Origin of the sequence: Christiangramia sabulilitoris, from assembly GCF_007050985.1 — a bacterium.
GTDB classification, from domain to species: Bacteria; Bacteroidota; Bacteroidia; order Flavobacteriales; family Flavobacteriaceae; genus Christiangramia; species Christiangramia sabulilitoris.
The window spans coordinates 288,357-1,211,102 of record NZ_VHSF01000001.1; the positions used below are offsets into that span (position 1 = coordinate 288,357).

Annotated in this window: 842 protein-coding genes, 11 tRNA genes, 3 rRNA genes, 1 pseudogene and 1 riboswitch (2 of these 858 running past the window's edge); of the genes and pseudogenes, 468 read left to right on the forward strand and 389 right to left on the reverse strand. The window is 38.9% G+C overall.

What is annotated here, in order from left to right; all coding sequences use genetic code 11:
* Positions 1–4, reverse strand: the start of a protein-coding gene (locus tag FGM01_RS01265; RefSeq protein WP_143409306.1) for an SDR family oxidoreductase. The gene continues 707 nt to the left of window position 1, outside the view; only the first 4 of its 711 coding nucleotides appear in the window; the start codon lies at positions 2–4; the stop codon falls past the left edge of the window.
* 217 nt (positions 5–221) lie between these two features.
* On the opposite strand from FGM01_RS01265, the gene FGM01_RS01270 reads away from it, so the two are divergent.
* The 3 genes from FGM01_RS01270 to FGM01_RS01280 all read left to right on the forward strand — a co-directional run bounded on the left by FGM01_RS01270 (position 222) and on the right by FGM01_RS01280 (position 1,604).
* Entirely contained in the window at positions 222–614 is a 393-nt protein-coding gene (locus tag FGM01_RS01270; RefSeq protein WP_143409307.1) for a hypothetical protein, read from the forward strand.
* 75 nt (positions 615–689) lie between these two features.
* Complete coding sequence (locus tag FGM01_RS01275; RefSeq protein WP_143409308.1) at positions 690–1,307, forward strand: YqaA family protein; 618 nt, start codon at positions 690–692, stop codon at positions 1,305–1,307.
* A gap of 138 nt (positions 1,308–1,445) precedes the next feature.
* Positions 1,446–1,604, forward strand: coding sequence for a YqaE/Pmp3 family membrane protein (locus tag FGM01_RS01280; protein ID WP_143409309.1), 159 nt, complete (start codon positions 1,446–1,448; stop codon positions 1,602–1,604).
* Between the two features lie 67 nt (positions 1,605–1,671).
* On the opposite strand, the gene galE is transcribed toward FGM01_RS01280, so the two are convergent.
* Positions 1,672–2,715: a UDP-glucose 4-epimerase GalE gene (gene galE / locus FGM01_RS01285; RefSeq protein ID WP_143409310.1), complete on the reverse strand. Its 1,044-nt coding sequence runs from the start codon at positions 2,713–2,715 to the stop codon at positions 1,672–1,674.
* 144 nt (positions 2,716–2,859) lie between these two features.
* On the opposite strand from galE, the gene FGM01_RS01290 reads away from it, so the two are divergent.
* From FGM01_RS01290 to FGM01_RS01305, 4 genes are all read left to right on the forward strand, one after another.
* Positions 2,860–3,144 carry a DUF3817 domain-containing protein gene (locus FGM01_RS01290; RefSeq protein WP_143409311.1) on the forward strand — a complete coding sequence of 95 codons (285 nt, stop codon included), beginning with the start codon at positions 2,860–2,862 and terminating at the stop codon, positions 3,142–3,144.
* 3 nt (positions 3,145–3,147) lie between these two features.
* The gene (locus tag FGM01_RS01295; protein WP_143409312.1) at positions 3,148–4,434 is read left to right on the forward strand and encodes a mechanosensitive ion channel family protein; all 1,287 of its coding nucleotides are present in this window, start codon (positions 3,148–3,150) and stop codon (positions 4,432–4,434) included.
* Between the two features lie 10 nt (positions 4,435–4,444).
* A complete protein-coding gene (locus FGM01_RS01300; RefSeq protein ID WP_143409313.1) occupies positions 4,445–5,548 on the forward strand; it encodes an endonuclease/exonuclease/phosphatase family protein in 1,104 nt (367 codons plus the stop codon).
* Between the two features lie 61 nt (positions 5,549–5,609).
* The gene (locus FGM01_RS01305; protein WP_143409314.1) at positions 5,610–6,521 is read left to right on the forward strand and encodes a mechanosensitive ion channel family protein; all 912 of its coding nucleotides are present in this window, start codon (positions 5,610–5,612) and stop codon (positions 6,519–6,521) included.
* A gap of 1 nt (position 6,522) precedes the next feature.
* Here the strand turns inward: FGM01_RS01305 and FGM01_RS01310 are convergent, their stop codons facing one another.
* The 3 genes from FGM01_RS01310 to FGM01_RS01320 all read right to left on the reverse strand — a co-directional run bounded on the left by FGM01_RS01310 (position 6,523) and on the right by FGM01_RS01320 (position 8,846).
* Positions 6,523–6,909, reverse strand: a complete 387-nt coding sequence (locus tag FGM01_RS01310) for an acyl-CoA thioesterase (RefSeq protein WP_143409315.1) — start codon at positions 6,907–6,909, stop codon at positions 6,523–6,525.
* Positions 6,910–7,032: 123 nt separating this feature from the next.
* Entirely contained in the window at positions 7,033–7,449 is a 417-nt protein-coding gene (locus tag FGM01_RS01315) for an NUDIX domain-containing protein (protein ID WP_143409316.1), read from the reverse strand.
* A 44-nt stretch (positions 7,450–7,493) separates the two neighbouring features.
* Positions 7,494–8,846 carry an NAD-dependent succinate-semialdehyde dehydrogenase gene (locus FGM01_RS01320; protein WP_143409317.1) on the reverse strand — a complete coding sequence of 451 codons (1,353 nt, stop codon included), beginning with the start codon at positions 8,844–8,846 and terminating at the stop codon, positions 7,494–7,496.
* A gap of 168 nt (positions 8,847–9,014) precedes the next feature.
* Here FGM01_RS01320 and FGM01_RS01325 point away from each other — a divergent pair, with 168 nt between their 5' ends.
* Positions 9,015–9,422, forward strand: a complete 408-nt coding sequence (locus tag FGM01_RS01325) for a glyoxalase (protein ID WP_143409318.1) — start codon at positions 9,015–9,017, stop codon at positions 9,420–9,422.
* Here the strand turns inward: FGM01_RS01325 and FGM01_RS01330 are convergent.
* A complete protein-coding gene (locus tag FGM01_RS01330) occupies positions 9,399–10,130 on the reverse strand; it encodes a DUF3307 domain-containing protein (RefSeq protein ID WP_143409319.1) in 732 nt (243 codons plus the stop codon). The two genes, FGM01_RS01325 and FGM01_RS01330, sit on opposite strands and share 24 nt — an antisense overlap.
* Positions 10,123–10,791 carry a hypothetical protein gene (locus tag FGM01_RS01335; protein ID WP_143409320.1) on the reverse strand — a complete coding sequence of 223 codons (669 nt, stop codon included), beginning with the start codon at positions 10,789–10,791 and terminating at the stop codon, positions 10,123–10,125. The genes FGM01_RS01330 and FGM01_RS01335 overlap by 8 nt, the downstream gene beginning before the upstream one ends.
* Positions 10,792–10,974: 183 nt before the next feature.
* Here FGM01_RS01335 and FGM01_RS01340 point away from each other — a divergent pair, with 183 nt between their 5' ends.
* A complete protein-coding gene (locus tag FGM01_RS01340; protein ID WP_143409321.1) occupies positions 10,975–11,427 on the forward strand; it encodes a transcription elongation factor in 453 nt (150 codons plus the stop codon).
* Here the strand turns inward: FGM01_RS01340 and FGM01_RS01345 are convergent, their stop codons facing one another.
* Complete coding sequence (locus FGM01_RS01345) at positions 11,428–13,473, reverse strand: HD family phosphohydrolase (RefSeq protein WP_143409322.1); 2,046 nt, start codon at positions 13,471–13,473, stop codon at positions 11,428–11,430.
* Positions 13,474–13,586: 113 nt separating this feature from the next.
* Between FGM01_RS01345 and FGM01_RS01350 the strand changes: the two genes are divergently transcribed.
* Positions 13,587–14,768, forward strand: coding sequence for an acetyl-CoA C-acyltransferase (locus tag FGM01_RS01350; RefSeq protein WP_143409323.1), 1,182 nt, complete (start codon positions 13,587–13,589; stop codon positions 14,766–14,768).
* A 19-nt stretch (positions 14,769–14,787) separates the two neighbouring features.
* A complete protein-coding gene (locus FGM01_RS01355; RefSeq protein ID WP_143409324.1) occupies positions 14,788–15,540 on the forward strand; it encodes a C40 family peptidase in 753 nt (250 codons plus the stop codon).
* A gap of 73 nt (positions 15,541–15,613) precedes the next feature.
* Here FGM01_RS01355 and FGM01_RS01360 read toward each other — a convergent pair whose 3' ends face one another.
* Together FGM01_RS01360 and gyrA are read right to left on the reverse strand one after the other, a co-directional pair.
* Positions 15,614–16,852, reverse strand: coding sequence for a tetratricopeptide repeat protein (locus tag FGM01_RS01360; RefSeq protein WP_143409325.1), 1,239 nt, complete (start codon positions 16,850–16,852; stop codon positions 15,614–15,616).
* Between the two features lie 21 nt (positions 16,853–16,873).
* On the reverse strand, positions 16,874–19,405 hold the full coding sequence (gene gyrA, locus FGM01_RS01365; protein WP_143409326.1) for a DNA gyrase subunit A: 2,532 nt from the start codon (positions 19,403–19,405) through the stop codon (positions 16,874–16,876).
* A gap of 248 nt (positions 19,406–19,653) precedes the next feature.
* Between gyrA and FGM01_RS01370 the strand changes: the two genes are divergently transcribed.
* Entirely contained in the window at positions 19,654–22,209 is a 2,556-nt protein-coding gene (locus FGM01_RS01370) for an ATP-dependent Clp protease ATP-binding subunit (RefSeq protein WP_143410325.1), read from the forward strand.
* 72 nt (positions 22,210–22,281) lie between these two features.
* Here the strand turns inward: FGM01_RS01370 and hutH are convergent, their stop codons facing one another.
* Positions 22,282–23,790, reverse strand: a complete 1,509-nt coding sequence (gene hutH, locus FGM01_RS01375) for a histidine ammonia-lyase (RefSeq protein ID WP_143409327.1) — start codon at positions 23,788–23,790, stop codon at positions 22,282–22,284.
* A 96-nt stretch (positions 23,791–23,886) separates the two neighbouring features.
* Positions 23,887–25,422, reverse strand: a complete 1,536-nt coding sequence (locus tag FGM01_RS01380; protein ID WP_143409328.1) for an NAD(P)H-hydrate dehydratase — start codon at positions 25,420–25,422, stop codon at positions 23,887–23,889.
* A gap of 128 nt (positions 25,423–25,550) precedes the next feature.
* On the opposite strand from FGM01_RS01380, the gene gcvT reads away from it, so the two are divergent.
* The 4 genes from gcvT to FGM01_RS01400 all read left to right on the forward strand — a co-directional run bounded on the left by gcvT (position 25,551) and on the right by FGM01_RS01400 (position 28,653).
* On the forward strand, positions 25,551–26,633 hold the full coding sequence (gcvT, locus tag FGM01_RS01385) for a glycine cleavage system aminomethyltransferase GcvT (protein WP_143409329.1): 1,083 nt from the start codon (positions 25,551–25,553) through the stop codon (positions 26,631–26,633).
* Between the two features lie 6 nt (positions 26,634–26,639).
* Positions 26,640–27,455, forward strand: a complete 816-nt coding sequence (locus tag FGM01_RS01390) for a sugar nucleotide-binding protein (RefSeq protein WP_143409330.1) — start codon at positions 26,640–26,642, stop codon at positions 27,453–27,455.
* An 87-nt stretch (positions 27,456–27,542) separates the two neighbouring features.
* Positions 27,543–27,833, forward strand: a complete 291-nt coding sequence (locus FGM01_RS01395) for a 4a-hydroxytetrahydrobiopterin dehydratase (protein ID WP_143409331.1) — start codon at positions 27,543–27,545, stop codon at positions 27,831–27,833.
* 91 nt (positions 27,834–27,924) lie between these two features.
* The gene (locus FGM01_RS01400) at positions 27,925–28,653 is read left to right on the forward strand and encodes a YebC/PmpR family DNA-binding transcriptional regulator (RefSeq protein WP_143409332.1); all 729 of its coding nucleotides are present in this window, start codon (positions 27,925–27,927) and stop codon (positions 28,651–28,653) included.
* Here FGM01_RS01400 and FGM01_RS01405 read toward each other — a convergent pair whose 3' ends face one another.
* Both FGM01_RS01405 and FGM01_RS01410 read right to left on the reverse strand, forming a co-directional pair.
* A complete protein-coding gene (locus FGM01_RS01405; RefSeq protein WP_143409333.1) occupies positions 28,654–29,193 on the reverse strand; it encodes a 1-acyl-sn-glycerol-3-phosphate acyltransferase in 540 nt (179 codons plus the stop codon).
* A gap of 7 nt (positions 29,194–29,200) precedes the next feature.
* Positions 29,201–30,403, reverse strand: coding sequence for a proline dehydrogenase family protein (locus FGM01_RS01410; RefSeq protein ID WP_143409334.1), 1,203 nt, complete (start codon positions 30,401–30,403; stop codon positions 29,201–29,203).
* An 88-nt stretch (positions 30,404–30,491) separates the two neighbouring features.
* On the opposite strand from FGM01_RS01410, the gene aroB reads away from it, so the two are divergent.
* Positions 30,492–31,562 (forward strand): 3-dehydroquinate synthase, encoded by a 1,071-nt coding sequence (gene aroB / locus FGM01_RS01415; protein WP_143409335.1) that lies wholly within the window; start codon positions 30,492–30,494, stop codon positions 31,560–31,562.
* 90 nt (positions 31,563–31,652) lie between these two features.
* On the forward strand, positions 31,653–31,958 hold the full coding sequence (locus FGM01_RS01420) for a hypothetical protein (RefSeq protein ID WP_143409336.1): 306 nt from the start codon (positions 31,653–31,655) through the stop codon (positions 31,956–31,958).
* Positions 31,959–32,024: 66 nt separating this feature from the next.
* Here FGM01_RS01420 and FGM01_RS01425 read toward each other — a convergent pair whose 3' ends face one another.
* The 6 genes from FGM01_RS01425 to FGM01_RS01450 form a co-directional block, all read right to left on the reverse strand.
* Positions 32,025–32,573, reverse strand: coding sequence for a type 1 glutamine amidotransferase domain-containing protein (locus tag FGM01_RS01425; RefSeq protein WP_143409337.1), 549 nt, complete (start codon positions 32,571–32,573; stop codon positions 32,025–32,027).
* Positions 32,574–32,685: 112 nt separating this feature from the next.
* Positions 32,686–33,684: a YihY/virulence factor BrkB family protein gene (locus FGM01_RS01430; protein ID WP_143409338.1), complete on the reverse strand. Its 999-nt coding sequence runs from the start codon at positions 33,682–33,684 to the stop codon at positions 32,686–32,688.
* Positions 33,684–34,202, reverse strand: a complete 519-nt coding sequence (locus tag FGM01_RS01435; protein WP_143409339.1) for a DinB family protein — start codon at positions 34,200–34,202, stop codon at positions 33,684–33,686. Before FGM01_RS01435 ends, FGM01_RS01430 begins: the two co-directional genes overlap by 1 nt.
* Positions 34,203–36,776 (reverse strand): phosphoenolpyruvate carboxylase, encoded by a 2,574-nt coding sequence (locus FGM01_RS01440; RefSeq protein ID WP_143409340.1) that lies wholly within the window; start codon positions 36,774–36,776, stop codon positions 34,203–34,205.
* A 93-nt stretch (positions 36,777–36,869) separates the two neighbouring features.
* The gene (locus tag FGM01_RS01445) at positions 36,870–37,349 is read right to left on the reverse strand and encodes an Lrp/AsnC family transcriptional regulator (protein WP_143409341.1); all 480 of its coding nucleotides are present in this window, start codon (positions 37,347–37,349) and stop codon (positions 36,870–36,872) included.
* Between the two features lie 72 nt (positions 37,350–37,421).
* Positions 37,422–38,588, reverse strand: coding sequence for a M14 family zinc carboxypeptidase (locus FGM01_RS01450; protein WP_143409342.1), 1,167 nt, complete (start codon positions 38,586–38,588; stop codon positions 37,422–37,424).
* Positions 38,589–38,868: 280 nt separating this feature from the next.
* On the opposite strand from FGM01_RS01450, the gene FGM01_RS01455 reads away from it, so the two are divergent.
* Positions 38,869–39,288 carry a helix-turn-helix domain-containing protein gene (locus FGM01_RS01455; RefSeq protein WP_143409343.1) on the forward strand — a complete coding sequence of 140 codons (420 nt, stop codon included), beginning with the start codon at positions 38,869–38,871 and terminating at the stop codon, positions 39,286–39,288.
* A gap of 31 nt (positions 39,289–39,319) precedes the next feature.
* Complete coding sequence (locus FGM01_RS01460) at positions 39,320–39,697, forward strand: DNA topoisomerase IV (protein WP_143409344.1); 378 nt, start codon at positions 39,320–39,322, stop codon at positions 39,695–39,697.
* Here the strand turns inward: FGM01_RS01460 and mscL are convergent.
* The 5 genes from mscL to ychF form a co-directional block, all read right to left on the reverse strand.
* The gene (gene mscL / locus FGM01_RS01465) at positions 39,694–40,140 is read right to left on the reverse strand and encodes a large conductance mechanosensitive channel protein MscL (RefSeq protein ID WP_143409345.1); all 447 of its coding nucleotides are present in this window, start codon (positions 40,138–40,140) and stop codon (positions 39,694–39,696) included. The genes FGM01_RS01460 and mscL overlap by 4 nt on opposite strands.
* Positions 40,140–42,788 carry a DNA gyrase/topoisomerase IV subunit A gene (locus FGM01_RS01470; protein ID WP_143409346.1) on the reverse strand — a complete coding sequence of 883 codons (2,649 nt, stop codon included), beginning with the start codon at positions 42,786–42,788 and terminating at the stop codon, positions 40,140–40,142. Before FGM01_RS01470 ends, mscL begins: the two co-directional genes overlap by 1 nt.
* Positions 42,788–43,279 (reverse strand): hypothetical protein, encoded by a 492-nt coding sequence (locus FGM01_RS01475; RefSeq protein WP_143409347.1) that lies wholly within the window; start codon positions 43,277–43,279, stop codon positions 42,788–42,790. Before FGM01_RS01475 ends, FGM01_RS01470 begins: the two co-directional genes overlap by 1 nt.
* Positions 43,276–45,138, reverse strand: coding sequence for a DNA topoisomerase IV subunit B (locus FGM01_RS01480; RefSeq protein ID WP_143409348.1), 1,863 nt, complete (start codon positions 45,136–45,138; stop codon positions 43,276–43,278). Before FGM01_RS01480 ends, FGM01_RS01475 begins: the two co-directional genes overlap by 4 nt.
* Before the next feature lie 173 nt (positions 45,139–45,311).
* Positions 45,312–46,406 (reverse strand): redox-regulated ATPase YchF, encoded by a 1,095-nt coding sequence (gene ychF / locus FGM01_RS01485; protein ID WP_143409349.1) that lies wholly within the window; start codon positions 46,404–46,406, stop codon positions 45,312–45,314.
* A 245-nt stretch (positions 46,407–46,651) separates the two neighbouring features.
* On the opposite strand from ychF, the gene FGM01_RS01490 reads away from it, so the two are divergent.
* The 3 genes from FGM01_RS01490 (at position 46,652) to treS (ending at position 57,322) form a co-directional block, all read left to right on the forward strand.
* On the forward strand, positions 46,652–49,321 hold the full coding sequence (locus FGM01_RS01490; protein WP_143409350.1) for a TonB-dependent receptor: 2,670 nt from the start codon (positions 46,652–46,654) through the stop codon (positions 49,319–49,321).
* A 289-nt stretch (positions 49,322–49,610) separates the two neighbouring features.
* The gene (locus tag FGM01_RS01495; protein WP_166435170.1) at positions 49,611–53,849 is read left to right on the forward strand and encodes a M4 family metallopeptidase; all 4,239 of its coding nucleotides are present in this window, start codon (positions 49,611–49,613) and stop codon (positions 53,847–53,849) included.
* Between the two features lie 164 nt (positions 53,850–54,013).
* A complete protein-coding gene (treS, locus tag FGM01_RS01500) occupies positions 54,014–57,322 on the forward strand; it encodes a maltose alpha-D-glucosyltransferase (protein ID WP_143409352.1) in 3,309 nt (1,102 codons plus the stop codon).
* Between the two features lie 6 nt (positions 57,323–57,328).
* Here the strand turns inward: treS and FGM01_RS01505 are convergent, their stop codons facing one another.
* Positions 57,329–58,525 carry a hypothetical protein gene (locus FGM01_RS01505; RefSeq protein WP_143409353.1) on the reverse strand — a complete coding sequence of 399 codons (1,197 nt, stop codon included), beginning with the start codon at positions 58,523–58,525 and terminating at the stop codon, positions 57,329–57,331.
* A gap of 118 nt (positions 58,526–58,643) precedes the next feature.
* Positions 58,644–59,387, reverse strand: coding sequence for a class I SAM-dependent methyltransferase (locus tag FGM01_RS01510; protein ID WP_143409354.1), 744 nt, complete (start codon positions 59,385–59,387; stop codon positions 58,644–58,646).
* Positions 59,388–59,547: 160 nt separating this feature from the next.
* Here FGM01_RS01510 and FGM01_RS01515 point away from each other — a divergent pair, with 160 nt between their 5' ends.
* Positions 59,548–60,825 carry a carboxypeptidase-like regulatory domain-containing protein gene (locus FGM01_RS01515; protein WP_143409355.1) on the forward strand — a complete coding sequence of 426 codons (1,278 nt, stop codon included), beginning with the start codon at positions 59,548–59,550 and terminating at the stop codon, positions 60,823–60,825.
* A 334-nt stretch (positions 60,826–61,159) separates the two neighbouring features.
* On the opposite strand, the gene FGM01_RS01520 is transcribed toward FGM01_RS01515, so the two are convergent.
* Entirely contained in the window at positions 61,160–61,513 is a 354-nt protein-coding gene (locus FGM01_RS01520; RefSeq protein WP_143409356.1) for a 4Fe-4S dicluster domain-containing protein, read from the reverse strand.
* A gap of 141 nt (positions 61,514–61,654) precedes the next feature.
* Between FGM01_RS01520 and FGM01_RS01525 the strand changes: the two genes are divergently transcribed.
* From FGM01_RS01525 to FGM01_RS01560, 8 genes are all read left to right on the forward strand, one after another.
* Positions 61,655–62,713 carry an acyl-CoA reductase gene (locus FGM01_RS01525; protein ID WP_143409357.1) on the forward strand — a complete coding sequence of 353 codons (1,059 nt, stop codon included), beginning with the start codon at positions 61,655–61,657 and terminating at the stop codon, positions 62,711–62,713.
* Positions 62,714–62,780: 67 nt separating this feature from the next.
* On the forward strand, positions 62,781–63,845 hold the full coding sequence (gene serC, locus FGM01_RS01530) for a 3-phosphoserine/phosphohydroxythreonine transaminase (RefSeq protein WP_143409358.1): 1,065 nt from the start codon (positions 62,781–62,783) through the stop codon (positions 63,843–63,845).
* Positions 63,846–63,863: 18 nt separating this feature from the next.
* Positions 63,864–64,826 carry a D-2-hydroxyacid dehydrogenase gene (locus FGM01_RS01535; RefSeq protein ID WP_143409359.1) on the forward strand — a complete coding sequence of 321 codons (963 nt, stop codon included), beginning with the start codon at positions 63,864–63,866 and terminating at the stop codon, positions 64,824–64,826.
* Positions 64,827–64,942: 116 nt separating this feature from the next.
* Positions 64,943–65,512 carry a hypothetical protein gene (locus FGM01_RS01540; protein ID WP_143409360.1) on the forward strand — a complete coding sequence of 190 codons (570 nt, stop codon included), beginning with the start codon at positions 64,943–64,945 and terminating at the stop codon, positions 65,510–65,512.
* Positions 65,513–65,556: 44 nt separating this feature from the next.
* Positions 65,557–65,985: a DUF6146 family protein gene (locus FGM01_RS01545; RefSeq protein ID WP_143409361.1), complete on the forward strand. Its 429-nt coding sequence runs from the start codon at positions 65,557–65,559 to the stop codon at positions 65,983–65,985.
* A 29-nt stretch (positions 65,986–66,014) separates the two neighbouring features.
* A complete protein-coding gene (locus FGM01_RS01550; protein WP_143409362.1) occupies positions 66,015–66,320 on the forward strand; it encodes a DUF6787 family protein in 306 nt (101 codons plus the stop codon).
* The gene (locus tag FGM01_RS01555) at positions 66,320–66,640 is read left to right on the forward strand and encodes a hypothetical protein (protein ID WP_143409363.1); all 321 of its coding nucleotides are present in this window, start codon (positions 66,320–66,322) and stop codon (positions 66,638–66,640) included. The genes FGM01_RS01550 and FGM01_RS01555 overlap by 1 nt, the downstream gene beginning before the upstream one ends.
* A 42-nt stretch (positions 66,641–66,682) precedes the next feature.
* A complete protein-coding gene (locus tag FGM01_RS01560) occupies positions 66,683–68,938 on the forward strand; it encodes a TonB-dependent receptor (protein ID WP_143409364.1) in 2,256 nt (751 codons plus the stop codon).
* Between the two features lie 57 nt (positions 68,939–68,995).
* Here the strand turns inward: FGM01_RS01560 and FGM01_RS01565 are convergent, their stop codons facing one another.
* The 3 genes from FGM01_RS01565 to msrA are packed head-to-tail and all read right to left on the reverse strand — an operon-like array spanning position 68,996 to position 70,490.
* A complete protein-coding gene (locus FGM01_RS01565) occupies positions 68,996–69,295 on the reverse strand; it encodes a hypothetical protein (protein WP_143409365.1) in 300 nt (99 codons plus the stop codon).
* A 45-nt stretch (positions 69,296–69,340) separates the two neighbouring features.
* Positions 69,341–69,937: a GTP cyclohydrolase I FolE gene (gene folE / locus FGM01_RS01570; protein ID WP_143409366.1), complete on the reverse strand. Its 597-nt coding sequence runs from the start codon at positions 69,935–69,937 to the stop codon at positions 69,341–69,343.
* 1 nt (position 69,938) lies between these two features.
* Positions 69,939–70,490: a peptide-methionine (S)-S-oxide reductase MsrA gene (gene msrA / locus FGM01_RS01575; RefSeq protein WP_143409367.1), complete on the reverse strand. Its 552-nt coding sequence runs from the start codon at positions 70,488–70,490 to the stop codon at positions 69,939–69,941.
* A gap of 147 nt (positions 70,491–70,637) precedes the next feature.
* Between msrA and FGM01_RS01580 the strand changes: the two genes are divergently transcribed.
* The 9 genes from FGM01_RS01580 to FGM01_RS01620 all read left to right on the forward strand — a co-directional run bounded on the left by FGM01_RS01580 (position 70,638) and on the right by FGM01_RS01620 (position 81,433).
* Positions 70,638–73,076: a DUF5916 domain-containing protein gene (locus FGM01_RS01580; RefSeq protein WP_143409368.1), complete on the forward strand. Its 2,439-nt coding sequence runs from the start codon at positions 70,638–70,640 to the stop codon at positions 73,074–73,076.
* A gap of 51 nt (positions 73,077–73,127) precedes the next feature.
* Positions 73,128–73,820: an ABC transporter ATP-binding protein gene (locus FGM01_RS01585; RefSeq protein ID WP_143409369.1), complete on the forward strand. Its 693-nt coding sequence runs from the start codon at positions 73,128–73,130 to the stop codon at positions 73,818–73,820.
* Between the two features lie 99 nt (positions 73,821–73,919).
* Positions 73,920–74,699: a TIGR02757 family protein gene (locus tag FGM01_RS01590; protein ID WP_143409370.1), complete on the forward strand. Its 780-nt coding sequence runs from the start codon at positions 73,920–73,922 to the stop codon at positions 74,697–74,699.
* Positions 74,700–74,749: 50 nt separating this feature from the next.
* Positions 74,750–75,967 (forward strand): GAF domain-containing sensor histidine kinase, encoded by a 1,218-nt coding sequence (locus FGM01_RS01595; protein ID WP_143409371.1) that lies wholly within the window; start codon positions 74,750–74,752, stop codon positions 75,965–75,967.
* Positions 75,968–76,030: 63 nt separating this feature from the next.
* Entirely contained in the window at positions 76,031–77,233 is a 1,203-nt protein-coding gene (locus tag FGM01_RS01600; RefSeq protein WP_143409372.1) for a sensor histidine kinase, read from the forward strand.
* Positions 77,234–77,282: 49 nt separating this feature from the next.
* The gene (locus tag FGM01_RS01605; RefSeq protein ID WP_143409373.1) at positions 77,283–79,199 is read left to right on the forward strand and encodes a vWA domain-containing protein; all 1,917 of its coding nucleotides are present in this window, start codon (positions 77,283–77,285) and stop codon (positions 79,197–79,199) included.
* Positions 79,196–80,449 carry a dihydroorotase gene (locus FGM01_RS01610; protein ID WP_143409374.1) on the forward strand — a complete coding sequence of 418 codons (1,254 nt, stop codon included), beginning with the start codon at positions 79,196–79,198 and terminating at the stop codon, positions 80,447–80,449. The genes FGM01_RS01605 and FGM01_RS01610 overlap by 4 nt, the downstream gene beginning before the upstream one ends.
* 4 nt (positions 80,450–80,453) lie before the next feature.
* On the forward strand, positions 80,454–80,777 hold the full coding sequence (locus FGM01_RS01615) for a DUF4870 domain-containing protein (protein ID WP_143409375.1): 324 nt from the start codon (positions 80,454–80,456) through the stop codon (positions 80,775–80,777).
* Positions 80,777–81,433: an alpha/beta hydrolase gene (locus FGM01_RS01620; RefSeq protein ID WP_143409376.1), complete on the forward strand. Its 657-nt coding sequence runs from the start codon at positions 80,777–80,779 to the stop codon at positions 81,431–81,433. Before FGM01_RS01615 ends, FGM01_RS01620 begins: the two co-directional genes overlap by 1 nt.
* On the opposite strand, the gene FGM01_RS01625 is transcribed toward FGM01_RS01620, so the two are convergent.
* Both FGM01_RS01625 and FGM01_RS01630 read right to left on the reverse strand, forming a co-directional pair.
* Positions 81,430–81,927 (reverse strand): hypothetical protein, encoded by a 498-nt coding sequence (locus FGM01_RS01625; RefSeq protein WP_143409377.1) that lies wholly within the window; start codon positions 81,925–81,927, stop codon positions 81,430–81,432. The genes FGM01_RS01620 and FGM01_RS01625 overlap by 4 nt on opposite strands.
* A 1-nt stretch (position 81,928) precedes the next feature.
* Positions 81,929–82,690, reverse strand: coding sequence for an MBL fold metallo-hydrolase (locus FGM01_RS01630; RefSeq protein WP_143409378.1), 762 nt, complete (start codon positions 82,688–82,690; stop codon positions 81,929–81,931).
* 103 nt (positions 82,691–82,793) lie between these two features.
* Between FGM01_RS01630 and FGM01_RS01635 the strand changes: the two genes are divergently transcribed.
* Complete coding sequence (locus FGM01_RS01635) at positions 82,794–84,254, forward strand: TonB-dependent receptor (RefSeq protein ID WP_143409379.1); 1,461 nt, start codon at positions 82,794–82,796, stop codon at positions 84,252–84,254.
* 69 nt (positions 84,255–84,323) lie between these two features.
* Here FGM01_RS01635 and murA read toward each other — a convergent pair whose 3' ends face one another.
* The 3 genes from murA to FGM01_RS01650 all read right to left on the reverse strand — a co-directional run bounded on the left by murA (position 84,324) and on the right by FGM01_RS01650 (position 86,687).
* The gene (murA, locus tag FGM01_RS01640; RefSeq protein WP_143409380.1) at positions 84,324–85,637 is read right to left on the reverse strand and encodes a UDP-N-acetylglucosamine 1-carboxyvinyltransferase; all 1,314 of its coding nucleotides are present in this window, start codon (positions 85,635–85,637) and stop codon (positions 84,324–84,326) included.
* Between the two features lie 15 nt (positions 85,638–85,652).
* Complete coding sequence (locus FGM01_RS01645) at positions 85,653–86,294, reverse strand: DUF4290 domain-containing protein (RefSeq protein WP_143409381.1); 642 nt, start codon at positions 86,292–86,294, stop codon at positions 85,653–85,655.
* 99 nt (positions 86,295–86,393) lie between these two features.
* Positions 86,394–86,687, reverse strand: coding sequence for a DUF493 family protein (locus FGM01_RS01650; protein WP_143409382.1), 294 nt, complete (start codon positions 86,685–86,687; stop codon positions 86,394–86,396).
* An 81-nt stretch (positions 86,688–86,768) separates the two neighbouring features.
* Here FGM01_RS01650 and FGM01_RS01655 point away from each other — a divergent pair, with 81 nt between their 5' ends.
* The 5 genes from FGM01_RS01655 (at position 86,769) to FGM01_RS01675 (ending at position 91,294) form a co-directional block, all read left to right on the forward strand.
* Complete coding sequence (locus FGM01_RS01655; RefSeq protein ID WP_143409383.1) at positions 86,769–87,302, forward strand: AAA family ATPase; 534 nt, start codon at positions 86,769–86,771, stop codon at positions 87,300–87,302.
* A gap of 6 nt (positions 87,303–87,308) precedes the next feature.
* Positions 87,309–89,210: a RecQ family ATP-dependent DNA helicase gene (locus tag FGM01_RS01660; protein WP_143409384.1), complete on the forward strand. Its 1,902-nt coding sequence runs from the start codon at positions 87,309–87,311 to the stop codon at positions 89,208–89,210.
* A complete protein-coding gene (fmt, locus tag FGM01_RS01665) occupies positions 89,207–90,154 on the forward strand; it encodes a methionyl-tRNA formyltransferase (protein ID WP_143409385.1) in 948 nt (315 codons plus the stop codon). The genes FGM01_RS01660 and fmt overlap by 4 nt, the downstream gene beginning before the upstream one ends.
* Positions 90,155–90,340: 186 nt before the next feature.
* Positions 90,341–90,613, forward strand: a complete 273-nt coding sequence (locus FGM01_RS01670; protein ID WP_006990442.1) for an HU family DNA-binding protein — start codon at positions 90,341–90,343, stop codon at positions 90,611–90,613.
* Positions 90,614–90,733: 120 nt separating this feature from the next.
* Positions 90,734–91,294 (forward strand): YqgE/AlgH family protein, encoded by a 561-nt coding sequence (locus tag FGM01_RS01675; protein ID WP_143409386.1) that lies wholly within the window; start codon positions 90,734–90,736, stop codon positions 91,292–91,294.
* On the opposite strand, the gene FGM01_RS01680 is transcribed toward FGM01_RS01675, so the two are convergent.
* Together FGM01_RS01680 and FGM01_RS01685 are read right to left on the reverse strand one after the other, a co-directional pair.
* Positions 91,291–92,136: an aminotransferase class IV gene (locus tag FGM01_RS01680; RefSeq protein ID WP_143409387.1), complete on the reverse strand. Its 846-nt coding sequence runs from the start codon at positions 92,134–92,136 to the stop codon at positions 91,291–91,293. The two genes, FGM01_RS01675 and FGM01_RS01680, sit on opposite strands and share 4 nt — an antisense overlap.
* 53 nt (positions 92,137–92,189) lie before the next feature.
* On the reverse strand, positions 92,190–92,576 hold the full coding sequence (locus tag FGM01_RS01685; RefSeq protein ID WP_143409388.1) for an START-like domain-containing protein: 387 nt from the start codon (positions 92,574–92,576) through the stop codon (positions 92,190–92,192).
* Between the two features lie 189 nt (positions 92,577–92,765).
* On the opposite strand from FGM01_RS01685, the gene FGM01_RS01690 reads away from it, so the two are divergent.
* Positions 92,766–92,839 (forward strand) — tRNA-Met (locus tag FGM01_RS01690).
* Positions 92,840–92,956: 117 nt separating this feature from the next.
* Here the strand turns inward: FGM01_RS01690 and FGM01_RS01695 are convergent.
* Positions 92,957–93,502 (reverse strand): hypothetical protein, encoded by a 546-nt coding sequence (locus FGM01_RS01695; protein WP_143409389.1) that lies wholly within the window; start codon positions 93,500–93,502, stop codon positions 92,957–92,959.
* Between the two features lie 375 nt (positions 93,503–93,877).
* Positions 93,878–94,711 (reverse strand): universal stress protein, encoded by an 834-nt coding sequence (locus FGM01_RS01700; RefSeq protein ID WP_143409390.1) that lies wholly within the window; start codon positions 94,709–94,711, stop codon positions 93,878–93,880.
* 260 nt (positions 94,712–94,971) lie between these two features.
* Between FGM01_RS01700 and FGM01_RS01705 the strand changes: the two genes are divergently transcribed.
* Together FGM01_RS01705 and FGM01_RS01710 are read left to right on the forward strand one after the other, a co-directional pair.
* On the forward strand, positions 94,972–95,790 hold the full coding sequence (locus FGM01_RS01705) for a patatin-like phospholipase family protein (protein WP_143409391.1): 819 nt from the start codon (positions 94,972–94,974) through the stop codon (positions 95,788–95,790).
* Positions 95,791–95,883: 93 nt separating this feature from the next.
* A complete protein-coding gene (locus FGM01_RS01710) occupies positions 95,884–96,828 on the forward strand; it encodes an aldo/keto reductase (RefSeq protein WP_143409392.1) in 945 nt (314 codons plus the stop codon).
* Between the two features lie 46 nt (positions 96,829–96,874).
* On the opposite strand, the gene hisS is transcribed toward FGM01_RS01710, so the two are convergent.
* The gene (gene hisS / locus FGM01_RS01715) at positions 96,875–98,245 is read right to left on the reverse strand and encodes a histidine--tRNA ligase (protein WP_143409393.1); all 1,371 of its coding nucleotides are present in this window, start codon (positions 98,243–98,245) and stop codon (positions 96,875–96,877) included.
* Positions 98,246–98,379: 134 nt separating this feature from the next.
* On the opposite strand from hisS, the gene FGM01_RS01720 reads away from it, so the two are divergent.
* Positions 98,380–99,618, forward strand: a complete 1,239-nt coding sequence (locus FGM01_RS01720) for an ABC transporter permease (protein ID WP_143409394.1) — start codon at positions 98,380–98,382, stop codon at positions 99,616–99,618.
* On the opposite strand, the gene FGM01_RS01725 is transcribed toward FGM01_RS01720, so the two are convergent.
* The 4 genes from FGM01_RS01725 to rpsF all read right to left on the reverse strand — a co-directional run bounded on the left by FGM01_RS01725 (position 99,619) and on the right by rpsF (position 101,293).
* On the reverse strand, positions 99,619–100,092 hold the full coding sequence (locus FGM01_RS01725) for a DUF6495 family protein (RefSeq protein ID WP_143409395.1): 474 nt from the start codon (positions 100,090–100,092) through the stop codon (positions 99,619–99,621). It abuts the gene before it with no gap.
* 98 nt (positions 100,093–100,190) lie between these two features.
* The gene (gene rplI, locus FGM01_RS01730; protein ID WP_143409396.1) at positions 100,191–100,640 is read right to left on the reverse strand and encodes a 50S ribosomal protein L9; all 450 of its coding nucleotides are present in this window, start codon (positions 100,638–100,640) and stop codon (positions 100,191–100,193) included.
* 12 nt (positions 100,641–100,652) lie between these two features.
* On the reverse strand, positions 100,653–100,952 hold the full coding sequence (gene rpsR, locus FGM01_RS01735; RefSeq protein ID WP_026916063.1) for a 30S ribosomal protein S18: 300 nt from the start codon (positions 100,950–100,952) through the stop codon (positions 100,653–100,655).
* 2 nt (positions 100,953–100,954) lie between these two features.
* Positions 100,955–101,293 (reverse strand): 30S ribosomal protein S6, encoded by a 339-nt coding sequence (gene rpsF / locus FGM01_RS01740; RefSeq protein ID WP_108171712.1) that lies wholly within the window; start codon positions 101,291–101,293, stop codon positions 100,955–100,957.
* Positions 101,294–101,456: 163 nt separating this feature from the next.
* On the opposite strand from rpsF, the gene FGM01_RS01745 reads away from it, so the two are divergent.
* On the forward strand, positions 101,457–102,167 hold the full coding sequence (locus tag FGM01_RS01745) for a LytR/AlgR family response regulator transcription factor (RefSeq protein ID WP_143409397.1): 711 nt from the start codon (positions 101,457–101,459) through the stop codon (positions 102,165–102,167).
* 49 nt (positions 102,168–102,216) lie between these two features.
* Here the strand turns inward: FGM01_RS01745 and priA are convergent, their stop codons facing one another.
* From priA to nadC, 5 genes are all read right to left on the reverse strand, one after another.
* Positions 102,217–104,670 carry a replication restart helicase PriA gene (gene priA, locus FGM01_RS01750; protein ID WP_143409398.1) on the reverse strand — a complete coding sequence of 818 codons (2,454 nt, stop codon included), beginning with the start codon at positions 104,668–104,670 and terminating at the stop codon, positions 102,217–102,219.
* A gap of 146 nt (positions 104,671–104,816) precedes the next feature.
* A complete protein-coding gene (locus tag FGM01_RS01755; protein WP_143409399.1) occupies positions 104,817–105,242 on the reverse strand; it encodes a DUF2147 domain-containing protein in 426 nt (141 codons plus the stop codon).
* 1 nt (position 105,243) lies between these two features.
* Complete coding sequence (locus FGM01_RS01760) at positions 105,244–105,804, reverse strand: chalcone isomerase family protein (RefSeq protein WP_143409400.1); 561 nt, start codon at positions 105,802–105,804, stop codon at positions 105,244–105,246.
* A 26-nt stretch (positions 105,805–105,830) separates the two neighbouring features.
* Positions 105,831–106,754, reverse strand: a complete 924-nt coding sequence (locus tag FGM01_RS01765) for a YihY/virulence factor BrkB family protein (RefSeq protein ID WP_143409401.1) — start codon at positions 106,752–106,754, stop codon at positions 105,831–105,833.
* A gap of 1 nt (position 106,755) precedes the next feature.
* Complete coding sequence (gene nadC / locus FGM01_RS01770) at positions 106,756–107,613, reverse strand: carboxylating nicotinate-nucleotide diphosphorylase (RefSeq protein WP_143409402.1); 858 nt, start codon at positions 107,611–107,613, stop codon at positions 106,756–106,758.
* 51 nt (positions 107,614–107,664) lie between these two features.
* Between nadC and rlmH the strand changes: the two genes are divergently transcribed.
* Together rlmH and FGM01_RS01780 are read left to right on the forward strand one after the other, a co-directional pair.
* Positions 107,665–108,138 carry a 23S rRNA (pseudouridine(1915)-N(3))-methyltransferase RlmH gene (rlmH, locus tag FGM01_RS01775; RefSeq protein ID WP_143409403.1) on the forward strand — a complete coding sequence of 158 codons (474 nt, stop codon included), beginning with the start codon at positions 107,665–107,667 and terminating at the stop codon, positions 108,136–108,138.
* A 9-nt stretch (positions 108,139–108,147) separates the two neighbouring features.
* Positions 108,148–108,720 carry a non-canonical purine NTP diphosphatase gene (locus FGM01_RS01780; RefSeq protein WP_143409404.1) on the forward strand — a complete coding sequence of 191 codons (573 nt, stop codon included), beginning with the start codon at positions 108,148–108,150 and terminating at the stop codon, positions 108,718–108,720.
* A 54-nt stretch (positions 108,721–108,774) separates the two neighbouring features.
* On the opposite strand, the gene FGM01_RS01785 is transcribed toward FGM01_RS01780, so the two are convergent.
* Complete coding sequence (locus FGM01_RS01785; protein ID WP_143409405.1) at positions 108,775–109,467, reverse strand: hypothetical protein; 693 nt, start codon at positions 109,465–109,467, stop codon at positions 108,775–108,777.
* Positions 109,468–109,799: 332 nt separating this feature from the next.
* On the opposite strand from FGM01_RS01785, the gene FGM01_RS01790 reads away from it, so the two are divergent.
* Entirely contained in the window at positions 109,800–111,599 is a 1,800-nt protein-coding gene (locus FGM01_RS01790) for a DEAD/DEAH box helicase (protein ID WP_143409406.1), read from the forward strand.
* Positions 111,600–111,680: 81 nt separating this feature from the next.
* Positions 111,681–112,433: a carboxypeptidase-like regulatory domain-containing protein gene (locus FGM01_RS01795; protein WP_143409407.1), complete on the forward strand. Its 753-nt coding sequence runs from the start codon at positions 111,681–111,683 to the stop codon at positions 112,431–112,433.
* Here the strand turns inward: FGM01_RS01795 and FGM01_RS01800 are convergent.
* The 3 genes from FGM01_RS01800 to FGM01_RS01810 are packed head-to-tail and all read right to left on the reverse strand — an operon-like array spanning position 112,430 to position 115,287.
* On the reverse strand, positions 112,430–112,960 hold the full coding sequence (locus FGM01_RS01800; protein ID WP_143409408.1) for an SRPBCC family protein: 531 nt from the start codon (positions 112,958–112,960) through the stop codon (positions 112,430–112,432). The two genes, FGM01_RS01795 and FGM01_RS01800, sit on opposite strands and share 4 nt — an antisense overlap.
* A gap of 35 nt (positions 112,961–112,995) precedes the next feature.
* Entirely contained in the window at positions 112,996–113,649 is a 654-nt protein-coding gene (locus FGM01_RS01805) for a TrmH family RNA methyltransferase (RefSeq protein ID WP_143409409.1), read from the reverse strand.
* A 60-nt stretch (positions 113,650–113,709) separates the two neighbouring features.
* Positions 113,710–115,287 (reverse strand): superoxide dismutase family protein, encoded by a 1,578-nt coding sequence (locus FGM01_RS01810; RefSeq protein ID WP_143409410.1) that lies wholly within the window; start codon positions 115,285–115,287, stop codon positions 113,710–113,712.
* A 141-nt stretch (positions 115,288–115,428) separates the two neighbouring features.
* Between FGM01_RS01810 and FGM01_RS01815 the strand changes: the two genes are divergently transcribed.
* Both FGM01_RS01815 and purB read left to right on the forward strand, forming a co-directional pair.
* Positions 115,429–116,112, forward strand: coding sequence for an SIR2 family NAD-dependent protein deacylase (locus FGM01_RS01815; RefSeq protein ID WP_143409411.1), 684 nt, complete (start codon positions 115,429–115,431; stop codon positions 116,110–116,112).
* A gap of 103 nt (positions 116,113–116,215) precedes the next feature.
* Entirely contained in the window at positions 116,216–117,553 is a 1,338-nt protein-coding gene (gene purB, locus FGM01_RS01820; protein ID WP_143409412.1) for an adenylosuccinate lyase, read from the forward strand.
* A 46-nt stretch (positions 117,554–117,599) separates the two neighbouring features.
* On the opposite strand, the gene FGM01_RS01825 is transcribed toward purB, so the two are convergent.
* From FGM01_RS01825 to FGM01_RS01840, 4 genes are read right to left on the reverse strand one after another with little or no spacing between them, the layout of a single operon-like run.
* Positions 117,600–118,214 carry a DUF4252 domain-containing protein gene (locus FGM01_RS01825; RefSeq protein ID WP_143409413.1) on the reverse strand — a complete coding sequence of 205 codons (615 nt, stop codon included), beginning with the start codon at positions 118,212–118,214 and terminating at the stop codon, positions 117,600–117,602.
* 3 nt (positions 118,215–118,217) lie between these two features.
* Positions 118,218–118,745, reverse strand: coding sequence for a DUF4252 domain-containing protein (locus tag FGM01_RS01830; protein ID WP_143409414.1), 528 nt, complete (start codon positions 118,743–118,745; stop codon positions 118,218–118,220).
* An 11-nt stretch (positions 118,746–118,756) separates the two neighbouring features.
* On the reverse strand, positions 118,757–119,203 hold the full coding sequence (locus tag FGM01_RS01835) for a hypothetical protein (RefSeq protein ID WP_143409415.1): 447 nt from the start codon (positions 119,201–119,203) through the stop codon (positions 118,757–118,759).
* Positions 119,190–119,699 (reverse strand): RNA polymerase sigma factor, encoded by a 510-nt coding sequence (locus tag FGM01_RS01840; RefSeq protein ID WP_143409416.1) that lies wholly within the window; start codon positions 119,697–119,699, stop codon positions 119,190–119,192. The genes FGM01_RS01835 and FGM01_RS01840 overlap by 14 nt, the downstream gene beginning before the upstream one ends.
* 138 nt (positions 119,700–119,837) lie before the next feature.
* Here FGM01_RS01840 and FGM01_RS01845 point away from each other — a divergent pair, with 138 nt between their 5' ends.
* Entirely contained in the window at positions 119,838–121,343 is a 1,506-nt protein-coding gene (locus FGM01_RS01845; protein ID WP_166435171.1) for a S41 family peptidase, read from the forward strand.
* 83 nt (positions 121,344–121,426) lie between these two features.
* On the opposite strand, the gene FGM01_RS01850 is transcribed toward FGM01_RS01845, so the two are convergent.
* Complete coding sequence (locus FGM01_RS01850) at positions 121,427–122,497, reverse strand: YncE family protein (protein ID WP_143409418.1); 1,071 nt, start codon at positions 122,495–122,497, stop codon at positions 121,427–121,429.
* Positions 122,498–122,499: 2 nt separating this feature from the next.
* A complete protein-coding gene (locus FGM01_RS01855; protein WP_143409419.1) occupies positions 122,500–124,329 on the reverse strand; it encodes a TonB-dependent receptor in 1,830 nt (609 codons plus the stop codon).
* Between the two features lie 32 nt (positions 124,330–124,361).
* Positions 124,362–124,632, reverse strand: a riboswitch (cobalamin riboswitch).
* Between the two features lie 69 nt (positions 124,633–124,701).
* Between FGM01_RS01855 and FGM01_RS01860 the strand changes: the two genes are divergently transcribed.
* From FGM01_RS01860 to FGM01_RS01890, 7 genes are all read left to right on the forward strand, one after another.
* Positions 124,702–125,835: an ABC transporter substrate-binding protein gene (locus tag FGM01_RS01860; protein WP_143409420.1), complete on the forward strand. Its 1,134-nt coding sequence runs from the start codon at positions 124,702–124,704 to the stop codon at positions 125,833–125,835.
* The gene (locus FGM01_RS01865; RefSeq protein WP_143409421.1) at positions 125,835–126,866 is read left to right on the forward strand and encodes an iron ABC transporter permease; all 1,032 of its coding nucleotides are present in this window, start codon (positions 125,835–125,837) and stop codon (positions 126,864–126,866) included. The genes FGM01_RS01860 and FGM01_RS01865 overlap by 1 nt, the downstream gene beginning before the upstream one ends.
* Positions 126,866–127,660, forward strand: coding sequence for an ABC transporter ATP-binding protein (locus FGM01_RS01870; RefSeq protein ID WP_143409422.1), 795 nt, complete (start codon positions 126,866–126,868; stop codon positions 127,658–127,660). Before FGM01_RS01865 ends, FGM01_RS01870 begins: the two co-directional genes overlap by 1 nt.
* A 66-nt stretch (positions 127,661–127,726) precedes the next feature.
* The gene (locus FGM01_RS01875; protein ID WP_143409423.1) at positions 127,727–129,166 is read left to right on the forward strand and encodes a DNA recombination protein RmuC; all 1,440 of its coding nucleotides are present in this window, start codon (positions 127,727–127,729) and stop codon (positions 129,164–129,166) included.
* Positions 129,163–129,528, forward strand: coding sequence for a 6-phosphogluconate dehydrogenase (locus tag FGM01_RS01880; protein WP_143409424.1), 366 nt, complete (start codon positions 129,163–129,165; stop codon positions 129,526–129,528). Before FGM01_RS01875 ends, FGM01_RS01880 begins: the two co-directional genes overlap by 4 nt.
* Positions 129,529–129,530: 2 nt before the next feature.
* Positions 129,531–130,082: an acyl-CoA thioesterase gene (locus FGM01_RS01885; RefSeq protein WP_143409425.1), complete on the forward strand. Its 552-nt coding sequence runs from the start codon at positions 129,531–129,533 to the stop codon at positions 130,080–130,082.
* Positions 130,079–131,029 (forward strand): bile acid:sodium symporter family protein, encoded by a 951-nt coding sequence (locus FGM01_RS01890; protein WP_143409426.1) that lies wholly within the window; start codon positions 130,079–130,081, stop codon positions 131,027–131,029. Before FGM01_RS01885 ends, FGM01_RS01890 begins: the two co-directional genes overlap by 4 nt.
* 12 nt (positions 131,030–131,041) lie before the next feature.
* On the opposite strand, the gene FGM01_RS01895 is transcribed toward FGM01_RS01890, so the two are convergent.
* From FGM01_RS01895 to rpmH, 3 genes are all read right to left on the reverse strand, one after another.
* Entirely contained in the window at positions 131,042–131,440 is a 399-nt protein-coding gene (locus FGM01_RS01895; protein WP_143409427.1) for a DUF423 domain-containing protein, read from the reverse strand.
* A gap of 66 nt (positions 131,441–131,506) precedes the next feature.
* Entirely contained in the window at positions 131,507–134,359 is a 2,853-nt protein-coding gene (gene carB / locus FGM01_RS01900; RefSeq protein ID WP_143409428.1) for a carbamoyl-phosphate synthase large subunit, read from the reverse strand.
* Positions 134,360–134,474: 115 nt separating this feature from the next.
* Positions 134,475–134,633 carry a 50S ribosomal protein L34 gene (rpmH, locus tag FGM01_RS01905; RefSeq protein ID WP_011708966.1) on the reverse strand — a complete coding sequence of 53 codons (159 nt, stop codon included), beginning with the start codon at positions 134,631–134,633 and terminating at the stop codon, positions 134,475–134,477.
* 152 nt (positions 134,634–134,785) lie between these two features.
* Between rpmH and FGM01_RS01910 the strand changes: the two genes are divergently transcribed.
* Together FGM01_RS01910 and FGM01_RS01915 are read left to right on the forward strand one after the other, a co-directional pair.
* Positions 134,786–135,301 (forward strand): tetratricopeptide repeat protein, encoded by a 516-nt coding sequence (locus FGM01_RS01910; protein WP_143409429.1) that lies wholly within the window; start codon positions 134,786–134,788, stop codon positions 135,299–135,301.
* A 124-nt stretch (positions 135,302–135,425) separates the two neighbouring features.
* A complete protein-coding gene (locus FGM01_RS01915) occupies positions 135,426–136,127 on the forward strand; it encodes a TlpA family protein disulfide reductase (RefSeq protein WP_143409430.1) in 702 nt (233 codons plus the stop codon).
* A gap of 3 nt (positions 136,128–136,130) precedes the next feature.
* On the opposite strand, the gene FGM01_RS01920 is transcribed toward FGM01_RS01915, so the two are convergent.
* Positions 136,131–137,084 (reverse strand): lytic transglycosylase domain-containing protein, encoded by a 954-nt coding sequence (locus tag FGM01_RS01920; protein WP_143409431.1) that lies wholly within the window; start codon positions 137,082–137,084, stop codon positions 136,131–136,133.
* Positions 137,085–137,091: 7 nt separating this feature from the next.
* Positions 137,092–137,799 (reverse strand): alpha/beta hydrolase family protein, encoded by a 708-nt coding sequence (locus tag FGM01_RS01925; protein WP_143409432.1) that lies wholly within the window; start codon positions 137,797–137,799, stop codon positions 137,092–137,094.
* Between the two features lie 101 nt (positions 137,800–137,900).
* On the opposite strand from FGM01_RS01925, the gene FGM01_RS01930 reads away from it, so the two are divergent.
* The gene (locus tag FGM01_RS01930; protein ID WP_143409433.1) at positions 137,901–138,614 is read left to right on the forward strand and encodes a pirin family protein; all 714 of its coding nucleotides are present in this window, start codon (positions 137,901–137,903) and stop codon (positions 138,612–138,614) included.
* A gap of 13 nt (positions 138,615–138,627) precedes the next feature.
* Positions 138,628–138,924, forward strand: coding sequence for a GNAT family N-acetyltransferase (locus FGM01_RS01935; RefSeq protein ID WP_143409434.1), 297 nt, complete (start codon positions 138,628–138,630; stop codon positions 138,922–138,924).
* Here FGM01_RS01935 and mtaB read toward each other — a convergent pair.
* From mtaB to FGM01_RS01950, 3 genes are all read right to left on the reverse strand, one after another.
* Complete coding sequence (mtaB, locus tag FGM01_RS01940) at positions 138,921–140,252, reverse strand: tRNA (N(6)-L-threonylcarbamoyladenosine(37)-C(2))-methylthiotransferase MtaB (RefSeq protein ID WP_143409435.1); 1,332 nt, start codon at positions 140,250–140,252, stop codon at positions 138,921–138,923. The two genes, FGM01_RS01935 and mtaB, sit on opposite strands and share 4 nt — an antisense overlap.
* Before the next feature lie 172 nt (positions 140,253–140,424).
* Positions 140,425–141,597, reverse strand: coding sequence for a GlmU family protein (locus tag FGM01_RS01945; protein WP_143409436.1), 1,173 nt, complete (start codon positions 141,595–141,597; stop codon positions 140,425–140,427).
* Between the two features lie 122 nt (positions 141,598–141,719).
* The gene (locus FGM01_RS01950) at positions 141,720–141,974 is read right to left on the reverse strand and encodes a type B 50S ribosomal protein L31 (RefSeq protein ID WP_143409437.1); all 255 of its coding nucleotides are present in this window, start codon (positions 141,972–141,974) and stop codon (positions 141,720–141,722) included.
* 150 nt (positions 141,975–142,124) lie between these two features.
* Between FGM01_RS01950 and FGM01_RS01955 the strand changes: the two genes are divergently transcribed.
* Genes FGM01_RS01955 through FGM01_RS01970 form a run of 4 tightly spaced genes read left to right on the forward strand, consistent with a single transcriptional unit; the run spans position 142,125 to position 147,232 of the window.
* Positions 142,125–142,655, forward strand: coding sequence for a DUF4199 domain-containing protein (locus tag FGM01_RS01955; protein WP_143409438.1), 531 nt, complete (start codon positions 142,125–142,127; stop codon positions 142,653–142,655).
* A gap of 3 nt (positions 142,656–142,658) precedes the next feature.
* Positions 142,659–143,618 (forward strand): glycosyltransferase family 2 protein, encoded by a 960-nt coding sequence (locus tag FGM01_RS01960; RefSeq protein ID WP_143409439.1) that lies wholly within the window; start codon positions 142,659–142,661, stop codon positions 143,616–143,618.
* Positions 143,619–143,667: 49 nt separating this feature from the next.
* Complete coding sequence (locus FGM01_RS01965) at positions 143,668–145,398, forward strand: phospho-sugar mutase (protein WP_143409440.1); 1,731 nt, start codon at positions 143,668–143,670, stop codon at positions 145,396–145,398.
* Positions 145,399–145,408: 10 nt separating this feature from the next.
* A complete protein-coding gene (locus FGM01_RS01970; RefSeq protein WP_143409441.1) occupies positions 145,409–147,232 on the forward strand; it encodes an ABC transporter ATP-binding protein in 1,824 nt (607 codons plus the stop codon).
* A gap of 11 nt (positions 147,233–147,243) precedes the next feature.
* On the opposite strand, the gene FGM01_RS01975 is transcribed toward FGM01_RS01970, so the two are convergent.
* A complete protein-coding gene (locus tag FGM01_RS01975) occupies positions 147,244–147,597 on the reverse strand; it encodes a hypothetical protein (protein WP_143409442.1) in 354 nt (117 codons plus the stop codon).
* A gap of 360 nt (positions 147,598–147,957) precedes the next feature.
* Between FGM01_RS01975 and FGM01_RS01980 the strand changes: the two genes are divergently transcribed.
* The 3 genes from FGM01_RS01980 to FGM01_RS01990 all read left to right on the forward strand — a co-directional run bounded on the left by FGM01_RS01980 (position 147,958) and on the right by FGM01_RS01990 (position 149,523).
* Positions 147,958–148,503 carry an RNA polymerase sigma factor gene (locus FGM01_RS01980; RefSeq protein ID WP_143409443.1) on the forward strand — a complete coding sequence of 182 codons (546 nt, stop codon included), beginning with the start codon at positions 147,958–147,960 and terminating at the stop codon, positions 148,501–148,503.
* Between the two features lie 112 nt (positions 148,504–148,615).
* A complete protein-coding gene (locus tag FGM01_RS01985) occupies positions 148,616–149,065 on the forward strand; it encodes a hypothetical protein (protein WP_143409444.1) in 450 nt (149 codons plus the stop codon).
* A 2-nt stretch (positions 149,066–149,067) separates the two neighbouring features.
* The gene (locus FGM01_RS01990; RefSeq protein WP_143409445.1) at positions 149,068–149,523 is read left to right on the forward strand and encodes a hypothetical protein; all 456 of its coding nucleotides are present in this window, start codon (positions 149,068–149,070) and stop codon (positions 149,521–149,523) included.
* 77 nt (positions 149,524–149,600) lie between these two features.
* On the opposite strand, the gene FGM01_RS01995 is transcribed toward FGM01_RS01990, so the two are convergent.
* On the reverse strand, positions 149,601–150,665 hold the full coding sequence (locus FGM01_RS01995; protein WP_143409446.1) for a WD40/YVTN/BNR-like repeat-containing protein: 1,065 nt from the start codon (positions 150,663–150,665) through the stop codon (positions 149,601–149,603).
* A gap of 164 nt (positions 150,666–150,829) precedes the next feature.
* On the opposite strand from FGM01_RS01995, the gene FGM01_RS02000 reads away from it, so the two are divergent.
* Positions 150,830–152,041 (forward strand): RsmB/NOP family class I SAM-dependent RNA methyltransferase, encoded by a 1,212-nt coding sequence (locus FGM01_RS02000; protein ID WP_143409447.1) that lies wholly within the window; start codon positions 150,830–150,832, stop codon positions 152,039–152,041.
* Positions 152,042–152,069: 28 nt separating this feature from the next.
* Here FGM01_RS02000 and FGM01_RS02005 read toward each other — a convergent pair whose 3' ends face one another.
* Positions 152,070–152,639 carry a DUF4377 domain-containing protein gene (locus tag FGM01_RS02005; RefSeq protein WP_143409448.1) on the reverse strand — a complete coding sequence of 190 codons (570 nt, stop codon included), beginning with the start codon at positions 152,637–152,639 and terminating at the stop codon, positions 152,070–152,072.
* 134 nt (positions 152,640–152,773) lie between these two features.
* On the opposite strand from FGM01_RS02005, the gene purL reads away from it, so the two are divergent.
* The 10 genes from purL (at position 152,774) to FGM01_RS02055 (ending at position 169,430) form a co-directional block, all read left to right on the forward strand.
* Positions 152,774–156,439, forward strand: coding sequence for a phosphoribosylformylglycinamidine synthase (gene purL, locus FGM01_RS02010; protein ID WP_143409449.1), 3,666 nt, complete (start codon positions 152,774–152,776; stop codon positions 156,437–156,439).
* A 361-nt stretch (positions 156,440–156,800) separates the two neighbouring features.
* Positions 156,801–158,582: an AMP-dependent synthetase/ligase gene (locus FGM01_RS02015; RefSeq protein WP_143409450.1), complete on the forward strand. Its 1,782-nt coding sequence runs from the start codon at positions 156,801–156,803 to the stop codon at positions 158,580–158,582.
* A 162-nt stretch (positions 158,583–158,744) separates the two neighbouring features.
* Positions 158,745–159,197: a MarR family winged helix-turn-helix transcriptional regulator gene (locus tag FGM01_RS02020; protein ID WP_143409451.1), complete on the forward strand. Its 453-nt coding sequence runs from the start codon at positions 158,745–158,747 to the stop codon at positions 159,195–159,197.
* An 18-nt stretch (positions 159,198–159,215) separates the two neighbouring features.
* Positions 159,216–161,621, forward strand: a complete 2,406-nt coding sequence (locus FGM01_RS02025; RefSeq protein WP_143409452.1) for a 3-hydroxyacyl-CoA dehydrogenase/enoyl-CoA hydratase family protein — start codon at positions 159,216–159,218, stop codon at positions 161,619–161,621.
* A 30-nt stretch (positions 161,622–161,651) separates the two neighbouring features.
* Positions 161,652–162,002 (forward strand): four helix bundle protein, encoded by a 351-nt coding sequence (locus tag FGM01_RS02030; RefSeq protein ID WP_143409453.1) that lies wholly within the window; start codon positions 161,652–161,654, stop codon positions 162,000–162,002.
* Positions 162,003–162,045: 43 nt separating this feature from the next.
* Positions 162,046–163,236 (forward strand): acetyl-CoA C-acyltransferase, encoded by a 1,191-nt coding sequence (locus FGM01_RS02035; protein WP_143409454.1) that lies wholly within the window; start codon positions 162,046–162,048, stop codon positions 163,234–163,236.
* A gap of 107 nt (positions 163,237–163,343) precedes the next feature.
* On the forward strand, positions 163,344–165,152 hold the full coding sequence (locus FGM01_RS02040) for an acyl-CoA dehydrogenase family protein (protein WP_143409455.1): 1,809 nt from the start codon (positions 163,344–163,346) through the stop codon (positions 165,150–165,152).
* Between the two features lie 160 nt (positions 165,153–165,312).
* Positions 165,313–166,368, forward strand: a complete 1,056-nt coding sequence (locus tag FGM01_RS02045; protein WP_143409456.1) for a zinc metalloprotease — start codon at positions 165,313–165,315, stop codon at positions 166,366–166,368.
* Between the two features lie 163 nt (positions 166,369–166,531).
* Positions 166,532–168,298, forward strand: coding sequence for a mechanosensitive ion channel family protein (locus FGM01_RS02050; protein WP_143409457.1), 1,767 nt, complete (start codon positions 166,532–166,534; stop codon positions 168,296–168,298).
* Positions 168,299–168,383: 85 nt separating this feature from the next.
* Entirely contained in the window at positions 168,384–169,430 is a 1,047-nt protein-coding gene (locus FGM01_RS02055; RefSeq protein ID WP_143409458.1) for a mechanosensitive ion channel family protein, read from the forward strand.
* Here FGM01_RS02055 and FGM01_RS02060 read toward each other — a convergent pair.
* A complete protein-coding gene (locus FGM01_RS02060; protein ID WP_143409459.1) occupies positions 169,427–171,223 on the reverse strand; it encodes a glycoside hydrolase family 15 protein in 1,797 nt (598 codons plus the stop codon). The two genes, FGM01_RS02055 and FGM01_RS02060, sit on opposite strands and share 4 nt — an antisense overlap.
* Before the next feature lie 95 nt (positions 171,224–171,318).
* Between FGM01_RS02060 and FGM01_RS02065 the strand changes: the two genes are divergently transcribed.
* The 7 genes from FGM01_RS02065 (at position 171,319) to FGM01_RS02095 (ending at position 180,640) form a co-directional block, all read left to right on the forward strand.
* Entirely contained in the window at positions 171,319–173,532 is a 2,214-nt protein-coding gene (locus tag FGM01_RS02065; RefSeq protein ID WP_143409460.1) for a bifunctional alpha,alpha-trehalose-phosphate synthase (UDP-forming)/trehalose-phosphatase, read from the forward strand.
* A gap of 138 nt (positions 173,533–173,670) precedes the next feature.
* A complete protein-coding gene (locus FGM01_RS02070) occupies positions 173,671–173,958 on the forward strand; it encodes a YtxH domain-containing protein (protein WP_166435172.1) in 288 nt (95 codons plus the stop codon).
* 136 nt (positions 173,959–174,094) lie between these two features.
* On the forward strand, positions 174,095–175,414 hold the full coding sequence (locus FGM01_RS02075; RefSeq protein WP_243735771.1) for a M28 family metallopeptidase: 1,320 nt from the start codon (positions 174,095–174,097) through the stop codon (positions 175,412–175,414).
* Positions 175,415–175,431: 17 nt separating this feature from the next.
* Entirely contained in the window at positions 175,432–176,274 is an 843-nt protein-coding gene (locus tag FGM01_RS02080; RefSeq protein WP_143409463.1) for a dienelactone hydrolase family protein, read from the forward strand.
* Between the two features lie 164 nt (positions 176,275–176,438).
* A complete protein-coding gene (locus FGM01_RS02085; protein ID WP_143409464.1) occupies positions 176,439–176,642 on the forward strand; it encodes a hypothetical protein in 204 nt (67 codons plus the stop codon).
* Between the two features lie 10 nt (positions 176,643–176,652).
* Positions 176,653–177,276, forward strand: coding sequence for a PRC-barrel domain-containing protein (locus FGM01_RS02090; RefSeq protein WP_143409465.1), 624 nt, complete (start codon positions 176,653–176,655; stop codon positions 177,274–177,276).
* A gap of 142 nt (positions 177,277–177,418) precedes the next feature.
* Positions 177,419–180,640 (forward strand): WD40/YVTN/BNR-like repeat-containing protein, encoded by a 3,222-nt coding sequence (locus FGM01_RS02095; RefSeq protein ID WP_143409466.1) that lies wholly within the window; start codon positions 177,419–177,421, stop codon positions 180,638–180,640.
* Between the two features lie 47 nt (positions 180,641–180,687).
* Here FGM01_RS02095 and FGM01_RS02100 read toward each other — a convergent pair whose 3' ends face one another.
* On the reverse strand, positions 180,688–181,656 hold the full coding sequence (locus FGM01_RS02100) for an App1 family protein (RefSeq protein WP_143409467.1): 969 nt from the start codon (positions 181,654–181,656) through the stop codon (positions 180,688–180,690).
* 71 nt (positions 181,657–181,727) lie between these two features.
* Here FGM01_RS02100 and FGM01_RS02105 point away from each other — a divergent pair, with 71 nt between their 5' ends.
* A complete protein-coding gene (locus FGM01_RS02105) occupies positions 181,728–182,600 on the forward strand; it encodes a diacylglycerol/lipid kinase family protein (protein WP_143409468.1) in 873 nt (290 codons plus the stop codon).
* Between the two features lie 41 nt (positions 182,601–182,641).
* On the opposite strand, the gene FGM01_RS02110 is transcribed toward FGM01_RS02105, so the two are convergent.
* Entirely contained in the window at positions 182,642–183,286 is a 645-nt protein-coding gene (locus FGM01_RS02110) for a gluconate 2-dehydrogenase subunit 3 family protein (RefSeq protein WP_143409469.1), read from the reverse strand.
* A 10-nt stretch (positions 183,287–183,296) separates the two neighbouring features.
* Positions 183,297–184,997, reverse strand: a complete 1,701-nt coding sequence (locus tag FGM01_RS02115) for a GMC oxidoreductase (RefSeq protein ID WP_208012710.1) — start codon at positions 184,995–184,997, stop codon at positions 183,297–183,299.
* 284 nt (positions 184,998–185,281) lie between these two features.
* Between FGM01_RS02115 and FGM01_RS02120 the strand changes: the two genes are divergently transcribed.
* From FGM01_RS02120 to FGM01_RS02155, 8 genes are all read left to right on the forward strand, one after another.
* A complete protein-coding gene (locus tag FGM01_RS02120) occupies positions 185,282–186,520 on the forward strand; it encodes a nucleoside permease (protein WP_143409471.1) in 1,239 nt (412 codons plus the stop codon).
* Positions 186,521–186,534: 14 nt separating this feature from the next.
* The gene (locus FGM01_RS02125; protein WP_143409472.1) at positions 186,535–187,671 is read left to right on the forward strand and encodes a Gfo/Idh/MocA family protein; all 1,137 of its coding nucleotides are present in this window, start codon (positions 186,535–186,537) and stop codon (positions 187,669–187,671) included.
* A 16-nt stretch (positions 187,672–187,687) separates the two neighbouring features.
* Positions 187,688–188,740 (forward strand): sugar phosphate isomerase/epimerase family protein, encoded by a 1,053-nt coding sequence (locus FGM01_RS02130; RefSeq protein ID WP_143409473.1) that lies wholly within the window; start codon positions 187,688–187,690, stop codon positions 188,738–188,740.
* A gap of 12 nt (positions 188,741–188,752) precedes the next feature.
* Positions 188,753–189,499 (forward strand): 3-keto-disaccharide hydrolase, encoded by a 747-nt coding sequence (locus tag FGM01_RS02135; protein WP_143409474.1) that lies wholly within the window; start codon positions 188,753–188,755, stop codon positions 189,497–189,499.
* Between the two features lie 87 nt (positions 189,500–189,586).
* A complete protein-coding gene (locus tag FGM01_RS02140; RefSeq protein ID WP_143409475.1) occupies positions 189,587–190,798 on the forward strand; it encodes a bifunctional alpha/beta hydrolase/OsmC family protein in 1,212 nt (403 codons plus the stop codon).
* Positions 190,799–190,912: 114 nt separating this feature from the next.
* Positions 190,913–191,503, forward strand: coding sequence for a superoxide dismutase family protein (locus tag FGM01_RS02145; RefSeq protein ID WP_143409476.1), 591 nt, complete (start codon positions 190,913–190,915; stop codon positions 191,501–191,503).
* 90 nt (positions 191,504–191,593) lie between these two features.
* On the forward strand, positions 191,594–192,124 hold the full coding sequence (locus FGM01_RS02150; RefSeq protein ID WP_143409477.1) for an RNA polymerase sigma factor: 531 nt from the start codon (positions 191,594–191,596) through the stop codon (positions 192,122–192,124).
* A 2-nt stretch (positions 192,125–192,126) separates the two neighbouring features.
* Complete coding sequence (locus FGM01_RS02155; RefSeq protein ID WP_143409478.1) at positions 192,127–192,933, forward strand: anti-sigma factor; 807 nt, start codon at positions 192,127–192,129, stop codon at positions 192,931–192,933.
* Between the two features lie 238 nt (positions 192,934–193,171).
* On the opposite strand, the gene FGM01_RS02160 is transcribed toward FGM01_RS02155, so the two are convergent.
* Genes FGM01_RS02160 through FGM01_RS02170 form a run of 3 tightly spaced genes read right to left on the reverse strand, consistent with a single transcriptional unit; the run spans position 193,172 to position 195,590 of the window.
* Positions 193,172–193,930 (reverse strand): LytR/AlgR family response regulator transcription factor, encoded by a 759-nt coding sequence (locus FGM01_RS02160; protein WP_262710770.1) that lies wholly within the window; start codon positions 193,928–193,930, stop codon positions 193,172–193,174.
* Positions 193,931–193,950: 20 nt separating this feature from the next.
* A complete protein-coding gene (locus FGM01_RS02165; protein ID WP_143409479.1) occupies positions 193,951–194,265 on the reverse strand; it encodes a 2TM domain-containing protein in 315 nt (104 codons plus the stop codon).
* Complete coding sequence (locus tag FGM01_RS02170; RefSeq protein ID WP_143409480.1) at positions 194,265–195,590, reverse strand: 2TM domain-containing protein; 1,326 nt, start codon at positions 195,588–195,590, stop codon at positions 194,265–194,267. Before FGM01_RS02170 ends, FGM01_RS02165 begins: the two co-directional genes overlap by 1 nt.
* Before the next feature lie 182 nt (positions 195,591–195,772).
* Between FGM01_RS02170 and FGM01_RS02175 the strand changes: the two genes are divergently transcribed.
* Positions 195,773–196,207: a hemerythrin domain-containing protein gene (locus FGM01_RS02175; RefSeq protein WP_143409481.1), complete on the forward strand. Its 435-nt coding sequence runs from the start codon at positions 195,773–195,775 to the stop codon at positions 196,205–196,207.
* A gap of 34 nt (positions 196,208–196,241) precedes the next feature.
* Here the strand turns inward: FGM01_RS02175 and FGM01_RS02180 are convergent, their stop codons facing one another.
* On the reverse strand, positions 196,242–197,549 hold the full coding sequence (locus tag FGM01_RS02180; RefSeq protein WP_143409483.1) for an NAD(P)/FAD-dependent oxidoreductase: 1,308 nt from the start codon (positions 197,547–197,549) through the stop codon (positions 196,242–196,244).
* Positions 197,550–197,674: 125 nt separating this feature from the next.
* Here FGM01_RS02180 and FGM01_RS02185 point away from each other — a divergent pair, with 125 nt between their 5' ends.
* Positions 197,675–198,169 carry an RNA polymerase sigma factor gene (locus tag FGM01_RS02185; protein WP_143409484.1) on the forward strand — a complete coding sequence of 165 codons (495 nt, stop codon included), beginning with the start codon at positions 197,675–197,677 and terminating at the stop codon, positions 198,167–198,169.
* Positions 198,170–198,174: 5 nt separating this feature from the next.
* Positions 198,175–198,810 (forward strand): hypothetical protein, encoded by a 636-nt coding sequence (locus FGM01_RS02190; protein WP_143409486.1) that lies wholly within the window; start codon positions 198,175–198,177, stop codon positions 198,808–198,810.
* 466 nt (positions 198,811–199,276) lie between these two features.
* On the opposite strand, the gene FGM01_RS02195 is transcribed toward FGM01_RS02190, so the two are convergent.
* Complete coding sequence (locus FGM01_RS02195) at positions 199,277–200,080, reverse strand: lysophospholipid acyltransferase family protein (RefSeq protein WP_143409487.1); 804 nt, start codon at positions 200,078–200,080, stop codon at positions 199,277–199,279.
* Between the two features lie 132 nt (positions 200,081–200,212).
* Entirely contained in the window at positions 200,213–200,851 is a 639-nt protein-coding gene (locus tag FGM01_RS02200; RefSeq protein ID WP_143409488.1) for an NUDIX hydrolase, read from the reverse strand.
* Here FGM01_RS02200 and FGM01_RS02205 point away from each other — a divergent pair.
* Positions 200,850–201,623 (forward strand): peptidylprolyl isomerase, encoded by a 774-nt coding sequence (locus tag FGM01_RS02205; RefSeq protein ID WP_143409490.1) that lies wholly within the window; start codon positions 200,850–200,852, stop codon positions 201,621–201,623. The two genes, FGM01_RS02200 and FGM01_RS02205, sit on opposite strands and share 2 nt — an antisense overlap.
* Here FGM01_RS02205 and FGM01_RS02210 read toward each other — a convergent pair whose 3' ends face one another.
* The gene (locus FGM01_RS02210; RefSeq protein WP_143409492.1) at positions 201,624–202,337 is read right to left on the reverse strand and encodes an RDD family protein; all 714 of its coding nucleotides are present in this window, start codon (positions 202,335–202,337) and stop codon (positions 201,624–201,626) included.
* 34 nt (positions 202,338–202,371) lie between these two features.
* Between FGM01_RS02210 and FGM01_RS02215 the strand changes: the two genes are divergently transcribed.
* From FGM01_RS02215 to FGM01_RS02255, 9 genes are all read left to right on the forward strand, one after another.
* Positions 202,372–203,331 carry a stage II sporulation protein M gene (locus tag FGM01_RS02215; RefSeq protein ID WP_143410326.1) on the forward strand — a complete coding sequence of 320 codons (960 nt, stop codon included), beginning with the start codon at positions 202,372–202,374 and terminating at the stop codon, positions 203,329–203,331.
* On the forward strand, positions 203,328–204,182 hold the full coding sequence (locus FGM01_RS02220) for a YciC family protein (RefSeq protein WP_143409493.1): 855 nt from the start codon (positions 203,328–203,330) through the stop codon (positions 204,180–204,182). Before FGM01_RS02215 ends, FGM01_RS02220 begins: the two co-directional genes overlap by 4 nt.
* A 2-nt stretch (positions 204,183–204,184) precedes the next feature.
* A complete protein-coding gene (locus FGM01_RS02225) occupies positions 204,185–204,946 on the forward strand; it encodes a DUF4129 domain-containing protein (protein ID WP_143409494.1) in 762 nt (253 codons plus the stop codon).
* On the forward strand, positions 204,939–206,147 hold the full coding sequence (locus FGM01_RS02230) for a DUF4350 domain-containing protein (RefSeq protein WP_143409496.1): 1,209 nt from the start codon (positions 204,939–204,941) through the stop codon (positions 206,145–206,147). The genes FGM01_RS02225 and FGM01_RS02230 overlap by 8 nt, the downstream gene beginning before the upstream one ends.
* Entirely contained in the window at positions 206,122–207,123 is a 1,002-nt protein-coding gene (locus tag FGM01_RS02235) for an AAA family ATPase (RefSeq protein ID WP_143409498.1), read from the forward strand. Before FGM01_RS02230 ends, FGM01_RS02235 begins: the two co-directional genes overlap by 26 nt.
* On the forward strand, positions 207,123–208,454 hold the full coding sequence (locus FGM01_RS02240; protein ID WP_143409499.1) for a DUF58 domain-containing protein: 1,332 nt from the start codon (positions 207,123–207,125) through the stop codon (positions 208,452–208,454). The genes FGM01_RS02235 and FGM01_RS02240 overlap by 1 nt, the downstream gene beginning before the upstream one ends.
* A 103-nt stretch (positions 208,455–208,557) precedes the next feature.
* Complete coding sequence (locus FGM01_RS02245) at positions 208,558–208,974, forward strand: DUF2141 domain-containing protein (protein WP_143409500.1); 417 nt, start codon at positions 208,558–208,560, stop codon at positions 208,972–208,974.
* 17 nt (positions 208,975–208,991) lie between these two features.
* Positions 208,992–209,504, forward strand: a complete 513-nt coding sequence (locus FGM01_RS02250; protein ID WP_143409501.1) for a hypothetical protein — start codon at positions 208,992–208,994, stop codon at positions 209,502–209,504.
* 125 nt (positions 209,505–209,629) lie between these two features.
* Positions 209,630–210,589, forward strand: coding sequence for a hydrogen peroxide-inducible genes activator (locus FGM01_RS02255; RefSeq protein WP_143409502.1), 960 nt, complete (start codon positions 209,630–209,632; stop codon positions 210,587–210,589).
* 29 nt (positions 210,590–210,618) lie between these two features.
* Here FGM01_RS02255 and FGM01_RS02260 read toward each other — a convergent pair whose 3' ends face one another.
* The 3 genes from FGM01_RS02260 to FGM01_RS02270 all read right to left on the reverse strand — a co-directional run bounded on the left by FGM01_RS02260 (position 210,619) and on the right by FGM01_RS02270 (position 212,294).
* Positions 210,619–210,816 (reverse strand): hypothetical protein, encoded by a 198-nt coding sequence (locus FGM01_RS02260; RefSeq protein WP_143409504.1) that lies wholly within the window; start codon positions 210,814–210,816, stop codon positions 210,619–210,621.
* A gap of 132 nt (positions 210,817–210,948) precedes the next feature.
* A complete protein-coding gene (locus FGM01_RS02265; RefSeq protein ID WP_143409505.1) occupies positions 210,949–211,749 on the reverse strand; it encodes a TIGR00266 family protein in 801 nt (266 codons plus the stop codon).
* A gap of 80 nt (positions 211,750–211,829) precedes the next feature.
* Positions 211,830–212,294 carry a DUF4442 domain-containing protein gene (locus FGM01_RS02270; protein WP_143409506.1) on the reverse strand — a complete coding sequence of 155 codons (465 nt, stop codon included), beginning with the start codon at positions 212,292–212,294 and terminating at the stop codon, positions 211,830–211,832.
* A 165-nt stretch (positions 212,295–212,459) separates the two neighbouring features.
* On the opposite strand from FGM01_RS02270, the gene FGM01_RS14685 reads away from it, so the two are divergent.
* From FGM01_RS14685 to FGM01_RS02295, 7 genes are all read left to right on the forward strand, one after another.
* On the forward strand, positions 212,460–212,588 hold the full coding sequence (locus FGM01_RS14685; RefSeq protein WP_262710771.1) for a hypothetical protein: 129 nt from the start codon (positions 212,460–212,462) through the stop codon (positions 212,586–212,588).
* Positions 212,589–212,617: 29 nt separating this feature from the next.
* Entirely contained in the window at positions 212,618–213,157 is a 540-nt protein-coding gene (locus FGM01_RS02275) for a DUF4870 domain-containing protein (RefSeq protein WP_143409508.1), read from the forward strand.
* Positions 213,154–213,498, forward strand: a complete 345-nt coding sequence (locus FGM01_RS02280) for a PadR family transcriptional regulator (protein ID WP_089664992.1) — start codon at positions 213,154–213,156, stop codon at positions 213,496–213,498. Before FGM01_RS02275 ends, FGM01_RS02280 begins: the two co-directional genes overlap by 4 nt.
* Positions 213,491–215,248, forward strand: coding sequence for a PspC domain-containing protein (locus FGM01_RS02285; protein ID WP_143409509.1), 1,758 nt, complete (start codon positions 213,491–213,493; stop codon positions 215,246–215,248). Before FGM01_RS02280 ends, FGM01_RS02285 begins: the two co-directional genes overlap by 8 nt.
* Positions 215,249–215,250: 2 nt before the next feature.
* Positions 215,251–215,406, forward strand: a complete 156-nt coding sequence (locus tag FGM01_RS14485; protein ID WP_166435173.1) for a hypothetical protein — start codon at positions 215,251–215,253, stop codon at positions 215,404–215,406.
* Positions 215,407–215,471: 65 nt separating this feature from the next.
* Positions 215,472–216,314 (forward strand): GIN domain-containing protein, encoded by an 843-nt coding sequence (locus FGM01_RS02290; protein ID WP_143409510.1) that lies wholly within the window; start codon positions 215,472–215,474, stop codon positions 216,312–216,314.
* Between the two features lie 140 nt (positions 216,315–216,454).
* Complete coding sequence (locus tag FGM01_RS02295) at positions 216,455–216,757, forward strand: hypothetical protein (RefSeq protein WP_143409511.1); 303 nt, start codon at positions 216,455–216,457, stop codon at positions 216,755–216,757.
* 63 nt (positions 216,758–216,820) lie between these two features.
* Here FGM01_RS02295 and trxB read toward each other — a convergent pair whose 3' ends face one another.
* On the reverse strand, positions 216,821–217,813 hold the full coding sequence (gene trxB, locus FGM01_RS02300; protein ID WP_143409513.1) for a thioredoxin-disulfide reductase: 993 nt from the start codon (positions 217,811–217,813) through the stop codon (positions 216,821–216,823).
* 157 nt (positions 217,814–217,970) lie between these two features.
* Between trxB and FGM01_RS02305 the strand changes: the two genes are divergently transcribed.
* The 8 genes from FGM01_RS02305 (at position 217,971) to FGM01_RS02340 (ending at position 223,893) form a co-directional block, all read left to right on the forward strand.
* Positions 217,971–218,612, forward strand: coding sequence for a trimeric intracellular cation channel family protein (locus FGM01_RS02305; protein WP_143409514.1), 642 nt, complete (start codon positions 217,971–217,973; stop codon positions 218,610–218,612).
* Between the two features lie 53 nt (positions 218,613–218,665).
* Positions 218,666–219,379, forward strand: a complete 714-nt coding sequence (locus FGM01_RS02310) for a LytR/AlgR family response regulator transcription factor (RefSeq protein ID WP_143409515.1) — start codon at positions 218,666–218,668, stop codon at positions 219,377–219,379.
* Between the two features lie 160 nt (positions 219,380–219,539).
* On the forward strand, positions 219,540–220,304 hold the full coding sequence (locus tag FGM01_RS02315; RefSeq protein ID WP_143409516.1) for a hypothetical protein: 765 nt from the start codon (positions 219,540–219,542) through the stop codon (positions 220,302–220,304).
* Between the two features lie 4 nt (positions 220,305–220,308).
* Positions 220,309–220,746, forward strand: coding sequence for a YybH family protein (locus FGM01_RS02320; RefSeq protein ID WP_143409518.1), 438 nt, complete (start codon positions 220,309–220,311; stop codon positions 220,744–220,746).
* A gap of 115 nt (positions 220,747–220,861) precedes the next feature.
* Positions 220,862–221,650: a hypothetical protein gene (locus FGM01_RS02325; protein ID WP_143409519.1), complete on the forward strand. Its 789-nt coding sequence runs from the start codon at positions 220,862–220,864 to the stop codon at positions 221,648–221,650.
* Positions 221,651–221,653: 3 nt separating this feature from the next.
* Positions 221,654–222,193 carry a nuclear transport factor 2 family protein gene (locus tag FGM01_RS02330; protein WP_143409521.1) on the forward strand — a complete coding sequence of 180 codons (540 nt, stop codon included), beginning with the start codon at positions 221,654–221,656 and terminating at the stop codon, positions 222,191–222,193.
* 9 nt (positions 222,194–222,202) lie between these two features.
* Positions 222,203–223,144 (forward strand): NAD-dependent epimerase/dehydratase family protein, encoded by a 942-nt coding sequence (locus FGM01_RS02335; RefSeq protein ID WP_143409522.1) that lies wholly within the window; start codon positions 222,203–222,205, stop codon positions 223,142–223,144.
* A gap of 59 nt (positions 223,145–223,203) precedes the next feature.
* The gene (locus FGM01_RS02340; RefSeq protein ID WP_143409524.1) at positions 223,204–223,893 is read left to right on the forward strand and encodes a cupin domain-containing protein; all 690 of its coding nucleotides are present in this window, start codon (positions 223,204–223,206) and stop codon (positions 223,891–223,893) included.
* 104 nt (positions 223,894–223,997) lie between these two features.
* On the opposite strand, the gene FGM01_RS02345 is transcribed toward FGM01_RS02340, so the two are convergent.
* The 6 genes from FGM01_RS02345 to FGM01_RS02370 all read right to left on the reverse strand — a co-directional run bounded on the left by FGM01_RS02345 (position 223,998) and on the right by FGM01_RS02370 (position 229,749).
* Positions 223,998–224,411 (reverse strand): YeeE/YedE family protein, encoded by a 414-nt coding sequence (locus tag FGM01_RS02345; protein WP_143409526.1) that lies wholly within the window; start codon positions 224,409–224,411, stop codon positions 223,998–224,000.
* Positions 224,412–224,414: 3 nt separating this feature from the next.
* A complete protein-coding gene (locus FGM01_RS02350; RefSeq protein ID WP_143409528.1) occupies positions 224,415–224,972 on the reverse strand; it encodes a YeeE/YedE family protein in 558 nt (185 codons plus the stop codon).
* 62 nt (positions 224,973–225,034) lie between these two features.
* Entirely contained in the window at positions 225,035–225,937 is a 903-nt protein-coding gene (locus tag FGM01_RS02355) for an NAD(P)-dependent oxidoreductase (protein ID WP_143409529.1), read from the reverse strand.
* Positions 225,938–226,188: 251 nt separating this feature from the next.
* The gene (locus FGM01_RS02360; RefSeq protein WP_143409531.1) at positions 226,189–227,730 is read right to left on the reverse strand and encodes an acyl-CoA carboxylase subunit beta; all 1,542 of its coding nucleotides are present in this window, start codon (positions 227,728–227,730) and stop codon (positions 226,189–226,191) included.
* Between the two features lie 16 nt (positions 227,731–227,746).
* Positions 227,747–229,189, reverse strand: a complete 1,443-nt coding sequence (gene accC / locus FGM01_RS02365; RefSeq protein ID WP_143409533.1) for an acetyl-CoA carboxylase biotin carboxylase subunit — start codon at positions 229,187–229,189, stop codon at positions 227,747–227,749.
* Between the two features lie 74 nt (positions 229,190–229,263).
* Positions 229,264–229,749 carry an acyl-CoA carboxylase biotin carboxyl carrier protein subunit gene (locus FGM01_RS02370; protein ID WP_143409534.1) on the reverse strand — a complete coding sequence of 162 codons (486 nt, stop codon included), beginning with the start codon at positions 229,747–229,749 and terminating at the stop codon, positions 229,264–229,266.
* On the opposite strand from FGM01_RS02370, the gene FGM01_RS14490 reads away from it, so the two are divergent.
* Positions 229,741–229,878 (forward strand): hypothetical protein, encoded by a 138-nt coding sequence (locus FGM01_RS14490; RefSeq protein WP_166435174.1) that lies wholly within the window; start codon positions 229,741–229,743, stop codon positions 229,876–229,878. The two genes, FGM01_RS02370 and FGM01_RS14490, sit on opposite strands and share 9 nt — an antisense overlap.
* Before the next feature lie 260 nt (positions 229,879–230,138).
* Here FGM01_RS14490 and FGM01_RS02375 read toward each other — a convergent pair whose 3' ends face one another.
* From FGM01_RS02375 to FGM01_RS02430, 12 genes are all read right to left on the reverse strand, one after another.
* Positions 230,139–231,476 carry an MBL fold metallo-hydrolase gene (locus FGM01_RS02375; RefSeq protein ID WP_143409535.1) on the reverse strand — a complete coding sequence of 446 codons (1,338 nt, stop codon included), beginning with the start codon at positions 231,474–231,476 and terminating at the stop codon, positions 230,139–230,141.
* Between the two features lie 15 nt (positions 231,477–231,491).
* Positions 231,492–232,385, reverse strand: coding sequence for a sterol desaturase family protein (locus FGM01_RS02380; RefSeq protein WP_143409536.1), 894 nt, complete (start codon positions 232,383–232,385; stop codon positions 231,492–231,494).
* A 321-nt stretch (positions 232,386–232,706) separates the two neighbouring features.
* Complete coding sequence (locus FGM01_RS02385; protein ID WP_143409537.1) at positions 232,707–233,117, reverse strand: hypothetical protein; 411 nt, start codon at positions 233,115–233,117, stop codon at positions 232,707–232,709.
* Between the two features lie 157 nt (positions 233,118–233,274).
* Complete coding sequence (locus FGM01_RS02390; RefSeq protein ID WP_143409538.1) at positions 233,275–233,964, reverse strand: nitroreductase family protein; 690 nt, start codon at positions 233,962–233,964, stop codon at positions 233,275–233,277.
* Between the two features lie 37 nt (positions 233,965–234,001).
* Positions 234,002–235,411, reverse strand: a complete 1,410-nt coding sequence (locus FGM01_RS02395) for a coniferyl aldehyde dehydrogenase (protein ID WP_143409539.1) — start codon at positions 235,409–235,411, stop codon at positions 234,002–234,004.
* Positions 235,404–236,219, reverse strand: coding sequence for an SDR family oxidoreductase (locus FGM01_RS02400; protein WP_143409540.1), 816 nt, complete (start codon positions 236,217–236,219; stop codon positions 235,404–235,406). Before FGM01_RS02400 ends, FGM01_RS02395 begins: the two co-directional genes overlap by 8 nt.
* A gap of 52 nt (positions 236,220–236,271) precedes the next feature.
* On the reverse strand, positions 236,272–236,757 hold the full coding sequence (locus tag FGM01_RS02405) for a DUF2231 domain-containing protein (RefSeq protein WP_143409541.1): 486 nt from the start codon (positions 236,755–236,757) through the stop codon (positions 236,272–236,274).
* Between the two features lie 2 nt (positions 236,758–236,759).
* Positions 236,760–237,074 carry a hypothetical protein gene (locus FGM01_RS02410; protein ID WP_143409542.1) on the reverse strand — a complete coding sequence of 105 codons (315 nt, stop codon included), beginning with the start codon at positions 237,072–237,074 and terminating at the stop codon, positions 236,760–236,762.
* A 70-nt stretch (positions 237,075–237,144) separates the two neighbouring features.
* A complete protein-coding gene (locus FGM01_RS02415) occupies positions 237,145–238,188 on the reverse strand; it encodes a cytochrome d ubiquinol oxidase subunit II (protein WP_143409543.1) in 1,044 nt (347 codons plus the stop codon).
* A 2-nt stretch (positions 238,189–238,190) separates the two neighbouring features.
* Positions 238,191–239,492, reverse strand: coding sequence for a cytochrome ubiquinol oxidase subunit I (locus tag FGM01_RS02420; protein WP_143409544.1), 1,302 nt, complete (start codon positions 239,490–239,492; stop codon positions 238,191–238,193).
* A 527-nt stretch (positions 239,493–240,019) separates the two neighbouring features.
* Positions 240,020–240,820: a sulfite exporter TauE/SafE family protein gene (locus FGM01_RS02425; protein WP_143409545.1), complete on the reverse strand. Its 801-nt coding sequence runs from the start codon at positions 240,818–240,820 to the stop codon at positions 240,020–240,022.
* Between the two features lie 72 nt (positions 240,821–240,892).
* On the reverse strand, positions 240,893–241,525 hold the full coding sequence (locus FGM01_RS02430; protein WP_143409546.1) for a Crp/Fnr family transcriptional regulator: 633 nt from the start codon (positions 241,523–241,525) through the stop codon (positions 240,893–240,895).
* Between the two features lie 478 nt (positions 241,526–242,003).
* On the opposite strand from FGM01_RS02430, the gene FGM01_RS02435 reads away from it, so the two are divergent.
* The 17 genes from FGM01_RS02435 (at position 242,004) to FGM01_RS02515 (ending at position 259,300) form a co-directional block, all read left to right on the forward strand.
* Entirely contained in the window at positions 242,004–243,386 is a 1,383-nt protein-coding gene (locus tag FGM01_RS02435; RefSeq protein ID WP_143409547.1) for an NAD-dependent succinate-semialdehyde dehydrogenase, read from the forward strand.
* A gap of 225 nt (positions 243,387–243,611) precedes the next feature.
* Entirely contained in the window at positions 243,612–244,346 is a 735-nt protein-coding gene (locus tag FGM01_RS14620; RefSeq protein ID WP_208012700.1) for a hypothetical protein, read from the forward strand.
* Between the two features lie 100 nt (positions 244,347–244,446).
* Entirely contained in the window at positions 244,447–245,589 is a 1,143-nt protein-coding gene (gene xerA, locus FGM01_RS02445) for a site-specific tyrosine recombinase/integron integrase (RefSeq protein WP_143409548.1), read from the forward strand.
* A gap of 63 nt (positions 245,590–245,652) precedes the next feature.
* Complete coding sequence (locus tag FGM01_RS02450; RefSeq protein ID WP_143409549.1) at positions 245,653–246,111, forward strand: hypothetical protein; 459 nt, start codon at positions 245,653–245,655, stop codon at positions 246,109–246,111.
* 153 nt (positions 246,112–246,264) lie between these two features.
* Positions 246,265–246,900 (forward strand): hypothetical protein, encoded by a 636-nt coding sequence (locus FGM01_RS02455; protein ID WP_143409550.1) that lies wholly within the window; start codon positions 246,265–246,267, stop codon positions 246,898–246,900.
* Positions 246,901–247,062: 162 nt separating this feature from the next.
* Positions 247,063–247,770, forward strand: a complete 708-nt coding sequence (locus FGM01_RS02460; protein ID WP_143409551.1) for a hypothetical protein — start codon at positions 247,063–247,065, stop codon at positions 247,768–247,770.
* Between the two features lie 155 nt (positions 247,771–247,925).
* Positions 247,926–248,426, forward strand: a complete 501-nt coding sequence (locus FGM01_RS02465) for a hypothetical protein (protein ID WP_143409552.1) — start codon at positions 247,926–247,928, stop codon at positions 248,424–248,426.
* A gap of 154 nt (positions 248,427–248,580) precedes the next feature.
* Positions 248,581–249,351, forward strand: coding sequence for a tetratricopeptide repeat protein (locus tag FGM01_RS02470; RefSeq protein ID WP_143409553.1), 771 nt, complete (start codon positions 248,581–248,583; stop codon positions 249,349–249,351).
* A gap of 158 nt (positions 249,352–249,509) precedes the next feature.
* Positions 249,510–250,265, forward strand: a complete 756-nt coding sequence (locus FGM01_RS02475; RefSeq protein ID WP_143409554.1) for a hypothetical protein — start codon at positions 249,510–249,512, stop codon at positions 250,263–250,265.
* Positions 250,266–250,451: 186 nt separating this feature from the next.
* A complete protein-coding gene (locus FGM01_RS02480; protein ID WP_143409555.1) occupies positions 250,452–251,342 on the forward strand; it encodes a hypothetical protein in 891 nt (296 codons plus the stop codon).
* 155 nt (positions 251,343–251,497) lie between these two features.
* Complete coding sequence (locus tag FGM01_RS02485) at positions 251,498–252,160, forward strand: hypothetical protein (RefSeq protein WP_143409556.1); 663 nt, start codon at positions 251,498–251,500, stop codon at positions 252,158–252,160.
* A gap of 160 nt (positions 252,161–252,320) precedes the next feature.
* Positions 252,321–253,448 (forward strand): hypothetical protein, encoded by a 1,128-nt coding sequence (locus FGM01_RS02490; RefSeq protein ID WP_143409557.1) that lies wholly within the window; start codon positions 252,321–252,323, stop codon positions 253,446–253,448.
* Between the two features lie 976 nt (positions 253,449–254,424).
* Entirely contained in the window at positions 254,425–254,772 is a 348-nt protein-coding gene (locus FGM01_RS02495) for a cytochrome c oxidase assembly factor Coa1 family protein (RefSeq protein WP_143409558.1), read from the forward strand.
* A gap of 411 nt (positions 254,773–255,183) precedes the next feature.
* Positions 255,184–256,059, forward strand: a complete 876-nt coding sequence (locus tag FGM01_RS02500; RefSeq protein ID WP_166435176.1) for a carboxypeptidase-like regulatory domain-containing protein — start codon at positions 255,184–255,186, stop codon at positions 256,057–256,059.
* A 171-nt stretch (positions 256,060–256,230) separates the two neighbouring features.
* Entirely contained in the window at positions 256,231–257,169 is a 939-nt protein-coding gene (locus tag FGM01_RS02505; RefSeq protein ID WP_143409560.1) for an SRPBCC family protein, read from the forward strand.
* A 197-nt stretch (positions 257,170–257,366) separates the two neighbouring features.
* Complete coding sequence (locus FGM01_RS02510; protein ID WP_143409561.1) at positions 257,367–258,146, forward strand: DUF6090 family protein; 780 nt, start codon at positions 257,367–257,369, stop codon at positions 258,144–258,146.
* A gap of 161 nt (positions 258,147–258,307) precedes the next feature.
* The gene (locus FGM01_RS02515; RefSeq protein ID WP_143409562.1) at positions 258,308–259,300 is read left to right on the forward strand and encodes a TlpA disulfide reductase family protein; all 993 of its coding nucleotides are present in this window, start codon (positions 258,308–258,310) and stop codon (positions 259,298–259,300) included.
* A gap of 159 nt (positions 259,301–259,459) precedes the next feature.
* Here FGM01_RS02515 and FGM01_RS02520 read toward each other — a convergent pair whose 3' ends face one another.
* Together FGM01_RS02520 and FGM01_RS02525 are read right to left on the reverse strand one after the other, a co-directional pair.
* The gene (locus FGM01_RS02520) at positions 259,460–260,074 is read right to left on the reverse strand and encodes an RloB family protein (RefSeq protein WP_143409563.1); all 615 of its coding nucleotides are present in this window, start codon (positions 260,072–260,074) and stop codon (positions 259,460–259,462) included.
* On the reverse strand, positions 260,067–261,443 hold the full coding sequence (locus FGM01_RS02525) for an AAA family ATPase (RefSeq protein WP_143409564.1): 1,377 nt from the start codon (positions 261,441–261,443) through the stop codon (positions 260,067–260,069). Before FGM01_RS02525 ends, FGM01_RS02520 begins: the two co-directional genes overlap by 8 nt.
* 259 nt (positions 261,444–261,702) lie before the next feature.
* On the opposite strand from FGM01_RS02525, the gene FGM01_RS02530 reads away from it, so the two are divergent.
* The 41 genes from FGM01_RS02530 (at position 261,703) to FGM01_RS02725 (ending at position 292,403) form a co-directional block, all read left to right on the forward strand.
* Entirely contained in the window at positions 261,703–262,221 is a 519-nt protein-coding gene (locus FGM01_RS02530) for a hypothetical protein (protein ID WP_143409565.1), read from the forward strand.
* Positions 262,218–262,343 (forward strand): hypothetical protein, encoded by a 126-nt coding sequence (locus FGM01_RS14690; RefSeq protein WP_262710772.1) that lies wholly within the window; start codon positions 262,218–262,220, stop codon positions 262,341–262,343. Before FGM01_RS02530 ends, FGM01_RS14690 begins: the two co-directional genes overlap by 4 nt.
* 11 nt (positions 262,344–262,354) lie before the next feature.
* Positions 262,355–262,942 (forward strand): hypothetical protein, encoded by a 588-nt coding sequence (locus tag FGM01_RS02535; RefSeq protein WP_143409566.1) that lies wholly within the window; start codon positions 262,355–262,357, stop codon positions 262,940–262,942.
* A gap of 290 nt (positions 262,943–263,232) precedes the next feature.
* Entirely contained in the window at positions 263,233–263,706 is a 474-nt protein-coding gene (locus FGM01_RS02540; protein WP_143409567.1) for an RNA polymerase sigma factor, read from the forward strand.
* A 1-nt stretch (position 263,707) separates the two neighbouring features.
* A complete protein-coding gene (locus FGM01_RS02545) occupies positions 263,708–263,992 on the forward strand; it encodes a hypothetical protein (RefSeq protein WP_143409568.1) in 285 nt (94 codons plus the stop codon).
* A 253-nt stretch (positions 263,993–264,245) separates the two neighbouring features.
* A complete protein-coding gene (locus FGM01_RS02550) occupies positions 264,246–264,752 on the forward strand; it encodes a hypothetical protein (protein ID WP_143409569.1) in 507 nt (168 codons plus the stop codon).
* 8 nt (positions 264,753–264,760) lie between these two features.
* Entirely contained in the window at positions 264,761–265,846 is a 1,086-nt protein-coding gene (locus FGM01_RS02555; RefSeq protein ID WP_143409570.1) for a hypothetical protein, read from the forward strand.
* Entirely contained in the window at positions 265,834–266,271 is a 438-nt protein-coding gene (locus FGM01_RS02560) for a hypothetical protein (protein ID WP_143409571.1), read from the forward strand. Before FGM01_RS02555 ends, FGM01_RS02560 begins: the two co-directional genes overlap by 13 nt.
* A 176-nt stretch (positions 266,272–266,447) precedes the next feature.
* Positions 266,448–267,107 carry a hypothetical protein gene (locus tag FGM01_RS02565; RefSeq protein WP_143409572.1) on the forward strand — a complete coding sequence of 220 codons (660 nt, stop codon included), beginning with the start codon at positions 266,448–266,450 and terminating at the stop codon, positions 267,105–267,107.
* A gap of 143 nt (positions 267,108–267,250) precedes the next feature.
* Positions 267,251–267,919: a hypothetical protein gene (locus tag FGM01_RS02570; RefSeq protein WP_143409573.1), complete on the forward strand. Its 669-nt coding sequence runs from the start codon at positions 267,251–267,253 to the stop codon at positions 267,917–267,919.
* A 154-nt stretch (positions 267,920–268,073) separates the two neighbouring features.
* A complete protein-coding gene (locus FGM01_RS02575; protein ID WP_143409574.1) occupies positions 268,074–268,517 on the forward strand; it encodes a hypothetical protein in 444 nt (147 codons plus the stop codon).
* A 161-nt stretch (positions 268,518–268,678) separates the two neighbouring features.
* Positions 268,679–269,407, forward strand: a complete 729-nt coding sequence (locus FGM01_RS02580) for a carboxypeptidase-like regulatory domain-containing protein (RefSeq protein ID WP_143409575.1) — start codon at positions 268,679–268,681, stop codon at positions 269,405–269,407.
* Positions 269,408–269,578: 171 nt separating this feature from the next.
* Positions 269,579–270,106: a TPM domain-containing protein gene (locus FGM01_RS02585; protein ID WP_143409576.1), complete on the forward strand. Its 528-nt coding sequence runs from the start codon at positions 269,579–269,581 to the stop codon at positions 270,104–270,106.
* A gap of 270 nt (positions 270,107–270,376) precedes the next feature.
* Positions 270,377–270,685: a hypothetical protein gene (locus FGM01_RS02590; RefSeq protein WP_143409577.1), complete on the forward strand. Its 309-nt coding sequence runs from the start codon at positions 270,377–270,379 to the stop codon at positions 270,683–270,685.
* Positions 270,686–270,857: 172 nt separating this feature from the next.
* On the forward strand, positions 270,858–271,655 hold the full coding sequence (locus FGM01_RS02595) for a hypothetical protein (protein WP_143409578.1): 798 nt from the start codon (positions 270,858–270,860) through the stop codon (positions 271,653–271,655).
* Between the two features lie 145 nt (positions 271,656–271,800).
* Complete coding sequence (locus tag FGM01_RS02600; RefSeq protein WP_143409579.1) at positions 271,801–272,391, forward strand: hypothetical protein; 591 nt, start codon at positions 271,801–271,803, stop codon at positions 272,389–272,391.
* Positions 272,392–272,526: 135 nt separating this feature from the next.
* Positions 272,527–273,078: a hypothetical protein gene (locus FGM01_RS02605; RefSeq protein WP_143409580.1), complete on the forward strand. Its 552-nt coding sequence runs from the start codon at positions 272,527–272,529 to the stop codon at positions 273,076–273,078.
* A 202-nt stretch (positions 273,079–273,280) separates the two neighbouring features.
* Positions 273,281–274,003 (forward strand): carboxypeptidase-like regulatory domain-containing protein, encoded by a 723-nt coding sequence (locus FGM01_RS02610; protein WP_143409581.1) that lies wholly within the window; start codon positions 273,281–273,283, stop codon positions 274,001–274,003.
* A 294-nt stretch (positions 274,004–274,297) separates the two neighbouring features.
* Positions 274,298–274,666, forward strand: coding sequence for a hypothetical protein (locus tag FGM01_RS02615; protein ID WP_143409582.1), 369 nt, complete (start codon positions 274,298–274,300; stop codon positions 274,664–274,666).
* A gap of 152 nt (positions 274,667–274,818) precedes the next feature.
* On the forward strand, positions 274,819–275,163 hold the full coding sequence (locus tag FGM01_RS02620; protein ID WP_143409583.1) for a hypothetical protein: 345 nt from the start codon (positions 274,819–274,821) through the stop codon (positions 275,161–275,163).
* 425 nt (positions 275,164–275,588) lie between these two features.
* Positions 275,589–276,452 (forward strand): hypothetical protein, encoded by an 864-nt coding sequence (locus tag FGM01_RS02625; RefSeq protein WP_143409584.1) that lies wholly within the window; start codon positions 275,589–275,591, stop codon positions 276,450–276,452.
* A gap of 147 nt (positions 276,453–276,599) precedes the next feature.
* Positions 276,600–277,283, forward strand: a complete 684-nt coding sequence (locus FGM01_RS02630; protein WP_143409585.1) for a hypothetical protein — start codon at positions 276,600–276,602, stop codon at positions 277,281–277,283.
* A 123-nt stretch (positions 277,284–277,406) separates the two neighbouring features.
* On the forward strand, positions 277,407–277,646 hold the full coding sequence (locus tag FGM01_RS02635) for a hypothetical protein (RefSeq protein WP_208012701.1): 240 nt from the start codon (positions 277,407–277,409) through the stop codon (positions 277,644–277,646).
* A gap of 3 nt (positions 277,647–277,649) precedes the next feature.
* Positions 277,650–278,012 carry a hypothetical protein gene (locus tag FGM01_RS02640; RefSeq protein WP_143409587.1) on the forward strand — a complete coding sequence of 121 codons (363 nt, stop codon included), beginning with the start codon at positions 277,650–277,652 and terminating at the stop codon, positions 278,010–278,012.
* A 180-nt stretch (positions 278,013–278,192) separates the two neighbouring features.
* Entirely contained in the window at positions 278,193–278,498 is a 306-nt protein-coding gene (locus tag FGM01_RS02645) for a hypothetical protein (RefSeq protein ID WP_143409588.1), read from the forward strand.
* A gap of 275 nt (positions 278,499–278,773) precedes the next feature.
* On the forward strand, positions 278,774–279,712 hold the full coding sequence (locus FGM01_RS02650) for an alpha/beta hydrolase (RefSeq protein WP_143409589.1): 939 nt from the start codon (positions 278,774–278,776) through the stop codon (positions 279,710–279,712).
* Between the two features lie 217 nt (positions 279,713–279,929).
* Entirely contained in the window at positions 279,930–280,859 is a 930-nt protein-coding gene (locus FGM01_RS02655) for a hypothetical protein (protein ID WP_143409590.1), read from the forward strand.
* A 154-nt stretch (positions 280,860–281,013) separates the two neighbouring features.
* Entirely contained in the window at positions 281,014–281,487 is a 474-nt protein-coding gene (locus FGM01_RS02660; protein ID WP_143409591.1) for a hypothetical protein, read from the forward strand.
* 193 nt (positions 281,488–281,680) lie between these two features.
* On the forward strand, positions 281,681–282,520 hold the full coding sequence (locus tag FGM01_RS02665) for an alpha/beta hydrolase (RefSeq protein ID WP_143409592.1): 840 nt from the start codon (positions 281,681–281,683) through the stop codon (positions 282,518–282,520).
* 137 nt (positions 282,521–282,657) lie between these two features.
* Entirely contained in the window at positions 282,658–283,944 is a 1,287-nt protein-coding gene (locus FGM01_RS02670) for an erythromycin esterase family protein (RefSeq protein WP_143409593.1), read from the forward strand.
* A gap of 160 nt (positions 283,945–284,104) precedes the next feature.
* Positions 284,105–284,827 carry a DUF2071 domain-containing protein gene (locus FGM01_RS02675; RefSeq protein WP_143409594.1) on the forward strand — a complete coding sequence of 241 codons (723 nt, stop codon included), beginning with the start codon at positions 284,105–284,107 and terminating at the stop codon, positions 284,825–284,827.
* A 157-nt stretch (positions 284,828–284,984) separates the two neighbouring features.
* Positions 284,985–285,434 carry a hypothetical protein gene (locus tag FGM01_RS02680; RefSeq protein ID WP_143409595.1) on the forward strand — a complete coding sequence of 150 codons (450 nt, stop codon included), beginning with the start codon at positions 284,985–284,987 and terminating at the stop codon, positions 285,432–285,434.
* Between the two features lie 122 nt (positions 285,435–285,556).
* Positions 285,557–286,114: a hypothetical protein gene (locus FGM01_RS02685; protein WP_143409596.1), complete on the forward strand. Its 558-nt coding sequence runs from the start codon at positions 285,557–285,559 to the stop codon at positions 286,112–286,114.
* Positions 286,115–286,263: 149 nt separating this feature from the next.
* Complete coding sequence (locus FGM01_RS02690) at positions 286,264–286,785, forward strand: hypothetical protein (RefSeq protein WP_143409597.1); 522 nt, start codon at positions 286,264–286,266, stop codon at positions 286,783–286,785.
* 175 nt (positions 286,786–286,960) lie between these two features.
* Entirely contained in the window at positions 286,961–287,842 is an 882-nt protein-coding gene (locus FGM01_RS02695; protein ID WP_143409598.1) for a hypothetical protein, read from the forward strand.
* A 190-nt stretch (positions 287,843–288,032) separates the two neighbouring features.
* On the forward strand, positions 288,033–288,275 hold the full coding sequence (locus FGM01_RS02700; RefSeq protein ID WP_143409599.1) for a hypothetical protein: 243 nt from the start codon (positions 288,033–288,035) through the stop codon (positions 288,273–288,275).
* The gene (locus FGM01_RS02705) at positions 288,266–288,580 is read left to right on the forward strand and encodes a type II toxin-antitoxin system RelE/ParE family toxin (protein WP_143409600.1); all 315 of its coding nucleotides are present in this window, start codon (positions 288,266–288,268) and stop codon (positions 288,578–288,580) included. The genes FGM01_RS02700 and FGM01_RS02705 overlap by 10 nt, the downstream gene beginning before the upstream one ends.
* 162 nt (positions 288,581–288,742) lie before the next feature.
* The gene (locus FGM01_RS02710; RefSeq protein WP_143409601.1) at positions 288,743–289,579 is read left to right on the forward strand and encodes a tetratricopeptide repeat protein; all 837 of its coding nucleotides are present in this window, start codon (positions 288,743–288,745) and stop codon (positions 289,577–289,579) included.
* Between the two features lie 156 nt (positions 289,580–289,735).
* Positions 289,736–290,389, forward strand: a complete 654-nt coding sequence (locus tag FGM01_RS02715) for a hypothetical protein (protein ID WP_143409602.1) — start codon at positions 289,736–289,738, stop codon at positions 290,387–290,389.
* A gap of 157 nt (positions 290,390–290,546) precedes the next feature.
* Positions 290,547–291,437 carry a Tle-like phospholipase domain-containing protein gene (locus FGM01_RS02720; protein ID WP_143409603.1) on the forward strand — a complete coding sequence of 297 codons (891 nt, stop codon included), beginning with the start codon at positions 290,547–290,549 and terminating at the stop codon, positions 291,435–291,437.
* A gap of 429 nt (positions 291,438–291,866) precedes the next feature.
* Positions 291,867–292,403, forward strand: a complete 537-nt coding sequence (locus tag FGM01_RS02725) for a hypothetical protein (RefSeq protein ID WP_143409604.1) — start codon at positions 291,867–291,869, stop codon at positions 292,401–292,403.
* Positions 292,404–292,772: 369 nt separating this feature from the next.
* Here FGM01_RS02725 and FGM01_RS02730 read toward each other — a convergent pair whose 3' ends face one another.
* The gene (locus tag FGM01_RS02730) at positions 292,773–293,738 is read right to left on the reverse strand and encodes an IS110 family RNA-guided transposase (RefSeq protein ID WP_143409605.1); all 966 of its coding nucleotides are present in this window, start codon (positions 293,736–293,738) and stop codon (positions 292,773–292,775) included.
* A gap of 579 nt (positions 293,739–294,317) precedes the next feature.
* On the opposite strand from FGM01_RS02730, the gene FGM01_RS02735 reads away from it, so the two are divergent.
* The 4 genes from FGM01_RS02735 to FGM01_RS02750 all read left to right on the forward strand — a co-directional run bounded on the left by FGM01_RS02735 (position 294,318) and on the right by FGM01_RS02750 (position 297,575).
* Positions 294,318–295,271, forward strand: coding sequence for a calcium/sodium antiporter (locus FGM01_RS02735; RefSeq protein ID WP_143409606.1), 954 nt, complete (start codon positions 294,318–294,320; stop codon positions 295,269–295,271).
* A 159-nt stretch (positions 295,272–295,430) separates the two neighbouring features.
* Positions 295,431–295,829, forward strand: coding sequence for a DUF2255 family protein (locus FGM01_RS02740; RefSeq protein WP_243735747.1), 399 nt, complete (start codon positions 295,431–295,433; stop codon positions 295,827–295,829).
* A 120-nt stretch (positions 295,830–295,949) separates the two neighbouring features.
* Positions 295,950–296,381 (forward strand): PH domain-containing protein, encoded by a 432-nt coding sequence (locus tag FGM01_RS02745; RefSeq protein ID WP_143409607.1) that lies wholly within the window; start codon positions 295,950–295,952, stop codon positions 296,379–296,381.
* 255 nt (positions 296,382–296,636) lie between these two features.
* Positions 296,637–297,575, forward strand: a complete 939-nt coding sequence (locus FGM01_RS02750; RefSeq protein ID WP_143409608.1) for a steryl acetyl hydrolase — start codon at positions 296,637–296,639, stop codon at positions 297,573–297,575.
* Between the two features lie 214 nt (positions 297,576–297,789).
* Here the strand turns inward: FGM01_RS02750 and FGM01_RS02755 are convergent, their stop codons facing one another.
* A complete protein-coding gene (locus FGM01_RS02755; RefSeq protein WP_243735748.1) occupies positions 297,790–298,200 on the reverse strand; it encodes a hypothetical protein in 411 nt (136 codons plus the stop codon).
* 409 nt (positions 298,201–298,609) lie between these two features.
* Between FGM01_RS02755 and FGM01_RS02760 the strand changes: the two genes are divergently transcribed.
* The 11 genes from FGM01_RS02760 (at position 298,610) to FGM01_RS02805 (ending at position 306,331) form a co-directional block, all read left to right on the forward strand.
* Positions 298,610–299,146, forward strand: coding sequence for a helix-turn-helix domain-containing protein (locus tag FGM01_RS02760; RefSeq protein ID WP_143409610.1), 537 nt, complete (start codon positions 298,610–298,612; stop codon positions 299,144–299,146).
* 96 nt (positions 299,147–299,242) lie between these two features.
* The gene (locus FGM01_RS02765; RefSeq protein ID WP_143409611.1) at positions 299,243–300,715 is read left to right on the forward strand and encodes a serine hydrolase domain-containing protein; all 1,473 of its coding nucleotides are present in this window, start codon (positions 299,243–299,245) and stop codon (positions 300,713–300,715) included.
* A gap of 143 nt (positions 300,716–300,858) precedes the next feature.
* On the forward strand, positions 300,859–301,632 hold the full coding sequence (locus tag FGM01_RS02770; RefSeq protein ID WP_143409612.1) for a hypothetical protein: 774 nt from the start codon (positions 300,859–300,861) through the stop codon (positions 301,630–301,632).
* A gap of 261 nt (positions 301,633–301,893) precedes the next feature.
* Complete coding sequence (locus FGM01_RS02775) at positions 301,894–302,391, forward strand: DUF2306 domain-containing protein (RefSeq protein WP_143409613.1); 498 nt, start codon at positions 301,894–301,896, stop codon at positions 302,389–302,391.
* Between the two features lie 150 nt (positions 302,392–302,541).
* Positions 302,542–302,718: a hypothetical protein gene (locus FGM01_RS14495; protein WP_166435177.1), complete on the forward strand. Its 177-nt coding sequence runs from the start codon at positions 302,542–302,544 to the stop codon at positions 302,716–302,718.
* Between the two features lie 29 nt (positions 302,719–302,747).
* Complete coding sequence (locus FGM01_RS02780) at positions 302,748–303,062, forward strand: hypothetical protein (protein WP_143409614.1); 315 nt, start codon at positions 302,748–302,750, stop codon at positions 303,060–303,062.
* 60 nt (positions 303,063–303,122) lie between these two features.
* The gene (locus FGM01_RS02785; protein WP_143409615.1) at positions 303,123–303,368 is read left to right on the forward strand and encodes a hypothetical protein; all 246 of its coding nucleotides are present in this window, start codon (positions 303,123–303,125) and stop codon (positions 303,366–303,368) included.
* Positions 303,369–303,445: 77 nt separating this feature from the next.
* The gene (locus FGM01_RS02790) at positions 303,446–304,078 is read left to right on the forward strand and encodes a DUF2306 domain-containing protein (RefSeq protein WP_243735749.1); all 633 of its coding nucleotides are present in this window, start codon (positions 303,446–303,448) and stop codon (positions 304,076–304,078) included.
* 209 nt (positions 304,079–304,287) lie between these two features.
* Entirely contained in the window at positions 304,288–305,079 is a 792-nt protein-coding gene (locus tag FGM01_RS02795) for a DUF6090 family protein (RefSeq protein WP_143409617.1), read from the forward strand.
* Between the two features lie 270 nt (positions 305,080–305,349).
* Positions 305,350–305,715 carry a hypothetical protein gene (locus FGM01_RS02800; protein ID WP_143409618.1) on the forward strand — a complete coding sequence of 122 codons (366 nt, stop codon included), beginning with the start codon at positions 305,350–305,352 and terminating at the stop codon, positions 305,713–305,715.
* A gap of 148 nt (positions 305,716–305,863) precedes the next feature.
* Positions 305,864–306,331 carry a DUF423 domain-containing protein gene (locus tag FGM01_RS02805; protein WP_143409619.1) on the forward strand — a complete coding sequence of 156 codons (468 nt, stop codon included), beginning with the start codon at positions 305,864–305,866 and terminating at the stop codon, positions 306,329–306,331.
* A 19-nt stretch (positions 306,332–306,350) separates the two neighbouring features.
* Here the strand turns inward: FGM01_RS02805 and FGM01_RS02810 are convergent, their stop codons facing one another.
* Entirely contained in the window at positions 306,351–307,628 is a 1,278-nt protein-coding gene (locus FGM01_RS02810) for an FAD-dependent oxidoreductase (protein WP_143409620.1), read from the reverse strand.
* Positions 307,629–307,770: 142 nt separating this feature from the next.
* On the opposite strand from FGM01_RS02810, the gene FGM01_RS02815 reads away from it, so the two are divergent.
* The 7 genes from FGM01_RS02815 (at position 307,771) to FGM01_RS02845 (ending at position 313,668) form a co-directional block, all read left to right on the forward strand.
* Positions 307,771–308,364, forward strand: a complete 594-nt coding sequence (locus FGM01_RS02815) for a DUF998 domain-containing protein (RefSeq protein ID WP_143409621.1) — start codon at positions 307,771–307,773, stop codon at positions 308,362–308,364.
* Between the two features lie 344 nt (positions 308,365–308,708).
* The gene (locus FGM01_RS02820; RefSeq protein WP_143409622.1) at positions 308,709–309,392 is read left to right on the forward strand and encodes a class I SAM-dependent methyltransferase; all 684 of its coding nucleotides are present in this window, start codon (positions 308,709–308,711) and stop codon (positions 309,390–309,392) included.
* Between the two features lie 71 nt (positions 309,393–309,463).
* Complete coding sequence (locus FGM01_RS14500; RefSeq protein WP_166435178.1) at positions 309,464–310,447, forward strand: M20/M25/M40 family metallo-hydrolase; 984 nt, start codon at positions 309,464–309,466, stop codon at positions 310,445–310,447.
* Between the two features lie 58 nt (positions 310,448–310,505).
* Positions 310,506–311,054, forward strand: coding sequence for a DUF1697 domain-containing protein (locus FGM01_RS02830; RefSeq protein WP_143409623.1), 549 nt, complete (start codon positions 310,506–310,508; stop codon positions 311,052–311,054).
* 288 nt (positions 311,055–311,342) lie between these two features.
* Positions 311,343–311,717 carry a glyoxalase superfamily protein gene (locus FGM01_RS02835; protein WP_143409624.1) on the forward strand — a complete coding sequence of 125 codons (375 nt, stop codon included), beginning with the start codon at positions 311,343–311,345 and terminating at the stop codon, positions 311,715–311,717.
* Positions 311,718–311,906: 189 nt separating this feature from the next.
* On the forward strand, positions 311,907–312,893 hold the full coding sequence (locus tag FGM01_RS02840) for a bestrophin family protein (RefSeq protein WP_143409625.1): 987 nt from the start codon (positions 311,907–311,909) through the stop codon (positions 312,891–312,893).
* Positions 312,894–313,233: 340 nt separating this feature from the next.
* Positions 313,234–313,668 (forward strand): hypothetical protein, encoded by a 435-nt coding sequence (locus tag FGM01_RS02845; RefSeq protein WP_143409626.1) that lies wholly within the window; start codon positions 313,234–313,236, stop codon positions 313,666–313,668.
* A gap of 90 nt (positions 313,669–313,758) precedes the next feature.
* On the opposite strand, the gene FGM01_RS02850 is transcribed toward FGM01_RS02845, so the two are convergent.
* Positions 313,759–314,538: a hypothetical protein gene (locus FGM01_RS02850; RefSeq protein ID WP_143409627.1), complete on the reverse strand. Its 780-nt coding sequence runs from the start codon at positions 314,536–314,538 to the stop codon at positions 313,759–313,761.
* A 284-nt stretch (positions 314,539–314,822) separates the two neighbouring features.
* On the opposite strand from FGM01_RS02850, the gene FGM01_RS02855 reads away from it, so the two are divergent.
* The 5 genes from FGM01_RS02855 (at position 314,823) to FGM01_RS02875 (ending at position 320,887) form a co-directional block, all read left to right on the forward strand.
* The gene (locus FGM01_RS02855) at positions 314,823–315,263 is read left to right on the forward strand and encodes a VOC family protein (protein WP_143409628.1); all 441 of its coding nucleotides are present in this window, start codon (positions 314,823–314,825) and stop codon (positions 315,261–315,263) included.
* Positions 315,264–315,272: 9 nt separating this feature from the next.
* Entirely contained in the window at positions 315,273–315,677 is a 405-nt protein-coding gene (locus tag FGM01_RS02860) for a hypothetical protein (protein WP_143409629.1), read from the forward strand.
* A gap of 111 nt (positions 315,678–315,788) precedes the next feature.
* Complete coding sequence (locus tag FGM01_RS02865) at positions 315,789–316,379, forward strand: hypothetical protein (protein ID WP_143409630.1); 591 nt, start codon at positions 315,789–315,791, stop codon at positions 316,377–316,379.
* 252 nt (positions 316,380–316,631) lie between these two features.
* On the forward strand, positions 316,632–317,855 hold the full coding sequence (locus FGM01_RS02870; RefSeq protein WP_143409631.1) for an exonuclease SbcCD subunit D C-terminal domain-containing protein: 1,224 nt from the start codon (positions 316,632–316,634) through the stop codon (positions 317,853–317,855).
* Positions 317,852–320,887 carry an AAA family ATPase gene (locus tag FGM01_RS02875; RefSeq protein ID WP_143409632.1) on the forward strand — a complete coding sequence of 1,012 codons (3,036 nt, stop codon included), beginning with the start codon at positions 317,852–317,854 and terminating at the stop codon, positions 320,885–320,887. The genes FGM01_RS02870 and FGM01_RS02875 overlap by 4 nt, the downstream gene beginning before the upstream one ends.
* Positions 320,888–320,968: 81 nt before the next feature.
* Here the strand turns inward: FGM01_RS02875 and FGM01_RS02880 are convergent.
* A tRNA-Pro gene (locus FGM01_RS02880) sits at positions 320,969–321,042 on the reverse strand.
* A gap of 53 nt (positions 321,043–321,095) precedes the next feature.
* On the reverse strand, positions 321,096–322,001 hold the full coding sequence (locus FGM01_RS02885; protein WP_143409633.1) for an alpha/beta fold hydrolase: 906 nt from the start codon (positions 321,999–322,001) through the stop codon (positions 321,096–321,098).
* Positions 322,002–322,203: 202 nt separating this feature from the next.
* Here FGM01_RS02885 and FGM01_RS02890 point away from each other — a divergent pair, with 202 nt between their 5' ends.
* Positions 322,204–323,451, forward strand: coding sequence for a YaiO family outer membrane beta-barrel protein (locus FGM01_RS02890; RefSeq protein ID WP_166435179.1), 1,248 nt, complete (start codon positions 322,204–322,206; stop codon positions 323,449–323,451).
* Here the strand turns inward: FGM01_RS02890 and FGM01_RS02895 are convergent.
* The 4 genes from FGM01_RS02895 to FGM01_RS02910 form a co-directional block, all read right to left on the reverse strand.
* Positions 323,448–324,899: a glycosyltransferase family 2 protein gene (locus FGM01_RS02895; protein ID WP_143409635.1), complete on the reverse strand. Its 1,452-nt coding sequence runs from the start codon at positions 324,897–324,899 to the stop codon at positions 323,448–323,450. The two genes, FGM01_RS02890 and FGM01_RS02895, sit on opposite strands and share 4 nt — an antisense overlap.
* Positions 324,889–325,836, reverse strand: coding sequence for a hypothetical protein (locus FGM01_RS02900; protein WP_243735750.1), 948 nt, complete (start codon positions 325,834–325,836; stop codon positions 324,889–324,891). Before FGM01_RS02900 ends, FGM01_RS02895 begins: the two co-directional genes overlap by 11 nt.
* Positions 325,837–325,937: 101 nt before the next feature.
* Complete coding sequence (locus FGM01_RS02905; RefSeq protein ID WP_143409637.1) at positions 325,938–326,291, reverse strand: DNA-binding transcriptional response regulator; 354 nt, start codon at positions 326,289–326,291, stop codon at positions 325,938–325,940.
* An 897-nt stretch (positions 326,292–327,188) separates the two neighbouring features.
* A tRNA-Pro gene (locus FGM01_RS02910) sits at positions 327,189–327,266 on the reverse strand.
* A 238-nt stretch (positions 327,267–327,504) separates the two neighbouring features.
* On the opposite strand from FGM01_RS02910, the gene FGM01_RS02915 reads away from it, so the two are divergent.
* From FGM01_RS02915 to FGM01_RS02980, 14 genes are all read left to right on the forward strand, one after another.
* Entirely contained in the window at positions 327,505–328,689 is a 1,185-nt protein-coding gene (locus FGM01_RS02915; RefSeq protein ID WP_143409638.1) for a PQQ-dependent sugar dehydrogenase, read from the forward strand.
* A gap of 5 nt (positions 328,690–328,694) precedes the next feature.
* A complete protein-coding gene (locus tag FGM01_RS02920; protein ID WP_143409639.1) occupies positions 328,695–329,159 on the forward strand; it encodes a c-type cytochrome in 465 nt (154 codons plus the stop codon).
* Positions 329,160–329,306: 147 nt separating this feature from the next.
* Entirely contained in the window at positions 329,307–329,915 is a 609-nt protein-coding gene (udk, locus tag FGM01_RS02925) for a uridine kinase (RefSeq protein ID WP_143409640.1), read from the forward strand.
* Between the two features lie 19 nt (positions 329,916–329,934).
* Positions 329,935–330,249 (forward strand): FtsB family cell division protein, encoded by a 315-nt coding sequence (locus FGM01_RS02930; protein WP_143409641.1) that lies wholly within the window; start codon positions 329,935–329,937, stop codon positions 330,247–330,249.
* Between the two features lie 37 nt (positions 330,250–330,286).
* Complete coding sequence (locus FGM01_RS02935) at positions 330,287–331,684, forward strand: methylmalonyl-CoA mutase subunit beta (RefSeq protein ID WP_143409642.1); 1,398 nt, start codon at positions 330,287–330,289, stop codon at positions 331,682–331,684.
* A gap of 11 nt (positions 331,685–331,695) precedes the next feature.
* A complete protein-coding gene (gene scpA, locus FGM01_RS02940) occupies positions 331,696–333,825 on the forward strand; it encodes a methylmalonyl-CoA mutase (protein ID WP_143409643.1) in 2,130 nt (709 codons plus the stop codon).
* Between the two features lie 101 nt (positions 333,826–333,926).
* On the forward strand, positions 333,927–334,805 hold the full coding sequence (locus FGM01_RS02945) for an SDR family oxidoreductase (RefSeq protein WP_143409644.1): 879 nt from the start codon (positions 333,927–333,929) through the stop codon (positions 334,803–334,805).
* A gap of 171 nt (positions 334,806–334,976) precedes the next feature.
* Positions 334,977–337,805: a M16 family metallopeptidase gene (locus FGM01_RS02950; RefSeq protein ID WP_143409645.1), complete on the forward strand. Its 2,829-nt coding sequence runs from the start codon at positions 334,977–334,979 to the stop codon at positions 337,803–337,805.
* Positions 337,806–337,959: 154 nt separating this feature from the next.
* Positions 337,960–338,721 carry a ParA family protein gene (locus FGM01_RS02955; RefSeq protein WP_143409646.1) on the forward strand — a complete coding sequence of 254 codons (762 nt, stop codon included), beginning with the start codon at positions 337,960–337,962 and terminating at the stop codon, positions 338,719–338,721.
* A gap of 5 nt (positions 338,722–338,726) precedes the next feature.
* Positions 338,727–339,629 carry a ParB/RepB/Spo0J family partition protein gene (locus FGM01_RS02960; protein WP_143409647.1) on the forward strand — a complete coding sequence of 301 codons (903 nt, stop codon included), beginning with the start codon at positions 338,727–338,729 and terminating at the stop codon, positions 339,627–339,629.
* 25 nt (positions 339,630–339,654) lie between these two features.
* Positions 339,655–340,197, forward strand: a complete 543-nt coding sequence (locus tag FGM01_RS02965; RefSeq protein ID WP_143410329.1) for a DUF5683 domain-containing protein — start codon at positions 339,655–339,657, stop codon at positions 340,195–340,197.
* 1 nt (position 340,198) lies between these two features.
* Positions 340,199–340,918, forward strand: a complete 720-nt coding sequence (dapB, locus tag FGM01_RS02970) for a 4-hydroxy-tetrahydrodipicolinate reductase (RefSeq protein ID WP_143409648.1) — start codon at positions 340,199–340,201, stop codon at positions 340,916–340,918.
* A gap of 49 nt (positions 340,919–340,967) precedes the next feature.
* Complete coding sequence (lepB, locus tag FGM01_RS02975) at positions 340,968–342,536, forward strand: signal peptidase I (protein WP_143409649.1); 1,569 nt, start codon at positions 340,968–340,970, stop codon at positions 342,534–342,536.
* Between the two features lie 3 nt (positions 342,537–342,539).
* Positions 342,540–343,175, forward strand: coding sequence for a WbqC family protein (locus FGM01_RS02980; protein ID WP_143409650.1), 636 nt, complete (start codon positions 342,540–342,542; stop codon positions 343,173–343,175).
* Here the strand turns inward: FGM01_RS02980 and FGM01_RS02985 are convergent.
* The 7 genes from FGM01_RS02985 to FGM01_RS03015 form a co-directional block, all read right to left on the reverse strand.
* Positions 343,170–344,204 carry an endonuclease/exonuclease/phosphatase family protein gene (locus tag FGM01_RS02985; RefSeq protein ID WP_143409651.1) on the reverse strand — a complete coding sequence of 345 codons (1,035 nt, stop codon included), beginning with the start codon at positions 344,202–344,204 and terminating at the stop codon, positions 343,170–343,172. The two genes, FGM01_RS02980 and FGM01_RS02985, sit on opposite strands and share 6 nt — an antisense overlap.
* Complete coding sequence (locus FGM01_RS02990; protein ID WP_143409652.1) at positions 344,205–345,110, reverse strand: rhomboid family intramembrane serine protease; 906 nt, start codon at positions 345,108–345,110, stop codon at positions 344,205–344,207.
* Positions 345,110–345,859 (reverse strand): rhomboid family intramembrane serine protease, encoded by a 750-nt coding sequence (locus FGM01_RS02995; RefSeq protein WP_143409653.1) that lies wholly within the window; start codon positions 345,857–345,859, stop codon positions 345,110–345,112. Before FGM01_RS02995 ends, FGM01_RS02990 begins: the two co-directional genes overlap by 1 nt.
* Positions 345,859–347,712 carry a DNA mismatch repair endonuclease MutL gene (gene mutL, locus FGM01_RS03000; protein ID WP_143409654.1) on the reverse strand — a complete coding sequence of 618 codons (1,854 nt, stop codon included), beginning with the start codon at positions 347,710–347,712 and terminating at the stop codon, positions 345,859–345,861. Before mutL ends, FGM01_RS02995 begins: the two co-directional genes overlap by 1 nt.
* On the reverse strand, positions 347,713–348,006 hold the full coding sequence (locus tag FGM01_RS03005; RefSeq protein WP_143409655.1) for a hypothetical protein: 294 nt from the start codon (positions 348,004–348,006) through the stop codon (positions 347,713–347,715).
* A gap of 117 nt (positions 348,007–348,123) precedes the next feature.
* On the reverse strand, positions 348,124–348,630 hold the full coding sequence (gene ribH / locus FGM01_RS03010; protein WP_143409656.1) for a 6,7-dimethyl-8-ribityllumazine synthase: 507 nt from the start codon (positions 348,628–348,630) through the stop codon (positions 348,124–348,126).
* A gap of 3 nt (positions 348,631–348,633) precedes the next feature.
* Entirely contained in the window at positions 348,634–349,407 is a 774-nt protein-coding gene (locus tag FGM01_RS03015) for a tetratricopeptide repeat protein (protein ID WP_143409657.1), read from the reverse strand.
* A 147-nt stretch (positions 349,408–349,554) separates the two neighbouring features.
* On the opposite strand from FGM01_RS03015, the gene recF reads away from it, so the two are divergent.
* From recF to FGM01_RS03035, 4 genes are read left to right on the forward strand one after another with little or no spacing between them, the layout of a single operon-like run.
* Entirely contained in the window at positions 349,555–350,634 is a 1,080-nt protein-coding gene (gene recF / locus FGM01_RS03020; RefSeq protein ID WP_143409658.1) for a DNA replication/repair protein RecF, read from the forward strand.
* Positions 350,631–351,071 (forward strand): lipocalin-like domain-containing protein, encoded by a 441-nt coding sequence (locus FGM01_RS03025; RefSeq protein ID WP_143409659.1) that lies wholly within the window; start codon positions 350,631–350,633, stop codon positions 351,069–351,071. Before recF ends, FGM01_RS03025 begins: the two co-directional genes overlap by 4 nt.
* Positions 351,049–351,348, forward strand: coding sequence for a DciA family protein (locus FGM01_RS03030; RefSeq protein WP_143409660.1), 300 nt, complete (start codon positions 351,049–351,051; stop codon positions 351,346–351,348). Before FGM01_RS03025 ends, FGM01_RS03030 begins: the two co-directional genes overlap by 23 nt.
* Before the next feature lie 17 nt (positions 351,349–351,365).
* A complete protein-coding gene (locus tag FGM01_RS03035) occupies positions 351,366–351,590 on the forward strand; it encodes a hypothetical protein (RefSeq protein WP_143409661.1) in 225 nt (74 codons plus the stop codon).
* 538 nt (positions 351,591–352,128) lie between these two features.
* Here FGM01_RS03035 and FGM01_RS03040 read toward each other — a convergent pair.
* Both FGM01_RS03040 and FGM01_RS03045 read right to left on the reverse strand, forming a co-directional pair.
* Positions 352,129–352,548 carry a nucleoside-diphosphate kinase gene (locus FGM01_RS03040; protein WP_143409662.1) on the reverse strand — a complete coding sequence of 140 codons (420 nt, stop codon included), beginning with the start codon at positions 352,546–352,548 and terminating at the stop codon, positions 352,129–352,131.
* A gap of 75 nt (positions 352,549–352,623) precedes the next feature.
* Positions 352,624–353,640, reverse strand: coding sequence for an alkaline phosphatase D family protein (locus FGM01_RS03045; protein ID WP_143409663.1), 1,017 nt, complete (start codon positions 353,638–353,640; stop codon positions 352,624–352,626).
* Between the two features lie 77 nt (positions 353,641–353,717).
* Between FGM01_RS03045 and FGM01_RS03050 the strand changes: the two genes are divergently transcribed.
* The 3 genes from FGM01_RS03050 to FGM01_RS03060 all read left to right on the forward strand — a co-directional run bounded on the left by FGM01_RS03050 (position 353,718) and on the right by FGM01_RS03060 (position 356,504).
* Positions 353,718–354,734, forward strand: a complete 1,017-nt coding sequence (locus FGM01_RS03050; RefSeq protein WP_143409664.1) for a DHH family phosphoesterase — start codon at positions 353,718–353,720, stop codon at positions 354,732–354,734.
* A complete protein-coding gene (gene gldI, locus FGM01_RS03055; protein WP_143409665.1) occupies positions 354,731–355,291 on the forward strand; it encodes a gliding motility-associated peptidyl-prolyl isomerase GldI in 561 nt (186 codons plus the stop codon). Before FGM01_RS03050 ends, gldI begins: the two co-directional genes overlap by 4 nt.
* 79 nt (positions 355,292–355,370) lie before the next feature.
* Positions 355,371–356,504 (forward strand): peptidylprolyl isomerase, encoded by a 1,134-nt coding sequence (locus tag FGM01_RS03060; protein WP_143409666.1) that lies wholly within the window; start codon positions 355,371–355,373, stop codon positions 356,502–356,504.
* Between the two features lie 77 nt (positions 356,505–356,581).
* On the opposite strand, the gene FGM01_RS03065 is transcribed toward FGM01_RS03060, so the two are convergent.
* Entirely contained in the window at positions 356,582–358,042 is a 1,461-nt protein-coding gene (locus FGM01_RS03065; protein ID WP_143409667.1) for an aminoacyl-histidine dipeptidase, read from the reverse strand.
* A gap of 88 nt (positions 358,043–358,130) precedes the next feature.
* Between FGM01_RS03065 and FGM01_RS03070 the strand changes: the two genes are divergently transcribed.
* The 8 genes from FGM01_RS03070 to FGM01_RS03105 all read left to right on the forward strand — a co-directional run bounded on the left by FGM01_RS03070 (position 358,131) and on the right by FGM01_RS03105 (position 369,835).
* Positions 358,131–359,204, forward strand: coding sequence for a DUF3810 domain-containing protein (locus tag FGM01_RS03070; protein ID WP_143409668.1), 1,074 nt, complete (start codon positions 358,131–358,133; stop codon positions 359,202–359,204).
* Positions 359,205–359,288: 84 nt separating this feature from the next.
* Entirely contained in the window at positions 359,289–362,255 is a 2,967-nt protein-coding gene (locus tag FGM01_RS03075; RefSeq protein ID WP_143409669.1) for an amidohydrolase family protein, read from the forward strand.
* Positions 362,256–362,269: 14 nt separating this feature from the next.
* Positions 362,270–363,583 carry an amidohydrolase family protein gene (locus FGM01_RS03080; protein ID WP_143409670.1) on the forward strand — a complete coding sequence of 438 codons (1,314 nt, stop codon included), beginning with the start codon at positions 362,270–362,272 and terminating at the stop codon, positions 363,581–363,583.
* Between the two features lie 176 nt (positions 363,584–363,759).
* Positions 363,760–364,581 carry a TrmH family RNA methyltransferase gene (locus tag FGM01_RS03085; protein ID WP_143409671.1) on the forward strand — a complete coding sequence of 274 codons (822 nt, stop codon included), beginning with the start codon at positions 363,760–363,762 and terminating at the stop codon, positions 364,579–364,581.
* A gap of 5 nt (positions 364,582–364,586) precedes the next feature.
* A complete protein-coding gene (locus FGM01_RS03090) occupies positions 364,587–365,825 on the forward strand; it encodes a M48 family metallopeptidase (protein WP_143409672.1) in 1,239 nt (412 codons plus the stop codon).
* A 35-nt stretch (positions 365,826–365,860) separates the two neighbouring features.
* Positions 365,861–368,071, forward strand: coding sequence for a RelA/SpoT family protein (locus FGM01_RS03095; protein WP_143409673.1), 2,211 nt, complete (start codon positions 365,861–365,863; stop codon positions 368,069–368,071).
* Positions 368,072–368,095: 24 nt separating this feature from the next.
* Positions 368,096–368,551, forward strand: a complete 456-nt coding sequence (locus tag FGM01_RS03100; RefSeq protein WP_143409674.1) for a Fur family transcriptional regulator — start codon at positions 368,096–368,098, stop codon at positions 368,549–368,551.
* Between the two features lie 12 nt (positions 368,552–368,563).
* On the forward strand, positions 368,564–369,835 hold the full coding sequence (locus tag FGM01_RS03105) for an adenylosuccinate synthase (RefSeq protein WP_143409675.1): 1,272 nt from the start codon (positions 368,564–368,566) through the stop codon (positions 369,833–369,835).
* A gap of 63 nt (positions 369,836–369,898) precedes the next feature.
* On the opposite strand, the gene FGM01_RS03110 is transcribed toward FGM01_RS03105, so the two are convergent.
* Positions 369,899–370,753 carry a ferritin-like domain-containing protein gene (locus tag FGM01_RS03110; protein WP_143409676.1) on the reverse strand — a complete coding sequence of 285 codons (855 nt, stop codon included), beginning with the start codon at positions 370,751–370,753 and terminating at the stop codon, positions 369,899–369,901.
* Positions 370,754–370,778: 25 nt separating this feature from the next.
* Positions 370,779–371,567, reverse strand: a complete 789-nt coding sequence (locus tag FGM01_RS03115; protein WP_143409677.1) for a ferritin-like domain-containing protein — start codon at positions 371,565–371,567, stop codon at positions 370,779–370,781.
* Between the two features lie 226 nt (positions 371,568–371,793).
* Here FGM01_RS03115 and FGM01_RS03120 point away from each other — a divergent pair, with 226 nt between their 5' ends.
* From FGM01_RS03120 to FGM01_RS03155, 8 genes are all read left to right on the forward strand, one after another.
* A complete protein-coding gene (locus tag FGM01_RS03120) occupies positions 371,794–373,578 on the forward strand; it encodes an OstA-like protein (RefSeq protein ID WP_143409678.1) in 1,785 nt (594 codons plus the stop codon).
* 1 nt (position 373,579) lies between these two features.
* The gene (locus tag FGM01_RS03125; protein ID WP_143409679.1) at positions 373,580–374,758 is read left to right on the forward strand and encodes an aspartate aminotransferase family protein; all 1,179 of its coding nucleotides are present in this window, start codon (positions 373,580–373,582) and stop codon (positions 374,756–374,758) included.
* 109 nt (positions 374,759–374,867) lie between these two features.
* The gene (locus tag FGM01_RS03130) at positions 374,868–376,265 is read left to right on the forward strand and encodes a tetratricopeptide repeat protein (protein ID WP_143409680.1); all 1,398 of its coding nucleotides are present in this window, start codon (positions 374,868–374,870) and stop codon (positions 376,263–376,265) included.
* Between the two features lie 39 nt (positions 376,266–376,304).
* Positions 376,305–377,243 (forward strand): DUF368 domain-containing protein, encoded by a 939-nt coding sequence (locus tag FGM01_RS03135; RefSeq protein WP_143409681.1) that lies wholly within the window; start codon positions 376,305–376,307, stop codon positions 377,241–377,243.
* Entirely contained in the window at positions 377,230–378,246 is a 1,017-nt protein-coding gene (locus FGM01_RS03140) for a DUF368 domain-containing protein (protein ID WP_143409682.1), read from the forward strand. Before FGM01_RS03135 ends, FGM01_RS03140 begins: the two co-directional genes overlap by 14 nt.
* Entirely contained in the window at positions 378,243–378,971 is a 729-nt protein-coding gene (locus tag FGM01_RS03145; RefSeq protein WP_143409683.1) for a shikimate dehydrogenase family protein, read from the forward strand. Before FGM01_RS03140 ends, FGM01_RS03145 begins: the two co-directional genes overlap by 4 nt.
* 119 nt (positions 378,972–379,090) lie before the next feature.
* Positions 379,091–381,436: a DUF349 domain-containing protein gene (locus tag FGM01_RS03150; RefSeq protein ID WP_143409684.1), complete on the forward strand. Its 2,346-nt coding sequence runs from the start codon at positions 379,091–379,093 to the stop codon at positions 381,434–381,436.
* A 9-nt stretch (positions 381,437–381,445) separates the two neighbouring features.
* Positions 381,446–382,072, forward strand: a complete 627-nt coding sequence (locus FGM01_RS03155) for a class I SAM-dependent methyltransferase (protein WP_143409685.1) — start codon at positions 381,446–381,448, stop codon at positions 382,070–382,072.
* On the opposite strand, the gene mazG is transcribed toward FGM01_RS03155, so the two are convergent.
* The 4 genes from mazG to FGM01_RS03175 all read right to left on the reverse strand — a co-directional run bounded on the left by mazG (position 382,073) and on the right by FGM01_RS03175 (position 385,199).
* Positions 382,073–382,846 (reverse strand): nucleoside triphosphate pyrophosphohydrolase, encoded by a 774-nt coding sequence (gene mazG, locus FGM01_RS03160; RefSeq protein ID WP_143410330.1) that lies wholly within the window; start codon positions 382,844–382,846, stop codon positions 382,073–382,075. It abuts the gene before it with no gap.
* A 329-nt stretch (positions 382,847–383,175) separates the two neighbouring features.
* Positions 383,176–383,251 (reverse strand) — tRNA-His (locus FGM01_RS03165).
* 60 nt (positions 383,252–383,311) lie between these two features.
* Complete coding sequence (bshB1, locus tag FGM01_RS03170) at positions 383,312–384,028, reverse strand: bacillithiol biosynthesis deacetylase BshB1 (RefSeq protein WP_143409686.1); 717 nt, start codon at positions 384,026–384,028, stop codon at positions 383,312–383,314.
* Between the two features lie 19 nt (positions 384,029–384,047).
* Positions 384,048–385,199, reverse strand: coding sequence for a trans-sulfuration enzyme family protein (locus FGM01_RS03175; protein ID WP_143409687.1), 1,152 nt, complete (start codon positions 385,197–385,199; stop codon positions 384,048–384,050).
* Positions 385,200–385,378: 179 nt separating this feature from the next.
* On the opposite strand from FGM01_RS03175, the gene FGM01_RS03180 reads away from it, so the two are divergent.
* From FGM01_RS03180 to FGM01_RS03195, 4 genes are all read left to right on the forward strand, one after another.
* Entirely contained in the window at positions 385,379–386,425 is a 1,047-nt protein-coding gene (locus tag FGM01_RS03180) for an NAD(P)-dependent alcohol dehydrogenase (protein WP_143409688.1), read from the forward strand.
* A 2-nt stretch (positions 386,426–386,427) separates the two neighbouring features.
* Positions 386,428–386,805 carry a PH domain-containing protein gene (locus FGM01_RS03185; RefSeq protein ID WP_143409689.1) on the forward strand — a complete coding sequence of 126 codons (378 nt, stop codon included), beginning with the start codon at positions 386,428–386,430 and terminating at the stop codon, positions 386,803–386,805.
* Positions 386,806–386,968: 163 nt separating this feature from the next.
* Positions 386,969–388,204, forward strand: a complete 1,236-nt coding sequence (gene hutI / locus FGM01_RS03190) for an imidazolonepropionase (protein WP_143409690.1) — start codon at positions 386,969–386,971, stop codon at positions 388,202–388,204.
* Between the two features lies 1 nt (position 388,205).
* The gene (locus tag FGM01_RS03195; RefSeq protein ID WP_143409691.1) at positions 388,206–389,207 is read left to right on the forward strand and encodes a formimidoylglutamase; all 1,002 of its coding nucleotides are present in this window, start codon (positions 388,206–388,208) and stop codon (positions 389,205–389,207) included.
* Here FGM01_RS03195 and FGM01_RS03200 read toward each other — a convergent pair.
* Positions 389,202–389,570 carry a DUF1622 domain-containing protein gene (locus FGM01_RS03200; protein WP_143409692.1) on the reverse strand — a complete coding sequence of 123 codons (369 nt, stop codon included), beginning with the start codon at positions 389,568–389,570 and terminating at the stop codon, positions 389,202–389,204. The genes FGM01_RS03195 and FGM01_RS03200 overlap by 6 nt on opposite strands.
* Positions 389,571–389,752: 182 nt before the next feature.
* Between FGM01_RS03200 and FGM01_RS03205 the strand changes: the two genes are divergently transcribed.
* A complete protein-coding gene (locus tag FGM01_RS03205; RefSeq protein WP_143409693.1) occupies positions 389,753–390,211 on the forward strand; it encodes a GNAT family N-acetyltransferase in 459 nt (152 codons plus the stop codon).
* A gap of 63 nt (positions 390,212–390,274) precedes the next feature.
* Positions 390,275–391,081: an MBL fold metallo-hydrolase gene (locus tag FGM01_RS03210; protein ID WP_143409694.1), complete on the forward strand. Its 807-nt coding sequence runs from the start codon at positions 390,275–390,277 to the stop codon at positions 391,079–391,081.
* A gap of 276 nt (positions 391,082–391,357) precedes the next feature.
* Here the strand turns inward: FGM01_RS03210 and FGM01_RS03215 are convergent, their stop codons facing one another.
* The gene (locus tag FGM01_RS03215) at positions 391,358–391,579 is read right to left on the reverse strand and encodes a hypothetical protein (RefSeq protein ID WP_143409695.1); all 222 of its coding nucleotides are present in this window, start codon (positions 391,577–391,579) and stop codon (positions 391,358–391,360) included.
* A 180-nt stretch (positions 391,580–391,759) separates the two neighbouring features.
* A complete protein-coding gene (sucC, locus tag FGM01_RS03220) occupies positions 391,760–392,953 on the reverse strand; it encodes an ADP-forming succinate--CoA ligase subunit beta (RefSeq protein ID WP_143409696.1) in 1,194 nt (397 codons plus the stop codon).
* A gap of 311 nt (positions 392,954–393,264) precedes the next feature.
* Between sucC and lysA the strand changes: the two genes are divergently transcribed.
* On the forward strand, positions 393,265–394,500 hold the full coding sequence (gene lysA / locus FGM01_RS03225; protein ID WP_143410331.1) for a diaminopimelate decarboxylase: 1,236 nt from the start codon (positions 393,265–393,267) through the stop codon (positions 394,498–394,500).
* Between the two features lie 27 nt (positions 394,501–394,527).
* Here the strand turns inward: lysA and FGM01_RS03230 are convergent, their stop codons facing one another.
* Positions 394,528–395,574 carry a hypothetical protein gene (locus tag FGM01_RS03230; RefSeq protein WP_143409697.1) on the reverse strand — a complete coding sequence of 349 codons (1,047 nt, stop codon included), beginning with the start codon at positions 395,572–395,574 and terminating at the stop codon, positions 394,528–394,530.
* A gap of 180 nt (positions 395,575–395,754) precedes the next feature.
* Here FGM01_RS03230 and FGM01_RS03235 point away from each other — a divergent pair, with 180 nt between their 5' ends.
* The 4 genes from FGM01_RS03235 (at position 395,755) to FGM01_RS03250 (ending at position 399,605) form a co-directional block, all read left to right on the forward strand.
* The gene (locus FGM01_RS03235) at positions 395,755–396,651 is read left to right on the forward strand and encodes a CHAD domain-containing protein (RefSeq protein WP_166435180.1); all 897 of its coding nucleotides are present in this window, start codon (positions 395,755–395,757) and stop codon (positions 396,649–396,651) included.
* A gap of 30 nt (positions 396,652–396,681) precedes the next feature.
* Complete coding sequence (locus tag FGM01_RS03240; RefSeq protein ID WP_143409699.1) at positions 396,682–397,476, forward strand: cyclase family protein; 795 nt, start codon at positions 396,682–396,684, stop codon at positions 397,474–397,476.
* Between the two features lie 4 nt (positions 397,477–397,480).
* A complete protein-coding gene (locus FGM01_RS03245) occupies positions 397,481–398,053 on the forward strand; it encodes a 2'-5' RNA ligase family protein (protein WP_166435181.1) in 573 nt (190 codons plus the stop codon).
* A 166-nt stretch (positions 398,054–398,219) separates the two neighbouring features.
* Complete coding sequence (locus tag FGM01_RS03250; RefSeq protein WP_143409701.1) at positions 398,220–399,605, forward strand: FAD-binding oxidoreductase; 1,386 nt, start codon at positions 398,220–398,222, stop codon at positions 399,603–399,605.
* Positions 399,606–399,650: 45 nt separating this feature from the next.
* Here the strand turns inward: FGM01_RS03250 and FGM01_RS03255 are convergent, their stop codons facing one another.
* The 6 genes from FGM01_RS03255 to FGM01_RS03280 form a co-directional block, all read right to left on the reverse strand.
* Positions 399,651–400,898, reverse strand: a complete 1,248-nt coding sequence (locus FGM01_RS03255; RefSeq protein WP_143409702.1) for a cation:proton antiporter — start codon at positions 400,896–400,898, stop codon at positions 399,651–399,653.
* Between the two features lie 70 nt (positions 400,899–400,968).
* A complete protein-coding gene (locus FGM01_RS03260; protein ID WP_243735751.1) occupies positions 400,969–403,509 on the reverse strand; it encodes a M14 metallopeptidase family protein in 2,541 nt (846 codons plus the stop codon).
* A 54-nt stretch (positions 403,510–403,563) separates the two neighbouring features.
* On the reverse strand, positions 403,564–404,229 hold the full coding sequence (gene trhA / locus FGM01_RS03265) for a PAQR family membrane homeostasis protein TrhA (RefSeq protein WP_143409703.1): 666 nt from the start codon (positions 404,227–404,229) through the stop codon (positions 403,564–403,566).
* 122 nt (positions 404,230–404,351) lie between these two features.
* Positions 404,352–405,455, reverse strand: a complete 1,104-nt coding sequence (locus tag FGM01_RS03270; RefSeq protein ID WP_143409704.1) for a sensor histidine kinase — start codon at positions 405,453–405,455, stop codon at positions 404,352–404,354.
* A complete protein-coding gene (locus tag FGM01_RS03275; protein ID WP_143409705.1) occupies positions 405,456–406,220 on the reverse strand; it encodes a LytR/AlgR family response regulator transcription factor in 765 nt (254 codons plus the stop codon).
* A 200-nt stretch (positions 406,221–406,420) separates the two neighbouring features.
* Entirely contained in the window at positions 406,421–406,969 is a 549-nt protein-coding gene (locus tag FGM01_RS03280; protein ID WP_143409706.1) for a hypothetical protein, read from the reverse strand.
* A gap of 307 nt (positions 406,970–407,276) precedes the next feature.
* Between FGM01_RS03280 and FGM01_RS03285 the strand changes: the two genes are divergently transcribed.
* Positions 407,277–408,686 (forward strand): short-chain fatty acid transporter, encoded by a 1,410-nt coding sequence (locus FGM01_RS03285; RefSeq protein WP_243735752.1) that lies wholly within the window; start codon positions 407,277–407,279, stop codon positions 408,684–408,686.
* A gap of 730 nt (positions 408,687–409,416) precedes the next feature.
* Here the strand turns inward: FGM01_RS03285 and FGM01_RS03290 are convergent.
* A complete protein-coding gene (locus FGM01_RS03290) occupies positions 409,417–411,255 on the reverse strand; it encodes a DNA/RNA non-specific endonuclease (RefSeq protein ID WP_143409707.1) in 1,839 nt (612 codons plus the stop codon).
* A gap of 211 nt (positions 411,256–411,466) precedes the next feature.
* Entirely contained in the window at positions 411,467–413,359 is a 1,893-nt protein-coding gene (gene serA, locus FGM01_RS03295) for a phosphoglycerate dehydrogenase (protein ID WP_143409708.1), read from the reverse strand.
* A gap of 355 nt (positions 413,360–413,714) precedes the next feature.
* Between serA and FGM01_RS03300 the strand changes: the two genes are divergently transcribed.
* The 4 genes from FGM01_RS03300 to FGM01_RS03315 all read left to right on the forward strand — a co-directional run bounded on the left by FGM01_RS03300 (position 413,715) and on the right by FGM01_RS03315 (position 419,241).
* Positions 413,715–415,952, forward strand: a complete 2,238-nt coding sequence (locus FGM01_RS03300; RefSeq protein WP_143409709.1) for an APC family permease — start codon at positions 413,715–413,717, stop codon at positions 415,950–415,952.
* Between the two features lie 582 nt (positions 415,953–416,534).
* Positions 416,535–417,389 (forward strand): universal stress protein, encoded by an 855-nt coding sequence (locus FGM01_RS03305; protein WP_143409710.1) that lies wholly within the window; start codon positions 416,535–416,537, stop codon positions 417,387–417,389.
* 463 nt (positions 417,390–417,852) lie between these two features.
* The gene (locus tag FGM01_RS03310; protein ID WP_143409711.1) at positions 417,853–418,338 is read left to right on the forward strand and encodes a YqiA/YcfP family alpha/beta fold hydrolase; all 486 of its coding nucleotides are present in this window, start codon (positions 417,853–417,855) and stop codon (positions 418,336–418,338) included.
* 9 nt (positions 418,339–418,347) lie between these two features.
* Positions 418,348–419,241, forward strand: coding sequence for a helix-turn-helix transcriptional regulator (locus FGM01_RS03315; protein WP_143409712.1), 894 nt, complete (start codon positions 418,348–418,350; stop codon positions 419,239–419,241).
* Positions 419,242–419,243: 2 nt separating this feature from the next.
* On the opposite strand, the gene FGM01_RS03320 is transcribed toward FGM01_RS03315, so the two are convergent.
* Positions 419,244–419,591 (reverse strand): cyclic-phosphate processing receiver domain-containing protein, encoded by a 348-nt coding sequence (locus tag FGM01_RS03320; protein ID WP_243735753.1) that lies wholly within the window; start codon positions 419,589–419,591, stop codon positions 419,244–419,246.
* Entirely contained in the window at positions 419,566–421,275 is a 1,710-nt protein-coding gene (locus FGM01_RS03325; RefSeq protein WP_143409713.1) for an AAA family ATPase, read from the reverse strand. The genes FGM01_RS03320 and FGM01_RS03325 overlap by 26 nt, the downstream gene beginning before the upstream one ends.
* Positions 421,276–421,444: 169 nt before the next feature.
* On the opposite strand from FGM01_RS03325, the gene FGM01_RS14505 reads away from it, so the two are divergent.
* The 25 genes from FGM01_RS14505 to FGM01_RS03445 all read left to right on the forward strand — a co-directional run bounded on the left by FGM01_RS14505 (position 421,445) and on the right by FGM01_RS03445 (position 443,837).
* A complete protein-coding gene (locus FGM01_RS14505) occupies positions 421,445–421,609 on the forward strand; it encodes a hypothetical protein (protein ID WP_166435182.1) in 165 nt (54 codons plus the stop codon).
* Between the two features lie 141 nt (positions 421,610–421,750).
* The gene (locus tag FGM01_RS03330; protein ID WP_143409714.1) at positions 421,751–422,005 is read left to right on the forward strand and encodes a hypothetical protein; all 255 of its coding nucleotides are present in this window, start codon (positions 421,751–421,753) and stop codon (positions 422,003–422,005) included.
* 1 nt (position 422,006) lies between these two features.
* Positions 422,007–422,480 carry a hypothetical protein gene (locus tag FGM01_RS03335; protein ID WP_143409715.1) on the forward strand — a complete coding sequence of 158 codons (474 nt, stop codon included), beginning with the start codon at positions 422,007–422,009 and terminating at the stop codon, positions 422,478–422,480.
* Positions 422,481–422,543: 63 nt separating this feature from the next.
* A complete protein-coding gene (locus FGM01_RS03340) occupies positions 422,544–422,903 on the forward strand; it encodes a hypothetical protein (protein WP_143409716.1) in 360 nt (119 codons plus the stop codon).
* Between the two features lie 42 nt (positions 422,904–422,945).
* Positions 422,946–423,407, forward strand: a complete 462-nt coding sequence (locus FGM01_RS03345) for a hypothetical protein (protein WP_143409717.1) — start codon at positions 422,946–422,948, stop codon at positions 423,405–423,407.
* Positions 423,408–423,412: 5 nt separating this feature from the next.
* Positions 423,413–423,640, forward strand: a complete 228-nt coding sequence (locus tag FGM01_RS03350) for a hypothetical protein (RefSeq protein ID WP_143409718.1) — start codon at positions 423,413–423,415, stop codon at positions 423,638–423,640.
* A gap of 150 nt (positions 423,641–423,790) precedes the next feature.
* On the forward strand, positions 423,791–424,252 hold the full coding sequence (locus tag FGM01_RS03355; protein WP_143409719.1) for a hypothetical protein: 462 nt from the start codon (positions 423,791–423,793) through the stop codon (positions 424,250–424,252).
* Positions 424,253–424,274: 22 nt separating this feature from the next.
* Positions 424,275–425,105, forward strand: coding sequence for a hypothetical protein (locus FGM01_RS03360; protein ID WP_143409720.1), 831 nt, complete (start codon positions 424,275–424,277; stop codon positions 425,103–425,105).
* A 75-nt stretch (positions 425,106–425,180) separates the two neighbouring features.
* Positions 425,181–425,588, forward strand: a complete 408-nt coding sequence (locus tag FGM01_RS03365; RefSeq protein ID WP_143409721.1) for a hypothetical protein — start codon at positions 425,181–425,183, stop codon at positions 425,586–425,588.
* Positions 425,588–425,950, forward strand: a complete 363-nt coding sequence (locus FGM01_RS03370) for a hypothetical protein (protein ID WP_143409722.1) — start codon at positions 425,588–425,590, stop codon at positions 425,948–425,950. The genes FGM01_RS03365 and FGM01_RS03370 overlap by 1 nt, the downstream gene beginning before the upstream one ends.
* A 5-nt stretch (positions 425,951–425,955) precedes the next feature.
* Complete coding sequence (locus FGM01_RS03375) at positions 425,956–426,333, forward strand: hypothetical protein (protein WP_143409723.1); 378 nt, start codon at positions 425,956–425,958, stop codon at positions 426,331–426,333.
* 292 nt (positions 426,334–426,625) lie between these two features.
* Positions 426,626–428,557, forward strand: a complete 1,932-nt coding sequence (locus tag FGM01_RS03380; RefSeq protein WP_143409724.1) for a phospholipase D-like domain-containing protein — start codon at positions 426,626–426,628, stop codon at positions 428,555–428,557.
* Positions 428,532–429,545 carry a hypothetical protein gene (locus tag FGM01_RS03385; protein ID WP_143409725.1) on the forward strand — a complete coding sequence of 338 codons (1,014 nt, stop codon included), beginning with the start codon at positions 428,532–428,534 and terminating at the stop codon, positions 429,543–429,545. The genes FGM01_RS03380 and FGM01_RS03385 overlap by 26 nt, the downstream gene beginning before the upstream one ends.
* Positions 429,546–429,646: 101 nt before the next feature.
* Positions 429,647–430,639 carry a hypothetical protein gene (locus FGM01_RS03390; protein ID WP_143409726.1) on the forward strand — a complete coding sequence of 331 codons (993 nt, stop codon included), beginning with the start codon at positions 429,647–429,649 and terminating at the stop codon, positions 430,637–430,639.
* 11 nt (positions 430,640–430,650) lie between these two features.
* On the forward strand, positions 430,651–431,577 hold the full coding sequence (locus tag FGM01_RS03395) for an AbaSI family restriction endonuclease (protein ID WP_143409727.1): 927 nt from the start codon (positions 430,651–430,653) through the stop codon (positions 431,575–431,577).
* Positions 431,578–431,590: 13 nt separating this feature from the next.
* Positions 431,591–432,247: a hypothetical protein gene (locus FGM01_RS03400; RefSeq protein WP_143409728.1), complete on the forward strand. Its 657-nt coding sequence runs from the start codon at positions 431,591–431,593 to the stop codon at positions 432,245–432,247.
* Positions 432,248–432,339: 92 nt separating this feature from the next.
* Complete coding sequence (locus FGM01_RS03405) at positions 432,340–432,819, forward strand: hypothetical protein (protein ID WP_143409729.1); 480 nt, start codon at positions 432,340–432,342, stop codon at positions 432,817–432,819.
* A gap of 304 nt (positions 432,820–433,123) precedes the next feature.
* Positions 433,124–433,765: a DNA methyltransferase gene (locus FGM01_RS03410; protein ID WP_143409730.1), complete on the forward strand. Its 642-nt coding sequence runs from the start codon at positions 433,124–433,126 to the stop codon at positions 433,763–433,765.
* On the forward strand, positions 433,758–435,260 hold the full coding sequence (locus FGM01_RS03415; RefSeq protein ID WP_143409731.1) for an Eco57I restriction-modification methylase domain-containing protein: 1,503 nt from the start codon (positions 433,758–433,760) through the stop codon (positions 435,258–435,260). The genes FGM01_RS03410 and FGM01_RS03415 overlap by 8 nt, the downstream gene beginning before the upstream one ends.
* Positions 435,257–437,752 carry a GIY-YIG nuclease family protein gene (locus FGM01_RS03420; RefSeq protein ID WP_143409732.1) on the forward strand — a complete coding sequence of 832 codons (2,496 nt, stop codon included), beginning with the start codon at positions 435,257–435,259 and terminating at the stop codon, positions 437,750–437,752. Before FGM01_RS03415 ends, FGM01_RS03420 begins: the two co-directional genes overlap by 4 nt.
* Before the next feature lie 53 nt (positions 437,753–437,805).
* On the forward strand, positions 437,806–438,159 hold the full coding sequence (locus FGM01_RS03425) for a hypothetical protein (protein WP_143409733.1): 354 nt from the start codon (positions 437,806–437,808) through the stop codon (positions 438,157–438,159).
* Between the two features lie 47 nt (positions 438,160–438,206).
* Complete coding sequence (locus tag FGM01_RS14625) at positions 438,207–439,838, forward strand: McrB family protein (RefSeq protein ID WP_208012702.1); 1,632 nt, start codon at positions 438,207–438,209, stop codon at positions 439,836–439,838.
* Positions 439,819–441,159: a 5-methylcytosine restriction system specificity protein McrC gene (locus tag FGM01_RS03435; protein WP_143409734.1), complete on the forward strand. Its 1,341-nt coding sequence runs from the start codon at positions 439,819–439,821 to the stop codon at positions 441,157–441,159. The genes FGM01_RS14625 and FGM01_RS03435 overlap by 20 nt, the downstream gene beginning before the upstream one ends.
* Positions 441,160–441,168: 9 nt before the next feature.
* Positions 441,169–442,875 (forward strand): DUF3696 domain-containing protein, encoded by a 1,707-nt coding sequence (locus FGM01_RS03440; RefSeq protein ID WP_143409735.1) that lies wholly within the window; start codon positions 441,169–441,171, stop codon positions 442,873–442,875.
* A 2-nt stretch (positions 442,876–442,877) separates the two neighbouring features.
* The gene (locus FGM01_RS03445) at positions 442,878–443,837 is read left to right on the forward strand and encodes a hypothetical protein (RefSeq protein WP_143409736.1); all 960 of its coding nucleotides are present in this window, start codon (positions 442,878–442,880) and stop codon (positions 443,835–443,837) included.
* A 233-nt stretch (positions 443,838–444,070) separates the two neighbouring features.
* Here FGM01_RS03445 and FGM01_RS03450 read toward each other — a convergent pair whose 3' ends face one another.
* From FGM01_RS03450 to FGM01_RS03515, 14 genes are all read right to left on the reverse strand, one after another.
* A complete protein-coding gene (locus FGM01_RS03450; RefSeq protein ID WP_143409737.1) occupies positions 444,071–445,717 on the reverse strand; it encodes an AAA family ATPase in 1,647 nt (548 codons plus the stop codon).
* Positions 445,718–445,740: 23 nt separating this feature from the next.
* Entirely contained in the window at positions 445,741–449,058 is a 3,318-nt protein-coding gene (locus tag FGM01_RS03455) for a UvrD-helicase domain-containing protein (protein WP_143409738.1), read from the reverse strand.
* Positions 449,059–449,060: 2 nt separating this feature from the next.
* Positions 449,061–452,120: an exodeoxyribonuclease V subunit gamma gene (locus tag FGM01_RS03460; RefSeq protein WP_143409739.1), complete on the reverse strand. Its 3,060-nt coding sequence runs from the start codon at positions 452,118–452,120 to the stop codon at positions 449,061–449,063.
* 2 nt (positions 452,121–452,122) lie between these two features.
* A complete protein-coding gene (gene recD, locus FGM01_RS03465; protein WP_143409740.1) occupies positions 452,123–453,943 on the reverse strand; it encodes an exodeoxyribonuclease V subunit alpha in 1,821 nt (606 codons plus the stop codon).
* A gap of 7 nt (positions 453,944–453,950) precedes the next feature.
* Positions 453,951–455,087: a GTPase gene (locus FGM01_RS03470; protein ID WP_143409741.1), complete on the reverse strand. Its 1,137-nt coding sequence runs from the start codon at positions 455,085–455,087 to the stop codon at positions 453,951–453,953.
* On the reverse strand, positions 455,087–456,241 hold the full coding sequence (locus FGM01_RS03475; protein WP_143409742.1) for a YcjF family protein: 1,155 nt from the start codon (positions 456,239–456,241) through the stop codon (positions 455,087–455,089). The genes FGM01_RS03470 and FGM01_RS03475 overlap by 1 nt, the downstream gene beginning before the upstream one ends.
* A 235-nt stretch (positions 456,242–456,476) precedes the next feature.
* On the reverse strand, positions 456,477–456,686 hold the full coding sequence (locus FGM01_RS03480; RefSeq protein WP_143409743.1) for a DUF6140 family protein: 210 nt from the start codon (positions 456,684–456,686) through the stop codon (positions 456,477–456,479).
* An 8-nt stretch (positions 456,687–456,694) separates the two neighbouring features.
* Entirely contained in the window at positions 456,695–457,375 is a 681-nt protein-coding gene (locus FGM01_RS03485) for a hypothetical protein (protein ID WP_143409744.1), read from the reverse strand.
* Between the two features lie 274 nt (positions 457,376–457,649).
* Positions 457,650–458,048 (reverse strand): hypothetical protein, encoded by a 399-nt coding sequence (locus FGM01_RS03490; RefSeq protein ID WP_143409745.1) that lies wholly within the window; start codon positions 458,046–458,048, stop codon positions 457,650–457,652.
* A gap of 10 nt (positions 458,049–458,058) precedes the next feature.
* The gene (locus tag FGM01_RS03495; RefSeq protein ID WP_143409746.1) at positions 458,059–458,634 is read right to left on the reverse strand and encodes a hypothetical protein; all 576 of its coding nucleotides are present in this window, start codon (positions 458,632–458,634) and stop codon (positions 458,059–458,061) included.
* Between the two features lie 126 nt (positions 458,635–458,760).
* A complete protein-coding gene (locus FGM01_RS03500; protein ID WP_143409747.1) occupies positions 458,761–459,663 on the reverse strand; it encodes a helix-turn-helix transcriptional regulator in 903 nt (300 codons plus the stop codon).
* A gap of 384 nt (positions 459,664–460,047) precedes the next feature.
* Positions 460,048–460,269, reverse strand: coding sequence for a hypothetical protein (locus FGM01_RS03505; protein WP_143409748.1), 222 nt, complete (start codon positions 460,267–460,269; stop codon positions 460,048–460,050).
* A gap of 168 nt (positions 460,270–460,437) precedes the next feature.
* Positions 460,438–460,671 (reverse strand): hypothetical protein, encoded by a 234-nt coding sequence (locus FGM01_RS03510; RefSeq protein ID WP_143409749.1) that lies wholly within the window; start codon positions 460,669–460,671, stop codon positions 460,438–460,440.
* 34 nt (positions 460,672–460,705) lie between these two features.
* Positions 460,706–461,518: an ADP-ribosylglycohydrolase family protein gene (locus FGM01_RS03515; protein WP_143409750.1), complete on the reverse strand. Its 813-nt coding sequence runs from the start codon at positions 461,516–461,518 to the stop codon at positions 460,706–460,708.
* 359 nt (positions 461,519–461,877) lie between these two features.
* Here FGM01_RS03515 and FGM01_RS03520 point away from each other — a divergent pair, with 359 nt between their 5' ends.
* Positions 461,878–462,735, forward strand: coding sequence for a universal stress protein (locus FGM01_RS03520; RefSeq protein WP_143409751.1), 858 nt, complete (start codon positions 461,878–461,880; stop codon positions 462,733–462,735).
* 383 nt (positions 462,736–463,118) lie between these two features.
* Here the strand turns inward: FGM01_RS03520 and FGM01_RS03525 are convergent, their stop codons facing one another.
* From FGM01_RS03525 to FGM01_RS03550, 6 genes are all read right to left on the reverse strand, one after another.
* Positions 463,119–463,958 (reverse strand): universal stress protein, encoded by an 840-nt coding sequence (locus FGM01_RS03525; protein ID WP_143409752.1) that lies wholly within the window; start codon positions 463,956–463,958, stop codon positions 463,119–463,121.
* A 204-nt stretch (positions 463,959–464,162) separates the two neighbouring features.
* Positions 464,163–466,535: a DUF2309 domain-containing protein gene (locus FGM01_RS03530; protein WP_143409753.1), complete on the reverse strand. Its 2,373-nt coding sequence runs from the start codon at positions 466,533–466,535 to the stop codon at positions 464,163–464,165.
* Complete coding sequence (locus FGM01_RS03535; RefSeq protein WP_243735754.1) at positions 466,532–468,028, reverse strand: proton-conducting transporter transmembrane domain-containing protein; 1,497 nt, start codon at positions 468,026–468,028, stop codon at positions 466,532–466,534. The genes FGM01_RS03530 and FGM01_RS03535 overlap by 4 nt, the downstream gene beginning before the upstream one ends.
* A 73-nt stretch (positions 468,029–468,101) precedes the next feature.
* Positions 468,102–468,392: a hypothetical protein gene (locus FGM01_RS03540; RefSeq protein WP_143409754.1), complete on the reverse strand. Its 291-nt coding sequence runs from the start codon at positions 468,390–468,392 to the stop codon at positions 468,102–468,104.
* A gap of 3 nt (positions 468,393–468,395) precedes the next feature.
* Complete coding sequence (locus tag FGM01_RS03545) at positions 468,396–468,608, reverse strand: hypothetical protein (protein WP_143409755.1); 213 nt, start codon at positions 468,606–468,608, stop codon at positions 468,396–468,398.
* Between the two features lie 51 nt (positions 468,609–468,659).
* Complete coding sequence (locus tag FGM01_RS03550; RefSeq protein WP_143409756.1) at positions 468,660–468,971, reverse strand: hypothetical protein; 312 nt, start codon at positions 468,969–468,971, stop codon at positions 468,660–468,662.
* A gap of 91 nt (positions 468,972–469,062) precedes the next feature.
* Here FGM01_RS03550 and FGM01_RS03555 point away from each other — a divergent pair, with 91 nt between their 5' ends.
* From FGM01_RS03555 to FGM01_RS03580, 6 genes are all read left to right on the forward strand, one after another.
* Positions 469,063–470,013, forward strand: a complete 951-nt coding sequence (locus FGM01_RS03555; RefSeq protein ID WP_143409757.1) for a LysR family transcriptional regulator — start codon at positions 469,063–469,065, stop codon at positions 470,011–470,013.
* A 205-nt stretch (positions 470,014–470,218) separates the two neighbouring features.
* Positions 470,219–470,959, forward strand: coding sequence for an energy transducer TonB (locus FGM01_RS03560; RefSeq protein WP_143409758.1), 741 nt, complete (start codon positions 470,219–470,221; stop codon positions 470,957–470,959).
* Between the two features lie 128 nt (positions 470,960–471,087).
* Positions 471,088–475,041, forward strand: a complete 3,954-nt coding sequence (locus FGM01_RS03565; RefSeq protein WP_143409759.1) for an AsmA family protein — start codon at positions 471,088–471,090, stop codon at positions 475,039–475,041.
* A gap of 173 nt (positions 475,042–475,214) precedes the next feature.
* Entirely contained in the window at positions 475,215–475,967 is a 753-nt protein-coding gene (locus FGM01_RS03570) for a LytR/AlgR family response regulator transcription factor (RefSeq protein ID WP_143409760.1), read from the forward strand.
* On the forward strand, positions 475,945–478,926 hold the full coding sequence (locus FGM01_RS03575) for a sensor histidine kinase (protein ID WP_143409761.1): 2,982 nt from the start codon (positions 475,945–475,947) through the stop codon (positions 478,924–478,926). The genes FGM01_RS03570 and FGM01_RS03575 overlap by 23 nt, the downstream gene beginning before the upstream one ends.
* Before the next feature lie 350 nt (positions 478,927–479,276).
* Positions 479,277–479,996, forward strand: a complete 720-nt coding sequence (locus FGM01_RS03580) for a class I SAM-dependent methyltransferase (RefSeq protein ID WP_143409762.1) — start codon at positions 479,277–479,279, stop codon at positions 479,994–479,996.
* Positions 479,997–480,186: 190 nt separating this feature from the next.
* Here FGM01_RS03580 and FGM01_RS03585 read toward each other — a convergent pair whose 3' ends face one another.
* Complete coding sequence (locus tag FGM01_RS03585) at positions 480,187–480,561, reverse strand: lipocalin family protein (RefSeq protein WP_143409763.1); 375 nt, start codon at positions 480,559–480,561, stop codon at positions 480,187–480,189.
* Positions 480,562–481,080: 519 nt separating this feature from the next.
* Positions 481,081–481,165, reverse strand: a tRNA-Ser gene (locus FGM01_RS03590).
* Between the two features lie 278 nt (positions 481,166–481,443).
* Between FGM01_RS03590 and FGM01_RS03595 the strand changes: the two genes are divergently transcribed.
* Complete coding sequence (locus FGM01_RS03595; RefSeq protein ID WP_143409764.1) at positions 481,444–482,472, forward strand: M28 family peptidase; 1,029 nt, start codon at positions 481,444–481,446, stop codon at positions 482,470–482,472.
* A gap of 138 nt (positions 482,473–482,610) precedes the next feature.
* On the opposite strand, the gene FGM01_RS03600 is transcribed toward FGM01_RS03595, so the two are convergent.
* Positions 482,611–483,252 (reverse strand): protein-L-isoaspartate(D-aspartate) O-methyltransferase, encoded by a 642-nt coding sequence (locus tag FGM01_RS03600; RefSeq protein ID WP_143409765.1) that lies wholly within the window; start codon positions 483,250–483,252, stop codon positions 482,611–482,613.
* A 136-nt stretch (positions 483,253–483,388) separates the two neighbouring features.
* Between FGM01_RS03600 and FGM01_RS03605 the strand changes: the two genes are divergently transcribed.
* The 8 genes from FGM01_RS03605 (at position 483,389) to miaA (ending at position 492,524) form a co-directional block, all read left to right on the forward strand.
* Positions 483,389–484,354, forward strand: a complete 966-nt coding sequence (locus tag FGM01_RS03605; RefSeq protein ID WP_143410337.1) for a Gfo/Idh/MocA family protein — start codon at positions 483,389–483,391, stop codon at positions 484,352–484,354.
* 113 nt (positions 484,355–484,467) lie between these two features.
* Positions 484,468–485,358, forward strand: a complete 891-nt coding sequence (locus FGM01_RS03610; protein ID WP_143409766.1) for a 3-hydroxyacyl-CoA dehydrogenase family protein — start codon at positions 484,468–484,470, stop codon at positions 485,356–485,358.
* Between the two features lie 95 nt (positions 485,359–485,453).
* Positions 485,454–486,689: a DUF1015 domain-containing protein gene (locus tag FGM01_RS03615; RefSeq protein ID WP_143409767.1), complete on the forward strand. Its 1,236-nt coding sequence runs from the start codon at positions 485,454–485,456 to the stop codon at positions 486,687–486,689.
* A 66-nt stretch (positions 486,690–486,755) separates the two neighbouring features.
* Positions 486,756–487,415: a YggS family pyridoxal phosphate-dependent enzyme gene (locus FGM01_RS03620; RefSeq protein WP_143409768.1), complete on the forward strand. Its 660-nt coding sequence runs from the start codon at positions 486,756–486,758 to the stop codon at positions 487,413–487,415.
* Positions 487,416–487,430: 15 nt separating this feature from the next.
* A complete protein-coding gene (locus FGM01_RS03625) occupies positions 487,431–488,804 on the forward strand; it encodes an exonuclease domain-containing protein (protein WP_143409769.1) in 1,374 nt (457 codons plus the stop codon).
* Positions 488,797–490,770, forward strand: a complete 1,974-nt coding sequence (locus FGM01_RS03630; RefSeq protein ID WP_143409770.1) for a DUF3857 domain-containing protein — start codon at positions 488,797–488,799, stop codon at positions 490,768–490,770. The genes FGM01_RS03625 and FGM01_RS03630 overlap by 8 nt, the downstream gene beginning before the upstream one ends.
* Positions 490,771–490,813: 43 nt before the next feature.
* The gene (locus FGM01_RS03635; RefSeq protein ID WP_143409771.1) at positions 490,814–491,623 is read left to right on the forward strand and encodes an ion transporter; all 810 of its coding nucleotides are present in this window, start codon (positions 490,814–490,816) and stop codon (positions 491,621–491,623) included.
* Positions 491,616–492,524 carry a tRNA (adenosine(37)-N6)-dimethylallyltransferase MiaA gene (gene miaA, locus FGM01_RS03640; protein WP_143409772.1) on the forward strand — a complete coding sequence of 303 codons (909 nt, stop codon included), beginning with the start codon at positions 491,616–491,618 and terminating at the stop codon, positions 492,522–492,524. Before FGM01_RS03635 ends, miaA begins: the two co-directional genes overlap by 8 nt.
* Here the strand turns inward: miaA and FGM01_RS03645 are convergent.
* From FGM01_RS03645 to FGM01_RS03715, 15 genes are all read right to left on the reverse strand, one after another.
* Positions 492,514–497,043, reverse strand: coding sequence for an HYR domain-containing protein (locus tag FGM01_RS03645; protein ID WP_143409773.1), 4,530 nt, complete (start codon positions 497,041–497,043; stop codon positions 492,514–492,516). The genes miaA and FGM01_RS03645 overlap by 11 nt on opposite strands.
* A 292-nt stretch (positions 497,044–497,335) precedes the next feature.
* Positions 497,336–498,058: a response regulator transcription factor gene (locus FGM01_RS03650; protein ID WP_143409774.1), complete on the reverse strand. Its 723-nt coding sequence runs from the start codon at positions 498,056–498,058 to the stop codon at positions 497,336–497,338.
* A gap of 3 nt (positions 498,059–498,061) precedes the next feature.
* Positions 498,062–499,639, reverse strand: a complete 1,578-nt coding sequence (locus FGM01_RS03655) for a sensor histidine kinase (RefSeq protein ID WP_143409775.1) — start codon at positions 499,637–499,639, stop codon at positions 498,062–498,064.
* A 64-nt stretch (positions 499,640–499,703) separates the two neighbouring features.
* A complete protein-coding gene (coaE, locus tag FGM01_RS03660) occupies positions 499,704–500,297 on the reverse strand; it encodes a dephospho-CoA kinase (RefSeq protein WP_143409776.1) in 594 nt (197 codons plus the stop codon).
* Positions 500,294–501,235 carry a CdaR family protein gene (locus FGM01_RS03665; RefSeq protein ID WP_143409777.1) on the reverse strand — a complete coding sequence of 314 codons (942 nt, stop codon included), beginning with the start codon at positions 501,233–501,235 and terminating at the stop codon, positions 500,294–500,296. The genes coaE and FGM01_RS03665 overlap by 4 nt, the downstream gene beginning before the upstream one ends.
* Positions 501,228–502,244, reverse strand: coding sequence for a glycosyltransferase family 2 protein (locus FGM01_RS03670; protein ID WP_143409778.1), 1,017 nt, complete (start codon positions 502,242–502,244; stop codon positions 501,228–501,230). The genes FGM01_RS03665 and FGM01_RS03670 overlap by 8 nt, the downstream gene beginning before the upstream one ends.
* A 78-nt stretch (positions 502,245–502,322) precedes the next feature.
* Positions 502,323–503,144, reverse strand: a complete 822-nt coding sequence (locus FGM01_RS03675) for an enoyl-ACP reductase FabI (protein ID WP_143409779.1) — start codon at positions 503,142–503,144, stop codon at positions 502,323–502,325.
* 267 nt (positions 503,145–503,411) lie between these two features.
* Positions 503,412–505,064 (reverse strand): DNA repair protein RecN, encoded by a 1,653-nt coding sequence (gene recN / locus FGM01_RS03680; protein WP_143409780.1) that lies wholly within the window; start codon positions 505,062–505,064, stop codon positions 503,412–503,414.
* Between the two features lie 58 nt (positions 505,065–505,122).
* Complete coding sequence (porD, locus tag FGM01_RS03685; RefSeq protein ID WP_143409781.1) at positions 505,123–506,013, reverse strand: type IX secretion system protein PorD; 891 nt, start codon at positions 506,011–506,013, stop codon at positions 505,123–505,125.
* A complete protein-coding gene (gene coaBC / locus FGM01_RS03690) occupies positions 506,006–507,214 on the reverse strand; it encodes a bifunctional phosphopantothenoylcysteine decarboxylase/phosphopantothenate--cysteine ligase CoaBC (protein ID WP_143409782.1) in 1,209 nt (402 codons plus the stop codon). Before coaBC ends, porD begins: the two co-directional genes overlap by 8 nt.
* 15 nt (positions 507,215–507,229) lie before the next feature.
* Entirely contained in the window at positions 507,230–507,556 is a 327-nt protein-coding gene (locus tag FGM01_RS03695; protein ID WP_143410338.1) for a DNA-directed RNA polymerase subunit omega, read from the reverse strand.
* A gap of 11 nt (positions 507,557–507,567) precedes the next feature.
* Entirely contained in the window at positions 507,568–508,377 is an 810-nt protein-coding gene (locus FGM01_RS03700) for an outer membrane protein assembly factor BamD (RefSeq protein WP_243735755.1), read from the reverse strand.
* Positions 508,378–508,516: 139 nt separating this feature from the next.
* The gene (gene dapA / locus FGM01_RS03705) at positions 508,517–509,392 is read right to left on the reverse strand and encodes a 4-hydroxy-tetrahydrodipicolinate synthase (RefSeq protein ID WP_143409784.1); all 876 of its coding nucleotides are present in this window, start codon (positions 509,390–509,392) and stop codon (positions 508,517–508,519) included.
* Positions 509,392–509,895: a DUF6913 domain-containing protein gene (locus tag FGM01_RS03710; protein WP_143409785.1), complete on the reverse strand. Its 504-nt coding sequence runs from the start codon at positions 509,893–509,895 to the stop codon at positions 509,392–509,394. Before FGM01_RS03710 ends, dapA begins: the two co-directional genes overlap by 1 nt.
* A gap of 122 nt (positions 509,896–510,017) precedes the next feature.
* Positions 510,018–510,716 carry a hypothetical protein gene (locus FGM01_RS03715; RefSeq protein WP_143409786.1) on the reverse strand — a complete coding sequence of 233 codons (699 nt, stop codon included), beginning with the start codon at positions 510,714–510,716 and terminating at the stop codon, positions 510,018–510,020.
* A 196-nt stretch (positions 510,717–510,912) separates the two neighbouring features.
* Between FGM01_RS03715 and FGM01_RS03720 the strand changes: the two genes are divergently transcribed.
* Positions 510,913–511,677, forward strand: a complete 765-nt coding sequence (locus FGM01_RS03720; protein ID WP_143409787.1) for a 5'-nucleotidase C-terminal domain-containing protein — start codon at positions 510,913–510,915, stop codon at positions 511,675–511,677.
* 3 nt (positions 511,678–511,680) lie between these two features.
* Positions 511,681–512,592 (forward strand): bifunctional metallophosphatase/5'-nucleotidase, encoded by a 912-nt coding sequence (locus tag FGM01_RS03725; RefSeq protein ID WP_143409788.1) that lies wholly within the window; start codon positions 511,681–511,683, stop codon positions 512,590–512,592.
* Here FGM01_RS03725 and FGM01_RS03730 read toward each other — a convergent pair whose 3' ends face one another.
* The 6 genes from FGM01_RS03730 to FGM01_RS03755 are packed head-to-tail and all read right to left on the reverse strand — an operon-like array spanning position 512,593 to position 517,957.
* Positions 512,593–513,282, reverse strand: a complete 690-nt coding sequence (locus tag FGM01_RS03730) for a M15 family metallopeptidase (protein ID WP_143409789.1) — start codon at positions 513,280–513,282, stop codon at positions 512,593–512,595.
* 8 nt (positions 513,283–513,290) lie between these two features.
* Positions 513,291–515,285, reverse strand: coding sequence for an NAD-dependent DNA ligase LigA (ligA, locus tag FGM01_RS03735; protein WP_143409790.1), 1,995 nt, complete (start codon positions 515,283–515,285; stop codon positions 513,291–513,293).
* Between the two features lie 15 nt (positions 515,286–515,300).
* On the reverse strand, positions 515,301–515,972 hold the full coding sequence (locus tag FGM01_RS03740) for a VOC family protein (RefSeq protein ID WP_143409791.1): 672 nt from the start codon (positions 515,970–515,972) through the stop codon (positions 515,301–515,303).
* Between the two features lie 2 nt (positions 515,973–515,974).
* Positions 515,975–516,577 carry an LOG family protein gene (locus FGM01_RS03745; protein ID WP_143409792.1) on the reverse strand — a complete coding sequence of 201 codons (603 nt, stop codon included), beginning with the start codon at positions 516,575–516,577 and terminating at the stop codon, positions 515,975–515,977.
* Entirely contained in the window at positions 516,570–517,436 is an 867-nt protein-coding gene (gene prmC, locus FGM01_RS03750; RefSeq protein ID WP_143409793.1) for a peptide chain release factor N(5)-glutamine methyltransferase, read from the reverse strand. Before prmC ends, FGM01_RS03745 begins: the two co-directional genes overlap by 8 nt.
* Positions 517,437–517,471: 35 nt before the next feature.
* A complete protein-coding gene (locus FGM01_RS03755; protein WP_143409794.1) occupies positions 517,472–517,957 on the reverse strand; it encodes a GNAT family N-acetyltransferase in 486 nt (161 codons plus the stop codon).
* Between the two features lie 28 nt (positions 517,958–517,985).
* On the opposite strand from FGM01_RS03755, the gene ribD reads away from it, so the two are divergent.
* From ribD to FGM01_RS03775, 4 genes are read left to right on the forward strand one after another with little or no spacing between them, the layout of a single operon-like run.
* Entirely contained in the window at positions 517,986–519,044 is a 1,059-nt protein-coding gene (ribD, locus tag FGM01_RS03760) for a bifunctional diaminohydroxyphosphoribosylaminopyrimidine deaminase/5-amino-6-(5-phosphoribosylamino)uracil reductase RibD (protein WP_143409795.1), read from the forward strand.
* A complete protein-coding gene (locus tag FGM01_RS03765) occupies positions 519,022–519,630 on the forward strand; it encodes an HAD family hydrolase (protein WP_143409796.1) in 609 nt (202 codons plus the stop codon). Before ribD ends, FGM01_RS03765 begins: the two co-directional genes overlap by 23 nt.
* On the forward strand, positions 519,627–520,499 hold the full coding sequence (locus tag FGM01_RS03770; protein ID WP_143409797.1) for an EamA/RhaT family transporter: 873 nt from the start codon (positions 519,627–519,629) through the stop codon (positions 520,497–520,499). Before FGM01_RS03765 ends, FGM01_RS03770 begins: the two co-directional genes overlap by 4 nt.
* A complete protein-coding gene (locus tag FGM01_RS03775) occupies positions 520,496–521,104 on the forward strand; it encodes an IMPACT family protein (RefSeq protein ID WP_143409798.1) in 609 nt (202 codons plus the stop codon). Before FGM01_RS03770 ends, FGM01_RS03775 begins: the two co-directional genes overlap by 4 nt.
* Here the strand turns inward: FGM01_RS03775 and FGM01_RS03780 are convergent.
* A complete protein-coding gene (locus FGM01_RS03780; protein WP_143409799.1) occupies positions 521,101–521,499 on the reverse strand; it encodes an acyl-CoA thioesterase in 399 nt (132 codons plus the stop codon). The two genes, FGM01_RS03775 and FGM01_RS03780, sit on opposite strands and share 4 nt — an antisense overlap.
* A gap of 205 nt (positions 521,500–521,704) precedes the next feature.
* Between FGM01_RS03780 and dnaA the strand changes: the two genes are divergently transcribed.
* From dnaA to FGM01_RS03795, 3 genes are read left to right on the forward strand one after another with little or no spacing between them, the layout of a single operon-like run.
* Positions 521,705–523,132, forward strand: coding sequence for a chromosomal replication initiator protein DnaA (gene dnaA, locus FGM01_RS03785; RefSeq protein ID WP_143409800.1), 1,428 nt, complete (start codon positions 521,705–521,707; stop codon positions 523,130–523,132).
* Positions 523,133–523,142: 10 nt separating this feature from the next.
* A complete protein-coding gene (locus FGM01_RS03790) occupies positions 523,143–523,610 on the forward strand; it encodes a low molecular weight protein-tyrosine-phosphatase (RefSeq protein ID WP_143409801.1) in 468 nt (155 codons plus the stop codon).
* Positions 523,607–524,332, forward strand: coding sequence for an SAM-dependent methyltransferase (locus FGM01_RS03795; protein ID WP_143409802.1), 726 nt, complete (start codon positions 523,607–523,609; stop codon positions 524,330–524,332). The genes FGM01_RS03790 and FGM01_RS03795 overlap by 4 nt, the downstream gene beginning before the upstream one ends.
* Position 524,333: 1 nt before the next feature.
* On the opposite strand, the gene FGM01_RS03800 is transcribed toward FGM01_RS03795, so the two are convergent.
* From FGM01_RS03800 to dapF, 4 genes are all read right to left on the reverse strand, one after another.
* Positions 524,334–525,002, reverse strand: a complete 669-nt coding sequence (locus FGM01_RS03800; RefSeq protein ID WP_143409803.1) for a peptidoglycan-binding protein LysM — start codon at positions 525,000–525,002, stop codon at positions 524,334–524,336.
* A gap of 198 nt (positions 525,003–525,200) precedes the next feature.
* Positions 525,201–526,244, reverse strand: coding sequence for an endolytic transglycosylase MltG (mltG, locus tag FGM01_RS03805; protein ID WP_143409804.1), 1,044 nt, complete (start codon positions 526,242–526,244; stop codon positions 525,201–525,203).
* Complete coding sequence (locus FGM01_RS03810; protein ID WP_143409805.1) at positions 526,234–526,764, reverse strand: GNAT family N-acetyltransferase; 531 nt, start codon at positions 526,762–526,764, stop codon at positions 526,234–526,236. The genes mltG and FGM01_RS03810 overlap by 11 nt, the downstream gene beginning before the upstream one ends.
* On the reverse strand, positions 526,758–527,543 hold the full coding sequence (dapF, locus tag FGM01_RS03815) for a diaminopimelate epimerase (protein WP_143409806.1): 786 nt from the start codon (positions 527,541–527,543) through the stop codon (positions 526,758–526,760). Before dapF ends, FGM01_RS03810 begins: the two co-directional genes overlap by 7 nt.
* 130 nt (positions 527,544–527,673) lie before the next feature.
* Here dapF and FGM01_RS03820 point away from each other — a divergent pair, with 130 nt between their 5' ends.
* The 6 genes from FGM01_RS03820 to FGM01_RS03845 all read left to right on the forward strand — a co-directional run bounded on the left by FGM01_RS03820 (position 527,674) and on the right by FGM01_RS03845 (position 535,424).
* Entirely contained in the window at positions 527,674–529,077 is a 1,404-nt protein-coding gene (locus tag FGM01_RS03820) for a trypsin-like peptidase domain-containing protein (RefSeq protein ID WP_143409807.1), read from the forward strand.
* Between the two features lie 122 nt (positions 529,078–529,199).
* Positions 529,200–530,648: a glyceraldehyde-3-phosphate dehydrogenase gene (locus tag FGM01_RS03825; protein ID WP_143409808.1), complete on the forward strand. Its 1,449-nt coding sequence runs from the start codon at positions 529,200–529,202 to the stop codon at positions 530,646–530,648.
* 200 nt (positions 530,649–530,848) lie between these two features.
* Positions 530,849–531,442, forward strand: coding sequence for a Z-ring associated ZapG family protein (locus FGM01_RS03830; protein ID WP_143409809.1), 594 nt, complete (start codon positions 530,849–530,851; stop codon positions 531,440–531,442).
* 33 nt (positions 531,443–531,475) lie between these two features.
* The gene (gene trmD, locus FGM01_RS03835) at positions 531,476–532,156 is read left to right on the forward strand and encodes a tRNA (guanosine(37)-N1)-methyltransferase TrmD (protein WP_143409810.1); all 681 of its coding nucleotides are present in this window, start codon (positions 531,476–531,478) and stop codon (positions 532,154–532,156) included.
* 118 nt (positions 532,157–532,274) lie between these two features.
* Positions 532,275–532,628, forward strand: a complete 354-nt coding sequence (rplS, locus tag FGM01_RS03840; protein ID WP_143409811.1) for a 50S ribosomal protein L19 — start codon at positions 532,275–532,277, stop codon at positions 532,626–532,628.
* A gap of 567 nt (positions 532,629–533,195) precedes the next feature.
* Complete coding sequence (locus tag FGM01_RS03845) at positions 533,196–535,424, forward strand: NADP-dependent isocitrate dehydrogenase (protein WP_143409812.1); 2,229 nt, start codon at positions 533,196–533,198, stop codon at positions 535,422–535,424.
* A gap of 45 nt (positions 535,425–535,469) precedes the next feature.
* On the opposite strand, the gene FGM01_RS03850 is transcribed toward FGM01_RS03845, so the two are convergent.
* Entirely contained in the window at positions 535,470–536,087 is a 618-nt protein-coding gene (locus tag FGM01_RS03850) for a DEAD/DEAH box helicase (protein WP_143409813.1), read from the reverse strand.
* 236 nt (positions 536,088–536,323) lie between these two features.
* On the opposite strand from FGM01_RS03850, the gene FGM01_RS03855 reads away from it, so the two are divergent.
* Genes FGM01_RS03855 through FGM01_RS03870 form a run of 4 tightly spaced genes read left to right on the forward strand, consistent with a single transcriptional unit; the run spans position 536,324 to position 540,997 of the window.
* A complete protein-coding gene (locus FGM01_RS03855; protein WP_143409814.1) occupies positions 536,324–537,550 on the forward strand; it encodes a multidrug effflux MFS transporter in 1,227 nt (408 codons plus the stop codon).
* A 48-nt stretch (positions 537,551–537,598) separates the two neighbouring features.
* Positions 537,599–539,965 (forward strand): TonB-dependent receptor, encoded by a 2,367-nt coding sequence (locus FGM01_RS03860; protein ID WP_243735774.1) that lies wholly within the window; start codon positions 537,599–537,601, stop codon positions 539,963–539,965.
* The gene (locus FGM01_RS03865; RefSeq protein ID WP_143409816.1) at positions 539,966–540,775 is read left to right on the forward strand and encodes a DUF4249 domain-containing protein; all 810 of its coding nucleotides are present in this window, start codon (positions 539,966–539,968) and stop codon (positions 540,773–540,775) included.
* Complete coding sequence (locus tag FGM01_RS03870; protein ID WP_143409817.1) at positions 540,776–540,997, forward strand: DUF6095 family protein; 222 nt, start codon at positions 540,776–540,778, stop codon at positions 540,995–540,997. It begins immediately after the preceding gene.
* A gap of 37 nt (positions 540,998–541,034) precedes the next feature.
* Here the strand turns inward: FGM01_RS03870 and FGM01_RS03875 are convergent, their stop codons facing one another.
* The 10 genes from FGM01_RS03875 to FGM01_RS03920 form a co-directional block, all read right to left on the reverse strand.
* Entirely contained in the window at positions 541,035–541,484 is a 450-nt protein-coding gene (locus tag FGM01_RS03875; protein ID WP_143409818.1) for a hypothetical protein, read from the reverse strand.
* A 302-nt stretch (positions 541,485–541,786) separates the two neighbouring features.
* A 5S ribosomal RNA gene (gene rrf, locus FGM01_RS03880) occupies positions 541,787–541,896 on the reverse strand.
* Between the two features lie 154 nt (positions 541,897–542,050).
* Positions 542,051–544,818 (reverse strand): 23S ribosomal RNA (locus tag FGM01_RS03885).
* Positions 544,819–545,050: 232 nt separating this feature from the next.
* A tRNA-Ala gene (locus tag FGM01_RS03890) sits at positions 545,051–545,124 on the reverse strand.
* A gap of 192 nt (positions 545,125–545,316) precedes the next feature.
* A tRNA-Ile gene (locus tag FGM01_RS03895) sits at positions 545,317–545,390 on the reverse strand.
* Between the two features lie 181 nt (positions 545,391–545,571).
* A 16S ribosomal RNA gene (locus tag FGM01_RS03900) occupies positions 545,572–547,101 on the reverse strand.
* Together the 16S, 23S and 5S rRNA genes with 2 tRNA genes alongside form the textbook arrangement of a ribosomal RNA operon.
* Positions 547,102–547,790: 689 nt before the next feature.
* The gene (locus FGM01_RS03905; protein WP_143409819.1) at positions 547,791–549,761 is read right to left on the reverse strand and encodes a putative porin; all 1,971 of its coding nucleotides are present in this window, start codon (positions 549,759–549,761) and stop codon (positions 547,791–547,793) included.
* A gap of 198 nt (positions 549,762–549,959) precedes the next feature.
* Complete coding sequence (locus tag FGM01_RS03910; RefSeq protein ID WP_143409820.1) at positions 549,960–550,766, reverse strand: hypothetical protein; 807 nt, start codon at positions 550,764–550,766, stop codon at positions 549,960–549,962.
* A gap of 19 nt (positions 550,767–550,785) precedes the next feature.
* Entirely contained in the window at positions 550,786–552,174 is a 1,389-nt protein-coding gene (locus tag FGM01_RS03915; protein ID WP_166435184.1) for a RagB/SusD family nutrient uptake outer membrane protein, read from the reverse strand.
* A gap of 10 nt (positions 552,175–552,184) precedes the next feature.
* On the reverse strand, positions 552,185–555,319 hold the full coding sequence (locus FGM01_RS03920; protein WP_143409822.1) for a SusC/RagA family TonB-linked outer membrane protein: 3,135 nt from the start codon (positions 555,317–555,319) through the stop codon (positions 552,185–552,187).
* Positions 555,320–555,490: 171 nt separating this feature from the next.
* Between FGM01_RS03920 and FGM01_RS03925 the strand changes: the two genes are divergently transcribed.
* Both FGM01_RS03925 and FGM01_RS03930 read left to right on the forward strand, forming a co-directional pair.
* Positions 555,491–556,087, forward strand: a complete 597-nt coding sequence (locus FGM01_RS03925; protein ID WP_143409823.1) for a ribonuclease HII — start codon at positions 555,491–555,493, stop codon at positions 556,085–556,087.
* 33 nt (positions 556,088–556,120) lie between these two features.
* Entirely contained in the window at positions 556,121–558,520 is a 2,400-nt protein-coding gene (locus FGM01_RS03930; protein ID WP_143409824.1) for a hypothetical protein, read from the forward strand.
* Here FGM01_RS03930 and lipB read toward each other — a convergent pair.
* Together lipB and FGM01_RS03940 are read right to left on the reverse strand one after the other, a co-directional pair.
* Complete coding sequence (gene lipB, locus FGM01_RS03935) at positions 558,517–559,218, reverse strand: lipoyl(octanoyl) transferase LipB (protein WP_143409825.1); 702 nt, start codon at positions 559,216–559,218, stop codon at positions 558,517–558,519. The genes FGM01_RS03930 and lipB overlap by 4 nt on opposite strands.
* Before the next feature lie 3 nt (positions 559,219–559,221).
* Complete coding sequence (locus tag FGM01_RS03940) at positions 559,222–559,380, reverse strand: YqaE/Pmp3 family membrane protein (RefSeq protein WP_143409826.1); 159 nt, start codon at positions 559,378–559,380, stop codon at positions 559,222–559,224.
* 200 nt (positions 559,381–559,580) lie between these two features.
* On the opposite strand from FGM01_RS03940, the gene lysS reads away from it, so the two are divergent.
* Positions 559,581–561,272 (forward strand): lysine--tRNA ligase, encoded by a 1,692-nt coding sequence (gene lysS, locus FGM01_RS03945; protein ID WP_143409827.1) that lies wholly within the window; start codon positions 559,581–559,583, stop codon positions 561,270–561,272.
* Between the two features lie 84 nt (positions 561,273–561,356).
* Here the strand turns inward: lysS and FGM01_RS03950 are convergent, their stop codons facing one another.
* Positions 561,357–561,566, reverse strand: coding sequence for a DUF2267 domain-containing protein (locus tag FGM01_RS03950; protein ID WP_143409828.1), 210 nt, complete (start codon positions 561,564–561,566; stop codon positions 561,357–561,359).
* 206 nt (positions 561,567–561,772) lie between these two features.
* On the opposite strand from FGM01_RS03950, the gene FGM01_RS03955 reads away from it, so the two are divergent.
* From FGM01_RS03955 to FGM01_RS03965, 3 genes are all read left to right on the forward strand, one after another.
* The gene (locus FGM01_RS03955; RefSeq protein ID WP_143409829.1) at positions 561,773–564,271 is read left to right on the forward strand and encodes a zinc-dependent metalloprotease; all 2,499 of its coding nucleotides are present in this window, start codon (positions 561,773–561,775) and stop codon (positions 564,269–564,271) included.
* A gap of 118 nt (positions 564,272–564,389) precedes the next feature.
* The gene (locus tag FGM01_RS03960; protein WP_143409830.1) at positions 564,390–564,851 is read left to right on the forward strand and encodes a hypothetical protein; all 462 of its coding nucleotides are present in this window, start codon (positions 564,390–564,392) and stop codon (positions 564,849–564,851) included.
* A 221-nt stretch (positions 564,852–565,072) separates the two neighbouring features.
* Complete coding sequence (locus FGM01_RS03965) at positions 565,073–565,348, forward strand: hypothetical protein (protein ID WP_143409831.1); 276 nt, start codon at positions 565,073–565,075, stop codon at positions 565,346–565,348.
* Positions 565,349–565,385: 37 nt separating this feature from the next.
* Here the strand turns inward: FGM01_RS03965 and FGM01_RS03970 are convergent, their stop codons facing one another.
* The 10 genes from FGM01_RS03970 to FGM01_RS04020 form a co-directional block, all read right to left on the reverse strand.
* The gene (locus FGM01_RS03970) at positions 565,386–566,609 is read right to left on the reverse strand and encodes a permease (RefSeq protein ID WP_143409832.1); all 1,224 of its coding nucleotides are present in this window, start codon (positions 566,607–566,609) and stop codon (positions 565,386–565,388) included.
* Between the two features lie 245 nt (positions 566,610–566,854).
* Positions 566,855–569,572, reverse strand: coding sequence for a heavy metal translocating P-type ATPase (locus tag FGM01_RS03975; protein ID WP_143409833.1), 2,718 nt, complete (start codon positions 569,570–569,572; stop codon positions 566,855–566,857).
* Positions 569,573–569,700: 128 nt separating this feature from the next.
* Positions 569,701–570,021: a four-helix bundle copper-binding protein gene (locus FGM01_RS03980; RefSeq protein ID WP_143409834.1), complete on the reverse strand. Its 321-nt coding sequence runs from the start codon at positions 570,019–570,021 to the stop codon at positions 569,701–569,703.
* Positions 570,022–570,134: 113 nt separating this feature from the next.
* Complete coding sequence (locus FGM01_RS03985) at positions 570,135–571,142, reverse strand: potassium channel family protein (protein WP_143409835.1); 1,008 nt, start codon at positions 571,140–571,142, stop codon at positions 570,135–570,137.
* Between the two features lie 155 nt (positions 571,143–571,297).
* Complete coding sequence (locus FGM01_RS03990) at positions 571,298–571,864, reverse strand: DUF3347 domain-containing protein (RefSeq protein ID WP_143409836.1); 567 nt, start codon at positions 571,862–571,864, stop codon at positions 571,298–571,300.
* A 42-nt stretch (positions 571,865–571,906) separates the two neighbouring features.
* Positions 571,907–572,638: a PepSY domain-containing protein gene (locus tag FGM01_RS03995; protein WP_143409837.1), complete on the reverse strand. Its 732-nt coding sequence runs from the start codon at positions 572,636–572,638 to the stop codon at positions 571,907–571,909.
* Between the two features lie 88 nt (positions 572,639–572,726).
* Positions 572,727–574,442: an efflux RND transporter periplasmic adaptor subunit gene (locus FGM01_RS04005; protein WP_143409838.1), complete on the reverse strand. Its 1,716-nt coding sequence runs from the start codon at positions 574,440–574,442 to the stop codon at positions 572,727–572,729.
* On the reverse strand, positions 574,429–575,700 hold the full coding sequence (locus FGM01_RS04010; RefSeq protein ID WP_143409839.1) for a TolC family protein: 1,272 nt from the start codon (positions 575,698–575,700) through the stop codon (positions 574,429–574,431). Before FGM01_RS04010 ends, FGM01_RS04005 begins: the two co-directional genes overlap by 14 nt.
* Entirely contained in the window at positions 575,697–579,521 is a 3,825-nt protein-coding gene (locus tag FGM01_RS04015) for an efflux RND transporter permease subunit (protein ID WP_143409840.1), read from the reverse strand. The genes FGM01_RS04010 and FGM01_RS04015 overlap by 4 nt, the downstream gene beginning before the upstream one ends.
* A gap of 109 nt (positions 579,522–579,630) precedes the next feature.
* Positions 579,631–580,023: an HYC_CC_PP family protein gene (locus FGM01_RS04020; RefSeq protein ID WP_143409841.1), complete on the reverse strand. Its 393-nt coding sequence runs from the start codon at positions 580,021–580,023 to the stop codon at positions 579,631–579,633.
* A 170-nt stretch (positions 580,024–580,193) separates the two neighbouring features.
* Here FGM01_RS04020 and FGM01_RS04025 point away from each other — a divergent pair, with 170 nt between their 5' ends.
* Positions 580,194–581,144: an NmrA/HSCARG family protein gene (locus FGM01_RS04025; RefSeq protein ID WP_143409842.1), complete on the forward strand. Its 951-nt coding sequence runs from the start codon at positions 580,194–580,196 to the stop codon at positions 581,142–581,144.
* Between the two features lie 8 nt (positions 581,145–581,152).
* Here FGM01_RS04025 and FGM01_RS04030 read toward each other — a convergent pair whose 3' ends face one another.
* Entirely contained in the window at positions 581,153–581,587 is a 435-nt protein-coding gene (locus FGM01_RS04030; RefSeq protein ID WP_423738345.1) for an exosortase F system-associated membrane protein, read from the reverse strand.
* The gene (gene xrtF, locus FGM01_RS04035; protein WP_143409844.1) at positions 581,587–582,135 is read right to left on the reverse strand and encodes an exosortase family protein XrtF; all 549 of its coding nucleotides are present in this window, start codon (positions 582,133–582,135) and stop codon (positions 581,587–581,589) included. Before xrtF ends, FGM01_RS04030 begins: the two co-directional genes overlap by 1 nt.
* Before the next feature lie 86 nt (positions 582,136–582,221).
* Between xrtF and FGM01_RS04040 the strand changes: the two genes are divergently transcribed.
* Positions 582,222–582,677, forward strand: coding sequence for a GAF domain-containing protein (locus tag FGM01_RS04040; protein ID WP_143409845.1), 456 nt, complete (start codon positions 582,222–582,224; stop codon positions 582,675–582,677).
* 320 nt (positions 582,678–582,997) lie between these two features.
* On the opposite strand, the gene FGM01_RS04045 is transcribed toward FGM01_RS04040, so the two are convergent.
* Positions 582,998–584,254, reverse strand: a complete 1,257-nt coding sequence (locus FGM01_RS04045) for an ABC transporter permease (protein ID WP_143409846.1) — start codon at positions 584,252–584,254, stop codon at positions 582,998–583,000.
* Positions 584,255–584,400: 146 nt separating this feature from the next.
* Here FGM01_RS04045 and purH point away from each other — a divergent pair, with 146 nt between their 5' ends.
* The 6 genes from purH to rodA are packed head-to-tail and all read left to right on the forward strand — an operon-like array spanning position 584,401 to position 591,451.
* On the forward strand, positions 584,401–585,933 hold the full coding sequence (gene purH / locus FGM01_RS04050) for a bifunctional phosphoribosylaminoimidazolecarboxamide formyltransferase/IMP cyclohydrolase (RefSeq protein ID WP_143409847.1): 1,533 nt from the start codon (positions 584,401–584,403) through the stop codon (positions 585,931–585,933).
* Between the two features lie 41 nt (positions 585,934–585,974).
* On the forward strand, positions 585,975–587,003 hold the full coding sequence (locus FGM01_RS04055; RefSeq protein ID WP_143409848.1) for a rod shape-determining protein: 1,029 nt from the start codon (positions 585,975–585,977) through the stop codon (positions 587,001–587,003).
* Positions 587,004–587,017: 14 nt separating this feature from the next.
* Positions 587,018–587,842: a rod shape-determining protein MreC gene (gene mreC, locus FGM01_RS04060; RefSeq protein WP_143409849.1), complete on the forward strand. Its 825-nt coding sequence runs from the start codon at positions 587,018–587,020 to the stop codon at positions 587,840–587,842.
* The gene (locus FGM01_RS04065) at positions 587,832–588,338 is read left to right on the forward strand and encodes a rod shape-determining protein MreD (RefSeq protein ID WP_143409850.1); all 507 of its coding nucleotides are present in this window, start codon (positions 587,832–587,834) and stop codon (positions 588,336–588,338) included. Before mreC ends, FGM01_RS04065 begins: the two co-directional genes overlap by 11 nt.
* Positions 588,335–590,203 carry a penicillin-binding protein 2 gene (gene mrdA, locus FGM01_RS04070; protein WP_143409851.1) on the forward strand — a complete coding sequence of 623 codons (1,869 nt, stop codon included), beginning with the start codon at positions 588,335–588,337 and terminating at the stop codon, positions 590,201–590,203. Before FGM01_RS04065 ends, mrdA begins: the two co-directional genes overlap by 4 nt.
* A complete protein-coding gene (gene rodA / locus FGM01_RS04075) occupies positions 590,204–591,451 on the forward strand; it encodes a rod shape-determining protein RodA (RefSeq protein WP_143409852.1) in 1,248 nt (415 codons plus the stop codon). It abuts the gene before it with no gap.
* A 190-nt stretch (positions 591,452–591,641) separates the two neighbouring features.
* Here the strand turns inward: rodA and FGM01_RS04080 are convergent, their stop codons facing one another.
* Positions 591,642–593,795 (reverse strand): carboxy terminal-processing peptidase, encoded by a 2,154-nt coding sequence (locus FGM01_RS04080; RefSeq protein WP_166435185.1) that lies wholly within the window; start codon positions 593,793–593,795, stop codon positions 591,642–591,644.
* Positions 593,796–593,943: 148 nt separating this feature from the next.
* Between FGM01_RS04080 and surE the strand changes: the two genes are divergently transcribed.
* The 5 genes from surE to FGM01_RS04105 are packed head-to-tail and all read left to right on the forward strand — an operon-like array spanning position 593,944 to position 598,737.
* Entirely contained in the window at positions 593,944–594,726 is a 783-nt protein-coding gene (surE, locus tag FGM01_RS04085; protein WP_143409854.1) for a 5'/3'-nucleotidase SurE, read from the forward strand.
* Positions 594,719–595,000: a hypothetical protein gene (locus FGM01_RS04090; RefSeq protein WP_143409855.1), complete on the forward strand. Its 282-nt coding sequence runs from the start codon at positions 594,719–594,721 to the stop codon at positions 594,998–595,000. Before surE ends, FGM01_RS04090 begins: the two co-directional genes overlap by 8 nt.
* A 1-nt stretch (position 595,001) precedes the next feature.
* Entirely contained in the window at positions 595,002–596,117 is a 1,116-nt protein-coding gene (gene lpxB / locus FGM01_RS04095; RefSeq protein ID WP_143409856.1) for a lipid-A-disaccharide synthase, read from the forward strand.
* Complete coding sequence (locus FGM01_RS04100; RefSeq protein ID WP_143409857.1) at positions 596,118–596,669, forward strand: C40 family peptidase; 552 nt, start codon at positions 596,118–596,120, stop codon at positions 596,667–596,669.
* A gap of 34 nt (positions 596,670–596,703) precedes the next feature.
* Complete coding sequence (locus FGM01_RS04105) at positions 596,704–598,737, forward strand: ComEC/Rec2 family competence protein (RefSeq protein WP_143409858.1); 2,034 nt, start codon at positions 596,704–596,706, stop codon at positions 598,735–598,737.
* Between the two features lie 8 nt (positions 598,738–598,745).
* Here the strand turns inward: FGM01_RS04105 and FGM01_RS04110 are convergent, their stop codons facing one another.
* From FGM01_RS04110 to FGM01_RS04120, 3 genes are all read right to left on the reverse strand, one after another.
* Positions 598,746–599,288 (reverse strand): thioredoxin family protein, encoded by a 543-nt coding sequence (locus FGM01_RS04110; RefSeq protein ID WP_143409859.1) that lies wholly within the window; start codon positions 599,286–599,288, stop codon positions 598,746–598,748.
* Between the two features lie 97 nt (positions 599,289–599,385).
* Entirely contained in the window at positions 599,386–600,963 is a 1,578-nt protein-coding gene (locus tag FGM01_RS04115) for a peptide MFS transporter (protein ID WP_143409860.1), read from the reverse strand.
* A gap of 15 nt (positions 600,964–600,978) precedes the next feature.
* Positions 600,979–603,195: a S9 family peptidase gene (locus FGM01_RS04120; protein WP_143409861.1), complete on the reverse strand. Its 2,217-nt coding sequence runs from the start codon at positions 603,193–603,195 to the stop codon at positions 600,979–600,981.
* Positions 603,196–603,379: 184 nt separating this feature from the next.
* On the opposite strand from FGM01_RS04120, the gene FGM01_RS04125 reads away from it, so the two are divergent.
* Both FGM01_RS04125 and FGM01_RS04130 read left to right on the forward strand, forming a co-directional pair.
* Positions 603,380–604,696, forward strand: coding sequence for a hydroxymethylglutaryl-CoA reductase, degradative (locus FGM01_RS04125; RefSeq protein ID WP_143409862.1), 1,317 nt, complete (start codon positions 603,380–603,382; stop codon positions 604,694–604,696).
* Positions 604,696–605,616: a GYDIA family GHMP kinase gene (locus FGM01_RS04130; RefSeq protein WP_143409863.1), complete on the forward strand. Its 921-nt coding sequence runs from the start codon at positions 604,696–604,698 to the stop codon at positions 605,614–605,616. Before FGM01_RS04125 ends, FGM01_RS04130 begins: the two co-directional genes overlap by 1 nt.
* A gap of 51 nt (positions 605,617–605,667) precedes the next feature.
* Here the strand turns inward: FGM01_RS04130 and FGM01_RS04135 are convergent, their stop codons facing one another.
* The 7 genes from FGM01_RS04135 to FGM01_RS04165 form a co-directional block, all read right to left on the reverse strand.
* Entirely contained in the window at positions 605,668–607,788 is a 2,121-nt protein-coding gene (locus tag FGM01_RS04135) for a peptidylprolyl isomerase (protein ID WP_143409864.1), read from the reverse strand.
* 94 nt (positions 607,789–607,882) lie between these two features.
* Positions 607,883–609,169 carry a hemolysin family protein gene (locus FGM01_RS04140; RefSeq protein WP_143409865.1) on the reverse strand — a complete coding sequence of 429 codons (1,287 nt, stop codon included), beginning with the start codon at positions 609,167–609,169 and terminating at the stop codon, positions 607,883–607,885.
* Positions 609,170–609,174: 5 nt separating this feature from the next.
* The gene (locus FGM01_RS04145) at positions 609,175–609,366 is read right to left on the reverse strand and encodes a hypothetical protein (RefSeq protein WP_143409866.1); all 192 of its coding nucleotides are present in this window, start codon (positions 609,364–609,366) and stop codon (positions 609,175–609,177) included.
* Positions 609,359–609,928, reverse strand: coding sequence for an LPS export ABC transporter periplasmic protein LptC (gene lptC, locus FGM01_RS04150; protein ID WP_143409867.1), 570 nt, complete (start codon positions 609,926–609,928; stop codon positions 609,359–609,361). Before lptC ends, FGM01_RS04145 begins: the two co-directional genes overlap by 8 nt.
* 1 nt (position 609,929) lies before the next feature.
* Positions 609,930–611,303: a hypothetical protein gene (locus FGM01_RS04155; RefSeq protein ID WP_143409868.1), complete on the reverse strand. Its 1,374-nt coding sequence runs from the start codon at positions 611,301–611,303 to the stop codon at positions 609,930–609,932.
* A gap of 21 nt (positions 611,304–611,324) precedes the next feature.
* A complete protein-coding gene (gene bamG, locus FGM01_RS04160; RefSeq protein ID WP_143409869.1) occupies positions 611,325–612,569 on the reverse strand; it encodes a BamG family beta-barrel-assembly machinery protein in 1,245 nt (414 codons plus the stop codon).
* Positions 612,566–613,297, reverse strand: coding sequence for a type III pantothenate kinase (locus tag FGM01_RS04165; RefSeq protein WP_143409870.1), 732 nt, complete (start codon positions 613,295–613,297; stop codon positions 612,566–612,568). The genes bamG and FGM01_RS04165 overlap by 4 nt, the downstream gene beginning before the upstream one ends.
* 104 nt (positions 613,298–613,401) lie before the next feature.
* On the opposite strand from FGM01_RS04165, the gene FGM01_RS04170 reads away from it, so the two are divergent.
* From FGM01_RS04170 to FGM01_RS04180, 3 genes are all read left to right on the forward strand, one after another.
* A tRNA-Phe gene (locus tag FGM01_RS04170) sits at positions 613,402–613,474 on the forward strand.
* A 47-nt stretch (positions 613,475–613,521) separates the two neighbouring features.
* Positions 613,522–613,806, forward strand: a complete 285-nt coding sequence (locus FGM01_RS04175) for a GIY-YIG nuclease family protein (protein ID WP_143409871.1) — start codon at positions 613,522–613,524, stop codon at positions 613,804–613,806.
* A gap of 85 nt (positions 613,807–613,891) precedes the next feature.
* Positions 613,892–614,083 carry a GIY-YIG nuclease family protein gene (locus FGM01_RS04180; protein WP_143409872.1) on the forward strand — a complete coding sequence of 64 codons (192 nt, stop codon included), beginning with the start codon at positions 613,892–613,894 and terminating at the stop codon, positions 614,081–614,083.
* A 479-nt stretch (positions 614,084–614,562) separates the two neighbouring features.
* Here FGM01_RS04180 and FGM01_RS14510 read toward each other — a convergent pair whose 3' ends face one another.
* From FGM01_RS14510 to era, 3 genes are all read right to left on the reverse strand, one after another.
* Positions 614,563–614,712, reverse strand: coding sequence for a hypothetical protein (locus tag FGM01_RS14510; protein WP_166435186.1), 150 nt, complete (start codon positions 614,710–614,712; stop codon positions 614,563–614,565).
* Between the two features lie 362 nt (positions 614,713–615,074).
* Positions 615,075–616,379: a ribosome biogenesis GTPase Der gene (gene der / locus FGM01_RS04185; RefSeq protein WP_143409873.1), complete on the reverse strand. Its 1,305-nt coding sequence runs from the start codon at positions 616,377–616,379 to the stop codon at positions 615,075–615,077.
* A gap of 75 nt (positions 616,380–616,454) precedes the next feature.
* On the reverse strand, positions 616,455–617,342 hold the full coding sequence (gene era / locus FGM01_RS04190; protein WP_143409874.1) for a GTPase Era: 888 nt from the start codon (positions 617,340–617,342) through the stop codon (positions 616,455–616,457).
* Positions 617,343–617,590: 248 nt separating this feature from the next.
* On the opposite strand from era, the gene FGM01_RS04195 reads away from it, so the two are divergent.
* Both FGM01_RS04195 and FGM01_RS04200 read left to right on the forward strand, forming a co-directional pair.
* On the forward strand, positions 617,591–619,129 hold the full coding sequence (locus tag FGM01_RS04195) for a SulP family inorganic anion transporter (RefSeq protein WP_143409875.1): 1,539 nt from the start codon (positions 617,591–617,593) through the stop codon (positions 619,127–619,129).
* A gap of 319 nt (positions 619,130–619,448) precedes the next feature.
* The gene (locus FGM01_RS04200) at positions 619,449–620,909 is read left to right on the forward strand and encodes a TonB-dependent receptor (RefSeq protein ID WP_143409876.1); all 1,461 of its coding nucleotides are present in this window, start codon (positions 619,449–619,451) and stop codon (positions 620,907–620,909) included.
* Here the strand turns inward: FGM01_RS04200 and FGM01_RS04205 are convergent.
* Entirely contained in the window at positions 620,902–621,366 is a 465-nt protein-coding gene (locus tag FGM01_RS04205) for an RNA methyltransferase (protein WP_143409877.1), read from the reverse strand. The two genes, FGM01_RS04200 and FGM01_RS04205, sit on opposite strands and share 8 nt — an antisense overlap.
* Positions 621,367–621,517: 151 nt before the next feature.
* Between FGM01_RS04205 and FGM01_RS04210 the strand changes: the two genes are divergently transcribed.
* Positions 621,518–622,147, forward strand: a complete 630-nt coding sequence (locus tag FGM01_RS04210) for a diheme cytochrome c-553 (protein ID WP_143409878.1) — start codon at positions 621,518–621,520, stop codon at positions 622,145–622,147.
* A 50-nt stretch (positions 622,148–622,197) separates the two neighbouring features.
* Here the strand turns inward: FGM01_RS04210 and FGM01_RS04215 are convergent, their stop codons facing one another.
* A complete protein-coding gene (locus tag FGM01_RS04215) occupies positions 622,198–623,181 on the reverse strand; it encodes a hypothetical protein (protein ID WP_143409879.1) in 984 nt (327 codons plus the stop codon).
* Positions 623,182–623,404: 223 nt separating this feature from the next.
* On the opposite strand from FGM01_RS04215, the gene FGM01_RS04220 reads away from it, so the two are divergent.
* From FGM01_RS04220 to FGM01_RS04235, 4 genes are all read left to right on the forward strand, one after another.
* Entirely contained in the window at positions 623,405–625,348 is a 1,944-nt protein-coding gene (locus FGM01_RS04220; protein ID WP_143409880.1) for an alpha-1,4-glucan--maltose-1-phosphate maltosyltransferase, read from the forward strand.
* A 4-nt stretch (positions 625,349–625,352) separates the two neighbouring features.
* A complete protein-coding gene (locus FGM01_RS04225) occupies positions 625,353–627,002 on the forward strand; it encodes a maltokinase N-terminal cap-like domain-containing protein (RefSeq protein ID WP_143409881.1) in 1,650 nt (549 codons plus the stop codon).
* Between the two features lie 8 nt (positions 627,003–627,010).
* A complete protein-coding gene (gene glgB, locus FGM01_RS04230; RefSeq protein WP_143409882.1) occupies positions 627,011–628,918 on the forward strand; it encodes a 1,4-alpha-glucan branching protein GlgB in 1,908 nt (635 codons plus the stop codon).
* Positions 628,919–628,983: 65 nt separating this feature from the next.
* Complete coding sequence (locus tag FGM01_RS04235) at positions 628,984–631,383, forward strand: glycoside hydrolase family 31 protein (RefSeq protein WP_143409883.1); 2,400 nt, start codon at positions 628,984–628,986, stop codon at positions 631,381–631,383.
* A 78-nt stretch (positions 631,384–631,461) separates the two neighbouring features.
* Here FGM01_RS04235 and FGM01_RS04240 read toward each other — a convergent pair whose 3' ends face one another.
* The 4 genes and pseudogenes from FGM01_RS04240 to deoC all read right to left on the reverse strand — a co-directional run bounded on the left by FGM01_RS04240 (position 631,462) and on the right by deoC (position 636,850).
* Entirely contained in the window at positions 631,462–635,313 is a 3,852-nt protein-coding gene (locus tag FGM01_RS04240) for a triple tyrosine motif-containing protein (RefSeq protein WP_143409884.1), read from the reverse strand.
* 438 nt (positions 635,314–635,751) lie between these two features.
* A complete protein-coding gene (locus FGM01_RS14695; RefSeq protein ID WP_341478025.1) occupies positions 635,752–635,886 on the reverse strand; it encodes a hypothetical protein in 135 nt (44 codons plus the stop codon).
* Between the two features lie 69 nt (positions 635,887–635,955).
* A pseudogene (locus FGM01_RS04245) lies at positions 635,956–636,201 on the reverse strand (phosphorylase family protein); the annotation flags it as partial.
* Between the two features lie 10 nt (positions 636,202–636,211).
* Positions 636,212–636,850, reverse strand: a complete 639-nt coding sequence (gene deoC / locus FGM01_RS04250) for a deoxyribose-phosphate aldolase (RefSeq protein ID WP_143409885.1) — start codon at positions 636,848–636,850, stop codon at positions 636,212–636,214.
* Positions 636,851–637,075: 225 nt separating this feature from the next.
* Here deoC and FGM01_RS04255 point away from each other — a divergent pair, with 225 nt between their 5' ends.
* A complete protein-coding gene (locus FGM01_RS04255; RefSeq protein ID WP_166435187.1) occupies positions 637,076–637,834 on the forward strand; it encodes a LuxR C-terminal-related transcriptional regulator in 759 nt (252 codons plus the stop codon).
* Between the two features lie 19 nt (positions 637,835–637,853).
* Here the strand turns inward: FGM01_RS04255 and hemN are convergent, their stop codons facing one another.
* The 3 genes from hemN to FGM01_RS04270 form a co-directional block, all read right to left on the reverse strand.
* Complete coding sequence (gene hemN / locus FGM01_RS04260) at positions 637,854–639,221, reverse strand: oxygen-independent coproporphyrinogen III oxidase (RefSeq protein ID WP_143409887.1); 1,368 nt, start codon at positions 639,219–639,221, stop codon at positions 637,854–637,856.
* An 83-nt stretch (positions 639,222–639,304) separates the two neighbouring features.
* Positions 639,305–639,931 carry a DUF4403 family protein gene (locus tag FGM01_RS04265; protein ID WP_143409888.1) on the reverse strand — a complete coding sequence of 209 codons (627 nt, stop codon included), beginning with the start codon at positions 639,929–639,931 and terminating at the stop codon, positions 639,305–639,307.
* A gap of 24 nt (positions 639,932–639,955) precedes the next feature.
* The gene (locus tag FGM01_RS04270; RefSeq protein WP_143409889.1) at positions 639,956–640,399 is read right to left on the reverse strand and encodes an MgtC/SapB family protein; all 444 of its coding nucleotides are present in this window, start codon (positions 640,397–640,399) and stop codon (positions 639,956–639,958) included.
* A 405-nt stretch (positions 640,400–640,804) separates the two neighbouring features.
* On the opposite strand from FGM01_RS04270, the gene FGM01_RS04275 reads away from it, so the two are divergent.
* Positions 640,805–641,227, forward strand: a complete 423-nt coding sequence (locus tag FGM01_RS04275) for a hypothetical protein (protein WP_341478026.1) — start codon at positions 640,805–640,807, stop codon at positions 641,225–641,227.
* Positions 641,224–641,418, forward strand: coding sequence for a helix-turn-helix transcriptional regulator (locus FGM01_RS04280; RefSeq protein ID WP_143409890.1), 195 nt, complete (start codon positions 641,224–641,226; stop codon positions 641,416–641,418). Before FGM01_RS04275 ends, FGM01_RS04280 begins: the two co-directional genes overlap by 4 nt.
* Before the next feature lie 181 nt (positions 641,419–641,599).
* On the opposite strand, the gene FGM01_RS04285 is transcribed toward FGM01_RS04280, so the two are convergent.
* Positions 641,600–642,016, reverse strand: coding sequence for a helix-turn-helix domain-containing protein (locus FGM01_RS04285; RefSeq protein ID WP_243735756.1), 417 nt, complete (start codon positions 642,014–642,016; stop codon positions 641,600–641,602).
* 216 nt (positions 642,017–642,232) lie between these two features.
* Between FGM01_RS04285 and FGM01_RS04290 the strand changes: the two genes are divergently transcribed.
* Positions 642,233–642,931 (forward strand): CPBP family intramembrane glutamic endopeptidase, encoded by a 699-nt coding sequence (locus FGM01_RS04290; RefSeq protein WP_143409891.1) that lies wholly within the window; start codon positions 642,233–642,235, stop codon positions 642,929–642,931.
* A 339-nt stretch (positions 642,932–643,270) separates the two neighbouring features.
* Complete coding sequence (locus FGM01_RS04295) at positions 643,271–643,921, forward strand: fasciclin domain-containing protein (RefSeq protein WP_143409892.1); 651 nt, start codon at positions 643,271–643,273, stop codon at positions 643,919–643,921.
* Positions 643,922–644,003: 82 nt separating this feature from the next.
* Here the strand turns inward: FGM01_RS04295 and FGM01_RS04300 are convergent, their stop codons facing one another.
* On the reverse strand, positions 644,004–644,330 hold the full coding sequence (locus tag FGM01_RS04300; RefSeq protein ID WP_143409893.1) for a YegP family protein: 327 nt from the start codon (positions 644,328–644,330) through the stop codon (positions 644,004–644,006).
* Positions 644,331–645,138: 808 nt separating this feature from the next.
* Here FGM01_RS04300 and FGM01_RS04305 point away from each other — a divergent pair.
* Both FGM01_RS04305 and FGM01_RS14650 read left to right on the forward strand, forming a co-directional pair.
* Positions 645,139–645,843: a hypothetical protein gene (locus FGM01_RS04305; RefSeq protein ID WP_143409894.1), complete on the forward strand. Its 705-nt coding sequence runs from the start codon at positions 645,139–645,141 to the stop codon at positions 645,841–645,843.
* A 27-nt stretch (positions 645,844–645,870) separates the two neighbouring features.
* Positions 645,871–646,089 carry a hypothetical protein gene (locus FGM01_RS14650; RefSeq protein ID WP_243735757.1) on the forward strand — a complete coding sequence of 73 codons (219 nt, stop codon included), beginning with the start codon at positions 645,871–645,873 and terminating at the stop codon, positions 646,087–646,089.
* 373 nt (positions 646,090–646,462) lie between these two features.
* On the opposite strand, the gene FGM01_RS04315 is transcribed toward FGM01_RS14650, so the two are convergent.
* The 7 genes from FGM01_RS04315 to FGM01_RS04345 form a co-directional block, all read right to left on the reverse strand.
* Positions 646,463–646,535, reverse strand: a tRNA-Met gene (locus tag FGM01_RS04315).
* 153 nt (positions 646,536–646,688) lie between these two features.
* On the reverse strand, positions 646,689–647,042 hold the full coding sequence (locus FGM01_RS04320; RefSeq protein ID WP_143409895.1) for a SpoIIAA family protein: 354 nt from the start codon (positions 647,040–647,042) through the stop codon (positions 646,689–646,691).
* Between the two features lie 62 nt (positions 647,043–647,104).
* Positions 647,105–647,287, reverse strand: a complete 183-nt coding sequence (locus tag FGM01_RS04325; RefSeq protein WP_143409896.1) for a CPXCG motif-containing cysteine-rich protein — start codon at positions 647,285–647,287, stop codon at positions 647,105–647,107.
* Between the two features lie 2 nt (positions 647,288–647,289).
* Entirely contained in the window at positions 647,290–648,621 is a 1,332-nt protein-coding gene (locus tag FGM01_RS04330; RefSeq protein ID WP_143409897.1) for a TolC family protein, read from the reverse strand.
* Positions 648,605–651,808: an efflux RND transporter permease subunit gene (locus tag FGM01_RS04335; RefSeq protein WP_143409898.1), complete on the reverse strand. Its 3,204-nt coding sequence runs from the start codon at positions 651,806–651,808 to the stop codon at positions 648,605–648,607. Before FGM01_RS04335 ends, FGM01_RS04330 begins: the two co-directional genes overlap by 17 nt.
* Positions 651,805–652,947 (reverse strand): efflux RND transporter periplasmic adaptor subunit, encoded by a 1,143-nt coding sequence (locus FGM01_RS04340; protein ID WP_143409899.1) that lies wholly within the window; start codon positions 652,945–652,947, stop codon positions 651,805–651,807. Before FGM01_RS04340 ends, FGM01_RS04335 begins: the two co-directional genes overlap by 4 nt.
* Before the next feature lie 55 nt (positions 652,948–653,002).
* Positions 653,003–654,919: an ABC-F family ATP-binding cassette domain-containing protein gene (locus tag FGM01_RS04345; protein WP_143409900.1), complete on the reverse strand. Its 1,917-nt coding sequence runs from the start codon at positions 654,917–654,919 to the stop codon at positions 653,003–653,005.
* 52 nt (positions 654,920–654,971) lie between these two features.
* Between FGM01_RS04345 and FGM01_RS04350 the strand changes: the two genes are divergently transcribed.
* Positions 654,972–655,358, forward strand: a complete 387-nt coding sequence (locus tag FGM01_RS04350) for a DUF983 domain-containing protein (protein ID WP_143409901.1) — start codon at positions 654,972–654,974, stop codon at positions 655,356–655,358.
* Here FGM01_RS04350 and FGM01_RS04355 read toward each other — a convergent pair.
* The 8 genes from FGM01_RS04355 to FGM01_RS04390 all read right to left on the reverse strand — a co-directional run bounded on the left by FGM01_RS04355 (position 655,355) and on the right by FGM01_RS04390 (position 666,075).
* Entirely contained in the window at positions 655,355–656,413 is a 1,059-nt protein-coding gene (locus FGM01_RS04355; RefSeq protein ID WP_143409902.1) for an NAD(P)/FAD-dependent oxidoreductase, read from the reverse strand. The two genes, FGM01_RS04350 and FGM01_RS04355, sit on opposite strands and share 4 nt — an antisense overlap.
* Positions 656,414–656,505: 92 nt before the next feature.
* On the reverse strand, positions 656,506–657,399 hold the full coding sequence (porN, locus tag FGM01_RS04360) for a type IX secretion system ring subunit PorN/GldN (protein ID WP_143409903.1): 894 nt from the start codon (positions 657,397–657,399) through the stop codon (positions 656,506–656,508).
* Positions 657,400–657,411: 12 nt separating this feature from the next.
* Complete coding sequence (gene porM, locus FGM01_RS04365) at positions 657,412–658,953, reverse strand: type IX secretion system motor protein PorM/GldM (RefSeq protein ID WP_143409904.1); 1,542 nt, start codon at positions 658,951–658,953, stop codon at positions 657,412–657,414.
* Between the two features lie 53 nt (positions 658,954–659,006).
* Positions 659,007–659,654, reverse strand: coding sequence for a type IX secretion system motor protein PorL/GldL (gene porL, locus FGM01_RS04370; RefSeq protein WP_143409905.1), 648 nt, complete (start codon positions 659,652–659,654; stop codon positions 659,007–659,009).
* Positions 659,655–659,713: 59 nt separating this feature from the next.
* Complete coding sequence (porK, locus tag FGM01_RS04375; RefSeq protein WP_143409906.1) at positions 659,714–661,078, reverse strand: T9SS ring complex lipoprotein PorK/GldK; 1,365 nt, start codon at positions 661,076–661,078, stop codon at positions 659,714–659,716.
* Positions 661,079–661,194: 116 nt separating this feature from the next.
* Positions 661,195–662,355 (reverse strand): formimidoylglutamase, encoded by a 1,161-nt coding sequence (locus FGM01_RS04380; RefSeq protein ID WP_143409907.1) that lies wholly within the window; start codon positions 662,353–662,355, stop codon positions 661,195–661,197.
* A gap of 3 nt (positions 662,356–662,358) precedes the next feature.
* Positions 662,359–664,899, reverse strand: a complete 2,541-nt coding sequence (gene topA, locus FGM01_RS04385; protein WP_143409908.1) for a type I DNA topoisomerase — start codon at positions 664,897–664,899, stop codon at positions 662,359–662,361.
* Positions 664,900–665,058: 159 nt separating this feature from the next.
* The gene (locus tag FGM01_RS04390) at positions 665,059–666,075 is read right to left on the reverse strand and encodes a hypothetical protein (RefSeq protein ID WP_243735758.1); all 1,017 of its coding nucleotides are present in this window, start codon (positions 666,073–666,075) and stop codon (positions 665,059–665,061) included.
* A 135-nt stretch (positions 666,076–666,210) separates the two neighbouring features.
* Here FGM01_RS04390 and FGM01_RS04395 point away from each other — a divergent pair, with 135 nt between their 5' ends.
* From FGM01_RS04395 to FGM01_RS04405, 3 genes are all read left to right on the forward strand, one after another.
* Positions 666,211–666,942, forward strand: coding sequence for an SDR family oxidoreductase (locus tag FGM01_RS04395; protein ID WP_143409909.1), 732 nt, complete (start codon positions 666,211–666,213; stop codon positions 666,940–666,942).
* A 30-nt stretch (positions 666,943–666,972) separates the two neighbouring features.
* Positions 666,973–667,206, forward strand: a complete 234-nt coding sequence (locus FGM01_RS04400) for a hypothetical protein (protein WP_143409910.1) — start codon at positions 666,973–666,975, stop codon at positions 667,204–667,206.
* A gap of 86 nt (positions 667,207–667,292) precedes the next feature.
* Complete coding sequence (locus FGM01_RS04405; RefSeq protein ID WP_143409911.1) at positions 667,293–667,802, forward strand: hypothetical protein; 510 nt, start codon at positions 667,293–667,295, stop codon at positions 667,800–667,802.
* Here the strand turns inward: FGM01_RS04405 and FGM01_RS04410 are convergent.
* Positions 667,799–669,826 carry a protein-disulfide reductase DsbD family protein gene (locus tag FGM01_RS04410; protein ID WP_143409912.1) on the reverse strand — a complete coding sequence of 676 codons (2,028 nt, stop codon included), beginning with the start codon at positions 669,824–669,826 and terminating at the stop codon, positions 667,799–667,801. The genes FGM01_RS04405 and FGM01_RS04410 overlap by 4 nt on opposite strands.
* A gap of 281 nt (positions 669,827–670,107) precedes the next feature.
* Here FGM01_RS04410 and FGM01_RS04415 point away from each other — a divergent pair, with 281 nt between their 5' ends.
* Positions 670,108–670,995 carry a bile acid:sodium symporter family protein gene (locus FGM01_RS04415; protein WP_143409913.1) on the forward strand — a complete coding sequence of 296 codons (888 nt, stop codon included), beginning with the start codon at positions 670,108–670,110 and terminating at the stop codon, positions 670,993–670,995.
* 276 nt (positions 670,996–671,271) lie between these two features.
* On the opposite strand, the gene FGM01_RS04420 is transcribed toward FGM01_RS04415, so the two are convergent.
* Positions 671,272–674,226: a serine hydrolase domain-containing protein gene (locus FGM01_RS04420; protein ID WP_143409914.1), complete on the reverse strand. Its 2,955-nt coding sequence runs from the start codon at positions 674,224–674,226 to the stop codon at positions 671,272–671,274.
* Between the two features lie 40 nt (positions 674,227–674,266).
* Positions 674,267–675,220, reverse strand: a complete 954-nt coding sequence (locus tag FGM01_RS04425; protein WP_143409915.1) for a polysaccharide deacetylase family protein — start codon at positions 675,218–675,220, stop codon at positions 674,267–674,269.
* 173 nt (positions 675,221–675,393) lie between these two features.
* Here FGM01_RS04425 and FGM01_RS04430 point away from each other — a divergent pair, with 173 nt between their 5' ends.
* Together FGM01_RS04430 and FGM01_RS04435 are read left to right on the forward strand one after the other, a co-directional pair.
* Positions 675,394–675,795, forward strand: coding sequence for a Dabb family protein (locus FGM01_RS04430; RefSeq protein ID WP_143409916.1), 402 nt, complete (start codon positions 675,394–675,396; stop codon positions 675,793–675,795).
* Between the two features lie 288 nt (positions 675,796–676,083).
* Positions 676,084–677,358: an FG-GAP repeat domain-containing protein gene (locus FGM01_RS04435; protein WP_166435188.1), complete on the forward strand. Its 1,275-nt coding sequence runs from the start codon at positions 676,084–676,086 to the stop codon at positions 677,356–677,358.
* A 20-nt stretch (positions 677,359–677,378) separates the two neighbouring features.
* Here FGM01_RS04435 and FGM01_RS04440 read toward each other — a convergent pair whose 3' ends face one another.
* The 7 genes from FGM01_RS04440 to FGM01_RS04470 all read right to left on the reverse strand — a co-directional run bounded on the left by FGM01_RS04440 (position 677,379) and on the right by FGM01_RS04470 (position 690,705).
* Complete coding sequence (locus FGM01_RS04440) at positions 677,379–678,893, reverse strand: TolB family protein (protein ID WP_143409918.1); 1,515 nt, start codon at positions 678,891–678,893, stop codon at positions 677,379–677,381.
* A gap of 39 nt (positions 678,894–678,932) precedes the next feature.
* Entirely contained in the window at positions 678,933–679,598 is a 666-nt protein-coding gene (locus FGM01_RS04445) for a gluconate 2-dehydrogenase subunit 3 family protein (RefSeq protein WP_143409919.1), read from the reverse strand.
* Positions 679,599–679,642: 44 nt separating this feature from the next.
* Positions 679,643–680,518, reverse strand: coding sequence for a sugar phosphate isomerase/epimerase family protein (locus FGM01_RS04450; RefSeq protein ID WP_143409920.1), 876 nt, complete (start codon positions 680,516–680,518; stop codon positions 679,643–679,645).
* A gap of 35 nt (positions 680,519–680,553) precedes the next feature.
* A complete protein-coding gene (locus FGM01_RS04455) occupies positions 680,554–682,266 on the reverse strand; it encodes a GMC oxidoreductase (protein WP_143409921.1) in 1,713 nt (570 codons plus the stop codon).
* Between the two features lie 37 nt (positions 682,267–682,303).
* Entirely contained in the window at positions 682,304–685,651 is a 3,348-nt protein-coding gene (locus FGM01_RS04460; protein WP_143409922.1) for a VCBS repeat-containing protein, read from the reverse strand.
* Between the two features lie 160 nt (positions 685,652–685,811).
* On the reverse strand, positions 685,812–687,497 hold the full coding sequence (locus FGM01_RS04465; protein WP_143409923.1) for a RagB/SusD family nutrient uptake outer membrane protein: 1,686 nt from the start codon (positions 687,495–687,497) through the stop codon (positions 685,812–685,814).
* Positions 687,498–687,501: 4 nt separating this feature from the next.
* Positions 687,502–690,705, reverse strand: coding sequence for a SusC/RagA family TonB-linked outer membrane protein (locus tag FGM01_RS04470; protein ID WP_243735759.1), 3,204 nt, complete (start codon positions 690,703–690,705; stop codon positions 687,502–687,504).
* A gap of 473 nt (positions 690,706–691,178) precedes the next feature.
* Here FGM01_RS04470 and nagB point away from each other — a divergent pair, with 473 nt between their 5' ends.
* A complete protein-coding gene (nagB, locus tag FGM01_RS04475; RefSeq protein ID WP_143409924.1) occupies positions 691,179–693,098 on the forward strand; it encodes a glucosamine-6-phosphate deaminase in 1,920 nt (639 codons plus the stop codon).
* A 33-nt stretch (positions 693,099–693,131) separates the two neighbouring features.
* On the opposite strand, the gene FGM01_RS04480 is transcribed toward nagB, so the two are convergent.
* The 9 genes from FGM01_RS04480 to FGM01_RS04520 all read right to left on the reverse strand — a co-directional run bounded on the left by FGM01_RS04480 (position 693,132) and on the right by FGM01_RS04520 (position 706,206).
* Positions 693,132–694,745 (reverse strand): beta-N-acetylhexosaminidase, encoded by a 1,614-nt coding sequence (locus tag FGM01_RS04480; RefSeq protein ID WP_143409925.1) that lies wholly within the window; start codon positions 694,743–694,745, stop codon positions 693,132–693,134.
* 52 nt (positions 694,746–694,797) lie between these two features.
* Positions 694,798–695,562, reverse strand: a complete 765-nt coding sequence (locus FGM01_RS04485; protein ID WP_143409926.1) for a creatininase family protein — start codon at positions 695,560–695,562, stop codon at positions 694,798–694,800.
* Positions 695,563–695,734: 172 nt separating this feature from the next.
* A complete protein-coding gene (locus FGM01_RS04490; protein WP_143409927.1) occupies positions 695,735–697,864 on the reverse strand; it encodes a thioredoxin domain-containing protein in 2,130 nt (709 codons plus the stop codon).
* Between the two features lie 185 nt (positions 697,865–698,049).
* A complete protein-coding gene (locus FGM01_RS04495; protein ID WP_143409928.1) occupies positions 698,050–698,775 on the reverse strand; it encodes a hypothetical protein in 726 nt (241 codons plus the stop codon).
* A gap of 530 nt (positions 698,776–699,305) precedes the next feature.
* Positions 699,306–699,379 (reverse strand) — tRNA-Asp (locus tag FGM01_RS04500).
* A gap of 86 nt (positions 699,380–699,465) precedes the next feature.
* Complete coding sequence (locus FGM01_RS04505; protein ID WP_143409929.1) at positions 699,466–700,395, reverse strand: DUF58 domain-containing protein; 930 nt, start codon at positions 700,393–700,395, stop codon at positions 699,466–699,468.
* Positions 700,396–700,474: 79 nt separating this feature from the next.
* Positions 700,475–700,792: a thioredoxin gene (trxA, locus tag FGM01_RS04510; RefSeq protein ID WP_143409930.1), complete on the reverse strand. Its 318-nt coding sequence runs from the start codon at positions 700,790–700,792 to the stop codon at positions 700,475–700,477.
* Positions 700,793–701,085: 293 nt separating this feature from the next.
* The gene (gene dnaE, locus FGM01_RS04515) at positions 701,086–705,471 is read right to left on the reverse strand and encodes a DNA polymerase III subunit alpha (protein WP_143409931.1); all 4,386 of its coding nucleotides are present in this window, start codon (positions 705,469–705,471) and stop codon (positions 701,086–701,088) included.
* 288 nt (positions 705,472–705,759) lie between these two features.
* Positions 705,760–706,206: a ferritin-like domain-containing protein gene (locus FGM01_RS04520; RefSeq protein ID WP_143409932.1), complete on the reverse strand. Its 447-nt coding sequence runs from the start codon at positions 706,204–706,206 to the stop codon at positions 705,760–705,762.
* Between the two features lie 273 nt (positions 706,207–706,479).
* On the opposite strand from FGM01_RS04520, the gene FGM01_RS04525 reads away from it, so the two are divergent.
* Both FGM01_RS04525 and rimM read left to right on the forward strand, forming a co-directional pair.
* The gene (locus FGM01_RS04525; RefSeq protein WP_143409933.1) at positions 706,480–707,070 is read left to right on the forward strand and encodes a 30S ribosomal protein S16; all 591 of its coding nucleotides are present in this window, start codon (positions 706,480–706,482) and stop codon (positions 707,068–707,070) included.
* A gap of 12 nt (positions 707,071–707,082) precedes the next feature.
* Positions 707,083–707,610 carry a ribosome maturation factor RimM gene (gene rimM, locus FGM01_RS04530; protein ID WP_143409934.1) on the forward strand — a complete coding sequence of 176 codons (528 nt, stop codon included), beginning with the start codon at positions 707,083–707,085 and terminating at the stop codon, positions 707,608–707,610.
* A gap of 132 nt (positions 707,611–707,742) precedes the next feature.
* Here rimM and leuS read toward each other — a convergent pair whose 3' ends face one another.
* Positions 707,743–710,556, reverse strand: coding sequence for a leucine--tRNA ligase (gene leuS, locus FGM01_RS04535; RefSeq protein ID WP_143410343.1), 2,814 nt, complete (start codon positions 710,554–710,556; stop codon positions 707,743–707,745).
* Between the two features lie 154 nt (positions 710,557–710,710).
* Entirely contained in the window at positions 710,711–711,643 is a 933-nt protein-coding gene (locus tag FGM01_RS04540) for a ketopantoate reductase family protein (RefSeq protein ID WP_143409935.1), read from the reverse strand.
* Positions 711,644–712,271: 628 nt separating this feature from the next.
* Here FGM01_RS04540 and FGM01_RS04545 point away from each other — a divergent pair.
* The 7 genes from FGM01_RS04545 (at position 712,272) to FGM01_RS04575 (ending at position 716,808) form a co-directional block, all read left to right on the forward strand.
* A complete protein-coding gene (locus tag FGM01_RS04545; protein WP_143409936.1) occupies positions 712,272–713,150 on the forward strand; it encodes a cell division protein FtsX in 879 nt (292 codons plus the stop codon).
* A gap of 135 nt (positions 713,151–713,285) precedes the next feature.
* A complete protein-coding gene (locus FGM01_RS04550) occupies positions 713,286–713,660 on the forward strand; it encodes a GxxExxY protein (RefSeq protein WP_143409937.1) in 375 nt (124 codons plus the stop codon).
* A 34-nt stretch (positions 713,661–713,694) separates the two neighbouring features.
* Positions 713,695–713,952 (forward strand): DUF3098 domain-containing protein, encoded by a 258-nt coding sequence (locus tag FGM01_RS04555; RefSeq protein WP_143409938.1) that lies wholly within the window; start codon positions 713,695–713,697, stop codon positions 713,950–713,952.
* Positions 713,953–713,957: 5 nt separating this feature from the next.
* On the forward strand, positions 713,958–714,752 hold the full coding sequence (locus FGM01_RS04560) for an undecaprenyl-diphosphate phosphatase (RefSeq protein ID WP_143409939.1): 795 nt from the start codon (positions 713,958–713,960) through the stop codon (positions 714,750–714,752).
* Entirely contained in the window at positions 714,742–715,458 is a 717-nt protein-coding gene (gene truB / locus FGM01_RS04565) for a tRNA pseudouridine(55) synthase TruB (RefSeq protein WP_143409940.1), read from the forward strand. Before FGM01_RS04560 ends, truB begins: the two co-directional genes overlap by 11 nt.
* A 22-nt stretch (positions 715,459–715,480) precedes the next feature.
* On the forward strand, positions 715,481–716,209 hold the full coding sequence (locus FGM01_RS04570) for an energy transducer TonB family protein (RefSeq protein WP_143409941.1): 729 nt from the start codon (positions 715,481–715,483) through the stop codon (positions 716,207–716,209).
* A gap of 5 nt (positions 716,210–716,214) precedes the next feature.
* Complete coding sequence (locus FGM01_RS04575) at positions 716,215–716,808, forward strand: DNA-3-methyladenine glycosylase I (protein WP_143409942.1); 594 nt, start codon at positions 716,215–716,217, stop codon at positions 716,806–716,808.
* Here FGM01_RS04575 and aat read toward each other — a convergent pair.
* The 3 genes from aat to FGM01_RS04590 form a co-directional block, all read right to left on the reverse strand.
* Positions 716,801–717,439 carry a leucyl/phenylalanyl-tRNA--protein transferase gene (gene aat, locus FGM01_RS04580; protein WP_143409943.1) on the reverse strand — a complete coding sequence of 213 codons (639 nt, stop codon included), beginning with the start codon at positions 717,437–717,439 and terminating at the stop codon, positions 716,801–716,803. The two genes, FGM01_RS04575 and aat, sit on opposite strands and share 8 nt — an antisense overlap.
* A 152-nt stretch (positions 717,440–717,591) precedes the next feature.
* Positions 717,592–717,966 (reverse strand): DUF3127 domain-containing protein, encoded by a 375-nt coding sequence (locus tag FGM01_RS04585; protein WP_143409944.1) that lies wholly within the window; start codon positions 717,964–717,966, stop codon positions 717,592–717,594.
* 7 nt (positions 717,967–717,973) lie between these two features.
* On the reverse strand, positions 717,974–718,846 hold the full coding sequence (locus FGM01_RS04590; RefSeq protein ID WP_143409945.1) for a flavin reductase family protein: 873 nt from the start codon (positions 718,844–718,846) through the stop codon (positions 717,974–717,976).
* 114 nt (positions 718,847–718,960) lie between these two features.
* On the opposite strand from FGM01_RS04590, the gene FGM01_RS04595 reads away from it, so the two are divergent.
* Positions 718,961–720,109, forward strand: coding sequence for a sensor histidine kinase (locus tag FGM01_RS04595; RefSeq protein WP_143409946.1), 1,149 nt, complete (start codon positions 718,961–718,963; stop codon positions 720,107–720,109).
* Here the strand turns inward: FGM01_RS04595 and FGM01_RS04600 are convergent.
* The 3 genes from FGM01_RS04600 to greA form a co-directional block, all read right to left on the reverse strand.
* Positions 720,106–720,510, reverse strand: coding sequence for an acyl-CoA thioesterase (locus tag FGM01_RS04600; protein ID WP_143409947.1), 405 nt, complete (start codon positions 720,508–720,510; stop codon positions 720,106–720,108). The two genes, FGM01_RS04595 and FGM01_RS04600, sit on opposite strands and share 4 nt — an antisense overlap.
* 5 nt (positions 720,511–720,515) lie before the next feature.
* A complete protein-coding gene (locus FGM01_RS04605) occupies positions 720,516–720,911 on the reverse strand; it encodes an HIT family protein (protein WP_143409948.1) in 396 nt (131 codons plus the stop codon).
* A gap of 99 nt (positions 720,912–721,010) precedes the next feature.
* On the reverse strand, positions 721,011–721,487 hold the full coding sequence (greA, locus tag FGM01_RS04610) for a transcription elongation factor GreA (protein ID WP_143409949.1): 477 nt from the start codon (positions 721,485–721,487) through the stop codon (positions 721,011–721,013).
* 253 nt (positions 721,488–721,740) lie between these two features.
* Here greA and FGM01_RS04615 point away from each other — a divergent pair, with 253 nt between their 5' ends.
* Positions 721,741–722,169, forward strand: coding sequence for a Rieske (2Fe-2S) protein (locus tag FGM01_RS04615; protein ID WP_143409950.1), 429 nt, complete (start codon positions 721,741–721,743; stop codon positions 722,167–722,169).
* Between the two features lie 64 nt (positions 722,170–722,233).
* On the opposite strand, the gene FGM01_RS04620 is transcribed toward FGM01_RS04615, so the two are convergent.
* Entirely contained in the window at positions 722,234–724,615 is a 2,382-nt protein-coding gene (locus FGM01_RS04620; RefSeq protein WP_143409951.1) for a TonB-dependent receptor, read from the reverse strand.
* Positions 724,616–724,898: 283 nt separating this feature from the next.
* On the opposite strand from FGM01_RS04620, the gene FGM01_RS04625 reads away from it, so the two are divergent.
* Positions 724,899–727,340 (forward strand): ATP-binding protein, encoded by a 2,442-nt coding sequence (locus tag FGM01_RS04625; RefSeq protein ID WP_143409952.1) that lies wholly within the window; start codon positions 724,899–724,901, stop codon positions 727,338–727,340.
* Here the strand turns inward: FGM01_RS04625 and FGM01_RS04630 are convergent.
* From FGM01_RS04630 to FGM01_RS04675, 10 genes are all read right to left on the reverse strand, one after another.
* Positions 727,330–728,682, reverse strand: a complete 1,353-nt coding sequence (locus FGM01_RS04630) for a sigma-54-dependent transcriptional regulator (protein ID WP_143409953.1) — start codon at positions 728,680–728,682, stop codon at positions 727,330–727,332. The genes FGM01_RS04625 and FGM01_RS04630 overlap by 11 nt on opposite strands.
* 355 nt (positions 728,683–729,037) lie before the next feature.
* Entirely contained in the window at positions 729,038–729,364 is a 327-nt protein-coding gene (locus tag FGM01_RS04635) for a hypothetical protein (RefSeq protein ID WP_143409954.1), read from the reverse strand.
* Positions 729,365–729,858: 494 nt separating this feature from the next.
* A complete protein-coding gene (gene arfB, locus FGM01_RS04640; protein WP_143409955.1) occupies positions 729,859–730,260 on the reverse strand; it encodes an alternative ribosome rescue aminoacyl-tRNA hydrolase ArfB in 402 nt (133 codons plus the stop codon).
* Position 730,261: 1 nt separating this feature from the next.
* A complete protein-coding gene (locus FGM01_RS04645; protein ID WP_143409956.1) occupies positions 730,262–731,800 on the reverse strand; it encodes a DUF4301 family protein in 1,539 nt (512 codons plus the stop codon).
* The gene (locus FGM01_RS04650; protein ID WP_143409957.1) at positions 731,790–732,368 is read right to left on the reverse strand and encodes an AAA family ATPase; all 579 of its coding nucleotides are present in this window, start codon (positions 732,366–732,368) and stop codon (positions 731,790–731,792) included. The genes FGM01_RS04645 and FGM01_RS04650 overlap by 11 nt, the downstream gene beginning before the upstream one ends.
* Entirely contained in the window at positions 732,323–732,961 is a 639-nt protein-coding gene (gene pnuC, locus FGM01_RS04655) for a nicotinamide riboside transporter PnuC (RefSeq protein ID WP_143409958.1), read from the reverse strand. Before pnuC ends, FGM01_RS04650 begins: the two co-directional genes overlap by 46 nt.
* Positions 732,945–733,205, reverse strand: coding sequence for a thiamine-binding protein (locus FGM01_RS04660; RefSeq protein WP_143409959.1), 261 nt, complete (start codon positions 733,203–733,205; stop codon positions 732,945–732,947). Before FGM01_RS04660 ends, pnuC begins: the two co-directional genes overlap by 17 nt.
* A 726-nt stretch (positions 733,206–733,931) precedes the next feature.
* Positions 733,932–734,318 carry a VOC family protein gene (locus tag FGM01_RS04665; protein ID WP_143409960.1) on the reverse strand — a complete coding sequence of 129 codons (387 nt, stop codon included), beginning with the start codon at positions 734,316–734,318 and terminating at the stop codon, positions 733,932–733,934.
* A gap of 341 nt (positions 734,319–734,659) precedes the next feature.
* Positions 734,660–735,373 carry a phosphoglycerol geranylgeranyltransferase gene (locus FGM01_RS04670; protein ID WP_143409961.1) on the reverse strand — a complete coding sequence of 238 codons (714 nt, stop codon included), beginning with the start codon at positions 735,371–735,373 and terminating at the stop codon, positions 734,660–734,662.
* Entirely contained in the window at positions 735,373–736,020 is a 648-nt protein-coding gene (locus FGM01_RS04675) for a 4'-phosphopantetheinyl transferase family protein (protein WP_143409962.1), read from the reverse strand. Before FGM01_RS04675 ends, FGM01_RS04670 begins: the two co-directional genes overlap by 1 nt.
* 63 nt (positions 736,021–736,083) lie before the next feature.
* Between FGM01_RS04675 and ahcY the strand changes: the two genes are divergently transcribed.
* Positions 736,084–737,400: an adenosylhomocysteinase gene (ahcY, locus tag FGM01_RS04680; RefSeq protein ID WP_143409963.1), complete on the forward strand. Its 1,317-nt coding sequence runs from the start codon at positions 736,084–736,086 to the stop codon at positions 737,398–737,400.
* 205 nt (positions 737,401–737,605) lie between these two features.
* On the opposite strand, the gene FGM01_RS04685 is transcribed toward ahcY, so the two are convergent.
* The gene (locus tag FGM01_RS04685) at positions 737,606–738,229 is read right to left on the reverse strand and encodes a dioxygenase family protein (RefSeq protein ID WP_143409964.1); all 624 of its coding nucleotides are present in this window, start codon (positions 738,227–738,229) and stop codon (positions 737,606–737,608) included.
* Positions 738,230–738,383: 154 nt separating this feature from the next.
* Between FGM01_RS04685 and FGM01_RS04690 the strand changes: the two genes are divergently transcribed.
* The gene (locus FGM01_RS04690) at positions 738,384–738,884 is read left to right on the forward strand and encodes a YybH family protein (protein WP_166435189.1); all 501 of its coding nucleotides are present in this window, start codon (positions 738,384–738,386) and stop codon (positions 738,882–738,884) included.
* 55 nt (positions 738,885–738,939) lie between these two features.
* Here FGM01_RS04690 and FGM01_RS04695 read toward each other — a convergent pair whose 3' ends face one another.
* Complete coding sequence (locus tag FGM01_RS04695; protein WP_143409966.1) at positions 738,940–739,173, reverse strand: hypothetical protein; 234 nt, start codon at positions 739,171–739,173, stop codon at positions 738,940–738,942.
* Positions 739,174–739,400: 227 nt separating this feature from the next.
* On the opposite strand from FGM01_RS04695, the gene FGM01_RS04700 reads away from it, so the two are divergent.
* The 3 genes from FGM01_RS04700 to FGM01_RS04710 all read left to right on the forward strand — a co-directional run bounded on the left by FGM01_RS04700 (position 739,401) and on the right by FGM01_RS04710 (position 745,097).
* Positions 739,401–739,799: an NUDIX hydrolase gene (locus FGM01_RS04700; RefSeq protein ID WP_143409967.1), complete on the forward strand. Its 399-nt coding sequence runs from the start codon at positions 739,401–739,403 to the stop codon at positions 739,797–739,799.
* A 113-nt stretch (positions 739,800–739,912) separates the two neighbouring features.
* Positions 739,913–741,133, forward strand: a complete 1,221-nt coding sequence (gene dinB / locus FGM01_RS04705) for a DNA polymerase IV (RefSeq protein WP_143409968.1) — start codon at positions 739,913–739,915, stop codon at positions 741,131–741,133.
* A gap of 979 nt (positions 741,134–742,112) precedes the next feature.
* Entirely contained in the window at positions 742,113–745,097 is a 2,985-nt protein-coding gene (locus FGM01_RS04710) for a DNA polymerase III subunit alpha (protein WP_143409969.1), read from the forward strand.
* A gap of 862 nt (positions 745,098–745,959) precedes the next feature.
* On the opposite strand, the gene FGM01_RS04715 is transcribed toward FGM01_RS04710, so the two are convergent.
* Complete coding sequence (locus FGM01_RS04715) at positions 745,960–747,519, reverse strand: NAD(P)/FAD-dependent oxidoreductase (RefSeq protein WP_143409970.1); 1,560 nt, start codon at positions 747,517–747,519, stop codon at positions 745,960–745,962.
* A 107-nt stretch (positions 747,520–747,626) separates the two neighbouring features.
* Here FGM01_RS04715 and FGM01_RS04720 point away from each other — a divergent pair, with 107 nt between their 5' ends.
* Positions 747,627–748,061 carry a retropepsin-like aspartic protease gene (locus FGM01_RS04720; protein ID WP_143409971.1) on the forward strand — a complete coding sequence of 145 codons (435 nt, stop codon included), beginning with the start codon at positions 747,627–747,629 and terminating at the stop codon, positions 748,059–748,061.
* Positions 748,062–748,298: 237 nt separating this feature from the next.
* Here the strand turns inward: FGM01_RS04720 and odhB are convergent, their stop codons facing one another.
* The 3 genes from odhB to FGM01_RS04735 form a co-directional block, all read right to left on the reverse strand.
* Positions 748,299–749,573, reverse strand: coding sequence for a 2-oxoglutarate dehydrogenase complex dihydrolipoyllysine-residue succinyltransferase (gene odhB, locus FGM01_RS04725; protein ID WP_143409972.1), 1,275 nt, complete (start codon positions 749,571–749,573; stop codon positions 748,299–748,301).
* 45 nt (positions 749,574–749,618) lie between these two features.
* Positions 749,619–752,399 (reverse strand): 2-oxoglutarate dehydrogenase E1 component, encoded by a 2,781-nt coding sequence (locus FGM01_RS04730; RefSeq protein WP_143409973.1) that lies wholly within the window; start codon positions 752,397–752,399, stop codon positions 749,619–749,621.
* A gap of 166 nt (positions 752,400–752,565) precedes the next feature.
* On the reverse strand, positions 752,566–753,540 hold the full coding sequence (locus FGM01_RS04735; protein ID WP_143409974.1) for a polyprenyl synthetase family protein: 975 nt from the start codon (positions 753,538–753,540) through the stop codon (positions 752,566–752,568).
* 140 nt (positions 753,541–753,680) lie between these two features.
* Here FGM01_RS04735 and FGM01_RS04740 point away from each other — a divergent pair, with 140 nt between their 5' ends.
* From FGM01_RS04740 to FGM01_RS04755, 4 genes are read left to right on the forward strand one after another with little or no spacing between them, the layout of a single operon-like run.
* A complete protein-coding gene (locus FGM01_RS04740; RefSeq protein WP_143409975.1) occupies positions 753,681–754,280 on the forward strand; it encodes a TetR/AcrR family transcriptional regulator in 600 nt (199 codons plus the stop codon).
* Positions 754,270–755,709: a TolC family protein gene (locus FGM01_RS04745; RefSeq protein WP_143409976.1), complete on the forward strand. Its 1,440-nt coding sequence runs from the start codon at positions 754,270–754,272 to the stop codon at positions 755,707–755,709. The genes FGM01_RS04740 and FGM01_RS04745 overlap by 11 nt, the downstream gene beginning before the upstream one ends.
* The gene (locus FGM01_RS04750; RefSeq protein WP_243735760.1) at positions 755,699–756,901 is read left to right on the forward strand and encodes an efflux RND transporter periplasmic adaptor subunit; all 1,203 of its coding nucleotides are present in this window, start codon (positions 755,699–755,701) and stop codon (positions 756,899–756,901) included. The genes FGM01_RS04745 and FGM01_RS04750 overlap by 11 nt, the downstream gene beginning before the upstream one ends.
* A gap of 5 nt (positions 756,902–756,906) precedes the next feature.
* Positions 756,907–760,368, forward strand: a complete 3,462-nt coding sequence (locus tag FGM01_RS04755) for an efflux RND transporter permease subunit (protein ID WP_143409977.1) — start codon at positions 756,907–756,909, stop codon at positions 760,366–760,368.
* Positions 760,369–760,425: 57 nt separating this feature from the next.
* On the opposite strand, the gene FGM01_RS04760 is transcribed toward FGM01_RS04755, so the two are convergent.
* On the reverse strand, positions 760,426–760,788 hold the full coding sequence (locus tag FGM01_RS04760) for a toxin-antitoxin system YwqK family antitoxin (protein ID WP_143409978.1): 363 nt from the start codon (positions 760,786–760,788) through the stop codon (positions 760,426–760,428).
* 230 nt (positions 760,789–761,018) lie between these two features.
* Between FGM01_RS04760 and aspS the strand changes: the two genes are divergently transcribed.
* The 4 genes from aspS to FGM01_RS04780 all read left to right on the forward strand — a co-directional run bounded on the left by aspS (position 761,019) and on the right by FGM01_RS04780 (position 765,227).
* Positions 761,019–762,767: an aspartate--tRNA ligase gene (gene aspS / locus FGM01_RS04765; RefSeq protein WP_143409979.1), complete on the forward strand. Its 1,749-nt coding sequence runs from the start codon at positions 761,019–761,021 to the stop codon at positions 762,765–762,767.
* Positions 762,768–762,823: 56 nt separating this feature from the next.
* Positions 762,824–764,614 (forward strand): chloride channel protein, encoded by a 1,791-nt coding sequence (locus FGM01_RS04770; RefSeq protein WP_143409980.1) that lies wholly within the window; start codon positions 762,824–762,826, stop codon positions 764,612–764,614.
* Positions 764,615–764,699: 85 nt separating this feature from the next.
* Positions 764,700–764,939, forward strand: a complete 240-nt coding sequence (locus FGM01_RS04775; RefSeq protein WP_143409981.1) for a hypothetical protein — start codon at positions 764,700–764,702, stop codon at positions 764,937–764,939.
* Between the two features lie 93 nt (positions 764,940–765,032).
* On the forward strand, positions 765,033–765,227 hold the full coding sequence (locus FGM01_RS04780; RefSeq protein ID WP_072553653.1) for a cold-shock protein: 195 nt from the start codon (positions 765,033–765,035) through the stop codon (positions 765,225–765,227).
* Between the two features lie 51 nt (positions 765,228–765,278).
* Here the strand turns inward: FGM01_RS04780 and FGM01_RS04785 are convergent, their stop codons facing one another.
* Entirely contained in the window at positions 765,279–766,238 is a 960-nt protein-coding gene (locus FGM01_RS04785) for an NAD-dependent epimerase/dehydratase family protein (protein ID WP_143409982.1), read from the reverse strand.
* A gap of 151 nt (positions 766,239–766,389) precedes the next feature.
* Between FGM01_RS04785 and FGM01_RS04790 the strand changes: the two genes are divergently transcribed.
* From FGM01_RS04790 to FGM01_RS04805, 4 genes are all read left to right on the forward strand, one after another.
* Positions 766,390–766,956 (forward strand): hypothetical protein, encoded by a 567-nt coding sequence (locus tag FGM01_RS04790; RefSeq protein WP_143409983.1) that lies wholly within the window; start codon positions 766,390–766,392, stop codon positions 766,954–766,956.
* Between the two features lie 40 nt (positions 766,957–766,996).
* On the forward strand, positions 766,997–767,524 hold the full coding sequence (locus tag FGM01_RS04795; RefSeq protein WP_143409984.1) for a nuclear transport factor 2 family protein: 528 nt from the start codon (positions 766,997–766,999) through the stop codon (positions 767,522–767,524).
* Between the two features lie 149 nt (positions 767,525–767,673).
* Positions 767,674–769,740 (forward strand): M13 family metallopeptidase, encoded by a 2,067-nt coding sequence (locus FGM01_RS04800; protein WP_143409985.1) that lies wholly within the window; start codon positions 767,674–767,676, stop codon positions 769,738–769,740.
* Between the two features lie 143 nt (positions 769,741–769,883).
* Positions 769,884–770,345 carry a DUF6265 family protein gene (locus FGM01_RS04805; protein ID WP_143409986.1) on the forward strand — a complete coding sequence of 154 codons (462 nt, stop codon included), beginning with the start codon at positions 769,884–769,886 and terminating at the stop codon, positions 770,343–770,345.
* On the opposite strand, the gene FGM01_RS04810 is transcribed toward FGM01_RS04805, so the two are convergent.
* Positions 770,336–770,695: a YraN family protein gene (locus tag FGM01_RS04810; RefSeq protein WP_143409987.1), complete on the reverse strand. Its 360-nt coding sequence runs from the start codon at positions 770,693–770,695 to the stop codon at positions 770,336–770,338. The genes FGM01_RS04805 and FGM01_RS04810 overlap by 10 nt on opposite strands.
* Positions 770,696–770,709: 14 nt before the next feature.
* Positions 770,710–771,291: a hypothetical protein gene (locus FGM01_RS04815; RefSeq protein ID WP_143409988.1), complete on the reverse strand. Its 582-nt coding sequence runs from the start codon at positions 771,289–771,291 to the stop codon at positions 770,710–770,712.
* Between the two features lie 122 nt (positions 771,292–771,413).
* Between FGM01_RS04815 and metG the strand changes: the two genes are divergently transcribed.
* The 3 genes from metG to FGM01_RS14700 all read left to right on the forward strand — a co-directional run bounded on the left by metG (position 771,414) and on the right by FGM01_RS14700 (position 775,306).
* Complete coding sequence (gene metG / locus FGM01_RS04820; RefSeq protein WP_143409989.1) at positions 771,414–773,489, forward strand: methionine--tRNA ligase; 2,076 nt, start codon at positions 771,414–771,416, stop codon at positions 773,487–773,489.
* Positions 773,490–773,664: 175 nt separating this feature from the next.
* Positions 773,665–774,567 (forward strand): histone deacetylase family protein, encoded by a 903-nt coding sequence (locus FGM01_RS04825; RefSeq protein WP_143409990.1) that lies wholly within the window; start codon positions 773,665–773,667, stop codon positions 774,565–774,567.
* A 157-nt stretch (positions 774,568–774,724) separates the two neighbouring features.
* Positions 774,725–775,306 (forward strand): DUF3667 domain-containing protein, encoded by a 582-nt coding sequence (locus tag FGM01_RS14700; protein WP_423738346.1) that lies wholly within the window; start codon positions 774,725–774,727, stop codon positions 775,304–775,306.
* Between the two features lie 55 nt (positions 775,307–775,361).
* On the opposite strand, the gene FGM01_RS04835 is transcribed toward FGM01_RS14700, so the two are convergent.
* Entirely contained in the window at positions 775,362–775,694 is a 333-nt protein-coding gene (locus FGM01_RS04835; protein ID WP_143409991.1) for a single-stranded DNA-binding protein, read from the reverse strand.
* A 200-nt stretch (positions 775,695–775,894) separates the two neighbouring features.
* Here FGM01_RS04835 and FGM01_RS04840 point away from each other — a divergent pair, with 200 nt between their 5' ends.
* The 4 genes from FGM01_RS04840 (at position 775,895) to FGM01_RS04855 (ending at position 777,983) form a co-directional block, all read left to right on the forward strand.
* Positions 775,895–776,407, forward strand: a complete 513-nt coding sequence (locus FGM01_RS04840) for a PepSY domain-containing protein (RefSeq protein WP_143409992.1) — start codon at positions 775,895–775,897, stop codon at positions 776,405–776,407.
* Complete coding sequence (locus FGM01_RS04845) at positions 776,407–777,033, forward strand: class I SAM-dependent DNA methyltransferase (RefSeq protein ID WP_143409993.1); 627 nt, start codon at positions 776,407–776,409, stop codon at positions 777,031–777,033. Before FGM01_RS04840 ends, FGM01_RS04845 begins: the two co-directional genes overlap by 1 nt.
* A gap of 126 nt (positions 777,034–777,159) precedes the next feature.
* On the forward strand, positions 777,160–777,507 hold the full coding sequence (locus FGM01_RS04850; RefSeq protein ID WP_143409994.1) for a hypothetical protein: 348 nt from the start codon (positions 777,160–777,162) through the stop codon (positions 777,505–777,507).
* Positions 777,508–777,554: 47 nt separating this feature from the next.
* Positions 777,555–777,983: a DUF4174 domain-containing protein gene (locus FGM01_RS04855; RefSeq protein ID WP_166435190.1), complete on the forward strand. Its 429-nt coding sequence runs from the start codon at positions 777,555–777,557 to the stop codon at positions 777,981–777,983.
* A 2-nt stretch (positions 777,984–777,985) separates the two neighbouring features.
* On the opposite strand, the gene FGM01_RS14515 is transcribed toward FGM01_RS04855, so the two are convergent.
* Together FGM01_RS14515 and FGM01_RS04860 are read right to left on the reverse strand one after the other, a co-directional pair.
* A complete protein-coding gene (locus FGM01_RS14515) occupies positions 777,986–778,159 on the reverse strand; it encodes a hypothetical protein (RefSeq protein ID WP_166435191.1) in 174 nt (57 codons plus the stop codon).
* 10 nt (positions 778,160–778,169) lie between these two features.
* Positions 778,170–778,637 (reverse strand): CBS domain-containing protein, encoded by a 468-nt coding sequence (locus tag FGM01_RS04860; RefSeq protein ID WP_143409996.1) that lies wholly within the window; start codon positions 778,635–778,637, stop codon positions 778,170–778,172.
* Between the two features lie 123 nt (positions 778,638–778,760).
* On the opposite strand from FGM01_RS04860, the gene FGM01_RS04865 reads away from it, so the two are divergent.
* Positions 778,761–781,079, forward strand: a complete 2,319-nt coding sequence (locus tag FGM01_RS04865; protein ID WP_143409997.1) for a M20/M25/M40 family metallo-hydrolase — start codon at positions 778,761–778,763, stop codon at positions 781,077–781,079.
* Position 781,080: 1 nt separating this feature from the next.
* Complete coding sequence (locus FGM01_RS04870) at positions 781,081–781,884, forward strand: Rossmann-fold NAD(P)-binding domain-containing protein (protein ID WP_143409998.1); 804 nt, start codon at positions 781,081–781,083, stop codon at positions 781,882–781,884.
* Position 781,885: 1 nt separating this feature from the next.
* Here FGM01_RS04870 and FGM01_RS04875 read toward each other — a convergent pair whose 3' ends face one another.
* The 14 genes from FGM01_RS04875 to FGM01_RS04940 form a co-directional block, all read right to left on the reverse strand.
* The gene (locus FGM01_RS04875; RefSeq protein ID WP_143409999.1) at positions 781,886–782,611 is read right to left on the reverse strand and encodes a hypothetical protein; all 726 of its coding nucleotides are present in this window, start codon (positions 782,609–782,611) and stop codon (positions 781,886–781,888) included.
* A gap of 68 nt (positions 782,612–782,679) precedes the next feature.
* Positions 782,680–783,906 (reverse strand): GTPase HflX, encoded by a 1,227-nt coding sequence (gene hflX, locus FGM01_RS04880; protein WP_143410346.1) that lies wholly within the window; start codon positions 783,904–783,906, stop codon positions 782,680–782,682.
* A gap of 119 nt (positions 783,907–784,025) precedes the next feature.
* On the reverse strand, positions 784,026–784,931 hold the full coding sequence (locus tag FGM01_RS04885) for a DUF3078 domain-containing protein (RefSeq protein ID WP_143410000.1): 906 nt from the start codon (positions 784,929–784,931) through the stop codon (positions 784,026–784,028).
* A gap of 2 nt (positions 784,932–784,933) precedes the next feature.
* A complete protein-coding gene (locus FGM01_RS04890; RefSeq protein WP_143410001.1) occupies positions 784,934–785,446 on the reverse strand; it encodes a DUF2480 family protein in 513 nt (170 codons plus the stop codon).
* 9 nt (positions 785,447–785,455) lie between these two features.
* Positions 785,456–785,779 (reverse strand): iron-sulfur cluster assembly protein, encoded by a 324-nt coding sequence (locus FGM01_RS04895; RefSeq protein ID WP_143410002.1) that lies wholly within the window; start codon positions 785,777–785,779, stop codon positions 785,456–785,458.
* A 1-nt stretch (position 785,780) separates the two neighbouring features.
* Entirely contained in the window at positions 785,781–786,203 is a 423-nt protein-coding gene (locus FGM01_RS04900) for a SufE family protein (protein WP_143410003.1), read from the reverse strand.
* A gap of 37 nt (positions 786,204–786,240) precedes the next feature.
* A complete protein-coding gene (locus FGM01_RS04905; RefSeq protein WP_143410004.1) occupies positions 786,241–786,672 on the reverse strand; it encodes a hypothetical protein in 432 nt (143 codons plus the stop codon).
* Positions 786,673–786,774: 102 nt separating this feature from the next.
* A complete protein-coding gene (locus FGM01_RS04910) occupies positions 786,775–788,013 on the reverse strand; it encodes an aminotransferase class V-fold PLP-dependent enzyme (protein ID WP_143410005.1) in 1,239 nt (412 codons plus the stop codon).
* A gap of 22 nt (positions 788,014–788,035) precedes the next feature.
* The gene (gene sufD, locus FGM01_RS04915; RefSeq protein ID WP_143410006.1) at positions 788,036–789,349 is read right to left on the reverse strand and encodes a Fe-S cluster assembly protein SufD; all 1,314 of its coding nucleotides are present in this window, start codon (positions 789,347–789,349) and stop codon (positions 788,036–788,038) included.
* 71 nt (positions 789,350–789,420) lie between these two features.
* Positions 789,421–790,173: a Fe-S cluster assembly ATPase SufC gene (sufC, locus tag FGM01_RS04920; protein ID WP_143410007.1), complete on the reverse strand. Its 753-nt coding sequence runs from the start codon at positions 790,171–790,173 to the stop codon at positions 789,421–789,423.
* Positions 790,174–790,225: 52 nt separating this feature from the next.
* Positions 790,226–790,612 (reverse strand): hypothetical protein, encoded by a 387-nt coding sequence (locus FGM01_RS04925; protein WP_143410008.1) that lies wholly within the window; start codon positions 790,610–790,612, stop codon positions 790,226–790,228.
* Between the two features lie 11 nt (positions 790,613–790,623).
* Positions 790,624–792,069 carry a Fe-S cluster assembly protein SufB gene (sufB, locus tag FGM01_RS04930; protein ID WP_143410009.1) on the reverse strand — a complete coding sequence of 482 codons (1,446 nt, stop codon included), beginning with the start codon at positions 792,067–792,069 and terminating at the stop codon, positions 790,624–790,626.
* A gap of 38 nt (positions 792,070–792,107) precedes the next feature.
* The gene (locus FGM01_RS04935; RefSeq protein ID WP_143410010.1) at positions 792,108–792,497 is read right to left on the reverse strand and encodes a four helix bundle protein; all 390 of its coding nucleotides are present in this window, start codon (positions 792,495–792,497) and stop codon (positions 792,108–792,110) included.
* 30 nt (positions 792,498–792,527) lie between these two features.
* The gene (locus FGM01_RS04940; protein ID WP_108171092.1) at positions 792,528–792,857 is read right to left on the reverse strand and encodes a HesB/IscA family protein; all 330 of its coding nucleotides are present in this window, start codon (positions 792,855–792,857) and stop codon (positions 792,528–792,530) included.
* 224 nt (positions 792,858–793,081) lie between these two features.
* On the opposite strand from FGM01_RS04940, the gene thiL reads away from it, so the two are divergent.
* Complete coding sequence (gene thiL, locus FGM01_RS04945; RefSeq protein ID WP_143410011.1) at positions 793,082–794,137, forward strand: thiamine-phosphate kinase; 1,056 nt, start codon at positions 793,082–793,084, stop codon at positions 794,135–794,137.
* On the opposite strand, the gene FGM01_RS04950 is transcribed toward thiL, so the two are convergent.
* The 3 genes from FGM01_RS04950 to FGM01_RS04960 all read right to left on the reverse strand — a co-directional run bounded on the left by FGM01_RS04950 (position 794,134) and on the right by FGM01_RS04960 (position 796,621).
* Positions 794,134–794,385 (reverse strand): hypothetical protein, encoded by a 252-nt coding sequence (locus FGM01_RS04950; protein WP_143410012.1) that lies wholly within the window; start codon positions 794,383–794,385, stop codon positions 794,134–794,136. The two genes, thiL and FGM01_RS04950, sit on opposite strands and share 4 nt — an antisense overlap.
* 72 nt (positions 794,386–794,457) lie before the next feature.
* The gene (locus FGM01_RS04955; protein WP_143410013.1) at positions 794,458–795,237 is read right to left on the reverse strand and encodes an alpha/beta fold hydrolase; all 780 of its coding nucleotides are present in this window, start codon (positions 795,235–795,237) and stop codon (positions 794,458–794,460) included.
* A gap of 91 nt (positions 795,238–795,328) precedes the next feature.
* Complete coding sequence (locus tag FGM01_RS04960; RefSeq protein WP_143410014.1) at positions 795,329–796,621, reverse strand: aminopeptidase P family protein; 1,293 nt, start codon at positions 796,619–796,621, stop codon at positions 795,329–795,331.
* Positions 796,622–796,737: 116 nt separating this feature from the next.
* Between FGM01_RS04960 and FGM01_RS04965 the strand changes: the two genes are divergently transcribed.
* Positions 796,738–799,596: a beta propeller repeat protein gene (locus FGM01_RS04965; protein WP_143410015.1), complete on the forward strand. Its 2,859-nt coding sequence runs from the start codon at positions 796,738–796,740 to the stop codon at positions 799,594–799,596.
* Between the two features lie 117 nt (positions 799,597–799,713).
* On the opposite strand, the gene FGM01_RS04970 is transcribed toward FGM01_RS04965, so the two are convergent.
* From FGM01_RS04970 to FGM01_RS04980, 3 genes are read right to left on the reverse strand one after another with little or no spacing between them, the layout of a single operon-like run.
* Positions 799,714–800,004 carry a chaperone modulator CbpM gene (locus tag FGM01_RS04970; protein WP_143410016.1) on the reverse strand — a complete coding sequence of 97 codons (291 nt, stop codon included), beginning with the start codon at positions 800,002–800,004 and terminating at the stop codon, positions 799,714–799,716.
* Positions 800,001–800,921: a DnaJ C-terminal domain-containing protein gene (locus FGM01_RS04975; RefSeq protein ID WP_143410017.1), complete on the reverse strand. Its 921-nt coding sequence runs from the start codon at positions 800,919–800,921 to the stop codon at positions 800,001–800,003. The genes FGM01_RS04970 and FGM01_RS04975 overlap by 4 nt, the downstream gene beginning before the upstream one ends.
* 13 nt (positions 800,922–800,934) lie before the next feature.
* On the reverse strand, positions 800,935–801,444 hold the full coding sequence (locus FGM01_RS04980; RefSeq protein ID WP_143410018.1) for a DinB family protein: 510 nt from the start codon (positions 801,442–801,444) through the stop codon (positions 800,935–800,937).
* Positions 801,445–801,699: 255 nt separating this feature from the next.
* Here FGM01_RS04980 and FGM01_RS04985 point away from each other — a divergent pair, with 255 nt between their 5' ends.
* The 6 genes from FGM01_RS04985 to FGM01_RS05010 all read left to right on the forward strand — a co-directional run bounded on the left by FGM01_RS04985 (position 801,700) and on the right by FGM01_RS05010 (position 807,926).
* A complete protein-coding gene (locus tag FGM01_RS04985; protein ID WP_143410019.1) occupies positions 801,700–802,416 on the forward strand; it encodes a succinate dehydrogenase cytochrome b subunit in 717 nt (238 codons plus the stop codon).
* A 3-nt stretch (positions 802,417–802,419) separates the two neighbouring features.
* A complete protein-coding gene (locus FGM01_RS04990) occupies positions 802,420–804,423 on the forward strand; it encodes a fumarate reductase/succinate dehydrogenase flavoprotein subunit (protein WP_143410020.1) in 2,004 nt (667 codons plus the stop codon).
* A 79-nt stretch (positions 804,424–804,502) separates the two neighbouring features.
* A complete protein-coding gene (locus FGM01_RS04995; protein ID WP_143410021.1) occupies positions 804,503–805,246 on the forward strand; it encodes a succinate dehydrogenase/fumarate reductase iron-sulfur subunit in 744 nt (247 codons plus the stop codon).
* 99 nt (positions 805,247–805,345) lie between these two features.
* Positions 805,346–806,482: a methionine aminotransferase gene (locus FGM01_RS05000; RefSeq protein ID WP_143410022.1), complete on the forward strand. Its 1,137-nt coding sequence runs from the start codon at positions 805,346–805,348 to the stop codon at positions 806,480–806,482.
* A complete protein-coding gene (pdeM, locus tag FGM01_RS05005) occupies positions 806,483–807,118 on the forward strand; it encodes a ligase-associated DNA damage response endonuclease PdeM (RefSeq protein WP_143410023.1) in 636 nt (211 codons plus the stop codon).
* A 40-nt stretch (positions 807,119–807,158) separates the two neighbouring features.
* Positions 807,159–807,926 (forward strand): tryptophan-rich sensory protein, encoded by a 768-nt coding sequence (locus FGM01_RS05010; RefSeq protein WP_341478027.1) that lies wholly within the window; start codon positions 807,159–807,161, stop codon positions 807,924–807,926.
* On the opposite strand, the gene FGM01_RS05015 is transcribed toward FGM01_RS05010, so the two are convergent.
* Positions 807,923–809,278 (reverse strand): dihydrolipoyl dehydrogenase family protein, encoded by a 1,356-nt coding sequence (locus FGM01_RS05015; RefSeq protein WP_143410025.1) that lies wholly within the window; start codon positions 809,276–809,278, stop codon positions 807,923–807,925. The two genes, FGM01_RS05010 and FGM01_RS05015, sit on opposite strands and share 4 nt — an antisense overlap.
* A gap of 144 nt (positions 809,279–809,422) precedes the next feature.
* On the opposite strand from FGM01_RS05015, the gene mfd reads away from it, so the two are divergent.
* Positions 809,423–812,803 carry a transcription-repair coupling factor gene (mfd, locus tag FGM01_RS05020; RefSeq protein WP_143410026.1) on the forward strand — a complete coding sequence of 1,127 codons (3,381 nt, stop codon included), beginning with the start codon at positions 809,423–809,425 and terminating at the stop codon, positions 812,801–812,803.
* A 143-nt stretch (positions 812,804–812,946) separates the two neighbouring features.
* On the opposite strand, the gene FGM01_RS05025 is transcribed toward mfd, so the two are convergent.
* Positions 812,947–814,326, reverse strand: a complete 1,380-nt coding sequence (locus FGM01_RS05025; RefSeq protein ID WP_143410027.1) for a DUF5689 domain-containing protein — start codon at positions 814,324–814,326, stop codon at positions 812,947–812,949.
* 10 nt (positions 814,327–814,336) lie between these two features.
* Positions 814,337–817,162 carry a carboxypeptidase-like regulatory domain-containing protein gene (locus FGM01_RS05030; protein WP_143410028.1) on the reverse strand — a complete coding sequence of 942 codons (2,826 nt, stop codon included), beginning with the start codon at positions 817,160–817,162 and terminating at the stop codon, positions 814,337–814,339.
* 88 nt (positions 817,163–817,250) lie between these two features.
* Here FGM01_RS05030 and FGM01_RS05035 point away from each other — a divergent pair, with 88 nt between their 5' ends.
* Positions 817,251–818,318, forward strand: coding sequence for an endonuclease/exonuclease/phosphatase family protein (locus FGM01_RS05035; RefSeq protein WP_166435192.1), 1,068 nt, complete (start codon positions 817,251–817,253; stop codon positions 818,316–818,318).
* A 78-nt stretch (positions 818,319–818,396) separates the two neighbouring features.
* Here FGM01_RS05035 and FGM01_RS05040 read toward each other — a convergent pair whose 3' ends face one another.
* The 13 genes from FGM01_RS05040 to uvrC form a co-directional block, all read right to left on the reverse strand.
* Entirely contained in the window at positions 818,397–818,837 is a 441-nt protein-coding gene (locus FGM01_RS05040; protein ID WP_143410029.1) for a hypothetical protein, read from the reverse strand.
* Between the two features lie 43 nt (positions 818,838–818,880).
* Positions 818,881–820,233 carry an endonuclease gene (locus tag FGM01_RS05045; protein ID WP_243735761.1) on the reverse strand — a complete coding sequence of 451 codons (1,353 nt, stop codon included), beginning with the start codon at positions 820,231–820,233 and terminating at the stop codon, positions 818,881–818,883.
* A 134-nt stretch (positions 820,234–820,367) separates the two neighbouring features.
* Complete coding sequence (locus FGM01_RS05050) at positions 820,368–821,528, reverse strand: hypothetical protein (protein ID WP_143410030.1); 1,161 nt, start codon at positions 821,526–821,528, stop codon at positions 820,368–820,370.
* A gap of 11 nt (positions 821,529–821,539) precedes the next feature.
* The gene (locus FGM01_RS05055) at positions 821,540–824,080 is read right to left on the reverse strand and encodes a TonB-dependent receptor (RefSeq protein WP_143410031.1); all 2,541 of its coding nucleotides are present in this window, start codon (positions 824,078–824,080) and stop codon (positions 821,540–821,542) included.
* Between the two features lie 289 nt (positions 824,081–824,369).
* Positions 824,370–827,117 carry a TonB-dependent receptor gene (locus FGM01_RS05060; protein ID WP_143410032.1) on the reverse strand — a complete coding sequence of 916 codons (2,748 nt, stop codon included), beginning with the start codon at positions 827,115–827,117 and terminating at the stop codon, positions 824,370–824,372.
* Positions 827,118–827,303: 186 nt separating this feature from the next.
* Positions 827,304–828,938, reverse strand: a complete 1,635-nt coding sequence (pgi, locus tag FGM01_RS05065) for a glucose-6-phosphate isomerase (protein WP_143410033.1) — start codon at positions 828,936–828,938, stop codon at positions 827,304–827,306.
* A complete protein-coding gene (locus FGM01_RS05070) occupies positions 828,939–830,174 on the reverse strand; it encodes a M23 family metallopeptidase (protein ID WP_208012704.1) in 1,236 nt (411 codons plus the stop codon). It abuts the gene before it with no gap.
* Positions 830,175–830,179: 5 nt separating this feature from the next.
* Positions 830,180–831,145: a tryptophan 2,3-dioxygenase family protein gene (locus FGM01_RS05075; RefSeq protein ID WP_143410034.1), complete on the reverse strand. Its 966-nt coding sequence runs from the start codon at positions 831,143–831,145 to the stop codon at positions 830,180–830,182.
* A 2-nt stretch (positions 831,146–831,147) separates the two neighbouring features.
* On the reverse strand, positions 831,148–831,924 hold the full coding sequence (locus tag FGM01_RS05080) for a DUF3108 domain-containing protein (RefSeq protein WP_143410035.1): 777 nt from the start codon (positions 831,922–831,924) through the stop codon (positions 831,148–831,150).
* A 302-nt stretch (positions 831,925–832,226) separates the two neighbouring features.
* Positions 832,227–833,369, reverse strand: a complete 1,143-nt coding sequence (gene hppD / locus FGM01_RS05085; protein WP_143410036.1) for a 4-hydroxyphenylpyruvate dioxygenase — start codon at positions 833,367–833,369, stop codon at positions 832,227–832,229.
* A 101-nt stretch (positions 833,370–833,470) separates the two neighbouring features.
* On the reverse strand, positions 833,471–834,643 hold the full coding sequence (locus FGM01_RS05090) for a homogentisate 1,2-dioxygenase (protein WP_143410037.1): 1,173 nt from the start codon (positions 834,641–834,643) through the stop codon (positions 833,471–833,473).
* Positions 834,644–834,816: 173 nt separating this feature from the next.
* A complete protein-coding gene (locus tag FGM01_RS05095) occupies positions 834,817–837,045 on the reverse strand; it encodes a patatin-like phospholipase family protein (protein ID WP_143410038.1) in 2,229 nt (742 codons plus the stop codon).
* The gene (gene uvrC, locus FGM01_RS05100; protein ID WP_143410039.1) at positions 837,046–838,839 is read right to left on the reverse strand and encodes an excinuclease ABC subunit UvrC; all 1,794 of its coding nucleotides are present in this window, start codon (positions 838,837–838,839) and stop codon (positions 837,046–837,048) included.
* A gap of 305 nt (positions 838,840–839,144) precedes the next feature.
* Here uvrC and FGM01_RS05105 point away from each other — a divergent pair, with 305 nt between their 5' ends.
* From FGM01_RS05105 to FGM01_RS05135, 7 genes are all read left to right on the forward strand, one after another.
* Positions 839,145–841,370, forward strand: a complete 2,226-nt coding sequence (locus FGM01_RS05105; RefSeq protein ID WP_143410040.1) for a TonB-dependent receptor — start codon at positions 839,145–839,147, stop codon at positions 841,368–841,370.
* 112 nt (positions 841,371–841,482) lie between these two features.
* A complete protein-coding gene (locus tag FGM01_RS05110; RefSeq protein WP_143410041.1) occupies positions 841,483–841,902 on the forward strand; it encodes an ATP-dependent zinc protease family protein in 420 nt (139 codons plus the stop codon).
* Positions 841,903–842,775, forward strand: coding sequence for a 30S ribosomal protein S6--L-glutamate ligase (gene rimK, locus FGM01_RS05115; RefSeq protein WP_143410042.1), 873 nt, complete (start codon positions 841,903–841,905; stop codon positions 842,773–842,775).
* 3 nt (positions 842,776–842,778) lie between these two features.
* The gene (locus tag FGM01_RS05120; RefSeq protein WP_143410043.1) at positions 842,779–843,780 is read left to right on the forward strand and encodes a succinylglutamate desuccinylase/aspartoacylase family protein; all 1,002 of its coding nucleotides are present in this window, start codon (positions 842,779–842,781) and stop codon (positions 843,778–843,780) included.
* On the forward strand, positions 843,761–844,333 hold the full coding sequence (locus FGM01_RS05125) for a 5-formyltetrahydrofolate cyclo-ligase (RefSeq protein ID WP_143410044.1): 573 nt from the start codon (positions 843,761–843,763) through the stop codon (positions 844,331–844,333). The genes FGM01_RS05120 and FGM01_RS05125 overlap by 20 nt, the downstream gene beginning before the upstream one ends.
* 53 nt (positions 844,334–844,386) lie before the next feature.
* Positions 844,387–845,841 carry a sensor histidine kinase gene (locus FGM01_RS05130; RefSeq protein ID WP_143410045.1) on the forward strand — a complete coding sequence of 485 codons (1,455 nt, stop codon included), beginning with the start codon at positions 844,387–844,389 and terminating at the stop codon, positions 845,839–845,841.
* A gap of 11 nt (positions 845,842–845,852) precedes the next feature.
* Positions 845,853–846,269: a response regulator gene (locus FGM01_RS05135; RefSeq protein WP_143410046.1), complete on the forward strand. Its 417-nt coding sequence runs from the start codon at positions 845,853–845,855 to the stop codon at positions 846,267–846,269.
* Between the two features lie 3 nt (positions 846,270–846,272).
* Here the strand turns inward: FGM01_RS05135 and FGM01_RS05140 are convergent, their stop codons facing one another.
* The 7 genes from FGM01_RS05140 to gdhA form a co-directional block, all read right to left on the reverse strand.
* Complete coding sequence (locus FGM01_RS05140) at positions 846,273–846,887, reverse strand: lipoprotein signal peptidase (RefSeq protein WP_143410047.1); 615 nt, start codon at positions 846,885–846,887, stop codon at positions 846,273–846,275.
* A gap of 39 nt (positions 846,888–846,926) precedes the next feature.
* On the reverse strand, positions 846,927–847,547 hold the full coding sequence (locus FGM01_RS05145; RefSeq protein ID WP_143410048.1) for a DUF4097 family beta strand repeat-containing protein: 621 nt from the start codon (positions 847,545–847,547) through the stop codon (positions 846,927–846,929).
* Positions 847,548–847,616: 69 nt separating this feature from the next.
* The gene (locus FGM01_RS05150) at positions 847,617–848,000 is read right to left on the reverse strand and encodes a TraR/DksA family transcriptional regulator (RefSeq protein ID WP_143410049.1); all 384 of its coding nucleotides are present in this window, start codon (positions 847,998–848,000) and stop codon (positions 847,617–847,619) included.
* A 2-nt stretch (positions 848,001–848,002) separates the two neighbouring features.
* A complete protein-coding gene (gene ileS / locus FGM01_RS05155; protein ID WP_143410050.1) occupies positions 848,003–851,404 on the reverse strand; it encodes an isoleucine--tRNA ligase in 3,402 nt (1,133 codons plus the stop codon).
* A gap of 139 nt (positions 851,405–851,543) precedes the next feature.
* Entirely contained in the window at positions 851,544–853,943 is a 2,400-nt protein-coding gene (locus FGM01_RS05160; protein WP_143410051.1) for a TonB-dependent receptor plug domain-containing protein, read from the reverse strand.
* Positions 853,944–854,663: a DNA repair protein RecO gene (gene recO, locus FGM01_RS05165; protein WP_143410052.1), complete on the reverse strand. Its 720-nt coding sequence runs from the start codon at positions 854,661–854,663 to the stop codon at positions 853,944–853,946. It abuts the gene before it with no gap.
* A gap of 192 nt (positions 854,664–854,855) precedes the next feature.
* Positions 854,856–856,199, reverse strand: coding sequence for an NADP-specific glutamate dehydrogenase (gene gdhA / locus FGM01_RS05170; protein ID WP_143410053.1), 1,344 nt, complete (start codon positions 856,197–856,199; stop codon positions 854,856–854,858).
* A gap of 202 nt (positions 856,200–856,401) precedes the next feature.
* Between gdhA and FGM01_RS05175 the strand changes: the two genes are divergently transcribed.
* Positions 856,402–857,178 (forward strand): THC0290_0291 family protein, encoded by a 777-nt coding sequence (locus FGM01_RS05175; protein ID WP_143410054.1) that lies wholly within the window; start codon positions 856,402–856,404, stop codon positions 857,176–857,178.
* Here the strand turns inward: FGM01_RS05175 and pncA are convergent.
* From pncA to rseP, 7 genes are all read right to left on the reverse strand, one after another.
* Positions 857,175–857,786 carry a bifunctional nicotinamidase/pyrazinamidase gene (pncA, locus tag FGM01_RS05180; protein WP_143410055.1) on the reverse strand — a complete coding sequence of 204 codons (612 nt, stop codon included), beginning with the start codon at positions 857,784–857,786 and terminating at the stop codon, positions 857,175–857,177. The two genes, FGM01_RS05175 and pncA, sit on opposite strands and share 4 nt — an antisense overlap.
* The gene (locus FGM01_RS05185) at positions 857,783–859,195 is read right to left on the reverse strand and encodes a nicotinate phosphoribosyltransferase (RefSeq protein WP_143410056.1); all 1,413 of its coding nucleotides are present in this window, start codon (positions 859,193–859,195) and stop codon (positions 857,783–857,785) included. Before FGM01_RS05185 ends, pncA begins: the two co-directional genes overlap by 4 nt.
* A gap of 14 nt (positions 859,196–859,209) precedes the next feature.
* The gene (locus tag FGM01_RS05190; RefSeq protein ID WP_143410057.1) at positions 859,210–859,746 is read right to left on the reverse strand and encodes a macro domain-containing protein; all 537 of its coding nucleotides are present in this window, start codon (positions 859,744–859,746) and stop codon (positions 859,210–859,212) included.
* A 129-nt stretch (positions 859,747–859,875) separates the two neighbouring features.
* A complete protein-coding gene (locus FGM01_RS05195) occupies positions 859,876–862,119 on the reverse strand; it encodes an inorganic phosphate transporter (protein ID WP_143410058.1) in 2,244 nt (747 codons plus the stop codon).
* Positions 862,120–862,189: 70 nt separating this feature from the next.
* Complete coding sequence (locus tag FGM01_RS05200) at positions 862,190–863,395, reverse strand: porin (protein ID WP_143410059.1); 1,206 nt, start codon at positions 863,393–863,395, stop codon at positions 862,190–862,192.
* Between the two features lie 827 nt (positions 863,396–864,222).
* Positions 864,223–864,296, reverse strand: a tRNA-Asn gene (locus FGM01_RS05205).
* Between the two features lie 228 nt (positions 864,297–864,524).
* Positions 864,525–865,841 (reverse strand): RIP metalloprotease RseP, encoded by a 1,317-nt coding sequence (gene rseP / locus FGM01_RS05210; protein ID WP_143410060.1) that lies wholly within the window; start codon positions 865,839–865,841, stop codon positions 864,525–864,527.
* A 153-nt stretch (positions 865,842–865,994) separates the two neighbouring features.
* Between rseP and FGM01_RS05215 the strand changes: the two genes are divergently transcribed.
* The 4 genes from FGM01_RS05215 to FGM01_RS14520 all read left to right on the forward strand — a co-directional run bounded on the left by FGM01_RS05215 (position 865,995) and on the right by FGM01_RS14520 (position 869,258).
* Entirely contained in the window at positions 865,995–866,666 is a 672-nt protein-coding gene (locus FGM01_RS05215; RefSeq protein ID WP_143410061.1) for an SCO family protein, read from the forward strand.
* A 75-nt stretch (positions 866,667–866,741) separates the two neighbouring features.
* Positions 866,742–866,972, forward strand: a complete 231-nt coding sequence (locus FGM01_RS05220; RefSeq protein WP_143410062.1) for a FeoA family protein — start codon at positions 866,742–866,744, stop codon at positions 866,970–866,972.
* A gap of 1 nt (position 866,973) precedes the next feature.
* The gene (feoB, locus tag FGM01_RS05225; RefSeq protein ID WP_143410063.1) at positions 866,974–869,076 is read left to right on the forward strand and encodes a ferrous iron transport protein B; all 2,103 of its coding nucleotides are present in this window, start codon (positions 866,974–866,976) and stop codon (positions 869,074–869,076) included.
* Between the two features lie 11 nt (positions 869,077–869,087).
* Positions 869,088–869,258 (forward strand): hypothetical protein, encoded by a 171-nt coding sequence (locus tag FGM01_RS14520; RefSeq protein WP_208012714.1) that lies wholly within the window; start codon positions 869,088–869,090, stop codon positions 869,256–869,258.
* A gap of 3 nt (positions 869,259–869,261) precedes the next feature.
* Here FGM01_RS14520 and FGM01_RS05230 read toward each other — a convergent pair whose 3' ends face one another.
* Genes FGM01_RS05230 through FGM01_RS05240 form a run of 3 tightly spaced genes read right to left on the reverse strand, consistent with a single transcriptional unit; the run spans position 869,262 to position 871,202 of the window.
* The gene (locus tag FGM01_RS05230; RefSeq protein WP_143410064.1) at positions 869,262–869,672 is read right to left on the reverse strand and encodes a hypothetical protein; all 411 of its coding nucleotides are present in this window, start codon (positions 869,670–869,672) and stop codon (positions 869,262–869,264) included.
* A gap of 48 nt (positions 869,673–869,720) precedes the next feature.
* Complete coding sequence (locus FGM01_RS05235) at positions 869,721–870,542, reverse strand: ZIP family metal transporter (protein ID WP_143410065.1); 822 nt, start codon at positions 870,540–870,542, stop codon at positions 869,721–869,723.
* 3 nt (positions 870,543–870,545) lie between these two features.
* Positions 870,546–871,202: a metal-dependent transcriptional regulator gene (locus FGM01_RS05240; RefSeq protein ID WP_143410066.1), complete on the reverse strand. Its 657-nt coding sequence runs from the start codon at positions 871,200–871,202 to the stop codon at positions 870,546–870,548.
* A 98-nt stretch (positions 871,203–871,300) separates the two neighbouring features.
* Here FGM01_RS05240 and FGM01_RS05245 point away from each other — a divergent pair, with 98 nt between their 5' ends.
* Both FGM01_RS05245 and FGM01_RS05250 read left to right on the forward strand, forming a co-directional pair.
* Positions 871,301–873,601, forward strand: a complete 2,301-nt coding sequence (locus tag FGM01_RS05245) for a TonB-dependent receptor (protein ID WP_143410067.1) — start codon at positions 871,301–871,303, stop codon at positions 873,599–873,601.
* On the forward strand, positions 873,601–874,083 hold the full coding sequence (locus FGM01_RS05250) for a thioredoxin family protein (protein WP_243735762.1): 483 nt from the start codon (positions 873,601–873,603) through the stop codon (positions 874,081–874,083). The genes FGM01_RS05245 and FGM01_RS05250 overlap by 1 nt, the downstream gene beginning before the upstream one ends.
* Positions 874,084–874,402: 319 nt before the next feature.
* Here FGM01_RS05250 and FGM01_RS05255 read toward each other — a convergent pair whose 3' ends face one another.
* Complete coding sequence (locus tag FGM01_RS05255; RefSeq protein WP_143410068.1) at positions 874,403–875,137, reverse strand: TerB family tellurite resistance protein; 735 nt, start codon at positions 875,135–875,137, stop codon at positions 874,403–874,405.
* 182 nt (positions 875,138–875,319) lie between these two features.
* Here FGM01_RS05255 and FGM01_RS05260 point away from each other — a divergent pair, with 182 nt between their 5' ends.
* The 3 genes from FGM01_RS05260 to FGM01_RS05270 all read left to right on the forward strand — a co-directional run bounded on the left by FGM01_RS05260 (position 875,320) and on the right by FGM01_RS05270 (position 877,219).
* Positions 875,320–875,730, forward strand: a complete 411-nt coding sequence (locus FGM01_RS05260) for a BrxA/BrxB family bacilliredoxin (RefSeq protein WP_143410069.1) — start codon at positions 875,320–875,322, stop codon at positions 875,728–875,730.
* A gap of 93 nt (positions 875,731–875,823) precedes the next feature.
* The gene (locus FGM01_RS05265) at positions 875,824–876,555 is read left to right on the forward strand and encodes a lysophospholipid acyltransferase family protein (protein ID WP_143410070.1); all 732 of its coding nucleotides are present in this window, start codon (positions 875,824–875,826) and stop codon (positions 876,553–876,555) included.
* Between the two features lie 10 nt (positions 876,556–876,565).
* Positions 876,566–877,219: an HD domain-containing protein gene (locus tag FGM01_RS05270; protein ID WP_143410071.1), complete on the forward strand. Its 654-nt coding sequence runs from the start codon at positions 876,566–876,568 to the stop codon at positions 877,217–877,219.
* 2 nt (positions 877,220–877,221) lie between these two features.
* Here FGM01_RS05270 and FGM01_RS05275 read toward each other — a convergent pair whose 3' ends face one another.
* From FGM01_RS05275 to FGM01_RS05315, 9 genes are all read right to left on the reverse strand, one after another.
* On the reverse strand, positions 877,222–878,004 hold the full coding sequence (locus FGM01_RS05275; RefSeq protein ID WP_143410072.1) for an Fpg/Nei family DNA glycosylase: 783 nt from the start codon (positions 878,002–878,004) through the stop codon (positions 877,222–877,224).
* A gap of 44 nt (positions 878,005–878,048) precedes the next feature.
* A complete protein-coding gene (locus FGM01_RS05280; RefSeq protein ID WP_143410073.1) occupies positions 878,049–879,122 on the reverse strand; it encodes a PA0069 family radical SAM protein in 1,074 nt (357 codons plus the stop codon).
* A gap of 175 nt (positions 879,123–879,297) precedes the next feature.
* Positions 879,298–880,080 (reverse strand): enoyl-CoA hydratase/isomerase family protein, encoded by a 783-nt coding sequence (locus FGM01_RS05285; protein WP_143410074.1) that lies wholly within the window; start codon positions 880,078–880,080, stop codon positions 879,298–879,300.
* Between the two features lie 4 nt (positions 880,081–880,084).
* Positions 880,085–881,539: a sensor histidine kinase gene (locus FGM01_RS05290; RefSeq protein WP_143410075.1), complete on the reverse strand. Its 1,455-nt coding sequence runs from the start codon at positions 881,537–881,539 to the stop codon at positions 880,085–880,087.
* A gap of 41 nt (positions 881,540–881,580) precedes the next feature.
* Entirely contained in the window at positions 881,581–882,129 is a 549-nt protein-coding gene (locus tag FGM01_RS05295) for a CopD family protein (RefSeq protein WP_143410076.1), read from the reverse strand.
* On the reverse strand, positions 882,129–885,230 hold the full coding sequence (locus FGM01_RS05300; RefSeq protein ID WP_143410077.1) for a VPS10 domain-containing protein: 3,102 nt from the start codon (positions 885,228–885,230) through the stop codon (positions 882,129–882,131). Before FGM01_RS05300 ends, FGM01_RS05295 begins: the two co-directional genes overlap by 1 nt.
* A gap of 58 nt (positions 885,231–885,288) precedes the next feature.
* Positions 885,289–886,629 (reverse strand): MATE family efflux transporter, encoded by a 1,341-nt coding sequence (locus FGM01_RS05305; protein ID WP_143410078.1) that lies wholly within the window; start codon positions 886,627–886,629, stop codon positions 885,289–885,291.
* A complete protein-coding gene (gene hemH / locus FGM01_RS05310) occupies positions 886,629–887,663 on the reverse strand; it encodes a ferrochelatase (RefSeq protein WP_143410079.1) in 1,035 nt (344 codons plus the stop codon). Before hemH ends, FGM01_RS05305 begins: the two co-directional genes overlap by 1 nt.
* Positions 887,664–887,753: 90 nt before the next feature.
* Complete coding sequence (locus tag FGM01_RS05315; RefSeq protein WP_143410080.1) at positions 887,754–888,644, reverse strand: AraC family transcriptional regulator; 891 nt, start codon at positions 888,642–888,644, stop codon at positions 887,754–887,756.
* Between the two features lie 202 nt (positions 888,645–888,846).
* Here FGM01_RS05315 and hemA point away from each other — a divergent pair, with 202 nt between their 5' ends.
* From hemA to FGM01_RS05400, 17 genes are all read left to right on the forward strand, one after another.
* The gene (gene hemA, locus FGM01_RS05320; protein WP_143410081.1) at positions 888,847–890,103 is read left to right on the forward strand and encodes a glutamyl-tRNA reductase; all 1,257 of its coding nucleotides are present in this window, start codon (positions 888,847–888,849) and stop codon (positions 890,101–890,103) included.
* Positions 890,100–891,014, forward strand: a complete 915-nt coding sequence (gene hemC, locus FGM01_RS05325; RefSeq protein ID WP_143410082.1) for a hydroxymethylbilane synthase — start codon at positions 890,100–890,102, stop codon at positions 891,012–891,014. The genes hemA and hemC overlap by 4 nt, the downstream gene beginning before the upstream one ends.
* Positions 891,015–891,021: 7 nt before the next feature.
* Positions 891,022–891,672: a uroporphyrinogen-III synthase gene (locus tag FGM01_RS05330; protein ID WP_143410083.1), complete on the forward strand. Its 651-nt coding sequence runs from the start codon at positions 891,022–891,024 to the stop codon at positions 891,670–891,672.
* A gap of 12 nt (positions 891,673–891,684) precedes the next feature.
* On the forward strand, positions 891,685–892,710 hold the full coding sequence (gene hemE, locus FGM01_RS05335; protein ID WP_143410084.1) for a uroporphyrinogen decarboxylase: 1,026 nt from the start codon (positions 891,685–891,687) through the stop codon (positions 892,708–892,710).
* 51 nt (positions 892,711–892,761) lie between these two features.
* Positions 892,762–893,190 (forward strand): DUF6973 domain-containing protein, encoded by a 429-nt coding sequence (locus FGM01_RS05340; protein ID WP_243735763.1) that lies wholly within the window; start codon positions 892,762–892,764, stop codon positions 893,188–893,190.
* Between the two features lie 11 nt (positions 893,191–893,201).
* Positions 893,202–894,104: an oxygen-dependent coproporphyrinogen oxidase gene (hemF, locus tag FGM01_RS05345; protein ID WP_143410086.1), complete on the forward strand. Its 903-nt coding sequence runs from the start codon at positions 893,202–893,204 to the stop codon at positions 894,102–894,104.
* Between the two features lie 29 nt (positions 894,105–894,133).
* Positions 894,134–895,123 carry a porphobilinogen synthase gene (gene hemB / locus FGM01_RS05350; protein WP_143410087.1) on the forward strand — a complete coding sequence of 330 codons (990 nt, stop codon included), beginning with the start codon at positions 894,134–894,136 and terminating at the stop codon, positions 895,121–895,123.
* Positions 895,124–895,194: 71 nt separating this feature from the next.
* Complete coding sequence (locus tag FGM01_RS05355) at positions 895,195–895,542, forward strand: hypothetical protein (RefSeq protein WP_143410088.1); 348 nt, start codon at positions 895,195–895,197, stop codon at positions 895,540–895,542.
* A 100-nt stretch (positions 895,543–895,642) separates the two neighbouring features.
* Positions 895,643–896,119 carry a hypothetical protein gene (locus FGM01_RS05360; RefSeq protein WP_143410089.1) on the forward strand — a complete coding sequence of 159 codons (477 nt, stop codon included), beginning with the start codon at positions 895,643–895,645 and terminating at the stop codon, positions 896,117–896,119.
* Positions 896,120–896,243: 124 nt separating this feature from the next.
* Positions 896,244–897,371, forward strand: coding sequence for a CNNM domain-containing protein (locus tag FGM01_RS05365; protein ID WP_143410090.1), 1,128 nt, complete (start codon positions 896,244–896,246; stop codon positions 897,369–897,371).
* Positions 897,352–897,822 (forward strand): methylated-DNA--[protein]-cysteine S-methyltransferase, encoded by a 471-nt coding sequence (locus FGM01_RS05370; protein WP_143410091.1) that lies wholly within the window; start codon positions 897,352–897,354, stop codon positions 897,820–897,822. The genes FGM01_RS05365 and FGM01_RS05370 overlap by 20 nt, the downstream gene beginning before the upstream one ends.
* Before the next feature lie 91 nt (positions 897,823–897,913).
* Positions 897,914–899,062: a serine hydrolase domain-containing protein gene (locus FGM01_RS05375; protein ID WP_143410092.1), complete on the forward strand. Its 1,149-nt coding sequence runs from the start codon at positions 897,914–897,916 to the stop codon at positions 899,060–899,062.
* The gene (locus tag FGM01_RS05380) at positions 899,052–899,768 is read left to right on the forward strand and encodes a 3'-5' exonuclease (protein WP_143410093.1); all 717 of its coding nucleotides are present in this window, start codon (positions 899,052–899,054) and stop codon (positions 899,766–899,768) included. Before FGM01_RS05375 ends, FGM01_RS05380 begins: the two co-directional genes overlap by 11 nt.
* Before the next feature lie 131 nt (positions 899,769–899,899).
* Positions 899,900–900,577 carry a DUF4331 family protein gene (locus FGM01_RS05385; protein WP_143410094.1) on the forward strand — a complete coding sequence of 226 codons (678 nt, stop codon included), beginning with the start codon at positions 899,900–899,902 and terminating at the stop codon, positions 900,575–900,577.
* Between the two features lie 27 nt (positions 900,578–900,604).
* Positions 900,605–901,312 carry a DUF4331 family protein gene (locus FGM01_RS05390; protein ID WP_143410095.1) on the forward strand — a complete coding sequence of 236 codons (708 nt, stop codon included), beginning with the start codon at positions 900,605–900,607 and terminating at the stop codon, positions 901,310–901,312.
* Positions 901,313–901,398: 86 nt separating this feature from the next.
* A complete protein-coding gene (locus FGM01_RS05395; RefSeq protein ID WP_143410096.1) occupies positions 901,399–902,676 on the forward strand; it encodes a tetratricopeptide repeat protein in 1,278 nt (425 codons plus the stop codon).
* A gap of 170 nt (positions 902,677–902,846) precedes the next feature.
* Positions 902,847–903,206 carry a DUF6616 family protein gene (locus FGM01_RS05400; RefSeq protein WP_143410097.1) on the forward strand — a complete coding sequence of 120 codons (360 nt, stop codon included), beginning with the start codon at positions 902,847–902,849 and terminating at the stop codon, positions 903,204–903,206.
* Between the two features lie 35 nt (positions 903,207–903,241).
* Here FGM01_RS05400 and FGM01_RS05405 read toward each other — a convergent pair whose 3' ends face one another.
* The 7 genes from FGM01_RS05405 to trhO form a co-directional block, all read right to left on the reverse strand.
* The gene (locus FGM01_RS05405) at positions 903,242–903,895 is read right to left on the reverse strand and encodes a CoA transferase subunit B (protein WP_143410098.1); all 654 of its coding nucleotides are present in this window, start codon (positions 903,893–903,895) and stop codon (positions 903,242–903,244) included.
* A gap of 49 nt (positions 903,896–903,944) precedes the next feature.
* On the reverse strand, positions 903,945–904,301 hold the full coding sequence (locus tag FGM01_RS05410; RefSeq protein WP_143410099.1) for a four helix bundle protein: 357 nt from the start codon (positions 904,299–904,301) through the stop codon (positions 903,945–903,947).
* A 31-nt stretch (positions 904,302–904,332) separates the two neighbouring features.
* Entirely contained in the window at positions 904,333–905,031 is a 699-nt protein-coding gene (locus FGM01_RS05415; protein ID WP_143410100.1) for a CoA transferase subunit A, read from the reverse strand.
* A gap of 108 nt (positions 905,032–905,139) precedes the next feature.
* On the reverse strand, positions 905,140–907,449 hold the full coding sequence (locus FGM01_RS05420; protein ID WP_143410101.1) for a penicillin-binding protein 1A: 2,310 nt from the start codon (positions 907,447–907,449) through the stop codon (positions 905,140–905,142).
* 14 nt (positions 907,450–907,463) lie between these two features.
* Entirely contained in the window at positions 907,464–907,952 is a 489-nt protein-coding gene (locus tag FGM01_RS05425) for a gliding motility lipoprotein GldH (RefSeq protein ID WP_143410102.1), read from the reverse strand.
* Positions 907,945–909,120 carry a PSP1 domain-containing protein gene (locus FGM01_RS05430; RefSeq protein WP_143410103.1) on the reverse strand — a complete coding sequence of 392 codons (1,176 nt, stop codon included), beginning with the start codon at positions 909,118–909,120 and terminating at the stop codon, positions 907,945–907,947. Before FGM01_RS05430 ends, FGM01_RS05425 begins: the two co-directional genes overlap by 8 nt.
* Positions 909,121–909,331: 211 nt before the next feature.
* Entirely contained in the window at positions 909,332–910,363 is a 1,032-nt protein-coding gene (gene trhO, locus FGM01_RS05435; RefSeq protein WP_143410104.1) for an oxygen-dependent tRNA uridine(34) hydroxylase TrhO, read from the reverse strand.
* Positions 910,364–910,560: 197 nt separating this feature from the next.
* Between trhO and recA the strand changes: the two genes are divergently transcribed.
* The 4 genes from recA (at position 910,561) to FGM01_RS05455 (ending at position 914,134) form a co-directional block, all read left to right on the forward strand.
* Complete coding sequence (gene recA, locus FGM01_RS05440; RefSeq protein WP_143410105.1) at positions 910,561–911,574, forward strand: recombinase RecA; 1,014 nt, start codon at positions 910,561–910,563, stop codon at positions 911,572–911,574.
* A 91-nt stretch (positions 911,575–911,665) separates the two neighbouring features.
* The gene (locus FGM01_RS05445; protein ID WP_143410106.1) at positions 911,666–912,124 is read left to right on the forward strand and encodes a hypothetical protein; all 459 of its coding nucleotides are present in this window, start codon (positions 911,666–911,668) and stop codon (positions 912,122–912,124) included.
* A 37-nt stretch (positions 912,125–912,161) separates the two neighbouring features.
* Positions 912,162–912,710 (forward strand): RNA polymerase sigma factor, encoded by a 549-nt coding sequence (locus FGM01_RS05450; RefSeq protein ID WP_143410107.1) that lies wholly within the window; start codon positions 912,162–912,164, stop codon positions 912,708–912,710.
* Entirely contained in the window at positions 912,707–914,134 is a 1,428-nt protein-coding gene (locus FGM01_RS05455; RefSeq protein ID WP_143410108.1) for a hypothetical protein, read from the forward strand. The genes FGM01_RS05450 and FGM01_RS05455 overlap by 4 nt, the downstream gene beginning before the upstream one ends.
* Here the strand turns inward: FGM01_RS05455 and FGM01_RS05460 are convergent.
* Entirely contained in the window at positions 914,131–914,874 is a 744-nt protein-coding gene (locus FGM01_RS05460; RefSeq protein WP_143410109.1) for a lysophospholipid acyltransferase family protein, read from the reverse strand. The two genes, FGM01_RS05455 and FGM01_RS05460, sit on opposite strands and share 4 nt — an antisense overlap.
* Before the next feature lie 74 nt (positions 914,875–914,948).
* Between FGM01_RS05460 and trpS the strand changes: the two genes are divergently transcribed.
* Complete coding sequence (gene trpS / locus FGM01_RS05465; RefSeq protein WP_143410110.1) at positions 914,949–915,917, forward strand: tryptophan--tRNA ligase; 969 nt, start codon at positions 914,949–914,951, stop codon at positions 915,915–915,917.
* Here trpS and dprA read toward each other — a convergent pair.
* Entirely contained in the window at positions 915,914–917,014 is a 1,101-nt protein-coding gene (gene dprA, locus FGM01_RS05470) for a DNA-processing protein DprA (protein WP_143410111.1), read from the reverse strand. The genes trpS and dprA overlap by 4 nt on opposite strands.
* Positions 917,015–917,113: 99 nt before the next feature.
* Here dprA and FGM01_RS05475 point away from each other — a divergent pair, with 99 nt between their 5' ends.
* Entirely contained in the window at positions 917,114–918,043 is a 930-nt protein-coding gene (locus FGM01_RS05475; protein ID WP_166435194.1) for an HU domain-containing protein, read from the forward strand.
* Positions 918,044–918,104: 61 nt separating this feature from the next.
* Positions 918,105–918,614: an acyl-CoA thioesterase gene (locus tag FGM01_RS05480; RefSeq protein ID WP_143410113.1), complete on the forward strand. Its 510-nt coding sequence runs from the start codon at positions 918,105–918,107 to the stop codon at positions 918,612–918,614.
* A 20-nt stretch (positions 918,615–918,634) separates the two neighbouring features.
* Here FGM01_RS05480 and FGM01_RS05485 read toward each other — a convergent pair whose 3' ends face one another.
* The 4 genes in view from FGM01_RS05485 to FGM01_RS05500 are tightly spaced (at most 6 nt apart) and all read right to left on the reverse strand, a layout consistent with a single transcriptional unit that may run on beyond the window.
* Entirely contained in the window at positions 918,635–919,858 is a 1,224-nt protein-coding gene (locus tag FGM01_RS05485) for a murein hydrolase activator EnvC family protein (protein WP_143410114.1), read from the reverse strand.
* Positions 919,855–920,625: a lipoprotein insertase outer membrane protein LolB1 gene (gene lolB1, locus FGM01_RS05490; RefSeq protein WP_143410115.1), complete on the reverse strand. Its 771-nt coding sequence runs from the start codon at positions 920,623–920,625 to the stop codon at positions 919,855–919,857. Before lolB1 ends, FGM01_RS05485 begins: the two co-directional genes overlap by 4 nt.
* Complete coding sequence (locus FGM01_RS05495) at positions 920,625–921,989, reverse strand: tetratricopeptide repeat protein (RefSeq protein WP_143410116.1); 1,365 nt, start codon at positions 921,987–921,989, stop codon at positions 920,625–920,627. Before FGM01_RS05495 ends, lolB1 begins: the two co-directional genes overlap by 1 nt.
* Before the next feature lie 6 nt (positions 921,990–921,995).
* Positions 921,996–922,746: the 3' portion of a sugar nucleotidyltransferase gene (locus tag FGM01_RS05500; RefSeq protein WP_143410117.1), read on the reverse strand. The gene runs 260 nt beyond the window's last position; the window shows 751 of its 1,011 coding nt (coding positions 261–1,011); the start codon falls outside the window, past its right edge; it ends in the stop codon at positions 921,996–921,998.

Consider the following 922,746-nt stretch of genomic DNA (forward strand, 5'->3'; position numbering starts at 1 on the left):
TCATATTTATTATTTTCTAAGGTTAAAGCTACTAAAGACGGTTATCCCTCTGAAATTTAAAGCTCTAAGATTCTGTTAATTTTAAAGGTTAAATACTTGATAAAACATAATAAAAGACTTTTATAGAAAACTAAAAAAACTAACTTTGTCACCTGAAAAAATTCTACGGTTAAGAATCGTATTTTCGCCAGGCAAGTACTAACTAATTTAATCAAGATACCTTGGAAAATATCAAAGCACAGAAATTACTCAATAAGATTCAGCGCGACCTTATGCGTAATGGGATTATCACAAATACAATCGTTGAAGACCTTAAAGAATTAAGGAAATTTGTGGTTGAGGAAAATATTCCTTTGTTGGCCAAGGTAACCAGGTTAACTTATGAGCATATTGCTGAGCACGAAGACTTCCTAATTGCTATCCCGGATGATGAGCCTATAGAAGTAGATGAAGAATCTGAAGAGACCGAAGTGATCGAAACAGAAGATGTTACCGGCCAGGAAAGTCTAGAATATATGCTTTCTCTAATGGCAGAGCACTACAATAAAGTTAACGAGTTAGAGCTTCGCGAATATGTAAATGCCTTGAAAGAGCACGCGGGAGAGGATTATTAATGGTTAGCATTAAGCTTTCCGCAATTCCTACTTCCACTTCCGGATCTCTTAAATTGCTATAAACTGAAAAGATTAATGAAAGAAAGAGCGAAATCTAAAAAGAAGTCGCGGATACGTTTGTTGCACCAATACTACAACTACACAGGTTTTTATTCCTTTGTATGGAATAGTTTAAAGAAAGCTGTTTTACCTATTGTACTTTTTGTTGGTGCGCTATGGGCTATAGATCATTATCTTCTGGATATTGAAGATATGCTGGTCCTTATAACTGAAACCTATGCCCCGGCAGAGGTTCTCTCTATTTTCTTTTTATCTGAATCTTTATTAGGCCTGGTACCGCCAGAACTTTTTATTGCGTGGGCAGGTAAGTCTGCCAGCCCTATGATTTTCCTGACCTTATTGGCGACAGCATCATACCTGGGAGGAATTGTATCTTATTATATAGGAGTAGGAATAACAAAAATTCCCGCTGTACATGAAGCGATGGAATTGAAAATGGCCAAGCATATAAAAAATACCCGGAAATGGGGTGGTTTTTTGATCATCGTCGGTGCCTTGCTTCCTATACCTTTTGCCATGACGAGTATAGCTGCCGGAATTATAAAATTTCCTTTTTCCAGCTATCTGATTTTTGGATTGCTTAGGTATGCCAGGTTTTACCTTTATGCCCTGGTCATCTTCGAAATGGTTTAACGCTTTTCTTATAATAAAACTAAACTTTTCCTAAGGCTTACCATAGTGCCTGAGATATATTTTAATTTAGTTGAAAATACTGACTTCATGGTGTTTAACGACCATTTTCAGTTTGATTTTTAACCAATAATTTAAATTATGTCTTTACTTACTATTATTTTAAACATTGTATTACCTCCCCTTGCTGTTTTTTTAAAGCATGGTCTAGGGGTAACTTTTCTAATAAGTTTACTATTAACGGCTTTAGGCTGGCTACCAGGAGTTATACATGCATTCCTGGTAAACGGAACCGACTAAAAAGCAATTATTTAAACGCAAAAAGACCGGATATAAATCCGGTCTTTTTTATTGTGCACAGCATTATCTAATTCTCCTCTTCTTCTCTCTTACGAACCACTTTTTGCCACTTCCAGGCACTTTTCAAAGCATCATCTAGTGATCTGTCTGCCTTCCAGCCCAGATCTTCATTTGCTTTAGTGGTGTCAGCATATGCAGAAATAATATCACCTTCTCTTCTACCCACAACCTTATAAGGTAATTTCTCTCCTGAAACCTTTTCAAAAGATTTTATTACCTCCAATACCGAATTTCCTTTTCCTGTACCAAGATTAAAAACTTCATAATTGCTTTTTTCCTTAGCGTCGATGAGCCTCTTTAGAGCTTTCACGTGAGCTTCAGCGAGGTCCATCACATGTATATAATCCCTTATTGCCGTCCCGTCCTCTGTAGGGTAATCATCTCCAAAAACTGAAAGCTCTTCACGTTTACCAATTGCGGTTTGTGTAATGAAAGGAATTAGGTTTTGAGGTGTACCTATTGGTAATTCACCAATTTCTGCTGTTGGATGTGCACCTATTGGGTTAAAATACCTGAGTGCTATAGCTTTAAAATGTAAATTCGTTTTACAGGTATCCTGAAGAATTTCTTCTCCTATCTGCTTCGTGTTACCATAAGGAGATTCTGCTTTTTTAACAGGTGCATTTTCGGTTATAGGGAGTTCATCAGCCTGTCCATAAACCGTACAGGATGAACTAAATATAAATCTTGCATTTGGTTTCTTATTTAATTCCTGAAGGAGATAAACCAAAGTAGCAATATTATTCTCATAATAGAGTAATGGATTTATTACACTCTCCCCTACAGCTTTGGATGCGGCGAAGTGGATAACATCCTCAATATCCGGATATTTTTCAAAGAAATTTTTGACAGCTTCCTTATCTCTTAGATCTAAATTCTCAAATTCCGGGGTTTTCCCGGTGATTTGCGTGATCCCTCCCAATACGTCTATGGAGGAATTAGAAAGATTATCTATTATCACTACTTTATACCCTTCCTTCTGAAGGGCTACAACCGTATGGGATCCTATAAAACCAAGTCCACCGGTAACCAAAACACTTTTAGAACTCATATTTTTTATTTACAGGCGCAAATTAATAAAAATGAGAGGAGCACTGCCTCTGAATTATATTAAAAACCTCCTAAAGCTTCATTAATTTGACCGTGCCATGTCTCTGTAAACAATTATATTTGTGGGAGTTTAATTTTTACGTTTATGTCCCTAAAAAACCAGTTAAGACTATTTAAATGGATTAGCATTCTCGAAGGAATCTCATTTTTGCTGCTGCTATTTATTGCTATGCCTTTAAAGTATATTTTTGAAATGCCGCAAATGGTACAGCAGGTGGGGATGGCTCACGGCATATTATTTATAGCCTATATACTTGGCGGTATTCTCCTAATAAGGCCAATGAAATGGAGTTTATCACAAATAGCAATTATACTTGGATGCTCTGTTTTGCCGTTTGGTCCTTTTTATGTTGAAAAGAAATATCTTTAATACATGAATCTGGAAAAGCGACTTGCAGACCTTATCTGCTTTTTTGAAGAGTTTTTCGTAGCGCATGGTATGAATTCTACCTTCGCTTTGTATTTGAATTTGCTTATTAACCTGCTTGTTCTTACCCTGGTAATTTTTGGGATCAATTATGTGCTTAAGCACTTTATCATTGAAACCTTTAAACTTTTTACCAATAAAACGAGAACCACTTTTGACGATTTCCTAATCAAAAGTAATTTCCCGCGATATGTTGGCCGGTTCGTGCCGCTTTTTGTTATCTATAAAATCTTTCCTTTAATCTTTTCTGAATTCCATGATGTACTGGAGATCTTCTATTTCCTGTTTAAGATTTATGTGATCATTTTACTTATCTGGATATTCAGAAGTATTTTAAGGTCTACACGAAATTACCTGAAAACCAGACCTGAATTCAACGATAAGCCGCTGGAGAGCTTCAGCCAGATTATCATGATCTTTATCTGGATCATTGGTTTGATGTTCATCTTCTCTGAGATCACGGGAAAATCTGTGGTTGGGTTTGCTATCTCTCTTGGTGCTGCTTCAGCAGTTATCTTATTGATCTTCAAGGATACGATTCTTGGACTGGTCGCATCTATCCAGGTGTCGGTTAATGACATCGTCAGGATCGGAGACTGGATCACCTTTGAAAAATTTGGTGCTGATGGTACGGTTACAGAAATTAACCTGGCTACAGTAAGGGTTCAGAACTGGGATAATACTTATACCACCATACCTACTTACAGTCTTATTTCTGATTCTTTCCATAACTGGAGAGGAATGCAGGAATCACCGGGAAGACGTATTAAAAGATCAGTTTTTATTAAGCAAAATTCTGTAAAATTCCTGGATAAAGACGATTTGGAGAAACTTAAGAAAATCCATCTTATCGCACCATATTTAGATAACCGCCAGGCAGAAATAGATAAGTTCAATGAAAGTAACGATATTGATAAATCCCTGTTAATCAACGGTCGTAATCAAACCAATCTTGGAGTTTTCAGAAAGTACGCAGACTCATATTTAAGAGAACATTCTGCTGTTCATAAAGAAATGTACCTTATAGTGAGGCATCTGGCGCCTACTCCCAATGGAATTCCCCTGGAAATATTATGCTTTAGTAAAGATAAACGCTGGGAAAATTATGAGTATATTTCCGCAGATATTTTTGACCACCTTATAGCGGCAATACCCTATTTCGATCTGAAACTATTTGAGGCTCCATCAGGTGATGATATTCGTAGTTTTCTAGGTCAAAAATCAGACTCCTAATTAATCGATTATGAAATTAAAACCATTTTTGCAGGGTTTCGGTATCCTGGCTGTAGTGATTACTTTGATTCCTCTTATCGCTGCCGATTTTTGGTGGATCAGGATGTTTGATTATCCCCATATACAGTTAACCCTGCTAACTCTAACAGCAATTGCCGCTTATTTCCTCAAATTTGAAATCAAATCCTGGAGAGATTATGCTTTTATGGGTGTACTTTTAGCCTGCTTTATATTTCAGTTTGCCAAAATATATCCTTACACTCCATTTGCTCCTTATGATGTTGGGAAACCTACAGAGGAAGTAGACAGGGAAACAGAATTTCTGTTATTAACCTCGAATGTACTTCAGAAAAATAAGGAGACCGGACTATTAATAGAGGAATTAAAAAAGATAAATCCAGACGTCGCGGTATTAACGGAAACAGATACAAAATGGCAAAAAGCATTGCAGGAGGGAATAGGATCTGATTATCCATATAAGGTTGAGGTTCCGTTGGATAACACCTACGGTATGATCCTTTACTCTAAGCTGAAATTGAATAAACCTGAAGTGAAATTCATTGTTGATGACAGCATTCCTTCTATACATTCTGAAATCTTATTAAGGTCTGGAGATGTGGTGCAGCTACATGCAATACATCCCACACCTCCAATGCCTCAGCACAATCCGTCATCTTCAGACCGCGATGCTGAAATGATGAAAATTGCACTGGAATCCATGGATTCTGATATTCCTGTGATCGTTATAGGTGATTTCAATGATGTTGCCTGGTCCAATACTACCAGTATGTTTCAGTCTGTTGGAGAGTTACTTGATGTAAGGAAAGGCAGAAGTTTTTATAATACTTTCAATGCAAAAAGTATGATCATGCGCTGGTCCCTCGACCATATTTTCGTTTCAGAAGAATTCAGGGTAGAGAGTATCAATACCGGTGGTGATGTAAAGTCAGACCACTTTCCTTTTTATGCCAAATTATACCTGCAACCGGAATTAGCTAAAGAACAAAAACCTGAGCCGGCTGATAAGGAACAGATCAAAAAGGCAAAGGAACAGATCCAGGAAGAAGAACAGGAAAATGCTGAAAAGGGACAGAATGGCTCCAGTAATCAATAAATACTAACATTTTGTTGGCATAATCTGTATTTTCTAATCTCTATTTTTAGAAAAAATACAGATGTTACAGTCAAATCCTGAAAGAAGTGATTCAATTTCTGAGTCCTTTACGCAATTCTACCATAATTTTATCGAACAACTTCCAGGAATAGGTATAGCGGTACTTATTATTATTCTTGGAGTTCTTATAGGAATTAGACTTGGAAAGTTTTCAACCAGAAGAATTTCTGCGAGAACCTCAGATCCCTTAATGAGTCAGTTTCTTGGAAAAGCAATAAGGTTTCTTATCATCATTACATCAATCATGCTGGCTCTTAAAGCTGCAGGCCTTGGTGGTGTAGCTACAGGAATTTTGACAGCTGCGGGAGCCAGTGCGGTTGTTCTGGGATTTGCATTTAAGGATATTGGAGAAAATTTTATCGCCGGGATCATACTTGCTTTTAACCGGCCTTTCGATGTTAATGATACTGTAGAAATTGGAGAAAATTTTGGTAAGGTTAAAGAGTTAAAATTCAGATATACCAAATTAAAGACTTTTGATGGGAAGGATGTTTATATACCCAATAGTGATGTACTTACAGAACCAGTAACGAATTACACCGAGGATGGATTCTATCGCTGGAATTTTGTTATAGGAATCGCATATGAAGATAATATTGACGGTGCGAAAAAGACCGTTATGGATGCTTTAAGAAAGGACCCAATGGTAATTGAAGATGCCGAGCATCAGAATTTCGTGATCGAGGATGAATTGGCCACCAGTACGGTAAACCTAAAAGTATTTTTTTGGGTAGATACAAAGGATTTCAGAATGCAGGCTTTGATCACTAAGGGTAATGTAGTTAGAAATGTGAAAGAAGCTTTGGAGGACAATGGTTATTATATGCCGGCAGATATCCAGGAGATTAAATTATATGGTCACGAGAAAGATTTTCCTCTCCGATGGATCCCGGATGGGAAAAATAAAGCATAATTTATTTGAGTCTGTCTTTCACGAACTCCACCTCGGTCTTTCCATGAGGCTTAGGTTTTCCTGTCTCATCCAGACCAACCATAACTATTTTATCTATAGTAATTATAGTCTCATGGGTCATTTTATTACGCACTTTACATTTTAAGGTCAGTGAAGCCTTTCCAAATTTTAAAACTTCTATGCCAATCTCAATAATGTCACCCTGGTGAGCAGAACTTCTAAAATCTATCTCACTCATATACTTGGTAACGGTTTTGGGGTTCTCAATCTGGACTATGCTGTATAAAGCACATTCTTCATCTATCCATTCCAGCAATCTCCCGCCAAACAGAGTTCCGTTAGGGTTTAGATCCTGTGGTTTAATCCATTTTCTTGTGTGAAATCTCATTTTTTATTTTCGAAATTAAATAGAAAAGTCCTATCTGCAAGATGTGATAGATAGATTTATCAAATTCTGAAAACCATAATGCTAATTTGCGATTTCCTAAATAATTATTTTGAAAAAATACGATTATAGGAATTGCTGGGCTACGTTGATAATCTCATCATGATCAAATGCCAGTTTTTCATCAGGGAGTTTTTCAATTTCCATCCATTTAGCATCTTTAGCATCATCTGAAGGTTCAAGCTCTTCTTCATTAAATATGCGGCTTAGAAAAGCAATCGAAATGGTGTGACCTCTGGGGTCGCGACCTGGTTTTCCAAAAGCCTGGACCTGCTCCATAGATTGGACCACTACCCCGGTTTCCTCCAGCAACTCACGTTTTGCAGCTGTTTCAAGGTCTTCACCTACTTCAACAAAGCCTCCCGGTAATGCCCACATATCTTTGAATGGTTCGTTCTTTCTTTGTATTAATAAAACCTTGAAAGTATTATTTACTTTACAAAAAACAACACTATCAACGGTTACAGATATTTTATTTCCCATAAAATTTCCTTTTTAAATGTTTACTAAAGCCGGAGATTTTAATTTCATTTAAAATAAACGGTCTTTTTATTCACGAATTCTTGAATCCCGTCTGCGGAGAGCTCTCTGCCATAACCAGATATTTTGGTACCACCAAAAGGCAGCCTGGGATCACTTTTCACCAGCTCATTTACAAAAACGGCCCCATCCTCAAATTCGGGAATAATCTTTTCTGCAAAATCCAGATTTTCGGTAAATACAGAAACACCTAATCCAAAGTCTGATTGATTTACCAGGTCTATAGCTTCTTCGCTGGTCTTAAATGTGGTCACTCCTATGGCTGGTCCAAAGGTTTCCTCCTTAAACATGCTCATCTCAGGGGTTACCCCGGTTAGAACGGTTGGTTCAATATAGGCACCATCCCTTTTTCCACCCAGGACGATCTTAGCACCTGCCTTTACAGATTCCTTAATTTGTTTCTCCAGGTCTTCAGCAAGGTCTACCCTGGCCAGTGTACCGATATAAGTATCTTCTTCGAGCGGGTCTCCGCTCTTCAATTCCCGCACCTGGAGAAGGAATTGGTCTAAAAATTCTTCAGCAATACTTTCGTGAAGAATTAATCTTTTACCGGCAATACAGCTTTGCCCGGTATTCTGAAATCTCGCCTGCACACATGTTTTAACGCTTTCTGCAATATCTGCATCTTTAAAAACCAATAACGCATTACTGCCTCCCAGTTCCAGAACAGACTTTTTTATTTCATTACTTGCGGTGGACGCTACAGCTGCTCCTGCCGGTTTACTACCGGTAAGAGTCACCGCTTTTATGCGCTTGTCTTTGATGATATCCTCAATTTTACTACTGCTTAGAACCAGATTCTGAAAACAGGATTCTGGAAAACCAGCTCTTTCAAATACTTTCTGGATGTTGTTGGCAGATCGCATCACATTACTGGCGTGTTTCAGGACACCAATATTCCCGGCCATTAGCGCGGGTGCTGCAAATCTGAATACCTGCCAGAACGGATAGTTCCAGGGCATCACAGCGAGCACTACCCCAATTGGTTCGTAGCGAACATAACTTTTGGATGCATCGGTTTTAATATTACGAGGTGATAAATGCTTTTCTGCATTTTCTGCATAATACTCGCAGACCCAGGCGCATTTTTCAATTTCAGCAATAGATTGGGTAATAGGCTTACCCATTTCCAGGGAAATATCTCTGGCATATTCTTCCTTATTATCCTTTAGCTCCCGGGCAGCTTTTTTCATTAATCCAGCCCGTTCCTTAAAGCTGGTCTTTCGCCAGGATTTAAATCTATTATGTGCATTCTCTAGTGCTGTTTCGATTTCAGCTTTGGTGAGTTCTTTAAATTTTTCTAAAGCCTCCCCGGTATATGGATTTATAGATTCTATCATATCTAATTCGTCTTAAGCTTTTATTTTAAATATAATAAGACGAAAACGAGATAAAATGGCGATTAAGACAGATTTAACGCGAGAATGTTTATAACCGGTTTAAAAGTCTCATCTAGGCACAGTTAATGTGTGCCATTTATTAATTAAATTTAAGAAACAATACGCGCCATGAACCCAAGAGATATTAACCTAAAGGAGCTCAGGCCTGAGATCCCTTCCGCAAAAATTTCTGAAAACATGAATCCAGATGAACGTTTTCAAAACGAAACCCTCCGACCCATCGCCAAACTACAGGATGGATTATTATTGGCAGCTTTCCGAAATTATATTACCAAGCACAAGAATAAATTCTATGAGCTCAATCTGGACAACCGTTTAAAATATATAGCTAACACTATACAAAAGGATATTAAGTTCAGGAATAGCTTAAAGGGTATGATGATAGGTCAGTTCACCCTAGAAGAATATGAGCGGTATATCAAGAATTCATCAGCATTGAATAAAAGAATGATGAATATCGTTAAAGAGCGATTGCAAAGTAATATTCAGCTTTTAGAACGCGATATGGTTTACTAAAAGCCCGATGGCTATGGTGATCGTAAAACTCATTAGTGTTCCTATGAGTACATATTCCGTTTGCTTTCTCGCACCGGTCTCAGACTTGTCGCTGAATCTAAGAATGGATTTTGCGGCAATTAAAAATCCGATTGCGGAAAAATTAAGGGTAAGAATAAAAGTTAGCACGAGAATCCTTTCAAAGATTCCAATATACCTTCCTGCAGCGTCCAGACTGTTTTTCTGAAGATCATTCTCAACTTCATTTTGCCATCTTTTGGTCGCTTTTCCAATCAAAAAACCGGCAGGAAAAATAATGAGTAGATAACCAGTAATAACCGCCAGGATAGCACTTGAGGACATTGTCGTTTTCAAGAATGGAAGGACATGATAGAAATTTGAAGTAAGATATAGCCAGGCTAAAAATATCATCAATAAATGCATAGCCTGATCTGAAATAAACAATTTTAGGTTGTCCTGCTTAAACTGTAATTTCCAGAGATCTATAAAAAAATGAGTAATTGCTATAAAGACCGCGATATACCACCAATCAAGGCGCATTAGAAATACGAAAGTTAACAATCCGGAAAGGAAAGCGTGAAGATAAAGGTATTTGGACCTTGCTTTATATTTCCGTTTCGCCCTTACCCATTTGGTAGGTTGAATTACGAAGTCTGCAATTATATGGGCAAGTACTAACTGTAATAAAATAAGTACGCTATTATCCATTTTTGAAATTTGTAGATATTACCTTTTGATATCGAGTTAACAGGACTTCGATTGCATCCCAACCGGCCGCTTTTTTTCGTTGATTTACTGCAGACTGGCTAATATCCAGTTCGTCTGCAACTTCAGTTTCCTTAAAACCCTTTAAAAGAAAATATATTACTTCGGCTGAAGCTGTACTCCATTTATCAGAGATCGTATCAAAAAGGTGAAAAGAGGTATTAAATTCCTCATTAATTTCTGTGTCTGGAGTTTTGAGCTTTAACTTTCTATTTTCTTTTTTCATCTCGTCCAGGGTCCTCCCGGAAAACTGAAATGCCTCACCGTTAGATTCCAATATAGACTCCCGTTTAAAATCGTAAGTGCCTATCCCAATCGCCATTCTTAAATCTGCTTCACGCTTAAATGCCTTGTTGGTATCGCTTTGCTTTAAATGCAAACGGTTAATTGCTGTTTTTAGTTGCATTCCCACGCGCAAAGCCATGGAAGGATCATGTACCACTCCCTGAAAACTATCACCTCTAAAGATCCTAAAACCAGGATCTGTATCTGAAGTTTGTTTCAGGAAATCAAATTCCCTGTTTAGAGATGCTAGAACTCGCTCCATTAACTCATGTGGATAGGATGAAGAGGCAAGTAGGTCTGCTGAGATAACTGCAATCATATCCAAATATACAAAAATAAGCTTAAAAACTTATAAATTACATTTATAAGCAATCAGACTTATAATTTGGAATTGCAAAGACTATAACGGATAAAGAAGATTGATATTAAATATTTCCTAATTCTTCGATAAGCAAATAATGCTTAACTAATTTTATTTCTCTAAATAAAAATTGAAAAAATCATGGTAGCGAATAAAGAAGAATTATACTATAAATGCCTGGATACAGTGAACAGGCAGATAGAAAAGTATGAGAACGAAATGGAACAGATCAGAGAATCCATGGAAAATAATGACGCGCATACAGATTATGATGAAGATGATACCAAAGGTCAACTTTTGGGGGATTTTGAAAAATATGCCGAATACCTGGATAACTCTAGAAAAATGAAGGAGAAACTTAGCCGCATAGATAAAACTCATTATACAGAACAGGTTGATTTTGGAAGTATCGTAGAAACCAATGAAAATTATTATTTCATATCTGCAGCGTTGGGAAAAATTGTAATGGATGAGGGAAGCACGGTATATGCTATATCAACAGACGCTCCCATCTACCAGGAAATGAAAGGTAAAAAAGTTGGGGAAACCTTCAAATTCAATGACAAGGAGCATAAAATTATAGGTTTACACTAATTACTCCGGATATTCAATTCGCAGATGATAAATATTCTTAAGCTTGCGTTTAAGGATCTTTTTGACCATCTGTATTTCTTTAAAAGTTATGTTAGAATTAAGGAACTGACCTTCCTCCATTTGTTTATTGATGATCTTCTCTACAAAATTATCAATAAGGACAGAAGTTGGTTCCTTTAGACTTTTACTTGCTGCTTCTACACTGTCACACATCATGAGAATCGCGGTCTCCTTACTAAACGGGATAGGACCGGGATACCTGAAGTCTTCTGGCGAAACATCCTTATTAGCCTCTTTTTCTTTCTTGAAGAAGTAGTATACAGTACTGGTCCCGTGATGCGTTCTTATAAAATCTATAACCCTGTCTGGCAGATTATTTTTTTTGGCAATTTCAATACCGGTGATAACATGATCTATAATAATCTGTGCGCTTTCCCTGGGTGCAAGTTCATCATGAGAATTTACCGAGGTCGTTTGATTTTCAGTAAAATAAGTAGGATTCTGCATTTTACCAATATCATGATATAATGCCCCTACCCTCGCCAGCATTGCATTGGCGTTGATCTCGTTAGCTGCTGCTTCAGCAAGATTGGCAACATTAAGGCTATGATGAAAGGTTCCTGGAGCTTTTTCAGCCAGTTCTTTTAGCAGCCTCGAATTGGTATCAGAAAGCTCCAGTAAAGACATATCACTTACCATCCCGAAGATCTTTTCATAGACATAGATAAGTGGCTGAACAAATAAGGTGGCCAGTCCACCCAGTAAAAAGGTCAGGAATACCTCAGGTTTCATATCATCTATATTCCCCTCCTGAATAACCGTAAATGCAAAATAGGCAATGATATATACCAGAGTGATCTGCCCCACAGAAATGAACAGGTTTGCTCTTTTATATAATTCGCTAACGGTAAGTATAGTCACGATCCCGGCGATGATCTGCAAGAACATATACTCGTAACTATTTGGAACTATAAAACCGAGTAACAATACGGTGACAACATGCGTGAACAACCCCAGCCTGGCGTCGAAAAAGGCTTTCAGGGTGAGCGGCAGAATACATAAAGGAACTACATAAACATAATCAATATTAAAATTCACCACCAGGGTGGTTAGCATCACCATAAAAATAATATTGAAAAAAATGAACGTAACCTTAACGTTATTTTCGAAAATGGTGTTCCGGTATTTTCTAATGAACAGCAAAAGCATTAAGAGCGCAAGTGCCACCAAAGTACTATACCCAACTATGATCCAGTTATAATTTGATTTACTCCACACCTGGGATTCATATTCTGCCTTGAGCGACCTCAGGATATTGTATTTATTACCTTCCACAACCTCTCCTTTGGCAATGATCCGGCTTCCCTGCTCTATGATACCACGGGTATAGGAAATATTATTCAGCTTGCTTTGAAGTTCTTTTTGGGTAAGTTGATTATTGAAAGTTACATTAGGTTCTATGGAATTAAAGAAGACCTCAAGCAATTCGGTCTTAAATGATGAAAATCCCGCATCGGTAATTTCATCACTTATAAAACTCCTTATCTCCCCTTGTTTCAAAATTCGCTTATAGGCGATTTCTGAAGCTTCATTACCTTTAAGCAAGTATACTAACTGGTCTGGCCCCAGGCGTTCGCTTTCCTGAAGAAGGCCAAACTCATAAATTCTGTCTACCGTTTCGGCTACAAAATCATCAATTATAGTCTCATAAACCTGTAACGTTGTGTCTGCAAATACGTTTTGAACTTCCTGCAGGGCATCCTTTTTAACGACTTCAGGTTTTTCCGTATTAAAATTATAATAAGGAATGTGGGTTCTCGTTATATCCTGGCGTTCGGCTGCAATTTCCTCATCGGTTTTAAGAATGGCAAAATCAAATGGAGCATAAAGATTTTCATACTGCCACGGTTTGCCTTTTGGAATGTCGTATTTAAATTTACCGCCTTTCGGAAGCAGGTAAACGATTAATACTGAGGTAAGCACAAACAGGAAAACTTTATAAAAAAGCGCCTGATTTTTGTATAGCTTATTAACGAAATCGCTCATATAGATTCAGGTAATGTTCAAATGTAGTAAAAATAGGTCTGACTGGGCTTAGGTTATTTAATTCCTTATAAAATCACTAACTTCGCAACACTCGAATAAATTAAACTTAAACCATGAATAAAGAAGTAGTAATAGTAAGCGCTGCGAGAACTCCGATAGGGAGTTTCCTGGGTAGCTTATCAAGCATTCCCGCAACAAAATTAGGATCTATTGCCATTAAAGGAGCATTAGATAAAATAAATCTGAAACCAGAAATGGTAGATGAGGTTTTGATGGGTAATGTAGTTCAGGCCGGGGTTGGACAGGCTCCTGCGCGACAAGCTTCTCTAGGTGCCGGGATCCCGGATAGTGTACCCTGTACCACAGTAAATAAAGTATGTGCCAGCGGTATGAAGGCCGTTATGCAAGGTGCACAATCTATCATGTTAGGAGACACCTCTATAGTTGTTGCCGGCGGGATGGAAAATATGAGCCTTATTCCGCATTATGTACATATGAGAAATGGAAAGAAGTTTGGACCTGCAACTCTTGAAGACGGAATGCAAAAAGACGGTCTAGTAGATGCTTATGATCATAATGCCATGGGCGTATGTGCAGACCTCTGTGCTTCTGAACATAATTTCTCCAGGGAAGATCAGGATAAATTCGCTATCCAGTCTTACGAAAGATCAGCTCAAGCCTGGAAAGATGGAAAATTTGATAATGAAGTAGTACCGGTTGAAGTTCCACAAAGAAAAGGTGACCCTATAGTAATAAAGGAGGACGAGGAGTTCAAGAATATTCGTATGGACAAAATTGCCTCTCTAAGACCTGCTTTTTCTAAGGAAGGGACAGTAACAGCTGCAAATGCCTCTACTATCAATGATGGAGCGGGAGCCGTGGTTTTAATGAGCAAAGAAAAAGCTGAAGAACTTGGCCTTAAACCTTTGGCCACGATCAAAAGTTTTGCCGATGCTGCAACAGAGCCAAAATGGTTTACCACCGCGCCTTCAAAAGCTCTGCCTAAAGCCATAGCAAAGGCAGGAATTAAAATGGACGAAGTGGATTTCTTTGAATTTAATGAAGCATTTGCGGTAGTTGGCCTGGCTAATATGAAAATTTTAGGACTCAACGACTCCAACACGAATGTAAATGGTGGAGCTGTTTCCCTTGGACATCCTCTTGGCTGTAGCGGAGTTAGAATTCTAATAACTCTTTTGAGCGTTCTCGAACAAAATGACGCAAAAATAGGTGCGGCTGCTATCTGTAATGGTGGTGGAGGTGCTTCTGCAATGGTCATTGAACGTAATTCCTAAAATTGAATAAGAGAAATTAATGCAATACGGTATTTGCCATTTAAGTATTGTACCGCTCAGGTTATCTGCGTCCCATGAAAGCGAAATGGTTTCCCAGTTATTATATGGCGAACATTTCAAGATCCTGGAAGACAGGCTTCACTGGAGCAGGATCAGAAATTCATTTGATGGATTTGAGGCCTGGATAGACAAAAAGCAGTATAAAAAAATTGAAGAAGCTGATTATGATTCTCTGGAAGAGAGTGAACTTCAGCTTTCTTCAGATCTCATTGAATACATAACCGACGAAAGTGGTCTTTTAATGCCTATTTCCCTTGGATCTGTACTGAATTTCGCTGGAAATTTAGGACATGCTTATGAGGGTGAAAGAACCCGGCTATGCCCTTCAAAAAAAGAGAACCTGATAGATACGGCCATTCTTTATTTAAATTCACCTCATATCTGGGGTGGTAAAAGTCCTTTTGGTATAGATAACAGCGGTTTTACCCAGACTGTTTATAAACTAAATGGATTTAGGATAAAGAGGAATGCCTCTGAGCAGGCGAAGCAGGGTGAAGCTCTTAGTTTTATCGAAGAGAGCGAACCGGGAGATCTGGCTTTTTTCGATGATAATGATGGTGTTATTAACCATGTGGGTATAATGATGAAGGACAATTATATAATACATGTGGACGGAAAGGTTCGTGTGGATCGCATCGACCATTCCGGAATCTTTAATTCAGAATTGCGAAGGCATACACATAAACTCAGGGTGATTAAAAAAATAATTTAATCACCAGGTTTTTAGAAATAAAAAATCCCGCTGAAATTCAGCGGGATTTTTTATTTATTAAGCTTTGTACTAATTACATCTTAGCTTTTAGTTCTTCTACTTTCTCCTGGTTACCTAAATTAGAATAAAGATTCATGGCAGTCTGAATGATGCTCATATTATCAGGATCTACTTCCATCGCTTTTTCAAGGTCTGGAAGAACTTCTTTATACAGTTCCTTCCTTTGGGCATCAAGCTCATCATAACGTGCATTATCTTTCTTACTCATACCAAGGCTATTCATTTCTTCAATAATCGCTTTTTCAGCCGATAATTTCGCTGCAATCATGTTTACTCTGGCCTCGTTAAATTCAGGATCTTTTTCTAACGCCTTTTTGTAAAACTCGATAGCTTTTTCTTCATCATTGATCTCTGCATACATTAAACCAATGTTGTTAAAGGTAGCCGGATCTGAAGGATCTTTTGCAGCAACCTCTTCCAGGATTTCTCTTGCTTTATCCTTTTCTCCCATCTGATAGTACATATTAGCTTCAGCCTGCAATAACCCAATATCGTCCGGGTTGGTAGCTTTTGCTTTATCCATGGCAGAAACAGCTTTGTCATATTGCTCCTGGCTGATGTAGATTCTCGCTATAAGCTGGGCAATTTCCCCTTTTTTAGAAGGAATTTCCTCAACCTGTGGTTCTTTATATTGATTGGTTTTTACCATTAGATCCATTTGCTGCTGAGAACCCAGGTTTTCTCTTTCCCCAGTTTCAATATTCACAGCGGTATAAGCTTTGCCAGAACCATCATAATCCAACTCATTAAGAGTTTCAAGATATTCTACGGCTTTATCATATTCCTTTGCCTGTACCATATTATTGGCAGCATAGTAAAGATAAATCGTGTCTTGCTTACTAAGTTCATAACTCGTATACAATTTATCTGCGGCCGCAGCATAATCCTGACTATTCTGATCTGCTATAGCGCTCTGGATTAGATTGTTTTTCAAGGAAGCCAAAGCTTCATTAGCCTCATCACTACCCATTTCTGCTGCTTTTTGAAAAGCTTCTGCGGCAGTTTTAAGATCCTCACCAGATGCACTGGTTCCATCAGCCATATACGCTTTACCTTTATATAAGTAGAAATTCTCAGTCCACTTACTATTAAGCTCTCCAAGATTTGGCTCAGCGATCTTTAATTGCGCTTTAGCCTCGGCATAATTACCGTCTTCCAGTGCGTCTTCAGCGTTTTTTACCTGATCTTTTTGTGCAACGGCGGTCATAGTTAGAAATGACACGGCAGCTGCTGTCAAAATATTAGTCTTCATCGTTGTTTTGGTTTTTAAATTTTATTCTTCACTATCTTCTGCAATAGTTGTGCCATTAGCCGGTTCTTCGGCACCTGCGGGCTTATCGGCATCCTCGATGTTATCCAGATCATCTTCGTCATGAAGAACTTTGGCTACTGCTGCAATAGCGTCATTCCCTTTAAGATTAATTAGTCTAACTCCTTGTGTTGCACGCCCCATAACACGTAGATCTTCTACTGCCATTCTTATCACAATACCAGATTTATTAATGATCATAAGATCATCTGCATCTGATACGTTTTTAATTGCGACAAGTTGTCCTGTTTTTTCAGTAACCGATATTGTCTTAACTCCTTTCCCTCCACGGTTGGTGATTCTGTAATCTTCCAGGCTCGAACGTTTTCCATATCCATTTTCAGAAACTACGAGGATATCAGATTCAAAATCATTTACCGCAATCATTCCTACCACTTCATCATTATCATCGGCAAGGGTAATCCCTCTAACCCCGGATGCATTTCTACCCATTGGCCTGGTCTTGCTTTCTTCAAAGCGTATAGCCTTACCACTCTTTACCGCAAGCATTACCTGGCTGTTTCCTGTGGTAAGTTTCGCTTCAAGCAGTTCGTCGCCTTCCTTAATAGAGATTGCATTGATACCATTGGTTCTTGGACGGGAATATTTTTCCAGTCTGGTTTTCTTAACCTGACCTTTTTTAGTTGCCATGATCACGAAATGATCATTAACATAATCCTCATCTTTTAGATCCTGGGTACAGATAAATGCATTCACTTTATCTTCCGGCTCAATATTTATAAGGTTTTGGATAGCCCTTCCTTTAGAGGCTTTACTACCCTCAGGAATTTCATAAACCCTCATCCAGTAACATTTACCATTCTGTGTAAAGAATAGCATATACTGGTGATTAGTTCCTACGAATAAATACTCAAGAAAATCTTCGTTCCTGGTATTAGAGCCTTTTTGTCCAACTCCTCCCCTGTTCTGGGTTTTATATTCTGAAAGTGAGGTCCTTTTGATATAACCGGCATGAGATATAGTAATTACCACCTTTTCATCAGGGATCATATCCTCAATACTAAGGTCTCCTCCGGCGTATTCTATCTGGGAACGTCTTTCATCACCATATTTTTCCTTGATCTCAACCAGCTCTTCTTTGATCACTTCCATTCTACGCTCTTTGCGAGCAAGAATATCTTCAAGATCTTCAATAGTTTTTAATATTTCGTCATACTCAGCTCTTAACTTATCCTGCTCAAGACCGGTAAGCTGTCTCAACCTCATTTCAACAATCGCCTTGGCCTGAATTTCTGAAAGCTCAAAACGTTCCATCAATTTAGTCCTGGCTTCGTCAGCATTGGAAGAGGATCTTATCAAGGCAATCACTTCATCTATATTATCTGATGCAATGATCAAACCTTCAAGAATATGAGCTCTTTCTTTCGCTTTTCTTAGTTCATACTCTGTACGACGAACCACTACATCGTGCCTGTGCTCTACAAAGTGATAAATAAGGTCTTTCAGATTCAGCATCTCCGGTCTTCCATTTACCAGAGCAATATTATTTACACTGAAGGAAGACTGTAAAGCCGTATGTTTAAAAAGGGTGTTAAGTACAATATTAGGAATAGCATCTCTCTTCAACTGGTATACTATCCTCATACCATTACGATCTGATTCATCCCGGATAAGACTTATACCTTCAATCTTTTTATCGTTGACAAGGTCGGCCGTTTTCTTGATCATATCGGCCTTGTTTACCTGGTATGGAATTTCAGTAACTACAAGGTATTCCCTGCCGTTTATTTCTTCCATATGGGATTTCGCTCGCATTACGATACGGCCTCTCCCGGTTTTAAAAGCTTCCTTTACTCCATCATATCCATATATGATACCTCCTGTTGGAAAATCTGGTGCCTTAATAAATTGTATTAGCTCATCGATCTCAATATCGTGATTTTCAATATAGGCAATCGTACCATCAATAACTTCAGAAAGGTTATGAGGAGGCATGTTCGTGGCCATACCTACAGCAATACCACTGGCTCCGTTCACTAAAAGGTTTGGAACCCGTGTAGGCATTACTACCGGTTCGCTAAGGGAATCATCAAAGTTAAGCTGTGTATCTACCGTTTCCTTATCAAGATCGGCAAGCATGTCTTCACTGATTTTACGCATACGCGCCTCAGTATAACGCATCGCTGCAGGGCTATCACCATCAACAGATCCAAAGTTACCCTGGCCATCCACAAGCATATACCTCATACTCCAGTGCTGGGCCATCCTAACCATGGTGTCATAAACAGAAGAATCCCCGTGTGGGTGATACTTACCCAGTACTTCCCCTACGATTCTCGCAGATTTTTTATAGGCCCGGTTCGAAAGAACTCCAAGTTCGTACATACCGAACAAAACTCTTCTGTGAACCGGCTTTAAACCATCACGCACATCTGGTAACGCACGTGACACAATGACCGACATCGAGTAATCGATGTAGGCTGATTTCATTTCATCTTCAATGTTGATAGGAATTAGCTTTTCTCCTTCAGCCATACTTAAAATTTTAGTTTATCTCAAAAAATCTAAGGGGCAATTTACATATTTTATCCTTCTTTGTAGCGCATCCTATACTGTGAACGACTTCTTTTTATTAACAAATTTTTATTGTGTTTTGGTTAATAAGTTCACTATTTTACGCTTGGTTAATTGAAAGTAATTTTGTCAATTAGCTACTAACCCCGTATTAGGTACAGTTTTTGAACCTATTCGAGTGAAAATAAATTTTGAGAAAGGAAGATAAAATGGATGATAATTTTTCACCAAGAGTAAAGGATGTCATTGCTTACAGTAAGGAGGAAGCATTAAGACTTGGTCACGATTTTATCGGGACAGAGCATCTTATGCTTGGTTTACTTAGAGATGGTGATGGCAAGGCTATAGATATATTGAACGCACTGGATGTAGATCTAAGTCATTTAAGACGTAAAGTCGAAATATTAAGCCCCGCAAACCCAAATACCGTTACTATTAGTAACGAAAAGCGAAACCTGCATCTTACCAGACAGGCAGAAAGAGCATTAAAAACGACTTTTCTGGAAGCAAAGCTTTTCCAGAGTTCAAATATTAATACCGCTCACCTGTTGCTGTGTATTTTGCGAAACGAAAACGATCCCACAACTAAATTGCTGAACAAGTTGAAAATAGATTACGACGGAGTGAAAGATCAATTTAAATATATGATCGCCAGCGATGAAGATGATTTTTCTGATAGCCCGTCTGCTGAATCATTTTCAGATGATGATGGTGGTGATGATGCTACCAGGGAAAATCCATTTAGTGGTAGCGGAAGCACAGGTAAAACTTCCAAGAAATCCAAGACTCCTGTTCTGGATAACTTCGGAAGAGATCTAACAGCTTTAGCTGAAGCAGATAAACTGGATCCTGTGGTTGGCCGTGAAAAAGAGATCGAACGTGTTTCACAGATATTAAGCAGACGTAAAAAGAATAACCCGCTATTAATAGGAGAACCCGGTGTTGGTAAATCTGCCATTGCTGAAGGTCTTGCTTTGAGAATTGTTAAACGTAAAGTTTCAAGAATTCTTTTTGACAAACGAGTGGTAACACTGGATCTGGCCAGCCTGGTGGCAGGTACAAAATATCGCGGTCAATTCGAAGAAAGAATGAAAGCGGTGATGAACGAGTTGGAAAAGAACGATGATATAATTCTTTTCATTGATGAGATCCACACGATTGTAGGTGCCGGAGGTGCAACAGGAAGTCTGGATGCCAGTAATATGTTCAAGCCGGCTTTAGCTAGGGGAGAAATTCAATGTATAGGTGCAACCACCCTCGATGAATACAGACAGTATATTGAGAAGGATGGAGCCCTGGAAAGAAGATTCCAAAAGGTAATTGTAGAACCTACCACGGTAGAGGAAACAATTGAGATACTTAACAATATCAAGAATAAATACGAGGAGCATCATAATGTACAATATACAGATGAGGCTATCCAGGCTTGTGTAACGCTTACCAATCGCTACATGACAGATAGATTCCTGCCAGATAAAGCGATAGATGCTTTAGACGAATCTGGATCAAGGGTTCATATTACCAATATCGATGTCCCTAAGCAGATTCTTGAACTGGAAAGGAAGCTGGAAGAAGTTCGCGAAAGCAAGAACTCTGTGGTTAAAAAGCAGAAATATGAAGAAGCTGCCAAATTAAGGGATGATGAAAAGAATCTTGAAAAGGAACTTGGAATTGCTCAGGAAAAATGGGAAGAAGAATCCAAGAAGCACAAAGAAATAGTTTCTGAAGACAGTGTTGCAGATGTGGTATCCATGATGACAGGTATTCCTGTGAATAGGATCGCACAAACTGAAAGCAATAAGCTGGTGGAACTTCCTTCAGTAATAAAAGGAAAGGTAATTGGCCAGGATGAAGCTGTTGGCAAAGTTGTAAAAGCCATTCAGCGTAACCGGGCTGGACTTAAAGATCCTAATAAACCAATTGGATCATTTATATTCCTAGGTCAAACTGGTGTTGGTAAAACACAGTTAGCAAAAGTTCTCGCACGTGAGCTATTCGACAATGATGACGCCCTTATCAGGATAGATATGAGCGAATATATGGAGAAGTTCGCCGTGTCACGTTTGATTGGTGCACCTCCAGGATATGTTGGTTATGAAGAAGGTGGTCAACTTACTGAGAAAGTTAGAAGAAAACCGTATGCTGTTATTCTTCTTGATGAGGTCGAAAAAGCTCATCCTGATGTATTCAACATGTTACTGCAGGTATTAGACGACGGTTATTTAACCGATAGTCTTGGTAGAAAAATAGACTTCAGAAATTCTATTATTATCATGACCTCTAATATTGGAGCCAGAAAACTTAAAGATTTTGGGCAGGGAGTTGGATTTGGAACTTCTGCACAAAAATCACAGGTGGACGATAATGCCAGAAGTGTGATCGAAAACGCATTGAAAAAGGCATTCGCTCCTGAATTTCTTAACAGGATAGATGATGTAGTTATTTTTAATAGTCTGGAACGTGAAGATATTCATAAGATTATCGACATCGAACTGGCCAAGTTATTTGAAAGAATACATGGTCTTGGATACGATCTAACCCTATCTGATAAAGCGAAAGACTTTATCGCTGAAAAAGGTTTCGACAAACAATATGGAGCCCGACCTCTTAACCGTGCCATCCAGAAGTATATCGAAGATGCACTGGCCGAAGAAATAATTAATTCTAAGGTTAAAGAAGGTGACAAGATAAAGATGGATCTGGATGAAGAGAAGAAAGAACTTACTATAGATATCGAGAAATCTGTAGAGGAAACGGAATCTTAAACCATAATTTAATAAATAAAAAGGCCACTTTAATAAGTGGCCTTTTTTTATGACTTTATTTATCACTGATATTTACTCTTCAAGAAAATTTTCAATTTCCAGGTTTTTAATAAATGCTTTCGCTTTTTTGATATAAGGAGCCATAGTTCTGTCTTCAGTTAAAACAGGTACTTCATTCCTGAATTGATCAATAACCTTGGTCAACTTTTCTGAAGTCTTTGCCGGTTCCCGGAAATGAATTGCTTGCGAAGCATTGAACAATTCTATTGCAAGCACCGTATTTAAATTCTCTACAACCTTTAGTAATTTGGTTGCGCTGTTAGCTCCCATGCTCACGTGATCTTCCTGTCCATTTGATGAAACGATAGAATCTACAGATGCCGGGGTCGCAAGTTGTTTATTCTGGCTAACTATACTAGCCGCGGTATATTGAGGGATCATAAATCCGCTATTAAGGCCGGGATTTTCCACCAGGAAATTTGGAAGTCCCCTGAGGCCGGAAACCAGCTGATAGGTTCTTCTTTCAGAAATATTTGCAAGTTCTGCCAGAGCTATAGCCAGATAATCCAGCCCAAGCGCCAATGGTTGCCCATGGAAATTGCCCCCGGAAATGATCTTATCTGCTTCAATGAAAATATTAGGATTGTCTGTAACTGAATTGATCTCAGTTTTCACCGTTCTACGCACAAATGTTAGAGTATCTTTACTTGCACCATGAACCTGAGGAATACATCGGAAGGAATAAGGATCCTGAACATTGTCTTTTTCTGAACCGGCAATTTCACTGCCCTCCAAAAAATTCCTCATTCTTTCAGCAGTTTTTACCTGTCCCCGGTGAGGCCTTACCAGGTGAACCAATTCATCAAAGGGAGACAGATTGCAATCAAAAGCATCTACAGAGATCGCACCTATCAAATCTGCCATATAAGATAGCCTGTAGGCTTGCAACAAGGCGTAGACCGCATGCGCGCTCATAAATTGTGTGCCGTTAAGAAGAGCAAGCCCCTCTTTACTTTGTAATTTTACAGGTTGCCAGTTGAGTTTTCTCAAAAGTTCTTCTCCAGAAATTATTGAATTGTCATAATAAACTTCTCCATCACCAATTAAAGGCAATGCCAGGTGCGCAAGAGGTGCTAGATCTCCTGACGCTCCCAGTGAACCCTGCTCATAAATAACCGGTAAGATATCCTGATTGTAGAGTTCTATAAGTCGTTCTACTGTAGCCAAAGCTACCCCTGAATTCCCATAACTTAACGACTGAATTTTTAACAGAAGCATCAACCTTATCACAGGTTTCGCCACTTTATCCCCTGTACCACATGCGTGTGACCTTACCAGGTTTTCCTGCAACTCGGTAAGCTTTTCTGAAGTAATCTTCACGTTGCAAAGTGCGCCAAACCCGGTATTAATGCCATAAACCGGAGCATCATTATCCCTGATCTTTTTGTTAAGGTATTCCCGGGATTTTTGAATATTTACCCGTGACTCATCACTTAAAGCCAGTTTTTTATCATTGGTTAGAATATCATGTATCTGTTCTAGATCTAAAACTGCGGAACTTATATAATGATGATTTTGCATTTTATCTAATTAGAGAATTAAGGTCTGCAAAAATCCTACTTCGATAATAAGATTCCAAATAATTCGAGGTTTAAAATATTAAATATTCAACAATTCTTAATTTTTTTCAGAATCGTGCACTGGTTCCTGAAAAAGATCCCGAATCGCTTTTCCTATATTTTTAGCAATATCACCCGCGAGCACACTTTCATAACCAATTTTTGAGGCTGCAATATCACCGGCTGAGCCGTGAAGAAAAACCCCCAGAACGGCTGCTGAAACCGGTTCATAGCCCTGGCCAATCAAAGAAGCAATTACCCCAGATAATACATCGCCACTTCCGGCCGTGGCCATCCCAGGATTTCCGGAATTATTAATATAAGTTTCTTCCCGGTCTATGGTAAAACTATGCGCTCCCTTAACTACTATCGTCAGACCGTACTTCCTGCTAAAATCCCTGACTTTCTCCAGTTTATCAAAATCATCTGCCCAATCCCCAATTAACCTCTTAAGCTCGCCGGGGTGCGGGGTAAGCACAGAATTCTTCGGCAGCAAATTCAACAGGTCACGGTTTTTAGATAATATATTCAAGCCATCTGCATCTATAACCATCGGTGAATTGGTATTCTCCAAAAGTTCCCTGAGAGCTTCTACAGTCTCATTTGCAGTTCCGGCACCCATTCCAAAGCACACCACATCTGAAGTAAAGTCTGCAGGAAAGCTGCTTAATAATTCCTCCCCTTCATCGGTGAGGACCATTGCCTCCGGTAATCCCGTCTGCAGAGCGTGATAACCACATTTTGGAATATATAAACTGCAGAGGCCACTCCCGGTTTTCAATGCACTGGTTGCGGTGAGTAGGACGCTGCCAATTTTACCATAACTTCCCCCAACGATCAGGGCATGACCATAATCACCTTTATGGGAGTTCGCTTTACGTGGTTTATATAAACTTAAAGCTTCCTCCTGCCCTACCAGGTAAACTTTAGACTGAATATTTGACAGGAATTCCCGATCTAATCCTATATCCAGGATCTGAAGATCTCCTACGTAATCCATAGTTTCCGGTAAGAAAAAAACCAATTTTGGCGCCTGGAAGCTTAAAGTGAAATTAGCTTTAATTACTGCCGCATCATTACCGGGAATTTTGTCTGAAAATAATCCACTGGGCATATCTATAGCTAAAATAAAGGCCTGGGATTTATTTATTAATTCAACCAGATCTGCCAGCCAGCCTTTAATAGGCCGGTTTAAACCAATCCCGAACATGGCATCGATCACAAAGTCACCAGTGTTAATTTCTGGAAAATCATCAGTTTTTTTTATCAATTGCGGCCAGTCACGGGTGACTTCCTTTAGCTTATCATAATTAGCCAGAAAATCATCAGATCTCTTATCACTGTAATTCACTACGAAAACAGTAACATGATAACCATGTTGAATTAAATGCCGGGCTATAACAAGACCATCACCTCCATTATTTCCTATCCCACAGAAAATTTTAATAGGTATAGGTGCGCCCTGCAACCTGTTATGAATTTCATTAAAAACCAGGGTTGCAGCTCTTTCCATCAATTCTTCAGAGGTTATATCCTGCTTTTCCAAGGTCACTTTATCTGCATTAGCAAGTTGCTTAGCTGTGAGTATTTTCATGTTCCTGTAATTCTGAATCTATGCTCTTATAAACTTAAGAATTCAAAAGAAATATAAATCTATAAAAAGCCTAAATAAATATTGTATTCTAAGCGAATTGAATAAATTTGCCCAAATTTTTGAAGATAATGAAAGAAATAGCTCTATCTAAAAAGCATCAGGAACTAAACGCAAAAATGGTTCCTTTCGCCGGTTTCAACATGCCTGTATCTTACGAGGGCGTAAATATTGAACATGAAACGGTTCGGAAAGACCTAGGTGTATTTGATGTTTCTCATATGGGTGAATTTCTTATTTCTGGAGAAAATGCTTTAGAACTTATTCAGAAGATCAGTTCAAATGATGCCTCTAAGTTAGTGGACGGGAAAGCACAATATTCATGTATGCCTAATGAAGATGGCGGTATTGTTGATGATCTTATTATATACAGGATAAATGCTGAAAAGTACCTGTTAGTAGTGAACGCTTCTAATATAGAAAAAGACTGGAACTGGATATCGCATCATAATACCATGGATGCTACCATGCGAGATATGAGCGACGAAATGTCTTTACTGGCTATCCAGGGACCTAAGGCTGCAGAGGCAATGCAGTCGTTGACCAGTATTGACCTGGCCAATATGAAATTCTACACCTTTGAAGTAGGAGAATTTGCAGGGGTTGATAAAGTGATCGTATCTGCAACCGGCTATACCGGCAGCGGCGGATTTGAAATATATTTCAAAAATGAGGATGCTGAAAAGATCTGGGATGCCGTGATGAAAGCAGGTAGAGACTTCGGTATAAAGCCGATTGGTTTAGCTGCCAGAGACACTTTGAGACTTGAGATGGGTTATTGTCTTTATGGCAATGATATTGATGACACTACCTCACCTATAGAGGCAGGCCTTGGCTGGATAACTAAATTCACTAAAGATTTTATAAACAGCGAAGAACTTAAAAAACAGAAAGAGAACGGACCTAAGCGAAAATTAGTCGCTTTTGAGCTGGATGAAAGAGGAATCCCGCGTCAGGGGTATGATATCGTGAACGAGGAGGGAAATAAAATTGGAATAGTGACTTCGGGTACTATGTCCCCAAGCCTTGAAAAAGGTATTGGGATGGGATATGTACCCACTAAAATTGCAGGTGTTGGAAATAAGATCTTAATCCAGATACGCAAAAAGACAGTTCCTGCAACGCAGGTGAAGTTGCCCTTCTACAAAGGCTAAAACTATTTGAAACGTATACTCATTTTAGGAGCCAGCGGATTTATAGGCAATGCCTTGTATAAAGAGCTGTGCTCCTATTTTGATACTCACGGCACCTACTATTCTGAAAATGATTTTTTTGAGCAGAATCACCAGTTCCATCAATTTGATATGGATACTGAAAATATTGAGATCCTACTGGAAAATCTAAGACCTGATGTCATTGTATCTGCTTTAAGAGGGGATTTTGATGCGCAGATCATTACCCATTTTGGGGTTATTAATCATATTCTCAAGTATAACTCTAAATTGATCTTTATTAGTTCGGCTAATGTATTTGATGCATTTACCAACTTCCCTTCCTATGAATATGATAAAACCTTAAGCCAGAGTGTGTATGGCCGGTTCAAAATAAAGATTGAAAACGCCTTATTAAGACTACCCAATCACAATTATAATATTGTTAGACTACCCATGGTATTTGGAAATTCTTCGCCCAGGGTCAAACAATTGAAAACAATAATAGACCTGGGAGAGCCACTGGAAGTTTTTCCCAACGTGGTAATCAATGCTACCGAGATTTTGAAGGTGACACAACAACTACACTATATTATAAACCGCAACCGTAAGGGAGTTTTTCACCTGGGTAGTACAGACCTGGTTCACCAACGGGATTTTATCGCCGACATTTGTGAAGAATTAGGTTACGAAAATCCGCTCTTCAAGAATGTATATGATTCCAATTATGACCGGTTTCTGGCCGTATTACCTAAAGACAACAAACTTCCCAAGAACCTTCAGATCACGATAAGTCAGGTTGTAGAGGCTTCAGCAAGGCAATAGCTGTTAATCTTATAATAAAGAAGGAGTATTGGTTATCATTTCAGTGCTTAATTTCTAACTTTAGATAGAACCAAAAAGTTTAAAGCAATGAAAAAACTAACCGAAGACGAGATTCATGATAAACTAAATGACTTTGATGGGTGGACTTATGCTAAAGGAGCAATTCACACTTCATTTCAATTTGAGAATTTTAAAGAGGCCTTTACCGTGATGACCAGGATCGCCTTTGAAGCTGAAGCACAGCAACATCATCCCAATTGGGGGAATGTCTATAATCAACTGGAAATATCTCTTTCCACTCACGATGCAGATGGGGTAACGGAGAAAGATTTTAAACTGGCACGAACTATCGAAGATATAATTGAATCTACCGGTTAATTAAAGCCGAATGAATCCATAGCTCCTGATTTTACCATGTAAATTAGGAGCTTTTTTTATATTTTTGCCCGAACCTAATTTTTAATCTACCATGGGAAGAGCATTCGAATTTCGAAAAGCACGTAAAATGAAACGCTGGTCTGCAATGGCCAAAGCATTTACCAGGATTGGTAAAGATATTGTAATGGCTGTTAAAGAAGGTGGCCCAGATCCTGAAACAAATGCCAAGTTGCGTGCGGTAATACAGAATGCCAAGAGCGTCAATATGCCTAAGGATAATATTGAACGTGCGATTAAGCGGGCTTCAGATAAATCCCAGGGAGATTATAAGATCGTGTTGTTTGAAGGGTATGCACCTCACGGAATCGCAATATTGGTAGAAACCGCGACAGATAATAATAACAGGACGGTCGCAAACATTCGCTCCCATTTTAATAAATGCGACGGAAACCTGGGAACTTCGGGTTCTGTTGAGTTTATGTTTGATCATACCTGCAACTTCACTATCAATGCTGAAGGACTGGATCCCGAAGAACTGGAACTGGAATTAATAGATTTCGGGGCTGAAGAAGTATTTAAAGATGAAGATGGAATTCACATCTATGCGCCGTTTGAATACTTTGGTGCCATTCAGAAGGAATTGGAAAACCGTGAGATCGAGATCATTTCTTCTGGATTTGAAAGAATCCCTCAGGTAACGAAAAGTCTAAATGCAGAACAAACTGCAGATGTGGAAAAATTACTGGAAAAACTGGAGGAAGATGATGATGTACAAAATGTATATCACACCATGGAATCCTCTGAAGAAACCGAAGAATGATCAGAAATTTTCAGGGATCTTACCCTGAACACCATCATAATAACTAAAAATTTCAGTATAATCTTTTTCAAAATCTCCGGATGGCCAGTAGGCTTCGGAGATTTTCACTTTCTTGGTACCATAATCAAAGGAAACCCTGGTTATAGGAACTCCTGCCTTGAGAGCAATATAGTAAAAACCGGTTCTCCACTTATCTGTCTTCTGCCTCGTGCCTTCCGGCGACATGGCCAACCTGAACACCTCCTTCTCATTAAAGATCTGGGCAATAGCTTCAACTTTATTCCTGTTCCCGGAACGGTCTATGGGTGAACCGCCAACCATTTTGAAATACCAGCCAAAGGGAGGTTTAAATAATTCCTTTTTACCTACGAAATTGAATTGAACCTGCATTATCTTTCTTACCAGCAAGCCTATTAAAAAATCGAAGGAACTGGTATGAGGCGCTACAATAACCACGCATTTTTTTACAGCGGGATCAAAATTGCTTTCCAGCTTCCACCCGAGTACTTTATAAAAGATAAATTTTGCTAAAAAGCGCATACGTTTTTTATTCCCGGTGGTGTTTGGTAGATGGATCTCCCTTTCGCCTTTTCTTTTCTTCCCTTAAAAGTGAAAGTTCACGACCGGTCTGGCCTTTGACAGAAGTATTTTCCTGAGCCCTTCTCAAAAGATAAGGAACCACATCTCGCACGGGACCAAATGGCACCAGTTTTACGGCATTATATCCTTTCTTGGCAAGATTGTAGCTAATGTGATCACTCATACCATAAAGCTGACTGAACCAGATGCGTTCATCATCAATAGATAAACCTTTATCCTCGATGATCTGAAGACCCAGGTAACTACTTACTTCGTTATGAGTACCAATAAATACTGAAATCTTATCAAGATGATTCAAACAAAAAGATAAGGTACTATTAAAATTTACGTCTGTAGCTTCTTTGCTTTCGCAAATAGGTGATGGATAGCCGAGTTTCTTGGCGCGGGCATTTTCCTTTTCCATGTAAGCTCCCCTAACGATCTTAGCACCAATCTTAAAACCATCTTTTTTGGCTCTTTCATGCAAGCCTTTTAAATAATCTAAACGATCCCAACGGTAACATTGCAGGGTATTATAAATCAATACTTTTTCTTTAGTATTGTATTTTTTCATCATCTCTTCCATGAGATCATCAGCAGCAGTTTGCATCCAGGTCTCTTCCCCGTCAGCATATAATCTTACATTTAATTCGAAAGCTTTACTGCATAAGGTATCTACCCTTTTCTTGATTCGCTCCCACTCTGCTTTTTCTTCTTCACTCAGATTGATCTTTTCACTAACCTTTTCCCATATTTCGAACCTGCCTATTCCGGTAGGCTTAAACATGGCAAAGGGAATCTCTTCCTTGCCCTGGGCATATTCGATAAGACTCAGCTTTTTGCGCATCGCTGCATCAAACTCCTCTTCGGTCTCCTTACCTTCTACAGAATAATCAAGAATACTATGTAAATTTTCATTGTACATCTCTCTGGTCACCGGTTTACAATCTTCCTCGGTTACTCCACCACAAAATTGCTCAAAAATGGTTTTTTTGATCAGGGTCTCTACGGGAAGATGAAGTTTGAGTGACAATTTAGTGAGGGCTGTACCAGCTTTCACAAGGGTTGGGCGGTTCATCATGCTAAACAGGAATATCGCCCGGTCAAGATCTGTATTAGATTTTAATTTGAAAGCCGATTTAGTATTATTGAATATCTTTTTTCTTATCATTATGCGCTATTAATCGAGCAAATATAATTATTGAAGTTGATTTAATTCATAAATTCTAATTAATTTCCCCCGCATAAATCCTAATAAAATGAACGATTTACAGGCTTCTTTGAATCCGGTATATTATGCTGAAAATGGCTTCAAAAAACTGAACGATTTTCTGGATTCAGAAAAACCATCTATGATCTTTATCCTGGTAGACAGCAATACTCACGAGTACTGTCTCTCAAAATTTCTCCAGAAATTATCTAACGATATTTCGACTGAAGTAATTGAGATCGAAGCCGGTGAAGAATTCAAAAATCTTCAAACATGTGAAGGAGTATGGAATGTACTCTCAGAACTGGGAGCAGACCGCAAAAGCCTGGTGATTAATCTTGGTGGCGGGGTGGTTACAGACCTTGGCGGATTTGTGGCCTCTACCTTTAAAAGGGGAATTCAATTTATAAATGTCCCCACTACTCTGCTATCCATGGTTGATGCTTCGGTTGGAGGTAAAACCGGAGTAGACCTGGGCAATCTCAAAAATCAGATTGGGGTCATTATCCAACCTGAGATGGTTATAATAGACTCCAGTTTTCTTGAAACCCTGTCAGCTCAGGAAATGAGAAGCGGACTTGCAGAGATTCTCAAACATGGATTGATCGCCAGTGAAGAATACTGGAAGAAAGTAACTAATCTAGCCGGGTTGAATCTTTCAGATCTGGATGACATCATCCAGGACTCAGTAAATATTAAAGCCACCATAGTAAAGCAGGATCCATTCGAGAAAAATCAACGAAAAACCCTTAATTACGGGCATACTATAGGTCACGCCATTGAATCTTATTGTTTGAAACATGAACAACGCAATAAATTATTGCACGGTGAGGCCATCGCGGCAGGAATGATCATTGAAACTTTTATTTCAGTTCAACTTCAAAATTTTCCGGAGTCTAAGCTTCAGCATATTAATAAAGTGATCAAGGAAATGTATGGTAAGGAAGATTTTTCTATTGAAGAAATTGAACAAATAAAGGAGCTGATGAAATTTGATAAAAAGAATGAACGTGGTAATATCAATTTTGTCCTTTTGAAAGATATCGGAGAGCCTTGCATTGACATAATTGTACCAGACGAGGTTATTAATAAGGCATTTGATTATTATTTAAGCAATTGATTATTAATACATTAAAAATTAAAATAATTAAGAATTATGTTTTGTATATAACTTGATTTTTTATTTATACTTGCATAAACCAATTACAATATGAAAAGGGTAATCGTAGATTATAAAAAACTTACTCCCGAAATTCTTGGGCTGTTAGTAGAGAAATATCCTGATGGCTATGATGACGACCAGGTTATCTCATTCAAGAATGCGAAAAACGAGACTGTAGATGCTGTTGAAGTACGAACCGATGACACGGTATATCTGGTAAAGGTGAGTACCCGCCTAGAGAATACCATGGCAAATTTTGATGAAGACGATTATGATGATTCAGAATTTAACGATCCAATTGTAGACATTCCAGAAAAGGCAGAAGAAGTTGAGGAAGAAGACGATGAAAAATAGAAAATTTCAATCATAAAAAAGGAGCGCATTTTGCGCTCCTTTTTAATTTATATCAAATTATTGAATTTAGGCATGCTGTAATTCATGCTTACCTTCTTTGATCTCTTCTATAACCTTAGCATTAAATGCCGGAAGGTCGTCTGGATTTCTACTGGTTACAAAGGCTTCATCAACCACCACTTCTTCATCTACCCAAAGTGCTCCTGCATTTTCAACATCTTTCCTAATAGAATTAAATGAGGTCATGGTTCTACCCTTCACAACATCTGCACTTATTAATGTCCATGCTGCGTGACAAATAGCTGCCACAGGTTTACTTTGTTTAAAGAAATCTCTAACGAAAATAAGAGCAGATTCTTCACGTCTTAATTTATCTGGATTAATCACTCCGCCCGGTAGTACTAATGCATTATAATCCTTGGCAGATACTTCATCCAGGCTATAATCAACGTCAAAATCTGTTCCCCAGTTATCCTTGTCCCAGGACTTGATCTTTCCTTTTTCTAAACTTACAATATCAACTTTAAATCCTTCTTTCTCCATTGCTTCTTTCGGAGAGACCAATTCACTCTCTTCAAATCCATTTGTGGCCAAAATCGCAATTCTCTTTTCCATAATTAATTTTAAATTTTTAGTTCACCCAAAGATACCAGATGAAGTAAAGAAAATGTATTAAGAGCCTATTAAAACTGAGGGTTTGAGAGTTAAAGCTTTATTAAGTCGAGGGTTAATTATCCTTATTTTCTTCTTTTTCGTTAAAATCGAGATGTGATTTTAATTTATCCAGGATCTGCTTTTCATCTTCGATCTCCATTTTTCGCTGCTCCAGTTTTTCCATTTCCTGGTAAATTGCAGGCTCTCCAAATCTGTTTGGGACTACCTTTTCTTTAGTTACCAAAGCATATTGAACGGTGAATTCTGCTCCAAAAAATAAGATCAGACATGTGAAATATACCCAAAGCAAAATAAGTACTACAGAAGAAGCACCTCCATATACAGAGCCGGGTGAACTTTGTCCAAAATAAAAACTGATCAATGATTCGCCAATCAGGAAAAGTACAGACGTTAATGCTGCGCCAACATAAGTGGTTCTGATCCTTATCTTAATATCTGGAAGTAATTTAAAGATCGCCGCAAAAAGAGTGGTGATAATGAGAAAAGATAGCAGGTAATTTGCGATATCCACCATAAATTCTGTAACATCCGGGAAGAAATTCTCGACTTTTTCTGATACTATATGTAAAAGAGCAGACACTACCATGGCAATTAATAGCAACAATCCTAACACGAAAACCATACCCAGGGAGATAACCCGATCTAGGATTAGCCGCATTAGATTCGTTTTCTTAGCTGCCACATTCCAAATGTTGTTCATGGCGATCTTAAGTTGGAAAAAGACTCCTGTGGCACCAAATATCAACATTGAAAATCCAAAGATAACCGTCCATGTAGAGTCCTGGGTGAGAGCTGCATTTTCTATCATCGATTCCACGGCATTAGCGGTATCCTCTCCAATGAATTGGGAAATTTCCCCGGTGAGACGCCCCTGTACTGCTTCACGACCAAAAAAATAGCCCGCTATACTAACGATGATAATTAACAGTGAAGGCAGTGAAAATAGTGCATAATAAGCAATAGTTGCGCTTCTGGCATACGCTCCATTCTTTTCCCAGCTGATATAGGCCTTCTTTAATAATTTCAGAAATATTTTGAGTCGTCTCAACATTAAAGATACCGGTTGCTAATAATTTCTTTATGATGCAAGGCATGACCAATCATAATAAATCCAATAGCTCTCGGGGATGCATTCACATCATTCATGCTACCAGTCATTTTCAGCATATCCTCTGAAAAACTTTTATAAAGATATAACCCCGATCTTCGTACAGTATCAAATTCTTCAATTAAATCTGGAACCGAACGATTTTCACTGGCTGAATTCAGCACATATAAATCATGGTCAAACCCGGGAAGGGACTTTTGTTCATTCCGAGCAAAACATAAGGCCCGAAACTGGAAGATCCTTTCTGTATCAATGATATGCTGCACCATATCCAATATTGTCCATTTTTCAGGCTCGTATCTGTAGTTCCATTTCTCTGAAGGAATGCCCTTGAAGAACTCCAGCATAACTTCTGTATTTTTTTCCAGACTATTAATTAACTCGGCGTCCGCATCTATTCTATTAATGTATCCAGAGTAAAATTCTCCAAATTCACCATGGGTTAACTGAGACTTCTTCATTTAAGCTGAATTTCTACTTGCATTAATATTTCCATATAGAGAACGGGTAACAATCTTCTCATAAACCTCCAGCTTCTCATTTACTCCTGAGCCCTGTCTGTTTAGCTCCTGAATAGTGCGTAGAGCATGTTGCTGGATAGTTAGCAGCGGTAATACTATTCTTTCTCGCGCCTCTATGGAAGCTTTACCTGCGGGCTGATTCTGCATTAATTTTTTATATCCGGTTACCTTAAGCAACATTTTTTTAGATCTTTCAAACTCTTCATAGATCAGCTGCCAGAATTCGCCGAATTCTTCATCGTCTTTCATATATGCCGTAAGTGGGAAGAAAGACTTGGTAAGGCTCATCATGCTATTTTCCAGTAAAGTTCTGAAAAACTCTGAATTATTATATAATTGCTGAACCTTATCGAAATTACCGTCCTTATCCAGTTTTTCCATGGCCGTACCTACTCCAAAAAATCCAGGGACATTTTGTTTCAACTGGCTCCAGCTTCCTACAAATGGAATGGCACGCAGGTCTGAGAGGTTTAATTCGGCCGATTTGTTTCGCTTGGAAGGCCTGCTTCCAATATTCGTTTTAGCATAATACTTTAAAGTACTCATTTTTTCAAGGTAGGGAATAAACCGGGGATGCTTTTTAAAATTAGTGTAGGTTTCATAACTAATCTCTGCCAGCTCGGTCATCGTTTGCCTGTCTTCATCCTTAAGCTCGTTTTTACCGTTACTAAAGATCTCATTGGAAACACCTGAGCTTAATAATTGTTCAAGGTTATAAGTACAGGAATCCTTGGTTCCAAAATTAGAACTTATGGTTTGACCCTGCACGGTAAGCTGGATTTCTTCATTCTCTATAGTAGGCCCTAAAGAGGCATAAAACTGGTGGGTTTTCCCGCCACCTCGTGCCGGCGGTCCTCCTCTACCGTCAAAAAAGACCACTTTAATGCCATATTCCCTGGATACTTTGGTTAGCGCTTCTTTAGCTTTGAAAATACTCCAGTTAGCCATCAAATACCCACCATCTTTAGTACCGTCACTAAATCCAAGCATAATGGTCTGCTTATTACTTCTTCGCTCTAAATGTTCTTTATAAACAGGGTTATTATATAACTTCTCCATCACAGTGTGAGCTGCCTGTAGATCTGGAACGGTTTCAAAAAGTGGTACTACATCTACACTCGGTTTCTCCCAACCCGTCATCCTTATGAATGCGAAAGGCTGCAAAACTTCCTGTACACTACCGCAATTGCTAATAATATACCTGTTAGCACCCTGCTCCCCACTCTTTTCCTGAATTTCCTGCATAGCATAAATGGAAGATAGAGTAGCTTTACCCATACCTTCTTCAAAATCATCTGGATCTACCTTAGTATTTATATTACTCAGGATTTCGATCTTCTTTTCATCATCCAGCTCATTAAAATTTCCCGGGATTAGATCTGGTTTTAAACCTTTGACCTCGTCCAGAACTTCCTGGTGAATACTCGAATCCTGCCTAATATCCAGCGTCGCAAAATGATACCCGAATAAATTAACCTTATTGATCATATCATCAACTTCATCCAGGAATAAAGACTGGTGTTTTTCAATTATTATCTCCCTGATTTTGTAAAGTTTATGCTTTAAATCTTCAAGTGGTAGTTTAATATTCCCTGAACGGGATATTGCTGAATCGTAAAGACCTCTTTCTATCTCGGTCATCAATTCGTGTACCTCACGAAAGGTCAGACTACGTTTCAATTCACGGACATCACGATAATAATTAAGAAGCACTGTTCTTCGTAATCTTTTTGCCACTCTCAGGGTTATTTCTGTAGTTACAAAAGGATTCCCGTCACGGTCACCACCCGGCCAGAAGCCTAGGTTTATAACCTGGTTCCCTACTTCTTCTCCATCAAATATATTCTGCTGAATGTAATTATGAATTTTGCTGGCACTTTGATAAAACACATTTTCGAAATACCATATGAGGTTAACCGCCTCGTCATACGGAGTAGGCTTTTCCTTTTTAAAGAAAGGAGTTTTTCCTAACTGGGCTAATAATTGTTTGATTCGCACCAGATCATTATTTCGAATGGCCTTGTCCAGATCTGTAATAATCCCCAGTACAGTCCCGGGGTAAAACTGCGTAGGATGAGCGGTAAGTGTAGGCCTTACCTTGAATCTACGTAGATATTCCTTTAATTCTTCCACTTTCTGCTTGGCCTCTGCCTCTTCTTTTACACTCCTTAAAGTACCTCTACCGTCCATATTATTTACAATGGAAAATGAAGCGTCTTCTATAGCATCGAATAGTACTACCTGTCGCTCTATATACTGTATGAACCTGAAAAGCAGATCCACTTTCTCATCTTCGGTTGGATCCTCTCCATATTTATTAAAAAATTTCTCTACAATTTCGGTAGGATTGTGATTTTGCTCAAAACCCTCTTCGCAAATTTCCTGAAACAACGGCAGTAAGGCGCCTGTTTTCTTTATTTCGTCGTAAGGTAAGGTTAGGAAAATGCTGTTATAAACTTGGTATTTCGCGAGTACGTTATCATTAAATCTATCTAATCTCGGTTCTCTGTGCATATTAAACTATTAGGTTAGCTATTCGTTTAAATTTATAAAAAAACCCTTTAAACTTAACAGTATAAAGGGCCTTTAATATAAGTTTAGGACTGTTTACATTTCCTGGAAGATAGAATGCATCAATCGCTTTTTATCGTTAATACTTTCCTCTAGAGAAATCATTGTTTCTGTTCTGTAAACACCTTCAATGTCATCTAACTGGAAAATAATATCCTTAGCATGCTGGGTATTTTTCGCTCTAATCTTACAGAATACATTGAATTTTCCGGTAGTTACATGGGCCACGGTTACAAAAGGTATTTCATTGATCCTTTCAAGTACAAATTTAGTCTGGGAAGTATTTTTCAGAAAAACACCAACATACGCGATAAAAGCATATCCCAGTTTTTTATAATCCAGGGTTAAAGACGACCCAATGATAATCCCGGCCTCTTCCATTTTCTTTACTCTAACATGGACAGTACCAGCAGAGATCAACAATTTCTTGGCAATATCTGTGAACGGAGTTCTGGTATTTTCGATAAGCATATCGAGGATCTGGTGATCTGTTTCGTCTAATTTAAACTTGGCCATTTTCAACTTCTTTTTTTAATGAAGTTCAAAATTAATACAAAATCGTTGAATTATTGTCAATTTTTTTGACAATTACACGTATTTAACCTCTAATTCCGTACTATTTATGATAATTTTATTAACTACAACGTTTTCGTTTAATCTGGCATTTTCAGGCAAAAGAACCTCCTGGCCCTCTGCATCAATTTCCCGATGTCCAAATTTTGAAATTTCCGCAGCTATACTTTCTACTTCCGGCACAAATTCTACCTTATCTCCGGTCAACATTTCTTTGAACTGAATCGCGATATCACATTTCCCACGATCCTCCAGTAAGGCATTCCTTATTATCACATCATTAAACATCTCCCGATTTTCAGGAATTTCAAAATAATCCTGATAATTTGAGGTTTTAATTCCCGATGCTATTTGATATAAACAGGATAAGAGCGCTCTAAATACATACTCTCGGGTTTTTTCCCTTTCGTAATCACCGGGAAAGTGACCGGCCTCAAACAATAATGTGGGAGTAGATAAACTCTGGAAGGTGTCCCCGGCACAATTTATATTGAATCCATCATCATACCTGCCTATACCTTCATTTAAATCCTTTTTCAGATCTGCCGCTATACCGGCAATCAATGACATACTGATCTTCCGGGCCGGGTCTATACTGCGATCTTTATCCTTCGATGGCGTAAGAAACGACAGGGTCGCCGGTTTAGGCTTTTCGCCGGCACTGAAAATTGTACGTTGATCATGCAGGTTTAAACAATAATCGGGCTGGATCCTCCTGTATAAGCTCATCAAAATACGGCTCTCCGGCTGACTTAAATTCTGCATGTCCCGGTTGAGATCCACTTTATTGGCGTTAATGCGCGTATAAGCTTCTGCACCATCAGGATTAAGTACAGGAATTATAAAGAAGCTACAAGCTTGTAACACCTTATCTATTAAAGGATCATTTTCTATTAATTGGAAAGAATTTAAAAGATCAAATATTGCTTTGGTGGTTGTTCCTTCATTGCCGTGCATTTGAGACCAGGCTAAAACTTTGATTTTACCTTCTCCAAATCTGATCATTGAAATAGGCTTATCCTGGACGGAGCTTCCTAAAACTTCGATTTCAAATTTCGCAGACAAATTTTTCCTGAACTCGTCAAGGTGCTTATTGGTAATATATCTACCGGTTGCTTGCTTGAATTTTACCCGGAAATATATGTCTTCAGAATAAAGATTTTTAAGCGCTGTATTTTTCATGTTTACAAAACTAAACAATGTATATTTTACAAATGTAAACAGCGTTCTTATTTATAGTTGTAAACATTTGTAAACATTCAGTCCGCGTAATAAACACAGGGCCTAGGAAATAATCCTATCTAATTCAAAATTGAACTTAACTGATTCTTTTTTAGATTATTATATGTTTTTACATAAACCATACATTCAATGTATTTTTAATTGTTTACAAATGTAATATTGTTGTTTTGTAAATATTATTTACATTTGTAAATAGAGTTCACAACCAAATTTTGTTACAATGGTAAACACAGAAAAGTTTGCTTCAAGGCTTAACAAGATCCTTGATTATTACGATCTTTCGGCCGCTGCATTCGCCGATAATATTGAAGTTGGACGATCTTCTATTTCTCATATTTTATCTGGTAGAAATAAACCAAGTCTGGATTTTGTAATGAAGGTGGTGAAGAATTTTCCGGAAGTTGAATTGTACTGGCTGTTAAATGGGAAAGGGAAATTTCCGGCAACTAAAGAATCAGTTCCTGAAACTGTTCCACCCAAAATTGAAGATCAACCCATCTCTTCTGCTCCAGTTGAAAAAAAGGTACAGAAAAATCCTGTGGATCAGATTTCAAATTTCCCTTCAGCAAAGTCCGGAAAACAGATACAGAGGATCGTAATATTTTATAAAGATGGAAGTTTTGAAGCCTTTGAAAATTGATTATTCCGCTTAAATTGAATTATTTTGCGGTATGAAGAAATTAGCTGCGTTTTTCTGCCTTTTACCATTCTTCTCGTGCTTCAGTCCGGAAAGAAATTGCGAAGATTTTAGAACGGGAACCTACGAATTTGAGAGTTTTATTAACGGTGAGCTGTTAACCTCCCGCTTTATAAGGAACGATAGTATAGAAATTGAGCAATTCATGGGCAAGACCGATACCTCTTCGGTACGGTGGATCAATGACTGCGAGTATATCCTGAAGAATATCAACCCAGATGGAATGGCCGAAGAGAAACCAATCCATATAAAAATACTTACCACCAGCAAGGAAGGATATACCTTCGAATACGGGCAGGTTGGAAATCCCAGGAAAGAGAAAGGAAAAGTTAGAAAAGTAAGCGGGAATTAATTCTGGCGCTCGCGAAGTAATTTATTCTGCTCTTCCATTTTGTCATTAAGACTGGAAAGTAATTCTATATCCTTTGGTGTTACCACTTTCGTATTCTTAGGATCCTGAGCTTTATTACGAAAACGGTTCATGAACTTTACAACAATAAAGACCACAAAACCTATAACCAGGAAATCTATAAAAGTTTCGATAAGTAAACCATAACCCACAGAGACTTCCTCTGAAAAATTTTCGGTTCCTTTTTCGCCCACTGCGTCACGAAGCACAATCTTACGCTCAGAATAACTTATTCCGTCTGTGAGCAGGCTTAACGGTGGCATGATCACCTGTTTTACAAGTACATCTACTACCTTGTTAAAGGCCGTACCAATTATGATACCTACGGCCATATCTATCATGTTGCCTTTAACGGCAAACTCTTTGAACTCTTTAAATAAACCCATTACTCGTCAAATAATGATGGTTGCTCATCCTGATTCTGATTTTTTTCTGGGGTCTTCAATTTCCCATTCTTTTTCTCTTCACCATTAGCCTCAGACTTCTCTTCAGATCCAGTTTCACTCTCTACTCCATCATTTTCATCTTCCACCTCATAAGGCAATGGATCCAGTAAATTGATCTGATTCACCTTTTCTGAAGTTAGCTGGTTACCCAGGGCTTTAATTCCCTTAACTGCAATAAATTCTGCCAGGTTCACTTCCTCATTTTCCTTTCGTTCCTTTCCTTTAGGCTTCGTATAAACAATTTCTGCCATTGGATAGTAATCTGTGGAAACCATCTCAAGGAAGGATTCTTCATGATCTGCAATAAACTTCTCCTCTTTATCTGGATGCTCAATTAAAAAACGCTTAACATAATAACGCTCTTTCTCAGGCTCCCAATAGATCGCAGATATAGGTTTGTTCCTGGACCATTTCTCCAGGACTATGATCTCGTCGTCAAATCTTGTAGTTAATTCTGGTTTAATGGTTTTTACAATTCCATCCTGGGTTATGATCAATAATCGGTCTTCACCCTTGAATTCTCCCAGCAATTCTCCCCTTTCATCAACATTCAATCTTTTTACGGTATCATCGAACCAGATCCTGCGAGGTTTTAAAGTAGAAACACCCTCTTCTTTTAATTCTATTCTTTTTACTGAATATTTTGTAGCGATATTCCCCTTAACATTTCGACCCTTAATGAGTACATCGGCGAAATCCAGGTCGAATTTCACTTTACGGATACTGCCTACCTGACGTAAAAGAACCGTAATTACTTCTGCTTCTCCATTTGGATTGGCAGAGAAGTAAAGAACTTTTGAATCCTTTTTACCCTGGGTTAGATCATATTCACGATCTCGTGTTACCGAGGTTACTGCGAATCTTTTTATATAAGTGTTACCAGCTTTACCATCCCGGTAAACCATATTATATATGGTGCGCTTATCTTTTTTCTTGAAAATAGCGACATGAATAATATCCTTACCAATAAAGGTTTTGGAATCAACTTTGGTTACCATCATCTTACCATCTGCGGTAAAGCAGATCACATCATCAATATCTGAACAATCGGTAACATATTCATCCTTTTTCAAAGCTGTACCTACAAAACCTTCAGCACGGTTGACGTATAATTTTGTATTTCGAATCACCACTTTAGTGGCTTCAATATCTTCAAATAATCTTAGCTCAGTTTTTCTCTCTTTTCCGTTACCATAATCTTTCTTCAGTTTCTTAAAATAATCTACTGCGAAATCTACCAGATTATCAAGATGATGTTTTACCTGAGCGATCTCATCTTCCAACGCATCAATTTTCTGCTGAGCCTTGTCTATATCGAATTTTGAAATCCTTTTAATACGAATTTCGGTCAACCTAACAATATCTTCTTCGGTAACAGCCCTCTTCAGATGTTTGGTGTGAGGTTTTAAACCTTTATCGATCGCCTGTATCACTCCATCCCAGGTTTCTTCTTCTTCAATATCCCGGTAAATACGATTTTCAATAAATATCCTTTCCAGAGAAGCAAAATGCCATTGCTCTTCAAGTTCATCCAGTTTGATCTCCAATTCACGCTTCAAAAGGTGCAGGGTATGATCTGTAGATCTTCGAAGTACCTCAGATACCCCAAGGAAGATTGGCTTATGATCTATAATTACACAACCAAGTGGCGCCAGGGAATTTTCACACTGAGTGAAAGCGTACAGGGCATCGATAGTTTTATCTGGTGAAATATTATTTGGCAAATGAATTAATATCTCTACTTCTGCCGCGGTGTTATCCTCGATCTTTTTGATCTTGATCTTTCCTTTTTCATTGGCCTTAAGAATAGAATCTATAAGCGTGGAAGTATTTGTACCATACGGGATCTCATTGATCACCAGGGTATTTTTATCCAGCTGATTAATCTTAGCTCTGATTCTTACACGTCCACCCCGTTTCCCGTCATTATAATTAGAAACATCGGCGATTCCCCCGGTAGGAAAATCAGGAAAAATCTTAAAACTTTTACCTCTTAAATGCTGAATTGAAGCATCTATAAGTTCATTAAAATTATGCGGAAGAAACCTGGTACTCAATCCTACCGCGATCCCTTCGGCTCCCTGGGCCAGAAGCATAGGGAATTTTACCGGCAGGTTTACCGGCTCTTTTTTTCTACCGTCATATGATAACTGCCATTCTGTAAGTTTAGGACTAAAAAGAACTTCCAAGGCGAATTTAGAAAGCCTTGCCTCGATATAACGAGGGGCAGCCGCCCGGTCACCGGTAAGGATATTACCCCAGTTTCCCTGGGTATCTATAAGAATATCCTTTTGGCCAATCTGGACCATGGCATCACCAATACTGGCATCCCCATGTGGGTGATACTGCATGGTATGACCTACGATATTTGCAACTTTATTATATCGGCCGTCATCAAGATCTTTCATAGAATGCATGATCCGGCGCTGTACAGGCTTAAAGCCGTCTTCGATCGCAGGTACCGCCCGTTCCAGGATCACGTATGAAGCATAATCCAGGAACCAGTCTTTATACATGCCGGTTACCTTTATAAGTTCTTCTTTATTTTCGAACTGCTCTTCCTGAGTTCCTTCTTGGTTTTCTTCCATTAGGCAGTAGGTTTAGGAGTGGTTTCCAATACTTTTCGCAAAGAGTCCACCATTCCCTTCTTCTTTTTATTGGTTAAAAATGTGGTATTAAAAGTATATTTTCTATAACCTCGTTTTCTTTTAGAACTAATGTAGATAGTCAAAGCCGAATAAATACCAATATCCACGAATTTGAACTTTCCCAGTTTTCGCTTTGGAAATTCAGCCTTCTTAACCCGGTATTCCATGAACTTGGAAAAAAAGACCCCGTTGTTCTTGAAGTTCAAGGTTTCTCCATCGCTGTCAAAATCAAAGGCCTGGCCAATCCTGTGCACATATAAGCCCAATAATAAAGTGACGATATTCGGAATAAAATGACTAAACCCAATCTCCTGCTCAGAGCTGGAAGCCATGATCTCGACATTCACAAATACGTTGGTCACAAATACCGCTACCAGAACAATATAAATGGATGGTATTATCTTGACCTCATTTCTATTGGTAAATCTCATATTCCAAGGTCTTCCACCAGGTCTAATTCAACTTTTAGGTTATCAATAATAAATTCCTGACGGTCTGGTGTATTCTTACCCATATAGAAACTTAGCATTTCTTCTATAGACTTGTCCTTATCCAGCATAACAGGATCCAGGCGTATATCTTCACCGATAAAGTGAACAAATTCATCTGGAGAAATTTCACCTAACCCCTTAAATCGGGTGATCTCAGGTTTGCCTGATAGTTTCTCCATCGCCTGCTTACGTTCCATTTCGCTGTAACAATAAATAGTCTCTTTTTTGTTACGAACACGGAATAATGGCGTTTGCAGAATATAAAGGTGATTTTCCTTAATAAGTTCAGGGAAGAACTGCAGGAAAAAGGTGATCAATAAAAGACGAATATGCATTCCATCCACATCGGCATCAGTCGCGATCACGATATTATGATACCTAAGATCTTCTAAAGATTCCTCAATATTCAGCGCAGCCTGAAGCAGATTAAATTCTTCATTTTCGTATACGATCTTTTTGGAAAGACCGTAACTATTCAATGGTTTACCCTTAAGGCTGAAAACGGCCTGGGTAACTACATCTCTACTTTTGGTAATAGAACCACTCGCAGAATCACCCTCAGTGATAAACAAGGTTGTTTCCAAACATCGCTCGTGCTTACTATCGCCTAGATGCACACGACAATCCCTTAATTTTTTATTATGAAGACTGGCTTTTTTCGCCCTGTCTTTAGCCAGTTTTCTTATACCCGAAAGATCTTTTCGCTCTCTTTCTGCCTGAAGAATCTTGCGCTGAAGATTTTCAGCTGTTTCGGTATTCTTATGCAGGTAGTTGTCAAGATGCCTTTTGACAAAATCATTGATATAGGTTCTTACCGTTGGCAATTTGCCTCCCATATCTGTAGAACCCAGCTTGGTCTTGGTCTGACTTTCAAAAACCGGTTCCATTACTTTTATACTGATAGCCGCAACAATAGATTTCCTAATATCACTGGCTTCGTAATTCTTCCCGTAGAATTCTCTTATGGTTTTCACTACTGCTTCCCTGAATGCGGCCAGGTGTGTCCCACCCTGAGAGGTATTTTGTCCGTTTACAAAAGAATGGTACTCTTCACTATACTGGGATTTACTATGGGTGATAGCTACTTCTATATCCTCACCTTTAAGGTGCACAATTGGATAAAGCATATCATCTACATGAATACTATCGCCAAGTAGATCTTTCAGGCCGTTTTCAGAATAAAATTTTTCACCGTTAAAAACTATGGTTAATCCCGGGTTGAGATACACATAATTTTTAAGCATCTTTTCGATGTATTCATTCCTGAACTTGTAATTCTTGAAAATGACCTCATCGGGAATAAATGTAATCTTGGTTCCTCTTCTGCGGGAAGTCTCTTCCAGATGTTCTTCATTTTTTAACTCGCCCTGTTCGAATTCTGCAGCATGACTTTTGGAGTCCCTGGAAGATTCCACACGAAAATAAGAAGAAAGTGCATTTACGGCTTTAGTACCAACACCATTTAGACCTACAGACTTTTTGAACGCCCTGGTATCGTATTTACCACCGGTATTCATTTTAGACACAACGTCCACTACTTTCCCTAGAGGTATACCCCTACCAAAGTCGCGTACAATAACCCTTTGATTCTGCACAGAGATCTCAATGGTCTTCCCTGCACCCATTACGAATTCATCAATACTGTTATCTATAACCTCTTTTAAAAGAATATAGATCCCATCGTCCTGACTGGAACCATCTCCCAGCTTCCCTATATACATCCCGGGACGCATACGGATATGCTCTTTCCAGTCTAATGACCGAATATTATCTTCGGTATATTTAGTATTCTCGCTCATAAGTAGTCATGGAGTTATGGCCTAAATATAAGGCAATAGCTAAAAAACTGAAACAGTTCCAGCCTAAAGTAATTAACAAAGATTTTAGAAGAAATGTTAATTAAGAGCAACCATCAGGCAATTACCTGAAAACCAGAAATAAATTAAAACCTATGTAGAATTAAAATAGATATTTAAACGTTGAAACGGAAATGCATAACATCACCATCCTTGACGATATAATCCTTCCCTTCTACCCGCATTTTTCCGGCTTCCTTTACTTTAGCTTCACTGCCATAGCTTACATAATCATCATAATTGATCACTTCTGCCCTGATAAATCCTTTTTCAAAATCGGTATGGATTACTCCAGCGGCCTGTGGAGCAGATGCGCCAACAGGGATGGTCCAGGCTCTAACCTCTTTTACTCCGGCCGTAAAATAGGTTTGCAGATCAAGTAATTCATAGGCGCCACGAATTAGCTTCGCAGAACCGGGTTCGTCCAATCCAATATCCTGAAGAAACATCTGTCTTTCCTCAAAATCCTCAAGTTCAGTAATATCTGCTTCTGTACCTACAGCCAGTACGAGTACCTCAGCATTTTCATCTTTTACAGCCTCTCTAACTCTTTCCACGTGCGCATTTCCTTCTACGGCGGCACCTTCATCTACATTACACACATACATTACCGGCTTGTCTGTAATGAATTGTAAAGGAACTATAAATTCATTTCTTTCTTCTTCGGTTAGCTCAATTGCCCTCACAGAAATTCCGGCTTCCAGGCCTGCCTTTACCTTTAAAAGGGCAGCTTCTTCCTTCTGGGCCTCTTTATTTCCCGTTTTCGCAGCTCTCTTTACTTTATCAAGCTTCTTTTCAGCTGTTTCAAGATCTTTAAGCTGAAGTTCCATATCGATGGTTTCCTTATCCCTGATGGGATCTATAGAACCATCCACATGTACAATATTGTCGTTCTCAAAACATCGTAAAACATGAAGGATAGCATCAGTTTCCCTGATGTTCCCTAAAAACTGGTTTCCAAGACCTTCACCTTTACTCGCTCCTTTTACAAGACCTGCAATATCCACGATCTCCACAGTGGCAGGCATTACTCGTTCGGGGTTTACCAGCTCTTCTAACTTCAGCAACCGGGGATCTGGCACATTTACAACTCCAATATTTGGTTCTATGGTACAGAAAGGAAAGTTTGCACTTTGAGCCTTGGCATTACTCAAACAGTTAAAAAGTGTTGATTTACCTACATTAGGAAGACCTACGATTCCAGCTTTCATATAATGTTATTTTGATGCTTTGTTTTTGCGGCTGCAAAGATAGTTAATATCTAAGAGTATTACATCATTAGTTTTCTACTTTAGAAGAGGCCTCCCGGCACTCTGTATTACGGTATTATGGGTGCAAACCGAAATTCTCTCAATCAAATTGTTTAAAACATTTTAACAAATATTAAATACAATTATCCTAAACTCTATGTTTTTAATATATTTTAGTTTAAACTATTAACTAAATCTTTATGGAGATGAAAAAAATCATATTATTTATCACTATGTTTTCATTACCGTTGATGCTTCTGGCGCAGGAAGTAACGGGGGTGGTAACAGATAATTCCGGAACTCCCTTACCCGGGGTTAACGTTTATGAAAAAGGGACTGACAATGGAACCGCTACAGATTTTGATGGGAAATACTCCATTGAAGTACCCGCAGATGCTACGCTTGTTTTCAGCTTTGTTGGTTTTGAAGAGAAAGAAGTAGCCGTAGACGGGCGGTCGCAGGTAGATGTATCTCTGGCAGATGGGGTTTCACTGGGTGAAGTCCAGTTAGTTGGCTCCAGAAGTCCTAAAAGAACCGCTACAGATACTCCGGTTGCCGTTGATGTCATCGATGTTAGTGAGGTAAATACTCAAACCGGTAAGATCGAGATCAACGAATTATTACAATATGCCGCACCTTCTTTTAATGCCAATAAACAATCCGGTTCAGATGGAGCAGACCATATTGACCCTGCTTCCCTGAGAGGACTGGGACCAGATCAAACCCTTGTTTTGATAAATGGAAAAAGAAGACACCAGTCTTCCCTTATCAATATTTTTGGTACGCGAGGCCGGGGAAATACAGGTACAGATTTGAATGCTATCCCGGCAGCATCTATTAAACGGATAGAGATCCTACGAGATGGTGCATCTGCTCAATATGGTTCAGATGCCATAGCGGGAGTTATTAATATTGTACTTAAAGACAATGTAGAGGAATTTACTGGTAATGTAAATTACGGTTTTTACAATACCAATGCTGAGGGTGATTTCCCGGAGGGCACGCCTAACACAGATGGCAACAGGCTTGATACAGATCGTGACGGAAACGCCATTGGCGATGATCAGAATTTTGATGGAGGCTCTGTAAAAGTCGCAGCTAATTATGGATTCGAAATTGCCGAAGAAGGTTTTGCCAATTTCACCGTAGAATACCTCAACAAAAACAAGACTTTACGCCCAGGCTTTGATTTTAGACGTGGGTTTGGCGAAGCCTCTATTGAAGGCGTAAACCTTATGGGGAATCTGGCCATTCCTATTTCTGAAAATACAGAGTTTTATGCCTTTGGAGGAAGAAATTACCGGGATACTGATGCTTTTGCCTTTACCCGGAATAATCCTACCGCCAGAAACGTGGTAAGCGTTTATCCGAATGGTTTCACACCAAGGATCACTTCTATTATAACAGATAATTCTATAGCCGCAGGTTTCAGAACTACTACTGAAAATGGGTGGAATATCGATCTTAGCAACACCTGGGGAAAGAACTTGTTTCATTATTATATTAAAGGAACGATCAATGCGTCCCTAGGGGAGATCTCTCCTACAGATTTCGATGCCGGAGGGCATAACCTTAGTCAGAATGTAATAAACCTGGATTTCTCCAAATATTACGACGACCTTCTGGAGGGAGTGAATTTTGCTTTTGGTGCGGAATACAGAACAGAGAACTTTGAAATTTTTGCTGGTGAGGAAGGCTCGTACGCTACCTATGATGTAGATGGGAGGCCAATTATAAATCCAGACACACAGCAGCAACCAATAGATCCTATCACCGGAGATACCAGACCGGGAGGTTCACAAGGATTCCCCGGCTATGGTCCGGACAATGAAGTTGATCGAAGCAGGTCTAATGTCTCTTTATATGCGGATGGAGAATTTGAATTTACAGAATCATTTTTATTAGCGGCCGCCGCCAGGTTTGAGAACTATTCAGATTTTGGAAGTACGCTAAATGGTAAATTAGCCGCCAGGTTAAAAGCTACAGACAATATTAACCTAAGAGGTTCTGTAAGTACAGGATTCAGAGCTCCATCACTGGCACAGATTTATTACAACTTAAAGTTTACCAATTTTGTAGGCGGAGAAGCGCTGGAATCACTTTTATCGCCTAATAATAGTCCGGTAACTGCCTCCTTCGGGATTGGTCCGCTGCAGGAAGAAACTGCATTTAATGCCTCTCTTGGGTTTACCGCCAATTTTGGAAAATTCACCGCTACCGTGGATGGATACTATATCAATGTACAGGACCGTATCGTCCTAACCGGAAACTTTGATGCACCCCAAATCGATAATGTAGAGGCAGCACAATTCTTTGCCAACGGAGCAGATACAGAAACCCTGGGTCTTGATATTGTTCTTTCCCACCAGTTAGAGCTAGGTGAAGGAAAACTTACCACCAGCTTTATTGGTAACCTTAACGATATGACCATTACCGATGTGAAAAATGGGAGTCTTAACGAGCAAACATTCTTTGGAGAAAGAGATAAAGCATTCTTACTGGCCTCAGCACCAGATAGCAAATTAACCCTGAATATTCTATACGATCTGGATTGGTTTGATGCCGCCCTGGGACTTACCAGGTTTAGCGAGATTACCCTCTTGGATTTCCAGATGTTTGAAGATGTGGCAGATTATGGAAGTTTGGCCAACCAGGTGGCAGCTGCTTCAGATGTTTATGATGCAAAAATTGTAACCGACCTTAATCTTGGATTTAAACTAAATGAGTCACTAAGGTTAAATGTTGGTAGTAACAACCTGTTCAATGTATACCCAGATCAGCAGGATGACTGGACAGAAGCCGGCGGATACTGGGATGCAGTGCAAATGGGATTTGGCGGAGCTTACTATTATGCTAAGCTAAATATCAATCTATAAGAATCTCTATAGTCAGATTTTAAAAGCGGGATTAATTTCCCGCTTTTTTTATGCCTAATCTCTAAAATCCTCCCTTACTGTTTGTGGTTTATTTTGTTTAACCTTTTACCAAATATTCCTACACAAGTTAATATAAACATAAATTTAAATGCTTTTTGTCGATATTTTATAACACTTTATCGATTTAATATGAAATATTAATAGTTTCCAATCCGGAAGCAAAGTCTTCCCGTAAATACTATTAACTAACTATTACTTTAAATTTATGAATGTAAAATTACTTCAAAGGATGAAGATTTTTTTGATCATCTTCCTTATGGGTAACCTTATTGGTTATTCCCAAACCTCAACTGGAGAAATTACTTCGAATCTAGAAAATGATCCCAGGGTCAAAAGTTTTAAAATGGATAACAGCCGTGGAACCCCCTCTGTTATTCAACTAAATACTGCCAAAGGACAAATTTCACTTTCCGAAGCTCCTGCTTTTTTATCCAGTTTGATGGGGACCGGACCAGAGACTGTTTTTATTCTGGAGACATCATTGAACTCTCATGGGTTACAGGTGGATAAATTTCAACAGTATACTAAAGGTATCAAAGTGGAACATGGTGTTATTAAGGCAATCTCTAAGAACGGTGTGATCACTGCCTTTACCGCAGAATATTATAACCTGGGTGACTCTTTCCCAGTTTCAACTTCTCTCAATGAAGCTACGGCCCTGCAAAAAGCGCTTGACTTTGTAGGAGCCAGCCTTTATGCCTGGGAATACATCGAAAGTCTTGGTAGTGACCCAGAGGTTACAGCGGCTTACGACACTTATTATCCTAAAGGGGAATTGGTGATTGTTGATGATTATTCAACGGTAGAAGTAGATCCAGCAGTAGCCTATAAATTCAATGTATATGCAGCCGAGCCTGTTTCCAGGGCAGATATCTATGTAGATGCCAATACGGGAAAGATCCTTTTAAACGATGCAATCATAAAGCATGCTAATGGGCACACTAAGGAAGACATAAAAAAGGAAGCCACTAAATCTAAATCTACAACCCCTAACCTGCCTTACATAAGCGCTACCGGGGATACGCGTTATGCGGGAACCAGAAGTTTTGACACTTCCCAGGATTCCAATGGTTTATTTGCCCTTAAAGGAGTTACTCCTAGTGGAATAGAAAATGAAACTTTCTCTTATGAAGGGATTGGTGGATTACCGCTTAGTATTCCCGCTCTTTCCACCTTTGCAGAATCTGTGTATGATGGAGACTGTGATTCCCTAAACCCTGAGACCGCAGATAATATCTGGAATGCTTCAGAACATAGAAAGGATGATTTCTCTACCACCAGTTTTTATCCCCTGGCGAATGAAAAAAATAATGATGATGTTGCTCTCGATGCACATTGGGGTGCAGAAGTAGTCCTGGATTATTGGAAGAACGTACACAATCGCCTTAGTTATGACGATAAGGGAACAAAAGTATTCAACTATGTACATTATGGAGATGCCTATGACAATGCTTTCTGGAATGGATCTGCCATGACCTACGGCGACGGTAGTTACCAGGGAGGAACAAATCCTGATGGTTCTTTTGCCCCCCTAACTTCTATGGACGTTTGTGCGCATGAGATTGGTCATGGAGTATGTGAATTTACAGCAGACCTGGTGTATGCCAGAGAATCTGGAGCCATGAATGAAGGTTTTTCAGACATTTGGGCCGCTACCGTAGAACATTACGTGCTTTCCCAGATCGATTCTTCCTTACAATACGACCCATGGGGAATTGGAGAGCAAATAGACGAGAGAGATGGTGGTTTACAGCCTGGCGATGCGAATGCCAGAGCATTGCGCTGGATGGACGACCCAAAAGCTGCCGGAGACCCGGATTCTTATGGAGGTGAAAACTGGCAGAATCCGGACTGTGGAACTCCTACCCTGGCTAATGACCAGTGTGGTGTGCACACCAACTCGGGAGTACTTAACAAATGGTTCTACTTCCTTGTTAGCGGTAGCGGGCAAAGTTTTTCTCCCGGTTTCAGTAAAGCTTCTGCAGACGACCAGGTAACAGATGCCGGAAATTCATATGAAGTTTTTGGTCTGGATTTCGAGAAATCAGCCCAGATCGCTTATATCGCGGAGACAATGTTGTCACCCAATGCGAAATTCGCTGAAATGCGGGAAACCTCCATCCTTGTAGCTCAAACCTTATTTGGTATTGGTTCTTTTGAAGAGGAGCAAACTACCAATGCATGGCATGCTGTAGATATAGGAGAAAGATATAATGCCGGTGAGCCAAATACCATTACATTTAGCGATAGCAATGTCCAGATCTTTAGTGAAGATAATGAGCTTAATGGATGTGAAGATTTCAATACCTATTCTGTGGTGCTTACCGGGGTTGAAGTACCTGCCTCGGCCAAGATCACTTTAAATACTTCAGGCAGCACTGCAGAGGAAGAATCAGATTTTTCTGTATCTACTAAAACATTAAATTTTACAGGATCAGAAACTAAATCTATCCAGATTACAGTATATGATGATGCGGTAATTGAAGACAGTGAAACTATCGTTCTTTCATTTATATATAACGGAACTTTCCATAAGCAGGAATACGCTATATCTGATAACGATTTTGCGCCAAGGACCGGGACAGAAGAATTCGACCTTTTAATGGAAGCCTTTGATCAGGATGGCATGCCGGCCGACTGGTCTACCGTAGCACTTGCTGAAGGGTCCAACATCTGGAAAGTGAATGGAGATCTTTCTGCAGCGGGCAGAGCATATATTAGCGATGGAATAACAGATATACCTTTCTACGATCAAAATTCGCCTTCTCATACCATCCTAAGGTCTTCACTTATCAATGCAGCTGCAGCCAGCAACGTTAAAGTAAGTTTCGATTGGGAAGCAGGTGGAGAGACAGATGCTGTGGATACTTCTGTTATTTTTGATTATGGGGAGTTTGTATATTCTCTAGATGGTTCTGATTATGTACCTGTACAAAAATTTGTAGGTGCCGGGCCTTTAGGTGTGAATACCGCCAGTGGAACCTTTACTGCCGAGATCCCGGAACTAGATGGTAAAGCATTCTTCCTTGGATGGAGATGGTACAACGACACCAATGCCGGAACTCAGTTTAGTTTCGCCATAGATAATGTAAAAGTATCTGCGATACCTGCAGGTATAGAAACTCAGCAGGACGAGCAGGCAACTGCAACTGTACAATCCGGGAATACTATTTATTTCTTAAGTAATACAGATAAAGCCCTGATCGCTAAAATCGAGAATGCTTCAGCAGATCTTGGTTGTGTGACTATGAGTGTTACCAGTGCAGGGAACAGCTTTAAAGTATTCCCTAATATTTCTACGGCCAGACCTTCTAAGTCATTCAGTATTTCTACTGAAAATACTGAAGCTACCTATGATCTTACTATCTATTTTACTGAAGAAGAGCTTTCAGCCTTCGATGCTACCACGGAACTTATTCCTTTAAAAGTGAATAGCATGAATATCGATGATGCCGATGATCGTGCCGGTAACTTTCAGTTAAACGGTAGTCTTACCGATGTGAATACAATAGATGAATTTAGAGCCTATACAGGAACGTTTTCTGGCTCCGGAAGTATTTCTATAGTTCAGGATTTCGCTTATTGTACCGCTGCTCCTTCACCATGGAAATCTGCCGATGTTGGAAATAGCCAATTAGCAGGTGAGATCTGTTACTTAGATGGGCATTTCGAGCTTACAGGTTCTGGTATGGGGATGAATGATAAGGCAGATGCTTTCTATTTCACCTACCAGGAAGTAACAGGAGATGCTGAAGTGATCGCAAAGCTGAACAGTTTTAATAATGGCGGCCTTCATGGTACTGCGTCTGTTGTGATTAGGGAAACCCTGGATGCAGGTGCAAAAGTAGCGGCAACCACGATTACTGCAAACCCTAACTTTAGAGGAGCAGAGGTTCAGTTACAGTTCAGAAAATCAACCGGAGGAAAATTAACGAATTCTAAATCTCAGTCTTCCTCGATACCTCAATACATAAGGATCGTTAGATCTGAAAATATGATCACTTCTTATGTTGGAAGTTCAACAAGTTCCTGGACCGAAGTAGCCTCTACAAGGGTGAATTTTGGAGCTACGGTTTATGTAGGGATAGGAGTTGCTTCTGGCTCGAACAGTACTACTACCATGGCCGATTTTAGCGAGTTAAGTGTACTTCAGGGAGCACAGGTTGCAGGTGCAAAACAAGGAATTGGAACTAAATCTGCATCGATTAGCGAGGATAGCAAAGAAACTAAAAGCTTTGATCTATATCCTAACCCTGCAGTGAACAGGATCCATGTAGAAGTTGAAGACTCTACCATTAGCGCTGTAGGCATTTACAATATGAACGGGCAGTTAATGGATCAGGTTAACTATGGGAAACCTTTAGCTAAGGCGACTGTAGATGTTTCTCAATTACTTTCTGGGATGTATATTTTAAAGGTACATACCGGTGAGGGAGATATCCTGAACAAACAGTTTTTGAAAAAGTAACTTACCCTACACTTTTTCCTCAAAGGCCGGACTTAGTTCCGGCCTTTTTTGTTTTTATAAAATTACAAAACAGACTCTTAGTATATTTTTAACTGGTTTACGGGAACATATTTTTTAATTTTAACGATAGTCGAATTTATTATACATCCGGTAATTCCTAATCTATGGCCAATACATCAAATTCAAAAGAAACTCAATGGTATAAAGACGCGATAATCTATGAACTGCATATCAAAGCTTTTTTCGACAGTAATGGCGATGGAATTGGAGATTTTGAGGGACTCATGCAAAAACTGGATTACCTGGAAGACCTTGGAGTAACCGCGATCTGGCTTTTACCTTTTTACCCTTCTCCATTACGAGACGATGGTTATGATATTGCAGACTATTACTCCATAAACCCTTCCTACGGTGATGTAGAAGATTTCAAGATCTTCATCAAAGAGGCTCATTCCCGCGGTTTAAAGGTCATAACTGAGCTTGTTATTAATCACACTTCAGATCAACATCCCTGGTTTCAAAGAGCAAGGAAAGCGCCTGAAGATTCTAATGAAAGGGACTATTATGTATGGAGCGATGATCCTCAGAAATACAAAGATGCCCGTATTATTTTTACAGATACCGAACCCTCCAACTGGAGCTGGGATGCTGAAGCTCAGTCTTATTACTGGCACAGGTTCTTCTCTCATCAACCCGATCTTAATTTTGATAATCCAAAAGTTCAGGAAGAGGTTTTTAATATTCTCGATTACTGGTGCAAAATGGGCGTGGATGGATTTAGGCTGGATGCGGTTCCTTATTTGTTCGAAAGAGAGGATACCAATTGTGAAAATCTACAACCAACGCATGATTTTCTCAAAAAACTACGAGCTCATGTAGACAAGCATTACGACAATAAAGTGTTGCTTGCTGAAGCCAATATGTGGCCCGAAGATTCTGCAGCTTATTTTGGGGATGGCGATGAGTGCCATATGAACTACCATTTTCCCATTATGCCGCGGATGTTCATGGCCGTTAAGATGGAAGACCGCTACCCTATTATTGATATCATAGACCAGACTCCCGAGATTCCTGAAAATTGCCAGTGGGGAATCTTTCTTAGGAACCACGATGAATTAACCCTGGAGATGGTCACCGATGAAGAAAGGGATTATATGTATAAAGTATATACCAAAGATCCACAGGCGAAGATCAATGTGGGAATCAGGCACCGTTTAGCGCCATTACTTGAAAATAACCGGAGTAAGATTGAACTTATGAACGTCCTGTTATTTTCCCTCCCCGGGACTCCAATAATTTATTATGGAGATGAAATAGGAATGGGTGACAATTTTTACCTCGGAGACCGCGACGGAGTTAGAACTCCTATGCAGTGGACATCAGACCGGAACGCCGGGTTTTCGAAAGCAAATCCCCATAAATTGTATCTCCCGCTAATTATAGATCCCGAATATAAATATGAAGCTATAAATGTGGAAACCCAGCAAATGACCTCCTCTTCCCTGCTCTGGTGGATGAAAAGGATCATTGGAATGCGTAAGAAATATAAAGCATTCGGGCGGGGCGATATTGAATTTCTATCTCCTGCAAATTCAAAGATCATAGCATACACCAGGACTTTTGAAGATGAACAAATACTGGTTTTGGGAAATCTTTCCCGCTTTTCCCAGCCTGCAGAACTTGACCTGGCCGAATACAAAGGTTATACTCCGGTGGAAGTTTTTAGTCATAACAGGTTTCCACAAATTTCTGAAAGACCTTACCTATTTACCCTTTCTCCTTATGGCTATTACTGGTTTATACTGGAAAAAGAAAGAGAACGGGTTGAAGGCGAAAGCAAAATACCGGTATTGAAAATTGATAACTGGAACAACCTTTTAAAGAACAGGACCCTGCAAAAACTTTCAGAACAGATCCTGCCACCATACCTTTTGAACCGTCGCTGGTTTGAAATTGCGGGAAGAAAAATTCAGGAAATTAATATTAGGGAATCTATTGAGGTCAAGATCAGTGATCTTCCAACGAGGATCATAATCCTGCAGGTAACTTTTAATGAAGGTCTTCCAGAATATTATCAACTTCCGGTTTCTTTCACTTCTGCAGACGATGAGGCTGTTTTAAAGGAAATCCCTAAACGCGGAATTATTGCGAAATTAAAAATTGGCGATGACCAGGGTTATTTATTTGATTCTATATATGCAGAGGATTACCGGGAATACCTCATTGAAAATTTCAGAAAATCTAAGTCCACTAAAACCGGAACTGGCACCTTAAATTTTTCCGCGGAAAAATCTATAATTAAAGATCTGGAACAGGAGATAAGATCTGAACTGGTAAATACCGAACATAGGCAGACATTGATCACCTATAATAACGAGCTTCTTCTGAAAATATATAGAAGACTTGATCAATCCTTTAATCCAGATGTGGAAACGATCAAATTCCTGTCCACCCAGACGAGCTTTGATAAGATCTCAAAATATGCAGGAACTTTGAGTTTCGAACAGAGGTCTGGTAAAGCTTATTTTCTGGGAATGTTACAGCTTCTAACAGAGAATCAGGGAGAAGTATGGGATCATATTAAGGATCTTTTGAACAGGTATTATGAAGAGGTTTTAACCAGAAGCGGAGATACAGATTATAAAAAACTCGATGAACATATTACAGAACCTCTTGCTTACGAAGACTTTCCGGAAACGATTAAGGAAATGACGGGGATCATACTTCCAGAAAGAATCTATCAGTTAGGAGAATTCACAGCAGAATTGCATACCTCATTATCTGAACATGACTCAGATAAAAATTTCGATAAGGAAGAATCTTCGCTGCACTACCAGCGATCTCTTTTCTCTGGGCTTCAAACGTTGACGAGAACCAGCCTGGAAAAATTAAAGAAAATTATCGAACAGCTTCCCGAAAGCACGGCGATGGAAGCGCGTGAAGTGATAGATCTCAAAAAAGAGATCCTGGATTGTTTCAGGAAAATATATGATCACAAAATTTCAGTAATGAAGATCAGGACTCATGGTGATTTCGACTTGAAACAGATCCTCTGGACCGGGCGCGAATACATTATGAACAGTTTTGAGGGCGACTCGTCAAAATCCTTTAGCGAACGGCGTATAAGACGTTCTGCCATGAGAGATCTTGCGGCAATGATAAGCTCGCTTCATTATGTATCATACAGCAATATCATTTCTTCAGAATTTGACCAGCGCCGAAAAGAGGGAGACCTTGAAGCATGGGCAGAAACCTGGCACTATTACACCAGCAGGTTATATATAAAAGGATACCTTGATAAGGCTGCAAACAAGGATTTTGTTCCGAAGGATCAGGCCGATTTTAAGATTCTATTACAAACCTTTTTACTTGAAAAAGCCCTGAACGAGCTTGATTATGAGATCGAAAACAGGCCTGAATGGATCCTGATTCCACTGCGGGCTATTAAAGCTATCCTTAAAAATTATGATTAAAACTAATTAATCAACGATATACATCTCATTGGAGGCTTTAATATATTCCTGGGGATTAAACGTAGATTCAAAACTATTTCTTACGAGATCAAGTTTTAATTTAAGATTCGTCATTTCATCTTTAAGAAGCGGGTCATTCTGGTATTTATGAATTAGTTTTTCATATTTATCCAGGTTTTCTAAAATTCTAAAAGTCAGCATTCCGAATCGAATCTTCAAATTCTGTATCGCGAGCATCTGGTCGTGATATTCCTGTTTCCAGTTTTCAGGATTGGCCTTACGTTCTTCCATAATACGGTTTTCAGCAATCCTGGAAATATCCAGAATATACTGGGTTCGCTTTTTGGCGTCGGTTTCATTCGTAAAATTTGCCGTGAAATCCTTTGTCTGTATATCCAGTATTTCTACCAGGTTTTCTTGCATGGCGGTATTCTGAAGCTCTTTAAGCTCATTAAGGCTTTTATTAATCGCTTCCCATTCGGTTTCGATCAGGTCTTTGTCATGAGTAAATTGAGCTATGGAAGTAGTAAGCTTCAGCATTTTCATACTTTGTTCCCTTAAATCCTTATCTCTTCGATTTAAACTTCCTATAAACTGACTGATTCCATCGAAAAGACTGCCGGCAAAAACTCCTGTAAAAGGAGTTCCTTTCGCCAGGTCGCCGGTGACTTCCAACATATGATTCAAAGCCTCCAGACGTGCATCATCCTTTTTCTCCTCTGCGATATAGGTTTTAAATTTTCCGAACCATTCCTTATAGCCTTCGTAGTTCATGGGATTACCCACCGCATCCAGGGTGGAATAGAATTCTCTTGAAGAATTGAAAAGATTTAACGGCTTGATCTCCCGCTCCATGGAAGCGAGGTTTAGAACTGCAGAGCTATAATTATATTTATAGACGCTCAGGGTATTCTTATCGATTTCATCCTGCCGCTCTTCAAGGTACTTAACCCTTTCTAAAAGCTTTTCCACCTTTTCTGAAGCCGAATTTGTATTCTTTATGCTTTCATCCAGGTTATTGATCTTGGAATCAATTTCCTTTATTCGGAATTCCAGGTTCTGGCTAAGCAAGGTTCGTTCCCGGTTAAGTTCTTTTAATACCTGCTCTGTTACCGTAGCATTTTGATTTTCTGCATAAATCTGTGCAATAGCTCCCTGAATACTTAGAACAAGTAAAACAATTCCAAAAATGATCTTCTTCATATTTAAATTTTTAGGTGATCCTGAATAACGCCTTGGCTATGGTCATATTTCATGCCACTAAAATTTAAATACTCAAACCGCAGCTTATTGAGATTAAGCTATTTAAAAATTTGTAGAATTAATGATCAATATTGTCCATTTTCCCCATTCTTAGTAAAATCGGAAAACGGACATAATTAGTGACTCCAAAAGCTATTCCTAAACTGGATTCAATTTTATTAACCGGATCTTCTCTATTCTTCTTTTCATAATGCTTTACCGCAGACCAGGTTCTTAAATACCCCAACAGATGTTCTATATTCCAGTAATATTGCTGTTCGAATGCTGAAGTTTTAATTTCCTGAAACGGAAAAGGAATAGTCTTATAATTTTGATCCAGATAAGATCGTTCTTTATCCCAGTAAGGCCCCACGATATTCTGGTAAAAATTCTCAATGATCCTGTTGGTTTCAGGATTGCTGTGAAATAATCCATAACCAAGTATTACAAATAATCCCTCTGGTTTAAGACATCTTTTTAATTCTGAGTAAAACTGTTCAAAATCAAACCAGTGCACGGCCTGGGCAGTTATAATCAGATCAAATTGATTATCGCAGAAATCTGTCTTCTCAGCCGGTTGCACAGAATACTTAATATTTCTGCGGTTTATCGCATTCTTTAATTGGTTCTCGCTAATGTCTGTAGCTTCCACAAGATGAAAGAAATCTGATAAAATTGCGGCAACCTGACCGTTTCCGGTGCCACAGTCCCATGCGCTATCACATGCGGTTAAATGTTGACGAATCAATTGAAAAACTTCCGGAGGATAACCCGGCCTGAATTTTCTATATTCTTTTGATCTGCTGGAAAAATTATCTTTCAAAATAGATTAATTACTTCCACAAAATATAAAATCTACAATAAATCTAAGTTTTAGGTGGAAATGCTACATCTATTCACTTCAATTTCAAAGCATTTCACATCATAATACCTCTAAAATTCATTATATTGTATAAGTTTATTTAAACATAATTTCACACCCTATGAAACAATTAGAAACATATTTAAGTGGTAAAACACGTTTTCTTTTATTATTGCTCAGTTTCGTGTTTGTAAGTATGGAAAGTTTCGCTTTTCAGCCTTCAGATATTAAATTCGTTGAGTATAAAGGAGAAGTTGTGAATGCCAGAAATGGTAAGCCGATATCTTCTGCTTACCTGGCTCTGAACAATAGTAATATTTCTACTATTACAAATGCTGATGGACAGTTTTCTTTAAAAGTTCCCGAAGATCTTACAGACGCTACAGTTACAGTATCTGTTTTGGGTTTCCAATCCAAGACACTTCCTTTAGATTATTTTAAAAGCTCTAATACGGTCATAGAATTAGAGGAAACCGTTCAGGAATTGACAGAAGTTAGCCTGTATAAAGCTACAAATCCAAACCTTTTGGTTAAAGAAATGCTCTCGAAGAAAGATGAAAATTACCTCACAGATCAAAGCCTGATGACCTCCTTTTACCGGGAAACTATCAAAAAAGGCTGGAATAACGTGAGTCTTTCTGAAGCCGTGGTAAAGATCTCCAAGAGTCCTTACAATTCACCTAAAAGAGATCTGGTGTCGCTTTATAAAGCTCGTAAAAGCACCGATTATGACAGGTTGGATACACTGGCTTTAAAATTACGCGGTGGGCCGTTCAATACATTATATCTTGACATGATGAAATATACCGAGTATGTATTGAGACCAGAGATGATAGACAGTTACAAGTTTGAATTCGATGATCCTACCAAGATCAATGATCGGTACACTTACGTGGTAAATTTCGAAGAATCAGATAAATCTGATCCATGGTATTATGGTAAGTTATTTATTGATGCTGAAACCTCCACTCTCGTGAAGGCAGATTATAGTCTGAATGTAGATGACAGGGATGCCGCCGCCGCAATGTTCGTAAAGAAAAAGCCGAACGGTGCGAAAGTTTATCCCACAGAATTAAATTACCAGGTGGATTATGCTCAGGATAATGGTAAATGGCATTACGCATACGGTAAGGCACAAATGGACTATGTGGTGAACTGGAAAAGAAAGATCTTTAATTCTAAATATAAGATCAATAGTGAAATGGTAGTTACAGACTACCAGGAGTATGTAAGTGATGACTGGAAAAAATCTGCCGACCTTATTAGACCTAATATTGTAATGGTTGATGATGTATCTGGTTTCTATGATTCAGACTTCTGGGGAAGTAATAATATTATTGAACCTGAAAAATCTATTCAAAACGCGATAGACAAGATAAAGCGGAAAATAGAAGAATAAAAAAGAAAAAACCTCGCTTCGCAGCGAGGTTTTTTTATTTGAATTAGCCATAATTCAATAGACCTAACAATCCTTTTAACAAATTGCCAGATTTTATTCTACTTAGCAACATTTTTCCGGAAAAGTTGGAATTCGATTATTTTCCGGGCAGCCCAAATTTATTAAAAAAATCAAAGTAAAATCAAGCATAGAACTACTTCGGGCCAATTTAGAAAGAATTAAAATTAGACAAGGATTCAAACACTTCATTTTCAACCTTTAAGCTAAACAATAACATTCTAAAAGAAAAAATCCCGTTCGCTAGGAACAGGATTTCAAAAAAGTATCGCAGGTTTTAATCTTCTTCATGCATAAAGCGTTGCTTGGCCAGCAATTCCTCATCGCTTTCTACATGATCATCATCTGGAATACAACAGTCTACGGGACAAACCGCAGCACATTGTGGTTCCTCATGAAAACCTTTACATTCTGTACATTTATCTGGAACAATATAATAGATCTCATCGCTTAATGGTTCCTGTGCTTCATTAGCATTCGCCTCTTTACCATCAGGCAGCACTATCTCACCTTCAAGATCGGTTCCATCTGCATACCTCCAGTCATCTGCACCTTCATAAATTGCAGTATTTGGGCATTCTGGCTCACAGGCCCCGCAGTTTATGCATTCATCGGTTATTACAATTGCCATAGCTCTTCTTTTATTTGTAAATTTAAGTACTCAACGAAAAAACACCGGTAGCTTTTGGGAAATTTTATGGTTTTAAGCCACGGAAACTTTAATTTCGCTGCACAAATTTAACGTAGGCCACATTCATAACCAAATTAGAGGATGACAATCAACGACCATAAAGCACATCTTATCACCTTAGGTAAATTTCTGGGACAATTTCAACTGACGAACTCTTCACCAGATGCTGAAGTTCCCGCAAATGAGGAATTCTTTCATCTCTTTAACGAAAAGATAGATTTTGCGGTAAATCACAATGGCTGGTTCAACCGGGAAAATATTGTTTTTGCCCTACAGCAGTGGAGCGAAGCTCTCACCCCGGAGAATTTAAAATTATGGCTGGGAAAATACGATCTATCAGGTAGTGGCGGAAAAACTGTAGGCATTGTTATGGCCGGAAATATCCCGTTAGTGGGGTTTCATGATTTCTTATCTGTCCTGGTAACCGGACATACGGTCCAGGTGAAACAATCCAGTAACGACCAGATACTTTTGCCTGTCTTAGTGGAGTATTTGAAACATCTGGATAAAAGATATGAGGATCGAATAAAATTTACAAAAGATAAACTAGAGGACTTTGATGCTGTTATCGCTACGGGTAGCAATAATACGGCCCGCTACTTCGAATATTATTTTAAAGGTAAACCTAGTATAATAAGGAAGAATAGAAATTCTGTGGCCATTCTTACCGGAAATGAGACCAAAGAAGACTTGAAAGCACTGGGTGAAGATATATTCAGATATTATGGCCTTGGATGCCGTAATATCTCTAAACTATATGTCCCTGAGAATTACAACTTTGATACTTTTTTCGAAGCCATCTATGAGTGGAATCCCATAATTAACCAGAATAAATACGCCAATAATTATGATTATAATAAAGCGGTGTACCTAATGAGTGAATTTAAACTTTTGGATAATGGTTTTTTAATGTTGAAAGAAGACAAAAGTTTTGGATCTCCCATCGCCACATTATTTTACGAAACATATAGCACTAAAGAAGAACTTAATAGATTACTGGAAGGGAATTCAGAAAAAATCCAGTGTGTGGTGAGGAATAGCAATGAAAAGGATTCTGTTAGATTTGGTTATACCCAAAAGCCACAACTTTGGGATTATGCTGATAATATTGACACCATAGACTTCCTTTCCCAACTTTAATCTTATAATTTTACTAACAGGACAAACTTTTAAATTGTGCCATATTTGTTATAACAACTTATATTCTATGAAAAAACATAATTTTAGCGCAGGCCCCTGTATTTTACCTCAATCAGTCTTTAAGGAGGCCTCTCAGGCAATACTAGATTTTAATAACTCGGGACTTTCCATCCTTGAAATATCACATAGAAGCAAAGATTTTGTGGCAGTAATGGATGAAGCCCAGGAGCTGGTATTAGAATTATTGGGGTTAAAGAATAAAGGATATAAAGCACTTTTTCTTCAGGGGGGAGCGAGTATGCAATTTCTAATGGTTGCCTACAACCTTCTTGAAAAAAAAGCTGCATATCTTAATACAGGTACCTGGTCCTCAAAAGCGATCAAGGAGGCCAAATTATTTGGTGAAGTGGTTGAAGTAGCCTCTTCCAAAGAAAAGAATTTCAATTATATACCAAAAAATTATACAATACCAGCAGATGCAGATTACTTCCACTGTACAAGCAACAATACCATTTTTGGAACTCAGATTAAAGAATTTCCTGCCACAGACCTGCCTATAGTCTGCGATATGAGCAGTGATATTTTTTCCAGGGAAATTGATTTTTCCAAATTTGATCTCATCTATGCCGGAGCTCAAAAAAACATGGGCCCTGCCGGCACCACGCTGGTGGTTGTTAAAGAGGAAGTTTTAGGAAAGGTATCGAGAGAAATCCCTTCTATGATGAATTATGCTGTACATATATCAAAGGAAAGCATGTTTAATACACCCGCGGTATACGCTGTTTATGTTTCTATGCTTACCCTGCGATGGATAAAAAGTAAAGGTGGCATTCAGGCGATGGAACAAAAGAATAATAGAAAAGCTGAACTTATTTATGGTGAAATAGACAGGAATCCATTATTTACTGGATTTGCAGCAAAAGAGGATCGCTCTGTAATGAACGCCACTTTTAATTTAAAGGATGAATCACACCAGGAGAAATTCGATATGATGTGGAAGGAAGCTGGGGTCAATGGTTTAAATGGTCATCGTAGTGTTGGTGGATATCGCGCATCCATGTATAATGCATTATCTCTGGAAAGTGTCCAGGTTGTTGTAGATTTTATGCAGGAACTGGAAAGAAAAGTATAAAATAACAGATATTTTAAGATGAAAGTATTAGCAAACGACGGCTTATCACAAAGCGGGATTGATTCGCTCAGGAAGGCTGGTTTTGAAGTAATAGTTAAGAAAGTTGCCCAGGAGCAACTAAAAGATTACCTGCGGGATAATGGCATAAGTGTGCTGCTTGTAAGAAGTGCTACCAAAGTAAGAAAAGAGATCATCGATGCTTGTATTCACTTAAAGGTTATTGGCCGTGGAGGCGTTGGTATGGATAATATAGATGTAGAATATGCCCGCAGTAAAGGTCTTTCTGTGATCAATACCCCTTCAGCATCTTCAAGTTCTGTTGCAGAACTTGTTTTTGCCCATCTATTTGGCGGAGTTAGAAAACTACATGATTCCAACAGAAATATGCCTCTTGAAGGTGATTCGAGATTTAAAGATCTTAAGAAAAGCTATGCCGGCGGGGTTGAGCTAAGAGGAAAAACCCTTGGTATTATAGGATTTGGGAGAATAGGCCGTGAAGTGGCTAAAATTGCCCTGGGAGTTGGAATGAAAGTAATTGCTAGTGATCACGAGGTTGGTGAAGCTGAAATTACTCTTGAATTTTATAATCATCAAACTATAAAAATTCCTATTAAAACTGAGCCTGTTGAGATGCTAATCAGGGATTCAGATTTTATCACTCTTCATGTTCCTTCACAGGATAAACCGGTAATAGGTAAGGCCGAATTCGATAAAATGAAGGATGGAGTTGGGATCATCAATGCAGCCCGCGGAGGTGTTCTGGACGAAGAAGCTTTACTTGAAGCTATAGAAACTGGCAAGGTTTCTTTTGCTGCTTTAGATACTTACGAAAATGAACCTAATCCTGCGATCAAACTTTTAATGAACGAAAGTATCTCTTTAAGCCCCCATATCGGGGCGGCGACTCAGGAAGCACAGGAGCGCATAGGTGTGGAACTGGCTGAACAAATCATTTCAATTTTAAAGAAAGAAAAGGCTTAATACCGGGTAATTTAAAGTAAAGCCGATGAAGATAATTCATCGGCTTTTTTATTATTTCATTGGGTAAAATTAATTCTAATCTTGGTAAATTGACTAATGATTTAAATAATAGAAAAATGGCAAATATTCTGGATATTTTCAGCACTCATACTGGAGAACGCCTGCTAAGACGGAGCGTTGCAGTGTGTAATATTAGTAAGGATAAAATCCATAATGGATTTATACTGGCCTTACCCACAATCCTGGCTATAATGAAAAAAGAAAAATCTCTGGAGAAAATAGAAACCGGGGACCTTATCCATTTTATTGAAGAAGAAGATATAATAAATACTGGAGAAAAAGTTCTGCATGACCTCCTGGAAGAAGAACATTTAGAAAAATTGAAGGATTTTGGGGCTCTTATTGGCATCGAACACGAAAATTTTGTGCAGATTCTTCATCTTACTTCTGGTTTTCTCTCAGTACTTATAAACGAAATTTTAAAAAAGGATACCAACCTTCAATTTAATGAAGTGGTAAAAAATCTCACTGGAGAAGAAAATAATCTGAATAGGAAATTTACTCAAGTCCTGGTTAAAAATAGTGATAGTCCGGGCATTGTCGACAGTGCAGAGCAAATTTCCCTGAATCGGGATAATGACAAGGATGACGAAAGTATTCTTGGAGGATTTACCGGGGGTCGTTAATGATAAGGAATAATTTTTGCGATAATAATTTTTAAAAGGATTTAATGAAAAATATAATTTACATCTTATTGCTGGGATTGCTGGTATACAGCTGTGGTACTACGGGAAATAAAAAATTCCCTTCAGACAGAATTGCAAATGCTGAGAATGACACCGTTCGTATTGCTAATGACAGCCTGGAATATGAAATCATAATTATTGAGCCAGGATTCAATCTTTTTATTAATTCATATGCCATGCCCAGGGGTTATTACAGCCAGAATTACCTTGAAAATAAGAACAAATTCCTGGTTACAGAATACAATCAAAGGGTAAATCAACCTATGATATTCAATCCCAATTTATACCTGAACGAGATAAACTACGAGTCTGATATTGATTATGGATATGAAGTAAACTATTTACTTTATAATTACTTCGTCTATTTCAGCAGACAGTATAATCAAAGATTTAGTGTGCCCACAAGAATTTGATTCTTTCTCCAAATCATTATATTTGCAGCATGAAGAAATTGAAAGATCGCTGGGGAATAGATTCTAATTGGCAATTATTTGTAATACTTCTGGTCTTCGCGATCACTGGTTCTTCGGCAGCTAAACTGGCTAGTCCTGTAGTTGGGTACCTGGGTATTGATGCTGAAACTACCCACTGGTCTGTTTACTGGTTCGCCAGAATTGTTTTGATCTTTCCTATTTATCAGATCTTACTGGTTAGTTTTGGATGGATCTTTGGGCAGTTTAAATTCTTCTGGGCATTTGAAAAGAAAATGTTATGCCGCATGGGATTCGCTAAAGTTTTTAAAGAATAATGCTGAAAGTATTTAAAAACATATTCTTTATATTTTCTGCAGTTTTAATATTGTTGCCTTCTGCGGTAAGTTTTACCCACCTGTTCTCTGAACATTCACATAAACTTTGTGATAATAATGCCGAGCATCATTATCACGCAAAATCTGTGGATTGTGAATTGCACCATTTTCAGAAAAATCCCGCTCTAAGAATTGATTTTCCTGAATTCCAATTGGTAATAGTTGATTTCCAGGAAAAACTCACCTTTGACTATTATAGATTTTTAAATGATTTTGAGGCCCTGGCCTTCGACCTTCGCGGACCTCCGGCGATCGCTTAACTCCCGTTAATAAGCGAATTAAAAATCATTTAAATTTTATCAATGCGAATTACATTGTTATTTATACTGCTATTAGCAGTAAACCCTATTGTATCCGGTCAAAATCAGTTAACCGGTACTGTAAAGGATCAAGAGACCGGAGAGCCGGTTTTTAGTGCAAATATTTTATTTCCTGCCCTTGAAAAAGGTACTGTAACAGATGCACAGGGAAATTACACCGTCAATAATTTACCTAACGGTAAATATAAAATTGTGGTTTCTTCCATAGGATATGCTACCTATAATACAGAGATCAATCTACCTCTGGATAATTTTGATATTACTTTAAATCCTTCTGCCATAGAAATGGAAGAAGTGATCATATCTACTCCTTTTCACCAATTACAAAGCGAAAATGTGATGAAGGTTGAGAGAGAAAGCCTCTCTGAACTTAACCGAAAAGGAGCCATTAACCTATCTGACGGGATCGCACAGATTGCCGGAGTAGAAAGTTTGACCACGGGCGTGGGTATTGGTAAACCTGTGATTAGAGGTTTAAGCTCAAACCGTGTTCTGGTTTATACCCAGGGTATTCGCCTGGAGAATCAACAATATGGTGATGAGCATGGCCTTGGAATAAACTCCAAGGGTATATCCAGTGTAGAAGTAATAAAAGGTCCCGCCTCACTTCTATATGGAAGCGACGCCATTGGAGGGGTACTATATCTGAATCCTGAAAGTTTTGCTCAAAGTGGACATACTAATGCCGGTGTAGATGCCGATTATTTTAGTAACACAAGAGGATATCAACTTAGCGGAATGGCTAAGACATCGGGTGAAAAACTCAAATTCCTTGCCCGCGGAAGTTATGCTGCCCATAGCGATTATGAGTCTGGGGATGGCATTCGGGTTACTAATACCAGATTCAATGAAAAAGATCTAAAAGCCGGGTTTGGATTTCAGGATAGTAAATACAAAGCAGATCTTAGATATAACTATAACCAAAGCAATATAGGTATCCCTGAAGAAATTGGCGCCCAATCTACTGAAAAGGATCCCATGATCCCTTACCAGCAAATAGATAACCATATAGTTAGCCTGGACAATAAATTCTTTTTCAATAATTCGAGCCTGGACATGAAAATAGGATATCAATTTAATGACAGGAAGGAGTTCGAGGAACATGAGGAGCACGAGGAAGAAGAAGAGACTGAAGAGGAACATGAGGAACATGAAGATGGAGAAGCAGCCCTGGAGATGCATCTTGAAACCTTAAACTATAACTTGAAGTACAACCTTCCTAAAATAGGGAATTTCGAGACTATTACAGGAATTCAGGGAATGTTTCAAACCAATGAAAACTTCGGTGAAGAAATTTTAATACCGGATTCAGAAACTATTGATTTTGGAATTTTTGTAACCACACATTACCATCTTGAAAACTGGGATTTCCAGGGAGGTTTGAGATTTGACAATAGAAACCTGGAAAGTGAAGCATTTATTTCTGAAGACGGTGATGTTATTAACGCCCTCGACAGGAAATTTAATAGCTTCAATGGAGCATTTGGAGCAAAGTATCAAATAGACCAGAAATTTATTGCCAGGTTGAATTTGGCTAGTGGTTTTAGAGCGCCTAATTTATCTGAATTAACCTCTAACGGGGCGCATCATGGAACTAACCGTTACGAGATTGGAAATCCTCTGCTTGAGAACGAACAAAATTTTCAGGTAGATCTGTCTTTGGAATACAGGAATCAACATTTTGAAGCTTATGTTAACGGGTTTCACAACTCTGTAGGCAACTATATTTTCCTAAATCCTACCGGGGAAATTATCGAAAATGATCCGGTGTTCGAATACAGGCAACAGGATGCTACTTTATATGGCGGCGAATTGGGCGTGCATATTCACCCGCACCCGTTAGACTGGTTACATCTTGAAAGCAGTTTTGAAACTGTTACCGGCCAGCTATCTAACAATGATTATCTACCATTGATACCGGCGAATTCTATAACCAATACGTTCAGGGTAGAATTTGAAGAAGGTTATACATTTTCGAAAAAATATGCCTTCATCAGATTGCAAAATGTATTTGATCAAAACAACCCCGGAAATTTTGAAAGTGCCACACCCGGGTATGGTCTCCTTGGAGCAGGATTAGGGACTACCCTAAAGCTGGATAGCTTCAATTTGGGTCTTAGCCTTAGTGGAACCAACCTTTTGGATAAAGAGTACATTTCTCACCTGTCCAGGTTAAAGACTGATGGAATATTCAATATAGGGCGAAACATAATGTTTTCGGCTACTTTAAGTCTCTAATAAAAAATGGCTGTCTAATCACAGACAGCCATTTTTCTTCAACTAATTAAAAAAACACTAATAACTTTCCACCTCAATAACCTGAGGCTGTGGTTGCTTTTTCCATACGAAACTGTATAAATACATTAGCGTAAAAGTTGGAATAATATCTGTTCCTGGCAGTATCTCTTCCAGGAATACAATTACTGAAGCTAATTTCCCTTTTTTGCCAGGATACATTTCACGCATCTTTTTTGCTGCATAGGGAGCCCAAAGCAAATCCAGAAAAGGTCCAATTAACGGTATAGCAACTGTCGCCATCCCGGTAAGGTCGTATACCAGACCTTTTATAAATAATTTATCTTTTAATAATTTCATCTCTTTCGGTTTTATCCCGAATAAATCAAAAAAGATGCCAGTGTTTTATTTTAAATCTGAGGAGATGAGTTTCAGAAATTCATTTCGGGTTTCTATTTCTTTAAACTGCCCTCTGAATCCAGAGGTGGTAGTGGCACTATTTTGTTTCTGCACTCCACGCATCATCATACATAAATGAACTGCTTCTATAACGACCGCAACGCCTTGCGGCTTCAAGGTTTCATTCAGGCATTCCAGAATATCATTGGTTAATCGCTCCTGTACCTGTAGTCTCCTTGAGAAGACATCCACCACCCGGGGAAGTTTGCTAAGGCCTATGATCTTACCATTTGGAATATAGGCAATATGAGCTTTACCAAAAAAGGGCAGCATATGGTGTTCGCACAATGAATATAATTCTATATCCTTCACCACCACCATTTCATCATATGTTTCTTCAAAAACAGCTTTTTTTAATATTTCTTCGGCGTTCATGGAATACCCCTGAGTAAGAAACTGCATAGCTTTTGCGGCTCTTTCCGGCGTATTTAATACCCCTTCTCTATCTGGATCCTCACCTACTCCACTAATAATCTCGCGGAAATTTGATTTCAAATTTGAAGTAATATGTGGATCATATTCCTCACGTAATTTATATGACATCTTAATTTGTTTGTTTCAATTTATCAGAAAAAAGTCTCTTTAGTTTATTGATTTTAGGATCTATTATATACTGGCAGTAAGGTTGCTGCCTGTGATGATTATAAAAATCCTGATGTTCCTTTTCTGCGACATAGAATGGCGTAGCCTGTGTTACTTCAGTAACGATAGGATCCTTAAAAGTTTTCTGCTTCACCAGTAGCTCAATCACCTCACCGGCTATTTGCCTTTGTTTTTCGTCGTGATAAAAAATGCCGCTGCGGTATTGTGTTCCCACATCATTTTGTTGCCTGTTCAAAGTTGTAGGATCATGCGTCGCAAAAAATACCAGTAGTATTTCCTCGTAGGATATAACATTTGGATCAAAAATTATTTCTATAGCTTCGGCATGGCCTGTTCTTCCGGTAATAATTTCACGATAAGCCGGGTTCTTAATTTCTCCACCAGTGAATCCTGAAGTTACTTTTTTGACCCCTTCCAGTCTTTGAAATACAGCTTCGGTACACCAAAAACACCCACCGGCTAATGTTGCTTTTGCCAAATTATCCTCTATCATAAATTCATCTCTAGTTTTGTTTATCAAATTTACTTTTTTAATAAACAAAACAAAGCTTGTTTAACTTGAATTTATAGAAATACTTTGCCAGTATGCAATAACAATAATACATTTGGCCAGTTTTTATTTTCAAGCTCCGTAAAATCAATGCTCCTTAGACCCTTTTTACTTTTCACCTTATTCATATGCTGCTATTATACCTATGGTCAGGCAGCACAAAAAGAAAGAAGAAGTTATACCACCCAACGGATTGAAACCCCTCCAAAAATTGATGGTATACTTAATGACGAAGCCTGGAGCCTAATCGAATCACAGGGAGATTTCGTGATGATAGAACCAGGTGACGGGGACCCGATTGATGAGTCACATGAAACCAGGATCAAGATCCTGTATGACAACGAAGCCATATATATTGCGGGAATAATGCTGGAGGAACATCCGGAAAGGATCATGAAACAGTTCACCCAAAGGGACAACCTCAACCAGTCTGAATTCTTTGTAATAGATATTAATACTTATGACGACGGGGAAAATCAAACAAGGTTCATTGTCACGGCAGCAGGTACCCAGGCCGATGCAAGAATGACCGGGAACAGGGAAGATTTTGGGTATAACGTTGTGTGGGAATCTGCAGTTTCACAAGATGATAAAGGATGGTACGTAGAGATCAAAATACCCTACGCAGCTTTAAGATTTCCAGATAAGGAGAATCAGCTTTGGGGTATACAGTTTTACCGCGACATCAAACATCTCAATTCCCGGTATGTGTGGAATTATATAAATAAATCTCTGGGACAGCCCAGCCAGTACACCGGTCTTTTGAGGGGTGTAACCAATATAGATCCACCGGTAAGACTTAGTTTATATCCTTATACCTCGACTGTTCTGGACCAATTTGATGGGATAACAAATATAAATTTCAATGCAGGTCTGGACCTTAAATACGGAATCAATGATTCCTTTACTTTGGACATGACGCTGGTGCCAGATTTTGGGCAGGTGGCTTTTGATCAGGTTGAACTTAATCTGGGACCCTTTGAGCAGATCTTTGGAGAAAACCGGGCATTTTTTACGGAAGGAACCGAATTATTTAATAAAGGAAATCTTTTCTATTCAAGAAGAGTTGGAAATACCCCCATAGGTTTTAACGACGCCCAGGCAGATCTTTTTGAAAATGAAGAGATCATCGAAAATCCTGAAAGAACAGATCTACTAAATGCCCTCAAGATATCCGGACGTACAGACCGTGGATTAGGAATCGGTTTTTTTAATGCAGTTACAGACGCTCAGGAAGCCGTTATAAAGGATACGGTAACAGGCATTGAAAGACGAAAAACAACCGAACCTCTGGCTAATTATAACATCCTTGTGCTGGATCAGCGCTTTAATAAGAACTCCTCTATTACCCTTGTAAATACCAATGTTACACGTGATGGTAGATTTCGTGATGGGAATGTTTCGGCATTTCTATTCGATATATTTAACAAATCGAATTCATTCAATTTTGAAGGAGAGGCGAAAATGAGCAATGTGAATAAGCCGGGGCAGAACGAAACCGGTTTTGCTTCGGAGTTATCTGTGGAAAGGACGAAAGGGAATATTAGATACCGGGTAGGTCACGAATTTGCAAATGAAACATATGATATCAATGACCTTGGAATTAGTTTTATTAACAATTATAATAATTTCTTCTGGGGGGGTTCTTATGAAATTTTTGAGCCTAAAGGAAATTTCAACAGGTTTGAAGTAGGCGTTTTTGGGCAGCATTTACGAAGATATAAACCCGATGTCTCAGTAAATACAGCTGGCGGAGGGAGATTCTTTGCGGTAACGAAAAAGCGCTTCGCTTTTGGAGGTTCTATTGGCTATAATTCAGAATTTAAGGATTACTTTGAACCAAGAGCAGAAGATACTTATATACTTTATGATGCATTCGCCGACATGAGCTTTTTTGTTTCTTCAGATTATCGAAAGAGATTTGCCTATGATATCCGGATGAGTTATGATGAATATCTTAATTCCTCATATAATAATCTTCGGTTTAGATTTTCCCCCAGGTTCAGGTTTAATGAGCATTTTAATATGATCTATGAATTCAGGTATAACTTTCAGGATGATCGTCCAAGTTATGTAAGCCTGGTAGATAAGGAAGTGATCTTTGGGAACAGGCAGCAAAAAAGTATCGAGAATTCACTTAATGCGACCTATAATTTTAATAATAAACAGGGAATCAATCTTAGTTTCAGGCATTTCTGGTCTACCGCAAAATTTGGCGAAGATCAATTTTCCATTCTTGGAGAAGAAGGAGATTTATCACAAATTGATTATGCAGTGACTGAAGAGAATAATCCCGATGCAAATTTTAATATCTGGAATCTTGATCTTAGCTATAGATGGCAATTCGCACCAGGAAGCGAAGCCGTTTTACTTTACCGGAATTCTATATTTAATGAGGACAAATTAAGTGACCTAGACTTCACTCAGAGTTTAGATAATTTATTCTCCAGACCTGTTCGTAATAATCTCAGCTTGCGTATAGTTTATTTTATAGACTATAATAACATTAAGAACTTATTACGGGGGTAAACTTGGGGAATCAGCCTAATTTGGCTATTTTCGAAGCACTTATTTTTTAATATGATCAAAGCCAGGAATATTCATAAGTATTACGGAGAATTACACGTATTAAAAGCAGTGGATCTTCATATAAAGAAAAGTGAAATTGTATCTATTGTAGGAGCTTCGGGAGCAGGAAAGACTACTCTTCTGCAAATTCTTGGCACCCTGGATAAACCTTCTAAAAAAAAGAACTCCCATTTAGAGATTAATGGCACTAATATTTACGGACTCCGTTCCAGGGAGCTTTCAAAATTCAGAAATAAACATATAGGATTCATTTTTCAGTTTCACCAATTGCTACCTGAATTTACAGCCCTTGAGAACATTTGTATTCCAGCTTTTATTGCCAAGACGTCCAGGAAGGAAGCAGAAAAGCGAGCTATGGAATTATTAAGCTTTCTTGGCCTTGAGAACAGGGCTTCCCACAAACCGGGAGAACTAAGCGGCGGTGAACAGCAGAGAATTGCCGTGGCTAGAAGCCTTATAAATAATCCTGCCGTGATCTTCGCTGATGAACCTTCGGGAAATCTCGATAGTGAATCTGCTGAAAATCTTCATAAATTATTCTTTCAGCTAAGGGATGAATTTGCACAAACCTTTGTGATTGTAACCCATAACGAGGAGCTGGCAGATATGGCAGACCGTAAGCTTACCATGGTAGATGGCGAGATCATGAAAGATCATGCTGAAACATCCCTAAGCAATTCATAATATGTTCTTTTAGTCTTTTCAACATTTTAGATTGAAGCTTATAAATTGCCAGGGGCTATAAGAAATGATATCTTTGTTTTCCAAACTGGACTTCCCTGTATGCGATTAACCCAAAGTGAATTAAAGGAGTTTTTAGACGAAAAAGTTATAAAATATAATACTCCGGGATTTATTGAAACAGACCCCATTAGTATCCCCCATTTATTTTATAAAAAAGAAGACATCGAGATCGCGGGATTTTTAGCTGCTACCATAGCCTGGGGAAATAGAAAAAGTATCTTGAAAAATGCTCACAGGATGATGCATCTAATGGATTTGAGTCCATTTGATTTTGTAATGAATCATGAAGAAAATGATCTTAACACCTTTGACAGTTTTGTTCATCGTACATTTAACTCCATAGATCTAAAATTTTTCATCAAGGCTCTTAAAAACGTTTATGCTGAACATGGTGGCCTGGAAGGAATATTTACCCTGAATGCAGAACCTGATGGACTGCAACCAGCAATTCATAAATTTAAAACTATATTTTTTGAATTGCCGCACCAGAAAAGAACAGAAAAGCATGTTAGTGATCCCCTGAAAAATTCAGCAGCAAAACGAATTAATATGTTTTTGAGGTGGATGGTTAGAAATGACCAAAATGGGGTGGATTTTGGCCTGTGGAAGAACCTTTCTCCTGCGCAGCTTTCCTGTCCTCTGGATGTGCATTCAGGCAATATAGCCAGACAACTAGGCCTTTTAAACAGAAATGCCAATGATGCTAAAGCTGTCGCCCAGCTGGATAATAATCTTAGAGCCCTGGATCTACAGGATCCCGTAAAATATGATTTCGCTTTGTTTGGCCTGGGAGTTTTTGAAAAGGGTAACTTTGGTTAGTTGCTATTCTCCTTTTTTTTGATTTATTTAACAATCTGAAATATTTTTCAATGATAAGCCCCGAAACCCCGAAGAATGAGATAGAAAGACTTAAATCTCTTCGGCAATTGAACATCATGAATTCCCTGCCCGAACAGGCGTATGATACTATTACCGAACTGGCCAGCTATATTTGTAAGACACCTATTGCGGTGGTAAATATGGTAGACGAGGAGGAAAACTGGTTCAAATCTAAATACGGTACAGATCTAACCGGTTCTCCCAGAGATGTAAGTTTTTGCGGCCATACGATTTTGAATCCCGATAGGATCCTTGAGGTACCTGATACAACCGTAGACGAAAGATTTAAAGGCAATCCTTTTGTAACCGGAGAGAATGCTATAAAGTATTATGCCGGGGTTCCTTTATTAGATACCCAAGGTTTACCCTTAGGGACATTATGCGTATATGATTCTAAAGTCCACCAGTTGGATGAAAAGCAGAGAACTGCATTAAAATCATTAGGAAAACAGGTAGAAATGCTACTGGAATCTAGACGTCAGAATTATTTACTGGAACAAATGAAGATCGAGCTGAACGAGAATAACCGGATTTTAAGGGAATTCGCCAGTACAGTTTCTCACGATCTAAAAATGCCCCTTGCAAATATGATCCTTACCGCAGATATCCTCAAGGTTAAATATTCTAATATACTGGATAAAGAAGGCATGGATTATATTTCTTATCTCAAGCAATCTGGTCTTACTTTGAGTGATTATATAAATGGTCTGTTGGATCATTATTCTAATAATAAAGCTGAAACCGGTAACGTAGAGGAATTCTTCCTTAATGATCTCCTGGAAGATATTATAGATCTGCTTCAGATCGCAGAAAACTGTGAAATCAATTTGCCAGATAATAACCTTAAAATATTTGGAAATTCAGCTGCGATTGGCCAGATCTTTATGAATTTAATTAGTAACAGTTTAAAATATAACAGTAGGGAAAAGATTATAATTGAAATTGATTGTACTGAGAACCGTGAGTTTTTTAATTTCAAGATCAGTGATAACGGGATTGGGATTCCATTAGAAAAGCAGGAGAAAATTTTTGATCTTTTTACTACGGTTGCAGAAAAGGACAGGCAGGGTAAAAAAGGCCATGGTATTGGTTTATCCACGGTTAAAAAGATTGTGGAAAGCCTGGGGGGAACTATCCAAATTTCCTCGATAGAGAACGAAGGAACTGTTTTCGAATTTAGCATTAAACGCAACGAAATTATCGATTAGGATATTTATAAGGTTAAAGTGGTTTTTTTTAAATAACTTTATTTCAACATTTTATCGGATAAAATGCAGAAAAACCTAATCCCTTTCAATGAAAAGCTGCGGCGAAAAGCATTGAAGGAATACAATATTTTAAACACCGGGCCAGACGAAGATTATGATAATCTTACGTTTCTCGCAGCATCTATATCTAATTCTCCGGTTGCCAAAATCAGTATTGTTGACCATAACCGTATCTGGAATAAAGCTGTTTACGGAGCAGAAATACAGGAAATAGACAGAAGGAATTCTTTTTGTGACCGGTCAATTCATAGTGATGAACCTATTTTTATAATCAATAGAAGTACTCATCCTGAAATTTTCAATGCAGCACAGGGTATCTATGATCGTGAATTCAACTTTTATGCAGGTATTCCCTTACATAATCCCCAGGGCCATGCTATTGCCGTTTTCTGTGTTTTTGATACAGTTGAAAAGAAACTAACTTCACCTCAATTAAAGGGACTTCATGCCCTGGCTAATCAAACCTTAAATCTTTTCGAATTCCGGAAACAAAAATTAAAACTTTTCCAGGTACAGGCTAAGCTAAAAGAAAAATATAGAGAACTGGAAAGGTTCGCAAGTCTCGTTTCTCATGATTTAAAATCGCCACTGGCAAATATCATTTCCCTAAGTGAATTGTTGAAGGATGAAAACGAGGGCAAATTTGATGAGGACACAGAACAGTATTTAAAATTCCTTGTAGAATCCTCCTACTCTCTTCGAAATTATATTGACGGTATCCTGAGCTTCTATAAAAGCGATCATGTTCTGGAAAAGGATTATACCAATGTGGATCTCCGCAAGTTATTAAAAGGTATTATTGACCTTTACCAGGTGGCAGATGATATTGAAATTATATATCCTGACGATATCATGCTGCATAATGTAAATAAAGCAGCGCTTACCCAGGTATTTATGAATCTTATTAGCAACGCTTTGAAATATAATGATAAAGACATCAGGAAAGTAGAGATCACTTTCGCAAAAAGCGAGGAATTTTACAAATTTGAAGTTAAAGATAATGGGAAGGGAATCCCAAAGGATAAATATGAGGAGATCTTCAATATTTTTACTACTCTGGACACGGTAGACCGTGAAGGCACTTTGGGTAGCGGTATTGGCCTGGCTACGGTAAAGAAACTGGTGGAATCTATGGGCGGTTCTATATCACTGGAATCTGAAATTGGTGAAGGCAGTAATTTTAAATTTCAGATCAAGCGGAATTAAGTTTTTTTCCCTATTCGTTTTCTATATTTGAGTAACCATATCCTTTTATATGCATTTTCAACAGCCTGAATTACTGTACGCCCTTATTTTGCTTGTAATTCCGCTGATCGTTCACTTATTCAGATTAAGAAAATTTCAAAAGGAAGATTTTACCAATGTAAAATTTCTAAAGAAAGTCATACAGGAAACTCGTAAAAGTTCGAGACTTAAAAAATTTCTTATCCTGATGACACGGCTATTATTGCTCTCTTGCCTTATCCTTGCTTTTGCCAAACCTTTTATTCCGGCCAGTGATAAAGCAATGGAGGAATCCCGCACACTTATTTATCTCGACAATTCCTTTAGTATGCAGGCAGGAAGTGAACAGGCTTCAACACTACAGAAGGCTGTAAACCAGTTAATGGAGAATTTAGCTGGAGAAGGTAAACATTCACTATTTACCAATTCTAAAGATTATTTCAACAGGTCTGCTCCTGAAATAAAAAATGAAATACAAAATATCACTTTTACCGATGATCAGATCAGGTACAGGGAGATCATCTTAAAAGCTAAAAATTATTTTAAGAATTTTCCAAATACCAGAAAGAACCTGGTCATAATTTCAGATTTTCAGCAAAATCTGGATATTCCATCTGAATTCAGCGGAGAAATCGATCATCATTTGGTTCGCTATAAAGCCGGGGACATTCGAAATGCTTCGGTAGATACGGCCTATATTTCCAATTCTACTCCTGAAAGTTTCCTTCTGAATATAAATTTGAGTTCCAACAGGATTGCTGAAGCGCCGGTTACTTTATCGATATACGATGGGGAAAAGCTTCTGGGACGGAATACTGTTCAGTTTGGGGATAAGAAAAATGCGGAAACGAGTTTTAGATTACAGAATAATCAGGTTCGCAAAGGACGAATAGAGATCGAGGATAATGGTTTGAATTATGACAATATCCTGTATTTTAATATCAATGAAAAAACGTCTGTTAAGGTTGTAATTATAGCCAATAGCGAAACAGACTTTTTAAACAGAATCTATAGACAGCCAGAGTTTGAAATTTTCGAATTTCAGCCAGATCAGATCGATTTTAATCAGCTAAACACTGCGAACCTGGTCATTTTGAACGAAATAAAGCAACTTCCCTCTTCACTTATAAATAATCTCGCCACGGTAAAAGAAAATGGGTCTGTAATAATAATTGTCCCTCCTGCGAATGCTGACGGCTATACAGCATTATTGAACAGACTTGGATTCCCTGGTTTTGACCGCGTTGTAGAACAGGAACGCCTAATAACCAAAATTTCTTTTGACCACCCATTGCTAGAGAATGTATTTGAAGACAGGATCGAAAATTTTGAGTATCCTAAAGTGCTATCTTCCTATAACCAGAATTCTATGAATTCGATACTCGAATACCAGGATGGTAAAGCATTTCTTTCAGAATCAGATCGGGCTTACCTATTTACAGCCGCTTTAAATGATCAAAATTCCAACTTTAAAAATTCACCTTTGATAGTTCCGGTTTTTTATCAAATGGGTTTAAAATCCCTTCAGGCAAATCAATTATTTTATAATACATCCTGGAATAGTCAAATTGATATCCCCGTCAGGCTGGCGAAAGATGAAGTATTACACTTGCAAAAGACAGATTTAAATGTGATTCCCCAGCAGAAAAATTTCAGTAACCGGGTGGAGATGAATACGGCAAACCTCGATCTTGCGGCCGGAAATTACGAAGTGAATAAGGACGATGAAACTTTCACCTATTTAAGTTTTAATTATCCAAGGCAGGAAAGCGAACTGAAATATGCAGACATTTCTAATTTACAGGGATCAAAGATTTATGATTCCGTAGGAGAATATTTTCAGAAATCAAATGCAGCTACCCAAATTACTGCACTTTGGAAATGGTTTGTTATTTTTGCGCTGATATTTCTGGCTATTGAAATGCTACTTATAAAATTCTTTAAATGAAGCTACTTTTAAAATCGGTTACCATAATAGATGAGAAATCTACTCACCATAACAAAAAGCTAGATATTTATATTGAAAATGGTACAATTAAAGGGATTGGTAGGAATCTAAAACATAAGGCTGATAAAGAAATTAAGATTTCAGGACTTCATGTTTCCCGGGGATGGTTTGATAGTAGTGTTAATTTTGGTGAACCAGGTTTTGAAGACAGGGAAACCATTGCCAATGGTTTAGATACTGCAGGTAAATCGGGTTTTACCTCGGTTGCTGTAAACCCTTATACCCATCCAGTGCTGGATCACAGCGGTAGTATTTCTGCAGTTAAGGCTAAAGCCCAAAACCATCCGGTTAAGCTTTATCCCGTTGGAGCACTAACCATGAAAAGTGAAGGAAGAGATCTGGCAGAATTACTTGATATGAAAGAAGCCGGAGCTGTGAGTTTTGGTGACTACAAGATACCGCTTCGCAATCCCAATTTGCTGAAAATCGCCCTGCAATATGCCCAGAATTTTGATGCACTTATCCAGAGTTATCCTCAGGAAAACAGGATCGCAGGTAATGGAATGGTTAATGAACACGAAAATAGCACCTCTCTTGGTTTGAAAGGTATACCTAATCTTGCCGAAGAATTACAGATTACCAGGGATCTTTATCTACTTGAATATACCGGTGGTAAATTGCACATTCCTACCATATCAACAGAAAAATCGGTTAAACTGATTAAGGATGCTAAGAAGAAAGGTCTGGATGTAAGCTGCAGCGTGGCTATTCACAATCTCATCCTGGATGATGAAGAGCTCAGGTCTTTCGATTCTAATGTTAAAGTGATGCCTCCTTTAAGGACCAAAAAAGATGCTAAAGCGCTTATTAAGGGATTAAAAGATGGAACTATAGATATGGTTACCAGTGATCATAATCCTATTGATGTGGAACATAAAAAAGTAGAATTCGATAACGCTTTGTATGGAAGCATAGGACTCGAATCTGCTTTTGGAGCTCTATGTACCATTTTCCAGACAGAAGAAGCAGTAAAATTTCTAACTGCTGGAAAAGATCGATTCAGCATTGAAGAATTTCCTATTGAGGAAGATCAACCGGCAGATCTGAGTTTATTTTTACCCGGCGAGACATATCGATTCACTAAAAATGATATAATTTCTTCATCTAAAAACAGTATTTTCCTGGATAAAGAATTAAAAGGAAAGGCTGTTGGAGTAATTACCAGTAAAGGTTTTACACACAAAGAATAAAAGTATGGAAACTACAGGACAGGCAAAGACAACCGCTGTCGTAGCCTATATTACAATTATAGGAACTATAATAGCCTATTTCATGAATCTGGAGCCTAAGAACAGGTTTGCCAGCTTTCATATAAGACAGGCTTTTGGCATGCATATAACCTTATATCTTCTAGGTGCTTTAATGGGCTTATTTGATCAGGTATTTATCACCTGGCCTTTTTACATAGTCTATTTTGTGCTCTGGGGATATGGATTATTAATGGCTATTAAAGGGGAAGAACAGGAAATTCCGGTTTTAGGTCCTTTATTTCAAAAATGGTTTAGTACAATTTCATAATGACAACAGAATTTTCTTTACAACATATAATCAGGGAGCCTAAAAATAAATCTGAAAAATCACCGGTACTTTTATTGCTGCATGGATATGGAAGCGATGAAAACGATCTTTTCTCTTTCGCAAATGAGTTACCGGAAGATCTCTTCATCATTTCTGCAAAAGCCCCTTATCGGATGCAACCTTATGGCAATGCATGGTATGCCATTCACTGGGATAATAACGATGGAAAATTCAGTGATGATCTTCAGGCAATCAAATCAAGGGAAACTATCAGGGACTTTATTGATGAAATCATAGAGAAATATCCGGTAGATCCTTCTAATATAAATTTATTAGGGTTTAGCCAGGGAAGTATTCTAAGTTATGCTGTAGCCTTATCTTATCCTGAAAAGATTAAAAATGTAATTGCGCTGAGTGGCTATATAAACCAGGGAATTTTAAAAGAAAATTTCAGAGAGAATAATTTTTCCAACCTGGATTTTTACTGTTCTCATGGAAGTGTAGACCAGGTCATCCCTGTGGAATGGGCCAGAAAGAACAAGCCATTTCTTGATGAATTGGGAATAAGAAACACCTATTCAGAGTTTCCCGTTGGGCACGGTGTTGCTCCTCAGAATTTCTTCGAATTAAAAGACTGGCTGATAAAAAGGATCTAATTTAACGGGTAAAGAAAAGATTTTTCAGGATAGAATTTTATCCCGTCGTCTTCAGAAACTTCATAGGTTAAAAAAACCTCTCCCCAGTAAGTTCCGTCAGTAAAATCTGCAATGACCCATTTGTGGTTTAACACCTTGATCTTATTGATCCGCATTTTACCCTCCATGCCCGCCTGGGGAACTAAGGGATTGTCACTATCTGAAGAATTTTTGCTGATAATCGCATCCTCAATCCTAAGAATTAGATCTGTCGCATCAATATTTCTTTTATCAAAATAGGAAATAGCATCTTCATTGTTCTGTAAACTGAAATAATCCTCAGCAGTGGCCACTTCATCAGAGACATTCAATTCAGTTTCTGCTTCCTGCAACTTATTTTCAAGACTATCAATCCTCTCTTGTTTCGAATCCAGTATTCTTTTATCATTTACATAAATGAAAATTGTGAATAACAGGGTAAAAATAAAAAGATACATCAGGATCTTGTTGCGCATATTAAATAGTGATTTTCAGGTTATCATAGGCCAGATGGACATTATCGGGTAGCATCTGCTCCACCTCGTCATGAAATCCCAGCATATGGCTTATATGGGTTAAATAGGTCCTTTCAGGTTTTACCCGTTCCACAAATTCAAGGGCCTCCTCAAGATTAAAATGCGAATGATGCGGCTCAATTCTAAGCGCACTTACTACCAGCACTTTCAAATCATGCAATTTCTCAACCTCTTTATCTTCAATAGATTTGAGATCTGTGAGGTATGCAAAATCCTCCATTCGATACCCAAATACCTGCAACCTGTTGTGCATAAAATTAACAGGAGTGACAGTTAGTCCATGAAAGTTAAAAGGCATGTTTTCTATAACATTCTCAGTTACTCCAGGGGCACCGGGATACTTGTTCTCTGTAAGAAATATATAATCAAAACGTTTGTGCAGAGCCTTTAAAACCCTTTCGTGGGCATATACTGGAATGTCTCCCTGTCTGAAAAAAAAAGGCCTTATATCATCGAGCCCGGCAGTATGATCATTATGTTCATGAGTAAAAAAAATTGCATCCAGTTTCTTTACATTATTCGCGAGCATTTGCTGGCGGAAATCCGGGCCACAATCGATCAAAATATTAAAATCATTCCAGGAAATAAGTACAGAAACGCGCAAACGTTTATCTTTTGGATTCTCACTGAGGCATACCGGATGTTCACTTCCTATGATTGGTATTCCCTGCGATGTTCCTGTTCCTAAAAATGTTACTTCCAAAAGGTGTTATTTTTCACACAAAAGTAAATATATTTTTTCGTATGCCTACCGCTTTTAGTACTTTTGAAGTACACAATAAAAATGTTTACTAAAAAAACAGACTATGCCAATTACTATAATGGGCGACAAGGAATTTGAAAATGTTCCTTCAATAAATAGTAAAGCCCTTCGTATCAATTTAAATGAAAATATTTACGGTACATTTTCAGAAATTGGTGCAGGTCAGGAAACCGTAAGAAACTTTTTTCGGGCCGGAGGTGCTTCAGGTACTATTGCCAAAGCGATGAGTGCCTACGATAAAGACTTTAGTGACGCGATCTATGGAGTTGAAAATGACCGTCGATATGTTACTGAAGCCCGACTTAAAAAAATGCTTGCCCATGAAACCAGGCTAATCGAAGAACGGATTTCCCGTGAAAAACATCCTAATAAATTATTCTTTACCTATGCTAATACTGTAGCCACTATAGATTTTGCGAAGAAGTATAAGGGACACGGATGGGTTGGTATAAGGTATCAGGTAGAGCCTGGTGAAGAATACAATGAAATTCTATTGCATGTTCGTTTTCATGAAAACGATGCCAGGCATCAGCAAAACACTTTAGGAACTTTAGGAGTAAACCTTATCTATGGCGCTTACTATAAGTATGATAACCCTAAAAAACTTCTCAAATATCTCTATGATCATATAGATAAAGATCAAATAGAGATAGACACAATTAACTTTTCGGGACCAAGGTTTGAAAATGTGGATAATCGTTTGATGAGTCTGCAATTGGTGAAAAATGGAATGACAGAGGCAGTAATGTTCGGTCCTGACGGAAATAACGTTTTACCTGCCAAACTGCTTTATAAAAAGAATATTCTGGCCCTCAGAGGTAGCTTTAGACCGGTTACTAAGGTAAATATGGATATGTACGAGCGGTCGAAGGAGATGTTCTTTAATGAAGCTAAGGTGAACCGTGAAAATACAGAGATAATTTTTGAGATCACCCTTTCCAATTTACGAGCAGAAGGTGAGATAGATGAAAGGGATTTCATGGACCGGGCGAAATTACTTTGTTCTCTTGGTCAAACGGTAATGATCTCAAACTTCCAGGAATACTATCGCGTGGTGGAATATTTCTCAAGGTACTCCAAGCAAAGAATGGGTCTTACCATGGGTGTACAAAACCTGATTGATGTTTTTGATGAAAAATACTATCGCCATTTAAGTGGAGGTATACTTGAAGCCTTTGGTAAATTATTTTTCAAAGACCTTAAGGTTTACCTGTATCCACTCAAGGATCCTGAAACAGGAGAAATCACTAATAGCGAAAACGTTAAGGTTCATCCAAGAATGAAAGAACTTTATAAGTTCTTTAAATATAACGGCAGGGTTGAAGACATTAAGGATTTTAATCCAGATATAATGGATATTTACTCCAGAGAGGTTCTTAAAATGATTAATGAAGGAAAGGCCGGATGGGAAGAAATGCTACCGGACAGAACCACTAAAATGATCAAAGAACATAACCTATTCCACTACAAGGAACACAAAAAAGAAGCTAAGGAAAAAGTTTAGTTCATTATGGATACAAAAAAAAAAGCTGTTCGTTTGAACAGCTTTTTTTTTATTTGATAACTATAGATTTTAGTCCAGCCTGGTGATCTTAGCCCCTATCCCCTGTAATCTTTCCACAATATGTTCGTAACCCCGATCTATCTGTTCTATATTATGGATCGTAGAAGTTCCTTTGGCAGATAGTGCGGCGATCAATAGAGAAATACCAGCCCTGATATCTGGAGAAGTCATGGTAGTAGCTTTTAACTGAGATTTAAAGTCATGGCCTATAACTGTAGCCCTGTGCGGATCACAAAGAATAATCTTTGCTCCCATATCTATTAACTTATCCACAAAGAATAACCTACTCTCAAACATCTTTTGATGTATAAGCACACTTCCTCTTGCCTGTGTTGCTGTAACCAGCATGATACTTAAAAGGTCTGGAGTAAACCCGGGCCATGGCGCATCACTTATATTCATGATAGATCCATCGATAAAACTCTGCACCTCGTAACCTTCTGTATGCGCAGGTATATGTATATCATCTCCCTTCTTCTCTACCGTAATTCCAAGTTTTCTGAAAGTTGTAGGGATAATCCCCAACATCTCCCAGTTTACATTCTTTATTGTTATTTCACTTTTGGTCATTGCAGCGAGACCTATCCATGAACCAATTTCTATCATGTCTGGCAAAACACGATGTTCGCAACCTCCCAGTTTTTCAACACCTTCTATGGTAAGTAAATTAGAACCTACACCCTTAATGTTAGCTCCCATAGAATTCAACATTTTGCAAAGCTGCTGAAGATATGGCTCGCAAGCGGCGTTATAAATAGTGGTGGTTCCTTTAGCAAGAACTGCCGCCATGACAATATTCGCCGTACCGGTAACCGAAGCTTCTTCCAGAAGCATATAATCACCCTTAAGACCGTTTGGAGCTTCTACCCCGTAAAATCTTTCTTCCTTATTATATCTGAAATCTGCGCCGAGCTTCATGAAACCTTCGAAGTGGGTATCCAGTCTTCTGCGGCCTATCTTATCACCTCCCGGCTTGGGAATATATCCCTTACCAAACCGGCCCAACATTGGTCCTACGATCATGATAGACCCGCGAAGTCCACCACCATCGATCTTAAATTGTTCGCTATCGAGATATTCCATATCCAGATCATCGCTCTGAAAAGAATAACTACCCTTTCCGGTATTTTCAACCTTCACCCCAAGATTTCGAAGCAGAGTGATAAGTTTATTTACGTCTAAAATATCCGGAATATTGTGAATTGTTACTTTTTCATCAGTTAACAATACAGCGCAAAGTATTTGTAGTGCCTCGTTCTTTGCTCCCTGGGGTTGTATATCCCCGCTTAAACGATGACCACCTTCAATTTGAAAAGTTCCCATTAAAAGATGTTGAGTTTAGTGGCGTTTGCGGCCTCCTTTACGGCCTGTTTTTTTTGGATTCTTGGTGTATTTTTTCTTAGTACCTCCACTCCTGATAAGCTCAGAAGCCTGGCTAAGATCTTCATCTATATTCTTTGGATTGATCTTACCATTACTTAGATCCCTTAAGTGTTCCAGAATTACTTCATCATCTACAGAATCCCGGTTCCAGTTAAGGTAAGATTTCTTCATATGATTAGCGATGGTAAGCACCAGAGCTTCTTTTAATTCCCCCTCTTCATAATCCTTTGCTGCATCGATCATCCTCTTGATGTTATTCCCATAGAATCTGTACTTGGGATTATTTTCAGGATATTGCAACATATCTGGTCTTTCAGCTAACATCTCTCTTGTTGGCTTCGGAAAAGGTGAATCAACTTCAAGTTTGAAATCACTTATAATGAATAACTGATCCCAGAGTTTATGCTGAAAATCGGGAACATCACGAAGGTGTGGATTCATATTTCCCATTACCGAGATAATGGAATTTGCTACTTTATTCCTTTCCTCATCGTCCTCGATACTCACGGCATGTTCTACCATTTTCTGAAGATGTCTGCCATATTCGGGAATTATCAATTTACTCCTTTCAGAGTTATATTCTAATGCGTTTGTCAAAATTGAAGTTTAATTAGGTAATTACTGAAGTTCTACTCCTGCCTGCAAAATACTAAATATTAATAAAGATGCACAATAAAAAGGTTTTTTATGTAGTGATTATAGAGAAATCACCCCTTCCACCTTTTCTGCGACTTCCTTGTATTTTTCTATAACTGCATCAGGATTTTTCATTCTTACATTTATAGATACACTGGTATATTTTCCTTTTTTGGATTGCTTGTTTTCAATGACGGCACCCATATTGTCAAAAATATCCTGAACCTGCCCTACCTGGTCACCTTTGGTGGGAACAATAAATTTATATAGATATTCAGAAGGCCACATGGCCGTATCCTGAAGCTGCTTTTTTAATTTCTTATAAAATTCTTCGGTATTCCTGGATTCACTCATAATTTTCTCCTTCGTTTAGATGCAAAGATACAAGTAATGCCTGCATTTTTATAATCAAATTCATTTGTCGAAATTTGCGCTGTGAAAAATAGAAAAATAGTCATAACCGGTGGCCCGGGAACCGGTAAATCTTCCATTATCCATAACCTGGAAGATAAAGGAGAAAAGTGTCTGCATGAAATTTCCCGGCAGGTTACCCTTGAAGCGCAGAAAGAAGGCATAGATCAATTATTCCTTGAGCAACCCTTACTTTTTAGCGAAAAATTACTGCAAGGCAGGTTAAATCAATTTAAAGAAGCAGAGCAATTAAAGGGAAATCATATTTTTATTGATCGTGGTTTACCAGATGTAGTCGCCTATATGGACTATTTCGGCACAAATTACCCGGAGCTTTTTGAAGACACCTGCAAACAAAATCAGTATGACCTTATATTTATTCTTCCGCCCTGGAAAGAAATTTATACGAGCGATAATGAGCGATACGAAAGCTACGAGGAAGCCTTAAAAATTTCGTCTTATCTTTATTCCACCTACAGGCGTTATGGATATACGCCTATTGAAGTTCCTAAATCGAGTGTGGAAGAACGCACTAACTTTATTCTGGATAAGATTTGATATAATTTGCAGGAGCAAGCTTTAAAAATACTAGAAAAATACTGGGGCTTCCGGGAGTTCAGACCGCAGCAGCTTGAAGTAGTTCAGTCTATTCTCGAAGGAAAGGATACCTTAACCCTTTTTCCAACCGGGGGAGGTAAGTCTATTTGCTTTCAGGTACCCGCCCTTATACAAGACGGGATCTGTATAGTGGTCTCACCACTTATATCTTTGATGGAAGACCAGGTAAATGCTTTGAAGCAAAAAAACATCAAGGCGATGGCCATAACCGGTGGGATCACCTATGCTGACCTGGACCGAAATTTAGACAACTGTATTTTTGGAAATTTCAAGTTCCTTTATCTTTCTCCGGAAAGGTTACAACAGGATCTAGTGAGAGAGCGTCTTAAGCAGATGAATATTAATTTAGTTGCAGTAGATGAAGCTCATTGTATTTCGCAATGGGGACATGACTTCAGGCCCGCATACAGGAATATTGCAGAGCTCCGGGAGTTATTACCAGAAATTAATGTCGCTGCTTTTACAGCTACGGCTACGAAAAGTGTGGTTAAAGACATTTGCGAGCAACTACTCCTCAAAGATCCTGAAATTCACCAGAAATCTTTTGAACGCACCAATCTGCGCTACGAGGTTATTAAAACTGAAGATAAATATTTTCGCCTTACCCAGATCTTAGGAGATAGTTCTGCTATTATTTATGTACGTAGTAGAAATGCCACCCAGGAGATCGCACATTTTCTGAATAAGCAGGGTATTACCGCGGCAGCCTATCACGGCGGAATGAAGAAAGAAGATAAATCGCGGAAGTTTGAAGAGTGGCTTACCAATAAAGTAAATGTCATGGTAGCCACCACAGCTTTTGGAATGGGGATAGATAAAGCAGATGTAAGGACGGTGATCCACATAGATCTTCCTGAAAGTATGGAAAGTTATTTCCAGGAAGCCGGGAGGGCAGGAAGAGACGAAAAACCTTCCAGGGCGATTATCTTAACTAATTCTGGAGATATTCCAGTGCTGAAAAACCAGTTTTTGAACAATCTTGCTTCAGTAGAAGATGTTAAGTTGCTTTACAAAAAATTAAATGCCTACTTCAGGATTGCCTATGGTGAAGGAGAGAATACAGTTCACGACTTCAATTTTGCCAGTTTTTGTCATCAATATCAATTCAATTCTCATAAAGCCTTTAATGCGCTTCAGTTATTGGATCGTTGCAGTATTCTTAGATTATCACAGAACTATCAAAAAAGTACTGAAATACAGATCCTGCTCAGTGGTAATCATCTGGATAATTATTTGGATGAAAATCCCAGGTACGCCAGCCTGATTCGTACAATACTCAGAAATTACGGAGGGGTGTTTGAAAATCTTATCACATTCAACCTTTCATCGGTATGTGATAAGGCCAGAATTTCTGAAAAAGAAAGCATACAGATCCTAGAAGAATTAAATGAGAAAGAGATCATTGATTTTCATTTATCAAAGCATGATGCCAGCATAACCTTCCTGGTACCCAGGGAAGATGACACTACAATAAATCCGGTAGCGCGGTTTATAAGGGATTATAATACAACTAAAAGGGAGAAGATCGAAGCAGTCCTGGAGTTTGTCCAAAATGACAATATTTGCAAACAGGTTCAACTACTTACCTATTTTGGAGAAAGCAATCCACCTTCCTGCGGCAAATGTTCAGTATGCAAAAAAGAAAGAAAAGAATTAAGCAGGGACGATATGAATGAAATCTACCTTAAAATCCTGCAGATTTTAAAAGTAGCTCCCAGGGATTCCAGGGAAATCATATCCCGGCTAGAGTATAATGAAACAGATGTTTTAAAAGTTCTAAGCCTGCTTTGTGAGAAAGGTGTGCTCGATAGAACACCGAATAACAAATATAAAATATTAAATCAATGAAAGACCTGAGAATAGTATTCATGGGAACACCGGAATTTGCGGTAAAAAGCCTTGAAGCTATCATTGACGCCGGATATAATGTAGCGGGTGTCATCACTGCACCAGACAGACCTGCCGGAAGAGGTAGAAAATTAAGGGAAAGCGCGGTAAAAATTTATGCAAAATCGAAAGATCTGCCGGTACTGCAGCCTACAAATTTAAAAGCTAAAGATTTCCAGGATGAACTTAAGGCCTTAAATCCAAATGTCCAGGTGGTAGTGGCATTTAGAATGCTACCTGAATCTGTTTGGTCTCTACCAGAATACGGAACCTTCAACCTGCATGCCTCGCTCCTGCCACAATACAGAGGTGCAGCTCCCATAAATTGGGCGATTATCAATGGTGAAAATAAAACCGGGGTCTCCACCTTCTTCCTTGACGAAAAAATTGATACTGGTGCAATGATACTTCAGGAGGAAATTTCTATAGAAGAGACTGAAAATGTTGAATCGCTTCATGACCGTCTTATGGAAATCGGTTCCAGGCTGGTGGTTAAAACTTTAGACACCATAGCAAGTGGTGAAGTTGAAACCAGGTTGCAGGTTGATTCCGGGAACCTTAAAGATGCGCCCAAATTAACCCGCGAAAACACGAAAATTGACTGGAACCAGCCCTTAGACGAAATTTATAACTTAATAAGAGGGCTCAACCCATATCCGGCAGCGTGGTGTTACCTGGAAAATTCTTCGGAAGAAATGCAGGTAAAGATCTACGATATCGAAAAAATGCCACATGAACACAGACTGCCTTATGGCACCGTTTCTATAAAAGACGATAAGATAATGGTAGCAGCTCAAAACGGATTTATTTCGATTAAGGAAATACAACTTCCGGGAAAAAAGAAAATGCCTTCAAAAGCACTTCTTAATGGATTTAATTTTGCCCCGGAGGCGAAAATGCGCTAAAGCCTTATTAACACTGATTTGGTTGCATTTTAATAAAAAACAATTATCTTTATTAACAAATCATGCAAGTTATTAACAAATAAGGGCTTTTCCCTTGTCATTACTTGTGTGGACAAGAAATCCGTATAAATTTGTATACCAGTTTAACAGAATGTTTAACCAACAATTTAATTTAAAATTCAAATTATGAACAAAACAGATTTAATCGATGCAATGGCTGAAAACGCTGGAATTTCTAAAGCAGCAGCAAAAAAAGCATTAGAGTCTTTCCTTGAGAACGTAGAGAAGTCTCTTAAAAAAGGAGATAGAGTATCATTAGTAGGATTTGGATCTTGGTCTGTATCTAAAAGAGCAGCCCGTGAAGGAAGAAACCCACAAACCGGGAAAACTATCAAGATCGCTGCTAAGAACGTAGTGAAATTTAAGGCCGGAGCTGATTTACAAAAAGCTGTGAACTAATAATTTGCATAAGTAAATTTCTAAAAGCCTTCTTAACAGAAGGCTTTTTTTATTAAAATATTTGCCATTGTATTGTATTATTAATAGGAAATAATTAGTTTAGATAAAAAGACTGCTACAATGATCGCGTTAAAACCAACCAAAGGCCATCTTTTAGTCGCAGAACCATCCATAATTGGAGATGTGTCTTTTAATCGTTCTGTGGTGCTACTTGCTGACCATTCAGATAATGGATCGGTTGGATTTATCCTGAATAAAATTCTTGATTTTACGCTCAAAGATCTCATCCCCGAGGTGAAAGGAGATTTCAAGGTCTATAACGGCGGTCCTGTAGAGCAGGATAATCTTTACTTCATACATAAGATCCCCGATCTAATCCCGGATAGTATTGAAATTGCCCACGGCATCTTCTGGGGTGGAAACTTTGAAGTGGTGATGGATCTTATCGCAAAAGAGCTTATCGATGATAAACAGATCAAATTCTTTTTAGGCTATTCCGGCTGGGATGCCAATCAACTTGATGAGGAACTTAATTCTCACTCCTGGGTGGTTACCGCGAATGAAGACAACAAAGATCTGCTGGAAAAACCTTACAATTCTTTCTGGAAAGACAAGATGCTAGAGTTAGGTGGAGAGTATATGCTTTGGTCTAATTCTCCTGAAAACCCTACCTACAATTAACCCAGTCTCGCTTTCACATTAAGCTTACTTAACAGCTCCTTAGCCACTTTATTTTCAAATGTTTTTTTACGGTACTTGCTAATTGGTTGAATACCCAATGCAACATTAGTTATAAAAATTTCATCGGCCTTTTGTAATTCAAAAGGGGATATAGAGGTTTCTTCCAGGGTATATTCTTCAGTCTTCTTTAAAATATTGACCAGTTGTTTCCTTATAATACCATTAAGCGCACCATCTGAAATAGGTGGAGTTTTAACCACTTGCCCTTTTACCAGGAATACGTTTCCGTTTAGAGCCTCCACTACTCCTTTTTTCTCATTTAACAACAGGCAATTGTCATAACCATTCTCTCTGGCAAAGATACTTCCCAGAACATTTACTGCCCTGTTATTGGATTTTATAGTAGAAAGTAAACCACTATTTACGTAATGATCTTTGAATAGCTCGACTTCATAATTCCCATCATTGAAAAGATAGAAAGAGTTTTCCAGGGCTTCAGCGGTGATCACATACCCTATATCCCTGGTCGCCGGTGTATAATATCCTCCCTGCAACCGGTATACCGCGAACCTGATTCGTGCGGGAGAGGTTTCCAGGTTATTCGCTTCGATCACCTCTATGATCTGTTTTTCGAGAAATTCCGGAGAAAAACTGGATGGAATTTCCATACGCATGATACGCATAGATGCCATCAACCTAAAGTAATGATCTTCCCAGAACATGATCTTGCCGCTAATTATCCGTATAGTCTCAAATACCGAGTCTCCATAGGCGAATCCACGGTTACGCACAGATAATATTGCATCTTTTTCTTCTACTATTTTTCCGTCTAAATTGATCATAAAAAAAGCCCCGATTTAAGAACGGGGCAAAGTTACTATTTATAATAAGATTTTTAAGCTGAACCCAAAATCTGTTTAAGGTCTGAAATCATATTTTCCCATAACATTTTACCTTCATCCACCTCGTCATCCTCAGCGAAATCTGTGATCATTAAGGAAACATCTTTAGTTATATCGTCTACCTGAATGCGTAATTCGAAAAAATAGGGAGTATCTTCATCATCTATCCATTTGAATTTGATACGTTCATCGCTTTTCTTACTTAAAAGCTTTGCTTTTTCTTCACTACCTTCCCATATAAAAGTAAAAAATTCCCCACGGGAATTAACATTATCGGCATACCACTCGCTTAAACCAGAGGGGGTTGAAATATATTGGTAAAGTAACGAAGGAGAAGCCTGAATTGGAAACTCCATTTCGTATTTAATCTTTTCTTCCATTCTTAATTAATTAGTTTCGGGCAATATAGATATTAATTGGAAAGATAAAAAGAAATCAAAATAAATATTTTAGAAAATAAAGTTTGCGCCAATACAAATTGTTTTTATATTTGCACCCGCATTAAGGAAATCCTGCGAGGCCTTTTATGACAAGGCGTTAGACGGAATAAGCTAATGTAAAATTTCTATGGCGAGGTAGCTCAGTTGGTTAGAGCGTCGGATTCATAACCCGGAGGTCACGAGTTCAAATCTCGTTCTCGCTACGACCAAAAAACCCTTCAATATTGAAGGGTTTTTTTATTTCTTAATTTTTCATTTTATTGGTCACTCTATTCTCTGAACCTGATCCAATTGCAATAACTAAAAACAATATTCAGGAATTAATCTTCTTCAGGTATTTCTGCACCCCTGTTTACATAAGCTGAAACACCTCTTATCCAATCATTCACGGTTTCCTCTAAAACCATTCTTGCGTCTGTAGTTAAAGGATATGGCTCATTATTTAAGGCGAAAAAGGCCCAGTCATCTCTACCTCCTACTATTTGAAAAGTTGGGGCTTCAGGACTGGATAGTTCAACTATTTCAACATCATAGCGTATACTACCATCTTTATAACGGAATGCCAGGTCAAACATCGCATCCCAGGTGTAAACCTGCCCATTATCTTTGATTGAAATAGCCTGGGGCACAAAAACTTTGTATTCAAGATATTGGTTTTCAACCTCTCTGCTTATAGCATCTTTAGGATTGGATATCATATTAGAAGCCCACCTGCGAGTCGCCAGAAATAGGTCTGAATCAGATTTACCGGGATAATCACGTATCACTGAATCTTCAAAACCTGCCGGAGACAAGGTAAATTTATCAGCTATTTTCTGTGCGCTTAAAAAGGCAGGAAGCATGAAAAATAAAATTAACAATCTCATAATAGAATTTTTTTTAGGTTGTAAAGAAGGTAAGGAAAAGGCCAGCTATAAATAGTTAAGATAAATATATTAGCTGTTAAACTATTGAAAAACAAATACCACATATCTAGATCCAAAATCCTGAAAGGATAAATCAATTCCCTCAGTTTTTTTCTCCCTAAAAAATTTTTAGGCCGCATATACCAATCCTTCAAAAATTTTTCTTCAACCTGCTCTTCCGTAAGGCCAGATTCAGGATCTGATTCTAAACTGTTTAAAACATCAGGGATCTCTAAAAATGGGCATTCCAGATCATTACATTGTTTGGCAATTATTTGGATTTGTATTCCTTAATCAATTTTAGGTTAAAGGAACTTTTAAGACGAATTACAGGATTCAGGCCTGCACTGTTAAAACAGGTGTGGCAGATTGATTTGCCATTTTTTCTCCATAACTGTTGAAAATAACCTTGGATAAACCTTTTCTTCCATGGGTAAGTATTACAATCAAATCTGCATCGACCTTTTTTGCGTAATTATATATACCTGCCTCGATGTTATAGTCATCATACATGATTATCTTTTCACTAATGTTTTCTTCTGTATCATTTAAAGAAGCGGAAAATTTTTCGATCCCTTTTTCCATAAGTGCGGTGCTCATAAAATCTTCCGGAGTGTTCACATAAAAAATATCAAAATCCAAATTGTTATCTTTTAAAAACCGGGAAGCTTTCTCAAAAGCATCGGTCATTTCTAAATCTAAATCACACGCGAGCACTACTTTATCCAATTTAAATGAAGAGCGGTTCATTTTTACAATAAGTGTTGGAACCTTCGAGGTCCTAACGACTTTTTCTGCATTAGAACCAAAGAACATACCACCCAGGCCGTGTGCTCCATGAGTTCCCATAACAATAAGGTCAATTTCTAACTCTTCTAAAAGCTCTGAAATCCTCGTGAAATCCACGTGCCTTTTTATAACAGTATGCACCTTGATGCCTGAGAGATAATCCTTATTGAGAAAATCTTTAAACGATTGCTCAATCCTTTTGCGATAATCTATATTCTCAAAAAGTTGCATTGCTTCTTGCCTGGTTAGAAAAGCATCTTCACGATCTATCATATATAAAGCCACTATCTCGGCATTATATTTTTTAGCAAGATTTGCTGCGTATCTTAAGGAATAATCGGCGACTTCTGAAAAATCTGTGGGCAATAGAATTTTTTTCATGACTGTAATTATTTAATATACAACACATTAAATATAACCAGGGACTAAATATATAAATATGACAATAGTCAGTTCCACAGAATTTATCTAAATCCTCACACTGGCTAACGCCTTTTATGAGTTGAAAAAAAATGCACGACATTGATGATACTGTTTTCAACTGGGCACAATAATCTTATAAGAAGATAGACAGGTAAATAGATATTGATTATTAGAATCTGGTAATTTATTTCTAAATTCTGAACTATAAGCTTAATTATATGGAAACAGGATTGGTTTTATCTGGCGGAGGTGCCCGGGGAGTTGCGCAAATTGGTTTAATTAAAGCACTGGAAGAGTTTGATATTGAAGTTACACATATATCAGGTAGCAGCGCAGGGGCTGTTATCGGGGCGATGTATGCATCAGGAGCATCTGTAGAAAGAATGCTTGATTTTTTTAAATCTGTTCCAATTTTTCATTTTAAGAGATATGCCCGCAATAAACCCGGATTTATTGATACCATGAAGTTCTATAAAGATTTTTTGAATTTTTATAAGGAAGATAATTTCAGTATTCTGGACAAAAAACTATTTGTAAATACCACGAATCTTGGCAATGGAAAAATTGAAATTTTCGAAAATGGTGAATTAATCAGACCTTTACTTGCTTCAGCATCCATTCCCGGAATATTCACTCCGGTAGCTTTTAACGATGGTTTATATGCTGATGGCGGTATCACCAACAATTTTCCGGTTAAACCCTTAATACCCTTCTGTGACCACATCATTGGTGGCTATGTTAATCCTTTAAAAGAAATAGAACCGAACGGACTTAAACATTCCTACCAGGTAATTACCCGCGCCTACCAGATAAGCCTAGATCACCAATGCCATGCCAATTTTAAAGATTGCGATCTGGTCATTATTCCAAGGGAACTTGAGAATCATGGTCTTTTCAGCTTGAAGAATATTGATAAAATTTTTGAAATTGGGTACCAGGAAAGCAGGAAAGTCTTAAAAAATCACACCGAAAAAAAACGAAAATTATCAAATCGAAAGATTTTTAATCTTTTTGGAAAATGGAGTAATTCCAACTGAACTCGGTATACTCTATTGTTAAACTATAATTAAATGAATAGCAGAACTTTGAAACCGCTTCTGTAAAAATTATCTTCCTGAAAAAACTACCCGATGAAAAAACTAGGTAATACAGACTTACAGAGTCCCCCAATAATATTTGGAGGAAATGTTTTCGGCTGGACGGCAGATGAGAAGGAATCGTTCAATTTAATGGATCAATTCCTGGATATGGGCATTAATATGATAGATAGTGCAGATGTTTATTCCCGCTGGGCAGATGGTAATGAAGGTGGAGAATCTGAAAGAATAATAGGAAAATATCTAAAAGATAGAGGTAATAGAGATAAAATCATCCTTGCCACGAAAGTGGGTTCCAGTATGAAGCAGGGAGGCCCAAAAGATATATCTGAGCGTCATATAATGACCGCGATCGAAGATTCTTTAAGAAGACTTAAAACAGATTATATAGATCTGTATTTCACCCATTGGGATGATAATAAAACTCCGGTAGAGGAAACTTTAGGTGCGTACCAGAAATTAATTGAACAGGGAAAAGTAAGATATATTGGCGCATCCAATCTATCTGCGGAAAGACTGAAGGACAGCCTAAAGGCATCAATAGAAAATAACCTCCCTAAATATGAGGTATTTCAGCCTGAATACAGCCTCGTGGAAAGAGAGAAATTTGAAGGAGAAATTCAACAGATCTGTCGCGATAATAATTTAGGGGTTACCTCTTATTTTTCTCTATCAAGTGGATTCCTTACCGGTAAGTACAGTACACTGAAAGACACTAAGGGAACAGACCGGGAACCGTTCCTTAAGAATTATTTTGATGAGCGGGGACAAAAAATACTTAAAGTCCTGAAAGACATCTCAGACCATCGTAATATTAGCCAGGCTGCCATTGCCCTTAGATGGTTGATGCAGAAACCCGATGTGACTGCTCCTATCGCCAGTGCATCGAAAACTGATCATTTAAGATCCTTCAAAGAAGCGATGAGCATGAAACTCACAGAGGAAGAAATGAATAATCTAAATGAGGCTAGTACATAAAAAAACCTTCATCCTGGATGAAGGTTTTCAATTTTTGGTAAGCTCTCTATTTGAGAGCAGTCTCCAACCCATTTAAATCATGGCTTGTTTGTTCTCCAGACTTCATATGCTTCAAGGTGAATTTACCGGCATTCATTTCTTCTTCCCCAGCAAGCACGGTAAATGGAATATTTCTCTTATCGGCATACTTCATTTGCTTGCCCATTTTAGCTGAATCTGGATATAATTCTGCCATGATATTAGCTTCTCTCAACTTCGTTACAGCTTTCATCGCATAGAACGCTTCTTTCTCCCCAAAATTGATAAAAAGCACCTTCGTATTCTGCGTAACGGTATCAGGGAAAAGACTAAGCTCTTCAAGCACAAGGTAGATCCTGTCCAAACCAAAAGAGATCCCAATCCCACTCATATTCTTCAGTCCAAAAATACCGGTTAGATCATCGTAACGGCCTCCTCCACCAATAGATCCCATCTTCACCTTTTCTGGTGCGGCAACTTCAAATATCGCACCTGTATAATAGTTCAAACCACGGGCCAGGGTGACATCAAGGTCTAATTTCGCAGTTTTCAATGGCATAGCTTCGATGGCATTCTGGATGAATTGCAATTCCTCAATACCTTTCAACCCCTTCTCAGAACCTTCCAGAATTGATCTGAGGCCTTCGATCTTTTCAGCAAAACTTCCGGAAAGATTAAATATTGGCTGAATCTTATCCAGCGCTTCTTCAGAAATACCTTTTTCACGCATCTCTTTTTTCACCCCTTCCTCACCTATTTTGTCAAGTTTATCAAGAGCTACCGTAAAATCGATTAGTTTATCCTGCTCTCCAATAACTTCGGCAAAACCAGAAAGAACCTTTCTGTTATTGATCTTAATAGTCACACCTTCCAGCTTAAGTTTGGAAAAGACTGCATCATATAATTGGACAAATTCTACCTCCTGCCAGAGACTATTGCTCCCTACAACATCTGCATCACACTGGTAAAATTCTCTGAATCTTCCTTTCTGAGGTCTATCTGCTCTCCAGACCGGTTGGATCTGGTACCTCTTAAAAGGAAATTCGATCTCATTCTGATGCTGCACCACGTATCTGGCAAAAGGCACGGTAAGATCATATCGCAAAGCTTTTTCACTTATAGAAGAAGTCAAGCCTGTGCTGTCTTTTTCTGCAAGTGCTTTTTCATCTGCTTTTTTAAGAAAATCCCCTGAATTCAGGATCTTAAAAATAAGGCGGTCACCTTCGTCGCCATATTTTCCCATTAGGGTAGAAGAATTCTCAAAACTTGGGGTTTCAATAGGCTGAAAACCAAATCTTTTAAATTCTGTTCTTATAGTATCAAAAATGTAATTTCTCTTTATGACTTCTTCCGGTGAAAAATCCCTGGTACCTTTTGGTATGGATGGTTTTTGTGCCATGATCTGTTTTAAGCTGAATTTGCTATTAAGGATTGCAAATATCTTAATTTTTAAGTGAACCCAAACAAATTTGAAATTTTAAGTAACAAAGTTCTAAATTTATAGTCTAACGGGTAAGCCAGAAATATCAACTCATGTTTTCACTCTTTCGAGAAAATATAAGGATTGCACTTAATTCCATAAAAAACCAATCCTTAAGAACCATTCTTACCGTTTTAATCATCGCGATTGGAATCACTGCCCTTGTGGGTATTTTAAGTGCTGTAGCTGCCCTCGAAAACACCATTAGTAAGGATTTTGCTTCCATGGGCTCCAACACATTCAATTTGCAGCGTTATGAGTTCCGTACGCAGAGTTCCCGGAATGAGGACAGGAAAGTAAATCCTATTATCAGTTACCGCGAGGTGAAAGAATTTGAAGAGAAATTTGAATATCCATTTACCGAGACAGCCATATCATTTACCGGGACTTCTTCCGCAGAAATTAAATACGAAAACGAAAAGACAGATCCGGAGATTTCTGTTTTGGGAGTGAATGAGTATTTTCTGGAAAATTCAGGCCTGGAAATTGAAGACGGCCGTGAATTCAACGTTTTTGATATTGACAACAATAATAATGTCGCTGTAATTGGTTCAGACTTTAAAGATGGTATTTTTAATGGCTTTGATCCTGTGAACAAGATCATAAGTATAAGGGGAGCTAAATTTAAAGTTATCGGTGTCCTGGAATCCAAGGGAAGCACTTTTGGCAATAACCATGACCTAAGGGTTTTTATACCAATTCAACAAGCGAGATCAATTTTCTCACAGCCTAATATTAATTATAGCCTGAGCGTAAAAGTAGATGATAAGGAACTGCTTGATGCCGCCATGGATGAAGCGATCATTACTTTTAGAAATATTCGCGGACTTAATCCTAAAGAAGAGAATAATTTTGGACTGGAACGCAGTGACGACCTTATAAACAGGATTTTATCCATAACCGGCGCACTTAATATTGCAGCATGGATCATTTCAATCATTACCATCTTTGGTTCTTCGATCGCTTTGATGAATATCATGCTGGTAACCGTTACCGAAAGAACCAGGGAAATAGGAGTTAGAAAAGCTTTGGGTGCAAAGAAGAATACTATCGCTACACAGTTCTTTTTAGAAACGCTGGTTATTGGCCAGATTGGCGGATTCTTGGGAATCATCCTGGGAATTCTGATAGGATACGCTGTTTCCAGCTCGCTGGATTTTGCATTTACCACCCCGTGGAAAGCCATGTTATGGGCAACCGGTATCACAATTCTGGTAGCAATACTTGCAGGAAGTTACCCGGCAGCGAAAGCAGCTAAGCAGGATCCTATAGAATCACTTAGGTACGAATAATTATCCCTGAACTATTTTTTGGAAATAGCCATATAATTGACCCTGGGTGATATTCGCTCCCTGCTTGATAAGTGCAAAAATATCCTTATTCCTGTCTTCACTAATAGCCTTGGTAGAAGTATATATATTCACTGCAGGATCCATCAAATTGGTCTGTAACCATTGATATCCTTCTCGTGTGGTAATATCTATAGCTTCGTTTTCAACCTTTATAGCGATCAGTTCTATAGTGGCCGTAGTTATATGAAACAGGAAGACCTGGTTTGGAGAAAAGTGTTCCAGGTACTCAACCTTATTAAGCACTCCTTCCCAGATAAGGTCACTAAAAATATCCAGCTCCTCTTCAGCCGCTTCAGGTTTATCCTTTTTAATCTGCTCCCATTCATCTGCAGTTATAGACTGAGTAGCCAAGAAGTTAATAAATTCCTGATGCATCTCTTCAAACTGCTCTTTAGTTAATCTTGCGTATTTCATAAGTCTGTTTAAATACTCCCAGAAGTTCGCGGGAAATAATTAAGAAAAAGAAAAGCCCACTCATAAATGAGCAGGCTTTATACTATAGGTAAAATAAATTAAGCTTCTCCTACCACGTCAAAGGTAAAGTTAGAAACTACTTCACGGTGAAAACGCAAAGTTGCTTCATACTGTCCCAGACGCTTGATGTTACCACCGGCGATGTTAATATATTTCTTTTCGATCTCTACACCTTCTTTAGCAAGAGCCTCAGCAAGATCACCATTGGTGATGGAACCGAATAACTTATCACCTGCTCCTGCCTTCGCAGTCATTTTTATTTCAAGGTTGTTAAGTTTTTCAGCCTGTTTCTTAGCTTCGTCAATATGCTTCTGTTCTTTATAGGCGCGCTGCTTCAAAGTTTCAGATAAAACTTTTCTTGCAGATGGAGTTGCCAGTTCAGCAAAACCATGTGGAATAAGATAATTTCTACCGTAACCGTTCTTTACAGCTACTACATCATCTTTAAAACCTAAATTATCTACGTCTTTTTTAAGTATCACTTCCATAACTGCCTCTTTTTATTTTAATAAATCACCTACGTAAGGCATTAATGCTAAGTGACGAGCACGTTTTACCGCTGTCGCCACTTTTCTCTGAAATTTCAAAGAAGTACCTGTTAAACGACGAGGTAATAATTTCCCCTGTTCGTTTACAAAGCCCATTAAGAAATCAGGATCTTTGTAATCCACGTACTTAATACCAGATCTTTTGAATCTACAGTATTTTTTCGCTTTGGTAGTCTCTATATTAAGAGGAGTAAGATACCTGATCTCTCCGTCTTTTTTTCCTTTTGCTTGTTGTTCAATAGATGTTGCCATGATTACGCTTTTTCCTTGTTACGTTTTCTTCTTTTTTCAGCCCAAGCTACAGCATGCTTATCTAACTTTACAGTTAAGTAACGCATCATACGCTCGTCTCTTCTGAATTCTAATTCTAATGGCTCAATAACTTCACCAGGAGCTTGAAATTCAAATAAGTGATAAAAACCACTTTTCTTGTGTTGGATTGCATAAGCCAGTTTTCTTAGGCCCCAATCTTCTTTAGCTACCATCTCAGCCCCTTTCGAAACAAGAAAATCTTCGTATTTCTTAACTGTCTCCTTTATCTGCTCATCAGATAAAACGGGATTCAAGATGAAAACAGTTTCATAATTGTTCATAAATGTATTCTTTAAATTAAATCGGCTGCAAAAATATAATTAATATTCCTTATTTCAAAGCTTATTAAGAATCATAAAACACTATTTTTACCGAGCTTATATTATTTACCCTTGTATTTCTTATTATTAATCCCTAATATTGTTAGTAACTAACCTATTAACCGTGGAAGAAGTATTACTCAAATGTGCTGTCGTTGATGACTCTAGCCTGCAAAGGCTATCTATAGTTAAACTCATCAAGGATCATCCTAACCTTAAACTGGTAGCTGAATACAATAATGCCATTGAAACAAAGAATGGCCTTCTGGACACTGAAATAGATCTTATATTTCTAGATATCGAAATGCCAATCCTATCTGGTTTCGAACTTTTAGATAACCTGCCTAATAAACCTCAGATTATTTTTGTTACCGGAAAGACGAAATATGCTTTTAAAGCTTTCGATTATGATGCAGTGGATTACATTCACAAGCCGGTTACCAAAGACAGGTTCAATAATGCGGTTAATAAAGCAGTCAATCTCTATAAGCTTAAACATCAAACTGCGGTTCCCGAAGATGATGATTTTATTTTTGTTAAAAGCAACCTGAAAAACAGGAAAGTATTTCTCAGCAAATTAAAATACATACAAGCACTAGGCGACTATGTTAAATTCGTGACTGAAAAAGACAATTTTGTGGTGCTGGCGACAATGAAGTCTTTTGAAAAGCAACTTCCCAGCGATCGTTTTTTAAGAACACACAAATCTTATATTGTAAATCTGGATAAGATAGAGCGATATAACAGTAAGAACATAGAAATAGACAAGGAAAAACTTCCGCTGAGCAGGCACAAGAAAGCTAACCTGGTAGAAGCACTAAGTGCTATACAATAATTTAAATAAGATACCTTAATATATAAAGCCACTTTTAAAGTGGCTTTTTTTATTGGGGATCTACATTCACCACTACCTTTACCGAACGGTAAGCACCTATTGCCCGGAAAGTGGTGAGAATTCTATGGACCACTTTTTTGGTTTTCCCCAGGGATTGTTTTTTCGGGATCTTAATTAAAATGTTCTTGTAATATTCATTTCTTATCCTTGCCACCGGAGGAAATTCCGGTCCTAATACATAACGATCAAAAACATTTTCCAGGGCGCGGGCTAACCATTCTGCGGCTTCATTAGTTTTTGAGTAATCCCTGCATTTTAGAGTTAACCGTATCAACCGAAAATAAGGCGGATATTGATACTGATACCTGTCTTCCAGTTGCTCCTTATACATGGCTTCATAATCTCCTGTAGAGACCTGCTGAATGATCTGGTGATGTGGATTGTAAGTCTGCACCAGTACTTTCCCCCTTTTTTTCGTCCTTCCCGATCTGCCGGCCACCTGAAGCATTAGCTGAAAACTTCTTTCATGAGCTCTGAAATCAGGAAAATTAAGAAGGTTGTCTGCATTCATAATACCTACCAGGCTTACCTTTCTAAAATCCAGCCCCTTGGTTAACATTTGAGTACCAATAAGAATATCTGTTTCTTCATTTTCAAATGCCGAGATAATCTTTTCGTAAGCGTATTTTCCGCGGGTGGTATCCTGATCCATTCTACCCACAGAATGTTCCGGAAACAAAGCTTTCAACTCTGTTTCCACCTGCTCTGTTCCAAATCCTTTGGTGGTCACTTCATTACTGCTACAGGCCATGCATTGAAACTGCATTGCTATGTGATAACCACAATAATGGCAGCGCAGTTGGTTGTTATGACTATGAAAGGTCAAACTAACATCACAATTAGGGCACTGCGGGGAATGCCCGCAAGTATTACATTCCATAATAGGAGAAAATCCTCTTCTGTTTTGAAAAAGAATTACCTGCTCCTTCTCCTTCAGGCTTTCTCTTATTTCCTCGATCAATCTTTCAGAAAAATGACCTGTCATTTTCTTCTTCTTATGAGCCATTTTAATGTCCACGATCTCTACCTCGGGCATCATTACATCTCCATATCTCCGGTTTAGTTCAACCAGGGCATATTTGCTATGCTCAGCATTAAAGTAAGACTCTATAGAAGGAGTTGCGGAGCCAAGAATTATATTTGCCCCGAACATATTTGCCAATACCACTGCCGCGTCCCGGGCATGATACCTTGGAGCAGGATCAAATTGTTTGAACGTGGACTCATGCTCTTCATCAACAACTACAAGTCCAAGATCCTGATAAGGGAGAAAAATGCAGGACCTGGCGCCAATTACTATTTTACCCTTTTCTGAATTTTCGAGCACATGCCTGTAAATTTCAACTCTTTCGTTTACAGAATATTTACTATGATAAACAAGTACCTTGTCCCCAAAATAATTCTGAAGTCGCTTGATAAGCTGTGTAGTAAGGGCTATCTCCGGTAAAAGATACAGCGCTTGTTTACCTTTATTAACTACTTCTTCAATTAATTTAATGTAGATCTCAGTTTTTCCAGAAGATGTTACCCCATGGAGTAAACACACGCTTTTCTCTGCAAAATGCGATCTGATCTGGTCATAGGCTTTTTGCTGGAATTCATTGAAGTTGATCTCGTGAGAGCTGATCTCCCCGTGAAAATTCACCCGATCTGTCTCCTGATAGAACTCTTCGAAAATTCCTTTTTGAATAAGGCTTTTTAAGATAGATGCTGAGGCACCTGATTCACTTAGCAGTTCTTTTACTTTTAATGCTTTTTTTGATTTCGCAGTAATTGAGAAATAAGAAAGAAGGATCTCCCTCTGTTTTGGAGCGCGGGAAAGATCGTCAAGCAAGACATGCATCTCGCTCTCTGCTTCATACGCAGGATTTAGCCTTACATAGCGGATTTCTTTGGGCTTAAATTGCTCATAGATCTCCTGATTAAGATCCACAAGTCCCCTGGATACTAACCTGTTAATAACCGGAAGCACTTTTTTCCTGTCCAGTAATTGTTCTATTTCCTGGATCTTCATGGAAGACTGTCGCTGCAAAGCTTCTGCCACCAGGTATTCATCATCATTTAATTCTTCAGATTGCAGATCTACTTCCCCGGAAAGTTTGACGATACTTTCGCTTTCGAGTAAAAATGCTCCTGGTAGTGCCGCTCGCATCACTTCCCCTTCAGTGCATAAATAATAGGTGGAGATCCAATTCCAGAACTTCAGCTGAATATCAGAAATTAAAGGCTTTTCATCCAGGATCTGGTGTATAGGCTTCGCTTCATATACTTCCGGAGGATTTTGATGTACCCCGGCCACTATCCCAGTATAAATCCTGTTCTTACCAAATTGAACGGCTAAGCGCATTCCCGGTTGAATAAAATTCGCTTCAGCTTCAGAAAGACTATAAGTAAATCTATTGTCCAAAGGAAGTGGAAGAATTAGGTCTGCAAAATAGGGCATGTACTCTTGGATTAGTTGACACAATTAAAAAAGCTGCACTTAAAGCCCAACTTACTTTCTAACTATTCAATTCAAAAATATTAAGAATCTTTAGTTTTCTGAAAGTAAACCTGAAGTTTAAATACAGCTTTTATAATTTGAAATAATTATTCGGCTCTACTCCATTCTCTGGTTTGGTAAAAAAAAGAGATATAGCCCCTGACCTTTAGAATATCAGGATTCTCTTCATCAAGCCAGATCTTACACCGGTATTCTTTTCCCGACTTTGGATCCACAATGGTTCCGCCGGCAAATTCATCTCCGCTTTTTGTAAGCCCCTGCATGATGACCATTCCTTCAATGGGCTCATTTCTGAGATCGCCTTCGCATTTTGTACAAACACGATCACGATCTTCTTCACGCATAATTCGGGTAACTCTTCCATAGACTTCATTATCCTGCTCATAGACTTCAACGATAGAATTTACTCTACCCTTTTCATTTCTATTTTCCCATTTCCCAAATACGGTCTGTGCCTGTAAAGGAAGATTAAGGAACAGTGATAACACTATTAAAAGAGATGAATTTTTCATTTTATTTTCCTAGCATAGCTTCTTTAAGGTCATCGTCTGCTGGCTTATTAGATAACCAGATCCCGAATAAGGCCTTTTTGAAATCCATTCCTTCGATGACGCCTAATTCTTTGTTATTCTTATACACCACTACTCCCTGAGCCGGCATATACACAATATCAAAAACATCATTCTTTTTGATCTCTTCCATAAAGAAGTCCTGGAATTTTTTGATCTTGGCAGATAATGGCTTGGTATTTCCATTCGTAGAATTTGCAAAGCCTTCATTTACTGCATCCATCATTTTCTCGCTGGTAATAAGCTTGGAAACTATATGTAGTTTAATGCTCATAGGCTCATCTGCAGCGACTATTGCGGAAGCATTTGAAGATTTTTGTGAAAGGTACAAACCTCCGGCATAAAGGTCTATCCACAATTTTTCTCTAACTCCGGCACCATTGAGCATAAGATTTTTTCCCTGATAGGTTTCTGTGTTAGGAAGATTTACTCCACCAACTTCAGTTTGCGCGAAAGTTAAGCCTGCACTCATAAGTGCGATAAATACAAAAATTACTTTTTTCATTTTTAAAGGTTTAGTTTGGATTAAAGTTATCTATAATTTTTCTTTAGTTTAATTAATGATGCATTAAGTTCAAATCCTAATAACAACATATTGGAATTCAGCCATATATAAAACATAAGGATTAATAAAGCCCCGATAGAACCATACAATTCGTTATAATTTGAAAAGTTCGTGATATACAAACTAAACAAAAAAGTAGTTATCATTATTAAAATGGTAGTAAATAATGCACCTATTGAGAAAAATCTCGCCTGTCTTGCTTCTCTGGTTCCAAAATAATAAAGTATCGCCACCGCCGTATAAATTAAAATCACAAAACCTATATATTTAATAAGATCGGCGCCAAATCCATCCGGGCTTACAATACCTAGTTGACTTAGATCATCTATCGCATAAGTAATATAGACTGCTCCTATAACTGAAATTAGCAACAACAATGCCAATATGAGAGATACTCCTACGGCGACCGCATATTGCCTGGGGATAGACCTATTTGTTTTAGTATGGTAGCTAAATTCAAAACCGGTGAATATCGCATTTACACCGTTAGTCATTAAAAAAATAGACAGAACAAATGCCACAGATAACAAACCACCCCGGGGAGTGTTGGCAATATCTTCAAAAATATTCCCGAAAAAATCTGAGGTTTCCGGAGGCAATAGACCATCCATGAATACCAGGAATTCTAATTGAAAATCATCTATAAATGTGATATATGGAATAAGGTTAAGTACAAACAACAAAAAAGGAAAGATGGCCATAAAGAAGCTAAAAGCGATCGAACTGGCACGCGTTGAAAACGTACCTTTTACAATTCCGCCCCAATAAATAATCCATAAATTATAAAAGGATAAGCCATTTAAACCTGGTAAAATTAACTTTTTGGTCTTACGTTTCCACCAGGCTGATAATTCATCAAATTTATTGTTGATTGCTTCCCTTGGGGCCATTTTATACGGCTTTTAAACTCAGATCAAGATTATGCACGGAATGAGTCAGCGCTCCGCTGGAGATAAAATCCACACCGCATTCTGCATAACTACTGGCTGTTTCCAAGGTGATGCCACCACTGGATTCTGTGAGACATTTCCCGTCGATAAGAGCGACGGCCTGTCGTGTCTCCTCAAAATTGAAGTTATCGATCAAAATCCTGTAAACCCCATCTGATTTTAGGATCTCCCTGATCTCTCTCATATCCCTGGCTTCTACAATAATCTTTAGATCTAATCCCTTTTCTTTTAAGTAAGATTTGGTTTTCTCTATAGCTTTAGTGATTCCACCGGCGAAGTCTATATGATTATCCTTAAGCATGATCATATCATATAAGGCAAAGCGATGATTTTCTCCGCCACCTATTTTTACAGCCCACTTCTCTAAAGCCCTTATACCCGGTGTGGTTTTCCTGGTGTCAAGGATCCTGGTATTGGTCCCCTGAAGTTTTTCTACAAATTCTGAAGTTTTAGTAGCTATGGCGCTCATTCTTTGCATAGCATTCAGGACCAGTCTTTCTGCTTTCAATATAGATTGAGAACTACCCTCTACATAAAATACAATATCCCCGTATCTCACACGCTCTCCATCCTTAAGTTTCTGCTCTACCTTTAATTCGGGATCTATATGAGCAAAGACTTTTTTAGCAAATTCCACTCCTGCAATAATTCCGTTATCCTTTACCAGAAGCTTTGCCTTACCCCTGGCATCTTCAGGAATACAGGCCAGAGAACTGTGATCACCGTCTCCAACATCTTCTCTTATGGCATTTTTAATAATTAACTCAATTTCTTTTTCGAATTGTTCCGGTGAGATCATATTCTCTGCTTATTTTTGTAAATGTAGTAAAGTCTGTACTAAAATCACGGGATGACGATAAAATTAGTCTGTATAGGACAAACAGATAAAAAAGAACTGGAGACGCTTATCAACTTATATTCTGATAGACTTCAGCACTATATCAAATTTGAGCTGGATCTTATCCCTGACCTCAAAAAAACTAAAAATCTGGACGAGAATCAGCAAAAATCAAAAGAAGGTGACCTGATCCTTGCAGGAATACAGAACTCAGATTTTGTGATTTTACTTGATGAGAATGGAAAGCAATTCAGTTCAGAATCTTTTTCAGAATATTTACAAAAACGAATGAATACGGGCTTGAAAAGACTGATTTTCATAATTGGTGGCCCTTATGGATTTTCTGAAGAAGTCTATAAAAGGGCCAACTCCAAAATATCCCTTTCCAAAATGACCTTTTCGCATCAAATGGTGCGATTATTTTTTACAGAACAACTATACCGAGCCTTTACCATCTTAAAAAACGAACCATATCACCATAGATAATCCAATTATATGAAATTAGTTTTCGCCACCCACAACATGAACAAGCTGAAAGAGATTCAGACCATGCTGCCAGACCATATAGAATTACTCTCTTTGGATGATATAGATTGTAATGAAGATATTCCAGAAAGCGGAGACACTATAGATGAAAATGCCATTTTAAAAGCTGAATACGTCAAAAACAATTATGGATATGACTGTTTCGCAGACGATACAGGTCTGGAGGTAGAGGCACTGGCAGGCGCACCCGGGGTCTATTCTGCCAGGTATTCTGGAGAAGAAAAAAATGATGACGCAAACATGGATAAAGTGCTTAGCCAGTTAATAGATAAAAAAGACAGGTCTGCAAGATTTAAGACTGTAATCGCACTTACCTTAAAGGGTAATCAAAGTCTTTTTACAGGAGTTTGCGAAGGAAGTATCCTTAATGAAAAAAGGGGTAATAAAGGTTTTGGCTATGACCCTATATTTCTTCCAAAGGGATATGATAAAACCTTCGCTGAAATGAACATAGACGAGAAAACTAAAATTAGCCACCGGGGAATTGCCTTCAGGCAATTAATTGAATATCTTTCTAAATGATTTGAAAAATGGAGGCAAGCCTCTGAGTTTCTCTTTGGAATGCTAATAGATCCATTATCTCACATTAAAGTTTACATACCTGTTGTTACCATTATCGACTATTGTTAAGTTAACCGTCCTCTCTTCAGTAGCATCATCATTACATGTTTCAGTTTGTGTCTCTTCATCAAACGTAGTAGTCTCGTTGCTTAGCTTTACATTTGAAGCCTTAAAAGTATAAGCATTCTCAAATGGATCTCTTACAAAATATGATTTTCCAAAAGGTCCCTCATCAACTTCCAAAAATCCTTTAAAACTCACATTTAATTTACCTTTGGGTTCTTCGTCGCAGAAATTCCCAAAACTTATGGGATTAGAAATATCAAACCAAAAGCTACTTACGTCATTCGAATTGAGGGTGATTGAACCAGTTCCATCTGGAAAAATCTTTAAAGTTGGAACCTCATCATTCGAAATAAAAAATATAAAACCAGAACCAGTTCCGAATCCAAAGAAACCACTTCCACTATCCATAAAAATGATTCCTTTGCCATTATTCTCCCTAGCTTTATCTGAACCTATTTGTTGAAATGTTCTCATCATGTAATCCTGGAATTTTGCATCGCTAACAATCTCCTTTGCCCTTAAGGTTTTTAAAGAAGCTTCTTGAAGATCACTTACTGGTACAGATAACTGGTCTTCTTTGCTACAGCTTAAGAACAAGCTTATAACTATAATTGATAATAAATAATTGATTAGATTCTTCATAACTCTGAATTTTAGGTTGATAAAAATTAAACCAGAGCTTGAACAGGAATAGTAGTAGGGACTAATCTACTGTAAAGATAGTACCTGAAATACTTTCGAGAAAAACGGGAAAACCCGTAATTATTCCCCAAAACACCTTTAAACAGTCTGATTTACAATGATTTACATCAATTAATCCTGATTTAATCATTTAATCGGAAATAAAAGTGTACATTTGCCGCTTGAAAAAATTCCTCAGGGTGAGGATGTGTTACTGGAAGTTTAGGTTTAAGTATGTCGATTCGCTTCTTATGTAACACCTACATATTATAATCGAATACTTACAAAAACGAATGAACGCATTCCAAAAACTTGGACTTGACGCAGACTTGCTTAAGGCCATTGAAGACATGGGGTTTGAAACTCCAAGTGAAGTACAGGAAAAATCAATCCCAATTTTATTAGAACAGGAAACTGACCTTGTGTCATTAGCACAAACCGGAACTGGTAAAACAGCTGCTTTTGGTTTTCCGCTAATTCAGAAAATTGATTCAAATTCTAAAAAAACACAGGCATTAATCCTATCACCTACCCGTGAACTGTGTTTACAGATCACTAATGAACTTAAGAACTACTCGAAGTATAAAAAATCTTTAAACGTAGTGGCAGTTTATGGTGGAGCAAGTATTACAGATCAGGCAAGAGCCATCGAAAGAGGAGCTCAGATCATCGTAGCTACTCCAGGTAGAATGCAGGATATGATCCGCAGAAGAATGGCAAACATCTCCTCTATTGGATATTGTGTGCTGGATGAGGCTGATGAAATGCTGAATATGGGATTCTATGAGGATATTAAAAGTATCCTATCTCATACCCCACAGGAAAAGAAAACATGGTTATTCTCTGCAACTATGCCAAAGGAGGTTGCAAAGATCGCCAAGAAGTTCATGACCAACCCGGTAGAAATTACAGTTGGTTCCAAAAACATGGGTACTTCTAACGTTTCTCACGAATGGTACCTGGTAAATCATCGTAACCGTTACGATGCATTAAAAAGACTGGCAGATGCTAACCCTGATATTTTCTCAGTGATCTTCTGTAGAACAAAAAGAGACACTCAAAAGGTAGCTGAAAAACTTATTGAAGACGGATATAATGCTGCGGCATTGCACGGTGATCTAAGTCAGAATCAACGTGACCTGGTAATGAAGAGTTTCAGAAGCCGCCAGATCCAGATGCTGGTAGCAACAGATGTTGCTGCACGTGGAATTGATGTTGATGATATTACTCACGTAATCAACTACCAGTTACCAGACGAAATAGAAACCTACACTCACCGTAGTGGTAGAACAGGTAGAGCCGGTAAAAATGGAGTTTCTATGGTGATCATTTCAAAAAGTGAAGTTCGCAAGATCAGAACTATTGAAAAGATCATCCAGCAAAAATTCGAGGAGAAATCTATTCCAGACGGAAAAGAGATCTGTAAGACCCAGCTATTCCATTTAGCTAATGATATAAAGAAGACCGAGATCAATCATGATATTGATCCTTATCTTCCTGCAATTAATGAAGCCCTGGAAGATTTTACAAAAGAAGAACTTATCAAAAAATTCTTCTCTGTAGAGTTCACCCGTTTCTTCAATTATTATGAGAAAGCTCCAGATCTTAGTTCAGAATCTGCCGGGGGAAGACCAGAAGTTTCTGAAGGTAATACCAGGTATTTCATCAACGTTGGATCTAAAGACGGTTACGACTGGAAAAGTTTAAAAGACTTCCTTACCGAGGAACTTAACCTGGATAGGGATGACGTCTTCAAAGTAGACTGTAAAGCAAGTTTTTCTTTCTTTAATACAGATGAGAAGCATACAGATCTAATTTTGAAAACTTTTACTGAATACAAACAAAACGGAAGATTTGTAAATGTTGAAGTTACCAAAGACCAGCAATCTGGGAGAGGTGGCGGAGGCCGAAAGAGAGAACGCAGCGGAGGCGGCGGAGGTGGACGAAGAAATTCGAAAAGCTTTGACGACAACAAAGGCGGTAAATTCAGCGGGAAAAGAAGATCTGAAAGAAGAGACGATAAAGGCCCGAGAAAAGGAAGCCGGAACAAGAATATCGAAAACTCCATCAAGAGAAGAAGATCTAAAGCTTAAACAAATAACAACATGCCAAACTTTAATATAAAGTTTGGCATTGTTTTTTAAGAGGATTTTATATTTTTAGCCTCGATTGTTATGAAAAACTCCTTTCTATTTTTTTTCCTGTTCCTTTCTGGTATTGTTACTGCTCAGGATATGGTTAGCGGTACCGTGATGAACGCTGCCAATGATAAGCCCATTGAAAATGTTCATATAGTTAACCTTAACCAGGTAAAAGGTGCTGTAACCAATGAAAATGGAGAATTTCAGCTTCAGGCTACCGTAAACGATACCTTATATTTTTCTTATCTGGGATTCAGATCCATACGGGTAAGGGTTACCAATGACTGGCTAAAGTATGGTAACGTAAAGGTTAAGATGACCGAACTTGGTTTTGCACTTGAAGAGGTAACGGTAAACACTATAAAATTAACGGGTTATCTTGAAATAGACGCTAAGAATATTCCTATTTACGATAATTACCGCTATAGTATTTCCGGATTAAATTCCGGTTATGAAGGTGGTGATTCTTCCCCGAATGCAGTCACAAAGGCAATTAGATCCTTATCTAATCCTGCAGACCTGGTCTACAATATTTTTGGAACCAGGCCAAGGCAAATGAAAAAATTGCGACAGATGAAGAAAGACAATAATATTCGTGACCTGCTGCGCAACAAATTTGACCGGGAAACCCTAATGGCACTCCTTCAAGTGAACCGGGCAGAGATTGACGAAATTCTGAATAATTGTAATTATTCCCAGGATTTCATGAAAACCGCAAATGACCTACAGATACTGGACGCGATCAATAGCTGTTATGAGGAATACAAGGTCTTACAGAAAAATTAGTTTAATTCGAGGATTTGCTTTAACTCCCTGAGGCCTTCATCAAATTTTTCCCCGAGAGCTTTTTCAGGAGAATAGAATATACTTATTATTGTAAGTGGGAAAGGTAGTTGCCCTCTTGTTCCCCATACCATTTTAGTTTTTTCAGATTCCAGCTCTTTTACTCCTACATAAGTTAGAGCGTTAACCTTGACAGGTTTTACAAATAGCACTTTTGTTTCAAAAACCCTTCCCTGCTTGGTTTTTACAATTCTTTGTATCCCCTCGCCTACTTTACTGTTCCCTTTCCAGTAAAAACTAGCTCCAACTTTACCATCCTCTCCCTTGTACTTGAGCACAGCGTTAGTATCCCTGTTAAAAAGAGGATTCCATAAAGGTTGTTTTTTCAACTGCCTCACGAAATTAAAAACCTCCTCTCTTGGCTTATTTATTACCACGGTTCTACTAACATCATAATCTTTTTTAGCCCATGCGTGCAGGAAAGCAAAAAAAGTGATCAATGCTATTATTAAATAAAAAAAGAGGGTCATTAATAAGGTTTAAGGCGATGAAAAGTTACAAATAATTACTGATTCAGGAATCTTTCAATGATTTCTTCTGAATTTTTTATGGTTTTCTTAGTCCAGCTCAGTCGGATCTTTGTTTTTTCTTCCTCACTAAACTGCCATTCAATTTTAGATCTTTTCAGCCTCGCCGTTAAACTATGCAAAATGATCGCCGCAGAAACCGAAATATTCAAACTCTCTGTAAAACCAACCATTGGTATTTTCAGTAAAGAATCGGCCTCAGACAATATTTCGTTAGAAAGGCCATCTTTTTCGGTTCCAAAAAAGAGTGCTGCCGGCTTATGAATATCAAAATCATCCAGTAGTTCTGCTCCTTCATGAGGACTTGTAGCAACTATCCTGTACCCGTTTTCCCTGAGTTTCTTTACACAATCCTGAGTGGAAGTATATCTATTTATATCCACCCACTTCTGTGCCCCCATGGCAATCTCTTTATCTATTCGCCGCGGAATCTTTTCTTCTATTATATGTATGTTCTGTATGCCGAAAACATCACAGCTTCTCACGACAGCGCTGGTATTATGTAATTGATAAACATCCTGCGCAACCACGGTAAAATGATTGGTTCTTTCTGCAAGTACTTTTTTAAATAAGTCTTTTCTCCTCGGAGTAAGAAAACCCTGTAAGTGTTCTAAGATTTCGGTTTCATTCATATTGCCGTAAAAATAAAAAACCCGACATCAAGTCGGGTTTTTTTTATCAAATAAATTTTCTTAGGATGCATTTGCGCCCACATTCCCCTGCGCAACCAGTGTAGCTAAGTCCTCGGGACTCAAATGCACATTGATATAACCATCGTACTGGATCAGGGTTTCATAAGTGACCTCTTCGTCCCCGTTAAAAGAAGACACATTGGTTCTGCTGATTCCTGTAGTTCCATTAACGCTGTTCAAGGTAATAGCTATATCGCCCGGAGCATCGGCTACAGATCCCATATGAATATGAGCCGGATGCATTTCTCCATCTATCGTATTAACCAGGGATAATATCACCAGGGTTTCTCCATTTACCCTTTCCTGGAAAATAGCTGTTCCAGAAATTGAAGCCACAGCAACCGGGCTTAATTGATATGTCATAGATTCACCTGTCAGTTCATTTTGACCAATATCTCCCTGAGCAACGATTACTCCAAGTTCTTCTGCACTCAGGTGTACATTTATGTAACCATCATATTCAAGAACATCTGCATATCCAAATTCTTCTCCTCCGTCCAGAGCTGATACGTTTGTTTCACTCATGCCCGTAGTACCGTCTACCATATTAAATGTAAACGCAATATCACCACCTTCAGCAGCGGTATTCATATGTATATGTGCTGGGTGCATTCCACCATCCGGAGTGTTTTCAAGCATTAAGGTTGCTAGAGCTTCTCCATTTACCCTTTCTTCGAAAAGAGCAGTACCCATGATTCCTTCAACATCCTTCTCTCCTAATTCGTAAGATTTGGATTCACCGGTAAGTTCATTCTGCCCTATATCGCCCTGAGCCACGATAACTCCCAGTTCATCTGCGCTCAAATGAACATTAATATAACCATCATAATCCAGGATATCTGCATAACCAAGCGCCTCTCCTCCATTAAGAGCAGAGACATTTGTCTTACTCATTCCTGTTGTCCCGTTAACCGCATTAAAGGTAAAGTCGATATCACCACCTTCTACGGCTGTGTTTAAATGTATATGCGCTGGATGCATACCTCCATCTGGTGTATTCTGAAGCATTATTGTAGCAAGTGCCTCACCATTAACTCTTTCTTCGAAAATAGCCGTACCCATAATACCATCTATATCTCTCTCACCTAATTCATAAGATTTAGATTCTCCCGTTAGGTCATTTTCACCAATATCTCCCTGCGCAACCAGTGTTGCCAGGTCGTCTGAGCTTAAATGCACATTAATATATCCGTCAAAATTTACAATTTCATCATAGGTAACAGGAGTACCATCGTTCAATGCTGAAAAAGTTGTAGTACTGGTTCCGGTAGAACCATCAACCGGCTCGAATGTTAAGGCAATATCACCACCTTCGGCCGCCGTATTAAAATGTATATGTGCAGGATGCATTCCAGAAGAAGTTCCAGTTAGCTCTATTTCAACGGTAGTACTGTTGTCTTCATTTTCAATAAAAGTAGCCGTCCCGCTTATAGAAGGATCACTAACCGCTGAAAGGTCAAAACTTTGAGTATCTCCCATAAATTGCTGGCCTACCGGCTGCATTGCATCATCATCACTACTACAACTTAGTAGAATAAAAGGTAATGCTAAGAAAATAGCACGTAATAAATTTTTCATTGGTTTAATTTTAATTAATAAAAATTCATTTAAAGGAAAATTGGTATTTTCAAAAATGTTTCCTTGTACGTTTCAATTTACGGAGCAACAAACAAGAACAGACGTTAAGGGAATTTCAAATGAGTGTTAAAGAAAGTTAAAATGAAAAATATAGTAATTCTTACCGGAGCCGGAATAAGTGCCGAAAGTGGTATTAAAACTTTCAGAGATGCTGATGGATTATGGGAAGGACATGATATTATGCAGGTTGCATCTCCTCAGGGCTGGAGAAACAATATGGAACTGGTATTAGATTTTTACAATAAGAGAAGGAAACAACTATTAGGGGTGAAACCTAATGCTGCGCATGATGCCCTGGTAAAACTTGAAGAGGCCTATAATGTGAATATTATTACCCAAAACATTGACGATCTGCATGAAAGGGCCGGTAGTTCCAGGGTTATTCATTTACATGGAGAACTCTTGAAAGCACGAAGTACCTTTGATGAAGCTCTGATTATGGATTGGAAAAAAGATATTAATCCTGGCGACTATTGTGAGCATAACAGGCAGCTTCGACCCCATGTAGTATGGTTTGGTGAAGCTGTTCCTTTATTTGAGAAGGCAGCTGAAATAACGAATGAGGCAGATATCATTATCGTAATTGGAACATCCATGCAGGTTTATCCTGCCGCAAGCCTGGTTGAATTTGCGCCTGAAAGCGCACTCATATATTTCATAGATCCAAAACCAAATATAAGGGAAGATGGTAAGATTAAGATCATCAATAAAAAAGCGGTAGAAGGAGTGCCTGAAGTTGTTCAGTACCTGCTAAACAATATGTAAAAATCCTTGCCCTAAGAAAAGACATGTTTAGGAAATTGAAGCAGTAGTTTTTTTGTAAAATCTGAAGCGGTATCTTTACGCCTTAAATTTTTAAAAGCAAACAATGACATCTCTTTCTGCAGTTTCTCCAATCGATGGAAGATACAGGTCCAAAACCAGGACTCTTTCAGCATTTTTCAGTGAAGAAGCTCTAATTAAATATAGAATACTTGTTGAAGTTGAATACTTCATCGCTCTTTATGAACAAGGCCTGCCACAACTAAGCGATGTAAATACAGAGAATTTTAAGAAGTTGCGGGGTTTATACGAAAATTTTAGCCCCCTGGACGCCCAGGCGATTAAGAAAATCGAAAGTGTCACTAATCACGATGTAAAAGCCGTGGAATACTTCCTTAAAGAAGAGTTTGATAAATTAGGGATGCAGGACTCGAAGGAATTTATTCACTTTGGACTCACTTCACAGGATATAAACAACACGGCGATTCCTTTGAGTTTGAAAGAAGCCATTCATGAAGTTTATTTACCAGACCTTCAGAAAATAATTTCCAGGCTGGAAGAACTTTCTGTTGAATGGAAAGATATTCCCCTGCTAGCCAGGACTCATGGTCAGCCGGCCTCTCCTACCAGGCTTGGAAAAGAGATTGAAGTATTCGTGGTACGCCTCAAGGAACAATTAAAGTTATTAAACGACATTCCACATGCAGCAAAATTTGGTGGCGCTACAGGTAATTACAATGCTCATAAAATAGCTTACCCAAATATCGACTGGAAGAAATTTGGAAATCATTTTGTTGAAAATAAATTAGGTTTACACCACTCTTTCCCTACCACACAAATAGAGCATTATGATCATATGGCTGCTTTATTCGATGGTCTAAAAAGGATCAATAATATTTTACTCGATCTGGATCGTGATATATGGACCTATGTATCCATGGATTATTTCAAACAAAAGATCAAGAAAGGGGAAATTGGATCTTCTGCCATGCCTCATAAAGTAAACCCTATCGATTTTGAAAATAGCGAAGGGAATCTTGGAATCGCCAATGCATTATTCGAGCATCTATCGGCCAAACTTCCTGTGAGCAGACTACAAAGGGATTTAACAGACAGCACAGTATTAAGAAATATTGGTGTCCCTGTGGGACATACTATCATAGCTTTCCAGTCTACTCTCAAAGGGCTTAACAAACTTTTGCTGAATGAAGAAAAGCTTGATGCAGACCTGGAAAATAACTGGGCTGTGGTTGCCGAAGCCATCCAGACTATTTTAAGACGTGAGGGATATAAAAATCCTTACGAAGCCTTGAAAGGTCTAACCCGAACGAATGAAAGAATTACCCGGATGAGTATGTCACAATTCATTGACCGGCTGGACGTCTCAGATGAGATAAAAAAGGAACTGCACCAGATTACTCCGCAGAATTATACCGGTATTTAACGAAAAAAGCCCCAGGAAGGGGCTTTTCTTTCAACTAATTAAATTACTAGTCTTCTGCAGACTCATTAACTTTTTCTGTGCTTTTTTCTGATTCTTCGGCACTAACTTTTGAAGAATCGGTTTTGGTATCACTGCCAAACATTTTACTAAAACTTTTGATACCTTCAACGTCTATATTATCCTCATCTAAAGATTTCATCATTTCCATGATTTTCTCTGGATTCATATCTTCTCCCAGAACTCTGGCAATTCCCAGCCCCTGTTCATTATCATAGCCATACACAATAATTTCATCAATGGCATCCTCCTCACCTGTAAAATATAGTGCAGCTTTTCTTCCGGAACCACCATATTTCATTAGCAGCTGATATTTTTCATTTTGAAAGATCTCATCAAGTTTTAGCTTTTCCTCTTCAAATTTCTCAGGATTGTCTTCTCTTTTCAGGGCCAGAACATTGATCTTCTTGATACTTTCTAAAGTTGCTTTTTTCTCAGCGTCGAGAGACTCACTATTGGTAAACATGCTGGTAGGCACATCAAGAGCTAGAAAATCTGAATCTTCCTGATTTTCTACATAATATTTTTGCAGCGATTTTCCGTCATTACAAGAACTAAGAACTGCGATTAAAAATATTCCGAATAAAATTTTAATAGTTTTCATTATCTATGATTTTTTGTTGGCTTTCTTTAATTTTTCTGCACCCGGAACTTTCAGATCTGAGGTTAATTTTGATAATTGCGAAAGGTCTATTTCTCCGGTTATACTTAAAATAACGGCCATTGGCTTATCCCCTTCAGATCCTTCGAGATACATAAATAATTCTTTTACATAATTATCATTTTTCCCGGGTAAAGAGTAAAATTTAATATTCTGCCCGTCATCATTAATACGCATTAATTCTTCGAGGGATCCTTTCTGCAAATATGATTTCACATCTACCGCCATTTGATCCATTATTTTTGAGTTGGAAGACTTATAGATCTGTATGCGGTTAAGATTTTCTATAAGCTTCATATATTCCCTGGCTTCAGGGTCATTTTCACTTAAATCTACTTTTGCCAGCATTTTAAACATTTTACTGGTCATCACCATGGCATCGACATCTTTCATGTCCTCATACTTCTCAAAATTCTGAGATTGTGAAAACATTGGTGCCAGGGCTAACAAGAGGGTAATTACTAATCTATTCATGATTTCTGTTTTTAGTCTATTTGTATTATTTTATTGGTTGTTTTATTAAATTCCTTGAGGTAAACCAGGTCAGATTTACCTTCGTTCATTATTTGAGAAACCATGGCCAGGGTTTCCCTTGCTTTTTCAAGAGCTACCTCTTCCTCTGTAATCGTTCCCAAATCATTCTCATTTAAGCGACTACTGGTATCATTAAAAAAGAACAGACCCAGGGCAAGTATAAGAATGGCAGCAACAGAAGACCAGGCATACCAGTTTTTTCTCGGGTTAATCTCAGGTTCTTTCCTTAATTTTTCCTGCGCCTGATGGTTAGCATAGGTGAATATCATCTGGTAACTTCTCAAATATTCCGGAACATCATTATTAAGAAAATAATTACGAAGTATTTTTTCCTCAGCCAGGGAAGTTTCTCCTTCTTCGTAGCGTGCTAACAGCCTTTCGATCTTATCTAATTCCATAGTTGTGTTTTTTTATCAATTGTTCCCTGATTGCTTTTCTGGCCCGGGATAAGGCCACTCTGATTGCTGTCTGCTTCATTTCCATAATTTCAGCGATCTCTTCAAAATCATATTGTTCAATATCTCTTAACTGAAATATCATTTTTTGTTGTTCAGGCAAACCGGCAATTATCCTGCTTAACCATTGGATTTCGTCATTAACTTCAATCTCAGTTTGCAAGGAGCTATTACTGCTTTCATAATTTTGATGAACGATACGCAGATTATTGTTCTGCTTTGATTTTAACTGATCTAAACAGTAATTCCGGGTAACGGTCATGGCAAAAGCTTCAACATTGGCATAGTGCTTGATTCTATTCTTACGATTCCAAAGTTTGAGGATCACCTCCTGTGTGGCATCTTCAGCTGCTTCTCTTGAGGTAAGTAGCCTAAGAGCCAAACGATACATTTTATCCTTTACCGGATTAATAATATTCAGGAAGGTAGATTCTTTCATTTGATGTTGGTTAGTTTAAATGCCTTCTCAACTTTACGACGAATCAGCAATAGTTTTGTTACAAATTATTTTTTTATTCTATTTAAGTAGCTATTTTTAGCGAAAATTGTTATAAAAATGTTAACCCTAAATGCTAATATGAAATTGAGAAATTTTTTACCAATAGCAATGCTTGCCATGGCATTGTTCGTTTCGTGTTCAGATGATGATATCGCTGAACCAGAAACTACAGAATTACCGGGCGAAGTGCCAGATAGCAACGTGCAACTGGAAATAAAAGATTTTCTATGGAAAGCGATGAATAACATCTATTTATATAAAGAAGATGTTCCATTTCTAGCCGATGATTACTTTGCCACCCAGACCGAATTAAATAACTGGTTAGCTAACTGGGATTCTCCGGAAGAATTATTTTATGAGGGCCTGGCATACAATTATCCTAATGTAGATAGATTTAGCTGGGTAGTATCTGATTATGAAGTGCTTGAAAGCCAGTTTCAGGGTACCGGAAAATCTGCCGGTTTTACTTATGGCTGGTCTTATGCACCTAATAGTACTACAGAGGTTATTGCCTATATTCTTTACGTTGCTCCAGGGGGACCTGCAGATGTTGCCGGTTTAAAGCGTGGTGATTTTATTTCTGAAGTAAATGGTGAGACTATCACGATTAATAATTACAATAAAGGAATTTTAAGTCCAGATTTCTTAGAGGTAGGCTTATCTACTATAGAAAATGGAGCGCTTGTACCACAGGAAGGCACTCTTGAAATTACCAAAACTTCATTTAAGGAAGATACTTCGCCCATTAGTAAAGTGTTCATTGTAGACGGCGTTAGAGTCGGCTATTTGTATCTTTCGTCCTTCTTAGGTGAATTTGGAGTTGACGACGTAAAATTAAACGATGCCTTTGGATTTTTTGATTCCGAAAATATTGATGAATTAATTGTCGATCTAAGATATAACCGTGGTGGTTATTCTGAATTTTCCGCTGACCTTGGAAGTATGGTAACAGGACAGTTTGAAGGGGAAATTTTTACCAAGCAACAATGGAATGCACAGTATCAGGCTTATTTTGAGCAGGAAGACCCGGAAAGACTATTGAATAAATTCGATGGTGCTGTCTCCAACGGTGATGCCATTAACGGATTGAATTTAAATCGCGTATATGTATTGGGAACCGGCAGAAGTTTTTCAGCTAGTGAAAGCTTTATTATTGGCTTAGAACCTTACATCGATGTTGTTCATGTTGGAACAGAAACAGGAGGAAAATTCCAGGGTTCTGTAACTCTTTATGACGGTGATGGTTTCGGAAAACAAAATATAAACACGAACCATAAATATGCCGTACAACCTTTGGTTTACAAATTCGCTAACGCCAATGGATTTACAGATTTTGTAGATGGCCTTGTTCCGGATATCGTAAAAGAAGAAGACATATTAAACCTTGGTCAATTGGGAGAACTTGATGAACCATTGCTAGCCAGAGCTGTTGCAGATATTACTGGTAGCGCAGACAGATCATTCTTGTCTGAAGGTCCTAAACTCCAGAAGATCAAAGTCGAAGAAGAAAGAGGATTCTTTATAGAAACACCGCTTACGGGTAAGGAATTGCCAATAAAAAAGAGATTGTTTGAAGAAAAATAATGAGTAATAATATACTCTAAATTAAAATACAGGCAATAAAAAACCCTCGCTTTCGGCGAGGGTTTTTTATTGCTTCAAACTTTCTAATTAAAGTATACACCGTTAGGATTAATTCCGGTATTAAATTGATCCAGTAAACTTCCATCATTCAGATCATAGATATATAGATTTCCATTCCCGGTAAAATCAGCTCTGGGAGAAGCTACATATACTTTATTTTCATGGATCGCGAAGCCATAAAGAAAGGCCACTTCTTCAAAGCTGTACTCTTCAGTTACGGGCAACGCATTACCAGGCTCATATTTATATAAAGACTTCCCAATGGTCATATAAGCAGAATTCCCGACCAGGTTTAAATTGGCAGGATGAATGGTTTTATCTGGAAATTGAAAACTCTCCGCAACCTCATTGGTGCCAAGATCGATTCTACTCAATTCCCCGGCTGTTTCAACATCTGCATAAGAAGGTTTTCCCGCGGCTAGAACCCAAAGATCATTTCCATTTATAGTCATAGAGTTTGGCAGGTCCCCTACCTCTATTTCTTTAACAACGCTATTTACCTGACTGTCGATCAAACTTATAAGGTTATTGAATGAAAACCCGCCTTTATGCGCTACGTATATAGAGGTATTATGAGCTATCATCTTCTCAGGCCCTTCAGCTACGTTAATAGATTCATCAAAACTGAAATCTGCCAAATTAAAAACTGCGACAAAGTCGTCATCCGGGTTCGTGCCGTCTCCCCAATTAGTTACATATATTTTATTTCCGATTATTTCAGCAAATCGCGGATTAGATAAATTCGTAGTAATTGCTCCCAAACTTTCAAATGTGTACCTGTTTACAATTTCAATTTTATTCGAAACGTTAACCACGATCATAGCAAGATTCTCATGTAATTCAATACTTTGCGCGGTGTCGCCAAGGGAATATCCATTTACATCATTAAAAATTCCGCTGAGATTTAATTGATCTTCAGAATTTATAAAGCTCACCGACGCATTAGCCGATCCAAAATTTCCTTCATTTAATACTATTATTCCCGATTCAAATTGCGCTTCCTGCTCCGGGGCAGGACAACATTCACTGTCATCATCGCAGCTCTGGGATAAAAATGCCAGTGCAAATACCAATAATAAATTCTTGTAATTCATAATTAAAATTTAAGTGTTAGTGTAGTTCTGTAAGACCTGCCAGGCATAATTCGTGAAGGCAGACTTTCATATTTTTTGTTAAATGCGTTATCTATGGTGGCGCTTAGGTTTATCTCAGGTTTAGTATTCAGGGTATAGCTAACCCCAAGGTTTGCCAGAGTATATCCATCCAGTTGGTACTCATTATCACTGGAAGTATAAATACTACCGTTGTAGAGCGATTGTAAATTCAATGAAAACCGTTTTATTGAATAACCGGCTGAAATAGTTGCTTTGTTCCCGGGAACATAAATCAATTGATTATCTGTTTCTTTATCGATAGAGCGGGTAAAGGCATAAGTCCCGGTTAGATTGAGATCATTTCCATAAAAGCTTGTTTTCCATTCAGCAAAAGCTTCGATCCCATAATTATAGACCTCTTTTGTGTTTACAGGTCGCCACAAGCCTGTAGCATCAGGGGTCCACCGTATAAGGTTCTCTATATCTATCACATAAGCTGAAAGATCTATTTTGAAATTTTCAAATACTATACCCGATCCAATCTCTGCCTGCAGCGAGGTTTCAGGATCAAGATCTGGATTACCACCATTCTGCCAGAACAGATCATTAATTGTGGGCATCCTGAAATTCCTGGAAGAATTGAACCGAAGGAGATAATTTTCGGAAAGCTGAAAAGATAAACCTGCAGAAAATAACAAGGGAGACTTATAGCTATCTGTGATCTCCTGCCTGAAACTCAGCTGGTAATTAAATTTTTCAATGTTGTGATCCCAGAGAAACGAGATTCCCCCAATTTTTCTCTTTGCATGAAATATCCCCGTACCTTCTCCATTAACGTCAGTGTAATCTGCGATAACGTTCAGTTTTGTGTTATCAGTAATCCTGTATCCAAGGTCATACTTGATGATCGCCGTTTCAGCTTCGCCAAAGTTAAATTCAGAACTTTCCCGGTTTTCGTAGTATTCAAACTTTTCTTTGATCCACGCGAACTTTAGATTGCTATTCAAATTTCCGGAGAAGTATTTCCATTCCAGCAAATTCCTGGAATTTTCATCTACATATTTACTGTTGGAATTCAGGTTGATAGTGCCCGAAAATCCTCTTTCTCCCTGGTAATAATTTGAATAGAATTTTAAAAGGTGCCTGGAATCCAGCCAGTGCGCAATTGAGGCATTGACCGAGGCATTATAGAAATCTCCGTTTTCATTAATTAACTCCGTACCGGTATACTTGTAATCATTTACAGAACTTATACCCGAAATCCCAATACTTAAACTTGTTTTTTCAGAAGAGAAATCTCCTTTATAATTTGCCTGAATAGTTTCAAAACTACCCACTCCCGTGCTAATTCTATTATTTACACTGCCATTGAATTGAAAATCATCATTCAAATGAATAGTTCCCCCAATCGCTCCACTCCCGTAAACCACGCTTCCACCTCCGGGCTTTACACTCACATTATCATAAACCCTGGTATTTATCGTATTGAAATCTGTCTGCCCGGTAAATTGAGAATTTATATTGATGCCATTCCAGACCACCGCAGTTTGAGCGGCTCCCGTTCCCCTAACAGATGCTGAAGCAACCATTCCGTAACCGTTTTCACGAAAGAAAAATGGTGAATTGAATTTTAAGAGGGAGGTAAGTAATGGTTCTGATTGCTGAATAACTGAATCTTCCAGCTTCCTAACCAGCTGAGCTTTTGAATTGTTAATCAATTTAGCATCGCTAAGCACAACCTCATCAAGCCAGTTGATGGAATCGATCTGTGCCGATGCAGACGTACAACAGCAAATTGATATAGTAAATAATAGATTTAGAAGTTTTTTCATAATCTGCAGACCTTTATCCCGAAAGTCACTCGATATTTGTTGAAATTCGGGCAGGTCTCCTGGCTCGCGTACTGCAATTCACCTTCCCATCTTAAAAAGACAGTGGTTTGAAGAATTATTGCAGCCACCCAAAGGGCTAAGCTTACAGTTGCGGGAACAGCTCAGGTTTATGAAGTAAAAAATATGAAAATGGAATTACGAAATTGAAAATTCGCTCTTCTAAAATAGCATATTACACTTCCCCTGATTCCCTTTTAATCCACGCAGAATTGTCGGCGTTGAACCAAAATTTCGAGGCAAAATTAAACAATTTAGTTTGGTAAGTGATCCAAAAAGTTAAATAATCTTACTTTTGAGATCAAATCTTTGATCTTGAAAAAAATCCTCTTCCTCTTATTCATATTTGTGATTTTCTCCTGCAGGGAGGAAAAGAAGGCAAATACCCAAAAATTAACAGAGGGTTCTCAGGTTAGGATAGAACACGCAAAAGGTTTTAGCATTACCAACTTTAACGGATATAGTATAATAAAAGTCAATTCAGCCTGGCCAGATGCGAAGGATCATTTCACATATTTGCTGAAAAAGCAAGGCTCAGAAATTCCTCCAGATCTTAGTTATGACCAGTTGGTCGAGGTTCCTGTAGAAAAAATAGTCGTTACCTCTACTACCCACATTCCGGCACTTGAAGCTCTTGAAGTAGAAAATAGCCTTAAAGGTTTTCCCGGACTAAATTATATTTCATCTGAAAAAACAAGAAAGCTTATCAATTCTGGAAGAATTTCCGAGCTGGGACAGAATGAAAATATAAATACCGAAGTTCTGATAGATCTTTCACCTGATGTAGTAATTGGTTTTGCTATCAACTCCTCAAATAAAAGCTTTGAAACTATACAGAAAACAGGTATTCCTGTCATCTACAATGGAGACTGGACAGAACGAACGCCTTTGGGTAAAGCTGAATGGATCAAATTTTTTGGAGCACTATATGGGAAAGAAAAGAAAGCTGAGGCCATTTTCAATGAGATCCAGGAAGAATATCTAGCAGCCAAAAAACTGGCTAAAACTGCTGCTAATGCTCCTGAGGTTATTAGCGGCTCCATGTACAATGATAATTGGTATATGCCTTATGGCAACTCCTGGCAGGCGCAGTTTATTGAAGATGCCAATGCTAATTATTTGTATTCAGACACCAGTGGTGATGGTAGTCTTTCTCTCGCGTTTGAAAGTGTACTGGAGAAAGCTGAAGAAGCCGATTATTGGGTTAGTTCCGGGCAATTCACTTCCTATGAGCAATTGTTCAATGAGTCTGAGCACTATAAAAGATTTAAAGCTGTTCAGGAAAATAATGTATACAGTGTTAGTTTAACGCAGGGAGAAACAGGGGGGATTTTGTTCTACGAATTGGGTCCTCAAAGACCAGATCTCATATTAAAAGATCTTATTTCTATCTTTCATCCTGAACTATTAAAAGATTATGAACCGGTATTTTATAAACCGTTAGATTAATGTTGAATCAGAATAAATACACTTTTTCTATCATTTTGCTGTTTCTGGCCTTAATCCTCTCAGGATTATTTAATATTAGTCTGGGCTCTGTCAATATCCCGATTTCTGAAGTTATTTCATCTTTACTCGGTTTAGAAGTTGAAAAAGATACCTGGAAATATATCATTACCAATTATAGACTGCCAAAAGCAATAACTGCAGTAATTACTGGATCTGGTTTAGCCGTAAGCGGACTTTTAATGCAAACGCTTTTTAGAAATCCTCTAGCCGGTCCTTATGTACTTGGACTAAGTAGTGGTGCCAGTCTTGGAGTAGCAATTGTTTTTATGGGTGCTTCTCTTTTTGGAGCTTCCTTCGCTGTAGTCCTACTATCTAAATGGAGCCTGGTTATTGCTTCAAGCATTGGTAGTTTGTTTGTTTTATTTGCCGTTATCCTGGCTTCTATTCGTTTACGTGATACAATGGCCATATTGATCATAGGATTGATGTTTGCCAGCCTCACCGCAGCTATTGTAAGTGTTTTAGCCTACTTTAGCCCTGCTTCTCAATTACAGCAATATGTTTTCTGGTCCTACGGAAGCCTGGGAGATCTTAGCTGGGAGGAAGTCGGTATTTTAGGAATATTCTGGTTCCTTGGTATACTTATAAGTATTGGCAGCATAAAGAATCTTAATTCATTACTTCTGGGAGAGCAATACGCCAGAAGTTTAGGAACGAACATCAGGAAGAACAGGATGGCCATTATAATTGCAACTAGCCTGCTAGCCGGAAGCATCACCGCCTTTGCCGGCCCGATTGCCTTTGTAGGGCTGGCGGTGCCTCACTTAATTAGGCAAATCATCCCTTCTGCCAACCACCTTACCCTGGTACCTGCTGTGATCTTTGGGGGAGCAATCCTGATGCTTTTATGTGACATTATCGCACAACTACCGGGAAGCGATTACAGTTTACCCATAAATGCGATAACTTCGCTTATAGGAGCACCGGTGGTCATCTGGCTACTGGTAAGAAAACGAAAGTTTAATTTTTGATGAATTCTACAAATTCTCATACAGTAATAAAAACCAAAGATCTGAGCATTGGATACAGGAAAAAAAATCTTGTAGACCTGGTCGCTTTAGAGATCAATCTGGAAATCAAAAAGGGTGAGCTGGTTGCGGTATTAGGGATTAATGGAGCAGGAAAATCCACCTTACTTAAAACTTTAAGCGGAATAACCAAACCTATTAAAGGTGAGGTAGTTATAAAAGATAAAAAAATACAAAACACTGATCCTTCTGAGCTTGCCAGGAGCATAAGCCTGGTTTTGACAGAACAAGCCTTATCCAGAAACCTTAGTGTGATTGAACTGGTTGCGTTAGGCAGACAACCTTACACAAACTGGATAGGCAGGTTAACCAACACAGATCTTAAAAAGATCATGTATGCTATACAATTAGTGAACATTGAGGATATAAGAGATAAAAAATGCCATGAGCTTAGTGACGGGCAATTTCAAAAGGTTTTAATCGCCAGGGCACTTGCTCAGGACACTCCGCTAATCATTCTGGACGAACCTACCACTCACCTGGATCTGTTTCATAAAGCATATGTACTTAAATTACTTCAGAAACTTAGCAAAGACACTAATAAAGCCATATTGTTTGCTACTCATGAGATCAATCTTGCGCTTCAGTTATGTGATAAATTAATAATAATAAAGGATAAGAAGACCTTGTATGGAACACCAGCGGAACTTATAAAATCGGGTGCATTCAATAATTTATTCCCGGGAAATCTTATCCGGTTTGATAATGATTCAGCAAGTTTTAAAATAAAACAATAGCTCATTTTACTAAATTCCACTTCTCTAAAATCTGCAATTAAGTATCTTTGAGTAAACCCCCAGCCTATGAACGATTATCTATTGATAACCTTAATTTCTCTTTTTACTCTTGGGTTGGGATTCTATTTCGGAAGGTTAATAGCAGGTCTTAAACTTAAAGCTGAAACCGGCAGACTGGAAGAAAAAAACATTCAACTTTTACTTCATATTGAAAATCTTAAAAAACAAACAGACAGTGATTTAGAAGAATATAAAACTCAAATTAATCAACTAAAAACTGAAGCTAGAAACGATATAGAAAAGTTAGAAATTTCCCGGGAGGATATCCGCAGGGAAAAAGAAAACCTGCGCCTGCAATTAACTAGAAAAATTTCAGAATTTAATAACCTTGAAGAACGAAATCTGGAACAAAAAGCAGAGGTGGAAAAGCTTCAGGAAAAATTCTCTAAAGAATTCGAAAATCTTGCCAATAAGATCCTGGAACAGAAATCTGAAAAATTCACTACCCTGAACAAGCAGAACATTGAAAATATTCTGGATCCCCTGAAAGAAAAGATCAAAAGTTTTGAGGAGAAAGTAAATTCAAATAATGAAAATTTCATTCAGCGACACAGTGAACTTGGAGAACAGCTTCGCAATTTGAATGAGCAAAATATCAAGATAAGCGAAGAGGCGAATAATCTAACCAAAGCCCTGAAAGGTGAGAATAAAACCCAGGGTAACTGGGGCGAATTGATCCTGGAAAAGGTGCTGGAAAAATCGGGACTCGAGAAAAACCGGGAATATTTTATTCAGGAATCCCATGAGGACGAAGACGGTAATAGATTTTATCCAGATGTGGTGATACATTTACCAAATGACAAGCGCATGGTGATCGACTCTAAAGTATCACTGCTTGCCTACGATAAATATGTAAATGAAGAAGACAAAACACTTAAGGATAAATATCTGAAAGAGCATATAAAATCATTAAGTAATCATATCCATCAGTTAAGCAATAAGAAATATGAAGATCTGCATACAACCAAATCTCCTGATTTTGTACTGATGTTTATTCCAATTGAACCCGCACTTTACCTGGCTCAGAATGCCGATAATACTTTTTTCTTAACTGCCTTTCAAAAAAATATCCTTCTGGTGAGTCCTACCACCTTGCTTTCCACCCTAAGGACTATAGATACCATATGGAGTAACGAAAAGCAACAACAGAATGCATTAGCGATCGCAAAACATGCTTCCAGCCTGTATCATAAGTTTAAAATTCTCCTGGATGACCTCAAAACCGTTGGAGACAGGATTTCTTCTACTAAAACTGCCTATGATGGGGCTATGAAAAAGTTAACCGGGCAACAAAATCTCATCAAAGATATTGATAGATTAGAAGAGCTGGGCATTTCTCCCAAGCAGAAAATTAACAAGCTATGGCTGGAAAAAGCCAACCTCAATATTGATGAAGTTGGAGAAACCAAAAGCCCTACCTTAGACCTGAACAATAAGAACTCATGAAAAAAACTTTAATTGCCATCCTATCCGGGATATTTGTGTTATGGCTGCTATATTTCGCCTTCGTCTATTTTGTGCCCTATAGTGAGGGAACCAGAAGTGGTGAGTTAATAAAATTCAGCCACAAGGGAGTGATCATAAAAACCTGGGAGGGAGAAATAAGCCAGGGAATTAGCGGAGCCCAGATATTCGAATTTTCAGTACTGGATAGTAATGATGAGGTAATTGAAAAATTACAGGAATACGAAGGAAATTACGTCAAGCTCACCTACAAGGAACGCTTTGCAACCTTTTTCTTTTGGGGCGACACTAAATATTTTATCACCAATGTGGAAAAATCAGAAAGTCCGCATTTTAGAAAATAATCATGCAAAAGGATTTCAAGACCGTTAAAGATAGCCAGGTGGTTATTTCAGAATTAATGCTTCCCTCCCATTCTAATTTCAATGGTAAGATACATGGAGGGTATATTTTATCCCTGCTGGATCAAATAGCTTTTGCCTGTGCGTCCAAACATTCCGGTGCCTATTGCGTGACTGCCAGCGTAGATACTGTGGATTTTCTTAGACCTATAGAGATTGGTGAACTCGTGACCATGAAAGCCTCTGTGAATTATGTGGGCCATAGTTCAATGGTTATCGGCATTCGAGTGGAAGCTGAAAATATACAGACCGGTGATAAGAAACACTGCAATTCATCCTATTTTACTATGGTAGCGAAAGATGACCAAGGAAAATCTGTATCTGTACCCGGGCTTATCCTGAAAACCAACAACCAGGTGAGACGATTTGCCAAAAGCATTAAAAGGAAAAACATGAAAGTGAACCGGACTAAAGAATTCCAGGAAACCGATTTTTCTTCAGAAAAATATTTACACATTCTGGAAGATCATAAAGCAAAAATCGAATTTAATTCTTGAGGTCACACGGTTTTATATTCGCCATTTTTCTGGCTATAGGAGTTGCCTATTTTTTACCACAGGGAATAGGTATCTTCCCGTTAAGGACTATTACAGATATTGGTATAGGTCTTATATTCTTCTTTTATGGATTAAAACTATCGCCTGCAGAATTTAAAGCAGGACTGGTAAACTATAAGGTACACATAGTTATTCACTTAACCACCTTTATCATTTTTCCATTATTATGCCTGTTGTGCCTTCCTCTGTTTGAAGATGGAATAAGATCTGAATTATGGATAGCACTTTTCTTCCTGGGCGCTTTACCTTCTACAGTTTCTTCATCTGTGGTAATGGTTGCACTGGCCAAAGGCAATCTACCAACCGCTATCTTCAATGCAAGTCTTTCCGGGCTAATTGGAATCGTTGCCACCCCAGTCTGGATAGCATTCATCCTGGAAAGATCTACAGATTTTGATTTCCTGGTAGTATTTCAAAAATTATTTTTACAGATCATTATTCCGCTAACCCTGGGTTTATTTTTGCAAAGATCATTTGGACATCTGGCCAGGAAATACGGAAAACAGTTAAGCCTGTTTGATAAAACGACCATTATCCTAATCATCTATTCCAGTTTCAGCGCTTCATTTACCTCAGAACTTATTGAAAATATAAAGATATCAGATCTGCTAAAGATGACCGGCATCGTACTAATTCTATTTCTGGTAGTATTTTTCGGACTTGCTTTAGTTTCAAAACTGATTGGCTTCAATACCGAAGATAAGATCGCCGCACAATTCTGCGGAACCAAAAAATCATTGGTACACGGATCTGTGATGGTTAAAGTACTTTTTGGTAATACTGCCGCCTCGGGCCTGCTTTTATTACCAATAATGATATACCATTCACTACAGTTGATTCTGGTTGCCTGGGCAGCTGAAAGATATGCCAACAGAGAGATTGACTAGACTCCGTTTAATTTAAGGCCTTAAATAAAGGGCAATTTCGGCGAGATTAATGGTAAGCAGAATCCATCCTGCAACGAGCAAAAGTCCACCCAGAGGAGTTACCGGACCCAAAATCTTTATCTTTTTTCCCCTGGCTGAACTTAAAGTGAGGCCATAAATACTAAAGGAAAAAAGGATCATTCCAATCATAAAGAACCAGGCCATTATGTTCTGTATACTGCTCGTAAAAGGAAAGGTGATACCAGATATAATCAATATAATTGCGTGGTACATTTGATACTTCACCCCCGTCTCAAAGCTTTTCAACTGCTCCTCGTTAAAATATTTCTTAAGTGCATGAGCTCCAAAAGCTCCGAATATTACAGAGAGGGCTCCAAAAATTCCACCTGCCACTAATACGACTTCTTTCATATTTAAAAATAAAAAAAAGGTCATTTCAGGATTAACAGAAATGACCTTTTTAGAAATTATTCTATTTTATTTACTCAGATACATTTTTCTTCTCGAATACAGGTCGTAGAATTCATCATCCTTAAGGCTATCGATAAAAAGTATGCTTTCTCCAGTACTTTTCATTTCAGGCCCTAACTGTTTATTAACATTATAGAACTTATTGAAAGAAAAGACCGGTTGTTTGATCGCGTAACCCTCCAGGTGAGGTTTAAAATCAAAGTCCTTGACTTTCTTTTCGCCCAGCATGACTTTGGTCGCATAATTCACATAAGGTTCCTTATATGCCTTCGCAATAAATGGTACTGTTCTGGACGCCCTTGGATTGGCCTCGATGATATAAACGTTATCATCCTTGATGGCGAACTGAATATTTATAAGCCCCACTGTATTAAGTGCTAAAGCGATCTTTTTAGTATGATCCTTGATCTGTTGCATCACGAGGTCCCCAAGGTTAAAAGGAGGCAATAAAGCATGTGAATCTCCCGAGTGAATTCCGCAAGGTTCAATATGCTCCATAATCCCTATAATGTGAACATCTTCTCCATCACAGATCGCATCTGCTTCAGCTTCAATCGCACCATCCAGGTAATGATCCAGAAGCAGTTTATTATTTGGAATTTTCCTAAGAAGATCCACTACATGTGCTTCTAAATCATCTTTATTAATCACAATCTTCATTCCCTGTCCTCCCAATACGTAAGAAGGTCTTACCAGGATTGGGAAATCAAGTTCAGCTGCCAGGGCGAGGGCTTCATCTGCATTCTCGGCTGTACCAAAATCAGGATAAGGAATATTATTCTCCTGAAGTAATTTTGAGAAACTTCCACGATCTTCTGCAAGATCCAGTGCCTTATAGCTTGTTCCCATGATCTTGATACCATACCTATCCAGCTTTTCAGCCAGTTTAAGAGCTGTTTGACCACCGAGCTGCACAATGACACCCTCTGGTTTTTCGTGCCTTATAATATCATATATGTGCTCCCAGAATACAGGTTCAAAATATAATTTATCTGCAATATCAAAATCTGTCGAAACAGTCTCGGGATTACAGTTGATCATAATTGTTTCATAACCGCATTCAGCCGCGGCAAGAACTCCATGCACACAACTATAATCAAACTCGATCCCCTGCCCAATCCTATTAGGACCAGAACCCAGAACTATGATCTTTTTACGGTCTGAGACTTTACTTTCATTATCAACATAAATTTCTCCATCTTTAGATTTGATCTCTTCCTCGAAAGTTGAATAATAATATGGAGTTTCAGCCTTGAATTCTGCAGCACAGGTATCTACCAGTTTGTAAACCCGGTTAACCCCAAGTTCCTCACGTTTATTATACACCTGGCTTTCCAGACAATCTAGCATATGCGCGATCTGCCTGTCTGCAAATCCTTTTTGCTTGGCTTCCAGCAGCAAATCCTTAGGCAATGAATCTATATCATACTTACTTACCTCTGTTTCCAGGGCAAATAATTCTTCATACTGCTTCAGGAACCACATATCGATCTTTGTGATATCATGAATCCTGCTTAGCGGAATCCCTATCTGTATAGCGTCATAGATTACAAATACCCTGTCCCAGCTGGGATAAGTAAGTTTTTCTATTATTTGCTCATAGTTTCTATAGCCTTTTCCATCGGCACCTAAACCATTTCGTTTGATTTCAAGTGACTGTGTGGCTTTATGTATCGCCTCCTGAAACGACCTTCCAATTCCCATAACCTCTCCAACAGACTTCATCTGTAGACCTAAGGTCCTGTCTGAACCTTCGAACTTGTCGAAATTCCATCGGGGGATTTTTACGATCACATAATCCAGCGAAGGTTCGAATAAAGCAGAAGTAGATTGGGTGATCTGGTTATCCAATTCGTCTAGGTTATAACCTAAGGCCAGTTTCGTTGCGATCTTTGCAATTGGATACCCCGTAGCTTTTGAAGCCAGGGCAGAAGACCTGGATACACGCGGATTTATCTCGATGGCGTAAACCTCTTCCTTTTCATCAGGACTAACCGCGAACTGGACATTACATCCACCTGCGAAATCCCCAATACTCCTCATCATTTTAATCGCCTGGTCTCTCATTTTCTGAAAGGCCTGGTCGCTTAAGGTCATTGCAGGAGCTACAGTTATAGAGTCACCAGTATGGATCCCCATAGGATCCATATTTTCTATGGTACAAATAATTACCACATTGTCATTACGGTCACGCAACAATTCCAGCTCATATTCTTTCCAGCCAAGTAAGGCTTTATCTATAAGCACTTCGTGAATTGGAGAAGCCTCCAAACCACGAGAAAGCATTTCATCAAAATCTTCGGCTTTATGCACAAAAGAAGCTCCACCTCCGCCAAGGGTGAAAGAAGCACGAATAACCAGAGGGAAACCGAATTCCTGAGCTACCTCTTTACCCTGAAGATAGGATGTAACAGTTTTTGCCGGAGCAACCGGAACACCTATACGTCCCATTAACTGCTTAAACTGCTCTCTGTCTTCACAAATATTAATGGCGTCTATATCTACACCAATGAGTTTAATTCCAAAATCATCCCAAATTCCTTTTTCGTCTGCCTCAATACATAGGTTAAGAGCAGTTTGCCCTCCCATAGTTGGTAAAACAGCATCGATCTCCGGATGTTCTTTAAGAATTTCTATTAAAGATTTAGTGGTAAGCGGTTTTAAGTAAACATGATCGGCCATGGAAGGATCGGTCATGATGGTTGCGGGATTGGAATTGATCAAAATGGTTTTAATCCCATCTTCCCTAAGGGAACGCAGGGATTGAGTACCAGAATAATCAAATTCACAGGCCTGCCCGATAACGATTGGTCCAGATCCTATAATTAAAACGCATTTAATGTCTTGGTTCTTCGGCATAATGTTGTGTTGTGTTTGCGTTAGTTGAGTTGGGTCTAAAATAAGAAGCGTCTGGGTATAAAAAAAGGCGTTACTTAAAAAGTAACACCTTTATTATTTCGAACACCTTGATTCATTAGTGTTTGTGTCTGTTTTCAGAAGATACAGATAATTTCTTTCTACCTTTAGCTCTTCTACGAGCAAGGACTTTTCTTCCGTTTGCACTGGCCATACGCTCCCTGAATCCGTGCTTGTTTTTTCTTTTCCTTTTAGATGGTTGAAACGTTCTTTTCATTGTGAATATCTTTTATCTTCTGTAAAATTCGTTTTGTCTGTCTTTAAAACTGCGTGCAAATATACAAAGCTTTTTAAGTACTGCAAATACTAAATTAAAATAATTTTTAATTGTTTTTATTACCTTTGCCGCCTGGAAAATCAAGATAAAGTATGTTCAATAAGAATATCAAGTTAGTTTTAGCAGGTTTAATTATTGCTGCAGCCGTCTGGCAATTCATCGAAGGTAAGATAGGAAACGGCATCGCCCTTATCCTATTATCTGGAATCTTTATATTCCTTTACTTTAAAAATGAGATGATCTTACTGGCCTTTTTAAGGCTAAGGAAGCAGGATTTTCCGGGTGCAAAAAAATGGCTGGACAAAATCAAAGACCCTGAAAAAGCTTTAATACAAAAGCAACAGGGCTATTATTGGTACCTACATGGGCTTATGGTCTCTCAAACCAATATTACCCAGGCTGAAAAATTCTTTAAAAGAGCACTTAAACTAGGATTATCCATGGATCATGATCTTGCCATGGCAAAATTAAACCTTGCCGGGATCGCCATGACCAAAAGAAGAAAACGTGAAGCGACTACCCTTTTAAATGAGGCCAAGAAACTTGATAAGCACGGGATGATGAACGACCAGATTAAAATGATGAAGGAACAGATGAAAAAGATTTAAGTCTCACTTTATTAACATTTTAAGAACAATTTCTGTTTCAACTAATTTATAGGTACTTCAACGATATTTTTTTTCTGTAAGAAACGGCTGACCTACTTTAGCTTAAACCAGCCCCACTGATTACATGAAAAAACTACTTTTAGTTTTTCTGCTTATTGGACCTACCGTATTTTCTCAGCAAGACCTGCAGAAAAAAACCTATTTTTCTGAAGCCCTTTTTTTTAACCTTGCAGATTATAACCGAAAAGCAGATATAGCTTATCGTTTCAACGATTACGAAAAAGGTAAAGAGCTATTCGAACAATTTACCAGCACCCACCTTGAAGGATCCTATATGGACAACTTCAAATTCCATAATTTAAAAAACAGGGAAGTTTCCTTATATCAGTTTGAAAAACCGGTATTTCTAATAACCTATGCCTCCTGGTGTATACCCAGTAAAGGTGAAGTACCGGCTATAAATAAACTGTCCGAAGAGTACAGGAATAGAATAGATTTTGTTGTTTTATTCTGGGACACACGCGATAAGGCAAAAAAACTAGCCGATGAATTTTCTTCTGATGTTACTATAGTATACGTGGACGAGAAGAAAAACAATGGGGCTTACGTGGTAAGGCAATTGAAACACTCCTTAGGCTTACCCACCTGCTTCTTGCTCTCTGATGACAAAAAGATAATGGATATAAGAAGAAGCATATTCCCCCCTTTGCATACAGAGGAGGAAACTGCTTATCGTGAAAACTATATCGCCCTGGAAACTTCCATATCCAACAATCTAATTAATAGCTTTGAAGAGACGTATGCTGATAATGTACAGGTAGAATAAGAATTACTTCAATTTTGGATAATATCCTTGCTCGGGAATATCAATATAATAGGTCTTTCCTGAAGCATTTTTCAAGTGATCGTCCCGCAACCAGGGATTATGGATTTTCAGTATTTTATAATTAATGCCGAATTTCTCTGCAAAATCAGGAAAGTCTTTAACTACCGTATCTACCTTTACTTTCTCTACTGGAATAAATTGATATAAATCTGTTTCATCATAATTAAATCCATAGTTCTGTGGATTATTCATGATCTCCTTCAAGGCCATTATTCTGAATACATATCTTCCGGTCTCCTCACCAAGCAATAGATCGTAGTAATCTTCGACTTTCTGTCTTTCCAATTGCTTATCAACTCCATATTGCCCCGCATTATAAGAAGCGGCTGCTAAAGTCCATGATCCAAATCTTTCTTTTGCCTTTTTCAAATAATCTGCAGCTACCCTAGTAGATTTTTCAACATTATATCTTTCATCTACATTAGAATTGATTTCAAGACCATATTCTTTACCAGTACCTTCAAGGATCTGCCAGAAACCCACAGCTTTTGCAGGGGAAACCGCCTGGGTAAGTCCGCTTTCTATGACGGCCAGATATTTAAAATCATCAGGGATACCTTCTTCTTTCAAAATTGGCTCTATTACAGGAAAGTATTTATTCGCTCTCTTGATTAGCAAGAGTGCATTAGATTGCCAGTAGGTATTTACTAATAACTCCCGGTCCATTCTTTCATAAACATCTGGATCTTCCAGGGGTATTTTCTCCCCGGCAAATTCCAGGTTTACAGGCATAGGAAGGGCTTTTATTTCATAAGTAACTGAAACACTTTTATTTATTTTCTTTTCAGAAACTTCCCCGCTGCCTGCTGCACCTTCCTCCTGCTGTACTGCATGTATACTCACTGCACACACGGTGAATAATCCCACGATCAATAGCGCATTCTTCAAAATTTTCATAGCTCTCTTAATTTACCTGTTTGTTTTTTTCTTTATTTTCCAACTTACCGCTTTCTATCAAGGATGGCAAATTTTCATTAAACCAACGGAAACGGTTAATGATCATTATATGCGTTCCTCCCTCTACCACGATCACATCTCTTATATTCTTAATAGGAAAAACTTCATCCTTATCACCGTGAACATGAATCACCTTTTCATCTGGCTTTTCACATTTCCAATTCACCATGTTCCTTATGGACCAGTTTAAATAATGCTTATCTGTAATAGAAATATACTGTTTATATAATCTCGCTCTTTTCTTTAAAAAATCACCAATGGCAACCTTTTCAAAATAATCTACGTAATCCACCAGCCCGGTAGGGATCAATTTAAACAAGCCCGTTTTAGAAGCGAATTTCATCCGGGGCGGCAATTCCTCAGTACATTTAACACTGGAAATAATAATTAGTCTTTTCAGATCTAAAAATCTGGCCATTTCCTGAACGATCACACCTCCAAAAGAAACTCCTATTAAAACCGAATTCTCATGGTTAACAAAATTCAGCATTCTTTTAGCATAATCTTCCAGGCTTTCATTCACCCGGGGCATCTCCCATTCCAGAGGATGTATTTTGTATTTATCTTCCGGAAGGTTTAAATTTTCAAAAATTCTGGAATCTGCGGCCATACCAGGCATTAAATATACATGTGTGAGAGTCTCTTGCTGTTTCATTTTAACATGTATATAACAAAGAATACTGGCATTTAGTTGTAAATTTATAGATCAAAATTACTGCATAATACTTGACTTTCAAATTTACGAACTCACAAAAAATGGAGAAAGTATTTCATCCTGCAAGTTCGCGGGGTACATCCAATTATGGATGGTTAAACGCCAACTATTCTTTCAGCTTTGCCAATTATTTTGATCCTGAAAAATTACAATTCGGATTATTGCGAGTACTTAATGATGATTATGTAAAATCAGGAATGGGATTTGGAACACATCCGCATAAGGACATGGAAATAATCTCCATCCCGTTAAAGGGAGAAATAAGACATAAAGATTCCTTAGGTCATACGGCGGTGATAAAAGCCGGCGAGGTTCAGGTAATGAGTGCAGGAACCGGTGTGGAACATAGCGAACTAAATTCTTCTAATGAAGAGTTGAATATGTTACAGATCTGGATATTTCCTGAAGAAAATGGCCTGGAACCCAGATATGACCAAAGAGATTTTTCAGATAAAATGGGCCAGAATGGTTTGGTTAATGTGGTTTCTCCCAGGAAAGATCAGGTAGAAAATTCATTATTTATAAATCAGCAAGCTTATTTGCACCTTGGAGAATTACAGGATGGCAGGGAAGTTGATTATAAGTTGAAGAAGAAAGATCATGGGGTTTATATTTTTCTGATTGAAGGAGAAATAGAAGCTGCAGATACCACCCTCAAGGACCGTGACGCTATAGGTTTATGGAATACCGAAAAGATTTCCTTCAAAACAAAGAAACCATCGAAAGTACTTCTTATTGAAGTCCCGATGAATTAAAAAATTATAAGTGATGAGTATGGAAGATTTAGTGATTACAGATAATGAGTTTCTTAGACAATTCGAAACACAGATCAATGATGAGCTTGCCTGCATAGAATACTCGCAGCAAGACCGAAAGATATTTTTGACCAAGCTTAGGATGCCAGACGGCACAGAACACAGACAGGAGGATTTTATCGTGGCTGTACTCAACGAAATTAAAGAAAGAAATACCAGGGTAGTACCTACCAGCCCGGAAATTGCAGGCTACATAAGAAAACACCGTCGAAAATACAAAGATCTTCTACCAGTAGGAATTAATATTTAAACAGATACTGCTTCAGGGAATTCCTCGAATCTCACTAACCCGTCTTCGTCGATCTCAGTCAATTTTATTTTCTGAAGCGTATTTACTTTCGCAGGATCCCACGGAGCTTTAACCTTCACATAATTCTCTGTAAAACCGTGAATATAACCTTCCTTGTTTTCACCTTCAAAAAGAACCGTAAAGGAATCTCCTAACTGACTTTCATAAAACGCGCGTCGCTTTTTAGCGGAAAGACCACGTAGCATCTTACTTCTTTTCTTTCTGACTTTTAACGGCACAACACCTTCCATTTCGGCTGCGGGAGTATTATCTCTTTCAGAATAGGTGAAAACATGCAGATAAGAAATATCAAGTTCATTAAGAAAATTATATGTTTCCAGGAAATGTTCTTCTGTTTCTCCAGGAAATCCTACAATTACATCTACACCTATACACGCATGCGGCATTACTTCCCTGATTCTGCTAACCCTGTCTACATACAGATCACTCATATATCTTCTTCGCATGAGCTTTAAGATCTCATCGCTTCCACTCTGAAGTGGAATATGAAAATGAGGTACGAACGTTCTGCTTTGGGAAACAAAATCTATAGTTTCATTCTTCAATAAGTTAGGCTCAATGGAAGAAATTCTTAATCTCTCTATTCCATCAACTTCATCCAGCGCCTTTACCAGGTCTAAAAAGGTATGCTCGTGCTTCTTATTACCGAACTCTCCTTTACCATAATCCCCTATGTTAACTCCGGTTAGAACGATCTCTTTAATTCCCTGCTGCGATATTTCTGCTGCATTTTGAAGAACATTTTCCAATTTATCGCTTCGTGAGATTCCCCGGGCCAGTGGAATAGTGCAATAAGTGCATTTGTAATCACAACCATCCTGCACCTTCAGAAATGCCCTGGTACGATCCCCGATGGAATATGATCCTACGTAAAAATCTGCTTCGTCAATTTCACAGGAGTGTACTTCACCATGATCATTTTTAGTTAGGTCATTCAAGTAATCTGTGATCTTGAATTTTTCAGTAGCACCCAGTACGAGGTCCACCCCGTCTACATCAGCTAACTCTTCAGGCTTTAATTGAGCATAGCAGCCTACAGCCACCAGGTAAGCATCCTCGTTAGCTTTTTGGGCCTGTTTAACAATTGTTTTAAATCGCTTATCTGCATTTTCAGTTACAGAACAGGTATTAATTACATAAATATCTGCTTTTTCAGAAAACTCAACCCTTTCAAAACCTTCATTTTCAAAGGATCTTGCTATAGTTGATGTTTCAGAAAAGTTAAGCTTACAACCGAGTGTATAAAATGCTACTTTTTTCGCGCTCATATTGCCTCATTTATTGCCCGCTCCGGAGATTGGGGCTGCAAAGATACCAACTTAAAACGTTTCTATAAAACGATTTCCTAATTGTAATTTAAAGAAGATTAGAAACTTACAGATTAAACTATTACTGGTAAAACGAATTTACTTTCACCGCCCTAATCTGAAGAATTACAAGTTAATCCCTACGCCATTTAGCAGAATAATCAAAGGCGTGTTTCATGATTTCCCGGTCTTCGTCGCTAAGGTCTATATTTCTTCTTTTCATAACCAGTTCTGCAGTTTCCAGTGCCTTTTCCAGTTTGTAGGTAGTAGTTCCGCCACTTCCGCCCCAACTGAATCCCGGGATGAAATTTCGAGGAAAACCACTTCCAAAAATATTGGCGCTTACACCTACGACCGTCCCTGTATTGAACATAGTGTTGATCCCGCATTTACTGTGATCACCCATGATCAACCCACAAAATTGTAATCCTGTTTTTGCGAAGTTTTCGGTTTTGTAGTTCCAGAGCCTCACTTCTGCGTAATTGTTCTTTAGGTTAGAATTGTTTGAATCGGCTCCTATATTACACCACTCCCCTAATACAGAATTTCCTAAAAAGCCATCATGACCCTTGTTGGAGTTCTGAAAGAAAACAGAGTTATTCACTTCACCCCCAACCTTGCAGGATGGTCCTACCGTGGTAGGTCCATAGATCTTTGCACCCAGTTTAATCGTAGCATCCTCACATAATGCAAACGGCCCTCTAATCAAAGAACCTTCCATTATCGTTGCATTCCTGCCAATATATATAGGGCCCGTTGAAGCATTAAGCGAACAATTTTCCACTTTCGCACCTTCTTCTATGAAAATATTCTCTGGAGATCTTACAAAATTAGATTCATCTATAACCTGAGATTCACGACCCGCGGTAACCAAAGAAAAATCCATTTCCAACGCCTGGCCATTTTTCGAAAAAATATCCCAGGTATTCAAAACCATTAAAATATCTGAATTAAACTCTACAGAGTTCAATGAATCTACATCAATCTTAGTGTCTCCTTTCTGAAAATATGCGATGACCTGATCTTTATAAACTAAAGCGTCCCCATTCTGCAAACTTTTAACCTTTGCTGCCAGTTCTCTGGTAGGAATTACTGAAGAATTTATGCAGATGTTCTCTTTATCTATTTTGAGCGGCCATTTTGCACTTAGGTGGTCTTCTGTGTTAGTTGAAGTTGTTGCACCTAAAAGTTTTTCCCATTTTTCTCTGAAGGTTAAAATTCCTATTCTAATTTCTGCAACAGGTCTGGTAAAAGTAAAAGGCAAAAGATCCTCTCTGGCAGGACCATCAAAAAGAATATAATTCATCGACATTGAAATTTTATCAAAAATAGCAGTTCCCTGTTAATCTTAAAGGATTTGCTACAAAATCATTAATGCAAAAAAGCCGCTGAATAGCGGCTTTATATATCTTGAAAAGACCAGAAAAATTACTTTTTCTTGAATTTTGAGTATTTGTTCTTAAACTTGTCAATTCTACCTGCACTATCCACAAGCTTGGTTTGTCCTGTGTAGTAAGGGTGAGAAGTTCTGGAGATCTCCAGTTTTACCAACGGGTATTCAGTTCCGTCAACTTCAATACTTTCTTTTGTTTTTGCAGTAGACTTTGTAATAAATACGTCATCATTAGACATATCTTTAAAAGCTACTAATCTATAATTTTCCGGATGGATTCCCTGCTTCATCGCTTTGATCTTTTAATTTTCGAGGTGCAAATTTAATTAATAAGTTCTCAACTACAAACTAAATTGCAAAAAGTTTTTCCTGATTTTAGAATGTAACGTTTTCCTATATTTGTTAACTAACTGCTAAACTAATCAAACTTCAATTAAACAATGGAAAAACCAGCTAAAAAAATTTCTACGTCCTACGGCCTGTACCTGGGAATATCTTTGATCCTGATCGTTGTTCTTGCCTACGCCTTCGATTTGAGCCTATTCACCAAATGGTGGTTTGGCATATCATTACTACTCTTCGTGGTAATTATGGCAAGTATGGCTACAAGCAAAGCTAAAAAGGCCAGCACTAGTTTATTTAAATTTAAAGATGCCTTTGGAGCATATTTTCTAACAGTATTTATTGGAACTTTTATTTCTTTGTTGTTCGGAATTATCCTTTTCAATTTTGTAGATTCTGAAGCTGCTGAGACCTTAACTGAACTCACAATTGAATCTACCAGAGATATGATGGAAGGTTTTGGAGCTCCGGAAGCTCAAATCAACGAAACCTTGCAGCAATTACAGGAGGAAAATCAGTACTCACTCCTAAATCAGCTGAAAGGATATGGTTTTCAGTTAATTATGTATGCTGTAATAGGATTAATTGTAGCATTGGTTTTCAAAGAAAAAGACACCACTAACGCATAATAAATGCAGATATCGGTTGTAATACCACTTCTTAACGAAGAACAATCTCTAGTAGAATTATATAATTGGATCGTAAAGGTTTTACGATCCAATTCCTTTTCTTACGAAATCATTTTTATAGATGACGGCAGCACAGATGGCTCATGGAAGACTATTGAAGCATTAGCAAAAAGTGATGACCGGGTAAAAGGAATAAGATTTAATCGTAATTACGGAAAATCCCAGGCCCTGCATGCAGGTTTTTTAAAAGCCGAAGGGGATGTTGTGATCACTATGGATGCCGATTTGCAGGATAATCCTGAAGAGATCCCGGAGCTATACGATATGATCATTAAAGAGAAAAATGATCTTGTATCGGGATGGAAAAAGAAAAGGTATGATAATGTAATTACCAAAAATATCCCTTCTAAGATATTCAATGCCGCCGCGCGGAAAACTTCTGGGGTGAAACTACATGATTTTAATTGCGGCCTCAAAGCCTACCGCAGAGAAGTTATCAAAAATATAGATGTATATGGTGAAATGCACCGATACATTCCTGTACTCGCAAAGAATGCCGGTTTCTCCAGGATTAGTGAGAAAGAAGTGCAGCATCAGGCCCGTAAATACGGCACCACCAAATTCGGGGTAAACAGATTCATTTACGGCTTTCTGGATTTGATTAGCATTTGGTTTCTTTCAAAATTTGGCAGAAGACCTATGCATTTATTTGGTGCCTTGGGAGTACTTATGTTCATCATTGGATTCTTTACTGCTGGCTGGATAGGCCTATCCAAATTATATAAGCTTTACCACGGGATACCAAATATACTTGTGGTAGATAATCCATGGTTTTATATTGCATTAATCGTTATGGTAATTGGGACCCAGTTTTTTCTCGCAGGGTTCGTAGGTGAACTTATCCTGAGATCTAAAAGAGATAAGGATCGATACCTAATTAAGAAAACCACCCCTAATATTTAGGGGCTTTCAGGTTTTAATCATTATTTTTGCCAAGCAAAACAATCTAATTATGTCTACTATTAAACCGGAAATTCTGCAAAAGGCGGAAGAATGGCTTACCGATATTTTTGATGCCGATACTAAGGCTGAAATAAACAGACTCATCGAGGAAAATCCGAAAGAACTTGAAGAAAGTTTTTATAAAAACGCTGAATTCGGCACTGGCGGGATGAGAGGCGTAATGGGTGTTGGTACAAATCGAATTAACAGGTATACCCTTGGGAAAAATACCCAGGGACTTTCAGATTATTTAAAAAGATCATTTCCCGGCACAGATCTAAAGGTAGCTATTGCTTACGATTGTAGAAACAACAGCCAGGAACTGGCAAAGGTTGTGGCAGATGTATTTTCTGCAAACGGCATAAAAGTTTTTCTTTTTTCAGAATTAAGACCAACCCCGGAACTTTCTTTTGCAGTAAAATATTTAGATTGTCAATGCGGAATTGTTTTAACCGCGAGCCATAATCCTCCGGAATATAATGGCTACAAAGTTTACTGGGCTGATGGAGGCCAGTTGGTTCCGCCACAGGATGCAGAATTGATCGAAACTATTAATAATCTAGATTATGCAGCTGTTAAATTTGACGCAAACGAAAACCTTATTGAAAAGATCGACTCAGATGTGGATAAGGCTTTTGCAGAAGCTTCGGTAAAAAACGGGAGCTTTGATATTCCTCCTGCTAACCGGGATGAACTTAAGATCGTTTTTACTTCCTTACATGGAACCTCGATCACTATGGTTCCTGAAGTACTTGAAAAAGCCGGTTTTAACAAAGTACATATCGTAGAGGAACAAAGAGAACCTAACGGGAATTTCCCAACCGTACAATCCCCAAATCCGGAAGAACCGGAAGCATTGAAGATGGCACTTGATATCGCAGAAAAAGAAAATGCTGATATCGTAATTGGAACAGATCCTGATTGTGACCGTTTAGGAATTGCCGTAAGAGATCTTGATGGCGAGATGATTCTGCTTAATGGAAATCAAACCATGCTGGTCATGACGTGGTTCCTGCTTGATCAATGGAAAAGAGCAGGCAAACTTAAAGGAAATGAATTTGTCGCCTCAACCATAGTTTCCACTCCAATGCTCAAGAACCTTACCGAGGCCTTCGGAGTAAAATACATGGAAGTGCTTACCGGGTTTAAATGGATCGCTAAACTTATAAAAGACCATCCAGAAATGGAATTTATTGGTGGCGGTGAAGAAAGTTTTGGTTATATGGTTGGCGAGTTTGTTCGAGATAAAGATGCCGTGACCGCTACTCTACTCGCCTGCGAGATCGCAGCCATGATGAAAGGACAGGGAAGTTCATTTTATGAGAAATTACTTCAGCTATATACCCAGTACGGTTTATACCGCGAAGAACTAATTTCTCTGGTAAAAAAAGGTATAAAAGGCGAACAGGAGATCAAGCAAATGCTAATCGACCTGCGTGAAAACCCATGGGACGAAATAGACGGTGAGAAGGTTGTTCTAATTGAAGATTATAAATTATCTGTCGCCAGGAATATCCAGGACCGTACTGAAAAAACCATCGATATACCCAAATCTAATGTGCTCATATATTACACTGAAGAGGGCACCAAGATCGCGGCCAGACCAAGTGGAACGGAGCCAAAGATCAAGTTTTATATCAGTGTAAACTCAGATCTGGATTCGGTGGAAAATTACCGTGAAGAAGATCAAAAACTTAGTGATAAAATTGCCCGGATTAGAGAAGAATTACAACTGGGCTAACAAAATATAAATGACCTACTTCAGGAAAATACTTCAATTCGCAATTCCTTATAAGCGATTTGCGATACTGAATATTATTTGCAATGTTTTATATGCAATCTTCAGCACCCTATCCTTTATCGCGCTTATTCCTGTAATCCAGGTTCTGTTCGATAAGACAAAGCGGGTTTCCCGGAAACCGGTTTGGGATGGCATAGGAAGCGCCAAGGACTATGTAACAGATTATTTCAATTACCAGGTCACACAAAGAGTGAACGAAGATGAAGTTGCTGCGCTGGTTTTTATTTGTGGGATCGTAGTATTACTGTTTTTTCTAAAAAACTTTTTTGGTTATCTAAGTTCGTTCTTTCTTACTTTTTTGCGCAACGGGGTACTTCGAGATCTTCGGGATGCTATGTATAAGAAAATCTTAGCCTTGCCGGTCTCCTACTTTTCTGAAAAGAAAAAAGGGGATACAATTTCCAGGATCACGGCAGATGTTAACGAAGTACAGACTTCATTTCTTTCTATTTTAGAATTGATCGTTAGGGAACCTTTAACTATTCTCTTCACTATCATCGCAATGCTTTTAATGAGTGCCAAGCTGACGCTTTTTGTTTTTCTGTTTCTTCCCGTAGCCGGTTTTATAATCTCTGTTATAGGTAAGAAATTAAAAAAACAATCGAACCTGGCTCAGGAAGAAAACGGTCATTTTCTAAGTATAGTCGAAGAAACTCTTTCCAGCCTTAAGATCGTTAAAGGATTTAATGCCGAGGATAAGTTCTACAAACGTTTTCAGCAATCCACTAACCGATTGAATCATATTCTCAACCAATTGGTGAACCGCCAGAATATGGCATCCCCAACAAGTGAGTTCCTGGGAATTTTTGTAATTGTGATCATTCTATGGTTCGGCGGAAATATGGTACTTGTAGAGGGCAGCCTTGATGCGGCCACCTTTATTGCTTTTTTAGGTCTTGCCTATAATATCCTTACTCCTGCCAAGCAAATTTCCAAGGCCACTTACAGCGTTAAAAAAGGGGACGCTGCCGCAGAAAGGATACTTGCAGTACTGGAAACTCCATCCTCGATTACAGACGCTCCAAACGCAATAGATAAAAAGACATTTGACTCTGAGATAAGTATTGAGAATATTAATTTTAAATACGAAAAGGAGAAGGTATTAAAGAACTTTAGCATTAGCGTACCTAAAGGTCAGACGGTAGCCCTGGTTGGACAGTCAGGTTCAGGAAAGTCTACCATAGCGAACCTTATTACCAGGTTCTATGACGTGAATGAAGGCGCCATAAAAATCGACGGGATAGATATAAGGCAGATCACAAAGGTTTCATTAAGAAATTTGATGGGACTGGTTACCCAGGACTCGATCCTTTTTAATGACAGTATTAGAAATAATCTTTCCCTGGGGAAAGAAAATGCTACAGATGAAGAGATCATAGATGCCCTCAAGATCGCGAATGCCTGGGAATTTGTAAAAGAGCTTCCTGCGGGACTGGATACCAATATTGGAGATAGCGGAAATAAACTAAGCGGCGGACAAAAGCAACGTCTTTCTATTGCCAGAGCCGTACTTAAAAATCCACCGGTCATGATCCTGGATGAAGCAACATCTGCCCTGGATACTGAAAGTGAAAAACTCGTACAGAAAGCTTTGGAGAATATGATGAAAAATCGAACTTCTGTTGTGATCGCACACCGGTTATCTACTATACAAAATGCAGATAAAATTATTGTAATGCAACGTGGTGAAATCGTGGAACAGGGAAAACATGCTGATCTAATTGCTGCCAACGGTGCATACAGGAAACTGGTCGAGATGCAGTCGTTCGACTAATAATTTTAAAGTCAAACCTTATTAAGTTCCCCGGAAACTAAAGCTTTTGGATAACTTGCCTTAATAAAGGGGAATTTTCCAAAGAATTTTTTACCATCCTTTCTTTTCAAAATGACAGTTTTCTCATCATTACCTGAAGGCTTAATTTTAGAGACAACAACCTGGGTTCCTTTAAGATCATTAAAATTAAGCATCCCAACTTGCTTAAGAATAAAATTTGAAGGTGGTAATTTAATTTGAGCGTAGCCATATTGTTGGGCCTCCCCGATCTCCAGGGTTTCCCCTACAACAACTTCTGGAATCTCCTGAGCGTGTGCAGATATACTAATAAAGAATCCAAATAATAAAGAAAGAATAGTTTTCATATCGTGAATTTTAATTTGAAGATTTCAGATTGTGCAAAAATAAAAAAATGGATGACCTAAGTAGGTATCATCCATTTTTTAGAAATTATCCTCTCTTTGGGGCAAGTGAGAATAATGCGATTAAATCATTTTTGTTTGAGGCAAAAAAAAGTTTAATTCATTTCTATATCGTAAAGTTAAAAAATATATTGGTTTAGCCAAAAAATAGTTGCCTTTTATCTTATAAAAATGCATTTAATCGATAAAACGACTTGTTAAAAGATATAAAATCCTACAAATCAGTCCTTAAGAAATTACCTTCTCACTAATTCTTGTTTTCAATATCTTTACAGAATCTAAACTGACACATAACTACCTGAATTGCACAATCCGGAAGATCACTTTATAAAAAGATTGCAGGAAAGCTCCACTTCCCAGGAGGCTTTCAGGGAACTTATATCCACTTATAAAGAACGACTTTACTGGCATATCAGGAATATGGTCAAAGATCATGACGATACAGATGATATTCTGCAGAACACTTTTGTAAAAATCTATAAAAACATAGGTAAGTTCAAGGGCGATAGTAAACTGTACAGCTGGATGTATCGAATAGCAACTAATGAATCTATTACTTTTCTGAACAAAAAGGCGCGAAGATTGCATATCACTTCAGAAGAGTTGAAAGATCAAATCATAGACAACCTGGAAAGTGATGTTTATTTTGACGGTGATGAAATCAAATTAAAACTCCAGAGGGCTATAGCGCTGCTTCCGGAAAAACAACAACAGGTATTTAACATGAAATACTTCGAAGAATTAAAGTACCGGGAAATGGCCGAAATCCTTGAAACAAGTGAAGGTGCCTTAAAAGCTTCCTATCATATAGCTTCGAAAAAAATAGAAGAATATTTAAAGTCTAATTAAACCATTTACTGAAATTATAGTCAAAGAATCGATGAACTCCAATAGATCCAACATATCAAAAGCTGGTTTTAAAGTTCCTGAAAATTATTTCGGGAACTTAGAGGATAGGCTCATGAGAAATATCGAAGAGCAGGAATCAAAGGAGTTTTTACCTGGCGACAGTGGCTTTACTGTGCCTGATGGTTATTTTGAGCAATTGGAGAATAGAATTCTTTCAAAGCTGGAGACTCATAACCCTAAGGTGATTAAGCTTTTTAAGAGAGAATATTTGTTTTATGCAGCTGCAGTTGCCGCTATTTTTGCACTTTTTCTTGGAGACTTTTTCAAATCTGATCCTGTTCAAACTATGGGTTGGGATGATATAGAGGTTTCAGCGATGGAAAATTATATAGAAGAAGGCTATGAAATGGGATATTTTGAATTAAATACCGCAGATTACCCTGATTTCATATTAAATCAAGAACAATTAGTAAGCGAGGAAGATTTTAATAGCGTAGACTCTGATGCTGCTTTAGATTATATTGATGAACATGCAGAAGACCCGATTTATATTTTAGAATAACTATGAAAAACTTAATCTTAATTATTTGTTTCCTTTTTACAGCCTTTTCGATGGGCGCCCAGGAGGAAAATAAAGAGGAACAAAGGGAAAGAATAAAGGCTTTAAAAGTTGCTTATTTCACTCAGGAATTAAAACTAAATGAAAAAACTGCTGAGAAATTCTGGCCTATTTATAATGAATATGAGAGGGAGAGGCGTGAGTTGCACAGAAGAGAACATATTGAACTAAAAAATGTTGAATGCATTTCAGAAAATGAAGCGGAAGATCTAATTGATGAGTTCCTTAGTGTAGAAAGTGAAGAATATAAAATTAAAAAACAGCTGTTCAAAGATCTTAAGCAGATCATTTCAGCAAAAGATATTATAAAACTGCATAAGCTGGAAGATGAATTCCATAAAAAGCTTATCAAGGAATACCGCTCTAAACGAGAGAAGAAAGATTCTAATAGTAGTGAGTAGAGATTCTATTCATATTTAGTTTTTGGTTAGTTAGTAGTTAATGATCCGGCAGATGAAAATCTTCCGGATCATTTCTTTTAATCAAATATTAAGCGCGCGATCCTGCCCTTTCCGGCTGCATAAGCTAAAGTATCATTTACAAACCTCAAGGTATAAAAACCTTCATCTGAAAGCTTTTTCCAAGAGGCACCAGAATCCTTAGAATAGTGTATACCGGTAAATCCCGTAGCAACCATTGCTTTACCTCCAGAATTGGGGACATACCTTACAGAACTTTTATAGCCCGGCTCCTGCCCTTCTGCGATCAATTGCCACGTTTTTCCACCATCCCTGGTGATTGCCTTATTTGCAGATGTATTTTCAGGTTTGGTATAATCCCCGCCAATAATGACCCCGTTCCTATCGTCGTAAAAATCTATACTATAACCCCCAGTTGTTTCTTCACCCTGTATTAGCGGAGTATCATAAATTTCCCAGCTTTTTCCGCGATCAGGAGAATATAAAACTCTAGACTTTTTACCTCCGGTTAGTATCCAGGTATTGTCATCCAGTACAGCTATATTAGAATTACTGGCTGCAAAAGCAGCTTCGCCTTGCAACGATGCGGGTAGGCTATCACATGTGATTTTATTCCAGCTGTTCCCTCCATTCCTCGTGGTAATAATCGAGATACATCCATCTATAGGATCCCCCATGGCGATCCCTTCCAGATCGTTCCAGAAGATCATGGAATCATAAAAAACATTTTCGTTTTCTTCTTTATAAACCAGCTCCATACTACCTTTATCTCCGGTTTTATAAAGCAATGCCGGGTTGGCAACGCTTAACATGAAAAAATCATTGGAGGTACTTGCAACTGCCCTGAATTCAGGTTTTATGGTGTCAAAATTCTGTGTGCTTATCTTCCACTTTTCACTCTGGGAATTATATAAACCATATGTGCCATGATTTGCCGCGAAAGCCAGATTATCTCCCATCACCTGGATGGCCCTAATACTAAGTGAATCATCTTCTAAGATAATTTCACTTGCTACAGATTCAAATGTTTTTGTCTCTTCCTGCTCTACCCGGGAAGATCTTACTTCATTATTATTTTTACAGGCAAATGTTAATAGTATAAGTAATAAGCTAATTCTTTTCATTTGTTTTTTTTTGATCATTTTGAAGTTGTGGCTAGCATCTATTTAAATCTGAGAACTGCCCTAAAAGGCATAATTTGTTATGCATCCAATCTCCTTAGAATTTGATCCAAATATAAATTAATCCGTTTCAAAAAAACGTAACTTTGCCGACTTAAAGAATTTTTATGCGCCTACACAGGAATCTTGTTTTTGCTACCATCGATGCATTATCTGAAATTTTCAATGAAGGGAAATATGCCGACAAGGTAATAGAAAAAACACTGAAGAGAGATAAACGCTGGGGATCCCGGGATCGAAGTTTTATAGCTGAAACCACCTACGACATTGTAAGATGGAAAAGATTATATGCTGAAATTGCTGAAGTAAAAGAACCTTTTAAAAGAGAAGATCTTTTTAGAATGTTCGCTGTTTGGTGTGTGCTTAGAGGTGTAACAATTCCAGATTGGCCTCAATTTGAAAAAACTCCTGAAAGACGTATCAAGGGAAGGTTTGATGAGTTGAGCAGAATTAGAAAATTTAGAGAATCTGTTCCAGATTGGATGGATGAATTAGGGGAACAAGAATTGGGGGAAAAAGTATGGACAAAGGAGATTCATGCCCTAAACGAGCAGGCTCCGGTGGTAATACGGGCAAACAAATTAAAAACGACCCCGAAGGATCTTGCAGCATTACTAAGTGAGGAAGGTTTCGAAACTTCCAATTTAAAAAATTATCCGGAAGCCCTAGAATTAAAGGAGCGTGGAAACATTTTTCGTACCAAGGCATTCCAGGATGGTTTGTTCGAGGTACAGGATGCCAGCTCACAAAGAGTTGCAGAATTTCTGGATGTACAACCGGGTATGCGGGTAGTAGATACCTGTGCCGGAGCCGGTGGTAAGACCTTGCATCTTGCCGCCCTGATGGAAAATAAAGGCCAGATCATTGCCCTTGACATCTATGGTAATAAACTGAAGGAGTTAAAACGAAGAGCAAAACGAGCCGGAGCGCATAATGTGGAAACCAGAAGCATAGATTCCACCAAGGTTATTAAGAAATTATATAACTCTGCAGATCGGGTACTTATAGATGCTCCCTGCAGTGGACTGGGTGTTTTAAGTAGAAACCCCGACGCGAAATGGAAATTGCAGCCAGATTTCCTGGATAAGATCAGAAATACCCAACTGGAAATACTGGAACAGTATTCTAAAATTGTAAAAAAAGGTGGAAAACTGGTATATGCAACCTGTTCTGTTCTACCTTCTGAAAATCAGAAACAGGTTCAGAAATTTCTCAAAACAGAAGCCGGCAAAGAATTTAAATTACTCCGTGAGAAAAGTATACTATCCAGTGAGAGTGGTTATGATGGCTTTTATATGGCTTCTCTTCATAAGGAATAAATAAAAGCGACCTTTCCAGGTCGCTTTTTTATTTAAGTTCGATCAGCTTAATTTTTCGGTCACCTTCGTGCTGAAAAATCCCGCTTACTTCTTCTTCGGTTTCCAGGCGACTGGTCAATTCATCGCAAAGAGTATCACAATTTATTTCGTATTCCTGTATTAAACTGGGCGCACTACCTTCTGTAGTATGTACAAAATTCTCTCCATTCCACTTAAGCCGGATTTCGAAAATCTCGTTGCTTGAAACAGGATTTTTTGCTACCACGCTATGCAATATATATTTAAAAGCAGACGCATCCTGAGGAGGATCCTGCACTGATTTTTTAATCACTTTCAAATCATATATATACCCGGGTTTATAATTAAATCCTTCAATTTCATCATAAAAATATTTCCAATCTGCACCTCCAATACTCTCATTCTCCTGTGCCAGCAATACTAGTAAAGGATAAGATCCAAAGGCGGTTTGTTGAAAATGATTTATACGCATTTCTATTAAAACTCTATCCTGCTCGTTTTCACCCACAAGGGAACATGAATTTGCTCCTGCAAACAATACAATGACAAGCACGAAAAGGTGAATAAATTTGAAATGCATTGGAAAAATTAATTGTCCTTATTAAGGTACATATAAAGACCAGAAATAAAAACTTAAGTTTCCCAAAATTTTTAATCTACCCAAGAAAAAATCCTAAATTTGTGCCTTTGCAAAACAACACAAACACAACCTAGATGATCCTTTTCTTCGGAAACCAAACTACCAAGATCTTTGCTGTGGAAACACACTCAGAACTTTCAGCTCAGGAAATATCAAAACTTAACTGGCTTTTTGGAAACACTTTACAAATACATAAATCTGCTCTGGCAGATTTTTTTGTTGGACCACGTGCCGCAATGATCACTCCCTGGAGTACCAATGCTGTAGAAATTACCCAGAATATGGGTATACACGGCCTGATTAGAATAGAGGAATTTCTAAGGGTTGATAAGAATTTCCATGATTTTGATCCTATGCTCTCACAGAAATATGACGGGCTTGATCAGGATATTTTTGATATTCATATTAATCCTGCGCCAATCATCGAAGTTGAAGATATCAATGCATTCAACCAGCAGGAAGGACTATCTTTAAACCATGAAGAAGTTGCCTATCTTGAAGGATTAGCAAAAAAGGTGGGCAGGAAACTTACAGACTCGGAAGTCTTCGGGTTTTCCCAGGTTAATTCAGAACATTGTCGTCATAAAATTTTCAATGGTAAGTTTATTATTGATGGAGAAGAAAAAGAAGAATCCTTGTTCAAACTTATTAGAAAAACTTCTGAAGAGAATCCCAATGAAATAGTATCGGCATATAAAGACAATGTGGCTTTTGTAAATGGTCCGAGAGTGGAACAATTTGCACCCAAAGCTCCAGATGTCCCTGAATATTACCAGGTGACAGATTTTGACTCTGTTATTTCACTTAAGGCAGAAACCCATAATTTCCCCACTACGGTAGAACCTTTTAACGGAGCTGCTACGGGAAGTGGTGGTGAAATTCGAGACCGCCTTGCCGGAGGTAAAGGATCACTCCCGCTTGCCGGAACTGCCGTATATATGACTTCATATTCCCGACTTAATAAAGATCGAAAGTGGGAAAATGGAATGAAAGAAAGGGATTGGCTTTACCAGACTCCCATGGATATTCTGATTAAAGCTTCTAATGGAGCTTCAGATTTCGGCAACAAATTCGGTCAGCCTTTGATCTCAGGATCTGTTTTAACCTTTGAACACCAGGAACATGACCGGTCTTTAGGATATGATAAAGTGATCATGCTTGCCGGTGGGATTGGTTACGGTAAAAAGGAACAGGCATTAAAAGATGTGCCAAATAAAGGCGATAAAATTGTGGTCCTGGGTGGTGAAAATTATCGAATTGGTATGGGCGGTGCTGCCGTTTCTTCAGCAGATACAGGTGCCTTTAGCAGTGGTATAGAATTAAATGCAATTCAGCGTTCAAATCCCGAAATGCAGAAGCGAGCGGCCAATGCCGTACGTGGTATGGTTGAAAGTGAAAAAAATCCTATCGTCTCCATTCATGATCATGGTGCCGGTGGACATTTAAATTGCCTGAGTGAACTGGTGGAAGAAAAAGGAGGTAAAATAGACCTCGATGCTTTACCGGTTGGAGACCCTACCCTTTCTGCAAAAGAAATCATAGGAAATGAATCCCAGGAAAGAATGGGCCTTGTAATTGGTGAAGCAGAAATTGCGCAACTAAAACGGGTTGCAGATCGGGAAAGATCGCCTATGTATGAAGTTGGAGATGTTACCGGTGATTACAGGTTCACTTTTGAAGGTAAAAAATCTGGTGAAAAGCCCATGGATCTTGATTTATCTGATATGTTTGGAAGTTCTCCCAAAACCATAATGACAGACAAATCGGTAAAAAGAAACTACGAAGAAGTAAGCTATCAAACTTCAAAGATCCACGAATACCTGGAACAGGTATTACAATTAGAATCTGTAGCCTGCAAAGACTGGTTAACCAATAAGGTAGATCGTTGTGTTTCTGGTAGAGTAGCTAAACAACAAACTGCGGGGCCGCTACAATTACCCCTGAATAACTGTGGTGTAATGGCTCTTGACTATAAAGGAAAAGAAGGCGTGGCGACCTCAATTGGTCACTCTCCCGTATCTGCACTTGTAGATCCCGTTGCCGGTTCGAAAAACTCTATCGCTGAGGCTTTATCAAATATCATTTGGGCTCCATTGGAAAAAGGTTTAAAATCAATCTCTCTTTCCGCCAACTGGATGTGGCCATGTAATAATGAAGGTGAAGATGCGAGACTATATGAGGCTGTGGAAGGAATCTCAAAATTTGCCATTTCCTTAGGCATAAATGTTCCTACCGGGAAAGATTCCCTGTCTATGAAGCAGCGCTACAAGGACCGCGAAGTGATTTCCCCGGGTACTGTAATTATTTCTGCTGCCGGGCATTGTAATGATATCACCAAAGTAGTTGAACCCGTTCTTCAAAAGAACGGCGGGGACATATATTATATCAACCTGTCTCAGGATGAATTTAAACTTGGCGGTTCGTCTTTTGCTCAAATTCTAAATAAAGTAGGAAATGCAGTCCCAACCATAAAGGATGATAAAAAATTCGCAGCTGCTTTTAATACCGTTCAGAAACTTATAAAACAGAACCTGATCCTTGCCGGTCACGATATAGCTTCAGGTGGATTAATCACCAGTCTTTTAGAAATGTGCTTTGCCGATGTAAATCTTGGAGCTGAATTCGATCTTTCTAAAGTAGGCGAAAAGGATATCATAAAACTCCTTTTCAATGAGAACTGCGGAATTATTTTTCAGGCAAAAAATGATTTGATAGAAGATATTCTGAAGGAAGATAAAATTGAATTTTTCAAGATCGGTAAAGTAACTGAAGGTTCAAGTTTAAGGATTAAAAATTTCGGTGCAGACCTCACTTTTAATATTCCGGAATTAAGAGATACCTGGTACAAAACATCTTTCCTTCTGGATGAACACCAAAGCGGAATCGACAAGGCCACCGAGCGTTACCATAATTATAGAGAACAGCCACTTGAGTTCAGGTTCCCGGAGCATTTTACCGGCAAACTACCTGAAATAGATCCTTCAAAACCAAGAATAAAAGCTGCTATAATTCGGGAAAAAGGTTCAAATTCTGAAAGAGAGATGGCCCGGGCAATGTTCCTCGCCGGTTTCGACGTTAAGGATGTTCACATGACCGATCTGATTTCTGGCCGGGAAACTCTGGAAGATATACAGTTCATAGCTGCTGTGGGAGGATTCTCAAATTCAGATGTCCTGGGAAGTGCTAAAGGCTGGGCCGGAGCTTTTCTATATAATGCAAAAGCGAAAGAAGCCCTGGATAAATTCTTTGCTAGAAAAGACACGTTATCTTTAGGAGTGTGTAACGGTTGCCAGCTTTTTATTGAACTTGGTTTAATCAACCCGGAGCACAAACAGAAGCCAAAAATGCTTCATAATGAATCTCATAAATTTGAATGCAATTTCACTTCAGTAGAAATTCAGGAAAATAATTCAGTGATGCTTTCAAGCCTGGCCGGTTCAAAACTTGGAATCTGGGCGGCCCATGGTGAAGGGAAATTCAGTTTTCCGTATGAGGAAGAAAAATATAATATCCCTGGCAAATACGGATATGAGGGCTACCCGGCAAATCCAAATGGTTCTCATTTTAATGCGGCAATGCTCACAGATGAAACCGGTCGACACCTGGTCATGATGCCTCACCTGGAACGATCAACCTTTCAGTGGAATTGGGCCCATTATCCAAAAAACAGAAAAGATGAAGTTTCTCCATGGCTGGAAGGATTCGTCAATGCCAGGAAATGGCTGGAAGAAAAGATTTGATAAAAAGAGAAAGGAGCCAAATGGCTCCTTTTTTTTTGTCTTTAATTTCGGTTCTTATTTATACTCCCATAATCAGAACTGAACCGATTATAAAATTAAGTTTATTCAAAATATCTTTTTTAAGATTTGACCTAATTCAAAAACTTACCTGGCTAATAATCAATAGTTTGATCGGCTTGAAAACAGTTTAACTTGAGCTGAGAATTTTTATAAAAAATTATATTAATTCGAGGTTTATCTATCAAAAAAGAGGCGTTGATTTGTGAATATGTTAATTATTCTAAATTATTTTGTTGAATTTGATTTGAAACAGTAGTCAAAATTCCTATTTTGCAAGGCATATCAAAAACTATTCAACTTGATGAATGAAATAAAACGACTCTTTGACTTTCCTTATTATCAGTTAGAAAATTTCCCATTAGAACACTCACTAGGTACTAAATATGGTGATGAATGGCAAACTCTTTCAACTCAGCAATACATCGATCAGGCAAATGCCATTAGCCGTGGGCTTTTAAGATTAGGAGTGAAACCTAATGATAAGATCGCTGTCATTTCCACAAACAATAGAACCGAGTGGAATGTAATGGATATTGGTATCCTGCAATTAGGAGCGCAAAATGTACCAATCTACCCTACTATTTCTGAAGAGGATTACGCTTATGTATTAAATCACAGTGAATCAATTTACTGTTTTGTCTCAGATGAAGAAGTTCTTGATAAAGTAAACCGTATAAAAGGTACAACCCAGTTAAAGGAGGTATACAGCTTTGACGAGATCGCCGGCTGTAAAAACTGGAAAGAAGTTTTAAAAAGCGGTGAGGATAAAAGTAATCAGGATGAAGTTGAAAAAATTAAGGACGCTGTAAAGCCAGATGATCTGGCTACCTTAATATATACTTCAGGAACTACCGGAAGACCTAAAGGCGTGATGCTAACACATAATAATATAGTTAGTGATGTGTTGGGTAGTGCTCCCCGAGTACCTTTTGAAAAAGGCACTTATAAAGCGTTGAGCTTTCTACCTGTGTGTCATATATTCGAGAGAATGATTCTTTACCTATACCAGTATTATTCAGTGTCGATATATTTTGCTGAATCTATTGAAAAGATAAGTGACAACCTTAAAGAAGTACAACCACATGTAATTAGTGCTGTACCAAGATTGCTGGAAAAAGTATACGATAAAATTATCGCGAAAGGAACAGCGCTGGATGGAATCAAGAAGAAATTATTCTTTTGGGCCGTTGAACTTGGTCTTGAATATGAACCATATGGTCAAAACGGATGGTGGTATGAAACCAAACTTAATCTTGCCAGAAAACTTATTTTCTCTAAATGGAAAGAAGGTTTGGGCGGTAATATTGAATTGATCGTATCGGGAAGTGCAGCTCTGCAGCCTAGATTGGCCAGAGTTTTCGCTGCGGCAGAAATTCCGGTAATGGAGGGATATGGATTAACTGAAACATCTCCTGTGATCTCGGTAAATGATGAACGCAATTACGGATTCAGGATAGGAACTGTTGGAAAAGTGCTGGACAATGTAGAAGTGAAAATAGCCGAAGATGGAGAGATCCTTGCCAAAGGACCTAATATTATGAAGGGTTATTATAAGGACGAAGCTAAGACCAGAGAAGTTCTTACAGATGATGGTTTCTTTCATACCGGAGATATTGGAGAGATCGATAAGGACGGTTTCCTGAAAATAACAGACAGGAAAAAGGAAATGTTCAAAACTTCCGGAGGAAAATATGTAGCTCCTCAAATGATCGAGAATGTAATGAAACAATCACGATTCATTGAGCAGATCATGGTTGTTGGTGATGGTGAAAAAATGCCTTCAGCTTTGATCCAGCCAAATTTTGAATTTATTTCAGATTGGGCAAAAAGAAAGAACATCGATCTGGGCAAGGGAACTGAAAGGGAAATTGCCAATAATAAACTGGTTAAAGAACGAATTCAGGAAGAAATAGATTTCTATAACCAGAAATTCGGGAAATGGGAAAGGATCAAAACTTTTGAACTTACCCCTGAATCCTGGACGATAGATGATGGTCACCTTACTCCTACTATGAAATTAAAAAGAAGGATAATTAAGGAGAGATACAAAGATCTCTACGAAAAATTATACGGTAGATTTTAAATCTACATTAAGAATATGATAAAAAAAGCTCCTCCCACAAAGAGGAGTTTTTTTGTTTTAAGAATTTTAAGGCCTATAATTCAGTAATTTAATATTTTATAACTAATTTTATTATGCATGCATAATATTTTTTCCTAACTTTGGAATCATTCAAAAAGCCAGATGAAAGAAAAAACTATAGATTATGTTTTGCGTGCAACCTGGATGGCGGTCTCCAAGATGTATAATGAGGAAGCCGGAAAGGCTGGAAGCACTATGGCTACGGGATTTGCACTTTTAAGCATAGATCCTGAGGAAGGCACCCCATCTACATCTTTAGGTCCAAAAATGGGTATGGAAGCTACCAGCCTATCAAGAATTCTTAAAACCATGGAAGAAAAAGGTTTGATCATAAGGAAAAAAAATCCGGATGATGGGCGAAGTGTTCTTATTCACCTAACCGATTTTGGTAAAGAAATGAGGGATTATTCCAAACGCGTGGTTCTAAGGTTTGATGAAGCAGTAAAAGAATCAGTTTCAGATAAAGATCTTAATACTTTTATAGATGTGGCAAATACCATCCTGGGACTTATAAGTGATAAGAAAATTTATACAGAAGAAATTAGTATCAGATAAAATAATAAAAACCAAAAAATGAAAAGAAGGATTAATAAAATAGCAGTTGTCGGATCCGGAATTATGGGTAGCGGTATTGCCTGCCACTTTGCCAATATTGGCGTGGAAGTTCTACTTCTGGACATCGTTCCACGGGAACTAAATGAAAAGGAAAAGAAAAAAGGTTTAACCCTGGAAGATAAAGTGGTTCGTAACCGAATAGTTAATGATTCGCTTACGGCTTCGGTAAAATCTAAACCCTCTCCAATTTACCATATGGATTTTGTGAACAGGATTTCTACCGGGAATCTTGAAGATGATATTCATAAGATCGCAGAGGTAGATTGGATCATTGAGGTGGTTGTTGAACGTCTTGATATTAAAAAGCAGGTTTTTGAAAACATTGAGAAGCACAGAAAACCGGGAACTTTAATTACTTCGAATACTTCTGGTATCCCTATTAATTTTATGACCGAAGGCAGAAGTGAAGATTTTAAAAAGCATTTCTGCGGAACTCACTTTTTTAACCCTCCAAGATATTTAAGATTATTTGAAATTATCCCTGGTAAAGAGACTTCTCCTGAAGTTCTTGAATTCCTTGAGATGTATGGTGAAAAATTCCTTGGAAAGAAAGCAGTTCTTGCTAAGGATACCCCAGCATTTATTGGAAACCGAATAGGTATTTTTTCAATCATGAGTCTGTTCCATACAGTAAAGGATATGGGCATGACTATAGAAGAGGTAGATAAACTCACCGGTCCGGTAATAGGACGCCAGAAGTCAGCTACGTTTAGAACTGTAGATGTAGTTGGCCTGGATACCCTGGTACATGTTGCAAACGGGATTTATGAAAATGTTCCAGATGATGAGCAGCACGACCTTTTCCAGTTACCAGATTTCATCAATACCATGATGGAAAATAAATGGCTAGGTAGTAAGACTGGCCAGGGATTTTATAAGAAAATTAAAAATGACGACGGTTCCAGCGAGATCAAATCTCTTGATCTTGATACTATGGATTACCGTGATAGAAAAAGTGCTTCTTTCGCAACACTGGAGATGACCAAGACCATCGATAATGTTGCCGATCGTTTTGAGGTACTGGTTAAAGGAAAAGATAAAGCCGGAGACTTCTATAGAAAGAGTTTTTCAGCACTTTTCGCCTATGTATCTAACAGAATTCCGGAAATTTCTGATGAGCTTTATAAGATAGATGATGCCATGAAAGCCGGATTCGGTTGGGAACATGGTCCATTCCAGATCTGGGATGCGATTGGTGTAGAAAAAGGTATCGAAATGATGAAGGCTGAAGGTTATGAACCTGCTGCCTGGGTTAACGAGATGTTGGAGAGCGGAAGCAAAAGTTTCTATACCGTAAAAGAAGGTAATACCTATTATTATAGTATAGACGAAAAGAAACAAACTAAAGTTCCGGGACAGGATGCATTTATCATACTGGATAACATCAGGGAATCTAATGAAGTATTTAAGAATAGCGGCGTAGTTGTCGAAGACCTTGGGGACGGAATCCTGAATGTGGAGTTCAGAAGTAAAATGAATTCCATAGGCGGTGATGTTCTTGACGGCCTTAACAAAGCGATAGATATCGCTGAAAATGAATACCAGGGACTGGTTGTAGCCAATGACGGGAAGAATTTCTCTGTTGGAGCTAATATCGGGATGATCTTTATGATGGCTGTTGAGCAGGAATATGAAGAGCTTAACATGGCGATTAAATATTTCCAGGATACCATGATGAGAATGCGTTATTCCTCCATTCCAACAGTTTCTGCCCCACACGCCATGACTCTTGGTGGTGGATGCGAGCTTTCACTGCATGCCGATAAGGTTGTAGCCGCAGCTGAAACCTATATTGGTTTGGTTGAATTTGGTGTTGGTGTGATCCCTGGTGGTGGTGGAACTAAGGAAATGACCCTTAGAGCAGCCGATACATTCCAGAAAGATGATGTACAGCTAAACCGTTTAAGAGAGAACTTCCTGACCATAGGTATGGCCAAGGTTTCAACTTCAGCTTATGAAGCGTATGACCTGGGACTTCTTCAGAAAGGAAAAGATATAGTGGTAGTGAATCCAGACAGGCAGTTGGCGATCGCTAAAAAGCAGGCATTATTAATGGCTGAAAATGGATATACCAAACCAATCGCCCGTAAGGACGTTAAAGTCCTTGGAAAACAGGCATTGGGTGCATTCCTCGTGGGCACAGACCAAATGGCTGCAGGAAAGTATATAAGCGAACATGACAAAAAGATTGCCAACAAACTGGCTTATGTTATGGCCGGTGGAGACCTTTCAGCAAACCAGATGGTTAGTGAACAGTATTTGTTAGACCTGGAAAGAGAAGCCTTCCTGTCCCTTACCGGAGAGAGAAAGACTCTGGAAAGACTTCAGCACATGCTTAAAAAAGGAAAACCGCTACGTAATTAGTAGTTAGTATTGAGTAAAGAGTAATAAGAAATGTACAAATTGGAAGATTTAAAAGTTTGGACAAAAGCAATGAAAGTTGCTAAAGATATTTATGTTCTGAGTTCAGCTTTTCCTTCTGCAGAAAAATTTGGCTTAACCAGTCAAATCCGTAGAAGTGCAATTTCTATTGCCTCAAATATTGCAGAAGGTGCCGGAAGAAACACCAAAGGAGAATTTAGAAATTTTCTAAGTATAGCCAGTGATTCTTCTTATGAACTTTTTACTCAATTAACCTTAGCTTATAATTTAAATCTTACTTCTGAGAATCTGGTACAGCCAATTCTGGAAGAAGTAGTTGAGATACAAAAAATGAATTACTCTTTAATAAAAACTTTAGTCTAATGTGTATCTCAATACTCATTACTAAATTCTAAATACTAGAAAAATGAAGACAGCATATATAGTAAAAGCATACAGAACTGCAGTAGGAAAAGCTCCAAAAGGTGTGTTTCGTTTCAAAAGACCAGATGAACTGGCTGCTGAAACGATCCAGTACATGATGGATAAATTACCAGATTTCGACAAGACCCGGATTGATGATGTTATGGTTGGAAATGCCATGCCAGAAGCAGAACAGGGTTTGAACGTTGGTCGACTGATCTCTCTTATGGGATTAAAAATTGAAGACGTTCCCGGGATGACCGTAAACAGATACTGCGCATCAGGTCTGGAAACCATCTCGATTGCAACAGCAAAGATCCAGATGGGAATGGCAGACTGCGTGATCGCAGGTGGTGCAGAAAGTATGAGTTATATCCCAATGGGCGGATATAAGCCGGTGCCAGATTATGAAGTAGCCAAAGCCGGTAATGAGGATTATTACTGGGGAATGGGTCTCACTGCAGAGGCAGTAGCGAATAAATACAATGTTTCCCGTGAAGACCAGGATGAATTTGCTTACAATTCGCATCAGAAAGCGATAAAAGCTCAGGCAGAAGATCGTTTCCAGGATCAAATTGTTCCAATTACCATTGATGAAACCTATGTGGATGAAAATGGTAAGAAACAAACCAGGTCTTACACTGTAAATAAAGATGAAGGTCCAAGAAAAGATACTTCCATTGAAGTTCTTAATAAATTGAGACCGGTGTTTGCAGAAGGTGGAAGTGTTACTGCAGGTAACTCTTCACAGATGAGTGACGGAGCCGCTTTTGTAATGGTGATGAGCGAGGAAATGGTAAAGGAACTAAACCTTGAGCCAATTGCCAGAATGGTAAGTTATGCCGCAGTTGGTGTAGAACCAAGAATCATGGGAATAGGACCCGTACATGCTATTCCAAAGGCTTTAAAACAAGCTGGAATTAAGCAGGATGACCTGGAGTTAATAGAATTGAATGAGGCATTCGCTTCTCAATCTCTGGCCGTTATCAGAGAGCTCGACCTTAATCAGTATAAGCTTAACGTAAATGGAGGAGCTATCTCTATGGGACACCCGCTAGGATGTACCGGAGCAAAATTATCTGTTCAGGTTTTCGACGAAATGCGCAAGCGTGATTTAAAGAACAAGCATTGTATGGTTACCATGTGCGTAGGTACAGGCCAAGGTGCTGCCGGAGTTTTTGAATTCCTGAACTAGAACTAAACAATGAGATCTTAGAAGTGAGATCTTAAATGAAATAGAAAAATTAATCCATAAAGTGAGATTTTCGATAATCATATCTCACTTCTAAATACTAAATAAAAATGAGCACAGATACAGCTAAAAAAGATCTTTTACGCGGGGGCCAGTTCCTGGTAAAAGAAACTAAGAGTGAAGACGTCTTCACACCAGAAGATTTTAACGAAGAACAAAAAATGATGCGCGATTCTGTTAAGGAGTTCGTAGAGCGTGAAGTATGGCCTCACAAAGAACGTTTTGAGCAAAAAGACTATGCTTTAACCGAAGAGGTAATGCGCAAAGCTGGAGAGCTCGGTTTTCTTGGAGTTGCCGTACCAGAAGAATATGACGGGTTAGGAATGGGATTTGTATCCACTATGTTGGTTTGTGATTATATTTCAGGAGCAACAGGATCTTTAGCTACTGCCTTTGGTGCACATACTGGAATTGGTACTATGCCAATTACCTTATATGGTACCGAAGAACAAAAGAAAAAATATGTACCAAAACTGGCTACCGGTGAATGGTTTGGAGCTTACTGTTTAACTGAACCTGGTGCAGGTAGTGATGCCAATTCCGGAAAGACCAAAGCAGTACTTTCAGATGACGGGAAATATTACAGCATCAGCGGGCAGAAAATGTGGATCTCCAACGCCGGTTTTGCTAATGTATTTATCGTTTTCGCGAGAATAGAAGACGACAAGAACATTACCGGATTTATAGTTGAAAATGACCCTGAAAACGGTATTACCTTTGGCGAAGAAGAGAAGAAATTAGGTATTCACTCCTCCTCTACCCGCCAGGTGTTCTTTAACGACACTAAAGTACCGGTGGAAAATATGCTTTCAGAGCGTGGAAATGGTTTTAAAATAGCCATGAATGCCCTGAACGTAGGTCGTATCAAACTTGCTGCTGCATCTTTGGATGCTCAAAGAAGAGTAACAGATCTTTCAGTAAAATATGCTAATGACCGCGTACAGTTCAACACACCTATATCTAAATTTGGTGCTATAAAGTCTAAACTGGCAGAAATGGCTACTTCTACATATGTTGGAGAAGCTGCAGCTTACCGTGCTGCCAAGAATATTGAAGACAGGATTAATATTCGTCTGGAGGAAGGAAACTCTCATTCTGAAGCTGAGCTGAAAGGTGTGGAAGAATATGCTATCGAATGTTCTATTTTAAAAGTAGCCTGTTCAGAAGATGTTCAAAACTGTAGTGATGAAGGAATTCAGGTATTTGGTGGTATGGGCTTCTCTGCTGATACTCCAATAGAATCTGCCTGGAGAGATGCACGTATAGCCCGAATTTACGAAGGTACTAACGAGATCAACAGAATGCTGGCGGTTGGTATGTTGGTAAAGAAAGCGATGAAAGGTCACGTAGATCTATTAGGTCCTGCGATGAAGGTAGGTGAAGAATTAACCGGAATTCCATCTATGGACAAACCAGATTTTTCTAAGCTTTTTGCTGAAGAAAAAGACATGATCGCCAAGCTGAAGAAGGTATTTTTAATGGTAGCAGGAAGTGCCGTACAGAAATTTGGACCTAAGTTGGAAGAAAACCAGCAGTTATTACTGGCTGCCTCAGATATTTTAATTGAGGTTTATATGGCCGAATCTGGTATCCTGAGAGCTGAGAAGAACGCCAAGCGATTTGGGGAAGAATCTCAAGCTGAAGAGATCGCTATGGCAAAACTTTATCTGTACCATGCCGTAGATATCATTAATACAAAAGCCAAGGAAGGTATCGTTTCCTTCGCTGAAGGTGATGAACAGAAAATGATGTTGATGGGTCTTAAGCGTTTTACCAAGTACACCAACATGCCGAATGTTGTAGAACTTAGAAATAAGATCGCTGAGAAACTGACTTCTGAAAATAAATATTGTTTCTAAAGAAACATTCTTTTAAACTGAGAAAAGCCATCTGAAAAGATGGCTTTTTTGTTTTTTTCATACTCCAAATGTTAAAGCTGAAACTTTTTTATAATAAAATGATAAAATCGATAAAGAATTAAATATATTCGACCAAAATCAAACAATAACCAAAACTATTATGAAAAAAGTTTTTCTAGGAATGGCAGCTTTAGCCTTCCTTTTTGCTTCTTGTGAGCAAGACCCTACAGAAACAATTGCTGAGCAGCAGGAAGCTCAGGTGGACATGAGTGATTTCTATCTTTACACAGATGCCGATGCCGATGGTAAAAGCTCTGAAAATGGAAAAGCAAAATGTTACAGTATGACTAACCTTAATCGTTTATTGAACGAAAATGGTGACCTGCACAAGAAGATGTATAACATCGAAAAGAACACTAGATCTATTCTTGCAAAAGGAAGTAATGCGAAAGGCAAACCCGGTTCTGGCGGGGGTGGTGGTACTGAACCACCGGTTACAGATAACCTAGGGGTTGTAAATATTCCGGTTGTCGTGCATGTGATCTACAGCAACTCTCAGCAGAATATTTCAGATGCTCAGATAGCCTCTCAGATTGCAGTTTTAAATGATGACTTTAACGCAAGTAATAATGACGCAAGCCAGGTGCCTTCAGAATTTGCTGGTTTAGTTGCAGATTCAGATGTTTCCTTTACACTTGCCAATACTTTTAGACACAGCAATTCCAGAACTGAATGGGGAACCAGAGACGATATGAAATATGCATATCCACCGGTATCACCATCAACTACCCTGAATATATGGGTTTGTAACATTGGCGGCGGAATTCTAGGATATGCACAGTTCCCGGGAGGTCCTGCTTCTACTGATGGTGTGGTAATTTCTCCGCAATATTTTGGAACTACCGGTTATGTTTCAGCTCCATTCGACAAAGGAAGAACGGCTACTCACGAGGTTGGACATTATCTTAATCTTCGCCACATCTGGGGTGATGGAAGATGTCGCCAGGATGATTTCGTAGCTGATACTCCATCTTCAGATGGTCCTAACTATGGATGTCCATCTTATCCTACAGTAAATTGTAGAGATAATGACATGACCATGAACTATATGGATTATACAAACGATGCATGTATGTACATGTTCTCTGAAGGTCAGAAGGCTCGTATGAGAACTTTATTTATGGATGGTGGAGCAAGAACAGGTTTTGTAAATTAAGCCCCCACCCTTTACCTAAAATATAAAGCCACCTTCCGGGTGGCTTTTTTTTGTACCATAATTTTGCACTTCAGGGTTAAAATTTTCCCATAAAACAAGCTGCTTTTTTAATTTTTTTTAAAAATCGGTATCTTCAAAAGATATCTAATCAACCTGCCAGGCAATGCAACAGCTTCAGTTCAAAAAATCATTGATCATCCTTCTCTTAACTTGTTGGTGTCAAACTTTCGGGTTTCAAGAAAACATCGATTCAACCAGGTCTGGGAACTTAGGGGAAGAACTTCCTTCGAAGGATTTAATTCTAAGGGACACAACAGAATTTAAAAGACCGGAACTACAGGATTATAACGCGGCATATTATCAAACCGGCCGCTGGAATCAAGGCATTGGATTCCCACCAGAAAAGTATAACCTACAGACTCCGCAGGCGACCCTGGAGCATTTTATCGTTAACGCAAGAAATAATGATTTTGAAGCTGCCGCTTATGCTCTGAATTATAACCTTTTTCCAGATGACATTAGTATTAAAGAAGCTGCTATTCTTGCTGAAAAACTAAATTTTATATTAAATCAACGGGTCGCAATTTCCTGGGATGATCTTTCAGACAGGCCCGATGGTCAAATAGACATAAGTACCGCAATCACTAAAGCGGTGGCGGGTAAACCCAGAAGAAGCATAGATTTTGGTAAGGTCGATTTTGAAGGAAGGGATGCTGTATTTAGATTGCAACGGGTAAAATATAAAGACAAAAGCCCGGTCTGGCTTATTTCTTCCCAAACGGTAGAAAATATCGAGCAACTATACGCTATTTACGGTCCTCGGAAACTTGACGAAATGATACCCGGCTGGCTGAATTTTGAACTTTTCGATATCCCTGTATGGAAATTACTTGGCACTCTTATTTTCATTTTGATTTCCTTACTCACAGCCAAACTAATATCTTTTTTAATAAAAAAGGCCTTTTCGAATACCGATCGTTACTGGATAAAAAATATAGCCAGCCGTCTAGCCTCACCAGCAGGTGGCGCAGTAGGAGTTCTTGCCTTTTATATCCTGATCAATAATCTCATCACTTTTTCCGGTCCGCTGGCAAGAGGCTTCTATGCGATATTACTGGTAATACTCATTATTGTTTTTACCTGGCTGGTAATGCGGGTGATCGATTATATCATGGACTTTTTTGCCGTCCATAAGATTGGAGATACCAGTAAGGAGGAAAATGTAGAATCCAAACGTATGCTCACCTATGTATCTGTAGGAAGAAGAATATTTATTTTTATTGTTTTTATCGTAGGGGCATCTATTATATTCTCTCAGTTTCCTTCACTGGAAAAACTTGGTATTTCGTTGATGGCTTCGGCGGGGATTGCTACGGTTATAGTCGCTATTGCTGCTCAAAGCACCCTGGGGAATATTATCGCGGGCATCCAGATAGCACTTACCAAACCAGTAAGAATTGGAGATTCTGTAATTATTAATGACAAATTTGGTTTTGTAGAAGATCTTCGGTTCACCTATATGGTGGTAAAAACCTGGGATCTCAGAAGGATCGTAATTCCCTTAAAGACTGTTATTTCTGAAAGTTTCGAAAACCTTTCCATGACCAATTCACAAACCATTGGTGTGGTGGAAGTGTATGCAGATCATCGCATCGATGTATCTAAAGTGAGGGCGAAATTTAATGAACTCGTAAGGAATTCAGATAAATGGGATGGCGACGAAGAGAAAACACCTTCAGTACAGGTAACCGAAATGGATAGTAAAGCATTAAAACTCCGTTGCCTGGCCGGCGGAAAAGACTTCCTTACTTCATGGGATCTGCATTGTGAACTTCGGGAAAAGATCGTGGCTTATATTGCTGAGCTAGAAGATGGATTCTATCTCACCAAAGAACGGGTGGAACTGGAGAATAAGAAAAACCCTGAATGATGTGCGAAAACCTTATAGGTTAAAATATGTTAGTATAACCATCTGAATAAATCATAAAATTTAACTTGGGTATAAAAGCAACTATATGCCTGAATTGGAAAGAAATACAATAACATACCTTATTGGTGGGATCATCATCCTTATACTTACCTTCTCGATCGCCTTTTATGTTTTAAAGAAAATAGGCAAAAATCCCAGGAATTTACTTCCTGTAAATTTTGCGCAAAAGATCAGGTTACCGCTTTTAATCTTTCTGGCGAGTTTACTTGCACGAGTTGCCATTATAGCAGATATCTTCATGTTCGAAGCAACAAAAACCATCGTGGGACATATTAGTAAAATTGGCCTGATTGGTAGTATTGCCTGGTTCCTGATTTTAACTTTCAAGGTCCTTAAAAAACAAATGCTAAAAAAATATGATGTAGGCAGTGAAAATAACCTGAAAGCCAGGAAGGTTTATACACAGTATATGATCCTGGAAAATATTATCATCTTCATTATCGTGATCCTGGCTATGGGTATAGCCCTGATGAGTTTCGATAGTATTAGATCGATTGGTGTTAGTGTATTGACTTCTGCCGGAATCGCGGGTATTATCATAGGTCTTGCTGCCCAAAAAGCCATCGCGACCTTACTGGCAGGAATTCAAATTGCCATTACCCAGCCCATACGAGTGGATGATGTGGTAATTGTAGAGGGAGAATGGGGCTGGATAGAGGAAATCAATCTAACCTACGTTGTGGTAAGGGTTTGGGACAAAAGAAGACTTGTGGTTCCCACTACCTATTTCATAGAAAAGACCTTTCAGAACTGGACAAGGAACTCGGCCGATATCCTGGGAACGGTATATCTGTTCGTTGATTATGATCTGCCTGTAGATGTGGTAAGAAAGGAACAAACCAGATTACTTAATTCAACAGGTCTCTGGGATGGAAAAGTAGATGTTTTACAGGTTACAAATACTACTGAAAAAACAGTAGAATTAAGAGTTTTAGTAAGTGCAAAAGATTCACCAACCGCGTGGGATTTAAGGGTTTTCCTGAGAGAAAAACTGCTGGATTTCATACAAAAAAATTATCCGGACTCTTTGCCAAAAGCCCGGATATCCATTAAAAATGATAAGAAAGATTAGTCTCTGAAGACCATTCCGGTATCTGCTATTCCTTTGCTGAAATTAGCCGCGGTTTCTATTAGCGCTAAATGAGAATACGCCTGTGGAAAATTCCCAAGTAATCGTTTAGTCTTAAAATCAATATCCTCGCTGAATAGTCCAAGATGGTTACTATAGGATAGTAACTGGTCAAATAATTCCTTGGCTTTTTTCTTTTCTCCTATCTTGTATAAACTATCTATTAACCAGAAGGTACAAATGGTAAAAGATGACGTTGGTTTTCCAAAATCATCATTATTCCTGTAACGATACATTAAACCATCTTCACAAAGTTCATTTTCTGTAGCCTGTACCGTGCTAATAAATCTGGGGTCATCTGCTTCAATAAATCCATAGGATTCCATTAGTAAAGTAGAAGCATCGAGATCTGAAGATCCGTAATATTGGGTATAAGCCTGTTTTTCTTCATTCCATCCATTATCATAAATATCCTGGTAAATTTCATCTCTTAAAGCTATCCATTTAGAATCATTCACACCCATGCGAAGTACTTCACCTATTTTTATGGCGCGGTCTATAGCCACCCAACATAGAAGTTTTGAAAACACAAAATGTCGATCTTCAGTTCTTAATTCCCAGATTCCTTTATCTGGTTTCTTCCAATTCTCTTCCACGATCATCACGATCCCCCGAACTACTGTCCATAGAGCCTCAGAATTTTCCAGGGAAGTTTCGAACATCAGGAATTGCTGGTAGATCACTTCCATCAAAATTCCATATATATCATTCTGCTTTTGTATATATGCGGCATTACCTGTTCTAACCGGTTTAGAATTCTTGTAACCGCTTAAATGGCTCAGGATATGTTCGGTCAACTCTTTTTCACCATTGATGCCATACATGATCTGGATCTTTTCATCCTTATGCGGAATGATGTTCAGGATGAATCTCAGAAAATCTTTAGCAGATTTAATATGGCCCAGTCCAGCCATTACCTTGATCACCATGGAGGCATCCCTTATCCAGCAAAACCTGTAATCCCAATTGCGCTCCTCCCCTATAGTTTCTGGCAAAGAGGTCGTGGCCGCAGCGAGCACAGCTCCAGATTTTTTATAACTAAGAGCCTTCAACACCAGTGCGCTCCGCATGATCTCGTTCCCGTATTTGGTATATCGGGTCGTATTATCACTCCAGTTCATCCAGTAAACTTTAGTTCTCTGGAATTTCAGGTAAGACCTGTCAAGACTCTGTTCCACCAGTTTTTCATGATAACCTAAGAGGCAATAGGCATTTCCCGTCAGGCTGATTTCCTTCATATCCATGATATCCTGCAGGTCGAAGCTCGAATATAAATAGGCCGAATCATATTTTCCTTCTTTGGTAAAGCTCTTGATATAATCACCCTTTAGTTCACTATATGTCTTCTCCCTCGCAAAATCCAGTTTAGGATCATATTTGATCTTAAATCTGGGAGTTCCTCCGGTCAACCTGAAAAAGCGAATTACATCTGGCGGAGCATAATATGATCCATCTTCACGCGGATAGCGCGGCATAAAATCTATTAGCTGAAAGGAATCTGTACCATTGTCGAAAATCGTACTTAGAATATTTGTTTCCCATAAGTATTCCTGCGTGATTTTATAATCGTCCCCTACCAGAATCTCAAAGCTCCCTCCTATTTTCTCATCAAGTATTTTCGCAAACATCGCCGAGGAATCAAAATGAGGCATACAACACCAATCCAGCGAGCCAGTTTTGGAAATTAGTGCCGCACTTTTACAATTACTTATAATTCCGTAGTCAAGGTTATCCATATATCTTAAATATCTTATAAATGAATGGTGGTCTAAAATGATTTTCGGAAATTTAATAAATTTCAAACGCGTCACAACAGCATTTACATATAATTATGAGTAAAACGATCATTCTATCCAACCGGTTACCCCTGCAAATTTCAATAGAAAATGATACCCTTGAGGTCACTCCAAGTGTTGGAGGCCTGGCAACAGGTTTAAAATCATTTCATAAGGACGGAGATAGTGTTTGGATAGGATGGCCCGGCTTAACTGAAGAAGAAATTCCGGAACATTTGAAAGAGGAGGTTCAGAAAAAGGCCCGGGAAGAAAATTGTGTCGCCGTTCATTTGAATTCAGCAGAAATAGACGGCTTTTATTATGGTTTCAGCAACAGGACCATCTGGCCATTATTTCACTATTTCATGGAATATACAGAGTCTGATGATGAACACTGGAAAACCTATAAAGAAGTAAATCAAAAATATGCCGATGAAGTACTTCAGCATTATGAAGATGGCGATGTGATTTGGGTGCATGATTATCAATTATTATTGGTTCCCAATATGATCAGGGAACAGAAACCGGAGGCAGTGATCGGGTTTTTTAATCATATTCCTTTCCCATCCTACGAAGTTTTCAGGACATTGCCCTGGAGAGATGAAGTTCTTCAAGGTGTGCTGGGGGCAGATCTTATTGGTTTCCATACCTATGATTACGAACGTCATTTTTTAAGTTCTGTAAGTAGAATTCTAAGACACCAGGTAGATTTTAATGAAATTACCCTTCCAGACAGGATCGTAAAGGTGGATTCTTTCCCTATGGGAATAGATTACAAGAAATTTGAGCAGGCTGCTTTAGATCATTTTGAAAGTACCAGCGCAGACCAATCTGAACTTCAAAGAAGACTGGACCATCACCTGGAAGCTACCCCAGATGCTAAAATGATCCTGAGCATAGACCGGCTGGATTATACCAAAGGTATTGCACACCGAATAAGGGCCTATGAATATTTTCTGGATAAGAACCCGGAATTTATTGAAAAGGTAAGACTGGTTATGCTGGCCGTTCCTTCACGATCTAATGTTCCCCAGTACCGGAGACTAAAAAGAGAGATCGATGAACTGGTGGGAAGGATCAATGGAAAATTTTCTACGGTAAGCTGGACACCTATCTGGTATTTTTATAGATCCCTACCCTTTAACAACCTGATTGATCTCTATACCACCTGTGATATAGCCCTTCTAACGCCAATTCGCGACGGGATGAATTTAGTGGCCAAAGAATACATTGCTACCAGAACCAATCATACCGGTGTACTTATTTTAAGTGAAATGGCCGGGGCAGCCCATGAAATGAATGAAGCGCTGATTATTAACCCAAATAATTTTGAACAGATTTCCCAGGCCTTGAAAACCGCTTTTGAAATGCCCGAGGAAGAGCAGATTGAGCGAAATAAAATGCTTCAGAAAAGATTAAGAAGGTACAGCGTGGAAAAATGGGCGAATGACTTTATGAAATCGCTCAGGGCTACCAAGGAAAACAGGGATTCCTTTAAATCTATTCGTATCACTCCAGAGATCTCTGAGGAGATCATGACTCAGTTTAGAAATGCCAAAAAAAGGATACTATTTATAGACTATGACGGTACATTGGTAAATTTCGTCGATAAACCTGAGAATGCTAGACCAGATGATGAATTAAAAAATCTTATCAGGACGCTTAATTCCAGGGAAAATACCGATGTCATCCTGATTAGCGGTAGAGATAAAAATACTTTAGGCAGTTGGTGGAAAGATGTTCCCGTTGAACTTATCTCGGAACATGGAGTTTGGATGAGACAGATAGATGGCGAATGGGAATTGTCTGAAAATGTGAAAAGTGAATGGATGGATGCGGTAAGGCCGGTTATCGAAAATTTCGTAGACAGAACCCCGGGAACATTCATTGAGGAAAAAAATTATTCCCTTGCCTGGCATTACCGTAAAGCAGATCCTGAATTAGGCGAAATAAGAGCCAATGAACTTAGCAATGTATTAAAAGAATTAATTTCCAACCGTGGGCTTAGTGTCCTTGAAGGAAACAAAGTGCTGGAGATCAAAAGCAGTGACGTAAATAAGGGTAAGGCATCCACCAAAAAACTTATAGGTAATAACTACGATTTTATATTTGCTATTGGCGATGACTGGACAGATGAATATATGTTCCGGGAGCTGCCGGAAACTTCGCATACGGTTAAGGTAGGAATCAAAAAAACTTCTGCCAGATACTATGTTGAAGGCACGCCTAAAGTGAGAACATTGCTGGAAAAATTCCGGGATAATTTATAGGCCGATTTTCTTGTTAAATTCTTTGGCAATTTCACTGAAAGTTTAATTATACATTAACGCATCTACTATGGCTTCATGCTGAATTCTGATTAATTTTATCCTATGAATTTAAATCGAACCAATTTAAAACCAAATTCAATGAAATCAGGAAATTTATTAGCAGGATTAGTATCAGGAGTGGCTGCAGGTGCAGTATTAGGTCTTTTATTTGCCCCTAAAAAAGGAAGAGATACGCGTAAGGCGATCACCGAAAAAGGAGATGAGTATATCAAGGGAGCAAACAGAAGTATCCATGACTTTACAGATTCTATTAATCATAAAGTAGAAGCTCTTAAAGCCAGAACAAAGGCAAACTTATCTGATTCTAAATCCAAAGAAAAAATTAATCAGGCTAAAGCTGAAATGCACGAAATGAGAGCCAGTTAATTAATAGAGTAATTGAATAATGCAAAGCCCTGTGGTATCACCACGGGGCTTTGTTTTTTTTTATTCTCAAACTTCTGTATTTTAGAAAAAAATTGATTGAAAAATGATAAAATTATCCCCCAGATTTTTACTTGCCATGATCTCCATATTTGGAGTTAGCCTATCGACTAACGCGCAGGATACAGATAAGAGATTATATGAAATTATTGACGATATCTCTGCAGATAGTATAGAGTATGATATAAGAAAACTAGCCGGTTTTGGCACCAGGAACACCTTTAGCGATACAGTTTCTGATACCAGGGGAATAGGTGCTGCCAGGAGATGGATCAAATCTGAATTCGAAAATATCTCTTCTAAATGTGACGATTGCCTGGAGGTTTTCTATCAGAAAGATTATGTTACTCCAGAAGACGGAGATCGTATACCTAAAGAAGCCTGGGTCGTAAACGTTGTAGCTATACAGAAAGGTGCTAAATATCCCAATCGCTATGTCATTATGAGTGGTGATATAGATTCCAGAGCCAGCAATACGATGGATTTTACCACAGATGCTCCCGGTGCAAATGATAACGCCAGTGGAATGGCCGGAACCATGGAAGCAGCGAGGGTCCTTTCTCAATATGAGTTTGACAGCAGTATTATTTATGTGGGCTTATCTGGTGAAGAACAAGGTCTTTTTGGTGGCAAAGGTCTGGCTGAATTTGCTAAAAAGAATAACTGGGATGTTATTGGCATCCTTAACAATGATATGATAGGTAATATTGAAGGTGTGGATGGAGTAATAGATAACCGAAGTTTTAGAATTTTTTCTGAACCTGTTCCGCCGAATGAGACTGAACGGGAAAGAAGAATGAGAAGATTCTATGGTGGCGAAGTAGATGGAATTTCCAGGCAACTGGCCCGTTACATTCATAATAACGTTAAAACCCATATGCCAGAAATGAATCCAATGATGATCTACCGTCTTGATAGATTTGGACGTGGCGGTCACCACAGGCCTTTTAATGACCTAGGTTTTGCCGGGGTCAGGATCATGGAAGCTCATGAAAATTATAACAGGCAGCATCAGGATATTCGCACCGAGAACGGGATAAATTATGGAGATGTGGTAGAAGGAGTGAATTTTGAGTATGCTAAAAAACTTACTGCGGTCAATGCGATCAACCTGGCCAGTCTTGCCTGGGCCCCTCCCGCCCCTTCTAAAGTAGAGATCGGGGGAATAGTTGAGCCAAGCACTAAACTAAGATGGGAGCCGGTTAAAGGTGATATAGCCGGCTATAAAATATACTGGAGAGATACCACGGCACCGCAATGGCAGCATTCAAGGTTTGTTGGAAATGTTACAGAATTTACGTTGGAGGGAATTGTCATAGACAACTTCCTGTTTGGAGTAGCAGCGGTGGGTAAAAACGGGCATGAAAGCCTGGTGGTTTTCCCAAACGGAACTTTTTGATAATTAATAATGATTATATGAAACGATTAAGTATAAATTTTCTTCTGGCTTTAAGCCTTGTGAGTGGTATTTCCTGTAAAAATTCTGAAAGATCCTCAGGGGAAAATTCTTCAGATACTGGTGTGACCACCTCAGATTCAGCTGAACTATCACATTCATCACGGCACCACGAATGGGTTACCTTATCACATGACGACCGGGAGTTTGATGCTTTTGTGGCCTACCCTGAAACTTCTGAAAAGGCAAAACCTGTAATCGTTATTCATGAAAACCGTGGGCTTAATGACTGGGCTCGCTTATTTGCAGATAAACTGGCAGAAAAAGGATTTTTAGTGATCGCTCCAGACCTTATCTCTAATACGGTAGAAGGGAAAAGGCGGACTACAGATTTTGATAATTCTGATGCCGCTCGCTCTGCGATCTATGATCTTGACAAAGATCAGGTAACCGCAGACTTAAACGCTGCTTATGAATATATAAGCAAGGATCCGGCTTCTACCGGTAAGGTTGCGGTAGTTGGATTTTGCTGGGGAGGATCCCAAACTTTCCGGTATGCAACAAGTAATCCAGATATCACCTCAGCTCATGTGTTCTATGGAACTGCGCCCACAGGGCCGGAATTGATTTCGAAGATCAGCGCACCTGTGTATGGCTATTATGGAGGGAACGACAATCGTGTTAATTCTACTTTAGAAGAAACTGAAGAATTGATGGAAGCTGCCAGGAAAAAATTTGAATATGTAATTTATGAGGATGCTGGTCATGCATTCATGAGAAGCGGACATATGGAAGATGCGCTGCCGGCAAATAGAAAGGCCCATAATGAAGCTTGGGAAAGATTGCTTAAGCTTTTGGAATAATTTTTATTAGCATAGATCTAACAGCCGGATTTTCAATATCCGGCTTTTTTCATTTTAACCCCTGGCCTATTACTCGTAAAATTCTATTTAACAATACTTTACACCAATTTTAAATAAAATTAGGAGATAGCCTCTTTACATTAGATAGACTAAAAAATAACGTCATGGCCGATATTAGAATTGAAAAGAAGAAGCCTGTCTGGCCCTGGTTATTCCTCATCATCATCCTGGCAATACTGGTATTTCTATATTTCTACGGAAGCATGAGTACGGAAGAAAACGATGAAATAGAAAATATAGATTATAAGGAAACCACTTCTCAGACTTCTGCATCAAATTCAACTGGAATTTCTTCTATCAACATTTAAATCTTGAAATATGAGCACCGGGGATAAGTATTTATATTACCTGTCAGAATTAAAGGATTATAAGGTAAATCGCAAAGACCCCGATATTCGCGGGTGGAAAGTAAAAGACCTGGACAATCGTATAATTGGAAAGGTCGACGATTTTTTGGTGAATATGGAATCAGGTAAAGTCGTGTATATTGATGTGGAAGTAGAAAAGAGTATAATAAACATGAAACACGATCCTTACGCCCAATCCCAACATACAGAATTCAGTGAGTTTATTAATAAAGAAGGTGAAAATCATATTATCATTCCTATTAATTTAATAGATATAAACACTGAGAACAAACATGTAGTCACCCAGACTATTAATTATGAAACCTTCGCTGAAACAAAACGCTATAAATCTGGCACCACAATCAGCAAAGAATATGAACAACAAGTACTAAGTTCTTATAAATCCAACCAGGATCAGGATCCAGATAAACATGATCCTGAAGAAGTTGAAAGAACAAGATCTGCTTACACTCATGAGGATATAACAGCAGAGGACAATGCCCTGGGAATTAATCAACCGCCTACCGCAAGTAGATCTGGCAATTTAAGGCCTGAAAAAACGCTTGATGAAGATAGTGAGTGGAAACACGAATAAGGACGAAATTCAAATTTCAGAAATAAGTATTTAGCAATGGAAAACAATTTATGTTTTCCATTTTTGCGTTTAAAGTGAGTAGAGTTGTTTTTGGTTGAAAATTGTATCTTCGACTTTCTTTTAACCTATTATGCTCACCTATATGAGAAAAATTTATTTCCTCCTTACCATTTTTATGTTTACCTCCCTTATACAGGGACAAACTGTAAACCCATCATTATTTAAAAGTAAAACTCCAAGAAATATAGGACCTGCCGGAATGAGCGGGCGCGTAACTTCTATAGATGTAGTAACCAGCAATCCTGATATTATGTATGCCGGAACTGCCTCAGGAGGTTTATGGAAATCTACCAGTGGCGGGGTAAAGTGGGCACCGGTATTTACAGACCAGGTAACCGCTTCTATTGGAGCCGTGGCAATTCAGCAATCCAACCCTTCAGTTGTGTGGGTGGGGACAGGAGAAGGAAACCCTCGCAATAGTCTAAATGGTGGTTATGGGATTTATAAATCTCTTGACGCGGGCAGAACCTGGACCAGTATGGGACTGGAAGAGACCCGTCATATTCACCGTGTGATCATCCACCCTTCTAATCCAGATATAGTTTATGCGGCTGCTATTGGATCACCATGGGGTGCACATGAAGAGCGCGGCGTCTATAAAACAACCAATGGTGGTAAAAGCTGGGAAAAAATATTATATGCCAACAAATTAACCGGAGCAGCAGATCTGGTCATGGATCCTAATAATCCTAATAAACTCATTGCTGCTTTATGGGAGCACAAAAGAGACCCATGGTTCTTTCGTTCTGGTGGAAAAGGTTCAGGATTATTCATCACCCATGATGGCGGCGAAACCTGGGAAGAAAAAACTTCAGTAGATGGTTTGCCAGATGGCGAACTTGGACGTATAGGTCTGGGTATCGCACCAAGCGACTCCAATATAATTTATGCCCTCATAGAATCAGAAAAAAATGCCCTCTATAAATCACAGGACGGAGGCTTTTCCTGGAAAATGATCAACGATAAAGATGAGATTGGGAACAGGCCATTTTATTACAGCGATATATTTGTGGATCCACAGAATGCAAACAGGCTTTATTCTGTTTTTACCTATGTAAATGTTTCAGAAGATGGAGGCAAAAGTTTTGAGTCCCTTATGCCCGCATATGGGGTAGATAATGGAGTTCATCCAGACCATCATTCATGGTGGATCCACCCTGAAGACGGAAGCTTTATGATGGATGGGAACGATGGAGGTTTAAATATTACCCGCGATGGTGGTAAAACCTGGAGATTCGTGACTAACCTGCCTGTCGCCCAGTTTTATCATATAGCGGTAGACAATGAATATCCTTATAATGTTTACGGGGGTATGCAGGATAACGGAAGCTGGAGAGGACCGGCATATGTATGGAAATCTCAGGGAATAAGAAATTCATACTGGCAGGAGATCTCTTTTGGTGACGGCTTTGATGTGGTTCCAGATAAAGATGACAGCCGCTATGGCTGGAGCATGAGCCAGCAGGGGTATGTGAGTCGTTATGATCACCTCACCGGAAATAATTATACAGTTAAACCTACCCATCCAGATCCAGAAGTAGAATTAAGATTTAACTGGAATTCAGCAATAAACATTGATCCGTTTGATAATAACACCCTTTATTTTGGAAGTCAGTTTGTTCATAAAAGCAATGATAAGGGACTAACCTGGAAAGTGATCTCTCCAGACCTTACTACAAATGATCCTGAAAAACAAAAGCAGGAAGATAGTGGCGGGCTTACTATAGACGCTACCGGCGCCGAGAATTATACCACCATACTGGTAATTGAGCCTTCACCCTTGGAAAAAGATATGTTATGGGTTGGTACCGATGATGGAAAGGTTCATTATACGACAGATGGGGGTAAAAACTGGAAAGATGTATCTGCCAATTTACCCGAACTGCCCGAAGGCAGCTGGATAGTTCAGATAAAAGCTTCAAATAAGAACAAAGGAGAAGCGCTACTTGTAGCTAATGATTACAGAAGGTATAATTATGAACCTTATGCCTATAGAACCAGGAATTATGGTAAAAGCTGGACCCGTATCGTTGAAAAGAACGATACAGAAAGTTATGCCTTAAGTATTGTCGAAGATCATGAAGAAAGGAATCTTATGTTTCTGGGTACAGATGATGGTCTATATATTTCCTTCAATGCCGGGAATGACTGGCAAAAATATACCAATGGGTTTCCGACGGTTTCAGTAAAAGATATGGTTATCCATCCGCGCGAAAATGACCTGGTGCTTGGAACTTTTGGCAGGTCTGCCTGGATACTGGATGATATTAAACCATTTAGAGCCATCGCAAAAAATCCTGATTTACTTGAAAGTAAAGTTGCCCTTTTTGAGCCACCGGTGGCATATCATTCCGCCTACCAGCAACCTACCGGAAGCAGGTTTGGAGCAGATGCCACTTACCATGGTGAAAATCGCGCCGGTGGTGGAAGGATCACCTATTACGTTCAGGTACCGGAAAAGTCAAAAGATGAAAGTTCTAAAAAATCGAAAGAAAAAGAAGGATCTGAATCAGACTCAGCTGAGGTATCTGAAGTAAAATGGGATTCACTGGTGCTTAATATATACGATGGAGAACGGCTTATCAGGACCTTAAAAGAAAAGGCACCAGATACTACCGGAATTTATACTTTAACCTGGAGGTTAAAAGAAAAGGGAGTTTCGTGGCCATCCAGAGAGATAAAGGAGCCAAAAAGTGAACCTTCAGGAGTTGATGTAAAACCCGGAACTTATAAACTGGTCTTAAATTATGGAGATCAGACTTCTGAAGGGACCATCAAGGTAGAATCAGATCCTAGGCTGGAAGTTTCTCCCGCTAATATCGAGGAAGTCTATTCCAGCCTTAAAGAGCTTGAAAATATGACCAGTACTGCTTCACTGGCGGTTAAACAATTAGTTGAAAGTAAGAATATAGCCAAAGACTATTTAGATGAGTTAAGCGCTCAGAAGAATGGAGAAAAAGAATTTAAGGTTGAAATTAAGGAAAGTAAAAATGTGATCGAAGAAATAGAAGGGCTAATCGCATTGTATTTAGGAAAAAAAGATGAAAGACAGGGTATAGTAAGAAACAGGGAACTCACCGTCGTTGAAAGGATTGGGCAGGCACAAAGTTATGTAAGCAGCAGGCAAAGTGGACTTACAGAAACCGAGAACACGTTGATCAAACACGCCCGGAATGATCTGGAAGAAGCCCTGGTTAAAACTAACAAGTTTTTCGCTGAAAACTGGTCTACTTACCGAAACAGGATGGAAAGCATAGATCTACCGGTATTTAAGGAGGTTAATACTTTTGATTTGGGGAATTGATTTCCTCTTCCAGAAAATTAAAGCCCTGCTTCGTTGCAGGGCTTTTTTTATATTATGTCAATTCTTTCAGAATGTTGTATAGCTTTTTCACTATTCCTGAAATAACAAACACTTACTCCCATGCTTTCGATATTTTCTAAAACCTTATTGATCTTATCTTTTTGTTTGCTGCTGGTCTGCCTGATATAAACCGCCCTAATATTTAACGGGAAACTTTTGCAGATCTTTTCGTAGAGATAAGCATCATGCTGGGAATCATCACCCAGTAATACATATTTAAGTTTGGGGTAAAAGGAAATGATATCCTTTATCTTGATAAATTTATGATCATGATCTCCCCTACCCGATTTTATAAAATCACTAAGACCTGTCTTAATATCTTTCAATTTAATTACCGCCTTAGGCAGATCGTGTAAGGCAGCAAACTCCTCGATAAAATCATACAGATTCCATTCGCTGCTGGAGACGTAGAAAAAGGAATTCGAGGCTTTCTTCTTATTATCCTGGCCGGCGATACTTAATCTTTTATAGTGCCTTACCACGTCATTAAAAACTTTGCGTTTATTAAGGTTTTTTGAAAGCATCACATATAGTTTTTTAAAAAAACTATTACTATGAGAGATTAGAAAAGTATCATCAATATCAGAAATGATCCCGAACCTGCTTTTATAAGGTTTTAATAACTCACCGGTTTCTATGATTCCGAAATCATGCATTTTGCAAATCACCTCATATCTATGCCAGCCCGGTTCAAGATCTTCGTTATAGGGGATGGTAAATCTAAAATATCCATCATCCATGGTTTTCGTGGTGACTTCCAGGTCCCTGAATCTTAATTTTACTTCATAGTTCTTTAAAGGTTTGATTCGGAATTTGTGCAAAATGGCGTAGGCGTGCTTTATACCTTTTTTCTCAATACTGTATTTATCAGGGGCCCAGGACTCGAATAAATGACCAAAAACAACCAGTTCCTCGTCATTCGCATATCCCCGGTATAACTTAAGATCTAATTTCAAAATATTGGCCTTTTTTTAAAATTGCTTTGTTCCAAAATAATTAATTTTAAGCGTTTTGTAAACATAACCGTATGAATTTTAAGGAAGTTTTATTGGTTGTAAATCCAATTTCCGGAGACACAGAAAAGGTTAAAATCATTTCACGGGTTAGAAAGCATATTGAAAATGTGCAGGCAAATTTTCATTTATATTCTACTACCGGTGAGAATGATAAGGAAAATATTTTGTCCCGGATCAAAGATCATAAAATAGACCGTGTTCTGGTCGCAGGTGGAGATGGCACTATAAATCTGGTTGCTAATGCGATCAAGGATTTTAATATCGCTATGGGTATTATTCCTGCCGGCTCGGCGAATGGACTGGCGGTTAATTTCAATATTCCTGAAGATTTGGATGAACAGATAATGATCTCACTAGGCTCAAATACAATAGATTTGGATTTGATCTGCCTGGATGATAGCATATGCCTTCACCTTAGTGATCTTGGGATTAATGCTGAATTAATCAAAAACTACGACCAATCTTCTATCCGGGGAAAATTTGGTTACCTCCTCAATTCTATACCCACGCTTATTCAAAGTGAATTCCCTTTTGAATTCACCATAGAAACAGAGTCTCGAAGGCTGGAAGCCAGGGCGATTTTATTAGGTATAGCAAATGCGAATAAATATGGGACCGGCGCTAATGTAAACCCCAAAGGGGTACCGAATGATGGAAAGTTTGAGATCCTTATCTTTAAGAAATTAAGCATCACGGATATAATCAAAACCCTAAGAAATGAAAGCGACCTGGATCCGGATTTTGTTGAAATAATTCAATCGAAAAAAGCTAAGGTCTATAGTAAAAAACCTGTAGCTTTCCAGATAGACGGTGAATATATTGGAAAAAGAACTGAAATAGATATTAAAATTATACCACGGAAACTGAAAATGGTCATTCCGTAAAAATTTAATACTACCGGATTTTATTTATTTTTTATCTTCGGTTATAAAGACATGGCCTTACCATTTCCTAATTCGTCATTGGGCCCGCAGGCAATATATATCCCTGGAATAGGATCATACCACATTACATTTTCACCGATTTCCTCGCTGTTTTTCCAGGCCCAGATCCCTAGCTCCCTCACCGTGGTAAGGTAGGCATAAGCTCCCGCATCTGCATCGATACCCATTTCAGTTTGTTGTTTCTGTGCATCCTGTGTTTCTGTGAGTCGTGTCACATATTGCTCCTGTTCTGCCGGGCTCGCTTTTAAATATTTCCTGGTAATTTCCTCGAATTCCTGCTTAACACCTTCTTCCTGTGCTTTTTCATATTCAGTTTCAAAGGCACTGGAAAATGCATTGGCTGCTTCAGTAAACCTTTTTCTTCTTTGCTCATCTGCTACCTCATCCATATAAGAATCAATAAACTGAGCTATGTTCAGATCTGAAGCTCCCGGGGTGTCTGTTTTCGGTATAATAATTTCCAGTACATTTTTTAGGGTGTAACCCTGGGCCGCACTTAAAAAAACGGGTTGCCAGTCATACTCTGGTTCGCTCTTACAACTATGTAATAAACTAAGGGTGCCGGGCCCAACAATGATCGCTCCTGCTCCCAGTCCAATATTTCGTAATGCCTGTCTTCTATTCATAAATAAAGAATTAAGCTATTGTCTTTTTAAAATTTTTAACCGCATGATCCACAGCTCTTGCCGTAAGAGCCATATAGGTCAAAGAAGGGTTTACACAGGATGCAGAAGTCATGCATGCGCCATCGGTGACATATACATTGGGCACCGCATGAACCTGGTTAAAAGAATTCAACACAGATGTTTTTGGATCTCTGCCCATTCTTGCAGTACCCATTTCATGGATTCCAAGCCCGGGTGCACCAATATCATCATATGGTCTCACATCTTTGAAGCCAGCCTTTTCAAGCATTTGAACTGCCTGGTCTTTCATATCTTCCCTCATTTTAAGCTCGTTCTCCTTAAACTCTGCATCAAAAGTGACCGTAGGTAATCCCCACTCATCCTTTTTATCATAATCCAGCATCATCTTATTTTCATGATATGGTAGTGTTTCACCAAATCCGGTCAATCCCATGGTCCAGCTTCCGGGCTCTGTAAGCTTTTGCTTTAATTCCTTCCCATAACCCATCTCGGCTACGGCATCCTGCCAGTTATCCCGGCTGGCTCCGCCCTGATATCCATATCCTCTTATAAAGGCACTATCTTTTTCTCCTAAGTTCCGGAAACGAGGTAAGTATATTCCATTGGGTTTTCTTCCTTTATAATACGAATCTTCAAAACCCTCATATTTACCATAAGCACCAACCTGGAAGTGGTGATCCATAATATTATGCCCTAATTCACCACTGTCATTACCCAGACCTTCCGGAAAACGATCAGACCTGGATTGCATTAGAATACTTGTAGAAGCAATGGCAGATGCACAAAGGAAAATCACGTCAGCATAATATTCGTATACCTCCATAGTTTCTGTATCAACTACCTTTACTCCAATTGCTTTTTTCTTATCGGCATCATATAAAACTTCAGATACAATGGAATAAGGCCTGAGATCCATGTTTCCGGTTTTACTGGCGGCTGGAAGTGTAGAAGAATTACTACTGAAGTATGCGCCGTAAGGACAACCTCGTATGCACCTGTTTCTAAACTGGCAACTGCCCCTACCTTCAAATTTCTTATCGCCGGTAATATGTGCTACCCTGCCGGCAGTCATGATGCGGCCATCAAAATTTTCATAAATACTTTGTCTTAAATGATCTTCCACGCAGTTCAACTCCATCGGGGGAAGGAACTGCCCGTCAGGAAGCTGAGGAAGGTTTAGTTTTTCACCGGATATACCAACAAAAGACTCCACTTTATCATACCAGGGTGCTATATCTTTATAACGAATAGGCCAATCTACAGCGATACCATCGTTTTTATTTGCTTCAAAATCAAGATCGCTCCATCTGTAACTATGTCTTCCCCACATGATAGATCTTCCTCCAACATGATATCCCCGCATCCAGTCAAACCTTTTGATCTCGTTATATGGATGTTTAATATCATCCACAAACCAGTGCTTACTGGGTTCTGTGATAGTATAACCAGTGCGTGCCTGTTTATGCTGACGGTTAAGCTCTTCTCTGGGTAACTGTCCTTTATACTTATAGTCCCAGGGATCATCGTTCATGGTAGGGTAATCCTTCACATGCTCTACCATCCTTCCTCTCTCCAGGACCAGGGTTTTAAGCCCCTTTTCACAAAGTTCCTTGGCAGCCCAGCCACCACTAATACCGGTGCCTACAACTATAGCATCGTATTTATCATTTTCGTAGTATATACTCACAATTATTAATTATTTCGGTGATTCTTATGGTGGAAACCTATCAAATATATAAATATATAGGCATAATTTTACATCTTTAAAAAAAAGACTACATTTAAATTTGAACTTTTTTTGAATTTTTAATTAGCTATAATCTTGTTCTATTAATTACTATCAATGATTAACAATTCAGATGTATTTATTCATTCTGCCAGTAACCAGATGTACTGTTTCTGATGTTTCTTGGTGCTTTAATAAAAAAATACCAGTTAAAATAATCTGTATAAAATAATTACAACCCAACTACTATGAACAAACTTGTAAGATTTCAACTCTCCCTAATGATGTTTCTGGAATTCTTTATTTGGGGAGGTTGGTTTGTTACCCTTGGTACTTTTTTAGGATATAACCTTAATGCTACAGACGTACAGATCTCAACCGCTTTTTCCACCCAGTCCTGGGGAGCAATTATTGCCCCTTTTATTATCGGGCTTATAGCAGATCGCTTTTTTAATGCGGAAAGGATACTTGGTTTCCTGCATTTAATAGGAGCAGTGTTATTATACCTTATGTACAATAGCACAGATTTTACAGGCTTCTATCCCCTGGTCCTGGGATATATGATCGCATATATGCCCACGCTGGCATTGGTTAATTCTGTTTCCTTTAATCAAATGAAAGATCCGGCCAGGGAGTTTTCCTATATAAGAGTTTTCGGAACTATTGGCTGGATCGTGGCCGGTTTGGTAATTAGCTATCTTTTTTACTGGGATGCTCCCGAGGCAAGACAGGAAGGAATGTTGAAATATACATTCCTGATGGTTAGTATAGCTTCGGCCTTTCTGGGCGTTTTTAGCTTTACTTTGCCCAAAACACCTCCCACGGTAGACAGATCAAAAAAAGTAAGTATCGTTGAAACTTTAGGACTGGATGCCCTAAGCCTTCTGAAAGACAGGAATTTTTTAATGTTTTTCCTGGCTTCGGTACTTATTTGTATTCCTTTGGCTTTTTATTACCAGAACACTAATCCATTTTTATCTGAAATTGGAGTTCAGAATCCAACCGGTCTTATGACCATTGGTCAGGTATCTGAAGTATTATTTATGCTTCTTCTCCCCTTTTTCTTTAAAAGATTCGGTTTTAAACTTACCATTATTGCAGGAATGCTGGCCTGGACCTTAAGGTATGTACTCTTTGCCTATGGAAATTCCGGTGAATTAATCTTCATGCTTATAACCGGTATAGCCCTGCATGGCATATGCTACGATTTTTTCTTTGTTTCAGGACAGATCTATACAGATTTCAAAGCAGGCTCAAAATATAAAAGCTCTGCGCAAGGTCTTATAACCCTGGCTACTTATGGCGTGGGAATGCTAATAGGATTCTATGTAGCTGGAATTATTACCAATGCATATGTTACAGGTGAAAAAATGCATGATTGGGAAACCATCTGGATATACCCGGCTGCTTTCGCATTTATCGTTATGCTGCTTTTTATCTTATTTTTTAAAAATGAGAAGATCGATAAGAAAGATATAGAATTATAAAATTGAAATAAGTTATGGCTAAGATCAGGCTGGGAATTTTAGGAGGAGGTAATGATTCGTTAATTGGTATTTTACATCGGGTTGCCGCAAATATGTTCGAGCAGTTCGAGATTACTGGTGGGGTTTTTAATGTAGATCATGATAAGAGTCTAAATTTTGGTGAAAGACTCGGCCTGGACAGGTCCAGGGTTTATAAGAATCTCGAGGAAATGATTCGGCAGGAAAAGGAACTACCCGAAGATAAGAGAATACAGGCGGTTTCTATTCTTACTCCGAATTTCCTTCATTACCCTATGGCCAAGCAATTACTGGAAAATGGCTTTCACGTTATTTGCGAAAAACCATTAACCACCACTTTGCAGGAAGCAAGGATTTTAAATGAAATTCAGGCAGAATCGAATTCAATTTTTGCGGTTACCTATACCTATACGGGATATCCTATGATCAGGCAAATGAAATCGATGATTGCAAATGGTGAAATAGGCAGCATTCAAAAAATTGATGTTCAGTATTACCAGGGTTGGATTAATCCCTTAATTCATGATAAAGATAAAAGATCTGCCACCTGGAGGCTTGATCCGGAAAAATCCGGGATTAGCTGTTGTATTGGGGATATAGGAACCCATGCATTTAATATGGCAGAATATGTTAGTGGAATGAAGGTGGAAAAAATTCTGGCAGATCTTAATTACCTTTACGAGGATAATCCAATGGATATTGATGGCACTGTCTTATTGCGATTTGGAGAAAACGTCAAAGGAGTACTCAGGGCAAGCCAGATCGCTACGGGAGAAGAAAATAATTTCACAGTTCAGATCTATGGCGATAAAGGCGGTTTGAAGTGGGAACAGGAAAACCCTAATTACCTTTATCTGTTAAAAGAAGATCAGGCATTGCAGGTTCTAAAACCTGGACATGCATTTCTAAGTGATTTTTCTTTAGAAGGAACCAAATTACCTCCGGGCCATCCGGAAGGGATATTTGATTCTATGGGTAATATTTATTATGGGGTGGCCATGGCAATTAAGGACAAGGTAAAATATACCGGCGCTTATCCAACGTTAGGTGATGGATTAAGGGGAATGAGTTTTATCGAAAAAACCGTTTCTTCTCACAAACAGGGCAATATCTGGATCAAAATGCAGGATTAATTCAAAATTTTAAAAAATGAAAACGATCAAAGGACCCGCAGTTTTTCTGGCGCAGTTCATGGATGATAAAGAACCATTTAATTCACTTGATGGCTTATGTAAATGGGCTGCAAATCTTGGCTACAAAGGCATACAGATCCCTACCTGGGAAACCAGATTAATCGATCTGGAAAAAGCTGCTGAAAGTAAAACTTATTGTGAAGAGTTGAAAGGCAAAGTAGCTTCATACGGGCTGGAGATAACAGAACTAAGTTCTCATCTGCAGGGACAGCTGGTTGCTGTACATCCTGCTTATGATCTTATGTTCGATAATTTTGCTCCCGAAGAATATAAGAACAATCCCAAGAAAAGAACAGATTGGGCCATAAAGCAGTTAAAATTTGCAGCCAGGGCCAGTAGAAATCTAGGTCTGGATGTTCATGGTACTTTTAGTGGATCTTTTCTCTGGCATACAGCCCACCCATGGCCCCAGAGACCAGATGGACTTGTTGAAATGGGTTTTGCAGAGCTTGCAAAAAGATGGATGCCTATACTTAACGAATTTGATGCTCAGGGTGTAGACGTTTGCTACGAGATCCATCCGGGGGAAGATCTTCACGACGGTGTGACCTTTGAACGATTCCTTGAAGCCACAAATCACCATAAAAGGGTAAATATTCTGTATGATCCCAGTCATTTTGTACTTCAACAACTCGATTATATAAAATATATAGACCATTATCATGATTATATCAAAATGTTCCATGTGAAAGATGCTGAATTTAATCCAACAGGTAAGAAAGGAATGTTTGGAGGATATGGAGATTGGAGAGACCGTGCCGGCAGATACAGGCATCCGGGCGATGGCCAGGTAGATTTTAAAACCGTCTTTTCAAAACTTACTGAATATGGCTGTGATGTCTGGGCAGTACTTGAGTGGGAATGTTGCATTAAATCTCCCGAACAGGGAGCTAAGGAAGGTGCTGTATTCATTCAGAATAATATCATAGAAGCAACCCAAAAAAGATTTGATGATTTTGCCGGTTCTGAAATTGATGAAAACAAACTAAAAAAGATCTTAGGAATCTAATCCAATTCAAAAATGAAAACTATTTATCTGCCTGTCATGGCAATTTTATTAATCACCGCCTGCAAAAATGACCCAAAATCATCTGAAGAAAAGATCCAGGTAAAATCGGAAAATATGAAAACTGAAGAACAGGACGACTGGCAGGTGCTTTTCAATGGGAAGAATCTGGATTCCTGGCAGGTTTATAACCGGGATTCTATTTCGGGCCAGTGGCGGGTGGAAAATGAAGCGATCGTATTTACTCCGGCAACTGGTGGACAAAGGATCAAAGAGTATTTAATGACAAAGGATAAGTTTGAAAATTTTGAACTTGAAATAGAGTGGAAAATTTCTGAAGCAGGAAATAGTGGTATTTTATGGGCTGTTCAGGAAATGGAGAAATATGATGAGCCTTATTACACAGGTCCGGAAATACAAATTCTCGATAATCAAAACCATCCTGATGCTCAAAATGGCCTAAATCGCACAGCAGGTGCTTTATATGATATGGTTGCTCCAAAAGTAGATGCCAGCAAACCAGCTGGAGAATGGAATAAGGAAATTATTCATATAGACCATCAGGCCAATATAGGCTGGGTGGAATTAAACGGAGTACGAATTGTTGAATTTCCTGTACACGGTGAAAGATGGGATAAAATGGTGGCTAAATCGAAATTTAAAGACTGGAAAGATTTTGGTGCCAGCCGGGAAGGTCATATAGCGCTGCAGGATCATGACGATAAGGTCTGGTTCAGGAACATCAGGATTAAAGAACTTTAAGAATAGTTTATTAAAAAAAAGCTGCCGTTAAGGTGGCTTTTTTTAATCTTTATTAGGGTAAACCCCTTTCCCGGATAAAATTAAATTATGAAAAAGATTGATGTAAGTTTTGAAAATTCCGAAGGCACTCAGTTGAAAGGAATTTTAGAATTACCTTCAAACAGGCAACCGGAAAATTTCATATTGTTTGCCCATTGCTTCACCTGCAACAAGAATTTTCACGCCCCAACCAACATAAGTAAAAACCTCGCTTCCAATGGATTTGGAGTTTTGAGATTTGATTTCACTGGACTTGGGGAAAGTGAAGGCGAATTTGAGGACAGCAGCTTCTCTGGTAATGTGGAAGATCTAATCGCAGCTGCCAATTTTCTCGGAAAAGAATATAAATCACCCTCGATCCTTATTGGCCATTCTCTGGGTGGTGCCGCAATATTATTCGCCGCGAGCCAGATTGAATCCGTACAAGCTATCGTTTCCATAAATGCTCCGTCAAATCTAAGTCATCTAAAAAAGCATTTTCAATCCAGCCTGGAAGATATAGAGAAAGATGGGTCTGCCAGGATTAAAATAGGCGGCAGAAGTTTTCGTATCAAGAAGCACTTTATTGAAGACCTTAAGAAAAATGAAGATGCTGAAGCATTGAAAAAAATTAGAAAACCTTTATTAATAATGCATTCTCCACAGGATGAGATTGTCTCTGTAGATCATGCCGAAACCCTTTATAAGGCTGCGTGGCATCCAAAGAGCTTTATCTCACTGGACGGAGCAGATCATATGCTAAGTGAAAAAAAAGATTCTGAATATGCCGGGCTGGTGATTGCGGCCTGGGTTTCCAGATATATCACTATTCCTGAAGTACCGGAACTTGAAACCGATCATGAGGTGATGGCGAATTTGGGTGCAGAAGGTTATACCACCCAGATTATAGCTGGCAATCATCACCTGGTAGCAGATGAACCGGTGAAAGTTGGGGGTAGTGACTTAGGGCCTAATCCTTACGAACTGGTCTCCGGCGGGCTTGCTGCGTGCACTTCCATGACGATACAGATGTATGCCAGGAGAAAGGAATGGAAAGTAGATAACGTGGAAACTCATGTATCATACTCTAAAAAGCATGCCGAAGATTGTGAAAATTGTGAAAATGATAAGGCTAAAATCGATCATTTTGATCGCGAAATAACTCTGAAGGGAGATCTCGATGAATCAAAAATTAAAAGGCTTATGGAGATTGCAGATAAATGTCCCGTCCACAAAACCCTGAGTGCGCAGGCGAAAATCACTACGAAGCAGAAGAATTGAATCACAAAAGTTTCAGCAATATTCCTTTGTTAAGCTAAGCTTAAAACTTTGGAGATGCTTGTTATTAGGACTAATTTAGAATTATAATTCAATTTAAAAACCAATCGAAACACTATGAGACGTATTAGTTTATCACTTATCCTTTGTGCAGGTTTGATCTTCACAAGTTGTAAAAACGAAAAGGAAAAAAATGACCTTGATGACCAGCAGGAAACCGAAGTCACTACTGAAATGGAAACCGAAAAAGAAGAAGTTAAAAAAGTTAAAGTAAGCCTTCAACCTGTAAGCAATTCTAAGCTTAGTGGAAATGTTGTTTTTACTGAAGAAAATGGTAAAGTTGCCATGACCGCGATAATTTCTGGACTGGCAGAAGGTAAACATGCCATCCATATTCATGAAAACGGCGATTGTTCTGCTGCTGATGGTTCATCTGCAGGAGGACACTGGAACCCAACCGGTCAACCTCATGGTAAATGGGGAAGTTCTGATGGTTACCATAAAGGCGATATAGGAAATTTTGATGTTGATGCAAATGGTAATGGTACTGTAAATCTAACCACGAGTGAATGGTGCATTGGCTGCGATGATAAAAATAAAGACCTTTTAGGAAAGGCCGTTATTGTACATGATGGTGTAGACGATTATACTTCTCAACCTTCCGGAGCTGCCGGAACCAGAGTGGGTTGTGGGGTGATTAAGAAATAAGCCTCCCGGAAAATGATTGAAAAAGCGGCGCTACAGCCGCTTTTTTTTATCGGGTATTTAACATTATATTTATTTCCACAAACTTAACTAATGCAGCAGGACGGACTAATCCTAGAACTTCAAAAAGGTAATCAGAGAGCTTTCGAGCGTATTTACGAATTATACTCAGAAAGCGTATACGGGATAATTTATAACATACTCAACGATGAAAAAATCGCAGAAGAAATCCTTCAGGATGTATTTCTGAAAATCTGGAACAATGCCAGCTCCTATAATTCAGACAAGGGAAGGTTTTTTACCTGGATCCTGAACATCGCGAGAAATGCTTCAATAGATCATATAAGGTCTAAAAGTCATAAGAATAAACAAAAAAACCTCAAGGCAGATAATTTCGTAGATATACTGGAGAGCAGATCTAATTTCTCTGGAAAAGCAGATGCTATAGGTATCAACAAGTACATAAATATACTTAAACCTGTTTGCAAAAAATTAATAGATCTTCTGTTCTTTCAAGGATATACACAAAAAGAAACAGCCGAGGAGCTTGAAATGCCTTTAGGTACTGTTAAAACTAAAAACCGGGCTTGTATTAGCAAGCTTCGAGAAATGTTAGCAGAATAAATATGGATATAAAGGAATACATATCATCAGGGATACTTGAATTATACGTTTATGGTGCACTTACCGAAGCCGAAAGCCGGGAAGTAAGCCAGGTATTGAAAAAACATCCCGAGGTTAGGCAGGAAGTGGAAGAGATAGAATTGGCTTTGCAAAAACTATCTGCCGCTACAGCTCCTTCGTATAATGCAGAGGCTATTTTAAGTAGAATCAAATCAAAATTAGGGACCAAAGGAGACCGAAGTGTAATTGCTTTGGAACCTGAAAAAGAAACCAATTGGGTCTCTTATATTGGCTGGGCAGCCACTATCGCTCTGCTAATAGGTCTTTTCTTCGTTTTTGAAGATAAGAATGATCTACGTGAACAATTAAGTTATGAGCGAGCAAAGAACGCCAGGATGGAACAGCAGATCGCTGATGCGCGGGAAGATGCAGAAAAGACTGAAGAGCTTCTCGCAATACTTAGGGATAAAAATGTGGCCCGGGTCCCATTACAGGGTCAGAACGCAGCTCCTGAAGCCTACGCTGCAGTATACTGGAACAAAGAGGAGAATACTGCTTATATAGATGCAGAGGCATTGCCTGAACCTCCAAGAGGAAAGGTATACCAGGTCTGGTCACTAAAATTAGATCCTTTGACCCCAACGAGTATTGGCCTTCTGGATGAATTCTCCATGGATGATAATAAGATTTTTGCCCTGCAGAACGCAAATGAATCACAGGCTTTTGGAATTACGCTGGAACCTGAAGGTGGAAGTGAGTCTCCAACCATGGATCAACTATACGTGCTGGGAGCAGTTACTGCACCGTAAGCACTCTTACAGGATATGAAATAAATAAACCCCACGTAAAACGTGGGGTTTATCATTTAATACTTAGAAAGATTCCGGGAGGAATCATTAACTCTCTAAGCATCTAACCAACCAAAAAAGTTAAAAACTCATCCATAATTTGACCAAAAACAAATTATGCAAAAACTTAGAGTTCTATTAAGATATACGGAGGCAGATGCCCGGCGGTTTTAAATATTCTTTTTTTAACATTTAAAGATCACTGGTTAAGCCAGGTTTTAAAATCCTTCACCCTTTCCCTACTTACGATAAGCTGAAATTCATTAAAATTTTCTAATTTGATCTCCAGCCGGGAGTTGGTATAAGAAACTATGTCTTTTATAGCATTGATATTAAGAACACATTTCCTGTTGATACGATAAAACTTTTCCGGGTTAAGCTCATTCTCCAGTTGCTCCAGAGGAATGTCTATTGGATAATTACGTCCCGAGAAACAATGGATATAGGTTGCTTTATTTTCTGAAAAGAAACAGGCAATGTCAGAAACTTCTACAAGCTTAAGATGTTGTCCTACCTGAGCCGTAAACCTGGTTTTATAATTTTTCTCTTTTCCCGGTTCCCTGAGCAAGGATTTAAGATCTTCTAAATTTATTTTTCCGGCCTGCTGCCGTGTATTTTCAAATTTTCTTATCGCTTCTTCCAGTTCATCCTCATCTATTGGCTTAAGCAGATAGTCTATACTGTTCAATTTAAATGCTTTAAGAGCATACTCATCGTAGGCCGTTGTAAAAATGATGGCACTCTCAGTTTTAACATGGTCAAAAATCTCGAAAGACAAACCATCACTAAGCTGTATATCCAGGAACATAAGATCTGGATGCGGATTATTATTAAACCAGTCTACTGCTTCAGCTACCGAATGTAACATGGTTTGAACATCGATATCGTTGTTAGAAAGCATGCGCTGTAACCTTCTGGCAGCCGGCTTTTCATCTTCAATAATTATAACTTTGGTCACGTATGATTATAGTTTAATTTTTATTTCCAGATCTGTCTTTTATCCTTCTCCATGATCTCCTTTATCTTTTTTTCCTCCCACTTCTTCCCAAGGATCAAATTGGGCCCAAATACGCTCGCCCAATGTGCGAATAATCCAATACCCCAGAAGAATATCGTAGAATAATTTGAAAGATCGGTAAGCCCGCGAATAATGCCAACGTCCCTGGTAATTACGATAAAAATGGCCGTATTGATGAACAAGTAGACGGTTAGATGGATATAAAAGTCTTTCATATCCTTCACTCTTTTCTGAGCCGTTCTGTAACTGAGCTTTTCTTTATAATTTGTTTCCATTATTTCCAGGATTTAGGTTGTTGCTGATCTTTTCCCATTAATTCTCTAATCTTGCGCTCTTCCCATTCTGATCCATATCCAAATACAGAAAAACCATGAATGGTTAATCCTATACCCCATCCAAATAGGGGAAACCAGAACCATTGAAAATCCCAGTAGGTATTATAGTTAATAAAGATAAGGAACGGGATCACTACACAATAAGAAATTAGATTTCCGTAAAAATCCTTCATTTCTTTTACTCTTTGTTTCGCTTTGAAATAAGCGTTTTCCTGATTAATTTCATTTGTATCCATAATTGAGATTTGTTTGGTTAATACCGGCAATTTTACCCGGAAAATTTCTTCGGTTTGTTCTATAAGCACCTTCCTTTCGGTCACTTCGTTATATCTGTTTACGATATTTTGCAAGCCCACACCTTTACGATTGCTGAGTACCTCTTTTTTCTGAAAATTATTCTCTACCACCAGGTAACCTTCAGCCTCATAGATCTTAATTCTCAAGGGTTTACTCTCGCTTACAATATTATGCTTGATCGTATTTTCCAATAGCAGTTGCAGGGAAAGTGGTACCACCTTGGCTTCTTCATTAGAGAATTCGTCTGGACTATCAAAATAAATGCTGTTCTCGAACCTCATTTCCAGTAACTTCATATAGGTTTTGGCGAATTTTAATTCCTCGTGTACACTAACAAGCACCTTATCTTTATGCTCCAGAACATACCGGTACACTTTAGATAGTGAGGTGGTAAATCTCTGGGCCTGGTCTGAGTTTTCATCGATAAGTGAGGCCAGTACATTCAGGCTGTTAAAAAGAAAATGCGGATCTAACTGGTTCTTTAAGGCATCGAATTTGGCAGAAGCTGTCCCGGCGATTATCTTTTGTTCTTTAACCTTCTTTTCCTGAACAGATTTATAAAAATAAACCAGGTGGAGAAATAGAGAAATGATGGCAGTAAACAGAAAAGGAAAAAGGTAAAACCTCATGCTTTCATTTTCCAGAAAGGTTTCCAATGGAATATTATCGAACACGGTTTTATGAACCAGACGGCAAAAAAAGAATCCTATCAGGGTAAGGATAATCGAGCCTGCCGTAGCCAGAACAACCCTTTGAATGGTAGCTTCTGACCAGCCGATCTTTTTTTCAAAAAACCGGAAATAAGTTCCGTTTAATCCGGTAAGGGTAAATGAATAGAAAAGGTAGATTCCCCAATATTTAGGATCCAGCAGTTTATCCTGGTCAAACCCGTTGAAGGTACTGTCTAATATGATTAATAAAAGGGATACCGATAAACTTAAGGTTACTATTTTCAAAAGAAACTTCATATACACAAATATTCTAAAGCTAAAATCTAATGATTCAGGCTTAATTTGAAATCAATTATTCTGAATTGTCATAATTAGATACCGAATTGTATTCTTATCTCAATTTTGGCATTTCAACCTGAAAATTAAATAATCTTTAACATTTAATTGAATAACTTGAAAAAAATCCAAAAAATTAAATAATGAATATTTTTGAAGCTTTAAGGCAGGAACATGAGATACAGAGAGATCTTATAGCTAAGCTACTTAAGACCGAAGGGAAGACCGAAGAAAGAAAAAAGATTTTTGAAGATCTTAAGCATGAATTAAAGATACATGAAGATGCAGAGGAACGTCATTTTTATATACCTCTCATGGAGAAGGACATGACCCAGGAAAAAGCGAGGCACAGTGTAGCGGAACATCATGAAATGGATGAACTGGTAGAGAAACTTGAGGATACAGAGATGGATGCTTCCAACTGGTTAAAAATAGCCAGGGAACTTGAACATCAATTGATACATCACCTTGATGAAGAAGAACAGGAAGTCTTTCAAATGGCCGGTAAAGTGCTCACAAGTAAGCAAAAAGAAGACCTGGCATCAGATTATAATAAGGCAATTAGAGAGAATAGATAAATAAAAAAAGGCTGCCAGAAGGCAGCCTTTTTAATTATGCTTTTTCTTTGTCCATGGTCATTTTTTCTTCATGACCTTTAAAAGGCCTGATTATTAACCTGGCGGCTTTGTCATAATTAATATAATTATACACCCAGTTGAAGAAAGTTACCGTACGATTTCTGAATCCTACCAGGAACCACAAGTGTACAAACATCCACACGAACCAGGCAAAAAATCCAGAAAACTTCCATTTATGTAGATCTACCACAGCCCTGTTACGACCCACCGTAGCCATTGTTCCCTTATCAAAATATTCAAAAGGTTCCAGTTTCTCCCCTTTTATTAGACGTACAAGGTTTTTAGCCAGATGTTTTCCCTGCTGGATAGCCGGTTGTGCAACCATGGGGTGTCCTTTAGGAAAATCCTCAGTTTGCATTAGGGCTATGTCGCCAATGGCAAAAATATTTTCATATCCGTTTACCTGGTTAAAAGCATTCACTTCATAGCGGTTTGCTTTTTCTACCAGGGCAGATGCATTAAGTCCACCTACCGGGGCGCCGGTCACCCCTGCAGACCAGATAAATGTTTCGGTTTTAAGGGCAAGATCTGTATTGGTGGTCACCAAATGGCCGTCATAATTTTCCACCATAGTATTTAAATGGATCTTCACCCCAAGTTCTTCCAGCATCTCATGGGCCTTCCTTGAGGCGTTCTCACTCATTGGCGGCAACACGCGGTCCAGGCCTTCTAGTAAATGTATATTCATTTCGGCCGGGTTAAGATCAGGATAATCTTCCGGGACAATATGGTTACGAAGTTCAGCGATCGCACCACTAAGCTCTACCCCGGTTGGACCTGCACCCACCAGAACAAAATTCAATAAAGCTTTCCTCTTTTCAGGATCATCTGTAATGGTGGCCTGTTCAAGATTTTCAAGGATAAGACTTCTAATATTCAAGGCTTGTGGCACCGTTTTCATCCACATGCCATTCTCCTCTATGCTCTGGTTTCCGAAGAAATTAGTCCTGGACCCGGTAGCAATTACGAGGTAATCATAAACAATATCCCCTATGTTGGTATGCACCGTATTCTTTTCAGCAGATATAGATTTAACTTCTGCCAACCTGAAAAAACTTTTATCACTAGCCCGCGTAATTTTTCTTAAAGGATAAGCGATGGAGTCTGGCTCAAGTCCAGAGGTGGAAACCTGGTATAAAAGAGGCTGAAAAGTATGATAGTTATGCCGGTCTAAAAGTACCATCTGCATATCTTCTTTTAAGATCTTTCTGGCAATGGCAACTCCGGCAAAACCACCTCCGATTATCACTACTCTGGGTAAGTTGGTCTTCGGGATATTCATAGTATAGGCTGGTTTTACCCAAATTTACTATTTATACAAAGAAAGTTATAGTGATTAACTTTAAATTAAAGTTTTTTGTAACGCAGCTCGTTTTTTCACTACCTATAGCTGCTAACCAATCATACGTGAATAAAGAATTAGAACATCAGTTTGTAATCAATCTGGAGAAACACCAGAATATTGCTCATAAAATCTGCCGTATCTATACCAATGATCAGGATTCCCATAACGATCTTTTTCAGGAAATAACCATCCAGTTATGGAAAGCTTATCCCAAATTCCGGGGTGAAGCAAAATTCAGTACCTGGATGTACCGGGTTGCCCTAAATACTGCTATCACTTTATACCGGAAAAAAAAGAGAAGTATAAAGACTCAGGATTATGACAATTTCCATTTTAAAATTAAAGCAGAGGAATATGATGATGAAGCAGAACAGCATTTAAAATTAATGTATGGTGCCATCAAACAACTTAATGATATAGACAAGGCCCTGGTCTTTCTTTATCTGGAGGATAAGAATTACGCAGAGATCTCAGAAACATTGGGGATCACTGAGGTTAATGCAAGAGTGAAAATGAATAGAGTGAAAACTAAATTAAAGAACATTATTAATCCTTGAGAACTATGGATGATTTAGATCTATTAAAAAAGGATTGGAAAAAGCAGGAAGCAAGCCTGCCCCATCTTTCGTACGATGAAATTTATAAAATGATCTGGAAGAGATCTTCCTCGATCGTAAAGTGGATTTTTGTTATAAGTATCATTGAATTCCTTCTAGGCGCGGTACTGAATATTTTCCTGGCAGATAAAGAGTACTGGGACCAGATGGAAAAATATGACCTGACAGAATTTACCATCGTGGTATATATTTTAAGCTACCTGGTCACTTTTTATTTTATCTTCAGGTTCTATAAGAATTATGTAAATATTTCTTCCACAGACAGTGCTTCACGACTGATGAAAAATATTTTGAAGACCCGTAAAACGGTGAAATATTATATTGGATTCATTCTTATTTCCAGTGGTTTGGTATTTCTTTTTACGCTGTATATGATGATAAAAAATCATATAAATACTGCCGATGCAGATGCCAGTATGGCGTTTGACACCGCTCAGTGGTTCCTGTTTATAGCGGGTACCTTACTAGTGCTTATTTTATTACTTGGCGCCATCTGGCTAATTTACAGGGTGGTTTACGGTATATTATTGCGCAAGCTAAATAAGAACTATAAGGAGCTTAAAAAGCTGGAAATGGAATAGGTCGAGGTTAGAAGTTAGAAGAATTTAAATTTGCTTGATTAAAGGCAATTAACTGAATGATCATTTCGCGCAATAAGTTAACTAATAATTCAAAAAAATTGCACTGGCGGACTGAGCTAGTTTAAGGCCGGTTTTCTAATAAGAAGTGAGAAGTGAGTAGTGAGTAGTGAGTAGTGAGTAGTGAGTAGTGAGTAGTGAGTAGTGAGTAGTGAGTAGTGAGTAGTGAGTAGTGAGTAGTGAGTAGTGAGTAGTGAGTAGTGAGAAAAATTACTATTTCTGGGAAATAAAAAAAAATTCCGGGTTTAAATTGCTCTAAATAAATTCAGCAATAATTATAAAACTGCCTTTTCTGTAAAGCATTTCATTGCCGGACTGAGCCTTTCGAAGGCCTGTCCAATTTTAGAAAATCCAAACTAACTTTTGAGAACCATCAAAAACTTGAAGCCTTCCGCTTAAAACCTTTAACTTAGTAACCCCAGCGACGTTGTTCGTTTAGTTCTTCCATTGCCTGTATTTCTTCGGCAGGAATTACCTTAAGGAATGATGGATGCTGCTCAATAGCATATTCCAGTTTGCTTACAATATCCTCGATACTATCGTTCTCATAATCAAATTCCATGGGTTCTTTGATCTGAAAAGTCTGAAGGATTCCCCTTTTCTTAATCCTAAGGCCCTTTTTATCAAAAGATCTTCTAAAGCCGTCTATCACAATAGGAATTACAATAGGCCGATGATTTTTAATGATATGAGCGGTTCCTTTACGAATGGGCTTGAAAGGTTTTGTAGTACCCTGAGGAAAGGTGATTACCCAGCCATCGTCCAGGGCCGTTTTGATATTTTCTGTATCATTTGGATTTACTTCCCGTTTGATCTCCTGCCCTTTAGCCCTCCAGGTTCTTTCTACTGTGATTGCGCCGGCATAAGCCATGATTCGCGCCAGCAAACCTGCTCTCATGGTTTCCTTCGCAGCTACATAATAGATATTAAGCTTAGGCTGCCAGATGTATCCAATATTTTTGATACTATCCACCCGTCCGCTTAAGCTCGCGTTGAAAACATGAAACATGGCAGTTACATCTGCAAAGTAGGTCTGGTGATTAGATACAAAAAGAACATTAGTATCTGGAAGATTTTTAATGATCTCTGAACCTTCAATCTGAAGTTCGTTATATCCCCGGTATCTTCTATGGGTCAAAACCCCGAAAATGCGGATCAACCACTTCTTCAGTATTAAATAATGCCCAAATGGATTTTTTTTAAACAATCCCATTGCTGATTCTATTTTCGTTTGGCCCTTTATTCAGCTTTATTTCAACCGGCGGCAAATATAATAATTAGTTTGATATAGCATCTAAACTGAGATATTACTCATATTTCACTTGCTTCCGGGTGATCCCTTTATTTAGATCTTTAAAAGTAATTCCCTTATTTCGCTTAGCATCATCCCCGTTGCGCCCCACACTACATGACCGTTTAATCTATAGGCCGGAACCTCTATTTCCCTGGCATAGGATGTACTCAAATTCTCAGTTATAATATTCTCGTCATCTAAGAACTCACTTAATTTTATCTCCAGAATTTCTTCCACTTCAGATTCCTGAGCGATCATATTCGGGGTTGTATGAAGCAATCCAAGATATGGCTGCACCCAGAAATTGGAAGGTGGAATATAAAGTCTGGTCAATTCCCTTATTACCTCAATTTCATTCTGGGGTATACCAACTTCTTCCTCTGTTTCTCTCAGAGCAGTGTCCTGCAGGTCCTTATCTGTGTGCTCTACTCTTCCACCGGGGAAGCCAACCTGGTTGGAATGAACGCCTTTATAGGTCTTACGTAAAATTAGTACTAACCTTGTTTCATTATTAATATCAGGATAAAACACGGCCATAACGCCTGCTTTTTCTGGCTTCCTGGTGGAAATATCCAGTTCCTCCAGTTCTTTAATTCTTAGCAAAGGGGCTAGTTTCTTATGCGCAGCTTCCCCGGGAAGCTGCATTTTTTTTAACTTTGAAATCCTGTTTTTAAAAACCTCAAACTCCATGTTCAAACAGCTTTCTTTAATAGCAATTTTTTCAATTCTTTTTTTCGCAAGTTGTGAAGATAAGCAAACTTCCTCTAAAAATGGCGGGGAGCTTAGTAAGGAAGCGTTAAAAGCTCAGCAAAAAAAGGATTCTATTCAACGTGCACGGGATAGTATTTTTGAACTAAGAAAACGCGAACTCGCCTCTAAAGATAAGGTTACTAAAATCGAGAAGAACGAAATGTTTCCAATCACCCAGGAAGAATTGATTCCCACCCTTACCCAGTATGGTAAAGAAAACCAGGAAACCAGGATCAGGATAAAAACAAAATTTGGAAATATAGATGTACAGCTTTTCCGGGATACGCCACTGCACCGGGCTAATTTCATTATGCTGGCCAAGAACGAATATTTCAACCATACTTTCTTTCACCGGGTTGCACCCGGCTTTGTGATCCAGGGTGGCAATGCAGACAATCAAATCACCGCAAGTAGTCGTGGCGATGTAGGTAATTATTTAATCCCAAGCGAATTTGAGGCAGGCCACAAACATACCTATGGTGCTTTTTCTGCCGCGAAATATGCTGAACAAAATGTTAGCAAAGCTTCCTCACCTTTTGAATTCTTTATCGTAATGGATAAGACTGGTACCCCACATCTTAATAATGACCATACCGTTTATGGTAAAGTTATTAGCGGTATGGACGTGGCAGAAAGGATTGCCCAGGTAGAAACAGGTGCGTCAGAATGGCCTGTAAATAATGTTGAAATAGATATTGAGGTTCTGGATTAATTAATGACGGGTAAAATAGTTGTAATCATTGATCACCCGCTGTACAAAGTCGAGGGGTTTTTCATCTGAGGTCACATCCATTAGCTCAGTTAGTTTTTTGCTCAGGGATAGGATAATATGATGTTGTCCCGCTCTTCTGGCCTGCTGATAAAGATTTTTAACCTCCTGGATATCGCTATCACTTAGAATGGTTACCTGCGGGTATTTTGGCTGGTAATTCTCTGGAAGGTCAACTCCAAGGGAGTTTTCTATTCCTATAGTTTGTTTCTCTGAAATCACCGTAGTTCCCGCAGCGATATCTCCTAATCTTTGCCCCTTACCGTTAAGTAAGATGGTGACTACGGCCAATCCACCGCTGGTTAGACTTATATCTATAATTCTTAATAACCATCTTATGAGGAAATTTGAAAATTGTGGCCTTGAACCGTCTTTTCTTACTACTCTGATCTTCAACAAAGCTTTACCCGGAGTTCTTCCATCCCAAAAAGTTTCCCACATTAGATAATAAAGAAATGTTGGCAGTCCCAGTACCAGATAGTACATCATTAAACTTCCGTTATCCTCTTTTATCCCGGCAATAATCAGAAAACTGAATACATTATAAGCTATTAGAATTACCAAATCCACAATGAAAGCCAGGATACGCTCCCCTATTCCCGCTACATTCTGTTGAATACTTATATTTTGAGCGGTTTCAATTTGAAAATTATCCATTAAATATGTTACTTTGGGTTTTATTCAATTAAAGATGCGCGAGGCTGCTTTCGTCAGGCAAAATAAAGATAAATGGGTTAAGTACGAAAGCCTCCTGCAAAATAATAAAACGCTATCCCCCGGCCAGATTTCGAACATTTATGTCTCATTAAGCGATGATCTGAGCTATTCCAAAACCTTTTATCCTAAATCTAATACCACCCGGTATTTAAATGGATTGACTTCTGCAGCCCATCAAAAAATATTTCGTACCAAAAAAGAATCCGGAAACAGGTTTATCACCTTTTACACAAAAGAATTCCCCCTTGAGTTTCATAAGTTCCAGAAACAATTGCTTCTAAGTTTTCTAATCTTTCTTGGCTTTACCCTGATTGGCGCATATAGTGCTGCCTCAGATGCGGCTTTTGTTAGAACCATTCTTGGGGACGCCTACGTGAATATGACCCTGGAGAATATTGCGAATAACGATCCCATGGCCGTTTACAAAAAAATGACCGAAACAGACATGTTTCTTGGTATCACCATTAACAATATCCGGGTTTCCCTGATGGCATTTTCTTTGGGTGTACTGGGTGGAATCGGTACTATCTTTATGCTGATGCAGAATGCGATCATGCTGGGAAGTTTTCAGTATTTTTTCTTTGAGAAGGGATTGCTTTGGGAATCTGCCAGAACTATCTGGATTCATGGCACTATAGAAATAGCGGTAATTATTGTCGCGGGCTGTGCCGGCCTGGTGGTTGGAAAAAGCATGCTCTTCCCCGGCACCTATACAAGGTTAAGATCCTTTACCATGGGAATTAAGAATGGCTTAAAGATCGTGATAAGTACTATTCCATTTTTTATTATCGCCGGGTTTCTGGAAGGATTTGTAACCAGGCTAACCTGGATGCCAGATATCGCAGCCATTATTATTATCCTGGCTTCTCTGGGGCTTATCCTCTTCTATTATGTCTATTATCCTTTATATCTATTAAATAATACCCAAAAATGAACCCTGAACAAATTCAATTTAAAAAACAGCGGGAGCTGGGAGAAATCTTAAATGTCACTTTTCAGTTTATAAGGCAAAATTATAAAGCCTGTGGAAAGATTTTGCTCAGGATCGTGGGACCTGTATTTCTACTTCTAATTGCCGCCGTTACCTATTACACCTGGTCCACCCTGGGGGATTCCTTGTTCGATACAGACGGAATCAATGGCTCTCAGGTGGTTATTGCACTTGGATTAATGCTTCTGGCCTATTTGCTTTATATCTCTACAATGACGGGTACTGTTTATCACATCATTTTAAGTTATATCAATAACCGTGGAGAAATTATCTCTTCAGAAGTTAGTACCGGCATGAAAGAAGACTTTGGTAAGTTGTTATTAATAACTTTAATTTCATGGTTACTCATATTTGCGGGTATGATCTTCTTTATTTTTCCGGGGATTTATCTGTTTGTACCCTTAAGCCTTACTACGGCGGTACTTGTTTTTAGAAGAACAGGTGTTTCAGAAAGTATATCAGAATCATTTAAACTGGTCAAAGAAAACTGGTGGATGACCTTTGCTACTTTATTATGTATCGGGATCATCGTATATCTTATTAGTCTGGTTTTCCAGCTACCGGCAATCTTATATTTTGTCTTTCGCGCATTCGTGGTAGCGACAGAGGGAACCTCTACTTCAGAACTTTTTGGTCCCGGCTACATTATTATTAATGTATTCACCTCTGTAGTTCAGTATATTATCTATAGCATTACCCCTATAGGAGTCGCTTTTGTCTATTTTAATCTGAATGAAAAGCAAAATTTCACGGGTACCTATGAGACCATTCAAAACCTTGGAAATAATAATTGACCTTGAAAAAAGTATTACCTGTCATTCTGTTTTTCCTGGCCTGCGGTAGTTTTTACTCGCAGGTTCATGATTCGCTGAAAGTAGAACAGGAAATTTTATATGATGAGGCTCAGGGTCTGGTTCCACTCGAATTTGATGCTGAAAAGATCGCAGGTTATCGAGATCAAAAAGAATTTGAATATTTAGAATCAGTAGAAAATGATTCCTGGTGGACAAGGTTCAAAAGATGGGTCTCCTCCAAATATCATGAATTCCTTAATTGGCTTTTCGGTGATTATGATCCGGGCACTGCCCTATCTTTTTTTATTAATATTTTACCCTTTATACTTCTTCTAATTCTATCAGGTTTGATCATCTGGCTTTTTTCACGGTTGAATCCCGGCGCAAAAATACTTTCCAGCCCTAAGGAAAGCGAGGTGTTTTTATCTGAAGAAGAGGACCTGGTAAGACACGAAGATCTGGCTGCTTTGATTTCCATTGCTGTAAAAGAAGGGAGCTACAGGTTGGCAGTTCGCTATTATTATCTCAATGAATTGCGCAAATTAGACGAACTGCATCATATAACCTACGAGTACCAGAAGACAAATAAGGATTATTTCGACGAGATAAAAAATAAAGGAATACGTAAGCATTTTTCAGAGATCACCAAGTTGTATGAATTTATCTGGTATGGAAGCTTTGCGGTTTCAGAATCTGATTATAGATATATAGAGAAAGGATTTTTAAGAATGGAACAGGTTTTAAATTCTAAATCACATGAATAAAACCTATAAGACCGCTTTCGCCCTTTTTCTTCTGTTGGTAATTTCCCTAGCCTGGTTGGAAAGCACAGAGCCCGAGCCCATAAACTGGACCCCGAGTTTTACCGCTAAAGATAAGATCCCTCTGGGAGCATTTGTATTTTATGAAAGCTGGAAAGAGACCCAGGCTATCAAAAATCTCAGGATACCTCCTTATGAATATTTAAATAGTTCTCCCGATAGTGGCACTTATTTTTTCCTGAATGACTACGTAGATTTTGACAGGAACGAACTCAGGGATTTACTTCAATGGGTTTCTGATGGCAATCGAATTTTTATATCTGCATATAATTTTGGAACACCTTTGAGTGATACGCTGAATTTCGAGACAGCTTCCTATATAAGTTCAGACGGTTTTAAAACCCGGCCCGGACTCAATCTGGTAAATAAAGATCTTAAATTGAAAAAAGCCAGGGTATTTGACCATGATCTACCTGCCGTCTATTTTAAAAAGATAGATACCACTAAAAGTGTTGTTCTTGGTACCGCTGCTTTTGAAGAAAAAGAATTAGAAGCAAAGATCAATTTCATAAAAACAGATTTTGGAAAAGGAGAGATATTTCTGCATACCACCCCTCAAGCCTTTAGTAATTATTTTCTACTGGATGGAACGAATTATAGTTATACTGAAGCTCTATTAGCTTACTTGCGTGGCAATCAAATTTTATGGGATGCCTACTACAAATCTGGCAAAAGCTTTTTTTCCTCACCTCTTTATATTCTGCTGAATAATCGTCCATTAAAATGGGCCTATTACTTCATTATAATCTCAGGGATCCTTTTCGTTTTATTTGAAGGAAAAAGAAAACAACGAAGTATTCCCGTAGTAGATCCTCCTGCGAACAAATCTTTTGAATTTACTGAAACCATATCCCAACTTTATCTGGAACAAAAGAAATTTCACGAACTTGGGCTAAAGAAGATCTCCCTTTTTTTGGAGTTTATTCGTAAACAATATAGAATTGACACCTCTGTAATCAACGAAAAGTTCTATAAAGACCTTGCTGTAAAAAGCGAACATAGTATTGAAGAAACCAAAAAGCTGTTTGAACAAATCCACAATTTCAGGGAGAAAAATGAAAATAGCAAAGAGGATTTTTTTAGACTGGCAAAACATATAAATACATTTAAAAACAAAAATGGAAAATCAGGACACCAATCATAATGGGGGTATAAATTTCGAAAACAGAATTCCTCTGGACGATCTCAAAGCCTCTGTGAACAAATTAAAAGATCAGCTTTCCAGGGTCATCGTGGGACAGGAAAAATTTGTAGAATTACTCGTGGTAGGTTTACTATCCAATGGACATGTCCTTATCGAAGGGGTTCCGGGTGTGGCCAAAACCATTACGGCTAAGCTCTTCGCCAAATGCTTAAAAACAAATTTCAGCAGGATACAATTCACACCAGACCTTATGCCCAGTGATGTCCTGGGAACCTCGGTTTTCAATATGAAATCTTCAGATTTCGAATTCAAAAAAGGTCCGGTATTTTCAAATATCATTCTTATCGATGAAATTAATCGTGCTCCGGCCAAAACCCAGGCAGCGTTATTCGAAGTGATGGAAGAAAGACAGGTGACCATAGATGGAAAAATGTATAAAATGGAGGAGCCTTTCATGGTTCTTGCCACCCAGAATCCCATTGAACAGGAAGGTACTTATGCCCTGCCCGAAGCCCAGCTGGATCGTTTTCTCTTTAAGATCGAGGTAGATTATCCAGATTTTGAAGACGAGGTAATGATTCTTAAAACCCATCACGAAAGAAAAGGTAAATTACCAGAGACAGAGATCGAGGCAGTACTTACTCCAGAAACCATAGCCAGGCTCAGGGGACAGATCCATGAAATATTGATAGAAGAAAAACTGCTGAATTATATCGCAGAAATCATTCATAAAACCAGGAAACATCCTCACCTTTATCTGGGTGCCAGCCCCAGGGCTTCTATTGCCGTAATGAATGCAGCCAAAGCCTTTGCGGCGGTTAATGGGAGGGACTTTGTAATCCCTGAGGACATTAAGAACTCACTGAAACCCGTACTGGCGCACCGACTGATTCTTTCGCCAGATCGGGAAATGGAAGGAATGACTGCATCTTCGGTAATAGATATGATCACGCAATCTGTCGAAATTCCACGCTAGTGCTAAAATTCTTAAGATCATTATATTTTGGAAAAAGGCTTTTTAATAGCTTATTCGCTATTTCCATACTTTTTTTGATCTCTTTCTGGTTCAACCCTTTATACAGTTTTACCTGGGTTCTAGCGGTAATTATTCTCGTTCTAACCATACTTGATATCATAAGCCTTTACCGGGGCCGGGGAATTAAAGCAGACAGGTCTCTGCCCGAAAAATTCTCTAATTCAGACTTAAATAGTGTCAAAATAAGTATTGCAAATAATTATGGTTTTCGGGTCTATAGTGAAGTGATCGATGAGATCCCGGTGCAATTTCAAAAAAGAGATTTTTTAAAAACTATACCGCTTCCCGCCTATAGCAGCAACTCCTTTGAATATGAACTAAAGCCATTAAAAAGAGGTGAATATACTTTCGGAAAACTAAACATTTATATTTCCACTCCGTTCAAACTCGCAAAAAGGAGGTTCGTCTTCAATAAAGATCAGCAGGTAAAGGTCTATCCTTCCTTTATTCAGATGAAAAAACTGGATTTTCTAGCCCTTGACCAGAAGATCAGCCTGCATGGGATCAAACGGATAAGACGGATTGGTCACACTATGGAGTTTGAGCAGATCAAAGAATATGTGCGCGGTGATGATGTAAGAACCATAAACTGGAAAGCCACAGCTAAGCAGGGAAACCTGATGGTAAACCAATTTCAGGATGAAAGATCTCAACCGGTATATTCTGTTATCGATTGTGGTCGCGTGATGAAAATGCCATTTGAAGGCCTTAGCCTTCTGGATTATGCAATAAACAGCAGCCTCGCTTTCTCTAACGTCGCCCTCAAGAAAAAGGATAAAGTAGGACTGCTTTCGTTTTCAAATAAGATAGGGCATCTTCAAAAAGCGAGTTCAAAGCTAAGCCAGCTAAACCTATTAATGGAAGCTTTGTACAAGGTGGATACGGGATTTCATGATACAGATTATAGTTTGCTCTATTCGCGGGTTAAAAAACATATAACCCACCGAAGCCTTTTGATGCTTTACACCAATTTTGAACATATGACCGGGTTAGAACGGCAACTGCCTTTTCTTAAGGCGCTTGCCAAACAACACCTGGTGGTGGTCATTTTTTTTGAAAACACCGAGATCACAAAATTAACCGGGATTAATCCTTCAAATATTAGCGAGAGTGCACATCAAACCGTAGCTGAAGAATTTGCGCATAATAAATCCTTAATGGCCAAAGAGCTACAGCGACATGGAATTCAAACGATTCTCACCAAACCTGAAGAGCTAAGTATCAATACCATTAATAAATATTTGGAAATCAAATCGCGCGGACTTCTTTGAAATTTTACAGTTCAGTTTAAAGATTCTACAGTTGGGTTAGATCATTTTCTAAAAAATCTGCTATGACCTTAAGTTTGTTTCATAATCAAAAAACATTAAAATTATGAAGACAATCGCCGTTTTAGCAGCCATGTTATTAGGAGCTTTAGTACAGGCTCAAACAGGAACCTCAGGAAATATCAGCGCAACTGTGCCGAATGTATCGGGAACAGAAGGAAGTGTGGTATTTGGACTTTATTCTGCAGAAACTTTTATGAAAGCAGAACCGGAATTTGCCGTTAGCGCAGATATAATAGATGGAAAGGCAGTCGCCCATTTTGAAGATGTCCCTCACGGTACTTATGCCATCCTGGTGATGCACGATAAAAATGACAATAAGAAAATGGATTTTGATACCAACGGAATGCCTCTGGAAAATTACGGTTCCAGCGGAAATGGCATGAGCTATGGACCACCGGTATGGGAAGATTCCAAATTCGATTTTGACGGAACCCCAAAACAGCTGGAAATCAGATTTTAATCAAAACCACCAATATTATGAAACCTGTAATCTTTCTTTTTTTCTTTGGCTTTATCGCTCTTCAAAACCTGCAAGCTCAATCCTTTGAGACAGACCTTGAAACACAGTCAAAAATCGTGGATCTATATTTCATTATTGGAGAATGGGAAGGCAATGGTTGGAGAATTTCTCCTGATGGAGTAAAGCATTCTTTTGAGCAAACAGAAAAGGTTCAGTATAAATTAGACAGCACCGCAATTTTGATCGAAGGTAAAGGATATACTGATGGAAAACTGATCCATAATGCGATGGCCATCATTACCAGCAATAAGGAGACCGGAGAATATGAATTCCAGTCATACTTGCAGAATGGAATGAAAGGAAACTTTAAAGCTGAGCTCAAAGATGACGTATTCTACTGGTATCCCAACCAAAATGTTCGTTACATTATCAGTATCGACGAGGAAGGACGATGGTATGAAAAAGGTGAATTTAACCGGCAGGGAGAATGGATGCAATTCTTCGAAATGACATTATCAAAAAACAGTTGAACAGTTTGATGCTTATCTATTTAAAACCCTTCCTTATCCGGAAGGGTTTTTCAATAGGTAAAACTAAGTTAATTCTCCTTTAATATAAGAAAAACTTATACCTTTGTAATAGCAAATCAGTTCACATGACTATTACCCAGCTTCATTACGTACTTGCCGTAGCCGAGCATAAAAACTTTACCAAGGCTGCCCAAAAGGTTTTTGTTACCCAACCCACCTTAAGCATGCAAATCCAGAAACTGGAGGACGAGCTGGAGGTTACTATTTTTGATCGTACCAAAAAACCTATCCAGCTCACAGAAGTAGGTGAAAAAATTGTTCAACAGGCGCGTAATATTGTAAACGAAAGCGACCGCATCCTGGATATCGTCGATCAGCAGAAGGGCTTCATCGGTGGGGTTTTTAGATTGGGCGTGATCCCAACCATAATGCCAACATTATTACCAATGTTCATTGGTAGTTTTATAAAAAAATATCCCAAGGTAAAACTTAAGATCGAGGAACTTCATACAGAGGCCATTCTGGATAAATTAAAGGAAGGACATCTGGATGCGGCGATTGCAGCGACACCCCTGGAAATTGAAGGAATTAAAGAGAATGTTCTTTATTATGAACCTTTTGTACCCTATATCCCTTCTGCCTTTGATACCATAGAATCAAATAAAATAACTGTAGAGGATCTGGACATTAATAAGATTTTATTGCTGGAAGACGGGCATTGTTTTAAGGATGGTATCCTTAATTTATGTAAGGCATCCAGAGATTATGGTGATGACCAGTTGCAACTGGAAAGTGGAAGTTTTGAAACCCTGATCAAACTTGCCAATGAGGGACTGGGAATGACGCTTCTACCCTACTTACATACGCTGGATCTCAAAGAAGCAGAAAAAAAGAACCTGAAAATGTTCAAAGATCCCGTACCAGCGAGGGAAGTAAGCCTTATCTATAACAGAAGTGAACTGAAGATGCAAATCATTGAAGCGATAAGAAGCACTATTGCCGGCGTGGTAAAAGGTGCGATCACCTTTCAGAATGTAAAGATCATAAGCCCTCTCAATAAAAAGAAAGAATATACTACCAATTAAAAAAAGCGGCTAAAAGCCGCTTTTTTTTTCTAAGTATTTAAATAAATTAAACATTGATTCAATTCTGGATTCTGTTTGGTTAGGTCTACTATCCACAATCTTAATTCCTCGATTTCGTGAGGAAGTAATCTCTGAATAGCTTTTTTAACTTCCCTGCAGAACAAATTAGCATCAAAACTTACCTTGGCAAGTACAGTTTTGGTGTATTCAAACATCGCTCGCGCCATAATTTGAAGTTGATTTAAATTGGGTTAAATTGATAAAACAAGTAAAGCTTTACTATAGGCAGATATCATTTACGCCTTATAAATATAGGAATCCCATTCTGTTTTAACAATTAAATTAAAATTTTAACAATTCTAAAAACGATTATCACCGCTTAAAACATCGCCAATCCCACCAAGGATACTGCCTTCGCCTTTATCTTTACCTCCACCCTGTGGTGCAGCCTGGTGTATCCTGCTAGCCAGTCGGCTAAAAGGTAGTGACTGGATGTAAACCGTACCCGGCCCGGTTAAGGTTGCAAAGAACAATCCCTCGCCGCCAAAAAGGGTATTCCTGATTCCTCCCACGAATTCTATATCATAATCTACGGTTTGCGTAAAGCCAATGATACAACCGGTATCTACTTTCAATTTCTCACCGGATTGTAATACTTTTTCTGCCATAGTTCCTCCGGCATGCACAAAAGCCATTCCGTCACCTTCTACTTTTTGCATGATAAATCCTTCACCTCCAAAAAAACCTCTTCCAAGTTTTTTACTGAATTCAATCCCTATAGAAACTCCTTTCGCAGCACAAAGAAAGGCATCTTTCTGGCAGATGAATTTGCCATTAAACCTGGTAAGATCAATAGGGATCACCTTCCCGGGATATGGTGAAGCAAAACTTATTTTTTTCTTACCCTGTACTTCGTTAGAAAAAATGGTCATAAAAAGACTTTCTCCTGTTAGGAGGCGTTTACCGGCACCAAGGACCTTGCCCAGAAATCCTTCGTCCTTTTTGGAGCCATCGCCAAAAATGGTATCCATTTTAATACCATTATCCATCATCATGAAATTACCGGCTTCAGCCACAACAGCTTCGTGAGGATCCAGTTCGAGCTCCACATACTGCATTTCCTCTCCGAAAATCTCGTAGTCTATTTCGTGTGCATTCATATTTTAAGTTTTAGATTAAAGTGGTTAGCTTTAAAAATTTGATAATTCACTTATGGTTAATAAAGCCCTCAACAAATCACTTATTGCCTGGGGCTTTTAGCTTTTACTGTCCATTCAAATTCAAATACAGCTACTTCTACTCCATCCTCGTTGATTCCAACAGATTTCATCCAAAAGGTTTGTCCCTCTCCGTTATCGAGGGTGCGCTGAAGGGCTTCCTTTACTTTGTGCCCGTCATAACAGGTGAATTTGATTCTACCGGTAGCTTTTTTGGTGAATACTGCTTTATTCTGTGCCACAAGCATGGAGATCTTTTTTTCAGACTCCTGGATCTTATTCATCACCAATGCGCCTGTACTAAGCTCTGCAGCCATTGCCTGAACTGCAAAATACATGGAGTTGAAAGGATTTTGATTTATCCAGCGATGTTTTACCCCAACTATACATTCGGTTTGATTTATATGTTTTACCCTTACTCCACATAACCAGGCACTTGGTAATTTCAACATCAGGAAGGAGTTCAATTTTGACGGGGATAGCTTCATTTATTAGGTTTTTGATTCAATTCTCCATAAAAGTAAGAAATAAATACCGTCCTTCAATTCTTAATTTTTTGTTAATTTTCAGTACTATGTGTTGCATAATACCTTCTTTTAGATATATATTTGTATAAGAATCTAATAGGTTATAAACTCATCAATTAAATCATCATGAAAAAATCATCTCACATCAGGGTCATGGATCTTTCAAAAAACGAAACATCTACATTCACCAAACCGCAGCTCTATCTGGCCGTAGCATTTATATACATCTATTTGCTCACCGCCATATTCTTTTAAGGTCAATCCAATTATAACGAACTAAAAAAATGAACACAGAAACCATCAATAAGAACACAACCTTGACTACCATACTTCATCTATCGGTATTCACAAAATATTTCATTCCGCTTGGGAACTTCATCTTTCCCATGCTGTTATGGTTATCCCGTAAAAAGGATTCGTTTGTAGATCATCACGGAAGAAATGCTCTGAATTTCCAGATTAGCATGTTTCTCTACAGCGTTTTCATAATAGCGATAGGTATAGCAACATTTATATATTTTGGGATGAAGTTCGCCATTGGGGAGCCTCACTTCTTTGAAGTGGATTCCTTTGTGATCGAAAATTTTGCAGATGCCCTGCCCTTTTTCATCATTGCAGGGTTACTGGGAATAATTTTATTAGGTCTTTTTATACTGGAGCTGTTTGCGGTCATCAACGCAAGTATTAAAGCCAGTGAAGGCCAGTTATACAATTATCCCCTAACCATCAATTTTTTAAGTCTGGAAAATCCAGACGACACTAATCATCAATTTAATCAATCAGAAAATGAACAGTTTAATGACACCCAAAAACAAACACTATGAAGATTGAAAATACAAAAGCCCAAATGCGTAAGGGTGTACTGGAATACTGTATTCTCTCGGTTTTACGGGACGAAGACGCCTATGTGGCAGAGATTCTGGACACTTTAAAAGACGCAAAGCTACTGGTAGTGGAAGGAACCATTTATCCCCTTCTCACCAGGCTGAAAAATGCAGGACTTCTCAATTACAGGTGGGAAGAATCTACCAGCGGGCCACCAAGAAAATATTACGGGCTTACCGAAACAGGAAAAATATTTCTCAGGGAATTAACAGGAACCTGGGAAGAACTGCAATCTGCAGTGAATATCGTAACCACTCAAAAAAAGAAAAACCATGAATAAGACAGTAAATATAAATCTTGCCGGCACTTTCTTTCATATAGATGAGGATGCCTATGCCAGACTTCAACGATATCTGGAAGCAATAAGGCATTCATTTTCGAATACGCAGGGTCGGGATGAGATCATCTCAGACATCGAAGCTCGTATTGCTGAATTATTTAATGAAAAGATCAAAAATGACCGTCAGGTGATCAGCATAAAAGAAGTAGAAGAAGTCATCACTATCATGGGGCAACCCGAAGATTATATGGTAGATGAGGAAATCTTCGAAGATGAACCTAAAAGAACCAAAACCACTAAAACCGTTGGAAAACGATTATTCCGTGATCCTGAAAATGGTTATGTAGGTGGAGTTTCATCGGGATTGGGACATTACCTTGGAATTGAAGCCATCTGGGTTAGATTGCTTTGGGTATTGCTTACCATATTTTCCAGTGGGGCATTTATCCTGATATATATTGCTTTCTGGATCTTTGTTCCTGAAGCTAAAAGCACAGCAGATAAACTGGCTATGCGCGGAGAGGAGGTAACCGTCAGCAATATCGAGAAAAAGATACGTGAGGGTTTTCACGAGGTTTCAGATAGTATAAAAAATGTAGACTATGAGAAATATGGTAAGCAGGCCAGCGCCGGTGCCAGCTCTGCAGCTACAACCCTTGGTAATATTATCAAGTTCTGTCTGAAACTATTTGTAAAATTCGTAGGCATTATGTTATTACTTATTGCCGGATCCACGCTTATAGGTCTTTTTGTTGGCTTGTTCGCTATAGGTACATTTGGTATAATTGACGCCCCATGGACAGATTATATCGATGTGGTGAACAGCGGTGCTCCTATCTGGCTTATTTCATTACTGGTATTTTTTGCGGTGGGTATACCTTTCTTCTTCCTGTTCGTTCTAGGATTGAAGATCCTGGTCAAGAACCTCAAATCTATTGGTAGAATTGCGCTGCTTACATTACTGGGATTATGGTTATTTTCTATCATAGGCCTGTCTGTAGTTGGAGTAAGCCAGGCCACCAATAGAGCTTTTGACGGTGAAGTTGCCAATACTGAAAGGCTTGCGATCACCCCCAATGACACTGTTTTCCTTAGAATGAGACATAATAATGAGCTTACCGGGAAAACATGGAAAAGCTCAGATTTCAGACTAGCTTTTGATGATAATAAAAAGGTCATCGTTGGCAACGATATCAGGCTTATTGTGAAATCTACCAAGGATTCCCTGGGGAAGATCGAAATCCTGAAGTCTGCTGAAGGAAAAGATTTTCAGGATGCAAAAGAAAGAGCAGGAAATATAGAATATTCCACCAGCCTCATTGGTAATGAACTATTACTGGATAGTTACTTTACTACAGAATCCAGCTATGGTTACCGCGACCAGGAAATACAGGTCACGGTTTACCTGCCGGAAGGTTCAACGCTTTTTGCAGATGAAAACACTTCAACATTTCATCGAAATTATGAATCTTACGGAGACATTTTAATTAGTGGTGAGGAAGGTCATTATCTTCAGATACTGGAAAATGAAACCCGTTGTGAAGATTGCCCTCTAGATAGCTGGGACGATGATGACAACAACTGGACAGAAGATCGCGATGATATGGATACCAGCGATGATTTTAATGCCAGGATCGACGTTAATGGAGAGGAATTGAATATCAAAATTAACGATGAAGGGGTAGAAGTAAAAGACCGTGACGGTGATCGTTTAAAAATTGAAAGCGGAAGAATTCAGAAAAACAATTAATCATGGGTGCGCTCGTAAATCTTGTAATTGGTTTTATAATGGGGCTTTTATCTGCTAACCAGATAGAAGAACCAAAGACAGCTCAATACGAGTTCCAGAAAGAATCTTTAGAGATATTTCAGAGCCTCGAGAAAAAACAGCAGAGACTGGAATCTTAACTAAAAAAAGCAAAAGCCTCCAATTGGGGGCTTTTGTTATATTTGATATGAACTAAACCCGATACATGTTAAAAAAACTACCTTTATTATTACTTATAATATCATGCTACTGTGTGGCCCAGGACAAAATCAAAGGCAGCAGAAATGTCAAAACCGAACAGTACGACCTTAGCTCCTTCCACTCCATTGAAGCCAGCGGAGAATTTAAGATCGAGATCCTAAGGGGTTCAAGGCCCCAGGTGGAGATCAAAGCAGACGACAATTTGCATGACTTTATCAAAACCGATGTTGTTGACGGTATACTTTACATCAAACCATTCAAAGAATTTGCACGGGAAAAATCCCAGGAATTAAAGATCACTTACGCTGATACACTAAAGAGGATCATGTTGGAAGGCAAAGTAGAATTCAGTTCGCTGCAAGACCTCAACCTGGAAGATTTCAGATTAGAAACCAGTGGAGATTCCAAGGCTTACATTACCCTGAAAGCAAAGAATTTCGATCTTATTCATCGAGATGGAGCAAAAGCCGAATTGAATATAACATCTGAAAATGTGAATTTTCAGCTGAACCAATCTTCAGATCTAAAGGCGCTGGTCAATGCCAGCATCTTTAATGTTGATATTTACGAAAAAGCTTCGGCCAGGATCGAAGGCGAAATAACTGAATTGAACCTGCGGGCAGACCAATCTTCTAAATTTGACGGGGAGAACCTAAGTAGTATAAAGGCTGAAGTGCTCAGCCAGGGGAATTCTGAGGTCAGGGTGAATGTTAGTGACACCCTGAATGTGAGAGCAAAGGGAAAAAGTGAGATAGATGTCTACAACAAGCCGGTGGTTAACCTCCTGGAATTTGAAGATGAAGCAGTTATTGCTAAAAAGGAATTTGGCAAGGGTATTTTTAATTAAAGATGCGGATTGCTAAAGTTTTCAAAAATAGTAACTGATGATCACCGAAATAGATAATTTTACTATATAATTTCAAAGCACCAAACCTATTATAACCAATTATTTCTGGGAGCGGTTGCGAGAGTAAATTTAAATAGACTATGAAATACTTATTTAAAAGCAGTTTGTTTTTACTGGTACTAAGCCTGGGGTTTGAATCCTGCAGAAATGCGGAAAACGAAGAAAGCGAAAGATCGGAAGTTCAGCAAATGATGGAAGATCCTGATAATAAGGTGGAAGTTAAAGATGGTGGTGACAAAATAAAAATTGAAACCCCTGAAGGTGACGAGATCAAGATCAAAAGAGATAACGGGGAGTACAAAAAGAAAGTTGACCGTGCCAGCGGAGCCGAATCTAAGGTAAAAATAGACGATGGTGAAGTTAAAGTGAAAACCGACAATTAGGTTTTAGTAACAGAAACAAAAAATCCCGCGAAATGCGGGATTTTTAATTTTTCAGAAGCTGATCTATACGGTCTCAGGCCTGGTTTGAGGTCTTTCAATATCCTCTTCGGTTTCAATTTCTGCAAGATACCTTTCAGCATCTAGTGCTGCCATACATCCTGTACCTGCTGCAGTAACAGCCTGACGGTAAATTTTATCCTGCACATCACCAGAGGCGAATACTCCAGGAATGTTGGTTCGGGTAGATTTATTTTCGGTGATGACATAACCTGTCTCATCCATATCCAGCCAATCCTTGAAAATATCGGTATTTGGTTTATGTCCAATGGCTACAAAAAATCCGGTAATCTTAATTTCTTCCTTCTCCCCTGTCTGGTTATTCACCATTCTTAAGCCTTCTACCACCTGTTCTCCAAGTAATTCGTCAACTTCAGTATTATATCTTAGGTCTATGTTCTTGGTATTTTCAACACGATGCTGCATTGCTTTGGATGCTTTCATATAGTCCTTGCGCACCAGCATGGTTACTTTATTACAAATATTAGCCAGATAGGTAGCCTCTTCAGCGGCAGTATCTCCACCACCAACTATAGCCACATCCTGACCTTTATAGAAAAATCCATCACAGACCGCACAGGCAGAAACTCCACCACCTCTAAGTCTTTGCTCACTTGGAAGACCCAAATATTTAGCTGTTGCGCCGGTAGAAATAATAACGGCTTCAGCTTCGATCCATTTATTGTTATCTACACAAACACGATGAATACCACCAAATTCTTTGGAGAAATCCACTTCGGTGACCATTCCAATTCTAACTTCGGTACCAAAACGCTCTGCCTGTTCCTGCAGATCCATCATCATCTTAGGTCCATCAATTCCCTGAGGATACCCCGGAAAATTATCCACTTCAGTAGTAGTGGTAAGTTGACCGCCCGGTTCAAGACCGGTATACATTACCGGTTTAAGATCTGCACGGGCAGCATAGATCGCCGCCGTATACCCGGCAGGTCCCGAGCCTATAATCAAACATTTTATTCTTTCTGTAGTATCACTCATCTTGTTCGTTTTTCACTGTATAAAAGTAGGCAGTTTCCTGGAAAACTTACACCTGTTGTTATTAAGATCCTTTATTTGTTAATAAACCAATAGAATCATAGGCAGAATTTTCTTCTGGCCAGAGCAAATTTAAAAGATAAAATTACCTTTGCCAAGTATGGAATTGAGTTTGTTCAACATACTGGATATATTGGGAACCATAGCGTTCGCCATATCTGGCGCCCTTTCAGCAATGAACCGGCGACTGGATCTTTTTGGAATATTTATAATTTCATTCGTTACCGCTATTGGAGGTGGAACCGTAAGGGATATATTAATTGGCAATACCCCGGTTTCATGGATGCAGAACACAGTGTACGTTTACCTTATAGGTATAGTTACCATTTTTGCCATTGTTTTCAGAAATAAACTGAATTATCTCAAAAAATCACTTTTTCTCTTCGATACCATTGGGCTGGGAGTTTTTACTATTACGGGAGTAGAAGTAGGAATACAGAATAACCTGGATCCTATAATCTCTGTGGCGCTTGGCGCCATGACCGGAACTTTTGGTGGAGTAATAAGGGATATTCTTTGTAATGAGATCCCGGTAATCTTTAGAAAAGAGATCTACGCCACGGCCTGCTTAATAGGAGCACTTGCTTATGTAACCCTGTATGATCTTGGTGTGAATGCAGACGTTATATACCTGGTTACCTCACTTACGGTTATTAGCATCAGGCTGGTTGCGGTAAAATATCATCTCACCATGCCTTCCTTTTATCCGGTGCATCCAAAGAGCAGTAAAAGAAGAATGTAACATCTACCTTATTGATTTTCAATAGTTTCAGTATCTTTATAAAAATTTACTGCATGGCCAGGCCTGAAAAAATTATAATTGTTGAAAATGATATTCCCATTGCTGCGCGATTATCTCTGCAATTGAACCGTCTGGGTTATAATATCACCGGTATTTTTTCCAGGGCCAAAGATGCCTTACACTTTCTGGAGCAGGAGGTTCCTGATCTTATTCTTTTAGATGATCAATTAAAAGGACAGTTGAACGGAATTGAAACCAATAGAATAGAAAATAAAAAAACCAGCTCACCTGTGGTTTATTTTAACAAACGAACTGCAGACACTCTGGACAGGATCATTCCTAAATCTTTAAGATCACGAAAAAAAAGGTTGCAGAAAGAGGTTAAAGATTCACTGAAAAAAAATAAGCCGGGACAAAACGGCGAGATCTACAAAGAAAGTGCACACTGTATTTTAAAAGACCGCATTTTTGTTCGCCATAATGATAAAATGGTGCGCATTTCTTTAAACGACATTCATTATATCGAGGCAGACCGTAACTACTGTAAGGTTTATACTAAGGACCGTAAGTATCTCCTGGTCACCACACTCAAGGAAGTAGACGAAAAACTTTCTGATAAAAGATTTCTCAGGATTCACCGCTCCTATATAGCGAACATATCTCATATCGATGAAATTGGGGGCAATCATGTAGTGATAAATTCGCATTCACTTCCGTTAAGTAAAAATATGAGACCAGAGCTTTTCAAGCACTTACAGGTAATTTAACCTCCTCTGCCGGAATAAGAAGACTTCTTTTAACAAAATTTTAGCTTCGGTAAAATTATATGCCCTTTCGGAAAATTTTAAGGCCCGTCTGTCCATTAAACTGATTTCAAGAGAGTTATACTTCCTAAATTCCATCTTTATTAACCAAAAGATGAGACCAATGAAATCAATTAAAACACTTTTTACAGCAATTTTCGCCTTGCTTTTTATGGGATTTACTTCCTTTTCTCAAAGTGACCGCTATCAAATGTTCGTAGTACATGAAGACCATGTAAAAAAGGATATGATAGAAAAACACCATGAAGCAGACAAGAATATGGTGAAACTCGCCACCCAGCATAATATGGATATGGAATGGCTCGCATTTGCCGGAGATGAAGGCAGGCTTATGTATCTAACTGCCATTGATAATATGGCCGAACTTGATAAAAATCCCTTTGCAGATCTTCAGAAAAAAATGGGAGATGAAGAATACAAAAAAATGTTTGACGCATACGATGATACCTATACTAAGCACGGAGATTATATTATTAGACTGGATAAGGAATTATCTTATATGCCAGATGGAATGACACAAACGCCTGAAGGTGAAGACTACAGGGCACTTATCTATTATCACATACCACCGGGTAAGGAAGATCAGGCTGAGGAACTGGCGAAAAAAGCTAAAAAGATATATGAAGATAAAAATTCTAACCTGCACTACCGTCTCTACAAGAGTGGATTTGGTACTATGGGCAATTATTATATGGTAGCTGTTTCCGCGAAAAGTCCCGAGGATCTGGAAATGAAAATGAAAAAGAATGATGAAGTTCTTGGTGAAAAACGCCAGGAGTTGATTGATGAGATCGAGAAAATATTTCCAGAAAGAGAAACAGTTACGGGTTTTATAAGACAGGATCTTTCATACTTAAATAAAAAATAAGACCATGAAAAATTTAATTCTTTGCATTTGCATTAGTGTCTTTATCGTTGGAACCACCCTGGGCCAGTCTGGCAACAAGGAACTTGAAAAATTAAGAAACGGTTATATAACGGCCTTAAAAAATTCTGACACTCCGGTTATCCTGAAAATGTATGCCGATGATGCTACCATACATCATATAGATGGAACGTTGTATACCGGGACCAGTGAGATCAAAGGATTATATGATCAATTCTTTGAAAAAAACAAGGCTGAAATAAAGTTTGAAAACATCTCTGAAGATGAATTGGCTGATGGTGTTCTTTTTTATCACGACAAGGTTTTTTTAGATCTGGATACTGAAGATGAGACGGTGCTACTGGAAGTAGTGAATATTGCCGAAAAAATCGATGGTAAGTGGCGAGTGACGAAAAGTTACCGCTGGCCTATCCCGGGAAAATAAACTCTGATATTTTAAATTTTGACCGCCCTACCCTTAACTGAATGGTTATCCATTCAACCTTTACCTGCCTGATGTGTGGTGACATTTATTAATAACTAATTCAAATATTCTAATTATGAAAATTAAAAGTAGACTAACCAGTTTTCTGTTTATTGTTGGCTTGGCTCTGGGCATGAGTGCTCAGCAGGGTCCCAACCAGGCTTTCTGGGTTCATGAAGACCAGGTAAAACCATCTATGATGAATGAATATGAAAAAACTTCTAAGGAACTTGTAGAAGCCTGTAAATCGAATAACATCTCAGATATTAACTGGACGGTGGCTTCGATGAACGACGGGACTTATCTTTCTATTACTCCTATCAAGGGAATGTCTGATATTGAAAATATGAACTTTAATGATCTAAGGGAAAAAATGGGCGATGAATCTTTTAGCAAGATCTTTGAGGATTTCGACAAGTGTTATGATAAACACGGAGATTACGTGACGATCCTAATTCCGAATCTTTCCTATATGCCAGATGGTCTAAGCACCAGTACACCAGGGCAGAATTATCGTGTATGGCACAGAATGGATGTATCTCCTGCCAACGTTCAGAAATTCCAGGCCAAGATGAAAGAACTTAAAGATATGTTTGCTAGTAAGAATTCCAAATTACCCTACCGCGTTTACCGAAGCGGATTTGGTAATATGGGAGATTCCTTTGTGGCTGTATTATCTGCCAAAGACGCTATGGATTATGATTCCAGATCTACAGAAAATCAAAAATTACTTGGTGAGGAAGGTGATAAACTTTTTGACGAACTTTTTGATTACGTAGATGCTTATTCCGTAAAAAGAGGAGGAATGAGACCGGACCTAAGTTACCAGCCGGCAGGAGAAGCAAATAATAACGCAAAAGATTAAGCCATGAAAAAAATTATTATCGTCCTTCTTATTTCAATGATCGCAGTATCATGTAATGAAGAAAAAAAAGACAAGGAAAATTTGAGATACACCCAGGATTCTGAACAAATAAATGTTCTGAAGGCCGCAATCAAAGACTATGTGGACGCAGATTGGGAAGCAATGAAAAAGCATTATGCAGATACCGCGAAGATCTTTCATAATACCAAAGATGGAATTAGCATAAGCCAGGTAGTTCAAAATCATCAGCAACAGCTGGAAGCATTTTCAGATTACGGGCTTGTGTCTGGAGAAGATGAATTCGAAATGGTAGTTACAGATGATGGCAATACCTGGGTAAATTACTGGGGAGACTGGAAAGCTACCGTTAAAGGGACCGATACAGAAATAATAGTGCCGATTCATCTTACTGCTCAATATGAAAACGGAAAAATAGTGAGAGAATATGGATACTGGGACAATGGAATTGTAATGACAGCCATGCAGGAAATGGATATGGCGATGAAGCAACAGGACTCTATACAGAATGCTGAAACCAACTAAAATTTCATCATGAAACATGTAGGAATTACAGGAGGTGCCGGGTTTATTGGCAGTTATATAACCAAAAAATTTCTGGATGAGGGTTACAAGGTCAGGGTTTCTGTAACTAATCTTTCCAAAAGCCATAAATACGAACACCTCTTTAACCTGGGCAATGAAGACAATCTTTCTATTAAAGAGCTTAAAGTTCAGAATATAGATTCATTGAGGAGTTTCTGCAAGGATTGTGATATAGTTATCCACTGTGGAACTCCGTTTAAACTGGGTGTTGAAAACCCGAAGCGGGATTTATATGAGCCTACAATAAAGGGAACTGAAAACATGCTGGAAATTGCTCTGGAAAACAGGGGGATCTCGAAATTTGTTTTTGTGGCATCGGTAGCGGCCTATAACACGGCATTTCCCTACCCGGTCGCATCAAGAGATCCGGATCATTTGTATACAGAAGAGGATGAACCTCACCTGGATGAAGCGCATATTCCTTATGCGCAGGCGAAGTATTATGCAGACCAGACCGTAAGGAAGTTCATTGAAAAGAATCCTGAAATAAATACCGAGATCGTAACTGTTTCACCGGTAACCGTGATGGGCAGTCCATTATCGGGGAGAGAGGATTCAACTTCTGTTGGTTTGCAGCGGCTCTTTAAGTCTAAAGAGGTTAATGATCCTTTTATGCAAACCCTTTTCGATGACGATGTGGAGTTTGCTTTGGTAGATGTGGAAGATGTTGCTGAAGGGGTTTACCGTGCAGCAGCCACAAAGGGAAACCATGGCAAGAATTACCTGTTTACCAGCGAATCCTGGAAAATCTCTGACATCTCAAGAATGCTTAATGGTGAACAGCCTGAGGGAAAACCCCGCACGGTCTATAGCAACGAACTCGCCAGGGAAGATCTGGGAATGGAATTTAAACCGGTGAAGGATCCCTTGCATAAATTCGATGCCGACTAAAATTAATTCCTACAGAAGTAAAATAAATAATGATTTGATTAAACTTAAATAGAAGTAAAATGAAAAAGCCATTTATAATTACAGAGGTCATCGTTTTCCTCTTACTCTTTGCTCCCTTATTGAATTTACATGCACAGGATGCGGCTAAAATAGATCCTGATCATTATACGGTAGAAGTGGATAACGAGAAAGTAAGAGTATTACGGATTAACTATGGACCCGGAGAGGAATCAAAAATGCATAGTCATCCTGAGGGTGTTGCCGTATTTCTAACAGATCATAAAGCAAATATGAAAACCGAAGATGGTAAATCTTTCGAAATGGCCGGTGAAAAGGGCAGGGTTGTCTGGGTGGAAGAAGCTAGACACCAGCCAAAAAATGTTGGCGATCAGGAATTTGAGGTCATACAGATAGAGCTAAAGAATAACCATACAGCCGCAGGTAAGAAAAGTTTGCATCTTTTTGAATTACCCGAGGGCGTAAGCGAAAAACAGCTCAATGGCTTTCTGGAAGAAATGAATGCTGCTATCGCTGAAGAAGGCTATCCTGGAGCAGGTTATTATCTTTACAAGATTACCGATGAAAATGCGAACTATAAATACTTTCTGGAAGGGGTCTGGCCAGATGCCGCCACTTACGATAAAATACATGATTCTGAAAAGTGGAAAAATGCCGCTGCTAAAGGTGGGGAAATGATAGACAAGATCAGAGCGAATGAATTATATCTAAAAGCCGAAAAGGTAAATTAGGAACTCGTATTCAACCTCTGTTAAGTCAGGTAGCTGATAAGATCAATAGATGCCTATACCAAAAATAAGCTCCCGGTGATGAATCAATCCCGGGAGCTGTTTATTTAATGTGGAAGTTTATCTCTAAGTAACCCGTAGACAAAGGTTCCGAAAATAGCAGCCAAAAACACCACGATCACCGATACATAACCAGCGCCGATCAAGGTATAAATTGGTCCCGGACAGGCTCCGGCCAATGCCCAGCCAAGTCCAAAAATGATCCCTCCAAACATATATCTGCTAAAGCTTTTTTCTTTTGGCACGAACTGAATCTCTTCACCATTAAAATCCCTAACATTTTTTCTTTTAATAATTTGAATTCCCACCACCCCGATTACCAAGGCAGAGCCAATGATGCCATACATATGAAAAGCATCGAACCTAAACATCTCATATATTCTGAACCATGAAGCGGCTTCAGATTTAAACATCACGATACCAAATAATATACCTGTAAATAAATATCCAATAAATTTCATAGTCTAAAAGATTAGGGGGAATAATAAGTGAACCATGATCAATCCACCAATAAAGAAACCAATAACGGCGATGAGGGAAGGCAATTGTAAATTACTCAACCCGGAGATAGCGTGACCCGAAGTACATCCACCGGCCCATCTGGTGCCAAAACCAATTAAAAATCCCCCAATGATCAATATGCTTAAAGCCTTCCAATCGGTTAAGGCCTCCACGCTATAAAGTTCGTCTGGTAAATAAGCGTTGCCGGTACTGTCAAATCCAAGATCCTGCAGGACAGCAACAGATTCAGGATTTATCTCCACTGCGGGATCTGGTGTTAAAAAGTTCATGGCAATAAAACCACCAATCGCAGCACCAAGGATCACCGTAAGATTCCATTTTTGTGCCCGCCAGTTAAAATCGAAGAAACTGGCTTTACTTCCTGCACCGCACATGGTACAGATCGTTCTAAGGTTGGAAGACATACCGAATTGTTTTCCCATAAAAATGAGAAGAAACATAATGCCTGCTATTAGCGGGCCTGCCACGTACCATGGCCATGGTTGTAATATTATTTCCATATCTAAATTTTCAGGTGCAAATTAACGATTTCATGGTTTAAGAAACAGTAACAATAGTTACACTATACTCCGGTAAGGTATTCTTTTAAATTATCCAGAACTTTTTCAGACAATCTGTCTTTTGTTTTGGAAGACCAGCCTGCGCTGGTTTCCAATGCTATAACCTGCTTTGATCTTAAGCTGGCTTCTGAAAGTGAACTCCCTGCATCCCCATCGAATATGGCGAAATTTGTTTTATTTCTCATCCATTGCTGAAAAGATAGTTCATCAAATGGGCAACCCAGGGACGTATTTATAAGAATCTTGCCATCACCGAATTTTTTAAATTCTTTTTCTGCAAGTATGGAGTTGTTTTTAGGTAAGTGCAGGGATATGACTTCACATTTTTCCAACAGATCATGCAACCCCAGATATTTCACTCCTTTATCTTCCCAGCCTGTCTTCCTGGTTTTGCTGTAATAGTAAAGATCTGGGCCAAAAGGCAGTAAACAATTAGCCAGTAATTTACCGGTTACTCCCAGCCCAATAATTCCAATCTTTAATCCGGTAAGCTCAACCGGAATTTCTTTCCATTGATGGCCTTTGTAGCCATTGAGCAATTGAATAAGTTCTGAAATTATGAATTCGGCCACTCCGGGGTCTCCATAATCGTTAATTCCTGTTACAGTGATTCCATTTTCCCGGGCAAATTCCACGGCCACGTTCGCCGAATCATCATCATATAAACTACAGGCCATGCCTATATATTTGAGATTGGGACAGGATCTTATGACCTGCTCATCAATTTTGGTATGCCAGGAAACTAGTACCGCCTCAGCGTCCCCTATTCTTTGAATGATCTCCTCAACAGTTTCAGGATAATCTGTATACACCTCAACCTCTGTCCTGCTAAAATTTTGCAATTCAGAGATCGCCTGCTTATTTAATTTGGTTTGGTCTACGCAAACTATTTTATTGAATTCCATAGGCTATTATAATACCTCCATATCATTAAAATCTATGAAGTTATTTACTGGAGATGTTTTATATTAAGATTGCTTCCCCAGACGCATCGGGATCGCAATGACAAATAAAATTATTTTTAAGTCACCCTGAACCTGTTTCAGAGCCTCAAGTTAGAGACGCTGAAATAATCAGGCACGACGATTCTTCTATTATAACAAAGATCGAAAGGATAATTAAATTAAAAGGCCGAAAGTGATTTCGGCCTTTTAATTTATAACGGAATATTCCCGTGTTTCCTGTTTGGTCTTAAAACGTGCTTGGTCTCAAGCGCACTAAAGGCTTTGATGAGTTTTCTTCGGGTGTCTTTTGGCAGAATGACCTCATCTATAAATCCACGTTGGGCTGCCTCAAAAGGAGTAGCAAATTTTTCAGCATACTCGGCCTCTTTTTCAGCCAGTTTCTTTTCAGGATCTTTTGCTGCAGCGATCTCTTTTCTAAAAATGATCTCTGAGGCTCCTTTTGCTCCCATCACGGCAATTTCTGCTGTTGGCCAGGCAAAATTAAAGTCGGCTCCAATATGTTTGGAGTTCATTACATCATAAGCGCCTCCATAGGCTTTTCTCGTGATTACGGTTACTTTTGGCACCGTGGCTTCACTTAAGGCATAAAGCAGCTTGGCTCCATGTAAAATGATACCATTCCACTCCTGATCTGTTCCCGGAAGGAATCCCGGTACATCCACCAGTACCAGAAGCGGGATATTAAAGCAGTCACAGAACCTGGTAAACCTGGCGGCTTTTTTGGATGAATCCACATCCAGCACCCCGGCAAGGCTCATAGGCTGATTTGCGATCACTCCTACACTCCTGCCCCCAATCCTGGAAAAACCTACAATAATATTATCTGCATAATCCTTATGTATCTCAAAGAATGAATCGTCATCAATAATTCCTTTGATGACCTCATGCATATCATAGGGTTTATTTGAACTGTCTGGAACAATACTTTCCAGTACCCCCCGATGTTCATCTCCCAGTTCAAAATCAAGTTTAGCAGGAGCAGATTGATTATTTTGCGGCATGTAACTTATCAACCTTTTGATATTTTCAAGGCAGATAATATCATTGGCCGCCGTTATATGAGTCACTCCAGATTTGGTGGAATGTGTACTCGCACCTCCAAGTTCTTCTGAAGTAACATTCTCATTGGTCACGGTTTTTACCACATTTGGACCGGTCACGAACATATAGGAAGTATCCTCCACCATCAGGGTGAAATCTGTAATCGCCGGGGAATAAACCGCTCCACCGGCACAAGGTCCCATAATCGCAGATATTTGTGGCACCACCCCTGAAGCTTTCACATTACGGTGAAAGATATCGGCATATCCACCAAGGGATTTTACTCCTTCCTGTATCCTCGCACCTCCGGAATCGTTAAGTCCTATTATCGGTGCACCAACTTTAACGGCCATATCCATGATCTTACATATCTTTTCGGCATGAGTCTCGGATAATGACCCTCCAAAAACCGTAAAATCCTGGGCGAATACATAAACCAGCCTTCCGTGGATCGTACCATAACCTGTGATCACCCCATCACCATAGAACTTTTGTTTATCCATCCCGAAATCTGTGGTACGGTGGGTCACTAAAATTCCTATTTCTTCAAAAGAATTTTCGTCAAGAAGATAATTCACCCTTTCCCGGGCGGTCAATTTTTTTTGTTCGTGCTGTCTGGCAATTCTTTTCTCGCCACCACCTTTGTGGGCTTCAGCGATCTTTTCTTTTAATTTATCTAGGTTCTGACTCATCTCTGAATTCTGAATTTTATTTGTGTGGTAATCTTAATTGTTCCTTATCTATCATGTATTGCTTCAGGGCCAGTAGAGCGGCCAGTTTAGCTTCTTCTTCCGTTTCTTCCTTAAGAGCTTCAGGCGAATAATATTTCTTAACAAAATGAGTATCAAAATTTCCGCTTCTGAAAGCCTCATGCTGAAAAACGAACTTCCCGAACGGTAAGGTTGTACTAACTCCTTCCACGATATAATGATCTATGGCTTTGATCATCATCTGGATGGCTTCTTCCCTGGTTTTACCATAAGTGATCAATTTCGCAAGCATAGGGTCATAATAAATAGGAACTTCCATTCCTTCTTCAAATCCATTATCCAGCCTGATGCCGTCACCTTCAGGGATCTGATATTTTTCCAAGGTCCCGGTGCTGGGCATAAAATCTTCCAGAGGATCCTCCGCATAAACTCTAAGTTCTACTGCATGGCCCTTGATCTTAAGATCCTCCTGAGAATACTGAAGTTTTTCCCCTCGGGCTACCAGGATCTGTTGTTCCACAAGATCTATCCCGGTAATATACTCAGTTACAGGATGTTCTACCTGTAATCTGGTATTCATTTCCAGGAAATAAAAATTACGGTTTTCATCAAACAGGAATTCCACCGTCCCTGCTCCCACATAATCGCAGGCACGGGCAACTTTAACAGCTGCTTCTCCCATTTCTTTTCTAAGGGCATCATCCAGAACTACAGAGGGAGCTTCTTCCACCACCTTCTGATGTCTTCGCTGAATACTACATTCTCTTTCAAATAAGTGCAGCGTGTTACCATGAGTATCTGCCAGCACCTGAATTTCAATATGCCTTGGAGATGAAACATATTTTTCTATAAATACAGAACCATCACCAAATGCAGATTCGGCTTCACTAATAGCACGTTTCATTTGATCTTCCAGGTCCTTTTCACGTTCTACCACTCTCATTCCCTTACCTCCACCACCGGCAGATGCTTTAATCAAAATAGGAAACCCAATATCACGGGCTATTTCTTTAGCCTTTTCTGTATCTGTGATCGCCTCGTCTATACCGGGAACCATGGGGATATCATATGCTTTTACCGCATCTTTCGCGGCCAGTTTACTACCCATAATCTTGATTGCTTTGGATCCAGGACCAATCCAGGTAATCCCATTGTTTTCCACAGCCTCGGCAAATCCCGCATTTTCACTAAGAAAACCATAACCAGGGTGAATACCATCCACCTTTAATTTTTTGGCAACCTCAATTATTTTATCTCCCTTAAGGTAAGATTCACTGGAAGGTGCCTCCCCTATACATACTGCTTCATCTGCAAATTTTACATGGGGTGCATTTCTATCGGCTTTAGAATAAACTGCGACCGTATCTATGCCCATACGTTTGATGGTTTTCATCACCCGCAGTGCGATCTCTCCCCGGTTCGCTACTAATATTTTTTTCATATCTATTTTTCAATAAGACCTCTCCCAGGTGTTCGAGGCATTTTCTTATTAATTTAAATCTTGTTCAATAAGGATTATTCCATCTCTATTAATAACTGGTTCTTCTCTACGGTATCGCTTTTGCTAACCGTAACAGACTTTACAACCCCATCTCTGGGTGCGGTTAATGTATTCTCCATTTTCATGGCTTCCAGAACCAGCAGGTAGTCGCCTTCTTTAACCTGGTCGCCTTCACTTACATTTACTTCCAGAATAAGACCGGGCATAGGAGCCTTGATATCGTTTACCTGTTGTGAACTACCCAGGGATAATCCCATTTCCTCAATGAGCTGATCCAGATCGTTATTGATCTTAACTGAATAAATATTGGAATTGATCCTGACCTCGTAGGTCCGGTTTAGAAAATCTGGTTTAGTAACTTCTGCAGAGAAGGAACGGTTATCCTTTAGTAAATGAAAATGATTTTCTGAAGTTTTTTGAGTATCCAGCGCTTTGATCTCTTGTTCTGAAATTTCAAATTCCAGTGCACTGTTCACTTTAACCTTGTATTTATGATCCATAAAGACGTATATGTATGGTTATTTTTGACCTTGGAGCGTAAATATAGAAAAATAAAGGTTTTTGAAGTGTTGCAGAAATCTCAAAATATGGCGGTTTATTATGGTTTTTCCATTATTGTAATGGTTTAAAATGATATTCTGATTCAAATTTTTCAGAAAATAACAGTCCAGGGGTGAATTGAATTGTTTTGGACGACTTTCTCTCTTAGATGCTGAAACGAGTTCAGCATGACGAAGTTTTCTTTTAGAACTAAAATCGCTGCTGATAAAGAATTGGGATCGCTATAATAGCGAGAATGAATGCCCACGAAAGAAACCCGGTTAAATATTAGCAATAAAAAAAACCCGGAAATTGATTCCGGGTTTGTATCTGTGGTTTTAAAATCTATCTATTTAAACTCTGTGATCGCATCACTAAGGTCATAGACTTTGGTATTCGCAAATCGCTCGTCCAGGATACTGCTACCTGCAGCAGACCTGTATCCACCGGCACAATGAACAACCACTGGCTTATGAGACGGGATCTCTGTGGCATTTTCCCTAAGCTCATTTAAGGGTACGGCAATCGCATCCTCAAAGATCTTCCCTTCTGCCACCTCGCTGTTATTTCTAATATCTACAATGGTATAATTATCCTGGTTATTCCTAAAATCCTCAAGGTCCAGTTGGGCCGACTTTCGGGATACCTCTGCGCCCAGGGTAATTACTGCCTTTACCTGCTTTTCGTAGCCTATTTTTGCTGTTCTTTCCAGCATATTCTCAATATTATCTACTGAATCTATTACCAGGTAAAACTCTTCCTTAGGTTTGACGATAGCACCCAGCCAGGTTTCATATTTATCTTTTTCAGACCTGGCCATGATATTGATACTATTTGGCAGGTGACCTGCTTTAAAGGTATCGCCGTCCCTGGTATCCACAACAGTAACCCCGGCCTGAACCTCGTTTACGTTAAGTCTGATCTTATTAGCCCATTTTGTGCGCTGTACATTTTCTGGTCCTGTTTTATTAATATCCACGTTAAAACCGAAGTAATGCGGGATAAAAGGCTGATCCTTCAAGATCTCTTCCACGAACTCATCTTCAGTCTGGTCCTTAAAAGCCCAGTTTCCCTGGCGCTCATTTCCAAGAGTACTGGAAGAAGCGTCACTCATATTCTTACCACACAGAGAGCCAGCTCCATGTGCCGGATAAACCAAAGCATTATCTGGCAGATCTGTAAATTTGTTTTGAATAGTGTCATACATCTGTTTAGCCAGGTCTATTCTTTTCGCCTTCATATTCCCCGCTTTTTCGCGAAGATCTGGTCTACCTACATTTCCTATAAAAAGGGTGTCACCCGTAAAAAGTGCGGTATCCTCACCTTCTTCAGCTACCACAGTGATACTATCTGGAGAGTGTCCCGGGGTATTCCTGGCACTGAATTTAATATCACCAATCTTAATGCTGTCGCCGTCATCAAAAGTTTTGTGGGGATAATCTGCACCAACCAGCTCACTAACGTAAATAGTGGCACCAGTCTCTTCATGTATCTGCATATGGCTGCTCACAAAGTCGGCGTGTGGATGCGTCTCAAAAACCGCAATAATTTTCGCATTCTGCTCTTCGGCATACCGGTAATATTCCATAGGATTTCTGGATGGATCTACCAGTGCCATTTCCCCGTTACTTACGATAGCATAGGAAAAATGTGCTAATGGATCATCTTTGAATTGTTTTATGGTCATGGTATTTTATATTTATTATTGATTTGTCTTTAAATTTGTTCTTTTCTGAAATGGAAATAGCGTTTGGTTCTTAAAGTCATCGGGAAAATCCTCATCTCCATAAAAGCCCAGTTCTATCTTCTTTCCATTTTTCGGAATATAAGCCGTTCCAAACAGGTAATCCCATATGCTCAGGCTTAACCCGTAATTCATTCCAAAAGGCCTTTCTGCCGGTAATTCTTTAGCATGATGCCAGATATGCATTTTGGGGTTATTAAAAATATATCCCAAAGGTCCATAATTCCAGCCAAGATTGGCATGGTTAAGATGACCTACAAAAACTGCAAACATATGTATCACAAAAAATTCTTTTATTCCGAAGCCTATCATAGCAAGCGGAAGATACTGAACCGTTTTGTAAATAATGGTTTCCATAAAGTGAAACCTGAACTGTGCGGCATAACCCATTTCTTTTACACTATGGTGAATCTTATGAAATTCCCATAGCCAGGCTCTTCTGTGCAGCTGCCGGTGCACATTCCACTGTATAAAATCTGCCAGCACGAACATGATCAATAGCTGGCTCCATGCAGGTAAATTATTCAATTGTATGGCAACAATATTTTCAATCCCAAAAAGACTAAGAAAATCATTGAACAGCTCCACGCCTACATTGCTCAAGGCATTATAGCCAATGAGTGAAAACAGAAAAAAATTGAAAACAATGTAAAAAGTATCCAGCCAGAATCCTTTACGTATTATTTTCTGGTCTTTTCTCCACGGAATTAGGATCTCCAATACCCATACCAACAAGGAAAGACCAATAAGCCAGTAAAAATAACTGGTCCACGAAGGATTGGTAATTTCATCCAGCAGGTAATGATAATAACCCGAGAATGAATTCGCTATAATGTCCAGATATTTATCCAAGTTTTTTTAATTCTGTCACAAAAATATAAATATTGGGAACTTAAGGAAGTAACTTTTGTTACAGTTATTCATAATAGCTGAAACTGTGATACATGCTGAAGGCTTACATTTTTTATACTGAATAGAAAATACAGGATTTACGGAATTAAAATGACCAGGAATTTGTGAGAAAATCTATGCTAAAAGCCGGATTGAAAAGGAATGCCAATAACACAGATTTCTAAGTTCTAAAAGCTTATAACAATTGAATCCTGATAACACCACGGAGTTAAAAAGCTTACCGCTAAAATTGCAGCAGTTTAGAAGTGGAAAATGTCAGGTCTACTTAAGGATCAATCTCAAAAATTGTTTTCTTCCGAAGGTGATAAAGTAGATAAGGTAACCAAAATAAAACATCAGTAAGGTTCCTAAGGCAAGACTGTTATAGTTATATCCAAAATACAAACCGAAATATATAGTCCCGGTTAGGAGTGCTACCGGTAGCAGATATTCAGAAAACAGGAACCCACGGATCTCTATTCTCCTTATCTCATCCTTTTCCACATGAAAATTTATGGTCTCACTACGACACCAGCCCACTCTGGCAAATAAAGTATAATTTCCCTCCGGGATTGTGAAATTAAGAAGTTGCCCGTCATGGATCTCAATAAATTTCTCAGCGTTGAGATAAATTTCAAAGGGTTTGAATTTACTGGCCCATTCAGAATTTCTTTTAATGATTAATTCTGGCATTTTTAATGGTTGTTCTTTGTGTAACAAATGTTACATAAAAACTTTATTTGAATAGATATCTTGTATGCGGTTAAATAGGTTAATTTTTTTGCCCTCAAAAACAGGTTTTTTTCATAATGTTTAGAACATCGGTTCCACCCTACAGGAACCGGTGTTTTTATTTATAGAAAACACTGATCTCTTCCAGGGGTTTTCTATGTATATCGGGTACCAGTGCGTCTTCGGCCGCGTAACCTACCGGTAAAAGCAAAAAAGCTCTCTCATTTTTCGGCCTTTTTAATAATTCTGCCAGGAAATTCATAGGACTTGGCGTATGGGTAAGGGTTACCAAGCCGGCGTTATGAATTGCAGAGATCAGCAGTCCACAGGCGATGCCCACAGATTCGTTTACGTAATAATTATTCTGTTTTTCTCCATTTTCATCAACTTCATAAGCTTCCTTAAAAACTACAATCAGCCACGGTGCTATTTCCAGGAATTCCTTATTGGTATCGGTTCCCAAAGGTGCGAGATCTTTTAACCAGCGTTCGCTCATACGGCTATTATAATTTTCCTCTTCCTCTTTTTCTGCAGCGATCCTTATGCTCTTTTTTAATTCCGGATTAGCTACGGCACAGAATTTCCAGGGTTGTTTATGTGCTCCGGAAGGAGCGGTCCCGGCAGTTTTTATAATATTCTCTATTACAACCTCAGCTACAGTTCTGTCTGAAAAATGTCTTACCGAGCAGCGGCTGTCCAGAAGTTTATAAAAATCTGCAGATCTTCTGGTCATTTCTTCAGAAGTATAATGAGGTGCTTCATAACCAATATGCCGGTAACCATTGATCATCTTTTCATTTGCAGCCATAAGATATCTTATTAGTGTAATTGTTTTAAGGAATACTTTATACTTTGGTGATCCTACCCATGATCTGGATAAGTTTCTTTTTTAAGTCGGTGAATGGTGGATGCAACAGGTCTGAAGCAGCTAAGCTTTTCTGATGCATAACTGCGCGTTTCTTAGAGAACGTCTTAAAACCATCGAAACCATGATAATGGCCCATTCCGCTTGCTCCAACTCCGCCAAATGGTAAATTATGCTGGGCCAGATGATAGATGGTATCATTGATAGTTACCCCGCCGGATAGTGTATTTCTAAGCAACCAGTTAATCCTCTTCTTCTTATTGTCAAAATAATACAGTGCCAGTGGTTTTGGATGATCATTAACGTATGCCACGGCATCTTCCATATTTTCAATATTTAGAACAGGAAGCACAGGACCAAAGATCTCTTCCTGCATAAGCTGCATTTCTGAAGAGACGTTAAAAACCAATTTTGGAGTTATGGATCTGCTATCACGATCAGCTTTTTTATCTCCCAGTTCCACGATCCTTGCTCCCTTATCTGTTGCATCTTCCAGTAAGGAATTTAACCGGTCGTGGTGATCTTTATTAATAATGCTGGTATACTGGTCATTTTCGTTTATGTTGGGATAAAACTTCTGAACCGTTTCTATGGCGTGTCTCTCAAATTCGGAATTCATCGCTGCCGGCATGATCACATAATCTGGGGCGACGCAGGTTTGGCCGGCATTAAATAATTTTCCTGCCATCAATCTCTTAGCGGCAAGTTTTACCGGGTAAGAATGATGAATAATTGCAGGCGATTTCCCACCCAATTCCAGGGTTACCGGAGTAAGGTTAGGAGCGGCGGCTTCCATAACCAATTTCCCGACCCTCGTGGAACCGGTAAAAAAAATGTGATCAAAAGCCAATGAAGAAAAATCCCTGGCGAGCCCCGCATCCCCGGTGACACAATGAATATATTCTTCAGGAAAATTTTTATTGATCATTTCTTTTATCACTGCCGCAGAAGCCGGAGCTATTTCTGATGGTTTTAAAATTGCATGATTCCCTGCTGCAATCGCATCTACCAGTGGACTAAGGCTAAGCAGCACCTGGTAGTTCCATGCGCCCATGATACCAACAGAGCCCAGGGGCTGGAATTGGTAATAGGCAGAGCTGGGAAGTAAAAACCACGCCCCTGGCACATACCTCCTTTTCATCCAGTTTCGAAGATTTTTCATGGCATGGCGTATTTCATCCTGCAGGGGAAAGATCTCCAGGAATAAAGTTTCTTCCCTGGCGCGAAGTCCGAAATCCTGAAATACCGCCTCGATTAGACTGTTCTTATTCTCCTCTAAAACATCAGAAAGTTTTTTTAGGGTTTGCATCCTTTTTTCAAATGATGGAGGAGCTTTTTTAAAAGCAGCTTGTTGCCTTATCAGCAGATCATTAAGTTCTGACTTATTCATGCCTTCTTCCTTTAAAGTTATCCATGGATTGATAGATGCCGAAGAATTTCCCTATCACAATATCCAGTAATCTTTGTGGTAAAATACCCTTGATAAAAGGCAAAGTATAAATGATCCAGGGAGTTCTGAGGATGATCTTATTCTTCTCAATTGCTTGAATGATCTTACGGGCCACTTTCTCTGGTTTAAGTACAGGGATTATGGGAGATTTTACACCCCGGAACATCCCGGTATCTATATAATAAGGCGTTACCGTCAGGACTTTTATACCCGTATTTTCCTGTTCCATCTCTATCCTGAGAGAATCTGACCAACCGGTCATTGCCCATTTGCTGGCACAGTAAACTCCCATTTTTGAATTTGAGAGCATGCTGGCGGCAGAGGAAATATTAACAATATTTCCTGTTCCCCTTTCCAGCATCTGTGGTAAAAGCGCAAGCGTTAGTTTCATTGGCGCTACAGAATTTACACCCATATTCCTGTCTATATCTGCAGGGGTATGCTCCTGGAATCTTTTACCGGTCACTACCCCGGCATTATTAATAAGAATATCCACCTTATACCCTTCAGAACTAATCCTGGACAGGGCATTTTCTAGATCCTGTTCTTTGGTAATATCTGCATGGATTGTAAGAATATCACAATCTGCAGAAGCAAGGTCTTCTTTTACCCGTGCTAGGGCGGTGGCGTTAATATCCAGAATAATCAGAATTTTTGCTCCTTTACTAACCAGGATCTTTCCCATGAGCAAACCGATACCTGAAGCCCCACCGGTAATGAGAACGGTACTATCTTTAAATTTCGTCAATTGATTTCTTTGTTGAAGCTTAAAAATAGAACTTTTAGATGAATTCCAGGTGCTAATTAAATTCGGCACAATCTGAAGAAGGAATGTTCACCCCGGCGGCCTGTTGATAAACCAACTCTGCCCCTAAATGGCCTACATAAGCCATGATCACACTACCAGAAAGCATAAGTATAACCAGCAATACAGAAATGACCCTGGTTTTAAAAAGATCTATTTTACTAATGATAATTTCAATGAGAAGGGCGATACTAAAGATCCAGGCCGTGGTATAGGCCAGATTCTCATGTTCTTTTAAAACGGTGGGATCGCAGAGTTTTCTGGATACTATTCCATCGGCCAGGTCACCCGTATAAATCGAAATCCAAACTCCGATAACACCCAGAAATAGTAATACCCTGCCGCCATGGTCCCAGGTCATTTTAGAGGACCATAGACTTATCAATTTAAAAAGGCTGGCGAGCAACAGTAAAACTATTGGAAAATGAACGGACAGAGGATGAAAAACCTCTGTCCGCCAGAATTCTGGTAAATCTGTCATTATTATTCCATGATTTTTACCGAAATGGGATCAAGTCTTTTCCCGTTTTTCTCTACTTCCACTTCTACTTTCTGTCCTTCTTTAAGTTCAGAAAAATCTACTTCAGCACCATTTCTGGTAAGGCTGGTAGTTTCAGTAAAGTAAAGTTCAAGGGTTTTGTCATCATCTGTAGCAACATAGATCTCTGTCTTATCTGCTTCTACCTCACTGATGGTCCCCTGGTAGGTTCCAGATTCCACCACATCTGTACTTTCGCCACAGGCAATGAACAATAATATGGCACTAAAAAACATACCTTTTAAAATAGAACTTTTCATAAATTTTTTATTTAGATTCAAGGATGAAATTATATAAAAAACTACCTCTACCCAAGTAAGAATGCTGATTTTATAAATTTTCTTCTTCTTCCCCTTCGTTTTCAGGAATTCTAATCATGCTAAATGATCGCATTAAATGGTACAGGCCGGGAAGAATGATCGCTCCACCAATTATCAGGGAAATTCCCAAAACATTAATAACAGAATCTGGAGCTGTATCATCCATCATGTTCACTTCCCCGGTACTGGTAATAATTAGATAAGGGAAATGGGTATTCACCGCGGCAAAAAGAATAAGCAGGATCTGGAAACCGGCATAAAACCGCGTTAAGCTGCTATGCTGTTCCTTAATGGCCTTCCATAGAGGGATAAGCAGTAAGGCAGAAAGGCTAACCGCACTCAGCGAGTAAATATCTGAAAGAAAATCCTGCACGAATATTACGTCTGCCACAAGACCATACATCAAGAGCGCTGCTCCCAGGAGCACTACTACCACGGTATAGATAGCTGATTTTCTACTATATAATTTTCTTGTTTCGCCGGTTGTTTCCCCGATAAGTAAGGTCGAGGCGAGAAAAGCACAGAGAGCGGCGTAAAACAAACCGGTAAGAAAGCTGAACATATTCAGCCAGGAGTTCATAAAGACCTCAGCAAAACTGGTTTCAGCATAATCTGTGGTAATCACGATCTCTCCACTCACTAGACTGCCAAAGCTCATTCCGAGGAAAATGGGAGTGATAAGACTTGAAACCCGGAACATTCGATTGTACCATATTTGAGAAGCTCCTTCCACCGCGTCATAATGCCTGAAAATAAACGCCACACCGCGCATGGTAATCCCCAGCAATACCAGGGTGAGCGGGATATGCAGGTATATAATGATTATATTGAAATAAACCGGAAAGGCTATCCAAAGGATGACGATAAGAATTATCAGCCAGATATGATTGGCTTCCCAAACGGGGCCCATAACTTCGTAAATGGTATCCCGGTTTAATTTCCGGTTCTCTTTAGAAGAAAATAATTCCACGATCCCGGCTCCAAAATCGGCACCACCAAGCAGTACATATAGGAAAAGTGAAAAGAAAGTAAAAAACAGGACGATATACAGCATAATTAATCAATTGACCGGTTAAGCACCCTGATCTGCCTTTTCATAAGCCAGGTAACTGTTATCGCGAGCGTAATATAAACGAACACGTAGAGGAAGAAAGTGTATTTTAATCCGGGCATGGGAGTAACAGCTCCAGAGGTTCGCATGATTTTGTAGACGATCCAGGGCTGCCGTCCTACTTCAGTCACCACCCAACCCGCTTCCACGGCAATAAACCCCATGGGACTTAATAATGCGAAAAGCCACCAGAATGCCGGAGTGTTCATCCAGCTTTTTTTCTTCAGGCTTATAAAAAATATGATGGCGGCAATCATCAATAAAGTTCCAATACCAACCATCACCTGGAAGGCGTAATGTACTACCGATACCGGCGGCAATTCATCTTCGGGGAAATCATTCAGGCCTTTCACCTCGGCATCAAAATCACCAAAAGCTAAAAAGGACAGTGCTTTGGGAATTTCGATCTTATGGGTCACTTTCCTGTTCTCTTCATCTACTAAACCACCTATGTAAAGTGGTGCGCCTTTTGAGGTTTCATAATGGGCCTCCATCGCGGCAAGCTTTACAGGTTGTCTTTTGGCTATATCCTTGGCAGACAGGTCACCGCTTAAAGGTTGAAGAAGTGCAGCGACCGCACCAAAAGAGATGGCGATCTTAAATGCTTTTTTATGAAGTGGAACTCTCCTGTTTCTAAGGATCTGAAAGGCATGTATACCGGCTACGGCAAATCCTGTGGCAGCGAATGCAGCCAGGGTCATATGCAAGGCCTGGGTAAACCAGGCATCATTTAAAAAGGCTGCGACCGGATCTATATTCACAAATTCCCCATTAATCACCTCAAAACCAGCGGGCGCATTCATCCAGGCATTGGCAGAAACCACGAGGATTCCTGAGGCTACCCCGGAGATTCCAATAATTATACCGGTGATCCAGTGAAAAGTTTCAGGCAATTTATTCCAGCCATACAGGTAAAAACCGAGGGCAATAGCTTCCACAAAAAAGGCAGCGCCTTCCAGTGAAAAAGGCATTCCGATAACCGGGCCGGCATGTTTCATAAATTCTGGCCAGAGCATACCAAGTTCAAAAGAAAGCGCGGTGCCCGAAACTGCCCCGGTCACAAAAAAGATAGCCACTCCCCGCTGCCAGGCTTTGGTAAGATCCAGGTAGACCTGATCCCTGGTATTAAGCCATTTTTTATGGGATACTACCATAAAAAAAGGCATGACCATACCGATACATGCAAAAATTATATGAAAGCCTAAGGTAAATGCCATTTGAAGCCTGGCGTAGTCTAGATTTTCCATCAACGGAAATTTTATAAAACGAGTCTGTGAAAATTACAGAACTCACTGGTTCCTTCGGCCTATAAATTTAATGAAATTTAGGAGGTGAGATCGAGATCTGCCAGCCAAATTCAAGGTGTTAAGTTAAAATTATGAAGTGTAGAAAAATCGAAGAAAAAGGCTAAATAAAAGAGTTGAAAAAAATCCGGATACGGAACAGAATAACCATTCTAAAAGAAATCCATAAAAAGAGATTTCCAGCAGGGAGAAGGTTTTTTATTCGGTTGCAACACCAAGATGGTGTGCATTTGTTTCCCCCCAAACCATAACTCCTGAAAAACATTGTTCCAATACCCGGATAATTAATTTATATTTTAAATTCAACAGCCACATCTTCCAGTATATACAGGAAGTAATACAATTTCGATAATAGGTGGGGGGAATATTGGATTAGTACATTTTCGGAAATTTAAAAGTACACCAAATCAATGAGTTAGCATACGCTTTTGGTAACTTAAACATCGTACTGCTTAAACTTTAACAAAATATTAATATAGCTCATTCCAAATGATATAGATACCCATTAGCATCACAAACCATCCAAATCCTTTTTTCAGCTTTTTCCCGTTAATGAAATTATTAAGGTAGACTCCCAGCCAGATCCCACCTACAGAGATGCCGGTAAATATTAAAAGGAAAACCCAGTCTATTTTCATATTTTCCACATCCCCAATAAAACCTATAAGAGATTTAACGGCAATAATAAGCAAGGAAGTGGCCACTGCTTTTTTCATGGGAAGTTTTGCCAGCAGTACCAAAGCCGGAATAATCAAAAATCCTCCTCCTGCACCTACGATACCGGTTAAAAGACCTACCACCAGGCCTTCAAGAATGATCAATGGATAGTTATAGCTAACCTTTTCCACTTCCAGATTCCTGCCATTATCTTTTTCCCTGATCATGGATATAGAAGCAATCACCATAATGATCGCAAAAAATAACATGATCCCAATATTTTTGGTGATGGTAAAGTCGAAAACGGAGAATATTTCATCGGGAATAGCAGGAACCAGGAATTTCCTGGTAAGATATACGGCGATAAAAGCCGGGATGGCAAATACAATTGCTGTTCTATAGTCTATAAGTTTTTTGGGAACATTCCGCAGGGCTCCAACCAGGGAAGAGGTGCCAACCACAAATAATGAATAAGCGGTAGCGGTAACAGGATTTACGGCCATAAGATATACTAAAACCGGAACCGTTAAAATGGAGCCTCCTCCACCAATTAATCCTAAAACCACGCCTATTAATAGTGCACCGAAGTATCCCAGTATTTCAAGTATATCCATTTCTATTTTTTAATTCGGGGCAAATGTATTGTCATCGTTTTAGACAGGCAGTAACATGAGTTACACAGGGTTTTACAGGTTAATCACTTTTATCTGGTTTCTTTGCAGTGAGATCTTCTTTTCTATCTCCAGCTTTTTTAGCAACCTGGAGATGACCACCCGTGAGGTATGCATATCATACGCGATCTGCTGGTGGGTACTGTGGATATTTTCATCCCGGTTGATTTTGGCTTTGTCCCGCAGGTAGCGCATAAGACGTTCATCCATATTCATAAAAGCAATGGCATCTATGGCATCCAGCATTTCTGAAAGGCGGGCATGATAGGACCCGAAAACGAAATTGCGCCAGCTCTTATATTTAGCGGTCCATTCTTCCATCTTGGAAACAGGAATCATAATAAGGCTGGTATCCCTTTCGGCTACTGCGCGAATCTCACTTTTGGTCTGGCCCATACAGCAGTTCAGGGTCATGGCACAGGTATCCCCACGTTCCAGAAAATAGAGCAGTAACTCATCCCCTTCTGAATCTTCCCTAAGGATTTTCACGGCTCCCCGCAGCAGTAAAGGCATTCCTCTCACGTAATCACCAATTTCTATGATGGTCTCCCCGGCTGAAATATTTTTTAGAATACCTACCCCGGCGATCTCGTCCAACAGTTCTTCTTCGAATAAGAATCCATAGGCTTCCTGTAGCTCTGACTGCATTACGTATAGTTTTAAAGATTAAAATTATAAAGAATAATCAAGAATTAATCCCAGCGGTCTGGTAGGTTAAAAACATAGTTGAAGTTACAAAATTGATTTTTATCAATTCCTGAAGGCTTAAGATCCTATGGATAAACTTTTTATAATTTGGAGATCTCAGGACAAATTTTATCCAATTTATAATATCCCCTGAATCGGAGAGCAGTAAGAGATTTCTGAATTTAATATACTCCCGTGGGGGATGGAAATTCCGCAGGGAAACAGAGGCATCTGCGAGAATTAAACAGACGTAAAATTTACATTGATCGCAACATCCTGTTTCCGGCTTGGGAAATATTACCTTTTCAGGATTCAATTTTATAAAAATTTTAATGAAGAAGCGGTCTCAGGTATGCTTTGTTAACATGCCATTATCAGATGGTGAGGGCATTAATGAGTATCTTTAAAATTGAAAAAATTGCTAAAAAAAAGAAAAACTATGTCTGAAGAAAAGAAACTTACCACGACCAATCCTGCAACCGGAAAAACAATTGATACCTATGATATGATGACCGACCAGGAACTGGAACAGGGCATCAAAGATTGTCATGAAGCATTTCTGGAATGGAAAGGAAGATCTGCCGAGGATCGCGCCGGGGTAATAAGAAATATTGGTAAGAAACTGGCAGAGCATAAAGATGAACTGGCCAGTTTGATGACCAAAGAAATGGGGAAACTGGTAAAACAATCTGTGCAGGAGCTGGAGTTATGTACCGATATATGTAATTATACAGCAGATAATGCGCCAGATAGCCTGAAGGATGAGGAAAGAGAATTGCCCGATGGAGGCCGTGGTTATATTTCTTATTCTCCGCTTGGTGTTATCTACGGAATCCAGCCCTGGAATTTTCCAAGTTACCAGGTAGTAAGATACTCCATTGCCAATTTAATGGCCGGGAACGGAGTATTGCTGAAACATGCTGAAAACGTCACCGGATGTGCGCTAATGCTGGAAAAGATCTATCGCGAGGCAGGCTTACCGGAACATTTGTTCAAAGTATTACTAATCTCGCACGACCAGAGTGACTCGGTGATAGAAAATGACCTGGTAAGGGGAGTAACCCTGACAGGTAGCCCCAATGCCGGAAAAGTCATTGGAGAAAAAGCGGGAAAAGCCCTGAAGAAGACCGTACTGGAACTGGGTAGTAATGATGCTTATATTGTCCTGGAAGATGCAGACCTGGACCTGGCAGTTAAGACCTGTGTACAGGGACGGTTGTATAATAATGGTGAAACCTGTGTAGCGGCCAAGAGGTTTATTGTGGTAGATAAGGTATATGAAGATTTTAAAAAAGCCTTTGTTGAGCAAATGTCTGGAATCAAAGCTGGCGATCCTACCAGCGATGATAGTGATATTGGACCTATGGCGAGAAAAGATTTACGCGAGGAATTACACGAACAGGTGGAAGAGAGCGTAAAGAAAGGCGCAAAAATACTTTGTGGTGGTGAAATGCCAGATGGCGACGGATACTTTTATCCGGCGACCGTACTGGATGAATTAAAGCCGGGAATGCCGGCCTATGATGATGAATTATTTGGCCCGGTAGCTTCGCTGATCAAAGCCAAAGATGCAGATGACGCGATGCGAATTGCCAACGACAGCAGGTTTGGCCTGGGTGGTGGTATTTTCTCCAAGGATGAGGAAAAGGCCAGGAAATTAGCGAAATACCACTTTGATACAGGAATGGTGTTTATCAACTCTTTTGGATTAGCAAAACCAAATATGCCTTTTGGAGGAGTAAAAGATTCCGGATATGGAAGGGAGCATGGAACCTTTGGATTGCACGAATTTGTAAATGTAAAAGCGGTTATGTTCGCCTAAATCCCAGAGGATAAATAAAAGATGAATCCGGGGCTGGAAAATAGTCCCGGATTTTTTTTGCCATCAGGCGAATGGCAACCATTACCGCCAGGTAAAATTAAAATCTTTCAGAACGTTCTCAACATCCTGATTTTCAGTATATTTAAGAATCAAAATTCTGAATATCAGGCTTATAGAGCACCATATTCTTTCAAATGCATACTAGTATACCTAATCTCATACCTAATGGAATTTAATATTGCTGAAAAATTAGCCTTTGTTAAAGCGATCGATAAAGTGATCCTGGCAGATCTCAAGGTAGCCAAAGGTGAAATGGTGTATTTAGGGCAATTAATGAAATTACTGGATTTTGATTCGGCATTTGTGGAGGAAGCGCGAAAGTTCAATATGAAACAGGCTCATGCTATTTTAGAAGGATTGAGTGAAGCAAAAAAACATTCACTGGCGATCATGCTGCACGAAATGGCTTATGCAGACGGAGATATGGCCAGGGAAGAGATTAAGGTTCTATTCTCCATTTTTGAAGGCGCCGGAATCCAGATCGAAGATGCTGATGATAGTTTTGAGGTCTTTGATCTTTCGGGAGTATATTTTAAGTCTTCAGAACATATTCAGCATTATAAAGACAGATCTATTTCAGAAAAGAACCGGGAAAAGATCGCTATTAAAGTGGAACCTCATATTGAAGGCAAAGACGGCTACACGGTCACTACTTTCAGAATGAATGGCTTTATCTCCTTCTGGGGTCACCGCCCGGAATTAAGCCCAAAACATATGGAAGTGGTAAATGTTACTTCAGAAAAAAGTGAACTTAAAGGAATAGATGATATTGCTTTAAAAGGGAAAGACATCATTCCCCACTCCAGTTACGGGCTGAGTATTTTTCATCCCGGGCAGCAAATCGAGAAGATCACTCTTTATAAACATCACAAAAACCTCGAGATAGAATATCTGAAATAAACTGTTAACTCGTTGAGGAGTTAAGCCATTTTGCCCTTAGAATTCCCTATGTACCTAGTTAACCTGCTTACCTGCAACGGTATAATATAATTATATAATTATGCAAAGAATAGCATTATATGAGTTTGAACATAACGGCCATGCTCAGATAGGGATAAGATTTGGCTTTAACCGTGATATGATCGAAAAGGTTAAAGAACTTCCAGGTGTTTCCTGGAGCAACACCTTCAGATGTTTTTATACCAGGGCAAACCGGCCTAACCTGGACAGGCTGGTAAAATTCCTAAACGGGAACAAATTCTATGTAGATTATTCTGCGCTGCACATTTCTGAAATGGATGCAGAGGAACCTGCGCATGAAAAAATTATTGCCTTTAGAAAATATTTGCACGGTAAGCGTTATAGCAAGAGCACGATCAAAACCTACACTACCTTCGTATCTAAATTCCTGGAATTTCATGATTTTAAGTCGGCTTATGATCTGAGAGATGTGGACAGGTTTGTGGAGACTGAAATCGCCGGGAAGAATTATTCTATAAGTTCGCACCGGCAGTGCATTAGTGCTATTAAGCATTATTTTGATCTTAGCGAGCAGGAAGATATCGATACTTCTAAATTACAGCGACCAGACAAGAGCAGGTTTTTACCTTCGGTTTTGAGCAAGGAAGAGGTGATAGACCTGTTGCGGGCTACCAGAAATCTGAAACACCGTTGTATCCTGGCGCTTATTTATGCTTCGGGATTGAGAATTGGAGAACTTCTTAATCTCAGACTGAAGGATATTGATGTAGATCGCCGGCAAATCTTAATCAGGCAGGCTAAAGGCAGGAAGGACCGTTATGTGATGCTGGCAGAAAGTTTTCTTCCGCTTTTTTATAATTACCTGCAGACCTACCAGCCAAAGGTTTATTTCGCGGAAGGAAACCAGGAAACACAGTACTCCTCTTCTGCAGTACGTAGTTTTCTTAAAGATTCGTGTCGCCGGGCCAGGATAAGGAAAAAGGTTACGCCGCATACTTTACGGCACAGTTATGCGACCCATATGCTGGAGAACGGAATAGATCTGAGATATATACAGGAGTTGCTGGGACATTCCCGACCTGAGACCACGATGATCTATACGCATGTAACGCAGAAGGATCTATCGAGGATACGCAGTCCTTTGGATGAGAGCATACAGGAGATGATGGAGCGCAATAAAGAGCACCCCAACCTACGTTTATCCCGTAACATTTTGGAATAAATGTATATATTTGGCGGGATATAACACGTTGTAACAAATTTGCCGATCAACATAAATTCGTAAATGAAGAAAGCTTTTGTCATTTTAATAATTGGAATTCTAATCAAGTTTTTCACGTCCTGTAAAAACGCAAACAGAAATAATTTTAAAATTTATTCTCCAGATAAAAGTCAAATCATAACCATAATAACAAAAGATCAAATTAGATATATAATTAATGGAGATGTAGAAAATATTCCCGATTCCAATTTTGTAAAACTGGACATAAGCCAGATAGATCCAGTTTCAGACGAGATAGGAATTTGTTGGAATACAAATAATTTATATTGGAAACTGACAAATAACAATTCTAAAATTTTAGAAAATAAACTAAACACCTCTAAATATAAATTTGAAAATAACTGGAAAAAGAAAACCAATGGAGTTCCCGATATTTCAGAATTTAGAAAAGAAAATTGTGGCACTTTTGATTTATTAAATATGAAAATTTATAAAAATCGAGGTTTAACAATAGAAAATTAGCTAGGCAAACTTGTTACAACAACGGTTCATCGCCAATAAGCGGCACCATTAGAAAGAAAATAATTAACTTGACCAATAAACTAATACTAAGCCGACAAATCCGCGTCCCTTACTCCGCCAACTGGCGATAACCGAGACCGTTGTGATGCATATATGAAAATACTAACTATAATAACATTCTTACTAATTGTGGCTTCAATTTCTGCACAAGATTTAGATGGAAAATGGTTGATGACTAAAGAAGGTGATACCTACATTATACCAGAAAACTTAATAATAGAAATAAATTCCGATTCATTAAAATACTTTTCATTTGATCAATTACAATCTTCAATTCCAATAAAAATCGAAAATAACATCATTATAAATCAAAAACATACTCATATTGTTGAGTTTATAAATGAAGATAGAATTAAAATAAAAAGTCAGGGAAAAGTAAATGATAAAAATTCATTGATCGAAACAGAGTATGTAAGATTAAAAAAAACTAAGACAAAATTATCACCAGAAGAAATTCAAAAATTATCGTTTAAGTTTAACTGGAATGATGAGAAGTTCAGAGTTATATTTAATAAGGAATTAGGAAGTCTACAGGTCATGAAGATTATGGAAAAAGATGAATTGACAAAAATTCGTCTTGAGAAAATTGACTCTACATATTTCATTTCAATTTACGAATCTGGGAAAAGGGTAACAATAGTTCCAATAAAAGAAGTTTCCAATCATAGAATGATCCTGTACGGAATGCCTAGAAAACCATATGAAATAGTCGGTGAGAAAATCGAATAACATACGCATCACAACAACGGTTCATCGCCAATAAGCGGCACCGCTAGAAAGAAAATAATTAACTTGACCAACAAACCAAGACTAAGCCGACAAAGCCGCGTCCCCTACTCCGCCAACTGGCGATAACCGAGACCGTTAGCTGCAAGCTCAACAGACATTTTTATGAAAAGAATACTACCAATTTTATTCGCATTATCAGCATTATCTTATTCGTGTCAAGAGAATAGGAAGAAACAAAAAGCTGAAAAAATTGATTTTTCCAAACAAGAAGTTTTAGACAGTCTTATACAAACTACATCTCAGTCTAATGATACATTATTTCTAGGTTTCAAAATTGGAATGACTAAAGAGGATTATAAGAAGCACATTAAATTTTTGCGAGAAAGTGGTAAAGAAATTACTTATTCTAATTCTAATAAAATTTCAAGTTTAGCAGGAACATTTGATTTGGGTAAAGGATATACTTTTAAAACAAATATCACCGATGAAATTGATGGTAAAAAATATACAGGTAAAGGTTCATATTTTCTGGAACCTGGATATAGCAAAAATGGAGAATTACTTCAGTTGACTATTTTCCCAATAGAAAAATTTACTGGTGATTACAGCATTTCAAACAAACCAAAATGGCTAGAAAAGAGAATCAAAGAAAATTCTGAGAAATTTTCTAACGTGGAATTAAAACAAGCTTTAATCGATAATAACATACTTAAGAGTTACGACTTTATCAGAAAAAAGGAAAATCTGGTAATTTATGAGAACACTCTCACAATTAATTATATAGATTTGAAAGCTCTTTACGCAGAGATTTTAATTAAAAACACAGAAAATAAAATTATCGAAGAAGAAAACGAGGATGTGCAGTTTTAATCGCCAGCAGCTAACAACGGTTCATCGCCAATAAGCGGCAGCGTTAGAAAGAAAATAATTAACTTGACCAACAAATCAATACTAAGCCGACAAATCCGCGTCCCACACTCCGCCAACTGGCGATAACCGAGACCGTTGTAGCGCATTTTTACAGAATGAAAAGAATTTCAAAAATAATATTCCTCTTTATAATCCTCGGACTAATGAGTTGTTCTAGTTCGTTTATAAAAAAAGAAAGGAATAGTACAATAAAATTGAACTCTATACCCGAGAATACAATTAAAATCGGAATTGAAAATGACGCAGTAATCTTGAAGTTTAATAGAAATGATTTAATTTATTTTCTCGAAAAAAAACTTGAGGAATTTAATGATCAGAGAATTAAAGGATATGTGAGCGATTTAAAATCAATAAAATCAGACACAATTTTTGATGCAAATAAAATAAAAGGCACTTTGCCTTTTGCTGAATATGAGATAAAATTTCATGAGCTTCTAAAAAAAGGGGATGCTATTGTTTTTGACAAGGAAGAAAATAAAGAGTTAGATAGAATTAAATATAAGTTTACTCTTGACAAACTAGGAGGAGAAGATGCATATTTCTATAAAATGAATGGAAAACAGATTTACCATATCCTTTTAGCGTTTGGGGAATAAAAACGCGCAACAACAACGGTTCATCGCCAATAAGCGGCAGCGTTAGTAAGAAAATAATTAACTTGACCAACAAATCAATACTAAGCCGACAAAGCCGCGTCCCCTACTCCGCCAACTGGCGATAACCGAGACCGTTGTAGTGCATTTTTATAAAATGAGAAGAACATTAAATTTTATATTTTTTCTAATAATTTTTAGCAGCTGTGATAATAACTCAGCTTCAAAAGAAGATCTTCAAAAAGCTTTAGAATTAAGTAATACAGCATCAGAATTTTTGATGAACGGAGAAATTTCCAAAGCAGAAGAATTCTATTCCCAGGCTTCAAAACTTGATCCCGAGAGCATAGACTATAAGTACGCTTTAATAGGAATTTTTATTCGAAGAGAAGAGTTTGATAAGGCACACGAAACTCTAGAAAGTTTGCCAAAAACAACTAAAGGAACACCGTATTACTTTCAAACAAAAGGATTTATTCTAGAGAAAGAAGGTAAGTTGCAAAAAGCACAATTGAATTATAAACAAGCATACAAATTATCAGATTCTGTAGAAGTTAGAGAGGAAGCAGATTTAATGCCCTTAGTTAATTTTTCTATGTTAGAAACTTTAGCAGGAGAAAAGGATAAAGCTGTTAATAGAATAAATAAAGTGCTACAGTATAATTTTTTGACTAGAAGTAACAAAGAGTATTTAGAAACTTTCAGAAACGAATTTGAATATTATTCTGGAAAAGGTAATTCCGATTTCGAACAAAAAAGAGATCTGACTTTATGCACTAAGAATATCGATAGTATAGAAAAAGTTTTGAAACAAAGACATATTAATATTTCGGGGACTTCTCAGACAAACGAAAAATATGATAAGATTTATATCTCTAACAAATTTGAAAAAGGACTGAAGAACTTAAAAAGCAAGATTTGCGAATAAAAACGCACAACAACAACGGTTAATCGCCAATAGACGGCAGCCTTAGTAAGAAAATAATTAACTTGACCAACAAACCAATACTAAGCCGACAAATCCGCGTCCCTTACTCCGCCAACTGGCGATAACCGAGACCGTTGCCAACAATAATTTGAAAGACCGTGAAAAGAATTTTATTTCTGACTTTATTATTAATTTCTTTAAAGGCATACTGTGATCCAATAGCATATAGCGACTCTTTAAGAATAGAAATAGAATCGGAAAATTACCACATAATTCATTTTCATGATTGGTCAGATAATACCTCGAAATCCAGGTATAAAATGATCTCTACTGATCAAAATCCATTTAACGATCAAAATAATTATGCCTATATTCAAGTAATAGATAAAAAAACTTGTGAAATAATTTTTAAAAAACCATCTCCTGCCCTAACACATATTGAAATTTCAAAAGATGAAAAATACATTATAGGAGTTTCAAATATAATGTTCTGGAATCCTATCCAATTTGTTATCTATAATTCAAGAGGAGAACTGATAAAAAGCAGACATTTCAGTAGTGAAGAAGCTAAATTAGATAATTCAAACTTAGAATACTTCAAAAATAAATATCCGAAACAATTCGACTTATTAAATCAAAAAGATAGAATTCATTATCATAAAGATTTTTATTACGTTGACTTTTTAAGTGCTAGAATGCCAGAATATTTAGGAAAATCTTCATGGAGCTTTCTCTTCGATCATGTAGCCTTAAATCATCTTACAAGCAATATCCGAGAGTCAACAACAAACTGGATTGATTGGTATAATAGAGAATCGCCGACAATTTCATTTAACTACTCAAATGAAAGATTAAGCTCAGTAAAAATATTGGATCCTAAATGTGAAATTATTGAAATAAAGATTAGAGAATAATTACTGTTGGCAACAACGGTTCATCGCCAATAGACGGCAGCCTTAGAAAGAAAATAATTAACTTGACCAACAAATCAATATTAAGCCGACAAAGCCGAGTTCCCTACTCCGCCAACTGGCGATAACCGAGACCGTTGTAGCCAATTTTTACATTGAAAATAGATGAAAAAACATTGCCTTTATTTCATGATTTTTCTATTAATATCATGTGCAGAAAAAAAAGAATGTTCTTATATAGAAGATTATTATCAATTAGTTTATGAAGCTGAAAAAGCATATTACCTAGAAGATTATCAAAAGGTTTTTGATAAAATGAGTGCTGCTACTTCCTCCTGTGAATTGATAAATCAAACTATGATTTATGAAATGGAAAAATATGCAGAGTCTGCAGCCATTATTGGTAAAAAAAAGAAAGCTTTAGAATTAATTAAAGAATTAATATTAAATGGTTATGAAATTGACCAAATAGAAGATAATGAGGCATTTTCATCAATTTTAAAATCCCAAGAATGGAATAAAATTAAATATGATTATTCTGATTTGAGGAAAGAATATCTAAATAATATAAATTTAGAATTGAGAGAACAAATTAGTGAAATGCAAAATGCTGATCAGTATTACCGACAAAGGTTAAAAGATAAAAACATAAATCGGGACAGTATATGGGAGAAAATAAATAGAACGGACTCAATTAATGATATTAAACTAAAAAACATAATTGAGGAATTTGGATATCCAGATTATAGATTAATTGGAGGATATAATATTGACCAAAGAAACGTTGATCCAGGTATCCTATTATTTCATTTTGATGATTATGATTACTACACCAAAACTCTTAAAAATTTAATTGACAAAGGAAAGGCTCCTCCACAAAGTTTAGGAAATTTCGTTGACAGTTACCAAAGAAGAGTACCAGAGCAAAAGAAATTTATTTATGGAATATATGATAATGTAAGTCCTGATGAAATCATAGATTACGCCAAGTTGGACAAAAGAAGAAAATCTATTGGATTAGCACCGATGAAACTAAAAAAATCTGTAGACAGTTTAAGAAGAATATATTATAACTTGTAAAAACTGGCAACAACAACGGTTCATCGCCAATAAGCGGCACCGTTAGTAAGATAATATTTAACTTGACCAACAACAAAATATTAAACCGACAAACCCGCGTCCCCTTACTCCGCCAACTGGCGATAACCGAGACCGTTGGCTAGCATATTAATATTATGAGACGTATTCTAATTTTTCTTTTATCGATGCTATTGTGGAGTTGTTCTTCAGCAGAAAAAAAAAGTAAATCTGAAAAAAATATTGGTCAAGAAAACATACAAGCATACAATATGCTAATTAAAGATTTTGAGAAAAATAAGCTCCATAAAATTTATCCAAATTTAGAAACGAACAAAGCTTATCATCGCTTACTTAAGGATATTCTAGAAAGAGAGATTGAAATATCAGAACTAATAACAAAAAAGGGAAATACAATATTTGAGAATACTTTGAAAAAAGAGTTGCAATGCTCAACAGATTCTGTTTGGGTCGATGAAATTCATAATAATGTAAGCTTAAAAGAAAAATGTTGGGATCCTAAAACAAATAGTTACAAATTTAAAAATCGTGAAGTAGCATATTTTGGACCTGGAATGGATAAAGACTCAATTTTAAACTCATATGAAAACCTTGTTAAATTTAATCATTACAGTAATTACATTGAAGAATTACAAGCTCATAATCCAAAAAGTGATTTTTTAGACAGCTATATTTATATGAAAGAAGCTGCTGGTGATATCGCCTTTTACGTGATTGCTGAGAATATGAGTAGAGCAAATGTGAATTTCAAACAACAAATTATTAAGCGAATTTTTATAACAGAAATTGTCTACAATTAAAACGCTAGCCAACAACGGTTCATCGTCAATAAGCGGCACCGTTAGAAAGAAAATAATTAACTTGACCAACAAACCATTACTAAGCCGACAAATCCGCGTTCCTTACTCCGCCAACTGGCGATAACCGAGACCGTTGTGTGCAAGCTTTAAAGAAAATTTTTTGAAAGAAGAGGTAACTTACAAATTAGATAGGATCGCTGATATTTGGAATTCATTCATTTGGGAATATGAATTTTGTAAACGGAAAATAAAATTCACACCTGAAGTACAAACAAATTATTTCGGCGATATACTGGGATATTTTCAAGATACATTTGATATCATTTTTGATAAAAGAACTTCAAAAACTTACTCCGACCAGTTTTCAAATCACATAAGTCTTTTACAAAGTATTTACATTCAACAAGATTTTATTGAAGAACTTTTAATAATATTCAAAAGTGGAATAAATAAAGGTGATTTAAAAGAAGATCCTAATTATACAATTAATCGAGAATTAAGAAATGAATTAGTAGGTCACCCGATAAGAAAACAGAATGGAAAATTCATTTCCTCTTGTCTATTTGCTTATAATAATAAGAAAGATAAAATTGTTTATTTAAGATATCACAAGAACAATAACTTCAAGTTTGAATCAATGGAATTTTCTATACCAGAAATTATTGATAGACATAGAAAGTTTTTAGATAAATATTTCGATAAAATCCTCAACAAGCTTAAAAAAATTTTAAGCGAATTCACAAAAGAAATTGAGAATATAGAAAGTCTTATTGACAAAAAGAGTTTTGTTGAAGTTTTAAATATATCCCAGGTATTTTATGAATCAATCTTCAAATATGATTTCATCTATGATAGAGAATCGCTTTTACTAATCTATGCCAGAAAAGATGAACACATAAGATATCAAAATTTGATTGATAAGTTTTATTATGATTTAAAATCTAGCCTAAAAGAAAAGAAAGAGTATGCGAATCAACTTTTCGAACCAAGAAAAAAAATAGAAAGAACCAATCAAGAAAACCCAATATTAAATATAAGATTTACGAATTCATCAGAAAAAAAGGAGTCCAAAAAGGAAAGACCAGTAACTTACCATTATGAACTTGGGAAAATTGCAACTAAAAGAAATCCCATGGATTTTGATTTTTTCGGAGGCAGTTTGAGGAGAAAATGTTTAGATAATGAATTAGTTCAAAACGAATTAAATCATATGGAATCCAACATATACAATGACATCGAATACTTTACAGCTTATAAACTTATTTGTACAGAATTAAAAGAGGCCTAAAAGCCAGCACACAACAACGGTTCATCGCCAATAAGCGGCAGCGTTAGTAAGAAAATAATTAACTTGACCAACAAACCAATACTAAGCCGACAAATCCGCGTCCCCTACTCCGCCAACTGGCGATAACCGAGACCGTTGTGTGCAATCAGATAATTCAGTTGGAGAATAAACATATTTACATAAAACAACAGAATCATACTAAACTGTATATCCTGCCAAAGGATCAGATAGTTTTTGAATCAAACCTAAAAGAACATAATGTTCCTTTCTATTCCGACCAAGATATTCAACCATTTACAGATACAGGAATAAGATATTTTGTGCTTGACTCTGACAGATATAAAATTGATAAGTTATTAAAGGACAAAAAGATCATAGCAAGTACCGAAACAATTCCAAGCTATGATTACAGAGATCAAAAGAAGATTGGGACAATTTCAATAATTGTAGTTAGTATTGTAATCATCTTAACTTTAATAATTCTTTACTTATAATGAGTTTTGGAGCTGGACACGTTCAGGATATGAATAATCGGTTAAAGCAAAACCGAGCAAACAAACCTTCCAATCGAGCAAAGTTTAAAGAAAATAACCGAGAAGGAATCTAGTCCAAAAAACAACAAAATGATAAAATTAAATTTCACCAGGTTCCTAAAGAAAAATTAGAACGAATAAAAGAAGCTATTAGATTAAAATCGAAAAGTGAAAAACTAAAACAGATTAAAATTCTAGTAATTTCATTAATAATAACTATAATAATAATGATCGCGGTTTTTAGCTATTAATCCGTAAAGACTGCACACAACAACGGTTCATCGCCAATAAGCGGCACCGTTAGAAAGAAAATAATTAACTTGACCAACAAACCAATACTAAGCCGACAAATCCGCGTCCCCTACTCCGCCAACTGGCGATAACCGAGACCGTTGTGAAGCATTAGAACATTTAGTTAAACGAGAAATATTAAAATTTAAGAGTTGAAAAATAATAAGATTATTAAGTACATCTCCTATACAATTCTGGGTATGTTATTATTAGTTCTAGTAGTAACAATTGGAAATACTATTAAAATTTCCAATTCTGATGAATATGCACTAGCAAAAGATTATTTAAAAAATAATAAAGAACTTATTGAAGAGATAGGTGAAATTCAAAGTTTTGGAAGCTTTCCATCTGGAAGTATTAGATCCGAAGACGGAGCAAAATTTGCCCAAATTGAAACAGATGTAGAAGGAAAAAGTTCTGAAGTTAAGGTAATACTTTTGATGAGCAAGCAACCTCTTGATAATTGGAAGTTCGATCAACTTTACCTACAAAAAGAATGATCAAAATATTATACGTTGTATCCTCTATTTTCATAATAGTTTGCGTTTTCTCCTTATTGGGATTGACAAATTTTATTCTTGTAGAAGATGGAAAGGTCTTATCAACTGAATTTGCTCAATACATTTTTGAAATAATATTCTTCGGTTTATTATCTCTAATTATATTTAGAATAGCAAAAAATAAAAAACAGGAAATTAAGACCTGAATTAGATAAAAACTTTAAAAAAAAATAGTGATGTGTTAATTCGATAAAGACGCTTCACAACAACGGTTCATCGCCAATAAGCGGCACCGTTAGTAAGAAAATAATTAACTTGACCAACAAACCAATACTAAGCCGACAAAGCCGTGTCCCTTACTCCGCCAACTGGCGATAACCGAGACCGTTGTGCAGCATTTACCTGAGAAATTTGATTAAAAACTACCTTATATTTTCCTTTCTCCTAGTTCCAATCTTATGTTGGAGTCAATTTAAAGTTTCCGGAATTGTAAAATCTAAAGCTGAGAATGCTCCATTTCCAGGTGTCATAATTATTGAAAAAGGAACAAGAAATGGAACTGAATCAAATTTGGAGGGTGAATTTGAAATTGAGGTTTCGGATCCTAACTCAACTTTAGTTTTATCCTTTGTAGGAATGGTGACCAAAGAATTTAAACTTAAGGGAGAAAGTGAAGTCATTATAGAAATGAAATATGATTGCAACAAAGATTTCTTTGATGCGTACCAAATTAAAATATATGGACAGTCAGGGTTAATAAATAATCCTATTGGTGGACAAATTGATATTTCCTCACCTTACATATTTTTTGGAGGAGTATTAGAAGCCAGTTATAGCTATCAGACAAATTCAAAAGAAAATATTTTCCAAGAAGGTAGTTTAGAATTTAAACATCCAATTTCTAATTGTGATTTTGACATTGACTTTAGAACTAGCTTTCGCGATTTTGAATTTGAAAACAAATTTGATAACAGAGGTTATTCATTTGAAACAGATTTTAATATTTCGAGATATAGTTTTATAGCTGGATACAGCCATCTAGAATTTAATAATATTAATACTTCGAAAAAGTATAATTCTTCAGGAGTATTAATTGGGTTTGGAACTTCATTCGGACAACCACTTTATCCAGAGGTTGTAGGAAAAATTTCGATTTATAAGGATAATATTGAGTACCAGGGTAAAATTCAAGGAAATTATAAACGGTTTTTGATATTTCTAAAATATTATAAATTAAGTTCCTTTAATGAGTTAAGTCTCGGAATAGGATATAACCTCAATTATTAATTTGAGAGGTAAACGCAGCACAACAACGGTTAATCGCCAATAGCCTGCACCGTTAGTAAGAAAATAATTAACTTGACCAACAAACCAATACTAAGCCGACAAATCCGCGTTCCTTACTCCGCCAACTGGCGATAACCGAGACCGTTGTAAAAAATTTAGAAGAAAAATTTCGTGAATCAAATTTGGAATAAAACAAACTATAAATCCTGGATTATAACATTAGTTATTGTTCAAGTTCTTGGATATATATCTATTAACTACTTTGGAGATTACGGCTGGACAGTTTTCTTCTTAATACCAATAATTTTAGGATTTTTACCTCCATTTATTTCTGGTAGAAAAATAAAACTTTCAAAAACGGATGCTTACAATTTAAGTTTCGTAGCATTTATTTTTGCTTCGTTACTCTTATTAATATTTGCAATTGAAGGATTAATTTGTCTCTTAATGGCAAGTCCATTATTACTTTTAGCTGGTTGGATTGGATCCTATTTCGGATACAGATTATCAGGAACAAAAAAACTAAATCCAACAAATCTGACTATAATAATATTAATTCTATCATTCGGATTTTTAGGATTTGACACAATTAATAAACCTGAAAAATTAATTCCTGTAACTACAAAAGTTAAGGTAAACGTGCCAATTGAAGATGTTTGGAAAAATGTTATAACATTTGATACAATAAAAGAACCTGAAAACTGGATTTTTAAAACAGGTATATCCTATCCGACAAATGCAACAATAGAAGGATCAGGCGTAGGTGCAATCAGATATTGCAATTTTACAACAGGTAGCTTTGTAGAACCTATTACTACTTGGAATGAACCAAATTTATTACAGTTCGATGTAAAAGAACAACCAATTCCAATGAACGAAATAAACCCATTTTGGGATATTCACCCACCACACTTAGATGGATATTTTAAGTCCTATAAAGGACAATTTAAATTAACTAAGGAAAACGATAACGTGACAATTCTTGAAGGAACCACCTGGTATAAAAATGATATTTACCCAGAGTTCTATTGGAAATTGTGGTCTGACTACATAATTCATAACATCCACAATAGAGTTTTGGAACACATCAAAAAAGAATCAGAGAACTAAACTTTTTACAACAACGGTTCATCGCCAATAAGCGGCAGCTTTAGAAAGAAAATAATTAACTTGACCAACAAACCAATACTAAGCCGACAACTCCGCGTCCCTTACTCCGCCAACTGGCGATAACCGAGACCGTTGTGCTTCATTATTTGATTAAGCTAATCGCATAAAAAGAATATCTTTAGAGAAATCAACCTCTAATGATAAATTTCTTTAGAAAAATTAGACAAAAGACACTTACGAATAATAAATTCAGTAAGTATCTCCTTTATGCGATTGGCGAAATTATTCTTGTAGTTATAGGAATATTAATTGCACTCCAGATTAATAATTGGAATGAATCTACCAAACTTGGAAAAGAAGAAACCCTCTACTTAAAAAGATTAAAAATAGATTTAGAGAAGGATACACTTTATTATAATAAGAATATTGCAAGAGCTAATTTATTAATAGATAGGAACACTTCATTTTTAAAACAAATCTATGACAAACAAAAATCAATTGAGGAAGGCAGAGAGTTGATGAATATTCCATTGTGGGATTCCGAATACCTCACCATCCAAGACAATACATTTAGGGAACTTGTTAGTTCTGGGAAACTCAATATTATTTCCAATTCAAAATTAAAAGTAGCAGTAGTTGATCTTTATCGATTAATAGAATCTAATGGCAATAATATTAAAGAAGGTAATGAATATTCTAGAGAGCTTATGGCCAATTATGCTAGTACTTATCCTGGTGCAATTAAACAAACAAGAAATCCAAAAGAGTTGATGAATTTTGTTAATGATGAAATGTTTCGAATGGAAGACTTTCAATTTCTCAATAATCCATCCAGTTCTCAATTTCAAAGTTTAGAAGATGTGATTTTGGTATACATAGCTAAACACGAAGGTTTTATTATTCTATTTGAAGAATTAAAGGATAAATCAAAAGATGTATTATATCAAATTGAACAAGAAATTAATGAAAACAAATAACGAAAGCACAACAACGGTTCATCGCCAATAAGCGGCAGCGTTAGTAAGAAAATAATTAACTTGACCAACGAACCAATACTAAGCCGACAAATCCGCGTCCCCTACTCCGCCAACTGGCGATAACCGAGACCGTTGGCAACAAGCATTAAATAAAAAATCGTATGAAAAAATTAATTTTCGGACTTTTCTTAATTATACTAAGTTCTTGCAATGAAAAAGAGCAGATAGAATTTTCTTTAGAAGGAAAAACTAAAGGAATTGAAAATGGAACTTTATTATATTTAGATGCCGATAATGGCATTTTAGATTCAACAAAGATTAAAGAAAATACATTTACTTTCCATACAGATTTAACCGAATCTCCAAAACAGGTAATTCTTAGAACGAAAGATTTTTCCCATTACAGATATTTATGGTTAGAAGATTCTACAATGACATTTGATGCAACTAAATCGGATTTTAGACTTGCGAAGGTAACTGGATCGTATGAAGAAAATTTAAGTCAAAAACTAAGCAAAAAAACAGATTCTTTACCAAGAGATGAACAACTCAAAATGGATATGGAATTTGTAGAAAATCATCCAAATAGTATTCATAGTTCATACTTACTTTCAGTTTACTCATCAACCTGGGGTAAGAAAAAAACCGTTGAATTATATGAAAACTTTTCATCCAAGAATAAAAATAACCAATACGGAAAGAAGATTTCGAAATATATTGAATTAAACCAAAACCCAAAATTAGGGGAACAGTTTGTAGATTTCGAAATGCAGGATACAGTAGGAAAAATTAAAAAACTGTCTAGTCTAAAAGGTAAAGCAATTTTACTTGAATTCTGGGCAGCTTGGTGCGGACCATGTCGAAAGGAAAATCCTAATCTAGTAAAAACATATAATAAGTTTCATCCAAAAGGATTTGAAATATTTGCGGTCTCTTTAGATTCTAATAAAGAAAATTGGCTAAAGGCAATTAAAGATGATAGTTTAATATGGAATCATGTAAACGATTTGAAAGGTGATGAAAATAAAGCTTCCTTGATTTATGGAATAAATGGAATACCGGATAACTTTTTAATCTCAGAAAGTGGAGAAATTATTGGGAGGAATTTAAGAGGAGAAAAATTGAATCAAAAATTAACAGAAATCTTGCAATAATGCCAGTTGCCAACAACGGTTCATCGCCAATAGCCGGCACAGTTAGAAAGAAAATAATTAACTTGACCAACAAACCAATACTAAACCGACAAATCCGCGTCCCCTACTCCGCCAACTGGCGATAACCGAGACCGTTGTGCGCAATCTAAAACAAGATGTTTATTTCTTGAATCTCAGCAATTCCTCTAACAATTTATATACTCGAGAAGTATTTTCAACAGGAATAAAATTTTCTTCTTCTGTATCAAAAGCAGCTCCTCGTTTTATAGCTTCTTTGATATAATCAGACCAATTACCTCCGAAACCTTGCTCAATACACTTTTCATGTAACTCATTTTTTAACTGCTTAGAAGTTTTAGAAGTAATGTTGTCAGGATCATCCAAGTGCATCCATAACCAGACTTCAAAACTAGGATTACTAATAGCTAAGAACCTTTTTTCATCTAAATCGCAATATTCTTTGACAGCCTCATATTGCTCTATAGGATACCTATCAACATCCAATACAAACCAAACCTGGTCTCCATCCTCTATATTAACTCCCCTGGTAGGATCTTCTACAAAAGTTTTAACTCTTTCTAAAACCCTTATCGGCGCAGACTCACCATTTAATGGAGGCAATGGATGTATAAATGCTACGTTAGATTCTAGAAAATCATTTTCTACCTTATTAAAGTATTTAGGTTCTCTTTTACTTCCCTCATACCCAATAATTATCATAGAGGCACTTCTACTTGCCTCTCGTCTATTATAAGAAAGCGCAACTCTATCCATTCCAATTCAAATCACTAAGATTTGACATAAATGGAATTGCACCATATCTACCCTGTAAATATCCTTTTTGGATATCCTTATCATATCTTTCACTAAAATCACTTAAAGGAAATAAGTCGGTACTACCTTCATTCCTTTTTTCAGTAAACCAAATTTCATCTTGGCGTAATAAAGATTGATCTAAAAGATTTGATTCATGCGTAGTGAAAATCAATTGACTTTTATTATCCGCTTTACTTAGAAATAAACTGAGAAGTTGCTTGGCTAAAATTGGATGCATACTTCTTTCAATTTCATCAACTATAACCACTGTATCTTTCTCTAAAAGATTATAAAAAACTGGGGCTAATTCTAATAATCTATTTGTCCCATCTGATTCTTCGCCTAATTCAAATGGTATATCCCCAATATGAATAGGCTTAAGAACAAGAACTACTGGTTCCTCTTTTTCATTATAAGTAGCGTAATTCAATTTTCCCTTTTTCCAAAAGGCTGTACCAAACTGATATTTTTTTGAATCCTCTTTATCAACTTCATCCTGATGTCTATCCCAGATATCCTTTAAATAGTCCTCAATTTCTATTTTAAAATCTTCATCGTCATAACTAAAAAATACATCAAATTTTACTTCAGAAACATGAATATCTAAAACTCCCGTTTTAGAAGATTTCAAAAGATTGCTTGCAAATTTCCGGACATCTTCTTGAGAAGAAATAATTGGAATCGACAAAGTATCTGAGTGAGGTTTAATAATTCTTAATTCTTCAAACCATTTAAATGCTTGCGTCAATATTGGATAATCACCTAAAACTTCAGGAATTATAGATAAAAAAGTTTCATTTGCCTTTAAAATTTTCTTTTTCTCATATCCTCTTATAAAAGATAAATCTTCTTCACTAATTTTAAACTCAAAATCTATTGGAGAATCCTTCTTTCTACGAAAAACTAAGTTTGCTAAATTTTTATTTGCACTTTCGACAATATATAACCATTCATCAGAAATTTCTCCTTTTTCTATTTCCACAGCATAATCATAATGCACATTCCCGGATTCAAATTCAATTCGAAAAACAGAAGGTTTATCACCACATTGCTTGTCTAATTTGAATTTTGAACTTTTTGGAAGTAAAACAGTTTCTTCATCTTTTTCCTCAATAATTAGGAATTTTAGAAAGTCTATAGCCTCTACCAAATTACTTTTACCTGCTCCATTTGCTCCATATATAGCAGCAGCTTTAATCAAACTAACTCCCGAAGATGTTTCTCTAACATGCTCCGAATGAGTTCGGTAATTTTTTCCAACAAACATGTTGAATTCGGTATCATCTTTAAATGACAAAAAATTCTTAACTGAAAATCTCAACAACATAACAAAGTGATTTAATCTCTTTCGAGTTCTCAATATTACTAAAAATAAACTATAATTATGAGATTTGAAGGCTTATAAAGTGAAAAAATCTCTTTCCATTAGTTTTAGACAGCGCACAACAACGGTTCATCGCCAATAAGCGGCACCGTTAGTAAGAAAATAATTAACTTGACCAACAAACCAATACTAAGCCGACAACTCCGCGTCCCGCACTCCGCCAACTGGCGATAACCGAGACCGTTGGCAGCAAGCAAAAATTATGAATGACTATTCATTTTATAAAAGTCTTTATGACAGAGAATTAAATAGAAGGGTGCATTTCGATAATTCAATAAACTTACCCGTTACCATTTTAACTTTAATAGTTGGTTTGAATTATTACTACATAAAAAATATCGGGATAAAGGATATTAATGAAATTCTATTTTGGGATTATTCTGGATTCCTCCTGGTATCTATATTATTTCTCACAAGTCTTTTCTTCCTAATTAAGTCATACAATAACTTGTTCAGAGGATTCAGTTATAGAAACCTAGCGACACCTTCAGAAATTGCAGATTTTAAAAACGAGTTGGATAAATACAATGATCAAGTAGATGAAAAAGTATCCTTTGAAAGTGTAATCGTTGAAAAACTAAACCAAGTTTCTGATAATCATATTTTAATTAATGATCAGAGAAGCATCGATTTATATAGATGTAAAACTTTTATAATCCTTACATTAATAGCTTCTGGATTGAACATAATCATTTTAACCATAAAAAATCTCCAAATATGAGCGACAAAGACAAAAATGAACCAAAAAAACCACAGAAACCAGTATTTCCGAAATTTCCAACTGACAGAGTAGAAAAAGGACAAGTTCCCACAGATCCAAAAAATAAGAATGGTAAAAACTAATGGGAATTTGAATGAATAAACTAACATCAAAACAGGTTTCTAAACTTTCAATAGATTCCTTTAATGAGGACGAGTGGAAACCTGTTATTGAATTTTTCTGGAATAGATATAACAAACGGTATTTCGATCAAATAGAAATTTTAGAAAATCACGATAATTATGAAATAAGAAACAATTGTGGTTTTCTAATTGCTAGCATTGATTGTATTCTAATTGAAACATTAGAACAATATTATCTCGGTAGAGACGAAACTGTAGGAAAAAATGATGACCCATTTAAAACCTTCTTCACTAGATCAAAAGCTTTCCATAATGTGATAGATCCAAATGATGCAGGTAGATTTGCAGGATTAGTTCGCTCTGGATTATTACATCAATCAAAAACTAAGAAGGCCACTGTAATAAATATAAAACCTTCTACTCCAATAATTGGTTGGATAAACCCAGAGGATAAAAGTGAAGAATTCAAACTAAATAGAAGAAAATTCCACAAAAATGTGATTAAAGAATATCAGAATTTAATAGATAATATAAAAGCACAGGAAAATTCTGATTTAAGAGAAAAATTTAAAAATAAAATTCTCACAATAATTGAATAGACATTTGCCAGCTGCCAACAACGGTTCATCGCCAATAAGCGGTAGCATTAGTAAGAAAATAATTAACTTGACCAACAAACCAATACTAAGCCGACAAATCCGCGTCCCGCACTCCGCCAACTGGCGATAACCGAGACCGTTGGCAATAATAGCATCGAACTCCATTTCAGACCTATTCTTCAAAAGAATTTATAATCATATTGTCATATTTTTACAATTCATGTAACTAAATATAATAGAGGGTCGAAAGACTTTAATTATACAATAAGGAAAAACAATCATTTGAGCAGATTCTTGAGAAGAATAAAGAAAAGATCTACAGAATCTGTAAAATCTATGCTGTTTCTCCAATTGAACCAGAAGATTTATTTCAGGAAGTTACTTATCAGATATGGAAGGCTTTGTCTACGTTTGAGAATAAATCCACTATAGATACTTGGGTTTATAGAATTACATTGAATGTATGCATTCGCTCTAAAAACAAATTAAATAGGTTCAACGATAAAAGTGTGAGATTAGAAACAATTAATTTTCAACCAACATCAATTTATCCAGACCAAGATTTGGAGAAAAAATATAAGGCACTTCAAGAATGCATAAACACACTAAGTAAAATAAATCAAGCCATTGTTATATTTTCCTTAGAAGACTTACCCTATAAAGAAATAGCAAAAATTACAGGATTAACAGAAAATCATGTTGCTGTAAAAATGAAAAGAATTAGAAAAGAACTTTTAGATTGTTTAATTTCTAAAATAGATTAATATGACACAGAAAATAGAATGGCAAGAAATAAAAGAAATTTGGAAAAATTCTTCACAAACAAAGAAGATTGATATTCATATTTCCCAATTGCAAGATGAATTAAAAAGTAAAGCAAGTGAATTTGAAAAGAATTCTATCAAATCGGATATTTCGTTTCTAACTCCATATTGGGAAGATTTTAAATCGAAGACAAGTCAATTTGAAAAAGATTCGATAAAAAATGATTTATTGAAGATAACTAAATCACTAAAAAACTTTCTTTCAATATTTAAAAGGAAGAAATAGTATTCTAACCTACTATTGCCAACAACGGTTAATCGCCAATAAGCGGCACCGTTAGATAAAAAATAATTAACTTGACTAACAAACCAATACTAAACCGACAAATCCGCGTCCCTTACTCCGCCAACTGGCGATAACCGAGACCGTTACAAAAAATTGCGCTAAGAAAAATTTCGTTTCTTTTAAGAAAATTTATATATATTGCAATCCGTAGCCCTACCTATTTCATTTATTTATCAACTTAACCTTCCTAAAAATGAAATTAGTTCATTCCAAATTTTCAATTCTCGCTTTATTTCTATTATTTATTGTTTATAGCTGTGAAAAAGAATCGGTATTAGAAAGCGATGTAGAAATAGAAAATTCACAAAATTCAGAAGATAACATAAATGAACCTTTTTCCGGTTTTAAAATCGAATATAAAGGAACGGTTACTTCTGCCAATCAATTCATAAAAGACGATAAGCATTTAGCTGAATTTGTCAAACAATTTAATTCTGGTGGAACAGGAAAAAGTTCTATAACATCCGTAAAATATGATTTTGAAATTGATACTTCCAGAGTTCAACTTATAGAAACTGCTCATTATAAAAGTTATACTTTTCCAATATTTAGAGAAAATTCAACAAGAGATACCTTAGAAAATTATGTGCTTACGTTTTACCGCGATGGTACCATTCGTCAATATAAAATAGATTATCCTGTAATATATCATCAAATGATGAATATGATTTTTCAAGCACCAGAGTTAAGACTATCGTAGATGACGATTTGATATTAAGAAGCTCAACAGACGGGAGTTGCTATGAGTTTACTCAATATGAGGACGGAGTTTGTACAGATAATACCTGTAAGTCAGGAAAGCACACATTAGAAAATGGAAGTGAATGTGATTATTGGGGAACTATTGATCAAGCTACACGTACTTGTACAGACGGAGGATATGTTACCACCACATCTTGTGGAGGAAGCGGAAGTGATGGTGGCACAGATCCTAGCACAGGAGGAACTGGAGGCTCTGGAGGTTCTACAGGTGGCGATCCGGCAGATAGTGAACCAGATAGCCTAGATCCCGACTCTAATCCTGTGCTTACGAAGCCTCTTGAAAGAAGTTGTATTGCAGGTTATACTAAAGACGAAAATGGGAGTTGTGTAATTGATGATGAATATCAGATAATTAATGAATTAGAAGGAAAGGCACTTTGTGTATATAACAAACTAAAATCTACAAGCACTGGATTTAAAAATGCTATTAAAAAATTTGAACCAGATTTTCCTGTAGCTCATTTAAAATTTGAAATTGATTATACAATGTCATCTAATACTAAAAAGGGATATACAAGGCCACCAGAAAATTACGTAATAGATATAGTACTTAATGGAAATGCTATTAAAGATGCTAGTTTCCAGAAAAGACCAAATTTGTTAGTTGCTAAAACCATAATACATGAGATAATACACGCAGAAATGTGGAGAAAATTACTTTCATTAGCCAGTGATAATGGCGATATTGATATTAATAAGTTAGATCAAATGCTTCTTGAGGGAGATTATCCGGGTATGCTCGATTATTATTTGAGATATGGTAGAAATATTAACAGTAATTGGCAACATCAGCAGATGGCTGCTCATTATAGAGAAACAATTGCTAGAGCTTTACAAGAATTTGATACAGGTACTCCTGTTCCCTCTGATCAACAACCATCACAATTTTATAAAGATCTGGCTTGGGAAGGTTTAATTTACTCAGATATTACAGCATGGCAACAGGTTATGAATGCAGAAGAAGACAATAGAATTGAATCAGTTATATCAAATTATATTGGTATTAAACAAAATGAATCATGTGTAGAATAAAGCGATTTTTTATAATAACATTTTCACTAATTATTTGTGAAAATTTATCAGCACAAAATAATAACAAAGATTTTTATCTAATTTTTGATAGTTTATCTAATAAAGCCTATGAATATGAAATCGGGAATGGTAAAGTTGCAGAAGAAAAAGTTTATAGAAAGGAATTAAAAAAGAATGGTGATAGAATATTTTATATTAAGAAAGAATTATTTAGAAATATAAATAAAGCCAATACCATTGATACTTGTAATATCGAAAGTTGGCCAGAAAACAATATTTCAAACCTTTCCGAACTTAAAAGAAAATTAGATACGATTAATGCATTATATCCATACAAAGTTTATCCTAATTTGTTTTTGATAGAAAAATTAAATGATTCAATTTTTGTGAGGTATAAAGTTAAATGGGAATATTATTTGGGATAATATTATTGTTAGATAAGGTTAGCGCAACTTTATGTAACAGCGGTTCATCTCAAATTACGGGTAATCAGGAAAAAGTGTAATTTTGGAAACCAGGAAAGAAATTGGTTAATCCGACAAGTCCGCGTCCCTACTCCCGCAACTTGCGATAACCGCAAACCGTTGGCAATAATTATGATATGAAGAAATATATAATTTTAATACAAATATTAATAGTTTCAGTTTCTTACTCCCAAAGTAAACTAAAAGGAAAATTTTGCAATTCGTTTAACGGAGGGTTTAGTTCAATTTGTATTGAATTTAAAGAAAATTCAAAGTTCCAATATTCTACTCACGGTTGTTTAGGAATTGAAGATATAGGAACTGGAAATTTTAGTTTAAAATCTAAAAAAATGATTTTAAATTTTGATAAAGTAGAAACTAAACAAAAAAGTAAAATTGAGATTGAAAATATTATCAATCAATATAACAAGGACTCAATAAAATTACACTTCAAAGTTTTAGATGGATACAACGATCAAATGCCAATGCCAGCTACGATTTTATTAGGATCTAATTCTTTTGAATATGTAAAAGGGTATCAAGTAAATAAATCTGGAGAAGCAACTATTTTAAAGGAGCGTAATTCGGAAAAAGAGAAATATCGGGTTTTATTCATAGGATACGAATTATTTGAGTTCGACTTATCTAACTCATCATCGAAAAATATAGAAATAACATTAGAACCAGCAGGTCCAAAAATTATTTCTGATAAATCTTTTGAGTACAAAATAGAAAAAATAAAAGATGATTTAATAATTCTAAAAGACGGCAATCAATTCAAAAAAATCGAATCATAACTATTGCCAACAACGGTTAATCGCCAATAGCCGGCACCGTTAGTAAGAAAATAATTAACTTGACCAACAAACCAATACTAAGTCGACAAATCCGCGTCCCCTACTCCGCCAACTGGCGATAACCGAGACCGTTGCCCACAATTATGAAAAAAAGTCTACTAATAACGTTAATATTATTAATTTCTAACTCAGTTATATCTCAAAATTTATTAAATGAGAAATACTATTTTGTAAATGGAACTGAACTTTTCGGAATTAAGAAAAGTAATGATACAATTTTCGAATTTAAGTGTAATCCGATTTTCAATTGCTCTGATAGGTATCGGAAAAAATTTAAAATTTTAAAGAATAAAATAATCGAAAACAAAGAAATTCTTGCAATAGAAAGAATAGATTCCATTCCTCTTTCAACAAATCCTATTCCAGCCGACCGATATAAAATTATCGGATTTGAAAAAATACAGAAAGGCAAATTGAAATTTATAAACGAGGCAAAAACATATAAGCTAGATTCACTTTCTGCAATTCCATTTGAAATTGAGTTTTTAAAAGATAAATTCGGATTTACTTACTATACGGAATCGTTTTTGACCGAATTAGAAACTGATTATAATATTAGTGCTGAACAAGCTGAGCGAGTTATGTCTAATTTTAAAAATTATACAGAGCGATTAAAACTTTATGAAAAGACTAAGACTGGCGATATTTACCGCAGTGGAATTATGGCTGAATTAATAGCAGCAGAAATGATAAAATTAAATTTAAGTCCGTTACAAGCAAGAAATAGAATTGAAAAAGCACTACAAAAATAACTGTGGGCAACAACGGTTCATCGCCAATAAGCGGCAGCGTTAGAAGGAAAATAATTAACTTGACCAACAAATCAATAATAAGCCGACAATCCCGCGTCCCCTACTCCGCCAACTGGCGATAACCGAGACCGTTGTGCGTAATTTTCACAAACAAATGACTAAGAAGATATTCCTTCTGATTTTAATATCAATGTTTATCGGTTGCCAAGATAAATCAAATGATAAAAAAGTTGATTTTCAACCAATCTTAGATTCTTTAGAAAATGATGTTCAGAAAAACCTGGATACCGGAGAAAGAATGCTTCATACTTCTAGAAAATATAGATTAGAATCAGATAGTTTACTAAACGTGATCTATAGTGAAACCTTGAAATTAAGAAATATTAATTCTGATTCTTTAGAATCTTCTCAGGAAGAATTTCTTTCAAAAAGAAAAAAAATAGAAGATAGTCTTTGGAAACAAGTCGATTCCATTTATGAGGAAACAGGAATAAGTCCGGAACTTGAAAGAATGACTTCTTATGGATATGTTGGAGCTATAAATATGGAAAGAGCGTCAGAACTGAATAAAATTCTAAAAAACAGTAATCGGAACTAGAAAACAACGCACAACAACGGTTCATCGCCAATTAGCGGCACCGTTAGTAAGAAAATAATTAACTTGACCAACGAACCAATACTAAGCCGACAACTCCGCGTCCCTTACTCCGCCAACTCGCGATAACCGAGACCGTTACCTGCAAGTTTTAAACAAAGTTTATGCAAACAAGAATAAAAGTTATAAAACCTTGTAATCAAGATTGGAACAAAATGACAACTCTTGATAAAGATAAATTTTGTGAAAAATGTCAGAAAAATGTTATCGACTTCACAGGATATAAAAAGAGTAAAATATTAGACTTTTTAAATAATAAAGAGAAAGTGTGTGGTCGAATAGACCAATCTCAACTTAAAGAGAATTTCTTACCTGACAACACTAAGAATTCTTCAATTTCCAAACTAGCTTTCTTAATCAGTTTAGGTTCAATTTTGGGATTTACAGAACCAGTAAATGCAAAACCTAAAGAACATAAAACCGAACAAACAGAAGTTGACAAATGGAAAAGTATACATCCAAAAAAAGAATCAGATTCAATTACTATTGAAGGGGTTGTACTCGATCCAGCTGGTCTAAAACTGCCTGGTGTAAATATTATCCTCAAGGATACAAAGATGGGAGTACAAACAGATTTTGACGGGAAATTTTCTTTTACGATCCCTTCAAATGAATTAAAAGAAGAAAATTATTTAATCTTTTCATTTATAGGATTCGAAACTCAAGAATATAGATTTTACCGAAAAAACAGGTATATAAATATTAAAATGTTGGAGGACAACACCTTTATGGGTGAAGTGGTAATCGTACAAAGAGCTAATATTTTTTATAAAATTGGTAATTTCTTTGGCAATTTATTTTCCAAGAAAGAAAATAATAAAAGCTGTCAATAAAACCAGCAGGTAACAACGGTTAATCGCCAATAGACGGCAGCGTTAGAAAGAAAAGAATTAACTTGATCAACAAACCAATACTAAGCCGACAAATCCGCGTCCCTTACTCCGCCAACTGGCGATAACCGAGACCGTTGTACACAATATTAAAAACAAAACTCCGAACATAAATTGAAAAAAATTCTTCTTATCCTATTGGTTTTAGCCAATTTAATTTCCTGTAAGACATCTTCGGAAAACGAAGGGAAGTACACCAGAGAACGAACAGAAATTCAACATAAGAATGTTCAATTTCCAGAATATAGAGGATTTGTAAATGACTTCAATAATATTTTCACGCACGATCAAATCCAAGATTTAGAAATTCTTCTACACGAGTATGAAAAGCAAACATCAAATGAAATTGCGGTAGTTACAATAAATTCTATCGAACCTTATGATCAAATACAGTGGTATACGACTGATCTTGCCAACTATTGGGGTATAGGTAGTAAAGGAAGAGGTAACGGACTTTTAATACTTTTAGATAATAATAAAAAGAAGATCTGGATATCAACTGGAAAAAAAACTGAAAAAATATTGACTGATAAAATCGTTAAACAAATAATTGATTCTATAATTATACCTGAATTTAAGAAAGATAAATACTATGATGGGATTGTAAAAGGAGTAGAAGAAATTAAGGTGAAGTGGAATTAATACTGTGTACAACAACGGTTCATCGCCAATAAGCGGCACCGTTAGTAAGAAAATAATTAACTTGACCAACGAACCAATACTAAGCCGACAAATCCGCGTCCCTTACTCCGCCAACTGGCGATAACCGAGACCGTTGTGAGCAAGCCAAGAATTAATTCGTAAAGAAAAATATTTTGAAAAATCAAAAAAATCAGAAAAATAAGAAGTCTAGTAAAAGGAGATTTTTAGGATTTATCGAAAGTATCATTGATTTTATTTTCAACAGATAGGATGACATTAGGCAAGCATATTACCCATAGATTTTTAATTTTTGGAATTATTTTATCCATTCTTGGAGTGGGTTTTTATTTAAAATATCTGCTATTTAATGATGGCAAAGAAATTTTCCAATTTCTAATAGGTGCTTTTATTTGGTTATTTTTAAGTGGTTCATTTTTACTATATGAAAGTTCAGAATTGAAGCAAAATTTAAATAACAAAAAGAAAAGAAGATTCAATTTAATAACTGGAATATCTATTTTCACAATTATTGGGATCCTGATTCTTCAATTTATAATTGGTGCTGCAAAAGTTTTTTGATAAGAAAGATTTAAACTAATGGCCAGCTCACAACAACGGTTCATCGCCAATAAGCGGTAGCGTTAGAAAGAAAATAATTAACTTGACCAACGAACCAATACTAAGCCGACAAATCCGCGTCCCTTACTCCGCCAACTGGCGATAACCGAGACCGTTGGCAACAATTTAAAATATGAGAAAAAGCTTAAATTTTTTAGGATTAATAATTGGGATAATAGGAGTTCTACTCGCAGTATATTTCCACTTTTCATCAATCAAAGAAAAAGAAATTAGCTATAACATTCAAAATGAAGCATTAAAAATATACGACTCAGATCTTCTTAAGGAAAATCAGAATATAGCAGTATATCAGAGTGATTCTATTAAAATTGATAAGACAGTATACATTAATACATTCTCAATATGGAATTCGGGAGATTTACCTATATCTAAGAACGATATTAGAAAAGACCTTATTATAAATTTTTTAGGCGTCGAAGAAATTTTAGATATACAAGTTCTAAAAGAAATAGATAAAGAAGTTTCCAAATTCAACTTAATTCCAATTGATTCTGCATCCTATAAACTAAATTGGGACTATTTTGATCCAAAAGATGGTCTTAAATTTCAAATTATATATACAGGTAATTCCAAGGTAGAACCTCAAATAGATACCAAAATTCTTTTAACTGACATAATAGAATATAAGCCTACACAATCAAAAAAATTTCAAGAAAAAGGAATGTACTCAATTTTCATATCAGGAACAGGTTCGATATTCTTATTACTAATCGTTTATAATTTCTTTTCAAAAAAGCCATTAAATCCATTAGCTATATTAACTAATTCCAAGTTACTTCACTACAAACCATTCCGAATAGGTTTTATGATAACGAAATTACTTTTTCTAATTATGCTTATGGTTTATGTTTCATTTTTCATCTATTTATTATACCTCTATTACTTTGGAACAACTAGCGCTCCATTTTAAACAGTTGCCAACAACGGTTCATCGCCAATAAGCGGCTGCGTTAGTAAGAAAATAATTAACTTGATCAACAAACCAATACTAAGCCGACAAATCCGCGTCCCTTACTCCGCCAACTGGCGATAACCGAGACCGTTGTGGTGCATATATGAAAATACTAACTGTAATAACATTTTGTCTGATTGTGGTAACGAGTTCTGCACAAGATTTAAAAGGAAAATGGTTCCTTACTAAAGAAGGAGATACTTATATCGTTCCAGAAAATTTAATCATGGAGGTGAAAAAGGATTCAATTAAGTATTACAGTTTTGATCAATTTGTCTTTACTCAATCTGCAAAAATTGAAGAAAAAAAGATAAAATTCGAAAATGGAGATATTCGAGATTTTGAATTTATAAATCAAAACAGTTTTAAATTCATAAGTCAAAAAGATAAAGATTCAACTAATTTTGAATACGTACGACTTATTCCAACTAAGACAAACCTTCAAAAAGAAGAAATAGAAAATTTATCCTTTGAATTTAATTGGAACGGAGAAAAAATTAAAATTAAATTCAAACAAGAAAAGGGGTTTGAGGAAATAAGTTTAGAAAAAATAGATTCAACATATTTCGCTTCTTTTTATCTGCTAGGAAAAAGAGCAGAGGTACTTCCAATTAAAGAAATAACTTTAGATAAAATGATTCTATACGGAACTCCGGGAAAACCCTACGAAATTGTTGGTGAAAAAATAGAATAACATACGCACCACAACAACGGTTCATCGCCAATAAGCGGTACCGTTAGAAAGAAAATAATTAACTTAACCAAGAAACCAATACTAAGCCGACAACTCCGCGTCCCTTACTCCGCCAACTGGCGATAACCGAGACCGTTGGGCACAATTGTAAAAGTGAGTTTTGTAAAGAAGAATAAATTGACTGAAAAAGAATTAAATAAAAATATCTTAGAAGAGTTTAATCACACAAAAGAAATTCACGGTAGAAATAATAAACTAATTCATCATAAGTCAATTTCTAATTTCATTGATCATCTCGTTCATAAGACAGAAAACCCCTCAACAAAAAATAATAAATCAAATCGAGAGGAATTAGGAAGAATTAGGAAAAAAGAACTCCTCAATGATTATCTGGTTAATCTCAACAAAAATCCAAAAATTGATGAAGAAATTTCTAAAGAGTATTTCCATGATTTTATACAGCCTTTAGGAAATTATATGTCTTCATATTACGGTTTTACATTAGTGGGAAATGGAGTAACAAAATTGATTCTTTTAATAATTATAACAATTTCACTTGTCATAGATTATTCTATTTATTTTTTAACTGAGAAAATTATCTATTTCACAATTTTAAGTGTTGTAATATTTATAGTGCGAAGAATACTTAAATTTAAACAAAGAAAGATTTTTGGTTATAGATACTGATTGAATAATTGTAACTAAACAAAAGTGCCCAACAACGGTTATCGCAAATAGGCGGCACCGTTAGAAAGAAAATAATTAACTTGATCAACCATTAAAACACTAAGCCGACTCCCGAAGCGTCGGGACGCGTTCCTTACTCCGCCAACTTGCGTTTACCGGGACCGTTAGTTGCAAGTTTTAAACAAAATTGAATCCAGTATTTATGCAAAGAAGAATAGAATTAATTAATCCTTGTAATCAAGACTGGCAAACAATGAAAAGCCTTGATGGAAATAAATTCTGTGATAAATGTCAAAAAGAAGTTATTGATTTTACAGGGTATAGTAAGAATGAAATTTTAAAAAAAATAAAGGGCAAAGGAGAGGTTTGTGGAAAACTGAATCCGTCCCATTTAGAAAACAAAACTGGGTCAAAACAATTAGGTAATCAATACTTCTCAAAATTTGCCTTTTTTATTGGACTTAGTTCTATAATTGGTTTGACCGAGCCAGTAACTGCTAATTCAACTAAACCAAAAATTGAGCAAACGGACAAAACAAAATGGAAAAGTGTAATACCTAAAAATAAGGTTCAAGATTCAATTACAATTAAAGGGAAGGTTACTGATTCAGAAGGTCAACCGATACCTGGAACCAATGTTATTTTCAAAAATTCAAAAATTGGAACACAAAGTAATTTAGAAGGAGAATTCAATTTGAAAATTCCCACTGAAAAACTGGGAGAAAAAAATTTCCTGATTTTTTCTTTTATTGGTTTTAAAATGAAAGAGGTGAGATTGTATAAAAATAACAAGTATTTCAATATTCAAATGACTGAAGATTTAACGCCACTTGGTGGTATGATTATAGTTCAAGAGCGAAAAATATTTGAAAAGGTGGGATACTTTTTCCATAACTTATTTTCAAACCACAAAACCTGCAACTAACAACGGTTAATCGCCAATAGCCGGCAGCGTTAGAAAGAAAATAATTAACTTGATCAACAAACCAATACTAAGCCGACAAATCCGCGTCCCTTACTCCGCCAACTGGCGATAACCGAGACCGTTGTGAGCAATACGGATACGTATTCAAAATTGAGATAAATCAATAAGAACTTTATCTTAATTTAAAAGAATAAAAAGCGATAAGATTCTATTCGTAAAAAGAATTAAAATTAATGAATACAGTTTTTTAAAAGATTAATTGAAATAAAAAATTGAATTAAAACTATTGAATGAATGGGACTTTGGAACGAAATATTCAGCTCAAAAAGTAAAAAATCAAATCGGAAAAATCCTGAAGATTATTTTGAAACAGAGATAACCGAATCTTACGTAAAAGTTACACATCCAGAAAGAAAAGATGAACAAATTGATTGGAAAGAAATAGAAGAAATTCAGCTTATTAATACAGACGAAGGTCCATTTCTTCCAGATGTTTGGTTGATTTTGACAGGAAATGGGAAAGGAATTTCAATTCCTCAAGGTTCAGAAGGGTGGATAAAGGTTTATGATATTGTGTCCAAATATGACGGATTTAATTTTGAAAATGTGATAAAATCTGCGAGTTGTACGGAGAATAAAACATTTGATATATGGAAAAAGTAAAGAAAAGTACTGCTCACAACATCGGTTAAGCGCAAATAGCGGGTATTCGAACAGAAAGTGATATTTTAGACACCAAGTAAAAAACAACAAAGCCGAAAAGAACGTGTCCCTACTCCACGCCACTTGCCTTAACCAAGACCGTTGCCCACAATATGCTCAAAAACCTACTATACATATTTGCTGCTATCGGACTATTAAGTATTTGTATTCAAATAGTTCAATTTTTCATAGAAGAAAATCGAACTCAGTCTTATTGGAATAATTGTGAAAAGGTTGAAATTGGAATGAAACTAAATGAAGCAAGAGAAATTATTGGTGATCTAAAATATCAATATTGGACCCAAGATTCTAAGTCTGGAGAAATTATTATCTATGAAAAAAATGGCGAATTAGAATACTCTATAGAATATGATATGATATTTGCAGGTTCTGATAATATGCGATTAATTTTCGACCCTAAAACATTAAAAATAACAGACAAATTCTGTGGAGAGTGAAAAATTGGACTATTCTCAACATATATTTTTACATCTATTTAATCTGCTGCTTAATTTTTACTATTTACAATTGGCAGACATTGTCTTATTAAGAAGGTTGGGGTTTAGTTTATATGATCGGACTAATGTTTTTTGGAGTAGTAGGATTAATAATCAATTATCTACTAAGAAAATTAATTAATGATAAAAAACTTCTAACCTTAATTGATGTTGTGATAATAATTAGCTTTTCAATAGTTTTATCAATAGAACTTCAATTGAATGCATGGATCTAACGCATACAGTGGGCAACAACGGTTCATCGCCAATAAGCGGCACCGTTAGAAAGAAAATAATTAACTTGATCAACAAACCAGTACTAAGCCGACAAACCCGCGTCCCTTACTCCGCCAACTGGCGATAACCGAGACCGTTGGCAAGCATTAATGAGAAAAATTATACTATATATAATAATTCTGATTACAATTTCAAGTTGTAAAGATAAAGCTGCAATTAAGGAGCAGAATAAACCAATTGATACAATCTCCTACAGATATAGTGGATTCAATCATCATAGAAAATTGGATCTTCTTAGCAATAAAAATTTCATATTGCTAGAAAGCTCCGCAAGTTGTTTTGGAGATTATAAAATCTACCGCCATTTTGGAACATATAATCAAAATGATTCAATAATAAAACTTGAACCAAAACAAGTGGAAATTGAAACTTACAATTCTATTGTAGAAAGAGACACGACCTATGAAATTCCATATTCCGACTCGTTAAAAGTTAAAACTGTTTACCAGAAATTTCATTGGAATGATAAAATATATCTTTTATCAGAACAAATTGACAGTATAGTTTATCCAGAATCAAAAAACGACTTCGAACAATTCGCGTCTAGTTATAATTCAGGTGAGGAACCAGAATTTAGTGGCAATTATTTAATTCGAAACGTAGAGAATTCATCAGACAGTATAAATCAAATAATCCCCATAGAAAATCTACCAAAAAAATATCAAGATTTATTTTTGAAGAATCCCGTTTCCGCGAAAATAATTGATAGAGAAAAACTTGTGTTTAACGATGAAGATGTGGATGTCGATTTAATTAAATGGAGAATTAAATTGGATAAAGGATCTATGGATGGTCTAAGAAAAGGTATGCAGTTAATCACTTCTAATAATGAATTTTTCATATTTATAGATTCGATTGCAGAAAATTATAGTTACGGAGAATGCTACGTTTATAATATAGAATCTAAATACTCTAAAATTGGAACTGAGATGAAAACTCGTTGGGATGATTAACGCTTGCCAACAACGGTTCATCGCCAATAACCGGCACCGTTAGTAAGAAAATAATTAACTTGACCAACAAACCAATACTAAGCCGACAAATCCGCGTCCCCTACTCCGCCAACTGGCGATAACCGAGACCGTTACATCCAAGTTTTTATGAGAAATTTTGCACTTCTAATCTTTCTAATTTCTATTTCCCAACCAATGATTGGTCAAAAAATAGAAGGAATTTGGATGTCTTATAATGACAGAATTATTGATGAAAACAATTGGCATTCAAATAACATAGAGGGAATAATAATCAATTTTGATCAAAACGAAATAAGCCAAATTGCATCCGATTCTTCATTTCAAATAAAAATTAATAAAAATGAAAGTCTTATAGAAAGTGAATTTGCTAATCTAAATTCGAAGTATAAATTATATCAAACGGATTCACTAGAAGTTGAAATAGCTTCAAATACAAAATCCGTTTTTCATCCTCTAAATCTTAATCACCCAATAAATACTTCAAAACAGAAAATTGAAAATTTAATTGCTGGAGATTGCTGGAGAATTCTAAACGATTCAATCAAAACAAAATTCCTAAATGATATTCATCCAATTAGTGATTCGAACGGGAATATTAAAATGTTAGAAACAATTTGGGTACAAAGCAGACCAATGGTTGGAAATTGGTTTATAGGTGAAATTAGAAACAACTTCTTTCTTTTCCTGACAATAGAAGATAAAACTGAAAGAAATATTTACCAGATTGTTTCCGTAGAAAAGGATAAAATTAATCTAATTCCTTTACAAGAACATCATTACAAGATTAGAGAAATAAAAACCTGTATGTAACAACGGTTCATCGCCAATAGACGGCAGCGTTAGAAAGAAAATAATTAACTTGACCAACAAACCAATACTAAGCCGACAAATCCGAGTCCCTTACTCCGCCAACTAGCGATAACCGAGACCGTTGTGCGCAATATTCAGAAAATGCTGAACAAAGAAGAAATACTGATAATAAGCGATACCAATGAAAGAGATGGTATGGGAATGGAAGTATGGAAAAATGATAAATTGATATTAGAAATTTTCACTGACGACAGTAAAAAGACCCGAACAATAACATTTTATGAAAAAGAAATTCCATTTGAAGATATGGAAAGATATATGATTCGATATAAGAAAGATCTCTGGGAGTTTGAAAACGAGTAATTAATGGTTCTAATTTTATTAATCCCAATTCTACTATTTAGTTTTCTGGTTTATGGAATATCTAAAAATGATAAAAAACTTGGAGAACAGGATAAAGCTCTCACTGATTCAAGTATAAAATTATTGACATTTACTTTCCTTTCAATAATTGCTTCAGTAATAATATCATTACAAGCAGATATTCCAGCAAGTTCAGGACACGGCGGATTTATTTATATAATTATTCCCGTTATTTCTGGAGTCGCAATATTATTTCTATATCTTATTTCTTTGACAATAAAACCTAGAAAGAAAATAATTCTTGGAGTATTAAGTATTGTTCTAAACATAATAACAGGAATTATTTGCAGTATAACAGATTTTTAAAACAAGAATACAGCGCACAACAACGGTTAATCGCCAATAAGCGGCAGCGTTAGTAAGAAAATAATTAACTTGACCAACAAATCAAACCTAAGCCGACAAATCCGCGTCCCTTACTCCGCCAACTGGCGATAACCGAGACCGTTGTGAGCAATGCTTACCAGAATTTGAACTAACAGAAAAATGACTGAAATACTTAATCGTGACTCAGAATTGAATAAAAACAAAGGGATTAAATTGATTTCTACTTCTTTATCTCTTGCTTTGGTAATTCTAATATTATTAGCCCTAATTCAGATTGTAAGGAATAACTTAAATCTTAATAATCCATTAGTAACTGAGAGTTTAAAATCAGAAATTAATGCTCCACATATTCAAAACGCAATTGCTTATTCAATAGCTTTAATTATCATTCTAATTTTAAAATACCGCACACAGAATATATTGGCAATAATTATCGGGGTATTGACTATTGGAATTTATTTATAACTCACTTAAGCTAGAAAAAGTAATCGTAGAAAAGCACAGCTCACAACAACGGTTCATCGCCAATAAGCGGCAGCGTTAGAAAGAAAATAATTAACTTGACCAACAAACCAATACTAAACCGACAAATCCGCGTCCCCTACTCCGCCAACTGGCGATAACCGAGACCGTTAGGTTTAATTTGCAAATTGAGATTTGAATTCCAAATTGACTGGAAATAATGCTTTTCTCTATTTAAGAAATTTATTCCAAATTTGCTTTATCCAACTGACCATCCAATGAATAAAATATTTAAGACTTTCAAGAAGATCTTTTTAGCATTAATGTTAGTTCTAATAGTACTTATCACTTCGGGATATATTTATCTATATAAAATACCTAAAGGTCCTGAATTAACGGAAGTAAGAACTTTAAAAACCAAATCTGATTCTTTTGTAATGCATGCATATAAAAACAGCGAAAGAAAGTCAATTAAAGTCTGGACCTATAAACCAGAAAACTGGAAAAACCGAGACAGAATTTTATTCGTAATGCACGGAGGTGGTAGAAATGCTGATGATTATTTAGATGCCTGGAAAGAGATTTCAGAAAAAAATAATGTTTTAGTAATTGTGCCAGAGTTTGAGAACAAATTTTCAAAATATACCACGAACGATTATCAAGAGGGAAATCTATTTACATTTTTTGGTTCAAGGAACCCAAAAGAAGAATGGGCTTATCAAGTAATTGAAAATATTTTCGATCAGATAAAAAAAACAAATTCTATTACGAATGAAAACTATAATATTTTCGGTCATTCAGCTGGTGGTCAATTTGTTCATAGGATGATTATGCTAATGCCAGAAGCAAGAATAGAAAATGCTATAGCAGCAAATGCAGGATTTTACACTCTGCCAGAAGAAGATTTAGAATATCCTTATGGTTTAAAAAATACTCCTATAACAGATAGTTCAATAAAAGAATCCTTTACTAAAAAATTAACCATTCTATTAGGTGAAAACGATAATGATCCCAATTTAGAAACTTTCCGCGAAACAGAATTAGCAATGCAACAGGGAAAGCATAGACTGGAAAGAGGATCTAACTTTTATAAAAGAGCGAACACTATGGCTAAAGAAAGGTTATGGAATTTCAACTGGGAAATTGATACAATTCAAAATGTAGGACACAACTATAGGGAAATGTCTTCTCAAGCAATAAATTACATTGCAAACTAAAACCTAACAACGCATAACTCAAATAGGCGGTAACGTTACTAATAAAAAGTTTATATCCACAAACAAACAAAATTGGTAAGCCGACCAAGCCGCGTCCCCTACTCCGCCAACTTGTGTTATGCGAACCCGTTGGCAGTAATTTTAAATAATACCCTCTTGAAGGTATTTTCTGATTGCAAAAAATAATTGATTTTTATTAAAACTATAATTTTCGAAAATGAAAAAGTATTTTATAATTATTATTCTTATTGTTAGCTCAAATTATTTAGCAGGTCAAGAGTCTTTTAAAAAAGTATATGATATTCCTGAAGTAATAAGTTATAAAAGCAGTCCAGATATATGCTTAACTAAATTAGAGAAAGTTAAATTTGAAAAATTATCAAAAGAAGAACAAGACAGTATTCGAAAAATTTTCCCGATTGGTAGTGTAATTGAATATGAAATAGAAAAGAATATTTCAGGAAAAAAAGTCAAAATAAAAGAAACAAAAACTGTAAATGAGGAGTTTTTGAAATCTCAAATTGTTGAAAAGGAGATTCAAATAAAAGAGGGAAAAGAATTAAAAGGTTATGTGAAATTTGAGGATAATAAGCTATATGTAAATCCATATCTTAAAAAGGATGAAAATGGCGATTACGGCAAAAGAAATATTTACTACTATCAACTTCAAAACCGACAAACAATAAAACTCAACTTCAGGGAATGGAATGTATCTGGGCTGACAATCCCTTTAAAATATCGTTTTAAAAATGATGATCAAGGAATAAGTGAAGAATTCAGTAGTGATTTCAATGCAAATTTATTTATAGGAAAAACATTCTATGGGAGAACTTCCTTTTTTCATCGAAAGAAAGTAGGTAATGTTTCAAATACTTGGAAATGGACTGGAGGTTTAATTTTAGGTGCTTCAACCGTCAAACTTAATTCTACAAATACTTCTGCTTCAAATAATCCAGTAGAATCAGGTATTGAAATAACAAAAGGATTAGCATCCATAGGCTTAGGTATAACTTATAGTTACAATAAAATTAATTTTGGAGGTTTCGTTGGTTGGGATTATAGTTTAGGAGATGAATCTGATAGATGGAACTATAATAAAGAACCTTGGGTTGGAGTTGCTATTGGATATTCTTTATTGAAGTTTTAAAACTACTGCCAACAACGGCTCATCGCCAATAACGGGTATCATCGCAAAAGTGTATTTTTAGAAACCAAGAACTAAAACAAATAAGCAGACAACTCCGCGTCCTAACTCCCGAAACTGGCGATAGCCGAGACCGTTGGCTTTAATTTTTTATAAAATGATCCGAACTACATTTGCGTTAATTTTAATGCTTTTAATCGCGTCTTGTGGAAAGAAAAAGAATTCAAATATTTCAGATTCAGAGATAGAAAAACTTAAGGCTGAAAACGATAGTTTAAAAAGTCTCGTTCTAGAATTGAATTCAAAATACATCTTCGATAGTATTTCGATTCGAGATATCCCTAGCTATACAAATAGCTATAAAAAAAATTCAAAAGTATCTTGCGAAATAGTAATTGTAGGATATAATATGGATAATAATACAAATGTGATTTTTGCAGATACCATCTCTTTTAATCCTTTAAAAATTAAAAATCCAGATACTTTAAAACTAGAAAATGGTGGATTCCAATATCAAACTAACTTAAGCTCTAATAGAAAAATTTTAAAGGGAATAATTGAAGCTAATCCAAAGTACGGGAAAGAATATTTAAAAACTTACAGTTCTATGATTTCTATAAAAGATAATTAATTCCTGAAAAATTAAATTCTAAAAAGGATTAAAAATAAAAAACTAAAAGCCAACAACGGTTCATCGCCAATAAGCGGCAGCGTTAGAAAGTAAATAATTAACTTGACCAACGAACCAATACTAAGCCGACAAATCCGCGTCCCGCACTCCGCCAACTGGCGATAACCGAGACCGTTGTAGCCAATTTTATAACATGAAAAGATTTTTAATATTTTTAGCCGCTCTACTGATATTTTCCGTTTCAAATAGTCAATCCTTAGTTCCGGAAGTCAGCGTGAAAGACCTTACTATTGGTAAAACAATTGAAATCAAGTCGAATATTTTAGAAGAAAATCGAGTTTTAAATATTTATCTACCTCCAAGTTATCAAACAGATACTTTAAATTCGTATCCAGTAATCTACTTACTTGATGGTTCCAAAGATGAAGATTTTATTCATATTACAGGAATTGTTCAATTTGGTTCATTTTCCTGGATCAACATGATTCCTGAAAGTATAGTGGTAGGTATCGCCAATATTGATAGAAAAAAGGATTTTACATATCCTTCAAACAATAAATTAGATCAAGACGAATTTCCTACTTCAGGAGAATCAATAAAATTTATAAAGTTCTTAGAGCAAGAAGCGCTACCATTTATAGACAATAAATATAGAACTACTCAAACGAAAACATTAATAGATCAATCTTTAGGTGGACTAGTTGGAACTGAGATACTTTTTAAAACACCACATATATTTGAAAATTATATTATAGTAAGTCCAAGTTTATGGTGGGACGATGAAAGTTTAATAGGAGAAGAAATAGAAGATTTTGACAGTTCTAAGCAAATTTATATTGCTGTTGGTAAAGAAGGAGAAGTTATGGAAAGAACCGCTAAAGAATTGTACAAAAAACTGAATACCTTGAAAATGCTAGAAAGTAAAATTTATTTTGATTTTTTAGAGGATAAATCACATGGAGACGCATTACATCAGGCGGTTTACAATGCATTTGAAACATTTTCGAATAAAACTGGCAACAACAACGGTTAATCGCCAATAGACGGCAGCGTTAGTAAGAAAATAATTAAATTGACCAACAAATCAATACTAAGCCGACAAATCCGCGTCCCTTACTCCGCCAACTGGCGATAACCGAGACCGTTGTACACCATTTTAAAACAAACATTTTGCCCAAAAACTTACTCTCAATTTTCATTCTAATTTCACCTTTTCTTTTATTTTCTCAGAAGAATGAAACAATAAACTGGATAACGAATAACTCTATAGAAATTGAAAATGCAAATCCTGATTCTGAACTAAAAATTTTTAAACAAAATACACCCCAAAAATTTTTTAACGCCAAAATTTATGGGTTTGGAGAAGCATCCCATAACACAAAAGAGTTTTTTAACCTAAAAGCAAAGTTTTTCAAACATTTGGTAATGACTCAAGGTGTCAAAACGTTTATAATGGAAGAATCTTACCAGGCTGAATCGGGAATAAATGAATGGATAAGCGGAGGTAAAGGTGATATTAAGACTATTGCTGAAAATTTTAATCTTGGATTTTGGCGTACTATGGAAATTGTAAATCTTTTACAATGGATGAGAGAATATAACAAAGGTAAGCCTCAGGAAGAACAAATTAAGTTTTATGGAATGGATATTCAAAAAGGTGAAAAACTTAATGAAGAGATACGAAGGTTTGTTGCCAGGAATGAGATCTCAGTCGACAAAAAACTTTTAGCAGCTGTTCATAGTTGCGCAAACAAGAAAATAGACTATAGCAAAAAAGAAGCCTGGTGGCAATTTCAACTTCCAAAATTAAATGAATTAAAACACCAAATACTTAATTCGAACCTGAAAAGTAAAGAGTATAAAAATGATCTAAGAAGTTTAGATTATTTAATAAGTTATACTGAATATGCTTCTTTAGTTAAAGAGAAATATCCGACATCTACGGAGTTCAGAGATCTAAAAATGTTCGAAAATGTAAAGTATATTGTAGAAAACCTATCTAAAGAAGAGAAGGTATTTATTTGGGCTCATAACGAACATATTAACAAAAAAGAGATGTACAGCACAGATAGCGGTATCACAGACCTGGGCCGTAATTTGAAAGATTATTACGGTGATAATTATTACGCGGTAGGCTTCGATTTTGGAATTGGTAAAATTAAAGGATTTGTCACCAGTAAAAATGAGGACAATTATTGGAAAACATACGATATAGAAAAACCAATTAAAAGAACTTATGCAAAAACCTTAATGTCTATAGATAAAGACATTTATTTCATTCAGTTCAACAAAGATTTAGAATTTTTCAACGAAGAGTCAAAGCATTTACTAATTGGGGGTGGTGGCTATCAACCAAAACCTTTACATAGAATTTTAATTCCAAAAGTATATGCAGAAACATATGATGCACTAATCTTTGTAAAAAAGATTTCAGTGCCAGATTACAATTTAAATTAAGTAATAAAACGGTGTACAACAACGGTTAATCGCCAATAAGCGGCACCGTTAGTAAGAAAATAATTAACTTGACCAACGAACCAATACTAAGCCGACAAACCCGCGTCCCCTACTCCACCAACTGGCGATAACCGAGACCGTTGTGCTTAATGCGAAAAAAATGAAAATACCAACAATAAAAGGAATAATTGACAGAAGAATTTTAATCAACTATCAAGTTGACGAAAAAGTATTAGCCGATTATTTACCTAAGCCTTTCAAACCCAAAATAATAAATGGTAAAGGAATTGCTGGAATTTGCCTCATCCGATTAAAAAATATTCGTCCCAAAGAATTACCGAAACATGTTGGAATATCATCAGAAAATGGTGCGCACCGAATAGCAGTTGAATGGATAGAAAAAGAAGAAATAAAAGAAGGTGTTTTTATCCCAAGAAGAGATACATCTTCCAAACTTAATTCTTTAGCTGGAGGACGGATTTTTACGGGAATTCATCATTTGGCAGATTTTTCGGTAATAGAAAAAGATGGGAAATATAATGTTGGATTTAAAAGTCAAGATGGAACATCCTTATCAATTGAGGCTAACGAAACTAAAGTTTGGAATAAAAAAAGTGTATTTGAGAACTTAAATTCTGCATCTGACTTTTTTGAAAACGGAGCAATAGGTTATTCGCCATATAAAAATAACAATGTATACGATGGACTTGAATTAAAGACAATTAATTGGCAAGTTTCACCATTAAACGTTATCAAAGTAAATTCTAGTTTTTTTGAAAATGAAAATGTTTTCCCGAAAGGTTCAATTCAATTTGATAATGCACTTTTAATGAAAAATATTGAACATGAATGGAAAGAATTAAACAGAATGGAAAAGCACTAAGCACAACATCGGTTAAGCGCAAATAGCAGGTATTCCAATGAAAAGTAATATTTTAGAGACCAAGTAAAAAAACAACAAAGCCGACAAGAACGTGTCCCTACTCCACGGTACTTGCCTTAACCAAGACCGTTGGCCACAATATTCACATTAATTCTGCATGAAGAATAAATACGGAATAATATTAATCGCCATCTTATCATATTTAATATCTACAAGATTATTTGATTTTTTAAATAGTTTATTAAACTACTTTAATCCAACTACTGAGTTAAATAATTACATATTAATTGTATCAGTAATTATCTCAGGATTGATTTCATTTGGTCTATTTTTTCATTTGGTTAAAAGAGGTAAAAATATTTTAGTAACTGAAAGAAAAATTATTACGTTTCTAGGAGCGATAATTTTATTAACTGGGGGAATATTTTTGAGTAATTATTTTTACGGGAAGTTTAAATTAGAATATGATTTAACTCCGATCCGAAATAATGATGTCCTCCATTTACAATGGTCAATAATATCAGAAACGATTTATAAAATAGCCATCATAATATTTTTATTAGTAGAATATTACCGAACTAAAAATACAGTGGCCAACAACGGTTAATCGCCAATAAGCGGCACCGTTAGTAAGAAATTAATTAACTTGATCAAAGAACGAATACTAAGCCGACAACCCCGCGTCCCCTACTCCGCCAACTGGCGATAACCGAGACCGTTGCCCACAATATGAATCATAATTTTTACTTCATACTTATTCTGATTTTTTGTTCGGTCGGTTGTAAAGAAACAGTTCAAGACACAAATCTAAAATCAACTAATTCTTCAGAAAATACCAGATCCGAATTTGATAAACCAAATAAGAATATTCCGGTAACCGACACCATTATAAAAGATGATTTAGTCTATGAATGGATTGAAGAATTATTAAACAAAGCAGACCATGATGAAGAATTTAGTAAAATCAAAAAGCCAGTAGAAAATAGATATAACCCTGATATTATTGACACGCTGATAAACCTTAATTCGCAACTTGATCAAATCAAAATATATAGTTCGGATAATAGTAAAATTTTAAAATCTGCAAGAATTCAAAATGACAATTCTGACCTGAAAAATTTAAAAATTGGAATGAGTAAATCTCAATTTAATAAAGTTCTTAAAGAAAATATTTCTAGTCAAATCAAATCATTAATCATTAGTAACCTGGAACAAACGAATATATTTGAGTTTCAGTTTCAAGACCAAATACTGACTGAAATAAATTATTATGGATATTTGGACTAATACTGTGGGCAACAACGGTTATCGCAAATAGGCGGCAGCGTTAGAAAGAAAACATTTAACTTGATCAACTATTAAAACACTAAGCCGACAAATCCGCGTCCCCTACTCCGCCAACTTGCGTTAACCGGGACCGTTGGCAAGCATTTACAATGAAATCCTGGAAAGAATATTTTGAACGAAACTTAGAAGAAAAAAGAAAATTTTTTCTTGAAAGATCAATTCCGGAAAATAATACTGAATTATTCATATTTAAACCTTTAGAAAAGAATAATCAGACAAGAGTTAAAATAAGAATCTTGGAAAACGGAGATCTTATAACCTTATTAATAATTAATCCGAAAACTCCAGGATTTACAAAACAACAAGAACAAGAGCATTTTTACAGATTTCAGTATGATAATACCAATTCGTATGGGAATGCAGGCTTAGAATTCAACAAGCGAAATAGAGATCACTTTGATCAATTTCTCATGGAAGGATTAAAGGGAAAAGAAGTGCAATATTATAAAAATGGAGAGTTGATTAAATCTGAAGTTTTTCAATATTATGCTGAAAATCGAGATAAAATGATCCCATCAATTATCACTCATAAAAAAAGAAAATTCTGGAATCGACTTACTAAAAAGATTTTCGATGAAATAAAAACTATCGAACTTGAAAAAATTTTTTAATACAAAGTCAGTGCTGGTAAACGCTAGCCAACAACGGTTCATCGCCAATAAGCGGCACCGTTAGTAAGAAAATAATTAACTTGACCAACAAATCAATACTAAGCCGACAACTCCGCGTCCCCTACTCCGCCAACTGGCGATAACCGAGAACGTTAGAGGCAATAATTTTACACAGATGAGAATTACATATTTTTTAATTTCGTTATTTATTATCATTTATTCCACTCAAAAAAAAGGATATGAAGAATATGATGACTCACTATATGCTGGATTGATTCAATTTCAAGATCAAGAATACCAAAGTGCTTTGAATCATTTAAAAGAAGCTATAGACATTTTACCTAAAGAATCTGAGAAATCTTATTTCTATGCCGCCGCAGCGGCTTTTCATTTAAAACAAGATAAAACAGCTGAAAATTTAATAAAGGCAGCTTTAAAGAATACTTATGTAAATCAAGATTATTTAAACAGTTTTGAAGAATTCAATCCATTTAGAAATAAAGAAATTTTTAAAAGATTAGATGAGAATTTTTCCAAATACACTCAAACTTATTATTCCAATTTAGAACACCCCGAGATCTTTAAAGAACTTGATAGTTTAATAGATGCTGATCAAAAAGTTCGCAAGGATGGAAGTTCTAAAGAAGAAATGGCGAAAATTGATTCAACAAATATTGTACGCCTGATTGAAATTACTAAAGAATATGGTTGGCAAGAAAAAGGTCAATTATTACTATGGCACCAAAGAGGAACCCGTAATGAAAACAATTGGGTTTGGGATTATTTTAGACCATTCATAAATAAGGAAATTGAAAAAGGTGAAATCAGAAAAAGCTTCTGGATTCAATATGAAGAATTTGAAAATGTCGTAAATGAGAAATATCAACTATATGGAATGTATCCTCATAATTATGACATGTTCCCCTTAAAAGACCCTGAAAATGTTGACAAAAGAAGAGATTCTGTAGGTTTACAACCTTTATGGGTAATGAATAAAGTTTACGATTGGCCTTTACCAGACAATTACGAAAAAATTACAGCCTCTAACAACGGTTAATCGCCAATAAGCGGCACCGTTAGAAAGAAAATAATAAACTTGACCAACAAACCAATACTAAGCCGACAAATCCGCGTCCCCTACTCTGCCAACTGGCGATAACCGGGACCGTTGGCAACAAGCTGCACAAAAATTCACCTTAGTTAGATGTAATAAATTAGAATTCGTATTTTTGATAAAAAGCGGAAAGATGGATTTAGAGGCTAAAAAAATATCATTTGTTCAAGAATTCCTTCGTTTACAAAATGAAGAAATTATAAATGGTTTAGAAAAAATGCTGCATAAAAGAAAGGCTGAATTACTTGAAAAAGAGATGAAACCGATGACTATGCAACAATTTAATGATGAAATTGATCAAGCATTAGACGACTCTAAAAACGGAAGATTAACTAAAGCCAGTGACTTAAAATCCAAAGTTCAAAAATGGAGTTAACCGTTTATTGGACTCAACTAGCTGAGGATAAATTAGAAGATATATTCCATTACTATAAATATAAAGCTAGCAAAAGAGTAGCCACAAAATTGATTAATGGAATTATTGATACTACAATTGACTTAGAAAAAACACCTGAAATTGGTCAAAAAGAATTTCTTCTTAAAGCACGGGAGCAAGAATTTCGGTATTTAGTCTTTAAAAATTACAAAATCATTTATTGGATTAATAAAAACCAAAACCGCATCGAAATTGCGAATGTTTTGGATACCAGGCAAAATCCAGAAAAAATTGAACAAACTTGATAGCAGCCAGTTGCCAACAACGGTTCATCGCCAATAAGCGGCAGCGTTAGAAAGAAAATAATTAACTTGACCAACGAACCAATACTAAGCCGACAAATCCGCGTCCCGCACTCCGCCAACTGGCGATAACCGAGACCGTTGTGCAAAATTTAAAATAAGCATTTGAAATATCTACAAAAATTCCTTCTGACTTTACTTTTCATTTCAACTTTGAATAGTTGTAATCAGAAAAATGGTTTAAAAAGTTTCGAAGATAACTCAGAATCAAAATTTAATCCATCACAACAAGATTCCTTAATCGAGATTTATCTAAAGAACGGAGCCTGGAAGAATAATCCTTATTCTCAAGAATGGCAGGAAGAAATTAATAAAGGATTAAAAGTAGATTCAACAGTGGCCTATTTATGGCAACAAAAAGCCATGCCACTTTTTAAACAAAGTAAATATGAATTAGGAATGCCTTTTATTGACCAGGCAGTGAAATACAATCCTAAAAAATGGCAAGATTACAGAGCGTTTATAAAATGTATATTTTCTAAAGAATACGAGGAAGCAATAAAAGATTTCAAAAATTACCAGGAAAAATATGGATATGGATTTGTAATGGATCACTCATATAATTTCTACATAGCTTTAAGTTATTTGCAACTCAATAAATTCGAAAAAGCAGAAAAGCTTTTTGAAAAAGACTATAAAAAAACCGTCCAAGAAAACGGGAAAGGTTGGTTACACCATCTTGACCTTTTTTATTATGGAATTAGCAAATACGAACAGAAGAAATATAAAGAAGCTTTAGAACTATTTGATCAAGCATTAGAGATTTATCCTCAATTTTCAGACGTTCAATATTATAAAGCTAGAACTCTTTATAAACTAGGCAGACCAGAAGAAGGAGAGAACGTTTATATTAAGGCAAAAGAAAATGCCAAACAAGGGTATTCAATTAATGAAGATAATGCCATTTATGAGAGATATCCTTATCAAGTTAGGTGGCCTTAAACTTTGCACAACAACGGTTCATCGCCAATAAGCGGCAGCGTTAGTAAGAATATAATTAACTTGACCAACAAATCAAAACTAAGCCGACAAATCGGCGTCCCCTACTCCGCCAACTGGCGATAACCGAGACCGTTGTGGTGCATATAAAAAAACGAAATGAGAACTAAAATTAAATCATCATCGCTGATTTTATTGATTTTGACAATAATAGGATGTGGGAATATTGACAAAAAAGAAAAAGAGTCAAAGGAAAAAGAAACATACCTGATTCAAATGGAATTTGGAAAATTGGCAAGTGAGAACAGCAGTCTTGGTGTTGAATTAAAAACTAACCAGTTCAACAATTGGGTTGATTTAGTCGAACGAGCTGGTAAGATTGTCTGTAATGATAGTTTACCAAAAATAACTTTAAAAATAGACAATAAAACTAAAACCATCTATTTTCGAAATCCTTGCTGGGAAGATGATTCTTATAAAATAATCAAACAAAAAAATGTAATTGAAATTTATAATAATAAGATTTTTAAAAATAGAGAAAGTATCTTCCCTATTGACAGTTTGAAAAGTGTTCTAAAAAGGGATATAGAGAATAATGGAGGAAATCCAATGTTGAGTGAAAATTCAGAAAAACTTATGGTTTTTATTTCTTACGACAAGAACAATGGATTTAAAAATCTGTCTAACACTTTGAATCAACTGACTGAAACCTACTACGGAATAACAAATAAAACAGATATTAAAATATGGCTAACTGATAAAGAATTTTTTAATCCACCACCGAGACCTGAAGAAAAAAATGACAATAATTAAAAAATACGCACCACAACAACGGTTCATCGCCAATAGACGGCAGCGTTAGAAAGAAAATAATTAACTTGACCAACCAACCAATACTAGGCCGACAACTCCGCGTCCCGCAGTCCGCCAACTGGCGATAACCGAGACCGTTGGGCTTAATTTTTTTGATATGAAGAAATCCTTAATCTTAATCTCCTTTCTCTTACTAATATCGTGTAAGACGAACACAATTATTCCACAACATATAACACATAAAAGTGGTTGGAGTGATGAAATAATTGATGTATGTAAAAAGGCTTGGCCATATGCTCAATTGTCTCTAAATGCATATGAAGACGAGGACAGTTTGAATATATCTCATATATACCAGAAACTAGATACCTTCGCTGACAATAAAATAGATTTCAATGCCATCCTTTACAAACACAATAATAAAAATGAATACGTATTAACATTTAGAGGAACTAATTCTATAAAGGACTTTAAAGCTGGGAATAATCCTGTTAACCGCAAACAAAATCAAGCAGGTATAAAAGCTTTTGATTCTGTTTTAAGGAAGTATGGAAATGATATCTCTATTGTAGTAACAGGACATTCCTTAGGTGGTGGGATAGCAATGGGAGTTTCACTTAATCGACCAAATGTCACTTGTTTTTCCTTTAATGGAAGCCCGATATTTAAAAAGAGAAACAATAAAGGAAAAGATAACGAACGATATAGCATTGTAGAATATGGCGAAATACTAAAAGCCACAAGAATTTTTGGTAGGGAAGCGGACCAGCTCTATACTTCAATAAATCTAACTCCAGGATTAAATACTATAAAACAACATAGTATGATTAATCTAGCAATAGGAATAACTCAAATTGCAGCAATAAGATCACCGAAAGCACAAAAATCTTTAGAAATAAATAATTTAAATTTAAAATATAATTCGCAGCAACAACAACAACAGCAGCAGCAACAGCAGCAACAGCAACAACAACAGCAGCAGCAACAGCAGCAACAGCAACAGCAGCAACAGCAACAGCAGCAAGTACAGCAACAAATAGGTGGATAATTAACTTTGACTAAGAGATTTTATAATATAGTTCTATTCAAAATTATCCAGAGGTTAAAAACTAAGCCCAACAACGGTTCATCGCCAATAAGCGGCAGCGTTAGAAAGAAAATAATTAATTTAACCAACGAACCTATACTAAGCCGACTCCCGAAGCGTCGGGACGCCTCCCCTACTCCGCCAACTGGCGATAACCGAGACCGTAAGCTCTTACAAATATTCTACTCCCATATATTAACACTTGTAAATCCTTGTTTTTCAGACACTTAAACATTACCTTTGTTTTTATAAAAACCTCAACAATCTACTTTTTTATTCTAAATGACTTACTGCTCTAGAGTCCTTCTAGAAATTATTATTACCTACGTTGATGTGGCGAATAAGAATTAATAGCAATATTAATTTTTGGATTAACTTAATAAACTAATTATGAAAAATCGAATTTTAGTTCTGATACTGTCAATCGCTACTTTGTATGCCTGTAGTAGCGATTCACTAATCACAGATGAAGCTAATTTAACCAATCAACAGGTAGACTTAAGGAGTAATCCTATAGAAAAGGCTGTCACTCGTCCTTTTAAAATAAAAGCAGAAGGTGATTTTAGTTTATTTCCAGGTGATGGTGTAACTTGTCCAGCTATAGTTCTAAATGCTCCTGGCGAAGGAACAGCAACACATCTAGGATTCATTACTATGTTCGAGGAATGGTGTTTTAACGGAGAAGGAAATAATTTAGGAACAAGAACACTCACCCTTACAGCTGCGAATGGTGATGAATTGCATGGCACTCACAGTTATATTCTGTGGACTTCTCCAACTTCATTTGAAGAGGTGTTGGTCTTCGATGGCGGGACTGGACGGTTTGAAAATGCCACTGGAGAATTTAACGAATCCGTTGTAATTACATTTGACACCGAGTTTAGCGGTACATTTACGATGAGCGGTGATGGAACATTAACGTATTAAATAATACTAATACATTTAAAAATCATTCTAAGCACTAGTTGCTTAAAATGATTTTTTTTGGCCTTCAATGCCGCCTTTACATTTAACTTTTGGAATTGATTGAATAATTTTTTTAAAGAATTAAAAGAATGCATAAAATATTAACTTTTTAACTTCTTACCATAATTTGATACAACACTTTTGGGTAAAATGTGCCCAGATTAAATCAACACTCCAAAAAATAAATTGAACAATAGAAATGTTGTGAAGCAATTAAATATAAGGTATGCTAACACCATGTATATTTCATTGCTAGTACTCACCTACTTACTATAATCCTCCCAGATTTTTTATTCGGCAACAAAGAATTAAACTAAAATCCAAATACTTCTAAACTAATTTCGACATATAATTTTCCTGGTAATATGTTCCTGATTTGGCAATAGCAAATGCCTGTTTCAGGAGTTTATTACTCACGGCGATCAATGCCAGTTTCTTACTCTTGCCTTGTTCCACAATACGATCATAAAGTTCCCTGCAGGCCTTATTGTTCCTACAAGCGGTAAAGCTACATAGAAATAGCAGGTTTCGCAGTTTGCGGTTCCCCACTTTGCTTATTCGACTACGACCCCTCACACTGGTTCCGGATTGCCGGATAGTGGGAGTGATTCCAGTATAACAACAAAGTTGCCTGGCATTTTCAAAACTGTTGAAGCCATCAGTAAGAACAATTAAGAGAATTGCTGTCTTCTTTCCCAAGCCCGGGATACTGGTTAACTGCATTAGTTGATCTTCATGAGCCTTTTCAACCAATGATTCCAGCTTTAATTCGAGCTGGGCTAATTCTTTCTCCATTTGTTTCAGCATACGGGTTAGCGATCTACTGGCCATCTTCGAAGGTGTTCCCATAGCTTTCTCTCCATGTATTTTATTCTTCACGGCTGTGCGTTGTTTCAGATACAAATCCTGAAGACTCAGCAGCTGTAAACATTCTGCCTGAACGTGATTTCTGGCTTTGTACAACGGAACTTTTGCAGCCTGCGCATATTCACAGATCGCTTTGGCATCACTTTTATCGGTCTTGATCTTAGAGAGCTTCATCTGAATAAAACGCTTCACCGAAAGTGGATTCACAACCGACACTGTGATCCCTTTCACAAAAAGATACTGGGCTAGCCTGTAATGGTAATAACCGGTAGCTTCCATAACTACTAGACTATCCTTCCTGATAGTTTTTAAAAACTTCTTAAAACCCCTTACGTCATTAGAGAATTGATCATGTTTGGCATTTTGGTCTACTACATCGAAGGAAGATTTACTGATGTCTACTCCGTAAAATTGTTTGATATTATACATAGAAGAATGATTGGAAAGCAACGTTACTTTAGTTTTCACGGGCTTTAAAAGGTGATCCGAGTCTCGGAGAATTAAACGAAATTAAAGAGAGGGGATTATCATTGTTGACGGAATCTCTAGTTCCCACGGTTCATTTAATCTTATTCCTCTCATTGATTCTTTCTGGTTATACCATCAAAATTTAGAAAAATTAAACTTAACATGGTTCATTTCCAATTTCCGGTAGCGTTAGCAAGAAAATAAATAAGATGACCAGGGAACCAATAATAAGAAAATCCCAAACCATCGTGATGCATCATTTACTCAAACATATGGCTAAAACGGGAACGATGGTGAATTTTAAAGAAATGCCAAAATCAATAAAAATAATTGAAAGAGTTGTAAATTTTTTCTTTTTCACATCAACTATCTAAATTCATTTTATGTTCCGAATTTCACTCCGGAATTCTCGCTTATATTCACTACTACTTCCAATTGTTATTTCAACTATATTTATACTGTTTTTGTAAAAAATGCCAACCATCAATCCAATCACAATAGTTAAGATTTTGGCACATAAAATTATAATTAGAACAGCACATGGTAATATCTCTAATATTGATAATAATTGGTTTTGCGGCCTTAATCTATGGAGCTAATTGGATGGTTGACGGGGCTTCTTCGTTAGCCAAAAAACACAATATTTCAGATCTGGCCATAGGATTAACTATAGTTGCTTTTGGAACTTCGGCTCCTGAACTGGTAGTAAACTCGATGGCATCAATTGATGGATTCTCTGATATAGTTTTAGGAAATATTATAGGTAGTAATAACTTCAATTTATTCATTATCCTTGGAATAGCCGGTTTGGTATATCCTATAAAAGTCCAGTCTTCCACGGCATGGCGGGAAATCCCGATTTCATTAATTATTACCATCCTCTTGTTACTACTGGCAAACGACTTGTTTTTAAACGCAAATTCCAGGATTTCAAGATTTGATGGTCTTATATTATTTATCCTCTTTTTGATCTTTATATTTTACGTATTTAAACAAATGAAGACTGATGATGGTGAAGTTGTTGCCTATGAGCTAAAGTCTAATTTACAAATTTGGAAACTGATCTCATTTGGTCTTTTAGGTCTCATTGTTGGTGGTAAATTAGTTGTTGACAATAGCATATCTGTCGCAACAGACCTAGGAGTGAGTCAAAAGATTATTGGATTAACTATCATTGCTGCTGGAACTTCACTGCCCGAATTATTAACATCGGTCGTGGCTGCACTTAAAAAAAACAGTGATATTGCAATTGGAAATGTAATAGGCTCCAATATTTTTAATATTCTACTAATTCTTTCAATTAGTTCCTTCATTAAACCTATCAATTATAACGACATTTTCAACATTGATCTGTTTATATTAATTGGAGGTACCCTGTTTCTGATTCTTGCTATGTTTACAGGAAAAAGAAAAAAACTAGATAGATGGGAAGCAGCTGTACTTGTGATATTTTATTTGACTTACACTATTTATCTAATATTAAAGGAAACTTAATAAAATAAATCACAACAATATTAATCGGTTATAGGTGTGTAGCATTGAAAGGATACTAATAAACCTGGTAAACTATAAAAAAACTAAACCGAGTTCCGCATTATCGGGACGCACCCTTTACCGGGTCAACTGGTGGTAACCAATACAGAAACTAATGTTTTGAATAATAGTATAAATGATATGTTTTCAAAAGACTTATATAAATATTTAGCAACTAATACATTAATTGAAATAAAAGGAGGTTTAACAAGACCAACCTTTTTAAAAATTTGGATGGTAGAAGTAGATCGAAGAATTTTTGCCAGAAGCTGGAACAAAAGCGAAAGAAGCTGGTTTACAGAATTTGAAAAAACAGGAATCGGAGAAATAAAATATGGCGAAAAAATAATCAGGGTAAAAGGAGTGAAAATTGATCCCGGCAACCCAATAAATCAAAAAATCAGTAATGCATATATTAAAAAATATGACCAACCTGAAAATTTAAAATATGCAGAAGGAATTTCAAAGCCTGAATATTTTGATTATACAATGGAATTTAAACCTCAAGATTATGTTTAGAATTTACTACCTCCAACAGCTGATCGTCCACTACTCCACTAACAGGAATTAACCTAAAATGTTGGCAATAGGTGGACAAGATCCAGATTAAATAAGAAATGATTATAGTATATTTTCCGAATGAAATTTAAAGCTAAAAAGGATATCTTATTTCAAATAATGACTTATGGTTCAGCAGTCTTATTCCTCGGGTTTTTAATGTATCGTATTTTTTCTGAAGGTATTTTATATTACAAATTCCTTCTGACTGATTTGACCATGGTTTTGATTCTTGCTCTACTATTTTGGATTCAGTTTTCAACTAAATATGAATTAACGGAGAAGACGTTAATTTATCAAAGTGGACCGATCAAAGGCAAAATTGAGATAGAAAGAATTCATGAGATTATAAAGAATAAAACTCTTTGGGTAGGATTAAAACCTGCTATGGCCAGAAAAGGACTTATTATTAAGTATGACAAATATGATGAAATATACATTAGCCCAGAATCAAATGAAATATTTGTAGATAAGATCGTCGAGATTAACCCAGAAATTAAGGTTATTGGTTAGTATAAAGTAAATAGGCTTTTACTCCAACTACCAATAGCTATTAATTGTCAATAGACGGAGTTTTAGGTAGAAATATAATTAACCTGGCCAACGGACTAAACTAACATTCCGACAGTACCTGAGCTACCTTACCTCATTAGCTTATAATGTGGAAGTGATATCTTTAAAGTTTAGTTTTAAACTATATATGACTTAATATAAGAATTTTCCGGTCTAAGAAAATTAGTTCAAATTTGTCTTTACTAATTAACTACCATGCATAAATTTTTCAGGACTTTAAAAAAAGTCTTATTCGCTATAATACTGATTCTAATAGTTTGTATAAGCTCGGGATATATCTACCTGTATAAAATGCCTAAAGGTCCGGAAGTAACAGATCCAAAAGCAATAGAAAATGGATCTGACTCTTTTGTGATGTACTCCTATGAGCATAGTTCAAGAAAATCAATTAAAGTATGGACCTATAAACCCGAAAACTGGAAAAATAGAGATAGAATTTTATTCGTAATGCACGGCGGTGGTAGAAATGCAGATGACTACCTGGATGCCTGGAAAGAAATTGCTGAAATAAACAATGTACTTATTATAGCTCCGGAGTTTGAAAATAAATTTTCAAAATATATCACCAATGATTATCAGGAAGGAAACTTATATACTTTTTTTGGCTCAAAGAATCCAGAAGAAGAATGGGCTTATCAGGTAATTGAGAACATTTTCGATCACCTCAAAAAAACCAATAATATTACCAACAAGAACTACGATATTTTTGGTCATTCTGCTGGTGGACAATTTGTTCACCGTATGATTTTACTAATGCCGGAAGCAAGAATAGAAAATGCTATTGCTGCAAATGCCGGATTTTATACCCTGCCCACGGAAGATCTGGAATATCCCTACGGATTAAAAGACACTCCCGTCACAGACACTTCTCTTAAAAAGTCCTTTAATAAAAAAATGATCATTCTATTAGGTGAGAATGATAATGACCCGGAATTGGGGACATTCCGGGAGACTGAATTAGCAATGCAACAAGGAAGGCATCGATTGGAAAGAGGATCAAACTTTTTTAAAGCCGCCAGCCGTTCAGCTAAACGAAAGTCATGGGATTTACACTGGAAAATTGATACAATTCAGGATGTAGGTCACAATTACAGGGAAATGTCTTCTGCCGCAGTAAAGTACCTTGACATCTAGTATTTAGCCATGTTAGATCGCCATTAGGCAATAGCTTAAGATCGAAAATTAATATTCCGGCCAAAGAATTAAGCTGACGTTTCCGCAACTATAGGATGTGTTCATTACGTCTGCAACTGGCAGTAATATACAACCGCAAAATATATCTGTTTAAGAACTAAATTATAAGATCGATAAATGAAGTTGTCTAAAAATAATGTTTGAAATAAGAAAACTAATCACCTTCGCTTAAAGAAAAGCTTCCATCGCCGTTGAATGAAGAAAGAGAAATAGTTACTGACCAAATTCCGGATGTTCCGCTGGCAGTTACACCAGAAAATGAATCAGGTTCGACACCACCTCGTAACGTCTTATTTAAAACAACATTTCCATCTGCATCCTTAACTTCCATTTTAAACAGACCATTAGTAGATGATGTTATATCAGCATTATAATCTGCTGTATTTAACGAGTTTCGCCATAAAAATGTTCTTTCGGCACTACCTCCATTTCCGGTAAAATCACCGTCCACATCACCAAAAAAATCATCTCCATCATCAAAAAGGATCGTCCCATTGACAGTTAATTCAATAGATTCGGTAGAACTATCATCGTCAGAACTGCAACCAAGATTTATTGATAGCAAAGTCGTGAATAGAATTATTAAGCCAGTTTTTAAAATTTTATTTATTAACATGAGTAGAAATTTAGGATTTGAACTAAAACTTATCTATTAAACAATATTACAAATTTTATTCAATTACCATTAAGACCTAAACTGTCAGGCTCTAATACTTTGAATTTCTGTTTGCAATTTAAAATCATACAATTAGAGAAATTAACCTCTTATGATCAAGTTCTTTCGAAGAATCAGGTAAAAACTACTCTCTAAGAATAAGTTCAGTAAATATCTATTACATAAGTCTTCTTTAATATGGTTCAGAGATACAAATTTAAAGATGAAGTTATCTTGCATTATTTCAACTGAAAATTACCGCGGGGACTAAATTCAATAATTTATTAATTTTGTCCCAGTTTATTTTGTTATTACTGAAATGTCCAAGCTATTAGAATACCGAAAAAAGAAGAATATTACGCAAAAAGAACTATCTGATAAGTCGGGTGTTTCCATAAGAACAATTCAACGCATTGAAGCTGGATCGCCTCCAAAAGGATTTACTTTAAAAGCATTATCAAAAGCATTAGAAATTTCTGAAACCGACCTGGTAAGAGAAAAATCAGATAATGGAAGTAAGGATCTTTATTACCTGAAATGGATCAATTTATCTTCTCTGTTCTTCTTTATTCCTTTACTTCATATTTTACTACCATTTGTATTAAAGAAAAAATGGAACCAAAATAATAGCATTGCGGGCCAGATAATTTCAATTCAGATTTTATGGTCGATAATTTCCACAATTCTTATTGGCGTCATCCCGTTTTTAATAAGATGGTTTGGGATAAGCAGACAAATTTTATTACCCGCAATTTTGCTTGCTGCACTAGTCAATATCTTTATAATCTTGAGAAATGCAGTTGAACTTCAAAAAAAACAAGAATTATATATTCGTCTTAATTTCAGCTTTTTATAAACGTTGACGTGTCATTGGCGGTATTTTGGCGGGTTGATTTGGAGGTAAAAATATTCAATTTTAAGAATTTCGCACCTTCAATCAACATTTATAAAAATGAAATTTCATCAATTATCCATTTTCTTATTTTTACTGTGCTCTACTCCTTTTTATGGTCAAACCACCTCATATTCTGAAATAGAAAAAGAGATACTGGTAGCAGATAGTCTCCTTTTCAATGAAGGCTTTAATAATTGTAATATGTCAGCTTTAGAACAGGCTGCTGATAAAAACCTTGAGTTCTACCATGATATCTCTGGTGTAACCATGGGGAAGGAAAACTTTAAAAACGGGATCAAAAAGAACATATGTTCCATCGATTATAAGCCAATACGAGAACTTAACCTGGAGGATCACCATGTTTTTCCTTTAAGAGAAAATGGTGAGATCTATGGTGCAGTTCAAAGTGGAACTCATCGGTTTTATGCATTAAAGGATGATAATTCTAAGTTCTTAACCAGTACAGCGAGATTCACCAATCTTTGGTTGAAGAAAAGCGACCACTGGAAACTCCAAAAGGTAATGAGTTATGATCATAAAACTCCAAAAATTGACGACACAGCATCTGAATATCAACATTGGGTTGAGAAGAATTTGCGCGAACATAAGGTTCCTGCTTTAGCTACGGCTGTTCTAAAGAATCATAAGCTATTTTCACTTAAGGTAACTGGAGAATTATACGGTAAAGAAAAAGCACCGCTGGATGCCATTTTTAACGTGGCCTCCCTTACCAAACCTATAATCACGATGATAACCCTGGAATTAGTGAATAATGGTCAATGGGATCTGGATACGCCTGTGTATAAGTATTGGGTTGACCCGGATCTCCATAACGAAGCCCTGAGCAGGAAGTTAACGACACGACACATCCTAAGCCACCAATCTGGATTTCCTAACTGGCGATGGGAAAACCAAAGCAAAAAGTTAGAGTTTATTTATGAACCAGGAAAAGGCTTTGGGTATTCGGGTGAGGGTTTCGAGTATTTAAAAAATGCCCTAGAATCTAAATTTAAAACTTCTATAGAAAATCTGGCAGATTCAATCATTTTTAAACCATTAGGAATGAAAAACACCAGTTTTACGTGGAATAAAATCATTGAAGAAGATAAATTTGCCAGGTGGCACGATGCTGAAGGGAAGAACACTTACGAGATTTATAAGAACACCAGTGCCAGTGCCGCCGACGACCTCTTAACCACTATATCTGACTATGCGAAATTTGCTGAATATGTACTGACAAAAATCGCCAGTAATAAGAATTTATATAACGATATGGTTACTCGCACGAATGGAACAGAGCATAGTGTGGCGATGGGATTGGGATGGGAAATCCTTCCCGGTTTAAAGAATGATGAATATGCTATTTTGCATACCGGTGGTGATGAAGGTGTTAGAACGCTTATCATGTTGCTCCCTGAAACAGGGGAAGGTTTGATCCTTTTTACTAATGGCGATAACGGAAACCAGCTGTTTTTCAATCAGATTGAGCACAATCTATCCTTAGGACGGGAAATAATTGGAAAGGCTTAGACCAGAGCCGGTGTCAAATTGATTTTAATAGGAAGTGTAACATCAAACAAAAAAAGGTCGGTTTTCTGTTTTTAAGTTTCCTCTTCTAAAATTATGATTATTAAACAGATTATAGCTTTAATCTCAGTATTTAAACAGAAAAAATGAAAAATGTTTTATTCAATTTTGCATTAATTCTCTTTTCCGCTAGCATATATTCCCAACCATTAATTTCAATACAAAACGAATATGATGCAATATTTGAAATAAAAAAGAAGAAATATGGGGAGCGCGAATATCTATATCAAACTATAAATGAGATTGACAGTAGTTCGATTTTTGCCGATTTAGTGAATAATAATAAAGGGCATATTAATTATTTACGCCAGCATTTTACAAAAAATGTTGATTACGAAAAGTTAACAAAAATGAGTGAACAGCATAGTTTAAAAGAGGAATATATTAAAGCATTGAAAAATGATACTGCTTTCTTTAAGGTTATGAACACCTTAGTCTTAACCGTTAGGGAAACTTCTATCTCTAAAGATACTATTAATCTGGATGAAATGCTGAATATTGCTGTAAAGTATTTTTCTATTAAAGGAATTACCAATGGTGGTTTTTATGAGGGTAAAATATGCGCGGGAATTAACGGGATTAAACAAACGGAAACCATCAGGAAACCGCATGTTGAAGCCTTTTGTTTCACAACGATCTTAGATCACCTGCAAGATCCTCAATACAATATGTATGATGCCTTTGTTTCAGGGATAAAGCAACTATATAAGCTAAATTTAGGAGTAGATGAAAAAGATAGAATACTTAGAGCACAGGGAGCAATGTATATTATAATGAACCAGAACGAAGAACTACGTAATCTCTTACGTAATGAATATGAAAAGAAAAAGAATTACCTCCCTTTTGCTTTAAAAATGTAATTGAGCCGACCCATATACAGCTTCGAGGCTGGAAGATATAGTCAATTATAATAACGTTAAATTGAATTAACAGGAAATAGTGATTTTAATAAGCGGAAGCACATAGATGAAACCACTTTATGAAACAATGTATAACTGCCTAAACCGAAAAATTATATAAAATCTTATATTCTACAATTCGTCCATTCAATTCCACATTTCAGTAATTCGAAATTATAATAGTTCGGTTTTTATTTAATCTTTGAGTTAAATAAGAAAGATATGCCACAGGATGTAATTGGATGGTTTCATACCATAGCAGCGATAATTGCTTTACTATCAGGAAGTATATTATTACTCAACTCCAAAGGGACCATTTCTCATAAAAGGATTGGAAAAATTTACGTTATTTCAATGTTTATCGTATGTATTTCCGCGTTTCTTATATATCGGGTACATAACGCCTTCGGAATTCTACATTGCTTCGCAATAATTAGTACCATAACCTTAATTATGGGAATGATCCCAATATATGTTAGGGGTTTTAAAAATCCGATTTTAACTCATCTCGCGTGGATGTATTGGTCTGTAATTGGATTATATTGTGCTTTTGCTGCAGAAATATTCACCCGCCTGCCGTTGATTTTAAATATTAAAAACTCCTATGATATTTTTTATGCCCTGGTAATGATTTCAACTGGAATAGTAGGGTTAACCGGTAGCAGGTACTTTAAAAAGAAAAAGAAAGTGTGGGAAAAGGAATTCAGCATATCAGGATAATACCTCGGTTATGAAGAATAGGCAGTTTTGCAGAAAAAATGTAAATTAGAAAATCTGGAAATGAACGGTATTTACAAAAAGTCTCATTCCCTAATCCCGATACTTGTAAATAATCGAAACCCTTGCAACCATTTTTTACCTCAAATTTAGATGAACAAGCAATTTATTTATTTCATAGGCATTCTGCTCATATTGTGCTCTGAAAATAAAGAATGTTCCTATATGGAAGATTATTATCAATTAGTTTACGAAGCTGAAAAGGCATATTACCTGGAGGATTATCAAAAGGTTTTTGATAAAATTAGCTACGCCAGAAACTTATGTTAACCTCAACTATTAGATTTAATTTAAGAAAAATGAAAAATATCCTGTTTTTAATATTAATCTTAATTTCTACGGTTTCTTTCTCTCAGAATCCCGGTAAAAAGGAAATTCTACTTGATGAAAATTTAAACCTGATTGGATTGGCAGAATTTAAAGAGAAAAAAAAAGATAGAAATTATATTTCCAAGTTTATTGAGAATGACACAGCATTTATTGGTAAAATATCATTTAGAGAAGCTGTTGGCAAAATTACCCCAGATTTAAGGTTATCAGTAATAAATTACTTGAGAAAAGTTACCGGATTAAAAATTGACTCTACTAAAAATATTGTGATTAATTTTTTCTAAGATCCTAAAGTAAAGCATAAAGGAACCTGTATTGATCATTACACAGCTGACAGGAAGTATATGAAATATTTTAAGAAAAATGATAATAGTATCCAGTTCTTCTTTACCGAAAAAAACTATGATTATGGAAAAAAACACGTGTTTAAAGATAAAGATGACTTTATAAGACAATTATTTTTTAATTATGATTTTGGATGTGGAAATTATATTATTATAAAAAATGATGCTTCCATCTTCAGAATGCTAGGAGAGTATCGCCAGGATGAAATTATTAAAAAAATGAATTCCAATTGGGAAAACCTGTAAGCTAATTGAGTACTCCATAAAAATTCTAAAGGGTTTAAGTACAGATTTTTATAGTAGCTTTAAGAAAATTAATGAGTTTGAATAAAGTAATTCATAAGTCAAAATGGTTTGTTTTTGGTATTCTAAGTAGTTTGATTGGACTATACCCTATAATCTATTTTTTAATTGATCGCCATTTTGGGTTATTATCTTCAAAGAGTGAGGTCCTATTAAATGACCAATTGTGGAATATTAACTTTTATGGCCATATTACCTTGGGTGGAATTGCTTTACTAGTTGGATGGACGCAGTTTAGCCCAAAACTTAGAAAAAGAAATATAAAATTGCACCGGAATATCGGCAGGATTTATATAGTAACTGCACTAATAAGTAGTATATGTGGAATATATATAGCTCAGTTCGCTACCGGGGGCATATCCAATATTATTGGTTTTACCTTAAGCGGAGTTGTCTGGCTGCTAACCACTGTCCTGGCCTATAATTCCGTGATAAAGGGAAATATACAATTGCACCAGAAATTCATGATTTATAGTTATGCTGTATGCTTTTCTGCGGTAACCCTTAGAATATGTCTTCCCCTGTTAACTTCAGTCGCAGGAAATTTTAGTACGGCTTACCTTATCGTTGGCTGGCTAAGTTGGGTTCCTAACTTATTCGTGGCTTACTATCTGATAAACAGAAATAAACAAAAACTTGTTAAGAGCATATAACAGGCCATAGGCTTAGGTACTTGGATATTGCATACAATTATGCCAGAGGGTTTAGAGATTTAATCTAAACTGAAATCGTGAGATTTATTAAACTCCACAATTTTCAATATCGGCAAAGCTTTAGTGCGTAAATCATAGGATCCCTGATTTATTTCCATCCTGCCTAATTGATTAATTGTCATACCTTTAGAGGAAACAACAAGTTTTTAATGTTACAATTCTTCAAAAAAATCAGACAGAATTTATTAGCTGAAAGTAAATTCACTAAATACCTAATTTATGCACTTGGTGAAATTGTATTAGTAGTCATTGGAATTTTAATTGCCCTTCAAATTAATAACTGGAATGAATCCAAAAAGATAGAAGTCCGGGAGATAGGTCAGTTAAAAAGTATTCAGGAGGATATAATGCTGGACGAACCTGATATTAAATTTAATCTCACCTACCATAAGCTTTTTTTAGATTCAGAACAGCAGCTCCTCAACTATATGATGAGTCCAAACCTTAAGCCAGAAAACCCTATAAAATATGAACATGCCCTTGGAATTTCGTTGATATTAATATTACATGAATCTGCATTTAATAATTTGAGGAACAATAATCTAAATATAATTTCCAGTCAGAAGCTTAAAAAAGAGATTTCAAATCATTATGACAGTTTTGGAAAAACGCTGTTGATATTCGAGAATGATCATCCTCAATTCGACAATTACCTCCTAAAGAGACCATATTTTCTTAAATACTTCAATTATAAGGATAAGGTCTCATCGAAAGAAAGTACCCTGCATAATAATCCCGATTACTATAATCCTGAAATTGAAATGAATAAATTAATTCTGATAGATACTCTGGGTCTCAAGAAGGATGAGGAGTTTAAAATTGTCCTTGCTGAATCTATTTTATATAGCAAAATTAAAATTCAGCTGTATGAAAATCTCATGCTAAGAAATAAAGAGTTGATTGAAGCTATAGATACAGAATTATTCAAACTGGAAAACTAACTGGATAAATTCAAAACAGGAAAGTGATAAAATGATATTCAGTAAATACAAATATTAAGATGACATCGTCAATAAACCGCAACTTCAAAAAAATGAATTAATTTTACTAATAAACCAGGTTCGTTAGACCAACCCCTGCAACTTCTGCCCTTTCCTAAGCATGAGCGACCAACCAAAAAATTGAGCGATATGAAAATGGTCATCACTATAATTCTATGTTTAACTTTCCTGGCCTGTAACAATTTCAGGGAAAAAAGTAAACCCGGTGAAATGGAAATTTATAATTCCAAGGCTCGGGAATGTGAGGAAAAGGTGATTCAAACCGATGAGAAATTAGGCAAAATAAGAAATCATTCCAGCGAAAAAATCTCACTGAGTGAAACAATTGATAATTATACTGAAAGCTTGAATTCTTTGAATTTTGATCATTGCACAGAAAATTTCACAATGGCTTTTCGAGACCATATAGATGCCTGGAAGAATATTAAAAAGATTACTGATAAATATCCTGATCTTCGAGGCGAAATGCATCAATTATTTGACGAAATACAAAATGGAAAAGATTCAACAGAGTTTAAAGAGTTAAGTAAAAAAATATGGGATACCTGGAGTAAGGTTGAAAATAGTAAATATTAGCAGGTCTTCCACATAGGTAATCGGGAACAAAGAGTGTTATTAAAAAGAAAACATTTAAATTCACTAATTAATATAAGGCAGGTAAGCTCCGGGGTTTAGTATATTCCATTTCAGCTATAACTTGCCGGTCACAGCTTATAAAATAAATATGCAAAAATGGAATCTTAAAGTAAACGGCACGCCTAAAGAGATCGGTGAGAAATTGAAGATCACTTTTGAAAATAAAAAGGGCTTCGCCTTCAATTCAACTAACGACTATCCTCTAAAATTTAAAATAAGGAAGAGGGCCCTGGTTGCTCTAGATGGAAATACTTTAAACCGGATAATTGTAAAAGGGAAGATTTTGAAAGCCACCAAGGGAAAAAATACAGATATGGAAATTTCTTTTGGTCATCATCCGCTATGGAGTGTGGTGCTTTTTGGCCATATTTTTCTTGGACTGGCATTTATTGCTGCCATGATACTGAAATTTAGTAATGATTTTTACTTCTACTTCATTGGAGGAATATTACTCTTAATTGGAATTTTAGTATGGCTGCATGGACAGAAGCAATTTGACGCCAGAGTCAGCGAATACAAACAATTGATTGCCGCACATTTCGAACTTCGCAATTAGCAAACACTACTTTCCCGGCCTATCTGTACTCACTGGTGATCTCCGCGGTGATGGCTCCGCCTTCCAGAGTTTCTATAAGCCCAAGTGCAGCGCGCTCACCTGAAAGCATTGCTGCATTTTGAGAGCCATTTAAAAGCTGATCTCCCGCCAGAAATACCCTGTTATTAAGCCTGGTTTCTGTTGGCATCAAACCATATTGCAGCATATCAATATCGGGTAAGGCCTTTTTGATCTTGTAGTGCTGCAGCATTTCGTCTACTTCAATATGGCAGTATTTTTTTAACTCTTCCCTAACCCGGGCTTCAAGTTCACTAATACCCATTTTGGTATCCTTCACAATAGTAACAGAAATTAAATGCTGGTCAGTTTCTGTTTCTTCCAACGAAGTATGGTAGAAAATATTATTGATGATCGCTTCCTCATCAGCAATCAGACCAATGATCCTTCCCTCTATCCCCGCTTGCTTTGCCGTAAAATAAAAGCAATGGCAGGATTTCCAGGTCATCTTTTGATTTCTGAGATTGGAGACCAAAGGTGAAGCTTCAGAAGCAATGATACTAAAATGGCTGCTTACCTCGCTTCCGCTTTCCAGGATAAGCTGTGTGTCAGTAACCTGTTTCACCTTAGAATTATAGTGTATTTTGGTTACAGAAAGATCCTCTGCCAGTTGTTTGCAGATTTCTCCCATGCCTAAGGCCGGGATCACGGCCTCGCCCTCCCCGAACATTTTAAATACAAACCGGAACATTCTGGATGATGTTTTAAGATCAGGCTCCAGGAAAATTCCGCTGAAAAATGGTTTAAAGAAATTTTGAATAATGTTTTCTGAAAAACCTTTTTGCTGCAGGTATTTCATTGTGGTAATTTCCGGCTCATTGAAGATAGCTTCCGGGTCCAGTTTCCTGAGTTCAAGGTATAATTTAAGGATCTTCAATTTATCGTTTAGGCTACCCACTCCGGAGAAAATACTGGTAAGCAGGAAAGATGAATCCCTTAGGGGATCACCAATTTTTCGCTTCCTGCCTTCTCTAAAAATAACAGCCCCGGGTTTAAGCTTTTTTAGATCCAGTTTATCAAGGTTTAAGTATTGCTTTGCTTTGGGATATTCGCTTAATAACACCTGGAAACCCCGGTCCAGCCTGTACCGCTTCACAATATCTGTTCTTATTCTTCCACCAACGGCATCACCGGCTTCATAAATTTCGGGGTGATAGCCATGATTTTCCAGAACCTTTGCAGCGACCAGTCCACTCAAACCGGCTCCTATGATATTGATCTTATAATCCTTTTTGTCCATCCTGTTATAGCGTAACCAAAATTAAACTTTCTTAGAGTCTTTTAAACCTGACAAAAGTTAAGAGAATTACAATAAACAATGGTTCATTTCGAATAGAATTGAAATTTTGTAAATTCACCAGGCATCCTCATAAAATACATATATGAAAAAGTCTGCAATTTTTAAGATTTGTGGGATCCTGGGTATTCTTGGCTGCGTAGGTGTAGTAGCCGGCGATGTAATTGGTATAGCAGTTCATGAAAAGCATGATCCAGTTAGCAATACCATAAGTATGCTGGCGATAGGCAAATATGGCTGGATTCAGGATCTGGGCCTGGATATTCTGGCACTTGGCTTTTTCGCGCTGGCGGCAGGTCTTTTTACCTGGAAGCGCAAGGAAACGAAATGGATAATTAGCCTTATTATACTCGTATTGATCAGTGCCGATCTTGTACTCATCGCAGAACATAATCAATATGCGGGACGGCCGGGTGAAAAAATTCACCGCATCCTGGTATATATACTTGCGGGCCTTTTCTTTCTCTTGAATATGCTCATATCTTCTGGTCTCCAACCAATAAAATCTTATCTGAAAAAATTCTCATTATGGATAGGTGGGATCTGGCTGGTTATGGCTCCTCTGCTCCCGCTGATTCCAGATAATTTAGATGGAGCTTATGAACGCCTGGTGTGCTCTCTCATAGTTATCTGGCTTTCTGTTGTATCCTATCACTTATTTAAATTTTCTGATTCCTGAAGTCAAAAAGCTGTATTTTATAGTTTAAACTGATACCGAAAAGGTCTCATAAAGCTTGTCACTTGAGTCCGGTCAATTTCAAGTCAATTTTCCTTCTATTTATCTGACTTATCGGCTAATGATCAACTGAATTTTATGATACGAACCATTGAAAAAGCAACAATGAACAGATAAAGGAAATGAATTTATCTCAGTTAGACTTGTGGCGAAAATTGCAGGATTCAACCAATATTTTATAATTTCGATCCGGCATTTTATCGGGTAGATCTTAATCCATCTGTTTTTTAAACTTCTCATTTATAATAAACTAAAAATCATACCTTTACAAAAACCAACTGGTTTCGATGAAGAATGATAAAAACATAGCGCTGGAATTTAATGAATTTTCAAAGAATTATACCAATGATATGATTCGGTGCGTTCCCCGTTATCTTGATCTTGTTTCCAGCTTTGGTAAATATTTTCCGGCAGGATTTAAGCCTGAAAAAATTCTGGACCTTGGCTGCGGAAATGGAAACACCACTGCTCAATTACTGGCGCAATTCCCGGATGCAGCTTACACTCTGGTCGATGCCTCCAAAGAAATGCTGGAAATATGCCGAAACCAATTTCAGGATTTCGATATGAGTTATTCCAATTCCTATTTCGAAGAGTTTCAATTTGAACATAATCAATACGACCTCATCACCGCTGGATTGAGCCTGCATCACTGCAGAAATAAGGAAAGGCAGATTGTTTTCAGTAAAATACATTCCTCCCTCCGGGAAAGTGGGATCTTTGCCTATAGTGATCTTATGATAAGCAAAACAAATCCAGATCACCCTGCACTTCTTCAGGAATGGGGAGCTTATGTGAACTCCAATTTTCCGGATGGTGAAAAATGGGCCTGGGTCATGGATCATTATGCAACTTTTGATAATCCTACAGATTATAAGCTTCAGTTAAAGTGGTTAAATAATGCGGGTTTCAGCTCTATTGAAATCCCTTTCCGCGATGGCTACTGGATTTATTTACAGGCTGAAAAATAATACGATCCTGTTTTATATCTTTAGCCGTGCCAGGAATGGTATGCTGAATATATAATTACACCATCTACCCTATGAATCTTCTTAAATACTCGATAATATTAACAGGTTTATTTTATTTCAACTCCTGCCAAAGCCAGAATGCGGGTAATATTAAAATAGACGAGGTTTATTTAATTGAGAACCTGAAGATAATATCTCACGATTCTTTGGAAGGTAGGTTTTTTGGAACAACAGCCAATTACAAGGCCCAGCAGTTTATTGCTGCCCGGTTCGATTCTCTTGGTATATCACCACTTTTGGACTCCGGTTTTATACAATCCTTCCCGGTTACGTTTAAAGGTGAGAAAAGACTCGAGGTATATCCGTATAAAAATACAGGAAGCAATTACAGCAAGGTAACAGATACAACTGTTACCGGCGGGAATGTAATAGCCATACTGCCGGGTAAGATAGAAAAACATATTATTGTAACAGCCCACCTGGATCATTTGGGAATTAAAAACGGACAGGTCTTCAACGGTGCTGATGATAATGCCTCCGGAACAGCGGCCTTGTTAAGTATCGCTTCCTATTTTAAGGAAAAACCAACCAGGCATAACCTGATATTTGCTGCCGTAGATGCAGAGGAAATAGGTTCCTATGGTGCAGAATATCTTTTGGAAAATTTTCCTGCAGATCCTGGCTCTATTGTCCTTAATATCAATATGGACATGATCGCTCATAATGATGAAATGCAGCTATATGCTTCAGGACTTTACCATTATCCAGATCTAAAACCAGCCTTGAAAAATTTACCCGCCGGGAAAATTGAGCTAAAGTTTGGGCACGACCAGCCGGGAAAATCTGGTGAGGAAGACTGGACTTACTCTTCAGATCATCGTATTTTTCATAAAAGACAGATTCCGTTTATATATTTTGGGGTGGAAGATCATAAGGATTATCACCAGCCTTCAGATGAGTTTGAGAATATAAACCAACAGTTCTATATTGAGGCCGTCAAATTGATCATACAGGCAATAGAAAATTACGACAGCAGTCTGTCTGAAAAAATTTAAATTCAACTTCGTTCATTACCAAAAAAAAGCTTGAAATGAATTAAATTTTACTCTAAAAATGAAAACAAGAGTCGCAATTCTAAGAGGAATTAATGTAGGAGGTAAACGAAAAGTTCTTATGAAGGACCTTATTAAGCTGATGCAGGACCTGGAATTTGATGAGGCGACAACTTATATACAAAGCGGCAATATCATATTTAAATCTAATTTACCCGAACCAGAAATTGAAAACAAATTGGAAAATGCTATCGCGGAGAAATATGGCTTTAAAGTTCCGGTGATCGTAAGGTCCAACGAAGAGTTAAGCAAAGCTGTATCTGCAAATCCTTTTTTGAATACTAAGACAGATAGAAGTAATTTGCACCTAACCTTCTTAAAAACTACTCCAGATCCAGAATTATTGAAAGAATTAAATTCTAAAGAATATGATCCCGATAGTTTCGTAGCTATTGGAAAGAATGTATTTATACATTGTCAAAATAAGTATCATCAATCTATACTTAGCAACAATTTTTTTGAAAAAATGTTAGGGGTGCAGGCAACAACCAGGAACTGGAAAACGGTAAACAAATTATTAGAATTAAGTAAGTCAACACAAAAACTGTAAAAAATAAATCCCATTTTCAAAAGATGGTTGAGAATAGCGGAAAACTAGATATTTTTAAGAAACAAAAGTATATCTCACCCGAAAAATCAACTCAATAATACTGATTATCAGTTTTTTACATATATTTATACCTCATTAGATCTTTTAAGTTTAGGTTCTTATTAACGCATTCTCGGATTAAATAAAATTTCCGAATTAGAGCTATAGAATATACTATTCGACTTAGCGGTCTTATTAGTTTAAATAATCCTATCCCGGGTTTTACTTATTTCAACAAAATTATAAGCTATGGCAGATTCGAATAACTTTTCCCACTCGGCAACTATTTTCCCGGTAAGTGATCTTACTAAATCTATTGAATTCTATACAGAAAAACTGGGTTTCGAAAAGACCTTCGAATGGGGAAAGCCCATCTATTATGCTGTGGTAAAACGTGGTGGTGTGGGAATTCATCTTACCAAGAGATCTGACGGGGGCAAACCTTCGAAATATCACAGGGCACTTTATATTTTCGTAAATAGTATAGAAAAAGTATACAAACAGTGCAAAGAGCAAAATATAAAAGTGGTGAACGATCTGGAACTTCGGGATTACAAAATGAAGGATTTTGACATTGAAGATCCAGATGGCTTTATAATTACTTTTGGAAAAACAGGAGACTAACACAGAATTTCTACTTCTACTCTGGATGTTCTGTAACCACTTATATTTAATTCCTGCAATAATTCTCTGGAAGCATGCATAGGTTTTTAAGCTTTTATAAATTCTCGAACCTTTTAATCTAACTTGTTTCAAAGTGATTGGGCAATAAATTCATCGGTATTGCTACAATTATATTAAAAACCTGGTTTTATGTATATAAAGAAAAATTATGGTTTCTGGATGACCTTAAATTGGTCAAAAAAGCCGCTAATCCTGGGATTCTTATACAGCACTCTTATTTTTATTGGCTATATGTTGTTAGATGAGGAATTTTCTATCCCCTGGCAACCGGTGAGCATTATTGGTATTGCCGTTGCCTTCTATCTGGGCTTTAAAAATAACAGCTCCTATGACCGCACCTGGGAAGCCAGAAAGATCTGGGGTAGCATCGTGAATAACAGCCGAAGTTTTGCAGCGGCAACAGTTTCTTTCACCCAGGGGAATGATGCCGAAAATATCAAAAAAGAATTGATCTACAGGCACCTGGCCTGGCTCACCGCTTTAAGACATCAGTTAAGACTTAGCAGGCCATGGGAACATCAGGAAGACCGTTTAAAAAATGTTTACGCACCCACAGTCACTGAAGATTATAAAAGAGACTTAAATATAGAACTGTCTGGTTTTCTTTCTGAACCTGAATTAAAAGAACTGGATGGAAAAGCGAATCTTGCTACCCAGATCATGAAGAAACAGGCCGTAAGATTACAGGAACTCAAGGATCTTAATTACTTTGATGACTTCAGGCATATGGAATTTCACCATCACATCGTTGGTTTTTATGAAGACCAGGGTAAATCTGAACGTATTAAGAACTTTCCATTGCCAAGGCAATATGCCTCTACCGCCTTATGGCTTACTTTCGTTTTTTGTGCCTTTGTTCCGCTAAGCCTGGTAGATATTTTTTCAGATACAAAGGGATGGACCTACTATGTTTCTCCTTTCTTCTCAGCTTTGATTATCTGGGTATTCTTCCTGATGGAAAAGATTGGAGATTATTCTGAGAATCCATTTGAAGGCACTTACAATGATGTGCCTATCACCTCGATCGCCAGAGGAATAGAAATAGACCTTCGCGAAATGCTAAATGAAAATAAAATACCGGAGGCAATCCAGGCTCAGGATGGTTTCCTGATGTAAATTCCTTGTTCTGTTTAGATAAGATTATCCCGCAAAAAATTGGTTGAATTAAATTAAGGTTTAAAACATAAAGATTAGAACCTAACCCTATGAAGTCTAAATAATTCAGGTCTATATTCAGCAAAAACAGGCTGATTAAACATTTCAAAAATTTTCTTAAAAAATCTGATCTTTATCAATTTATTTTTGAACCGAAATTCATATCTTATGTTCGGATTCAAAACCAAAATAATTGTCGCTCCCCCCTTGCTGGCAACTTTAATCTTGCCAGATTAACCTCAGGTTTGTTTAGTTCACAAACCATCCATTAACCTTTTTCTTAACCAAAATTAATAAACATATGAGAACGAGAAATTCGAATGCCTATGGATGGGAGTCCCCGGAGATCATACATAAATATTCTGTAATCTGGCATTCCAGATTAAATTTTATCCTGAAAGAACTGGAGTTTCTAAAAAGCTTGTTGAAAAATAATGTTTTTTCGATTGTAGAATCACACCTTGCTAAAACTGCAGAAGATCACCTGGAAGAATTAATGAATCTTCAGGGGGAAGTTTCCCGATTGCTTAAAACCATGACCCTGCATAAAAATGGGGTAAAGATCCTTTTTATTAAGCATGCACCCTCAGAAAATGAATGGAACTATAAGCATGAACATAGAAAACTCATGATCAAAATGCATGAGTTTGATAGTGATTATCAAATGCTTAAAAAAGAAATTTTCAAAGTGATTAAAACGGCCATAAGGCATCAAAAACAAAAGCTTATCGCCTGAAAGTAATTGCACATACGATCCTTAAAGATCAAAACAAGGGCCTTTGATAAAAATATCAAAGGCCCTTGTTTGTATATATTAGAAAAGATTTTATCTAACCATTTTTACTAATGTGGCCATATAGGTCCATTTAAGATCTCGTAAAGTTATATCCTCATTCATCCTGTTTTGAAGATCAGGTGACATGCCACCGTCAAATTCCATTGAGTTAAGATATTGTTCCCAGCTATCAAACATATTTACGGTAAGATGGGATGCATAAGCTTCAGATCCTTGTGGCATTAATACCCTTATAAACTGCCAGTCTCCTTTTTCCCCAGATTCGATCATCGATTTATGATAGGGTTTAAAGGTATCGCTTTCAGCTTTTTCGTAATCTTCATATCTGCCTTCAGTTGCTTTCATCAGGTCCATTGCCGCAACCATACCCGTTTTCATTTCATAATCTGGGTTAGCCTGATCTATAACCGTTAGGTATAACCTTACCGCCAGATCTCTCGAGCCTCCTGCAAGATTCACCCTGTTTTCAATTTCCTCATCGCTAAGATCGGGATAGGCCATTTTAGCACTTTCCATAATTCCATCACCTGCCCGCATCATTTTTATAGGATCGTTAAAGACAGTAACCGTTAAATATTGATAACCCTGTTCCTCTCCACCTGGTAATAATTGCCAAAGGTCCCATCCTACTATATCGCCGCTGGCAACCCGTTGTTCGTGGATTTTCTCCCAGAAAGCTTCCGTTTCATTATAAAAAGTTTCCTGCGAATTATCGACTTTCATAAATTCAAAGATTAGAAAAGTTTCTCCCTGACCATAACTCGAACCGGTTAGCAACGCCATCAAAATCAAACATAGTATACGTCTCATAATTTTCTGTTTTAATTGTACCTCCTTATAAAGATATTAAAATAACCACAAATATTTGATCACCAGCATTTTAAATCATTGACGCCATTGAGATATTCCAGACGTAATTGTTCCTGGATCTCTAAATAGACTTATCGTTTCACGAGCTGTAAAATCAATTAAAAATTAATCCTTAAATTTAATAGTAAAAAATGTTCATAGGCTGTTAGTTGATAAGCCTGCTCCCTGTTCTATTCCTGCGCTGTTATAAAATGAAAGTAAATCAACCTTTAAAAGAATAGATCATGAGTACTACAATAAATACCTATCTAACCTTTGACGGTGACTGCAAAGCGGCATTTGATTTTTACAGGTCGGTTTTTGGCGGGGAATTCAATAATGCCAGTACTTTTAGTGAAATGCCGCCCCAGGAAGGGATGCCTCCAATAAGTGAGGAAGAGAAAGATAAGATTATGCATATCTCCCTCCCTATTAGTAATGAAACTATCCTTATGGGCAGCGATACCGGGGGAGAGTGGGCAAAAAGCTTTAAAAAAGGAAATAATTTTTCTATATCTGTAAATACCGATTCTAAAAAAGAAGCTGAAAGAATTTTCAAAGCTCTTTCTGAAAATGGCCAGGTAACCATGCCCATGGAAAAAACGTTTTGGAACTCCTATTTTGGAATGCTTAAAGATCAATTTGGAATTCACTGGATGGTAAGTTTCGATCAAAATTCACCCTAAAAATATACTATGCATAAGGTAGATCATAATCTCGGAATTTTTAAAATCCTATATATCATTAAAGGAATAATTATTTTATTATTCAGCATACTCCCCTTGATTTTCCTGATTTTTGGAGCCGTTCTTTTCCAGGAGAATCAATATTCCAGCGACGATTCTGCTTTCGGGGGAATAATGATCATGATTATTGGGTGTACCTTATTTTTATTCTTGTTTGTGTTAGGTATTTTAACGATGCTAACAGCCAAATACCTGGGTGAGAAAAAGAACTATGATTTTATATTCGTCATGGCTATTATTAATTGCCTCACGGGAATCCTGGGAATTATTATGGGGATATTCACCATTTTGGAATTGACCAAACCAGATGTAAAAAGATTATTTGTGAAACAGACCCGGGAGATCAGTGAATAAGATATCCGGCAATTTGTGATCGCTAAAAGTGATATAATTATCACGAGTAATATGCTAACGTATCGACTTGTAAATTGAAATGTAATTCTGAAAACTTAAAACTTATATATTATGCGCCGTGGAATTCTTATAATAATGATCCTAAACTCTTTTTTCCTGCATGCACAGACAGAAATTCTCCCCGCCAATATTCAAATTGAGACAGCATTACTTGCTGCTCCTGAATCTAAACGAGCTGCAGCAATGGTTTATGGATATAATACTGATGGAAAATTAATCGTATTAAAGGAGGGGTCTAATAATTTAATCTGTATAGCAGATGATCCTAATTTCGAAGGCATCCAGGTGGCATGTTATTCTAACAAACTTGAACCGTTTATGGCCCGGGGACGGGAACTCAAAAGCCAGGGAATGTCTGAATTGGATAAAAGAAGGATTAGACAGGAAGAGGTGGAATCTGGCAAACTCCAAATGCCCGATGTTCCAAGTACTCTTTATGTATATTCCGGAGCCCAGGAAGATTACGATAAAACTACCGGGAAACTTGAAAATGGAAAATTCAGGTACGTGGTTTATATACCTTATGCCACTACAGAATCTACTGGTCTGCCAGATAAACCAGAAGCTCCGGGTATGCCCTGGTTGATGGATCCGGGAACCCACAGGGCCCATATTATGATAAGTCCGGTAGCTAAAGAATAAAAATGAAGTAACAATTCGCTATTAAATTGGATCGCTGATAAAATTGGCCATTTCTATTAATTATAATTGTTATTACCTATTTTCAACAGATGGGCTTTTATTTATTCTTTCAGGATTCAATATTCTAATCTCGCCTTAAATTCTTCACCTCTACTTATTCACGATAAGTAACAATAAGCTCTTTATAAAAATTACTGAACGACTTGAAATGGCGTCGAAACTTAATTACTTTGCATAGTAAGTTACAATAGCATGAAAATACTCCACACTGCCGACTGGCATATTGGTAAAAAACTACATAAGCATGAGTTAAGTGAAGATTTTGATCTTTTTATAAACTGGCTCATTGAGTACATCAGAGCAGAAAGAATCGATGTTTTGCTAATTTCAGGTGATATTTTTGATCTCGCCAATCCTTCTTCTGAAGCCAGGAAACAATATTACCAGGCTTTAATAAAACTTCAGAAACTAAACTGCAAGATAATCGCAACTGGAGGAAATCATGATTCTCCGGCTATGCTAAATGCGCCCGGTGATCTTATGCGGGCTTTAGACATGGACGTGATAGGAGGATTGCCTGAAAAACTGGATGATTGTATCATACCAGTACTTAATAAGAATGGAGAAAAGGAGCTGATTGTAGCAGCTATTCCCTATTTAAGAGATGCAGATTTAAGGTCTGGAATCTGTGCTTCAACATATGATGATCGCCTAAGCGCAATTCGCGAGGGGATTAAAGAAATTTTTCACAAGGCTTCTGAGATTTGTGCTGAAAAGCATCCCGAGCTACCGGTGATCGCCATGGGCCACTTATTTACTGCAGGTTCTGAAACTTCAGAAAGTGAACGGGATATCCAGATAGGTAACCAGGCTGCATTTAATGCATTACAATTTGGAGAATATTTCAGATATATCGCTTTAGGCCATATCCATAAACCTCAAAAAGTATCGGCAAACATTCCTGTCTATTATTCAGGTTCACCTCTGCCCCTTTCTTTTAGTGAACGCAAGGATGACAAAAGAGTCCTGGTAATTGACACTGATCATGGTTGGGAACCTGAAAGTATTGCTGTACCTGTTTTTAGAAAGCTTATCAGGATTAGCGGTACTTTATCTGAAATTCAGCTTAAACTTGATGACCTCGTGCCTACCTCAGCCTTAGATTCACTGATAGAGATCGATCTGATAGAAGAACAGTATGATGCTCAGAAAATTTACGCGCTGGATCAATTTGTAAATAATTTTGAAAAACCGGGCTTCGTTATTGTAAAGCAACGGGCACAGTTTAAAAACCAAAAAAAGGGAACCTCAGAACTATATTCTGAAAACGAGCAACTGGAAAATCTCAAACCAAAGGATGTTTTCCTGGAGCTCATAGGAAATCATGAATATGATGACGAACAGAGGAAAGAAATTTTGAGTGCTTTTGATGAAATCCTGGAAGAAGTACTCCAATCTGAAAAGCCGGCGCAATGAAGATCCTGAAAATAGCTTTTAAAAATATAAATTCCCTGCGTGGTGATCATGAAATCGATTTTACCCAGGAACCCTTTATCAGCAGTTCTCTTTTTGCGATCACCGGCCCAACCGGCAGTGGAAAAAGTACCCTTCTGGATGTGATATCCCTGGCACTCTATGGTAAGGTCCCACGAATTCCGGGGAGCAGGCCAATTTCCAAAACTGATATTGAGAAGTATGGTACCATTCTCACCAGAAATCAAAAAGAAGCCATAGCGAGGGTTACTTATGAGTGCAAATACGGGACCTTCAGTTCCCAATGGAATATTTCAACCAATCGGAATGACAAGCTGCGTGATAATGACATGGAAATTTATGACCATCAAAAGCAGGCGCTTATCACGGATAAGAAATCTGAAGTACCAGATAAAAATGAGGAATTGATCGGCCTGAGTTATGACCAATTCATCAAAGCCGCAATGCTGGCCCAGGGTGAATTCGCCCAGTTCCTTAAAGTGACCAAAAAAGAAAGAGGCGCTTTACTAGAAAAAATTACGGGTACAGGTATCTATAGAAGTATTGGCCAGAAGGTTTATGAAATGAATGGTCTTCTAAACAAGGATATTGAGCAGCAACAACATGAAATAAAGATCTTAAAGGATAATTTATTGGCAGATGAGATCCTTGAGCAGAAAAAGACAGAATTAAAAAGCAAGACTGAAGCCCAGGAAAAGCATCAGAAAGAAATTGAAAAACTCAAAAAATCCCTAGACTTAAAAAAGGAAGTCAGGAAGAAAACCACCGCTATAACATTTTCAAAAGAAGAGTGGGATGTTGCTGAAAACAAACTGAAGGCTTTCGACTCAGATCATGGCGCACCATTAAAGCTGCATGAAAAGGTACAGGATGTATCTGAAGACTTACGAAACTGGAATTTACTGAACAGGGAAATTATAAATTTGAAGTCTGAACTTTCCGGCGTCAGGGAAAGTCTCAATACAAATTTGGAGAGCACCACAAGCCTTATCGCAAAGGTTTCAGAATTCATCCACATAGAAACCAGTTCGACTGATTTGTCCCAAAATCTGACTGATTTCAGGAATAAGATCCTGGAGTTGCAGGAGAAACGCAATGAAAAGCGGGCAGATTACAGACTTGAAAAGGCCAGATTTGATGCAGAGCTGAATGCAACCGGACTTTCACTTAACGATTCCAATCCAGATCATGCCAGGATAGAAATAACAGAGCAGATTGAAAAAATAGAAAAATCGATAAAAACCTGGAATGAGGAATTCAAGGTGATTGATTCTGATGAAATTGAAAAATTAAGGAATACCATCCAGCGTGAATATAAAATTACACGGGAAGCTACCCGGCAGTATGCGGTTATCGAAGAAAAGCACAAGGACCTGAAGCGGAATACTGCAGATCATGAAAAACTGCAACCACAGTTAAGATCTCTTCCGCCAGAAATAGAAAAGCATAGGTCCCAGGTAAAATTGGTTAAAACCAGGCTGGAAAACCTGAATTTAAAAAGAGAAAATCAACTTTTAAAGGCAAGCCTGGAACAACATCGCCATAAACTCAAAGATGGAGAAGCATGTCCTTTATGCGGTTCCCTGCAACACCCCTATGCGGAACATTTACCTGAAAAAGATGATCATCTGTACGAGGAAATTAAAAAAGTTGAGAAGCAACTGGAAGATCAATCAGGCTTACTGAATACCTATGTTGCTAACTTTTCTAATTTTAAACAGCAGGCACAGGAACTGGAGGTAAAAAATAAGTCCCTAAGCAGAAATTTACAGGAGCTAAAGACTGCTTTCAACGAAAAGTTCAGTGAAATAAACAATGGGCAGAACCTAAGTGAATTCGAAGATAGATGTGACCAGCTGGAAAATAAGCTTGAAAAATTATCTGATTTTGAAAAGGCTTGTAAAAAACTTCAACATCTAAAGACTGCCCTGCCAATACTGGAGAAATTACAATCTATTTTTCAGGAAGGTAGATTGGTCAGGGAAAAGCTTGATAAACTTTATCAGGGTAAAGATATCCAGCAAGATGTTGAACTATACCAGAACAGATGGATTAGCCTGGAAAGTGATCTCAAAAATTTAAAAAATACCCGGGAAAAGCTGAAAAAAAAGCTTAATGAAAAACAGAACCAGGCACAAAAACTGGAGAAAGAACTGGAACTGGTTTTAAAAGAGAAAGGCTTTGAATCTGTAAAAGAAGGATATGCAGTATTAATACCAGATGCAGAGGTCCATGGATTACGCACAGAGCGGCAAAAGATCGAAAAGACAATAAATGATGCCCGGGCTTCAATTAATCTCCTTGAGGGGCAGCTTGAAGAATTGCAGAAGCAGGATCCTGAGATCAAAGAAGAAGCACTTAGGGAAAAACTTGAAGAGCAAAATGAACAGGTTCAAATAATCGCAGGACAATGCAAGGAACTTGACAGGTTAATCAAGAATCATGAGCATGATCTTATAAAGATGTGTAAACTACAGGAGCAAATTGCTGAAAAGGAAAAGCAAACCCGCAGATGGCGTATGCTTAATGAGTTAATTGGCGACCGTACCGGAAATAAATTCAATGATTTTGCACAGGATCTCACTTTAAGCCGACTCATAAAATTGGCAAATGTGAGGTTAAAGGGCCTAAGCGACCGCTACCTTATAGATAAACCTGCAGATGAAGAAGATGATGGCCTGGTTGCTATAGATGAACATATGGGAGGCCAACGCAGATCTGTCAAAACCCTATCTGGTGGCGAAACATTTATTTTGAGTCTATCTATGGCCTTAGCTCTTTCAGATCTTGCTTCTAAAAATGTAGAGATCAACAGCCTCTTTATAGATGAGGGTTTTGGAACTTTGGACCCCGAAACTTTAGACCAGACGCTCGATACCCTGGAAAAACTACAGGCAGAAAGTTCTAAAACCATTGGAATTATAAGCCACGTGGATTCTTTGAAAGAGAGAATATCTACCCAGATTAAACTTACGCGAAATGGACAGGGATATAGCAGACTCGAAATAAGCTAGGCTATTTAAAAGCCAACTGTATTTCTTTTTTGAATTCATGGCATAAAAAAACCTCTGCTTTAGCAGAGGTTCTTAAAACAGTCGAGATGACAGGATTTGAACCTGCGACCCCACGCCCCCCAGGCGTATACGCTACCAGACTGCGCCACATCTCGATTCTTCATGCAAATTAAAACTGTTTCTATTAAAAATCAAAAGAAAATCCATGTTATAATTCCGGGGAGTTTTCTTCAAGAAATTTTTTCACCTCCGGAAAATAGATATCCGGTCTGTCCAGCCAGCCATAATGACCACAATTTTCCATTTTTACCAGTCGGGAATCTGGTAAAATAATATGGGAACTCTCTGCTACTTCTACCGGGACCACATCGTCTAAACCATGCAAGATCAAAACCTTGTTCTGAAATTCCTTCATGGCAGCGGTTTTATCAAAGTTATTATTACGCATGTCTGCCCATAAGACAGAGTTTAAATTCATATTCACCTGCATTAATCTATCAGCAATAGTATTTTCATATTCAGATCCAATCACGTAGGCTTTAGCTATATAAAAAGCTCTTTTTCTCTCCAGGTCGCCATTTCCCGGGTCCAATTCTAACATACTGGAAAAATACAACAGACTGTCTCTTTCCCTTATAGAAAGACGATTCATCACACTAAAACTACTTACATTGCTCAAGGCCATCCCTCCACTATGCGATTGTACCATAGCTTTTACTCTTTCAGGATATTTTTCGGCATAAGCATAGGCAAGCATTCCGCCAAAAGACTGACCAAATACGATCCAGTTTTCATAGCCTAAATGTTTCCTAAGCGTCTCAATATCTTCCAGCATCAAATCAATGCTAAAATTTGACAAGTTATGTTCATTTAAAACAGATGCACCGGTACCTCTTTGATCATAGATGATGGTCCTGTTATTATCTGCGAGTTTTTTGGCCAGGTATTCAAAACCTTTGCTATTCATCCCCGGTCCACCATTAATGATCAATACAGGAAAACCATCTCCAAAAGTTTGATATGCGATCTTACCCGCAGGATACTCCAGTATCTCTTCTTGCTGACCATACAGAGAAATTGAAAGCGCGCAGAAAAGCAAAATTAAAATTTTCATTCAAGGCGTAATTAAAGTGTAAATATAATTATAACATAATCTAAATCATACTGCTATAAGAGCCAGCCTGGAGGTTTGATCCTTTATACTTCTCCGCCCAAATTCCGGGATAAAATTAAGATACTGTTATAAGTCAAAAAACAGATGGAAAAAAATCTTTCATAATTGCTATCTTCACCGCCTTGGTCCCAAACCTATGAACATGTTAAAAAAGACTTTTTTAATAGTAACCCTGTTGGTTACAGCGTTTACTTTCTCCCAGGAAACACAACAGAAGAATACTGATAGTATCTACTTTAATGCTCTTGATCTTTACAAAAACAAAAAATATACTTCTTCTCTACAGCTCACTAATGAAGGCCTTGAAATCGCCCCTGAGTACCATGACATAAGAATTTTAAGGGTCAGGAATAACTGGGCATTGGCGAATATTAAAGAGGCTGAGAATGATATTAGGTATCTTCTGGAAAAAGCTCCGGAATACCCTTCAGTTAAAGACCTTGCCTTACGCCAGGTGAATTATTTTGAAAACAAGGAACGTTCAATTGTTTTTATCGATGATTTACAGGAGGTTTTTGGTAGCGATCCTAAAATGCAGGTGCTTAAAGCTTCCTTACTATTAAAAGTAGGCGAAAGGCAGAAAGCCCGGGCACTGGCACTTTCCCTGTTCAGAAATAATGCACTCGACAGTGACCTGCGCTACACATTACAAAATATTTTAAACAGGACGGTCTCGACTGAAATCGGGATCAATTACCAGTATATTAATTTTAGTGAAGATTACTCCAGGAATGAACCCTGGCATACCGTAAGTGGTGAGTTCCTGCAATATTTTAATAGAACCGCAGTAATTGCCAGAGTAACCCGTGCAGACCGATCTTTTGACCAGGGATTTTTATATGAATTGGAGTCATATCCGGTTTTTAGCGATAAAGTGTATGCCTTCGTTAATGCCGGAGTATCAGACGGTAGGTTGTTTCCAGATTTCAGAGGTAGCGCCTCCCTTTTCGTTAATTTGTTCAGAGGTTTTGAACTGGAAACCGGGGGAAGATTATTACATTTCAGTGACCAGGATTATTTTACGGGAATCGTTGGTCTTACCACTTATCAGGGAAGATTTTACCTGAATGGCAGAAGTTTTCTTGGTCCTAAACGACTGGATCGCTTAATCCAGAATTATCAATTTAATATTCGTTATTATTTTTCCAGTATTGACGATTATTTATTCGGAAGATTTGGAAGTGGAATTTCTCCTGATGAAACAACGATTTTTACACAGGTACAGGAAAATCCGGTTTTGGATGCCTATTATTTCAACGTTGGCTGGAATAAAACGATTGGTATACATCATATCATCCAGGTTGGAGCAGGTTATCTTTATGAAGATCTGAGTCAAAATAATCAGGGATACCAGTTCCTGGGAAATGTAAGCTACCGGTATCGCTTCTAAGAGTCTGAAACCTTAAAGCCTTTTCTGGTCATAGCACCCCAACCCGATTTGATCCTGAATAATTTCTTGTAATAGCCCTTCATCTGTCCATATACCAGAACGGGATGATAAAGAAACGGTTCCAGGTATGCAGCCAGTAATAGTTCTACGATCTGCTTGGGTTTTGTATAATGATCAAAATTCTTCACGTACATAAAGATCGCTGCCGTAGAGAACAAACAACCTACGAGGTATACTAAAAAGAATAAAAGAAGTGAAAACGGCCAATTAATCCATCCAAATATCCCGAATAGGATAATAACTATCATTCCTAAAAATTCTACCAGCGGTGCTCCGAATTCGAAGAACAGCCAATAGGGATAATATAACATACCCATATGCCGGTAGCGCGGATTAAAAAATAATTTACGGTGCAGGCTCATGGTCTCCCATAGTCCCCTTGCCCAACGATCACGTTGTTTAATAAGAATATCATAATCTGGCGGACCTTCTGTCCAGCAAAGCGTTTCGGGCAGGTAGACCACTTTATAAGGTTTTTTAAGGTTCTCCATATGTATCCTTAAGCGGATACAAAGCTCCAAATCCTCACCAACCGTTTTCGAATCAAAACCTCCTACCTCCATCACTCGTTTTCTTGGATACATCCCAAAGGCTCCCGAAACCAGCATCAGGCCATTAATCTCACCCCAGGCCATTCTTCCAAGTAAAAAGGCGCGTATATACTCTACCACCTGCACCATAGGTACAAGGTTTTCCGGTAGCTTTAATTCTTTCAACACCCCGTTATGGACTATAGAATCGTTGGCAATCCCAATTCCACCGCCACAAGCTATTATTTCCTCCTCGTCCTCCTCAAGATAAGGTCGAACCATTTTTAGTAGTGCATCCTGTTCAATAATACAATCGGCATCGGTACAAATTACCAGTTCTGTATCTGCAAAATTGATTCCGGTATTTAAAGCATCTGCCCGGCCCCCATTGTTTTTGTCGATCACCGTAAGGTGGGTATACTTTTTATTTTTGCTTTTATAAATACTTTTAACTGAAGCTGTTGGTATGGGCTGGGTTATGAAGCTGGCATCATGCTGTTCCAGATCAAATTCCTTGATCAGTTTTTCCAGCGAATCATCTTTACTGCCATCATTTACGAGAATAAACTCATAATACGGGTATTGAATAGAGAGTAGGGATTTTACGTTCTCTATGATAGTCATTCCTTCATTGTAGGCCGGAGCAACAAGGGTGACAGATGGAATATCTGTGGCACTAACAATATCCTGAACTTGTAAAAAAGTGGATTTCTTTTTAGTTCGTCTAATAGCACGATTGGCCAGGACCACTCCTGAAAAATAGATGGTCATGAGCATGATCCCGTAGATGAGAAAGAAATAGTTGACCGTCCAGTAAACGTAATAATTACCGAAAAAACTTTCCAGACTATCCAGCATTTACGGTCGCTTTTGAATATTGTTCATAATAGAATTCCTGCACCTTTTCCTTATAACCATTATTCCATAAGATCTCTGCAATATTGAGTTTTAATTCATCATTATCACTATACAATTGTCTTAGATAAAAATCCACATCCATTTCAGAATTTTCAAATATATAATCCAAAAGTTGCCCTTGTTGGGTGGCATCTGGAATATCATCATATAATTCCTTGATATAATTTACCGACCTTGAACTTAAACCAAAGGATTGTACGCAATAAATAGCTGTTTCCCGTACCTCGTAGTCCTCATGGTTTAGATGATCCAGAATATAGCCGGTTTCTCCGTGCAATTCATATTTTCTAATAATTCGCATCAATAGCTTTTTCCCAAACAGTTTATCTGTTTCATAAGCTCGATGTAACCATTTAATTTTTGGTTTTGGATGCAGGTCAAAAAGCTTTTCCACAATCTTGATCTGTTGCCAGAGGGTCATATTTTTCTTTAAATACGGTAAAAAGCGAAGACTCTCCCAACCACTAAAAACTACCATTGCTATCTGGGCTTCCCTTCTAACGTAAATATTCTTGTGATTAATTAGCTTAAAGATTTCATCAAAATATTGCGCCTGGTTCATTTCATAAATCTCCCTGATACCCCTGGCTTTCCGATACCAGTTTCTACTATTAATCTTACCAATAGAGACTCCGTAAGGTGGAATTTGTGCGTATAACTGCTGCAGTTTATTAAAATGACCACCTAGAATGGTTCGCTGCGTGCGAATCATAAGGTGAATGAGATATTGAATATTATTCTTATTTCTTGGCTTAATACCTACATCCTTTAAGGTAGTATTTATCTGTTTAATGGTGATGGAATCATTTGAACTCACATACAGATATTTACTTACAATGTCGGCAAAGCTGGCTTCGATTTTCTGTAGTCTGCGCATACGGTTTTTACGGTATACCAGACTTATTCCTATCGATATCCATAGGATAACGAGTAAGCAACAAACCAGAAAGATCAATAGTAAAAGTAGGTTTTCACTCATTAATAAGCTTGTATTATTGCTTCTATTTCGTCCAGATCTATAGGCACGGCATAAAATCCATCAATCCCGCTTAATGCGAAAATCTCCTGCTTGATTTTGTCCTGCCCCATATTCGTAACGATCAGTAAGTTTTTATGTGGAATAACCTCTTTTACCTGGGCTACAAATTCCAGTGGAGCAATTCCTTCAAACAATATATCGCTGATAATAAAGTCGAAATTGGTTTGCTGGTCTTCAATACTCAAAGAATCAAGTGACCTTATAGCCTTGCATTGAAAATCATTTACCAGCACAAGTCTTTCCAGAATTTTAAGAATAATAATATCCTCCTGAATTACCAGTACTTTCCTCATTCAGCTTTATTTGCAGGGAAATATACTAAATACATCTGTAAATATTGTTTTTTAAAGATATCATAAACCTTTTAACCGGAAATAGCCATTAATGGGTAAGAAAAATCTTTCGTGTAAAGTTATATTTTTTATCAATTTGTAATAGCAAATATTCAGATTCTGAAATGTTCTTTAACAGTTCATATTTGATTCCAATTAGATGCTAAAGAAAGTCTTTTCATAAAAATAAATATCAAATTTTTTAAAGATTTTTCTCGCGCTGGTCCATCTGAAAAAACATTCGGCATTATCTCATTTCAGGTTAATTTACTGGGTATATCTCAAGATTGTCCATTGGAAAAGGAAGCAATTAAAAATTACATTTAAAAACCGGCAAAGTGAATGGAACCAAGCATTAAAGGAAAATAAAACAGTAGCTAACTTTCGTTTAAAGCTTCTTGTGATTGGAATGGCAAAGGCTTTAAGTATGAGGTGGCAGGATTACCTCCCTCTGGTCGGTGATCCCGAGTTTGGTTTGTTGCTCATCAAAATCTAATCAGGCTTCGCCTTTTGTCATTTTTGTTCGTTTCCAATTCGAAGTAAACTTCGATTTTCTCCAAACAAAAAATCCAACCACTTTATGTGATTGGATTTTTATGGTCGGGGTGGCAGTCCCGAAGCATCGGGAGAACCTGCGCATTTTTTTTTAGAATTAAAAAAAGCCTCACTTGAAAAATGAAAGGCTTTAAGTAGGGCTGCAGGATTACCTCCCTCTGGTCGTGATCCCGAGTTTGGTTTGTTGCTCATCAAAATCCAATCAGGCTTCGCCCTTTGTCTTTTTTGTTTGTTTCCAATCTGAAGTAAGCTTCGATTTTCTCCAAACAAAAAATCCAACCACCTTGAGTGATTGGATTTTGATGGTCGGGGTGGCAGGATTCGAACCTGCGGCCTCCTGCTCCCAAAGCAGGCGCGATAACCGGGCTACGCTACACCCCGAAATTGCTTTCACAATTCATTCAATATTTTTATTTCAAGATTCAAAATTCGGAATCTTTTTTCAAGCCTGGACCTAGTCGGAGCCTGTGCCGGGCTTGTCGAGGTACTACACCCCGAAATGGCGTTTCAACCATAATTGGGCGGCAAATATAAGAATTATTAACCACCCGCAATGAAAACTTTTAATTTTTTATATCTTAGTTTACTTATTCATAAATGAAGTTAGAACATTATTGCTATGAGAAGATTTTTACTGGTATCAGGGCTTAGTCTGAGCCTTATTGCCTGCGGAGAAAATGGTAAAACAGAAACCGCTCAAAATGAAAATATTACAGATACTACTGCAGTTCAAACCGAACAAAACACAAACGTTCCAGACCCGATTGATGCGGTAGTTTCAGATAAGTACTCCTATGAAATGGTAGTGGAAGGATTGAAAATTCCGTGGGGATTTACCTTTTTACCTGACGGTAGTATGCTAATCACAGAGAAAAACGGAGATATTATTCACTTTAAAGATGGTGAGAAAATTCCGGTGAAGGGTGGACCTGAAGTATACGACCGCGGTCAGGGTGGTTTACTGGATGTGGTTCTTCATCCCGATTATGAAAATAACGGATGGATCTATTTTACCTATGCCTCCAAAGAAGGTTCGGGAAGCGGTGGAAATACCGCTCTAATGAGAGCCAAATTAAGCGGTGATCAATTGACCAGCCAGGAAATCCTCTATAAAGCCACACCAAATACAACTAAAGGGCAGCACTTTGGTTCGAGGATAGCTTTCGATAAGGAAGGATATCTTTATTTCAGTATAGGGGAACGAGGTGAAAGAGATGTCTATCCTCAGGATATTACTAAAGATAATGGGAAAGTTTACCGTTTAAATGATGACGGCAGTGTACCTGCAGATAATCCTTTTACAGGACAGGAAAACGCCGTAGAAGCCATTTACTCTTATGGCCATCGCAACCCACAGGGAATGATCCTGAATCCTGAAACCGGGGAAATCTGGGTTCATGAACACGGCCCAAAAGGTGGAGACGAAATAAATGTGGTGAAAAAAGGAGCCAATTTTGGATGGCCTGTGGTCACCTACGGAGAAAATTACAGCGGAACTCCAATTACCGATGAAAGATCCAAACCTGGCATGGAAGATCCCATTTTCTACTGGCTGCCTTCTATTGCTCCCAGCGGATTTGAGTATGTCACTTCAGATAAGTTTCCAGAGTTGAAAGGAAACCTGCTCGTAGGATCCTTGAAATTCCAATATCTTGAGTTACTTGATCTGGATGGGAAAAAGATCAAAAAAAGAACTAAACTATTGGAAAATTCAGGTAGAATGAGAGATGTGAGACAGGGTCCAGATGGGAATATCTATGTGGCCATTGAAGGAAAAGGAATTGCCAGACTAACAAACAAATAATCGCCATGAGAAAACTAATCATTATTTTCGGCCTGCTCGCATTTACAGCCTGTAAATCAGATAAAAAAGAACAGGAGAAAGAAGAAGATTCGTATGTCATCCCTTCGTCAGATAAATCAGCTGAAAACACTCCGCTAAAAGCCAGTATTGCCAGAGGGAAAGAAATCTATTCAGATCTTTGCGTTACCTGTCATTTACCTACCGGTAAAGGAATTGCAGGCACCTACCCGCCCCTGGACGGTTCTAACTGGCTTACTGAAAAAAGAGAAGCCAGTATTCGGGGAGTAAAATATGGCATGCAGGGACCTATTGAGGTAAATGGTGAAAAGTATGACAATATCATGACGCCTATGGGACTTAACGACCAGGAGGTCGCAGATGCCATAAACTATATAATGAATTCATGGAGTAACAATATAGACGATATGGTAACGGTAGAGGAAGTTGCTGCGATCAAGGAGCAGGAATAATATTTACCATGTCCTAATAATTTAACCGGTCTTTTCTTAAGACCGGTTTTTTTTGTTTTCTACAGGAGCATTTTTAATGAAAATTGGCTTTAAAATCATGAAATACTTTTTAAAAAGTAATATTACCTTTGCCGAAATTTCAACTCTATGCTTATAATTGGTATTGCCGGTGGTACGGGAAGCGGGAAAACTACGGTAGTAAATCAGATCACCGAGGAATTAAGAAATGAGGAGGTAGACGTGATCTCACAGGATTCATACTATCAGGATACCTCTCATCTTTCCTTTGAAGACAGAAAAAAGATCAATTTTGATCACCCAAAATCGATTGACTTTGAACTTTTAGCAGAACACTTAAAGGAATTAAAATCTGGAAACCCCATTCAACAACCGGTTTATTCATTTAAAGAACATAACCGAACCGGGGAAACCATAGAGATCTACCCAAGGAAAGTAGTCATCGTTGAGGGCATTCTTATTCTTACTCATCCCGAAATTCGCGAATTATTCGATATCAAGATCTATGTTCATGCCGATAGTGATGAAAGGTTGATACGAAGATTAAAGCGTGATATCGCTGAACGTGGGCGAGACCTGGAAGAAGTTCTGTGGCGCTATCAAACTACCTTAAAACCTATGCATCAACAGTTTATTGAACCCACCAAAGAGTTTGCAGATATTATTATTCCTACCAATCGCTACAATACCGTTGCTGTTGATATCGTTCAGACTATAATAAAAGATCGCTTAACCTAATTTTGTATCTTTAAACCGTATGAAATTTAAAGACCTGCGTAAAAAACCGTGGTTCAGGATTATCAGTAATAAATATGTACTGATTAGTCTTGTATTTCTAGGTTGGATGTTCTTCCTTGACACCAATTCGTGGTTTATTCATCATGAATTGGATCAGGAAATAAACGAACTGCAGGACAATAAGAAATATTATCAAACGGAAATTGCGAAAGACAAAGCGGTCATAGAAAAGCTTCAGGATTCGGTGGAACTGGAAAAGTTTGCCCGGCAGAAATATTATATGAAAAGGCCTGATGAAGATATTTATATTATTGAATATGATACTGTAAATTAGAATTTTCGCAAAACTTCCCGACCAAAACCAACTAATAATGAAACAATTGTTATTTCAGGAATTTGAAGAAGTTTCTGCAAAACAATGGAAACAAAAAATCCAGGCCGATCTCAAAGGAGAAGATTACAACGAAAAACTCGTTACAAAAACTCTGCATGGCATCGATATTAAACCTTTTTATTCCTCTGAAGATATTGAGGAAACCCTAAAGGTAGCTAACCCTCCACACTGGAATATCTGCGAAAAAGTATATGTCACCTCTGCAGAGGCAGCCAATAAAAAAGCTCTGGATAAGCTTCGGAAAGGAACTGAAGCGATCTGGTTTATTTTACCCTCTATAGAAATCGATTGCGTAAAACTACTGGAGGGTCTCCCCAGGGGTATTAGTATATACATAAAGCCGGAGTTTCTGGATTCAGCATTCATAAAGGAACTTAACCAAACCATTAAAGACAGAGATCTCAAAGTCTATCTGCAAACAGATATTATTGGAAAACTTGCCAGAACAGGCAATTGGTTCGATAACCTGAGATCTGACCATGAAGAGCTGGAAAAGATAGTTCAAAATTCAGCTAATTTTCAGTCTTCAATATCAGTAAACCTTGCACTTTATCAAAATGCGGGCGCAACAATTCCTCAGCAACTGGCCTATACCCTCGCCCAGGTAACTGAATACCTGAACCACCTATCAAAAATTGATTTAAAGGACAGGAAAAATTTTACTTTTCAGTTTTATGTTTCTGTAGGCTCAGATTACTTTTTTGAGATCTCGAAGATCAGGGCGCTCCGCTGGCTTTTCGCTACGGTTGCAAAGGAATTCGATTTTGGTAACACCTGCCATATTATCGCAGAGCCTACCAAAAGGTCCAAAACCTTATATGATTATAATGTGAATTTGCTTAGAACCACTACTGAAGGCATGAGTGCCATACTTGGTGGCGCAGATTCTATCTGTAATATGCCTTACGATGCTATTTATCATAAGGACAATGAATTTGGTGACAGGATTGCCCGCAACCAGTTGCTTATCATGAGGAATGAAAGTTACCTGGACAAAGTAAGTAATGTCGCTGAAGGCACCTATTATATTGAATCGCTCACCAAACAGCTGGCAGAAAAGGCGTTGGAAATTTTCAAGGAAATTGAAAAAGGCGGAGGCTTTTTGAAAGAACTGAAATCTGGAATTATTCAGAAGAAAATAAAAGAAAGCGCTACTGCAGAACATGAGAAATTCAATAACGGAGATCTTGTTCTAATAGGAACGAATAAGTTTAAAAATCTGCAGGACAGAATGCAGGATGATATTGAACTATATCCATTCCTGAAAAAAAATCCCAGAAAAACTTTAATTGAACCAATACTTGAAAAACGGCTTAGCGAAGAGAGTGAACAGAAGAGATTAGAAGAAGAGAAACAAAGCCAGCCAACCCAGTAAAATCAAGATTTATGCAACGCAAAGATCTTCAAGATATAAGCCTTACCGATAAGGATTTCTCTAATAGAAAACCTGAGGCGGAAAAGGAAACTTTTAAAACACCTGAGGAAATTGAGATCAAAACTTCCTATTCCAGGGAAGATATTTCTAAGGCTGAACATTTGAATTTTGCTGCCGGGATCCCGCCCTATTTGCGTGGACCCTATAGCACAATGTATGTAACCAGGCCCTGGACGATCAGGCAGTATGCAGGATTTTCAACTGCTGAAGAAAGCAATGCTTTTTATAGGAGAAACCTGGCTGCAGGCCAGAAAGGACTTTCGGTAGCCTTTGACCTTCCAACGCATCGCGGCTATGATTCAGATCATGAACGTGTGGTGGGAGATGTTGGAAAAGCAGGGGTCGCCATTGATTCTGTAGAGGATATGAAGATCCTTTTCGATCAGATCCCGCTGGATAAAATGTCGGTTTCCATGACCATGAATGGAGCTGTTCTGCCTATCATGGCTTTTTATATAGTCGCAGCCGAAGAACAGGGAGTAAAACCCGAACTGCTTTCAGGGACTATTCAGAATGATATCCTGAAAGAGTTTATGGTGCGGAATACCTACATCTACCCTCCTACTCCTTCCATGAAGATCATTTCAGACATATTTGAGTACACCTCTCAGAATATGCCGAAATTCAATAGTATCAGTATTTCAGGATATCATATGCAGGAAGCCGGTGCGACCTGCGATATTGAATTAGCCTATACATTGGCTGACGGATTGGAATACATCAGAAAAGGTCTGGATGCGGGAATGGATATTGACAGTTTCGCTCCAAGACTATCCTTTTTCTGGGCCATCGGGATGAACCATTTCATGGAGATCGCGAAAATGCGAGCCGCCAGAATGCTTTGGGCAAAACTCGTAAAACAGTTCAACCCGAAAAATCCAAAATCTCTTTCTTTAAGAACACATTCCCAGACCAGTGGTTGGAGCTTAACAGAACAGGATCCATTCAATAATGTTGCGAGAACCTGTATTGAAGCTGCTGCGGCTGCTTTCGGCGGAACCCAGAGTTTGCATACCAATGCCCTGGATGAAGCCATTGCATTACCTACAGATTTCTCTGCGAGGATTGCCAGGAATACACAATTATATTTGCAGCAGGAAACCAATATTACCAAAACCGTTGACCCATGGGCTGGAAGTTTCTATGTTGAAAAATTAACGGAACAGATCGCACAACAGGCCTGGAAGCTTATTGAAGAAGTTGAAGAGCTTGGCGGCATGACCAAGGCTATTGAAGCAGGGATCCCGAAAATGAGGATCGAGGAAGCAGCTGCCAGAAAACAAGCCAGAATAGACAGCGAGACCGATGTGATCGTTGGGGTAAATAAATACCGTCTCGAAAAGGAAGATGAACTTGTAACCCTGGAGGTAGACAATCAAACGGTTAGAAAACAGCAGGTGGCCAGACTTCAAAAGATAAGAGCTGAAAGGAACGAGGAGAAAGTCCAGCAGGCACTGGAAAACTTAAGAAAAGCTGCTAAAGAAGAAAATGCTAATTTGCTGGCCCTGGCAGTGGAAGCTGCCAGGGAAAGAGCAAGTCTTGGTGAGATAAGCGATGCGCTGGAAGATATTTATGGAAGATATAAAGCGAAAATTCAATCTTTCAGCGGTGTATATTCAAAAGAAATGAAAGATAACAGCTCATTTAATAAAGCCAGGGAAATGGCTGATAAATTTGCCGTAATGGAAGGCAGAAGACCAAGGATCATGGTCGCTAAAATGGGACAGGACGGGCATGATCGTGGAGCTAAAGTAGTTGCAACCGGGTATGCCGATCTTGGTTTTGATGTGGATATTGGCCCATTATTCCAGACTCCAGCCGAAGCTGCGCAACAAGCCGTGGAAAACGACGTACATATCCTGGGAGTTTCCTCGCTTGCTGCGGGACATAAAACCCTCGTACCCCAGGTAATTGAAGAGCTAAAGAAATTAGGCCGGGAAGACATTATGGTAATTGTTGGAGGGGTGATCCCTTCGCAGGATTATCAGTTTCTTTTCGATGCCGGTGCAGTTGCGGTTTTTGGTCCGGGTACCAAGATCAGTGAAGCTGCGATACAATTGTTAGAAATATTAATAGACTAATTAACCTAAAGTAAGCAGTATCAATGAGCAGTGCGCTGAAAGAATAAGAATCTTATATGAAGCCTCTGAATACTGAATACTGAATACTGAATACTGAAATTATGGATTTAAAGAAAAAAATGCTCAGAGACGATGCCCTTGAAGGAAAGAATATTATCGTTACCGGTGGTGGTAGTGGACTAGGAAAATCAATGACCAAATATTTTCTTGAACTTGGTGCTAAAGTAGCGATCACTTCAAGAAATATAGAGAAACTTGAGAATACAGCGAAGGAACTTGAGGATGAGACCGGTGGAAAATGTTTCCCTGTGCAATGTGATGTAAGACACTATGACCAGGTAGAAGCCATGCGCGATGCCGTGGTAAAAGAATTTGGGTCTGTAGACATTCTCCTGAATAACGCTGCCGGGAACTTTATCTCTCCTACCGAAAGGTTAAGCGCCAATGCTTTTGATACTATCATCGATATCGTTTTAAAAGGAAGTAAGAACTGTACCCTTGCTCTTGGTAAACACTGGATAGATCAAAAAGAAGAGAATAAGACCATACTAAATATCGTAACCACTTATGCCTGGACAGGTTCAGCTTATGTAGTTCCTAGTGCAACGGCAAAAGCAGGTGTTTTGGCTATGACCAGGTCTTTAGCTGTAGAATGGGCTAAATATGGTATTAGATCTAACGCGATCGCTCCGGGACCTTTCCCTACCAAGGGTGCATGGGACAGGCTTTTACCGGGTGACCTTAAAGAGAAATTCGATCTTGCTAAAAAGGTACCTTTAAAAAGAGTTGGTGATCACCAGGAACTGGCTAACCTTGCGGCTTACCTGGTTTCAGATTTTTCAGCTTATGTAAATGGTGAGGTTATTACCATAGATGGCGGCGAGTGGCTTAAAGGAGCCGGACAGTTCAATTTACTGGAAGCAGTTCCGGAAGAAATGTGGGATATGCTTGAACAAATGATCAAAGCAAAAAAAGGATAGTTTTAAAGATTTCTATTATTTAAACAACCGGTGAGAATTCTAACAGATTTCAATCCGGTTTTTTTATGCTCTACCGTGAAATTTTAACATTAAAAGATCATTGATTTTAATGGATTAACTTTAATAAAATCTATCTTTAGCCTTTAAATTTTATTAATAATTCAAACTTTTATGAAAAATTACCTGAACAGGAATTTATGGGTACTGTTTCTGGTAGCTACGAGTATTTCATTCGCTCAATCTACTACAGAAGAAAAAATACCTACAGATCCTAATGTCAAGATTGGAAAACTTGAAAACGGACTTACCTATTACATACGCAATAATGGCAAGCCGGAAGATAAACTGGAGTTAAGACTGGCCATTAAAGCCGGTTCTATTCTGGAAACAGATGAACAGCAAGGTTTAGCTCATTTTATAGAGCATATGAACTTCAACGGAACAAAGAACTTTGAAAAGAATGAATTAATTGACTATTTGCAAAGTATAGGAGTAAAATTCGGGGCAGATTTGAATGCTTACACCAGTTTTGATGAAACTGTTTATATTCTGCCAATCCCGAGTGACGATCCAGAAAAACTTGAAGGCGGATTTACGGTTTTGGAAGACTGGGCGCATAATGCTCTTCTAACCGAAGAGGCTATAGATGGGGAACGTGGTGTGGTTATGGAAGAGTACCGCCTTGGCCTTGGACCAGATAAAAGAATGATGCAGGAATACCTTCCTAAATTAATGCACAACTCCAGATATGCCGAAAGATTACCTATAGGTAAAAAAGAAGTTATCGAGGGTGCAGATTATGAAACTATTCGAAGCTATTATAAAGACTGGTACAGACCAGGTTTAATGGCTGTTATTGCGGTTGGGGATCTGGATGTGGATATAATTGAGCAAAAGATCAAAAGTCATTTTTCAAACTTAGAAAAAAGAAAAAACCCGACAGAAAGAAAAGAATACGGGGTTCCAAATCATGAAGAGACCTTTGTTGCTATCGCAAAAGATCCCGATGCTAATTTCAGCAGGGTTCAGATTTATTATAAAGATCTCGAAGAGGCTAAGGATGTGGTAACTATTGCAGATTACAGAAAAAACCTGGAGAGAAGTATGTTTTCTTCTATGATCAATAATCGCCTGCAGGAACTTGCCAACAGCACAACTCCACCATTCACCTATGGATTCTCCTATTATGGAGGCACATTCTCACCTTTAAAGAATGCCTACCAGTCTTTCGCTATGACAGGCGAGAACGATCAGCTTACTGCTTTAAAAGCTCTGGTAACTGAGAATGAGAGGGTAAAAAGGTATGGCTTTAATGAGAATGAATTTGCACGAGCCAAGAAGGAGTATCTGGCAAGGCTGGAAAAACAATTCAAGGATCGGGACAAACAGGCAAGCAATAGAATTGTTGGGCAATACGTTTCAAATTTCCTGCAAAATTCTCCAATTCCTGGTATTGAATGGACCTACCAATACGCAAAAGAGAACCTGGATGACATCAGCCTTGAGAATATCAATGGCCTAATCAATGATTTTATCCATGATGAAAACAGAGTGGTTGTTCTAACAGGGCCAGAAAAGGAATCTATAGAAAAGATAACCGAGGAGCAGGTACTTGCTATTCTCAAGGATGTTGAGAATTCAGAAATTGAAGAATATGCTTATGAAGATGTGCGCGAGAATCTTATTACCGACATGCCGGCAGCAGGATCTGTCAAAGAGGTTAAGACAAACGAGGATCTTAACGTGAAAACGCTTCTTTTGAGCAATGGAGCAAAAGTTGTTTATAAAAAGACCGATTTCAAAAACGATGAAATTTTATTTTCAGCCTATAGTGCGGGAGGAACCTCATTGTATAGTAACGAGGAATTCCTTTCTACCGTTTATGCGAATGGTGGGTTGACCGAAGCTGGTATTGGAGGTCTTGATAAAAATGAACTGAATAAAATGATGAGCGGGAAAATCGTAAATGTAAGACCCGGCATTAGCAGTTATTCTGAAGGTTTTAGCGGAAGCACTACCCCAAAGGATTTTGAAATCATGATGCAGATGATCCATTTGTATTTTACAGATCTCAACAAAGACGAAGAGGCCTATGAATCATTTGCTACCAAGCAAAAGAATTTCCTGGGCAACCTTATGTCCAACCCAAATTTCTATTTTCAGAATGAAATTGGGAAATTCAGAAATGAAGGCAATCCAAGATATGCGGGATTCCCTACGCCTCAAAAATTTGATGAAATGGATTATGACCTGGCATATCAGAAATACCAGGAGAGATTCGCCGACGCTTCAGATTTTACTTTCTACTTTGTAGGGAATCTGGATGAAGAAAAGGTGAAAAAACTGTCGGCTAAATATATTGCCAGTCTTCCTTCCAAAAACTCCAAGGAAGAATTCCGTGCTCCAGAATTCCGTGAGAAGACAGATTCTTACAGAGAGAAAACAGTTTATAAGGGTAAGGACCCTAAAAGCCTGGTTAGTATTATGTGGAACGGTGAAACCGAATATGATGAGGAAGATGACCTTGCTTTTTCTGCCCTGGGAGAGATCTTAACTATTAAACTGGTAGAGGAACTAAGAGAGGAAGAAGGCGGTGTTTATGGGGTTGGTGCCCGTGGAAACATGTCCAAAATACCTTATGATAGTTACAGTTTTTCCATATCCTTCCCATGCGGACCGGAAAATGTAGAAAAATTAACTAAATCTGCCATTGCTGAAGTTCAGAAGATAAAGAAGGATGGTCCTTCTCAGGAAGATCTGGACAAAGTAAAGGAAACCTTCAGGTTACAGCGAAAGGAAAAATTGAAAGAGAATAAGTTCTGGATAGCACAATTAGAAAAAGCCGAAAGAGAAAATATGGATATTTCAGAAATCGAAGATTATAATGATATGGTCGAGGAACTTGAAACTGATGACATCCAAAAAATGGCTGAAAAATATCTGAACGAGAATTACCTTCTGGGAGTTTTAATGCCTGAAACAGAAGATTCGGCGAACTAAAAAAAGAGGATTTCTTTTTTTATGAACAGCCTTTAAAACCGGTATTTCCATACTACTATGGAGATACCGGTTTTTCTTTAGAAGCTGTTAACAATTTCATTTTCTAAACCTATAATAAATTGTATTTTTACCCTTCAAAAATCATACACTTTTAATGGGTAAAATCATTGCTATTGCCAACCAAAAGGGAGGCGTGGGAAAAACCACTACTTCTGTGAACCTTGCCGCGTCTTTGGGGGTTCTGGAAAAAAAGATATTATTGATTGATGCCGATCCTCAGGCTAATGCAACTTCAGGTCTGGGAATAGACGTTGAGGAGGTAGAGCACGGTACCTATCAACTGCTTGAGCATTCCATTAAGGCTGAAGAAGCCATACAGAAAACGAGCTCTCCTAACCTGGACATCATCCCTGCGCATATAGACCTGGTGGCTATAGAGATTGAACTTGTGGACCAGGAGAACAGGGAATCCATGCTCAAGAAAGCAGTGGAACCTTTAAAAGACAAATATGACTTTATCCTGATTGACTGCGCTCCTTCCTTAGGCTTACTTACCCTGAATGCACTTACGGCTTCAGATTCGGTTATTATACCTATCCAATGTGAGTATTTTGCCCTTGAAGGATTGGGTAAACTGCTTAATACGATCAAAAGTGTACAAAAGATCCATAACAACAAGCTGGATATAGAAGGTCTTTTATTGACCATGTATGATTCAAGATTGAGATTGTCTAACCAGGTAGTCGAAGAGGTCAAAAAGCATTTTGACGAGATGGTTTTTGAAACAATCATTCAAAGAAATGTACGTTTAAGTGAAGCGCCAAGTTATGGTGAGAGCATTATTAATTATGATGCTTCGAGTAAAGGAGCCAGCAATTATCTAAGTCTGGCACATGAAATAATTAAGAAAAACTAAAGCAAATGGCGAAGGCTACCAGAAAACAAGCGTTGGGAAGAGGACTTTCAGCCCTACTGAAGGATCCGGATAATGATATAAAATCTGCTGAAGACAAGAATGCCGACAAACTGGTTGGGCATATCGTGGAACTGGAGCTTTCTTCTATCGAGGTAAATCCATTCCAGCCCCGAACCAGTTTTAACGAAGAGTCCTTAAAAGAACTGGCTTCTTCCATCCGCGAACTAGGCGTAATTCAGCCTATTACGGTTCGTAAAATGGATTTCGGTAAATACCAGCTGGTATCTGGTGAAAGAAGATTTCGGGCCTCTAAACTGGTAGGCCTTAAAACCGTTCCTGCTTACATAAGAATAGCCAATGACCAGGAATCACTGGAAATGGCGCTTGTAGAAAATATCCAGAGACAGGATCTCGATCCAATCGAAATATCCCTGTCTTACCAGAGATTGATAGACGAGATTCAGTTAACCCAGGAACAATTAAGTGAAAGAATCGGGAAAAACAGGTCTACCATAGCCAATTACCTGAGACTTTTAAAGCTTGATCCTATCATACAGACCGGTATGCGCGACGGATTCTTAAGTATGGGACACGGTAGAGCGCTGATAAATATCGATGATACCCAGAAGCAACTGGAGATCTATGAAAAGATCATCCAGAAATCACTTTCTGTAAGAGAAACTGAACAATTAGTCCGCGAATTGAATTCAGACGCAAAGCCTGCTGCTACCACTAAGAAAGTTAGTGTACCCCCAACCTTTAAAAAAGGCATCAAGGAATTTACAGAATTTCTTGGCACAAAGGTAGACGTTAAGGTAACTAAAAAGGGTAGCGGTAAATTAACCATACCATTCTCTTCTGAAGAGGATTTCGAAAGAATTAAAAATTTAATCCGGGGTGAAGAATAAACCTAATTTTTTCCTGCTTCTTTTTATGTTCATCGTCACCATCGGTGCAGCACAGGAAGATTCTTTAAAAATCTCTTCAGATAAAAGTTCAAAAAAAGAATTAAAGGAAAAAGAATACGAGCCTTATAACGCACTTGCCCCAGCCAAGGCTGCTTTTTATTCCGCAGTTTTACCGGGCCTGGGACAGGCTTATAACGGCAGCTACTGGAAAATACCCCTCGCCTATGCCGGCCTGGGTACCGGGGTTTATTTTTACCTGGAAAATGACGATCAATACGACAGGTACCGGAACGCCTACAAGGATCGGCTGGCCGGGCGTACCGATGAATTTGAGAACAGGATCACAACTGAAGGCTTGATTAGAGCACAGGAATTTTACCAGAAAAACAAGGAGATCTCTATACTTATTACTGTGGGGGTTTATATTTTGAATATCATTGATGCGAACGTAGAAGCTCACCTGAGACAGTTCAATGTAGACGAAGACCTTTCTCTAAAACCTAATCTGGATTTCAACCGCTTATCGGGAAAAACCAATTACGGACTCACCCTTAATTATAATTTTTAATATGAACATCGCTCTTTTAGGATATGGTAGAATGGGAAAAATCATTGAGAAGATCGCAGAGAACCGCGGTCACAAAGTGGTTTTAAGGGTAAACGATGATATCGAGGCACATGATCTAAGTAAGGAAAATATAGATGTCGCCATAGATTTTAGCATCCCTAAGGCAGCCTTTAAAAACATCACCACCTGTTTCATGAACAGGATTCCAGTTATTAGCGGGACAACCGGATGGCTGGACCAATACGAAGAAGCAAGAAAGGTCTGCCTGCAGAATGAGAGCGGTTTTATTTATGCTTCCAATTTTAGCCTGGGGGTGAATGTATTCTTTGAATTGAATAAAAAATTAGCCGGGATGATGCAGGGGCTGGAGGATTATTCAGTAGAAATAGAGGAAATTCATCATCTTCAGAAACTGGATGCACCAAGTGGTACGGCCATTAGCCTTGCTCAACAAATTCTGGAAGAAAATTCGAAATTAAAAGGTTGGCAGCTTGACGGGGCAGATGAAGATGAGATCCCAATTTATGCAAAAAGAGAAGAAGATGTTCCCGGTACGCATAGGGTAACCTACGATTCTTCTATAGACAATATCGAGATTATTCATACCGCTAAATCCCGACAGGGTTTTGCTCTGGGTGCGGTGGTCGCAGCAGAATACCTCAGAGATAAGACCGGCATTTTCACGATGAAAGATGTACTCTCAGACCTTTTTCAAAATTAATATGTAACATTTCAAGGCATTTCCTGCCTTATACCCTAAAGATTAAAATATGACTTTTACCGAATGGTTCATTTTTTTCCTGCTTATCCAGGTAGTACATTTTCTGGGAACCTGGAAACTCTATCAAAGGGCTGGCAGAAAAGCGTGGGAAGCGGCAATTCCAGTTTATAATGCGGTGGTATTGATGAAGATCATCAACAGGCCATGGTGGTGGGTAGTTCTAATGTTTATACCAATTGTTAATCTTATCATCATTCCGGTCATTTGGGTAGAAACCATCAGAAGCTTTGGACGTAATTCCACGGCTGAAACCTTCGCAGTAATTCTGACTCTGGGATTTTATATCTACTATGTTAATTATGCTACCAGTGACGCCTATATCGTAGACCGGGACCTAAAACCAAGGACTGAAGCCGGAGAATGGATTAGTTCTATTTTATTTGCGGTGATCGCCGCTACTATAGTGCATACTTATTTTATGCAGCCTTTCACCATACCAACTTCATCTTTGGAAAAGACTCTACTGGTAGGAGATTTCCTGTTTGTGAGTAAATTCCACTACGGCGCAAGAATTCCGAAAACTGCAGTAGCTTTCCCTATGGTACATGATACCATTCCTGTACTTGGAGTAAAGTCTTATCTTAATAATCCTCAGATCCCTTATTTAAGGTTTCCGGGATTTGAAAATATTGAAAGAAATGATATCGTGGTCTTCAACTGGCCGGTAGATACAGTAAGACAGTTCTTTGACCGCTCAGGGAAGCATTATGACAAACCGGTGGACAAGAAATCAAATTACGTGAAGAGAGCGGTAGGTGTTCCCGGTGATTCACTTTCTGTGGTCAACGGATATGTTCATATTAACGGGGAACAACTGGAACTTCCAGACAGGGCTAAACCTCAGTTTTCCTATGTGGGACAAACAAAAGGTCAGCCATTCAATCCGCAGAGCCTGTATAAATTATATGATATAACAGATGGGTATTCCTATAATCCTAACAACAATGCTTTCTTTATCCAGTCCTTATCAGACGAGGGTTTTGAAAGATTCAGGAACCATCCTAATGTTGCCAATATCCGCCGGTATGTTGATTCAGCCGGGGTAAAGAATCCCAGTCTTTTCCCGAATGACCGTAAGCGCAACTGGAATAATGACAATTTTGGACCAATTTATATTCCTGAAGTAGGCAAGACGGTAGAGATCACTCCAGAGAGCATGGCTTTCTATAAAGAGATCATAGAAACCTATGAAGGCTATGAAATGGGCTTCGATAATGAGCTGAGTGTCAACGGAACCCAGGTCCTTTTAAATGGACAACCTATAAATAATTATACCTTCAAACAGAATTACTACTGGATGATGGGTGACAACAGAAATAATTCTGAAGATAGCCGAACCTGGGGGTTTGTTCCTGAAAACCACGTAGTAGGAAAGCCAGTCTTCGTGTGGATGAGCTGGGATTCGAACGCGAGTGGTTTTGATAAGATACGCTGGGAAAGGGTTTTCACCACGGTAAAAGGAGACGGGGAACCCACTTCTTTTCTACCCTATTTCCTTATCGTTATGGTAATTTTCTTCGGATGGAGGTATTTTAAGAAACGAAGAGAAGAAGGATAATATATGATGCCGGTTTTACTACATCCCTCCTATTTTGGACCTATTAGCCAGTGGACCGCTATTGCTAAAGCTGAAAAGGTAATTTTCGAGAATGAAGATAATTACCAGAAACAGACCTACCGGAACAGGATGTATATTTATGATGCAAATGGAAGGCTTACGCTGAACATCCCCATTAAACACAGCTCGGCACTGGGTCTTTCCACAAAGGGCCATCAAAAATATAAAGAAGTACAGATCGAAAATGATTTTAGCTGGCAATTGCAGCACTGGAGGGCATTCAAGGCATCTTATCAAACTTCGCCCTTCTTTGAATTTTACGAAGACGAACTATATCCCTTATATAGCAAGGAATACAAATACCTGATGGATTTCAATTATGATTGTATGGAATTCGCAGCAGACTGCCTGCAGCTCGAATGGGAGTTTTATAAGACTGAAGAGTTTATATTGGAGCCATTAGACAGTAGGGATCTGAGAAATCTGGTGAACGCTAAATCAAATCAGGGTTTTGAGAATACCAAGTACAACCAGGTTTTTGAAGAAAAATCTGGCTTCCTTCCTAATCTAAGTATTTTGGATCTCATTTTTAATGAGGGTAATGCAGCGCTGGACTATCTTTTGAAGCAGGAACTATAAACTTATCTTCGTTACCACGGGATAATGGTCTGAGTATTCCACCTCAAACTTTTCAAAACCACGAATCAGCATATTATCTTCGATCAAAAGGAAATCTATGCGCAGTGGAAAATAATCTAGTTGAAAGCTTTTCCCGAAACCACTGCCAGCCTCTAAAAAGGCATCCTTGTATTTACCATCCTGTTTGATAAGGTTATAAATATAGGAGAAACTGGTATTATTAAAATCACCGGCTATAATTGTGGGATAGGGTGATTTCTTCAACTCTTCCAGTAGCATTTCTGCCTGCTCCTGCTGCAATGAAAAACCCTGACCGATCCTTCCCAGTAATTTTTTGGAATCCTGTTTTTGCAAATCATCAATCCCTGGTTTAATATTGAGCGATTGAAAGTGAACATTTACTACACGAACTGTATCTTCCTCATTAACAACTATATCGGCATAGATAGCATTGTTATTACCATGCTGTGGAAAATCAAGGGAAGCCTGGTTAATTATTGGAAATTTCGAAAATATTGCAGATCCAAATTCAGCATTTTTTCCCTTCAGCTTTACATATTGGTGCGGGTATAATTTCGTTAGTCCGGCGGCACCAATATAATGCTCCTGTACACACAGGATATCGGGATTCTTTTCTCTGACAAAACTGGTGATCTTTTCAGGTATATCTTTTCTTTTCGACCACTTATAAGCATTGAACATTCTCACGTTATAGCTCATAAGAGTAAAGTCTGCTGCTACTTCTCCTTCATCGGTAGTACCAGGAAATTTCACGAAAGCGGTTACATAATTATAACCCAGGAGTAATACAATTAAGGAGAGTAACACCTGCCTTTTTAATCTCAGGACCCAATAGGCCAGGAAAACAGCATTCAGAATTATTAGCACCGGCACACCCAGGCTCAAGACCGAAAGCAAGGGAAAGGTTTTTGGCGGAATTAAAGGCAATAAATAGGAAAACAGCAAAGCCGTAGCGGCAAGGGAATTCAGAATAAAAATGAATTTATCAAAGAGGTTTAAATTCTTCATTTAATCTTCTTTACCTGCCTGAAACAGGAAATCCTTTTCAGCTTTAGTCAGGCTTTCATAGCCACTTTTACTGATCTTGTCCAGAATCGCATCTACCTTTTTCTGCTTATCATCCTTATTGAATTTGCTCTTTGTAGTTGAGCGGGTACGGGTTTTAGTAGTATTACCAGTACGATGAACCGTTTTCATTTTTGCTTTCCTCACTCTTGGTTTAAAGATCGACGCCAGAGAATCGAGGATATTTTCAAACCATTTTCCAATGTCATTTCCTTTCTTGAGCTGGGTGGTATAAAAATAACCTAACCCGGCACCACCAAGATGAGCTAAATGTCCGCCGGCATTTCCCATAGGGATCTGGATAACGTCCAGAACCACCAGGAAGGCTGCGATCCACCAGAATTTCACGCTACCTAATAACATTAATCTTACCCTCATATTTGGTATATGGGAGGCAATACCTATGAGCACTGCCATTACTCCGGCCGAAGCTCCCATTAAATAGGATCTTCCGGTTCCCTGAAAAGCAGGAAAAAGATTATAACTTAACATATATACCAGCGCCCCGATAATTACACCCAGGAAATAATAATTAAGAAGACGTTTTGGAGAAAAGTAATTTAGGAAATAGATCCCTGAAAAATAAAGGATAAGCATATTAGATAATATATGCCATATGCCACTATGCAGGAATGAGTAGGTAATAATTGACCAGGGTTTCACCAGGAATTCCATCGGTTCCTTAGGAAAAACGAACCATTCGGTAAGGAAGTCTGATGGGAATTGAAAAAGATAAGCCAGGGTCTTTAGCAGAAAGAATAAAAGAAAGACAAGCACATTGATACCAATGAGCTTTTCTGTAACCGTAGAGGTCTGTATCTTAAATCTTATTCTATCTGATGATCTCATCAATACCAGCGGTTATCGTTAAATTGATTTTTCTTCCAGTAATACATCATTATAAAGCCGAACAGTGCACCTCCCACATGGGCAAAATGAGCGATCGAACCTCCAAAAATGGAATAACCGGTAACTCCGGAAAACAAATCTAATACAATTAAAGCGGGAATAAAATACTTAGCCTTAATTGGCACCGGAACAAACAAAAGGAATAATTCTACATTAGGGAACATCATACCAAAAGCTACCAGGATACCATAAATTGCTCCGGAAGCTCCTACAGCAGGGTTTCCAAACGATTGCAACATAGATCTGAGCGTACCCTCATCCATTCCTTCAGGAATACGAAAACGATTGGAGGTATAAGCCTGCTCAATAAAACTCATTACCTCGGGCGGAGTCCAGCCCAATTCAAGAAGGCCACTAAAACCTTTCTGATAGGCATAAAAATTAACCAGCGTATGCAAAAGTGCCGCTCCTATTCCTGCAGAAAAGTAAAAGAATACGAAACGTTTCTGCCCCAGCATTTGCTCTATAGGACTTCCAAATGCCCAAAGCGCATACATATTGAACAGAATATGCATAAATCCACCATGCATAAACATATGGGTTATTACCTGCCAGAAATGAAAATTTGGGTTTTTAATGAACCATAAAGCAAAATATTCATAAGCTACATCGCCAATTAACTGGCTGCCAATAAAGAATATTACATTAATTATCAATAGAACCTTAACGGTTTCGGTCATTCTTCCCATCAGGCAAATTTTTTATCCAGTTCATCTACAGATAAGGTAGTGAACACTGTTTTATTAAAAGGACTCAATGCCGGCTCTTTACAGGCAAATAATCTATTTACTATATGTTGCTGTTCAGCAGAATTAAGCAAAGTTCCAGACCTTACCGCCATGGAATTTGCCAGGGATTTGGCCAGCAGATCTGTTTGGGAAAATCCGTTGTTTGGCACATCCTTTTCAAAATCTGCCAGTAATTGTTCGAGTAAAATCTCCACTTCACTCTCTGAAATCAGGGTTGGAATTCCTGTAATCTCTACCTCGTCTTTTTTGATCTCAGAAAATATAAACCCGGTTTGCTCCAATGATTCTTTGATCTCCCTGAGCATTTCCACTTCCTGGTGGTTAAATTGAAGTCTTAGCGGAAATAATAACTGCTGACTAACTGCAGATGAGACTGTTATATTTTTTAAGAGCTCCTCGTAAAGCACTCTTGTATGTGCCCTGTGCTGATCTATAACCAGGATCCCACTCTTAAGGGTGGATACTATATATTTCTTCTGAACCTGGAAAGTAGATTTCTCTGACTGCTCTTCTTTAGCGCCAAAAAGATTCCCGGTAACCTCTTCGCTTTCAAATTCGATCTGCTTTAGATCTACCTGCTCATCGGTTTCAGCTTGCATCCCGGAATACAAACTTTCCCACTCTGCAGGTTTCTCTTTACGATAAGTATTTGCTCCACCAAACTGAGCTTTATAATTATTTTCACTCTGGAAAGGATTAAAGTTTCGGTCTACTTCTACCTGGGGCACATCGGCCTCTTTATCCTTATAATCATAAGGTGTATCCAGTTCAGAATCACGCTCAAAATCCAGAATAGGGGCTACATTGAACTGCCCCAGACTATGCTTTATAGAACTCTTTAAAATAGCATATAAGGCATGCTCATCGTCGAATTTGATCTCGGTTTTGGTTGGGTGTATATTTATATCGATAGACTTTGGATCAACCTCCAGATAAAGAAAATAGCTTGGGTAACTTTTATCTTTTAGAAGACCTTCGAAAGATGCTACGACCGCATGATTGAGATATGGGCTTTTGATGAATCTGTTATTCACAAAAAAGAACTGCTCTCCACGGCTTTTCTTGGCAAATTCCGGTTTTCCAACAAACCCGGAGATTTTTACGATTTCTGTATCCTCTTCTACCGGCACTAATTTCTCATTGGTCTTACCTCCAAGAATATTAGTAATACGTTGCCTGAAATTGGCCAAAGGCAGCTGAAAAAGTTCATTCCCGTTATGGGTTAAAGAAAAACTGATATCGGGATGCGCCAGGGCTACTCTCTGGAATTCGTCGATGATATGACGTGTCTCCACATTATCAGATTTAAGGAAATTTCTTCGCGCAGGAATATTATAAAAAAGGTTCTTTACGCTTAGACAGGTTCCTTTAGGAGTTACACAGGCATCCTGCGAAACAACCTCACTGCCTTCAACTTTAAGACAGGTACCTACTTCATCATCTCCAGTCCTTGTTTTTAGTTCTACATGGGCGATCGCAGCAATAGAAGCCAGTGCTTCCCCCCGAAAACCCTTTGTTTTAAGACTAAAAAGATCATCTGCAATCTTTATTTTAGAAGTGGCATGTCTTTCAAAGCTCATCCGGGCATCGGTAAGGCTCATGCCCATGCCGTCATCTATTACCTGGATCAATGTTTTTCCCGCATCCTTGATGATCACCTGGATCCGGCTTGCCTTTGCGTCTATTGAATTTTCGAGAAGTTCCTTTATAACCGAAGCCGGACGTTGCACTACTTCACCCGCAGCGATCTGGTTGGCAACATGATCGGGCAGCAATTGTATTACGTTACTCATTTATCGGGGATTCGAGAAAATGGACAAATCAAAATCTAGTATCCACAGGCAGATGAAAAGCAGAATGATAATGATATATACCACGCGCCTGTTTATGCTTCGGTTTCCCCGGGTTCTGCTGTCTTTACGAGCATCTGCCCAATGGGAACCAAAATCTATGGCGTTGGTCGTCTCTCTGTATTTATTGAATTTATTATCAAAATCATAGATATTACCGGTATCCTTCCCTTTATAATAGCGGGGAGTATAATTATACCTGGTATTTTTCCTGATTCTGTTAAAATTGATTTTCAAAACTGTAGATTGTTAACTGATCCAAATTTACTCAAAATGCTTCAGAAATCCGAAGCATGAGGGTGTTAATAAATGCGCAATAACAATGCCGTTCTGAAAACGCTGCCAGGCTTTCTGCTAGCCTTTGTAGAATTTAGCGTCCTTTCTTAGCTGGGCCATTTTAATAGCCGCTATAGCCGCCTCAGTGCCTTTATTTCCATGCTTCCCTCCGCTTCTTGCCCGGGATTGCTCGATGTTATTATCTGTAAGCACACAGAAAATTACCGGTATATCATTCTGTATATTCAGGTCTTTGATACCCTGGGTTACCCCGTCACACACAAAATCAAAATGCTTGGTCTCGCCCTGGATCACACTGCCCACGGCGATGATCGCGTCCAGCATTTCAAAACTTTCCTGCATCTTCTTACAACCATAGATCAGCTCAAAACTGCCGGGAACATTCCATCTAACAATATTCTCCTTCTTCACATTATTCTCTAAAAATGCATCAAAAGCACCCTGAAATAATCCTTCTGTGATCTCGTCATTCCACTCAGAAACAACGATCCCAAACCGAAAGTCTTTCGCGTTTGGGATCGTATCTTTATCGTATTGTGAAAGGTTATTACCTTCTGTAGCCATATATTAGTTTTTCATAGCGCGTGCCTGCCCAAGGTAAATTGGCACCTTGTCTGCCTCAGGAGCCTCTGGATATTCATCTTCTATTTCCAGAAGATATTCCTCTGCTTCATCTGCCTCACCTAATTTAATAGCGGTGATCGCGGCTTTTAATAAAAATCTTGGTGTGGTGAATGAATTAGATCTCATTTCAGCAGCTTTCTCGTAATATCCTAAGGCCTCTTCAGGCTGATCCAGCTGTAAAAATGCATCTCCGATCCCTCCTGTTGCCAAAGCTGCGAAGATCTCATCATCACTTTTAAATCCTTCCAGTTGCTCGATGGCTTCCTGGTATTTTCCTATTCTCAAATAAGCGAAACCGGCATTGTATTTTGCCAGGTTTGCAGCATCTGTACCTCCATAGTTCTCGATGATATCAAGAAAACCAAATTTACCTTCACCACCGTTAAGAGCCAGATTGTATAAAGAATCACTGGCGGTTCCATTAGCTCTAAGAGCAGAGGCCATGTAATCCTGGGCCTGGGCCATTTCATTTGCAGCCTCATTTTGCTTTGGCTCCAATATAAAACGGTTATATCCTAAATATCCTAAAACAGCAACAATAGCCACACCAACGATGATGTAGATATATTTTTGATTATTGGCTACCCATGTTTCAGTTCTACTCGCTCCTTCGTCTAAAGTATTAAAAACTTCTGCAGTGGTAGATTCCTGTTCTGCGATTTGTTCTTTCTCCTCCTTATTGGAAGGCTTGTATCCTCTTTTCTTATACGTTGCCATAAAAATTTGTTAATGCGTGGCAAAAATAGAATTTTTTGTGAAAATTAAAAGATAAATTATTTGTATTTTTTATATAATTTCAGCTTCTTCGGGAGCCGAAAATCACGCTCTGGAATTAACCGATTTCCTGCTGAAATACAGCGTTTTATGCATTTAAAAAATCTTAGCCTGCTTAATTACAAGAATCTTAAGACGGCTGAATTTGATTTCGATGAAAAGATCAACTGCCTGGTTGGAAATAACGGGGTAGGTAAAACTAATGTCCTGGATAGTATATATCATCTCTCCTTCGGAAAAAGTTATTTTAACCCTATTACTTCTCAGAATATAAATCACGATTCAGATTTTTTTGTCATTGAAGGTGAATTTGAGAAAAATGAAAAATCTGAAAGGATCCTGGCCAGCGCCAAGAAGGGACAAAAGAAGATCATTAAGAGAAATAACAAGGCTTATGAAAAATTAAGTGAGCATATAGGCTTTATCCCTACGGTAATTATTTCTCCGGCAGACCGAGACCTTATTATCGAAGGTTCAGAAACCAGGAGGAAATTCCTGGATGGGGTCATTTCCCAGAGTGACCAGGTATACCTTAACCAGTTGTTGCAATACACCAAATTGGTTTCCCAGCGTAACTCCCTTTTAAAATATTTTGGCGCAAACAATACTTTTGAAAGAGACACTCTGGAAGTATACAATCTTCAGCTAAGCAGCCTGGGACAGGAACTGTTTGAAAAAAGAAAGAAATTCCTGAAAGAATTTATCCCGATCTTCAACAAACGATATTCAGATATCACGAATAATAAGGAGGAAGTGCATATTAATTATAAGAGCCAGCTATTTGACAATTCACTTTCCAACCTTTTGGAAGAGCAACTGCAAAAAGATATGGCTTTGCAGTACACTTCTGCAGGAACACATAAGGACGACCTCAGTTTCGAGATAGCGGGTCATCCTATTAAAAAGTTTGGTTCCCAGGGTCAGCAAAAATCTTTCCTGATCGCACTAAAACTTGCGCAATTTGATTTTATCAAACAAATAAGCAAGGTAAACCCAATCCTCTTACTGGATGATATTTTTGATAAACTTGACGAAAACCGGGTAGCACATATTGTAGCTTTGGTAGCGACCAATGAACTGGGACAAATTTTCCTGAGTGACACCCACGCAGACCGAACAGAGAAAGTGGTGAAAAGCAGCAATCAATCCTATAAAATTTTTAAGCTTTGAAAAGACTTGCTATAATTCTAACAATTCTGATTCTTTTTGCCTGTTCCCGGAATGATCCAAAAGAACAATTAAAAAACCTGAACGGTTACTGGCAGATCGAAAAAGTGCAAATGGAAAACGATTCTGTAGTGGAATATAGGTTAAGTCAATTAATCGATTATATTGAAATAACAGATTCAACCGGTTTCAGAAGGAAACTAAAGCCTAAAATTGATGGTGGTTTTATCAAGAATTCCAATGATTTAGAAAAGATAACTGCAAAGATCGAAGACAATAGTCTTATTCTCTACTATTCGACGCCATTTGACACATGGCAGGAAGAAGTTCTTGAGGCAACCAGCGAGAATCTGGTCATTTTAAATCGGGACAATAAAACCTATTATTACCAACGCTATAAACCTTTACTAAGTAAGAATGAAGAAAAGACGGAAGAATGAAGAAATGAAACTGGGCGATCTGCTTAAGAGTTTCGTAGATGAAAACAAACTGGATAAAGGGCTTAACCAGGTTAAGATCAGGGATGTCTGGAATAGCCAGATGGGCCCGGCAATTGAAAAATATACTACCAATCTATTATTAAAAAAAGATACTCTTTATGTACAGCTAAGTTCTTCGGTTCTAAGAGAGGAATTGAGCTACGGGAAAGAAAAGATAATCAGGAACCTCAACGAGGAAATGGGCAAAGAACTTATTTCAAAACTGGTTTTGAGATAAAATAAATAACGGTCGAAATGAAACATAATATAAAAGTATTCCTGATCTATTTTATTTCTTTTATCACCATATTTTCAATATTCAGGTACCTCATCAGCTATATTTTTCCCGAATTGCGCCATCTCTATATGATGATCTCCGCTGCTGTAATTACCCTGGTTCTTTCACCCAGACTGGACAAAGATCAGAATGGCAGATATATTTTGAGATCTCTTTTCCTTAAGAAACCACTTATAAAATAAAGGAATTCATTAAAGCCCTGGAACTAGCTCAGGCTGACGACCAAAAGGTAATCCGTCATGCTGTCCCGAAGCATCGGGAGTTTCAGCATCTCAGGTTTCAATACCTAAAAACAAACCCTGAACCTCCCGAATTCTCGGGACAGGGTGACGATAACCATGGAATTTCGTCATGCTGAATTTATTTCAGCATCTACATTCTAAAAGTTACAATTCTACAATCCATAAGTTGTCAAACCAACCGCGCTAAATTTGATGAATTTTACTGCAAATTGAGAACCTGGAACTGGTTCAAGATGACGACCAGAAGATAATACGTCATGCTGCACCGAAGCATCGGGAGTTTCAGCATCTCAGGTTTCAATACCTAAAAACAGACCCTGAACCTCCCGAATTCTCGGGACAGGGTGACGATAATCAAGGGATTTCGTTATGCTATTCCGAAGTTTCGGGAGTTTCAGCATCTCAAATTCATCAAAATACAGACATAAAAAAACCGGACTTTTTGAGTCCGGTTTTTTAATTTATTGAAATTGTTCTCTTAGAACATCTCTCTTCCTGCAAAATGGAAAGCACCTTCGATCTGTGCATTCTCATCGCTATCACTTCCGTGAACCGCATTTTCTCCAATGCTGGTCGCATATTTTTTTCTGATAGTTCCTTCAGCAGCCTCTTCTGGGTTTGTAGCTCCAATCAAAGTTCTGAAATCTTCAACAGCATTATCTTTTTCAAGAATAGCTGCAACGATAGGACCACGAGTCATAAACTCAACTAATTCCCCGAAGAATGGACGCTCTTTATGCACCGCATAAAAAGTTTCAGCATCTCTCTGAGTCATTTGAGTAAGCTTCATCGCTACGATTCTAAATCCTGAAGCTGTGATCTGGTCTAATATTCCACCAATATGCCCGTTCTCTACTGCATCTGGCTTAATCATGGTGAATGTTCTATTATCTGCCATTGTATGGTTTTTAAATTCCGTGCAAAAATAAATAATTCCTTTCCATAAACAAGCCCTTTAAGCTTTTATGTTCACCTACTGAAATTCAACCAGATAATCCTGCTGCAGTTTATTGTTTTCACCCCGCATTTCCATGAGCACTTTCTTTTTACTTAAATCGAATTTCAACAACCCAAAACTTTTGTACTTCACTACCTCTCCTACCCTGTACCTGTTAGGCTCACCGTCAAAATCTACATAGGTATGGGTAAGTCCGCTAGAGGTGAAATCCACCAGGGGATAATCCAGACCTTCTACTCTGGTTTTTGAAAATTCTGAAATATGGCGATCTCCGCTTAGTAGGATGACATTTCTGGCTTTGGAAGAGATCAGTAATTCTTTAAGTTTCTCAACTTCAGAAGGGAAATTAGCCCATTTTTCAAACCCGTGTTCTGCTGAAAGGATCTGTATACTTGACAGAATAACATTGAAATCGGCTTCGCTATTATTCAGCTCCTCTTCCAGCCATGCCCATTGCTGCTCCCCAAGAATGGTCCCTTCAGAAGGCGCATATCTTTTTTCTGGATCTAAATTCTCTTTTAATTCATCTCTAAAATACCGGGTATCCAGAAGGATCACTTTTATGCTTCCCTTTGGTGTTTCAAATTCTTCAGCGTAATAAACTCCTACCCTGCTCCTTCTTGTACTGTTGGCCGGGACATCCATAAAATCCAGAAACAACTGCTGACTTGCCTCTTTTAAATGCCACTGCTTTCCGCCGTCATTCAGTCCATAATCGTGATCATCCCAGGTTGCCAGAACGGTCGTTTGATTCAGCACTTTTTGATAACCCTTATTTTGCTTTTGCACCAGATAATCTGCTTTCATTTTTTTGGCATTATCGGTATCACTGTATATGTTATCGCCTCCCCATAAAAATACATCGGGGTTGTTCTTGAGAATAGCACTCCATAATGGTTGCGGCGCATCTTCGCGATTACAGCTACCAAAAGCGATCACAAAATCGGCTTCATTTTCAGGATTGATCCTGGAAGAGCTTCCGCAGGAAAGTAAAAAAAGGAATAGTGGAAAAAGCTTAAATACTATCTTCATGAGTTCATTTTTGTATTGCAAATTTAAAGGAAGCATTATTTCTGAAGTATTATTAAATTGTATATTTAGCCCCGATTATGATAGACACAAGAATACTGGAGATCACGGCCGAACTGGCCCGAGCAAAGAATATAGTTATAGTGCCCCATAAAGGACCAGATGGCGATGCCATGGGTTCTACACTTGGATTAATGCATTTTTTAAGAAATAAGGGACATGAGGCAACCGTTATCGCGCCTAATGATTATCCACATTTTTTAAAATGGCTACCTGGCAATGACGAGGTAATCATTTATGAGAATGATAAGGAAAGATCAGATGAACTTATCTCTAATGCTGAGATCGTCTTTACCCTGGATTTTAATGACCTGAACAGGTGTGGCAGCATGCAGGATGCTCTGCTTGAGTCTGATGCAGTGTTTGTAATGATAGATCATCACCAGGAACCTTCAGATTATGCGCATTATACCTATAGTGATTCCAAAATGAGTTCAACCTGCGAGATGGTCTATAAATTTATAGACAAACTGCGCGCGGCTAAAATGATCACACCAGAAATTGCCACCTGCTTATATACAGGAATTATGACCGATACCGGGTCCTTCCGCTTCAGCTCTACTTCCAGCCATACACACAGGGTTATTGCAGACCTTATAGATAAGGGTGCACAGAATGATAAAATTCATAACAATATCTACGATACCAATTCTGAAAATAAATTTCAATTACTGGGTACTGCCTTGCAAAACCTTAAGGTGAATAAAGACCTGAGAACAGCCTATATTAGTCTTTCGCAGGAAGAACTGGACCGGCATAATTTCCAGAAGGGGGATACCGAAGGTTTTGTAAATTATGGCCTAGCCCTGGATGGAATAATTTTCGCGGTAATTTTTATCGAGAAAGAGAATGAGAACATTATCAAAATGTCCTTCAGGTCTAAAGGAGATTTTGATGTAAACAAATTTGCCAGGGCACATTTTGAAGGTGGAGGCCACATCAATGCAGCCGGTGGTAAAAGTAATTTATCCTTGAATGATACTATCGTGAAATTCAATGAGATCTTACCACAATATTCTGAACAGCTTAAAAAATGAGAATTTTCATCATAGTAATAATATTCCTTTCTGTAGCCGGATGTAAATCGCCGGAAGCCAGATATCCGGTTACCCAGAATTCGGGATCCTATATAGATGAGTCTGTAGAAAGAAATAAGGAAATGATCGCTGAGGAAGAAGATTATATCAAACAGGTAATGGGAGAAAACAGCAGTACCGAATACCTGGATTCTGCGGAAGGCTTCTGGTATTACTATAATCAAAAATCTACAGACAGTACTAATACCAGAACTCCCCAATTTGGAGACGTGGTGGTATTTGACTATACTATTTCTACTATTGAAGGTGAGCCTATTTATGCTGAAGGGGAAAAACCAACCCGCGAATACGCGATGGATAAGGAGAAATTATTTACAGGTTTAAGACAGGGTCTTAAGATCATGAAAGAAGGAGAAACTGTAACCTTTCTTTTCCCTTCTCATAAAGCCTTTGGCTATTATGGGGATAGAGACAGGATTGGAAGTAATAAACCTATTACTGCAAGGGTGACTTTGCACGAGATCAAAGATGAAATAAAACAGGAAAACAATAATTAAAAAACAAATGAACCTCTTCGGTGTAACGAAAAGAACCGGTGGGGTACATTTTATTGAACCAGAAAACAATTATTTACATATGAAAACAAAGAGCATTTTTTTACTATTAACACTAGCATTCTCCTTATTCGCCTGCAATGAGGAATACCCGGAATTAGAAGATGGAATGTATGCCGAATTCAATACTTCCCTGGGACCTATAGTTGCTGAACTTTACTTTGAGGAAACACCAATGACCGTAGCGAGTTTTGTTTCCCTTGCGGAAGGTACAAGCACTATGGTAGACAGCACATATAAGGACAAGAAATATTATGACGGTCTTATTTTTCACCGTGTTATCGATGGCTTTATGATCCAGGGTGGTGACCCTACAGGTACAGGTAGCGGTGGACCGGGTTATAAATATCCAGATGAGTTCGTTGATTCCTTAAGCCATGATGCTAAAGGAGTCCTTTCTATGGCTAATGCCGGTCCGGGAACCAACGGAAGCCAGTTCTTTATCACTCTTGCTCCCGTGCAGCAACTTGATGGAAGACATACCGTTTTTGGTAAGATCGTAAAAGGCCAGGATGTTGTGGATTCTATCGGGAAAGTAGAAACAGGACCACGTGACCGTCCCGTAACCGATGTGGTAATGAAAGAAGTGAACATCATTCGCAAAGGGAAAGCAGCTAAGAATTTTGATGCTTCAAAAAGTTTTGAAGGCCAGTTGGCTGAAATAGAAGCAAAAAAAGAAGCTGAATCTAAAAAGATGCAGGAGATAGCTGATGAAAAAGTAAAAGAATTTCAAAAATTTGAAAGCGAGGCAGACTCTTTAGATAGCGGTCTGAAAATTTACTTTCTAAATAAAGGTGATGGAGAAAAGCCTAAGAATGGTCAAACCGTAAATGTTAATTACGAAGGCTATTTCGCTAATGGTACTATTTTCGACACTAACAAAATGGAACTTGCTAAAGAGCTAGGTATTTATGACCACCGTCGTGAATCTAGTGGCGGATACAATCCTATGCCTACCGTTTATGGACCAGACGCTCCTATGATTCCAGGTTTTAAGGAAGGAATTCAGCAAATGAGCATTGGTGACGAGGCTTTAGTATGGGTTCCAAGCCATCTTGGTTATGGGGAAAGAGGTGCCGGCGGTGTAATTCCTCCAAATACAGACCTGATCTTCAAAATAGAACTTGTAAAAATGGACGAGGAGGCTTCAAAATAGCCGAAAAGAAATTTTCATAACTAAAAAAGCCCTCAGCAATTAAGCTGAGGGCTTTTTTGTTACACCTATTCCTGATTCTAGTTTTCAGGAATATTCTTTAAAACTTCCAGAAGGAACTTCCAGTATTTCTGTGCTGAACTAATACTCGCTCTTTCATCTGGAGAATGCGCTCCCCTGATGGTTGGCCCGAAGGAGATCATATCCATTTCAGGATAATGACTACCTATGATCCCGCATTCCAGGCCTGCGTGACAGGCTGCAACGTCTGCCTTTTCTCCATTTAATTTCTCATAGATCTCATCCAGGGTTTTAAGAATGGCTGAATCACTATTTGGTGCCCAGCCCGGATATTCACCAGAAAGCTTCACCTCGAATCCTGCAAGTTCAAAAACAGACTTCAGCGAACTGGCAAGATCATCCTTCGATGATTCCACAGAGCTCCTGGTAAGACATTTAATTCTTACCTCCCCATCTTTTACAGTAACATTCGCCACATTATTGGATGTTTCCACGAGGCCTTCAATTTCAGGACTCATTCTGTACACTCCATTATGAGCTCCGGCGAGCGCTAAAAGAACATCGCGCTGAGACTTTAGATCCATAATAGAATTCCGGGTGGTTATTTTCTGAATGTCGATCTTTAAATTAGGCTCTAAAGAAGCATATTCAGTTTTTATATCTGCAGCCCTGGATTCAAGAGCTTTTTTAAAACTTTCCTCTTCGGTATCGGGCACGGCTACAATAGCTTCACTTTCACGTGGAATTGCATTTCTAAGCCCTCCCCCATTGATCTCAGAAACTCGAAGTTTTAAATCTTCCGAAGTATTCAACAACAGGCGGTTCATCATTTTATTAGCATTACCAAGCCCTTTGATGATATCCATTCCCGAATGTCCTCCCATGAGTCCTCTTACCTTTACGGAATAAGAACGATAGGTATCCGGTAATTTTTCCTCGTCATATTTCCTGGTTGCGGTAATATCAACGCCTCCAGCACATCCTATTCCAATTTCATCATCTTCTTCAGTATCCAGATTCAAGAGGATGTCCCCCTCAAGCAGGTCCGGGCTTAAACCTTTAGCGCCCGTCATCCCGGTTTCCTCATCTATTGTAAAAAGCGCTTCGATCGCAGGATGCTCTATGGTATTACTTTCCAGGATCGCCATCATAGTGGCAACGCCAAGGCCGTTATCGGCTCCCAGAGTAGTGCCTTTCGCACGAACCCAGTCACCATCCACATACATATCTATGCCCTGGGTGTCAAAATCGAAATCTGTGTCGTTATTTTTTTGGTGCACCATATCCAGGTGCGCCTGTAGTACGATCTTCTTGCGGCTATCCATGCCCTTTGTAGCAGGTTTGTAGATAACTACATTACCCACGCTATCTACCACAGTCTTGAGATTTAAATTATTTCCGAAATTTTTTATGAATTCTATAACCCTCTCTTCTTTTTTTGAAGGCCTGGGAACCGCGTTGAGATCGGCAAATTTATTCCATAGAACCCTGGGCTCCAGCCCTCTTATTTCTTCATTCATTGATCTAATTTTTGGTATCTTCACAAAGGTATTCGAATTTACCGATTTCGAAAATTTGATCCCTCACTAATATTTGTATTTTTAAATCGTGAAGCGAAAATCTGTCCTCCTTCTTGCTATTCTATTTCCGGTCCAGATCATTGGTATAAATATACTTTCCAGGTTTCCAGACTTCGTGGAGAAATATTATTCGTTGGGCATATACCCGCTAATCTCCAGGGTTATGCGATACAGCCTTGGTATTATTCCTTTTTCTCTGGGTGACCTTCTCTATGGAATGCTGGTTTTGCTTTTGATCGCCTGGCTGGTGCGCAGAATTTCCGAAAAATTTAAAGTTCCCGGGAAGTGGATCCCAGATGCGCTTGCCACCTTATCTGTGATCTATTTCTGCTTTCACCTGTTCTGGGGTTTCAATTATTATCGTCTACCATTGCATAAAAGTCTGGAAATAGAAAATGAATATACCACAGAAAGCCTGGTACGCTTAACTGAGATCCTCATAGACAAATCGAATAAAATTCATTCTGAACTGGCATCGAATGATTCAGTTAAGGTGGATTATAAGTTTACCAAAAACGAATTATTTGAGATCACGGTGGCCGGATATGAGAACATCCGGAAGGAATATCCGGAGTTAACCTATAATGGTGAGGCTTTAAAACGTTCCATTTACAGTTTACCTCTCACTTATATGGGTTTTAATGGATATCTGAACCCACTCACCAACGAGGCTCAGGTAAATACGATCATTCTGCCTTATAAGATTCCTACTACCGCAAGTCACGAAATTGGACACCAGCTTGGATTTGCTAAGGAAAACGAGGCTAACTTCATTGCCTGCCTGGTTACCATGAACCATCCCAATGAATATTTTAGATATTCCGGTTATACTTTCGCACTCAGTTATTGCCTGAGCGAACTCTACCGTAGAGATAAAACAAAGGCCGAAAATTTAATAGAAAAGATGAATCCCGGAATCCTGGCAAATTACCGGGAAGTAGATGCCTTCTGGTTGAGGCATCAAAATCCTTTCGAACCAATTTTTAAAGCCACCTATAATCGCTATTTAATTGCAAATAACCAGACAGACGGAATGAAAAGCTATAGTTATGTAGTGGCGCTGCTGGTAAATTATTTCGACGACACGCGGAATGCACTGTAAACAATGGTGAATTAGCTTATTTTTATTACTTTAATGCCCTTAAATTTTAGACCAATCCTTATTACTCTAAATCTATTGAACTTTATGAAATTAAAATTGCTGACCCTGGGTCTATTCCTCTGCTTTTGCACAGCGCAATCACAGGAATATTTCCCCAAGAATGATGGTGTTAAATCCCGAAATACCAATTATACCGTATTTAAAAATGCAAAAATCCACCTCGATGCAAAAAACGTGCTCGAGAAAGGAATGTTTGCGATCAGGGAAGGTAGAATAACCGCCGTTGCTAAATCTATCAATATCCCTAAAAACAGCATCGTGATAGATCTGGAAGGGAAAGAAGTATACCCATCATTTATCGACCTATATACAGACTTTGGGATTCCGAAACCGAAAAGAGCAGAAAACGGTAATGGTCCACAGTATGATGCGGGTAGAGAAGGTTACTACTGGAACGACCATATTAGACCAGATACCGAAGCTATTGCTGAATTCAGTTTTGATTCTAAAGAAGCTGAAAAACTTCACAAAGCCGGGTTTGGGGTGGTAAATACTCACGTCCCTGATGGAATTGTTCGGGGTACCGGAATGCTCGTAGCTTTAACTCCTGAGGTTAGCGAAGGAGACAGAATACTTGACGAGCGTTCTTCACAATATTTAAGCTTTGAGAAAAGTGTAAAATCCAGACAATCTTATCCTACTTCTACCATGGGTACTATGGCCTTATTACGCCAGGCTTATCTGGATGCAGAATGGTATGCCAGAGGAAATGCCAAAAACAAGGACCTGGCACTGGAAGCATTGAATAAGAATAAAAACCTGGTACAGATCTTTGCAACCGATAATCTGTTGAACGAATTCAGGGCCGATAAAGTTGGAGATGAATTTGGAATCCAATACGTCATTGTAGGTAGCGGTAACGAGTACCAAAGGATCAATGAAGTAAAGGCTTCTAATGCCACCTACATAGTTCCCCTTAAATTCCCGGATGCTTTTGATGTGGAAGACCCATACCTGGCCAACCTGCTTAGTCTTGAAGAAATGAGAGAATGGAATCAGGCGCCGGCAAATTTAAAAGTACTTTCAGAAAATAAAGTGCCTTTCGCCTTAACCACCAATTCTATAGATCCTGAAAAAGATTTCAGAACCAACCTTTTAAAGGCTGTGGAATACGGTTTAACCAAAGAAGCTGCCCTGGCAGCACTTACCACAATTCCGGCGAAAACAATTGGGAAAGAAGGAAAACTTGGAGTAATTCAGGAAGGTGCCTGGGCAAATTTCCTTATTACTTCGGGAGATTATTTTGAAAAGGAAACGACGCTTTACGAGAACTGGATACAGGGAGAAAAAAAGGTTCTCAACAGTATGGATGTCACGAACATTACAGGTAACTACGATCTTAAAATCGATAATAACACCTATAGCCTCAACATTAGCGGAGAGCCTTCAAGCCCTAAAACCGATGTAAAACTTGGAGAAACCAAAATTGGATCCAAGATCAGTTTTAATGATAACTGGATGAATTTGCTACTATCTTCTCCCGATACTACAAAAACTGAATTCATCAGGCTGGTGGCAAATATCCCGTCTAAAACTGATACATTTTCCGGTAAAGCTATTTTACCTGATGGAAAAGAAACCAGGTTCCAGGCGGTGAGAAAGGAAAGTACAGACAAGGATAAAAAAGATAAGAAGAAAAAAGAGGATAAAACCCGGTCTATCGTCGCGGTAACTTATCCTAATGTTGCCTACGGTTTTAAAAATCAACCTGAACAACAAAATGTTTTATTTAAAAATGCGACTGTCTGGACCAGCGAAGAAACAGGAGTTCTTGAGAATACAGATGTTCTTGTAAAAAATGGAGAGATCGTAAACGTTGGTCAGGGACTAAGTGCCGGCGGAGCCAGGGTAATTGATGCAACCGGCAAGCATCTTACCGCCGGGATCATTGATGAACACTCACATATTGCTGCTTCGGCCATTAATGAATCAGGACATAATTCTTCTGCTGAAGTAACCATGGAAGATGTGGTGGACCCAACAGATATCAATATTTATAGAAATCTGGCCGGTGGTGTAACCACAATTCAATTATTACACGGCTCGGCAAATCCTATCGGAGGCCGCTCTGCGATCCTGAAATTAAAATGGGGTGAATCTGCCGATGACATGATCTTTGAGCAGGCACCGCCATTTATAAAATTTGCTTTAGGAGAAAACGTAAAACAATCTAACTGGAGTGGTTCCAGATTTCCGCAAACCAGAATGGGTGTGGAACAGGTATTCACAGATTATTTTAGCCGTGGAAGAGCCTATGAAAATAGCAGGAATGAAGAAAACTTCCGTAAAGACCTGGAAATGGAGACCATTGTCGAGATCCTTAATGGAGAGCGATTCGTAACCTCTCACTCTTATATTCAAAGTGAGATCAATATGCTGATGAAAGTTGCTGAAAAATTTGGATTTAATATCAATACTTTCACCCATATCCTGGAAGGATACAAGGTAGCCGACAAAATGAAGGAACATGGAGTTGGTGCTTCTACGTTTTCAGACTGGTGGGCTTATAAATACGAAGTAAATGATGCCATTCCCTATAATGCGGCGATCATGAATGAAGTTGGTCTCACCGTAGCCATAAATAGTGATGACGGGGAAATGAGCCGGAGACTAAATCAGGAAGCGGCTAAAAGTGTAAAATATGGGGGGATGAGCGAAGAGGAAGCCTGGAAAATGGTTACTATAAATCCTGCGAAATTACTCCATATCGATAAACTTACAGGAAGTATCCGGGAAGGTAAACAGGCCGATCTAGTATTATGGAATGAGCATCCTTTATCCATTTACGCCAAACCTGAAAAAACAATGGTAGACGGAGTGATCTATTTCGATCTGGAACGTGACAGCCAGATGAGAGCTGATATCAGAAAAGAGCGAAATGAGCTTATCGGCCAGATGCTGAAGGCAAAGAACAATGGTGTTAAAACTCAGCCGGTAATCAAAAAAGAAGAGCAACGAGTACACTGTGATCTCCTGGAAGAAGTAAAATAAAATTTAGAAGAAAAATGAAAACTATACATACATATATCATCGTCGCCCTCCTGATAATCTCAGGAAATAGCTTTGCACAGCAGACACCTGCCGGCAAACAGGAAGGCCCTGTTACAATTGTAGGAGCTACGGCTCATTTGGGAAATGGAGAGGTAATTGAAAACAGCCTGATAATTTTTGAAGATGGTAAGCTTATCGAGGTGATCGATGCCAGCCTTACCAAAAGACAATATCCGGGAAAAATCATAAATGCCAAAGGCAAACATGTATATCCAGGTTTTATTGCTCCTAATTCTACCCTGGGACTGGTTGAAATAGATGCCGTTAAAGCGACGGTAGACCAGGATGAAATGGGAGAAATGCTTCCTAATATCAGGAGTTTGATCGCCTATAATGCTGAAAGCAAGATCGTAGAGTCCATGAGACCAAACGGTGTACTTTTGGGACAAATCGTTCCAAGGGGTGGTAGAATCTCCGGGACTTCATCTATCGTGCAATTCGATGCGTGGAACTGGGAAGATGCCGTGATCAAAGAGAATGACGGTTTACATATTAACTGGCCAGATTTTTACCGCAGAGGACGCTGGTGGAGAGGTGAGGATCCAGACCTTAAAGCAAATAAGGAATACCAGGAGAATGTACAGAATCTATCAGATTTCTTTGCTGCCTCCAAAGCATACCTGGATGGTAACCGCGATTATAAGAACCTGCCCTACCTGGCCATGGAGCAGGTATTTAGTGGTGATAAAAAAGTTTATGTCCATGTAGACGGTGAAAAAGAAATTCTTGATGTTATTCAGTTTAAAAAAGAACACGCACTTAGTGATGTGGTCATTGTAGGTGGATATTACGCACTGGATGTAGCAGATGCTTTAAAGAAGAATGACATTCCGGTGCTGGTTAACAGACCTCACAGCACTCCAGAACAGGCTTATGAAGACTACGATTATCCCTACAAATTAGCAAACCTGCTACACGAAGCAGGCGTACTTGTTGCTATTGAAAGCAGCGGGCAAATGGAGAGAATGAACACCAGGAATATCCCTTTTTATGCCGGTACTGTAGCAGCATTCGGGATGAATAAGGAAGATGCTTTAAAGCTCATTACTTTGAATACGGCAAAGATCCTTGGCATAGATGAAAATTATGGAAGCCTGGAAGAAGGTAAATCTGCAACCTTATTTATTTCTGAAGGTGATGCTTTGGATATGCGTGGCAACATACTTTCCCATGCATTTATTGATGGCAGGGAAATAAGTCTGGCAACACACCAGACTGAGCTCTGGAAGAGATATTCAAAAAAATACGAAGAGCAGGAAGGAGAATAGTTTTCTCTGAAATTTTAAGGTTGTCTGAAATCAGGACACGTACGTCTGAAACTCCTGGCAGTTTCGCTTTAGATTAAATAATTGATCTTTAGGGATCCTGAAATAAATTCAGGATGACGTCATTTCTGGTTTCAGGCAACTTTTTTTATGCCTATTATCTACGTAATTTTACGCCTATGTTAAAACAGATCAGCAGCCCGCAGAATAAAGAAATCAAATGGCTGATTCAGCTGCAGGAAAAATCCAGGAACCGCAAAAAGGAAGGTTTATTCGTAGTGGAAGGCCTCAGGGAAATATCCCTTGCCCTGAAAGGTGGCTACTCCCCGCTTCATTTTTACTTCTTACCAGAAAAGGTCGATTTTGAACAACTTTTAAAGTTCTCGAAAATTAATACAGAACAACCGGCTGTAATTACTGAACTTACGGGAGATGTATATGAGAGGATCGCTTATCGCGGAAGTACTGAAGGTATTATGGCGGTATTCAGAACTAAAAATCACCTTTTAGAAAATTTAGAATTTCGCCAATCCAATCCGCTTATTCTGGTAGCAGAAGCTCCAGAGAAACCGGGAAATATCGGTGCAATTCTAAGAACTGCAGATGCCGCGGCCGTAGATGCGGTAATCATAGCCAATCCTAAAACCGACCTTTATAACCCTAACATCATCAGGAGCAGCGTAGGTTGCATTTTTACTAATAAGATCGCAACAGGAACAACCTCTGAAATCATCAAATTTTTACAGCAACAAAATATCAATATCTTTTCTGCCGCTTTACAGGCATCCCAGCCTTATCACGAGGTAGATTTTACTGGTCCTACTGCTATAGTAATGGGTACAGAAGCTACAGGCCTTAGTGACGAATGGCTGGATAATTCCACCCAAAATATTCTTATTCCCATGCACGGAGAAATAGACTCCATGAATGTTTCTGTCGCCGCAGGAATTCTTATTTTTGAGGCGAAAAGACAACGAATTACTTATACGTCACAAACCTGATCCCCTTGACTGCAGAAACTCTATTTTATATCATTATTGGCATTATTATTATCGATTTTATTTTTGATAAGTTCCTGGATGCGATTAATGCCAAACACTTTGATGACCCCATTCCGACAGAACTTGCTGATGTATACGAAAAGGAGGAATATGAAAAATCACAGCGCTATAAAAAAGAGAGGTTCAGATTTGGATTAATTTCCAGTACCTTTTCTGTACTTCTCACCCTGGCTTTTATATTTTTCGAAGGTTTCGCTTATGTAGATACGATCGCCAGAAATATCTCAGACAATCCTGTTTGGATTGCGCTTATTTTCTTTGGCATTATAATGCTGGGAAGTGATATACTCACAACTCCTTTTTCCTGGTACAGCACCTTCGTGATCGAGGAAAAATATGGTTTTAATAAGACCACCAAAAAGACATTTATTCTGGATAAATTAAAAGGGCTGGCCATGACTGCGGTTATTGGAGGTGGTATTTTAGCGCTTATAGTGTGGTTCTATCAGATAGCCGGCGATAATTTCTGGTGGTATGCCTGGATCCTGATCGCAGTTTTCATTGTCTTTATGAATATGTTCTATGCAAAACTTATTGTACCCCTTTTTAACAAACAAACACCATTGGAAAAGGGCTCATTGCGCACAAAGATTGAACAATATGCCCAAAAGGTTGGTTTTAAACTGGACAATATTTTTGTGATAGATGGCTCAAAAAGGAGCACTAAGGCTAATGCTTATTTTTCAGGATTTGGAAGTGAAAAAAGAATTACCCTTTACGATACACTTATTAATGACCTGGAAGAGGATGAGATCGTTGCTGTCCTGGCTCATGAAGTTGGACATTATAAAAAGAACCATATTATTGCAAACCTGCTGGCTTCCATCCTTACCACCGGGTTTACTCTCTGGTTACTATCGTTATTCGTTGGCAACCCGCTACTTTCTGAAGCCCTAAGTGTATCACAACCAAGTTTCCATATTGGTTTGGTTGCATTTGGGATTTTATACAGTCCAATTTCTGAAGTTACCGGCCTTATTATGAACTATATGTCTCGTAGATTTGAGTACCAGGCAGATAATTATGCCAAAGCCACTTTTAATGGCAATTCTTTAATCTCCAGTTTGAAAAAATTATCTAAAAACACATTAAGTAATTTAACCCCGCATAAAGCCTATATTTTTGTACATTACTCTCACCCCAGTCTCTTACAGCGGTATCGCAATCTAAAGACCGGGCACTAGTTGTTTCCTTTTAATCTTAATTGTATTTTTAACCTATGACAGAGGCGGCTATAGTAAAAGAAAACAAGCAAATTGCCAGACAGTATAAAGAGCTGTTGCGCATAAGTTATCAAACCCTGAGCGACGATGATAAAAAATTAATCCGTTTAGCGTTTGATACAGCTGTGGACGCACACAAAGACCAGCGCAGAAAATCTGGTGAAGCTTATATTTTTCATCCTATTGCCGTGGCTAAAATTGTGGCTTCAGAAATTGGTCTGGACGCTACTTCAATTTCTGCAGCTCTGCTACACGATGTGGTAGAAGATACCAGGTATACCCTGGAAGATATTAGGAAGATGTTTGGGGAAACCGTCGCCAAGATCGTAGACGGCCTTACCAAGATTTCCAGCCTTAAGAAAGATAAAGATGTTTCGCTACAGGCAGAGAATTTCCGGAAAATGCTTCTTACCCTTAATGACGATGTGAGGGTTATTATTATTAAAATCGCAGACAGGCTTCATAATATGCAAACCATGGATGCCATGCGTCCAGACAAACAGGTTAAAATAGCTTCGGAAACCCTTTATATTTATGCACCACTGGCCCACAGGATTGGTCTGTATAACATCAAAACAGAACTTGAAGACCTCGGTTTAAAATATACCGAACCGGAGGTTTACCACGATATACTCACCAGGATCAAGGAAAGTAAGGAAGACCAGGATGCTTATATTAAGGAATTTAGCCGGGTGATCCAGGATTCTTTGGATAAGGAAGACCTGGATTATAATATTAAAGGCAGGCCAAAATCGATTTATTCGATAAACCGAAAGATCAAAGCTCAGAATATCGATTTTGATGAGATCTACGATAAGTTCGCTATCAGGATTATTTATCGCAGTGATCCCTCACAGGAAAAATTCCTGGCCTGGAAAATATATTCCATAGTTACAGATCACTTCAGACCTAACCCTACAAGACTTAGAGACTGGATATCTTCACCGAAATCCACCGGTTATGAAGCTTTGCATATCACCGTAATGGGGCCTAAAGGGCGCTGGGTTGAGGTCCAGATTAGAAGTGAGCGGATGAATGAGATCGCCGAAAAAGGTTATGCCGCGCATTATAAATATAAGCAGGGAGATAATAATAAGGAAGAAAGAGGTTTTGAAGAATGGGTTACCAGGTTACAGGAAGCCCTTGAAAGCCCGGATGTAAATGCGGTGGATTTTGTAGAGCAATTTAAATTAAACCTGTATTCCAAGGAGATCTTTGTCTTTACACCGCAGGGAGATCTGAAGTCTTTACCAAAAGGCTCTACTCCACTGGATTTTGCCTTCAGTATACATACAGAAATTGGACTGCATACCCGTGGCGCGAGAGTGAATAATAAACTCGTACCCCTTAGCCATGAGTTAAAAAGCGGCGACCAGGTTGATATTATAACTTCAGACAACGCCAAACCTAATATTAACTGGCTGGATTATGCTACTACGGCCAGAGCAAGAGCGAAGATTAAATCTTCTTTAAAAGAGGAGAAAAAAGAGATCGCCGAAGAAGGAAAGGCAGTTCTTGCGAGAAAGCTGAAAGCACAGAAGATACAGTTCAATGAAAAGTCTATTAATGAACTGGTCGTCTTTTTCAATTTAAAAACCAGTCTGGATCTGTTCTACCGGGTGGGGATAGGCAAGATCGACAATAAAATGCTGAAGGATTTTGCCAATTCAAGAAGCAATTCCCTGGTTAGTTATTTTAAAAGCAAGATCAAGAAACCTCAGATTTCAACCGAGCTAGACAACGAAGATTTTACAGCAAAATATGATCAGCTTGTCTTTGGTAAAGAAGAGGAGAAACTTGAATATAAACTATCTAATTGCTGCAACCCTATTCCCGGGGATAATGTATTTGGCTTTATCTCTGTGAACGATGGTATTAAGGTGCATAAAAAAGATTGTCCCAACGCCCTGCAGCTGCAAAGTAATTACGCATACAGAATCATCCAGGCAAAGTGGATAGACAGTTCACAGCAGGACTTCAAGGCGGTTATTAATCTTGAAGGAATAGACAATCTTGGTCTGGTAAGTGAGGTGACTCGGGAAATCTCCAGCAACCTGCACGTAAACATGAAAAACCTTAATTTCGATAGTTCAGACGGAGTTTTCAGCGGCCGGATCACTTTGGTAGTAAAGAATAATAATATCCTGAATACCATCATCCAAAGGCTTAAAAAAATTAACGGGATAGACAAGGTTAGCCGTGAATAAACTTTTACCTTTGTACAGCAAATTATGAGCAAAAAAGTCGTAAATAAAAACGATCAGGCGGTCGTTAAAAACGTTTTCACCAAATATCTTGAAGAAAAAGGACACCGGAAAACCCCGGAAAGATTCGCTATTCTTCAGGAGATATATAACTCTGATGACCATTTTGATATTGAGTCTCTTTATATAAAAATGAAGAACAAGAAATATCGGGTGAGCCGCGCCACTTTATATAATACTATTGAATTATTATTAGAATGTGCATTGGTTAGGAAGCATCAGTTTGGACAAAACCAGGCGCAATATGAAAAGTCATATTTTGACCGCCAGCATGATCATATAATTCTTACCGATACCGGCGAGGTTATTGAGTTTTGCGATCCCAGAATACAAAGTATCAAACAAACCATAGAAGAGGTTTTTGATATTGAGATCAAAAAACATTCTCTTTACTTTTACGGAAATAAAAAATCAACCAATTAAGTTCAAAAATTCATGGCAGTAGATTTACTACTAGGTCTTCAATGGGGGGACGAAGGAAAAGGAAAAATAGTTGACGTTCTTACTTCCAAATACGATATTATTGCACGTTTTCAAGGTGGTCCAAATGCCGGGCATACCCTGGAATTCGATGGGCAAAAACATGTTTTACATACCATACCTTCGGGAATCTTTCATGATGACAGTATTAACCTGGTTGGGAATGGAGTTGTAATAGATCCGGTAATTTTTAAGAAAGAGCTGGATAATCTTGCTAAACATAATATTGACTACAAGTCAAAACTGATCATTTCCAGAAAGGCCCATCTTATTCTTCCAACCCACAGATTGCTGGATGCGGCTTCTGAGGCTTCCAAAGGAAAAGCAAAGATTGGATCCACCCTAAAAGGGATTGGTCCTACTTATATGGACAAAACAGGAAGAAACGGCCTGCGTGTTGGAGATCTTGAACTGGAAGACTGGAAAGACAGATATCGTGCCCTGGCAGACAAACATGAAAAGATGATCGCATTCTATGACGTGGATGTACAATATGATCTTCAGGAACTAGAAAAAGAATTCTGCAATGCGGTGGAAAGCTTGAAAGAACTTACCTTTATTGATAGTGAGGAATACCTGCATCAAGCCATGAAAAGCGGGAAAACCATCCTTGCTGAAGGTGCCCAGGGATCTCTTCTGGATATAGATTTTGGAACTTATCCATATGTAACTTCATCGAATACTACCGCTGCCGGAGCATGTACAGGTCTTGGTGTAGCTCCAAGGGAAATTGGTGAGGCCTTCGGGATCTTTAAAGCCTATACTACAAGAGTTGGGAGTGGCCCCTTCCCTACTGAACTTTTTGATGAAGTAGGAGAAACTATGGGACGTGTCGGGAATGAATTTGGCGCGACCACCGGCCGGAAAAGACGCTGTGGCTGGCTCGACCTGGTAGCTTTAAAATATGCTGTACAGGTAAACGGGATTACCCAGTTGATCATGATGAAAGGAGATGTGCTTAGTGGCTTCAAAACCTTAAAGGTTTGTACTGCCTATAAATATAAAGGTGAGGAAATTAAGCACCTTCCATATAATATTGAACCTGAAAATCTTGAACCTATCTATACAGAGGTTAAAGGATGGAAAGAAGATCTTACTAAAATGACAGATGCCTCTTCCCTGCCAAAAGAATTCAATGATTACGTTGAATTCCTTGAAAAAGAACTCGAAACGCCAATTACTGTGGTATCGGTAGGACCAGACAGAAAGCAAACGATCAACCGTTAGTTGATCATTAATCATAAAAAAACCCTCTGATCAGAGGGTTTTTTTATGATTTGAAGTTTACTTTTAGCCTTCATCCACAATGAACAATCCGGCTATCGCCGTAGCGGTTTCAGCGGTGATTGGCTCATCAAAAGCCTGGGTCACGGCTTCTGTTAGATCTCCAATTATAGGATCTGCATAAGAAAGTGTGGTAAGATCCACACCACCCTGAGTTACATTCGCCTCACCATCATATACAGCTTGTGTCGCTTCCGGCATACCTTCACCTCTGTTATCTAAGGTGATCCAACCTTCCAGGCCACGTATCCTTCTGATTTCAGAAGCGTGTCTGGCTTCAACCGAATGGATTTGTAAAGCCGGCTCAAGGAATGCTGTTCCCATTAGATTGGCTGCCTGGCCTTTATAGGCCCTCACACCTGTATCTTCGAAAGCCTGCGCCAAAGCCAGTAATTGGGCATAAGCCGTTTCCTGACCGGTATTGTTTTCATTGAAAGGATCGAAAGCACCTCCCGCGGTAAAATCGAAGGTTGGTGATTCTACCGGAGTTGCTCCTGCTCCTTCCAGACCCGCTTTAAGAAAATCGACATGTGCTGTTTCATGTTTGGAAATTTGCATATAAACTTTTTCAGCTCGTGATCCTCCGGGAATCACCCCAGAATCCAGTGCTTTGATATAAAATTCAGCCTCCAGATATTCAAGGGTTAAAGCCAGTTGCAAGGCACTCACCGCTGAGTTTTCCTGAAAGAAAGCCGCAGTTGCAGCTCTGGCTTTTCCAGAGGTCGCCAATCCAAAAGGTATAGCGGCCGCGGCAGCCTTTTTTCCGAATGACCCCAACGTATTAAACATTTCCCTTCTCGAAGAATGTCTGGCAGTTAATTTTTCAGATGAAAATTCATCCAGTAATTTTATAATACTCATAATATTGTTTTAAAATTTTAATAGATTAGGCTCCTGTCATTGGTTCTGGCAGATTATCTGCTGTGAAATCTGTAGAAATAAAACCTCCGGCAATTTCAAACACCTCAGATGGATCATAAGCAAGGTCAAGACCATTCTCATCGATGATATCATCTCCTGCAAAGTCTGCAGAATCAGGATTTATCAATGAACGGATTGCGGAAGCATGTCTCGCCTCCACAGAAACAATTTTTCCGGCAAGGGTGAGATAGGTTGCATCTGCTATCCTGTCTCCCGCACCATTATATGCACCAACACCAGTATCTTCCAGTGCCATGGCTGTAGCAAGAACAGAATCCCTGCTATCAAAATCTATTGAGGAAACATCAAATTCAAGGTCCGGGAGCGTGTTTTCCTCTCCCGCCGCAGCAGTAATAGCTACTTTAAAGAAATCTCTGTGAATAACCTCGTGATTATACAGATCATCAAATAAATCTTTTTCTTCCTGAGGTGCTCCGGCATAATACCCGCCTGCTCTCACCTGGGTATAAAATGCTGCTTCCAGCTGCTCTAATGCATAGGCATAATTTAAGATCCCCACATCTCCGCTTCCCAGATCGAATACTTCCGGATCTGGATCTGGTTCAGGCTGTGGTTGTGGCCGTTCTCTTTCTCCTCCGGGATCAAAAAGATCATCTTCGTTACAACCATAGAGCAGGAAACTCGATCCTGCAATTCCAAGTCCTCCCAATTTGATGAACTTCCGTCGGGAATTGTTCTTCGATTTTTTGCTAGATGCCTCAATCACATCTACTTTCACCTTTGGTTTTTTCATAATTCAATTTTTAGTTTCATAGAAATTTACGGGATTAAAAAGCCGATGGTTTGGATAATAGGGTTAAGATTCTCTTAAAGGCAGGTTTAATTGGGAAGGATTTATGCCTTTTTCTATTTAATTATGTTTTAGTTAAGAGTCCTGACCTAATTTTCGATATCCAATCTGCTGTATAAACAGAATTGGATAATTGTAAAATCACTACTTTTGAAGAAAATTCAGCTTTTTGAAAACTTACTTTTTCTTTCTATTAATTATTCTCATTTCCATCCCGGCCCTGGCCCAGAAAAATCAGGAGATCAATTACGATTCAGACCGTACTTTGAAAAATGAAGAAAGGTATCCCGGAGCTCTGATTCTAAGCGGAATAGAAAACCAGGTATATTTTGACCATGATGGTATCGAAGTGTGGTGCGATAATGCCGTTTTTTATAAAAAAGCGAATTTCTTTAAGGCATATGGTAATATTAGAATGCAGCAGGGTGACAGCGTAAGTATGACCAGTAAGTATGCTGAATATAACGGGAATACCGAATTCGCTTTTGCCAGCGGAAATGTTAAGATGAAAAGACCTCAGACCACCCTGGAGACAGACAGTTTATTCTTTGACCGTCTTAAACAGCAAGCCTATTACCGCAGCGGTGGAAAAGTAACAGATACCGCCAGCGTCCTTACCAGTACAGAAGGCCGCTACTTCATGGAAGAAAATAAATATAGTTTCAAATATAATGTGGTCGTAACCAACCCGGAATATACTATCAATTCTGAACAACTGGATTTTTATTCCGAAAGCGGGCATGCCTACCTGTACGGTCCTTCAACCATAAAAAGTGAGACCAGCACGGTCTACTGTGAAAGAGGGTTCTACGACACCAGGGCAGATAATGGTTACTTTGTAAAAAATTCTCAGATCAACTATGACAACCGTATCTTAAAAGGAGACAGTCTTTATTTTAACCGGGAAAGAAAATTCGCTTCTGCTACCAATAACATCAAAGTAATAGACACGATTAATAACAGCAGGATCACCGGGCATTATGCTGAAGTTTACCGGGAGAAAGACTCTGTATTTATTACCAAAAGAGCTCTCGCCGCCAGTCTTCAGGAAAGAGATACATTATTTATCCATAGCGACACCATCATGGTCACGGGAAAACCTGAAAAAAGGGTAATCAGGGGTTACTACAACGTGCGCATGTTCAAGGAAGACCAGAGCGGGCAAAATCCTATGAGTGGGAAAAGTGATTCGATATACTCAGACCAGCAATCGGGACTTACCAAATTGATCAATCTAAGCAGTAAAGGAAGTACCAAACCGGTACTTTGGTCTGGGCTGAACCAGATGAGTGGCGACAGTATTCATTTACACAGCAATACCAATACTGAGCAACTCGACTCTTTAAGAGTTTTTAATAATGCATTTCTTATCCAGAAGGATAGTATTGAAGGTTATAATCAATTGAAGGGGAAAGAATTAACCGGATTCTTTACAGATAACGCGCTAGAAAGAGTTGTAATTGATAAAAATACCGAAACGCTGAATTACATGCGAAATGATGACCAGGAATTGATTGGTATCAATAAAACTCTGGCCAGCTCGGTGGAAATATTCTTCGAAGATCAGCAGATGACAGATATTTATTATTACAGACAGGTTGACGGTAAACTGACTCCTGAAGAAGAATTTCCTCCAAATGCGCGAAGACTCCAGGGATTCAACTGGCGAGGAGAGGAGCGAATTCTCGATAAGGAAGGTTTATTTGCCGGGGAGGAAGATCCCGAATTGACGAAGATCCAGGGTATCGCTTTACCTGATGAGCCGGAAGAGTTCTTTGAAGAAAGAGACGAAGATGACCTGCTGCTGGATAAGAATTCAAGATTGAATCCAAAAGTTTTAAAGAACAGGAAAATCGATTCACTGAAATTTAAAAGCAGGAAATCATCTGATTCTTTAAAGATAAATCCAAACAAGGCCGACACTTTAAAAATTCAAACCGATAAGGTTCAGTAAATTGAAAGAAGATTTTTTAAAATATCAGGCGCAGACTACGCCACATCCTCTGGCTTTGGAAGTTGACCACGCGAAAGGTTCATATATCATCACCACAGATGGTAAAAAACACCTTGATTTTGTAGCCGGGGTCTCAGCCTGCAGCCTGGGGCATTCACACCCGCGGGTAATCAATGCCATTAAAGAACAGGCAGATAAATACCTGCATGTGATGGTCTATGGTGAATATGCTCAAAAACCAGCTGTAGAACTCAGCAAACTACTTTCAGAACATTTACCAGACCCCTTGAATAAGACTTACTTGGTGAACTCCGGGACCGAGGCTATAGAAGGTTCGATGAAACTTGCCCGGCGTGCCACCGGCAGATCAGAGATCATTGCTGCTAAAGGTGCCTATCACGGTAACACGATGGGATCTTTAAGCCTGATGGATTTCGAGGAAAGAGTAAAACCTTTTCGTCCGCTGGTTGGTAATATATCCTTTATAGAATTCAATAATATTGATCATATAGCTTCTATAACCTCTTCAACTGCAGCGGTGATCCTGGAAACCATACAGGGAGGGGCCGGTTTTATAATGCCTGGCAACGACTATCTCAAAAAGGTAAAAACCAGATGCGAGGAAGTAGGTGCCTTGCTGATCCTTGATGAAATTCAACCCGGTTTTGGAAGGACAGGAGAGCTTTTCGGTTTTCAGAATTTTGGGATAGTGCCAGATATCGTGGTTATGGGAAAAGGAATGGGCGGTGGTTTACCTATTGGTGCTTTTTCAGCTTCAGAAGATCTAATGGATCTTTTGATGGATAATCCCAAGTTAGGGCATATTACCACTTTTGGCGGCAATTCGCTTATCGCCGCCGCCGCCTTAGCCACTTTAAAAGAGATTACTGAAACCAATCTCATCAAAAGAACCCTCGAAAAAGAAGAATTAATAAGAAAAAACCTTCAACATCCACTAATAACAGAAATCAGGGGAAAAGGATTAATGCTTGCGTTGATCATGAAATCTGCCGAAATTGCCGATCAACTTGTCCTGAAAGCCAAGGAGTCACAACTTATTCTTTTCTGGCTTCTTTTCGAGAAACGGGCCGTACGGCTAACTCCGCCCCTAACCATCACTGACCAAGAAATATTGAAAGGTTGTGGCATTATTGTTGACATACTCAGGGAGATAGAGTAAATTATAAAGGAATGTTAATTAATTTGTTAACAACAATCAACTGTCATTCCCAAATCGCTTTTAATCATTTATAACTTTAGTACAGTAGAAATCCCTTAATCACTCTCTTATGCAACTAAGCCATAACGAAGAAGATAATTTCTCACTTTCCCGCTTTGAATCCATGCTTAAAACCAATGATGTTTTATTTTTTGATTCGAACGAATTTGAAAACATTATCAATCACTACCTGGAAAACGGCAAGATAGCCCTGGCCAAAAAGGCGGTGAAAATGGGCCTTGCCCAACATCCTACTTCGGTAAACCTTAGGTTGTTTAAGGTAGAGATCCTTGTTTTTGAAGATAAACTGGACCTTGCCGATGGGATCTTAAACGAACTTAAAGAATTAGAGACCTCGAATGAGGAAATCTATATTCAGAAGGCGCAGATATATTCTAAAAGGGATATGCATGCCGAGGCTATTACCATGCTTCAGGCAGCACTTGAGATCACCCTGGAAGATGCTGAAATTTTCTCCCTTATAGGGATGGAATATCTCTTTCTGGAAGATTTTGAGAATGCGAAATATAGTTTTATGAAATGCCTGGAGGCAGATGAAGAGGACTATTCAGCTTTATATAATATCATGTATTGTTTCGATTTTCTGGACCAGAAAACTGAAGCAATTGATTATCTGAATTTATACCTCAATAAAAATCCCTATTGTGAAGTTGCCTGGCACCAGGTAGGTAAGCAGTATTTTGACCTTAAAGATTACAGTAAAGCACTGGCTGCCTTTGATTTCGCGATTATTAGTGATGACAGGTTTGTTGGAGCTTATCTTGAAAAAGGAAAAGTACTGGAGAAACTTAAGCGCTATAACGAAGCTATAGAAAACTATAATATTACCCTGGAGCTTGATGACCCAACTTCCTTTGCCTATTTGAGGATAGGTAAATGTTTTGAAAAACTAGGTTGTGAAGACCTGGCGCTCAAGAACTACAAACAAACGGTGCATGAAGATCCTTTGCTAGATAAAGGCTGGATCGCGATCACCGATTTCTACATTAAAAAACTAAATTTTCAGAAGGCGCTTTATTACATCAACAAAGCAATTAATATTGATGAAGAGAATGTGCTTTACTGGAAAAGGTATGCAAAGATAAACAGCAGGCTAAATTTCTTCGAAGAAGCCGAACAGGGTTATAAAAAGAGCCTTGACCTGGGAAATTATGAGTTGGAAACCTGGATCAAAAGATGTGATATTCTGGTTGGCTTAGGCGAGTATGAAACTGCCATAAGCAGTATGTTGCAGGCACTGGAATTTTACCCTAATACCGCGGAAATTGAATACCGCCTGGCAGGTTTATTTTTCCTTACCAACAAAGGTGAAAAAGGATACTTCCATTTAAACAATGGCCTGAAGATAGATTCTGAATATTATATTATTATCGAGGAGCTATTTCCTAATATTTTTGACCGTAAAAGCGTAAAACAAATTATAAATTCCTTCGTTAAGCTCTCTTAGTAATTTTGCTACCTTTGGGCGAATTGATAAAAGAGCCAGATGCAACGAAGTTTTTTGGATTACCTAAAGGTGACTTTTAAGGGAATGGCCATGGGTGCTGCAGATGTGGTTCCCGGGGTATCGGGAGGTACGATCGCATTCATTTCAGGGATCTATGAGGAATTAATCTCTACCATAAGCGGTGTGAATCCATCGCTTTTGACCACCTGGAAAGAAAGAGGTTTTTCGGCCATGTGGCAGGAGTTGAACGGGAATTTTATTCTTGCCCTTTTCAGCGGAATTCTTATCAGCATTTTTACGGTGATGCGCCTGGCAAATTACCTGCTTGAAAATCATCCTGTTCTCATCTGGTCTTTCTTTTTTGGACTGGTTATAGCCAGTATCTGGTTTGTAGCCAAACAGATCCCCAAATGGAATTTTAAGATAATCCTGGCCCTGGTGCTGGGTGCTGCTGTAGCTTTTTATATCGTAAGCCTACCACCTCTTTCTGCTAACACAAGTTACCTGTTTTTGTTTTTCGCTGGTGCCATAGCGGTTTGTGCTATGATCCTTCCGGGAATCTCTGGAGCGTTTATATTAGTACTGCTTGGTGCTTATAAATCTGTTACTGAAGCGGCCCATGATTTTGACGTTAAGACCTTAGGTATCGTGGGACTGGGAGCTGTCTTTGGCTTACTTACTTTTTCCAAGGTCCTGAAGTGGCTTTTTGTACATTATAGCAATATTACCCTCGCCGTTCTTACCGGTTTTATCGCTGGTTCCCTGAATAAGATCTGGCCTTGGAAAAAAGTTCTGGAAACCGAGACTTATGGCGAAAAGGAAGTAGTAATAAGCGATACCTCTGTGCTACCATGGAATTTCGATGGAGATCCTCAAACCCTCTGGTCGATCTTATTGATGCTGGCAGGATTTCTCCTCATTATCATTCTTGAAATGGTAGCCGGTAAAAACTCTGATATTCCAGATGCAGCAAACTAGGACATTCACAGATAAGATCCTGCTTGTTCTTAAGGGTCTTGCTATGGGCGCGGCGAATAAGGTTCCGGGAGTCTCTGGCGGTGTGGTTGCTTTTGTTGCGGGTTTTTATGAGGAATTCATTTATTCCCTTCAAAAAATAAATCTTAAAGCTTTTAAACTGCTCATCTCAGGCAGATTCAGCAGCTTATACAGATATACAAATGGGAAATTCCTGGTATTGTTAATCCTGGGGATGCTTATTAGTTATTTTAGCGTATCCAAGATCCTGGATTATCTAATTATTCATTATGAATTATATGTATGGTCTTCCTTTTTTGGGATGATCATAGGGTCTATTTACTATATAAGCCGGGATTTTGATGAATGGGACAAAAATTCCATTGTTTTTGCCATTCTTGGAATCATCGCAGGTATAGGAATAAGTTTTCTGGAACCTGCACGTGAAAATGATAATCTCTGGTTCGTTTTTGTCTGCGGAATGATAAGTGTATCTGGAATGACCCTGCCAGGATTATCGGGCAGTTTTATCCTAATACTCCTGGGTAATTATGTTCTGCTGCTTGTAGATTCAGTAAATGCCCTGTACGATACCATAGCTGAAATTTTCGTTCTGGATTTTGACTTCCTGGATAATGCCGAAAGAATGAGAATGCTACAGGTGCTCATGGTTTTTGCCACGGGCTCCCTTGCCGGGCTGGTCTCACTTTCGCACCTGCTGGGTTATGTCCTGAAGAAAAGAAAAAAGCAGACCTATGCCATGATCATTGGCTTTATCACAGGATCTTTAGGGGTTGTCTGGCCCTGGAAAGAAAAGATCTTTAAACTGAATAAGGAAGGGGAAGTATTAATTGATCGCGAGGGCAATAAGATCATTGATAATTATGACCGTTATTTTCCTCAATTTGATCTTGGTGAAACCTGGCTGGCTATATTCTTTATATTGATAGGTATATTTATCGTATTGGGACTGGCCTGGTATGAAAATAAAAATTCCGCGCGATGAGAACCTTTGGTCTTATTGGAAAAAATATAGACTATTCTTTTTCCAGAAAGTATTTTTCTGACAAATTCAGGAAAGAATATTTAGAAGATAAATACCGCAATTTTGACATTCCTGAAATTGAGCAGTTTCAGCAAGTGATACAAAACAATGTGATTGCCGGGCTCAATGTCACCATTCCTTATAAAGAAGCGATCATTCCCTATCTGGATCACCTGGATCCACACGCAAAAAAGATACAGGCAGTAAATACAATCAAATTTGAAAGAGACGGAAGCCTGACCGGTCATAACACCGATTACTGGGGATTTCTGGAAGCATTAAAGCCTGGCTTAAAGCCGCAACATAAATCTGCACTTATTCTTGGAACAGGTGGAGCCTCCAAGGCGGTTGCTTATGCCCTGGATATTCTCGACATTAATTATAAGTTCGTTTCCCGTAAGCCCGGGAATGCCAGGTTATCTTATGATGAACTCGATAAAGACATCCTCAATAAATATCTGCTGATAGTAAATACCACCCCGCTGGGAACCTTTCCTGAGGTAAATGCCTCTCCAGAGATCCCATATCAGCACATCACCAGTGAACATCTTGTTTTTGACCTTATTTATAATCCCGCCGTGACTCAATTTATGAAGTTAGCTGCAGATAATGGTGCAGAAACCTTGAATGGTCTGGAGATGTTAAAGTTTCAGGCAGAACGCGCCTGGGATATTTGGAATTCCTGAATAAACCCAATAAATACCTGATTCCGGCCATATAAATAAAACCATTCGCTTGTCCAATTTTAGGGGAGTTGTTATCTTTCAGAAATAATAGATTTTGAGGAACCCTAACATTGAAATATATGTCACAGCAAGAAAATGAGAACAAGAAAAAGGAGCTTTCTTCCGAAGACCCTAATAAGCCAATTGGCGCAAAAAAGTCGGATGAAAACTCTTTAGAGGAGAATAAGGAAAAGATGTCGACAGAGTCTGTTGGTGACCAATCAAAAGAAAATACTAAGAACACTTCAGATAAAGGGGTAGATTCAGATTCTGCAGTGAAAGAAGACAGCACAGATCATGAAGATGCCATGCTGGACGAATCGGCTTCCGGGCAGGCAACTTCAGATCAAAAGTCACGCGAGAAAGAAGATCCTGAAAGTGATCCATATATGGATATCGAGGAAGATCAGGAAGTGGAAAATCCATTTTTCAAGGAGCCGAAAATAGCCAAAGAAGATACGGAAGAGAAGCAAAAAAAAGAAAAGAAGATTTCAGAATCTACAGATCATGAAGATGCCATGGTTTCAGAATCTGCTTCAAAAAATCAGGTTGTAGAAGATGATGATGATGACGAAGACCTGGATAGTGATATAGCCGAGGCTGTGGTTGGAGAACATAAAAGAACTAGCGGCAATAACCATGAGGAGGATATGGAAAGTGCCGTGGCCGAAGACAGTGAAGATGAAAGTGCCAATGAGCGCCATGATATAGAGAAAAAGGATTATCACTCCATGACCATGGAGGCGCTGGCAGATGAGCTGGAAAAACTTCTGAAAAATGAGAAAGTCCAGGCGATCAAAGAGCATGTAGCAGAGATCCGCTCAGAATTCAATGCCAAGTTTGATGAGGAAATGGAAGAAAAGAAAGAAGATTTTCTTGCAGATGGCGGCAATATCATCGATTTCCACTACTCTACTCCGCTGAAAAAGCGGTTTAGTTCTCTTTATTTCGATTATAAGGAGAAAAGAAACGACTATTACAAGAGACTTAAAAAGGACCTTAATGAAAATCTTCAAAAAAGACTGGATCTTATTGAAGAGCTAAAAGGTTTACTGGGTGTTGAAGAAAACATCAACACCACCTATAATCATTTTAAAGAGATCCAGGAAAAATGGCGTACGGCCGGGCCAATCCCCCGGGACAAATACAATAATGTCTGGAACACCTATCACCATCATGTAGAGAATTTCTATGATTTTCTTCATTTGAACAGGGAATTCAGAGATTTGGATTTTAAACATAATCTTGAGCAAAAGTTAAAGGTTATAGACCGCGCAGAAGAGCTGGTGCAGGAGGAAAATACCAACCGTGCTTTCCGGGAACTTCAAATGTTGCATAAGATGTGGAAGGAAGAACTTGGTCCTGTCGCCAAAGAATACCGGGAAGATATCTGGGAAAGATTCAGTAATGCCACTAAGAAAATTCATGATAAGAGGCAGGAATATTTCAACCAGCTGGATGAGGAATATGAAAAGAACTGGGAGCGCAAAAGAGAGATCATAGATAAGATCAGGGAAATCGCGCAGGAGGATTTTGACAGTCATAATAAATGGCAGCAAAAAATCAAGGAGATCGAAGCCCTTCGGGAAGAATTTTTTAATGCCGGCAAGGTTCCCAGGAGTAAAAACCAGGAAACCTGGAATGTCTTTAAAGAGAATGTTAGAAAGTTCAACCGAAAGAAGAATGCTTTTTATAAGAATCTGAAGAAGCAGCAATACGAAAACCTGGAAAAGAAGAAAGAACTTATCCAGATCGCAGAGGATAATAAGGATAGTGATGATTTTAAAACCGTCACTCCATTAATGAAAAAGATCCAGGCAGACTGGAAGAAAATAGGTCATGTGCCCAGAAAGGATAGTGATAAGGTCTGGAAGCAATTCAAAAAAGCCTGTAATCATTACTTCGATCGTATGCACGCCCAGCGCAACGAAGATAATAAGGAAGAGATTGAAGCTTTTGAAAAGAAGAAAGAGATCCTGGATAAGGTAAAAGCTATTGAATTAAGTGGGAATAAAAAGGAAGATCTTCCAAAGATCAAGGAGCAGATCAATGCCTGGAAAGAGGTTGGGAAAATCCCTTACAACAAACGATTTATTGAAGGTAAATTCAACAAGGCCCTGGATCAATTATTCAAGAAAATGGATATTGATAATACTAAGGCTGAAATGATGAAATATGAGAATAAAGTTCAGGCCCTGGATAATGCCGATGATGATAAGAAAATTAGAAACGAACATTATTTCTTAACTAAAAAGATAGAGGAAACCAAGGCCGAGATAAGGCAACTGGAAAATAACCTGCAATTCTTTTCTAATGTGGATGATAAAAATCCATTGGTACAGGACGTTCATAAGAACATAGAAAATCATAAGGCAGATCTGGAGGTCTGGAAAGAGAAACTCAGAAAGATCAAGTCTTTATACTAAAACATGGAAATGCCTTGCAGTTTATGCAATTGCGAAACCCGGAAGTTCCAGACGGTTAAGGAACGGGAATATTTGCAATGTGTAAGTTGCAGGGCAATTTTACTTTCCCCAAAATTTTATCTTTCACCACAGGCAGAAAAATTCAGATACAGTCTGCATAACAACGATGTTAACGACCCGGGATATATTCATTTTGTTTCCCCTATCGTAAAAAGAATCCGGGCAGATTTTGACCGTAATTCCAGCGGCCTTGATTTTGGATGCGGTACCGGGCCGGTGATCACCACAGAGCTAAGAAAAAGTGGTTATACCCTGGAACTATACGATCCTTTTTTTAACCCAAACAGAAGTGCCCTCAAGAAGAAATTCGATTTTATAGTTTGCTGTGAAGTGATGGAACACTTCAAAAACCCTCTGCAGGAATTTAAATTATTACGCTCACTGCTCAAGGAGCATGGCAAATTATATTGCAAAACCGAGGTATGGAAAGAGTCTGTAGAATTCCAGGATTGGCATTATAAAAATGACTTAACTCATGTCTTCTTTTATAACAGAAAAACACTGGAATGGATAAGCCACAACCTTGATTACTCTGGCGTGGCGATACTTAAAGATTTTATTGTTTTTTCTGCCTGATCACTGTTTTTTCGCTTCGTTCCAAAAGAAATCCATTTCAGCCAGGGTCATATCCTTTAAAGCTTTGTTTCTCTCCTTCGCTTTTTCCTCAAGGTACTGGAAGCGTTTAATAAACTTCTTATTTGTTCGTTCCAGGGCGTTCTCCGGGTTTACCTTAAGGAAACGGGCATAGTTAACCATAGAGAAGAGAACATCGCCAAATTCGGCCTCTATTTCATCCTTATTATCTAAAGTTACTTCATGTTGCAACTCCTCCAGTTCTTCTTTTAATTTTTCAAAAACCTGTTGTGGCTCCTCCCAGTCGAAACCTACCCCGGCAACTTTATCCTGTATCCGGTTAGCTTTTACTATCGCGGGCAGTGATCTTGGCACTCCTTCCAGGACACTATTCTTACCTTCTTTTAATTTCAGGTTTTCCCAGTTCTTTTTTACCTCTTCTTCATCGGCCACCTCAACATCTCCATAGATATGTGGATGCCGGTCTATCAATTTATCACAGATACTATTTGCTACATCTGCGATATCAAAATCATTGGTTTCACTGCCTATTTTGGCGTAGAAGACCAAATGCAGCAAAACATCTCCCAGTTCCTTTTTGATCTCCTGCATATCCTTATCCAGGATCGCATCGCCAAGTTCGTAGGTTTCCTCAATAGTTAGATGTCTTAGCGACTCCATGGTTTGCTTACGGTCCCATGGGCATTGTTCCCGGAGTTCGTCCATGATGGTTAATAATCTATCGAATGCTTTAAGCTGATCTTCTCTGGAGTTCATAGCTGAAAAATGATTTTTGTAAAAATAGGATTTCATCAAACGAAATCTGAAATTATTCCCTAAAACTTATTTTATAAAAATTCATCCTGAATTTATTACAGGATTTATTTCTACCTCAAAAGCTGAAACTCCCTGTGCCTCGGGACAGCTTGACGGTAAAGTTATTCCACAAAAAAAGTTTCTCTTTTCAGAGAGGCTTCTGCTTCTGGGTGGAAGACCGGTTTCACTTCGACCTCGCTCAATACAGGCTTCTCACCGGTCTTACCTATCTATCTTTTTCATTTTATTCCACAAAAAAAGCCTCTCTTTTCAGAGAGGCTTCTGCTTCTGGGTGGAAGACCGGTTTCGAACCGGCGACCTCCGGAACCACAATCCGGCGCTCTAACCAGCTGAGCTACAACCACCATTTGATTAGCGGATGCAAATGTAAGTTATTTCAACTATTTCGCAAAGAAAAAATTTCAATTAAATAAGATCAAATATCGAATCTACCGCGACATTTCTCTCCACGGTAAAGCCCTCGGCATGCTGAGTGTTGATCAGTCTACCCATGTCCTGAGCACGGTAAGTTATGCTATCCAGAAAGTTACTACTGGAAATCGGGGTTTCTGGTTCCTTACTGTTCTCGTCAAAGAACTGTGATCTATAGGCCAGAACCGATTCTAATTTTTTATCGAGATATCCCGAAATATCTACCACAAAATCTGGTTTCAGGTTTTTCCACTGGATATAATGAAATACATGTTTAGGTCTCCATGCTTCCTGTCTATTCCCTTCCATTATGGTTTCGATCTTTCTCAATCCGCTTAGAAAGCAGGCTTCGCTCACCAGTTTCGCACCTTTCCCATGGTCTATATGCCGGTCTTCTACCGCATTGCAAAGAATGATCTCCGGCCTGTATTTTCTTATTATTTTAATAACCTCAAGCTTATGGGCGGTATTATTCTCAAAGAATCCATCGCTGAATTCCAAATTGTGACGCATTTTCACGCCAAGCACCTCTGCTGCAGCTTTAGCTTCCCTGTCCCTTATTTCGGCAGTTCCCCTGGTTCCCAATTCTCCCCTGGTAAGATCCAGGATCCCCACTTTTTTACCCCGGTCAATCTCTTTAGCGATGGTTCCTGAGCAGCTCAACTCCACATCATCTGGATGAGAACCTACTGCCAGTATATCTAATTTCATATCTTTTGAATCTGATTCTTTATTTCTTTGTTTTTTCTATGGCCTGACTAAGATCTGCTATAAGATCTTCTGTTTCTTCAATTCCTACTGAAAATCTTAAGAGGTTATCCTTAATTCCCTGTTTTCTTCTATCCTCCTCACTTAAAAGCCCATGTGAAGTTTGAGATGGCAGCAGAATTGTACTTTCTACCCCTGCCAGACTCATTGAAGGTTTTATGAGCTCTAATGCTTTCATGAACGCAGATGCATCAATATTCTCTGCCAGCTCGAAAGACAGCATCCCTCCAAAACCCTTCATTTGCCTTTTCGCCAGTTCATGATCGGGGTGTTGTTTTAGACCCGGATAATACACATTAGCTACCTGTTCATGAGAACTTAAAAATTCAGCCAGTTTCATGGCATTTTCGTTTTGAGCTTTTACCCTTATCCCCATGGTCTTAATACTGCGTTCCAGTAGCCACACGGTATAATCACTAAGGCTGCCTCCAAAATTCTTGGCCATATGGAAGATCCTTTCGATATTCTCTTCCGAAGAGATCACCGTACCAGCGAGGATGTCACTGTGCCCACCCATATATTTTGTAGCTGAATGAATCACAACGTCAATTCCAAAATCTATAGGATTTTGATTTACAGGTGATGCAAATGTATTATCGATCATACTTACGAGGTCATGTTCCCTGGCTACTTTTGCCACCGCTTCAAGATCGGTAATCTTGAGCAAAGGATTGGACGGTGTCTCGATATAGATCACTTTCGTATTTTGCTTTATTTCGGCTTTTAAAGAATCGGCCTTTGCATCTTTGGCAAAGCTGTATTCTATTCCAAATTTTTCAAACTCCTCAGTAGCAAGGTTGCTGGTTCCGCCGTATAAGGAATCCTGAAAAACCACGTGGTCCCCAGATTTCAGAAAAGCCATCAAAGAGGTACTTACGGCAGCCATCCCACTTCCAAAGATCAAAGAAGCTTCTCCATGTTCCAGGGCCGCCATTTTCTTGGCCAGCCCAACCTGATTGGGAGTATTGAAATAACGCGGATATCTTTTGGTTTCAACATCTTCAAAAGCATAAGAAGTAGACATGTATAATGGAGAGACTGCCCCCTTATACTCATTGTCCTTTAATTCTCCTACATGTGTGCAAATAGTGTTGATACCTTTGGTATTGCTCATAAATAAAAATTAAAAAAATTGAGCCCTAATGTACTAAGAATTCTGGTAAAATTATTTTGACATTCTTTAGTGCTTGCCTGTAGCGGGACAGAAGTTAATAAAAGTTAAACCTTTCTACATATCTCAGGTACTGCCTGATTTTTTGGGTAACTTTCAGTTCTAACGAAAATTAAGACCAAATGAAGAATGTAAATGCATACGCAGCGAAGTCGAATGATGCCGATCTGGAACCATTCGATATTGAAAGAAGAGAAATATTAGCAGATGATGTAAAGATTGAGATCGATTACTGCGGTGTATGCCACAGTGATATTCACCAGGTAAGAAACGACTGGGGAAACAGTAAATATCCCGTGGTACCGGGACATGAGATCGTAGGCCGGGTGACCGAAGTAGGAAAAGATGTAAAGAACTATAAAAAAGGTGACCTCGTAGGCGTTGGTTGTATGGTGGATTCTTGCCAGGAATGTGATTCCTGTAAAGAGGATCTGGAACAATATTGCGAAAACGGAATGGTCGCTACTTATAACGGGAAAGATGAACATCTTGGAGGTCATACCTTTGGAGGATATTCTGAAATGATCGTTGTTAAGGAAAAGTTTGTTCTTAAGGTTCCGGAAAATCTGGATACAAAAGCCGTTGCACCTTTATTATGTGCAGGGATCACCACCTGGTCCCCGTTAAGACAATGGAATGTAAAAAAAGGTGATAAAGTTGGGGTTGTAGGTCTTGGCGGTCTTGGACATATGGGTGTTAAATTTGCTCATGCCCTTGGCGCACATGTAGTGATGATCACAACTTCACCGGGGAAAGCAGAGGATGCTAAAAGACTTGGTGCAGATGCGGTACTCATCTCGAAAAATGAGGAGGATATGAAGAAACATCAGGGTACCTTCGATTTTATATTAAATACCGTCCCGGTAGGTCATGATACTAATCCCTATATCGGTTTATTGAAACGTGATGCCACTATGACTCTTGTAGGGGCCATAGACGAGGTAGACATTCACGGTGGAGGTCTAGTAATGGGAAGAAAAAGACTGGCAGGTTCATTAATTGGCGGAATAAAGGAAACGCAGGAAATGCTGGATTTCTGCGGTGAGCATAATATAGTTTCAGATATCGAAATGATCGATATTCAGAATATAAATGAAGCTTATGAGCGTGTGGTGAATTCAGATGTAAAGTATAGATTTGTAATAGACATGAAATCTATTAAAAACTAAATATGGGTATACTTTCTTCGCTTTTAGGAAATGCTGGAGCTATTGAAAAAGATCAACTTCATGAGAAATATGGAAAATTATTAATTCCTTCTGAAGAGATTCAGACCGGATTCAAGATCATTCGCGATACTTTTATTTTCACCAATAAGCGACTTATTCTGGTGGATGTTCAGGGTCTTACCGGTAATAAAATTGAATATTTTTCAGTGCTTTACAAAAGTATTACCCGGTTTAGCGTGGAAACTGCCGGAAGTTTTGATCTGGATGCCGAATTGAAGATATGGATCTCAGGCGAGCAGACTCCATCTATTTCCAAGCGTTTTAATAAGAAAGTAGATATCTATGAAGTTCAGAAATTGCTGGCAGAATTTACTTTATAGCAATTAGGACAACTCATAGATCATTTATAGTAATCTAAAGCTGCTTATCCTGATACCGGGATAAGCAGCTTTTATTTTAAAGAGGTTATAACTCCACCGTATTTCATGGCTGAGTTTATATATTTGCTTTTAGCATTTGTTGAACCAGAAAACCATTATATAAATGACATTACTGCTAATTAACATTAAGGAACTTCTGCAGGTGAGGGAACCCGGAATTCTGAAAGTTTCCGGAGAGGAAATGAAGGAACTTCCCGGTATTAAAAATGCCTGGCTTAAAATAGAGGATGATAAAATAGCAGGTTATGGTTCCATGGATAATCTGCCGGCAATAGCTGCAGATAAAACAGTTGATGCTTCCGGTAAGATCGTCTTACCTACCTGGTGTGATTCTCATACTCACATTGTTTATGCCGGCAATCGTGAGCAGGAATTTGCAGATCGAATAAACGGTTTAAGCTATGAAGAGATAGCGAATCGCGGTGGCGGAATCCTGAACAGCGCAAAAACCCTTCAGGAAACTTCAGAAGAGGAAATCTACCGGCAATCTGCACAAAGGCTGGAAGAAGTTATAAAACTTGGTACGGGTGCGGTTGAAATAAAATCTGGCTATGGCCTTACTGAAGATGCTGAATTGAAAATGCTCCGGGTCATCAGGAAACTCAAACAGAATTATGACCTACCAGTTAAATCAACCTTTCTTGGAGCGCATGCAATCCCAAAAGAGTACAAAGAGAATCCAACGGCCTACATGGACCTGGTTGTCGAAGAAATTCTACCAAAGGTGGCTGCGCAGAAACTGGCAGAATATATCGACATTTTTTGCGAAAAAGGATATTTTACAGTGGAAGATACACACAGACTTTTAAAGGCTGCAGGAGAATATGGACTCAGACCAAAAATACATGTAAATCAATTTAACGCCATTGGCGGGGTAAAAGCAGGTGTGGAACATAATGCTTTAAGCGTAGATCACCTGGAAGTGATGAATGAGGATGATATAGAAATTTTGAAAGGAAAAGAAACTATGCCCGTTGCACTTCCCTCCTGTTCTCTTTTTCTGGGTATACCTTACACCCCTGCCCGTAGAATCCTGAATGCCGGTTTGCCCCTGGCCCTGGCTACAGACTTTAACCCGGGAAGTACTCCCAGCGGAAATATGAACCTGGTGGTTTCACTGGCCTGTATAAAAATGAAAATGACACCCGAGGAAGCGATCAATGCTGCGACCATTAATGGTGCTTATGCCATGGACCTGAGTGAGGCCCACGGAAGTATCACCAAAGGAAAAAAGGCAAATTTCATCATCACTAAAGAAATCCCCAGCTATACCTATCTGCCTTACGCCTTTGGCACTAATTCTATTGATTCTGTCTATATAAATGGAAAAAGTATCTAAGATGGAAGGAATCAGGATTTACCGGAAAGCAGATATAGAAAAACTAATTGCCAAACGAAAAGGGGAAACTAAATTTGGAGAAAAGCTTCAGTTTATTGAAAAAGCTGAAGAACTAAAGCATCATCCGGCGAAGTTTGTATTATTAGGAATTCCTGAAGATATTGGCGTTCGCGCCAATTATGGAAATGCAGGAACTTCAGCAGCCTGGAAAGCTGGTTTAAACGCTTTGGTCAATATCCAGCTAAATCGCTTTAACGACTCGGAAAATCTTATTGTACTGGGAGAACTGGATTGCAGGGAACTCATGCAGAAAGCTTCCAGTATTGACAGTACAGACCCTAATTATCACAGGAAGCTTGGTGATCTGGTCAAACAAATAGATATCCTGGTTGCAGATATTATAGAAACGATTGTGTCCCATGGTAAAATTCCGGTTATTATTGGGGGTGGACATAATAATGCTTACGGCAATATTAAAGGTGCATCAAAAGCTTTGAAGAACCCTGTTAATATTCTGAATATTGATGCACATACAGATCTGCGACAATTAGAACATCGCCACAGCGGAAATGGTTTTAGTTATGCTATAGAAGGTGGATTTTTAAATAAATATTCGGTTTACGGCTTACATAAGAATTATACCCCGGAGTATATTTTTAAAGAAATGGAGATTTCCGAAAATCTTCAATACAGGCTTTGGGAAGATCTTATGATGAGACCTGAAGATATTATTCAGGATTTCAGGGAAAACCTTTCAAACCTGGATAAACATAAATTTGGATTCGAACTTGATTGCGATGCAATCGCAAATTTTCCCAGCAGTGCCCAATCTCCTACCGGTTTCACCCTGGAACAGATCAGGCAATTTATAAAGATTGTATCAGCAAATAATAATTGTGTTTATTTTCATATTTGTGAAGCCGCGCCATCCGGGCAAAAAACATTTAATGTGGGTAAGGCTCTCGCTTATTTTATAAGTGATTTTACCAGAGCAGGATCATGATTCTTGGTCCAGCCTGGCATCCTTCTCCTTTCTTTGCCAGGGAAATCTACCCTCTATTTCCAATTCAATTGATAGGCTTAGAAAAGTTCTTATAAGTACTATGACTCCCAGGGTAAGGACTTTATCCATGGTAGGTTCTGTGACCACCGTTGCAATGATATCTGCCGCTACCAGGATCTCCAGGCCCAATAGAATAGCTTTTCCCAGTTCCTGCCGCAAAAGCCGGTAAGATCGTTGCCCGCCTTTTTGTAATGAAAAAATAAACTTACCCAAAGCCATCAGGGTTCCTACCAAAATAGTAAGAATACCTCCAACTTCAATGATTCGGGCAGTATACTCAATATATAATTCCAGGTTTTCCATATTTTATATTTCTATAAATAATTTTTGATTGTCCGGCAGAATTAAAAGGGTGCTTTAGCATATTCCACAGCTTAAAGTATCAAGCGAATAATCAAATAAATTATAAATATAAAAGAATTTGCAAAGACCATTCGAAACCGTCTTTTCCAAATATTTAATAGTTTTACGCAAAAATCAAGTCGATGGAGATCGTAGAATGGAAACCGGAATATTCTGAAGAATTCAGGGAAATGAATATTTACTGGCTAAAGGAGTTCTTCTGGGTTGAACCTCATGACGAAGAAGTTTTGGGTATGCCAGAAAAACATATCATCAAACCTGGTGGCATGATCTTATTTGCCAGGGAGGAAGATATTATCCTCGGTTGCGTCGCTTTAATGAAGATACAGGACCATGTTTTTGAGCTTACCAAAATGGCAGTGAAACCAGAACATCGCAATAAAAAGATCGGTCATAAGCTAATGCGGTATACCCTGGAATATTCCCGTAATCAAGGTTGGGATCATTTGATCATCTATTCAAACCGAAAACTCGAAAATGCGATTCACCTTTACAAAAAGTATGGATTTTTTGAAATCCCTATCGAGGAGGACAACCCCTATTCCCGGGGAGATATTAAAATGAAATTAAACCTTTCCTAAAGATTTACTAATTAGGTAATGTCTCCTTTTTTCCTTTCCTATTTTTAAGGAAAATTAGAGATCATGAAAAGAATAGCAGCTTTACTAACAGTTGGAATTTTACTATCCAGCTGCAAAAATGAAGCAGGATCAGATAAAAAGCTTATTTCTGAAGAAGTGCCTCAGGAAGAAGTCTCTGCCGGGATTATTAATAAAACTGATTCCCTGAAAATTGAGATTACCCCTGTTTCTCATGCCACCGGGGTATTTAAATGGGATGATACAGTATTCTACACAGATCCCACCGGGGGAGCAAATGCTTTTTCAGGAATGGAAAAGCCAGATTTCATTCTGGTAACAGATATTCATGGAGACCATATGAATGCAGAAACTTTAAATGCTCTCGACCTTGGTTCTACAAAGATCGTTGTACCAAAGGCGGTGCAGGAAAAACTTCCAGAAGAGTTACAAGCAAACCTGGTGGTTATTAATAATGGTGAAAGTACAGAAATTAAAGGTTTCAAAATTGAAGCTATCCCGATGTACAATATTCCGGAAACTAAAGATGCAATGCATGTAAAAGGTCGGGGGAATGGTTATGTAATAGAAAAAAACGGCCAGAGGCTGTACATATCTGGGGATACCGAAGATATTCCGGAAATGCGTGACCTTAAAAATATCGATATCGCACTGGTTTCTATGAATTTACCCTATACCATGCCAGTGGACCAGGCTGCCGAAGGTGTACTGGCCTTTAAGCCCAAAAAAGTAATACCCTATCATTATCGGGGAAAAGAAGGATTTGCAGATATAGAAGAATTTAAAAAACTGGTGAATAAAGGGAATGCAGCTATAGAGGTTGAATTGATGAACTGGTATCCAGAAAATTAAAAAAAGGAGTCATCTCCCTTTTGCTGATGCGTTTGCAGAATGTGTAAAATTTTATTTTGGCTAATTCAAATTTAACAGTATTTCAACGCACGTAGCTACAAGAAGATGACTCTCATATTTTCAACAATTCTTAATTAAATATAGAAATTCATTTTGCATTTAACAAAATTTATTTAATATAATTAATTAATTATCAGTTAATTCCATTGATTCCGCAATATCAAATAAGGGGCTTTTGGTATATTTATCTTATTTGATTGATGATTGACCCGCTGCTTAGGTATGACAACATACCGGCTTTCTAACCACACAATGTTTTACGATTTTCTGGTCTGTCTGGATATTGTTGACTTTATACCTGAAGAATTCCTGAACATGATCTAATTTTGTATCTATTGAAAGAACAGCATATCCTGTCTTTTTCGCCGGAATAATACTCACTTTTGCTGCTATTGCCGTAAAGATCAAGGCAAAAAGAAAAAACTGGATCCTTTTCATAATACTTTCATTAGTTGTTCTATATAAAAGACGACCGTAAATATTAATCGTTACACCAAAACATGTTTTTTAACATATTGAATAATAGACCATTATTATTATTTCTGAATTTTCATAAAATATCTGGCATAAAAAAAGCCCGGCAATCGCCGAGCTTTTTTAAAGATTCCATTCTGTCTTCTAAGACAGAACTTCCTGTACTTTATCTGCAGCTTCCTGAAATTGTATCGCGCTGTATACCTTAAGGCCGCTGTTATCTATAAGTTCCTTAGCAATATCTGCATTAGTTCCCTGTAAACGTACGATAATTGGCACGTTCATAGCATCACCCATATTCTTGGAAGCGTCTACGATTCCCTGTGCAACACGATCGCAACGAACAATACCTCCAAAAATGTTTACAAGAATAGCTTCTACTTTATCATCCTTAAGAATAAGCCTGAATGCTTCTTCTACTCTCTTCGCGTCTGCTGTTCCTCCAACGTCAAGAAAGTTAGCCGGTTCTCCACCTGCCTGCTTAATCAAATCCATTGTGGCCATGGCCAGTCCGGCACCATTTACCATACATCCAACATTCCCGTCCAGATCCACATAGTTTAGACCAACTTCTCTGGCTTCTACTTCAGTAGGGTTCTCTTCACGAATATCACGCATCTCAGCGTAATCCTTATGACGGAACAATGCGTTATCATCTAAAGTTACTTTCGCATCAACAGCCATGATCTTGTCATCACTGGTTTTTAAAACCGGGTTGATCTCGAATAACGAAGAATCAGATTTTTCAAATGCTGTATATAAAGCAATTACGAATTTGGTCATTTCTTTAAATGCCTGTCCGCTAAGTCCAAGATTAAAAGCAATACGACGCGCCTGGAAACCAAGTAGTCCTGTAGAAGGATCTATCTCTTCAGTGAATATAAGGTCTGGAGTTTCTTCAGCTACCGTTTCGATATCCATTCCACCTTCTGTAGAATACATGATCATGTTACGACCGGTAGAGCGGTTAAGAAGAACAGACATATAATATTCTTCCGGCTCATTATCACCAGGATAATAAACATCTTCCGCTACCAATACCTGATGTACTTTCTTTCCTTCAGCAGAAGTTTGAGGTGTTACCAGGTTCATCCCGATGATCTCTCCTGCGATCTCTTCAACCTCTTTAAGATTCTTGGCAAGCTTTACACCACCACCTTTACCACGGCCACCTGCATGTACCTGTGCTTTGATCACGTGCCATCCGGTTCCGGTTTTTTCGGTTAGTTCTTTAGCAGCCTCAACTGCTTCTTTGGCGTTTCTTGCCACGGTTCCACGTTGAATGCGAACTCCGAAGCTGCTTAAAATCTCTTTTCCTTGATATTCGTGTATATTCATAATCAGCTGTTTCTTCTGTTTTATTACGGAAGGCAAAAGTAACAAATACATACTATTGTACCAATCTTTTTTGAGCTTCTTAACGCGTGATAACTCCTGAAAATCCTCATTTTCGCTTAGTTTTGAAATCTGAGGCCGGCATTTGATAAAAGATCCACCTGAAAACCTGAAAATAGACCTCTAATGTTATCCTTTAAACCAGCCATTATTATTTCTTTTCAGAAATAACAAATTGTATAAATCGGTTATATTTGATACACAGCTTATTTTAGAATGCTGAGGAAGTATATTTTTGCGCTAAATTTTTGATGATGACACAAGAGCAATTATTATCGGTTGCAAAAGAATATGGAAGCCCGGTTTATGTGTATGATGCAGATAAAATCACTTCGCAATATAACCGGCTTATCAACGCCTTTAAGGTTGATAACTTAAGAATACATTATGCTGTAAAAGCGCTTTCGAATATTTCTATACTCAAATTGTTGAACAGCCTGGGATGTGGTTTGGACACCGTTTCTGTTCAGGAAGTAAAATTAGGCCTGGCGGCAGGAGTAGATCCGGGAAAGATCATCTATACCCCTAACGGAGTTTCACTGGAGGAGATTGAAGAGGTGGTTAAGCTGGGAGCGCAGATAAATATTGATAATCTATCCATCCTCGAACAATTTGGGAGCAGGCATCCTGAGATCCCGGTGTGTATAAGGATCAATCCTCACGTAATGGCCGGCGGGAACTCCAAGATCTCTGTTGGACATATAGATTCAAAGTTCGGTATTAGCATTCACCAGATGCCACACCTGCTCAGGATCGTTGAAAATACAGGCATGCACATTAACGGAATTCATATGCATACCGGTAGTGATATTCTGGATATTGGAGTATTTCTGCACGCCTCAGAAATATTATTTGAGGCAGCCAGAAATTTCAGCGAACTGGAATTCATCGATTTTGGCAGCGGATTTAAAGTACCTTACCGCGAGGGAGATATAGAAACCGATATCGAAGACCTGGGCTTACAATTAACCGAGAGGTTCAACAGTTTCTGTAAAGAATATGGCCGAGAGTTAACCCTGGCCTTCGAACCTGGAAAATACCTGGTTAGCGCAGCAGGAAAATTCCTGGCCAAGGTAAACGTAATCAAACAAACCACCTCCACCGTGTTCGCAGGAATAGATACCGGTTTTAATCACCTGATAAGACCAATGTTTTATGGCTCTCATCACGAAATAACGAATATATCTAACCCGGAGGCCAAAGCAAGATTTTACAGCGTGGTAGGTTACATCTGTGAAACCGATACTTTTGGCAATAATCGTAGGATCTCAGAAATTAGGGAAGGTGATATTTTAAGTTTTAGCAATGCCGGAGCTTATTGTTTTTCTATGGCCAGTAATTTTAATTCCCGGTATCGCCCGCCAGAAGTGATGTGGTATAAGGGCCAGGCACATTTGATCAGGGAGCGGGAAACTTTTGAGGATCTCACCCGGCACCAGGTCGAAATGAATTTCGAGAGTCTTAATAAAGAACTTGCCAATAAAAATTAAAAGAAGAGCAGCCAGATGGCTGCTTTTTTATTCATATATGGTTTCTATCAAATTGCCCTCCTCGTCATAGTATTCTGTATAATCTAAATTACCTTCCTCGTCGTAATATTCAATTTGTTCACAATATATGTAATCTTCATTTATTATATATTTCCAAATTTCTTTCAGGATATCGCCTGGTCTGTAATACTGTTCAATAATTTGATTTTCTGTATACGAACTTATAGTTTTTGAGCCGTTTAGATATAAAATTCGCTGTTCTTTATATGCTTCGTTTTCATCGTAAAGTATGGTTCTGCTGCCTGCATTTTCATCTCTCATTCGAAATGTTTCATTTAATCCTTCTAAAGTATTGTCACCCCTGTAGGTATATTCAACATTGCTAAACAAACCCTCCTCATTATGAAAATCATAGGTTTTAAGATCGCCAGCTTCTGTATATGAATAAACCACCATAGCATCCTGGGAATTATTTGGATGATATTCTGTAAAATATTTCGTGACATTGCCATCATCGTCATATTCATAATTCGTAGTCCAAACTTTAACATTGTCCTCTAAAACCTTACCTAGTTTAGTAACATTGCCCCGGGAATTAAGCTCATCAAAGCTTTGATATCCCTCTCTATCTTCATCTACATCACTAATTCTATCTGCTAAAAAATCTTCATTTAAATAAAGCCTGTTCTTTAAAGTATAAGTCCTAGGGAAACCGTAATAATATGTAAATGTTATAATTTCCAAATCCATCTCCAGGTTATCCTCAGAATAATTGGAATAATTGATTTGCTTTAAAATCCGGGATGGATATCTTTCATACATGACAGATTTAGACAGTCTGCCTGTATTATCATATTCATGCCCCCATATCCCGTCCAGGGAAGCAGATCTGTAGGTAATAGTACCATGATCTCTTCCATATAAATTAGTGATTGTCGGTAAAAAGGCGAGCTCATTAATATCCTGATTTATTAATGGATCCTGCTCGAAAGATTGTGAATTCTTTAGGTCGTCATTAGAACAACCTGATAAGAATAACGTCCCTGACAAGCCAATAAAAAGATATTGTCTCATAATTGAAATTTTGAAAATACTTGTAGGGAAGTCTGGTTAATAGAATATAGACTGAAGATAGTAAAAATTTACCTATATATTTGATTAACAGCGATTTAATAGAGTTATTAAATTCATATTCTTTATACAAATGCGGAAAAAACGTAATTTCTATCAGGTTTAATGTTAACAGAAATAAGAATGAGTTACTTGTTAAATAATGATCAATCATTAAAAAATAATATCACCAGCATCGCTGCTGAAGAGATCGAAGGCTGTATGGAAGCTCTCAATAATTTAGAAATTCATGAAGCTATTCACGATATTAGAAAACGTTTAAAAAAGCTCAGAGCTCTGGCCAGATTGGTAAGACATGACCTGAGCGAAGTACATTTTAAGGAAATAAACAGGTACTACAGGGATCTGGGGCGGGAAATTTCAGAAATCAGGGATCTCTCTGCTCATCTTGAAACCATCGAATTCCTGGATGAACGCTACGGAAAATTTCTATATGCGAATTTCTTTAAGCCTGTAACCAACCTGTTGCAGAAAGAGAGGACTCAATTGACCAGGGTCATGGTAAAAAATCAGTTTTTCACTGAACACCTTCCTGAAAAACTTAAATATGCCCAAAACGACCTGTTAAACTGGCCACTGCAGGCTACAGATATGCAGGTGATATTACCGGGAATTGAGAAAGTGTATAAACGAGGTAAAAAAGCACTGGAGAAAGCCTATAATAATCCGAGTATGGAGAATTTTCATGAATGGCGAAAAAGAGTAAAATACCTATGGTATCAGACTCTTCTGCTACAGGATAGCTGGCCCGAATATTTTGAAACGCTGGAAGCTGAAATACATTTGCTGGCAGATCATCTTGGAAATGATCACGATCTCATTTTGCTTCAGCATAAAATAAGTTCTGAGGCATTCAAATCTATCGATCCGCAACGTCTGGAATTAATGCAAGCTCTTATAGACAGGTATAGCCAGGGACTTAGAAATGAAGCTAAGATAAAAGGTGAACTTATCTACGCTGAAACCCCGGAAGATTTCTCCAAAAGAATTGGATCTTATATCGGGACTAAATGGAATTGATTTATTAAATTATTGCTATAATTTTTCGTGATGAAATACCTGCAATTAACTGTTATTGGCCTGATCTTTAGCGTAGTATTTTCCTTTGGACAGAAAACTAACCTTGATCAATATGAGATCGTTGATCTTACCCATACCTTTTCTGAAGAAAGTGTTTACTGGGTCACCGCGAAAGAGTTTCAGCTGGAGGAAGTTGCAAAAGGCCGTACCGATATGGGATTCTACTATTCGGCTAATAATTTTTCCACAGCAGAGCATGGTGGCACCCATATAGATGCCCCAATCCATTTTGCAGAGAACAGGCAGAGTGTAGATGACATTCCGCTTAGTCAGCTAATTGGGGAGGCGGTAAAAATTGACATTTCCACCAGGGCACTTAAGGATCCGGATTACCTGATTAGTATTAATGATATTAAAGCCTGGGAAACTCAAAATTCCAGGGTTCCCGATGAAAGTATCATCCTTTTTGAAACCGGGTACGGGCAATTCTATCCCGATGCCAAAAAATATTTGGGAACAGACAGACGTGGTCCTGAGGCAGTCAGGGAATTGCACTTTCCCGGTCTAGCTCCTGAGGCCGCTACCTGGCTTATTCAAAACAGGAAAATAAAAGCCGTAGGTCTGGACACGGCCAGTATAGATCGTGGACAATCCACCGATTTTGCTACACATATAGCCTTGATGACTAATAATATCCCTGCATTTGAGAATATTGCCAACCTGGACAAATTGCCGGCAAGGGGATTCCAGATCATTGCCCTACCTATGAAAATAAAAGGCGGCAGTGGCGCACCATTGAGAATAATCGCCTTAAAAAATCAATAACCCCTTGAACATTACAGTTACTAAGCACCCGCTTTATTTTATTGCCATCAATCCTTCAGAAGAAATCAATTCCAGGGTAGAGTCTATCAAATTAGACCTGAAAAATAAATTTGGGGTACAACATGCCCTGAAACTCGATGCCCATATTACCCTGCAAATTCCATTTAGAATGCCGGTAGGAAATGAAGAAATCCTGGTAGAAATTCTTACCGAATTTTCAGGAGAACATCATAGTTTTATTTCTGAATTGGATGGCTTTGGAAGGTTTGCCAAAAACGTGGTTTTCATTAAAATAAAAGACCATGAACCTTATATTAAACTGCATGCTGAACTTCAAAATGTTATGCTCAATTTTCTGGACCTAAAAAGCCACGAGATTTCTTCAAAAATACATCCTCATATAACCCTGGCTACCAGAGACCTGAAAAGGAGTCATTTCCCGCAGATCTGGGAATATTTTAACGACAAAGATCTTTCTTTATCCTTTTCAGCCAAGGACATTCAGTTATTAAGGCATAATGGTAAATACTGGACCAGTCTGTATAATTTCAGTTTGAACACACAATTAAACCTTTAAAAACGAGCAGTTTAAAAGCTTTTGATTAACTTTACTAAAACTAAGCCTCTTTAGTTTATCAACTTATCTCCCTTGTATTTCCTGCTTTTAAAGACCCTCCGTATAGCTGTTTGAACAGATTGCACCTCCCGATTTCAAAATACAACAACATTATAAAAATAATTTTATGAAAACGCTTAAAATGGAGCACTCGAAAGTAGAGGATTTTCGAAATTCTCTTCGTGGGGAATTGATACTTGAAGGGGATCTCAACTATGAAGATTCCAGAAAGATCTATAATGCCATGATTAGTAAGAAACCAGCGATGATCGCCAAATGTGCTGACGTGGCAGATGTGGTTACCGCAGTAAATTTTGGCAGGGAAAATAATATACTTACAGCAGTTAGAGGTGGCGGTCATAATGGCGGTGGCCTTGGAATTTGCAACGAAGGTCTGGTTATCGATCTTTCTTTGCTCAAAAATGTAAGGGTTAATACTTCTGATAATACCGTACGCGTTGGTGGTGGTAACCTATGGGGTGAGGTAGACCATGTCACCCATTTATATGGCCTCGCTGTACCCGCAGGGATAATATCTTCTACCGGGGTGGGAGGTCTAACTCTTGGAGGCGGGGTCGGCCACCTGTCCAGAAAATTTGGTTTGACCATAGATAATCTTCTGGAGGTAGACATAGTTCTGGCAAATGGCAATATAGTCACGGCAAATAAAGATGAGCATAAAGACCTGTTCTGGGCTGTACGAGGTGGTGGCGGAAACTTTGGCGTAGTCACTTCTTTCCTGTTCCAGGCCCATCCCTTAAAAACTGTTATTGGTGGTCCTACGCTTTGGCCTATTGAAAGGACCGAAGAGATCATGAAATGGTATGATAATTTTATTCATGAACAACCTGAAGACCTTAATGGTTTTATCGCTACCATGGTAATCCCCGGGGAACCCTTTCCTGAATTTCTGCATAAAAAGAAATTTTGTGGTATAGTCTGGTGTTATACCGGAAACCCGGATAAATTCAAAGAACTAATACAGCCAGCCAGAGACCTCAACCCGGTATTTGAACATATTGGAGAGATGCCATATCCCGCCATTCAAACGCTATTTGACGGTTTAATGCCACCAGGTTTGCAGTGGTACTGGAGGGGAGATTTCTTCAGTGATATACCCGCGGAAGCTTCACAACTTCACAAAGAATACGGATCAAAGATCCCTACCAGCCTGTCTCAAATGCACTTATATCCCATTAGCGGAGCTGCAGCTAAAGTTCCTGCCGAAGATACCGCCTGGGCTTACCGGGATGCTAAATACGCCGGGGTATTTGTAGGAGTGGATCCAGATCCTGAAAATGCCGCGCTTATTACAGACTGGTGCAAAGAATACTGGAACGCTTTACATCCATTTTCCATGGGTGGTTCTTATTCCAATTTTATGATGGAAGAAGGACAGGAAAGAATTAAAGCTTCCTTCAGAAACAACTATAAGAGATTGAGAGAGATCAAAAGCAAATATGATCCGGAAAATTTCTTCAGAGTCAATCAGAATATAGAACCTAAAGCTTAAGTTATATTCAGCTTCCTTTTTGACATAAAAAGGAAGCTGATCCTGCTAATCTGTTTCCCCGGCAAATTTTTTAACCAAACTTCCCACCGTGAGTCCCTGTACCAAAATAGAAAATACCACTACGAAGTAAGTGATCATTAAGAAAAGTTCGCGGTGCATGGCATCGCTAAGACTTAAAGCAAGGGCGATAGATATACCTCCTCTTAAACCACCCCAGGTCATTAGCAGGTTGGTATTAGGCACAAAACTCAGTTTTTTACTAAAGAATTTTATTGGCAGCAAAAGAGAGGCAAACCTGCAGAGCAGAACGATTGGAATAGCCAACAGACCGGCGATCACATAATCAGTTTCAAATGTAAGCACCAGCATTTCCATTCCTATCAAAACAAAAAGGATCGTATTCAACAGAATATCTATAAGCTCCCAGAATTTATCTACATAGGTTTCGGTGATCTTGGACATAGTAGATGATCTAACGGTATCATTCCCCACGATCAAACCTGCGGTCACCATCGCCAGTGGAGCTGAAAAATGGAAATAATGTGCTATCGCCGTTCCACCCATAACTGCCGCCAATGTTATGATAACTTCTATATCATAATCATTGATAGCCTTCATAAGTTTGTAGGTTAAAAATCCTAATACCAGGCCGATAAATATTCCCCCCAATACCTCCATCCCGAACAATTCAAAAATTGCCGACACCTCGATATTGCCGGTTTCTGATGAGGCTATTTTAAAAATAGTAAGAAATACTACTACCCCTACCCCGTCATTAAATAAAGATTCCCCTACTATTTTGGTCTCCAGTTTTTTGGGTGCCCCGGCTTGTTTTAAAATTCCGAGAACAGCTATAGGATCTGTTGGCGAGATCAGGGCTCCGAATAAAAGACAATAAATAAACTCAACCTCTAAAGAGATCAACTGAAGTGCATAAAAGGTTAATATGCCTACGAGAAATGTGGAAGTAAGTACCCCAATGGTTGAAAACACCAATACGGGCCATCTCTGTATTCTCAACTGTTCAAAATTGGTATGCAAAGCTCCGGCAAAGAGCAGGAAACTAAGCATAACGTCCAGCAGAACCGTTCGAAAGTCTATACTCGCGATGATCTCCTTTTCAGCATTCAGAAGGGTATCATCAAAAAAACTGAGTGCTAAGACCCCAAAGCTAAAAAGGATAGTAATAAGCATAAGTCCAATACTGTTGGGCAGTTTCAGGAATCTTACATTGATAAATCCAAACACAGCAGCCAGGCAAACCAGAATAGTAGTAATAAGATAATAATCCATTTAAATTGGGTGGTTTAATTGCATTAAAAACCGGCGCACTCTGTAAGGTCGCCGGCTAAAACGGGTATTATTAAAAGATCGAGGAGCCAAAAAACAGGGCATTGATAAAAAGCCGCTGAGTCCCAAGCATCATAGCTCTAAAATTAGGATCATCACTAAACATGATCAGCGTTCCTTCACCTTTTTTTTCTGCCAGCAGGGCCGCCGAATTACTTATTAGTTCCAAGTTTTCCGGATGTATATATCCGCTTAAATAAGGTTCACTTTTGAAAATGGCGACTTTACTAAAGGCGTCATTCCCCGGCTCCAGAAATACTCTACTGTTTTTATACAGAGGTAAAGTCCTTTTTTTATAACCAAAACCAAGCGGATGGGTAATATCCAGATCAATCTGGTAAAAAGATCCGCCAACAGCCCGTGCGCCCTCATATTTATCTTTGGCAGCGTAATCTCTTCTTGCCAGGCTATCTTTTTCTTTATCGTTCTTTTTTAATTCTATAGCCGAAATATCTTTTTTGATGGCCCATTCGCTGGCCGTGCGCTGAGTAATTAAAGTGCCTCCGTTTTTAATCCAGTTTTCAATTCTTTCTGAATCCAGACTGTCGTAATTTCCTGATACCATGAGAAGGATATCGTATTCACTAAGATCCAATCTGGAGAAATCATACCGGTCTACTTTGGTAACCGGCATTTCCAGATAAGTATCCAGCATAAACCAGATCTCCCCGGCTTCATAACCACTGGTACCTTCACCGGTAAGCATGACAATATCAGGTAACCCTATATCTTTGAAATCTGGACTACCCAGGTCGATACCTTTAGCGCTTCTACCCGATACTACTGCATGAACCGGAACCCCAGCTTTTTCTGAAGCTTCTGAAACGAGTTTATATACTTCCTCAGGTGAAGATGACTGGTCATGTAAAGAAATCATCAGACTGCCATATCCAAAATCCTGCAGTCCCTTATCTGTTTCAATAGAAAAGGGAGCAAAAGCAGCTTTTATATTTATTTCATTTTTCAGCAGATAATATAAAGCTGCCGGAGCTTTGAAATCAGCCCAATCAATAATATACGCGTAATTTGATCTGACCGGCTCCGGAATTTCAGTTTTTAGATCCTCAGCAGTGATTTTTTTACCCATATTCAACTTTCGGGAAGAAATTTCAGTATAAGGAATATCGTAGGCCAGGGCCATAGACCAGGCCGAGGTATCATAGAAAATACTATCCGCGAATGTGGTCACCTTATCAAATATAGATTTCACCATCAGGTTCTGTGCTTGTTTACCGGGAACAGCATAGGCAAAATCTTTTGAAAAGGACCGGTCATCGGTTTTAAGATCATTTTTTAACCGGTATACTTCTATGCTATGATCCAGTAGTAAATTAGTGAATTGCTTTGTTTTACCGGGCTTATCTTTTGCTCCATATACATATACATTCCCTGAAGCATTGTTTCTCGCATCTCTAAAAAACTTTCGCTGCCAGTTCAATAATAATTCCCGGTTATCTATAGTCGCCCGGATAGTTGCCAGGCTTGTTCTTAAATGGTTTCTAATGGAAAACGGAAAAGTGATTTCCTCACTGCCGTTATTTTGTATATGCCCGCGCGAACTGGCCTGCTCATAAACTATCCCCAGTGCACCATGCAGATCGGGATAGGTAGATCCATAACCGGGATAGGAATTATCGAAACGCTCCCCCGTAAAATAAAGCGACCCTATCTCATCTAAAGCTTCCTGGTGATATTTGGCAAAAATAGTATTCAGCGTATCATAATTGTATCTGGGAACTATTGGATTTTCAGATCCAAATTTTTTAGTTGGCTCAAAGAAATAGGTACTGTTGGAGCCCATTTCGTGGTAATCTGTAACAATATTAGGAAGCCATTTGTGATAAAAAGCCATACGATTCTGGCTTTCCACCTGCGTTAGTGGCAGCCAGTCACGATTAAGGTCAAACCAATAATGATTAGTTCGTCCAGATGGCCATGCTTCATTATGCTCCCTATCCCATGGATCTGCAACTGCAGGCACGCCCTTATTGCTGTTAACCCAGGTAGTATGCCGGTCTCTGCCATCAGGATTCAGAGTTGGTTCTATATGAAAAACCCCTTTTTGCAGGTAATTTTGTACGGCCGGATCCTGTGCGGCAACAAGGTAATAAGCCACCAGCATGGAAACCTCGCTACTGGAAGGTTCATTTCCATGCACATTATAGCCTAAATGCACTATCACGGGCATTTTACCTATTTCTCCTTCTTTGCCATCGGGATCTGCATGCTCCAGGTGTTCCTGCCTGATATTCTCAAGATTAGCAAGATTACTTTCAGATGAAATGGTCAAAATGATCTGGGGTCTTTTTTCATGTGTATACCCGATGGTTTGAATTTGGGCATTGGGAGAAATTTCGGCCAGTTTTTCCATATAACTTACCAGACGCGCATGCCGGGTATGCCACTCGCCTATTTCGTACCCTAAAAATTCGGAAGGGCTGGGTATATTTTTATTAAAGCTAACGCCTTCAGGGAAATAATACTCCTCCTGAGCATTCCCTATATTTAAAACAAAAAGCAGCAACATGCTGCACATAATAAACCTGATTTGCATAAAATTTTATTTCAGTTGGATTAAAGATAAAATTAATTCCCGAGGAGGGAGAGTTTAAGTAACCCCGGTGGAAGGCAGGATATAAAAATATATACTTATAAAATGCGCAAAGGTACCCAGCAGAACGAAAATATGAAAGATCGCATGGTTATAGGGAAGCTTATTCAGCATAAAAAGTACCGCCCCGATGGTATAAGAAATTCCTCCGGCAAAAAGCCACCATAATCCATCTGCCGATAAATTATCCAAAAGTGGATTTATAGCGAATATTATCAGCCAACCCATGGCCACATACATGATTGTGGAGACCAGTTGAAATTTCCCGGTAAAGAAGAGCTTCAGGATCACCCCGGCGAGGGCCATTAACCATACCACCCAGAGAATTGTTAAACCTGTTGTACCCTCCAGAGTAACCAGGGCGTATGGAGTATAGGTTCCCGCAATTAGAACATAGATCGCGGCATGGTCTATAATATTTAGCCTTATCCGCATACGTGTGCCCTGTGCGCTATGGTAAAAAGTAGAGGCCGCATAAACCAGGATCATACTCGCCCCAAAAATACTGGCACTTATAAGATATTCCGGCTCACCCTGATCTTTCGCTTTTAATATGAGCAATACCAGTGCGACAATACTTAAGACCAGACCAAGGCCATGCGAGATGATATTAAGCCTTTCTTCCCTCGGGCTATAGTATTTAGGTTTTTTTATTTTTCCCATTTATTGTAATAATAGCAGTTTTTAATGTATGCTAAAATATGGGATTATGCAAGAGTCTGAAAACCTACCGGGCGCAGGTTTTCGGATAAATAGATCTTCTTAGATAAAGAATCAGAAATTTGCTATTCGGGAATCTTAATGACCGTTTCCACGCCAGTGTTATCTTCCTTATTCCGGATCTCAAAATAATAATTATCCTTATAGAGATTGCGTAAACGGTCGTTTATGTTTTTTAAGCCTACTCCTTTTTTCATAAGTTCGGTATGGCTTTCGGTAACCGGAGTACCATCATTCTCTACCTTTATCACCAGCATTTTACCTTCCTCATACACCGAAACCAGAATTTTGAGATCTGTATTTTCATAGGAATATCCATGCTTGATAGAATTTTCTATAACCGGTTGTAATAGCATAGCCGGAATTTTCTTCAGCATAAGATCTTCAGGTACTTTCTTTTCAATGGTTAAATGATCTGAAAATCTTACGTTAACAATATTCAGATAATATTCCAGGATCCTGAGTTCCTCATCCAGACTTATCCGGTTGCGGTCGCTATTGTAAAGGATTTCGCGGAGAAAGTCACTAAGATCTGCAATAGTGTCCTTAGCTTTTTTTGTATCCATATCTGTAAGTACAGCAATGGAGTTAAGGGTATTAAATAGAAAATGCGGTTGTAATTGCGACGAAAGCATTTTCATGCGAGTATTTACAAGTTGAGACTCCAGTTTAGAATGTCGTTTCTCTGCCTCCTTCACCTGCTTCAGATAGTAATAAGTATATATAATGAATATCATCGCGAAGTAGATAAGGAAATTAAGATCCAGCACGTAGATAAAGGCATTAATACTTTTCCTTAGATCAAAATCTGCCAGATCTATTCTTCCGGCGATAATAGAATAAAAATCGAAGATGAGCCTGATGATCAAGCCAATAAGCAGGGAGAAAAGAGTGTGAATGGAAATTATCTTAACCCAGGAATAGTTCTTATTTAAAAACCTTTTGGTACTAATCGCAATTAGCGTCATATAACTTACCACGATGATATAATCGAATAATAAATTATGTATCAAGAAATCTGACCATGAAAAGTATTCCCGTTGGGGCATATAATTCCGCATGTACATTACTTTGGCCAGCAGCACAAGGTCGAACATCAAATAAAACCCGGCCAGCAGTAAAACCAGTTTAAAGTCTATATACTTTTGTTTAAATTCTGAAAGGCTCATTTATATTCCAATTTTTTCCAGAAATTCTTTTTTATGGGATTTACTGATATGCAGTAATTCCCCATCGGTCATTTTTGCGTCGATCTCAGAGTAATCTGAATGTATGATCTCCTTTACATAATTAAGATTTGCAATCGTGGAGCGATGGATCCTGATAAAGATGTTGCTGTCCAGAATTTCAGCAAGATTATTCAGAGATTCCCGCAGGACATATTTTTTATCATTAGCGAAGATTTCAGCATAATATCCGGATGCCTGGATATATAAGATATCGGCGGGATCTACCAGAGCCGTTTTATTACCCTGTTTCACCGGGATCTTAGAGACAGAATTCAACCGGATCCCTCCTTTTGAATATTCATGAAAAAATTCAACCATTCTTTTTTCAAAGTTCCTGTCTGCTTCATTTCTGGTTGTATTCAATACTTTGGAAATGGTTTTGAAAAATCTATCGTCTTTAAATGGTTTCAGGAGAAAATCAAATGCTTCCACATCGAAGGCCTTCAGGGCATAATTATCATAGGCGGTAACAAAAATCACTACCGGTTTGGGTGATATGTCTACTTTTTTAAGTACTTCAAAACCGTTCATATCCTTCATATTTATGTCCAGAAATATCAGGTCAGGCTTCTCTGAATTTATCCTTTCTATGGCCGTCCTGCCATTGGAACACTCCCCTATGACTTCAATTTCCTGGACATCTTCCAGCAGGTTCAGAACCCTTTTTCTTGCCAGTTCCTCGTCGTCAATTACCAGTGCTTTCATAAATTTTAAATGCTTAGACTCTTCCAATTTAAAACTATTTCAAGATTATTTTTAAATTTTTCACAATTTCGAAGCGAATGTCATAAATAATTATCCTCAATACGGGTTTTTTATCATTTCCTGAATCCAATGAAAGGCTATCAAAATTTTAATTTCGATAGCCTTTGCTAAAACTAAAACAACTAATTAAGATTTCCAGCTTATTCATTAATCGCTACTGAAGTTTCAGACGCTCTAGGATCTATTTTCATTGTTCGCTTTTGATTGCCGTTTACAAGTTTAATCTTGTAAACTTCTTTTTGTATAATTTCTCCACTACCAGATGCGGTATATTTATTTCCGGTCATGGTCCAGCCTTTGTTAGCCATGTATACTTCTCTTCTAACATCCAGCGGCAATACGATATCTTTAAATTTCTGGAAAGTGCTTACCAGGTTTCCGTCTTTATCGAAATCTGCAGACAGATAGCCTTTAGAACTTGAGAAGGTGACCGCGTAAGAATCCCATTCTTCGTCATGTGCCGCGATAAAATTCTTGATATCGAAATTAGCTTTCATAAAGGCGATAGGGTCTTTGGTAAATTCTCCCGTGTAAGTTTCGGCTACTTTAAAGGAGAATTCATCTCCGTTTCGTTCTACTTTAGAATCCAGTGGTGCGAAACCTACTTTTGCTTCTTCTAGTTGGATCTCCTGAGCCTGACTGAATGTGGTCGCGGCAATTAGCAATAAAGAAAAAATTAATGTTTTCATGATGAATGTTTTTTGAATGAATAATGATTTTTGATTAACTGTTGATTAAATGATTAATGAATTAATAACACTGCTAAACTACAGCATATTAACCCTTACTCAGAGGAGAATGATCCGGTTCGCCTGCCTTTGATAACCAATAGACCATAAAAAGAATTAAATACCTAAAGCTATGATTTTTAGATGATTGATGGTGATTTTAGACGTTCGCCATATTTTCAGGTGCATTCACCGCTCCTGGAATTCATTTTAAAGCATGCGGGTTTGAAAAAGACTTATAAACCTGATGAAATTATAAATTGATGGAATGTTCTATAATTTCGAAGATTTCTGGATATTTGAAATTATGAACACCTCCCGATATATTGAAATTATCTTTAAAAGGTTAATTCCGGCGCCTTTTACCCTGGCAGTTTTGCTAAGCCTGTTTACTATTCTTATCGCTTTCCTGTTTACCGGAAATACAGATGGAGATTCATTTTTAAATATACTTACCTACTGGCAGGAAGGAATGTGGGAGCCCGCCTTGCTGGTATTTGCGGTACAAATGATGCTTATCCTGGTCCTTGGCCATGTATTGGTGCTGAGCAGGCCGGTGGCATGGGTAACCGAAAAACTGACCAGCCTGGTCTACGGCAACACCAGTGCGGTGATACTGGTTGCCGTATCTACCATGCTCGTCGCTTTTTTCAACTGGGGTCTGGGTCTTATCTTTGGGGCTATAATGGCCAGAAAGGTAGCTGAAGCTGCACGGGACAGAGGCTTTAAGATAAATTATCCTCTGGTGGGCGCCGCGGGCTATGCAGGCCTTATGGTATGGCATGGAGGTGTAAGCGGTAGTGCTCCTCTCAAAGCGGCAGAGAAGGGTCATATTCGCGGACTTTTCCCTGCAGAAGTCAATGCAGGCTGGCTTAATGATCTTCCCGATTCCATTCCTACCGATACCACTATTTTTGCCGGCTGGAACTTAATTCTCTTCGGAATGCTGCTGGTGCTGGTGCCTTTGGTATTATGGATTATCAGTAAAAAAACCGGAAGTTCAGAATTTGATCTTCCTGAGGTAAAGAAGATCCAACCCGATATTCTAATTGAAGGAGCCGAAAAACTGGATCATTCCCGGATTTTGAAACTCTTATTTGGGTTTCTCTTGCTGGCTGCTTTCTTTGCGAGTTATTACAGCAGCCTGGTTTCAGGAAAATTAACCCCCAATATGCTCAATTTTCTAATGCTGGTGCTATGTATACTTTTTCATAAATCTTTTGTTTCCTTTTTAAATGCATTAGATGAGGCGATAGGTGGAGCTGCTGCTATCCTGATACAGTTCCCCCTGTATTTCGGGATCATGGGCATCATGAAAGAGACCGGGATCGTAGGTGATATCGCCGGGTTTTTCTCCAGTATAGCTACAGAAACCAGTTTACCGGTTTATACTTTTTTTAGTGCAGGCCTGGTGAATATTTTCGTTCCCAGTGGAGGTGGCCAGTGGGCGATACAGGGACCTATAGTGCTGGAAAGTGCCATGAAATTAGGGGTTCCTCTTAACAAGGCCGTTATGGCCTTTGCCTATGGGGACCAGATCACCAATATGCTGCAGCCGTTCTGGGCACTGCCTTTGCTGGCAATCACCAGATTGAAAGCAAGGGAAATTCTTCCTTACACGCTAATTATAATGCTGGTGGGTATGCTGGTATATATTGGAGGTTTATTCCTGATTTAAGCCGGAAAAGAGAAGCATAAAAAAAAGGGTAACTAAGACATTTAAACCATTTCTCAGTTACCCATTGCGACTATCATTTTACTGATAATCAACATTTAAAGATAAAATATTTTATCTTCTTTAGCAAGGTTTACTTGCAAAATTTTAATAGTATTTACGTCTATTTTATTTCACCTGGTCTGGACCCCGATAATAAGCTAAGATCACGGGCATATTTCCTGATCAATCTCTCCTGTTTAAGATTATCCATGTGTAATTTAATCCAGATCCCTGATATTATTATAAGGGAGGCACCTAATACTGAAAAAAGCAAAAATTCATTCATCATCGTCAAATTAAAGTTTAAGTAATAGCATTATGCAGGTAAGATATACTTTTAATAGCTGTATGACTCAATACATTTGTGAATTACCTTTTTATTAACACAAACACCTTTGAAGAATTTATGTTACCTAAAAGAAAGGGAATACCTGAGTAATAAAAATAAAAAAAGGGCCGTGACCATTATTTCAGAATTGACCCTTTTTTCAACTATTAGCTATTTGCTTAACCTGTTGCGGTTAAGATTAAAATTCAGCAAATAGTTCGATATTGAATAATAAGAATTTGTTAATTAAAGACTTAGCCACAAAACTTTAACTTTTTGGTCACCTGGAAGCAAAGCAGGCAATAAAAAAGCCACGTATCTCTACGTGGCTTTAACCTTATCCTGTTGTGTTGTTCTTAAAGTTTAAATAGCATCTATATTAGCTTCGATCACATCTTCTATAGCGTCTGGCACCAGGCTAAAGAAATCATAACCTGTGGCCGCTTCAATCTGGTCCACACTGGTCTTATACTGGGTCCAGTCTGAAGTCACCGAATTAGAATTTGGCATGTCCACCGCGATCACCCTGGTAGAGGTAGTCACCCGGTTTACATCATCTGTTCCGTCTGGAATGATCATGATCACCTTCCAGGTATTGGAAGGAACCTGTATTTTACCATCAGCCAGATATTCTGCATATCCATTGGCGCCATCGCCCCCAAGGCCATAGCCGCCGGAAATTATATAGATCTCGTAGCCACCACTCAACATCGAGCGGCAGTAATTTTCCAGGTTAGCCCAGGCATAACGGTTATTACTTGGAGCCTGCGGCATCATATTGGTCATAAAGAAAGTATTGGAGTTATCATCTACAGACAAAGTCCGGTCTGCTGAAGGACATAAATGCCCCCGGTCAAAGCCACTATATTGATAATCTGTAGAACCTACCTGGTACCAGGAAGACGGCAGGGAAGTATCTGCCCTGAAGTCGTTCTGTCTGGAAGCAGATCCCATCCAGGCCTCATCAAGATGCCAGCTTACCCAGTTGGCAGTACCTTTATCCCGGCTGTAGGACATTACATATTCCTCTTTTTCCAAAAGATAATTATTAGGTGAATTGATATCGGTTATAGCCAGGGAAGGATTTCCCATGGTAAGATGAACCGCACCTGAGATGGGGTCCACTCCGCCTCCACCACCGGTACCAGTGCCTGGATCTGAAGTACCTCCAATTACAAAATCATCGATGTTAATCCGGTTTCCAGACCCGGATAGTTTTACGATCCTGAACCTTACATTTTCAGTATAGTTAAGGGTATAAGTAATATTTTCAAGAGATGTATTCGCTGAGGTCTGGGTGCTTCCCACCCTGTTCCAGCTAGCTCCCTGGTTGGTAGAAGCCTGTAATTCCCAGGTACTCGATCCATCGGTTCCATATACCGCGTGATTAATACTCAGGCTTTCTGCTCCCTGTACATCAAAGTTCATTTGAAGAATTCCCAGGTCCCTGATGCGGGCAGATTTAGTCCCGGTCTTGCGATCATTAGCCAGAGAACCTACAAGCGCTTCTTCAAAATACCAGGTTCCAGTTGGAAGATCTACAGTTCCCGCAGCATAACTTCCCTTGGAACCGGCTTCATAATCTTCAGTGATATCTATCAGGTCTCCTGTATTTGCAGAACCTCCTGCATTCGGCACTACCACGATATTATCAATATTCAGCCGCTCGTTCTTTCCATCTGTCTTTCGTATTTCGAAACGTACATTACCGGAAACATTTAAATTAAAACTCGCCGTTTCCAGAGTGGATTTTTTAATGATCGTTTCGCTTCCCAAGCTATTCCAGGAACTACCGGCATCTGTAGAATAGTATACCTGGAAGGAAGTCTGCTTATCCCGCCCGTATTTTGCGTATTGCAGACTAAAGGATTTGGCTCCATCGGGCAGGTCAAAATTCATCGTGATGACACCGTTTCCGGTCATCCTTACAGACTGCGCTCCGTTTTTCGCATCTCCGCTAAGGTCTCCAATCAGCGCATCAGCAAAATACCAGTCGCCATCGGTAAAACTTACCACGCCGCCGGCATAGGAATTTTTGAAAGCATTTTCAAAGCCTTCTTCATAATTCCCTTCGGCATTAAGGCTGAAGTTTATGGGAGCATAAGTTGAATCTTCCGGCAGGTTGTCTTCGGTAGCACATCCGGTAAAAAGCAGAAAAACCTGCATTAAAAGCAGGTATTTAAGTAGGGTAAAATTTTTCATGGTAAGGTTAAATTGTCAGATAAGGTTTATGCCGCCTAAATTATCTAAAAGACCTTCTCTAATAATTATGTCAGAAATTAATTATTAATAGTTTATTAACGAAATAGAACAAATGATCTGCATGGATTTTTCAGCCAGAAATATTTCCGCATAAAAAAAGGCCCGGGAATTTCCCCGAACCTTGATCTTACTCAATGTTGAATTTTTATATCTAGTAAAGCACCCTGAACCTGATAGTGCCTTCTATTTTCTTGAGTTCCCTGATCACCTCAGCGTCATATTCCTTATCTATATCTGTGATCACATAACCAATGGTCTCATTGGTCTTAAGATATTGCCCTACAATATTGATATCATGAGTGGCCAGGATCCTGTTTATATGGGCAATAATACCGGGTTTGTTATGGTGAATATGGATAAGCCTGTGGGCATTTTCCAGAATAGGCAGCTGCAGATTAGGGAAATTTACAGAATTAGTGGTACTACCTGTATTGATATAATTAATAATCTTTCCCGGTACAAAATTACCAATATTCACCTGTGCTTCCTGGGTACTACCCCCAATATGCGGAGTAAGTATCACGTTGGGAAGGCCTCTTAGCGGCGATTCAAATTCTTCCTGGTTGGTCTTGGGTTCCTTTGGGAAAACATCTATACCGGCTCCCTTTATCCGTCCGGCTTCCATATGGGCTTTGAGTGCATTTACATCCACCACCTGTCCCCTGGCAAGATTAAGAAAGATGCTGCCTTCTTTCATCCAGCCTAATTCCCGGTCACCGATCATATTCGTATTATCCTTGCGGCCATCTACGTGCAGGGTCACTATATCTACTTTTTCAAAAAGTTCTTTGATGCTATTACATTTGGTGGCATTTCCCAGGGCAAGTTTTTCCACAAGATCGTAGTAGTAAACATCAAAGCCTATAGCTTCTGCCACCACAGATAACTGTGAACCAATATTACCATAACCTACAATGCCCAGTTTTTTACCGCGCACCTCATAACTGCCTTTGGCAGATTTATTCCATTGTCCCTGGTGCATTTCAGAAATCCTGTCTGGAAGATTACGCATTAAAAAAATGATCTCTCCAATCGCAAGTTCCACCACAGAACGGGTATTACTAAATGGCGCATTGAAAACTGCCACGCCTTTTTTAAGACAGGCTTCCAGGTCTATTTGATTGGTCCCTATGCAAAATGCTCCTACGGCAATAAGCCTGTTGGCATTTTCCAGAACTTTCGCGGTAAGCTGAGTTTTAGACCTAATCCCAAGAACCGAAACATCTTTGATCTTTTCTGCCAGTTCCTCCTCATCCAATGCCCCGGAGATCGTGGAAACATTGTAACCTTCATTTTTCATAATGGTTACCGCATCTGCATGTACATTTTCAAGTAATAGGACTTTGATCCTGTTTTTAGGATAAGATATCGCTTTGTTCATTTTATGAAGGTATAGGAATTCGTCCAGACTGGGTGTGATATGATCTGCCTTGTCCAGGATATTATCGCGTTCAACATTTTCTGTAAACGCATAAAATTTATTGGCCAGCCCGGCCGCTTTGATCTCATAATCATTATAACCGTCCCCAATCACATATACATCACCCTTAAGATCCATTTTTTTGAGTAACTCTACCTTACCATTACTGGAAGAAAGTACATTCTCCTTATCAAACCCAACGATCTTACCCTGCCCGTCGTATTCAAAACTATTGGCATAGACATTTTCTTCACGCACCCCGTACTCTTTAACGATGGGAATAATAAATTCCTTAAAACCATTGGAAATTATATAAATACGATCCTGGTATTCTGTAAAAAAGGCTTCGTTACGAACAAAGGAGACAGATACCTTTGCTTTCAGTTTTTCTATCAACTGCGGAATTTCATCTTTATGAGCTTCCAGGATCCCCAGCCGTCTTTCCAGGGATTCTCTAAAAGCCAGTTTTCCTCCCATCGCGAGGTCTGTAAGCTCCTTGAGATCATCCAGCTTTTTCTGCTTGTTGGGATTGCCGGCTAAACTTATTTCACCCAATACGTCCAAGGCCTCTACCTGGGTAAAGGTACTGTCGAAGTCAATTACAAAATGTCTGTTATCCTCCATAAGGATGTGCTGTTTTTTTCTTTGAACAGATAAAACTAAGTCTTTTTAGGGCATTAAGAAACACAATTTTCAGCCAGGAAATATAAAATTACAGTTTCTTCAATATGAAGCGAAAAAACTATGTAAAAGAGAAAATTTTACGTTTCAGAAGCTATTTTTTAAGAATTATTCATGAAACCTTTGAAAAACTTTTCAGGAATAAATCATATCCAACCAGGTACGAGCGTTAAGAAAAAAATAACAATTCTATTAAATCCTGTGTTTCTTAGACTTATTTCCAATACATTTAATATATCTAATTTGATTAGTGACCGGAGGTTATTCCCCGAATGCCAGATCACTGCTGAATTGGCCTATGAAAAACCCATTTAAAAAACAAAACGGTGACAGTTCTCCCGTAATTCCCCCGGTAAAAAGTGGCCTGGGTACTTTTGGAGGAGTATTCACCCCCTCTATTTTAACCATCCTAGGGGTGATCATGTACCTGCGTTTTGGCTGGGTGGTTGGTAATGTCGGGCTTCTTGGCACCTTATTGATCGTTACCCTTTCTGTATCCATAACCTTTCTTACCGCCTTATCAGTAGCCTCTATCGCCACAGATCAGCAGGTGCGGGCCGGTGGTGCCTATTATATGATTAGCAGGTCGCTTGGGGTTGAGGCCGGCGGAGCCATAGGGATTCCCCTTTTTATCGCCCTTACTCTATCTATCGCCTTATATACCGTTGGTTTTGCCGAAAGTGTGGTAAGTGTATTTCCCGAACTGGATTTTAAAACCGTAGGAATGGTCACTACCGTTCTGGTGGGATTACTTGCTATGATCTCTGCAAAAGTTGCTATACGGGCACAATATTTTATCATGTTCGGTATAGCACTGTCGTTGGTATCCCTTCTCTTCGGAAGCCCCATCGAAGAAACCAGTATTGAATTAATGCCCGCCACCAATACGAACAGGGAAAGCTTCTGGGTGGTTTTTGCGGTGTTTTTCCCGGCGGTCACAGGGATTATGGCCGGGGTAAATATGTCTGGCGACCTTAAGAACCCTTCTAAATCTATTCCGAAAGGAACATTTGCCGCCATCCTGGTGGGCTATATTATCTATATGGGCTTACCTGTTATCCTGGCCAACAGGGCAGATGCCGAAACCCTTATCGCCGATCCTTTGATCATGAGAAAGATCTCCTATTGGGGCGACGCTATACTTATTGGGGTCTGGGGCGCTACCCTTTCCAGCGCCGTGGGAAGTATCCTGGGTGCACCAAGAGTGCTGCAGGCTCTGGCCCGCGACCGGGTTCTCCCTCAATGGTTAAGCTGGCTAGGAATTGGAACTGCAAAAGACGATTCCCCAAGATATGGTACACTATTTACCATGCTGGTCGCCCTGGTTGCAGTATACCTGGGAAATCTGAATATTATCGCGCCAATACTCACCATGTTCTTTTTAACCACTTACGGGGTATTGAACGCTGCTGCCGGGATCGAAGGCTTACTGGCAAGTCCGTCATTCAGACCTGCTTTTAAAGTTCACTGGATATTTTCACTTTTAGGAACGCTGGGGTGTATCGCCGTCATGTTTCTAATCAACGGAGTGGCGACAGGAATCGCTTTTATTTTTATCACGATAATTTTTGTCTGGCTACAGAGCCGGGAGATGAAGACCGCCTGGGGAGATGTTCGCCGCGGGGTCTGGATGGCCCTGGTAAGAATAGGCCTGCTGAACCTGAGTACCGAAAAAGATTCAAAAACCTGGAGACCGCATCCGCTGGTACTATCGGGCGCGCCCACCAAGCGCTGGCACCTGATAGATTTCGCCTCTTCCATCACCCATAACCGCGGAATTTTAACCGTAGCTACAGTTCTTACCAGCAAACTCACCACTATAGAACGACGTAAGCAAATGCAGCAAAATATAGAGGATTTCCTGGTAAAGAGAAGTTCCCGCGGATTTGCGAGGGTGATCGAAGCCGATGATACGTTTCTGGGTGCCGAAAGCTTTGTTCGTGCCTATGGGCTGGCATCACTCGAACCCAATACCATTATCCTCGGTGATTCTGAAAATTCTCTATACAGGAAGAATTACTGCGATATGATCAACAGTTTCTATAAACTAAACCGTAACCTGCTAATTATTAAGGAGAATAAGGAAAAAGGCTACGGACAGAAAAAAAATATTGATATCTGGTGGGGAGGATTAAAAGGAAATGGCGGTTTGCTAATGATCCTGGCTTATCTTTTAAAAAGCAGCCGCAGCTGGTATGGAGCCAAGGTCACCCTGAAAATGATGGTAGACACAGAAAATGCCGCCCAGGATGCCCGGCATAATTTATTGGAGGTGATCAAAAAACTCAGGACCGGGGCTAATCTGGAAGTAATTGTTTCCAATGGCCGTACTTTTGACCAGGTTTTAAAAGAATCTTCAGCAGGCGCTGATCTCATTTTTATGGGTATGAAAAGCCCCGATGCCGATTTTGAAAATTACTATGCTAATATGCAGGACCGGTTAAAAGATCTGCCTACCACGGTTCTGGTACTGGCAGCAGAAGAGATCTCTTTTGGAGAGGTTTTACTACAGCAGGATGTTTTTAGAAAAGACTGATCTCCCCTAACCTACTGAGTCTCAATTTCCAATTATTCCTCCATAATATTTATTAAAAATTCTTTAGTTTTTTGTGTAACAAAATACCGGTAAAACACACTAGTGGGTTGGGTTTTATAACTCAGGTTTCAATTAAAGAAATTCCAGGCCACAATTTAAGATGCGGTAGATTTGGTAGGGTATATTTACCGCTTCGGGCCTGGTATTCTATTGGCATTCATCTTTTAAGAATTAGAGATAAATGAAAAAAAGCCGGAATCATATCCGGCTTTTCTTTTGGCTAATTCAATGATTCATAATCAACTGTACAATCATTGTAATTAATTTAATTGTCAATACTTCATATAAAACCTCCTCTTTTAAGTTCTATATATCTACGCGAAAATTATGCCTCTGGTTTTGAAACAAAAGACTGAATTGGTTAAAACTTTAATGCTATCGCATCATTTTTAACGAAAAGATTCATTTTTATCATGATTTACCTGAATAAATAAAGGTTTTTATTAAATGTCGCTTATTAATCGCGGAAATTTCTGAATATGAACTTTGGCTGATTATATTTACAAATCCAATCCCGGAAATATGGAAAAACACATTTTAATCCCTACCAACTTTACCAAGCATTCCTGGAATGCACTCATTTTTGCGATGAATCTGTATAAGAAGCATGCCTGCACTTTTTATCTTATCAATGCCTACCATTCAAATAACTTCCTGGCAGATGCTCTGCCTCTGGGAAGAAATCAGGATGATGAAGACAGTGAAAAAATAACTTCAGAGAAAGGTTTGGACAGGATGATGAAAGGCCTGGGTTTTAGAAAAGAAAATCCAAAACACCAGTTTGAAGTAATCTCGCACCAGGGGAACCTCATAGAAGGTATTCAGGAAAATGCTGATAAATTTGGAATAGACCTCATCGTCCTGGGAGCACCGGGGGATACGGCCGGGATCAATGTAGGTCATGACAATAAGATCTCCAAAATAACCGAAGAAGTGGAAAAATGCCCTATACTGGTCATTCCCGAGGATTACGAACTAAAGAAAGACAAGGATCTGGAAATCGTTTTCCCCACCAATTACAGGCTGCCATTTAAGCAAAAGGAACTGGTGCCGCTGGTAGAACTTGCCGAAGGGCTGCAAGCCTCGGTAAGGGTACTTTATATTAATACAGAAAGCAAACCATTAACCCCAGACCAGGAAGAGATCAAAGAAGAGTTAGCGAAACATCTGGAAGATATTCCATTTTATTCGCATAGTCTCACCCAGACCACTCCGTCAACCGGGGTACATCTTTTTATAGAAAGCCGTGAATGTGATCTGCTGGCTTTATACCAGAGAAAACAGGGATTTTTCTCGAGGCTCTTCCAGAGGACCAGGTCGAACGATCTTAACTTCGATCCCAGGTTACCGGTACTTATATTGAAAGAGATCAAATAAGCTAAAATAATAAAGGGAACATAAATGAATATTTCACATTTACTGTTCCCTTTACCTGTCATAATCTTCACCTGGCATTATCCAGATAATCAACAGGTATCTTCTCAGCTCTACTAAAAGTTAGCACCCTGCATGACCCTATAAATTTAGTGAAAAAATAAATATTCACCCTAAATATTTAATAATTAATACTAATATTTTCAACGATTTAAGGTACGAATCAACACAATATATAGTGTGAACATATTTCAGGATCCTCCCGGAAAATACTGGAATTTTAATATATCTCTATGGGAAAAGTGCAGGAACTTTAATTATAGATGCAGTTGAAACGACTCCTTATAATTCGGTTTATTTTTAGCAGTCCTCTGTTCGCATCCCTAGATATTTAATCTATTTCACAGTGCGACATATTTTGTCGCCTGCTCTTGGTTTATTTGTGCTGAACCTTTAAATTCACAGGATGAATATTTTATATCTCCACGGGCTTCACAGTAAACTTAGCCAACCCAAACGAAAATTACTCGAACAATACGGAAAGGTCTTCGCGCCAGATACAGCATATGAAAACAAGCATATACAGCCGGTTGAAATTCTAAAGCAATATCGTGACACTCACTTCAATGTCGTGATTGGTAGCAGCATGGGGGCATTAAATGCCTTTATTATTTCTGAAAATATAGGTAGGCCTGCCCTTATATTTAATCCACCTTTGAAAAAATACAGGCATGTAAATTTTAAAGCGCAGCATGTAAAAGGATTACACACCAAGCAAATTTTCCTGGGAGGAAATGATGATATTGTAGACCCTGCTGATACCTTAGAATTCTTAGGCGGTTATAAAGCTTCAGATCTTTCCATAACGATAGACCAGAAGAACGGGCACCGTATTCCTCTGGATATTTTCAGGGAACAGCTTGCCATTTTCTTTTCTGGAATTTGTTATTAAATCTATATTATGTCTGTTAACCAAACAATTAAACGATACACCAGGATCATCTCATTATTAAGGCGCCGGCCTATGAGTTATGACGAGATACAAAATGAACTTTCTTTAGATCCAGATGCCATCGAGGATAATCTATTAACTTCTCAACGAACCTTACAAAGAGATATCAAGGCGATCGCTTCTATCTATGAAATTGAGATCACTTCAGATAAAAGGCTTAATAAATATTTTATCAGGGAAGATGTGGAAGATCTTCCAAGTAAGAGGCTCCGGGAGAATTTTGAGATCCTCAACGCCATAAGAATGTCCAGAGGATTTGGAGAAAGCCTGATTTTTGAAGAAAGAAGATCTCTGGGAACAGAACATATGGCAGGCTTACTACATGCTATTCAGAATAAACTATATGTAGCGTTCACTTATGAAAAGTTCTGGGATGATTCAGTACAGGATAGAAAGGTCGCTCCGGTATCCTTAAAAGAGGCAAGGAATAGATGGTACCTCATCGCAAAGGATGAAAAAGACGGTAGATTCAAGAATTTTTCATTAGATAGAATCCAGGATCTGGTCCTTGAAAAGTCGAAATTTCTTCCGGTGCATTTTGACGTTGAAAAAGAATACCGGGATAGTTTTGGGATCATTAATGGTACCGAGGAGGAACCAGTAGAAGTCATTCTTTCCTTTACTCCGGAACAGGGAAGATATGTGGAATCACTTCCTCTCCATCTAAGTCAATCTTTGATCAGCAAATCTGAAGAAGAGATTCGATTTAGCTATTACATACGACCAACATTTGACTTCAAAATGGAAATTCTCTCCTACGGAAACAAGGTAAAAGTGATCGAGCCTGTAGAATTCCGGAAAGATGTGGTGAGAGATCTTCAATCGGCATTAGCACAATATTAAATTCAGTTCTTTTCTTTGCTCCTAACAAAATTCTTCAGGAGCCTGTTTATGTTTACCTTCCCTACAGGATTCGCACTTTGAGAACTCCATAATGGTGGATATAACTGATTATCCAGGCAATAATTCACCAGCCATTTCGCACATTCGTATCCACTGGGAGTATTGGCCCCGAGATCGTGATCAAAACAAATCCCATCCGGCAAACCATGCTGCAGTATCCATTCAGTGAACTGGTAGTAATCCTTTAACCACACTACTTCAACCTCCCTCCCAATCGGGCTGTAAGCCAGCCAATCCATCCTGGTCTCTATAGGATTTCGTATATCATCTAACCATATTAATTTTTTCATCTTTCTTGTTTTGGAAACCAAGAATGGTGGTTTTCTTTTCTTTGAAATTTTTCTCTGAATTACATTCAAACTTTTCCTGATGACAAAACTCCAGAATCGCTTCGAAATCAATTTTTTCAGAATTAATGATTTCATGCATTAAGATCTTACGGGTTATATTTTCTATTTCACCTCCTGAAAACTTAAACTTCCGGGCTAACTCCAAATGATTTGCAGGAGTTAGAAATTCCAGTTTTTCTTGCCATATTTTCTCCCGGGCAATTTTCCCAGGCCGATCGATCTGAATCTTGAAAAGAAATCTTCTCTCAAAAGCAGCATCCAGATTATCAATAAGGTTGGTAGTTGCAATGAAAATACCTTTGAAATTTTCCAGTTCTTCCAGAAGAATATTCTGAATGGTATTTTTGGTTTGATCTATATTCGAATCTGAAATTCCAGTACGTTTAGACAGAATGGCATCGGCCTCATTGAATAATAATATTGGAGCCATTGTCTGTGAGGTTCTTATACTTTCATATTTCGTAAAGATTTTTTTTATCAATTTCTCACTGTCACCAAACCATTTAGACTTTGTTTCACTAATATCCACCCTCATGACATCCCTTCCAGTCTTCCTGGCTAATTGTAACACTCCTTCCGTTTTCCCCGTTCCCGGTGGTCCGTAGAAAATACAATTAAACCCAATTGGTAAATCTTTAGCATCGAGCATTTCCTGCACTTCCAGAAACCTTTCAGGTTTAAGGGCTTTAGAAAGGAGATTTAAATTCTGCGTTTCTTTCTCGTTATAGTGAAGTTGTTTTGCACGAATACTACCACTGCTTATGATATCCTTTTTATCTGCCTCCCCTATCTTAATTCCTTCCTTTTCCAGCAACAGCTTTCCATTTTCAGCCAGTTTTAGATCTGAATCATTAAAAAATCCTGCTTTATCCAGCTCAATAAGATTTTTCCTGATCAGGTCGTTTTCTCCGGAAATCAGTTTCTGACTATAACCTACCCTTCTGGAGGCATTTTTAATTAAGCCTTCCAGGGCTACAGACATATATACCGTTTCACTGCCAGATATGGTCTTCCATAACATATAAAGCAGCAATGCCCTGTCTGTATCATTTAATTCGAAAGCTTTAATGTTTTTAAGAAGAGAAAAATTTCCATACCGCTCCAGCAAGTGATCTGTCTTTCGGGACATTTCAGAGAAGCTGATCTCCTCTTCGTTATACCGCGAGGAGATCTTATATATCTCTTCAAGAACTTCCACCTGATTTTTAATCTCAGTGGTCACCGGTTTTAAAGGAAACTCATTATTAATGACCGCTGCCTGGATAGCGTCAGAAATAATAAAGGCATGAGAAGTCTTCCCGTAATGATTCCTTCCTTTCTTCTCAATGACAAGGTTTTTATTTACTAGCGTTTGGAATGAAGATGAATAGGTCATTATCTCAATCACATTACAACCTAAGGCTTTGCTAATACTGGAGTAGCAGGCCACAGACTCTTCCAGGTTTAAAGTAAAGATCAGGGAAAAGATAAAGGCTTCTTCTTCTGAACAATCCATTTTTTCTGCGAGCCTTTCCAGCTCGGTTTTTACTTTTTTAAAAGCCTGCGGAGCAAGTTTCTTTTTCTCTAAAGCATTATAAATATTTGAAATGCCGGTTAAGGCTTCATGTTTATTATTTGTAAGCATATCCACTATAATTTACACAAGAATAAACTGAGGTGCGGACAGATGATGTCGTGAGTTTATTTAATCTTAAAGGATCCTGCTTGAATTATTTCCTTTCAGATTAATTAAAATTTTAAACGTCATTTTTTGTCGTTACCGGAACCTACTTTTGTTCAAAAGCAAATTACTAATGAAGAAAACCTGTGTTTTTACTCATGGTGGAATTACGCTGGATCTGTCAAGGATAAAATCCCTGCACATAGATACCTGGAGCCCGAACAAGAAAAGCCATATTTTAAGAATTGAATTAGACACCCATTATGAGTATATAAAAAATCCGGATAATGATGAATAGTTTTGATCAGGGATTATATAGAGCATGCCTATGCTGATTATGCCACGGCAGAAACCTATCGAAATGAATGCCAGGGATACTGGGAAGATTATTTATCAGGAAGGATTTAAAACACTAAGTACCTAACAAATACCAGAAATCATGAAACTAGACCTGATCAACAGAAATCTTTATACAGATTCCGGAAACTTCATAAAAAAGTTGCACTGTCCTCTTAAGGTTAGCTATACACAACTCGAACAGGTTTCCGGAGATAAAATGAATTGCCGGGAATGCAGGAAAGATATTCTGGAAACAGCAAATCTTGAAGACAGAGATCTCCTTGAAATCGTAAAAAATGATCCGGATAAATGTATCAGCATAGATCTAAACCAGTCTAATTTGATAATTATTTAAAATGAATAATCTAAAAGCTAATCCAAATGCTTTGCCCGTAATTACTACCGGCAGATCTGAAAAGGCTATTAACAAGGCGGCAAAAAACGGTTTATTTCCGCTGGTAAAAAAGGTTGAGCCTTCTAAAAAAATCCGGAGTAAATATGCTGTTTTTCAGCATAAGATTACCGGGGAAATAGAGGTTGTGGGCGATTTTCGTGCTGATTTTCGGGATCATGATGAGTATGAAAAGGTTATCGACTGGACCTGGTATTATCCCGATCCCTTTCCAGAACCTTTTGCAGCCTATCTTATACCACCAGATCTTCAGGCCGGTGATAAGGTATGGTTAGAAGACCTGATAGATGATTATGTTGGCAGCCACTGGAACCAGGGTAATACTTACAGACTCAAAAGTGCCGAAGCTATCTGGACCGGTAAGGATTTCAAGATCGATTACGATGCCCTACGGGATGTGTGTATCATGGTTGGTTGAATTGAGTTATATAAATCCCGGTTATTTTTAGAATTTATAGAAAACAATAAAAAGAAAATTATTATGCAGGAACTTGACCTTTATCTGGATCCAGATGAATTCTTTTGTCCGGTTACGGGGCTACAAATCATGGGTATTGAAAAAGACTTCAGTCCTTCTCCGGCTATGCTTTTTTTCTATCTGCATGAAGTGCAGGAGTTCGAATATGTTCACCAAAGCATTAAGGAAAGCTTTCCGCAGCACTTTTCCCCTCGTGGAGAGATTCAGGATTCAGAAGAACTTTATAATACTATTCTGGAAGAAAATTATATGCATGTAAATGAGCGGATCCTGATCAATTTTGGACAATTAAGTATGGCCAGTATGGGATTCGATTTTAATCTTCAGGACCAGGGACTAAATGACAAATTGCGGACGGTCTGATATCCGAGGTATTAAACAATTTTCCAATAAAAACTTTCTATTATGACCAGCAAATTTTTAAAAATATTGATTCTATTGAATTTTATATGCCCAACAGTGATGGCACAACTGGGAGAATCAAAGAAAGATATTATTGCGGCTTTTGGAACAGATTACACGGCCGGGACGGGAGATTTTGATAAACCATATATTTCATATACAGATATAGCCAATCCCGAAGACAGGCAGCCATATAAAGTTTCCATCGTATTTTATTTCGTCATAATGGACGATGGGGACGAACGCTGTTCTCATATGAAATTCATCTATCCTTTATCTGAAAGGGCTTCGCTGACAGATTATTATAACAAAACCCTCACCAGTATGGATTCGGTAACCTGGCGTGATCCAGACACCCGTTACCTATACCATATAAAGGAAAGGTATCCCTTTTGCACTTTAATGATCTGGCTGGGAGTAGATGAGTATAGTTACTCCTCCCTGTTCGGAAAATCCAAAAATTAATTTCTATGATCCCAATGCGCAAAACTTCCCATACCTGGTTTTTACTTGCTATCTTATTTATGCTGGATTATAGCGATATCCGGATGGAAATTGAGCCTCCCCTTCCTAAAATTACCGCGCAAAATAAATCCTACACCGAATGCATCGATATAGAGAACAACTGCCTTAATGGAACATCTATTAATTTCGAAAAGCGGAAGATAGCAGATAATTTTCAGAACGCCACCAATTGACGTAATCTGGGTGTAACATTGTAATCGTAATGATATTTGATTTTAAAAACCGGAATTGATTGTTTTGATTTGATTGTTTTGACTTAGAACGCCCATTCTTCCGGTTATGGGCGTTTTTATTCTTATTTTTTTCTAACCTGGAATAGAAATATGAACAATTTTAAACCATATTATAAGAATATTTATATTGAGCATATGAGGCTCTTTAAGAAGCTTTCGAATAACGGACTTGTGGCATTTTACAATATAGAATTGGAAAAACCCAAATCTAAAAAGAGATATAATGCCATCAGAACTGCCTTGGAAGAAGAACTCGAGGATCGACAAATCGATTTTTCGGTCATTAAGGAAATAGAAGATTTAGAAACACCTCCGGTAATTCTTGTAGGGAACAAACTATATACGATCAATGAGGTGCCTCTAGAGATCGCCGAAGGCCTTACCATGATGTACCTTAAAGCCGCAAAAACCGAATTTAAAGGAATACAGGTGATCTGGAGGAATGAACAGGAAATCTGTTATACTCAGCATGGAAAGGAAATTATGATCTCTGCGAGGACGGTAATCCAGTCTTTTACGAAAGGGCTTCTAAAACCCAAAACCATTAAATAATAATTCTGTAAAACAAGCGACCATGACTAAGGAAACCGATAACCTGCAGGCATATCTCAGCAATCCCCAGCCGTTTTCCCTGCTGGATTTAAACGTCGAAGGGAAAGATATAAGCTCGCTCTACCGGGAATTACATTTCCGGGCCGAGGAAGAATTTAAAGAACATTGTTATCGCAGTATGAAAAATTATACTTTTCAGAAATTCAGGCTAAGTGTGTTCTACCGGAGGTATCAATTCCTGCTGAGACATCTTAATGATTTATGTTACTGGGCCTACCGCAGGGAAACTGAGTTCCCGGCAGAATTGAAAAAGGCAATGAACTACAAACCGGTTTTTAATAATCCCTGGGGAGTAAAGGAATATAGCGGTAAAATTAATTTTAAACCCAAAATAAAAACCCAGCAACATTTAAATAAGGAGATAAGAAACTACCTGAGCAAATTTTTTAAGTTACCCTTGCAATGTATCCGGGAAGATTCAAATTTATATACGCTCTCACTGGTTTCCGGTTTTTTCGAAACAGTTGCAGGCCAGAATTCAGATATCAGGATAGAAGACCTTAATTCCCGTAGCTTATCTATGGCAGTGAATGATTTACCGCTTGTGCGGGAAGGGAAGAAATATAAAATTTTTATCGATGACCTTTTAAAAGACCGTAACGGGCAACAGGAATTATATCTAACAAGCGAGGTTGAACCCGACGGATTTTTAGATCACGTTATCAACCTGTCCCTGTGTCTAATGGAAATTCCACCGGAAATTGAAAAATATCTCACTAATCCCGATGGTCTGGATGAGGCACAAACTGTAGGTGATCTGCTTGCTGTTTTCCAGATAACTCAAAGTAGATAAATAAAAATTTTATGGGAAACCGTAATAAAACAATATACTTGTAATTATATTCATACAAACCTAATATAGAATTTTATGAAAAGAATAGTAGTGCTGCTAACAATTATTTTGTTGGCAGTTTCCTGTAGTAAGGATGAATCATCCAGCAAATCAAATGATTCCATCAATCCCCCGGAATGGATTCATGGAACCTGGCGGGCAGAAGATGGTTATGGATCCACAACCTTAACTGGTCTGAAGTTTACCAGCGACGATCTCATCCTGGATATGGGTAGCAGCGAACTAAGTCATAAAGCCCAGCTTCAACAATACTCTCAAATAAGTGAGATAACCGTGGATGAAGAAATATCCAATAGCGAATATAGCCTTAGAATCGACTATGTGCAGGGAATTTCTATAAACTATGCTTTTAACCGAATAGATGAGATTACCATTTACTGGACCAGTACCGGCTATGGCAACCTGGAATTAAAAAAGCAGTAATGTTAGAGCTAATGGTATATATCACTGCAGCATTATTGACACTTTCCAAATTCCTGGATTGCTATTCCACCCAGTTAAGAATTAGAAATTTAAATGATGAAACAAATTCTATAGGCAGAACTTTTATGAGCCTAGGGATTAAAAATGGAATCTGGATCATATTCCTTATCTCTCTTCTAATCATTTTAGGGTCTGTTTTTTTGATTTCTGAATACTATTCCACACTGCTTTATCAATGCCTTTTTATTATTACTGGAATTTTAGTTAGTGTGGTGCAGTTTGCCGTGGCGCATGCCAATTACTATGGCAGGGAAAATAAAATTACAAGGCTAATTAGAAGAATCCACATTTACAAAAATTAAAAAACATGAAGGAATTAGGATTTAATGAGATGGAAAATCTCTATTGCCCAGTTACTGGTCATCAAGTATTAGACCCAGAACAATTTAACCCCTCTCCTGCTCTTGTTTTTAATTATATTAAATTTGAAGGAGGATCTTTTCCTTATCTAAGAGAAGACTTTAAGGAAAAGTTTTCTGAGTATTATATGAATGAAAACCATCATTCTACTCTTTATAAAATCTTAACAGAGAAAGAACTGAATAATTCCGGCAGATATCTTTGGATCACTCTGGAAGGGCATCCTTTCGACACTAGTTTTTGTTTTGATATGACCTTTGGAAATGAACAAAGCAAAGATAATCCGGCATCTTTTTTAAAACTCAGAAAGTTTCAAGTAAAATGAAAATATTAGTAATAGTTTAATAAAATTAAAATTTTAACATTCATTTAAAAAACTGTAAATCAAACGAATATTAATTCTTAAACATTTCTCTATTTTTTATTTATTAAAGTTTTAAGCTTTTTTTTTAGATTTACCTAATTCACATCTCTCCCTACAAGATGGTTTGTTTATTTCCTCCTCAGAGGAAAAATTGAAAAATAAATAATGACCATTATATTTTCCTTAAACCGGATAATTAAAAAATTCAATTCTCAATACTCAGTAGTTTATCTACTTTTAAACTAATCCAATCATGCAAACAGAGACTCATTTCGAGGACATTCAAAGCAGAATAATTGAAAAACTTCATTCCGCTGAAGAAAACATAAGAGTAGCCGTAGCCTGGTTTACTGATAAAGAAATAATTGAACAATTAGAGGAGATTGCCTTGCGCGGGGTGAAAATAGAAATTATTATTTCAGATAATGAAATAAACAGAAATGTAGATTTTAGTCCTTTGGAACAAAAGGGTATTAAAATTGACTATTTTCCGGTGAAGGGATATGGTACCATGCACCATAAGTTTTGCATTGTAGATAATAAATTAGTGATTACCGGTTCTTATAACTGGACGGTAAATGCAAAATCAAATAATGGTGAGAATATTCATATTGTAACTGATGAAGGTTCCATTAACCAGTATATAGAAAAATTTAAAGATTTAAAAAATCAAATTTTAGGTATTCCGGTTGAAAAAACGGAAGTGGCATCTGAACCTGAACAATCTGAAATTGAAAAGAAAACCAGCGAAATAGAAGAAGATTTTGCCGAAGAATGGAATATTTACCTTAATTCTAAAGTTTCTAACTACGACAAGGCGTCACTGGAAAAGGAAGGGAAAACGGCTGCTGAAAACACTCATGGTAATCCAGACGTAATATCAAATAAAATGAATAAAATTTATCAATCTATTATAGAAGATACAGAGGTTGATAAAAAAGAAATAGAAAGACTCAGAGTTCGTCTAGAAAATAAAATAGATAATTACCAGAATATTCATCAGCAGGAAGCCGAAGAGAAAAAAGCTACTGTTGGATTAAGTACTGAAGCGCAACGAAGAACTTTAACGCTAAGAATACAAAACTCTGAAGAACAGATTAAAAAACTGGAAAACAATAAAAATAATATTCTCAACAATAAAATACCCGATAGTGAAAATAAAATACCCCTTTATGAAATGGAAATTGAAGAGGCTAAGTTAGATCTTACTCCTCCTCCACTAAGGAGAAGAGTCTGGTTGGAAGCGGGAATTCTAATTTTACTTACGGGCTACCTATTCCTTTTTTATTCTTCAATAATCTATACAATTCTATATGGCCGTGAGGATGCGATGAACTATATGGCTATATATGGGAAGCTTCCGGAGATGGAAATTTTTAATAGTGAGGCATTAACACTGGCCTTTGAAAGAGGCTGGTCTACAGTTATATTTATCTCTTTTTTTACTATACTACCTATAGTCTTTGGTTTTCTCTTTCACGGTATTAAGAAAAAATGGATTATTAGGTATAGTTATCTACTCGCAGCCGTGGTCCTAGATGGACTTCTAGCCTATTTAATTGCTAAAAACGTTTACCTGATAGATTACCAGGCTGGAATGGAATCTGATCCATGGGAATGGCAAAAGGTATTTCATATTGCCCGATTCTGGATAGTTTTAGTCCTGGGAGCTGTACCGTATCTGGCCTGGGGAGCTCTATTTGAACATATTAATAGCCAGCTGGATAATAAAAGTAGAAACGTCCTTCACTTTAGAATCAAAAAAACGATTGAAATTTTAAAAGAAAAAATTGGAAAAGTAAAGGATCAAATAGAGCAATTCAAACAGGATGTTACCGACCTGGATAATCAAATTATCGCGGAAAACTCAAATATCCTTCAATGCAATATCGATATCAATCACCTGGAGTATGAACAAAAAATGAGGTTTGATAAAATTCAGCAAGACCTCAATCTCTTACAACAGAAATTAGGTAATCAAAGGGATAAAATTTTAGCATATCTTGATAGTGATCAGGTTCCTGTTTCGAAGAATATTTTCAAGGAACGAGTTACCACTTTCATGTCTGGATGGGAAGACTGGCTTTATTCCTATTACAATAATGAACTTGCCGATGATAAATTTGCTGAAGCTCAGGATGAAGTTGAAAAATGGACCAATGAAACCTTTAGAAATGCGAAATAGATATTCCTTTCTTATAATTATTTTAGTTTTTCTTTATTCCGCTGTAAATCTTTACGGTCAGGGTAGCTCCAGGACTAAAAAACCAAATTTAATTACTCACTATAACATTAAAATTGTCTCTGATCTATCCAACAGACTTGATGACGAATTATATCCTAGACAACTCGAAGACCGGGAGATAATAAGTGAAATTCTACACATATTCCCTGATGTATTCAGGAACTATAATCGCTTGGCGTTTCAAAAAGACAAATTATCCTATGGCCTTTTAAATCCATTAGAATTCAGGGATTATAATAGTTATAAGGATGATCTAAGTCTTGATTTGGGCGCTTTTGGTCAGGATCAATTCAAGCGCGTAGATTACGTTAGAAACAGGAGTGAAAATGCTATAAATACAGATATAGCTAAATTTAATTCTGCCGTCCACGAGATATATCAGCACGCGCTTGAAAGAGGTAGTTTTTACACAGCCGACACCTGGGGATTTTTCAAGCAGGTAGTAGACGAAAACTACTTCAATTTAACGAATCCCATTAATACGGTGATGGCGAAAGATATATCCAGAAATATCATCGTCTTATTAACAGATGGGTTTATAGAGGTAGCTAATAGAAATTCAATTAATTCTTGTATAGACAGGTCTTGTGAATTATTGAATTCTCACCAAATTGAAAAATTCAGGAAATATTATAATAATCTGGAAACTAAAATGTCTTTAAAAGAAGCTTTTAAGGCTTCTGGCTATAAGATAAAACCTGTAAATAACCCCAATTTGAAAGGTGTGGAAGTCCTCATGCTAGAATTAAACGGACGCTCAAAAACCAAAAGTGGAAGGATCACCAAAACACCAACCGACTTTGAAATTCTAAAGCTGTATTGGAAAGATTTCTTAACCCGTGAGGGAGTGAAAAAGATAGAGATAAAGAATGTGCAACCTTCTACAGACAATATAAATCAAATAGTAAAAGCTTTTCTGGAAGAGTAAAGAAGAGAAAACTAAAGACAGCCTTATGCTTTCTAAACGTCAACAATTGTCGTCCTTATCACTTAAACTTGTAGAAGAATTACATAAAAAGAAAATAATTTATGAACGATTTTAAACTGAATTTTGGATTTCTGAAAAATTTCCAGCACATTTTTGCTGAAAATAAAGAAACGACCACTCCTAAAGTCCAGGCACTTTTTTACCTGATGGCTATTACGGGCATTTACCGAATTTTTGAAAAGGAAGACGTGTTTGAGCTGGTAAAACGTCTTCAACTCATATTGCCGGAACAGAAATTAATTGACCAGTTTTTATTGAACGAAGTCGTGCTGACTTTTGAATACGAGAATGAAGTTCATGAAATGAACGTAGCTTTCCTGAAGGAGTTTATAGGCTTTGAAATAATAGATATGAATTCCCATCAGGAATCCTTTGAGAGCTGGGCAGTCAATATCCCAAATTTTAAATTTATTGCGAATGTAGCGGCAGACGCTTCCAATTTCTTGCAATTGGATGTTTCTGATTCCAACATTAGCAGGAAAGGAAACACCACCACAATAGATCTTGGCAAGACACCGGACAATGATGTTGCTTTTGATCACCAGGATGTAAAAAATGCTGAACTCCTGGCAAATGAAGTGGTCAAAGAAATACCTCAAGAGAAATTTGACCGTCTGAAAAAGGATTTCCCCAATAAATTTTTGGAGTTGGAAATGAGAAATCTACCTTTTAAAGAGCCGGTTTTTGACTTCAATTCATTTCCTGTTGAAAAGCAGGAAGCCCTATGGAAGACTTTTTTCCCCAACATGGAGCACTATGATGATGAACCTACGAGGGACTATCATATCAAGCTTTTTCACCTCGCCTGGTTATGGGCAAACGGTTTTGTGATTGAGAAAGATCCTTTCAACGTATATGTGGATCCACGCATAAAGAATTTTGATCACAATGGATATGAGATAGATAGATCAGGATTTAATTTATGGGAAACAAAAGAAGATGAAGGTCTGGAAGAGCTTTTTCCAATGCTTTATGATCCTGCAGTTGCCCTATTGGCTGAAAGACCATGGGAAAACCTAAACATTTACTCCTAAAAACCTAATTCATGCCGAAATCTAAATATTATTTGACCAAAAAAGAATACATAAAAAAGCAGATTGCACGAACAAATAAAAAAAATTTCGAAAACTACGTCATCTCCAGGATAATTCATCGGCTGGATAATTTGGATTTAAAGTTTGTTACCCAGCAATACGTAAAAAGAGAAGATGGTTATTACCTGGCGGACCTTTATTTCCCCCAATTGAATTACTTTATTGAAATAGATGAAGGACATCACTTAGATCAGCAGGAAGCTGACAAAATTCGTGATGCAGATTTTCAGAATGTAGTGGGAGTTTCTCCAAAACGAGTTGACGTTTGGAACACTACAATTAAGGAAATTAATGATCAATGTGACCAAATCGTTACTGAAATTGAGACGCTTGTAATTAAAAGAAAAAGTACAGGAGAATTTGATTCCTGGAGTCCTGAAAAAGAATTCAATCCAGATACCTGGATAAAAAAAGGAAAAATAACTACGAACGACAAAGTTGCTTTTAGGCGAATTGTGGACGGATGCAAGGCGCTGGGTTTAAACTATGAAGGATTTCAACGTGCAGGTGCTAAACACCCATATGAGGAAAATACTATGATATGGTTTCCAAAGTTATATCCTAACGGTGCATGGGAAAATTTTTATGATGAGGAAAAAGGATTGATCCGGGAAAGAAATATAGAAAGCGAAGAAAAAAGATTTAAACACGTAACGTATCACTTAAATGACCCTTTAAAGCGTAGAATAGTATTTGCCCGGGTAAGAGACTCTTTAGGATTCATTCTCTATAGGTTTCGAGGTGTATTTGAATTAGATGAAGATTCATCTAATTACAATGATGGACTTTATTGGCGTAAGACGAGCAAAGAAGCCAAAACCTATGACTATAATAAAAAAAGAACTCCGGCCTGTAATATAAAATCTCTGAATTCTTAAAAACTTTATTAGAATGGCAGCAGTAAAATTTAACAACAGTCACGATTTAATAAACTATTTGTGCAGAGATGAGGTTCTTGGTGAGGTCAAAATAGAATATACCCAGTTGAACAGCTCAATGCTGGAAGCCGCCTACTTTAATTTTCAGTATCCTGCTTTGGAGCAACACCTGGATAGTATTGCCTGGGATATTATAGAAACCAATGAAGCAACAGCATCCAAAATTCAGGTAACATTCTATGAGGATGAACAAGATTACAACTACACATTGGATGCTATCGAAGACGAATTTGAGTCAATTGATGATGAATACCACAACCTCCTTGAGAGTGTCCTGGGCCCTAATGCCTTTGCAGTTATTTCCTTAGAAGGAACAGATTATAACCTCGATTCCACTGAAATTAAAAAATGGGAATTTTTTGAAAATACACCGGAGGGAGAAAGAAAAATTAATCCCTCAAAAGAAGAGGGAGATAAGATTCTCGATGGAATTTTCTCAATTCTTCAGAATTGCGATTCTGTCATCGAATGTATGGAAGAATACGAATTCACAATAGATAACGAAAAATTGAAATTAACTGAAAAGGGGGCACTAATCGCGAATAATATTTTCTCCCTTCAAGATGATGAATTTTTTGAACTGGATACAGATCTACTAAAAAAGGAATAGCAAATTTCCAAGGCGAATAAGAGGTGGTGTCTGTTCTTCTAGAATGTAGAAGGCGCTTGCCAGATTAAACAAAAAATTTAAATATATCTTCTATGGAAAAACAAAATATTTCGCTTACTGTGAAAGGAACACTTGTGGAAGGTGAAATTGTCGAAAAAAGCAAATTCTACATAAGGGTGAGAATAACATCTCCATTTAAAAACTGGGAAAATAGTTGCGGAATAAAGGGTCCTGGAAGACAGACTCCTCACCACTATCTTACAGAACGGGGTGATGAGGTTGCAAAAGATTTATTACTTAATGCCTTTAACAAATTAAAAATCATTGACAAAAGCATTAATAGGCTGGCCAAAGTACAGAGCGATCTGGAAGAGGAACTAAATGAACTTAAAAGTCTGAAGGATTCCTCAATAAAAGAAAGAATAGCCTCTAAGCTTAATTCATGGTTCTATGACAATGCTCTCTTCTCCAGTCGTTCCACCGGAATGATCGCCACTTATGGGGAAAAGGAAAAAATTGAGGGGATTTTTAAAATCTATAGGGAAACTGGAGAAAAACTTTATTTGACTTAGTAGAATTAATTCTAACTTTTCTTGGTATTATAATGAATAAAATAACGAAATTCGAGAAGATGAAATTCAAAAATTTTCTTAAAAAAAGTAACTCTATTCCTTTTAAACACCTAAGATATTCTCTAGATTTACTGCTGTTACTTCTCTTCTTTAATTTCCCTACACACAAAGAAGAGCAGCTTAATCCAGCACCAAAATTTTTACAATAGTTAATGTATAATTTCTGTTACTAATCGTAAAAGCTTTGATGCTATTGTGAATTACCAAGAGATACAGAATACCATAATAAATTCCTGATTAGAGGATGAATAAGCAAGTAAAATCAAAAAAACGAATAAGTGATCACGGAGAAGTTTTTACTTCCGAAAGAGAAGTGAAGGCAATGCTGGACCTCGTAAAACAAGAAACAGAGCGAATCGACTCTCGTTTTCTTGAGCCGGCATGTGGTAATGGCAACTTTTTAGCAGAAGTCTTAAAGAGAAAACTGGCTATTGTTGAAGCTAAGTACAAAAAAAGCCAGTTGAAATTTGAACTCTATGCTGTAGTGGCTATTTCTAGTATTTACGGTGTTGATATTTTGGAAGATAATGCTCAGGAATGTCGGGAGCGCCTGTTCCTAATGTTTAATAAAATTTATTCCAGACTCTATAAAAGAGAATGCAAAGAGGAGTGCCGTAATTCTGTGAAGTTTTTGTTAACCCGAAATATATTATGGGGGGATGCATTAGACTTTTCAAATCCCGAAACCAGGGAACCTATAATATTCTCAGAATGGTCTGCCGTTAAGGGGAATATGCTTAAAAGACGTGATTATGTCTTTAAATTTTTAGTAGAACAAACACACCAATTTTCCATTTTTAATGAGGAAGGAAAGCCGGCTGCAATTAATGAGCCCGTAAAAGATTTTCCCCTTGTACATTTTTTAAAAATTTCATCGAATGCTTAATATAGATTATAATCCAGACGTTCTTTCGTGCCTAGCCAACCTGAGCAATGATGAGGTCTTTACACCTCCAAAATTAGTAAATGAGATTCTAGACATGTTACCGCAGGAGTTATTTAAAAACAAAGCAACGACGTTTTTAGATCCAGTCACAAAATCAGGTGTTTTCCTTCGAGAAATAGCGAAACGGCTTAACGAAGGTCTAAAAGATCAAATTCCAGATCAACAAGAGAGGGTTAATCACATTTTCACCAGGCAGCTCTATGGCATTGCCATTACCGAACTTACTGCCCTACTTGCCAGAAGAAGCACCTATTGCACAAAAAAGGCTAATGGGGAATACTCAATTTGTACAACCTTTGACTCTGAACAAGGAAACATAAAATATGACCGTTTACAACACACCTGGCAAAATGGAAGATGTATGTACTGCGGGGCAAGTGAAGAAGTATATAGCAGAACAGATGATTTAGAAACCTATGCTTATCAGTTTATTCATACAGATAAAGCTCAAAATATTTTTAACATGAAGTTTGATGTAATTGTTGGCAATCCACCCTATCAATTAAGTGATGGTGGGCATAGCCGAAGCGCTAGCCCAATTTATCATAAGTTTATTGAACAAGCTAAGAATTTAAACCCTCGATTTTTAATTATGATTATCCCTGCAAGATGGTACGCAGGCGGAAAAGGTTTGGACCAATTTAGAAATGATATGCTTAATGATGATCGCATTAGGAAACTTGTAGATTTCGAAAATTCTGCTGAGGTTTTTCCAGGAGTCGATATCGCCGGTGGAATCTGTTATTTTTTGTGGGATAGGGATAGTAAAGGGTTATGCGAAATTACAAATCAATATGACGAAAAAAGAGTTTCATCCGAAAGGGCACTAAATGAATTTGAAATTTTCATAAGACACAGTAAGGCAGTCCCAATAATTAGAAAAATTCATAAAATCGAATCTCCTAAGCATTTCCTCAATGAGATAATTTCTGCTTCTAAACCTTTCGGGTTACGTGGTAATCACAAACCTTCAAAAGAAGGAATTAGATGCCACTTTTCGCAACGTTTAGGATTATTAAGAGTAAAGCAGGATGAGATTAATGATAGATACAAAATAAAAGATAAATACAAGCTTTTAATTCCTAAATCTCCAATTGCAGGTCAAACTGATTTCTCAAAACCCGTAGGTTTTTATTATGATGGAAATGTAATTATTGCTAAACCAGGTGAGATCTGTACCGAAACATACATAGTTGCCTACGCATCCCAAAGCGAAGAAAAGGTTAAATCCTTTAAGTCATATCTGTTTACAAAGATTTTTCGATTTTTATTACTACAAACAGTTGTTTCTCAGGATGTAACTCGAGAGAAATTCGCTTTTATCCCACATTTAGACAACTATAATCAGAAATTCACGGATGAGATATTAAAGAAAAGGTGGAATATTACCGAAGAGGAGTGGGAGTTTATTGATTCAAAAATTAGAGATATATGAATAAAGAATTCTTCCCAAAAAAATCGGAGGCTAATCCAACAATTTATGCCTACGAATTACCAAATGACAATAGCCGCCAAGGACAACTAAAAATCGGCTATACCAACCGTACCGCTCAAGAACGAATTAAAGAACAAATTGGTGCTACCCGCGCAGAATATCGTATTGTACTGGAAGAAAATGCCATGCGTAATGATGGTTCTGCCTTCTCCGATTTTGATGTACATAATTATTTAAAACGAAAAGGCCTCAAAAATACTGGTGGCGAATGGTTTGATTGTAGTCTTAAAGACCTTAAAGCCGCACTTATTGCTTTAAGGAAGGGGGAGCTAAATGAGGAAAATCGCTCACTCGATTTTAAAATGCGTCCAGAACAAAGAGAGGCTGTGAATAAATGCGCTCGGTACTTTGAGAGCTATAGAAAAGAAAATCCTAATAAAGCTCCTCACTTCTTATGGAACGCTAAAATGCGTTTTGGAAAAACCTTTGCGACCTATCAGCTTGCAAAGAAACAAGGTTGGACAAAAGTACTAGTACTCACCTTCAAGCCTGCTGTGCAAAGTGCCTGGGAGGAAGATTTATTGACCCACGTTGATTTTGAAGGCTGGCAATTTGTAAGCCGTAATGGTCTATCTTATGAAGATATTGATCCAGATAAACCATTCGTTTGTTTTGGTTCATTCCAGGATTATTTAGGAAAAAACACATCCACCGGTGGTATTAAAACAAAAAATGAATGGGTTCACGCTACGAATTGGGATTGTGTGGTTTTTGACGAATATCACTATGGGGCCTGGAGGGAAAATGCTAAAGATCTTTTTGAATCTGAAGAAACCAAAGAAAAAAAATTCGGCGAAGGTGAAGGTATAGAATATTTTGATGAAGACATGATTCCTATTACCACCAATGGTTTTCTTTACCTGTCCGGAACCCCATTTAGAGCCATAACTTCAGGGGAATTTATTGAAGAGCAAATATTTAACTGGACATATTCTGACGAGCAACGCGCTAAAGAGGAATGGCGAGGTGAAAATAATCCTTATGAGAGTCTTCCAAGAATGGTTATGCTTACTTACCAAATGCCGGATTCAATCAGAGAAATAGCAATTGGAGGCGAATTCAACGAGTTTGATCTGAATGTCTTCTTTGAAGCTATAGGCATTGGTGATGGCGCACGCTTTAAAATGGAAAGCTATGTTCAAAAATGGTTAGACCTCATACGTGGTAGCTTTTCAGAAACAACTCTTGATGATTTAAAGTTAGGGGCAAAAAAACCACCTATGCCTTTTTCTGATTCGCGATTGTTAAGCATTTTGAATCACACCTTCTGGTTCTTACCAAGTGTTGCTTCTTGTCACGCAATGAAAAACCTGATGTCGCGGCCCAACAATAAATTCTTTCATGATTATGAAGTCTTAGTGGCTGCCGGAACCCAAGCAGGAATAGGCGTAGAAGCATTACCTCCCGTACTAAATGCGATGGATAATCCTTTAAAAACGAAAACTATTACGCTTTCTTGCGGTAAACTTACCACAGGTGTATCTGTGAAACCATGGACGGGAATTTTTATGTTACGGAATTCATCTAGTCCAGAGACTTATTTCCAGGCAGCGTTTAGGGTTCAAACTCCGTGGGCCATAAAAAATCCTGATGGGGAATCACCTAACAAAACGGAAATTATCAAGAAAGAATGTTACGTTTTTGATTTTGCTCCTAACCGGGCATTAAGTCAGGTAGCCGATTATGCCTGTAGATTGAATGTAAATGAGTCCAATCCTGAAAAAAATGTTGCAGAATTCATTCATTTTTTACCTGTCCTTGCTTATGACGGTAGTTCCATGAAACAGGTAGATGCAGCGGGTGTCCTTGATATTGCAATGAGCGGTACCACTGCAACACTTCTTGCTCGTAGATGGGAATCTGCTTTACTTGTAAATGTAGACAACGGTACTCTTGAAAGGATTAAAAATAATCCTGAAGCCTTAAATGCGCTGATGAATATTGAAGGATTCAGATCCCTGAATCAAGATATAGAAACCATCATCAATAAATCTGAAGCCGTTAAAAAGGCCAAAAAAGAGAAGAATGATGAGCAGATGGATAAGAAGGAGAAAAAGAAGTTGACTGAGGAAGAAAAAGAATATAAGAGTCTCAGAAAACAGATTCAGGAAAAACTTATAAAATTTGCCACTCGTATTCCTGTCTTCATGTACTTAACAGATTATCGTGAGCATACTTTAAAAGATATTATCACACAACTTGAGCCTGAACTTTTTAAAAAGGTTACTGGACTTAGCGTAAAAGATTTCGAATTACTGGTAAGTTTAGGCGTCTTTAATAGCTCCCTGATGAATGATGCTGTTTACAAGTTTAAACGTTATGAAGACGACAGTTTGGAGTATACCGGAATAAACAGGCATAAAGGACAGGCCGTAGGGGGATATGATACTGTGATTAGTGAAAGTGAACACAAAGAAGTCTATGCTCGCTAAGCCTAATACTAATTTGCGCAGACCAACTGATATCTTCATTCTGGAGAAAAAAAATGGAAGAAGAATACATTGAATTGAACAGGGAAAACGATCGCATCGAAATCTTAACATATTTAAAGGATCAATATCCATTTTATATAAACCCGGATCTTTCTTCCTTAAAGATATTCCAAACACAGGATTGTGTTTTTCTTGAGAAAATCTACAAGGCAGAACCTTCAGAGGTTGTTAGTGAACCTCTAAATTTTATAACCGGTTATTTTGATCCTGCCAATTCATTAGAACAAAATGCTGCCGATTTTTTTGGTGAGCTTGATGAGTACACAATAATGATGTGTTTTGAGGATATTTTCACGGAAGAAGCGGCAGAGGAGATTATTAAAAAAGAGCATCCTGAGGAAAATTAAAATTTACAACTACAAAATAAGTAACCAACTAAAGACTGAATCAATAAATGAACATTCACAAACTAGGATGTAACTGGGGATCTGGGAAAAAAGATTTCTATGAATTTATCAGGAATAAAAAATTTGCAATTGGCGTAGATAAAAAAAGATATTCAAAAGGAGATCTTGTAGTAATCTTTAACGGTTACAAAGCAAGAGCAATCGTAAAGATAATATCAGCCCCTCAGCAAGTTATCAAACATCCTGAATTAGAAAATGATTTTGAAACCTACGAAATAGATTTTGAAAATTGGGTTGAAATATATGATGCCATATGGTATGAACTTGACGAGGAAGAAAGTTTTGATTACGAAACAAGGACAGGAATAGTTCAGATCAGAAAATCCAAAATTATAAATACGGCTATAAAATTATACAAACGAAAACTTCAGGAAAAAAAGATGAAGGAAGCTACCCAACTTTTAGAATATAAGAAACAGATAATCCTTCAAGGTCCTCCCGGAACAGGAAAGACCTATACTGCTCAGGAACTAGCTTATCAAATTATTTTTAATAAGCCTATTTCTCAAGATCCAGATAAAAGGAAAGATGATCTGAAGGAGCTTGGAAAGTCAGAATATTTTGAATTGGTTCAATTCCACCCTTCCTACACCTACGAAGATTTTGTAAGAGGAATATCTGTAGAAACTTTAGATGGCCAGATTTCTTACAAGACTAATAATCGTGTCTTTGGAGACTTAATTGAAAAAGCAACCAGGAATTACGAAAAAAGCAGAAAAAATACCGCCGAACTTCACCAGGAAAATCTTTTAGAAGACGATCTGCAATCTTATATAGATCACGTCACCGATGAATTAGAAGAAATGGGGAAATATCCAATAAGTGATAAAGCATATATTGAAAGTATCGATGAGGAGGCCTTTCTTTATACCGGGGAGGTTTGGAGTCATAAGTTCAGATTTCCGTTTGCTGAAATTATCAGGATGGAAGAATCTGAAGTAGAAAATAGAAAGGATTTGAAGAATCGGGAAATATTCCCAGGTAAGGTAGTGCAGCACGCGACGTACTTCTTTAATGTCCTTACAAAATTCAGAGAGTTTAGAAAGCAAAACACGCTAGAAGCCTCTGCCGAAGTTGATAGACCTGAAAAAGTTGAAGAGAAAAAATATGTTTTAATAATTGATGAAATTAACCGGGCCAATCTTCCCTCTGTACTCGGCGAACTTATTTATGCCTTGGAATACAGAGGAACTCCTGTAGACGGTATGTATGAATACAAAGGAAGTCGTTCCCTTACCGTTCCTCCAAACCTATATATCATTGGAACAATGAATACTGCCGACCGAAGTGTGGGACATATTGATTATGCCATAAGAAGAAGGTTTGCTTTTATTGATGTATTACCTAAGGAAGAAGTAATAACCAACGCGGATGCAAAAAAACTGTTTAAAGAAGTTACTTCGCTTTTCCTCAATGGTACTTTGGCCTCAGATTTCAACAGTAAAGATGTTCAGTTGGGTCATAGTTATTTTCTTGCGGACAGTAAAGAAGAGCTACAGAATAAGTTCCAATATGAAGTGCTCCCTATTCTCAATGAATATGTGAACGACGGAATACTTCTGAAAAAGGCAGAAGACAAAATTAAAGAAATCAAGGAAGATGTACTGCGCCAAAACTAGGTTGATTTCTACTTATGAGCACTGCAATGCCGGCATAGTCCTTCCAAAAGAAATTTTCCAAGACCAATGGAGCTTCCGAGAAGATTTTCCGAAGAAGAAAGAAGATGGATTTTGTTTTGAATTGAACAGAACCGAAGAGAAGAATGCTCTTCTAAAAACCGGCTACTTTATTGGAGTTGATCACATAGGAGAAACCGGTCAAAGTATTTATGTAGCTCCAAAGTTTAATGATCGACCAAATCCAGAAGCAGTTGGAGAAACAGATAGTCTGAAGGAAGTGGATTTTCTGAAAATGCTGTTTGAAAGTCTTCAAAATCCTGAGCTCCTTGAGGATATTGAAGAGCTTTTTGTGATAAAATGGGATAAGCCTGAGATACACTTAGAACATCAAAAGGATTTTCTTACGCCTTTTTTGATTCTCCAGTTTCTGGGACAATTAAAGTCAATTGTTCGAAAGGGAATTAAAAAGTCATACTATAAGGTTGAACGAAACCTAAATAGTAGGGTAAAAGGAAAGATATTAATCGGCAAGACCCTTAAGCAGAATCATTTTAAAAGTAGGGAGCTCAGTAATGTCTGCTCCTATGAGGAATTTGGAGTTAACGGAATTGAAAATCGGTTCTTAAAGAAGATCCTGGAGTTTGTAAAGCCTTACCTGGAATCCCATTCAAATCTAATCAGCGAACAAAATCTCTTAGATATCTACAATTTTATCAACCCAGCATTTTCAAAGGTTTCTTCAAAAATAGAAATACAGGAATTGCAAAAGGTTAAGACAAATGCCTTCTATAAAGAGTACACAATGGCCATTGATTTAGGCCAGAAAATTCTGAAAAGGTTCGGGCATAATATTTCTCAAAACTCTGCAAGGGTTGAATTCCAGTCCACACCACCGTTCTGGATCGATATGAGCAAGTTATTTGAGGTTTATGTTCTCGGTAAGTTAAGAAAAGAATTAGATAAAAAGGTTGAATTTCAATTCGACGGTAAAGGAGGAAACGAACTAGACTATGTTATTAGTTATGGCAAAGATGTGATTATTGCAGATGCCAAATATAAACCCTGGTATAAATATGACTGGAATGAGAAAATGAATGACGATCTGCGGCAGGTAAGTGGATATGCGAGATTAAAAGAAGTAAGAAATAAATTCAAAATAAATGATGATGTTGTTCCAAATTGCCTGATTATTTATCCTGATTTGGATGATGGCCATAAAAACTTCAAGGCAGAATACCTATCAAAAAAGAGGTTTGATCATTATAAAAACATTTATAAAGTGGGAATAACTATTCCCCTCCAGGAACGAAATAATAATTAACGAATATAGATGATAAAAAAAATAGGTGTTGAAAACTTTCGGGTTTTTAAAGAATATACAGAGTTTGAACTCAGGCCAATTACCCTTTTGACGGGGCCTAATAATAGCGGAAAGAGTTCCTTAATTAAACTTCTTCTTTTAATTAAAACTGGTATTTCGAGTTTCGAGTTCAAAAGTGGCAACCATAATCTCGAAGATTTTGAAAAAATATTAAACTGGGATTCTGGCAGCAAAAATCTTAAACTAAGATTAGATCCAAATATTCCCTTTTTCAAAAATATAGATGTAGAATACTTATATAAGAAGAATAATATATACGAAATTAACTTATATCATTCTCAGCAATGCATTATAAATTATTCTTATAAGATAGGTGCTCCCAAGGAAGATTGGGGGTCTCATGTAGATATTGGATATGGTTTTTATTACGAATTTTTGGATATTAATATTAATGCTATTATTGGTTTAGTATATGATGGTAATTACGAAATCCTGAACAATTGGAAAGAAATGGTTCCGGAACATCCGTTACCTAAACATGTAAATCCAAAAATTGATAATGTAAAAACAAATTATAATATTGACAATTATAAGTCATCAAATGAAAATCCAGAGCATTCTTTAGATATAAAAGCTGTTTTTGCCATCTATAATGAAGTACAAAGGCTTGACAAAAATTATCTTTTATATGAGCTTTTTATTGAAGACCAAGATTGCACAAAGGATTATTTGGAAGAGATCGTGAAAATACAAGAAATTGTGTTTCAGGAAATTAATTTTGAGGAAGATCCGGAAAACCCCTCAGGAGCCTTAACTAATAAATTTGCCTCTTTTAGTCACAGCTTTTTGGACGTCGAAGATCAGGCACATCAAAAAATTGAAGAATACTTTGTTAATAAAATACCTGATTTAAAAATTGAGTTAAAACCTACAACGCTCAACCATATTATTTTTAGTGAACAGTGGTTTGCATACGATACATCAAATGTTCTTGATAAAAACAGACTTTTCGACCAGCTTTTTAATTTTGATTTAAATTTTGAAAATGAGCGACTTGAATTAGATTTTATCTCTGCAAACAGAGGTAACCAAAAAAGGGTTCTACAAAATGAATCCGAGAGTGAAATAGATAAAATTGTCGCAGAATTTGTTGATGGAGGAAAAAAGAATCAAGATTTCCTCGCTAACACATTAAAAATATTAGGAATAAAAGGGAATTTAGTTCCTGAGCGTTTCGAAAATACTATTTCTGTAGTCTATATTCAAAATGGAGATCAAAAGGTTTCTCTTGCCGATTTGGGATATGGATTTTCTCAAGTTATTCCCATTATTCTAAAAATTATAATGTCTGGGGATCATTTAATAATTGAGGAACCAGAAGCAAATCTCCATCCTAATCTACAATCTAAATTTGCAGATTTACTTCTTACTACAATTAGAGCATATCCGAGAAAGAAGTTTATTATTGAAACTCATAGTGAGTATTTGATACGAAAACTGCAATTTTTAACTGCAAAAAAAGATCTGTCTACTGACGATACACTTATATACTATTTTAATGCAGATGAGTATGTTAACCATGAGGAACCTAAAGTTAAAAAGATAGAAATAACGGGAACTGGTAATCTTACAGAAAATTTTGGCCCAGGTTTTTACGATGAGGCAACAAGACTGCAGTTTGATTTAATGAAAATTAAAAAGGACCAAGAAAATTAGACATGGAATTATATATAGAAAAAGAATTCCTGGATAATTTTTATGCCACTTTTGATGAGACACGATTGACCAAAGGACAGGAAGTTCTAGCTAATATCATCAAAGAGTACGAAGCAATTGATTGGTTTATTGACCATCCGGTGGAAAGCTTTGAAGATTTACAAAAATTAAAAGAGGATAATCCATTCTTTGCTTATCGCGCTAGTCATAATCCACCAGTAGATATTGAAGATATTCGGGAACATTTATTTTTAAATTCAAAATTTGAACAAACGATTGTTCTATCCAATACTACTAAAGATTGGTTTCCTAAAGCCGAGTCCAAAGGAGTTTTGTGCATGACTATCAATAATTATGAAGAACGAATTGCTAAAATTATTGAATCCTGCCATTTTAAAGTAGATCTAAGTAAATCCTTTATTGGTTGGGAGATATTTAATTGTACGGAAAATGTTCCTATTAATTTTCTCAGTATAAATGACAATTACATCCTTACAGACAAAACAGACCAAAAGATGGATAAGAATATTATCAGTATTTTAAAATATTTTTTGAAGGATCGTAAGGAGAAAGTAAATGTAAAGGTTTTAACTAAAGATTTTAATGCCCCGCAGGCAGCTAATCCTGAAATGATCATAGAAACTGCGCATAAGAGGCATAATCGAATCAATAGTGCCCTGGCTAATTTTGCAAAGCAAGTTTATACTATTAATAATGAGTATTCCAGGGAATTTGATCTACACGATAGAATAATATTCACCAATTTTCTAATGATTGATAGTGGAAAAGGATTTAATCTTATTCCGCATAAGCCTTCGAATTCTCAAATAATTGTAGAAAGTATTTTCAATAGATATACTTATAATCGTATACGTAATCATAATAGAAACTACCAGAAATACTTAGAGAAGTTAAAAAAATTGGAAACATCCAATTTCAAGTATGTACCAGACTTGAAATAAATGAAGATAAATTAAAAATAGCGCCACATATTGTCACCTTTGAAATTTAGATTCTGCAACAGAACGCTAATAAACGTATTTCTATATTAAGGTGGGATAGAAATTAGAATTTTTCAAAAAAATTAAATTATGGGATTTTATAATACAGAATGTTCAAGATGCCACAGCGAAAATGCCTATCACAATGGCGTGTGCTATGAATGTCCTGAATGTGATTATGAATGGAGCTCAGATTAAACTTCTGGCTCCAGCACATATAACAAACTCTTCGCCCGGCTAAGTTGGGTATAAAGACGATTCTTTTGATAAAGTTTACCCTCTTTAATTTCTTCGAGCCTTCGCTTAAGAAGCAGAATCACCACAGGAGCTTCACAGCCTTTAAACCGGTGTATTGACGAAAAGTATATCTTTTCTTTTTCCCGGGCTTTTACGGGATCTAAAACCTCATATTCAAAGCCGTTACTATGAACTTTAAGATCGAATTTATCTGTAGCCCCATCTGTAAGGATCATGATCTGTTCTTTGGGCACTCTACCAACCTGATGAAGTTCCAGCAGGCTTCTTTTTAAAGAACTTGCCATATCTTCTTGTGAATACTCCCTTATCCTCACTTCCTCACCCTCTGGGACCCCATAAGAAACAGCCTCGGTGCCAATGATATCGTTTATAAATTCATTGATCTTTCCGGTGTTTCTATAGTTACAGTTTAATGGATGTTTATGCCATTTTTGTCCCTGGGGCAGCACAAAGTTACGGTCGAATATATTTTGACGCCTGTCATAAAATAATAAATACTGAGCTTCCGGTTTAAGATATTTCAACAGGGAGTTAAGCCAGCCCACCTCCATATCCTGGGCTTCATCAACGATAAGAGAATCAAACTTCTCTTCACTTTCTAAAGGTTTTGTTCGAAGTAATTCCCTGAACTTTTCCGGCAGCCCTTTTTCCCAGAAATCAGAATCCTTTTTTTGTTGATCAAACCAGCCCGGCTCCCTGAGATCTGTAAATTCACGCATGAAATTATGAATGCTATTGGTTTCTATACCAGAGTCCAGATCTGCTTTTAGCTGGGAACACAAATAGGTATTAAAACAAAGGAACAGGACCTTCTTTCCCTTTTTATTTAAAACCTCTGCCGCGCATTTGGCCAGAACCGTTTTGCCACTCCCGGCACCGCCTTCAATGGCAAGTCTTGGATATGACCAAAGTCCGTTCAGGAAGGCTTTCTGACCTTCCTCTGCTTTATCTATATAGATATCCATATTTTCCAGCAAAGTCCTGAAATTTTCGGAAACTTCGAGCCCTTGCAACAAATCATTCTGGATGGTGCTTTTATATTCGCCTATAGAAATTCTGTTATAATGGCTATAATCACCTTCCCCTGCTTCTACTGCTATCCTTAATGCTTCCAATGGATCATCCAGATCTGTTTGATCCAGGACATTCCAGGATTCACACTGGGATGGTAAATTGCCTTTATCTACAATACCATCAGGAAACCATAATAGCCAGGTCACCGGAACCTTATGTTCAATATTGGCTTTCCAGCGCTTAATGATATTTGAGACATATCCCATCGCCTGGTTTTCAGGACCGGAGGTCATTTCCCGTGAATTCTGATACCACGCATTCTCATCGGCTTTATACTCCATACGGCCGCCCTTGACCTCGATCACATAAATATGATCCAGCCGCTCTTCCCGAAGATCAAAAACCAGAAAATCGATCTCATAATGCTTATCTTCTTCTTTAGTCTTTCCTGTAAACCCGCGACTCCAGAAGACATCAAAATTATGCGGATCAAGTTTCTGAAGGGCTTCAAAAACTTTCCTTTCACCGTGGTTATCGTTGTAGGTAGGGAATTGTGATGGGTAGATCATTGGATTAGTATTGATAATTGAGATTAGGCTAATTGTTCTTTCCTAAATAAACTTTCCAAGGTTTCTACCTGTTCCAGGGTAGGTTTATTGGTATAAATTCCCGTATTCTTTCCGGCTCTTGCTCCTCTTAAATATATATAGATCACTCCGCCAAAATCACGTTCATAATTAAAATTTGGTAATCTTTGTTCGAGGTAATTTTTAAGGGCCATAGAATATATAAAATACTGAAGATGATAGTTTCCTTCGTTCATTGCCTCCCGCATCTTCTCCTCTCCGTCATAATAGCTAAGGTGATCACCGAGGTAATTAGACTTCCAATCGAGGATGTAATATTTGCCATTGTGCTTCAAGAGGAGATCTATAAATCCGTTTAATAGACCGCTTTTAGCCATATTCTGGGTATTGCAATGAATATCTATTCCCTCACCCGCATCAAATTCATTTAAACCAACCAGGTCTACCCATTGAGTCTGCAGGTCGAATTCCATTTCATTTTTCTTATTCCCATTTGAGATCTTTCTCAAAAGGATTTGCTCTCCACCAATACTGATGTTTGAATCCAACACATGATTGATCATTTGCATAAAACCGGCACTTAACTCGGCTTTTTTATGCGGATAATACCTATCCAGCAGCTTTTCCAGTTCCTCCTTGTGGTGGTCCGGGCTACCACCAAAATCTATATTTTCAAAGACCTGGTGCAGCATATCCCCCAGAGTAGTTCCTTTGGGAATATCCTTAAATATAAACTGATCATAGCCTTCCGGTTTACCTGTGTTTTCTTTTGGTGTATAGGTACCGTGAACGCTGATACCGGAGAAGCTGAGCTTGCCGTATAGAAGGTCGTTTAGTTTAAAGTTAGCTTCTGAAGCTTTTCCAAAATTCTCACCTAGATTATTTTCTTGAGATAAAATCTCTACTTCTTCTTCAAGATTGATCACCTGGGAAGTATTTTCCCATTTTTTCAAAAAGTCTTTTAAAGATGAATCTTTAAAGTGTTTGTTTTCAAAAATAAAACTATGATATTTTGCCCTGGTAAGAGCAACATAGAGCAACCGACGATTTTCTTGTTTAAGCTGATCTTCAAAAGCAGCAGTCATTGCATTATCTCCTTTCTTTTTAGGATAAAATTTATAAATTCCCTCTTCATCCCTATAAGAACAGTAATCATGTGTCTCGTTTGCCTGCAAGTCCAGGAAGGGGGCAATCACTATGGGAAATTCCAGTCCCTTGGCAGTATGAATAGTTAATAATTTGACCGCATTCTCATCGCTTTCCACCCTTTGCTGGTATTCATCAATATCCATTGCCGGTTCAGAAATCTTTTTTTGCAAGAACTCATAAACACCTGTAGGCTTTAACTGTTGCCGGAATTCTGCTTCCTGAATAATTTCAAGGATCTGGTTGAAATTGGTGAGGCTGCGTAAATCATTCTTTTTCATTAATCGCTCCACCACCGAAAATTGAGCCATATACTTTTTAATAGCTGCAAAGACTCCAGATTTGACCCAGGTATCTCTATACTCTCTAAACTTATCTACTAATAGGTCTTTATCCAGTTTATTAATTTCCTCTGAACTGTAACCTGAAATAGAGTTTAACAGCGCCTTATTAATATTGCTTTCTGTCGTATAAAGGATGGCCCCTAAAATATAGAGCAAGAATTTTACTTCCGGAGCCTCCTGAAAAACTTTTGTATCATCTATAGTCACGGCAGGAATGCCCGCTGCAGTAAGCTTCTGCTTTAATTCTCTCGCCTGGGAGTTATACCGAACCAGAATTGCAATGTCTGAGGCTTTTACTTTCCTAATACCTTTTTCCGCTTCATTCCATGGAGCCTCACAACCGTGTAATAATAAATTTACAAGACGCAGCACATTGTCTTTTATCTGATCCTGATTATCAAAATCGAAAGACTGCAAAGCTGATAAACTTCCATCTTTTTTTGATAACCCGGTAGACTCCTCATTATTAGCCTCTACTGGAAAATATTCAATATGATTTTCTCCCCCTACCTCAGTTTCAAAAGGATTATCAGCTCCTAAAAAGAAACTATTGATATCGTCTATATATGTTTTGGACGACCGGAAATTCCGGTTCATCTGAAATCTTCTATTTACATTCTTTCGGGCGGCGAAATAGGTATTAAGATCAGCTTTACGCCATCCATAAATGGATTGTTTAGGATCACCTATATAGAAGAGAATTTTTCCTTTGCCAAAAAGTTCATTGTAGATATCATATTGCAGTTTATCGGTATCCTGAAACTCATCTATAAAAATTGCTTCATATTTTCCCCGAAGCTTTTCTTTTAAATCCTGATTCTTCTTTACCACTACCTCCTTATGCATTCTATTGATCAACTCATCATAAGTGATGAGATGTTTTTCTTGAAGATGTTTTTGTACTTCCCTCTCCACCTTCCTAATACATTGGCAAATAAAGTAATGGCAAAATGGTTTCTTTTGTTCTTTCAGCTCATGTAACTTCATTTTATCATCAGCAAAAAAATGATTACTTACCCTAGCATAATATTGAGGATTTTCCCTGCTAATTAATGTGCAGTAACCAGAAAAACTATTAGCGAGCTGAATAAATGTTTCCGCGTTGTTATTTGCATGAGCTCCAAGATTAGCTTCTTCAATATTAACAAGATTACTAATAATTGTATCTTTCTTCTCTATATATTCATTTTTGAATTTCTCATATTTAATGACAAAATCTTCAAAAACAGGAACTTCCTCATTTAAAAGCGCATAAGTTTTACCGCCCAAACTTTCCTTTATAACCTTCTGAAAATTTTCCAATGACAACTCTTCTACTTCTTGAAACAATGCTGGTTGAAATCCACTTATTTCCTCTCTCCAATATTTCTTCACAACCTCATTTGCAATTTCTAATACATTTGTCTGTAAGTCCAGACCAAATGGTTGACCGGAATCCAAAGCGTGATTGATCAAGGAGTCCTGACAAAAGCTATGGATGGTTTGAATAGAAGCTTCATCCAGTTGTGAAAGCGCCTCCTTAAGTTTTGAAATAACCAAATCCTTATCAGGATAAGTTGCAATTAATTGGGCTATGGGTTTTTCCACCTCCTTACTCTCGGCAGCTTTTATTCCTAATAGCAAAAACTTCCTGATCCGGGCGGCCAGTTCTGCCACTGCCTGGTTAGTAAAAGTAACCATCAGGATCTGGGAGATCTTTAGATCTTTCTCCAAAAGCAGTCTCAACACCAATAAACCAATAGAGTAGGTTTTTCCAGTTCCTGCACTGGCTTCTACCAAATTTGAACCTTCCAGTTTTACGGTGGTTTTATCCAACGGATTAAAATTCTCCATAGTTATTTTGAATTTGCAAGTTCTACAGGTTCCATGATCAACTTAAAGTTGGATTTAAAATCATCGAGATTATCCTCCTTTTCAAAATAACCATCCCTATGTTCCGTTCTCAAATATTCGGAAGGATAGCAATAAGAGCTGTCAAATTTCTTGTCGATATTTTTCCGCAGGTCTTTATTATCTGCTTCTACATCCTTAAGAGAAAAACCGAATTCGGGGGAGAAAGGCTGAATTCTTTCAAAATTCTTCAGATATAACGAAAGCCAGTCCCGTAAAGTCTGCTTCGCCTGCTCCTGTGTTACCAAACCGGAATAGGAGATTTTTAAAGCTTGTACTTCACCATCAGCTAAACAAACATAATTAAGTGTATCAGCCTGTCCACCCGCCACCAAGGATAAATATCTGAGGTAAGCAGCTAATTTATACTTGGATTTAAGCTTAGAAACCGATAAGAATAGCCCCTGTCCTCCCAGCATGGGAAGTTTGCATTTTAATGTATGATTACCGGTTTCTTCAAAGTAAAATGGTACTTCGAATTCAATTTCTGAAATTTCTTCAGAAGAAATTTCACGTAATTTTTCAGTTAAAAGATCTACCTTTTGCTGTGCATCCTCTACCAGAACTTCCCCCGGCGTCTTTAAAGGAATTATGCCTTGATTGAGAAAAAGTTCCCGTTGCTCTTCTAAACCTGATGCAGTTTCCAGGTTCTGACTTAAAACAGCATATTTGATCTGCCATTTTTCGAGATTATCAGGTTCAAACATTTCCCACTCAGGTAAATTCACATCGTCCTGGTAATAAACTCCCAGAACTTTTTGATAGTAATGTTTGAACGGATCTTTTAGGAAACTTTCAAGGCTAAAAAGTGAAATTTCTTCTGGTTTTTGCAAGGCATCTATTTCTTTTTTGTGCAGATCAAGTTTTGAATCCTTCCCAATTAAATAAGTAAAGTAATCCTTCTCCTTCTCTTTGAAGTATTTACTATTATATGCGTGCAGGGCGTGTTTTATTTCTTTTATTTTTTTCCCTTTTTTCTCTGCATAATCCTGAATCTCACTAATGATGGAAGATGCCGGAATCGCTGAATTATCCTTGATATTCTGGCCAATATAGCTTAATAACACCTTCACTTCTGCATTTAAAAAAGCCTGGAGGAAAGCTCCCCTGTCTGTATCGCCGGTTCCTATTCGATCTTCTTCTGAGAGGAGATCAAAACTCACCTGCTGGGATTTGCGCGGGAATTCTTTAAAATTAAGCCCCAGGAAGGCCACTACTTTTTTCGGCATACTCACCCCTGGGTAGAGTCCGCTAAAAACAATTCCGCCCCCTCCTCTTATTTGCTGCACATCCTGTTGCTGCAGGTGGTCTTTAAAGCGGTGATAAAAGGTTCTAAAAGCTATTGTTTCGTCTGAGGTTTCCAGGCTTATCAGGTTTTGCATAAAGTTGCTGAATCGCTGTTCCTGCCAGTCCTCGGGACTCAGGAAATCTTCAGCAATTTGCATTAGCAGTTTATGCCAGTCAGCCGCACTTCGGGCCTCTATCTTTTTATCAAGCAGTTCCTGAAGTTTTTCCACCAGTTGATACAGCCTGAATAGATCCTGGGCTTGTGCCCCATCAAAAAGATCTACCGGATAAATTTTCCTGCCTTCGATCTCTACCGGAGTCTCATCGCCTAAACAGAAGCCATACATCAAACGTTCGAGTCCGTAGGAGAAAGAAACATAATGGGTTTCATATTCAGGATTCCCTTTGTATTCCCTACGAATGTTTGCCTCCAGGAAAGCTTTCCGAAGCAGGTCTAATTCTGAAGAAAATCCGAAGCTCTTCTGTATAGGTTCGCTCTCCAGCAGATTAAATACAGCCGAAGCCGTGAAATTCTCTTCCTCAAAATCCAGCACCTGCTCCAAGGCAGACCAAAAGCCCTCTTCGCGGCTAAAGCCCTTGCTCACCAGGGTATATGGGAATGTATGAGGTGCGGTATCAAAAACGGTTTTTATGGCCGGAATATAAGGATCGAGCTGAGGCACATATACCGCAATATCCCTGGCGCCCAGTTTGCCATTGGCTTCATCTACCGTTTTTACCAGGTAATTATACATAGCTTCTACCTCTCGTAGTTTGGTAAAAGAATTATAGATGAGTAGGGAATCATCCCCTCCCAGCTCTCCTGCATTTTTTTCGGAAAGCAGTTCCTGTTTAATCTTCTGCAGATCGGTTTCTGCAGAAGGCAGCTCGACCTCAGCGTCAATTTTTAAATTGAGCTTTTGTAAATCATCAGCGGTCTTTCGCGCCAGTTTCCCCCATTGCTGCAACAGGGAATTTTTCTCATTCAGCTTTAAATTCGTGCGGAAGATTTGGATCCTGAATTCTGAAAAATTCTGCATCACTTTCAGATACTGCAGTTGCAGCGGGGTGAATTGCAAATCACCGAAAAGGAAGATCTCCTTATAAGTGGATAAAGCTTCAGGTTCTTTATTTAATCGCTCTTTAAAATCAGTTGCAGTAATCAGGGCCTGATCAAATCCTGATAGCCTGTACAGGCAAGCCTGCCAGGCTTCATCCTCATTCGATTTATCCTCCTGATTATTTTTCCAGCTTTCTAATAGTTCAGGTTTATATTGTTCATATTCTCCAAGCAAACGTGCAACCTTTTGAGCCAGGGCCAGTCGTTTTACTTCGTCATCACCGCAGTATGTTGCTATTTTTTTAAATTCGGTTTTAAATTCCTTATTGTTAAGTGCTGAAAAAAGTTCCCATACAAGTCGGCCCCGCTCCGGAAATTCCTTGTTCTCCGGAAAAAGTTGACCGGTACACTGCTTAAAAAATGAATTGAGACTGTGCTGTTCCAGGTTGGCAATGAATCCAAGATGGACCGCCAATTGCTCCTTCAGCCAGTTGTGCTGGGCTTTATTAGGAGTGATGATATGGACAGGTTCAAACACCAGGTCCTCATCTTTAAAATTCTTCTTAATGTGATCTCCCAATTCCCTGGCCAACTGCAGATTCGAGTTAGCAGCTATGAAATTGAACTTATTTGGAGACATATCGATAATTTCTTGCATAATTACAGTCGGTTAGCAATTCCTGAAGCCCTTTTCACCTGCCCTGCAGCCGATTTGAGCAATACTTCTTTGGTTCCCTGTATCGTCAGGTTTTTCTTTGCCCGGGTGATCCCGGTGTAAAGCAGTTCCCGGGTGAGAATGGGCACCTCTTCCGATTTTGGCATAACCAGTAGGACATTTTTAAATTCTGAGCCCTGACTCTTATGCACCGTCATAGCAAAAACGGTTTCCACATCTGTAAGTAAACCGGGAGAATAGCCGCGGACGACAGGCCGTTCTTTATCAGGATTCTCCTGATCGGCTTTTTGATCCTCCGTAAGGAACCAGATCTTCACTTTTTTGTCATCATCAGGATCTTTTCTTACCAGGCCAATATCCCCATTAAAAAGTTGCAGATCGGGGTGATTTTTAGTGACGATCACCGGCCGGTGATCATAAAATTCGGATTTGGTGCTGATAAGTCCTTTCTTAGAAAGATTTTTCTCTACTGCCGCATTCAATCCGGCCACCCCTTGTTTTCCGTTCTTTATCACTGCCAGAATGCGTAATTCATTGAATTTCTTTAAGGAAGCCTCAATTTCTTCCATAGAAGATTTTTTATTCCGATCTATATAGGTTTCAAAGTTCCTGATGAAGTCTTTAAAGATCTCTTCGGAATAATTGGGATCTATTTGAATATTCTCACCCGGACCGCCATTTTCAAACCAGCTTTGGATCGCATTTTGATCGTTGGAAATCACCGACCTGCTTACTGCTCCAAGCGCTGAGTGTCTGTCAAACCTGTAGGAATGCTGCAGTTCTACTACATGATCCTGAAGTAAACTTTCTACCTCTGCCTGTGGATTAAGTTTGGTAGCAGAAAGAATTTCCTCAAGTGCATTACTTGTAGTAGCAGAAAAATAATTTTTAGCACCAACCGTATTACAAAGATCACCCAGCAAACTTCCCGCCTCTACCGAGGTGAGCTGATCCTGGTCTCCCAGGATGATGAGTCGGGTGCTAGGATCAACCGCATCGATGAATTTTGCAAATAAGGCCACATCAATCATTGAGGCCTCATCTACTATGATGACATCTGCCTGCAGTTTGTTTTGCCTATTGTGTTTGAAATAAGGCGAAAGATGCTTTGATCCCAGTAATCTATGAAGGGTATAAGGGTTTAGAGCGTTTATTTTTTCCCGAAATCTCTCAGGTATCTTCTTGTTTGCGGAAAGGCTTTCCTTCATACGCATCGCTGCCTTTCCCGTAGGCGCTGCCAGTTTGACCTCCAGTTCGGGATTTTCCTCAAACAACAGAGAAAGGATCTTTGCTACCGTAGTAGTTTTTCCCGTTCCCGGTCCACCGGTGATGATAGTGAAGTTGTTAAGATAAGCCATGGCAGAAGCCACTAGTTGCCAGTCGGTTTTCATTGTTCCATCCCGGCTTTCCAATAGCTTCTTGAACTCTTCAGAACCTTTTAACCAATCCAATCTTTTTCCCTGTTCTCCAGCCCCTTTTTCGATAAGGCTTTTGATGCCTTCAATGATCTGGGTTTCATAGTTGAAGTAGCGGGTGATGTAAAAATTGTTCCCATGAAGGACAAATGGCTTTTTTATATTGCTTTCGTTACCTATTAAAGACTGAAGTTTCTTCAGCCCTGCCACAGAAAACTCTTCTTCTGTCTCCTTATCTGAATAGTCCTCAAACAAATCTTCAGAGCTGCCGGTGACATCAATACAGATACTACCCTCAGCCAGGCTTTTGGAGGCGGCATAGACAAAAGGCTGCAGATCCTTTTGTTCTTTAAAGAAGGAGGCGAAATGGTGGTGGGGGTTGTCAGCCATAAAATTTTTAAATTAGTATACCTGGTTGTGGTTGTACTATGGAAGACTTTAATTTAGCACAAAAAGCTTCTAATACTTTTTCCTTACTGTAGGTAGGTATCCCATCCATTAAATTCGGTGTCAATTTTTCAATTATAGGACCGAGGATTCCACCTCCAACCACTGCAATCGGAATTGCAAAGACAGATAAAGTCAAGGTCGGAATTATTGTAGTTACCGCAAGAGCAGTAGATAATGAGCTGAAGTGTGAAAAACGGTCTTCTTCTTCAGGTTTATCTTCATTTATATGGTAGTCTACAGTTTCTTCTAAACGCGTATTTAATAAATCGGATAAATCTCCCTCATAAAAAATTTTAGCATCTTCTGCAACCATGGCGACTTCCTTAGAAATCTGAGCACTCCGTCCTTTTACAATCTTCTTTAAACTCCGTTCAATTTCATCAAGATCTTTTTTAGAAATATATCCTAAAAATGAATGATCATCAAGATTTACCTTTAGAGTGGAAAGTAGCTCATTTCTCAGTTCCTCAGCACCAACATTTATTCTCTGATGAAGTAAAAATCTTATCCTAGAATTAAGTGAGTCCGATGCTGATTCTTTTATTTTTTTGATAAGATCCACCTTGCCAAAAGGCTCTGTCACCCTAATTAGCTTTCCAAAACCTTTTTCTTTTTTTACACTACTAATCAAAATAGGTTCAGCACCTAATATTTTCTTTACTTGATTAACAAATTCTTCAGTACCCTTGGAATCTGCTTTCGTAATGACGATAACAGGATTTAGAGATTCCTTTTTAATTTCATCAAGGATCTTTATTTCAAAATTTTCTATTCTTTTTCCTTCTGCTGATATGCAATAAATCACTGTATGAAGCCACTTTTTGATATCTGTCTCCTGTTGCTTTTTCTTTTGAAATTCCTTAAATTTCTTTAACCATCGATCTGATTCTCCAGGTTCCAAACCCCACGAATCATATATATTAACTTTTTTTCCTGAAATTTTTCCTGCTTTTAAATGAAAGCCTTTAGTTGTCTGGGGTGCTCCGCTTCCTGTTTTGGCCACCTCTTCACCAAATAAATAATTTAATAAAGCACTTTTTCCTACACCGGATTTACCTATAATTGAAACGTTATATCCTTCCATTATTTTCTCTTTTTATTAAAAAATTCCAAGAACATTTCAGAAAAGATATCCCCAAAATTCTCAACCAAGTCCGAAGCCTTACTTTCCTCTCCATTAAGAATACTTTTATTCAGGCTATACAAAAGTTCTGAAGTAGCTTTACCCATTGCATAGGTTATAACTGAAGCAACACCGGCATTAATCATCCCGCCGATTATAGTTCCTACTCCTGGAATTAACTTTAAGAGATTTCCAGCTATACTGCGTCCCAGATTTGAAATGACAAGAGAAGCTCCTGTTGTTTTCATAAAGTCATAAGCCATGTCCTTTGCATTTCCCATATCATATACGAAGAGAATTCTGCCAATCATGGTCGCTTGACTTGCAATAAGAACTGGTGCATCTGAAAATGGAATTGGGCTTCCTCCCACAAGAGCATTCCCTCCAGTATGCTGATTTATTATTGAATTTGCTTTTGCTCTCTTGGCCTCAACATTTAATATTTGAGCACTAGTAAATGCAAAGGAAAGCGATTCTGGAAGTTTTGCTATTGACCAATCTACAACCTTGCCAAGACGAAAGTTCTCTTCATCTTCCAAAAATTCTTTATCATTCGTGGTAAAAAATGGGGAATCCGGGGATTCAAAAACTGATTCGAAGCTCCCAACTGTTTTGAATTCCTGAAGCATTGAAGTAATGTCCTCACTGTTGATTTCATCACATTTAGAAAATATTAGAGCAACTGGAATCCCTATCCCTTGTAGCTGTTCGTGCACCTGTTTATCAAAGCCAGTAACTCGAGTTGAACTTGCAGACACTACATGCCAAATCAAATGAATTTGCTCCTCCATTGGCTTGCTCCTACTCTTCTTCACATACTCTACTATCTCATGCTGAAATTTTCCTTCTTTATCCTTCCCTATTTCAAAACCTTCAGTATCAAAAAGATTTACTGATTTTTCTGGCGTGGATATTGGATTAATCCCACGGGTCACCGGTGCACCACTCCCCACCTTAACGGTACCTTCCCCAAAAATAGAATTCACTATTGTACTTTTGCCTACCCCTGTCCCTCCGACAATAAGTATATTTGGCTTTTTAACGTTTTTAGCAACTTTATTAAATTCCTTTTGAAAAGTTTTTGCTAACTCCTCTTTACTTGCACTTGTAATCATAATTATCAGGTTATTTTTGTTTTACTATTTTTTATTTGGTTTTATTCTTCTTTTAATTTTTTCTTTAATAAAATATGAGAAATCCTCGCACCTATCCTGAAGACAATTTTTCTTAAAGCCTATTCACGAAATTTTAGCAATCTTCTATAAAAAGTTATTTCTACTTTTATCACAGGTAACCCATTTATCAAACATTCTTTGCCCGTTCTATAAATACCCCATAATATCATATAAATTAAATGATGTGATACTCCAAAAACCCGGTATTCAAATAACCTTCAGTCTTCAAATCCAGCCCGTGTACCCTCATAAAAGCATTATGAACTTTCTCCTTTTCATCCAGGGGATTCGCGAACATGGAACTAATTTGCACGGATAGTCCCCCGTCCACATACTCTCCTTTAACATTCATTGCGTGTTTTGTTTTAATTTCAAATGTGGCCATAATTAATTTTATGATTTAGGGATTAATGATATATGGTTAATTGCTTTTGTAATCTTTTCTTTCCCAACGATACTCCCTTGGTTTCTCTTATATGCCATCACCTTCACTCCTTCAGGGGTCGTAAAAGACCTAACCAATCCCAAATTTTCTTCCTGTAACTTCTCCGGGAATAGAACAGCTATTTCCTCATAAGCCTTAAACCCTTCAGCGATTACTAATTCAGGATTCAGCTCTTCTATTAATTGCTTCGTCCACACCCGTGCCTGGTGAAAGATCTTTTGACTGAGTTTTTTAGGAAGTAATTTTAAAAGTTTATTGAAGTCGGCAACATTATCTGTCGCCCAGAAGTAAAAGTTTGATTTTACCGTGTAATGCTTTAGGTCTTCTTCCCTACCTGCCTGGCGGAATAATGATTTAGTTTGCTCTGCTAAAGGATGAGTATTAAGGTAATACTCAAGAGCTTCCATAGGTTCAAACTCTTCCACGATCTTCCCGTGCCATTTGTAATAACCGCCACCGGGATTAAATCCAATAAGTAATATCTTTGGCCGCTCCTGGAGCGGACTGAAAAGTAGTTGACAACCTTTATATAGTGCTTTGATCTCAGGATTCTCTCTTCCGGCTGCGAGGATTTGTTGATGCAAAAGATTAGCTCCCTCAGATATTTCTGAATAGTTCGTAGGTTTCATATTTTAGATAAAGAGATCCTAAGTTGGGACAAAAAACTCTTCAAAATCTCGGTATTGTCAAATCTAAATTTTTTGTTAAAGCAGAAAAGACTCATTTAGTTAACGTATGGATTTTGCCGATTATCGTGTAATTTGTCATTCATGGCCATGATTATTCTATTTTAAAATGAATACAAGAGATTTCTATATCCTCTAAAAAAAGATTTTTCATTTTTAATTATTGAATATCTAATCACCGGTTTTTACATGAAGAGCTTATTACCGCGACTATCACCTACCGGTCAGGAATTCCTTCAAAAAAATAGACTGGTACTCCATACCTATCCCTTATTTTTAGAGTTTGACCATCTAAATAGTATAATTTCTTTCCATAGCGATCCTGAGCTTTGATGGTTTTGCCATTGAAAAAAAACAGCTTAGCCCCATATCTGTTTTTTGACCTAACCTGATCCCCGTCGATATACCATAAAGTCTCCCCGTAACGGTTGCGCATACGTATATGACCGCAATCAAAATAGAATAGCTTATCTCCATATCGATTTTCCTTTTTCAGCAGATTTCCCTCCACAAAGAAGACTTCCTTCCCATACATGTTCTTTTCATAGATCGATTGCCCAAAAGCTTTCAGGCTAAAAAGGAATGTAAATATTGATACAAAAATTTTCAAATACATTATTCAGGATTTAATCGTCCATCCCGGTAAAGGCAAAAAACAAACTTAATACTGCGGCAAAAATGACTGTATCCCTGTAAAACCGCAGATGTTCCGGCCAGATCTCCGCGAGAATAAAAAGAGCCGCCACTTCTATTAAGAATATGGCTATCCATAAATAAATGAACTTCCAGAAAGATCGCAATTCACCCCAACTGGTCCAAAAGATCAATTGCCAGCCGGAAGGATACCTCTTCTCTCTCATATCCCACACAAAATCAGGTTTCTTTTCAACCCTATCTAATTTTAGCCCCTCCTCTTTTTGTCCCTTCGGATCTCTTTTCTTATTCAGGCTTATTTCCAAAAGGCGAATCACGGCTGTAATTAACTGTAATAAGCCCAGTAAGATCAAAAGAGTTACACTAAAGACCAATTCTAACAGCAATCCTATAAAAGCTAGATCCCCAGACATGGACCTGGGACTCGATTTGCGCTGTGCTGAAGCCACAGCGCTTACCCATTTCTCTGCCTCCAGCGTATATCGCAGATTGGTCGTAGCAGAATTGTCATTTGGTCTCCATTTGAAGCCATTATCGGGCATTGGCATAACTAATCTATTTAATTAACAACTGAAACAGTTGCAAATTAGAAAGTTATAGCGCCAAAACATGTCGTTTCTAAAGTTACGGTGATAAATAAAATAAATGGTAAAATTATAATTTATCCATGTACTTTATTTCTTATACACCTCAAGGGATTCTTTTAGTTGTTGAATGATCTTTGTCCTGAGTGATTTCGGTTTTAAGACCTGAACCTGGTTTCCAAAAGAAAGTATTTCCATCCGGAAATCGTAGGTTGGTATAAGGTGATATTTGAAAATAGTCTCCTTTTCAGTTTCAGCGACCAAAGTTTGCGAGTGATGTAAGGGCAGACTTTTTACAAACCTGCCTTCTTTAGGACTAAATGAAAGTTCAATTTTCTCAGGTTTTTCGTCAGTTCCATTGATAATTCCAAAGGAATACCTATAATCCTTTTCCGGATCATACTCCTTCAATTCGTCAAAACTCCTATTGCTGATTTCAAGATCAGAAATGCGATCTAAACCGAAACTTTTAATTACTTCATCCCTGGTATCCTTTCCCAGCAAATACCAGCGCTGGCGAGCCTCCTTTATAGCCAAAGGCTGGACGGTTCGCTTACTAACAGAATCGTTATAATAACTGGTATAGCTGAAACTGATTTCTTTTCTGGATTTTATGGCATGCAATAGACCGTGCATATATTCGGTGCCCAGCGCGCGTCGGTTTTCGAACAGCAGGTGATTCCCAAAATTATTAGAAACCTTAATAGCGTTATAAAGATCGAAAGTTTCCATTAATCTTTCAGAATGTTTTTCCCGACCATCATGAATAATACGGTAAACCTTCATCGATCTATCGTATTTGATCACGATATCATACAGTCGTTCTATATCCTTAATATCTCTTTGGAAAGTTCTAATAGAGCAGTTGAGATTATCTTCTGTAAGTTCTGCCTGGATTTTCAGATAGTCCTGAATTTCCTTAAATGAAGATGGTCTGGTCGAAAGCCTGTGAATAATGAATTGATAGCGTTGAATACCTTCCTGCCTTGACATAAACTAATTGATAAAAATTAAACGATTTTAAAAATATAATCCAATCTTCATACTCTTTCAACTATTCCAAATCTGCTTCTATGATCACGTTGATATTCGAAAAGAATACATCATCGCCTCCAGCTTGTCGAAATAATGTCTACCTTTTTAAATTCTCATCTTAGCTACTTCGAAACATCTCCATCTCGAATTCAAAAATATCATGCTTTTCAAAAAACTGGTTTACTCCAGCCCACTCTCCAGTCAGGCAAAATTGATTATCCTGATGAATAATTCCTCTCTGGTTTCCTTCAGGAATCAAAGAGCCAAAAAGATGTTTTCTCTGTGAACGGTCACCCCAGGTTGAAATTCATTTTATAGCTCAATATAGAATTTTCTTTCAAATTATTGGAGTTTTGTAAACTCCCACTCCACCTCTCCCAGATCGATCGTATTTATCATTTTCATTTCCAGCGTTGCCGGAAAAACATCTGGACTACCAACATGCAGACATAATTCGTATCCTCCAAAAGTTTCTTCTTCCAGATTGATCCTGTTACCATAACTACGTTCGGCCAAAATATGCTGGTATTGTTCTTCGGTAAGGGTGATTTCGAGTTTTCTCATTTCAGAATTTTACAAGCCAATTTTAAGACCTTAGGCCGCCAATATGTGTCGTGATCAAATATTATGATTGAGGCTTTCCAAATATCTTTCCTGCTATGATTAAACATTACTTCATTTAACATTTAAAAAAGGATCCTTTATTCCTAAGCCAATAAATTGTGAGGTATCTCATTCTTCCTCCCCAAAGTCCAGGAAAGGTCCAAAACTATTGCCGCTTATCTGTTGCATGTCATCATATAATTTATCCAGCACCCTTTCAGCACTTTTCTTATGCGCCCAGTAAGGCGCACCTTCTCCCTGATCCAATTGTTCCTGACAATGCTGGATCATGTTACGCAGGGCAACTCTTAACATGACCATTTCTGAATCGTTGAACCTGATGTTGAAAGAATATTGAGTCATAAATTATCGATTGGTGACATTAATACTAAGTAATCTATTGTTGTGAACTTCTGAACCATTCCTTATCCAAATCAATCTCCAGGGGATATTTCAGCTGGAAATCAAATAACACTTCTTTCATTACCGTGGGTAATTTCTTCCGGGCATAGTCTAAAAGGTCTGTCGGGATCTCTTTATAAAAAGCTTCTGCGATCCCTCCTGCCATGCAGGCGATGGTATCACTATCTCCTCCTAAAGAGATCGCTAACCTTATTGCAGACTCATAATCGCTGCTATCCAGAAATGCAATAATAGCTTCAGGCACCGAGCCCCGGCAACTAACATCAAATTTATAATCTGGCCGGATCTCTTCGATGGTACGATTTAGATCATAACCAAATTCCTCTTCGATAAACTTTTTGATCCGGAATTTCTCCTGCCCGGTCCTGGCCAGAAAAATAGCGGCGGCAATTGCTTCTGCTCCTTTTATTCCTTCAGGATGATCGTGCGTGGGTAAAGCAGTCTTTTTTGCTTCCTGCAGCACCTCTGCCAGATCATTGAAGGCGTAAGCCACGGAGCTAACTCTCATCGCTGATCCATTCCCCCAGCTATGATAAGGTTTTTGCACGTCAGCCTGCATCCATTCTCTAAAACTTCTGCCATATCCCGCCCAGGGATATTTCCACGCCCATTTTAGCAGACTTTTTTCATAGTTTCCATCTTTCAGCAAAGCATCGGCGACTGCGATAGTCAGGACACTGTCATCGGTTATCCTGGAACCAAAGTTCATTAATTCAATTTCAGTAGATTTTACATTTTTACCTTCGAAGACCGAACCGACGATATCCCCTATTATTGCGCCTATCATATTTATTATTTAGAATTAAAATTCTAAGATTGTTCTTTAAAAGCCTGATTTTAATTTTGTGCTCAAACTTGTGCTGTACTAATCCTTGAACAGCTTTAAAATTCATCAAGCTCACATATAGCTGGTATAGTTAGCGCAATTTTCACAATTCTGCAAACCCATACTGCACTTATAATGGTTCTTTTTATAAAAATTTAAATAGGTTATTTAGGCAATAAGGTATCTTCCAGGTTAACTAACGCTTCGCCCTCCAAATTTTCCCCAACCATGACATTCCTCATTTTTTAGTCTGCCTCCCCGGGCTAATTTTACAAAGTCTAAAAGCGGCACTTATAAAATTCATCCTAAAGAAGATCATCATGAAAAATATACTAATTGCTACAGACTTTTCGAAAGAGGCCTATTGCGCGCTGCATTATGCCACGCAGCTATTCGGCGAAAAGGAATCTAAATATTATATCGCCTATTTTATCGGGGATAAGATACATGCCTCTGTTTATAGCGGAATAAAGCAGCAGGAATTTAATAAAGTTCCACAACTAATCCAGGATTCTGAAGTCAATAATACGGCAACCCTGCATAGGATTGTTCGGGATTCAGGATTTAGCGCAGGGCATTTTGAGACCATAAGTTCAGAAAACAAATTGGGAGTCGGAATTAAAGAGCTTATAGCGAGCCGGCAGATAGATGTGGTGGTGATGGGAACCAAAAAACATGACGGATTGCTGGAGAGTATCACCGGCACCCATACCACCAGGATCATTGACAGCTCGTTGCCGGTGCCTTTATTGGTGGTACCACGGGAACTGGATTTTACGGGGCTTAGAAATATTGCTTTTGCCAGTGAACTTATCTATGATTTCAATTTCGAAGCCTTAGAGCTGCTAAAAGACATTGCCCTGTCTCATGGAGCCCGTATATGCCTGGTTCATGACGGAGATGAAACTGAAATGTCCCAGCGTCAATGGAGGAATTATAATGCTTTTAAAACCTTCTTTGGAGAAGTACCGGTAGGACTGGAATTTTACCATTCTCATCATGAGGTGTCCTATACAATTTCGAGCTTTGTAAAAGAAAAGAAGATGGATATGCTGGGGATAGGTTACTATAAACATTCCCCCGGCGGAAGTATTTTCCGGGAGGCGGTGGTGAAAAAAATTGACAGGCACCTGTCATTTCCTCTACTGGTGATGCCAACCCAGAGCAGATCTGAATAATGAAAATTGAATTAGCCAACTGTTAAGCCCCGGAGATATTTATTCGGGGCTTATTTTTTTCCGACCAGGAACATATCCTGAATGGATCAGCTTCCCGAAACATATACATTTGTCGACTTTATCCTTTTCAGAAGAAACCCCGGGATAAAATGCAATGTATTTTTAGTCTTTTAAAGCCTTAGTCTTCATCAAGGTTTATCAAATTTCCATCGTTATCCATTTTCTTATTTCTCTGCAGAATTGCCATAAGCCGGATATCCATTAACTGCTATCAGGAATTTCGCCATGAGTAGCAGGTTACAGGTCATAAAAAACAGTGTAGGATTCAGTATCTCAAGTAATTACAATCAGCAGAACAGAAAAAAAGGATTTTGACTGCAAGCTTAAGCTTTAACCGGGCTTACCAGAAACGGGATATTGGTATGGTACACCAGATCGCTTACCACCGGTTTAAACAGAATATTTTCGAAAAAGGAGCGCTTCTTGTGTACCATAAATACCAGGTCTATCTGGTATGCCTTCTGAAATTTCTCCACGGCATCGGGTACATCTTTAGCTTCGGTTAAATGAAAAACAATCTTCTGATCTTTAAAAAATTCTAAAATAAGCTCCCGGTTTTTTTTCTGCTCCTCTTCGAGCTTATCTGAAGTATATACATTCATCACGTGCAGCTTCGCCTGGTGGAGTTCCGTAAAGAATTTTATCATCTCCAGGTCGGTGGTTCTTACAATTTTATAATCTGTAGCAAAAAGGATCTGTTCCGGTTTTTTAAACTTATAGCCAGAGGGTACGGCCAGCACCGGCAGGTCTACTTTTTTGATGGTATACATGGTATGGGTTCCCAGGAAGACCTCTAAAGCACCGGTTGCTCCCTGTGTTCCCATCAGGATCATATCGATCTGTTTTTCCTTGACCATACTTTTGATCTTGCTGATCAATAAGTTAAAATCGACCGTCCATTCATAGCTATGCCGGGGATTGCTGAATTCGTTACCTATATTTCCTATCATGGTACGCATTTTCTCTGCCGCAGCTTCCCGCTCTGCCCTTACCAACTCAACAGAAGTAAAGTTCTTGAGCGCTTTGCCCGAATTATAGGCGGCCGGGGTAAAAGTGTGCAGAAAATAGAATGTGCACTCTGTTTTTTCAAATAATTGCAAGGCATATTTTATCGCGTTAACCGAGTTATCAGAGAAATCGGTGGGAAGAAGTATATTTTTCATCGTGATCTTTTTACAGCCCTTAATTTACTGAAAAACAGCATTTTAAAATATGACCTCCGTCAGATTTTCCAAAAATCCGGCAATTTAAATTATCTCGTTAAAATTAAAATACATTAAAAAGAGGCCGTGAAGAAAGCTGGACCTTACTACGAATCCACCCTTAACTTCCCGACCTCTTCCACAGGCTAATAATTTCTGTAATATTTAATTCACCAGTTCCATTTCAGAGATGGTGCTTTTTGCAGCATTTACTTCAGCCTTCTCAATTACAGGCTGCCAGTCCATATTTCTGCTATATCGTTTAACGCGGTTTTCTTCGGTAGGATCCATGACCAGCAGGTAGATCCATTCATTATCCAGCAGTTGTTTCAGATTTTCGTTTCTAAGCAGAATATCTGATATTCTCTTTTCCGGAGCCTGGATCAATACAGAAAGACGCAGGGGTTGATGGTACATTTCGGTATCTGTTTTGTTCAGGGATTGCAATGGTAATCCCATTTTCAGGTCACCACCGTTTCCTTTAACCACCCCGAACCTGCCGGTGATATTATGAGTGATCTTGGAGTCACCACCAAATACTTCATTATCCACGCTGGAGAAGTAATAATGATTATTTATCCATTGGGTAACCACCATAGGCCCCTGCATAATACCTTCAAGAGCTGTACCTTCCTTATCACTTTCCCAGTTATAGGAATGCAGGAAGCAGCGGCTGTCCAGGTTCGAATTTTTCGTGAGTTCGCGGGGCCCTATGATAAACCCGGCATTTTTTGCCAGTCCCCATTCCGGCCTGGTTTCGCTCCAGTTATTAGCTTTGATGTCTGAAAGCTGTACGCCTTTATCTTTCGTTCTTAGACGGTCGCGGGTGGCAGTTTCCCGGGCTCTGCGCAGGTTTTTCTTAAGATTCTCTAGCTGCTCAAAATGTGATTCCGGTACCTGGGCGTCAAAAAGTTCGATCTCATCTGTGGTTGTATTATGTTCTGCACCTACAAAGACCGTATTCCCGGGAATTAAGATGTTATATTCGGCAGCCAGTAATTCCCTTACCTCTTTCAGGTTGGCCAGTTTAGCGATCATCCGGGCATTATTCCTGCCGGGACTGGCCGCACAGGCTCCGCAGTCCAGACTTGATCCAAAAGCGTTATTTGCGGTATGGCTCCCATGTCCCGCAAAAACCACCAGGGGTGCAAATTCCTTCCAGCCCATGAGGTTGAAGGCAGATCTTACGATTCCGGCCTTTTCTTCCAGGGAGATCATCTGCAGTCCACGGTTGGTGGAATTCTTTATCATATCTGTCTCACATAAACTTTCCTGCTGAAAGCGCCTGCCGGAACTTTTGCGGTATAAGAATCCGGGGGTTAAGGTCCGGGCGAGCATAGAGACACCATAAAGAACCCCGGTTCCCTCCACATATCCAAAGGCTGAAGGAAGCATATTCTTCATGCGGGTAAGGAAATAATCCTGAAAACCAGAAACCTGATTTTTCTTTTGCAGCTGCAGCGCATCTGTTTCCCTGTTCTTTTGAGGAATTTCTGAAACTTTATAGGCCGACTCAACTATCGGCGGGCAGGATTTTCTCAGCATGCCATCTTTAAGGTCTGTGTAATCCATGGCGATGCCAAAGAATCCGGCATAACCGTAAGTCTCATAATTTCCGGCTGCTTCTACATGCCGGCGAATCAACTCAGACCTGGTATCTATGCAAAATACAAGCTGGGCGTCTGGTTTTTTCTTTTGTTTTGTCTTTGAAGAATTTGACTTTTTAAGGGTTTGTACCAGGGTTTTCTGCCATGTCTGCTCCCAGGTTTTCAGCCAGATTAACTGCATTTCGGCGATGCGCCTGTTACCTGAAGTTTTTAGATCTAATGGCAATATCTGTAAATTCAGATGCTTACAGATCCAGAATCTTACCCCGAGATAATCCTGCAGACTGATGGGGAAATTCTGTTGCCAGGAAGTATTAGCTTCCACCCGGTGTTTTATATATCCGGTCCAGCCGGGCAAGGCGGCAAGATGGCTCATAAATATTCGGCTGTATTCATCCCTGGAAAAACCATGCAGACTTTCTTCAATAGCCTGCGCACTGGTTTCAGGAATATCTGAAGTCCGGCTAACATTAAAATCATTATCATACCTGGCGAGATCCCTCCAGGCTTTATAAAATCCTTTTTTCCTGCCGGGCATTTGCCATTCTGCCAGACCTTCATCCATAAAAGCAGCCAGCCACTTCGCCATGATAAGGTCTACCTGGTGGTATTCATTTTCGATCTCTTTTTTAGAATGGTTTTCAAAAAGTTCCAGGCATAATTCCGGAGACTCAAAAAAGCCATTTTCTGCCAGATTATCTATTAAAGCCTCGTTATTAATATCTCCGCTTTCCCAGGCCTGCCGGAATAAGGAAACATCGGGCAGTATATTAGCTTTAAGCAGCTTTCCTGCTTTCTCCAGGGCCTCCCCGAAGGCAGACTTTTCGTAGCCGGATAAAGGATTGGAGGTTACAAATGAATAGAGAGGCCAGGTTCTTCCAATCGCCCGGGAAACCTCGTTAATTGAATTATTCAGGTGCTGTGAATTCATAAGGATCTGGATTTATACATTAATACCGACTTTTTATAGGGCTGGGATGCATTCATTAGTTTCACATAGAGCCAGGATACATTTCTATATGCCCCAAGTTTCATCATAAAGAAACCGGCGAGGAAAATAATCCCGAACCCTATTTGTATCCATGAAAGTGATAAAGGCACATTTACCATGGGCATTCCTGCCATCAGGTAGGTTACCCCGTTATAAATAAGGGCGTATATCCCAATTCCCATTACAAATATTAGTACCGGGATATACAGTTTTTGAGTATTAGAAAGTATGCGCTGTTTTACAATATTATAAGTAGCCTGCCCTACCGTAATAGCTACGATCAGGGTAAGAAATATACCGCTGTCCAACGTCATTCCCTTACCGGTGACCAAAGCGAAAAGAAAGGCTCCGGCAATACTGAAGATGCTTACCATTACTGCCTGGACAGGTTTTATCCTGATAATTAGCGGTGCAGAAGGGCTGGAATATTTTACCTCCTCTCCTGCCGAAAGAAATAAATATGCTTTATAGAATCCATGCAGGATAAGGTGGACCACCGCAGCATTAAAAAACCCTAAGCCGCATTGCATGATCATAAATCCCATCTGGGCTATAGTAGAACAAGCCAGCTTTTGTTTCACATTTACCTGCAACAATTTTGTGAACTGCGAGATAACCGCGGTAAGTCCACCGATGATAAAAAGGATATTAAGCGTGTCTGAAGCAATGATCATCGTTGAAAATATAGCCAGGATGATCCCCGATCCATTTACGAACCCCGCATGCATTAATGCTGAAGCAGGAGTTGGTGCCGTCATGGCTGAAAGTAGCCAGCGGTGGAAAGGATAGATGGCAGACTGTATGATCGCGGCAGTGATAATGCAAACTGCTGAAGTAAAGGCGATATAATAAGGTAGTTCTTCTGTTGCTGCAATCAATCCCGTTACAGTAAACATATTCAACTTAAATGCAGGTAGAAGAATGCCGAGGGCTAAAAGAACACTGCCTGCGAGAAAGATTCTTTGAGCATACCCGGCAGCCTGCCTCGCTTCTCCCCATTTTGAATTCACCCCGATTAGACCTGCCATGAAAACACCCATAAGTAACCATGAAAGTAAGAATGGAATGATATGATCTGAAACGACCAGTAACATGACCGAGGCCGTAAAACCGAGACTTAACCAGTTAAACCTGCTATGACCGGTGAAACCGTGTAAATAATTTAGGGCATAACTGCTGGTAACCGCGCTGAAGAAGCTAACGGTTAACCAAATTAAAAGGGAAAAACCGTTAAAAAGGAATATTCCATTGCTCCAGTCTGGAAGGTCATTCATACTTATTAGAAGTATGAACAGATTGCCCACAAACAGGGTCCAGAGAAATATGGAAAAAATACGGGCGCCAAAAACAGACCCGGAATAGCCGGGTCTGCTCTTTAATTCAGCATAATTATCCGGATCCATCAGCGGATCACTTGCTGTTTTTTCTTTCATTTGTTTCTTTTTTAGAGATTTGGTGGAAGCCGTTGAATTGGCAAAGTGCTTAGTAGTGTGTGCGGGTGATATTTTATGATTGTTGCCCATCCCGCGAAATAAGATTCACTTTAATTGAACTATTGATCTCGATATACAGATCCTCGTTATGTGCCTTTAGGACCATCTTCTCGATAGTTTTCTTTGCTTCCTTAAGTTCTTTAATCCGTTTTTCAGAATTAAAGTTAAGATCGTGATCTTCTATTCTAAGATTCAGTGATTTTAAGGCGTGAAACTGGATCTTGTTATTTAAGACCGAGAGCAGAATTTCGGCAGCTTCTGCCGGGCTAAACCTTCCTTTGATAAATTTAAGATCCTCTGGCATCACCTATTTTTTATTCAGCTGATCTAATTCGTTGCCGGAAGTTTCTGAAATTGGCAGATTCTCCTGTATACGCAGAAAGAATACCACCCCCAGAACGATACTGCACACCAGTAATTTGTCAAAGAATACGCTGTTATTTAAATATGAGTAGGTCATGATCGTGATTAGTGCGATCATTCCAAGAATTGGTAGAATACTGTTTTTAAAAATGCTCATGTAAAATAATTTTTAGGTAAAACTTTTGATTTTAATCGATCATCAGATATTCTAATCTTCACAGGGAATGATCTCCAGAGTTCCTTTGATCTTAAAACATCTTCCCTGTTCGTTAAATTCAGAGATGAAATCCTTAGCAAGATTTTTCTGCTCTTCCAGTTCCGTAATTCTGTCATTTAACCCGCCGGTCACGCACTTGTGATCTCCTTCCCAGATCTGCAGCCTCTGGATCTTATGGAAATTCACTTTTTGATCTATCAAAGCGGTAATAATGTGAGAAGCTTCGGCGCGGGTAAATTTCCCTTTTACGAGTTCTACTTTTTGACTTACCTGTTCTGCAATTGCCTGATTTTGAATTTTCATGATATGTGTTTTTGATTTCTGATTACAAAGTTGGGGCATAGAATCAATATATTTTTATTTATATTCGTTATGCTTTACATAAACATTATTTATGAACTATACCCTGCACCAGCTTCAGATCTTTTTGAAAATTACCCAGCTTAAGAGTATTACCAAGGCTTCAGAAGAGCTACACCTTACCCAGCCGGCGGTATCCATTCAGCTGAAAAAATTTCAGGATCAATTCCCCATTCCCCTTACAGAAGTTACCGGCAGGAAATTGTATATCACAGATTTCGGCAAAGAAATCGCCAAGGCTGCAGAGAGAATCATCAACGAGGTATATGCCATAAATTATAAAACTATGGCCTTCCAGGGAGAGATCACCGGACTGCTTAAGATCGCCGTGGTTTCCACCGGGAAATATGTGATGCCTTATTTCCTTGCTGAATTCATGAAACGCAATGAGGGGGTGGAACTGGCCATGGAGGTGACCAATAAAGCCAGGGTGGTAAGAAGCCTGGAACTAAATGAAGTAGATTTTGCCCTGGTATCTGTACTGCCAAAAAAGCTGAAAATCAACACCGTTCCCCTGATGCCCAATAGCCTGTTTCTTGTGGGAAGCGAAAAATTAGAATTTGCGAAAAATGCCACCAGGAAAAAGATATTTGAGAACCTTCCGCTTATCTACAGGGAGCAGGGTTCGGCGACCAGAAACGCCATGGAGAGATTTATCACGAAAAATAAACTTTCTATTAGAAAAAAGATCGAACTGATGTCTAACGAGGCAGTAAAACAAGCTGTGGTTTCAGGACTGGGATTTTCTATCATGCCTTTAATTGGTATTAAGAATGAACTTAAAAACGAAGACCTTCATATTACTCCTATCAAAGGTCTGCCTATACATACCACCTGGAATCTGGTATGGCTCAAATCCAAGAAGCTGTCTCCAGCCGCTGCAGCTTACCTTGAGTTTGTAAAAACCAATAAAAAAGATCTTATCACAAAAAGTTTTGATTGGGTAAAACACTATGATAAAGAAAGAATGTTAGTGAAAAAGTGATCTGTCAATGCGCAAGGCACCCTTGCTCGGCCTAAGGCTATCATCCCTTTTTTTTAAATTTTCTGAAATACTTCAGCATTATAAAACGGCATAGCATACTCCAAAACATATTGAAAATAGCCTGGGATGATTTTCGTCATATTTTTTCTTGAGATCTGGAAGTAACTTCTGGATAAATTAATAATGACTCTTAAAAAATCAAGTCATGCAAGTCAAGAATAATCCAAAAGCAGATCTAAGCCGGAATAGTTTCATATTCTTCCAGATAGGTTTAATCATCATTCTGGGCATCATTTATATTGGAATTGAATGGAAGTTCGTAGAAAATGATCCGTCCCAGGCCTACGAAATTTTAATGCCAGAGATAGAGCAGGAAGATATTCCCGTTACCGCAATAAAAGACCTGCCTCCACCTCCACCTCCTCCACCCGCGGTTCCAGAGGTGATCGAAGTGATAGAAAATGATCTTGATGTGGAAGAAACAGAGATCCAGTCTACCGAGTCTAATCTTGAGGAAAGAATAGAAGTAATAGAAGTTGCCCAGATCGTAGAAGAAGAGCTGGAGGAAACAGTGGAAGAAGTACCTTTTGTTCTAATTGAAGATGTGCCAATTTTTCCCGGCTGTGAGAAATTTACTGATAATCAAAGCAGGAAGAATTGTATGTCTTCAAAAATCGATGAATTTATCCATAGGGAATTTAATACCGATTTGGGCGCGCAGCTTAATCTGTATGGGATCAATAAGATCTATGTAGTATTCCGGATCAACGAAAAAGGGCTGGTAAGCAACATACAGGTAAGAGGACCACACAGGGTACTGGAACAGGAAGCAGAACGAGTGATCAAACTACTGCCCAGAATGACGCCGGGGAAACAGCGTAATATACCTGCCAGCGTGGTCTATACGCTGCCTATTACCTTCGAGGTAATTAATACCCAGATGTAGAGCATAAACCAAATTCAATTTTATAAAAAAGTACCGGCCATTCCGGTACTTTTTGTTTCTTAGTAACTGTGAATACCTGACGGGTTAAAATTTTTAGTTTTACCTGTCATGGTTGTAATATAAAACGATTGGAAATCCCGGATTCTAAAAAGAAAAGATCAAAGTTCAAATGGCTGAAACGCGCTGCGGCTATTCTCGGGGTCCTGTTGCTGGTTCCCACGCTGCTATTTACCATTGGCTGGTTCAACCGGGATCTGCTTATTGATGAGTTACAGGACTGGTACCGCGAAAATAATAACGGCAGCCTGGAGATCGGGAAAGTAGACGCTACCTTTGTAAAAGGTTTTCCTAACGTGGGTTTTACTATTCAGAATATTTACCAGACCAGTTTTGACACCATTCTGGATAAGAGAACAGCAATATTTATCAAAAACACCCAGGTTACTATTTCCGCAACAGATCTTTTGACCGGGAATATACGTTTTAGAAATATTGAAATAGACCAGGCCAGTATCAAAACCGAAGTAGAATCTGATAAATCTTTGCTGAATTATATACTTCTGAAAAAAAAGAGGCAGTCTAATGCCACTTCTGGTCTTGTTTTACCACCATGGATTCACCCAGAAAGAACGAATTTCCGCCTTAAAGATGTGAAATTTGTTTCCCGGGATACTATGCTCAATAAGTATTTTAATCTGGAAATCCACCTCGCCAATGGAAAGATAAGAACGCAGAATGAGCAGGTAACAGGAAATCTCAATTTCAAGGTAACGGTTAACGATCTTGGATTTAATACCAAAAAAGGCAGCTATATAAATGGCGCTCTGGTAAGTGGAAACCCGGAGTTTAGGCTAAATCAGCAATCAAATATTCTGAATGTTCCTGAATTTCCTTTAAAGATCGATCAGCAAACCTTTTCAACCTCAGCAGCATTTGATTTTAATAAAATCAACTCCTACAGTTTTAATCTTTCCAATCCTGAAACCGATTTCCAGGAACTAAAGGCTTTGTTACCGCAAAGCTTATCTGTTAAACTAGCTCCATATAGCGTACTTAACCCAATCGAAACAAATCTTGAATTGAGTGGAGAATTTAAATACGGGGATACTCCTGTAGTACAGGGAGAATTTTCGACTGAAAAGAACAGGATAAGTATCAACGATAGTCTTGAAGTGAATGACGTTTTCTTCAACGGCTATCTTACAAATTTGATTTATACCGATGAAGATGGTAATTATAAGCAGCCGGGAAAGAAGGATATTAAAATTTTCTTTGAGGAATTAAGTGGGAAGCTCCAGGATTTAAATATCGATGCGACGAGCTCATATTACCAGACGACCGCAGAGGCATTGAATTTCATTGAAGGTCGCTTAAGGATGTCTGGGTCTAATGAAACCCTGGCGAGAATAATGCAGACCAGTAATTTCGATTTTATTGGAGGTGATTTTTCCCTGGACACCCATATTAGCGGGGACATTTCTGAACCTGAGCAAGTCTTTGACTATGCAACCGGAGATTTTAGTATAGAGAACACCAGGGTAGTCCTGCAAAAGAATAACCTGCAATTGCCCGTAGAGATATTAGACATCAATCTTGATCATCAAAATTCCACGCTGGAAAAACTAAAAATTAACCTCCCTAACGGTGAGCATCTTATATTTTCTGGAAAGGTGAAGAATATATCTTCCCTGCTAATGGACCAACCTGAAGATCCCGCCATCGTAGAGGTCTCACTGAATTCTGAAGAGCTGAATATTAACCAGCTGATAAATACCGCTATGGAATTTATCCCGGAAACAGAAAAACAACAGAACAGAACAACTACCCTGCACGAAACTGTGGCAACTATCTATCATAAATTCCAGCCCAGTTTCAGCCTGAGTCTAAAATCAGTGGTTTACGATTCCATCAGACTCAGAGATCTTACTGCAGATATACAATTGACCAACTCAGAAACCATTAAATTAAATAAGCTGGGCTTTAATTATAATAATGCTTTCACAGAGCTGCAAGGCAGCCTGAAGATACCAGGTACCAAAGAGAAATACCGGGAACCCCTTTTTATAGATGTAGAGGCAAATACCTCGGGTCCACTACAGGTTTTTCAGGACCTTTTCAAGATCAAATTGCTGGAAATTAATTCAGGGGAATTTGATTTTAAGGGAAAAGTCACCGGTAATATTCAGAAATTCGAACAACTGCTTAATAATGCCCATGGTGACCTTAAATTAAAAAATGCCCGCCTGTATTATCCCCTGGCAGATCTGAATATTGAACTTGATTCAATGAAAGTAGGGGTTCATAATGCCGAAATCGTACTGGACCGTTTCCAGATAGAAATAGACGATAATCATCCTATCGCCATCCAGGGGAGCATAACAGAATTTCCCGGTTTCCTGCTGGATAACCTTAAAAGTAAAGGTAGAGTTAAGCTAGGTGTGGAATCTACATTTATAGATCTCGACCAATGGATGGAAACCATGCATTCACTGGAAAAAGACTCCGCTTCCAAGCCCATTAAAAACCGGGAACTGGCCGTAATTTTTGCAGATATACATCAGTTTGACCCTGAATTCATTCTGAAAGTAGATTCCTTGAAATACCAGGATCTACTTTCCGAAGATATTTCAGCAAGGGTTTATTTTGAAAATGACTCTATACTGAAGCTGGACGATCTGAGCATTCGCTACAAGAATTCTAAGGCCGTAATCAAAGGAATGTTATCTGCACATCACCTGTTGGAATCTGCGGCAGATCAAAACCCTTTCAATTTCCGGTTTTCGGCAGAAGCCAGCGGGAAATCTAAAGACCTTAATGAACTATTAAAAACGGTAAATTTTAATCTAACCTCTGGCGATTTTGAATTTACGGGGAGTTATGAAGGAGAAGCCCGCGATCTCAAGGTTTTAAATTCTGAAGTGCGTGGCGACCTGAGGCTGGATACTACTATGGTTGATATTACCGCTATAGATATCCAGGTTCCTGTGGACAGACTTCATCTGGAGATCGAAAATAATCTGGCTACGCTGGACCTGTTGGAAGTCAATCTACCGGGGAAAAGCTCTATAAGTATTACCGGTGAGATAGATAATTTCTCGAATTTTGTAAATAATACGCAGGAGAGTAATTCACATCAGTCCAGGTTTACAATAAGATCACCTCACCTGGACAGCAAGGATGTGGAAGAATTTATAGGCATTAGATCCAGGGAAAAGGATAGTACTGGCAAAAAGAAATTTGAAATTAAAAGCCTGAAAAAGATATTGCGCAATCTCAATAACTCCTATTTTCCTTCGGCCAGTATTGCCATAGACAGCCTGGTGCATAAAAAACTCGCAGTTTCAAATTTCACTTCAGAAATAGGCTTTAATGACAGTGGTGCGATAAGGATTGAAGACACCAAACTTAAATATCATGATGGCTCGATAGCTCTTTTACTCCAGGCGGGGGTAGCTTCTCCAGTGGGTCTACCCATGAAGATCGATATGGAAATCGAAGATATAGACCTGGGTGAACTGGTTAAAGACCTTGATTATTTCAATTATAAAGAACTTAAGGAAACCGAGAAAATTGAGGGCAATTTAAACCTGGATCTTGACCTTACCGGTGTTTTTGACCGCGAAGGAAATTTAAAGATGAATACCCTCAATGGATTTGTCACCGTGGAACTTTTGGAAATGGCTATCTATGATTTTAAGCCTATTATAGAAAATGTGAAGCTATTCAGTGAAGAACGCTTTGAGAAACTACAATTCAGACCTGTAACCCAAACTTTCAAGGTGGTGGACGGGATTATTGAGATCCCCAGGACACAGGTACAGTCTACTGCCCTGCAACTTTTTATCGAAGGCCAAATGAAAATCGGGGAATATATAAACATCTGGATCTCCCTGCCCTGGAATAATATTTTCAAAAGCCGCGACGGCGATGAATTACCGCAAAAAGTTTCTTTTGAGAATTCAGGAGCAAAATTTTACCTGCAGCTGGTTCAGGATAAAAACCATACAAAAGAGAAAAAGCGAAAGCTAAAAACAAAATTCAGACTGGGAAACAGGAAGCTGGAGAAAAGCAGGAAGGATTAAGATTATACATAGTAACTCAAAAAAGTCATTTTTTTAGGCGTACTTACCTCTTAATGCCTTAGGTTTAGACCCTCGAAAAGTTTAAATATAAAATTTGAACTTCTCACGGTAGAGTATATAATTTTATTCCCTGACGGGATCTATGGTTCAGGATAAAAATGTAGTTTTATTTTATGATAAAAGCAGTCATTATAGACGACGAAGTAAACGCCCAGGATTTACTGGAAAAGACGCTGTTAAGATATTTTCCCAATAAATTTAATATCGTAGAGAAATGTCATTCTGTAGACTCGGGAGTGCAGGCCATAAGGCAATATGAACCAGATCTGGTTTTTCTGGATATACAGATGCCTGAAAAGAATGGTTTTGAATTATTCAAATATTTTGAGGCCATCAATTTTGAAGTGATCTTTACCACAGCCTATAATCAATTCGCGATAAAAGCGATAAAACGCTCAGCCCTGGATTATTTGCTTAAACCTATTAATCATCTGGATCTTGCTGAAGCTATCAAAAGATTTGAGTGTAAAAATGAAGGCAGTACAGCTCAAAAGAAATTATCGCTCTTGCTGGAAAACCTGAATGTGAACGATCAAAAGGTTAGTAAAATTGCTTTCCCCACTGTGGAAGGTTTTGAACTAATACATTCCAACCAGATCCTTTATTGCAAGGCAGAAAGCAATTATTGCTGTATCAAAAAAATTGACGGTATTACCAGGACCGCAACCAAAACCTTGAAATATGTTGAAGAAATACTTCCTGCCGGAGCTTTTATAAGGATCCATAAAAGCTTTGTGATCAATTTAAATTTTGTGGTGAGGTATCATAAAGCGAATAAGGAAGTTGAGTTAACAAATGGAGAGAAACTGCCGGTTTCTTTTCGTAAAGAAGAAGATTTTTTAAATGCCATCTTACAAAACCACTAGCCTCTTTTTCCTCATTCTTATTTGGCTAAACCTGGCGTTTTCTCAAAACTATCCCGGTAGAAATTATACGGCAGCCAACGAATTACCCAATAATACCGTGAGATCTTTGCTGGTAGACAGCAATAATATTCTGTGGATAGGGACAGATAATGGCATCGTAAAAAAGGAAAATGATGTTTTCAATTACTTCTTTGAAGAGGATGGTCTTGCCCTTAACAGTTGCTGGGCTATTGCAGAGGATAGTAATCAAAAACTATGGTTTGGAAGTTACGGGAAGGGCCTGAGTATTTACGACGGGACTGGTTTTAAAATTATCTCCAGGGAAGAAGGTCTTGTTCACAACGAGGTAACCAAATTATATAGCTCTGGTGATAAAGTTTTCGTAGGCACCAGTGATGGGGTATCTGTAATAGATATAAATACCTTCAAGGTAAGCTCACCCGAAATCCCGGAAGGAGATGAACTCTTCAGGATCCTGGATTTTTTTGAATATAAGGCTCAGGTTTATGCTATCGTTTATAATTACGGGGTTTTTGAGATCAGGGAAGAGAATGACCAAATAAAACTCAACAGGATTAAAGACCATAAGAATCTCTATTCCGTATTAAAAAGAAATGATAGTATTTATAGCAGCCACAAGGGATTTTACGCCAAAACCACAATAGAAGATTTCCTCAGAAAAAAAGACCCGTGTATACCTAACAAATCAGGGCAATCTATTATCTGGGATTTTGCGGAAACCAGAAAAAATAAAATTTTCGCTGCTGCCTGGGGAATATATGATAACAGTGGAGGCATATATGAAATAGTTAATGGAGAATTAATTTCAAGAGCGGCAGATTTTAATATTCCCAGTAATGAGGTGATCTCTCTTGCCTACGATAACAGGTTCGAAAAACTGTATGTGGGCTCAAGAGATTCAGGTATGTATGAAGTGAGCCTGGATCCACAAATAAAATTTCACAAAATAGAAGGCCAGAAAGTTCTTGGTTTCGCTAGAACAGATCATACCAACGGGATATTACTGGATAATAGTATTCTTATAGAGAATGCGAAGCGACCAATTTCCATAAGCTTAGCCCAGTTAAAGAAATGGCAGCAGGATTATTTAAAAAGAAATAAGCTGCCTGAACCAAGATCTGAAATCGATTTTTATGAATTAGACTTTTCAATTGAGGCAAAGAACATAGACTTTTATGATATAAAAGCTAACCGGAATAATTACTGGTTAAATACGAATATTGGAATATTTGCGATAAACGACTCCGGGAATTTAGTCAGGTATTTGCCGCTACATTCTGAAGAAATCAACTTCACTACAAAAGGGGAACTTGTTGAGACCCATCCCTATGGCGGAGTGAGGGTCTATAAAGATCTGGATGATTTTGAATATATCTACTTCCGTAAAGATTCCACCAGTACTCCCACCCTGGTAGTGAACAGTTTGCTCAACAGGGATAAAACTTATTTATTATCTGTTTTTTCAGGATTATATCGGTGGAACGGGAATAAATTTATTTCCTATGTAGCTGAAGATATCTGGAAAGAAAATAAACTAAGACATATAACGCCAATAGATGATAAACTGGCCATATCCAATGAATTTGGAGATGTTTTTATAGTAAAGGATGATGAAAAATTTGAAGTGCTTCAGAAAATTCCACGAGCAGATATTGAAGGTAATACTATTTCATTTTTAAAAAGCATACATGGAATTTTATTGATCGGGACCGAAAAAGGTTTAACAATCATCAAAGATGGCCGTCAGATTTTTATGAATGCAGAGCAGGGCCTTCAGCAACCCCTGTTCAGTGCCGAAATACAGGGTGAGAATTTAATTATAGGAAGTGCAGACGGATTTTACTTTATTGATATTGCCAAAGTGATAGCTTCGAATACTTTAATTAATGATCTCAGGCTAAAGGAAATTTTTATTAATAATAATCAACTTCCGAAGCAATATAAAAAGGATGGAGTTTTAAGCCTGCCTTATAATGAAAATACGGTTTTGCTTAATTTTAGTACCAACGCCCACCCTTATCCCAATAAATTAAGTTATCAATATCGCCTGAATAAAGAGGAGGACTGGAGCCTTCCCTCCGAAAAACCTGAAATATTTCTTCCCTTTCTCCCATCCAGGAACTACGAGATAGATGTAAAAGTACTGGATAATAGTACGGGCTTAAACTATACGGGATCCTTGATTCAGTTTTCAATTCTTCCCCCATACTGGAAAACCTGGTGGTTCTCCCTGCTGCTTGTCATCATCCTGCTAAGCGGCATCACCCTGATATATCAACACCAGATAAGACAGACTAAAAAATTTGAAGCCCAAAAAAGACTGATTCAAAAGCGTTTTGAAGAGACTAAAATGGAGGCTTTACTAGCCCAGATGAATCCCCATTTTATTTTCAATGCCATGAATTCTATCCAGAACTATATTATGGACAGCGACATAGACAACGCTACCATGTTCCTGGGAGATTTTGCAAAATTAATCAGGTTAAACCTGGATCACTGTACAAAACCCACCATTCTGCTTATCCAGGAAATTGAATATTTACAATCCTATATTCGTGTTGAAAATACCCGATTCAATAACAAAATAAAGGTCTTAATGGAAATTGATCCGGAGATAGACACCTATGAAATTGAGATTCCCACGATGATTCTACAAACTTTCGTGGAAAATGTCTTTGTGCATGCTTTCCCGAACGGACTTGAAAATCCGACATTAAAAGTTTCTTTTAACCTGGAGGATCAAAATACCCTCTTATGCAAGATCTGTGATAACGGGATTGGTTTTTCCTCTGAATCTAAAAACAGCCTTCATAGCTCCAAAGGGGTAAGTCTGGTTAAAGAAAGGCTAGCCATATTAGGTTATAATGTTGCCGAAGCGATCCAGGTAAGATCAGAAAAAAATAAGGGTACTTCTGTAAATATTAGGTTGAAAATTTAACAAATTATTACGGTTACTTATAATTTCCATACGGTTACTAAATGGCCTGCCCTGACTTGAAGTTTAGTTTTACTTTTATGAAAAATTAGAGCTAGTGGCGGCTATATCCGCACTGGATTGCTGAGGAATTATATTTTATAAGTAGGGTTGTAATATATTTTTCCAGGCTAATTTAGCGGTCACTTCTCTAATCTTTTTGTCTTAATATCCTGTTGAGGCCTTTTCCACTTCATTCTTTCTTAATTTTCTTTTTAAAATCACCTGATTTAATTTATCTGTTCCGGTAATTTTCAAATAAACAGCCTGGTAAGACTGTCTTTTCTTAACTTTATGATATTCAATATAATATCATGAACAAATCTATATATTCTATTTTTCTGGTAGTGTTCGCAGTATGTTTTATCCAGTGTAAAGGGCAAACGGAAACCGCCAATGAAAATTATGTGTTTAAGCCCGGTAGTTTTGATGGTACGGGTAAATGGTATAAAGGCCGGGAGATCTCCCACGTGATGGGTTACCAGGGGATCAATTGGCTGGAACGTCCGGAAAGAGAGAAAGAAGAGAATACCAGCAGACTAATCGAGAATATGAATATTTTATCTGGTGATACCATTTCAGATATTGGTGCAGGCTCAGGTTATCATGTTTTTAAAATTGCGCCTCTGGCTAAGGATGGCCTGGTATATGCAGTAGACATTCAACCGAAAATGCTGCAAGCCATCCGGGAGAGCAAAAAGAAAGAGAAAGTCGATAACATCAAAATAATAAAGGGATCAGAAAAAAGCGTGAACCTGCCGGCGAACTCTGTAGACAAAATGCTCCTGGTCGATGTATATCACGAATTTAGTTATCCCGTTGAAATGCTTACCTCTATGCATAGCGCCCTGCGAAATGACGGAGAGATCTACCTTGTTGAATATCGCGGAGAAGATGCATCCATACCCATCAAAAAACTTCATAAAATGACCGAGGCCCAGGCTGTAAAAGAGTTTAAGGCAAACGGATTCAGGCTAAAAGAAAATATCGCTAATCTGCCCTGGCAACATTGTATGATCTTTGTAAAAGATTAGATAAAAATTACACCTATTAGAAAATTCATGGATAGTTTGGCGGAAGGGGAACCAGCGAAGAAATCTCCAAACATCCTTATCCTGTTATTCTGAACGAAGCGAAAGTGTAGTCAAGAATCTATTAGAGATTTACTGTATTAATCTCATTATAAAACTTGAATGAATTTGATATCTGCTTTGTTTTATGAGTTTAATCACAAGTTCTCACCAGTTTATAATCTATACCAAAATCAGCTTTATCATCTAATTCTAATCTTTCCTGAGTCAAGACCATAATTGTATAATTATTTTCGCCACCTCCAATATCATTAAAACCTCTGGTAGTTAAATTTCTTTCTGAAAGAGAATAACTACCAATATTCGTGGTATTGTTAAAGGTATAACCAAATCTGCCGTCATCATAAAATGTCCAGATATGCGTCCTGTGGCAATCACTTTCTACATGCCACTCCCCTAATAAACCTTGCTCAATATCTACAGTAATTAATAGTTCTTCGGAGTCATCTGAAGAACAGTAAATCATCAAACTGGCAATTAGAGAGATATAGATGATTTTCCGTACCATAATTTAAAAAAATGCATATCAATAAGTTACGGAAATATAAGTTCTTAGATCAACTTAATTGGTATCAAATATTGGCAGGAACCTGCAAAGAAAACTTTAATCGTCATGATCCTGTCATTCTGAATGAAGCGAAGCACCTATAATAGATTAACTGCTTTGAGCCTGGGAAGAGGATCCGGTAAAGATATCTTACCCCTTAGGGATACTGTCATTCTGAATGAAGCATTAGCGTAGTGAAGAATCTCTGAGGATTAACTGCGTTGATCCAGGAGGGGGGGGGAATCAGCAAAGATATCTTACCCCTTAAAGATACTGTCATTCTGAATGAAGCGCTAGCGCAGTGAATGATCTCTGGGGATTAACTGCGTTGATCCCGGGAGGGGGAACCAAAACTTAAATTAAACTCTTCAGGGCGCTGTGCGACCTGGATCATTTTTGTTTTATTTCAGATTTCTGAGTTAACTCAAACCTTTATAAAACAAAAATGCTCCACCCTTTGGGTGAAGCATTTAATTTAAGCGGAGAAAGAGGGATTCGAACCCCCGGAGGTGTGACCCTCAACAGTTTTCAAGACTGCCGCATTCGACCACTCTGCCATTTCTCCTGAGTGCCTCATCAGCTATTTGCTGAATGCGGGTGCAAATATAAGACGCTTTTTCTATTTTCCACAACTAAATCTATAACTTTTTTGAAGTAATTTTTATCGCTTTCATAATCAGATAGTTTCCATTTTAAACTTTCTACTTAAATCTATCCACGAAAATTTACTTACATCAAAATTAAACTATCCTGCATCATAAGAGTCTATATTTATGATGCTCTTATAATAAATTAGTACCAAAACCGCTATCTTGGCGGCAAATGCTTAAATCCATATTTAGAATGAAAAAAATATTATTAGTGGTCCTTCCGGCCATCCTTTTATCATGCAGTGCCCAGAATGGGAAAGTTGAAAACGCAGATCCTATGGAATATGCGAACACCATCACGGCTGAAGAACTAAAAGAACACCTTTATATATTTGCCAGTGATGAATTTGAAGGGCGTGAGACAGGGGAACCAGGACAGAAAAAAGCTGCAGAATATTTAAAGAATGAATATAAAAGTCTGAATCTTCCTTCACCCCTGGGAGGAGACGATTACTATCAGGAAGTACCTGTAAGCTATTTTAAAAGAGGAAATGTAAAGCCTACGGAGAATGTGGTGGCTTTCCTTGAAGGATCAGAGAAACCTGAAGAAATACTGGTCATCTCTTCTCATTATGATCATGTTGGTGTAGACGAGGCCGGGAATATCTATAATGGTGCCGATGACGATGGATCTGGAACCGTTGGGGTTCTTGAAATTGCAGAAGCTTTCGTGAAAGCTAAAAAAGACGGATATACTCCTAAAAGATCTATACTTTTCCTGAATGTAACCGGGGAAGAAAAAGGTCTGGTAGGTTCAAAATTCTATACAGATGAGCCTATTTTTCCATTAGCTAATACGGTAGTGAATCTCAACATTGATATGATTGGCCGAAAAGATCCTGCTCACGAAGCCAATGATAATTATGTTTACCTAATTGGTAGTGATAAACTAAGTACAGATCTGCATAATCTAAGTGAATCTGTGAATGAAAAATATATAAATATGGACCTGGATTATAAGTATAATGATGAAAATGATCCAAACCGTTTCTATTACAGAAGTGACCATTATAACTTCGCTAAAAACAATATTCCAATTATATTTTACTTTAACGGAACTCACGCTGATTATCACAAACCAACAGATACTCCAGACAAGATCGAATATGAACTACTGGCTAAAAGAGCGAGGCTGGTATTCCTTACTGCCTGGGAAATCGCTAATCGTGATGCGAGACTTGTGGTAGATAAAGCAGATAATAACGCCACTGCCGGTAAATAATTCCGGTGAAATTATAAAAACAGGGCCTCGTTTTCTAACGGGGCTTTTTTGTTACTTGTAGTTAGTATTGAGATGTAAGAAATTGATAGTTCGAAATAAAAACTTCGGCGTTCCTATTGCATAATTCGTACTTCCTATTTAGTTTTTATCTTCCAGCAGGGGCACAAACCTAAAAGCTCCATATTCGGTTTTGTCGAATTCCTTATTTGATTTTCGAACAAAAAGGGTCATGGTTTGTACTTTACGCCCCACCGGGATCACCAGACGTCCTCCAACTTTCAACTGGCTGAGCAGGTCTTTAGGAACCTCAGGAGCTCCCGCGGTAACAATGATCTTCTCATAGGGCGCATATTCGGGTATGCCCTTATAACCATCACCAAAGCTGAGATATTTAGGGCGATAGCCAAGTTTTGACAGAAAGGTTTTCGTCTTTTTATAAAGCTCCCTTTGCCGTTCTATACTATACACCTTTGCTCCCAATTCGCAGAGAACGGCTGTTTGATAGCCACTTCCTGTTCCTACCTCCAGTACCTTGTCTCCTTTCTGGATCTCCAATAGCTGCGACTGGAAAGCCACGGTATAAGGCTGCGAAATTGTTTGATCGGCAGCAATAGGAAAAGCCTTATCCTGATATGCGTGATCTTCGAAGCTACTGTCCATAAAGAGATGGCGGGGTATCTTTCCTATAGCCGCAAGTACCTTTTCATCGGTGATGCCCTTTTTCTTAACTGTGCGCACCAACTGTTGCCGTTTCCCCTGATGTCTGTAAGTATCCTTCAAGTTTTCTCTGCTTTAATAAGGCTATAAAATTAGGTAAACAAGCTGATTTATCCCAAGCAAATGACCGCAGGGATTTGGCCGGTTTTTATAAAGTATTTAATATCAAAATGCTATTTTTGTGAAAAATGCAAAAAATATGCTGAAAGCAGGAGTTCTGGGTGCAGGTCACCTCGGCAAAATTCATCTGAAACTTTTAAACCAGTCTGAAGAATATGAACTCATAGGGTTCTATGATGCAAACAGGGAAAATGCCGAAAAGATAGCTTCGGAATTTGGTTATAAAATGTTCGATGATCTCGATGAACTTATTGCGGCAGTAGACATGATAGATGTGGTCACTCCCACCCTGGCTCATTTTGAGGTCGCCAAAAAGGTTATCGCAGCCGGCAAACATCTCTTTATAGAAAAGCCAATTACCAATACTTATGAGGAGGCAAAAATACTGATTGAACTGGCCAAAAAGCATGGGGTTAAAGGCCAGGTAGGTCACGTTGAAAGATTCAACCCGGCATTTCAGGCAGTGGCAGATCGCATTGAAAACCCGATGTTTATCGAAGCTCACCGACTTGCGGAATTTAATCCCCGGGGAACCGATGTTCCGGTAGTCCTGGATCTTATGATCCATGATATCGATGCAGTTTTAAGCGTGGTGAAATCTGAGGTAAAAAAGATCAATGCCAGCGGAGTATCGGTGATTAGTGACACTCCAGATATTGCCAATGCCCGTATAGAGTTCGAAAATGGCTGCGTGGCTAATCTCACCGCCAGCCGTATTTCTATGAAAAACATGCGTAAATCACGTTTTTTTCAGCGGGACGCTTACATTTCAGTAGATTTTCTAGAAAAGAAATGTGAAGTGGTGAAAATGAAAGACGCCCCGGAAAATCCTGATGATTACGCTATGATCCTTCAGAATGCCGAAGGAATAAAAAAACAGATCTATTTCGACAATCCTGATGTTTCTCCAAACAATGCCATTCTGGAGGAACTGGAAAGTTTTGCCGATGCTATAAATAATGATAAAGAACCGGTAGTTACCATGGAACAGGGTGCAAAAGCACTCCAGGTAGCTAACCAGGTGATAGCTAATTTTAATGTGTAATATTAACCGGGAATTTCCTAACCATTTCGTCTTACTCCTAATTTTGGCATCCCAAGAGATCCTGAAACAAGTTCAGGATGACGTCAAGTTGAAATTTCTGAAAAACCAATAAAATGAAAAACATTGCAGTAATAGGTGCCGGAACCATGGGTAACGGAATCGCCCATACCTTCGCCCAGAACGGTTACAAAGTTCAATTAATAGATATTTCTGAAGATAGCCTGAAAAAAGGAATGGATACCATTTCAAAAAACCTGGATCGTATGGTAGCCAGGGAAAAGATCAGCGAAGAGCAGAAGCAGGAAACACTGGACAATATCACAACCTACACAGATATTTCTGAAGGAGTGGAATATGCCAGCCTGGTGGTGGAAGCGGCTACAGAAAATACTGAACTTAAGCTGAAGATCTTCAGACACCTGGACCAAAACACTGCCGAAGATACCATATTAGCAAGTAATACATCTTCAATTTCAATTACCCAGATCGCTTCTGTGGTTTCAAACCCGGAGAGAGTGATCGGGATGCATTTTATGAACCCGGTGCCGGTGATGAAACTTGTGGAGATCATCCGTGGTTATAACACCAGTGACGAAGTAACCAAAACTATCATGGAACTTTCAGAAAAGCTGAACAAGGTACCGGTGGAAGTAAATGATTACCCCGGGTTTGTTGCAAACAGGATCCTGATGCCTATGATCAATGAGGCAATTGAGACTTTATATAACGGGGTTGCCGGAGTATATGAGATAGACACCGTAATGAAACTGGGCATGGCTCACCCAATGGGTCCTCTGCAGCTGGCAGATTTTATTGGTCTTGATGTTTGTCATTCTATCCTGGAAGTGATGCATGAAGGATTTAAAAATCCAAAATACGCTCCGTGTCCGCTTTTGACCAATATGGTGAGAGCAGGTAAGATCGGGGTTAAATCTGGAGAAGGCTTCTACGACTATTCTGAAAACAAAAAAGCAGAAAAGGTTTCTGCTCAGTTTAGCAGTTAGACTCAAGTATTGAGATTTATCGTGTCGTCAAAGATGATCTAAGAATTGTCATTTCGATCACAGGGAGAAATCACTTTAAACGCATAGTATAAAATTTGACCAAAATAATTCCCTTTAAAGCCGTAAGACCAGCTCCTGCCTACGCAGGGCTGGTTGCTTCCCGTTCCTATGAAGATTATAGCGAAGCAGAACTAAGGGCACAGCTCGAGTTTAATCCCTATTCCTTTCTGCATATCATAAATCCTGGATATAAATTTCAGCATGAGATAGGCGGTGAAAAGCGCTTTGGAATGGTAAAGAACCGTTACCTGGAATTCAAAGAGGAAAAAACCTTTATCCAGGATGAGCAAGCCTGTTATTATATCTATAATATTAAGACCAGGGAAGCATCCTGTTGCGGAATCATTGCCGCCACCAGCGTTGAGGATTATGAAAAGGACGTTATCCGCCGGCATGAGGATACTATCGCTCACCGGGAAGAACTTTTCAAGGAATACCTGAAAGTTGTAGGTTTCAACACAGAGCCGGTTTTGCTTACTTATCCAGATGATGCTATTATTAATGAGCTGCTGGAAGAAAGGATGAAGTCCCGTCCTGAATATGAGTTCGCTACTTATAACAAGGAAATTCATTCCCTGTGGCTGATTGATGATCCAGACAATATTTCTAAAATAAAAGCTCAGTTTGCCGCGATGGATAAATTATATATCGCAGACGGGCATCACCGCAGTGCTTCTTCCTGGTTACTGGCCAAGGAGAGCAAAGCGAACAATCCCCACCACACGGGAAAAGAAGCTTATAATTATTTTATGAGCTACCTGATATCTGAAAGTAATCTGCGCATCTTTGAATTCAGCAGGTTAATTAAAGATCTTAATTCCCACACCAAAGAGGAATTCCTGATAAAGCTGGATGAATGGTTTCGCATTGAAAACCGCGGTTCTGAAATTTACAAGCCTTCAAAAAAGCATCATTTTAATATGTATCTCGATGGGGAATTTTACTCTCTTTATCTTCGGAAGACCAATTATGAGTTTACCGATTCTTTAAGTGAGCTCGATTCGTATATACTTTTTGAAAAGATCCTGAAACCTATATTGGGTATCAAAGATCTTAGAAACGATAAACGTATTGCCTATATTCATGGACGCAATGACCTGATAGAATTGAAAACCAGGATAGATAGCGGGGAATTCAGGGTAGGATTTGGAATGATGCCGGCAGGGATTGAAGAAATCAAACAAATTGCAGATGAAAACCTTACCATGCCGCCAAAAAGTACTTATATTGAGCCTAAATTGCGCAGCGGTCTTACGATCTACGAATTTTGATTTTAAGTTTGAACTGCACTTTCCCGCAAAAATTAATTGAATCCTGAATTGAAAAGTAAATAAAGGATGGATATTTCTGAAAATATAAAAAAGTATAAAGGCGAATTACCAGATGAGGTAAAGCTTGTGGCGATTTCCAAGACCAAGCCCAACGAAGATCTCATGGAAGCCTATCGTGCCGGTCAAAGAATATTTGGTGAAAATAAGATCCAGGAAATGACCGATAAGTGGGAAGCACTTCCCGGGGATATAGAATGGCATATGGTTGGGCATGTTCAGCGCAACAAGGTAAAATATATGGCTCCTTTTGTTTCCCTTATCCATGCGGTAGACAGTCTTAAGCTTTTAAAAGAGATCAATAAAAGAGCCAAACAGAACGAACGCACGATCAACTGTTTATTGCAGATTAAAATCGCCGAGGAAGATTCAAAGTTTGGAATTTCTGCAGAAGAAGCTAAAGAGATCCTGAAATCTGAAGCTTATGGAAAAATGGAAAATGTACGGGTAATCGGTTTAATGGGCATGGCTACTTTTACCGACGACCAAGAACAGGTTAGTTCAGAATTTAAATATTTGAAATCAGTTTTTGACGATTTCAAAAAACAGTTTCCAGACCTAACGGAGCTTTCCATGGGTATGAGCGGTGATTATCAGATAGCTGTAAAGCATGGAAGTACCATGGTTAGGATTGGAAGTAGTATATTTGGGGCGCGAAATTATAATTAACGAAGAAGGAACTATTTGTACGCGATATTAGACATAGAGACCACAGGTGGCAAGTATAATGAAGAAGGAATCACCGAAATTGCAATATATAAGTTCGACGGCCGCCAGGTAACCGACCAGTTTATAAGCCTCATAAATCCGGAACAACCTATCCAGCCTTTTGTGGTGAACTTAACCGGTATAAACAATGAAATGCTGCGGAATGCTCCTAAATTTTATGAGATTGCGAAACGCATTGTAGAGATCACTGAAGATTGTATTCTGGTGGCTCATAATTCAAAGTTCGATTACAGGATTCTGCGTACAGAATTTAGAAGACTGGGTTTCGATTTTGAAAGAAAAAGTCTCTGTACGGTAGAGCTATCCAAAAAACTTATTCCGGGTCTTCCCTCCTATAGTTTAGGAAAACTCGTAAGATCATTAGGTATTCCTTTAAGTGACAGGCATAGAGCTGCGGGAGATGCGCAGGCTACCATCAAATTATTCAAAATGCTTCTTAACAAAGATGTTGAAAAAGTTATCCTGAAAGAACATGTACGCCAGGAACCCAGGCGTAATCTGGACACAAAACTGGTTTATATACTTGAAGAATTACCTTCAGAAACCGGTATCTATTATTTCCATGATGAGAATGGTGAGATCATTTATGTTGGAAAATCGAGAAATATAAGAAAAAGAGTTAACCAGCATTTTACCAATGAAAACCCCAAATCCAGGGAAATGCAAAAGAAGGTAGCTTCGGTTTCCTATGAGCTTACGGGAAATGAGCTGGTAGCCTTATTGAAAGAAAATCAGGAGATCAAAGAGATCAAACCTAAATACAACCGCGCCTTAAAGCGAGATATTTTTAGCCATGCGCTTTACCATTCCAGAGATGAGAATGGATATTTAAATTTCAAAATTGGCCGGGCAAATAAAAATCAAAAGAACATTACCACCTTCAGTTCGCTGAGATCTGCCAAAAATTCACTGACTAAATGGGTGGAAGAATATCAATTATGCGAGAGGCTTTCCGGTCTGCATGGCGGTGAGGGCAATTGTTTTGCCTACACTATCAAAAGTTGTTATGGGGCCTGTATAGAAGAGGAAAGCCCGGAAGAATATAATGAGAGAGCAGAAAATCTTATAAGCAGATATTCCTACGAAAACCAGAATATGCTGCTCATAGGTCGCGGAAGAGAAGTAGATGAAAAAAGTGCCTTATTGATAGAGGATGGAGAATTTAAAGGCATTGGATATTTTAATCTAAACCACCAGATAAATAACCTGGACATCATCAGGTCTATAATCACTCCCATGAATAGCAACAGGGACGCCCAACACATTATTCAAAGTTTTTTACGCAAAAAACATAACTTTAAAATTATCCAACTATCAGTTCATGAGTAAATTTATCTATCCTCTCATTCTTTTATTTTCTTTATCCTTAAACTCCCAGAATCCAAAATTAAATACTCAAAATACCAGGGTTACCTATGCTGATCTTAGAGCTAATTCTTATGAAAAGGATTCTACAGCCAATGCCCACTATATTTATGAGAAAGGCTATAGTCACTTTTCTGTGGAGGAGGATTTTAAACTGGTAACTAATTATGAAGCCAAGATCAAAATTTTAAACAGGGATGGTTTTGAAGAAGCGAATATTATAATCCCGGTTGGAAAGAACGATAGAACTTCAGAAAAAATTAAAAACCTGAAAGCTGCTACCTATAACCTGGTAGACGGAAAAATGGATATTACTAACCTGGATCCTGAAGCTGTATTTACCGAAGAATTCGAAACCTACGATTTAAAAAAGTTTACTTTCCCCAATATAAGTGCAGGATCTGTTTTGGTTTATTCCTATGACCTGATCTCTCCATTCTATTATGATTTTACAACCTGGAGATTCCAGGAAGATATCCCCAAAGCTTATTCAGAATTTACGGCCAGGATCCCTGGTAATTATGAATATTATACCACCATTCGCGGTGAACTCAAATTAGAAAAAGACACCTCCCGTATTGTGCGAAACTGCATGGATTTTGGAGGCTCGTCGTCCCCGGCAGATTGTGTGGAAACCGTCTTTGCCATGAAAGACATTCCTGCATTTACCAGCGAAAAATTTCTTACTACCAGTAAGAATTATTTAAGCATGATAGAGTATGAACTTAAACAGATAACCAGGCTCGATGGAACGGTAAGAAGGTATACCCGGGAATGGAAAGATGTAGACAAAGATCTGGAAACAGATAAAAGCATAGGCAGACAATTAAAAAAGGACCGGTTAGTGGAAGGTGTACTTCCAGTTGCTATTAGTTCCCTGCCTCTGGGGTTGGATAAAGCTCAAAAAATCTACCAGTTCGTCCAGAATGAGTATAACTGGAATGAAGAATATAGAATTTATGGTGATATGGACCTTAAGGATATAATTTCTGACAAAACAGGAAATGTCCTTGGGATCAATGTTCTTTTGCACAACCTGCTTTCTTCTGAAGGTTTTGATGTATTACCCGTCATGTCTGCTACCAGAGAAAAAGGTTTTCCCACTAAAGTACACCCGGTTTTGAGTGATTTTAATTACTTCTTTGTTCAGCTAAAACTTGATGGGAAGGAATATCTGTTAGATGCTACAGAAAAGAATCTGGATTTTGGCCGACTGCCTTTTCGGGGTTTAAATAGTTATGCCCGGCTTATAGATTTTGACCAGGGAAGCAGCTGGATTAATATCTGGCCAGAAGACTATTCAAGCATCGTTTACCGGGATTCTATCAAAGTGAATTTAGATGGAACTTCCAATGGAATGAGCCATCAGGTTTTAAAAGGTTACCACGCCTACAATTACCGTAACAAGCTTGATGATATAAGTAAAGACGCTGTATTTAAAGAACTTTCGAACTACAATGAAAATACCTTCGCGGTGGAAACCGAGGTAATTAACGATGATGATCCCTCTAAAAGCCTTGAAATAGTCTATGAGCTGGACAATAAGAGCCAGAAAATTGGAGATAAAATATATTACAACCCGTTCAGTTTCAGGTTTTTTGAGGAGAATCCGTTCAAACAGGATAAAAGAAGCTATACTATAGATTTTGGATATAAGGATTACTACATGTATTCAGCCATTATAGAAATCCCAGAAGGATTTAAGGTCAGCAGTTTGCCCGAGGCAATGAATATTGGATTATCAGGAAAAGGAGGAATCCTCAGGTTTAATGCGGCACAGATCAATGATTCTATGGTGCAGGTAACCTGTCAGTTAAAGTTTGCCTACCCAAGTTATCCGGCAGAATATTATCCTTTTCTAAAGGAGTTTTTTAATAAGATACTTGAAGTCCAGAGTCAATCTCTTATTGTAATTGAAGAAAATAGTTAAATTTGAATAAACACATCCATTCAGTTTGAGAAATCACAAGTCAATGCCCCAATGGAAACGGCAGCTTCATGAAGTAATTTATGAGGCAGATACACCTCTGGGTAAAATTTTTGACATTGGTCTTCTAATAGTGATCATCATTAGTGTAGCTCTGGTGATGATGGAAAGTGTGGATACCCTTCTGGATAAATATGCCAGGGAATTTTATATCGCAGAATGGATAATAACCATCATATTCACTATAGAATATATTCTGCGTATTATATCTATAAACAAACCTAAAAGATATATTTTCAGTTTCTATGGTATCGTTGATCTGCTTTCCACCCTGCCAAGTTACATAGGATTCATTTTTGGTGGTGCCAATCTCTTATTCGCCATCAGAGCCTTAAGACTGTTAAGAGTTTTCCGGGTACTAAAAATTACGAGGTATATTGGTGAATCCCGAAGATTGATGCTGGCACTAAGAAATAGCCGTGCCAAGATCCTGGTATTTCTCTTTGCGGTAGTGATCATCTGTATTATTGCCGGAACCCTAATGCACCTCATAGAGGGTGAAACCGGTGGTTTTGATAATATACCATTGAGCATTTACTGGTGCATAGTAACCCTTACAACGGTAGGTTTTGGAGATATAGCCCCGGTAACACCTTTAGGAAGATTTATAGCTTCCTTTATAATGATCACGGGATATGGGATCATTGCAGTTCCCACCGGAATAGTTACTTCTGAATATGGCCGGGCTACAGACAAACCCATCCGGAATACACAGGTATGCCCCAATTGTAACGAAACCAGGCATTTGGATAATGCACAGTTCTGTCACCGCTGCGGATATCTCTTAAATGAATAATTTTCTTATCAATATTATCGGGCCTACGGCTATAGGCAAGACTTCCTTATCCATCAAGGTGGCTAAACATTTTGATGCCGAAATAATTTCTGCCGATTCCAGACAGTTTTTTAAAGAAATGAAAATAGGTACAGCAGTTCCTGAAGAAGCAGAACTAAATGCCGCGCCTCACCATTTTATCCAGCATATTTCCATTCATGATAAATATTCTGTAGGGGATTTTGAAAGAGATGCCATTCTCAAACTTGAAAAGCTTTTTGAAACCCACAATATCGCGGTGATGGTAGGCGGCAGCGGATTATATATCAAAGCGGTCACCGAAGGCCTGGATGAATTCCCGGCTGTAGACCCAAAGATTCGTGCAAACCTCAACAGCCACCTTGAGAAGGACGGCATTGACTGGCTGCAACAAAAGTTATTTATACTTGACCCCGATTATTATAAGGTTGCAGATGTACAAAATCCACATAGACTCATCCGCGCTCTGGAAATTTGCATCGCCACCGGGCAGCCCTTTTCTGAATTTCTGGACCAGGAAAAATCTGAAAGGAATTTTGAAACGATCAATATCGGCCTTACTGCTGAAAGGGAGTTAATTTATGAGCGCATCAACCGCCGGGTTGATATTATGATGAAGAACGGTCTTCTTGAAGAAGCAAGAAAATTATATCCCTCACGAGATCTTAATGCCCTGAATACCGTAGGATATAAAGAACTATTCGCCTATTTTGATGGTGATACAGATCTGGAAACCGCCGTTTCAGAAATTAAAAAGAATACCCGAAGATTTGCTAAAAGGCAATTAACCTGGTTTAGAAAAGATGAGCATATCAAATGGTTTGATCATAATGCAGATCCCGGCGAAATTTTCAGGTATATCGAATCCCAGATCAATATTTAAAGATCAGCCTCCTGGTGACCGTTCTCTTATCTGAAATGATCTTTAACACATAAACCGCTTCTTCCAGAATACCTAGTTCCATGGCATATTCCAGAGTCATAGCATCATAATCTTTAGCAGCTATAAATCGGCCCCGGTGATCAAATACTTCAACCCTTTCAATCTTAATATCTGCCGGCGCAGCTATCCTGAAACTACCGGTATTGGGATTTGGATAAAGGAATATATATTCAGATCCCAGCACCGGATCTTCGCAAAAATCAAGTTCATCGGTTACCGTGATCATCACTTCACCGGTAGAAATATTACCACTACTATCCTCGGCCCTCACCTGTATCAAATTTTCGCCCAGTTGCTTACAGGTAAAACCTGATCTGCTTAATTCATAGGTTACATCAGGATCGCAATTATCTGTTGAACCATTATCGATATCCTGAAATGAAATTAACGCTTCGCCGGTTGGACCAATGTTCACCGAATAATCTTTTAGCCTCAATTCCGGAGGGGTATTGTCACGAAGCCTTAACTGGAAACTACAGGAAACTGTAGCGCTACCCGATTCAGCATTTATAAACACTTCCACAGAACTATCTGTTATTAAAGATCCAGGAGCAGGACTCTGGGTAATTTGCGCATCAGTCCCATTGATCACCTCTGCTTCTGCCCTTAAATCTGGTAAAATAAAACTACAATTAACATCCCCGTCTATTAGCATATCTGCAGGACAGTTTACACTTAATTCATTCCCACGGATAATATTGACAGGGAACTGGCAGCTAGTTTCATTTCCAGATTCGTCTGTCGCGACAAGGGTAACCATACGATCATCATCGATTATTGTTCCGGGTTCCGGTTGCTGGGTTAGAACCACAATTCCACAATTATCTGAAACCTCAGCAGTTGTGGTATAATCAGGAATAGTATAGGTTTCACCTTCTGCTAAACTGATTGTTTCATCTGAAGGACAAATAATCTTTGGATCAATCTCATCTTTGGGGATTAGCTGAATATCGCATGTAACAGATTCCTCTTGATATATAGCAGTTACTGTGACAGTAAATTCGCTATCTCCACCGATAGTAGAATTAGCCTCAACTGACTGTGATAATATCGCATCGGGATTAGAGACAGTGACAAAATCCTTTAAATCTGGTACACGATAAATACAATCTTCATCTGCAAAAACATTTAAGTCTGAAGGACAGTTAATCCTAAGCTCTTCCCCCGTCTCCGTATTTACTCTAATTGTAAATAAACAATTTTTAGTATTCCCGGATTTATCGGTTACCCTGATACTTACATCTGTGGTTTCACCTATTAGTGTACCCGGTGCTGGTTCCTGGGTAATGGTAAGATCCAGATCGCAATTATCTAATGCGGTAAATTCATTTCTAAAATCATCAAGTGCATAGGTCTCGCCTTCTCCCAGGAAGATTTCCCGGTTAGAGTTGGCGCAATTGGTAATCACAGGCGCAGTATTATCTATAACTGTAACGGTGGTACTGCAAGAATCTGAAAGTCCGTTTTCAGGGTTGGTGACCGTTAGAATTACGGTATTCTCCCCAAGTTCACTGCAGGTAAACCGGTTTTTATCTACTTCCAGGTCCATATCCTGGTTTCCGTCACTGATCATTTCTGCGGTTATTACCGCCTCCCCATTTTGATCCAGAGAAATTTCGACTGGAACACAATTGGCTTGTGGTGGGGTCTCCTCATTTTCTTCCACAACTATAACTTCAAAAGTACAGGTAACAAAGTTACCGGCGTTGTCACTGGCGATGAATTCAAAATTCGTAATACCGGGAGGAAGTAATTCTCCATCTACAGGACCTTCTGTTTGTATAATATTTACTTCACAATTATCCTGAGCTGCTATTGCAGGAAGTTCAAAAACCGCTCCAACAGAACCTTCCGGAATAATAATTTCGAAAGCCTGGGCTGGACATTCTGTAAACACAGGTGATTCATTATCGCTTACAATTATGGTAAAGCTGCACTCCACTGGATCATTCACTCCATCATCGGCTTCAAAACTAATGGTAGTTTCCCCAACAGGAAATACATCTCCGGAATTCAAACCGGAGCTATCTGTACGCGTTGGTGTAATACTACCACTGTCATCTGTAACTGTAGGTGTCTCAAAGGTCACCACGGCGCCACAATTACCAGCGTCATTGTTTTTGGTAACATTTCCGGGGAAATTATCGAATTCCGGTGGAGTGTCTTCCGGCTCTTCACTAATCACCACATTAAAACTACAGCTGGCCGTATTACCATTTCCATCATCTACCAGGAAAGTATTCACGGTGGTCCCTACCGGAAACATTTCTCCCGATGCTAATCCTGCGGTTTGAGTTATAGCGACATCCCCGCAATTATCATTTGTGCCAGGTAAAGCATAGTTTATCACTTTACCCGATTCACCAAAAGCGACACTTTCATTGATCTCACCCGGGCATGAAATTACCGGATCCTCTGTATCTTTCACGGAAACCGTAAAACTACAGGTAACGGGATCATTCACTCCGTCGTCGGCTTCAAAACTAATGGTAGTTACCCCAACTGGAAATACATCTCCGGAATTCAAACCGGAGCTATCTGTGCGCGTTGGTGTAATACTGCCACTGTCATCTGTAACTGTAGGCGTATCAAATGTTACTACGGCACCACAATTACCGGCATCATTGTTTTTGGTAATATTTTCGGGGCAATTATCGAATACCGGTGGAGTGTCTTCGGGCTCTTCAGTAATCACCACATTAAAACTACAGCTGGCCGTATTGCCATTTCCATCATCTACAAGAAAAGTATTTTCTGTGGTGCCCACCGGAAACACCTCTCCCGAGGCTAATCCTGCGGTTTGAGTTATAGCGACATCTCCGCAATTATCATTTGTAGCGGGTAAAGTATAATTTATAACTTTCCCCGATTCACCAAAAGCCACACTTTCATTGATCTCACCCGGGCATGAAATTACCGGATCCTCTGTATCTTTCACGGAAACCGTAAAACTACAGGTAACGGGATCATTCACTCCGTCGTCGGCTGCAAAACTAATGGTAGTTACCCCAACTGGAAATACATCTCCAGAATTCAAACCGGAGCTATCTGTACGCGTTGGTGTAATACTGCCACTGTCATCTGTAACTGTAGGCGTATCAAATGTTACTACGGCACCACAATTACCGGCATCATTGTTTTTGGTAATATTTTCGGGGCAATTATCAAATACCGGTGAAGTATCTTCTTCTAAAGGTTCTACAATGATCTTGAAAGTACAGGTTGCGGTATTTCCAAAATTATCGGTAGCAGTAAATTCAACCGTATTTTCTCCTTCCGGGAACTGGCTGCCCGATGCAAGGCCGGAAGTACGTGTTACGGTTACCCCGCAAATATCAGAAGCCGTGGGGTTATCATATTGAACTATGGCAAAATTATTCCCGGATTCGGCCTGAACTGTTTTATCTAAAGGGCAGATTATAATAGGCTCAGTAATATCAAATGCTGGAGTCCTTTCATAGATTTCCAGATCAAATTCAATTTTTTCCGGAGTATATCCCAACAAAAAGCGATCGCGCCCAAACACTTCAGCATTGTTTATATACATCCTGTCGCAGGAATTGAAAGTAAGGTCTACAGGAAAATCTATTTCTTCCTTATAGGTATATTCAAATCCTGCATTAGAATCAAAGACTTTGACACTAAAAGCATTAGCATCTACCCCATTATCTATCTCTTCGGCAATATCCTGAATTTCCCCAAAAGAGAGATTTTCAAAGTTTATGAACCTGCTGAAATCTATCCGCCCATCATACTCAATTACATGGACAAAGTCGAAGGAATCCACTACAACGCTCCCGGGCGAAAGGATATTAGGAAGCCTTCCGGTAATATTTAGATTTGAATCTAATATTATTACAGCAGGATCATTACCTCCCTCCTGGCTCAAATAAACCGTTTTATTCGAGTTCACCGCTATCCTGTAAGGCCTGTCTACATTTCTATTTTGAGCAATTCTTGCTCCGGACGAATTATAAATACTTACCCTGCTTAATTCATCACTTTCACAGCCGCTCCCAGGTGCATTATACTCGGCAACATAAATATTGTTATCAGAATCAATATCTATACTTAATGGGCGGTAAAAGCTGGTAAATATAATTCGGTCAAGAGAACCATCGGGACGAAAGATTTTTATTTTCCCGTTTTCAGAGCAACCATTGTTCTCTGAATAATCAGCAACATAGAAATATCCATTGGAATCGATTGCAAGGTCAAGTGGACTGCTTAACCCTGTAATAAAGTTTGCATCGATCAGGGTGCCATCAGCACTTCTTTTTTGAATACCATTTCCAAAAGTGAGATTGTAAACAAAATTATCCGGACCTGTAGCAATAGCAATCGTTAGATCCTCTGTATTTACATTAAAAGTGAAAAAATTAACCGATACTGTTGGTAAACTGGTAGCAGATAAATGGTCATATGCAGGTACCGTATTAAAGGGATTCTGCCCTAGCACATTTCCTAAAAAGCTAATTAATAAGAAAGTAAGAATACAACTCTTCCTATAAGAAGATATCTTGTAATCAAACCTTTGAACTGCACTTATCAAATTAGTAGCGAATTAGGTGAACGCCATAAAGATAAGTATTGTAAGAAAACGGTTCTTAATTTTGTGCTAAGATTACTTAATCTTAAACCTGGAAAGTAATTTTACCGGGAATCACTGGATCTTAAAATCCAAAATCGAGAAATAGTACTGCATCATGGTTTTTCCATGATGCAGTATATCCCGGAAACTGAAAAATTTATTACGATTCTGCTTCTTCCTTGTTTTTTACCACAAGTCTGAAGCCTTCTCCGTGGATATTCAAAATTTCCACGTTTTCGTCTTTTTTCAGGTATTTTCTAAGTTTGGCAATATAAACGTCCATACTTCTGGAAGTAAAATAGTTGTCATCTCTCCAGATCTTGGTAAGAGCCAGTTCTCTTGGCATAAGGTCATTCTCATGCAAAGCTAATAGTCTTAATAATTCGTTCTCTTTTGGAGAAAGTTTCTGAGGTTCCTCATCTCTGAAAGTAAGGAATCTAAGTTTTGAATTCAGATGGAAATCACCTATCTCGAATTCAAATTGTTTTGAATCGGCTACGCTATCTGTAGCTTTTCGCTGCATGATCGCCTTGATCTTCATCAAAAGAACTTCACTATCAAAAGGCTTATTTAGATAGTCATCTGCACCAACCTTATATCCCTTTAGAACATCTTCTTTCATCGCCTTTGCGGTCAGGAAGATGATTGGAATTTCTTCGTTCTTGTCCCTGATCTCTTTGGCCAGTGTAAATCCATCTTTATAGGGCATCATTACATCAAGGATACAAAGATCGAAATCGTCTTTTTTAAACTTTTCAAATCCTTCCATTCCGTTCTTGGCGTGAGTTACCTCATAGTCGTTCATGGCGAGGTAATCTTTAAGGACTGTTCCAAAATTTGGATCATCCTCTACTAATAAAATTTTCTTGTTTTCAGTTTCCATATGTTATGATATTAGTGGTAGTTTAATTATAAAGGTACTTCCTTTTCCTTTTTCGCTGTTTACAGTGATCTCTCCATGATGGTCTGCAATGATCTGCTTGGCATATGCCAGCCCCAGACCATGCCCTTTCACATTATGAATATCCCCAGTATGTTCGCGATAAAATTTTTCAAATATTTTCTTTTGTACCAGCCTGTTCATTCCAACTCCCTGGTCTCTTATTTCACAATAAATATAATTCTTAACGTTCGTTGTATATATGTCTATCTTAGGAGCATCTTCAGAATATTTAATCGCATTATCCAGAATGTTTACCAGTACATTGATAAAATGATCATGGTTAGCGAGTATTGACGATCTAAGTGCTCCAAAATGTGTTTGTACATAACCACCTCTGTCTTCAACAATCAACTCCACATGTGACACTGCATCATAAATTAGATCGTGAAGCTGATGTCTCTCCTTCTTCAGGTCCAGCTCATTCTTTTCCAGCTTTGAAATCCTAAGCACATTCTCAACCTGGGCATGCATCCTCTTATTTTCATCCCTTATCATCTGCAGGTAACGGGCAACCTTGGATTGATCTTCTATCACCTTTGGATTCTTAATCGCATCCAACGCCAGGTTAATCGTAGCAATAGGGGTCTTAAATTCATGGGTCATATTATTGATAAAGTCGGTTTTGATCTGGGAAATCTGCCGTTGCTTTATCAACTGCGATAGCGCACTGGAATAGGCGATCACAATAATCAGGGTAAATATGATAGAAAGACACGCCATCAGAATCACTGATGATAAAACTGCTTCTTTCTTATTTGTAAAGTTAACCAATAACCTGTAATTACTATTTCCGGCGCTGTCCATAAATAAAGGGACGGCATAAGTGGCAGGATGACTCAGACTAAAATTATCTGTATGTAACCGCGTGGCTATCGAGTTGTTATAAACACCAAATTCAAACTCTGTCTTTAGATCTCTTTCCTGTAATTCGTCTTTTAATAACTCGGCAATAGTTTCTTCGGTAACCCTCCTGTGCACCGGCAACCTAACCAGGAGTTCAGAAATGGCCGAGCGCAAAATATCTTTTTCTACCTCTTCCATTCTTGAAATCCGCTCAATATGTTCAATCCGTTCCCGGGCGCTTAAATTTTCATCATCCAGCTCATTATTTCGCACAATATCGGTTACCCGCTTATTGATCATTTTTGTAAACTGAATACTATCCTGTGCAAATTGCAGAAATCCCGATGAAACTTTATAATCCTCCTGCAAAACGGTTTCAGAATTAAAGTAGGTTTCATTCCTTTCTTCATTCCGGTTAGAATAGAAATATTCTGTTAAAGTCCTGTCGCTCAGTTTACTGTTTATACTATCAGGATTTTTGAACTGAAAATAGTATTTTTCAAATTCCCGGTTTTGAATGTTCTCTGAAACATTGATCAAAACCTGCCTGGCATTATATGAAAACTGCTGTTCCCGATCTTCTATTGTGCTTTTTATCCAATAGCCCTGAACGAAAATAATACCGATAAGTGACAAGCTCATCAGGGCAACGAGAAGGACGAAAAGCTTCTTATTCATGCGGTCAAAAGTAAGATTTTAACATTTAGACGTTAAAGTGTTTAACCAAATGTTAACAGAACTTCTAAGAATTTTTGCCTGTTTTTAAGATTTTAGCGTGGATAACCGCAACCTGTTGTTTAGTAGTATTTAGATCTACATTATTTATTATGAAATCTGCCAGTTCAGATTTTTTTTCATCGCTCCATTGGTTGCTCATGCGTTGCTGAATTTCCTCAATAGAGCTATCATCCCTTTTTTGTAGTCTTTCCATTCTTAACTCCATGGGTGCAGTTACCAGGATGTTAAGATCACATTTTTTATATCCGCCTGTTTCGAAAAGTATAGCAGCCTCGTAGATCACATAGGCAGATGTTTGATTTTTGGTCCAGGACCTGAAATCTTCTGCGACCGCAGGATGAATGATATTATTTAATTTGGATAATAATTCCCGGTCACTAAAAACCCTGGAGGCTATAAATTTTCTATCCGGTTCATTTGCGGAGTAAGCTTCCTGGCCTAAGAGCGATACTATTTGTTCCCTGATCTTTGATGAGTCCCGCATTAACCTTTTACCGGCATCATCTGCAATATACAGCGGGATCCCATGTTCCTTAAAAAAACCTGCCACGGTAGTTTTCCCGCTTCCAATCCCACCGGTAAGACCTGCTATAATCATCGCTTTATCACGAATTGGATACGGCGCTCGTTTAAACGCACATTATTAATAAAATCAGGTTTTTCCACTATCTGTGCGATCATGTAATCATCTCCCCTTTGCACCTCATTATAATCGCAAACGACCCTGAAATCTGCAGCACTTACGCTTTCAAATTGCTGCAGGTTCACCTGGTAATAAACGATCACATTTTTTGGAAAGTAAGCCAGGTTTAGATTTTTAGGAACATTAATAACTTCAATAGCAATTTCTGCACTTCCTTCAGTAAACTTTTCCACCTTTTGATAATAGGCCACAGAATTTTCGTAGAAGCTCAGCGCCCCTAACCCGGTAGTATCTATAGCCACCGTACCATCAAGATCATCGTTCACTTTATCCAGGCTTATATTTTTTGTATACACTTTCTCTATGCTGTCAATGATGGTTTTTGGTCCACTCACCTTCACCGAATCTGGTTTTATCTGTACCGCCTCTTCTGCAGAATATCCCACGGCATAATTTACTTCTATCCTGGGCTCCACCTTTATGGTTTTTTCTTTTTTATACTGAAAGGGCACCACGATCTCATCCTGAACTATTAAAGATTTTTCGAAATCTATCTTTAACTGTTGTTCAATTTCTGAAAGATGGTTTTGAAGCGTATAAACCAGAGCATTCCCGGTTTCCTTGGCCTGGGAGAGATCTACATTAAGTTGAGGATTAAATATCTTATAATAATAAATACTGAAACCATTATCCTGTAACTGAAGGTCTACGTGGTCTGGACGGTCTTCTGAAATACTTTTATCCAGGGGGGCATTTACATAATTCACCGGGATCTCTATAAGCTGAGTATAGGTTTTTGAAAATTGCACCAATACCCAGACTACTGCTGAAAAAATAAGGAAAAAACTAAAAGTTTTTACACTGGACCGCTTGAATCTTGGTTTTTTACGCACCTATGTTTCTTTTAAAAAATAATTGAGGAAATTCCTTTTCCGGCTGTTTATTCAGAATCCCGGTTTTCAAGGTTGAATTTAGAAACCCAAACCCGTATCCAAAAAATTGCACCAGAACAGCCCTAACAGCCAGAATACCTATATAAAAGCTTTTGTTCTTAATGGCTGCATCCACTCCTATCAAAATTAAATAAATGATATAGACACCTAAAAAGAAAAACTCACCAATAAATGCCATGAAGATAGAAAATATCAGGCCAATTATAAACAACGTGGGAAACCAATAGGTGATTCTCGAGGAATCGGGATGCCACTTATTCAGGATAGGCCTTACCAGTCCAAATTTTTTAACCTGGATATAAAACTTACTCCAGTTTATCCTTCTTTTATGAAAAACTTTCGCCTCGGGAATGAGACAGATACTAAAGCCTGCTTTTTTCAATCTTAAGCTAAGATCGGGGTCTTCACCCGGATGAATCTGCCCAAAACCACCACTGGCTTCGAATGCCTTTCGGCTTAATCCCATATTAAAACTTCTTGGCTGGAATTCATCTACAGACTTCTTCCCACCACGAATTCCGCCGGTGGTAAAGAAAGAGGTCATGGAATAATTGATCGCTTTCTGGACATTACTAAAGGACGGATGGGCAGCATCGGGTCCTCCAAAACAATCATGAAATTCTGCCAAAAGAAATTTATGCACCTCCATTAAATAATATTCAGGAAGGATCACATCTGAGTCCAGAATTAGAAAATAATCTGCCTTCGCCTTTTTCATTCCAAAGTTTCGTGAATCTCCGGGTCCTGAGTTCGACTTGTAATAGTAACTTATATTGAGATCTTCAGAAAAATTTCTTACTACCTCATCACATCTTATACCCGAACCGTCTTCGACGATCACCACCTCAAAGGATACTTTAGATATCAATTTCCTCATACTTTCCAGCAACTCCCTTATCTCGTTGGGACGATTATAAACCGGAACTATAAAGGAATATTGTGGTTGCATAAAAGCTGATTAAAAAAAAACTGCCGAAATCTGATCAATTAAGATACAGTTTTCCGGCAGTAAAATATGATTAAATTTCTACTCTTCGTCCTTGGTAAAAGCTTCCATCACTTCCTGGCTAACTCCCGTGTTTGAGAATCCACCATCATGGAAAAGGTTTTGAAGGGTTACTTTTCTAGTAAGATCAGAGAAAAGTGTAAGGGTATAATTAGCACATTCCAGAGCGGTAGCATTCCCCAGAGGAGACATCTTTTCAGCAAAGGCAATAAATCCATCAAATCCTTTTACACCCTGTCCGGCTGTGGTTGGTGTTGGAGATTGCGAAATAGTGTTCACTCTTACTTTCTTATCCTTTCCGAAGAAATACCCAAAACTACGGGCAATAGACTCAAGATACGCCTTGTTATCTGCCATATCATTATAGTCCGGGAACACTCTCTGAGCAGCCATGTAACTTAAAGCTACGATACTACCCCACTCGTTCATCGCATCCTTTTTGTATAAAACCTGCATGGTCTTATGAAAAGAAACCGCAGATACATCCCAGCCTTTGGTAGTGAAATCATAATTCATATCTGTATAATGATTTCCTTTTCTCACATTAACCGACATCCCGATAGAGTGAAGCACGAAATCTATCTTCCCTCCAAGGATCTCCATAGATTTCTCAACAAGATTCTCAAGATCTTCGACCTTAGTCGCGTCTGCCGGGATAATTTCAGATCCTGTTTTTTCAGCAAGATTCTTGATACTTCCCATTCTCATTGCGATTGGAGCATTCGTAAGTACGAAAGTGCCTCCCTCTTCGTGAACTCTTTCGGCAGTTTTCCAGGCGATAGAATTCTCATCTAAAGCACCGAAGATTATTCCTCTTTTACCTTTTAGCAGGTTATATGACATGTATTTTATTTTTTGTGGTTGTTAAGCCTGTAAATATAACAAAGTTGTTGGAATTGGCTTATCAGTATTCTGTTATCAGTTATCAGTAAATATAAAACAGGAGTGTCCCGAAAATTTCGAATTATATTTCCCTGTTAAAGGTTTTACCGAGTTAAGAGCAACATACTCCTAAAAATCTTAAAAATCCGGATATTAAAAAACTGCCGGACAATATTGTACTTCGCTTGCAATCACAAGTAATCAATATTTAGCAACAGAATCTCCTGATCAATTCAGCAAGGCCTTTGCATGGGCCCTGGCCGAATCACTTTTGGTATTTCCACCAAGCATCAGCGCAAGTTCTTCAATCCTGTCATTTTCCTCCAGCTGAATGATCTTGGTTTGTGTGGCGGTCTCATTATCCTCTTTAAAAATTTTAAAGTGGGTAGCTCCTTTCCCGGCTATCTGTGGGAGGTGGGTTATGGCGATCACCTGCATATTATTACCCATTCTTTGTAGGATCCCGCCCATTTTCTTGGCGATCTCACCGGAAACCCCTGTATCTATCTCATCAAAAATGATCGTAGGTAATTTACTCTGGGCAGCGAGAATACTTTTTACCGCTAGCATGATCCGGGATAATTCACCTCCGGAAGCTGCTTTCTTTATTTCCTTAAAACTACCCCCTTTATTGGCAGCAAGATACCATTCCAATTTGTCCAGGCCGTTGGCGAGAAATTCTTTTCCTTTTTCTAATTCAATATTCAACCTGGCATTAGGCATGCCCAGGTCCTTCAGGATCTGTTCTGTTTGCTCAATAAATGCCGGAATGATCTTTTTTCTGTTTTCATGAAGTTCTCCGGCTGTTACCAGCAGAAGCTTTTCCTGATCTTTAATAGCGTTCTGAACTTCCTTAAGAGAGGATTCTGCATTTTCTGTAACCGATACTTTTTCCTTAATATCGTTCATGATCCCGATAAGCTCGGTTATATTTTCTGCATTATGCTTTTTCTGCAGATTGTAGATCACCTGTAGTTTTTGATTGACCACTTCCAGTTCTTCAGGATTAGCCTCGACCCTTTCCAGGGCATCGGTCATTTCAGACTCCAGATCGTCAAGCTCTATGATCACACTGGCCACTCTCTCATGAAAATTTTCATAATTAGCCGAAAACTGAGAAATTCTGGATAAACTTGCTCTTATGGCTTTTAAATTATCCAGACTTCCAATTTCTTCCTGCTGCAATAAATTGATGGCAGCACTAAGATTTTCGGTGAGCTCCTCCACATTATTGAGCTCCTCATAGCGTTCTTCCAGCTCTTCAAGCATATCAGCCTTTAAGTTGGCATCCTCCAGCTCATTCAGTAAAAATACATTGTAATCATACTCTTTAGCCGCCTGGGCCTGAGCCTGCTTCAATTCTTCAAAACGATTAAGGAGTACCTTATAGGTCTTTAATTCACTTTTATATTGTAAAATTAATGACTCATTTTTAGCAATTGTATCGATCACATTAAATTGGTACTCAGCATTACCCAGGCTTAAAGTTTCATGCTGGCTGTGTATATCTATCAGATAATTTCCAAGTTTTTGAAGGACGGTCACCTTCACCGGGGTATCATTGATGAAAGCCCTCGATTTTCCTGAAGGCAGGATCTCTCTCCTAATGATACTTTGCTTTTCATAATCCAGGTCCTCCTTTTTAAAGAAATTCTCCAGTTTATAATTAGAAATACCAAAAGTCCCTTCGATAACACATTTTTTTTCCGGGTTTCTTATGGAGCCAAAATCTGCCCGGTCACCGAGCAATAGTCCCAAAGCTCCAAGCATTATGGATTTCCCGGCCCCGGTTTCACCTGTAATTATAGTAAAGCCCGGCTGAAGACCAATATTGATATCTTCAATTAAAGCGTAATTTTTTATAGAAAGAGATGTAAGCAAATCGGTTAAAATTTGTGCTAAATATACGGGAGAAAAAGATTGAAATCAACCAAAAAGACTAGCGAATATTTCTCCAGTTTCTGGCATATCTCGGGGCAATACTGTTAAGAGTCTCTCTTAGTTCTGCACTGGCTTCATAGGCCGGCCCTCCGGAATAGATCGAGGTGATCTCATCTGCCTTGGAATCGAAAAAGGTCCTAAGTAATAAAGAATTATTTCGCCTGTTGTTCATCACCTTCAATTTATCAAGGGAAGAGGCGATGCTCAATTTCCCGGCAAGCAGATCTTCATGCATCACATCCAGTCCTAACCGGTGATATTCATATAAAGCTGTACGATATTCGGCATAGGTATTGGCCAGAAGATCGGCATTAAGCCTGAATCTGGATCTTGGGCCGTCAGATCCCCGCCATCCCTGGGAATTTCCCTGCTGGGAGGTGGTCACTATACGGTTAGCTTCTTCAAAATAGGTCGTACCACCTTCAGGTGCGAATGTGTCTGCATCCAGGCCGAGAATGGTATAAATATAAAAGGATATAACCGAAACTAAATTGGAGGTATAGGAGTTTGGACTGTAATTAAGGGGTTGATATTCCCGGTAACTAAAACCGAATTGTTCGTCATTAAAATTAAAGACCGGGCTTATCATAGAAGAACCATAAACCGGCCTGGAAGACTGCACCTGGATAGTGCCATTAAAGGTCTCATCTTCAAAACTCGTGATGGTTATGAACATACTGCAATTAATACGTTCATGAGGCTGGAAATTCCTTTCTGTCCAGGTTGTTTGATTTACGAATTCATTCAGGGAACGCTCCAGTGTTTTAAATACTGAAAGGTTGGCCTGCCCCGTCTGATCTGCATTTACTATAATTTCACAATTAAGTTGTTGAGCCATCCCTGCCTGAAATGTCAAAACCAGTATTATGAAATTAAAAAGCCTACGCATGGAATAAATTTACAATTTCATTCAAAATATCTCCGGCTACCTCCTTTTTGGATTTTAAGCCGTAATCTTTTTTATTATCATGATAAATAATGCTGATCTTATTAGTGTCCCCTTTAAATCCAGCACCCTCATCATTAAGTGAATTTAAAACAATAAAATCAAGATTCTTCTTCTTAAGCTTTTTTCTTGCATTTTCCTCTTCATTGTTGGTTTCCAATGCAAAACCAATCAGCTTTTGATGCGACTTCTTTTCCCCTAAACTGGCCAGGATATCTTCGGTCTTGGTAAGCTCCAGCGTCAAAGTAGAATCATTCTTCTTTATTTTCTTATCTGCGACTGTTGTGGGTCTGTAATCTGAAACGGCCGCTGCAGCAACAAATACATCTGCATCCTCATAATATTTATGCGCAGCTTCATACATTTCACGGGTACTTGTAACTCTTATTACAGATATGGCATTGTTATCCATACTTAAATGCGTGGGACCTGAAATAAGGATAACCTCAGCACCAAGCCTGTGCGCAGCTTTGGCTATTTCAAAACCCATTTTTCCGCTGGAATGATTTCCTATAAAACGTACCGGGTCTATCGCTTCGTATGTAGGACCGGCGGTAATTACAATTTTCCTTCCTTTTAAGGGGAGATTTTCAGTATAAAAGCTTTCTATATACCTGATGATGTCTTCGGGCTCTGCCATTCTGCCTTCCCCATGTAAGCCACTGGCAAGCTCGCCCGTTCCCGCCGGGATCATATGGTTCCCATAATTCTGCAGGGTATCCAGGCTATTTTTAGTTGAAGGATGTTTATACATATCCAGATCCATTGCCGGGGCAAAAAAGACAGGACATTTAGCTGAAAGATAGGTGGCCAGCAAGAAGTTATCGCTGTTTCCCGAAGCCATTTTTGAAAGTGTACTGGCTGTAGCAGGGGCTATAAGCATGAAATCGGCCCAAAGGCCGAGTTCCACGTGATTGTTCCATTGCGCATTTTCATCTTCTTCATCTGTGAACGCAGAATAGACTTCATTCTTAGATAAGGTAGATAGCGTGAGCGGAGTGATAAATTCTTTGGAAGCCGGGGTCATAACGACCTGAACCTCTGCTCCGGCTTTCACAAATAAACGTACTAAAGCGGCGGTTTTAAAAGCGGCAATACCCCCGGTAACACCCAATAAAACTTTTTTACCTTTTAGCACAGACATATCTGAGTCCAGATTCTATTCTTCGGTATCCTTGGTGTTACGGAAGTAGATCTTGTCTTCCAACCATTCCTGGATAGCTAAAGATTGTGGTTTTGGCAATCTTTCGTAGAATTTAGAAACTTCGATCTGCTCTTTGTTTTCAAAGATCTCATCCAGAGAATCATTGTAAGTAGCAAATTCATCAAGTTTCTCCAGTAACTCTTTCTTGATTTCACCGTTGATCTGCCCGGCTCTTTTAGCAACTATAGAGATCGCTTCGTAAATATTTCCGGTTGGTGCATCTACCTTATTTCTATCAATAGTAGTAGTGTTCACCGGTGCATCAATTTTCTTAAAATCCATCATTCCTATTATTAAAAATTCTGTAACCTTTTATCTATATCTAATAAAGAGTCTTCTATCTGGGAAGTATACTCTCCTTCAGGATAATACTTTTTATACGCTTTGTAAAATTCCCTGGCTTCTTCAAGTCTCTCTTCCATCAGGAATTGAAAACTGTTGATCGCGAGCTGATAAGCTGAATCAAACCTGTAATAGTAAGCTGCTTCTCTAAACGGAGAGCCCGGGTAGTCTGAGATAAAGTTGTTGAAAGAAGCTATCGCAGCCTTGTAAAATTCTGTATGATGATATTGCTTGGCAATTTCATAAGCCTTCTTCTCCAGCTTGATCCTTAATTCTGTTGCTTTTTCGTTCGCTGCCTCCGTAAATTCACCTTCAGGATATTTATTCAAATACTTCTGAAGTTCCTCCACGCCCTTATTTGTATCTGTCTGGTCCAGGTCATACCTTGGAGACCTGTAATAGTAACTGGCCGCAGATTTATAAGAAGCCTCTTCAGCCTTCTGGCTGTTAGGGTATAACTGTAAAAATCTTTCGAATTGAAAAGGTGAATTATAATAATCACCCAATTGGTAATACGTATCTGCTAAAAGAAAAACAAGTCTTTCTCCCTGTGGCTTCCCGCGGAATTCAGGCTCGATCTGTTCCAGCAGTCTCAAAGCTTTTTTCAGCTTCTTATTGCTCTCTTCTTCCTTACCTTCGTTATATAATTCTTCTGCTGCAGAATATTTTGGAGCAGTATCCTTACTCTTAAGTAGTTGCTGATATTCGCTACAAGATACAGTGAGCATCAGCAAACCTAAAACGAGAATTCCTTTTTTCATGACACGTAAAAACATCTGGCAAAAATACATTTTTTGTTACTATAAAAAAAACTTTCCTGAACTACTCAAATAACCCTGAAATCAGGGGTTTATTGTAATTGCAAGATTCCTTTACGTAAAAAATCAAAAATGAATATGACTAAAAATTTTCCATGAAGTTATTAATCCTACCGGTAAGCACTTCAGATGCTTCCACCAATGGTAATCTTAAATTATTAGAAACCAGTCCTTTTTTTGCCAGTAAGGCTTTTATTCCGGCGGGATTACCTTCAGCAAAGATAAGGTCTATGGAAGGGGCGATCCTGTAGTGCAACTCATAAGCTTCTTTTACCTTACCCTGCAAGCCTGCTCTTACCATATCTGAAAATTCTTGCGGCAAGCCCTGTCCTATCACAGAAATAACTCCTTTACCACCGGCAAGAACCATAGGCAAAGTGATCATATCATCCCCGGAGATCACTTTGAAATCTTCTGGCACCAAACTAATGAGTCTCATCGCCTGTACAATATCGCCGGCGGCTTCTTTAACCCCGATAATATTTTTACATTCCCTTGCGATCCTGTTCACGGTCTCGGGCAACACGTTCGAGGCTGTTCTTCCCGGCACATTGTAAAGCACCACCGGCAAGGGAGAGGCTTCAGAAACAGCCTTAAAATGACGATAGATTCCTTCCTGGGTAGGTTTGTTATAATATGGAGAAACCGAAAGTATGGCGTCAAAACCTTCAAGGTTTGAGGTTTTTAATTCTTCCACTACAGACGCCGTGTTGTTCCCTCCTATTCCAAGCATTAATGGAAGCTTCCCGGCATTGGCTTCCTTCACCGTATCCTTGATTAATTCCTTTTCATCGTGTGTTAAGGTTGCACTTTCAGCAGTGGTTCCCAGAACTACCAGGTATTCTATACCGTTTTCTATCTGGTTTTTCACCAGTTTAGTTAATGCACGGGTATCTACAGACAAATCCTCTTTAAATGGAGTAATAAGTGCTACTCCTGTTCCTATAAAGGCTTCCATCAATTATTCTTTTTAAAAATTTTATAATATTTTATTATCTCTTCCTTGAATTCACATATAGAATCTGCATAGATCTCTACGTCGTAAATTCCGTAATGATCCGGTTTGTTACCGAATTTCTTTCCTGCCATGGTTTCCGCAGCAAGAAGCGATCCGCCACGATTCTCTTGAGAAAAATAACAAATAAGCAAATTATAATCCTGCCTTAAAAAGGCCTTTGTCGGTTCAGAACGAAATTCTCCGGTTAAACTAATCTCTTTTGGATCTAAAACAATATTTTTTAGATCAATGCCTTGTTCCGCTATTGATCCACATACTACCACACTAAAATCCTCCGTTTTTATTCCCAGATCTTTATAAAATCCGGAAAAGGACCGCAGATCTGCCAGATCTGTGATTACCCCTACCCTGGTATTATTTCCCCTTGCCGAATATTGGCGATCACGCAAGGCCTTGCGAATCTTTCGGTTACAGGTAATACTTTTTATTTTCGACGAGAACATCACTTGGATTAGGTCATGCAAATGTAATTAAATTGAGATAACCAACATAGAGGAAAACCTGCACAAAAACCTGTGGTCAACGGTATTTAACAGCTTTAATTTTTCTGTTTAATTTGTATAAATCAAACCAGATTGATAAGCTTCAATTTTTTCTCTTTGGTCGCGAAAAACTGGAAGGCCAGTAAAATGCCCGCAAAATTCAGCAGGGTTTGCAAGAGCAGCACACTGGTATCTGGCAAATAGAAATAAGCCATATCACGCAACATATCTGCCACTACAATACTCATGACCAAAACAATATGGAATACCGACTTACGGGAGTAAGAATTTAAATAATAAATAAGAGATACCACAGAAAGGACCAGCAACACCAGATAATAAAGGGAATAGAAAGCAAATTCCATCCAGCTGCTTAACTGACTTTCAAATTCCTGGAAATGTGTATGAGCGTAATAGGTATTAGCTCCAATCATTAGGAAAAAGAAGATGAGCATATACCTGTTTGCAGATTTTCTGGTGGTATGTCTAATTGCTTCCCTAATCAGGAAGATATAAGAGACAGACTTGAAAAGCATGATCACGTAATAAATCAGAAAAACCTCCTGGAAAGTCTTAAATAGCACCGCCGCCATATTCAAACCCAGGAAGGCTAATAAGTTAAAGTTCGAAAAATCGAGCCTGCGCATAAACCCGGGAATAAGGATAAGGTAGGTTATAATTTCTGCACTGTTTAACAACCAGGATTGATTGTTTATAAGTGCCAGTTGCATTAAAACGAGTATTGGAATACTCGCAACCATATACAAACGACTACGTTTCATAAACTATAGAAATGGGATAGTAAATATAGAAAAGAAATTATTCCCCTTTGATTTACTTAAACAATTATTATTTTTTTGTTAGAAAAAGTAATCTTGTGCAGATTGAAAAATGAGTAAAGTCTCTGGAAAGGGTTATCATACATAAAGAATAAAACGGAGATTATTAGTTTTTTATATTTGCAGCAGATTCAAGAACATGTATAAAATAAGGATCATAATATTTTTTCTCTTTACCGCTATAATAGCATGTAAAGGGCTTGGCTCTGCCGATGTGGAAGTGGTTAAAGTTAGGGGAGAACGAATCCAGGTGAATGACTCGATCATTGGAGAGGAATCTATCATGGAATTTATTGAACCATTCAAGCAACACCTCAACAAAACTTTGGACTCGACAATAGCTTATAATCCCGTTTTACTTTCCAAAAACGACGGTGATTTAAATACCGCTTTAGGAAATTTGATGGCAGATGCGGTCATGGAACAGGTGAACCCTATCATTAAAAAAAGAACAGGCAGGGATATTGACATGGTACTACTCAATAAAGGCGGGATTAGAGCAGAATTACCCGCAGGTGATGTATCCGCAAGATCTGGTTATAACCTGATGCCTTTTGAAAATGAGATCGTGGTGGCAGAGCTTTCCGGAAAACAAATGAAAAAAATGCTTTCCTACCTGGAGAAAGCTAAAAGTGCTCACCCCGTTAGTGGAATCAAGATAAAAGCTGATAAAGATTATAAGATTACCCAGGCGACCATTAATAATAAGGAAATAAACGAAAGCGAAACATATTATGTCGCTACTTCAGACTACCTCTTCTATGGCGGGGATAATATGATGTTTTTTAAGGATCCGTCAAATCTTTACCCTTCAGATTATAAATTAAGAAATCTACTGATTGATTATTTCAAAAAAGTAGACACGATCAAAGCCAGTATCGATAATCGTTACATCAGAGAATAAAGTATGAAAAGAAAAGATTTTATCCATAATACTGCTGCCGCGACGGCTTTCCTTAGTCTTGGAGGGTTATCTGCTTTCGCCACGAAACCGGCTTTAGAAAAACACATTACCATTTTACATACCAACGATGTACATAGCCATATTGAGCCTTTTGGCCCTGAAGAAGGCCGTAATGCCAATCTTGGCGGGGTAGCCAGAAGAGCAACAATCATTGAGAAAATCAGGCGGGAGAACCCTAACACTTTACTTCTGGATGCCGGCGATATTTTTCAGGGTACACCATATTTCAATTTTTATGGTGGAGAGCTGGAGTTTAAATTAATGAGTAAGCTTAAATATGATGCTGCCACCATTGGTAATCATGATTTTGATAATGGTATCGATGGCTTGTATGCACAATTACCCCACGCCAATTTTGATTTCGTGATCTCCAATTATGATTTTAGAAACACGATCATGGATGGGCAAACGAGGGAATATAAGATCATGATCAAGGACGGGGTAAGGATCGGAATTTTTGGTATTGGCATCCAACTACAGGGTTTGGTAAATGACCGGCTTTTTAAGGAAACAAAATATCTTGATCCGGTTGAAATGGCTACAGAAACCAGCCATAAACTTAAAAATGAGGAAAATTGCGATATCGTTATTTGTCTTTCTCATCTTGGCTATCAGTACAGAGGTGACGAGATCTCTGATGTAAAACTGGCGCAAAAAACAGAAAATATAGACCTCATCATTGGGGGACACACTCACACCTTTTTGGATAAACCCCAAACCTATAAAAATAAGGCAGGGAAAGATGTTCTTATTAACCAGGTTGGGTGCTACGGACTTTACCTGGGTAGAATAGATTTTTACCTGGATGAAAAGAGAAATCTTAAGGCAGACGGGGCCGGGATCGCGGTAAGTTAATTATCTCACCGGAAAGTTATAATAGGTATCGGGAAAGGGCTCAGCATCATAAGTATAATGCCACCATTCTTCTGAATAAGACCTGAATCCATATTTGCGCATCACCAGCCGGAGTGTTTCCCGGTTGTTTTTTTGCTCCTGGCTGACCTCTTTCGAATTATGATGAGAGATCTCCCCGAAGAAATCATAAGGGCCTCCCATATCCACCTCGGCACAATTAGCGACCTTAACCAGGGTTAGATCAACAGTGCTGCCCCGGGAATGACCAGATCTGGTCGATATATAACCCAATTCGAAAAGACGATCTTTAGGAATATCAGGGTAAAAGCGAGCTTTTTTTAAAGTATCGGCTTTGTCTGCCGCCCATTTCACAAAATGATCTACCGCCCTTTGTGGCCGGTAAGCATCGAATATTTTAAGCATCAGGTCTTTCTGGATAAGCTCTTTCTGAACTTTCGATAAAGCCAGGGCAGCAGATTTGCTTATGATGGCTCTGGCAGTATCGTAGCCTGCTATTGGCTTACCTATAAAATTATTTTTCCCGGCATATCGAATTTCAGATATGATATCCGGGATCACCTCATCAACATAAACAAACCCCTCAGGCAATCTAAAGGTTTTATCCTGGGCCATAGAACTAAAAACAGAACAGAATATAAAAATTACTATTACCGATATATTAATTTTCATGAGTCAAATTATTCCAGCATTTGAAGAAAATCATCCTCACTAATTATATTTGTACCCAGTTTTTCGGCTTTGGCCAGTTTGCTAGGTCCCATATTAGCGCCGGCTACGAGATAATTTGTTTTTGAAGAAATTGAACTTGAAACTTTCCCTCCATTATCCTCGATCATTTTCTTAAGATCATTTCGGGATACTTTTTCAAAAACCCCGGAAATCACAAAACTATTTCCATCAAGGGTATTGGTTTGATTCGCGAGCTTTTCAGCAGAAATTTCCAACTGCACACCATAATCCTTCAGCCTCTGCACAATTTCCCGGTTAGCTTCTGTTTTGAAGAAATCGACCACGCTCCAGGCTATTCTTTCCCCTATCTCGTCTACACTAACTAATTCCTCTTCGGTAGCTGAAGCAAGTGCGTCAATGGTCTTAAAATGCTTAGCCAGCTTCTTAGCTACTGTTTCCCCAACATACCTGATGCCTAAAGCAAAAAGGACCCGCTCAAAAGGTATTTCCCTGGATTTTTCAATTCCGCCGATTAGATTTTCGGCAGATTTTTCAGCCATACGCTCCAGCGGAAGCACATCCTCCTTTTTCAGAGTGTACAGATCGGCATAATTTTCTATTAAACCTGCTTTAACAAGTAATGCTACGGTTTCACCACCCAGGCCTTCAATATCCATGGCCTTACGGGAAATATAATGCTGTATCCTCCCTATGATCTGCGGAGGACAACCATTGGAGTTAGGACAATAATGCTGCGCCTCTCCCTCGTTCCTCACAAGTTCTGTACTACATTCCGGGCAATGTGTCGCATATTTTGTTGGCGAACTATCAGGATCCCTTTTAGTAAAATCCACCCCTACAATCTTGGGAATGATCTCCCCTCCTTTTTCCACAAATACGATATCTCCTTCCCGAACATCCAGCTTTTCTATCTGGTCTGCATTGTGCAATGAAGCTCTTTTAACCACGGTCCCCGCCAGCTGCACTGCCTCTAAATTCGCTACGGGTGTAATCGCACCGGTTCTTCCCACCTGGTAAGTAATTTTATCCAGTCTGGTACTTTCCTGTTCGGCCTTAAACTTATATGCGATCGCCCAGCGCGGGGATTTAGCAGTATGACCCAATTCTTCTTGCTGGTGATAATCGTTAACCTTTACAACCACTCCATCGGTCTCATAAGGCAGATCATGCCTATGCTGATCCCAGTAATTTATATAATCCAGTACTTCTGAAATTGAATTTTTTAATTCAGATTCCTGCGGAACTTTAAAACCCCATTCCCTGGCCTTTTCCAACCCCTGAAACTGAGACTTTACCCCTGTATTTTCTCCTACGATACTATAAAGCAGGCACTCCAAAGGGCGTTTTGCAACTTCAGCACTATCCTGTAATTTCAAACTTCCTGAAGCTGTATTTCTAGGGTTTGCATAAGGCTCCTCTCCAATTTCAACTCTTTCAGCATTCATTTTCGCGAAACCTTCATAAGGCAAAACAATCTCTCCTCTTATATGAAACTTTTCCGGAAAATCACCCTTCAGCTTAAGAGGCACAGACCTGATCGTTTTTACATTATTAGTCACATCATCCCCCTGGAACCCGTCTCCCCGGGTCACCGCTTTCTCAAGCACTCCGTTTACGTATGTAAGGCTGATGGATGCACCATCATATTTTAACTCACACACATATTGCAGATTCCCGTCTACCACTTTACGTATCCTGGTTTCCCATTCCTCCAGTTCCTCTTTAGAATATGAGTTAGAAAGAGAATACATGCGGTGATCGTGCACCACGGTTTTAAAGTTTTTGGTGACCTCGCCCCCAACTCTCTTCGTCGGGGAATTAGGATCATCAAACTCAGGATGCTTTTCTTCCAGTTCCTGGAGTTCTTTTAGCTTTATATCAAATTCATAATCACTAATCTCAGGCTTGTCCAGCACATAATAATTATAATTATGCTGCTGTAATTCTCTGCGTAATTCCTGAATTTTATTTTCTATCTCCATTTAAATAAACCGGTATTATATTTCTGAAATTTCCAGCTTTTCATTGCCGTATTCCAGTTGAAAAAATTTTGAATCATGCCTGAATTCCAGTTTAAATTCAGAACTATATGCTTTATCATTGGTTGGAAACCAATCTTTCTTATCATTATTGATGGTGATGATCAATCCTGAATCACCTCCGATCGCACAGAATCTATCGAAATCCCCGTCATATTTATCGAGTACGCAATTAAGCCTGAGCTTTTCAAATTTTTCTTCGATATTTTTGGTTACCAGCCCCACTTCTGCAATCCCAACAATTTCTGATGGACTAAAAATACCCGCATCTCCTTTTTTGAAATCCCTTCTGGAAATAAACTCCATTATATTTTTATCCTTATCGTAGAAATATACCGATTTGGCCTGCCAGTTAGGAAAATCTATAATAACGTCATCATTGTAGCCTAACACCGGGACAATATTTTCCAGCCACTGCAGGACTATTTTCTCCTGCCTGTCTGGTACATGAAATGCTATATGATAAGGTGTTGAATTTTCTTTATATTCAAAACGTAGCCGGGAATATCCTGCAACTACTTCAAACCCCTTTTCAGAAAGATCTTTTATCTGAAAATTCAGTTCATCTCTGTAGAACTCCAGCTGAGAATCAATATTTGAGGTATATATCGTTAGCTTAGAAATTTCCATGATCAGGTTTGATTCTTATTCATCCATTTCGGGACGGGTTGAGGCTCGAATTTTCGCATTTGTTCGAGCAGATCTTCAAAATTATCAGATATCAGTAAAATATCAAGATTTTCAGGCTTCAATAGACCCTTGTCACACATTTTCTGAAGCATATTGATAAGATCGTCATAAAAACCATTAATATTCAATAGCCCAATGGGTTTTCTATGCAGGCCAAGCTGAGCCCAGGTTACGATCTCAAACAATTCCTCGAAAGTACCGAAACCACCTGGTAAGGTTAGAAAAGCATCGCTCAGTTCATTCATGGTCATTTTTCTTTCATGCATATCATTGGTGGTGATAAGCTTATCCAAATGGGTATGCACCACTTCTTTAGTTTTGAGAAAATCGGGAATTACGCCTGTAGCCTTCCCTTCGTGATCCATGATACCCTTGGCCACCTGTCCCATTAACCCGAGTTTACTACCGCCATAAACCAGCCTTATTCCATATTTCGCCATCGTTCTACCAACATTATAGGCCGAATCATATATATTTTTATCATTTCCATCGCTGCTCGCACAAAATACCGCGAGGTTGTGGATATTGTTTAATTCTTCACTCATAAATTTTTCTCTTCGCTTTTAGCATCCTGTATTTTCCAAAAATATCTTTTTTGAGTTCAGCCTCAAAACCAAGATCTTCGATTATCGCTTTAGTTTCCCTGGCCAGGTATTGATTGATCTCGAAATACAATGCGCCATGTTCTCGTAAAGATTCATAGGCCAGCTCACCTATTTTTTTGTAAAATATCAATGCGTCATTATTCGCTACATATAAAGCCAGAGCCGGTTCATATTTCAAAACATTTTTATGCATTTCCTGCTTTTCCAGCTCCCTTACATACGGTGGGTTGGAAACAATGATGTCAAAATTATCCTTAAGCCTATCCAAATTGAGAATATCCACTTTATGAAAGTTGACCTCAGCATCATTGAGATCAGCATTCTGCCGGGCCAGGCTTAAAGCTTCAGAAGAAATATCGTAGGAACTAACTTCTGAATCGGGGATATTTTTAGCCAGACTTATCGGGATACAGCCGCTGCCGGTGCCGATATCCAGGATCTTTAATTTTCTGTTTATCTCCTTATGATCTGAATGATCTGAGATTATCCATTCCACCAATTCTTCGGTTTCGGGCCTGGGGATAAGCACGTTTTTATTTACATAAAATTCCAGCCCATAGAACTCAGTTTTCCCTATGATATATTGAACGGGTTCATGATCTTTTAATCGCAAGATGGCTTTTTCAAAAGTAGTCATTTGAACCTCTGAGAGTTCATGTTCCGGATTCATTGCTATATCAATTCGGCGCAATCCCAGGTAGTACTCTGTAAGAATATAAAAAAAAGACTCAATTTCGGTTTCGGGAAATTCATCTCTTAACCGATCCCGGAACTGAACTTTTAACTGAGCAATTTGCATATTGAATATAAGTTTATTGAGATCTTGTATTGAACCTACAGATCTTTAATCATAAAAACGGTGCAATTATAATGACCGGTATTACCCATGGGCTGGTCAATTACTTTGAAACCATTTTTATCGTATAACTTCCTGGCATTTTCCATATAAGGAAGAGTTTCGATATAACATTTTTCAAAGCCATTATTCTTCGCAAATTCCAGGCATCGAGCAATCATCGCCTTTCCTAATCCCCTCCCTCTGGCTATGGGCAGGAAATACATTTTTTGAAGTTCACAAATTTTTTTCTCCAGGCCTGCTAAAGGTGCAATTCCTGCCCCACCGATAATTTTTGAATTTTCCTCTACCACAAAATAAGCCTGTCTTTCGCCCGTATAGGTTTGGGTCATATCATCAAGCGCTTTATCCTCGTATGCGGTACCCACTTTGGGCACTCCCATTTCAACCAGCACCTTGCGAATTAATTCTTTAACCTGCTGATTATCTTCAGGTTTTATTTCCCGAATTTTCCATGTGTTCATTCTGCCTAATTAATTCTATTTTTGTGCTGTGAATATACACGAAAAATACATAAAACGCTGTATAGAACTGGCCCAAAACGGTCTTGGAACCACCTATCCCAACCCTATGGTAGGGAGCGTAATTGTTCATGATAATAAGATAATTGGAGAGGGCTGGCATAAAAAAGCAGGCGAACCACATGCCGAGGTAAATGCCATTAAATCTGTCAAAGATGAAGGGCTGCTTAAGAACGCTACGATCTATGTAAGTCTTGAGCCCTGCAGCCATTATGGCAAGACTCCGCCCTGTAGTGACCTTATTATCGATAGAAATATTAAAAATGTAGTTATTGGCACCATGGATCCTTTCGCTAAGGTCGCCGGCCGTGGAATAAAAAAACTTCTTGAAGCCGGTTGCAAGGTAAAAGTAGGCATCCTGGAAAATGAGTGTCTGGAACTTAACAAACGGTTCTTTACATTTCATAAAAAGCAAAGACCCTACATTATTCTGAAATGGGCTCAGACCAGGGATGGATTTATTGCTCCCGATATTCAGCAGAAAAACAGACCGGTATGGATCACTAATAAATATTCCGGTCAACAGGTGCATAAATGGAGAAGTGAAGAAGCTGCCATACTGGTCGGGACCAATACAGTCCTAAATGACAATCCTTCTCTAAATGTGCGTAATTGGACCGGGAATCATCCAACCAGGATATTTATAGACAAAGATCTTAAGACCCCTGAAAATATCGCTTTGAAAGATGGCAATCATGCCTCCATTGTTCTTTGTAATAATAAACCAGATTCCAAACGGGAAAACAACCTAAATTACGAGGAGATAGATTTTTCTAAAAATCTGGCAGAAAGTGTTTGTGACGTACTTTACAGGAATAACCTCCAGTCTGTGATCATTGAGGGCGGTGCTAAAACTTTGCAGCAATTTATCGATATCGGCCTGTGGGATGAAGCGAGAGTTTTTGAAGGTCAGTCAGAATTTGAAAAAGGAATCCGGGCACCGGAATTGATCGCAAAAATCGCCAGCGAAAAAGAAATTAACGGAGATAGATTAAAAATATATAGAAATGATCAAAGCCCTAATATTTGATTTTGGTGATGTCTTTATCAATCTTGATAAGGAAGGAACTAATAGAAAATTGAAAGAAATGGATGTAAATCATCTTCCCGAATCGATCTCGGCGAAGAACAGGGAATACGAACAGGGCTTTATAACCTCAGATGAGATTTCAAAACATTACCGCACTCACTTTCCCCAGTTGGCGAGTAAAGATTTTGTTGATTCCTGGAATTCCATGCTGCTCGAATTTCCGGAATATCGTTTCAGATTTATTCAAAAACTATCAGAAAAGAAGGATTTCAAACTGATTTTGCTTAGTAATACTAATGATATCCATATTAAGCATATTCAAGAAAATGTTTCTTTCTTCCCTGAATTTAAAAATTGCTTTGATGCATTTTATCTTTCTCATGAAATAGGGATGCGTAAACCAAACCCTAATATTTTTGAATTTGTCCTGGAAAAACATGATCTGTTGCCAGAAGAATACCTGTTTATAGATGATACCCTGGAAAATACTCTGGCCGCATCAAAATTAGGATTCCACACCTGGAATTTACAACCCGCCCGCGAAGATGTAATTGATCTCTTCACCACCAAAAAAGATTTATTTTGATCTACCTTCTTCTAAGTGTCTTATCATCTACCATCATTTTTGTGGTATTTAGGTTATATAAAAAATATGGCGTCAATACCCTGCAAGCCATCATTGTAAATTATTTTATAGCCTGCACCGTTGGTTTTTTTGGTTACATTGAAGGATCAGATTTTACCGGGGTTCCAAACGAAAGCTGGTTCCCGGGAGCATTGATGCTGGGGTTCCTGTTTATTGCTGTATTTAACCTTGCTGCTATTACCACTCAAAAAAGTGGTTTATCTGTGGTGGCCGTGGCAACCAAGATGTCTGTAGCCATCCCGGTTTTATGCGGGATATTTCTTTATAACGAAAGTACCGGGGCATTGAAAATTACAGGAATTATCTTGGCTCTGGCCGCAGTCTACTTAACTTCTGTCAAAACCAGAGAAGGTATTAGTATTAAAAGTAAAAATCTAATTTTCCCTTTATTGGTTTTTCTGGGTAGCGGAATAATAGATACCAGTTTAAAATTCCTGGAAACAAGCTACGTGGCTGAAAATGATATTGGTTTGTTCTCTTCTACCATTTTCGCCACTGCCGGTTTGATTGGCATGGTTATTCTTATTACACAGGGATTTATGGGTAGATTAAGGCTTTCCATTAAAAATCTTATCGGGGGAATAGCCCTGGGAATTCCCAATTATTATTCAATTTATTTCCTGGTTCTGGCCTTAAGAAGCGAAGGATTTGACAGTTCCACGATCTTTACCATGAATCATGTTTCAATAGTAGCCATATCTACATTGGTGGGGATTTTGCTTTTTAAAGAAAAACTGCTTCTAAAGAACTGGATAGGCCTAGGGCTGGCGATATTAAGTATAATTCTGGTTGCAAATTCTGCAATATGAAAGACACTTATCATAGCATTAATAAACCTTCCCCGGAAGTACTTTTTAAGGACAGGAACTCCAAATTCTTTGGCTATGCATTTCCCATTAAGACCGAAGCTGAAGCAAACAGGTACCTGGAAGATCTGCGAGCCCAGCACCATAAGGCCAGACACTGGTGTTATGCCTGGCAGATTGGAAAAGAAGAGCATCAATACCGTGCAAATGACGACGGAGAACCTTCAAACTCAGCAGGGATGCCTATTTATGGCCAGATCCAATCCTTTGATGTCACCAATATATTAATTGTGGTTGTTCGCTATTTTGGCGGAGTGAAGTTGGGCGTAGGCGGACTTATTAACGCCTATAAAACGGCAGCCCAAATGGCATTAGAAGCTTCAGATATTGTAAAGCGAACTATAGATGAAGTTTTTATCCTGAAGTTTGATTATCCCGAGATGAATAAAGTAATGCAGGTGATAAAAAAGAACAACCTGAACATTATAAATCAAAAATTAGAGATCGACTGTAAAATCTATATTTCGGTCAGAAAAAAAGACGCCGAATCCATCTTTTCTAAATTTGATAATACTTATAAAGTTGAGATCAACAAGCTCGAAGATTAAGGCTTCAGTTTTTCTATAATATATTCTGGACAGCGTATAGGTCTTTTTGTTTTGGCATCCATAAAAACGAGCATAGAACTGGCAGAAGTTACTAACTCCCCATCTTCATTGAAGAGCTGGTAATCAAAGGTAATTTTAACATTTGGCATTTCCCGGAGGCGCGTTTCTATCTTTATTTTCTGGTCAAAGGTTACCGGTTTGATATACTTTAAATTTAATTCGTATACAGGTAACATAATCCCTTCTTCTTCCATAGTTTTGTAGGATATACCAAGCTCGCTTAACCATTCAAGGCGTGCTATTTCAAGGTATTGCGGATAATTACCATGATGTACCACACCCATTTGATCGGTTTCGGCATATCGGACTTTAACAAAAGTTTCGTGTGATTTCATGTAAAAAAAATAGCCTTTCCGGGAAAGGTTTTCTATATTCAGGCTCGGAAGTAAGTATGCATAAAATTTTCTTAAAATTCAACCCCAATATGGTTTTTTTTTTACATTTTTTGTTCACATATTTGTTCCGCTCGAGTTGGAGAACATAATATCCAATTTCCAATTTAAGAACTTACTACTAACCTTAATTAACGTTTAACTAATAATGTCAAAAACTGCGCAATCGGTTTGGAATAACTGTCTCTCATTTATTCAGGATAACATTACCCCTCAAGCTTACAAAACCTGGTTTGAACCTATCCAAGCAGTGAAACTTACAGATTGTGCCCTGAGCATTCAGGTCCCTTCTAAGTTTTTCTACGAATGGCTGGAAGAACATTATGTTAAGCTCCTAAAAGTTTCCCTAACCCGTGAACTTGGGGATAAAGCTAAACTGGTCTACGTGATCAAAATGGAGAATACTTATGGTAACAAGTTACCTTTTACTGAAAAGATTCCGAGCACCCAGAGATCTCAAATGGCTTCACAGGAAGTAGATGTTCCTATTAAAAATAAAAGTCCCGAGCTGAAGAACCCTTTTATCATTCCGGGAATAAGGAATGTTAAGATCGAATCTCAGCTTAACCCTAATTATAATTTCGAGAATTTCCTAGAAGGAGAATCTAACCGGCTGGCAAGATCAGCAGGGCTGGCTGTAGCAAACAAGCCCGGAGGAACCTCTTTTAACCCGCTATTGATCTTTGGCGGGGTAGGATTGGGAAAAACACATTTAGCACACGCTATAGGTGTTGAAATAAAAGATAAATACCCTGAAAAAACGGTTCTTTATATCTCTGCGGAAAAATTCACCCAGCAGTATATTGAATCGGTTAAAAAGAATAACCGTAATGACTTTATACATTTTTACCAGATCATAGATGTACTGGTGGTTGATGATATACAGTTACTTTCAGGGAAGGCAGGTACCCAGGATGTATTTTTCCACATCTTTAACCACCTGCATCAAAATGGCAAACAGGTAATCCTTACCAGTGACAAAGCGCCTGTAGACATGCAGGACATTGAACAAAGATTGCTTTCAAGATTTAAATGGGGACTTTCTGCTGAATTACAGCATCCCGATTTTGAAACCCGCGTATCGATCATCAAAAACAAACTTTATCGCGATGGTGTGGAAATGCCTGAGGATATCGTAGAATTCCTTGCCAATAACATCAAGACCAATATCCGTGAATTAGAAGGAGCTATAATCTCTTTGATCGCTCACTCTTCTTTCAACAAAAAGGATATCACTCTGGAGTTAGCAAAGAAGATCGTTGATAATTACGTTAAGAACACCAAACGTGAGGTTTCCATAGATTACATTCAGAAGGTGGTAAGTGATTATTTCCAGATGGATGTAGATACTCTTCAATCCAAAACCAGGAAGAGACACATTGTACAGGCCAGGCAGATTGCCATGTTCTTTGCCAAGAAGTTTACCAAGGCCTCATTGGCTAGTATTGGATCTCAGATAGGAAGTCGTGATCATGCCACTGTTTTGCATGCGTGTAAAACTGTAGATAATCTTGCGGCAACAGATAAGCAGTTCAAAAAGTTTGTTGAAGACCTCAATAAAAAACTCACTCTATAACAACAATTTTATGAAAACCAGGGTATTGATGGTGTGCCTCGGCAATATTTGCAGATCACCCCTTGCCGAAGGTCTTCTAAAATCTAAAGTTGATCCTAATAAAGTATTTGTAGATTCTGCAGGTACTGGCAGCTGGCATATTGGCTCTGCACCAGATAAGAGGTCCATGGCCGTCGCCCGGAGACATAACCTGGATATAAGCGATCAACGCGGCAGGCAATTTTCACAAAGTGATTTTGAAGATTTTGACCATATTTTTGTGATGGACAATTCAAACTTTAAGGATGTGATTTCTATGGCCAGAACCGATGAAGACCGTCAAAAAGTTCATCTCATCCTGAATGAAATATTTCCTTCAGAAAATGTAGATGTACCAGATCCATACCACGGTGGTGAGCAGGGTTTCGAAAATGTCTATCAAATGCTGAATGAAGCATGTGATGAGATCGCTGAAAAATTGAATAATGGCACCCTATGAATTCTACCGGCAACTACGGAAAACTTTATCTAATACCAGTAGGTCTGGGCGAGTCAAGCCCTGATAAAGTATTCCCCCCATTAAACAGCAGGATAATTGAAAGCATTGATGATTTTATTGTGGAGAATGAAAAATCTGCAAGACGCTTCATTAAACAAATTCTCCCGGACAAATCTCAGCAAAATCTTCGCTTAAATGGATTGAATAAATTCACTGAGCCTGCAGATATTCCAGGATTCCTGAATGCCGCAAAAGAAGGCAGAAATATTGGATTGTTGAGCGAAGCAGGTTGCCCGGGTGTGGCAGATCCCGGTGCAGAAGTTGTAAAATACGCCCATAGGTTCAACATACAGGTTGTACCACTAACCGGTCCCTCCTCTATTCTTCTAGCGATGATGGCCAGCGGAATGAATGGCCAGAGTTTTACCTTTCATGGATACCTTCCCATAGATAAAAAAGACCGGAAACAGGAGATCAAGCAACTGGAAAGAATATCGCTTGAAAAGAATCAGGCGCAGATCTTCATTGAAACTCCTTATAGAAATACAAAATTTCTGGAAGATCTAACTCAAAACCTTCATCCCGCTACCAGGATATGTGTTGCCTGTGATCTAACCCTGGAAACAGAGTTCATCAAGACAGCCACGGCTTCTGAATGGAAAAATATAAAAGCCGACCTCCATAAGAGACCGGCTATATTTATTATACAAAAAGATATTTAATCTAAGAAGTTAACTTATCGAAATTTACGCGGGCGTTTTTCTCTGTCTTTATAAATGAGGTATCATATCCTCCAAAACGCTTCATATAAGTTTTGATGGTAGTCCCAAAGGCATCACTAAATGCCTGAGCGCCCCAACTACGAAGATATTTCTTTACACTACCGGGACCAGCCAGATGTGCTGCCGCCAGGATACCAGATTCAGTAATTTCCACTCCATTGATAGTTTTACCTGCAAATCGTTTGATATCTCTTTGCAGGATCCACTTATTTCGGGATGCATTTGCATAAAATGCAGCTTCCTGTAGCGCCGGTGAATTTAGAAATCCAATAGTATCATAAACCCCTACAAGTTTCAATGTTCCTTTCCCAAACTGGTATTTACCCAGATAGCCATAATCGTTGATGGTCTTATAATCCCCGCGTGACTCTTTAAAAGCAAGAGCTTCCTTAAATCCAACATAGGATTTACCAAGAAAAGGTGAGGTGTTAGAGATTTCGAAGTCAGGAATTAATTCATCTCTAACATCTGGAACTGTATAATCGAGTTCCAGGTCATAGGTGGAATAATTTTCCAGATCCAGATTTGCAGCTTCTTTAGTTGAAAAACTAAAAAATATTGAGCCCGCTGCTAAAGGCAAGATTGAAAATTTTGCAATTTTCTTTCTCATCATTTTGGTTTTTGAAAGGTTACTGGCATACCTATTATCATAAGTCGTGCCCCTTTCATATTCGCCGGGCAAATGTATAACAATTTTTAATAATTTGAATTACAGGCTGTTAAAGGTTTTATAAAGAAATTCTATCTTTAACAAAGGAATAACTATCTGGACCTCAAAATATTAAAGAATCGCAAAAGGAACCACCTTTTATCTTTTTACTCCCTGTTCGTTGATCCAGCTGACGTATTCCCGCTTATTGCGGTTATGCTGGGCAAGGGTTTTGGCGAATTTATGATATCCGAAATTTTCTACATCTGCCACGAAAAAGTAGAAATCATGGTCCTCATAATTTAGTACCGCATCTATGGATGAAATATCGGGCATCCAGATCGGGCCCGGAGGAATTTCCCTGTATTTATATGTATTATAAGGGGAGTCGATTTCAAGATCTTTATACAATACCCGTTTAATAATAGTATCAAAATTACCTGTGGTTTCTTTTATCGCATAGATCACAGTAGGATCGGCATCCAGTTTCCAGCCATTTTTATAGCGATTCATATACACTCCGGCAACTCTTGGACGCTCATCTACCTTCGCAGTTTCTTTCTGTACGATGGAAGCCAGGGTAATTACCTGCTGAGGAGTCAGGCCAATTTCCTCTGCCCTTTTTAATCTCTTTGCATTCCAGAACCGGTCATATTCCTTTTTCATCCTTTCCCTGAATTCCTCGGCAGAAGTATTCCAGTAAAATTCATATTGATTCGGAATGTACATACCCAAAGCGGTCTTCTCATCAAATTTGCTATTCTCTAAAAACTCAGGATCTCTAAAAGCACTGATCAGAGATACACTGTCTGCTTCGATCTGCGGGGCAATTCTTCCTGCCAGATCAACCAGCCGCTCCTGGTTATTGAAAACTACTTTTACCGGTCGGTTTCCGCTTCTTAAGCGATTTACCAGCTCGTTGTTATTCATCCCTTTTTCCAGAAAATAACGACCCGGCTTGATATTCGCAGCATAGCCCTTTTTCTGTGCCACCATATCGAAAGAAGAAATATCCTTAATTAAAGGTTTTAATGTGTCGATCACTGTTTGATAGCTGGCATCAGAAGGAATATAAACAACCTCTTCTTTAGCCTCAAAACTGGTATTGGAAGAAAATATACTGTTATAAATATAATAACCGAAAATACCGAACCCGATCACTACCAGGATAGTGATCGTCAAAATTATTTTTTTAGTGTACATTATTTATCAATTGATATAGCCATTCATCCTTGAATTTACCATTGAACAGCGTCCAGTCTTTTTTAAGACCAACTTTCCTGAATCCGTTACTTTCAAAAACACGCATGCTTTCATCATTACCCGAGGTTACGTTCGCATATACCTGGTGAAGCCCGAGGTGAGTAAAACAATAGTCGCATACCAGTGCCAGACTCTCTGCTCCAAATCCTTTTTTGCGGTCTTTTTTATCTGCTATTAAAATACCTAAGGCAGCTCTTTTATCTCTTGGTTCCAGATCGTACACATCGATCAAACCTACCGGTCGACCTTTTTTAGTACAAATCACCAACCTTAATTGTCTGATATCATATATATCACGATGCGCATTTTCTATATACTGCCTTATTAGAAATTTAGAATATGGTGCCTGGGTAGAACTTATCTCCCAGAAATCTTCATCGTTTTCTATCTTATGGACAAAATCAAGATCCTCGGGTTCCAGTGCGCGTAAATAGACTTTCTTTCCCTGTAATGTTAACATGTAATTTCACCTTTAAAAACCTGTGTTGCCGGCCCCGATAACCAAATATCCTCGTAGCCATTTTCAGTTTTTTTGAAAGATACAGAAAGTTCTCCTCCCGGTGTTTTCAAATTGACTTTTTCAGAATTGGTTTTATTCGAATCATAAGCTGCCAGTGCCACGGCTGTAACTCCCGTTCCACAGGAAAGTGTTTCATCCTCTACTCCTCTTTCATAGGTGCGCACTAAAAAAGAATCGGTTGAAGTTGACTGCACGAAATTTACATTTGTTCCCTTCTTACCATAACGGTTAGAAAATCTTATGGCCGCTCCATCTTTCTTTACATCAATAAGACTTATATCGTCAGAAAACACAACATGATGCGGCGATCCGGTATTCAAAAATGAGAATTCACTATTTTTTTCAACTAATTGTACATCCTGCATTTTCAAACTTACCTTACCTTCAAGAATACTGGCTTCATGAACACCATCGATGGCGGTAAACCTTGCAGAATCCCCTATGATCCCAAGAAATTTAGCAAACGCCACAAGACACCTGCCACCATTTCCACACATACTACTTTCATTACCATCGGCATTAAAATAGACCATCCTGAAATCATCCCGGGGATCTTCAGAATTTTCAAGTAGTATAAGTCCGTCAGCTCCAATGCCAAATTTGCGATCGCAAAGGTGATTGATCAATTTGGTATCATTTTTGGATATTTTAATTTCACGATTATCGACCATTACGAAATCGTTTCCGGTACCCTGATATTTATAGAATGTCAGCTTCATTGGTCATTTTAAAAAGTGGCACAAATATACAATTTTGAACAGGATTCCAGGTTTGTTAATTGGTCGTTAAAATAGAATTCGATTATACTAACATCAGTTTGAAATAAGTTTAACTAATAAAAATCCGAAAATGAGAAAAATAGCAACTCTCCTGTTTGTTTCTATGCTTGGCGGCGCAATTACGCTTGGAAGTTATAAACTTTTCGTTGAAGATGATAAAGTTCAATTTCTTGCCGAAAATAACGCTAACCAAAGTTCATTTATACCTGTTACTAATCCAACCAAGGCATATAACAGTAATGTCGATTTTACCGAAGCGGCAGAAAAAACCATTCATGCGGTGGTACACGTAAAAAATGTGGCAGTGTTTAAGAAAGGACCAAGAAGCATCTGGGAATATTATCCTTATAGTAATAGTGATGGCCGGGCTTTACAGGGCGCTGGATCTGGTGTAATTATAACCCCAGACGGGTATATAGTTACCAATAATCATGTTATAGATGGAGCAAGTGAAATCGAAGTAACTTTAAATAACAATAAAACCTATAAAGCAGAATTGATCGGGAGTGATCCAATTTCAGATATTGCCCTCATTAAAGTAGATCCTGATGAAGAACTTGAATATATTCCTTTTGGGGATTCAGATCATACCGAAATTGGCGAATGGGTTTTAGCCGTTGGTAACCCTTTTAATCTAAAATCTACCGTAACCGCCGGGATCATTAGTGCAAAAGCGAGGGATCTTAACATGCGCGATAGCTCCCCGCAGTCCTTTATTCAAACCGATGCTGCGATAAATCCAGGAAATAGTGGCGGTGCGTTGGTAAACACAAATGGTGAACTTATAGGTATTAACACTGCCATAAGCTCACCCAGCGGAAGTTATATTGGTTACGCTTTTGCTGTACCTTCCAATAACGCCAGGAAGATCGTGGAAGATATTATGGAATATGGTGACGTGCAGCAAGGTATTCTTGGAATACGAGGAACTAGTATCAATACCGAGGTTATCAGAGAATTTAATCTGAAAACTTCTCAGGGGGTTATGGTCGCAGACGTTACTCCTGGCAGCGGCGCAGAAAAATCTGGGATACAACAAAGGGATATTATTAAAAAGATCGACAATATCGAGATCAATAAGTTTGCAGATCTAACCGGATATATTAATTCAAAGAGACCGGGAGATGAAGTTCTGGTAAAATTAATAAGAGATGGAAAGGTTAGAGAAGTGAATGTTAAACTTACCAAGCTTGATACCTACCGTATGCTTGCTTTAGGCCTGGAAGTAGCTAATGCTTCATCTGAAGAACTAAAGGCCTACAAGGCTCCAAATGGAGTAAGGATTAACCGTACGCTTACAGAAGGTTTACCATCTGCCGATCTGGTTGGCGGTATCATTTCAGAAATAAATGGGCAAAAAGTCACCTCGGTTAGAGACGTAGAGGAGATAATGCAAAGCCGTACGCGATCTAATCCCATCGTGATAGTTTTTTATACTCAGAAAGGCGAAAAACAAAGAATGATCTGGAAATAATTTTTCCGGCTTCAATCAAAATCAACCCTTCCCGAACGGAAGGGTTTTTTATTTAAAAAAGACTTTACGAAAACGTTTGAAATCTATACTTTTGGCGAAAATTTTTAACAACATAACTCAACATGGACTTTAATAAAGTTTACGAAAAGGAACTTTCTTTCCAGGCAGATCGCCGAAAATCTACCGTAGAATTTATAAATATCGTTAGCGACCTGTGGTATGACAAATCCATTGAACTGGTTTTATTCAGAAATCAGTTAATTAACAGGAACGTAAGTGATATTCTGGATCTGCATGAATATGCAGGTGAGTTCGTAGGTAAGCCTATATCTATTTTCGATTCTGTAGAAATTGCGAAAGCCATTCAGGATCTTAATTTGCCACCGTCTAAACTCGATATTGGTAAGCTTACTTATGAATTTCATCTCGACGGGCAGCCCCACAGTAATGCGATGGCTTTTGTAAACAGCAAATTAAAAAGTGCCCAGCAGACAGAGACGGTAACTCCTAAAGATGTGGTTCTTTATGGTTTCGGAAGGATTGGAAGACTGGTAGCACGTGAGTTGATGACCAGGACCGGGAAAGGCAATCAGCTTAGACTTAGGGCGATCGTAACCAGAGGGAAAGTTGATCAGGATGTACTGGAAAAAAGAGCGTCCTTGTTGAAAAGTGATTCTGTTCATGGCCCCTTTAGTGGTACAGTGAATACCGACCTGGAAAATTCAGCCTTGATCGTAAATGGAACCACGGTACACATGATCTCTGCCAACCAACCGGAAGACATAGACTATACTCAATACGGAATAAAGAATGCTTTAATTATTGATAATACCGGGGCTTTCAGGGATAAAGAGGCTTTAAGCAGGCACCTGCAATCTAAGGGCGCAGCAAAAGTATTGCTTACCGCTCCCGGCAAGGGAGTTCCAAATATTGTGCATGGAGTAAATCAAAAAGAATACTGCCCTGATGAAATAGATATTTTTTCAGCGGCTTCATGTACCACGAACGCCATAACTCCGGTTCTAAAAGCGATACAGGATTCGCTGGGAGTAGTACATGGACACCTGGAAACCATTCATGCATATACCAATGACCAGAACCTGGTAGACAACATGCACAGTAAATACAGAAGGGGTCGCGCTGCCGGACTCAATATGGTTATAACTGAAACCGGTGCAGGAAAAGCTGTTTCTAAAGCATTACCGGTCTTTGAAGGAAAACTTACTTCCAACGCAATTAGGGTCCCTGTTCCTAACGGCTCACTGGCTATCCTGAATCTTGAAATTGAAAAGGAAACGAGTCTGGCAGATGTCAATGCTCTCTTGAAAAAATATGCTCTTGAAGGAGACCTGGTAGAACAGATCCAATATTCTGTAGACAACGAACTTGTATCATCAGATATAATAGGCTCTTCTGCACCGGCAATTTATGACAGTAACGCCACCATTGTTTCTGCAGACGGCAAAAATGTGATCCTGTATATATGGTATGATAATGAATATGGCTACAGCCATCAGGTCATCAGGCTTGCAAAATACATCTCAAAAGTAAGGCGTTTTACATATTATTAGCCTGCTATATTTTTTTAAAAAAAAGACCCCGCCATTGTCGGGGTTTTTTTATTTTTGCAGCAGTTTTAAAATATAAAAAACTGACTCAAAACAATTTAAATTTTTACAATTAGCGAATTTCTTCCCGAAAATTCTGAAATATACTAACCCATCTATTCGCTCGTTGTTTTTATGAACTTAACAAAACAATTCCCAAAGAAATGAGTAACAAACTTTACATTGTAGCCGCTTTTGTTATCGCTAGTGTATTTCAGATGAATGCCCAGGAAGACAGCCTTAAGACCGAAACCCCGATTCAGGATGAATTTTCAGCCCTGATCCAGGAATCCAATAATTACCAGGGGTATAAGGTGGTGGATTATGACAAGCTTATCGAATTAAGAAATACTACCAGGAGTTATATTACCGAGTTAAAAGAAGAGATCGTAGTTCATAAAAACACGGTAGATCAACAAAATGATGAGATCCAGAAACTTAAATCTGAACTTGAATCCACTCAGGAAGACCTGAAAAGAGTTTCTGAAGAAAAAGATGCTTTAATGTTCCTGGGGATGCCTTTCAGTAAAGGCGGGTACAAAAGTATGATGTGGGGAATCGTGGCGGCCCTGGTTGCGATCCTGCTTATCATATTTTTTAGATATAAGAGTTCGCATGCGGCTACGAAAGATGCTCAGCAAAAGCTTGACGAGACCGAAAAGGAATTTGATGCCTACCGTACCAAAGCTCTTGAAAAAGAGCAGCGCCTGGGAAGAATGCTTCAGGATGAGCGCAACAAAACCAGTGGTAATCCTTAAGAAGGGCAGTACCTAACCTACAATAATATTAATATGCGCATAGATATAATTACTGTTGTTCCAGATATTTTGAAAAGTCCGTTTGAAGCTTCCATACTTCAAAGGGCTATTCAGAAAGGTTTGGTAGAGATACATCTGCACAACCTCAGGGATTACACAACAGATAATTATAAACAGGTGGATGATTACCAGTTTGGAGGCGGAGCAGGCATGGTTATGATGATTGAACCTATAGATAAGTGTATCACCCAGTTAAAATCTGAAAGAGAATATCAGGATGTGATCTATATGACCCCAGACGGGGAAAGGCTTCAGCAGAAAATGGCCAACCGGCTTTCTATGCATGAAAATATCATTATTCTTTGCGGTCATTATAAAGGAGTGGATCAAAGGGTGCGAGACCAGTTCATTACGAAAGAAATATCCATCGGGGATTATGTACTTTCGGGAGGTGAGTTAGGTGCAGCTGTACTTTGTGATTCTATCATCAGGCTAATCCCGGGAGTTCTAGGAAATGAAACCTCTGCCCTCACCGATTCTTTCCAGGATAATTTGCTGGCACCACCGGTATACACCAGGCCGGCAGAATATAAAGGATGGGAAGTACCGGAAGTACTTACTTCAGGAAATTTCCCAAAGATCGAAGCCTGGAGAGAGAACGAAGCTTACGAAAGAACAAAACGCTTGAGACCTGACTTATTGGAAGAAGAGTAAATTTTTCTATAACAGGCTTGTACAATAATATAAATTGCTTAATTTTGCACTCATTCTAATATAACCTCTGGCGATAACCGTGCATGTTGTTTTGGATTTTACTTTTAAAAAAATAAAGATGGAATCGTTAGTAAAATACGTTCAGGACGAATTCGTAGAAAGAAAAGATCTACCTGAATTTGCAGCAGGAGATACTATTACTGTTTATTACGAAATTAAAGAGGGTCAGAAGACCAGAACTCAGTTCTTTAGAGGTGTTGTGATCCAGTTAAGAGGAACAGGTTCTTCTCAAACTTTCACAATTAGAAAGATGAGTGGTACAGTAGGTGTGGAAAGAATTTTCCCAATCAACCTTCCGGCTATTCAGAAAATTGAGATCAATAAGAAAGGTAAAGTTAGAAGAGCAAGAATTTTCTACTTTAGAGGTCTTACTGGTAAGAAAGCTCGTATTAAAGAAGCGATCAGAAAATAATTCTTTTATTAGAATATCTAAAAAGCCCCGTGATCCGGGGCTTTTTTTATGCCCGGTTTTTTATGAAATACCGCACTATTCTTATGTTAAACTTTTTCCTTCAGATTTGGTTTATGACTATATTTATGTTTGAAAATTTTAGCCAAATTAAAATGACAAAAGGATTTTTGCTGGTAAGGATTTTCCTGTAAAGAGTATTCTTTACATTTGTTTTCACCTTCTATATAACATAGATTATTTTGTTTTATCAAAATCAGTTTGAAAGGTGAAGATAAAATTGATCAAATCTTTCATCCTGTTAGGTTTGATCATATTGAAGCAGTCACACTATAAGGCTTAAAACGCCAGTTATCATCAGAGTGATTCAAAGCTGTTTCAATTGAAGCCATTTCATTTTAGAAATTAAGATGAAATGGCTTTTTTATTCCATTATTTATGATTTCTTAACAAGTGAACACCCTATTATACCTAGGAAAAAACCCGTAAATACTGTATATTGCGCGAGAGAAAACGCCCTGGTATTGTCCGGGGTTTTGTTTGAATTATTTGCAACAAAAACCATAAAAAATGTCACAGAAAGAAAAAATAATCTATACCAAAACAGATGAGGCTCCAATGCTGGCAACTTATTCGTTCCTGCCAATTATTGAAGCTTTCACCAAGGCTGCAGGAGTTAGTCTTGAAACCCGTGATATTTCTTTAGCCGGAAGGATACTTTCTCAATTTCCAGATTACCTTAATGAAGACCAGAAGGTTTCTGATGACCTTGCCGAATTAGGTGAATTGGCGAAGAAACCTGAAGCTAATATCATCAAATTACCAAATATAAGTGCCTCTATTCCGCAGTTAAAAAATGCGATCTCAGAATTACAGGAAAAGGGATTTGCAATTCCAGACTACCCGGATGATCCTGCAAATGATAAAGAAAAAGAGATCCAGGCCCGTTACGACAAAATTAAAGGTAGTGCGGTTAACCCGGTCTTAAGAGAGGGGAACTCAGACAGACGTGCTCCTAAGGCTGTAAAGAATTTCGCGAAAAAGAATCCCCACTCCATGGGAGAATGGAGTGCAGACTCTAAGACCCATGTGGCTACAATGAGCGAAGGTGATTTTAGATCCAACGAAAAATCTTTAACCCTTACAGAAGAGGATACCTTAAAAATAGAATTTACATCTGAAGACGGAAGTAATAAAACCCTTAAGGACAATCTTAAAGTGCTTAAAGGAGAGGTAGTGGACGCTACTGTGATGAGCAAAAAGGCTCTGCTCAATTTCCTGAGAGAACAGGTGAAGGATGCTAAGGAAAAAGATGTTCTATTTTCTTTACATATGAAAGCCACGATGATGAAGGTTTCAGACCCTATCATTTTTGGCCATGCGGTTAGAGTATTCTTTGAAGATGTTTTTGAGAAATATGGTAATGAACTTAGCGAGGCAGGTGCAGATCCAACCAGTGGATTAGGAGATGTTCTAAATGCCATCGAAAATTTACCTGAAGATAAAAAGACCGATATTAAAAGAGCTATTGCCACAGATCTTAAGGAAGGCCCGGATATCGCAATGGTAAATTCAGATGAAGGTATAACCAATCTGCACGTACCAAGTGATATTATTATTGACGCTTCCATGCCGGCGATGATAAGAACTTCAGGTAAGATGTGGAATGCCCAGGGGAATACCCAGGATACCAAAGCCGTAATCCCGGATAGCAGTTATGCCGGTCTTTACCAGGCTACCATCGATTTTTGTAAAGAACATGGCGCTTTCGATCCAACTACTATGGGTACAGTTCCCAACGTAGGTTTGATGGCTCAGAAAGCTGAGGAATATGGTTCACATGATAAGACATTTGAAATTTCTGCAAATGGAACTGTAAAGGTTATAAACGCCAAAGGCGACACAATCCTGGAACATTCCGTGGAAGAAGGAGATATCTGGAGAATGTGCCAGGTAAAAGATGCTCCTATCCAGGACTGGATCAAGCTGGCCATATCCAGGGCGAAAGCTACCGGTATGCCGGCCGTATTCTGGCTGGATAAAACCAGGGCTCACGATGCAGAATTGATCAAGAAGCTTGATAAATATTTACCAGAGCTTGATACCGAAGGGCTTGAAATAAAAATTATGGCTCCAACCGAAGCTACAAAATATACGCTGGAAAGAGTGAAAGCCGGTAAGGATACTATTTCGGTAACCGGTAATGTTTTAAGAGATTATCTAACCGATCTATTCCCGATCCTGGAATTAGGTACGAGTGCAAAAATGCTATCTATTGTTCCATTGATGAATGGTGGTGGATTATTTGAAACGGGTGCAGGTGGTTCTGCTCCAAAGCATGTTCAGCAATTTGTGAAAGAAGGTCATTTAAGGTGGGATTCTCTGGGAGAATTTCTGGCCCTGGCCGTATCTCTGGAGCACCTGGGGAACAAATACAACAATTCAAAAGCTTTAACCCTGGCTGAAACGCTGGATGAAGCGACTGAAAAGTTCCTCAATGAAGGTAGATCCCCTTCCAGGAAGGTTAATGAGCTTGACAACCGCGGAAGTCATTTCTACCTGGCATTATACTGGGCAGAAGCACTTTCTACTCAAACGAGCAATAAAGATCTGAACATATATTTCGCCAGGATCGCTAAGATGATGGAAGACAATCAGGAGAAAATTCTTCAGGATCTTCTCGATGCCCAGGGATCACCTGTAAATATAGGAGGATATTACCAGCCAGACGAAGAGCTAACTAAAAAAGCAATGCGTCCTAGTGCTAAATTAAATGAGATTTTAGCCACAGATGCTTAAGTACATTTTATCAAAAATAAAAAGCTCCCACTATGGGAGCTTTTTTTATTTCGATGCTTTAACTATTTGTGCACGTTCCATGAACAAATCCTGTAATCGTTCCATTTTTGGCTCCATCTTTTGTGCAAAAACAAGGTACTGGCACTTATTTATACTTAATGGTATTCTTACCACATCATTATACGCTCCTCCTTTAGATAAAAATTCTGCATCCTCCAGGATGAACATTTGCAATTGACCAAGGTGAATACCGGTCATAGAAAACAGCTTACCTAATCTTCTTGGCGTCGCGATTACAATATCGACTCCATAGTATATCTCATCCTTTTGATCATCTATGTTTTGTTCATCATAGGCACAATAGATACGAAGATACATTTCCCTGGTGAACTCTTGGAATTTCTGTTCAAGTTCCAGCGCAGATGCTTTGTCCTTAACATAGATCAAAGCTCTTGGAGAATCTTCGAATGCTTCAGAGTTTAATTTTTGAATTACACTAATGATCATAGCGGTGGTTTTACCACTACCTTCCGGCGCAAGAATATACAGGTCTGCACCACTTTTTATTTTTGGTAATACTTTCTTCTGAAATGCAGTGGGAGCTTCAAAGCCTTTACGATCTATAGCCTCCTTTAAGGGTATATTCAGTTTTTTAAATGACATAATATTTATAAAATTTCGGGTTGGGAGTTTATTTACCAGATTACGCAAGCTACCCCCTGGGACGCAAAGGTCGTGTTTTAATTTTTGATAAGCGACCCGTTTATGAATTGCGCGCAGGCGCTGTAGGTTCATTTCAGAATTAATGAATCATATATGTATGCAGGAACAAGCCTTAATCTTTAGTTAAACAATAACTTAAGTTAGAATAGAATTACGGGTTTGCTGAAATTTGCACGATGCCTCAAAGATCGGGAAATAGGAATAAAAAACAGGAGTATATAATACTGCTTGTACTGGGAACGCTAATTGCATTAGGCCCATTTTCTATTGATGCATATCTTCCCGGATTTGAAAGTATTGCCCGAGATTTTAATACTTCTATTAGCAGGATCGGGCTCACCCTCACCAGCTATTTTATAGGTATCTCGCTCGGACAGCTAGCTTACGGACCAATCATGGATAAATATGGTCGTAAAAAACCACTTTTAATAGGTTTGGTTATTTACCTATTATCTGCTCTAAGCTGTATGTATTCTCCTAACCTTGAATGGCTTATCATCTCCAGGTTTTTTCTGGCTGTTGGCGCCGCCGCCGGAATGGTTGCAGCTAAGGCCATCGTAAGGGATATATTTCCGGTTAATGAAGTCGCCGGGGCCATTTCGGTTTTAATGCTAATCATGGGAGGTGCACCTATCATTGCTCCCACTGTGGGAAGTTTGATCATAGAATCTTTTGGGTGGGAAATGATCTTTATGTTTCTGGCCATTTTTTGCCTCTTAATGATCTTCAGCGTTACCAGATTCCTTCCGGAAAGTATAATTCCCGATAAAATGGTAGATCTAAAACCTAAACAGGTTGCAATCAAATATTATGGAATACTGGTGCATTCAGAATTTTGGAGTTTTGCCTTCGCCGGAAGTTTTGCCCTAGGCGCCATGTTTGCTTATATTTCTGATGCTCCCAAGTTATTCATGGAAAACTACGGATTAAGTCAAAAGGAATTCGGTTTGCTGTTTGGTCTAAATGCCGGTGGATTAATCCTGGGAAGCCAGATTAACAGGCTTTTTCTAAGAAAATTCACCACTTTACAGATCACCCTGTTTAATAGTGTTTTATTGGTAATTATAACGTCTCTATTTTTGGTCACCTCATTGATGCAAATGGGTATACTACCCACCGCCAGTCTTCTCTTCTTGATGCTTTTTTTGCTGGGGTTTCAAAATCCAAACACTACTGCGCTTTCACTGGCACCCTTTGAAAAGAAAGCCGGAAGGGCATCGGCATTAATTGGCAGTCTTAAAATGATACTGGGTGCGATTACCTCATTTTTGGTAAGCCTTTTTCACACTACCAGCACAGTGCCACTGGCAGTCATATTGCTGGTCTGCCTTTTTATAAGTTTTATACTTTTATTCAGATTTTCTAAAAAGGAAAAATTAATGTTAAGCTTAAATGAAACCTAGACTTTTATATTAACCTACTAAATTCTATTTTTGAATAAAAAATTGAAAATCCGCTTTTTAGCCTTACTGCTAATATTTCTATCCGGCAGCGATATAATTTCTCAGGAACTTTATGTTTTAAACGGGGTAGTTACCGATGCTGCAAGTAATGAAACTCTTATTGGAGTCAACATTTTGGTACCTGAGGCAGGTACCGGCGTTGTAACCAATGATTATGGCTACTATTCCCTGAAACTTCCAAAGGGAGATTACAAAATCGAAATATCTTACCTGGGCTACCAGAGTTTACAACAAAATATAACTCTCGATACTAATAAGAAACTGGATTTTCAACTTGCCGAAGCATCTGAAAGTCTGGAGGAAATTGTTATCACCAGTGATATTGAGGGTTTAAATATAAGAAAGCCGGAAATGAGTGTGAATAAACTTTCCATAACCACGATTCAGAAGTTACCGGTAGTTTTTGGAGAAGTGGATGTGGTGAAATCACTTTTACTGTTGCCGGGTGTCTCTAATGCCGGGGAGGGTTCTTCCGGATTCAATGTGAGGGGTGGTGCTGTGGACCAGAACCTCATTTTGCTGGATGAAGCCACAATTTATAACTCATCTCATTTATTCGGTTTATTTTCTGTTTTCAATCCCGATGCAATCAAGGACCTAAAATTATACAAAGGTGGAATTCCTGCAAAATACGGCGGTAGAGTTTCTTCTGTTTTAGATATCTATCAACGCGATGGTAATAGTAAGAATTTTAAAATGCAGGGTGGTATTGGTGCTGTGTCCAGCAGATTACTGGCAGAAGGTCCAATTGTTAAAGATAAAGGCTCTTTCCTGGTGGGTGCCAGAAGCTCATATGCACACTTATTTTTAAAACTAACAGATAATGAGAATTCAGCCTATTTTTATGATCTTAATACTAAGCTAAGCTATAATCTGGACGACCGTAATAAACTACTGCTCTCAGGTTATTTTGGGCGTGATGTCTTTAACATAAGTCAGAATTTCGAAAATACCTATGGTAATGCGGTTTTAAACCTAAGATGGAACCATATTTTTTCTGATAATATTTTCACCAATCTTTCGGTTATCTATAGTGATTACTATTATGGCCTAAACTTAAATTTTGTAGGTTTCAACTGGGACAGCGGGATCACCAATCTTAATATAAAGTACGATTTCAATCATTATATCAATGATGCTCTGCAGTTAAAATACGGTATACAGAATACTTATTACGAATTCAACCCTGGAGAGATTGAACCCATTGATAGTGAATCTGGCATTAACTATTTCAAATTAACAAATAAATATGCATTTGAAAATGCTGTGTATCTGTCTGCGGAACATAGAATCAGTGAGAATTTTTCAGCAGAATATGGGGTACGCCTAAGCAACTTTTTCAGACTGGGACAGGATGAAATAAATACCTATGAAAATAATGATCCTGTTTTTTATGACCCAGAAAGGGATATTTATCGTGAGGCAGATATACTGGAAACCGTAGAATCTTCCCGTAACGATATCCTGGAGAGTTACTCTAACCTGGAACCCAGAATAGCACTGTCTTATGCCCTGAATGACAACCAGTCGGTCAAGGCCAGTTATAACAGGATGGCTCAGTATCTGCACTTAATTTCTAATACCAGCTCTCCTACTCCTCTTGATGTCTGGGCTCCCAGTGGCGAATTTATAAAACCCCAGATTCTCGATCAATATGCAGTCGGGTATTTCAGAAATTTCAAAGAAAATAGGTATTCACTGGAAGTCGAAAGCTTTTATAAGAATATCGATAACAGGTTAGACTATATAGACGGCGCGAACCTAATTGCTAATAATGCGGTGGAACGAATTGTTCTTAGTGGAGAAGCCAGAGCTTACGGATTGGAATTATTACTTAGAAAAAATAAAGGTAGGTTAACAGGATGGGCAGGTTATACCCTTTCAAGATCTGAGCAGCGTACACAGGGTAGAACTGCACAGGAGCCTGGAATAAATGCCGGAGACTGGTATAGAACTAATTTTGATAAAACCCATGATCTAAGTATAACGGGAAGCTATGATCTGAATAAAAAATGGCAATTAAATGCCAACTTTATTTATCAAACCGGGCTGGCAACTACCTTCCCGAATGCACAATACGAATATGAAGGTATTACAGTGCCGGTGTATGGGGAAAGAAACGGGGACCGCCTGCCGGCCTATCACCGGTTAGATCTTTCTGCTACCTATACGCCCGGAATTGACAAGGATAAAAAATTTGAATCATTCTGGAATTTTGGTATTTATAATGTATACAACAGGCAAAATGCCTATTCAATAAGTTTCAGGGAGAATACAGATACAGGCCAAAATGAAGCAGTGAGATTATCCTTATTCGGTATAATTCCTTCGGTAACTTATAATTTCAAGTTTTAAATGAAAAAGATCACTTTATTATTACCGATATTCCTGTCATTTCTTTTCAGTTCCTGCGAAGAGGTTATTGATCTTGAGCTGGAAGAAAGCGAACCGAGACTGGTTATAGAAGCGTCTATACTTTGGTTTAAGGGCGATCCAGGCACTGATCAGACAATTAGACTATCAGAAACTTCCCCTTTTTATGACGATGAATTAAATCCGGTGGAAACTGCGGTTGTTAAAATAACTTCGGAAACCGGAGATATTTTCGATTTCACCTATACCGAAGATGGTACTTACAGGAACAATAATTTTGACGCTAAACTAAATGCATCTTATGAGCTGACTATTGAATACGAGGGACAATCTTACAAAGCGACAGAAAAGCTAATTCCTGTTACTAACCTGGAATTTGTGGAACAAACCGAATCTGGTGGCTTTAGCGGTGAAGATATTGAGATCAAAGCTTATTATAAAGATCCTGCTGAAACAGAAGATTATTACCTATTTAAATTTTTCGAAGAAGATGTAAATTTGGAAATTTACGAAGATGAATTTACCAATGGCAATCAGATCTTTGGTTATTTCTCTAATGAGGATATAGAAGTGAATGATATAATTGAGATCGAAATGCAGGGTATATCAAAAAGATATTATGAATATCTATTTATATTACGTTCACAGGTGGGAAGTAATGATGGAGGTCCGTTTGAAACTATGCCTGCCACGGTCAAAGGAAATATTGTTAATCAAACAAATCCTTCAGATTTTCCATTTGGATATTTCCGTTTGTCTGAAGTAGATTCCACCACCTATATAGTAGAATAAATGAAGCATACAAACAGAGAAGTACTTACCAAAGGATTAAAATATCTTGCAGCAGCTTTACCCCTGGCTTTAATTGGACCTTCTATCCTTTTTTCTGCTTTTAACAATCAGGAAAGTCCGTGGTATATACCTGTACTCATAGTTGGAATAGCAGCCTTCGCAGGTTCAATATTCCTAATGTTCAAAGGTATCATGACCATTGTAAAGGCATTATTTGATTAATTTACACTGATTAAACCTTATCAAATTACCTCCCGGTTTACTCTATAGGAACCTGCTGATAAAAAAGTCCGGGCCCGTCACAACTCCACCAACTACTTAACAGCGTGGTTTTGCTGGGATCTAAATAAAGAAACTCTTCATTGTCTCCACTACAATTTTCTATGATATCACTTTTAATTGAATAATTAAGTAGATAAGCAATACCTTCATTACTATAATCTATTCTATAAGATCCTTCTGCCATAATTTCCCTGTCTTCACTAATCCTTATTTTTGAAAAGGTGTTATTTGCATTAAAAATGTAATATTCCTGGTAGGCCATATCACTTCCCGTTATTTCTGAACCAATAAAACGACCTGTCATTTTATACAATGTCCATTTTTGTGGAAAATTAATGATGGATAGATCCTGAGAGTCTATTTGGGCAGTATTCTCTGTACAGGAAAGGATGCTAAGACTAAAAAGTATAAGAATGAGTTTTTTCAAGACATTGATCAGTTAGTGATTTCTATTACTAAGATGCCAGATATAGAAAATGGTTGCGTCTTAATTATCCAAATACTATATAAAATCTTGCTTTTCTATTACCCCAGTACTCCAAATCCCAATGCTTCGGGACGGGACGCTATCGGGCTTTACTTGTTCTCTCAAGAATATATTGCCTACTATTTAAGTTGATCTCTGGATCTGGTATTCGGGAACAAATAACCCCCGGCATCTGGTGATCACGGGGGTTTGAGTTATGGGTATAAAAAAACCCCTTCAGAGATCTGAAGGGGTTTTCAAAAAGAAGGCGGCGACATACTCTCCCACAATACAGCAGTACCATCTGCGCTAACGGGCTTAACTACTCTGTTCGGGATGGGAAGAGGTGAGCCCCGTTGCTATAGCCACCTTAAAAGGTAAGTTATAAGCCTCGAGCTTAAAACTGTCCTGATTACTCAGAACTAATATCTTTGACATACTTAAGAAACAAAAAATAAGAAGAAGTGTAATACGCTTATAAAGTAAGCATTTGGCGGCTCTGAGGTTTTGCGGCCTCAGAGCCATCGCGCATCAAGCTTTACGGAGTATTAGTACTACTCGGCTATGACATTACTGCCTTTACACCTGTAGCCTATCAACGTGGTAGTCTCCCACGGTCCTTTAAAGAAATCTCATCTTGTGGTGGGTTTCGCGCTTATATGCTTTCAGCGCTTATCCCTTCCGAACGTAGCTACTCTGCAGTGCTCCTGGCGGAACAACAGATACACCAGAGGTTCGTCCAATCCGGTCCTCTCGTACTAGGATCAGGTCCACTCAAATTTTAATGGGCGAACAGCCCAACCCTTGGGACCTTCTCCAGCCCCAGGATGTGACGAGCCGACATCGAGGTGCCAAACCCCCCCGTCGATGTGAGCTCTTGGGGGAGATCAGCCTGTTATCCCCGGCGTACCTTTTATCCTTTGAGCGATGACCCTTCCATGCGGTGTCACCGGATCACTATGCTCTACTTTCGTACCTGATCGACCTGTATGTCTCTCAGTCAAGCTCCCTTATGCCATTGCACTCTACGCACGGTTACCAAGCGTGCTGAGGGAACCTTTAGAAGCCTCCGTTACTCTTTTGGAGGCGACCACCCCAGTCAAACTACCCACCAAGCACTGTCCTTCCATTGGAAGTTAGGCTCTAAACAAGTAAAGGGTAGTATTTCAACAACGACTCCACGATACCTGGCGATACCGCTTCAAAGTCTCCTACCTATCCTACACATCACTTGTTCAAAGTCAATACTAAGCTATAGTAAAGGTGCACGGGGTCTTTTCGTCCCACAGCGGGTAATCGGCATCTTCACCGATACTACAATTTCACCGAGCTCATGGCTGAGACAGTATCCAGATCGTTGCACCATTCGTGCAGGTCGGAACTTACCCGACAAGGAATTTCGCTACCTTAGGACCGTTATAGTTACGGCCGCCGTTTACTGGGGCTTCAGTTCAATGCGTCGCCGAAGCTAACATCTCCCCTTAACCTTCCAGCACCGGGCAGGTGTCAGGCCCTATACGTCATCTTTCGATTTAGCAGAGCCCTGTGTTTTTGATAAACAGTCGCCTGGATCTTTTCACTGCGGCCCCCCATAAGGGGGCGACCCTTCTCCCGAAGTTACGGGCCAATTTTGCCTAGTTCCTTAGCCATGAATCTCTCGAGCACCTTAGAATTCTCATCCCAACTACCTGTGTCGGTTTAGGGTACGGGTTGCCTCCACTCGCTTTTCTTGGAAGTCGCTCCTCTGGATTATCACGCCGGCCGAAGCTTTTGTGTACTATCGGGGTGTTACCACTCCCTTCAACGTACTATTCCGTCAGTACGCACCAAATTTACGCCTCCGTCCGCTTTAACGTGGGGCAAGTAGCAGAATATTAACTGCTTGTCCATCGACTACCCCTTTCGGGTTCGCCTTAGGTCCCGACTAACCCCCAGCTGATTAGCATAGCTGGGGAAACCTTAGTCTTTCGGTGTGCAGGTTTCTCGCCTGCATTATCGTTACTTATGCCTACATTTTCTTTTGTAACCGATCCAGCAAGCCTCGCGACTCACCTTCATCTCTGTTACAATGCTCCCCTACCACTCACAGTAAACTGCAAGTCCATAGCTTCGGTAGTATGTTTATGCCCGATTATTATCCATGCCGAACCGCTCGACTAGTGAGCTGTTACGCACTCTTTAAATGAATGGCTGCTTCCAAGCCAACATCCTAGCTGTCTGGGCAGTTCAACCGCGTTTTTTCAACTTAACATACATTTGGGGACCTTAGCTGATGGTCTGGGTTCTTTCCCTCTCGGACATGGACCTTAGCACCCATGCCCTCACTGATATGCATCATTTTATAGCATTCGGAGTTTGTCAGGAATTGGTAGGCGGTGAAGCCCCCGCATCCAATCAGTAGCTCTACCTCTATAAAACTAACTATATCGCTGCACCTAAATGCATTTCGGGGAGTACGAGCTATTTCCGAGTTTGATTGGCCTTTCACCCCTACCCTCAGGTCATCCCAAGACTTTTCAACGTCAACGGGTTCGGTCCTCCACTATGTGTTACCACAGCTTCAACCTGCCCAAGGGTAGATCACACGGTTTCGCGTCTACCACTACCAACTAAAGCGCCCTATTCAGACTCGCTTTCGCTACGGCTCCACAGCTGAACTGCTTAACCTTGCTGGCAACGGTAACTCGTAGGCTCATTATGCAAAAGGCACGCCGTCACCCCCAAAGGGGCTCCGACCGCTTGTAAGCGTATGGTTTCAGGATCTATTTCACTCCCTTATTCAGGGTTCTTTTCACCTTTCCCTCACGGTACTGGTTCACTATCGGTCTCTCAGGAGTATTTAGCCTTGGCGGATGGTCCCGCCGGATTCATACAGGGTTTCACGTGCCCCGCACTACTCAGGATACCACTATGTTTTATACGAAGTTACCTATACCGGGCTATCACCGTCTTTGGCCAGGCTTTCCAACCTGTTCTAATTCCTTGTACAAACAATATCGTGGTCCTACAACCCCAATAAGTCCGTAAACTCATTGGTTTGGGCTACTGCGCGTTCGCTCGCCGCTACTAGCGCAATCACTATTGTTTTCTCTTCCTCCGGGTACTTAGATGTTTCAGTTCTCCGGGTTCGCTCCTCTTGCGAGGTGACTATTCTTCAAATAGCCGGGTTGCCCCATTCGGATATTCGCGGATCAATTTGTATGTGCCAATCCCCACGACTTTTCGCAGCTTATCACGTCCTTCTTCGCCTCTGAGAGCCTAGGCATTCCCCATACGCCCTTATCTAGCTTGTATGCGCTTTGCTTAATGCTCTAATCTATTCTAACTTACGCTAGAACAGAAGTATTATAATGTATTACTTATATTAAATATTTCTATCTAATAGTGTTCTCGTATTCTTTGTTTCTCAATATGTCAATGAACTTTTTTCCTTATCTAGCGATATAACTTCGATGATCCTACAAACTAAAATGCTTACGCACCCTGGTTGTTTGTAAAAACTATACCCATCATATCTCAAGGAATCGTGGAGAATATCGGAGTCGAACCGATGACCTCCTGCGTGCAAGGCAGGCGCTCTAGCCAGCTGAGCTAATCCCCCATTTCTAGTTGGCAGTGTTCAGTATTCAGTACGCAGTCTTTCATTACTGCCAACTGCTCCTGCTTACTGCAAACTGGGTTACCCAACTTCTAAAATTTCCTTTAGTTATTTCAAATGAACTTCTTTTGTCTCAGGCATCAACCTTTGAACTTTCTAACCTTTAACTTTAAACGGCAAGCTTCGCTTGCGTCGTAGTCTCAGGCAGACTCGAACTGCCGACCTCTACATTATCAGTGTAGCGCTCTAACCAGCTGAGCTATGAGACTGTCCATAAACAGTTTCAAGTTTAAAAGTCTTCAAGTTTTAAAGTATAGCTACTTTACAACGTTTAACTTTCTCACTTTTTACTGCTATTAATCGAATTGACGATAAGAATCAAGACCAAATTGGCCTAGCTGAACTTCCCTTTACTAATTGTCGCTTGCATGTAAACATGCAAAGCTCTAGAAAGGAGGTGTTCCAGCCGCACCTTCCGGTACGGCTACCTTGTTACGACTTAGCCCCAGTTACCAGTTTTACCCTAGGCCGCTCCTTGCGGTGACGGACTTCAGGTACCCCCGGCTTCCATGGCTTGACGGGCGGTGTGTACAAGGCCCGGGAACGTATTCACCGCATCATGGCTGATATGCGATTACTAGCGATTCCAGCTTCACGCAGTCGAGTTGCAGACTGCGATCCGAACTGTGATAGGGTTTGAAGATTCGCATCCCCTCGCGGGGTAGCTGCCCTCTGTCCCTACCATTGTAGCACGTGTGTGGCCCAGGACGTAAGGGCCGTGATGATTTGACGTCATCCCCACCTTCCTCGCGGTTTGCACCGGCAGTCTCGTTAGAGTTCCCGACATGACTCGCTGGCAACTAACAACAGGGGTTGCGCTCGTTATAGGACTTAACCTGACACCTCACGGCACGAGCTGACGACAACCATGCAGCACCTTGCAATCTGTCCGAAGAAGGGTCTGTTTCCAGACCTGTCAGACTGCATTTAAGCCCTGGTAAGGTTCCTCGCGTATCATCGAATTAAACCACATGCTCCACCGCTTGTGCGGGCCCCCGTCAATTCCTTTGAGTTTCATTCTTGCGAACGTACTCCCCAGGTGGGTTACTTATCACTTTCGCTTAACCACCCAGCCCTCAATTAGGCCGGACAGCTAGTAACCATCGTTTACGGCGTAGACTACCAGGGTATCTAATCCTGTTCGCTACCTACGCTTTCGTCCCTCAGCGTCAATATATTATTAGTGATCTGCCTTCGCAATAGGTGTTCTGAGTAATATCTATGCATTTCACCGCTACACTACTCATTCCAACCACTTCATAATAATTCAAGAATAACAGTATCAATGGCAATTCTACAGTTGAGCTGCAGACTTTCACCACTGACTTATTATTCCGCCTACGGACCCTTTAAACCCAATGATTCCGGATAACGCTTGGACCCTCCGTATTACCGCGGCTGCTGGCACGGAGTTAGCCGGTCCTTATTCATACGGTACCGTCAAGCATCTACACGTAGATGTGGTTCTTCCCGTATAAAAGCAGTTTACAACCCATAGGGCCGTCTTCCTGCACGCGGCATGGCTGGATCAGAGTTGCCTCCATTGTCCAATATTCCTCACTGCTGCCTCCCGTAGGAGTCTGGTCCGTGTCTCAGTACCAGTGTGGGGGATCTCCCTCTCAGGACCCCTACCTATCGCGGTCTTGGTAAGCCGTTACCTTACCAACTAACTAATAGGACGCATACTCATCTTTAAGCCATAAATGTTTAATGTAATCCTCAGGTGAGGTCTACATACTATGGGGTATTAATCCACGTTTCCATGGGCTATTCCCCGCTTAAAGGCAGATTGTATACGCGTTACGCACCCGTGCGCCACTCGTCAGCAAATTAGCAAGCTAATCCCTGTTACCGTTCGACTTGCATGTGTTAGGCCTGCCGCTAGCGTTCATCCTGAGCCAGGATCAAACTCTTCATCGTTAAATCTTAAATATATTCAACAACTACTAAAGAAATTGCTCAGTATGACTTTTTCTAGTCTTAATTCTTATACACTTGATCTTATTTATCGCTAAATAAAATCCTTGTCAATTCAATATTTCAATGAACTCAATTGGTCTCCCAATCTGTCTTAGTTAAAACCTGAGGATTCGAACCCCTTCTTTATCGCCCCGTCTGGCGGTTTCTCTTAATTTCAGTCTGTTTTTGTGAACTGTTGCTCTGTCTCAAAGCGGGTGCAAATATACAACGCTTTTTCTTTACCAACCAAAACTTTTTTAATAAAATTTTTAGTTTGTTTTAAAAGCTTCAAAGTCAATCTCTCAACTCCCATCTACCCTTATGAACATCGCTTTGTTTCCAAAGCGGGTGCAAATATAAAACGACTTTTGCTCTCCAACCAAATAAAAACTAAAAAGATTTTATTTAATTTTTGAAGCGCGTTTCAATACTACCCTCAATGAACTTTCGCCTTGCTCTCAAAGCGGCTGCAAATATACACCTGAATTTTGATTACACAACAGTTTATTTAAACTTTGATCACTTTTGTATTAATCCTACTTTTTTAATCAAAACACAGCGAATTCAGCAGCAATAAGCAGATATTCCATGTAAATAAAAAGGGGAAAGAGATTCAATAAAATGAATTCAGTAATTACCAGGATGAATAATTACAGAAAAAGATCCCAAACCAGGCCAAATCGGACTAAAAAATCGGTAAACGGATAGCCCGGGGCGGAGAAATTGTTATTCCCGTCTACGAGGTCATTAAAGTGTTGCAGCTTAAAAAAGATCCTTGCCTTATCTACTTTGGCGTTAAAGAAGAAGTCCACTACCGGAAATCCTCCCAATTCCTGAGTATTCTGCACATAAAATTCAGCCAGGACAGGATCATAGGCATTCATATTATAGGCAGTAAAATACTTCAAAGTAAAACCAGTTTGTAAATACAGGGCATTATCAAACCAATAGTCCTTATAATATACCGAGTTCCTGGTAGTAAGTTCAGGAACATTTAAAACCCCCGCCCCATCAAGAACATTTTGATACATTATAGTATTATAGGAGCCAAACAAGCCCAGGTCAAATTCTTTCTCAGCCTTCAGCTTTAAATATCTAACCTGGCTGCCAGACTGGAAAGGTTTAACCGCCCCTTCATCATCGAGACTGAAATAGGTATAATTTTCAATTTGAGATAAGGCAGCGTACAGATCAAAGAATTTCTTAGAGTTAATATCAACGAATAATCTTTGTGAGACTTCATTATCAAAGTTATTCTGCCAGTTATAGTTTATATAATCACTTTGATACAAAAGAAAATTAAAATTTGGAGCGGCACTGTTCTGGTTAATCCCAAAGACCACCTGATTTTCCCTGTCAATTGAATAGGCTGCGGTAGCTTCGAGATTATTTCCGGTAAATTCATCACCAAGGTTCAACCTTGCATCTGCAGCAATCTGAAAACCTCCCAACTTTTTCGAATAAGACCCTCCTACATGCAGAAGATTTCCGTTTAGCCTGTTCCCGATGGTATCGCCCGGCCGGATATAAACTGAATTATACCCATAATTATAATTAGTGTGCCCGGCTTTGAAAGATAGCTCGCCGGTGATATTGTTGGAAAAGTTTAACGATGCCTCGTTGAATAGCACCTCGAGCCGGGTTTCATCCCTCAACTGCGTAGCCTCAAAAGATTCTCCAAAAATTTCATTTTCGGCAGATTCCTGCTTAAAAAAATACTTCTTGTAACTAAAATCGAAGGTATGGCCTAGGCTAAGTTTATTCAGGGAATCGCTTACGTTAGTTAGCACATATTCCTGGTCCAGAAAAAATCTTTTTCCGAATAATGTACTTTCGGCGTTTTCGAAGTTAACATCCAGAACCGAGCGATCATCAAATTCAGGTTCTTTATCTATATACTGGGCAATAGCCTGTTCACTTAAACCACCATTTTCTTCATTCAATAGATCCTGGGATACAAAATGTCCCCTGGCATGGTAACGCCGGTTATCTGAGTCATAACTAAATCCCATCCTCAGATTTCCCGTACTGGTGAGTATATGCTGATATTTCCCTAAAGCCCTGGTTCCTTTATAAGCGATGAACATATTAAGATTCCGGGAAGTATTAATGGTAAAAAATGCATCCAGCTGTTGCCCCTGCTCGGGAACTGTTTTGAAATACAATTCTGTCCACGGGGTAGGAACATGATAATAGTTAATATCCTCCACTTCCATAAAATTAAAATGACGGGCCCGTGAGCCAAACTCAGGAAATACCTTATTATAATCTTTTCGCAGGCTTAAGCTATTATAAGTTTGACCCGAATTCGAAAAAGGAAGTAATTCAAAGGTATCCTCTCTAAGGTAATTGAATTTATAGTCATCTATAATCGTTAGCGTGGTATCTAAATGAGTGGTATCGTTTTTGAAAGAGATGATTTTATAAAGCTCAACAGGAGGAAGACTGTCTTTTCCAATTTTCTGAGGCTTACGGCGGGCATCTTCTCTGAGGTCCTCTGAATCTAAACCTGAATTTACCCGTCTTTCTGATGGCAGTGGTTTCACAGGCTTATCTGGCACCTGCGCATAAATTAAGGAAGAACAACCCAGAATTAGAAGAAGAAAAAGAAAGTTTTTCATAAAGATCAAATCACCCCACAAAAATATAATAATAAACCAAAGAGGCAGAAAGATTCCCAAAACAAAAAAACCACCCCGATTGGGGTGGTTATTAAACGAATTAAAAAACCCGTTATTATTTTGGAGTTTATCTCAATTTTAAAATTATGAATAGAAAAAGGCCGGAGAATCCGGCCTTTTATCATTCAAATAAAATTTCTATTGTCTTGTGTAAGTTGCCGTAGCACTATCACCAAAACCGTTAGTCCAATTGATCGTAAGCGTTCCATCTTCATTTACCGTTCCGTCAAGAACAATGGTAGAACCAAAAGCATCTTGCCAACTTCCACTAAGGGAATCACACACGTCTATAAACTCACCTTCCGTTTCAAAAGTGTATCCATATCCAGAGTACCATTCGATATAAACACCAGCAACACCATCACTAATAACATATTCCAGGTCTGAACCTTCTTTTTTCTCAATTGAAACAGTGTAGGCAAATCCATCAACCGTTGGGAAACCAGTACCAGCATCAGTTGATGCTCCAGTGCTACTTACTTGATATATCCCCGCTAAATCTGAAGGACATTTCTTAAAGAGATTCAAAGAAAATTTATTTCTCGTATCCACAGAATCACCACCTTCTACACCTTCCAGATTAACAACCACAGTTGTAGTAGTTAAATCTGGTATAGCATCGAAATTTCCGGTAACCACAATACTACCCACATATGATCCTGCTGGAATTACGGCTTCTGTTATTGAATATTCAGCAGGAGACGCAGTTGAACTTTCGTCTACAGAATAATTGATTGTACGATCACTAGTAGATACTGTTGTAACAGTAACAGGAATCTCGAAAGTCGATCCCTCCGCTGGAACAGGAAGTGTTCCGGAGGAAGCTTTAAAATTAACAGCGGTCAAGCCATTTTCGTTATCGAAAATGATAGGCTCGTATTCACAGGAAACCAATACTACCATTAATAACAGTAGTGCCGGTATTTTATTAATAATTTTTTTCATGATATAATTTTTATAAGAATTAATAACCAGGATTTTGAACCATCAGGGGATTGGCATTCATTTCAAAAAGTGGAATCGGCAATGTGAAACGCCTATCTGAACTTGAAATTTCACAAGCATTATCAAGATTACCACAATCTGCCTGAGATCTCACTAGATCTCTGTTCAATCTCTTAAGATCTAAATATCTGTGACCTTCAAAAGCTAGCTCAATACGTCTTTCTTCAAGAAGGAAATCTAAACCTCCATTTAAAGTACTATAGTCTGGAGCAGCAGTATCCATTCCGAATCTTGCATCTCTAAGTGTTTTTAGAGTAGCTTTTGATTCTTCAAGCATAGAACCTCTCATTTCAGCTTCAGCCTTTATAAGATACATTTCAGAAACTCTGAAAACTTTGATATCTGCAAGAAACTCTACAGCTGTTCCAGGATACTTGTTGATCAAGTGAAGGTTAGCAGCAGGGTCACTATCGTCAGCATTTAAAAGTACACCATAACGAACATCATCTGTATCAAGCTCGTTGAAAAGGCTATTAGACATTTCGATGAATGGACCTCCACCAGAGAAGTGCCAGATGAAACCTGGTCTTGCATCTCCTAATACTCTTGCTGCTTCGAAAATTACTTCGGTATCATCAAGATCAAGATACATATCAACATATTCAGCCTGATCTGCTAATGGGTACTTATTAATAAGTGTTTCAGCAAATCCTTTAGCCTGAGCATACTCTCCTGCAAATAATGCCATTCTTGCTCTAAGAGCAGTAATGAAATCTGGAGTAACATACTTTACGTCGTTAGAACCAGAATCCAATAATGAACTAGCCATATCAAGATCTGAATTCATTAGAGCGTAAACTTCAGAAACAGTGTTTCTCGGAAGGTTTTCTACTGTTACAACAGTTTCTACAGCCGGCACACTTAAACCAGAAGGATCCTGGTAATCTGGAGTGTAATACTGGAATAATTCGAAGTGAGCGAATGCTCTAAGAGCATAAGCCTGTCCAAGGATATTGTCTACTTCGTCTTCACGTCCTTCAGGAATTTCGATCTGCTCTGCAGCTTCCATGATACGGTTCACCTTGTTTATCATTGAGTATCTGGAAATCCAGATTCCTCCAGCTACACCTGTAGTTGGATCAAGTACTAAACGATGTAAAGTCAACTGCTGTCCTCCATTGTCTACCCCTACCTTGGTATTATCTGTAAAGATAGAGTTTAGAAGGATCGTATTATTGTCATAATTAGCATAAGCCGAATTAAGGGCGTTCTGCAAATCTTCAACACTCTGAAAAGCCGTAGCGGCAATTAGAGAAGAGTTTGGTTGGATATCCAGGTTATCTTCACACGATTGAGTCCCAAATAAGGTCGCGATCGCCAGGCATCCAATTAAAAATTTATTTTTCATTTTCATTATTTTATAATTTAACGTCTACACCGAAGGTTACGATTCTTGAGTTTGGATATGTAAAGAAGTCATTGGTTGCAAACGGATCAAATTCCGGATCAAAACCTCTCCACTCTGTCCAGGTAAACAAGTTCTCACCCTGCACATAAATTCTTACTGACTCTAATGGAGTTCTATCCATAATCTTGTCTCCTAACTGGTATCCTAAAGATATATTTTTCAATCTTAAATAAGAAGCATCTTCTAAATAACGATCTGTTAAAAGATTACGTGTAGATCCTGAACTTAAAGAAGGGATTGCTGTAATATCTCCCGGCTCTCTCCATGCATCTAAAAGATTCTGAGTTACATTGGCGATACCAATAAGACCCGGATCTTCAGCTACACCTAAAGTACCATTATATCTGTATACATCCGCTGCGAACGAGAATAAAGCGTCAAGGCTGAATCCTTTGTAGTTCATAGAGGTATTAAAACCACCCTGGTAAGTAGGAATAGAAGATTTCCCGGTAAACACTCTGTTATCCAGTGAATATTCTTCAGTAATGTTTCCATCTCTGTCAAGGTAAAGTGGTCTACCGTTAGCAGGATTTACTCCAGCCCATCTTACAGCATAGTAAGTATTAAAAGCTTCACCAACTGCCTCTACCGCACGCTGACTACCATCAAGGATAACCTCTCCGTACTGGTTAGCTTCTGTTCCAGGTAAATCTGTAATCTCATTCTGGTTGTAAGAACCGTTAGCTCCAACAGACCAGTAGAAATCACCTGAATCTACAAGGTTGTAAGTAAACTGAGCTTCAATACCTTTATTCTCTAAAGTACCAAGGTTATCAGAGATAGAAGTAAATCCACCAGATAGAGAAGTGTTTGGTCTACCGATGAAAAGATCTGTAGTTTCGTTTCTATAAACGTCCAAAGATCCAGTCAGGTTATTGTTGAAAAGTGCGAAATCAATACCGATGTTCGCTTTAGAAGTTTCCTCCCATTTAAGGTTAGGGTTTCCAATTAAAGAAGGAGCAAGACCAACAGAACCGTTATATCCACCACCTGTATTAAATAAGTCAAATGGAATAACCAATCCTGAGTAGTAACCTGAAGCAACACGATCGTTACCAGTAGTACCGTAAGATCCTCTAAGTTTAAGGTCATTTACAAAATTAGATCCATCAAGTATACTTTTGGTAAGGTTGTAAAACGCACCCACTGCCCAGAAAGTACCCCATCTGTTATCTTCATTAAATCTGGAAGAAGCATCTCTTCTTACAGTTACATCAAAACCAGCGATTCTATCATAATCGTAAGTCGCTTTCCCAAAATATGAGAACTGACCTACATTTTGCTTATAAGAACCTAGAGATGGGATGTAGAAATAATCATCAACACCATCCTCATTAGGATCCTCTGTAGTAGTACCAGCAACAAAACCAGCACCAACACCTTCAAGACCAGGAACTAAACCTGTCTGGTTGTAAGAAAATCCAGAAGCTTCAGCATAGATAAATTCAGAAACTCCTAATACAGATACATTATGCACTTCAGCAAAAGTATCATCATAGCTTAACTGAACACTAGAGTTCATTCTAGTATCTCTGTTTAAAGCCTCAAACTGGAATCCCTGGAATTCAGCATTCGGATCATTTGCGTGGCTACCTCTAATACTACTATTTGGCTGTAAGAATTTCACAGTCTCTTCCTGGAAATCCACACCAAAGTTAATTCCGGCAGAAATCTTAGAAGTGAAATCATAGTTAGCATTTAATCCACCAATCGCTCTAATTTCAGTTTCCTTATTCGTATCGAATTCAGCAACGTTAAGTGCGATATATGGAGTGTTAAGGAATCCATCAGCATCAGAAAATGCCGGGTTACCAATTCTATTTAAAGAACCATCTTCATTATAAGGAGATAAGTAAGGCTTACCTACGAAAGGAACGATAAACGGGTTATCCAATGCTCCACTACCACCTGTACCAGTTCCAATACCACCAGCGATATCAGATCTACTAAATCCAACAGACACGTTAGTGGCTAGATTAAACTTATCTGTTCTATAAGTAAGGTTGTTACGAACGTTCATTCTCTGAAGCTTTGATCTTAAAGCCAAACCTTCCTGCTCTAAATACCCTAATGAGGTAAAAGCGCTTACTTTTTCAGAACCAGCTGAGAAAGAAAGGTCATGAGAAGTTGTATTACCAACTTTCAATAAAACATCTGTCCAGTCTGTATTTGTAGTCACCTGGCTAATTTGCTCATCTGTTAAAGCTCCACCATCGGCGTTTCCAAGGAAACCTCTTACATAAGCGTTACCACCACCTGCTCCAGGTCCGGATCCAGCTTCTCTTTCTAAACGAAGTAATTGTTGAGAACTAGTCAACTCGAAATTAGGATCTGGCTTAAATGTAAATCCAGTTCTACCAGAATAACGAATTTGAAGTTTCTCATTTACTTTACCTCTTTTAGTAGTTACCAAGATAACACCACCTGTTGCACGGTTACCATAAATAGCGGTAGCAGATGCATCCTTAAGAATGGAAACAGATTCAATATCATTCTGGTTGATAGATCTAAAGTTATCCTCATCTACAGGAACACCATCAATCACAAATAAAGGCTCAACATTACCATTAATAGAGTTAATACCTCTTAATAATATGGTACTGTTCCCTCCAGGCTGACCGTTACCAGTAGAAATATTCAAACCTGGCGCACGAGACTGAAGTGCCTGAGCGAAAGATGCTGTTGGACGAGATTCAATCTCTTCAGCACTAACTGTTGAAACAGAAGAAGTAATCGTCTCCCTGTTAGCTGTACCATAAGCTACTACTACTACTTCTTCCAAAGCACCAGCGTCAACTTCTAAATTCACATCAATTCTACTTGATGCACCTACAGTAATTTCCTGTAATCTAAAGCCAACATAACTAAATACCAATACTTCACCTTCAGCTATTGAGATAGAGTAATTACCATCAAAGTCTGTTTGAGTACCATTATTGGTGTTTTTTTCAATTACGTTTACACCTGGCATCGGCAGACCATCTTCATCTACCACCGTACCAGTTACGGTTTTTTCCTGTGCAAAACCAATTTGCACTACTAACACCAGTAAAAGTGTCAGCAATCCTTGTAATCTTTTTTTCATTATTTCGTTAAATTTGAATTAGCCAGCGCCAAAAATCACAATAAAATCTTAATTATCCAAACTCTATTTAACTTTAAACCAATAATAAGTTAACAGGATTGACATTATTTCTGAATTTTAACTATTGTTAACCTATTATTTCTAAGCATAATTAATTTAATTGCCCCAGACATGTTAAAACACTTTAACAGCAAGATTATCATTTCGGGTACAGATGAAGCCGGAAGAGGTTGCCTGGCGGGACCTGTCACTGCCGCCGCCGTGATCTTACCCAAAAATTTCAGGAATAAAATTTTGAATGATTCTAAAGTACTAAGTCTCAAAAAAAGAAATCTTCTGCGATCCTACATCGAGGATAACGCCGTCGCCTATGGAATCGCCCATATTTATATGGAAGAAATAGATAAAATAAATATATTGAATGCTTCAATTCTGGCAATGCACAGGGCTTTGGACAACATGAACCATCCTGCAGACCAGATTATTGTTGATGGTAACAGATTTAAAAATTATAAGCAAATCCCCCATGAGTGTATAATCAAAGGTGATGGAAAATTTTTGAGTATTGCAGCTGCATCAATACTTGCCAAGACAGGGCGGGATGAATATATGCAGCAGATACATGAAGAATACCCAATGTATAACTGGCAAAAAAATAAAGGTTATCCTACAAAAGAGCATAGAGCAGCAATTGAAAAATACGGAATAACCAAATATCACCGTAAAAGTTTCAAACTCCTGCCAGATCAATTGAAGATTGAATTCTAAGTTTCTATTTTTGCCTAAATCTGAAGCCTACAAATGAAAAGATTATTCTTGGCCTTTCTGGCTATTTCCATTATATCCTGCTCAAATCAAACTTCAAAAAATTTACGGGTTGAAGATAAGATCCCTGCAAACTCTGAATTGGTATTGATCACTCCAGATTTGGAAAAATTCATTGGTGACCTGGAAAGCAATGAATTCATAAACAAGAGCGATTTTGAATTAAAACGGAAAATCAGGAAACAATTTGATCACCTTCAGTATTTCAACTTTACCAGAGAAACGGTGATTGCCTTTTCTGAAATTGCTTCTGATACCCCGGTGTACACCTTGATTACAGAAAAAGACTCCGGTTATATCTCCCTGGATTCGGTTAATGACAAAATCGTTGAAACAGTCAAGGAAAATAATATTGAATATCAACGCATTGGCCTGAATAACAGCAGGATCTTCCTTTATGAAACCGAAAACCTTGTCGTTATAAGTAATTCTAAAAAGAGAATTCTCGATTTCGATGATCAGGAAAAAACACTGAAATCTCCTGCATTCGGTAAGGCACTGGCTGCATCAGACGCTAATAAAACTTCCATCTTTCTAAACCATGGTAAAATGCCCGATGCGATCCTGAATACTTTTAAGGATCTCAGCTTCCCCGGCATAAAGAATTTTGCTGAATGGAGCGCTCTTGACCTGGATATTTCTCAATCTGCAGTGAGACTGAATGGAATAAGTATTCCCGGTGAGGCAAAAAATTACATCGAAAAGATATGGGGATTAAAACCCCAAACATCTGAAATTGGTAAAATTTGCCCTACTGACTTTATTAGCCTTATTACGATAAGCTCCCCTAACTTTAAAGAATTCTATAAAGACTCCATAGCACCAGACTATCCTGAAATATTAGACGATACAAGAGAGGTAGCAGCAATAACTATAAAAGATGGTAGTTTTATTATTCTCAACGTTAATGAGATCGAAGCGGCGAAGGAAGCACTAGCCGGACTTGGAGAGAAAACAGAAGATTTTCGAGGCACTCCCATCATTGAACTTTACGAAGAAATTAAATTTAAGAACCTTTTCAAAGATCTTATAAGCCTTGAAAATGCTCAATATTATAGTATCGAGGACCAATTCGTGATCTTCTCCAACAATGCTGAGAATTTAAAAAATATAATTAGCGCCTATCAAAATTCAGACGTTTTGGCGAACCGGGATTATTTCAAAGATCTAATGAATTCTCTTTCATCAGAATCTAATTTACTTCTAATCGCCAATGGAACTAATTTTAAAACCTCCGGTAGTTCCAACTTGAAATTGAATAAGAATAGCCTGGCGGCTTTTCAGGTTATTACAGAGAATGATTTTGCGCATTTACACGGGATCTTTTCAAATTCCAGAGAAAATTCTATTAGCAAGGGGGTTGAACAAAGTATCTCTATAAAAGTTGACGCTTCAATCACTTCAACCCCGTATTTTTTTAAAAATCACAGGAGTGATCAACTGGATATTGCCGTACAGGATGAAAACAACGATTTGTACCTAATATCCAATAAAGGCAATGTTTTCTGGAAGCGGAACCTTGACAGCCAGATCACCAGCGAGATCTTCCAGGTGGATCTTTTTAAAAACGGTAACCAGCAACTGGCATTTTCCACTGGCTATCAAATGGAGGTACTGGACAGGAATGGCAAAAAGGTAAAAGGCTATCCTATAAAGTTCAACCAGCCTCTAACCCAGCCTTTAGCCGTTTTTGATTATGACAATAACCGCACTTACCGTTTTGTACTTACTCAAAACAATAAAGTATTCATGGTGGGACCAAAAGGCAGAGCTATAAAAGGTTTTGATTTTGATAAGGCCGGAAGTAAAATCATACAACCACCAAAACACATTAGGTTAGGAACTAAAGATTATATTATAATTGCCGAGGAGTCTGGCAAATTAAATATTCTGAGCAGGCAAGGCAAAATAAGAGTACCGGTGAAGGAAAAGCTCAATTTCTCAGAAAATGGATGGTTTGGATATCAAAATAGCTTTATTTCGACCAATTCTGAACACGATCTGGTGAAAATTTCTCAAAATGGAAGAATCAGCACTTCAGATCTTAATCTCGCCGAAAACCACAGGATCACTGCCAGCAGGAATGACCTGATCTATCTTAGCGAAAATGAATTAAATATTAATTCAGAAAGTACAGACCTGGACTTCGGACTATACACAGACCCTCAATTATTCACGTTAAGGGATAGAACCTTAATTGCCATTACCGATACTCAAACCCAGAAGGTATATGTATTCAACGATAAGGCAGAGCTTTTGGAAGGCTTTCCGGTTTATGGGACTTCAAAGGTAGATATCGCCAATGCAGATCTTGATTCTAAATTAGAGCTGGTGGTTAGAGGAGAAGAAAATGAGCTTCTTATATACAAATTCTAATAAACGAATTCTGCTTTAAAGAGATGAGCTAAGTGTTTGAGGATTTTTTCCTGCACCTCTTCCAAATTAACTTCTTTCCTTCCTAATTCTACATTTAAAGAGGTAACCGCTTTTCCTTTTATACCACAGGGGATGATATTATCAAAATAACCTAGGTCTGCATTAACGTTAAGAGCAAAACCATGCATGGTCACCCACCTGCTGGCTCTAACCCCCATAGCGCATATCTTACGGGCAAAAGGTGTTCCCACATCCAGCCAAACTCCTGTTTCGCCGGGACTCCTTTCGGTTTTTAAACCATATTCACCAAGCGTCAGAATAATGGCTTCCTCCAGGAAACGTAAATATTTATGAATATCTGTAAAGAAATTATCCAGGTCCAGGATAGGGTAACCCACTAACTGGCCGGGTCCATGATAGGTTATATCCCCGCCCCTGTTTATTTTATAAAAGGTAGCATTCTTCGATTTCAATTCGGCTTCAGAAATAAGGAGATTTTTCGCATCTCCACTTTTTCCGAGCGTATAAACATGAGGATGCTCTACAAAGAGCAGGTAATTCCTGGTAGGAATATCAAGTTCTTCCCTACGGTTTTTGATCTTAAGATCAAGAGTACTTTTAAACAATTCCTCCTGGTAGTCCCAGGTTTCCTTGTAATCCTTAACTCCTAAATTCTGTACTTCAACTTTCTTATTCATAACCTAAGATCTGGGATTATTTAATATTATAAGTGCAGCGATCACCCCGGGAACCCAGCCCAACAGCGTAAGAATAAGAACTATCAATATAGAACCGCAGCCTTTATCATATACTGCCAATGGGGGAAATAGAACAGAGAGAATGACTCGCCAGAAACTCATTTAAGCAAATTTTCAGGCAAAGATAGAATTAATATTTCGGCTTTTAATTGCGTTGTGTGGCAGGCTGATAGTCACTATATTTGCAACCGCATTTTTGTTGGATACTCTCAAAACATTCCCGGAAAAAGAGAGATTATCTGGTCTTGGAAATTTATAAAGACAAACTTAGGCGTAGGGAATCAGCAAGAAAAAAAAGTTATATGCAGCAGTTATCAGAACAGGAACAGATTAGGAGAGAGAAATTAACGGCTATTAGAAAAGCCGGAATCAACCCATACCCAGCCGACCTATTTCCGGTAGACCACCTGACTTCAGAGATCAAAGACAACTTTGAAGAGGGAAAAAGAGTAGTGATCGCAGGCAGGCTCATGTCCAGAAGAATTCAGGGGAAAGCCTCATTTGCCGAACTTCAGGATTCAAAAGGCAGAATCCAGGTTTATTTTAACCGGGATGAAATATGTACCGGGGAAGATAAGTTTAAATATAATGAAGTCTATAAGAAGCTTCTCGATATTGGAGATTTTATAGGCATCGAAGGTGAATTGTTCAAGACGCAGGTTGGTGAAATGACCGTAATGGTAAAAGACTTCCACCTTCTAAGTAAGTCAATTCGTCCTCTCCCCCTGCCTAAAACTGATAAAGAAGGAAATACCCATGATGGGTTTAATGACCCTGAACAAAGATACAGACAGCGGTATGCAGATCTTGTGGTCAACCCCAAGGTTAAAGAGGTTTTTGTTAAGCGTACAAAGCTTTTCAACGCTATGCGTAATTTCTTTAATGAAAGAGAATATTTTGAAGTGGAAACCCCAATTCTGCAATCTATACCCGGTGGTGCAGCAGCTAGGCCGTTTGTAACCCATCACAATGCCCTGGATATCCCTCTTTACTTAAGGATCGCCAATGAACTTTATCTTAAGAGGTTGATCGTAGGTGGTTTCGACGGAGTTTATGAATTCTCTAAAAACTTCAGAAATGAAGGAATGGACAGAACTCATAACCCGGAATTCACTGCGATGGAAATCTATGTGGCTTATAAGGACTACAACTGGATGATGGATTTCACCGAACAGTTACTGGAGCATTGTGCCATTGCGGTAAACGGAACCACAGATGCTACTTTCGGGGAACATAAGATCAACTTTAAAGCACCTTATAAGCGTCTTAGCATGACCGATGCTATTAAAGAATATACCGGTTTTGATATTACCGGTAAATCTGAAAAGGAGCTTTATGATGCTGCTAAAGGCATGGGCATAGAGGTGGATGATACCATGGGTAAAGGAAAGCTTATCGATGAGATCTTCGGCGAGAAATGTGAAGGCAACTTTATTCAACCAACCTTTATTACAGATTATCCAAAGGAAATGAGCCCGTTATGTAAGGAACACAGGGAAAACCCTGAACTTACCGAACGTTTTGAGCTTATGGTCTGTGGTAAAGAAATTGCCAATGCTTATTCAGAATTAAATGATCCGCTGGATCAAAGAGAGAGGTTTGAAGAACAGTTGAAATTATCTGAAAAAGGTGATGATGAGGCCATGTTCATCGATAATGACTTTTTACGATCACTGGAATACGGAATGCCGCCAACTTCTGGTCTAGGAATTGGTATGGACAGGTTGATCATGTTCCTTACCAACAAGCAGTCCATACAGGAAGTTCTTTTCTTCCCTCAAATGAAACCTGAGAAAAAACAGGTGGAACTTTCAGAGGAAGAGAAATCTGTTTACAATTTGCTCAAGGACGATGAAGTTCATGATCTTGATAAAGTAAAGGAACAGAGTGGTTTGAGCAATAAAAAGTGGGATAAGACCATTAAATCCCTGAGAAAACATAAGATGATCGAGGTTTTTAAAGTTGATGAAGTACTTAGCATAAAGATCGCTTAAACCCTATCTCAATACAATAAAAAATGCACCTTCCAGGCGAATGTTTCAAGTTCTGGAAGGTGTTTTTATTTTGAAGAAATTCGTCTATTTCTTCCCAAACAAACCTCCAAGTTTGCCGGCCATGTCACCAAGATTACCGGCATCGCCCTCTCCTTTAAGATACGAATCTACATGGGTGGCCATCGCATCTGGCATTCTGTCTTTTAAAATTCCTGCCACCACCTGCACTGCAATTTTAGCCTGATCTTCAGTAATTCCCGCTTTTTCTGATACCATCTTCACAATTTCTTCCATTCTTAAATTTTTAAGTTATTTGAATTTTTGATTTCTTAATATAGGAATTTGAGGTGTAAAAAGGAACATTTGAGTAGATCCTCATTCTATTTTAAACCTTTTCACTTTGAATAAGTCCAAGAAGTGCTGAAGGCATATTTTTTATAAAAACCAATGAAGAATAACACTTTCAGTATAAGATCTTATTAATTAAAAAATACTTAACTATGATTAAGAAACAGAGCCTCAGGCTTCTGATTTTAGCCCTTTCTCTATCGGTTTCGGGATGTGCTGTCTTTCAGCCCAACAAAAAAGCAGATGCTAAAACTGCCGCAACCGACAATTCAAAAAAAGATAAAAACGGACTTAAGCCTTACAACAAAGTCATCACCAAAGATGCAAAAAGTGACCAGGGATTATTTACTGTTCATGAGGTGGAAAATAAATATTTCTACGAAATCCCGGATAGTCTTTTTAACCGTGAAATGTTAACCGTAACCCGTATCGCCAAAACCGCAAATGGAATTGGTTTTGGAGGCGGAAAGCAAAACACCCAGGTACACCGCTGGCAGAAAAAAGGTGATAAAGTATTACTTAGGGTAGTATCTTATGAAGTTTTTGCCGCAGATTCTCTTCCGGTACACGAAGCGGTGACGAATTCTAATTTTGAACCTATCGTTAAAACCTTTGATGTAAAAACCGTTGGTAAAGATTCCATCAATAAATCTACCGTAATCGATGTAACAGATCTTTATACCAAAGATGTGCAGGCCTTAGGCCTACCAGATGGCACCAGAAAAAGATTTAAAGTTTCCAGGCTTGATGAAAGCAGATCTTATATCGACACCATAAGGTCTTATCCTGAAAATATTGAAATAAGACACGTAAAAACCTATAACGCCGGCAACCCTCCATCTAATTCAAGCACGGGATCTATTTCTCTGGAATTCAGTAATTCCATGATCCTGCTTCCTGAAGTACCTATGGAAAGAAGATACTATGATGAGCGCGTAGGATGGTTCACTACAGAGCAGACAGATTATGGATTAGCTGCACAAAAAAGTAAGACGGTTGAATTCCTGGACAGATGGAGACTGGAAGTCAGGGATGAAGACATGGAGAAATTCAAAAATGGTGAACTGGTTGAACCTAAAAAACCTATCATCTATTATATAGATAGAGCAACACCCAAGAAATGGATCCCGTTTATCAAGCAGGGTATCGAAGACTGGCAGGTAGCATTTGAAGCGGCTGGTTTCAAAAATGCTATTATCGCTAAAGACGCTCCTACTTTAGAAGAAGATCCAGACTGGAGCCCGGAAGACGTGAGATACTCTGTAGTGAGATATCTGGCATCTCCAATCCCCAATGCGAACGGACCCCACGTAAGTGATCCTAGATCTGGAGAGATCCTTGAATCTGATATTAACTGGTATCACAACGTAATGACCTTATTAAGAAACTGGTACTTTGTGCAAACAGCAGCGATAAATCCTGAAGCTCAGGACGTGGCTTTTAAAGACGAAGTAATGGGTAGATTAATACGTTTTGTATCTGCTCATGAGGTGGGTCATACTTTAGGCTTACCTCATAACATGGGAAGCAGTGTTGCTTACCCGGTAGAAAAATTAAGAGATCCTGAATTCACTCAGAAATTTGGTACAGCTCCTTCAATTATGGACTATGCAAGGTTTAATTATGTGGCGCAACCAGAAGATGGAGATGTTGCCTTAATGCCAAATATTGGACCCTACGATAAGTATGCTATCGAATGGGGTTACAGACCAATTCCTGAATTAGATGGAAAGGAAGAAAAGCCCGTATTAGACGAGTGGATCCTGGAACATGCCGGAGACCCGATGTACAGATTCGGAGCTCAGCAGGGTGGTGGAGTTATCGACCCTAGTTCTCAAACTGAAGATCTAGGTGATGATGCCATGCTGGCCAGTGAATATGGAATCAAGAATCTTAAAAGAATTGTTCCCAATTTAATTGAATGGACCGCTGAAGATGGTAAGGATTACAAAGACCTGGAAGATCTTTATGCGCAGGTACTTTCTCAATATAATAGATATATGGGACATGTGACCGCAAATATTGGTGGTGTCTACAAGTACACTAAAACATACGACCAGGATGGCGCGGTATACACTCACGTGGATAAAGAAACACAGGAAAGGGCAATGGAATTCCTGAACGAGCAATTATTCGACACCCCGGAATGGATGATTAGCCAGGAGATTTTTAACAAGATAGAATTTGACGGAAATGTTGAACGCATAAGAAGAATGCAGCAACGTACCCTTAATAATATTCTGGATTTCGGAAGAATGGCCAGGTTAATGGAAAATGAAGAAGTGAACGGCAAAGATGCTTATTCGCTACTGGATATGATGACAGACCTACGAAAAGGGATCTGGAGTGAGGTTTATTCTGGAAAGCGAATTGATCGTTATCGCAGAAACCTTCAGCGTGCCTATGTGGAACGTATGGAGCACCTAATGAATGAAGAACAGGATGAAATTCCTGCCAGATGGAGACAATGGATCAACAGAAGTGATGTAAACGTTTCTCAGAGTGATATTAGGCCGGTGGTTAGAGGAGAACTAACGACTTTGGAAAGACAGATTAAGAACTCTCTGAACCGAACGGGAGATACACTTACGCGCTATCATTTAAAAGATATTCTGGAAAGAATTGACCATATACTAAACCCGGAGGCATAAGCCTTTTAGACTTTAATGAAAAGAAGCTACCGTTTAAAAGCGGTAGCTTTTTTTGTTAAAGAGAATTTTTTTAATGAAACATGGTGTAAATTTAATAGGTATAACCAATAACAATCAGATGATGAAAAGGATAATTTTAGTAGCGATGGTACTTTCTCTTTCGGTAAGCGGCCTGGCCCAGATAAAAAAAGAGAAAAAGATGGAGTCGATGCATGATTCTAAAAGCGTTATGGATCATGATAATCAGGAGGCACGGGCCATGATCTATGCAGATAAAATGGCCACCAGGCTTAGTTTGAATCTCGAGCAAAAAGAAAAGATAAGGGAAGCACATTTAAAAAGATTAGAGAATGAAAAAGATCTCAAAACCGCAATGTTGAATTCGAAAGATTCCATGATAGAAGAAAAAAAAGATATGATGGAGCAACGAAAGCAAATTCAGCAGGATTTCAAGGATGACATGAAGGCTATTCTTAATGCAAACCAGTTTTCTAGGTGGAAAGGAATGCATGAGCGAGAAATGAAAATGAATGAAAAGGCTTATAAACTAAAAAAGAACAAAGGTGACAAGATCGAATAGCAATCTTTAAACACCTGGCTTTCCATAATTTATAGCTGCATTTTTATTTTAGTAGCCCAGGTAAGGTCTCGTAAAAAGAAACATAAAACATGCTAATGAAAAAATTAATCGTCCTATCTTTTATTTTATTAAGCTTTACCGGTTTTTCCCAGGATCTTTCTGAACAACAGCCAGAAATAAGTATTGAAGAAATGGCCAGGTTGAAGGCTTAGCTACTGGCCATGCAATTAGATCTGACTGAAGGGCAGGAGCAAAACCTTATTGCTCTCTACACCAAGCAGCTTAAGGAAAAAAGCGAATTACCCGAGGAAACTAGTGAAATAAGAAAAGGGATCAGAGATGAGAACAGTGAGCAGAGAAGGGAAATAACAGAAATAGACGAAGAAAATAAAAGTGAACTTCGATCTATTTTAACCGAAGAGCAATTTACCAAATGGGAAGGCTTGCAGAAAAAAAGGCGCATGGGAAGACCTGCACCTCAAAAATTAAAGAATTAGAATTTATTGACTAAATGGGAGGTTTAAGCTTTCCATTTTAATTCACGAAAAACTTTATTATTAGTCCTCCAACTATCCATAAATAGCAGGCGAAAGCCAGATATTTCAATGTATTTTCCAGGACTTTACTTTTAGGAGCCATTTCTTTCATAAACATTACATCATCCCTTTTAAAAAAACCGAGATAGATCAAAAATCCTGATATAGCCAGGAAAGCCATGTTAAGCCAGAAAGTATAATCTATCGCGAAATATTCTGCATCCTGAATTTTAACCTGGGATGGATCTGGTAAAATATTAAACAGGTCAAAACAATAATGTAAAGTAAGGGATGCTCCAATAAGGGATGCAAATAACAGGAACAGGATAAAAAAGCTCATTTTCCAACCATAATATTTTGCATTGATCCTTAAGATAGGAAACACCACAAGATCACTAAATATAAAGGCCATTACCCCGGCAAAACTTACTCCTTTACCAAATAGTAAAGCAGCCAGCGGAATATTCCCCATTGAGCCTATAAAGGTTATGAAAGCTGCAACCGGTCCAACGATGATATGCTCCAGGATGGTAAAAAAACCAAATTCAGTTTTTCCCTGCCCACTGTTGATGAACAAGGTTTCAAAAAAAGAATCGGGAACAAAGGCTGCAACAATACCGGCAATGGTAAAACCAACCGTAACATCCTTCCACACCATTTTCCATTCCATCCCGTATTGCTGAGCAACTTTTGCCCAGCTGGTCTCAGACTTCATCTTCTTTTTCCAGGATTTGTCTGAGTTCTCCTCATCATCATCTTCATCATCCAGCTTTTTGCGGGCATTTTCGATAAGCTTTTTAGGATTGATAATTCGAATTAACAACCAGCTGATAAGGATCAATAAAATTCCTCCTACATATTCTCCTACCACGAACTGCCATCCCAGAAATATGGAAATAATGATTCCTAATTCTATTACCAGGTTTGTTGAAGCCAGCAGGAAGGCGATTGAAGAGACAAAGCTGGCACCTTTTTTAAACAGACTTTTCGTGGAGGCCAGGGCGGCAAAACTACATGAGCTACTTATAAATCCAAAAAAGGTACCCAGCAACAGGCCTTTCGATTCTTCTTCCCCCATAGTTTGCTGCATCTTCTTTTCGGTTACAAAGACCTGGATCATACTACTAATTACATATCCAAGGGCAAAAGCCCATAAGGCCATCCAGAAAAATCCACTGGTGGTGTAGGCTGCTTCTCCCCATTTATTCAAAAATTCCTGCATAAATAAAATTTTCTTATTCTTATTGTTTTTTCGTCAAGCTGCTCCGATGCTTCGGGAGATTCAGCTAATCGAACAGATCCTGAAACAAGTTCAGGATAACATCCAGTTCAATTTTTTTAGACCCTGAATTAAATTCAGGGTGACGTTTTCGATTTAATGTCATTCAGAACGTAGCGATAGCGCAGTGAAGAATCTCATGCGCAGGAAGAGATTCCTCCTTCCGTCGGAATGACACAGTCCTATTATTATAGTTTTACATTCCTCAACCTCAGCGCATTTCCAATTACAGATACCGAACTAAAACTCATGGCCAGGGCAGCGATCATAGGGGATAGCAATAATCCAAAGAAAGGATATAAGACTCCCGCCGCAACCGGTACACCCAGACTATTATAAATAAGGGCAAAAAATAAATTCTGCTTAATATTCCTCATTACTTTTTCGCTAAGCCTGATTGCTTTCAAAACTCCTTTCAGATCTCCTTTCACCAGGGTGATTTGCGCACTTTCTATAGCAACATCGGTTCCGGTGCCCATGGCAATCCCAATATTTGCCTGGGCAAGGGCAGGCGCATCATTGATACCATCTCCGGCCATAGCCACCTTTCTACCTGCTGCCTGAAGCTTTTTAACCTCTTCCATTTTATTCTGTGGCAACATGCCTGCTTTAAAATCAGACAGGTTCAATTCTCTGGCCACAGCTCCGGCTGTTTTCTCATTATCCCCGGTAAGCATGATCACTTTAATGCCTTCCTTCTGAAGTTCATTCAAAGCATCTTTACTGTTCTGCTTGATCTTATCTGAAATAGTAATATATCCCACAACTTTCCCGTCAACCGCCAGAAAAGAAACCGTTTTTCCCTGATCCTGTTCAGCTGAAACCTGTTTCAGGATTGCTTTCGGGATTTCAGCATTTTTAGCCTGCATTAAACTATCATTTCCCAGAGACATTCGTTTGCCTTCAAAAATTGCTTCCACCCCTTTCCCGGTTACCGAATTGAATTCTGTTGCTTCGCCGTAGTTTATATTTTCGGTATCTGCATGTTTAACTGTTGCGGTAGCGAGGGGATGTTCGCTTTGAGCGTTCACCGAAGCGATCAATCTAATGATCTCCTTCTCTGTAAAATCAGGATGCACAGGCACTACCCTTTCTACAGAAGGTTTTCCCTGGGTAATGGTACCGGTTTTATCAATGATCAGGGTATCGATTGCATTCATTTCTTCCAGGGCACGGGCATTCTTGATCAAAACCCCGTTTCCTGCACCTTTGCCAACACCCACCATGACAGACATGGGAGTAGCCAGACCAAGAGCGCAGGGGCATGCAATAATTAGAACGGCAATGGCATTTACAAGTGCATAGACATACGAAGGTTCAGGGCCCCAGATCGCCCAGGCAATAAATGTAAGTACCGAAATAACTACTACGATGGGAACGAAATAAGCTGAGATCTTATCGGCAAGTTTTTGAATAGGTGCCTGTGATCTACTGGCTTCATTTACCATTTTTATGATTTGCGCTAAAAGTGTCTCATCCCCCACCTTTTCTGCCGTCATGGTAAAACTTTTATTGCCATTTATAGTTCCGGAACTTACTTTATCGCCCTCTGCTTTATCCACTGGAATTGGTTCTCCTGTGATCATGGATTCATCAATACTGGAACTACCGGTTGTTATAGTTCCATCTACGGGAATTTTCTCCCCTGGTTTCACTCTTAAAATATCTCCCTGCCTGATGCTATCTATAGAAATGGTTTCTTCTTTTCCGTTCTTTACCCGAACGGCACTATTGGGTGCGAGTTTCAATAACTCTCTAATCGCAGAATTTGTTCTGCTGTGCGCCCTTGCTTCCAGTACCTGTCCCATTAATACCAGGGTAAGAATTACCGTTGCTGCCTCAAAATACACATGCACTGTACCTGCTTCAGTTTTAAACTGCGGGGGAAAAAAATCAGGAAATATAAGACCGAAAACGCTAAAAACCCAGGCTACCCCTGCCCCTATTCCAATAAGGGTAAACATATTGAGGTTCCAGGTTTTTACAGATCTCCAGGCCCGCTCAAAAAACATCCAGGTCGCATAAAAAACAACCGGTAGCGAAAGCACTAGCTGAATCCAGTTCCAAACCTTTATATCTGCCATTTCATACAAGGGGTTATCCGGAAACATTTCAGACATAGCGATCAGAAATACCGGCAGCGTAAACGCTACCGCAATCCAGAATTTCTTTAAAAGAGCTTTATAACCTTTTTCCTCAGCCGATGGTTCCGGTTCCATTGGTACCAGGTCCATCCCGCAGATAGGGCAGTCTCCCGGTTCATCTCTTTCTACTTCCTGATGCATAGGGCAGGTAAATTTCACTTTAGTAGCTGCACTTACCTCCTCTACCAGGTCCATCCCGCAAACAGGACAGTCGCCGGGTTTATTATAAGTTTTATCTCCTTCGCAATGCATGGGACAATACCAGGTTCCTGTGCCTACGCCTTGCTGCTCCTGCTTTTTTTTCTTTGGGGGTTCTTCCTCAGACCACATAATGTTGTAACCACCACCTGCTTCCCCCAGAGCCTTTTTAAAATCTTCTATAGGAATATGGCTACTCATACGAATCTCTGCCTGTGCCTTCACCAGGTCTACAGAGGCTTTGGTCACGCCTGAAACACTATTAAGAGTAGTTTCCACATGGGAGCGACAACCATTACAGGTCATTCCGGTAACTTTATAAATATGGGTCATGGACCCGTCAGCAAACTTTTCCGGTTCATAAATATGATAATTTCCACCGGCCGCAGAAAGGGCTTCTTCAAGATGTTCCAAAGTTACATGCCTTTCCATCTCCACTTCAGCTTCTCCCGCTTTAAGGTCTACCTCAACACCAGCTATACCCTCTACTTCAGAAAGGGTTTTTTCTACATGAGATCTGCATCCATTGCAGCTCATTCCGCTGACTTTATATGTATGTTTCATTATTTGTTAACCATTTTATTAAGTCATGAGGCAAAGATAAACTATGGAAATCTCTCAGGTTTTGGTTCAGTAAATATTCCCCGAAAATAAAAATGCCCGGTTTACTATTGCAACCGGGCATCTAATCTTTAGGCGAGATAGGTCTCGCAAGCACTAACACATTCCTTACAGGCTTTTGCACAATCCTGGCAATGCTGCGCTTCGTGTTTTCCACACTCGTCTGCACAGGCCTGGCAGATTTTTTTGCAGTATTCCACAAGACCCTGAACATCCTTATAATTGGTGGCCAGAACCTGGTTGAGAGTGGAACAGACTTCGGCACAAACTCTATCAGTTCTTATACAATCTGCCATTTTTTTAACATCGTCCTCATCCAGACAGGCATCGGCACAATAATTACAATGATTAATACAATTCCCAAGCGCGCTTATCAACTTTTCATTTCTCATAACTTATAATTAATTGGTTATATCTTAAAGTTAGAAAGACCGCGATAATTCACTTTTAAAATTATGCTAAGATGCCCGGGCATTAGAAAAAGTTTAACGCTGCCTTTTAATTATTAAGAACTTTTTACATCTACCTGGTCCCAACTCCAGCCATCCTGAATTACCAGGGTTTTGAAAAATTTCCTATAAGTATCATAAGTTCCTTCAAAGGAATCTTTCCCATCAGGTTTTAATACCAGGTCCTGCTGCTCCAGTTTGCTGATAGTCGAAACCGGTGGCATGGATTTAACCGGGGTAATATGGGTAACTTCTGAAATTACCTCAAAATAATTCTCGAAGGCTACAAACAAAGGTTTTAAATCTTCAGGATCGGGCTGATATTCTTTCTTAACCCTTTCAGTAATTATAAGCAAAGCTTCATATAGCCTGGCTAATTGCAGAACTATGGCGTTCTTCTCTTTATTATTATGAAAATAATGGATTACCGGATAGGCCCGGTGCTGCTGGCTGTATTTTATGATCGCGTCAGATAGTGAATCGATCTTACGTATGAGGGGTTGAAAATTTTTGCCATTCCAGGAACTCAGAACAATTACCTCCGGACTGCTGCCCAGGGTGCTCATTTTAATTCCAAGTTTACGCTGTTCGATCACAGCAGAGAGCACCGGAATAAAATATGTTACAGACATGGTGAGAAGAATAAGTCCTGTAAATGAATAAATACTGGTCACTATCCTCCAGATATCTGCAGAAGGCACATAATCTCCCATCCCTAAGGTAGAAATACTATAACCGCTGTAGTAAACTATCTGCCAGAAATTCGCAGGTATTTTAGTTGTGGCGTCTATAATAGCTCCGTTGTATGAATACAGGATCAAAGTTAGACTAAGCCATAGAAAAAGTACCCAGATCAATGCTATGATCAATAAAAGGATATAGCCGGCATGAGCAAGAATTTTCGACTTTCCATTACGGCCGGAGATCACCAGAAGAAATTTCCAGAAATTATGTGAAAACCTGCTGGTTAACCATCCACCTCCCTGCATGGAAAGTGTAGTCTGTATGACATCCAGTACGGTAGCGAGATACAACAGTATCCCGGCGATGAGAAGAAATAGCATATACCTAATTTGATTGGTTGTTCCATCAAATTAAGAATTCAGTGAAGAAGAATGTTTACAGAAATGCTAAATAATAGTTTATTAACAATTTCGATCAACTGAAAAAAAGAAGAATACCTGCACCATCTTAAGATAATGCAGGTATTTAATTTTTTTTACATGATTGTTTCATCCACTCTTCCGCACTTCAGCATTTTATCACCAAAATAAGGATTCATGATCTCTTCTGAAGTAGAATACCAGTAATCTCCTTTTCCTTCAAAAGCCATAGGGCAGAATTGTTTATAGATCTTACCTGATGTAATCGCTTCCTTCAATACAGGCTCCATTGCAGCTGTTAACTCTGAAAATAGTTCCCTTTGCACATTAACATCATCTGCTCCGGCAATTTTACCCGCAACTACCGCAATCTCAGGTTTAACCTCTGTAAGCGTTGATTGAAGACTGGCAGCTTTTTCAGCAGCAGCTACAGGATTTGTTTGAACCAATGCATCCTTCACCGCTACATACTCATCAAAAGCCTTTTTTATGGTTTCATCATTGAACGATGCCATGGCTTCCTCTGTGGATTTATGGTCTGCCGTTTTTTCTGAATGTTGATGAGGATGGTTTTCTTCAGTCACTACTTCCTTTTCCTCTTTTTTCGAGTCACCACAAGATGCAAATAACAAACTTCCTGCTATAAGACTCATGCTAATTAAACTTCTAACTCTCCTTTTCATTTTTCTGATTATTTAATATTAGTATTTGACGTAATTAATTGTTTAGGTTGACACCTTCTTTTTTTTTCTCTTTTTTGGTTGTATTAATTTTCTAACTGTAGGTGAAGAAATATACCACAACAGGAAACCGCTGAGTACCGTAATAAGTCCCAATAAGGAAAAAGACCTTAGTAACATATTATTAAAATCATCTCTTCCCTCATAATCCATGGTATGCGTCATCCAGAGAAAATCGAACCAGCGCCAGTCCCTATGCCTAACCGTGTTGAAATTACCGGTTAGTGCACCCACATAGGCCTTCAGGTTCTCATCTGTATCATAGGATATCACCCATGCCGGGAGTAACTTTTCCCTGTATTCGTGGTGTTTCCCTGTTTCAGTAATTCGTTCTATACCAGAAATCCTGAAGCCTTCTTTCATATACCTTGAGGCAATATCCAGCGCCTGTTGCTTATTTATCTCATTTATTTTCTTACCGGTAAGCGCATCCATTAAGATCCCATCATTGATATAATAATAGGGTTCCCCGGAAATTTCCTGAAGCTTCACCGAGGTGACTTTCAAAGCCGGATCCAGTTCTGTAGGGCTTTTTAGATTTGCAAAAGCCGTATGCACGGGTTGTTCTTTTTTAAATTGATCTCCATGGATCTCATCAAGATCTGTCCAGCTGAAATACAATCCACTAACGGTCCACATAATAAATTGAATCCCGATAAATAACCCCAGGTAGCGATGCGCTTTCCTGATGTTCATTGCTGTTTTTCTTTTTACCATACTTATCTATCTTCCAGGCGTTTGGTCATTTTCTTCATTTCAGCGATCTCCTTTTCCTGAGCTTTAATAATATCATCAGCAAGTTTTCTTATTTAATTTTCTTTTTCACTTCGCCACAGGTCAACATAGCTTCGCCAAAATATGGGTTCTGAATCTCTTCTTCAAGACTCAACCAGTTTGCTCCTTGATTATTATTAGCCATTGGACAAAATTGAACATAAACGATTTCCTCAAATTCCATGTTTGAAGCCAGGGCGATCATATTTTCAGATAATACAATGAAGTGATCACGTTGATTTTCCAGGGTATCATTCTCAGAAATTGCCTGAAGCATCTTTTGAATTGTTTTTAGATGAGTAGATATCATACTACTAAAACCGGCCAAATTCATTTCTTTCAATACTGCCAAAGTTTTATAGGCGGCTGCTTTGGCCTTTTCTTTATCTGAAGCTACCAATGCATCTTTAAGCTCGAAATATTCTGCCAGGACCGGCACAAATTGTTTCTGAAAGTTTCCCGGGATCTCCATTTTCATTTCTGGATCTTCACCGGGTTTGACTTCCCGAGGGTTCATCATGGATGCTTTTCCCTGTAATTGCGCTGCTGCATCTACCGTAAATGTCCCATTAACCACGATCTCCTCACCTTTCTGCAAGCCATCCTGTACTACATATGAATCTCCCAGCGCAGGGCCTAAGGTGATCTCCCTTAGTTTAAAGCCAGCACCAGTCTCTGCGTTTTCTTTTATGTAGACTACAGACCTTTCACCAGTCCATAAAACTGCCGATTTAGGAATAACCATCTCCTGGGTTTCAGCTCCTGAAATATTATTCTTCACCAGCCCGCTTACGAACATTCCCGGTTTTAGCTTCAATTCTTTATTAGAAACCTCAATTCTGGCTGTAGCTACCCTGGTATTGTTATTCAAAAGAGGATCGATAAAATCGATTTTTCCTTCAAAGGTCTGTCCGGGTATGGATTGCACCGTGTATTCCACCATGCTTCCTTCCCTTACCCAATTAAGATCGGTCTCATAAAGATCGAAAAGTATCCAAAGCTTATCCAGATTGGCGATCTTGTACACCGGCATTCCACGTTCAAGATAATCACCTTGTTCTGCCATTAATTCGGTTACCACTCCACTTACGTCTGCTGAGATGTGAAACCGGTCTATAGGTTCGCCTCTGCTAAGCATGCGGTCTATCTGGGCATCGCTTATTTTCCAGTTCCGAAGTTTTTGTTTGGCTGCCGCAAATAATTCCGGCTGACTCTCTTTAATTTCCTGAGCCTGCAGTAATTCTTCCTGGGCGGTTACTATGGCCGGGGAATAAATAACTGCGAGGGTTTGACCACGATTTACTTTTTCCCCGGTAAAATTCACGTTTAGTTTTTCGATCCTTCCCGGGATATGGGTCGCCTGGGTATAAGAGTTTCTTTCATCCACCTCAACTTTACCATTAAGTCGAAGCTCTTTGGAAGCCTCACCCGTTCCTACGGTCATAGTAGAAATATTGGCAAGTTTCATGGCGTTTTCACTCAGTTTAAACATTTCGGGGTCCAAGGAATTCTCTTCGACACTAAGCGGAATAAGGTCCATCCCACAAATAGGGCAATCTCCGGGTTCAGGCTGCCTTATCTGCGGATGCATGGAACAGGTCCAGACCTCATCCTGATTCTGAACAGAATGTGTATGTTCTTCCTCTTTGGTTTCCTTATTATTTCCACCAAAGAACAACCATCCCAATAATATTCCCCCCATGAGAATGGCCAGGCCGGTTAGTATATTTTTTTTATTCGTTTTCATCTGTATTGTTTTTAAATAATAAAAACTGAAGTTTCGCAGCAGCCTTGTAAGCATTCGCCAACGCATTTATCTTTTCGGTTTGGAACATGAGAATATCCTGATTCATCTGCAGAACCTCCTCAAAATCTGAGCTCGCATTACTAAAGCCTGAGATCAGTAATTTATTAGCTTGTCCAGAACTTTCTATCTGTTTATCATAAAGTTCAATTAGCCGCTTCGACTTCTTTAAATTGTATGATGCCATTTCGAACTCACTTTTTAAGTCGTTGATCACAGCTTCTTTTTGCTGCACACTGGCCTGAGCCATAAGTTTTGATTCTTTGATCCTCGCATTATACTTCTTTCGGAATATGGGCAGGCTAACAGATAGCATGGGCATGATTGCATCCATTCCATTATCCGCAGGGTTCGCATCGGTGCGCCTGGCAATTATGGTATAATCAACACCCAGACCTATCATAGGCATACCCATTTTTTTTGCGACCAGCTGCTCATTTTCGAAAGCCAGTTTTTCCTTCTCCAGCATGCCTGCTTCGGGATGATCCTCAAAAGAGGCATTTTCAGCAGTGACCAAAAGTTCAGGAATATTAACCAATTCCAGGTTATCCTGGATCACAACCTCAGCATCTGCATTCCTGTTCAAAAGATAATTGAATTGCCTTTTTAATGTTTTTAGCTCTTCCTGCATCAATTCTATTCCGATAATCGCTTCTTCCCTGTTAATATCTACTTTCACCACATTTACCATAGGCGCACTACCCGACTCAAAACGGTTCAGAGCCAGTTTTCTATAAGATTCAAGAATTTCAAGATTCTTTTGTTTCAGTTTAATTTCTTCTGAAACAGCATACATTTCAGCATAGGCAGATTTTACTTTAAGAAATAGATTCTGTTGTGTAAGCAGGTATTTCTGAAATTTAGCTTCAGCCATTAATAAGGCCGTACTCTTTTCAGCTTCCAGTTTCCCAAACCACGGAAACATTTGCATCAGGGTAAACCTGGCTTCCTGAGAACCCAGTCGTGTTTCCATCATTTGCCCGAAAGCGCTCACCGTGAGGGTAGGATCTGGCAATGCAGATACCTGGGGTGCTTTTTGAAGTGCCGCCTCAAAATTGCTGTAAGCAGCTTTCACTTCAGGGTTATTTTCTGAAGCCAGTCTCAGGTAATCTTCGATCTGCTGTGCCTTTATAATTCCACCAGTTAGGAACAGGCAAAAAAGGAACAGACCCTTTTGAATATATATTTTTAGTGTTTTCATGATTCGAGTCTTTCTTGTTTTTTAACCACTCCCTCTCTCCAGTATGCCTGTAAAACAGGCACTACGAAAATGGTCATGATCTGTATGATCATTCCGCCCACGATGGGGATAGCCATTGGCACCATGATATCAGATCCTTTTCCGGTTGAGGTAAGCACAGGGAACAGAGCGATAATGGTCACCGCGGTGGTCATCATAGCCGGGCGTACCCGTTTTTTACCTGCTTCCATCACCGCATCGCGTACATCTGGCACGGTTTGGGGCTGTCTTCTTTCGAATACCTGGTGGATATAAGTTCCCATGAGAACACCATCATCCGTGGCAATTCCGAAGAGTGCAATGAATCCAACCCATACGGCCACACTTAAGTTCACTTCCTGCATCTGGAAAAGATCCCGCATATTAGTCCCGAAAACTCCGAAATCCATAAACCATCCCTGGCTATATAGCCAGATCATAATGAAACCACCGGCAAAGGCTACAAATACCCCGGAAAAGTGAATAGTAGATGCAATAACGGTTTTGAATTGGAAATACAACAACAGAAATATGATAAGTAAACAAATAGGAATAAGGATAGACAAACGTTTTACCGCTCTCACCTGATTCTCATAATTTCCTGAAAACTTGTAACTCACCCCGGCCGGCACTTTTAATTCCCCGTTATCGATCTTCTCCTGAATAAAATCCTGGGCGTCATTCACCACATTCACCTCGGCATAACCATCCCTCTTATCAAAAAGCACATAACCTACCAGGAAGGTATCTTCACTTTTTATCATTTGCGGGCCACGCACGTAATTAAGTTCGGCCAGCTCGCCTAAAGGTATTTGCGCTCCCGAAGAAGTGGGTACAAGGATTCTTTTTACGGCCTCAGGATCATCCCTTAATTCTCGCGGGTATCTCACTCTCACAGGGAAGCGTTCTCTGCCTTCTACGGTGGTGGTAATTTCCATTCCTCCAATGGCAGTTTCTATGGTTTGCTGAACATCTTCTATGCTAAGCCCGAACCTGGCTATCGCCGGCCGGTTAATATCGATTTCCAGGTATGGCTTCCCCACCACCCTGTCTGCAAATACGGCTTCAGATTTTACCGAGGGTACCTGTTTCAAAAGGTTTTCCAGCCGGATCCCAAAATCCTGAATGGTTTTAAGATCGGGACCATACACTTTGATCCCCATGGGAGCTCTCATTCCTGTTTGCAGCATGACCAGCCTGGTCTCTATAGGCTGCAATTTTGGTGCAGAGGTGACCCCGGGCAGATTTGTACGTTGTACGATCTCATCCCAGATATCATCAGGATTATTGATATGCTCTCGCCAGTTTCGGTAATATTCCCCATCCTCATGTACTATAAGCTGCTCTTTGGAAATATTGCGCAATACCGCGGCTTCGTTAGATAACGAATCGCCAGATCTTAAGATAAACCTGTCTTCATCATCTACCTTAAATTTCAGAGGTTTTCCACTTTCAGATAGAATATATTCGGGCTTATAATTGATCACATTTTCAAACATGGACACCGGAGCAGGATCCAGCGCACTTTCAATACGACCAAGTTTTCCAACAGAAATTTCTACTTCCGGAATGTTGGTCACCGCAATATCCAGTTGCTGTACCACCTGTTTGGAATATTCCACCCCGGCATGAGGCATAGTGGTAGGCATTAAAAGAAAACTCCCTTCATTTAATGCGGGCATAAATTCTTTTCCCACACCAGGGAAGCTGTGGCTTAATCCAGACCAGACCTTCGATTTTTTAATGTTCCAACCCACCTGGTCGAAACCGGTAGCCACAAAACCGAATATTTTAGGAAAACCAAGCCATATCATCAATCCGAAGAAAATGGTTATGACTGGCAGGAATAAAAATTTCCCTTTATTGGTTAAACACCAATTTAGGATAGGTTCATAAAATTTCACCACGGCCATCAGCAAAACCAATGTGATCGCCAGCAAAATGATCACAAATACATAATTGGAGATAATACTTTTCTGAAATCCTAAAGGCATCCATTCTTCAGCCAGGAACAACAGCGTTACTGCCAGGGTGATAGTTAAAGTGATCTTGTCTGAATAGCGCCCCAGAAATTCAGGGTTTTTATCTTCAAATAATTTCACGAGACCTATAAGTGTGAGCGCCAAAGGCAACCAGAAAGAAAATATTAGTGCCAGGATAATCCCGGAGACGATCAGAACGATAATCCAGATCTTCCGGCTTTTTTCTTTACCGACCTTTAAATTGAAAGTATAATAGGATAACATCGGCAGTACAAAGACACCAACGATGAAAGCGGCGGCAATGGCAAAGGTTTTAGTAAAGGCCAGTGGACGGAACAATTTCCCTTCAGCATTTTCCATAAAGAATACAGGAATAAAGCTAACAATGGTAGTAAGTAGTGCGGTCGTTATAGCCGGGGCTACTTCAACCGTGGCAGCATATATAACTTCCAGTAATTTTTTGCCGCGGGCATTCTTATTTTCAGGCATTTCCAGCCAGCGTATGGTATTTTCAACGAATACTATTCCCACATCTACCATGACTCCAATAGCAATGGCAATCCCCGAAAGGGCTACCACGTTCGCGTCTATGCCAAAATAGCGCATGGCTATAAAGGTCATTAAGACCGCTACGGGTAATAAACTTGAGATGAGTACTGATGCCCTGAGATTTAAAACCAGTACGATTATCACTATAATACTTATTAATATCTCGTGTGATAAAGCCAGTTCCAGGGTACCAATGGTCTCATTGATAAGCTGCGTACGATCATAGAACGGCACAATGGTAAGTTTGGATTCCGTTCCATCCTGGAGAGTTTTAGTAGGTAAACCCGTCGAAATTTCAGTGATCTTTTCTTTTACATTTTTAATCACCTGTAAAGGATTGGAACCGTAGCGGGCAACCACTACTCCACCGGCAACCTCAGCACCACCTTTGTCCAGCATACCTCTGCGCTCGGCAGGGCCCAAATGCACCCGGGAAATATCCTTTATAAGAATGGGTGTATTATTGACCTCAGCCACCACCGTATTCTCAATATCTTCTATAGATTCTATATAACCAAGACCACGCACCAGGTATTCAACCTTGTTGACCTCCAGTGTTTTTGCCCCAGCATCACGGTTAGAATTCTTCACGGCCATCATCACCTGGTTAATACCGATGTTGTAGGCCTTTAAAGCGTCAGGATCTACATCAATCTGATATTCCTGCACATAACCTCCTACCGAAGCGACTTCAGAAACACCTGAAGTTGCACTAAGGCTCGGTTTCACATAGTAATCCTGAATCTTCCTTAGTTCATGAAGATCCCATCCCCCGGTCACATTACCATCTTTATCACGACCTTCCAGGGTATACCAGAAAACCTGTCCCAACGCAGTGGCATCGGGGCCCAGGGAGGGTTGTACCTCTGCAGGTAACAGACCTGAAGGTAGAGAATTGAGTTTCTCCAAAACCCGGGACCTGGACCAGTAAAATTCAACATCCTCTTCAAAAATGATATAGATGCTTGAGAAACCGAACATGGAGCTACTTCGTACAGATTTGACCCCCGGAATCCCAAGTAAGGAACTGGTTAATGGATAGGTGATCTGGTCTTCCACATCTTCGGGTGATCTGCCCGGCCACTCCGTAAAAACTATTTGCTGATTTTCCCCAATATCGGGAATGGCATCTACCGGCACCGGATCCTGCGGAAGAAAACCTGTATCCCAGTCGAAGGGAGCGGTTACCAGTCCCCAGCCAATAAGTGCGAGCACCATAAGTACTGCTACCAGCCGGTTATAGATAAAATATTTTATTATTTTATTGAACATTATCTTTCAAATTTGATTTTGGAAACCATTTAGAATGGTTCAGAAAAGGACATAAAAACGCTGCTACAGGCGTTAAAGAACTCCTGAAAACATGCGTAAAACCTTAAAATCAAATAAGAAAAACCTGGTCTGCCAGCTGTATATCTGTGACCAGTAAGGGAGGAGAATAATCTTTAAAAGGAATGATCTGTTTGGGTAAACTTTCAAACAGGTTAAAATAGGTAAAACTGAAGGTGGTGATAAAAAGCTGCTGCTGGAAATCGAAAGAATCAAAAGAAACCTTTAATTCATCCTGTCCTTCAACCGAAACTTTTTGATTGGTACAACAGTGACCTTCCATATCTGTGCTCATCTGCATGCCACAGGTTTTCGCTTTAGAAAACACTGCCTGATCTACTAAATGACTTCCGCAGAAATGTTTATCTACGGTAAAAGACATCGTAGACAACATCACCATAAAGGCCATGCAAAGAGAAATGATATGTTGAAATGCTTTTTTCACTGCTTCAAAAATACATAAAATTTTGAAAGAAGGAATTTTCCACGGTAAAAACCTGAATGCCAGTGATAAAAATCCAAATATAACACCTATTAAAACTTCATTCAGGTCGCCTTCAAAATTAAATATAATATACTTAACTTTATGATTATCAACCTTTTATATCTAAAAAAATGGAAAACAAAAAGATTATTGCTGTTGTCGGGGCAACGGGCGCACAAGGAAGCGGTCTGGTCCGGGCTATTCTTAACGATCCGGAAGGCGGTTTCAAAGCAAGGGCGATCACTCGCAATCCCTCTTCAGATAAAGCAAAAGAATTAAAGGAGATGGGAGCAGAAGTAGTTGAAGCAAATATCGACGAAAAACAAACCGTCATAAAAGCTTTTGAAGGAGCTTATGCCGCATATTGTGTTACCAATTTCTGGGAGCACTTTTCTCCTGAAAGGGAAATGCAGCAGGCAAAAAATATGGCAGAAGCCGGTAAGGAAGCCGGGCTTAAACATATGATCTGGTCCACCCTGGAGGATACGCGAAAATGGATCCCGCTGGATGACGACCGTATGCCTACCCTGATGGGAAAATATAAGGTTCCGCATTTTGATGCCAAGGGCGAGGCAGATGATTATTTCACTAATAACAATGTACCCTACACTTTGCTCTTCACTTCATTTTACTGGGAGAATTTTATTTATTTTGGGATGGGTCCTCAAAAAGGAGAAGACGGAGAGCTGGCCATTACTTTTCCCATGAGCAATAAACGACTTCCGGGCATTGCCGTGGAAGATATTGGAAAATGTGCTTACAATATCATTAAAGCAGGTGACACTTATAAAAATAAAATCGTGGCGATTGCAGGTGAACATCTAACCGGCAATGAGATGGCAGAAATCTTTACTGAAGTTTATGGTAAAAAAGTAAAATATAATGCGGTAGATCCGGAGACTTACAGGAATTTTGATTTTGATGGCGCTGATGACCTGGGTAACATGTTTCAGTTCAAAGTGGAAGAAGAGGAATATTTTTGCACTATGCGCGATATCAGTGCCACGCGAAGACTGAATCCGGAATTAAAGAATTTCAGGAGCTGGCTGAAAGAGAATAAAGAAAAAATCAAATTGGAATAACCAGAAAATCAGTTTTTCTGGCCCTTTAGTTTGTAATAATAAAACGCCGGTAGAAGAATAAGAAGAAACAACGGATGGATCAGGAACCGTCTTACATAAAAAAGAGCCAGGTAGTGGTCTCTTTCGATATTCAATACTAAGTAAATAAAGACCGAAGTCGCTACTATATAAAGCACCCCGTAGAGGATCGTTGAAAATTTTATGATATTAAGATCTTTAAAGCTTAGGTATAGAATCCCCAAAGACAATACTGTATTAAGAAAAAATCTTAAGGAAAGGTTCAACATTAGCCTGGCCATATCCATAGGCGGAATGATGCCAAGTAAATAATCTGATCTGAAAAATTCCAGCAGGGGATCATAAAAGAGCTGATCTTCAAAAAACCTGATGGCAGCCAGGAAAAGAACCAGGATACCAATCTCGAATACTCGAAGTCTTTTCATTACTGTTTTTTCCATCCAGAATAGATTTTGACCCAGACCAGCCATAAAATAAAAACAGTACCGTAGATAGCCAGCGGGAAGAAAATTGAATGCATAAATCCCGAATATTGAGGGTACTCGTAAATACTCACCGCGAGGATCACGATTCTTATGATATTGATTGCATATATAATAACAGAGCCCGCAAAGAGGTATAAAAGCGTTTGGGAAGTCTTACCGAAAAAGGCAAGAATAAAAGAAGCAAAAAGAATTATTATACTGGCAGAATTACAGCCTTCAACGATTCCGGCTAAAAAATAATCATTCACCATTAATTTCATCGATAACCCGGTGTAATGCATGACCACTTCCACATTATCATAACCAATGCCCTGCATCACACTCCCGCTCTGCCGCGCCACCAGCTGTGTAAGCGGATCTGGCACGGGATCATTAGTATCATAAATTCTCAGGAAACCACTATAAAGGATCGAAAAAAGGAAATAACTCCCCAGAAAAATAAAGATGAAACGAAGTACCAGCCAATATTTTCGAATTAGATCGAGCAAATTCAGGGGGTTTTTAACAAATTTATAGAAAAGCAAGACTTCTTTTACATCAGAAAATGAATACTTTTGCACTAAATATTGTTAATATGCCATTTCAGAAATTAAAACCCAGGGTTGAAGAAATTCTTCAGAATGAAAAGTTAAGCGTAGATAAAAGGCTTACGGAAATTTGTGAACTACTGGAATCAAATATCCCCTATTATGACTGGGTTGGATTTTATTTTAAAAATGGAGATAAGGAAGAATTGAAATTGAAATCCTTTGCCGGCGAACCTACAGATCATGAGATCATCCCATTTGGAAAAGGAATCTGCGGGCAGGTTGCCGTTTCCAATAAAAACTTCGTAGTGCCAGATGTTAAAGCACAGAACAATTATATAGCCTGCAGCATTCACGTAAAAGCAGAGATAGTGATTCCATTATTCGTGAATGGTGAAAATATAGGGCAAATAGATATAGACAGTCATACCGAAGATCCTTTCTCCCATGAAGATGAATTATTCCTGGAATGGGTAAATGAAAAGGTCGCAGAGATCTTATAAAGATGCCAAATCCCTAAACAAAAAAAAACCTTCAATAATATTGAGGGTTTCTTTTTTTGCATACTGTAGGCAAGCTGAACTTTACAGTTCTGTATTTTCTAGAATTGAAATGCGATAATAGTGAAAAGGATTATGAAAAATCCAATTAGCTGCATTAACGAAGACAAATAATCTTTCTCAATTTCATTTCCCATTTTCTTAGCTTTTGCTCAAAAATACATAAGCGAAACCTTGAAAATTAAGTAATTAACGAACTTTAAAATTTTTAAGAAAAATTATCCTAATGCCTGTGGGAATTTCAGAATTATTTAACGAGGCTTTTACATACCGGTCCTAATGGCCTCAACAGGATCAAGCTTGGATGCCGATATTGCGGGTACGATTCCGGAAATAAGCCCAATTATTGCAGATACTGCTGTTCCTATTAAAACATTTAAAGGGGAGAGTACAAATTCAAAGTCCCCGGTAAATTGCGAAGCCACGATAGAAACCAGCCAGACTATTAATAACCCTACCATTCCACCTATTACAGAAAGAATGATCGCTTCGAATAAAAACTGTGAAAGGATAAATTTATTTTTTGCCCCAAGGGATTTCTGAATTCCAATTAGGTTGGTTCTTTCTTTTACACTTACGAACATAATGTTTGCGATTCCAAAGCCACCTACTAGTAAAGAAAATCCACTTATCACCAATCCAATGACATTAAGCTGACCGGTAATATTATCTATAAAATCTGCAAATCCCTGAAGCTGATTGATAAAGAAATTACTAACCTCGCCAGACTTTATAGAGCGCATATTCCTAAGCTGTTGTTCCAGCATAGCCACAAATTCGTCGTTATCCACGCCTTCCTCAGGCTTTAGAACGATCTGTGGGAAAACTGTTCCTTTCTTCGAACCAAAGACTCTTCGGGCAAAATTAGCAGGTACAAAGGCCTGACCATCCCTGGAATTATTGAATAGTGACTGGCCTTGTTTTTTGAGAATACCAATAACCGTTGCCCGTCTTCCAAAGATCCTGATCTCTTTGCCCACTCCGTTGGAATCGCCAAATAGATTCTTAGCGATCTCATGCCCCAGAACTACCACTCCAGATCCGCTTACTGCTTCAGGTTCATTAAAAAACCTGCCATCTTCCAGTTCAAAAGCTTCAATATCATAATATTCATGGGTTACCGCACCTACATCTACCCCGGCAGTGGTCACATCCTGATATTTTATAGAAGTCCCGCCGGGAACCCCCAAAGCAAAACTTATGGCTTCCAGATCTGGAAGGCTCTTTTTTAAATACTGGTATTCTTCATAAGTAACATCAGGAAATTGTTCCCTTTTCCAGCGGGGAATGTCTGAAGGACCAAATTTAAATCTCATCACGATAACGGTACTATTATCAAGAGCACTCAGACTTCCCGTAATATCCTTTTTAAGCGAATCAACAGCCGCCAATACAGCAATTATGGAAAATATACCGATGGTTACACCCAGCAGAGAAAGAAAAGTACGAAGCCTGTTATTTTTAAGAGCGCTGATCGCAAAATTGAAGCTCTCCTTAAGTACGCGTAGATAAATTAGCATGGTATAAAATCAGCTGTTTTAGGTTGATTTAAAGATAGGACGTTCGATCTAAAATTTCGTTACAAAATTAATTCAGAATTCGGCAGGTGCACTTTCAGATTTTTAGCTTAATTAATTACTTTTGCAGCTTTAACAAACACAACACAATGAGCGAATTAAAAAAAGCAAAATCTGCTTTAATTTCAGTTTTTAGCAAAGATGGATTGGAACCAATCGTTAAGAGACTTAACGAACTGGGCATCAACATCTACTCTACGGGTGGCACTGAAAAATTTATCAGGGACCTGGGGATAGAAGTTATCCCGGTAGAAGATGTTACTTCCTATCCTTCAATTTTAGGCGGAAGGGTAAAAACGCTTCACCCTAAAGTTTTTGGCGGGATCCTAAATCGCCAGGATCATGAAGGAGATGTAAAAGAACTGGAACAATATGAAATTCCTCAGATCGATATTGTGATCGTGGATCTTTATCCTTTTGAAAAAACGGTCGCCTCTGGCGCAACAGAACAGGATATCATTGAAAAGATCGATATAGGTGGTATTTCACTGATTCGTGCCGCAGCAAAAAATTTCAAGGATGTTTCCTGTGTCTCTTCTGTAGATGATTACCAGGAATTTCTTGATCTGTTGAACGAAAAGAATGGTGAGACCAGTATTAGCGACAGGAAAAGGTTCGCAACTAAAGCCTTTAATATTTCATCGCACTACGACTCGGCTATATTCAACTATTTTAATTCTGAAGATGAAGTAAAATCTTTCAAGCAAAGTGAATTAAAAGGAAAAGAACTTAGGTATGGGGAAAACCCACATCAAAAGGGTACTTTCTACGGTGATTTTGATGCAATATTCGAAAAACTGCATGGAAAGGAACTTTCTTATAATAATTTGCTCGATGTAGATGCAGCTGTGAATTTAATGAACGAGTTCAAAGGAGAAGCACCAACATTTGCGATCCTGAAACATAATAACGCCTGTGGTCTTGCTCAGCGTGACACTGTTCACCAGGCTTATACAGATGCTTTGGCAGGAGATCCTGTATCAGCGTTTGGAGGTATTTTGATTAGTAATGTGGAAATAGACGCCAGAACTGCTGAAGAAATCCACAAACTTTTCTGTGAAGTGGTGATCGCCCCTTCTTTTTCTTCAGAAGCACTTGAAATTCTTAAAGGCAAGAAGAACAGAATTCTACTGGTGCTTAAGGATATCGATTTACCTAAGAACCAGGTTAGAACCTGTCTTAACGGAGTCCTGGTACAGGAAAAAGATCTTAAAACAGATGCTTTGGAAGATCTGAAACAGGCTACAGACAATAAACCTACAGACGAAGAGTTATCTGACATGATATTTGCATCAAAGATTTGCAAACACACCAAATCGAATACCATCGTTTTAGTAAAAAACAAACAACTTTGTGCCAGCGGAACAGGACAGACCTCGAGAGTGGATGCCCTAACCCAAAGTATAGAGAAGGCGAGATCCTTTGAATTCAACCTTCATGGAGCTGTGATGGCCAGTGATGCTTTTTTTCCGTTCCCCGATTGTGTAGAGATCGCAGGAAATGCTGGTATTACTGCCGTAATTCAGCCCGGAGGATCTATAAAAGATCAGCTGAGTATCGATTATTGCAATGAAAATAATATCGCAATGGTGATGACCGGCACACGCCATTTTAAACATTAATTTTAGTACATTTACCCGAACCTCAATACTTAAAATACACTATGGGATTTTTTGACTTTCTCATTGAAGAAATTGCAATCGACTTAGGTACCGCCAACACCCTCATAATTCATAATGATAAAGTTGTTGTAGATAGCCCCTCAATAGTAGCCCGCGACAGGACTTCCGGCAAGATAACCGCCGTAGGTAAGGAAGCAGCTATGATGCAGGGAAAAACTCATGAGAACATCAAAACCATACGTCCCTTAAAGGATGGAGTTATAGCAGATTTTGATGCCAGTGAGAAAATGCTCACTATGTTCATTAAAGAGATACCGGCACTTAAAAAGAAACTTTTCACCCCGGCTTTGAGGATGGTGATTTGTATCCCTTCAGGTATTACCGAAGTTGAGATGCGTGCCGTTAAGGAAAGTGCAGAAAGGGTTAATGGTAAAGAGGTTTATCTTATCCATGAACCTATGGCTGCTGCGATTGGTATCGGGGTTGATATCATGCAGCCAAAAGGAAATATGATCGTGGATATAGGTGGTGGTACAACAGAAATTGCGGTGATCGCCCTTGGGGGGATTGTTTGTGACAAATCTGTAAAGATCGCCGGTGATGTCTTCACAAATGATATCGTTTATTATATGCGTACCCAACACAACCTCTACGTTGGTGAGCGTACTGCGGAAAAAATAAAAATACAAATTGGTGCGGCGACTGAAGATCTTGAGGTACCGCCAGAAGAGATGAGCGTTCAGGGTAGAGACCTTTTAACCGGTAAACCAAAGCAGGTAAATATCTCATACCGTGAGATCGCAAAAGCCCTGGATAAATCTATTTTAAGAATAGAAGATGCCGTTATGGAAACTCTTTCACAAACGCCTCCGGAACTAGCTGCCGATATTTATAATACCGGTATCTATCTTGCAGGTGGTGGATCTATGCTAAGAGGGCTGGATAAACGTTTATCTCAAAAAACAGATCTACCGGTTTATATCGCCGAAGATCCATTAAGAGCCGTAGTTCGTGGAACAGGTATTACCCTGAAAACATTGAGCCGATATAAAGGGATTTTGATCAAGTAGGAGAAGCTTAATTTATGCAGCAGATTTTCAATTTTCTTATAAGGAATAAGAATTCAATTTTATTCTTAATCCTGTTTGCTGTATCTGTATTTCTCACTATACAAAATCATAGTTTTCATAAAAGCCGATTTGTAAGTTCTGCCAATTTTGTAACCGGTGGAGTATACACCTGGTCCAATAATATTAAAACTTACCTGCATCTGGACGAGTACAACGAAAGGTTGCTCGAGGAAAATAATAAGCTCAGAAATATTATTTCCAATATTAAAGACAGTATTTCTGTAGAAAAACAACTGGACAGCACTTCATTTGAAGGTGATTATCTTTTCAGAACCGCCCGGGTCATCAATAATAATTTTTCGAACCAGGATAATTACCTTACGCTTAACCGCGGTAAAGCTTCTGGAATAGAACAGGAATTTGGAGTGATCACCAGCCAGGGAATTGTGGGTATCGTAGACAGGGTTAATGAGAATTACTCCAGGGTTATTTCCATTCTGAACAGCAGATCCCGTATTAATGCCCAGCTGAATAATACCTATCATTTCGGCAGCCTGGTATGGAATGGCAAAGACCCCAATATTGTCCAGCTTATAGATGTGCCAAGGCAGGCACCGGTGAAAAAAGGCGATACAATTATCACCGGTGGAAGATCTCTAATTTTTCCTAAAGGTTTACCTATTGGGAGTATTGAAGATTTCACTTTAGATCAAACCCAGAGTTACTACACCATCAATATCAAACTGTTCAATGACATGACGAACATTGGATATGTCTATATTATTGAAAATGTGAATAAGAAGGAAATTGAAAAATTACAGGAGATAGATGAACAATAAATTACTATCAAATATCGCAAGATTCATCATCCTGGTATTTCTGCAGGTGCTAATTCTTAACAACATTAATTTTGCGGGATATATCAATCCATATTTATATGTTTTGTTCATCCTGTTATATCCTTTTGCCGGAAACCAGTCTTTGTTCCTATTCCTTTCCTTTCTTTTAGGATTAAGCGTTGATATATTTGAAGATAGTGGAGGGATCAATGCTGCGGCCTGCCTGGTTGCTGCATTTGTAAGGCCCAATTTATTGAGATTTTCTTTCGGTATAAGCTACGACCACCAGAACATCAGGCTTGTTTCAGCTGCCTTTGGCTCGAAACTCAGTTATATATTTCTTATGGTTTTGATCCATCATTTCGTTTTGTTTTCCTTAGAAATGTTCAGCTTAAATCATATACTCCTGATATTGAAAAAAACATTATTTTCCAGTATATTCACGGTAATCCTAACTCTATTGAGCCTTACATTATTTAGTAAAAAATATCGATGAGAAAAATTTTACTATATATCACCATCTTAACCACTGGTCTAATCTTCATTGCCAGACTTTTCTATCTGCAGATCGTGGATACTTCTCTGGCCATTAGATCTCAGGATAATGCCATCAAGGTAGTATATGATTACCCGCAACGGGGATACATTTATGATCGTAATGGTGAATTAATGGTTTCTAACCAGCCCTCTTATGATGTGATGGTGATCCCAAGGAACCTGAAACCTTTTGACACCACCGAATTCTGCGGTATTCTCAATCTAAGCCGGGAAGAGCTGGAAAAAAAACTGGATAAGGCCAGGATCTACTCCCCTATGCTTCCTTCTGTAGTTATACCTCAACTTACCAAAAGTGAGTACGCTATCCTTCAGGAGAAAATGAGAAAATATGAAGGTTTTTATATTCAGAAGAGATCCTTACGTGATTACCAGGTAGATCATAGTGCCAATGTTCTAGGCTATATCGCCGAGGTAAATCAAAAAATCATCAATGAAAATCCTTATTATATTTCAGGAGATTTAATTGGGCGTGCCGGTGTTGAAAGCCAGTACGAAGAATTACTTCGTGGAGTAAAAGGAGTAAAGCATATTCAAAAAGACCGTTTTAACCGGGATATCGGCCCTTACAAGGACGGAATCTATGATACCTTACCTGAAAAAGGAAAGGACATTACTATAACCGTAGACAATGCCCTGCAGGATTACGGAACCAAATTAATGAAAAATAAAAGGGGCGGGATCGTGGCTTTAGATCCACAGAGTGGAGAAATCCTTGCTTTGATTAGTGCTCCCACTTATGATCCTGCAAAACTGGTAGGCAGAAGTCGCTCGAGAAATTACTGGGAACTTTATACAGATTCTATTGCCAAGCCACTATATGACCGCGGCTTACTGGCAGAATACCCTCCTGGCTCGCCGTTCAAAACCCTGAATGCACTTATCGGACTTCAGGAAGGAGTTGTAGATGTTAAAGACAGTTTTAGCTGTAATCATGGTTATGCCTACGGTAGAGGGAGGAAACTAGGTTGCCACGCTCATAAAAGTCCTCTTTCCATGATTCCCGGGATCGCGCAATCCTGTAATGCCTACTTTGCGAATGTATACAGAAGGATCATCGAAAAATATCCTACTCCGCAGGATGGAATGGATGCCTGGAACGAGCACTTAAAAAGTTTTGGTCTTGGCCAGTTTATGGGTAATGACCTAAGTACGGGCAGACCGGGAAAAATCCCCGATTCAGACTACTACAACCGCATCTATGACTATCCAACATATAAATGGTATGCCTCTGCAACTTTATCTAATGCTATTGGTCAGGGAGAAGTATTAATGACACCAATACAGCTGGCAAACATGGCTGCTACTATTGGAAATAAAGGCTGGTATTATACTCCTCATATTTTAAAAGAGATCAACGGGCAGCCCATTAAAGAAGAGAAATTCACCAAAAAGAATTATACAACGATACAGGCAGAGTATTTTGAGCCGGTAATAGCCGGAATGCACGAAGTATACAAAAGTGGAACTGCGGCAACTTTGAGAATACCCGGAGTGGAAATTGCCGGAAAAACGGGAACCGCAGAGAATTTTGCCAGGATAGATGGTAAAAGAATGCAGCTTACAGACCACTCTATATTTGTTGCTTTTGCACCGGTAGACAATCCTAAGATCGCTATTGCCGTTTTTGTTGAAAACGGTTACTGGGGTAGCAGATACGCAGGTAGAATGGCCAGCCTTATGATAGAAAAATATCTGAAAGGAACGATTACCAGGACAGACATGGAAAAATGGATCCTGGAACACAGCCTTGAAGATGAATATGCCAAACCCCTTAGTGGAGAACCTTTCAGAATTAATCAGTAAATGAGTAAAAGCAGCGCGGGATTCGACTGGATCAGTATTTTTATTTATCTGGCTCTAATCTCTTTTGGTTGGGCTAATATTTATTCCGCTTCCCTGGGCAGCAGTTCAGGCTCTTTTTTTGATCTAAGTCAACCATATGGCAAACAAGCCCTTTTTATTGGGCTTAGCCTATTCCTGATAGTTATCATCCTGTCTGTTGAAGCAAAATTCTACCAGAGATTTTCGAGTGTTATATACATCATATCCCTTTTATCACTGGCAGGCCTGTTTGTTTTTGGAAAAACGATTTCCGGGGCAACTTCCTGGTATTCATTTGGAAGCTTTGGTTTACAGCCTTCTGAATTTGCCAAATTCGCTACAGCTCTGGCCCTGGCTAAGTATTTAAGCGATATACAAACCAATATTAGAATGCTAACCCACCAGGTGAAGGCATTTATCATCATTGCAATTCCGGCTTTACTTATTATACCACAACCCGATCCCGGAAGCGCATTAGTTTACGCCGCATTCTTCTTTCCCCTGTACAGGGAAGGGCTATCAGGCTTTTACCTTGTAACCGGATTAACCGGGGTGGCGGTCTTTATACTCACACTGGTCATAGGTCCCATATGGGTGAGCGTAGCAGTTTTGAGTATAGGATTACTCCTGTTCTTTCGGAAACGTAAAAAACGCCCTGGCAGGCTTCTTATTACCTTGTTTGCTATAATATCCATAGGTCTTAGCTTCTCTGTGAATTATATTTTTGAAAATGTATTTGAACAGCGTCACCGCGACCGCTTTAACATCGTTCTGGGAAAAGAAGTAGATTCCCGCGGGATTGGTTATAACACCAATCAGAGTGAGATTGCCATTGGCAGCGGAGGCTGGCTTGGAAAAGGCTGGACAGAAGGTACGCAGACCAAGGGACATTTTGTACCGGAGCAACATACAGATTATATTTTCAGCACGGTTGGAGAAGAATGGGGCTTCCTGGGAAGTGCTATGGTGGTATTGCTCTTCGTGGCTTTGCTATTAAGATTACTAATCCTGGCAGAAAGACAACGCAACCAGTTCTACAGAGTATATGGCTATTCTGTTATAGGCATCCTTTTTATACACTTCCTGGTAAATATTGGCATGGTGATAGGTATTTTCCCAACGGTAGGGATTCCACTTCCATTTTTCAGCTATGGTGGATCAGGATTATGGGGTTTTACCCTACTCCTCTTTATATTTATTAAACTGGATTCAGACCGGTTATCCTACTAGCTGCATTTATCTGCCATAAGCAGAATGGCTGCTGTAACCAGGATAAGCACGGGATAGATATATTTTCGTTTCATAATAAAAATTGCTGGTGCAAATATAACCCAGCTATTGTTAAAAGATCTTTTGCTCCTGTTATTAAGCATAAAAAAACCCGGAAGTTTTCTTCCGGGTTTAATATTATTTAGACTTTTTAGTTTTTCACTTTTTTCTTTCCATCAACATCTGCCAGTTTATTTCTGGTAATGTTATTAATATGAATATCTGATAATACATTTATGGCTTCTTCGATATAAACATCCTTACTCAGGCTTTCATGCCATCTTTGTCTCTTTTCTTTCAACACCGTGTCCTGAGCGAAAAGTGACTCCTCATAGGGCAAAGAGCTGTAAGTAAGATCTGTTTTATAATCCTTGATCGCTTCAAATTGCTTAGCCATCTCTTTATCCTTCTCTGCCTGTTTTGCATATTCAGCATAATTCAAAGGATAACTACTGTCTTCACTTTGAGTTTTTACCCATCTGGCATTATCCTCGATGAGTTTGAGCTGAGCATTGGTTTTCATACGCTCTTTACTGGCTTCAATAGCCTCATCGAAACCAACATAACCATTCCAGATAGAATAATCTGCTGCATCGATCTTATCCCATGGCAAAGGATTCTCCTGATCTTTCTCTCCTATGTCTACGAAGCTATATCTATCGGGAACCACTATGTCACTTTTTACTCCTTCCAACTGGGTAGATCCACCATTTACACGATAGAATTTCTGAGTAGTTATTTTTAAGGCACCCATATCACCCATATCGTTATTTCTAAGCCATCTGTTTAGATCGATTACATTCTGAACCGTTCCTTTTCCATAGGTTTGTTTACTACCAATGATAACAGCTCTTTTATAATCCTGCATTGCTGCAGCAAGGATCTCTGAAGCTGAAGCTGAAAGCTCGTTCACCAGTATCACCAGCGGTCCATCCCAAAGCACCTGGGGATCTTCATCCCTCAATACCTCTTTACGCTGACCATTGGATTTTACCTGAACGATTGGACCTTCTTGAATAAACATTCCGGCGATATCTACAACCGTTTTAAGTGAACCCCCTCCATTATTCCTAAGGTCCAGAACAAGTCCTTCCATTCCTTCCTGCTTCAAACGAATAATATCCTCTTTGATATCTGAAGCGGCGTTACGCTCACTATAATCGGTCATATCAAAATAGAACTTTGGCAAATTGATGATGCCGTATTTCTTTCCGTCTTTTTTAACCATGGAGGCCTTGGCGTAAGTTTCATCGATCTCGATCACGTCGCGGGTTAGAGTTACTTCTTCGATATTACCCATTACTTTTTTACGTACAGTAAGAGTCACCTTGGTATCTTTTGGGCCTTTGATCAGGTCTACCGCATCATCTAGCCTCATCCCCACAATACTTACAGCCTCTTTTTCATCTTCCTGTTTCACTTTTAAAATCACATCCCCTTCAGCGATCTCTTCGCTTCTCCACGCCGGTCCTCCGGAAATCACTTCGGTAATGGTAATATTGTCACTATCCTTGACCAAACGAGCTCCAATCCCCTCCAGCTTACCAGACATAGCAATATCAAATCTATCCTTATCCTGTGGAGCAAAATAGAATGTATGCGGGTCAAATTCTTCTACGATCGCATTAATATAAACCGAAAAATAATCCTCTCTTTCCAGATCATCTGTGAAATCGTAATACCTGTCAATATTGGACAAGGTGGTTTCCCTGGCTTCTTTCTCAAGTTCAGCATCAGATTTCATTTCATAGGACTCGTCCTCCTCTTTCTTTTGCTTTTCATCCTGGCGAAGATCATAATAGGTGATAAGCGTATTAAATTTCAACTGCTCTTTCCACCTTTTTCTCATTTCCTCTTTAGAAGAAACATACTCTAGATTATCATAATCTGTATTAATATTTTCATCTTCATTAAAATCGAAAGGCCTGGAAAGAATATCCTTATAAAGACCTCTGGCCTCTTCCATTCTTTCGCCTAAACGGGCATAAGTGAGATTGAAGAATTCAATGTTCTTTCCTTTGATTTGATCGTCTATTTTAGTTTTATAGGCATCAAATTCTGCAATATCCTCTGCATAGAAGAAACGCTTGGATGGGTCTAGACCTTCCAGGTAATCTTCAAATACATTAGCAGAGAAATCATCATTTAATTCCTTAGCATCATAATGTCCCTGGTTAAGAACATAAGTAATAAGATCTATAAGAAGTTTATCCTTATTAGGGTCGTCAAATTTTTTGGTAGTAAAACTACATGAGGCAGCAGCCATCAAAAGAACGACTGCAATAAGTTTAAAATTCCTTTTCATAATTCGTTGTAATTTCATCATCGTATGGTCACCATAATAATAGTAAAAACTGTGCCAATATTTAACTTAAACGACACTTATTTGTGATCCTACTAATATAAGGTATCCATATTTAAATTCTTATTTTAGCAGAACCAAATAATTATGCATGAATAATAAAAAACCACTTATTCTGGTTACTAATGATGATGGAATAACCGCCCCGGGAATCAGAACACTGGTAGAAGTAATGAAAGAAATAGGTGATGTGGTGGTTGTAGCCCCGGATAGTCCACAAAGCGGAATGGGACATGCTATCACCATTAGTGACACTCTTTTCTGCGAGCAGGTAGTCATTAAAGAGAGCTATAAGCACAAAGAATACAGTTGCTCCGGCACTCCTGCCGATTGTGTGAAGATCGCTACCCAGGAAATCTTACATAGAAAACCAGATTTATGTGTTAGCGGAATTAATCATGGCTCCAACTCCTCTATTAATGTAATTTACTCTGGCACCATGAGTGCCGCAGTAGAGGCGGGTATTGAAGGAATACCGGCAATTGGTTTTTCCCTGCTGGATTATTCTCTCAATGCAGATTTTGAACCAACACGTAAGTATATAAAGAGTATAACCCGTAATGTTCTGAAAAACGGCCTGCCTAAAGGTGTAGTTTTAAACGTAAACTTTCCTAAACTTTCTGCGGAAGAAATTAAAGGCATTAAAGTTTGCCGACAGGCCAATGCTCACTGGGAGGAAGAATTCGATAAAAGAACGAATCCGCAGGGCCGTGAATATTATTGGTTAACGGGAACATTTGTAAATAAGGATGAAGGAAATGATACCGACGAAAAAGCTCTTGAAGAAGGCTATGTTTCTGTGGTCCCCGTTCAATTCGACCTTACAGCCCATCAATTTATAAAAGATCTAAGTAGCTGGCCTCTTAATGATTAAACAGGATATACTTATTGGATTTTTAACAGGACTGGCGGCCAATATTGGAGGGGTTCTTCTCTACGTTGCATTATTATCTGAGGTTGACATTGATACTACCCTGAAAAATGCCATCGCAAACGATTACCTTGGGAAGATTATCGCCTTAGGAGCCATCTTGAATTTTCTGCCCTTTTTCGTGTTTTTAAAAAAGAAACAGAATTATCATGCCCGTGGTGTCCTTCTGGCAACCGTTGCGGTTGCAGTAGGTATTGCAATCTATAAATTCATCTAAAATGAGGTATTATATAATTGCCGGTGAGGCTTCCGGAGATCTGCATGCCGCCAACCTGATGAAAGCTCTTAAGCAAACCGATCAAGAGGCAGACTTCAGGTTCTGGGGAGGTGACCTTATGCAGCAACAGGGCGGTACCCTGGTTAAACATTATAAGGAACTTGCTTTCATGGGTTTTTCTGAGGTGATCATGAACCTGAGAACTATTTTCAGAAATATTAGTTTCTGCAAAAAGGATATTACAGAGTATCGGCCAGATGTGATCATTTTCATTGATTATCCCGGCTTTAATATGCGCATAGCAGAATGGGCAAAGAAAGAAGGTTTTAGAACGCATTATTACATCTCCCCGCAGATCTGGGCCTGGAAAGAGAACAGGATCAAAAAGATTAAGCGGGATATAGATAAAATGTTTGTGATCCTACCTTTTGAAAAAGATTTTTATACAGAAAAACATGATTACCCGGTTCATTTTGTGGGGCACCCTCTGTTAGATGCCATCGATAATCGCCCGCCAATTGATATTGAAAGTTTTAAACGTGACCATGGCCTGGACTCCAGACCCGTGATCGCTTTATTACCGGGAAGCAGGAAGCAGGAAATCGAAAAAATGCTGGAAGTAATGCTGAGTATAACCTCAGATTTCAGGGATTATCAATTCGTTATTGCGGGAGCTCCAAGCCAGGACGAGAAATTCTATAAAACCTTTATGAAGAATTCGAACATTAAATTGATCATGAATAAGACCTATGATATACTTGGAATTTCTTTTGCTGCCCTGGTTACTTCGGGGACAGCTACACTGGAAACTGCTTTATTCAAGGTTCCTGAAGTCGTATGCTATAAAGGCAGCTATATATCTTACCATATCGCCAGGCGCATTGTGAAACTCGATTATATTTCCCTGGTGAACCTGATTATGGAACGTGAAGTTGTAAAAGAACTGATACAGAATGATTTCAACACGAAAAATCTGAAAGCGGAATTGAAAAAGATCCTCGATGAAAAAAACAGGAAAAGGATCTTCAGCGATTATTTTGAACTCGAGCAGAAACTGGGAGGAAAAGGCGCCAGTAAGAAAACAGCAGGACTTATAGTAAAAGAAATTGCCGGGTAAATGAGTTTCAGATCCTGTTCTAAATATTGCCTGTATATCCTGATGATCATTATGTTGGCTTCATGTGGCTCTTCCAGAAACAGGGTTATTACCAGGAAAAAGGACACAGCTGTGGTAGAAAAACCAGAAAGTGAATATAAGCACGATGCCAATGCAAAACCAAATGACAAGGTCGCTTATAAGATCATAAAGAATGCAAAGAAATTTGAAGGTACCCGCTATAAATATGGTGGTACAGACAAAAGAGGTATGGATTGCTCCGGTCTAGTGTACATTTCATTCCTGGAGGAAGGGATTTCCCTGCCCAGAACTTCACGTAGTATGTCCTTAAGAGGCGATCGATTGTTTTTAAAGGAGGTCAGAGTAGGAGATCTACTGTTTTTTGAAACAAACAAGAACAGGAAAGTCATTAACCATGTAGGATTAGTAGTGGAAGTTAATGCAGACGGAATATTCTTTATTCATTCATCATCCTCCCGCGGTGTTATTATTTCTTCATTATCTGAACCTTACTGGCAGAATAATTTCGTGATGGCCCGGAGAGTGATCTGATTTTTAATTAACTTTTGGAAGTAAATTACTAATATTGAATAACTTCCAGTTTATTTTCATTCGGTTATCCCTCTATCTTATTGCAGGGATGGTGCTGGCTTTCTATATAGAAGTAGGCTTGCAGGAAGTTATTATAAGTGGATTCATACTAATTATCTTCTACCTTATTAGTCTGTACCGGGCCTCCAGGCAGATATTTTCAGGCTCCCTGGTTGGCATTATGACTTTTTTGCTAATATTCTACCTGGGTTTTGCTTCAGCTTTTTTCAGCCAGCCGAAGAATGACCCAAAGCATTATATAAATCAAAATTTAGGGGAAACCGATAGTATCCTGATTTCCGGCAGGATTACAGAAGAGCTGAAACCCAGTGCTTTTTCCAATAACTATATCTTCGAGGCGCAAAGCCTGGTTTTGCCCAACTCAAGAAAGGCGGTAAGTGGTAAGATATTGCTCAACCTTCTACAGGATTCATTGGCCACAGTAAAGATTATTCCCGGTGCAGAGCTTTTAATACCATACAGGCCTCAGGAAATAAAAAAAGCTGTAAATCCCTATCAATTTAGTTACCGGGATTATATGAAAAACCTGCAGGTAGAATCTAAAATTGCCCTTAGCTATTCCCAGCTCGTAATTACAGGACACCAGGCAGATCTTAGATCTCTCAGCTGGGCTTTTCGGGAACAGCTTATTTCAAATTTAGAAAAGCTGAAATTCGAAAAAGATGAATTAGCAGTTTTTCAGGCTTTAATCCTTGGACAGCGCAGAGAAATCAGTGACCAGCTTTATAAAAACTATGCCGCGGCCGGAGCCATCCACATCCTCGCCATTTCAGGTCTTCACATAGGGATCTTACTATTATTACTCAATTATATTTTAAAGCCATTAGAGCGTTTTAAATACGGGCATGTTTTAAAGCCTTTTACAGTGATCTTATTACTATGGAGCTTTGCATTTTTAACTGGTCTTAGTCCATCTGTAGTTAGAGCGGTTAGTATGTTTTCATTCCTGGCAATAGGTTTACAGACCAAAAGAAAAACAAGTAGTCTTAACAGCCTTTTTATTTCATTATTCTTCCTGACCCTTATAAACCCGTATTACCTTTTCCAGGTGGGTTTTCAATTAAGCTACCTGGCCGTTTTTAGTATAATTATACTTCAACCCTATATCTATAAAATATTTTCTCCCCGTATCTCTGTAATCGACTATTTCTGGAAGTTAACATCTGTAAGCCTTGCCGCTCAAATTGGAGTCCTACCTCTAAGCATTTTTTATTTTCACCAATTTCCAGGTCTTTTCCTGGCTACCAACCTGGTAATTCTACCCTTTCTGGGGACATTACTTGTACTCGGGATTGGAGTGATCATCCTGGCCAGTTTCGATATACTACCTAATCTTATATACCAACTTTTTTCAGGAATATTAGAATTGCTGAATGGATTCGTTAATCTGATCGCTGAAGTTGATACCTTCGTTATATCTGGAATTAGACTCGATATTTTGCAAATGGGAGCTTTATATCTGTTTTTATTTTCGGTCATTTTAAACCTGAAGAAGATCAATTTTTACCGGATTAGTTTTACCCTGATTACTGTACTCTTATTCCAGACTGCCACATTAATTCAGGCTAGCAAAATACCGCAATATGAATCTGTTGTTTTTCATCAAAACCGGCATTCAGTGCTCACCATAAAAAATAACGACCACCTGGACGTCACTTCTGACTCAATCCCTACGAACGATTTAATTACGGACTATTTACGGGAAAGAGAAATTAAAAATATACATTATAAAAAATTTTCAAAGGTGATGGATCTTTCCGGGAGTATTGCCCTGGTGATAGATACTGCCGGCGTCTATACGGTACCCGATTTTGATCCTGAAATTGTAATTTTAAGAAATTCTGCAAAAGTAAACCTCGACAGAGTTCTAAGTTTAATTAGTCCGGCAATCATCATCGCAGATGGCAGCAACTACAAAACTTACATCGGTAAATGGGAACTAACAGCGAGGAATAAAAAAATCCCTTTCCACTATACCGGTGAAAAGGGAGCTTATGTTATCAAATGATCCAGGATTTAACTCGAAAAAGTGCCCTCGAACTGTTCCTGATATTGTTGCCACTCCTCATCTGTTTTTACTTTCTTGTAATCATTGGTAGCAAAGATCTTCAAAAAAATCTCCAGTTTCTGCGGTGTTAAATAACCCCTTACCGGTGTAAGGAATCCAGCCTTTTCATCGAAGAAGATCATGGTAGGATATGCCGATACGCCCATAGCAAGGGCAAATTCATGCACTGAATTTCTACCTTTCTTGTTCGGGTCGAATCCCGGGTTCTTAAAAACCTTGTCTTTAAATTTTATTACCTCGTTTCCTTCGGCATTGAATTTTACCGCGTAATAGTGCTTATTTATATATTCCACCACATCCTTATTGGTAAAGGTATTCTTATCTAAAAGCTTACAAGGACCACACCAGGTAGTGTAGGCATCTACAAAGATCTTTTTCGGATTCTTCTTTTGTGCCATCAATGCATCGTTCATACTCATCCACTTAATTTCCTGCCCGTAGATAGCTGAAACAGAGAATATTAAAAAAGTGAAAAGAAATAATTTTTTCATAGACTAAATTTAGCGAAAACCGTTTAAAACAAAAAACGTTCCTAAAATATTAGGAACGTTTTAAGTATAAATTTAATTGAATAATATATAGTTCAATTTAAGTAATACCGTGCATCTTCTTAACCAGCATCCTGCTTAATATCAGCATTATAAATGCAGCACCAATTGGAACAAGGGTGAATATTAAGAAGAAAGTGGTCATGGAGTAGTTCTGGGTAATGGTATCTATATAACTACCCGTAACACCTGCAAGTAAGTTGGCTACAAAATTCGCCATAAACCAAACTCCAAACATTAAACCTACAAGACGTGTAGGTGAAAGTTTACTTATGTAAGATAATCCAACCGGGCTCACGCATAATTCTCCCAGGGTATGGAATAAATAGGCAAAAACCAGCCATATCATACTTACAGAGGCTGTTTTCGCTCCCTGAGGAATTCCATAAGCTCCGTATGCCAATGCTCCAAAACCTATTCCTAGTAAAGCCAGGCCAATTGCAAATTTCACAGGACCTGAGGGATTAAATTTACTCTGCCATATTTTAGAAAATATAGGAGCGAACAGAATAATGAATAATGAATTTAAAACCGAGAACCAGGAAGCCGGAACTTCTGTAGCATCTGCTAAAAACTCACGATATAGCATCCAGATCACTATACCCCAGATCAACACAAAACTTAGACCAAGAAAAATATTGGATTTTGCATAAGCACTGAAGATATTTTTGAACAGCATAATCAATACCCAGGTGATTACTAACATAGGAACCACGGTTATGATGGTATTTATGATTTTGAAGGTCATCGCTTCATTCCCCACCAATACCCTATCTGTATAATCTGCAGCAAAAATGGTCATAGAACCACCAGCCTGCTCAAAGGCCCACCAGAAGAAAATCGTAAAAAAGGCAAAAAACCCAATTACAACCAGTCTGTCTTTTTGAACTTCTGGAGTTACCTCCTCTTCCTTATTCTCTATTTTCTCATCACCAGTAGCTATACCGTGTTTAAAAGCTTCAGCTTCTTTCGGGTTCAATCCAATTTCTCCAAAAAGTTTTTGTCCAAAGTAAAATTGAAGCATTCCAAGAAACATAAAGATCCCGGCTAATCCGAATCCATAATGCCAACCTACTTTTTCTCCTATATATCCACAAAGAAGAATTCCTAAGAATGCCCCGGCGTTGATCCCCATGTAGAAAATGGTATAACCAGCATCCTTTTCTTTCCCGTTGGTCTTATAAAGCTGTCCTACAATCGATGAAATATTCGGTTTAAATAAGCCATTCCCAAGGATCAATAATAGTAATCCCATATAGAAGAATATATTGGTAAAGCCTTCTAAAGCCATGGAAGCATGACCCAGGGTCATTAATAAAGCTCCCCAAACCACGGCATTTCTATAACCTAACACTTTATCGGCTATAAGGCCTCCAAAAATAGGGGTGATATAAACCAATCCGGTGTACCATCCATATAAAACCAATGCATCTTCCCGGGGCCATCCCCAACCGCCTTCGTCCATTAAGGAAGCGGTTAAAAATAGTACTAATAATGCACGCATTCCATAATAGGAAAAACGCTCCCACATCTCAGTAAAGAACAATACAAAAAGTCCTGAGGGATGCCCCAGAACCGTTCTTTGATTATATTCAGATCCTCCGAATTTTAATTCCATTTTTATCTATTTTAATTAAAGTTTTTCAAGTATAAAGTCGGTCATCATATTATACAGGTGCAATCTGGTATTGCCTCCATAAATTCCATGATTTTTATCTGGATAGATCGCCCAGTCAAACTGCTTGTTCGCCTGTATAAGCTCCTCTACCATTCTCATTGTATTTTGAACATGCACATTATCATCACCGCCCCCATGAATAATAAGGTAATCACCTTTAAGTTTTTCCACATGATTTAAGGGTGAATTCTCATCATATCCCGAAGCATTCTCCTGCGGCGTTCTCATATATCTTTCGGTATATACAGTGTCATAGAATCTCCAGCTCGTTACCGGAGCCACCGCGATTGCCATAGAGAAAACATCATTACCTTTTAAAATAGCATTAGAAGACATAAAACCACCGTAGCTCCAACCCCAGATCCCAATTCGATCTGCATCGATATAGCTTCTTTCGCCTAATAGCCTGGCTGCCGCAATCTGGTCTTCAACTTCATATTTACCAAGTTCCTTATAGGTTACCTTCTTAAAATCTGCTCCTTTAAAACCTGTCCCCCGGCCATCTACACAAACAACGATATATCCTTTATCTGCAAGAAGCTGATACCAATAATCATTCGTGCTGAAATAGGAATTTGACACAGATTGTGAACCAGGTCCCGAATACTGAAACATCAGCATAGGATATTCTTTGGATTCATCAAAATCTGAAGGTTTGATGGTCCACATATTAAGATCATTCCCGTTGATATTTATCGTAGAAAGCTCTTTTGGTGAAAACTCATAAGCGCTTACCTTTTCAATAAGTTCATTATTATTAAGGATCTCACGAACAAGTTTACCATACTTGGACCTGTGCAGGGTATAGACATGAGGTGTATCTACATTGGTAAAAGAGTTAATGAAATAGGTGAAATCTGCACTAAAGGAAGGAGAATTCATCCCGGTGCCCGTGGTAAGCCTTTTTTTATCTTTCCCATTTGGCTTAATGGAATAGACATCACGGTTCACACTTCCATTTTCTGTGCTCTGGTAGTAAATCCTATCAGATTTTGAATCGTAGCCGTAGTAATTGGTTACCTCCCATTTACCAGAAGTTACCTGGTTCTTTAGTTTCCCATTCTCAGCATAGTGATAGATGTGGTTATAACCATCCTTTTCGCTGGTCCAGATAAAACTGTTATCCTTTAAAAAGGTAAGGTTATCGGTAATATCTATATAAGCCTTATCAGTTTCATTGAGGATCACTTCAGCAACATTATCTTCAGCATTCACAAAGATAAGATCAAGGTTATTCTGAGGCCTGTTCATTCTCTGCACGCTTAGCAGCATTGGATCTTTAGTCCATTTGATCCTGGGAATATAAAAATCACCTATAGCCTCCGGGTCCATTTCTCCAGCATTGTCTGCGGAATCATATTTTGCACCAAGGTCTATTTCTTCTGAAGATTGCTGCTCCAGATCATAGATATGCAAACTTACTTTAGAGTTCGCTTCCCCTGCTTTTGGGTATTTAAAAACTTCCTGTGTTGGGTACAGACCTTTGCCGTAAAGATCCATGGAAAATTCGGGCACCTCGGTCTCATCGAATCTTAAGAAAGCGATTTTTTCACCTGTAGGATTCCAGGCAAATGCTTTTACGAAAGAAAACTCTTCTTCATAAACCCAGTCTGTAACTCCATTAATTATCTTATTTGTTTCACCATCTTTCGTCACCTGGGTTCTTTCACCGTTCTTAAGGTTCAAAAAATAGATATTATTGTTATACACATAGGCAACCTTGCTGGCATCTGGTGAGAAAGAAGCCTCCTGGATTTTATCATCACTTACTTTTTTAAGTTCTTTCGACCTTAAATCATAAACATAAAAAATCTCCCGTGACGACCTTCTGTAGATAGGCTCTACTTCTGTAGATAGCAAGATCTTAGTTTCATCTTCACTGAATTTGAAATCAGAAAATGCATTGATACCCTTCAGCTCTGAGCTGCTAAGTAAGGTCCTGGTCTTTTTTCCGGTTTTGTAACTAAATACTTCAATGCTGCTAGTACCGGCCTGGCGATCGCGGTTAAGCACCACGTATTCTTCACCATTATTTAAAGATTGCAGTGATTGTAAGCGATTTTCCTGAAAAGTACCGGTCCATATTTCTTCGAGACTTACTTCTTTTTTCTGTGCACTTAAGACAGATGTTGCGGCCAGGATAAAGGCAAGCAGGATATTGGGGAACTTCATATAAATTACGTAAAATTTAATGCAGGCCAAGTTTACTAAAATTTAGTGAAAAAATGAGCATGCGAGGTTGATAAATAATAAGAATATGTTAAGAATTGTCAGGCTATAAATGCTTCATCCCGACTAATTTCTGAGCTTATAAAACTTTAGCTTTGTATCTTTGAGCACCTGAAATACCTAAATAATGACAAAGCCCATACACGGATTTTCAAAACTTGACAAATCCGAAAAAATAAACTGGCTGGCCAAAAATTACCTGAATAACGATGATTCAGCAATTTCAGTCTTAAAACAGTATTGGAATACCAATGATGAACTGCAAAAACTGCACGATGAATTCATAGAAAATACCGTTAGTAATTTTTACTTACCACTTGGCCTGGCCCCGAATTTCCGGATAAATGGCAAATATTATGTTTTGCCAATGGCCATTGAAGAAAGCTCTGTAGTTGCCGCTGCCAGCAAAGCAGCTAAATTCTGGGATGAAAGAGGTGGCTTTAAAGCCAGCGTACTTAATACCAAAAAGATAGGACAGGTTCACTTTCTTTTTCAGGGAGAGTTTTCCAGGCTCGACAAACTAATTACAAAAATTAAGCCGAAACTCCGGGAAGCTGTTAAGCCTATTACCCGCAATATGGAGAAAAGAGGTGGCGGTATTCTCGATATTAACCTGATCGATAAGACAAGTGAACTGGACAACTACTACCAGTTATTCGTAAATTTTGACACCCGTGATTCTATGGGCGCAAATTTCATTAATTCCTGTCTGGAAAAATTTGCAGAAGTGTTGCAGGAGGAAGCTCAGCAAAATCCCGAATTTACCGCAAAAGAGAAAGAGCTTAACGTTATTATGAGCATCCTGTCTAACTATGTGCCAGAATGTATTGTAAGAGCCGAGGTCTCCTGCCCCGTGGAAGATCTTTCAGAAAATGAAGATATGACCGGTCAGGAATTTGCTGAAAAATTCATTCAGGCCGTCAAAATAGCTGAGATCGAGCCCTACCGTGCAGTAACTCACAATAAAGGTGTAATGAACGGTATCGACGCGGTAGTCCTGGCAACTGGCAATGATTTTAGAGCGGTAGAGGCAGGTGTACATGCCTATGCATCGAGAAATGGCAGGTATACAAGTCTCACCCATGCAGAAATCGAAAATGGCATCTTTAAGTTCTGGATGGAAATTCCTCTGGCACTGGGAACTGTGGGTGGACTAACCAGCCTGCATCCTCTGGTGAAGCTGGCTTTGGATATTTTACAACGCCCTTCAGCAAATGATTTAATGAAAATAACTGCTGTGGCAGGCCTCGCACAAAATTTTGCGGCATTAAGATCTTTAACTACTACCGGGATTCAGCAGGGGCATATGAAAATGCACCTTATGAACATCCTTAATCAAAATCAAGCCACAGACCAAGAGAAAGAAGAGCTGGTGGAATTTTTCACCCATCATACCATTACCCATAGCAGTGTTATCGAACAGTTGGAAAATTTACGATCATAATGCAGGAATTCAGAAGTAACGGAAAACTCTTGATCACCGGTGAATATGCTGTTCTAAACGGAGCTAAATCACTTGCCCTTCCCACAAAATTTGGCCAAAGCATGCAAATTACTAACGGGGAAAAAGGGTTTATAGCCTGGACAAGCTTAGATGAGAACGGCCAAATTTGGTTCGAGAGTGAATTCAGGATAGAAAATAATTTTCAGCCAATTGGAAGCTCAAAAAAGCCGGAGGACCAAGAGACGGAAAAACGACTACAACAGCTGTTTAATTCCGTGATGGAGTTAAATCCTAAGGCCTTTTTAGGAAAGGGATATAAGATTACTACTAAGCTTGATTTTAATCGTAAATGGGGGCTTGGAACCTCCTCTACGCTGGTGAACAACCTGGCACAATGGCTGGAAATAGATCCGTACAAATTGCTTAAAGAGAGTTTTGGCGGGAGTGGTTATGATATAGCTGCTGCAGGCAGTGATTATCCCATAAGTTACCAGATCACCAGTAATGGCCCCGCAGCTTATACTACAGATTTTGATCCACCATTCAAAGATGACATCTTCTTCGTTTACCTAAACCGAAAACAAAACAGCCGGGAAGCTATTGCGCATTACAGAAATCAGCCTAAAGTTAATATTGCCGGCCTGATTGAAAAAATTTCGGGGATCACAGAGCAGATCATTACTGCTGAACACCTGGAAGAATTCCGAATGCTCATGAAAGCTCACGAGACTCTTATTTCTAAAGCAATTAATTTACCCAGGATCAAAACGGAGCTATTTCCGGATTATCCAGGACTAATAAAAAGCCTCGGTGGCTGGGGCGGCGATTTTATCCTGGCTACTGGCAGAAAAGCAGAAAAGCAATACTTTAAAAAGAAAGGCTACACTATCCTCTTCGAATATTCTGACCTAATCAAATAAAAAAAACCTCACCGTTTGGTGAGGTTTTTTTATATCCTTAAGATCCTGATCCTAGTAGAATCTTGATCTGTTATCTTCGATCTCAGCCTTTTTCTTTAAAGCTTCAAATACTCTGGATCCTGCCTGTGCTCTACGAGCTGCACTTTCCTGCTGAGCAAAGCCTTTGTAAGAATCCATAGCCGGAGCTTCGAATTTACTTACTAATTCAGCTATATAAACTCCTTTTTCACCTGCAACAGGCTCTGTTAATTTACCAGGCTCCAATGAGAAAACAGCTCCAACTACTTCCGGCTCTTCACCAGCACCAGCCAAGGTAGGACTACTAAGGTTTACCGCATCTGCCGTTTGAACACTTACACCCTGGTTCCCTGCGATTTCCTGCAAGGTATTCCCTTTGATCCTGTTCTTAATGATCTCAGCTTTCTTCTTTTTCTTAAGGATAGGCGTAACAACAGATGAAGCTTCCTCCACACTCATTAATCCCTTATCCTTTTTAGAAGTTAACTGAGCAACAATATATCCTGTGGTAGTTTCGAATCTTCTAACATCCCCAACTTCTGCATCCTCTTCGAAAGCCCATTGCACCACTCTTCTCTGAGCACCTGCACCAGGAATATTCTCTTCCAAAGCCTTTACGTCTTTTACAGTTTTAACCTCGTAGTTCTCTTTTTTAGCTACTTCTGTAAAGTCACCTTCAGAAGCATTAATCTCGAACTTGGTCACTTCGTTGAAAAGATCGTTCATGGTCTTTTCTGAAGCCTCGATCTCCCTGGCGATAGTAGCAACCTTAACTGCTCTGGCCGCATCAGTTTGATCATCTATGGAGATAACATGGTATCCAAGTGGAGTTTCCACAACCCCGATATCGCCTGTTGAGTTATCAAAAACATAATTTTCAAAAGCTGGTATCATCATACCCGGAGTAAAGTATCCAAGATCTCCACCCTGTTCTTTATTAGAAGTATCTGCAGAAAACTCTGAAGCGAGCTCTGCAAACTTATCTGCATTGTTTCTGGCGACACTTGCAATACTATCTGCAAGCTGCTTTGCTTCTTCTTTATCTCTTCCAGAACCTGCACCCAGCTGAGTACCCTCAAATGAGATAAGAATATGACTAGCCTTAACAGAATCTGGAATTGTTTTAGTTTCCACAACCTTACTTAATTTCCAGTATCCATTTTCTTCGTAAGGACCAAAAGTTTCGCCTTCATTCAGGTTAAAGATCGCCTCTGCATTTTCACCTGTAAAGTCATTTCTAAACTTGAATCTGTTCTCATATGGCAGATCTGAATTGTTACTGATAAAATCAGAATAATCCTCAGTATTGTCAAATCCAGGTAAAGTATCATTCGCACCAATCGCAGCGTTATATTCCACACGCTCTGCTCTTAAAGCGGTAATTGCTTCTTTAGCTTCAGACTTATCCTCTGAAGAAGCATTCTCTTCAAAAATCACATATTGAAGACTTCTTGCAGCTTCAGTTTTGAAACGTGCCGGATGACTTTCAATATAAGATTTGATCTCTGCCTTGGTCACCTCAACTTCAGAATCTGGAATTGAAGAATAAGGGATTTGAACATACTTCATGTTGATATTATCGTTCTGAAGTCTGTAAGCCTGCTCACCTTCTAAAAGGGTGGCTCCAACCCCTGCACTTACCATGTTGTAATAAGTATTTAACCTTGCAGTATTGGCAAGATTAGAAGTAAACTGCTGCCACTGCTCGTAAGCCTGTGGTGAAGTCTCCTTTAGGTTAGCAACATATTCTCTTAATCGATTTTCATCGAACATTCCGGCTTCATTAGTGAAATTTGGATTCCCCGCCATTTGAGAACGCACAAGACTGGTTATCTGTCCTTCTCCGGCTCTTATCCCCAACTCTTCTACCTGCTCTTCCAGGATTACTTCACGTAATTTCTGGTCCCAAATACGGTTCACTGCCTGGGTAGTACTAATATTTCTACCCATATTTCTTTCAAATGCCTCCACTTCACGAGCGAATTCCTCTCTGCTGATTTCCTCACCGTTAACGGTGGCGATCACATTTTGAGAATTTTGAGAGCTTAAGCCTCCATTTCTGATCACATCGGCTAAAACGAAAGAAAATAAAGCCAGTGCAATGATGATAATTAAGAAAACAGACCTTTGTCTGATTTTGTTTAATACTGCCATTTGAATGTATTATTTGTCAAAATATAGGGGGCGAAAATAAGGTTTTTACCCTAATAATAAAATTAAAAATTAGCAAATTCTTAACTTTAAAACTTTAAGCCTCAGGATCGATTTTTAGTTCTACCAATTCGATTTTGGTATTGGAAGTTTCAATGATTTTTATTTCAAAACCATCAATTTTTATAACCTCTCCCGCCTGCGGAATTTCTTCGGTATGATTTACTACAAAACCACTGAGAGTTTCATAGTTTTCACCCTCGGGAATATCTATTCTATAGGTCTCATTGAGATAATCTACCTCTAATCTCGCTGAGAAACGGAAATGTCCTTCATCAATTTTCTCCTCTATAAGAACTGCAGAATCGTGTTCATCTTCAATCTCACCAAAAAGTTCTTCTACAATATCCTCTACGGTCATCATTCCACTGGTACCACCATACTCGTCTATCACTACCGCAATACTTTTACGCTTTTTGATGAGAATATTGAGAACATCCTTGATCCACATGGTTTCCGGAACGAAAATTACCGGAAGAAGAATTGATTTTATTGATTTTGGCCTTTTGAACAACTCAAAAGAATGCACATAGCCAATGATATCGTCTATAGTTTCATTGTAAACAAGCAGTTTTGACAAGCCGGTTTCTGTAAAAGTATCGATAAGGTCGTTTGGATGCTGATTCTGATCTACCGCAATAATCTCTGTTCTTGGAATCATTACCTCCCTCGCTTTAATGTCTGAAAAGGAAAGTGCATTCTGAAAGATCTGTATCTCACTATCCACATCTTCATGCTCTTCCACGGTTTCCATTTGTTCGCTGATGAAATTGCCTAATTCCACCTTACTGAAGGCAAGCTGAACTTCATCACCGTCGGTTTTGAAGAATCGCTTCAGGATGATATCTGAGATCCAGATCACAAATGAAGAAACAAAACTAAAGATCAGGTAAAAAATATACGCCGGCACCGCAAAGAATTTCAGCATGGTATTGGCGTAGATCTGAAATATGACCTTCGGAAGAAATTCTGCCGTAAGCAGTATGATAAGCGTGGAAATAATAGTTTGAGTTAACAGGCTAAGATCATTGATCACATAGTTAACAAAGCCACTATCAGATTCTATTCCGCCGAGCCAGGCCATGAGCAGGTCTCCCATAAAAAAACCATACACCACCAGGGCTATATTGTTCCCCACGAGCATCGTGGCAATAAATTTGGATGGTTTTTTGGTAAGCCGTTTTAAGACGGTAGCCAGAAAGTCGTTCTGCCTTTTTTCAATTTCAATAAATATTTTATTGGAAGAAACATAGGCGATCTCCATCCCTGAGAAAAATGCAGAAAGCAAAAGAGAACAAACAATAATAAGTATATCAACCTCCATTCAGGTTATTTGTTACGATCTTCGTATTTACGCCGAAAACGCCTTTTAAAGAAGAACATAAAGATAGCTATGGCTACAAAGAAAAGGAATAAATAGGCCCGGTTCCTTTCTGTACTCCATATTCTTACAGCTTCGAAAAGAAAGAAAGCCGCAAAGAACAAATAGGCGTATTCAAAATATCTAAAAAATTTATTCATTATCCTCTTCTTCTATGATTTGTATCCCCTTGTTGGTTCTTGATCGAAAATTACTGAAATCCTGATTAGAATCAAAACCCAGGTCTTCGGTATAGGAACCATCAGGAAATCTAATGGTATTTGGTTTATCTGTAAAGATCCAGCTGCGATCCTGATCCCAGAATATCTGGCTGGCTTCAAGCCTGGTACTATCTGCAGTAAGGATCACTACATTTCCCTGCAGATCTATAAGCTGGGTCTTTTCATACACGATCCCATAATCCGCATTTACCGTATTCTTTTGATTCTGTTCGTCAAAAAACTCGACTTCAACGCCCTGTGGAAATTCACGGTAAGGAAATGATTTATTGGTAAAGTCCAGCATTTTAGGACTTTTAAGAGTGGCCACCAATCTGCCTGAATCTGTAAATTTCAGGTTAATACCTTCAGCAATAGCCTGAGGAGCATCTTCTTCAAGACTAAAAGCCCTTACCTCCCTCAGGTTACCCTCGCATGAAAAAAGCATTGTCACGCCAAGAAGCGTGACAATGCCATTAATAATATTACTATATGTAAATTTCATCTTAAAGGTTCGGGATACGAACGGTCTCTCCGATCCAGCATCCTATAGAAATAGCGTCACCAGCGTTTTTACTAGACTGGAATACGTCAGATTTCTGTGGCGCTCTACCCTTATAGGCAGCAGCAGCCTGATTTGCATTACCAGAGATCGAAGGATCTACTCTCGCAGCTCTGGAAGCATAGTCTGCAGCTAACCAGTATACTGCTCTTTTGCTGAATGCATCTTCTCCACAATTGTTCGCACTCTGAGCATACATGCTGGCGATTTGAAGATATGCACTACCTAGTGATGGTTTAGCCTGAAGCGCTTTATTGTAAAAAGTTCTCGCCTGGCCAAAACTACCTTTTTCCTTGTAGTTATTAGCAATTCTATAATAGATCTTCGCTTTATCAGATTTGTTGGTCTCCAATTCAGCAGCTTCATTATAATATTCCAGCGCTTTATTTCTGTTTCCTTCAGATTCAGCTAACTGTCCTAAAGAATAAGCAGACTTTGCAGAAGGCTGTAATTTGTGTAAAGCTTCAGATACCTGGATAAACAGAGGATCTTCAGTACAATCTTTAGCAGAAAGTCTTGCATTAACATTTTTCAACCAGTTTACATCTGCTTGTTTGCTGTCAAAATCTTTTTTATAAAGCGGTACCAGGTTATCACAATCTGCTCTGGCTCCAAGCTTGGCGTTGATCGCTTCTTTAACTTTACTATAGTTAGCAAGGTTGATCTCCGCATACTGTATCTGCTTTTGCTCCTTTGAAGTAAGGCTTGCACCCTCTTCCTGCTTCTTTAAAAGAGGCGCAAGGTTCTCTGCAGCTTCGTTCTCTTCTTCTTCGATCTTAGCGAAAACACGGTCATAGTTTTCAAAAACATCCTGAAGAGACTTTTCTCCTTCATCCTGCATCTCAACCATCAGGTCAAAATATGCATAAAGACCTTTCGGGCTCTTAAAGTTATCTTTATCCTCAGTATAAGCCTTATCGAAAGCCATGTACTGGTCTTCCTTATCTCCAATTTTGTTGTCGAACTTTAATAAAGCTATATCTGAATAGATCTTCCCCTTGGAAGTTTTAGTTGGATAAAGCTCCAGCCTGGTTTCCCAAACTGATATTAGCTCCTCCACTAATTCTTTCTTATCGCCCTGTTCAGCTTTATCAATCTTATGCTCTAAAGCTCTTTCAAGGTATTGATAGGTTGCAAGGCTATATTTTGGGCACTCCTCTTTTACTTTCATTAAAGCAGGATAAGCCGCGTCGTAATTTTTCGCTTTTGCATCATCATAAGCCAAAGCCGCCATAGTAGCGCAATCACCAGATTGTGCACTTACAGACCCTAAACCAGACAAAGCAATTGTCATTAGTGCTAGAAATCTCTTTTTCATTTCGTTGTTTTATTGTAGTGGTTAATTAAATTTTCTCTTCGTGAACCATTTATCGTTTAAAGAAAGTCCAACTGACAGTCTTAAAAAGTTCTCCTGAATTAATCCTGAATCCTTGGTACCTCTTTGTCCAAGCTCGATTCCCAAATTAATGTTGGAGAAATTTGATCCTACTGGCAAACCTAATCCAAAAGATATGCCAAACTCATCAATAGACTCGTCATTCACCATTAGCCCTGTCTCATCATACCTGAACCCAGCCCTGTAAACTACTCGTTCTAAATAGTTTGAAAACGAATTATACTGGGGAATATAAAATCCTCCAATAGAAAACTGCGAGGCATCATCATATTGCCCATTATCACCTCTAAATCTAAAACTATCCTCGTATGACGAAGATCCAATGCTGGCATATTCGGCTCCAACAAACCATTTATTTTGTTCTCCCAAACCAGCACCAATGCTGATTTTAGAAGGAAATTCAAACTGCGAATCCAACAGGTCAAGTTCTCGAAAATCTATTGTACGTCCGGTCCCACTGCTAAAATCCACCGTAGAGATCTCTCTGAAATTTTCAGAATCAAGATCCATTGCCGGCGCATAAGTAGAAGCCAGGTGCAACTTAAGACTCTCATTAAGCATTTTCTGATAGTTAACTCCAAAGTTAAAGGTAAATCCTCTAATATCAGACCTGTTAACATCAGTTGTACCATATTGCAGCTCTGCCCTGTTTATACTTTGCGAATTCTGGAAATTTCCAAAGTTATAATTCGCATCAACTCCAAGGCTCAAATCATTAGTCACTGCCCATCCTACAGAAAGGAAGACCTTGTTCATTCCACCCCTACCGGTTAACAAACTCGCTGAACCTTCTTCAGAATCCAGAATCCTGTAACCTACAGAAGTATAAGGAAGAACACCCAGTCCCACACCTACCTTTTTACTCACCGGAAAGGCAAGAGAAAGATAATCCAGGGAACTGATCTTGGCATTATCACTGGCACTTTCACTCTCCAGCTTAATCCTGTCGTGACTGGCTCCAACGGCGTAATTAGTTAGACGCAGTCTACCGTATCCTGCAGGATTCTGCATATTAATATGTATACTATCTGCAAAGATACTTAATCCTCCCATAGATCTGTTCTCTACGGTACCCTTAAAGTTCGTTAAACCAATGCCGTAATATGAATAAGGCGAAGAAACGTTTTCCTGTGCTTCAGCGATGAATGCTGAAAAAAAAGCTACGATTACTATAAATCGTTTTATCATTGAGTCCTGTTAAATTCTAGAATGAAATTGAGTCCTTCTAACAAAAAATTTGAGTTGGCAAATATGCTATTTTTTAATGGTATAGACAAAACTTGGCTATCACCACCCGTAAAAATTACTGTTAAATCTTCAAATTGAGAGCTATAGGCTTCTATAGTCCCCTGCAATTCCATTTTTATACCGTTGATAATTCCGGATAGAATACTGGTTTCAGTAGTATTACCAATCAATTGGGCTTCCGGCTTCGCATCTACTAACGGCAATTTTGACGTAAACTTGTGCAGACTCTTAAATCTCATATTTAAACCCGGTGAGATCGCACCTCCCAGATATTCTTCTTTTGCGGTTTTTATATCGTATGTAATACAGGTTCCGGCATCAATGATCAAAACATTTTTGGCCGGATAGGCATTTACGGCAGCAGCGACCAGCGCGATCCTGTCCTTACCTAAAGTTTCGGGAGAAGCATATTTATTTTTAAAAGGAACCGGGCTTAAATGATCTAATAACATCACCGGAAATACTTTTATTATCGTTGAGATCATCTCTTTTTCACCGGAAGAGACACTTGAAACTATCGAATTATCGATTCCGGGATATTTTCTTTGAATTTTTTCAAGCTTCTCTGAAAATTTTTCTTTTTCGAAATTTTGCTTTTCCAGCAATCTATTGTTTTGAAAAACAGCGGTCTTCACAGAGGTATTTCCAACATCAATAACTAAATTCATCCAGATTTTCTTAGGAAAGCAAAAATACAAAAGCATTTTTTTAAAATTTCCTTTGTGAGTTCCTAAAAATGAAATTATATTTGCCACCGCTTAAACAAGCAACTGGTGCCTTAGCTCAGTTGGTAGAGCAAAGGACTGAAAATCCTTGTGTCCCTGGTTCGATTCCTGGAGGCACCACCTTAAAACCCTGAACTTTTAGTTCGGGGTTTTTTAATTTTAGGCCTATGCATTATCTATATATACTTTATTCTCAAAAATTGAATAGATTTTATACAGGGGAAACTTCTGACTTACAGGCAAGATTAGAAATGCATAATACCCATCATTTTAAAAAAGCTTTCACGAAACCGGCAGATGTCTGGACTTTAAAATTAAAATTCGAAACAAGGACAAGAGATGAAGCCAGACACCTTGAGCTTTTTATAAAAAGAATGAAAAGCAGAAAATTCATTGAAAAAATCATACATAATCCACTCATTTTAGCGGAGATTTTAGCTGGAAGATCCTGACCCTGGTTCCCCCGATGCTTCGGGGCTGGAGGCACCACCTTAAAACCCTGAACTTTTTAGTTCGGGATTTTTTAATTTTAGGCTTATGCATTATCTATATATACTTTATTCTCAAAAATTGAATAGATTTTATACAGGGGAAACTTCTGACTTACAGGCAAGATTAGAAATGCATAATACCCATCATTTTAAAAAAGCTTTCACAAAACCGGCAGATGACTGGACTTTAAAATTAATATTCGAAACAAATACAAGAAATGAAGCCAAACAACTTTAGCTTTTTATAAAAAGAATGAAAAGCAGAAAATTCATTGAAAAAATCATACATAATCCTCTCATTTTAGCGGAGATATTGGCTGAAAGATCCTGACCTGGTTCCCCCGATGCTTCGGGGCTGGAGGCACCACCTTAAAACCCTGAACTTTTTAGTTCGGGGTTTTTTAATTTTAGGTCTATGTATCTCATTTAAACGTTTTAATCCTAAAAATCACAACATCTTATCAAGCTATTGCAGCAACTACAAGAGACTACTTAAATCCAAGAAATATCGTGGAAAAGGTCCTCGAAATAGCTATCATGAATAGAACCGATAACCGGAGAGATTTAACACGAATTAAGAAGCCCGGTCAAAATGACCGGGCTTTAATATGAAGGAATAATAAATTCCTTATACATTAGTTTTATGCAATAAAAATTTATCTGATCCATATAAATGATCAGAAAATGTTAATTTAAGAGTTAAGTATGTTAATCAAATTATACATTATGAACGATAACGTTCACAATAGCTCCTATAACTGCAAGTAAAATCAAAACTAAAGCCAGGGTCACCCCTATTTTAGCAAAGATATTCAGGCCTCGCAGAGATCTGTTATAATTGTCAACAAAATCGGTAAAAATTTCCATAAGCCTTCTTCTTTAAATGTTAATAATCAACCACTTAAATATAACTTAAGAGAAGCCTTATTGCAAAATTAATCGTTAAACACGCAATAAATTAGCTGTATGAAACGTTGGCAAATTTTTATTAGGAAAATCTATAGGAAAAAGTGATAAAAGACTTCAGAATAGGTCTTTAATTACTTACATATCTTCCTGCCCTAGATTGATTATTCAGGCTGCATATCCACATTTCAAATAAACATTTTGAAATTTTTTCCGTTAGAACTTATCATGGATTTAAACCTTTTTGAAATGTAAAAACCGGCAATTCCATTAAATGGAAAAGCCGGTTTTTTTTGTTAACAGACTTATGACCAGCCGGTCTTTTATTTTTTTCTAAAAAATATCGATATCGGAACTCCCGTAAAATCAAATTCCTGTCTTAATTTATTCTCCAGGAACCTTTTATAAGGATCTCTAACATATTGTGGCAAATTACAGAAAAATGCAAATTGCGGATGCGGGGTTGGTAACTGCATACAGAATTTGATTTTCACAAACTTGCCTTTGTAAGCCGGTGGCGGATTCTTCTCAATAATAGGGAGCATTACATCATTGAATTCCCTGGTTTTGATCTTTTTACTTCTGTTCTCAAACACCTTAACAGCAGTCTCTATTGCCTTGAAAACCCTTTGCTTGGTCAATACAGAAATAAATACGATTGGTACATCGGTAAATGGTTCTATTTCACGACGAATCATGGTTTCATATTCTTTCATGGTATTGGTTTCCTTATCTACCAGATCCCATTTATTTACCAGGATTACGATTCCCTTGTGATTTCTCTGTGCAAGCCAGAAAATATTCTGTACCTGTCCGTCAAATCCACGAGTAGCATCAAGTACTACCAGACAAACATCACAATTCTCAATGGCACGAACAGATCGCATTACTGAGTAAAATTCAAGATTTTCCTTCACTTTGGATTTTCTTCTGATCCCGGCAGTATCTACCAGGTTGAATTCAAATCCAAACCGGTTATACCTGGTATCTATAGCATCCCGGGTAGTTCCGGCAATATCTGTAACGATATAGCGATCTTCCCCGATAAGGGCATTTATAAATGAGGATTTACCAGCATTTGGTCTGCCGACCACGGCGAATCTCGGTAATTCAGATTCTTCTTCCTCTTCGATTTCCGGAAGGGCTTCAATCAAAGCATCCAGGAGGTCTCCGGTTCCACTACCATTAGTACTGGCGATTGGAAAATATTCTCCCAATCCCAAAGAATAGAATTCAACAGCATTGGCCAGTCGCTTATTATTGTCAACTTTATTTACAGCCAGTAGCACTGGTTTATTTACTTTTCTAAGCAAATTCGCCACTTCTTCATCCATAGAAGTAACCCCGGTTTCCACATCTACCATAAATATTATGGCATCTGCTTCATCGATGGCTAGTTCTACCTGCTTGTCAATTTCAGCTTCAAAGATATCATCACTTCCTTTTACATATCCGCCCGTGTCTATCAGGGAAAATTTCTTCCCATTCCAGTCAGACTTCCCATAATGCCTGTCACGGGTTACCCCGCTCACAGAATCGATAATAGCTTCACGACGTTGAATTAAACGGTTAAAAAAGGTCGATTTACCAACATTAGGTCTACCCACAATAGCGACAATATTGCCCATAACTATATATTAATTTCAGAGGGTAAAATTAATGGTTTTCACTAAAGCCTTACTCTCTGTATTTTCCTGAAAAGTTTATTTTTTATCGTTGTACCCGAATCTTCTAAGCTGTTTCGTATCGCTACGCCAGTTTTTGTTCACCTTTACATATAATTCCAGGTGAACCTGTTTTCCGAAGAATTTTTCGAGATCCTTTCTAGCTTCCACTCCAACTCTCTTAAGTGCTGCACCTTTATGACCAATTATGATCCCTTTCTGGGTTTCACGCTCCACCATGATCACGCTACGCATCCTTATGATATCATCTTCTTCAAAAAATTCGCTGGTTTCGATCTCGACACTATAAGGGATCTCTTTTTTATAATGAATAAGGATCTTTTCCCGGATGATCTCATTCACAAAGAAGCGCTCCGGCTTATCGGTAAGGGTATCTTTAGGGTAGAATGCCGGAGACTCCGGTAATAATTCTATAATTCTGTTGAAAACTTCAGAAACATTAAACCCTTCCAAAGCTGAAATTGGATGGATCTCTGCCGTAGGCACTTTTTCAGACCAGTATTTAACCTGCTCTTCCAGTTGCTCCTGGTTAGATTTATCGATCTTATTCAGCAATAAAAGAACCGGCACTTCAGAATGAGCTATCTTATTAAAAAATGCTTCATCCTTTAATCCCTGCTCTCCAATTTCTACTATATATATAAGTACATCGGCATCTTCGAAAGCAGATTTCACAAAATCCATCATCGATGCCTGCAATTCATAGGCTGGTTTAATGATACCCGGGGTATCACTAAGGATCACCTGGAAATCCTCCCCATTTACGATCCCTAAGATCCTGTGACGGGTAGTTTGAGCTTTAGAGGTAATTATCGAAAGTCTTTCACCTACAAAAGCATTCATTAAAGTTGATTTTCCCACGTTGGGATTACCAATAATATTTACAAATCCGGCCTTATGCGCCATAACGAAATTTTTTGCAAAGGTATTTCATTTGAATTCTGCTACCTAATCTTTATCGAATTTCTAACAATTGACCCTCAGCAACTTGGAAAATCAGGATTTTATGCAAAGAAACTACACAGATTATCAATATAACTTCCTGAAAATCATAATTTAATAATAATCTGAATCTCCATTTACAAAGGGTTGCACTTCTGTTTTTAATGACTATTTTTGCCGCTTCTTAAAAATCAAGCTGAAATAGCCTCATTATGAAAAAAGTTTTGGACTTATTCGACTTCAAACAACAGGTAAACTATAGAACGGAAGTGCTCGCAGGTTTAACTGTGGCCATGACCATGATTCCTGAGTCGCTTTCTTTCGCAATTTTAGCCGGTTTCCCTCCATTAATGGGATTATATGCTTCATTTATAATGGGTTTGGTTACAGCAATATTTGGCGGAAGACCAGGAATGATTTCGGGAGGAGCCGGTGCTACGGTAATCGTATTGATTGCCCTGATGAAATCTAACGGACTGGAATACGTTCTTGCTGCGGTTGCGCTCGCAGGGGTTATACAGATCGCAATTGGAGTTTTCAGGCTGGGAAAATTTATACGCCTGGTACCTCATCCCGTAATGTTTGGGTTCGTAAATGGTTTGGCTATTATCATTTTCATGTCTCAATTAGACCAGTTTAAGACAGTTGTAAATGGTGAAATTGTCTGGCTAACCGGAACTTCCTTATATATCATGGCAGGTTTAGTAGCTTTGACTATTGCAATCGTTGTGCTCCTGCCAAAACTTACCAAAGCCGTTCCTTCATCCCTAGTAGCCATTATTGTGGTGTTTATATTGGTTTACTTCTTTGGAATAGATACTAAAACCGTAGAAGACATTGCTTCCGTTAGTGGAGGTTTTCCACCATTCCATATTCCGCAGATCGATCTAAGCTGGCAAACCCTGGAAACTATTGCTCCATATTCGTTGATCATGGCAGCAGTAGGACTAACCGAAGGCTTACTAACCCTGAACCTGGTAGATGAAATTACAGAAACTAAAGGCAGCGGTAATAGAGAATGTATTGCGCAAGGTGGCGCCAATGTTCTTAACGGATTTTTCTTTGGTATGGGTGGTTGTCCCATGATCGCTCAAACCCTGGTAAACTTATCTGCAGGTTCCAGAGCCAGATTGTCTGGAATAGTTGCAGCTTTGACAATCCTGGTCATAGTGTTATTCGGGGCACCGGTTATAGAGCAGGTACCAATGGCTGCTTTGGTTGGAGTAATGATCATGGTAGCAATAGGTACTTTTGAATGGGCTAGTTTAAAGATCTTTAATAAGGTTCCTAAAAAGGATATTTTCCTGGTGATCCTGGTTGCTTTGATCACTGTCCTACTGCATAATCTGGCACTGGCAGTTCTGGTTGGAGTGATCCTTTCTGCCCTGTTCTTTGCCTGGGAAAGTGCCAAGAGAATCAGAGCCAGAAAATCTATCGATGAAAATGGTGTAAAGCATTATGAGATATATGGTCCGCTTTTCTTTGCCTCTACCACGAACTTTCTTGAAAAATTTGATGTGGCTAACGACCCTGAGGAGATCATAATCGATTTTAAAGACAGCCGTGTTTCAGATATGTCTGCAATTGAAGCCTTAAATGCCGTTACCCAGCGCTACAATAAAGTTGGCAAAAAGGTACATTTAAGACATTTGAGCGATGACTGCAGAAGACTGCTAAAGAATGCAGATGCCATTATCGAGGTAAATATCATGGAAGATCCTAGTTATAAAGTTGCCACAGATAAGATCTAACATTTACCCCTATCCCCGGTCTGAAAAATAAATTTAAGGACCGGGGAATTTCCTTTTTTTCAGCTTCTTGAAATCAAATACCTAAAAGACAAATATACCAGGTTATATATTTTTCAGCGCCTGGTTTCGAACTTCCTGAATGTCTTCCGTTTATAAACAGCAAATCATGCCTTTTAGGTGTAAACAGGCCATTCTGTTGTAAAATATCAATTGATTTTACCTGCGAAAATTGATATAAATTCTTTTAAACATTACTTAAAATATACAACGGGCACATATAATATCCCTAACTTTCAGAGACCAAACAAATCCATTTTCTATGAGTGCCTTAAGTGACGATGAGTTCGAAAACATTTTATCTATCCAGAATAAATGTACAAGGCTAAATCTAAACGAGAACATTTATGGAACCTTTGCCGAAATAGGCGCGGGACAGGAAACGGTACGTCATTTTTTCAGGGCGAGGAATCCTAAAGGGACCATCGCCAAAACCCTGAGCGCTTATGATAAGGATTTTAGTGATGCCATTTACGGCCTGGATCCTCAAAACAGGTATGTAACAGTTCGCCGGCTTAAGCGAATGATAGATTATGAAGCCGACCTGATCGAACAACGACTGTCAAGAAAAAAATATCCGGATAAACTTTTTTTCAGTTATGCCAATACGGTAGCTACGATAGACTGGGCCAAGAAATATAAAGGTCACGGCTGGCTGGGGATCAAATTTCAAAAAGAACCCAAACAGGAATACAGCGAGATCATTCTGCACGTTCAGTTTCATGAGAACAACGCATCCCAGCAACAAATCAGCCTGGGTATTATGGGAGTTAATCTCATTTATGCAGCATTTTACCAAAGTGAAGACCCCAAGGTCCTTATTGAAAAACTATACGATCATCTAAGCACAGATAAGATCGAGATCGACTCGATTAATTTTTCGGGTCCCGTTTTTAAGAATGTTGATAACCGGCTAATGAGCCTGGAACTGGTAAAAGAAGGCATGACCGAAGCTGTGATGTTCTCCCCTGAAGGAAATAATATTCTGCCTGCGAATGTCCTGTATAAAAAGAATATTCTTACCCTGAGAGGTAGTTTCAGACCCGTTACCAACCTTAACCTGAACATGTATATGAGTTCCAGAAAACTCTTTATGACACAGGAAGATGTAGACCCGGAAAAAACAGTCATCATTTTTGAAATGACCCTGAATAATCTAAAATCTGAAGGAAAAGATGAAATTGATGAAAAGGACTTTTTAGACCGGGCAGACCTGCTGTGCGCTTCGGGGCAGACTGTAATGATCTCGAATTTTCAGGAATATTATAAGGTGGTGGAATATTTTTCCCTACATACCAAAAAAGAGCTGGGACTGGTTATGGGCGTGGATAATCTGGTAGACATCTTCAATGAAAAATATTACCGGCACTTAAGCGGTGGAATTCTGGAAGCCTTCGGGAAACTATTCTTTAAAAGTTTAAAGGTTTATCTATACCCTATGCGTGATCAAAAAACCGGTAAGATCATCAACAGCAAAAATCTGAAAGTTCATCCACGAATGAAGGAGTTGTACAAATTCTTTATTGATAACGGCAAGGTGATAGATATTGAAGATTATGACGAAAGATTTCTTGATATCCACCCAAGACAAGTTTATGAGATGATAAATGAAGGAAATCCTGAATGGGAAGATATGGTGCCTGGTCTTACCGCAAAGATGATCAAGGAAAAGAATCTTTTTATGGGAGAAAAGGCTTCGTCTGAAAGATCATCCTCTAAGTAGAGAATTCAGTTTTCATCCCACGGTCATACATTACTATACTACCGGCAACAGATACATTCAAACTCAGGGTTGATTTAAATTTAACCAGGTAATGAGCTTTCTCGATAGCGGCATTAGAAAGTCCATGGTCTTCTGCACCCAGCAAATAAACGCAGCGACGTGGATGCTTAAATTCTTCCAATGGGCTCGCTTCATCTGTTAGTTCCACTCCTACTAACATGGCACCTTTAGGTAAATGGGCATAAAAATCCTCAAAGGTTTCATAATGGAAATAGGGCATAGCTCCTACGGCCTTATGAGTATCACAAGCCTGTTTTGAATAACGATTCCCAATAGTAAAAATAAAACTGGCCCCCATATTTTGGGCAGATCTCCAGAGCACTCCCAGGTTTTCTGGTGTTTTTCCATTCTGAATTCCGATCCCAAAAAATCCCTGCTTTAGATTATTTGTTTCCATGAGGCAAAAGTAATATATGCTGATGTTTTTCCCTCACTGGTATCGACAAAGAAATGCGGAACGTCGAATTTCAGCTGAAATTCATCGAATATTTACCTGTTTTTCAGACATATATAATAAATTAGGGTTACTACCAACCAATAATATAATTATGAAAATTTTTGAAAGCCCGGGTGTTCCCGGATTAAAAATCCGTTTTTTTCTTTTGAATTTAAGCTGTTGTCTGATCATTATTTCCTGTAATAACAAGGATTACCAAAAGGTGCCTGAAGAAAACAAAATGACCCTACAGGATAGTATTCAACACGGTGAGTACCTGGTTAAAACCATTGGATGTCATGATTGTCATTCTCCCAAAACTATGACCGAAAGGGGACCGCAGGAAATACCAGAACTGGCTTTGTCTGGTTACCTGGCAGATGACAGTATTCCTCCATTGAGTGTTGAAGCCATGAAAAATGGCTGGGTGCTTATGAATGACCAGTTAACCGCCTTTGCAGGACCTTGGGGGATTTCATATTCCTCGAATATTACCTCAGATGATACCGGCATTGGAACCTGGAACATGGAGAGGTGGAAAACGGCAATACGAAAAGGCAAATTAAAAGGTGATAATAATGGCCGGATGATTTTACCACCAATGCCCTGGCAAAATTTTGCGAAACTGACCGATGAAGATCTGGAATCTATCTTCAAATACTTAAAGAGCACCAAACCCGTGAAGAATGCGGTTCCGGCACCGGTATCTCCTGTGAAACTGGATAGCCTGAAGACGGTATAAAAAAGCCCGAAATACGGAATGAATCAAACTTCTGTTTTTCGGGCTATATATTATTTTACAGTGAAGGTTTTTAGCATTCCTTTACCTTGCGGGTCTGGTATTTCTGCGATTAGCGCATAATTACCCGGTCTGAGGTCTGCTGTGAAATAACCGGTGCCGCCACTATCCATTTCCTGCATTCCTCCAAGAAATTTAAAGCCCTGTGGGGCCGGGGTCTGCAATCCTTCAGGAGCTGCCCAATTCATCCAGTCATTTAATTGAGAAATATCAGAACCCTGTCCTACCCAAACCAAATGCACATCGTGCATCACATAATTTTCGTAAACTTTTTGCTCACCAAAATCTACTTTAAAAATCTTTTTACCCGCAGATGGGTTTTGGTTAAATACTATTCCTTCAGTAGCATTAATGGACACGGTATAATCTTCCCTAATCTCGGCTTTAGAACTATCTGCAGCCACCACCTGAATTTCCTTGACCATTCCCTGGGCCGAATGGAACATTCCATTAGGCATTTTTACATAGCATTCCAGGATATAAGTACCCGGCTCAAGGTAAATTGTAGATTCTGCAGTGCTGTTAGCAGAGATAAGTCCCACCCCACCTTTAAATTTTACTCCCTGAAACCATTCGGGAATTTTCGCAAAAGCTGCATTAGCTTCCTCCATTTTACCCTCAATAATAAAGTTCATTCCTTCCTGAAATGGCGGGATTAGTTCCGTTTTTGCGTTTTCTATACCATAACCATCCGGATAGCGGTCGAATAAAACAAAATGGGTTTCATTGGATTTATTATTATAACGGAAAGTATGCCAACCGGAATCTAATTTATCTTTGGTTTTGAATTCCATGGCGTTCGTCACGATAGTTGTAACGTCGGGACCACGTTCGGTTTCTTTTTTACTTTCCTGAATTTCCTCCGTTTGATTTTCCGGGTCTTTCTTCTTTTCATCCTGACAGGACAGGAACGAAACACTAAAAAAAATAATAAAAAGGGAATGTAAACATGCTGAAATTAATTTGTCGATTTTCATATCTGTGAAATTTGATTGGTTCAAACTAATCTGCAGGGCTACTTAAAAGTCCAAATTTTTCCCCAGAATCGCAAAATTTCCAGCGTTATATTGAAATTGTTATCTCCTAAAACTTAATTAATTGTCAAAAAATCAAACAAGTTTCCAAATTAGAATGATAATCAAAATCAGTTTATTAAATTTAAGATTCTGGTTATTCAAAAATTATAAAAACTAAGCCCGTATGCTCGAAAAAAGCAGAATTGTTATTGAGAATATTACTCCGGTCATTAATTGCGGGGATTATGCAGTAAAAAGAGTAGTTGACGAGATCGTTGAAATAAATGCAGACATATTTGGTGATGGCCACGACATAATTCAGGCTTCAGTTTTTTATAAACACCGGCAACAAAAGACCTGGAACGAAACCAGGATGCACCCAACAGTTAATGATAGCTGGAAAGCCCATTTCATGGTAGAAGAACAGGGTGATTATGAATATTACCTGCAGGGATGGGAAGATCATGGACTTAACTGGCGTCATGGGATAATAAAAAAAATAGAAGATGGGCAAAAAGTACAATCTGAATTACTTGAAGGAGCTGAACTTTTAAAACCACTTTTAAAAAAATGTACTAAGTCTGAAGCCGAACTTGTAAAACGAGCTATTACTTCTTTTAGCGATGCGCAAAAATATGATGAAGCAATAGAAATTTGCCTGGATGAAAATTTAGAAAGAGTTTTTAAAGAACATCCCATTAAGGCGGTTCCCTATGAATCTGACAAGATCCCGGTTTATGTAGATCGTCTCAAAGCCAGGTTTAGTACCTGGTATGAATTCTTTCCGCGGTCTTCATCTTCTGAAGAGAATAAGCATGGCACTTTCAGGGAGTGCGAGGCAATACTCCCAAGAATCTCAGAAATGGGATTCGATGTCCTGTATTTTCCGCCAGTGCATCCAATAGGAGAAGTAAACCGGAAAGGTAAAAACAATGCTACAAACGCGGGAACAGATGACGTGGGCTCCCCATGGGGAATAGGTTCTAAACTGGGTGGACACAGGGATCTACATCCTCAATTGGGAAACCTGAAAGATTTTAAATCCCTGGTAAAAAGAGCCAAAGACCACGGAATCGAGGTGGCCATGGATTTTGCGCTCCAGGCTGCGCCAGACCACCCATATGTCAAGGAACACCCAAAATGGTTTAAATGGAGGCCCGACGGTAGCATTCAATACGCTGAAAATCCACCCAAGAAATACCAGGATATCCTACCCATATATTTTGAATCTGAAGAATGGAAAAAAATGTGGGAAGAGTTTCGCGATATCGTTCTGTACTGGATCGAAGAGGCAGGAATCAATATTTTCAGAGTTGATAATCCACACACCAAGCCTTTTTATTTCTGGGGATGGCTAATTTCTGAAGTCAAGAAAAAGCATCCTGACACGCTATTCCTGTCTGAAGCATTTACCCGTCCGAAAATTATGGAGCAACTGGCAAAACAGGGATTCACTCAATCTTACACTTATTTTACCTGGCGTAACAGCAAACATGAGTTAACCGATTATGTGGAGCAGCTTACTAAAACAGAACTGAAACAATACTTCAGACCTAATTTCTGGCCTAATACTCCTGATATTAATCCGTTTCACCTCCAGGGAGCTAATGAGTCTATGTACATGATCAGGTATTTTCTTGCCGCCACCCTAAGTTCAAATACAGGAATCTACGGACCTGTTTTTGAGTTTATGGTATCTGATGCTATGCCTGGAAAAGAAGAATATTTTGATTCTGAAAAATACCAGATAAGACACTGGGACTGGAAAGCTGAAAATAAGTTAATGCGGGTCATCGCCAAGATCAACCGCGCAAGGAAAGAGAACCCATCCCTGCAACAAACCAACAACATTCAATTTTGCGAGATCCACGATGATGGTTTGATGGCATACTACAAATTTGACCAGGCCCGTGAGAATCATACTCTGATGGTGGTTAGCCTGGATCCACATAACTCAAAACAGGCATCTGTGAAAGTACCCAGACATGAATTAGGTCTGGATTTTGGGCAGTCTATTACCGTTGAGGATCTAATCACAGGAAATTCCTATAACTGGGAACAGGAATGGTGTTTTGTTGAATTACACCCGGGGATGCCATTTCATTTATTCAAAATTCATAAAAATTAAGAGTATGTCTAAAAAAGGTAAAACAGATGTAAATACTTCAGATTTTCAATTTAAATGTTCCTGGGAGGAAGCGTTTGAAGATCAGGAATTCATCAAAACCTTCAGCACAGAAATACTCGAAAATTATATTTTAAAGAAACGCTGGTATGCCGGAAAATCCAGCACCTTAAAATATATCGATGTGGTAGACCATGGAAAACTGACCTCAGGTAAAAACACTTTTTATGGTGTTTTAATAGAGATCAATTTCAGCGAAGCCTTTTTTCAGGATTATTTTATTCCCCTTAGTTTTATTACAGGTGAGAAAGAAAAACTGGAAACCCGTACCATTATTGCTCCCATTACCTTCAAGGGTGAACAAGGGTATTTAATAGATGCCATTCATATCGAAGATTTCAGACACCTGGTATTCGATAAGATCATGGCATATTCCAATGATAAGGAAGAAGATACCAAGGTCGTATTCCATAGATCTGAGACCTTGAAACCCACGGTATATACATCTTCCAAATTTATGGGGGGAGAACAAAGCAATACCTCGATCATCTATAACGATAAATTCGTGATGAAATTCTTCCGTAGGATTTATACCAGTAAAAATCCCGATTATGAAATTAGCCGCTTTCTTACGGAGAAAAGCAATTTTAAAAATACTCCTGCTTATGTAGGAAGTATTAACCTGGCCCTGGATAGTGGCGATACGATCACCCTGGCCTTAATGCAGGATCTTTTGCAAAATGAAGGAGACGCCTGGAAATATATGCTTCAGGAATTAAAATCGGTTTATACCAACCTGGAGAAAAAGAAGATCGATGTAAATAAATTACCTGATATTCCTTTATACCAAAGGCAACCCATAAATTCCATTCCGCCGGAAATCATTGATTTTGCAGGCCTTAATATTTTTTTAAAAGTCTCGAAGCTCGCCTTAAGAACAGCTGAAATGCATATTGCCCTGGGCAGTGACATGCAGGATACGGCATTTACTCCTACCAAGTACAATGGGGATTACGCAGTCTGGCTGAAGAACAGGCTTATCTATATGTTCCAGAACCGGCTGAACACTATCGAGAATAACATGCATAAACTGGAAGGGGAAGCATTGGAACTGGCCAAGGATTTCCTGGACAACAAAAAAGAGATCAGGGAACACTTTCTCAACTTCGACTGGACCAAAATGAAAAGTGAACGCATACGCATTCATGGAGATTACCATTTAGGACAGGTGCTGGTAGATCAAGACGACTTTTATTTGCTGGATTTTGAAGGCGAACCAGAAAGCACTATTCAGGACCGGAAGGTAAAACAACCCCCGATGAAGGATGTCGCAGGAATGTTCAGATCTTTTCACTATGCTATTTATTCTACAATTTTTAATAACGACGGCAGTTTTGCCACTTCCAATGAGAATATGTTCAAGGCGGGTGAAGTACTTTATAAGTATATGATCGGGGTATTTATGGAAACTTATGTACACAAAGTTCAGGAGGCAAATCTTAACATAGGTTATAAGCAGGAAATAGAATTTTTACTGGATTATTGTTTACTGGAAAAGGCCGTATATGAATTAGGCTATGAATTAAATTCCAGACCACGCTGGACTATTATTCCATTAAGAGGAATTGCCAGTATTTTAAGGAATAAGAAAAACTAACACCAACTATGAAAAAAGAAGTACAGGTATACTCTTTATTTTCAGATTTTGATATTTCACTTTTTAAAGCAGGTAAGCATTACAGGCTATACGAGAAGTTTGGGGCACACATCATGGAAGTAAACGGTGAAAAAGGCGTTTATTTTGCCGTATGGGCACCTTCAGCAAAGTCAGTTTCGGTTATTGGAGATTTCAATTTCTGGCTTGAAGGAGAACATCCCTTAAATGTGAGATGGGATGAAAGCGGGATATGGGAAGGCTTTATACCCGGCGTTGAGAAAGAAGCAAAATATAAATATAAGATCCAGTCGCATAATAATGATATGAAGCTTGAAAAAGCAGATCCTTATGCTTTAAAATGCGAGCATCCGCCAAACACAGCTTCTATTGTATGGGATCTGGACTATAAATGGAAGGACAAAAAACATCTTTCTTCCCGCAAGGACAAGAATGGTCTGGATAAACCCTATTCCATATATGAAGTACACCTGGGTTCCTGGAGAAAGAATATGGATGAACACAGGCCACTCACCTATACCGAAATGGCTGATGAACTGGTCTCTTATGTAAAGGAACTGGAATTCACCCACGTGGAGTTCATGCCTATTATGGAATATCCCTACGATCCCTCCTGGGGCTACCAGCTTACGGGTTATTTTGCCCCTACCTCCAGGTTTGGGACTCCGCAGGAATTTATGGAATTGATCGATGCTTTTCATAAAGCCGGAATTGGAGTGATCCTGGACTGGGTTCCTTCACATTTCCCGGAAGACAAACACGGGCTGGGTATGTTCGATGGTTCCCATCTGTATGAACATCCAGATCCCCGAAAAGGCTATCATCCAGACTGGAAAAGTCTTATTTTTAATTATGGCCGAAATGAAGTAAGGTCCTTCCTTATTAGCAATGCCATATTCTGGCTGGATAAATATCATATTGATGGCCTAAGAGTAGACGCCGTAGCATCCATGCTCTACCTGGATTACTCGAGAGAAGAGGGAGAATGGGAACCTAACGAACACGGAGGCAGGGAAAATCTGGATGCCATTAGTTTTGTACGTGACCTTAATACTGAAGTTTATAAAAGTTTTGACGGTGTACAGACCATCGCTGAAGAATCCACCTCCTTCCCTATGGTTTCCAGGCCAGTTGATCTTGGCGGTCTAGGGTTCGGAATGAAATGGATGATGGGATGGATGCATGATACACTGGAATATTTTCAAAAAGACCCCATCTACAGGCAACATCACCATGATGACATCAGCTTTAGTATGACCTATACTTTCACAGAAAACTTTGCCTTACCGCTAAGTCATGATGAGGTAGTATATGGCAAGAAAAGCCTGTTGGGCAGAATGCCCGGAGATGAGTGGCAAAGATTCGCCAATCTCAGGTTGCTTTACTCCTATATGTTCACCCATCCCGGGGCGAAGCTGCTCTTTATGGGTGCAGAAATTGGCCAGTATGAAGAGTGGAATTATAATACGAGCCTGGACTGGCATTTACTGGAGTATGAGCCGCATCAGGGGATAAAAAGGCTACTTACAGACCTTAATAAATTATATAAATCCAGACCCGCCCTGCACGAAAAGCAATTCACCGCCGGTGGATTTGAATGGATCGCTTACGATGACAAACAAAACTCAGTTTTAAGTTATTTACGCAAAGGCGAAAAACCTAAAGATAAAGTGGTGGTAGTTTGTAATTTTACTCCTACTGTTCTTCGGAATTATCAAATAGGGCTGCCCTCAAAGGGAAAACTCAAAGAAGTTTTTAATTCAGATGATAAGAAATACTGGGGTTCCGGGATACACAATGATGTTATAAAGATTGAAGAGGAAACTGCTCACGGCAAAGACTATTCGGCCAAAATTTCAATCCCTCCACTTGGTACCGTTGTTTTTGAAATTTTATGAACAACTAATTAAAATATTCAGGAGAATAGATTTCTTTTGTATTCTTCAAAAAAGATTGTAAGGCTATGATTACCAATACTGAACTAGAACATAAAGGAAATTTATTTCCTACCAGTTTAATATCATATGAACACGACCAGGACTCCATAAGTTTTATTACAAAAAACGGGGTACGGCTGCTCATCCAGGTCCTTAGGGACAATATGCTAAGACTTAGATATGCGACTACCGGCATATTTGCTCATGACTTTTCTTATGCTGTAGACGAAAATCATCCACATGGATTCAACCAATTAAAAATTGAAGAAACAGACACGCATATCGTTATAACTACAGAAAAATTTATCTGTAAAGTTGCCCGTGACGATATCAGGGTAGGTATGTATAACCTGGACGGGAAACCTATACTTGAAGATGAGCTTGGTTTCCACTGGGAAGAAAGCTTTGAGTTTGGTGGAAGCTTTGTAAAAATGAGTAAAACCTCCCGTGACCAGGAGAATTATTTTGGTCTTGGAGATAAACCAACCAATTTTAATTTAAAAGGAAAAAGACTCAGCCTGTGGAATACAGACCAGTATGCCTATGGTAAAGATACGGCCGAGCTTTATAAAGCGGTTCCATTTTATATGGGATTGCACAATAATATGTCTTACGGGATCTTTTTCGACAATACATTCAAAACTCATTTTGATTTTTGCGCTGAAAGAAGGAATGTGACCAGCTTCTGGGCAGATGGAGGTGAAATGAACTATTATTTCATTTTTGGCCCGCAGATGGATGATGTATTAACCACCTATACAGATCTTACCGGAAAACCTGAGTTGCCACCAATGTGGGCCCTGGGATTCCACCAATGTAAATGGAGTTATTATCCTGAAAGTAAGGTGAAGGAGATCACTTCCAAATTCCGGGAACTTAATTTTCCCTGCGATGCTATTTATCTGGATATAGATTATATGGATGGTTTCAGGTGTTTTACCTGGAACAAGGAATATTTTCCCGATCCTAAAAGGATGGTTTCAGAACTGGAAGAAGACGGCTTTAAGACCGTTGCAATTATAGATCCAGGTATTAAAATAGACCTCAGCTACGATATATTTAAAGAAGCGTTGGAAAAGGATTATTTCTGTCGCAGAGCAGATGGTCCTTATATGCGCGGAAAAGTTTGGCCTGGAGAATGTTATTTCCCGGACTTTACGAATCCTGAAGTGCGCGAATGGTGGAGCGGTTTATACCGTGAACTAATTGGAGATATTGGGGTAAAAGGTGTCTGGAATGACATGAATGAACCTGCCGTAATGGAGGTTCCTGGTAAAACCTTCCCTCTAGATGTACGCCATGATTATGATGGCCACCGATGCAGTCATCGTAAGGCACATAATATTTATGGTATGCAGATGGCCAGAGCGACTTATGAAGGGGTTAAGAGATATAATTTCCCTAAACGACCTTTCATTATAACCCGGGCCAATTATTCCGGAGGGCAAAGATATACTTCTACCTGGACCGGTGATAACGTGGCAACCTGGGAACATTTATGGCTGGCAAATATCCAGATACAGAGATTATGTATTAGTGGGATGAGCTTTTCGGGATCAGATATTGGAGGTTTCGCAGAGCAACCATCGGGTGAATTATATGCGCGCTGGGTACAATTGGGTGTATTCCATCCATTTTGCAGAGTACATTCTTCAGGAGATCACGGGGAACAGGAACCATGGTTCTTTGGGGATGAAATCCTGGATATCTCGAGAAAATTCGTGGAATTAAGATATCAGTTATTACCTTATCTATATACTGCCTTTTACAATTATGTGCAGGAAGGTATACCTATATTAAAACCTCTTGTATATTTCGATCAGCAGGATGTGCAAACACATTACAGGGCAGACGAATTTATTTTCGGAAACCAAATCCTGGTTTGCCCGGTTCAGGAACCAAATGTGCAGGGAAGACGAATGTACATCCCACGCGGGAAATGGTATAATTTCTGGACAGATAAGGCAGTTGCGGGAGGCAAAGAAATGTGGGTGGATGCTCCTCTGGATATCATGCCAATCTTTATTAAAGAAGGAGCGGTGATCCCTAAATATCCTGTTCAGCAATATGTTGATGAGGTGAAGATTGAACAGATGACCCTGGATCTATATTATAAACTGGGCAAGGAAAATTCAGAATTCTATGAGGATGCTCACGACGGTTATGAATACAGGCAAAATATCTATAGCCTACGTACTTTCAAGTTAACAGGGAAAGAAGATGAAATTATCCTTCAGCAGCATAAGAGCGGAAAATATTCTTCTTCCTATTCTACCTTTAAACTGAAGTTTTACGGTCTTCCTTTTAAAATCAGGAAAGTTTTTTATGAAAATGAAGAAGTACCATTGGAAAAACTACAGTTTAATGCTGAAGAACAAAGTATGATCATCGATAAAGAATTCAGTGAGTTACACCTGGTAGGATAGATTAGGTCTCTTACAAAAACAATTAGCCTGTCTGGGAACATATTCTCAGACAGGCTAATTTTTTTCAGGGCTAACAGATCAGGACTTTTTCTCTACAGCGTCAGTAAGGCTGTATCCATAGAACTTTTTAAAGGAGCTGTAAAATATTTTGGGACTGGAAAACCCAGATTTATAGGCGATCTCCATCACGTTCATATCGGTATGCTCCATCAGGTCCCGGGCATAATTTAAGCGGGTGAATTCCATAAAGTCCTGCGGAGAAAGATTCACCAGGCTTTTCAGCTTCATAAAGAGGGTATTGCTAGTGATTCCCTGTGCCGCACTAAGGTCATGGACAGAGAAATTCTCGTGCTTAATATTCTGTATTATAATATCATTCAGGCTTAGAATGAATTTCTTATCGGTTTCTGTTCTGAACTTTAATTCTGATTGATCCTTATAAGACTGTACATAAGAATTACGCAACTCTTTTTGCCACTTCAAAATTTCTGTGATTCGGCCTAATAAATGATTTACATCAATGGGTTTCCTGATCACTTCAGTCATTTCGTCAAGCTGCATTTCATTGATCGACTGATCTTCATCTGCTACCAGGAAAATATTTATATGATTAAGGCCAATATTACGTTTCATCATCTTTGATAACTGGAACGCATTCATATCGGGTAAGATAGTAGCGCAGATTATAATATCAGGAAAGATCATTCCGGCTTTTTCCAGTCCTTCTTCGGCACTTCCAGCCTGATAGATCTGGCAATATTTCCCAACCTGGTTTACCAGGAAATCACGGGTTTCGGTTTCGCCCTCGATGACAAGGATCTTATTTTCGCTAATATCAGAAACCTTTTCCTGCGCCTCAACGTTCCCGTTAGATTTATTCTCTGCCTTTAAAATAGCCGCAGCTCTTTGAGGCACTTTCCGGTATTCTTCCTTTTTATTTTTCAGCACGGCGGTGAACGTCGAGCCTTCATTCTTTTCAGTTTCATAACTAAAGCTTCCGCCTGCATTGAGAATAAGATCTTTCGCCTTTAACACATAGCGTAAACCGCTCTTATCCCTTAGACGTGGACTGGAAGTAAAAGATCTCTTCTTTTCAAGGACTTTAATATCATTTTCGGGGATTCCCCTGCCATTATCGGTGATCTGTAATTTAAGATCCCCAACGCTGGTTTCTATAAGGTTTATGATCAATTTCCCTTTCTTAAAAGAATATCCGGCACTTCCTGATATCAGGCTAAGTATAACCTTATCCAGCATCTCCATATTGTAGAAGAATTCGGTTTCGCCCCACTGGTCATTAACGATCACTTCAAGGTCTTTCATCTTATATACCGGTTCGATATCTTTTAAAACCTTAGGCAGGTGTGCGGGCATATTGATCCTTGAGATCTCGTAAACAGAGCCCTGGTAATTAAAATTCAGGATTTGATTGAACAGGTCATCAAACCTCGCGGCATATCTTTGCAGATCTTCAGTATTTCCCTGCTCAGCTTCCGCAGAAATTTTACTCAAGGATTTTACAGCACTCTCCACGGGCTGCCTGAATTCTTTCTGGAGCTGTTCCCGTAATTCTGCCTTAGCGGCAAGATCGGCTGTTTTAGACCTTTTTATAAAAACAAAAACAAAGATCCCTGTCATGGCAAGAATTCCGATGCCCATAAAAAGGTACACGCTACTTATAGTTCCTCCAACATCTGCCACCGCAATCTTTAAAGTTTCAGGCTCTGACCAGGCAGCATCTGCCAGCTTTGCTTTTACCATGAAAGTATAATTTCCAGGGCTAAGATTAGCATAATTGGCGCTGTTCACAGGCCCGGGTTTGCTCCAGGTACCATCAAAACCATCCAGCTTCCACGAATACAGGATAGATCCAGGATCCAGGTGGGACTGTCCTGAAAAACTAATCATGAAGCCAGAATTTTCATCCAGTTTAATTTCTTTCTTTTTACCCAGATCAATCCTGGCATTTTCTCCTTTTTCCTTAGGCAGGATCAATGAGTTGAAATGCAGACGAGGCTTGAATTCCTGTTGAGCCAGCATTGTTTTAGGTTTAAACACATTTACACCCTTTGTGCTTCCCAAAACCAGTGAACCGTCAGGAAGCCTGGCAAATCCGGTAGTGATTTCACCTGAGGTTAACCCATTAAATTCCGTAAAAACTTTCAGATCCCGGATAGATGGTTCATAAAAAGCCAATCCTTTATCTGTAGACAGCCAGTAACCTTCCTCAGCGTTAATTCCTATTCCTGAAATATTATTGGATGGCAAACCGTCACTCATATCCAGAACTTCCACCTCATTCTTTTCAAAATCATATAAAATAAGTCCGGCGCCCTTGGTAGCGATAAGGCCCAATCCCTGGTGGGTGATCTTCAGGTCATTGATGCCGTAGTACAGCATACTGTCCCTTGCGGTAAGTTTCTCAAGGTCGGTGATCCTGCCAGAATACGGGTCTAATGAATGTATCCTGGATTTAGTAGCCACGATAATTTTTCGCGGTCCAAGCTCTGCAATAGCCTGTACCTCTTTAATAGGATAATTCCTGATTTGATTATTAGGGGAGATTCTGGTAATATATCCATCTTCGCCTCCAACCCATACATTCTTCTTAGCGTCTATGAAAATAGAACTGGCAGACTGGATCCTTATTTTATTGAGGGCATCTATAGAATATTGTGCCCTTAACAAGCTGTTCACGTTTATTTTATATACACCGTCATGAGCGGTTGCCACCCACATATGTTCCCCGGCAGAAGCAAGGTCTGTGATCTCGTCTGGCCTGGACATGTTTCGCTGATAATTCAAATTCTTTAAATACTGCCAGCGATCTGTGTCAGGGTTCCAGATGCTCAATCCTTTTCCCGTTCCAAACCAAACTTTACCATTAGCGTCTGTGGCCGTTGACATCACAAAATTATCGACCAGGCTGGAATATTTCGCAGGATCGTGCAGTAATTTCCTAACCGCATGGCCGGAATAATTACTCAGGAAAAGTCCCTCCCTGGCAACCATCCATAAAAGATTTTCCCGATTGAGATGGATACTGTAAAGGCTTTCAGGATAATTGGTATCATCGTGGATAAGAGTAAGATCTTTATTCAGCCTGAGTAATCCAGATCCTTTGGTAGAGACCAGAATTTCATCTTCAAAAACCTCTAATCCTGTTATTTCTGCTTTCGAAAATGCAAAGGGAATAGAATTCACTTTTTGCAGGTTCCTGAAATCTCCGTTTAGCTGGAACAGACCACTATTTGCAGTTCCCAGCAAAATACTATTATCCAGTGGCTGAATGCTGGTTATGGGAAGATCCTGGTAATAGCCCATATCGATCTTATTGAATTTACCCGACCGCCTGTCTATGGTCAAAATTCCGTTGGGACCGCCAAAAATCACTTTATTCTGAAATATAGCAATATCTGAGGCCATAGTATTTTCAGAAAGGAACCTTGATATTCCAAAATTTGGTTTATCTGAATCGATCTTCAGTTTAAAAATTCCATTTTCTGCGGCGATCCATAATTGATTTCCGGCATCTTCTTTCATGGCATAAACCCTGCCCGTCATTCCGCTTACAAATTCGAATTCGTCCTTTTTAGAATTAAAAACGGCTATTCCCTGCTCTCCTGAAAGCCAGATCCTGTTTTTTGAATCGGTATAAGTAGAAAAATACTCCTTCCCCACTTCCCGCGGAATTCCCCGAAACTTATTGTAATCCTTGAGTTCGATGGAATTGTACCTAACCACTTTGATAGGAGTCGTGATCCAGAGATCATTTTCATGGTTTTGCTGTATATGAACCTCTTCAGCTTTGATAAAAGGCTCTATAGCTTTAATCCTTTGAACTGAAATTGCATTCTGACCGGTTATTTTACCGGTAACCCCTAGAAGGATCACAAAGGAAAACAGAATTCTAAATCTAAAATGCCTCAAATCTTAAATTTTAAAGTGTGAAAACATTGTTAATTTAGGAAATATCAATATTACAAGATGCTGTTTTAGAGAGTTTTAAAACCAATTTATTAATACGATATCAACAAATTAGAGAAAGTATTTTCTTACGAGGTAAAACCAGGCATAAAAAAAGGCTAATTGACATACAAACGCATATTCAGTTAGCCTTTAAGTCATCGTTTTACGGAACGACAACATATTAAAGATACGGAGTGATTTCGGCAAATCAAATCCAATTCGGATAAAAGACAAAAAATACGGGTTTTCCCGTAGTACCTAATTCTTTTTTTTGCGATCATTCCGCATCATACTGTTAACCACTAACATAAGGGCAATACATACAATGCCGAAGAAAAGCATAATTATAGTCCCCAGGGTCCAGTTCACCAGCGGCAGTAAATATTGGTATAACATAGATCAAGATTTGGTACCATGATCAAATTCCAGAAGTTTCTCCTTAATATCCTCGTTCTCTAAGTAATCATACTTTCCTTCTCTTAGGCTGGGTGAAATACCCGGGGCATTTTCCAGATCGTAATAATAGTCTGGCAAGTATCTCGTAAACCGTCTTACACCCGGTGCAACAAAACGTGGACAGTTTTACAACTGAAGTTGGCGCAGGAGGCCGTATTCATTTATGAGTTCATGCGCGTAGATCATTGCAGAGGGAATACCCATCCCGGTTCCCTGTACAGAAACCTTCCTTCCCTTATAGGTTCCGGTATAGCCAAGCATTCCTCTTATCTCATTATAGCAAAAACTGTCTTCCAGAAAGGTTTCAGCGATCCATTTGGCACGCAGGGGATCACCAGGAAGTAAAATAGTTTCAGCAATTTCGCCTTTTTTTGCTGCGATATGTATACTCATATAGTCGTATTTATGAAATGATCTTAATTCCCGAAGATGTCCCGATACGGTCTGCTCCAAGGGAAATATATTCTCTGGCTGTTTCAGCATCTCTAATGCCACCAGAAGCCTTGATTTTTATTTTATCTCCAATTGCCTGCTTCATGATCTTTACATCGTTTGTACTGGCGCCACGGCTTCCAAACCCGGTAGAGGTTTTTACAAAATCTGCTCCTGCCTCCGCGACCAGTTTACTTGCGGTCAAAATTTCATCACTTGTTAAATAACAGGTTTCAATAATCACCTTGAGGATCCTACCATCTATTGCTTTTTTAACCGCAGCGATCTCTTCCTTTACACTTTTCAATTTCCCGTCCAGCAGGAAACCGATATTTATCACCATATCTATTTCATCTGCGCCTTCTTTTGCCGCCAGTCGTGCTTCAAAAACTTTAGCTTCAGTTGAGGTAGCTCCCAGGGGAAATCCAATGGTAGCGGCCAGTTTTACCCGGGAATCCTTTAAGCTGGCTTTGGCATGTGGAACATATGAACTATTCACGCAGACGGCATAGAATCCATAGGTTTTTGCTTCCCTGCAGAGCCGTTCAATCTGCTCTTCCGTAGCATTTGCAGCTAATAAAGTATGATCTATATAGTTTTTTAATTCCATGAATTCCGGTTAAATAATGCACTCAAATATATAAACATTAATTGATGAGGATTTCTAAGAAGTTTCAAAAATAGCATAGGTATCTTAATTGAAATATGACCGTTATCATCATCTGAATTAACCACAGGATTTATCGCAGGATGCTGTGAAATGTCAATTTTGACGATCCTGATGCTGCGTTTAATTATTTATTTTTATTTTAGAACACCTCTTAAAAGTTTCGAAATGAAATTAGATGAAAGTGATTATCTTATCATTAACTACGAAAAAGAGAATGATTGCTTCGTTCAGTTTTGGAAAAAATCTCCAGAGTCCTTTGCTGTACTTAAAAAGGAATTCCTGAATTTCAGATCTTATTACGAAAAATATACTCCATCCAAGACACTGTGGTTGCAGCAAAATTTTCAGTTAGAGGTCAATAAGGAAATGCATCAATGGATCGAGGAAAATATCAATAAACCTGGTGTAGAATGGGGAAATGAAAAGGTAGCATTTGTGGTAGGAAAAGATGTTTTAGTACACTTAAGTGTGATGAATTATTTCGAAGAGCAGAATTCTGTAATTCATCCGGTACATTTTGCATCTGAAAAAGAAGCGCGTGAATGGCTTAATGGTAATATAAACCATACAAAAATTGACAGCCAGATCAAGATCCTTTTTGAAGGGGTGGACGACGAAGGAAATTCTATTATAAAGATCAAGAGGGCTTCCAGCGATATAGCCAATACTATTATGTCCTTTGGTCATCTTTTGGAAGAAAACAATTTCCTGAAATCCAATATTGCCAATTATGCGAAACTCACTAAAAGAGAGAAAGAGATCATGGTGATCTTTGCCCAGGGGCTGCGCCAAAAGGAAGTAGCAGATAGATTATTTATATCTATTGAAACCCTAAGAACACATTGGAAAAATATCAAAAAGAAACTGAATATTAAATCAGTGGCAGATGTGATCAAATATGTCAATTCTTTTGATATGAATTAGAATTTATATTAACCGGTTACTACACGGTCATAGAAAACAATTGCCCTTCAGCCTTCTTTCTTTGCATTCTCCGGTCAAAGGCCATACAGATATTGCGCACGAAAGGTCTTCCTTTTTCGGTGACTTTAATATAATTACTATCAATCTCAAGGAGCCCATCATTTTGCATTTCCATTAAACTGACCAAAACTTCGGGTAATCCATCAAAAAACCTGTCTCGGGAATACCATGAAGTTTCGAGTTTACACATAATATTTAAAATATGCCGGCGAATCACCAGATCTTCGTTGTCTAAAATATGACCTTTAAAAACAGGTAATATTTCCTTGTTTATCAGGTTTTGATATTCTTCAACGGTCTTTACATTCTGGGCAAAACCGTACCAACTATCGCTAATAGATGAAATACCCAGTCCTATCATCAATTTGGTTTTTGAGCTGGTATATCCCATAAAGTTCCTGTGAACGTTCCTGCTCACGACCGACTCGTAAAGACTATCTGTTACAAGAGCAAAATGATCCATCCCAATTTCAACATATCCCGCCTCCAGCAACATTTTTTTTCCTGTTTCATATTGTGACCTTTTCTCATCAGCTGTAGGCAGATTGGCGTCACTAAAGCCTCTCTGTCCATTTCCTTTAATCCATGGGACATGAGCATAACTATAAAACGCAATGCGGTCTGGCATCAGCTCTTTTGTTTTTTCAATAGTATGTACAATATGTGCCTCTGTCTGAAATGGCAAGCCGAATATAATATCATGGCCAATAGAAGAGAACCCGGCTTCCCTTGCCATATCGGTGGCATTTTTTACATGTTCAAATGGCTGAATCCTATGAATGGCTTTCTGAACGCTTAAGTTATAATCCTGCACGCCATAGCTAACACGGCTGAAACCTAACCTGGCTAAAATCTCCAGATGTCTTTTAGTGGTATTATTTGGATGCCCTTCAAAGCTCATTTCAAATTTCTGAGATCGTACAGCCTTCTCGAATATCCCATCTATGAGGAGTTTCAGATTTTCAGGAGAAAAGAAGGTTGGGGTACCTCCGCCCAGATGAATCTCTTTTATCACCGGTTTTGCAGGAAACAATTCTGTATATAATTCCCATTCTTTAAGTACTGAATTTATATAGGGATCTTCTACGCTATGATTTTTGGTGATCCTTTTATTGCAACCACAAAAAGTACACAGGCTTTCACAAAACGGCAGATGTATATACAGGCTGATGCCTTCTGAATGGTTACTTTCCTTAAAACTCCTTATGAATGAAGTTTTCCAGTGATTAGTAGAGAAAGTGTTTTCATCCCAGTAGGGAACGGTTGGATAACTGGTATACCTGGGTCCCGGTACATTGTATTTACCTATTAGTTCTGAAGCTGCCATAATTAAAAGTATCTGGCGCCAAAACTAAATTCAGTCAAATAAATGAAAAATGATTTTGGTCAGCTTTAGGTGAAAGCCTGCATTTAAAGCTCTAGTTTATCCAGTTCAATAATCCCGGTACCGGTTATACTTACCGAAATCCACAATTCATGTTCGCCAGCTTTTAGATTGGATATTTCCAGTTTATCTAAAGAACCTATTAGGTGCACGCCTTCTTTCGCCTCAAGTTTATTCTCAAGTTTTTCATTTAGAGATCCCACTTTTTCTTCGATATGGGGCATCAGGTTGAAATTCATTTTCTTCCTGAGTTTCTCATACATCCATTTGTTCACTACCGTCTCCAGCAGTTTATCTGCGAACCAGTTGTTAGTCTTTCCATCTATCTCGTATTCCCTTAATGCAATATGTTGCAATTCGCGGTCCAGATCTAGAGCGGCATGAAAATATATTTGAACCCGTTTATTTTTAAAAAAACTGGTGAGCGTTTGCAGGCTGATATTCAAACGCAGATCGAAACCTTCCCATTCGCTTTTTTCTATGGAAACATCCAGGATCTGGGCATAATTGGATTTGTTGCCTTCAGAATCTTCTTTACTAATGATCTCCCCGATAAGCTTTTCTTTCAGATACTTATCCAGAACGGGGTATCCAATAATAACGGGAATGGTAATCTTGATATTCTGATCATTATTTTCCTCTTTCACTAGCATATATCCTGAGATTTAAATACAAATCTATTCATTCTTATCTGCATGACGCTTTACCTTAACATTCAAATAACCGAATACCAGGTTTATGATGACCACGAAAATAGTGAAGACCAAAAGAGGCAAATAAAGTCCGAATCCCGCAAAACAGCCGGCAGCAGCACTACACCAGATAGTAGCAGCGGTGGCCAGACCTTCTACTTTTTTCCCATCCTGTCCATGCAGGATCACCCCGGCCCCCAGGAAACCTACTCCTACAACCACCTGTCCAACAATACGGGTCATATCTGTGCCACCGGAATCCTGAAAAATAAGAGATATAATGATAAATGCAGAAGCACCTAATGCAACGAGCATGTTAGTTTTTAAGCCTGCAGGTTTTCCTTTAAATTGCCTTTCTAATCCCATTAGTAAACCGGCGAATGCACCGGCTCCGGTTTTAAGGATAAATTCTGTGATATCTATTTCCATGTAGAAAATTGGTTTATGAAGTAACTGGTCTTTATAAAGTTACCCATCTTCTACAACTAGGCAAATGGAAATTGTATTTAGCTTTAAAAACAAAAACCTTCCAGTTAGCCTGAAAGGTTTTGATAGTTAACCCTTTTTCGAAATTTTAGTTGATTTAAATTATTCCTACCCTACATTGAAATAACTTTTAGAACTCCGGCAATTCGAATTAACAGAACACTAAAATAGGCATTAAGGCAACAGGAGGAAATACCCAAAACAGGGTATTTTTAAGATAAACTTCACATTTTCAATTCTGTATTCTGGCCCGAACTCAAGGCTCATTGTAAAGTATATTTTACTTTTTGTAAAATAAACTATGCTTTTTAAAAAGATTACATATATTTGTAAAACAAACTTTACATTATGAGAATCATGGAAAATCAAAAAAATGATTGTGCAAACCACACCGGGAAGAGTACTTTGAATTTGGCTTACTGGACTTTTGGATGGGTACTAACTACAGCCCTGGTAGCATTTGGCCCCAAATTCATCTGGGATGGAAATACGGCCCTGACTATAACAGGTATTTTGATCAACCTGGCCATAGGCATTGGAGTCATATACGCCAACAAAAAACATTTGAATTCTTTGGATGAATTACAAAGAAAGGTACAATTAGAGGCAATGGCTATCGCCCTGGGTGTTGCGGTAGTATTTGGACTTAGCTATTCTATGTTGGATACTACGAACTTGATAAGTTACGATGCCGAGATCTCGCACCTGGTCATCCTGATTGGATTAACTTACCTGGCGGCGACAATTATTGGAAATGCACGTTACAAATGAAAAACAATATAAAAATCTTACGTGCCCAACATGATCTAACGCAGGCACAACTTGCCAGTAAACTTGCCGTTTCAAGGCAGACGATAAATGCGATTGAAAAAGGAAAATTTGATCCAAGTTTACCCCTGGCGTTTAAAATTTCTAAACTTTTTAATAAGACTATAGAAGAGATCTTCAAAAATGAGGAATAAAAAAAGGGGCCGCTACCCTACTGTGACGACCCCTTAATTTCTAACTAAATTCTCTACACAAAAATATTGTAAAAATAGGATGGACTATAACTCTAATCCCTTAATTTTTAGTGCTATGCGTTATAATCCAATTCAGCATTAGGTATCCGAAAAATTCCTTTTAGCTCTCAAGGATTGATCACTACAATTTTAAACTTCTGTAGTTCCAGATGATCCATTGGGTGACGCAGATCATAACAGTAATCGCACACCAGAATAAATAGGATTCAAAATTGGTTTCGGGAAAAACGGCAGATTGGGATAGAAATGCCAGTGAGCATAATAATATTATCAACCCGCTTCCTGTTGAAAGGATTACCTTTTTATTTACTGGAATTTTTATAGGTGATTCTTCTTTTTTGAAAGATGCTAAAGGAACTTCAAGAATTTCTGAAAGTACTTTTAAAGTATACTCCCTTGGACACACGTCCCCTTTTTCTATTCTCTGAATTGATCTTAAGCTAAGTTTTGTTTTCTCAGCCAGTATTGCCTGGGTATATCCTTTTTGAATACGATTAGATTTTACCATATGTGCTACTGTATTTTCTTTGACTGCCATTTTCTTCTATAACTAATAATGCCTGCGACATAAACTTTTTCAGGATCAGATTTGTTCTTAAAAAACTTTAAATAACTGTAACCGTAGTAATTCATACAGGTTAAATTCAGCTTTCAAAATATGACATTCTTACGACATTCTCCTGCCGGCACAGATATCCCGCCTTTTATGTAATTTTAAAATAATAAATTTGAAATTCACAATTTTATCTGAATAATGGTCTTTTTATTAGCGGCAATAATTGCTTCCATCTTTTTATTAAAACTATTTAATCTTAAAATTTCCAGCCTGGGATTAGACCCAAATCCAATAAGATTTCAGGATCTTTTATGGGGATTTACTGCAGCAGCTGTATCGGGGATCATGTATTTTCTACTTCTCGTGGTCACTTTTAATTATAAATTACATATTAACCTGGATTACACTTTTACAGGTTTCCTGGATGCTGCCTGGTGGACTTTGAGATCTGTACTAATCGAAGAATTCCTGTTTCGGGGAGGATTATTTATTATAGCTATCAAAGTACTGGGAAAACATAAGGCCTGTATTCTTTCTTCAGTAATCTTCGGGATATATCACTGGTTCTCATATGAAATTTTTGGGGAGCCTGTGCAAATGCTCTTTACGTTTATACTTACGGGAATCGGCGGGCTCATGTTTGCCTATGCATTTGCAGAAACCAAGTCCATGTATTTACCCATAGCACTGCATTTTGGATGGAACCTGGTTAGTATTGCTGTTTTTTCTGAAGGTCCCCTAGGTGATCAATTGCTCACAACCACCGGCGGGGAACCAATGGGATATTTATACTTTGTATTCTTTGTTTACCAGGTCCTGGTCTTACCGGCTTTTGTTCTTTTTTATCTTAAAAGGAGAAAAAATAAAGAAAGTCTCACCTTATTAATTCCCGAATAAGCATAAGGATCTGGGAATGGTCCTATCTCCTGTTTTTAGAAAAGTTTCGTTTGGATATTTTAGATTGATGATCTATAATTATGATCATCAATAAAAATTAAAAGCTATAAGGGAGTGAGGCACCTTAACCGAATTACCATTCTATCCATTTGCACCTACAGTTACATCATCTAAAAGGAGTAGCTTTTTTCTGATAGAAAATAAACAACCTTGCCTGTTTGAGCTGAGAAATAGGCCATAAAACGTTTTTATATTTATTTTTGTTTAATTTTTAGTTAAAATGATTAAACATTTTGATACACATTATTATATTTATTTCATAATCAAACACTTATAATCATGAAAAAGAATTTTAGACTTCAGAAATTATTTATTAAAAGCCTTTTCCTGGCCTTTATATTTGTTGTTTCCGCGTGTGAATCAGAACCTGTAGAAGCAGATATTTCTTCTTTTGATGCCAATGCCAGGGCCTCAGAAAAAGCAAATCCTTCGCCTGCCTCAAACAAAGGAGATTTAACTATTGCAGAGATCGTTGTAGCCAATGCTACTAACGAAGAGGCACCCCAATTTACCTTACTTCTTGCCGCACTGGAATATGCAGGAATTACCTCCTTATTTGCCGGAGGTGATCAATATACTGTATTTGCACCTACAGATGCAGCCTTCCTGGAATTGTTGGGTGGTGATCCAGCCAATTTACAGACTTTAAGTCCAGCAGAAGTTGCAGCAGTTCTTAGTTACCATGTAACTGAAGGTAGAAGATTCAGTAATAGTGTAGTACCTAAAAATTCACCTAGAGAAATAGAAACTCTCCTTGAACTTCCGTTTTATGTTTATAGCCCCATGGTAGATGAATCTGGGAATACGGTAATTGGTATAGATACCAATGATGCGGATACCGAAGCTGATGCCAATATCCTTACACCTAATATATCGGCAAGTAATGGTGTTATTCATGTAATTGATGCCGTACTCATGCCTGCAGAGTAATCATACCCTACCTTACATTGAATAATTAAAAAGCCACTCTAAGAGTGGCTTTTTTTATATTCCGGATATAATCCTTAGGCCATTATGATTGGTCATCTATAGAAGCATCTGGCGCATTCTTAGCTACCGAAGCAATTCCGTTTTCCATTGCCGATACCGTTGTATAAATCTCACTTGTTCCAATTACCTGGCCGTTGGTGGATTTTAAATTGAACTTGTGACCGGTTGCTGTTTGTTTTCGCTCAAAACGTTCATCAGACTGAGAATTAGTTCGAACAGATTCGATACCATTCATACATGATGGTTTGGCCTTATAGCCTTCACTGCTTAAAATTACCTGACCATTGCCGGCTTTTAAATTAAAACGGAATTCTCCCGCTTTATCTTTTTTGATTTCAAATTTTCCCATTAATAAGAGTAGTTTTAGTTATTGTTCTAAATATAAGAAAATAAGAATCAATTAAAAACGGCCTGCCAGGCTTGCTAAAACTGATTAAAAATTTCAGAAACCATTTTATAATAAGTGTTAAGAGAAGACTGGCTTCTTTTACTTACTCCCGTTAACTGCCCTAAAAATCGTAGAACTTAGTCACTATTTAGTATAGAAAAAGCCAGTTGATCTTCAACAGGCTTTTTAGTAGCGGGAACTGCCCGGAAGCATCGGGGGAACCAGTGACTTTTTTTCCATAAAAAAACCACCTCTTTTAAAGGTGGTTTTTGTTTTAGTAGCGGGAACTGCCCAGAAACATCGGGGGAACCAGTGACTTTTTTCCATAAAAAAACCACCTCTTTTGAAGGTGGTTTTCATTTTAGTAGCGGGAACTGCCCCGAAGCATCGGGGGAACCAGTGACTTTTTTTACATAAAAAAACCACCTCTTTTAAAGGTGGTTTTCGTTTTAGTAGCGGGAACTGCCCCGAAGCATCGCGGGAACCAGTGACTTTTTTCCATAAAAAAACCACCTCTTTTGAAGGTGGTTTTCGTTTTAGTAGCGGGAACTGCCCCGAAGCATCGGGGGAACCAGTAGACCTTATTAATGAAAAAACCCTCTCAGTTTCCTGAAAGGGTTTCTAGTAGCGGAAAAAATTGGAATATCGAACCATTTTATTCAAGATTTGAAGTTGGTATCTGCCCTTATGCATATCTAAAAATGTATATCCAGGTCTACCTTACAAGATTTATATATATTTGCCTCATTAGTAATCTAAAACCTACAAAATGAAAGGGTTATATTTAAAATTATCATTAATCATCCTATTGGTCGGTATTTTGGCTTGTAGTTCAGATGATTCTTCAAATGAACCAGGATTGTCGGTGAATTTTAAAACGGTAACTTCATCGTTTAGCACAAATTCTCAATCAGCTTTGTTTAATAGACAAGCGACAAGTGGAAGCTTTATTTTTAATGAAGGCTTTATTACACTGACGGCTATGGAATTTGAGGCAGAATCTGAAAATGATATTGAATCTGTGGAATTTGAACTGGAAGGAACTATAGTAATAGATTTTGCAACAGGAATTCCTTCGCCAGATATTAGAAACATTACAATTCCTGCTGGAACTTATGAAGAAGTTAGCGTTGAACTGGAAATACTGGATGAAAATGATGACCCTTCAGTAGTTTTGATAGGTACTTATTCATCACCAGAGGGTAATGTTCTGCCAGTGCGGTTCGAATTTAACTCAGGTGAAACCTTTGAGGTAGAAAGGGAAGGAACCATAGTTTTTACTGAGAATCAATCTGCAATAGCTCAAATTACATTTGACCCTTCAATATGGTTCGCGGAAGTTACTGATGACATGATGGCGGATGCTAATCAGTTAGATGGAGTAATAGTTATAAGTGAAACCCAGAACAGCGAAATCTTTGATATTGTCGCTGATGGTTTGGACTTAGCTACCGAATTGGAAATTGAAAATTAGAACAATCTTAACCATAAATTATTCCATATGAAATTCAGTCCATTTCTTAAAACAGGTTTAATACTACTATTTTTCGCTTCAATTTTTATTGGTTGTAGTAGTGACGATAACGCATCCGAACCAGTGGTTAGAGTTAATGGTACTGCATTGTTGAAAATGATGATGATTTTTTCGGAGATATCAATGGAGACTTTACAGGTACAGGTGGCAGCATCACCAGAAGTTTTACCTGGCAAAATAACTTAAGTACTGCCGAATATAATGCCGACATTACAACTACAGCCTCTGGGGCTTTTCGAATGGTTGTAACAGATGCAAATGGTGCCACAGTTTTAAATAAGACACTTAATGGTTCTAATGAGCCTGATTCCTTTTCAGGTGTAACTACAGAAGGAACTCCTGGAGTCTGGACCGTTACTATCACTCTTACTAACTTTAATTGAGACGGAAGTTTCTCTTTAAGTGAGGGAACATAATTTATAAATTGCTGAATAACAAAAACCACCTTCAGGAGAGGTGGTTTTTTGTTTTAGTAGCGCAAACTGTCCGAAGGCATCAGGGGAAATAGTGACTTTACCTCATAAAAAAACCCCTGAATTTCAGGGGTTTATATTCTTAGTAGCGGGAACTGGACTCGAACCAGTGACCTTCGGGTTATGAGCCCGACGAGCTACCTACTGCTCTATCCCGCGATATGTATTCCAATATATTTTTCAAATTTCGGGTTATAATCCCGATGTGCGGTTTTTACGCTAAAGTTGCCTGAGCAACCTCTTATCCCGCTATATTGGACGGCAAATATAATATCATTTTTGTGATTACACCAAACTTTTTTAATAAAAAATCTACATTGATATCCATTGAATTGCTTCGAGCCTGTCCTTCAGTTCAAAAGACTTCACTTCAGTAGAAACAAAAAAATTATCGACATCCATAAATCCCCTCACCCAATTCAAATCTGTAACCATGGCCAGCCTATTTATCTGGTCTGAATGTTCAAATTTGAACCTGATATTTCTTAAGAAATATTTCAGTGGCACCTCATTGTTAGGCATGATCTCACAAAAAAGATTGATCTTATCATTTACCGCGAGTTTTTTCTCGATGATCCCATGAATTTTGTCAAGGTATTCCTGGTCTACATCTTCATCTACCATGATGCCCACTACATGCCCGGCTAATTCAAAACTTGTCGTCATATTTTTAACTTAAACCTAAAAATAAGAATTATAACGCTAAGTTATATTTCCAAATGTTTAATTTATTGTTCAATATCAGATGCCTGGAATTCTACCAGTTCGCCTTCTTCAAAAGCCACCTGAAATTCTATAGGCCGGCAACAAACCTCACAATCCTCAATATAGGTTTGAGAAGAAACCGAAGGATCAAGGAGTACAGATACCTCTTCCCAGCAATACAGACATTGAAAAAAATGTTCAAACATAGCTACAATTCTACATTCAGCAATTGGCCGGTTAACTGCAGTACCTGTAATTCGGCTAATTTGGCATCATATTTTGCCAGATTAAGACTGGTACGCGCATTGAGCAGGTTTATTTGTGCCTGCCGGAATTCTATGGAAGTAACTCTTCCCAGTTTGTATTGCTCTTCAGACCGGTTAAAATTATCCAGATTAGTTCTTACATTATCTTCCTGTACATGCAGGATATAAAGTTTATTTTGATAATTACCCAGTGCATTGGCAATATCTCTTCTAATTTCGGTCTTGCGCTGGTCTTTCAGGATCTGCTGATTCTCATATCTTATTTTTGAGTTCTGAACCTGAACACTGGTCCTTCCTCCATCAAAAATGTCCCATCTCAGACTCACTCCGGCAGAGAGACCATCGGTAGTCGTGGTAGAACCCGGAAAGAATGCTGTGGCGGCACTTCGGTTGCGGTTCCAGCCATAAGACCCTGTTAGATCTACAACGGGCAAATAGCCAGATTTACTGATTTTAATGTCGTAATCGCTTATTTCCAGATTTTGTTCGATCTGCAATAATGAAACATTATTCAACTCTGCCTCCTCAATAAAATTTTGCAATTCAAGGTCGGTTACAAATGCTACCGTTGTATCTACTACAAAATCTACATTAGTCACATCTCGATCCAGTAGCACGTTCAGGTCTCTTTTAGTATTCCTTAGTTGCTGTCCGGTTTCGATCAGGGCAATACTATCATTATTAACGTCTACCCTGGCATTTAGCACCACCAGATTGTTAGCCTGCCCGTATTCGAATTGATACTCTGCCCTGGTCACCCTGTTCTTGGAAATTTGGAGGGTTTCTTCCAGTACTTCAATATTTTCTGAAAGCCTGGCGATCTCATAATAAACACTCATGATCTGGAGTACAGTATTTTCAACCGTTTCCCTGGCTTCAAGTTGTGAAAGGTCATATTGTTCCTTAAGGCTTTTATAATTATAAAATCTACCCAGCCCATCGAAGAGCGTATAACCTAAATTAATGGAGGCATTATAACGATTGTTCTCTATCCCCCGCTGATCAACCACATCGCCGTTCTCTGGCTCTGTAATCCTGTCATTAAGGTCATAACCTGCCCCGGCAAGACCGGTTACCGTAGGCAGGTACCCAGAATTAAAAATGCTTTGGTTATTCTCTGCGATCTCCACCTGGTTCCGGGCTATTTCTATACCGAAGTTAGCTTCAAGGGCGCGCGCGATCGCCTCTTCTTTGGTAAGTTCAGCTTGCTGCGACCAGACTGAAATAGAAGCAAGTGCTATAATTATTAAAAGAGACCTATGTAATATTTTCATGCGCTGCTTCTTCTTTTTTCTCTTTAATAGCTCTTTCCATATCCTCTTTGGAAGGTTTTTCCCCGGTGGCGAGCCACCTGCCGCTTACTTTAATACTATTATTAATGGAGATTAGTAATGGTAATAGTAATAAGGTTAATATGGTAGCTACGGCAATTCCGTAGGAAATCGAGATTGCCATAGGCTTAAGGAACTGCGCCTGCCTGCTTTTTTCAAGTAAGAGTGGCGCCAAACCTGCTATGGTTGTTAGCGAGGTTAGGAAAATAGCCCTGAACCTCGATCTTCCCGCCTCATATAATGCTTTTTTGAAATCCATCCCCTCCCGAAGGAAACTGTTATATTTTCCAATTAACACAAGCCCGTCATTTACCATTATCCCCACCAGGGCAATGATTCCCAGCAAGGAAAGTACATTGATCGGGAAATCATGGAACCAGTGTCCCCAGGCAACCCCGATAATACTGAACGGGATCATGATCATCAACAATAATGGCTGACTGTAACTTCTAAAGGTAAATGCGATCGTGGCATAAATAAGGAAAAGGATAATAGGAATAACCGCTGCGGCAGAACTTGACAATTTAGATGCTTCCCGATTCTGCCCCTCATAAGAGACAGTTATACTTGGATATTTATCCAGGATTGGGGGGATCACATTTGTCCTGATATCCTCAAGAATTTCGGTAGAACTGCCGTTAGGATCTTCCATATCTGCAGATACCCTGATCTCTCTCATTCCATCCAGGTGACTAATAGACTCTGTTCCTCTAACTATTTCGTAAGTGGCGATCTCATCAAAGGGCACCCTGTCTCCGGTAGGAGTTACCAGCCTCATATCATCCAGGTCGTTGATTGAGGACCTGTTTTCCAGATCATATCTTACCCAAACACGAATTTCATCCTGTCCTCTCTGAAAACGTTGCGCCTGTGCCCCAAAGAATCCGTTTCTAATCTGCCGCATTACCTCACCCAGGTCCAGACCCAGGGCATAGGCATTATCTTTAAGCTGAACATTGATCTCCTTGATTCCCTTGGGATCGTTATCTGTAACATCCTTCAGCAGGGAGTTGTTTTCAAGATTTTGTTTCAGTTCTTCCTTAGCCGCCTCCAGTTCACTTAGATTATTCCCTAATAATGAGACCGAAACCGGTGACCCACCAAAGTTTCCACCGGAACCGAACGTAAGATTCTCCACTCCAAAAACAGGACCTACTTCGTCCCTGATGGCATTGGTAATTTCCGGAGAGCCAAAATCCCTTTCTTCACCGGGCAGTAAATTCACCTGTAAGGAAGCTTTATTATTCCCCGGGCCAACTCGCTTGATAATGTTTTCCACCACCTGCTTATTGCCAGTTTGTTTCTCGGTATATTCCTCATTCACTCTCCAGGCTGCAGCCTCCACCATAGAAATAATAGAATCTGTTCTGGCCGGGTTGACCCCTTCAGGCATTAAAAGATCTATACTTACCCTGTCACTGGCTATACTTGGGAATAAAGTCACCCTGATCCAGTTACCTCCAATAGCTCCGATGGTAAGCACGAGCACAACCAAGAGAATGGCCAGGGCCATCACCTGCTGGGTTAGGACAAATCGAAGCACCGGGCTATAGATACGATCCCTCATATATGACATCGCGCGATCCCCGTACTTATTAGCCACCTTCATCTTTTCAAAGAATTTGGCTATACCTCTTTTTGGACGTCCGTTGGTCTCAGGCTTTTTTAAGGCTTTTGAATGTGCAATATGCGCCGGAAGAATTATCAATGCTTCCACCAATGAAATTACCAGGGTTAAGATAACCACGGTAGAAACCTCTCCGAAGAATTCTCCTATCCTGCTGTCCAGGAAAAGAAAAGTTGAAAATGCCAGTACCGTAGTCACTATGGCTGAAAGAATTGCGGGAAGCACTTCTATCGTTCCATCCAGGGCGGCCCTAATCGGGCTTTTTCCCATTTCTGAATGTTGATATATATTTTCAGAAATAACTATACCATCATCTACCAGTATACCTATCACAATGATCATCCCGAATAAAGACAATACATTGATGGTTACACCCAGAGAACCGGCGAAAATGAACATTCCCAAAAAGGCGATTGGAAGTCCAAAAGCCACCCAGAAAGCCAGCCTGATATTCAGAAAAAGTGAAAGAAAGAATAAGACCAATAACATTCCCATGATCCCATTTTCCACGAGTAACTGGGTACGTTGATTCAGGGTAATGGACTGGTCATTTACTACATTCAGTTGAACATTACTGCTTTTTTGATTGAATTCGTCAACGTACTCATTGATCTTTTCAGCAGTAGCCAGGAGGTCTTCACTACTGGTATTACTAACCGAGATATTTACCGCTACATTGCCATTGAAGTAAAGCGCATTGGGCGTTTCAGAAAACTGATCTTTTACAGTAGCTACCTCACCCAGGCGTACTATCTCACCTGTAGAATTAGACTTGAGGACTATATCGTTTAAAGCATCGGCATAATAAGCGCGGTTATTAGCCCTGATAAGATAATCTTCAGCATCGGTCTTAATCGTACCGCCGGTAGAAAGTATATTGGAATTTCGCACCGCCTGGGCCACCTGGTCAAAAGTGAGATTATAGGCGAGCAGATCATTTTCACTCACCGCGATCTCGATCTCTTCCTCAGGAAAACCTGAAATACTTATTTGCGATACTCCGTCGAGAAGACGCAGGTCATTTTCAATCTGCTGACTAATCTGTTTTAAGGTTGCCAGAGGAACATTATCACCACTTACCGCAAAATTTATAGTCTCCCTGATAAATTCCTGTTTGGAAACCACCAGTGGTTCCATTCCGCCGGGAAAGGTAGGCACCCTATCCACTGCGTTTTTTACCTCGGTAAGCATGGCATCTATATCCTCGCCACGTTCTATCTCCACGGTGATAGATCCGCCGCTTTCACGGGCTACAGAAGTTACCCGGTCTATACCTTCGAGACCTTTAAGGTTGTCTTCAATTTTAAGAATAATACCTTCCTCTATCTCTTCCGGGGCAGATCCCGGGTAGGCTATACTTATGTTTATGATCCTTGAGTCCTGAAGTGGAAAAAAGGAAGACTTCATATTCATGATCCCTATCACCCCGAAGATGACAAAAGCCATGATAACGACATTTACCGCAACCCCGAACTTTATAAAGTAATTGATTAACTTTCTCAAGACTGTTCTTTTTTAAGCAGGTCTTTCTGTCCTTCGATCTTTACCAGCATCCCCGAATAAGCACCCGGTACATTTGCCGATAAAATTTTAGTCCCGTTATCCAGTCCTTTAATTACCACTGTATTATTAGTGAAGTAAACGGGATCGATTTCTACAAGATTCAGGGTGCTGTCCTGCACCACGTAAACTTTAGACCGGTCTACCAGAAGTTCTCTAGGGATCTCGATAGCATCTTTTTCTTCCTTGGCATCAAGCTGTGCCTCCAGATACATCCCTTCACTCAATTCAGGGTTTTCCACCTTAATAAAAACCCTAATACTTTGAGTTTCCTGGTTCACTTTGCCGTTGATTCGGCTAACCGTTCCTTCGTAGGTTTTGGTTCCTTCCAGGTTTTGAAGTTTTACAGCTTTCCCCACCTCGAGAACATCGCTGAATTTCTTTGCAATAGACACTTCGAGCTCATACACGCTGGGATCTATAAATTCCCCTAGTTTCTGTCCTGGCCGTATTAATGTGCCTTTATTCACCAAAGCTTCCGTAAGTATCCCGTCATAAGGAGCTATGATAGCATACTTAGCCAGGCGCTCTTCCAGATTCTTGACATTATAATAAGCAGATACAATTCCCCGACCGGTAATAAAATACTGTTCCTGGCTTGTAGAAGTTTCAGGAAGAGGCGGCACAGGTTTGGTCATATCAAAATTCTTCAGGTAGGTTTCCCATTTCTGAAAAGCATCCGGGTAATCCAGACGCAGATCTGGCATAATGGAGGTAATATTATTGTACAGATCACTCTTAGCCGACTGTACCGTTGCCCGGTATTCTTCAGAATCGATACTCAGCAAAACCTGCCCTTTTCGATATTTCTGTCCCGGCCTGAAATCCTTGCTGCTATACCTGAAAATCCCCTGAACTTCAGAATAAAGATCCATTCTATGCAGTGCAGTAATATTACCATTTGCCGGCACCACGATTGGTACCGTAGTATTTTCCACCGTGTCCACAAAGACGCTTTTGACGGTTTTGGCAACAGGAGGCTTCTCCTTAACATTACTATCTATAATTAATTTTGCGCCGAAAATAGCAGCAACTACCAGCACTACACCGAGTGCGGAAAGAATGATCTTACGTTTATCCATAACAGTACTAGGACTTAGATGAGTCCCTATGGTTTAATCTGAAGATAAGTAAATTCTAGCTAATTTGCTCGAGATCGAGTTGAAGTTCCTCCCACTCAGCCATTAACTTTTCGAGTTTCTTTTTCGAATCATTATAATTATTTAGAAAATCTGGTTTGGTGACGGTTTTCTCATAATTATTTGCCAGCTCTTTATCTTTGGCTTTCAGATCTTTTTCAAGTTTGGTGATCTTAGCCTCAGTTTTACTAAGCCGGTTTTTAAGCCTTTTGATTTCTTTCTGATCGTTAAAAGACCTTTTCTCTTCCTGGTTATCCTTCTTTTTCGAAGCTTTAACCTTATCACTTTTTTCAACGGCACGCATATCCAGAAGCTTTCTCTGCTCCAGGTAATAATCAATATCACCAAGATACTCCCTAATTTTATGATCCCTGAATTCGTAGACCCTGCTGGTTAGATTTTGGAGGAAATCACGATCGTGAGATACAATTATCAAAGTACCTTCAAAATTTTTAAGAGCATCCTTTAGAACATTCTTGGATTTTATATCAAGGTGGTTGGTAGGTTCATCCATTACCATCACATTGAACGGCTCCAGTAACATCTTGCAAAGTGCCAGCCTGTTTCGCTCTCCCCCGGAAAGGACCTTAACTTTCTTCTCTACTTCATCACCCCTGAATAAAAATGCTCCAAGCATATCCCGCACCTTCATGCGGTTTTTTTCATTGGAAGCATCTTCCATGGTTTGGAGAACGGTTTTTTCACCGTCAAGATATTCAGCCTGGTTCTGTGCAAAATACCCGATCTGTACATTATGACCCAGTTTCAGCTTTCCTTCATGCTCGATCTCACCAATTATGATCTTGGCTAAAGTGGTTTTCCCCTGCCCATTCTGGCCCACAAAAGCTATTTTACTTTGACGTTCAATAAGAAGGTTCACATCTTTTAAAACCTGCTTATCCCCATACGATTTTCCCAGGTGTTCAGTTTCGATCACCACTTTCCCCGGGTTTACCGAAATTGGAAAGTTAACAGACATTACAGCATTGTCGTCCTCATCAACTTCAATTCTATCTATTTTATCCAGTCTCTTTATTAAAGACTGGGCCATCGATGCTTTACTAGCCTTGGCACGAAACTTATCAATAAGTTTTTCTGTATTCTCTATCTCTTTTTGCTGATTCTTCTGGGCCGCAAGCTGTTGTTCCCTCAGTTCCTTCCTGAATTCAATAAATTCTGAATATGGTTTCCTGTAATCGTAGATACTCCCAAGGGAAATCTCAATACTTCGATTGGTCACATTATTCAGGAACATTTTATCGTGAGAAACAAGCATCACACAACCTGCATAGTTGTTCAGGAAATTCTCCAGCCAGATGATACTTTCGATATCAAGGTGGTTGGTAGGCTCATCCAGAAGCAATATATCATTGTTCTGCAGTAATAGTTTGGCCAATTCGATCCTCATTCTCCATCCTCCGGAGAAAGTTTGTGTAAGCCTTTCAAAATCCTCTCTTTCAAATCCAAGACCCTGTAACACTTTTTCGGTCTCTCCTTCGTAGTTATAACCTCCAATGATCTCATATTGATGAGTGATCTCACTAAGATCCTGGATTAACTGGTTGTAAGACTCACTTTCATAGTCTGTCCTGGTGGCGAGCTGCTCATTGATCTTCTCCATTTTTCCTTCCAGCATTTTGATCTCCTCAAAAGCCTGGTGCGCTTCATCCAGCACGGTTCTTCCCTGTTCGAAATCCAGATCCTGTTTCAGGAACCCTATTCGCAGCTCTTTATCTTTAGCGATCTGCCCCGAATCATATTCCTGGTCTCCGGAAATTATCTTTAATAAAGTAGATTTCCCTGCACCATTTTTCCCAATAAGACCCACTCTGTCGCCAGGCCCAAGCCTGAAACTAACCTCTTTAAAAAGATATTCTCCCTGAAATGAAACTGAAAGATTATGAATATTAAGCATTAACGCATATTTTTTGCAAAGATGCTTAAATTTGTGATGCAAAAAAAATAAGATGGGACTACTTAAGGGAACTAAGATCTACAGCATTTTCACCGGTACTTGTCCTGTTTGTCAGGAAGAGAGTATGTATAAGGAATCAAACCCTTATAAACTCAACAAGGTGTATGACATGCATGAAAGATGCAGTCATTGCGGAACAAAATATAAGATCGAACCTTCTTTTTTTTACGGGGCTATGTATGTGAGTTACGGGGTGGGAATTGCCTTCGCTGTAGCAGCTTTTATAATTGCCTATGTATTTTTGAATTCAACATTATTAACAGCCTTTTTCAGTATTGTGGGTACGCTAATAATTTTTATGCCGGTGATAATGCGTGCTTCAAGAAATATCTGGATCAACCTGTTCTTTAATTATAAAAAATCTGAGGCGGGTAATTAGCCCTGGCGGTAATGTTTTCTTGTAAAGCGCCGCAGATCTACCTCGGTATCCAGGTCCATATCATTTTCGATATGATCCAAAAGTGCCAGCGACACATTAGGGGCTATCAAAACACCCCTGCTACCAAAACCATTACAGCAATACATATTTGATATTTCGGGATGTTCACCTACCAGGGGTTTCCTGTCTGCAGTAGCCGGGCGTATCCCTGCTACCTGATCTACCACCTCAAAATCACATTTTATAAATTTCCTGAGTTCGTTTATCAAACGAAGTCTTGCTTTTTCCGTTGGCACAGGAGTTTTATCTTCATGATCGTAGGTTGCACCTGCTTTGTAGAGGTCATTTCCAAGAGGCATAAGGAAGACCGATGACTTTACCGCAAAGTCGAGCTTGAGTTCTTTAGACCGTATGGTAATATACTCACCTTTGTTACCACGCAATGGCAGATAACTGAAGTATGGATTTTTCTTTAGACCAAAACCCTCGCAGAAAATAATATTTTTTGAAGCGAGACCTTTATAGCTAAACTTATCATTATCTATAACCAGGGCTGCATGGTCAAAACGTTCATTCTTAAGGAGACCATTTTTAGCCAGGTGCGCCCTGTAGTTATCAAGTAATAATTCAGTATCTATATTGCCTGTATGCAATACCTTTCCCAACGCATGCCCCGCATCGAGATTAGGGTTTTTATTTCTTTTTAATTCCGGATCCAGGAAGGGAGCCACACCAGGTTTATCTGTAGCGACAAACCAGTCGTTTTGTTCTTCAACAGAATGAAATCTTCGATAGATGTTCCATTTATGAACAAAATGCACTCCCAGTTTTTTTTCCAAATGTTCGTAAAAGGGCAAAGCCGTTTTCATTTGTTCTGCGGCATTCCAGGCAGCAGTAAACCTTTTAAGGATTACCGGATTAAAAATTCCACCCGCGACATAAGAGGAGCTTTGGGAATTATCCTCAAAAACTACATAATCCCTGCCTCTTTTTTCGAGCTCTTCGGCTACAGCCAGCCCGCTTAAGCCAAGCCCTACAAGTATATGATCCAACATTGTTCAAAGATATTAAGGCTTATGTTCTTAATCAAAAGCAGATATAAAAAAAGCGCCTTAAAAAGGCGCTTTAGTATTTTTATAATCTGGAGTTAGTAACTCCACATATCCTGTTCAAAATTCCTGATCTGTTCCTGGATTCGCTGCGATTCCAGAAGCTGCATAAATGCATTATCTGCAATGTACTCATCGATCTCACGATCACCCTGAACATTATCTTCCTTATAAATCACCCCGTTAAATCTTCGGGAATTCAGTAAATGATCAAAAGAAACCACCTGGGCAGTATTATTACCTGTGAAAACTTTTGCCTCGTGTAATACTTCTCTTGCATCAGGGAACCACACCCAGAATAACTCAACAAGATCGGTTTGACCGGAATCGATGAAGTTAACATCTGGAGCAACCGGAGCTATTCCAAGAATTCTGTACTTAAGTTCAGCAAGGCGCTTATCGAAATACCAGATTCCACGGATGTGATATTGGGCGATATCAGCAGATCCAAGATCACGACGATCTATAAACTGCTCATCAACCTGTTCACCAGCATTGTACTGCTCGATTCCAAGATCTGTAGTATCAATTTTAGAAAGGGTCGCCCGGATATCTTTTAAAGTTCTTTTTTCTGTGAAATAAGAATCTGCATAGATATTCTGAATCTTACCTTCCTTAATGGCTTTTACGAGAACATCATATAAAGACCTCCTGTTAGCACCTATATTATTGGTGTCGATGGGATAATAAAGAGGAAAATTAACCCTTTCATCCAGATCGATAATTTCCCATGTTCCTTTAGACCAAAGAATATCACGATCACCTACATACCCATATTCCAATGGTTTATCTTCTTCATCTACCAACGCCTGAACTTCAGATTTCTTACCGATATCTTCAGGTTTATTCGCGTTAAGAATGTTTGCCTGACCGAAAGAAGAGACACCCAGCATCAACACAAACCCATATACAAAATATTCTTTCAAGCTCATTTTAAATAATTTTTAGTTAGTAAGCTCTATAACTACCGGAGCCACTTTCTTCAGCTTATAGCTTGAGTTACCTGCAAGCGAAGCAGAAATATCATAAATCTGTACAGATTCACCTCTACCGGCACGTCTAAGCGCCGCCTTGGCTCTGTCATCCAACCTGCTACCATTAACAATAATGGTTGGTTGCCCCGGAACTTTAAATTTAAAGCCGGTCACATTTAGGTTAAGGTCAAAATCAAAATCTGGAAGACTTGCGCCTACCGTGGCGATTTCCAGACTGTTCCTTTGCATGGAAACAGCACCGTCTTCCCCACGAATGGTTCCTACAGGTCTTGGAATATCCTTCACTCTAAATGTTTTCTTATCTGAAACTGTTTTACCTCCAGGTAAAGTTCCGCTAACACTAATGGTAACTTCTCTGGCTTGCAAAGTAGTTACATCCATAAGGTAGCTTCCCGCACCGCCAGACTGTCTAAGACCAGGAGCATTTGCACTTACGCTGCTTACCCCAGGAATAGAAATGGTCATAGGGTTCTGCACCCCACGATATACCACATTCATTTTATCTGCAGAGATAACCGCAGAATTAGGTAGTGGTATCACTGTATAAGATCCATCTACCGGAATTTCCTTGGTTTCACCATCTTCAAGATATTCCAGTTTACCGTTGATCTTTTGCTCCCCTACATTTCCTGCAGGAAAGTCAAGAACAACCTGACCATCTTTTAAGCTTTTTACTTCTTTACCGTTGATAACAACGTTCTCAAACTGAAGCGTATTATCAAAACGACCTAATACCACTTTACCGGAAAAATTCTCTCCACTAAAGAAAGCTGGCTTAGAAGGAATTACGATAGCCTCATAGTTATCAAGAGAAACGTCACTCTGTAGCTGACCTGAAAGCATTGACGAAAGAATCTCACTTTCGGTGCTCTTTACGTCTGCCTGCATTTGAGTAAGCTGGGTAATAGAAGCCACCAACGGAAATCCTTCAAATCTATACTTTAACCAAGGTACCTTCGCTCCTTCCACATTCTCTGGATCTGTGGCAAATTCTTTTTGAATATTCACTTTCTTAGCGATACTACCATATCCATCTTCAAGAATTTCAGACACTCCGTTTCTATACGTTTGTATTTGTGCCAGAAATTCTTCTCCTTTCGGGGAGATCCTACCAGACTGGAAGAACATTTGATCCATAACGGTAGACTGGTCCATCGTCTCGTAATCCTTAGGGTCATCTACAGAAGCCTGTAACTCTTCTTTGATTCCTTCGATATACTGAGTGAAATTGGTGGACAACTCGTGTATTCTATCTGCATCCTCTTTGATGCTGGTATATTTTGCAGGCTGTTCTTCAACCTTAGTAGCAAGACCTGCCATTAAAGCCGAATTTCTTTCAGTATAGTTTTCAGCGGTCTTATCAAGTTTCTCGTTCATAAGTCCAAAAGCGGTAAGTACCTCTTTGGACATGTTTAGTGCCATCATGGCGATGAAAACCAGGTACATTAGGTTAATCATCTTCTGCCTTGGCGATTGTTTTCCGGATGCCATGTCTAATTAGTTGTTTTTAAATTAATATAACAGCTTAATTGAAAAATTATCAATTAGACTCTAACTTTTCCGTTCATCGCAGTTAACATTCCACCATAAACATTATTTAATGAAGCCATATTTTCGGTAAGAGAATTCATTTGGGCCTTAAGCCTTCCAGCATTCTCTGCAACTTCCTGGTTTACCTCTGCCTGTTTAGCTGCAGATTCAACCTGAGCTTTATAAATATTATTAAGGGTTTCCATTTGTGCAGCGGCCACACTTAGTTCTTCAGAATATTTCTTTTGAGATGCCATAGAATCTACGGTAGGGGCAATACCTTTAGCGGCTCCTTCGAAATTTCTTATACTCTCACCAAGAGAAGCCATAAGACCTGCGTCCAGTCTAGCTTCCTTCAGCATTTCGTCAAGTTTTTTAGACAGCATTCCTTCTGCTTCTTTTTCTTCAGCGACCACTGCCTTTCTATCCACTCCCTGACCTCCTGCTAATTCCGGATATACCAGTGACCAGTCTAACTCATCATCTATCGGCTCGAATGCAGAATATGCGAATACCAATGCCTCTACGATAAGCCCTAAAATAAGCATTGGGTTACCACCGGGCCAGTGCATGATTTTAAAAAGGGCACCTAAAATAACTACAGATGCTCCCAGACCATACACCATATTGGTCACTTTTTTTGTTGATCTTGAATTTGCCATAACTCTAATGTTTGATTTTCTTAATTGATTTTATTGATAGGTTTAAGTTCCAACTGCAATTATGGATTCTTCTGGTTTAAGGTTACATCTGTTCCAAGATAATCCTGGACGGTTCTAAACCCGATGTAACTTCTTGCTGAATCCATGTACTCATAATCTCTTGAACTTACCTGAAGGAAGTAAGCAACGTCTTTCCAGGAACCTCCACGAACTACTTTTCTCCTGTCTTTAGGATTATTCACGGTTGGGTTCATAGTAGACATATACTCATACGATCCCGGATCGTATGAAGAATCTACCCATTCGCCCACATTCCCTGCCATGTTGTACAGGCCGTAGTCGTTGGGGTCGTAAGATTTAGCTTCGACGGTGTAAAGCGCCTGATCTGCTGCGTAATCCCCTCTTAATGGTTTAAAATTAGCCATAAAACATCCGCGGTCATTTAGAGTATAAGGCCCTCCCCAGGGATATGAAGCTCCTTCAAGTCCACCCCTGGCTGCATATTCCCATTCTCCTTCGGTAGGTAACCGGTAAGATGGAACATTAGCATCTCCTTTAGCTTTGCGGAAATCATTATGATATTTAGTTCTCCACTGAGTAAAAGCTCTGGCTTGTTTCCAGGAAACTCCTACCACAGGATAATCATCGAAAGCACTATGCCAGAAATAATCATTATGCATAGGTTCGTTATAGGAATAATTAAAGTCTTTGATCCATACAGTAGTATCAGGATAAACAGCAACCTCTTCTTTTCTAATAAAATCACTACGGCCGCCCTGCTGCTTGGCAGCAGCCTGAATATCCATATAAGAATATTTAAATTTCAGCTTTTTTACATCTATGGTACGCTGACCATTGTACACTTCATCCAATGGAATGTACATTGAATCCATTACTTCAGCATAATATACATCCGGATAATCTTCTGTATCCCAGTATATTTCAACATCGGTATTGAGCTTTCTGTTTTCGTAGTCATCGGTAGGTCCACCCTGGCCGTAAGTATTCAGCATATACTCTTCATACGGGGTAAGATTTTCAGGATCTGCATCTGCAAAAGCAAATTCACCAATCCCATCGTCCCCGGGCACAGCGCCCTGAAGCTCAGCCATAATAGCCAGATTAACCCGAACGATCGAGTCTCTCACATAATTTACAAACTGTCTGTATTCGGAATTGGTTATCTCGGTTTCATCCATATAGAATGAACGAACGGTAACGGTTTTAGGTGGTGCATTTTTCTGGCCGGCGATGTCATCATCAGATTTTCCCATAATGAAAGCGCCTCCCGGTATTAATGTCATACCATAAGGTTTCTCCGGATTCCACTTCTTCCCCTCCGCACCTACTAGCTGTCCACGATCACCTCCACCACAGCTATAAAGCAAGGCCAGAACAGCAATGAGCGAAATATACTTCTTCATAATAATCTTAGGTTAAGACATTTTGATTTACGGCAGTAAACCTATCTAATTATTTTTTAAAAAACAATATTTCAGATAAAAATACCGTAAATCAGAATCATGTCTGAATACAATTTTTAGACTTCGTTTTTTCTTTTGGCTTTATACCAACGTTCCGGAATTACCTGATTGCAAGCTTCAAGATAATCCGCTTCGCTGCAAGGTAATAACGTATGCCGTTTTAATTTAGTATTTACATTCGATAAAAATGGAATTTCTATCCACCATCGCCCACTAACAGGACTTTTAAAAAACACAAGTACCTCATCATCAATAGGTACCTGATACTTTATAAACTCTTTTTTCGCCGAAATAGTATTTTCATTTGTACGATAATTTACGCCTTCTATAAAATACCATATAATCTGGGCAATAAGCATATTGGCCTGCTCTCCCAGTTGTTCCTGGTATTCATAAACTCCAAAAGAGGATATTTTATCACTTATTCCCGCATACCTGGACAGGGCACAGATCTCCCTGCCGTTGAACCCATTAGGAGATTTAAAAAAAGAAGAGTTCAAGGCGGCAGAATCTATTGCCCCAAGATCCAACCCCACAAGGTCTGCACTCCTGAGTATAGGCTCCATAAGGGATATATCTGAAGTTACTTCTCCTAACCTGTATGCCTCAAAAAATAACCTTTCCATTAATTCAATTTCGTCCTGGGAATTGTAATAAGTCTGGTATCCTACAGTAGAGTAATTAAATAAATTATAAGGTTGATCAACTACGATTTTTCCTACATAAGAATGACTGGAAATTGGTTTTTCAGCATCACCAAGATCAAAGTTCCTATCAATATTTACAAGGTTAACCATCTGATCTAAATTATCATAGGCCCGGTATTGCGCATAGATCAAATCCTGACTCCCTCCCAGAATAATAGGTAATACGTCGTTTTTTATAAGACTTTCAACCAAAGTTTGCACGGCGAAGTAGGTGTCTTCCACCGTAGCTCCCGCCCTAATATCTCCAAGATCTGCCAGGTTTAGCTTCCAGTTGCCTGGAAATAAACCATAAAAGGTTTCCCTTAATCTGTCAAAATCGGGAGCCTCTGTTTTCTTTTCGGCCCTGCGATTTTCACTCACCCCAAAAATAGCGACATTAACCGCTTCAAGATCTGGCATTCCAGATCTTTCTGTATGTAATTTAATATTGGCACCAATAGCCAGTGGGTTTAAATTTCTGATTTCATCCAGTAAATCTTCATGAACCGGACTAAGAAAATCGAACTCCATATATTATTTCTTTTTGGCAGGTTTTTTAGCAGCAGGTTTCTTTTTTGCTGCCGATTTTTTCTTTGCAGCAGTTTTCTTCTTTGCAGCAGGCTTTTTCTTCTTGGTATTTTTCTCTATGATCTCTTTAACCTCATCCAGCGTAAGCTCCTCTGCATTGGTAGTCTTAGGCAACTCTACCTTGGTCTTACCTTTTATTACATTAAATCTACCCCATCTTGCCTTTTCCACACGTATCCCCTCTTCTTCCCAATGGTGAATTAGTTTTTCACGTTCCTTTTTAAGCTTGTCCTCGATAAGTTCTTCAATATCATTATCTGAAAGATTATCGAAATCGTACTTTTTGTTCACATTAATGAACATATTGTTCCACTTTAAAAATGGTCCAAATCTACCAACCCCTTTTTGGACAGGCAGTTCTTTATATACATAGATTGGTGCATCTGCTTTTTCTTTTTCTTTGATCAGCTCCATGGCGCGATCAAAGTCAACGTTCAGCGGATCCTCTCCTTTTTCAAGAGACACAAAAGTTTTCCCAAATCTTACGTATGGGCCATATCTGCCATTATTTACCTCAACATCCTCACCTTTGTATTCACCGAGCTTCTTAGGCAATTGAAATAGATCCATCGCCTCTTCATAGGTAAGCGTTTCCATATTCTGATCGGGGCTAAGACTGGCAAACCTCGGCTTTTCCTCATCTTCCACACTACCAATTTGCACCATTGGTCCAAATTTACCCAACCTAACGCTCACAGGCTTCCCGGTCTCAGGATCTTTCCCAAGAATTCGTTCTCCCACTTCTCTTTCAGCATTTTTGGCCACGTCCTGAACATGCGGATGAAAATCTTTGTAAAAATCCTTCATCATCTCTGTCCACTCCTCGTTTCCTTCAGCAATATTATCAAAGCTTTCCTCTACTTTCGCAGTGAAATTGTAATCGAGGATATTGGAAAAATGATTAACCAGAAAGTCATTCACAACCATCCCTGTAGCAGTAGGCACCATTTTACCTTTATCACTACCAACGGTTTCGGTTAATGTTTTCTCTTTTAGCTTATCATTTTTAAGCTCGAACTGCACATATTCCCTCTCGGTTCCATCTACCGAACCTTTCTCCACATAATTTCTACTTTGAATTGTAGAGATGGTTGGAGCATAAGTAGATGGTCGTCCAATCCCAAGTTCTTCCAGCTTTTTTACCAGGGAAGCTTCTGTATATCTGTATGGTGGACGCGTAAATCTTTCGGTAGCAGTTATTAATTCGTTGATAAGAGGCTGATTTACTTTCATTGCCGGAAGCATACCGCTCTGTTCCTCATCCTCTTCATCACTTCCTTCCAGGTATACCTTGAGGAAACCATCAAATTTCAGCACCTCACCGTTGGCGGTAAAGTGATTCTTATGTTTATCTGCTTCTATCTTAACATTGGTTCTTTCCAAAAGAGCATCGCTCATTTGTGAGGCAATCGCTCTCTTCCAGATCAATTCGTATAATCGTTGCTGATCACGATCTGCAGAAATACTATGTTTAGCAAAATTAGTAGGACGAATAGCTTCGTGAGCTTCCTGTGCACCTTTGCTTTTTCCTTTGAACTGGCGGGCTTTGGCATATTTATCACCATAAGCCTTCAGGATTTCTTCCTTAGCACCTTTCCTCGCATCCTCAGAAAGGTTCACGCTATCTGTTCTCATATAAGTAATATGACCGGCTTCATATAAACGCTGGGCCATGGTCATGGTTTTACTTACCGAGAAATATAATTTCCTGGCAGCCTCCTGTTGTAATGTCGAAGTTGTAAAAGGTGGTGCTGGATTCTTCTTAGCCGGTTTTGTAGTAAGATCGGCTACTTTAAAGTTCGCCCCGATATTTTCTTTCAGAAACTTTTCAGCTTCTTCTTTAGTATCAAAGTTCTTAGGGATTTTAGCTTTAAAAGACTTTCCTTCTTCAGTTGAGAATTCAGCATCTATCCTGTAAGAAGCTTGCGGATTAAAATCCTGGATCTCCCTTTCTCTTTCCACAATTAGTCTTACCGCAACAGACTGAACACGGCCTGCCGAAAGACCTCCTTTGACCTTACGCCAAAGTACCGGTGATAACTCGTATCCTACCAGCCGGTCTAAAACCCTTCTGGCTTGCTGGGCATTGACCAAATTGTAATCTATACTCCTTGGATTATCTATGGCTTTAAGAATCGCAGATTTTGTAATCTCATGAAAAACTATACGTTTAGTATTTTCATCCTTCAGGTTCAATTCTTCAGCTAAATGCCATGCAATGGCTTCTCCCTCACGATCCTCATCACTCGCCAGCCATACCATTTCAGCATTTTTAGCAAGTCCTTTCAGTTTCCTGACGACGTCCTTTTTGTCGCTGGAAACTATATATTTAGGCGTAAAATCTCCTTCGGTATCCACCCCGATTTCCTTGGTAGGCAAATCTGCAATATGCCCAAAACTTGAAGCAACCTTATAATCGCTTCCAAGAAATTTCTCTATAGTTTTTGCCTTTGCAGGAGACTCAACAATCACTAAATTCTTAGCCATACATCTGTCTGTTTATAATTGCAAAAGTATATCAAATTTTTCTTCCTCCCGTTAAACTTGCTTTAAAACCAAAGAGCAACGCCTTGAAAACCCTGAATTAGATACGATTCAAGGCTTCAAAAAAAATAAATTCAAAAGCTGGTTATTAAAAATGGCAGGCTATTCCGTGTAAAAAAAGACTGAAGAAACTCCCTGCAATCCGTATCGAAGATCGGGGCCTATATTCCCAGAAACAGAGGTCGCATTATTAAAGGCCAGAACCCTGCCACCATTATTCAAGGCTTCAGCCACAAAGATTACATTATAGGCGGCATCATAAACCAGGTTTACCGGGTTACCTAATAATGTATTTGCCCCGGAAATCCTTAATTGCTCTTCTGCTCCGATAAATCCGCCATTGGAGGTGTTCGAAAACTTCTCCTCGAAATTCTGAATAATATGCAGACCTCCATCTGAACTTGATTCTACCTCTCCAATATCTGATACTACCATGGTGCCTTTATCAAAATCTAATCCATGTGCGCGAACAAGGCCCTGTATAGCAATTATCTTATCTGCCGTAGCGATACGATTGTTAATATAGGTATTCAGAAATTCGCGATAAACCGCAAGTCTGCTGGTTTCATCTACCGCTAGAAAGAGATCTTCTCCAATGAACTCTATACCCCAAACCTTAAATTTTGTCTGTACGGTATTCCTTAAGCTGAAGCCACTCTCAGTTTTCCGGTATACAAAAAGTCTGCCTTCAGGAGTAGTTTCATCCCCGTCCAGGTCTGTATTATCTGAAACCACATAGAAATCTCCATTGACCGCAAGATCCCTGGGACTTTCCAGATCAGGGTTACTCATGAGAATAATTTCCGGGTTTTTAGTACCCCCTTCGCCAAGTGTGCCAATGCCCTGGTACATTTCCAGCATTCCCGAAGACCTGGAAACTATGGTGAAAGCATCATCTACCGCAGAAAAAAAGATACCTTCTATATCTGAAGAAGAATTAGCATAATTAGTCACGATACCAGAATTAATATCATACCGCCGTACATCCCCGTTATGTGAAGTGGCGTATAAATGAGCCGTTGTGGAGGTTTCCACTCCCGGATTGAGGTTATCATCCTTATTACAACCAACCACACCTAAAAGCAGAATTAACAAGGAATATGATATTAGTCTTTTCACAAACTTAAATTTTTTACGAAGATAATACGCTGAACATTTTGACTGCCTCCCCAGAGAGTTAAATATCTGTTATTTGAAATTATCTTAACGGTGTTTTCGGGCTTAATTATTCATATTACTCTAAAACAGGAAAGTATGAATAAGGAAAAGAAGGTAGCGGTTATAACCGGTGCCAGTAGTGGAATTGGAAAAGCGATTGCCCGGAAACTTTCTTCAAATGGATATATCGTGGTTTTAGCCAGCCGGAGCTTAGACAAGCTTGCAAAGATCCAGAATGAACTTTCTACAGAAAGTATGATCGTAGAACTGGATGTAGGCGACACGGAAAGTGTAAACCAGGCTTTCGGAAAAATTTCTGAAAAATATGACCGGATCGATATCCTGGTAAATTCAGCAGGGATCATGCCTCTCACCTATCTTAAAAACAGGCACCTGGATGAATGGTTGAATACAATTGAAGTAAATGTAAAAGGAACTTTAAGATGCATCTACTCTGTCCTGCCACTTATGAAAAAGCAAATGGATGGGCATATTGTAAATATTGCCTCTGTTGATGGTAAAGAAATTTTTTCCGGCGGTGCAGTTTACGGTGCATCCAAAGCAGCCGTTATAGAACTATCCAGAGCAATGCGCATGGAACTATCTCCCGATTTCAATATCAGGGTGACTGCAATCGAGCCGGGAACCGTAGAGACAGACCTGCGGGAAGATATTACCGATGAAGAATTGCTGGAAGACAAGGATTATGGTGGAGATGAACCAAAGCTTAATGCAAAAAATATAGCAGAAGCCGTATTTTATGCTGTTTCACAGCCTTCCACCGTGAATGTTAATGAACTATTAGTAAAACCCACAGGAAAATCCTGATTGGGTCATCGAAAAAATTAAAAAAAGATTATGGGATTAGCACATATATTAAAATTAGCAGGGAAATTTGTATTAAGAGGATTCGTATTTAAAGCTGGAAAGAAGGCAGCTCTAAGAGGCGGAAAAGTTGGTATTGGCGCGGCCTCATTATTAGCGGGCGGATATATGGCCTACTCTTTACTTCAAAAGAGAGAAGAACGCCAGAAATCTAAAAACAGAATCAAAAAAGCGGAAAAGGCCAACCGGGAGAAAATAGTGGTATAAGCTGTTGATAGCTTATATCAAGCCTTTCAGATCATTAAAACCGGAATATAGTTTCAAATTCTTATCTTGAATTCAAATACCTTAAGATGAAATTAAAGAAACTTTCCAGCCTTTTATTTTTTTTTACCTGCCTTGGTTTTGCCCAGAATTCTGATTGCGCCTGTTGTAGTCAGGAATATGATCAATTCGATTTCTGGGTGGGAGACTGGGAAGTATTTAATGAGGAAAACGTGAAGATCGGTGAGAATTTAATTTTGAAACTGGAAGACAATTGTATTCTGAATGAAAATTGGGAAAGCGTAAATAATAGTAGTGGAAAGAGTTATAATTATTACGATCCTTCAGACAAAACCTGGAATCAGCTTTGGATAAGCAATACAGGTAATATCCTGAAGCTAAAAGGAAGTGGAACCAGAAATACAATGACGCTTAAAAGCGAGATAACCAGTAGCGATAAAGGTGATTATTACAACCAGATCAAATGGACCAAAAATGAGAATGGAAGTGTTACCCAGGAATGGGAAATATACAATCCCGACGGGGTTCTTATAAATACCGCCTTTAAGGGTATCTACCGGAAAAAAAGCAGTGATTAATTAATCATTACGCTGTCTGACTCTGCGCTGAATATATTTTGAGCCGGTTTACCAGACCTATTAAAATTATCAATTCCCTTTTTTAACCATTTGTAATATTCATCTGCATCTGGCTCATAAGCAGAAGGGGCTACCAGCTTTTGTTCTTCATGATCCAGAAGTACATAATATGGCTGAGCATTCGCCTGGTACCTGGAAATCTGGAAATCGCTCCATTTGTTGCCGATACTTTCTATCTCCTTACCGGTAGTTGGGGAAACATATTGTTCAGATTCTGGTAACTTCCGTTTATCATCGACATATAAAGATATGAGCACTAAATCATTTTTCAGTACATTTAAAATTTGAGGTTCACTCCACACTCTTTCTTCCATTTTACGGCAGTTGACGCAAGCGTGCCCCGTAAAATCCAAGAGAACTGGAAGATCCTTTTGCCGGCCAAACTCCATCCCTTTTTCATAATCGTGAAAAGTAATAATATCATGAGGCCCGTATTTGGCACCTTCAGGCAAAGTTTGAGAATTTGAAAACAAACCTCCGTTACCACCTCCAATACCATCAGGAGATTCGCTATAGTGCAGAGGTGGCGGGAATCCACTGATAATTTTCAGAGGAGCTCCCCAAAGACCCGGAATTAGATAAATAGTAAAAATAAGAGCCACCAATCCTGTGATTAATCTACCTACTGAAATATGATCTGTTCCCGAATCATGAGGCAGGCGTATTTTTCCGAATAAATAGAGGGCCAGCATTCCGAAAATAGCGATCCAGATCGCCAGGAATATTTCTCTTTCCAGAATATGTAATTGCAGCACCAGGTCTGCATTCGATAAAAATTTGAAGGCTAAAGCAAGTTCCAGGAATCCCAGGGTCACTTTTACCGTATTAAGCCATCCACCAGATTTAGGAAGCGTATTCATCCAGCCTGGAAAAGCTGCAAAAAGACCGAAAGGCAATGCGATGGCTAGAGAAAAACCAAGCATTCCTATGATTGGGGCTATCCCCCCTTTTGAAGCAGCTTCAACCAATAACGTACCCACAATAGGCCCTGTACAGGAAAACGATACGATCGCGAGCGCAAGCGCCATGAAGAAAATGCCTATCAATCCTCCTTTATCTGCTTTTGAATCAATTTTTGTACCCCAGCTACTAGGTAAAACGATCTCAAATGCTCCCATAAAGGAAACTGCAAAAATGACCAGTAAAATGAAGAATAACAGATTAAACCAGACATTAGTCGATAAGGCATTCAATGAATCGGCTCCAAAAATAAGGGTCACCAGTGATCCCAGGAAAACATAGATAACTATAATGGAAATCCCATAGAAAATGGCATTCTTTATTCCTGCTGCCCTGGATTTACTCTGCTTGGTAAAAAAGCTAACCGTCATCGGGATCATTGGGAAAACACAGGGAGTTAGCAAGGCTGCGAAACCAGATAAAAAGGCAACTATAAAAATACCCCAGAAGGATCTCTTTTCCTCAGGATTATTCAGGTTCACTTCTTCGCTATCTTCAACCGGTTCAACGCTTTCTTCAGAAACCTCAGACTCTATTGCGTCTTCATTTATTATAAATTCAAAATCTTTAGTCTGGAAAATACAGGCTTTATCGTCACAAACCTGGTATTCTACAGTTGCATTAATCCTGGCCAGACTGGAATCTAACACCTTAATATTCTGGGTAAATGTTGCCGTATTTGAAAAATAGGTTAGATCCATTTCAAATACATTATCATATTCGGTAACAGTTTCGCTTTCTTTAGTCTTTCCCAGTAATTCATATTTCTTCCCGGAACCATCAAAATCAAAAACAGTTGGCAAAGCACCGCCCTCTGGAAGTTCCTGAGAATATAAATGCCATCCCTGCTCGATATAGGCATGGATTATAAGTTTATACTCATCCCCAGACACCACCTCAACTTCATAATCCCATTCTACCGGATTTTGAATTTGAGCCTGGGTAAAAGAACCGATTATTAGAAGCAGAAAGAAAAGTCCCTTTTTCAAAAAATTGTTCATCATAATTTTGAATACATCTATAAAAAATGCTGAAATGCGTTCAAATTTAAGGAATTTAAACTGAAAAAAATTCCGCCAAATCAGAGTTCTCCTGCCTTACTTATTTCCTTTTAATCACTATAGTTTTAGTACAGCAACCCAATAACAACTAAATCTTGCAATTGATGCCGGCAACAGGATATACAGAGCAAAATTCTTATTTTTTCATTGCGACAAACTTTTCTTAATGTTGAAGCTAAGCAGTCAATATTTACTAGTTTAGGGAAAACAACCTGATCATAAAATTGGAAAACCCAGCAGATTACATCATGCCAGCCGCGATCGCACTTATTATGTTCGGGATTGGGATTGAATTAAAATTCAAAGATTTTAGATTAGTCTTTCTATATCCCAGGGCGGTAATTACAGGCTTAATTTCACAGCTTATCATACTCCCTGCTATTGCTTTTGGACTAATTTATTTCTGGCCTGTAGAACCATTGTACAAAATCGGGTTTATGCTTATTGCTGCCTGTCCGGGTGGAACCGCATCCAATCTTGTTACCAAGATCCTCAAAGGGAAAGTTGCCCTTTCCATTTCGCTTACCGCGTTTAATAGTTTTTTGATCCTGTTTAGCTTACCACTGATCCTGGAATTTAGCTTTCTTATTTTCGAACAGGAGGCTCAAAGTTTTGATCTCAGTTTTTGGGAAACAATGAAACAGGTATCTTTCACCGTGGTGTTACCGGTACTGGCAGGTATAGGAGTGAATTCGCTTTTAAATGAAAAGCAGTTGGAAAACATTCATCAGCCTTTAAAATTCATCTTACCGGCACTCCTTATAGTTTCTGTCATGGTGGTAATGTTCTCTGACGATTCAGAATTTAATATCGATTATTTAAACTACCTGCATCTGTTTATACCGCTGGTGATTTTAAATATGGTCACCATATTAGCCGGATTTTTGATCGGAAAATTTAGTGGTTTGAAACATGCAACCTCCTATACCATTGCCGTGGAAATGGGATTACAGAATAGTGTTCTGGCGCTTTTCGTGGCAAATCAATTAATGCAGAGCAAAGAAATAAGTCTTATAGCAATCTTGTATGGCAGCTTTTCCCTGATTACCACTTTTGGTCTGGCATATATGCTGAAAAAGCATTGGAAATATGCGCAGCAAAAAATCGCTTAAAAGCCCTATTTGCCTTTTTTGAAATGAGTAATTAATAAATAAACGGAAGCTATTACACCCAGTATGGCGAGAATGATGGAGGCGAAATAAAAAAAGTTAATCATAGCATCTGAAATTAGCGGAACGAACACAAGCACCGTTAGAGATGAGAATGCACTCCATGATTATAAAACGGCAAAGCTAATTTGCATCACAGGACTGTTTTACTGTAAATGATTAAAATATTACCACAATCCAGTAAAACACGCAGTCTTGTTTTTAATAATTAATTGAGAATCAATCAAGAATGGCATCATATATTGCCTGCTGAATTTTTGTCTTGGTATTTAGCTTATAGAGCCGGGTATTTTCCCGGTTAGGGATTACCCTGTTGGAAAGAAAAATATAAACCAGGTCTTTTTCAGGATCTGCCCAGGCCATGGTCCCTGTAAAACCGGTATGGCCAAAGCTGCTTTTGCTGGCACTTTTAGAAGTATTACTGTCTTCTCCTGCATATTTAAGATAAGGCTTATCAAATCCTAGTCCCCTGCGGTTATTATTTTCTGCAAATTGGGTGGTAGAAAAATCTTTTAAGGTTTTGGTTTGTATAAATCTCTGACCACCATACTCTCCCATATTTAGATACATCTGCATTAACTTGGCCAGATCGTTCGCATTAGAAAACAGACCCGCGTTACCTGAAACCCCTCCCATCATAATCGCCCCTTCATCGTGAACTGTTCCATGAATGGCTTCGCGCCGGAATAAAAAATCATTCTCGGTGGGAATGATCCTCGATAATGGAAATTTTTTGACCGGGTTATAAGTTAATGTTGAGGCCCCGACCTTATCAAAAATCCTTTCATCCAGAACTTTTCTGAAGCTTTCACCGGTAATTCTTTCAATAATTTCTGGAGTAAGGTAAAAGGCCAAACCAGAATATTTATAGGCAGCCTCTTTCTCCAGGGGAGATTTTTTGATAGCCTTAAAAATTTTCTTCTTGTAGTTACGATGCAGCCAAAGTTGGTCATTTATCTTTATAGGAAATCTACGGGAAGAATCCTGCTTAAAGGTGTTCCATTTAAAACTACCATTATTTCGCAAAGTATTTTTCCAGTATGGAATCCAGGGTTTAAAACGGGCCTGATGAGCCAGAATATCCCGAAATGGAATATCGGCCTTATTGGAATTTTCAAAGTAAGGCAGGTATTCATTGATCCCGGCTTCGAGATCGAACTTCCCCTCGTCCACAAGTTGCATTAGTACAGGGAGAGTCGATGAAATTTTGGTGATAGATGCAAGATCATAAAGATCGTCTTTCTTCACCCTAAGTGTATCGGTATAATTCTGGAATCCATAGGCCTTATAAAATACTACCATGCCTTTTCTGGCTACCAGCACCTCCCCACCCGGTATAGCTCTGGCATCCATTGCTTCCTGCATAAGCGAATCAATTTTGCTGTTCAAAACAAAGGAGTCCATGCCTACGTCTTCCGGCAAGGTATATCCTAACCTGATTCCTCCATCGAGATCCAGGCCAGATCCTAATTGAAATTTCTTCCCGATACTTACCGGTAATCTCCCGGATGCACCAATTCCCCCAAAAATAAGTTGCGCAGTTAACTCCTGGCTAACCGGCGAATCCTGGTAGGCTACTATAAGCCCGGCGGCCTGCTCGATATTCTCCAGTTTATCCAGCACATATGGATTTTTAAATATGGCGAAAATGGTATTACCGGACTTCGAAAATTTAGCAACGAATTCTTTTACCTCTTCAGAAAGCTTTAAAACATTCTGTGGCCTGATACTGAAATCATGCAGACCTATTATGACCAGATTATAATTTCCAAGTTCTTGCTGAAGTTTTAATACTTCCCGTTTACCCGCTTCCCGATCTAACTGAAAATGTTTTACCCTGGTATAAAGACCCAGGGTTTTCTGAAATTTTGTTTGCCGTTCTTCTCCAATTGATATTGACGCTATTTTCAAGGTGTCCAACCTTTTTAGAGGTAATAAATTTTTTTTATTCTTAAGTACCGTAAGTGATGCACCGGTCAGTTTTCTGTTCAAAAGAAGCGCATTATTAGTATTAAGGTCATCGTAAATCCCATCAGGCGAAATCGAAACATAATTATCCAGGCCAACCCATTTTTTTGCAGCCAGAATTTTTCTAAGCCTTTTATTTAAATCTTCCTCAGTTAAAATTCCCTGCTTCAATGCCTTTTCTGTTTCTGCAATCGCTTTTGAAATATCTTCTGAAAACTCAATAAGATCGTTACCGGCTAAGATTGCATCTTTATCCACAATTCCAGGTTCATTCCCTTTGGTAACGCCTTTCATATTCATGGCATCACTAACCACCAGACCTTTAAAACCCAGCTGGTTCTTCAGGAGATTTGTCACTATTGGCTTCGAAAGAGTTGACGGGGTTTGAGTGCTGTCCAGAGCCGGAATATCCAGATGTGCGACCATAATTCCGCTTACCCCGGCATCAATTACTTTCTTGAAAGGGTAAATTTCAATACTATCCAATCTCTTAATATCATGATTTATCCTGGGTAAGGCCAAATGTGAATCTGTGTCTGTATCACCATGACCGGGAAAATGCTTTGCAGTTACAAGTAAATTATGATCCTGCATTCCCTGTATATAGGCAAGAGATTTAGTCACGACATTATATTTATCCTCGCCAAAGGACCGGTAATTTATCACCGGATTATTCGGGTTGTTATTTACATCTACGACGGGAGCAAAATTCATATGCAGGCCTGCCCTTTGAAGTTGCCGGGCTATTTCTTCTCCCATTTTATATATAAGATCTTCATTCTGAACTGCCCCGAGAGCCATTTGATAAGGAAAACTTATGGTTTGCTTTAAACGCATTCCCAGTCCCCATTCGGCGTCTGTTGCTCCTAACAAAGGGATTTGTGATGCCTTTTGCAGTTGATTCATCATTTTCACCTGCTTTTCAGGGTTTCCCTGCATAAAAACGATCCCTCCAATCTTTTCTTTTTGAACCAATGAAAGAAGCTCCTCCAGATGTTGCCCGCCCTTATTAGAATAAGCAGGGACCATGAATAGCTGGGCAATCTTCTCGCGGTTGGTTAAGGTTTGCATTACTGAATCCACCCAGGTGTTATATTCATATTTCAGAAAATCAGGTTTGGATACCTTGTTTGTTTGCCCGAAAGAAGAAAGAGTAAATACTAAAAAAAGGAGAAAAAATTTTAAAGTTGACCTTGGAATTTGCATGCTTAGATTTGGTTTTTTTTTGAAGAAGGCAGGATTCAGATTATTCAGCTCGCACAATTTTATCTCGAAGTTGACGCCAGGTTACCAGGATGATATTATTTGCTTCCACGAGGCTCCTGGCTTTTTCACTGGTAAAAAAATCCAGATCGTCCTGCCTCCATTTACTGCCAAAATCAGGGTGATCTTTGGTCACTGCTTTCATTTCCTCATTGTCGTAGGCCAGATGAATAAGAATAACAGAAAGACCGGGTTCGAGACCATTCAGAATATTTTCATAAAACGTTTCCATTCCCTGTGAAGCATAAATTTCTGGGTTGGCCATATATAGATGATCTGTGATGATATCACGATCTGTAAACTCCATTTTTTCTTCAAGTACCTGGAATGCGGGAAGCCGGTCACTTAATAATACAGGCAACCTGTATTCTCTACCTTTTTTTATATAAGCTTCCATAAATTCGGGAGTGCTCATTACCGCCAGCATGTGCGCATCCAGGTGAGTTACATCAATGCCAAAATCTAAAGCTTTGATTATTTGATTATCTATCTCCTTCTCAATATCTGTAACCTCTGCGATTTTCTGAACACTATCGGTTAAGGGATAAAAATAACCATGTTTATTCACCAGGCTTTTCACCTCGTTACTGGAACTCGTTGGCCCCCACTTATAGTCTTTCCATTCACTGGTAACCGTTAGGTGAAGACCAAAATCTTTAGTGTCTGAATTTTCCCGTGCATAATCTGCTATTTCAGGGAACCAGGGACATGGCACCATGATACTTGCAGAGTTCACGATTCCTTCCTCCATACCCCTGATAGTGGCTATATTCTCTGAATGGCTCACACCCGCATCGTCGGCATGGACTATAAGCAATTTAGCATCTGCCGGATACCCAAGTTTTTCTGCAATTGTTTTTCCAGCATCCTGGGAATAAAGCGGGAAATTTGCCAGAAGCATAAGGCTTAAAATAATTTCCAGAGGTCTAATTTTCATGACGGTAAGTTTATCGATTATTTCAAGATAAAGAAAATTTAAAATATAAATTCAGGTGTTTCAAAATGCTTTATATCTATTTATGCCCTGGCCTCAAATCTACCAGCATGCCAAAAAAACCCTGAATCTTAAATTATTTTTTATTGTAACTTGTTGACTACCAAAATCATTTTATGAAAAGTCTCTTAAAAGTTGCCTTCATTATTTTCTTTCTCTGCGATACGGTATCATATGGGCAGGAGAACCAACCACTGGAACTTAATGAAAATTTCACCCACGTGGTTTATTTCTGGTTAAATAATCCGGAAAACCCGGATGACCGGCAGGCATTTGAAAAATCTCTAAAGCAATTATTAGCCAGTTCAAAATATGCCCAGACTAAATTCATAGGGGTACCTGCACAAACTCCCCGTGAGGTAGTGGATAATTCTTATACCTATTCGCTGATTCTAAGCTTTTCTTCCAGGGAAGAACAGGATAAATATCAGAAAGAACCTGCCCATCTAGCATTTATCAAAGAGTCTGAACATCTATGGAAAAAAGTTCAGGTCTATGATTCAACAGGTATAAAGTAATTCCGCTTTTTACCCCCCAGAATAATGATATATAAAAACTATTATTTTCCGATCTTATCTTTATTCCTATTTGTTTTTCTCGAGAGTTGTACAGGAAAACAAGAACCTCAGGGCCTGGTTCTTTATGATCAACAATGTGCCCGATGCCATATAGGCCCCAGTATTCAAGATCTCCCTAAAAATACCTGGAAAACAGCTGTCCTTCCCGATATGGGCACAAGAATGGGGTTTTCTACACCTGGATACGATCCTTATCAGGGATTTTCTTTTGAAGAAAAAATTGCCATCATGAAGACGAATACATTTCCTTCCACACCGGTAATTACAGAAGAGGAATGGAAGATCCTTCAGGATTATATTTTATCGAAAGCACCCGATAGCCTTCCTGAAACAAAGAAACCTTTAAATGTTAATAGCTCACTGGCGCTTTTCGAACCCAAACCACTAAAACTTGATGAAAATCCCGGTTCTTATATTACCTATCTTGAATACTTACCTGAAGAGGAAAGGCTTGCCATAGGCGATATTCAGAATAACCTGATCATGTATGATTTTGAATCTAACCAGATTGAAAGCACGGTAAAAGGAAACAGTCCGATAATCAAATACAATAAATTCAAAGAGAAGAAATATATTACTCAAATTGGCAGATTAAACCCTTCAGAAAGACCCGCAGGATCATTATCTATCCTAGAAGATGACCAGGTAAAAAATTATAACCACAAATTACACCGGCCTGTTCATAGTTCTGTAGCAGACCTTGATAAAGACGGTTCTCCGGAATTTGTCATTAGTGAATTTGGCCATTTTACGGGTAAAGTAAGTTTGTTAAAACAACAGGGGGATAGTCTCTCTAACAAAACTTTAATTAATCAGCCGGGAACCATTCGCACCCTGATTAGAGATATGAACAATGATGGCAAGCAGGATATTATCGCTTTAACTTCCCAGGGAGATGAAAGCATTACCATTTTATACCAGAACCAAGCTTTAGAATTTAATTCGGAAAAAGCGATCAGGTTCAGCCCGATATATGGCTCAAGCTGGTTCGAACTTATAGATTACGATCTGGATGGTGATCTGGACATCGCTACGGTTCATGGAGATAATGCTGATAAGACTCCAATTTTGAAGCCTTACCATGGATTGAGAATTCATATAAATGATGGTAACAACAATTTTACCGAATCGTTTTTCTATCCGTTGGATGGTGCCACCAGGGTAGTCGCCAGGGATTTTGATGAGGATGGTGATATAGACTTTGCGCTTATCGCAACCTTTCCAGATTATAATGAGGACCCCTTGCGATCCTTTATTTATCTTGAAAACAAGGATAAAGAAAACTATGAATTTACTACCTCAACTTTTGAAGCTGTTAATGAAGCGAGATGGTTCTTAATGGATGCCGGAGATATAGATAAAGATGGAGACCTGGATATTATTCTTAGTGCATTTTCATACGCTTTTTCACCAATTCCAAAGGATATTCAGCAGTTTTGGCAGGAAAAAGATCTGGATTTGATGGTTTTGGAAAATAAACTATGTACACCCACCTTGCAATAAAAACATTTCTACAGGCTGGATTAATTCTTACCGGAATTGCTCACGAAAGCAAAATGCTTGCTGTCCGGAGCCCAGGAAGGCACGTTAAAAGACCCTTGCCCTCCATATAAATAGGCGATCACCCTGGGCGCACCACCGGCGACAGGCATAATATTAAGACTAACCCTTTTAAAGGATGGATGAGCATTCACCGGAATATCAGAGGGAAAAGATAAATATGCGATCCATTTACCATCTGGCGAGATGTGTGGAAACCAGTCATTACTGGCATCAAAGGTTAACTGTTCCTTTTCAGATCCATCAGGTTTCATTCTCCAGATCTGCATGGTTCCGGAAGCGCTACCGTTATAGTAAATATACTTCCCGTCTGGCGAATACTCACAACCGTCTACATGTTCATTCTGTTTGGTATTAGTAAGCATTACCTCCTCGCCTCCATGTATAGATTTTTTATAAATATCATAGGTAGGATTACCTTCCCGGATCGCCACATAAACCACCTCTTCATTATTGTCTGCCCATCCATGCCAGTAAGAAGGAGTTTTTTCGGTTATCCTCCGAGGTTCTCCACCTTCCAGTGGCAAGATATACACTGCTGAACCTTCACCTTCAGGAGAATGACTTATCGCCAACAATTCACCATTGAAAGAGATACCGTGATCATTATTTAGATTATCGGCAAATCCGGTATTCAGTTTTTTTATTTCTCCTCCCTGTACTGGAATTGTAAATAAGGAGCCATCCATATTGAATAAAAGTTCTTCACCATCTGGCATCCAATTAGGCGCTTCAAACCTACGGTCGCTGGTATAAACGATCTTTCGTTTTCCGCTTTCAATATTAATTGTTTCAAGCCTGCATCCTAACCAGCCATCCCTCCCGGGATTATAATTGTGCTGTACGGGCTTATCTATTCTCACATTCCAGGCTTTCGCTCTTTCAATATTTTCAGCGTTATGGGAATTAATAAATAACCCTAATAAAACCTTATCCTCAAGATTGTCCATTATTTTTGAACCTATCACCTGCATTGGCTCTCCCCTATGTGCAGCCCGCATAATCACCTCATCTCCTTTCCTTTCTAATTGCAGAATCTCATAATCAAATTTTGGAGCCTGAACTTCATTTTTTTCATCCAGCATTTCTTCTCCGGTAACTGCTCTCCATTGTAGTGAAGTTAAGCCGTCACCATGTAAAACTGCACTTACATGTGCCGCATCATCGGCATCAGACTCTCTAAGCATAATCCCGGTCTTGCGATGAGGATCTTTGCCTTCTCCCTGAAACCTGAAATTTGCCGTAATTATGAAATCACCTTCAACTTCACTATATAAATAATGGAATTCATCCCGGTCAAACCAAATATTGGTTCCCGCTCCCTCTAAAATATATTCCTGCTCTTCAAAATTGAAAGTTCCTGAACCAATCTTTGCCGGATTTCCTATATCCTTATTAAATTCAAATCTTCCCAGCTCATTTTGGGCATTAATAATATTAAAGGACAGGAATAGAGTGAAAAAAATAAAGATTCGCATAAGAGAGAGTTAAGAACAAAAAAATAATATTACCAGAGATTACAGAGACATTGCTTTCCCATTTCCCAGTTCGGTTATAGGTGCACAAGGAATATATTCCCCCGGTACGGGATCATGCCAAAGGATGTTCTCACCTATCTCCTTACTGGTTTTCCAGGCCCAGATTCCCATATCCCTTACATTTTTCAAATAAGCAAAGGCTAAAGCATCTGCGTCTTCACTGGAAAAAAGTTCTTCGGGTTCCACATCAGAATTTTTATCCATAGGGTCCTGGGTTTCACCAAGCCTTTTTACATAAACTTCTTTTTCTGCCGGGGCAGCTTTTAAATATTTCCCGATTACTTTCTCAATATCCTCAGCTTCAGCATTCACAGCACTCTTCTTAATTTCATGCTCAAATGCCTGATTAAAGGCTTCAGCAGATCTTAAAAATCTGGATTTTTCCTCCGGCGAAGCCACTTCGTTCATATAAGCATCAATGAACCTGGGCACATTAACCGTATTTGCTCCGGGAGTATCTGTTTCAGGAATAATAATATCGAGCACCTTTTTTAGAACCAGGCCACTGGGAGCAGATAGAACCAAAGGCTGCCAGTCATAATCAGGATAGTTACGACAGCTCTGTAAGAGACCTAAGGTTGCAGGGCCTATAGCCATAATCCCTGCACCAAATCCAATATTTCTTAAAGCCTGTCTTCTATTCATAACTCAAAAAAATTAAAACTTTCATTCAAAATTGCACTCATGAATTACAGGAGATCCTTCTTTATATAGTTAAAACTTTGCGCAAGACTTTTATATGGATCCATCTCAAAATTTTCCTGCTCGACTATAAAGTGCTTACCTCCTGCTTCCTTCGCCAGATCAAATATTTTCGCAAAATCTATAGTACCGTTTCCTATTTCTGTATTTTTATCGTTGTTCGAGCGACTCATATCCTTTACATGCCAAAGTGGAAATCTTCCGGGATACTTGCGAATTAGTTCCGCAGGATCCTTGCCGGCTCTTACGACCCAATAAATATCCATTTCAAAGTATACCAGATCCTTTTCTGTATTTTCTAAAAATACCTCATAACCATTTTTTCCATTGAAATCATCAAACTCAAAAGCGTGATTATGATAACCCAGTTTCAACCCGGCTTCTGCACACATCTGGCCGGCTTCATTCAATTTATCGGCCATTCGCTTATAGTCATCAAGCGATGTTCTTAAAGGGTCTGAGATATAAGGAATAACCACATATTTTTGATCAAGGCCTTTTGCTACCTCCAGAGTTTTAGTAAAATCATTCCTTGTACCTTCTTTACTTAAATAGGTATCTACCCCATAATGCCCGCTGGGAGAAGTAAGCCCATTGGTTTTTAAAAGCTGGTAGAACTCCGGCACGGTGAATCCCCAGAATTGGTTATCTGGCGAGTATCCATAAGTTTCTACTTCCTTAAACCCTATCCTGGCAATTTCCTTCAGGGTTCCGCGCACATCATTTCCGATAGTATTTCTTAATGAATAAAGCTGCAGCCCCAGGGCCTGTGAACTTTCACAGCTATATAGCATTCCGGGTAGAGTTGCTGAAGCAGCCAGGGCAAGACCAGTTTGCTTTATAAAAGTTCTTCTTTTGATCATAATTATGGATTTTTATTAATGTGGTTACGATTGCTCTAAGTGCCTTCCTTATATTTAGTTTTAAACTTTCCGGCTTTGAATTCCCTGACCGCGTGATTCGCAGCCCTCGCCGTGATGGCCATATAGGTTAATGAAGGGTTCTGTGATGCTGAAGAAGTCATACAGGCACCATCTGTTACATATACGTTCTGCACTGCATGTATCTGATTGTTCCTGTTCAAAACAGAGGTTCTAGGATCTCTACCCATCCGGGCGGTTCCCATTTCATGGATTCCGTTACCAGGATAACAAGGATCATCATATCCCTGTACATCTCTGAATCCCGCTGCTTTTAACATAGCTACAGCCTGTTCTTGGGCGTCCTTCCTCATCGCTTTCTCATTCTCTTTATATTCACAATCAAAGGTCACCGTAGGTAATCCCCATTGGTCTGGTTTCTCATAATCCAGGGTCATTTTGTTTTCGTGGTAAGGCAGGCATTCCCCAAAACAATTCACCCCAATTTTCCAGTCTCCAGGTTTTAGCAATGCTTCTTTAAGTTCTTTGCCATAGCTCATTTCGCCTACTGCTTCGGTCCAGTCAGTTCTGCTGGCACCGCCCTGCATCCCGTAACCACGCACAAATGATTTCATGGTAGTATCCCGGTCTATATTCCGGAAACGGGGCACAAAAAAACCGGCAGGTTTCCTTCCCTTATAATAATCTTCCTGATGATTGTCTGATATCCCGGTCGCACCTACTTTAAAATGATGATCCATTAAATTATGCCCCAGTTCACCGCTATCATTACCTAATCCATTTGGAAAACGTTCAGATTTAGACTGCATCAGGATCGAGGTGGACGGGATAGCACCGGCGCAACAGAAAATAACATCTGCATAGAACTCCAGGTTCTCCCTGGTTTCAGCATCGATCAGCTTTACCCCTATGGCCTTGCCCTGATCTTCGTCATAAATGATCTCATGCACTATAGAATGTGGTCTAAGCGTTATATTCCCGGTTCGCTGAGCTGCAGGAAGTGTTGAGGAATTACTACTGAAATATCCACCATAGGGACAGCCCCGAATACACCTGTTTCTATACTGGCAGGGGCCTCTGCCTTCGCGTCCTTCAGGATCTGTGAGATTAGCTGCCCTGGAATGAATAACTGTTCTGTCTTCAAAATTTGCATCAACACCCTCTTTGAACTCCTGTTCCACACAATTTAAGGGCATTTCAGGAGTAAAGATGCTGTCTGGCAATTGAGGAAGGCCCTCAGCTTTCCCGCTAATCCCAATATATCTCTCTACTTTTTCGTACCAGGGTTCCAGATCTTTATAGCGAATAGGCCAATCTACACCATGCCCGTCCTTTTTATTTGCTTCAAAATCCATTTCGCTCCATCGAAAAGACATGCGGGCCCACATCAGGGACTTACCACCTACATGATAGCCGCGAATCCAGTCAAATCTTTTCTTTTCGTTATAAGGATGATCTATATCATCTACAAACCAGTGTTTGCTGGCCTCCCCGGTGGTGTAACCGGTTCTGGCTTGTTTTAACTGCCTTTGTCTATCCTCATAGGTCGCCTGTCCACGGAATTTAAAATCCCATGGATCCATATTCATGGTGGGATAATCCTGTACGTGCTTAACCATTCTTCCCCTTTCAAGAACCAGGGTATCTAATCCACCCTCTGATAATTCTTTAGAAGCCCAGCCCCCGGTAATTCCGGTGCCAATAACAATCGCATCATACTTTTTATTCATAGAGAGCTTTCTTTTAAATCATCATTCCTGATAAGAGCTATTGACTAACCGCTAATTCATTACTGGAAGATCCAGGTTTGTTGACCTTAATCAACTGTAATTTATCATTGTTCTTTGCTGAAATTATATAGTCGCCATGTGCAGTTTTTAACCTGATCATATCCTTTACATCGCCGGGTACGAAGAAACCAGATTCCCTTGCCTGCACCGCTTGGAATTGTCCTTTCCCATTTCCTTTTAAAAGTAGGCCAATCCCTGCATCTGCCCTTGGGGTTTCGACTTCAGAGGCAAATAGGTTTCCGGCAATTAGCGCATCCAGGTTCCCGTCCTCATCAAAATCCTCCACCAGGATCTGATTAATATTGGAAATCTGGGCTTCCACAGGCAACTGATGGATCTTAAAACCATCTTCCCGGTTTTCTATATAAATACTGGCAAAAGATTTAACCTGGTAGTGCAGGGCATTTTCAAGATAATCTGTGGTATAGATATCTTCCAGGCTGGCATTAGCAAAAGAATTATAATCCTTGAATTTATTCTTAATTCCCGGCATTTGCTGAGAAGAACATTCCCTACCTCTCACTGGAAATTTTTCGCCGTCATTAAAATAACTTAGCACTATATCATTTATACTATTCCCGTCGAAATCATAATAATAAATATCAAAACTTCCTTTTTCACTGGCTTTATACTTATAATTCAGACCTAAGTTCCCGGCAATAAAATCCATGTCCCCGTCGTTATCGAAGTCGCCTTCTCTGATGCTAAACCACCAGCCGGTGGTATCTGCAAGGCCTAGTTGTTTAGAGATATCTATAAATCCTCCATTATTATTTTTAAAGACTTTTATGGGCATCCATTCTCCCGCTACCACAAGGTCTGTCCAGCCATCATTATCAAAATCTGTCCAGGTGGCACTGGTTACCATTCCCAGTTCGCTTAGATCTGGAGCTATATCTTGGGTAACATCTTTAAAACTTACCTGCCCGTTCTTAGAATTATTCTCCAGGATATAACTATTGGCAGGTGCAGGATAACTACCCGGTACCAATCTGCCACCTACAAAAAGGTCCAGATCGCCGTCATTGTCAAAATCATTGGCGTAAACCCGTGATCCACTGGTAAGCATCTCAGGTAACGCAGAAACCGATCTTTTGAAGTCACCATTTTCATTTATGTATAATCTATCCTGCAAGGCTTTGGAATTTTTATCAAATTCATTCCCTCCGCTAACCACATAGAGATCGTTATCACCATCATTATCTGCATCGAATATTAAAGCACCAAGATCTTCATATAACCTATCCTCCTGGATATCCCTGAATTCTTTCTTCTGAAAGCCATTTTTGGTTTGAAAAAATATTCCCGGGTGATATTGTGTGGCCGCACCTATAAATAAATCTTCCAGGCCATCACCGTTCAGATCTCCCTTAGCCATACCCGGACCAAACATCGAAGTTTTGTGAGGCAGCAGAATCTCATTTTGAAAGTCATCATATCTGTTTTCTATATGTTGATATTCCAGGTCCAATGAATCTGCATTAATAGTGGTAAATAACTTTTCCTCAGGATTTTCAGGCACTAAAGACGTTTCTGTTTTCGAATTTTTGTAATCCAGAGTCAGGGTTTGATTTACGCTGATATCCTTTAATATTTCCACCCTTCTATCTGGCCAGACTACTTTTAATTCCCCGATGGTTTGATCTTTACCCAGTCCAAAATGCACCTGAGGAGCCACTGAAGACTGAAATCCTCTGGTAAGATTTAATTCCTGTAATTGAGTTTGTTCCCCATTCTTTAGATAAACCCTGGTACCAATCCCGAATTTATTATTATCGGGTCCCCTGAAATCTATTTTGAGGTAATTATTATCATCAGGGTTTTTATTTTCAAAAACCGTGGCTTCATCATCTATATTATTTACGATAATTTCCAGATCACCATCGTTATCCAAATCGGCATAGACTGCCCCGTTGGAAAACCCTTCGTAAGTTAGCCCCCATTGCTCATTCACGCGCTCAAAAGTCATATCTCCCTGATTTCTATACACGAAATTATCTACTCTTTCTGACGGGATCTCCAGGGATTTTTCCAGTAAATCGTTGTTTTTGGCTGGATCGTTTTTTAGTTTATTGAAGTAATCTTTATTGTTGATCTCCCTGCGCGTACCATTGGAAATATAAATATCCTTCCAGCCGTCATTATCCAGATCTACAAATAATGGTGCCCAGCTCCAATCTGTTGCCTGTACTCCGGCGAGATTGGCCGTATTACTAAAAAAGGGAGTCTCACCTTTTAAATTCCCTGCATTGGTTTGCAGCGCATTGTACATGTATTGATAATGAAATCCTGCATTGATCGTGCTCCAGAAAAGCTGTGGATTCATACTGGCCATATTTGCCTTGGCACGGCGATTATCCTTGGCAGCCATATCCATCTGTAAGATATCCAGAAGACCGTCATTGTTATAATCTGCTATATCCACACCCATCCCATAAAATGAGGTTTGCTGGGTTGCCTCTTTCAATACTTCTGAAAAGGTACCATCCTGATTATTTAAATACATATAATCTGGCGTACTAAAATCGTTGGAAACATAAATATCTGGCCAGCCATCTTCGTTAAGATCTCCTACCGTGGCACTGAGCGTAAGTCCAAACGATCTAAGCCCTGCATCATTAGTAACTTTGGTAAATTTGCCCTGGTCATTTCTATAAAGATTATCGGTCTCAATATCCTTTACATTTTGCATTTTAAAAAGGTAAAAATGATTGGGAGCGTCAAAATTCGTTGGCGGATAGTTGGCTACATATAGATCCAGATCTCCATCCAGGTCGTAATCAAAAAAGGTAGACTGCACGCTGTGCCCCTCATCTGCCACCCCGTATTCTGAAGCTTTTTCTGAAAATGTTCCATCTGTGTTATTGATATAAAGGAGATTTTCCCGGGGTCCAAATTTCCCCGAAGCCGATACATAAATATCTAGAAAACCATCTCCATTTACATCTGCCATACTAACCCCGGTAAACCACCGGTTATCGCCAGAAACGCCTGCTTTTTCTGAAATATCTTCAAATTCCAGGTTTCCCTTATTCAGATATAGCCGGTTAGGCTCCATATTTCCGGTAAAAAAAAGATCGGTTAACCCGTCATTATTGATATCCCCGGCGGCTAGCCCACCACCCATGTATAAATAGGAGTAACTAAAATAATTAAGGCTGTCATTTTCCCGGAGTGTATTCTTAAAATGTATACCTGTTTTTTCCGGATTAAGCCGGATAAAATGCTTTTGATTATCTACAGTTTCATTAGAACCTGAAGAACAGGACTGCAGTACTATAAAGATTAGAAAGAGAAGTAATGAGTTGAGGCTAAATTTATTCATTTTCGATGATCATCTGTTAATTGATAATATCTGGCAATAAGTTCCTAATTTAATGAAAAAGAGCTTGTCTATCAAGGTTAAAAACCTATTCAGACAAGCTCTCTAAAAAAATAACTTAGGTTACGCTATATTGACCTGCGATCTCATGATATTTTTAAAATTAATATCCGGGATTTTGTTCCAATATACCTCCCGAGAGATCTATTGCTGTTGTAGGAATTGGCATGATAACCATATGTTGCTGGAAAGGCGAAGTTTTAGGTCCGAAATTCGGTATGGTCGATGTTTCGTTCGCTATATATTCGTCTATTACGTTCTTCATGTAACCTGCTCCCCAACGGGCAAGATCAAAATACCGGTGTCCTTCCATGGCCAGTTCCAGTCTTCTTTCAAATCTAACTGCCTTGATAGCAAAGTCCTGGTCTGGAAAAGAAGTGTAAAGGTCTATATTATAATTAGCTGCGGGCGAACCATCTTCAGCCTGTACTACAGACATGTTTTTAGCTCTTTCTCTAACCCTGTTCACATAATCCAGAGCAGTATCAAGATCTCCCAGTTCTGCCGCTGCTTCTGCTGCCATTAACAATACTCCGGCGAATCTCATTACATTATAATTCACACCAGAGTGCTGTTGACCCCAGGCTCCTGTACCTTTATTTTCATCTTCACCAGCCTGATATACGTTTTTCTTAGGTAGATAAGGACCAGAAATATCAGCAAAACTGTTTCGAATCCATTCTTTACCAGGGTGTAAACCAAAACCATTATATTCAATACCTCTTCTACCTACGGTATAATCCAGACGGGGATCCAGAGGTCCGGTTTCCGGCGTGAAAGGTTGATCGCTTTCAATACCATAATCATTGGCAATATCTGAATCGGCATAGGTGTCCAGTAATGGTAAACCATCATCCCCGGTTTTATAAGCATTTACCAGATCCTGGGTAGGCACATAAAACCCACAACAGAATCCTAAAGCGTTAGGGAAGTTAAGTGTTCCTCCAACATTCCCATTGAAGGACTGACCACCATCTGCGGCGAACTGAACAGCGAATACTGTTTCAGGACCATTCTCTCCTGCCGCCGTAAAATTAGCTACAAATTCTTCATTTAAAGCGTAAGGTCCATTTTGGATAACATCCTGAAGGATGTTGAAAGCTTCCTGCCACTTTTCCTGGAATAAGTAAGCTTTACCTAAAAAGGCTTTTGCAGTCCAGGAAGTTGGTCTGCCTGCCTCGGCTTGAACATCTGGCAAATTATCTATTGCAAACTGCAGATCAGATTCTACTTCTCCCCAGATTGGTCCGGGGTTTGGCTGATTAAAATTGCTGTTCGCATAATTCTCTACAGAAATAAATGCCGGATTACCGTAGATCTTTTGCAGCTCGAAATTAAAATATGATCTCAAGAACCGGGCTTCGGCTTCTTTAGCCGAAATGTCCTCGCCCTCTATACCGTTAATAACGTTAAGCACAGCATTCGCCCTGTTTGCCCCGGCATATAATGCTTCCCATCTTGCTAATAAATATGGGTTAGCAGGAGTAAATGCATAGGTTTCAAGCAAAAACAGGTCAAGCTGATCTCCATCTGTACTTCCTTTGTGAGCATCATCACTCATTACATCCAGCCACCAGTTATCTGGTCCAACCGCAAATTGGTTTCCTCCATTATTATTTACAACTCCCGTAAGAGCCGAGTAAGTTCCGGTAAGTAAAAGGTCTACTCCCTGCGGGTTTTGTAAAGCCTCATCACTTAAGGCTCCCACAGCGGGCGTTTCGGTAAAATCCTCACTACATGCTATAAAAGCCAGAATAGGCAGGAAATAATAAAATATCTTCTTTTTCATGTTACTAGAGTTTTATATTAACACCAAATGTATAAATCTGAGACACCGGGTATACTGGCGCATAACCGCCGCCGATTCCACCACCTGCATCCACACCCAAAGTAAGGCTATCAAAAGACGGCACTTCAGGATCCAGGCCTTCATAGCCGGTAATAGTGAACAAGTTAGTTCCCTGAACGTAAACACGCAAGCTCTGGAATCTTAATTTTTCAACGATATTGTCAGCAAAATTATATCCTATTTGCAGGTTGCTCAGTCTTAAAAAAGAACCATCTTCAACAAAGAATGAATTAGGATTCGTTTCATTATTTCTAATAGTTTGACTAAGCGCCGGTAAAGCGGCATTAGGATTATCAGGAGTCCAGGAATCTAAAACACGATCACTTCTGTTTGAATTAAAGAACAGAGGAAAATCTGTAAAAATTCTCTGATAATTATAAATGTCATTACCCTGAGAGCCTGAGAAGAAAGCCGACATGTCGAATCCTTTATAAGCAGCGGTAAGGTTTAAACCATATGTGAAATCGGGATGGGGAGAACCAATATCTGTTCTATCTTCATCATCGATGATTCCGTTGCCGTCTATATCGGCATATTGAAAGCGGCCTACTCCGTCTGCCGGTGAAGCAAATCCCTGGTCTGCTGCTGCAGCCACTTCAGCTTCTGATCCAAAAATACCTATCACTTTTCTTCCGTAGAAATAGGATAATGGTTTACCTTCTTCGGTTCTGGTTAGGGCGCCCCCTCTAAAACCGGTATTACCGGTCTGGAAATCACTAATAAGATCTGTCACCTCATTTTTGTAATGTGACAAATTAAGGTTGGCACTCCAGGTGAATTCCTCTGCAGGATCACTGTAATAACCAAGACTGAAATCCACCCCGGTATTCTGAATGGACCCAAGGTTTACATATGGTGCAGAGGCGTCTATCGCGGTAGTACTAATAGAACTAAAATCCTGAGTAATCAGATCTTTGGTCGTGATCTCATATAGTTCCACACGAGCTTCCAAACGACTGTCCAGCATATCTGCATCTATCCCGATGTTTTTGGTAACACTGGTTTCCCAACGTAAGTTTGGATTTCCTACCTGGCTTAAAATAGCCCCGGAAGTTATCCCTCCATTACCATTGAAAGGATAATCTGCCACCTGATTGTTTAAACTGGAAATATTGATGGTTGGATTACCTACCGGCAAAGTCTGATTTCCTACTTCACCCCAGGATCCCTTTATTTTTAGTCTGTTTACAAATGCTGATACCGGATAAAAATCCTCTTCACTAACAACCCATCCTACACTAAATGATGGAAATAAATCACTTTTATTATCACCAAGGAATCTTGAAGACTCATCCCTCCTAAGAGTACCAGAGAAAAAGTATTTACCGGCAAAATTATAATTCACATTCCCGAATACTGAATAAAGCGTATTGGTCTGATCAAACGCATAGTCAATAATCGGATCTCCCGAACCGTTATTCAACAGGTAAAAATCCGGATCTTCAAATAAATAATCATTACGGGAAATACCCTTACCTTTTTGTCTGTTAGACAGGGATTCTATACCTGCTACAGCATCTACGCTATGGTTTCCAAAGTTACCACCATAATTAACCGTATTGGTCCAGATCCACTGGTAGTTATTAGAATCCTGTTCTGTTAGCGTATTTGTCGAACGAGGTTCAGAATGCTCAGGGTTTACAGGAAGGAAGAATCTTCCATCATATGTTTGCACATCTGCAGCAATCGATGTCTTTACATTTAAACCTTCTATAATTTCCAGGGTAGCATAAAGATCTCCAAACAATCTTAGTTGCTTATTATAATTGTCTGATGCTCTGATCAAATTCGCTACCGGGTTAGTTGGGTTACTTAATCCGGCTGCGGCATTATATGTTCCGGCAAAGTCTCCATTGTCATCTCTAACCGGCAATATTGGCACATTCCTCAGGGCTTCATTTACCTGATTTCCTGAACGGGTATTACTAAAAGAAGCATTCAGGTGATTACCAACTCTCAAACGATCACCAATTTTAAATTCTGAATTTAAACGGGTAACCGCTCTTTCGAAACCTGTTTCCAGTTGGATACCTTCTCTTTTAAGGTAATTCACCGATAAAAGAAATTTACCGTATTCATTTCCGTTTTGTAAACTAACAGAACCATTATAGGTTGGGGCAGTTTGAAAGATCTCATCCAACCAGTCTGTACCTCCCCGAGGCACGGTTACATCTACCGGCACACCATTTAACATTGTGGGCACTACAGGATCGGGACCACTCCCATATTGAGGGTGAGTAACTTCTGCACCGTCATTTCTTAAAGACTGGAAGATCATTTCTCCATGCTGCTGAGGATTAAGTAGCGTTGGCAAATTGGTTGCCCTGGAGAATCCTACATAAGAATCTACAGATATTGCTGGGCCGGCCATACCATAACGACCTCCTTTAGTGGTGATAATTACAACCCCATTCGATGCTCTTGCACCATAGATCGCCGCAGCACCATCTTTAAGCACGTTCATCTGTGCAATATCACTGGAGTTCAAACTATTGAGGATCGAAGGATCATCTGTTTGCACACCATCTATAATATAAAGCGGATTGTTATTATTACTGGTACCAAAACCACGAACTCTAACTACCGGAGACCCACCAGGGGAACCGTCATTCTGAACGGTTACACCGGTAACCCGGCCCTGAAGTGCTTCAGCAGCATTTACGATCGGAGCCTTAGTAGCTTCCTCAACGTTCACAGAGGATACAGAGCCGGTCACATCGGCACGTGTTTGTTGGGTATATCCAAGAACCACGATTTCATCCAGTTGACTTGTATCTTCTTCTAAACTTACGTCCAGTAAATCCTGGTCACCTAATTCGATTTCCTGGGTTACATAGCCCACATAACTGAATACGATAATGTCGCCAGTAGCGGCATCCAAACTATACCTTCCATCAAAGTCGGTTTGCGTTCCCACACTCGTACCTTTAATAAAAACATTCACACCTGGCAGAGGCATCCCTGTTTGATCTGATACCACCCCTGCTATTGTTCTTTGGCTTTCTTCAGCTGCCGGGTTAGCCGCAAATAGGGATTGGCTGTTACCCACAATAAACAAAAGCAAGATCATGCTTAATTTTAAAAACATACTCTTGCCCTGTCCTGGAGAGAATTCCCCACCAGTAGTAGTAGTCTTTTTTCTATTCATAATTGGTTAATTTAGTTTGAAGTTGAATATACATATAAATCTTAAAAAAAGCATAATTCATTGCTTTTTATCTAATTAAATCCTTAAAAACCACGGATTCAAAAAAATCAATGCCTTATTTTCTTAAAAGGATATTTCCAATTCTAAATTTAAAAAGATTTAAAAGGAGACAAGTGAATTCATAATCGGGAAAGTTATAGAAACTGCTCCATCAAATGACCCAACTACCTTATTAGCAACTTTTTAACATTTCAGCCTCAAATAAACAATTTTTTTCACATAAATTCATATCCATTATTAATTTTTTTATAATTTCAAAAACCGGATTCCCAAAAAAGTTTAAAAAATGATAAAATTTTCCCCTCCTGTTTAAAAAAATAAGCAGGAGATCGCCCTAATAGTAGAGCACATCTATACCGGACCTTTACGGGAATTCCAAACTTCTTTAATCCTTTTTACAAGCAGCACTGCATATGGCAAGATTAAATCTACTCGAGGAAACAAGATTTGAAAAACTCCCCGTTACGGTCTACAAAAATGAATCTGAAGCTTCCAGGGAGGTCGCACTTCAAATTGCGAATATCATCAGAGAGAAGCAATCTGAAAATAAAATGGCTGTTCTTGGGCTGGCCACAGGCGCCACTCCGGTCGAGGTTTACGCCAATTTAGTGAGAATGCACAGGGAAGAAGGATTAAGTTTTCAAAACGTTATCACTTTTAACCTTGATGAATATTATCCTATGCAGCCCGATGCCCGGCAAAGTTATGTTTACTTCATGGATGAGAATTTGTTCAACCACATAGATATAAAAAGAGAGAATATTCATATCCCGGACGGGACTTTAAAGAAAGAAGAAATCCCGGATTTTTGTCTTGATTATGAAAACAAAATAAGCACGGTTGGCGGTCTGGATCTTCAAATCCTGGGAATAGGTAGAACAGGACATATAGGCTTTAATGAACCGGGCTCAGCTCCAAATTCCGGAACCCGCCTGGTAACCCTGGATGATCTTACGAGAAGAGACGCGGCCAGAGATTTTGGCGGCAAGGAGAATGTACCGGTCAAAGCTATTACCATGGGTGTAGGTACCATTTTCAAGGCCAGAAAAATCATTTTAATGGCCTGGAGCAAGAAAAAAGCCCCCATCATTAAAAAAACGGTCGAAGGTGAAATTTCTGGAAAAGTTCCGGCTACTTATCTCCAACTTTCAGAAAATGTAAATTTTGTTCTGGATAAAGATGCAGCTTCAGAACTCACCAGATTTGATACGCCCTGGCTGGTTAAAGACTGTAACTGGACAGAAAAACTTATTAAAAAAGCGGTCATCTGGTTATCCAAAGAGATTTCAAAACCTATACTTAAACTTACCGATGAAGATTATAATAACCACGGCATGGCCCAGCTGGTGGTGGAAAAAGGATCTGCCTACGATATAAACATTAATGTATTCAACAAACTTCAGCATAGCATTACGGGATGGCCCGGCGGAAAACCGAATGCCGATGACTCCCAGAGACCTGAACGGGCGGAGCCGGCCCACAAGCGCGCACTCATTTTTTCGCCACATCCAGATGATGATGTCATCTCGATGGGAGGAACATTTATTCGCCTGGTAGACCAGGGACACGAGGTACATGTAGCCTACCAAACATCAGGCAATACCGCCGTCTGGGACAATGACGTACTCAGGTATGTGGAGTTTGCCATAGATTTTAATAAAAGTATAGGACAGGATACCTCAAAACTAGAGGAAACCTATGCTGAAATGAGAGAGTTCTTTTCTGATAAAAAACCTAATGATATAGATCTGGAAGAAATAAGAAATGTAAAAGCATTTATACGAAAGTCTGAAGCTTATGCGGGAGCACGTTATGCAGGATTAAAAGACAAAAACATACACTTCATGGCACTCCCCTTTTATGAAACGGGAAAAACTGTAAAAAAACCTATTACAGACCAGGATGTACAACTAACAGTAGATCTACTTCAAAAAATCAAACCTCACCAGGTATTTACTGCGGGAGATTTTGATGATCCTCATGGCACACATATAGTCTGTTTCAGGATCATCCTGGAAGCATTAAAACAAGTAAGAAAAACTGAAGACTGGGCTCAGGATTGCTGGCTCTGGATGTACCGGGGAGCATGGAACGAATTTGCAACCCATGAAATAGAAATGGCCGTACCTCTTTCTCCAAATGAGGTGCAGAGAAAGCGAAATGCTATTTTCCAGCATCAGTCTCAAAAAGACAGGCCGGTATTTCCCGGAGATGACGAAAGAGAATTCTGGAAAAGAGCTGAAGAGCGAAATCGTGAGACTGCCATTAACTATCATAACCTGGGACTGGCAAACTATGAAGCTATGGAGGCCTTTGTTCGATGGAAGTTTTAACTCTATTTAATCCTATCTCAATTTAAAAGGCATTTATTCCGGTGGCGTGAAACCATGGAAAACCCCGTTAAATCCAGGAGCAGTTTTATGATCCTTCCATTTCACCTCCGGACTTTGAAAGAAATATATCCCCATATTTGAAAGCCTAGCTCCATGGCCCGCTAAACGATCAGTAAAACTGCGAAAATTCCTTTTTCCCTGGGGTGTCCAGCCAATTTCTGCAACTGCAACTGCTCTTGGCCAGAACCTGTTATCCATGGAAGCGTCATCCAGTACATATTCTGTCCAAACCGGAGCCTCCACCCCAATCACATTAGGATTACTGGCAGAAAAGTCATAAACCTCCTGAAGGTTTATGCCATCTTCTTTACACCAGGTAGCGGTATTGGGCTGCTTAGAAGTATTTCCATGGTCCAGATAGAAATGGCTGCAAATGGATTCTATCACTTTTAATCCCTCTACCACGCTGTCTGTTCGGCCTGTCCATTGCTGGCTAATCATATTTTCACTTACTTCAGCCTTGGTTACTTCTTCCCAGCCAATGGGTATTTTATTATAAGAATTGATAATAGAGTCGGCTTTTACCACAAATTCCTCATAAAGCGGATCCTCGATCTCATCACCTCCCATATGAATATATGGTCCCTGCGTAATTTCTGCCAGTTCACTAATTACCGCTGAAACAAACTCATAAGTTTCAGGTTTGTCAAGGCAAAATCTACTCCATCCAACATCATAACCATCATAAATATTGGGTGGTAACGCCTTCTTAGGTTCTATATTCGAAAATTCAGGACAATTCAATTCAGGGTAGGCCAGCAATGCAGAATAAATATGACCCGGCATATCAATCTCCGGAATTATGATAATATTCCGTTTAGCAGCATAATCCTGCAACTCTTTATATTCCTCCTGGGTAAGAAATCCTGAACGACCACCTTTAACTGAACTTTTAGAAGCTACCTCGGTTAATCTGGGTTTACTTTTTATTTCTATCCGCCATCCCTGATCATCGGTAAGGTGAAGATGAAGACGATTCATTTTATACAAAGCCATCCGGTCTACATGCGCCTTAAGATATTCCAGACCAAAAAAACTTCTGGAGACATCTACCATAGTTCCCCGCCAGCTAAATTCAGGACTGTCTTCAATATATGCTTGCTTCAAATTAATTTTTGAATTGGAAGAAATAGTTTTTTCGACCTCTGCAGGGAAAAATTGCCTTAGCGTCTGTATAGCATAGAACAACCCAACATTTGTCCCTGCCTTCAGGTTTACTCCATTGTCGCGGATATCGAGAACATATCCTTCCTCCCCTAATTTTCCAGTCAAGTTTTCATCAATTTCAATTTGCCAGTTTCCACAATTTTGCTGACTACCCTGCACCATGGTTGGTTTCAAACCGGCACTAACCAAAAGTCTCTCCAGCCACGCCGCAGATTCTTTAGATTTGTCGTCATAACATATAATATTATTTGCGGGAACTGAATAAAAACCTGTTTTCCAGGATACATTCACAGGTAAAGGGATAATTTCAGGAGTTGAAGAAACCTGGCTCTCAACAGCGGTATCCTTTATACCGGTGCAGGATACACATAAAAGAAAAGCAGCTAATAATGATGATATTTTAAACAATTTCAGATCCATATAAGTATATTTTAATAATTCAAATTTCTTCAATTATAGCTTAGAATTAGTCTTACTTTTCATAAAGCTTATTAAGGTCTGCTTCTGAAACCTCAAGGAATAATCCGGCTAATTTATCGCAAACAGCATCGAAATATCGTTCTCCTTTTTCCCTCGTGGCTTTATAAGGATTGCCAATCCCGGTGTCATCGGTAACCAAAGACCATCTTCTTTCTGTCCAGGCCCAGCCTTCTCTAATCCCCTTAATACGGGATTTTTTCTCCTTACCTTCTCCTGCCGTATGCAGCGGTTGCACCAGATCTGACTTTAGGTAAAGCATTAAACTGGTTTCCATTTCGTCTGCATGATCCCCCATTTCCTCAAAGTAGCTATCTTTTTCTACAGTTTGGAAAAAATTGGTGGTTACTAATAGCATGTCCGGATATTTGAGGCCAAGCTCCCTGAGCATAGGTTTAAAGTTATTCCCTCCATGACCATTTAGAACGATCAGTTTAGCGATCCCCTGTCTGTTTAACACCTCCAGAATATCAGATAAAATGGCCATTTGCGTACTGGGGTAAAGATTTATGTCCAGTTTTATATCTGCCTGCCCCGTATTTACACCAAAGGGAATATTGGGCAGCAACACTAATTCAGCGCCGGCCCTCACCGCCCTGTTTCCTGCTTCTCTTGCAATTGCTTCAATCTGAAAATTATCTGTACCATACGGCAGGTGAAAATTATGAGCTTCGGTCGCTCCCCAGGTAAGTACGGCCACTTGGAACTTTTTATCCCTTATCTCTTTAAAGTTACTTTCAGCAAGTATAAATGGATTCATATAGAAACTGTTTCCTGTCTGTTATTTGTTCGTTCAAAAAATCCAGAAAGCCGGGATACAATAAACGACAACCCATACCTCAATTCTTTAAATTTTAAAGCTTTAAGATAGTTTAAATAGGAATATTAGTCTAAAAATTTTTAGAAAGGAAACCTTTTCAGCGACTTAAAATTCAGAAAAACTCAGAAAACATAGCATTTTGGTCCCCTAATAACTGTCTGGCTTCATCCACATTGGAAACGGGATATTTACAGGTCTTGTTCTGGCATACATATATTAAGGTAACTCCTGGTTTTAATTTCCCCTTCAGTAGTGGTAAATGCTCGGTGACACCACCCATGAATAAGCTGGTAGGGTAGTAATTACTTTGCAAAGCGGCATTTTTGCTGGCAGCCTCTTCACCCAGGATAGCAACTTCATATATACCATAAGTCTGCATACCCAGCAACCTGCTCCAGTTTGCATAAAATGAAGGTGATTCCTCTACCTGTTCCAAAACCTGAAGCAGCATTTTTTTACTATGCCGGGAATATTCAGCATTAGCCTTGAATTCTCCTAATATCATAAGATTCATCGCCATGACCGAATTTGAAGACGGAATAACATTATCGTCAATATCAAACTGCCGGGAGAAAAGCTGCTCCTGGTCGTTGGAGGTATAATAAAACATGCGCGTGTCTTTATCTTCGAATTGCGCTATAGTATAAACGACTATTTTCTCTGCCTTGTCCAGCCATTTATCGTTGAAACTAACCTGGTACAGGTTTAGAAATGCAATGGCTGTGTAACTATAATCGTCCAGAAATCCTGAAATTTTTGATTCACCCTTTAAATAACTCCGGAAAATGCGGTTATTCCTGGTCAACATATTGGCCTCTATGAATTCTGCCGCCTCCTCTGCTTTTTCCAGATATGCTTTTTGACCAAGCGCTGTATAAGCGTCAAGGTAGGCCTGTATCATAAGTGCATTCCAGGAGGTAATTATTTTGCGATCTGTTGCTGGTGCGGTTCTTTTATTCCTGGCAGCAATTAATCTATTACGGGCACTACTAAGCAGGTGATTAACTTCTGAAGGTTGCATTTTTACTTTTTCTGCAAATTCTTTTTCTGAATAATTAGTATAGAGAATATTATCTCCTTCTTCCCAGTTCCCGTAAGATTCAATGTTGTAGAATTCTAGAAAAATTTCAGCCTCCTCAGGATTCAATAATTTTACTATTTCGTCTTTTTTCCAAACATAAAATTCTCCCTCTTTCCCATTACTGTCGGCATTCATGGAGGAATAATACCCACCAGATCCATTCGCCAGCTCCCGTTCAACAAACGCAATGGTTTCTCTGATGATACGGGCATACTCAGGATTTTTCGTGATCTTATAAGCATTTGAGTATACACTAATCAATTGGGCATTATCATATAACATCTTCTCAAAATGCGGCACCAGCCATTTAGAATCTGTCGTATACCTGGCAAAACCACCTCCCAGATGATCGTAAATCCCACCTCTGCTCATTTTATCCAGAGTCAAATTAACAGCCTTTAGTACTTCTTCATCTCCGGTCAGGTAATAATGCTGAAGTAAAGCGTTCCAGGAAACCGGAAGCGGGAATTTCTGCCCACCTTTATAACCACCATTATACATATCGAGCCTTTCCTTCCAGGTTTTTATTATTCCGGAATAACTACTCTTAGTATAAAGCTCATCAGGTTTTCTTTTTAAAGTGTCTAAAGAGTTTCCCAGGCGTACGCCTTCAGCAAGAGCCTGAGCAACCTTCACAAATTCACTTTTATCTTCATTATATGTCCGGGCTACCTGCTTTAGCACCTTTTCCCACTGGTCTTTGGGAAAGTAGGTCCCGGCATAGAAAGGTTTACCATCAGGTAATGCAATAATATTAAGAGGCCATCCCGAGCTTCCATTTAAGCGCTGAGCGGCCTCCATATATATCTTATCAATATCCGGCCTTTCTTCCCTGTCTACCTTGATAGAAACGAATTCTTTATTCATCAATTCAGCAACAGAGGAATCCATAAAAGTTTCCTCCTCCATTACATGGCACCAGTGACAGGCAGAGTAGCCCACGCTTATGATAATTGGCTTATTCTCCTTTTGAGCTTTTTCAAGCGGCTCATAACCCCATTCATACCAGTCTACTGGATTATCTTCATGTTCCTTTAAATAGGGACTGGAAGCCTTGGAAAGTCTGTTTCCAGTGGCTTCCTGAGAAGAGTTGCTTTTTTTACAGCCAATTAGCAGCAAGAAAAATGAAATTAATATTAAAGACCTGAAGGCAGAATTCATCTATTTACTTTAAGAAGTTAAATATAAACCTTTGAGCCATCAATGGAAAAACGATTTTTACAGATTAATCAACTTAAAAGTACCGCTGCCAAAATGAATAACTAAACTATTTTCAAACCACGGTTGGTGCAATAAAGAAAGCCTTCGATCTTCGAAGGCTTTTCAGATTTTTTAAATGATACGATTTAAATCTTTAAACGATGCTCCATATCCACATCCTCAACCACATCTTTCCATTCTTCAAGGAACAATCTCCAGGATCCCTGCCCGTGAATTTCCTCAAAGGTCTCTATCATTTTACTATCGGTTTCGAGGTCATTGAATTTATCGTATCCCCATACCAGTCCCACATCTGGCCCGCCTTTCCTGCTTACTTCAGAATTAAAAACCAGCATAGTTCTGTTTCCCATTTTTTCGTGGGCAGCCTTGATTTTTTTCAAGGCATTATTAAATCTGTATCTTTCCCACGGTTTTAAATACACTGACCAGGTCTCATACCTTTTTTGATTTTTGAACTTATCCATTCCATAGGACAATTCTTCATTATAAGACCAAAGATCCACATCGCCATATTCCTCTACATATTTACCAACGTTTTCTTCCCAGTCTGTAGAATGGGATTCATCCTCAGGACGATTATCTAGCGAGGCATAGCTGCCACCCATTACCCAGACATACCAACCGGCTTTATTACCATACTCTACTCTTCTAAGCATAGCCTCGTTATCCTTCCCGCTGGCATGAAATTTATTGTTGTGGGCTGCCACTCCCTCTTCAAACTGTTTGGCCATCCCTGCTTTTGGCTGCAAATAAATAGTTTCATAAAGTTTTGCAGGTTTGTTATCTCCCTGCCCCATTGCTGTAGCGTAGCATACCATGCAGGCTACAACGATCATAATTAAATTTCTCATATCTCTAAATGTTTGGTTATGAGGACAAAAGATAAGAAGATTTTAGAGTTTTAGCTATATTAAACTGAAAATCAGGCGCTTGTGCACTTTAATGATTGGGATGTTAAACAAAATTAGAAGAGGGAAAATCTGGAATTTGTCCATATAATTTCACACTCTAGAGGATGAGTTAATACATATAGAAATACACATCTACTTTCCACTATACATATTAATTTGAAAAGCAATAATATTGGATAGGTAAGAAATAAGGTTCCTTTTTATAGGTAGAGTGGTCCCTTTTTTCACCCCTTTTTTATGGAAAAACGAGTGAATTTGACAATTTGAAAGCAATTAACGCCCAGCCTATAAAAACAAAAAAGCCTTCTTCCATTAAATGGAAAAAAGCTTTTCATTGGTTAACCAAAATCCTCACAACATAGGATTATAACTCGGCTAACTACACATTCCCTTCTCAGGGAACAAACAACACAACTAATCATTAGTGCCAAAAAAAGCTCCCCTTGTAGGAGAGCTTCTTTGCAACTTTGCGGTCTGGACGAGACTCGAACTCGCGACCCCCTGCGTGACAGGCAGGTATTCTAACCAACTGAACTACCAGACCGTTGCGTTATTGCGAGGGCAAATATACGCCCCTTTTTAGATTCACCAAACCTTTTTTAAAAATATTTCAAACTAATTTTTCAGGCCCTATCCAAACTTTTGTTTTTCAAGTAAATAAGCCGTCATAATATTATCAAAATTTTTATTGATGTCTGCTTCCACATATTTTATACGGTACTTCGCACACTGCATTTTAAGATCTGCGATATAATTTGCCACTGCATTTTTATAATTTTCCCGGATATTATCTGAATATAGGTCCACCTCAGCCCCGGTTTCCACATCGGTAAATCTTCTGGGAGTATTCTCGAAGTTAAAATCAAGCTCTCTCTTTTCGTCTACCACATGAAAAAGAATAACTTCATGGCGGTTATATTTTAAATGCCGCAAGGCCTGGAATAATTTCTCCTCCCCGGCATTAGCCTGGAACATATCTGTAAATAAAAATATCAGTGATCTTCGTTTAAGTTTCTCTGCGATCTGATGTAAAAAGGTATAGGTATCGGTATTCTTTCTTTTTGCAGAGCGCTGCAACATATCATCAAGCTTATTCAGAAGCATATGGTGATGGCGTTCACTGGACTTCTCCGGAGCGTAGAATTCAAATTCATCACTATATACACTTAACCCGACTGCGTCCCTCTGTCGCTTTAAGATCTCCATTATACAGGCGCAGGCTAAAACTGAAAATCCAATTTTATTCAAGGAACTCAGACTTTGATTTTTTATAGCCGGATAATGCATGGAAGCCGAATTATCCAATATAAGGTGACACCTTAAATTGGTCTCCTCCTCATATCTGCGGGTATACAGCTTATCGGTTTTGGCAAAGAGCTTCCAGTCAATATGCCGGGTACTATCCCCATTATTATAGATCTTATGCTCGGCAAATTCTGCAGAAAAACCGTGAAAGGGACTCTTATGAATTCCAGATATATAACCCTCCACCACCTGTTTCGCCAGGAGGTCGAGGTTTAAAAATCCACCGGTTTCGTGAAGTTCCTTTTCTATATTCATCGTGTATGAAATTACCGATACTTTATGAATAAAAAAAGCCCCGCGAATTGCGAGGCTTGATTTTATATGAAGTCAGTTATTACAATAACTGGTCAATTGCATCTGCATAAGTTTGCTTTGGAGCAACTCCAACCTGACGTCCTACTACTTCTCCATTCTGGAAAACAAGAACAGTTGGAATATTCCTAACTCCGTATTTAGCAGCGAATTCCTGGTTAGCATCTACATCAAGCTTCCCTACAACGGCTTTCCCTTCATATTCAGAACTTATTTCATCAATGATTGGTCCTACCATTCTACAAGGTCCGCACCATGCAGCCCAAAAATCTACCATTACAGGTTTATCACTTTTAAGTACCTGCTCTTCAAAATTCGCGTCGGTTATTTCAACAGCCATAATATGTTATTTTTTATGTTTCTAATTTGATTCGTAAAAGTAGTCAATAAAATAATTAATCCTTACATCCCCAATATTGCATTTGACTATGAGCTTATTGGTTCGTTTTATCTGGGGGCCTCACCCTACGCTGTCGCTTCGGGCGACCGGGCTTTCGGCGCTACACGGTAGCCTGCCTCAATCCCTGGCCCAGGTTCTCTACTTACCCGTCATCCTGTCCCGATGCTTCGGGAGTTTCAGGAACTTAAGCAAAGGAGTTGATACAGGCCTAGCTTCACGATTTTATAAGTGGGCTAGTTCAGTTTATACATGAACTGCTCCTTCTCCAACTCTTCAATAAGCTCCTGCGATATTTTGATCTTATGCTTCCTGCTGGGCATGCGCAGTTTCACCTGCTCTTCCATTTCATACACCACGAAATTCAGGTGGCAATCACCCTTATGAGACATAAAAGTATCTTTTAGCCACTCTATCTTCTCATTTTTAAGATCATTAATATTCATCTGTATAGTCAGTTTCTTAGCATTTTTATCCAATACATCATGCAGCAGGTTTATTTCGCGAAACTGTATCCTTGGCTCTCCTTTTTTTCCTGTGTCCTTATTGGTCCAGCCTTCTTTTACAAAGACTTTCATATGAATGAAATTGTTAGGCACAAAAAAGTGCTTCATCCTTAAATACTCTTCCCCGAATATTTTGAATTCATAGGATTCGTCATAGTCTTCCACGGTGAAGATCGCCCATCCTTTTCCATTTTTGGAAACACGATGCTGTACATCCACGACCACGCAACCAATGGTAAGATCTCTGTTTACAATTGCATTGAGATCTCTGAAATCTGATAATTTCCCGTTACAGAAATAGCTCATTTCTATTTTGAAATCATCCAGCGGGTGACCTGAAATATATATTCCCACCACCTCTTTTTCACGACGTAGTTTTTCCATGGTTCCCCATTCTTCACAGGGAGGTACTTCAGGCTCGGGAATTTGCACATCACTGGCCTCTCCAAACAGGCTTACCTGAGAAGAGTTCTGACTCTCCTGGAACTTCTGCGCATATTTCACCACTTTTTCAAGGAAGCTCATCCCATTGCCATCATCGTGGAAATACTGTGCTCTGTGGGTTGTACCAAAACCATCAAACCCTCCCGCCAGGGCAAGATTTTCAAATGCCTTTTTATTTGCTGCCCTCAGGTCTATTCTTTTAGCCATATCGAAAATGGAACGATATGGGCCTTCTTTAGTTTTTCTATTTTCTACAATGGTCGCAACCGCTCCGGAACCTACTCCTTTGATCGCTCCCATTCCAAATCTTACCGCATTTTCCTTATTAACCGAGAATTTATAGTAAGATTCATTAACATCAGGTCCAAGTACTTTTAGCTTCATGCGCTTACATTCTTCCATAAAGAAGGTAACCTGCTTGATATCGTTCATATTATTGGAAAGCACCGCCGCCATATATTCTGCAGGGTAATGCGCTTTTAAATAAGCCGTCTGATAAGCGATCCAGGCGTAGCAGGTCGAGTGGGACTTGTTAAATGCATACGAAGCGAAGGCTTCCCAGTCTTTCCATATTTTTTCAAGTACTTCAGACGGATGTCCTTTGGCTTCTCCTCCACCAATGAATTTCGGTTTTAACTGCGCCAGTAAAGCGACCAGTTTTTTACCCATGGCCTTACGAAGCATATCAGCTTCACCTTTACTAAAGCCAGCCAGTTTCTGCGAAAGAAGCATCACCTGCTCCTGGTAAACAGTGATCCCATATGTTTCTTCCAGGTATTCTTTCATTTCAGGAAGGTCATACGATATCTCTTCATCACCATGTTTCCTCGCAATGAAACTTGGTATATATTCCATAGGTCCCGGACGATATAACGCATTCATGGCAATAAGGTCATCAAAAACGGTTGGCTTTAGCGCCTGCATGTGTTTCTGCATCCCCGGAGATTCATACTGAAATATCCCAATGGTTTCACCCCTCTGGAATAATTTATAAGTCTCCTCATCATCCAGCGGGAAATTATCGGGATCCAGGTCTATATCATGTCTACCTTTAACGATCTTGACCGTATCCTTGATCAGGGTTAACGTTTTAAGACCCAGGAAATCCATTTTTAGCAGACCCGCACTTTCTACCACCGAGTTATCGAACTGGGTCACATAAAGGTCTGAATCTTTAGCTACCGAGACCGGTACATAATTGGTAATATCCCCGGGGGTAATGATCACCCCGCAGGCATGTATACCGGTGTTTCGAACTGAACCTTCAAGGATCCGGGCCTGGTTCACCGTTTCAGCTTCCAGGTCATCTCCTTCTGAAATATTAAAAAGTTCGTTTATATTTTCAATTTCGTCCCCGCGAAATTTAGACTTGATCGTCTTATCATCCATTGCGAACAGCTTACCAAGCTTGGTATTGGGGATAAGCTTCGCGATCCTGTCTGAATCCATCAAGGGTAGATCCAGTACCCGTGCTGTATCACGAATAGAAGACTTGGCCGCCATGGTACCATAGGTAATGATCTGCGCTACCTGGTTAGCACCATATTTCTTGATCACATAATCCATCACCCGGCTTCGGCCTTCATCATCAAAGTCGATATCAATATCAGGCATACTCACACGATCGGGATTCAGGAATCTCTCAAAAAGCAGATCGTACTTAATGGGGTCAATATTGGTAATTCCCAGGCAGTAAGCCACGGCAGAACCTGCTGCCGATCCACGTCCCGGACCTACAGAAACGCCCATTTCCCGGGCCGCTCTAATAAAGTCCTCCACGATAAGGAAGTAACCGGGATATCCGGTATTTTCAATTACCGATAACTCAAAATTCAGCCGTTCCTCAATATCCGGAGTAATTTCGGAGTAGCGCTTCCTGGCGCCCACAAAAGTAATATGTTTTAAAAAGGCGTTTTCTCCTCTTTTTCCGCCATCAACAAGATCTTCTTCACTTTGAAATTCTTCAGGGATCTCAAATTTTGGAAGTAATACATCGCGGGCCAGTTCAAATGGTTCAATTTTATCTACTACTTCCTGAATATTACTAATAGCATCTGGCAGGTCTTTGAAGAGTTTCTTCATTTCGTTACCAGACTTGAAATAATATTCTTCATTAGGCATACCATAACGGTAACCACGACCGCGACCTATTGGGGTCGCCTGCTTCTCCCCGTCTTTAACACAAAGCAAAATATCGTGAGCATTGGCATCTTCCTGCTTCCAGTAATAGGTGTTATTGGTCGCAACTAATTTAATATCATGCTTTCGGGAGAATTCAACTAAAACAGGATTCACCCTGTTCTCATCTTCCTGGTTGTGACGCATTAACTCGATATAAAGATCATCGCCAAATTCCTGTTTCCACCATAGCAATGCCTCTTCGGCCTGCTTTTCACCTACATTCAGGATCTTACTGGGCACCTCTCCGTATAAATTTCCGGTAAGTACGATGATGTCTTCTTTGTATTGTTTTATAACCTCCTTGTCTATACGAGGCACATAATAAAACCCATCTGTATAGGCTTTGGAAGACATTTTAGCCAGGTTATGATATCCTTTTTTATTTTTCGCCAAAAGGACTACCTGGTAACCATTATCCTTCCTGCTCTTATCTAAATGATTTTCACAGACAAAAAATTCACACCCCAAAATTGCTTTTAAAGGCTTTTTAGGGTCTTCCCCATTTTCCTCAGCGGTCGCATTATGTTCTTTAACGCTTTTATTGTAATTCCCAACTTCTTTTACAAAGTGGAAAGCTCCCATCATGTTTGCATGATCTGTAAGAGCCACGGCATTCATACCCTCTTCTGCGGCGGCATTTACAAGATCTGGAATACTTATGGTAGACTGTAATACCGAAAACTGCGAGTGGTTATGCAAATGTGCAAATGGAACTTCATCCAGCTTTTCCAGGTTTTCCTGGATCTCTTCACTGGTAATATCATCTGAAGGCTGTTGCTTCTCGAGTTTCTTTCTAATTTTATCTGAAGCTTTCTTAAGATTAATATGCTTCAGGCCTATTAATTCTATCCTTTGTGGGTTTGCTTCAGAAAAATTCTCGAAATAATCTGCAGGAACATCCAGCTCCTCTTTAGTATAGATCCTCTGCCTTATCAATTCCAGGAAACAACGTGTAGTTGCTTCCACATCAGCAGTGGCATTATGAGCCTCGGCAAAAGCTTCATCAAAAAGAAATTTGTGCAATTCAGTTAACGTTGGTAATTTGAATTTACCACCGCGACCACCAGGAATTTTGCAAAGTTCAGCCGTTTTTTCGGTACAGGTATCCAGAACCGGCATTTCCTGAAGGGAATTTTCAAAATTTCTTCTTATAAACTCGGCGCCCATTATATTAAGATCAAAACCAACATTCTGACCTACTACGAATTTAGATTTCTGTAAGGCTGCATTGAACTTTTCCAGTACTTCATCCAGAAGAATCCCCTGCTCCTTTGCAAGGTCTGTAGAGATCCCGTGAATACGTTCTGAATCATAAGGAATATCAAAACCTTCCGGCTTCACCAGATAATCCTGATTTTCTACCAGGTTTCCCATCTCATCATGTACCTGCCAGGCGATTTGTATACATCGGGGCCAGTTATCAGAATCGGTTAGCGGGGCGTCCCAGCGCTTGGGAAGACCGGTAGTTTCGGTATCAAAAATGAGGTACATTCCTTATGTATTTTAAACTTGTAAGAAGAAAAAAGATGGTTCGCAAAATTAAACCATCCGGGCTAAAATAAGGAACTTTATTCCTGAAATAAAACTTTGTTTTCAGGAATTATTAACCATAAAAAAAGCCTCACAAAATTCTGAAAATTCAGATAATTTGTGAGGCCTGATACGAACGCTAAAAACTACTACTACTTCAATCAAACATTGTTCGCATCTGTGGGTTTATAATCCTTCCTGTTTGGTATTTTTTGGGACATTTACCGAAGGACTTATAAAATAGCATACTTATGCCAGGTTTTCTAAGGTCTTTACTTCATTTAATGCTGCAACAATAGCGTTTTTTTGCTTTAGCAAAATATTACCTGTAGATGCCGGGATATCTGAATCCTTAAGAATATCTTCATATTCCTCGATAGCAGCTTTTTCACCTCTAATTGCTTCTTCAAGTACAGCTTCATCCTTGTCGCCAGAAAGGCTTGCTTTCAAATTCATCCACGATCTGTGTACATCACCTGCCAGACTGGAACCTTTATCCGGTTCTTCACCGAAATTTCTGATCTCGGACTTCAATTCATGACCAAAATCATAACGCTCCTGAGCTCTTTGGGTAAAGAATGTTTTCAATTGCTGATGGTCTACTTTTTCTGCAGCCAGTTTGTATCCTTTCTCAGCATCATAATTCTTTTCTAATAACTCGTTTAATTTTTTAGATATCTCACTTGAATAACTCATAGCTTAAAATTTTTCTGTTTTTCTGTCGAGTAAAGATAAGGTTGACCCATGCCTCCAACAACCTATTTAACAGGGTTTAGCACTAATTAACCTCTTTTAACAGCAGTCATTCTTTTTAACTAAAAATCTTCCTAAAGCACAAACTAAAACTAACTGGGCAGCAATAAAATACACTCCATTTTTTTTAAGAGGAAAAAGCATAAAATTAGAAAAATGTAGTATCTTTGCACACTTATTAATAACCGGGGTCGCGAACCCCAAAATTTAATTTTTATGCCAGTAAAAATAAGATTACAAAGACACGGTAAAAAAGGAAAACCTTTTTTCTGGATTGTTGCTGCGGATACTCGCGCAAAAAGAGACGGTAAATTTTTGGATAAATTGGGAATCTATAACCCTAACACAAATCCTGCTACTATCGAACTTGATGTAGACGGAGCTGTTAAGTGGTTACAAAACGGTGCTCAACCAACAGATACCGCTCGTGCTATCCTTTCTTACAAAGGAGCTTTACTTAAAAAACACTTAGCAGTAGGTGTGAAAAAAGGAGCATTAACTGAAGAGCAGGCTGAGGAGAAATTCCAGGCATGGTTAGAAGAAAAAGAAGGAAAGATAGGAGCTAAAAAAGACTCTTTGAGCAAAGCTCAGGAAGCTGAAAAAGCTAAAGCTCTGGAAGCTGAGAAAGAAGCTAACGCTAAGCGTGAAGCTGAATTCAAAGAAGCTGAGGAAGCTGAAGCGAAAGCTGCTGCTGAGGCTGCTGCGGTTGCAGAAGCTACAGACGAAGCTACCGTTGAAAATGCTGAAGAAGAAGTGGGAGCTGCAACTGCAGAAGAAGCTAAAACTGAAGACAAAAAAGACGCTTAAACAGCAATTGCAATGACTAAGGAAGAATGCTTCTACCTGGGAAAGATCGTTGCAAAATTTAGCTTTAAAGGTGAGGTGCTCATAAAACTTGACACCGATGAGCCTGAAACTTACACAGAAATGGAATCAGTACTCGTTGAATACAACGATAATCTGGTTCCATTTTTTATTGAGCGCTCTTACCTGCACAAAAGCACCCTGTTAAGAGCGAAATTTGAAGATATAGATACAGAGGATGATGCCGAGGATATGATTGGCACCGATGTATATCTACCCCTCACCATGCTCCCCGAACTTCCGGAAGATAAATTCTACTTCCACGAGATCATTGGTTTTGATGTTATTGATGCAGAACATGGGAATATTGGCAAAGTTGTTTCTATAAATGACACCACATCCCAGGCTTTATTCGAAATAGACAAAGAGGGGAAACAGATCTTGATCCCGATGAATGATGAATTCATTCAAAAAGTGGATAAAAAAAATAAACAGATCAGGGTTATTACTCCTGAAGGCCTTGTAGAACTCTACCTAGGATAATCCTTCGTTATCCTCCCGTTATTGAGCGATGCTGAAACTCCCGAAGGATCGGGACAGCGGGACGAAAATGCATAAAAAAACCGCTCTCTTCCGAAAGCGGTAATTTACAAGTTATATTTTCTCTTATTGCAACTAGCCTACAATATTCACAATCTTGCCAGGCACAACGATCACCTTTTTCGGTGTACGCCCGTCTAATTGCTTTTGAGTGCGCTCATCGTTCATTACATTCTGTTCAATTTCATCCTTACCCATATCTAAAGGAAGCTCCATGGTAAATCTCATCTTCCCGTTGAAGGAAACCGGGTAGTTCTTAGTACTTTCTACCAGATATTTTTCCTCAAAAACGGGATATTCTGCCGTGGTAATAGAATCTGAATTCCCCAGTTTTTCCCAAAGCTCTTCCGCGATATGAGGAGCATAAGGAGCGATAAGCACCGCTAATGGCTCAAGGATCTCTCGGCTATTGCACTTTTGAGCGGTAAGCTCGTTCACACAGATCATAAAAGTTGATACAGAAGTATTAAAGCTGAATTCTTCAATATCCTCGGTTACTTTTTTAATGGTCTTATGCAGGGTCTTTAACGAATCTGCCGAAGCCTTTTCGTTTGAAACAGAAAAGTCGTCCCCTTCATGATAAAGTTTCCAGAGTTTCTTCAGGAAGCTATGTACCCCGGTGATCCCGGCGGTATTCCATGGCTTCGCCTGTTCCAGCGGCCCAAGGAACATTTCGTACATTCTTAAGGTATCTGCCCCGTAATCTTTACAGATCTCATCTGGGTTCACGACATTGTACTTGGATTTGGACATTTTCTCCACTTCTCTACCAACGATATATTTTCCATCTTCGGTTAGGAATTTAGCATCGGCAAATTCCGGACGCCATTTTTTAAAGCCTTCTATATCCAGCTCATCTGAAGCGTTTACCAAAGAAACATCTGCATGAATTGGCTGCACATTATTGCCTTTGATCTGGTTTTTAGAAACAAATACATTCTCTCCTTCAAGCCTGTACACAAATGCACTGGTCCCAAGGATCATTCCCTGGTTGATCAGCTTTTTGAACGGTTCTTCAACCGTAAGCCATCCACGATCGTATAAGAATTTGGTCCAGAATCTTGAATATAACAAGTGACCGGTAGCATGCTCGCTACCACCAATGTAGAGGTCTACGTTTTCCCAGTATTTCTGAGCTTCTTCCGAAACAAAGCGATCAGGGTTTCCGGCATCCATATATCTGAAAAGATACCAGCTGCTTCCTGCCCATCCCGGCATTGTATTAAGTTCCAGAGGAAAAACAGTTTCATCATCTATTTCAGAATTGGAAACCACTTTATTATTCTTTGTATCCCAGGCCCATTCGGTAGCATTTCCTAATGGTGGCTCACCGGTTTCGGTTGGAAGATATTTTTCAACTTCAGGCAATCTTAATGGAAGGTGCTCAAGGTCTATCATTTTGGGTAAACCGTTCACATAATAGACAGGGAAAGGCTCTCCCCAATATCTTTGACGGCTGAACACCGCATCTCTAAGCCTGTAATTCGTTTTTCCGTAACCCTGACCTGTTTTTTCCAGTTCCAGAATTACTTTATTTAATGCTTCTTTATATTCCAGTCCGCTGAGGAAATCTGAATTCGCGATCACTGTGCCTTCTTTCCCCGCATAAGCTTCCTGGGAAACATCTATATTTTCAAAAATATTAGGAATCGGAAGATCGAAATGTCTCGCGAAATCATGGTCACGCTGGTCACCGCAAGGAACGGCCATAACCGCCCCGGTTCCGTAACCCGCAAGTACATAATCCCCTATCCAGATCGGGATAGATTCCCCGGTAAATGGATGTTCGGCATAAGCCCCGGTAAAAACACCGGTTATGCTTTTCACATCTGCCATACGTTCACGCTCACTTCTCTTGGCACTGGCTTCGATATAAGCCTCCACTTCTTCACGGTGAGCTTCTGTAGTGATCTCTTTAACCAGGTCATGTTCGGGTGCAAGCGTCATAAAACTTACCCCAAAGATGGTGTCAGGTCGCGTGGTGAAGACCCCAACTGTATGATCTGTATCCTTTATCTTAAAGTCTACATGCGCCCCAACCGATTTCCCGATCCAGTTACGCTGACTTTCCTTTAGACTTTCGGTCCAGTCAATTTTATTAAGACCCTGAAGCAATCTTTCCGCAAACGCAGAAATTCGCATGCTCCATTGAGTCATTTTCTTTCTGATGACCGGATAACCACCACGTTCAGATACTCCGTTTACAATTTCATCATTAGCAAGCACAGTCCCAAGTTGCGGACACCAGTTCACTTCAGCTTCCGCTAAATAAGTAAGACGGTATTTTAAAAGAATCTGTTCTTTCTCATCTGCAGAATATTTATTCCACTCAGCTGCTGAAAATTCTTCGGTATCATTATCGCAAGCAGCATTTATTCGAGAATTACCTTCAGAAGTAAAGATCTCTTCCAGTTCTGAAATTGGGCGGGACTTTTCTGCTTCCTGGTCGTACCAGCTTTCAAAAAGCTGGATAAAGATCCATTGCGTCCATTTATAATAATCTGGCTCGCTGGTTCTTACCTCGCGGCTCCAGTCGAAAGAAAACCCGATTTTATCTAATTGCTCCCGGTAACGGGCGATGTTATTCTCTGTAGTTACCGCAGGATGCTGACCGGTCTGTATCGCATATTGTTCTGCCGGAAGACCAAAACTGTCATATCCCTGTGGATGCAACACGTTAAACCCTTTATGCCTTTTAAAGCGGGCATAGATATCACTGGCAATATAGCCAAGCGGATGCCCCACATGAAGTCCCGCTCCGGATGGATAGGGGAACATGTCCAGCACATAATATTTCGGTTTATCAGAATCGTTGTTGGCTTTAAAAGTCTGGTTTTCTGCCCAGTATTTCTGCCATTTCTCTTCGATCTTATTAAAGTGATAACTCATTTTCTTCTCTTTCTTTAACTTTCCGTCATGCTGAACTTGTTTCAGCATCTAACAATTAGACCCTAAACCTCCCGAAACGTCGGGACAGCCTGACGGTATTTTCTGAAACGCAAAAATACAATTTTAAAGGACTTATGCGGAATGATTGAAAGTTCTATTCCCGGCTTTTTCTCGCTTCTTCCTCCATAGGTTTCAGGCATTCATAGATATACCTGTTCACGGGAGTTTTAAACCCTAGCCTTTCTCCCTCTTTTACGATAAAGCCATTAAAATTCTCCAGTTCTGAAGGTTTGCCATTCATAATATCTCGCTGGGTAGAAGCGGTGGTACCCTCAGGTTGGGAATTTATGATCTCAAAGACCATTTCCAGGTGCTTCGCGGTTAAGTGAACTCCTTTAGCCTTTCCAACTTCAATGATTTCTTTGGCCGAATTTCTCATCATTTCGTTGAGATATTTACTATCTCTGATCTTATCTATCGGCACCCTCGTAAGCCCACCGATTCCACTGACGGTACAGATAAACAGGAACTTTTTCCAGATCTCTAACTGGATATTTTCCGGAATATTATTTTCTATTCCCGCTTCATCGAGCATATCGCCAATTTTCAAAACCCTGTCTGATTGAGAATTATCTGCCTCCCCAAAAACGATCTTCGGCTCATAGGAAGCATGTTTTATTTTACCCGGTTCTTCTAAAAAACTTACAATAAAACAAAGCCCTGCCAGCACATTTTCCCTTGGAAGGATCTCTATTAGTTTTTCGTAGTTATCGGCTCCGTTTTGCAAAGGAAGAACGATGGTATTTTCTCCAATTATGGGTTTTAATTTTGCCGCTACCGCCGGGATCTGCCAGGATTTTATCCCAAGAATTATAAGGTCTGGTTTTGAAACTTCAGAGACATCTGAAGTAGCCATCTTTGGTTTCACTTTAAAATTCCCTTTGATGCTTTCCACCTCGAGTCCGTGTTTTTGTATCGCTTTAAGGTGCTCCCCTCTGGCAATCATACTTACATTAAAACCTGCATTAGCGAGCTTTCCACCAAAATAGCCTCCAACGCCGCCAATTCCATAAACCAAAATTTCCATAAACTGAATTTTCTCAAATTTAGGAAACTTAAATCGAACGTAACCCTGTCCTGATGCTTCGGGAGTTTCAGGGTCTAAATAGATTCCTCGACTGCGCTCGGAATGACAAAACACATGTCACATTGAGCGCAGTCGAAATGTATTATACAGAACCATGCTTCGACAGGCTCAGCAGACCAAAACGTCAACCTGCCATGATGCTTCGAGGGATTTAGGGGCTAATGAGATGCTGAAACAATCCCGAAGTATCGGGACAGCATGACGAGGAATGAATGTGAAATGTCATTTTGAAGAAGTGAAATGACTGAGAAATCTGACCTTAAGAGATTCCTCGACTCCGCTCGGAATGACAATAAACATGTCACATTGAGCGCACTTAAAATGTGTTATTCAAAACCATGCTTCGACTGCGCTCAGCATGACTACTTAATCTTCGAGGTCACCCTGAATTTATTTTAGGGTCTCTGGAGATGCTAAAACGATTCCAATGTATCGGGACAGCATTACGTACCAAACCAATAGTTCAATAACTTAATTAGGATAGTCCCAATATTTTCAAAAGTTTAAACGTTTTAAAGATTAGGAAAACTTAACTTTCTTATTTTTACAAAAAATCTGAAGTCACTCTATGACCACATCTTTTGAAAGGTATCAGAAACGCCGACTCATATCTTCCTATTTTTCAGTAGTTATCAGTATTTCCCTGGTATTATTCCTTTTAGGAATGCTTGGCCTTCTGGTTTTAAATACTAAAAAGGTAGCCGATCATTTTAAGGAGCAGATCGCCCTTACGGTATATCTGAAGGATAATGCGAAAGAAGTTGAGATCGAGCAGTTGAAGAAAAGCCTGGCTATGGCAGACTATACCAAGTCTACAACTTTTGTTTCGAAAGAGGAAGCCGCAGAAGCACATAGTGAAGAGATAGGTGAAGATTTTATGGAATTCCTGGGATATAACCCACTTCAGAATTCCATCGACGTATATATGAACGCAGATTTTGTTTCCTCGGAACAGGTGGACAAAATTGCTGATGATCTTACTTCCAAGAATTTTGTAGACGAGGTCGTTTATGACAAACCTCTTATCGCATTGCTTAACGACAACGTTAAAAAAATTAGTTTCTGGGTATTGATCGCGAGCTCTGTTTTCACATTTATCGCAGTATTACTTATCAATAGCAGCATTAGACTGGCAGTATATTCAAAGAGATTTATCATTAAGACGATGCAGATGGTGGGTGCCACCAAAGGCTTTATTAGAAGGCCTTTTATCTGGCAGAGCGTAAAACTTGGATTAATAGGTGCTATTCTGGCACTCATTGGGATGGCTGCAGTACTTTATTATCTAAATAATAGTTTTACCGAGCTCAATCTTTTAGGTGATATTAAAATGCTGTTCATTCTATTCTCAGGGATTTTCTTGATGGGAATTGTAATTACATGGATAAGTACGTATTTTGCGACCTCGCGTTTTCTAAATCTGAAAACAGATGAGTTATACTATTAGTAATTGTTCCCAGCCACTAATGCACGAATAATTTTTTTTTCCAGAACGAATTGAAGGAAGGTAAAGAAGTCTTTATAGCCAGTTGGAATTCATAAGAGCATTCGTGAAAGAAAAAATAAAGATAGAACTTCAAATATGGCAAATCTCACCTATAAACAGGAAAGTTATGAGTTAATAGGTGTTTTATTTGATGTGCATAATGAATTAGGGGGAGGTTTTCTAGAGGCAGTGTATTCTGATGCTATAGAATATGAATTGAAAGCCAGAAACATTCCTTTTGAAAGAGAAAAAAGGTATCAGGTAAACTATAAAGAGGTGGTTCTGCCTCACCAATATGTGGCAGATTTCGTGATCTACGATAAGATAATTCTGGAAATAAAATCTGTAGCAACTCTTAATGATCGCCATATCGCTCAATGCATTAATTATCTTAAGGTTTCGGGGAATAAATTGGCAATATTGGTTAATTTTGAACCCGATAAATTAATGCATCAAAGAATAGTTTTGTAATTCATTAGTGCATTCGTGGGAAAAAGATTTAAAGATGAATGAAAAGAATAAAATAAAAGGAAGCTTCAACACAGGGTTTGTTTTCGGGAAGAGGAACTACACCTTCATGTTTATTGGAATTGGCGTGATCGTTCTGGGATTTATTTTGATGTCTGGCGGTGGCAGCGAAGATCCAAATGAATTTAATGAAGCTATCTATAACTTTCAAAGAATTCGACTTGCACCCGCTTTGGTGCTGATTGGCTTTGCGATAGAAGTATATGCCATATTGTTGAATCCCCATAAAAAATAATAAGTTTGGACGTATTAGACGCCGTGATCCTTGGTATCATCCAGGGACTTACCGAATTTTTACCAGTTTCTTCCAGTGGTCATTTAGAATTAGGAAAAGCTATTTTAGGAGATACCAGTGTACCTGAAGAGTCTCTGCTATTTACCGTAGTACTTCATTTTGCCACAGCTTTGAGTACGCTTGTTGTTTTCAGAAAAGATGTTTTTGAGATCATAGGAGGTTTACTAAGTTTTAAATGGAATGAAGAGACGCAGTTCTCATTAAAGATCATAGTTTCAATGATTCCCGCAGTCCTTGTAGGATTGCTTTTTGAAGAACAACTCGAAGCATTATTTGGTGGAAATATTCTTTTCGTTGGGTTTATGCTTCTAATTACAGCCTTACTGCTCTGGCTGGCCGATAAAGCAAAAAATACTGGAAAAAAGGTAAGTTACAGCAACGCGTTCGTTATCGGGATTTCCCAGGCGATAGCCATGCTTCCTGGGATTTCAAGAAGTGGAGCTACCATATCAACTTCCGTTCTATTAGGAAATGATAAGACCAAAGCTGCGAGATTCTCTTTCTTAATGGTCGTGCCTTTGATTTTCGGAAAGATCGCTAAAGATCTCTTAAGCGGAGAACTAATGGAAAGCACTGCAGATTTTTCTATTCTGGCAGTAGGTTTTGTTGCAGCATTTATTGCCGGCCTGGTTGCCTGCACCTGGATGATCGCGCTGGTTAAGAAAAGTAAACTTTCATGGTTTGCTGTCTATTGCTTTGTGGTGGGACTTGCGGCTATTACTTTTGCATATGCGCAATAACGAATTTACTCCCGAAGAATTCAAAACAGGCCAGGTACTTCTTTTTGATAAACCTTTGAACTGGACATCATTTCAATTGGTGAACAAAGTGAGATGGCTTATTAGAAAAAGCTGCAAGATCAAAAAGATCAAAGTTGGCCATGCGGGAACTTTAGATCCCCTGGCAACAGGACTTTTGATCATCTGCACCGGGAAATTCACTAAAACTATACCTGATCTACAGGGACAGATCAAAGAGTATACGGGTACTTTTACCATAGGTAGCACTACCCCATCTTTTGACCTGGAGACCGAAATTGACGAAAAATTCCCCACAGATCATATAACTGAAGAACTTCTTCAGGAAACCACAAAAAAATTTCTTGGCGAAATTGACCAGACCCCCCCGGTTTTCTCAGCTTTAAAGAAAGACGGAAAAAGACTTTACGAATATGCCAGAGAAGGCAAGGAAGTTGAAGTAAAGTCAAGGAAGGTTGAAATTTCTGAATTCGAGATCGATACGGAAGAATTTCCGAAAGTTCATTTCAGAGTAGTTTGCAGCAAGGGAACTTATATAAGAAGTCTAGCTCATGAATACGGGCAGGCCCTGAATAGCGGCGCGCATCTTTCAGAATTAAGACGTACCGGAATTGGAGAATATTCTGTAGAAAAAGCGATGGATATCGAATCTTTCGAAAATTTGCTACCTTCACAAGAGAATATTTAAGTCGGCTGACGGTTAATTAGATATGAATTTTTTCGATAAATTTTTTGATAAGCATAAAGCGCTTATCCTTACCACCCTATCCTTTGCGGTCCTGATGCTGGCCTTGTATAATTTCAAGCTTGCCAACGGTAATCAGGAGACTGCAGAGATGCTGGTAGATCTTGAGCAATACCGGGTCGAAGAAAAAAAAGCTGAAGAACCAAAAAAGCAACAGGAAACTCCAAGGAGAAACCGCCGGGACGTGCAAACCCACCAGGCTTTCAACCAGGACAAAGAAACCCGGGAAGCAGATTTCAAAAATAAACTTGACGAGATATTTAACAAGAACAGCGCCAGTCAGGAACAGGCAGATAATGAAGATACAGAAGGTTCAGAAGGCAATTACGCTTTAAACAGAAAGAATTCTGAGGAAAAGAAAAATCGTTCAGATGGCGATGATTCCGCAAAAGAGGCTTCCCAGAGATCTGCTGCTTATGACTATAGCTCTATTTCCTTCTCTCTAAAAGGAAGGCGGGCGGTTCAAATTCCGAATCCTGTTTATACCTGTGATACAGCTGGAAAGGTGGTTATTAATATTACCGTAGATGCAAATGGGTATGTTGTGGATAGCTCTGTGAACAAAGGAAGTTCCACCACTACCAACGAATGTCTAACAGATCGCGCCCTGGAATATTCAGCAGGAGCAAAGTTCAGTAAACTCGCCGGCAGAAATTCTCAACCGGGAACGATCACTTATCATTTCAGATCTTAGGAATCATGGCAGAGATCAAACGTTGCGGCTGGTGCGAAGGGGATGCCTTATACGAAGCATATCACGATAAGGAATGGGGCGTTCCGGTACTGGACGACGAAACACTTTTTGAATTTCTTACGCTTGAAACTTTTCAGGCCGGGCTTAGCTGGATCACCGTGCTTAGAAAAAGAAACAATTTCAGACAGGCCTTTGATAATTTCGACTACAGAAAGATCGCACAATACAAAGAAGCCAGGATCACCGAATTAATGCAGAATTCCGGCATCATCAGGAACCAGATGAAAATCAGAGCGACGGTTACGAATGCCCAAGAATTCATGAAGATCCAGGACGAATTTGGAAGTTTTAGTAAATATATCTGGCAATTTGTGGATGGCAAGCCTATTCAAAATGAAATCGAGGATTATAGAAAAGCACCTGCAACTACAGAGATTAGCGATAAGCTAAGCAAAGACCTTAAGAAAAGAGGTTTTAAATTCGTGGGCTCTACTGTCATTTATGCCCATATGCAGGCAACGGGAATGGTAAACGACCATGAGCTAAGTTGTTTCAGATATGCTGAAATAAAAAAAATAGGAGAGCAGGTTTCTATTTAAGATATTCCAGAAATTCAGATCTCGGGATCTCTTCTGCTCCCAGACTCTTTAGGTGACTGGTATAGCTCTGGCAATCGATCAATTTTATACCTTCATCTTTTAGCTTTTGTACCAGCTTTATTAAACCAAATTTAGAAGCATTGCTGGCTTTCGCAAACATGCTTTCTCCGCAGAACACTTTCTTGTCCCTTAAATATATTCCATATAAGCCTCCAACCAATTTCGTTTTATCCCAGACCTCTGTAGAAATAGCAATTCCTTCATGGTGAAGCTGAAGATAATTCTCTTTTATCTCCCGGGTGATCCAGGTTCCTTCCTGGCCTTTCCTATCTACATTTCCGCAATTCTCTATCACCTTTTCAAATTCCTGGTTAAAGGTCACCTGGAATTTATCCTGATTTAAAAAAGGTCTCATGCTTTTAGCGATCTTTAAATTTTCAGGAAACAGGACCATCCTGGGATCTGGAGACCACCATAGTACAGGCTGACCTTCATTATACCAGGGAAAAATTCCTTTGTAATAGGCCTCTTTAAGTCTCTCTGGACTCAGGTCACGGCTAACTGCCAGCAATCCGTCAACATCTGCAAAGTCTACCGGTGGGAATTCCTGTTGTTTCTCAATAAAGTACAATCGCTGAAATTTTATCTTCTGAAATTAAAAAAGTCCGGCAAAAAATCTAACCGGACTTTAGTTTTTTATTCGAATATTCGCAACCTAACTTACGTCACCCTGAACTAGCTTCGGTCTCGAGAGATGCTGAAACAAGTTCAACATGACAAAAACTAGAAAGGAAGATCGTCATAATCTTCTTCATTTAGATCGCTAGCGGGTTCAAACTGGTCTGGTGGCGGTACATTAGAACCTCCTGAAGGCTGCTGTGCGGCCAGGTTCTCAATTCTCCATCCCTGTACAGAGTTAAAATACTTAGTCTCTCCCTGTGGGCTAACCCATTCGCGGCCTCTAAGGTTAATTCCAACCTTTACCGGCTGTCCTACCTGAAATGCATCTAAAAGACTGCATTTGTCCTGTACGAATTCGATCATAATATGTTGAGGATACTGCTCCTCTGTAGTTACGACCATTTCTCTTTTTTGAAAACCATTGCTTCCAAAGGTCTTGGTATCACCAATTAATTTAATCTTTCCCTGTACTTCCATTTTTTCCTTATTTTGCTAATAATATTTTCCACGCATTTTCCGGCTCATCTTTCTCGAGATATCGCTGCGCATGTTTATGAATTTTTTCTTTATCGCCGCTTTTTACAAGTTCGGCCTCTTCTGAATTCGAATTAAGAAAGGCTTCTATCTCCCCGTTTTCAGGCAAAGACTCTACATTCCCCAATTTTCCAAGATCATTCCCCGTTAAAACCTTACTTGTTCTAACATCCTCAGGCATGGCATCCACGCCAATCCCAAGAGTTGACAAAGGTTTTGGAACTTCGAACATTCCGGTTCTGGCCCTCGTATACCAGTTACCACCCATACGGGCTACCTGGTCTATTTTATACTGGTCTATATACCCATCTTCATCGAGTATTTCCTCTTTGATATGCATTTTCACCACATGACAGATAACTAGATTCCCGGCGCCACCTTCAGTCCCGGTTTCAATGATATCTACAATCTTACATTCAAATTGCACCGGAGCTTCGGCTACGCGAAAAGGCTTTACCAGATCAGCTTTCAGCATGGTGAGACCAGCCTTATCAAACTCGTTCACTCCTTCAGCATATTCAGTACTGGAAAGCGACATTTGTTGGACTATATCATAATTCACGATATTGATCACTACCTCATCTACCTTCCTGGCATTTTCAAAAGTATGCTTCGTGGTATTATCCCTTCCTCTTCTCGCAGGAGAAAAGATCAAAACCGGCGGGTTAGCACCAAACACGTTGAAAAAACTAAAAGGAGAAAGGTTGGGTTTTCCATCTTCATCTATCGTACTGGCAAAAGCAATAGGCCTTGGACCAATAGCCCCCAGTAAATACTGATGCAGTTTACCCACACTTACATCTTTAGGTTCCAGACTGAACATAGTTTAATTTTTGCCAAAGATAAAGAATCGGGCAGGGAATGAAAAGCAATGCTTTACAATAAAAATAGTTTTAAAACGCTTATATTTATTTTTACTAAAAAGCCGGAAACATACATGAATCTACCCGACGAACGCAGCTTTAACCGCTGGTTTATCATAATTTCCTGTCTTGTGGTCATAATCCTGGTGCTCTGGAATACCAGTATATTCTTTCAGCGTCTAAAAGAGGACGAAAGGGCAAAGATGAATATCTGGGCACAGGCACAGGAAGAACTCAGCAACGCCCCGGAAGATGCCGATCTCAGCCTAATTCTTGAAATTTTAAACAACAACACCTCTATTCCCATTATTCATACCAATGAGAATGGTGAAATCGTTTACACCACCAACCTGGATCCTGCCATTCAGGAAGATCCTGAACGCATTAAGGATTATCTGGAGGATTTAAAGGAAGAGAACGAACCTATCGCTGTGGACCTGGGAGATAATCAGATCCAGTACTTATATTATGGAAATTCCCCGGCACTGAACAAACTAAAATATTACCCAATTGGCCTCACCCTCATCGGCTTTTTATTTATCGGGGTGGTTTATTTCTTTTATACGACCACGAAAAGTAGTGAGCAGAACAAACTATGGGCTGGAATGGCAAAAGAAACGGCGCACCAGATAGGAACTCCCCTAAGCTCACTAATAGGATGGACCGAAATTTTAAAGTCTGAAAACGTTGACCCTTCATATGTGGTAGAAATGGAAAAGGATATCGACCGGCTCCGGACTATTACAGAAAGATTTTCCAAGATAGGTTCTTCTCCCAATTTACAAAAGACCGATATAGTTGCTGCCACGAGAGAAAGTTTTAATTATTTAAAAACCAGAAGTTCCAGCCTAATAGATTTTAAAATTAAAACGCCCAGACAGCCAATTTATGTACAGCTAAATGAACAGCTTTATAGCTGGACCATTGAAAATCTGGTTAAAAACGCAATTGATGCGATGCGTGGCAAGGGAGATCTGCTCGTGGAGATAAAGCAGGATATTAAACATGCCCATATTTACATTACAGATACTGGAAAAGGTATCGATAAAAATAAATTCAGGCTAATTTTTGAACCCGGGCAGACTACAAAAAAGCGTGGTTGGGGTTTAGGTCTTTCCCTGGCTAAAAGAATCATTGAAGAATATCATAAAGGAAAAATCAAGGTCGCCCGTAGTGAGATCAATAAAGGCACCACCTTTCAGATAAGTCTCAGGAAAATTTAAAATTCAGAAATTCTTTCTCTCATCCAATCCGGTACACGAAAGGTCTCTTTTTTCTCAAAGTCATAACACACTACCACATCTGTACCTTCAGCACATATTTCATCCTGAGCGTTGAGAATAACATGTTTTAAACCGAAGCTTTTATTTCCTATAAAATCCAGCCTGGTCTTTACGATCGCGACCCCGGGATAATGCAGAGATTTTTTAAAATCACATTTAGTGGAAACCAGCATAGTCCCCTGGCTGGAGTCACGATAAAACTCATGAATTCCGGTAGCTTCCCAGAAATTTACCCTACCGCTTTGCAGATACTGCATATAGGATACGTTATTTACATGCTCATACATATCCAGGTCACCCCAGTCGATGCGCAGTTCCAGGCTTAATTTATAATCTTCCAAATTACCTAGAGATCAACATTTTTACCTATGGCTTCAGCAAGATCTTTAAACTCCTGCTCGCTCATTTCCACATGATTCGAAAAATCCATATCCTTCATGCTGTTTAAGGGTATAAGGTGCACATGAGTATGTGGTACTTCCAGGCCTACTACAGCCATTCCCACCCTTTTACAGGAAACTGTCTTTTCAAGGGCAATGGAAACCCTTCTTACAAAGCGCATTAATTCCTGGTACATTCCTTCTTCCAGATCCCAGATCTTATCAACTTCTTTTTTAGGAATACACAGCACGTGCCCTTTTGCATTAGGCCTGATATCTAAAAAAGCTAAAAACTGGCTGTTTTCAGCTACTTTGTAAGCAGGCACTTCTCCTTTTATGATCTTTGAAAATAATGTTGACATGATTAGGTTGGTTTTTCATAAAAATAAAAAATCCTTTTCTCAAATCCGAAATTACAGAAGAAAGAAAAGGATTAAATTTTAACTGAAATGGACTATTTATTATTCCCTCCAGATCTCTATCACCTCAAATGAAACCGTTCCATTAGGTACCTCTATTTCGGCAGTATCTCCTACCTCTTTACCAAGAAGGCCTTTCCCTATAGGTGAATCTACAGAGATCTTTCCTGCCTTTAGATCTGCTTCACTTTGTGCCACCAGCTTATAGGTCATCTCAGCTCCGTTGGTTTTATTTTTGATCTTCACATGAGAATGCACCAGTACCTTGGAGGTATCTAATTGGGATTCATCGATAACCCTGGCATTTGCCACTACTTCTTCCAATTTAGATATTTTCAACTCAAGTAAACCCTGGGCTTCTTTCGCTGCGTCATATTCTGCATTTTCACTTAGATCTCCTTTATCGCGGGCTTCAGCAATAGCCTGAGAAGCCTTAGGTCTTTCAACATCTTTGAGTTGATTAAGCTCGTCCTTAAGCTTTTTTAACCCCTCTGGGGTATAATAAGATACTTTGCTCATAACTTTATCGTTTAAATAATCGCGGTCTGGATACTACTCCATAAACCGGAAAACATACCTTATAATGATTTTAGTAATAAATTGAATCCCTGGATGCGGGATTGCCCGGTTCTATAAGTTTTTAGCTTTCCGGGATCAAACTATTGTATCATTAACTGAAAAAATCCCATTATTAGCGGGATTTCTTTAAACAAATGTAAGAAATTTAATCTTTCGGTACAATTATATTATTTTCGCTGTAACTCAATTTTTTATGAAAAAAATACTGCTCTTAATCCCCGTTTTCATGTTGCTTGCAGCCTGCTCCGGATCTGATGATAATATCAGGAATAATCCCAATTTGCCGAATGTAAATTTCCGGTTCCAGTTAAACCTGAACTTCCCGGAATATAATGATCTTCAATTCCCCGGAAACTCATTTGCTACTTACAATTACGGAGTAAGGGGTGTCGTTATTTACAACATCAATAATTCACAATATGTAGCCTTTGAACTCAGCGATCCCAATCATCCGCCAAGCAGCTGTTCAGGAATGACCGTAAATGGAGTTATTGCCAGTTGTGGCTGTGATGACAATAAATACAATATTATTACCGGTGAACTTTCTGAAGGCGATGGCCAGTATACCATGCGACCTTACCAGGTTAGACGTTCAGGAAACGTCCTGGATGTTTTTAATTAAAAAAACCTCCCCCCGAAATACCCCAACGAGATCGAAAGGAGGCTGCCAAAACAACTTAAACCTCTTAAAACTTAAGCGATAGTCCCAGCAAAAAATTAGTAGTAGCCTGCGGGTAATAACCTGCGCCATCTAAAGTCTGTACTCCTGAAGCATTCCCGGTATCAGGTATATCGAAGGTGTAGTAATATCCGTTAGAGACATATTTTTCATTGAAAATATTGTTCACCAGACCGGTTACCACCACTTCCCGGAAAATCCAGGGTTGATCCCAGCTATACTGAATATTGAAATCGTTCACAAAATAGCTCTCCAGCCTGGAGTTTTCTGCTTCAACATTACTCATGAACTGCTCTCCAACATATTTCGTAAGCAGTTTTAGCTCCAGTCCGGTTATTGGGGTAAAGTTGATAATGTTACCAGCGACGATCTCCGGTGAATACGATATATCTGTATCTCCATAGCTAACCAGCTCTCCGTTAAAGGGAGAAACAAAATCTACATTCTTGTTTCTGCTTAAAGCAATATTTGGTCTTATGCTGAGCTTATTTAACAATCTAACTGTTGCATCTATCTCCAGCCCCAGGCGGTGACTGTTCCCGCTGTTCTGACGGACAAATGCACCAACATCGTCAATTCCACCAGTAAGGACTAATTGATTTTGATAATCCATGTAGTACAGGTTCGCATTTACCTGAAAACGACTTGAAGAATGTCTCCATCCCAATTCAAAATCGTTCAGTTCTTCCGGTTCCGGATCTCCATTTTCATAATCGTTACGGCTTGGTTCTCTGTGCGCGCGGGCATAAGAAAGATAAAATTGATCTGAAGAATTTAATTCGTAGGTAAGCCCGGCTTTTGGATTAAAAAAGCTGAAGTTATCATTATTCAAAAATTCTGACTGATCATCCAGTACACCTTTGGTTTCGTAATTCACGGTTCTTAGCTGAAGATCAGCATAACCGGCAAGTTTTTCAGTAATGGCGAAATTAGCCTTAGCATAGATATTAAAATCGGTTTTATCTGCCTGGTTGAAATAATAAGGATCGTAAGGATCATTATTTGCAGCAAACCTGGTATAGATCACTTCCCCAAAATGATCCCCCTCGTATTTGTTCCATCCTCCACCAAGGGTTACATTCCATTTAGCATCCTCGTAGTTCAGACTAAAGACCGTTCCGTAGAAATGGTTGTCCAGCCATTTAGTTCCTACCAGATCTGAGGAAGTCACTTCTCCTCCATTGGCAGTAAAAGGCTGCAGACCGAATTCTGAAAGCTCCGCGTCTTCTTCATATTCTTCATAAAAACCTCTTCCGTAGGTATAATGCAGGGCTAGATTAGATGACCAATGAGCATTATAATCCTGGTTCCACAGTAATTGATAATGGTCCTGTTTGTAATTATCTGTTTGATTTTCGTAAAAACGGGTATTCCCATTCTCATCTGTATATATTCCCGCCGGATTAAAGGTACGGTCATTCTCCAGGGTTTCACCGTCTATGCCATACCAGGCCTGGTATGTTCTCTCTTCGCCGCCGAAAGTAACGGCTTTGATAAGTGTATTATCATCTACATAGGCTCCCTGCAGGAAATAGGATTTAAGATCACTGGATGCCCGGTCGATATATCCATCACTCCTGATCTTTGAAGTTCTCCCTCCAAAAGAGAAGTGGTCATTGATAAGTCCAGTGCTGAATTTCACGGTATGTTTAAACGTATTGAACGATCCTACACTATTTGCAACCTCAGCCTGCGCTTTTTCCTTATAAGAATCTGTGAGTATATTTAAACTTGCCCCGAAGGCTCCTGCTCCATTCGTGGAGGTTCCTACCCCACGTTGTAGCTGCAGGTTTTCTACAGATGAGGCAAAATCACCCAGATTCACCCAGAATGTTCCCTGGCTCTCAGCATCATTATAAGGAATTCCGTTAATGGTGACGTTAACCCTGGTGGCATCACTTCCTCTTACGCGTATTCCGGTATAACCTATCCCGTTACCGGCATCTGTGGTAGTCACCACATTGGGCATATAATTCATAAGCACGGGGATATCCTGACCCAGATTTCGGTCTTCGATTTCCTCGTTGGTCAAATTGCTGTAAGTAATTGGTGATCTATCTGTCACCCGCACTGAGGAAAGGAAAACCTCATCAAGGGTTTCCTGAGCACCCCCAAGGTCCACATTCAATTCCTTATCTGAGTCCAGAACCAGCTTTTTGCTTTTTTGATTTCCAAAGGCAAAAACCAGGGTATAAGTTCCCTGATCCAGGGTTAGTTGATATTCCCCGTTTTTATCTGCCAGGGTACCCTTCCCGGTACTTTTTACATAAATTGAAGCTTCCTGCAAAGGATCTCCATTCTCTGTCACCTTTCCTGAAACTGTAAATTTTTGGGCATTTACCTGAAAGGCTAACAAGAACAGGCCAACAATAAAAAATACGTTTTTCATCCGTAATAATTTCACGAATAAAAGGGGCGATTATTCTTTTAAAAATGGTTTAAAAATAAAAATCCTGATACCGCCAAAAGACAGGATCAGGAGTGCATACACCGCGCAGTTTGCGCAATTCCCTTGGCAGCATTACCTGCCCAGGTTCATTGGGTATGATCTCAGCCACAATTTGCGGCACCCCTTATGAGATTGTGCGGCAAAAGTAATACGCTTTTTCAGAAATACAATACATTTGAGGAGATTTGACAGAATTGGCTTAATTTTAGATAAAACCATAGTAATGTTTAGCGCCAAACGCTCCATCACCGTAAAGATCGTAACCGGATACGTTATTGTGGCAATCCTGGCCGGCTTAGCCGTCTGGTATGTCTACAACCAGGTGCTATCCTACTCTGAGATCGCCCAGTCCAATACAGAAAATAATCAGCAGCTTATTCTCGTAAGTGAGATAAGTACTAATCTTAATGAGTCTGAGAATACCAGTAGAAGGCTCATACAATCTGGTGAAGAAGAAGATCTCGCTCTTTATAATTCCCAAATAGACAGCATTAAGGCTAAGCTTCACAAGCTGCAGCAGACTTATGGCAATTTAGACCTGGAGAAGGAAACCGACAGTATCAATAAACTACTGGACAAAAAGACTGAAAACTTAAAGGAGCTGGTAGCGCTTCGGGATACAGACAGGAATACAAATTATTATTCCAAAGCATTAAGGGAACTTAGAAATATAGATGCCTCTTTCAAAGATTATAACTATGAGAACAGGTTCCGGAATTTAAAGCCATACCAAAAGGATATCTTGGTAAAATGGCTGGAATACTCCAGAGAAGATAATGCCGAGAGAATTACAACCGAGAGGTTGGATTCTGTGGTGAAATCTGTAAAAAGGGTTTTAACAGATCTTGAATTTGCGAACAGACAATTTCAAAATGAGGTTGTGCAAAAAGAGAATGAATTACTCAATAACGATTTAATTCTTAACCAGCAGCTGCAAAGTTTACTGGCCGGGCTGGAAAAGAAAGAAAGAGAAAATACAGTCGAAAGAGCGGAAGTATTTCAGAATATGCTGAATAAGACTTCCAATATCATCATCCTTGGAAGTTGCATTATCCTGCTTATAATTATTTATTTCATTATCAACATTATTGGTGATGTAACCCAGAGCCAGCGCTACCGGGCAGAACTTGAAGAAGCAAAGGATTTTGCTGAATCCCTGCTGGCCAGCCGAGAGCAATTTATGGCAGCGATCACCCATGATCTGCGCAGCCCTCTTACCACGGTTATGGGTTATACAGATCTCATTCAGAAAACCGACCTGAACGAAAAACAAAAGCATTATCTCACCCAGATCAAGAAGTCTTCAGAATTTATCTTAAGGCTGGTGAATGACCTTCTGGACCTTTCAAAGCTAGAGGCAGGAAAAATGCTTATTGAAAAGATCTCTTTTAACCCTAAAAAACTTATCTACGACACGGTAAATAACGTCATCCCGGCAGAAAAGAACAAGAAGGTCGATATCATCATTAAGGCTTCAGAAGAGACCAATGTACAGATCCAGAGTGACCCATTCAGGATAAAGCAGATCCTGGCAAACCTTATTTCTAATGCCTGGAAATTCACAGAAAAAGGAGAGATCGTTATTGCAGCTGCGCTTAAAACTCGGGACACCGGGGATCATATTCTGGAAATAAGGGTTAAGGATTCAGGTATAGGGATTTCCAAAGCGATGCAGGAAAGTATTTTTGAAGAATTTTCCCAGGAGGACAGCAGTATCGAAAAACGTTTTGGCGGTTCTGGACTTGGTCTTGCCATCACTAAAAGACTCACCCAGCTTTTGGAAGGCGAGATAGAACTGGAAAGCGAACAGGGAAAAGGTAGTGAATTTACAATCCTAATCCCTGTGAAAAAACTTTCTGAAACCAGGGAAGAACCCGAACGTGAAAGTGAAGAGGAAGAGAATGTGCCGGTTGAAAAAATCGATGCCACGGGCCTCAGTGCTTTGATCATCGATGACGAACAGGGACAACTATCTCTTACCGTTGAAGTCGCCAGATCCATGGGATTTCGAATAGACACTGCTGAAAATGGCAAAAACGGACTGGAGAAACTAGAATCTGGAGATCATGATATTATTCTAACCGACATTCAAATGCCCATCATGGATGGCTTTCAATTTATTGACGCTGTTCGAAATCATGAAAAATTTAGCGATATCCCTGTGATCGCACTTTCGGGACGAACAGATATTGATAAAGGAGTTTATTTTAAGGCAGGTTTTGACAATAAACTATCGAAGCCTTACAAACCTGATGAATTAAAGCAAATTATTGCCGACTTACTTAATCTGGAGATCACCCCGGAAGAAAATACTGAAATACTAAACCCGGAAAACCTCAAGGCAGAGCATTATGACCTGAGCGATATTTACGAATTCTCTGGCAGGGATGAGGAGGCCATGCAAACGATCATACAGGCTTTTGTGGAAGGTGCAAGACAGAGTCTGGAAGATTTAAAATCTGCTTACCATAAAAATGACCAGGATCAAATGGGTAAACTGGCCCACAGAATGTTACCTATGCTCCGGCAAATGAAGGCGAATGAGATTATTTTAGTCCTCATGAAATTGGAATCCAGAGAAGAAGTGAGCCCGCAGCAGTTTGATAATTTTGAAAGTAAGATCAAACATTTGATGGCGAGCCTGGATCCAAATATTACAGTTTAATACCGTACTGTTTTAGTTTATTGTAAAGTGTCTTTCTATCTATAGAAAGCATTCTTGCAGCTTTGCTTTTATTTCCACCCGTTTTCTCCAGGGCATCAAGAATCAATTGTTCCTCATTCTTGTTTTTGAAGAGCCCATAGTCATTTTCATTGGTCCGGGTAGACGTAGCGATTTCATGTGGCAACACTTTTAGCGGGATAAGATCACCCTGGGTAAGCAAAACTGCCCTTTTCACCATATTCTTAAGCTCCCTTAAGTTACCGGGCCAGTTATAATTTTTGAAAGCGTGTATGGCTTCATCAGCAAAGCCCACGATATTTTTTTCCAGATCCTCATTGGCCTCATCCAGAAACTGGTTGGCAAAGAGCATCAGATCTTCCTTTCTCTCCCTAAGAGCAGGAACCTTAATAGAAAATTCGTTTAATCTGTGATAAAGGTCTTCCCGAAATTCACCTTCCTTTACGGCTTCAGTCAGATCCTCATTGGTAGCCGTGACCACCCGAATATCTACCTCGATCTCATTGTTACTTCCTACCGGTTTAATCCTTCTTTCCTGTAAAGCCCTTAATAACTGAACCTGTAATTCATAAGTTAGGTTTCCTATTTCATCAAGGAACAGGGTGCCTCCGTTTGCTGCTGCAAAATGGCCGGTCTTATCATTGATTGCCCCGGTGAAAGACCCTTTAAGGTGTCCAAAAAATTCACTGGAAGCGATCTCTTTAGGAATAGCTCCACAATCTACCGCAATAAACGGGGCGGCATGTCTTTTACTTTGCAGATGGATACTTTTAGCGATCTGCTCTTTCCCGGTTCCGCTTTCGCCCGTAATAAGGACAGACATATTTGTTGGCGCAACCAACTCTACATAATCGCTTAATCTTCTGGAAGGCTCACTCACTCCTTTAACAAGATCCTTGTTTTCAGTTAAGGGACCTTTCTTTTTCTTCGCCGGTTTCGCTTTTTCTACTACCGGGCTCACCTCATTGGTATGAAGTGCATTTTCTATAGTTTGAAGTATAGACTCAGGCCTGAAAGGTTTGGATACATAATCAAAAGCCCCTTCTTTCATTGCGTTTACCGCCATACTTATTTCTGCATAACTGGTCATTACAATCACCTGGGTAGCCGGGTTCTCGGTCTTTACGCTTTTCAAAATTTCAAGACCATCATTATCTGGTAATCTTACATCTGTGAGAACCAGATCAAATTTATCTATACTTATTTGTTTGAAGGCTTCCGAAGCTGAATAAACCAAGGATACTTTATAATCCCGTTTTTCCAGAAAGGTTTTTAACATGGTTCCAAAGGCAACATCATCCTCAACGACCAGAACTTTAGACATATATCAATTTTAAAAAAGTTTAACAAAGGTAATAATCTTTGAATCATTAGTTTTTAAAAGAAACCAAAAAAAGAGAGGCTGTATTTCAACCTCTCTTTCCTGGCAATTTTGTAGTCATATAAATTGCCTTAACTAATTCCCATTTAACAGATTTTCAAATCGCCTGAAGATAAACAGGCAAAAAAGCGACCTTTCTAGTGTTAGTTTCTGGTTGTTTGTAATCAGGACAAATCCTGAAAACAGTCACTTCTTTGCAAGTTTACCGGGGTAGATATACTTTCTACTGAGCTCTCGCATTGATCTGTTGCCGCAGAGTTGGTTTCTCTATTACCGGACCTTAATCCTCTAATTTTTATTAATCTTCATCTTCCAGCCAGTTACCATCCTGGTCTATATATACCTTTTTAGTTTCACCTTTGATATCGAGTTTAATTTTGTAAACCATAGCTTCGTCTGTAGTTTTCACCCATGCTTCTGAAACTATCGCATCGTTATAATCTGTGATTATTGCATCCTGCACTGCCTGAGGCAGAGCTGCAACCTCCACACTGGTAAATTCGTCCTGAACATCCTCAATTTCCATTTCGGTTTCCATTTCAATTTCCTCCTCCTGAGCCTGTATATTTTGGGTTGCAAAAAACATAGCTCCAATAGTCATCATACTCCATACTATCTTTTTCATAATCTTCTATTTATTGATCATTTTGATCATTGATTCTGTCTTTTATAATAGAATAATTATGCCATTTTGATCCATTTATTATAAACAGCAACAAAATCAAGGGCTTATATGCGATTGCACTTTTTATTTCACAAAAAATTATGTAGAAAATTGTCGAATCCTCAACCCATAACTGGGGAATTTGACAGCAGAAAAACCAGTTCAGGAAATAGAAAAAGTAATGAAAACAGAAAAGGCTCCTGAGAGGAGCCTTTTCAATCCGAAAATCTAAATTATAAAACAGAATAAATTAGTTAGTTATAATTTATTCCATTCCCAATACTAACCTACTTTATACATTGTAAAAATCATACCACAGGTGAAAAAATTGCTTCGTGGCTTAGTTATCTTTGAAATACAGGGATTTATCCTTTCAAGACCAAATACCGCCAAAATAAATTCCACACAAAAACTGTAGAAACTGGTTCAAAACTGGGTATAAATTCCCCATTATTTCATTTTAAAGGATTTTTCCTATTTGCCTTAATCTCAGACTTTTGTTTTTTCGCCTTTAGCCTTTTAATTTTCGATGCCCTGGTTGGTCTGGTTTTTTTTCTGAGCCTCGGTTTCTTTAAAGCCTGCCTGACTTCTGAAATGAAAATTCTGGTTACAATTTCTTTGTTGCTATGCTGGCTTCTGGAGTCTTCATTAGTAAGCTTCAGAATTCCTTCTTTATTGATCCTTGCAGCCAGTTTTTTCTGAATAAGAATTTTTTCCTCGTTAGATAAACCTTCAGAATTTTCCACATCAAAGCTCAGTTCTACTTTAGTAGAAGTCTTATTAGCATGCTGGCCTCCGGGTCCGGAGCTTCTTACTGCTTTGTAATCCAGTTCCTTAAACAGGACCTCTTCATTCATCTTATCGCGGCTGATGAGATTCTTTCAATAGATCTGATACTGTTTTTACCGGATTAAAAGTCTCCACAGGCACTTCAACAAAAATGGTATTCCATTTCGCCATACCTCCATTCCATAATCCCGGACGCTCGAGTGCTTTTAAAGGCTTGCCATCCTTGGTTTTATCAGCAATAAAGCTCATTTCCTCATCTACATATTCGTGGAGATCATAACTTTCGCCCTTATGATCCTTAAGACTGCAAACAATATCTACGGGATTAAAATGGGTGGCTTCCCTGGCTGTTCTGGCCTGCTCAGGATTTTCATCATCTATTTGTGCTCCTTCAATGATCTGGAGGGAAATCTCGCCATTCTTATCTTTTACCAGGAAGGGTCCTCCACCCGGTTCTCCTTCATTTTTCACCATTCCGCACACGCGTAGAGGCCGGTTTAGCTTATCTTTCAAATATTCCACGAACAGATCCTGATTAGAAACGTTCCTGATATAAAGTTCTTCTTTTACAAAATCCTGGATCTCATCCAATTTATCTGATGGTACATTCCCTTTTTCAAGTGCCTCAAGATATCCGTGAATTTTTTGCCGGGTTTTAAGTAATTTCCCTGCCAGCATTTTTTTATGATCTACTACGTTCTGCAGTGCATCTTCAGTCACTACGTTATCTATATTTTTTATAAAAACGATCTCTTCGTCAAGTTGGTTTAAATTTTCAATCAATGCACCATGACCACCAGGTCTAAAGAAAAGTTCTCCATCCTCTGTTCTGAAGGGTTCGAAGTCTTTATCAACGGCAATGGTATCTGTTTTAGGATCCTGGTAAGAATAGCCGATCTCAAATTTTATCCCCGTTTTTTCCTCTACCCGCTCCCGGATCTCGCGCCATTCATTTTCAAATTTCTCCCTGTCGCCCTGGGCTACGGTAAAATGTAGTTTAGCCACGCCGTCTACCTCAGCATAATTAGCAGCTTCAAGTAAATGCTCTTCAAATGCGGTAGCTATATGTAATTGATATTTATGAAAAGGCACCAGCCCTTTAGGCAGGTTGCTTAAATACAAGCCATCAGGTTCCAGAATGGTTTTCACCAAAACTTTATACCTGGCATCGTGAGAAATATCATCATATTCAGAATGATTTTCCTTCGCTTTTTTTAAGGCATGTTCATAAAATGGTAATTGTTCTATATGATTAAAAAATCGTCGAAGATCGGAGTCGCCTGTACTATCCAGGTACTCTCTTAATTCATGTTTTTCAGGATTAAAATTATCGTTGAAATTATGTAAAGCCTTAAACATCCTGGAGGCCGCGCCAGAAGCGGGTACAAATTTTATAATGCTATGATTTTCTCTGGCCTCATTGTAATAATCTATAAGTTCTCTTTTCTCTGCCGAATCCACCTGGCTAATCCCATTACCTATGGTGGCGGCTTCTGTAATATTTACTTTAATATTGCCTCGTTTAAAGATCCCTATCTGCTCTTCCACTTCATTCGTAGCAATTCTTTTTTCTTCTATTTGCAGAATATCCTTCTCACTAAAATTCACGATTTCGATTTTTTATTAATTGGTCAATTTTTTTCACTGCGTATTCTAAACGCTCTTTCCTGTTTCCTTTCGAAATAAAATAAGGTTTTTGGTATCGATCCAGCGTATCCTGAAATCTGTGGAACATGCCCTCCCGATCGTGAGGCTTATCCCTTAAATCATCCGGAGTCCAGGGAACGTCAATATACGTTAAAATGTAGAGATCGTAATAGTGGTTTAACGCATGTTTAAGAAGTAATGGGTTGCAATACCCATCGTAATAAGCTTCAGAATAAACCTTTAATTCCAGAAGATTTGTATCGCAAATAAGTAGTTTTTTTGCCGTTGCAGAAAGGCGGTTTTCGGCCTGGATCTGCCCCTGTGCTATTGGAATTAGATCTTTAGGTTCACAGCTACGCTTTTCAGCATCCCATACCTCCTGCAGATATTCCCGCATATATTCTTTAACCAATGGCTCATCATAATGCCTCGCCAGGTCTTCAGAAAGAGTGGTCTTTCCGGTAGATTCTGGTCCAAACAGGACTATTCTAATGCAGGACGCAGGTCGTTGCGTAAGTTTTTCTTCCATGCCAGGTAGCCAAATACAGCAATTATAGTAAATACAAGATATTGCAGGCTTGTAAAGGTAAGGCCTTTATAAAAATATAATGGTACAGAAATAATATCTCCAATGATCCAGTAAATCCAGTTCTCAAGTTTCCGCTTTGCCATTAACCACATCCCAACAAAGAATATGGCGGTGGTTACCGTATCTATATAGGCTGTCCAATTATTCCATTTATCAAACCACTCGTAAACGGCAAAAACAAAGATCAATGTCCCTATAAATATGAAAACAGATTGAATTTGCTCTCTCCTGTTGGTACTGGTAATAGGGGTATAATGTTCAGGGTCTACTTTCCTGGTCCAGATATACCAGCCATAAATACTCATGGTAAAATAGTAGGCATTGATCATCATATCCCCTAGCAATTGCCATTGCCAGAGTAGATATACAAAGATGATAGTGCTAACTATACCGGTTGGGTATACCAGAATATTATTCTGTTTGGAAAACCAGACCGATAAAAATCCGAAAATCACCGCAATGATCTCCAGGATTATAAAAAGTGTGCGGTAACCGGAATATTGCTCAAAGAAAAAATCAAAAATCGGCTGCATACTGGCTACGGTCAGATTTTACGATTTTAATATAAATAAGCCCGCGGTCTATGGCTTCAAATGCATTTTTGATCTCTTTATTTAATAGTCCCATCACCTCATCATAATTACCATATACCTGAGTACTCAAAGGGTTCTCCTTCACGGTAAGCCCTGATTCTCTAATTTTTTTTATAAAATCGATGATCGCAGGTTCGTAATCATCCTGCAATGGAGTTAGGGTTAGTTCTACTGAAATTTTCATTGATCTCTGTTTTCCATCCAAAGTTAGCCAAATCTCTAAGGAAATAATATAATTGAGTGAGGACAATTGCAAATTGATACTTGGATTTATATACCAACCTTCGACTCCGCTTAAGATAATATTTCTATGATTTACGGCATGCTGTCTCGAAGAATCGAGAGTTTCAGCATCTGTAGTGACCCTGAAATAAATTCAGGGTGACGGATTTTTGTTGCACTGAGCCTGTCGAAGTGCAATTTAGTCTACCTGTCATTTCGAAAGAGAAAAGCGACTGAGAAATCTGTATTTGGCTTCTCTTCATGGAGATTTCTCGCTGCGGTCGAATGAAGAAGGAAAGCATCCTTCGACTCCGCTTAAGATAATATTTCTATGATTTACGGCATGCTGTCCCAAAGCATCGGGAGTTTCAGCATCTGTAGAGACCCTGAAATAAATTCAGGGTGACGGATTTTTGTTGCACTGAGCTTGTCGAAGTGCAATTTAGTCTACCTGTCATTTCGAAAGAGAAAAGCGACTGAGAAATCTGTATCCAGCTTCTCTCTTCATGGAGATTTCTCCCTGCGGTCGAATGAAGAAGGAAAGCATCCTTCGACTCCGCTTAAGATGATATTTCTATAATTCACGTCATGCTGTCCCGAAGCATCGGGAGTTTCAGCATCCTATTAAAGACCCTGAAACAAGTTCAGGGGGACGAAATTTTTGTATTGAACCTGTCGAAGTATACTTCTATTTCATAGAATGGATGCCGATCATATTTCCTTCGCTGTCCTTAGCAAGACTAATAAAGCCATATTCTCCAATAGACATTTTTGGTCTTACCAGCTCCCCTCCAGCGTCTTCTACTCTGGCTTCTTCAACGCTGCAATCTTCACTCCCAAAATAGACGATTGTACTATTTCCGCCGGCTTTCACTTCCTTAACATGAACCAGGGCTCCGGAAGTCTTTCCTTTGGAGTCCATATCCCCAGGAAATGCAAGCATTTGTAAATTGTCTTCCGTAGGATCGCCCAATGGAGATAATTCTGTTTTAAAGACTTTTTCATAAAAAGATTTTGCGCGATCTAAGTCGTTCACATAGATCTCAAACCACACCACCGGATTTTCAGATTTCATAACTTATTGATTAGGTGTTAGACCTTCCTAATTTAAGATTATTATTCCCAGAATTGATAGGAGTGTTTCTGCTTATTTTTCGTCATTTGAAAAGTATCCTTCGACTGCGCTCAGGATGACATTCAATTGCTGCACTGAGCCTGTCGAAGTGCAATTTAGTCTACCTGTCATTTCGAAGGAATGAAGCGACTGAGAAATCTGTTTTGCGTAACTGTGAATGAAGTGAAGAAGTTTCAAGGTTGAGATTTCTCCCTGCGGTCGAAATGACAAAAAAGGAAGAACATGCTTCGACTGCGCTCAGGATAACCCTCAGTTGTTGAACTGAGCCTGTCGAAGAACTATTAATCAAAAGTCCCATCCTCAAAAGCAGTCCCGATCACCACAAGATCAGCACCGGCATTATAAGCTTTTTGTAACAGCCTTTTACTGCGAATACCCCCACCTACAATCAGCGGAATTTTTAAACTGGATTTAACCGTTTTAATAATTTCAGGAGAAACCGGGAATTTTGCGCCGCTGCCCGCTTCAAGATAGATCAGTTTTTTACCTGAGTATTGACCGGCCAGGGCAGTATTGACAATTTGCTGAATTTCAGTCTGGGCCAGGGGAACGGTATTACTTACCTTTTGAACAGAGGTTTCATTCCCGCCATCAATGAGAATATATCCTGTGGGGATTATTTCCAGATCTGTATTTTTAATTTTCTCTACAGAACGTACTTGTTGCTCGATCAAAAATTCAGGATTTCTTCCAGAGATAAGACTTAAAAAAAGCAAAGCATCAGCATAGGCAGAAATCTGACTATGGTCGCCGGGAAATAAAATTACCGGCAATCCGCAGAGATTCTTGATCGCTTTCACCACATTACAGGTCTGGCCCGGCTCAACTGTACTTCCCCCAACCAGAATATGGGTAGTCTCTGCAGGTAGGTTATTAATAAAGTCTGCAGCCTCTGTCTCCTTGAATTTGTCCGGGTCTATAAGAATAGCCAGTAACTTACGGTTTTCAAGAACTGCCTCCCGGATCTCCCTGAGATAACTTTGGACTTCGATCATCAGGCTTTCGCTTTAGAGTTGGAAGGCATGGCATACACACAGGTGAAGTTTTCAAATTCAAGAAATTTCACATCATACCAGTTATCCAGACCGTTATACCTCACGTGAGTTTTGGTCTTGGAATCTTCAAAATCGAAATCCAGAACATTGATATGTTGTAGAAAACCAACTCCGGGCTGGGCAATCAACTTATAGACAGATTCCTTTGCCCCCCAAACAATGGTCAATTTCCTAATCAATGCTTCTTCATTGGCGAGGGTATGATATTCAGACAAAGGAGTGAATTTATTGGCGATCTTAAGGATCTTTTCGCGCTGTTTTTCAATATCTATCCCTACATCTTTATTACTCACAATAATCGCCGTGAAATTGAAGGAATGGGTAATAGAAATATAACTATCGTCTTTTAAATGTGGTTTGCCCTGCTCATCATAATAGAGGTCATGATCTGTATAACCGGCCTCGGCCAGTAAATGCCTGATGCTCATAAAGCCCCGGCGATGAATTTCAGATTTCATTCCATCTACTCTGCGGCGACAATGTTCAGTTAAATCGATACCTTCAGAAAGCCATTCCAGAGATTCTTCAACCTTCCAAATGAAGACTTTAGTACGTTCATCAACTGTTATTGTTTTAAAAAGAGGCATAAAATTTCTAAGCTTTTCCTTATTTTTGCAAGCATAAAATTGCTAATATTCAAATATAATAATATGTCAACTAAAACAGTACCGTATACCGCCTATAAAGTAAAAGATATTGAGCTTGCAGAATATGGACGCCGTGAAATAGAATTAGCCGAAGCAGAAATGCCCGGTCTTATGGCGCTTCGTGAAGAGTATGGAGCTTCCAAACCTTTGAAAGGAGCGAGAATCGCGGGATGTTTGCATATGACGATCCAGACCGCTGTGCTTATCGAGACTCTTGTGGAACTTGGAGCAGAGGTTACCTGGAGTTCATGTAATATTTTCTCTACCCAGGATCACGCTGCTGCGGCAATTGCTGCTGCCGGAATTCCGGTCTATGCGTGGAAAGGAATGACAGAAGAGGAATTTAACTGGTGTATCGAGCAAACCCTGTTTTTTGGAGAAGAGCGTAAACCACTGAATATGATCCTTGATGATGGTGGGGATCTTACCAATATGGTTTTGGATGAATATCCTGAGCTTGGAAAAGGTATTAAGGGACTTTCTGAAGAGACTACAACTGGGGTTCACAGATTATATGAGCGCATGAAGAACGGAACTCTTCCTATGCCTGCGATCAATGTTAACGACTCTGTGACCAAGTCTAAATTTGATAATAAATACGGATGCCGCGAGAGTGCAGTAGATGCGATTCGTCGTGCAACAGATGTGATGCTTGCCGGGAAACGTGTGGTTGTATGTGGATATGGTGATGTTGGTAAAGGAACGGCTCAATCTTTTAAAGGAGCTGGTTCTATCGTAACTGTTACCGAAATCGATCCTATCTGTGCGCTACAGGCTGCCATGGATGGTTTTGAGGTTAAGAAACTTGAAACGGTGCTTCCTAAAGCAGATATCGTGATCACAACTACAGGAAATAAAGATATCGTTCGCGCTGAGCATTTTGAAGCCATGAAAGATAAGACCATCGTAGCGAATATTGGTCACTTTGATAATGAGATCGCGGTTGCCTGGTTGAATGAAAAACACGGAGATTCTAAAGTAGAGATCAAGCCACAGGTTGATAAATATACCATCAACGGGAAAGATATCATCCTACTTGCTGAAGGTCGTTTGGTAAACCTTGGTTGTGCTACCGGTCACCCTAGTTTTGTAATGAGTAACTCTTTTACGAACCAGACTTTAGCACAAATAGAACTTTGGAAGAATACAGACCAGTATAAGAACGAGGTGTATATGCTGCCTAAGCATTTAGATGAAAAAGTAGCAAAACTACACCTGGAAAGAATTGGTGTGGAGCTTACTGAACTAAGACAGGATCAGGCTGAATATATCGGCGTAACCGTTGAAGGACCATATAAGCCTGAATACTACAGATACTAGTCAGATATTAGATCTGATACTTTAAATATTAGAAAAGCCTCGCCATTAGCGGGGCTTTTCTTTGCATCAGCTTCTTGGGACGCTGTAAGTAAAATTAAATTCCGCTTTACCTTATCTTAGGGAAAACAAAAAAATCTTTCAGTTACTTTAGAGATCCTGAATCAAGTTCAGGATGACGATAATTGAAAATTTTAAACGGATCTTTTTATTGATACCCAGGAACGCCTTTACCTAAAATAAAATCTCTTTCAATAAGAGCCATTCCATCGGTCTGCTTCAGCTTTACCACTCCATCGCTGCCTCGGGGAGGATCTTCCTGATGCTCCTGCCCTAGCAATGGATCGCCTTTAAAAAAATAGGCGGACAAATAGTAATATTTCCCATCGGGTTCCAGGATGATCGGGTGGATATGCGCCGGATTAGTTCCGTCTGGATAACTTCCCGGCACCTGAGTATAAAAAGTATAGCGCCCATCCTTACCGGTCTTGATCCATCCTCTTAAATATCCATGCCTTTTAGCCCAGTCTTTTTCATCTCCTTTGGTTGTATAAATTCCTTTTGCATTGGTATGATGAATATACAGCACCACATTTTCAGCAGGCGTTTCACCATCAGCTTCATAAATAGTTCCGGTGATCTTCAGTTTATTTTCTGCGGAAGCGAATTCCGGAAGCGTATCTACCGGATTCAGATCGCGGCCTCCATACTCAAGCACGGCTTCACAACCTTCGCAGGGACCTCCCACCAGCCGGAAATCGTTCTTTTCCTGAGACCTGGCGCAGGAGAAAAAGATGAAAGAAATTCCGATAATAATAACCTTTAGATCCATAGTTCTGTGTTTCTATCTAAAATACCTGTTTTTTAATTATCAGTCAATAACACCCTTAAACCCTGAAAAACTGACTTTTATCCAAAACCCGATGGGCTGTTTAGCCGATTTCAGGTTTTTAGGTAAATTGAAGCATAACCACAAACCAATATTTATGAAATTATTTAAGTTACTCCCCGTATTTGTATTGCTGCTATTCAGCAGTTGCCAGGAGGAGAAGGAAGAAACAGATGAAATAGACGATATGGCCACACAGGCTGAACTTCGTGATCCTGCCGAGGCTAACAAACAATGGATCGATGCCTGGAACCGTAATAATCCCCGGGAACTGGACACCTTAACTTCAGATGATGCCATGCTTTATATGGAAGGTATGCCTATGAACCGGGACAGCATAAGGTCCTGGTATAAGAATGCTGCCCCGATGATGAAAGGCTTGAAGACAAATCCCGAAGTGAAATATTCCAGCGCTGAAGTTGCCTATGAGGCGGGCACTTACAGTCACGGGATGAAAAGTGATACTTTGAATAACGTTTACGGAGGTTCCTATACCCTCATCTGGAAAAGGGTAAATAACGACTGGAAACTACAGGTATTAAATATTGCGGGCAGCCCGGAAGATAACAGCGATAGTGAAATGCCTGAAGATCAATAATACAGTTATGCTCGGTAAAAAAACAAAAGCTCTTTCTATTTGAAAGAGCTTTTTATTAGTTGAGTGAAGACTGGAAGTTCTTCATCATTTTATAAATGACTTTAAAGACCAGTTTTCGTTTTTTTTCTGTTTTACTCTTTTCAAGTCTAAACTTGATAAATTTGCCGCCGGGCTCATCACTTGAGACCTGATAATTGGTACCGTCTAGCACAAAACGAGTCTTTTCTGAAAAGACGAAATCTGCCACATATTTCTTTACCAAATTGCGTTTTCCGGAAGAATCCTTCATAGTTTTTGGTATTGGTTAGATTTTTCAAGGTACAAAAATTAAAAAACGAACTACCTCTTACTTACTTCAAAAACCCAACAACAAGCGTTAAAATCGTTAAGCGAAGAAGATTTATCGATGAAGGAAGGAGATTAGATCTATTCAAAATCAGAATAGACGAATTGCAATTTCGTAGATTATTACGCATTTCAAACTTGATCAATTGTAGGAAAACTTTAAAAAGATTAATGAAAACATACATCGACAAACTCGCCTATATCTATATCCAGGACAAAAAGATAATAATGAGCCTAAGTAAAGGAAAAACGACCTGGTATATTCCCGGAGGAAAAAGAGAGAATTCTGAGTCAGATCTGGAAGCCTTATCCAGAGAAGTTAATGAGGAACTATCGGTCCAAATTATTCCTAATAGCATAAAAAAATATGGGGTTTTTGAAGCTCAGGCCCATGAACACCCGGAGGGTACCATCGTAAGAATGACCTGTTATACCGCTGAATTTACTGGCGATCTCACGGCCGCATCTGAAATTGAAAAACTGGAATTTTTTCCATACTCAAGAAGATCTGAAAGCTCTTTCGTAGATCATCTTATTTTTGATGATCTCAAAAACAAAGGCCTGCTCTAGGTTTCTGGATGATCTAAAAAATTCACCTTTCTTTTAACGCTCCCTCAACCTCATCATCCGGAATAATTTCATAATTTTGGAATATTTCCAATTAAAAGGAATTATTCCTATTTATGAAAAATGTAAAGTCTATTATTCACCTGGATCTGGATACTTTTTTTGTGTCGGCAGAAAGGCGCCTGGATTCAAAATTAAATAACAAACCGCTTATTGTAGGCGGGCTGGGAGACCGCGGGGTGGTTGCAGCCTGCAGCTATGAAACCCGGAAATTCGGCGTGCATTCGGGAATGGCCATGAAAGTAGCGCGGCAGCTTTGTCCGCAGTCTGTGGTCATTAAAGGGAATGCTTCCACCTATACCAAATTCTCCCATGAAGTGACCGAGATCATCCGTAGTAAAGTGCCCTCTTTTGAGAAGGCCAGCGTAGATGAATTCTATGCAGATCTCACCGGGATGGACCGTTTTTTTGGGATCACCCAGTTCGCTAAAGAACTGCAGGAAACTATTCTAAAAGAAACCCATTTACCAATCTCTTTCGGACTTTCACAAAACAAAGTGGTATCCAAGATCGCGACCGGTGAGGGAAAACCTTATGCGCAAAAGATCATCGAAGCAGGCACTGAAAAAAGTTTCCTGGCTCCGCTAGCCGTGAATAAAATTCCCATGATAGGAAACAAGACCTTCCAGAAACTGCTCAACCTGGGAGTGCGAAGAATTGAGACCATACAAAAGATGCCCGTAGAGGTGCTGGAAAGTGTACTGGGCAAGAACGGACGCACTATCTGGAAAAGAGCCCACGGAATTGATAATCCACCGATCATTCCTTTCCATGAGCGAAAGTCCATTTCTACCGAGCGCACTTTTAACCGGGATACTATAGACATGATTCGTTTACACGGTACGCTAGTGGCCATGGCCGAAAGCCTTGCCTACCAGCTAAGGCGCGGGGACAAACTCACCTCCAATGTGAGTGTCAAGATCAGGTATTCAGATTTTCAAACATACAGCAAGCAGGTGAAGATTCCCTATACCAGCGCCGATCATATTCTTATACCGAAAGTGGAAGAGTTATTCCGGCAGCTGTATACCAGGAGGTTGCTTATCAGGTTGATCGGGGTGCGTTTCAGCGGACTCGTAGGCGGGCATTACCAGATCAATCTTTTTGACGATTCAGAAGAGATGCTGAACCTTTATAATTCGCTGGATAAGATCAAGAATCGCTTTGGGGAGCATAGTGTGATGCGGGCCACTTCGATGGGAGCAAAAACGATTGGCAGGATGGGAAATCCTTTTAATGGCGAACCTCCGGTAGTACTGGCGCATAGGAAACAATAAATAATTGAAAATGGAGAATTGAAAATTGATAATGTAATGCTTCGACTGCGCTCAGCATGACAGCTGGTTGTCATTCAAAGCGGAATGTAATGAAGCGAAGAATCTAAACAACAGAAATTCGGATAAAGAGAGATTCTTCACTACGTTCAGAATGACAAAAGTATACCGTCATTTCGAAGGAGCAGGCGACTGAGAAATCTGTTTAAAAAGCCTCACATCAAAGAGATTTCTCCCTCCAGCCGAAATGACAAAAAGAAGTAAAATGTCACCCTGAACTCGTTTCAGGGTCTCAACAGATACTAAAACTCCCGATGCTTCGGGACAGCATGACGGAATGAAGGTTTTGGAACGTCCTCAGTTTCGACTTCGGGACCCGTAGGTGAAAGAAGCGTTAAAAAAGAATTGCTGTCTGACCGCAGGGAGTTCAATTCTTTTAGCTTCCGAGGCGTGATGGGTGAACAAGAAACTGAAGACTAGATTTTTTGTTTCTTTTTCATCAATGGAAAAAGAAAAAGGAAAGAAAGCAAATTAAAAATTTAAAAAGAAGCCATCCTTCGACTGCGCTCAGCATGACATATCGTTGTCATTCAGAGCGGAATGTAATGAAGCGAAGAATCTAAATAACAAAAATTCGAATGAAGAGAGATTCTTCACTACGTTCAGAATGACAAAAGTAAACCGTCATTTCGAAGGAGCAGGCGACTGAGAAATCTGTTTAAGAAGACTCACATCAAAGAGATTTCTCCCTCCGGCCGAAATGACAAAAAGAAGTAAAATGCCACCCTGAACTCGTTTCATGGTCTAAACAGATGCTGAAACTCCCAATGCTTCGGAATAGCATGACATCTCGTTGTCATTCAGAGCGAAATGCAGTGGAGCGAAGAATCTAAATAACAAAAATTCGAATGAAGAGAGACTCTTCACTACGTTCAGAATGACAAAAAACTGGGACTGCAAACTGAGAACCGGGAACTAAAAAATGTACTTAAACTGTCACACATATTACTCTTTACGCTACGGAACATTTTCGGTAAAAGAACTCTGTGAACTTGCGCGGAAAAATAGAATAAAACAACTGGCTGTTACAGATATTAACAATACTTCAGCCTGCCTGGAATTCATCAAAATAAATAAGGAAACTGATATTAAACCGCTTGTCGGGATCGACTTCAGAAATGGAGCAGACCAGCAATATATTGGTATTGCTAAAAATAATGCAGGGTTCCATCAGTTGAATAAACACCTCTCCCAACATCTTCATCAGAAAAAGGAATTTGAAGCAGAAGCTCCCCTCCTGCCCGACTCTTTTATTATTTATCCTTTTGAAAAAATAACTGCTTTAAAGAAGACAGATTTTAGAAGCAATGAGTTCATAGGAATTTCTATAGATAACCTGAGAAAATTGAAGTTTTCGGCATACCGCAAACTGGAAGATAAACTGGTGGTATTACAAACGGTAAGTTTCCGCAGTAAAAAAGATCATAACGCCCACCGGCTGTTAAGGGCAATAGATAATAACACCCTGCTAAGTAAACTTCCCGAGACTGAGCAGGGTTCATTTTCCCATCAAATGATCCCGGAAACTGAACTCAGAAAAGAATTTGAAGATTTCCCCCACATTCTGAAGAATACTCAAAAACTCATGGATTCCTGTAATGTGGATTTCGAATTTGGTCGCGGGCAGAACCGTAATCTCTTGGTAGCCGGGAAAAGCCCTGAAGAAGATATACACAAATTAACCAGCCTCTGCTATCAAAAACTTCCTGAAAAATATCCCGATGCAGATGAAAAAGTCTGTGCCCGGTTAAAAAAGGAACTGGATACCATTATCAAGCTAGGATTCGTTTCCTACTTTCTGATCAATCTGGACATTGTAAATTATGCCCGCTCCAAAAGATACCCTTTCGTTGGTCGTGGCAGTGGAGCAAACTCCGTCGTGGCTTATATTTTGGGAATTACCAATGTAGACCCCATAGAACTCGATCTTTATTTTGAACGCTTTATAAATCCTAACCGGAGTTCTCCTCCCGATTTTGACATAGATTTCTCATGGAAAGACCGGAATGATGTAACCGATTATATCTTCAGAACCTATAAAAACACCGCCCTGATGGGTACTTATGTGACCTTTAAAAGCAGAGCGGTGGCCAGGGAACTGGGAAAGGTGTTCGGTCTGCCAAAAGAGAATATCGATAAACTATCCTCAGGTTTTTTTGAATATAGCCAGCTGGACCACCTGGAAAAACTGGTATTACAATACAGCCGGCTTATTGAAGGCTTCCCTAATTATCTTAGCGTTCATTCCGGCGGAATCCTTATTCTGAACGATTCGGTCTTCAACTATGCCGGGACGTTCCTGCCTCCCAAGGGTTTTCAAACCATTCAGATAGATATGAATATCGCCGAAGATGTAGGTATTCATAAATTCGATATCCTGGCTCAGCGCGGACTTTCCAAGATTACTGATGCCATTGAGATCATAAAACAGAATCAGCCCGATGCAGAGATCGAGGATATAGAGAATATTTACGCCTTTAAAGAAGATCCTGCGATCAATGAGCTATTAAAAGTAGGGGATTGTATGGGAGTGTTCTATGTGGAGTCACCGGCCATGCGCGGATTACTTACCCGCCTGCAAACAGACAATTATATGAACCTGGTTGCAGCCAGCTCGGTAATACGGCCCGGTGTTTCCAGCGCAGGGATGAAAGAAGAATTCATCAGGCGACATCGTGATCCTGAGCTACGAAAACAGGCGCATCCGGTAATGTATAAGATCATGGAAGACACTTATGGAGTCATGGTCTACCAGGAAGATGTAATGAAGGTAGCGCACATCTTCGCCGGGCTGGATCTGGATGATGCCGATGTGCTTCGGCGTGGGATGAGCGGAAAGAAAACCTCTAAAGGACAGATGGAGAAGATCGAAAAGACCTTTAGAAAGAACTGCAAGGAAAAAGGCTACAGCGAGGAACTTACCAGTGAGGTCTGGGAACAAATCTCCTCTTTTGCGGGTTATGCTTTTCCCAAAGGGCATTCCGCTTCCTATGCGGTAGAGAGCTACCAGAGTTTATATTTAAAGAAATACTTTCCGCTGGAATTTATGGTTGCGGCTATTAATAACGGAGGTGGTTTTTACGATTTGCAGACCTATATTCAGGAAATAAGAAAATGCGGAGGCAAAATTCATGCACCTTGTATCAACAAAAGTGATCACCCTAATACCATCTACGGAAAAGATATCTACCTGGGGTTCGGTTACATTAAAGAACTGGAGGTTAAAACCGTTCAGCAGATCCTGGAGAACAGGCAGTTCTTCGGTTCTTTCAAGTCCATGGATGATTTTATAGACCGCATCTATATTTCTATTGAACAGTTAAGCTTATTATTAAAGATCAATGCATTTCGATTTACCGGAATAGATAAGCATGAACTGCTGTGGAAGGCCTATTTCAAACTTCATAACAGCAAACCCAAAAGCAGTCAGGCATTATTATTCAAACCTCAGCACCGTGATTTTGAACTTCCGGAATTTGAATATTCCAACCTTATCGAAGCTTATGATCAGATGGAGTTACTGGGATTTCCGCTTTGCAGTCATTTTGAGCTTTTAGAAGAACCTGTGAAAGATTCTGTAATGGCTAAAGATTTAAAAGACCATATTGGTAGAGATGTCGAGATCTACGGGAATCTGGTCAACTCGAGAAAAACAGGAACCTCCAATGGTAAATACATGTATTTTGGTACTTTTTACGACATAAACGGAGATATTTTTGATACCGTTCTATTTCCTAAAGTCGCTGAAAAATACTCGCTCAGAAGCAGGGGTATCTATAAGTGTTTTGGAAAGGTGATGTATGATCTTGGTTATATTTCCCTGGACATTAAATGGATCTCAAGGCAGGCTACAAAGACAGATCCCAGACTGGTGGAAACCGGTTTTAAAGTGGGTGTGGGGAGTTAAGATATACACTTCGACAGCGCTCAGTAAGACATTTCGCTGTCATTCAGAGCGAAAAGACGTGTAATGAAGATTCTGAACAAAAGAAATTCAGTTAGCAGAGATTCTTCACTATGTTCAGAATGACAAAAGGTTGAAAAGAGAAAATGGCAAGAAAAAGAAATTTGCAGAGCAAGAAAGGTTTCGGTACTCAAGCACACTTCGACTGCGCTCAGTGTGACATTCGGCTGTCATTCAGAGCGAAAAGAAATGCAGCGAAGAATCTGAACAAAAGAAATTCAGTTAGCAGAGATTCTTCATTACGTTCAGATGGACAAAAGGTGAAATGAGAAAATAACCAGCAAAAGAGATTTCTACCTTTGGTCGAAATGACATAAAATTTCAGAGCATGAGAGGTTTCGGTACTCAAGCACACTTCGACTATGCGCAGTGTGACATTTCGCTGTCATTCAGAGCGAAAAGAAGTGCAGCGAAGAATCTAAACAAAAGAAAATCAGTTAGCAGAGATTTTTCACTATGTTCAGAATGACAAAAGATTGAAAAGAGAAACTGACAGGAAAAAGAAATTTGCAGAGCAAGAGAGGTTTCAGTACTCAAACACACTTCGACTGCGCTCAGTGTGACATTTCGATGTCATTCAAAACGAAAAGACGTGTATTGAAGATTCTGAACAAAAAAATTCAGTTAGCAGAGATTCTTCCCTACGTTCAGAATGACCAAAAGTTGAACAGTAAAATAACAAGAATAAAAGATTTCTCCTTTTGGTCGATATGACAAAAGCGGGACGTCACCCTGAACTCGTTTCAGGGTCCTAAAAGATGCTAAAACAAGTTCAGCATAATTAATTGATAATATTCAAGAAAAATTAAACCTGAGCATACTTCTTCGCGATCGCATCTACGCAGTTGATCCCGTCGATCGCTGCAGAAATAATACCACCGGCGTAACCGGCACCTTCACCACACGGATAAAGTCCTTCTATTTGAACATGTTCGAGAGTTTCAGGATTACGCGGAATCAGGACCGGTGAGGACGTTCTGCTTTCCGGAGCATGCAGCACCGCATCGTTGGTATAATAGCCTTTAAGTTTTTTCCCGAATTGCACAAAAGCTTTGCGTAAACGACGGGCGATAAGATCTGGTAATACTTTATTGAGATCAACGCTTACGATACCCGGCTGGTAGGAAGTTCTGGGGAAATCCTTAGAAACCTTACCTTCTACGAAATCCTTCATTCGCTGCGCCGGAACCTGTTGAGTTTTCCCCGCAGCTTCCCAGCATTTCCTTTCCACTTCTTTCTGAAAATCCAGGCATACAAAAGGATCGTCGGGCCTGAAATTGGGAAGATCTGAAGGTTCGATACTCACTACAATACCCGAGTTGGAATATGGATTATTACGCTTGCTTGGGCTCCAGCCATTGGTTACCACTTCTTCCTGTTCTGTCGCACATGGAGCGATAATTCCTCCGGGGCACATACAGAATGAGTAAACTCCCATTCCTTCAACCTGCTCCACCAGACTATAGGAAGCCGGTGGTAAATATGGATTCTCATCATCCCCATGATACTGTATATGATCTATAAGCTTTTGCTGGTGCTCAATTCGCACCCCTAATGCAAATGGTTTCGCTTCGATCTTAATTTTCTTATCATGTAACAGGTAAAAAATATCCCGCGCAGAATGTCCTGTAGCCAGGATCACCTCATCAAACGAATACCATTTTTCAGCATTGATCTCTATGGCTTCTATTCGATCCTTATTAAGTTTAAAGTCGGTAAGTTTTGCATTGAAATGCACCTCCCCACCTGCCTCGATCACTGCTTCCCGCATCGCGGTAATGATCTTTGGAAGTTTATTAGTACCAATATGTGGATGTGCATCCACCAGAATATCGGGATCGGCACCAAATTCTACAAACCACTCCAGGGCTTTCAATACGTTACCTCTTTTTTTAGATCGCGTATATAGTTTCCCATCTGAATAAGTCCCTGCTCCACCTTCACCAAAACAATAATTAGATTCGGGATTCACGATTTGCTCCTTATTGATCTTTGCCAGATCAAACCTTCGGGATCTCACATCTTTACCGCGTTCAAAAACAATAGGTTTCAGGCCTGCTTCAACAGCCCGCAGTGCCGCATACAACCCGGCAGGGCCGGCACCGATTATGGCAATTTTTTTTGAATCAGTAACATTTTGTGGTACGAAAGTGGGGATTAAAACTTTTTCTTCCCCGTTTTTCCATATCTCGATCTGCAGATTCAGTCGCACTGGTTTTTTACGTGCATCAATAGAGCGTTTCCTGATTCTCCAGTCGCTAATATCATCCTTACGAATATTTGATTTCTGCACTACCCTGTTCAATAACAGATGACGATCTTCTATCTCATGGGGCAGGGCCGTGATTTGTACCAATGTGCTCATGGGCGCAAAGATAATATCTAATTATTTTAGAAAATAAATTGTCATAAGGATTAAAAAGTCTCTTCGCCTCCAAATATTCTAGAATCCTATATTTGTAAATAAAAAAAATGACCTTAAAAAAGCTGTTAGAAGAAAAAGGCTATCATCGAATCAAGATGAAATTCACAAAAACCAATCATTTGGAATTAGTCGCAAAGATCAATGACATAGAGGGTAATTTTATTTTAGATACCGGTGCCTCAAGCACCTGTGTGGGGATAGACGCCATAGAGCATTTTGACCTGTTATCTGAAGACAGTGATATTAAAGCTGCCGGAGCAGGAGCTACTAATATGCTTACCCAGGTTTCTCAAAAAAATACGCTGCAGATCAACGACTGGAAAAAGAAAAAAGTGGATCTGGTTCTATTTGACCTTAAACATGTAAACGAAGCTCTTGTAAATCATAAGGCGGAGAAAGTTCATGGCATTATCGGAGCAGACATCCTCAAGAAAGGAAAAGCAATTATAGATTATAAAAACAGAACGTTATTTTTAAAATAAGGGGAAAAATCCCCTTGGCGTATAGCATGATTAGAATTAGGTTTGGGGAAACCAACCAAAAAATTCTGATATCAAAGCTAAATTACTCTCTCAATCACTCATTGTCCTTCTAGCTATACTAGTCTTTTTTACTTTAGCACTTAATGTAACCCGTTTGTTAGTTTTGTTTTAATTTTTGTTAGCATAAAAAAGGGGTCCGCTTTGCGAACCCCTTTTTTATTGAATATTAGTTGCCCTCTACAATTCCAGAGCTCTTTTTACATCATTACCCATCAATAATTCTTCCGGATTCTCCAGTGCTTCTTTTACGGCAACCAGGAAACCTACAGATTCCTTACCGTCAATGATTCTATGGTCATATGATAAAGCCACATACATGATTGGTCTTATCTCTACATGACCATCAATCGCTACCGGTCTCTCCACGATATTGTGCATTCCTAGGATCGCACTTTGTGGGGGGTTGATAATTGGTGTTGAAAGCATGGAGCCAAATACACCACCGTTGGTGATAGTAAAAGTACCTCCTGTCATTTCGTCTACAGTGATCTTGCCATCACGCGCTCTAAGAGCTAGACGTTTTACCTCAGCCTCGACACCGCGAAAACTTAAGTTTTCCGCATTTCTTATTACCGGAACAGTAAGACCTTTTGGACCTGAAACTGCAATACTAATATCCTTATAATCATAGCTAACCATATAATCTCCATCGATCATAGAGTTCACTGCAGGATATTCATTTAAAGCACGAATTACGGCCAGTGTGAAGAAAGACATAAACCCAAGGCTCACCCCGTGTTTATCTTTAAATTCTTCCTTGTATTTTTTTCTTAATTCAAAAATTGGAGACATATCTACTTCGTTAAAAGTAGTAAGCATGGCTGTATCGTTCTTTGCACTTACCAATCGCTCGGCAAGCTTACGACGAAACATAGACATTTTCTTCTTCTCTTCTCCCCTGGATCCTGTACCCGGTGTACCCATTGAAGCTTTAGCTTCCACGGCATCCTCTTTAGTTACACGACCATCTCTTCCAGATCCTTTTACGTCTTTAGAGTCAATTCCTTTTTCATCAAGAATTTTTTTGGCCGCAGGTGAAGGACTTCCTGTAGCATAAGTATCCTGTTTTTGCTTGGGAGTACTTGATTTTGAAGGCTCTTCTGTTTTAGCATCAGCTTTTTCACTATCCTTCTTATCTTTAGTTTCCTCCTGACGTTCTTTTTCTTCCTCTTCAGCAGGTTTATCTTCTGAAGTGTCTCCACTACCAGGTTTCTTAGCTTCGGTATCTATAAGGCAAACAACCTCACCAACTTCAACTACATCGCCTTCTTCAGCCTTAAGGGTGATAATACCACTGGCTTCTGCCGGAAGTTCCAGAGTTGCTTTATCGCTGTCTACTTCGGCTACCGCCTGATCTTTTTCAACGTAATCCCCGTCTTCTACCAGCCACTGGGCTATTTCCACTTCAGTGATGGATTCCCCGGGTGAAGGGACTTTCATTTCTAAGGCCATGATTTTTATCTATTTAGTCTCCTGAAATTACAGGAAAATTGATTCTTAATTATTTTCTTCTTCTTTTAAATTCTTATCAAAAACACTGTTGATCACTCGTTCGTGCCTTTTCTTGAAACGTACTGAACTTCCTGCAGCAGGCGAACCATAAAATTTACGGCTGCATACCCTGAAGTTTCGGGATTCATGAAAATGCAATAGTAAATGGGCATAAGCACCCATATTGCGAGGCTCTTCCTGAGCCCAGACTACATCATCAGCATTTTTATATTTTTCCATCATATCTCTCATCTCTGAGGATGGTAATGGAAATAATTGTTCAATACGCACCAGGGCAACATCATCACGATCATTCTCTTCCTTAAATTTCAGAAGATCATAGTAGAATTTACCAGTACAAAAAACAAGTGTTTTTACATGATCAACTTTTGCCTCAGCATCATCTATAAGTGGCTGGAAGCTCCCAGTCGCAAATTCCTCTTTAGTAGAAATCACCTTCGGATGGCGCAATAAACTTTTAGGCGTGAAAATGATCAATGGCTTTCTAAATTCAGCCTTCATTTGTCTTCTTAAAATATGGAACATGTTGGCCGGCGTGGTAACATCTGCCACATACATATTGTCCTTCGCACAAAGCTGAAGGAATCGCTCCATCCTTCCTGATGAATGCTCTGCACCCTGGCCTTCGTAACCATGAGGCAGCAACATTACCAGACCATTCTGTAATTTCCACTTATCTTCCGCAGCAGAAATATACTGGTCTATCATGATCTGTGCTCCATTCACAAAATCTCCAAACTGAGCTTCCCAGATCGTCAGAGTGGTTGGACTGGCCATGGCATAACCATAATCAAAACCAACAACCCCGTATTCTGAAAGAAGAGAGTTATAAATAAAGAAATCTCCGTCTCTCTCTTTTATATTATTATGAAGAATGATCTCTTCCTCGCTGTCTTCAACCTTAACCACGGCATGACGGTGAGAGAAAGTTCCTCTTTCCACATCCTGCCCGGTGATCCTGATGTTATATCCTTCAGCCATTAAAGAACCATAAGCAAGATGCTCGGCCATAGACCAGTCCAGCTTATTATCCTCAAAATACATTTTCTTACGGCCGTCTATGATCTTCTGGATCTTTCTCATGAATTTTTTACCCTCGGGTAATTGAGAAATCGCTTCGGCTACTTTATCAAGTTTATCAATGTCGAAAGTAGTTTCTACGTTCTCCATCATAAAATCCTCCTGCACATTCTGGAAGCCATCCCATTCATCCTGCATAAAAGGAGTAATCCTCGTGGTTTCCTCTTTTCTGGAGTCTTCCAGTTTTTCTTCAAGAGCAGATTTATAGGTATCTTCCAGCTTCTGCAGATATTCGTCATCTGCAACACCTTCTTTTTTCAACTTTTCAAAGTAAATATCACGGGCATTTTCATGCTTCGAGATCGCTTTATAAAGTTTTGGCTGGGTAAATCTTGGTTCATCTCCTTCATTATGGCCGTATTTTCTGTAGCCGAGAAGATCGATGAAAACGTCCCTTTTAAATTTCATCCTGAAATCCAGTGCAAAAAGTATGGCATGTACAACTGCTTCAGCATCGTCTGCATTCACATGCAATACCGGGGAAAGCGTCACCTTCCCAACATCTGTACAATAAGTTGAACTTCTTGCATCAAGATAATTTGTGGTAAAACCAATCTGGTTATTTACCACAATATGTATAGTCCCACCGGTTTCATAACCTTCCAGCTGGGCCATCTGTACTAATTCATATACCAGACCCTGCCCTGCGATGGCTGCATCTCCATGAACGAGAATAGGTAATACTTTTGAATTATCCCTATTATAACGTCTGTCCTGTTTTGCCCTGGTAATCCCCTCTACTACCGCTCCCACTGTTTCCAGGTGAGAAGGGTTCGGGGCAATATTTATATTTATTTCCTTGCCCGTATCTGTAGTACGGCATGAAGTCCATCCAAGGTGATATTTTACATCTCCGTCAAAAATATCCTGTTCGTAATCTTTTCCGTCAAATTCACTAAAAATATCCTTGGCATTTTTTCCGAAGATATTAGTTAACGTATTCAGTCTACCACGGTGAGCCATCCCCATTACGAATTCTTCCACTCCTAATTCGGCAGCTTTTTCGATCAGCGCATCAAGTGCAGGGATCAAACTCTCTCCACCTTCCAGTGAAAATCGCTTCTGTCCAACATATTTGGTGTGAAGGAATGATTCAAAAGAAACTGCTTCATTCAGTTTCTTTAGAATTTGTTTTTTCTGAGCTTCATCAAATTTTGGATGATTCTCATTTATATTCAGCTTGTCCTGTATCCACTGGATTTCCTCTGGTTTACGAATATACATATACTCGATCCCGATAGATTCACAGTAGATCCTTTCCAGGTGTCTTATGATTTCCTTGAGTGTGGTTGGTCCTATCCCAAGAATATCTCCCGCGTTGAACGTAGTATTAAGATCACTTTCTTCCAGCCCGAAATTTGAAATCTCGAGAGTAGGGGTATATTTTCTACGCTCTCTAACCGGGTTGGTTTTGGTAAATAAATGCCCTCGGGTACGATAACCATCAATAAGACGAATTACCTGGAATTCTTTTACAACGTGTGTCGGTATCTCCCCTTCTGAAAAATCTACAGGAGCTTCACGCATTATTTCCTCTGAAAGGCCATTTTCCTGCATTCCAAAGTCAAATCCCTGGAAGAAAGCCCTCCAACTGGGCTCCACGCTATCGGGATGTTTTAAGTATTGATCGTAAAGTTCTGCGAAATATGCAGTATGAGCAGCATTTAGAAATGAAAATCTATCCATAGAATTGAAACAAATGTTTCTTTTTGTTTATAAAAACATAGCAAAAATACAATTTTTAAGAAAAACAGCTTGCAGGCATTATGATAATTCTCTATTGGATTATAGGAAATTTAACAATACCTGAATTTGAAGCAATAACTAACTGTTAGTTATGAAGTTGTAAAAGTTACACCTGTCTCTCCATAAGCATTTGCCCGAAACTGCGCAGAGGTTCTTTGCGATCTTCGGCCAATTCAATTTTATCCAGGATCTCGAATGCCTTATCGGTATAATTCTCTATTTCCTTCCGGGTAAGTTCCGCTGCCCCGCTACTTTCGAACAGTGCTTTTACTGCCTCGATCTTTCCGGAATTGTCTAATGGGGAAATACTGTATAAATGTTCCAGCTGCCGGGCCTCACCTGGACTGGCAAGTTCCAGCGTCTTTAAATAGAGAAAGGTCTTTTTGTTTTCAATAATATCACCACCGGGTTGTTTACCGAATGTTTCCGGATCTCCAAAGGCATCCAGATAGTCATCCTGAAGTTGAAAAGCAATTCCCAGCAACCTTCCGTATTGGTAAATGGCATCTTTACATGCCGGCGAAGTTTCTGCGACAATCGCTCCCATTTGCAGTGAAGCTCCCACCAAAACGGCAGTTTTATATTCGATCATTAACAGGTAATCTTCGATACTAACATCATCCCGGGTTTCAAAATCTATATCATATTGCTGACCCTCACAAACCTGTATCGCCGTCTTGGTAAATAATTTGGATAATTCCTTGAACATTTCACCTTCGTAACTTTCAAAAAGCTGATAGGCATTGATCAACATAGCATCTCCTGAAAGGATTCCGGTATTAATATCCCATTTTTCATGAACGGTCTCCTTCCCTCTTCGAATAGGGGCATCATCCATGATATCATCATGAACCAAAGAAAAATTATGAAAGATCTCAATAGCCAGAGCCGCATCAAGTGCCTTTCTATAATCGCAGTCAAAAATTTCTGTTGCCATTAACACTAGTACCGGCCTTAACCTTTTCCCACCTTGTTCAAGTATATAAACCATAGGCTCATAAAGATTAGCAGGCTCCTGTACTTTAATCTTTTCGTGCAGATAATCGATTATCGCTTCTCTATACTGGGAAATGGCAAGCATGTACTTAGAAATTTTTCGCTAAAATACCATAATTGGTAGTATTTCAAATTTTAAGCGGATGTTAAATAAATCTGAAACTATGGAAACTTTTATTGTTTTTAAAGTTTCCATGACCTAATTTTGCCAGAAATTTTCTGCCAGTGAAAGAAGATATTTTAAATACGGCCGCAGAGATGTTCCTAAATTATGGTTTCAAAAGTGTGACCATGGATGACATTGCCGAAAAACTGGGTATCTCCAAGAAAACCATTTACAACCATTATTCCACAAAGAGTAAACTGGTGCTTTCTACGAGTCATCATATTTTTGAAAAGATCAATACCGGAATTGAAAAGATTCGGGAAAAACAACAAAACCCGATCAAAGAGAATTTTGAGATTAAGCGCTTTGTAATACATCATCTTAAGGACGAGAATACCTCTCCACATTTTCAGTTACAGAAATACTATCCTAAAGCTTTTGAAAGTCTTAAAGGAAAACAATTTCAACTTTTAGACAATTGTATTAGCGATAATATTAACCGTGGAATTAAAAGCGGTTATTATCGTAAAGATCTTCCTGTAGATTTTATTAGCCGTATTCATTTCGTTGGGATGCTGGGCATCAAGGATGTCAACCTTTTTCCCGTAGAGAAATACAGCCACTCAAAATTGATGGATTACTTCCTTGAATATCACTTGCGTGCTATCTGCACCCCAAAAGGAATAGAAACCTTAGAAGAAATTTTAAATGAAAAATAAACTCACTTTTATATTTAGTTTCCTGTTTACATTTTCTGCCGGCCTTATGGCACAGGAACAACCAAATCAAACCTATAGTTTCTCTCTCGCCGAAGCCATTGAATTCGGGATCGAGAATAATTATCAATCCCGGATTGCTGAAAAAGATATTGAGATCGCTTTGAAAAAAAAATGGGAGATTATCGCACAGGGTTTACCGCAAATAAGTGGTGCAGTAGATTATCAGAATTTTTTAAAACAACCGGTAACGCTATTACCTGCCGCTGCATTTGATAATACTGAAAGCACCATTGATATTGTACAGGAGTACTTTAATAATGTAGAAAGAAACAATACCCCGGTAGATGCTCCTGAAGGTTTTATCCCGGTGAGATTTGGAACAAAACAAAGCGTGAATGCCAATGCTACCTGGAGCCAGTTAATTTTTGACGGAACTTATATAGTTGGGATTCAATCTGTGCAAACCCTCCTGCAAATTTCAAAGAATGCCAAAACTAAAACCGATCTTGAAATAAAGAAAGCCGTGATCAATGCTTATGGTAACGTACTTCTTGCTGAAGAAAGTGTTGAGATCTACAGAAAAAATGTCAGGACTTTACAAAAAACCTATGACGACACTAAACTAATTTTTGAAAACGGGTTAACCGAACAGGAAGATGTTGAGCAATTGGAAATAACGCTGATCAACCTTAAAAACAACCTCAACAGAAGCGAAAGAATGAGAAGCATCGCTTACGAAATGCTGAACTTAAGTCTGGGTATCCCGGTTGAAAATAAAGTGATTCTTACCAATAACCTGAATGAATTGGCGATAAAATTTTATGAACCAGAACTTCTGGAAGAAAATATTCCGGTAGAGGACAATATTGATTACCGAATTGCCAAAAATTCGGCTGAATCGGCCCAGATACAGATCAGACTTCAAAAAGCCAGGGCTTTACCTACCCTAACCGGGTTTGTGAATTACGGTTACCAGGGATTTAGCGATGAATTTACCTTCCTGAACGGAAACCAGGAATATTTTGGACAGTCCATCCTGGGAATAAGTCTTAATATTCCCATTTTTAGTAGTGGCATGAGAAGTTCCAGAACAAAGCAGCGGGAAATTGAATATGAACAAGCTTTATTGAACCTGGAACGAACTGAGAATGAAGTGAAGGGACAAATCAATATGGCCAGGAGTGAATATGATTATGCCATAGAAAATTACCAAAACTCTTTAAGAAACCTGGAGCTTGCAGAGCGGATAGAAAAAAAGAATCAGGTTAAATTTTTTGAAGGTATCGCCAGCAGCTTTGAACTAAGTGAAGCACAACGCCAGCTTTACACGGCACAACAAAATTATTTACAATCCATGTACAACGTGATCACAGCTAAGGTTGAGCTGGAAAACTTACTCGATGACAGAACCTATAACGATGAAAACTAATCTCCACTATATTAAAAAGAACATGAAAAAATTAATACTACTATTTGGACTATCCCTGTTTTTGGTTTCCTGTGGCGGAGACGAGGAAACTAAATCTATAGAACAGGTCATCGAAAGTGAAGACCTGAGCCAGATCAAAGCAAAAAAATCTGAATTAAGCGACCAGCAGGCTAAGATCGCAGGACAAATTGATGAACTGGATGAAGCGATCAAAAAATTGGACAAGAACCGCAGAATGGATCTGGTTAGCATTTATAAAGTAACCGATACTCTGTTCAAGCATTATGCTGAAGTACAGGGTAATGTCGCCACAGATGAGAATATTATCATCTACCCGGAATTTTCAGGCATTCTTACTGAAGTATTGGTAAATGAGGGTCAGAAAGTTTCCAAAGGCCAGGTTCTGGCCAGAATTGATGACGGTGGACTAAGAAACGAACTTGCTCAACTGGACGCCCAGGCAAAACTCGCAAAAACAACCTATGAAAGACAAAAAAGATTATGGGAACAAAATATAGGTTCAGAAATGCAATATCTGGAAGCAGAAACTAATTATGAAGCCTTACAAAGTTCTGTAAACAGTTTAAAATCAAGACTGGGTAAAACAGTGGTTAGAGCACCTTTTAGCGGCGTTGTAGATGAAGTAATTAGTGAACAGGGTGAAGTGGTAAATCCCGGACAGAATCAGCTCTTTAGATTAATAAGCCTCGATAAAATGTATGTGGAGGCAGATGTCCCCGAAAATTATCTTAATACTGTTTCAAAAGGCACCGACGTAAAAGTAAGTATCGGCTCTGTGGGCCGTGAATTTGAGGGAAAGATAAGCCAGGTGGGAAACAATATTAATCCTAATAACAGGACATTTAGAATCGAGGTTGCTGTACCAAATGAAAAAGATCTTATCAAACCAAACCAGATCGCCACTATAAAATTAAATGACTACACTTCAGAAAATGCCATAGTAATTCCAGAAAGCAGCATTCAGAAAAATGCCATGGGCGAAAACATTGTTTATGTGCTGGAGCAGGAAAATGACAAGGATTTTGGAACAGCTAAAAAAGTAGTCGTGGAAACAGGACTGGTTTATAATGATTCGATAGAAATAAAACAAGGGCTTACTTCAGGGCAGATCTTAATTACAGATGGTGCCAAAAATATTCGCGATGGCCAGGAAGTTAAATTCAGAAAATAAGCAGAATGAAATTAGATAAAGAATTCAAACTCTCCTCCTGGGCCATAGACAACAAGATGACGGTGTATGTCATCATAGCCATCATCATGATTGGCGGGCTACTGTCTTATTACAGCATGCCCAGAGAGTCGTTCCCTGAAATTATTGAGACTAAAATATATGTAAGCTCGATCAATCCCGGGAATTCTGCAGAAGATGTGGAGAAATTCATTACTGAACCTCTGGAAGAGGAATTTAATGATGTTGGCGGCGTAAAAGAGATCACTTCCACTACTCTACAGGATTACTCACTGGTGATCGTGGAATTTGAGGAAGAGGTAAACGTAGATGTTGCCAAGCAAAAGATAAAGGATAAGGTAGATTTGGTGAAGGCTGAAACCACCTGGCCAACCCTGGATAACGGAGCAAAAGTAGAACCTAATGTATTCGACCTCAACCTTTCTGAAGAGCAGCCTATACTTAATATCAACCTAACTGGCGACTATACGGTCCAGCAATTAAAGGACTACGCTGAATATCTGCAGGAAAAGATCGAATTATTACCCCAGATCAAAGAAGCAAGCATTCGTGGTGCCGAAGAAATGGAAGTTGAGATTGCTGTGGATATTTATAAAATGAGTGCTTCAGAGGTAAGTTTTCAGGATATTATTAGCGCGGTAGGTTCAGAAAACAGGACGATATCCGGAGGTAATATTATCACCAGTGGAGTACAAAAGAATATCAGGATCATTGGAGAGATCGAAGATCCCAAAGAGCTGGAAAATGTGGTGGTAAAAAGAGAAGGTGGTAACATTTTTTTAAAGGATATCGCCAGTATCAATTTTCAGGAAAAGGACGCTACAACCTACGCACGTGAATATGGTGAGCCGGTAGTTATGCTGGATGTTAAGAAACGTAGCGGAAAAAACATGATCGAGGCCGTAGATGAGATCAAGGAGATCGTAAGGAAAGAACAGGAGGAATACCTGCCAGAATCCTTAGAAATAAGCCTTACCAATGACCTTTCTACAGACACCAGAAACCAGGTAAATGACCTGGTAAATAACATCATTTTCGGGGTGATCCTGGTAGTTTTGGTACTGATGTTTTTCCTGGGCTTTAGAAATTCTCTATTTGTTGGTCTGGCTATTCCGCTTTCCATGTTTCTTTCGTATATCATTTTATCCAGTCTTGGTTACACCCTTAATACAATGGTATTATTTGCCCTGGTCATGGGACTGGGAATGCTGGTTGATAACGGGATCGTGGTTGTTGAAAACGTTTATACCTTAATGGATGAAGGCTGGCCTAGGATCAAAGCTGCCAAACAGGGACTAGGTGAGATCGCATGGCCAATTATCGCCTCGACTGCAACAACTCTTATGGCGTTCTTCCCACTGGGATTATGGCCGGGAACTATCGGGAAATTCATGGTGATATTTCCAATTACCCTCTCCATAGTTTTAGGGTCATCCCTTTTTGTGGCTTTAATCATCAACTCCATGTTAACCTCTCAGTTCATGAAAACTGAAGAAGGAAGGATCTCAAAAAAGAGACTTATAAGAATCAGTATCATCATGGCCATCACAGGAATCGTATTGCTGGTATCAGGATTTCTACTAAAAATAGGAGTTTTAAGGGCATTGGGTAATCTTACCCTTCTGGGAGTGATCCTGCTTTGGTTTTATAAATATGTTCTTTCTGGCGCGGTAAAATACTTTCAGTTTAAATCATTGAAGAAACTGGAAAGCAACTACGAACGTTTTCTAAAATTCGCCCTGAGAGGAAGAAAGGCTTATGGTTTCTTCTTCGGAACCCTGCTATTGTTATTTCTTTCTTTCGTCCTGATTGGATTGGTGCAGCCGGATGTGCTCTTCTTCCCGGAAAATCAACCCAAGCAGGTGATCACATATATAGAATATCCAGAAGGTACAGACATTGAGAAGACTAACAGACTCACAAGGAAAATAGAAGATCAGATCTTTAATGTCGTAGAAAAATACGAGGATGAAGATGGTTATAATTACATGGTAGAATCTGTGATCTCGCAGGTTGGTGAAGGAGCGGGAAATCCCCAAACAGATGGCGGCCAGCAAAACGCCATGCCTCACAAGGGAAAAGTGACCATCGTGATGCGTGAATTCAAAAAACGCCGTGGAGTGGAAAGTTCTCAGGTTCTGGCTGAAGTAAGGGAAGCCGTCAATGAATTCCCCGGTGCTTCCATTCAGGTAGAAAAAGATGCCGCCGGACCTCCATCAGGATATCCTATCAATATGGAGTTAAAGGGTGAAGATTATGAATCCATGCTGGCAGAAGCCGAAAACCTGAGATCCTATATTCAGGAATTGAGTATTCCGGGAATCGAAGAGTTAAAAATTGATGTCAATAAATCTAAACCTGAACTTGATGTTAGAGTAGACCGAAGAAAAGCCGGCCAACTGGGGGTTTCTACCACGCAGGTAGGTCAGACCCTTAGACGGGCTATATATGGGGAAGAAGTATCTACCTATAAAGAAGGTGATGATGATTATGAGGTGAATGTGCGGTTTAACGAGGAATACAGGTATGATGAGAATGCGCTTTTCAATCAGCCCATCACCTTTAAAGACCAAAATTCAGGACAAACCAGGCAGATCCCTATTTCTTCTCTGATAGAAACCGAAGTAGCTTCCTCTTTCAGCTCGATAAAAAGAAAAGACCTCAAAAGGGTGATCACGGTTTATTCCAACGTACTTCAGGGTTATAATGGTAACCAGATCGTAGATCAATTAAAAACAGCTCTGAAAAATTATGAAATGCCAGATGATATTTCTCTGGAATTTACGGGAGAACAGGAAGAGCAGGAAGAAAACATGAATTTCCTATTAAAAGCATTATTAATTGCCCTGGGAGGAATCTTATTAATTCTGGTGGCTCAGTTTAACTCTGTTTCCAAACCAATCATAATTTTAATGGCGGTAGTCTTGAGTTTGGTCGGGGTGTTCTTGGGCTTGATCATCTTTCAGATGGATTTTATCATTATCATGACGATGATGGGTATTATATCACTAGCAGGGATCGTAGTGAATAATGCGATCGTACTAATAGATTATACCCAGATATTAATAGATCGCAAGAAAAAAGAACTTGGACTTGATAATGATGAGCTTCTTACCAGGGCACAATATTTTGATGTAATCGTAAGAGGTGGAAAATCCAGGTTAAGACCTGTATTGCTTACAGCAATTACCACAGTACTTGGGTTAATACCGCTCGCTGTTGGTCTGAACATTGATTTCTTTGGCTTAATTACAGATTATGATCCGGGAGTTTATATTGGAGGTGATAATGTGATCTTCTGGGGACCACTTGCCTGGACCGTGATCTTCGGACTGGTTTTCGCAACCTTCCTCACCCTAGTGGTAGTCCCGGTTATGTTCTATCTCGTGAACCGTGCGAAAGTAAGATTTGCAGATAAACGTAAAGAGAGGCAATTAAGTAAAGCCTGATAAAATAAAAACCCCGAAGCCTTGCTCCGGGGTTTTTATTTTATCTACTTGTTTTTTTTATTCATTAACAAGAGCACTATTACTATTCCAGGTGTTCACGTTGGCGATCACGCTATTTTGATAGTCCACTTCAGTAAGTTTATCTTCAGACCAGAAAAACCATTTTCCTTCCTTTTTACCGTTCCTGTAATTTGCGATGGCTGTCTTTTCACCGTTTTGGTCGTAAGAAATCCATTCTCCATGGAGTCTGCCATCCTTGTACGTACCTTCCTGTCTAATACTTCCATCTTCATAATAAAAGGTTCCTTTGATTAATCCATCCTGTTGTTCAAAAACAGGCTTTGGTGCATTTTCCTGCGCCATCATTGTTCCTCCTGCAACGAAAATGGCAGCAAAAAATATATTTTTAAATCTCTTCATAGCTCTTTTTCATTTAGTATTGCTTATCAAATATAGCGAAAGTTAACAAAAAATCAATAATTAGGTAACGTTAAGTTAACATTGAAGATGTTAAATATTGATCTTCAATACTTTTAGAATTAACAAAAAAGCCCTCCGAAAATTAAAATCAGATAATTTTTAGTAGCGAAAGGTTCAGTAAAACTGTTTAACTTCTTACTTTTGTGCCCATTCTAAATTTGAAGGATAAAATGTACAGAAGTCATACCTGCGGTGAACTAAACGCACAACAGATTGGAAAAAAAGTTACTCTCTCCGGATGGGTACAAAAGGTTAGAAATAAAGGTTTTATGATCTGGGTAGATCTGCGTGACCGCTATGGCTTAACTCAGTTGATTTTCGATGAGGAACGATCCTCTAAAGAGCTAATGGATAAAGCCGGTAGCCTGGCCCGGGAATTTGTGATCCAGGTAGAAGGAACGGTTATAGAAAGAGAATCCAAAAACCCGAATATTGCAACTGGTGAAATAGAAGTTCTGGTAGAAGATTTCAAAATTCTGAATTCCTCTAAAACTCCTCCATTTACTATTGAAGATGACACGGACGGAGGCGAAGATCTTAGGATGAAATACAGGTACCTGGATATTCGAAGAAATCCGGTAAAAAATAAACTCATGTTCCGTCACCAGGTAGGTATGAAGGTGAGAAACTATCTTTCTAATGAAGGGTTCATAGAAATTGAAACTCCTTACCTTATAAAATCCACGCCTGAAGGTGCACGGGATTTTGTAGTACCAAGCAGGATGAACGAAGGGCAGTTTTATGCACTTCCGCAGTCACCACAAACTTTTAAACAGTTACTGATGGTTGGAGGTATGGATAAATATTTCCAGATCGTGAAATGTTTCAGGGATGAAGACCTTAGGGCAGATCGCCAGCCGGAATTTACCCAGATAGACTGTGAAATGGCATTCGTGGAACAGGAAGATATCCTGAATATTTTTGAAGGTCTTACCAGGCATTTACTAAAGGAGATAAAAGGTGTAGACGTAGCCGAGTTCCCTAGAATGACCTACGATGAGGCGATGAAAAAATACGGGAACGACAAACCGGATATTCGTTTCGGGATGGAGTTTGCAGAACTGGATGATTTAGCTAAAAATAAGGGCTTTAATGTATTCGATCAGCAGGAACTAGTGGTTGGAATCGCGGTTCCCGGAGCTGCTGTTTATACCAGAAAAGAAATAGATAATTTAATTTCCTGGGTTAAAAGACCTCAGGTAGGCGCAAATGGTTTGGTTTGGGCTAAATATAACGAAGACAGCAGCCTTAAATCATCTGTAGATAAATTCTACTCCCAGGAAGATCTTAAAGCCTGGGCACAAGCAACCGGTGCGAAACCTGGAGATCTTATTTTGGTGATGGCCGGTGATGCCGCTAAAACCAGAACACAGCTTAGTGCTTTGAGAATGCATTTAGGAAATGAGCTGGGATTAAGAAAAGCCGATGAATTCGCTCCATTATGGGTAGTAGATTTCCCTCTTCTTGAATGGGATGAAGAAACCGAAAGGTTCCATGCAATGCACCATCCATTTACTTCTCCTAAAAAAGAAGATTTCGCACTTTTGGAAACAGAACCTGGGAAAGTGAGAGCAAACGCTTATGATCTTGTGCTGAATGGAAATGAAATTGGCGGTGGTTCTATCAGGATCCACGATAAGGAGACCCAATCCCAGATGTTCAAATATTTAGGATTTACTCCTGAAGAAGCTAAAGAACAATTTGGATTTCTAATGGATGCTTTCCAGTATGGTGCGCCTCCACATGGCGGAATAGCCTTTGGATTCGACAGATTGGTTGCGATCCTGGGTGGCCAGGAAAGTATACGTGATTTTATTGCTTTCCCTAAGAACAACTCGGGACGCGATGTCATGATAGATGCTCCTGCCAAACTTGATGCAGAGCAGCTCAGCGAATTACATCTGCAATTGAAATCATAAATAATTTATCCCGCTTAAAGCGGGATTTTTTATATTCACAGGCTAATTATTAAGAGGTGGCAAAATTTAGAAAATCTTTGTTGCACAGGTTTTTAAGCTGGAAATCCAGAAATCTTTCTCATCGCCAGTTTTTGATGATTCTTAGTGCGATCATTGGTTTTCTTGCCGGAATTTGCGCGGTAACGATCAAGAACCTTACTCACTTTATTCAGGTATTTGTCAAAGGTGACACCGTAATTAGCTACCACAACGCATTTTATTTCATATTCCCGCTCATAGGCCTTTTGATCGTCTATTTAATTCTTAAATTTCTTATTCGGAAAAAACCGGGAATGGGTATCCCGGCTACGTTATATGCAATTTCGAGGCAAAAAGGGATCATGAAGCGGTTCCAGATGTATTCCTCCCTTATTACAGCTCCTATTACGGTAGGTTTTGGGGGTTCAGTTGGACTGGAAGCACCAACGGTTGCTACCGGAGCATCTATAGGGTCTAACCTGTCCAGAATGTTCCTGTTAAACCAGACTACCCGCACCCTGTTGATTGGATGTGCCGCCGCCGGCGCCATGTCATCAATTTTTAACGCGCCCATAGCCGCGATTATTTTTGCGATTGAAGTTTTTAGCCTTGACCTAACTTTAACTTCCCTGCTCCCTTTATTGATCGCTTCCGTTTCAGCCGTTCTCACTTCTTATTTTTTCTTCGGAAGTGAAATAATCTTACCCTTTAGTCTTGAGGATGCTTTCACCATTTCTGAAGTACCATACTATATTCTCCTGGGCGTTTTAGCTGCCGGATGTTCTATATATTTTACCAGGGTTCATTTTAGATTAATGAAACTCATGGCAAGAATAAGATCTGGTATTTTAAGATTATTTACCGGCGGGCTTCTTCTTGGCCTTATTATATATTTTATCCCACCCCTTTATGGGGAAGGTTATAGTGTGGTGAATAACCTGCTTCAGGAAAATTACCTGGAAGCCCTGGGTACCAATTTATTTAATGCCTACCTGGAAAATATCTGGGTAGTGATCTTACTTCTTGCCGGCCTGGTAATATTTAAAATTATCGCAACCTCTCTTACCCTTAGCGCGGGCGGAATTGGAGGAATCTTTGCACCGGTGATGTTTATGGGGAGTGCCATGGGACATGGATTTGCCTTGCTCTTAAATAATCTGGGGCTTTTCAATGATAAAATTTCTGTAAGCAACTTCACACTTGTGGGAATGGCTGGTCTGATGGCAGGAGTTTTACATGCCCCGCTCACGGCGATCTTTCTTATTGCAGAACTTACCCACGGCTATGAATTATTTATTCCTTTAATGATCACAGCTGCGATTTCCTACATGATCACCAGTAAATTTCAACCGCATTCTGTCTACACCATGGAGTTGGCACAACGCGGAGACCTTCTTACCCATGATAAGGATCAAACTGTACTCACCCTGATGAATATTACCCGGGTGATCGAAAAAAACTTTATTGCTCTTAATATTGACATGAATTTAGGTGATGTGGTACACCAGGGAGTTGTAAGATCTTCCCGGAATATTTTCCCGGTGATCGACGAAAATCGTAATTTCATGGGGATAATTTTGCTCGATGATATACGGTCCATTATGTTCAAAGAGAAGCTTTATGAGGAGGTCAAAGTTCAGGATATTATGCAGCAGGCACCCGAAATTATCGATATAGAAACCGATCGTATGCGGGAGATCATGCAGAAATTCCAGGTAAGCAATGCATGGAACCTGCCGGTAGTGAAAGACGGTAAATATGTTGGTTTTATTTCTAAATCCAAGATGTTAACGGCATACAGACAGAAATTAATAGAAGTAACCGTATAGAGAAAATCAAGCTTTAAAATCGGGAATTTGGTACAGTTATGTTTTATGAAAATTTCCGTCTATTAAAAATTAAAGAGAATTTCAGATGAAAACAGTTATGAAAATATTGGGAATAATAATCCTTATCGCGATTGGAGTAGGTTTTTATTATCGCCTCAATGGAGACCTTTTAACCGGTGATCGCATTATAGGAATTTCAGTCCTGGCAAGTGCCTTTATACTCATGCCTATCTTTCTTGTAGTTCGCTGGAGAGGTAAAAAATTAAAAGATTATACCCTCTCTGAAGAGAATTTAAAAAAGATGAAAGACAGAGGGATTGATTGATCTGTTAACATAAAAAAATCACAAAAAATTCTGATTTTCAGAGGATTCTAAAATTTTATCTATTATGTTTGTGCTTTATTAATTATTATTTTTATGCAAGGCACAGTTAAATTTTTCAATGAATCTAAAGGTTATGGATTCATTACCAACGACGACACCAAAAGAGACATTTTCGTACACATCACCGGTTTAAATGGTGAAACTATCCAGGAAGGCGATAGAGTTGAGTATGAAGAAACAGAAGGAAGAAAAGGAGTGAACGCTACAGAAGTACGCGTGATCGAATAATATATTTTTTCTGAGTAAAAGTAAAAGCCGCTATTCAGCGGCTTTTTTTATTCAGGCGTTTTCTTTTAAGGTTTTTCCTACTCCCTCGAGCATGGTCGAAGTCATTTTATCCAGATCAAATTCGTGCTCCCATCCCCAATCATTTCTGGCAGCGTTGTCATCGATACTCGATGGCCAGGATTCGGCTATTTTCTGTCTGAAATCCGGATCATATTTTATGGTGAAATCTGCTAAATGCTTTTTGATCTCTTCGGCTAGAATTTCAGGAGTAAAGCTAATGGCAGCAAGGTTATAAGAAGATCTTACCTTGATCTCATCTGCTGGAGCCTCCATAATTTTTACGGTTGCATTGATCGCATCATCCATATACATCATTGGCAATGCCGCATCCCTATCCAGGAAACTGGTATACTCTCCATTCCTTAAGGCCTCATGAAAGATCTCGATGGCATAATCTGTGGTTCCACCACCAGGCAGGGTTTTATAGCTAATAATGCCTGGATATCTAATACTTCGAATATCAACGCCGAATTTATTAAAGTAATACTCACACCATCGTTCCCCTGTTTGTTTACTAATTCCGTAAACCGTGGTAGGTTCCATAACAGTTGTCTGGGGCGTCTGATCTTTTGGAGTTGTAGGTCCAAAAACGGCAATACTGGAAGGCCAGAAGATCTTATCGATTTTCCCATCCTTAGCCAGATTTAATATATGGAACAGGGAATCCATATTCAAATCCCAGGCTTTCATAGGAGCCTTTTCAGCAGTAGCACTAAGCATTGCTGCCATTAAATAAACTTCCTTTATTTCGTATTTATCGACGATCTCCTTTATATGAATCTCATCTGTGGCATTCAAAATTTCAAAAGGTCCGGATTGCATTAACTCCTCTGCACCTTCTCTTATATCACTAGCGATCACCTGATCCTTTCCATGAATCTCCCTCAACTTCAGTGTTAGCTCCGTACCAATTTGTCCGCAGGCACCAATTATCAAAATCCTTCCGGCCATAAATTAAATTTTTTGCAAATATATTTATTTAAACAGAGGAATTCGCAATCTTAGTAAATTCTTGACGTTCCTCACTAAGAATTCCGCAATGCTCATTATCCTGCACAATTCAGGAAATAATGAATAACTTTGTATGATATAGATTCTCCTAATGAACAGATTGTTATTGCTCATCATCATTTGCCTTTCAGTTTCCTGTAAAACCGATAAAAATGCAGAAGACAACGCTGAAAATAAAATGGATACCACCGCTTTTCAAAAAAAGCTTAAACTAGATTATCCAGATTATGCTTTAGAACCGCAAGCAAAAGAATATGCGTTGAAATGGGTAGAATATATTACGGCTCAGAATGAAATAAGAAAACTTGAAAATACAACCATCAACCAGGTCCAGAATAATGCGGGGGCGATCGCTCAAATAATGGAAGCATTGAAAAACTCTGTACCAGACAGTTTAAGATCTGTCGCTGTGGAAGCACGGCTTAATGTGGTAAATACCAAGGCACAGTTATTAAAGCAATATTCTGGGAGACAGGAGCCAGACCCCGGGGATATTGAGCAAACGACCAGAGAGCTGCATCTGGAGTTCAATAATCTTAAGCTCCAGATGAACGAGATTTTTTTAAAGACCCTGGAAGAGTTTGAAAAAGAACTGGATGAGTTTGAAAGAGAAGAAAGAGAAGAAAAGGAAGAGGATACTCTAGAGGATAACTTTTAAGCCTGCTATAAAAATTGTAAATTGAATTAAATATAAAAACATGAAAAAACTGTTTCTTTTAAGTATTTTAATACTCAGCTTTGGCTTCACGTCACTACATGCACAGGTCAAAAAGACTGAAGAAAATATAAATGCGGTTAAGAGACAGGTTAACAACACCATTGGGAAGTGGCACAAGGCAGCGGCCGAAGCCAATTTTGATAATTATTTTGATCTAATGACCGATGATGCCGTTTTTATAGGTACAGATGCCACTGAAAACTGGACACTCCCGGAATTTAAAGAATTTTCCAGACCCTATTTTAACTCCGGCAAAGCCTGGAGCTTTTCAACACTGGACCGGAACCTGTATGTCCATGAAAATTTAAGGGTGGCCTGGTTTGACGAACTTCTGGATACGCAGATGGGGATATGCCGTGGTTCTGGCGTGGTAATGAAAGAAAAGGGAAAATGGAAGATACATCACTATGTATTATCTATAGCTATTCCTAATGAAAAAGTGGATGAGATCACCAGTATCAAAAAAGAATTTGATACAGATTTGATGCAGAAACTGCGTAATAATTAATAACTCATTTAATTATTTATAAGTCCCGATTACTACTTCATCAGTTTTTGAAATTCAGAATCTTAGCTTTAAAATCTATCTTCTAAAGCTTTGAATATTTTACCAATTTTTTACTTTAGCGACATTATATTTAATAATTAACCCAAATAATGAAAAAAATAAACAAATTCCTGCTATTATCGGCAGTTGGAGCCGGGCTTTTTACGGCTTGTAATGACGATAAAAAAGCAGAAGAAAAAAAAGAAGTTCATGGCATTAACCTTGCCTATATGGACACCACTACTACCCCGAAAGAAGATTTCTTCAGATACGTGAACGGGGCCTGGCTGGATAGCACAGAGATACCAAACGACCGTACACGTTGGGGAAGTTTCGATGAGCTTCGTCAAAGAACAGATGAAGATGCCCTGGCTTTACTGGAGAAAACTGCTAATAGCAAAGATCTTGATGCCGGTACAGACCAGGCTAAAGCAGTATTTCTATATAAAAGTATTATGGATACCGTCACCAGAAATAAGCAGGGAGTTGAACCTGTAAAACCGTATCTGGCGAAAATAGATGCAACCAAAACCCGGGAAGATCTTCAGGATTATCTAGTGGATATGAGTGAATATGGCAGTGCAGGATTCTTTTCTTTCGGTGTTGGTGCAGACAGTAAGAATTCTGATATGAACGCGGCTTATCTTAATCCTTCAGGATTAGGTCTTCCGGAAAGGGATTATTACCTGCTTGATGATTCAGATTCAAAGGAAATCAGAAAGAAATACAAGGATTATATCGCTGAGATGCTTCAGTATATAGACTATTCAGAAGAAGAGGCTAAAAAAGCTGCTGAAACTGTCCTTGCTTTTGAAACCAAACTGGCCAGACCACAATTAGATAAGGTAGAGCGCCGTGACGCCAGGAATACTTATAATCCAATGACGGTAGCTGAATTGCAAAAGATAACTCCGGCGATGCAATGGAATGCCTATTTTGAAGGAATTGGAGCTAAAAACCTTGATACGGTAATTGTTTCACAGCCAAAATACATGAAGGCATTACAGGAAATTCTTGCTGAAAACACCGTGGAAGACTGGAAGACATACCTGAAATGGGAACTTTTCAACGAGGCGGCTTCTATCTTGACTACAGACCTGGAAAGAGAAAGCTGGGAGTTTTACAGCAAGACACTTCAGGGTGCAAAGGAACAACGACCAAGAAATGAAAGAGCTTTAAGTACGATAAATGGTGTTCTTGGTGAAGCCCTGGGGAAATTATACGTAGAAGAGCATTTCCCGCCGCAGGCTAAGGAAACTGCGAAAGAAATGGTAGATAACATTATTAAGGCGTACGAAAACCGTATTACCAATCTTAGCTGGATGAGCGAAGACACCAAGAAAAAAGCTCTTGAAAAACTCAGCACTTTCAATGTAAAGATTGGGTATCCGGATACCTGGAAAGATTACAGCGATCTTGAGATTCAGAGTCCTGAAGATGGAGGTTCCTATTTCCAGAATATACTGAATGCGCAAAAATGGCGAGTTGCAGATAATCTTGCAGACCTTGGTCAACCGGTAGATAAAACTGAATGGTTCATGTCGCCGCAAACTGTGAATGCTTATTATAACCCACGATATAATGAGATCGTTTTCCCGGCAGCGATCCTTCAGCCACCTTTTTATGACTACGAGGCAGATGCTGCCGTTAATTATGGTGGAATTGGAGCCGTAATTGGTCACGAGATCTCGCATGGATTTGATGATAGTGGCGCTCGTTTTGACGCTCAGGGAAATTTAAATAACTGGTGGACAGAAAAAGATCTTGAGCAATTCGAGGAACTTGGCAGTGAGCTGGCAGAGCAGTATAGCGCTATAGAAGTATTAGACAGTGTTTATATCAATGGTAAGTTTACCCTTGGAGAGAACATTGGAGATCTTGGAGGGGTGAATGCTGCTTATGATGGCCTTCAGATCCATTTGGATGAAAACGGAAATCCCGGAGTGATCGACGGCTTTACGCCAGAGCAAAGATTCTTCCTTTCATGGGCTACGGTATGGAGAACCAAAATGCGTGAAGAAGCTTTAAGAAACAGGATCAAAACAGATTCCCATTCTCCGGGTATGTACAGAGCATATGTACCTCTTCAAAATATCGATGCCTGGTATGGTGCATTCAATATTACAGAAGGAGATGCGATGTATGTAAAACCAGAGGATCGTGTAAAGATCTGGTAATATATTATCTCACAACAATAAAAAAGGCCGGTTTTAAAACCGGCCTTTTTTATTTAAATATCATTCTTATTTCAGAAGATTTAGAGTAAATTTAATAGATACGGCACCAAATTGGGATATAACCTGTAATAAAGTCCGGAACTATGAGAATTAAGCTGATCATATTTTTATGCCTTTTCTTACCCGCGGAATATCACTTTGACAAAACAGCTCAGGACAGTAAAAATTTTGACTGGTTAATTGGGAACTGGATTCGAACGAATAACCAACCCGGTCTTAAAACTTTCGAAATCTGGACAAAATATTCTGAAAATGTATACCATGGAGAGGGCTTTACCCTAAAAGATACAGATACTGTATTTAAAGAAGGTCTGCAGCTGGTTAATACTGCGGGGACATGGGAATATATAGTTAGTGGAGTAAATGAAGAGCCAACTTCCTTTCGCCTTATTTCCATAGAAAAAGGAAAATTCATTGCCGAAAACCTGAGAAATGAATTTCCTAAAAGATTTAATTATTACAGGGATGGAGAAAAACTGATCGCTCTTGCTTCAGCAGACAATAAAGAAGTTAAGTTTGAATTTCTAAAAAAGGATCAGAAGTAAAAAAAGGCATCCTGAATATGCTCTATTTTCTGTCCTGCTTTATTTTTGATAATCGCAATGATATCAAAACGCACTTCCACATCCAGCCCCGATTCTTCTACATAATAATTCATTGCTTTTACCAGTTGCTGGATCTGCTTCTTTTTAACGAAATCCTGTGGATCTCCAAATTCAGGAGTACTTCTGGTTTTGACTTCGGCAGCGATTAAAGTGTTCCCTCTTCTGGCGATTATATCTATTTCTGCTTTCTGATATCGGTAATTTCGCTCCAGGATCTCAAATTCCTTCAGGACCAGATATTCGACAGCCAGCTCCTCCCCTTTTCTTCCCAGTACGTTATGATCTGCCATTCCTAAATCAATTTTTAAACCGCGTAATTAATGACAATCGCCGCTACTTTTAGATCTAAAGCTTCAATCTCCGCGGGTGTGGCCTCAATGATCTGATCTTTATAAAATTTGTTTTCGGGATCATTTTCTGGAGCCAGGAATACTCTTAAACCAGTGTTTTCAAGTTTTCCTTCATTCCAGTCTACAGCTCCACTATAATCCCAGCCAAATCCATAGAAAGAGATTTTCCTGCCATTTTTTTTATTCAATTCATCATAACCGGTTCCAATATCGATTCCCGTCTTAGATTTCCATTTCCCGGATTTGGTATATCTTAAATCATAAATATTCTTTCTGTCCTCATTTTGCCAGGTAATTTGCAATTCATTCTCAGTCCCGGGATATAATATTGAATATGCTCTCTCTTCTGTCCCTTCTTCAAACAGATCTATTCCTTCAGCTATATTAGCATCGGGATAATTAGCATGGAGATCATCAGAATTCATTTTGCCGAGATCTTCAATAGTATACTTCGAGATAGCACCGGCATTGCTTTTTTTAGAACCACTACAGGCTGCGATTAAAAAAACGGTCAGGATCAGAATTATTTTACGCATATAAATCTATTTCAGGTAAAAGTAGAAAGTTATTCGGCAAGGCTTTTGGCTTTTACAAGAATTTAACGCGTATTCGAACACCTTTGCTTAACTTTACGGCTCTTAAAAAAGGACATAGAATAATGAGCAAAAATCCTCAGAGATTTACGATTACAGCGGCCCTTCCATATACCAACGGGCCTATTCATATAGGACATTTAGCCGGGGTTTATGTACCGGCAGACATATATTCAAGATTTCTTCGCATGCAGGGGCACGATGTGGCTTTTGTTTGTGGTAGTGATGAGCATGGAGTGCCTATTACCATTAAAGCGAAAAAAGAAGGAGTGAGTCCACAGGATGTAGTTGATAAATACAACGGGATCATAAAAAAGTCTTTTGAAGAATTCGGGGTGAGTTTCGACAATTACTCACGTACTTCCGGGAAGACCCACCACGATACCGCTTCGGCATTTTTCAAAAAAATGTATGAAGATGGTAAATTCATTGAGGAAACTACCAAGCAACTTTATGATGAGGAAGCAGGACAATTCCTGGCCGATAGATTTGTAACCGGTACCTGCCCTAAATGTGGTAATGAAGAAGCCTATGGAGATCAATGTGAAAGCTGCGGAACCTCGCTTAATGCGACAGATCTTATAAATCCAAAGTCTGCTATTACCGGTGCGGTTCCAACCTTGAAAGAAACCAGGCACTGGTTCCTTCCCCTGGATCAATATGAGGATTTCCTGAAAGAATGGATCCTGAAAGGACATAAAGCAGACTGGAAATCTAACGTTTACGGACAGGTGAAATCATGGATAGACGATGGCCTTCGTGCCCGCGCGGTAACCCGTGACCTCGATTGGGGAATTCCTGTTCCTGTTGAAGGCGGGGATGGTAAAGTACTGTATGTTTGGTTCGATGCGCCTATAGGTTACATTTCTTCTACGAAAGAATGGGCCGCCAGAGAAGGCAAAGACTGGGAACCTTACTGGAAAGATGAAAATACCAAACTGGTACATTTTATTGGCAAAGACAATATCGTCTTTCATTGTATCATTTTCCCGGTGATGCTTAAAGCTCACGGAGATTATATTCTTCCAGAAAATGTTCCGGCAAACGAGTTTCTTAACCTTGAAGGAAAGAAACTTTCTACCTCAAAGAACTGGGCGGTATGGCTGCACGAATACCTGGAAGACTTCCCGGGTCAGCAGGATGTTTTGAGATATGCCCTTACCGCGAACGCCCCTGAAACTAAAGACAATGATTTTACCTGGAAAGATTTCCAGGCCAGAAATAATAATGAACTGGTGGCCATCTTCGGAAACTTTATAAACCGGGTGGTGGTGCTTACCAACAAATATTATAACGGAATTGTTCCAGAACCGGGAACTTATTCTGAAGTTGATGAAAAGACGATAGCCGAACTAAAGGCTTATCCTTCAGTGATCGCAAGTTCTATCGAGAGATACAGGTTTAGAGAAGCCCAGGGAGAATTGATGAACCTGGCCAGGCTCGGTAATAAATACCTTGCAGATGAAGAGCCATGGAAACTGATCAAGACCGATGAAGAAAGAGTGAAGACCATCATGTATGTGGCGCTTCAGATCGCTTCTGCATTATCAATAATCAGTGAACCTTTCTTGCCATTTACCTCGGACAAACTGAAAAAGATGCTGAACCAGGTGAATGAAACTTCAGATAATACTCCAGACTGGGATATTATTGGAACTAAAAAAGCATTAATTCCTGCCGGGCATCAAATTGGAAAAGCCGAATTACTTTTTAGCAAAATAGAGGATGAACAAATGGAAAAACAGCTGGAGAAATTAGAGGCTACTAAAACTGCGAACGCCATGGAAGATCGAAAAGCAGAACCTCAGAAAGAGATCGCTACCTTTGAAGATTTCACCAAAATGGATCTGCGAGTGGGAACTATTATCGAGGCTGAAAAAATGCCAAAAACCAAGAAATTACTCATTCTAAAGGTTGATACCGGTTTAGATAAAAGAACCGTGGTTTCCGGAATTGCTGAACACTTCAAACCAGAAGATGTTATTGGTAAAAAAGTAACCGTCCTGGTAAATCTTGCTCCAAGAAAATTACGCGGTGTAGAAAGCGAGGGAATGATCCTTATGACCGAAAATGCAGAAGGAAAACTGGTTTTTGTAAACCCTGATGAAGATGGTGTTAAAAGCGGGACAACTATCAATTAGAACGATTTTTATCACATTTAGTGCAGTCTAAAGGTGATAAAAAACTATATCATAGCCTTATCTTAAGTGTATTAGTCAAGCTGAACTTGTTTCAGCTTTTCTTTGATGCTATACATTTTCTATAGATCCTGAAACAAGTTCAGGATGACGGCTAACGATCAGGTATTTCAAATTCATGCTTAAAATTGCCTTTCACCCCATCTATAAACATCCTCTCCCGGAAGGTCATAGATTCCCTATGGAGAAGTATGATCTACTGCCAAAACAATTGATTCACGAAGGCACCTGTGGTGAGGTAAATTTCTTTCAACCCCATTTCCCAGATAGTTCCCATATTCTGAAAGTTCATGAGGAGGATTATTTTAATCGCCTGAAAAATCTTGAGCTCACGAAAAAAGAGATCCGGGTATCTGGCTTTCCGTTATCTCAGCAACTGGTGGACAGGGAACAGATAATTGCAGATGGGACGATTAAGTCCTGCCACCACGCTCTGGAAAATGGAATTTCCATGAATATTGCCGGCGGGACTCATCATGCCTACTCTAACAGAGCTGAGGCATTTTGTTTACTAAATGACCAGGCCATTGCCGCCAGGTATTTGCAGGAAAACGGGCTAGCCCGGAAAATTCTTATTGTAGATCTGGATGTACATCAGGGAAATGGTACTGCAGAGATCTTTCAGAACGATGATTCAGTTTTTACATTCTCCATGCATGGAAAGGGAAATTATCCTTTTAGAAAAGAACGATCAGACCTGGACCTTGAACTGGCAGACGGCACCGGTGATGCAGAGTATCTCAAAAAATTAAAGTCTACCCTACCCGATCTTATCGAAAGAACCGAGCCGGACTTTATTTTTTATCTCTGCGGTGTGGATATCCTGGAAACAGATAAGCTGGGAAAACTTTCCTGCAGTATTTCCGGTTGCAAGGAAAGGGACCGTTATGTACTACAAACCTGCCATGATCTTGGAATACCCGTACAATGTAGTATGGGCGGAGGTTACTCCTGCGATATTAAACGGATTCTGGAGGCTCATGCCAATACTTACCGACTGGCCCAGGAGATCTATTTTTAAGTAACTATTGTTAATTCCAATTACTTTATTCGTTTTTAGGAATGGTTTGTCAAAATTGTGAAAATCCATTCACTGCGAATTTTTGTCTTAGATGTGGGCAACACTCCCTTGCCGGTAAAATTAATTTCAGGTCTATATTGGAACTGGTTTTCCAGGCATTCTAAATGCCGACAACCAGTATGTTAGGACTTTTATTAGCTTATCCCGAAAACCAGGGAAAACGATCACTGGTTATATAAAAGGAAAAAGAAAGCCTTTTTTTAACCCTGTGAGTTATGCCATCCTCTCTATCACGCTTTACCTTCTTTTGGAACTTTACATCGGTTCTGAATTAGGATCTCCAGAAATGAACAATTCTCCAATTAAGGAAGTTTACGATACCGGATATAAATTAGGTAAATTAATAAAGAGCAATCTTAAGTTTTTCTGGTTGTTTTTCATTCTATGCCTTGGTATCTCTAACCGCATGTTTTTTCATCGTTTTAACCTTTTTGAACATCTGGCGGGGAGCTCATATGTAGTCGGACATGCCACCTTAATTGGAATTATTGGTTTAATACTACTAAAACTGCCCATTGTATTTAATCCATTAATTTATTTCGTTATTGTAATCCTTCTTTATTTCAGCTTCCGAAATAATAATTTTGATCCCTTAAGATTACTATTCTCTATTCTTAGTACAGGGCTGGCATTTCTTTTGTTCATCCTGCTGCCTTTCTTTTTCCTTTATCTTATTTAAAGAAATCCCTATAAATAAAAAATCCCGCCCTTATAGGGCGGGATTGAAATTGTTCTTATTTACCAAGGAGTAGTAACTCATGACATACTATTTCTGTTATATAACGTTTTACACCGTCTTTATCTTCATAGCTCCTGCTGGTAAGTTTACCTTCAATACCAACTTCTTTTCCTTTCGGCACATAGTTCTCGATCAAATCTGCAGTCTTTCCCCAGGCAACAATATTATGCCATTGCGTATCTGTGATCTTTTCGCCCTTGGCGTTCTTGTAACTTTCATTCGTTGCCACTGAAAATTTAGCCAGTTTCTTACCTGATTCAAGATTTACGATCTCAGGCTCATTACCTACGTGACCAATCAATTGTACTGTGTTTCTTAAAGTGCTCATAACTATAGAATTTTTTGCAGCTGAAAATCATTAGTTCATTTCAACGAGACAAATGTGCATCAGAAACAAAATTGGAGTCGTATCAAAAATATTTGCTTTCGTTTACTTTCGTTTGTAAGCATTTGAAAATGGATAATTATTTATATAACTACACGTATTTCCGGGGTGATATCTTATTTTTAAAGCCTTAATCAAATTCAATGAATAATCGAAATATTAGCAATAAAGTAAGGATCTACCACAGATATTTAGGCTTTTTCCTTGCCGGAATCATGGCCATGTATGCTATAAGTGGAATAGTCCTGATCTTTAGAAATACCGATACTTTTAAAGTGGAGAAAACTGTCGAGAAAAAAATCGAAAAGGATCTCAACAATTCTCAAATAGGGAAAGCCTTGAAAATTAAAAATTTCAAAATTGATAGAACAAAAGGAGATAGTGTCTACTTTGAGCAGGGAGTTTTAGACCGTAAAACGGGAATAGCTACATATAAAGTAAAAATGCTGCCGGTTGTGCTGGAAAGTTTTACCAAATTACATAAAGCTAATACTACAAAACCACTGTTCGCCTTAAATATAATCTTTGGAGTATGCCTCTTATTTTTTGTATTATCGGCTTTTTGGATGTTCCTTCCTTCCACCCAGATTTTTAGAAAGGGGATCCTATTTACCATTGGAGGGATCGTTCTTACCTTAATTTTACTTTTAGTTTAATGAGTGTTGAAAAAGCATACGACAGCTGGTCTTCGAGTTATGATCTAAACGAAAATAAAACCCGTGATCTTGATAAAAGCATTACCAAAAATGTATTGGGCGACCTACGATTTGACTCTGTATTAGAATTAGGCTGTGGTACAGGAAAAAATACAGAATGGTTTCAGACCCGGGCCGGGAGAGTTTTGGGAATTGATTTTTCGCGGGAAATGCTGCAATTGGCCCGGCAAAAGTTCCCAGGTGATAAAATCTGCTTTACAAGGGCAGACCTTAACCACCCCTGGAACTGGACTTCAGAAAAATTTGATTTGCTAACTTTTAGTTTAGTACTGGAGCATTTCAAGGACCTGTCCTTTATCTTTCAGGAATCTTTGGCAAAAATGAAAGCCGGCGGATATTTATTTATTTCTGAATTACATCCCTTCAAACAATACCTTGGCTCTAAAGCCAGGTTTGAGACAAAAAACGGGTCTGTAGAACTTGAAACATATACTCATCATATTTCAGAATATATTGATTCTGCTAGCAAACAAGGTCTTAATTTGATTAGATTAGATGAATGGTTTGATGAGGATGGCAAACGGCCACCAAGAATTTTAAGTATCTTATTTCAACTACCACAATAACGAGCTGCTTTCATACCCATAAAAATTAAGCTTGTTACCTTCTGAATTTCAGATTTTTATAAAATTTATGTATTTTCATAGATCATTTATTAATCAGGCTTCCCTACAGGTTTCAATTTTTCGATTATGGAAAAAGAATGTCCGGAATGTGGGGAAAAGCTGCGAGGCAGAACAGACAAGAAATTTTGCAGCGATTATTGTCGCAATACTCACCATAATAAGGTGAACAAGGAAACAAGTAATTTAATTAGGAATACCAATAATTTGCTACGCCGGAATCACCGGATCCTGGAAGAACTAAACCCGGGAAGTAAAACTTCAGTACCCAGAAACAAGTTACTGGCCAAGGGTTTCAATTTTGAGTTTTTTACCAGTGTTTACAATACCAGGTCGGGCAACCAGTATTTTTTCATCTATGATCAGGGCTACCTGAAACTGGAAAATGATTTTTATGCCCTGGTGAAGCGGAATTAGCTTTTTTTTGAGAATGATGATCTCTGCAGATGCTTATCTTATGGATTATGAAAAACAGGCTGATTTTAGCGCTTATTTTAATTCCTGTTCATTTTATGACCTCACAATCGCTTGCTGAATATCAATGGAAAAACCGGCTTCTCATCATTTTCTCTGAGACAGAGAACACCCGGGAGTTCGTGGGACAGCTAAGGGAATTTGAAGCTACTGGAAAGGAACTACAGGAAAGAAAACTGGTCATTATCCATGCTTTGCCTAATAAGTTTAGATCTTTAATTCCGAATGAGACCGGATGGCAGGATTTCGGCCTATATTATGAAATGAAAAAATCTAAAGAGGATTTCGAGATCATCCTGATTGGACTGGACGGTGGAGTGAAGTTAAGACAATCTGAAATACTTGGAACCGATAAACTATTTGGACTTATAGATTCCATGCCCATGCGCCGTGCTGAAATGAATAAAAACGATAACTAGATTTATTTTGAAACGGACCTTTTGAAAAAATTATAGGTAAATCCATTTTGCAACGTAAATCCTACCGCCAGAGCTCCCAGCAGATATACATATTCCTCGCTCCCGTTATATAGCCACGAGGCAATCATTATGACAACCGCCCAGATCAGGGCATTTATAATTAATAATTTCTTCATTTTACCTTTATTAATAATACCAGTTATGACTTTTCAACTTTAGCGCAGCTCTTAAAACGTCTCTCTGGCTAATTTGTCCTACCAGTTTTCCTTCTTCAATAATTGGAAATCTACGGAATTTCATCTCGATAAATTTCTTAGCAGCGTCCAGAACGTTCATATTGCCATCTATGGTTTCAACATTGGTATGCATTCGTTTACCAACAGTGAGGTCACTCATTGGCATATTGTAATAACGGCTGTCTGAAATTTGCTTCATACAATCTCCTTCTGAAATAATTCCAAGCAATTCCATTTTTTCGTTAACCACACAACCCCCGGAAATTCCATGTTTGATCAACTTTTCCATCACGTCCATGATATTCTCATTTTCCCGGAAAGTCACCAGGTTTTCGGTCATGTAATCCTTTACCAGAATTGGCGCTTCTGCGGGTTTTTCAGGTTCTGCCCGCTTCCCCATAAAACTTTTAATACCCATATCTCAAACTTTTGATTACTAACTACTTAAATATAGGGATTTTTAGTTTAGCAGCTACTTCTGCAGTTTACTTGCCAGAAAAAGAAAAACTTATTTAACTTTAAGACTTTTGAATCTCAATCCATGACTAACCGATTTTCTGGCTTTATTGCCTTTCTGCTTATCATTATTGCAGTCTGGCTGAATTTTAATTTTGACCAGCCCGATTTTAAAGTTGATGACACCCTGTCATTAACAGAATTTTCGACTTCCCGTGCTTTTAAGCATGTGGAAGAGATAGCCCAAAAACCACATTATGTGGGTAGTAAAGAACATAGTATAGTTAGGAACTATATCGTAGATGAGCTTCAGAAAATGGGCCTCGAAGTCCAAACCCAGGAAGGGTACAGCCTTAATAAACAAGGTGAAATTTCCAGACCACAGAATATTCTTTCCCGGATTGAGGGCACCGGAAACGGGAAGGCTATGGTTTTAATGACTCATTATGATTCTGCCATGCATTCATCCCATGGAGCAAGTGATGCCGGGAGCGGAGTAGCTACTATTCTAGAAGGAATCAGGGCTTTCCTGGAGAAAGGCAGCGTTCATCAAAACGATATCATTCTGCTTTTTACAGATGCGGAAGAAATAGGACTTAATGGGGCAAAACTTTTTATAGAAGATCATCCCTGGGCCGAAGATGTGGAACTGGCTCTGAATTTTGAAGCAAGGGGTAGCAGTGGTAATCCCTTCATGCTTCTTGAAACCAATGGTAAAAACGCGAGATTGATCGAAGCCTTCGAAAGCGCCCAGACCCAGTTTCCTGTAACCAATTCTCTGGCCTATAGTATCTACAAAATGCTTCCAAATGATACAGACTTAACAGTCTTAAGAGAACAGGCAGATATTAACGGGTATAATTTTGCATTTATAGATAACCATTTTAATTATCATACCGCTAATGACCTTCCGGAAAACCTGAACAAAACGACTTTAGCGCATCAGGGAAGTTATTTGATGCCCTTACTGCATTATTTCAGCAATGAAAAAATTACCGATCTTAAGAGTGATCGCGATCTTATTTACTTTAGCCTGCCCTTTGGAGAATTTGTGAGTTATCCTTTTAACTGGATAAATCCAATGCTTATCCTGGCCTTCATTATATTCCTGGCTCTGGTAATCTATGGAATTCGCAGGGAAACACTCAATATTGTGGGTATTTTAAAGGGATTCTTACCGCTTATCCTGAGTATTATCTTTTCAGGATTGGTAGTTTGGGGATTCTGGAAATTCTGCCTTTTTATATATCCGGAATATTCTGAAATGGAACAGGGCTTCACCTATAATGGTTACTGGTATATTGCTTTAGCTATTTTCCTGAGTCTTGCGGTGTGCTTTATTATATATCATCTGTTAAGACGGAGTTTGAGAACTGCCTCGGTTTTTGTAGCACCACTATTACTCTGGTTACTCATATGCAGCCTTATTGCGGTTTACCTTCCGGGTGCTTCCTATTTCATCATCCCGGTATATTTCGGGTTATTGCAATTATTTGTCATGACCCGTATCGAACAACCAAACCGTATCCTTATGGTAATTTTATCCTGCCCTGCCATTTTTATCCTGCTTCCTTTTATCTGGAGTCTCCCGGTAGCATTAGGATTAAAAATGCTGTTTGTGACAGGTATATTTATGAGTTTATTATTTTCCCTGTTTCTTCCATTATTTGGCTACTTCCGCAGACTAAAATTATTCGCGGTTCTTAGCTTTCTCATCTTTAATGTGCTTTTATTTATCGCTCATTTTCATTCAGACTTTAACCCGGAAAGGCCCAAACCCAATAGCCTGGTATATCTCCAGGACCTGGACGAAGGCACGGCTAACTGGTATTCATATGATAATGTGATAGACGACTGGACGGCAGAATACTTCCAGGAAAAAGATAAAAGTACTTCTTCTACCGAATCTATCTTTAACAGTAAATATAAAACGGGCTTCACTCAAAAAGCCGATGCGCCTTTGATCAAAATCTCTCAACCGGGTATTATCATAGAAGATAAAGGCCGGGATAGCCTGAATCATAGAAGTTATCTCATGAAGATCGCTCCCAAAAGACCTATAAATAAGATCGAAATATTTGAAATCAAAGATGTTGATTTCAAAAGTTTTAAAGTGAACGGTCTGGAAGCAGACGATATTTATCTGGGAGAAAATAAATTTCATATGTTCAAGCGCAGATGGAAGGAACGTTTGCTAACTTACACTGCTTCTAATCAGGATACCTTGAGGATAGAATTCAGTTTTGAACAAGGTGATCAACCGGAATTTGTACTTTATGAAGCAGCTTATGATCTTATTGGTAATGAACAGCTAAAAGTTAAAGAGCGTCCCCAGGGCATGATACCTAGGCCGTTTGTATTGAACGACGCAACAATTTTGAAGAAGACAATCAAAATAGATTAGAATGAGAATATCGATTTTAGGATGTGGATGGTTAGGAATGGAGCTGGCGAAAAAACTGCGTGCAAATAATCACGAAGTACGAGGCTCGGTTACAAAAATGGAGAATATGCAGGAGGTGAGATCGGCAGGGATCATACCATATTCCATTAAGCTTTTTGAAAAAGGCATTCAGGGTGATATTCGTTCTTTTCTTTCAGGAGCAGATGTCCTGGTCGTAGATGTCCCACCGGGATTGAGAAAAAATCCAGAGGTGAGTTTTGTGAATAAGATCAAGAATCTCATCCCTTATATTGAAAATTCATACTTGCAAAAGGTGATCTTTACCAGCTCAACTTCTGTTTATGAAGATAAGGCAGATTTTCCCGTTTATGATGAAAACTCAAAAACCGATAATGCTGATGATACTGCCATTCAATTGAGAAATACTGAACTTCTTTTTCTGAATAATGAAAAATTCAATGCTTCAGTAATTCGCTTTGGTGGACTTTTAGGTCCCGAACGGCATCCGGTGAAATATTTATCGGGTAGATCTGGAATCCAGAATCCTTTTGCTCCGGTAAACCTCGTGCACCAGGAAGACTGCATAGCTGCGATCTGCAAACTTATGGACAGAAGTAAGGATAATTCAGTCTGGAATGTAGTACACCCCGATCACCCCGGAAAAGAAGGCTACTACACCAGAATAGCTGAAGAAAGAAACCTTCCTGCACCAGAATTTGATCATAACAAACCGTCAGTTGGAAAAAAAATAAGTTCAGAAAAGCTGATCAGGGAGCTGAAATTTGAATTTTCAAAGGGTATCTAGCTTAGTTCTTTGTATAGGCTTGTACATAAGAGGACCAGATCTCATACATAGGGTCTCCTTTGGAACTTTTCCCGGAATGGTGCCATTCACCATCTTTTACTTCAAAATCAAATTCGAGACTCGCACCTACTCTTTCTTTATCTCTGGAGAAAAAGTCAATATTCTCTATATATTTTCCATCTTCTGCGGTATAAGAACCGCCTCCAGATCCAAAAAATTCCCGGGTTTCAGAATTAAAAGCCACCCATTGAAAACGGTCTCCCCCAAGAATTTTAATCGTCCTGCGGGCTCCGGGTTGCATCTCTCTTAATTCTTCATTTCTTTTAATGCCCGTTATAACCCAATTACCGCTTAGGTCATTTTGGTTAGCAGAAGTTCTCTCCCATACTTCCACCCCGGTCACATTATTGATCGTGATCTTACCTTCAGATTCAAAAATTAACTTGGGATTTTGTGTTTCTCCCACCAATTCAGGATTTTTGGTATTAAAATCAAAGGTGGCCGAATAATCATCGGTGTTATATTCGCCGCCCAGTGCCCAGAGAAAGTCATTGGTATCTTTATTTTTAGCGCCTTCAGCAAAATAATTATCCTGATAGATCCTTATCACCTCCCTTTGGGTTACAGGCATACCATTTTCTTCGATCAATTTCCAGGATCCTTCCAAAGATTGAGAGAATACAAAACTGGCAATTAAAATTATTGGAATTATTATAAGCTTCTTCATAACCTATAAGTTTTTGATTCCTATAAATTTAAGAAGATAAAGGCAATTTTCACTAAACCCTGAATAGCCTATTCTTTTTCTTCACCGTATTTGTCATATTCGGGATACAGGAAGTTATTATATGGAAACCTGGTAATATGGATCTCCCGTACTGCTTCATATACCTTTCTGCGGAAATCTTCCATATTCTCTTTATTCAAAGCTGAAATGAACAAAGCATTCCCATCACCAACTTTATTCATCCAGGTACGTTTCCACTCCTTTAAAGTATAATGCGCAGACGTCTTTTCGGTGATAAGGTCGTCTTCCTCGATAACTTCAGGCTGGTAGGCATCGATCTTATTGAAAACCATGATCGTAGGTTTACCCAGGCTTTTAATCTCGGTAAGTATCTGGTTAACCGAATCTATGTGCTCTTCAAAATTAGGATGAGAAATATCCACAATATGTAGAAGAAGATCTGCTTCCCTTACCTCATCCAGTGTCGATTTAAAAGACTCTACCAGCTGCGTGGGTAACTTCCTGATAAATCCTACCGTATCACTAAGAAGGAACGGTAGATTGCGAATAACGACCTTTCTTACTGTTGTATCCAGTGTGGCGAAGAGCTTGTTCTCTGCAAAAACATCACTTTTACTAATAACGTTCATAAGGGTAGACTTACCAACATTGGTGTATCCTACTAATGCGACCCGCACCAACTGACCGCGGTTTCCACGCTGAACTTCCATTTGCCGGTCTATGGTCTCAAGTTTTTTCTTGAGTAAGGATATCTTGTCCCTAACGATCCTACGGTCTGTCTCGATCTCTGTTTCACCGGGACCACGCATACCAATACCACCACGCTGTCTTTCAAGGTGAGTCCACATCCCGGCAAGTCTTGGCAATAAATATTCATACTGTGCCAATTCTACCTGGGTCCTGGCATAACTAGTCTTGGCTCTTTGCGCAAAAATATCCAGAATAAGACCGGTCCTGTCCAGTATCTTACACTTCAGGATCTTTTCAATATTCTTTTGTTGTGCGGGAGAAAGCTCATCATCAAAGATAACGGCACCTATATCATTCTCATCTGCAAACTCTTTTACATCATTCATCTTTCCCGAACCAATAAAGGTTTTGGGGTCCGGGCGGTCCATACGCTGTGAAAATCTTTTGATTACTTCCCCACCGGCAGTATAGGTAAGAAACTCCAGTTCATCCAGATATTCCTCCAGTTTTTCCTGATCCTGATCTTTGGTTACTATACCAATAAGAACAGTTCTTTCATAAGATAAATCGGTCTTTTCAATCATAGGCACAAAGGTAATCAATAGTATACTACCAATAGAATACAGAAAATACTTCAACAAAATTTTAACTGAAAAAGGCCCGCTTTAAAGCAGGCCTTTTCATTATATAGAATTGGTTTTATCTAAAATCCGAAATTGATCCCCAAACCAAATACTTCCCTTATCTGGAATGCTCCCACGGCATTATCATCATAGATGGCCTGAAAAACGAAATTAGCTGAAAGATAATCGTTGATTCCCATTTCGAGATTCAGCAGATAATCTATATCAACGTTTCCGGGTTTATCAAGGTAATTTGAATAAAGCGACAGGGAATGTTCCATATTCACATTTTCAAGTACTTCATAGTTTAAATAAGCGCTTAGAGCAGCACCAAGTTCAAACCTCATCGATTTCCCTTCGTCCACCCCAAAATAAGCACCATCCTCATATCCCGGCCCGCTTGTAAAATCTTTGTCCACGAAAATAAATCTTGCTGTAGCCGGAGCCAGGTTAATCACGAAATCATCACTTTTTTTCCACATGATCCCGGGGCCGGTCTGTAAATAGGCCGGTGACAGAAAATCTGTGATTTCAGTTCTAATAGTTTTACCCGTATCTGGATCTTCGCTAAATGTATAACCTTTATCAAACTGGGTTCTAAAATTCAGAAACCAGGAGTAATAATAATTAGAAGTCTGCATCTGCTTACCGGCGATGGAATTTAATTCCAGCCGGTCACTTGTTTTCCTGGCGAATTCATCATCCTTTACCTTGGTAAGTCCATAATTTCCAATGATACGGTTATCCCAGGTGAATTTATCTTTACGGTAATTGAATTGGTAATCTACAGTAAGGTTTCCGGCGATACTGGAAGTACCTCCACCCGTCCATTCTTTATTGAAAGCAGACTGGTTAAATAATAATTGAATGTTACCTTCCCTGGTCCAGCCATTTGGCGGTATAGAATCCTTTTCTGTAGCTTCCTGAGAATAAGCCATTCCTGCACTGAAAACACAGGAAAAGGCAAAAAGTAAAATTTTCTTCATATTTAAATTTTTGGTTGTTTATATAAAGGAACAGATGAACAAGCTTCACCGTACATCAGGCTTTTAACCACAGGCTGAAGTTTTTTGATCAGGAAAATATAAGCATTTTTCGGGACTGGTTTATGGGAGCAGCCTTTGATAATGACCGGTTTATCTTTGAGATCTGAAACATCCATACGGTCAATAATCTCCTGATAAAGGTGACTTTCAAGATCTTCGAGGCTTCCAATAACTACTTTTTTAGCGTATTGATCCAGATAGGTTGCTATGAGCATATAGGCCCATGCCGGGACAATAGCATCTGTAGCACAATTTAAAGCAACGTATTGATCCCGGTATTGAGACCAGTCATGGATTTTTGCCTGTTCCCTGAAATCTTTCTCTTTTAAAACAAATCCTTCATAAAGCCATTGACTCAAATCAAAAAGAAACCTTTGACCTTCGGGATAATAATCCTCCAGGTTAAAGGTTATAAGTTTACTTTGAGCGATACGATTAACAATCTCTTCCGCCATAAAAATTTTTTAAAGTAATCCCAGTTCCAGCTTAGCGCCTTCACTCATCAAATCCTGGCTCCATGGCGGGTCAAAAGTAATCTCCACTTCTGCATCTTTTACCATATCCAGTGATTTCACTTTCTCTTCAACTTCCAAAGGAAGAGTTTCAGCAACCGGGCAATTCGGGGTAGTAAGTGTCATTAGGACCTTTACATCATAATCTGTACTTACCATCACGTCATAAATAAGCCCTAGCTCATATATATCTACGGGAATCTCGGGATCATAGATCGTTTTAAGTACCGTTACGATCTTCTCTCCTAATTCCTGTGTATTTATTTCCTGTTCCATTTTAATTCAATTGGGTTTGATATGCTACTGCATACATTTTTAATTGTTTGATCATACTCACAAGACCATTTGCGCGGGTTGGCGACAAGTGCTCCTTCAATCCAATTTCGTCGATGAATTTGGTATCTGCCTCGATGATCTCTGCGGGATGCTGATTTGAAAATACTCTTATAAGTATGGCCACGATACCTTTGGTTATAATGGCATCACTATCTGCCGTAAAAGCCAGTTTTTCACCTTCGAGTTCGGCATGAACCCAGACTTTACTCTGGCAACCCTTAATCAGGTTCTCGTCTATTTTATACTTTTCATCAATTAAAGGTAATGACTTGCCCAACTCTATCATATATTCATAGCGTTGCATCCAGTCTTCGAACATTTCAAATTCTTCTACTACCTCCTGTTGTTTTTCCTGAATCGTCATAAACTAATTTTACGCAAAAGTACAATAAGAAGTACTGCTATTCAACATTTTCTGCTAATCTTAGGATAGCTTGCACCAATGGTTTGATGGGTTTAGGTGCATTCCCGTGATCGAAGGAATTAGTCTTATAAATAGTGTCATTCTTACGAATACTTAATATCGCATGAAGTGCCGCATCTGATGCTCTACCTTCCGAGGGTGCTTTCAATTGATTAATTTCAGAAACCTTCACCTCCTTGAGGTTTGAGATCAATGCTGCCCATTGTTGCTCAGAAAGTTTTATAGATTTTTCAGATTTATTAACTCCTGTCGAAGTCACCTGCATGAGACCGGATGTTATCTCATACCTGGTGGCAGAACCTCTGGTAAAAGTTTCATAGGTGATCGACTGGACCGAATCCTGCACCTGATTGCTACAGGTTTTTGAGGTGAATAAGAATAATAAAAAAGCAAAAAAGGTTGTTTTCATGATCAAGTAATTGTTGCTACATATTACGAAAAAAGGTACCTACATGGTACCTTTTTTAAATATTATTAAGTCTTTTTATAGCTTAAGTGAATGATAAAACGGTTACTGCAACATCATTTTAGCCTTTTTCACTCCTTCAATAAAGAGATCTATTTCGTTAAAAGTATTATAGAAAGAAAAAGAAGCTCTTACCGTACCCGGTATTTTATAAAAATCCATGATTGGCTGGGCACAGTGGTGACCGGTCCTTACCGCAATTCCCATCTTATCCATGAGTGTCCCAAGGTCATACGGATGAAGGCCATCTATATTAAAGGAAATTACCGCAGTTTTTTCTGCCGCTTCCCCATAGATCTTCATGCCGTCGATCTCTTTCAGCTTTTTGGTAGCGTATTCCAAAAGTTCCTGTTCATAGGCAGCAATTTCTGTAAAGCCTATTTTATTCATATAATCAATGGCCGCACCAAAAGCAATACCTCCGCAAATATTGGGAGTACCGGCTTCAAATTTATGAGGTAAGCCCGCATAGGTGGTCTTTTCAAAAGAAACCGTTGCGATCATCTCTCCTCCACCCTGATAAGGTGGCAATTTTTCCAGCCATTCTTCCTTCCCGTAAAGCACACCTACTCCTGTTGGGCCGCACATCTTATGACCAGAAACAACGTAAAAATCAACATCCAGTTCCTGAACATCGGCTTTGATATGGGGTGCCGCCTGGGCTCCGTCTATTAGCACTGCTGCATCGACCGAGTGGGCCTTATCGATAATAGTTTTTATCGGGTTTACGGTTCCAAGGGCATTGGAAACATGGTTGAGGAACACCAGTCTGGTTTTTGAATTCAAAAGTTCCTCAAACTTAGAAATAACCAACTCGCCTTTAAGATCCATAGGGATCACTTTCAGCTTTGCCCCGGTCTTTTCACATAGCATCTGCCACGGAACGATATTGGAGTGATGCTCCATCGCCGAAACAAGGATCTCATCGCCTTCTTTTAGAATCGAAGAAAATCCATTAGCCACCAGATTGATACCATGGGTGGTTCCAGAGGTGAAAATGATCTCGTGTGCTTTTTCAGCATTAAAATGCTTCTGTATCTTGATCCTCGCCTGCTCATATTTATCTGTCGCTTCCTGTGAAAGCGCATGAACACCCCGATGAATATTTGCGTTGTAATTGGAATAGTAATCCACGATCGCATCCATCACCTGTTTAGGTGTCTGGCCGGTAGCGGCATTATCCAGGTAAACCAAAGGATAGCCGTTAACCTTACGCTTAAGAATTGGAAAATCCTTGCGAATTTCTTCCACCTCAAATGTCTTAGCTTGAGTTTGCTGACTCATCCTTGTGTTTTTAAGATTTGAATTACAGGTTAAATCCAAGTTCCACTTCCAATTTGGAAGCGATTAATTTATTAATCCTTTTCTTCACTTCAGGGATCTTAACACTTTCCAATACGTTATTGGCAAATGCATACATCATTAATCCTCGTGCTTCCTTTCTAGGGATTCCACGGGATTGTAGGTAGAATAAAGCTTCTGCATCCAGCTGACCTATAGTACAACCGTGACTACATTTCACGTCATCTGCAAAGATCTCCAATTGTGGCTTGGAATTAATAGTTGCTTTATCATCTGCCAGGATATTATTATTAGACTGGTAAGCATTTGTCTTCTGAGCTTCTTTTTCAACAACTACCTTACCATTAAAAACACCGGTAGAGCTATCACCGTAAATTCCTTTATAATCCTGGTGACTTTCACAATTAGGCTCGATATGATGAACCAGAGTGTTATGATCTACATGTTGTTTATCTTCGATAATAGTAACTCCCTTCATTGTAGAATCTATTCTTTCGCCTTTCTGGTAGAAATTCAGGTTGTTCCTGGTAAGCTTACCACCAAAAGAGAAGGTATGAACAGACACATTGCTTTCAGACTTCTGCTGTATATATGTGTTATCAATTAGAGATGCGGCACTTTTATCATTCTGGATCTTATAATAATCCACGATCGCTCTGCGATCTGCAAAAATTTCGGTTACCGAATTGGTAAGCACAGGATGATCTGTAAGACTTTGATGTCTCTCGATGATCTGTACATGAGAATTCTCATCTACCACCACTAGATTTCTTGGCTGCAACAATAAAGCTGACTCATTCCCGGTAGCGAAATTAATGATCTGAATAGGCTTATCTGCAAGCTTGTTCTTATCTATATGTATAAACGCCCCTTCCCTGGCAAAAGCAGTATTAAGTGAATTAAGTCCGGTTTTGGGAGCTATCTTATTGTAATAATTTTCAATGATAGGACGATATTTTTCCTTATTCAATGCAGAAGACATCAAACAAACATCGATCTTATCATGAGTGGTTTGAGAAAGGTGCGAAGAAAAAATCCCATCAATAAATACAAGATCATAGGTATCTATGTCATGGATCAAATATTTCTTGATATCACGATATTCAATGGCATCTTCTTTCTCAGGAAAAAAGCTATAGTCGTGCTTTAGCACTGAATTCAGCGAAGTATATTTCCAGTTCTCATCTTTTCTGGTAGGGAAACCAAGGGTTTCAAAATCCTTTATAGCCTCATTCCTCAGCGATTCCAGACCACTGTCCGGGTCCAGACTTTCTTCGAAGGCTAAAAATGATGAGATTAATTTATCTTTTAATTCCATTTTGTTTGTTTCAATTTCAAAAATTAAAATTACAGTTCCCGTTAAGGACTGCATTTCACCTTCTGAATTATTTAAACGGTTTTCTCTTCCTTTACCCAGTCGTAACCTCTTTCTTCAAGTTCGTAAGCCAGCTCTTTTCCACCAGACTTCACGATCTTACCGTCTACAAGTACATGCACGAAATCTGGCACGATATAATCAAGTAATCTTTGGTAATGCGTTATTAGAAGTACCGCATTATCTTCTCTCCTTAATTTATTCACTCCATTGGCCACGACCTTTAAAGCATCGATATCCAAACCTGAATCTGTTTCATCAAGTATAGAAAGTTTAGGGTCTAATATCGCCATCTGAAAGATCTCATTACGCTTCTTTTCTCCTCCTGAAAATCCTTCATTAAGGGAACGGGAGAGGAATTTTCTATCTATCTCGAGCATTTCAGATTTTTCGCGTATCAATTTCAGCATATCATTTGCCGGCATATCCTCTTTGCCATGAGCTTTTCGATTTGCATTGATAGCAGTTTTGATAAAATTGGTTACTGAAACACCCGGAATTTCCACCGGATACTGGAAAGATAAGAACACTCCTTTGTGAGCTCTCTCTTCTGGATCCATTTCATTAAGATCTTCACCTTCAAAAATGATCTCCCCATCGGTAAGTTCATATTCTTCCCTTCCTGCGATCACAGAAGAAAGAGTACTCTTCCCAGATCCGTTAGGTCCCATGATGGCATGAACTTCTCCCGGATTGATCTCAAGATTTATTCCTTTAAGGATCTCCTTATCTTCTATGCTGGCGTGTAAATTCTTTATTTTAAGCATGTTTATCAATTCTGAATCTGCCCCTGGCAGATGGATTTAATTTTTTCTTTTCTTAATTCTTTAATTTCTCCGGATCATTAGCTCCTTGAGGTATTTCCAAAATCTCCAGAATCTGGATTACTTCATCCCAGCCTTCTCCGGCTAAATTGGGCGAGATCTTAGCTTTTACTGTTACCGGGATCATTTCAAAATCGTCAGATTTTAATGGTGCTATCTGGTTTGAAAGTACATCAGACATAGAATCCAAAGTAACTCCATAAACAAAATTTTCACCTCTTATCACGGCAGCGTCGGCCCCGTAAACGAATTCTCCTTTTAAGACCTGGATACTATCCGGAACGGTTTTGGTAACAGACTGATCCATTAACTCACGTCTCTCATCATCCTGGCAGGAGAAAAGGGTAAAACTAATTAACAATAAACCAAATAACTTCTTCATAACAGATCTCACTATCCTACTGAACCTTCCAGTGAAATTTCCAATAGTTTCTGAGCTTCCACGGCAAATTCCATAGGTAGCTTGTTTAAAACTTCTTTACTAAAACCATTCACGATCAATGCGATCGCTTTTTCAGTATCTATACCTCTCTGGTTACAATAAAAGATCTGGTCTTCCCCAATTTTACTGGTAGTAGCCTCATGCTCTACCTGAGCAGATTTGTTCTTCACCTCGATATATGGGAAAGTATGAGCTCCACATTTATTACCCATTAAAAGGGAATCACATTGAGAAAAATTCCTGGCATTATGTGCCCGCCCATTAATCTGAACAAGGCCACGATAGGAATTCTGGGATTGTCCCGCTGAAATACCTTTCGATATAATAGTACTTTTGGTATTTTTCCCCAGGTGTATCATTTTTGTTCCGGTATCGGCTTGCTGCCAGTTATTGGTAACAGCGATAGAATAAAATTCTCCAACCGAATTATCTCCTTTCAAAATACAACTTGGATATTTCCAGGTTACCGCAGAACCGGTTTCAACCTGCGTCCAGGAGATTTTAGCATTTTTCTCACAAATCCCTCTCTTGGTTACAAAATTGAAAACTCCTCCTTTACCTTCTTTATTACCCGGGAACCAGTTTTGAACGGTACTGTATTTAATCTCAGATCCATCTAATGCCACAAGCTCCACCACAGCTGCGTGCAGCTGATTTTCATCACGTGAAGGAGCAGTACATCCTTCAAGGTAACTCACATAACTATCCTCGTCTGCCACCACCAAAGTTCTTTCAAACTGTCCGGTTCCGGCCTGGTTGATCCTGAAATAAGTAGAAAGCTCCATAGGGCATCTTACCCCTTTTGGAATATAACAGAAAGAACCATCACTAAATACGGCAGAATTTAATGCTGCATAGAAATTATCTTTCCGGGGCACTACAGAACCAAGATATTTTTTCACCAATTCCGGATGCTCTTTAATAGCTTCTGAAATGGAACAGAAAATAATACCTTTTTCTGCCAATGTCTTTTTAAAAGTAGTGGTTACAGAAACTGAATCCATCACAATATCTACAGCAACACCCGCAAGTTTCTTCTGTTCGTCTATAGAAATCCCTAACTTTTTGAAAGTATCCAGTAATTCGGGGTCTACTTCGTCCAGACTATCGTACTTCGGCTTTTTATTAGGGGCAGAATAGTAAGAGATATTCTGGAAATCTGGTTTTGGATATTTCACATTGGCCCACTCAGGCTCGGTCATCTGCTCCCAAATACGGTAAGCCTCCAGACGCCACTGGGTCATCCATTCCGGTTCCTCTTTCTTTTTAGAAATTGCCCGTACGATATCCTCGTTTAAACCAACAGGAAAAGTATCAGATTCTATATCGGTATAAAATCCATACTCATATTCCTTGGTTTCCAGCTCTTTCTTTAAATCGTCTTCAGTATATGCCATCTTCTTTTTATTCTAAATTCAAGATTAAAAGTTCAAAATTATTTAAACTTTGTTCCTTTATAATCACTTTTCTGAAGGTACGTTATAAAACCTCCAATTTGTCTGCTTAGAGATCGAACTTCCTCTAATAACTGTTCGAATACTTCCGAAGAAATATAATCCCGGTCTCTAATTCTATATAACTGCGATCGTACTTCACCGCAAGATGCTTTAGCTATTGATAGAAATTGAATGAATTCCTTATTTCCGTTTCTTTCAAACCCCTCTGCTATATTATCCATGATAGATCCTGAAGCAGCATTAATTTGATCATATAAACGATAATCTGTCTTTAAATTCGATTCATTTCTTATTTCAAAAATCCTCCTGCATATTTCTCTCGCTTTTGTCCAAACTTCAAGATCTTCAAAACTTTCTATTTTAGCCATTCTTGAATTTTAAACTTTGAATTTTGAATTCTACAAGGAAAAACTCTCACCGCATCCGCAGGTTCTCTGTGCATTAGGGTTGTTAAAAACAAAACCCTTACCATTTAAACCACCTGAATATTCAAGGATGGTTCCGGCCAGATATAAAACACTGCGCTTATCAACAACGATCTTTACTTCGTTGTCTTCGAAGACTTTATCGCCTTCTGCCTGGCTCTTATCGAAATTTAATTCATAAGACAAGCCAGAACACCCGCCACTTTTAACGCCTACCCGAACATAGTCGGCCTCAGGATTAAATCCTCCTTCAGACATTAGTGCGGAAATTTTCTTTTTAGCCTCTTCGCTAACTTTAATCATAAGCTATAAAGATTAATTCTAAATTGGGCACAAATATACTACAAAGCATGTGTTTTACCATAGTCTAAGCATATGTTTTAAGAATTGACATATAGAGTATGGCAATCAAAAAAAGTATCTGTTTTTTAGCCTGTTTCACACCCGCCGTTACTCAATAAAGCTTTCGCCTCATCCTTCTTCATTGCATTTTATAATTGTACTTTTGCATTTTAAAATTCAATTGCATGTTTGAGAATAGTCAGGAAAGTAAGACCAACCTTTCAGAATTAGGCGAATTTGGTCTGATAGATCACCTAACCAAAAACTTCAGTCCAAAGTTAGATTCCACCATCAAAGCTATTGGCGATGACGCGGCAGTTCTGAATTTCGAAAATAAAAGGACTCTCGTAAGTACAGATCTTCTGGTAGAAGGCGTGCATTTTGACCTGGCTTATATGCCGCTGAAACATTTGGGATATAAAGCGGTTATGGTAAACCTTTCAGACATTTACGCCATGAACGGTACAGCCACTCAGGTGACTATTTCTATTGCGGTTTCCAACCGTTTCCCGGTAGAAGCACTGGAAGAATTATATTCCGGAATACAACTGGCAGCTAAAATATACAATGTAGATGTGATTGGCGGCGACACGACTTCTTCTACTTCGGGCTTAATGATAAGTATAACTGCTTTGGGTATGGCAGAAGAGGATGAGGTGGTTTACCGTGACGGAGCAAAACCGAATGATCTGCTGGTAGTTACCGGCGACCTGGGAGCAGCCTATATGGGGCTTCAGGTTTTGGAAAGGGAAAAAGAGGTATTTAAAGCAAATCCTAATTCTCAACCAGATCTTGACCAATACACCTACCTGATCGAAAGACAATTAAAGCCGGAAGCCCGAAAAGATATCCCGCCACTTCTGAAAGACCTGGATGTAAAACCTACTTCCATGATAGACATAAGCGATGGACTTTCTTCTGAAATCATTCATTTATGTAAAAATTCCAAAGTTGGAGCTAACCTTTTTGAAGAAAAGATCCCATTAGATCCTGCCGTGATTTCTGTATGTGAGGAATTTGAAATAGACAGTACCATGATCGCTTTGAGCGGTGGTGAGGATTATGAATTGCTATTCACGATCTCACAAGACGATTACGATAAGATAAAAGGAAATCCAAATCTTACTGTAATAGGACATATGACGGAGGAAAGTGAAGGTATGCACCTGGTCACTCGTGCGAATCAAAAATTACCATTGATCGCGAGGGGCTGGAACTCAATGGAAGATAAAGAGGATTAGGATGCTTTAGCCAGAAATACTCTTTTTCGTCTTCTGTGAATTTTTGCTAAATAAGCATTTGTTTCTTTAAACTTTGGGGTGAGCCTGGCCAGGAAGCCATCGGCAGTATCTGTCATTTCCATTCCACAATTACTGCATTTGTATTCGTGAACATGATTTGTAATGTTTTTTGACACTCGTAATTCATGCCCGAAAATTTTGCAATAAACCTTTGCAAATGAAAAGGAAGTAGGATGTTCTTTTTTCATATAAGGTTAAATTTCTGGTTTCTAGTTTACTAAAGTATAAAAAATAGTTAAAGGTTCGACAAAAAGCGTTAATTAATCGATAAAGTGCATAATTTTTGTTAAATCTTTATGATCTTCCATATAGGAATTATGCCCGTTTTCCATTGGATAAAATTCACAGCCGCAAACCCCGTTAATCCGCTCTATCTCTCTGAAATCCAATATAGGGTCTTGTTTTCCCGCGATAATGATCTTCTGTCCCTGATAGCTCCTGAGCACCTCAACATAATTTGTACGATTTTTCATACCTATCAAAGCAGCCTGGATATTCTTGGCTTTCATTTCCCCGGCTCTTTCCTTCAGAATTTCAATTTCAGCATACAGATCTGTTTTACTCCTTTCAGAAAACAAATTGGATATAGCCATACTTACAAAAGCATTTTTATTTCTATCAACCAGATCTACAGATCTGTCACGAATTTTACGCTTTTCCACACTATCCTCAACCGGTGTTGAATTCATCAACACAATACCCCCTATAATCATAGGAAAATTTCTGAGCAATTCCAAACTCACGTATCCACCCATACTGTGACCAGCCATGCTAACCTTCTCTTTTCCAAGCGAAACCAACACTTCCCGTACCACCTCTGCCATGAGCTTCATCGTATGTATCTCTGCAATTCCCTGAGACCTTCCATGACCCGGTAGATCTATGCAAATAACCTGCCGTTCCTTTTGAAGATCTCTCACAACCGGCTCCCATATTCTGGAATCCTCCAGGAATCCGTGTAACAGGACCAGGGGAGTTTTCTCTCCTTCCCCGGCAACTTCATAATATATTGTCGCTCCTTTATATGTTATTTCAGCCATGCTCTAAATTAAAAAACCGCGAATCCAGGAATAAAAATTCAGGAATTCGCGGCAAGTATTTAAGTTTAAATTTCCTTTTAGGATCCAGGAACTAAGAATTCATAATATCTTCGATCTCCTCGATTTCTATAGGAATATTTCTCATAAGATTAAATGGCTCGCCTTTTTCCTGGATCACCACATCATCTTCAAGCCTTATCCCAAATCCTTCATCTGGAAGATAAATTCCAGGCTCCACGGTAAATACCTGGTTTGCCTGCATTGGCTCGGTTAATATTCCGTAATCATGAGTATCCAGCCCAATATGGTGAGAGGTACCGTGCATAAAATATTTCTTATAAGCCGGCCAGTCTGGATCTTCTTTCTGAACATCTGCTTTATCCAGTAAGCCAAGATCAAGTAATTCTGAAGTCATCATTTTCCCAACTTCCACGTGGTATTCTTTCCACATAGTTCCCGGAACCAGCATTTTCGTAGCTTCCTTCTTAACTTTATTCACCGCATTATAAACCTGCTTCTGCCTGTCTGAATATCTACCAGAAACTGGAATGGTTCTACTAAGGTCACTGGAATAATTAGCATATTCGGCCCCGGTATCCAGAAGGATAAGATCTCCATCCTTACACTGGTGCCTGTTCTCTATATAATGTAATACATTCGCATTATTCCCGCTGGCAATAATCGGCGTATAAGCGAAACCTTTTGAACGGTTCCTTATCATCTCATGGTAATATTCCGCTTCGATCTCATATTCCCAAACTCCTGGTTTCACGAATTTCAAAGTTCTTCTGAAAGCTTTTTCGGTAATATCACATGCCTTCTGCATCAAATCCAGTTCGATAGTATCTTTTACAGAGCGTAGTCTTTGTAAAATAGGATTTGCTTTAGCCACCTGGTGCGCCGGATATTTCTCCTTACACCACTTTATAAAACGATCATCTCTCGTTTCAGTCTTATGGTTAGCCCTGTAATGTTCGTTGGTATTGAAATAAACCGTTTCACATTGCGTCATCACCTCGAAGAAGATCTTTTCAAAATCTTTCATCCAGTAAACCGTTTTGATCCCGCTTACATCAAAAGCATCTTCCTTGGTGAGTTTAGCACCTTCCCAAACAGCAATATGCTCGTTGGTTTCAGTAAGAAAAAGGATCTCACGGTGCTTTTCTTCCGGAGCATCCGGAAACAGAACAAGGATACTTTCATCCTGGTCTACACCACTTAAATAAAAGATATCACGGTTCTGCTGAAAAGGCATGGTACTATCTGCACCAATAGGGTATATATCATTGGAATTAAAAACCGCCAGACTTTTTGGCTTCATCTTTTCCATGAAGTTTTTACGGTTCTTTATAAAGAGTTTTGAGTCTATTCTATCGTATTTCATAAATAAATCTTTTCAATTTTTTCAAAATTAAAGGATTTAAATGCAATAGCTGGAAAAGCGATTTAAAATTTTGGGTAATCAAGTCTTTTAGTATTTTTAGTTTCTCAAATCCAGACATGAAGCACATTTATACCTTTTTCAGCTTAATTTTCTTTATTTCTTCTGCTCAGCTTTCTGCTCAAAATTCCACAACAGGTGAAAACCTGAACAAAGGGTTAAAGCAATTGGAACATTTGAAGGATAATTCTATTGTAAAAAACCTCCCACTAAAGAATATTGGACCCTCGGTTATGAGCGGCAGAGTTACCGATTTTGCCGTGAACCCTGACGATCCAACCGAATTCTATGTTGGCTATGCCACCGGCGGACTATGGCACACCATCAATAACGGTATAAGTTTCACTCCTGTGATGGACAACAGTCCAACCCAGAAAATAGGTGATGTGGCGGTAGACTGGAAAACCGGAACCATCTGGGTTGGGACCGGGGAAGTTAATGCGTCCCGGTCTTCTTATGCAGGTATTGGTTTGTTAAAATCTGAAGATAAAGGTAAATCCTGGAATTTCATGGGATTACCGGATTCCCATCATATAAGCAGGATCCTTATCAACCCCGATAACCCGGATGAAGTGATCGTTGGTGTTACAGGACATTTATATTCTCCCAATCCTGAAAGAGGAATATTTAAAACCACGAACGGCGGTAAGACCTGGGATAAAAAACTATTCATAGGAGAATACACGGGTATAATAGACATTGCAGTTAATCCTTCAAACTTCAGTGAAATGTATGCCGCTTCATGGGATAAGCACAGAGAAGCCTGGAATTTCAGGGAAAGTGGAAAAAACAGCGGTATTTATAAAACCACAGATGCGGGGGATACCTGGACACTTCTTTCCACTAAGGAATCAGGATTTCCTACCGGGGATGGTGTTGGCAGAATTGGCCTAAGTGTTTATGATGATAATACCATTTATGCAATTCTCGACAACCAGAATCATAGAGAAAAAGACGAAACTGAGAAGCAAGCAATGGGAGGCCTCCAGAAGGAAAATTTCGAGAACATGTCTACTTCTAAATTCCTGAAACTGGAAAATGAAAAACTGGAAACTTTCCTGCGCTCTAATAATTTTCAAAAAAAGTATACCGCAGAAAATGTGAAGGAAATGGTGCGCTCTAATAAGGTCAAACCTTCTGACCTTTCCCTTTACCTTGGAAGTGCGAATAGCGATCTTTTTGACACTCCCGTCATTGGCGCACAGGTTTATAGAAGTGATGATGGTGGCAAAACATGGGATCTAACCCACGATGATTATCTGGACGACCTGTATTACAGTTACGGGTATTATTTTGGAATGATCCACGTGGATCCAGGCAATAAAGATGGAATTTATATTTACGGGGTGCCTATTCTAAAGTCTAAGGATGCAGGAAAAACCTTTACCTCTATCGATGCTGAAAATGTACACGCAGATCATCATGCTCTATGGATCAATCCTAAAAAACCTGGTCACCTTATCGACGGTAATGATGGGGGGATAAATATCTCTTACGATGACGGGGAGCACTGGAGTAAAAATAATTCTCCTTCTGTGGGACAGTTTTATACCGTTAATGTAGACAACGAGAATACATACAATATCTATGGCGGATTGCAGGACAACGGAGTTTGGGTAGGGCCTCACACCAACAAGGAAAGTCGCCGCTGGAATTCTTCAGGAGATTACAATTTTGAATCTATCATGGGTGGAGACGGTATGCAGGTTGAAATTGATGATCGCAATTCAGATATAGTATATACCGGATATCAGTTTGGTACTTATTTCAGAATAAACCGCAAATCTGGAGAGCGGGAATATATCCAGCCAAGGCATGAACTTGGGGAGCGACCTTACAGGTTTAACTGGCAAACGCCAATTTTGCTTTCGCCTCATAACCAGGATATCCTGTATATGGGAGCGAACAAATTAATGCGCAGTATGGACCAGGGGAATTCATGGACCCCAATTTCAGAAGATCTTACCAAAGGTGCGAAAGAAGGAGATGTGCCTTTTGGTACTCTTGCCACTATTAGTGAATCCCCTTTTCAATTTGGCCTGATCTATACAGGTAGTGATGACGGTTTAATATATGTAAGCAAAAACTCAGGCGGAAGCTGGACCAATATCTCAGGTAATTTACCTAAGGATAGATGGGTATCCCGCATTATTGCTTCTGAATTTAAAAAAGAGAGAGTTTACGCAACTCTTAATGGCTATAGAAATGATGATTTCAAACCTTACGTATATGTTTCAGAAAATTATGGTGAAACCTGGCAGGATATCAGTTCAAATTTACCCCTGTCACCGGTTAATGTTATAAGGGAAGACCCAAATAACGGAAATGTACTCTACCTTGGAACCGACGATGGCCTATATGTTTCCCTTAACCGCGGACAAAACTGGGAAGTTTTTAGTACGGGTATACCGAATGTTCCAGTACACGATCTGCGTATACAAAAACGGGAAAAAGATCTTGTGGTGGGAACACATGGCCGCTCGATTTATATTGCAGACATCGCAGCCGTTTCGAACCTGAATAATAACGAACTGGGAGAGGCAATTTCGATCTCTTCGCCAGAAAAGGTGAGATTTTCATCGGGCTGGGGCAACTCCTACAGCAAATGGATGGATCCTTATGTCCCAGAATTCACTCTTACCTATTATTCAGCAAAAAAAGGTAAAGGTATGATCACCATAAAATCTGAATCGGGAATTGAGGTTCAACAAATAGAAGTTGAGGCAGATAAAGGCTTTAATACGGCTAAATATGATCTTACCATAATAGAAGCAGCCGCAGAGAAGCTCAGCAAAGAATCCAAACAACTGGACATTCAACAGGCATCGAACCAAAAGTATTATATCCCAAAAGGTAAGTATGTGATGGAATTCAGTATTAACGATAAAACGGCAAAATCAGGATTTGAAGTGGAATAGCTAATAGGTCTTAAAGTATGGAGAGATTTTGCAGGCTAAGAGTATAAGTTATATTTCCTGGAACGTCATTTTAACCAGATTACTGTGATTTGCTTTATGCATCCGGAAGTTAATGTATTATTCGTATAACCCGAGACGGTTTCTTAATCTCATATTATCTTCATTAAGTTGATCTATTTTCTTCAGAAGATGGTTAACTGCTTCCAGGCCTGCCAGGTTAATATCTAGCTCTCTATGCAATCGCATCATCCTTTCAAAATCGGCAAGATGATCATTGGGAATATACTCCGTCTCCTTGATCCTTACAATCTGGATGATCCCGCTTTCGTAGAGCGAACTTACAAACTGGCGCTCCACCTTGTAACGTACGCAGATCTCGTCTGCCGGGATAAGATCTTCATAATTCATATTCCGGTTTTTTTAAGTTCTTCAAATAATTCTCTTTGTCTACCGGTTAGGTTTTCGGGAACTTTGACCGTATAAGTCACGAATAGATCTCCAAACTGCCCTTCCTTTTTATATCGCGGAAATCCCTTTCCCTTTAATTTCACTTTGGTCCCGTTTTGGGTACCCGGTTTAACCTTCAACTTTGCCTTCGCATCAAAGGTAGACACCTCTATTTCTCCCCCCAGCGCTGCAGTACTCAGACTAATCGCTACGGTAGAGTATAAATTCTCCTTTTCCCTGCGGAAAGTGGTATCATTCAGGATCCTGAAAGTTATATAAAGATCACCTTTTGGTCCACCTTGCATTCCCGGGCCTCCATGGCCTTTTATTTTAATGGTTTGGCCATTTTCTACTCCGGCAGGTATTGTTAGCCTGATGTTCTTGCCATTGACAGTCAGCGTATGCTTTTTACTTTCATAAACTTCGCTGAGTTTTAGCTGCAGCTCTGCGTTAAAGTCCTGTCCCTTAAAATGCGCACCACGATGAGCGCCCCGGGATCTTGCTCTGCCTCCAAACATTTGCTCAAAAAAATCTGAAAAAGTATCATCATCAAAATTCCCGGAGTAAGAATAGGATTGACCACCATCACCAAATCCTCCCCCGAAACCTCCAGCTGCAGACTGCTGTTTCCTGGCCTGTTCAAATTGATCTGCATGCTGCCAGTCCTTACCGTATTCATCGTACTTTTTACGCTTTTCAGGATCGCTTAGCACTTCATGAGCCTCATTGATCTGTTGAAATCTGGTCTGGGCTTGTTTATCATTAGGATTAAGATCAGGATGATATTTCCTGGCCAGTCGCCGGTATGCTTTTTTAATATCGGCTTTGGTAGCCGTCCTGTCTAATTCTAAAAGCTTATAGTAGTCTATAAATTCCATTTAAAACCAGTTTTTAAGTCCTGAAAATTCCAGAGTCTATTTCTTTCTTTTTTAGCTGACTTTCTATCAAACCAATCTGCCCAAGATGGTATATATCATGCTGAATTAGGCCTTTTAGCAATGCTCCAAAATCGTAATCCTTACCGTCAACCTTTTTCTGAAGAAAAGAATCATCCTCCTGTTCATTTAATATTTCATAGATACTGCTTTGCGCTGCGACCAACTCTCTTTTTAATTCTTCCCATTCTTCCCGGGAATGTACATCAATATTTGGCCAGTCCTCTTCTGAATCTTTTTCTAAATGACAATCCTTACAACCGCTCATTTTCTTTGCAGCAAACTTTTTCCAGGCAATTAAATGACCTACAATCTGGGCAACGCTATGAGATTCAGGTATACAGGTCTTATATCCTATGACATAGGGGACATTCTCCAGTTTTCGCATCACTGAATCTCCATACCAGGGTTGCCCCTCAAAAGTTTCAGACATTGCTCTTATTATTTCATTAGTCATTTTCTTCATAGGCCAATGAAATTACAAAAATCCGGTAATTAGCGCAGTTAAGCTTTTGCCAAAACCTAATGCAGAGTATGGTTTCAGGGCGGGATATCAGTAAACAAAGCTTAAACTCTCAAGCGCTTCAGATTCAAAGATTGAACAAATTATAAAGTACTTTAAATTAGTTCTAAATAGCCTTGAAAAAGCCTTCCAAAGTTTGTTAAAAATTAGAAGTAAACGTATTTTTGCTCCACTTTATCAAAATAATTCAAAACATTTATGGCGAAATCTGCGCTTTTAAAGTCATCACTGGCAAAAAAATATTGGATGGCTTTCACCGGCCTTTTTCTGTGCCTGTTTTTAGTAGGTCATTTATTCGGGAATTTACAATTGCTTATACCTGTTAGCGAAGGCGCCAGGGACCAGTTCAATGAATATGCGTTATTCATGACCACTAATCCCGCTGTTAAATTGCTCTCCTATGTAACATATTTAAGTATTCTTTTCCATGCTATAGATGGGATCATCCTTACCATAAACAACCGTAAGGCCAGACCACAGAAATATGTGAGTTTCAAACCTTCTACCAACACCATGTGGTCTTCAAGAAATATGGGGATCTTAGGTACGGTTATTCTGGCTTTCATCGTAATTCACATGACCATGTTCTGGGCAGAGATGAAATTCGGGGGGCTTGATGAAACAGTTTACACAACAGCAAATGGTGAAGAAGTAAAAGACCTTTACACCTTAACGATTAAAACATTCCAGGATGCTCAGTATGGATTGCTTTGGGCAGTTGCCTATGCAGTTGCGATGCTGGCGATCGGCTTCCACCTGTCACATGGTTTTGGCAGCGGATTTCAGTCTCTTGGAGTCAATCATCCAAAATACAATGGGTTTATTAAAAAATTTGGTCTTGCCTTTGCGGTACTGGTTCCTTTGGCCTTCGCGGTAATTCCATTTTATATTCACTTTGTACTAGAAAAAATTTAAGCTATGGGAATATTTGAATCTAATGCACCTAAAGGCCCATTGGCAGAAAAGTGGACCAATCATAAAAACGAAATAAATCTTGTAAACCCAGCCAATAAACGAAACATTGATGTAATCGTGGTTGGTACAGGTCTTGCCGGTGGTAGTGCTGCCGCGACCCTTGCTGAACTGGGTTACAATGTAAAAACTTTTTGCTATCAGGATTCTCCGCGTAGAGCGCACTCTATTGCCGCTCAGGGAGGTATCAACGCAGCAAAGAACTACCAGGGAGACGGAGATTCCATTTACCGTCTTTTCTATGATACTATTAAAGGAGGTGATTACCGTTCGCGGGAGTCCAACGTATACAGGCTTGCTGAAGTTTCAGGAAATATCATCGACCAGTGTGTGGCGCAGGGAGTTCCTTTCGCCCGTGAATACGGTGGTCTTTTAGATAACCGTTCTTTTGGTGGGGTACTTGTTTCAAGAACATTTTACGCCAAAGGGCAAACCGGCCAGCAGTTACTGCTTGGAGCCTATTCAGCTATGAACCGCCAGATAAACCGCGGGAAAATCCAGTCTTTTAACAGACATGAGATGCTGGACATCGTTAAGGTGGATGGCAAAGCCCGTGGTATTATTGCCAGGGACCTGGTAACAGGAAAATTAGAAAGACACTCGGCTCACGCTGTAGTAATTGCTTCAGGAGGATATGGAAATGTATTCTACCTTTCTACCAATGCCATGGGAAGTAATGTTACGGCAGGCTGGAAAATACATAAAAAGGGAGCTTATTTTGCCAACCCTTGTTTCACGCAGATCCACCCTACCTGTATTCCGGTTTCAGGAGATCACCAGTCTAAGCTAACGCTTATGTCTGAATCTCTGCGTAATGACGGTAGAATCTGGGTTCCGAAGAAGAAAGAAGATGCTGAAGCCATCAGAGCAGGTAAAAAGAAACCTACTGAGCTTTCAGAAGAAGAAAGAGATTATTATTTAGAGCGAAGATATCCTGCTTTTGGTAACCTTGTTCCACGTGATGTGGCTTCCAGGGCCGCTAAAGAACGTTGTGATGCAGGTTTCGGGGTAAACAAGACCGGAGAAGCGGTTTATCTTGATTTTAAAGCTGCAATAGAGAGATATGGGAAAGAAGCAGCGACAACTCAGAAGATCGATAATCCTTCAGATGCTAAAATAAACGAGTTAGGAAAAGAAGTTGTAGAAGCCAAATATGGTAACCTCTTCCAGATGTATGAGAAGATTGTTGATGAAAATCCATACGAAACCCCAATGATGATCTATCCTGCGGTTCATTATACCATGGGTGGTGTTTGGGTGGATTATAACCTGCAAACTACTATTCCAGGGTGTTACGCGATAGGAGAAGCAAACTTCTCAGATCACGGAGCAAACAGGTTGGGAGCCTCTGCATTAATGCAGGGACTGGCAGACGGTTATTTCGTATTACCATACACGATTGGAGATTATCTTTCGAACGATATTAGAACCGGAGCTATCTCCACAGAATCTTCTGAATTTGAAGCTGCAGAAGCTGAAGTTAGAGAAAGACTGGAGAAACTGGTAAACACAAAGGGCACTAAATCTGTGGATCACTTCCATAAGATCCTTGGTAAGATCATGTGGAATAAGGTCGGGATGGCCAGAAACGCTACTGGTCTTAAAGAAGCGATCAAAGAGATACAGGAACTTCGTGAGGAATTCTGGAAAGATGTAAGAGTTCCGGGAAGCACTAACGAAATGAATGCCGAACTTGAAAAAGCAGGCCGTGTGGCAGATTTCCTCGAGCTAGGTGAACTATTCGCTAAAGATGCATTACACCGGGAAGAATCCTGTGGTGGTCACTTTAGAGAGGAATACCAAACCGAAGAAGGTGAAGCACTTCGGGATGACGAGAACTTTATGTATGTAGCTGCCTGGGAATACACTGGTAATCCTGCAGATGCTATTTTGCATAAAGAAGATCTTGACTATGAAAATATTCAGGTAAAAACAAGGAGTTATAAATAGATGTGAGATTTGAGATTAAGATTACAAACACGGGTTTGTTAATTCAAAGATCTCATTTCTAATACTCAATACAAACAGTATGAACCTTACATTAAAAATATGGCGTCAGAAAAACGCCGACGTAAAAGGGAAAGTAGTAACCTACCAGGTTTCAGATATTTCTGAAGACATGTCTTTTCTTGAAATGATGGATGTTCTTAATGAACAACTTATCAATAAAGGAGATGAACCTGTAGCTTTTGATCACGATTGCCGCGAGGGAATTTGTGGGTCATGTAACCTTCAGATTAATGGAGAACCACATGGACCAGACAGGGGCGTAACTACCTGCCAGCTGCATATGAGAAGATTCAAGGACGATGACACTATCGTAATTGAACCTTTCAGAGCAAAAGCATTCCCGGTTATAAAGGATCTGGTAGTAGATCGCAGTGCATTTGACAGAATTCAGCAGGCAGGTGGATATATTTCTGTAAATACATCAGGAAATACCCAGGATGCCAACTCTATTCCGGTAGAAAAGGAAAATGCAGATATGTCTTTCTATGCCGCGACTTGTATTGGTTGTGGTGCCTGTGTAGCTGCCTGTAAAAATGCGAGCGCGATGCTATTTACCTCAGCAAAGGTAAGCCAGTATGCTTTGCTACCTCAGGGAGAGGTGGAAGCCGACCGCAGAGTATTACAAATGGTGGAGCAAATGGACAAGGAAGGATTTGGTAACTGTACCAATACCGGAGCATGTGAAATAGAATGCCCTAAAGGTATTTCTTTGGAAAATATCGCCAGAATGAACAGAGAATACTTAAAAGCGAGCGTAAAGTAATTAACACTCGTTTAATTAGATATACCTTATCCCGGACTTTGCAGTCCGGGATTTTTTATGCAATTTCAAGTAATCTTAATGATCACCTGAAATTTGCCTATGAGATCAAAATTACCAGGATCAAAGACCAGTATTTTCTCGGTGATGAGCAAATTGGCTAACGACCATAATGCCATTAACCTTTCCCAGGGATTCCCAAATTTTGAGACCGATCAGAAATTAAAAGACCTTGTCACCAGGGCAATGAATGAGGGTTATAATCAATATCCTCCAGATATTGGTGTACGGGAACTACGAGAACAGATCTCTCTTAAGATTAGATCTCTCTACGGAAAAAGTTACTCTCCAGACAAGGAGATAACAATTACCTCTGGCGCCACAGAAGCCTTGTATGCTGCCATTACTGCCTTTGTACATAAGGACGATGAAGTTATTGTACTCAAACCGGCTTATGACACCTATGAGCCAACCATTAAACTGAGCGGGGGAATACCGGTACAGATACAGTTAAAAGGAGATAATTACAGCGTGGACTGGGATGAGGTGAAATCGGCCATAAGTTCCAAAACGAGGATGATCATTATCAATACGCCACATAATCCAACCGGAACTATACTGGATAAAGAGGACATGCTCAAATTACAGGAAATCTTATCAAATACCGATATTATTTTATTAAGCGATGAAGTATATGAGCATTTGATTTTTGATAGCAATGAGCACCAGAGTGCGTCAAAATTTCCGGATCTGTCGCAAAGAGCGATCGTGTGTGCATCGTTTGGTAAAACATTTCATAATACAGGTTGGAAAACGGGTTACTGTGTTGCTCCAGAGAAATTAATGCAGGAAATAAGAAAACTACACGAGGTCACAGTTTTTTCTGTAAATCATCCCATGCAAAGAGCGTATGCAGAATATTTAAAAAATGCCGACAATTATCTGGGACTCGCTAAATTCTATCAGAGAAAAAGGGATCTTTTTCTGAATTTGATAAAGGACTCCAGATTTACCTGTACCCCTTCCCAAGGAACCTATTACCAACTTTTGAATTTTTCAGAAATAACCAGGGAAAAAGATGTAATTTTCGCTCAGAAATTAGTGAAAGAGAATGGTTTAGCCTCTATCCCGGTTTCTGTGTTCAATATAAATGAAGAAGATAATAGGCAGCTTAGATTTTGTTTCGCCAAGACCGACGAGACCCTTGAAAAAGCTGCAGAAATACTTTGTAAGCTATAGATGAATTTAAATATTAAGATCCAGGACCAGGACTTTGTATTACATCCATTTGGGGCAGCTTACTGGCCTGAACAGGAAGTTTTATTAGTCGCAGATGTGCATTTGGGTAAGGTTTCGCACTTCAGAAAACATGGAAGCGCGGTGCCGCTAAAGGCCGCTGCACAGAACTTTATTCGTCTGGATGAATTAAGAAAAGAATTCGATCCTGAACATATTGTGTTTATGGGAGATCTGTTTCACAGCTCGCTGAACATTGAATGGAATATGTTTGAGGAATGGGTATCCAGTATCGATAACCGCGTGCACCTGGTAGCTGGCAACCACGATATCATTTCTCCGACAAAATATGAATCACTAGGCATTGAAATATATTCTGAAATAAAGGTTGCCGGTTTTCATTTAAGCCATCATCCCGAACCCCAGGAAGATCACTATAATATATGTGGCCATATTCATCCCGGCTTTAAAATGCGTGGAGACGGAAGGCAATTACTAAAATTATCCTGTTTCTTTCGAAGCTCGAATCAACTAATCCTGCCGGCGTTTGGAGAATTTACCGGTAACTATTTTATAGAACCTGAAGAAGGAGATCGTATATTCGCTATTACCGGAAAGGAAGTTATTCAGGTAAATTAATGTCACTATTATGATAAAAAGGTTAGCAGTACTAAATTTTTTGTCCGTTATCCTCGCAATCTTTATTAATTATCTCGCCCAAACGGGTATTTTCAATGATTATACCATCGGGGAAATAAGCGACATTTATTCAAATCTCTTCACACCGGCAGATTATGCATTTTCAATCTGGGGCCTTATTTATGTTGAGCTACTACTTTTTTCGGGCTTTATGGTCTACCAGGCCTATTCTAATGGGAAGTATACAGATTTTATAAAGAATACATCTTTCTGGTTTATCATAGCGAATGCCGGCACCTGTCTTTGGGTCATCGCCTGGTCCTACATGTATATAGGACTTTCGGTCGTCCTGATGTTTCTCATACTCGCAAAACTGCTTAAGGTGATCCTAAATAATGATATGGAGATCTGGGACGCACCTTTCAAGGTCATTTTCTTTTACTGGTGGCCTATTTGCCTGTTTTCCGGATGGATCACCGTGGCAAGCATAGCCAACATGGCCTCCTGGCTTACCGAAATTGGGTGGGACGGCGCTGTTTTTACTGAAGTGGAATGGACAGTCATTATGATTGGAATAGCCGTGATTATAAATCTCTGCATGATCTACCTTCGGAATATGCGCGAATTTGCAGCCGTAGGGGTTTGGGCGCTTGTTGCCATTTATATACGTCACCGGGGAGATCAGGATTTTATTGCATATACGGCTATGGCCGGAGCGATCCTGTTATTTGTTAATATTTCCTATCATGGTTTTATTAACAGGAAAACCAATCCCATTCATAAAATGCTAACCGGCAACCAGGATTAAACCATGGATTTTATATCACTTGCCCAGCTTGGATAGGAAAAGATCATCCCTTTCAGGGTTCTGCAGTCCAGCTTACCGCACATCGCCATCACAAACATATTGATCATCTCCCCGGCATCTGCACCTATAAGATGAGCACCTAGAACTAATCCGGAATCTTTATCCACCAAAGTTTTGTAAGCATAGTAGTCATCGTTGATCCTTTTGGCATTGAACCATTTTGACACCAGTTTTTGCTCAACCTTAAAGTTGTATCCCTTTTCCCTGGCCTCTTTTTCATTAAGCCCTACCATGGCCAGATTTGGAATGGTAAAGACCACAGATGGTTGGGGTGGATAATCGATTTCCTTTTCCCTGTTTTTATCGAGAATATTTGCTGCTACGATTCTAGCTTCCTGGGAGCTTAATGGAGTTAGAGGCAGACCTTCACTGGCAGATACATCACCACAGGCATACACGTTATTATTAGAAGGACTTTGCAAATGTGCATTTACTACGATCCCCTTTTTGGAATATTCCACGTTTCCTTTTTCCAGATCGAGTTCATCTACGGCAGGCACTCTTCCTGCCGCATTTACCACAAGTTTAGCCTTCCTTTCAATCTTCTCTCCTTTTTGATTTGCCTTAACCCTGAAGTTTGTTTGTAATTTTTCCACCTCGGTAACCTCAGCATCAAAAATGAATTTGATCCCTATCTCCTCCGAAGCATCCTGAAGATATTTTACCATATCCTTATCGAAGTTATTCAGCGCGCGCGATTCTCCATCTATAACCGTAACATCCACGCCACACCTGGCCGCTATATGGGCGAATTCCATCCCGATATATCCTGCGCCTATAAAAATTATACTTTCCGGAAGTTCCTCCAGCTCAAGAAATTCATCACTGGTTACAGGCAACTCCCGACCTGGAATTGGCAGTTCAAAAGGTTGGTGCCCGGTAGCGATCACGATCTTTTTAGCATTCACAGTTTTCCCCTCTACAGAGAGAGTATTCTCATCAAGAAATTTTGGTGATTGATGATACATTTTTATACCCAGAGATTCCAGGTCTTTTTCAGTGGCAGCAGGAACTGCACTGGTAAAAGTCTTTTTAAACTCCATAAGCTCTTTCCAGCTGAATTCAGGCATTCTTGTAATTCCATGGCCTTTCATTTTACCTGCACGGTCGAGAATTTCGGTTAAGCCAACCAGAACTTTTTTTGGATCACAACCGCGATTTGCGCAGGTACCACCATACTCACGATTATCGGCAATAGCAACTTTCAAGCCTTCGGCCACACATTCTTTAGCCACACTTTTTCCGGCAGTTCCGGTACCAATTACAAAAACATCAAATTCTTCAAATCCCATAATATCCAGTCATTTTATGTGAAAATAGTCAAGATACTATGGACTTTGCGTTATGAAAATGGTAAATATGATCAAATGCTATTTAATCGTTAAAAATCAAATATCTGGTTGTAAGGCAATTTGGTTGAATTTATCTTTGCGGTAATGAGTACAAATCTTATCGCCCAGAAATTCGCACAGTCCCCGCAACAGCAGGAACTGCGAAATGCTATTGCCGCTTCCGAAAAAAATCAATCTAATATTCACTTAAAAGGCCTGGTTGGATCTGCCCTGTCATTTGTAGTTGCAGATGCTTTTAAAGAATCTAATCATCCCTTTCTTCTAATTTTTAATGATAAGGAAGAAGCTGCATATTATCTAAACGACCTGGAACAACTGGTCGGCGAAAAGAACGTGCTTTTTTACCCGGGCAGTTACCGGCGGCCTTACCAGATAGAGGAGACAGATAACGCAAACGTTCTACTCAGGGCTGAGGTTCTAAACCGTATAAATTCCCGGAAGAAGCCTGCCTTAATAGTCACCTACCCGGATGCATTATTTGAGAAAGTCGTAACCAGAAAAGAACTAGACAAAAGCACCCTGAAAATAGCCGTTGGTGATGACCTATCCATAGACTTTGTGAATGAGGTGCTTTTTGAGTACCAGTTCAAACGGGTTGATTTTGTGACCGAGCCCGGTGAATTTTCGGTTCGGGGCGGGATTATAGATGTATTTTCATTTAGTCATGATGAACCATACCGTATAGAATTTTTTGGGGACGAAGTAGATAGTATCAGGACCTTTGATGTGGAAACCCAGCTTTCTACAGATAAGAAAAAAAAGATTTCTGTAATGCCCAATGTGGAGAACAAACATCTGGATGAGGTACGGGAGAGCTTTTTAAAATATATTTCAGCAAAAACAGTCGTTTTTATAAAAAATCTGGACCTGCTGGCTGCCCAGGCTGATAAGCTTTTTAAAAAAGCAGAAGAAGCCTTCAAAAGCCTTTCTGAAGATATTAAGCACAGTGAGCCTAAAGAATTGTTTTGTGACGGCCAGCTCATTAAAAAACAGTTGCTGGATTATACTGCTGTGGAGTTGAGTACCCAGGCCTACTTAAATACTGGTGCAAGCATTGAATTTCATACCAAACCACAGCCTTCTTTTAATAAACAGTTTGATCTGCTAATCGATAACCTGATAGAAAACCAGGAATCCGGGTATACCAATTTTATATGCTGTGTAAGCGAACAACAGGCTAAACGTTTTCATGATATCTTCGATGACCAGGAGAAGGAGGTGAAATACCAGACGCCTGTTTTCTCTATGTTCCAGGGTTTCATAGATGAAGACTCAAAGACCGTCTGTTATACAGATCACCAGATATTTGAGCGTTACCACAAATTCCATTTGAAGAACGGGTATGCCAAGAAACAGGCGATCACCCTGAAAGAACTTACCAATCTTGAGGTTGGCGATTATGTTACCCATATTGACCATGGAATTGGAAAGTTTGGGGGATTACAAAAAATAGATGTAGAAGGAAAGAAACAGGAAGCGATCAAACTCATCTATGGAGAGCGTGATATTCTGTATCTAAGCATACATTCCCTGCACAAGATCTCAAAATTTAACGGTAAAGACGGAAAACCACCCAAGATATATAAGCTGGGTAGCAACGCCTGGAAGAACCTTAAGAAAAAGACCAAAGCCCGTGTAAAGCATATCGCCTACGATCTTATCAAGCTTTATGCAAAGCGAAGACTGGAAAAGGGATTTAAATTTGATCCGGATTCTTATTTGCAACATGAACTGGAAGCATCTTTTATGTATGAAGATACACCAGATCAAAGTTCAGCCACCGCTGCGGTAAAAGCAGATATGGAGAACGAACGGCCTATGGACAGGCTGGTATGCGGGGATGTAGGGTTTGGAAAAACCGAAATTGCCATTCGTGCAGCCTTCAAGGCGGTAGATAACAATAAGCAGGTGGCCATCCTGGTTCCTACTACTATTCTGGCATTTCAGCACCATCAAACCTTTTCAGAAAGACTGAAAGATTTCCCGGTGCGAATAGATTATCTAAACCGTTTTAGAACAGCGAAGGAGCGCAAAGAAACCCTGGCCGATCTTGAAGCAGGAAAGGTTGATATAATCATAGGTACGCACCAGCTGGTAAGTAAAAGCGTGAAATTTAAAGATCTTGGTTTGCTCGTGGTAGACGAAGAACAAAAATTTGGAGTAGCAGTAAAGGATAAACTGAAAACGATCAAGGAAAACGTTGATACCCTAACCCTCACCGCAACCCCTATTCCAAGAACACTTCAGTTCAGCTTAATGGCAGCACGGGATCTTTCCACCATAACTACTCCCCCACCCAACCGTTATCCTATAGAAAGTCATGTTATTCGATTTTCTGAAGAGACGATCAGGGACGCTATCTCTTATGAAATTCAGCGAGGAGGCCAGGTCTTCTTTATTCATAACCGGGTGGAAAATATCAAGGAAGTGGCCGGAATGATTCAAAGGCTGGTGCCCGATGCGAAAATTGGCGTGGGACATGGGCAGATGGAAGGAAAAAAACTGGAAAAGCTGATGCTTAGTTTTATTAATGGTGAGTTTGATGTCCTGGTATCTACGACTATTGTGGAAAGTGGTTTAGATGTTTCTGAAGCAAATACCATCTTTATTAATAATGCAAATAACTTCGGGCTATCAGATCTACACCAGATGCGTGGGCGGGTTGGCCGAAGCAATAAAAAGGCCTTTTGCTATTTTATAACTCCTCCATATTCTGCCATGACCGAGGATGCGCGGAAAAGAATCACTGCCCTGGAGCAATTTTCAGAACTGGGCAGCGGATTCAATATTGCCATGAAGGATCTCGAAATCCGTGGTGCTGGAGATCTTCTGGGAGGTGAACAAAGCGGATTTATAAATGATATCGGGTTTGACACCTATCAAAAGATTCTGAATGAAGCTATTGAAGAGTTGAAAGAAAATGAATTCCGTGATCTTTATGCTGAAACAGAAGACCTGGAGCATAAGGATTTCGTAAAGGATACTTTAATAGACACCGATTTTGAATTATTGTTCCCTGATGATTATATCAATAACATTTCTGAACGATTAAATCTCTACACCAAGCTTAATGAATTAAAAACGGAAGAAGAACTTCAGAAATTTGAAGCAGAACTTGTAGACCGATTTGGAGAATTACCGGTACAGGCGGTAGATCTGTTAAATTCTGTAAGGATCAAATGGATCGCAGCCAAGATAGGTCTGGAAAGAGTGGTAATGAAAAAGAACAAGCTGGTGGGATATTTTATTTCAGATCAAAAATCAAGATTTTACCAGACCAGTAACTTTACCAAAGTGCTGCAGTATGTACAGACGCACAGGCAGAACTGCACAATGAAGGAAAAGCAAACCAGAAATGGCTTAAAACTCCTCCTAACTTTCGACAGGATCACTTCTGTGGAAAAAGCTTTAAAAGTATTACAGCCATTGGATTTCAGGGAAAAGAAAGAAGAGGTAGTTAGTTAAAATGAGCTGTATATTAAAATAGTTTTCCGGCCCTTCCGTTTCACCAGAGCGGGAAACTGTGCTGGAGTTTAGAGAGAGCTTCTTATAAAAAGCTCACCTCCCGTTGGAAGGGCGACCGCAGGTTGGGGTGGAACATTTTATAATTATTCCCCGATTACCCTAATATTGTCAAGATCATAGGTAGTGGTTTTATCTGGCGCCGCACCCAGATATCTGAACCCTATCCAGATTTTTCCTTGCAGACAGGAGATATCGATCCTCGATTCTTTGAAAATAGAAGAATTTGCACCGGAGGGTCCCAGAGGAATATTGGCATCTAACGGTCGCCAGGTGGCCAACGCCGGAGATTCTTCAAAATCCTGTGAAACATAAACCCTTAGAAGCAGGCCATTATCAAATGAAGAAAGAAGATCGAAGAGCAATACCTCGTTCTCTGAATCGTCTAACTGAATTGGCGGTGTGACCAGCCAGGCTTCCAGTGGACTTTCATTAGTATTATAGGCCGAGATCCTTAAAATTCTGTTTCCCGAAGCCAGGGTAGGAGTAAACTTCTTTTCTCCACCGCTAACATTAATATTGGTCCACTTCCTGGAGTTTAGGGTGGTATTAGAGGTCACCCCGTCAAAATTTTCATCAAGTAAGATTTTTGCACCCTCGGTAAAATTATTATCGCAGTTCAGATAATCGGGATCGCAGCGTTCACCATCCATAAAAAAAGTTTCAGGCGTATTTACCACGATTACGTAATGCCTGTCGTAGTAATCCCGGGATAAAATCCCCTCTATAACGCCGCTGCCGGTTGGCAGAAGCAGCGACTTAAAATCTGAAAAGGTACTCGTACTCAAAAATATCGTTGAGCCGGTACTGCAATCTGTCATCTGGCGTTCGCCGTCGAACCGGTCTACCACATTCGAAGCGAAGGAAAACCTGTTATTTTCCCTGACAAAATTGAGATCAAATTGAACATTTTCTATACGTACATATAGATTTTTCATTTCATCATGGATCTCATTAATTTCAATTTCAAGAGGAATGATCTCCTGTCTTACGCTAGTTCTTATTACATGGTTCTCTATGACAGACCTGGGAATAGCAACAACATCACCCCTGTTTTGAAACCCAAGTTGCAATACCCCGTTCTTATATCCCAAGCTTAAACCATCCAGTTTAATAATCACCTTTCTACCAAATTCAAAAGTATCTGAAAGGGAAGTATCATCTAACAGGATCTGGATCCCGGCAACAGGACTTTGAAACTTATCCTGAATAATTAATTTTTTATAAAAGTTCCCTGCGGCATCACTTGAAACAACATAACCTTCTATCCAGGTATTAGAATCCTGAAAAGTAAATATTTCACCAGTACGCAGATCAAAATTTCCTTTGATAGCTGCTATACTTGTAAGATCACCGTCAACAGTAAATTCAGATAAGGTCATACCGGGCATGTCATAATCATCTGTTTGAACGCAGGAAAGTTGCAAGGCAATAATGAGCAGGTTTAGTATTTTCGTAATTCTCATAATCCTAGTTTTAAAATCTTAAACTCACATTTGCAAAAAAACTGGTACCATATCCCAGCCAGTATTTGTTCCCGAAGACCATAATTTCCCTGTCTCTATCCTGCTTCAGGGTACGGTAATTTGCATTCCTGGCTTGCTCAAATCCACCCGATTTATATTCCCGATCCAGCAGGTTATTGATACTTACAAAGAATCCCAGGTACTTATCTCTTAATCGCCACGATTTCCCTCCCACCATGTTCACTAAAAAATAATCATCAAATTGTTCCTGTTGCAGAAGCTCTCTGGCAATTGCAGGATCGTAATCCAACAATGGCAGACCATCAAAGTCGGTTTGGAAATTCGAAGTCCTGGTAAGAGGGTTAACATCGAGAAAAGCATGGGAGAAATAATTAACCGTGGTTCCAAACCACCAATATTCCGGATCACGATATTCAAAACCCGCCAGGGCAGCTCGCTGCGGTCCCCCGGCCAGAAAGTAATTTTTCAAATAGGCTCTGCCATAATCTTTTGATTCCGAAAAACTTGCTGAATTTAAGTAAAGGGAAGGATTACTGGCATAGGTAAACTGGCCAAGTGAGGCAGCCACCTTAGCTTTTAAGGTAGAAGTGATTTGATATTCAGAACCAATTTCCAGCCCGAAATGCTGCCGGTCTATTCCGGTTAAAACCTCCTGCACAAAAGCCGCTGTATTTTCACTCCCCAGGCCTCCTAAACCATTGGCGAAATAATTGGAAACCTCTGTACCCTCATCTATGGTAGTAAAGTAACCCGTAAGCCTTACATTGAATTTAGATGTGCGGTAGCGATAGCTAAGGTCTGTACTCCTTATTTTTTCTTCACGGACGTTTCTCACCACCGCATTATTTTGCCTGGGATTAACAAAGGTATTTCTGAATGCAGGCGGCTTCAAGAAATAACCCAGGTTGAATTCGACATTCTGCCTTCCAGAAAATTTATACAGAAACCCGGTTTTTAAACCAAAGTTCTGGAAGTTGAGTTCATCACTTTCTCCCAACGAATTTGAGGCATAGAGTCCGTTCTGAAAATTTCCAGTGCGCTGATACATTACATTCCCAAATTTACCGCTAAGGGTTAGTTCCAATCGTTTCCAGGCATATTGACCCTGAATAAAAACTTCAGAAAGATTAGCCCTGATGTCATAATCATATTTGTAAATGTCCGCTTCCTTAACGAGTCTATTCAAATTTGAAAGATCTGATTGCTTTGCTAATATTAAGGGGGTATCCCCAACCTGTTCTGCATACACATCAATATCCAGAAACGAGTTTCCTCCCAGGAGATCGTTAATTCTGGCAAAATTTCGATTTTTGAGATCGGTATACCGCAGAGACCCGGTAAGCTTCAATCTATCTGACCATTCCCAGTTCAAAATTGCATTTACATTTATCAGATCATCCTTATTTACATCTTCAGCTAAAACATATGCGCTATTATTACCAATTTCAGTATTCGTGGTATTCGCCAGATATAGCCGGTTCCAGTCCAGCTGCCCGTCTTCCAGAAAATCACTTTGAGCACGGTAAGCAGCTTCAAAATTTTGATTATTCTCAAATCTTAGATAATATCCCGGTAAATTTTGGTAATAGGTAGGATCTGGATTGGCCCCGGCACCAAAATAAAATGGCTGTCCATCCAGGTTTCCTGCGGTGGTGCCACCATAATCGATTCGGGAATTTGATATTTCCCCGAATTGGTAAGCAAGATTCGTATTTAACTGTACCTTCCGGGTGATTTGCCAGAAGTGGTTTAACATAAGGATAGGTTCCTTGATCTTCCGGATCCTTGAATTTCGTATTTTGCCATTCTGTAAACCCCAGTGAGGGTTATATTTAGAGCCTTTTAGATCCAGGACTTCCTGAGTGAGCGGGGCAGACCTTCCCCGCGTAACAGGTGTGAATATCCCGGTAAGGTTTAAAGAATGGTTTTCATTGATTCTTTTCTCTACAGCCGCGAAGAAGGAATTCGAATCGTATGCCGTTCCTTCGATGTAAGCCTCTTCAGCATAACGTCTTCCTATAGAAATGGCATAGAACCAACCAGATCCCTGTTCTCCCGAAGCGATGGTAGCCATCAGCCTGGCATTATAACTTCGGTTAGATCCTGCCAGTGATATCCTGTTTGCTTTTTGATATTTTGACGCCCGCATTATAATATTGGTAGTTCCTCCCAGACCTCCAAAACCATATTCATTTGCGCTTATACCATTGCTAAAAATCTGGTTACGCTGTACATCATTTAATCCTCCCCAGTTACTCCATTGCGGCCGGCCATCAAATAATTTATTCATTTCAATGCCATTGATCATCAATTTACCATACTCAGACCCAAAACCTCTAACCCTGAAAAAGGTCTGGCTGAAATCGAAGGCGGCAGCATTGAGAAATACATCCCTGGTAGATTGAAGCAGGCCCGAAATATTATCAAATTCTGCTTCTTCTGAAATTATATCGGCATCAGAAAGGCTTATTGTGGACTGCTGACTGCGCTCATAAAAAGCGTCTGGATTGAGGCTGATAGTTTCCAGGGTTTTTTCTCCAATACCAATATTTAGGGGAAAGCGTTTGGTGGTATAGCCGGTTTTAGAAAAGACGACCACAACTTCAGTCCGGTCCATAGAATCCAGGCCAATGCTGAACTCTCCATCAGGATCGGTTAAGGTTTCTATTACTAAACCTTCAATTGCAATTTTAACCAGTGGTAAGGGCACGTTGGTGATTGCATCTACGAGTCTGCCTTTAATAACAGACTGCTGGGAATTCATTTTAAAGCTAAAAAGCAAAAAAATAAAGCCCCAGAAAATCGAAATTTTCATCTGGTGCCTCTTCAACGAAATGTTGTATAATGTTAGTAAATAAAACCGTAACTAACAAAATATCAGTACTTTAAAGGCATATTTAAAAATGTACAATTTGAAATCTCACCTTTTAACGCATTTAATAGTTTTTGGTCTGGTTTTTAGTCTTACAAATGAAAGTTTTTGTCAGGCTACTAAAGATTACCAGATCGAAACAGTAGCATTTTACAATGTAGAGAACCTTTTTGATACCGTAGACGACACTTTAACCTTTGATGATGATAGGACAGCTCTGGGAAAAGATCGCTGGACAGAGGATCGCTACAGGAAGAAATTAGAAAACATAGCAAAAGTACTTTCAGAAATCGGGGTAGATCAAACCGGCGATTCACCATTAATTATTGGCCTGTGCGAAATAGAAAACCGGTTGGTACTGGAGGATCTTACCACGCATCCATATTTAAAAGAAAAGAAATACGGGATCATACATTTTGATTCACCGGACGAGCGCGGGATAGATGTTGCATTATTATACAGAAAAGCGGGGTTTATCCCTTTAAATGCACAGCCCAGAAAACTACTGATATATGAACAGGATAAACGTGATTATACCCGGGATCAACTAGTGGTGACCGGTCTTCTGCGCGGTGAGGAAGTGCACTTTATTATTAATCACTGGCCTTCACGCTCTGGAGGAGAAGCTAAAAGTAGTTATAAAAGAGAGAAAGCAGCTTTGCTAAATAAAAAGATCATTGATTCACTATATAAAGAGAATCCCGCCGCGCGCATTATTGGAATGGGCGATTTTAACGATGATCCAACCAATAAAAGTTTTAAAAAATTTCTGCAGACAAAAGGTAGTATAGGGGAAGTTGGTGATAAAGAACTTTTTAACCCAATGGAAATAATGCTGAAAAATGGAAAGGGTACTCTAGCCTACCGGGATTCATGGAATCTGTTCGATCAAATCTATGTTTCACAAAGCCTGATTTCAAAAGATTTCAACGGCTTTCAATTCTATAAAGCAGGTATTTTCAATCCTCCTTATGTTATTACCCAAAACGGGCAATTTAAAGGATATCCTTACCGAACCTATGGAAGTGCCGGCTACGAACCAGGATACAGTGATCACTTTGCGGTTTATATCTATTTGATAAGGGAGGTAAAACAATAAAACCTCCGGTAGACCGAAGGTTTTAATTCTATTAAAAAATCATATTTTCACCTTAGGTGATATGATGATTAGTTCTTACTAATCGAACCAGGCATTCCATGGAATTCTGGATAACATTGCTACTAATGCAAAACCATAAAATATAGCCAGCATCTTAAATTTTGGCCTGGAGGTAAGTTTCTTTTTATGCTTCGAATAACCAATAGTGATCAAAGCAATCGCGATGATCATTACCAGAGGATGTTCAACATTATATAACCTGAGCACAGAGTCTTTCATCACTCCACCCATCCCTTCCTGAGACCAGGCCTGGAAATAAGGCGCCGTAAAATAGAGCACAAACCCGATAAGCAGTTGAATATGCGACACAATTAAAGTGAAAAGCGCGATCCTGAAATTGGTAGCTGAATATTCTTTATTAGCCGCATAACCAATAATCGCATTAAAACTGGCGATAAGGAGCAGGAATAACACTAAATAGGCCCAGTATGAATGGATAAACTGAATTGTTTCGTACATAAGTTTAATATTTAAGTATTGGCTAAAATACTAAATGCATTTATTATTCCCACTTGTTTTCTGCTTCTGCACCGCCCCAGATAAGGGTAGCCAGATAAGGATTATCAATAAATGGATTCCTGTTGCCCTGAGCAGCCTCGATGGCATTGTTACGCTGTATCTCAAAATCTGAAACCGGGTCTTCAATATTCCATTTTAAGAAAAGTTCTAAATTTCCAACATCAGAAAAGTTATCTCCATATCTCACATTAACATACATGATTATCCTGGCCACATCACCTTTCCACTCATCTCCGGGATACCATTGATCGTCTCCTATAAGTTTATTGTTCCCACTACCATCAGTAAAAGGATAATTCCATCTTGCCTCATTAACATCGGCATCGGCAACTCTCAATACGTGAAGATCGTTTTTAGACTCTTCAGTATTTAGCTTAGACTGCGGGTAAACATGTTCTGTATTATAGGTTTGAGGATTATAACTATTAGATCCAGACTGGTATTCTTCCCAATACCTGCTTTCTCCGGTATACATCAGGATCACATTTTCAGGGTTATTTAGATCCTCATCGGCATCATACAAATAATCATGACGATCTGTATATTCCAGAAATACAGTTTGATTGGCTGAAGTATGATCTGAAACGAATTCGTAGTTGAGTTCTGTACTGGCAGAAATACTTAGATCTGAATAATAATCTGCAAGTTCTGAAGGAAAATTAAAAGTTATTGATTCTACTACATTTACCGTAACCAGAGCTGAAGAACAGGTAGACTCCACGTCGTCGTCACAAATTGTATAAGAGAAAGTATCTTCTCCCTTATAACCGGAAGCCGGGGTATAAGTTACCGTTCCGTCGTTATTAAGAACAGCGGTTCCTCCGGCAGAAGTGGTCGTTTCTACTGAAAATATACCTGCTTCATCTAAAAGATCATCGTTAGCCAGCAGATTATCTATAGTAAGAGTTTGATTTACCACTGTATTGGTTTCATCGGCATTAGCCTGTGGCGCGCCTTCATCCTGCACGGTAATACTCACAGTAGCTGTAGAGCAATTATTATCTGAATCACAAATTGTATAGGTAAAAGTATCCACACCAGTAAAATCTGCTGCCGGGAAATATGTGAAGCTCCCATCACGGTTATCTGTTATTTGGCCGCCATTGGCAGTGTATTCATCAAATTCTTCCAGCCTGGCATTATTTTCCAAAGCATCATTATCTAAATAACCATCCAATCTGCTTTCATCATCTTCTACTACAGTAAATGAATCATCATTGGCAACGGGGTCTTTTTGTACCGGTTCCGGAGTTACTTCTGTACCCGGACCAGGATTTTCCTCTGTGCTACAACCTACGAGTATTAGCGTAAGTGCTGCCAGCATCAACTTTTTCATATTAAAAATTTTAGGCTTAATTCAAATTGAAATTTGGATTACAAATATCTAAATTTTAGACATTAATCGAATAAAAAAACCTCCCGGACTTTAACGTTCAGGAGGTTTTTATTAATGATATTCAGGATAATAGACTATTCCTGGTAGATCCATACACCACCCTCTTTGATAAGGTAAAGTGTTTCAGATACTGTTGAACCTACATAAGTATCAAATGTAACTTCATATTTCTGACCATCTTCAGCAGAAGGCATCATTCTGTCTAGAAGGAAATTCATAGCTTCAAGCAGCATAGTATCATTCCAGTAATTGTCACTGGTAGATCTTCTGTCAAAACTGCTAAAGTAAGCCACGTTATCTCCCGGACCAGGATACTCTTCGATAAATTCATTTCCAATTAATCCGTAATCTGAACTATCGAAAGTATACTTAATAGTATTATCTGGAACCCAGGTAGTACCATCATGACCAAACTGAAGTGATTCATTTATCACATTATTATAAACAGCCCATGTAGAACCATCATAAACGAAATACTTTACATAGCTGTAAGTAGTTCTGTCATCGGTTTTACCGTCACCATCTACATCATCTACATCTGTAGTGTAAAGTTTGTACATGATAGAAGTGATGTCTCCATTTTTAGGATTACCATACTTCATTTTCTCATTAAGGAAAATAGGTAATTTAGCTTCTGCCTCATCCTCGCTTGAGAAATTAGGGTAGCTTTCGCCCATAGCTTCGTATTCATCATCTGTAAGACCAGGAATCATCATCCACTCTCCATTCAATAAAAGGAAACCGTTGTTTACTTCTGAAAGACCTCCATCATAATAGTCGTAGGTAAGAGAAACCAAAGTTCTATTTTCAGCATCTGCAAACTTATCCTCGATAAGATCCATTACCTGCCATTGTCTGTCGAAACTGGCATACTGGTCATCACCGTACTGCTCGTAATCTTCGTTAGTTACCTCATAAACGATAAGGCTTCTCTCATCTCTTTTAGGAGCATATAACTTGAAAGTTACATTAGCCAGAGATCCTTTACCCCATACAGGGTATTTGTTACTTAATAGACCAGGAATCATTTCTTTAGCATCATCAAGATTGCTGAAGTTTCCATAAGAAAGGTCTAATGCATCGTAATCCTCATCTGTAAGAGTATAGTCTACAACGCCTTCGATGCTTTGAGCTTCAAGGTTTGCATCTATTTCATCATGAATGTCTTCCATTGGCTCACAGCTGGTAAAAGCAAGGCCAACGAACATCATTAGAAAGTATATTGACTTTTTCATTTTATTATGTTTTAGAAATTAAGTTTTGCTCCAATAGTATATGTTCTTCCGAAACCGTACCATACAAGAGCTTCCTGAGCTGTTGAGTTTCCTCTGTCACGAGCATCAGCGATATATTCAGTATCCAACAGGTTGTTCACGTTACCGTTTAAAGTAGCACGAAGCGATCCTATATCAAATCCATAAGTAAGACCTGCGTCAAGTAGACCGTAAGCAGGAGCTTCCCATGCCTGTCCCTGATCTGCATCTGATCTTCCGTTAGGATCGAAATCTGCATAGTAATTATCGTAGAAGTTATAATCTAAACGTAGTTTTACGTCTTCGATCACTTCATAGTTAGCTCCCAAAGCGAATGTTGTTTGAGCAGCATCACCTACTTTAAGATCCTCGATGAAAAGGTTCACTGTACGAACAAGGTTTTGCTCTTCGTCGAATACCTGAACATCTGTTACATTGTTAGCCCATCTCCAGTCTCCAATAGAAGCCATACCTGTTAAAGTAAGCTCATCGAATGGACGGTAAGAGAAGTCTACCTCGATACCCTGGTGAAGTGCATTAACACCTAAAATGTTTGCAGATCCAAAAGTTCCATCCTGGTTTCTGAAAGATTGCGTAAGAGTTCTGTCATCCCACTGAGTTCTGTAAAGGTTTACATTAGCTCTGAAGTTTTCAGCACGGTAACCGTAACCTAGCTCAGCACTAAAGATCTTTTGATTTTCAGCATCAGCGTTGATGTCATTCTGGAAATTAAGGAATACTGCATTAAAAAATGGAGCCTTCTCAAAATATCCAACGTTAGCGAATACGTTATGGTGAGCATCCAGGTTGTAGTTAGCACCACCTTTTGCGCTATATCCAAAGAAATTCTGGAAATCTGTTTCCTGAAGAGGATCACTATCAAGATAGTTGAAGTAATCGATTCTCTTATAAGAAGTATTTGAAGCAGCAAGAGCAACAAAAGCAGAAAGGTCATTTTTAGAATACTCTAACTGAGTGAATACACCTTCCCAAAGAACGATACCATCATTCCAGTAAGAGATCTTATCTCCTACCATTGCAGGATTGTTAAGATCGTTTTCGTTACTATCGTCATCAAGGAAATAAGAACCACCTAGAAGATCTGTAACTTCCTGGAAGTGTTTTCCTTTATAATATCTAAGATCTACACCACCAATTAATTCAATATCGTCAGTGATTGCAGTAGATAGAGTAGATAAAGCTCCGTACCAGTTGTGATCGTTACGTGATGCTCTTAAAATAGTTTCAGAACCTAAAGCTCCTCTTTCTACGTTCTCGTCTACGATAAGATCAAGATTCACAGGCTCTAAATATCCATCACGGTATTCAGAATCCAAACCAAATTTGTTTACACCTGCAAAACCTCCACCACCTCCGGTACCGAAAGAAGCGTATACTGCAGTAGAAAGATTTGTTTTTTCAGAAATATCCCAGAAGTGATTAAGAGACATTTGTGGCTTGTGGTAGAAGTTATCTTCTATATGAGTAACCTGACCGTTCTGGAATCCCCAGTCACGGTTAAATTTAATTCCTCTTTCACTTTCTCTGAAAGTTGAGATTAATTCTCTGTTCTGACGCTGACCGTGTCTCTGTGGAGCACCAAAAGCAGTAAAAGATAATTCATGATCTTCGCCAAATTGTTTTGCGAAGTTAATGAAGTAAGAGTATCCTTCGAATTCAGTCCCGTCTACAAAACCATTACCTGTAGTTCTTGAAGCAGAAACTGTAGCAGCTACTCCGTTATCAAGCAATCCTGTAGAAACGGTAGCACCATACTTAGTGTAACCATCGTTACCAGTAGTCATAAGTACATTCCCTCCAACTTCAGCATCTGTAGTTTTAGTAAGGATGTTAACAGTACCACCAATAGAAGGTACAGCAAGTTTAGAAGCACCAAGACCTCTTTGAACCTGCATAGAACGGGTTACGTCTGAAAGACCAGCCCAGTTACTCCAGTATACACGACCGTTTTCCATGTCGTTTACCGGTACACCATTGATCATTACCGCAATGTTCTCTGAGTTGAATCCACGAAGTCTTAACTGCGCATCTCCAAATCCACCACCAGCTTTAGTAGCATAGATACCAGGTGTAGATTTTAAGATCTCCGGGAATTCCTGGTTACCAAGTTTAGTTTCGATGTCGGCAGCTTTGATAGTAGAAACAGCTACTGGGGTCTTACGGTCTATCGCAAGAGAGTAACTTGTAACCACGATCTCATCTAGCGCATCTGCGTCTGGCGTAAGAACGATTTGTCCTAAATCCTGAGTAGCTCCATTTGCTACAGAGAAATTTAGAGTTTTAGCTTCGTAACCAACGAAACTAATTTCGATAGTTCCTTTTGCCTTGTTTACCTTAAGACTAAATTCACCATCAAAATTTGTAGTAGTACCATTGTTTGTTCCTGGCACCATTACAGTAGCTCCAGGAAGTGGTCCATCCATTTCAGAATCGATTACCGTTCCGGTAACAGTTCCCTGAGCAAAAATCGTAGCAGATGCAAAGAACATCGCTAGGAATAATAATTTCCTCATTGTGTTATTGTTTGTGTTTGATTAAAATTCGGTGCAAAAAAAAGCAATTCTTACATAATAACCATTATCTAAATGTTAAGAGTTTTAACTTTTTACGATTTAAAAAGACCATTTTTAGCAGTTTTAACAAGACAAACCGAAGAATTTCCTACAAAAATTATTACAATATTCTGATTTACAGGATGTTATGCATGCATAGTAAACACGCTTTTATTGTTAATAAATTTTCCACAAAAAAGCCCGGATGAAATCATCCGGGCTTATAAATTTTGATTTAAGTATCTAAAAACTAGAAGTTATACCTCAGCATTAAGTTCCAGGTTCTACCCCAGCCAAAGAATACCCTGTTGGAAGTATTTATCCCGTCGTAAGTTGGGTCTCCGGGACTGGCAAACCTGTTGGTATCGGCCTCTGATATATAAATCTTATCGGTCACATTATTCACATTTACTCTAAAACTAAGAGAAGTATCGGTGAAATCTAACCTGTATCCCGCACCCACATCCAGCAAACCAAAGGAAGGCAATTCCAATGCTTTAAAATCTGTATCTCCAAAAGCATCTGTAGCATCAAAATCTGCATAAAGATTATCTGCAAACCTGTAAGTAGCGTCTACATCCAAACCAGATATAATCTCATAATCTGCTCCCAGACTGGCAGTAAACTGCGCGGCATCACCCACTTTCACACCATCAAGTTCAAGAATGGCCGTTTCAGGATTTCCATTTTCATCCAGGATAGGCGCCTGGTCATTATCAAAGAATGAAGCTTCCACATCACCGTCGAATTCCCAATTCCCAATAGAAAGCATACCGGTAATTTTAAACTGATCTGTCACTCTCGCCACAGCATCAACCTCGATTCCCGTATGCACCTGTTTTATACCTAACAAGTTAGCAGTACCTCTCACCTCATTTGGTTCCCCGGCATTAAAAGTAGCACCTACACTTTCAAATCTGTCTTCCCAACTGGTTCTGTAAAGGTTAACATTGGCCCTTAAAAAACTGGATCTGAAACCATAACCAAGTTCAGTACCTATTACCGTCTCATTAGTAAGATCTGGATTCACGGTATTGCTAAAATTGATAAACACCGCATCGAACAATGGTTGCTTGGAGTAATAACCGGCATTGGCAAATACATTATGGTTTTCATTAATGTTCCAGTTCACACCACCTTTAATATTACCCCCAAGAATATTTTCAAAATCTGTTTTTTCAGGAGGTACCTCTCCGAATAATTCCTCTCTGGCAAAACCCTGATTAGATAATGAACCCTGAACGAAAGCCGAGATCTCATCTCCTACATATTCCAGCTGCCCGAATACCCCGGCCCAGTTCACATAACCAATATTATAGTAGTCTATCTTTTGTTCCTCATCGATATCAGCAAAAACCCACCAGGGCTGGTCTGCATCATAAGTTTCCCTGAAAATATTGGTCTGGCTGTCATCATCTGTAGGATTATTTCTATCATCGGTTTGCTGATAAGCATCCCCGCCTAATAGATCATTTACCCTGCGATAATGAAAACCCTTGTAATTCCTAAGGTCGATACCCACATCCAGAGTCAGGGTTTCAGATAATTCATTGCTTAAATTTGCCAGGATACCGTACCAGTTATGTGAATTTATGGATGCTCTCCTGGTAATTCCATTGGTATTTAATTCATTATCGTTCCTGTCACTGTTATTTAAGAACAGTCCATCAATTCTTTCCCTGGGCTGATCGCTAAAATCTGGCACCAACTGACCACTGTTATAAGCGATAATATCATCAACTCTTACCAATCCATCTTCAGATCTAGGTAATTGAAACTGACGCTGACCATTGATCTCTCCTATTTCACCGGTTCCACCACCACGCCCAAAGGACGCGTAGGCCGATGTTGATAATTTAGAAACACTATTTATATCCCAGTCCCAATTCAATGAAATAATGGGTTTATGGTAAAAATTACGTCTGAAGTTAAATTCTTCGCCGTTTCTAAGTCCCCAGTCACTATTATATTTAATGTCTGGCTCTCCTGCTTCATCACTATACCTGATATAATCCCTGATAGAAGGAGCGAAAGATCTCTGGTGGTGCCACTGTGGCGCTCCGGTTACCGTGAATTGAAAATCATGATCATCATTAGGCCTGAAGCCCAGACCGAAATAATAGTTATAACCTTCGAACTCGGTTCCATCTACATAACCATCTCCACTGGTTCTACTTAATAATGCCGTAGCAGAAAATCCGCTATCCATTAATCCGGTGTTATAGGATGCAATGGTCTTTATATATGAATCATTACCTATACCCTGGGAAATAAATCCACCTTCATTTCTTTCTGCAGACCTGGTCACCACGTTAATGGTACCACCTACAGAGGAGACCGCGAGCTTGGAAGAACCAAGACCTCGCTGCACCTGGATGGCAGTAGCCACATCACTAAGACCCGCCCAGTTACTCCAGAATATCAAACCGTTTTCCATATCATTTACCGGTACACCGTTGATCATAACCGCTGAGTTTTGCGTATCAAAACCACGAATATTTATCCTGGCATCCCCGAATCCCCCACCTTGTTTGGTAGCATAGATCGAAGGAGTGGTACTTAATATTTCAGGGAATTCCTGGTTACCGAGTTTTTCCTGGATCTCTTCCATTTTTATGGTAGAAACTGCCACCGGAGTTTGCCGGTCTTTCGCAAGGTCGGCAATACTGGTGATAACCACTTCGGCCAGGGCATTGGCATCAGGATTAAGAAGGATCTGTCCCAGATCTACCGTGCCGCCCTGGGGAACATTGAACTGTACGGTTTTAGGCTCGTAACCTACAAAACTAATCCGGATCTTTCCCGTAGAACTTTCAACCTGGAGACTAAAATTCCCGTCGAAATCTGTCATCGCGCCTTGTTGTGTGCCAACCACCATGACATTGGCACCCGGCAGGGGGCCATCCATTTCGGGATCCATAACCTTACCGGTAATGGTTCCCTGAGCAAATACTGAAGCCGATGCAAGAAACATCGCGTAGAGTAGAAATTTTTTCATAGTTAGAAATTTGTTGTTTTTATCTAAAAATCGCTATAAAAAAAGCCAATTTTGAATCTTAAAAAATTAGGGAAATGTTAAGATTCAAAAATTTAACTTTTGTCTGATATCAAATTACAACAAAAAAATAAGCGCCTGATAACAAGCGCTTTAAACTACGAACAGGTTTTTAACAACCGGTCTTATTTATTTTTTCAGATAAAATTCCAGCAACTTTTTAGTGGAAGAATCGTGGTTGATTACTGAATTTGTTGAGAATTCTGCAAGGATCTTATTGGCTAGTTGTTTTCCCAATTCTACCCCCCACTGGTCATAACTGAAAATATTCCAGATGATCCCCTGTACAAAAATTTTATGCTCATATAGCGCAATAAGCTTCCCCATACTCTCCGGAGTAAGTTGATCTATTAAGATAGTATTTGTAGGGTTATTCCCCTCAAAGACCTTAAAAGCACTAATCCTGTCAATTTCCTGCTGGCTAAATCCTTTTGATTTTAACTCTTCTTCTACCTCCTCTGCATTTTTTCCATGCAATAAAGCTTCAGTCTGGGCAAAGTAATTGGCCATTAACTGATCCTGATGGGCATTATTTCCAAATAAGGATCTCTTAAAACCAATAAAATCTGCCGGGATCAATTTTGTTCCCTGATGTATCAGCTGGAAAAATGCATGTTGAGAATTAGTTCCCGGTTCACCCCAGATGATGGTACCGGTTTCATAATTCACTTTATTCCCGTTACGATCCACACTCTTACCGTTACTCTCCATAATAGCCTGTTGCAAATATGAAGGGAATTTGTGCAGATATTGCGAATAAGGGATCACCGCTTCACTTTCTGCCTTAAAGAAATTATTATACCATATGGTTAACAAAGCTAATTGCACAGGGAGGTTTTCCTTAAATGGCGTTAATCTAAAGTGATCATCCATTTTACGGGCTCCTTCAAGTAACGATGTGAAATTATCATAGCCTATAGCCAGGCTTATTGAAAGACCAACGGCACTCCACAGCGAGAATCTACCTCCAACCCAGTCCCACATCGGGAAAATATTATCAGGATCTATTCCAAAGGCCTCTACTTTCTGCAGGTTGGTGGAAACCGCCACAAAATGTTTAGAAACTTCTTTTTCCGGGACAGATTTCAGGAACCATTCTCTTACCGTCGTAGCATTACTCAATGTCTCCATTGTGGTAAAGGTCTTAGACACTATCAGAAAAAGAGTGGTTTCAGGATTAAGATCTTTTATAGTTTCAAAAACATGATCTCCGTCTACATTAGATATAAAATGCAGGTTCAGGTGATTTTTATAGAACTCCAGGCTCTCGGTGACCATTACCGGTCCCAGGTCAGATCCTCCAATCCCGATATTCACCACGTCTGTGAATGCCTTGCCGGTATAGCCTCTTCTGGTTCCATTTATGATCTCATTACTAAAATCACGGATCCTGGCTTTTACTTCCTGAACTTCAGGAACTACATTTTCGCCTCTAACCTTGATATCTGCTGCCTTTTCTGCTCTAAGGGCAGTATGCAACACCGGGCGGTTTTCTGTCTGGTTAATAGAATCTCCTGTAAAGTAACTTTCAATTGCATCTTCAAGACCACATTCTTCAGCAAGCTTTAGGAGCAGGTTTTGAGTCTCTTCAGAAATTCTGTTTTTACTTATATCAACATAAAAATCTTCCCATGTAATGGTGAACTTATCAGCTCGATCTTCATCATTATTGAACATATTTCGCATATGCTCATTCTTTATTTCGCTAAAATGCGCCTCTAATTCCTTCCAGGCTTTCGTAGTGGTTGGATCTATATTCTTCATCTAAATGTTTTTGTAGGGTATCTGTTCTAATTCTTCCATTAAAGGCTGGATATAGGCAAAATATTCATCCTTAAGTCCATCTTCGATCTTCTTGGCAGAGGGTAAATTCTGTCTGAAAGGATCTACCTGCTTACCATTAACCCAAAATCTATAACAAACATGCGGACCGGTAGCCAGTCCTGTACTACCAACATAACCAATTACCTGACCCTGCTTCACGGTCTCCCCTTTTCTCACTGCTCTTTTTGTCATGTGAAGATACTGAGTTGTGTACTTATCATTATGGCGTACTTTCACGTAATTTCCGTTACCTGAAGTATATCCCGAAGCGATCACCCTTCCATTTGCTGTACTTACAATAGGGGTATTGTATGCTGCAGCATAATCTGTTCCTAAATGCGCCTTCCATCGTTTCTGTACCGGGTGAAAACGCCTTTTGGTAAATCGTGATGAAATCCTTGAATAATCCAGAGGTGCTTTAAGGAAGAAACTCTGTAAAGCTTTAGCCTCTTCATCATAGAAGCTGGCCTTCCCGGTTACGGTATCATTGAGATATCTAAAGGCATAGAAAGGTTTATCTGAATGTTTAAAAACAGCAGCGTCCACTTTCTCCACTCCAACGAAAACAGTATCATCGATGTATTTTTCATGATAGACCATTTTGAACTGGTCGCCCTTCTGAAGTTTGAAAAAATCTATGCTCCACTGGTAAATATTAGACAATTCATAGACCAGCAAATTGCTTAAACCCTGCGTTTCCATAGCTTCTGAAAGAGAAGACACGATTACCCCTGAAACCTCTCTCCTTTTTACGGTTACCGGTCTTTTTTTCTTCTCTGCATAGATGCTGTCGCCAATAGAAACCACCGTGTAGTTGATCTTATCGTTTTCATAAATAAAAAACTTCGGGGTTTTAGCAGAATCTTTTGCCTTGAGGATCACATATTTCTTCCCTGCAGTAATTCTTGCAGGATTGAAAGTATCCTTAACCTTATTTGAGATTTCAAATACTTTTCCATGATCCACGCCATTCTGGTCCATGATATAACCAAAACTATCACCGGGCTGGATAGTATCCTTTATAACTTCAAAATCATTAAGAACAAATCCGTATTCTTTCTCTATAGGAGGTAATTTTTCTTTTTTAACCTCGGTTTTTACAGCCTGGTCTTTCTTTTCGTCATTGCAGGCAAGGAATGCCAGCATCATCATTAACAATAAACCTAGTCTTTTCAATTTTTTTACTTTTTATTTTCAGTATTAAACGTATGGTTCACCCATTGCTTGCCCCAATTATTTTTTTCTTCGTCTGTCCACAAGTCGGGGAAAAAAGAGATTCTTTGAAAGCTTGGTGGCAGGAACTTCTTCCAGTTCGTACCGCCGGTTGCTTTAACAGTTTCCCTGTCTTTGCTCAAATATCTGTAAGCCGCTCCCATATGCATCAAAAGCCAGTTGATATTAACATTAACATCAAGATTTCGCATTGCCTTAATCAGCTCAGGATTATTGCGGTCATCCTCATGCATTTTTAAATACCTGTGGTAAACGGTATTTCCATAAACCCCATTGGCAATTCTCAAAAAACGGGGGGTGTATCTCTTTTCGAACTGTCTTAAAGTAAGCGTTTTCTCACCTGTTTTAAGATCTATTCCTCCTTTTTTCCAGTAGATGTTTTCATAGAGCTCTTCCGGGGTATTTTCTGCGGAATATCCTGAGCGAATATCTGAAGATACAAGATTCTCCAGCGGAGTTGAATAAAGTTCGATCATTCTAAACTGCGCAGATTGAAATCCACTTGCAGGCAGTAAGGCCATCCTGAATTTCAGGAATTGCTCTCTTTCCATTCCCTTGATCATCACATCAAATGAATCGATAAGAATTCTGAAATACCTGTTAATCCTGTTCAGTTTTTCAATGAAAAATGAAGCGGTAAGCGTATCACATTCAATGATCTGTTTTTGCTCGTGGATTATGAGTTTAAAATATAATTCTGTAATTTGATGATATGTGATAAAGATCATCTCATCAGGGAAGTGCGTATTTGTTTTTTGCAGACTTAATAATGTGTCTACTTCTATATAATCCCAGTAGGATAAATAACGGTCATAAAGCAGACCATCCAAATAGGACCCCATATCCTGTCCCGAATTTTTGAACTTTTCCTCAAGTTTAATAATTCGTTCTGCGATCTCGGGTTTAATTTCCATATTTAATTCATTAAAATACTAAACTGATGTTTAAGACCCTTATATGCTTCTAAATCTGCATCTAAGGACCCAACAGCCAGGTCTGCTTCTATTTTAACGGGAATTTTATTCTTATCGTCACTTATCCAGAAGGTTAAACTTTCTTTTTCTTTGAACACCCTGCCGGCAAGAACGTATGGTCTGAATTTAAGGGTAGCCACATTTCCAAATTTGGTTTTGATCACTTCCCTTCCCAGGAATACCAGCTTAAAATCAACACTTTCATCATCGATGAACATGTTTACCCGCATTTCTTCCCCGGGCTTCAATTTATCCCCGTCAATTTGGTTGCGAATATAATAAAATGCCGATAACATATCGTGCACATTATTGGGTACAGAGAAGCTACGTCGATTATTATTTTCGCGATTTAGCACATGAGCTCTGTTCTCCTTGTGATCAAAGTCTATTTCAAGGTCTTTGGTATATCCACCCTCATTTATTTTTCTGATAAATTTGTAAGGTTTCCCTGATTTTTTATCAATATACGTTTGGTAATCATCATCCACCTTAAAGAAAAGACTTAATAACCCCGTAGACTTCCCCCTTCCTTTTATATGGTATACCGGTTTGTTTTCCAGCCTGGTCTCATCCACCTCCAGGGTTGCATAGCTGGCATTAAAGATGCCATAGTGAATACGAAATTTAAACCATTCGCCTTCCTTATATGCCTTTTGGGAAAATAGCTGAGATGTGCTGAAGATGCAGCAAAGAATGGTAATTGCAAAGATTTTCTTCATAATAATAATTATCCTAACTGTCAGTATTTCTGGGGTTATAACACCTTTTACAATTACTATTCCAAAAGTATCAAAACAAAAAACCCCATCAAATTAATGACGGGGATTTTTATCTTATTAACCAACTAAAACTTAAATTATGAAAAAAATTTAATAATGATTTTTGGTAACCACTCCAAAAATGCGGTGCAAAAGTCTGATATTTCTATCTTACCCGCAATAGTAAAATTAAGTTTAACTAAATATTTATCTAATTGTCAACTTTTCAATTTACCCGCTTAAGTTTTAGCAATTTTTTAAATTTAATTTAATGTACCTCGCAAATCCTGCTCTCTTTCGATCGCTTCAAATAGAGCCTTGAAGTTTCCTTTTCCAAAGGACTGCGCTCCTTTTCTCTGAATTATTTCAAAAAACATGGTTGGTCTGTCCAATACAGGCTTCGTGAAAATCTGTAGAAGATATCCTTCATCATCACGATCTACCAGGACCCCAAGTTCTTTTAATGGCTCCAGTTCCTCGTCGATCTCTCCTACTCTATCCAGGAGATCATCATAGTAAGTTTCCGGCACATAAAGAAATTCTACTCCCCGATCCCTTAGTGCAGTAACGGTTTCAATAATATTATCTGTAGCCAGAGCAATATGTTGCACGCCGGCTCCATTATAAAAATCTATATATTCCTCGATCTGAGATTTTTTCTTTCCTTCAGCAGGCTCATTGATAGGGAATTTAATACGACCATTCCCGTTACTCATCACCTTACTCATCAAAGCGGTATAATCTGTAGAAATATCCTTATCATCAAAAGATACCAGCTGCGCGAATCCCATCACTTTCCCATAGAATTCCACCCATTTGTTCATTTCGTTCCAGCCAACATTTCCTACCATATGGTCGATAAACTTAAGACCTGTATCTGGTGATTTCGCTTTGGTATCATAAACTCTGTATCCCGGTAAAAAAGGCCCATCATACTCTCCCCTTTCCACAAAAAGGTGAATAGTTTCACCATAGGTATGAATTCCAGAGATCACCGCTTTTCCATTCTCATCTTCAATCTCGTAGGGCTCTACGTAGGACTTAGCACCTCTTTTAGTGGTCTCTTCGTAACTCTTCCTGGCATCATCCACCCAAAGAGCAACAAATTTAACCCCGTCACCATGCTTATTTATATGCTCGTTGATCTTACCATCTTTTTCCAGCGGCGATGTTAGAACGATCCTGATCTTTCCCTGTTGCATTACGTAAGATACGCTGTCCTTCTTTCCGGTTTCAAGCCCTGCATATGCTATTGGCTGAAATCCCCAGGCATGCTGATAGTAATAAGCTGCCTGCTTGGCATTACCTACATATAGTTCTACAAAGTCTGTTCCCAGTATGGGAAGAAAATCTTCTGCTTCAGGAACTACTTTCTCTAAATTTAATGATGTTTTATCTGTTGACATTTTATTTTATATTTTAAGGATTATTGATATTGTAAAATCTGAAGGTAATATCAAGATCTTACCACATCGCTCTATCCTGAGCTGATAAATCTTCTTTCATATTAATGATCATGCCCATCTTCTAACCAGGATTTATGGTAGCTTTCATCGGCTATCTCCATAGCATCCTCAGTTAACATTAATGGCTTAAAGGTATCCACCATTACTGCCAGCTCTTCTGTTTCCACCTGGCCAATACTTCTTTCTACCGCACCCGGGTGGGGTCCATGAGGTATCCCTGCGGGATGAAGCGAAATATGCCCCGCTTCGATATCATTCCTGCTCATAAAATCACCATCTACATAATACAAGACCTCATCACTGTCTATATTACTGTGGCTATATGGTGCCGGAATACTTTCAGGGTGATAATCATATTTACGAGGACAAAAGCTGCATACTACGAAGGCATCTGTCTCAAATGTCTGGTGTACTGGTGGTGGCTGATGTATCCTGCCGGTTATAGGCTCAAAATCGTGAATTGAAAAGGCATATGGATAATTATACCCATCATAGCCTACCACATCGAATGGATGCGTGGCATAGACCATATCAAAAATTTCTCCTTTTTTCTTGATCTTGATTAGAAAATCCCCTTTTTCATCATTTGTTTCCAGCTCGTATGGCTGCCTTAGATCACGTTCACAAAATGGAGAATGCTCCAGCAACTGCCCAAACCAGTTCCTGTATCTTTTTGGGGTATAGATAGGTCTTCTGGATTCCACTATAAACAGCCTGTTATTCTCGTCATCAAAATCTAATTTATAGATCGTACCCCTGGGGATCAATAGATAATCTCCATATTTAAAATCCAGATTTCCTAAATGTGTTCGCAGTTTACCACTTCCCTTATGAATAAAAAGAAGTTCGTCTGCATCTGAATTTTTATAGAAATAATCGTCTGTAGAACTTTGAGGGGATGCCAGGATAATATCACAATCTGCATTTGTCAATACCGGCTTCCTGCTTTTTAAATAATCTGGATGTGGAGTGACCTGGAAACCTTTCAACCTGTATGATTTCAGGTTATTTTCTATAGCGATCTTAGGTTTCACATCATAACTGCCTTTGATCTCTTTCACCTGGGTAGGTCTATGCTCATGATACAGATTTGAGGACATCCCGTCAAAACCTATTGTACCAAAAAGTTGCTCATAATATAGACTGCCATCTGGCTTTCTAAAAATGGTATGGCGTTTATGTGGAATTTTACCTAGTTTATGATAAAAAGGCATAAGCTTTTGTTTTTAATTCTCGTAAAATCCAGTATTTCTTTAAAGGATTAGGATTTTTTCGAGTTTATTTTTCGATTTATACAAATATCAAGAAAATTTAGCAAAACAATCTTAAAAACAGTCTAAAAACCATGCTGTAATAAGTGCGCTGGCCGTAACTAATCTTAATACTCTTAAAACCAGAATCCAAGACTGAAGAACCAGTAGCTTTCCCGGAGTTCAGGAGAGTATGTATACTTTGCTTCTAAAGGCCCCATAAAGGTATCGATCCCGTAACCCAGGGCATAACCAGTAAAGTCTGGAAGAGTGAACCAGTTTCCGGTGGAATATAAACGGTCTTCCACATTAGCGATATTCGCGCTGGCAATGAGGTGGTTTTTTCGCCATATCTGGTAATCGATCTCAAAAAGAGCTTTTATATAACTATCCCCCGAAAGGCTTAGAAAATCGTAACCATAAAATGGCTTAATATTATTAATAAAATCATTCCCGTAGCCACCCAGGAAAAAGTCAAGAACCTCTGTACCATCATTTCCAATTTTGAAACCTGTTTCAGAAGAAAGACGGGTAGTTAACTTTTTAAAGGGTGTAACCGCATATCCTATTGTTCCCCTGGCAATAGAGAATTCGGCAAAATTGTCATTAAAGTCTGAAGAATAAAGATACAGGTGAAAATCCCCGCTAAAGCTCACCCCCTTAGTGGGGAAATATTTATTGTCGTAGGAGTCATACTTTAAATATCCAAAGGCGCTGGCATAATTACTATTATCGAAAACCAACTCGCTATTCTGGTTATTGGGATCATTCACCGAGCTGCTGCTTAACTTCAAGTATTTATGTTCCAGCCCTGCACCAATTGAGAATACCTGTTGGAAAAGAGTTTCTACATAAAACTGGTTGGTGAAATCTTTCAAATTAATCTCCAGCTCGGCAATTGAAGATAAGCCTCCATCATTTTCACTTTGTCTTATATTCTCCAGCTTGACACCTTTTCCGAAGGTATTATATCTTGAATTTATCCCCACGCTCCAGTAATAACCTTTATCTATATAATAGTTAAAATTATACCTGAGATTATCACCTACGATCACATCGAGAGAAGCCACATCATTGGTGAAAAGCAAACTTTTCCTGGTTAGGTTGACTAAGGCACTACTTTTATATAGTTCGTCATAATGCAAACCAAGCCGCAATAACATCTTATTCTCACTCTCTTCGATCTGCATTGCCAGTGTATAATTACCTTTTTCGTCTACAGGCAGTAGTTGATAATTTATCCGGTCAAAATTCCCGGTCGCTGAAAGGTTATTAATACCAATATTCAGCTCATTAAAACCATAGGTTTTTTCATAGTTCAGTTTAAGTTTTCCCTGAACGTAAGCTTTAGGATAAGTACTGTTCCCTTCCAGCGTAAGGCCACTAATATTGAAAGTGTCAATCTTTTCAACCCTATCCCGCTGAAAATCTTCTGAGGTATTCCGGGCCAGATCCTTTATTTCTGTCAGCTTGCGTAAAGCTGCCACCTTACCTGAATCTATGATCGCATTTCCTTCTTCAAAAGACATTACCGTAAATGGTGAGATATCAGGTTTAATATAAATATCGGTTAAAGGGATCTTTTCTTTCATATCATTGATCGTCCTGAAATTGCTTATTTGGGTCATGATATCAAAAACGCCTTTTAACTTATCTCTTTTTACCAGGCTATCCTGTACATCAACCCCAATCACAATATCTGCACCTCTTCTGCGAAGTTCTTCAACAGGATAATTATTAGCAACCCCTCCATCGGTAAGCAACTGGTCATCAATTTTTATGGGACTTAGAATAGTGGGGATCGCTCCGCTGGCAGAAATTGCTTTTGCCAAAGATCCTTTATCAAGGATCACCGCCTCTCCCGTCTCCACATTGGCAGCCACGCAAAAGAATGGTATTTGAAGTTTACTAAAATCGTTGACATCACTTACATGTATCGTAAGCCGGGACATTAAATTATAGATATTCTGACCTTTAAAGAGGCCCGTTGGAAATGAAATATCAAAATTATCGAAAGGAAGGGTGATCGCGTATTTTTCAGAATCCTCTTTTTCGTAGAAGGTTTTTGCTCTTCTGGGGAGATCATCCTGGATAAGAATATCAAAATTTGTCTGGTTAAAAATGGAATCGAGTTCCCTGGCGGTATATCCAGAAGCATACAAACCACCAATGATCGCACCCATACTACTACCCCCTATATAGTCTATTTTTACACCCTGTTCTTCCAGAACTTTCAGCACGCCAATATGAGCCAGTCCTTTTGCTCCTCCTCCGCTTAGCACCAATCCAATTTTAGGCCCGGCATTCTCCTGGGCTATCCCTGGAAAGGTAAAACAAAGTAAAAGTAGAGCTAAAAGTTTTCGCATTTATTCTGTATGGTAATGATTGTATATAATTCCCGCCCGGGATGCACCTACCACTTCGCTAAGGTCTTTTATCGTGGCCTCTTTCACTCTTTTAAGTGATCTGAAATGCTTTAGTAATTCCACCACAGTTTTTTCCCCTATTCCCGGTATAGACTCCAGCTCTGTATTGAGGGCTGCCTTACTCCTTTTATTGCGGTGAAAGGTGATCCCGAATCTATGCGCCTCATTTCTTAACTGCTGAATGATCTTTAAGGTTTCCGATTTCTTGTCTAAATATAAAGGAATTGGATCTTCGGGGTAAAATATCTCCTCGAGTCGCTTCGCAATACCTATTATAGCGATCTTTCCCCTCAAACCCAGGTCATCAAGGGCTTTTACCCCGCTAGATAACTGTCCTTTACCACCATCTACGATAATAAGTTCCGGCAGATCTTCTCCTTCATTTAATAACCTGCGGTAGCGCCTGAAAACGACTTCCTCCATAGAAGCAAAATCGTCTGGTCCTTCAACGGTCTTAATATTGAATTTACGATAATCTTTTTTACTCGGCTTACCATTCTTAAATACTACGCAGGCAGCAACAGGATTACTCCCCTGAATATTGGAATTATCAAAGCACTCTATATGTCTTGGCTCTTTACTTAACCTAAGGTCCTCCTTCATTTGTGCCATTACCCGGTTAACATGCCGGTCTGGGTCTACGATCTTCATTTGCTTGAATCTTTCCTGACGGAAATACTTCGCATTTCTTTCAGAAAGTTCAACGATCTTCTTTTTATCACCAAGTTTTGGAACAGTGATCTTAAGGTCCTCACCCACATCTACCTTGAAAGGAACGTAAATTTCTTTAGAATTTGAGCTGAATCGTTGACGTATTTCTACAATAGCAAGTTCCAGGAGCTCATGATCACTTTCATCCAGCTTCTTCTTCATCTCGATGGTATGTGACCTTATAATGGCCCCATGGGAAAGCTGGAGAAAATTCACATAGCCATAACCTTCATCTGTAACTACTGAAAATACATCCACGTTATTGATCTTTGGATTCACCACCGTTGATTTTGCCTGGTAGTTTTCCAGCACATCGATCTTATTTTTAATTCGCTGGGCATCCTCAAATTCCATCTTCTCTGCATGCGCCTTCATTTGATTTCTGAAACGCTGTAAAGAGTCCTTGAAATTACCTTTTACGATCTGCCTGATGGCCTCGATATTTTCATTATACTCTTCTTCAGATTGCAAAGCCTCGCAGGGTCCCTTGCAATTGCCAAGATGATATTCCAGGCATAGTTTGAATTTTCCCTGCCTGATTTTGTCTTCTGCCAGATCATAATTACAGGTTCTTAACTTATACAGACCTTTAATTAAATCCAATAAGGTATTAACCGTTTTAAAACTGGTAAACGGTCCGTAATATTCGCTGCCATCCTTAATCAATCTCCGGGTAGGGAAAACCCTGGGGAACCGCTCATTTTTAATGCATATCCAGGGATAAGTCTTGTCATCCTTTAGCATCACATTGAAACGAGGTTGCAGCTTCTTTATAAGATTATTTTCGAGTAAAAGAGCATCGGTCTCAGAGGCAACCACGATATGCCTTATTTCGCGAATTTTCTTGACCATAACCCCAATACGGTGGCTATCGTGATTCTTATTAAAATATGAGGTTACTCGTTTCTTAAGATTTTTGGCCTTGCCAACATAAAGTATCTTCCCATTCTTATCGAAATATTGATAAACTCCCGGGCTGTTGGGCAAAGTTTTTAATTGAACTTCCAGAGCAGGTTTTTCCATTACTCCAAATTTAAAATTTAATTGACAGTCTACTTCGTTTTTTGGCGTATAAAATTTTACAGCTATCTGCCCTTAAAATCCAGTAGCCACGTTTTAATTTTGCACCTTTTTACCAATTCAGAAAAGCTCTTCCGGCTCCCTCTCTGGCAGATTCCAGTTATTTCAAAAAATTCTGAAGCATACTTTTTTTGAAATTAGAAAATGCGCTTTACTTTACAATTGCCCAGGTAAACAAAAAACTTTTCTGTCCATTTTCCCGTATATAGGATAGGAACTTTTTTAAAATGCCCCAATCAACCAAAAAAATGAAAGGAATATTCAATATTATTTATCTGATCTGCGGAATCGGTTTTGCCCAAACTCAAATATTTGAAGGTGAAATAAAAGATGCTAATGGAAATCCTCTGGAAGACGTTGCCATTTATGACAGCTCATCCGGATACCACACTCACACAAATTCTTCAGGAGAATTCAAATTAAAAAATGCCACAGCTGGAAATATCATAAATATTACGATCCTTGGTTTTGAGAGGGAAGATTATATGATCAACCCGGAAGACTTTGATAAAGTAAAGGTTTTCGACCTCAGGGAAGCTACATTCAGCCTGGAACAGATCATTTTGAGTAGTAACCGTGATCCTCTTAACGAGGTAATTAAAGTAGATCTTCAAACCAATCCCGTAAAATCATCACAGGAGATTTTGAGAAAGGTCCCGGGGCTAATCATTGGTCAGCATGCAGGTGGTGGAAAAGCAGAACAGATCTTTTTGCGGGGATTTGATATAGACCATGGCACAGACATTTCCCTTTCTGTATGCGGAATGCCGGTAAATATGGTATCTCACGCCCATGGCCAGGGATACAGCGACCTGCATTTTCTAATTCCTGAAACAATTAAAAATATCGAATTTGGTAAAGGGCCCTACTACGCAGACCAGGGGAATTTTACAACCGCCGGATTTGTCGATTTTAGGACCATGGATAAAATTGATGAAAATATGGTCTCCCTGGAGTTGGGGCAGTTTAATACAAGGCGAATGGTTGGAATGTTCCAGGTTCTTGATAAAGACTACAGTAGTGCTTATGTGGCCAGTTCTCTAAACCTCTCTGACGGGCCCTTTGAAAGTGAGCAAAATTTTAATCGCTTCAATATCATGGGTAAGTATAATTATAGAAAACCCGGGAATGAGGAATTAAACCTGACTCTTTCCCACTTTCAGAGTAAGTGGGATGCCTCGGGACAAATACCCGAAAGAGCCGTTGCAGATGGTTCAATAAATAGGTTTGGAGCTATTGATGATACCGAAGGAGGTAATACCTCAAGAACTAACCTTCTATTAAATCACACTAAATTCCTTCCAGGTTCAAAAAAGCTAAGATCACGGGCTTTTTACTCTCATTACGATTTCGAGCTTTATTCTAATTTCACCTTTTTCCTTGAAGATCCTGTAAATGGAGATCAGATAAAGCAGAAGGAAGACCGTAATATTATAGGTGCAGAGAGCAGTATTGATTATTCCGGCAATGAATTACCTCTGGGAATGAGTTATTCTGCGGGGATCGGATTCAGGTATGATGATAGTAATCTTAATGAACTATCCAGAACTAAAAACAGAAGGGAATTACTGGAAAGGCTATCATACGGGAATATAGACGAAACCAATATTTATAGCTTTTTAAATTCAGAATTTAACCTGGGCGGGCTTCAGATAAATCCCGGGATCAGATTAGATTACTTTAATTTTGATTATGAGAATCTAATTACTGAAACTTATGACCGCAAAAGTGAAAATAAACTGTTCTTAAGTCCTAAACTGAACTTTAACTACGCAGCTTCAGGCAACCTGCAATTATATCTTAAAAACGGTATTGGCTTCCACTCGAACGATACCCGGGTAGTAGTTGCAAGGAATGCGGAAAAAATTCTTCCCGCAGCCTATGGAACAGATCTTGGAATGGTCTTCAAACCCGGCAATAAATGGATCTTTAATGCTGCGGCATGGCTATTATTTCTGGAACAGGAATTCGTTTATGTGGGCGATGCAGCGATCGTGGAACCCAGTGGTAAAACCAGAAGATATGGTTTGGATCTTGGCGCCAGGTTTCAGGCCAATGACTGGTTATACCTTTATACAGACCTTAATTACACCTATGCCAGAAGTATAGAGGCGCCAGATGGAGAGGATTATATTCCCCTGGCACCTGAGCTTACTTCATCTGGCGGACTGGCAATAGAAAACCTATCAGGATTTTCTGGTGCGATCTCATACCGCTATGTAAATGACCGGCCTGCCAACGAAGATTTTAGTATTACGGCAGATGGCTATTTAGTTACAGACCTTAATGTGAATTATCGTTATAAGAACATCCAGGTGGGAATAATCGTAGAAAATCTACTAGATACAGAATGGAACGAAACCCAGTTTGCCACAGAAAGCAGGTTGCGGAATGAACAATCCCCCGTCGAGGAGATCCATTTCACCCCGGGTACTCCTTTCTTTCTCAGGGGTAAATTAAGCCTGTACTTTTAAAATTATACCTGGAAGGATTTTAATCTCCGGGTATATTATTTTTCCTGGAATAAATATTATATCCCTTACTTTTGCTAAAAAATAAAACAACTGCTTTTTAGTATATTGCATTATGGAAAAAAAAGTGATCGGAAGGATTGATAAAGCAGATTTTCCCTCGTTACATCTCAAGGAGATTGCTATTAAAATCGATACCGGCGCATATACCTCCTCTATACATTGCAATAATATTATCGAGAAAGATGACGGGATACATTGTACCTTCCTTGATGATGAGCATCCAGATTACAACGGCAAAGAATTTATTTTCGAAGATTATGATATCACCTTTGTAAGAAGCAGTAATGGTATTATTCAAAAGAGATACCTGGTCCAGTCCAATATCAAGCTGTTCCAGAAAATTTATAAGATTACGCTTTCCCTCTCAGACAGGCAGGAAATGAGATATCCGGTCCTTATAGGTAGAAAATTTTTAACCAAGAAATTTATTGTGGACACCGAGTTAATCGACGTGTCTTTTAACATGAAGTAAATGAAAATAAGAATTCTTTCAAGAAATCCCCGATTATATTCCACCAGCCGACTCGTTGAAGCTGCAAAAAAAAGAGATCACGAAGTAGAGGTAATAGACCCTATTAAGTGTGACCTTATTATTGAAAAGAAAAAACCCACAATATTTTATAAAGGTCATTGGCTGGAAGAAACAGATGCTATAATTCCCAGGATTGGTGCTTCGGTTACATTTTTTGGTACAGCCGTGGTAAGGCAGTTCGAAATGATGGGAACCTTTACCACCACCGAATCACAGGCATTGGTAAGAAGCCGGGATAAATTGAGAAGTCTGCAAATACTTTCCAGGGCTAGACTTGGATTACCAAAAACTGTGTTCACCAACTATTCTAAAGATGTTTCTGAAATACTGGAACATGTTGGAGGTGCTCCGGTAATCATTAAACTTTTAGAAGGAACACAGGGATTGGGAGTCGTACTTGCTGAAACTCAAAACGCTGCTGAATCTGTTATTGAAGCTTTTAATGGCTTGCAGGCCAGGGTAATTGTTCAGGAATTTATAAAAGAAGCCGGTGGAGCAGATATTCGTGCATTCGTAGTAGACGGCCAGGTGGTTGGAGCTATGAAAAGACAGGGTAAAGACGGTGAATTCAGATCTAACTTACACCGTGGTGGATCCGCCACAGTTATTCAGCTTACAGATGAAGAGGAGAACGCTGCCATCAAAGCGGCAAAAGCCATGGCCCTTGGTGTTGCCGGGGTAGATATGCTGCAGAGTAGTCGTGGCCCGCTTATCCTGGAAGTGAACAGTTCTCCGGGTCTGGAAGGCATCGAGGCTGCTACCGGGAAGGATATCGCCAAGACGATTATTAGATATATAGAACGAAACGTATAGTTTATGCCCCGTATAGACAAGAACAATGTTCTTGAAATTTTAGGTGAAAAAGTATTACCGGGAAAAGGCGCCACTATTAATTTCAATATGGCTAAGCTGTATACAACCACTTCGGTGGAAGTACCAGTGATCATTGAGCGTTCCAAAAAACCCGGCCCGGTAGTTTTGTTAACGGCAGGTATTCATGGAGATGAGATCAATGGTGTGGAAGTAGTTCGCCAAATCATCTCTAAAGGCATTAATAAACCAAAAACCGGAACGATCATTTGCATTCCTATTGTAAACATTTTCGGCTTTTTGAATATGGCACGGGAATTCCCCGATGGCAGAGATCTAAACCGGGTATTTCCGGGTACCAAAAACGGCTCTCTGGCGAGTCGATTCGCTTTCCAGTTTGTAAAAAAGATCTTACCTATCGCCGACTTTTGTCTGGATTTTCATACCGGTGGCGCAGCACGATTTAATGCCCCGCAAATCAGGGTGAAAAAAGGAGATGAGCAAAGTATAAAATATGCGAAGATCTTTAATGCTCCTTTTACGATTCACTCAAAGACCATTACCAAATCATACAGGGAAACCTGTTCAAAATTAGGTATACCTGTACTATTATTTGAAGGTGGAAAATCCCAGGACAGTAATAAGGAGGTCGCCAGATATGGAGTTGAAGGAGCTATGAGGATACTGAGTCACCTGGATATGCTCGCTCCAAAATTCGATTATCCTGAAGTAAAAAAGGAAACGGTGCTCATTGGCAGCAGCGCCTGGCTTAGGGCGAAATACAGCGGACTGCTTCATGTGAAAATACCTTGTGGTAAACATGTGGTAAAAGGAGAGTATATCGCCACCATTACAGACCCTTACGGAAAATTCAGCCATAAGATCAAGAGCGTCAGCGAGGGTTATGTCATTAATGTAAATGAATCCCCTATCGTGTATCAGGGAGATGCCATTTTTCATATTTCTGTGCAGCCTAAAACAGAGGAACATGAACAAGGAGGAGCTTAGAAAAAAATACAAGGATCTGAGGAAAACTTTGGAACCTTCAGAAATTGAAGAAAAGAGTCTTGAAATAGCCAACAGAACCCTTCAGTTATCCATCTGGGATCACAGATATTACCATATCTTTCTTAGTATTTCTGAAAAAAAAGAAATAGATACCGAGTATTTATTACATATTCTCCAGGGAAAAGACAAGGAAGTAATTATTCCGAAGACCAATTTTGGTACCGGTGAGATGCAGAACTACCTGTTAACAGATCATACCGTGATTAAGAAAAACCGCTGGGGAATCCCTGAACCGGTAGATGGTATAGAGATAGCCAGTGAAAAACTGGAAGTTATATTTGTTCCCTTGCTGGCATTCGATAAACAGGGGCATCGTATAGGTTATGGTAAAGGTTTTTACGACCGGTTCCTGGCATCCTGTAAACCTGAAATTATCAAAGTAGGGCTTTCATTTTTTGAACCGGTGCAAGAGATAAAAGAGATCATTCAGGATGATATTCCGCTGGACTACTGTGTGACCCCTGAAAAGATTTATGACTTTGGTAAAAAATAATTTTTGTAGGGAAAGGCTTAATACGTTATTTTTAACCTGAACAAATCTCTTTGATGCTTAACGATCTGCAGTTAAACAGTATACTGGAAGACTTTGACATTGCCTACTGGAAAATTAATCTTTTTTCCAAGGATATCGTTTGGTCTAACCATTTCAACATACTGGTAGGCCAACCCGAGATTGAAGAAGACAGGTTCGAGTTTTTTATAAATCATATCCTGCATCCAGATTACCGCTACGATTTCAGAATACATTTCGAAAAGCTTATCAAGGAAAATGAGCCGTTTAGTTTTGAGATAAAATTAAAGCTCGAGAATGGCAAGTACCGCTGGTTCGAATGTAAGAACCAAAAAACCCGCGATACCGAGTTTCGTGAAACGGCCGTTCTGCTATTCGTAAATATCCATCAAACCAAGCGTGATCAATACACGATAGAAGAGAATTTTTTCTATTACCGGGAAACTGCAGAGATGACCTCTACCGGAGGCTGGTATGTGGATACCGTAAATAAGAATATCTACTGGGATGATGTGTCTCTGAAGATCGTTGAATGCCCCCGCGATTTCCAGCCGGCATATAAAGACCGTATGAAATTCTATGCCAAGGAGCACCACAACCGGATGCGGAATGCTTTTGACAAGTGCGAAAACTTCGGAATTCCTTTTAAACTGGAACTTAAAATGGTCTCTTTTCAGCATCGGGAATTTTGGGTAAGACTTACAGGGAAACCGGTCTATAATGACGAACAGGAAGTTGTAGGAATAAGAGGTGTTCTTCAAAATATCGATGAGAACAAAAACAATGAGCTTAACCTGCAGAACTCACTGGATATTATCGCCACACAAAATTCGAGATTATTCAACTTTGCCCATATAGTGTCTCATCACCTGCGATCTCATAGCAGCAATCTTAGCCTCATTGTTGAACTGCTACGGGAATCGAAAACAGATCGTGACAAACTCGATCTGCTGGCAAATGTGGAGGATGTTTCAGACAACCTTGATTCTGCTATTTCCAGACTGAATGATATTGTAAGTATCCAGACATCATTGAAGAAAGAACCGGTTACAATTAAGTTTGAAACTGCCCTTGAGGTTGTTCTAGCATCAATTTCTTCACTGATTAATCGAGAAAATGCAAAAATCGTCGCTGAATTTCAAGACTTGAAAGAAATTCGCTATATCCCTGAGTATCTTGAAAGTATTTTACTAAATTTAATCACGAACGCTATCCGGTATAAACAGCCGGGGCGAAAACCAGTCATTTTTATACAGACCTACGTCGAGAACGACAAAGAATACTTAGAAGTCAGCGACAATGGTATGGGTATAGACCTCGATGAATATGGTGAAAAGATGTTTGGCATGTATAAAACCTTTCATCCCAGTAATCCCGAGGCAAAAGGAATTGGCTTGTTTATAACGAAAAACCAGGTAGAGGCCCTTGGGGGTACTATATCTGTTAGCAGTACCTTAAATATAGGTACAACATTTAAAATCAAATTCTAGATTCTATTACAATGGGGCAAAAAGTAGAACTAGCGTGTATCATCGATGATGATAAGATATACGTGAACTTAGTTAAGAAGATCATTGAGATCAAAAAACTTTCAGAGAACCTTCTCATTTACAAGAACGGGAAAGAGGCTTTAGATTATTTCAAGGACATTATGGAAAATGTCACCGATGAAGATAAGCTGCCAGACATTATCTTTCTGGACCTTAATATGCCAGTTATGGATGGCTGGGAATTCCTAAATGAATTTATAAAGATCAAGAACAGCCTGAATAAAAAGATCACTCTTTACGTGGTGAGTTCCTCTATAGATCCTCGTGATCTTGAGAGAGCCAAATCTTTTAACCTGGTCACCGACTACCTTATAAAACCAATAGAACTTAAAAAGTTCGAAAAGATCTTTGAAAAAACTGCCGCTTAAATCTTAATTTTCAGACTTTTTCTCTTTTGGGAATGCTCTTTTGTTGAACAATAACAACATAGCCACTCCAACGCTTATTGCAGAATCTGCAATATTAAAGACCGGTTCAAAGAAAGTGAAATATTTTCCACCCCAGAACGGGATCCACTCGGGTAAATAGCCCTTCCAAAGAGGGAAATAAAGCATGTCTACGACCTTCCCATGGAAAAGAGAACTGTAGCCTCCACCTTTCGGTAAAAAGCTCGCTACCTGCCCGTAACTGTCGTTGAAGATAATTCCATAGAAAACCGAATCTATAATGTTACCAAAAGCTCCGGCAAAGATCAGGGCAATAGAGATTATAAGAATCCTTGAACCTCCTTTTTTCACTGAATCCCATAACCAGTATCCAATACCCACAATGGCAATAAGACGAAAAAGGGTTAAGGCTAATTTCCCGTATTCCCCAGGTATTTTAGTACCCCAGGCCATACCTTCGTTCTCTACAAAAAGAATTCTGAACCAGTCAAAAACCTCGATTTCTTCCCCTAAGGCAAAATTAGTTTTAATATATAACTTGGAAATTTGATCTATTAAAAGGACCAAAATGATAAGTATTCCTGCTTTTTTAAGGGACATGGATCTTTTTTGTTTGAAAACGGGTCAAAAATACTAATATTATTTAGTTTTTCGCACCATAATGTTGCCGTCTATACTGGCGAGTTTTAACGGATTTCGACCAGGTAGAAATTCAGGAATATCCACGCGGCCATTTCTACTGCTGGCCTCGATCATTCCTGTTGAAGTTTCTACGTGAATATAACCCGAGAATGTATTAACCACGGCACTCCCGGTAAATTCAAGAAGTTTGCAGTAACCCTGTTTTAATTCAGCAAAGATGGATTCGAATTTCCCTGAGCAGTGCAGTGAAGCTATATTAGATTGAACATTTACCTGTAATCCCGAAGGAACCTCCATTTCAATTTCCAGTGAAAAAACCTTATGTGCACTCAATTTATCATAGCCGCCTCTAAGTTCTTCAGGGTATTGAGTAGAGATCGTCAGGATATTTCCGGCTATTTCTGAATTTACAATAATCCGGTTAAAATATTCTCCCTCAGAATGGGTCCTTATTTTTATATGGCTGGTATTGGTAGAAATTATCCTGATAAGATAAACCTCATCTGTCTCTATCTGGATATTTTGAATCTCTGAAGCGTCTATAACCTCAGCTGTATCTTTCTGCGAAAAAACTACCGAACTAAAAAGCAAACTAATCAAAAGCAACGTCTTCACCATCTTTGCCAATAAAAGTAAAACGTCCGGACGTAATTATCCGGACGTTTTTAAATTCTTAAAATTTACAGGTTAGCGCTGCATGTTCTTAGCCTCAATGCTAAGAGTTGCATGCGGAACAAGGAGTAATCTTTCTTTAGCGATAAGCTTCCCGGTAACTCTGCATATACCATAAGTCTTATTCTCGATGCGCATCAACGCATTCTTAAGATCTCTGATAAACTTTTCCTGACGAATAGCCAGCTGGGAATTCGCTTCTTTACTCATTGTCTCACTTCCTTCTTCAAAAGCTTTAAATGTTGGAGAGGTATCATCTGTACCATTATTTCCATCATTCTTGTAAGCATTTTGATAGAGCTCAAGTTGTTCCTGCGCTTTCTCGATCTTCTTTTTGATCAGAGCCTTAAACTCTGCCAGATCGGCATCACTGTAACGTTCTTTTACATCTGTAGACATGGCTAATGTTTTTTAATAAACAATTTGGTGGCAACTTCATCAAATTCGACTTCAGCACCTTCATCTACCACCTCTGCAAATTCGAGTGTTGCAGTTAATGTTTCGTTTTTAATATAAGTTATATTATCGTTAACGGCATCCTCGATTATACCGTCCTTTTGTAGGGTAACATCTATTGTATCAGTCACTTCGTAGCCTGAATCCTTTCGGAGGTTCTGGATCCTGTTCACCAATTCCCTAGCAACACCTTCCTTTTTCAACTCCGGACTGATACTAACGTCCAGTGCTACTGTTAAGCCACCATTACTGGCAACTAACCATCCTTCAATATCCTGAGAGGATATCTCCACTTCTTCAAGAGACAATTTAACAAAATTTTTGTTTATTTCTATCTCTATTTCCCCTTTGCGTTCAATTTCAGAAATTTCTTCTGCGCCAAACTGACCTATCTTACTGACAATCAGCTTTATATCTTTTCCAAATCTAGGTCCTAAAACTCTAAAATTAGGCTTTATCTGCTTCACTAGCAGGCCGGAAGCATCATCAATTATTTGGATTTCCTTAACATTTACTTCAGATTTGATCAAATCTTCCACTGCTTCGATCTCTTTTTTCTGAGTTTCGTCAAGTACCGGTATCATTATTCTTTGCAATGGCTGACGCACTTTGATCATCTCCTTTTTACGCAGTGAAAGCACTAAAGAAGAGATGGTTTGAGCTTTCTCCATCTTCCTTTCCAAAGATTTATCAACAAATTTTGGTTCATAAACCGGGAAATCAGCGATATGCACAGATTCTGATGAATCTCTACCTGTGGCCGTATTCAGGTCTTTAAATAACCTATCCATAAAGAACGGCGCTACCGGAGCTCCTAATTTCGCAACCGTCTCCAGGCAGGTATAAAGAGTTTGATAAGCAGAGATCTTATCCTGCTCATAATCTCCCTTCCAGAATCTTCTCCTGCTTAATCTAACAAACCAGTTACTAAGGTTCTCCTGAACGAATTCTGAAATTGCCCTGGTCGCTTTAGTTGGCTCATAATCGGCATAGAACTTATCTACTTTATCAATAAGCGTATGCAATTCTGAAAGTATCCACCGGTCTATTTCGGGTCTTTGCTCTAAAGCTACATCATCTTCAGCATAACTGAATTCATCGATATTAGCATATAGCGTAAAGAATGAATAAGTATTGTATAAGGTTCCGAAGAATTTACGCTGAACCTCTCCAATTCCCTCTATATCGAATTTTAAATTATCCCAAGGATTCGCATTGGAAATCATGTACCAGCGCGTAGCATCTGGTCCAAAGGCTGCAAGGGTCTCGAACGGGTCTACCGCATTCCCCAGGCGCTTGGACATTTTCTGACCTTTCTTGTCCAGTACCAGTCCATTAGAAACCACATTTTTGTATGCAACATCATCAAAGATCATAGTTGCGATAGCATGTAAAGTATAGAACCAGCCACGTGTCTGGTCTACCCCTTCTGCTATAAAATCGGCTTTACGCCATTTATCTTCTACTTTTTCCTTGTTCTCGAAAGGATAATGCCATTGCGAATATGGCATAGAACCGGAATCAAACCAAACATCAATAAGGTCTGCCTCACGTTTCATCGGTTTACCAGAATCTGAAACAAGGGTAATACCATCTACCACATTCTTATGAAGATCTACCTTTTCGTAGTTCTCCTCGCTCATATTACCCGGCTCAAAGTCTTCGAAAATATCTTTCTCAAGAACTCCTGCCTCAACGGCTTTCGCCATTTCTTCCTTAAGCTGAGCTACAGAACCAATTACCTTTACTTCTACTCCATCTTCGGTTCTCCAAATTGGTAATGGGATTCCCCAGTACCGGCTACGGCTTAGGTTCCAGTCATTGGCATTTGCCAGCCAGTTTCCAAAACGCCCCTCACCGGTAGATTTTGGTTTCCAGTTAATGGTCTGGTTTAGCTCATGCATTCTGTCCTTGAATTCGGTCACTTTAATAAACCATGAATCCAATGGATAATATAATACAGGCTTATCTGTTCTCCAGCAATTTGGGTAGCTGTGAACATATTTTTCCACTTTAAAGGCCCTGTTCTCTTCTTTTAATTTAATGGCGATCTCAACATCTACAGATTTCTCCGGAGCCTGTCCTTCGTCATAATATTCATTCTTCACATACTTCCCGGCCAGTTCACCCATTTCTGGTCTGAACTTTCCCTGAAGATCTACAAGAGGAACTAAATTTCCATTCTCATCTTTAACCAGGAGTGGCGGCACTTCAGGAGTTGCCTGTTTGGCCACCAGGGCATCGTCTGCACCAAAGGTTGGCGCGGTATGCACGATACCGGTACCATCTTCTGTAGTTACAAAATCTCCGGAAATTATTCTGAAGGCGTTTTCAGGATTATCATTTGGCTGGGCATACGGCAGTAATTGCTCATATTTGATCCCAACAAGATCTTTTCCGGGAAAACTTTCTCCAATTAAATAAGGGATCTTCTTGTCCTCTTTTGAATAGGAATTCAGATCTTCTTCAGATTCTGCTTTTCTGAATTTCTTATCGAATTGCTTTTCAGCAAGCTCCTTCGCCACGATAATACTAACCGGCTCGAAGGTATATTGATTGTAGGTTCTTACTGCAACGTAGTCGATCTTAGGACCAACGGTTAATGCGGTATTCGAAGGCAGGGTCCATGGAGTTGTGGTCCATGCAATAAAATACAAATTCGGAATTTCCTTTAGAAAATCAGGAAGTGTATCTTCTTTTACTTTGAACATTGCCGTCACCGTGGTATCGGTTACGTCCTGATAAGTGCCGGGCTGGTTAAGCTCATGGGAGCTCAAACCTGTTCCCGCTTTTGGTGAATAAGGCTGAATGGTGTAGCCTTTATAGATAAGATCCTTTTTATAGATCTCAGAAAGCAGCCACCAGACTGTTTCCATATATTTGGACTTATAGGTAATGTATGGATCTTCCATATCTACCCAATAACCCATCTTTTTGGTAAGGTCATTCCAGACATCGGTATAACGCATCACCGCATTTTTGCAGGCTTCGTTATATTTTTCAACGCTTATTTTGGTTCCAATATCTTCCTTAGTGATTCCAAGTTCTTTTTCCACTCCAAGCTCGATAGGAAGACCATGAGTATCCCACCCTGCTTTTCGTTTAACCTGAAATCCTTTTTGAGTCTTATAACGGCAAAAAATATCTTTGATAGAACGAGCCATCACATGATGAATTCCCGGCAAACCATTTGCTGAAGGAGGACCTTCAAAAAATATATAAGGTTCTTTTCCTTCGCGGGTAGATACGCTCTTGTCGAAAATATCATTCTCTTCCCAATAATTTAGGATTTCTTCTGCCACTTTAGGCAGGTCAAGACCTTTGTATTCAGGGAATTTTTTGCTCATTTTATCCATTTTTCAAATGATGTGCGAAAATAAGGATTTTAAACAAAAGATGATATTATTCTAAGCTAAAATACATGTGGATTAATTCTGACAGGAATCCTTAATCCCCTGGAGATTAACACATTTTAAAAATACCAGGTTAAAAGGTATAGGAAAGCGCCAGGATTAGATTTCTCCCGGCAGAGGCAATACCCGATGAATAGGTGCGGTAGCGCTGATCTGTAATATTTTCTATGGAAGCGGTAGCGAGCCAGTTAGCATTCAATTCATACTGCCCGGTTAGATTCAAGGTATACCATGCCGGCGAGTAAGGATTCCCATTCTCATCCAGGGCATACAGGTAAGCTTTATCCTGTTCTCCGGGCGCAAGATCCTCAAAATCGAACTGCCCGTTATATTCAGCAAAAAGATCAAATTTCAATCTTCTTTTATTCCAGATCAAATGGGTATTTCCAAATAAAGGGGCAGCATGTCTCAAAGGCACATACTCTCCACCTTCATTTTCTTCCCCATGGGTATAACTGAATTGGGACTTTAACCTGAGCGCAACAGAAAAATCTACTTCCAAACCAGCTTCAACCCCATAAACATAGGCATTGGCCACGTTCTGAATAGCCTGTACCCGGCTTAGCTCTCCCTGATATTCAATTTCTGTTTCTCCGTTTAAATTAAAATCACGGCGTACCATGGCATTTTCCAGGTAAGTATAATACCCTGTAAGGGCCAGGCGAATATTTTCGTTGAAATTGAAGTCGGCTCCAAGTTCAGCATTGTAGGCATATTCAGATCTAAGATTTGGATTAGGAACTACTACAGATCCAGGTTCGGAATCAAATATCTTCCCTATATCATCGATATTTGGAGCACGAAATGCGGTTGAAAGGCCAAGTCTCCAGCCCACAAAATCATTTTGCCTCCAGTTTATACCCAGGCTTCCCGTTAAAGCACCGGTATTGATATCTGCATTTTCAAAGGGAAAATCATAGAAGCGGTGAGAGAAATCTGCATCTATTAAAATATAATTATACCTGAAACCCGATTGCAAGGATAGATCTTCCCTCAACTTCCATTGATAACTGGAATAAAAGGCCATGGATTGCCACATGGAAGCATCGGGATACCTGCTGGCAGTTTCCCCTGTGTCTAAGGTTTGGATATCGCGAAATCTTCCCTCTGAAGAAACTTTATTCAACACATATTCTAACCCGTAAAACAGTTTACTATTACCAAAATCTTTCTCAAAATCAAGGTTACCAGACCAGGCATCTACATTTTCTTCGGTGGTAAAAAGTATATTCTCTCCAAAATTCCGGTCATTCCTGCTTTCGCCAAAATTTTGATATGCCGCGGTGAACTGTACCCGGTCATAAATTTGAGAATCACTTCTGTGATTGATATTGAAACTTCCAAAGAACCATTTCTGGGGACCATAGTACCACTCGGCAGCGCGAAACACTCCATCCCGCTTGCGGTAAAGTCTGTCATAACGCGGAAAATCTGAGGTCTCTGAATAGATAATACCAAGATTAAAATCCCAGTCTTTGGAGGGCATATATTTTATTTTCTGAAGCAGATTTATTTGTTCATAACCCGTAGGTTTTTGAACCAGCGGATCCTCATTCCTTACCATCACATCCACCCCATTTTCCTGAACCGTATATTCCCTTCGAAGGTAATCATCCGGACCATGCTCTCCCATTTTGAGATCACCAAAATCCGAATAGGTAAGCCCAGACCTGAAAGCCCAGTTTTCCCGACCGATATTCACATCTGCATGGACCGTATTTTCATTATTCGCGGTAGAGAACCGGGTATAAATATTTCCTGAAACAGAGGCACCTTCCTTAAAACTGAAATTCGGCTTCAGGGTAAAGAAATTCAAGACGCCTCCAATAGCATCACTTCCATAAATCACAGAACCCGGACCAAGGATAACCTCGGCACTCTCAACCATAAGAGGATCTACAGAAATGACATTTTGCAAGTTTCCGCTTCTGAAAATAGCAGAATTCATACGAACCCCATCCACGGTTAAAAGCAGTCTGTTTGTTGAGAATCCTCTTATCATGGGGCTTCCGCCTCCCAATTGGCTCTTTTGCACAAAAACCTGCCCGGTACTTTCCAGTAAATCTGCAGAGGTTTGCGGACTCACCATTTTGATTTCTGAAGGGGAAATACTTACTATTTTCTGGGGGATCTCATTTTTTTTCAATTTAAACCTGGCTACAGAAAGGGTTACCTGGTCAAGTTGATTTTCACTTGAATGCAACAACACGATATTGCTGTTATTAACGATTTCCCGTTTTCTGCGGTAAGCTTCCAGATAATATGGCGAGCTAAAAATGATCACCTCAGTATCTGAAAAATCTGAAATATCTGCTTTCCCGGATTCACCGGTAATAATAGATACAGATCTGTCCTTATTGTAAATCGCTACCTCCTTTACCGGCTGCCCGGTACTATTATCCAGAACGGTAATTTCCTGTGCTGAAGAAAAATTGAAAATTAAAGTAAATAAGAAAAGTAGTGTTAATCGCATTTAACCGAAAATTTCATTTAAAACGCTTAAAGATTTTGGTTTGCGAAAACCTTCAATATGCAGACTATAGTACAAAAGCAGCATATTGAGAAAATCATTGCGTGAAGTCTGATTCAATTTTATGTTAGCTAAGGCATCAAAATCAGTGCCCAAGAGACTTTTCAGCAAATCTACATTTTTACCTTCTATACAGTAATCATTCGTTGAAATTTCCTGGAACACCCCGTCCAGTAAATTGAAAACAGGCAGGTCTCTCCATTCTGTCTCTGGTTGAAAACCCAAATACCTGGTAAGATTCAACAAAAACAATAAATGAAAATTTGCGATACGTTCTGAGGTATCAAGAACGCCAAGGCTATACTCGAGATATTGAAAAAGCGGCTCATTGCTTTCTTCTTCCTGAATGGTATTCCGCAGCATTTCAGCCAGGAACATGCTCATTGCCTGCTTCACGGGATGCGTGTGCAAGGTCTGGTAATTCCCAATAACCCGAGCTTCCTTGAGATATTCCATCTTTCCGCCGCCACGATGATTGGCAACAATGTCTAGCTGCGTAAGACTCTGGAACATTGACGCTTTAAATTTCCCTTTTTTAGACTTCAAAACCCCCTTTAGCATATAGGTACACAACCCATCTGAAAGAGTATATGCCTTGACAATAAGATCTGCCTCAGCATACTTTAAAGCGCTAATTATTATTGCTTTGGTTTGAATGAGCATTCAGAAAATTTGACGTGAATTTATAAAAAAAGAGACCGTTTAAAAAGCCTTTTTTCGTCAAGCTGCCCCGACGCATCGGGAGTTTCAGCTTTTAATTGAATTAGATCTTCAATTATTAATATCCTGAAATAAAACCAGGACGACGTTTTCTTGACTTATTAAACGGCCTCTCCGTTATCTTGAAATAGTGAGTTATACTACTCCCTGCGCCAGCATTGCATCTGCCACTTTTACGAAACCTGCAATATTGGCTCCCTTCACGTAGTCTATATAACCATCTTCATCTTTACCATACTCCACACATTTTTCATGAATATCGTTCATGATCTCATGAAGCTTTTTATCAACTTCTTCAGCTGTCCAGTTATATCTCATTGAGTTCTGCGACATTTCTAAACCTGAAGTGGCAACACCACCAGCATTGGAAGCTTTCCCCGGAGAGAATAATATTTTTTCCTTATGGAAGATCTCAATTGCTTCTGGAGTACATGGCATATTGGCTCCCTCGCCCACGCAAATACATCCATTATCAACCAACGTCCTGGCGTCTTCTTTATGCAGCTCGTTTTGAGTAGCACAAGGAAGCGCTACATCACATTTAATTCCCCACGGAGTTTTACCTTCGTGATATTCTGCTGAAGGATATTCATCAACATACTCGCTGATTCGTCCTCTTTTCTCATTTTTCAACTCCATGATGAATTGAAGTTTTTCTGCATCAATCCCATCTTTATCATAAATGAAACCACCAGAGTCTGACATGGTCACGATTTTCGCACCCAGTTCAGTAGCTTTTTCAGCAGCGTACTGCGCTACATTCCCTGCTCCGGAAATTACCACAGTCTTCCCTTTAAGTTTTTCATTTCTTGTCTTCAGCATATTCTGGGCAAAATATACATTCCCATAACCTGTAGCTTCAGGTCTTATCAAGGAACCACCATAAGAAAGTCCTTTCCCGGTGAGAATACCGGTAAATTCATTCTGGATTCTTTTATACTGCCCGAATAAATAACCTATCTCACGGCCACCTACTCCAATGTCACCGGCTGGCACATCACAGTTAGCACCAATATGTCTTTGAAGTTCGGTCATGAAACTCTGGCAAAATTTCATCACCTCATTATCTGATTTTCCTTTTGGATCAAAGTCTGATCCTCCTTTACCACCACCCATAGGCAGGGTTGTAAGACTGTTTTTAAACACCTGCTCAAAAGCGAGGAATTTAAGAATACTAAGGTTTACTGAAGGATGAAAACGCAAACCTCCTTTATATGGTCCAATTGCTGAATTCATTTGTATCCGGAAACCTCTGTTTACCTGGATATCTCCCTTATCATCCAACCACGGCACTCTGAACATCACGACTCTCTCCGGCTCCACCATTCTTTCCAGAAGCATTTTGTTCTGGTATTTTTTATTTTTTTCGATAAAAGGAATCACCGTCTCAGCTACTTCATGAACCGCTTGCATAAATTCCGGCTCATTTTGATTTCTGGCTGATACTTTATCCAGGAACTTTTTGATGTTTTCTTCCATAATGACTGGCACTATTATTAAATTATAAATATTTTATCCAAATACTGCCGCAAATATAAATATTCTCTAAGGATTAAAACTTTCATTTTATCATTTGATATAAAATTAACTTTTATCTTAAAAGTCCCCCGGAATACTAATGCCATTAGAAATTTCGTTATTGTAGTTTTGCTATATTTGTTGATACTACTAGGCAATACTCATGATTTATACCAGGGCATTTATTTTTATTCTGCTTGCACTCTCGCTTTGCCCGGGTAGAACACAGGCTCAGCTGAATATTTCTCACGAACTTGGAGTCATTACCGGTCCGGCCGGTTTTTTTACAGATTATGGTGAAAGGTGGAACGTTCGAAACAACCTGGAAAATGAGGGATTTGGAATTGGACTGGTACACTATATGAACTTTGCCTTTAAACCTGAATGTAGTTGCCGCCCTACCGCACTTTTTTTCACCAAACATTTCAGGATACGATCTGAGATAGATTATATGCGTTCCAAGCTGGATCATTTTGGCCCGGTTGCCTCAAAAAACACTGAAGGCGGTGCCCAGTTGAGAGCCATGCACGGAAATACTGAATTATACCAGGGTGGTCTAACCCTGGAATATCACTTCTTCGGAATAAAGGAAGCCCGGGATTTTGGGGTTTTATTTGCTCCGTTTATAGGGCTTGGGGTGAACTTTGTTCATTTTAGACCGGGCGCGTACTCAGACCTGGGACCGCTGGACAATCCCAAAGTTTTGTTTAATACGTTTGAAGATGGACTATTTCTTGAACCCGGGAATACTTTTGCAATTCAGGGAATGGGCGGGGTGAGATACCGCCTGGGAAGATTCAACGATCTGCAGCTGGAAGCCAGGGCGATTTATTATGATTCAGATAAGATTGAAGGACTTGATGTGCAGCGTCCACAGAACAAGTTCAATGATTTTGTACTCTGGTTCAATATCGGGTACATCTATTATCTCAATTTCTAGAATTTTAATTCCCCGGAACTTATCACCTTTCCTCCTTTTCTAAGGATATCTATTTTTGCCTTTTCGAAATCGTTCGCATTGAGTGCCCTGGTGGCATCTTCAATCAAAGTGGCGTCAAAACCTTCACTAATAGCGTCCAGTATAGAAAAGTAAACACAATATTCAGCAGCAAGGCCACAGAAAAAAAGTTTCCCGACCTGCTTATCTTTCAGGTAACCTCCGAGCCCAGTGGATTTGAGGTGAGCATTATCATAAAAACCACTGTAGCTATCGATATTAGGGTTGGTTCCCTTTCTGAATATGGCTTCGATTTTCGCTGTTTCCAGGTTTTGGTGGAATTCTGCTCCCTGGGTATTTTGTATACAATGTTCCGGCCACAGAACCTGGTCCAGGCCTTCAATCTTAATTACATCAAATTCCTTTGCCCTTTCATGTGAGGTTGAAAAACTGGCGTGGCGTTCCGGATGCCAGTCCTGAGTTGCCAGCACCAGGTCGAATTTATCCTGCAAGGTATTGATCACCGGCAGGACCTCGTCCCCTTTTGGCACGGCCAGTGAACCACCGGGCATAAAATCATTTTGAACATCGATTATTATTAAGGCATTCATTTTAATTTCTCTTTATAGGTTGTGATCAGTTTTTCCCGTTCGTCCCTTAACGCCCCACTAATACCAATTTTATATATATGCGGATTGTTAAATCGCTTGTATTCCAAAGGTAGTTCTGATAGTCGTTCCCGGGAATAAGCTGAAATATCCTGCAGACTACGTTTGTTAATGAGCATCTCCCCGTTTTCCATCACTTTTTGCAAAAGTGGTTCCTGGTGGAATTTAGAAAGTTCCATGGATTTATAGGGTTCAAAAGGGTGGAACATCTGCATCACCCTTTCCTGGTTAGAAAGAGCTATGGCATCTGCTCCAATACATTTCCCGTTATCATCTTTTATTCTGAATACCTGCTTTTTATGCGGGAGCGTTATCTTAACTATGCTTTCAGATATCTTAATCCTGGGTTTACCATTGGAATATGCCAGCTTATAAACACCGTCAAGGGCTCCATCGGGGTCTCCGGTCACCAGGTTAGTGCCAACGCCAAAAATATCAATGGGCGATTGCTGTTCCAGAAGACTTTTGATTACATATTCATCCAGCTGATTTGAAGCAGCGATCTTTACATAATCCAGGCCTGCTTCATCAAGTAATTTCCGGCTTTGTTTAGAAAAATAAGAAAGGTCACCACTATCCAGCCTGATGGCTAAAAGCCGTTCTCCCCTTTCTTCCATTTCCTTGGCCACCTTAATAGCATTGGGGACACCGCTTTTTAGAGTATTATAGGTATCCACCAGTAACACACAGTCCTTAGGTCTGCCCGCAGCGAAATCCCTGAAAGCCTCCAGTTCATCATCATAGCTCTGTACATAGGAATGTGCCATAGTGCCTGAAACAGGAATTCCAAATTCTTTGCCCGCAAGCACATTACTGGTGCCATCAAATCCTCCCACTATTGCCGCCCTGGTGGCAAAATAGCCTCCTGTCGCCTGGGCCCGTCTAAGGCCAAAGTCCAGCAAACTGGCGTGTCCGGCCACTTCCCTTATTCTGCTGGCCTTGGTGGCAATAAGCGTCTGAAAGTTTAATAGATTCAGGAGAATGGTTTCAATGATCTGCGCTTCAATAATATTCGCTTCAACCTGTAAAACAGGCCTGGTTGGAAAGATGATATCCCCTTCCTGTGAGGAATAAACCGAACCCCTGAATTTGAAATCTTTCAGGTACTTCAAAAAATCATCTTCAAATGCCTGGGATTTTAAAAACTCAAGATCTGTATCTGTAAATCTTATATTAGAAAGTATCTCCAAAAGATATTCCAACCCTGAAAATACTGCATACCCACCGTTATATGGAAGTTCCCTGAAATAATAATCAAAGATAGCCTGATGATCTTTATGTCCTTTTTTAAAATAAACCTGGGCCATTGCCAGTTGATACTGGTCTGTATATGTAGCAGAAAAATTATTCATTGAAATAAGTTAGGTTAGCCCGGACTTATTTGGGCCAGTTTTGATTTATACAGATTAAAGTCCTCATCGCTGAATAACACAAATTTAATCTTTTTGAGATGCTGAATTCGGGGCAATACTCCTAAAACTGTATTAAAAACAACATCTATAGCTTCTAAAGGAGGATATCCAAAAATACCTGTGGAAATAGCCGGAAAACCGATTGATTGTAGTTTATGCTTATCTGCCAGATTGATGGAGTTTTGGTAACAGGCAGCCAGGAATTTGTCCCCGGGAATATCTTTGCCATAGACCGGACCCAAGCAATGGATTATATATTTATTTGGCAGACCAAAAGCTTTAGTAATCACCGCCTCACCTGGTAAAATAGGTGCAAGATCTTTACATTCCTTATATAAATCTGGTCCGGCTTTGCTATGAATCGCACCGGCAACACCACCGCCGGGAGCCAGCATCGAGTTTGCAGCGTTTACCACCGCATCCAGGCCCGGCTGTACAGCGATATCCCCTTTGGAAATTTCTATCTGAATATTATTCAGGGTTTTGATCATATGAATAAGTTATGTCATTAATATAACTAAATTCCAGAAATGGCCATCAGAGCTTTTTACTTCCGGTAAGAAATAAATAGAAAAGCCCCTCTTCTCAGAGTGGCTTTTAATTTGAAGGTTTAAATATGATTATACCTTTTTATAACTGGAGTTATACTCCTCCATAAGATTCATGATCGCATTCATCAATTCCTTAGTCTCAAGTAACAGGTTAAAATACAAAGTTGTATTCTTTGGACTGGATTCTTCAGTTCTTGTTCTTGCAACCTGCGATTCTATCTTATCATTGATAGATTGCAGCATTCTTGATTTAGATGCAACAATATCACTTATCTCAGTAAAATTCCTTTCGGTAAAAATTCTATCGATCTTTGTAAGCAATTCACTTAAAGTATCATCTACCTCTTTAAGATCGATAATTTGATTGTATTTAAGTGGCTTGTGATTATTATTCACATGCTTGTGACTCTTTTTAGAAATATATTCCAATGATTGAGCAATATCTGTAAGGTGACCAAGAATAGCGATATAGAAACTACTTCCTCTCACGCTGGTCTCATCAAGACTTTTGATGAAGAAGAAGATATGATCGCGCAGTTCTTCGATCTCAGCCTCTAGTTTATCCACACCTTTTTTACTCTTCTTCAGTTTCTTTTTATCCTGCTTGGCAAGACCTGTTAAAACATCAGAGTAAATTTTGTTCGACCTCGAAACAACGTTGGAGATATTATCGGCACTTTCAGCAATAATACCCTGAACTGTTTTGCTTTCAGACTTCTTAAGCCCGGATTTGTCAGCCTTGGCAGTCGATTTGTTCTTATGTGAAACATAGTTTCTTACTAAAAGTCCGATGGCAGCTAAAAGCAGTATTGCTATTGCAGGTCCTTTTCCTAGGTAAATAATATAAGTAAGAATACCTGCTGCAGAGAATGCACTAAAAGCGGTGAAGAACCAACCTCCAATTACATTAAGAACACCCGCAACTCTGTAAACTGCACTTTCTCTCCCCCAGGCTTTATCTGCAAGTGAAGTACCCATCGCGACCATAAAGGTTACATAGGTAGTAGATAATGGCAATTTATAAGAGGTAGCGATAGAGATCAATACCCCGGCAACGGTTAAGTTGATGGAAGCCCTGATCATATCAAAAGCAGGCTGCTCTTCAGATTTATCACCTACAAGAATATCATCTGGCTTATAAAAGCTTTTACTGATCTTTCTCTTAGTTCCAGTTGGAAGAATTAGTCTTAGCGTATCTGCAAGTTTTGTACTTCCTGCCACTACGGCCCTGGAAAGCATGTTAGGATCAAATTTCTCAGTTCCATGACCTTGTCTGGACAGGCCAATTTCAGTCTCTGCTACAGTTCTTGCCTTTTTAGAGAACCATAGGGTTAATACCATAATACCACCTGAAATGAATAACAGAATTGGCTCTGCAGGTACTTTTTCTCTTAAAACTTCCATAGAGAAAGTAGAAGCCGCCTGCCCTGAAGCTACCCATGCCTCATAAGAGTGGTAAGCTGCCATAGGTACCCCAATAAAGTTCACCAGGTCATTCCCGGAGAATGCCAGGGCCAAACCAAATGTCCCTATCGCGATCACTATGATAAGAATACTTTTCTTAAATATCTTCATGAACAACCATGAGAACAGTGTCCAGAAAACAAAGCTTACCCCAATCACTGTAATCCACTGGCTCGCTAAAATATCTTTAAAACTATCGTAATAAGGAGTTCCTTTTAGCCCTTTGAAGAAAATGAAATATCCAATAGCGGTCAAACAGAACCCTCCAAATAAAGCTCCAAAGTTTTTGATCTTCTTTTCATACTCAAAAGAGAATACCAGTCTGGACAACCACTGCACCAGAGCACCAATAGTGAAGGCAATGATTACAGAAAGGAATATTCCCGAAATAATTTCGGTTGCTTTATCTGTATTTATGTATCCTGCCAGGTTTGAAAGCGTTTGCGTATCTGAAGCACTTATTTTGATAAGCGCCATTACAACCGCTGCCCCAAGTAATTCGAAGACAATAGATACCGTGGTAGATGTAGGCATCCCCAGGGTATTAAAGAAATCCAACAGTAATATATCGGTTATCATGACGGCCATAAAAATGATCATGATCTCATCAAAGTAGAACTGGCCGGGCATAAAGATCCCTTTACGTGCTACTTCCATCATTCCACTGGAAAAAACAGCCCCGAAAAAGATTCCCAGGCTGGCCACGATCATAATAGTTTTAAAAGAAATGGCTTTAGAACCAATCGCTGAGTTCAAAAAGTTCACTGCATCATTACTAACCCCAACCACCAAATCTGCGATGGCAAGAACCACTAATGCTACTAACATCAATAAATAAATATTTTCCATTTTGTCTATTTATAAAGCGGTGCAAGTATCCAATCAAAAAAAGGAACTAATGTTACCAAATTGTTATTTTTTAAAAGTGAAAGTCAAAACCTGCTCTAAAGGAGATGAAATCATTGATTTCGTTCTGTCTCGCGTAGGTAAGATCTGCCTGGATTTTCAATTTATGTCCAACAATATATTTAGAAGCACCAAGAGTATACTGCTCTGTGTCTAGTAAATTCGTTATTTCGTTGAAATCATTCATTGAATATCTTGCTGCAATCTCGTAATTATTCTTAAATAAATAACCTGCCTGGAAATTAAACGCGTCTCCTTCTGCTACAACATATTCAGCAAAATTAGATTCACCCTGTTGTCTGGCCAGTGGTTCATCTGCTTCCCTGTTTGCATATTCAGTCATTACAGACAATCCTTTATATTTAAAAACAGCGTCTACGAATATAGAAGTGATATCTGTCTCGTAGATATCCCCATTATCAAGAATCATATAACTACCCTGGTTACTACGAGTTTTAACAGCATTATCATTATAATCGTAAACTGCCCCAACCATTAATTTAGGTGTTTGTTCGCGTTCCAGGTCAGAATTTGAATAATCACCTTTTTTCTTAAATTCACCAAAAGGTAAGAATTCCAGTCTGCTGGTGTATTGCATTCCACCCAGATTTCCTACAGTAATATTTCTACCTTCTCCCTGTGAAAGTGCAAACTTCTCCTTGATAACAAAGTTTTCACCTACATTGATCTTATGGTGCAATTGCAATCCAATGTCACGGTCTATATTGAACCTGCTGTTTAGGATAGAACGATCTATAAACTGAAGATTTCCTGAAGAAATTACACGCTCTACGTTCCCAGGAAGCTTAGTTTGCCCGGCCCATAGTTCAAAATTCTCATAGAAGTTCCACTTAAGTACAGCATCCAGAATATATCTAGGAGCATTCGCGGTAAACTGATTAGCTCCCCCAATATCATTGTTAGATAATCCCAGCTCGATCTTATATTTTAATTTTGGGGTAAGTGCCCAGCCATCAAATTTTAACCTGGCTCTTCTTATTAGGAAAGCCTGTTCTGGATTCCCGTAATCTTCACCATCATAATCGAAAATAGTATAAGATCTGAACTGCATGCGGGGAGCAAACTTTACACTAAAAGAGCTATCCTTTGCAGTATAATTGATAAGGCCTTTTCCAAATTTAGTATCGCTTATCTCCTGCGAAGACATATTGAAAGACATCAAAAGAAAAGCAAATACGAAATAAAATGTATTCTTCATTACAACCGTTTTTTTAGTTTTTGTCGGCCGCAAAGAAACAAAAGGAGTGTTAAGTTAATGTTAGCATAGCATTAAACCTAAGGTATCATTTAAATGATAAAAAAGGGCTGCCGGAGAGGGCAGCCCTGCACACTATTTCCATCAAGTCGACAAAAACTAAACGATTATAAGCGTGTGCTTAAAGTGCTAACAAATAAATACTACCAGTTTAACCTTATTATCAACAATATATTAAGTTAAAATTAATAATGTTTCCTACAGGTGTTCTCTATGCATGGTTTTTTACTAATCACCTTTTAATTTATAGCTCAGCATAGCCTCACGCTCAAACCTTAATTGCATAAAAAAAGCCCGGCATAAATACCAGGCTTTTCACTTTGTAGCTCCTCCTCTTGGGCTCCCTTCGACTCGTACCTCGCTCAGGATAAACTTCTCGCCCAAAGTAAAACCCATAAAAAAAGCCCGGCGTAAGCACCAGGCTTTTCACTTTGTAGCTCCTCCTCTTGGGCTCCCTTCGACTCGTTCCTCGCTCAGGATAAACTTCTCGCCCAAAATAATTCCCATAAAAAAAGCCCGGCGTAAACACCAGGCTTTTCACTTTGTAGCTCCTCCTCTTGGGCTCCCTTCGACTCGTTCCTCGCTCAGGATAAACTTCTCGCCCAAAATAAAACCCATAAAAAAAGCCCGGTGTAAACACCAGGCTTTTCACTTTGTAGCTCCTCCTCTTGGGCTCCCTTCGACTCGTTCCTCGCTCAGGATAAACTTCTCGCCCAAAATAAAACCCATAAAAAAAGCCCGGTGTAAACACCAAGCTTTTCACTTTGTAGCTCCTCCTCTTGGGCTCGAACCAAGGACCCTCTGATTAACAGTCAGATGCTCTAACCAACTGAGCTAAGGAGGAATGTTTTGCTCTCAAAGCGGTTGCAAATATAAATCAAATTTTAAATGCTGTCAAAAGATTTTTTCGATTTTTTTCGAAGAATTTTTTAAGTTTTTTGAATCTATCGGATTGTCAATATTTTAGATACCTCCAACCTTAATGAATATATAAATTATTTAAGTTCCGGATTGCCTTAATAAAAAAAGCAGCCCATTAATGACTGCTTTTAAATATTATTAGAATTGAATTTTATTCAAATAACCAGCGGTAAATATCATTCCCGTTTGCGTAAAGTACCAGCGCAATCAATAAAAAGAAACCTACCATCTGTGCGATCTCCATAAATTTATCATTAGGTTTTCTACCGGTTACCATTTCATATAATAAGAACATAACATGGCCGCCATCAAGGGCAGGAATTGGCAGTATATTCATAAAAGCAAGAATGATGGATAATAAAGCTGTGGTGTTCCAGAACCCATACCAATTCCAGGTATCAGGAAACAGACCTCCAATAGCACCAAAACCACCTAACTGGGAAGCTCCTTTCTGGGTAAATACATATTTGAATTGAGCAATATAATCATGAAGAGTCCAGTAACCGTAATCGAATCCGGCACTAATACTTTCTACCAGACTAAATTCTTTGGTCTGTACCTCCAAACCGGTCTTAGGACCAATTCCCAGTTTCCCATCTTCATCTGGGGTCACCATTACACTTTGCAATTCGCCGTCTCTCCTGAATATAACCTCTATCTCTTCTCCTTTATTCTCATTGGAAACCGGGGCAATCTCGTGCCAGTAACCTATTTCAATGTTATTCAGAGATATGATGCTATCTCCTTTTTTTAGCCCGGCCAATGCGGCAGACTTATTTTCAAGAACGGTGTCGAGAACCGGATAATTAATTGGTATAAAAGGCTGCATTATCCCTTCCTGGAACATCTGGCTTCCTATATCTTCAGGAATTTCGATGGTTTCTACAGAACCATCCTGGTGCTCTACCGTAATATTTTCTACATCTCTTAGAAAAAGATATTTATTAACGTCATTGTAACTCTCAACATCTTTCCCATTCATTCTTAAAACCTTGTCCCCGTCTTCAAACCCAAATTGCTTGAAATTTTCAGCAACAGCATAACCATTGGGAAGATCTGCAGGGTCTATATAAGGTTTCCCCCATACGAACATGATCATCATGTAAATAAGAAATCCCAGAACCAGGTTTACCGTAACCCCGCCAAGCATAATAATAAGACGCTGCCAGGCCGGTTTACTTCTAAATTCCCACTCCTTTGGAGGAAGAGCCATCTGCTCCTTATCCATGCTCTCATCTATCATCCCGGCGATCTTCACATAACCACCAAGGGGCAGCCAGCCTATACCATAGACCGTACCTCCTATTTTCTTCTTAAATAAGGCAAATTTAACATCGAAGAACAGGAAGAATTTCTCAACCCTGGTCTTAAAAAGTTTGGCCGGTACAAAATGACCAAGTTCATGCAGAACGATCAAAAAGGACAGGCTTAGTATTAATTGTATGGCTTTTACTAAAAATGGATCCATCTAGTTTCTTCAAATTTAAAATCGCACAAAAGTAAGTTTTTATAAGCTCCTACAAAAGTTTAAGTTTCATGTGATATGTCACCATAGTAAAAATTCACCGATAGAATTCGACTATTTGAACCACAGGCCATAACTTTGCAAAAAATTAAACTTATGCTCAAGTTTTTTGCCAGATACAAAACCTTTGCCATAGTTTTCTTTATCATCTCGGTAATTATAATTTTCTGTATTTACACTTTACTTAAACCTGTGGAACGTCTTCCTGTATATCAGCCGGATATGGTGAATGCAGAGCTGGTGGATTCCACGATGCAGTATGTACGCAAATATCATAGGATCGCAGATTTTGAATTGATTAATCAAAACGGGGATACCATTACTGAAGAATATTATAAAGACAAGATCTATATAGCAGATTTTTTCTTCACCACCTGCCTAACTATCTGCCCGATCATGACAGATCATATGATAAAAATACAGGAAGAAATCAAAAATGATGATGAGATACTTTTGCTTTCGCATACCGTATTCCCTGTTGCAGATAGTGTTCCTGTCTTAAAAAAGTATGCCCTGGAAAAAGGGGTGTTAGATGAAAAGTGGAACCTGGTGACCGGCGACAAGAAAGAGATCTATGATCTTGCCCGCAAATCTTACCTGGCCTCTAAATCCAACGGTGATGGCGGTAAATATGATATGATCCACACAGAAAATTTTGTCCTTGTAGATAAGAACCGGCAAATTAGGGGATTCTACGACGGGACAGATCCTGAGGCCATTGAAAACCTGATGCATGACCTGAAAGTGCTGAAGGCAGAGTATCGCTAATAAATTCCCGTTTAACTTTTGTATTGCTCTAAATTCCATTACTTTTGCCTTGTTTAAAATCAATCTAAATAAAAGGTGAAGGTGACGGTAGCTAATTTAAAGAGGGGTCAGCGGGGAATAATTAAAACATTCTCTGCAGAAATGCTGCCATTAAAGCTTCTGGAAATGGGTTGTCTTCCCGGTAATGAAGTGGAACTTGTGCAAACGGCACCATTTCAGGATCCAATGTATTTAAACATCAACGGCAGTCATCTGGCCATAAGAAAAGAAACCGCTCTTTTAATAGAAATTGAATTAATAGGTTAATATGGGTAAGCAAATTAATGTTGCTTTAATTGGTAATCCCAACACCGGCAAGACTTCCGTTTTTAATCAGTTAACAGGCCTTAATCAAAAGGTTGGTAATTATCCCGGTATCACAGTTGAAAAGAAAGAAGGCATCTGTAAACTTCCCCGGGGATTAAAGGCCCATATTCTTGACCTTCCGGGTACTTATAGTCTTAATGCTTCCTCTTTTGACGAGAATGTGGTAATTGAACTTCTCCTGAATAAAAACGACAAGGATTTTCCGGATGTAGCTGTAGTGGTGAGCGATGTTGAAAATCTTAAACGGAACCTGCTTCTTTTTACCCAGATAAAAGACCTTGGAATCCCCACGATTCTGGCCATTAATATGGCAGACCGGATGGAACGTAAAGGAATTACGCTGGACGTTGAACTTCTTGAAGAACGATTAAAAACCAAAATTGCCCTTATTAGTGCCCGTAAGAGAATGGGCATCGACTATCTAAAGGAACTCATCCTTAACTACAGGCATATTTCAGTAGAACCCTGTGTGAACGCATCGGTCATGGATCCTGAATATTTTGGTAATCTGAGAAAGGCATTTCCAAACCAATCTATTTACAAATTATGGCTGGTAATTACCCAGGATGTCAATTTCGGGAATATAGATCGTGGCGAATTAAAGAAAAACTCAGATTTCAGTACGAAATCTGTAAGCGATCTTAAAAGGCTTCAGCAGAAAGAGACCATATTAAGATATCAATTTATCAATGGTGTTTTAAAAGAAGCCATGAAGGTTGATAAAAATGCCGCTACAGATCTAAGATCAAGACTGGACCGCACCTTAACCCATAAATTCTGGGGTTATTTTATCTTCTTCGGAATTTTATTATTGATCTTTCAGGCTATTTACAGCTGGTCCAGCTACCCCATGGATATGATCGATGCAGCCTTCGCCTCGTTAAGTGAATGGACCAAGAATAACCTGCCCAATGGATCTTTTACCGATCTTATCGCTGAAGGTATCGTCCCGGGACTGGGAGGAATAGTAATTTTTATTCCTCAGATCGCCTTTTTATTCCTGTTCATATCGATTCTGGAAGAATCGGGTTATATGAGCCGGGTTGTATTTTTGATGGACCGGATCATGCGCCGCTTCGGGTTAAGCGGGAAGAGTGTGGTACCGCTGGTATCAGGTACCGCCTGCGCTATCCCGGCAGTAATGGCAACCAGGAATATTGAAAACTGGAAAGAACGGCTTATCACCATCCTTGTGGTACCCTTCACCACCTGTTCGGCCAGATTACCTGTGTATCTTATCATTATAGCTTTGGTGATCCCAGACCGTACCTTTTTAGGACTTAATTTACAGGGAATTACCCTTATGATCCTTTATTTACTTGGTTTCGGGATGGCTATATTTTCAGCCTGGATCCTGAACAAGATCATGAAAACGAAAAGTAAAAGCTATTTCGTTATCGAAATGCCCAACTATAAACTACCTATGCTCAAGAACGTTACGATCAACGTTGTTGAAAAAACAAAATCTTTTGTTTTTGGCGCAGGTAAAATTATCCTGGCAATTTCAGTTATTCTGTGGGTGCTTGCCAGCTACGGTCCCGGTGAAGATTTTGAGAATGCCGAAGAAATTGTCACATCGCAATACACTACAGAAAGTAATATTTCTCAAAGTGAGATCGATGAGGAGATCGCTTCTTATAAATTGAAGAATTCCTATATCGGGATCATGGGAAAAGGGATCGAACCAGCGGTAGCCCCATTAGGTTATGACTGGAAGATCGGGATTGCAATCATTAGCTCCTTCGCAGCGAGAGAGGTCTTTGTTGGTACTTTAGCGACTATTTACAGTGTAGGAAGCGATGAGGAGGAAACCATTAAAAACAGAATGGCCGCAGAAACCAACCCGATACTCGGAGGTCCTCTGTTCACTTTCGCCAGCGGAATCAGCCTGCTGTTATTTTATGCTTTTGCTATGCAATGTATGAGTACACTGGCCATAGTAAAAAGGGAAACGAATACCTGGAAATGGCCATTATTGCAACTGGTAGTTATGAGTGTTTTTGCTTATGTAGTGGCACTAATAGCCTTCCAGATCCTTAAGTAGTAAGGAATAGAATGTTAAACGACTTAAATTATATGGAACTTTTACAGGAAATACTGGTCTTTATAACTTTCTTATTCGCGTTGGGATATATGATCACCAAATTCGTGTGGAAACCATCTTTCCTGGGAAGAAAGAAAAAAGAGGGTTCCTGCGGTGTATCAGATTGCGGGTGCAGTGATTAAGGTCTAATTATTCTCTTCTGAAATTTTCATCCACAGCCTGTATTCGTCGTCCGAAGTTTTCGATTTGATGCTGGGATAAGGTTCAACTTTAAGGCCTTGAATCAGGAGATTTTCAACCCCGAAAACTTCTGAAATATCAACCCCGGCAACCGTTACAATTTTTTCTCCTTTTCGCTTTCCGTCTTCATAGAACTCGAGCAGCACCTTTACTTCTCCTGCCCAGACACAAGTAACCTCAATGGGACATCTGGAATCTGAAATCACTTTTTTAAAAACGATCTGCTTACTACCATTTAAAGGCAATTGATCGCCTAAACATAATGTAGCTTCCGTGACTTTATATTCATTCTGAACCGGTTGCTGAAAAAACGTAATAGCGGAGTAGCACAATATCAGGAATACAGATATTTTCATAAGAATCTTTATTTTAAAGACGACCCGCTAATATAAAAGTTGCAGAAATTAACCCAGACCCACATCCAGGGTCATCATCACCATAAACCCACCTATGAATCCCATGGTGGAAATATCGGTAAAGTTACCTTGCTGAGCTTCCGGCACCACCTCTTCCACTACCACAAAGATCATAGCCCCGGCAGCAAAACATAACGCATAAGGCAAAATTGGTTGAAAGGTAAGAACAGCCCATGCGCCTAAAACTGCTGCAACCGGCTCCACAATTGCCGACATTTGCCCGTAGTTAAAACTTTTCCAGCGACTTAGACCCTGTCTTCTTAAGGGCATAGCGACCGCAAAACCTTCGGGGAAATTTTGCAGGCCTATCCCTATTGCCAGGGCTACAGCTCCACCGATACTTGCTCCTTCAAAACCTGCCGCAACTCCTCCAAATAATACACCTACGGCCAGGCCTTCAGGAATGTTATGCATGGTTATTGCCAGGGTAAGTAATACAGATTTATGCCAGGGAGTTTTGATTCCTTCAGATTCACTCATTTTAAAATTTACATGAAGGTGAGGCAATACTTTATCCAATCCAAAAATGAATAAAGCGCCTAATCCAAACCCAACCAGTGCCGGGATCACTTTCACAAAACCTTCTCCCGGGCTCATTTCAATTCCCGGCGCAAGAAGACTCCAGAAACTGGCTGCCACCATCACACCGCCGGTAAATCCAAGCATTCCGTCAAAAAAAGCCCGGTTCATTCCCTTAAACAGAAATACCAGTGAAGCACCTAAAGCCGTAAGTCCCCAGGTAAATAGCGTAGCGATGAACGCCGCAAATACCGGGTCCAGTGTTTCAAAATAGTTTATAATATAATCCATTTCTTATGTCGTTTTTATAAATAGGTTAGCCGAAATCAAATTGGAGATCATCAACTCATTTCCATCCATTTCTATTAACATTGACTGATCGAATTCTTCTTTTTCCAGGACCCTGATCTCTTTGCCAAGAGAAATCTGATTCTTATCCAGGTATTGTAAAAACTCTGTTGAAGAATCCTTTACACCAACGCAAATACCGGTTTGCTGTTCCTCAAGATCAGATAAAAGAGCCCGGTTAGCCACAGAAAAATTTCCCTGTGCATCTGGAATAGGATCGCCGTGAGGATCCCTTTTTGGGAACTCCAGGAATTTATCGAGTTCGTTGGTGAGTTTTTCAGACTTGATATGTTCTAGTTGCTCTGCGACTTCATGAACCTCATCCCAATTAAACCCAAGTTTTTCCACCAGGAAGACTTCCCATAAACGGTGTTTCCTTATTACTTCAATAGCCGCACTTTTCCCGGCAGAACTTAGTTTTACACCCTGGTATTTTTTATAATTCACGAGGTCCTTGTCTGATAGCCGCTTGATCATGTCTGTTACTGAAGAAGCCTTGGTCTGCATTTCTTCAGCCAGGGCATTGGTACTCACCCCTCCCTTGTAAGAATTCTCAAGGTGGAAAATGGCTTTCAAATAATTTTCTTCAGATAAACTGAACATAAATCCTGTTTTATTGGCCCAAAAATACATTTTTAAATTTGATAAATCAATTTTTTAGATGAGACTAAATTTATTTTATACCTTTGTAAAAAAATTGAATGAGATATTTATCCTTACTTATAATTTTAGTCACCTTTACGGCTCAATCACAGGAAGCTACTGTCTTTGGACGGGTAACTTCTGAAGAAGGACCTGTAGCTTTCGCCAGCATCTACCTTAAAAATACCGACACTGGTGTGGACGTAGATATAGACGGAAATTATGAAATAAAGGTACCGGCAGGCGAGCCTACCTTAATAATTCAGTTCCAGGGTTATCGCACGGTAAAAAGACAGTTGAACCTGACTAAAAATGAAAGGAAACAACTTAATATCTTTATGGAGCCTAATCCTTCATCGCTGGATGAAATAGTAGTGACCGGAACCAGAACTTCAAAAAGAAGGACAGATTCTCCCGTAATTGTAAACCTCATTAATAGTGAAACTCTGGAACAGGTTACGGCAACAGACCTTTCCCAGGGTTTAAGATTCCAACCGGGACTTAGAGTAGAAACAGATTGCCAGACCTGTAATTACACGCAGTTAAGAATGAACGGCCTACAGGGTGGTTATTCGCAAATAATTATCAACGGCAGACCAATTTTCAGTCCGTTAACAGGTTTATATGGTCTTGAACAGATCCCGGTGAACATGATTGAAAGGATTGAAGTTGTTCGGGGAGGTGTCTCTGCATTATATGGTTCCAGTGCTATTGGAGGAACGGTGAATGTCATCACCAAGATTCCGAAGCAAAACAGCTACGGCCTCTCCTATACTTATGAAAATATAGATGGACAAACAGATCAGAATATCTTTGGAGGAAATGCCACCGTCGTTTCAAAAGACTATAAATCTGGAGCAAATTTCTTCGTGAGCCATAGAACCCGGGGCCTTTACGATGCTAATGGAGATAATTTCTCTGAATTACCGGAACTGGAGGATAATTCATTTGGTGTAAATGCTTTCTACATACCTACAGAAGATTCAAAAATAAATCTGAGTCTGAGCAGCCTTTATGAATACAGGTATGGCGGAGAAATGGTTACCGGTCCTGCTTATCTTTCAAAACAAAGTGAAGAGCGAACCCATAACGTGCTGATGGGTAGCCTGGATTACCAGGTCAATTTTAATGAGGACAAAAGCTCTCTCATTTTCTATTATGGCGGTCAAACCACAAAGCGGGATCACTATACCGGAATTATTCCTGATGACGAAGAAGAAAAAAGCGAATTTTTCGCCAATCCACCTTACGGAACTTCTGAAGTTACCACCCACCAGGGAGGTGTACAATACAATCACAGGATCGATAATTTTCTAGGTGGTAGTTCTGTTATGACCGGGGGATTGGAATATGTCTATGACGATGTCTATGACGAGATTGAAGCCTACAACTACCTTATAGACCAGACAACCCGTAATCTTGGGATCTTTTTTCAAAATGACTGGGATATTTCTAACAACCTGAATTTTCTTTCCGGTTTTCGGGTTGATAAACATAACCTTGTAGATCATGCGATCGTAAGCCCACGGCTTTCACTGCTTTATAAACTGAAAGAAACCACCCAATTCCGTTTGGGATGGGGAACGGGGTTCAGGGCACCGCAGGCTTTTGATACCGACTTACACATCGCTTTTGCTGGAGGTGGAATCTCAAGAATTTCCCTGGCAGATAATCTAATTGAAGAGAGATCGAACAGTTACACCGCCTCGATAAATTATGACCGGGCTACAGAGCACTTTATTTGGGGATACACCGTAGAAGGATTCTACACCACCCTGGATGATGCCTTCTTTTTATCCCCGCTGGGTGAAGATGATTTTGGGGAAAGATTCGAAAAGAGAAATGGAGAAGGTGCCACGGTAAAAGGGTTTACCCTTGAAACGAGGGCAAACTTCGATTACCTTTTTGAACTGGAAGCAGGATTTACCCTGCAATCAAGTAATTTTGATGAACCGGTGGAAAACATCGCCGGCCTGGAATCCAGACGGGAATTTCTAAGGACCCCGAATGACTATGGTTATGCCACTCTTACTTTTACGCCAAATAAAAGATTCAGCGCCACCGCCAATTTTGTTTATACCGACGAGATGGATATAGTTCACTTCGCGGGAGAAAATACGGGACAGGATATCGATGAATATGATGTTACCCCTTCATTTGCAGAAATCAGCCTGAGGCTGGGATATGATATTCCGTTAAAATCTATAAACTCGACCCTGGGTATATTTGGTGGAATTAAGAACCTTGGCAATGCTTACCAGGATGATTTTGATACCGGGAAAAATCGAGATAGTAATTATGTATACGGGCCGGGGGTTCCCCGTTCTATTTTTGTGGGATTAAAAATTGATTCATTGTAGTGAAACTAAAAGTTTTACATATAATTTGTATTACCTGTCTTTGTGCATTCAATTTAAATGCTCAAAAGCAGACCAGTGGGGTTAACTGGATCACTTTTGAGCAATTGTATGATTCCATCCAGAATAAGCCTAAGAAAGTTTTTATAGACTTTTATGCCGACTGGTGCATGCCCTGCAGGAAAATGGATAAGGAGGTTTTCCCTGCTCCGGCTATATCCAAAATTCTCAATGAAGATTATTACGCAGTAAAAATGAATGTTGAAAGTGCCGATACCATCAGGTTTGGTAACCAGATCTTTGTTAATGAAAGATTGAATCGCAGAAATCCCGTGCATCAAATCGCTCTATTGATGGCGAGAAGAAAAAACAGGCCATTTTCATTACCGGCAATGGTCATTTTGGATGAAAATTTTGAAGCTAAGGCAAGATATTTTCAATTCCTCAATACAGACCAACTGCTTGACATACTGCAATCAAACTAATTAAATTGTAAGGGTTCACCGGTTTTTACGGCTATTTCTATATAAACCCTTTCCAATAAAAAATTAAGCTGTTGATTTTGTTATTAGATCTATGGCGTTTTAATAATCCAGATCACACCTCTGTTTGAAGCTTATATGGACTACTGGTGAAGATCTGCAAATCATAACGAACTTTCCTACTCTATCAGTACGGGTGTTCAATTATTGTTCACTAATATGTTGATCTCGATTCTGGCCCTACCCGGGATCTTTATTCAGCAGTGGACAAACCGAACCCCGTACTCTTTTTAAGGAAATAACATAGATCTTCCAGGGTAACTTAAAGGCCTCTTTCTTCCTGGATCTGTTCGTATGCTTCCTGTACCTTGGTAAATTTCTCCTGTGCACCTTTGCGGTAAGCTTCATCCATATGACCTAATTTATCGGGATGGTACTTTTTGGCCATTTTTCGGTATGCCTTTTTCACTTCAGAATCTGTAGCAGATTTATCTATTTCCAGGATAGTATAGGCAGAGTCTGTATTTTTGAAGAACATGGCTTTAATACTCTCAAAGTCCCGTCTCCCTATCTGGAGATAACCCGCAATTTCCTGGATCACCTGTGCTTCAGCTTCACTTACATGCCCGTCTGCTTTGGCGATTCCGAAGAGAAAATGAATAATTTGTAACCTGGTAGGATATTTGGTTCGTGCAGCAAGATATCTCGCAATATTGGAAGCAGAAACCTGCCTGTTTTTCACCACCTCATTAAAAGTGCGAAAGGTTGCATTCGCACGCTCTTTTCCATAGGCCTGGATAAAATAAGACCTTACATAATCCAGTTCCTGCTGGGATACATTGCCATCTGCCTTGATAACGATCGAACTTAGCGACAACAAATTCAATTCAAAATCACCGGGCGAAACACTTTGCTTCTGCCCCCCGACCATCGAATTGAAGATACCACCCGTAGACCGGATATAGTTATCCAGTAAAGAACCTAAAATAAATCCTAGAATAGCACCGGGAAACCTGAAGTACATATATCCCAGAACTGCGGCAAGCCATTTGATCATTGGGCAATTTTCTTAAAGCGCAAAGATAACATTTTCAATATTTAAATAGCAATCTAAGCTGCTCCGTTCTTATTCGATGCGATAAATTGAACCTATTCGCACATAGTAATTTGAGATACGCAAGCTGAACTTAATTTGGTATCTTTGTGCTTCAATAAAGTTTAATAAAAAAGAAATTATATATGTATCCAGCAGATTTAGTTAAACCAATGAGAGAAGATCTTACTAACATTGGATTTCAAGAATTACATACTGTAGAAGATGTGGAAAAAGCAATGAAACTAGAAGGAACAACTTTAGTAGTTGTGAACTCTGTTTGTGGATGTGCTGCAGCCAATGCACGTCCCGGAGCCAGAATATCTCTACAGAACGCTAAGAAGCCAGATAACCTGGTAACCGTATTTGCAGGAGTTGATAAAGAAGCTACTGAAAAAGCAAGAGATATGATGGTGCCATTCCCTCCATCTTCTCCTTCTATGGCATTGTTCAAAGATGGTGAGTTGGTTCATATGTTAGAGCGTCACCACATTGAAGGTCGCCCTGCAGAAATGATCGCAGAGAACCTGATTGGAGCTTATAACGAATTTTGCTAATACTTTTTATTTTAGCACATGAAACCACGCATCCTGCGTGGTTTTTTTATTCCTGATAACCTGAAATACTTATTTTTGTATTTTTAAATTAAGATGAAAAAAATTTTATCCTACCCCTTATCGGTTGTTTTCTATTTTTTCTTTTTCCTGAGCATGTTCATTTTCCACCCCATCCAGTGGATCTGTCTTAAATTAGGAGGTTACCAGGCTCATAAAAAAAGTGTCGACATCTTCAATTTCTTTCTATTGAAATGTCTGAATATTCTCGGAACTACCTTTACCATAGATAATGGCCATGATCTTCCTACAGACAGAACTATTATTTTCGTTTCCAACCACCAGGGAATGTATGATATTCCACCAATAATCTGGTATTTTAGAAAACACCACCCCAAATTTGTGAGTAAGAAAGAACTGGGAAAGGGAATTCCAAGTATCTCTTTCAATTTAAGGCATGGTGGATCGGTTTTGATAGACCGTAAAAATCGCCGGGAATCCCTGGTGAAAATGAGTGAATTCGGTGATTATCTTAGAGAAACGAAGAGATCTGCAGTTATTTTCCCGGAAGGAACCCGCAGCAGAACCGGTGCTCCTAAAGAATTCCGCAGAAACGGATTGCTCATGCTGTTCAAGAAAATTCCTGATGCCCTCGTTGTTCCTGTTACCATTAACAACTCGTGGAAACTTTTCAAACACGGTAATTTCCCGATAGACCTGGGCGTGAACGTACAGCTTAAAGTTCATGAACCTATAGAGGTTAATTCCATGGATGCAGAAAATCTTATCGCCAGGATAGAACGTACCATAATTGCAGATATTAAATAAGAATATTTTTATGCCCAATAGTAAGCTTGTTGAAAATACGATCGCGTTTGTAAAAAATACTCTCGAAGGAGCCGAAGGAGGTCACGACTGGTTTCATATTGAACGGGTCTTTAATAATTCGAGGTTGATCGCCGAAGGTGAAGAATCAAATCTTGAAATCGTGGAATTGGGCGCATTGCTTCATGATATAGCAGATTCTAAATTCCATAACGGTGACGAAACGGTAGGACCAAAAGTAGCATCAGATTTTTTAAGATCTCAGGGAGCTTCAGCAGAGATTATAAGTCATGTAATTAAAATCATCGAAAATATCTCTTTTAAAGGTGGGAATGAGGACCAGGAATTTACATCTACAGAGCTTGACATTGTACAGGACGCAGACAGGCTCGATGCTATAGGCGCCATAGGAATTGCCAGGTGTTTCAATTATGGTGGTTTTAAGGGAAGAGCGCTTTATGATCCTGAAATTGAACCCAACCTAAAAATGACCAAAGAAGAATACAAAGCTTCTAATGCTCCAACTATCAATCATTTCTACGAAAAATTATTGCTCCTGAAGGACAGAATGAATACCGAAACCGGCAGGAGGATCGCAGCAGACAGACATGCTTATATGGTAGGTTTTCTGGATCAGTTTTTCAATGAATGGAATGGAAGGCGATAATCTTATTTGATTTCCTGGCATTCAGGACAAAAATAGGTGCTTCTACCTCCTATTTTTATCATTTCAATTTTCCCCTTTCCATTAGGGCAGCTTTCTCCTTCAGTTCTATGCGTTCGTAAATATGAATCTGGAACCGGAACGCCCTCAGTTTTACATTTAGTGACCGTATCCAATATATTAACCATGTTTTTATACATGTTGTGCAGGTCTTTTTTATCCAGATTTTCTGATTTTGTTTTGGGATGAATGCCGCTTTGGAACAACATTTCATCAACATATAAATTACCCAGCCCTGCTATAAATGACTGATCTATCAGGGCGGTTTTCACATTCCCTTTCTTCTTTTCGAATAATTTATGGAAATCGCCTTTTTTAAGTCCGGTAGCATGCGGACCTAAATTCTGTTGATGCTTAAAAGCCGACATACTTTCTGTTAGAAACAGTTTTCCAAATTTACGGGGACAGATAAAAGACAGTTTACCTCCATTATCAAAAGTGAGAGTTAACTGTGCATGTTTATGCGTTTCATCGTGTTTAAAATAATCCAGTTTGCCGGTCATCCCGAAATGGATTACCAGAAAACCTTTCTTTTTCAATTCCACCAACAGATATTTACCTATCTGGGAGCTTGATATCAACTCGTTGCCAGAAAGGGTATCTACAAAATCTTTCTTTGGAGACTGGAATATTTTATCTGCTCCCGTTTCTACATTTACTATTTGCTGGTGCAAACTGGTGGATTCTAAATAGATTTTTTGATAGGCCACCTCTGGTAACTCGGGCATAATTTTTTGTTTTTAAGTTACTGAAATATCAGAAAAAACTAAAATCAAAAAAGTTTCATCTGTCCATCTTTGTACTCTTCGTGCAGTTTACAATTTAACTGAGGCTTTTTCCTGTCTTTCAGGTATAATCTCTTAGCTAGTTTAAACTGTTGCCGCACCTGATCTGCAAACTGCCCTTCACCTTTCATCCTGGTTCCAAACCTGCTATCGTTCAAACTACCACCGTGGATATTTTCAATTTGGTGGAGGACGCGTTCTGCACGATCTGGCATGGCTTTTTTGATCCAGTCTGAAAAGATCCCTCCAATTGAACCATTTAATCTTACAATGGTGTAGCCAACCCCCAATGCGCCCCGATCTGCAACTTCCTTCACCAATGCCAATATCTCGTGATTATTTATGGAAGGAATAATGGGCGCCATCATCACGCTAACAGGAATATTAGCCGAAGCCAGTTTTTCCACTGTTTCCAGTCTTTTTTTAATCGTCGCTGTCCTGGGCTCCAGGATCCTCCTGGTCTCTTCTTTCAGGGAAGTAATAGAAATATTCACATGCACCAGATTATCTGCAGCCAGTTCCCTGAGAATATCCATATCTCTCTGGATAAGGGCATTTTTTGTGATCATGCCAACGGGATGCCTGTATTTTAGAAAGGTTTGTAAAAGGGCCCGGGTTATTTTTAATTCTTTCTCAACTGGCTGGTAGCAATCTGTATTTCCAGAAAGTATTATTGGTAAGGCTTTCCAGGACCTGCTTTTCAATTTCTTCTCTAAAAGCTCTACTGCATTTCTCTTAACAAGGATCTTTTTTTCAAAATCCAGACCAGCACTATAACCCCAGAATTCATGCGAATTCCGGGCATAGCAATAGATACAACCATGCTCACAACCCTGGTAAGGATTCAGGGAAAAATCCATGCCCACATCGGGGCTGGTTACTTTGTTAATAATGCTTTTCGGAAAAGTCTCTATCATTGTGGTCCGGTGGTTTTCTGGTTCTTCTCCCTCTGTAGCACAATAATTTAGAAAATCAGCCCTGATTTCATGCCTGTGCTCATCAAACCGATTAGACACATTTTTTTGTGCGCCCCTTCCTTTAATATATTCCTCATTCGACATAAAGACAAAAATATGGAATATTTCCCAATAAAAGGATTTTATCCAAAGTGCTGAGAAAAGAAAAGACCAGAACTCTCTGAGTACTGGTCTTTTTAAATTTTTGCCTGCCTATCCCGAAATTCGGGGTTTAAGCTTACCTGCTTTAGAAAGCAAAGACCCTGAAAAAAGTGAAGCCTTATTTACCCGGGAAATCTGCCTTTCGCTTATTAAGAAATGCAGAAGTACCTTCTTTGAAATCGTCGGTTCCAAAGGAACGTCCAAAGGCATTAATTTCTACCTCGAAACCGTTAACGCCGTCTTCATAATTTGCATTTATCGCCCTGATCGCTTCAGAAACCGCTACCGTTGAATTTTTCATGATCTTCCCGGCAATTTTCGCAACGAAATCATGCAGATCGTCCAACTCCACCACATGATTTACCAGGTTATATTGCAGAGCCTGGTTGGCATCGATCATCCCTGCGGTCATGATCATTTCCATCGCTCGTCCTTTACCCACTAACTGCGGAAGCCGTTGTGTACCTCCATACCCCGGGATTACTCCAAGAGAAACTTCCGGAAGACCCATTTTTGCATTATCACTGGCAATCCTGAAGTGCGCTGCCATGGCTAGTTCCAGGCCACCACCAAGAGCAAATCCATTAACCGCTGCAATTACCGGCTTGGGAAAATTTGCCACGTAGTTAAATAGTTTTTCCTGACCATCTGCCGCAAGTCTTTTTCCTTCTTTAGGTGAATAATCTGCAAATTCACTTATATCTGCGCCGGCCACGAAAGCCTTTTCACCGCTTCCGGTTATGATCACGACTTTAACCTCATCATTTGTCTTAGCTGCCTTAAAAGCCTCGTGTAGCTCCTGTATGGTCTCCCGGTTGAGGGCATTCAGCTTTTTGGGCCTGTTTATGGTGATGGTTAGAATATGGTCTTCAATCTCTTCTAAAATGTTTTGATAGCTCATAATATTATTTTGGAAATCGTACGTTAAATATAGTTCCTTTATTCTGTTTAGAGACAAAGCTTATACTGCCATTATAGGTCTCTACAATGTTTTTTACCATGGCCAGACCAAGTCCCATTCCGCTGGATTTGGTCGTGAACTTAGGCTCAAATACCTTGGCTTTGTTCTCGTCTGAAATTCCTGATCCATTGTCTGATACGGATATAAGTACCGTTTCTTCTTCCTCTTCTACCATGACCATGATCCGCGGATCCTCCACATCTTTCAAAGCCTGGGTTGCATTTTTCACCAGGTTGGTTACTACCCTTATAAGTTGTGTTCGGTCAAACTTAGCCAGGATCTCTTCTTTATCACACTTGAATTCTATATAATTCTCGTTGAAAATATCGAGCGCAAGTTTTACGATCTTCGGAACATTCAAGACCTCGCTCTGTTGTGCCGGCATTTTTGCGAAATTCGAAAAAGCCGAAGCAATAGAACTCATGGTATCTATCTGGTTGATCAATGTTTTACTGTATTCATCAACTTTGTATTCAATTTCAGGATCATTCCTGTCAAAATTTCGCTGAAAACTTTGCACGCTCAGCCGCATGGGAGTCAACGGATTCTTGATCTCATGAGCCACCTGTTTGGCCATTTCGCGCCAGGCTTGTTCCCGTTCACTGGTAGCCAGTTTCACGGCAGATTCCTCGAGCTCATCGATCATACTGTTATATGCCGAAACCAGTGAATAGATCTCTTCAGTTGCGTTGGACAACTCTATCTTCTGGTTTCTTTTATCCAGTCTTGTTTGATTGATCTTTTCTGAAACTATCTTCAGGGATTTGGTAATATATTTTGAAAGGAAAAAAGATAAAATGATCGCGATAAGGAGCATGAATAGGTACACCTCTGCCATACGCACCAGGAAATTGTTGAGATCCCGGTTTAGCAAACTATCATCCTGCAAATAAGGCAAATATAATATTGCCAGGGGCTTGAATTTATGATCTGTTATATATGAATAGGAAGATTGGTATTTTTGCCCATTAACCTCTGTCTTTCTAAGGTATCTTTTATTGGCCGAAAGCATCAGTTTTTCGAGTATATCTGCCGAGATTTTTACCTGGGTGGTATCCTTAAAGAACGATTCATCAGATTTGATGATAAGATTTCCATCAAGGTCATAGATATGGATCTGCATTTCATGAACCTCGGCCATTTCATCGATCTTATTTCGTTCCTTGAAGATGGGTTCAAGATTTTCTGTATCTACTACATAAGTAGTGCTAGCCAGAACGAATTTTATGTTTTCAAGGATTGCCTTCTGTTTACGCTCCAGCCTTTCTTCATGATAATTTTCAGCTTCCTGCTTATATTGATAAACTGTAACCCCAAAGATAAGGATAGAAGCTCCCAGTACCAGTAAGATCATGGAGATGAAGATCCGGGTTCGTAAGGATAATTTAAGCAGTTTCATAATTGGCAGCTTGCCTCAATTGTTACAATTATCGCACCACATCAGGCATCTGGATCTTTAGCGCGGATTCTTTTATAGATTCTTATTCCTAACATCAACATAAGAGCCAGAACAAAAATACCTGCCACCCCGTAGATCCAGTTGATCGCATCCCTTACGATCACCAGGAAGACTACTGAAAACAAAATTAAAGTAGAACCCTCGTTCCATAAACGCATCTGGTTTGAGGTCCATTTTATTATATCCTGTTGAAGCTCTTTAAAAATAAGATGACATTTAAAATGATAAGCATATAGCAATACTACAAAACCCAGCTTTACATGCATCCAGGATTGTTGTAACCAGTCTGGAACCATCACCAGTAAAGTAATGGCAAAGATACTCGCCAGGATCGCCGAAGGCCAGGTAATTATAAACCAGAGCCTCCTGGTCATAAGTTTTAGCTGACGAATAAGAATACTCCTCTCAGGCTCTTCTTTCCCGCTGGCCTCGATCTGGTAGATAAATAGTCTTGGAATATAGAACAAACCTGCAAACCAGGTGATCACAAAGATGAGATGCAGGGCTTTTATGTAATTGTAATATTCCATTAATCTTCAGTCTCCACGAATAGATAATTCAATTCCAATTCGTTGAATTGATTATTAAAATCTTTTATCTCCTCTTGTAGCAGATTATCAAATTTATCCAACTCTTTATTTATTGCAGCGGTCAGCTCATTTTTAACTGCGATATCCTGGGTGGTTGGAGGAAAATCATCCATTCCTACCAGGCTATTCAGATGTGCCAGTTTATTGGTGAGTTTAATTGGAAAATTGAGAGGGTCCTGGTTACTTCTGTTTTTGGTCTGGTAAAGTGCGTTTTCGATCTCAGATAGTTGTTCACTTAATGTTTCAGCCTTTTCAAGCAAAGGCTGCACCTTGACATTTCCTTTATATTGCTTCTGAAAATCCTTTAACTGAGCATCGACCATTCTCATTTTCCGGATGCTTTTATGTGCTTTATCAACAGTGCTGTTAACGCTGCTGATAAATTCATACTGCTTCTGCATACCAGCAACATCCGCTTCGGCATTAGCATTTGGCAGGATGCTAAATTCTTCAGTTAATACCTCACCATCTACTTCCAGAACAACTTTATAGGTTCCAGGTACCGCCTGTGGTGCTTCGGTACTCGCCCACCATAAGATCATTCCATCCAGTTTTTCTGCACCTTCACCGCGCATATCCCAGTTATGCATATTAGCTCCAGGAGTTACCTCAAGCTTATTCCTGTCATCTGTGGTGCTGAAACTTTGAATAGTATCATTATCCTTGTTCAAATAACTAAGCTTTACTTCCTTATTTTCAGTTTCCTTTAGGTAGAAGTATGTAATAACCCCGGCAGGATGATTCTTTCCCGCTGTGAGCGATTTAGAAGAATAACCATCCATTCTATAACTATCCTTAGGTTTAAACAGAATATTCGAATTCTTAGTGTCTTTCTTTAACTGATGGATCAGGGTAAGATCATCAATGATCCAAAGGCTTCGACCCTGGGTTGCTACAATCAGGTTATTATCTTTAATGGTAAGATCTGTAATTGGAACAATCGGGAGATTCAGCTGAAATTGTTTCCAGGTTGATCCGTCATCAAAGGAAATATACATTCCGGTTTCGGTTCCGGCATAAAGCAATCCTTTTTGTTCTGGATCTTCTCGCAATACCCTGGTAAAATGCTCTGCCGCAATCCCATTAGTAATTTTTTTCCAGGACTTGCCAAAATCTGTGGTTTTGTAAAGATAGGGTACAAAATCACCCAGTTTATATCTGGTACCTGCAACGTAAGCAGTTCCCGCATCGAAAGCAGAGGGTTCTATACTATTGATCATCATCCATTCCGGCATTCCCTTTGGTGTTACATTCTGCCAGTTTTTACCTCCATCCATCGTTACATGGATCAATCCGTCATCACTACCTGTCCAGATCACCCCTTCCTGTACCGGAGATTCTGCGGCAGCGAAAATTGTACTGTAATATTCTACGGAAGTATTATCCTGGGTGATAGGCCCGCCCGAAGATTTTTGCTTTGTTTTGTCATTCCGGGTTAGATCTGGACTTATCTCTTCCCAGCTCTCACCTTCATTGGTGGTAACATGAAGATGGTTGGAAGCAGTGTAAAGTTTGTCCGGATTATGTGGCGAAAAGAAAACAGGGAAATTCCACTGAAACCTGTATTTAAGGTTTTCTGCCCCATGTCCCATAGGATTGTCTGGCCATACACTAATACTTCTAACTGTTCCCGTTTCATGGTTATATCGTGTAAGAAACCCGTCATAGCTGCCTCCATAAACAATTTCACTATTCTCGGGGTCAACGGCTATATGGGCGCTTTCACCACCCGCTGTAGGTTCCCAGTCGTTTTCTCCTATACTCCCGCCTTCAGTTCTATGTTTGATCCTTACTGTAGAATTATCCTGTTGAGCAGCATATATCCGGTAAGGGAATGAATTATCTGTTGTAACCCTGTAAAACTGCGCAGTAGGCTGGTTATGGTAAGTACTCCAGGTTTCACCACCATCATAAGTTACCTGTGCCCCGCCGTCATCTCCCATGATCATACGATCAGGGTCATTTGGCGCGATCCAAAGATCATGATGATCTCCATGAGGAGCATTTGCGGCGGAAAATGATTTTCCTCCATCTGTACTTTTATGATAATTTACATTTAGCACATATACAATATCCTTATTTTTTGGATCTGCGTAGATACGGGTGTAATACCAGGCTCGTTGCCGTAGGCTGCGGTCATCATTGATCTGTTCCCAGCTTTCTCCTCCATCATCACTGCGGTAGACACCTCCTTTTTCTTTATTCTCTACGATAGCCCAGACTCTGTCACTATCTACCGGAGATACAGTAACCCCGATGATTCCCAAAGTATCTGACGGGAAGCCTTTATTTTTGGAGATCTCCTTCCAGTTTTCCCCGCTATCTGTACTTTTCCATAATGCCGAACCTTCTCCTCCACTGCTTAAACTGTAAGGAGTTCTTTGTACATTCCAGGTAGAAGCAAATAAGATCCTTGGATTATTTGGATCCATAATGAGATCTACCGCCCCCGATTGTGAGTTAGAAAAAAGAACTTTTCTCCAGTTTTTCCCGCCATCTGTAGATTTATATACTCCCCGCTCTTCAGTGGGTTTGTATATATTTCCCAGTACTGCAGCGTATACGGTGTTATAATCATCTGGATGTGTCACCATCCTTGCCACGTGCCTGCTTTTCTCAAGACCTGCCTTATTCCAGGTTTTTCCGGCATCTTCCGTTTTCCATATTCCGTAGCCGGAAGAGACATTACCGCGTACGGTTTTCTCTCCACCACCCACATAAATCACGTTGGGATCACTCTTGGCAACTTCGATAGAACCAATAGATCCACCAAAATATCCATCTGATAAATTTTCCCAGCTACGCCCACCGTTTTCAGTTTTCCAGACACCCCCACCGGCGGCACCAAAATAAAACAGGTTAGGTTTACCGGGCACTCCGGTTACGGCAGCACTACGACCACCTCTAAAGGGACCGATTAACCGATACTCGAGAGCATCATACAGTTTTTCATCATAATTCTGAGCGCTTAACTGGTCTGTAAAAAGGCTGCTAAATAGCAGGCAGACACATATGCTTAAATGCAGTAATCTCTTATTCATTTGGATCTGGGTTGAAAAAGTTTTAAAGATAAGGATTTAAGTGAATTTTCAAGAGGGCTTATTTCAGGGTTCTAACTATCTCGCGGTTCAGAAAATATGCGGTAATAATGGTAGACAATAAATCTGCAATAGGAAAAGAGATCCAGACCCCGATCTCTCCGTAATAATAGGGTAAAATCAGTATAAGCGGGATAAATATAAAACCCTGCCGGGACAAAGTGAGCAGGAAAGCGGGCACAGCTTTACCTATCGCCTGAAAATACGCTGCTCCAATCAGCTGAATAGTTACAATCGGGATCGCCCCGAAGACCCAGCGCATTGCATCTGGTGTTTGTGCTATGATAGATTCTTCATTGGTAAATACTTTTACTATTTCCGGGGCAAAGAACATAATCCCCAGAAAAATGAGCAGCCCCATTATGGAAGCATAAAGAATTGCTGTATTTATGCTTTTTCTTACCCTGGAGTACTTTGCCGCGCCGTAATTAAAACCGGCTATAGGAAGAAATCCCTGGGTTACTCCCAGAACGGGAAACAAAGCGAACATGAGCATCCTCGCGATAATGGCATATACGGTCACAGAATCTTCTCCACCAAGGTCAAACAAAATATTGTTCATTAACAGGTAAGTGACACTTACCACTGCCTGCCTGGAAAGAGTGACCGCACCTAGTGAAGAGATTTCCTTTAAAATTGGCAGGTTTAGACTAAAATGTGAAACACTGATCTTTAATTCAGAATTTTTTGAAAGAAAGAACCAGATAATATAGCCAAGGCAAAGCACATAAGATGCGGTAGTTGCCAGGGCCGCTCCCTCCATTCCCATATTCAGCTGATTTATTAGAATATAGTCCAGGATCAGGTTCCCTACAGATGGAATGATCATAGCGATCATGGCAAATCTAGGCTTTCCCTCTGCCCTGATGACGTTATTCCCCATCATGGCCAGCGCCAGGAATGGCACCCCGCAGAGTACAATGATATAGTAGATCCTGGCGGGATCAAAAATTTCTCCTTTACCCCCAAAGGCCGGGATTAAACTGTCTACAAAGAGTAGTCCTGGAATCACCAGTACAGTAGAAAGCAAAATGGTAAGCGTTATTTGGTTGCCAAAGGTCTTTAATGCCTTAGTCCTCTCGTCGGCACCAAGAGCCCTGGAGATAATAGAAGATCCACCAATCCCGATGGCCATCCCCAAAGCGGCTATAAAAAAAGAAACCGGCAGTACCACATTAATAGCCGCTATGGCAATTGGTCCTATCCAGTTTCCAACAAATATAGTATCTACAAGAATATTAAGGGACATCACCAATATTCCTATAGAGGCTGGAACAGCTTGCTGGATGAGCAGCTTTCCTATAGGTTTTTCACCCAGCTCCTTAGAGTTTTTGACATTCATTATGCCTCGACCGGCGTTTGATGAGCCCACTCATCAATCCATCTGGAAAGTACTTTCACCCATTCTTCACGGTCATTCAGGCAGGGAACCACGGTAAATTTTTTACCTCCAACCTCGTGAAAGATTTCTTCACCTTCCATGGCGATCTCCTCCAGTGTTTCCAGGCAATCTGAAACAAATGCCGGGGTGACGATAGCAAGGTTCTTCATTCCCTGTTTTCCAAATCTTTCGATAGTTCGGTCTGTATATGGTTTTAGCCATGGGTCGAAACCTAATCTGGACTGGAAGGAAACACTATACGTGTTAGGTTTCATTTCTAAATATTCTGCTACTAATCTCGTGGTCTCATAGCATTGGTGGCGATAACAGAACTGATGGGCGGTAGATGCCGACTGGCAACAGGAGCCATCTATTTTACAATGCGAGTTAGTAATATCACTTTTTCTTATATGTCTTTCCGGGACTCCGTGGTACGAAAAAAGAATGTGTTCGTATTCCTTATCTATCAGGGTTTCGTCTATACTGTTGGCAAGAGTCCTGATATAATCCGGGTGATTATAAAAAGGAGGCACCGTGGTAAAGCTCATTTCGGGAAAATGCTTTTTCCGGAGTTCTTCGGCCAGCACCAGAATAGTTTCAGTAGTCGCCATGGCGAACTGTGGGTATAACGGGAATAGCAATACCTCATCCACTCCTTTATCATGCAATTCCTGTAAACCCTGAAGGATACTCGGGGTTCCATACCTCATCGCCAGAGCAATGGGAACAGAAGTATTATCATCTATCTTAGACTGCAATCTTTCTGAAAGTACAATAAGAGGTGAACCTTCTTCCCACCAGATCTTCTGATAAGCCTCGGCAGATTTCTTTGGCCTGGTATTCAGGATGATTCCCTTTACCAGCAAAGTTCTGGCCCAGTAAGGAACATCTATCACACGCTCATCCATCAGGAATTCACCAAGGTATTTTTTAACGTCTTTGGGGTTTGTACTATCCGGTGAACCCAGATTTACCATCAATACGCCTTTGCTCATAATTTTTCTTTTTCAACTCAAAAATAATAATCTGTATCAAACCTGAATCTTCTTTTCAATTAGAGTTTTCTATGGTTAGATAATAGCAGATCAATTTACTGAAAGTGTATATTTCTTCGGGGTGGTCCCGAATTTCTTTTTAAAGCCGGCAATAAAATGACTGGCAGTACTGTAACCAACCTTCAGGCCTACTTCGTTTACATTATATTCTCCCGTTTCCAGCAATTTACGGGCATATTCCATTTTGTAGTCAAAAAGGAAACTATATACCGAATCTCCGTAGATCTGCTTAAAGCCCTCTTTTAATTTTTTCAGACTTAGACCAATTTCATCTGAGAGTTCCTGTAATGAAGGTGGTTCAGCCATCCTGGCAATCACAATATCCTTAGCCTTTCTTATTTTTTTAATATTCTCTTCATCGCTTAAAAAGGGACATTGTTCCAGGTCTGGATTTTCTGCTTTATTAAAATAGAGGCTTAATAATTCAAAAGCCTTGGCTTTGAAGTACAGGTTTTTAATACTAGGCGTTAGGTTGAAATTCATTAACTGATTAAGCACCACCGCCATAGAAGGTGTAATTGGAGCGTCTTTATAGTATTTCTTATCCTTATTATCTGAACTCAGAAAAGTGATATAATCTGCCTCCTGAGAAAATAAAGCATGAAATTTTTTTATGGAAATTACCAGCGAGATCAGCCAGGATTCAGAGGCCAGGGAGACATTTAGCGGCAGGTCCTGTTGAGGATTATACAGCAGCAAAGAATTTTCTTCTGCCAGCGGTAATTCATAGTTTCCATTATTAAATAGAAACTTGCTCCCACCTTTCACATTAAAGTGAAATTGAATAAAACTATTATCTATATCCCTGGACATCAGCTTATCTTCTGAAGTATCATTCTGAAACTTCAAAATGAAAAAACCATCTTCTATCTTAATTTCCTCAGAGATACTTACAGCGTTATTTTTTAAGTGATCTTCCATAGATTTCATTTTTCATTTATTTAGAATCAATCTAAACTAATTCTTCTATACACTCTATCATTACTACAAAAGTAGGGCATTTTCATATTTCGGGAGCGAATTTCATGATAATTATCATCTATCGACACATTTAGTGCCTCCAGCGTTATTTTTTCATTTAACCTTACCTTAATTTTGCACCCGTGTCCACCTAAACTGATGCATGGAAGATTATCACATTTCTAAAGGAAAGCACTTTTATACTATAGGATTAAGCTACAAGAAAGCTGATGCTGAGATCAGAGGTCATTTTAGCCTTACTGAAGAAGGCAAGCAAAGACTTCTTGTACAGGCTAAAGATGAAGGGATCGATGGTATTTTAGTGACTTCTACCTGTAACCGAACTGAAATTTACGGTTTCGCCCAACACCCATTTCAGCTCATCAAATTGCTTTGCGAGCATACTCACGGTACTGTGGAGGAGTTCGAAAAAGTGGCTTACGTCTATAAGAACAAACAGGCGATTTCGCATATCTTTAAGGTAGGAACCGGGCTGGACAGCCAGATCCTGGGAGATTTCGAGATCATTAGTCAGCTCAAGGTAGCTTTTGTAAGATCAAAGAAGCTAGGACTGGTAAATGCTTTTTTGGAAAGACTGGTGAATGCCGTGATCCAGGCGAGTAAACGAATTAAAAACGAAACAGAGATCTCCAGTGGTGCAACTTCAGTATCCTTTGCCTCTGTACAGTATATTTTAAAAAATGTGGAAGATGTTTCTGAAAAGAACATACTTCTTTTCGGGACGGGTAAGATTGGTAGAAATACCTGTGAAAACCTTATAAAACATACCCGCAATAATCATATCACCTTAATCAACCGTACCAAGGATAAGGCCGAAAAGATAGCCGGCAAGTTCAACCTTATTGTAAAGGACTACGCAGATCTGCAGGCAGAAATACGCAATACAGATATTCTTATAGTTGCGACAGGTGCACACAATCCTACGATCTCGAAAGAACTCATCTATCCAAAAAAAGAACTCTTAGTACTGGATCTCTCCATTCCTAAAAATGTTTCAGACGATGTTCAGGATCTTGAAAACGTAAAACTTATCCATCTGGATCATCTTTCACAAATGACCGATGAAACCCTGGAGCGCAGGAAACAATTCATTCCGCAGGCGAAAGAGATCATTAATGAAGTGGAGAACGAATTCAATCAATGGCTGGAAACCAGGAAATTTGCTCCTACAATTAAAGCTTTAAAGAAAAAGCTTAAGATGATGAAAGAAGATGAACTTAACTTTCAGCGTAGAAAAATATCTGACTTTAATGACGAGCAGGCAGAAATCGTTAGTAACAGGATCATACAAAAGATCATGAAACATTTTGCCAATCATTTAAAGGAAGACAGCGAAACCACAGATGAAAGCCTTGAATTAATTCAGAAGGTTTTTCAACTGGAAGAAGTTAGCAAATGAGCAAAATAATAAGAATAGGTACCCGCGACAGCGAATTAGCGCTTTGGCAGGCCAGAACCGTTCAAAATGCTCTGGAAAAAACAGGCCATAAATCTGAACTGGTTCCGGTAAAATCCACCGGCGATCTAAACCTGGATCAGCCATTATATGAAATGGGAATTACAGGTATTTTCACCAAAACCCTCGATGTTGCTATGATCAAAGGAGAGGTGGATATTGCGGTACATTCCATGAAAGATGTCCCTACGGCCTTACCCAAAGGTATCGTGGAAGCTGCGGTTATGAAAAGAGCGAGCAATAAGGATATCCTTGTTCATAAAGGGACAGAATTCCTGGAAAACGGAGTTGGAACTATCGCTACAGGTAGCCTGCGACGCAAAGCGCAGTGGTTACATAGATACCCAAACCATAAGGTAGTGGATCTTCGCGGGAATGTAAATACCCGTATGCAGAAGCTGAAAGATAATGATTGGGATGGAGCCATTTTTGCTGCGGCCGGTCTGGAAAGAATAGATTTGAAACCTGAGAATTTCCTAGATCTAAACTGGATGATCCCGGCTCCCGCACAGGGTGCTATGCTCATCGTAGCTAATGAAAAAGACACCTACTGCCGGGAAACAATTGCTTTATTAAATCATAGGGAATCTGAGATCTGTGTGCATATAGAACGCGAATTTCTTAAAGTTCTCGAAGGCGGTTGTACTGCACCAATTGGAGCATTGGCCAGAATAGTAGACAATGAGGTCTATTTGAAAGGAGCCTTATTTAGCCTGGACGGAACGAAAAAGATAGAGGTAGATAAAAAAACACCAGTTTCACAGGTTGAAAATTTTGGGAAAGAAGCTGCACTGGAAATTTTGAATAAAGGAGGAAAGGAATTGATGGCTGAAATTAAAACGGTACTTAAATAGCTGAACAATGCCTACTGTTCTTTCCACCAAAAAGCTCGCCCTGAATCAAAAAGAATTACTGCTCAATAGCGGAATTGGTATAGTGGAATATGATGCAATTTCAATTGAATTTATTGATTTTCAATTGGAGAGTCTTGAAATTGAATATGCAATTTTCACCAGTAAAAATGCGGTAAAGGCTGTGGAAGGAAAGTTAACTTCTGCTACAAAGTGTTTTTGTGTAGGTGAGAAAACTTCGGCTTATGCCAGGGATATAGGCTTTCAAGTCTTGGAACAGGCTGATAATGCCAGTAAGCTTGCAAATATCCTGATTCAAAAATACAGAAATGGTAAATTTCATTTTTTCAGCGGGAATAAACGCAGGGAAGAATTACCGGCATTGCTAAAAGAAAATAATATTGCCTTTGCAGAAACAAAGGTTTACAATACGCATTTGAATAAAAGAGAATTTAAATCTCAGTTTGACGGTATCTTATTTTTTAGCCCAAGCGCCGTCATAAGTTTTACCGCCACAAATAAACTTGAAACAAAGGCATTTTGTATTGGAGAAACTACAGCCTCAGAAGCCAGAAAACATACAGATAAAATTATCGTGGCAAACAAACCGGGCATTGAAAACGTCATCGCCAAAGTTGTTGCGAATTTAAAGAACCATTAAATACACCAGGAAATGATAAAGAACGACCTGTTTATAAAAGCATTAAAAGGAGAAACTGTAGAGCGTCCACCAGTTTGGATGATGAGACAGGCCGGGAGATATTTGCCCGATTTCATGAAGCTAAAGGAGAAATATGATTTCTTCACCCGGTGCAGGACTCCCGAGCTTGCCACCGAGATCACCGTAATGCCTATAAGACAGGTTGGACCCGATGCAGCAATTCTTTTTAGTGATATTTTAGTGGTACCGCAGGCTATGAATATCGAGGTTGAAATGAAACCCGGGGTGGGCCCATGGCTGCCAAATCCTGTAAATACTGCAAAAAAGGTCGAAGAAGTTATAGTTCCAGATGTAAATGAAGAATTGGATTATGTTTTTGAAGCCATCAAACTCACTAAACAGGAACTGAATGATGAAGTTCCATTAATAGGTTTTGCAGGTTCCCCATGGACGATCCTTTGCTATTGTGTGCAGGGACAGGGCTCTAAAACATTTGATAAGGCAAAAAGATTTTGTTTTATGGAGCCTATTGCAGCTCATACATTATTACAGAAGATAACCGATACTACTATTGCCTATTTAAAACAGAAAGTAAAAGCCGGGGTAGATGCCATTCAGCTTTTTGATTCCTGGGGTGGTCTTCTGGAACCTAAAGATTACCAGGAATTCTCCTGGAAATACATGCAGCAGATCATTGATGCCCTGAAAGATGAGGTGCCTGTGATCGCCTATGGTAAAGGTTGCTGGTTCGCACTAAAGGAAATGTCTCAATCTGGAGCTTCTGCATTGGGCGTTGACTGGACCTGTGAAGCAAGAAATGCAAGGTACCTAAGCGGTGGACAGATCACCCTGCAGGGGAATTTTGACCCTGCAAGATTGTACTCCAAACCAATCGAAATTAAATACATGGTGAACGATATGATCAAAGCATTTGGCAAAGATCGATATATCGCCAACCTGGGGCATGGAATCCTTCCGGATATTCCGGTGGATAATGCCAGGGCATTTGTAGATACCGTAAAGGAATACAGGGAATAGGTGTTAATCTGGAAGAGGCTGAAATGTTTAGGAATAAGGCAATTTTTAAAATTGTCTGGATTCTTCATCAAAAAGCCACAATATATTCTTCCAGCATTTAAAGCAACTGAAAAAACGCTAAAGGTCTGTGATCAAAAATTCGGGAATGAACATCATCTGGATAACCAGGCGAATGCTTACAGGCATGCCCTCTGGAATTTTCTTTTGAGTGATAGTTTTTATAAAGTATCCGGCTCGATGGATAAGGCTGTTTTTTTGAGTAAAATGATCACCGATCTACATGAAGAAATATTTCCGAATTCAGCATTATCCAGGATGATGGATCTTCATAATAATAAAATTGGAAGGAATCTGTTCTTTAAAGATAAGGATATGGATATCATCTTGTGTCTCGAACAGATGGTGAAAGATGCCAGGAAAGTTAATTCTGAAAAGGATCTCAGGAACCTCAAGGATCAACTGGTATATTTAAAAGATTGAAAATAGAATAAATGAAGAAACGTTTTTACGCATATATACAGGAACTTCAGGACAGGATAACCTCGAAACTTGAGGAAGTAGATGGCAAGGCCAGTTTTCAAGAAGATATCTGGAAAAGAGAAGAAGGCGGTGGCGGCAGAACCCGGGTTATTGAAAACGGAAATGTTTTTGAAAAAGGCGGAGTCAATATTTCCGCGGTTTATGGCCCTTTGGCACCAGCAATGCAGCAATATTTTAAGGTTGGAGATGTTGATTTTTTCGCCTGTGGGCTGAGCCTGGTATTACATCCCAAAAATCCCATGGTACCAACGGTTCATGCGAACTGGAGGTATTTTGAAATGTATGATAAGGACGGGACGGTGATAGACCAGTGGTTTGGTGGTGGCCAGGATCTTACGCCCTACTATTTATTTGAAGAGGATGCAAAACATTTCCACAAGGTATCCAAAAAAGCATGTGATCCACATGGATTCTCTTTGTATACAGATTACAAACAGAAATGCGATGAATATTTCTGGAACGCCCATCGTGATGAAGCGAGAGGAATTGGCGGTCTTTTCTTTGATTATCTTAAAGGGGACAGCCATATGAAGATCGAAGACTGGTACGACTTTGTAACAGATGTAGGAGATTCTTTCCTGGAAGCTTATGTTCCTATCGTGGAAAAACGTAAAGATTTACATTATACCAAAGAGCAAAGAAACTGGCAGGAAATAAGACGGGGCCGTTATGTGGAATTCAATCTGGTTCACGATAAAGGCACTCTATTTGGTTTAAAGACCAATGGCCGTATTGAAAGTATTTTAATGAGCCTGCCACCTCATGTTCAATGGGTTTATGATCATCATCCCGAACCGGGAACGCAGGAAGATAAACTTCTGCAGGTACTAAAAAAACCAGTTTCATGGCTTTAACATGAAAGCCGATTTAAACTTAAAAACATATGTATCCATTAAGACGAAACCGCCGACTAAGAATTAATGAATCTATAAGATCTCTGGTAAGAGAAACTGTCATTTCTCCTAATGATTTTATTGTGCCCCTGTTTATTGTTGAAGGGAAAAATATAAAAGAGGAGATCGCTTCTATGCCGGGTTACTACAGGTATAGTCTGGACCTGATCAAAAACGAGATCAGGGAGTTATGGAGCCTCGGGCTTAAATCTGTGCTGCTTTTCGTAAAAGTTCCTGAAGATCTTAAAGATAATTCAGGGAAAGAAGCATTAAATCCAGACGGATTGATGCAACGTGCTATTAAAACGGTTAAGGAAGTCGCTCCGGAAATGCTGGTAATGACAGATGTTGCCCTGGATCCCTATTCACAATATGGGCATGACGGGATTATCTCAAATGGCAAAATTCTTAATGACGATACTACCGCAGTACTTGCAGAAATGTCTCTGTCTCATGCCAGGGCTGGTGCAGATTTCGTTGCTCCCAGCGACATGATGGACGGGCGTATCTTCGAAATAAGAAGCCTTCTCGAAGATGAGGGTTTTCACGAAACCGGCATAATGAGTTATTCCGCTAAATATGCTTCCGCTTTTTACGGACCTTTCAGGGATGCGCTGGATTCTGCTCCTGTAGAAGCTCAAAATATTCCGCGTGATAAAAAAACTTACCAGATGGATCCTTCCAACCGCGATGAAGCGATAAGGGAAACTTTGATGGATATCGATGAAGGTGCCGATATAGTTATGGTAAAACCTGGATTGTGTTATCTGGATATCGTCAGAGATATTAAAAATACGGTTAATGTTCCGGTTGCGGTTTACCAGGTAAGTGGTGAATATGCCATGATCAAAGCCGCTGCGGAAAAAGGATGGTTAAATGAGGATGCCGTAATCCTGGAACAGTTAACGGCGATAAAAAGAGCAGGAGGAGATATGATCGCTTCCTATTTCGCCAAAAAAGCCGTCAAATTAATCTCCTGATATTCTGAAAAATATAACTAAATTTTTCACCTGCGAATTGCTTTTCTAGCTACGTTTACCGAGTGAAAGATTTGAGATTATTTTCGGTTCGTTTCTGGCTGTTGCAGTTGATTTTGCTCACTGCAGCAAATAATGCGTTTGCAGAAATGCAAAAGGTTCCAGACCTGGATTCGAGGCATGGTGAATTCTTTATTATTTCTCAAAATGAACTGGCGGTTATTTTTGAGATCGCAGGAAGTGAATTCACTGTTGCGCCCTCCAATAAGATTAATAACAATACCACAATTAAACTCTCCTCTTTTGAGTTTAATCAGGGCCAGACATTAAATCCATTCAACAGATTATCATTTTCAGGTTTCCAGCTGGATCATAAGATTCGATTGGAAAGCCAGATATATCCATTTCATTTTTTTTGGTAAAGGCGTAATTGATCCTGGCTTCATTAAGCCCGGTTTTACCCCGGTGAACTAATACCGGGGTAGTTTACAATGTTACAATCACTTAATCATTAAAAAAAAAATGGATAAATCCTCAATTTTGATCGGAACCCTCTTATTTGCATTGTTCATGTTCCCGATCTTTTATATTATTATTTTTCAAAAAACCAAAGAGGCAGGAATCAGAAAGAAACTGAATAAAGTTGCTTCCTCAAACAATTTAAAACTCGATAAGTTTGAAACTTTTGGTCATTTGAGCCTGGCCCTGGATAGCACCTCTAAAAAATTGCTGGTGTATGATTCATTCACTTCAGTAGAAATCCGGATTATAGATCTCAGGAAGGTGAGCAATATTCAACTTTCCAAGATACTTCATCCTGGAAGGTCTAAAAAGGAGCGTATCATTCATTTAGGTTTACAGATAGTAGATTTCAGCAGTTCAGACATTACCGAGATCATCTTCTATGATGAGGATGATTATGAGAGTACAGATGCCGAAATCAGGTTAAATGATGCCCGGAAATGGGATGCTCTTTTAAAGCAGAATCTGGTCACTTAAACCGATAACCCCTTTTTTTCTTCAGCCTTCTTATAACAGAGAAGGCTTTTTAATTTCCTTTTATCATTTCTTTTTAATAAAATGCTTTCAGAATACATAAATTAGCCAGTCTAACAGTAAGTTTATGGGCTTATTAATAACTTTTGCAGTCATTTCGATCTTCTTTTCATTTCTGTGCTCTATTCTTGAGGCAGCATTGTTAAGTATTACTCCTTCTTATATAAAGATCAAGAAAAAAGAAGGCAAACAGTATGCGAAGATACTTGCGCACTTAAAACAGGATATTGATAAACCTCTTATTGCGATCCTCACGATCAACACCATATCTCACACTGTAGGGGCTATCCTTGTAGGAGTCCAGGCAGAAAAAACTTTTGGCGATGGCGGGAACGCTGTCGGGATCGTTTCGGCCATTATGACTATGGCTATTCTGGTCCTTTCAGAAATTATACCCAAAACGATCGGGGCAACCTACTGGCAATCCTTAGGCAATTTTACAGCCAAGACCTTAAACATCATGATCTTCCCCTTGAAATACACAGGTATTTTATGGTTAATGATGCTTACTACTAAATTGATCGGGAAATCTGCACATGTGACCTCCATGAGTAGGGAAGAATTTGCGGCGATCACAGATGCTGCGGAAGAAGAAGGTGTTTTCGAAGAAAGCGAAACCACGGTTATCAAAAATTTACTGGTTTTTAAATCTGTTGAAGCCAAGGATGTGATGACCCCGTTTTCAGTAGCGATTACCGAAGATGAAAGTATGTCGCTAAAGGATTTCTATCAAAACCACCGAAATCTTAAATTTTCCAGGATCCCGGTTTATAAGGATAAATCGAACAATATTTCCGGTTTCATTTTAAAGGACGATGTTCTGGAAGAGGTAATTGATGAAAAAGGACACCAGTCGCTTAGCGATATTAAAAGAGATATCCTGGTGACTAAAGACAATACCCCGATCCCTGAACTTTTCGAGATCTTTGTACAAAAGCGTGCTCATATTTCCATGATTGTAGATGAATATGGAAACGTAACCGGGATCGTTACCATGGAAGATATTATCGAAACCCTACTTGGACTGGAGATCATGGATGAGAGTGACAGTGTGGAAGATATGCAAATGCTGGCCAGAAAGAACTGGGAAAGAAGAGCCAAGAGACTTGGACTTATCCAGAGAAAGCAGGATCAGGAAATGGAAAATGAAAGCACTCCAGACCAGAAAGAGACCAATGAAAAAAGCGAGAATTGAAACTCCGCTGGGCATTGCAGAAATTACCGGCGATGCTGAAGGAATAATTTCTGTAAAAGTTCTGGACGAGGGGAAGATCACCAAAGAGATTCCCGGTCTACTTAAGGATGCTGTTCAACAGCTTCAGGCTTATTTTGAAGGGAAATCAGAGAATTTCAATCTGCCTTTAAATCCCCGGGGAACAGAATTCCAGAAAAGAGTATGGAATGAGCTACAAAAAATACCATACGGAACAACTACCTCATACCTTAAATTAGCTCAAAAGCTTGGAGACGTAAAGGCTATTAGAGCAGTTGCTTCGGCAAACGGAAAGAACCCTCTGTGGATTATTATTCCATGCCATCGGGTCATTGGTACAGATGGATCCCTTAGGGGATATGCAGGTGGTCTATACCGAAAAAAATGGTTGCTAGATCATGAAAACCCTCCCTTACAACAAAGCCTCTTTTAAAAGGTTTTTCTTCATTTTTAAAGCTGCGGCTGGATAAGGGTCTTAGTTTATAAACAAATTATGGTAGATTATACTATCAAAATATTTACGAATGAAAAGATTCATTAAAGTCATACTTATTGTTCTGGGTTTTTTACTGCTAGCATCTGTCGTGTTGTACACCTTGGGCTATGGTTATATTTTCAAAGCGATACGAACTACTTACCTCACCGGCCATAAAACCGCCTTTATAGACGATTATAAGTATTTTGAGAACCGTACTATCAAAAATTCTGATAGTATCGCCACGTGGCCTCTACATAAAGACTATAACAGAATAAGAGCGACCTCTACCCTGGATAGTTTGCATAAGGAGCTGGAAACAGCTGCATTTTTAATTATTAAGAACGATAGTATCTGGTACGAGAATTACTATCACAACTACGACCATCGCTCCAGGACCAATTCTTTTTCCATGGCGAAGAGCATTGTCACTGCACTTATGTTTAAAGCCATACAGGAAGGATACCTCGAAAACATTGATCAGCCGGTAGCAGATTTTTATCCGAAATTTGATAGCCGTCTTACCATAGGAGATCTTTCTTCTATGGCTTCAGGATTGAACTGGAATGAGAATTATTACAATCCTTTTGCTTCGACCGCAAGAGCATATTTTGATGACGATCTCAGGATGCAGGTTCTAGATCTGGAGGTTACCGGGCAACCCGGGGAAGAATTCAAATATCTTAGTGGAAATACGCAATTACTGGGAATGGTCATAGAAAAAGCAACGGGAAAAAGCCTGAGCAGCTATCTCAGCGATAGTTTCTGGAAACCTATGGGTATGAATGATGATGGTCTCTGGCAAATAGATAGTAGAGAAGCTGGCATGGAAAAGGCCTATTGCTGTATATCCAGTAATGCCCGTAATTTTGGAAAATTCGGGAAGCTTTTTATTAATCACGGGAAATGGAATAATCAGCAATTACTGGATTCTGCTTTTATTGCTAAGGCATCCAAACCAAGGTTCAAAGAAACTCCTCATTATGGTTACGGTTTCTGGTTAAGTGATCATCTTGATAAAGAGATCTTCTATATGCGTGGTGTTTTAGGCCAGTACGTTATAATCATTCCAGAGGACGATCTGGTCATTGTTAGACTCGGAAGAAAATTAATTCGCAGCACCAATGGCGATAAACACTATAAGGACTTTTATATGTATATTGATGAAGTATACAAAATGTTAGATCATGCTTCATAATTTAAGTCTGGAAAATATCCTGTTTCTGGATATTGAAACCGTACCTGAATTCAGGAATTATTCTGAAATGAGTGAAGAAAAGAAATTGCTCTGGGCAGAAAAATCAAAATATCAGCGAAAGGATGATTATTCGCCGGAAGAATTCTATGAGCGTGCAGGTATCTGGAGTGAATTTGGAAAGATCATCTGTATTTCTGCAGGATTTTTCAGTCTTAAGAACGGTAGTAGAAATTTCAGAATAACCAGCTTCAAGGGCGCAGAAGAAAAATTATTGAGCGAATTCACTGCTCTTCTGGAAAAGCATTTTTACCAGCCCCACCATTTATTATGTGCACATAACGGTAAGGAATTTGATTTTCCCTATATCGCCAGGAGAATGCTCATTCATAATATGAAACTTCCCTCCAAATTAAATCTCTTCGGAAAAAAGCCCTGGGAAGTTCCACACCTGGATACCCTTGAGCTATGGAAATTTGGTGATTACAAACATTTCACTTCCCTCAAACTACTTACAAATGTTTTAGGAATCCCATCTCCTAAGGAAGATATAGATGGATCCATGGTTCGTGAAGTGTATTACGAAAAAGAAGATTTAAACCGGATCGTGGAATATTGCGAAAGAGATGTTGTGGCAATTGCACAGGTAATTCTGAGATTAAGACAGGAATCTCTTCTACGCGAAGATGAGATCACTTCTATCGATTGAATTGCTTTCAAAAATTCTCCAGTTAATTTGTTTAACAAAACCTTAACTACACTATAAAAACCACTCCCCTCTCATAAGGCGTAGATATAGCAGTTAAAAACAATAAAGTTTTTGATCTAAATATAAACCTTATGAAAAAAGTTAAGCTTTTCGCAGTTTTAGGAGTTGCTCTTTCCGCAGCAATTTTTATCGCGGCAGACCATGTAGATGCACCGGGAGTTGCAGGGTCCTCAGCAGATATTGCTGATTTCTACGCCTTTGAACCTACCACAGGATCCAGTAACACGGTATTTATTGTAGACGTACAGTCTAATGTATTACCAGATCTTACCTATGGAGCCTTTGATGAAGATGTGCTCGTGGAGATCAATATAGATCTTGATGGTGACCTGGTTGAAGACCGTGTCATTCAGGCTATACCACGTGACGGGATGATGTATTTCTTTGGTCCTTTCAGTCCAGAATCTACAGGTCTCAATAGCGAAGTTAATACCGACAGCGCTTTGGGAATGGTAGAAATTTCTTCTGCAACTGCAATCACCAGCACTACTTCTAACGGAGTTTCATTATTTGCCGGTCCAAGACAGGACGCATTCTATTTTGATTTTGTAAGATTCAACGAAGTAATTGCTCCTTCTCCAGAAGATAATTCAGGATTTAACGTGCCGGGTACAGATACGTTTGATGGAGCCAATACGCTTTCTATAGCAATGGAAATTCCAAACTCGTTACTTGGAACACCAACTGCACAAAATGTACTGGGAATTCCTGTATATAAAGCATGGGTTACAACTAACCGTAAACAATAGACTTTTAATTATATAATATATAAAATTATGAAACTACGTAATATAAATATTTTGTTCTCTGCCTTATGCTTAAGCGTATTAATGGTAGGTTGTAGCGAAGATGATGACTTTATGATGACTGAAACTGAAGTCATGAACCCACCGGTAATGGAGGTAGATTTCAGTGGAACTTACAGCCAGGTAGACCATATGGGTCGTCCGGGTATCAACACAGTACTTAACGGAACTCCAGAACTTAAAAATATGCATAACAGAACGATCCCTTCAGAAATGGGAGCGGCTTTCCAGGCTTCTTTCGAAGCTAGACTGGAAGCATTGCATGATGCCTATGCCGTTGCTTTAGGCGCAGATCCTGCAAATATCAATTTTGAACCTAATATCCTTGGGGATATTTTAAATGGATCGGAACCAACTTCTATGGATAACCCAAATCCTGTATCGGCAGCAGTTTTGACCACTGTACTGGCTTCAGATGTACTGGAAGTAGCACCAGATGCTCCTACCACCTATTTTAATCCTGGTAGTGGAGCTCCAAACTTTGAAGGTGCAGTAGGTCTTACCGGAAGGATGCTTCAGGATGATGTGATAGATGTATCTCTTATCCTATTATTTGGTGGAGAAAGCGGTGCACGCTTTAATGGTGAAGGTGGATTACCTCAACTGGTTACAGATGGGGTTTCCTTAACTGCAGATAATATCAGCAGCAGTTTTCCATATATCGGAGCACCGGAATAATTTAATTTGCCCGAAGGCTGTAGGATTCGGTTTCTTAATAGATGACCATATTCTACAGCTTTTACGGCATATAAAACTTAGAAAAAATGAAATTTAATATTCTTATTTTACTTCTTTCAGTCTTGATGGTAGGTTGTGATCAAACAGACCAAAACGTTTCCAGCCCCGGGGATTATAATTCTTACCTGGCAATAAACGAAGCCAGAACGACCTCTCCATATTTTGAACTTTGGAATAGCAAAATCACTTCAGATAGTGTGGAGTTACCAAGCTTTTCTGCAGTTGCAGGTCAGTATAACTCTTTTTTCGAATCTACAGGAGATATTACCTATTTGAAAAAGGCTGAAAAATCATTAAAGAAAGCGGTGGAAATAGCGAATATTGATAAAGATAAATACTACCGTTCCCTTTCGCGTAATTATATATCCCAGCATAGATTTAAAGAGGCCCTTATTTACGCCGATTCTGCGGCAAAATTAGGCAAAGATTTACCTGAAAATCAACATTTGCTTTTTGATATACATATGGAGTTGGGGAATTATAAAAAAGCTGACAGCCTGCAAAAACTCTTTGCAGATCCTTATGATTTTAATTACATCATTAGAGCGGCCAAATGGAATGATTATAAGGGTGACCTGGACCGAACCATCATGTTCATGGAGAAAGCTAAAGTGAAGGCAGAAGATAGTAAGAACAGAAGCCTGTTACTATGGGTTTATTCCAACCTGGGTGATTATTACGGACATGCAGGTGAAATTGAGCAGAGCTATAAACACTACCTTAAAACCCTCGAAATAGAACCCTCCAATGCCTATGCTAAAAAAGGGATAGCCTGGATCGTTTTTTCTCATGAAGATAATTCTACTGAAGCCTTACGTATTTTAGATTCAATTTTAGAGAGCCACAGGTCTCCGGATCTTTATTTGCTTCAAGCTGAAATTGCAGAACATACCGGAAATAAAGACCTTTATGATACTTCCATGAATAACTTTCAAAACCTTATTTCCAATGCGAATTATGGCGAAATGTACAATGCGCATAATCTGAAAGTATACTTCAGCGAATCTGGTAAAGAATTGAAGGCGATAGACCTCGCCAGAAAAGAGGTAGCAAACAGAGCTACCCCGGAAACATTTCAGTTACTGGCATTGGCCCATCTTAACAACGGAAATAAAAAAGAGGCTTTAAAGATCATACGTAATAAGGTAGAGGGAAAAACCTTTGAACCTGAAGCTCAACTGGCCATGGCGAAAGTATATAAAGCGAACGAGTTAACATCTGAAGTAGAAAGACTTAAAAAAGAACTTCTGGAAGCCAAGTATGAATTAGGACCAGTGACCTATAAAGAGATCCAGAAATTGTAACAATTTTCCAGTATGAACCTTAATGCCCTGAATATCGCAATATTCAGGGCTTTTTATATTCAAAACACTCAATATCAAAACTTTAAGTTGAAAAACACAGCTTTTTTTAAAAACTGAATGTTACCTTTATATAGCGATAAAACCATTTTTCTAATTAAAACTTTTAATCTATGTATTTATATATTGAAATGTGGAATGTCACTACAAAATGGATGAAATTAAGCCGTGAAAAAAGAAAGGAACTCATGGAAGATATGCATCAGCGGGTAAAAAATATGAAAGCCAGCGGTGTAGAGAACCTGGGGTGGGCCCGTAATGATGAATTAACTCCTTACCGTAGTGACTACAGGTATATGACGGTATGGAAAATGCCCTCCATTGAAGAGGTGAAGGTGCTGGAGAACAACCTTGCCAGAGTGGGCTGGTATAATTATTTTTCCCAGGCAAATTCCAGAGGTGAATTGATTAGCCAGGATGAGGCCATTAAATTTCTGATAGATATCCAGGAGAATTCAACATCTTTTGCATAAAAAAACCGGATACTCAGATCCGGTTTTTCAAACTATTATAATTGCATTTCGGGAATATCTCCTTCAACGATCAACCTGCCCTCTGTAGCTTTTTTAATCTCTTCTACACTCACACCGGGTGCGCGTTCAAGAAGTTTAAAACCCTGGTCTGTAACTTCAATTACCGCCAGATTGGTCACAATTTTTGTAACACATCCCACACCTGTTAGAGGAAGCGAGCAGCGTTTTAGCAGTTTGGATTCTCCAGCCTTATTGGTATGCATCATGGCCACGATAATATTCTCTGCAGAAGCTACCAGATCCATCGCTCCACCCATACCTTTAACCATTTTACCTGGTATCTTCCAGTTGGCGATATCTCCATTCTCTGCCACTTCCATGGCTCCAAGAATGGTAAGGTCTACATGCTGCCCGCGAATCATTCCAAAACTCATCGCTGAATCAAAGAAACTTGCTCCGGGTAATGCGGTGATGGTTTGCTTTCCGGCATTTATAAGATCTGCATCTTCTTCCCCATCAAACGGGAAGGGTCCCATGCCCAGAATTCCATTTTCACTTTGAAATTCCACCTGTATATCGTCTCTAACGAAGTTTGCAACTAATGTGGGGATACCTATACCCAGATTGACATAATAGCCATCCTTTACTTCTTTCGCAATTCTTTGCGCTATTCCGTTTTTATCTAACATAACTAATTTAATAATTAATTAATGAAGCAATGTACCAATGATCATTGCCTTATTTCATTAAGTTCTTCTTGCTTGTACTAACAATTTTATACAAGATCAAGCCCAACTCATTAATACCAGTTTTCAAGTCTGAATTAAAAGGATAAGACTCAGCTCTTTCACAAAGAGTTAACCAATATTTTGTCTCTTCCAATTCTTTTAATGCAATTTTTATTTTATGAATAAAATCGATCTTGCTTTCTGCATTTTGTGCTTCATGCACATTAGCACCGATACTTGTCGCAGATTTCAAAAGCTGATTGGAAATAACATATTTTCGTTCAATTTCCAGTTTTTCGCAAAAATCAATTATGATCAACGAAAATTCGATACATTTTTCTAAGACAATATTTTCTTTTTTAATCATTGATTAATTGATTCATTAAAACATTGCTTAATTACTTTTGACGAACAGTACGTTGCTCAATTCTTTTTTCGTAGTCTTTCCCCTGAAAGATCCTTTGAACCAGGATGCCGGGAATATGGATCTGGTTAGGGTCTAATTCGCCGGGCTCAACTAACTCCTCAACCTCAGCAACCGTAATTTTGGCTGACCCACACATTACCGGATTAAAATTCCGTGCCGTTCCTTTAAAGATCAGGTTGCCTGCCTTATCGCCTTTCCAGGCTTTTACAAATGCAAAATCTGCTTTAAAAGCTTTTTCCAGCACGTACATCTTCCCGTCGAATTCCCTGGTTTCTTTGCCTTCGGCTACCTCTGTTCCATAGCCTGCAGGGGTGTATATAGCCGGGAAACCCTGTTGGGCAGCCTGGCATCTTGCGGCAAGCGTTCCCTGCGGAATCAACTCAACATCGAGTTCACCACTAAGCATTTGCTTTTCGAAAATGGCATTTTCTCCGACATAGGAAGAAACCATTTTATCGATCTGTTTTTTATGAAGTAATTGCCCGAGTCCAAAGTCATCGACCCCGGCGTTATTAGAAATACAGGTAAGATTCTTTACATTAAGACGTACCAGCTCAGAGATCGCATTTTCAGGAATTCCACATAAGCCGAAACCTCCCAGCATAAATGTCATACCATCCTCGACGCCTTTTACCGCAGCCTGTACATTATCAACTGTTTTTATGATCATTTTTTCAGAATTTTACCCGAAAATACGAAAATAAACATGTGGTCACAATGCAGGTTTGTGACTTCCTTAAATTATCTGGAATTTTAAATAGCTTTTTTTGAGAAAAATTTAAAAATCCAGTTCATCAGGCACCGAATTATCGGTTTCTCTAGATGAACCATAGTTCGCGCAGTCCACAGCGATACTAAGATTTTCCGGTCTTTCAAATTCCTCTTTGGAAACCTTTAATTCAGGATCTGCATAGACATCTTTCATATACATTCCCCAGATAGGTAAAGCCATCGTAGCACCCTGACCGTAAGTGATCGTAGGAAAATGAACGGCACGGTCTTCAGCACCAACCCAAACTCCGGTTACAAGGTCTGGCACCATTCCCATGAACCAACCGTCACTTTGGTTTTGCGTAGTCCCGGTTTTCCCGGCAATAGGATTTTTAAAGTCATAAGGATAGCCGGTAACAGCTCTTTCGTAATCCTGGCGGCCTTTGGCCCAGGTTCCTCTCAATCTTGTTCCAGACCCTCCCTGGGTAACGCCTTCGAGCAGGTTTACGGTAACGTAAGCAGCTTCTTTGCTCAGCACATCCCTTGTTTCGGGTACATTCTGATACAGAACGGTTCCGTTCTTATCCTCGATCCTGTTCACCATGACCGGTTTTATATATACGCCCTGATTGGCAAATGTGCTATAGGCAGAAACCATTTCGAATAGGCTGATATCTGCAGTTCCCAGAGCGATAGAAGGTACCGCCGGAATATTTTTAGTATCGATTCCTAATTTACCAATAAGATCAATCACGGGCTCAGGTCCTGTTTTATCAATTAAACGGGCGGTAATAGTATTTACAGAATTAGCTAGCGCTTTTTTCAGGGTATACATTCCATCATACTCACCATCACTGTTTCTTGGCGACCAGTCGTTCATGTTCCCGTGTTTTCCTGCTTCAATGGTAAACTGGCTTCTAGGAAGCGTGTCACAGGGAGAAAATTTTAACTGGTCTATTGCTGTAGCATAAACAAATGGTTTAAACGTAGATCCTACCTGGCGTTTTCCCTGTTTTACGTGCTCGTACTTAAAATGTTTAAAATTGATCCCTCCTACCCAGGCTTTTACTTCCCCGGTTTGCGGTACCATAGACATCATTCCGGCCTGTAGAAAAGATTTGTAATACAGGATAGAATCCCTGGGAGTCATCACCGTATCTATAGTTCCATTCCAGCTGAAAACCCTCATTTCGGCTTCTTCATCAAAAGATTTTTTGATCTCTTTTTCAGATTTGCCCTGGGCTTTCATCTTTTTCCATCGGGCAGAAACTCTCATGGCGTTTTGGATACTGCTTTCGATCTGGGATTCATCAATATCCCGGAATGGAGCCGTAGGATTACTTTTATTTTGCCGGTCAAATTCTTTCTGAAGTTTGGCTATATGCTTTGTAACCGCCTCCTCAGCGTATTTTTGCATTTTTGAATCTATACTAGTATAGATCTTAAGACCATCACGATATAAACTATATTCGGTACCGTCTGGTTTTGGATTGTTCTCAATCCAGTCTTTCATGAAACCCTGGAGATAAGCTCTAAAATACGTGGCCATACCTTCGTCATGACCTTCCGGGGTAAACTCTATTTTCATAGGTAATTTCTGAAGCGAATCCATTTCAGTTTCAGAAATAAAGCCATTACGGTTCATCTGTTCAAAAACCTGGTTTCTTCTGGAAAGAACAAGTTCAGGCCTTCTCATAGGATTATATAAAGCTGAATTTTTCAACATTCCCACAAGTACCGCTGATTCTTCTATCTTTAGCTCCCTAGGCTCCTTGTCAAAATAAATTTTTGAAGCTGACCGTATTCCTACCGCCTGGTAAACAAAGTCATATTTATTGAAATACATGGTGATGATCTCTTCCTTTGTATACTGGCGTTCCAGCCTGGTTGCGATCACCCATTCTTTAACTTTTTGAAATACCCTTTGTAAATCATTCTGGGCTACATCTGCGGTAAATAATTGCTTTGCCAGCTGTTGAGTAATCGTACTCGCTCCTCCTCTTGTGCCAAGATATACCGCAGCACGAACAGTTCCTTTCGCATCTATACCAGCATGCTGATAAAAACGTTCATCTTCTGTAGCTACCAGTGCCTGCACTAAATGGTCTGGAAGGTCTTCATATTTGATTGGAGTCCTGTTTTCACTGTAGTATTTCCCTAAAGTTTTTCCATCTGCTGAAAATATCTCGGTGGCGAGGTTGGTTTCGGGATTTTCAAGCTCATCGAAGGTGGGCATTTTTCCGAATGCTCCCCAACCGGCGAGTAGGAAAATTAATACACCGGCTAAGATCCCAATGCCGAAAAGGGTCCAGAAACCTGCTATATATTTACGATTGCTGTGTGCAGGTTTGTTCTTTTTTTTAGGTGTGCGGGCCATTTATATTTCTAAAATTAATTATCGCTATTTTCTATTCTGAAACCAACATCGGTGATCCCTTCTAAGACCCGGATGCCATCCACTTCCCCATTTTTTCGCATTGCCTGCTGAATGGTGACCTGATATTCTCCCGGCTCATCGAACTTAACATTTTCCTTATACCAGAGTTTACTTTCTTTTATATCACCAAATCCTGTGCCGAGCCATTCCCCGTTCGGTTTGGTCATTTCATATTCTAAGGTATCACTAATCACCTTTCCCTGCGGAAACCTGATCTCTGTAATCAGGAAAAGATTACTGTAATTATATTCGCTGTTGTTTCTAATATTTATAAAAAGATCGTAAATCTTAGAGGAATCGATATTGTTCAGATCAAAAGTTACCAGAGAGTCTTTATGCCAGCCTTTTAAAGATTTGTATTCATCATATACCCTGTCCTTATCGCAGGACGAAAAAAGTATGATAAAACAAGCAACTAAAGAAACAATAAAAGCACTACGCATTCTTAGATCTTGAAGGATTTCCTTTACGTTTTTTTCTCTTCTTATTATTTCGCTTTTTGCGCTGCTGCTTAGGCCTGTCAAACCTGGTAAGGCTATCTTCACCTACAGCATTGCTGAAACCTTTGGTTTCGGCTTCATCCAGCTGCAACTCTACAGCATATTCTTCAAGGCTGCTAACCGGCTCATCCTTTTTATTCTTAGCGATGATCTTATTGGCCTGTTCTGGTGTTAGCGTATGCCAGTTCATCCATTCACCTTCATAGGCATACCATAAAAGGCCTTTGAAAATGTCGATCTTTTGACATACAGCAGTACCTTTTTTAGTTTTAAGTTTAACGTCGGTTTTTGGAAAAGATTTTAATGCCTCGAGATAAGTATCCAGTTCATAGTTCAAACAGCATTTCAATTTCCCGCATTGTCCCGCTAATTTCTGAGGATTTAGCGACAATTGCTGGTATCTGGCAGCAGAAGTACTTACAGATCTAAAGTCTGTTAGCCAGGTAGAACAACAAAGCTCACGACCGCAGGAACCAATTCCACCAAGCCTGGCGGCCTCCTGGCGTAAACCAATTTGTTTCATTTCTATGCGTGTACTGAATTCACGGGCAAATTCTTTGATCAACTGCCTGAAATCCACACGATCTTCGGCGGTATAGTAAAATGTACATTTAGAACCGTCTCCCTGAAACTCAATATCGCTAATTTTCATGCTTAATTTAAGCCTGATCGCGATCTGCCTTGAACGTTGTTTGATCTTCTCTTCACGGTCCCTGGCTTCCTGCCAGACATCGATATCTTTTTGAGACGCTTTTCGGTATATTTTGAGAACTTCGGGGGAGTCTACGGCAACTTTCTTCTTTTTCATCTGCACTCTTACCAGTTCCCCGGTAAGGGTAACTATCCCGACATCGTGACCCGGACTGGCTTCGGTAGCCACCACGTCACCAATACTAAGACTCAGTTTTTCTGTGTTCTTAAAGAAGTGTTTGCGTCCGTTCTTAAAACGAACTTCCACAATATCAAAGGGTTCTACGCCTCCCGGAAGAGACATGTTCGAAAGCCAATCGAAAACGGTAAGTTTATTACATCCGTCGGTTCCACAGGTTCCATTATTCTTACATCCTTTCGGCTGACCGTCTTTGCCGGTCGAGCAACTTGTGCAAGCCATATATTATATATATTGAGGAAGTTACTTTTTGGCGTGTTATTAAAACATCATTCTGTCCTGCCAATCAGGCATTTATCGCAGAATCTCCTTCATCATCACATGGCTAATTTCCAGCCAGGCACGCGTTTCTAAGCACCTCCTTGAGGTTCATAAAAAATTTCAACAGTAAATATACCAATATTAATTGGCTCCACCATTTTAGAAAAGAAACCTATTGCTTAAATCGCAAAACTTCAGACCTGCCTTTTTTAAAGATCTTATTACTGGCACCTTTACCTTTTCTAAGTGCTTTTTGCTCCTCATAAGGCAATGCCGCGATCTCTTTACAGTTATCTGAACAGCAATTGTTCATTTTTTCAGCACATTCCTCGCACTGAATGAACAATAAGTGACAGGCTTCATTGGCACAGTTCACGTGGGTATCGCAAGCTTTTCCACATTGGTGACACTGGGCGATCACATCTTCTGAAATTCGTTCGGCGCGACGGTGGTCAAATACAAAGTTCTTACCTATGAATTTATTTTCGAGCTTCTGCTTTTCAACCTGGCGGGTATATTCAATAATACCACCTTCGAGCTGAAAAACATTCTTAAAACCACGATGTTTATAATAGGCACTGGCTTTCTCACAACGAATTCCGCCGGTACAGTACATCACCAGGTTTTTATCTTCTTTATGATCTTTAAGGTCTTCTTCAATGATTGGCAATGAATCCCTGAAGGTGTCCACATCTGGAGTGATCGCTCCCTGGAAATGACCAATCTCACTTTCGTAATGATTCCGCATATCCACAAGAACCGTATTGGGATCACTGATTAACTCATTGAACTTTGCAGCATCTACATGCACTCCCTTATTGGTCACATCAAAGGTTTCGTCGTTTAAACCATCTGCTACGATCTTATTTCTAACCTTCACCTTTAGTTTCAGAAAAGATTTGATATCGTGTTCAATAGCGATATTCAATCTCACATTTTCAAGAAAATAAATATCATCTATGAATGCTTTGAATTCATTGAATCTTTTGGCAGGCACAGAAAGCTGCGCGTTAATACCTTCGTGAGCTACGTAGATCCTGCCAAGAACATCCATCTGGTCCCAGGCGATAAATAAATGATTTCTGAATAATTCGGGGTTACCGATCTTGGCATAGGCATAGAAAGAGAGCGTAAGCCTGTCTTCTCCGGCTTCTTCTAAAAGGGCTGCTCTTTCTTTAGCGCTCAATTTATTGTACAGTTGCATGCTATACTAATATTTTAAGTGTTAAAGAAAAATTTTTGCAAAGATACATATTTCCATCGATCGGCCATATGAGAACCTTCAAATAAGACCCTGTCCAAATTTTTGGAATAATTCCATAAATCAGAAATGAGTTTTATTGTATTGTAGCAAAACTTATCTTATTTTAGCAGTCCTTATTTCATATTTAAAATACATTAATGAGCAACGATAAAGAAAAAGACGCGAAATTAAAGGCATTAAAGCTTACGCTGGATAAAATGGACAAAACCTACGGAAAAGGTACGGTCATGAAAATGAGCGACCAGGTCGTGGTAGATGTAGATGCAATTTCCACAGGTTCCCTGGGCCTTGATCTTGCCTTAGGTGTTGGCGGATATCCTCGTGGAAGAGTGATCGAGATCTACGGTCCTGAATCTTCAGGTAAAACCACGCTTACCCTGCATGCAATTGCTGAAGCTCAGAAAAAAGGAGGAATTGCAGCTTTTATTGATGCAGAACACGCTTTTGACCGTTTTTATGCGGAAAAACTTGATGTGGATATAGATAATCTTATTATTTCCCAACCAGATAACGGGGAACAGGCATTAGAAATCACCGATAACCTCATTAGATCTGGAGCTATTGATATCATTGTCATAGATTCTGTGGCAGCCCTTACTCCTAAGAGTGAGATCGAAGGCGAAATGGGAGATTCTAAAATGGGTCTACATGCAAGGCTGATGTCTCAGGCTTTAAGAAAACTTACGTCTTCTATTAGCAAGACCAATTGTACGGTTATTTTTATTAACCAGTTAAGAGAAAAGATCGGGGTGATGTTTGGGAATCCGGAAACTACTACCGGAGGTAACGCTCTAAAATTCTACGCTTCGGTAAGATTGGATATTAGAAGATCCACCCAGATAAAAGACAGCGCCAACAACGTGATGGGTAACAAAACCCGCGTTAAGGTTGTTAAGAACAAAGTAGCACCTCCATTTAAAACTGCCGAATTCGACATCATGTACGGAGAAGGAGTTTCCAAGATCGGTGAGATCATAGATATTGGGGTGGATTACGAGATCATAAAGAAAAGTGGTTCCTGGTTTAGTTATGAAGATACTAAATTAGGCCAGGGTCGTGATGCAGTAAAAACCCTGCTTAAAGATAATCCGGACCTCATGGAGGAACTGGAAGAAAAGATCAAAAACGCGATTAAGATCGCGAAAGAATAGAAAAAGATCCCCGGTAGGGGATTTTTTTTGTGCTGTACGCAACCATTCAGCCAATTGAGCATCTAGCATATAGATACTAAAAATTAGCGAAATGAAAAGGTTTGTGTTTCTCCTACTATTAGGAATTGCGTTCACAGGATGCTCGACAGATGATGATAGTTCAACTGTATCTTATGAGTTCGCAGCAATTACAGATTCAGATCTACCTGAATTCTTTGAGCAAGGCAAAGCTTACGATCTAAAATTCACCTATAAATTGCCTTCTACCTGCCACATATTTCTCGGCTTTGATGGTGGAAGAGAAAATGAAAGTTCAAATGAATTCTTTATTTATGCTCTTACCTCTATAAGTTCAGCGGCAACCAATTGCAATGATTCCAATGAAGAGGACCTGGTTTTTGAAAGTACGATAAGAAATTTTAGAATTTCCAACATACCCGGCGAGGCAGAGAAAATAATCTTTCAGCTATGGACAGGAAGCGATGCCGAGGGTAACCCAATATTTGATACTGTGGAAGTCCCTATAGGGGTACTAAATGAATCATCATAAGTTTAAATATCTTTGAATAAAGATTTGAATTTAGAAATTGGTAGATCTCAAAACTCTTATCCGGCAGTGTAAAAACCAGGATAGAACTGCCCAGGAACAACTTTACCGACTATACTCGGCTAAGCTGTTCGGGGTTTGCCTTAAATATTCCAACAGCCACCAGGAGGCTGAAGATAATTTACAGGATGGTTTTGTGACTATTTTCCAGAAGATCTCTCAATATAAAGATCAGGGATCCTTTGAAGGCTGGATGAAAAGGATCCTTATTAATACTGCATTGCAGAAACACCGGCAGCAGAAAGTTTACAGCATCATTAATGAGGATTTTTTACAGGAAGAAGAGCTAGAGATCGAAACAGAAAATATTTCGGTAGATTTTTTACTGGATTGTGTACAAGGATTGCCAGACAGGTACCGGCTGGTTTTCAATCTCTATGTTATGGATGGTTATTCGCATAAAGAAATTTCAGACCTGCTCAATATTAGCATAGGCACTTCCAAGTCTAATTTATCCAGAGCGAGAATGGCTTTAAAAGAAAAGATCAGCAACTTTCATAATAACGAAAATTCGGCGCAATCACTATGAAGGAAAGAAAAAGCATAGACCGGATCTATCAGGAGAAGTTTAAGGATTTTGAGAAAGAACCTAATCAGGATCTCTGGGATGGTATCGCAACTAGATTGGACGAAAAAGAGAAAGATCAGGCCCTGGTAATACCGCTTTGGATGAAGTTAACCGGAGTTGCTGCTGTTGTGGCCCTTATAATTTCAGGTCTTTTATTTACAGATTTGCAACCGCCGGTTCAAGATGCTCCCGGGGTAGTATATGAAAATGATGAGAATCCTGCAGATGACCAGATCAATAAAATAAAAAAGAAGGCAACAGATGTAGAACCGCAGGGAAGTATCGCCTTCGATGAAGAAATTGCACCAAAAGAGGATGATAAAACCGAAAGGAATGCCAATTCACCCGCTTCTCAGCCTGGTTTGACTCAAAAAAATAGTATTCAGAATGATCCTACGGCAAAAATTTCTTCCCAGGGATCAATTACTGCATCTTCGAATACCGGGCGAAATGAAAATTCAGCAGAGGAAACCCCGGCAGATTTAAGAGAAAACAGAATTACTGAACCTATACTAAAAAATAACACAGAACAGATAGCAGAGGTTTCGCCTGTTTTAGATTCTACGGCCGCCAATTTGTTAGAGGACAGCACTAATGCCCTGGCTGAGATAAAAGCTGAAAAAGAAAAAAATGAAAATAAAGAGGTGACCAATGCTCTTGCCGATGCAAAAAGATTAAGGCTATCCACTTTCGCCGCACCAGTGTTTTATAAGAATATTGGAAGTGGAAATCAACTATCCAACCAGTTTTCAGATAATAGCTCCTCCTCTGAAATAACATTCTCTTATGGCGTGAAGGTGGCTTACCAGATTTCAGATAAACTAATGATCAGGACAGGAATTAGCAAAGTGAACCTGAATAACAAAATTAGTGATATATCATTTTCTCCCACAGCAAGTTCAGCTGGTTTTGAAAATATAACTCCAGGTGAAGAAAATATTCAGATAAGGGATAATAGCTCTTCAGAAAGCCGTTTACCAACAGGTGTTACAGGTTTAAATAATGCCGTGAGCGCCGGCAATTTCATTCCCGGGGAGATCAGCCAGCAATTTGGATACCTGGAGATTCCGGTCGAGCTGGAATTTGCGGTTATAAATAAAAGATTTGGACTGAATATTATTGGTGGCGGAAGCAACTTATTCCTGGATAGCAACCGTGTTGACTTATTATCTGGCGAAAGCAGGACGCTTCTGGGTGAAGCTTCCAATATCAATAAAACCAGTTTTAGTACAAATATCGGGTTTGGTATAGATTATAGCCTAACCGATCAATTCCGTATAAGCATGGAACCGGTTTTTAAATATCAATTGAATACTTTCAACAATGTGGATAATGTACAACCGGTGAATTTTGGGATCTATTCCGGGCTTAATTTCAGATTTTAAACTACCGTAGGGTCTTTTAACTCATCCAGAATAACTTTACGTGTTTTCTCTTTTAAAACTTTCCGGCATTCAGTTTCCAGACTTTTAGTTTCAATAAAATTATGGATTTTAACCCTTAGTTTCCCGGGACTTCCACTAAAGAACTTATAGGAAAACCTTTTTTTATTATCATGGAAGGTAATAGGCACGATTGGGATCTTATGATCCAGTGCCAGCCTGAAAGCTCCATCTTTAAATTGATCCAGGATAATGCTGGTATCATTGGGCACGCCTCCCTCAGGAAATATACAAACGCTATTTTCCTGCTTAAGTCTTCGCTGAGCTTCTTCAAATGCAGCCATCCTGCTTTTTTGATTATTCCGGTCTACCAGAATACAGGTGCGGCGATAAAAGAATCCGAATACCGGGATTCTTCCCAGCTCTTTTTTCCCAATGAAAACGAAAGGTTGTTTTATAACCGTTAGCATTAACATAATATCCAGCATGGAGGTATGATTGGCTACGAGCATGTAACTTTTATGCTTCTCTAAAATCTGGTCTGCTTTCATTTTTACCCGGAAACCCATTCCGTAGATAATGATCTTAGACCATATCCTGGCGCAAACAAAGAACTGAGGATAAAATTTTTCTGAAGAAGTGAATATGAGCAGGAACGGAAGCATAATGATTATGGGAACGACCATCAAAATATAGAACCAGATTCGCCATAACAGAATTGCCGCCGATTTAATTATACTCATAGCCCCAAAAGTAGTAAAATGAACTGAGCGAATTCTATAAAAAAATTACCTTTGCATCAAAATTCAAGAACTCAATGTCCAGAATACTTACAGGAGTACAAAGCACGGGAACACCGCATTTAGGAAATCTTTTGGGAGCTATTATGCCGGCGATAGAGATGGCAAATCAGCCTGAAAATGATTCATTTATTTTCATAGCAGACATGCATTCGCTTACCCAAATTAAAGACGCTGAAACACTTAGGCAAAATACCTATTCTGTAGCGGCAACCTGGCTGGCCTGTGGACTTGATATTGAAAGAAGTGTTTTTTACCGCCAGAGTGATATCCCACAGGTTACCGAGCTTTCGTGGTACCTAAGCTGTTTCTTTCCCTACCAGCGCTTAACTCTAGCGCATTCATTTAAGGATAAGGCAGACCGGCTGGAAGATGTGAACAGTGGTCTTTTCAGCTATCCTATGTTAATGGCTGCAGACATCTTATTATATGATGCCGAGATCGTACCTGTTGGAAAAGACCAGCTACAACACCTGGAAATGACCAGGGATGTAGCCTCAAGATTCCATGCTAAAATGGGTGAAGTGTTCGTAATTCCTGAAGCGAAAGTTCAGGAAGAGACCATGTATGTGCCGGGAACAGATGGTGAGAAAATGAGCAAATCCAAGGGAAATACGATCAACATTTTCCAGACAGATAAAAAGCTCAGAAAACAGATCATGGGAATTGAGACTGACAGCACCCCGCTGGAAGAACCAAAAGATCCTGATACCTGTAATGTTTTCGATTTATATAAAATCATGGCCTCTAAAGAGCAAACTGCCGAAATGCGAAAAAATTACGAAGCCGGAAATTATGGCTATGGTCATGCCAAACAAGCTCTTTTCGAATTGGTAAAAGAAAAATTCCAACAGACACGAGAAAAATATGAATACTACATTAATAATCTTGAGGAAGTAGATAAAGCTCTTGTAAAAGGTGCAGAAAAGGCCAGGATCGTTGCTGATGAGGTAATCAAAAAAGTAAGATCAAAATCTGGATATTAGATCACCTCGAACAATTTACCCGGCAAAGGTCTAACAGCACCTTTCAACTCCATATTGAGCAATAAAGAGGCGGTTTTAAAGGTGGGAAAACTGCAGTTCAGGGCTAAATGATCCAACTCTGTTTTCCCGCTGGATTTTAAGAATTCATACAGTTTCTGTTCGTCTTCGTCCAGTTCTATAAACAATTGTTTCTGAACAGATTTTTCCTTTTCCCCGATCTCCCAGTTAAGGATATAGGCGATATCTGCTGCCGAGGTCAAGACATGGGACTGTTGTGATTTGATGAGATTATTACACCCTATACTTGCTTTATCTGTAGGCCGACCAGGCACTGCAAAAACCTCCCGGTCATAGGAATTGGCGATATCGGCAGTGACCAGGGCTCCTCCTTTTTCAGCACTCTCAATAACGATGGTAGCTTCGCTTATCCCCGCAATAATCCGGTTGCGTTTTAAAAAATTATTTCTGTCAAAATTATCTGTGCTCCAGAAGTCGGTGAAAAACCCTCCATTCTCCTCCACGGGAGCCATATACTTTTTATGGGATTTAGGATAGATCTGGTTCAACCCGTGAGCAAGGCATCCTATGGTTTGTAAATTATTCTTAATTGCAGCTTTTTGTGCGGTAATATCTGTCCCATACGCAAATCCCGAAATGATTACCGGATCCAATACCGCAAGATCTTCGATGAGTTTTTCACAGAATGCAATTCCGTGAGCGCTGATCTTCCGGGTGCCAACCACACTGATTATCCGTTTTTTATCCAGCTCTATATTTCCTTTGGAAAACAGGAGAACTGGCCCATCCAGGCAATGTTTCAATTTTTCGGGATAACCCCTATCCATGAAATAATGCACCTGGATGTTGTTATTTTCAATGAATTTCAATTCTTCTTCTGCCGCTTTTAAATGACCCGGATGATGTAGTTCATGAATACGGGTACTACCCACGCCATCAATTTTTAGCAGATTAGACCTTTTTTCTTTAAAGATATTTTCAGGTTTTCCGAATTTCCGAATAAGCTTCTTGGCCGTGGTATCTCCCAGATTTGGAATATGTTGCAAGGCCATTGCATATAATAAGTCTTCAGAATTCATCCGGGATAATTTCATTAAAATTACAGAAAAAAAGATTTGTTAATAAAATTTCTTTGGGTAACTTTAACCCACTGCCAATAACCTATATTTTTGCGACCAATGAATATTTCCAGCCACATCCAGGACCTGCTTTACAGATATGAATGCGTAGTTTTACCCGGTTTCGGGGCATTCCTTTCGCAAAAGCAATCAGCTTATATAGACGAAAATTCCAACGAATTTTATCCACCCAACAAAGTGATCTCATTCAACAGGCAGTTGATCAAGAATGATGGTTTACTGGCAAACTATATAGCAGAGGTAGAATCTGTAAGGTATAATACCGCAAATAATATGATCCAGGAATTCGTATATGACCTGGAAAATTCATTGCAAAATGATGCGAAAGCAGAGCTGGCTAATATTGGAAAATTTTACCTGGACCAGGAAGATAAACTGCAGTTTGAACCATTAAGCGAGGTGAATTACCTTGCCCAATCTTTCGGACTTGTACCTTATACCGTTAACCAGGTGAATCGTGAGGTTTATAAGAAACAGGTTGAAGAACTTGAGGAGAAAACTCCGTTATTATTCACCCCGGAGAGAAGAAGATCTTCTTTCCTTAAATATGCTGCCATAGGCCTTGTAGCTATAGGATTATCCAGCTTTGCAGGATTGAACATCTATAGCAGCCAGGTTTCCAAACACAACATTGCGGAACAGCAGGAAGCCGAAACTCAGCTACAGGAACAAATACAACAGGCTACTTTTGTAATTGACAACCCATTGCCTGCGGTAACTTTCGAGGTTGAAAAGCAATCCGGGAATTACCATATCGTGGCCGGTGCCTTTAGAGTTGAAGAGAACGCTCAGAAAAAGGTTGATGAATTGCGCAGCGAAGGATTCAAAGCGAGATTACTGGGCGTAAATAAATATGGTCTACATCAGGTGGTTTATTCCAGCCATCAAACCCGAAGGGAAGCCATTAACAAACTATATGAGGTTAAAAGAACGAATGAAGCGGCCTGGCTTCTGGTACAGGAACTTTAATTTAATACTTTCTTAACGACCGTTTTTATGGTATCCTCCTTACTTTTGCAAAAAAATTATAATGGAGGCTAAACCACCCAGTGAATCACGTACTACTTTAACTGATCTTGTTCTACCAAGTGAAACCAACCCATTAAATAATCTTTTTGGAGGGGAACTACTTGCTCGTATGGACCGTGCAGCCAGCATTGCCGCAAGAAGGCATAGTCGCAGGATCGTAGTTACAGCCTCTGTAAATCACGTTGCCTTCAATAAAGCAATCCCGTTAGGAAGTGTAGTAACTGTTGAGGCTGCCGTTTCCAGAGCATTTAAGAGCTCCATGGAGATCTTTATAGATGTCTGGGTAGAAGACAGGGAAAGTGGCCGCAGAACAAAGGCAAACGAAGCCATCTATACTTTTGTAGCCGTAGACGAAACCGGTGCTCCAATCCAGGTACCCGCATTAGAACCTGAAACCAAGATCGAAAAAGAGCGTTTTGACGCTGCCTTGAGAAGGAAGCAACTAAGCCTTGTCCTTGCCGGAAAAATGAAGCCGAACGAAGCGACCGAATTAAAAGCCCTTTTCGAATAAAAACTTCGATTTATATTTAATTACATTCTATAGATCCACGCTGCGGGATCCATTTTCTGATCATTCTTATAAAGTAAAAAGTGCAAGGTAGTTTTACCTGTAGATCTGCTGGTAGCAACTTCACCTATTTCCTGCTCGGTAGTCACTTTGTCGCCTCTCTTCACGTACACTTTTTGAAGATTATTATAAATCGTTATATAATCTCCGTGACGAACCATTACCGCCTGGTTGGCGCCTTTTACAGCCTGGACTTCACTTACGGTTCCATTAAAGACAGCACGGGCTTTCCCGCCTTGATCGGTATCTATTCTAACACCGTTGTTATTCACCATCACCGATTTTACAACCGGGTGAGGCTGTTTACCAAAGCGCATGGTAACAATTCCAGATTTCACCGGCCAGGGTAATTTACCTTTATTTTTGGTAAAGTCTGCGGCGAGGGCTTCGGCTGCCGGAGTAAGTTTATAAGTGCTTCTTGAGGTGGAACCACTCTCTTTATTCGCCTTAGCGATAGATTCCCTGATCATTTTATCGATAGCCCGGTCTATACCATCAATTTCACTTTGCTTTTTCCTAATCTGGGAGGCGAATTCTCCTTCACGCTTTTTGATAGTCGCCATCAGGGTTTGCTGGGATTTCCTGTTCTTCTCCAACTCGGCCCTGGTTTTCCTGTTTTCAGCGATCAAACGATCCTTTTGCTCTTTTTGTTGAACAAGCCTGGCATTAAGCTCCTGTAATTCCTGCGTATTGGCTTTTATTTCCTCTCCCTGCTGCTTTCTGTAATTCGTATACTGCTTCATATACTGAAGGCGTTTATAAGCCTGTAAAAAGCTTTTAGAGGATAACAGGAACATCACCCGGCTTTGCTGTGATTTACTTTTATAAGATTTCTCTATCATCCGGGCATAATCTTCCTTTAACTTCTCCAGCTCTTTCCTTAGTTTACCAATCTTACCAGTGTTGGTATTGATCTCACGGTTGAGCAGGTTCGCCTGTTGATTGGTTAGTTTTATAAGGTCTTCAGTGCTTTTGATCTGTTGATTCAGATCTTCCACCTGCCCTAATACAGAACGTTGTTTTTTTTGATTCGAGATCCTCAATTCATTGATCCTGGTGATCTCGTTACGAAGTTCGATCCTTCTTTTTTCAAGCTCTTCCCGATTGGTCTGAGCTGAAACAAGGTTGAAACCGAGAAATAAGAAGATAAAGAAGAGCAGGGTTTTGGGGTAATTTCTTGCAATCATTTTAAACTGATTTCTTCATATCCTGAAGGGATGTCAAATGGAAAACTTACTTCTTCATTAAATGTAATAGACCTGTAGGTGAGGTCTATGTTGGTGCTGTTCGAACCTTCACTGGCAATAATCCTGATATTTTCGGGAAAGACCAGGCCTCCTACCTCCTGGTAATCTTCATAGGTCACGGTTAAACCACGATTGGCTTTGTCCTGGATTAACTGCTGTGCCTTCGCCTTGTAACTGACAGGATTGAGCAGGAACATCTTTTTCATCAATTCTGCGTCATCTCTCACGAACTGAAATCCACGCGGAGATTGTGTAAAATCAAACTCTTCGTTTCTAAGGTCATATATCGCCTGCCCTATAAGCAGATTCTGTAATTTCTGAAAATCTAACGGCGTACCCAGAAAATCACTTACAAGGCTAAAATCACCTTCAAAATAGGTCTGAGATACTTTTTCATAATAACTTACGCTGGTAGGGGTTATATATGCCTTGGCAATGGGAAAACCCAGAATACTCGCACTCATCCAGATCGCCTTATCCTTAGCCATCCTGAAACTAAGATTTACAGATTGGGTTTTTTCAGCATCCTGATAAACCGCCCTTAATTTTCCTGAAACCGTATTAAAATCGGTTTCTGTGCTATAATGTTTCTTAATTACCGAAACAGCTTCAGCATTTCTTGTAGCTATTTTTCCGGTAGATCTTTTACTTCCACAGGAAATCAAAAATGTGGTAAGCAGGATTAGGGCAACTATTTTCTTTAGCATCAGTTTATTTCTTTTTTCAAATTTTCCGCTTTCCTGCGGAATTCCTCAGCTTTAACTGCATTATTCATACCATTGTAGCTAATGGCCAGCTGGGAATAGTAATCAAACTCCATTCTCTTATCCTCTATAAGGTAATCCAACCCATAATTCAGGCTTTCTTCAGCAGCTTCAAAATCACCAAGGCTGTTTAGAGCAACCGCTTGCAGCAAATAAAGCATTGGTTGAGATGGGAAACTTTCAAGTGCTTCTTCACTTAGGTCGCGGGCAGCCTCAAATTTTTTAAATTCGAGTTGCAGCAACAGGGTATTTCTAAGAAGGTCGAAATTTCCGGGGTTTTCCTTCAATCCCAGCTCAAAGAACTTGAGTGCATCTGCACGGTTGTCCTTATTCAGATAATATTTACCTAATTGTTCATATAATTTTGGTGCGTCCTCCCATTCGGTAAGTTTTCCGGCCACTTCGATAAGTTCCTCTTCGTATTCAGGATTATTCTGGACGAAATTTAAAAAATCATTCAGCACCTTGAATTTCGATTCCACGTCTATTTCTTCACTTTCAAAAACAATCTTCATAGAGGCGACAGCTGCTTCCGGATCATTTTTATTGAGGTAGAACTTATATAATGCCAGGTGAGCCAGCGATGAACCAGGATTGGTTTCCAGTAATTCCAGAGCCACCCTAAAAGCTTCCTCCTCCTCTCCCTGTTCGCTATAAATATAGATCAGGTTTAGATAATTTTGTTCCACATCTGGATTGGCAATAATGCTTTCCTGTAAATTATCTATCTGCGCACCTGTATTATTGGTACGTGCATAGACCTGTCGTCTCAAAGAAGTTCTATAGCTGCTGGTGCCCAGATCGTCGTCCAGTTCATCCAGGAGCTGTAGCGCTAGATCATAATCTTTGTTTAAAAAATATAGATTGGCCAGATCTTCCCTGTAAGCATCATCCAAAGGAATAAGCTTTTTTACAGTAGCTATAGCACTGTCATAAGCTTCGGTCATCCCATAAGTCTGAAAAAGATAAACCAGGATGGTTTCATTTTCCGGAGCCAGTTCCTGTGCCTTTTCTAGATTCGCTATCGCCAAGTCGAAATTTTCAAGCTCACGATAATTTCTACCCAGTTCAAAATATACCACGGCTTTTTCTGTATTCAGCTCGAGGCATTTTTCCAGGGCGGTTATGGCTTTTTCATAATTTTCGATCCCTTTTTGTTTTAAGGCTTCGAAAAAATATTCCTGAAATTCGTCACTAACGTTTCCAAGATCATCCTGATTAACATCCAGAAATAGCTGGGGCAATTCCTGGCTTTTAGCAGGAAGCACCGTAAAAACTACCATTAGGATGATAATCAGGTTTCTCATAATATTTTATTCTAAAACTGAAAAATCACCGATACTGATCTGGGTGAAGTCACCATCAAATCTTGCGTGATTTCCTATCATTGCATTATCCAGCCTGGCATTTTTCACTTCTGAAAATGTCTGAATAAGGCTGTTTTTGATGGTTGAATTTTCAATCCTTGTACCATCTCCAATTGAAACATTAGGGCCAATTCTGGCATTTATCAGCTCAACATTATTACCAATATAGCAAGGCTCGGTAATTTCAGAATCTTTGATCTTTACAGAATCTGAGATAAGTTTTTCACCATCCTGGTGCAGGAAATTAAGCATTTTACCGTTGGTTTCCACGGTTACGTTCTTGTTCCCGCAGTCCATCCATTCGTCTACTTTTCCCGGTACAAATCTCAATCCGCTTTTACGCATGGCTTCGATCCCATCATTGATCTGGTATTCACCACCACGGGTTAGTTTTGCATCCAGGACTTTTTGAAGTTCGTTCTTCAATACTTCAACATCCTTGAAATAATAAATACCAATCACCGCAAGGTCTGAAACAAATTCTTCAGGTTTTTCTACCAGGTCTGAAATCTCATTATTTTCATTCAGCTTTACTACTCCGTAAGCTGAAGGATTCTCTACCTTTTTAACCCACATCACCGCGTCTGCAGATTTATCCAGGTTAAAATCTGCCTTGAACAAAGTGTCTGCATATGCTACCACCGCAGGACCCGATAGAGATTCTTTGGCGCACATGATGGCGTGTCCTGTTCCCAGG

Coding starts and splice junctions, on each gene's coding strand:
- FGM01_RS01335 (WP_143409320.1), bottom strand. CDS start 10,791: ATGATTGCAGTTATCTCAGCAGACCTACTTGCCTCTTCATCCTATCCA.
- trpS (WP_143410110.1), top strand. CDS start 914,949: ATGTCCAGAATACTTACAGGAGTACAAAGCACGGGAACACCGCATTTA.
- FGM01_RS04055 (WP_143409848.1), top strand. CDS start 585,975: ATGGGATTTTTTGACTTTCTCATTGAAGAAATTGCAATCGACTTAGGT.
- FGM01_RS04585 (WP_143409944.1), bottom strand. CDS start 717,966: ATGGAAGTACAGGGAAAGATTAAATTAATTGGTGATACCAAGACCTTT.
- hemE (WP_143410084.1), top strand. CDS start 891,685: ATGATAAAGAACGACCTGTTTATAAAAGCATTAAAAGGAGAAACTGTA.
- porK (WP_143409906.1), bottom strand. CDS start 661,078: ATGAAGAAGTATATTTCGCTCATTGCTGTTCTGGCCTTGCTTTATAGC.
- FGM01_RS02060 (WP_143409459.1), bottom strand. CDS start 171,223: ATGGATAACCTTGACTACGGAATTATAAGTAATTGTAAAAGTGCGGCA.
- FGM01_RS14490 (WP_166435174.1), top strand. CDS start 229,741: ATGATCCATAAAGACGTATATGTATGGTTATTTTTGACCTTGGAGCGT.
- FGM01_RS02280 (WP_089664992.1), top strand. CDS start 213,154: ATGAAGATTGAAAATACAAAAGCCCAAATGCGTAAGGGTGTACTGGAA.
- FGM01_RS03100 (WP_143409674.1), top strand. CDS start 368,096: ATGAGCAAAAAAGTCGTAAATAAAAACGATCAGGCGGTCGTTAAAAAC.
- FGM01_RS02770 (WP_143409612.1), top strand. CDS start 300,859: ATGAAAAATGTTTTATTCAATTTTGCATTAATTCTCTTTTCCGCTAGC.
- FGM01_RS03425 (WP_143409733.1), top strand. CDS start 437,806: ATGGAAGAAGAATACATTGAATTGAACAGGGAAAACGATCGCATCGAA.
- FGM01_RS05425 (WP_143410102.1), bottom strand. CDS start 907,952: ATGCGTAGTGCTTTTATTGTTTCTTTAGTTGCTTGTTTTATCATACTT.
- FGM01_RS05015 (WP_143410025.1), bottom strand. CDS start 809,278: ATGGGATTTGAAGAATTTGATGTTTTTGTAATTGGTACCGGAACTGCC.
- FGM01_RS04165 (WP_143409870.1), bottom strand. CDS start 613,297: ATGAATTTAGTTATTGATGTTGGAAATACCTCTGTGAAGACCGCTGTT.
- FGM01_RS04130 (WP_143409863.1), top strand. CDS start 604,696: ATGCAGGAATTCAGAAGTAACGGAAAACTCTTGATCACCGGTGAATAT.
- FGM01_RS03610 (WP_143409766.1), top strand. CDS start 484,468: ATGAAAAACATTGCAGTAATAGGTGCCGGAACCATGGGTAACGGAATC.
- mltG (WP_143409804.1), bottom strand. CDS start 526,244: ATGTACACTAAAAAAATAATTTTGACGATCACTATCCTGGTAGTGATC.
- FGM01_RS03915 (WP_166435184.1), bottom strand. CDS start 552,174: ATGAAAAATAAATTTTTAATTGGATGCCTGGCGATCGCGACCTTATTT.
- FGM01_RS03015 (WP_143409657.1), bottom strand. CDS start 349,407: ATGGCAACGTATAAGAAAAGAGGATACAAGCCTTCCAATAAGGAGGAG.
- FGM01_RS02075 (WP_243735771.1), top strand. CDS start 174,095: ATGATCTCCATATTTGGAGTTAGCCTATCGACTAACGCGCAGGATACA.
- FGM01_RS02565 (WP_143409572.1), top strand. CDS start 266,448: ATGAAGAAATATATAATTTTAATACAAATATTAATAGTTTCAGTTTCT.
- FGM01_RS03365 (WP_143409721.1), top strand. CDS start 425,181: ATGAAAAGAATAGTAGTGCTGCTAACAATTATTTTGTTGGCAGTTTCC.
- FGM01_RS01380 (WP_143409328.1), bottom strand. CDS start 25,422: ATGAAAATACTCACAGCTAAGCAACTTGCTAATGCAGATAAAGTGACC.
- FGM01_RS05030 (WP_143410028.1), bottom strand. CDS start 817,162: ATGAAAATTTCGATTTTCTGGGGCTTTATTTTTTTGCTTTTTAGCTTT.
- FGM01_RS05055 (WP_143410031.1), bottom strand. CDS start 824,080: ATGAGGAAATTATTATTCCTAGCGATGTTCTTTGCATCTGCTACGATT.
- FGM01_RS05140 (WP_143410047.1), bottom strand. CDS start 846,887: ATGTCCCTTAAAAAAGCAGGAATACTTATCATTTTGGTCCTTTTAATA.
- FGM01_RS01560 (WP_143409364.1), top strand. CDS start 66,683: ATGCGAATTACATTGTTATTTATACTGCTATTAGCAGTAAACCCTATT.
- FGM01_RS02175 (WP_143409481.1), top strand. CDS start 195,773: ATGAATATTTTTGAAGCTTTAAGGCAGGAACATGAGATACAGAGAGAT.
- scpA (WP_143409643.1), top strand. CDS start 331,696: ATGCAACGCAAAGATCTTCAAGATATAAGCCTTACCGATAAGGATTTC.
- FGM01_RS01445 (WP_143409341.1), bottom strand. CDS start 37,349: ATGGCCAAGTTTAAATTAGACGAAACAGATCACCAGATCCTCGATATG.
- FGM01_RS02685 (WP_143409596.1), top strand. CDS start 285,557: ATGAATCATAATTTTTACTTCATACTTATTCTGATTTTTTGTTCGGTC.
- FGM01_RS03140 (WP_143409682.1), top strand. CDS start 377,230: ATGCAGCAAACTAGGACATTCACAGATAAGATCCTGCTTGTTCTTAAG.
- FGM01_RS04895 (WP_143410002.1), bottom strand. CDS start 785,779: ATGGAACAGGAAATAAATACACAGGAATTAGGAGAGAAGATCGTAACG.
- FGM01_RS02610 (WP_143409581.1), top strand. CDS start 273,281: ATGCAAAGAAGAATAGAATTAATTAATCCTTGTAATCAAGACTGGCAA.
- mscL (WP_143409345.1), bottom strand. CDS start 40,140: ATGGGTTTATTTAAAGAGTTCAAAGAGTTTGCCGTTAAAGGCAACATG.
- FGM01_RS01340 (WP_143409321.1), top strand. CDS start 10,975: ATGGTAGCGAATAAAGAAGAATTATACTATAAATGCCTGGATACAGTG.
- FGM01_RS01945 (WP_143409436.1), bottom strand. CDS start 141,597: ATGAATTATATTCTTTTTGATGGTCCTGCCAGAGAGGATCTTTTGCCT.
- FGM01_RS03330 (WP_143409714.1), top strand. CDS start 421,751: ATGAAACTAGACCTGATCAACAGAAATCTTTATACAGATTCCGGAAAC.
- FGM01_RS03620 (WP_143409768.1), top strand. CDS start 486,756: ATGGATATTTCTGAAAATATAAAAAAGTATAAAGGCGAATTACCAGAT.
- FGM01_RS02330 (WP_143409521.1), top strand. CDS start 221,654: ATGAAAAAAATTATTATCGTCCTTCTTATTTCAATGATCGCAGTATCA.
- FGM01_RS05445 (WP_143410106.1), top strand. CDS start 911,666: ATGAAAAGGTTTGTGTTTCTCCTACTATTAGGAATTGCGTTCACAGGA.
- FGM01_RS01795 (WP_143409407.1), top strand. CDS start 111,681: ATGAAAAACTCCTTTCTATTTTTTTTCCTGTTCCTTTCTGGTATTGTT.
- serA (WP_143409708.1), bottom strand. CDS start 413,359: ATGGAGGATAACAGACATTTTGTAATTGACTTCGACAGTACCTTTACC.
- FGM01_RS05365 (WP_143410090.1), top strand. CDS start 896,244: ATGGGCTTATTAATAACTTTTGCAGTCATTTCGATCTTCTTTTCATTT.
- FGM01_RS01310 (WP_143409315.1), bottom strand. CDS start 6,909: ATGAGATTTCACACAAGAAAATGGATTAAACCACAGGATCTAAACCCT.
- FGM01_RS04215 (WP_143409879.1), bottom strand. CDS start 623,181: ATGAAAATCGACAAATTAATTTCAGCATGTTTACATTCCCTTTTTATT.
- FGM01_RS03995 (WP_143409837.1), bottom strand. CDS start 572,638: ATGGTAAAAAGAAAAACAGCAATGAACATCAGGAAAGCGCATCGCTAC.
- FGM01_RS03830 (WP_143409809.1), top strand. CDS start 530,849: ATGAGTAACAAACTTTACATTGTAGCCGCTTTTGTTATCGCTAGTGTA.
- FGM01_RS14625 (WP_208012702.1), top strand. CDS start 438,207: ATGAACATTCACAAACTAGGATGTAACTGGGGATCTGGGAAAAAAGAT.
- miaA (WP_143409772.1), top strand. CDS start 491,616: ATGAATAATTTTCTTATCAATATTATCGGGCCTACGGCTATAGGCAAG.
- FGM01_RS03325 (WP_143409713.1), bottom strand. CDS start 421,275: ATGCTTACAAATAATAAACATGAAGCCTTAACCGGCATTTCAAATATT.
- FGM01_RS01425 (WP_143409337.1), bottom strand. CDS start 32,573: ATGGAAAAGAGAATTGCGATTTTGGCCACAAATGGATTTGAAGAGAGT.
- FGM01_RS01625 (WP_143409377.1), bottom strand. CDS start 81,927: ATGCGCAACAAGATCCTGATGTATCTTTTTATTTTTACCCTGTTATTC.
- FGM01_RS01790 (WP_143409406.1), top strand. CDS start 109,800: ATGAACGCATTCCAAAAACTTGGACTTGACGCAGACTTGCTTAAGGCC.
- FGM01_RS04985 (WP_143410019.1), top strand. CDS start 801,700: ATGGCGAAATCTGCGCTTTTAAAGTCATCACTGGCAAAAAAATATTGG.
- FGM01_RS03795 (WP_143409802.1), top strand. CDS start 523,607: ATGAATTCTACCGGCAACTACGGAAAACTTTATCTAATACCAGTAGGT.
- FGM01_RS03730 (WP_143409789.1), bottom strand. CDS start 513,282: ATGAAAATTAATATATCGGTAATAGTAATTTTTATATTCTGTTCTGTT.
- FGM01_RS02480 (WP_143409555.1), top strand. CDS start 250,452: ATGATTTTTCTATTAATATCATGTGCAGAAAAAAAAGAATGTTCTTAT.
- FGM01_RS02715 (WP_143409602.1), top strand. CDS start 289,736: ATGAGAACTAAAATTAAATCATCATCGCTGATTTTATTGATTTTGACA.
- FGM01_RS03335 (WP_143409715.1), top strand. CDS start 422,007: ATGAATAATCTAAAAGCTAATCCAAATGCTTTGCCCGTAATTACTACC.
- porL (WP_143409905.1), bottom strand. CDS start 659,654: ATGGCAAATTCAAGATCAACAAAAAAAGTGACCAATATGGTGTATGGT.
- bamG (WP_143409869.1), bottom strand. CDS start 612,569: ATGATAAAACGATTTATAGTAATCGTAGCTTTTTTTTCAGCATTCATC.
- FGM01_RS04630 (WP_143409953.1), bottom strand. CDS start 728,682: ATGTCTAAAGTTCTGGTCGTTGAGGATGATGTTGCCTTTGGAACCATG.
- topA (WP_143409908.1), bottom strand. CDS start 664,899: ATGGCTAAGAATTTAGTGATTGTTGAGTCTCCTGCAAAGGCAAAAACT.
- FGM01_RS01555 (WP_143409363.1), top strand. CDS start 66,320: ATGCTGAAAGTATTTAAAAACATATTCTTTATATTTTCTGCAGTTTTA.
- FGM01_RS04220 (WP_143409880.1), top strand. CDS start 623,405: ATGCTCGAAAAAAGCAGAATTGTTATTGAGAATATTACTCCGGTCATT.
- FGM01_RS05090 (WP_143410037.1), bottom strand. CDS start 834,643: ATGCCTTTTTATCATAAACTAGGTAAAATTCCACATAAACGCCATACC.
- FGM01_RS03065 (WP_143409667.1), bottom strand. CDS start 358,042: ATGAATGAAGAAATAAGAGGGCTGGAGCCCAGGGTTCTATGGAATAAA.
- thiL (WP_143410011.1), top strand. CDS start 793,082: ATGTTTGAGAATAGTCAGGAAAGTAAGACCAACCTTTCAGAATTAGGC.
- FGM01_RS03825 (WP_143409808.1), top strand. CDS start 529,200: ATGGACTTTAATAAAGTTTACGAAAAGGAACTTTCTTTCCAGGCAGAT.
- FGM01_RS02820 (WP_143409622.1), top strand. CDS start 308,709: ATGAAGAATGATAAAAACATAGCGCTGGAATTTAATGAATTTTCAAAG.
- FGM01_RS04445 (WP_143409919.1), bottom strand. CDS start 679,598: ATGAATAGAAGACAGGCTTTAAGAAATATTGGATTTGGTGCAGGGATT.
- FGM01_RS05315 (WP_143410080.1), bottom strand. CDS start 888,644: ATGGAAGATCACTTAAAAAATAACGCTGTAAGTATCTCTGAGGAAATT.
- hppD (WP_143410036.1), bottom strand. CDS start 833,369: ATGTCAACAGATAAAACATCATTAAATTTAGAGAAAGTAGTTCCTGAA.
- FGM01_RS03195 (WP_143409691.1), top strand. CDS start 388,206: ATGGAAGGAATCAGGATTTACCGGAAAGCAGATATAGAAAAACTAATT.
- FGM01_RS04350 (WP_143409901.1), top strand. CDS start 654,972: ATGGGACTACTTAAGGGAACTAAGATCTACAGCATTTTCACCGGTACT.
- gyrA (WP_143409326.1), bottom strand. CDS start 19,405: ATGGCTGAAGGAGAAAAGCTAATTCCTATCAACATTGAAGATGAAATG.
- FGM01_RS01370 (WP_143410325.1), top strand. CDS start 19,654: ATGGATGATAATTTTTCACCAAGAGTAAAGGATGTCATTGCTTACAGT.
- FGM01_RS02030 (WP_143409453.1), top strand. CDS start 161,652: ATGTACAAATTGGAAGATTTAAAAGTTTGGACAAAAGCAATGAAAGTT.
- FGM01_RS04495 (WP_143409928.1), bottom strand. CDS start 698,775: ATGAGAAATTTAATTATGATCGTTGTAGCCTGCATGGTATGCTACGCT.
- FGM01_RS05380 (WP_143410093.1), top strand. CDS start 899,052: ATGCTTCATAATTTAAGTCTGGAAAATATCCTGTTTCTGGATATTGAA.
- FGM01_RS03980 (WP_143409834.1), bottom strand. CDS start 570,021: ATGAGAAATGAAAAGTTGATAAGCGCGCTTGGGAATTGTATTAATCAT.
- FGM01_RS04785 (WP_143409982.1), bottom strand. CDS start 766,238: ATGGCCGGAAGGATTTTGATAATTGGTGCCTGCGGACAAATTGGTACG.
- FGM01_RS03920 (WP_143409822.1), bottom strand. CDS start 555,319: ATGAAAAAAAGATTACAAGGATTGCTGACACTTTTACTGGTGTTAGTA.
- FGM01_RS04955 (WP_143410013.1), bottom strand. CDS start 795,237: ATGGCTGAAATAACATATAAAGGAGCGACAATATATTATGAAGTTGCC.
- FGM01_RS01360 (WP_143409325.1), bottom strand. CDS start 16,852: ATGAAGACTAATATTTTGACAGCAGCTGCCGTGTCATTTCTAACTATG.
- mfd (WP_143410026.1), top strand. CDS start 809,423: ATGAGTACAAATCTTATCGCCCAGAAATTCGCACAGTCCCCGCAACAG.
- FGM01_RS01810 (WP_143409410.1), bottom strand. CDS start 115,287: ATGAAAAATTTATTACGTGCTATTTTCTTAGCATTACCTTTTATTCTA.
- FGM01_RS03470 (WP_143409741.1), bottom strand. CDS start 455,087: ATGGAAGGATATAACGTTTCAATTATAGGTAAATCCGGTGTAGGAAAA.
- trhO (WP_143410104.1), bottom strand. CDS start 910,363: ATGCAACTGTACAATAAATTGAGCGCTAAAGAAAGAGCAGCCCTTTTA.
- FGM01_RS03475 (WP_143409742.1), bottom strand. CDS start 456,241: ATGATTACAAGTGCAAGTAAAGAGGAGTTAGCAAAAACTTTTCAAAAG.
- FGM01_RS05145 (WP_143410048.1), bottom strand. CDS start 847,547: ATGGTGAAGACGTTGCTTTTGATTAGTTTGCTTTTTAGTTCGGTAGTT.
- FGM01_RS02210 (WP_143409492.1), bottom strand. CDS start 202,337: ATGGATAATTTTCAAATTGAAACCGCTCAAAATATAAGTATTCAACAG.
- FGM01_RS03970 (WP_143409832.1), bottom strand. CDS start 566,609: ATGCAGGAATTTTTGAATAAATGGGGAGAAGCAGCCTACACCACCAGT.
- FGM01_RS05110 (WP_143410041.1), top strand. CDS start 841,483: ATGGAAAAAAAAGTGATCGGAAGGATTGATAAAGCAGATTTTCCCTCG.
- FGM01_RS02250 (WP_143409501.1), top strand. CDS start 208,992: ATGAAACCTGTAATCTTTCTTTTTTTCTTTGGCTTTATCGCTCTTCAA.
- FGM01_RS03050 (WP_143409664.1), top strand. CDS start 353,718: ATGATAGACACAAGAATACTGGAGATCACGGCCGAACTGGCCCGAGCA.
- FGM01_RS03205 (WP_143409693.1), top strand. CDS start 389,753: ATGGAGATCGTAGAATGGAAACCGGAATATTCTGAAGAATTCAGGGAA.
- FGM01_RS03035 (WP_143409661.1), top strand. CDS start 351,366: ATGAAACATAATATAAAAGTATTCCTGATCTATTTTATTTCTTTTATC.
- FGM01_RS04065 (WP_143409850.1), top strand. CDS start 587,832: ATGAACAATAAATTACTATCAAATATCGCAAGATTCATCATCCTGGTA.
- FGM01_RS02765 (WP_143409611.1), top strand. CDS start 299,243: ATGAAATTTCATCAATTATCCATTTTCTTATTTTTACTGTGCTCTACT.
- FGM01_RS01280 (WP_143409309.1), top strand. CDS start 1,446: ATGTCTTTACTTACTATTATTTTAAACATTGTATTACCTCCCCTTGCT.
- FGM01_RS03800 (WP_143409803.1), bottom strand. CDS start 525,002: ATGAGAAAGAAAATTGCAAAATTTTCAATCTTGCCTTTAGCAGCGGGC.
- FGM01_RS03790 (WP_143409801.1), top strand. CDS start 523,143: ATGAAAACCAGGGTATTGATGGTGTGCCTCGGCAATATTTGCAGATCA.
- FGM01_RS02275 (WP_143409508.1), top strand. CDS start 212,618: ATGAACACAGAAACCATCAATAAGAACACAACCTTGACTACCATACTT.
- FGM01_RS04015 (WP_143409840.1), bottom strand. CDS start 579,521: ATGTTCAATAAAATAATAAAATATTTTATCTATAACCGGCTGGTAGCA.
- FGM01_RS05190 (WP_143410057.1), bottom strand. CDS start 859,746: ATGATCAAAACCCTGAATAATATTCAGATAGAAATTTCCAAAGGGGAT.
- lepB (WP_143409649.1), top strand. CDS start 340,968: ATGACTTTTACCGAATGGTTCATTTTTTTCCTGCTTATCCAGGTAGTA.
- FGM01_RS04875 (WP_143409999.1), bottom strand. CDS start 782,611: ATGAAGAAGCTTATAATAATTCCAATAATTTTAATTGCCAGTTTTGTA.
- FGM01_RS04840 (WP_143409992.1), top strand. CDS start 775,895: ATGAATAATCGAAATATTAGCAATAAAGTAAGGATCTACCACAGATAT.
- FGM01_RS01990 (WP_143409445.1), top strand. CDS start 149,068: ATGAAAAACTTAATCTTAATTATTTGTTTCCTTTTTACAGCCTTTTCG.
- FGM01_RS03285 (WP_243735752.1), top strand. CDS start 407,277: ATGTTCTATAATTTCGAAGATTTCTGGATATTTGAAATTATGAACACC.
- FGM01_RS14520 (WP_208012714.1), top strand. CDS start 869,088: ATGTTAAACGACTTAAATTATATGGAACTTTTACAGGAAATACTGGTC.
- FGM01_RS04025 (WP_143409842.1), top strand. CDS start 580,194: ATGGAAAACAAAAAGATTATTGCTGTTGTCGGGGCAACGGGCGCACAA.
- FGM01_RS01420 (WP_143409336.1), top strand. CDS start 31,653: ATGAAAAGGGTAATCGTAGATTATAAAAAACTTACTCCCGAAATTCTT.
- FGM01_RS01590 (WP_143409370.1), top strand. CDS start 73,920: ATGCGATTAACCCAAAGTGAATTAAAGGAGTTTTTAGACGAAAAAGTT.
- FGM01_RS04665 (WP_143409960.1), bottom strand. CDS start 734,318: ATGAAATCTGAAAATCCGGTGGTGTGGTTTGAGATCTATGTGAACGAC.
- FGM01_RS04285 (WP_243735756.1), bottom strand. CDS start 642,016: ATGGCAGTCAAAGAAAATACAGTAGCACATATGGTAAAATCTAATCGT.
- FGM01_RS03410 (WP_143409730.1), top strand. CDS start 433,124: ATGAATAAGCAAGTAAAATCAAAAAAACGAATAAGTGATCACGGAGAA.
- FGM01_RS02355 (WP_143409529.1), bottom strand. CDS start 225,937: ATGGAATTCAATAAAATAGTTTGCGTAGACCAAACCAAATTAAATAAG.
- FGM01_RS05390 (WP_143410095.1), top strand. CDS start 900,605: ATGAAACTACGTAATATAAATATTTTGTTCTCTGCCTTATGCTTAAGC.
- nadC (WP_143409402.1), bottom strand. CDS start 107,613: ATGATCTCACCGGAACAATTCGAAAAAGAAATTGAGTTAATTATTAAA.
- FGM01_RS01950 (WP_143409437.1), bottom strand. CDS start 141,974: ATGAAGCAGGGAATCCATCCGGAAAATTATAGATTAGTAGCTTTTAAA.
- FGM01_RS01400 (WP_143409332.1), top strand. CDS start 27,925: ATGGGAAGAGCATTCGAATTTCGAAAAGCACGTAAAATGAAACGCTGG.
- FGM01_RS01815 (WP_143409411.1), top strand. CDS start 115,429: ATGAAAAATATAGTAATTCTTACCGGAGCCGGAATAAGTGCCGAAAGT.
- FGM01_RS02995 (WP_143409653.1), bottom strand. CDS start 345,859: ATGGGAAGAATGACCGAAACCGTTAAGGTTCTATTGATAATTAATGTA.
- FGM01_RS02180 (WP_143409483.1), bottom strand. CDS start 197,549: ATGAATATCCCGAAGACCAACTTACCCAGAGTAGTGATAATCGGAGGT.
- dnaE (WP_143409931.1), bottom strand. CDS start 705,471: ATGTACCTCATTTTTGATACCGAAACTACCGGTCTTCCCAAGCGCTGG.
- FGM01_RS01675 (WP_143409386.1), top strand. CDS start 90,734: ATGATCGCGTTAAAACCAACCAAAGGCCATCTTTTAGTCGCAGAACCA.
- FGM01_RS03150 (WP_143409684.1), top strand. CDS start 379,091: ATGTCACAGCAAGAAAATGAGAACAAGAAAAAGGAGCTTTCTTCCGAA.
- deoC (WP_143409885.1), bottom strand. CDS start 636,850: ATGGAATTAAAAAACTATATAGATCATACTTTATTAGCTGCAAATGCT.
- FGM01_RS02020 (WP_143409451.1), top strand. CDS start 158,745: ATGAAAGAAAAAACTATAGATTATGTTTTGCGTGCAACCTGGATGGCG.
- FGM01_RS01320 (WP_143409317.1), bottom strand. CDS start 8,846: ATGATAGAATCTATAAATCCATATACCGGGGAGGCTTTAGAAAAATTT.
- FGM01_RS04940 (WP_108171092.1), bottom strand. CDS start 792,857: ATGATTAAAGTTAGCGAAGAGGCTAAAAAGAAAATTTCCGCACTAATG.
- FGM01_RS02680 (WP_143409595.1), top strand. CDS start 284,985: ATGAAGAATAAATACGGAATAATATTAATCGCCATCTTATCATATTTA.
- FGM01_RS05395 (WP_143410096.1), top strand. CDS start 901,399: ATGAAATTTAATATTCTTATTTTACTTCTTTCAGTCTTGATGGTAGGT.
- FGM01_RS01850 (WP_143409418.1), bottom strand. CDS start 122,497: ATGAATTACAAGAATTTATTATTGGTATTTGCACTGGCATTTTTATCC.
- FGM01_RS04605 (WP_143409948.1), bottom strand. CDS start 720,911: ATGTCAACATTATTTTCAAAGATCATAAAAGGAGAAGTGCCTGCTTAC.
- FGM01_RS05135 (WP_143410046.1), top strand. CDS start 845,853: ATGGGGCAAAAAGTAGAACTAGCGTGTATCATCGATGATGATAAGATA.
- FGM01_RS04200 (WP_143409876.1), top strand. CDS start 619,449: ATGAGTGCCTTAAGTGACGATGAGTTCGAAAACATTTTATCTATCCAG.
- FGM01_RS03775 (WP_143409798.1), top strand. CDS start 520,496: ATGAAAGACACTTATCATAGCATTAATAAACCTTCCCCGGAAGTACTT.
- FGM01_RS03670 (WP_143409778.1), bottom strand. CDS start 502,244: ATGCAACCACAATATTCCTTTATAGTTCCGGTTTATAATCGTCCCAAC.
- FGM01_RS03360 (WP_143409720.1), top strand. CDS start 424,275: ATGACTAAGGAAACCGATAACCTGCAGGCATATCTCAGCAATCCCCAG.
- FGM01_RS02675 (WP_143409594.1), top strand. CDS start 284,105: ATGAAAATACCAACAATAAAAGGAATAATTGACAGAAGAATTTTAATC.
- FGM01_RS02395 (WP_143409539.1), bottom strand. CDS start 235,411: ATGAATAAGTCAGAACTTAATGATCTGCTGATAAGGCAACAAGCTGCT.
- FGM01_RS04490 (WP_143409927.1), bottom strand. CDS start 697,864: ATGAATTCTGCCTTCAGGTCTTTAATATTAATTTCATTTTTCTTGCTG.
- priA (WP_143409398.1), bottom strand. CDS start 104,670: ATGCCCTATTTTGCAGACCTAATTCTTCCACTTCCTTTGGACAATAGA.
- FGM01_RS02615 (WP_143409582.1), top strand. CDS start 274,298: ATGGGACTTTGGAACGAAATATTCAGCTCAAAAAGTAAAAAATCAAAT.
- FGM01_RS02890 (WP_166435179.1), top strand. CDS start 322,204: ATGTTAAAAAAGACTTTTTTAATAGTAACCCTGTTGGTTACAGCGTTT.
- FGM01_RS05050 (WP_143410030.1), bottom strand. CDS start 821,528: ATGAAAAAGTCAATATACTTTCTAATGATGTTCGTTGGCCTTGCTTTT.
- FGM01_RS01785 (WP_143409405.1), bottom strand. CDS start 109,467: ATGAAGAATCTAATCAATTATTTATTATCAATTATAGTTATAAGCTTG.
- metG (WP_143409989.1), top strand. CDS start 771,414: ATGAGCAAAAATCCTCAGAGATTTACGATTACAGCGGCCCTTCCATAT.
- FGM01_RS05385 (WP_143410094.1), top strand. CDS start 899,900: ATGAAAAAAGTTAAGCTTTTCGCAGTTTTAGGAGTTGCTCTTTCCGCA.
- FGM01_RS01355 (WP_143409324.1), top strand. CDS start 14,788: ATGCAATACGGTATTTGCCATTTAAGTATTGTACCGCTCAGGTTATCT.
- FGM01_RS05000 (WP_143410022.1), top strand. CDS start 805,346: ATGAGATCAAAATTACCAGGATCAAAGACCAGTATTTTCTCGGTGATG.
- FGM01_RS04775 (WP_143409981.1), top strand. CDS start 764,700: ATGAAAACAGTTATGAAAATATTGGGAATAATAATCCTTATCGCGATT.
- lysS (WP_143409827.1), top strand. CDS start 559,581: ATGCAGCAGTTATCAGAACAGGAACAGATTAGGAGAGAGAAATTAACG.
- FGM01_RS05075 (WP_143410034.1), bottom strand. CDS start 831,145: ATGGAAATTAAACCCGAGATCGCAGAACGAATTATTAAACTTGAGGAA.
- FGM01_RS05290 (WP_143410075.1), bottom strand. CDS start 881,539: ATGAAACTGCTTAAATTATCCTTACGAACCCGGATCTTCATCTCCATG.
- FGM01_RS02805 (WP_143409619.1), top strand. CDS start 305,864: ATGCAAAAATGGAATCTTAAAGTAAACGGCACGCCTAAAGAGATCGGT.
- FGM01_RS03310 (WP_143409711.1), top strand. CDS start 417,853: ATGAATATTTTATATCTCCACGGGCTTCACAGTAAACTTAGCCAACCC.
- FGM01_RS05215 (WP_143410061.1), top strand. CDS start 865,995: ATGCTCAAGTTTTTTGCCAGATACAAAACCTTTGCCATAGTTTTCTTT.
- FGM01_RS01695 (WP_143409389.1), bottom strand. CDS start 93,502: ATGAGATTGTTAATTTTATTTTTCATGCTTCCTGCCTTTTTAAGCGCA.
- FGM01_RS01315 (WP_143409316.1), bottom strand. CDS start 7,449: ATGGGAAATAAAATATCTGTAACCGTTGATAGTGTTGTTTTTTGTAAA.
- FGM01_RS02145 (WP_143409476.1), top strand. CDS start 190,913: ATGAGACGTATTAGTTTATCACTTATCCTTTGTGCAGGTTTGATCTTC.
- sufC (WP_143410007.1), bottom strand. CDS start 790,173: ATGCTTAAAATAAAGAATTTACACGCCAGCATAGAAGATAAGGAGATC.
- FGM01_RS04305 (WP_143409894.1), top strand. CDS start 645,139: ATGAAAGGGTTATATTTAAAATTATCATTAATCATCCTATTGGTCGGT.
- FGM01_RS04590 (WP_143409945.1), bottom strand. CDS start 718,846: ATGTTCAGTCTGGAACCTAAAGATGTAAGTGTGGGTAAACTGCATCAG.
- FGM01_RS04410 (WP_143409912.1), bottom strand. CDS start 669,826: ATGATGAACAATTTTTTGAAAAAGGGACTTTTCTTTCTGCTTCTAATA.
- leuS (WP_143410343.1), bottom strand. CDS start 710,556: ATGAGTTATCACTTTAATAAGATCGAAGAGAAATGGCAGAAATACTGG.
- FGM01_RS03260 (WP_243735751.1), bottom strand. CDS start 403,509: ATGCAAATCAGGTTTATTATGTGCAGCATGTTGCTGCTTTTTGTTTTA.
- FGM01_RS04145 (WP_143409866.1), bottom strand. CDS start 609,366: ATGAATAAATTTTTTAGATATTTTGAATACGCCTATTTGTTCTTTGCG.
- purL (WP_143409449.1), top strand. CDS start 152,774: ATGATCCTTTTCTTCGGAAACCAAACTACCAAGATCTTTGCTGTGGAA.
- FGM01_RS01895 (WP_143409427.1), bottom strand. CDS start 131,440: ATGAAAGAAGTCGTATTAGTGGCAGGTGGAATTTTTGGAGCCCTCTCT.
- FGM01_RS01680 (WP_143409387.1), bottom strand. CDS start 92,136: ATGATCAATTTAGACGGAAAAATAGTAGAAGAAAAAGATGCAATATTA.
- porD (WP_143409781.1), bottom strand. CDS start 506,013: ATGCGTAGGCTTTTTAATTTCATAATACTGGTTTTGACATTTCAGGCA.
- FGM01_RS04400 (WP_143409910.1), top strand. CDS start 666,973: ATGGGATTAGCACATATATTAAAATTAGCAGGGAAATTTGTATTAAGA.
- FGM01_RS02840 (WP_143409625.1), top strand. CDS start 311,907: ATGTATATAAAGAAAAATTATGGTTTCTGGATGACCTTAAATTGGTCA.
- FGM01_RS03910 (WP_143409820.1), bottom strand. CDS start 550,766: ATGAAAAAAATTATTAATAAAATACCGGCACTACTGTTATTAATGGTA.
- FGM01_RS02415 (WP_143409543.1), bottom strand. CDS start 238,188: ATGCTGTATATCGTCCTGTTTTTTACTTTCTTTTCACTTTTCCTATAT.
- FGM01_RS04575 (WP_143409942.1), top strand. CDS start 716,215: ATGGCAGAGATCAAACGTTGCGGCTGGTGCGAAGGGGATGCCTTATAC.
- hemN (WP_143409887.1), bottom strand. CDS start 639,221: ATGGCAGCTTCAGAACTAATAGGTAAATACAATGTACCGGGACCCAGG.
- rseP (WP_143410060.1), bottom strand. CDS start 865,841: ATGGATCCATTTTTAGTAAAAGCCATACAATTAATACTAAGCCTGTCC.
- FGM01_RS05255 (WP_143410068.1), bottom strand. CDS start 875,137: ATGATCAAATGGCTTGCCGCAGTTCTGGGATATATGTACTTCAGGTTT.
- FGM01_RS02905 (WP_143409637.1), bottom strand. CDS start 326,291: ATGAGGAAAGTACTGGTAATTCAGGAGGATATTATTATTCTTAAAATT.
- FGM01_RS01870 (WP_143409422.1), top strand. CDS start 126,866: ATGAATTCTACAAATTCTCATACAGTAATAAAAACCAAAGATCTGAGC.
- FGM01_RS01585 (WP_143409369.1), top strand. CDS start 73,128: ATGATCAAAGCCAGGAATATTCATAAGTATTACGGAGAATTACACGTA.
- FGM01_RS03985 (WP_143409835.1), bottom strand. CDS start 571,142: ATGCTATTTCTTCTCATCGCCGGGATACTGTTGTATCTCGCTACCGTA.
- FGM01_RS04225 (WP_143409881.1), top strand. CDS start 625,353: ATGTCTAAAAAAGGTAAAACAGATGTAAATACTTCAGATTTTCAATTT.
- FGM01_RS02645 (WP_143409588.1), top strand. CDS start 278,193: ATGACTGAAATACTTAATCGTGACTCAGAATTGAATAAAAACAAAGGG.
- FGM01_RS04800 (WP_143409985.1), top strand. CDS start 767,674: ATGAAAAAAATAAACAAATTCCTGCTATTATCGGCAGTTGGAGCCGGG.
- FGM01_RS04890 (WP_143410001.1), bottom strand. CDS start 785,446: ATGGCGGAAGAGATTGTTAATCGTATCGCTCAAAGTAAACTTATAACC.
- lolB1 (WP_143410115.1), bottom strand. CDS start 920,625: ATGCTAAAGAAAATAGTTGCCCTAATCCTGCTTACCACATTTTTGATT.
- FGM01_RS03545 (WP_143409755.1), bottom strand. CDS start 468,608: ATGAGCATTTTTAAAAACAGTATTCTACCAATTCTTGGAATGATCGCA.
- truB (WP_143409940.1), top strand. CDS start 714,742: ATGCGCAATAACGAATTTACTCCCGAAGAATTCAAAACAGGCCAGGTA.
- FGM01_RS14485 (WP_166435173.1), top strand. CDS start 215,251: ATGGGTGCGCTCGTAAATCTTGTAATTGGTTTTATAATGGGGCTTTTA.
- FGM01_RS03290 (WP_143409707.1), bottom strand. CDS start 411,255: ATGAAAAATTTTACCCTACTTAAATACCTGCTTTTAATGCAGGTTTTT.
- FGM01_RS02190 (WP_143409486.1), top strand. CDS start 198,175: ATGGATGATTTAGATCTATTAAAAAAGGATTGGAAAAAGCAGGAAGCA.
- FGM01_RS04110 (WP_143409859.1), bottom strand. CDS start 599,288: ATGAAAAAATTATTTCTTTTCACTTTTTTAATATTCTCTGTTTCAGCT.
- FGM01_RS04650 (WP_143409957.1), bottom strand. CDS start 732,368: ATGGAAGAAAAACTTACGCAACGACCTGCGTCCTGCATTAGAATAGTC.
- FGM01_RS05160 (WP_143410051.1), bottom strand. CDS start 853,943: ATGCGATTAACACTACTTTTCTTATTTACTTTAATTTTCAATTTTTCT.
- FGM01_RS02625 (WP_143409584.1), top strand. CDS start 275,589: ATGAGAAAAATTATACTATATATAATAATTCTGATTACAATTTCAAGT.
- FGM01_RS04790 (WP_143409983.1), top strand. CDS start 766,390: ATGAACAGATTGTTATTGCTCATCATCATTTGCCTTTCAGTTTCCTGT.
- xerA (WP_143409548.1), top strand. CDS start 244,447: ATGCAAAGAATAGCATTATATGAGTTTGAACATAACGGCCATGCTCAG.
- FGM01_RS04885 (WP_143410000.1), bottom strand. CDS start 784,931: ATGAAGAAAATTTTACTTTTTGCCTTTTCCTGTGTTTTCAGTGCAGGA.
- FGM01_RS01965 (WP_143409440.1), top strand. CDS start 143,668: ATGTCTACTATTAAACCGGAAATTCTGCAAAAGGCGGAAGAATGGCTT.
- FGM01_RS05245 (WP_143410067.1), top strand. CDS start 871,301: ATGAGATATTTATCCTTACTTATAATTTTAGTCACCTTTACGGCTCAA.
- FGM01_RS02630 (WP_143409585.1), top strand. CDS start 276,600: ATGAGAAATTTTGCACTTCTAATCTTTCTAATTTCTATTTCCCAACCA.
- pncA (WP_143410055.1), bottom strand. CDS start 857,786: ATGAATGCCTTAATAATAATCGATGTTCAAAATGATTTTATGCCCGGT.
- FGM01_RS02150 (WP_143409477.1), top strand. CDS start 191,594: ATGCAGCAGGACGGACTAATCCTAGAACTTCAAAAAGGTAATCAGAGA.
- aroB (WP_143409335.1), top strand. CDS start 30,492: ATGAACGATTTACAGGCTTCTTTGAATCCGGTATATTATGCTGAAAAT.
- dnaA (WP_143409800.1), top strand. CDS start 521,705: ATGTCAAAAACTGCGCAATCGGTTTGGAATAACTGTCTCTCATTTATT.
- greA (WP_143409949.1), bottom strand. CDS start 721,487: ATGAGCAAAGTATCTTATTATACCCCAGAGGGGTTAAAAAAGCTTAAG.
- FGM01_RS02850 (WP_143409627.1), bottom strand. CDS start 314,538: ATGAGACGTATACTATGTTTGATTTTGATGGCGTTGCTAACCGGTTCG.
- FGM01_RS04700 (WP_143409967.1), top strand. CDS start 739,401: ATGAAAACATACATCGACAAACTCGCCTATATCTATATCCAGGACAAA.
- FGM01_RS01865 (WP_143409421.1), top strand. CDS start 125,835: ATGTTGAATCAGAATAAATACACTTTTTCTATCATTTTGCTGTTTCTG.
- FGM01_RS04980 (WP_143410018.1), bottom strand. CDS start 801,444: ATGAAGAAAATGACTAATGAAATAATAAGAGCAATGTCTGAAACTTTT.
- FGM01_RS04345 (WP_143409900.1), bottom strand. CDS start 654,919: ATGCTTAATATTCATAATCTTTCAGTTTCATTTCAGGGAGAATATCTT.
- FGM01_RS01565 (WP_143409365.1), bottom strand. CDS start 69,295: ATGAAATTATTAAAAGATAAATTATTTATAAAAGGTCTGGTATACGAC.
- pgi (WP_143410033.1), bottom strand. CDS start 828,938: ATGAAGAATATAGATCCAACCACTACGAAAGCCTGGAAGGAATTAGAG.
- FGM01_RS03370 (WP_143409722.1), top strand. CDS start 425,588: ATGTTAGAGCTAATGGTATATATCACTGCAGCATTATTGACACTTTCC.
- FGM01_RS01475 (WP_143409347.1), bottom strand. CDS start 43,279: ATGAGATTTACCAATAGAAATGAGGTCAAGATAATACCATCCATTTAT.
- FGM01_RS02465 (WP_143409552.1), top strand. CDS start 247,926: ATGAAAAGAATTTCAAAAATAATATTCCTCTTTATAATCCTCGGACTA.
- hemH (WP_143410079.1), bottom strand. CDS start 887,663: ATGAGCAAAGGCGTATTGATGGTAAATCTGGGTTCACCGGATAGTACA.
- FGM01_RS02860 (WP_143409629.1), top strand. CDS start 315,273: ATGCATAAGGTAGATCATAATCTCGGAATTTTTAAAATCCTATATATC.
- FGM01_RS02390 (WP_143409538.1), bottom strand. CDS start 233,964: ATGGCTGCAAATGAAAAGATGATCAATGGTTACCGGCATATTGGTTAT.
- FGM01_RS02165 (WP_143409479.1), bottom strand. CDS start 194,265: ATGGAAACAAATTATAAAGAAAAGCTCAGTTACAGAACGGCTCAGAAA.
- FGM01_RS02255 (WP_143409502.1), top strand. CDS start 209,630: ATGACTATTACCCAGCTTCATTACGTACTTGCCGTAGCCGAGCATAAA.
- FGM01_RS02335 (WP_143409522.1), top strand. CDS start 222,203: ATGAAACATGTAGGAATTACAGGAGGTGCCGGGTTTATTGGCAGTTAT.
- FGM01_RS05480 (WP_143410113.1), top strand. CDS start 918,105: ATGGAGGCTAAACCACCCAGTGAATCACGTACTACTTTAACTGATCTT.
- FGM01_RS03230 (WP_143409697.1), bottom strand. CDS start 395,574: ATGAGACAATATCTTTTTATTGGCTTGTCAGGGACGTTATTCTTATCA.
- FGM01_RS02195 (WP_143409487.1), bottom strand. CDS start 200,080: ATGGGATTGTTTAAAAAAAATCCATTTGGGCATTATTTAATACTGAAG.
- FGM01_RS03180 (WP_143409688.1), top strand. CDS start 385,379: ATGAAGAATGTAAATGCATACGCAGCGAAGTCGAATGATGCCGATCTG.
- FGM01_RS02830 (WP_143409623.1), top strand. CDS start 310,506: ATGAAAACAAGAGTCGCAATTCTAAGAGGAATTAATGTAGGAGGTAAA.
- FGM01_RS02430 (WP_143409546.1), bottom strand. CDS start 241,525: ATGCAGTCAGAGCTACAGGAAGCCTATGGATTCTTATTCGAAGAAGAA.
- FGM01_RS01720 (WP_143409394.1), top strand. CDS start 98,380: ATGTTTTCACTCTTTCGAGAAAATATAAGGATTGCACTTAATTCCATA.
- FGM01_RS02090 (WP_143409465.1), top strand. CDS start 176,653: ATGAGCACCGGGGATAAGTATTTATATTACCTGTCAGAATTAAAGGAT.
- FGM01_RS02655 (WP_143409590.1), top strand. CDS start 279,930: ATGAAAAAGTATTTTATAATTATTATTCTTATTGTTAGCTCAAATTAT.
- FGM01_RS02815 (WP_143409621.1), top strand. CDS start 307,771: ATGAAAAAGTCTGCAATTTTTAAGATTTGTGGGATCCTGGGTATTCTT.
- FGM01_RS04795 (WP_143409984.1), top strand. CDS start 766,997: ATGAAAAAACTGTTTCTTTTAAGTATTTTAATACTCAGCTTTGGCTTC.
- FGM01_RS01920 (WP_143409431.1), bottom strand. CDS start 137,084: ATGAAAATTTTGAAGAATGCGCTATTGATCGTGGGATTATTCACCGTG.
- ribH (WP_143409656.1), bottom strand. CDS start 348,630: ATGGCTACAGAAGGTAATAACCTTTCACAATACGATAAAGATACGATC.
- FGM01_RS02170 (WP_143409480.1), bottom strand. CDS start 195,590: ATGAAGTTTCTTTTGAAAATAGTAACCTTAAGTTTATCGGTATCCCTT.
- hemF (WP_143410086.1), top strand. CDS start 893,202: ATGAAGAAACGTTTTTACGCATATATACAGGAACTTCAGGACAGGATA.
- FGM01_RS04395 (WP_143409909.1), top strand. CDS start 666,211: ATGAATAAGGAAAAGAAGGTAGCGGTTATAACCGGTGCCAGTAGTGGA.
- FGM01_RS03585 (WP_143409763.1), bottom strand. CDS start 480,561: ATGGTACGGAAAATCATCTATATCTCTCTAATTGCCAGTTTGATGATT.
- der (WP_143409873.1), bottom strand. CDS start 616,379: ATGGGCAATATTGTCGCTATTGTGGGTAGACCTAATGTTGGTAAATCG.
- FGM01_RS03300 (WP_143409709.1), top strand. CDS start 413,715: ATGAAAAACCCATTTAAAAAACAAAACGGTGACAGTTCTCCCGTAATT.
- FGM01_RS02055 (WP_143409458.1), top strand. CDS start 168,384: ATGCCTGAATTGGAAAGAAATACAATAACATACCTTATTGGTGGGATC.
- FGM01_RS05360 (WP_143410089.1), top strand. CDS start 895,643: ATGGATAAATCCTCAATTTTGATCGGAACCCTCTTATTTGCATTGTTC.
- rpmH (WP_011708966.1), bottom strand. CDS start 134,633: ATGAAAAGAACGTTTCAACCATCTAAAAGGAAAAGAAAAAACAAGCAC.
- FGM01_RS04325 (WP_143409896.1), bottom strand. CDS start 647,287: ATGTTTGAACATTTTTTTCAATGTCTGTATTGCTGGGAAGAGGTATCT.
- FGM01_RS04140 (WP_143409865.1), bottom strand. CDS start 609,169: ATGGAGGTTGATATACTTATTATTGTTTGTTCTCTTTTGCTTTCTGCA.
- FGM01_RS03185 (WP_143409689.1), top strand. CDS start 386,428: ATGGGTATACTTTCTTCGCTTTTAGGAAATGCTGGAGCTATTGAAAAA.
- FGM01_RS02040 (WP_143409455.1), top strand. CDS start 163,344: ATGAGCACAGATACAGCTAAAAAAGATCTTTTACGCGGGGGCCAGTTC.
- ligA (WP_143409790.1), bottom strand. CDS start 515,285: ATGGAGATAGAAAATAAAATTCAGGAATTACGCAGAGAATTACAGCAG.
- FGM01_RS03515 (WP_143409750.1), bottom strand. CDS start 461,518: ATGATAGGCGCAATAATAGGGGATATCGTCGGTTCGGTCTTCGAAGGT.
- FGM01_RS05175 (WP_143410054.1), top strand. CDS start 856,402: ATGATTTATACCAGGGCATTTATTTTTATTCTGCTTGCACTCTCGCTT.
- FGM01_RS04935 (WP_143410010.1), bottom strand. CDS start 792,497: ATGGCTAAAATAGAAAGTTTTGAAGATCTTGAAGTTTGGACAAAAGCG.
- mreC (WP_143409849.1), top strand. CDS start 587,018: ATGCAGCAGATTTTCAATTTTCTTATAAGGAATAAGAATTCAATTTTA.
- FGM01_RS02450 (WP_143409549.1), top strand. CDS start 245,653: ATGAAGAAAGCTTTTGTCATTTTAATAATTGGAATTCTAATCAAGTTT.
- FGM01_RS02935 (WP_143409642.1), top strand. CDS start 330,287: ATGAAACAATTGTTATTTCAGGAATTTGAAGAAGTTTCTGCAAAACAA.
- FGM01_RS05130 (WP_143410045.1), top strand. CDS start 844,387: ATGCTTAACGATCTGCAGTTAAACAGTATACTGGAAGACTTTGACATT.
- FGM01_RS01875 (WP_143409423.1), top strand. CDS start 127,727: ATGAACGATTATCTATTGATAACCTTAATTTCTCTTTTTACTCTTGGG.
- FGM01_RS03480 (WP_143409743.1), bottom strand. CDS start 456,686: ATGGCCACATTTGAAATTAAAACAAAACACGCAATGAATGTTAAAGGA.
- mtaB (WP_143409435.1), bottom strand. CDS start 140,252: ATGAGCGCGAAAAAAGTAGCATTTTATACACTCGGTTGTAAGCTTAAC.
- FGM01_RS01930 (WP_143409433.1), top strand. CDS start 137,901: ATGGAGAAAGTATTTCATCCTGCAAGTTCGCGGGGTACATCCAATTAT.
- FGM01_RS02700 (WP_143409599.1), top strand. CDS start 288,033: ATGGATTTAGAGGCTAAAAAAATATCATTTGTTCAAGAATTCCTTCGT.
- FGM01_RS03105 (WP_143409675.1), top strand. CDS start 368,564: ATGGCAGTAGATTTACTACTAGGTCTTCAATGGGGGGACGAAGGAAAA.
- FGM01_RS03940 (WP_143409826.1), bottom strand. CDS start 559,380: ATGAGTTTCTGGCGAGTCATTCTCTCTGTTCTATTTCCCCCATTGGCA.
- FGM01_RS02775 (WP_143409613.1), top strand. CDS start 301,894: ATGCCACAGGATGTAATTGGATGGTTTCATACCATAGCAGCGATAATT.
- coaE (WP_143409776.1), bottom strand. CDS start 500,297: ATGATTATAGCAGGTCTTACCGGTGGGATTGGAAGCGGGAAAACTACC.
- FGM01_RS03755 (WP_143409794.1), bottom strand. CDS start 517,957: ATGAACACATGGAAAATTCGGGAAATAAAACCTGAAGATAATCAGCAG.
- FGM01_RS01925 (WP_143409432.1), bottom strand. CDS start 137,799: ATGAAACAGCAAGAGACTCTCACACATGTATATTTAATGCCTGGTATG.
- FGM01_RS03115 (WP_143409677.1), bottom strand. CDS start 371,567: ATGAAAAAACCAAAGGTGAAAGTAGATGTGATTGAGGCATCTAGCAAA.
- FGM01_RS03445 (WP_143409736.1), top strand. CDS start 442,878: ATGGAATTATATATAGAAAAAGAATTCCTGGATAATTTTTATGCCACT.
- FGM01_RS03175 (WP_143409687.1), bottom strand. CDS start 385,199: ATGAGCAATACCAAAGGTATCAACACTATTTGCACACATGTAGGAGAA.
- FGM01_RS02000 (WP_143409447.1), top strand. CDS start 150,830: ATGCGCCTACACAGGAATCTTGTTTTTGCTACCATCGATGCATTATCT.
- sufB (WP_143410009.1), bottom strand. CDS start 792,069: ATGGCATATACTGAAGACGATTTAAAGAAAGAGCTGGAAACCAAGGAA.
- hisS (WP_143409393.1), bottom strand. CDS start 98,245: ATGGCACAAAAACCATCCATACCAAAAGGTACCAGGGATTTTTCACCG.
- recF (WP_143409658.1), top strand. CDS start 349,555: ATGCATTTAAAAAATCTTAGCCTGCTTAATTACAAGAATCTTAAGACG.
- FGM01_RS03270 (WP_143409704.1), bottom strand. CDS start 405,455: ATGAGCCTTTCAGAATTTAAACAAAAGTATATAGACTTTAAACTGGTT.
- FGM01_RS02855 (WP_143409628.1), top strand. CDS start 314,823: ATGAGTACTACAATAAATACCTATCTAACCTTTGACGGTGACTGCAAA.
- FGM01_RS04465 (WP_143409923.1), bottom strand. CDS start 687,497: ATGAAAAAGAAGATATTTTATTATTTCCTGCCTATTCTGGCTTTTATA.
- FGM01_RS02320 (WP_143409518.1), top strand. CDS start 220,309: ATGAAAAATTTAATTCTTTGCATTTGCATTAGTGTCTTTATCGTTGGA.
- FGM01_RS03605 (WP_143410337.1), top strand. CDS start 483,389: ATGCTGAAAGCAGGAGTTCTGGGTGCAGGTCACCTCGGCAAAATTCAT.
- FGM01_RS02025 (WP_143409452.1), top strand. CDS start 159,216: ATGAAAAGAAGGATTAATAAAATAGCAGTTGTCGGATCCGGAATTATG.
- FGM01_RS05185 (WP_143410056.1), bottom strand. CDS start 859,195: ATGAATAATTTTTCTGCTACATATACAGACCAGTATCAACTGGCAATG.
- udk (WP_143409640.1), top strand. CDS start 329,307: ATGCTTATAATTGGTATTGCCGGTGGTACGGGAAGCGGGAAAACTACG.
- mazG (WP_143410330.1), bottom strand. CDS start 382,846: ATGAACTCCAGAGAAGATCAGCTTAAAGCATTCGATAGATTATTAACC.
- FGM01_RS14690 (WP_262710772.1), top strand. CDS start 262,218: ATGAGCGACAAAGACAAAAATGAACCAAAAAAACCACAGAAACCAGTA.
- FGM01_RS02410 (WP_143409542.1), bottom strand. CDS start 237,074: ATGAAAAGTTCTATTTTAAAAGGTATGTTTTTTAGTGCCATATTATTG.
- mutL (WP_143409654.1), bottom strand. CDS start 347,712: ATGAGTAACGTAATACAATTGCTGCCCGATCATGTTGCCAACCAGATC.
- FGM01_RS01455 (WP_143409343.1), top strand. CDS start 38,869: ATGGTAAACACAGAAAAGTTTGCTTCAAGGCTTAACAAGATCCTTGAT.
- FGM01_RS04270 (WP_143409889.1), bottom strand. CDS start 640,399: ATGGAAATAGATATCACAGAATTTATCCTTAAAACCGGAGCCGGTGCA.
- FGM01_RS01975 (WP_143409442.1), bottom strand. CDS start 147,597: ATGAAAACTATTCTTTCTTTATTATTTGGATTCTTTATTAGTATATCT.
- FGM01_RS03240 (WP_143409699.1), top strand. CDS start 396,682: ATGAAATACCTGCAATTAACTGTTATTGGCCTGATCTTTAGCGTAGTA.
- FGM01_RS03695 (WP_143410338.1), bottom strand. CDS start 507,556: ATGGATTTTAAGAAAATTGATGCACCGGTGAACACTACTACTATTGAT.
- FGM01_RS04780 (WP_072553653.1), top strand. CDS start 765,033: ATGCAAGGCACAGTTAAATTTTTCAATGAATCTAAAGGTTATGGATTC.
- FGM01_RS04910 (WP_143410005.1), bottom strand. CDS start 788,013: ATGAGTCAGCAAACTCAAGCTAAGACATTTGAGGTGGAAGAAATTCGC.
- FGM01_RS05080 (WP_143410035.1), bottom strand. CDS start 831,924: ATGAAGAAAATCTTTGCAATTACCATTCTTTGCTGCATCTTCAGCACA.
- FGM01_RS04540 (WP_143409935.1), bottom strand. CDS start 711,643: ATGGAAATTTTGGTTTATGGAATTGGCGGCGTTGGAGGCTATTTTGGT.
- FGM01_RS02230 (WP_143409496.1), top strand. CDS start 204,939: ATGAATAAAACCTATAAGACCGCTTTCGCCCTTTTTCTTCTGTTGGTA.
- FGM01_RS05240 (WP_143410066.1), bottom strand. CDS start 871,202: ATGTTCAGTTTATCTGAAGAAAATTATTTGAAAGCCATTTTCCACCTT.
- gcvT (WP_143409329.1), top strand. CDS start 25,551: ATGAAAGAAATAGCTCTATCTAAAAAGCATCAGGAACTAAACGCAAAA.
- FGM01_RS04435 (WP_166435188.1), top strand. CDS start 676,084: ATGAAGACGAATACATTTCCTTCCACACCGGTAATTACAGAAGAGGAA.
- FGM01_RS01305 (WP_143409314.1), top strand. CDS start 5,610: ATGTTACAGTCAAATCCTGAAAGAAGTGATTCAATTTCTGAGTCCTTT.
- FGM01_RS01840 (WP_143409416.1), bottom strand. CDS start 119,699: ATGAAAGAATCTACCTTCCTGAATATTATTAATCCGGTAAAGGATAAA.
- FGM01_RS02980 (WP_143409650.1), top strand. CDS start 342,540: ATGATGCCGGTTTTACTACATCCCTCCTATTTTGGACCTATTAGCCAG.
- FGM01_RS01545 (WP_143409361.1), top strand. CDS start 65,557: ATGAAAAATATAATTTACATCTTATTGCTGGGATTGCTGGTATACAGC.
- FGM01_RS01830 (WP_143409414.1), bottom strand. CDS start 118,745: ATGAATAGATTAGTAATTACCCTCTTGTTAGCCCTGGCACCAATGTTT.
- FGM01_RS01520 (WP_143409356.1), bottom strand. CDS start 61,513: ATGGCAATTGTAATAACCGATGAATGCATAAACTGCGGGGCCTGTGAG.
- FGM01_RS04460 (WP_143409922.1), bottom strand. CDS start 685,651: ATGAATAAATTTAGCCTCAACTCATTACTTCTCTTTCTAATCTTTATA.
- FGM01_RS05475 (WP_166435194.1), top strand. CDS start 917,114: ATGAATATTTCCAGCCACATCCAGGACCTGCTTTACAGATATGAATGC.
- serC (WP_143409358.1), top strand. CDS start 62,781: ATGAAAAAACATAATTTTAGCGCAGGCCCCTGTATTTTACCTCAATCA.
- FGM01_RS01460 (WP_143409344.1), top strand. CDS start 39,320: ATGAAGAAATTAGCTGCGTTTTTCTGCCTTTTACCATTCTTCTCGTGC.
- FGM01_RS01410 (WP_143409334.1), bottom strand. CDS start 30,403: ATGATAAGAAAAAAGATATTCAATAATACTAAATCGGCTTTCAAATTA.
- rplS (WP_143409811.1), top strand. CDS start 532,275: ATGGAATCGTTAGTAAAATACGTTCAGGACGAATTCGTAGAAAGAAAA.
- FGM01_RS02015 (WP_143409450.1), top strand. CDS start 156,801: ATGAATGAAATAAAACGACTCTTTGACTTTCCTTATTATCAGTTAGAA.
- FGM01_RS04420 (WP_143409914.1), bottom strand. CDS start 674,226: ATGCAAATTCCAAGGTCAACTTTAAAATTTTTTCTCCTTTTTTTAGTA.
- FGM01_RS04045 (WP_143409846.1), bottom strand. CDS start 584,254: ATGCTAATTTATCTACGCGTACTTAAGGAGAGCTTCAATTTTGCGATC.
- FGM01_RS04040 (WP_143409845.1), top strand. CDS start 582,222: ATGCCATTTCAGAAATTAAAACCCAGGGTTGAAGAAATTCTTCAGAAT.
- dprA (WP_143410111.1), bottom strand. CDS start 917,014: ATGAATTCTGAAGACTTATTATATGCAATGGCCTTGCAACATATTCCA.
- FGM01_RS05200 (WP_143410059.1), bottom strand. CDS start 863,395: ATGAAGAATACATTTTATTTCGTATTTGCTTTTCTTTTGATGTCTTTC.
- porM (WP_143409904.1), bottom strand. CDS start 658,953: ATGGCATCCGGAAAACAATCGCCAAGGCAGAAGATGATTAACCTAATG.
- FGM01_RS01595 (WP_143409371.1), top strand. CDS start 74,750: ATGATAAGCCCCGAAACCCCGAAGAATGAGATAGAAAGACTTAAATCT.
- FGM01_RS04010 (WP_143409839.1), bottom strand. CDS start 575,700: ATGAAAACACTAAAAATATATATTCAAAAGGGTCTGTTCCTTTTTTGC.
- odhB (WP_143409972.1), bottom strand. CDS start 749,573: ATGGCCTTAGAAATGAAAGTCCCTTCACCCGGGGAATCCATCACTGAA.
- FGM01_RS03700 (WP_243735755.1), bottom strand. CDS start 508,377: ATGAAAAAAGGAATTCTCGTTTTAGGTTTGCTGATGCTCACTGTATCT.
- FGM01_RS04205 (WP_143409877.1), bottom strand. CDS start 621,366: ATGGAAACAAATAATCTAAAGCAGGGATTTTTTGGGATCGGAATTCAG.
- FGM01_RS03435 (WP_143409734.1), top strand. CDS start 439,819: ATGTACTGCGCCAAAACTAGGTTGATTTCTACTTATGAGCACTGCAAT.
- FGM01_RS02290 (WP_143409510.1), top strand. CDS start 215,472: ATGTTAAAAAAACTACCTTTATTATTACTTATAATATCATGCTACTGT.
- FGM01_RS03390 (WP_143409726.1), top strand. CDS start 429,647: ATGAACGATTTTAAACTGAATTTTGGATTTCTGAAAAATTTCCAGCAC.
- FGM01_RS05415 (WP_143410100.1), bottom strand. CDS start 905,031: ATGATCATAAAAACAGTTGATAATGTACAGGCTGCGGTAAAAGGCGTC.
- FGM01_RS02130 (WP_143409473.1), top strand. CDS start 187,688: ATGAAAACGATCAAAGGACCCGCAGTTTTTCTGGCGCAGTTCATGGAT.
- FGM01_RS05495 (WP_143410116.1), bottom strand. CDS start 921,989: ATGAGAAACCTGATTATCATCCTAATGGTAGTTTTTACGGTGCTTCCT.
- FGM01_RS05455 (WP_143410108.1), top strand. CDS start 912,707: ATGAAGGAAAGAAAAAGCATAGACCGGATCTATCAGGAGAAGTTTAAG.
- FGM01_RS03850 (WP_143409813.1), bottom strand. CDS start 536,087: ATGTCATTTAAAAAACTGAATATACCCTTAAAGGAGGCTATAGATCGT.
- FGM01_RS03845 (WP_143409812.1), top strand. CDS start 533,196: ATGTCACAGAAAGAAAAAATAATCTATACCAAAACAGATGAGGCTCCA.
- FGM01_RS02375 (WP_143409535.1), bottom strand. CDS start 231,476: ATGACCATAAAACAATTCAAAGATGATCCATTAGCACATTTTTCCTAT.
- rpsF (WP_108171712.1), bottom strand. CDS start 101,293: ATGAACAATTATGAAACTGTTTTCATCTTGAATCCCGTTTTATCTGAT.
- hemB (WP_143410087.1), top strand. CDS start 894,134: ATGTATCCATTAAGACGAAACCGCCGACTAAGAATTAATGAATCTATA.
- FGM01_RS03580 (WP_143409762.1), top strand. CDS start 479,277: ATGAACAAATCTATATATTCTATTTTTCTGGTAGTGTTCGCAGTATGT.
- FGM01_RS01725 (WP_143409395.1), bottom strand. CDS start 100,092: ATGAAATACGCAAGATTAACTAAAGAGCAGTTTGAAGAGATGCATCAG.
- FGM01_RS03380 (WP_143409724.1), top strand. CDS start 426,626: ATGCAAACAGAGACTCATTTCGAGGACATTCAAAGCAGAATAATTGAA.
- FGM01_RS01970 (WP_143409441.1), top strand. CDS start 145,409: ATGACCTACTTCAGGAAAATACTTCAATTCGCAATTCCTTATAAGCGA.
- rpsR (WP_026916063.1), bottom strand. CDS start 100,952: ATGGCAACATCTATTGAACAACAAGCAAAAGGAAAAAAAGACGGAGAG.
- FGM01_RS02305 (WP_143409514.1), top strand. CDS start 217,971: ATGGAATTGAGTTTGTTCAACATACTGGATATATTGGGAACCATAGCG.
- FGM01_RS01480 (WP_143409348.1), bottom strand. CDS start 45,138: ATGAGCGAGAATACTAAATATACCGAAGATAATATTCGGTCATTAGAC.
- FGM01_RS04125 (WP_143409862.1), top strand. CDS start 603,380: ATGACAAAGCCCATACACGGATTTTCAAAACTTGACAAATCCGAAAAA.
- FGM01_RS03080 (WP_143409670.1), top strand. CDS start 362,270: ATGAAAACTATACATACATATATCATCGTCGCCCTCCTGATAATCTCA.
- FGM01_RS03865 (WP_143409816.1), top strand. CDS start 539,966: ATGAAAAAGATCACTTTATTATTACCGATATTCCTGTCATTTCTTTTC.
- FGM01_RS03250 (WP_143409701.1), top strand. CDS start 398,220: ATGAAAACGCTTAAAATGGAGCACTCGAAAGTAGAGGATTTTCGAAAT.
- FGM01_RS03130 (WP_143409680.1), top strand. CDS start 374,868: ATGCAACTAAGCCATAACGAAGAAGATAATTTCTCACTTTCCCGCTTT.
- FGM01_RS01600 (WP_143409372.1), top strand. CDS start 76,031: ATGCAGAAAAACCTAATCCCTTTCAATGAAAAGCTGCGGCGAAAAGCA.
- FGM01_RS02405 (WP_143409541.1), bottom strand. CDS start 236,757: ATGACAGATTTACCAGAATTCTGGCGGACAGAGGTTTTTCATCCTCTG.
- FGM01_RS02895 (WP_143409635.1), bottom strand. CDS start 324,899: ATGCTGGATAGTCTGGAAAGTTTTTTCGGTAATTATTACGTTTACTGG.
- hflX (WP_143410346.1), bottom strand. CDS start 783,906: ATGATTGAAAAGACCGATTTATCTTATGAAAGAACTGTTCTTATTGGT.
- FGM01_RS04550 (WP_143409937.1), top strand. CDS start 713,286: ATGGCAAATCTCACCTATAAACAGGAAAGTTATGAGTTAATAGGTGTT.
- FGM01_RS01350 (WP_143409323.1), top strand. CDS start 13,587: ATGAATAAAGAAGTAGTAATAGTAAGCGCTGCGAGAACTCCGATAGGG.
- FGM01_RS05485 (WP_143410114.1), bottom strand. CDS start 919,858: ATGATTGCAAGAAATTACCCCAAAACCCTGCTCTTCTTTATCTTCTTA.
- FGM01_RS01915 (WP_143409430.1), top strand. CDS start 135,426: ATGAAAAAACTACTTTTAGTTTTTCTGCTTATTGGACCTACCGTATTT.
- FGM01_RS05295 (WP_143410076.1), bottom strand. CDS start 882,129: ATGGAATATTACAATTACATAAAAGCCCTGCATCTCATCTTTGTGATC.
- FGM01_RS04995 (WP_143410021.1), top strand. CDS start 804,503: ATGAACCTTACATTAAAAATATGGCGTCAGAAAAACGCCGACGTAAAA.
- FGM01_RS01755 (WP_143409399.1), bottom strand. CDS start 105,242: ATGAAAAATTCATCTCTTTTAATAGTGTTATCACTGTTCCTTAATCTT.
- FGM01_RS01955 (WP_143409438.1), top strand. CDS start 142,125: ATGGAAAAACCAGCTAAAAAAATTTCTACGTCCTACGGCCTGTACCTG.
- FGM01_RS14495 (WP_166435177.1), top strand. CDS start 302,542: ATGAACAAGCAATTTATTTATTTCATAGGCATTCTGCTCATATTGTGC.
- FGM01_RS03355 (WP_143409719.1), top strand. CDS start 423,791: ATGAACAATTTTAAACCATATTATAAGAATATTTATATTGAGCATATG.
- FGM01_RS01505 (WP_143409353.1), bottom strand. CDS start 58,525: ATGAAGAAGATCATTTTTGGAATTGTTTTACTTGTTCTAAGTATTCAG.
- FGM01_RS02550 (WP_143409569.1), top strand. CDS start 264,246: ATGAAATTAGTTCATTCCAAATTTTCAATTCTCGCTTTATTTCTATTA.
- FGM01_RS02120 (WP_143409471.1), top strand. CDS start 185,282: ATGAACAAACTTGTAAGATTTCAACTCTCCCTAATGATGTTTCTGGAA.
- FGM01_RS04635 (WP_143409954.1), bottom strand. CDS start 729,364: ATGAAAAAGATAGTATGGAGTATGATGACTATTGGAGCTATGTTTTTT.
- FGM01_RS02875 (WP_143409632.1), top strand. CDS start 317,852: ATGAAGATCCTGAAAATAGCTTTTAAAAATATAAATTCCCTGCGTGGT.
- FGM01_RS03155 (WP_143409685.1), top strand. CDS start 381,446: ATGCCTTGCAGTTTATGCAATTGCGAAACCCGGAAGTTCCAGACGGTT.
- FGM01_RS04625 (WP_143409952.1), top strand. CDS start 724,899: ATGTTTAGCGCCAAACGCTCCATCACCGTAAAGATCGTAACCGGATAC.
- FGM01_RS01935 (WP_143409434.1), top strand. CDS start 138,628: ATGAGTATGGAAGATTTAGTGATTACAGATAATGAGTTTCTTAGACAA.
- FGM01_RS02315 (WP_143409516.1), top strand. CDS start 219,540: ATGAAATCAATTAAAACACTTTTTACAGCAATTTTCGCCTTGCTTTTT.
- FGM01_RS03765 (WP_143409796.1), top strand. CDS start 519,022: ATGATCAAAGCCCTAATATTTGATTTTGGTGATGTCTTTATCAATCTT.
- FGM01_RS05305 (WP_143410078.1), bottom strand. CDS start 886,629: ATGAATGTCAAAAACTCTAAGGAGCTGGGTGAAAAACCTATAGGAAAG.
- FGM01_RS05025 (WP_143410027.1), bottom strand. CDS start 814,326: ATGAGAATTACGAAAATACTAAACCTGCTCATTATTGCCTTGCAACTT.
- FGM01_RS04430 (WP_143409916.1), top strand. CDS start 675,394: ATGAAAAGTCTCTTAAAAGTTGCCTTCATTATTTTCTTTCTCTGCGAT.
- FGM01_RS02530 (WP_143409565.1), top strand. CDS start 261,703: ATGAATGACTATTCATTTTATAAAAGTCTTTATGACAGAGAATTAAAT.
- FGM01_RS01540 (WP_143409360.1), top strand. CDS start 64,943: ATGGCAAATATTCTGGATATTTTCAGCACTCATACTGGAGAACGCCTG.
- galE (WP_143409310.1), bottom strand. CDS start 2,715: ATGAGTTCTAAAAGTGTTTTGGTTACCGGTGGACTTGGTTTTATAGGA.
- FGM01_RS03740 (WP_143409791.1), bottom strand. CDS start 515,972: ATGGAAATTTCTAAGCTAACGATATATACCTCAAATATTGATTCTCAG.
- FGM01_RS02080 (WP_143409463.1), top strand. CDS start 175,432: ATGAAACGATTAAGTATAAATTTTCTTCTGGCTTTAAGCCTTGTGAGT.
- FGM01_RS03720 (WP_143409787.1), top strand. CDS start 510,913: ATGTATAAAATAAGGATCATAATATTTTTTCTCTTTACCGCTATAATA.
- FGM01_RS01290 (WP_143409311.1), top strand. CDS start 2,860: ATGTCCCTAAAAAACCAGTTAAGACTATTTAAATGGATTAGCATTCTC.
- FGM01_RS02845 (WP_143409626.1), top strand. CDS start 313,234: ATGAGAACGAGAAATTCGAATGCCTATGGATGGGAGTCCCCGGAGATC.
- FGM01_RS03575 (WP_143409761.1), top strand. CDS start 475,945: ATGCCATCTTACAAAACCACTAGCCTCTTTTTCCTCATTCTTATTTGG.
- FGM01_RS04685 (WP_143409964.1), bottom strand. CDS start 738,229: ATGGATCTAAAGGTTATTATTATCGGAATTTCTTTCATCTTTTTCTCC.
- uvrC (WP_143410039.1), bottom strand. CDS start 838,839: ATGGAAAAACCTGCTCTGGAAGTTCAATTAAAAACTTTGCCCAACAGC.
- FGM01_RS04405 (WP_143409911.1), top strand. CDS start 667,293: ATGAAATTAAAGAAACTTTCCAGCCTTTTATTTTTTTTTACCTGCCTT.
- FGM01_RS02950 (WP_143409645.1), top strand. CDS start 334,977: ATGAAAAATTACCTGAACAGGAATTTATGGGTACTGTTTCTGGTAGCT.
- trmD (WP_143409810.1), top strand. CDS start 531,476: ATGCGCATAGATATAATTACTGTTGTTCCAGATATTTTGAAAAGTCCG.
- FGM01_RS02470 (WP_143409553.1), top strand. CDS start 248,581: ATGAGAAGAACATTAAATTTTATATTTTTTCTAATAATTTTTAGCAGC.
- FGM01_RS05260 (WP_143410069.1), top strand. CDS start 875,320: ATGTATCCAGCAGATTTAGTTAAACCAATGAGAGAAGATCTTACTAAC.
- FGM01_RS04835 (WP_143409991.1), bottom strand. CDS start 775,694: ATGAGCACTTTAAGAAACACAGTACAATTGATTGGTCACGTAGGTAAT.
- FGM01_RS02690 (WP_143409597.1), top strand. CDS start 286,264: ATGAAATCCTGGAAAGAATATTTTGAACGAAACTTAGAAGAAAAAAGA.
- FGM01_RS05400 (WP_143410097.1), top strand. CDS start 902,847: ATGTATTTATATATTGAAATGTGGAATGTCACTACAAAATGGATGAAA.
- FGM01_RS14685 (WP_262710771.1), top strand. CDS start 212,460: ATGAAAAAATCATCTCACATCAGGGTCATGGATCTTTCAAAAAACGAA.
- FGM01_RS05300 (WP_143410077.1), bottom strand. CDS start 885,230: ATGAATAAGAGATTACTGCATTTAAGCATATGTGTCTGCCTGCTATTT.
- FGM01_RS02200 (WP_143409488.1), bottom strand. CDS start 200,851: ATGGAGTTTGAGGTTTTTAAAAACAGGATTTCAAAGTTAAAAAAAATG.
- coaBC (WP_143409782.1), bottom strand. CDS start 507,214: ATGTCTGTGCTAAAAGGTAAAAAAGTTTTATTGGGTGTTACCGGGGGT.
- FGM01_RS04525 (WP_143409933.1), top strand. CDS start 706,480: ATGCCAGTAAAAATAAGATTACAAAGACACGGTAAAAAAGGAAAACCT.
- FGM01_RS01885 (WP_143409425.1), top strand. CDS start 129,531: ATGCAAAAGGATTTCAAGACCGTTAAAGATAGCCAGGTGGTTATTTCA.
- FGM01_RS04455 (WP_143409921.1), bottom strand. CDS start 682,266: ATGAATAAAAAGTATGATGCGATTGTTATTGGCACCGGAATTACCGGG.
- porN (WP_143409903.1), bottom strand. CDS start 657,399: ATGAGCTTGAAAGAATATTTTGTATATGGGTTTGTGTTGATGCTGGGT.
- FGM01_RS01535 (WP_143409359.1), top strand. CDS start 63,864: ATGAAAGTATTAGCAAACGACGGCTTATCACAAAGCGGGATTGATTCG.
- FGM01_RS02070 (WP_166435172.1), top strand. CDS start 173,671: ATGAAATCAGGAAATTTATTAGCAGGATTAGTATCAGGAGTGGCTGCA.
- FGM01_RS02800 (WP_143409618.1), top strand. CDS start 305,350: ATGGAAATTTATAATTCCAAGGCTCGGGAATGTGAGGAAAAGGTGATT.
- FGM01_RS04505 (WP_143409929.1), bottom strand. CDS start 700,395: ATGAATATAGAAAAGGAACTTCACGAAACCGGTGGATTTTTAAACCTC.
- FGM01_RS02140 (WP_143409475.1), top strand. CDS start 189,587: ATGAAAAAGATTGATGTAAGTTTTGAAAATTCCGAAGGCACTCAGTTG.
- FGM01_RS04425 (WP_143409915.1), bottom strand. CDS start 675,220: ATGAAAATTAGACCTCTGGAAATTATTTTAAGCCTTATGCTTCTGGCA.
- FGM01_RS05460 (WP_143410109.1), bottom strand. CDS start 914,874: ATGAGTATAATTAAATCGGCGGCAATTCTGTTATGGCGAATCTGGTTC.
- FGM01_RS04735 (WP_143409974.1), bottom strand. CDS start 753,540: ATGCTTGCCATTTCCCAGTATAGAGAAGCGATAATCGATTATCTGCAC.
- FGM01_RS04135 (WP_143409864.1), bottom strand. CDS start 607,788: ATGGCAGTATTAAACAAAATCAGACAAAGGTCTGTTTTCTTAATTATC.
- FGM01_RS03210 (WP_143409694.1), top strand. CDS start 390,275: ATGAAAAGAATAGCAGCTTTACTAACAGTTGGAATTTTACTATCCAGC.
- dinB (WP_143409968.1), top strand. CDS start 739,913: ATGAAAAATGTAAAGTCTATTATTCACCTGGATCTGGATACTTTTTTT.
- FGM01_RS03505 (WP_143409748.1), bottom strand. CDS start 460,269: ATGAGAAAACTCGAAATCACCCTTACCGAAGAACAATACCAGCATATT.
- FGM01_RS04815 (WP_143409988.1), bottom strand. CDS start 771,291: ATGCGTAAAATAATTCTGATCCTGACCGTTTTTTTAATCGCAGCCTGT.
- sucC (WP_143409696.1), bottom strand. CDS start 392,953: ATGAATATACACGAATATCAAGGAAAAGAGATTTTAAGCAGCTTCGGA.
- FGM01_RS05270 (WP_143410071.1), top strand. CDS start 876,566: ATGCCCAATAGTAAGCTTGTTGAAAATACGATCGCGTTTGTAAAAAAT.
- FGM01_RS03555 (WP_143409757.1), top strand. CDS start 469,063: ATGAACTATACCCTGCACCAGCTTCAGATCTTTTTGAAAATTACCCAG.
- FGM01_RS03905 (WP_143409819.1), bottom strand. CDS start 549,761: ATGAAAAACTTTCTTTTTCTTCTTCTAATTCTGGGTTGTTCTTCCTTA.
- FGM01_RS03495 (WP_143409746.1), bottom strand. CDS start 458,634: ATGCCAATGCCCGATAATGGCTTCAAATGGAGACCAAATGACAATTCT.
- FGM01_RS04210 (WP_143409878.1), top strand. CDS start 621,518: ATGAAAATTTTTGAAAGCCCGGGTGTTCCCGGATTAAAAATCCGTTTT.
- FGM01_RS03930 (WP_143409824.1), top strand. CDS start 556,121: ATGAAAAGATTATTCTTGGCCTTTCTGGCTATTTCCATTATATCCTGC.
- FGM01_RS03200 (WP_143409692.1), bottom strand. CDS start 389,570: ATGGAAAACCTGGAATTATATATTGAGTATACTGCCCGAATCATTGAA.
- nagB (WP_143409924.1), top strand. CDS start 691,179: ATGGCAAGATTAAATCTACTCGAGGAAACAAGATTTGAAAAACTCCCC.
- FGM01_RS02520 (WP_143409563.1), bottom strand. CDS start 260,074: ATGGATAGAGTTGCGCTTTCTTATAATAGACGAGAGGCAAGTAGAAGT.
- FGM01_RS01985 (WP_143409444.1), top strand. CDS start 148,616: ATGAGAAATATCGAAGAGCAGGAATCAAAGGAGTTTTTACCTGGCGAC.
- FGM01_RS02220 (WP_143409493.1), top strand. CDS start 203,328: ATGAACCCTGAACAAATTCAATTTAAAAAACAGCGGGAGCTGGGAGAA.
- FGM01_RS01515 (WP_143409355.1), top strand. CDS start 59,548: ATGAAACAATTAGAAACATATTTAAGTGGTAAAACACGTTTTCTTTTA.
- FGM01_RS01825 (WP_143409413.1), bottom strand. CDS start 118,214: ATGAAAACTATTAAAATTTTATTCGGAATATTTTTAATCGCAGTTCTT.
- FGM01_RS01780 (WP_143409404.1), top strand. CDS start 108,148: ATGAAATTAGTTTTCGCCACCCACAACATGAACAAGCTGAAAGAGATT.
- pdeM (WP_143410023.1), top strand. CDS start 806,483: ATGAATTTAAATATTAAGATCCAGGACCAGGACTTTGTATTACATCCA.
- FGM01_RS03535 (WP_243735754.1), bottom strand. CDS start 468,028: ATGAAAGAAAAAACAGCAAGTGATCCGCTGATGGATCCGGATAATTAT.
- FGM01_RS01490 (WP_143409350.1), top strand. CDS start 46,652: ATGAAAAAAATCATATTATTTATCACTATGTTTTCATTACCGTTGATG.
- FGM01_RS05330 (WP_143410083.1), top strand. CDS start 891,022: ATGCCTACTGTTCTTTCCACCAAAAAGCTCGCCCTGAATCAAAAAGAA.
- FGM01_RS05405 (WP_143410098.1), bottom strand. CDS start 903,895: ATGTTAGATAAAAACGGAATAGCGCAAAGAATTGCGAAAGAAGTAAAG.
- hemC (WP_143410082.1), top strand. CDS start 890,100: ATGAGCAAAATAATAAGAATAGGTACCCGCGACAGCGAATTAGCGCTT.
- FGM01_RS04340 (WP_143409899.1), bottom strand. CDS start 652,947: ATGGATAAACGTAAGATCATTCTTTCCGCACTCGGTGTAGTGCTGGTA.
- FGM01_RS14650 (WP_243735757.1), top strand. CDS start 645,871: ATGAAATTCAGTCCATTTCTTAAAACAGGTTTAATACTACTATTTTTC.
- FGM01_RS03510 (WP_143409749.1), bottom strand. CDS start 460,671: ATGACTCAATATTCTTTCAACATCAGGTTCAACGATTCAGAAATGGTC.
- FGM01_RS05095 (WP_143410038.1), bottom strand. CDS start 837,045: ATGCGAAAACTTTTAGCTCTACTTTTACTTTGTTTTACCTTTCCAGGG.
- FGM01_RS01620 (WP_143409376.1), top strand. CDS start 80,777: ATGACAACAGAATTTTCTTTACAACATATAATCAGGGAGCCTAAAAAT.
- FGM01_RS05420 (WP_143410101.1), bottom strand. CDS start 907,449: ATGGCCCGCACACCTAAAAAAAAGAACAAACCTGCACACAGCAATCGT.
- FGM01_RS04990 (WP_143410020.1), top strand. CDS start 802,420: ATGGGAATATTTGAATCTAATGCACCTAAAGGCCCATTGGCAGAAAAG.
- FGM01_RS02005 (WP_143409448.1), bottom strand. CDS start 152,639: ATGCATTTCAAATTTATTCACCTTTTCGTGCTTGTCATTGTATTGTTT.
- FGM01_RS02580 (WP_143409575.1), top strand. CDS start 268,679: ATGCAAACAAGAATAAAAGTTATAAAACCTTGTAATCAAGATTGGAAC.
- FGM01_RS02485 (WP_143409556.1), top strand. CDS start 251,498: ATGAGACGTATTCTAATTTTTCTTTTATCGATGCTATTGTGGAGTTGT.
- FGM01_RS03440 (WP_143409735.1), top strand. CDS start 441,169: ATGATAAAAAAAATAGGTGTTGAAAACTTTCGGGTTTTTAAAGAATAT.
- arfB (WP_143409955.1), bottom strand. CDS start 730,260: ATGAATGAAGAGGTCCTGTTTAAGGAACTGGATTACAAAGCAGTAAGA.
- trxA (WP_143409930.1), bottom strand. CDS start 700,792: ATGGCTGTTGAAATAACCGACGCGAATTTTGAAGAGCAGGTACTTAAA.
- FGM01_RS02915 (WP_143409638.1), top strand. CDS start 327,505: ATGAGAAGATTTTTACTGGTATCAGGGCTTAGTCTGAGCCTTATTGCC.
- FGM01_RS01910 (WP_143409429.1), top strand. CDS start 134,786: ATGTTCAATAAGAATATCAAGTTAGTTTTAGCAGGTTTAATTATTGCT.
- FGM01_RS01550 (WP_143409362.1), top strand. CDS start 66,015: ATGAAGAAATTGAAAGATCGCTGGGGAATAGATTCTAATTGGCAATTA.
- FGM01_RS04330 (WP_143409897.1), bottom strand. CDS start 648,621: ATGAAAATATTACATAGGTCTCTTTTAATAATTATAGCACTTGCTTCT.
- FGM01_RS03675 (WP_143409779.1), bottom strand. CDS start 503,144: ATGTCATATAACCTGCTAAAAGGTAAAAGAGGAATAATCTTCGGTGCT.
- FGM01_RS02050 (WP_143409457.1), top strand. CDS start 166,532: ATGCAACAGCTTCAGTTCAAAAAATCATTGATCATCCTTCTCTTAACT.
- dapB (WP_143409648.1), top strand. CDS start 340,199: ATGAACATCGCTCTTTTAGGATATGGTAGAATGGGAAAAATCATTGAG.
- FGM01_RS01470 (WP_143409346.1), bottom strand. CDS start 42,788: ATGGAAGAAAACCAAGAAGGAACTCAGGAAGAGCAGTTCGAAAATAAA.
- FGM01_RS03560 (WP_143409758.1), top strand. CDS start 470,219: ATGCAAGTCAAGAATAATCCAAAAGCAGATCTAAGCCGGAATAGTTTC.
- FGM01_RS04865 (WP_143409997.1), top strand. CDS start 778,761: ATGACTAACCGATTTTCTGGCTTTATTGCCTTTCTGCTTATCATTATT.
- dapF (WP_143409806.1), bottom strand. CDS start 527,543: ATGAAGCTGACATTCTATAAATATCAGGGTACCGGAAACGATTTCGTA.
- FGM01_RS04660 (WP_143409959.1), bottom strand. CDS start 733,205: ATGAAAATTTCAGTAGAACTAACCCTAACTCCATTGCAGGATGATTAC.
- rimK (WP_143410042.1), top strand. CDS start 841,903: ATGAAAATAAGAATTCTTTCAAGAAATCCCCGATTATATTCCACCAGC.
- FGM01_RS01300 (WP_143409313.1), top strand. CDS start 4,445: ATGAAATTAAAACCATTTTTGCAGGGTTTCGGTATCCTGGCTGTAGTG.
- purB (WP_143409412.1), top strand. CDS start 116,216: ATGACATCTCTTTCTGCAGTTTCTCCAATCGATGGAAGATACAGGTCC.
- FGM01_RS04440 (WP_143409918.1), bottom strand. CDS start 678,893: ATGCGAATCTTTATTTTTTTCACTCTATTCCTGTCCTTTAATATTATT.
- FGM01_RS03085 (WP_143409671.1), top strand. CDS start 363,760: ATGTTAAAACAGATCAGCAGCCCGCAGAATAAAGAAATCAAATGGCTG.
- FGM01_RS03305 (WP_143409710.1), top strand. CDS start 416,535: ATGGAAAAACACATTTTAATCCCTACCAACTTTACCAAGCATTCCTGG.
- FGM01_RS02385 (WP_143409537.1), bottom strand. CDS start 233,117: ATGCCAGAATTAATCATTAAAAGAAATTCTGAATGGGCCAGTAAATTC.
- FGM01_RS02780 (WP_143409614.1), top strand. CDS start 302,748: ATGAAAAATATCCTGTTTTTAATATTAATCTTAATTTCTACGGTTTCT.
- FGM01_RS03870 (WP_143409817.1), top strand. CDS start 540,776: ATGAAGCATACAAACAGAGAAGTACTTACCAAAGGATTAAAATATCTT.
- FGM01_RS03275 (WP_143409705.1), bottom strand. CDS start 406,220: ATGAAAGCACTGGTAATTGACGACGAGGAACTGGCAAGAAAAAGGGTT.
- FGM01_RS02110 (WP_143409469.1), bottom strand. CDS start 183,286: ATGAATAGAAGACAGGCATTACGAAATATTGGACTGGGAGCAGGAGCG.
- recD (WP_143409740.1), bottom strand. CDS start 453,943: ATGGCTGACAACCCCCACCACCATTTCGCCTCCTTCTTTAAAGAACAA.
- FGM01_RS02930 (WP_143409641.1), top strand. CDS start 329,935: ATGAAATTTAAAGACCTGCGTAAAAAACCGTGGTTCAGGATTATCAGT.
- dapA (WP_143409784.1), bottom strand. CDS start 509,392: ATGGAAGCCTTTATAGGAACAGGAGTAGCACTTATTACTCCATTTAAA.
- FGM01_RS02720 (WP_143409603.1), top strand. CDS start 290,547: ATGAAGAAATCCTTAATCTTAATCTCCTTTCTCTTACTAATATCGTGT.
- FGM01_RS02455 (WP_143409550.1), top strand. CDS start 246,265: ATGAAAATACTAACTATAATAACATTCTTACTAATTGTGGCTTCAATT.
- era (WP_143409874.1), bottom strand. CDS start 617,342: ATGGCGCATAAGGCCGGATTTGTAAATATTATTGGTAATCCCAACGTG.
- FGM01_RS04715 (WP_143409970.1), bottom strand. CDS start 747,519: ATGAGCACATTGGTACAAATCACGGCCCTGCCCCATGAGATAGAAGAT.
- FGM01_RS02795 (WP_143409617.1), top strand. CDS start 304,288: ATGTTACAATTCTTCAAAAAAATCAGACAGAATTTATTAGCTGAAAGT.
- FGM01_RS04290 (WP_143409891.1), top strand. CDS start 642,233: ATGGTCTTTTTATTAGCGGCAATAATTGCTTCCATCTTTTTATTAAAA.
- murA (WP_143409380.1), bottom strand. CDS start 85,637: ATGGGAACTTTTCAAATTGAAGGTGGTCATCGTTTAAGCGGGGATATA.
- FGM01_RS02620 (WP_143409583.1), top strand. CDS start 274,819: ATGCTCAAAAACCTACTATACATATTTGCTGCTATCGGACTATTAAGT.
- lpxB (WP_143409856.1), top strand. CDS start 595,002: ATGAGGTATTATATAATTGCCGGTGAGGCTTCCGGAGATCTGCATGCC.
- FGM01_RS02205 (WP_143409490.1), top strand. CDS start 200,850: ATGTTCAAACAGCTTTCTTTAATAGCAATTTTTTCAATTCTTTTTTTC.
- FGM01_RS02045 (WP_143409456.1), top strand. CDS start 165,313: ATGAAAAAAGTTTTTCTAGGAATGGCAGCTTTAGCCTTCCTTTTTGCT.
- FGM01_RS03655 (WP_143409775.1), bottom strand. CDS start 499,639: ATGAATAAGAAGCTTTTCGTCCTTCTCGTTGCCCTGATGAGCTTGTCA.
- FGM01_RS01835 (WP_143409415.1), bottom strand. CDS start 119,203: ATGGAATTAGATAAGATCGAAAGGCTGTTAGCACGCTACGAAGAAGGA.
- FGM01_RS02595 (WP_143409578.1), top strand. CDS start 270,858: ATGAGAAAAAGCTTAAATTTTTTAGGATTAATAATTGGGATAATAGGA.
- FGM01_RS04845 (WP_143409993.1), top strand. CDS start 776,407: ATGAGTGTTGAAAAAGCATACGACAGCTGGTCTTCGAGTTATGATCTA.
- FGM01_RS04320 (WP_143409895.1), bottom strand. CDS start 647,042: ATGACGACAAGTTTTGAATTAGCCGGGCATGTAGTGGGCATCATGGTA.
- FGM01_RS03215 (WP_143409695.1), bottom strand. CDS start 391,579: ATGAAAAGGATCCAGTTTTTTCTTTTTGCCTTGATCTTTACGGCAATA.
- FGM01_RS03650 (WP_143409774.1), bottom strand. CDS start 498,058: ATGGAAACTGAAAACAAGAAAATTTTATTAGTAGAGGATGATCCAAAT.
- FGM01_RS04115 (WP_143409860.1), bottom strand. CDS start 600,963: ATGGAATTAAAATTCGGAGGATCTGAATATAATCAAAGAACGGTTCTG.
- FGM01_RS02945 (WP_143409644.1), top strand. CDS start 333,927: ATGGATTTAAAGAAAAAAATGCTCAGAGACGATGCCCTTGAAGGAAAG.
- FGM01_RS05150 (WP_143410049.1), bottom strand. CDS start 848,000: ATGTCTACAGATGTAAAAGAACGTTACAGTGATGCCGATCTGGCAGAG.
- feoB (WP_143410063.1), top strand. CDS start 866,974: ATGGGTAAGCAAATTAATGTTGCTTTAATTGGTAATCCCAACACCGGC.
- FGM01_RS04520 (WP_143409932.1), bottom strand. CDS start 706,206: ATGAGTTATTCAAGTGAGATATCTAAAAAATTAAACGAGTTATTAGAA.
- FGM01_RS02750 (WP_143409608.1), top strand. CDS start 296,637: ATGCATAAATTTTTCAGGACTTTAAAAAAAGTCTTATTCGCTATAATA.
- FGM01_RS02990 (WP_143409652.1), bottom strand. CDS start 345,110: ATGAGATCATCAGATAGAATAAGATTTAAGATACAGACCTCTACGGTT.
- FGM01_RS04975 (WP_143410017.1), bottom strand. CDS start 800,921: ATGGAATTTATAGACTACTATAAGCTTTTAGAATTAGACAGGACGGCT.
- FGM01_RS02900 (WP_243735750.1), bottom strand. CDS start 325,836: ATGCGCAGACTACAGAAAATCGAAGCCAGCTTTGCCGACATTGTAAGT.
- FGM01_RS01395 (WP_143409331.1), top strand. CDS start 27,543: ATGAAAAAACTAACCGAAGACGAGATTCATGATAAACTAAATGACTTT.
- FGM01_RS03550 (WP_143409756.1), bottom strand. CDS start 468,971: ATGAAAATTCAAAATCAGGCAATTGCAGAACAGGTAAGTCAAAAAGTA.
- FGM01_RS03385 (WP_143409725.1), top strand. CDS start 428,532: ATGAAACCTTTAGAAATGCGAAATAGATATTCCTTTCTTATAATTATT.
- rlmH (WP_143409403.1), top strand. CDS start 107,665: ATGACGATAAAATTAGTCTGTATAGGACAAACAGATAAAAAAGAACTG.
- FGM01_RS03745 (WP_143409792.1), bottom strand. CDS start 516,577: ATGAGTGAAGAATTAAACAATATCCACAACCTCGCGGTATTTTGTGCG.
- FGM01_RS02325 (WP_143409519.1), top strand. CDS start 220,862: ATGAAAATTAAAAGTAGACTAACCAGTTTTCTGTTTATTGTTGGCTTG.
- FGM01_RS04300 (WP_143409893.1), bottom strand. CDS start 644,330: ATGGGAAAATTTGAAATCAAAAAAGATAAAGCGGGAGAATTCCGTTTT.
- FGM01_RS04620 (WP_143409951.1), bottom strand. CDS start 724,615: ATGAAAAACGTATTTTTTATTGTTGGCCTGTTCTTGTTAGCCTTTCAG.
- FGM01_RS01700 (WP_143409390.1), bottom strand. CDS start 94,711: ATGAAAAAAATTCTATTGCCCACAGATTTTTCAGAAGTCGCCGATTAT.
- FGM01_RS05105 (WP_143410040.1), top strand. CDS start 839,145: ATGAAAGGAATATTCAATATTATTTATCTGATCTGCGGAATCGGTTTT.
- FGM01_RS04690 (WP_166435189.1), top strand. CDS start 738,384: ATGAAATTATTTAAGTTACTCCCCGTATTTGTATTGCTGCTATTCAGC.
- FGM01_RS05230 (WP_143410064.1), bottom strand. CDS start 869,672: ATGAAAATATCTGTATTCCTGATATTGTGCTACTCCGCTATTACGTTT.
- treS (WP_143409352.1), top strand. CDS start 54,014: ATGGCCAATACATCAAATTCAAAAGAAACTCAATGGTATAAAGACGCG.
- FGM01_RS02155 (WP_143409478.1), top strand. CDS start 192,127: ATGGATATAAAGGAATACATATCATCAGGGATACTTGAATTATACGTT.
- hemA (WP_143410081.1), top strand. CDS start 888,847: ATGGAAGATTATCACATTTCTAAAGGAAAGCACTTTTATACTATAGGA.
- FGM01_RS04860 (WP_143409996.1), bottom strand. CDS start 778,637: ATGGGTATTAAAAGTTTTATGGGGAAGCGGGCAGAACCTGAAAAACCC.
- FGM01_RS14500 (WP_166435178.1), top strand. CDS start 309,464: ATGAATCTTCTTAAATACTCGATAATATTAACAGGTTTATTTTATTTC.
- FGM01_RS04100 (WP_143409857.1), top strand. CDS start 596,118: ATGAGTTTCAGATCCTGTTCTAAATATTGCCTGTATATCCTGATGATC.
- FGM01_RS03395 (WP_143409727.1), top strand. CDS start 430,651: ATGCCGAAATCTAAATATTATTTGACCAAAAAAGAATACATAAAAAAG.
- FGM01_RS04675 (WP_143409962.1), bottom strand. CDS start 736,020: ATGCCTCTTTTTAAAACAATAACAGTTGATGAACGTACTAAAGTCTTC.
- FGM01_RS03455 (WP_143409738.1), bottom strand. CDS start 449,058: ATGGAGAATTTTAATCCGTTGGATAAAACCACCGTAAAACTGGAAGGT.
- FGM01_RS03345 (WP_143409717.1), top strand. CDS start 422,946: ATGACCAGCAAATTTTTAAAAATATTGATTCTATTGAATTTTATATGC.
- FGM01_RS03315 (WP_143409712.1), top strand. CDS start 418,348: ATGTCTGTTAACCAAACAATTAAACGATACACCAGGATCATCTCATTA.
- FGM01_RS02435 (WP_143409547.1), top strand. CDS start 242,004: ATGTCTGAAGAAAAGAAACTTACCACGACCAATCCTGCAACCGGAAAA.
- FGM01_RS05285 (WP_143410074.1), bottom strand. CDS start 880,080: ATGAGCTATCAAAACATTTTAGAAGAGATTGAAGACCATATTCTAACC.
- FGM01_RS01960 (WP_143409439.1), top strand. CDS start 142,659: ATGCAGATATCGGTTGTAATACCACTTCTTAACGAAGAACAATCTCTA.
- surE (WP_143409854.1), top strand. CDS start 593,944: ATGAATAATAAAAAACCACTTATTCTGGTTACTAATGATGATGGAATA.
- FGM01_RS02760 (WP_143409610.1), top strand. CDS start 298,610: ATGTCCAAGCTATTAGAATACCGAAAAAAGAAGAATATTACGCAAAAA.
- FGM01_RS02665 (WP_143409592.1), top strand. CDS start 281,681: ATGAAAAGATTTTTAATATTTTTAGCCGCTCTACTGATATTTTCCGTT.
- FGM01_RS03990 (WP_143409836.1), bottom strand. CDS start 571,864: ATGAAAAGGAGAGTTAGAAGTTTAATTAGCATGAGTCTTATAGCAGGA.
- FGM01_RS02885 (WP_143409633.1), bottom strand. CDS start 322,001: ATGAAAATTTTAATTTTGCTTTTCTGCGCGCTTTCAATTTCTCTGTAT.
- FGM01_RS04255 (WP_166435187.1), top strand. CDS start 637,076: ATGAAATTAGATGAAAGTGATTATCTTATCATTAACTACGAAAAAGAG.
- FGM01_RS04180 (WP_143409872.1), top strand. CDS start 613,892: ATGCATTATCTATATATACTTTATTCTCAAAAATTGAATAGATTTTAT.
- lptC (WP_143409867.1), bottom strand. CDS start 609,928: ATGAAATTTACATATAGTAATATTATTAATGGCATTGTCACGCTTCTT.
- FGM01_RS03095 (WP_143409673.1), top strand. CDS start 365,861: ATGACAGAGGCGGCTATAGTAAAAGAAAACAAGCAAATTGCCAGACAG.
- FGM01_RS04755 (WP_143409977.1), top strand. CDS start 756,907: ATGAAATTAGATAAAGAATTCAAACTCTCCTCCTGGGCCATAGACAAC.
- FGM01_RS03485 (WP_143409744.1), bottom strand. CDS start 457,375: ATGAAACCTACGAACTATTCAGAAATATCTGAGGGAGCTAATCTTTTG.
- FGM01_RS03925 (WP_143409823.1), top strand. CDS start 555,491: ATGTTAAAACACTTTAACAGCAAGATTATCATTTCGGGTACAGATGAA.
- FGM01_RS04280 (WP_143409890.1), top strand. CDS start 641,224: ATGAAAAACAATATAAAAATCTTACGTGCCCAACATGATCTAACGCAG.
- FGM01_RS02235 (WP_143409498.1), top strand. CDS start 206,122: ATGGAAAATCAGGACACCAATCATAATGGGGGTATAAATTTCGAAAAC.
- FGM01_RS02350 (WP_143409528.1), bottom strand. CDS start 224,972: ATGGAAATAATATTACAACCATGGCCATGGTACGTGGCAGGCCCGCTA.
- pnuC (WP_143409958.1), bottom strand. CDS start 732,961: ATGCAGCCGATTTTTGATTTTTTCTTTGAGCAATATTCCGGTTACCGC.
- glgB (WP_143409882.1), top strand. CDS start 627,011: ATGAAAAAAGAAGTACAGGTATACTCTTTATTTTCAGATTTTGATATT.
- FGM01_RS02310 (WP_143409515.1), top strand. CDS start 218,666: ATGGCCAGGCCTGAAAAAATTATAATTGTTGAAAATGATATTCCCATT.
- FGM01_RS04695 (WP_143409966.1), bottom strand. CDS start 739,173: ATGAAGGATTCTTCCGGAAAACGCAATTTGGTAAAGAAATATGTGGCA.
- FGM01_RS01525 (WP_143409357.1), top strand. CDS start 61,655: ATGACAATCAACGACCATAAAGCACATCTTATCACCTTAGGTAAATTT.
- FGM01_RS02515 (WP_143409562.1), top strand. CDS start 258,308: ATGAAAAAATTAATTTTCGGACTTTTCTTAATTATACTAAGTTCTTGC.
- FGM01_RS05265 (WP_143410070.1), top strand. CDS start 875,824: ATGAAAAAAATTTTATCCTACCCCTTATCGGTTGTTTTCTATTTTTTC.
- FGM01_RS04760 (WP_143409978.1), bottom strand. CDS start 760,788: ATGAAGAGATTTAAAAATATATTTTTTGCTGCCATTTTCGTTGCAGGA.
- FGM01_RS02810 (WP_143409620.1), bottom strand. CDS start 307,628: ATGGACAAAAAGGATTATAAGATCAATATCATAGGAGCCGGTTTGAGT.
- FGM01_RS05125 (WP_143410044.1), top strand. CDS start 843,761: ATGAACAAGGAGGAGCTTAGAAAAAAATACAAGGATCTGAGGAAAACT.
- FGM01_RS05370 (WP_143410091.1), top strand. CDS start 897,352: ATGAAAAAAGCGAGAATTGAAACTCCGCTGGGCATTGCAGAAATTACC.
- FGM01_RS01330 (WP_143409319.1), bottom strand. CDS start 10,130: ATGGATAATAGCGTACTTATTTTATTACAGTTAGTACTTGCCCATATA.
- FGM01_RS01685 (WP_143409388.1), bottom strand. CDS start 92,576: ATGGAAGAAAAGATTAAATACGAAATGGAGTTTCCAATTCAGGCTTCT.
- FGM01_RS03960 (WP_143409830.1), top strand. CDS start 564,390: ATGATGAAAAGGATAATTTTAGTAGCGATGGTACTTTCTCTTTCGGTA.
- FGM01_RS02125 (WP_143409472.1), top strand. CDS start 186,535: ATGGCTAAGATCAGGCTGGGAATTTTAGGAGGAGGTAATGATTCGTTA.
- FGM01_RS02695 (WP_143409598.1), top strand. CDS start 286,961: ATGAGAATTACATATTTTTTAATTTCGTTATTTATTATCATTTATTCC.
- FGM01_RS01325 (WP_143409318.1), top strand. CDS start 9,015: ATGAACCCAAGAGATATTAACCTAAAGGAGCTCAGGCCTGAGATCCCT.
- FGM01_RS01995 (WP_143409446.1), bottom strand. CDS start 150,665: ATGAAAAGAATTAGCTTATTACTTATACTATTAACATTTGCCTGTAAA.
- FGM01_RS02345 (WP_143409526.1), bottom strand. CDS start 224,411: ATGAAATTTATTGGATATTTATTTACAGGTATATTATTTGGTATCGTG.
- FGM01_RS04470 (WP_243735759.1), bottom strand. CDS start 690,705: ATGAATAGAAAAAAGACTACTACTACTGGTGGGGAATTCTCTCCAGGA.
- FGM01_RS03490 (WP_143409745.1), bottom strand. CDS start 458,048: ATGTATTTGAAAATTTTTGTATCAATATTTACATTCCTTTTTAGCCTG.
- FGM01_RS03280 (WP_143409706.1), bottom strand. CDS start 406,969: ATGAAAACATTAATTTTTTCTTTATTGCTAATTGCCGCGACCACATTC.
- FGM01_RS04005 (WP_143409838.1), bottom strand. CDS start 574,442: ATGAAAACGAATAAAAAAAATATACTAACCGGCCTGGCCATTCTCATG.
- FGM01_RS03630 (WP_143409770.1), top strand. CDS start 488,797: ATGAGTAAATTTATCTATCCTCTCATTCTTTTATTTTCTTTATCCTTA.
- FGM01_RS01800 (WP_143409408.1), bottom strand. CDS start 112,960: ATGACCCTCTTTTTTTATTTAATAATAGCATTGATCACTTTTTTTGCT.
- FGM01_RS02360 (WP_143409531.1), bottom strand. CDS start 227,730: ATGAGTCAGAACCTAGATAAATTAAAAGAAAAGATCGCTGAAGCCCAC.
- FGM01_RS01880 (WP_143409424.1), top strand. CDS start 129,163: ATGAAAAAAACTTTAATTGCCATCCTATCCGGGATATTTGTGTTATGG.
- FGM01_RS04195 (WP_143409875.1), top strand. CDS start 617,591: ATGAAAAAAGTTTTGGACTTATTCGACTTCAAACAACAGGTAAACTAT.
- FGM01_RS02085 (WP_143409464.1), top strand. CDS start 176,439: ATGGCCGATATTAGAATTGAAAAGAAGAAGCCTGTCTGGCCCTGGTTA.
- gdhA (WP_143410053.1), bottom strand. CDS start 856,199: ATGGAAGAAAACATCAAAAAGTTCCTGGATAAAGTATCAGCCAGAAAT.
- FGM01_RS03710 (WP_143409785.1), bottom strand. CDS start 509,895: ATGTTCTCGTCGAAAATAAAAAGTATTACCTGTAACCGAAAGATTCGC.
- FGM01_RS02095 (WP_143409466.1), top strand. CDS start 177,419: ATGAGAAAAATTTATTTCCTCCTTACCATTTTTATGTTTACCTCCCTT.
- FGM01_RS03635 (WP_143409771.1), top strand. CDS start 490,814: ATGCCCCAATGGAAACGGCAGCTTCATGAAGTAATTTATGAGGCAGAT.
- FGM01_RS04615 (WP_143409950.1), top strand. CDS start 721,741: ATGAAAAAAATACTGCTCTTAATCCCCGTTTTCATGTTGCTTGCAGCC.
- FGM01_RS02245 (WP_143409500.1), top strand. CDS start 208,558: ATGAAGACAATCGCCGTTTTAGCAGCCATGTTATTAGGAGCTTTAGTA.
- FGM01_RS02965 (WP_143410329.1), top strand. CDS start 339,655: ATGTTCATCGTCACCATCGGTGCAGCACAGGAAGATTCTTTAAAAATC.
- FGM01_RS04960 (WP_143410014.1), bottom strand. CDS start 796,621: ATGAAATACGATAGAATAGACTCAAAACTCTTTATAAAGAACCGTAAA.
- FGM01_RS02600 (WP_143409579.1), top strand. CDS start 271,801: ATGAAAATACTAACTGTAATAACATTTTGTCTGATTGTGGTAACGAGT.
- sufD (WP_143410006.1), bottom strand. CDS start 789,349: ATGGAATTAAAAGATAAATTAATCTCATCATTTTTAGCCTTCGAAGAA.
- FGM01_RS04380 (WP_143409907.1), bottom strand. CDS start 662,355: ATGGAGTTCGATTTTCTTAGTCCGGTTCATGAAGATTTACTGGATGAA.
- FGM01_RS04670 (WP_143409961.1), bottom strand. CDS start 735,373: ATGATCGAAGTCCAAAGTTATCTCAGGGAGATCCGGGAGGCAGTTCTT.
- FGM01_RS04480 (WP_143409925.1), bottom strand. CDS start 694,745: ATGGATCTGAAATTGTTTAAAATATCATCATTATTAGCTGCTTTTCTT.
- FGM01_RS02560 (WP_143409571.1), top strand. CDS start 265,834: ATGTGTAGAATAAAGCGATTTTTTATAATAACATTTTCACTAATTATT.
- FGM01_RS03525 (WP_143409752.1), bottom strand. CDS start 463,958: ATGAAAAATATACTTCTTCCCACCGATTTCTCTGATAACTCGGTTAAC.
- FGM01_RS01295 (WP_143409312.1), top strand. CDS start 3,148: ATGAATCTGGAAAAGCGACTTGCAGACCTTATCTGCTTTTTTGAAGAG.
- FGM01_RS03060 (WP_143409666.1), top strand. CDS start 355,371: ATGAAAACAAAGAGCATTTTTTTACTATTAACACTAGCATTCTCCTTA.
- bshB1 (WP_143409686.1), bottom strand. CDS start 384,028: ATGAAATTAGATATACTGGCAGTAGGTTCTCATCCAGATGATGTGGAG.
- FGM01_RS01845 (WP_166435171.1), top strand. CDS start 119,838: ATGAAATTGAGAAATTTTTTACCAATAGCAATGCTTGCCATGGCATTG.
- FGM01_RS02865 (WP_143409630.1), top strand. CDS start 315,789: ATGCGCCGTGGAATTCTTATAATAATGATCCTAAACTCTTTTTTCCTG.
- FGM01_RS01495 (WP_166435170.1), top strand. CDS start 49,611: ATGAAGATTTTTTTGATCATCTTCCTTATGGGTAACCTTATTGGTTAT.
- FGM01_RS04730 (WP_143409973.1), bottom strand. CDS start 752,399: ATGGATAGATTTTCATTTCTAAATGCTGCTCATACTGCATATTTCGCA.
- FGM01_RS01405 (WP_143409333.1), bottom strand. CDS start 29,193: ATGCGCTTTTTAGCAAAATTTATCTTTTATAAAGTACTCGGGTGGAAG.
- FGM01_RS01670 (WP_006990442.1), top strand. CDS start 90,341: ATGAACAAAACAGATTTAATCGATGCAATGGCTGAAAACGCTGGAATT.
- FGM01_RS02870 (WP_143409631.1), top strand. CDS start 316,632: ATGAAAATACTCCACACTGCCGACTGGCATATTGGTAAAAAACTACAT.
- FGM01_RS01450 (WP_143409342.1), bottom strand. CDS start 38,588: ATGAAAAATACAGCGCTTAAAAATCTTTATTCTGAAGACATATATTTC.
- FGM01_RS02535 (WP_143409566.1), top strand. CDS start 262,355: ATGAATAAACTAACATCAAAACAGGTTTCTAAACTTTCAATAGATTCC.
- FGM01_RS03460 (WP_143409739.1), bottom strand. CDS start 452,120: ATGCAAGAAATTATCGATATGTCTCCAAATAAGTTCAATTTCATAGCT.
- FGM01_RS02955 (WP_143409646.1), top strand. CDS start 337,960: ATGGGTAAAATCATTGCTATTGCCAACCAAAAGGGAGGCGTGGGAAAA.
- FGM01_RS04450 (WP_143409920.1), bottom strand. CDS start 680,518: ATGATCAAAAGAAGAACTTTTATAAAGCAAACTGGTCTTGCCCTGGCT.
- FGM01_RS02295 (WP_143409511.1), top strand. CDS start 216,455: ATGAAATACTTATTTAAAAGCAGTTTGTTTTTACTGGTACTAAGCCTG.
- FGM01_RS03855 (WP_143409814.1), top strand. CDS start 536,324: ATGCCTCAAAGATCGGGAAATAGGAATAAAAAACAGGAGTATATAATA.
- FGM01_RS04275 (WP_341478026.1), top strand. CDS start 640,805: ATGAGAATCATGGAAAATCAAAAAAATGATTGTGCAAACCACACCGGG.
- FGM01_RS01610 (WP_143409374.1), top strand. CDS start 79,196: ATGAAGCTACTTTTAAAATCGGTTACCATAATAGATGAGAAATCTACT.
- FGM01_RS03955 (WP_143409829.1), top strand. CDS start 561,773: ATGATTAAGAAACAGAGCCTCAGGCTTCTGATTTTAGCCCTTTCTCTA.
- FGM01_RS02960 (WP_143409647.1), top strand. CDS start 338,727: ATGGCGAAGGCTACCAGAAAACAAGCGTTGGGAAGAGGACTTTCAGCC.
- FGM01_RS03420 (WP_143409732.1), top strand. CDS start 435,257: ATGAATAAAGAATTCTTCCCAAAAAAATCGGAGGCTAATCCAACAATT.
- FGM01_RS02135 (WP_143409474.1), top strand. CDS start 188,753: ATGAAAACTATTTATCTGCCTGTCATGGCAATTTTATTAATCACCGCC.
- FGM01_RS02735 (WP_143409606.1), top strand. CDS start 294,318: ATGGTAATATCTCTAATATTGATAATAATTGGTTTTGCGGCCTTAATC.
- FGM01_RS02590 (WP_143409577.1), top strand. CDS start 270,377: ATGACATTAGGCAAGCATATTACCCATAGATTTTTAATTTTTGGAATT.
- FGM01_RS02260 (WP_143409504.1), bottom strand. CDS start 210,816: ATGGCGCGAGCGATGTTTGAATACACCAAAACTGTACTTGCCAAGGTA.
- hutH (WP_143409327.1), bottom strand. CDS start 23,790: ATGCAAAATCATCATTATATAAGTTCCGCAGTTTTAGATCTAGAACAG.
- trhA (WP_143409703.1), bottom strand. CDS start 404,229: ATGGGAAAAATAAAAAAACCTAAATACTATAGCCCGAGGGAAGAAAGG.
- FGM01_RS02270 (WP_143409506.1), bottom strand. CDS start 212,294: ATGAAGCTATCCCCGTCAAAATTGAACTCCTTCCTGATGTTGAAATTA.
- FGM01_RS02730 (WP_143409605.1), bottom strand. CDS start 293,738: ATGTATAATATCAAACAATTTTACGGAGTAGACATCAGTAAATCTTCC.
- rimM (WP_143409934.1), top strand. CDS start 707,083: ATGACTAAGGAAGAATGCTTCTACCTGGGAAAGATCGTTGCAAAATTT.
- FGM01_RS05375 (WP_143410092.1), top strand. CDS start 897,914: ATGAAAAGATTCATTAAAGTCATACTTATTGTTCTGGGTTTTTTACTG.
- FGM01_RS03030 (WP_143409660.1), top strand. CDS start 351,049: ATGAAGAAAAGACGGAAGAATGAAGAAATGAAACTGGGCGATCTGCTT.
- FGM01_RS04235 (WP_143409883.1), top strand. CDS start 628,984: ATGATTACCAATACTGAACTAGAACATAAAGGAAATTTATTTCCTACC.
- FGM01_RS03570 (WP_143409760.1), top strand. CDS start 475,215: ATGATAAAAGCAGTCATTATAGACGACGAAGTAAACGCCCAGGATTTA.
- FGM01_RS01760 (WP_143409400.1), bottom strand. CDS start 105,804: ATGAAAAAAGTAATTTTTGTATTTATCGCACTTATGAGTGCAGGCTTA.
- FGM01_RS05275 (WP_143410072.1), bottom strand. CDS start 878,004: ATGCCCGAGTTACCAGAGGTGGCCTATCAAAAAATCTATTTAGAATCC.
- ychF (WP_143409349.1), bottom strand. CDS start 46,406: ATGAAAGCTGGAATCGTAGGTCTTCCTAATGTAGGTAAATCAACACTT.
- FGM01_RS03405 (WP_143409729.1), top strand. CDS start 432,340: ATGGAAAAACAAAATATTTCGCTTACTGTGAAAGGAACACTTGTGGAA.
- ileS (WP_143410050.1), bottom strand. CDS start 851,404: ATGAGCAAAAAATTCCCTGAATACAAAGGTCTTGACCTGCCTAAAGTG.
- FGM01_RS01605 (WP_143409373.1), top strand. CDS start 77,283: ATGCATTTTCAACAGCCTGAATTACTGTACGCCCTTATTTTGCTTGTA.
- FGM01_RS14505 (WP_166435182.1), top strand. CDS start 421,445: ATGAAGAAAACCTGTGTTTTTACTCATGGTGGAATTACGCTGGATCTG.
- FGM01_RS04805 (WP_143409986.1), top strand. CDS start 769,884: ATGAGAATTAAGCTGATCATATTTTTATGCCTTTTCTTACCCGCGGAA.
- FGM01_RS02785 (WP_143409615.1), top strand. CDS start 303,123: ATGAAATATTTTAAGAAAAATGATAATAGTATCCAGTTCTTCTTTACC.
- carB (WP_143409428.1), bottom strand. CDS start 134,359: ATGCCGAAGAACCAAGACATTAAATGCGTTTTAATTATAGGATCTGGA.
- FGM01_RS02835 (WP_143409624.1), top strand. CDS start 311,343: ATGGCAGATTCGAATAACTTTTCCCACTCGGCAACTATTTTCCCGGTA.
- FGM01_RS04545 (WP_143409936.1), top strand. CDS start 712,272: ATGACCACATCTTTTGAAAGGTATCAGAAACGCCGACTCATATCTTCC.
- prmC (WP_143409793.1), bottom strand. CDS start 517,436: ATGCAAATTGCTCAGTTAAAAGTTCAGTTCCGGGATCGGTTAAGAGAT.
- FGM01_RS03415 (WP_143409731.1), top strand. CDS start 433,758: ATGCTTAATATAGATTATAATCCAGACGTTCTTTCGTGCCTAGCCAAC.
- FGM01_RS04905 (WP_143410004.1), bottom strand. CDS start 786,672: ATGAAAACAACCTTTTTTGCTTTTTTATTATTCTTATTCACCTCAAAA.
- FGM01_RS01635 (WP_143409379.1), top strand. CDS start 82,794: ATGCCAATTACTATAATGGGCGACAAGGAATTTGAAAATGTTCCTTCA.
- FGM01_RS02575 (WP_143409574.1), top strand. CDS start 268,074: ATGACTAAGAAGATATTCCTTCTGATTTTAATATCAATGTTTATCGGT.
- FGM01_RS03810 (WP_143409805.1), bottom strand. CDS start 526,764: ATGTTAACATTACAGGGAAAGAAAGTCTATTTACGCGCACTGGAACCC.
- FGM01_RS02510 (WP_143409561.1), top strand. CDS start 257,367: ATGATAAATTTCTTTAGAAAAATTAGACAAAAGACACTTACGAATAAT.
- FGM01_RS05045 (WP_243735761.1), bottom strand. CDS start 820,233: ATGAAAAAGTTGATGCTGGCAGCACTTACGCTAATACTCGTAGGTTGT.
- rodA (WP_143409852.1), top strand. CDS start 590,204: ATGAGTAAAAGCAGCGCGGGATTCGACTGGATCAGTATTTTTATTTAT.
- FGM01_RS01440 (WP_143409340.1), bottom strand. CDS start 36,776: ATGCACAGAGAACCGAGATTAGATAGATTTAATGATAACGTACTCGCG.
- accC (WP_143409533.1), bottom strand. CDS start 229,189: ATGAAAAAAATATTAGTAGCGAACCGGGGAGAGATCGCACTGCGGGTG.
- FGM01_RS05410 (WP_143410099.1), bottom strand. CDS start 904,301: ATGATTAAAAAAGAAAATATTGTCTTAGAAAAATGTATCGAATTTTCG.
- FGM01_RS02725 (WP_143409604.1), top strand. CDS start 291,867: ATGAAAAATCGAATTTTAGTTCTGATACTGTCAATCGCTACTTTGTAT.
- FGM01_RS03320 (WP_243735753.1), bottom strand. CDS start 419,591: ATGAAAAAATTAATATGGTTAGATGATATACGAAATCCTATAGAGACC.
- fmt (WP_143409385.1), top strand. CDS start 89,207: ATGAAAGACCTGAGAATAGTATTCATGGGAACACCGGAATTTGCGGTA.
- FGM01_RS04825 (WP_143409990.1), top strand. CDS start 773,665: ATGCTTAAAATTGCCTTTCACCCCATCTATAAACATCCTCTCCCGGAA.
- FGM01_RS05035 (WP_166435192.1), top strand. CDS start 817,251: ATGTACAATTTGAAATCTCACCTTTTAACGCATTTAATAGTTTTTGGT.
- mrdA (WP_143409851.1), top strand. CDS start 588,335: ATGAGAAAAATTTTACTATATATCACCATCTTAACCACTGGTCTAATC.
- FGM01_RS03400 (WP_143409728.1), top strand. CDS start 431,591: ATGGCAGCAGTAAAATTTAACAACAGTCACGATTTAATAAACTATTTG.
- FGM01_RS03450 (WP_143409737.1), bottom strand. CDS start 445,717: ATGATCTACCCATCACAATTCCCTACCTACAACGATAACCACGGTGAA.
- FGM01_RS04965 (WP_143410015.1), top strand. CDS start 796,738: ATGAAGCACATTTATACCTTTTTCAGCTTAATTTTCTTTATTTCTTCT.
- FGM01_RS02705 (WP_143409600.1), top strand. CDS start 288,266: ATGGAGTTAACCGTTTATTGGACTCAACTAGCTGAGGATAAATTAGAA.
- FGM01_RS01275 (WP_143409308.1), top strand. CDS start 690: ATGAAAGAAAGAGCGAAATCTAAAAAGAAGTCGCGGATACGTTTGTTG.
- FGM01_RS04870 (WP_143409998.1), top strand. CDS start 781,081: ATGAGAATATCGATTTTAGGATGTGGATGGTTAGGAATGGAGCTGGCG.
- FGM01_RS03530 (WP_143409753.1), bottom strand. CDS start 466,535: ATGAATTCACAGCACCTGAATAATTCAATTAACGAGGTTTCCCGGGCG.
- FGM01_RS02105 (WP_143409468.1), top strand. CDS start 181,728: ATGAATTTTAAGGAAGTTTTATTGGTTGTAAATCCAATTTCCGGAGAC.
- FGM01_RS05120 (WP_143410043.1), top strand. CDS start 842,779: ATGCCCCGTATAGACAAGAACAATGTTCTTGAAATTTTAGGTGAAAAA.
- FGM01_RS03040 (WP_143409662.1), bottom strand. CDS start 352,548: ATGGCAGATAATAGAACATTCACCATGATTAAGCCAGATGCAGTAGAG.
- aspS (WP_143409979.1), top strand. CDS start 761,019: ATGTACAGAAGTCATACCTGCGGTGAACTAAACGCACAACAGATTGGA.
- FGM01_RS02370 (WP_143409534.1), bottom strand. CDS start 229,749: ATGGATCATAAATACAAGGTTAAAGTGAACAGTGCACTGGAATTTGAA.
- FGM01_RS05235 (WP_143410065.1), bottom strand. CDS start 870,542: ATGGATTATATTATAAACTATTTTGAAACACTGGACCCGGTATTTGCG.
- FGM01_RS01345 (WP_143409322.1), bottom strand. CDS start 13,473: ATGAGCGATTTCGTTAATAAGCTATACAAAAATCAGGCGCTTTTTTAT.
- FGM01_RS03820 (WP_143409807.1), top strand. CDS start 527,674: ATGAGAAAAATAGCAACTCTCCTGTTTGTTTCTATGCTTGGCGGCGCA.
- FGM01_RS05040 (WP_143410029.1), bottom strand. CDS start 818,837: ATGTACGAAACAATTCAGTTTATCCATTCATACTGGGCCTATTTAGTG.
- FGM01_RS05430 (WP_143410103.1), bottom strand. CDS start 909,120: ATGGCTTGCACAAGTTGCTCGACCGGCAAAGACGGTCAGCCGAAAGGA.
- FGM01_RS03540 (WP_143409754.1), bottom strand. CDS start 468,392: ATGCCAGAGGATCTTAAATTTATCAAAGGAAGGTTTAGCCCGGCAGAA.
- FGM01_RS02570 (WP_143409573.1), top strand. CDS start 267,251: ATGAAAAAAAGTCTACTAATAACGTTAATATTATTAATTTCTAACTCA.
- FGM01_RS01580 (WP_143409368.1), top strand. CDS start 70,638: ATGCTCCTTAGACCCTTTTTACTTTTCACCTTATTCATATGCTGCTAT.
- FGM01_RS04555 (WP_143409938.1), top strand. CDS start 713,695: ATGAATGAAAAGAATAAAATAAAAGGAAGCTTCAACACAGGGTTTGTT.
- FGM01_RS04090 (WP_143409855.1), top strand. CDS start 594,719: ATGATTAAACAGGATATACTTATTGGATTTTTAACAGGACTGGCGGCC.
- FGM01_RS03715 (WP_143409786.1), bottom strand. CDS start 510,716: ATGAAACGTAGTCGTTTGTATATGGTTGCGAGTATTCCAATACTCGTT.
- recO (WP_143410052.1), bottom strand. CDS start 854,663: ATGCTCATTCAAACCAAAGCAATAATAATTAGCGCTTTAAAGTATGCT.
- FGM01_RS03780 (WP_143409799.1), bottom strand. CDS start 521,499: ATGAAATCACACGAAACTTTTGTTAAAGTCCGATATGCCGAAACCGAT.
- FGM01_RS03145 (WP_143409683.1), top strand. CDS start 378,243: ATGAGAACCTTTGGTCTTATTGGAAAAAATATAGACTATTCTTTTTCC.
- FGM01_RS02460 (WP_143409551.1), top strand. CDS start 247,063: ATGAAAAGAATACTACCAATTTTATTCGCATTATCAGCATTATCTTAT.
- FGM01_RS02215 (WP_143410326.1), top strand. CDS start 202,372: ATGCGCGAGGCTGCTTTCGTCAGGCAAAATAAAGATAAATGGGTTAAG.
- FGM01_RS01855 (WP_143409419.1), bottom strand. CDS start 124,329: ATGAAAAAACTTCTAAATCTATTATTTACTATATCAATTTGCTGTTGT.
- FGM01_RS02425 (WP_143409545.1), bottom strand. CDS start 240,820: ATGGATATACTTGAAATACTGGGATACTTCGGTGCACTATTAATAGGC.
- folE (WP_143409366.1), bottom strand. CDS start 69,937: ATGTCATATAAATTACGTGAGGAATATGATCCACATATTACTTCAAAT.
- FGM01_RS04950 (WP_143410012.1), bottom strand. CDS start 794,385: ATGAAAAAAGAACATCCTACTTCCTTTTCATTTGCAAAGGTTTATTGC.
- FGM01_RS04295 (WP_143409892.1), top strand. CDS start 643,271: ATGAAAAAGAATTTTAGACTTCAGAAATTATTTATTAAAAGCCTTTTC.
- FGM01_RS03375 (WP_143409723.1), top strand. CDS start 425,956: ATGAAGGAATTAGGATTTAATGAGATGGAAAATCTCTATTGCCCAGTT.
- FGM01_RS04155 (WP_143409868.1), bottom strand. CDS start 611,303: ATGAAAAAGAGATTTCTAGCACTAATGACAATTGCTTTGTCTGGTTTA.
- FGM01_RS05280 (WP_143410073.1), bottom strand. CDS start 879,122: ATGTCGAATGAGGAATATATTAAAGGAAGGGGCGCACAAAAAAATGTG.
- FGM01_RS02420 (WP_143409544.1), bottom strand. CDS start 239,492: ATGGAAAATCTAGACTACGCCAGGCTTCAAATGGCATTTACCTTAGGC.
- FGM01_RS02660 (WP_143409591.1), top strand. CDS start 281,014: ATGATCCGAACTACATTTGCGTTAATTTTAATGCTTTTAATCGCGTCT.
- FGM01_RS03350 (WP_143409718.1), top strand. CDS start 423,413: ATGATCCCAATGCGCAAAACTTCCCATACCTGGTTTTTACTTGCTATC.
- FGM01_RS04970 (WP_143410016.1), bottom strand. CDS start 800,004: ATGAATTATGAAGATCTTATCCCGGCAGACGAGATCTGCGTACGTTAC.
- FGM01_RS03950 (WP_143409828.1), bottom strand. CDS start 561,566: ATGGAAGAAATTGTGAAGATGGTATCAGAAAAAGCGGGAATTACTGAA.
- FGM01_RS03110 (WP_143409676.1), bottom strand. CDS start 370,753: ATGAGTATTATAAAATTACTGGATGAATTTTCATCTGAAAAATTAACT.
- FGM01_RS04595 (WP_143409946.1), top strand. CDS start 718,961: ATGAATCTACCCGACGAACGCAGCTTTAACCGCTGGTTTATCATAATT.
- FGM01_RS04855 (WP_166435190.1), top strand. CDS start 777,555: ATGAAAAACAGGCTGATTTTAGCGCTTATTTTAATTCCTGTTCATTTT.
- FGM01_RS02640 (WP_143409587.1), top strand. CDS start 277,650: ATGGTTCTAATTTTATTAATCCCAATTCTACTATTTAGTTTTCTGGTT.
- FGM01_RS03340 (WP_143409716.1), top strand. CDS start 422,544: ATGCAGGAACTTGACCTTTATCTGGATCCAGATGAATTCTTTTGTCCG.
- lipB (WP_143409825.1), bottom strand. CDS start 559,218: ATGAATAAGAAAGTTGAAGTACAGAATTTAGGAGTTAAGGATTACAAG.
- FGM01_RS04850 (WP_143409994.1), top strand. CDS start 777,160: ATGGAAAAAGAATGTCCGGAATGTGGGGAAAAGCTGCGAGGCAGAACA.
- FGM01_RS04120 (WP_143409861.1), bottom strand. CDS start 603,195: ATGAAGTTCCCCAATATCCTGCTTGCCTTTATCCTGGCCGCAACATCT.
- FGM01_RS01710 (WP_143409392.1), top strand. CDS start 95,884: ATGAAAAAACTAGGTAATACAGACTTACAGAGTCCCCCAATAATATTT.
- msrA (WP_143409367.1), bottom strand. CDS start 70,490: ATGATAGAGGATAATTTGGCAAAAGCAACATTAGCCGGTGGGTGTTTT.
- FGM01_RS01805 (WP_143409409.1), bottom strand. CDS start 113,649: ATGAATGAAACCGAAATCTTAGAACACTTACAGGGTTTTCTTACTCCG.
- FGM01_RS02340 (WP_143409524.1), top strand. CDS start 223,204: ATGAAAAAGCCATTTATAATTACAGAGGTCATCGTTTTCCTCTTACTC.
- FGM01_RS04925 (WP_143410008.1), bottom strand. CDS start 790,612: ATGAAGAAGTTATTTGGTTTATTGTTAATTAGTTTTACCCTTTTCTCC.
- FGM01_RS01430 (WP_143409338.1), bottom strand. CDS start 33,684: ATGTTGAGACGACTCAAAATATTTCTGAAATTATTAAAGAAGGCCTAT.
- FGM01_RS02985 (WP_143409651.1), bottom strand. CDS start 344,204: ATGAAGAATTTAAACCTCTTTGATAAATTCATTTTTATTCTGAATTCC.
- FGM01_RS05060 (WP_143410032.1), bottom strand. CDS start 827,117: ATGAAAAAATTTCTACTCTACGCGATGTTTCTTGCATCGGCTTCAGTA.
- FGM01_RS04080 (WP_166435185.1), bottom strand. CDS start 593,795: ATGAAAAGGAATTTTAAACTTATTGCAGTCGTTCTTTTGATGGCTGCT.
- FGM01_RS03725 (WP_143409788.1), top strand. CDS start 511,681: ATGAAAAGAAAAGATTTTATCCATAATACTGCTGCCGCGACGGCTTTC.
- FGM01_RS02545 (WP_143409568.1), top strand. CDS start 263,708: ATGACACAGAAAATAGAATGGCAAGAAATAAAAGAAATTTGGAAAAAT.
- FGM01_RS02035 (WP_143409454.1), top strand. CDS start 162,046: ATGAAGACAGCATATATAGTAAAAGCATACAGAACTGCAGTAGGAAAA.
- FGM01_RS02525 (WP_143409564.1), bottom strand. CDS start 261,443: ATGTTGTTGAGATTTTCAGTTAAGAATTTTTTGTCATTTAAAGATGAT.
- FGM01_RS03235 (WP_166435180.1), top strand. CDS start 395,755: ATGAGTTACTTGTTAAATAATGATCAATCATTAAAAAATAATATCACC.
- FGM01_RS01615 (WP_143409375.1), top strand. CDS start 80,454: ATGGAAACTACAGGACAGGCAAAGACAACCGCTGTCGTAGCCTATATT.
- gldI (WP_143409665.1), top strand. CDS start 354,731: ATGAGAATTTTCATCATAGTAATAATATTCCTTTCTGTAGCCGGATGT.
- rplI (WP_143409396.1), bottom strand. CDS start 100,640: ATGGAAGTGATACTTAAAAAAGACGTAGATAATTTAGGTTTTAAAGAT.
- FGM01_RS04355 (WP_143409902.1), bottom strand. CDS start 656,413: ATGTTGGATCATATACTTGTAGGGCTTGGCTTAAGCGGGCTGGCTGTA.
- FGM01_RS01650 (WP_143409382.1), bottom strand. CDS start 86,687: ATGAGTGAATCCAGGAATACCGAAGAATTTTATAAGAAATTAAAAAAG.
- recA (WP_143410105.1), top strand. CDS start 910,561: ATGAGCAACGATAAAGAAAAAGACGCGAAATTAAAGGCATTAAAGCTT.
- FGM01_RS04710 (WP_143409969.1), top strand. CDS start 742,113: ATGTACTTAAACTGTCACACATATTACTCTTTACGCTACGGAACATTT.
- FGM01_RS03045 (WP_143409663.1), bottom strand. CDS start 353,640: ATGAAGATAGTATTTAAGCTTTTTCCACTATTCCTTTTTTTACTTTCC.
- FGM01_RS01435 (WP_143409339.1), bottom strand. CDS start 34,202: ATGAAGAAGTCTCAGTTAACCCATGGTGAATTTGGAGAATTTTACTCT.
- FGM01_RS04720 (WP_143409971.1), top strand. CDS start 747,627: ATGACCTTAAAAAAGCTGTTAGAAGAAAAAGGCTATCATCGAATCAAG.
- FGM01_RS01765 (WP_143409401.1), bottom strand. CDS start 106,754: ATGGCCCCAAGGGAAGCAATCAACAATAAATTTGATGAATTATCAGCC.
- FGM01_RS02285 (WP_143409509.1), top strand. CDS start 213,491: ATGAATAAGACAGTAAATATAAATCTTGCCGGCACTTTCTTTCATATA.
- FGM01_RS03520 (WP_143409751.1), top strand. CDS start 461,878: ATGAAAAATATACTAATTGCTACAGACTTTTCGAAAGAGGCCTATTGC.
- FGM01_RS02745 (WP_143409607.1), top strand. CDS start 295,950: ATGAAATTTAAAGCTAAAAAGGATATCTTATTTCAAATAATGACTTAT.
- FGM01_RS04485 (WP_143409926.1), bottom strand. CDS start 695,562: ATGAATCCATTTATACTTGCTGAAAGTAACTTTAAAGAGATAAGGGAT.
- FGM01_RS04810 (WP_143409987.1), bottom strand. CDS start 770,695: ATGGCAGATCATAACGTACTGGGAAGAAAAGGGGAGGAGCTGGCTGTC.
- FGM01_RS03255 (WP_143409702.1), bottom strand. CDS start 400,898: ATGGATTATTATCTTATTACTACTATTCTGGTTTGCCTGGCTGCTGTG.
- FGM01_RS04265 (WP_143409888.1), bottom strand. CDS start 639,931: ATGCTAGTGAAAGAGGAAAATAATGATCAGAATATCAAGATTACCATT.
- FGM01_RS03965 (WP_143409831.1), top strand. CDS start 565,073: ATGCAATTAGATCTGACTGAAGGGCAGGAGCAAAACCTTATTGCTCTC.
- ahcY (WP_143409963.1), top strand. CDS start 736,084: ATGTCAACTAAAACAGTACCGTATACCGCCTATAAAGTAAAAGATATT.
- FGM01_RS04900 (WP_143410003.1), bottom strand. CDS start 786,203: ATGACGATTCAGGAAAAACAACAGGAGGTAGTAGAAGAATTTGAAATG.
- FGM01_RS04745 (WP_143409976.1), top strand. CDS start 754,270: ATGAAAAATAAACTCACTTTTATATTTAGTTTCCTGTTTACATTTTCT.
- FGM01_RS01705 (WP_143409391.1), top strand. CDS start 94,972: ATGGAAACAGGATTGGTTTTATCTGGCGGAGGTGCCCGGGGAGTTGCG.
- FGM01_RS03135 (WP_143409681.1), top strand. CDS start 376,305: ATGCAACGAAGTTTTTTGGATTACCTAAAGGTGACTTTTAAGGGAATG.
- FGM01_RS02065 (WP_143409460.1), top strand. CDS start 171,319: ATGAGTAAAACGATCATTCTATCCAACCGGTTACCCCTGCAAATTTCA.
- FGM01_RS05195 (WP_143410058.1), bottom strand. CDS start 862,119: ATGGAAAATATTTATTTATTGATGTTAGTAGCATTAGTGGTTCTTGCC.
- FGM01_RS14515 (WP_166435191.1), bottom strand. CDS start 778,159: ATGAAGAAATTATTAATTATAAATGCCCTGATCTGGGCGGTTGTCATA.
- FGM01_RS03500 (WP_143409747.1), bottom strand. CDS start 459,663: ATGTCAAGGCAGGAAGGTATTCAACGCTATCAATTCATTATTCACAGG.
- FGM01_RS14510 (WP_166435186.1), bottom strand. CDS start 614,712: ATGGAAATTTTTACCGATTTTGTTGACAATTATAACAGATCTCTGCGA.
- FGM01_RS04750 (WP_243735760.1), top strand. CDS start 755,699: ATGAAAACTAATCTCCACTATATTAAAAAGAACATGAAAAAATTAATA.
- FGM01_RS03975 (WP_143409833.1), bottom strand. CDS start 569,572: ATGAAACATACATATAAAGTCAGCGGAATGAGCTGCAATGGATGCAGA.
- FGM01_RS04030 (WP_423738345.1), bottom strand. CDS start 581,587: ATGAAAAGACTTCGAGTATTCGAGATTGGTATCCTGGTTCTTTTCCTG.
- FGM01_RS04175 (WP_143409871.1), top strand. CDS start 613,522: ATGCATTATCTATATATACTTTATTCTCAAAAATTGAATAGATTTTAT.
- lysA (WP_143410331.1), top strand. CDS start 393,265: ATGACACAAGAGCAATTATTATCGGTTGCAAAAGAATATGGAAGCCCG.
- FGM01_RS02920 (WP_143409639.1), top strand. CDS start 328,695: ATGAGAAAACTAATCATTATTTTCGGCCTGCTCGCATTTACAGCCTGT.
- FGM01_RS03595 (WP_143409764.1), top strand. CDS start 481,444: ATGAAAAAAATATTATTAGTGGTCCTTCCGGCCATCCTTTTATCATGC.
- purH (WP_143409847.1), top strand. CDS start 584,401: ATGAGCGAATTAAAAAAAGCAAAATCTGCTTTAATTTCAGTTTTTAGC.
- hutI (WP_143409690.1), top strand. CDS start 386,969: ATGACATTACTGCTAATTAACATTAAGGAACTTCTGCAGGTGAGGGAA.
- FGM01_RS02265 (WP_143409505.1), bottom strand. CDS start 211,749: ATGAATGCACACGAAATAGACTACGAGATTTTCGGAGAGGAAATGCAG.
- FGM01_RS03075 (WP_143409669.1), top strand. CDS start 359,289: ATGAAATTAAAATTGCTGACCCTGGGTCTATTCCTCTGCTTTTGCACA.
- FGM01_RS02650 (WP_143409589.1), top strand. CDS start 278,774: ATGAATAAAATATTTAAGACTTTCAAGAAGATCTTTTTAGCATTAATG.
- FGM01_RS14620 (WP_208012700.1), top strand. CDS start 243,612: ATGGAATTTAATATTGCTGAAAAATTAGCCTTTGTTAAAGCGATCGAT.
- trxB (WP_143409513.1), bottom strand. CDS start 217,813: ATGAGTGATACTACAGAAAGAATAAAATGTTTGATTATAGGCTCGGGA.
- FGM01_RS04570 (WP_143409941.1), top strand. CDS start 715,481: ATGAATTTTTTCGATAAATTTTTTGATAAGCATAAAGCGCTTATCCTT.